Origin of the sequence: Buttiauxella ferragutiae (assembly GCF_022637515.1) — a bacterium.
GTDB classification, from domain to species: Bacteria; Pseudomonadota; Gammaproteobacteria; order Enterobacterales; family Enterobacteriaceae; genus Buttiauxella; species Buttiauxella ferragutiae.
In genome coordinates this window covers 1,614,802-2,537,547 of the sequence record NZ_CP093332.1, presented here as the reverse complement: position 1 = coordinate 2,537,547, position 922,746 = coordinate 1,614,802, and the positions used below count along the sequence as shown (strand labels likewise).

The window sequence follows — 922,746 nt, the reverse complement described above, 5'->3', positions numbered from 1 at the left end:
GCGTTTTTATCAGGCCGATGCTTGTCTGCTGATGTTGTCGGTGCTCGATGACGAACAGTATCGCCAGCTTGCTGCTGTTGCGCATAGCCTGAATATGGGCGTGCTGACAGAAGTGAGTAATGAAGAAGAGCTGGAACGTGCGATTGAGCTGAAAGCTAAAGTTGTCGGTATCAACAACCGCGACCTGCGCGATTTATCCATCGACCTGAACCGCACTCGCCAACTCGCGCCTCGTTTAGGCCACGGTGTGACGGTTATCAGCGAATCGGGGATCGGCAACTACGGCCAGATCCGTGAACTCAGCCACTTTGCTAACGGCTTCCTGATTGGTTCGGCCCTGATGGGTGAAGATGACCTGAATGCTGCGGTTCGCCGTGTAACGTTGGGTGAAAACAAAGTCTGTGGCCTGACTCGTCCGCAAGATGCCCGCGCCGCCTTCGAAGCCGGGGCAATTTATGGCGGCCTGATTTTTGTGCCTGCATCACCGCGTTTTGTCAGCGATGAAACAGCCGCTGCAGTTATTGCCGCAACGCCGCTGAAATATGTCGGAGTGTTCCGCGACACGCCAGTTGGCAATGTCGTGCAAAAAGCAGAGCAATTTAATCTCGCCGCCGTGCAGCTGCATGGCGAAGAAAACCAGGCCTATATAGACCAACTTCGCGCAGCCCTTCCGGCAAGTGTCCAAATCTGGAAAGCGTTAAGTGTCAAAGAAAGCCTGCCCGCTCGTGATTTAAACCATATCGATAAATACCTGTTCGACAACGGCCAGGGCGGTAGCGGCCAACGTTTTGATTGGTCACTCCTTGCAGGCCAGAATCTGGAAAACGTGATTCTCGCTGGCGGACTGGGTGCTGATAACTGCATAGAAGCAGCGAAAGCGGGCTGCGTAGGTTTAGATTTCAACTCAGGTGTCGAAAGCGCACCGGGTATTAAAGATGCTAACAAGCTGGCTGCCGTCTTCCAGACGCTGCGGGCTTACTAAGGAAAATATCATGACATTATTGAATCCCTATTTTGGTGAGTTTGGCGGCATGTACGTGCCACAAATTTTGATGCCTGCACTGCGCCAACTGGAAGAAGCGTTTGTAGCAGCACAAAGCGATGCAGAATTTCAGGCTGAATTTAACGACCTGCTAAAAAACTACGCCGGCCGTCCAACAGCGCTGACCAAGTGCCGCAACCTGACAGCCGGCACCAAAACTACCCTCTATTTAAAACGTGAAGATTTGCTGCACGGCGGCGCGCACAAAACTAACCAGGTGCTCGGCCAGGCGTTGCTGGCAAAGAAAATGGGCAAAACTGAGATCATCGCCGAAACCGGTGCGGGTCAACACGGTGTGGCATCAGCCTTAGCCAGCGCCCTGCTCGGCCTGAAATGCCGCATCTACATGGGTGCAAAAGACGTTGAGCGCCAGTCGCCAAACGTGTTCCGTATGCGTTTGATGGGTGCAGAAGTCATCCCAGTACATAGTGGTTCCGCCACATTGAAAGATGCGTGTAACGAAGCGCTGCGCGACTGGTCCGGCAGCTACGAAACCGCGCACTATATGCTCGGCACCGCAGCCGGCCCGCATCCATTCCCGACTATCGTGCGTGAATTCCAGCGCATGATTGGCGAAGAAACCAAAGCGCAGATCCTTGAAAAAGAAGGCCGTCTGCCAGATGCGGTTATCGCCTGTGTCGGCGGTGGTTCGAATGCCATCGGCATGTTTGCTGATTTCATCAACGAACCTAAAGTCGGTCTGATTGGTGTTGAACCGGCGGGTCACGGTATCGAAAGCGGTGAACACGGCGCGCCACTGAAACATGGCCGTGTGGGGATTTACTTCGGTATGAAATCGCCGATGATGCAAACCGACGAAGGCCAAATCGAAGAGTCGTATTCCATCTCTGCCGGTCTGGACTTCCCGTCTGTCGGGCCGCAGCATGCACACCTCAACAGCATTGGCCGTGCAGATTATGTTTCGATTACCGATGACGAAGCTCTGGAAGCCTTCAAAACGTTGTGTCTCAAAGAAGGCATTATCCCGGCACTGGAATCTTCGCACGCGCTGGCTCACGCCCTGAAGATGATGAAAGAAAATCCAGAAAAAGAACAACTGTTGGTGGTGAACCTCTCTGGCCGTGGTGACAAAGACATCTTCACCGTTCACGACATTTTGAAAGCGCGAGGGGAAATCTAATGGAACGTTATCAACACGCATTTGAGCAGTTACAAGAACGCCGCGAAGGTGCATTTGTTCCTTTCGTGACTCTGGGTGATCCATCACCAGAACAATCTTTGAAGATCATCGACACGTTGATTGAAGCGGGTGCTGACGCGCTGGAGTTGGGTATTCCTTTCTCTGACCCGTTAGCTGATGGCCCAACCATTCAGAATGCCGCACTGCGTGCATTTGCCGCCGGTGTCACGCCAACACAATGCTTTGAAATGCTGGCGGTAATTCGCCAGAAACACCCAACCATCCCAATTGGCTTACTGATGTACGCCAACCTGGTGTTTAACCGTGGCATTGATGAGTTTTATGCACTGTGCGCCAAAGTGGGTGTCGATTCGGTGCTGATTGCCGATGTGCCGATTGAAGAGTCTGCGCCTTTCCGCCAGGCCGCCATGCGCCACAACGTTGCGCCAATCTTCATTTGTCCACCGAATGCCGATGACGCGCTGCTGCGTGAAATCGCCACACATGGTCGCGGTTATACTTATCTGTTGTCTCGTGCTGGTGTAACCGGTGCCGAAACACGCGCTCAATTGCCGCTTCATCACCTGGTGGAAAAGCTGGCTGAGTTTGGTGCAGCCCCTTCACTGCAAGGTTTTGGGATTTCTGAACCTTCGCAAGTTAAGGATGCGGTTGCTGCGGGCGCTGCTGGGGCGATTTCAGGTTCGGCCATTGTGAAGATTATCGAGCAGAATCTTGATAAGCCGGAAGTGATGTTAAGCGAGCTGAAAGCTTTTGTGCAGAGCTTGAAAGCCGCGACGCGCACGGCATAAGCAAACACAGAGGCCGGAGCAATTCCGGCCTTTGTTATCTCAATAACATTAGAAACGATAACCCGCCGAGAACATAAACACCCACGGATCGATACGCGTATTGATGTTCTGCTGCTCGCCACCGGCTTTAAACTTCACTTCAGTGTCGATATCCATGTACCAAACCGACATGTTCAGCAGCCAGTTTTCATTGATCATGTAATCCAGCCCCACCTGGCCTGCCACACCCCACGAATCTTTAACGCTCAAATCCGATAAGCCTGCATCTTTGCCGGTCTGGTTAAAATCAGCATCAAAGAAAGTGGTGTAGTTAATACCCACGCCGACATACGGGCGAACTTTACTTTGCGCATTACCAAAGTACCACTGCGCCATCAGTGTTGGCGGCAATTGGCTCACGGTTGCGATGTCGCCCGTTGGCCCTAAGCCAACGTGATGACGAAATGGAGTGGCGGCCAGTAGTTCGATACCGATGTTATCCGTCACCATGTAATCAAATGTCAGTCCCAGTTGGGTATTGTTGCTGACGCTAAACCCGCCCATTCCCAGCACATTGTCCGAACCCTCCGTTGGACGCACGGTTGCAGAACCGGCGCGCATGAAGAATTCACCTTGTTGATGTGCCAGCGCTTCACCTGACAAACAGGTTAATGCGAGTAACGCCACAGACAGTTTTTTCATAGCCCTCTCCTTGTTATGGTTTTAACAGCGGGCTGAATATACTCATTAATGAGTACAAAGTGATCTAGCATCGATCACACTTCACTGGCTAATTTAACATTTAATGATCTGGATTAATTTTTCCGCATATTGCTTAAAATGCCACTTACCCACTCCAGATCAATTTTTCTTACTGACAGTAACTTACTCAAGGCTTACATCTTGTCGGTGCCACATCCCTTCAACCAGGGTACAATTGGCCGCTGATTTTTAACCGAGCAACATCAAGGAGAGTGCATGTCTATCACGGCGGGTTCTGTGTACCGTGACACGGGGAATTTTCTACGCAATCAGTTTGTTACTGTCTTACTGATCGCGTTGCTTTGTGCTTTTATTTCGGTTGTGATCGGTCACGCCTTTTCACCCAGCGACGAGCAAATGTCTATCCTTAGTGAGGGAGATAATTTAGCCAATAGCGTTGGGCTGTTTGACCTTGTGCAGAACATGACGCCTGAGCAACAGCAAGTGCTACTCAAAGCCTCTGCGGCTTCGACATTTTCTGGTCTGATCGGCAATGCTATCCTCGCAGGTAGCGTGCTTGTACTCATCCAGATGGTCAGTGCCGGACAACGTGTGAGTGCCCTTCGCGCCATTGGCACATCGGCGCCTGTGTTACCAAAAATCTTTATTCTGATGTTCCTGACCACTTTCCTGGTGCAAATTGGCATTATGCTGATTGTGGTTCCGGGTGTGCTGTTAGCGATTCTGCTTTCATTTGCACCGGTTATGGTTGTTCAGGATAAAGCGGGTGTTTTCCAGTCACTGCGCATCAGCATGCGTCTTGCCTGGGCAAATATGCGTCTGGTGGCACCTGCGGTGATTAGCTGGTTACTGGCGAAAACTGCTCTTTTGATGCTCGCGTCTTCATTTGCGGCGCTCTCACCGTCTGTTGGCGCGGTGATTGCAAATACGATCAGCAACCTTATTTCTGCGGTGTTGCTCATCTATTTATTCCGTTTGTATATGCTGGTTCGCCAATAACTTTCACCTGCTCCTGAGCATGGCGCTCAGGAGTCATTTTACGGAACAGATTATGAAGCAGTTTCTCGACTTCCTGCCCCTGATTGTCTTCTTCGCATTCTACAAAATGTACGATATCTACGTGGCTTCCGGTGCGCTGATTGTCGCCACCGGTTTTGCACTGGTGTACAGCTGGTACAAATTCCGCAAGCTGGAAAAAATGGCGCTGATCACCTTCCTGATGGTGGCTGTATTCGGCGGCCTGACTCTATTCTTCCATAACGATGAATTTATCAAATGGAAAGTGACGGTGATTTACGGGTTGTTTGCTGCCGCGTTGCTGATTAGCCAGTTCTTCATGGGCAAACCGTTGATTCAACGCATGTTGGGTAAAGAAATCTCGCTGCCAGAAACGGTATGGTCGCGGCTGAACATCGCCTGGGCACTGTTCTTTATCGCCTGCGGTGCGCTGAACATTTATGTAGCTTTTTGGCTGCCACAAAGCGTGTGGGTCAACTTTAAAGTGTTTGGACTGACAGCTGCCACACTGGTGTTTACTCTGCTCAGCGGCGTGTATATCTACAAGCATATGCCGCAAGAAGAGAAGTAATTCTCAAGCTTTAAGGCAAAAAAAAGCACACCTTTAAAAGTGTGCTTTTTCATTTCTGGCAATTAACAATTACACCGATTTATCCACGGTGGTATTCGAACCTGAAGTCATGATGCGAACCTTATCCCCAGGTTTAAAGGTGGTGCTGCCGTTATAATCCTGTACCACCTGGATTATTTGCCCGCCATTAGTCTTGATCTGCAAATTCACCTGTTGAGGGTTCTGCTGCTGGCTTTGACGGTGGCGTGAGGCTTCTACCCCGGCAACCGCCCCCGTGGCGGTCATAATAGTTTTCCCGGAACCACCACCGAACTGGTTACCAATAGCGGCACCTGCAGCACCTGCGGCAATGGTACGCAATGGTCTGGAATGAGTCTGGGTGGTGATAATTTGGCTATTTTGAACAACGCCGTATTCCACCAGCGTTTTGCTTCCCGCAAAACTGGGCTGGCTGGATAGCGTGAGAAGACTAAGAGCAATAAGTGCGAATTTCTTCATGTTGTCCACTGTGTAGTATCAATTAAACCGCGATTTTGCCAGTCTTAAAACAAAGCCTTTAAGTCAATAATGCTACTTCGTGACTGAATTGTCTGATGCTATTAAACTATAGCAAGATACATAGTAACTGACCCTTAGTAATTTTCAGGAAGACAAATGACTCAGCAAGACACTCCTTCAGGGGAATTGGTATTACGTACGATGGCAATGCCTGCAGACACTAACGCCAACGGCGATATCTTTGGTGGTTGGTTGATGGCACAAATGGATATGGGTGGCGCAATTCTGGCCAAAGAAATCGCCAAAGGTCGCGTAGTGACGGTTCGCGTGGATGGGATGACATTCCTCAAGCCGGTCGCGGTGGGTGACGTGGTGTGTTGCTACGCCAAATGTGTACAAAGCGGAACCAGCTCCATTACCATTAACGTGGAAGTGTGGGTTAAAAAAGTCTCATCTGAACCTATTGGTCAGCGTTATAAAGCAACAGAAGCCATATTCATTTATGTGGCAGTTGATACCGAAGGCAAACCGCGCCCTATTCCGCGCTAACCCAAGCTGGTCGCTATGAAACCCCGTGACAATGCAGAACAAAACACACAGTTGCTGAGCTCTCAGGCCACCCTCGATTTAGTGGAAAAACTCAGCCCCCATGTCACGTATGTGAAAGTACCGGCGCGCCGTCGCCTGTACTACTCCGCGAAAGGCGTCGACATGTGTTATCTCATCCGATCGGGGTTAGTACACATTCGCCGCGACATCGATGAAATTGTGCTCAGCTTGCTGCCAACGCCCAATATTGCCGGAATCACTAATTTATTGTCTAAAACGGGAGCGGGACTGTTTCTTGAAACACTCAGTGAGTGCGAGATAGCAACGATAACCACCGAACATGCACATAAACTGGTCGATGATCTCAATCTTTGGGAGTTAATGGCGAAACACGTGACTAAAGTTGCCAGTAATATTTACCTTCTTCAGGTCAGACTGACTGCGCCTACGGCCTACGAAATTGTGCGCTTCCAGTTATTTGGCTTAATGCGTGAACCCGAAAGCCTCAGAGACAAGACGTCCGCCGCCAAATACATTATGGACCGGACGCACTTGTCTCGTAGCTCGGTGATGAAGATCCTTGCGCAGTTAAAACAAGGTGACTACGTGCAAATTGAAGACGGCATTCTCAAAGCGCTGAATAATTTGCCCGCCAGGTATTAGCCCTGTAACCCCCGGTTTTTCAGCATCGGTTCGCTATATGGCGCGTGTCCCCGCCAGTCGCTGTATAAGGTTTTAAGTTCGCGACTGTTGCCCTGTGCCAAAATCGCATCGCGGAAACGCTGGCCATTTTGCGCGCTCAGCCCGCCTTGTTCGACAAACCACTGATAACCGTCGTCCGCCAGCATTTGCGTCCAGATATAGGCGTAATAACCTGCGGCGTAACCCCCGCCAAAGATATGAGCAAAATAGCTGCTGCGATAACGTGGTGGCACCGTAGCCAGATTAATCCGTTCCTTTTCGAGTGCCTGAGTTTCAAACCATGCGACATCATCGATTTCACTGCCCGCAGGCAAGCTGTGCCAGTTCATATCCAGCAACGCGGCAGCGAGTAACTCCGTCATGTCGTAGCCTTTATTGAATTGCGCGGCACGGAACAATTTATCTTTCAGCGCCTCGGGCATCGGTTCGTTGGTTTGATAATGGCGCGCATAGTTGGCGAAAACCTGCGGCTGGCGCGCCCAGTGTTCATTGATTTGCGAAGGAAATTCGACAAAGTCGCGTGGCGTATTGGTACCGGAAAGTGTTGCATAACGCTGGGTGGCAAACAGCCCGTGCAAGGTATGGCCAAACTCATGGAACAATGTCACGACATCATCCCAGGAAATCAGTGCCGCTTCGCCGCTGGCAGGTTTGTTGTAGTTACAGACGTTGTAAATTACCGGGTCATTTTCCAACAACGTGGATTGTTCCACAAAGTTGCCCATCCATGCCCCGCCGCCTTTGCTATCACGGACAAAAAAGTCACCATAGAACAGCGCCATGCCACGCCCGTCGTTATCGAAGATTTCCCACACGCGTACATCATCGTGATAAACCGGAATATCGAAACGTTCGACAAACTTCAGGCCGAAAAGCTGGCTCGCCACCCAAAAGACGCCATTGGTTAGCACGTTGTTGAGTTCAAAATAAGGTTTGATTTGTGCTTCATCGAGGTCGTATTGCGCATGTCGAACTTGCTCGGCATAAAATGCCCAATCCCAGACTTCTGCTTTAAAGCCGCCCTGCTGGGCATCGATAACTTGCTGGATGTCGGCCAGTTCCCGTTGCGCGCGGGCAGTCGCCGCAGGCACGATATCACGCATAAATTGCAGTGCTGCCTGTGGTGTTTCTGCCATTTGGTCGGCAATTTTCCACGCCGCGTAGCTTTCAAAGCCCAGCAGTTGCGCCTGTTCAGCGCGCAGGGTTGCAAGGCGCGCCACAATCGCCCTGGTATCGTTGCAATCGTTATGTTGTGTGCGTTGCCAACCGGCATTAAACAGCTTTTCACGCGTTTGTCTGTCACGCAGCGATTGCAGCGCGGGCTGTTGGGTGAAATTGAGTAAAGGAATGACGTATTTCCCCTCCAGCCCTTTAGCACTGGCCTGTTGCGCGGCAGCAGCAATTTCTGCCGGAGTTAATCCATCAAGTTGCTGTACGTCATCAATCACCAGCCCCGCCGCTTTATTAGCGGCGTGCAGACGATTATTAAACTGGCTGTTCAACTGTGCGGCTTCTTTATTCAGTACTTTCAGGCGCGCTTTTTTATCGTCGCTGAGGGTGGATCCCGCCAGGGTAAAACTCTGCCAGACCACTTCAACCAGACGCAGGGATTCGTCATCAAGCCCCAGCGTATTACGGCGCTGGTACACACTGTTTAAACGCGAAAACAGTGCGCTATTGAGGCGCATTTCATCGGCTAATTCGGCCAACTCGGCGGCAAACTCTTCATCGATCTGTTGCAGATAATCATTGGTATTTGCCGCGGTCATGGCAAAGAAAACCTGAGTAACGCGCGCCAGCATGTGGCCGGTTTTTTCCAGCGCCAGATAGGTATTTTCAAACGTTGGAGCCGCTGTTTCGTTGGCAATCGCCGCAATTTCTTCACGCTTAATTCGTTTCGCTTCGTCAAAAGCAGGACGATAGTGACTGTCTTTGATGTCATCAAAGTGAGGGGCTTGATACGGCAATAAACTGATGCGGTAAAACGGATTAACTGACAGCATCCTGAACTCCTGAAATAAGTCCTGCAGGAAGGTGGAACACGCTCACGCTTTTCCACCCTACGAAGAAAGTTAAGTGATTGTAGGGCGGATAAGCGTGAGCGTCATCCACCAGGCTCAACTCGCCGCCTGATACACAGCAATTATTTCGGCGGTGATGGCTACAGCAATTTCGGCTGGCAGTTTACCTTTCACGTCCGGCAGCCCCACCGGGCAACGTAAGGTACTGAGTTGTTCCGCCGTGATGCCTTTTCCCGCCAGCCGATACTCAAAGCGCTGGCGTTTAGTCTGCGAGCCAATTAACCCGAGATAACGGTAATCGCCGCGCTTAAGTATCGCTTCGGTCAACTCCAGATCCCGCGGATGGCTGTGGGTCATGACGATAAAATAACTCTGCGCAGGTGCGGCGTGAACTGCATCCAGCGGGTCTTCTGCGTGAACGGTTTTCACCCCTTGCGGGGCGTCAGAAAATAAATCGGCGCGCTCATCAACCCAGGTAATGTGACAGGGTAACGTTGATAACAGCGCCACCAGCGCCTGCCCGACGTGGCCTGCGCCAAATACCGTGATCTGCGGTTGTGCCTGAATCAACGGTTCAAACAGCACCGTGGTCATGCCGCCACAGCATTGCCCAAGCCTGGCGCCCAGATTAAAATGCTCGGTATGCAGCATCGTGCTTTGCTTCTCCAGCATGGCACGTGCCATGGCGATAGATTGATATTCCAGATGCCCGCCACCGATAGTCAGAAACGTCTGTTCACGGCCAACAATCATTTTGGTGCCACAGTTTCGCGGCACCGAGCCTTTGTCAGCCAACACAGTCAACAACACGCAAGGTTCGCGCCGCTCGCGCAACTGCATCAAAATAGCGATCCATTCATCGTCGTTCATGGCGCCTCCTGACAACCCCAAAATACGCGTTCTGGCGTGGCGGGCGCATCCAGCATTGGGTGTTTCAGGTAATCAGTGACACTTGCCACGGCGTCCTGTAAGGCGCACCACACGGATATTCCCAGCATAAACGGCGGTTCACCGACGGCTTTTGAACGATAAACGGTGTGCTGAGGGTTGGCATAATTCTCCAGCAACTTAACCCGTAAGTCGGCTGGCGCATCGCTTATCGCCGGGATTTTGTAGCTCATCGGGCTGTCGGTCAGCAACCGTCCTTTGTCATCCCAGACCAACTCTTCGCAAGTCAGCCAGCCTGCCCCTTGCACAAAACCACCTTCAATTTGCCCGATGTCGAGTGCCGGGTTCAGCGAATTGCCAACGTCATGCAGAATGTCGGTACGCAACAGACGGTACTCTCCGGTCAGCGTGTCGATAATCACTTCCGAACAAGCCGCCCCCCAGGAGAAGTAATAGAATGGCTGCCCACGACCGGCGGCACGGTCGTAATGAATTCCCGGTACTTTGTAGAACCCGGTGGCAAACAGCGGGACCTGGTTCAGCCAGGCAAGACTGGCGATTTCACTAAAGCTAAAATGCCGCCCAGGGACTTTCACCACGCCATTACGAAACTCCACTTGTTCGGTTTCGCAACCGTGTAAACGACAGAGCATTTCTACCAGCCGCTCTTTAATGGTCAGTGCGGCAATTTCCGCCGCTTTACCGTTAAGATCGGCACCCGATGAAGCCGCCGTCGGTGAGGTATTCGGCACTTTTCCGGTGTTGGTTGCGGTGACCTGGATCTGTTCGACGGGGATTTGCAACACCTCCGCCACCACTTGCGCCACTTTGGTGTTTAGCCCCTGGCCCATTTCTGTGCCGCCGTGGTTGAGCTGCACCGTGCCATCGGTGTAAATCAGCAGCAATGCCCCCGCCTGGTTGAGGAAACTGGAGGTAAAAGAGATGCCGAATTTTACCGGCGTCAGCGCCAGACCGCGTTTGAGTATTGGGCTGCTGCGGTTAAAATCCGTGATTTCTGTGCGGCGCTCTGCGTAATCTGCGCTGGCCTCGAGTTGACGGGTAATTTCCGTCATGATGTTGTGTTCGACCGTTTGATGGTAGTGCGTCACATTGCGTTCAGTGTCGCCATAGTAGTTACGCTTACGCACTTCCAGCGGATCAAGGCCAAGCTCCCGTGCGATGTGGTCCATAATCTGTTCGATGGCTACCATACCTTGCGGCCCGCCAAATCCACGGTAGGCGGTATTCGATGCCAGATTGGTGCGGCAACGGTAGCCAGTCACGCGCGCATCACCGAGGTAATAAGCGTTGTCGGCGTGGAACATAGCGCGATCGCAGATCGATCCTGACAGATCCAGCGAATATCCGCAGTTAGCCGCCAGATCGATAACCACTCCGTTCAACATGCCAGAATCAGTGAAACCCACGTCATAGCGCACAAAAAACGGATGCCGTTTGCCGGTAATACGCATGTCGTCACGGCGTGCAAGACGCATTTTTACCGGGCGGCCAGTTAATACCGCTACCAGCGCGGCGTGGCAGGCAATACCCGCCGCCTGGGTTTCTTTGCCGCCAAACCCACCGCCCATGCGGCGCATATCTACTGTGACTTTGTTCATCGTGACGCCAAGCACTGAAGCCACCAGCTTTTGCACTTCTGTCGGATGCTGGGTTGACGACCAGACCATCACGCAGCCATCTTCCCCAGGCTGTACCACCGCAATCTGTCCTTCGAGATAAAAGTGCTCCTGGCCACCGATATGAAATTGCCCCTGAATGCGGTGCGCAGCGCTTGCCAGCGCAGCATCAGCATCACCGCGTTGATGAACGTGCGGTTCCTGAACATAGTGTTCGCGACGTAATGCCTCTTCAACATCCAGCACCGCTTCAAGCACGTCATATTCGATAGCGATCTTTTGCGCGCCTGCACGCGCGGCTTCTGGGGTATCGGCGGCTACCGTGAGGACAACCTGGCCGTGATACTCAACTTTGTCGCGGGCAAATAGCGGGTCGCCTGGCGCTAACGGGCCAATATCCAGCTCGCCGGGAACATCCTGCCAGCTAAAAACGCGGACTACACCGGGAATGGCGTAACATTCGCGAGTATCAATATTGAGGATGCGCGCGTGGGCGTGTTGGCTGAGAACCGGGCATAAGTGCAACATGCCGGGCAAAGTCAGTTTGTCATCAATGTATTCCGCTTTGCCGCTGACGTGTTTATCTGCGCTTTCATGTTTGCGGCTTTCGCCTGCGCCACCGTGCAATTTGCGAGAAAACTGCTCGATCAATGACTGTTCTGACAGGCGCACAGGATTAGTTGACATAATGTTGTACCTCCAGTGCGTAAGCCGTTTCGGCGTGTTGTAGCACCAGGCGTCGTAGCAGATTTTGCGCGAGTTTCAGGCGATAGACTCCGCTGCCACGGAAATCACTTAACGGCTGGAAATCTTCGGCCAGCGCGGCACACGCCTGAGCCAGTGATTGCGAGTTGAGCGGCAAACCTGTCAGCGCGTTTTCAGCCCCTTTTGCGCGCGCCGGAACCGCCGCCATGCCACCGAAAGCCAGCCGAGCGCTCTGCACTTTTCCGGCGGAAAAATGCAGGTTGAATGCGCCAAAGACTGTCGAAATATCGTCATCCATCCGTTTGGATATTTTCCATGCGGCAAACGTCGGGGAGACTGCCGCCCGCTCAATAATAACCGCAGTGATAAATTCCCCAGGTTGCAAAGCTGTTTTGCGATAACTGAGGAAGAATTCATCGAGCGGCAACGTGCGCAGTTCATCACCGCAGCGCAATTCCAGTTGCGCACCGAGCGCCAGCAGCATTGGCGCACCATCGCCAATCGGCGAAGCGTTTGCCAGATTTCCGGCAAGCGTGGCGTGATGGCGAATTTGCGGCGAGGCAAAGCGGTCGAGCATCTGCGAAAACGCCGGGATCGCTGGCTGTAAAACCTCCTGACACGCCTGCAATGTTGCCATCGCCCCAATGCGAATTTGGCTGTCGGTGATGGAAACCGTTTTGAGTTCATCCACCTGATTGAGTGCAATAATCAATGGCAGTGTCTGAAATTGCTGGGTGATAGTCAGCACCAGATCGGTACCACCAGCCAGCAAGCGAGCCTGCGGATTTTGCTGGTACAGCGATGCCAGTTGCTCAACGGTCTTTGGCAACAGGCAGCGGTTGGATTTACTAAGCTCGGCGACCTGCGATTGTTGCAGCGACTTTAAGCGTGCGACAGTTTGCATCTCAGTGCGAGTAAACTGGTCAGTACGCGTACCGCAACTTTGCTGCATCGCCTGAATAATTGGCCGATAACCCGTACAACGGCACAGGTTTCCGGCGAGTTGTTTTTCTATCTCATGACGGTCAGTCGGGCTATGCGCTTTTTGCAGTGCGAATCCCGACATCACAAAACCTGGGGTACAAAAACCACATTGCGAAGCGTGGCAATCGGCCATCGCCTGCTGCACCGGATGCAATTTGCTGCCGTCTGCTAAATCCTCCACGGTCAGCAACTGTTTGCCATCAAGCTGGCTGACCAGCGTGATGCAGCTATTGGCGCTGTCATAGCGCATTTTCTCGCCATCAACCTGGCCAAGCACCACCGTACACGCCCCGCAATCACCCGATGCGCACCCTTCTTTGCTGCCACAGCGCAGTTCACTGCCGCGCAGCCAGTTCAGCACCGTGGTATTCGGGTCAACGTTATCAAGGGTCTTTAAGGTTTGATTGAGCAAAAATTGAATCATGCCGCGACCTCCAGCGTGCCACGTTGCCAGACGCATTTACCGTTTACCCAGGTGTGCCAGATATTACGGTCATCGCCGAGCGTCATCAGCACGAACAACTTTTCATAAATATCCCGACTGTTGGCGTAGCGCAGTTTCTGCAATGGCGTTACGGCTAAGTCCAGCACCACAAAATCCGCCTCTTTACCGGGCAGGAAGTTGCCGATTTTATCATCCAGATCCAGCGCGTGTGCACCTCCCAATGTAGCGTGATAAAACGCTTCGCTAGCGCACAGACGGTATCCTTGCAGTTGGGCAACTTTGTATGCTTCGGCCAGGGTTTGTAGCATGTTAAAGGTGGTGCCTGCGCCAACGTCGGTGCCAATCCCCATGCGGATCCCCCGCTCATGGCACTGTTTGAGGTTAAACAGCCCGCTGCCGAGAAACAGATTTGAGGTTGGGCAAAAGGCGATGGCCGATTCAGTGCGGTGCAGGCAATCCCATTCACACTCTTGCAAATGGATGGCGTGAGCAAACACGCTGCGTTTTCCGGTGAGTTGGTACTGGTGATAAACGCCAAGATAGCTTTCAGCGTCGGGCCACAGGTTTTTCACCCATTCCACTTCGGCACTGTTTTCACTTAAATGGGTATGCAGCCAGGTATCGGGAAATTCTTCGCGCAGTGTCTGCACCACTTTGAGTAATTCAGGTGAAGATGTCGGCGCAAAACGCGGCGTCAGCGCATAGTTCAGGCGCCCTTTTTTATGCCAGCGCTGAATCAACTCACGCGTTTGCTGATAACTTTGCGCCGGTGTTTCGGTAAGATATTCCGGTGCGTTGCGATCCATCATCACTTTGCCCGCAATGATGCGCATGGAAAGATGTTCTGCCGCGCTGAAAAGCGCTTCCACCGACTGCGGATGCACCGTGCCAAAAACCAATGCGGTGGTGGTACCGTTGCTCAACAGTTGGCCAAGGAAAAATGCTGACATTTTCGCGGCGTACGAACTGTCCTGATATTGGCTCTCAACCGGGAAAGTGTAAGTTTGTAGCCATTCGAGTAACTGTTCGCCATAAGCGCCTATCATTTCTGTTTGCGGATAATGCAGGTGGGTATCAACAAAGCCGGGAATGATTAATTTGCCGCGATAATCGAGATAATCACTTTCGCTACGCAAATGCATGCGCCCTTCTTCCCATGGCAACAAAGCCACCACCGTACCGCCATCAATAAATAACAACGCATCATCATGGTGACGCGCATTCGCCAGCAACTCGTCAGGACGAGTCCCGGTTTGGGTTATATCGAAGAACTGGCCGCGTAACGCCTGCGTGTAATTAACTGTCATCGCTATGCCTGTAATGGTTTTGTGAAGAATGAGTTAATGATTGCAATGTTGATGCCACATTGAGGTTTGTCTTTAATCTTTTTTATAACAGTAGCTTAGAATACATTTTCCTTTGCTGCGCAACATTTAAGCAACTTTAGAGAGGGCAATCGGTTGCTTTTGGTCGCAATCGGTTGCCTTTTGGTATTATTAGTTGAGGATGCAAAAATCCGCGGGGTCTCATGCACCAGAAAGTTGCACACGGCAGATACCGCTGCACCAGCAGCGTGCAGGCCCTTGCAACGTCGTTTTTAGCACAAAGTTGAATTATCACTAACTGCCTTAGCATGCTAAGGTATTACCAAACAAAAACCTTTGAGGAACAGTGAGATGATTATTTTGGTGACCGGTGCAACTTCCGGATTTGGTGAGAGTATTACTCGTCGTTTCGTACAACAGGGTCATAAAGTCATTGCTACTGGACGCCGTCAGGAACGTCTGCAAGAGCTCAAAGATGAGCTGGGTGAAAGCATCATTACGCTGCAACTTGATGTGCGTAACCGTGCGGCTATCGAAGTGGCGATGGAACAGTTACCGGCGGCCTGGCGCAACATCGATGTGCTGGTGAATAATGCGGGCCTGGCGCTGGGTATGGAACCAGCTCATAAAGCGGACCCGGATGACTGGGAAACGATGATTGATACCAACAACAAAGGCCTCGTGTATATGACGCGCGCCGTGCTGCCTGGCATGGTCGAGCGTGATCGCGGTCATATTATTAATATCGGTTCTACCGCGGCTAACTGGCCATATGCTGGTGGCAACGTGTACGGGGCCACGAAAGCATTTGTGCGCCAGTTCAGCCTGAACTTACGTACCGATCTGCATAAGACGGCAATCCGCGTGACGGATATCGAGCCTGGTTTGGTCGGCGGTACTGAGTTTTCCAATGTACGTTTCAAAGGTGATGACGGCAAAGTCGAGAAAACCTATGAAAACGCCAACGCTTTAACCCCTGAAGATGTGACCGAAGCGGTTTGGTGGGTGGCGACACTGCCTAAACACGTCAACATCAATACGCTTGAGATGATGCCGGTTAGCCAGACGTTTGCTGGATTAAGCATTCACCGCGAAGGTTAATCACCTTGTCCATATTCGAAGGGATTTCGGGTATGGGCGACCGTGCAAATAAATGTTAAATTTGCACGGTTCTTCCAAAAAAAGAAAAATTTAATGCTACCGTCAACATTGCTTAACCCCACTCAGCCCGTTAACCAACAAATCTATCGCATTTTGCGTCGCGATATTGTGCGTTGCCTGATTCCGCCAGGAACGCCGCTGTCTGAAAAAGAAGTGGCAATCCGCTTTGAAGTGTCCCGCCAACCGGTTCGTGAAGCCTTTATCAAACTGGCGGAAACTGGCCTGGTGCAAATTCGCCCGCAGCGTGGAACTTACGTTAATAAGATTTCCGTCAGCCATGTTAAGAACGGCTGCTTTATCCGTGAAGCGATTGAGCGTGCGGTAGCGAAGCGTGCGGCAAGTATGGCGACAGACGAGCACCTTTATATGCTCGAGCAATTGCTGAACCAACAACGCATCGCCATTGACCGCAACCAGTTAGACGACTTCTTCCAGTTAGATGACGAATTTCACCAGCAACTGGCGCTGGTTGCCGATTGTAGCCTGGCCTGGGACACGGTCGAAAACATCAAAGCGACGATGGACCGGGTGCGTTATATGAGCCTTGATCACGTTTCGCCACCAGAGATGCTGCTCGCACAACATTACGATATTTTCGACGCCTTAAAACGCCATGATGAAGACGGTGTGGATCAGGCGATGTACCGCCATCTGCATGAGATTAGCCAGTCGATATTATTGATTCGTAAAGAGAAGCGTGACTGGTTTAGTGAAGAGTAATGTTTGAAGAAGAATGATTGAAGTCTCGCCCGTCACCGGGCGAGATTAATATGTAGTATTTAGAACTTAGCCACTGTCGCTTTCGCACCGTTTTCACGTAACGCCAAATAACTCTCAGTGACTCGCTGAACGAATTTCTCGTTAGCTGGCAGATCCTCACCAAAGATAGTTTTCAGCCCCAGCAGAGCTTTAACACGGGTTTCCCCTTCTTTGCTTGACGCCACCGCTTGCTGAATCGCCGGCAGTAATGGGTCGCTCACTTCAATTGGATTACCCTGCTCATCAACACCGCCAACATAACGCATCCAACCTGCAACACCCAGCGCCAACAGATCAAACTGACTACCGTTTGCCAGATGCCAACGAATAGAGTCTAACCAACGTTGTGGCAGCTTCTGGCTACCGTCCATGGCAATTTGCCAGGTACGGTGACGCAGTGCCGGGTTGGTGTAACGGGCAATTAATGAATCCGCATATTTTGCCAGATCAACACCCTGCACGGTTAAGGTAGGTGCTTGTTGTTGCAGCATTAATGCCTTAGCAGTCCGACGGTAGTTTTCATCCTGCATACATTCAGAAATATGCTGATAACCCGCCAGGTAACCCAGGTAAGCCAGGAAGGAGTGGCTGCCGTTGAGCATGCGAAGTTTCATTTCTTCGTATGGCAGAACGTCTTTTACGAGTTCCGCGCCTGCTTTTTCCCATTCAGGACGGCCAGCAACGAAGTTATCTTCGATGACCCACTGACGGAAAGGTTCGCAAGCCACAGCCGCAGGATCAGCAACGCCGGTCGCTTGTGCCACTTGTTCCAGCGTTTCAGCCGTAACCGCTGGCACAATGCGGTCAACCATGGTGGATGGGAATGTCACATTCGCTTGGATCCACGCCGCCAGTTCCGGGTTCAACGCCTGCGCATAGGCAGTAATAACGTTACGGGTGACATGACCGTTTTCAGGCATGTTGTCACAAGACATCACGCTAAATGCTGGCAGACCCGCAGCTTTACGGCGCGCCAGCGCTTCAACAATCACACCTGGCGCAGATTTTGGCTGCTGTGGATTAGCAAGATCATGGGCGATTAACGGGTGGTCCAGCAGGATGGTGCCGGTAGCTGGAGTGTGGCAATAGCCTTTTTCAGTCACGGTCAGGGAAACAATGGCCACTTCAGGTTGGGTCAGTGCACTAAATACCGCTTCCAGACCATCAACCTGCGCATGAATGGCGTCTTTCACCACACCCACTACGCGGCAATGCCAGGCGTCGGCAGACATTTCTGCCACGCTATAAAGGTTGTCCTGCTGCTTCAAATCAACAATTTGCTGCTCGCCACCAATCAAATTGACTTCGCAGTAACCCCAGTCGCTACCATGTTCATTAGCCAGGATGTCGGCATAAACTGCCTGATGTGCGCGATGGAACGCACCAAAACCCAGATGAACGATGCGTGATACCAGTTTGCTACGGTCATATTTCGGGAGAATAGCTTTTGCAGATAAGAGTTTGTTTTCCATTTTTACAACTCGCTGTGTAGTAACTTGGGGACAGCTACAGACTACCTGCTATGGTAGTCTGCATTTTGATTTGAATTAAACTTTAGCCATTTGGTATGACACGAAATTCAAAGCTGTATAACAACTCATGGTTTGCGCTTTCACACATGCAGGCCTTTTACCGCGCGCTGTGATTTTGGCGTTTCAGCGGCATCTTCCAGTACGCTGAGGTCGCGGTCTCTGACTTCCGGCATCAGCAGTGCTGAAATCAAACCAACGACAGAGTAAGCAATCATCATCACTACAATCGGCCACCAGGAATCGGTCATGTTGACGAAAATACCCGCCAGCACCGGGCCAAAGCCGACGGCTACCAGACCACCCGCCTCTTTAGATATTGCCATTCGGGTAAAGCGATTACGCGAACCAAACATTTCTGCCATGGTGATATTTTCCAGAGCAAACAGCCCCAGTACCGCCACATTATGAATAATGATGATCGAGGCCATAATCACATTCACCTCGTTGCTCTTATCCATAATCATCGACAGCATTGGATACGCGAGAATAATCGAGGAGATACTGACGATAATATAAGGAACACGACGCCCTATTTTATCGGACAGCCAGCCGAGGAATGGAATGGTAAAGAAGCCAATCACGGAGCTAATCATCAGGGCATCGGTCGGTACACTTTTCTCAAACAGCAGTGTCTGAACGAGGTAACCGGCGAGGAAGGTTTGAATCAGCCCTGAGTTACCCGCCTGACCAAAGCGCAGCCCTGTAGCCAGCCAGAATGATTTACTGGTGAACATCGCACCCAAAGAATGGGTTTTATCCGCGGCTTGTTTTGCCGCCGCAGTGTTCCCTGCTTCGTCGTTTACTTTCTCAAATACCGGGCTTTCTTTGAGGTTCATACGCAGCCAGATGGCAAAAATCATCACCACTACACTTGCGAGGAACGGCACACGCCAGCCCCAGGCCAACAACTCTTCTTTTGACAGGAAGAAGAACATGATGGCCCAGATAGCGGTCGCTGATAATGTGCCGCAGTTAGTCCCCATCGCCACCAGCGAAGAAATAATGCCGCGCTTACCTTTTGGCGCATATTCAGCAAGCATGGTTCCGGCACCGGATATTTCGGCACCCGCACCCAATCCCTGAATAATACGCAGCAACACCAGTAACATCGGCGCAAAGATACCAATTTGCGCGTAGGTCGGTAACACGCCAATTAAGGTGGTACAGATCCCCATCATGGTGATGGTAATAAACAACACTCTCTTACGACCAATGGTGTCCCCCATGCGGCCAAAGAAGAAAGCCCCCGCTATACGGGCGATGTAACCGGCTCCATAAGTCCCCATCGCCAGGATAAGTGCCATAGCGGCAGATTGTTCCGGGAAGAAGATTTCGTGGAAAACCAGTGCCGCCCCAAGGGAGTACAACTGGAAATCCATGAATTCCAGCGCGGTTCCCAGCCAACCGGAAACCGCGGCTTTAACTAAATCGGATGTACTTCTTTCAGGCTGACTATTATTTAGCTCTATTTTTGTATTCATTTTTCTGTTCTCTGCAATTTGTCGTTGTAGGTACAGCAAATATTCGGGTTCAGAGGTTGTTGCTTAGAATTTCAATAGGACCTTGCAGCATTGCTTTTGGTCTTTCTCGAAGAGTTCCATTGCATCAAGCACCTGTGTGTAGGCGTACTGGTGGGTGATGAGTTTCTCCGGTTGGATCTTCCGCTCAGTCATCCAGTTAATGACCATTGGGAATCGATTACTGTTAAGGCGCGAACTATAAATAGTCAGTTCTTTGCTAGTGATGGCCTGCTGGCTCAGAACACAGGGATCAGAAGAGAATCCCATAATGCCAATACGTGCCGCAGGCGAGGCAATGCCGATAGCTTCCGGCAAAATCGAAGGATGACAGGCAGCGTCAATGATAAGCGTCGGGCGAATGCCCAGTTTTTCGAGTTCGGTTTTCAACTCAATATGAGTGTTGTTGATGACCCGGTCAGCACCATTGGCTTTCGCCATATCCAGGCGTTCATCAATACGATCAGCAACAATGATTTCTTTCACGCCGTAAACACCGCGCAGTGCCTGAATCGAGGTTAACCCCATTGGGCCTGCGCCATAGACAAGCGCCGTATCCAGCGGGCCAGGATTCATCTGGCTACAAATGTTTGCCGCAATGGTAAACGGCTCGACCATGGTGGCTTCGTTATCGGGAATACTGTCTGGCACCCGATGCGCATTGTGGGCAGGCAAAGTGACATATTCGCTAAACCCGCCATCGCGATGTACGCCAACCACCTGAAGTTCAGCGCAAACATTTGGCCGCCCGACTAAACACGGATAGCAATGACCGCAACTCACCACCGGGTCGCCAACCACGCGCTCGCCAATGCGTGAAGACTCAACACCTTCACCCACCGCATCTATGTGGCCGAAAAACTCATGTCCAATGACGCGTGGGTATTTAGCAAACGGGTTATGGCCACGATAAATATGCACATCGGAACCACAAATACCGGCGCTGCTCACACGAATACGCACTTCTCCCGGTTGTGGTTGTGGAACGGGACGTTCTTCAATGACCAATTTTTCAGGCTGCTGTATGGTTACGCTTTTCATAGTTTTCTCTCCTGTTACCAGTTCCACAAGGTGCCATCTTCAAGGCGTGCGACCGGCAAGTAAGCAGGTTCGTAGGGGTATTTCGCGGCCAGTTTTTCGTCGAACTCAATTCCGATGCCCGGTTTTTCACCCGGGTGCATGTAGCCATTGTCGAACGTCCAGTTGTGTGGGAACACTTCGAGCATTTGTTCGGAGTAACCCATGTATTCCTGCACGCCGAAGTTCGGTACCCACAAGTCAAAGTGCAGCGCCGCAGCGTGGCAAATTGGCGAAAGGTCAGAAGGCCCATGCGAACCGGTGCGCACCTGGTAAAGCGAAGCAAAGTCGGCAATTCGGCGCATCCCACTGATGCCGCCCGCGTGAGTGATGGTGGTGCGGATGTAATCGATAAGCTGTTCTTCGATAAGCTGTTTACAGTCCCAGATGCTGTTAAATACTTCGCCCACTGCGATCGGCGTAACGGTGTGTTGACGAATTAAACGGAAGCACTCCTGGTTTTCGGCAGGTGTCGGGTCCTCCATCCAGAACAAGCGGTGTTCTTCGATGCTCTTACCAAAGCGCGCAGCTTCGATTGGCGTCAGACGGTGGTGCATGTCATGCAGCAGATGTTCGTTAAAACCAAATTTATTGCGCACCGCTTCGAAAAGCTTCGGTGTGAAATCGAGATATTTTTCAGTGGACCACAGCTGTTCTTCCGGCCAGTCGCCTTTGGTTGCTGGTTCGTAAGCCTGCCCTTTTCCTTTTGCCATGCCGTAGGTCGTTTTCATGCCGGGCACACCGCACTGCACGCGAATGGCTTTGAAACCCAACTCTTTGTGACGCGCGTAGTCGTCCAGTACCTCGTCGATGGAATGGCCGGTGGTGTGGCAGTAAACCATCACTCCTTCACGGGATGCGCCACCCAACAATTGGTATAGCGGCATGTTGGCGGCTTTGGCTTTAATGTCCCATAACGCCACGTCGACCGCCGAAATTGCCGACATAGTGACAGGGCCACGACGCCAGTACGCACCTTTATAGAAGAACTGCCAGATATCTTCGATGCGATGTGCATCTCGGCCAATTAACTGCGGGCAGACATGATCTTTGAGGTAGGAGGCGACAGACAACTCGCGGCCATTTAACGTGGCATCGCCCAGCCCGGTGAGTCCATCGTCAGTAGTAATTTTTAGCGTGACAAAGTTACGTCCAGGGCAAGTGACAAAAACTTCTGCTTTTACAATCTTCATTCGGATTCCCTTACAACACATTGGTCGACAGTCTTCAATGCATGTAAAACTACGTCACGACCAACTACCATACAAGTATGCTTATTGAATTTTAGCGTGTTGAGTCACAATTAATTTGTGACTCTTGCGTAGTGTTTCAGTGGGAATGCGAGAAAAGCAGGAAGATTATCCGAAGGGAAATGACGTATCAGGCGCGGCCCCAACCCGCCACGATAATTAACATGCCGCTAAACGCGACGGCCGCCCCCACCCAGTCGTATGTACTTAACTTAACGCCGTCAATCCAGCGTAACCACAGCAAAGCTGTCATCACATAAACCCCGCCATAAGCGGCATACACGCGCCCACTAGCTGCCGGATGGAGGGTTAACAGCCAGACAAACATCGCCAGTGATAATGCCGCGGGAACCAGCAACCACGCCGAACCATCGCGTTTTAACCAAAGCGTCGGTAAAACACAGCCGATGATTTCAGCGAGCGCAGTAACAAAAAAGAGCAAGGTTGTTTTGATCATATTGAACATTGTCTGGAATAATGAGGTCAATAAGTGGGTCATCTGATATATCCCACTCGCCAGTGGTATTTTTTACATCAACAAAAGGGGCTTCACCCTAAAAGGAATCGACAATGAACACAATCCTTCGCAAACGTCTGTCCGTGGCAATTTTGCCGTTGGCAATGTTGCTGAGCGCAGTTGCGTTTGTTCAACCAGCTCATGCTCAGACAAGTAAGCTGATCGTTGAGTCAGGTGACAATGCGCAAACTCGCCAGGATGCGGCGATGGACAAAGAGCAATGGAATGACACACGCCAGTTGCGTCAGAAAGTGAACAAACGCACCGAGAAAGAGTGGGATAAAGCCGACGTGGCTTTCGATGCCCGTGATAATTGCCAGAAAAGCACCAACCTTAACGCCTATTGGGAACCCAACACCCTGCGTTGTCTGGACCGTCGTACCGGTCGCGATGTCGCACCGTAACTGGCAACTGTAGTCAATAAGGCTTCTGCCTGGAAGCCTTACCACTTTGAAAGGAACTCACATGCCCCACGATTTGCAAATCAAACTTCGCCCACTAGAACGCGAAGATCTCCGTTTCGTCCATCAACTGGATAACAACGCAAGCGTGATGCGCTACTGGTTTGAAGAGCCCTACGAGGCGTTTGTCGAATTGTCAGATTTGTACGACAAACATATTCACGACCAAAGTGAGCGGCGTTTTGTCATTGAATGTAATGGCGAGAAAGCCGGTCTGGTGGAATTGGTCGAAATTAACCATGTTCACCGCCGTGCCGAATTCCAGATAATTATTTCGCCAGACTATCAGGGCAAAGGGCTGGCATCTCGAGCCGCTATACTTGCGATGGATTACGGGTTTATGGTGCTGAACCTGTACAAGCTGTATTTAATTGTTGATAAAGAAAATGCCAAAGCCGTGCATATCTATAAGAAACTGGGCTTTATGGTGGAAGGCGAATTAATCCACGAATTCTTTATTAATGGTGAGTATCGCAACACTATCCGGATGTGCATTTTCCAGCATCAGTATCTGACAGAGCACAAAACCAGCGGCAGTCTGTTAAAACCTACCGCGCAGTAAACAAGTCCATCTCACCCTGGACCAGGGTGAGATGTCCTATAAATGCGGGCTATGACAGATTCAGCGTGGCGCGATGTTTGGCAGACTCCATCCCTAGCTCAATCATTTCCATAACCTGAATAGCTTGTGCTGCCGGCACTGGGTTTTCGCCGTGACCGGTAAGAGCATCACGAATCGCCGCATAGTAAGCCGGGTAATTACCAGGCACTGTCAACAGCGTTTGTTCCGCCATCACGTCGCCCTGCGCCAGCGTTAATACGCCATCACGCATATCATAACCCCAGTCTTCCTGCGGTAGACGTTCGCCCGCTTTCAGGCGATCTTCCTGTGGGTCCAGGCCATATTTGATGTAACTGCCACGCGCTCCGTGCACGATATAACGAGCAGTTTCTGCCGCCGCCAACAAAGTGCCGTGTAAGACAACGCGGCGTTGAGGATAGGCCAATACCGCGTGGAAGTAGTCAGTGGCTTGCGCACCCGGGCGCAACTGGCCTAAATCCACGGTCAGGCTTACCGGCAATCCGAAAAGATTTAGCGCCTGGTCGATAAGATGTGGCCCTAAGTCGTACCAGATACCACTGCCGACACCAGCCTGCTCACGCCAGCGATTGCGAACTTGCGGACGGTAGCGGTCGAAGTGCGATTCAAAATAGGCCACTTCGCCCAAAGTACCGTCTGCCAGCAGCCCTTTCAGGGTTAAGAAATCACTGTCCCAACGGCGGTTATGGAATACTGAGAGTAACAAACCACAGCTTTTTGCCAGTGCATCCAGTTCACGCGCTTGTGACAACGTCACGGTAAACGGTTTATCGACCACCACATGCTTGCCTGCTTCCAGCGCGGCTTTAGCCAACGGGAAATGCGTGTCGTTAGGTGTTGGGATAACAATCAGGTCGATATTTGGGTCGTTGAAAAGATGATGAGGGTCAGAGACAACCGGCATGTTTGGCCAGTCAGCATGAACTTTCGTGGCATCGCTGCTGGAAACACCCGCCAGGACCATGCCAGGCGTACCGACAATTAATGGTGCGTGAAAGGTTTTGCTGGCGTAACCGTAACCGATTAGTCCGACACGAATGTTATCACTCATTTGCGTTCCTCATTATTTTTGACGGTTCATTTGACACCATCCCACAGATTGTAACAACAGGTAATTATATTGTTGCGTGCTAGTTGCGTATTCCACAGCCTACCTGTCCGTAAGACGGCATCCAACTGGCGTTTTTGCCATAACCAGCCGATGAAAACTCCTAAAAATTTAAACTCGGGTTATTCGTAGATAAATAAAAAGCGATTTACGGTTATTATTCGGACAAAACAAACGTACTGCGTGCCCTTTCCTCTTTTATTTTATGGATAACCACCCCCCATGACTGCTCTCGATTATTTAATGAAGTTCCGTAAAATCAGTTCGTCCGAAAGCCTTGAAAAACTGTTTGATCATCTTAACTACACCCTGACAGATAATAATGAACTGATGAATATGTATCGCGCAGCCGATCATCGTCGGGCGGAATTAGTTTCAGGCGGACGTCTGTTTGATTTAGGCTGTGTGCCAAAATCGGTCTGGCGGTATGTGCTCTAGCATCACAGGTAGCAAAGCGCTGAAAAAACCTTATAATCCTCCCGCCTTATGATTCGCATAAGGAAAGTCTCATACTTTTTCGGGAGGTAACATGACGACGACCCAAGAACCCATGCAAGCACCTCGTATTGCAGGCTGGCTTCTGGCCCCTCTCGCCTGGCTTTTGATGACGCTTCTCAGCAGCACTATTGCGCTAGCCATTTATCTTATGATGCTCATCACCCCAGAAAGCCATCGACTTATGAGCGCACAAGGCCCCAAAATGGTGCTCCTTTGGTACACCTCAATTGCCTGTGCCATTGCCATGTGGGGTTACACCATGTGGTTGACTATTGCCTTCTTCAAACGTCGTAAGAATGTGGTACGTCATTATATTCTTTGGTTATTACTGTCAGTACTGTTAGCGATTAAAGCCTTCGCATTTTCCCCAGTAAGTGACAGCCTGGCATTACGTCAGTTGATGTTTCCTTTATTGGCTGCCGCCTTGTTGGTTCCTTACCTCAAGCGTTCACAGCGCGTGAAGCAAACATTTATTAAACCGTAATAACCCTATAATCGTTCTGTTGTCGTCATCGGCCTGTTGGCCGATAATAGGCGGCTTTTTTTTGGTTTCAGGTCTTATTCATGACAGATTATTTGCTGCTCTTTGTTGGAACGGTGCTGGTCAATAACTTCGTATTAGTGAAGTTTCTTGGTCTGTGTCCGTTTATGGGGGTTTCCAAAAAACTGGAGACCGCTATTGGCATGGGGCTGGCGACCACTTTTGTACTGACGCTGGCTTCTATTTGCGCCTGGCTGGTCAATGAGTTGATCCTTATTCCTCTCGACTTAGTCTATTTGCGCACGCTGGCCTTTATTCTGGTGATTGCCGTTGTTGTTCAATTTACCGAAATGGTGGTTCGCAAAACCAGCCCGGCGCTCTATCGCCTGTTGGGGATCTTCTTGCCACTGATTACCACTAACTGCGCGGTGCTCGGCGTTGCGTTGCTCAACATCAATCTTGGCCACAACTTCCTGCAATCCGCGCTTTATGGCTTTTCAGCTGCGGTAGGTTTTTCACTGGTGATGGTGTTGTTTGCGGCTATTCGGGAACGTCTGGCTGTTGCCGATGTGCCTGCGCCTTTTCGCGGGAATGCCATTGCACTAATCACCGCAGGCTTGATGTCTTTGGCCTTTATGGGCTTTAGCGGCCTGGTAAAGTTCTGATGAGTACTATTTGGATTGCGGTGATAGCTCTGGGCCTGTTAGGCCTGGTATTCGGGCTGATCCTCGGCTATGCCTCACGCCGTTTTCGTGTCGAAGAAGACCCGATTGTCGATAAAATTGATGAGTTGCTACCGCAAAGTCAGTGCGGTCAATGCGGTTACCCAGGCTGCCGTCCCTATGCCGAAGCGGTAGGAAACCAGGGTGCGAATATCAACTTGTGCGCACCCGGCGGTGAGGCGGTGATGCACAAAATTGCCACATTACTTAACGTCGACCCGCAACCTATTGATGGTGATGCCGATGCGCAAGAGCCCGTGCGTATGTTGGCGGTTATCGACGAAGCCAACTGTATTGGCTGCACCAAGTGCATTCAGGCTTGCCCGGTTGACGCCATTGTCGGCGCAACCCGAGCCATGCACACCGTTATTAGTGACCTTTGCACCGGATGCAATTTATGTGTCGACCCGTGCCCAACGCGCTGTATTGATTTGCGCCCGGTCGAAACCACCACAGAAAGCTGGAAGTGGGATCTGCAAACCATCCCGGTTCGACTCATTCCGGTGGAGCAAAATGTTTAAGCTATTTACCCGTTTCAAAAAAGATAAAATTTGGGATTTTGACGGTGGTATTCATCCACCGGAAATGAAAACTCAATCCAACGGTACGCCGCTACGCCAGGTTCCTTTACCGCAAAAACTGGTTATCCCGTTAAAGCAGCACATTGGTGCTGAGGGCGAGCTGTGCGTGAAACCCGGTGATTACGTGCTGCGTGGTCAACCATTGACTCGCGGGCGTGGTCGCATGTTGCCGGTTCACGCTCCTACCTCAGGAACCGTTACCGCCATTGCGCCCCACTCTACAGCTCATCCTTCTGCGCTGGCTGAGTTGAGTGTCCTGATTGAAGCCGATGGCGAAGACCAATGGATTGAACGCGACGGCTGGCAGGACTATACCTCCCGCAGCCGTGAGGAGCTGATTGAGCGCATTCATCAGTTTGGCGTGGCAGGTTTGGGTGGAGCAGGTTTCCCCACGGGGAATAAATTGCACGGTGGCGGCGATAAAATCGAGACGCTGATTATCAATGCGGCTGAATGCGAACCGTACATTACTGCCGATGACCGCCTGATGCAGGATTGTGCCGCGCAAATCGTCGAAGGTGTGCGCATCCTCGCACATATCTTAAAACCTCAGCGCGTTTTAATCGGTATTGAAGACAATAAACCGCAGGCGATTTCGATGCTGCGTGCGGTGTTATGTGATACCCACGGCATTCAACTACGCGTCATCCCGACCAAATATCCGTCTGGTGGCGCAAAGCAACTGACTCAGATTCTGACGGGGAAACAGGTACCACAGGGTGGGCGTTCTTCCGATATCGGCGTGCTGATGCAAAACGTCGGGACGGCCTTCGCGGTGAAGCGCGCCATTGTTGATGGTGAGCCTTTAACTGAGCGCGTGGTGACGTTAACCGGCGGTGCCGTTCAACAGCCAGGTAATGTCTGGGCACGGTTAGGAACTCCGGTTCGCCATCTGCTTGATTTTGCAGGATTCCGTCCGGGCCATGATCAACAAGTGATTATGGGCGGCCCACTGATGGGCTTTTGTCTGCCGTGGCTGGATGTTCCGGTAGTTAAAATCACCAACTGTTTGCTGGCCCCATCGGCCAATGAAATGGGTGAGCCGCAGGAAGAACAGAACTGTATCCGTTGCAGCGCCTGCGCCGATTCTTGCCCGGCTGATTTGTTGCCACAGCAGCTTTACTGGTTTAGCCGTGGGCAGCAGCACGATAAAGCCCAGGCTCACAACCTGAAAGATTGCATTGAATGCGGCGCTTGCGCCTATGTGTGCCCCAGCAACATTCCGCTGGTGCAGTACTTCCGTCAGGAAAAAGCCGAGATCCGCGAAATCGAGCTGGAAGCAAAACGCACTGCTGAAGCGAAGATTCGCTTTGAGGCACGCCAGACGCGTCTTGAACGTGAAAAAGCCGCTCGTCAGGAACGCCATAAGAAGGCAGCGGTTCAGCCAACTGCGAAAGATAACGATGCAATTCAGGCAGCTCTTGCTCGCGTGAAAAACAAGCAAGCACAAAGCAATGAACCGATTGTGATTCAGGCAGGTAGTCTGCCAGATAACCAGCATGTTATTGCGGCGCGTGAAGCTCGCAAAGCGCAGGCTCGCGCTCGTCAGGCAGAGAAAGATACGCGAACAAGCGGGGCAGAAACCACGGCGACAGACCCGCGCAAAGCAGCCGTTGAAGCGGCTATCGCCCGCGCTAAAGCGCGTAAAGCGGCGCAAACTGGCGAATCTGCTCCGGTAACTGAAAGCGCTGAAGCCACTAAAGTCGACGCCGTTGACCCGCGCAAAGCAGCTGTCGAAGCGGCTATCGCCCGCGCTAAAGCGCGTAAAGCGGCGCAAGCTGGCGAATCTGCTCCGGTAACTGAGAGTGCTGAAGTCACTAAAGTCGACGCCGTTGACCCGCGCAAAGCAGCTGTCGAAGCGGCTATCGCCCGTGCTAAAGCGCGTAAAGCGGCTCAGGCTACAACCGAATCTGTAGCAGAATCTGCCGAAGAACAAGATCCGCGCAAAGCCGCGGTTGCTGCGGCCATCGCCCGAGTCCAGGCACGAAAAGCAGCGCAACAAATGGCATCAGAGGAATAGATGGTTTTCAAGATAGCAAGCTCCCCTTATACCCATAACCAACGCAGCACATCGCGGATTATGCTGCTGGTGACCTGCGCCACTTTGCCAGGAATCGCCATGCTGTGGTACTGGTTTGGCTGGGGAAGCCTGGTGCAGATTGCATTAGGTATCCTCACCGCCGTCGCCGCAGAGCTATTTGTGCTCAAACTGCGTAAGCAACCCCTGAAAATCCTGGCTGACAATTCAGCTGCGTTAACCGGCCTGCTGTTAGGTATGAGTATTCCGCCCCTTGCACCGTGGTGGATGGTGATTCTCGGTACCCTATTCGCCGTCATCATCGCTAAACAGTTATATGGCGGGCTTGGTCACAACCCCTTTAACCCGGCGATGGTCGGCTACGTGGTATTACTGATTGCCTTTCCTGTGCAAATGACATCATGGCTGCCGCCGCAAACTCTTGCCGCGACGGTGCCGGGTTTTGCTGATTCAGTGCATGTTATTTTCTCGGGTGCGACTGCAGTGGGCGACAGCATGTCGCAACTACGTATGGGCATTGACGGTATAAGTCAGGCGACTCCGCTTGATACCTTTAAGACCGGGTTACGTGCCGGGCATTCCGCAACGTCCCTGATGCAGGCACCTATCTACACAGGCGTACTGGCAGGAATCGGCTGGCAGTGGGTCAACCTGGCCTTCCTGCTGGGTGGCGTGTTCTTATTAATGAAAGGCGCAATTCGTTGGCATATTCCGGTCAGTTTCCTGATAACACTGGCGGTGTGTTCCACTCTGGGTTGGGTGTTTTCCCCGGAAAAATGTGCCTCACCGGTGATTCACCTGTTCTCTGGCGCAACCATGCTGGGTGCATTTTTCATTCTCACCGACCCCGTCACTGCCTCGACGACGAATCGAGGACGCCTGATTTTTGGCGCACTGACCGGTGTGTTGGTATGGCTCATTCGCACCTATGGCGGCTATCCGGATGGCGTGGCATTTGCCGTACTGCTGGCAAATATTACCGTCCCGTTGATTGATTATTACACCCGGCCTCGTGCTTATGGGCACCGCTAAGGAGTCGTCATGCTGAAAACAATGCAAAAACATGGCGTGACTCTGGCGCTATTTGCCGTAATGGCGACCGGACTTACGGCAGTCGTCAATGCGTTAACCAAAGACACCATCGAGCAACAGGCCGTGGCCCAACAAAAGCTATTGTTTGATCAGGTGATTTCCCCCGATCTCTACGACAATAATATTCAGTCCAGTTGCCTGGTCGTCAGTGAGCCACAATTGGGCAAAGGTGAACGCCATATTTACGTGGCGCGTAAAGGCCAACAGCCCGTTGCCGTGGTGATGGAAGCGACAGCGCCTGACGGCTATTCTGGCGCCATTCAATTACTGGTTGCGGCCGATTTTAATGGCAAGGTACTGGGGTCACGTGTCACAGAACACCATGAAACTCCGGGGCTGGGCGATAAAATAGAAACCCGACTGAGTGACTGGATTACCCATTTTGCCGGTAAAACCATTCGTGGCAGTGATGACCCAAGCTGGGCGGTGAAAAAAGATGGTGGGCAGTTTGATCAATTTACCGGGGCCACTATCACACCACGTGCAGTCGTCAATGCGGTAAAACGAGCGGGACTGTTCGCTAAAACATTACCATCGCAAATTGATAACCTTCCTGTTTGTGGAGCACAGCCATGAGCGAAGTAAAAGATATTGTCGTTCAGGGGTTATGGAAAAATAACTCCGCACTAGTGCAATTGTTGGGCCTGTGCCCACTGCTGGCAGTAACATCAACCGCCACCAATGCCCTCGGGCTTGGTCTGGCAACCACACTGGTGCTGGTGCTGACTAACAGTGCCGTTTCTGCCCTGCGCCGCTGGGTTCCGGCAGAGATTCGCATCCCCATTTACGTGATGATTATTGCCTCGGTTGTCAGCACCGTACAAATGCTCATCAACGCCTATGCTTATGGTTTATATCAGTCTTTGGGGATATTTATTCCGCTGATTGTGACCAACTGTATTGTCATCGGTCGCGCCGAAGCGTTCGCCGCCAAAAGCAGTGTGCCACTGGCCGCCCTCGATGGGCTTGCCATTGGCCTGGGTGCCACAAGTGCCATGTTTGTATTAGGCTCCCTGCGCGAAATCATTGGCAACGGAACGTTATTTGATGGGGCTGATGCGTTACTTGGCAGTTGGGCTAAGGTGCTGCGCATTGAAGTCTTCCACACCGATACCCCTTTCCTGCTGGCGATGTTGCCACCGGGTGCGTTCATCGGCCTGGGTTTGATGCTGGCGGTGAAGTATCTGATCGATGAAAAAATGAAAACGCGCCGTACCGCGAAAGCGACGGCACCGGAAGGGAATCCAGAGAAAGCGTAATGAATAAAACCAAGCGGCTAGAGATCCTGACACGTCTGCGTGATAACAACCCTCACCCAACCACGGAGCTGAATTTCAGCTCACCGTTTGAATTGCTGATCTCGGTTCTGCTGTCAGCGCAGGCCACTGATGTCAGTGTCAATAAAGCCACGGCAAAGTTGTATCCGGTGGCGAATACGCCACAAGCTATGCTCGATTTAGGCGTGGACGGCGTGAAGTCGTATATCAAAACCATTGGCCTGTTTAACAGCAAGGCGGAAAACGTCATCAAGACCTGCCGGATGCTCATTGAGCTACATAACGGTGAAGTCCCTGAAGACAGAGCGGCCCTGGAAGCCCTGCCTGGTGTAGGGCGTAAAACCGCCAATGTGGTGCTCAATACCGCATTTGGCTGGCCCACTATTGCCGTCGACACCCATATTTTCCGCGTTTGTAACCGCACTAATTTTGCACCAGGTAAAAATGTTGAGCAGGTTGAGGAAAAGCTGCTGAAGGTGGTTCCGGCAGAATTTAAAGTCGATTGCCATCACTGGCTAATCCTTCATGGCCGTTACACCTGCATTGCTCGTAAACCGCGCTGTGGCTCATGTATCATTGAAGATCTGTGCGAATTCAAAGAGAAAGTTGAACTCTGATTTCCCGCCTGCTTCTTAAGAAGCAGGGCATTCCATTCCCTTATACACTTCCTCATAGCTGCCAATACCAATAAATCCATTCATTTGTTCTGCGTATTGTTACCACTTCACTTACTTCATCTGGTGAATAATCACCCGACCAGGTTAATCGTTTTTTTACGATAAGAATTTTCCATAAATATGTGACGAAGATCACGCTGATAACTTGATGTTAAATTTTGGTCATCAAAATGAAACAAATAACCACGTAATACACAGTGATAACTCCAACCAGGCAGGACAATTACCTGTACAAATCTTTACACCTGGCCTATATCACTACACATTTGCCAGTAGAGCAGAACATATAACTAAATTGCCGTTATTTTATCATTTTATGAGAGAATAAATTGGTAAAGCGCATTTTGATAAAATTTAACGCTGAATAACAATTTGGTTTGCGGAGCTTTATCTTGCACGGGATAAATGTAACAGATCGTTACAAACCTCTTGCCTGAAGCCTCAGGATAGTGAACATTACCCGCCGTTTCCCCTTTCTTATAACTAAAAAAGCGAATGCACACTCGGCATAACGCTTAAAAAATTCCTGTTAAATTGGGATGTAAAAAAAGAGGTATATGTGTCGACTGCAAACAAAGAACCAGCAGAAAGCATCAGTCTGAATGCTTTCAAACAACCTAAATCGTTCTACCTGATTTTCTCTATCGAATTATGGGAGCGTTTTGGCTACTACGGCCTCCAGGGCATCATGGCCGTTTATCTGGTCAAAATGCTTGGGATGTCCGAAGCTGACTCCATCACCCTGTTCTCTTCCTTCAGTGCACTGGTCTATGGCTTAGTAGCAATTGGTGGTTGGCTGGGCGATAAAGTTCTCGGCACCAAACGTGTCATTATGCTCGGTACTATCGTACTGGCTATCGGTTATGCGCTGGTGGCATTTTCCGGTCATGATGTGGCAGTGGTGTACATGGGTATGGCGACTATCGCTGTGGGTAACGGTCTGTTCAAGGCTAACCCGTCGGCCCTGCTTTCTACCTGTTATGCGAAGGATGACCCGCGTCTTGATGGTGCATTTACTATGTACTATATGTCCATCAACATTGGTTCGTTCTTCTCTATGCTTGCCACACCGTGGCTTGCTGCGAAGTACGGCTGGAGCGTTGCGTTTTCCCTCAGCTTCGTCGGTATGCTGATTACTCTTGTGAACTTCATGTTCTGTAAGAGATGGGTAAAAGACTACGGCTCCAAACCAGACTTTGAACCTGTTCACTTCGGTAAACTGATTGCCACTATCGCGGGCGTCATTGTGCTGGTAACAGCTGCAACCTGGCTGCTGCACAACCAGGGTATCGCACGTATGGTACTGGGCGTTGTGGCTCTGGGCATCGTGATTATCTTTGCTAAAGAAGCCTTTGCCATGCAGGGCGCTGCGCGTCGCAAGATGATTGTTGCGTTCATCCTGATGGTTGAAGCGATTGTGTTCTTCGTGCTGTACAGCCAAATGCCTACTTCTCTGAACTTCTTTGCTATTCGTAACGTAGAGCACGCGATTCTGGGTATTACGTTCGAACCGGAGCAGTTCCAGGCACTGAACCCATTCTGGATTATGATCGGCAGCCCAATTCTGGCCGCTATCTATAATAAAATGGGCGACCGTATGCCGATGCCGCATAAATTTGCCTTCGGTATGGTGCTGTGTTCCCTGGCCTTCCTGGTACTGCCTGTTGGCGCTAAGTTCGCATCTGACGCCGGTATCGTATCGGTTAGCTGGTTGATTCTGAGCTATGCGCTGCAGAGTATCGGTGAGCTGATGATTTCCGGCCTGGGCCTGGCAATGGTTGCACAACTGGTACCACAGCGTCTGATGGGCTTCATCATGGGTAGCTGGTTCCTGACTACCGCTGGTGCAGCAATCATTGCCGGTAAAGTGGCTAACCTGATGGCGGTTCCTGAGAACGTGACTGATCCGCTGCAATCTCTGGCTGTTTACGGTCACGTGTTCATGCAGATCGGTATCGCTACTGCTGTTATCGCTGTTCTGATGATGATCATTGCACCAAAACTGAACCGTATGACCTTCAGTGATGAAAAAACTGAAACCTCTACGGAAACAGCTACCGCGTAATGTAGCGGGAAACATAAAATTTTAAGCCGTTAGCTTCATGCTTAACGGCTTTTTTTTTGCCGGTAAGCGCACTAACATAAGGTATCTTAGCGCCCTATAGGAGTTCAGTAATGAAACTGTATTATAAAGCTGGTGCCTGTTCCCTCTCCCCTCATATTATTCTGCGTGAAACGGGTATTGATTTCTCTCTGGTTAAGGTCGATTTAGCGGCGAAGAAAACCGAAGCAGGTGATGACTATCTTGAAGTCAATGCGAAGGGGCAAGTCCCTGCGTTGCTGTTGGATGACGGTTCACTGCTAACTGAAGGCGTGGCGATTGTTCAGTATTTGGCGGATAAAGTACCTGACCGCCAACTACTCGCTCCGGCAGGCAGCATGACGCGTTACCACACTCTCGAATGGCTGAACTACATCGCGACCGAGTTGCACAAGAGCTTCTCCCCGTTGTTCAACCCAGCAACGCCTGACGAATACAAAACCATTGCGCGTGCCGCACTGGAGAAGAAATTCAAATACGTTGACGAAGAGCTGAATGATAAACAGTGGCTGATGGGCCTGCGCTTTAGCGTGGCAGATGCGTATTTGTTTACCGTGCTGCGCTGGGCGAATGCGGTGAAACTGAATCTGGAAGGGCTGAGCAACATCGAAGCGTTTATGGAGCGTATGAAAGCGCGTCCGGCAGTGGCTGCTGCATTAACAGCTGAAGGGATTTAATTAATACGGCGGATAGGCGCAAGCTTCATCCGCCATTTTTTATTACAGTTTCACTGCAGTGAAATAATGCTCTGGATTTGCAATACCTTCTTGCGCTGCCACCAGTTGCAGTTCGTACTCTTCCATTTTCTTGGTTACTACCATGATGTCGTATACCGCGGCGGTAACATGCTCCAGCGCTTCGCGTAACGTGGCACCATGTAGCAGATTCACCAATAACAGTCCACTCGTCACATCACCCACTCCGACTGGCTGACGGTCGCCAAAGTCGACCAATGGGCGGTGAATATGCCAGGCTTCATCTGCCGTCACCAACAACATTTCAAAGCGGTCATGCTGGAACGCAGCACGCGCCAGGTGTTTCACCAACACAATTTCTGGCCCCTGGGCAATCAGCTCTCTCGCGGCACTGACCGCTTCTTCAACGGTGTTAACCGCATGACCGCAGAGAATCTCAAGCTCGATTAAGTTGGGGGCAATAATGTCGCTGGCTGGCATGGCATAACGAGTATGGAATTCGGCAACACCAGGTGCAACGATACAGCCCTTTTCTGGATGCCCCATTACCGGGTCACAGAAGTACTTCGCTTGCGGATTAGCTTCTTTAACTTTACGAACAATAGAAAGAATGTGCTCGCCCTGCTCGGCAGAGCCAAGATAACCACTCAGTACTGCATCACAACGCTTTAACTGCCCAATATCTGCAATCCCCTGCACAATCTCGCTGAGGTGGCTGGCTGGCATCACGCTGCCTGTCCATTTACCGTATTGGGTATGGTTTGAGAATTGGACTGTGTTCAGCGACCATACGTTGGCGCCCAGACGGCGCATCGGGAATTCGGCAGCACTGTTACCTGCATGACCGAAAACGACATGAGACTGGATGGCAAGGATATTTTTCATTTCTCTACTCGGAGGCAACGATTTTTTTAGGGGTTGCGAAATGACAACGGGTGGCAAAAATAAAGGGCGTGGTTTCCCACGCCCTTTAAGTTTATTCTCAATTACTTCCAGCAAACGAGGCAGTAATTTTTCTTACCCCGGCGCAACAAGGTGTAGCGATTGAAAAGAATATCGCTATCAGCAAAGGTATATTCCGGGTCAGACTGCTTCTCGCCATTAATGGTGATCGCGTTCTGTGCAATGGTTTTACGTGCCTGGCCGCGTGACGGTTGCAGTTCAGAATCAACCAACGCCTGTTGCAGGTCAGCACCACGATCCATTTCCACCATCGGTACGCCGTCTTGTGCCAGTTGCTCAAGGTCAGCTTCGGTCAAATCGCTCAAGTTGCCGTTGAACAGGCTGCTGGTGATACGTTTTGCTGCTTCCAGGCCTTCTTCGCCGTGAACCAGACGAGTCACTTGATCGGCAAGCACGTATTGCGCACGCGGAGCGGTACCGCTGTTTTTGTCTTCTTCTTCCAGTGCGTCAATTTCTTCGAGGCTCATGAAAGTGAAGAACTTCAGGAAGCGATACACATCGGAGTCTGCGGTGTTAATCCAGAACTGGTAGAACTTGTACGGGCTGGTTTTCTTCGGATCAAGCCATACTGCGCCACCTTCAGTTTTACCGAATTTGGTACCGTCAGATTTGGTGATCAACGGAACGGTAAGACCGAACGCTTGTTGCTGGTGCAAACGGCGAGTCAAGTCGATACCAGAGGTGATATTGCCCCACTGATCAGAACCGCCAATTTGCAGCACCACGCCGTGCAGTTTGTTCAGGCACGCGAAGTCATAACCTTGTAACAGGTTGTAGGAAAATTCGGTGAAAGAGATACCAACATCATCACGGTTCAGGCGCTGCTTCACCGCTTCTTTGTTAATCATCTGGTTAACAGAGAAGTGCTTACCGATATCACGCAGGAAGGTCAGAACGTTCATTCCGCCAAACCAGTCGTAGTTGTTAGCCGCGATAGCTGAGTTTTCACCGCAGTTGAAATCGAGGAAAGGTGCAACCTGACGGCGGATTTTTTCCACCCACTCTTGCACTGTGTCTTCGGTATTCAGTTTACGCTCTGAGGCTTTGAAGCTAGGGTCACCAATCAAACCTGTCGCACCACCCACCAGCGCAACTGGTTTGTGGCCCGCTTCCTGGAAGCGTTTCAGGCACAGCAGTGGAACCAGATGGCCCAAATGCAAGCTGTCAGCGGTAGGATCAAAGCCGCAATACAGAGCAATTGGCCCTTGCGCCAGTCGCTGTGCTAACGCTTCTTCATCCGTTACCTGGGCGACTAAGCCCCGCTCTTGCAATTGTTTTATCAAATTGATGCTCGCCATCAAATTCTCCATCTATATACGACTGCACCTTGGCCGGTACACGGCTTTCCGCCTGTTGGCGAAAGGAGTTAATTTCTTAGGGGACATAGGATAAAGCGCCAACAGCAGGAGTGCCAGCGCTTAAAACAACAATTTCCCTATGTTATGGCGCCAAACGGTCTATTTTCCAGGAACAGCCTTCGCGCTGGTATAAAAAACGATCGTGTAGACGATGTTCGCCGCCCTGCCAGAATTCCATTTGTTCAATTGTTACGCGATAGCCACCCCAGAAACTGGGTAATGGAATGTCGCCTTGCTGGAATTTCTGTTTCAGCTCGAGGAATTTACTTTCCAGAATACCTCGTGCGGAAATTCGGCTGGACTGTTTGGAAACCCAGGCACCAATTTGGCTATCGCGCGGGCGACTGTGGAAATATTTCATCACTTCGAGGGTGGATAAACGCTCCGCAGTGCCTTGCACCATCACCTGGCGATCAAGCATATGCCAGGGGAAATGCAGGCTAATACGCGGATTATTTTCCAAATGATGCGCTTTGCGCGAACCAAGGTTGGTGTAAAACACCAGCCCGCGTTCATCATAGTGTTTGAGCAAAACGATGCGCTGATATGGCTGACCGCTCTCATCGACAGTAGCCACCACCATGGCGGTAGGATCAGCAAGTTTTGCCTCGCAAGCTTGAGCTAACCAGCGCTCAAACAAGGCTAACGGTTGTTCAGTAAGATCATTGCGGCGCAAACCACCTTTTGTGTATTCGCGGCGCAGATGCGCAATTTGTTGCAAAGAGTCGTTATCAGACATGGCGTTACGTCAGGCTATCGTAAGGTGGAGCTATTGTGCGCTCCACCCTTAGAAATCTCAACGCTTGGGATTTTGTAATTGGCAATTATCTAACACAACAGTGTCTTTCCGATAAACCGTGGCGGTATCGCCTTTCGACCAGAACACGTAAACCCCATCAGTATAACGAACACCCGATGCCGATAATCCCTGAGTCAGGGACAAGTATTCATTGTCGTAAACGAAATTCACCATGCTTTTCTGGTTATTCAATTTAACGGTGAGGGGTTTATCATCGCACTGATACTGCAAAGTATCGGTCTGCATACGCTCAACAAAAGTGTTGTAGTAGCTACATCCGGCAAGCATGAAGGGGATGGTGGCAATAAGTAGTTTTTTCATCTGCATATCCTGAAGTTCTTATTATTTCTTATAAAGGGGGAGCATAACTTCCCCCATTCACTTCAGTTTAGAGATTTAGTGCTTAAGTTAATTTCAGTTAACTCTGATTTTTCAGGGAATATTGTACAGTGGGTTGGCAGGAAAAATTGCCCCTATCACGCTAGCAGCCGATGCTCCCGTTACCGAAGGTAAATTGCCCGGTAATCCAGATAACGTTCGATAGGCAAGCCAGGCGAAAGCCAGCGCTTCCATGTCATCGCCACTGATTCCTGCTTCGTCAGTTGTCGTGACTTCGATTCCTGGCAGCAGCCCTGCCAAACGAGCCATCAATAAAGGATTGCGACTTCCCCCACCGCACACCATCAAGCGCTCACAACCACCGCTCAACAATACTTGTTCTGAAATCGTTACTGCAGTCAGTTCGGTCAGCGTTGCCTGGACATCTTCTCCGGCAAGCCCAGGGAATGCTGCGAGCTGCCGCTCAAGCCATCCATAATTGAAATACTCGCGCCCGGTACTTTTTGGTGCTGGCATCGCAAAGTAAGGATCACTCAACATTTGCTGCAGTAAGGGGATAATCACCTTGCCGCTGATCGCCCATTGCGCATCTTTATCATAGGCTTTCCCGCGCTGACGCCAGATCCAGGCATCAATCAGCATATTTCCCGGCCCGGTATCGAAACCGCGCACTGGTTGTTCAGGAATCAACAAAGAGAGATTAGCGATACCACCAATATTGAGCACCATGCGATGTTCAGTGGGATGCCCAAGTAAAGCCTGATGGAAGGCAGGGACTAGTGGAGCGCCCTGCCCACCCAGAGCCATATCACGGCGGCGGAAATCACCGACAACGGTGACTCCGGTACGGGCAACAATTTGGTTGTTATCGCCAATTTGCATAGTGTGCGCCGCTTCACCTTGTGGCTCATGCCATACAGTTTGCCCATGGCAGCCAATAGCGGTGATATCCGTATACGTCAGGCCCTGTTCGGTCATCAGAGTTTGTACTGCCTCAGCGAACAATTTACCCAGTCGATTATCGAGCTGACCGAGTTGAGAAAGAGTTAATTGCTGGCCCTGGCAGATTGCCAGAATGGCATTTTTAATATCCAAAGGAATGGGATGGCTGTAACTCGCTTGCTGAGCAACAAGATGTTCATCAATCGCAGCAAGAACGACATCAATACCGTCCAGGCTGGTGCCTGACATCACGCCGATATAACGCCCTGATTTCATCTGTTACTCCTGAAAGCTCGCCAAATTGTGGGATTAAGTGCCCCATAAACTAACATTCAACACAGTGATTGATTAATAGTTTTTAACCACGTTGCGTCACAAAATGATATTGAAAGCGCTGTTATACCTCAACAATGGCAAATGGTTTAAGCCCTGTTAAAACTCACTTATCTAGAATCAATGCGACCATGTGGCTGAACTAATATTAAATTCGGCACCTAAATACCATATAATTAGGCCCGATGGATGCTCGGTTGGGCGTTTTAAGATGATCAGGAGAGTCACAAATGATTTCACGTATACTGGCGGTCTCGTTAGTAGGTTTAACTTTGGCTGGTTGCGCTAACACCAGTACGCTTTCAGGCGATGTGTATAGCGCCTCAGATGCTAAGCAAGTTCAAAGCGTAACTTACGGCACATTGGTCTCCACTCGCCCGGTACAAATCCAGGCTGGCAATGATTCAAATGTGATGGGCGCGATTGGTGGTGCAGTTCTGGGTGGTTTCCTGGGTAATACTGTCGGCGGCGGTTCGGGCCGTTCACTGGCTACAGCTGCAGGTGCTGTGGCAGGTGGCGTAGCGGGTCAGAGCGTCCAGAGCGCCATCAACAAAACTGATGGTGTTGAGCTGGAAATCCGTAAAGATGATGGCAATACTATTCTGGTCGTGCAAAAACAAGGTAAGACCCAGTTTGCTGCTGGTCAACGTGTAAGAATCGCCAGCAACGGCAGCCAAACGACTGTATCACCAAATTAATAATGAAGAGGTGGCTTGCTTGCAGGTCGCCCTACTTTATTGCGGTGGAACAAAGTTTGTAGCGCGAAGTTTGCTAAAGAGTAAGCCTCACCGAGAGATGAGGCTTACTGAGAGAAATTACTCTTTAGTCTGAAGATGAACGATGTTTTGTTCCAGTCGATTAATCAGATCAAGAAGTAGCGCTTGCTCGTCGGAACTGATCCCCAACAAAATCTCATTGCGCGTTTTTTTAATCACCGTTTCCATCTCATTGATGATTGGCTCAGCGCGTTCAGTAAGCTTAATACGTTTTGCCCTGCGGTCATTCGCGCAGGTTTGACGTGAAATAAGCCCTTTCTCTTCAAGCTGGTCGAGCGTTCTGACCAATGAGGGTTGTTCGATACCAATCGCTTTCGCCAACTGAATCTGTGACTGCTCGGGCGGCAACTGATGAATATTGTGCAGCGTAACCCAATGCGTCTGTGTCAACTCCAGAGGTTTTAGACGATGGTCAATCAGAGCACGCCAAATGCGCACTAACCTTGCCAGATCTGATCCTAGTGGCGATTCCAATTTCATCTCCTTATAATTAGCTTGCTAACTTATTATACTGATTTTAAACTATTGTGCAGGCATTCATTGAAAAATTAAATTCCTTACTTTTGCTGATGTTAAGCAACCAGCTATACTTTTAGTTTACAACTAAGTCAGGGGAAACGGCAGTCATCCCCAGTAATTTAAAGGATTATCTGACGTGATATTCAGTTTTATAACATCAGGCTTACCTCTTCAGGACTTGGTTGTCGGGGCTTCCATCTACTTTCCCCCTCTTTTCAAAGCCGTTATCCTTGGCTTTTTTATCTGGCTCATTCTGCATCATTTGCTGCGTGACTGGATGTATTCCGGCGATATCTGGCATCCGACATTAATGGATTTGTCGTTATTTTCGCTGTCCGTTAGCGCAGGACTTGTCATTTTAGTGATGTGGTAAGCAATAACATGAAAACAATAAAGTACTTCTCCACGCTGCTGATTTTCGCTGTCGCCATTATTGTTGGCTGGATGTTGTGGAATTATTACATGCAATCCCCGTGGACGCGAGATGGGAAAGTGCGTGCCGAACAAGTCAGCATCACCCCTCAGGTGTCGGGAACCATTACTCAGTTGAATGTCGAAGATAACCAGTTCGTTCAAGCGGGCACCGTGCTGTTCACTATTGACCCCACGCCTTATCACATTGCCCAACTCAATGCACAAGCGCAGCTAGCCCAAACGCAGTCTGAACTGGCGAAAGCCAGCAATGAAGCATTACGCCGCAGAAATTTACCGCGTAATTATATTTCTGCTGAAGATATGGATACGGCGAATATCAATGTCAAAGCCGAACAAGCCGCAGTTAAAGCTGCCGAAGCCACACTTGAGCACGCGAAATGGCAACTGACTCAAACAACCGTCAGCGCGCCAGTTGATGGTTGGGTCACCAATCTCTCGACCCGTACCGGTAACTATGCCACTGTGGGTCAACCGGTCTTTGCGCTTATCGACAGCCACTCTTTTTACGTGGTCGGTTACTTTGAAGAAACCAAGCTGCGCCATATCCAACCCGGTGACACTACGCAGATTGTGCTGTACAGCGGCCATGTCCCGCTAAGCGGCAAAGTGCAAAGTATCGGCCGCGCTATCTACGATCAAAGCGTGGAAAGCGACAGCAATTTAGTTCCAGATATCAAACCCAATGTGCCGTGGGTGCGCCTCGCCCAGCGCGTTCCGGTGCGCATCAAATTAGATAGAATTCCCGAAGGCGTTACGCTGGTTTCCGGCACCACCTGCACAGTTACCATAAAGCATTAATCGGCTGATGAAACTCTCCGCCCTGCAATGGCAAAACACCCCGTGGGGAAAGGCGAATGCCGGGCAATGGCGTTATGCGCTGCGTAACGCTATTGCGATGTGTCTCGCATTAACTATTGCCTATTATCTCGATCTGGACGAACCGTACTGGGCGATGACTTCAGCGGCGGTGGTCAGTTTTCCCACCGTAGGCGGTGTAGTCAGTAAAAGTTTGGGGCGTGTTGCAGGTAGCCTGATTGGTGCGACGGCTTCGCTAATCATCGCGGGGAATACGCTGAACGACCCCTGGCTGTTTACCTTCGCAATGGCGTCCTGGCTGGCGCTGTGTACGTGGAGTTCAAGTCATTTCCAGAATAACGTTGCCTATGCGTTTATGCTGGCAGGTTACACCGCCGCAATCATCGCTTTCCCTATGGTGAATACCGTCGATACCACGCAACTTTGGGATATCACTCAAGCGCGTGTTTGCGAAGTGATCGTCGGGATTTTGAGTGGGGCATTTATGATGATGGTGCTACCCAGCACATCGGATGGCACCACCCTGCTGACAGCTCTGCGGAATATGCACGCCCGGCTGTTAGAACACGCATCTATGCTGTGGAAACCAGAAACCACCGATGCCATCCGCACCGCGCATGAAGGTGTAATTGGGCAAATTTTGACCATGAATTTACTCAGAATTCAGGCATTCTGGAGCCATTATCGTTTCCGCCGCCAGAACAATTTGCTTAACTACCTCATTCATCAGCAATTGCGCCTGACCAGTGTGATCTCCAGCCTGCGCCGGATGTTGATGAACTGGCCAAACCCACCTGAAAATTTGTGGCCAGTTCTCGAAGCTTTAATCAAAGAGTTGGCGCGGGAAGAAGTTCATAAGTACACCATTGCACGACTGCTTGCGCAGATCGCCCCCAGTACTGAAGATGATTACCGGCATCAGGCTTTCTGGCATCGCCTGCGCTACTTTTGCTGGCTCTATCTCAACAGCAGTCGCTGGTTACGCGAGCTGGAAAATGCCACGCCGGTCGCTGAATTAAGCCCGCCAAAAACACCGCCACTGACTCGTCATACTGATAATACCGAAGCGGTCTGGAGTGCTTTGCGCACGTTTTGTGTGATCACCGTTACTGGTGCCTGGTGTATCAGCACCCAATGGGACGCCGGGAGTGGTGCGTTATCACTGGCGGCCATTAGTTGTGTGCTCTACTCGTCAGTACCATCGCCGTTGAATTCGCTGACCCTGCTAATGCGCACCTTATTGTGGCTTTCGGTGTTCAGCTTCCTGGTCAAATTTGGCCTGATGGTACAAATCACCGATCTGTGGCAATTCCTTGTTTTCTTACTGCCGCTGTTGGCAACCATGCAGTTACTGAAGCTACAGCAACCCAAGCTAGCTGGACTGTGGGGGCAACTGATAGTTTTCATGGGGTCGTTTATTGCCGTCACCAATCCGCCAGTCTATGACTTCGCTGATTTTCTGAATGACAACCTGGCAAAAGTGATTGGCGTGGGGCTGTCGTGGGTTGCGTTTTCGGTGCTGCGCCCCGGTTCTGATACGCGCAAAGGCCGCCGCCATATTCGTGCATTGCGCCGTGGCTTCGTGGACCAACTTAGCCGTAAACCGCAACATTCTGAGAATCAGTTTGAGTCATTGGTTTATCACCACATCAGCCAGCTCAGTAGCAGTAAAGATGACGTGGCACGCCGCTGGCTACTGCGTTGGGGTGTGGTGTTGCTAAATTGTTCGCATGTTGTCTGGCAATTACGCGGATGGGAAACTCGCTCGGACCCGCTTTCTCAGGTACGTGATGTGTGCATTCATACTTTGCGTGACGTGATGAGCGAGCGTGGGGTTCAACAACGTTCTTTAGCCACCTCGTTGCAGGAATTGCAGCGGATGTCGGAAACACTCTCGCATCATCATAATCCGGCAGCGCGCGAACTGGCGGGGATCATCTGGCGGCTTTACTGCTCTCTTTCACAGCTAGAACAAGCGCCACCTGCCGGAACGCTGGCAGGCAGCCACTGAGTTTATTGAATTACACCGCAGGCGTAACGCGCACCACCACCACCCAGCGGTTTAGGTTGATCGGACATATTATCGCCGTCAACATGAACCATCAGCGCCTTACCTTTGACTTCATCAAGGGTTTTCATGCGCGGTGCCGTGACTGGTTCAGTTGCGCTGCCATCATTATCGACCACCAACACCGGTAAATCACCCAAGTGTCCAACCCCCATCGGCCCCATATGCTTACCGGTTTTGTCAGGATCAAGGTGACCACCAGCGGCCTCAGCAGCCGAAGGCTTACCGTTTTTCATTCCGGGGTCACAACTGCCATTGGCGTGAACGTGAAAACCATGTTCACCAGGAGGAAGAGTTCGAAGATCGGGCGCGAAAACCAGCCCTTTATCGGTTTCGGTTATTTTCACCGTGCCAAGAGAATGGTCAATTCCCTTTGACGTGACGAGATTCATTTGCACTTCAGTGCTGGCAGCCTGAACAGCAGCACAGCTAAATAGCGTAAGAAAAGCCAGACTAATTCGCTTCATAATATCTCCCGGATTGACTTTCAGCCTGTTAAGCATAGGCCATACCAGTCGAATGCTCCGGGAGATCGCTATTTTTGTGGTTATGGCACGTCGTAACCCAGCGCAGCTTTACGAATGCGGAACCACTGTTGGCGGTTCATATCGAGGCTTAAAGAGTGAATCGCTGAACGTACGCGCTCAATCTTACCGGAGCCGATAATTGGCAACGGCTTCGCGGGTAAACGCATCACCCAGGCATAAACCACTTGTTCGATAGTTTCCGCCCCCAGTTCATCTCCCACAGCACGCAGCTCATCACGCAACGGTTGGAAAGTTTCATCATTAAACAAGCTCCCGCCGCCCAGGCATGACCACGCCATAGGATGGATGCGCAGTTGCTGGCATTGATCCAGCGTGCCATCAAGAATCGTTGGCTGATGCACTGGGGAAATCTCTACCTGGTTAGTCGCCAGCGTAAACGGCAGACGTGATTGCAGCAGACTAAATTGCGCAGGAGTGAAGTTAGAGACACCAAAATGGCGCACTTTGCCGCTCTGATGCAGCGAGGTAAACGCCTCAGCCACTTCGTCAGCATCCATAAGCGGATCCGGGCGGTGAATTAACAGCAAATCGAGGTAGTCGGTAGCCAGTTTTTGCAGTGAAGAGTCGGCACTGCTGATGATGTGTGATTTGTCAGTAATGTAGTGCCCCAGTGCATGGCCTGGATTTGCGGTGGTGGCAATCCCGCACTTGGTGACAATTTCCATTTTCTGCCGTAGGTGTGGCACCAGGCGCATCGCATCGCCAAAGGCAGCTTCGCACTGATAACCACCGTAAATATCGGCGTGATCGGCTGTAGTGATTCCCAGGTCGACATGTTCTTCGATAAAACTGGCCAGCTGGCGAGCGGACATGTTCCATTCCATCAAACGCCAATAGCCCATAACAAGCCGAGAAAACTCAGGTCCCTGCGGGGAAATCGTAGTGCGCTGTACCATAAAGCCTATCCTCAGTAAGAAACGAATTCTGCGAGTGAGTATAGCGAGATCAGCGAATTAAAAAAGTGAGGGTTGCTGCGGTTCTTCGGGGGGAGTGGACTTGCTTGCGCGTAATTTGCGTATCAATCTCTGGCGGCATAAGCGCAGTACTTCCTGCTTTTGCCCATCGCTCATTTGCTGCCACTGAAAACGCTCATCGCGGCTACGCATACAACCACGGCAAAAGCCGCGCTCATCCGACTGGCAGATCCCGCGACATGGGCTTTGTATCGGGAAAAACTCTAGCTGTTCAGACACCCTCACCCCCGTAATCTTGTGTTATTTCAATTGAAGCCCTTCATCCAAAATGTTGCAAGCGCGGCGGTGAATATTCTCAACACGTATCCCGAATAGCGGACGATGACCGTTTTGCTTAAATTAAGGTTCACCTAATCTTCATTCTTTAGTCTGTGCCCATTACTTATGAGCACTTATGGCTGTCATGGAAACCCTGAAAAAGTTACAGTGTAACGATTCAAAGTTTAATCTCTACTGCGCGTTCTTCTTCACCATAATCAATTTCTTGTTGATCAAACGCAGCTGGGAAATTATTGAACCAAATTCGTTCCACAGCTGGATTTTCGCCATTTCGGTGCCAGTGGTTTTATTTAGCGCCTGGTTGATAATCTTTAGCCTGATTAACCTGCCGTGGTTGCGTAAACCATTACTGGTGATTTTGGTGCCTGGCTGCGCGGCCTGTAACTATTTTATGTTCACCTGTGGCGCAGTTATCGACAAAAACATGATGACCAACGTCGTGACTTTGGTTACACCGCAATTACTGATGTGGACTGGGCTCACCGGTATTGTATGCGCAGTGTTTTTGGCCACGATTAAAATCAAACCTTCGCGTTGGTGGTACACCCTGCTATCGCGCACCGTTGGCGTACTGGCGGGTCTGCTAATCATTATTCTGGTGACTTCCGTATTTTATAAAGACTACGCCTCGCTGTTCCGTAACCACAAAAATATCGTAAAAATTCTGCCACCTGATACTTGCATTAGACCGACTGGTCTATTACAGTTCTTTCCATGAACAGACATCCCGCACATGACACTCGTGAACATCTTCTTGCTACCGGCGAGCAGCTTTGTCTGCAACGTGGGTTTACTGGCATGGGATTAAGCGAACTGTTAAGCACCGCCGAAGTACCGAAAGGTTCCTTCTATCACTACTTTCGCTCAAAAGAGGCGTTTGGCGTGGCGATGCTGGAGAGGTATTACACCGCTTATAACCTGCGATTGCAGCAGCATTTTTCGCAAGACAGCGGGAATTACCGTGAGAAATTAATCGCCTGGTATCAGGAAACTGTCACCTGGTTTTCGCAACATGGCAGCCTGATCAGTTGTTTGACGGTTAAACTTTCGGCTGAGGTGTGTGATCTTTCAGAAGATATGCGCACAGCCTTAAATAAAGGTTCGGCGCAAATCGTTTCCCAGATTGCAGATGCACTGGAGAAGGGGCATGCCGAATCAAGCCTTAAATTAACCGACTCGGCGTTAAACCAGGCACAAGTGATTTATGCCCTGTGGCTGGGAGCCAGCTTACAAGCGAAAATTTCACGTAGCGCGATACCGCTGGAATGCGCCCTCGCCCACGTTAGCCAATTATTAGCGGAGCCTGTCTCCTGACAGGCTTTTTTATTTACTCAATTACTAGACGACCGGTCTATTCAAAGGATAACCCATGTCAGCAGATAAATTATTTACCCCACTGAAAGTCGGTGCCATTACCACACCAAACCGCATTTTTATGGCGCCATTAACTCGTCTTCGCAGCATTGTGCCTGGCGATATCCCAACCCCATTGATGGGCGAATATTATCGCCAGCGCGCAAGCTCCGGCCTTATCATCAGTGAAGCCACGCAAATTTCTGCGCAAGCTAAAGGTTATGAAGGCGCACCCGGTCTGCACAGCGATGAGCAAATCGCTGCGTGGAAGAAAATCACCGCCGGTGTTCATGCGGCAAAAGGTCGCATTGCGGTACAACTCTGGCACACCGGCCGTATCTCTCACTCCAGCATTCAGCCAGGCCAGCAAGCGCCTGTCGCGCCATCGGCGATTTCTGCCGGTACGCGCACCTCACTGCGGGATGAAAATGGCCACGCCATTCGCGTCGACACCTCTTTGCCACGTGCGCTTGAGCTGAATGAAATCCCGGGCATCGTCAATGATTTCCGTCAGGCGGTAGGTAACGCCCGTGATGCTGGTTTTGACATGGTCGAACTGCACTCCGCGCACGGTTATTTGCTGCACCAGTTCCTGTCACCGACCTCCAACCATCGTACGGACGAATATGGCGGTAGCCGCGAAAACCGTGCGCGTCTGGTACTGGAAGTGGTCGATGCCGTGAGCAAAGAATGGAGTGCCGACCGAATTGGTATCCGCGTCTCGCCAATCGGTTCATTCCAAAACGTGGATAACGGCCCGGATGAAGAAGCCGATGCGTTGTATCTGATTGAAGAATTGAACAAGCGCGGCATCGCTTATCTGCATATGTCAGAGCCTGACTGGGCTGGCGGCAAACCGTATAGCGAAGAGTTCCGTCTGAAAGTGCGTGAACGTTTCAACGGCGTGATCATCGGCGCGGGCGCTTATACCCCAGAGAAAGCGGAGTCGTTAATCGAGAAAGGTTTAATCGACGCTGTCGCTTTTGGCCGCGATTACATCGCCAATCCTGATTTGGTCGAACGCCTGCATCACAATGCCGAACTCAACGCCCAACGTCCTGAAACCTTCTATGGCGGCGGTGCTGAAGGTTATACCGATTACCCAACTTTATAAGACCTGTCGATTGATAGCGGCGTGAATTCGCCGCTATACTTACCCTCACATTTAGAAATTAACCCTTTAATTTTACCCAAATAATTCTAGTTGTGGCCAGGCGGCAAGCTCAGGAATCCCCGGGAGCTTACTTGAGTAAATGACTGGGGTGAGTGAGTGCAGCCAACACCGTCACAACTTGAAGAATGAAGGGGAAAAGAGGAATTTATGCGCTTACTTCATACCATGCTGCGCGTTGGCGATCTGCAACGCTCTATCAATTTTTACACCAACGTACTGGGCATGACCCTGCTGCGTACCAGTGAAAACCCAGAATATAAATACTCTTTGGCGTTTGTTGGCTACGGCCCGGAAACCGAAGAAGCCGTTATCGAACTGACTTATAACTGGGGTACCGAGAGCTACGATCTGGGCAACGCCTACGGCCATATCGCATTGAGCGTTGATAATGCCGCCGAAGCTTGCGAGCGTATTCGCAACAACGGTGGCAATGTAACCCGTGAAGCTGGCCCGGTAAAAGGCGGCTCCACCGTTATCGCTTTCGTTGAAGATCCAGACGGCTACAAAATCGAGCTCATCGAGAGCAAAGATGCGGGTAAAGGCCTGGGTAACTAATACTCAACTAACGGGCGGTAAACCTGCCCGTTAGCTTCCCTTCTTAAAATTTGCCATAATGCGCGCTGCTTTTTCCCCGTATTAAGAGATCCTGATGTCTGACAACACGCAACTGCAAGGCCTGTGTGACCGCTTTCGTGGTTTTTATCCGGTAGTCATTGACGTTGAAACCGCTGGGTTTAACGCGAAAACCGATGCTTTACTGGAAGTCGCTGCCATCACCTTAAAGATGGATCTGGACGGCTGGTTAATGCCTGATGAAACCCTGCATTTCCATGTCGAACCTTTCGAAGGCGCTATCCTTCAGCCTGAAGCGCTGGCCTTCAATGGTATTGACCCGCACAACCCGTTGCGTGGTGCCGTCAGTGAATATGACGCGCTACATGCGATTTTTAAGATGGTGCGCAAAGGCATCAAAGACAGTGGGTGTAACCGTGCAATTATGGTGGCGCACAATGCCACCTTTGATCACAGCTTTATGATGGCCGCGGCAGAACGCGCGTCATTAAAACGTAACCCTTTTCATCCGTTTGTCACCTTTGATACCGCCGCACTGAGCGGACTGGCATTAGGCCAAACGGTGCTGGCGAAAGCGTGTATTGCTGCTGGTATGCCGTTTGATAGCAGCCAGGCGCACTCTGCACTTTATGATACCGAGCAAACCGCGCAGCTATTTTGCGAGATAGTGAATCGCTGGAAGCGTTTAGGTGGCTGGCCGCTGCCACTCCCTGCAGACCCCGAATCGTGAGCATAAAAAAAGCGACCTTAACGGTCGCTTTTTAATAACTAACAGCAAATTACTCTGCGTCTGGCTCTTCAGATTTATGCTTAGCAGCAGATTCTTTAATCAGCGCCTGCAATTCACCACGTTGATACATCTCAATGATGATGTCGCAACCGCCAACCAGCTCGCCATCAACCCACAATTGTGGGAAAGTCGGCCAGTTGGCATATTTTGGCAACTCAGCACGGATGTCCGGGTTCTGCAAAATATCAACGTAGGCGAAACGCTCACCACAGGCAGACAGCGCCTGCACAGCCTGGGCTGAGAAACCACAGCTAGGCAGTTTCGGGGAACCTTTCATATAAAGAAGGATTGGGTTTTCAGTAATCTGTTGTTGGATTTTTTCAATAGTGCTCATTGCTTGCTTCCTCAAACCTGGTCTCGGCAGTAGCCTGCCATTGTAGCGATCGATACCCTCTCCAGAAAACACCAATTTTTGCAGGGTTTCTGTGTACTACGCGATGGAGGGATAACATGTCTCAAGAATAACACTTTTCCGGTAGCTGCAAATCAGGAATTAACCCTATCCCTGATCAATAAATCACCTTATGACCTTAAGTTTGATGATTTTTTTTGCGACTGGTTACGAAACAGCACGACGATAGGTAAAAGGTTGTTAACTTTATCTCACTTAATAGATTAGAATCGGCGGGTTTCGCAAAATCATACACGGGCATGATGGTAATTATCATGCATTCATTTTAACCAGGGGATTGTCGAGTGGCGCGGATAACAAAAATTTCTATCACGCTCTGTGCTCTGCTATTTACCTTGCCGTATACACCATTGACGCAGGCGTCTGAGCACGCTCGTCCCGTGGCGGCGCATAAAGCGCACGTTGTGAAAAGCACAACCAAGAGCACAGAAAAGAGCAGTAAGAGTAAAGATAAAACCACTACCGCCAGCAAGAAAACCAACACCACCTCCAAAACAACCAGCAAGAAAAAAGAAACCACTGCCTCAACGAGTAAAACCGCTAAAAACTCCAGCAGTGCTAAAACAAAAAATCTTGCCAGTAAAGACCGCAAAAAATCCTCTCAGCTCGCGAAAGTCCAGCCTGTTGCTCTCACCGAAAAATGCAGTAAACCTCGTAAAGGTTATAAAACGCATTGCGTGAAAGTCAAAGCAGAGCAACCAACGACGATTGCCGCTGCGCATAAAGTCCGGGTGCAAAAAGCACAGAAAACGGCGATGAACAAATTGATGGGCCAGATTGGCAAACCGTATCGCTGGGGTGGGACTTCACCGCGTACCGGTTTCGATTGCAGCGGTCTGGTTTATTACGCCTATAAAGATTTGGTGAAGTTCCGTATTCCACGCACTGCTAACGAAATGTATCACCTGCGTGATGCCTCTTCGGTGGATCGTGGTGAGCTGGAAACAGGTGACCTGGTATTCTTCCGTACACAAGGTCGCGGCACTGCGGATCACGTAGGCGTGTATGTAGGCAACGGTAAGTTCATTCAGTCTCCACGTTCTGGCAGGGATATCCAAATCACTTCCTTGAGCGAAGATTACTGGCAACGCCACTATGTTGGCGCTAAACGTGTCATGACTTCCAAAACCATTCGTTAAAAATTCGTCGAAAATCTGCGCCTGCCCTTCATTGGGCAGGCGTGTTCCTCTTTTGCTTACCCTTTCAATTTGTTACCCTAAACCCGCACTAAAAGTGTTGTCTAGATGTAAACAATAATAAGGAGTTAGCAATGTCGTTCGAACTACCTGCACTACCGTATGCAAAAGATGCTTTAGCACCGCATATCTCCGCCGAAACCCTGGAATACCATTACGGTAAACACCATCAAACCTATGTCACTAACCTGAATAATCTGGTTAAAGGCAGCGCGTTTGAGGGTAAAACCCTCGAAGAGATCGTTCGTACTTCCGAAGGTGGCGTATTTAACAACGCCGCTCAGGTCTGGAACCACACTTTCTACTGGAACTGCCTGGCACCAAATGCTGGCGGCGAGCCAACTGGCGAACTGCTGGAAGCCATCAATAAATCTTTTGGTAGCTTCGCTGAGTTCAAGCAGCAATTTACTGATGCTGCTATCAAGAACTTCGGTGCTGGCTGGACATGGCTGGTTAAACAGGAAGATGGCGCATTAGCGATTGTTTCTACCTCTAACGCTGGCACCCCACTGACGACTGCAGCTAAACCGCTGTTGACTGTGGATGTGTGGGAACATGCGTACTACATCGACTACCGCAATGCTCGTGCTGGCTACCTTGAGCATTTCTGGGCGCTGGTGAACTGGGCATTTGTTGCGAAGAATTTAGCAGCTTAATGCAAAAGTAAATGGGCCGCGATTTGCGGCCCATCTTGATCAAAGCGTAAAAATCAGTGCAGTACGGCAGTTAGTGCGCCGAAAACAATCAAAGCCAAAACAATTACCGTCGTCGTGATTGAAAATTTCAAATCGGTGCTCATCATTAAACTCCTTTTATATCCATACAATCGATGTGTCAGGGTGATTTTCCCACAACCAGAGATAAAAATCCTCCAGGTTTTAATCTGATATCAATTTTCCCTCTTCCACTTTTCGCCTGGATAGGCCAAAATCCCTCGCTAATTTGTTGCGTATCGTCAATTCAATGCCCTCCTCCCGTTTTATGTCGCAATCCCGGCATACCTGCAACCATCATGTTGCCTGTGGAGTCAGCGTACGCAAACGTTTAACATAATAGCAATCAAGGGTTTACGATATAGCCCGGAGTGAATTTTAATGGCGACAATCAAGGACGTGGCGAAGCGCGCAAACGTTTCCACTACAACCGTATCACATGTGATTAACAAAACCCGTTTTGTGGCGGAAGAAACGCGCAATGCGGTGTGGGCAGCAATTAAAGAATTGCACTACTCGCCAAGCGCCGTAGCACGAAGCCTGAAAGTTAATCACACCAAAACGATTGGTCTGCTTGCCACTTCCAGTGAAGCACCCTATTTCGCCGAGATAATCGAAGCGGTGGAAAATAGCTGCTTTGAAAAAGGCTACACCCTGATTTTGGGCAACGCGCACAACAACTTTGAAAAGCAGCGCGCTTACTTATCGATGATGGCACAAAAGCGAGTCGATGGCCTGTTAGTGATGTGCTCTGAATATCCTGAATCATTGCTCACCATGCTTGAAGAGTACCGTCACATCCCTATGGTGGTGATGGACTGGGGCGAGGCTCGTGCCGATTTCACCGACTCCGTGGTCGATAACGCTTTCCACGGCGGTTATCTTGCTGGACGTTATTTGATTGAACGCGGCCACCGCGAAATTGGCGCCATTCCCGGGCAAATGGAACGTAACACCGGTGGCGGCCGCCACGCAGGCTTTATGAAAGCACTGGAAGAAGCGGGAATTTCCATTCCGGAAAACTGGATTGTTCAGGGTGACTTTGAACCTGAATCAGGTTACCGCGCCATGCAGCAGATCATCGGCCAGTCTCATCGCCCAACAGCGGTATTCTGTGGCGGCGACATTATGGCGATGGGTGCTATTTGCGCTGCTGATGAAATGGGGCTGCGCGTGCCGCAGGATATTTCCGTTATCGGTTACGACAACGTGCGCAACGCGCGTTACTTCTCACCGGCATTGACCACCATCCACCAGCCGAAAGATTCGCTAGGGGAAACGGCGTTTAATATGCTGCTGGATAGAATCGTCAACAAACGCGAAGAGTCGCAGTCGATTGAGGTTCACCCGCGTCTGATTGAACGCCGCTCTGTGGCTGATGGCCCGTTTCGCGATTATCGCCGCTAAGTGTGTGTCGGATGTCGCGCAAGCGACATCCAGCAGACTTACAGCGGCTCCTGTAGCCACTCCTGATTCATCGTGTCACTATCGCCTAAGTAATCCAACAGCCAGGCCAACGCTGGCGATGCATCGTTTTGCTGCCATGTCAGGCAACATGCCGCGTCAGGGAATGGATTATCCAGCGTTAATTCGCGCCATTTCCCTGAAGCAACCCACGGTTTGGCAATATGTAACGGCACCATGCCGATACACAACCCCGCGCTCAAGCAATCCGAACCGGACGCCCAATCAGGCACTACCACGCGGCGCTGGTTATCTAACAGCCAGGTAATTCGTTTTGGTAATGAACGCGAAGTATCTTCCAGAACTAGCGATGGCCAGGCACGCAGGTCATCATCGCTTAACGTCCCATCGCACTGTGCCAGTGGGTGCGAGGAAGCCACCACGCAACGCCAGCTCAACGTTCCCATATCACGGAAGGCATAACGCCCCCCAACCGGAATCGCCTGAGTCGCGCCAATCGCCACTTCTACGCGTCCATCCGCCAGCGCATCCCACACGCCGTTGAACACTTCCTGAAAGATACGTAATTCGATATCAGGAAAATGGCGATAGAAATCCAGCACCAGTTGCCGCGTTCGCTCCGGTTTTACAATGTTATCAACTGCAATCGCCAGGTGACCACGCCATCCATTGGCGATCTGTTGGCACTGTTGCCGTGTCGTCATCATTTTTTTGATAACAGAGCGGCCTTCTTTGAGAAAAAAGACGCCAGCAGGGGTTAATTCAACATCCCGATGACGACGTTCGAATAGCGGAACGGCTAACCAATCTTCGAGTTGCCGCACCGTATAACTAATGGCAGACGGAACGCGGTGCAACTCTTGTGCTGCACCGCTGAAGCTGCCATTGCGCGCTACCGCATCGATGACTTCCAGCGAGTATTCTGACCACATTTCTTTGCTCACAAATTTTTTGAACGCAACCTACAAATATTAGCGTTTCACAAGCGTAATTGCACTCCGTACACTCTCGCGGCGATTAACCTGCAAGATAAAACAAGAGAAAATTATGCAACCATCAAAAGGATTTCTTATCTGGCTGGCCGGATTAAGTGTGCTGGGGTTCCTCGCCACAGACATGTATCTGCCTGCTTTCGCTGCCATTCAGCAAGATTTACAGACCGACGCCTCTGCCGTCAGTGCCAGCCTGAGTCTGTTCCTTGCCGGCTTTGCGTTTGCCCAGTTGATGTGGGGTCCATTGTCAGACCACTTCGGTCGTAAACCGGTATTACTGGCGGGTTTAAGCCTGTTCGCCATCGGTTGTATCGGCATGCTGTGGGTTGAAAGCGCCACCGCGCTACTGGTACTGCGTTTTGTTCAGGCGGTTGGCGTCTGTTCTGCGGCCGTCAGTTGGCAAGCTTTGGTGACCGATTACTATCCGGCGAATCGCGCTAACCGTATTTTCGCCACCATTATGCCACTGGTTGGCTTGTCTCCGGCGTTGGCACCGCTGCTCGGTAGCTGGATTTTGACTCACTTTGACTGGCAGGCGATTTTCGCTACCCTGTTTGCCATCACGCTGGTGCTGATGATCCCGACTTTACGTCTGAAACCCCGCACTCAGCATCATCCGCAAACCGAAGATAATAAAGTCAGCTTTACCTCTTTGCTGCGCTCACGCGTGTACAGCGGGAACGTATTGATTTATGCCGCCTGCTCCGCCAGCTTCTTTGCCTGGCTGACCGGTTCGCCATTCATTCTTAACGATATGGGTTATAGCCCGGCGGTTATTGGCCTGAGTTATGTGCCGCAAACCATCGCCTTCTTGATTGGCGGCTACGGCTGCCGTAGCGCGCTGCAAAAATGGCAAGGCAAGCAAATGTTGCCATGGTTACTTGCGCTCTACACCCTGAGCATTTTCGGTACCTGGGGTGTGGCGGTCAGCGGCCATGCCAGCCTCACGCTGCTATTGATTCCATTCTGCGTGATGGCGATTGCTAATGGTGCGATTTACCCGATCGTCGTTGCTTCAGCCTTGTTGCCATTCCCACAGGCCACCGGTAAAGCAGCTGCATTGCAAAATACGCTGCAATTAGGTTTGTGCTTCCTGGCAAGTTTGATGGTGTCATGGTTGGTCGCAACCCCGTTGTTGACCACCACCAGCGTCATGTTGGTGACCATCGTCTTAGCCATGTTGGGCTACTTGCTGCAACGCCGTAGTCATGTCAAAGTCTGGCAACCTGCTGAATCCGATGCACATTAATGTATCGTTTGCGTGACAGCAATGTAGTTAGCTTGCTAACAATATTTCATTGAATCACCGCCTGGGCGAGCCTATACTTATTTACGGCTTGACCGTCAGCACAATAATAATGACGTTTTGACGGGAGCCTTTGTGCTCCCGTTTGTTGTTTTAGAAGCTTTTTTTGTGGGCTCTCGCCCCCCTTTCTCTGTTCTACGTCGGATATCAGGCTCGCGGTATTTTCCGTGACATTTCTCACATGCCCAAAATAGCGTCTACGCTGTTTTAAGGTTCCTCTCACAATGGTGATGGAGAAGCTATGAGTTCATCGTGTATAGAAGAAGTCAGCATAAGAAATAACCCGTGGTATCGAATCGTGAGCGAAATGCTCACGCAGGCTGGCGTGGAAATTAACGGCCCGCGCCCTTTCGATATCCAGGTTAAGCATCCCGATTTTTTTAAGCGCGTGCTGCAAGAAGGCACCCTCGGGCTGGGTGAAAGCTATATGGACGGCTGGTGGGACTGCGAACGGCTGGATATATTTTTCAATAACACCATCCGTGCCGGACTTGAGAATCAACTCCCCCGCCATTTAAAAGACACCCTGCGCATTGCTGCAGCCCGAATATTAAATCTGCAATCCAAAAAACGCGCCTGGATTGTCGGTAAAGAACATTATGATCTTGGCAACGACTTATTTAGCCGGATGCTCGATGAACATATGCAATATTCCTGCGGCTACTGGAAATCAGCCACTACCCTTAGCGATGCGCAGAATGCCAAACTGAAAATGATCTGCGATAAGTTGCATCTTGAGCCAGGTATGACGCTGCTGGATATCGGCTGCGGCTGGGGTGGGCTTGCGGAATATGCCGCACGGCATTATGGGGCCGTGGTTCATGGCGTGACCATTTCTGCCGAGCAGCAGAAAATGGCTCAGGAACGTTGTCTCGGGCTGGACGTGACTATCTTGCTGCAAGATTATCGCGATTTAGAAATGCAGTTTGACCGCATTGTTTCAGTTGGCATGTTTGAACACGTCGGGCCGAAAAACTATGCCACCTATTTCAATGTGGTTGACCGCAACCTGAAACCAGAGGGTATTTTCCTGCTGCACACTATTGGTTCGAATAAAACCGATAACTGCGTTGACCCGTGGATAGACAAATACATTTTCCCGAACGGTTGCCTGCCGTCCGTGTGCCAGATTGCCGATGCCAATGAAGGCCATTTCGTGATGGAAGACTGGCATAACTTTGGTGCCGACTACGATAAAACGTTAATGGCATGGCACGAGCGTTTCCAGAATACCTGGCCGGAATTTGCCAGTAACTATTCAGAACGATTCAAACGGATGTTTAGTTATTACCTTAATGCGTGTGCCGGAGCCTTCCGCGCCCGCGATATTCAGCTGTGGCAAATCGTCTTTAGCCGCGGCATCGAACACGGCTTACGCGTCCCGCACTGATTTAATGCCCCGGCTAGTCCGGGGTTTAGCATTTTCTTAACAAATCGTGAACTTCTTCACGTTTCCAGCTCTCCTTTCCTCACGAGTTTGATCTCGCTAACACTTATCTCTTTATTCAATGGAAACCGGTTTCCCTGTTGTTTCACAATCAATCCACTTACCCCGACAATAACAAGGATACCGCCATGAGCATGTACCAAAAAATGGTCAATGTGATTGAGCAAAAAGTCACTCCCATGGCCGGAGCGATGGGCTCTCAGCGCCATGTCATCGCCATCCGCGACGGCTTTATCTCTGCCCTACCGTTTATGATCATCGGTTCTTTCTTGTTAGTATTTATTTTCCCGCCGTTCTCACCTGACAGTAGTTGGGGCTTTGCCCGCTCGTGGTTGAGTTTTTCTCTCACCTACCGCGAACAGCTGATGTTGCCGTTTAACCTCAGCATGGGTGTCATGACATTCTTTATTTCGGTCGGTATTGGTGCAAGCCTCGGAAAGCACTATAAGCTCGACCCGATTATGACCGGCTTACTGGCATTTATGGCTTTTTTACTGGTCGCAGCACCGTATAAAGACGGGCAGATTTCAACACAATACTTCTCTGGACAGGGCATCTTTACCGCTCTGCTGACGGCCATTTATGCCAGCGAAATGTATGCGTTCCTCAAACGCCACAACATCACTATCCGCTTGCCGAAAGAAGTCCCAACCGGTGTTGCGCGTTCGTTTGAGATCCTGATTCCGGTGGTGGTGATTGTCGCCACGCTCCATCCGCTGAACTTATTTATTGAATCGACCACCGGAATGATTATTCCGGAAGCGATCATGCACCTGCTGGCACCGCTGGTTTCGGCCTCTGACTCATTGCCTGCGATTCTGATTTCGGTGTTTATCTGCCAGATCCTGTGGTTTGCCGGTATCCACGGTGCACTGATTGTCACCGGGATTATGAACCCATTCTGGATGGCCAACCTTTCGGCGAACCAGACCGCACTCGCCGCCGGTAACGTGCTGCCACATATCTACCTGCAAGGTTTCTGGGATCACTACCTGCTGATTGGCGGCGTCGGTTCAACATTGCCGCTGGCGTTCTTGCTGCTGCGTAGCCGCGCCATTCACCTGCGTACTATCGGTAAAATGGGCGTGGTGCCAAGCTTCTTTAACATCAACGAACCCATTTTGTTCGGTTCGCCAATCATCATGAACCCGCTGTTCTTCTTGCCGTTTACTTTGGTGCCGATGATTAACGCAACCCTGGCTTACATCGCGACTAAATTAGGTTGGGTCGCACAAGTTGTGTCGTTAACACCGTGGACAACCCCGGCACCCATTGGCGCGTCGTGGGCCGCAAATTGGGCGGTAAGTCCCGTAATCATGTGCCTGATTTGTATGGTCATGTCGGCTGTGATGTATTACCCCTTCCTGAAGGCTTACGAGCGCACCCTGCTAAAACAGGACGAAGAGCGCAATGCACAGGAAAACGAGAACCCGATTACTGTAAGTTAATTTTTTATAGCCTGCCGGTATGGCAGGCTCGTCAAATGAGGAACAAAAATGAAATACCAATTTCCTGATAATTTTTGGTGGGGCAGCGCCAGTTCAGCACCACAAACGGAAGGCGAAACACTCGGATTTGGCAAAACGGCCACCATCTGGGATCGGTGGTTTAAAGAGCAACCGACCCGTTTCCATAACGGCGTAGGCCCGGCAGAGACTTCCACCTTCTACAAGAACTGGAAAGAAGATATTGCGCTGCTCAAAGCGCTTAATCACAACACTTTCCGTACCTCGATTTCCTGGGCTCGTCTAATTCCGGAAGGCCGCGGTACGGTCAATCAGGAAGCGGTGACCTTCTACAATCAAGTTATTGATGAATTACTGGCGCAAGGCATTAAGCCGTTCATCAACCTGTTCCACTTTGATATGCCAATGGTGATGCAGCAGCAAGGCGGCTGGGAGAATCGTGACGTTGTCACGGCTTATGCTGAATTTGCCAGCAAGTGTTTCGAATTGTTCGGCGACCGTGTAAAGCATTGGTTCACCTTCAACGAGCCAGTAGTACCGGTTGAAGGCGGCTATTTGTACGACTTCCATTACCCGAATGTAGTGGATTTCAAACGTGCAGCCACCGTGGCTTACCACACTATGATTGCGCACTCTCTGGCGGTGAAGGCCTACCACGAGCGTAACGACGGCGGCGAGATTGGCATTATCCTCAACCTCACGCCATCTTATCCACGCTCACAAAACCCGGCAGATGTGAAAGCGGCAAATATTGCTGACCTGATGTTTAACCGCAGCTTCCTCGACCCGGCGCTGCGTGGTGAATATCCGCAAGAACTGGTGGCGCTGTTGAAAGAACACGGCCAATTGCCAGTCTGCCAGCCAGAAGACAAAGCTCTGCTGGCGGCGGGTGTGGTCGATTTATTGGGTATCAACTACTACCAGCCGCGCCGCATCAAATGCCGCGACTCGCTAGTGAACCCTGACAGCCCGTTTATGCCAGAGTGGTTCTTCGAATCCTACGAAATGCCTGGCCGCAAAATGAACCCGTACCGTGGCTGGGAAATCTACGAGCAAGGGATCTACGATATTCTCACCAATCTGCGTGAAAATTACGGCAACCCAAATTGCTATATTTCAGAGAACGGCATGGGCGTTGAGAACGAGCAGCGTTTCGATGAAAACGGCCAGATTCAGGATGATTACCGCATTGATTTTGTACGCGACCACCTGAAGTGGCTGCATAAAGGTATCAGCGAAGGCAGCAATTGCCTCGGTTACCACATGTGGACATTTATTGATAACTGGTCCTGGTGTAACGCCTATAAAAACCGTTACGGTTTTGTCTCGTTAAACCTTGAGACACAGCAACGCACTATCAAGAAAAGCGGTGAGTGGTATCGCACGACCGCTGCAGAAAATGGCTTTAACGACCGGACGTAATCTCAGCACTCGGGCCGCAAGGCCCGTTTCTGGCTGAGAAGTGGGAAACAGACTATGTCGAATATTAATGATGTTGCACGTCTTGCGCAGGTTTCCAAAGCCACGGTTTCGCGCGTATTAAGCGGCAGTCGCGGCGTCAAAGAAGAGAGTCGTCAGGCGGTTTTACGCGCCGCCGAAATTCTGAATTACACCCCTAATGCCATTGCGCAATCGTTGAGCAGCCAGTCGACGAACTGCATCGGTGTGATTTGTGCCACCGAACATATTCAGCAGTCTACCGGTTACCTGCAAGCGCTTGAAAAACAGCTCAATCAACATCACAAGCACTTGTTATTACGCTTCGCCAATGACCACAACAGCGTGGCACAAGCCGCTCAGGAGTTATCGAAGGGGTTATGCGACGCACTGGTAGTGGTCGGCGCGCGTTTCCCACTGCCGACGCTTGCTGACGACATCATGCTGATTGACTGCCTGAGCGGTGCCGAAAATTTCAGCGTTCAATGCGACCATGTTTTTGCCGCAGAAACCGCCGTGCACTATTTGTGTAACCAGCAACGGCGGCAAATCGCCTTAATCAACTTTGCCAGCGGAGAAGCGGCAGCGTTAACACTCGAGGGCTATCACCAGGCGCTGCACAACCATGTGGTGCCTTTTAACCGCCAGTTAGTGATTGAAGATGAGTCATCAGTACGCATTGCACTGCAACGCCTGATTAACCGTGGGGTGAAGTTTTCCGCCCTGTTAGTTACAGACGATACCCAGGCACAAGAAGCCGTGATGATGCTCAACCAGTACCAGTTAAAAGTGCCCGAACAAGTGATGGTATTTAGTCTGGATGGCTCCACCCGAATGCCTGGGTCGAACACCATTCCGGCGATTCAATACCCGCTGGAAAGTATGGCGCGTCGGGCGGTGGAATTACTGTTAGGGGAACGCCAGACCAGCGATGTGGTGCGCGGCAGTTTATTGATTGCGTAAGAATGTCGGATACGGCTCGAAATTGTAGGGTGGATAAGCCAAAGGCGTCATCCACCGTATAATCCTTATTCCTTCGGTAACAGCGCTTCCAAAGTCGCTTCACGTTGTGCCAGCACACGCTCAACGGTATCGACAATCGCCTGCGTTTGCGGGTCGATTTCAATATTAATGCGGTTGCCCAATTTCTTGCTGCCTAATGTGGTGCGCTCAAGCGTTTCTGGAATTAAATGTACACAGAAACGTGAAGCCGTCACTTCGCCCACTGTCAGGCTAATACCATCGATGCCGATATATCCTTTATGCAGGATATATTTCATCAAGGTTTTATCGCGCATTTTAAACCAGATCTGGCGGTTATTTTCCGACGTCAGGATCTTCGCCACTTCCGCCGTGGTCATAATATGCCCCGACATCAAATGCCCACCGATTTCATCATTAAATTTGGCGGCACGCTCGACGTTAACGCTGTCGCCCACCACTAACTCGCCGAGGTTGGTGATACGCAGCGTCTCTTTCATTAAATCAAAGCTGACGTGATTGCCATTGATTTGGGTGACCGTCAGACAACAGCCGTTGTGCGCCACCGATGCCCCAGTTTCAAGGCCTGGTAACATCGCATCTGGCATTGCGACAACGTGCGTACGGAAGTTAGGTTTCTCATCAATGGAGACCAGGGTTGCTGTGCCCTGCACAATACCTGTAAACATCGTAAAGCTCCTGGTAATTAACGGCAGCTGAAAATTATATGGCAGCACTTTAACAGTTGGAAAAAAACCTTGCCAGTCATCCGCGCTACCCCACCATTATTTGACTGGCGTATTCGTTTTCTCCCGCTACAATAGTCAGGCTATTTCCCCTGCTATTCCTATTTTCCTGCCTCTTCTGGCGGTCTTGTTGTCTATCTAATAACTAAAAATAATCAGGTGTATAAATGCAGAAGTACATAGTTGAAGCCCGCCAGTTGCTAGCACTGGCGATACCCGTAATGCTGGCGCAAATTGCACAAACCTCAATGGGTTTTGTCGATACCGTGATGGCCGGTGGCTACAGCGCAACCGATATGGCCGCAGTGGCAATCGGTACCTCTATCTGGCTACCTGCGATACTTTTCGGCCATGGTTTGTTAATGGCTCTGACGCCCACCGTCGCCCAACTCAATGGTTCTGGCCGTCGTGAGCGCATTGCCCACCAGATTCGCCAGGGCTTTTGGCTGGCGGGCATCGTCTCGGCAATCATCATGATTGTGCTATGGAACGCGGGATATATTATTCACGCGACCAAGAATATCGACCCGCAACTTGCCGATAAGGCCGTCGGCTATTTGCGTGCGCTGTTGTGGGGTGTCCCGGGCTATTTGTTCTTCCAGGTGGCGCGTAACCAGTGTGAAGGTTTAGCGAAAACCAAACCCGGCATGGTGATGGGCTTTATCGGCCTGCTGGTCAATATTCCGGTCAACTACATCTTTATTTATGGTCACTTTGGCATGCCAGAACTGGGTGGCGTGGGCTGTGGCGTTGCCACTGCTGCGGTGTACTGGGTAATGTTCTTCTGCATGATCTCTTATGTGAAGAAAGCCCGCTCAATGCGCGATTTGAAGCTGGAAAAAGGCTTCATCAAGCCCGACTGGAAAGTGATGAAGCGCTTAACTCAGCTTGGGTTGCCGATTGCGCTGGCGCTGTTTTTTGAAGTGACGCTGTTTGCGGTTGTAGCATTGCTGGTTGCGCCATTGGGGATTATTAACGTCGCCGGTCACCAGATTGCCCTGAACTTCAGCTCGCTGATGTTCGTATTGCCGCTGTCGCTATCAGCTGCGGTCACTATTCGCGTCGGCTTCCGTTTGGGCCAGGGTTCAACGCTTGATGCCCAAACGGCGGCATGGACGGGGATTGGTGTTGCAATGTGTATGGCGACGCTCACCGCTATTTTCACGATAGTGATGCGTGAACACATCGCCCTGCTCTACAACAGCAATCCGGAAGTGATTGCCCTGGCAGCACATCTGATGCTGCTGGCGGCGGTTTACCAATTGTCTGATTCTGTTCAGGTCGTCGGTAGCGGTGTGTTGCGTGGTTATAAAGATACCCGTTCGATTTTCTTTATCACCTTTATCGCCTATTGGGTTCTGGGCTTACCGAGTGGTTACATCCTGGCGCTGACCGATTGGCTGGTCGAACCGATGGGCCCGGCAGGATTCTGGACCGGTTTTATCATCGGTCTGACGTCAGCGGCAATTATGATGATGCTGAGGATGCGTTGGTTACAACGCCAGCCATCCGTGACAATTTTGCAGCGCGCTGCACATTAAACCCGAATAGCCGCCGTTATGGCGGCTATTTTTCCATCGAGTTGCGCAGATGCGCAGCAAACGAGTGAAATATGGAAGAAAATTGCGGTTTAACGCTTGCAAGGTTTAAGGGGTGCCGCTAATATTCGTCCCCGTTGTCACAGACAACACAGTGCGTCCGTAGCTCAGTTGGTTAGAGCACTACCTTGACATGGTAGGGGTCGGTGGTTCGAGTCCACTCGGACGCACCATTTTCTAGTTTTACTGCAATATGTAGTACCGCAACACACAGTGCGTCCGTAGCTCAGTTGGTTAGAGCACTACCTTGACATGGTAGGGGTCGGTGGTTCGAGTCCACTCGGACGCACCATTCTTAAAGAAACATTCAAAGCTTCGTCCCTTTTCTAAAACATAAAAAAAACAACAAATGATCGACTACTCAGTGAAAAACCAGACCGAGTAATTTGTCGAGAACAATATTGACCAAAGCGATGGCAATCTTCTCAACACGGGCAGATGCCTCAATCTGAAGCGTGTTTTTATATTGGCGCAAAAGTTGATCTCTTGCATAAAGCAACGCTTCCAGTTCACTATCATTGAGTTCGCCCCGCGCCCGAAGCAACAACCAATACGTTATTTTTTCGCCTGTTTGCCTGATTACCGCGTCTGTTTCTTCCGCAGCGGAGAGCAGGAGATCCTTCAATTGTTCTTTAATGAGTACAACGGCCTCATCTTTGATTGAGTCAATGACATCATCAATATCTGACATTTTTTTGTCCCCTATTTTGTTTGATTACCCACGCGAGAACTTTCTCCGCGAATGGCAAGGTCGTAGTTTGGTTTAACGTTGTCAATTTCTTCCTTCGCAAAAACGACGCTAAATAACTTATTCTCCGTTATCGCTATTTCGCAGTTATTTTTGAATACGTTATCGAGGTAGCGGATGGCATGCAAACGTGACTCATCATGCTTGCCTGCCGCATATTCTGTCGCTTCGCGAAATTTAAGATCTCCGGCATCACAGGTTGCCTTTACTTTGGGTTCATCGAATTTTTTTCTGGTGCAACGGTATTGTCTTCCAGAAATTTGAGGTGAAATGCCTTCAAATTGGTGAAATTTTGGTAAGCGCCTGCGTCGTAGTGTGAAACAAATAAGGCACATCCATTTAGTAATAAAAGGGGACAGAGCAATACCAATATGCTGGGTTTGAAAAAAGTATCTAATCGCTGCATTTTTATTTCCTGCTTTGAACTCTCTCTGAACTCTGGTGAGTGCCATACCGATTATTTACCGACTGGCGAAGGTTTTGGCCCTGTGGAACGTACCTGCATCACGCGCTGAAGAATGTCGAACCAGAATGGTCCGCCAAGGGAGACTGCGAAAATAGTGACCAGCAACCCCGCGACTTTTGTCAGCCATCCTATAAAGTCATGCGGATACTCTTTCCAGCCAAGGGTGAATCCAGCTGACTGCAACTCGGAAACCGCACTGTCATATTTCGTTTCGGCTATTTTGACCTTTTCTTCTGCTTGCTGGACGCTGTCACCCTTTGCTTTATCGCGCAACGCTAGCTCGTTAGTCACTTTTTCATGAGCGATTGCCACCAGTTTTGCTCGGGTATCCGGATTTGAGGCCAGCAATGTCGAAAGGTTGATAGAGTCGATATTTCCGCTAAGGACCAGCACGGCGGCAACGATAAGCGTAGTGGTCTGCATTCTGCGTTTGTACCAGCCGGAGGCACGGTCCATCACGGCGTCAAACAGTTTAGCGACCGCATAGCGAAACCTGGCGGCATCATTACCTGTTTGTGTCACTAATGTTTCGAGGATCCCTTTAATACGATTTTTATCCACTGTATCCGGCAGTAGTTGCACCCCAGCCGCAAGTGTTGCCGTGGCCGCTCTTCCCACAATTAACGCTTCTACGACTCGTGCAACAAGATCCGGGGGAATATAAGAGGGGCGACCATTTTCACCTTTGCTGAGGGACTGAATCAAAGGGTGCTCAAAGAATTTGGTAATAAACGGCTGACCCGGTGCCAGGTCTCCTGAAAATAATTCTTTGAGTGCCGTTTCAAGATTTTGGCTACGAATACTGGCCCATGCGGAAATGGCCTCCACAATGGCAGTGCAGGCTATTCCGAACATGAAATACACGGTCATCAACCCAATCAGAACATCAAGCGTCTCCAGTCCAAACATTTGTATTCCTCACATCTGAGAGTGTTCGGTAAACCAACGCCGAAATCGTGCAGATTCCGCTCTCAGAATATGAATCAGATACAGGGATTGATCGTTAAGATGTTCGTCGTAGTTTCTGGCGGCTTATCAATCATAAGTCGCATCCCGTCAGGGATACTCGACATGGTAGATTCCTCGCTAAAACATACTTTCATGCCGCGTGTTATACTTACTCTAAGAATCATCTGCTCCAGGTGTTATTGATGAACCATATTGATAGTCCGGAAGAAAAACTGCATCCGATGCAGTCGCCGGAGACAATAGCGCTAGTTAAAAAACTGGATCCCTTTATTAATTACTCTCTTGCAAAACCGGGGAGTCGGTTCTATTTCCGTATCAATGGCGTTAAGCACTGTTATTTCTTACGTGCTGGCCTTGCGAAATTGCATCGTGACGAAGACGAGATCATGATGACCACCTTGCCCACTCCCTACCTGCTAGGTATTTCTAATCTTTCGGCGACCAATGATTCTGCCGGTTTGTTTATCGAAACCATCAATGAATGCCTGATTGCATCATTAACCATTGAAGAAGCGAAACAGCTGATCACCGAGCAAAATGCATGGGAATTGTTATCCGGGCATCTGACTAAAATAACCAGCAACTTATTTACCCATTACCGCAGAATGACTGCACCCAGCGCTTATGAAATTATCCGCTTTAAACTCCTCGAACTGATGCAGGAACCTCAGGCCATACGCGAATCCATTTCTGCGGCAAATTACATTTTGTACAGCAGCCATTTATCACGAAGTGCGGTGATGAAAATTCTCGCGCAGTTGAAACAAGGGAAGTATATCGAGATAGAAAATGGTGTATTGAAGTCAATCCACCACTTGCCGAAGAAGTACTGATCAGTTAAATAACAGCGGCAATTCAAACGCGAAAGTAACGCCCAGTTCACTCTCTTTTGTCGAGCTACCCTGCGTATAACCCACCCCACTGTTCAGTGTGATTTGCTTATACAGCGGCGTCTGCCAGCCCAGTTCGAGGCCCTTCAGCGTGTCTGAATGCGGGAAAGCCTGATTTATCGGTTGCGACAGGCGATTCACCCGCACCCAGACTGCGCGCGCGCTCAGCCGTTGTTGATTCGCCAGTACCAGTTCGAGTTTTCCCGAATAACGAGTACCGTCGCCGCCCATCGCCTCTCCCAGCGGCGAGCCCTGCTGGTAGTAACCCTGCTGATAGCAATAGTGGTAATAGATAATGCCGGTTTTCTGCATCCCTGAGCGGGTATCGGCCCCTTCGAGTGTCCAGTTAAGCTGGCTTTCACCCCACACATTTACGGCATGATGACCTTCTATTCCGGCAATAAAAGTATTGTGCGAGGGCAAAACGCCCGCCTGATCTTCACCCGTCACCTGCCCGTAAACGCTCAGTGGCAGGTCGATCAGCGGCGCGAGTTTCAGGCGAAAATCCACCCCGCCTAACTGGTCACCGGGATCTCTGTCCTGGCTACCGGTATTGTCACGGCCAATAAATGCATCGCCAAACGAGTGGAAGGTATTGGGCCGCCCTTTTCCGCCCCACATCATCATGCGCGAAGCCCCCAGATCCAGCGCGCTGAACGGGGAAATAGTCAAGCGACCGCCAATCAGCTTCGGTTGTTGCGGACGTTGATACTGGCGTAATTGCCCGGCCGATAGCTGATACTGCCAGCTTCCCAGCCACGACAACCACGGTGTTTCAAAAGGCGACTGGTCAGCGCGTTGCACTAAAAAGCCCACCACCGGGCGCGCCGCATCCGAGCGAATGGTGCTGCCGTCGTTACCCGGCCCCCACCATTGTGGGATTTCACCAAATGCCAGCCACTGATTAAACAGTTTCACCCCCGCGTAAGCGCCGTTAAGGTTGATGTTGGCAGAGTCCGCAATGTACTGATGGCTTTCAAACTGCGCCTGCAAATTCACATCCCAGAAATCACCATTGCTGGCAAGTGCCGCACCGATCCCATGTGCACTGGCAGGCGTGTCGGCAAAACCCTGGGGTAATGGCGGGTGGTCGGATTGCGTCCAGCCCTTTATTCTTACCGGGGCTTTCAGGAAAGCCAGGCGCTGCTCAACACGTTGAAGTACGGCCTGGTTTCCGGCACTGCTCTGCAATTTTGACTGTGAAATAGCGCGGGTTATTTCTTCCTGGCTTAACGGCCAGGTGGAAAGGTTAATGTGAATAACGTCCCTGTCCGCCAGCCAGGTCAGATCGCTGCGCAATTGCGCGTCATTACTGACAAGCCCTGCGGCAACGCTGTTACTGCAATAACAAACTAACGCCCAGCACAGACTCTGCCGGCATAATAGAGCCAGAGGTTTCATTGCCATTCCTTTGAATTATCGCCCTGAGAAAATCCTGTTTTAATTCGCTTCCAGACTTTGATTAAATAATTCGAGCGTGCGTTTTTCTTTTAATAAATTATTTAAAAAGGTCAATAACTCAAAATCCGTATTCAAGTTAAATTTGGTCATAATCATGCGCTTGTGCGCGCCAACCGTTTTCGGGTTGATCTGTAAATCACTGGCGATCTTTTCTGTGGTATCACCACGATAAAAATGCGCCGCAATTTTGACCTGTTGCGGTGATAACGTGCGATGGCGGCAATCCAGGCAGCTCCATTGTTTCTTTTGCTCCTGTGCGGCCCGGCAATCCTCCCAGCCGCGCATAATCGTGGTTTTAGTTTTATTCACCGGCTCAGCGCGGTTCACAAAGGCAATATCAGTAATGCATAACGGTAACTCTGCGTAGCGCGGGTTTTTACTACCTTCATATAAGCCAATGACCAGGCTGTTTTTCCTGCGGGTGTGCAGTAAGGGCTGGCAAATACAGCTGACGCCGACATCATAATTTTTAAAGATAATATCCGCCGTGGCGATATTGGTTTCGTTTAACGTAACAATCTCGACTGTTACATTCATTTCTGCTGAAAATATCTGCTTCAACAGCATTTCCAGTCCATGGCGATATAAAGCATTTTGCTCATCAATAACAATTTTTAACATACCACTGCCCCAGCAAGAATCGACAACAGCAATTTCCTCGAACACCCGTTATTGATTAAAAATCAACGCCAGATTCCGGCAATAAACTCCATACCATGCACCCTATAAGCGTAGCGATAATTAATCCTTTAATCAGATATGGTCCATAGCGATATAAAAAATACATATCAATATTCCTTACTCTTTTATTACTGCGGCTACTGGTAGGTGAACGTCATGGTGACCACACTATTAATGGCTCCTGAACCCACATTCCCGCCAGGCGTGATGACCCGAGCAGCCAGGCCAAACGTGGCGGTACGCAGAGTGGGATCAATATTTGACGTCATGGTGGTGCTGTTGCCTTTCGCCAGTGTACGGTTGCTGTTATCCACCATTTGAATCGCCATGTTTGTCGCGCTGCCTGACGATGTGGCATTTTGATAGAGCGTGGCATCCGTGGGATAAGGTGTTCCCTGGAATGTGACCGTTGCTGTGACAAGTGCTGCCGGGCAATTGATCAGTTTAACGGTGAACGGTACCCACGCTGAAGCCGAGCCCGCCGTTCTGAGATCGGTACCAAGTAGTTGCCCAAAGTTAATATTCTGACTCACTGAACCTGGGTCAACCACACAAGGTGTGGGCAGTATTCGGCCTGTCACATTAATATTCACTATATCTGCGGCAAACACTGGCCCAACAGAAAATACGCTGGACAAGGCAACCATTAAATACACTTTAAGTGGCAGCATATTCTTCCCTTTTTATTATTGATAAGCCATGGTCACAGTGGCCGTTGCATTGGCTGTACCGGGCACCACCGTACTGGCGGTCTGATAATATCTGGCGGTGAATGGCACATTTAATGTGTCCCCCGCATTAACCACATTGCCGGCTGAGAAATAATTATCAAACACCGCTGGGCTGCTGTTATAGAGTAATTGGATACCAATCCCGCTGGCATTATTCGCACCCGCTGTTAATGCCATCACCGCATTGGGTTTCGAAATATAGGCCGCAGAGGTCATATTCATCATCACATTCACTGGCGCATTACAGGTTACCGGCACATTAAAAGCCTTATCCCCGGCGGTTGATCCAATACCTGAAAAATTAGCCACGATCATATCGTCTAATGGCACCGGAATATTGGCATCCACTGAACAAGAAACAGCGCGATAATAAAGTGTGCCGGTATAGGAAACCGAACTATCAGTATTGCTACCCAGACCATAACCGGTGTTATACATCCCGATACCAAACTTGGTTTGTCCTGGGTCCATAGCACCACTGCCAATAGTATTGCTGGTTTTAACTAATGCCAGAGTCATACTAATTGAATAGGTTTTGGCACTGGTGTTAGAGATATAACCTAATGGAGTATTTCGTGTATCACACGACGCCCCTGCCCCCGTTACTCTCTGACCACTCGAGTTAATGAGGGTAATACCCACGCCAGCCACCCCGGTATTATAGACGCCAGGCATACCCGAAACTTCAGTTCCCGTTCCGTAATAACAGGTGATAATCGCAATCCCCTGCGGCACCGCCGATATTGTCGAACAGTTGCCTGAGAAACTGAATACGCGTTCAGTACCGGGTATGGTTGAACCTATTGGCAAGGTTGAATCCACCGCCGTTGACGATAACGTCGCGATACCCGGTATCGCTGGCGTAGAGACACATCCGGTATTAGCAGCGAATACATTGGGGGAGATTAAACACAGCCCCAATAATAAACTGCATAGCATCATTATTCTTTTGGCAATAATAAATAAGCCCATTTCATTCCTCACTTGCACTGGCCATTAACGGTCTGGATGCCAGCCGTGTTATTTGTCTGTTTTGACAGGGAATAGGTCACCTGGCATTTTTGACTGGCATCGCTACCCCAGGTGACATTCAACGTGCCGCTGTCCGCCATCCCGGTCAGGTAAACCTGCCCTGCATCACCAACGATAAATGCCTGTGCGATTTTTTGAGTGGGGTCGCTCACCATTGCGCCAAACGGTACGGTTTGACTACCCGGACGGAGTAATGTCATCAGCACACGTTGGCCGACGTTCGCTTCAAAGTTTGCCCGCACCACCGCACCGCGCGTTGGCACCACGTTCTGGTCGGTGAGTGTCAGATCCACATTGTCCGGCAACGTTTCTGAATTTAATTGCAGACGGTCTTTGCGATACGGGCTGGTGTACGGAACAATCGCGTAGCCTCGCCAGTCGGTCTTCACGCCAGTTTGGTTATTGACTCCCACACCGCTGGCACCCGGCGCTTTCACCAGCGCAATGGTTTCACCTAACGGCTGACCAAACGTCACGCCATCCTCATGCACGACAACCCCGCCTTGCACGCCGTAATTCAGGCGTTGGCTGTGGCGGTCATAGCCATAACCCCCCTCCACTTCGCCGTAAGTACCACGGTAATCGGCATTCATGTTGCCGCTGTTACCCGTCCCCTCGGTGCCATAACCTTCCTGCACGCTCCAGCTCAGGTTATTGTCCGCAAGTGCCGTTCCGTTAAGGCCAACGCTCTGGGTGGTATTACCCTGTTTGCTGGTATTTAAGTTGTAACTGGCCCAGGTATTGGGCAAGAAACGACTTAATGGCACGCTGATATTTAAACTAAATATCTGGTCACGATCGTAAATACGCCCGTGGCCTGCTGCATCACTGCTATTACTCGCCTGTGAGTTTTCGTTGTAGCTGTAATTAAGCCCGTAACTGACGTCATTCCAGTTGTTGTTATATCCAACCCCAATTGAACGCATGGTACGATGGCTATTCCAGTAGTTTTCACTGACCCAACTTAATGATAATGAACCTGCGTTTTCCCACAGATTCTGGCTAATCGTCATCTCGCTACGGTTGCGGCGTCTTTCAATAATTGGGCTTGGGGTGCCGTCGCGCCAGGTATCCATCACTTCCTGGAGGGTATAAAAACCATTGGTCGAATAACGGTAACCGGCGATAGCAAAGTTAGTGCCGGTCTGGACGATATTCTTGCTATAACGCACGCGCCACGACTGGCCGTTATCTTTTGGCTTATCCTGCATGGTTGACCAGGCCTGAGTCACGTCAGTTGAGACGGCGCCAAAATCACCAAAGTTTTTCCCGACACCCAGCGCCAGTGACTGATAATGGCTGGCAAACTGCCCGCCGCCATAGCCCGTGAAACCAGCAGGTAAACCATAAATAGCCGTCCCCTGGGTGAATGGGGTTTTATCGACGCTGCCGTCATAAGAGCGATACTGGCCGCTGGTCAGACTGTATTTCAGCCGCCCTTCACGTTGCAGTACCGGCAGCGAAGCAAATGGCACCACCAGCTGCTGTTCACTCCCGTCAGCCTCTTTAATAGTGACGTACAAATCGCCAGACCCACCGGTTGGGAACATATCCGTGATTTCAAAGGCACCCGGTGCGACATAACTTTGGTAAATGATGTAACCGTTTTGACGGATGATCACCTGCGCGTTGGTACGCGCAATACCGCGAACAACTGGGGCATAACCACGCATGCTGTCGGGTAACATGTCGTCATCGGAGGCAATTTGCGCGCCTCTGAATGGCACGCTGTCAAAAACATCACCTGGCGATGAGCTATCACCGAGGGTTAATTGGCTTTTTAGCGAAATAATATTGCGCTGGGCGTAGGTGTATACCGTGTCCCATTTATCCTGGCCATTAGTATCCCGATTCCAGGTGGTATAGTTACGCAAACGCCACGGCCCGATATTAATACCCGGACGCAGGTTGGCATATTGTGTATTACTGTCATTGCCACTGCTGTCCCGCGAGGTATTATTCGCACCACTGAGATTGTAATTAAGCAGGAAAGCCGTAATACCATTATCCCACTGGCTTTCGGGTACATATCCGCGTGCTTTTTGTGAGATGGCTATTTGCGGAATACTCAACAATAACTGCTGAGCACTAAAACGAAATTGTGCTGAAGCCTGAGGGATCGCCGTTAAATTGGCACATTTCTCGTCGGCTGCGCCTAGATCGGGGAACTGCGGAGTTTTAACCCCCATGTCGCTGAGGTCCGCCACGCTCAGGCAGGGTTGTAAACTCTCTTTGCCCTGTGCATCTTTTTGCAAACTAAACTCAACATCACGCGTCTGTTGTTGTTCGTTATTAAGATAAATATCGACGCGATAAGTACCGGGGAGTTGTCCTGCCCCATCTTCAAACACAGAAAGATCCGTACTCCCCAGAGCTGTATTACCTTGTTCCAGTAAAGCGGGGTTAAATACATCACGGGCTTGCGCATCGAATGAAAAAGCATTCAATAAAACCACATAGCCAGAAATTAAATATGCCAATTTACTGATATTAAATGAAGGGACAGGTTTGTTGCTCCCTTTAATAATAAACATCAATTAACTCCTTGTGCAAAAGGCATGAGATACCCTGGTAATGTGGTAAACATTTATTGGTGGTTTATCGGTTTATATGTCTGCTGAAGATTTAAAGGGAGCTTTTATGCTCCGGCCCAATCGCGCCGTAGTCACTGATAATCGTCCAGGTGACGCTACCGGAGCTGGCACCCACAGGCATTGCGAAGCTCGCGGTACCGCCGGGAGCGACATAAGTCACATCCTGCACGCTTTTACCCGCCACTTTCACATCCATGAAATTCATATAGAACGGCGTCGGGTTGCTGACTTGTATATTATTCCCGCTACGGTGCCAGGATAATTTATCGGTCATCTCTTCCGGAACCCCTTTCAATCCCTGCGGGCGATAGATCAATTTAATGCGCGTTTTCACGGCAATTTGCAGTGTATTAATATTCGCCGCGACATCAGCGGAAGGAATAGCTTTGATATTCATCCAATAAAGCGATTCTTTATCGGAAGGCAAGTTGCCTCCCGCACGTACCACGCGCAAGACGTTATTTTGCCCGCCATCAAGACGGAACAGTGGCGGAGTCACCACAAAGGGGGCTTTCTCAGCGCCACCCTTTTCCATTTCCACCCACGACTGGATGAGAAAAGGCTGTTTGTCGGGGTTGCTGACGCTGAGTGAAGACTCCTTTCTGGCGCCGTCATAAATCAAGCGCGTGCCACCAACAATCACACCAGCCTGGGCTGCGCAGGTGCTAACCAGCAGGGCAACCAGCAAAGTTCCAGGGATAAATTTCATTACTACACTCCAGAATAATCAGGGATAAAAGCCGGTAACAGTAGCTACCGGCCAGCTGTTCAACTCTCAGCCCGCACAAGGCCTCAAATTGAATTAGTTGTAAGTGACAGAGAAGTCAGCGGTAGAGTTCGCAGGGCCCGCGGTCACAGTGGAAGAAGTCGCGATATAACGCGCAACGAATTCCAGGTTGTTATCAGCAGTGCTGGACAGCGGATACGCTTTAGAAGTGGTGAACAATGGCAGCACGGTATTCGCATCATCAGAAAGCTGAATACCTACGCCCGTTGCCACACCAGATTCCTGTGTCAGAGCCAAAACTGAGGTATCACCGCTAACGTTAGTACCATCGAATTTAACCATGGCGTTATGTACGGTCGCTGGGCAGTTAGTTAATTGAAGAGTGAATTTAGTAGCAGCTGCTGTAGAGCCTGCACCTGTGAATTCAGTTTTTGCCACGCTACCTAAAGTCACTGTCAGTGGGTTAGATGGGGTATTCACAATCGTACAGCCGGCATCGATGATTTCACCCTGGAAATTAACCTGACCACCCGCAGCGAAAGCAGAAGCAGTAGACAGAATGGCAGTAGCGGCGAATGCAACAGCGATTAAATTCTTTTTCATAACACTTTCCTTGAATATATTTACCGTTAATAGAAAGCCATAGCCCTTTATCTTTAATAAGGTAAAAGGGCTATCTCTGTTTAATGATCAACATTTATTGCTGAGCAATTCTCAGGCTTTCAGATAGTTAAATAGTGAAGCTAGTTATTAATTGCTTTTAGTTAAATACAGCAATTTTTACCCTTACTATTTACAGGGCAGATTTTGATATAAACACAGAGATCATTTCAACATATTTTTGGGTGTACTTTTACACCGCTAATTTCTTTTAAAAATATTTTGTTTAAGCATAATCCCAACCATCAAATTTTATTATTTTTCAAATAACGGCAAGCCTAAAATGAAAGACTTTCAATACGAAAATCCTTTTTTTTCAGAGAATTACCTATCCAAAAGCAAGAAGCCTGTTGATGACATTATGGCTTTAATAAAATATCTGACCCCCATGAGCAACAAATTAGAAACAACTGACAGACAATTCATTAACCATAAAGAAAGCGATAAGCGTATGTGCTTTATCCTACATAAAGGCAGCGTGACACTTTACCGCCGCAACGATGGGATAATATTAAACTCAGAATCTGCCCCCTACATTTTCGGGCTTAGCACCCAACACCTTGCGCAGGATTATCTTTCTATACGCACTAATGAAGACTCAGAGATCAGCTTTTTATCGATTGATGACACCAACAAAATCATCGCCCGCCATAATTTATGGAAGCAGTTAAGCTACTTGATGATTTACACCATTACGCGGATTTATGATCATTGCAGCAAAATATCGTCACTGTCGTCCTATGAGATAATCTGCCACCAACTCTATGAATTGATGAACGAACCTGAAGACGTCAGAAATCAAGTGAGTGTCGCCACTTATATCAAGGACAGAACGTTTTTATCGCGCAGCAGCATTATGAAGATTCTTGCGCAATTAAAGGAAGGGGGTTACATCGTGACAGACCGCGGGGTGTTAATTGAATTGTTTACCCCGCCGAAAAAATATTAATCACAGCAAGGTCGGTGGATTAGCGCAAGCGACATCCACCATTTTTTTGCCCGCAGCCAGGTTTAGCGTTTTTTATCGGGAATACAGACCAGCAATAAGCCGATGAAAATCACCCCAACCCCGACCAATTTTCCGGCGCTGAAACGCTCATGCAGCCACGGCAACCAGATAGCCGCCGCCCAGACCAGCACGTAACTCAAACTGAGCAGTGGGTAAGCTTTGCTGAGCGACACGCGGCGTAATGCCATAAACCAGCATGCCATCGAGCAGACATACGCCAGCAGTCCAATCACCAGTATTTCAGCGCCAGGGCTAATTCCCCAGAATGCCGAAAAAAGCTCGCGTGGGCGGTCAATTGGCGGCAGCGCCATCATCGCCCATTTCATCATCAGCTGCGCGCAAGTGACCAACAGCACGCTCATTAAGGCCCAAACGTAGCCCATCAGGCGGCACCTCCCAGTATGCTGATGCCGCAGATGATCACCACCACGCCCAGCCAGTGCCGCAGTGACACCGGCTCATGCCAAATAAAACGCGCCGCCAGGGTGATAAAAATAAAGTTCAGGCTCAACATCGGATACGCAACGCTCACCGGCACGCGTTGCAAAACCAGCAGCCACAGCAACATCGCGCAGCCCAGCAACAGCACGCTTAACGCCAGCCAGCCCAATAAATGCAGCCGACCGCGTTTGTAAGTGGCCTGCTTCTGACAAAGCTGGCCGCCACAACTCAGTAAACTCGCCAGCACTATCAGCAAATAACTCATAAGACTGATGACAGACCTTTTTCGGGGTTCACTTCAAAATGGTGGATGGCGCTGACGCTTATCCACCCTACAAAACCAGATTTTCTGCCTTTGTCAGCACGCTATCATGGCGTTTTTTCATAGAAGAAAAGCACAAAGCGGCCTTTGCGATAAATATTATCGGGCGGTGGTACATCCTGGTCTTCCGGCACTTTATCTTTCGACAGCAACAGCACCAACGAAACATTGCCTTGTTGGCGATGTTCCGCCAGCCAGCTGGCGAAATCCTCGCGGGAGACAAAGTTATCTTGCGCATCGACGAAATTCGTCAGGCCGTAATTGAGCTCCCCCGGTTTGGCGTACATCGTAATATCGCTGCGCTTTAACTCCCAGGCGATACCCGCGCCTACCCCAACGCTATCGGTAAGAATATAACGGCTGCTCTCCAGCTCCGGGCGCACTACGTCGATGAACACTTGCGGATGTTTGGAATCGATAACTTTGTCAGGAATCACGCCGCCAACTAACAACGCCAGACCCAGCGGGCATATTGCCGCCCACTGCCAGTGCCTGGCGTTATTGCGCAGGGTAAGATAGCCGACCAGCGCCCAGACCAGGAAAGCCACTGCCGCCTGTATCGCTTTGAGCACTTCGTGACTGGCATAAAGCGGATGTTTTGCCACGCCCCAGGGCGCCAGTACCACCAGCACGGCTAAGGTACAAATCCCGCCGAAAGCGACGTTTATCCAGCCGTTGATTTTCAGGGTGCGAGTCGAAGCCAGTAATTGCGTAGCATGGCGCGCCAGCAAAATAGCCAGCGGGGCAAAACACGGCAGAATATAAGTCGGTAATTTGCCTTTCGCGATACTAAAAAATAGTAGCGGCATTACCACCCAGCCCAGTAAATAGAGCGAGCCGCTTTCGCTTGAACGCTCCTGCCAACTGCGTTTTAGTGCACCCGGCAGCAACGCCAGCCAGGGTAAGCAACCGGCAATCAGGAAAGGAATGTAATACCAGAATGGCGCTTTATGCTGCGCGTCTTTCTCGGCGAAACGCTGAATATGCTCAACCCAGAAGAAATAGTTCCAGAATGTCGGCTCCGCTTTGGCAATAGCCAACGCCCACGGCAAGGTAATAACCACCGCGCTCAATACCGCCAGCGGGCCAAACAACAGCACCTCTTTCCAGCGTTTTTGTGCAATAACCCACGGCAACACGCCCAGCACCGGCACCGCTAATGCAAGGAAACCTTTGGTCATCACCCCCATGCCGCAGGCCAGGCCGAGCAGAATATAGCCGCCCGCCTTTCCGGCGGTGGTCTGCGCATGGGTGCCAAGCCAGAAGCTGCACATCGCCGCCACAAGCCACAGCGTGATCATCGGGTCCAGTACCGCGTAGGTGCCCACGCCATAAACCAGCAGGCAAGTCAGGAAAATCACGCCAGACAGCACCGCAACGGTCTTGTCACGCCAGATACGCAACGCCAGCCAACACACCATCAGTGCGCTTAGCGTAATAGAAAACACCGAGCCAAAGCGCACCGCGAAATTGTTATGGCCGAAAATCAACTGGCTGAGATTATTGATCCAGTATCCGGCAACCGGTTTTTCGAAATAACGCACGTCGAGAAAATGCGGGACGATCCAGTTACCCGCCGCCAGCATCTCGCGGCTGATTTCCGCATAGCGTGTTTCGTCCGGTTGCCACAGGGCGCGGAATTCTAGCGGCAGCAGGTAAAGCAGAGCAAAACCTAATAACAGAACAAGCGAGTACTTTGCTGATTTCATCCGTTTAGCGCCCGATAAGTTGTTGGCAGCCTAACCAGCCTTCACGACCTGGGACCACACCGCGCACCACTCTCCCCAATGGCAAAGTGGTTAAATCTTGCGGTAACAGTTCGCTAAGTGGGCAAAACTGAATACCTTCCCGTGCTGCCATGGTCAGCAGTTCATCAAAGTCTTTGCGCATCACCATCCCTTCCACTTCGGCGTGAATGGTGTACACCGGCGTACCGCTATCTTGCTTAATACGGTCAAGGATAAAACGGTTGTAGCCTTCACGACTGACCCCTTTACCAATCACTTCATCCCAGGTCGGTAGCGTCACCGGAATTTGTACCGTTCCGCTGCTGCCATCGGGTAATAGCGGGCGAAATGGTGTGGTTCCGCGGCAGTCGCTGTTGTAAGTGAATTTGAACGACTCTTTTGCCCGCACCACGCGCTGGTCAGCACGCCATCCGGCAACCGCTGAACAGCTCACCGGTTGCTCGACAATTTGGCCCAATGATTCCAGGCCAAGGCGAATTTGTTTCTCAAGATGCGCGTTATCCCAGACACCCGCCCAGGTTTGCCAGGCAAAGTGATCCCAGGCGTGCAACCCGACTTCATGATGATCCGCCGCCGCTGCAATGATCTCCGCATTGCCGTCACCGATTTTGCGGCCCGGCCATGCGGTACCCGCCAGCAAAATATCCCAACCGTAGAGCGATGCGGCTTTCGAACGCAGCATCTTCCACAGGAATTGCGGTTTCACCAGGCGCCACAAATGGCGGCCCATGTTATCCGGGCCAACGCTTAAGAAAAATGTGGCCTGAATACCATGCAAACTTAAGATCTCAAGAAGATGCGGAACCCCTTGTTGGGTGCCCCGCCATGTATCTACATCAATGCGCAGGCCAACTTTTCTCATGCCTGAGGTTCCGTCAGTTCAACTGTATTAAGGAAGAAATCCAGCGTTTCGTCGATGGTTTTTCCCATCTCGACCGTTGGCGTCCAGTTTAGTAAGCGCTGTGCATTGCGGATGCTTGGCTTACGGTGTTCCACGTCCTGATAACCTTTACCGTAATAGGTGCTGCTTTCCACTTCACGGAAGCCAGCGAACGGCGGGAAATGGTTGCGCAGCGGGTGTTTTTCAAAGCTCGCCAGCAGCATTTCAGCCAGATCTTTGATACTCGCTTCATTGTCCGGGTTACCGATATTGACGATTTGCCCATCGCAATTGTTGTTCTTATTCTCGATAACACGGAACAACGCTTCGATACCGTCGCTGATATCAGTGAAGCAACGTTTTTGACGCCCGCCATCAATCAGCTTAATCGGTGAGCCTTCTACCAGGTTGAGAATCAACTGGGTAATGGCGCGTGAACTACCGATACGTGCAGCATTCAGGTTATCGAGGCGTGGCCCCATCCAGTTAAACGGACGGAACAGCGTAAAGCGCAAACCCTCTTTCTCGCCATAAGCCCAAATCACGCGGTCGAGCAGTTGTTTGGACACCGAGTAAATCCAGCGCTGTTTGTTGATGGGGCCAACAATCAGGTTCGAGTTATCTTCATCAAAGACCTTATCGGTACTCATGCCGTACACCTCAGAGGTAGACGGGAAGATAATGCGTTTTTGATACTTCACGCAGTCGCGAATAATCTTCAGATTCTCTTCGAAATCTAGCTCAAAGACGCGCAGTGGATTACGGGTATATTCAATCGGCGTGGCAATCGCCACCAGCGGCAGCACCACGTCACATTTCTTAATGTGGTATTCAATCCACTCGGAGTGAATGCTGATGTCGCCTTCCACAAAGTGGAAGCGCGCGTTGCCGAGGAAACGGCTGATGGCATCAGAGCTAATATCCAGCCCGTACACTTCAAAGTTGTCGTCCTGCAACAGACGCTCGGTCAGGTGGTTGCCGATAAAACCGTTTACTCCAAGGATCAGCACGCGAGTGCGGCGTTTAATAGCCGAAACCGGTTGGCTGCTGAGTAACGCCCCCGCCACCAGACCCAGAGTTTGCGCTAGTTGCGCGCCCTGCATGTATACGCCGTTGTCCGTTTGCCCGGTGAGTATTTCAAGTGCACCGCCACCCGTGGCGATCACCAGCGGACTGACGGACAGCACGGTTCCGGCTTTCGCTGCCTGCAACCCTTCCAGCACACGGCTTTTCCAGACGATAAATTTGCTGCCGCCAACATAGCTGAAAGCACCCGGCCATGGGTCGGTAACGGCTCGCACCAGGTTATTAATTTCCTGCGCGGTGGATTGCCAGTTAATGCAGCCATCTTGTGGTGTCCGACGGCCAACTAAGCTTGCTTTGCTGTGGTCTTGCTCAACCTGCGGGAAATGCCCGGTTTTGATGACTGGCAGAATATCTTCCAGCAGTTCAGTAGCCGCTTCCGTCAGTTTCTTGTGCAGGGTTAGCGCGGTGTCTTGTGGCGTAATCGTGACGCGATTTTGCTCGACGATGGCACCGGCATCAGCACGCTTAACCATACGATGCAGCGTAACGCCGGTTTCGGTTTCGCCGTTCACCAACACCCAGTTCAACGGCGCGCGGCCACGGTAGGCTGGCAATAACGAGCCGTGAAGGTTAAATGCCCCGACCGTTGCGCTTTGCAGAATTTCTTCGCACAACAAGTTGCGGTAATAGAACGAGAAAATCACATCAGCCTGTGCCGATTTAATACGGTCAACCCACAGCGGGTGATTGACGTCATCCGGTGCATAAACCGGGATACCATGTTCCGCCGCCGTTCGCGCAACTGAGCCAAAGAAATGGTTTTCAGAAGGTGAATCAGGGTGGGTATAAATAGCCGCGATGTCATAACCGGCGGCGACCAGTGCGTTAACACCCGCGCAGCCCATGTCGTGATAAGCAAAAACGATAGCTTTCATTGTTGATTTTCCTCAGAAATTGAAACTGACTCGCGGCTAACCACCCGCTGAATAAAGTAACGTGGCCGGGCACGGACATCGGTGTAAATCCTGCCGATGTATTCCCCTAATAGCCCCATGCCAACAAACTGTGCGCCGATGAACATAAACAGCACCGCGAAGAGCATGAACACCCCTTCCGCCGCCCATTGCGGCCCGAAGGCAAGTCGTAAAACCACCAGCAGAACGGACAGCGCAAACCCCATTACCGCGATGATGCTGCCAAACACACTGAGCATGCGCAGTGGTGTGGTCGTCAGGCAGGTGACCAGGTCGTACATGAGATTAATCAGGCGCATAAAGCTGTATTTCGAATCGCCAAATTCGCGCTCGGCGTGATGCACCGGGATTTCCGTGGCTTTACGCGCGAAGGTATTCGCCAGAATGGGAATAAAGGTGCTGCGTTCGTGGCAATTGAGCATCGCGTCGATAATGTGGCGGCGGTAGGCGCGCAGCATGCAGCCGTAATCGCCCATCGCTTTGCCGGTGGTGCTCTGAATCAGGCGGTTGATCAGCCGTGAAGCACGTTTGCGAAACCAGGTATCCTGGCGATTCTGGCGCACGGTGCCGACCACGTCGTAACCTTCATCGGCCTTCGCCACCAGGCGGGGGATCTCTTCTGGCGGGTTTTGTAAATCCGCATCCAGCGTGACAATCAAATCGCCGGTAACATGGCTAAAGCCCGCCATAATCGCGTTGTGTTGCCCATAATTGCGGTTGAGTAACACCGCAACAATATGGCTGCCTGGCGCTTCGGCGGCATCGCTTAGCATATCGGCTGAATTGTCAGTGCTGCCGTCATCAACCAGCAGGATTTCGTAATCTTTACCCAGCGTTTCACACGCCGCGGTAGTGCGTTTGATAAGCTCGGGCAAGCTTTCTTGTTCGTTATAAACAGGGATCACCACAGAGACTTTGTGGATGGCTACTGGTTTGGTCATATTATTTTCCTGCGACTTCACGCAACGCGTTGATCACGCGGGAGACATCGTCATCAGTCATCGTTGGGAACAACGGAATAGAGCAAATTCGCTCACTGTTCCATTCGGTATCGGGTAAAGAGAGCGTTGGGTATCGTTCGCGGTAATACTTCTGGGTATGGGCGGCGCGGAAATGCAAACCGCTGCCGATGCCTTTTGCTTTCAGGGCATCCATCAGTTCGTTACGGGAAATGCCGCAACGCGCTTCATCAACGCGAATAATAAATAGATGCCAGGCGTGCTGGTGTTCCCACTCTGGCTGGATAAGCGGCAAGAAAGGCGTGTTCGCCAGTTCAGCTAAGTAACGTCCGGCGATTTCTGTACGGCGAGCATTGTTTTGCGCAAGTTTGCCTAGCTGCACCAGCGCGATAGCGGCATTAATATCGGCAAGATTGTATTTGTAACCAGGCGCTATCACTTCGGCTTGCGGCGCACGGCCAAGCGTCTGGCGGTCAAAGGCATCAACACCCAGCCCGTGGAATTTCAGGCTACGCATGCGGTTGGCGAACGCCTCGTCGTCGGTGACGATTAACCCGCCTTCTGCGCAAGTCATGTTTTTAATCGCATGGAACGAGAAAATTGCCGTCCCACGGTCGCCAACATGTTTGCCTTTATAGTACGTTCCCGCCGCATGTGCCGCGTCTTCAATCACCGGAATACCGTGGCGCTCACCCACGGCGCGGATCGCGTCAATATCCACTGGCGCTCCGGCATAATGAACCGGAATAATCGCGCGAGTTCGCGGGGTTATCGCGGCCTCAATGGCGGCGGCGGTCACCATTAGCGTGTTGCGGTCAACATCAATCATCACCGGTTCAGCGCCCAGTAACACAATCATATTCAGGGTGGAAACCCAGGTCAGCGAAGGCGTAATTACCTCGTCACCCGCACCGATGCCCATTGCCATCAACGCGACGTGCATTCCGGCGGTGGCTGAGCTGACAGCAATCGCATGTTTATTGCCGGTTAACTCGCAAAAAGCTTGTTCAAGTGCCTGATTTTTTGGGCCAGTGGTTATCCAACCGGACTGCAAAACTTCACTCACCACGGCGAGTTCTTCTGGCCCGATAGCGGGACGTGAGAAAGGCAGAAATTCACTCATTGAATATTCCCATTATTAGCAGCACGAATTAGCCGCACGGTGTTCACTCCTGGAGTGACTCCAGATTAAGACGTTGCACGAATGTATTTATCATGACCCTGTGTTATTAAATAAACGTGCAACATGACTGATTCAAAATGCAGTTATCTAAACCGCGATTAAATTGAAATCAACTTAACAGAGTTTTCTTAGCTCAATATTAAGATTGCACCAGCCAGAATAAAAATCACCTTAATGGAAAATACTGACAGACATCCAAAAACCACAAAAATCAATACAACACCATGAATACATTAACTTTTAACGAAAACACCATCTATAAGACTCATGTTTTTTTAAGTGTTTTTAATCTATTAAGGTTAAATTAAGGTTTGTAATGAATAAATAACCACTCTTGAAAAAGAAATCGTGAGTTGTTTTTTGGGATATTTAAGAGAGTATTTCTTAACTTCACCGCAACTTATTTATTCTGAGCAAATTTCAAACACTTGGTAAAAATTGTCAGCACGTTTTAGATGCCAAATGGTATTTACTTTGGCGGCAATTATTCGGAGATATTAATGCCCGTACTTTTCAGGATTAAGCTTATCCCACTGGTTTTACTGTTGGCGGTGGTTTTTGCCTTCTTGCTTAACTGGCCCGTATTACTGCATTTTTACGATATTTTGACGCACCTTGAGCACGTCAAAATGGGTTTTGCCATCTCCATACCGTTTGTATTGGTTGCGGCACTTAACTTTGTCTTTATGCCCTTTTCGATTCGATTTTTGCTGAAACCGTTTTTTGCACTGTTATTTGTGACAGGCTCAATGGTCAGTTACTCGACGCTGAAATACAAAGTGATGTTTGATCAGTCTATGATCCAAAACATCGTCGAAACCAATCCACAAGAAGCCCATTCTTATCTGAATGGCTCGATCATTTTATGGCTGCTGCTGACCGGGATACTTCCGGCTATCTTGCTGTTTTTAATTAAGATTGAATATCCAGCCAAGTGGTATAAGGGCATTACATACCGTTTGTTGTCTATGGCGGCATCACTGTTGCTAATTGCGGGTGTGGCCGCACTTTATTACCAGGACTACGCCTCTGTCGGGCGCAATAACTCAACGCTAAACAAAGAGATTATCCCGGCGAACTACGTCTACAGTACCGTCCGCTATTTGCAAGATACCTACTTCACCACCAAAGAGCCGTTCCAGACATTGGGTGATGACGCCAAACGTGTTGCCAATAAAGACAAACCGACACTAATGTTCCTGGTGATTGGCGAAACCGCACGTAGCCAGAATTTCTCGATGAACGGTTATGAGCGTGATACCAACGCTTTCACCAGCCAAAGTGGCGATGTTATTTCGTTTAAGGACGTTCATTCGTGCGGCACGGCCACTGCGGTTTCCGTACCCTGCATGTTCTCAAATATGAACCGCACCGAGTACAACGCCAAAAAAGCGACTAACAGTGAAAACTTCCTCGATATCGTGCAAAAAACCGGGGTTTCGCTGCTGTGGAAAGATAATGACGGTGGCTGTAAAGGCGTGTGTAAACGGTTACCGACTATCGAAATTAAACCGACCGATAACCCGAAATTGTGTAATGGCGAAACCTGTTTCGACGAGGTGATGCTGGAAAATATCGATGAAGAGATGGCAAAAATGGCCGGGGATAAGCTGGTTGCCTTTCATATCATTGGTAGCCACGGGCCGACCTATTTCCAGCGTTATCCGGCTAAACAACGCCACTTTATGCCGGAATGTGCGCGTAGCGACATTGAAAACTGTACGCAAGAACAACTGGTCAATACCTACGACAACACCATTCGTTATACCGACTATGTCGTGGCACAAATGATTGAAAAGCTCAAACTTTATAGCGACAAGTACAACACCGTGCTGCTGTATGTGTCCGACCACGGCGAGTCTCTGGGGGAAAGTGGCCTGTATCTGCACGGCACGCCGTACAAACTGGCACCGGATCAGCAAACGCATATACCGATGCAGGTGTGGATGTCACCCGGTTTTATCGCGGATAAGCACATTAATATGAAGTGTCTGAAAAATAATGCTGCGAAGAACCCGTACTCCCATGACAACTTGTTCTCATCGGTGCTGGGGATTTGGGACATCACCACCCGCGATTACCACGCGGATAGTGATTTATTCCGCGGGTGCCGGAGTTAATCCAACGTCAGACACCTGAAAATGTCGGATGACGCTGCGTTTATCCGACCTACTCGGTTTCATAAGGCTTTGTTTTGTAGGGTGGATAAGCGCCAGCTTCATCCACCGCTTGCACCTGTCGTTACACCTGAAAATGTCGGATGGCGCTGCGCTTATCCGAGCTACGCGGTTTCATAACGCTTTGTTTTGTAAGGTGGATAAGCGCCAGCGTCATCCACCATTTACGCCAGTGGTGTCGGATGACGCTGCGCTTATCCGACCTACGCGGTTTCATTAATGCTTTGTTTTTGTAGGGTGAATAAGCGCCAGCGTCATCCACCATTTACGCCAGTGGTGTCGGATGGCGCTGCGCTTATCCGACCTGCGCGGTTTCATAAGGCTTTGTTTTGTAGGGTGGATAAGCGCCAGCGTCATCCACCATTCACGCCAGTGGTGTCGGATGACGCTGCGCTTATCCGACCTACGCGGTTTCATTAATGCTTTGTTTTTGTAGGGTGGATAAGCGCCAGCGTCATCCACCATTTACGCCAGTGGTGTCGGATGGCGCTGCGTTTATCCGACCTACTCGGTTTCATAAGGCTTTGTTTTTGTAAGGTGGATAAGCGCTAGTGTCATCCACCGCTTGCACCTGTCGTTACACGTGAAAATGTCGGATGGCGCTGCGCTTATCCGAGCTACGCGGTTTCATAAGGCTTTGTTTTTGTAGGGTGGATAAGCGCTAGCGTCATCCACCGCAGGACTTTATTTCGCTATCGCACTAACCTCATCCTTGGTCGCCTGCGGCGCGCCATTGCCCCACGTTCCTCTGACGTAATTAACCACATTGGTCATTTCATCGTCAGACATCACCTCTTTATATGCCGGCATTTTGAAAGAAATATTGCCGTGGGTTTGCGGTGTTTCGGCGCCCTGATAAACCACAGAAATCAATGATGACGGGTCTTTGGCGTTGACTACCGTGTTGTTCACTAACGAAGGGACGGTGAAATCTTTGCCTTTTCCGTCATCACCGTGGCAGGTGGAGCAATACATCGAATACAGCGTTTTACCGTCTGTCGGCGCATAAACAATGGCGCCATCGGCAGCCACCGGCACGCCATTTTTGTGGTTAAAGTTCAGCAAATAAAACGCTATCGCATCCAGATCTTTGTCGGTCAGATACTGCGTGCTCTGCGTCACCACCTCACTCATTGGCCCGGAAAGCGCATCGTGCTGGCTGCGCCCCATGCGCAGCAGATCTTTTAATTCATCTCTCGACATAGAAATGTTTCGCAACGAAGGTGCATACCAACCTTCAATCATCGCCCCCGTCAGATATTCAGCGCTGGAGGCGTCATAGCCTTTTTCCTGCATCGTCACACCTCTTGGGGTATGACACGCACCACAATGCCCCGGCCCTTCCACCAGATAAGCACCTCGGGCTAATAAATCAGTGGGCTGCCCGGTTTTATTTTCAGGGGCCGTCTCTTCGACGAACAACCAGTTCCAGACATGCAAAGGCCAGCGGGCCGACAAGAGCAAAGGGATCTCATTGTCTTTGTTTTTTGTATCCGCCGCCGGAACCTCATTCATGAAATAGTCATACAGTGCGCGAATATCTTGATCCGTCATTTTGGCGTAGGACGGATACGGCATCGCGGGATACAACGGATGCCCATCTTTTGCGATGCCCTGCCTCACGGCTTTTTCGAACTCTTCGTATGAATAATTACCAATGCCGAAGGTTTTATCCGGCGTGATGTTAGTGGCGTAAATATCGCCAATCGGCGTGGAGAACTTTTTCCCGCCCGCCATCGGCGCTCCGCCTTCGGTGGTGTGGCACGCCACGCAATCTGAAATCTTTGCCATATATTCGCCTGCCGAACTCGCGGCGGCATTCCCCGCGACGAACAAGCAGCCAATAGCCAATAAAGTCTGTTTCATGTCGCTCATCCCATCGCTTTAAGTTCGTTGACCGCGCGCCACGCCTGGTCAATCGCGGTATGCGCGTAGGCGTCCCAGTCGGAATCAGAGTTGGCTATCGCAATGCGGCCAATGGGTTGACGCGCGCGCTCAATGATTTCGGGCATTTTGTCCATATCATCGAACAAGGCGGTGGCGTAGTAAGAATAACCGTGCGCCCAGCGGTTAACGGTGATGGCAGTAATATCCCGTTCATGGTCAAAACCGGTTTGCCCGAGCATTTCCTGCAATTGTGTACGAATCATTTTTTCATGGGTGTCGAATGGCGTACCCAGTAAATACGCCCGCCCCTGGCGGAATTGTTCGCGCGCACTCAATTTGCTTCCCGGATACGTCGGTACATAAACCATATGCAGACACATCGGTTGATCGGCATTTTGCGGATGCTGGTAACCGCCCATGCTGACCGGATAATCCAGCTTCACGCGGCTATATGGTGCGGCGGGTGAATAAAATTCGTGGATGCCTAATTGCATGAATGACTGCCAGTTTTTGACCACCACATTGGTGTACACCAGCGGCGCTTTAACGTTGAGCCGCAGGTCAGCCTTTTGCTGTTCCGGCGTTTCAGGCACCAGATACGGGATCATCATGTTGTAACCCGCCATGATGGCTTTTCTCCCTTTCACGCGATGCGCTTTACCGTCATTCACGTAAGTCACCACCACACCGTCTTCGCTATTGGCCGCATTAATCACCATGCTGTTAAGGCGCAGGCGTGTGCTGTTTTCCGGCAGATCGAGCTTTTCATAATGAAGCCTGGCGGTAATGGAATCCTCCATGGTGTTACCCGGCAGCGCATCTGGAATCAGGTGCCTGACGATCAGCCGCGCAAGCCCGGCGTTACCATCAGGAAAATGATAAACATAGGGTTCATCGAGATCGGCCTGTGCCTCTTCATCAAGCGGCGGTAAATCCATGGCATCCATTCCCGGAAGCGCGCAGGTTCGGGCATCGCTACAACTTACGCCTTCAATACCGATGGCAAAAAAGTCGTTGGTGCGTTGCTGGAAATACATCAGCGCCATTTTGCTCAAGCCGACTTTTTCTACCAGGAAATCGCGGTAACTGTGGGTGTCCATCCACGCGGATTTTTCGTCGGCGGTCATGCCTTTCAGGTAATCCACTGGATTCACATGCAGATCCAAAATGGCTTTGCGATCGCTTTCGCTCAACGGGAAATCATTAATGAATGCTTCAAGGGGGCGACCATTGAGTTTATCGCGCGGAATATCATCAGCGACGGCGTGCCCAGGATCACCGCTGACAATTTTGGTTTCACCAAAGTTCTTTTTGTCGAAGAAAACGCCACGGCTGAGTTTTAAATCGGGGTAGAAATTAACGTCAAAGCTTTCCTTCATTCTGACGACGCTTACGCCGACGGTAGACAGCAGCCCATTTACCTCATCGCTAAAATTGCGGCTCGGCGATTGAAAGGCTTCACTGCCGCCATAGCCAATGATTTTTTTGCCGTCCGCTTTAAATTCATTACGTTTCGCGTGACCGCCAAAATCATCATGATTATCGAGCACCAGCACTTTGCTATTCTTACCCGCCAAATCATGCCAGAAGCTGGCGGCAGATAAACCACTTAGCCCGCCGCCAACAATCACCAGATCATATTCTTCTTCGATGGGCAGATGGTCGGTACTAAATTTTTCATGATCGCGGCCAATCGCATGTGCCATTTCAAAAGAACCGGGATGATTCCCACGCAGCCCAGTGAGCTGCGGTGGATAATAGTCATCGCCAATCATCACACTGGCTTTTCCGGCAGCTTTTGCAAAATCAAGTGGTGTCATCCCTGCGGCAATAGTAATTGCCACTCCATTGAGAAAATCACGTCTGGTGATAGACATATCAGTCCTTATTTAGCTTGTGGCTTTAGTTCTTCGTCGAGCTTTTTGGAGTCGTAATAATCGCCCTGCCAGGTTATTTTCCCGTTATTGACGGTGATATAACTGACTCCTTCAAATTTAATCGGGTTATTTGTGGCCGGGCTTCCCGCCCATTCGCCGCTATTTTTACCGCTGAATTCCCAGCGAAAAGCGATAGTGTCGTGATCGTAAACTGGCTTGCTGGTCATTTTCCAGGTTAAATCTGGCACCGCTTTAATAAACGCGCCAATCACCTCTTTTTCGGCGTTACTTTTCCCTTTCACCGGCGTGCCGCTGGCGGCATCGTAATACACCACATCATTGGATAAATATTGCGCGGCCTTTGCGGCGTCATGGGCATTCCACGCCGACATATAATCTTTAACCACCGTTAACGGAGACACTTCCGCTAATGCCAAATTTGAGAACAGCGCCAGGGACAGAACAGCGACTTTCATTGCTTTCATTTCATCACCTTAAAGTCTAATCGGAGCGGCGTTAATTATTCAGAGATGTCACACATGATGTGTTTCACTCGCGTGTATTCATCCAGTGAGTAGGATGATAAATCTTTGCCATAGCCAGATTTTTTGAAGCCGCCGTGAGGCATCTCCGCACACAGAGGAATATGGTTGTTAATCCATACGGTGCCGAAATCCAGGCGAATGCTGAAACGTTGGGCGCGGCTGTGGTTGCTGGTCCAGATGCTCGCTGCCAGGCCATATTCCACATCATTGGCCTTCTCCAGCGCTTCCGCCTCGGAGGAAAACTTCTGCACTGTCATCACCGGGCCAAACACTTCGTGCTGGATGGCCTCATCGCGTTGATCAAGCCCGGAAATAATCGTCGGTTCAAAATAGAAGCCTGGGCCATCCCCCGCTTTGCCGCCAGTTTCGATGACGGCTTGTGACGGCAGGCGGCTGATAAAACCTTTGACCTGTTCTAGTTGGTTGCGGCTGTTTAACGCGCCGTACAACGCGTCTTTATCTTCCGGCGTGCCAAATTTGATGGCGCGGGTTTTGGTGACCAATTTTTCGAGGAATTGCGCATAGATAGAGTCTTCAATCAAAATTCGCGTCGCCGAGGTGCAGTCTTGTCCAGCATTGAAGAACCCTGCGGTGGTGATGACCTCCACCGCTTTGGCAATGTCGGCATCGGCAAAGACGATGACCGGAGCCTTACCGCCCAATTCAAGGTGCGCTTTGGTCAAATTAGCCGCAGCAGAGGCAGCAACTTGCAACCCCGCACGAACCGAACCGGTTATCGAAACCAGTGACGCTTCGGTGCTGGACACCACCAGCGAGCCGGTTTCCGCTTTGCCGAGCACCACGTTAAATACCCCTTGCGGGAAAAGAGGTGCTGCCAGTTCCGCCAGAATCAACGTGCTGATGGGCGTGGTATCGCTGGGCTTTAACACCACCGTGTTTCCGGCGGCCAGTGCCGGTGCGATTTTCCACACCGCCATCATGAAGGGATAGTTCCACGGGGTGACCTGGCCGACAATCCCCAGCGGTTCGCGGCGAATCGTCGAGGTTAAGCCCTCGGCATATTCATAGGAGGCTTTTCCTTCCAGGCAACGCGCAGCACCAGCAAAAAAACGCAGCGCATCACAGGATGCCGCAATCTCTTCTTTTTCAATGAAATGCCGCAGCTGCCCGGTTTCTTCGCTTTGCGCCTGAATCAGGCGTTCAACATTACGTTCAATTTCATCCGCCAGTTTCAGCAGCGCACGCTGTCTCTGCGACGGCGTGGAGTGTTTCCACACCGCAAAAGCTGTTTTCGCCGCCTGATAAGCTTGTTCGACCTCCGCACGACCGGCGCTCGGCGACAGTGCGTAGGTTTCACCATTCACCGGGCTAACCAGCTCAAAGAGGTTCTCTTGCGAACCCGCGACATATTGCCCATTGATAAAATGCTTCAGAATCTTCATCGTGCTCTCCGCTGGTTTAAACATATATTATATTATGTAATATGTTTTATGAAGATTAAATTCAATAACATTCTACTAACAATATGATATACATCCCATTCCGAAGTGATTCTTTACGCAGCGCTTGTATGCTATGTTCAGTGGCCTTATTCAAGGAGTCTCTCTTCAGGGAAAATTATGATTACGCATGCGGTGATATTCGCGCCAATCGGTCAGGCCAGCCGTTCCGATCAGATAGTTCAGCGGCTTTCCAACGCCATTATTACCGGCCTGCTTGAGGCAAACGAGCAGCTACCGAATGAAGCCGATCTGGCAAAAATGATGGGGGTTTCGCACATCACCATCCGGGAAGCGTTAAACACGCTGCGCGCGAATAATTTAATTCATACGGTGCGTGGGCGTAACGGTGGCAGTTTTGTGTGCGAACAAGCGTGGGAATTAAGTCACTCTCTTAATCCTTTTAAAACCCTGAGCACTGATTACCTGTCTGATTTGGGCGAGATGCACTGCGCGATTATTAGCCACAGCGCAAGGCTTGCGTCGCGCCGTATGACGAACGCCGATATTACCCGCCTGCGCGACTTTGTTGCAGTACTTGCCGCCTCCACCACGCCCGAGGCACGTACTCAGGCCGACATGCGCTGTTTGTTAGCCATTGCCGCCTGTTCACAGTCAGCACGTCTGGCAAACCAGGAGCTGATTTTGCAATCTGAATGGTCGTCACTGGTGGCGATGCTGTTCCGTTCAGAATATATACATCGCGAGATTGTTGATCTGTATATCTCGTTAATTGACACGCTGGAATCTCACAATGAAATCGAGTCAGTTAACATTGCCAAAAAATTAATCGACACGTTTACTTTCTATCTGATAGAAAATAAATTGAAGCACAACGTAAATAATAACCAATAAAAACAACAGGCATAAATATGCTACAAACAACATCACTCCGTACTCTAAGCACCAAAATTGATAAAATCATTAACTCGACTATTGAATCCACCGTGTTGCTTGCCAGGGAAATTGAAGCTTCGTTGGCTGAAATTAAAGACGTTAAGCTGGAGCATCTGCTTGAGCCGTCAGTCAGAAAAACCATTCAGGATCATATTAAACAAACTCTGAATAGTAATGGTTACTGTGCGGGTGCCGGTTTTGCCAGCCATATTGAAAGCAGCGTCAGCAATAAGGAATTCTGGCTTTTGGAGTGGTGGTATAAGAAAGCCGATGGTGTAAAACAGGTGAATCTGGATTTGGACCAGGCCACACAACAGCGCCTGGATTTCCGTACCTTTGAATGGTTTAAGCAAGCACCATCGGTGGATAACGCCTTTATCCATGGCCCCTACGTCGACTATATTTGCAATACTTCGTACACCCTCACCTGCGCCGTCCCGGTTCATTTTCAGGATCAGTTTTTAGGTGTTGCGGCGATAGATTTATTAGTCAGCCGTGTAGAGGATGAGCTATTACCTTATGCGGCTAATGATAAAGTTATTCTAACCAATAAAGAGCGCAGAATTATTTTCTCTACCCATCCACGATTCCGCGTCAGTGATTTACTGGATGCCAGTGTGACGAGTATTGTCTTTGAGAATGATTATTTTAATTTATATATGTGAATAAGTCGGATGTCGCTACGCTAAGCGACATCCGACATTGATATTAATATTAAACTTGTTCGGTATTTAATTTACGAGCGTATTCAATCGCATCATTCTCGGGTGCACTCGAGCGGCCAAACGGTTTGCTGACGAACATATAAATCAGGCCCGAACCAATCACAATCGCCAGTCCTACCAGCACCGTCCAGCGGTCCATAAAGTTTTCACTCTGGGCCGGTTGCGCCAGTAACCAAATACCGCACAACCCGTAAGCCAGTGCCAGAATATTGACGATAATCCCCCACGAACCCACCGTCCATTCACCGGCAGGTTTCCACCCTTTCAGGCGCTGGCGCAATGCCGCCAGTACCACCATCTGGAAGGAAATATAGATACCGATGACCGCAAATGCGGTAATACGCGCCAGGCTATCAGGCTGGAAATAGACCCACACGCAGATAATCACCGGTAACAAACAGCTCACCATCATGGCGTTATCCGGCACGCTATGTTTGGAGATTTTCGACATCCATTCGCTGCCAGGTAGCATGTTATCGCGGGAGAAGGAAAATATCAGACGGCTCAAGGCAGCTTGCAAAGAAAGAATACAAGACAACATCGCAATCACCGCGACCACAATAAAGACCGTAGCACCGGTTGGCCCCAACGCTTCGTTGAGAATCGCCGGAATCGGGTCGGAAATTTTACCGTTTACAATGTTGACTAAATCTCGGGACGATAACAAATAACCCATAATCGAAATTACCGCAGAGATGGCACCAAACACGATACTTAAAATCATCGCCACGGGAATTTTCTTACCTGGGTTTTTCACTTCTTCTGCCACATTACCGCAGGCTTCGAAGCCGAAGAACATAAACAACCCCATCAAAGATGCTGACATAAAGGCGGTGGTGTAATTGCCGTCGTTAGCCAACACGCCCATCGAGTCAAATACCACGGAGAAAGGTTGCGAGCGATGGAATATCAGCAGATAAATGCCGAGTGCAATAACGCTGACGATTTCACACCAAAAACCAATTCTCGCCACGCGAGCCAGGTTTTTGGTGCCTGACATATTCACGACCATCATAATCAGCAGCAAGACGACAGACGTCACCATCATATTGCCCGCACTAGTGGCGTAGTGGAATAACGAGGCCACGAAGGTAGAGGTGTATTCCGCAATCGAAGTAATGGTAACCACTAACGCCCAAAGATAAATCCAGGCGGCAATCCAGGCATATTTTTTACCCCAAAGTCTTCTCGCCCACGGATATAAGCCACCGGTAATCGGATATTGCGAGGCCACTTCGCCAAAGACTAACGCCACCAGTAGTTGCCCGCACGCCACAATCAATATCCACCAGATAGCCGGTGGCCCCGCGAGCGTCACGGCCAATGCAAACAGCGAATAAACCGCAGTCAGTGGCGAAAGGTAGGTAAATCCCAATGCGAAGTTAGACATCAGCCCTATCGAGCGGTTGAATTGCTCGCCTTTAACTGGCTGATGTTGGTGATGTTGTTTGTCTGTCGTCTGGTCCATATCTTTTCTCTTTATGTGGCATAAGGGCAGGCAGTGTGTGTATTTTATAAAACATAATATGTTATATGTATACGCTTAATGTCACATTATTGTTAAAGATTTTGAGCAAGATTTTAACAAGAGAATTGTCGGATGACGCTACGCTTATCCGACCTACGATTTGGATTTTGTAGCACGGGTAAGCGCAGCTTCACCCGCCAGAAATTTGGATTTTGTAGAGCGGGTAAGCGCAGCGTCACCCACCAGAAGTCAGGATTTTGTAGGACGGGTAAGCGTAGCGTCCCCCACCAGAAATTTGGATTTTGTAGGGTGGGTAAGCGTAGCGTCACCCGCCAGAAATTTGGATTTTGTAGAGCGGGTAAGCACAGTGTCACCCGCCAGAAATTTGGATTTTGTAGCACGGGTAAGCGCAGTGTCACCCGCCAGAAGGTTGTAAATGTGAATGGGTTAAGCGAGGTTAACGCAGACGTATTTCATCTCTAAATACTCATCAATCCCGAAGCGTGAGCCTTCGCGCCCCAGCCCTGATTGCTTGATGCCGCCAAATGGCGCAACTTCGTTGGAAATCAGCCCGGTGTTGACCCCTACCATGCCGTATTCCAGTGCTTCAGGAATTTGCCACTGGCGCTTCGCATCCTGCGTGAATATATACGCGGCAAGGCCAAATTCGGTATCGTTGGCGTAATTCACTACTTCGTCGTCACGGTCGAATTTAAACAGCGCAGCCACCGGCCCGAAGGTTTCTTCACGAGCAAAACGCATCTCTTGCGTGATATTGGCCACCACGGTCGGAGCGAAATAATTGCCACCCAACGGATGTTTATGGCCGCCAGTTAACAGCGTGGCGCCCTTTTGCAGCGCGTCATTCAGATGCAGCTCAACTTTTTCAATCGCTTTGGCATTGATAAGCGGCCCTTGTGTCACGCCGTCATCCATACCATTGCCGACTTTCAGGGCTTCAACCGCTTTCACCAGTTCATCGCACAACTTTTGATAAATCCCGCTCTGCACGTAGATGCGGTTGGCGCACACGCAGGTTTGCCCGCTGTTACGGAATTTCGACGCCATAATGCCCTTTACGGCAAGCCCAAGGTCGGCATCGTCAAAGACAATAACCGGCGCATTTCCGCCAAGCTCCAGCGAGAGCTTTTTGATGGTCGGAGCACATTGCGCCATTAATAAGCGCCCTGTTTCCGTGGAGCCGGTGAAACTGAGTTTGCGTACCGTGGCATTGCGACACAGTTCACCGCCAATTTCTTTGGCATCTCCGGTAATGACCTGCAACAGGGCTTTTGGCAAACCTGCCAGTTCGGCAAGTTTGGCTAACGCCAGCGCGGTCAGTGGTGTTTGTTCCGCGGGCTTAACGATAATTGCACAGCCTGCGGCTAATGCCGGAGCTACTTTGCGGGTGATCATCGCCGCCGGGAAATTCCACGGGGTGATTGCCGCGCAAACACCAACAGGTTGTTTCGAGACGATAAAACGTTGATCCGGGTTGGTCGGTTGCAACAACACGCCATCGACTCTTTTCGCCTCTTCCGCAAACCAGCTAATGAACGAGGCAGCATAGTTTACTTCGCCACGCGCTTCAGCCAGCGGTTTGCCGCCTTCACTGGTAATCAGCCGCGCCAGATCTTCAGTATTTTCCTGAATCAGGCTCACCCAACGATGGAGGATTTTTGCGCGGCTTGCCGCAGTCTGCATCTTCCACGCTTTTTGCGCCATCTCTGCCGCCGCGATTGCCTGCTGAGTTTCAGCTTGCCCCATCAACGGCACTTCGGCGATTTTCTGCCCCGTCGCGGCATTGACCACCGACATGGTTTTACCCGACTGGGCGTGGCTCCACTCGCCGCCAACCGGGCAACTGTCGAGCAGCAGGTCTGTATTGTTTAAATTGATCATCTTGGGTCTCACATTTGCGTCGCGGTTTTAATGATATCCAGCGCTTTATCGAACTGAGCATCAGGGATGGTCAGCGGGTAAAGGAAACGGATCACGTTGCCATTTTGACCACAGGTCAGTAGCAGCAAGCCTTGCTCCAACGCACGTTTCTGCACTTGCTGGGCAATTGCCGCAGACGGCTCGCCAGTTGTGGTGTCGTAAAATTCTGCGGCAATCATCGAGCCAAGGCCACGCACTTCCGCTAAGGCCGGGCAATTTTGTTTGATCTCGCGCAGCGCAGATGTCAGCCGTTCACCCAGTGCTTCGGCTCGTTGGCAGAGTTTTTCCTCAGCAATAATATCCAGCACCGCATGGGCTGCCGCCACCGACAGCGGGTTACCGGCGTAAGTCCCGCCCAAACCGCCAGGCGCAGGTGCATCCATAATTTCCGCTTTACCCACCACGCCAGATAACGGCATGCCGCCTGCCAGGCTTTTCGCCATAGTCATCAGGTCAGGTTGATGCGCGTAATGGTTCATGGCAAACATTTTGCCGGTGCGCGCAAAACCACTTTGCACTTCGTCAGCAATCATCACGATGCCGTGGGTATCACAAATTTGGCGAATCGCCGCCACAAATTCAGGCGGAGCCACATTGAAGCCGCCTTCACCCTGCACAGGTTCGAATATAATCGCCGCTACCTGAGTTGCCTCAATGTCGGATTTAAACAGGCGTTCCATGGATTTCACCGCATCGTGAGTGGAAATCCCGTTCAGTTCGGACGGATACGGCGCATGGAAGACGGACCCAGGGAATGGGCCAAAACCAATTTTGTAGGGAGCCACTTTGCCGGTTAACGCCATGGTCATGTAAGTGCGACCATGGAACCCACCGCTAAAAGCAATCACACCAGGACGGCCAGTATGGGCGCGGGCAATCTTCACCGCGTTTTCTACCGCTTCAGCCCCGGTGGTGAAAAAGGCCGTTTTCTTACACCCAGCGATTGGCGCGGCGGCGTTAATTTTCTCTGCAAGCTGAACGTAGCTTTCGTAAGGGACAATCTGATAAGCGGTGTGAGTAAACGCTTGAAGTTGCTGCTCAACCGCCTGCACCAGGCGAGGATGCCGATGGCCGGTATTCAGCACGGCAATCCCGGCGGCAAAATCAATGTACTGCTTGCCTTCAACGTCATTGATGGTGCTGTTTTCAGCCGATTGGGCAAAGAAATTACACATCACACCTACGCCACGTGGAGTAGCAGCCAGACGACGTTGATGGAGTTCGTTATTACTCATTTTTTTATCCCTCACACATTTATCAAATAGACAGGTTGTATTACCTGATTCATTTAGACAGTATCTGGTACCTTAATCGAGAGCCAAATCGTTTTAATAATAGGATCCAAATGCGTTCACTTGCCGTAGATGTGATCAAGCAGGCATTTATCCACACGCCTGGCGAGAAACTTCATAAGAAACTCTATGTTGCGATATGCAGCTGCATCCTCGAAGGGAGTTTACGTCCAGCAGCACGCATGCCACCGACCCGGGATTTGGCAAATGAACTGGTACTGTCGCGAAATACCGTATTACGGGTGTATGAGCAGTTGCAGGCAGAAGGTTATATTTCAACACGCACCAGCAGCGGCACATTCGTCACCGAAAGTGTGCTGGATAATCTCACCACGCACGTCACTAAAACGGTACAAACCACACAGCCTGACGCACCTGCAACTCTTTCAGACCGTGGCCTTGAACTGCTGGGAAATGCCAGTGCCAGCCCAGCGCAATGGGGGGCTTTTATTCCTGGTGTGCCCGATGTGAATAGCTTCCCGCACCGCATATTTAAGAAGATTTATGATCGCATCGCCAGGTCCCCTGACCCGCAATATCTGACTTATGACGCAGACGGCGGGCTCGAGTTGTTGAAATCCGCGTTGTCTGATTATTTGCGTACCGCGCGTGGAGTAAAATGTTCCACCGACCAGATATTAATCACCGAAGGGATTCATCAGGCTCTGGATTTAGTCACCCGCACGTTATGTAACCCAGGCGACCATGCGTGGATTGAAGAGCCCGGCTATTGGGGCATTAAGAATATATTACACATCAATGCCGTCAATATGACGGCGTGTGATGTCGACGATCAGGGATTAGTTCCAGAACCTGCCCCCGCCGTGCGGCCAAAATTAATCTTCGTGACCCCTTCCCATCAATATCCGCTTGGTTCGGTGATGAGCCTGCCTCGACGGCAGTTATTACTTTCGCAGGCCAGGGAATTTAAAAGCTGGATTGTCGAAGATGATTACGACAGTGAATTTCGTTTTTCCGGCCAGCCGATACCGTCACTACAAGGGCTGGAAGAAAACAGCCCAGTCATTTATATCGGCACCTTCAGTAAAACGCTGTATCCCGCACTGCGTCTGGGTTATGTCGTGCTGCCTAAGCCGTTAGCGGCGCCACTTAAAAAGGTGCATAACGAGCTTTATCGCGGTGGTCATCAGATAGTTCAGGCAGCTTTAGCAGAGTTTATCCGTGAAGGTTATTACGCCGCGCACATTCGCAAAATGCGCCAGTTATATAGCAAACGCCGCAGTTTATTGGTGGAACTGATTAAACAGTATCTGGGTGAAGCCTATCTTGGTTATTTTAACAGTAACGCCGGTCTGCATCTGATTATTCAATTCCCCCTTGAAGCTGATGATATTGGCATCTCAAGGCTTGCGAATGCTGAAGGGATTCTGGTCCGGCCATTGTCGCGTTATTATTTTAATCAACAGAAAATGAAAGGACTATTAGTCGGTTTCGCCAGCATTCAGGATAGCGATATGGAGGCCTCGTTTATTCGTCTGGCGGAGATCATTAAGCAGAACTTCTGAAGCGAAAGCAGTGATTGAATTACGATAATGTTATGTTATAACATTTTATAAATTCACATACCCACTGGAGAACTTCATGACTAAACGCATTTCCGCCGCGCTGCTGGGCGCTGGCATTTTACTGAGTAGTGCTCATGTACTGGCGCATAGCCATTCACACGGCAAGCCGTTAACTGAAGCTGAACAGAAAGCCAGCGCCGGAGTTTTCGACGATAACGACGTCAAGGACCGCACCCTCAGCGATTGGGATGGGATGTGGCAGTCGGTGAATCCTTACCTGTTAAACGGCGACTTAGATCCGGTGATGGAGAAAAAAGCCCAAAAAGATGGCACTAAAACGGTGGCGCAATACAAAGCGTACTATCAGAAAGGTTACGCGACGGATATCGATACTATTGGCATCGAAAACAACACTATAGAGTTTCACACTGGCAAAACGATCAACACCTGCCACTACGCCTACTCTGGTTTTAAAATCCTGAATTACGCCTCTGGCAAAAAAGGTGTGCGCTATTTGTTTGAGTGTAAAGATAGCCAGTCAAAAGCCCCAAAATATGTGCAATTTAGCGACCATATTATCGGTCCGCGCAGATCTGAACATTTCCATATTTACATGGGTAATGATTCCCAGCAGTCATTATTAAAAGAAATGGACAACTGGCCGACGTTTTATGAGTACTCATTAAGCAGCAAGCAAATTGTCCACGAGATGCTGGAACACTAATAAGCTATCGATTTTGCTCAGCGCATTCATCGGTTTACCGGGTCCTGGCTGAGGGTGAATGTGCGCCTTAATCTCAAACATCGGTCATCATAGCGCCGGAGTCATCACCGCTTCCGGCGCACTTTGCGCAATACAATTGCAGATATCGGGCAATAACGCTTCCATCTTCATCCTTAAACCTGGGATTGAAACCCTGTTTTATGATCTATGCTGAAGGCTACCAGTAAAGCAAGATGATTCACCCGCTGAATCACCGCTAGCAGTGTGCTTCTTGTCCTGCTTAACACTTAATAATGTCAATCAGTTACATCAGCATTGAATTGTTAATCAGGCGATGTAAAATTAACGTTAATATGTATTGCTGATGTGAATCATTCTTCAGATTCCTGGACTTCTTCTTCGCCATATCACCTCCTTCTCGGCGACCAGGTTTGAACCATTTTTTCAGGGAACGTTACGATGAAATTGCGAAATCTGTTGATCCTTGCTGTTGTTGCGACGGTTGTGGGCTGTAAAGCGCCCCCACCAAAAATGACGGACGACACTCTCGTCACCAGTGAGGTCAATGGTGTCACATTGACGCACCGTTATGCGGTTAGCGCGCCAAAAGAATTCACCCCAGTCAACGCAAGTTTTAGGGCGCTGTATGCAGGGTCAATTATGAGCAAACCGGACTTCGGCGGAAAAGTCGTCAGCACCCTTGATAATGGGCAAAGTTACACCGTTTTGGGGCAAGTCGAGAATAATTGGCTGGCCGTTGCGCAGCAGGATAAACAGGAAATGTTGGGTTATGTTCCTGCACGTGCGCTGGTGAAAAGTGAACTGTATGCACAAACGCTGAAAAAAGATCGCCCTCGTCCACGCAAGGCCACCAAAAAAACCACCTGCGTTGCGGTCGATGGCAGTAGCAAAGCCTGCCAGAATGCGAACAGCGGCACCTGGATCATTGATTAACTGTCGACGTTTTACGTCATACCTTGTTGTTTAAAACTGTTCGGCTAAGAAGGATTTCTATGAAACTCTGGCTTTCGAGTCTGGCGCTACTGCTGGCATCTACTTCAGTGTGGGCGGCTGGTAACTATCGTATCGTCCAGTCTCCTTCGCAAAAGCTGGATGTCTGGATTGACGATGTGCAAAACAACACGCCGCAAAGCTGGTGTGCGCAAGAACTTCCCCTGCGAATCGTCGCCAATGGCGATAAAAATCCGGCGCTGCTCAATGTTTTTATGCCACGTCTGGGAACACTCCTGGAAAGCCAATGTAGCGCGGTGCAAATAGTCAGTTGGCGGATGGAAGATCCACAGGGTCAAGCACTCGCGGTTGGCACTGCGAGCAGAAGCAGCGACTGGACGGTGATTATCGCGCCGGTTGTTTCCAGCGAACTCAACACCCAACCCGCTCGCGAAGAAAACTCACCGTTAGCGGACCGCACGCCGTGGCAGGAGTTTACGCTGCAAGACGGCTGTCATTTGCGCACTTTCTGGCAGGGTGATGCTAATTCGTCAGCGATGTTTATCCCAAATGGTAAATGTGAAAAAGGCGGCTGGTTGAATGGCCACAGTGAAATCATTCAGAGCGGCGCTAAAGGCGAAACACGCAATGTGATGACCTTTGTGCATGGCTTCCCGGTCAGCGGATTAAGCGCCGATGCCGGTTCTGACAGCCTGCTGATTACCAGTCTCAATAACGAGCGGATGGTGGTCAGTAATGAACATGCTCCGCAGAGTTGGATGATTTTGCCTTATCACTCAGAGCTGAATGGCTGGAAAGCCACTGGCATGGTTGCCGTTGAAGTACCACGCGAACTGGCAGTAGATGAAGCCGCTATCCAGAAGCGTTTAAATATTGTGCGCAAAGTTTGGTCGGAGTGGCTTGCACCGGATACCCCTATCACCTTGTTGTTGATTGATTCCCTGCGTCCGCAATTGCGTGATCCAGCGGTTGGCGCATGGCGCTCCCAGAAGTAACCCTGAATTTTCGTCGATTTCGAGCAGAGTAAGGCCATCATGACTGATAAAGATTACAACTCCGAACTACCCGACGCTCTGCCGCCTGGCTTCCGTTTCGACGAGTTTGAAATTCAGCAAGTGACTGAATCCACCAATACTAACGTGGTGTATAAAGCGTGGGACCACCAGCTTGAGCGCCCGGTCACTATCCGCGAATTTATGCCGCGTGCGCTGACGGTACGCAGCGATAATATGCAGCTGGTGTTACGCAGCAAGCAAGACAGCCAGGCGTTTAATGTCGGAATGAATCGTTTTGTGCAGTCTGCTCGCCAGCTCGCACAATTTAACCACCCCAATTTGCTGCAAGTGTTTAGCTTCTGGACACAAAACGAAACCGCCTATGCGGCGACACGCTACTCCAACGGCGTAACGCTGGCTGAATTGCATCAGCATCAGCCTGAAGTGATTAATGAAGCCTGGATTCGGCGCATCTTGCCGATGTTGTGCGGAGCGCTGGCAACATTACACGATGAGGGGTTTATCCATCGTGACCTGTCGTTAAGAAGCATTCAAATTCAGGATAACGGCGCGCCTTTGCTATTGAATGCTGGCGCTCCGCGTCCAGGAAAAACCGAAAATGGCGATGAGATTAAAACGCCACTCAATCCAGGTTTTGCGCCGCTTGAACAATATGCTGATGACCTCGAAAACCGGCTCGGGCCATGGACGGATATTTACGCACTGGGGGCGATTCTCTACACCCTGATCACCGGCACTTGTCCACCTGCCAGCGTTACCCGCACCATTCAAGACCCGTGCGTGAAGCTGGCAAAAAATCGGCCTGAAGGTTATTCCCATAGCCTGTTGCAGGCGGTGGATAACGCGCTGGCGTTAAAACCGGAAGACCGCCCGCAGTCTATTGCAGAATTTGCGGCGCTGGCGGACATGCCGTTAAGTGGTATCAACGGCGCGGCACCGTTGAAACAGCCTGGCACCATGCTGGTCAAGGTGGAAGATGCGGAAATCACCCCACTATCACCGTTCAAAAAACGCTACAAACTGCCGCTACAGATAGCCGCCAGTTTACTGGTAGGCGTGGCGATTGGCGGTTTCATTTTTAATAACAACGCCCCTTCTGTTTCTACTACCCAGACGGCCAAAACCGACAAACCGGTTGCGGAAAAAGCGGAAGCTGCCGGGACTAAAAGCGTGGTGCCTGTAGCGGATGGCGCGATAGCGCGCATTTATGTGCGCATGAATGATGGCGAACAACTGGATGTTAATGGCAAGGCCGAAAAAGTGACACAGGGCGCCAATGGTTATGGCTTCCTGCAACTGCCTGCGGGCCAATATGAGCTTACGTTGCGTGATAAAAATCTGTCGCGAAGCATGACGTTATCGGTTGAAAAAGCGGGGACATGGTTGGTCAATCCGCAAGGGTAAATGGACGTTTAGCCAGGCGGTAAATTATCTGCTTTATCAGATTATGAGACATCTCCCGTAGCACTAGCCAGAAATTCGGCTAAGGTTTTCATAGGGTTGATCGCGGTAAACTTTCGCCGCGGTAGCCTGTAAAGGAGAACGATTAATGATAAATCCTGTTTTGCGCCGTCCTCGCACGTTATTTTTTGCGATTCAAATAGCTATCGGTTGTACGTTCGTCACTTTGCCTGCCTCAGCCGCAGACAGCCTGCCACAACCGCCTGATGTCATCCTTGGCCCGCTGTTTACCGATGTCCAGACGGCAAAATTATTCCCCGATCAGAAAACATTTGCCGATGCGGTTCCCAAGAATGATCCGTTGATGATCCTTGCGGATTACCGCATGCAGCGCAATCAATCGAGTTTCGATTTACGCCATTTTGTCGACGTTAACTTTACCTTGCCAAAAGAAGGTAAAAAGTATGTCCCGCCTAAAGGCCAAACGTTACGCGAGCACATCGACGGTTTATGGCCGGTGCTGACGCGCACCACTGACAGCACCGATAAATGGGATTCGCTGCTACCGTTGCCGAAACCGTATGTGGTACCAGGCGGGCGCTTCCGCGAAGTCTATTATTGGGACAGTTACTTCACCATGCTGGGGCTGGCGGAAAGCGGCCACTGGGACAAAGTTCAGGACATGGTCGATAACTTCGCCCATGAAATCGACACCTTTGGGCATATTCCTAACGGCAACCGCAGCTACTATCTGAGCCGCTCTCAACCGCCGTTCTTTGCCTTTATGGTCGAACTGCTCGCCAGCCACAAAGGTGACGAAACCTACACCACCTATCTACCGCAGTTGAAAGCTGAGTATGCCTGGTGGATGCAGGGCAGCGATACGCTGGCAGCAGGCGCTGAAAACTTGCGGGTGGTGAAACTAAAAGATGGCTCGGTGCTAAACCGTTACTGGGACGATCGCGATACACCGCGCGCCGAATCGTATCTGGATGACGTGACCACCGCGAAGAACAACCCCAACCGCCCGGCGACGGAAATCTATCGCGATTTACGCGCAGCTGCGGCTTCGGGGTGGGATTTTAGCTCGCGCTGGATGGATAACCCGCAGCAACTGGGCTCGATTCGTACCACCTCTATCGTTCCGGTTGATTTGAACGCTCTGCTATTCCAGATGGAAAAGACCCTCGCGAAAGCAAGCCATGTGGCGAAGGACAGCGCAGCTGCCACGCAATATCAGCAACTGGCCGATGCCCGTCAAAAAGCCATCGAAAAGTATCTGTGGAACGATAAGCAAGGCTTCTATGCGGATTACGATCTCAAGAACCACGCGGCTCGTTCGCAACTGACCGCTGCCGCGCTATTCCCGCTGTATGTGCATGCCGCTTCGAAAGATCGCGCTGAAAAAATGGCGGCCATCACCCGTTCGCAATTACTGAAAACTGGCGGACTGGCGACCACCAACCTGAAAACGGGCCAGCAATGGGACGCACCAAACGGCTGGGCGCCATTGCAGTGGGTGGCCACTGAAGGCCTGCAAAATTACGGCCATAACGATCTGGCAATGGAAGTCACCTGGCGCTTTATGACCAACGTGCAGCAAACCTATAACCGCGAGCAAAAACTGGTGGAGAAATATGACGTATCCACCACGGGTACCGGCGGTGGCGGCGGTGAATATCCGCTGCAAGATGGATTTGGCTGGACTAACGGCGTCACCTTGAAAATGCTCGATTTGCTGTGTGGCAAAGAGAAACCGTGTGATTCCACACCGGACAAATTGCCTTCTGCAACACCGGGGCCGGTGAAAGAGACGATTCAGCCTGCTAGTTCTGCGAAGTAGTTTTCCCCTCACCCTAACCCTCTCCCGAAGGAGAGGGGATTGTCTGGTTTCTCTCTCAGCCTCATCCTCTCCCGAAGGAGAGGGGATTGTTTTGTTTTCGCCTTGTCCTTCCCCTTTTCCTGGGGGAGAAGGACGGGATGAGGGCGCCCGCTCCCCCGCCAAAATTGGCACTTGAAACAAAAAACAATAACGATAATAATTCGCATTCAATTTATTAGCACAAATAGCTAAATCAATACCTCCTGGGAATATAACTAAATGAAACTGGCATTTACAGTAAAGCGCTCTGCTTTACTCTGCGCGCTGGCACTCGCGGCCCCCACTTACGCATTGGCAGAAGACACCGTCGTCGTTACCGCCTCCCCCGCACAAACCTCCACCAGCCCAACCGAAGGTTACAGCGCAACGGTCAGCCGTGGAGCAACCAAAACCGATGAGCCGCTGATTACTACCGGTCAATCCATTTCGGTGATTACCCGCCAACAAATCGAAGACCAGGGCGCGCTCACCGTCAACAACGCGCTAAATTACACTCCTGGCGTATTTACCGGCTTTGCCGGTGGTGCAACGCGTTATGACACCGTGGCTTTGCGCGGTTTCCACGGCGGCGACGTCAATAACACCTTCCTCGATGGCCTGCGCCTGATGAGCGACGGCGGCAGCTACAACGTGATTCAGGTTGACCCGTGGTTCCTCGAGCGAATCGATGTGATTAAAGGGCCATCGTCGGCACTTTATGGCCAAACCATACCAGGTGGACTGGTAATGGAAACCTCAAAGCGCCCGCAATTTGTCGAGGAAGGCCACGTTCGTGCGATGTACGGTAATCACAACACCAACGGCAGCGCATTTGATTACACCAATGCGATTAACGAAGAATGGGCGTATAGGATTATTGGTTTAACCAAAAACAGCGACACTCAGTACGAGAACACGCGGGACGAACGTTATGCGATTTCCCCGTCCCTGCTGTGGCAACCCGGCGAAAATACCTCGCTGTTGCTGCGCGCCTATCTGGAAAAAGATCCATCAGGCGGATTCCACGGCTCGGTTCCGGCTGATGGCAGTATTTATTCATCCACCGGGCGCAAACTCAGCACCGGTTTCTCTGACGTCGAACCGGGCAATGACGCTTTCAAACGCCACGAGCAAATTTACAGCTACGAGTTTGCACACAGCTTTAACGATGTGTGGGCGTTCCGCTCCAACGCCAGTTATACCCACTCGAACGTCAGCCTGAAACAGGCTTACCAGATTGGTTGGGCAGACGTGGCGCATGACGAACTGATGCGTTATTACAGCGGCGAAACTTCATCGCTTGACGCTTACGCCATGGATAACCAACTGGAAGCCGATTTTGCAACTGGCGAGCTGGATCACAAAGTGGTGCTCGGCGGCGAATTCCATAAGTTCACCAACAATTTGTCCGATGACTCCGCTTACACCACCAACCTCAACCCGTGGACGGGTGAGTCTGGCGGCCCTGGCGGTTTCTATTATTACGACCCACGCGACCCCACGTATTCCACCATCAATCAGGGCCTGCTGACCAAAGCCGGTAAACGCCAGTATGAACAAACGGGTGTCTATCTGCAGGATGATATGCAGTGGAATCAATGGCACATGACGCTTTCTGGCCGTTACGATCACATCGTGACCAAGAGCCATATTGTGGCAGATGCCATTGATAGCGTCGTCACCGATAACCGTACTGACGATCACTTCAGTGGCCGCGCATCGTTGCTGTACGCATTCACCAATGGGATATCCCCATACATCAGCTACAGCCAGGCCATCACGCCGCAGGTTCTGCCGGATGCCGAAGGCAAGCTGCTGAAACCGACCACCGCTGAACAGTATGAAGCCGGGATGAAATACCAGCCGCTGGGTACGGCGGATCTCTACACCCTCGCCCTGTATGACCTGACGCAGAAAGATGTCGGGAACCGCGTGGTTCAGGGCAGTTACTATGAGCCAGCGGGTAAAGTTCATTCGCAAGGTGTTGAGCTGGAAGCACATTCTCAGTGGCATCCACGTTTCTCGACCGTTGCCGGATACACTTACAACAAAGTGCGCTTTAAAGATGCCATCGACGGTAACGATGGCAACACGCCATACGTCACACCAGATCAGATGGCCAGCCTGTGGGGAATGTTCAAAGCCGACTTCGGTATTAGCCTGGGTTCAGGTATTCGCTATATCGGCAAGCAATGGGCGGACAATGAAAACACCCTGCGCGTGCCTTCTGTAACGCTGCTTGATGCAATGGTGCGTGCTGAGATGGGGGCGTGGACGCCGTCACTGAAAGGTGCCTTCGTGCAAGTTAACGCCAATAACCTGACGGGCCGTGATTACGTTGCGGGTTGTTACGGCACCGGTTACTGCTACTGGGGCGCGGAGCGTTCTGTGATTGCTACTGTGGGATATGATTTTTAATCAGTGAAGTGGGTGTCGGATGGCGCAAGCGCCATCCGATATTTATTTGACCTTTTACTGAATGACACTCCCGGCAATCTTCACGTCAGTCTTTGCACCCTGCTGTTTTTCCAGCGCGAGTTGCGCCAGTGGCGTATCCGCTTCATAACGCCCTTTCGCATCGAGAGTTTTCTCGTATTTGTTGTATTTCCACCAGGCATAGCCGAGGAAAATAACCAGACCGCCAACGTTATAAAACACAATGGTCATAATGCTCGCCCCCGTCGGGAAGGTTGAAGCAATAAACCCGACGGTGAAAATAACAATTAAGACGCTAACAATAGCGATGCCCTGCATTCGCGAACCCATGCGGAAATCACGGTTCACTTCATCGTATTTCAGGCGCAAGTTCAGGTAAGCCAGCATGATAAACAGCGGTGGCAACATTGACGCTGCTGCCGTCATGTTAATCAGGGTGTTCATCAACTCCTGCACGTTACCCGAACCAATAGTTGGGATAAGCATCAACGGAATGACAATCAAGAACTGAATCCAGGCCGCGCGAGTCGGTACGCCATGCTGGTTCAGGCTAACCGTTTTCGCACCAAAGATACCTTTCGGGATCTCAGTAAAGAAGATTTTGACCGGTGCCGCCGTCCACATCAGCAAAGAACCAAACATGGCAGTGAACGAAACAATTCCGACAAAGCGATTCATCAGTACCACTGGCAGGCCAAAGTGTTGCGCCAGGCCGCCAAATACCTGAACCGTGCCACCGGTGTAGTGCAAATCAGCCTGGTGGACAAAGACGTTAATCAGCAGCGATGAAACGGTATACAGCACACCGATAAACAGCCCAGAAAGAATGATCACTTTGACGAACGCTTTACTGCCGCCCTTAACGTCATTGACGTACACCGCCACGGACTCTGCGCCACCAGCAGCCTGGAAAATCCACGCAATAATGCCGAGGAACGCCCAACTAAATTGCGGAGTAATGGCCTGCACGTTAATTGGGTCAGCCGGTTCAACGCCGCCAATCACCGCAGCACCTGCCAACACAATGTAGGAGAAAGTGAGTAATAACATCAGCGTAGAAGTTACTGACGTCATCGGCCCGAGCAGTTTCGCCCCGTGGTTTGAAATCCAGGTGGAGAATGCGAACAGGATAATACTGATGATAGCCGTGGTTAATGGCGTGAAAATATAGTCATAACCGAGGAACGCATACGAGGCGTAGGCAATTACCCTTGGCAATAACGAGGTGAAGAAAAACAGGTTCACAAACCAATAGGTGTAGGCGGTGATAAATGCCCAACGGCCACCAAGTGCACTTTTTACCCAGGCGTAAACCCCGGCTTCTGAATTACGGTTTAACGAGACAAATTCAGCGATGATTAAACAGAACGGAATAAAGTAAATAAGCGTAGCCACCAGGAAAACCGGTGCCGATGCAATGCCAAGTTGCACGTTATTGTTAATGACGTTATTGAAGCTAAAAACCGCCGCAAATGTCATTGCCAATAAGCCAAACTTGCCAATGGTATTTCTGTTTGTTGAAGCCATGAGAACTCCACATTGTGTAGGGTATATTTTTTATAACTGCTTTTTGTAGGTCGGATAAACGTCAGCGTCATCCGACACTAAGCGGTGCTTAACACCTTATTTATTAAGGAAATAGGTTTCCTCAACCGTCACTTTTAAAATTACCTTTCTCATGCCCTCACCATGTGAAAAACGGTGCGCCTGATGATTTTCAAAAATAACCACATTGCCAGCTTTGAGACGATAAGCCTCGCCCCGCCCGCGTAAATGCTCACGGTCAGTTTCGTCGCGATAAATCATTTCATGGGTTAAGTCGCTTTTATCCGCTATTTCAACGGTTTCTTGCCCAGCGAGGTAATAATGCACGTCGAAATAACGGCGATTCCCTTCAAATAATTCGCTATTTTCGCTGTTGCCTTCCGCCAGGCGATAGACCAGCGAATCGCCAATTGAATAAAAAACATTGGCTTTAATATTATTACGGTTATTAATCGCTTCCATGCAGCGTTGCCATTTCTTTCCGGCATGATAGATGCGTTTAAAATCTTCTAAGGTGTTTAAAATAATCATTCCACTTCCCTCGCTGGTGAAGCCTGCTGGAAATCGTATTTCGCCAATTCAACCGGGGTCATTTGTGACTGACTGAATGGCACCATGGTGAAGCCGTAGCTAAACGGTTTTAGATAAACCCGGAACGAATCCAGCACTTCTGAACCCCAGGAGTTAGAACCTAAGCCGAGAGTTTGGTCATCAAGATTCAGCGTCAGATAGTCGCTTTCCACAAGCTCATTGATGTGTTGCGCCTGCTGCAGCATGTCGGCGCTGTACGGCCAGAGACTGAAGTTAATCGGTTTACGCGGCTGAATAAAAAGACCATTCCCCTTTGCATCTTCAACAGTTAACCAACGCACCTGCTGGCGGTTACCGTTATCTTGTGGGAACGGATAGTTTTCAAACAGGCTGTCTACCGGCTGACGATAATGCCCAATCAGGTTGTTCTGGCAGCTATCGCCGTAGTTTTCACCCGGCCCACGGCCATAATATTCCACTTCGCTGAAACGCTTGCTGATGCCAAAATCGAGGCCAATTTTTGGAATAATCGCCTGATAATTTCCGTAAGGTGTGCCCGAAAGTTCAAGCGACACATGGCCCGCAGGGGTAATCCGCCACTGGTAGGTGCAACGCATGCCAAAATCGAAAACTGGCGGCGCAATCACGCTATCCACTTCAATGACCAGATCGTCACCTTGCGTGGTTTGGCGCATTGCGCGGAAATGGTGCTGCATCAGGTGGAGGTGATACGGCTGCCACAACCCTTCAAATTCCTGCTTATGGTTATCAATCGTCGGCTTGAAGAAGGTGAGATGCGGTGCGCGACCGACAATCTCTTCACCATTCACCAGCCATGAAGTCAACTCACCCGTCAGGCGGCAGAAGGTCAGGGAAAAATCTGCACCGCTGACGATTTGCTGATGCCCGCGCGTTTCGCTGTGCAGCGAACGGGAGGGTTTCACTGGCAGCGCTTCACGCGCGCCTGCCGCCTGGCGCAGGATTTGATAGTGGCCGAGCAAAGACATCGCTTCGCTGTATGGTGTTGCGTGACGTTTGTAAACTTCGACATTAATAAACACTTCGCCAGCTGGCAGCGACGGAGCATTGAGGCGCAATTGTTCTTTTTCACCGGGTTGTAAACAAGGTGCCGCCACAGTCTGTTGCGCGAGGGTTTCACCATCGAGCTGATAACTGACCTGGAGTTCGATGTCGTTTAACGCGCTGAACCAATAACGGTTTTCCACCAGCAACACATCATCTTTTTCGGTTTGCTGCACCGCAACCGGACACAAAACCTGCTTATATTCACGCAGCCCTGGCCCTGGACGCTGGTCGGGATAAATCAGCCCATCCATGCAGAAGTTATAGTTGTTTGGGAAGTCGCCGTAATCGCCACCGTACTGATAACGCTCACGTCCTTGCTCGTCGTGCACCAACAAGCCGTGGTCGCACCATTCCCAGATGTAATGCCCTTGCAGGCTTTTATGTTGATTGATGACCGCCTGATATTCCGCCAGCCCGCCCGGCCCGTTACCCATCGCATGGGCGTATTCGCACAAGATGCGCGGCTTCGGATGCGGGTACTCGCCAAAGGCATTCATCATTGAGACGCGGGAATACATAGTGCTGATGACGTCCACCACTTCGGCATCGCGATCTTCTTCGTAATGCACCAGGCGTGTCGGGTCCAGCTCCTTACAACGTGCGGTCATCGCGCGGATGTTGCAGCCGTAGCCGGATTCATTACCCAATGACCAGATGATGACCGACGGATGATTTTTCTGTGCCAGAACATGGCGTTCGATGCGTTCGACGTAAGCCTGCTCCCAGGCGGGATCATCGGTAATGCGGCTAATATCACCGACGTTAGCAAAACCGTGGCTTTCCAGGTCGGTTTCCGCCATTACAAACAGCCCGTACTGGTCGCACAAGGCATAAAAGCGCGGGTCGTTAGGGTAATGCGCGGTGCGTACCGAGTTGATGTTGTGCTGCTTCATCAGAATGATGTCGCGCTCGGCGCGTGCCATATCAATGGCGCGGCCTTTTTGATGGTCATGATCGTGGCGGTTGACGCCATGCAGTTTCAGGTAGCGACCATTCACGTAAAACAAGCCGTCGCGCACTTTGATATCGCGGAATCCGACCTGCTGCGGCACCACTTCGACGATCTCGCCACGGTTATCGCGCAGAGTTAGCAGCAGCAAATAAAGATTCGGCTGTTCTGCGTTCCACTGTTTAGGTTGTTTGACCGGTAACACCAGCTGGCAACGCAAATCGCTGTGGACAGACAGCGCATCGTGTTGCTGTTCGGCGAGACATTTTTCGCCATCAAATAGCTGTGCCAGTAGTTGATAGCCTTCGGCAGGCGTCGCTGTGATGTTACGCACATCACAGGAAAGCTGAAGTTGGGCATCACAGTAGTTTTCGTCAAATTCAGTGACGACCGTAAAATCATGCAGATGCACATTCGGCTGACCGGTCAGGTAAACGTCACGGAAAATCCCCGCCATCCACCACATATCCTGGTCTTCGATGTAGGTTGAATCCGCCCACTGCATGACGCGAACCGAGAGTAAGTTGTCACCGACTTGCACGTAAGGGCTGATGTCGAACTCTGCCGTCAGGCGGCTGCCTTTGCTGAACCCAACGTAGTGGCCGTTAACGTACACTTCAAAGTAGGTTTCTACGCCATCAAACTTGATGAGGATCTGGCGTTGTAGCCATTCGGAGGTCAGGGAAAACTGGCGCTGGTAGGCACCGGTTGGATTGTTGGTGGGAACAAAAGGCACATCAATCGGGAAAGGGAATCCTTCATCGGTATACTGCAAATGACCGTGACCTTCCATTTGCCACATGCCCGGAACGGTAATTTCGCCCCACTCTGGCATCGCCTGACGGTAAAACGCTTCAGGCACTTTTGCAGGATGGTCAAAATAGTTAAACGTCCATTTCCCGCTAAGTAACATAAAGCCGAGGCTTTCTTGCCGATCAAGCGTTTTAGCCTGCGCTTCGCTTGCGTAACGATGAAACCAGGCGCGTGGTGGCAGCCGGTTCTCAGATTGTTTGTTTATGTTTTCCCAGTTATTCACGCCAACATCCTCATTACGTGTGTATGAGGCAAACAATAGTAAATATTTACTAAAACTTAAAATCGAATTTTACTAAATGACGAGGGGATCACAATAATAGAGCCAATCCCCTAAATAATTCGAGTTGCAGAAAGGCGGCAACGCAGTGAGTCCCCAGGAGCTTACTCAAGTAAGTGACTGGGGTGAGCGAGGAAAGCCAACGTATCTGCGGCTTGAAGAATGACGGGGATTTTATGAGGTTGTAGTATCTCGCAACTGCAACGAGCTTGGGACAAACACCGAGAGCGGAATAGTACGTTCATCACGCAGGCGTTCCATTAAAAGATTTACCGCCTGGGCACCCATCGTTTCAGAATGGATACGCACGGTAGACAACGCGGGGAAAACAAAGCGTGCGGTAGGAATATCGTTAACGCTGATTAACGCCATTTGCTGCGGGACTTTAACCCCGTGTTCATGCAATGTACGCAACACACCAATGGCAATGGAGTCGGTAGCAACGAATAACGCTGGCGGGTAATCACCTGATGTAGCAAGCATTTTCAACGCGCACTGGTAGCCAGACTGGCTGCTAAAGTCGCCGTAATAAACATCTTTTGCGCTGACCACTTTCTTACTACGCCCATACTCTACGAAAGCTTCTTCACGCTGGTCGGCATAGGCTGGGTCATCGCGGCCACCAATAAAACCAATCCGCATATAGCCGCGCGAGATGAAGTAATCGATAACTTTACGGCTGATTTTGTACAAGTCCACGTTAACGCAATCAAAACGAGGATCATCAGTCACGCCATCGAGGAACACCAGAGGGAGTTCTTGTTGCTCAAGCCATGCCCTGGCAGCTGGCAGAGGTTTACCAATTATTAGTAAACCATCGACGGCGGCAACAACCGGACGTTCGCTTTTAAAGTCGTAACAAGAAACCAGAGTAATGCCTAATTTTTCGCATTGCGTTTCAATGCCATAGCGCATCGCCAGATAATAGGGATCGTTAATCTCGAGCTCTTGTCCGTGGGTATACAGTGCCGCAAACGTCAGCCGCTGACTTGCCTGCCGTTTCGCGCTGGGGACTTTGTATTCCAGTCTTTCGGCGGCTTCGAGGATTTTTTGGCGTGTCTGTGTTTTGACGCTCAAACTCGGGTCGTCATTGAGCACGCGTGAAACGGTCGCCACAGAGACCTGAGCCGCCTCAGCAATTTCCTTCAATGTAGCCATAACACCCCAATAATCACCTGATGAAAACAACAGCTTAATGTCATAACTGACCCGTGTATACCCATTCGTTTAACCTGTTTCACGGCAATCTGAAGTTGTGAGCCAGCTATCGCTTTGCTGCTTCAAGTGTATTTTTTAGTAAAATATTATCTAAGATAACTACCGTTACCCTGCCGTAACAATAATGCAAGCAAACGGCATAACCATTCGATACTTCTGATGCACTCTTTTATTGGTAAGGAAACGGCATGAAACCAGTACTTCGACTTGCCCCACTGGCGGTGTTGCTCGCGTTGTCGGGATGTCAGTCAACAGACCATGACTCGACAACCCTCAAAGCTAATCAGTTCCACAACGTTATTGACCGCAGCGGCGCGCCGCAAGCGATGCTCGATTACGATTTTGATGAGCATCAGCGCTTTAACCCGCTGTTTGATGATGGTGCGTGGCACGGGCATTTGCTGCCCGCAAGCAGCGAAGGTATGGGCGGATTCCCGGGGCCTGCGCTACTGACCGAAGAGTACATCAACTTTATGGCGAATAATTTCGACCGCCTGAGCGTGTATAAAAACGGTGAGAAAGTGGCGTTCACCATGCAGGCGTACAGCATTCCTGGGGCTTTGATTCAAACGCTCTCCGCACCTGGTGTGACGGTAAAAATGACGCTGCGTTTTGTCACTTCCCGCACCTCTTTACTGGCGACAGAAATCACCACCGACACGCCACTTGAGCTGGTGTGGGATGGGCAGTTGCTGGAAAAATACCATCTACAGGAACAGAAACCGCAGTCAAACGAGACGATTGACCAGGCATTCCCTGCATATGACCGCACACTACACGCCACCCAAGACGGACTGAACGTGAGCTTTGGTAAAGTGCGCTCCGACTCTAATCTGATGACGTCTGGCGAGTCGCAATACCAAATCCACAAAACGCTACCGATGAGCACGCAAATCAACGGGCATAGTTTTGTGGCAAAGGCGAATATTGCCCGTTCCACCACTATTTATACTACCTACTCGCACCTGCTGAATGCGGCGGAAGTGCAAAAAGAACAAACCAAAATCACCGATATTCTTCAGCATCCGCAACCGTATCTCAGCGCCTCGGAACAACGCTGGGAAGGTTATCTGAAGAAAGGATTAAACAACCCTGATGCCACAGCGGCTCAGACTCGCGTTGCAGTGAAATCGATTGAGACGCTCAATGGCAACTGGCGCGGTGTTGCCGGAGCGATGAAGTTCGACTCCGTGACGCCATCGGTGACCGGACGTTGGTTCTCCGGTAACCAGACCTGGCCGTGGGACACCTGGAAACAGGCTTACGCGATGGCGCATTTCAACCCGGATGTGGCAAAAGATAACATCCGCGCCGTATTTGCGTGGCAAATCCTGGCTGATGACCCTGTGCGCCCCTGGGATGTGGGCTTTGTGCCGGATCTGCTGGCGTATAACACCAACCCAGAGCGCGGGGGCGATGGTAGCAACTGGAACGAACGCAATACCAAGCCAAGTCTCGCCGCCTGGTCAGTGATGGAAGTGTATAAAACCACCGCCGATAAAGCCTGGCTGGAAGAGATGTATCCGCATCTGGTGGCTTATCATGACTGGTGGTTACGCAACCGCGACCATAACCACAACGGTGTGCCGGAATACGGCGCGACTCGCGACAAAGCGCATAACACCGCCAATGGCGAGATGATATTTACCGTGAAACGCGGCAACAAAGAGCAAAAAATGGTCGGTCTGGAGAATTACAACCGCGTGTTACGCAGCGGAAAGTATGACAGCATCGATATTCCGGCGCAGGTGGCGGCAGCCTGGGAATCAGGGCGTGATGGTGCAGCGGTATTTGGTTTTATTGAACCAGACCAGTTGCAGCGTTATCTGGATAAAGGCGGTAAGCGCGAAGACTGGCAGGTGCTGTTCGCGGAAAACCGCGCGCCAGATGGCACTTTGCTGGGCTATTCGTTGCTCCAGGAGTCGGTTGATCAGGCCAGCTACATGTACAGCGACAGTAGTTACCTGGCGGAAATGGCCGATATTCTGGGCAAAAAGGATGATGCGCAGAAATTCCGTGGTCACGCCAAAAAACTGGCTGATTACATTAACACCTGTATGTTCGACGACGCGACCGGCTTCTATTACGACATCCGCATTGAGGATAAACCGCTGGCAAATGGCTGCGCGGGGAAACCTATCGTCGCTCGTGGCAAAGGGCCGGAAGGCTGGTCACCGTTATTTAACGGTGCCGCCACCCAGCCACATGCTGACACCGTGGTTAAGGTGATGAAAGACCCGAAAGAGTTCAACACTTACGTGCCTTTGGGCACCGCAGCCCTCACCAATCCGGCATTCGGGCCGGATATTTACTGGCGCGGACGCGTGTGGGTGGATCAGTTCTACTTCGGGCTGAAAGGAATGGAGCGCTATGGTTATCGTGCTGATGCGGTCGAAATGGCTAATCGCTTCTTTGCGCATGCTAACGGGTTGATTACCGACGGGCCAATTCGTGAGAACTACAATCCACTAACCGGTGAACAACAAGGCGCACCTAACTTCTCATGGAGTGCCGCGCATCTTTATATGCTGTACAACGACTTCTTTACGCAAAAACAGTAAACATGAAACGGCCCCAGAAATGGGGCCGCTGAGAATAGCTTTTGTCGGGTGACGCTACGCTTACCCGACCTACAAAAGTAGTGGTAGGTGGGATAAGTGCCAGCGTCATCCACCATTTGCACAAATTATCGTCGAACCATGCGATAAATAATTAGCACAATAATCGCGCCCGCAACGGCAACCAGGAAACTCGGTAAGTTGAAGCCCGTAACACTGCCACCAATATGAAGAAATGTCGCTATCCAGCCCCCTACAACGGCACCGATGATCCCTAAAATACAGGTAAGGATAAAACCACCACCGTCTCGACCAGGCATAAGAAGTTTTGCAATAACACCCGCTATCAAACCGAAAATAATCCAGGCCAGAATACCCATGTTAAACGTCCTCTTCATTATTGTGTTGGTCGTAACAAGTCAGAATCCACGTCAACATGACCACGGCTTCTGTTTGTCGGTACGCTAAGTATAATCAAGTGTTAGAAAAATGTGACTGACGTCACCAACATATTGAATTTGTGAAGATAAAAAACCGAGATTTATCTTAAGTTTTTCACTTTTGTGCCGATATAGTTTCTTACAGCTTTCAAAACACAACATGGACCTGGCCTTGAGTAACTATAACGAGCAGTTTCTGAAACAAAGTCCTCTGGCAGTATTAGGCGTGTTACGTGATCTCCATAAAAAGCAGGTACCGATTCGTCTGAGCTGGCAATCCGGGCAATTCATCAGCAAGATTCTTGAGGTCACTGCGGCAGGTTTGATTGTGGATTTTGGTAGCCAGGCGCAGGAAAACCAGGGCGCGCAGAAAGCAGCAAACATTCAATTCACCGCCGAAACCGAAGGGGCGAAGGTTGAATTTATCTTGCCGAAAATCACGGCGATAAATTACCTGAACTTACCGGCATTCCACGCCCCTATTCCACCGGCTTTATGGTTTGTTCAACGCCGCGAGTACTTCCGAATTTCAGCCCCCTTGCAGCCGTATTATTTGTGCAACACAACGCTACCCGATGGTTCTCCCTTCCGGTTCAGGCTGTGTGATTTGTCATTAGGTGGAATGGGTGCATTGGTTGATGGCCCACTGCCGGAAGGGCTGAAAGATGGGATGCGTTTTTCTCAGGTGGAACTCGATTTAGTACAGTGGGGGAAATTCCATTTTGATATGCAGTTGATCACCTTATCTGAACGGAAAGTGATCGACAGTAAGAACCAGACTGTCAGTACCCCACGCCTGAGTTTCCGCTTTCTTAACGTTAACCCCGCCGTGCAGCGCGAATTGCAGCGTATTATTTTCTCGCTGGAACGGTCGGCCCGCGAGAAAGCAGGCCGGGTGAAATAGCAAACAGTTACATCGCGTTTAACGCTTTAGAGACCTTATACAAATACCGTGGTGCCTGCGGTGCCGGGTGGTTCTTCGCGATGTACTGGTAAAACTCGTCTGGGCTTAGGTCATTGATCTCATCAATGGCCTTTTTGCGATCTGAGGAGAACGTCCTGAGCAATGCCCCCGCACCGTTAGCATACGAGGCCAGTAACGCATATTGCATCGTTTCCGGGTCCTCAATACCGGCCAGAATGCCGTGTTCGAGAATGCTCAAATACGCAGTACCAATTGAGATGTTACGAGCCGGGTCTTTCAGCTCACTGGTTGACGGCTGCCCGCCCCACCCCAGATGGCGATAAACATCTTTGCCAGCTGTTGAGGCTTTAATCTGCATCAGACCCACAGCATTGGATTTACTGACCAGCGCAGGGTTACCGCCGGACTCCACAGCAATAATGGCTGTCACCACGCGTGGACTTACGCCCCACTCTTTTGCCGCTTGTTCGGTAATTGGCATCCATGTTAATGCGCGTTGTACCGGTTTTGTTGGATCCCACTCGGGTTGTTTGGTTGTGTGGCTCGAACAACCCGCTAATACCAGAACCAATACAATCAGCCATCTTATATTCACGCATCTATCCTTATATTACTAAGCCGTAGTTACCGCGATTCGTCGTTGTCGACGGGTGACAACCACCGTTTCAAGCGGCATGATAACCAATTCACTTTACGCAAGGAAATGCCATGTCGACGATTCGTTTAATTGCCCCCTCTGGATTCTGTGTTAATCAGGCTGCTGCTGCCCGCGGCATCGAACGTTTGAAAGCCGCAGGTCACCGGGTTGAGAACCAGTCTGTGGTGACGCGACGCTTCCAGCGTTTTGCCGGAACAGACGAACAACGACTGGCCGATATTCAGGATTTATCTGCACTGCCGTCAGAATGCGATATCGTGCTGGCGGTACGCGGCGGCTATGGTGCAACGCGTCTGCTTGAAAAGATTGACTATTCGAGCCTTGGACATGCCTTTGCTGAACGGACACCGATCATTTGCGGGCATAGCGATTTCACCGCAATTCAGTTAGCGCTCCTTTCCCAAACCGGGACGGTTACCTTCAGCGGGCCAATGCTTGCCGGTAACTTTGGCGCTGAAGAGTTGAATAGCTTCACCTGGCAGCATTTCTGGCAAGCAATTACTGAACCGAAATTTACCGTGGACTGGCAAAGCCCTACGCCAGCCTGTACCGCGAGCGGTACGTTGTGGGGAGGAAATCTGGCGATGCTGGTGTCGATGATTGGATCGCCATGGCTCAAGGTTATCGATGGCGGCATTTTAGTGGTTGAAGATATTAACGAGCACCCGTTCCGCGTGGAGCGCTTGTTGCTGCAACTTCATCACGCAGGGATTCTAGCGCGTCAAAAAGCGCTGATTCTGGGCAGTTTTAATGGTGCAACGCTAAGTGATTATGATGGCGGGTATGATTTCGACGAAATGTGCCAAATGTTGCAACAACGCTTATCGATACCGGTCCTGCGGGGTTTACCGTTCGGCCATGAACCCGAAACAGTTACCCTGCCACTGGGTGCCTGGGGTGAACTGCATCACGATGGGCAAACTGCCAGCCTGACCGTCAGTGGTCACCCCGTTATGAGGCAAAAAAAGTAACTTTCGCCCTGCAGATAGCACAATTAATCAATGCCTTCCGTGTTAACATATGTACACGTTTGGCACAGGCAAAAGGGGAAAGATAATTTTGGACGCAGGGGCGATCGTCAGTCTGTTTATTTTAGGTTCCGTATTGGTAACTTGTAGCATCTTATTAAGTTCTTTTTCCTCTCGTCTTGGTATCCCCATTCTGGTTATTTTCCTCGCTATCGGCATGTTAGCGGGGATCGACGGTATCGGTGGCATTCCGTTTGATAATTATCCTTTCGCTTATTTGGTCAGTAACCTGGCACTGGCGGTGATCCTGCTTGATGGCGGAATGCGCACCCAGGCCAGTTCGTTTCGTGTAGCCCTTGGCCCCGCGCTTTCGCTTGCCACTGTTGGCGTATTGGTAACATCGGGTTTAACCGGTATGGCGGCCGCCTGGCTGTTCAATCTTAATTTAATCGAAGGCTTACTGATTGGCGCTATCGTCGGCTCAACCGATGCGGCAGCGGTGTTTTCATTGCTTGGCGGCAAAGGGCTTAACGAACGTGTTGGCGCCACACTGGAGATTGAATCTGGCAGTAACGATCCGATGGCAGTGTTTCTGACCATCACGCTGATTGAGATGATTCAGCAGGGGCAAACTGGCTTGAGCTGGATGTTCGTGGTGCATCTTATTCAGCAGTTTGGGCTGGGAATTTTGCTCGGCCTCGGCGGCGGTTATCTATTGTTGCAGATGATCAACCGCATCACTTTGCCACAAGGTTTGTATCCGCTGCTGGCGTTGAGCGGCGGGATTATGGTGTTTGGCATCACCACGGCGCTGAACGGTAGTGGGATTCTGGCGGTCTATCTTTGTGGTTTCCTGTTAGGTAACCGCCCGATTCGCAGCCGCTTTGGTATTCTGCAAAACTTTGACGGGCTGGCGTGGTTTGCGCAAATCGGCATGTTCCTGGTGCTGGGATTGCTGGTGAACCCTACTGATTTGTTGCCGATTGCCATTCCGGCGTTGCTGCTTTCTATCTGGATGATTTTCTTTGCCCGCCCGCTGTCTGTGTTCCTCGGTCTGCTGCCATTCCGTGGCTTTAATCTGCGTGAACGTGTGTTTATCAGTTGGGTAGGATTACGCGGTGCGGTGCCGATTATCCTCGCGGTATTCCCGATGATGGCGGGCCTCGAAAATGCTCGTTTGTTCTTCAATGTGGCGTTCTTCGTGGTGCTGGTATCGCTGTTGTTACAGGGCACGTCTCTGAGTTGGGCGGCTAAAAAAGCCAAAGTTGTGGTGCCGCCAGTCGGTTGGCCGGTTTCCCGTGTCGGTCTGGATATTCATCCTGAGAATCCATGGGAACAGTTCGTGTATCAGCTAAGTGAAGATAAATGGTGCATCGGTGCCTCCCTGCGCGACCTGAAAATGCCGAAAGACACGCGAATAGCGGCACTGTTTCGTGACAATGTTCTGATGAATCCTGGCGACCGCACGCGGTTGAAAGTCGGTGATGTGCTCTGTGTTATTGGCCGTGAGCGCGATCTGCCTGCACTCGGTAAAATGTTTAGCCAGTCACCTCCTGTGGCGCTTGATCAGCGCTTCTTTGGGGACTTTATCCTCGAAGCCAGCGCCCAGTTTGCCGATGTCGCGACCATTTATGGGCTTGAGCTGGATGACAGTGTGAACACGCAGCAAACGTTGGGTGAATTTGTGGTAGGCATGCTTGGTGCAGCGCCGGTCGTCGGTGACCAGGTAGAATTCGCTGGCATGATTTGGACGGTTGCCGAGAAAGAAGATAACCAGGTGCTTAAAATCGGTGTCAGAGTCGAAAGCGAAGAAACCGAGTAACAAAGTGGGTGTCGGATATCGCTTGCGCTAATCCGACATCCACGTTTTGTAGGGCGGATAAGCGTAAGCGTCATCCGTCAGCTTTTAAGGTTGTGTCACAACAGGCACTCGCGGTGCCAGTGCACACATCAGTTCGTACCCTACTGTCCCTGCAGCATGAGCGACATCATCAATTTTAACCTCGTTACCCCACAACTCAACCGGGCTACCGATCCCAGCCTGTGGGCATGGTGTGAGGTCAACAGCCAGCATGTCCATGGATATCGCCCCGACAGTGTGCGTTAACACGCCGTCGACACGCACTGGCGTACCCGTCGGTGCATGACGCGGGTAACCATCCGCATAACCACAAGCGACGATACCAATTCGCTGCTCAGCATCAGTGCGATAACGGCTGCCGTAACCGACGGCATCGCCCGGTTTGAGATTCTGGATACCAATAATTTCACTTTGCAAACTCATGACCGGCTGCAAGCCGCTGGTGGCGACATCGCACCATTGGCCGCTCGGCGATGCGCCATACAGCACAATACCCGGACGAACCCAATCGAAATGCGCTTCAGGGTGCCACAGCGTCGCCGCAGAATTCGCGAGTGAGCGAGGGCAATCTAAACCTTCGACTGCCTGCTCTACCCGCTTCATCGGTTCAACAAGCCCTTCAGGCTGCTCCGCATCGGCAAAATGTGCCATCAGCGTTAACTGGCCGACGTTGGCAATAACCCGTAATTGCTGCCAGATAGAATGCACCCGATCAGCGCTGAACCCGAGTCGGTTCATGCCACTGTTCATTTTCAGGTAAACATCGAGTGGTGCGTTAAGTTTGGCATTCGCCAGAGCCTTCACCTGCCAGTTGCTGTGCAAACTGGTGGTGAGACGGTACTGGTCAAACAGCGGCAGTTCATCGGCGTGGAAAAAGCCTTCGAGCATCAAAATCGGCCCTTTCCAGCCGCGTTCACGCAGCAAAATAGCTTCTTCAATGTTGAGCATCGCGAAGCCATCAGTTTCATTTAATGACGACCAGATACGCTCCAGACCATGACCATAAGCATTCGCTTTGACGACCGACCAGACGCGTGAATGAGGTGCTGCCCGGCGGACAACTTTTAAATTGTTACGCAGCGCGCTGAGATCCAGCGTCGCAAGAACAGGACGGGTCATGTCCGCTCCTTGTTTAAAATTAATTATGAGCGTTATGCAGACGCTGTGAGCCTGTCGGATTGAAGCCTGGGGAGTAACGCGCTACCGCGAGATCATCAAACGGTATCGCCGGTGTTCTTCCAGAAATTAAATCACTTAACATCTGACCTGAGCCGCAGGCCATCGTCCAACCCAGCGTTCCGTGCCCCGTGTTGAGCCACAAATTCTTGAACGGTGTCCGCCCGACAATCGGCGTGCCGTCTGGCGTCATCGGACGTAAACCGGTCCAGAATGTCGCCTGTTCAACGTGCCCACCGCGCGGGTAAAGATCGCGGACGACCATTTCCAGGGTTTCACGACGTGGTTGCCGTAATTCAGTGTTGTATCCAACAATTTCTGCCATTCCGCCGACGCGAATCCGCTGGTCGAAACGCGTGATAGCAATTTTGTATGTCTCATCGAGAATAGTCGAAACCGGAGCGCCTTGCTCATCGGCAATAGGTATAGTCAGGGAATAGCCTTTGAGCGGATACACTGGAATATCAACGATATTTTTCAATAAGCCCGTGGAATACGAACCGAAAGCGACAACATAGGCATCGGCTTTCACCACCTCTTTACCGCACTGCACACCAAAAATATTCTGGCCTTCATACAGCAAACGATCGACTGGCGTATTAAAACGAAACACTACGCCCGCTTCGGCGGCCATGCGGGCCAGATTTTGCGTGAACAACTGGCAGTCGCCAGTTTCATCATTAGGAAGACGCAGGCCACCCGTCAGTTTATGGGCCACATCAGCCAGTGCAGGCTCTACTTCGGCTAAACGACTGGCTTCCAGCAATTGGTACGGCACACCGGCATCTTCGAGAACCGCAATGTCTTTGGCCGCGTTTTCAAACTGCTGCGCGGTGCGGAACAGTTGCAGCGTACCGCCCTGCCGTCCTTCATATTGAATATTGGTGCTCTGGCGCAGTTCTTTCAGGCAATCGCGGCTGTACTCTGCCAGGCGCACCATGCGGCCTTTGTTTTCCATGTAATGGCGCATGTCGCAATTGCGCAGCATTTGCAGCATCCACTTCAGCTGAAATTGCGTGCCATCAAGGCTAATGGCCAGTGGAGCGTGGCGCTGGAACATCCATTTAATAGCTTTAAGCGGCACACCAGGAGCCGCCCAGGGGGCGGCGTAACCCGGTGATATTTGCCCGGCATTGGCCGCGCTGGTTTCCATGGCAGGCCCCGCTTCCCTGTCGATAACCGTGACATCATGCCCAGCCTGACGCAAATACCAGGCACTGCTGACACCAACAACACCACTTCCCAGCACCACAACACGCATATCCATTCCACCATTTAGCTAAAAGAATAATCTTCTGATTACAAATTGATAACCCAGATGAAAATGTTATTCAACATATGGCTTTATTATAGTGACTTTCCTCACATCCTTAGCTGATACAGCAGGATGGCGATAATTAGAATCTCCTGCGATGATTCTATTTTACGCAGAATATTATTCTGCATTTCTCGTCAAATACGGGGTGTTAAGATGAGTAAATCGTGAGGAAAAAATTTTGCTTGCAGCGGCTAAGTTTCAGGAGTTGTCTATTCTTGAAGGTGAGGCTTTCCATCCAGAGAGAGCCGCCAACAATGAGGGCGCGCTGATGGCTATTGTTACTGATTCCGCCACAAAGGATTCTAAACGTCTTAGTGATGGACCTGACTGGACGTTCGAACTGCTTGATGTCTATCTCGCTGAGATTGACCGTGTCGCTAAACTCTATCGGCTGGAGACTTATCCTCATCAAATTGAAGTGATTACCTCCGAGCAAATGATGGATGCTTATTCAAGTGTCGGGATGCCGATTAACTACCCGCACTGGTCATTTGGTAAAAAATTCATTGAAACGGAGCGGCTTTATAAACATGGGCAGCAGGGTTTGGCCTATGAAATCGTCATCAACTCGAACCCGTGTATCGCTTATTTGATGGAAGAAAACACCATCACAATGCAGGCACTGGTTATCGCGCATGCCTGTTATGGGCACAACTCTTTCTTCAAGAACAACTACTTGTTCCGTAGCTGGACGGATGCCAGCTCGATTATTGATTATCTGATTTTCGCCCGTAAATACATCACCGAGTGTGAAGAGCGTTATGGCGTAGATGAAGTAGAGCGTTTGCTCGACTCCTGCCATGCCCTGATGAACTACGGCGTGGACCGCTATAAACGTCCGCAGAAGATTTCATTGCAGGAAGAAACCGCCCGGCAGAAAAGCCGTGAAGAGTATCTGCAAAGCCAGGTCAACACGCTCTGGCGCACCCTGCCACGCCGTGAAGAGGAAAAGACAGTTGCTGAAGCACGTCGTTACCCTTCTGAGCCGCAAGAAAACCTGCTCTATTTTATGGAGAAGAATGCACCGCTGCTGGAGTCATGGCAGCGTGAAATTTTGCGTATCGTGCGTAAGGTCAGTCAGTATTTTTATCCGCAGAAACAAACACAAGTGATGAATGAAGGCTGGGCGACGTTCTGGCACTACACCATCCTTAATCATCTGTACGATGAAGGTAAAGTGACCGACCGCTTTATGCTGGAGTTTTTGCACAGCCACACTAATGTGGTGTTCCAGCCGCCGTACAACAGCCCGTGGTACAGCGGGATTAACCCGTATGCCCTCGGTTTTGCAATGTTCCAGGATATCAAACGAATTTGCCAGTCGCCGACCGAAGAAGATCGCTACTGGTTCCCGGATATTGCGGGTAAAGATTGGCTGGAAACACTGCATTTCGCGATGCGTGATTTCAAGGACGAAAGTTTTATCAGCCAGTTCCTGTCACCAAAACTGATGCGCGATTTCCGTTTGTTTACCGTGCTTGATGATGACCGCAATAATTACCTGGAAATTGCCGCTATTCATAATGAAGAAGGCTACCGGAAGATCCGTGCTGAACTGTCCGCTCAGTACAATCTCAGCAACCTTGAGCCAAATATTCAGGTGTGGAACGTTGATTTACGCGGCGACCGTTCGCTCACGCTGCGTTATATCCCGCATAACCGAGCGCCACTGGATAAAGGGCGTCGTGAAGTCCTCAAACATGTGCATCGTCTGTGGGGCTTTGATGTGACGCTCGAGCAGCAAAATGAAGATGGTAGCGTTGAGTTGCTTGAACGTTGCCCTCCACGGCTCAATAGCCTGTAACCGTCACTGCACCGGCATAAAAAAACGCTTCCTTCGGGAAGCGTTTTTCGTATTAAGTGGGTTGATATGAAAATGCCAGATTAACGGCTGTGCATCGCCAAATCGCCCGGTAAATTTTTCTGCATCCGATGCCAGATTTCACCACTTTCACGGCCATAGGTACGAACGGTATCAAATACCTGGTCGTGCAGGCCTTGTTGGCAAATTTCTGCCAGACGGTGGTAGAAGCCTAATGCCAGGCTGCGCGCTTCAGGGCTTGAGAAATAGTGACGACCGATACGGGTATATAATCCTTTCATTCCATTGAGGATTAGCCCGTAAATCGGGTTGCCAGAAGCGAACGCCAGGCCACGGAAAATGCTGTAATCCAGCTTTGCAAACGCATCAGCGTGGTCTTCAACACTATTCGCCGTCGCCAGGACTTCTTGTGCTTTATCCGGATGCTGACGAACAGCGGTGCGGATAAAGATCGTCGCAATGTTGGTACGAACGGATAACAGATTATCAATCAGCTGTGGCACGCTGTCGTGATCGAGACGTGCCAGCGTTTCCAGAATGTTTAAACCTGAGGTTTCCCAGAAGTTATTCACTTTGGTCGGCTTGCCATGCTGAATGGTTAACCAGCCATCACGCGCCAGACGCTGAAGCACCTCGCGCAATGTGGTACGAGTGACGCCAATTAGCTCGGATAACTCACGTTCAGCGGGAAGAATTGTCCCCGGAGCGAAGCGGTTATTCCAGATACTCTCAATGATGTATTCTTCCGCGAAACCCGCTGGGCTCTGCGCCTTAATGACCATAGTATGCTTTCCATTACACAGGTTTTGCTAAAGAGACTCATCATACCAGATGCCTTGCGGCGCAGGTAGCAGCGACAGCCGCCAAATGTGGAATCGTGGTTTAATTTTGCACGTAATCACACATCCAAATAATATTCCAATACCTTGATTGAAATCTTGTGCGCGGTTAACCTGAAACACCTCGATTAAAACGCAATTTTATAATGTATCCGAAATGTTTCATTTTTAACGCAGGCTGATAACCATCCGCTCTGTATCTGAGACATGACGGGTCACAGGAGCATGATAATTCAACGATGGAAATGTCTACCGGGCGTGCGCTGTTTCGCAACTTCTTAGGCCAGTCTCCGAATTGGTACAAGCTGACTTTATTGACTTTTTTAGTCATTAACCCTTTAGTTTTTTGGTTTGTTAGCCCATTTCTGGCAGGCTGGTTACTTGTAGCAGAGTTTATCTTTACCCTCGCGATGGCGCTGAAATGTTATCCGTTAATGCCAGGCGGTATGTTGGCGTTTGAAGCGGTGTTCATCGGCATGACCAGTGCAGACCATGTGCGCACAGAAATCGCCGCGAATATCGAAGTCTTGCTGTTGCTTATCTTTATGGTGGCGGGCATCTACTTCATGAAGCAACTCCTGCTTTTGGTCTTTACCAAGTTGCTGTTGGGTATCCGCTCGAAGATTTTACTCTCGCTGGCATTTTGTCTCGCTGCGGCTTTTTTGTCAGCATTTCTCGATGCCCTTACTGTGGTCGCGGTGGTCATCAGCGTAGCAGTGGGTTTTTACGACATTTATCACCGTGTGGCATCCGCTGGCGACATTGACGGGGATCTTCAGGATGACTCGCGCCTTGATTCCGAGAATCGCAATACGCTTGAAGAGTTCCGCGCTTTCTTACGCAGCCTGATGATGCACGCAGGTGTCGGCACGGCACTGGGTGGCGTGATGACGATGGTGGGCGAACCGCAAAACCTGATCATTGCGAAAAATGCCGGTTGGCATTTTGGTGATTTCTTCCTGCGTATGGCACCCGTTACCCTACCGGTTCTCGTCTGCGGACTGCTCACCTGTGTTCTGCTTGAGTCCACCAAAATCCTCGGTTACGGCGAAAAACTGCCGGAAAAAGTCCGTGGGATTTTGCAAGACTACGATACCAGGAGCGCGCAGAAGCGCACGCGCCAGGACCGTATGAAGCTCATCGTTCAGGCATTGATTGGTGTTTGGCTGGTTATTGCGCTGGCACTGCATCTGGCTGAAGTCGGGTTAATTGGTTTATCGGTGATTATCTTCGCCACTGCACTTTGTGGTGTGACTGATGAACACCAGATAGGTAAAGCCTTCACCGAAGCGCTGCCCTTCACTGCCCTGTTAACGGTGTTTTTTGCGGTGGTCGCAGTGATTATCGACCAGCATTTGTTTACGCCGGTGATTCAATTTGTATTGCAAGCCGAACCGCAATCGCAACTGGCGCTGTTCTATTTGTTCAACGGTATTTTGTCATCGATTTCCGATAACGTGTTTGTTGGCACCGTGTACATCAACGAAGCGAAAGCTGCGCTAACCAGCGGCATTATCGATCTTAAACAGTTTGAGTTGCTCGCGGTGGCCATTAACACTGGGACTAACTTACCATCAGTTGCGACACCGAACGGCCAGGCAGCATTTTTATTCCTGCTCACTTCGGCGCTGGCACCACTGATTCGCCTATCTTATGGTCGCATGGTGCTAATGGCTCTGCCATATACGCTGGTGCTAACTGTGGTCGGCCTGTTATGCGTAGAATTTACTCTACTGCCAGCCACGGAATGGATGATGCAAACTGGTTTGATTTCCTCCCCCGCTATAGACGCCATACCGCACTAAGCTAAATTTACGGGCAGCCTGCTGCCCGTTTACCTTTTTGTCTGATAAACATTCAATTAGCATGTTATTTTGATGTGCGTACTGGTGCTGAAACCGAATTCGTTTACACTGCCGACTAAAAGCATGTTGCAGGGATACTGATTATGTTGCGATATTTGAACCAATGCTCCCGTGGGCGCGGTGCCTGGCTTCTTTTGGCATTCACGGCTTTCGCCCTGGAGATGGTGGCATTGTGGTTCCAGCACGTCATGTTGCTGAAACCTTGTGTAATGTGTATTTATGAGCGCTGTGCACTGTTTGGTGTAATGGGTGCGGGAATTGTTGGTGCGATTGCGCCGAAATCACCGTTGCGTTATGCCGGAATTGCACTGTGGATTTATAGTGCCGGGAAAGGTCTGCAGTTAGCATGGGAACATACCATGCTGCAACTTCACCCTTCTCCGTTTGTAACCTGTGACTTTGCCGCTCGTTTCCCAGGCTGGTTGCCACTCGATAAATGGTTACCACAGGTTTTTGTGGCGACAGGGGACTGTTCCGTGCGTCAATGGGAATTCCTGTCGCTGGATATGGTGCAGTGGCTGGTAGGAGTTTTTGCTGTGTTCCTGGTGATTGCTGTGCTGGTGTTGATTGCTCAGCCATTCAAACCAAAACGTCGTGACCTATTCGGTCGTTAAGTCCAGCTCTCCAGAAAACAAAAACCCGCCGAGGCGGGTTTTTTATTATTAGTGGTCGCGACGATAAAGCTCCCACTGGTCCATACGTTCACCGCTCGGCAATAAGCAATCACCACGCTCACCCAAATCGGTTTTCACCGTCCTTAATTCACCGCCTTTGTCTTTGCAGTAAACTGACGCCGGGTTCGGCATGCCGATAACCTGAGGCGGTTTGGGTGCAGTGGGTTCTGGAGATGAACAGCCACTGAGTATGATTGCCCCAAGCACTAGTGTTATTTTTTTCATTATTCCTCCGTTATGGAGGCCGAATGGTAACAGTGCAGGACTGGGGAAAGCAAAATCAGCGGCAGACGTTTTTAGCGAGCAGACACGCTATGTTGATGAATCGCACTCATCGCTTGATGAAGGAGGTGCATCCCTGATTTACAGAAGATACAAACAGCGCCGTGGGGATTTGTTTCTCGGACATCGTAGGGGGAAGTGCGATACTGTGAACCGCCACATGACGGACACTTAAATGTTAAATATTGGATAAAAACCTACTTTTACTTGTTATTGAAAGGATACTGTATCAGGGAAAAACAGGTTTGTACGATTTATTTTTGCAAATCGGACAAACCTTAGCAATTGCTTCTACAACGCCCCATTCTCTCAGGAATGGCTAATCAACAGAGAGCTTATATGAAGCCTACGATACGATTCTTGCCGTTGTTTTTAGCCTCATAAAGCAACTTATCAGCCTGCTCCAGCATGTTATCCAGACCGTACGCAGAATCAGCTTCTACCATTCCACAGCTAAACGTCACTTTAAGTGATTCTTCGCGCCAGATTCGTTGAGCAACTTCATTTCGCCACTCATCCATCAGTTCGTAAGACTGCTTAAAAGTGATACCAGGGAAAATCACCACCATTTCTTCGCCGCCAAAGCGGTAAATTGAATAATCGTCCCCCAATATTCTTGCCCCAATACGACAGACATTTTTAAGCACCGTGTCACCGACGGGATGACCAAACGTGTCATTGATTTGTTTGAAGTTATCCAGGTCGATGATGGCCAGGTGGAAACTGATATTCTTGTTATGTAAATCAGCGGCATCTTGCTCAAATTTACGACGCGTACCTGCTTGAGTCAAAGTATCGGTTACAGAAAGAGTTTCAACTTCTTTAAGATGCTTATGTTTTTGCACCATACCTTCATAAAGACTTTCAAAGTTATCAACCTGACTATTAACCTCCAGTCCATTACTACTCATGTATAACAGGCTAATCAAGCGTTTGAAATAGATTCTAAACAGCGCAATAACCACAAAGTAAAAAATAGAAGATATTAAAATAACTAAAGCCAATAACTTGTATTCAGATTCAAAGGTATTGGTATAGGTTGATATGTTTACAGATGTATAAGCTATCCAACCAGGATTATTATAGGCACGATAATAAACAACCTTCCCTGTTTCTTCATCGACAAAAGATCCATATCTTTCGGTGGTTTTATCTAACCATGACTTTGGTACGCTTCTTTTAAACACAATATCTGTATTTGAATACATGACAACAACGCCGCTGCGCGATGCGACCTCAAATCTGCCATCATAAGGTATGGAGACATCCTGAAGCATTCTGCTCATGTTCTTCATATCAAGATCGAACGCTACGTTTCCGACCTGTTCCGAATGTGAGTCGAATATATTCATACTGACGGAGACAGAAAGTTTGGACTGATCTTTTGCCCTGTCGAGTTTCAATGTTTCATAGGGGTCTGAAAAAATTATTTCATCTTTTATTCCTGCGTGGGGGTACCATGGCCTCGCACTTGGAACAAATGGACTTAGTCTAATTTCTGGGTAAATTTTGTAATTTTCAAAAACATCAGAAACCAACGCAGAACTAAAAAACATGGTCGAGTCAACAATTGAGGGAATGACCATATTCAGATCGATGTATTCTGAAGACAAATACTTTTCAATTGCATTCCCTTTCATATTATCTGACAGCGAAAGCAATAATAGTTTCATCTCGTCCACCGGACGTTCCACGCAGGATTTTGCAGAGTTATCGGTAAACCTTCTCATCGTATCTCTAAAATCGTTTTCTTTTTCGTACTTAATGTAGAAAAGTGCACAAGTGCAGAGGAAGATAAAAGGAATCAACATGACAGACATGTGGATCATTATGGCTTTGTTTGTCGATATTTTCTGCATTTCTTAAATCGCCATGAACACTAATAAAATCACATTCTCAATTGAGAAATAGTGCTACTTTGTTAAAACGGGCGGCAATTATATACAAATTATCGAAATATACATTATTTATTACAGTGAAATTTACTTTACAATAATTTATCAAATAAAATACAAACGTGATGTGTGACGTTAATAATGAGAATTATTATAAAAGTTAATATGACGAGAATTTAAAGAATTGGATATTGTGAAAATACGGTCTACAGGTCATTTGGCGCTATGACACATTGCCATAGCGCTATTCAACCGTACGGGTCAATCAGCCCACTCAGGTTTGTTTAAAATGTGGTCCTGCCAGTCGCGCACTTCGGATTCTTTCACTGCGATATGACGCACAGAAATGCGTTCGCCGTGCATTGCCGCTTTTGAGCCAGTCAACAACGGGTGCCATGCCGGCAAGTCTTTGCCTTCAGCTAACAGACGATAAGCGCAAGTATGCGGAAGCCATTCGAAGGTAGGTAAATTGTCACGCGTTAGCTTGATGCAATCTGGCTCGTAGTCAAAGCGACGGGCATAGTTTTTACACTGGCAAGTTTTGATGTTTAACTGCTTGCAGGCAACGTTGGTGAAATAGATTTCATCCGTGTCTTCATCCATCAATTTATGCAAACAGCACTGGCCGCAGCCATCGCAGAGAGATTCCCACTCCGCATCACTCATTTCGTCAAGAGTTTTGCACTGCCAGAACGGCGCTGTTGTCATGATGGTGTCCTGTAATAAAAACAAGCGCACCTTATAAACAGTCTGAGCCGCAGATGCAAGTTTTGCCGCCCACAGGCGGCAAATTGATTATAGAACACGCGTAGTCAAACTACGGTTAGCAAAGCTCACTTCTAGTTCATCACCGCTGTTGAGCGGCCCAACACCTTCCGGGGTCCCGGTGAGAATGACATCTCCGGCACGCAGGGTGAAGAACCGACTCATATAGGCAATGAGTGGCACGATTTTATGGATCATATCGGAGGTACTGCCCTGCTGGCGGATTTCACCGTTGATCTTTAACGCAAGCTCTGAGTTTTGCGGATCGCCGCTAAATTCACTGGCGAGAACAAAACCTGAAATCGGGCAAGAGTTATCAAACCCTTTGGACTTTTCCCACGGCTGGCCCGCTTTTTTAAGTTTGCCTTGTAAATCACGCAACGTAAGATCAAGCGCTACGCCATATCCTGCAATGGCTTTGGTCACATGCTCTTCCGTCGCCTTTCTCAACGTTGAGCCGATCAGAATTGCCAGCTCCACTTCATGGTGAACGGAACCCAAATCCTGCGGTAGAACCAACGGCTGACGAATATCGCACAGCGCACTCTCGGGCTTAATGAACAACACCGGCTCATCGGGCGTCGCACTGCCCATCTCTTTGATATGTTTCGCGTAGTTACTGCCTACACATACTACTTTGCTGACCGGAAAATCCAGCAGCGCCCCCTGCCAGTTATGATGCTGATACATGCTTTCCTCTGCCTCGTTGCGTATATTGGGTATATAAGAGCTGATGAGTCTGGGTTACTGCACAATCGCATCCGCCATTGTGCCGATACTTAGCGCAAAGTAGTAAGAACGGTTCCAGTGCATAATTGTGCGGAAGTTGTTGTAGACCAGGAATGAGCGCCCCTGATTATCATCCGGTGTCACAATCCAGGCTTTTTTCTTCGACAGATGCAGTGGTGTGCCGTCTTTCTGTATGACACCTAATTTTCGCCACTGAGTGACGGTTTTGCCCTGGTTAGATTTAGTACCTGCAAGGGCACTATTGAAACCTTTGGGTAAAGTTATTTCTTTACCCCATGAGCCACCTGCTTGCCAACCTTCTTTTTTCAGGTAATTAGCCGTGGAAGCAAAAACATCGCTAGTGTTCTGCCAGATATCAATTTTCCCGTCACCATCGCCATCAGCACCGTAGTGCAGATAGGAAGTCGGCATAAACTGGTTTTGCCCCATCGCGCCTGCCCACGAGCCTTTCAACTCTTGTACCGGGATATGCCCCTGGTCGAGGATTTTCAGCGATGCCATCAACTCTTTGGTAAAAAAGGCTTCACGCCGCCCTTCAAAAGCGAGCGTTGCCAGTGCAGAAATGATGTCCTCTTTCCCTTGTATTTCACCAAACAAGCTTTCCATGGCCCATAGAGCCACAATGTACTGGCTTTGTACGCCAGTCCGCTCACTGACCTGGTTTAATTCACTTTGATGCTGGCGATACTGCACACGCGCTTTTTCAATCTTTTTCGGCGTGATCACTCGTGCCAGATATTCATCAAGCATGATTTTCTTTTCAAGCTGGTTCTGGTCAGATTTTATGACCCGATCAACAAAATGGACGTTGGCAAAAGCGCTGTTGATGGTGCGTTCACTGATACCCTGTGCTCGGGCCTGGGTCTTAAGGGTTTCAACAAAAGCGGGGAATTCGGCGGGATTACGCCCTTGTTCTGCAAGCGTGGTCGGCGCGGGCTTAGCCTCAGGCTGCGGCGCAATCGGTGTGTTTACAACAGATTGCGTCTGCGCATCGGCGGATGAAACGCTAAAACCACCCAGGATAAAGGCGATGACCGTTAAACAAATTGCTGGAGTATTCATTATTTTCCCCGCGGTTATTTGTTCTAAATATCATCTACCTTTATACCCGTCATACTTCAAGCTGCAGGGGCGTTGGCTGCACTCACAAACCCCAGTCACTTACTCAAGTAAGCTCCAGGGGATTTGCTCCCTTGCCGCCTACCTGCAACTCGTAGTATTTAGAGTATATGTATAGGAAAGAATTGGGCACTAGTCTGAAACTTATTTTTTCGGACTACTTTCGAGGTGCATTTTTAACAAACTTTCTGGGGGCGGTGGCAATTGTAAATAATAGCCCTGATCTTTGAGTGCTTGCTTTACTTTATCAAAATCAGCGTTGGCCAGTTTTTTACTGCCATCAAGCGGCAATATCATCGCCAATTGGGGTGTACCAAAACCTTTCATCAATTCTTCAGGAACCCGAGAGAAATCGTCTTTTTTTTCGACATATAGATATGTCTGGTCACGCTTGCTACTTCTGTAGATCACACAAAACATTTTTTTTACTCTATTTTCGCCAGATGGTGGCTTGCCTGAATATACCTGTGACTATAACATGCCAGATGTACTTCGGAATATCGTCCCACAGCAGTGGGGATTAAAACTGAATTGAGTAAGGCCAGGATGTCAAACACGCCAATCGAGTTAAAAGGCAGCAGTTTTACCTTATCAGTGCTTCATTTACATGACGCACAACCCGAGGTGATTCTCCAGGCCCTCCAGGAAAAAGTATCTCAGGCTCCAGCCTTTCTGAAAAATGCCCCGGTGGTGGTGAATGTTGCCAGTCTCGATGGTTCAGTTAACTGGAAAAAAGTCCAGCAAGCAGTGGTTTCTTCCGGTTTGCGTGTCGTCGGTATTAGTGGCTGTAAAGACGAAGCGCTGAAAAAAGAAATTGAGCGTGCGGGCTTGCCACTTCTGACGGAAGGGAAAGAAAAAAATTCACGTGCTAAGGCCGCGCCCGTTGAGATTGCCGCCCCTGTCGAACCCGTTGTTAACTCGATCACAAAAACACGTTTGATTGATACCCCTGTTCGTTCCGGTCAGCGCATTTATGCACCAAACTGTGATTTGATTATCACCAATCACGTCAGTGCCGGTGCAGAACTTATAGCTGATGGTAATATTCATGTTTACGGCATGATGCGTGGCCGTGCCCTGGCGGGTGCCAGCGGCGATCGTGATGCACAAATATTCTGTACAAATCTTGCTGCTGAGCTGGTCTCAATAGCGGGTGAATACTGGCTGAGTGAACAAATACCAGCTGATTATTATGGGAAAGCAGCACGCCTGAGTCTGGCGAGTGGTGCTCTCTCCGTTCAACCTTTGAATTAAGCCCTTTTAACAAGGAATTCCTTTATGGCACGCATTATTGTTGTTACATCGGGTAAAGGGGGCGTCGGTAAGACCACGTCCAGCGCGGCCATCGCTACAGGTTTGGCCCAGAAGGGAAGAAAAACCGTCGTAATCGATTTTGATATTGGCCTGCGTAACCTGGATTTGATTATGGGCTGCGAGCGTCGGGTGGTATACGATTTCGTCAACGTTATTCAGGGCGATGCCACATTAAATCAGGCGTTAATCAGAGATAAACGCACCGAGCAGCTTTATATTCTGCCGGCATCACAGACCCGTGACAAAGACGCACTCACGCGTGAAGGCGTGGCGAAAGTGCTTGAAGACCTGAAAAATATGGACTTCGAATTTATTGTTTGTGATTCCCCTGCAGGTATCGAAACTGGCGCATTAATGGCGCTCTATTTTGCTGATGAAGCGGTTATTACTACTAACCCTGAAGTTTCATCAGTACGAGATTCTGACCGAATTCTTGGTATTCTTTCTTCTAAATCTCGCCGTGCAGAAAACGGTGAAGCGCCGATTAAAGAACACCTGCTTCTTACTCGCTACAACCCAGGCCGTGTTAATCGCGGCGACATGCTAAGCATGGAAGATGTGCTGGAAATCCTGCGCATTCCACTGGTCGGGGTTATCCCGGAAGATCAATCTGTTCTGCGCGCGTCAAACCAGGGTGAGCCGGTCATTCTTGACCAGGAGGCTGATGCTGGTAAAGCTTACGCAGATACTGTTGAGCGCCTGCTTGGCGAAGATCGCCCTTTCCGCTTCATTGAAGAAGAGAAGAAAGGCTTCCTCAAACGCCTGTTCGGAGGATAAGTTATGGCATTACTAGACTTTTTTCTCTCACGGAAAAAGAACACCGCCAACATTGCAAAAGAACGTCTGCAAATTATCGTTGCAGAACGGCGCCGTGGTGATAGTGAACCGCATTATTTACCGCAGCTAAAACGCGATATTCTGGAAGTGATTTGCAAATACGTCAAAATCGATCCAGAGATGTTAACCGTCGTTCTTGATCAAAAAGATGACGATATTTCTGTTCTGGAGCTTAATGTCACGTTGCCAGAAGCACAGGAAGCAACAACAAAATCTGCGTGATGCAACTGCCCAAAATAAGCCCTCAGAATTAATCCTGGGGGGCTTATTTATTTTTACGCGCAGACAACTTTTTAATACAGACTATTCTTAAATAGTTAATGGTTTTATTCCATTATTACTCAACACATCCCTGTAATTATTCCCAGTAGCTATCAACAAATATTAAAAATCAGCCAACAGCGTTTTTAATGCTTCACCCATCACTCGCCCACGCCAACCACTAATTAATTCCGGTTGTGTTGATGGTGATTTTAATTTCCAGTGCCAGTTCAACAGTTGGTTAATTTGTCGACGTGAAGCCAGCAATTCAACGCTTAAACCACAATCCTCGCTCACTTGCTGTACCAACGCTTTAATCGCTTTAAATACGCGGCGATAGCCCGGCATATCAACCAGATTGCTTAACGGTTCTGGCAATTCATCATCAGATAGTGCCTGAGCTTCAACGACCATCTCTAACAGTGCTTTGCCGTGGAAACGGATTTCACTCCCGCTCAGGCCAAGATGTTCCAGTTCCCCCAACGAACCAGGCATGTAACGCGCGACCTGCCACAGATGTTCTTCACGCACCACAAAATTGACAGCCATGTCGCGCTCACGCGCTTTGCGCAGTCGCCACGAGGCCAGTTTCTTCAGACAAGCCAATTGGCGTGTTCTCAACTGCCATGCGTTACCGATTTCGCGCCAGGCTTCTTCCGGGTCCAGTACATCCTGACGACGCGCTGCCATCAAGTTACACTCATCGAGTGCCGCTTCCATCCAGCCTGCAGCTTGTGTCTCTTCCATCAATTTATGCGCAATGGGCAGCAAATAAAGGACATCTGCGGCGGCATAGTCACACTGACGCTCGGTCAGCGGGCGAGCAAGCCAGTCGGTACGTGATTCACTTTTATCCAGGGCGATCCCCGTGAAGGACTCAACGATGGTGGCAAAACCACACGAGAGTGGGCGTCCACTAAACGCTGCCAGGATCTGCGTATCAATAAACGGATCGGGCAGCATGCTATACGCATTGAGGAATACTTCCAGGTCTTCGCTACCCGCGTGCAGGAATTTAATCACTGCTTTATTTTGCAGTAGCGCTTTAAACGGTGACCAGTCAGTGATGGTTAACGGGTCGATAAGCGAAGCTGTTTCACCGTCGAATAGCTGGATCAAACCCAGTTGCGGGTAGTAAGTACGGGTACGAACAAATTCGGTATCCAGCGCTATCGCTGGAAAGTGACGAGCGGCCTCACACACTGTGGCAAGGGCTTCATCGGTAACAATCATTTGGTAAGTCAAATTCAGTTCTCTTAGGTTTGCGCCCATAAAAAACGCCGGTTTACCGGCGTTAGGGCGACGGACTCGGAGCTCAGGCGTTATTGTTGCCTTTACTGACCGATTCGTCACGTAGTTCTCGTCGTAATATTTTGCCAACGTTTGATTTTGGTAGTTCTTCACGGAACTCAACAAGCTTAGGTACTTTATAACCTGTGAGGTGGCGGCGACAAAAAACAACCAATGCCTCTTCAGTTAAAGCTGGATCTTTTTTCACTACGAAGATTTTTACCGCTTCACCGGACGCGCCATTTGGAACGCCAACCGCCGCGACTTCAAGTACGCCGCTATGTTGCATAACCACGTCTTCAATTTCGTTTGGATACACATTAAAGCCGGAGACCAGAATCATATCTTTCTTGCGATCGACGATACGCATAAAGCCCTCCTCGTCCATCACAGCAATATCACCGGTACGTAGCCAACCGTCATGCATAATCTCATCTGTTGCATCCGGGCGCTGCCAGTAACCCAACATCACCTGCGGGCCTTTCACACACAGCTCGCCGGGCTCGCCCGGAGGCACTTCTTCTCCTTCGTCATCAATCAGTTTCACTTCGGTGGAAGGCACCGGTAAACCGATACTGCCACTGTGGTAATCCATGTCATGCGGATTAGCACTGACCAGCGGTGCACATTCCGTCAAACCATAACCTTCAAGCAGGAAGCGGCCGGTCAGTTTCTCCCAGCGTTCAGCCACCGCGTGTTGTACTGGCATCCCGCCGCCAGCCGAAAGATGCAGGCTAGAAAAGTCGAGTTGCTGGAATTCTTTATTATTGAGCAGCGCATTGAACAATGTGTTAACACCGGTCATGGCGGTAAACGGATATTTCGCCAACTCTTTCACCAGCCCCGGAATATCACGCGGGTTAGTGATAAGCAGGTTCTGCCCACCAAGCTCAATAAACAGCAGGCAGTTCATGGTGAGTGCAAAGATGTGATAAAGCGGCAGGGCCGTCACCACCAGCTCTTTGCGTTCGAATAACAATGGGCTGTAAGCCGCTCTGACTTGTTCCAGATTCGCCAACATATTGCGGTGCGTCAGCATCGCCCCTTTGGCAACGCCCGTTGTGCCACCGGTATATTGCAAGAACGCGAGGTCGGCATTCAGAATTTCAGGTTTAATATACTGGAGACGATAGCCGTGTTGCAGGGCACTGCGGAAAGAAATGGCATCGGGAAGATGATACTTCGGCACCAGGCGTTTGATGTACTTAACCACAAAGTTGACTAACGTCCCTTTTGCCGCAGAAAGCTGGTCACCCATGCGGGTCAAAATAACGTGTTTTACCTGAGTTTTATCGACAACTTTTTCTAGCGTATGCGCAAAGTTCGAAACAATCACAATGGCGCTGGCACCGCTGTCATTAAGCTGATGTTCAAGCTCACGTGGGGTGTACAACGGGTTGACGTTCACCACCACCATGCCCGCACGCAAAATACCGAACAACGCGACGGGATACTGCAACAGGTTTGGCATCATTAACGCAACGCGGTCGCCCTTTTGCAGGCCAAGACCTTGTTGTAAATACGCAGCAAAAGCACGGCTTCGCTCTTCCAGCTTACGGAACGTCATCACTTCGCCCATATTCACGAACGCAGGCTGATCCGCATAGCGTGCCGTTGCTTGCTCAAACATATCAACCAGGGACTGATAACGGTCAGGATTTATCTCAGCCGCAACATCGGCTGGGTAGCGGTTAAGCCAAACCTTCTTCAAGGATCCACCTCTGAATTTATTATTCGTCGTCATCACAACCCCAATATATAAACACGCTGTTAACATAATATTAACTCAGCGTACCAGTTTATTAATTAGACTGATTTAAGGTTGCGAAGCACATCACTAATTATTTTTTAGCGATTGTAGAAAAAAATAGACAGCGGACATGCCGCTGCCTATTTAACTTTTTAAAACAGTGAGTTACTCAGTTACGATAGTCTGAACCTGTGCCGGGCCTGGATTATACCATCCGCCGCCCCACATCCCGCCGTAGCCGTAACGCCCACGATAAGGGTACGGCCCGCCCCAGAACCACGGGTCGATTGGCTGTGGCGGCATGATCACTTGTTGTGTAACACGCCAGCGTTTATAGCCATTGACCTGCATCACCATAAACTTGTAAGCGGTTTCGCCCACTTTGCCTTCCACTACACCTGTGATGGGACCCACAACGGTGACCAACTGGCCACGGAAATCGACCGGGTCGAGGAAGCCATTCACGTCAGCGTAAATACGCCCTCTTGAAGGCTCACCCAATTGCGGGCGTGCACCGTCATCGAGGCTGACGGTGGCAATTTCCAGACGTGTTCTGCCTTGTTTGTTATCGATGTTCACCACTCGCCCACCGAAACGCGCTTCTTGCCCAACGTAGAGTTGCGGTGCATTCATCACTCGCGCTAAATCTTGTTGCGGCGTGGCACTGGTGCCCTTAATCGCATCAGGGATGGTGACACAACCACTCAGCATAACTACGGCAGCAACTGCCAGTAATCGGCTAACAATTCTGAGATTCAAACCAGCCATAACCTTTCTCCTTGACGCAGTTTCGGCTTCCCAAAAACGTTGGGAATTATTCTCTGCCTGGAAGCTTCTTCCATGTCACTTCATTACGCAGATAAACCGGCTCGGCATGTTCTACCGCCACCGTACAACCATCATTTAATGCCTGAATTGCCAAAGGCAACATATCTTCTGCTGCAGGAAGTGTGACTTCACCATCACGGATCTGCAGTTCACTGCCTTGCGCCATATCTGGCCAGGCTTGCCAGCCCGTGCCTACTGTCGCCCATTCGCCCTGAAGATGCTTCAACCGTTCAGCAACCGCTTCTGGTTTTAACACAGCTTCAGTTTCTTCACCGTGCCAGACACCCAGTTCATCACGCTGGTATTCAGCCCAATACACTTCACCCATGCGCGCGTCGATAGCTGCCAATACACGGGTCGCTCCGGTCATACGCCAGGCACCCTGCGCCATGGTGGCCAGAGTCGAAATGCCAATCATCGGCAATTCAGCCCCCAGCGCCAGCCCTTGCGCAATACCAATACCGATACGCACGCCGGTAAAACTACCTGGGCCACGGCCATAAGCAAGCGCATTCAATGCGGTCAGACCAACACCCCCTTCATTGAGGATGTCTCGCACCAGCGGCAGGATACGTTGGGTGTGTTCGCGTGGGCAGAGCTCGAAATGGGCAAGGGTCGCCCCTTCATTATACAGGGCAACCGAACATGCTTCTGTCGCGGTATCGATGGCTAAAATTCGCATGGTATTGCCAACCTCTGGCAGGAAAATAAGGTCAAAAATCGGCGCGCATCATACCATAGCCTGGCACAAATTACTGCGCCGAGCGGTGGTTAAGGAATTCAACTGCCCGATTAATATCCCGTGTGCGCGGTGTGGGCGGCAGGCTGTTGAGGAATACAGCACCATAAGGGCGCATCACCAGGCGATTATCACAAATCACCAGCACACCACGGTCATCAACATCACGGATTAGGCGTCCAACGCCTTGTTTTAAGGTAATAACGGCATCGGGGAGTTGCACGTCTTCGAACGGGTCGCCCCCACGCAGGCGGCAATCTTCCATGCGTGCTTTCAGCAAAGGGTCATCCGGCGAGGTAAACGGCAGTTTGTCGATAATCACCAGTGACAGCGCATCACCACGCACATCCACACCTTCCCAAAAACTACTGGTCGCGACCAACAATGCGTTACCTGCGTCAACGAACTGCTGCAACAACTGGCCTTTGCTGGTTTCACCCTGCAACAACACCGGTAATGTCATAGTGGCGCGGAATTGCTCGGCTAAATCGCGCATCATCGAATGGGAGGTACACAACATGAAGCAACGACCATTGTTAGCTTCGATAAGCGGCTTGAGCATTTTTGCCAGATGTTTGCCTGCTGCCGGTTGGTTAGGCGTTGGTAAACCACGCGGCACACACAACAACGCCTGGCTGGCATAGTCAAACGGGCTGGCTAATAACAAGGTTTGCGCATTGGCGATACCCAGTCGTTCTGTAAAATGGCTAAGCTGGTCGTTTACTGAAAGCGTTGCCGAAGTAAAAATCCAGGTACCTGCTTTTTGGCTGATCACTTCCTGGAATTTATCGGCGACGGAAAGCGGTGTTAGCGCCAGCGTGAAGTTGCGCGCGTTACATTCATACCAGTAGCTGTAACCCGGGGTATCGACCTCTTTGAGGCGTTTGATTCGCCCACGTAAAATCACGATGCGTTCGAAAGCCGCGTCCAACAATGCAGAGCGCCCAAGGGAAAGTTTGGATACGTCGTAACACAGCTCAAGCGCATCATCGAGCAACAATAACGCACGTTGTACCGACGGTTCGGCCAGTAATTCTCGCAAATTGCCGCGGTAACCTGGGTCACCCATTTGCAGGCGAAAATCTTGCGTGCTTTGCGCCAGACGGTCCGAACTTTTTTGTAATTGCTGGGCGTCACGCACTTCAGTGCGATAAGCGATGGAGATATCTTTGGCTATGTCGAGTAACTGGCGGCTGGAGACCGATTGCCCAAAATACTGGCTGGCGATGTCGGGGATTTGGTGGGCTTCATCGAAAATCATCACTTCTGCTTCCGGAATCAGCTCGCCAAAACCGCCCTCTTTGACCACCATATCGGCCAAAAAGAGGTGATGGTTAACCACCACAACGTCTGAATCCATGGCTTTTTTACGCGCTTTCACCACAAAACAATCTTTGTAAAGCGGGCAATCTTGCCCCAGGCAGTTATCGTTGGTGCTGGTCACCATCGGCCAGACGGCAGAGTCCTCGGCAACACTGGCGCAAGTGCTGATATCCCCGTCCACCGTTTCAATCGCCCAACCCCGTAATTTGACGATGTCACTTAGCGTCTGGACTTGCAGATCGCCGCCCGCCAGCGCTTGCTGTTCTAAACGCTCAAGGCATAAATAGTTCGAACGCCCTTTTAACAGCGCCAGCCGCCCTTTGAAATCCAGCGCCCTCGCCACTGTTGGTAAATCACGTGAGAAGAGCTGATCCTGTAAGGCTTTTGATCCCGTAGAGATAATGACTTTTTTGCCTGAACGCAGAGCCGGAGCCAGATAAGCGTAGGTTTTACCCGTACCGGTACCCGCCTCCACCACCAGCTCACGCCCGGAAGCGATAGCCTCAGCCACGGCTTGCGCCATCTGGCGTTGTGGTTCACGCGGTTTAAAACCCGTTATCGCCGTAGCGAGTTGGCCGTCTGCTGCAAAATCGTCTGTCACATTACCCCCTGGGTTTATTGACAGTGATTATGTCAGCCTGAGCGGTGTTAAGCCAGTGGAAGCCTTCTGTAGATTGTGGCAGGCTGTGCCACAGTATGAACAAGCTGAAAAGGAAACAGTGATGAGTATTGTGCGTATAAAACCGGAAGCGCGTTGGTCGGATGCGGTCATTCATAACAACACGTTGTATTACACCGGTGTGCCAGAAAACCTTGATGCGGATGCTTACCAGCAGACCGCCAACACGCTTGCGCAAATTGATACTGTGCTTGAAGAACGAGGCAGCGATAAGAGTAAGATCCTCGATGCCACCATTTTCCTGCCGGAAAGTGCCGACTTTGCCGCGATGAATAAAGCCTGGGATGAATGGGTTGTTGCGGGTCATGCGCCGGTGCGTTGTACCGTGCAGGCAAAATTGATGAACCCGCGCTACAAAGTAGAAATTAAGATTATCGCGGCAGTGTGACACTAAGCGGGCTGTAGCCCGCTTTACTTATCGTCGTCGTTTTCTTCGTAATGGTCGACATATCTTTCTTCTTCATCGTTTTCATCCGTGTTTTCTTCGTCGCTCTCAGCGTTACCGACGTCGTCATCTTCAAAACGGACCGCGACCATCTCGCCAGTATGATTGGCACGAATTTCTGCGGCGACCAGTGTAATCGCTTCACCACTGCTCATGCCCTGCGACATCAGTTCCTGAATACGTTCTACAGCTTTCTGCTGTTGCTCATGGGATAATGCGGGTAATCCTGAAAACATTTTCGACTCCTGATACATTGCCTGGGTTAATTATTTCACGCTGCTAACAGGGTTTCCAGCGGGTTCACTGGTATAGCAGGATGATCACTCTCTTTTTTTAGTTGTGGTTTATAACGTTGCAGACTCTCACTTTTCGAACTTTGCCGTGGCATGCCGATGCTGTTCAACACACTTTCAAAGCGACTGCACAGCAGCCATGGGCCATGCTTCTGCATTCCGGCTTCGCTGACCATCCTCATAATCGCTTTGATATTCTGGTTGCAGAACCTCGGGCAACATTAGTGACGCGTGGTCCTGAAACAACAATTTGCGTGGACGGTATCAGTTCAACGCATCACGGCGATCCTCTGCATCTACTACAGGAAACTCTGGATAGTTTTGGTTATCAGCCAGAGATACACCCGGAACTCCCCTTTTTAGGCGGTGCGTTGGGGTTGTTCGGTTATGACCTCGGTCGCCACTTCGAAAAATTACCCGAGCGGGCACAACGCGATCTTACTACACCCGATATGGCGATAGGCATTTACGATTGGGCGTTAATTGCTGACCATCAAAATCAGTGCCTGACTCTGCTGTGTTGGGGGGATATTGATGCTCGCCAACAGTTTCTTGAAACGCTGACCGCGTACAGCCCTCGCCAACCGTTCCGCCTGACGAGCGCGTGGCAGTCCAGTATGACCCGCGAGCAGTATGGACTTAAATTCCGTCAGGTACAGGAATATCTCAAAAGCGGCGATTGCTACCAGGTGAACCTCGCGCAGCGCTTTAACGCCAGTTACGAAGGCGATGAATGGCAAGCATTCGAACGCCTGAACGCGGCGAATCGGGCTCCGTTCAGTGCGTTTATTCGGCTTCCTGACAGCGTGATTTTAAGCCTGTCGCCTGAGCGGTTTATTCTGCTGGAGAATCACAACATACAAACGCGCCCGATTAAAGGCACTTTACCGCGCCTTGAAGATCCTCTGGCCGATGCGCAGCAGGCTGAAAAACTGGCGAATTCACCAAAGGATCGCGCAGAAAACCTGATGATTGTTGATTTGCTACGTAATGACATTGGCCGTGTTGCGGTACCGGGCAGTGTAAAAGTCCCTGAGTTATTTGTTGTTGAGCCCTTCCCGGCAGTACATCACCTGGTGAGTACCATAACCGCACAATTGCCTTCGCATCTTAAGGCAACAGATTTACTGCGCGCCTGTTTCCCTGGTGGGTCGATTACCGGTGCACCAAAAGTTCGCGCTATGGAAGTGATTGAAGAACTCGAGCCGCAGCGGCGTAATGCCTGGTGTGGAAGTATCGGCTATTTAAGCTTCTGCGGAAATATGGACACCAGTATTACCATCAGGACTCTGACCGCCGAAGGAGGCAAACTTTACTGTTCGGCGGGAGGTGGAATTGTGGCTGATAGTGTTGAATCTGCGGAATATCAGGAAACTTTTGATAAAGTTAATCGTATTCTTCCACAACTAGAGAAGTGATGAGATGTCTGGTTCGTCCCTGAGTATGAACGATTTTTTATCGCGTTTTCAGCTGTTGCAACCGCCCGTAACGCGCACGACGAGTAATCATCGCCAGGCTGCGGTGCTGATTCCTATTGTACGCCGCCCACAGCCTGGGCTGCTGTTGACCCAACGTTCGACCATGCTGCGTAAACATGCCGGGCAAGTTGCCTTTCCAGGCGGTGCGGTGGACGACACTGATGAGTCATTGATTGCCGCGGCACTGCGCGAGGCATGGGAAGAAGTTGCCATTTCGCCAGAGCATGTTGAAGTGATCGGCACTTTGCCGCCGGTCGATAGCGTCACCGGGTTTCAGGTTACGCCAGTTGTCGGCATCATCCCTCCCGATTTACCTTACCAGGCCTGTGAAGATGAAGTTGCAGCGGTTTTTGAGATGCCATTAATGGAAGCGCTCACCCTGGGTCGCTATCATCCGCTGGATATTCACCGTCGTGGTAACGCCCATCGCGTTTGGCTTTCCTGGTATCAACACTACTTTGTCTGGGGTATGACTGCCGGAATTATCCGTGAGTTAGCTTTACAGATAGGTGTGGAACCGTGATCACTCTTTAATTCTGCAAATACGGCTATATTTAGCAGAGTGTCTTGCTGTAGTTTTATTCCCCTATAGACACAAGGGGCAATAAAAAGAGTGGTTGATGTGACTGATTACTCCCTGGAAGCGCATTCTGCGGACCGGATTAGTCAAGTTATGGTTAACCATTAGTTTAATTCATGTGAATAGTTTACTACAGTGACCAATAAATTTTTAAACTAGCTAGCTGCGGTTTTGCAGCAGCAAATTTTATTTAGCCGGTGTCCTGAAAGGAGTTTAGTGTGATTAGCATATTCGACATGTTCAAAGTCGGCATTGGGCCATCCAGTTCCCATACCGTCGGTCCGATGAAGGCCGGTAAGTTGTTTGTCGACTCGCTGCTCGAAAATGGATTACTGGAAAGCACGACGCGCATCGCCGTCGATGTTTACGGTTCCCTGTCGCTGACTGGTAAAGGGCACCATACTGATATCGCTATCATCATGGGTCTTGCAGGTAACGAACCTGCCACTGTTGATATTGATTCCATTCCTGCGTTTATTCGCGATGTAGAAACGCGTGAACGTCTGTGGCTTGCCCAGGGTCGCCACGAAGTTGATTTCCCGAAAGATACCGGCATGTGTTTCCGTAACGACAACCTGTCGTTACATGAGAACGGCATGACTATCCACGCGTTCAGCGGCGATCAAAAGATCTACAGCAAAACGTATTATTCCATCGGCGGTGGTTTTATCGTTGATGAAGAGCATTTCGGCAAAGAGGCAGCAGATGAAGTTGTCGTGCCCTACTCGTTCAATTCCGCGGAAGAAATGCTAAATCACTGTAAAGAGACCGGCATGTCCCTGTCTGGCGTGATCATGCAGAATGAGCTGGCTTTGCACAGCCGTAAAGAAATTGAAGAGTATTTTGCCAACATCTGGCAAACCATGCGCGCTTGTATCGACCGTGGCGTCAATACTGAAGGTGTGCTGCCTGGCCCATTGCGTGTACCGCGTCGTGCTTCCGCATTGCGCCGTATGCTGGTATCCAGCGATAAACTCTCCAATGACCCAATGAACGTGATTGATTGGGTGAACATGTTTGCGCTGGCGGTGAACGAAGAAAACGCCGCGGGCGGACGTGTGGTTACCGCTCCGACCAACGGTGCCTGCGGTATCGTCCCTGCAGTGCTGGCGTACTATGATCACTTTATCGAATCAGTCAGCCCTGACACCTACATCCGTTATTTCCTCGCATCCGGTGCGATTGGTGCGTTGTATAAGATGAACGCGTCAATTTCTGGTGCTGAAGTGGGTTGCCAGGGTGAAGTCGGTGTGGCCTGTTCAATGGCGGCAGCCGGCCTTGCTGAAATTCTCGGGGCCAGCCCAGAACAAGTTTGTGTTGCTGCGGAAATTGGCATGGAACACAACCTCGGTTTGACCTGCGACCCGGTTGCGGGCCAGGTTCAAGTGCCGTGTATTGAACGTAATGCGATTGCTTCTGTGAAAGCGATCAACGCCACCCGCATGGCAATGCGCCGTACCAGTGAACCTCGTGTTTCTCTCGATAAAGTGATTGAAACCATGTATGAAACGGGCAAAGACATGAATGCGAAATACCGCGAAACCTCCCGCGGTGGCCTGGCAATTAAAGTCCAGTGTGATTAATCCCTTCCGGCCCTCAGTGATGAGGGCCAGGCTAGTGCGGGTCAGTCACCTGAACTTGAGAAGCCAACTGCTTGTTTAGCCATTAAAAGGTGCTGCGTCTGCTCAACGACGCGGCTCCTGAACAACGAAACGCAAAAAAAAGGTTATTTTTCCAGCGCTCTACAAATCCCCCACTACACTTTGAATGTTCTGTGTGCCGATTTCGGTCGCGGTTCTACACAAGGTGATCACGGATGCAGACAGCTCAACGTATATTACGAGGCTACCGTCGCAGGCGTTTAATTGTCTGTATCGGCTTAGCTGTTCTGGCACTCGTGTTGACTCTGAGCGCACGCTATGTTGCTGAGCGCAAAGTGAATGAACAGCATTTGCAGGCGTTTAATCAACGTATTATCAGCACGCTAGAGAGTATTCTGCTCCCCCTTGAACAAGGCAACAAAGAGCTTATTGCTTTAGTGGGAATGTCTTGTGAGGCCGCGCAACTCAAAATGCGCGAACACGCAGCACGCCTGCAAACAGTGCGTTCAATCGGGCTGATTAAGGATGATATTCTTTATTGCTCAAGTATTTTTGGCAGCCGCCACGTCCCGATTAATTTGCTACAACCCAAATTACCTTCATCTCTTCCACTGCTGTTTCTCTCAATTGACCGTTCATTACTGAAAGGCACGCCAATTCTGTTGTCCTGGACACCGTCATCCAACAGCAGTCACGAAGGCGTCATGCAGATCATTAATATTGAATTGCTGACCGGATTAATCCTTGAGCCTGAACGCCCATGGGTATCGCGTGCTGTACTTAATGTCGCAGATTCGCACCTCGAATATGGTGCAGGACTTTTGCAGCGAATTGTTGTTGAAGATGGGCAAGTCATCCATGAAATGGCTTCCGAACACTTTGCGTTTTCCATCACCACCATTGGCCCCTCACCTGGGGCATTGGCATTAAGCAATTTGCCAACTCAACTTCCACTGGCACTGATTCTCAGTATGCTGATTGGTTATATCGCCTGGCTTGCAACCGCCAATCGCATGAGTTTTTCATGGGAAATTAATGTTGGTATGGCCTCTCATGAATTCGAGGTCTTCTGCCAGCCACTAGTGAGCGCTCGTAATCTGCAGTGTGTCGGTGTGGAACTACTATTGCGCTGGAATAATCCACGCCAGGGCTGGATCTCCCCCGATGTATTTATTCCCCTCGCTGAGCAGCAAAACCTGATTGCCCCGTTGACCCGCTATGTGCTGGATGAAACCGTTCGCCACCTTGATATTTTTCCCAAATCACGTCATTTCCACATCGGGCTAAACGTGGCGGCCAGCCATTTCCATGAAGCTGAGATTATTGCCGATTTGCGCCGTTCCTGGTTCCCTGCACACCCGCTGCAAAAATTGACTCTGGAGTTAACGGAACGAGATGCGTTGCCAGATGTTGACTATCGTGTGGTGCGTGATTTGCATCGTATGGGCGTGGGTTTGGCGATAGATGATTTCGGTACGGGGCAGAGTTCCCTGGCCTATCTGGAAACACTGAATCCGAATGTACTGAAAATTGATAAGTCGTTTACTGCGGCTATCGGGACTGATGCGGTGAACTCGACGGTGACCGATATTATTATCGCACTGGCGCAGAGGCTGGGAATCTCTCTGGTGGCCGAAGGCGTTGAAACGCCGCAGCAGGCAGAGTATCTGCGCAGCCACGGCGTGAATGTCTTGCAAGGTTATTTGTATGCGCGACCAATGCCACTGAGCGAATTCCCTCGCTGGTTAAGGGGGAGCACACGCCCCCCGCGCCATAGAGGTCATCCTATTTCGGTCGTTCCGCTGCGCTGATTACTCTTCTTCATCTTCATGTTCGGAGCGTTCTTTCACCACACGGACCAGGTCCACACGGTAATCGTTCGCTTCGACAATCTGGATGCGAAGCGGAGCAACTTCAATGACATCACCCGCTTTCGGGATTTGGCCATTCACCGAGATAACCAATCCGGCAATCGAGGCGATATCTTCGCTGTCGTTAACCAGTGTATTGATATCCAGATGCTGCTGAATCGCATGCAGGTCAGTGGAACCTTTCACCAACCAACCGTCACCGTCGCGCACAATTTCTGGTGTTTCGTCAGCATCCGGGAATTCACCCGCAATGGCTTCCAGGACATCTAATGGCGTCACCAGACCTTGAACGACGCCGAACTCGTTGTTGACGATAACGAAGCTACCGCGAGCACGACGCAGTACACCCAGCAAGTTGATAGGGTCCAGCGTTTCCGGAACCACAATCGCCGGATATTGGGCCGCAATAGCCGCAACATCGCCACCATTTTCCAGCGCCACCAGCAGCTCTTTAGCCCGCACGATCCCGATGATTTCATCAAGCTCACCGCGGCATATCGGGAACAGACTGTGTGGAGATTCCAGCAGTTGTTCACGAATTTCAGCCGTCGATTTATCGGCATCAACCCAGGAGATTTCACCACGAGGCGTCATAATGCTACGCAATGAACGTGAAGCCAGCGTCAGTACCCCGTTTATCATGTAACGTTCTTCTTCAGCGAAGGATTCCGCTTCAATCGGGGTGATGGTTTTGTTGTCTTCATTCTGTGAGCGCGCCTGGCGCTTACCATTCATTAAGCGCAAAATCGCATCAGCTGTACGAGCACGTAGCGGTACATTTGACTGATGGCGAATAAAGTTGCGACGCGCAATCTGGTTAAAGAACTCGATGATTATCGAGAAGCCAATCGCTGCGTACAGGTAGCCCTTAGGAATATGGAAACCGAAGCCTTCAGCAACCAGACTCAGGCCGATCATCAACAAGAAGCTCAGGCACAGCACCACGACCGTTGGATGCTGGTTAACAAAATTCGTTAACGGTTTTGACGCCATCAGCATCACACCCATCGCAATCACAACCGCCGCCATCATGACAGGCAGGTGATTCACCATCCCTACGGCGGTAATGACCGCATCTAGCGAGAACACCGCGTCCAATACAACAATCTGCAGTACTACGACCCAGAAACTAGCGTAGCCTTTCCCATGCCCATCATCATGCTGGCGGTTTTCCAGCCGTTCATGCAGTTCGGTCGTGGCTTTAAACAGCAAGAATAAGCCCCCGAATAGCATGATGAGATCGCGCCCGGAGAACGTCAAATCTGCGACGCTAAACAGGGGTTGGGTCAGTGTCACCATCCATGAGATCAATGACAACAAGCCTAGTCGCATCACCAATGCCAGAGATAAACCGATAAGCCTCGCTTTATCCCGTTGTTTTGGTGGAAGTTTATCCGCAAGAATCGCAATAAAGACCAGGTTATCAATACCCAGTACGATTTCCAGAACAATAAGTGTCAGTAAACCCACCCATATTTGGGGATCCATTAAGAGTTCCATGACAAGCTCCAGCTTTGGGAATCACTGCGCGGCAACCCGCAAAATACGGACGCAGAAAGTTGAATTAAGGTATTAACGGGGCGTGTTACGCCATTATGAAAGGCTGAGGATTCAGACCTGAAAATGAAAAGACGTCGGTGACGGTCCATACGGTGGGCTACTGCCCTTTACTCCTTAGTTATTAAACGGGATGCAAACAATATCAGAGCAAATTACCCTTTTGCAAAGATTTACCTGATTTTGCAATTTTACTGTCATTGACCAAGCGCATAATTTGCTCCGCGAAACAATATGTGTGAAGCAAAGCTAAATTACGGATCTTCATCACATAAAATATTTTTTTCACTGACTAAAATAAATCCGTCTTCAGTTACACATCTTTACTCATACCGTTATCTGAATCGATTCGCTCAATGAAACGGATAATCTACAAAACACCCATTTTAAGGGTGTGGTTATGTCCAACACAGGAGGTAGCAAGTGACTATTGCTATTGTCATAGGCACGCATGGCTGGGCAGCAGAACAATTGCTGAAAACCGCTGAAATGCTATTAGGCGAACAAGAAAATGTTGGCTGGATAGATTTCGTTCCCGGTGAAAACGCCGAAACTTTGATCGAAAAATATAACGCTCAATTGGCAAACCTGAAAACCGACAAAGGTGTGCTGTTTCTCGTCGATACCTGGGGCGGTAGCCCTTTCAATGCGGCTAGCCGTATTGTCGTCGATAAAGAGCATTACGAGGTCGTCGCCGGGGTCAATATTCCGATGCTGGTCGAAACCTTGATGGCACGTGATGATAACCCTTCATTTGATGAATTAGTGGCTTTGGCAGTAGAAACAGGTCGCGAAGGGGTTAAAGCCCTGAAAGCAAAACCTGTTGAAACTGCAGCACCTGTGGCGCCCGTTGCTGCACCAAAACCTGCGGCACCGCTGAAGCCAATGGGTCCAAATGACTACATGAACATTGGTCTGGCACGTATTGATGACCGTTTGATTCATGGCCAGGTGGCGACTCGCTGGACTAAAGAAACTAACGTGACGCGCATTATTGTTGTCAGCGATGAAGTTGCCGCCGATACCGTGCGCAAAACTCTGTTGACGCAAGTTGCGCCTCCAGGCGTAACAGCACACGTGGTTGATGTGGCAAAAATGATCCGCGTGTGGAATAACCCGAAATATGCAGGCGACCGTGTGATGCTGCTGTTCACTAACCCAACTGATGTTGAACGCGTCGTGGAAGGTGGGGTGAATATTAAGTCAGTCAACATCGGTGGTATGGCGTTCCGCCAGGGTAAAACTCAGGTGAACAACGCGATTTCTGTCGATGAAACGGATATTGAAGCCTTTAAGAAACTGAACGCGCGTGGCATTGAACTGGAAGCGCGTAAGGTTTCTACCGATCAAAAATTGAAAATGATGGACCTGATCGCGAAGGTGAAAAACTAATTACTAATGTAATTAGTTTGATTCTACGTATTGCTCAGTTTTCACACATAAGTCACTCGTTTAAGGAGAAGTACAATGGAGATTACCACTCTTCAGATTGTGCTGGTGTTTGTCGTAGCCTGTATTGCCGGTATGGAGTCGGTGCTCGATGAATTTCAGTTCCACCGTCCGCTGGTCGCCTGTACCTTAATTGGTCTGGTCCTCGGTGACATGAAAACCGGTATTATTATCGGTGGTACACTTGAAATGATCGCGTTGGGTTGGATGAACATCGGTGCGGCGGTTGCTCCCGATGCGGCTCTGGCGTCAATTATCTCGACCATTCTGGTTATCGCCGGACATCAGGGCATCGGTTCTGGTATCGCTCTGGCCATTCCACTGGCAGCAGCAGGCCAGGTTCTGACCATTATCGTTCGTACTATTACCGTGGGCTTCCAGCACGCAGCAGATAAGGCCGCCGAAAATGGCAACCTATCGGCACTCTCCTGGATTCACGTTTCCTCCCTGTTCTTGCAAGCAATGCGTATCGCCATTCCTGCCGTTATCGTCGCGGTTTCCGTGGGGACTAGCGAAGTGCAGAACATGCTGAACGCCATTCCTGAGGTGGTAACCAGCGGTCTGAACATCGCCGGCGGCATGATTGTGGTAGTGGGTTATGCGATGGTCATCAACATGATGCGCGCAGGCTACCTGATGCCATTCTTCTATCTGGGCTTCGTTACTGCGGCTTTCACCAACTTCAACCTGGTTGCATTGGGTGTGATTGGTGCTGTGATGGCAATTCTGTACATCCAGCTGAGCCCGAAATACAACCGTACTGCCGGTGCTACAGCGCCTGCTGCCGGTGCTAACGACCTCGATAACGAATTAGATTAATAGGTGAGCGAAATGGTTGATACCACTAAAACAGTAACTACCGAGAAGAAACTCACTCCGGGCGATATTCGTGGCGTGTTCCTGCGTTCTAACCTCTTCCAGGGGTCATGGAACTTCGAACGTATGCAGGCGCTGGGCTTCTGTTTCTCAATGATTCCGGCAATTAAACGCCTGTATCCTGAGAACAACGATGCGCGTAAACAAGCGATTAAACGTCACCTGGAATTCTTCAACACCCATCCCTATGTAGCCGCTCCGGTTCTGGGCGTTACCCTTGCGATGGAAGAACAACGTGCGAACGGTGCAGAAATTGATGATGGTGCCATTAACGGTATCAAAGTTGGTTTGATGGGGCCGCTGGCGGGCGTGGGCGACCCAATCTTCTGGGGTACTGTACGCCCAGTATTTGCAGCGCTAGGTGCCGGCATTGCCATGAGCGGCAGCCTGCTCGGCCCATTGCTGTTCTTCATCCTGTTCAACGCAGTCCGTTTGCTAACCCGTTACTACGGTGTGGCTTACGGCTACCGTAAAGGGATCGATATCGTTAAGGATATGGGCGGCGGCTTCCTGCAGAAATTGACTGAGGGGGCGTCAATCCTCGGCCTGTTTGTCATGGGGGCACTGGTAAACAAGTGGACGCACGTTAACATACCGCTGGTTGTGTCGAAAATTACCGACCAGACCGGCGCAGTTAAAGTGACCACGGTTCAAACCATTCTTGATCAGTTGATGCCAGGCCTTGTGCCATTGCTGCTAACGTTTGCTTGTATGTGGCTGCTGCGTAAGAAAGTCAACGCGCTGTGGATCATCATGGGCTTCTTCGTTATCGGTATTGCCGGTTATTCTATCGGCTTGCTGGGTCTGTAATTACCATGTTATGCAAACCGGGGCCCCTGCCCCGGTTTTTTTATTGTTTAGAATGAAGGTAGTGTTATGACGTTGACGGATGTGGTTTTACTCGTTTTCATTGTGCTGTTGCTCGCGTGGTCAATCTATGATGAGTTCATCATGGATAAGCTCAAGGGCAAAACCCTACTCAAAATCACCCTGCTGCGCCGTAATCGTATCGACAGCACCATCTTTGTTGGTCTGGTTGCCATCCTCATCTATAACAACGTCACCACTCACGGCACACCACTGACAACCTGGTTATTATCTGCACTCGCGTTACTCGCTATTTATATTTCGTGGATCCGTCAGCCTAAATTATTGTTTAAAAGAGAAGGTTTTTTCTTCGCAAACGTGTGGATTTTATATTCACGAATTAAAGAAATGAATTTATCTGAAGACGGAGTGTTGGTGATGCAACTAGAGCAACACCGTTTACTGATTCGGGTTAAAAATATCGATGACCTGGAAAAAATTTATAAACTAATGGTTGATAATCAATAAGTTACAAATATAGCAAAGTCTATATTTTGATATTTTTTGTACAGTCATTTAAATATAGCCGATGCTATTTCGCACAATTAGTGTGCTATTATTTTAACGTTTAAGTTACTTATTAAGTTAAATGAAAATCGTTATCATTTAAGTGTCTGGAATAATAGTTTTCAAATATTGTTTTATCTTTGAATAATATGTTAAGGTTGCGCCCGTCGTTGGGGAGTAGCCGATTTTCGCCATTGCGAAAATGTACATGTCAACATACTCGTTACTTGTTTTAGCAGGCTTTTTAAACAAGAAAATAACGTGGCATGTACGACTCAAACACTGAGTAGGCGAGACCATAGGCACGTAGCCATCGTTTTAGTTGGGGATGGTCGACGTGTATATGGATATTCCCAACTGAGGCGTTTGTATGAATCTCTCCGCTACAATTATTCTTGCTTTTGGCATGTCGATGGATGCGTTTGCTGCATCAATCGGGAAAGGTGCCACCCTCCATAAACCTAAGTTTTCCGAAGCCATACGTACCGGCCTGATTTTTGGCGTTATTGAAACGCTCACACCGCTGATTGGCTGGTGTCTGGGGATGTTAGCCAGTAAAGTTGTGCTGGAATGGAACCATTGGGTTGCTTTTATCCTGCTCGTTTTCCTCGGTATCCGAATGATCTATGAAGGGATTCGCGGCAACGATGATGAAGAGACACCTAAGCTACAACGTCATGGATTTTGGTTATTGGTCACGACAGCTATAGCAACCAGCCTTGATGCAATGGCGGTGGGTGTCGGCCTGGCATTTCTGCAAGTGAACATTATTGAAACTGCGCTGGCGATTGGTTGCGCGACCATGATCATGTCTACGATGGGTATGATGCTGGGCCGTTTTATTGGCCCACTACTGGGTAAACGCGCCGAAATTCTCGGCGGCGTGGTGTTAATTGGGATTGGTTGCCAGATCCTTTACGGCCATTTCAGCGCGCTAAGTTAAATATTCAAGCTACCTGGGCTTCGCGTCGCCAGACGCGAACCACAAAGTCAGTCTCACATTCAAATGCCGTTTCAGCCGCTAAGGCTTGCCACACTTCCGGGCGAGCGCGCCAGGCAAACGGCGTCATTTGTAGCAATGCTACCGCTTCATCACCCTTTAATGTCATCGGCCAGCTAATTTGCTGAGTCTGTTCTGCAATAAAACCAGGCAAAGATTCAGACTCAGAGCTGTGCAACACAATATTGTCGTAAATTAGGCCTTTCAACTGCATTAAATGACGGGGACCAGGGGTCGCCGTAATGACGATACCGCCAGGTTTTACCACCCGCGCCAGTTCTTCCGCTTTGCAGGGCGCGAAAATACGCACAACAGCATCAAGGCTATTATCGTCAAATGGTAAACGGTGACTTGAAGCAACGCAGAATTGCACCTGTGGGTAACGTTTAGCCGCGTAGCGAATCGCCACTTTCGCGACATCTAATCCCCAGGTCGTGCCATTTTGTTTTGCGACTACCTGTGCAAAACCGGCAGTGTAGTACCCTTCCCCACAACCAATGTCGAGTAAAGTCACGGGTGACGCTTGTTCAAGTTGTTGGCAAATGGCATCACGCAAAGGCTGGTAATGCCCGGCATCAAGAAACTTTCTGCGTGCCTGCATCATCTCGCTGCTGTCGCCTGGATCCTTAGAACGCTTATGCTGTACTGGCAGCAAATTGACGTATCCTTCTTTTGCCTTATCGAATTGGTGGCCTTGTGGGCAAAGATAACTCTTGCCAACAGCGGTAAGCGGCGCATGACAAAGCGGACAAAGATAGGACATGGGAACTCCAGGCAATCATAAAGGGCGCAAGTGTAACGCTAAACGCCCTGTTTCGAAAAGCAACTAACCGGCGGAGTTATCTGCGACAGGCTTATTTAACACCATTAAATTTGGGTCACCGTCCGGAAGACCATCAGGCTCAATATTTTCCAGTCGTAACACATCGCTCATAATTTGACTAAATACCGGGGCTGAAACTGCTCCGCCATAATAAGCCCCATTTTCTGGATCGTTAATCACCACAACCAGCGCAAAGCGTGGATTACTGGCTGGCGCAACACCGGCCGTGTAAGCAATGTATTTATTGATGTACTTACCGTCATCACCAATCTTCTTCGCCGTGCCCGTTTTTACCGCGACACGATATCCGTGCACCGCCGCTTTTACTCCACCGCCGCCAGGCAACGCCACGCTTTCCATCATATGTTCAACCTGATGAGCAATGACTTCAGACATCACGCGTTTCCCAACGACCGGTGGGTCAACACGGGTAATCGACAGCGGTCTGGAAATACCGTAACTACCAATGGTTGCGTAAACATGGGCCAGTTGCAGCGGCGTGACCATCAAACCATAGCCAAAAGAGAAGGTTGCACGATCCAGTTCTCCCCAGAACTTACGATGTGGTAAATAACCGCGGCTTTCTCCTGTCAGGCCCAACCCCGTCGGCGAACCAAAGCCAAACTCTTTGTAGGTATCCAAAAGTTTTTGGATAGGCATTGCCAGCGAAAGACGTGATACCCCGGTATCGCTCGATTTTTGCAGGATCCCGGTCAACGTTAGCTGAGGGTAATAACCCACATCCCGAATCCGATGCCCGTCAATGGTATAGGGATGGGTATCCACCACACTGTCGGGTTGCACAATACCTTGTTGCAGTGCGGTCATCACTACCATGGGTTTGACCGTTGAGCCGGGTTCAAAGGTGTCACTTATTGCCCGATTGCGGAAATCGTTCAACGTGGCACCATCACGGTTATTCGGGTTAAATGTCGGGCAACTTGCCATAGCCAGAACTTCACCGGTATTAACATCAAGGATAACTGCGGCGGCTGATTCGGCTTTATTCCACGAAACCGCGTTGCTTAACGCATCTTCAGTCACCGTTTGCAGACGCTCATCAATGCTTAACATTAGGTTATGCGCGGGGCTTGCCGGATTTTCAGTGATATTTTCAATGACGTGACCGTGTCGGTCTTTGCGAACTAATCGCTCCCCGCCCCTCCCCATCAATTGTCGATTGAAACTCTTTTCTATGCCCTCAATACCCTGATCATCAACATTGGTAAAACCGAGCAAATTTGCTGCGACATGCCCTGCCGGGTAAAAGCGGCGTGACTCATCGCGCAACGAAATCCCCGGTAGTTTCAAACTCTCAATATATTGGGCTTTTTGTGGATCGAGTTGACGGGCAAGGTAGATAAATCGGTCGGAAGGGCTACGACGAATACGCGCGGCGATCTCATTGAGCGGCATATTGAGCGTTGTCGCAAGTGCCTGCCAACGGCTATTCACTTGCACACCACCTTTTTCCATCACCGTTTTGGGGTCGGCCCAGATAGCTTTTACCGGTACGCTGACTGCCAATGGTCGGCCCGTACGGTCTTCAATCATGCCACGTGGAACTGTAATCGTCTCTTCGCGTAGTGAACGCATGTCCTCTTGCTTGACAAGATTCTCTGGCGAGATGATTTGCAACCAGGCTACACGTCCTAATAAAAATACCAGACACATAAGAATAGCACTGCAAAGCAGAGCAAAACGCCACTGAATAAAGTTACCCACGACTCCAGGGGCAATTTTTCTCACTTTCAATCCTTCACAACAACTAAGCGATTGAAAATTTAAACATAATGATGAAATTAACCGGACAGGAACAGTGCTACAAGATGCACTGCTTTGCTACAAAACATAACTAGTCACGGCTTGTAGAAACATATGGACAAGTAGTGCATAAGATTCAGACATGAAAAAGCCCCGCTACATGAGCGGGGCTTTCATCAAAATTTGGCGTTATTCGCGCCAGGTCTAATTCAACGGAATTAGATAGCAGTGACGTTAACTGCTGCTGGGCCTTTCTGGCCGTCCTGGATTTCGAACTCAACGTTCTGGCCTTCAGCCAGAGTTTTGAAGCCGTTACCCTGGATTGCAGAGAAGTGTACGAACACGTCTTTGCTGCCGTCAGCAGGAGTAATGAAACCAAAACCTTTAGACTCGTTGAACCACTTAACTTGACCTTTGATCTTTGCCATTTTGCAAAATTCCTTAGATTGTTTTCTTTGCCCGAAGGCATAACTTAGCTAAAACAGAGACATTACTGCATGAGGCACTAATATAAGGCTCGGCAGAGAAGCGGTATTCAACGTCAACGTGTTTACTCAGAACTTCTTTACTGAAAATGCCACACATAAACAGAACTGTACCTCGTTTAACCCAAAGTGTTATCACATACAACGCAATCAATGGCAAGCCATTTTTCGGCGTGAATCGATCTGTCGCACAAATTCTGAAACCAATATTGTTCATAAAAATGAAATGCACAAAATGTGCATAAAATTAACGGCGAACAAACGTGATTCCAAGCGTTCAGGCGATGACCGCAGACAACGTTTTTACCATAGCCCAAAGCTAACTTTTCGTCCAGACGAAGGACGAAAAAGTCGACACCACAGACATTATCCTTATGATTTTTTTAGCATAGCTATTCAAAAAATGAGCAGCACAGAACGTCTCAAGACAGATTGAAATAGGCGATGGAAATAACGCGATTACCAGAATGAATAAAGTATGAACAGTAAGCTCTTTATATTGCACCAAAATAATGAAAGTTTAATGACACTCTGCTACACAATGAGGCAATAAAAACGTTTCATTATATTAGCCATATAATAAAATTATCTTAGGTTATCCAAAATAACACTTTAACTTTCTGGATAATATTTAAACTATTATTTTAAGCAAGAGTAAAGTTTGACCTACATGTCGTGGCATGAACAGCGATTCACCGCCATAGTCTTGCCAGAGGGTTGGTGTATTCCCTGCTCTTTCCATGCTTTCGTCAAAGCGTAACATCAGCCGATTTTCGTAACTGTGGTGACACATTACGAAAACCGTCGATTTAAAGATGAGATTTTAGAGGATCAAACCAGGGATTCATCCAACGCATGAGTCACGACAAAGCGACGTAAACGCTTATGTAAGGATTAGCGTTCTGCCACCAGACGAATAAAATCGTCATCCTCTGCAACTTCTTCCTTAATCTCTTGCGGTTCTTCCTTCACAACTTCCGGCTCATTGGCTTCACACAGACGGCGTAGCAGAGCATTTTGTCGTTTCTGCTGTTCCAACAACTCTTCAAGCAGCTCGATCTGTTCATTACTACGGCTACTCGCTCGGTTAACAAAAAACCACATTACGAGGCCGATAACCAGCACCACCAGGGAAACTGTCAGGGACACGATATTCAACGCGCCAACACTTAATTCGTTCATCTTACCACCTCAGTAAAACGCGCTATTCTACACCTGCTGCGCCCGAAGGTAAGTATCGTGTGGATAAAAAGAGTCTACCAGGGAATAAATTTGTTAATTGTACAAATCCCGCTGAAAAATTGTACATCCTGATCGCACATCACGTTGACCATCTGCGTCCAGAGTAGTAAGCAGACGAAAAAAACCGCAACTAAGATGAACCATCTGTACTTTTTCACTACATTCTCCACATTAAAAGCTTTAGAGAGTAAGTCTGGCATACGCAACCTAAACCAGGCATCACTCAACTCAGATTTTATTTAAGAATCATCACATTGATACTTTAGTGCTACGCGCTACGCTTAACACTCTAATAAAGTAATAATAAGAGGTAGATATGCGTGTCGTGATCCGCACTATTCTGGTGATAGTGCTGCTGTGGATCGGTTTACTCCTCTCTGGCTACGGAGTATTGATTGGGAGCCATCAAAATGCAGCGGGTATGGGACTGCAATGCAAATACCTCACTGCACGAAATATCACCACTGCACAATTCATTCATAGTGAAAGTGGTATTATCGGACTGAGTGATTGCCCTGTATTGCGTAAAAGTGACAAGGTTATTGATAACGGACAGTAGATAATCGAAGAGTAAAAAAACGCCGCTATTTAGCGGCGTTTAATTTTTCATCAGAATGGATATTCGTGATAACCCATTTGCTCAGAAATAGTGCGCGCAGCGTCATGTAGCATAGCGACATATTCGTGAAGGCGGTCTTCAGAAAAACGCAAAGTCGGGAATGAAATACTTAAACCGGCAATCACAACACCAAAGCGGTCAAATACCGGCACGCCGATGCAGCGCAAACCTTCTTCTTGTTCTTCGTTATCTTCGCCAAAACCTTGCTTACGCACCGTATCCAGAACATCCATCAATTCGTCGGTGCTGGTAATGGTACGTTCAGTGCTGCGGGTGTACTCCACATCGGCAAGAATTTCACGTACTTCTTCACGGTCACGCCAGGCCAGAAGCACTTTACCAATTGCAGTACTGTACAACGGGTTACGACGACCGATGCGCGAATACATACGCAAGTTGTACATTGAGTCGATCTTGTGGATATAGACAATACTGTCTTCATCCAACGCACCCAAGTGGATCGTTTCTTTTGTCAGACGCGACAGTTCACGCATCTGGATGTCAGCACTACGAATCAAATCAACATTTTGCAACGCACGCGCGCCAAGTTCGAACAACTTCAGCGTAAGCGAGTATTTCTCAGATTCGCCTTCCTGAGCCACATAACCCAAGGATTTCATTGTCTGCAAAAAGCGATAGACGGTGCTTTTTGACATCATTACGCGTTGCGATAATTCAGTAATACCAATTTCGCGTTCTTCGCCAAGAGCCTGTAAGATGCCAAAAACTTTCAGGACAGAAGAGACAGAATCAGGTTGTTTATCCAGATCTGCGATTGCCATTAAATCACCTCGATCGCATTTGTTTTATAAAAATTAGAACCGGTTTTTAGTATAAGTTGACTACCATGTCATCGCAATGAATCTATTCTATATCGTTACAAATCTGCGACATATCCCGTAAATTTAGTGCTATTATTATTTCTCCCCGAATACAGCCCCGTGAATTCAATCTTTCCTATGGATAAAACCCTTGCTGATGGGCTGCCATTACCGCGGCGCTATGGTGCTATTTTAGCCATTGCGTTAGGTATTACTATGGCCGTGCTTGATGGCGTAATCGCTAACGTCGCCCTTCCCACCATTGCCCGCGAACTTAATGCCAGTCCGGCAGAATCCATCTGGATTGTTAACAGTTACCAAATAGCGATAATTGTTTCATTACTTTCCATGTCGTTTCTGGGGGATATTTTTGGTTATCGCCGGGTATATCAGTGCGGGCTAATGCTGTTTTGTGTGACATCCCTTTTTTGTGCGTTATCGAATTCTTTACCCATGCTGACATTTGCTCGCGTACTGCAGGGATTCGGCGGTGCGGCATTAATGAGCGTAAATACCGCGCTCATTCGGCTTATTTATCCACAAAAACACCTTGGCCGCGGCATGGGAATTAACTCATTTATTGTTGCCGTTTCATCAGCTGCCGGGCCGACTATTGCTGCCGCCATTCTATCCGTTGCTTCCTGGAAATGGTTATTTTTGGTTAACGTGCCCATTGGCATCATTGCACTATTATTGGCTCTGCGTTTCTTGCCAGCGAACCAACAAAAATCCCAGGGGCAGCGCTTTGATATTCCAGGCGCCATCATGAATGCCCTGACGTTTGGCTTATTGATTTCTGCCATCAGCGGGTTTGCTCAGGGCCAGTCTGGCTGGCTTATTCTCAGTGAACTGGCAGCCTTGCTAGTCATTGGATCTTTCTTTATACGCCGCCAGTTAAAACTCCCTTTCCCATTATTGCCGGTCGATTTACTGCGTATCCCGGTGTTTTCTTTATCCATTGGAACATCAGTGTGTTCTTTTACCGCGCAGATGCTGGCAATGGTTTCTTTACCCTTTTTCCTGCAATCGACATTAGGTCGTAGTGAAGTGGAAACTGGCCTGCTACTGACGCCGTGGCCCATCGCAACCATGATTATGGCTCCGGTCGCTGGTCATTTAATTGGACGAGTACATGCGGGATTATTAGGTGGAATCGGACTTGTAATGATGGCTTGCGGTCTGTTTGCTTTGGCGCTGTTGCCACATAACCCTTCTGACATAGATATTATCTGGCGCATGTTCTTGTGCGGTGCAGGTTTTGGCTTGTTCCAGTCCCCCAATAACCACACCATTATCTCTTCTGCTCCGCGTCACCGCAGCGGTGGTGCCAGCGGCATGTTAGGCACGGCCAGGTTACTCGGCCAGAGTTGTGGTGCAGCTTTGGTAGCACTGATGTTCAACCTGTTCACCACTCACGGAACGCACGCCTCGTTACTTCTGGCCGGCAGTTTTGCTACCGTCGCGGCTATTGTTAGCAGTTTGCGGTTATCTCAACCTACTGCTTCGCAGGCATAAAAAAAGCGTGCCAGCGATGGCACGCTTTTTTATCAATATTTATCACTACTTCAGATATTCGCCGTTACGCAGTGCTTCAATACGTTTGTCCAAAGGTGGGTGAGTCATAAACAATTCGCTCATTGACTTCGCCTTACCGTTGATACAAAACGCCATCATGCTACTGGCTTCTTGCGGTTCATAGCTGGTTTTCAGACGCTGTAAAGCAGCAATCATTTTTTCACGGCCGACTAATTTTGCAGATCCGGCATCAGCGTGGAATTCACGGTGACGTGAGAACCACATAGTAATGATGCTGGCCAGAATACCGAATACCAACTCCAGTACGGTCGCAATTGCAAAATAGACAAACGGGTTACCGTTGTTACTTTCACCTTCATCCCGATTACCTGACAGGAAGCCTGAGGCAACCTGTGCAATGATTCGCGAAATAAAGATAACGAAGGTGTTCACCACACCTTGAATCAGCGTCATGGTTACCATATCGCCGTTCGCAATGTGGCTAATTTCGTGAGCAATTACCGCTTCTGCTTCATCACGGCTCATGTTCTGCAACAGGCCGGTACTGACCGCAACCAACGAGGCATTACGGCGTGCGCCAGTAGCAAACGCGTTGATATCTGGCGCATGGTAAACCGCCACCTGAGGCATAGCGATACCCGCCTGCTGCGACTGCTGACGAACGGTTTCCATCAGCCAGCGCTCAGTTTCATTACGTGGCTGCTCAATTACTTCACCGCCAACTGAACGTAATGCCATCCATTTGGACATCAGTAACGAGATGATTGAACCACCAAAGCCAAACAACACCGCCATGATCATCAGACCCTGTACGCTGCTCGACTGGATCCCCGTCAGGCTTAGCACTAGCCCGAATACGACCATGACTGCAAGGTTGGTCAACAGGAAAAGCCCGATACGCATCATAATTTTCTTTTTACCTCGGTTAAAAATACGCATTCTGCGTTACCCCACATCGTAGGGGCAAGCCTGCTATTTTCAAGCATTCATCGTTGCCAAGTGGTTAATAATACATAACTTTACATTCAGAAAGAGCTAGGTTTACGCGGCTTGATAGAGGTAAAAAAAACAGGCACAAAAATTTGTGCCTGTTGGGGAGTTACTTAGCAGGAGCCGGTTGCTCGGCTGGCTTATCTTGCTGCATTTTTGCAAGGTCCAGCGCGATATGAACCGTTTCATCGAGATAAGGATCTGGTTCCTGATAATCCTTCGGCAAGTCTTCCAGTTTCTTCAACGGAGCTTTACCTTCCCGCTTGTAGCGATCGTTGATGCGTGCCAGACGCGTCGCATCGTCTTCCTGGTTTTCTTTCTCACGTTGAGCAAGATTCAGGGAAACAATATTGCGCTTCTCTTTCAGGGCATTGAAGCGAGCAATGTCCTTCATGATGTACTGGAACTCAGGATCGGCTGCAATTCTGTCCTGGTGCAGTTTGAGCAGTTGCGGTTCGAACGGTGTCAGATCGCCTGACTTGACGTAAGTTGCGGCATTAATGCTATCCCATGGGAGCGCGTTATCTTCGAACTTCTCGCCAGTTTCTGTCTCTTCCGTACCGGTCGGCATCATCACGTCTGGCGTAACACCTTTACGCTGAGTACTGCCGCCATTAATGCGGTAGAACTTCTGGATGGTGTATTGCACAGAGCCTAATGCAGGCCACTCAGGGCGAAGCATCTGATCGTAGATACGGTTCAACGAACGATACTGCTGAACAGTCCCTTTACCGAAGGTCGGCTCACCGACAATCAACGCACGGCCATAATCCTGCATTGCAGCGGCGAAAATCTCAGATGCGGAGGCACTGAAACGGTCAACCATAACAACCAGTGGGCCTTTGTAGTACACAACGCCATCGGTATCGCTGTCTTCACGCACTTTACCGTTGTTATCACGTACCTGAACAACTGGGCCACCAGGGATAAACAGGCCAGAAAGCGACACAGCTTCGGTCAATGCACCGCCACCGTTAGAACGTAAATCGATAATCACGCTCTTCACATTCTGTTTTTCCATCTTCTGCAACTGGACTTTGACGTCATCCGTCAAACCAACATAGAAGCCTGGAATATCCAGCACGCCGACTTTGTCTTTACCAACCGTTTTAATGGTGAGTTTAACGGCACGGTCTTCAAGACGAATACGTTCACGCGTTAACGTGACGATGCGTGTTTTAGTGCCCTTGCCCGCAGGTAAGACTTCAAGACGAACCTTACTGCCTTTTGGTCCCTTGATCAGCGCAACCACATCATCAAGACGCCAGCCAATCACATCAACCATGGCTTTGCCGGTTTGACCGACACCCACAATACGATCGCCTACGGTAATCGCTTTGCTTTTCGCCGCCGGACCACCCGCAACCATCGAGTTGATCACTGTGTAGTCATCATCCATTTGCAGCACCGCACCAATACCTTCCAGAGATAAACTCATTTCAGTATTGAATTGTTCAGTATTGCGTGGAGACAAATAGTTAGTATGCGGATCGATTTCGTGAGCAAAGGCGGTCATTGCCAGAGAGAAAACATCTTCACTGTTAGACTGCGCCAGACGGCGAATCGCAAACTGGTAGCGCTTAGTCAGCGTTTCACGAATTTCCTGATCGGTTTTACCGGTCAGTTTCAAACTTAATTCGTCAAACTTAACTTTGCTGTCCCACAGACTATTTAACTCGGCGGTACTTGCAGGCCACGGAGATTTGCTGCGATCCACATTGAAGGTGTCATTGCCGGTGAAATCCATCGGCTTTTCCAGCACTTTCAGCGCGTATTGATAACGTTCAAAACGGCGCTTCTGGGCCAGATTATAGAGATCGTAAAATACGTCCAGTTTACCGGTGCGCAATTCATCGCCAATCTGTTTTTTCCGCGACACAAACTGCTCAACGTCACTGGCAAGCAGCACGTTGTGGCTATAGTCGAGGAGGTTTAGGTAGCGATCGAAAATTTTTGCGGAAAAATTTTCATCCAGATCAAACTGGCGATAATGCGAGCGAGTGAAGCGCGAAGTTACACGCTCACTCACCGTTGCATGCTGTGTCTCTTCCTTTAACTGCGGGATTTGAGAAGCTTGCGTGATATTTTCGACGGCCAGTGCGCTACCTGCAAGAAACAACAGACTAGCGACTGCCGTACGCTTAAAGAGTTTGTTCATGCCCGGGTCTGGCCTCCGTTTCAGAACTGCAAGTGTTCTGCGCGTACGATCATTGCCATACCAGAAGTTAGCTGTACACGTACGCCATCTTTGGTAATTTCCAGTACGGTGGCATCCATCGCGTTGTTACCCGCTTTGACTTTGATTGCCTGACCCACCTGCAATGCAGAAATGTCCGTAACCGGAGTGCGTTTTTCTTCACGCGGAACCTGAGGAGCCGCCGGTTTTTCTGCACGAGGTTTACGTTCTGTAGTCTCTGGACGACGCGGTGCAGGACGAGGTTTGCGATCGCGACGAGGCTTATCGGTAACGGTTTCACCGTTAGCAATAGCCGCTTCACGTTTCTTCGCTTGCTGCTCTGCACGCTGTGTCTGAACACGAGCTTTTGCTTCTTCAAGCTGCTTACGAGCATGCTCAACGTGCTGCTCATCGAGTTCACCACATGGGTTACCGTCGAGATCAACACGGGTCGCGCCGACTTTGATACCGTACAGGTAACGCCAGCTTGAAGTATAAAGACGTAACGCGGAACGAAGTTGAGTTTTACTGAGGCTCATCTCCCCTTCAACGCGCGCGACTAAATCCTGGAAGATACCAATCTTCAGGGGGCGGGCTTCACCTTCAGCGCTAAAGCACTGTGGGAAACGCTCTGCCAAAAAGGCGATGACTTCTTTGCTACTATTCAACTTAGGTTGATTTTCCATGAAATTTCCTGATTACAACGGAGTTGCCAACAATCCGCAGGCATGAACAGGCGACATTATAATGACGCTATCAGCAAATGCCACGTTATCCGTTGTTTATCATGCTATCGAGTGAAGAATTTTTTAAAATCCGTGTCGGCAAGCGTCAGCGAAAGCTGCGTTACCAGTTGAGATAAGCCGAGTTGGTCTTCAGGTGTAAAGCGCCCAAACTCAGTGCTATCAATGTCCAGGACCCCGATTAACTCATCGTTTACCATTAACGGCAGAACGATTTCGGAATTGCTGGCGGCGTCACAGGCGATGTGACCATCAAAAGCATGCACATCTTCAACGCGCTGAATGCTCCTGGTGGAAACTGCTGTACCGCATACACCTTTACCTACCGGGATGCGCACACAGGCAATTTTGCCCTGGAAAGGCCCTAAAACCAACGTATCGCCTTCCAGTAAATAGAACCCGGCCCAGTTAACACCTTCAAGACGTTCAAACAGCAAAGCACTGGTATTTGCCAACGTTGCCAGAAAACTTGTTTCACCTGCCATTAACGCACTAAAATCGCGGTTCAAGTCCGCGTAAAATTGTTCTTTGTTCATTGATTAACCATAGTATGTTGTCTTACTCAACTGCATAGCATAGTAAAATAAGCATTAAATGCCTTATGCCACAAGGTGTATCATTCCATGAATTAATATACGCTTAACGAATATTTGATTTTCTAAAGAGATACCCAATGCGCCAACGGTATTCCTTGCATACGACAACACATGAAAATACACGCCATTAGCAATGCTGTACCGCAGGCACGTTATCAGCGTTGCCCCGAATGCGATACACTTTTCTCGTTACCGCTGGTTAAATCGTCGCAGAGCGCGTATTGCCCACGTTGTGACGCTAAAGTCTTCCATGGTCGTGATTGGTCACTCACACGTCTGGCCGCTATGGCAACCGCCATGCTGCTACTGATGACAGTTGCCTTTTCAGAGCCACTGGTCCGCATCTATTTATTAGGTACGGCCATCGATGCCAATCTATTTCAGGGCATCTGGCAGATGACCAAACAGGGCGATCCGCTTACGGCCGCGATAGTGATGTTTTGTGCCGTTGGTGCCCCCGCCACACTGGTCGCGGGTATCATCTATCTCTACTTTGGTAATATTCTTGGGATGAATTTACGCCCGGTCTTACTGATGCTCGATAAGCTCAAAGAATGGGTCATGCTTGATATTTATCTGGTCGGCATTGGCGTGGCCTGCATAAAAGTCAGAGAGTTCGCCTACATCCAGCCCGGCATAGGTTTAGTGGCGTTTATCGCGCTGGCCATATTGAGCTTATTAACCCTGATTCACTTAAACGTAGAACAACTGTGGTCACGCTTCTACCCGCAACGCCCGCCGCGCGCCTGGAATGCGCAACTGCGTGTATGCCTCGGGTGCCATTTTACTGGTGTGCCGGATAAACGTGGCCGCTGTCCGCGTTGCCATGTGCCATTAAGAGAACGCCGCCGCCACAGCCTGCAGAAATCCTGGGCCGCGTTAATCGGCTCGTTAATCTTTTTACTTCCTGCTAACTTGCTGCCGATTTCAATTCTGTACGTCAATGGCTCGCGTCAGGAAGATACTATCCTCTCTGGTATTATTTCCCTCGGCAACAGTAATGTTGCCGTGGCGGCAGTGGTTTTCATTGCCAGTATTTTGGTGCCTTTTGTCAAGGTTATCGTGCTGATTTCATTGTTGTTAAGTATTCATTTCAAATGCGAGCGAGGGTTGAGAACGCGCATTTTATTACTACGCTTTATTACCTGGATTGGCCGCTGGTCTATCCTCGATCTCTTTGTTATTTCGCTTACGATGTCACTGGTTAATCGAGATCAGTTATTGGCATTCACTATGGGGCCGGCTGCGTTTTACTTTGGCGCGGCGGTTATTTTAACTATTCTTGCAGTCGAATGGCTGGATAGCCGACTACTTTGGGACGCACATGAGTCAGGAAATGCCCGCTTCACCGACTGAAGCGCGAATTAAAACAAAACGCCGAATTTCGCCCTTCTGGTTGCTGCCGATTATCGCATTGATGATTGCCAGTTGGCTCATTTGGTCGACATGGGAAGAACGTGGTACCACTGCGACCATTGATTTCCTTTCAGCCGACGGTATTGTCGCCGGGCGAACACCTGTACGTTATCAAGGCGTAGAAGTGGGAACCGTGCAAAGCATCAGCCTGAGCAAAGACCTGCGCAAAATCGAAGTCAAAGTCAGCGTGAAAAGCGATATGAAAAATGCGCTGCGTGAGGATACTCAGTTTTGGCTGGTGACGCCGAAAGCTTCACTGGCCGGCGTTTCCGGCCTGGATGCACTGGTCGGCGGGAACTATATCGGTATGATGCCTGGCAAAGGCAAACCCCAGGAGCACTTCACCGCTCTGGATACTCAACCCAAATATCGATTGAATAATGGCGAGTTGATGATTCATCTTCACGCCCCTGATCTAGGTTCGCTCAACAGCGGCTCATTGGTTTACTACCGTAAAATTCCTGTTGGCCGGGTTTACGACTACACCATTAACAACAATACGCAGGGCGTCACCATTGACGTACTGATCGACCGCCGCTTTACCAAACTGGTGAAAAAAGGCAGTCGTTTCTGGAACGTATCAGGGGTAAAAGCCAACTTCAGCCTTTCCGGAGCACAAGTTCAGTTAGAAAGCCTCGCAGCGTTAGTGAATGGCGCAATTGCCTTTGATTCACCGGAAAACTCCGCTGAAGCGAAGGCTGAAGATGAATTTGGGCTGTATGAGGATCTGGCACATAGCCAGCGGGGAGTGATCATTGATCTTGCCCTGCCAAATGGTGAAGGCCTGAAAGCAGGCTCAACCCCGCTGATGTATCAAGGCCTTGAAGTCGGTACGCTAACCAAGCTGAACCTGAATCCTGGTAGCACCGTCACAGGCCAGATGACCGTTGACCCAAGTGTGGTCAACCTAATGCGCAGTGGTACACGTATTGAGCTACGTAACCCTAAAATCTCGCTCAGCAATCCAAACCTCAGCAGCCTGCTAACCGGTAGCACCTTTGAGTTAGTGCCAGGGGAAGGTGACCCACAGAATCACTTTGTCGTATTCCCAAGTGATAAAACACCGCTACAACAGCCGAACGTTCTGACGCTAAACCTGACTGCACCTGAAAGCTACGGTATTGATGCTGGCCAACCTATCATTCTCCATGGCGTGCAAGTTGGGCAAATTCTTGAACGCACACTGTCCGCTAAGGGTGTCAGCTTCTCTGTCGCCATTGATCCTGAATACCGCCAACTGATTCAGGGCGACAGCAAGTTCGTCGTCAACAGCCGTATTGATGTCAAAGTTGGTATCGATGGTGTTGAATTTTTGGGTGCCAGCGCCAGTGAATGGATCAATGGTGGGGTCAGGGTTATTCCTGGCAACAAAGGCGAGATGAAAAAGAGTTATCCGCTGTATGCCAACCTTGAAAAAGCGGTCGAAAATAGCTTGAGCGACTTGCCGACAACGACATTAACGCTAACTGCCGCCAGCCTGCCGGATATTCAAACGGGCTCCGTGGTGCTGTACCGTAAATTCCAGGTCGGTGAGATTATCAGTGTCCGTCCACGCGCCAATAGCTTTGATATCGATGTGAATATCAAGCCGGAATACCGCAACCTGCTGACAGACAACAGTGTGTTTTGGGCTGAAGGTGGCGCACGCGTGCAACTCAACGGCAACGGTCTGACGGTGCAAGCCTCCCCGCTCTCTCGCGCTCTAAAAGGTGCAATCAGCTTTGACAACCTGAGCGGTGCCAGCGCCGGTCTGAAAAAGGGTGACAAACGCATACTGTACGCGTCTGAAACTGCCGCGCGCGCCGTCGGTAGCCAGATTACCTTGCATACCTTCGATGCCGGGAAACTGTCTGCGGGAATGCCGATTCGCTATCTGGGAATTGACATTGGGCAGCTCGAGTCACTGAATCTGACAGCGTCACGCAGCGAAGTCGAAGCGAAAGCGGTGCTCTATCCTGAATTTGTGGATACTTTTGCTCGCGGTGGCACACGCTTCTCGGTTGTGACACCGAAAATCTCAGCCTCGGGTGTTGATAATCTCGACACTATTCTCCAGCCGTATATTAACGTTGAACCAGGGCGAGGCGCACCACGACGTGACTTCGAGTTGCAGGAAACCTCGATTACCGACTCTCGTTACTCTGATGGCCTGAGTATCGTGCTGGAAGTCCCTGAATCGGGGGCATTGAGCATTGGTACACCCGTTCTGTTCCGTGGTGTTGAAGTCGGTACGGTAACCGGTTTAACCCTCGGCAATCTATCAGACCGCGTGATGGTCGGCCTGCGCATCAGTAAACGTTTCCAGCATTTGGTGCGTGATAGCTCAGTGTTCTGGCTTGCCTCGGGCTACAGCCTCGATTTTGGCCTGACAGGCGGCGTGGTGAAAACCGGCACCTTCAACCAGTTCATTCGTGGCGGTATCGCGTTCGCAACTCCACCGGGAACACCGCTCGCGCCGAAAGCGGTCACTGGTAAACACTTCCTGCTTGAGGAAACTGAGCCGAAAGAATGGCGTCAGTGGGGAACTGCACTACCACGTTAATGCCCGCGCCCCGGTGTCTCACCGGGGCGTTTGTGCTAGACTCCACTCTTCATTTTTTTCTGGACTTCCTTCGTGGCTCACTCTCAAAACGCCTTTCTCCCGCAATCCTTTCTTGATGTTATTCGCGATGCACTTCCGGCCGACCAAACGCTCGAAAGCTTTATCGAGTATTGCCAACGTCCTCTGCGGCGTAGCTTGCGAGTCAATACACTCAAAATTTCAGTCAGCGATTTTCTCGCCCTGGTTGCACCTTACGACTGGCATCTGACACCTGTTCCATGGTGTGCTGAAGGGTTCTGGATTGAGCGAGATGATGAAGAAAGCCTGCCACTCGGTAGCACAGCAGAACATCTGGGTGGATTGTTCTACATCCAGGAAGCCAGTTCGATGTTGCCCGTTGCGGCGCTGTTTGCGGACGGCAACCAGCCGGTGCGTATTATGGATGTCGCTGCCGCACCTGGTTCTAAAACCACGCAAATTGCCGCACGCATGGGCAATCACGGTGCGATTCTTGCCAATGAATACTCCGCCAGCCGGGTGAAAGTGCTGCATGCCAATATCAGCCGCTGCGGAATTAGCAATGTGGCACTGACGCATTTTGATGGCCGGGTATTTGGTGCAGCCTTACCGGAATGTTTTGATGCGATCTTGCTCGACGCCCCCTGTTCAGGCGAAGGCGTAGTACGTAAAGATCCCGATGCATTGCGTAACTGGTCACCAGAAAGCACCGCCAGTATTGCCGATACGCAACGCGAATTGATCGCCAGCGCTTTCCATGCCTTGCGCCCCGGAGGCACGCTGATTTATTCCACCTGCACTTTAAACCGTGAAGAAAACCAACAGATTTGCCAGTGGTTGCTTGATGAATGGCCCGATGCCGTGGAAATCGCCCCGCTTAACGACCTGTTCCCGGAGGCAGGGAGAGCCATCACTGCTGAAGGTTACCTGCATGTTTTCCCACAAATTTATGATTGTGAAGGCTTTTTCGTCGCGCGCCTGCGCAAAACGGCATCAATCGAAGCACTCCCGACCCCAGGGTACAAAGTAGGTAATTTCCCGTTCAGCCCCCTATTTGGCAAGCAAGCCGCTGAAGTCACCGCGGCTGCCAAAAAATCTGGGATAAGCTGGCAAGATGACCAACAGCTTTGGCAACGCGATAAAGAAATTTGGTTGTTTCCGAAGGAGATTGTTTCGTTATTCGGCAAGGTCCGTTTTTCTCGGATTGGCATACGTCTGGCGGAACAGTACAACAAGGGATACCGCTGGCAGCATGAAGCAGTGATTGCTTTAGTGCCCGGGGATTCGCCGCTGGCATTCGCGCTGACGGAGTTTGAAGCTGACGAATGGTATCACGGGCGCGACATTTACCCAGATGTGACGCCGTCACTTAATGAAGTGATTGTCACCTGGCAAGACCAACCATTGGGTCTGGCCAGGAAAGTGGGATCGCGACTGAAGAACAGTTACCCACGTGAACTGGTACGCGATGGCAAACTGTTCGCGACGAAGGCCTAATTCGCAAAATATTGTCGCCATGTGATTTGCAGTTTTTGTACGTTTGTCTACGCTCTAGTGTGGGAGGCCTTACTGGTCATACCACATGCACCCAGACCCAAGGAGAGTAAGATGACGAAAACTAACGTACGAATAGGCATCTTCGAAATTGATGATGCTGAATTACATGGCGAGCAACAAGGGGACCGCACTTTGAGCATCCCTTGTAAATCTGACCCGGATTTGTGCATGCAACTTGATGCCTGGGATGATGAAACCAGTATTCCCGCCGTCCTTGATGGCGAACATTCAGTCCTCTACCGTCAACATTACGACCAAAAATCTGATGCCTGGGTCATGCGTCTTGCATGATTCCAATCAACCCGTCGCTCAGGCGGGTTAATTAATCTGTACTGATTTCCCCTCTTCCCATGGCTTCCCCTACAATTAAACCAAACGGTGAAACTCTGAGGCGTTAATGTTTGCGTTAGTCTTATTTGTTTGTTACCTGGACGGTGATTGCGAAGATATTGTTGTGGACGTTTTTAATACCGAGCAGCAATGTGTGGTGGCCATGGATGACCAACGGATCCGTTATGGCGGATGCTTCCCAATAGAAGATTTTATCGATGGTTTCTGGCGCCCGGCTCATGAATACAGTTCGCTATAACTACTGTACCTGCACCATCGTTAGCTTGTTACCAAACACTGCGCCGGTATCAATATAGTTTTGGTTGTAAAAATGACCGACTTCTTTGAGTGGTGTATGGCCGAAATAGAACTCATCCGCCCCTTCTATTTCTTCACCGCGTCCCTGTAAATTTTTATTGAGCCGATCCCGGCTCCAGACCAGCAAATGCTCATCAACTGGCTGATTCCAACTGTAATGTGATGCAGGATAATCGGCATGAGCAATAACCAGTATTTTCCCATGGGTATGAAGCTCAATCACTAACGGCAAATCACGGCAATGTAATAAAGCCTCTTGCACATTATGTTGGCGCAGTGCTGGCAACTCCCGGTACCAATCGCCACCGTTCATTTGCCAAAGAATCCCCTCGCCCTCATCCAACGCTTCTAAAGCCATCTCTTCGTGATTGCCTTTCACCGCTTTAAACCACTTGCTACCCAGTAAGGCCAGACAACCGGGGCTATTCGCACCGCGGTCGATAAGATCCCCCACCGAGATAATAAGATCCTGATGGTAATCAAAATGCTGGAGTTTAAGCTGGCTAATTAACTCAGAAAGGCAGCCGTGTAAATCGCCAACAACAAAAATATGCCGCCAGTTCTCACCTTCAATTCGCTGATACATACTGACCCCACACCGCTTATTTATTGCTCAATTATAAACCAGTGTGCGGCGATGGTTAGCAGGTTGGGCGAACGAACATCTTTATCCGTTTACCGTGGTATTCCACAGGGTGTTCAAACCGGAAGCCAAAACGCTCGGCGAGGTGAATGGAGCGATGGTTATCATCATCAATAATGCAGCAAACGGGCGTGGTAAATTCACGGTCTGCCCATTCTAAAATCGCACCCAAGGCTTCATTGGCGTAGCCTTTACCGTGTACGGCTGGAATGAGCGTCCAACCGGCTTCAGGGAATTCAAGGGCTGGCGTTAATTCACGTTGTGCATCCTGAAAACCGAACGCCCCGACAAAACGCCCTTTTGCTTTTTCAAACACCCCCCAGTAGCCATAACCCAGTGCCTGCCAATGACCGATGTAACGTAACAGGCGACTCCATGTCATTTCCTGCCCTTGCGGTTGACCACCACCGATAAATTTCACCATTTCCGGGTCAGCCCAACAAGCCGCTAAATCCGGGAAATCCTCCAATGCAAAGTGCCGCAAAACTAAACGTTCAGTTTCCAGACGTGGTGCTTCTTTAACCATTTTCATTTCCTTCTGAATCTTTTTTAATGATTCTGCCGCTATACCGCTCATGAAACAATAAGCACAGGTTAGCTGCTGTGAGATAAGAGAAATTGAGCGGGAGATAAAAATAGAAAAGGCTGCAAATTTGCAGCCTTTAGAGAGATGATACGAGTTATCTGGTAAATTTTTCCGCTTCTTCAAGCGTTTCAATATGGTTTATACCAAAGAGTGCGTGGTAATCAGTTCCACCACGTACCCCACCAGCTTACTATCGAGGATCAGTTTCAAACTTTCTGGCACCTCCGTTTCACTCTGGGACTTAGATTAATCTAGCAGTCCTGACGTTCGAAAAGTAACGGCAGATTCACAGTTTTGCCATCTGCCGATCAAAATGCCAAATTAATCCTTGCACGCTTTGATCATACTTTACCGCTCAGCCGTTCATGAAAATCACTGCTGCGCAAATCCAGCCCCACAATTTTCACTTTACATTCATAGCGTTGGTAGCGAGTTTCAATCGCATCAAGCACCGCGACCGTCGAGACATCCCAGATTTGTGCCTGAGATAAATCAATAATCACCTGCTGCGGGTCATCGGCATACTGAAAATGTTCGAATAAATCATTACTACTGGCGAAAAACAGCGGCCCGGTCACCGTATACCGAACGGATTGCCCATCATCAGACAATGACCGTTGTGCATGAACAACATGAGCAATACGTCGGGCGAACAAAATCATCGCAAAGATGACTCCGCCAACGACACCCAAAGCCAGGTTTCCTGTCGCAACGGTGACTGTCACCGTCGTCACCATCACCAGAGTTTCGGGAAGCGGAATTCTTTTCAATGTGGCGGGTTTCACACTGTGCCAGTTAAGAGTTTTCACCGCCACGATGACCATGATCCCCGCCAGAACAACCATCGGGATTTTTGCCATCAGTTCGCTTAAACCGGTAACCAGCAACAGCAGCACCAGCCCTGCGGCAAGCGTAGAAACTCGTGTACGCCCTTTACCAAGCTCGACATTAACCATGGTCTGGCCAATCATGGCGCAACCTGCGATCCCACCGTAGAAACCGGCGAAGATATTAGATATCCCCAATCCCCAACATTCACGGCGTTTACTGGAGGGTGTATCTGTCAATTCGTCCACCAGCTTAGCTGTCAGCAATGACTCCATTAATCCCACAAATGCGATACTCAACGCACAAGGCCATATTATCCGTAATGTATCCAGGTTTAACGGCACCATTAATTCCGTTAATCCTGGTAAGCCGGCATCCATTGGCCCTGATTCTCCGACTGTCGGGACTGATAGCCCCATGCCGATACAAAGTGTAGTAATGACAATTATCGCCACCAGCGGCGAAGGCACCATTTTGAACACCCGTGGCAACAGGAGAACAATCAATAACGTCAGTGCAAACAACCCCCACACCAACGGGTTATTTCCCCAAATATGAGGCACCTGTGCAAAGAAAATCAGGATACCTAATGCGTTCACAAAACCGGTCATCACCGATAAGGGAATGTAACGCATCATTCGAGCTAGCCCGCTTACGCCGAACACAATTTGAATCAACCCCGCCAGCAATACGGCAGGGAAAATATATGCAACACCATACTGATGCACCATTGGCCCGATAACCAGAGCAACTGACCCTGCAGCTGCGGTCACCATTGCAGGGCGACCACCAAAAATTGACATGGATAAACACAGTACAATGGAGGCCACCAGACTGGCTTTCGGGTCAACCCCTGCGATAACTGAAAATGAAATGATTTCTGGAACTAACGCTAATGCTGTAACCACTCCCGCAAGGGATTCCCGGGCTAACAGGCGTGGACTACGCAAAACATACGCCAGAGAATTCTCACGGCTATGGTTTTCGGTTTGAGTGGTGGTCATATTTTTCGTCTTTGCAGGTTTATCGTTATTCGCTATGGCCCATTCAGGCCGGGCGTGATTGTACAGAGACGTTAGTGAGGATGCTAATTAATGTGATGTATAACATTCTGAACACTGAATGGCTTGCCCAACCTTCATCATGAATGTCGATTAATACCTATTATTCAAAAACGCTATCGATAGGAACACAGCATAAAAACACTTACAATAATGATGGCTTTTTAAAATTCTATAAAAATTGTTTTAGTTTTTGTATTTATTGAGGGATTCATTTTGTTTAGCTACTTAACTAATTGTAAATCGACAGGTATTTTCCTGTTGACTACCATGATGCTATTTTGTGGGAATGTTTTTGCTGACCCAGTACTGAACAAAATACTCAGCACCCATAGCATAACCCTGGCATGGGTCGATAACACCAGACCCATTGCCTGGCAATTAAATAACAAACCCTCTGGCATGGTGATAGATATCTGCCTCGATGTCGTACAAAGTATAGAAAAACGCTACAACACCAAATTAGATGTCAAATGGACAAAAATCCCCGCAGCCGCTCGCTTTGAGGTTATATCCCATAATCAGGCGGATGTTTTATGTGCAGTCGCAGCGAACTCCGGGCAACGTCATAAAATAGTTAAATTCTCTATTCCGTGGTTTTACACCAAAATGAATATTCTGACCAAGAAATCAGAGCAAGTTTTGAATGAAGAGTTACTGAGTGGGCATACAGTCGGTGTTATCAGTGGCGGTACCGCCGCATTAGAATTGGCAAAGATGAATGAAAATTACAATTACTCAATTTCGGTGAAGTTAGTGCGCGATTTTAATGATGGTTTTGATTTGCTTGCCGATGGTCATATCTCAGCATTCATCACTGATGACGTTATTATCCGTGGTAAATTGGCTGAAATGCCAAATAAAGAAGATTACCAGATCAACGCCAGTGGTTTTGGTAATACATTAGAATATGGTTTAGCCGTGGATAAAAATGCGGATGAAATGGAAGAAATCATTAATACCAACATAAAGACCATGTTTGCCACAAAACGATTTGATGAGCTCTATAACAAGTGGTTTATGTCTCCACTCACCTCCCCTGATGACATCGTACAACTGCCGATGTCACAGCAACTTATCAATGATAAGCTTCGCTATCAATTGCGTTAGCAGAACTGCTGATTATCGTGAAATCATCGGGTAAGATAACGGCCTGTGTACATGTCGACCTCAAGGAGATTAATTATGAAAAATAGAAACATAATGGCTATTTTTTGCGCAATAGCTCTGGCAGCAACAACATTGACAGGATGCGCTGGTTCCTCAAAACAAGAAAGTACCGGCGGCTATATCGACGATACGGTTATTACAACCAAAGTTAAATCGACTCTGCTGGCAGAGAAATCACTGAAATCTACGGATATCAGTGTCGTCACGTTTAAAGGGCGAGTACAACTTAGCGGCTTTGTCGCTTCATCAGCTGAGGCAAATAAAGCTGTTGCGCTAACCAAAACGGTTAAGGGTGTACGAATGGTTGAAAATGACTTGCTCGTGAAGTAACAGGCTTATTGGTCTTTACCCCAAGACTGTAGACAATTCTGCCCTATAGTTTGAGCATAGGAAGAGTCTATAGGCTTGGGGTACTCCACTTAACCTGCACCAGGACTACAGGACAAAAGCTTGATTTATTCAACAACGCTCTTCATTTCCTAAGTACTATTCTATATAAAATGATTCTTACTTGCTCTTAATGATGGAAGAAACGGTATTATAAATAACAGAGTTATCAGGGATGTCTTTATTTACAAAAGTCATTGCACCGATAGTCACGTTATCACCAATTTTTATATCACCAATTATGCAACTATGAGCTCCAATATCTGCGTTATCCCCTATGAAGGTAATGCCAATATCACCTCGTGAGCTTTTACGACCAATCGTAGTATTTTGTCGAATATTCATATTTTTACCAATGATACACTCTGACCTAACTACAATACCCAGATAGTGATTAATCTTCATACCAGCACCAATGTGCGCTGCTATGCTCATATCAGCCCCATATTTATGACGAAGATTATCATTAATTTTCCGAGCTAATTTCTTATAACGGTTATTAGGTAAACTATATAGATAGTTGGCAATACGCCACCAGAAGTAAAACCGCTTCTTTCGGCTAAAAATAACCCTATGAAAAACCTTAAACCATGAGAAATGCTTATTCCCACTTCGGTTTATCACTTCTATTTGTAAACACTCTTTGAGATGGTCTATTGTATTTTTTGATTGAATGTTGCAAAGGTGGTTGCTGTTCATAGATAAAATTAATCCATTAAAAATCTTTAGTGATAGTTTGTCTTTTTGTATAAACAGACTTTAAAATAAACAACTTCAGTTTAATCACTTCTTGACCATCCCTGATTTAGGAAAAATTATAACGATAGTGAACACAACAATCCATTGATTTTGTGAATATTTTGACGCCTTACATTCATGAATGTGAGCTAACAATCAAACCTAGAGCCGCCACTCATTCAGCGCGTTTTTTTCTTACCTGGTTTTGGTGAACTCATAGGCTTTAAGGCGGTTAATCTCCTACCCAGCCAGCTTGGTTTACCCTTGCAATGGATCCCGTCCCCCTGCTACCAATCAACGCAGTGACGATGCGCACTAATGAAATTTTCTGAGTTCTGATTAGTTCCGGCATAAAAAAACAGCCAGACCAGTAGAGTGTAAGAAACGGGGCACAGAAAGGAATTCACCCAGAAACTTTTGGGTAATAAGTCTCAAAAAATGACAGAAAAATATTTGGATTCGAGGGAAAAGGAGTTTATGTTGTTATGACTGTGTTACGGAAATCCAAAAGGACCGAATATCGATTTTTAGGATATTTTTGGATGTAGCGATATAAGCTATTGATTTGAAATACAGATAAAAAAAAGACCGAATACGATTCCTATATTCGGTCCAGGGAAATGGCTCTTGGGAGAGAGCCGTGCGCTAAAAGTTGGCATTAATGCAGGCAGACTTCGCCTTGCCTTCTAAGAATAGTTTACCGGCGCAGCTTTTCCAGTCGGGCGCTAAAGTGTTCGAAAAAAAACTGTGTTACAGGTGACATTTAAGACAAAAACCGCCATATCCGGCTCTCGGATATGGCGGTTTTTTATGACAAATAAAGAAGTTAGCGTGTTTAGCTACATAGCTTCTGTGCACGCTCAATAAATGGCGCGAGACTCTTTTTTTGCCCTGGCGCCTGTGGATCATCTATCTGAATGACAGAGATTGGCTGGCCAGTGGTCTTGCCGCTCGCCACTTGTTGCTCAGCAATATCATTTAGCGGGTACTGCATCAGTGTGCTTGGGTTGATGACAAACAACGCCTGGCCCGCACGGCAACTCAACATCACCTCTTCGCGGTTAAACGCCCAGTTATCTTTACCCATTTCAAAACGGCTCACGGTGATAATTTGTGGTGCCGCAAACGCACCACCTGCGCAAGCCAGCAACAGCAATGTCAAAATACTTTTTTTCATGAATTTCTCTTGAGCAAATAATGTCTTCAGTACGGTTCCCAGGTAGCGAAAATGCTAACCGCAAGGAGTACCACCACCGACAAAATGATTTCCAGCCAGGTTAACCGGACAAACTGTTTTGTTGCCGTTGGAGCACGGTTGAATCGGGGCACCAAATAATAACGGTTATACAGTGCGATGATAACCATCACGGCAACAAAGACAACCTTCACCAACAAGAAACGCACATAGTCGCTTTCCAGTGGCAATGACCAGCCCAGAATCATCAGACTGTTGATTAATCCGCTTAGTAGCACAGCGGCAACCGCCAGATGCCCGTAACGGGAAAAACGCATCATCGCGGTGATCGCAGCCCCCCGCCAGCGTGGTTTTCTAGCCATGCGCATGCACATAATCAGCGGCAAAAGGCCTCCGACCCACCAGCCAGCGCTCAGTAAATGCACTGCGTGGTTCAGGCGCTGTAAGCCACCATAAAAATCTTCGCGCATTGCGGCATGCCCAACACCAGCCAGCAAAATGAGTTGCCCTGCGGCGAGGGTTAGCAATAAAGATTGCAAGTTGCGCGGTTTTAACATCAGAACCACAACCGTCACGACACCGAGTGAAATCTGCCACAGCCACACAGAACCAAAACGCGTGCCCAGCACGGCTAGCCAAACCTGTGGATTGATGGTGTCCTGCCATCCACTGCCCATCATTCCCGCCTGAGCGCATAACAGCAATACTGCGCTAAGCATTGTCATCCAGACTGCAGAATGCCACTGCCATTGCAGACGGCGGATGAGGACCGGCTTAAATGCCTGAGGCGCTAACATTGAGCATGAAATGGTGCTGCCAAGCAGCACCATAAGGGCAGCAAAATGGATGAATCGCAGCGCGATATAGAAAGAAGGTAGCATCCCGCTTATTTCACCGAGAACAGGTACTTCCCTTTGGTTTTATGTCCGTCAACCGACACCACATGCCAGTCGACCTGGTAAGCACCTGGTTTCAGTGCCTCCTCGACTGGCACGATGAGCTGTTTTTCGTCTTTTTCGTTACGTTTTGCCATGCCGGTTTTCACGGCGACTTGCTGTGGCCCGGTCAGCGTAATCCCGCTAAAATTAGCTTCTACTCCTTCAGAAAAATTGAGGGTAATTGCCTGCGGTGACGCCGTGACTGAAGCATCTGCCGCAGGGTATTGATGTTCAAGATGCGCATGCGCAAATGCTGAGCCAGAAGCGGTAAGAGCCGTTAAAAGAGTCGCGAGGGTAAAAAGACGAGATCGAGTGAAAGCCATATCAACTATTCCTTTTTCTTATTCAAGACGGCAAAAGGATAACCTTGAGCCCAGGTGAAGTCGAGATGAGAACAGCTATCAATAAATGTAAAGACTTGTCATCAACTTCATCTGCAAGTACCTTTGCGGCACAAAACAGGAGACCAAAATGAATCACAATCTTGCTGAATTACCCCAGGACGAAATGGATAAGATCAATGTGGATCTTGCTGCGGCAGGCGTGGCCTTTAAGGAACGTTATAATATGCCGGTGATTGCCGAAGTCGTTGAACGCGAGCAACCTGCCCACCTACGTGATTGGTTCAGAGAACGCCTGATTGCACATCGCCTGGCATCAGTTAATCTTTCACGTCTGCCATATGAGCCTAAAGTGAAATAAATATTCACAGCCTTAAACTTCCTGACAAAATTGATGTTAAGATTTTTCTTGGGTTTTAGAACCAAACACAGGAATTACCTGTTGCGGCCATAGGAAGATGGCTGTTAGGTAGATTGATTAAGGAAGAGCATATGCCTGTCTGGAATGTTGCGGCGGCGCAATACGGCGCCACCCCCGATGACCTCGAATCTAATATCTCACATCACTTAGACTTTGTTCGTTGTGCAGTCCGTGAACAAATTGATCTCCTGATTTTTCCCGAACTATCCCTCACTGGTTTCAACATAGAAAATCACCACGACTGCGCACTACCCTTCACTGATGAACGTCTTAATCCTCTGCAAAATGCCGCCATAGAACACAAAATGACTATCGTCGTGGGTTTGCCCCTGCGGTGTAAAGGAGGTGTTTCACCCGGTTCTGTAGGCTTTTTGCCTGATGGTTCGCGCGTCGCCTGTTGCAAACCTCTTTCAAGCGATATTGACCTTCCAGGCCAGCATACCCCTTTGGTTGGTTTGCATAATCGTAGCGTCGCGATGGGGTTCAGTACCGGCAGCGATGAAGAAACCTGGCCACGCAGCGCTGCTGAGATGGGCGCAAGTCTTTACGCCACAGGCAAGTTCATTAACGAAATCAGTTACCAGCACGATGAAATGTATCTGCAACGTTGGGCGCGTAAATACAATTTGCCGGTATTGCTGGCTAATCATGCTTTTTCGACCGGCAAATACCGCTCCGCGGGACGTAGCGCCTGTTGGGATGATCGCGGCGAGTTAGTGGTGCGCGCCGATCATGGCGAATTGCTGGCCGTTGGTCGGCGCGATGAGAAAGGTTGGCACGGAGAAATCATTCCATTACGCTAGCGCGTTATTGAAACCAGCGAAGTTCTGATGGAGTGAATATGCTGCGCATTATTGATACGGAAACCTGCGGTTTGCAGGGCGGCGTGGTGGAAGTGGCGTCTGTCGATATCGTCAATGGTGAAATTGTTAATCCAATGAGCGATCTGGTGCGTCCGGATCGTCCCATTGGTCACCAGGCGATGGCCATTCATAAGATTACTGAAGAAATGGTGGCGAATAAACCGTGGATTGAAGATGTCATTCCGCGCTACCACGGCAGCCCCTATTATGTCGCCCATAACGCCAGCTTTGACCAGCGAATGTTGCCTGAACTGCCTGACAGCGAATGGATTTGTACCGTAAAACTGGCCCGCCGTTTATGGCCCGGTATCAAATACAGCAACATGGGTTTATATAAATCGCTCAAGCTTGAAGTGGAAACACCGGCAGGCTTGCATCACCACCGCGCCCTGTTCGATTGCTACATTACCGCCGCTTTGCTGTTGCGGATTATGGAAGAATCCGGCTGGACACCCGATCAGATGGTGACTATTACTGGCCGTCCAGCGATGGTCACCACCATGGCATTTGGCAAGTATCGTGGCCAGCCCATTGCTGAAATTGCGGATAAAGATCCGGGCTATTTACGTTGGATGTTAAATAACATCAAAGAATTAGCACCGGATCTCAGAATGACGCTGAAACATTATCTCGAAGGGTAAAAACGCATTACTCCACACGCCCTGGTAAGGTGCCTTGCGCCAGGGCAATCAAGAACGCGAACTCCAGCGCCACACCTTCGTATGATTTGAATCGCCCTGATTTCCCACCATGCCCCGAGTCCATATCAGTACATAACAACAGCAAGTTATCGTCGATACGTGTTTCGCGCAATTTTGCGACCCATTTGGCGGGTTCCCAATACTGCACTTGCGAGTCGTGCAAGCCCGTGGTCACCAGTATATGCGGATAAGCCTGCGCGGTGATTTGGTCATATGGGCTGTACTGTTTGATGTAGTGGTAATACTCAACATCTTGCGGATTCCCCCATTCTTCAAATTCACCCGTGGTTAACGGAATTGACTCGTCCAGCATGGTGGTAAGCACGTCAACAAATGGCACTTGCGCGACCACACCGTGAAACAAATCCGGACGCATATTGATAGCCGCGCCCACTAATAACCCGCCTGCGCTCCCCCCCATGGAATACAACAGATTTTCATCGCCGTATCCCAACTTCAGCAAACCATCACACACATCCAGATAATCATTGAATGTATTCATTTTCTTTAGGTATTTGCCGTCTTCATACCATTGTTGGCCAAGCTCACCGCCACCACGCACGTGGGCAATCGCATAGACAAAACCACGGTCTAACAGGCTCAAACGGCTGCTGCTGAAATCAGCATCCATACTGCTGCCATACGAGCCGTAGCCGTACACCAAAAGTGGGTTTTTCCCACGGATGAAATGCTCACGGTGATAAACCAGTGATACCGGCACCTGGACGCCATCTCGTACCGTTATCCATAAATGTTCACTGCGATAGTGACTGGCATCAAATCCCGCCACTTCGCTTTGTTTAATGACGCGCCGCTCGCCGGTATCCATATCCAGCTCGAATAAGGTATCAGGCGTAGTCATTGACGAGTAACCGTAACGTAGTCGGGAAGATTCCGGTTCAGGATTGTAGCCAACCCAAGTTACGTATGCCGGATCGTCAAAAGCAATTCCGGTCACTTCGTGCGTTTTACGGTTAATTTGCCGTAGGCTGGTTAGCCCTTGCTGGCGTTCTTCAACAACCAGCCAATCGGTAAACAACGTAAACCCTTCCAGCATGACGTTTTCACGTGGTGGAATCAGCTCTTCCCATTGGCTTTCGTCGCGCACTTTTGAGCGATACAAACCAAAGTTTTTGCCTTCACGATTCGAACGCAGATAAAAATGATGTTGATAGTGATCGAGAGTGTATTCGTGGTCTTTACGGCGTGGTGCAAAACTTTGTGGCTGCGCATCCACCAGCTCGGCATCCAGCAACAACACTTCGCTGGTCGTCGCGCTGCTCAGGTAAATCAGGACAAAATGCTTCGAAGTCGTTTTATGCACGCTGACATAAAACATTTCGTCCTTCTCTTCGTAAACCAACTCGTCGGACGTGGAAGGATGCCCTACCGTGTGTCGCCAGACCTGATATGGCAGCAGCGTTTTAGGGTGCTTGCGGACGTAGTAAAGCGTGGCGGAATCATTCGCCCAGACAAAACTGCTGTCGACATTTTCCAGCACTTCCGGGTACCAGTTCCCGGTTTCCAGATTGCGGAAACGCAAACCGTACTGGCGACGCGAAAGAAAATCTTCCGCCAATGCCAGCACAGTATTGTCAGGCGTGATGCTCATCCCGCCCATCGTATAAAATTCACTGTGGGCAGCACGGCGATTACCATCCACCAGCGTGCTCCACTCTTCCCATTCAGCCAGCATCACCGACTGGCGCTGATAAATGGCGTATTCATTTCCGGTTTCAAAAACCTGGCGATAACGATAGCCATTTTGCGTATAGGGCGCGGAGACATCGCGTTGTGGGATACGGTCGATCATCTCTTTGAGCAAGCGTTCTTGTAGCGCCTGTTGCGTGCTCATGACTTGATGGCCGTAATCATTTTCCTGATGCAGATAATCAAGTACTTGCGCATCTGCGCGCTCGTCGTCGCGCAACCAATAATAGTTATCGATGCGGGTATCGCCATGAACTGACATGGTGTGAGGAATTTTTTTAGCTTTTGGTGGCATGTCGATTTTCATTTTTGAGTTAACACCCTGTAAGGGTGGCAAATTAAGACAGCCTTGCAAGCGTAACGTGGGATTTTGAGAAAAATGCCGGGGTTAACCCGGCAGATTGAGTTTCTGTTGCTGAATATCTTTTTCAATACCTTCGCGCACATCTTGTGGGATTTTTAGCGCATCACCTAACGCACTGAGATAGCTACGTTCCATAAAGTGGTCGATGTCGATTGCCGCACAGCTGAGGAAATAAAGTTCCAGAGCTTCTTCTTCGTTATTAACGCCTTGTACCAAACGCTGTGGATCAAGCGGTTGATCGATAGCCTGTTGAATCAGCGTACGGCCTGACTCTTCAATACCCGCATCCCGCAACTGTTGTTCGATTATCTGGCGCTCTTTGTCATCGATATGGCCGTCACTTTTCGCGGCAAAGACCAATGCCATTACCAGACGCTGGGTCCGCACATCAACTGGCGATTGTTGCTGCCCAAATTGCGGCTCCCCCTGATGGGTTTCACGGACGCGATCTTTATATTTGCTCCACATCACGCTTCCAGCGACTGCCCCACCGCCAACCAACAGCGCGCTGGTTCCGTATTTAGTGAGTAATTTACGCGATGATTTACTTGCCAGCAGTAACCCCGCTAAGCCACCCAGCGCGCCAGGTACCAGTAATTTGCTCAGCCCCTGAGGATCTTGAGTGGGTTGATTGTGCCTGGAAGATTTTTGGCCGGGCTGTGTCGCTTGCCCCAGCATAGACTGAAGCTGCTGTAACCAATTACTCATGAGAGACACCCTTGTTTTAGAACATAGCCACTGAGGTTAGGTGAAAGGCTGTCAAGAAGTGTCTGATAAGACTAAAGATGAGAAAAGAACCGCGCCGGTATTCCGACGCGATAAAACTTAAGCGGCTTTGGTGCGTTTACGTGGATGTTCGGCTACTTTATCATCAGAAGCCTCTTCTTCAGTAACGACTTCAGGCGTTTCATCTGCTGCTGTTGCCGTTTCCAGCTCTGGCAATTTTCCGCTTTTCAGTACGGTCGAAAGCACATCTTTGTTTTCTGCCATCCACATGGCCAGCACGTCATTTTGGCCTTCTTCGAGAGCAATTGGGCTTTGAGTGAGCCAGTCACTCAACACTTCGGCCAGGTCGAGCATTTTGTCATAGGCGTCTGCGTCCTTTTTACTGGCAAATGACATTTTTTCTTGCCCCTCTCGTACTACAACGTATTTGATTTCAACCGCCATTTTGCAGCTCCGGCTTAACTGTTTATTTAAACAGTATAATAATATTACCCTTGCATCGCAAGCGGGAAAGTCGCTGCGTACGCAAACGTTTTCGTTTATAATTCGCCGGTCTATTTTCTCCGTTTGGGTATACAGATTATGTCAATGTTGGGAACAGCGCTTCGTCCTTCAGCTACACGTGTGATGTTGTTGGGTTCAGGCGAATTAGGAAAAGAAGTGGCAATTGAATGTCAACGTCTGGGGCTGGAAGTGATTGCCGTAGACCGCTACGCTGATGCCCCAGCGATGCACGTCGCGCACCGTAGTCATGTCATTAATATGCTTGATGGTGCCGAACTTAAAAAGCTGGTCGCTGCTGAAATGCCCGATTTTATCGTTCCCGAAATTGAAGCCATTGCCACGGATATGCTGGTAGAACTGGAGCAGCAAGGCCAGAACGTTGTCCCGTGCGCCCGAGCCACTAAGTTGACCATGAACCGCGAAGGTATTCGTCGTCTGGCAGCTGAAGAGTTAGAACTGCCCACTTCAAGCTACCGCTTTGCCGATAGCGAAAGCGCTTTCTTGCAAGCCGTCGAAGAAATTGGCTTCCCTTGCATCGTTAAACCGGTAATGAGCTCTTCAGGCAAAGGGCAAAGCTTTATCCGCAATGCCGACCAGTTAGCCAAAGCCTGGGAATACGCTCAACTCGGTGGCCGGGCAGGCAAAGGACGCGTCATTGTCGAAGGGGTGGTGAATTTTGATTTTGAAATCACTTTGTTGACCATCAGCGCAATCGATGGCGTGCATTTCTGCGCGCCAATTGGTCATCGTCAGGAAGACGGCGATTATCGTGAGTCGTGGCAGCCACAAAAGATGAGTGATGTTGCGATTTGTCGCGCGCAGGAAATTGCCGAGAAAGTCGTGAAATCCCTGGGGGGCTTCGGATTGTTTGGCGTTGAGCTGTTTGTCTGTGGCGATGAGGTCATTTTCAGCGAGGTTTCCCCGCGTCCACATGATACCGGCATGGTGACGCTGATTTCTCAGGATTTGTCAGAGTTTGCATTACATGTCCGCGCCTTCCTCGGCTTGCCAATTGGCGATATTCGCCAGTATGGCCCGGCGGCTTCTGCGGTGATCCTGCCAGAATTAACCAGTGATAACGTCCAGTACGGTAACGTCGCGGGTGCGGTAGGTGCCGGTTTGCAGGTGCGTCTGTTTGGTAAGCCGGAGATTGAAGGTAAACGCCGTATGGGTGTCACGCTGGCAACAGGTTCTAGCGTGGAAGATGCGATTGCGCGTGCGATTGCCGCAACCAAAGCGGTTATCGTCAAAGGATAAAAAAAACCGGTCACATCGTTATCTATGTGACCGGTTTTACGCAGCTACAACTTAAAGAATGGCGTATTATTTCGCGCCTTCAACCGCTTCACGAGCAAGCTGAGTAATACGGTCGTAATCACCTGCTTCCAGTGCGTCAGCCGGAACCAACCATGAGCCACCGATACACAGAACGCTTTTCAGTGCCAGGTAATCACGGTAGTTAGCCGGTGTGATCCCGCCAGTTGGGCAGAAACGAACCTGAGAGAATGGGCCCGCAATAGCTTGCAGTGCTTTGGTGCCACCATTCGCTTCAGCCGGGAAGAATTTGAATTCTTTCAAGCCGTAATCCAGACCCAGCATCAGTTCAGAAACAGTGCTGATACCCGGAATCAATGGAATTGAGCCTTCGGTTGCCGCTTTCAACAGTGGCTCAGTCAGACCCGGGCTGATAGCGAACTGCGCGCCAGCTTCGGTCACTTCTGCCAGTTGCTCTGGGTTCAGAACGGTACCCGCACCAATAATCGCTTCTGGTACTTCTTTAGCGATAGCGCGAATCGCGTCCATTGCACATGGAGTACGCAGAGTCACTTCCAGAACGCGCACGCCACCAGCAACTAATGCTTTAGCCATTGGTACTGCGTGTTCCAGTTTGTTAATTACAATAACCGGGACAACCGGCCCTGTTTTCAGGATCTGTTCCGCAGTAGTTTTCCAGTTTTTCATCTAATAAGGCCTCTTCAACCAACTTTATAATTCGTTTCCAGTGCGGCAATTGCTACATCTGGTCCTTAAAATTTAATGCAGGTCGCGCCCTGTTCCGCGCCAGATAACTGTTCGCGTAACGCGCTAAATAGTTCACGGCCGGTTCCAACGCGATCCGCGCTGAGGTCCGGGTGATATGCAGTGCGTTTTGCAAGCTCTGCATCATCGACCAGCAATGTCAGTTCACCCGTTTGACCATTGACGCGAATCATATCGCCATCACGGACTTTCGCCAGCAACCCACCATCATAGGCTTCTGGCGTAACATGGATTGCTGAGGGCACCTTACCTGATGCACCCGACAGTCGTCCATCAGTGACTAACGCAATTTTGAAACAGCGGTCCAATAATACCCCAAGTGGCGGCATAAGTTTATGTAATTCTGGCATGCCATTCGCTTTTGGCCCTTGATGGCGCACAACAACCACGCAGTCACGGTCCAGCAGACCTGCTTCAAACGCTGGCAAAACGTCATGCTGGCTTTCAAAGATGACGGCGGGAGCTTCGATAATTTGATTTTCCACGGGAACTGCAGAGGTTTTCATTACTGCACGGCCGAGGTTACCGCTAAGCACTTTGGTGCCGCCGTGTTTGGAGAATGGTTTTTCAAAGGTTGCAATGACATCGGTATCGAGTGCGGTTGTCGCACCTTCACGCCATGCAAGCTGCCAATTATCCAGCCATGGTTCCATGGTGTAGTGATGCAGGCCAAAGCCCGCAACAGTGTTCACGTCTTCATGCAGCAGGCCACCTTTGAGCAATTCGCGCATTAGCACTGGCACACCGCCCGCGGCCTGGAAGTGATTGATGTCCGCCGGGCCGTTCGGGTACAGGCGCGCCAGCAAAGGCACCACATCAGAAAGATCAGAGAAATCATCCCAGTTAATGATGATACCTGCTGCACGCGCCATCGCGACCAGGTGCATCGTATGGTTGGTAGAACCGCCGGTTGCCAACAACGCAACAATGCCATTGACCACTACTTTTTCGTCAATCATTTTACCGAGTGGCATCCACTCGTTGCCATTTCCTGTCAGGCGCGTTACCTGACGTGCCGCTGCTGCCGTTAGTTCATGGCGCAGAGGGGCATCCGGATGAACAAACGAAGAACCCGGGAGCTGCATCCCCATAAACTCAACCACCATTTGGTTGGTATTGGCGGTGCCGTAAAAAGTACAGGTGCCTGGCGCATGATAAGAAGCAGCTTCAGATTCCAGTAATGCCAGACGGTCAACTTTGCCTTCAGCATAAAGCTGGCGAATGCGTACTTTCTCTTTATTGGCCAAACCACTGGCCATTGGGCCTGACGGCACAAACACCGCTGGTAAATGGCCAAATGAGAGTGCAGCCATAGTCAAACCGGGGACAATTTTGTCGCATACGCCCAGGTACAGCGCGCCGTCGAACATGTTGTGGGACAGGCCGATAGCGGTGGACATCGCGATAATTTCGCGGCTCAGCAATGAAAGCTCCATGCCGTCCTGGCCCTGAGTCACGCCATCACACATCGCTGGCACACCACCTGCAACCTGCCCTACGGCACCAACAGAGTGCAACGCTTTACGAATCTGATCAGGGTAATACTCATAAGGTTGATGCGCGGAGAGCATGTCGTTGTAGGAGGTAATGATCGCAATGTTGTTACGCAGCATACTTTTCAGCGAAGCTTTATCTTCCGGCTGACAAGCAGCAAAACCGTGGGCCAGATTTCCGCACGCCAGCTCAGATCGGTGGACTGTGTTGGACTTCGCTTTTTCGATGCGAGCCAGATAAGTTTCACGGGTCTGGCGGGAACGTTCAACGATGCGCTTTGTTACGCGTAACAAAATTGGATTCATAAAAGATCCTCTTTAAAGTGGCTGCCGTCGCTTTGGGCAGGTGGTCGAGGTTACCGGCTCTTTTCTCTCAATGAGGCGGCAATCCGTACCATCAGGGCAAAATCGCTTCAGCTAGTGTAAATAAAAAAGCCCTGCTGGTGAATCCAGTCAGGGCTTTTATATTAAAAAATTTTCACCACTTTGGCGCTAGATCATGTTACCGGTAAAATACGAATCGTTTGTTACACGATTTTTACACAATGACACCGATTCCATCCGCTAAATCAGTCGAGTTGCAGGTAGACGGCAAATGACCGAATCCCCAGCAGCTTACATTAGTAAGTGACTGGGGTGAGCGAGTGCTGCCAACCCCCCTGCAACTTGAAGGATGACGGGGATTACTCAAATTCGTTCCATGAACGCCCATCACGGGTAATCATCGCCACCGATGCCACTGGTCCCCAGGTTCCGGCCTGATATGGCTTAGGTGCATCATTGTCCGCAGCCCATGCTTCAGTGATGGAGTCGACCCATTTCCACGCTTCTTCTACTTCGTCACGACGCACGAACAGTGCCTGAATACCACGCATGGTCTCCAGAAGCAGGCGCTCGTAAGCATCTGCCAGATGTGTTTCGTTAAAGGTTTCGGAGTAACTCAGATCCAGTTTGGTGGTTTGCAGGTTGTGCTTGTGATCAAGCCCTGGCACTTTGTTGAGCACCTGGATATCCACACCTTCGTCCGGTTGCAGACGGATGGTAAGTTTGTTTTGCGGCAAATCTTGCCAGGAATCTTTAAACAGGTTCAGTGCAGGGCTCTTGAAGTAAACCACGACCTCAGAGCATTTTGTCGGCAGACGTTTCCCGGTACGCAGGTAGAATGGCACGCCAGCCCAACGCCAGTTGTCGATATCCACACGGATAGCCACGAAGGTTTCCGTGCCGCTCGTTTTGTTGGCACCTTCTTCTTCCAGATAACCCGGGACTTTTTTACCCTGTGCAAAGCCCGCCGTGTACTGGCCGCGAACCGTTTTCTCGCGCACATTGCTACGGTCAATACGGCGCAGGGATTGCAGAACTTTCACTTTCTCGTCGCGGATATGGTCGGCAGTCAGATCGGATGGTGGTGACATGGCAATCATGCACAGGATTTGCAGCAGGTGGTTTTGAATCATGTCGCGCATTTGACCGGCCTGGTCAAAGTAACCCCAGCGCCCTTCAATCCCGACTTCTTCCGCTACGGTGATTTCCACATGATCGATAGTTTTGTTATCCCAGTTATTGGCAAACAGGGAGTTCGCAAAACGCAGCGCCAGCAGGTTCAGTACGGTTTCTTTACCTAAGTAGTGGTCAATACGGTAAACCTGGCACTCTTCAAAATACTCACCAACCTGATCGTTGATTTGCTGAGAAGTCACCAGTGAGGTGCCGAGTGGCTTTTCCATCACCACACGAGCAGGTTTAGCGTTAAGTTTCGCTTTACCCAAACCTTTGCAGATGGCGCCAAAAGTACTTGGTGGCATCGCAAAGTAGTTAATCGTGACACGGTTTTGCTGATCGAGCATCTTACCGAGTTTGGTAAACGCCGCAGTATCGTTAACATCCAGGTTGCAAAAATCGAGACGGCTACTCAACTTATCCCACAGGCTTTCGTCGATCTTTTCCTTCATAAAGGTTTCGATCGCTTCGCGTACCACTTTGGTATACGCCTCTTTATCCCAGTCTGCGCGGCCTACACCCAGGATGCGAGTGTCCGGGTGAATCTGCCCCGCCTTTTCCAACTGATACAGGGATGGCAGCAGTTTCCGACGCGCAAGGTCGCCTTTTGCACCGAAAATCACCAGGTCACATGCCTGAGCTGTCTGCGTTACCGCCATGTCTATTCTCCTCGTTTCGGATGTCCGGGGGGATTCACCGGCCCGTTTGTAATTTTATTACAGAATAATGTACTGCTTTTAGTGAATTCAGGTAAACCTTTGCCCATTATCAGATCACATTCATGGGCAACATTTGCCCGTCAGTGCCACTTTTAGCGATGTGCCGTGGAATTTTCTGACGATTTATTGTTGATGTATATCATGTCTAAAGTTAGACGCTGATCATGTAATGAAAAAAAACAACATCATTACACCTATTCTCCCGCCCAATCGATGATGGGCAAGCGTATATTCTTGCTAAATCGTGTCGCGATTTCTCCTGTTAGTGAAATCGACAAAATCCATGAGTGCCGGACACCTATGAATATGCTGGACAAAATCCAGTCCCAACTGGAACACCTTAGCAAATCAGAACGTAAAGTCGCAGAAGTGATTCTTACCGCACCGCAAGATGCCATTCACTCAAGCATTGCTACCCTCGCCCGCAGCGCTGACGTTAGCGAACCGACAGTCAACCGCTTTTGCCGCCGTCTCGAAACCAAAGGCTTCCCGGATTTTAAATTACATTTAGCGCAAAGTCTGGCGAATGGCACTCCTTATGTAAACCGGAATGTTGACGAAGATGACAGTGTAGAAGCTTATACCGGCAAAATCTTTGAATCGGCGATGGCAAGTCTTGACCAGGTCAGGCAATCACTGGATATGGCAGCCGTTAATCGCGCAGTAGATTTACTCACGCAGGCGAAGAAAATTGCCTTCTTTGGTTTGGGTTCCTCGGCCGCGGTCGCACATGATGCGATGAACAAATTCTTCCGTTTTAACGTGCCAGTTATCTATTCTGACGATGTGGTGTTACAGCGTATGAGCTGCATGAATTGCAGTGAAGAAGATGTTGTCGTGCTTATCTCGCATACCGGACGCACCAAAAACCTCGTTGAACTGGCGCAATTAGCGCGTGAAAACGACGCCATTGTGCTGGCCATTACCTCTGAAGGCTCACCACTGGCTCGCGAAGCCACCCTCTCTTTACTGCTGGACGTGCCAGAAGATACCGACATTTATATGCCTATGGTTTCTCGCCTCGCGCAATTAACGGTGATTGATGTACTGGCAACCGGTTTTACTTTACGTCGTGGCGCGAAATTCAGAGATAACTTGAAGCGAGTCAAAGAAGCGCTCAAAGAATCGCGTTTTGATAAGGAGCTATTCGTTTCTGGCGATAGCCAGTAAAACAAAATTAGTCTGCTTAAATCGTTTGAGTTGCAGCCAGCACTCCCGCAGCTCGAAGTAAGACAGATATAACAAAGCTGTAACTTTTTAGGTCATTCGGTTAAGTTGTTACATTGCGTTTTTCAACGCATTCCGATTTACCGAATCTTTTGTTAACACAACACCAAAGTTGTTTCAGTCAACGGAGTAATACATGTCCAGACGGCTACGTAGAACCAAAATCGTTACCACTTTAGGCCCGGCAACCGATCGCGACAATAATCTGGAAAAGATTATCGCAGCCGGCGCAAACGTGGTGCGTATGAACTTCTCCCACGGTACTGCAGAAGATCATCAGATCCGTGCTGATAAAGTTCGTGAAATTGCCGCGAAACTGGGTCGTCATGTCGCTATTCTGGGCGATTTGCAAGGGCCAAAAATTCGTGTCTCTACCTTTAAAGAAGGTAAAGTTTTCCTCAATATCGGCGACAAATTCTTACTGGATGCCAACCTGGGTAAAGGTGAAGGCGATAAAGAAAAAGTCGGTATCGATTATAAAGGTCTGCCCGCTGACGTTGTCACCGGTGACATCCTGCTGCTCGATGATGGCCGTGTTCAGCTAAAAGTACTCGAAGTTCAGGGTATGAAAGTGTTCACCGAAGTCACCGTAGGCGGCCCGCTGTCGAATAATAAAGGCATCAACAAACTGGGTGGCGGCCTGTCAGCCGAAGCGCTGACCGATAAAGACAAAGCTGACATCATCACTGCAGCGAAAATCGGTGTCGATTATCTGGCGGTTTCCTTCCCACGTTGTGGTGAAGATCTGAACTACGCTCGCCGCCTGGCGCGCGAAGCAGGCTGTGACGCGAAGATTGTCGCAAAAGTTGAGCGTGCTGAAGCAGTATGCGACGAAGCGGCAATGGATGACGTTATCCTGGCTTCTGACGTGGTTATGGTTGCCCGTGGCGACCTGGGCGTTGAAATCGGTGACCCTGAGCTGGTCGGTATTCAGAAAACCCTGATTCGCCGCGCACGTAAACTGAACCGTGCGGTGATCACTGCGACTCAGATGATGGAGTCAATGATTACCAACCCAATGCCAACTCGTGCCGAAGTCATGGACGTGGCGAACGCCGTTCTTGATGGTACCGATGCGGTGATGCTTTCTGCAGAAACCGCTGCGGGTCAATACCCGGCTGAAACGGTTGCTGCAATGGCGCGTGTTTGCCTGGGTGCAGAAAAAATCCCAAGCATCAACGTCTCTAAACACCGTCTGGACGTGCAGTTCGACAACGTTGAAGAAGCGATTGCGATGTCGGCAATGTATGCGGCAAACCACCTTAAAGGTGTTACCGCCATCATCACCATGACCGAATCAGGCCGCACCGCGCTGATGACTTCCCGTATCAGCTCTGGTTTGCCAATTTTCGCCATGTCCCGTCATGAGCGTACGCTGAACCTCACCTCTTTGTACCGTGGTGTGACGCCTGTACATTTCGATAGCCCAAGCGACGGTGTTGCTGCTGCAAATGATGCAGTGAATTTGCTGCGTGACAAAGGCTACCTGATTTCCGGTGATTTGGTTATCGTGACCCAGGGCGACGTGATGAGTACCATTGGTACCACCAACACGACGCGCATTCTGTGCGTTGAGTAATTCAATCGCTGTATGACAAAGGGGCCAAATTGGCCCCTTTCTTATTTCTTCGGATATAACTCTTTGCGACGGTAGGGTTCTGTTTCCCCTTCCTTGCGGGTTTTGAGCAATTTTAAAATCCAGGTGTATTGTTCAAGATTCGGCCCCACCAGAATTTCGACTTCTTCATTCATTCGGCGAGCAATGGTGTTGTCATCCGCATCAACTAAATCGTCCATCGGAGGACGAATATGAATGTCTAAGCGGTGAGTTTTGCTGTTGTACACCGGGAACAATGGCACAACGCGCGCACGTGCCACTTTCATCAAGCGGCCAATTGCCGGTAATGTCGCTTTATAGGTGCCGAAGAAATCGACGAACTCACTATGCTCAGCACCGTGGTCCTGGTCAGGCAAATAATATCCCCAATACCCCTGACGCACAGAGCTGATAAACGGTTTAATCCCGTCATTACGCGCATGTAACCGGCCACCGAAACGGCGGCGCACGGTATTCCACATGTAGTCAAATAATGGGTTACCCTGGTTATGGAACATGGCGGCCATTTTTTGCCCCTGCGACGCCAACAACATCGCCGGAATATCCACGCCCCATCCGTGCGGCACCAGGAAAATCACATTTTCTTCCCGCTGCTTTAACTCGTCGATAATCTCTTTGCCATGCCAGTCAACACGCTGCATGACCTTTTTCGGGTCCTTGATCGCCAACTCAGCCATCATCACCATCGCTTGAGGAGCAGTAGCAAACATCTCGTCGATGACAGCTTCGCGTGAGGCTTCCGGCATCTCCGGGAAGCAATACAGCAAGTTAATTTGTGCGCGACGGCGGGCACTTTTACCAAAGCGCCCGGCTATACGCCCAACTTTACCCAGCAGAGGATCGCGTATTGACGGCGGTAACATCGCAATACCAGCGAAAGCGCCAACGCCTAGCCAGGCGCCCCAAAATTTCGGGTGCAAGAAGGCCTTTTGAAATTCAGGAATGAACTCACTGTGACTTTTTTTAGTTTTTTCCATTCATATTCTCAGTACAGCATCAAATCATTGATGACATGAATTTATCAGTATCTTAGCGGGGTAATGCCTTTCAGACAAAGAAAAAGCCGGTTACTGGGAACCGGCTTTATTCACAGCACTGGATTAATTGAAACTGAGCTGTGGAGTGACTTCACGAACCTGAGCCAGATATTCGTTACGATCGGAGCCTGTCAGCCCTTCGGTACGTGGCAGTTTCGCGGTCAACGGATTCACCGCTTGTTGGTTAACCCACACTTCATAATGCAAATGCGGCCCCGTAGAGCGCCCGGTATTCCCTGACAATGCTACACGATCGCCGCGTTTCACTTTCTGACCTGGCTTCACTAACAGTTTCTTCAAGTGCATGTAGCGGGTGGTATATGAACGCCCGTGGCGAATAGCCACGAAGTAACCTGCCGCACCGCTACGTTTTGCCATCACCACTTCACCATCACCGACAGCCAACACTGGCGTACCTTGTGGCATAGCAAAGTCGACACCTTTGTGCGGCGCAACACGACCGGTGACCGGGTTAAGGCGACGAGGATTAAAGTTTGACGAAATACGGAACTGTTTAGCCGTCGGGAAGCGCATAAAGCCCTTCGCGAGACCCGAACCGCTTCTGTCGTAGAACTTGCCGTCTTCTGCACGAATGGCGTAATAATCTTTACCGCCACTGCGTAGACGCACACCAACCAAACGGCTTTGCTCACGTTTGCCTTCAAGCATTTCGCGAGACATTAACACCGCGAACTGATCGCCTTTTTTCACTTTGCGGAAGTCCATTTGCCACTGCATGGCCTTGATAACTCCGCTGATTTCAGCGCTGGTTAATCCAGCATCTTTCGCGCTGCTGACGAAACTACTGCCTACCGTGCCTTTCAAAACATTGTTAACCCATTCGCCTTGCTGCATTTCGCTGCTGAGCTTAAAGGCCGTACCTGAACGGTCGTAGGTGCGTGTTTCACGGCGCGACATTTCCCAGGTAAGGCGTTGTAACTCGCCATCAGCATTTAACGTCCAGGAAAGTTGTTGACCGATTTTCAGGTTACGCAGATCTTTATCAACCGCGGCAAGCTGGCTGATATCACCCATATCAATACCGTACTGGTTCAGGATGCTGCTAAGCGTATCCCCGGTAGACACGACATACTCATGAACCCCAGCTTCACCGGCGGTTTTATCATCCAGTTCATCTTGCGGAATGGTGTCGTCTTCAGCGTCTGGAGACTGGTCTAAAGGTTCACTGGCTTCAGGAAGCAACGAACGGATCTCGTTTTTCTCAAGCTCAATGGTTTTGATAACAGGGCTGGCTTCAGGATGATAGACGTACGGTCGCCAAACAGCGACCGCAAGTGTAAGAACTGTAAGCGACCCCAGCATAACGCGGTGGGGCCGGGACAAATTGTCGAATGCCAGGGCGACAGAGCGGGCTATCTGTTGCACGTATTCACTTCCTCGTTAATCTCCTTTCAGGCAGCTCGCATACTGGTTCGCAAGCCCGTTCAAAAACTGCATATAGCTGTCTTTGCCGAGCTTAACCTCAATCCCCAGTGGGTCCAGCGTTCCGGAACGGACGTTAGTACCACGGGCTACGGCATTGATCACGGCTGGCCTGAATTGTGGTTCAGCAAATACGCACACGGCTTTTTGCTCAACCAACTGTGTTCTGATGTCATGTAAACGCTGCGCACCGGGCTGGATTTCAGGGTTCACGGTAAAATGACCAAGAGGTGTTAGACCGTAGTGTTTTTCAAAGTAGCCATAAGCGTCGTGAAAAACGAAATACCCTTCACCTTTGAGCGGTGCGAGCACGTTAGCCACTTGCTTGTCGATGTTGGCTAATCCTAACTCGAAAGATTGCAAGTTGGCGTCAAGTTTGGCTCTATTTTGGGGCATAAGTTCCACTAATTTATCGTGGATTGCAACCGCCGACAGCCGCGCTACCTCTGGTGAAAGCCAAATATGCATGTTGTATTCACCATGATGGTGATCTACATCACTATTTTCGGCTGAATTGTCATGTCCTTCATGACCATGGTCGTCGTCGTCACCGCCTTTCATGAGCAACGGTTTCACACCCGGCAATACAGCCAATTGCACTTGTTTTTGTTCAGCTAATTGATTAACCGACTTCTGCATGAAGGCTTCCATTTCTGGGCCAACCCACACCACTAAGTCCGCGCTTTGTAAGCGTTTTACATCCGATGGGCGAAGTGCATAATCATGCTCAGAAGCGCCATCTGGCAGTAAAACCTCTGTCGGTGTCACGCCGTCAGCGATCGCTGCGGCAATAAAACCTAATGGCTTGATAGAGGCAACCACGGCGGCCTGTGCGGGCACGGCTGCGGTAGCCATAAAAGCAGTTGTTAAAGCTGCGCAAAGAAATGAGTTTTTATGTAACATAATGCGACTTATCATCGTTATGAATCAGAGATGTGTGATATTATAACATTCGCTAACTTCTGCAACCCCTGAAATTGTCATGACAAATCTGGTATCACTGGAAAATATTTCTGTTTCTTTCGGACAACGCCGTGTGCTGTCTGATATTTCACTCGACCTCAAGCCAGGCCGAATTTTGACGCTGCTCGGGCCAAATGGCGCTGGAAAATCAACGCTGGTGCGTGTGGTTCTTGGGCTGGTAGCACCTGACGAAGGAGTTATCAAGCGCGACCGCGACCTGCGTATTGGCTATGTGCCGCAAAAACTGCATCTGGATGCCACCCTGCCGCTTACGGTAAGTCGTTTTATGCGCCTGCGCCCTGGCGTGAAAAAAGCGGATATTCTGCCAGCGCTTAAACGCGTTCAAGCCGCTCATCTGATTGAAGCCCCGATGCAAAAGCTTTCCGGCGGTGAAAACCAACGCGTCCTGTTGGCACGCGCGCTGCTCAATCAACCGCAATTGCTGGTGCTTGATGAGCCTACGCAAGGTGTTGATGTGAATGGCCAATTGGCACTGTATAACCTGATTGATCAACTGCGCCACGAATTGGATTGCGCGGTGTTGATGGTTTCCCACGACCTGCATCTAGTGATGGCAAAAACTGATGATGTGCTGTGCCTTAACCACCACATTTGCTGCTCCGGTACGCCAGAAGTGGTGTCGATGCACCCGGAATTCATTTCGATGTTCGGCCAGCGTGGTGCGGAGCAGTTAGGCATTTATCGTCACCACCATAATCACCGTCACGATCTTACCGGACGTATCGTTCTGCGCAGAGGGAATGGCCAGTCATGATTGAATTGTTGTTACCCGGCTGGCTTGCCGGGATCCTGCTGGCGTGCGCTGCTGGCCCGCTTGGTTCGTTTGTTGTATGGCGTAGAATGTCTTACTTTGGCGATACCCTCGCCCACGCTTCTTTATTAGGCGTGGCCTTTGGCTTATTGCTCAATGTGAATCCTTTTTATGCCGTGATTGCTGTGACGTTAATGCTGGCTTTCGGCCTGGTCTGGCTCGAGAAACGCCCACATCTGGCATTAGATACCCTCTTAGGTATCCTGGCACACAGTGCTTTGTCGCTGGGTCTGGTGGTCGTGAGTTTGATGTCTAACGTCCGTGTCGATTTGATGGCCTATCTGTTTGGCGACCTGCTTTCAGTCACCATGCCAGACATTATCTCAATTGCGTTGGGCGTTGCGGTGGTCGTCGGCGTTCTGCTTTGGCAATGGCGCAACTTGTTGTCGATGACTATTAGCCCGGATCTCGCCCATGTAGATGGGGTTAACCTGCAACGAGTGAAGATGCTGTTGATGCTGGTGACAGCCCTGACGATTGGCGTTGCAATGAAATTTGTTGGTGCGCTGATTATCACTTCGCTGCTGATTATTCCTGCGGCAACCGCACGTCGTTTTGCGCGCACGCCTGAGCAGATGGCAGGTTTCGCGGTGATTATCGGGATGCTTTCCGTGACGGGTGGGCTGACGTTCTCAGCATTCTATGACACGCCCGCAGGGCCATCAGTGGTATTGAGTTCGGCGGTGTTGTTTGTGCTGAGTATGGCGAAGAAACAAGCGGCATAAACAATTATTTAGGACCCGGACTACTGGCAATAGTTCGGGTGACAAGAACAGTTGAGTCGCTTTTTGGCGCTCAGTTCAAAGAGCGGCGACTAAATCTCCAGTAGTGATCATCAACGTCATCGGTTCTACTGGTGAGGGTTCAAACCCGACGCGTAAATAAAAATCCCTGGCTTCCTCAGAGAGGGCGTGAACCAGCATCCCACGGATACCAATCGTTTCTGCTGTCTGAATGACCCGTAGTCCGGCATCACGCACCAGCGCCCTGCCGATGCCCTTCCCGTGTAACGATTTATCAACTGCCAGACACCCCAATATTACTACCGGGATCGGGTCAGGCATATTACGACGAAAGCGACCTGGCGCTGAGTTCGGTGCAACCGCACTTGATGCCAGTGAATAGTAAGCCAGCACCCTTGCTTCATCACAACAAACGAAAGTACGGGATGCACCGGTTAACTGATTTTTCATCGCCCGCTGTCTGAGCCAGCTATCCATAGACTCCACTCCGCAACAAAACTGGCTAACAACATGTTCAGCGCGTAGAGGTTCAGGAGCGGCAATCATTTTTTATGATTCCAGGGTGCGATTGTCTGCATGGTTTTACGCAGTGCCGCATTGGATTCCGGCGCCTGATCAAGGCGAGCAAGAAACTCCTGATAAGCTTCGGGGTCCACCATAATAATACGCTGTTCAAGCAGCGTTTCTTCAGCCGCTGCCCGAGCAGCATCCAGAACAAAATCAGTACGATTTTTCCCTCTGACTTTTGCTGCACGGTCGATCAGGTCGCGCTCGGTGGACTTAATACGCAAATTTAACGTTTCACGTTTAACACCGATGTTTTGTGCACCAGGCATGATATCTTCCTCATAGATGTTTGTGGGTAATAAGTATACAGCTTGCGTAACGTTGATGTCATTACACACCAAAGAAAATGTACAACAACTTCACGGCCCGGCTTCTGCCAGCCATTCTCCAGGAAGAGGTATTGAAGGCGTATCGTGAATTCCCTGAGCAGGCACGTAGCTGACGGTGTAGCGGCGATGGGTTTTAGAAAGCGTTGATGATGGGTGAGTCTGGGTTGAGGTCGTAGCCATTTGGCAACCTCCGATAAGAAGATTTAACTTCCACCACCAGAGGTTCCAATCCCGACGCCTGATTTTGCAGGTGCGCAGGAAAGATACCGCTAACTATTACCGACGACTAGAGTTTTTCTCTATGATAATTAAGACAATTTCACAAACTGGAATCTGTCTCGTAAAAGCCTATGAAACTCATTTCACAGTGACCTGACCGTTCATTAGCATCGGGAGAAGCCCTGTTGATATCATATTGCTGCCTGTTCAGACTTTACCGCAGCAACAGCGTCAGAACGATTCTGATTGAAAACGGTTCGATATGTTACACATTCCAGTAATACCAACCGAGTACTTTAGATAGGATTATCTACAAACGACCGTAGTTAAAAACAACCCCGACTAAAGCCGGGGTTATCAACAATAGATGAGCAGCTTTTTATACCCGTCATACTTCAAGCTGCAGGGGTGTTGGCTGCACTTCTTCACCCCAGTCACTTACTGAAGTAAGCTCCTGGGGATTCACTCCCTTGCCGCCTAACTGCAACTCGAATTATTTAGGGTATAGATCATTCAAGGCTGTGCGGGTGGCACAATCCCAAAATGAGTCCAGGCTCTTGGCGTTGCCATTCGCCCGCGCGGCGTACGTTGCAAGAAGCCCTGCTGAATCAGGAAGGGTTCGAGTACATCTTCAATCGTTTCCCGTTCCTCACCAATTGCTGCCGCGAGGTTGTCCAGCCCGACCGGGCCGCCAAGGAATTTGTCTATTACCGCTAACAATAGCTTGCGGTCCATATAGTCAAAGCCTTCGGTATCAACATTCAGCATATCCAGCGCTTGCGAAGCGATGTCACCATTAATGGTGCCATCGTGCCGTACTTCCGAAAAGTCACGCACGCGACGCAATAAACGGTTAGCAATACGCGGTGTACCACGCGCACGACGCGCCACTTCCAGCGCGCCCTCTTCGCTCATCTCAAGCCCCAGCACGCTGGCACTGCGGCCAACAATGTGCTGCAAATCGGCAACCTGATAAAACTCGAGGCGCTGCACAATGCCGAAACGGTCACGCAGTGGCGAAGTCAAAGAACCCGCTCGAGTTGTCGCGCCAATCAGGGTAAACGGGGGTAAATCAATTTTGATTGAACGCGCCGCCGGGCCTTCACCAATCATAATATCGAGCTGGTAATCTTCCATCGCCGGATACAGTACTTCTTCAACAACCGGTGAAAGGCGGTGGATTTCATCAATGAACAAAACATCATGCGGTTCGAGGTTGGTCAGCATCGCTGCCAGGTCACCTGCCTTTTCCAGTACGGGGCCGGAAGTGGTTCGCAGGTTAACGCCCATCTCGTTGGCAACAATGTTAGCCAGCGTGGTTTTACCCAAACCTGGTGGGCCGAAAATTAACAGATGATCAAGCGCATCCCCACGCAGTTTTGCCGCCTGGATGAAGATCTCCATTTGCGATGTAACCTGCGGCTGGCCGACATAATCCGCCAGAAAACGCGGGCGAATGGCTCGGTCAATTAACTCATCAGGGGTGATGGTGTCTGGCGATACCAGACGGTCTGCTTCAATCATCCTTCATCTACCTCAGGGGCTTCAAAGTGCTGCGCGGAGTGCTTCGCGGATCAGCGTTTCACAATCAGCACCGGCACGCCCTACTTTGCTAATCATACGGCTGGCTTCTTGTGGTTTATAGCCCAGTGATACTAGTGCCGCAACCGCTTCTGCTTCTGCGTCGTCAGCCACGCCACTTTCCGGAGCGGTGAGCACCAGATCAGACGCCGGAGTAAACAGGTCGCCGTGCATACCTTTGAAGCGGTCTTTCATTTCAACAATCAAGCGCTCAGCGGTCTTTTTACCTACGCCTGGCAATTTGACCAATGAACCAATTTCTTCACGCTCTACGGCATTCACAAATTGTTGTGCAGACATACCGGAGAGGATGGCCAGCGCCAGCTTAGGGCCAACGCCATTCACTTTGATGAGCTCACGGAACAAGGTACGTTCTTGTTTGTTGTTGAAACCGTAGAGCAACTGCGCGTCTTCACGCACCACGAACTGAGTGAATACCACCGCTTCTTTACCGATATCCGGTAATTCGTAGAAGCAAGTCATCGGCATGTGGACTTCATACCCTACGCCACCGACTTCCATAAGTACCAGCGGCGGTTGTTTTTCAAGGATGATGCCTCTGAGTCGACCAATCACGATATGCTCCTGCGTTTAGCGTTTATGCCAAAAATTTTGCTTATCATATTAAAAAGGCTGGATAGATATCCAGCCTTATTTATTTTAATCGTCCCCGTGCCAGATTAAGCCGTGTATCACTCATCTGCATCGAGTTCTGCGTCACATGGCAATGCGTAATGGCAATTGCCAGTGCATCGGCCGCATCCGCTTGTGGGTTAGCAGAGAGTTTGAGCAAAGTGCGTACCATATGCTGCACCTGGCTTTTCTCCGCACTGCCGATACCCACTACCGTCTGTTTTACCTGACGGGCGGCATATTCAAACACCGGAAGCTCATGGTTTACCGCCGCAACAATCGCAGCACCTCGTGCCTGTCCGAGCTTTAAAGCAGAGTCGGCATTCTTCGCCATAAACACTGATTCAATAGCGAAATACTCTGGCTGGAACTGGGTAATGATTTCGCTCACCCCCGCGTAGATGAGTTTCAAACGCGAGGGTAAGTCGGTCACCTGAGTACGAATACAGCCGCTGCCTAAATAGGTTAGCTGCCGGCCAGTCTGGCGTATAACGCCATAACCGGTAACGCGTGACCCCGGGTCGATGCCGAGAATAATCGCCATCACGCGTCCCTCATAAACAGCTGTAAGGTTTCAGACAACACCATTACAGGGTTTCCGCAACCTCGTCAGAGATCTCACCGTTGTGATAAACCTCTTGCACGTCATCGCAGTCTTCCAACATATCGATAAGGCGCATCAGTTTCGGTGCGGTTTCTGCATCCATATCCGCTTTAGTGGATGGGATCATAGAAACTTCGGCTTCATCAGCTTTCAGACCTGCTGCTTCCAGTGCATCGCGGACAGCGCCCATGTCTTCCCAGGCGGTGAACACGTCGATAGCACCGTCGTCATAAGAAACGACGTCTTCGGCACCCGCTTCAAGCGCGGCTTCCATTACGGTGTCTTCATCTTTGCCAGGAGCATAAGAGATAACGCCTTTTTTGGTGAACAGATAGGCTACGGAGCCATCAGTTCCCAGGTTACCACCGCATTTGTTGAACGCGTGGCGTACTTCTGCCACGGTACGGTTACGGTTGTCACTCAGGCATTCAACCATTACAGCTGAACCGCCAGGACCGTAACCTTCATAAATGATGGTTTCCATGTTCGCGTCTTCATCGCCGCCCACACCACGTGCAATCGCGCGGTTTAAGGTGTCACGCGTCATGTTGTTAGACAACGCTTTATCAATCGCTGCACGCAAACGCGGGTTAGAACCCGGATCACCACCGCCCAAACGGGCTGCAGTTACCAGCTCACGGATAATTTTGGTGAAAATTTTACCGCGTTTGGAATCCTGCGCAGCTTTGCGGTGCTTTGTGTTGGCCCATTTACTATGACCTGCCATAACTATCTCCAAAAGCGCCTTTTTCAGGCGGCATTAATTACAAACTCTTCAATCGCTTGCCGGTTGCTCCACGACTTTGTCATAGCCGCCGCAGCATGTGCGTCCGTCCATTCCCAGGCCAGATGTTCCGAAATGGTTATCTGGCGTTCGTGAGGCAGCGCAAGGCAGAACCAATATTCCGTATTGCGCGTAATTCCCGGAGCATAGCGATGACGCAAATGTGTAAAAATTTCAAACTCCACACAGCGTTGGCAGTCAATCAAAGCCAGTTGTTCTGAAACAACGTCGATATCAACCTCTTCCTTTACTTCACGCTGTGCGGCATGCAGCGCAATTTCCCCTTCTTCCAGGCTGCCGGTAACCGACTGCCAGAAATCAGGATCATCGCGCCGCTGTAGCATCAGCACCCGCCCGGTGTCTTGTGCAAAAATCACCACTAATACCGAAACGGGATGCTTATAGCCCATTATTCTTTCTCAGCCTTTTTAATCACCGCGACACCCAGTTCAGCCAGCGCTGTTGGGTTGGCGAAGCTTGGGGCTTCAGTCATCAGACACGCTGCGGCGGTGGTTTTCGGGAACGCGATAACATCACGGATGTTGTCGGTACCGGTCAACAGCATGGTCAGACGGTCCAGACCAAATGCCAGGCCTGCGTGCGGTGGTGTACCGTATTTCAGGGCATCGAGCAGGAAGCCGAACTTCTCGCGCTGGTCCTCTTCGGCGATGCCCAGAATGCCGAACACGGTCTGCTGCATCTGGCCGTTGTGGATACGCACGGAACCGCCGCCCACTTCGTAACCGTTAATCACCATGTCGTATGCGTTCGCAACAGCAGCTTCCGGATCTGCCGCCAGTTGCTCTGGGGTCATATCTTTTGGTGCAGTGAACGGGTGGTGCATCGCGGTCAGGCCGCCTTCGCCATTGTCTTCAAACATTGGGAAGTCGATAACCCACAGCGGTGCCCAGGCTTTATCATCGGTGATACTCAGATCTTTACCGATTTTCAGACGCAGTGCGCCAAGCGCGTCAGCAACCACTTTCTTATTGTCCGCACCGAAGAAAATCATATCGCCATCTTGCGCACCGGTACGGGCCAGAATAGCTTCAACGATTTCTGCGTTCAGGAATTTAGCGACCGGGCTGGTGATCCCCTCGATGCCTTTAGCACGCTCGGTCACTTTGATGTAAGCCAGACCTTTCGCGCCGTAAATCTCAATGAACTTGCCGTAATCGTCAATCTGTTTACGGCTTAACTGTGCGCCACCTGGCACTCGCAGTGCTGCAACGCGGCCTTTAGCATCATTTGCCGGGCCGGCGAACACTTTAAACTCAACGTCTTTAAGCAGGTCAGCAACGTCCACCAGCTCCATCGGGTTACGCAGGTCTGGTTTATCAGAACCGTAACGACGCTCAGCTTCAGCGAAAGTCATGATTGGGAAATCGCCCAGGTCGACGTTTTTCACATCTAACCACAGTTCACGCACCAGTTTTTCCATCACTTCACGCACTTGCGGAGCAGACATGAAGGAGGTTTCAACGTCGATCTGAGTAAATTCAGGCTGACGGTCAGCACGCAAGTCTTCGTCACGGAAGCATTTAACGATTTGATAGTAACGGTCAAAGCCAGACATCATCAGCAGCTGTTTGAACAACTGTGGGGACTGCGGCAATGCGTAGAATTTACCTTTGTGAACACGGCTCGGCACCAGGTAGTCACGCGCGCCTTCTGGCGTGGCTTTGGTCAGCATTGGGGTTTCGATATCCAGGAAACCGTGGTCATCCATAAAACGGCGCACGAAGCTGGTGATTTTCGCACGGGTTTTCAGGCGGTTCGCCATTTCAGGGCGGCGCAAATCCAGGTAACGGAATTTCAGACGCGCTTCTTCGGTGTTGACGTGGTTGGAGTCCAGCGGCAACGCTTCAGAGCGGTTGATAATGGTCAGGTCGGTAGCGAACACTTCCACCGCGCCGGTTGCCATATCTTTGTTGATGTTTTTTTCATCACGCGGGCGAACGGTGCCGGTGATTTGAATGCAGAACTCATTACGCAGTTCGGAAGCAAGCTGGAACGCGTCCTGACGGTCCGGGTCGAAAAACACCTGCACGATGCCTTCGCGATCGCGCATATCAATAAAGATAAGGCTACCGAGGTCACGACGACGATTGACCCAACCACACAGTGTTACTTGTTGTCCCACATGGGATTGATTGAGCTGCCCGCAATATACTGTACGCATGAGATATCCCTTAAATTAGCCGCTCACTGTGTGCAACCTGCACCGGTGGCCACTATTTTTGTATGTCAGATATAGTTGAAAAAAGGGGGCTATTATACTGGAAATATTGGCCCGCGATAAGAACTGACGCGTTTCAATGCGCCTTGTTTGGCCTATTCTCACAAAAATTAACAAAATTTGTAAACTGTCGAACATATGTTCCGTCGTAATGTGTTGCGAGATAATTCAATTTTGAACCGGAGTCACCGAATGTTAGAACTGAATACTTCCAAAACCGCACTAGTCGTTATTGATTTGCAGGAAGGCATTTTGCCATTTGCAGGCGGCCCGCACAGCGCACAGGATGTGGTGGCTCGTTCAGCCAGGCTGGCTGATAAATTCCGCGAGAATAACGCCCCGGTTATTATGGTGCGTGTTGGCTGGTCTAAAGACTTTGCCGAAGCACTCAAACAACCGGTTGATGCACAGGCAGGCGCTCATGCTTTGCCGGAAAACTGGTGGCTTTACCCGCAAGCACTGGGTAAAAAAGACAGCGACATTGAAGTCACTAAACGCCAGTGGGGAGCCTTCTACGGCACCGATCTGGAGCTTCAGTTACGCCGTCGTGGCATCGACACCATCGTGCTATGTGGGATTTCCACCAACATCGGTGTGGAATCTACTGCCCGTAACGCATGGGAATTGGGCTTCAACCTGGTGATTGCTGAAGATGCGTGCAGTGCTGCAAGCAGCGAACAACATCAAGGCAGCATGACGAATATCTTCCCGCGCATTGGGCGCGTACGCAGCACTGACGAAATCCTCGCTGCACTGTGATTTATATCGGCCTTCCCCAATGGTCGCACCCTAAATGGGGGCGTCTTGGTATAACTTCTCTGGAAGATTATGCTCGCCACTTCAATTGTGTGGAAGGCAATACCACGCTGTACGCCTTGCCTAAAGCGGAGACGGTACTTCGTTGGCGCGAGATGACCGACGACAACTTCCGCTTTTGCTTTAAATTCCCGGCCACCATTTCCCATAACGCCGCACTTCGTCAGTGCGGAGATTTGACCGCCGAATTTCTTGATCGCCTGTCTCCACTGGCACAGCGCATCGGGCAATACTGGCTGCAACTTCCCGCAAAATTTGCCCCTGCCGACTTACCTGCGCTGTGGAATTTCCTCGACGCTTTGCCAAAAGAATTCACCTACGGCGTCGAAGTTCGCCACCCTTCTTTCTTCGATAAGAGTGCCGATGAGCAAGCATTTAATCGGGGTTTGCATCTGCGTGGTGTTAACCGGGTTATTCTGGATAGCCGTCCGGTGCACAGCGCTATCGCCAACAACGAAGCGATGCACGAAGCCCAGCGTAAAAAACCCAAAGTACCGGTTCATGCCGTCGTCACCGCAAATCACCCGATGGTGCGCTTTATCGGCAGTGACGATATGGTGCAAAATCAGGCGCTTTTCGACGTTTGGCTTAAAACCTTGCCAAAATGGCAACAAAACGCCACGCCTTACCTGTTCCTGCATACGCCTGACATTGGGCAAGTCCAGGATTTAGTCCATACACTATGGCGCGGATTGCAGCAGGCTCTTCCCGATTTGGGCAATGAACCTGCCATTCCTAAGCAAAACTCCCTATTTTAGGGGTAGCGACAGCTTATAGGTTGCACTGCTATTATATGCAGTGCTGGAACTATCTCTAAAGGATGTGAGTATGGTAAGCGCGCTCTACGCCGTTTTGGGTGCTTTGTTGCTGATTAAGTTCTCGTTTGATGTTGTCCGTATGCGTTCGCAATACCGGGTCTCTTATGGTGATGGTGGCTTTAGCGAACTTCAGAGTGCGATTCGTATTCACGGTAATGCAGTGGAATATATTCCTGTCGCATTACTGCTTTTATTATTGATGGAAATGAACGGCGCTGAAACCTGGATGGTGCATGTTAGTGGGTTGCTGCTGATTGTTGGCCGCCTGATGCATGCGCACGGTTTTCACCACCGTTTAATCCGCTGGCGTCGTTCCGGCATGAGCGCCACCTGGGCTTCATTGATCCTGATGGTGCTGGCTAACCTGTGGTATATGCCATGGGAGTTGGTTTTCTCGCTGCATTAACGCAAAATATGCCCCTTTCGAAATTTCGAATTTCCGGATTTAACATTATGTCTGACCGCGATACCTTGTTTTCCGCCCCGATCGCCAAATTAGGTGACTGGACCTTTGACGAACGCGTAGCTGAAGTGTTCCCCGATATGATTCAACGTTCGGTACCGGGCTACTCGAATATCATTTCGATGATTGGCATGCTGGCGGAGCGCTTTGTGGCACCGGGTAGCCAGGTTTACGATCTTGGCTGTTCACTTGGCGCGGCAACATTATCGGTGCGTCGTAACATCCAGCATGACAACTGCAAAATTATCGCGGTAGATAACTCCCCTGCAATGGTCGAGCGCTGCCGCCGTCATCTTGACGCCTTCAAAGCGCAAACTCCGGTCGAGGTCATCGAAGGTGATATCCGCGATATCGTTATCGAAAATGCCTCGATGGTGGTGCTGAATTTCACCCTGCAATTTCTTGAACCCGATGACCGCAAACTGCTGCTGGAAAAAATCTATCAGGGGCTGAACCCTGGCGGCGCGTTAGTGCTGTCGGAAAAATTCAGTTTTGAAGATGGCGAAGTCGGCGAATTACTCTTCAATATGCACCACGATTTTAAACGTGCGAACGGCTACAGCGAGCTGGAAATCAGCCAAAAGCGCAGCATGCTGGAAAACGTGATGCTCACCGACTCTGTCGAAACACATAAAAAACGCCTCAAACAAGCCGGATTTGACCACGCAGAATTATGGTTCCAGTGCTTTAACTTTGGCTCTTTGGTTGCACTGAAATCAGGAACATCTGCATGATCGACTTTGGTAATTTTTATCAGCTTATCGCGAAAAGCCCGCTGGCCCCTTGGCTGGAAACACTGCCGGCGCAAATTGCCACCTGGCAGCGCGAGAACCTGCACGGTCAATTCAAACACTGGTACAACACCGTTGAATACCTGCCTGAACTGGCGCCATATCGCCTGGATTTATTGCACAGCGTAACGGCAGAATCTGAGGCACCGCTCAGCGATGGTCAGCGTCTGGGTATTGAAAAACTGCTACGCAACCTGATGCCATGGCGCAAAGGGCCATATTCGCTGTATGGCGTGGACATCGACACCGAATGGCGTTCAGACCTGAAGTGGGATCGTGTTTTGCCACACATTTCTCCACTTACCGGGCGCACGATTCTGGATGTCGGCTGCGGGAGCGGTTATCACCTGTGGCGCATGATTGGCGCGGGCGCGCATCTGGCTGTGGGTATCGACCCAATGCAACTGTTCGTTTGCCAGTTCGAAGCGGTGCGTAAGCTGCTGGGTAATGACCAACGCGCGCATGTCCTGCCACTTGGCATTGAGCAACTGCCAGAGCTGAACATCTTTGATACCGTCTTTTCGATGGGGGTGCTGTATCACCGCCGTTCACCGCTCGATCACCTTTACCAGTTGAAAAACCAGTTAGCCAAAGACGGTGAACTGGTGCTGGAAACGTTGGTGGTAGAAGGCGACGAAAATACGGTACTGGTGCCTGGCGAACGCTACGCGCAAATGCGTAACGTCTATTACATTCCATCGGCATTAGCGTTGAAAAACTGGCTGGAGAAATGTGGTTTTGTTGACGTAAAAATTGTCGACCATTGCTACACCACCAGCGAAGAACAGCGCCGCACTAGCTGGCTGACGACCGAATCGCTGGCCGACTTCCTTGACCCGAATGACAGTAGCAAAACTATCGAAGGCTACCCTGCCCCGCTACGTGCCGTTCTGGTAGCGCGTAAACCGTAATATTATCTGCACAATCCAGCCCCGATAAATCTCGGGGCTTGAGACTGATGACAAACTTCTTCGTAGGTCAGATAAGCGCAGCGTCATCCGACACCACTGGCGTAAATGGTGGATGACGCTAACGCTTACCCACCCTACAAAACACATTTATCACCCTTTGTCAGCAATCTGGGCTTTTTATACCTCAGGCGTTTTCTTCAATCCATGCCGCAAGCGTTGCGGGTGTTTTCAACACACTGGCAACGTCCGTCGGTGGAATAGCACAGCCAAATTGTGCCTGCACTTCCAGAACGATATCTACTGCAGTAATTGAATCAAGAATATCGGATTCAATAAGCTCGTCGTTAAACGCGACTTTGCGGGACAACACATTTTCAAATATCGCTAATACTTTCTGTTCCATATATATGCCCTTAGATCTTCAGCAGGTACGCGCCTGAACATCGAGTAATTTACGGTCAATTTTGCCGTTAGTGTTAAGAGGTAAGGTATCCATGATGACAATCTGCGAGGGCACCATGTAAGAGGGTAAAATTTGCGTGAGGTTAGCTTTAATCTCTTTTTCCGAGAGCTTTGAAGCGCAAAAGGCAGCCAGGCGTAATACAGCACCATCTTTTTTGGTCAGCGGTAAAACCACTGCTTCACTGACGCCTGAAAGCGCAAGCAATCGGCTTTCAATTTCATGAATTTCAATACGATAGCCATTGAGTTTAATCTGGCTGTCGTTACGCCCCTGGCAATATAAATACTCTTTACCCGCGCGCCCTAAATCACCGCTTTTGTAGCCGCGCCAATGCTTACTTTCATTCCACAAAAGCTTTTCAGCATTCTCTTTTGGTAATCCAAGATAGCCACGCATCACATTTTTACCCCAGATAATTAATTCGTTATCTGCGGTAATTTCCATTTCTGAATGCGGCATCATCGCGCCGATAGGCAATAGATCTCCTTCTTCGTGCAGGATCTCATCGCTTATCTCAATCACCGTGGTGGCAATGGTCGCTTCAGTTGGGCCATAAGAGTTGAGTATTTTTGCCTCAGGGAAAAGACGGCGCAGATGTTTTACCAGGGTTTTACTCAGCACCTCACCAATAAAGACAAAAACTTTCAGATCGCAGAGATATTCTGCACGAAATTCTGGTAGCAATAATTTTTGATAAGCGAAAGATGGAGTAGAAACCCATACAGAGACTTTTTGCTGTTGCAAATGGGCTAGCCAGTTATCCGCAGTAATATCCTCTTTAGCATTAAGCACGATATGACCGCCAGTCGCCAAATTGCCGAGTAATGGAATTAACGATAAATCAAAACTGAATACCGCGTGATTCATCAGCACCGGATGCGCAGGCAAAGAAAAATCATTGCGAACCCACTGCATGAAATTCCAGACGCTTTCGCGACCAATCTGCACTCCTTTAGGTTTACCGGTGCTCCCCGAAGTAAACATAATGTAGGCTAAATCCTGCTCTTCCAACTGCTGAGCCGTGACTCCGGTTGCTACAAATACCTTTTGCTGAACGTCGTAATAATAAGGCGCACGGGCTAATTCACAGATTTCTTTCAGGCGTTCTGCCGGATAGATATTATCAACTGGAATATAGGGGATTTGATGTAATAAACAACTATAAATGGCGCTGGCAAACTCTGCTTGTTGATGTCCATAAAGCACCACAGGAACATTCTTGGCGAGTTTTAGCACAGCAAAACGTTCCGCCCAGCCAAGCACAGCACAACCGAGTTGCCGCCAGCTCAAACTATTATCGCTGCCACTTATCGCCAATTGCTGAGCGTTTTTCGGTTCAAGTAACACAGCATGTAGATAATCACTTAGCTGTTGTAATTCGTCATTATTCTTCATACAGGAGACATTCCGCTAAAAATATAAAGAGAGGCTGCTGCACTTGCCAGCGTCAACATTCGCCCCATAAAGACAATTAAAGGCATTTTTAACCATGTGGACATTTTTTGGCTGCGCTTTGCCAGCCAAAGGATCAAATTGTGAATAACCGATATGCCACCAAACAACGCACCGCTGACAACGTAATTCAGCTCCAGTCCATTCCAGGCTCCCATGCAAAACATCGTGCAGAAAATACCGATATTTTGCGCTGTCACTTTGTGGTTTCTGAAAAACTCAACCTTCATCAGATTCATATAAATCGGCATAAAGACTACGTCTCGCAACCACTCCGATAAGCTAATATGGAACCGACGCCAGAAATCTTGCGGGTTTTTTGCCAGTATCGGTAAATTGAAATTGGCGGGTAAATTCAGCCCAAACAAACGCCCGGCGCCTATCGCCATATTGCTGTAACCCGCAAAATCAAAATAGAGATAGAAGCTATATGCCAGCGACATCACTACGCCAACAGTCAGCGTAAAAGGCCGATGGCTCCAGTGGCTAATCACCAGGTTATCAATCAACATGGCAAACAAAAATTTCTGCACGATGCCATAAAAGATTTGTTCCATAGATTGCAGGAACACCGCAGTTGTCAGCCGAAATTTAGGTTGAGTGATATCCTGAACCCAGCTTCGCCAGCGATACATCGGCCCGGCGAGAATAACAAAGGGTAAAAAGAGGTAACTAAAGTACTGTAAGAAATTGCGGGAATCTTTCTTATTGCGATAAAGTAAAACGTCCACCGCTCTGAAAGTCATGAAAGAAAGACCTAACATTCCCCAATGATTATTCAGATGTAATTTAACCAGAACCAATGGCAGTAAACTCAATGTCACCGACTGCCAGGTTTTCAGCCACGACTTATCTTTTAAAGCCGCAATCACATATAAATACGCAAACATCAATAACGGAATGGTTATCTGGTTTTTGAAAACGTATCCCCAGACAGCAATTAACGCAAATGCAGAAAACAGTGAAGCGTAGGTCAATCGGTTACCCAGCAAACGATTAACGCCCGCAAACAATAGCGAACTGGCAAACAACACAGCAAAGAAAGGTGCACTGGTATACATTCACTGACTCCTAAAATTGCTGATATTCAAAATGCAATTTGATATTCATGCTGTTATCCACTGAAGACCATGTCACGATGGTTACCAGCAGAAACAGATAAAGGAAAAAGAGTCGGATGGCTTTTTTCATTTTTTGAATGCCTCGGAAATAAAACGGTCCATGGCCACCCATGCCAGTTCAGTAGGATGAAGACGATCCCAGTTCCATCCCGGTTGATAGCTTTGGTCGTACATATCAAAATAAGGCGTGTTATATTTTCTCAACGTCTGCTGGATGAAGCGATCTGTCGGCTGGAATTTATCCGTATTCTTTAGCGCCCACGGATTAAGCGGATCGATAATGACGACGACATTAACCTGGCGTTCATGCAGCAGCTTCATCATTGCTATAAACGCCTCTTTTTCTCGGCCCGATGGAGGCGCGGTATACCAATCTTCTGGCGTTTTATCGTCGGCAAATATCTCTTGATCCATCCATAACGTGGCGGCACTTTCATGACGAGCACGGTTAAGTTGCTGGGCTTGCTGTAATTCTGCATTCCAGTCAATATTTAACTCGTTAGCGGGCGCCACCGGCCACGGCTGCGTATTTGACTGGCGAATATGTGCCAGTGATAAGAAATAATCTCTGATCATTTCGCAGAATGAAGAGAACTGATATTTAATTTCACGCCAGACAATTTTTGTGTGCCAGCCAAAAATACGCATCTGGCTAAAAGTGAGATGATCCACATCTTGCGCATCGATATGGGTTAAATAATGGGTCAAAACAGGACGTATGGTGGCATCTGACATTAATGGTTTAAACACCGAGTCCGGGAAATGGTCAGCGAAAATCGTCGGAGGAATACCATCAAAAAAGAAACTATCGGGTGACAAGAGCAATACCAGTTTCGTTTTTGGTGACAGATCTTGTTTAAAGCGCGTCAGCAAGGCGAGTTGCGTCATGTTATCGACGAAGCTATCACCGTAAGCCACAGTGGGCTGATGCAGTTTGGTATTAAAAAAATTATATACCGCAAAATGCTCATCTTCAGACGTGGCAACTTCCGATGCTCCGAGGAAGAAAATGGCGTGACCATTCAGAGCATACGAAATGGTTGCCATTTTCTCTGCCTGAACTTTACGTGTACCTTCCATTGTTTTTATTAATGGTAGAAATTTTAATGCCGGTTGTAAGCTATCGATAAAAGGTGGAATGGTTAAAACCAAAGCAGCAAGGATTGCCATGGAAATGTGCAATAAAATAGCTTTATTTATTTTCATGATCGGCACAACTTTATCGAAACCAAATAAAATAGAAAATATTACTCTATCAACATATTTCTAAAGGGATTTTGATAATAAAGAAATGGACCACTCTATTCATTGAGTGATTGGTATCCGTATGTAACGCTATGTACAAAGCAACAAAAACAACCAATATTTAACAAATTAGCTACAACCACCCATTTTATTGCTGTCATTATGTATATCGAGAATCAAAGTCTCAGAGAACGGCTATGACGCAGAGAACATCTCTATGCTGGGTCGCCATGCATAACGCTCACAGCATGTCTATTTCACTAGTTGTTTATGCAACTGTTCAGCTATTTTCTCGATGCGTTCTGTTAGCTCTTTAGTGACATTTGTTAGCTCAGTATTCATCTCAATCAATTTGATCATCTGTTCGGCTTGTTCTGCTGCAAATTTTAATCGTTTTTCATTGGCCTGCGCTAAATCTTCCCGATGCAAAGCATCAGCTTCCCCGTGTGCTTTATCCCTTTCAGCCTGGCGCGTTTGCGCAAGTAAAATGAGTGGAGCGGCATAAGCAGCCTGGAGACTAAATGCCAGGTTTAACAAGATAAATGGATAGAGGTCAAAATGGCTCACGCCCGTAACGTTAAGAACGATCCAAACTAAAACAATAAGAGTTTGTGCGCCAAGAAAAAAAGGCGTGCCAAAAAACCGGGCAAACGCTTCAGCTTTTAATGCAAACCAACTTTCCCCGAAGGTTGGCGTTAAATGCTGGTGAATACGATGGAAACGTAAATGATCGCGATTCGTTATTTTGCCAGATGGCTCTTTGCTGGATAACGTCATTTTCACTACTCCTCAGCCATTAATGGATATTAATAAAACTAAAGTCTAGCAGAGGATTAAAGCGCGTTTCGGGGAGGGTTTCGGGAAAAAAGAGCACAGGAAAAGTCTGAGAAGAAAAAGATGACAGGATCTGCCCATTCAAAGAAAGAAGCATCAAGCCTTTACTCAACAATGCCGATATCTGAGATCAAAGGCACAAATTATGATCATGTTTTGAGAAATAACTTGCCGTTTCATCAGAATATCTTACCGTAGGGAAAAATTGGTTTATACCAGTCTGGCGAAAAATGAAAAATATAAGCAATGTAGATATCAACAGAGAACGCCTGGAAAGGTGGTTATCTGAGACAAATTTGACACCGGGTTCACGGCTTCCTTCAGAGCGGGAACTATGTGAATTGCTGGATACCCGAAGAATGACATTACGGCAAGTTTTGCTGGAGTTGGAAGTTGCATCCCTTATCTTCAGGAAAAATCGTAGCGGCTGGTTTATTGCCCCCAAGCGATTCATCTATAACCCTAAAGCACAGTCCAGCTTTAATGCAGAAGCCCGGGCGCAGGGGCGGCAACCATTTTGGGGATACCTGGAAGAAGAACAGTGCGAAGTGCCCCCCCTTAATGTGGCAAAGGCTTTCTCAGATAATTCTCGCAGTTATCGAGTTACTGGCTGGTGTGGCCTTGATGGGCACAAAGTTTTTTATCACGAGTCTTATATTGATGCTGACTTTGCCCCTGACTTTATCAAAAAAATAAACAATCAGTCATTTGCAGATGTCTGGGAAAAAGAATATGGCCAGTTTTTGAGTATAAAAAGCATGCTATTTAAGCCCGTAAAAATACCCGACCAGGCATGCAAGGAATTAGGTGTTGCGCCAAATTCGTTCGTTATTCTGGTTGAAAAGCATCGGGCAACGCGTGAAAAAAGAGTCGTTCAAGTTGACTTCGAATACTGGAGATTGGAGTCCGTTGAGCTATATATCCAGGATGAATGAGGGTAAAAATGAAAACATCTGAAAGAGTCTGCCTTGCTGAGCGAGCCAGGAATATCCCCCTATATTTACATGCCTACGCATTTCATTTAAATATGCGTTACGAACAAATTTTGCCAGGAGATCTACTGGATATCGCACATCAGAACCAATTACGGGGTGTGAAAATTCATGTTGAAGATGGTGAGTCTCAGGCATTACAAATGCTGAGTGACCTTCAGTTAATTGATTTCAGGAAGAAAGCAGAAAACTACGGTCTTGATGTTAATATTGAGACAAGCGCTTCTGATCAAAAAACTCTTAATGATGCCATCAGGATTGCCAACCTGACCGGCGCATCATCAGTACGTTTTTATCCTCGCTATGAAGGGCATCTGCAAGATGTAATGAAAAAAATAAGCCTGGATATAGAATACTTATCTCAATTTGATGATTGCGGCTTAACATTCACAATTGAGCAGCATGAAGATTTGAAAGGGGAGGAACTGGTCAGCTTAGTAAAACATAGCGGGATGAAGAATCTCTCAATTCTTTTTGATTTTGGCAATATGATCAATGCTAACGAAAAACCACTCGACGCCCTACGCGCAATGGCTCCTTATATAACACAAGTACATGTAAAAGATGCCAAAATCATTAAGGATAATTCCGGATGGGCGCATGAAGCATGCCGCTCGGGGTATGGGGAATTACCAATGGAAGACATGCTCAGGGAGTTACTGCTGCTTGGAGAAGATAAGCCCCAGGTAATTTCTTTCGGACTGGAGGAAGAAGTCGAATACTTCGCCCCTGCTTTCCGTTTCGATGATGAAGGCGATAATCCATGGATACCCTGGAGAACCGCAAGTTATACGCCACTTCCTGAAACCGATAAAGTTGATGAACGCCTTGCTCAGGAAGCAGAACACGCAATAGAGCAAATACACTACGTCAGAAATATATGTAATAAATTTATTAACGAAAAATAATTTAAAGTATTTCCAATCAACATCACAGGCACAATTTACATAACTTTCTAATCACAGTGACATTGCTCAATCGTGAATATAGAAAGTTAATCTCTCTACGCTTCTATGTAAGTGAAGGAATAATTATGTTCATGAACAAGTGGGCACGACTGTGTTTTTTAGTCCTTGGCGGTGGAACGATATTTAAGCTTTCAAGTATGAAGGATGTATTTTACGTCCCAATGCAAAATGATTGGGGTTTAACTAACACACAGATTGGTCTTGGTTTTACTGTATATACAATAGTCCAGACAACAGGACTATTTCTTTCTCTTTATATTGCTGACCGCTACTCTAAGAAAATACTGTTACCCTTTGGATTGATTGGTGTTGGACTATGTGGGTTGTATTTATCAACCCTGCCTTCATTTACAGGCTTCCTGCTTTGCTTTGCGGCAATGGCCTTCTTTGGGGATGTTATTTTCTGGCCCGTGTTATTAAAAGCGGTACGCCTGCTGGGAAATAAAGAAGAACAAGGACGAATGTTTGGTTTTCTTGAGGCTGGACGTGGCGTAGTGGATGTCATTGTCGCATCAGGAGCATTGTTTATTTTTGTTCAATTCGGCGAGGGAAAAGCAGGCATGCAGGCTGGTCTACTTTTCTACACGCTAATAACACTTGCTGTAGGTGTTGTTACATACTTCATTGTTGATGATGATGACAAAGTTACCACTCAGGATAACAGCAATGCGAATATGGAAGTCATCAGAGGTATCAAGCATGTCCTTTCCTGTGCAAACGTCTGGCTGGCTGCATTTGGCATATTCTTTGTATATGCGGCTTACTGTGGATTAACTTATTTCATTCCTTTCTTAAAGGATATCTATATGTTACCCGTTGCCCTTGTTGGGGCCTACGGTATCATCAACCAATATGCGTTAAAAATGGTCGGTGGTCCTATTGGTGGATTCCTTGCCGATAAAGTAACCAAATCTCCGACAGTCTATTTGAAGTGGACATTCCTGCTCGCTGCTATTGCCATGATTTGCTTCATTCAGTTACCTCACCAATCCATGAATGTCTATGTAGGTATGGCGGTAACGTTAGGATTTGGCGCAATAATATTTTCCCAACGTGCGATATTCTTTGCTCCGATGGATGAGATCGGAATATCACGTCAGTATAGTGGTTCAGCAATGGCATTTGGTTGCATCATAGGTTACATGCCAGCAATGTTTGCTTATACCCTATACGGTGCTCTTCTGGATAATTTTAAAGGAATTACCGGATATAATTATGTATTTAGCATGATGGTAACCTTCAGCCTGCTTGGCTTCGTGTGCTCTACAGTTCTCGCCAGAAGAATTAAGAAGCAAAAAGCGGTATTAGAAATAACATCCGCACAATCTTAGTTTTCCATTTATTATTTCTCAAAAATCAACTGTATTTATGACGAGAAATAGAAAATAAGCTTATAGATATAAATAAAAAAAGCCCCAGCAATACGCTGGGGCCTGGTACGAGCGAGCATCACATGGGCAACATGATGCACGGTCAAAAACTTTCAGCCTTCATCTTTCAAGTTGCAGGCTCACTTGCAACCAACACGGCCTTCATTGCAGCCACCACGTCACCATCAACGCAGTAACGGTTAAATTCATCAGCTTCGGCATCAGCACTCATTGATACACCCGCTTTACGGTAACGCATCGGTGAAGCCACTGTCTGCCCGGCAGAGCTATGCATTTCATCAATGCCGCCTTCGACAAACTTTTTCAAGTTGCTCAGCCTGACGCCTGCACCCGCCATTATTATTGGAGCACGGGAAAGCTGTTTTAGTTCCCTTAGTAGTGAAAGTCCTAGTTCAGCATTCTGCTGCTGGCCTGAAGTCAGGATGCGTGCCACGCCCAATTCGGTTAATTGCTCCAGCGCCTGATGAGGGTTATGGCACATATCGAACGCACGGTGGAACGTTACCGCCATTCCTTGAGCTTGTTCCATCACCCGCTTCATGCGAGGAACATCAATATGCCCTTCACCATCGAGCATGCCGATAACCAACCCCGGATACCCCAATTCACGCACGAACGCGATGTCTTCGAGCATGGTTTCAAATTCAGCATCTGTGTAACAAAAATCGCCGCCGCGCGGGCGAATAATTGGATGTACGGGGATCGAAACTCGTTGCTTCACCTGGCGTAACACGCCCGCAGACGGGGTCAAGCCCCCCTCTTTTGGCGCGGCACACAACTCAATTCTGTCCGCTCCTGCTTGTTGCGCCGTGACTGCACAGTCAATTCCATAACAACATATCTCAAGCAAAGGCATTGATTACTCCTTAAAAATCTTCAGCCTGGTGGTTGTGCCACAGGTTCAGAATGATAATCTGAAACGACGCTCCCAAAAAGGTAGCCTTACTCTAAATAGTTCGAGTTGCAGGTAGGCGGCAAAGGAGATTATCCGATGAGCTTACTTGAATAAGTGATTCGGATAATTGAGAGCAGCCAACCCCCCTGCAACTTGAAATATGACGAGTATAATCATGGCATTCAATTTTGATGAAGGCATCGACCGTCGTCACAGCGACAGCTCGAAGTGGAATAAATATGGTGATGAAGTTTTACCAATGTGGGTGGCGGATATGGACTTTCGCTCACCTCCTTGTATCCTCGATGCGCTCCATCAGCGGGTTGAACACGGCGTTTTCGGCTACAGTGTCAGGCCACAAGAGTTAATAGAAGTGGTCATTGAACGCATGGCTAGCCGCTATCAATGGCAGATTAAACCTGAGTGGATTGTCATTTTGCCCGGCGTGGTTGCAGGGCTGAATTTAAGTGTCAGAGCCTTCACCTCACCGAATGAATCAACGATTGCACCCACGCCAATTTATCCCCCGTTTAGAAAATCATCCGCTTTTGCCCAGCGTCCACAGCTCAATGCGCCATTACGTCTGGAAAATGGCCGCTGGATTATAGATTTACCGTCACTCGAACCCTTGCTCACCGGCAAAGAAAAACTGCTGATGCTGTGTAATCCGCAAAACCCTGGCGGTACCGTTTATCGTCGCGAAGAATTGCAGCAGCAACTCGAGTTTGCACAACGCCATGATTTAATTGTCTGTTCGGATGAGATCCATGGTGATTTGTTACTCGATCCTGATGCGAAACATATTCCTTTCGCAACACTGAGTGCAGACGCTGAACAACGTTCCATTACCCTGCTCTCGCCATCCAAAACCTTTAATATCGCTGGTCTTGGCGCATCACTGGCGATTATCCCTGACCCGCAATTACGTAAGCAATTCAATACCACGCGTGATGGCATTGTGCCGAGTGTTGATGTGCTGGCATTGACCGCCGCGACCGCAGCCTGGCGTGATGGCGAATCCTGGTTGCAGGAGTTATTACCGTATTTGCGTTGCAACCGCGACCGCCTGGTAAGCGCGATTAACAATATACCTGGTTTGACCATGGCAACACCGCAAGCGACTTATCTGGGATGGGTGGATGCAACGGCTTTACCGGTCGACAACCCTACGTTGTTCTTCCAGAAAGCCGGCCTGGGCTTCTCGCCAGGCACCGACTTTGGCGAGGCAAAATTCGTGCGGATTAACTTCGGTTGCACATCGGCAAACCTTGAAGAAGCGATTAAACGAATGAAGGCGGCTGTACAATCAATCCGCTAGCTCACTGGCAACAATCTCTTCAATACTCCACGGATGGAATTTGATGGTCACTTTGCCGTCCGTGACCGCCAGTGTTGGGTTTGGCAAGCGTTCACGTTCACCTTTTGGCGAACTGGTTTTCACCGAAATTCCCGTCTGGCGCAACCCCGCGTCAGACATTAAATCCAGCGCCCGCGCATTCAGTGTTGCAGGCTCGCCCGGCAGCACAATTTCCACATGTTCCCAACCTTCATGCGGGTAGCGTTTTTCACCCGGCCACGGCAGTTCAACGACGCTAAATTTCCAGTGTGCAACACAAATCGGTTCATCGAGCTTAAACAGGCAAATTGGCCGGTCATTAATGATATTTTCTGAAAGCAACGTCCCACATTTTTCCAGACCTTCGCGCCAACGTTGAGCCGTTGTATTTTGATGGCAACGCAATGAAATGTGATCGGCGTCAAGCGGAGCTATTTCCAGGTCAAGGCGCGCAGCAAGGTTAGCTAACGCTTCGGTAAAACGCGGGAGATCCGCTGAAATATCATTCAGTTGTTCAATTGTCTGCCAGTTGGCCATCGCCCTATCCTCTCAAATCACGAATGGGGGCTAATCTACCTTTTTCATTCAGCATCACCAACACCCATTGGGCGGCTAATTTTCTGAATGGTTAAACCCTATACCGTTAAGAGTAGTACAGGGCGCACTGGGCAAGGCTTTTGCTGACTCAAGGGATTAAATACAGTTATACTTACGCCCTAATTTTATCCCCAACGATACGGCTGCTGTAAATTAACGGCTGCCATAAGCAAAAGTAAGGTATCCCGGTGAATATTCAGGCTCTTCTCTCAGATAAAGTCAGTCAGGCACTGATTGCCGCAGGTGCGCCTGCGGATTGCGAACCGCAAGTTCGTCAGTCAGCAAAAGTTCAGTTCGGCGACTATCAGGCCAATGGCGTGATGTCAGTTGCGAAATCACTGGGCAAGCCACCACGACAAGTCGCAGAGTTGGTGATTGCGAATCTGGATTTGACCGGCATTGCCAGCAAAGTTGAAATCGCCGGCCCTGGCTTCATCAATATTTTCCTCGACCCGGAATTCCTGGCGAAAAGTGTCGATGCGGCAGTCAGCTCAGATCGCGTAGGCGTGACCATTTCCGAACCGAAAACCGTGGTGGTTGATTACTCTGCGCCAAACGTGGCGAAAGAAATGCACGTCGGTCACGTGCGTTCCACCATCATTGGTGATGCTGCGGTGCGTACTCTGGAATTCCTCGGCCATAAAGTTATCCGCGCTAACCACGTTGGTGACTGGGGTACGCAGTTCGGCATGCTGATCGCGTATCTCGAAAAACAGCAGCAAGAAAATGCCGGTGAAATGGCGCTGTCCGATCTCGAAGAGTTTTATCGCGCCGCGAAAAAGCATTACGACGAAGATGCTGAATTTGCCGAACGCGCTCGTGCATATGTGGTGAAACTGCAAGGCGGTGATGAATACTGCCGCTCCATGTGGCGCAAACTGGTCGATGTGACCATGACGCAAAACCAAATTACTTACCAGCGCCTGAACGTGACCCTGACCCGCGACGACGTGATGGGTGAAAGCCTGTACAACCCAATGCTGCCGGGCATTGTCGCTGACTTGAAAGCAAAAGGTCTGGCGGTTGAAAGCGAAGGCGCAACCGTGGTCTTCCTCGACGAATACCAGAATAAAGAAGGTGAGCCGATGGGCGTCATCATCCAGAAAAAGGATGGCGGCTACCTGTACACCACGACCGATATCGCGTGTGCGAAATATCGTTATGAAACCCTGCATGCTGACCGCGTGCTGTACTTCATCGACTCCCGCCAGCACCAGCACCTGATGCAGGCGTGGACCATCGTGCGCAAAGCCGGTTACGTGCCAGATTCTGTACCGTTAGAGCACCATATGTTCGGCATGATGCTGGGCAAAGACGGCAAACCGTTCAAAACCCGTTCCGGTGGCACCGTAAAACTGACCGACCTGCTGGATGAAGCGCTGGAACGCGCACGCCGCCTGGTGACTGAGAAAAACCCGGATATGCCTGCTGACGAACTGGAAGCGCTGGCAAATGCAGTCGGTATTGGTGCGGTGAAATATGCGGATCTTTCGAAGAACCGTACCACCGACTATATCTTCGACTGGGACAACATGCTGGCCTTTGAAGGTAATACTGCGCCGTATATGCAGTATGCCTACACACGTGTGCTTTCCGTGTTCCGCAAAGCCGCTATCGACGAAACAGAACTGCTAAAAGCGCCAGTCGTGATTCGTGAAGATCGTGAAGCCCAGTTGGCGGCACGTTTGCTGCAATTCGAAGAAACGCTGAATGTGGTTGCGCGTGACGGTACGCCGCATGTGATGTGTACTTATCTGTACGATGTTGCCGGTCTGTTCTCTGGTTTCTATGAGCACTGCCCAATTCTGGCCGCAGACTCTGAAGAAGCACGTAACAGCCGCCTGAAACTGGCGCTGCTGACAGCGAAAACGCTGAAATTAGGTCTGGATACTCTGGGTATCGAAACCGTAGAACGTATGTAACAGTACAAGGCTCGCCGTTTTATACGGCGAGCCTGCTTTGAATGAGTTTAACGAATAATCCCACGCGCTGAATGCGCAAAAAACCGTTCATAAACAGCCGCAATAGCGAAATCGCTGAGCGATGCTTTTACCGCGATCTTCACTTCATCAATCGATAAAGACTGCTGATACAGCATGCCATAAAGCGTATGCACAAAATCCTGCTGCCTGGCTTCTAATGCCAGAAAGGCTGCTGCATTAACATCTACGCCGGTAGGACTCGCATGGTTACCATAGGCCATCACGAATGGTGGAATATCCTGCACCACGCCCGACTGGTCTGCCACTCTGGCATGTGCGCCCAACACACAAAACTGGTGAATGGCACACAGGAAACCAACCTGCGCCCCATCATCAAGAATCACATGCCCGGCCAATCCGCTGTTGTCGCCCATCAACGTGCCGTTACCCACTACGCAATCATGGCCGATGTGAACACCATCGAGAAAGCGATTGTCATTGCCAATCAAGGTGGTACCTTGCCCCTGAATTGTGCCGCGATGAAGTGTGGATTTTGTGCCAATCTGATTACGGTCACCAATGACTAGCTTTGTCGGTTCGTTAGCGTATTTAAGATCCTGATTAACTTCACCTATAGAAGCATATTGACCAATAGTGTTATCGCGCCCAATGGTGGTAAGCCCATTAATGACAGAATGCGAGCCGACTATGGTTCCCTCGCCAATAACTACACCTGCGGAAATAACACAAAATGGACCAATGCTCACGTGAGCGCCGAGCACAACACCAGGCTCAACCACACTGTTACTGGCCACCCGAGCTAACGGGGAAATTGACATCAAATGTTTCCTGATGAAGGCACAGCAAAAACAACGCCAGCATCGGTTAATTATTAATCCAGAACGTGGATTAACAAGCAGGGAGAGATGAACGGGAAGCGCAGCCTCGCCATTCGAATATCGTTAAGGGGGGAAAGCAGTGGAAGGCTTATCGACGACATGAATAATAATGAAATGCGCGACACAATACGCCATTTATTTATTATTAAATTGGCGGAACTTTGCAGTAATGACGAGTCTATTTGATTTTATGAAAAATTGCAGACCCGGTTCCCCAGGCCTGCACGATGAACTTACAGATAAATGCGCAGATACTCACCCAGACAGAGGATCGCCATCGCCTGGCCGTATGGCATAGACGTCAGTGGGATCTGGCGATAGAACTCCAGATTACTGCCCATTCCCGTACCAAATGAAACCTGCAACAACTCCCCATCTGGCGAGATATTTTTCACAACACCCTTCATCGCCTTTTCCGCCACTTCGGCATACTGTTTGCCGATATAGCGCTTACGGATACCTTTCAGAATGCCGTAGGCAAAACCTGCCGTCGCTGACGCTTCCAGATAGGAATTTGGGTCATCAAGCAAGGTGTGCCACAAACCGCTCTCATCCTGGCATTTTGCCAACGCAGCCACCTGGCTTTCCAGTACTTGCACCAGATAACGACGCACCGCGTTATTTTCTGGCAAATCGACAAGCTCAAGGAAGTCAGGAATCACAATGGTCAGCCAGCTATTGCCACGCGCCCAACGCGCCTGAGCAAAGTTATGGTTACCTTCGTAATTCCAGCCGTGGAACCACAGCCCGGTTTCACGGTCCATCAAGTTCTGTACGTGCAGCAGGAACTGATAAGTTGCTTCTTCGACATATTCCGGGCGATTAAGCAATTTGCCAATTTTCGCCAGCGGCAACACGGTCATCATCAGCGTGTCATCCCACATTTGCTGATGATTTTCTTCCGCCAGCGTAATGTGTTGCATGCCACCGTGTTCGGTGCGCGGCATTTCGTACATCGCCCACTCCGCCCAGCTTTCCAGCCACGGTAAATAGGACGGATCGCGCGTTTCTTCGTAGCGATACGCCAGCGTCAGGAATGGCGCCATAGTATTGACGTTTTTGGTGGTTGCACCTTCAGCAAAACGGTCGGTGAACCAGTCATCAATAATCTCACACATCTTCTTATCGCCAGTCTGACGATAATATTGATAAATGCCGTACAAGCCGACCCCATGAGTCCACTCCCAACCTGCCCAGCCTTTGGTATCAATGACTCGTCCGTCATCCAGACGCAGCAAGAATTGGCCCGTTTCATCCTTAATATTAATCAGATTGTCCGTCACCTTGTGGATCAGGGTATTAAGCTCATCCCGGGCAATAAAATGCTCCGGCTGGCACAGTAATGGGCTGTGTTTGACGGGATAAATGATCATTAACTTAACCTCTGTGATGTATTCGAATTTAATGCTGAAGCCTTTTTCAACGATGGTGCTGCAGGCTTGTTACGATTGAGATAACCAATATTGTTGTTGCCCCATAGCGAGTCATATGGCATGCCTGCCAGCAGTTCTACAGTCGCTCGCGCTTCTGGGGTAATTGCTTCCGGCACCGCGCGGCCAGCCTCACGCATCTTCGCTGTTTCTTCACGTAGCACACTGTGAGTTTGCATATTCAATTTAAAGCGTAAGGAAATTAAGAAACCGCAAATCAGTACCGCGACCGTACCAAAACTCAGAATCATTAAAATGGTATGGCTTACCGCAGGTGGCTGCGTGGTCTGCCCGGAAACAAAACCGGAAAACTGCATCACAATACCCACCAGCATCACCGCACCAGCCTGAGAGGCTTTACGCGTCAGAGTCATAATCCCGGCGAAGATACCTTCACGGCGTTGGCCGGTAATAACTTCGTCCACATCTGCAATGTAAGTGTAGATGTTCCACGGTACGTAGTTGATACCGCCGCGGCCCAGACCAGCAAGTGCAGAAACCAGCAACAGCAACGAGAAGACGTCGCTTAAACCGGCGTAATACAGCACCGCGAAAGAAATGGAGCTCATGCCGAACAATGTCACCACTAAACGGTAAGAAGGTGCCGGGCCGTACTTAATACACAGCGGGATCATGCCGATAACCGCGACAAATTGCAGAATGGCCATCGTACCCATCAGGCTGGATGCCATCGCTGCACTTTGCATCAACACAAACACCACGTAATAGGTAAACACGGCGTTGAACACGTCCTGCGCGATGTAGCCGCCCAGATACATACCGAGGTGTTGACGGAAAATCTTCACTCGCAACGTTGAGGTAAGCTCAACGTTCAAACGTTTCATACTCTGAGCAAAGGTCAGGTTTTTCTTCTCTTCTTCGGCGCGCAGTGCGGCTTCCGTCCACTCGCTACGCGGGCGTTCCCAGGTAAAGAACCACACCAGAGTTAGTACAATTGCGCAGATTGAAGCGAAGACCAGGCTTGAGTAGAAGAAGGAAATCGCGTTGTCTTTACCAAAGTGACTTAACAGAATACCCGGCAGGAATGCGGCAAGAATTGCCGACAACTGTGCCATTGAGATACGCGCACCGGAGAATTTCGTTTTCTGCTTAAAGTCATCTGTCATTTCCGGTACCAGTGTTTCGTAAGGCACCAGAATCATGGTGTAGACCACGTCAAAAATCAGATAGGTTACCAGGTAATACCAGTAACTCATCTCACCAACCCACATGAAGCTGTAGCTGAAGACTAATGGGATGCCGAGCAGAATAAAGAACTTACGGCGACCGAAACGTTTACCAAGCCAGGTTGAACCAAAGTTATCGGTCAGAAAGCCCATCAACGGACTGACGACCGCATCAAGCACGCGGGCCAGGGCGAAAATGAATGTCGCCTCAATCGGTGTCAGTCCACAGAAAGTAGTATAGAAATAGAGTAGCCATGCAGCGGTCAACGCAGTTGTGCCTGCACCAAGAAAGTCGCCCGATCCATAGGCAAGATAGTTTGCTAATCCAATCTTACGTGTTTTCATTGCCGTCAAACCCCGTTGCTTTTGTTATAAGAGATTGCTCGTTCTGGCGCCTTTTGGTGCCTGCGAGAATCTTAGGAAGCTAAGGTAAAATGACCCGGCAATTGAAACCTTTCCATTTTTGCCATGCCCTGGCGGATATTGGCAAAATCACAAAGAGTCCTGGCACCTGCCTCACCATTTTATAAAACAATGGTTTATTTTTATCAAAAGAGAGTGTTAGAAATGAGGTACTGAAAGGAAAAAACCGCACAAAATGCGGCTTTGAGGGTTAATGATAATTTACGATAACCTGATTACTACGGACCTTTAGTGGCGGAAAAAGGGAACCACCACCGGGTACTTCCCAGACAAAACGCAGCGGTTCATTTGCCGCCACATTGGTTAACCCGCGCGTATTACCACTCTGCCCTTCTATCTCAACGCAGCGCGACAACGAGCATAATCTGACCAGCAATCCTGCGGGCGTTGGCCCAATCAACTCATAGCGCCAGGCGACCATTGTCATTACGCCACTTACCGCTTGTGACGGAGCCAACGCACGCGATGACGCAGCAACTCCGCGGTGGCTGAGTGTCGCGCCCACGCCACTTGCCTGCCATGCCCCTTCGCCTGCGGCATGGGCCATAAAGGGTAAAAATATGAGCATCCACCAGCGACCCATCATTTCGCTCCGATAGTCGCAGTCATACGGATGTTACGATTTTCCGAAAGCTCAAGGCTGGAAAGCACCATTAATTGCGGCAGGCTACGGCGCAAGAAGCGCGCCAGTAGTGGGCGCAATGCGTGGTTGACCAACAACACTGGCGGTGCGCCGAGCATTTCCTGGCGCTTCAGGGCATCCTGAGCCTGCTCTAGCAGACGATCCGCAAGCCCCGGTTCAAGCCCACCGCCACCTTGCAACGCCTGCAATAACAAGCGTTCCAGCGCTGCATCAAGGCCAATAACCTGGACTTCGCCATTCCCCGGGAACCACTGTTGGGTAATCGCGCGGCCAAGTGCGACACGCACCACTGCGGTTAACTCATGTGGGTCACTCTGCACTGGCGCGTGCTCCGCGAGGGTTTCCAGAATGGTGCGCATATCGCGAATAGGGACTTTTTCAGCCAGCAAGTTTTGCAGCACTTTATGCAGTGTGGTCAGCGTCACCACCCCAGGCACCAGATCTTCGGTTAGCTTAGGCATTTCTTGCGAGACACGGTCGAGCAATTGCTGCGCTTCCTGGCGGCCAAACAACTCAGGGGCAAACTGTCCAATCAGATGATTCAGGTGGGTAGCGACGACGGTACTGGCTTCCACCACTGTAAAGCCCTGAATCTGCGCCTGCTCTTTTAAGGCGCTTTCAATCCAGGTGGCCGCAAGACCAAAGGCAGGATCGGTGGTCGTTTCGCCCGGCAGCGTACCTGCGGCAGTACCAGGGTTGATGGCGAGCCAACGACCCGGATAAGCATCACCGCTACCAATTTCGACGCCTTTCATCAGAATGCGATAACGCGCTGGCGGCAAATCCATGTTGTCACGGATATGCACCACCGGCGGCAGAAAGCCCATATCTTGCGCGAATTTCTTACGGATACTACGGATACGCCCTAACAACTCGCCGTCTTGCTGGAAATCGACCATCGGGATCAAGCGATAACCGACTTCCATTCCCAGCGAGTCTTCGAGCTGAACATCATTCCACGTCGCTTCAACTGCCTGCGGGTTTTCGTGCGGTTTCACGGGAGCCGCTGGCGCTGCAGGTGACTCCATCTGTCGGCCACGCATCCACCAGGCCAAAGCCAGCAATGCTGCGGTGAACAGCAAGAAGACGAAGTTAGGCATTCCAGGCACCATGCCGAGCAACCCTAACACGGCCGCACTGAGCATCATCACTCGCGGGTTGTTGAACAGTTGGGTCACCATCTGCTCGCCGACGTCTTGATCGGTTGCCACGCGGGTCACAATGACGCCTGCCGCCGTTGAGATAACCAGTGCAGGGATCTGCGCGACCAAACCATCACCAATGGTCAGTAGCGTATAGCTTTCTGCCGCAGCTCCCACAGCCATATCATGTTGCAGGACACCCACCAACAAGCCACCGACCACGTTAATCACCATGATCATCAGACCGGCTACGGCATCACCACGTACGAACTTACTGGCACCGTCCATCGAGCCGTAAAAATCCGCTTCCTGAGTCACTTCAGAACGGCGTTTTTTGGCCTCTTCTTCACCAATCAACCCGGCATTCAGGTCGGCATCAATCGCCATCTGCTTACCTGGCATGCCATCCAACACAAAACGTGCCCCCACTTCGGCAATGCGCCCGGCACCTTTGGTGATAACCATAAAGTTGATGATAACGAGGATGATGAACACCACGATACCGATGGCAAAGTTCCCACCCACCAGGAAGTGGCCGAAGGCTTCAACGACTTTACCTGCCGCCGCACCACCGGTGTGACCATCCATCAAAATGATACGCGTGGAAGCCACGTTCAGCGCCAGGCGCAATAACGTGGTAAACAGCAAAATGGTCGGGAAGGCGGCAAACTCCAGGGTCTTCTGGGTGAACATTGCCACCAACAGCACCATGATGGACAGCGCGATGTTAAAGGTGAACAGCAAATCCAGTACAAACGCGGGGAGCGGCAGCACCATCATCGACAAGATCAGCAGGATAAGTATCGGCCCGGCAAGAATTTGCCATTGCCCTGATTTCATTGTGGCAGGCAGACGCAACGTAGCGAGCAAATTAGCCATCGGAGTCCTTCTCGTTTGCAAAGTCCAGTGCTTCAGGCACCGGAAGATTTTCAGGTTTTTTCGGGATTAAACCACCAGCGACACGCCAGCGTCGCAGTTGCCATACCCACGCCAACACTTCTGCCACGGCGGAATACAACTGGCCGGGAATTTGTTGACCTATTTCCGCGTGGCGATATAACGCACGTGCCAACGGAGGCGCTTCCAGCATCGGAATACGGTGTTCGTTGCCAATTTCACGGATACGCAGAGCAACCAAACCCGCACCTTTCGCCAGAACTTTGGGCGCACTCATTTTGTTTTCGTCGTACTGCAACGCCACGGAATAGTGTGTGGGGTTGGTGACAATCACATCGGCCTTTGGGACATCAGCCATCATGCGGCGGCGCGCAATTGCCCGCTGCTGCTGACGTATACGGCCTTTTACGTGCGGGTCACCTTCTTGCTGCTTAAATTCGTCGCGGATATCCTGGCGGCTCATGCGCAATTTTTTCAGGTTGCTGAAAATCTGGAAAAACACGTCAAAGCCAACCATTGGCGTCAACCCCAGCACAATCAACATGCCGCACACCGCCACCATATTTAGCGCGTGGCCTAACGCCGCCAACGGAGGTTCACTCATCAGCCGCATCATTTCCGGCCATTTGTGCAGCAAATACCAGGCCGTGACGCTGCCCACCAAAATGGCTTTCAGGATGGCTTTGAGTAATTCAGCTCCGGCTTGCGCGGAAAACATGCGCCCTAACCCAGCGATCGGGTTCATTTTGCTGAACTTAAACTGTATTGATTTGCCACTAAATAACAGACCGCCCAGCAGCATCGGTGCGGCAATGGCCACAATCACCAAACCAAAAATCAATGGTAACAATGCCCACACCGCCTGTTTAATCAACAAACTGATCTGGCCGACGATTAGATTTGGGTCGTTAATTATGCTGTGGTCAAAGTGCAAACCAGCTGACAACATCGCAGCCAGTTGCCGTGCCAGTGGTTCTCCTCCCAGCCAGATAATGCTGATTCCCACCAGCAGCATCAGCAGTGAGGTTAATTCACGGGAACGGGGGATCTGCCCATCTTCGCGAGCTTTTTCAAGTCGGTGGGGTGTGGGTGCTTCTGTTTTATCGTCGTCGCTTTCTTCAGACACCGCAACAATCTCATGGCCGCAATTACCAGCACAGCATGCCAGAGGGGGATAAAGCTAATGGGAGGAAAACGGGGGGATTTGTGGGTTTGTTTGCGGCGTTAAAACACCCTCACCCCAGCCCTCTCCCGCAAACGAAGGAAAGGACCAGGGTGTTTTTATTAAAAATTAAAACCCTAAACTATCCAGCAAATCATCAACCTGATCCTGGCTTGCCACCACACCCGCCGCGCTGGCGTTCATTTGTGGGCCGTTAAGCAGGCTGTCAGCCGGGCGTTTTGCTCGGGCATCCAGTTCTGGCATGTTTTCCATCAACACCATCAACAGCTGGCGTTCAATTTCCTGGATAACATCCATCATGCGCTTGATTACCTGGCCGGTTAAATCCTGGAAATCCTGTGCCATCATGATTTCCAGAAGCTGGGCATTAGTGAAACTGGTATGCGACGGGACGCCAGATAAATAACTACGCGTATCGGTGACCAGTTCACGGGCATCACCCAGCTCGATGGGGTTTTCAAACCAGGCGTCCCAACGGCCAGTTAATGCTTTGGCATCGCTTTCCATTTTATTCTGGTGAGGCTGTGCGAGCTCCACGCAGTTCAGTGCGCGTTCGGCGGCCTGCGCCGTCATTTGCACCACGTAGTCCAGACGGTCGCGGGCATCAGGAATAGCTTCCGCCGCTTCAGCAATCGCCTGGTCAAGGCCCAGTTCGCGCAAGCTATCACGCAGCATACGGGTCAGGCTACCTATCCGAACGATAATATCGCCGGTTGAATTTAACTCTGACGCGGGGTTTGTAGATGAGTGCATGTGCCTCTCCTTACATGCCGAGCTTTTCGAAGATTTTGTTCAACTTCTCTTCCAGAGTGGCGGCGGTGAACGGTTTCACCACATAACCACTCGCCCCGGCTTGTGCTGCGGCAATAATGTTCTCTTTCTTCGCCTCAGCCGTCACCATCAGCACTGGCATTGCCGCCATTGCGCCATCGGCACGAATGGTTTTCAGCAACTCCAGGCCATCCATGTTCGGCATGTTCCAGTCAGAAATCACGAAGCCAAAGCCGCCACCATTCAGTTTATTCAACGCATCAACGCCATCTTCAGCCTCTTCAACGTTGTTGAAACCCAGCTCTTTTAACAGGTTACGGACAATGCGACGCATGGTAGAGAAGTCATCCACCACCAAAAATTTGAGTTCTTTATCTGCCATTTATAGAGTTCCTTCGGTTAAATACGTATTGCCTGTCCGGCACTAATCTTCATCAACATCTGCTGACTAATCTGGCTTAAATCGACCACTTCGCTAACGCCACCACTGTTAATGGCTTCACGCGGCATGCCGAACACCACACAACTTGCTTCGTTTTGGGCGATGGTCCATGCCCCGGCTTTATGCATTGCCAGCATCCCGGCGGCACCGTCATTCCCCATTCCGGTGAGAATCACGCCCACGGCATTTCTCCCAGCGAATTTCGCCACGGAATGGAACAACACATCCACGGCCGGGCGATGCCGGTTCACTGGTGGGCCATCGTGAATCTTGATTTGGTAGTTCGCCCCGCTGCGAGCAAGCTCCATATGTTTATCACCAGGGGCGATGTACGCATGCCCCGGCAAGACACGTTCGCCGTCTTCGGCTTCTTTCACCGCTATCTGGCACAACTTGTTGAGCCTGTCGGCAAATGAGCGCGTAAAACCTGGCGGCATATGTTGGGTGATCAGCACCGCTGGGCTTGAAAGCGGCAACGGTTGCAGCACATGGCGAATCGCCTCAGTACCACCAGTTGATGCACCGATGGCTATCAATTTTTCTGAACTGAGCAATGGCCCGGCTTTGATTGCCATCGGTGCCGCCGCTGGTGCGCGTGCGGCCAGTTTGGCTTTGGCCGCGGTGCGCACTTTCTCAGCAATAGTTTCGCTGTACGCCAGCATCCCTTCGCGGATCCCCAACTGTGGTTTAGTGACAAAATCAATCGCCCCCAACTCCAGCGCCCTTAAAGTGACTTCCGAACCTTTCCCCGTCAGTGATGACACCATCACCACCGGCATCGGGCGCAGACGCATCAATTTTTCGAGAAAATCCAGCCCGTCCATACGTGGCATTTCGACATCCAGCGTCAGTACGTCCGGGTTAAATTTTTTAATCAAATCCCGCGCCACCAGCGGGTCTGGCGCGGTTGCCACCATTTCCATGTCATCATGACTGTTGACTATCTCAGTCATGATTTGACGCATCAGGGCAGAATCATCGACACACAGCACAGTTATTTTTGTCATGATTTTTCCTTACTCAGTCCATATACCGTCTGCCCACGCAGCAAAAATTCGCGGCTGAGATTACTGAAATTTTCCGAATGCCCGGCAAACAGCAATCCGCCCGGTTTAAGCAACGGTACAAAGCGCTGCAAAATTTGCTGTTGCGTTTCTTTGTCGAAATAAATCATCACGTTGCGACAGAAAATGGCATCAAATGGCCCAGGAATTGGCGCTTGCTTGTCCAACAGGTTGATTGGCGCAAATTCCATATGACTGGCCAGATCGCTACGTACGCGCACCAGCCCATCGTGTGGCCCGGTGCCGCGCATGAAATAGCGCTGCAACTGGAGTGGAGCCAGCGTTTTCAGTTCATCCTGGCGATAAACCCCACTTTGCGCCTTCTCCAGAACCTGAGTGTCAATATCACTGGCAAACACTTTCCAGCGCCCCGGCGCCATCCCGATAACATCGGCGAGCGTAATCGCGATGGAGTAAGGTTCTTCTCCGGTCGAGGCCGCAGCACTCCACACTTTGTATTCACCACTCCGTTTACGCGCATGCTCTGCGAGAATCGGGAAATGGTGACCCTCGCGAAAAAATGCCGTCAGGTTTGTGGTCAGGGAATTAATGAACGCCTGCCATTCGGCATTAATACCGTTGGCTTCCAGCATGCTCAAATAGTGCCCAAAATCCTCCAGCCCTAAAGTGCGCAAACGGCGCACCAGGCGGTTGTAAACCATGTCGCGTTTATGATCGGCCAGCACAATACCTGCGCGCTGGTAAATCAACTGGCAGATCCGACGAAAATGCGTGTCGGACAGCGGTAGACGCTGTGTCATCTGTAACATTAATGACGTTTGTCCGTTGGACAGTGGTGATGTCATAGCGCCTTCTTGATCATGGAGTGACAAGCACCCCGTTAGTGACTAAATCTTTGCTGATGCCTTGTTCAGTAGCACTTTCCAGATTAAACACTGCAACGACACCACTCAGGTGTTCGGCCTGGCTTGCCAGCGCATCGGTGGCGGTTGCGGCTTCTTCTACCAGTGCAGCATTCTGTTGGGTGACCTGATCCATCTGGCTGACGGCCTGCGCCACCTGTTCGATGCCGCGACGTTGCTCGTCAGAGGCGGAAGCAATTTCGCCCATAATGTCGTTAACCTGCGTCACCGAACGGACGATCTCCGCCATCGTCGTCGCGGCGGTATCCACCAGTTGCGAACCCTGATGCACGCGGTCAACCGACTCTTCAATCAACACTTTGATCTCTTTTGCCGCCTGCGCACTGCGTTGTGCCAGGTTGCGCACCTCGCCTGCGACTACGGCAAATCCACGCCCTTGCTCGCCAGCACGAGCCGCTTCAACGGCGGCGTTCAGTGCCAGAATATTGGTCTGGAAAGCGATGCCATCAATCACGCTGGTGATGTCACCAATTTTCTTCGAGCTTCCGGCGATGTCGTGCATGGTACGTGCGACATTGGCCGCTTGCTGGCCGCCTTGCTGCGCGGTATCGGCGGCAGTGCGAGAAAGCTGCGCTGCCTGGCGCGCGTTGTCGGCGTTCTGGCTCACGGTTGCGGTGAGTTGTTCCATACTGGCGGCGGTTTCCGCCAGCGACGCAGCCTGCTGTTCGGTACGTGATGAAAGGTCATTGTTGCCCGCAGCAATTTCTGCGATACCGGTGTGCATCGCGCTGCTGCCCTGGCGAACCTGCCCCACCGTCTCTTTAAGCTCCTGCTGCATGTTTTTCAGGCTGCGGAAAATCTCAGAGATTTCGTTACGCCCAAAGACACCGATCGGGCGTGCCAAATCCCCGGCGGCAATATGCTCAAAATGACTGCGGACGATTTCAAGTGGGCGCACCAGCATTCTGCGTGACCAGACGATTGAGCCAATCAGCATCAGAATCGCAATCACCGTGACACAGGCAAAAATAATGGCCGAGATCTGGTAATTGGTTTTGCTGTCTGCACTCGACGCCGCCACGATGTCATTAATACTTTGCTGCCAGGCATTAAAGTTGGCATCAAAAATATCCTGTGACTTCTGAATCGGCGCGCTGAGGAAATCAGAAAGCTGATTGCTCTCAAGCCAGGTCGACTGATGCTGCAGATCATCGCGATAGGTGGCGTAACTTTGTTTGGTTGACGCCATCATCTCCTCACCTTCTTTATTCAAAGGTGGGATTTCCAGAAACTGGTTAAACAACATGTCAGCCTGTTTCAGGCTGCCGCGCGCGTTGGCCATCAGCCGTTTAATATCGTCTTGCGGATAACTGAGTGCCGTCAGCGTCCCGGCCCGGCTCAGCGCCGTGCTGGCCTGCAACAAAGCCGCACGGCTTTGCGTTAGGGTGTCACGTTGCTGGTTTCCGACTTCAACCATTTTTAAATTCTGAAAGTCATCCCTGAATGCCCAAAAGGACAGTCCATTACTGCCAATCTGCAATACGCCGCAGACGATCAAGATTAACAACAGCGTGGTCGAAATTCGGATACGGTTGAACATCACATCCCCTCAGCTGGCATGTCTGGCAGCCATTAATGATTCTTAGAAAGTTTCCCAATTGTCGTCATGCCCACTGACGGTGGCTTTACTGGTCTTGAGAACCGGTGTCGCCACACTCGAGGCAATAACAGCAGGCGTCGTCGCAGGTTCAGCCTGTAAACGGAAGGCTGCGACCAGTTGGTTTAGCATGCTGGCTTGTTCTTCAAGGGCGGCTGCGGCAGAAGCCGATTCTTCCACCAGTGAAGCGTTCTGTTGCGTGACGCGGTCCATTTCAGACACCGCCAGCGCAACTTGATCGATACCGCGGCTTTGTTCGTCAGAGGCGGAAGCAATTTCGCCCATGATGTCTGTCACGCGCGTCACCGCATTGACGATGTCGCTCATCGTTTCCCCGGCGCTTTCCACCAGCACTGAGCCGGTATCCACGCGGGAAACTGAATCTTCAATCAGCGATTTGATCTCTTTGGCGGCCTGCGCACTGCGCTGCGCCAGATTACGCACTTCGCCCGCGACTACCGCGAATCCACGGCCTTGCTCACCGGCACGTGCCGCTTCCACCGCGGCGTTCAGCGCCAGGATGTTGGTCTGAAAAGCGATGCCATCAATTACGCCGGTAATGTCAGCGATTTTTTTCGAGGAGCCTGCGATGTCGTGCATGGTTTTCACCACGCCATCCACCACTTTGCCGCCACGCTGGGCCGTTTCGGAGGCGCTTAAGGCCAGTTGTGAAGCCTGGCGGGCATTTTCGGCGTTCTGTTTCACCGTCGCAGTAAGCTGTTCCATGCTGGCAGCTGTTTCTTCAAGCGAAGCGGCTTGCTGTTCGGTGCGCGATGAAAGGTCATTATTTCCGGCGGCAATTTCGCTGGCTCCGCTATAAATCGCGTCGGAACCATCACGCACGCTGCCAACGGTGATAATCAGTTCTTGCTGCATATGGCGCACGCTGGAAGTCAGCACGCTGATTTCATTGCGCCCGCTGGACACGATATTTTCCGTCAAGTTGCCGTTAGCGATTTCACGAATATGGCCGATAACCACTGACAGCGGTTGCAGCAGAATGCGGCGCATCCCAGCCCACACCAGCAGAATCACTGCAAAGAGCGCTAACGCCAGTCCGGCGATTTGCCATTTGGCAAAGTTGTAATTATGGGTGCTGGCAATAAACGACTGCTCATACATGCGGTCGTTCATGGCGATGTAATTACCATATTCAGTCTGGAGGGCGTTTTGCAGGCTTTGCGTGGACTGCGCAAAATAGGCGTCCATGTTGCCACTTTCCAGGTAACCCACCAGTTCGCTCAGCGCCTGGTTGTAGTTCTGGTAATCGTCATCAATGCCTTTGACCAGGGTTTCCAGCTCTGGGTTAATAGCGGGGATTTGTTTAAACAGGGCGTAATGTTGCTGGGCGCTGGCCAGGGATTTTTTAGCGTTATTGAGCAGTTCGGTTTTAGCCGCACTTTGCCCGTTGCTGGCATCCATCATCATACGAGCGGCGGAGCGGCTGAGATTGATGCGGGTTTGCAGCATCAATTCCCAGGTATTAGCCAGTTCCGATTGTTGAACGCGTAACTCTCTGGAAACTTTAAAACTGTCGTTATTATCTTTAAGTGAGTTAAAAAACATTCCGCCAGAGATGAGCTGGAGGAGTGCAAACACCACCAACACCATCAAAAGCACGGTGACAACGCGAATACGGTTCAACATATAACACCCTTTTAATGATTTCTTATCGGTGTTATCGGCATACGGTGTCGAAACTTTACGTGAAACTTTTGGGATGTTTTTGTCGGATAAGGACGTCGGGGCACTGCGTTTGCCCAACCTACGGACGAGCGGACAATGGCGGTAGTTGCATGATTGCTGACATGTTGTTGCATAAGGCATTCTGTATTAACAAATGCGACAAAAAGTAAAAAATAGTTGAATCCGGACGCTGTTTGCTTCAATTTATGGGCCGAATACTTATTGGGCAAACATAATAATTATATATGGTTCAATAGGTTAAATTATTGTTACTAAACCGGATGGGGTTACTACGTAAGTGTCAAACTCAAACAAACTCACGCTGTTTATTTTGCTATTCATGTTCGCCGGTATTCTCTCGGGCGCCGCCATTCATGAATACGCTGCCGCAGACAACATCAAAAGTTATGCCGAAAACATCACGCTGTTTACCGACATTTTTTTACGACTGATCAAAATGGTGATTGCCCCTTTGGTGTTTAGCACCTTAACGGTTGGCATCATGAAGATGGGCGAAACGTCAACTATTGGCCGCGTCGGTGGTAAAGCGATGGTGTGGTTTGTCTCCTCTTCCATCCTTTCCATTCTGGTGGGTTTGTTCATCGTCACGCTTCAGCAGCCAGGTGCGGGCATGAATCTCCAGGTTCCTGCAGGTGATGTGCAAACCGGCCTTGCGGTTAGCGGCATGAACCTGAAAGCCTTTATCTCGCATACCATTCCAACCAGTATTGCGGGTGCGATGTCGAATAACGAAATCCTGCAAATTGTGGTGTTCTCTTTATTCTTCGGTATTGCGGGCGCTTCGCTTGGCGAGAAATTCAACACGCCATTAGTGGCAGCGCTGGATGTGGTTTCCCACATCATGCTGAAAGTGACGGGTTATGTAATGTACGTGGCACCGCTGGCAATTTTTGCCGCGATATCTTCTGTGGTGGCCACCGAAGGTTTGGGCATTTTGCTCAACTACGCCTCGTTTATCGGCGGTTACTATCTGGCGATCATCCTCACCTGCATGGTGCTGATTGGCGTCGGTTACATGGTGCTCAAGCGTGATGTGTTCCGCCTGATTGCCATGCTCAAAGACCCAGTTCTGGTTGCGTTTACTACCAGCAGCTCAGAAGCGGCTTATCCTAAAACATTGGATCAGCTCACGCGCTTTGGTTGCTCACGTAACATTGCATCCTTTGTTCTGCCGATTGGTTATTCGTTCAACCTGGTCGGTTCGATGGTGTACTGCTCTTTTGCTTCGATGTTTATCGCCCAGGCCTATAACATCCACCTGAATTTCTCTGAGATTGTGGTACTGATGCTGACGTTGATGCTGGCATCGAAAGGTATCGCTGGGGTGCCGCGTTCTGCACTGGTGGTGCTGGCGGCCACCATTCCAAGCTTTAATATCCCGGTGGCAGGTATTTTGCTGCTGATGGGTATCGACCACTTCCTCGATATGGGCCGTTCAGCGATTAACGTGCTGGGTAACGGTGTGGCAACAGCGATGTTGTCGAAAAACGAAGGCGAGATGGAAGAAGAAGTCGAAGCTGGCGAACGCGTAGAAGCGTAATACGCTGATGATAGTGGCGGATGGCGCTTGCGCTTATCCGCCCTACAAAAAAACCGCATCGCGTAGGTCGGGCAAGCGCAAGCGCCACCCGACAACCCGCTAAGCCAAATCAGGCTACGCGGCTAACATCATCGATCAGTGCCATCTCTTCGCTATTCAGCAACTTCTCAATGTTCACCAGAATCAGCATACGGTCACCCAGTGCGCCGAGACCAGTCAGGTATTCCGTTGACAGCGTGACGGCAAATTCAGGTGCCGGGCGGATTTGTTCAGCCGTCAGCGACAACACATCAGACACGCCATCCACCACAATCCCCACCACACGTTGGCCGAAATTCAGCACGATAACCACCGTGTTATCGTTATATTCCACGTCATCTTGCGCAAACTTAATGCGCAGATCGAGGATAGGCACAATCACACCGCGCAGGTTGGTCACCCCTTTGATAAACGCAGGCGTGTTGGCAATACGCGTCACTTGATCGTATCCGCGAATTTCCTGCACTTTTAAAATGTCGATGCCGTACTCTTCGTCGCCGAGAGTGAAAACGAGGAACTCTTGCCCTACCGTTTCCCCGGTCATTTTTGTCACATTAGTTAATCCAGTCATTTAATTATCCTATTCTAAAACCCGGAGGATCAGGCGGCGTGGCCGGCCATACGTTGTTCACGGTTCAAACCTTGCAGCGCAGAAACATCAACAATCAGCGCCACACTGCCATCGCCAAGAATGGTGGCAGCAGAAATACCCGGCACTTTGCGATAGTTACTTTCGAGGTTTTTCACCACCACCTGGTGCTGACCAATCAACTGGTCGACCAATAGTGCGTAACGCCGTCCGGCACTTTGCAAAATCACCACGATGCCCTGCGTCGCTTCAGTTTTAGCGCCAGTCACATCAAACACTTTCCACAGTTCAACCAGCGGCAAGTATTCGCCACGCACTTCAAGCACGCGCTCGCCACCCGCCAGCGGATGCAAATCATCTTCCTTCGGCTGTAACGACTCCATCACCGCGTTGAGCGGCAAGATAAAGACTTCGTCACAAACTTTGACCGACATGCCATCAAGAATAGCGAGGGTCAGCGGCAACATAATGCGGATGGTGGTGCCGACATTGGCCTGCGATTTGATTTCAACATGGCCACCCATTTCCTGGATGTTACGTTTCACCACGTCCATACCGACACCGCGCCCGGACACATCAGTGACCTGCTCGGCGGTGGAGAACCCTGGGGCAAAAATCAGCATGCCCACTTCATCGTCAGACATGTTTTCGTGTACCGCCATGCCTTGCGACAGCGCTTTGGCAAGAATGCGCTCACGGTTCAGGCCAGCACCATCATCAGAAACTTCGATGCAGATATTCCCGCCCTGGTGTTCTGCCGAAAGAATCAAATTTCCTACTGCCGATTTACCCGCCGCGTGGCGTTTTTCCGGCGATTCGATACCGTGGTCGAGACTGTTACGCACCAGGTGAGTTAATGGGTCAATAATGCGTTCGATTAAACTTTTATCCAGCTCCGTTGAGCTACCCTGCAAAGTCAGTTCGACTTGTTTACCCAATTTACCCGCCAGATCACGCACCAGACGCGGGAAGCGACTGAAGACATACTCCATTGGCATCATACGGATAGACATCACTGACTCTTGCAGGTCACGAGCGTTACGTTGTAACTGACCCATACTGGTAATCAATTCGCCGTGTTCAACCGGGTCAAGTTCGTTGGAACGTTGGGCTAACATCGACTGGGTAATCACCAGTTCGCCTACCAGGTTAATCAGCTGATCGACCTTTTCCACGGCGACACGGATGCTGCTTGACTCACTGACACGCGGCGGTTTGCTTTCTCTTTCGCTACGTGGTGCAACGGGTGGCGCAACCGCAGCCACTGGTTGCTCTGCATTCACAGCAACAGCAACCGGCGTTTCAGCTGCTACAACTTCCGCAACTTCTTCTGCTGTGCCGCTTGCCACTAATGGCAGGAATTCGATCTGTTCAGGTTCGATAACAAAACAGAGCACTGCGCTGATGTCATCGGCACAGACGGTGGTTTCCAGCGTTGCGGTCACTGAACTTTCACCCTGCTCGACATCGCTTATCGTGCCGAGGTTAGATAGCTCCTCGAGCAACAAACTGCGCTCGCTGGCTTTTAAACCGGTAATGGCAATGCGTAAATAGCCGTCACTGGCAGGCGCTGTTTCAACAGTTTCTTTTTCAACAACCGTTAATTTTGTAGCCTGCGTTGGGGTTTCACCTTTGGCTTCCAGAGCCAGTTGGCGTAACGCTTTGCAGATATAATCGAAACTCTCAGCATCCGGTTCCTGGGAGTTTTTATAAGCGTCCAACTGTTCCTGCATAATATCTTTGGTTTCCAAAAACAGGTTGATGATATCGGTGTTGAGTTGCATCTCACCACGTCGCGCTTCGTCCAGCAGGTTTTCCATTAAGTGCGTGGTTTCCTGCAAAATGGAGAAACCGAACGTTCCCGCGCCCCCTTTGATCGAGTGCGCAGCACGAAATATGGCATTCAGCTGTTCTGAATCCGGCGCTTCAGGCACCAGGTTCAGCAGATGTTGTTCCATATCAGCCAGTAGCTCGTCGGCCTCGTCAAAAAATGTTTGGTAAAAATCGCTGATATCCATACTCACGCTATCACCTCGTACCGGATTGTGGCGGTAATGTGTTCTGCGCCGGTTCTACGGCCACAGGTTGTTGGAGAATGCTTAGTGGCTGATTATCGCTTTCTGCGTTTTCGTGCACGATGGCCTCTTCAGCTTGTTTATTCAGTACCAGCAAACTAATGCGTCGGTTGATCGCATCGCCAGGTCCGCGGTTTGTCAGGCGCATGGTGGATGCCATGCCCACAACACGCAGGACCTTGCCGTCGATAAGTCCACCCGACATCAGTTCGCGACGCGAAGCATTTGCCCGGTCCGCAGATAACTCCCAGTTGCTATAACCACGCTCTCCCATGGCATAAGGCAAATCATCAGTGTGACCAGACAAGCTAATTTTATTAGGAAAATCATTAAGTAACGGCGCAATACTGCGCAGAATATCGCGCATATAAGGCTCAACTTCAGCGCTACCGTTTTTAAACATTGGGCGGTTCTGGCTGTCGATGATTTGTATCCGCAGCCCCTCTTGAACCAGGTCAATCTGCAGATGCGGACGCAGTGCTCGCAACCTGGGATCGGCGTCAATCAATTGATCCAGTTTGTCGGCCAATCGCTTGAGACGACTGGTTTCCATTTTTTTCCTGAGATCTTCAATGTTGGGCTGTCTTTTCACTTCGCCCTGTTGTTGGGTCACATCATCGCCACCGCCAGGAATCGGACTTTGGCTATCGGCAATGCGTTGCCCGCCGGTAATCGCGGCAGAAAGTGGTGTACGGAAGTAGTCGGCAATTTGCGCCAGTTCTTTAGGGCTGGAGATGGAAATCAGCCACATCACCAGAAAAAAGGCCATCATCGCGGTCATAAAATCCGCGTAGGCAATTTTCCATGAACCGTGCGCGCCGCCGCCGTGGGCTTTGTGTTTGCGTCGTTTTACGACAACAATCGGGCGCGCGTTGTGTTTCATACTTCTTCTTCCGTGGCACGCTGCTGCGTGTTCGGGGAACGAACAGCACGCACATGTTCTTCAAGTTCAATGAACGACGGACGTTCACTGGAATAAAGAGTTTTACGGCCAAATTCGACAGCGATTGGCGGCGCGTAACCGTTAAGGCTTGAGAGCAATGTGACTTTCACGCACTGCATCATTTTTGTGGTTTCAGCACTCTTTTGACGCAGAACGGTCGCCAGAGGCGAGATAAAACCGTAAGCCAGCAAAATCCCAAGGAAGGTTCCGACCATGGCGTGCGCAATCAGCGACCCCAGTTCACCTGCCGGTCTGTCGGCGGAAGCCAGTGCGTGAACCACGCCCATCACTGCCGCAACAATGCCGAATGCCGGAAGGGAATCCCCCATTATTGCCAGGCTATTTGCCGGTATTTCCGCTTCACTTTCGTGGGTTTCAATTTCTTCATCCATCAACGCTTCAATTTCAAACGAGTTCATATTCCCGCTGATGATCAGGCGTAGATAATCAATAATGAAATCCAGCATCAAAGTGTCAGCTAAAATGCGCGGGTAGCTGGCGAATATTTCGCTCTCTTTAGGATTTTCAATATCACGTTCCAGCGAAAACATCCCTTGTTGACGTGACTTCGCCATCAAGCGATATAACAACGCCATGAGATCCATATACATGCTTTTGGTATATTTCGAGCGACGAAAAAGTAATGGCAACGCTTTTATCGTCGCTTTAATCGCTTTACCGTTATTACCCACGATAAAGGCCCCAATACCCGCCCCACCAATGATGATAAATTCAGCTGGTTGATAGAGTGCGCCAAGATGACCGCCAGTCATCATATAGCCGCCGAATACTGTCGCAATAACGACCAGATAACCTATTACAATCAGCACGAGTACATCCTTCTGCTGTTAAATGTGACGAGGAATCACAAATCAGAGGTGAAAACAGTCAGGCGCGGGGCAAAAAAAAGCAGCGATAATTGCTTATCGCTGCTGGAGTGTTTATCCACACCGAACTGTTAAACGGCCTGTTTGACCTGTTCATCCAGCAGTTGTGGAATAATATCGGCAGTATTCGAAGAAAGTTTACGTCTTTTTACTGCTCTCGATGGAGGCTGGCACAAACTACAAGCAAAGCTGCCTGCTGGCTGGTGTGCGTGGGTGATAAAGTTACCACCGCAGCAATTACAACTACTCAATTCAAGCATATTGCTTTCAACAAAACGGACAAGGGTCCAGGCGCGAGTCAGCGCCAGTAGCGGGCCACCCTCTTGTGCCGGACACTGTTCAAGATAGAGGCGGTAAGCTTTGATGACCGCGTCAACACCGGAACATAATCCGGTGCGTAGTAAAAACTGCCAGGAGTTGCAAAACATGGAAGCATGGATATTTTGCTCCCAGGTCATAAACCAGTCGGTAGAAAAAGGTAGCATTCCTTTCGGCGGAGGACTCCCGCGGAGCTCTTTATAAAGTTTGATTAGTCTGCCACGGCTTAATTGTGTTTCGCTTTCAAGCATCTGCAATCTAGCGCCCAGCGTGATTAATTCCATCGCCAGTTGTATGTCGCGGGCTTCCTGAACAATACTTTTCTCGCTCATTTTGTTACGCCCTTTTTTTGCGAGGTGCCTCGTCTATCGGCGACACCTCTTTTAATAAGCGGGTGGATAACAAAATGCCAGTATGGATTTGCTGTAAATCGTCCACACGTGAGTCTTGTGTTAAACGAGTAATTGATTGGTTATCACTAAAACGGAACTGACAAATCAGTTGATTGGTTTCCGCCAATTTTACCATTTGTGGCAAGGTTAATTCGCTAAGGGTATTGGCCATATCCTCGCTCACGCCCAAACGAAACATTGCTGAAGGTTTGTCGCCATTAATAAGGCGTTGCGCAAGAAGTAAATACGACAAATTAATATCGTAGATATGTTTTAACAACTCGGATGTATGCATTTTGTTCATCCTGAAAAACTAACTTTTATACATGCGGCGATGCCGCACCCCGTGAGTCGCCGGGAATTCCCGGTTAAAATTAAAACAACCAAAAAAAGCTCGTTAACTAACCGATAGGATGCACTGAATCCACCGCGCCAAAAATGCAGTGAAACTTCCTTGTGGGTGCGTTCATATCCGAGCGTAAAAATTTGTAAGAAATTAAGATTTTTCCTAATTCCGCGCAAACTCTACTCGTAGCCCTTTAGACATACAATGCGGGGGTCGTTGAATTTTCAAGTTTATGTGATGGAGATCACATATATTTACTGTATGCATCCCACTAAAACATCAGTGAGACTTTCCATTTGAATGTTTTATAAACAAACTCGGTATATCCGTTACGTTTATCTGGAAAAACCTTATCTTCGCGCTAACAACCCTATGACTTACGAGCAATAACACGGTCAGGAATTATCTTATCTGTGTGATTTATCTCGCATTTTCAATTAGACCAACGAATACACTAATAAAAATCCTACTTTCAGCATGTAACACCTTGTAAGACATTATTTTGCCTAAGAAAAAGAAGTCATTCGCTATTGAATTGGAGCGGCATGGTAACCAGAAAAAATAATACAAAAGTTTGATGGTAAAACGAGCAATTTATACTTCACATTCTCATTACAACTATTTTACATTAGCGTTATTTATGAATTTTCTTGAGCAGGCTCACAGTTCCTGTGGTTACTATACTTGCGCAATAACGTAGATTGATATAGGAAGATGTTAACCGTCTGGTTCTCAGGCAACAGGAGGTTGTAATGAGTTACAAACATATACTGGTTGCTGTCGCTGTCAGTCCTGAAAGCCATTTGCTGGTCGCCCGGGCAGTTTCTATTGCCCGGCCAGTTAATGGGAAAATCACTTTAATTACACTCGCCTCGGAACCCGAACTCTATAATCAATTCGCCGCGCCTATGCTTGAAAACTTACGGGAATTAATGCTTGAAGAGACGCAGATCTTTATTGATGAACTGCTCGAAAAAGCTAATTACCCCATTGCTAATACTGTTATTGCTACGGGCGAATTAAGTGAGCATATTTTGGCAATCTGTAACCAGAGATCGGTAGATTTAGTGATTTGCGGCAACCACAATCAAACCTTTTTCAGCAAGATAATTTGCTCCGCGAAGGCGGTAGTCGAGTCAAGCAAGGTGGATGTGTTGTTGGTGCCATTGGGCACTTAATGTTTATGGCTAATGTTTATGGCAGTCCGTGATTTTCCGTTCACCCGTAAATCTTCTTTCTCTTATAGCTCAATGAACGGTGAACGTATCAAGGGGTTAACGCCAACCCCTTGATAATCCCGGCGTCCGGCAAATCAATCGCCGCAAGCGGTAAACCTCCAGTTTGCCTCCGTGTCAGGGTCGGTTGCGATTCGTTCCCGACGATCGCGCCCTCCAGTCGTTCCCGACGACTGGACCCTGCCACCTGGAGCCAAAATGGAGGCGATTGAAGCCGGAACCAAAGGTCAACATCAAAGGATAAAGACCACACCGAACCGGTTTTGACCTTGTTCCCGGTATAAATTGCCCCAGAAATCGTAGGTCGGATAAGCGTGAGCGTCATCCGACAAAACAAGTTGGCGCGGAAATCACGCCAGCTTCGGAAACGTCGCCACCTTCTTATCCAAATTTGATTCATCGCAACGCTGCACGGCCTTCTTTAGGTCGTCAATAAACCTCTGCTGCCAGCGATGAATGTCATTCTTTTCAATCACCGCCATCATTTCACTGTGGCGTGATATTCGCTCAGCAAGCGGCATGGTTAATGCGCGATCCAGTGCCGCGGCAACATCATCGCGGTCATATGGGTTAACAATGAGAGCGGACGATAATTCATTCGCCGCGCCAGCAAATTTCGACAGCACCAATACCCCTGGATTAGCCGGGTCTTGTGCCGCCACGTACTCTTTTGCCACCAGGTTCATGCCGTCACGCAGCGGCGTTACTAAACCGACATCGGCATGTCGGAACACTTTCATCACCAGTTTGCGGTCAAAGTGCTGGTTCAGATAATACAGCGGCGTCCAGCCCAGTTGCCCGTATTTACCATTAATGCGTCCTGCTTCCGTTTCCAGTTGATGACGAATATCCTGGTACGCCTGAACATCGCCGCGCGACGTCGGCGCAATTTGCGTATAACGAATTTTGCCGCGGTGCTGCGGGTAGTTTTCCAGCAAAGCTTCAAAAGCGAGGAAGCGTTCCGGCAGCCCTTTGGAGTAGTCCAGTCGCTCTACAGAGAAGATGTTTTTGATGCTCCCCAGTTCGGCTTTGAGTTGTGCGAGTTTTGGTGGCAGCGGCCCCTCGGCGCTCTTTTTGATCTCTTGCGGCTCAATGCCTATCGGGTAAACCTCGGTGCGGAAGCTATTGCCAAACGCTTGATGCTGGTTCTTACCTTTATTTTCCAGACGCGTCTGGGTGGCGACACAATCGAGGAAAGCCTGACGGTCGTTCTCAGTCTGGAAGCCCAGCAAATCGTATTCACACAACGCCTCAATCAGCTCGCCATGTGGCGGCAGCGCGTTGAATATTTCAGGGGTTGGGAACGGAATATGCAGGAAGAAACCAATACGATGATCGAGCCCCTGTTTGCGGCATTCGGCGGCAAAAGGCAGCAAATGGTAGTCGTGCACCCACAGAATGTCGTCATTCTCCAGCAGCGGCTTGAGTTTGCTGGCCAGCAGAGTATTGACCCGTTGATATCCTTCCCAGGCTTCTCGCTGGAAATCGACCAGATCCAAACGATAATGAAACGCTGGCCAAAGTACCGCATTCGAGAATTGTAGATAATAGCTTTCGTAATCTTGTTGGCTCAGATTGAATGACGCCCAGGTAATGTTACCTCGTTTGGTCTTTTTTAAAGCAGCATCGGGGTCTCCCACTTCACCGCTCCAGCCAAACCATAATCCACCCGCCGTTTTTAACGCGCCTAAAATTCCCACCGCCAGGCCACCGGCACTGGTTTTTTTATCGTCCGGCGGCGCAATGCGATTAGAGACTACCACTAAGCGGCTCATAATCTTCTCCCCGTAAAATGTCTGACTTTTGTTGTTCTATGTAATGCGTTAATTTTCCAAGCCAGTGATAAACCATGCGCACATTTGCCAGTCGGTAATGGGCACTTGTCACGCCCGCACCGACTTTGATGGTCAGCCCGCCAAGGGCATTGACCTGTTTAAATCCCGCCTCGTCCGTAAGGTCGTCACCAATAAATATCGGGGTGCGCCCGGCAAAAGGCGCTTCCTGCATAAATGCGCGTATCGCGGCCCCTTTGTCGATGCCCAGCGGTTTTAACTCCACCACACATTTCCCTGGCTGTAATGCCAGTTCGGGATAGCGTAACGTCATCGATTTCGCCAGTTCTAAAATGGCATCGGCGGCCTCCGGTGCGTGGCGGTAATGCAGCGCAAAGGCCATGCCTTTGGCTTCAATCTCTGTGCCCGGAAACGGCAGGAGTGCTTCACTTAATTGCTGCTGGAGCGCGTTTACGACCGGCTCAGGTAGGGTCACAACATGGGTTTTATCATTGATGTCACGGCGTTCAGCCCCATGCACGCCCGCAAGCGGGAAGTGAAAGGGTGTCGCGAGCCTATCGAGCTCGGACATTGAGCGCCCTGAAATCAATGCCAGTGCCCCGTTGCTCATCACGGACATTTTTTGCAGTAACGTGCGCACGGCGGCCGGAATGTAGACTTGATCCGGGTGCGGTTTGATTTCTGCTAGCGTGCCATCGAGGTCAAAGAAAAAGGCAAGGTTTCCTGAAAGTAGAGGCGGTACAGATGAGACTTCAGCCACCAGCGGCTCCTCCTTACATGGTTAATCTCGCCACCGTAACGGTAACGAGAGATGATGATTAGCCATGTAAGTATAGACAGGGTGACGGGTGTCGCAATTTTCCAGGATAAATCACCAGGCTGCATGCAGCCTGGTGTCATGGTATGGCAGAGATTAGAAGAAGCTGGCGATCAGGCCTGAAATAGCCACCAGCCCCATGACCGTAACGAACACATTGCTCGCTTTGCCACGGAATTTCGCCAGTGCCGGCACTTTGTGGATAGCGTACATCGGCATGATAAACAGGATCATCGCGATGATTGGGCCGCCCAACGATTCAATCATGCCAAGGATGCTTGGGTTCAGTGTTGCCACCAGCCACAGGCTCAGCAGGAAGAACAGCGCAATCGCTTTATTCAGTTTGCGGTCATCAAAACGCTTGCCGTTGTGGCGAGCAATTTTCTTAACCAGACCATGCAGACCTTCACGCGCGCCCAGGTAGTGACCGAAGAAGGAACTGGAAATCGCCAGAATTGCCACCAGTGGGCCAAAGATGGAGATTAACGGGTTATCGAATTTGTTCGCCAGGAAGCTCAGCATCGAAATATTTTGCTGTTTTGCTGCCAGCAAATCCGCAGGCGTCACGCTCAGAACACAGCTAAAGACGAACAACATGACAAATGCCAGCAGGATCGTCGAGGTTTTACGCAATGTCTGGCTGGATTTTTCATCCGCGTGATTGCCATATTCACGGCGCTGTGACAGCGCAAACGAGGAGATAGCCGGAGAGTGGTTGAAAGCAAACACCAGCACCGGAATGGTCAGCCACATGGTGCTGGTGAAATCGATAGCACTTGGCATCTGCGACAGCGCAGCAGTATTCCAGTGAGGAATCAAATAGAGTGAGAGGAACAGTAAAATACCCACTAACGGGTAAACCATCAGTTCGGTGATTTTCAGCATCACACGTTCGCTGGTCAACATTACCGCCATCAGCGCGACAATCAGCACAATCGACAAAATAGCTCGCGGTGGAGACGCCATTCCCAATTGGTTAACCATCAGAGAATCAATGGTATTGGTGATGCCCACGCCGTAGATCAGCAGAATTGGGTAGATGGCGAAGAAATAGAGCAGTGTAATTAAGATGCCCGCTTTAGCGCCGAAATGCTCTTCCACCACTTCGGTGATGTCGCTGCCAGGGTTACGTGAGGATAAAACAAAACGTGCAAGGCCACGGTGTGCAAGCCAGGTCATCGGCCCAACAATCACCGCGAGGGCGACTAGCGGCCAAAATCCGCCCATTCCGGCGTTGATTGGCAAGAACAACACCCCTGCCCCGACGGCGGTTCCGAACAGACTTAATACCCAGGTGGTATCAAACTTACGATTTTCAGGAACACGTACTTTACTGCTGGTGTAGTTTACATCACTGCTCATTGGCTCATCTCCTTGAGGCCGAATTTCAACGCCGCCAACTATACTTTAGCAGCGTGACTATTTCAGTGATTCACCTCTTGGTTTGCATTAGTTTCTGGACGGAAATACTGATAAGTGAAGTGATGTCACATTAAAAAACTGGTGGATGTCGCTTACGCTAATCCACCGGATGACTTTTCTGCGAGGCCGGGTATTTATGCCGTGCGTTTCGCTTTCTGTTTGTAACGGTCAAAGATAACCGCTGCTAACAGGATCAGACCGCGCACCACATACTGCGAAAATGGTGAAATATTCAGTAAGTTCATGGCATTTTCTACGGTGCCGAGAATCAAGATACCGGCAATCACGTAGGAAATTTTGCCAATCCCCCCTTTCAGCGATACGCCACCCAATACGCAGGCAGAAATCACAATCAGTTCGTAGCCAATAGAGGTCATTGGCTGGCCGCTGGTCATACGCGAAGCCAGTATTATCCCTGCAGCAGCCGAGACTAAGCCAGAAAGAATGAAGATAATGATTTTGGTGCGCACCACAGGAACACCTGCAAGACGCGCCGCTTCTTCATTACCGCCAATCGCCAGCGTGTTGCGGCCAAACGTGGTTTTATTGAGTAAGAAGCCAAAAATTATCAGGCAACCGACCGTCAGCCAGATTGGTGCAGGCAACCCCAACCAGTTGGCATAACCCAGCGTAAAGAAGCGCTCATCTTCAATGCCGACCGCTTTACCATCAGAAATAATGTACGCAAGTCCGCGCACAATCTGCATGGTGGCAAGGGTGGTAATCAGGGCGTTGATTTTCAGCCTGGCGATGACAAAACCGTTAACCAGGCCGCTTAATACGCCAAGCAACAGCCCAGCCGCCACGCCAATCCACAGGCTTTCAGTCAGGTTGATGACCACCGCCGTGGTGACGCCCGCACAGGCAATCACTGACGCAACAGACAAATCAAAATCACCGGATGCCAGGCAGAACAACATGCCACACGCCACCATTCCCGACATCGAAATGGCTAATCCCAACCCTTTCATGTTCACAAAAGAAGAGAAGTTTGGCACAAAGATGGCGCAGGCGATAAACAGCACCGCGAACACCACCAGCATGCCGTAGTTGTCCCAGATGCGCCCAAGACTTAAAGACGACTTTTTCTTGCTATCGCCCGACGAGGCATTGGTTGATGATGCTTTCGTTGATGATGGAGTCAATGCAGACATTTTTCTCTCCTTACTCATGCGGCTGACGCGCTGGTTTTTGGCATCGCCAGGCTTAATGCTTGCTGTTCATTGGCTTCGCCATGCAGCAGTTCACCGGCTATTTCCCCTTCGCGCATCACAATGATGCGGTCGGCAAGCCCTAACACTTCAGGCAAATCGCTGGAGGCAAACAGCACCGCCACACCTTGAGCCGCAAGCGCATAAATCACGTTGTAGATTTCGTGTTTTGCGCCGACGTCGATGCCGCGTGTTGGCTCATCTAGCAGAATCACTTTCATCTCTTCTGATAACCAGCGCCCTAAAATCGCTTTTTGTTGGTTACCACCAGAGAGATTCATGATCAGCTGTTCAGCCGATGGGGTTTTGATATTCAGGGAACGGATGTGAGAGGCGGCGTTGTCGGTTTCCCAACGGTTATTAATCAGGCAGCCTGCACTAATATGTTTGCGCCGCGCACTGATATTGATGTTGTCGCGCACCGAGTGCACCGGAATAATACCGTCCGCTTTACGGTCTTCCGGGCAGAGCATCATGCCCGCACGAATCGCATCCGCCGGTTTATTGATGTTGATAACTTCGCCATCAATCTGCACTTTGCCTTCCGTTATGCGCGTGCCGCCAAACATTCCTTTCATTAATTCGCTACGCCCGGCACCGACCAGGCCAAATAGCCCAACGATTTCGCCACTGCGAACTGAAAGCGAAATCGGCGTGCGCACACCTGGGGCTTTTACGCCCTCAAGCCGCAAACGCTCAGCCCCATGGTCGCGTGCTTGCCAGCCATAAATATCACCGAGGTCGCGCCCGACCATCGCCTGTACCAGCGAATCATGGTTGACCTGTTTCATGTCATCGAAGGTGCGCACGTAGCGACCATCTTTGAACACGGTAATCGCATCGCTGAGGGCGAAAATCTCTTCCATACGATGCGAAACGTAAAGGATGACGCGGCCTTCAGCGCGTAATTCACGAATCACGCGGAACAAATTGTCGATTTCACGACGTGAAAGCGAACTGGTGGGTTCATCAAAAGCGATAACTTTTGCGTTACGCGCCAGCGCCTTGGCGATTTCCACCATCTGCCACTGGCCGATAGACAAATATTTGAGCGGCGTGCTCGGGTCAATATCCAGCCCCAGATGCTCAAGCTGTATTTTAGCTTCGTAATTGAGTAGCGAGCGGTTCACAAACCCTGCTTTATGCGGCAGTTGCCCAAGGTAAATATTCTCGGCAACCGACATTTCCGGCACCAGGTGGAGTTCCTGATAAATAATCGCGACACCGGCATTAAGTGCCGCAGGGGTATCAGCAAAGGTAACGGGTTCCCCACGCAGCACAATGCTGCCTTCAGTAGGCGCATAGTTCCCGCTGAGGATTTTCAGCAGCGTTGATTTTCCTGCGCCATTCTCCCCCATTAGAGCGTGAACTTGCCCGGCATAGCAGTCGAAACTGATGTCCTGTAAGGCTTTCACGCCGGGGAAGGTTTTGCCTATACCACGAAAAGAGAGATACGGTGTCTGGTGTTGCATGACATACCCCAATGTCGGATGACGCTTGTGCTTATCCGACCTACAGTTGGTGTTGACGTTGGTGAGATTTGGGTAGGGTGGATGAGCGCAAGCACCATCCACCACAAACTTTACTTACCGCCGAGACCTTTTTTCGCCAGTTCTTCTTTAAAGTTTTCGCGCGTGATCAGCACCACGTCAGTCACTTCGGTGAACTTCGGTGGTTCAGCCCCTTTAGTGACCCAGTTGTAGAGCATTTCGCTGCTCTTATAACCGTGAACGTCCGGGCTTGGCAGCAGTGAACCATAGAAGCCGGTAGCCTGCGCCTTCGACAGCTCGCTTATCGCATCCACCCCATTGATACCTACACCAATCACGTCTGGCGCTTTAAAGCCCTGACCTTCAGTGGCGCGCACGCCGCCCAGCACGGTGTTGTCGTTCATGCCGACAATCAGCCAGTGTTTCACTTCAGGGTGCTGAACCAGCATGGAGTTTGCGGCATCGAATGCCCCAGGGATGTCGTTAGATTTAGTTGGGACTTTGTAGATTTGTTTTTCCGGGAAACCGGCGGCTTTCAGAGCGTCCATCGAGCCAGAAGTACGACGGCGAGCGGTGTCGAGTTCATCTGCTGTAATCGCCATCACCGCCGACTCTTTCACATCCCAGCCACGTTTCTGCATCTCTTTGTACAGCTCTTGCCCCTGGCGCTCGCCGATTTTGGTCGCTGCCATCATCACTAACGGCACGGTGTCCATCGGTGCGCCTTTGGCGGTGACAAACTGGTCATCCACGGCAATGACTTTCATGTCGTAGCTTTTCGCTTTTGCGACAATTGCTGAACCCAGTTTTGGATCTGGCGTACAGATAACAAAACCTTTCGCGCCGCTGGCGGCCAGGCTGTCGATAGCATTAAGGGTTTTTTCGCCGTCCGGAACCGCAATTTTAATCACTTCAAAACCGAGATCTTTGCCGGCTTTATCGGCAAATTTCCATTCAGTCTGGAACCAGGGTTCTTCTGGTTGTTTCACCAGAAAACCGAGCTTCATGGTTTCAGCGATAGCGGATTGTGACATAACCGCCGCAATGCCGATGGCCGCTAGCGCCTTAGTAAATTTGTGCATGGTAAACTCCCGCTCGATCTTATTTTATGTAGGGTAAGGTTTAGTTAAAACAAGCCATTAGCCGTTTCGACTTTTAGCTATTGGGCTTACGATAGTTGTAGCGGGAAATTAATCATCCATAGGAGAGCGCAATCACACGCCAGAAATACAGTAAAAGCGTACATACATTCAGCCATTAAAGGCATAAGAATGAGCAGATATGTATGATGAATTGAGAGGTAATTAGCTGAATTATCCATAAGTACAGCCAGCACATCCTTGCGGCTTTGTTGACTATCAGGCGGGAAAAGTATTGATCAGAAAATAAAATGTTTTAATAAAAAGCAATGCGGGAGTAATACGATTTTTTTGTTAATACGAATACTCAGGGGAATAAAATATTCCCTGAGTATTCACCACTACCACGGATAATAAATATGATCCGCCTGGTCGCGGGCTGGCGCTTCATCACCTTCCAGGCGAGCTGCAACGGTCAATGCAAAATCAAACACTTTGCCCAGCCCCCTTCCGCTAATCAGATTACCGTCCTCAACGACATCAGCGTCAACATATTCACCGTCTTTCACCTGCTGCCATAAATCACCGGAGCAGACGTAACGGCGGCCTTTCAATAAACCATTTCCACCCAAGACACGTGCCGCGGCGGAGCAAATCGGGCAGATAAATTTGCCCTGTTCGTCATGACGGCGCACGAAGGCAATCACACTGGCGCAACCTGCCAAAAAGGCGCTGCCTTCCGGGCCGCCGGGTAAAACCACGGCATCAAAGGTTTCATCAAAACATTCGCTTAATGTGGCATCGGCAACCATCGGAATATCGTGGTAACTCACCACGGCGCGCGTATCTACGCAAGACAGTGTACGAACGTTAACTTGAAGGCGGCGCAAAATATCAATAATGACAATAGCTTCACCTTCTTCAAAACCAGGAGCCAGCAGAACAGCAACAGTTTTCATTCCAACTCTCCATGTTGCCCCCGCAGGCCTGCGGGGGCGAAATATTTACCAGTAGAGATTCCATACCTTGCGCACGCGGGTCAGTGCTTCCAGGTAGAAATAGTCACCCCAACTACAGCATTCATCGACACCTTTGCCGCTTGCCATGTGATAAACCGAGTGTTTCAACAAGCCTTCACACGCTTCATCGTCGCGTGCCAGATAGTTATCCGTCAGTGACTGGATAATCCGCAGCGCCATCTCTTCATAATGGGCACGATGTTCATCCAACACCGGCAGCGTGTTGACCAGTTCCAGCAAGCCACAGGCGGTAATCGCCGCCGCCGAGCTATCACGCACCGCATCGGTTCCCAGCAATGCCAGATCCCAATGACAGACATCATCTTCCGGCAAGCGGTTGATAAAGTAATGTGCCAGGCTGCGGGTGAGATCCACCATGCTGGTGTCACCGGTGTACAGGTAAGTGAGCAAGAAACCATAGATGCCCCAAGCCTGCCCACGCGACCAACACGAAGTGTCACTGAAGCCCTGATGCGTATTACCAAATCGTGGCTCGCCCGTTTCCACATCCATATAGAAAGTATGGAAAGTGGAGGAATCCGGACGCACGATATATTTTGCCGCCTGCTGTGCGTGTGCTGTTGCCGCTTGCGCGTAACGCGCATCACCCGTTTGTTCACTCGCCCAATAAAGCAGCGGAAGGTTCATATTGCAGTCAATAATCATCCGCCCCTGTTGTTCCGGGTCATTCAAATCGCCCCACGCCTGGATGATTTTGGCGACCGGGTTGTAACGTTCCATTAAAATGTCAGCCGCTTGCAGCGCAGTCTGACGAGCCGTTTCATTACCCGTTAACCGCCAGGCATTGATGCATGACAAGGTATAAAGAAAGCCCAGGTCATGAGTCGCGGTTTCAATACGCTGGTCTAAACGTTCCGCGAAAGAGGGCAAGTAGCGCTCGGCGGCTTGACGATATTTGTCATCGCCGGTCAACTCCCACATCAGCCACAACTGGCCAGTCCAAAAACTGGTTGTCCATTCGACGTTGCCTGTTGGTGCCCATTTTCCGCCTTCACAGGCTTCATTTGGGAACTTGTCACCCAGGGCAATGATGTTTTTGTCCAGTTTTTTGGTCACGCTTTTTAACGCGGCATCCAGTTTGCGATTCAGTGCCAGACGGTCAACCTGATGTAATTCAATCGGGCGCAGCGGCTCGGTCACGACTTTTTCAGTGGCAACAGTACGGGTCATAACGTCTCCTAAGATTAATGTTTTACCGGCTCGGCCGGTGCGGTATTTAAAGCGGGTGCGAAATTGCGGGACTCATCGCGCTTTGACTGGCAGCGCGAGAGTGTGAAAGCAGAAACCAGGGTGAACAGCAGCGCACAACTTCCCATGATTAAGTAGGTCTGCCCGAAGCCAATTTTGTCGTACAGATATCCGGCTGGCGGTGCCACAACCACGGAACCGACGTAGATCATGGCCTGATAACCCAGTAGATACATGGTGGCGTTAATTTTTTTGTCGAAGTGCTCCGCGATGTATTTGAATACCGAAATCAGCAGGAGCGAGATCTCAACACCGTAGAACGGTTTGATGATCGAGATGATCAGCGGGTCGCTGGTCAGGCCGGATGCAATCAGACGGGCTCCGACTACGCAGCCACAGAACAGCAACCCTTTTTTGGCACCGTAGTGATTTACCAGCAACGGGATGAACATCATCATCACGAATTCCATGCCGGACTGGACGGTGCTCAGGTAGCCGTACCACGCATTGCCCTGCTCTTTGGTGTCGAAGAACGAAACGAAGTAACGCGGGAACTGCTGTTCAGCAACAAACATCATCCATGCCACACCGGCGACATAGAGGCTAAACATCCAGAATTTGCGGTTTTTCAGTAACATCAGCACATCGGCAAAGACGATTTTGTTTGCGGAAATCACGTTGTTACTCCGCAGTTGCTCGTCGCCAATTTTCAGGCTGACCAACATCAGGAGCATCAGCACTGACGTGGCGCTGCTGACAAGGAAGTTGGCCAGCGGCGTGTAGTTGAACAGCAAACCGGAAACCGAAGCGGCCATTGCCCAGCCCAGTGAACCCCACATACGAATGCGACCAAACTCCAGACCATACATGCGGCTAAAGCGGTCAGCATAGGATTCGGAAGCGGCCACACCGGCATACCAGCCCAGGCTCAGGTACAGCGCACCAATCACAATCCCCACCATGGTGTGCGTCAGTAGTAAAGGTTGGTAGATGAAAACAAAGAACGGGGCCATCAGTGCGGAAACGGCGCAGACAAAATAGAGCAGCCATTTACTCATGCCGATCTTATCCATGATGTAGCCATAGACCGGTTTCATCACTACGGCAAAGACTCCATTGATAGCAAAAACACTACCGATCGTGATGCTGTCTAAACCGACTTTTTGACTCAGCCACAAGGCATATAGCCCGAAGCTTGAGGACCAGGTGAAAAAGTAGAGAAAAATGAAACTGCTCATTTTTATTTGTGCGGTACGCGTTATTGTCGACATGTTCATTGGTGTTTCTCCAGAATCATCACGGCAGTTTATTCAACATGATTTGTGTTTCGAGCTTACCCATCACCAGGCGCACAACACCCTCGCTGACCATGGCTTGCGGGCGAGTGTTCGCATCAAATACCGCTGAATCCCCTGCCCAGACAGCACTGATTAACAGATGCGTGCCTTTACTCAACTCCCCTTTCAACAGCGGAACCGCAGCCCGTTCAGCAAAGAGCAGGTTACTGTTTGGCGGCGTTAACACCTGGTCGCCATTGCGCGGTTGCGGGCTCAAACAGTAAATGACACTGGTATCCGTGACGGAGGTCAGTTGGCAGCAAGCTTTCGCCATTTGCGCTTCGGGAAGCGGACGGTTTGGCAGGCTGAAACCGCCTTCAGCACAATCCAGTTCACGTTCGGTTTTGAGGGAATGCACACGCACCTGCCAGTCGCCCAGCGGCAGTAACCAGGTGTCGATAGTCACGTCACTCCATGGCAGCCAACGGCTGTAAATCATGCCATCCGCGGTTGTGACGTTCTGGCAATCGCGACGCCCGCGCCAGTAATCGTCTTTTTCAGATAACAGCAACATCGAATCTGGAGCCGCGTGATTTAAGCCGTAACGCCCCCGCTCAATGGTGAAACCATAGCGTGTGGAATAAGCAAATTTGCAGTATTTAGCTTCGGTATTAACGAAGTTATTCAGCTCAAGCTGGCCGGAAGTTAGCATCCATAAATGATTAGGCTGATGAACCAGAATTTGCGCAGCATGAGGAATGCTATGGTGTGCGTCACCAGGTGGCAGCGGCAACTCTTGCGCCTGCCAGAAGGCATCGTCCTGGCCTAACGCCAGCACCAATACGGTTTTTAGCCCCCAGTACGGAGAGCCCGGTGCGTTGTAATCTTCCGCCATGACAAGATTTGGGTAGCTGTAACCGACGCTCAGCACACCATCGCGGTCGAACAGCGGTTGTTGCAGCCACCAGCGTAAATGGCGTAGAACAATGCCCTTTACCACGCCAGGTTCAAAGACTTCCAGCCCGGCAAATGCCGCAGCACTCCAGAATGCGCCCTGTGCGAAGCGATAAGTCAGGCTGCGGCCAAAGGGAATAGCAGCGCCGTCGTCCGCAAAGAAATGGATAAAGTCGGCAGCGAACAGGGCCGCCCGCTCGCGCAGTTTATTGCAACGTTCAGGATCAACATCCGCCATTAATTTGGCGTAAATCAGCCCGTAGAAATGGAAGCCCATCGAAATATAGTAATCACGCGGGCGTCCTGGGCCGTCTGAATACCAGCCATCGCCGAGATAATATTGTTCCATGGCAGCAAAATGCGTTTCCAGCGCATCAGTATTGTTCGGCATTCCACAACGATGGAAACCTACCTGCACCAGAATTGGGAAGAAATGCCAGTTGTTATCTGGAATATCCTGGTTTTCACTTTGCCTGAGCCACTGCCAAAGATGCTGTTTTTCTTGTTCATTGAAATGCGCCAGCAGCGGCTTATGCGCTATCGCCAGCATTAACCCGTAGGCTGCCATTTCCACAATGCGCTGATCGAAAGGTGCCACCTCCCCCCAATAATCTGCGTGCTCCGGGTTAGTACCGTTTTTTATCGCCTGGATATAAAAAGAGAATTGCTCTGGTTCACTTCCACCCGCCAGCAATGGAGTCACCCCCCACAGCAAACGCGAGAAAGTTTCCATATTGGCAATCTGCTGGCCGTAATGTGCAGTGAAATTAGCAAGGTCGACCCGACTGGCATCTTTTTTAAAGAATGGCGAAACGGCATTCAATAATTCGTTAACCAGTTTTTGTAGATCGTCCCTGCTTTCAAGGCGGTTGTTTATTGTAATGTTTTTAGGTTGCAAGATGTCCTCCCGTTAAACACGAGAATAGAGTAAGTTATTGTTATAGCTATTTTTCAGTGCGCTAATACTTCGCGTTGATGAACAGATTAGTCGCTTTTATTCAAGGCTCAGAGTGAGCCGCATCACAAAAATAAACCGCCATTTCAATTTCGCTGGATTTTTCTATTCGCAAGGTGAATAAATTACAAATGATGGCGTAAAAACTTAAATTTGTTGTCCTGGAGGGGAAATGAGCGAAGCACAATTGATGGAGCGCATCACACTTGATAGCCAGGTTATCTCATTTCACCGTTTACGCGCTTCAAGTGCTCAGTACTATCACTGGCATCAATGTGTTGAATTTCTCTATATTTCAAAAGGCTATGGCATTGTTGTCGTGGATAATCAACATTACACCGCGCGGCCTGGCCGGTTATTTATTTTCCCACCGTTCCGTTTGCACAAAGTGCATGTCGAAGCCAGTGACAAAAACCAGTATCACCGCACCACTATGCACATTGAGCACTCTTCAGTGATCGGCTCTTTGCAGGCATTTGCGCGCCAACAGGCTCAATTTTCAGCCCTGGCCGCCAGCAACGTGCCCGCGCAGGTGTACGATTTGAGTGAACAGGCAGAATTTATGGAAGTGATTCTTGGCGGGTTCGATAAGCTGGATCCGACAGCGCACTCAACGGCCAGTGATGTTGCGTTTATGGTGATGCAGATTATGGCGTTTCTCCCCGCGCAGCCGCAGGCATTTATCCCGCAACAGCCTACGGTTGCCTCGCGCATCATGCAGTGGGTCGAGAATAATTACAGCACCAAGTTTTCACTGGATGAACTTGCACAATCTATTGGATTATCGCGCAGCTACACTTCACGTATTTTTCGCCAGCAGACCGGCGGCAGTATTCATGAGTACTTACTGACGCGGCGCATCAAGAAAAGCTGCGACCTGTTGCGCACTTCGCCGTTAAGCATTGACGCCATCGCTCAGGAAGTGGGGTTTATCGAGGACACTTATTTCATTACTTGTTTTAAGAAGATGATGAATCAAACTCCGTTGCAGTACCGGAAACAGTCACGAGCGCAATTATCCGATGGGCAGAAAATATGATCTAACACAATAAACAAGCACTAGCCTATTCCAGTACTCAGCTGTGAATCACAATTTAGCTCATTATATTTATAAAATATAAAAACAAAGTCGCGCATTAATAATCATTTCATTTTTAGCCTTTGCTATTTATTAGTACTCCAGGCTGAAAATAGTGATAAAACGACATAATTAATAGTTCTCCGAATACCCCTAAAGAGGTATGGTTTAAACATCCCCCATGAATTTTTATTGTTTACCCCATCTTCACCGATGTTCCGATTCAATAAAGGAATGATTATGGCAACTTCCGGCATGGTTCAAAGACTTAACTTACAGATAAACCGCGACTTCTACTCCTCCAACCTTTATTTGCGCTTAAGTCACTGGTGCTCCGAAAAGAGTTTAACGGGCACAGCGATCTTTTTAAGAAATCAGGCACAATGCAGCGTCACGCAAATGATGCGTATTTTTACTTTTATGAAGCAAGCCGGTGGTAATCCTATTGTGGCGACGATTGAAGAACCGCCACGCGAATGCGATTCATTAGAAACGTTGTTCGAGCAAACGGTGGCCGATTATGACCAACGTTGCGCGACATTAACCACACTGACCGCAGAAGCTACCGCATTAAATGATTTCTCGACGCTCACTTTCCTGAAAACCATGGATCGGGAGCAGCAAGACGAAGGTGTGTTGCTCAATACCATTCTCGATGAAGTCCGTAATGCACATAAAGCCGGAATGTGCATGAGCCAGACCGATGAGCATTTGACGAATTTGGTGAATCATCAGCAGCATTGAGGCCTTTTGGTCGGGTCAATGACTAAGGCCCGGCCAGGTCACACCCTTGCCTAAGCGCACCACATCAGTTGTTCATGCAGACCCAGGGTATCTTCAGGGAAGCTGCCCAACACGGTTTTATAACGCGCAGCCTCTTTGGGATACCCGCGCATCGATTGCAATATGATGCGCAAGGCGCTATCCCAGACAATGCCTTGTAAATCACTGTACGGCCATAAATCCGGGTCGGCGATAAACGGCATCAAATAATCGATACCGAGCTTCACACTTCGACCATCCTGCACGGCATTCCAGCGGTCAAACTCGACATGCTCAGCGTAACGGTTCAACAACAAATGCGCTTCAAGGTTAAACAAGGAATAGTGGAACGGCACCGGACGCTCCAGTTCCATTGTCTGTTTCCCTTCCTGGTCGATTTGCGCCGCCATGCGTTGGGTTATCCCCTGCTGAATGATGCGAGCCACTAGCCCTTTATCACCATAGAACAGTGCATTAGCCGCACGCTGTGCGTCATACCAGGTGCCGTGGTTGTTATGCCAGACATATTCAGAGTGACCCACATCGCTGTAAAACATCCAGTGATTAAAGTCCCTGAACCATTGGTGCAAACCGATAATGTCGTCGGTATCCAACACTCCCGCTGGGCTAATCAGGCCAATGGCATCAATCACCATCCATAACAAGCGCGTATCGATAAGCCCGGTACCACGGCCAGAAACAATCCCTGGGATCGCCTGACCGTAGTTCAAATGCGGATTCATCCGCGTTTGTTCGTCAAGGAACCAGCATTTTATTTGTTCCGCCGCCGCCTGCGCGTACTTGCGCTGTCCAGTGAAGTACCACGCCAGCCCAAGCGTCAGGCTGCGTTCACACATACGGATTATACGCGTGGTATCCGTGTCGTTATTCTGACATTGCGGGTTGGTGTGCCCATCGCGACGAATATACGGCAGGCCGTTAGGCCTGCGCGGATTGGGCCACCAGTATGTCCCCAGGCTGTAGTAATCATGTGGATCGCCACTCACCGGACGCAATTTTTTATGCACCACGCTTTCCAGCGGTTGACCACGGAGTTTATCCGCCTCTCTGACCAGCTGACCCAGTGCCAGCTGTAACGGAGAAAAAGGCTGCTGTAAGCCACGGCGAGCATTCTCAAGACACGTCACATCCAGGGTATACAACTTCATTTACTGCTCCTTAATGACAGGCTATTCGCTGCCCACTTTCGGCATCAAAAATGTGGATACCGGTCAGTCGAGGCTGCAACCATACCGTTTCCCCCTCCCGAACATTTAAGCGTTGCTTAAACACCGAAGTAAATGCACCGCCTCCTGTGTTACAGAATAACTGCATATCAGAACCGGTATTTTCGATGGCTGTGATGGTCGCTTTCAGCGCCCCGCTCTGTTCTGCTTCGCTCACTACATTGACCTGTTCCGGGCGAATCGCATACACCACTTTTTGCTGCGGCTTGACTTGTACGCCCGGCGGCAAGCTTAACAAAGAGCCATCATTGAGGCGTAACATCATCTCGCCGTTTTGTAGTGTCACTTCACCTTTTAACTGATTGATTTCAGGCGAACCGATAAATCCGGCAACGAACAAATTAGCCGGACGGTCGTATAACTCCAGCGGGCTACCCACCTGCTCAATACGCCCTTCCCGCAGTACCACGATCATCTGCCCCATGGTCATGGCTTCAATTTGGTCATGCGTCACGTACACCGAGGTGGTTTTCAGGCGGCGATGCAGTTCGCGGATTTCACCACGTACCTGAGTACGCAATTTTGCATCAAGGTTAGAGAGCGGTTCATCGAACAAAAACACCTGAGGATTACGTACAATGGCGCGCCCCATCGCTACGCGCTGACGCTGGCCGCCGGAAAGATCTTTTGGCAAACGATCCAGCAGGATGCCTAGTCCGAGCAGATCAGCGGCCGCTTCCACTTTTTGGCTGATTTCCGCTTTAGGCAGTTTTGCCATTTTGAGCGCAAAACCCATGTTTTCGCGCACTGTCATTTGCGGATACAGTGCGTAACTCTGGAACACCATCGCGATATCACGCAGCTTTGGCTCAACGTCAGTGACATCCTTCTCATTGATCGCAACCTGACCGCCAGTAATTTCCTCTAGCCCGGCGATCATGCGCAACAGCGTTGATTTCCCACAGCCACTTGGGCCAACCAACACACAGAACTCTCCATCTGGAATAGTCAAAGAGACATCTTTGATGACATGCACATCACCATATGATTTACAGACATTTTTCAGTACCACGGAACCCATGTGTCGCTCCTTATCCTTTGACCGCGCCGGACATAATCCCGCGATTGAAATGTTTTTGCAGACCGAGATAAACAATGATGCTTGGCAACATCGCCAGTAAGGTGATGGCAATGAAAATGTTTGGTGTAATACTTTCGTCCGTACGCAGACGGCCAAGAATAACCGGGATGGTATTCAGGCTGTCATGGTTCACCACAATTAGCGGCAGCAGGTACTGGTCCCAAATCATGATGAAGCCAAACGTCACAACGGTGCCGAGTGCCGGTTTCACCAGCGGTAAAATGACGTGGAAGAATATTTGCCACTCATTTGCCCCATCGATACGCGCCGCCTCTTCCAGCTCTTTAGGGATCGCCGCCATAAATTCGCTTAAGACGAAGATCGAAAACGCCCAACCCACAACCGGCATAATCATGCCCAGATAGGTGTTGTAGAGTGACGAATCAATCAGCGGCAGTTGCCAGTTGATAATCATGTACAGCGGAATGGCGATCACTTCCTCCGGCAGCATCATGGTGGAAAGAATGACCAGACTAACCAATGAAACGCCGATGAACTTCTTGCGTGCCAACGCATAGGCGGCAAGCGCACTAACGGCAACCTGCAAAATGGTGCCAAAGAACACCACCACCATTGAGTTCAGCAAATATTGCCAGACGCCAATGTCTTGCCAGGCAAAGATAAAGTTCTCCATGGAAAACTCATTTGGCCATGCCAGCAGTTCGCCCGGTTTAACCGGTGCTCCGCTAAAGGCCGTGGCGACAATGCCCCAGAATGGCCCGACAAATACAATTAACAGCAAGCCATAAATCATCCAGCGGCCTACGGTATCCCAACGTTTACCTAACATGGGCGGCTCCTTAATAGCGGGCGATGCGCTTTTTCAAAGTGAGATGACAAATCGTCAACACGACGGTGAAAGCGAATAACAGGAACGACACCGCCGAAGCATAGCCGTAGTCAAATTGCTCAAAACCGAGTTTGTAGATATGAGTCATGATCATTTCAGTGGCGCCGGATGGCCCACCCCCCGTAGTGGCATACACTTCTGCAAACACACGGAAGCCACGAATAAATGACAACATCAGCACCACAGAAATCGCCGGGATCATGCCAGGCAACGTGACGTAACGCAGTCGGTTCCACCAGTTCGCACCATCCACGTTTGAAGCGTCGTACAAGTCACGGCTAATGCCCGCCAACCCAGCAATAAAGATCACCATGTTGTACGGTACTGCTTTCCAGATATGCAGCAGCATGATCACCCAAAGCGACTGATCGGCACTGGCCAGGAACCCCTGGTCGGCAATACCGAACCAGCTCAAGATGTGGTTCACAACACCATTAGGCGTTGGGTTGAACAAGATACGCCACATTTCGGCGACGATTGCTGCACTGGTGACCGCGGGTAAGAAAATCGCCGTACGGATGAAACGCAAATGGCGAGCAGGCCCTTCAAGCAACATGGCAAGGAAGAATGCCAAAACCGCCCCGACCACCATTGTCACCACCACATACAGGAAGGTGTTAAAAACTGCCGAATGCAGTTCTATGTCGGCGAACGCGCGTGCAAAGTTGGCAAATCCAACCCATTCATCTGGTTGATTGAAGTTCACTTTGTAAAAACTCATCACCAGGCCTTGCAGCATCGGGATGAATTTAAACCAGGTGAAAATGACCAGTGCCGGAGCGAGGAAAAGCCATGGCACCAGATTTCGTTTCTGGCGAGGAGTCAACATCGTTATTTTCACTCATTTTTTACGGTTTTCGTTATTACCCCTCACTCTTGCCATCTCCCCTAAGGAGAGCGAAAGTTCTTTCCCCCTCTCCCGATGGAAGAGGGATGGGGTGAGGGTTACGTTATAACTACCCTTACTTCGCCAGTACCTGCTGTTTGGCAAGTTCAGCGTTGACCTTCTCGTTGGTGGTTTTGAGTTCAGCGGCAATATCGCTATTGCAGTCCGCCAGAATGCGGTTAAAGCCATCGGCGGTTATTTGGCGAATTGGCGTCCAGTTTGGAACTTGCGGCACGTAACGGCCTTGTTCAGCGTAAAGTTTGGCGAAAGTTGCCCAGCGTTCATCGTTGTAAACCGCCTGGGTATCGACCAATTTATTGACAGGCAAACGGACCACAGGCATGTGTTTACTGCCTTTACCCATGCCAATTTCTTGCCCCTCCTGGGAAATCATAAATTCAATAAATTTGCGCGCCGCCTCTTTGTTTTTACTGCTTTTCATCATGAAGACCGTGGTGCCTTCCGCAAGCGTCGCACTCCCTTTTGGTCCAGTTAGGGTCACCACTTCGAAGTTGTCCTTACCCGGGTCTTTATCAAATAAAGCGATGTGATAAGGGCCGGTGAAGAACATCCCGGTTTGTCCGGATCGGAAGGACGGAATGATGTCGGCGGTCGTGGCGTTAATAGCTCCAGGTTGCACGACTTTTTCGCACAACATGCCGCGCATAAATTGCAACGTTTCGCGGGTCTCAGGTTCGTCTAGCGAAGCTTTAAACTCCCCCTTCGCACCTTCACGAATAAAATCGCCACCGGCTTGCCACAAGAAGGCACTCATAAACCAGCTAGCGTAGCCGCGTGTGGTTGAGCCCGGGAGCAAAAAGCCGTAGGTGTCGTTTTTGCCATTGCCGTCAGGGTCCTGGGTGGTAAAGGCCTTGGCTAATTTTTCGACGTCACTCCATGTTTTTGGCGCAGGCATCCCTAATTTTTCACGCCAGTCTTTACGCACAAAGAGCGCGAAGGTTTGGGCCGAAGTGGGGACGCCGTAGAATTTACCGTCGGTATAGCGGGTACTTTCCCAGGCGGTCGGGTAAAGGTTTTCACCACCGGCAATAGTTTTCGGGTCAATTTCTTCCGCGATACCGAGCTGGATGAATTGTCCGATGGCGACCGCATCGTTAAAAATCAGGTCAGGTAGTGCATTACCGGCTGCCGCGCGCGCCAGTCGCTGTTCGAAGTCGGTGGTAGCATTAAAGTACTCGATTTTAATGCCGGTCTTTTGCTCAAAGGTTTCGGCCTCTTGTTTGTAAATATTTTTGGAGTCGTTACTGGCACGAATCCAGACGTTCAAAGTTTCTGCTGCAAAGGTTTGCGATGCACTTAAACCAAGAGCAGAGATCAGTAATGCGGATTTTAATTTTGTAGGGAACATTTATATTCACATCCTTATTTTAAGAGATTTAATTGTTGAAACAAAAATGGAGTGAAGCAGGTTATTTCGCTAATGAAAAGGCTGCCCAGCAATTAAATAGAATGCCCTTATTAAACACAACGCCATAAAACAGAAATACTGTTTCACAATGAAAAAACGTGTTTGAAGTCACACTAAAAAACATATCAAAAATCACATAAACATTTTTAACCTTTAAAATCATAAAGATAAAAAATTAAAAAAAACCTGCACAATATAAACAAGTATTTGAAAGCACTCATTTTCGTGATGCAAATCTCATTACAAGGCGTTATTTTACATCTCTGATATTAATTTGAAGTTAATCACACAAATAATTATTCCGCCTCTTACACTGCGCACTCAATCCAAAAAAATTTATTTCTAGCCTCATATTTAACGAAAATTAATAACACCATTAACGGTATCAACACATTGATACTAATAAGGCGAACATTCTTAGCACCCTGAATTCATTCCATCGATGGACGGAGAAAATATGTGCCCGACAAAACCCAGTTTATTATCTTGCCTGTCATTGCTTTCGTTGGCGGTGGCGGGTTCATTACTGGCCTCACCGTTATATGCCGCCGATGCACATCCACTGCAAATTAAGCTCGATGATCTACGCTATAGCCAGCAGCAGATAGAGGCACAAAATCCACAATTTACCGGGGCTTATCAAAAACTGATTGCCAACGCAGACAAGGCGCTGAACAAACCACTGTATTCAGTGATGGATAAAACGCTAATCGCCGCCAGCGGCGATAAACATGATTACTACAGTTTTCCACCGTACTGGTGGCCCGATCCGAACAAAAAAGATGGCCTGCCCTACCTTCGCAAAGATGGCCAAACCAACCCTGATGCCAATAGTGATGCCACGGACAAAAAACGTCTGGTGAACATGAGCAATGACGTTTGGACACTGGCGCTGGCGTGGCAATTTTCCCACAACCCGGCATACGCCGAAAAAGCACGTGACCAATTGCTGAACTGGTTTGTGAAACCAGAAACGCGCATGAATCCTAACCTGCAACATGCGCAGGCTATTCCGGGGATTAACGATGGCCGAGGGATTGGCCTGATTGACAGTCGCGCACTGGTAGAAGTGATTGATGCCGTTGAATTATTACGCCCAGCGAATGTGGTCAGCGATGAAGATTATCAGAAGATAAAACAATGGTATGGCGATTTTTACCATTGGATGAGCACCAGCCAAAACGGATTTGAAGAAGACAATTGGCATAACAATCACGGCACCTATTTTGATTTACAGGCAGCGTCATTTGCCCTGTTTAGTGGCGATATAACCGCCGCTAAAAAACGACTACAAATCACCCAACTACGACGTATTCCCTCCCATTTTGATAAAGAAGGCCGCCAGATGGCGGAAATTGAGCGCACTCGCCCGTGGCATTACAGCAATTTCCATCTTGAGGCTTACAACAAGTTGGGGCGTTTAGGGGACATTGCTGGGGTTGATGTCTGGAATTTCACTCTTGATGACCATAGCTTGCGCCAGGGCTATCGCTACCTCGCGCACTACATAAATAGCACTGAAACCTGGCCCTGGAAGGATATTGATAAAATGGATGATCAAAAAGCACTGGTGAATATGGTCAGTGCCGCACGAGCCTGGCCTGACGACAAACTGTTTGTTGAAAAAGCCGAATGGCTGATGGCGAAGTATCCAGATGATATCTCGCATCTGATTACCCCATTAAAGCAACAGTGATAGAGAATAAGGATCGAGCGATGAAGCAGTTCACCACGCAACAACTTATTCTTCTTCAGCAACGAGTTTGCGCTCAACCCGCCATTATTGAGCAGTTGATTGCCGACAACAGTGTGGTTCTCAACAATCCAGTCGTTGTGCCAGAAACCGCCCTGGCAACCTGGAATCTCTATTATTTCTGCCCCGACCACGGCGTCAGGTTGGTGTGGGATCGCGCCTCGCCAACCTGCCATTGCTGCCCGATAGACGGCCAAAACTTTAGCGGTGAACCCTATGATGGTGCGTGGTGGCGTGAGCTCAACGGCCTGAATGCCAAAGCCTGCCACCAGCTGGGTTTATTGTGGCAACTTACTGGCGAGCAGATCTATCTGGATAAAGTCAGTGAATTGCTGATGCGTTACGCTAAGTTCTATCCGGATTACAAAATTCACGGTGGCATTCCGTACAATGGTCCGGGGAAAATGAATGCCCAGACACTTTGCGAAGCGAACTGCATGCTGGATTTCGCCCTCGGTTTTGATTGCATCGCTGAGGCACTCACTGCCGAACAGCGCGAGTACGTTACAGTTCGTTTATTGCGCGCTGGTGCGCAGTTTTTGATGGCCCATCGCACTGCACAATTACACAACCATGAAGTGAAAATTGGCTGCGCGGTGGGTGTGTTGGGGCTGGTGCTGGAAGATGCCGCATTAGTCGAATTTGCCGTCAACCAACCTTACGGTCTGCGTTATCAGCTTGAACAGGGCCTGTTCGAGGAAGGGCTGTGGTTCGAGGGATCTATTCATTACCACTTCTACGCCCTGCAAGGTTTTCTGGCTTTTGAAAAACTGGCTATAGGCACCCAGTGGAGTTTGCTGGATGAACCTTACTATAAAAAAATGCTTAGTTTCCCGCTGACTCTGTTAATGCCAGACGGCACTTTTCCGCGTATCAACGATTGTATCTATGGCCAGGAAAAACTCGACCACGGTCATCTTTATCACTTTGCCTGGCATTACTATCGCGATGAGCAGTATGCCGCCGCGCTTAAGGCTATCAATGCGCAACATCCGCGTCCTGGTCTTGATGCCCTGCTTTACACCACACCACTGCCAGAAAAGATACCGGACCTGATTCCTGCGGGTCATACTCATGCCCCGCATAGCGGTCTGACCGTGTGGCGTAACACAGAAAAGAAACGCGCATTACTGGTTAAGCATACGCCCTATGGCGGCGAGCATGACCACTATGACCGCCTGAACATTCTGCTGTTTAATGGTGCAAAAGAGATCCTGCCTGATCTTGGTACGACCGGTTATGGCGCGCCAATGCACTATGCGTATTACAAAAATAGCGCCACGCATAACACCATTACAGTCAACCAAACCAACCAACCCCCTGCCGTTCCTGTGGTCCTCCAGTATCATGAAAGCCAGGCTTTCTGCTGGCTGGATACAGAGGTTGACTGGCGACAAACGCCGCCTGAACTCGACAGCCATACCCGCGTACAATGGGACAGTGAAGCCTGGCGTGACGTGCGTTTTCGCCGCCGTCTGTTATGGCTGGATAACGCCTTAATTGACATTAGCAGCGTGCATAATCCGCATTGCCAGCAAATCGACTGGACGCTACATCTGCATGGGAAAGCACTGGATGTTGAAGGTGAACAGGCGCAGTTTAGTGCTCACGGCCCGTTGTCTATCATGAATGATGCGCATTGCGTATCGTTAACCAATTGCCAGCCGCGCCACTTCGCCACAGCCCACCACGGGCAAGCACTATGGCTGTATGGACATGCCGAGTTGTGGCAAGGACGCGCGCCGGATAATCCAGCCGTTGGTGAGTTGAGTTATCTGGTGTTACGGAGCCATGAAACGCATCCCGTGTTTGTAAGCGTTTGGGATTTCGACCACCAGCGACCTATCACCGATATGCAGATTACCCAGGATAACAATGGCATGCGTATTTTGCTTAAACATGGCGAAGACGTTGTAGTCGTCGACGTAGCAAACGACAGCGCTATCCTTCCACGCCTTCAGTATTCCCATCTCCCGTTATGATTATTCACTCCGCCTGTCTCGGGCGGAGTGTTAATTTATTGTTACTAACAAGCTGTTTTAATTGAAGTTTAATAAACAAGATCTGTGTCCCAGCGGTAATCCTTACATTCTGTAATGCTAATTACATATACAACTTTAAGGGTCTACCATGATAACCATTGAATTTATTGTCATTATTTTATGCCTGTTAGTGGGCACACGTTTTGGTGGGATGGGGCTTGGCCTAATCAGCGGCATTGGGCTGTTTATTCTCACCTTCATCTTTGGGCTTGAGCCAGGTAAACCCCCCGTTGATGTGATGCTGACCATTCTTGCTGTGATTGGTTGTGCCGCCACATTGCAAACTGCGGGTGGCCTGAATGTGATGATGCAGTTTGCAGAGCGTCTGCTGCGCAAACATCCCCAGCACATCACCCTGCTCGCACCGTTCACCACCTGGATGCTGACTTTCCTGTGCGGCACCGGTCATGTGGTGTACACCATGTTCCCGATTATCGCCGATATCGCACTGAAGAAAGGCATTCGTCCGGAACGCCCAATGGCGGTGGCATCAATTGCTTCGCAAATGGCGATTACCGCGTCTCCGGTTTCTGTGGCGGTGGTTTCGCTGATTTCGATTCTGGCGGCTAACCATGGTATTGGTCAGGCGTGGGGCATCCTCGATATCCTCTGCGTTTCCGTTCCTGCTTCATTGTTTGGCGTGCTGATTGCAGCACTGTGGAGCTTACGTCGCGGCAAAGATTTGCAGGACGACGAAGAGTTCCAGGAAAAACTCAAAGACCCGAAACAGCGTGAATTTATCTACGGCAGCAGCGAAACGCTGATGAACCAGGTGTTCCCAAAACAAGCCTACTGGTCAACGTGGATCTTCTTTGCCGGGATTCTGGTGGTGGTGTTATTAGGGGCAATTCCGGCGCTGCGCCCGGCCTTCGAGGTAAAAGGCTCATTCAAGCCGCTATCGATGAATCTGGTTATCCAGATGATGATGTTGATTGCCGGTGCCGTAATGCTGATCGCCTGCAAAGTGAATGCCTCGGCTGTCTCTAACGGCGCGGTATTCAAAGCCGGTATGGTGGCTATTTTCTCGGTATTTGGTGTGGCGTGGATGAGTGATACCTTTTTCCAGGCACATCTTGAAGAACTAAAAATGGCGCTGGAAGGCGTCGTGCAAAGCCACCCGTGGACTTATGCCATCGTGCTGTTTTTGGTTTCTAAACTGGTGAACAGCCAGGCTGCCGCGTTAACTGCCGTGGCACCGATGGGGTTGATGCTGGGTGTTGAACCGAAAATGCTGATTGCCTTCTTCCCGGCGTCTTACGGCTACTTTGTGTTGCCGACTTACCCAAGCGACCTGGCGTGCATCGGCTTTGACCGTTCTGGCACCACAAAAATTGGTAAATTCATCATTAACCACAGTTTCATTTTGCCCGGCTTAATCGGCGTGAGCTGTGCTTGTGCAGCGAGTTACTTATTAGTGATGACGTTCTTCTGATGACAAATCGCCCTTGAATAAGGGCGATTATAATTCGGAATTAATGCGCTTCGTTTTGCGGGGTGAATTTCAGTTCAATCAAAGAAATGGCTTTTTGAATCGCGCGGCGGGTCACCGGATCCGCCGCTGCCGGATGAGTGGCGAAATCAATGGTCTTTAATTGGTTCGCCATTTTTTCACGGACTTCTACCGGCGCAATCACATCAATGACATCCAGAATTTGTTTAATCACTAACTGGCACGCCACCACGTCAGAAACCAGTTCCTGGTCGGCAGATAATTGTTCGGACATTCTTTCTCTCCTGTTTCGCAATGGGCGTCATAGTACTCGCGCCTCTATCCCTGAGGCAATAATCCATTCTGGAATGCATCCCGAAGAACGTACTAAAACTTTGTGAATTCAGTTAACCACCGGAGTTTTGCATGCTATCTAAGTACGCCATTGACTTATGCACACTTCCTGTTAACCTAATCCTGGCTATACGCCAATGGCGGATATTATGCTTTTTATCGAAACGCCCATTTTTACAGAGGATGTCAACGCACTGCTCACGGATGAAGAATACCGATTGTTTCAGGTATTCCTGACGTTTTCCCCGGAAAGCGGCGATGTGATTCCCCATACTGGTGGCCTGCGTAAAGTGCGGTGGCCTGCAAAAAACAAGGGAAAACGCAGTGGCGTTAGAGTCATCTATTTCCATAAAAACGTCGATAGCATCATCAGACTATTGCTGATTTACCCGAAAGGGGTCAAAGACGAGCTGGATGAAGCGGAAAAACGTTTTTTGCGGCAAATGAACGAGAGGTGGTAAATGGATAAACAACTGTTCGCGCGTCTGTCTGAAAGCATGACGCAAATGAATGAGATTGTAGAAGGTAAACGCGAGCCATCTCGCGCAACGGAAGTCACCGCGACTCAGGTCAAAACCATTCGTCAGGCGACGGGGTTATCGCAGGCCGGTTTTGCCCGGCTGATCTCCGTGAGCGTCGATACGCTGAAAAACTGGGAGCAAGGCCGCCGTGAACCGACAGGCCCAGCAAAAGCATTACTACGTGCGATCGAGAATGACCCTGAACATGTCATTCTCGCTCTGGCACCACGCTAAATACGCTTACTTTTCTTCAAACAGCCAACATGCCACCCGGTGACCAGGAGAAATCTCCTGCATTACTGGGCTTTGGCTCTGGCATTTATCCATCGCTCGCGGGCAGCGATTGGCGAATTTACAACCCGGCCAGTCGCTTATCGCCCCCGGTAACTCCCCGCTAATACCGCCCCTTTCCAGCATTTGTACATGCGGATCGGCGACCGGAATCGATGCCAATAGCGCCCGTGTGTATGGATGCGCCGGTTCGGTATAGAGCATTTCCGCCGGGGCTTCTTCTACCAGCGAGCCCAGATACATCACGCCAATACGGTCAGAAATATGGCGTACCATCGATAAATCGTGCGCGATAAACAGGTACGTCAGCCCCAATGCCTGCTGCAAATCCTGCAAAATATTCACTACCTGCGCCTGCACCGAAACATCCAGCGCCGAGAGCGGTTCATCGCATAACACAAATTCAGGGTTAACCGACAAAGCGCGAGCAATGCTGATGCGCTGGCGCTGACCGCCGCTGAATTCATGCGGGAAGCGGTTTAAATGCTCCGCCTTCAGGCCAACCTTTTCCAGCAATTCAATAGTGCGTGCTTCGCGTTGAGCTTTGCCATAGCCGTGGATTTTCATCGGCTCGGCAATCAGTTGCGCGACCGTCATGCCTGGGTTGAGTGACGAATACGGGTCCTGGAAAATCGCCTGCATGCGGCGGCGCAACGGTTTGAGTTGCTTGTCGCTCATGTTGGCAATGTTCTGGCCGGCAAACTCAATCTCGCCTTCAGTAATATCAAACAGACGCAGCACGCTGCGCCCTAATGTCGATTTACCGCAGCCTGACTCGCCCACCAGCCCGTAAGTTTCTCCGGGATAGATGTCGAAACTCACACCATCCACCGCTTTCACCGGGGGCGTTTTGTTAAACCAACCCTGCTGGCTGTGGAAATATTTGCGTAGCCCGCTGACCCGAACCAATGGCTTAACGTCCTGCATTGTTCACCTCCGAATCCCATAACCAGCACATTGCCTGATGCCCTTCACCTGTCTGATACATCGGCGGCAGACTGGTGCAACGTGCCATACGCTGCGGACAACGTTCGGCAAACGGGCAACCTGGTGGCGGGTTGAGTAAGCCCGGCGGCGAACCGTCAATCGGCGATAAACGCGCGCCGGTTTCACCCTGTCGCGGCAGTGAAGCCAGCAAGCCGCGAGTGTACGGGTGCGCCGGACGGTAGAAAATATCTTCCACACTGCCCTGCTCCATCACCAGACCGCCGTACATCACCACCACACGCGAACACACTTGCGCCACCACGCCGAGATCATGGGTGATCAGCATAATGGCGGTATCGGTTTGCTGTTGCAGCTGTTTTAACAGACGCAGAATTTGCGCCTGAATAGTGACATCCAGCGCGGTGGTTGGCTCATCGGCAATCAGCAATGCTGGATGGCAAGACAGCGCAATGGCAATCATTACACGCTGGCGCATCCCGCCGCTGAATTCATGGGGATACTGGTTATAACGCTGTTCAGCATTCCCAATCCCCACCTGTTGCAGCATGGCGATAGATTTTTCTTTGGCTGCTTTTTTGCTGAGATTTTGATTCCGAATCAGGATCTCACTCATCTGTTTGCCGATGGTCAGCACCGGATTGAGCGCGGTCATCGGGTCCTGGAAAATCATCGCAATGTCATTGCCACGAAGTTGGCGCATCTGTTCCGGCGTTTTGCGGGCTAAATCTTCGCCTTTGAAATGGACATGCCCGCCCACCACTTTGCCATTGTTGCCCAGCAGTTTAAGCACCGATTTACAGGTGACACTTTTGCCGCAGCCTGATTCGCCAACAATCCCCACCACTTCGCCACGCTGCACCGCAAAGCTTACGCCACGCACCGCTTTCACTTCCCCTTCGCGGGTGAAGAAAGAGGTTTGCAGGTTGTCGAGTTCCAGTAAGTTATTCATCGCGGTTCGCTCCTGGCTCAAAGGCGGTACGCAAAACATCACCCAGCACGTTAAAACTCAGCACCGTCAGCAAAATCAAGACCCCAGGGAACATCGCAAGCCAGGTGGCTTCGCCAATGAAAGATTGTGCGTTATTTAGCATGCTGCCCCACGAGGCATTCGGCTGTTGGACACCCAGCCCAAGGAAGCTTAACGTCGACTCCATCAGGATTGCCGAGGCAATGTTGAGCGTCGCCGCGACCATAATGGTTGGCAAAATGTTCGGGATAATATGGCGGGCAATGATGATCAGCGAGTGTTCGCCACAGGCGCGCGCATACACCACATATTCACGCTCTTTGACCGACAAAGTTTCCGCCCGCACCAGGCGCGACATGTTCATCCACGTCAGCGCACTGATAATTAAAATGATGTTGGCGATGCCAGGCTTCAGGTAAGCGTTTAACACCAGCAGTAAAAAGAACGCCGGAATCGACAGCAAAATATCGACCACACGCATCATCAGGTTGTCGATACGCCCGCCAAAGTAGCCGCTAATCGTCCCCACCAGCGTACCAATCAAGGTTGAAAAGAGCATCGACAGGAAACCGACCATCAGGGAAATTTGGCCGCCGTACAAGGCTCGAGTGAAATAGTCGCGCCCGTAGTCATCAGTACCGAACCAGTGCGCGGCATCTGGCGGCAGCAACCTTGCGGTCAGCGACATCTGGTTAGGGTCCCACGGGCTGAGAGCCGCCAGTAATGCGGCAATGCTGAAAATCACCAGAACCAGTAACGAGAATTGAGCTGGACGATTACGTTTCAGGCCATGTTTAACTTGTTGCCAACGTCTACTCATCGTCTTACCTCAATGCCTTAATACGCGGGTCGGCCACGCGATATAACAAGTCTGCCAATAAGTTACCGATAATCAGCATGGTCGATGACAGCATGATCATCGCCATGATCAACGGGTAATCCAGCGAGGTTATCGACTGGATCCCTAACAGGCCCATGCCCGGCCAGGAAAAGACGCTTTCGGTGACATACGCCCCGACCACCAGTTCGCCAAACGAGAGGCCAAACAAAGTAATCACCGGCAGCAGCACGTTTTTGAGGACATGACGGAATAAGATTGTGCGACGAGTGGCACCGTAGGCCAGCTGGGTTTGCACGTAATCTGCCGACAGTTGTGTGATGGTGTTGGAGCGGATGTAACGCACATAGTTCGAGAGGTTATAAAAGCTCAGTGCGATACACGGCAAAATGCCGTGGCGAATCACATCCAGCCAGGAATCTTCAACGCCGATGGTGCGCATCCCCATGCTCGGCAGCCAGTTCAGTTGCACCGAGAACACCGTGATAAGCAGAATACCGAACCAGAAAATCGGCACTGAAATACCGATATAAGCGAACATATTCAGGAAGTGATCGAGCCAGCGATGCTTATAAGCACCAGCCAATAATCCGAGTGGAATAGCCACGACCATCGCCAGAACCAGTGATGCGCCCATCAAACCGAGAGTGGCCGGAATACGCTCAGCAATCATGGTTAATACCGGGCGATGGTAAATCAGTGAATAACCCAAATCCCCTTGCAGCACGTTTTTTAGCCACAACAGGTATTGCATAAACATCGGTTTATCCAGCCCAAGACTATGACGGATACGTTCAATATCCTCAGGGCTCATACGTGGCGTAATGTAAGCCTGCACCGGATCGCCAGGTGCCAGTTTGACCAGCAAAAACGACACCAGCGAAATGAAGAACAGCATCGGCACAAGTTGCGCCAGGCGTCGTACTAACACATTGTTCATACTGCTTTCCAGGTTTTACCCAAAAGAAAACCCCCGGCACGGGGTAAACCGTAATCCGAGGGCAAGTGCTTATTATTGTTGATAGATTTTTGACAGGTCCTGGAACATATAAACCGGCTTAGGTTCAGCCTCTTTGGTCCCGGCAAAACGTTTGTCTACCGCGACTACCGCATTGGTATAAGCAATCGGATACCATGCCATATCATTTGCGACGGTTTGCTGAACTTGCTTATAAATTTCAGCACGTTTGGTTTTGTCTGTTTCAGTCGCGCCCTGGTTCCATAACGCATCGAACGCCGGGTTCTTGTAATGCGCGTAGTTATAAGCTTCATTGCTCATATACAACGACTTATAGCCATCAGGCTCCATACCCATGATGTAACCACCGAGGCTCAGCTCATACATGGTGTTCTTCATATCCAGGCTGCGCTGCGACATAGCGTTAGCGTCCATTGGCATCAGTTCTACCGCGACACCAATGTTCTTCAGCTGCTGCTGAATATACAGGCCCATGCTTTCCTGGGTTTTGTTGGTGTTGATATAAGCAAGACGCAGTTTCAGATTAGCCGGAGCGCCTGATTCTTTGAGCAGCGCTTGCGCTTTTTCAACGTCGTATTTATAGGTTTCAACATCGTTGGTTTGATACAGCGTGTCTGGCGTCAAAATAGACGCGGCAGGTTGCGCGTAATCCAGCGATGAGAATGCCGCCTGCACCAGTTCATCTTTATTGATGGCATAAGCGATAGCCTGACGCAGCGCTTTATTCTTCATGCTGTCGATGTTTTGGTTGAACGTCATATAGGCCAGACGCCCTTCAGGATAGATAACGAAGTCGAATTTACCGCTCGATTTCAGACGGGTGACGTCTTGCGGATCAACCATCTTCATGTTGATTTCGCCATTTTGCAGCGCAAGGTTGGCAGAGTTGCTGTCTTTAGCAAAACGGTAAGTCACGGCATCCAGCTTCGGTTTACCGTTCCAGTAGTCATCAAAACGGGTCAGTGCGTAATACTGCCCGGCACGATACTCTTTAAATTTGAACGGGCCAGAACCGACTGGCGCATCGTTTTTGGTGCTCTTTTCCATATCGCCCTTTTCGTCAGCAAAAACATGCTGCGGAATAGGGTAAATCTGAACCAGAGTCCCAACAAATGCCGCACTCACCTGCGGCAACGTGAATTTCACCGTTTGGTCATCAATTTTGCTGACTTGAATGGGTTTATCGCCATAAACGAACATGCTGCGGAAGAAGCTATGTTGTTTTTCATCGAGCAATTTGTTGAACGTAAACACCACGTCATCGGCAGTAATCGCTTTGCCATCCTGCCATTTCAGATTGGGTTTAAGTTTTAAAAGGTATGAGAGGTTGTCTTCGGATGGCGTCAGGCTTTCTGCCAGCCCCCATTCAATCTTGTCGCCATTGAAGCTATACAGTGGGGCGTACAGCGCCTGCATAATCGTCAGCGTGGTGCGGTCGCTGGCATACAGTGGGTTCACCGCTAATGGATCACCGGTAGTAATACCGACAATTAAATTGCCGCCATCCTGGGAAGCTTGTTTTGCTGGAGCAGACGCGGCTGCAGTTTCGGTTTTCGCATCATCACAGCCAGAAAGTGCCAGGGCCAAAGAGGCAAACAGCGCAGATAACAACAGAGGTTTACGCATTTATTCACGGACTCCATCTCAAATAGAGTCCGCATAGTGCACCAGCCATACCCACAATGTAAATAAGTGTAAAACGCATAACGTTATGCGAAAAAGTGCTAAAGCAAAAATTGTCGATATAAAGTGGAATATGCAGCGTTAGAAGCCAAATTTCAGGCATAAAAAAACCTGCCGCGGCAGGTTTTTTTATTCAGGCTGACAGATCAAAACATGCCAGCTGGCGGTACATCTTTGAAGGTTTTGCAGTACTGCTCGAACATACTTTTCAGGATTTTGCGCATTTTCATTGTGTGCTCCAGTTTTTAGTTTTGCAGGTGTTGCTCGTTATGGGGCCTATAATATGACATCCGTCACACAAATCAATAGTTTTGTGATGCGCATCACACATTTTCATTGTGGATTTTACAAGCCATTCACATCAAATGGCTTGCAAATCCAACACTTAACTGGTTAATTGGCTCAATTATTTTTTAAAACATTATTTTAATTTTGAGTTTCATGCATGGAAAACTCCCCTTCTCAGTCTCCAAAACGCGGCATCTCTGGTATGGCGCTACTGGTTGCTGGCGCATTTTTTATGGAATTTCTCGACGGAACCGTGATTGCCACAGCACTCCCGGAAATGGCAAAAACATTTGGCGTTGATGCTGTTGATCTGAATATCGGTATGAGCGCTTATTTGCTGACTCTGGCGGTGTTAATTCCGGCCAGTGGCTGGATTGCCGATCGTTTTGGTGCCCGCAAAGTTTTTACCCTCGCACTGGGGATTTTCACCTTTGCATCCGTGCTATGTGGGATTGCCAATACGCTGGAACAGTTTGTCGCCATGCGCATCTTACAAGGGGTTGGCGGTGCGTTGATGGTACCGGTCGGGCGGCTTGCGGTGTTACGTACCACGCCCAAGCATTTACTGATAACCGCTATCGCCACACTCACCTGGCCGGCTTTGGTTGCGCCAATTATTGGCCCGCCACTGGGGGGATTCATCACCAGTTACGCCTCGTGGCGCTGGATTTTTTATATCAACCTACCGCTTGGGTTGATAGCAATGGCGCTGGCGTGGCGGCTGATTCCTGATATTCATGATGACGATCGCCGCCCGTTTGATGGCATCGGTTTTACCAGTACCGCCGTGGCGATGATTAGCCTGGTCTACGGGCTGGAAATGCTCGGGCAATCGCAGGTGAATGTGTTGCCAACCGTCAGCCTGCTGCTATTGGGAGCCGCCTCGTTATGGTTTTCACTGCGGCATTTTAAACATGCCAAACATCCGATGATTCGTCTTGATGCTTTAAGGGTGCAAACTTTTGGCGTGACAATGTACGGCGGTTCGCTATTCCGCACCTCCATCAGTGCGGTACCGTTTTTATTGCCGCTGCTGTTTCAGGTCGGTTTCGGTATGGACGCGTTTCATTCGGGCTTACTGGTGTTAGCCGTATTTGCCGGGAACCTCGCCATGAAACCCGCCACCACGCCGTTGATTCGTGCGTTAGGCTTCAAAAAACTGCTGATTATTAACGGTCTGCTGAACGTCGCTTCTTTATTGGCGTGTGCATTTCTCACGCCGCACACCGCGGCATGGTTGACGATAGCCATCCTGTTCTTTGGTGGCATGTTCCGCTCAATGCAATTTACTGGCATCAGCACGCTGGCCTTTTCCGATGTGCCACCTGCGCAAATGAGCTACGCCAATACGCTTTTCAGCACCGCGACGCAGTTGTCGGTAGGCCTGGGGATCACGCTTGGCGCAATTGGTATTCGCCTTGGCGAGAAAATCAGCCAATGGTTTGATGTCACATCAATTCCCGGCATGCCGATTAAAATTTCATTTGTGATGATTACGCTGATTTGCTTGCTTGGGCTGGTCGACTTGTTACGGCTACCGCAAAATGCCGGGAGCAGCGTTTCCAAAAAGCAATAATGCAGTAAGTCTGCATAGTGTTTCGGGCCACAATTATACTTAACGCTATAGATTGAGTGCCGTTGAGGCCGTTATGAAACACATGACATTAAGGTTAATACTGTTTATATCGCTGGTCAGTTTTCAGGTCACTGCCGCCGAACCCAGCGTCCATTCCCCCTCTTTAAGCTTCCCTGCGTTGCATAAACCGAGTCTGCATAACGGTGTGCAACAGCGCTGGCCCGAAGAGCCGCAAGCTGATATCAACCTTCAACACTGGGATGCAGAACACCTTGAAGCCGCGCGTCAGACGCAACAACACGCTGATATGCAGTCGCATCAGTTCGATAGCAGGAAGTAATGATAGGAATTGAGAAAGATCGCGCGTAAAGCGCCGGAAATTAGGCGGTATTGAAGCAAAAAAATACGGCCAGCAAAAACTGGCCGTATTTCATATTAATCATTATCAGGCAAGGATTTCGCGAACGAACGCTTCAATCTCTTTGTCCTGGCAATTTTCGAAGAAGCACTTCTGGAAACGCTCGCCGGTTACCGCGGTTTTCACCAGCTCAGGGTCGATAGAACGTAAGGTGTCCAGATAGTTTTCTTTCACTACAGCCGCTTTAACCTGGTTGAGGATGCCCGCGTTACGAACCTGTGGCTCTTTACGCTCGATTGGGTAGCCTTCGCCTTTACGGCCAGTGAATGCTTTCTCGAACATGTAACGGACGTTCAGCTCTGCACCCCAACCGAAACCTTTAGCGAATGCCAGTGACAGCGCGTTACCGTTGTTGATTTGAGCGAACAGGAAAGCATCGGCTGGATCCAGGCAGTATCCGCAAACCACACCTGGATGGATGTTCAGAGACATCATTGCGCCCTGACCTGTACCGCAGCCGGTCACAACAAAATCAACGGCTTTCGAGTTCAACAGAATGCTGGCCATAATACCGAGGTGGATGTAGGTCAGGTGGTGATCCTGCTCATCGCTCATACCGACGTTGTAAACCGGGTACTCTTTCTCAGCAGCAACCGCTTGCAACTCATTAAGAATGATTGCATTTTTGCCAGCCTGACTGTTTTCCATCATCAGTGCTATTTTCATTTCCGTCTCCTGATTGGGTCACGGGATTTCCCGCGGTGAATAGCTTGGGTATACCTTAACGATACTATCTGGCAAACATACTTTCAAATTTAATGAAATTTTGTTTTAAAAAATTAAGAGGTGCTCACACTTCTGAGTTTTGCCCGGTTACGCACTTCGCTTACCACCAGCGCAAAACCTCTCTCCAGCACACCCATGCTTGCTGTCAGAAATCTTCTGAAAACCGTTGGTGAATACCACAGTAATTACCCTTTGATATACGCCCGAAATTTAGGTTAAGAGATGGATTATTACTGACCTTAAATGCAATTACACAGCTTTATACTGTTGGTAATATTCTGTTTGGCAGCATGCTAAAATAAGAAGAAATATCTTTTGAGACTCAGCGTGATGAAAACAATATATTTAGTTTTAGTGACTGCGTTATTAAGCGGTTGCACCATGAATAAAACGCCACAACCCATCAAAGGGAGCGAAGTGGCAGGTGTTGTTCGTCTCGGGTTTGATATTGCGCCATTACAAAGAGCGAAAGTCGACACCTACGTTGCTCAGTCGGCTGCCAGCCACCAGTGTCAACAATGGGGGTATAGTGCGGCATTCCCTTATGGCGATCCGATCAAAACCTGCAGCCTGACCAGTGGCGCATTGTGCCTGAACCAAACCGTCACACTGGAGTACCAATGCAGGGGGAACGGAATGGAGAAGTACCTGAGAGATGAAATAGCCGTACAATAATTGAGCTTAACGCCTATATGGGTTGGGCAATAATTGTTGTTCAACCCTATTAATTAAATAACAATCATTCTTATTAGTATTAAGCTATTATTTATAAAAAAGAATAATATTAGCAACCATTCTCATTACAATAATATAATTAACAATTCCTTTGCATTATAGAAATAATAAAATTAAAGTAGCGCCATTGTTAATTATCTGATTCTCCTGGAGCGCATCATGCTTAAAGCTGAAATGATCGAAAAACTTAACGAACAAATGAATCTTGAGCTTTACTCTTCCCTGCTTTATCAACAAATGAGTGCCTGGTGCAGCTACCATAGCTTCGAAGGTGCAGCCGCTTTCCTGCGTCGCCATGCCCAGGAAGAGATGGAACACATGCAACGCCTGTTTGCTTATTTAACAGATACCGGAAGCTTGCCGCGCATCAATGCAATTCCTGCACCAGACCAGGATTACGATTCACTGGATAGCCTGTTTAACGCCACCTACGAACACGAACAGTTAATTACCCGTAAAATTAATGAACTGGCGCATGCGGCGATGACCTCTCAGGATTACCCAACCTTTAATTTCCTGCAGTGGTATGTTTCTGAACAGCATGAAGAAGAAAAACTGTTTAAATCTGTGCTGGATAAATTAAGTCTGGTCGGTAAAAGCGGTGAAGGCTTGTATTTCGTTGATAAAGAACTTTCTACACTAGATACTCAAGCTTAATAATAGCTAACCGGTAAGCATGCCTTATGTTTACCGGTTTTCATTAACCAAATCATCTCTTGATCTCCTCAATATTCTCTCGCTGATTTTCTCTCGTCAGGCATCTTATTAATCGCCTCAGTTATCTGGTAACTATTTGTTCATCAAGATCTTTCCCACAGCAAAGTTTGCCATGCTCGCTTGTAACCTCAAATAGGCATTTTTAAGAAAGGCGAATATTGCATGAGCGTCTATACTGCAAAACAGCAGCATTTCGTTGTTTGCTATCGGCGACAGCTAAGCCCAACTCAGCGGGCGGCAGTTAGCCAGAAAGCGGCATTGCGTCTCTTTGGTAACTATTTCTTACCGTAATTATAACCTTAAGCATGACTTATAATTTAAAATAGTACCTGTCATTTTCTTCCTGCATCTGGTGATTACTAACATGGACAAGATGATAAATGTTTAACAAAAACAATAAATTAATTAAAAAGTTATTTTTCCATGAATCATGGGACATCATGATCATTAAAAATGATACACATTCGTTTCCTGATAATACTCTGGATATTCTCAGCAATTCCAAAGCACAACTGCTTAATAAAAAATACACTTTTCAGGCCGACCCTTTTATTATCGAAAAAGACGATAAGCTGTATGTTTTCTATGAAGCATTTAGTTTCCTGAACTCTAAGGGATTCCTGAAGTGCCGTATTCTGAATAACCAACTGGAAGAGCTAGAAGATATCAAACTGGAAGGTTTTGACGATTTGAAATGTCACCTGTCATTTCCTTTTATGTTTAGCTCTGGCGACAAACTGTATATGATTCCGGAGTCATCAGAGAGAAAGGAAGTCATTCTTTTCCAATCTATTGAATTCCCTGGTCGTTGGGAAAAAGTAAAAGTATTACTTTCCAACGTCGAATATACCGATAATGTTCTCTTCACTCATGAGGGAACCCACTATCTTATTTCTACGACTCTGGATAACGATATTGTCATTCATACAGCAAGGGGCTTATTCGGTGAGTGGGAAAAAATAAAACCCTCATTAACATTATGTAACCGCCACCATCGTGGTGCTGGAACCCCCTATTCCATCGATGACAAACTTTATATTCTAACCCAAGAATGTCATTTAGGTTTTTATGGTAAGTCCGTTTATATCAAAGAGATAGTTCATTTAAGCCCTTTGATTTTTGAAGAGAAACTTGTTGCTAATATTGTTCCAACAATCAATCAAAGCGCAGGTATTCATACTTTAAACTTCACAAATGATTATATTGCCTATGATACTAAAAATTTGACATTCAGCCTGTTATCGCCGTTAAAAAAGATTTTCTTTAAGTGTTTTGTTAAATACAGGAAGCATTTTTTTGCCTGAAACACCAGATGAATGGCTGGGTGATTGCTGATACTATTGAACGACTTGACTGAGGGTCACATCAATACGCGCATTTTGTAATCTTAATCTGGAGATACTATGGCAATTCTTGTAACTGGTGGTGCTGGTTATATTGGCTCACATACCGTTCTGGCATTACTGGAAAGAGGTGATGATGTCGTCGTTATAGACAATCTCTCTAACTCGTCTAAAACATCTTTGGAGCGGGTGACAGAATTAACCGGGAAAGTACCAACATTATATGTTGCCGATATTTTAGACAAACAAGCGCTAAAAGAGATCTTCTCAAAACACAACATATCCGATGTTATTCATTTTGCTGGTTTAAAATCCGTAGGCGAATCAGTCAGAAAGCCGCTGGAATATTATGAGAACAATGTCGTTGGGACGCTGATTTTGCTCAATGAGATGTTACGCGCTGGTGTCAATAGCCTTATCTTCAGCTCTTCCGCAACGGTATACGGTAACCCCGAAAAAGTACCACTAAGCGAAGAGTGCCAAGTCGGTGGTACGACTAACCCATACGGGACGTCGAAATTAATGGTTGAGCAGATTTTGCGTGATTTTTCGCATGCACAACCTGAGTTCCGCATTACTTGCTTACGCTATTTCAACCCGGTTGGTGCGCATGCTTCAGGGCGTATTGGTGAAGATCCCAACGGTATTCCTAACAACCTGGTTCCATATATTTCTCAGGTGGCAATCGGAAAGCTCGAATGTCTGTCGGTATTCGGCAACGATTACCCAACGCCGGATGGAACCGGGGTTCGTGATTATATTCATGTTCTGGATCTGGCAAGCGGGCACCTGGCGGCGTTAGACCATAAAGCTGAGGGTTCACCATTCAAAGCCATCAACCTGGGGACCGGTGTCGGCTATTCCGTTCTTGACCTGATTAAGGCTTTTGAAAAGGCCGCACAAACGAAAATTAACTATCAAATCGTCGCCAGAAGACCGGGTGATGTGGCGGAATGTTGGTCAGATTCGTCTTTAGCCAAACAAGAACTGGGGTGGATCGCGACCCGTTCACTTGATGAAATGATGCGTGATACCTGGAACTGGCAGAAAAATAACCCGAACGGCTTTAGTTCTTAGCCGTCATAGCTTCAATACCCACAATAATTCAAGTTGCATCGCGGCGGCAAGAGAGCGAGTCCCGATGAGCTTACTAAAGTAAGTGATTCGGGCTCGTGAACGCAGCCAACAAAGATGCAGCTTGAAGAATGAAGGATATTATTGAGCGCGGACCTTCGACACCCGATACCAACCGTCACTCTGTTTGCCTTCGTTAGCCAGATTAATTCTCGCCTTGCCTTGAGAGTCCAGCATTGCCACCTCGATATAATACTGCCCATTCGCTAAAGCTACAGGCAGTGACAGACGATAACTCAGTGAACGCTCACCTGGCAGCCAGTTGCGAATGTCATCGGATGTTTTCCCCTGGGCGATAACTTTGTTCGTATTATTTACCAGGCGATACACCACATCATATTTCCGGTAACTCGGTGCAATGCCATCATTCGCCCACTGGCTATTCAGCGTCAGTGTACTGCCTCTGGTGACCACAGAATCATGGCTTAACGAGACTAAACGGAAACGATAACCCAGTTTTGTCAGCGCGTTATCGACGATGGCTCGATACATCACCGGCACTTCACTCGACTTCAGATTAATCGTGCTGGCATGTTTCTCTATGGCCCAGTCAAATGTTCGTTGCACTTCTTCACGGGTATAGTGCTGTACTGTTTTCCACTCCGTCATATGACCGCAGATCTCAAAACTTATCGGCGAGCGTTTCCAGGCATCGTTAAAGCCGGAATATGCCGCCTGGGCTGCCTCTAAGCGCGGAGGATAATCATCTTCCATGAGATTCCAGGTTGTGGAAAAGTTCCGCCAGTCCCCAAGACAGTCAGCGCGCCAGCCTGCACCTCGCCTCACTGCACTCGCGAGATTTTCGTTACCGGCAATCAGCATAATTTTTGGCGTTTTAGGAAATGCTGTGAAGTGCATTTTAACGTACTTTTCTAGTTGGGCTGGCGTGTAGCGTTCTTCAAGGGGCGGCAAGGAAGGAAAGTTGCTGTTATGCCATTCGCCCCAGGAGCCCACCATGCCGATATCGATGTAAGCAAGATTTTCATTACCGTCGTAGCGTTTACCGAAGGCATTCAGCAGGCGCTGGCTGTATTCAAGAAAAATAGGGTCATCTAAATTCGGCGCGAAGGTTTTTCTATCGGGTGTCCAGACTCCTTTCACCCCTTTTCTGATCAACCAGTCAGGGATTTTGCTCCCGCTCTCGGGGCCATCCAAAACCATAACCCGCAATCCGACATTCATCGCCGGTTGATGCGCCGCCGCAAACCTGAAAGCATCATCGACCAGTGCAAAATTATACTGCCCTTCAACCGGCTCAAGCTCAGACCAGTAAAAACGCTCGTATTCAATCCCGGTATCAGGATATTGCGCGGGCGTCAGTTGTTGCCCAAAACCTTGATGAAAGCTGGCGATTCCCGTTCCGGGATTGGTGATGGGGCCTGACAGTGCCTTTGGCGTTACAACTGTCGTCGGTACGGCGATTACCGCCCCCGGAAAAACCATGCACATCAGTGAAACTAACGTTTTCATATTCATAGTCTTTCCTGCTTCTGTTGGGGCGTTAACTTCCCAGGATCAGTTACTTCGCAAGCTGAGCCACCAATCCCAAATCCCGACGTGGAAATTACGAAACAGGTCGATTCCCACAGCGGATTTGATCATGTAGAGAGTTAAGAATAGACACAAAATGGCGAAAACTGCGCCACAAAGAATCAGCAACGTCACAACGATACGCACCAGCGTCGATTCTTTACGTAACCGTTTGCGGAAATCTCTTCCCAACAAAAAGACCATGTAGTAGCGCGTCCCAAAAAAGGGAAAGCTTTTACGAATATCGATCCGATGGTGCGACGAGAGCGTGATAGAAACGATCGCGTTCTCTATCTCCTGCTTTTGCTCAGCAGTGAGCTGCGCCTGAGTTTGTTCATCAAGCACTTCATAGAATCTGTCGATGACGATTGGGCGTCGAGTAGAATTCGTCAAATTTAACCTATTGATTTATCTATTGAATGGTAGACACTTACCGTGTTCCTGGCAATCTCACGCCAGTCGTAGGTTTGCAGATATTTACTGTAATCCGCACTAGCCAACCCACGTTTTTCGTTAATTTTTTCAGCTAAATCAAGCACGTTACCGACTTTAAAATAGGCATCTGCGGGCAACCCGACTTCCAGATTTGCCGGAATATCACTCACCACAGCAGGCAATGAATAAGACATAGCTTCCAGCAGCGCTATAGGTAATCCTTCGTGATACGACGGCATGATAAATAACTTAGCCTGAGAAAATACCACCTTCAGTGCGTCACCTTTTAAAAAACCGGTCAGAATGACATTCGGGGTTTTTATCGCTAATTCCTTCAGGCGCATGCTGTAATCAGAAGGATGATCCGCATCGCCAACCAAAACTAATGGCTCGGACGCCCCTGATTGCTGGTAGGCAGTAATTAAATCATGAAACCCTTTCTCTTCCACAAAACGCCCCACCGCAACAAGATAATTCTTAGGCTTCAGGGCATAACGGTCGAGTGTTTTATGAATCATCTCCGGGGCCTGCGTTTGCGGAGTATTTACGCCGTTATAAATCAGATGAGCATCCATGCGACCATGTTTTTTCTGAATCAGTTGATTAATCACTTCAGAAATAACGATCACTTCATTGGCATAATTAACCGCAAACTTTTCACCTAATAAGAGAGCCTGTTTTGCAACTCGGCCCCACTTCTGGCGTTCATAATCAGGACCGTGATGGGTAAACACCACTTTCTTACCCAGTAAACGTAGCAGTGGCACTACCAGGCCCGGCCCGATGGCATGCACATGAACAATAGTGGATTTATCAAAACAGGTCTTAAACGCAGCCAAAACGGAATGAACAATGGCTTCCAGTGAGCGTTTTTTAGGTGCCCATAGCGCCACGGTTTCCACATTTTTGTACTGCGACTTACTGTAACCAACATACGGAGCGCGAGCGATAACACAAATATCCACATCAAACTGTTCTTTGATAGCCGGATAAAGATTTTGGCAATGTGTTTCCACTCCGCCTAACACATCGGGTATGCCACGTGTGCCAATGACAGTAATTTTCCTGGTCATATTAGGGTTTGCTCAACAGTTCTTGGTACAAGTTAAGCAACGCTTCCATATGATTACGCATGGCGTATTTATCACAGAGCCGCTGGTGCGCATTTAACCCCATGTGGTGTGCTTTATCCGGGTTTTCAGCCAGAAAATCAAGGATATTCGCCAACTCCTGAGCATTGCCCGGTTCAAATAATGCACCATCCACACCATCACGTATTTGTTCGGGGATCCCACCAATACGCGAGCCCACAATCGGCCGCGCAAACGACATGGCTTCTAACACCGACATCGAGCAATTTTCATTACATTCAGAAGGCACGACGATCGCGCGCGCATGCTTAATCAATGAGTCTAATCCTTCGCCTTGTTGCACATAACCGAGGAATTCTGCCTGTGGGAATTGCTTCATCAGGTCATGATAGATCGGGCCATGGCCGACTATCTTCAGCGGGATTTTATTACGCATTAGCTCATGAGCCTGCGCTAATGTTTGAATCCCTTTCTCAGGGCTGATACGCCCGACAAACAGCAAATAGCCGTGGTCTTCAATACCTTCGAAGGGTTGGCTGTCATCAATGCCATTAACAATCACCTCGATACGTGAATTTGGCAACGTGTGTCTTATGATGCCGCGCAGAAACTCACTGGGTGAAATAATGACGTCAAGAGCCTGATAATTCTTAGCAATATATTGCCAGGTGGCTTCTAAGGTCAGCAGCAAGCTCTTGGATGCTGAACCTTCATAACAGCGATATTTAAACGCATTAAATACTGAGCCCGTAATACAGGCATCGCAAACTTTGCCGTCGCGTAACATGGCGTAGGAAGGACAGGCAATTTTATAATCGTGGGCGGTTAATACCGTTTTACAGCCAAAATCCCGGGCAATTTTAATTATCGATGGGGTCAACTGATGGTAAATGTTGTGAAAATGAACAATATCCGGACGCTCTTTCTCAAGCAGAGCCTTCATTTTTTTGCAGGCTTCGTTGTTGTGGATAAATTCAATTGCCGTCTTAATCCCGCCGAGCAGGTTACTACCTTTATGGTAATCGACATTGCTGACAAAATAATCAGCATAGTCAGAGGGGAAATTTTTCTCGTGCTGCATGGAAAAATCAATCACCTCGACGCCTGCTTGTTTCAGCATTTCGCGTTCCTGGAAATAGACAGTTTCCGCGCCACCTTTAATGTAGAAGAACTTGTTTACCAGTAAAATTTTCATCGTGGCCACCTATTCATGAATGACTTTGCTGTCGGGTGGCGTCATAGGATCGCGCACAGGATGAGTCAATCCCTTGATTAATCCCGCAGAGAGTACGGCTAAATTAAGTACACTTTGCAAGCCATTAATTAATGAACGATTTTTTATCGTTTTCAGTATGATAAATGCAATCAGCGGCAATAAAGCCAGCGCGATAATATCAATATTAAAGGTTAATATCGCCACCAGTAATAGCAGCATATAGGTCGCAAAAATCATCTCGTTTTTGACCATTTTTATGGCAATGGGCCACCAGGGTTTACCCCAGGCACTGCGTAATAATTCACCTGGCGCTTTGTTATACCCACTGCGCCAACGGTACATCAGCAGTTTTAGTGTCGGCATATTGTGCGATGTGTGGCTGAAATAAGGCACATTCAGGCGGTGTAATTTATAACCCGCATCCACTAAACGCATGCCAAGTTCAGCCTCTTCATAGGCATGAAGATTGCGGTTGGTCAGATAGCCAATTTTTTCTATTGCGGTGCGGCGATATAAACCACCGCCCCCTAAATGGTCGCAATCCCCTAGCGGATAAATTTCATGTAGCCGCTGTTTGCGCGATTTAAATTCATAGTTAGAGGCATCATCCATTTCCACCGTTCCCGCAACACCAGCATATTCGGGATGGCTTTGCAGAAAGGTAATAGCGCTATCAATAAATCCTTTTTCCAGCTCCATATCGCCGTCCATCAACAACAAATATTCACCTTCGCTATACAGATAGCCAAGTTGATGGCCAACGCCACAACAGCGATCCGCAGGCTGGGTTAACGACACCACGGTGACCCCTTTATTGCTGGCCAATTGCTGAGTGCTATCGGTTGATAAGCTGTCGGCAACAATAATTTTATGAGGATATTCAGCAATCTGCCGCTGGATACTATCAATCGTTTTTTCAATACACTTGGCTTCGTTAAGTGTTTTAATGCTCACGGAGATAAACGGTTTATGACTCATATTATTGCTCTGCAAAACGATATACGGTTCGACGAATAACCAGACTTGAGCCCAGTGCCAGATAGAAAAGGAATTGGAGCATTGGTGTGATAGTGAGTATCTGACTGTAGGGCAAGCTCAGTAAGCAACTGATAGCAAAAACATTAAATGCAGGCGCAAAACTGAGTAATTGCAGATCCTGTGGGTCTAATTGCTCGCGATCTAACAGAGCTTTAGGTTGCACAATTTTCAGGATGTAGAGAATTAAACCGATAAACAAAAGGGTTCCCACCACGCCCACTTCCCAGAGCAACATACTCAAAGAAGTCGAATCGAGAATTAAATTATAGGTGAGATTCAGGAAGCCTGGCGACACCACACTTCCGCTGTTGGTCGCGTTTAATCCGTAACCAAATAGCGTCCCTGAAAGCCCCCAAAGATCGTTATTTTTTATCCAGAATAGCAGTGTTGTAAACCGCCCCACTTCGCCTGAAGGCAGAATATAGTTTGGGTCAAAAATGTAACTGAGTGAGTTAATAAAAACAGCAAGCGAGCTTTGTGTAGGGTCAGTACCATAGGCCGTGGAATAACCCGCTGCTAAAATGACAATGGCGAAGGCAATGAGTAATGCCATAGCGGTGAATATCAACAGCAGGGCTTTGATATTCACTTTATTCATGCCTTTTACGAAGCTCGGCATCAACCAAACCCATGCCAGTAATATCGGTGACAACAGAATGACAAATTTCACTTCACCGACAATACACAAGCCAAAACCCAAAATGACATGCAAGGCCATCGATTTAAAACTGGTTAGCCCATGCTTAAATTCGGAGACTTTTAACAACATAATCAGCAGGCAAAACAACCCCATCGCAGCGGTATTCCCGCCTCCCAATGGGTCACCGCCAAAGGTCCCAACCACCGAATCCCATTTATCTTCTTCGCCACGCACCACAACACGCTGGGGTAGAACAAACAGCAATTGATAAAGCACTACCGGAAATTGAGCGTAAAACACCCAATATAAAGAACGTGTGACGCGATAGACCTGCGATTCACGACAAAAGCCTAACAGCAGGCAGAACATCACCAGTGAAAGTGCGATTTCATTTTTAAAACCGACAATCGCGTCAGTCACCCCGGCCTGCAAAATTGTCGATACTCCCGCCATGACCATGAAAATAAGGTACAGCGTCAGCACCACGATTTCTTGTTTATCCAACTGCAATTTTTCATAGCGGGTTTGCATCACCAGCAAAATGAACATCAGCAATGTCAGGAAGAATGGGATCCACAGCACCGCCAACACACCCGTGAAGTACTGAACTAACCCGCAGACCATCAGGGTCATGAAAGAGTATGTCTGTAAATAATTCCCAGTGTTGAGATTCATAATACCACCGGCCTGTCTTTCAAAAGATTGGCGCGTTTATTTACCTTGAGATAAATAAACGCATAACGAACGAAAGTCAGTACTGAGAACAGAATAATCGAAGTGGCATAGTCATTATAAAAATAAGGCACTATGACAAACGCAATCAGTACAATCGCTAATTGTTCAAACTGGATACGCAGGAAATAACGGTGCGAACCAAAAATCAGTTCAATCACGGTCAACGGGCACACCGCTAAAGCCGGGAATAAATATGGCAACATGTAGCGTGAAGTGGGAATCGAGTTTATCCAGTCCTCACTAAAGCCCAGGTGCATAACGATGGGATAAAACAGAAACACCCCCAGTGTACACACAACACCCAATACCAGAAGCAGCAAACGGACCTTTTTGTACTCTTCAAAGTTAAAGGTGTTATGCCTGAAATCTATCGACCATTTCGAGAAAATAGCGTTGCGTACCGCATTCCCGACAATCACCACTGGCGCCAGGCAGAAGCGGCTGACAATAGAAAAATAACCCGCAGTCAATGCTGAGAACCAAAAGTTTATCAACATGATAGGCAAGTTACTGTTCGCCATCGCCAGCACTTCCGCACTGCCGACTTTAGTGATGTGATGAACGTGCTTACTAAAGAATGCGAGGTTATTTTTGGGGCTCAAATGTGCCAGTTGCACACTACGAATATCGAAAGCACGAAGAATGCAGCCAATAGTCAACACCATCATCGAACCTGCCCACGCCCAGTAAAATGCCTGGATATGCGTGGTGAGTAGCACGGAGAGCACCACTACCACGGAGACAGAGATACGCTGGAAGACCAAAAAGCCAAAATTAGCAGTACGTAACGATAAGTTTTCCGAAATCAAAATCCACGTATTTGAAAGCGTGAGCAGATAAAGGAAGAAAATATTCTGATTAAACAGCCATGCAGTAAGCAGCGCGTAAGGCAGAGCGATAATCAGACTTTGCAACAAGCAAAACACCACGTTTTGCGCCAGTTCATCATCTTGCTGCTTAGGAATGAGTAACTGTGATGCAAAGGTACAAACTTGAGCCCCAATCAACGCAATACTGTAGTTAAGCGCGTACAGCCCCACTTCGGCCAGGTCATATTTGTGTGAAATTAACCAAATAGACAGCGCACCAATCAGTTGTGAAATGACTGATGAACCCGCAATTGTGGACGCGCTTCTCAGTAAACTCATATCCGGCCTGTGCTGCTCATCAATTCACTGGTTTGCAGGTTGAGTGAGCGTAAACCCTCTTTTGTCTCAAGATTTTTATCCACGACCTGATTAAGCACCACACCGACAACAACAGAATGATTAGATTCGAGTTTATCTAGCGCCTGGATAATATGTTCCGCCGGTGCCGCACCCGCTTTCAGCATGAAAATTTGCCCATCAATGACACGACTAATCAGCTGGCTGTCCTGGCTCTGATTCACCGCAGCAACGTCAATAATAATACGCTGGTAATGGCTGCGTAATTCACGCATCAGATGCTCAAGATTTTCCGACGACAACAGCAATAGTGAGGAGATCGTTGCATTGCCACGAGGAAGAAAATCCAGATTTTCATTCACTTTGACACTAAGGTTCTCATGCGTGCCTTCGCCGCGCAGCAGCTCAGCAACGCCATGGGCAGACGGTTTCGCCAGCTCACTTGATAAGCCGTCTTTATTGAAGAAATCGAGATCAACCAGCAGCGTTTTCTGATCGAAACTAAATGAATTTGCTAACAGGTTAGCCAACAGCGTTCGGCCTTCCCCGTGGTCAGTCGACGTCACCGAAACCGCCTGCAACTGGCGATTATCGAGCATGATACGGGTACGAATACTGTGAATGATATCGGCATTGAGCGGGTTATTGGAGATTACGTCGCGGATTTGCGCACGGCTCCCCAGACCCGAATAGCGGCGAATCTCACCTAATGGCTCGAGGTTCAACCGTTTCTTCATTTGGCTCAGGTTATTAATGGTGCTGTCCATTGCTGATTTAACGATGAAGTACATGATGCTAAAAGCCAAAACGAATAACACCACCATGACAAGTAACAACGGTTTGTTAGGTTTAGATGGGCGTTCAGCAGGTACCGCCGGGTCATACAAGACGGCATCCGAATCAGCATAATTACCGGACAGCGTCTGTTCCTGAGTACGTTGATACAGCGTTTTATATGAATCTTCCGTTTTATCCAGCGCCAGTTTCAACCCGTTATAACCTTCACGTTTCGAAGCAAGTTTCTGGAAGATCAATTTTTGCTCATTCAGCTGTTTCTGGTAGTTATTTTCATCAGCCAGTGCTGCCTGATATTGCTGACGCAGGCCAGTTTCCAGTTCACCCAGCACGCTGTAGGTTTGATCCTGAACGGCCTGAACTTGCGCCTGAGCTTCCTGAATCTTGATGTGTTTCGGGCCATACGATTTGCGCAGTTCATAGAGCGTCCGTTTCGCCTGAACGAGTGCAATGCGTAAATCCTGAATCTGAGCATGGTCTGAAATCACTGGCAGTGAGATCACATCTTCCAGCGATCGCCCGGCGCTTCTGCGCACTTCGTTATACTGCGATTCTGCCGCAACACGACGCTGAGTCGCATCCGCCAGGCGGTTAGTGACAATACTTAACTGCTCGGTTTCAAAACCATCCACACCGCGGAAGGTCAACAACCCCTCTTGCTTCAGATAATCATCAATGGCCCGCTTTTGCCCGGCAATTTGCTGCTGCAATTCGAGCATACGCTGCTGGTTGCTTTCACGCGCTTTCAGCGTATTGCCGCGCTTTTGCGCCGCACTGTAATCAATGAACGCCTGCGCCACACCATTGGCTACCTGTGCTGCAACCTCAGGCGAAGAGGATTCATAAGAGATTGATGCCAGATGCGTGGTGCGCACACCGTTAATGGTCAGGTTTTTCAGCAACGTCTTCAGTGCCTTATCAACACGCGCTTGCTGATTCTCAGGCGTATTCGCATTTTTGCTGTCCGAATTTTCGCCGATGAAATCAGGATTTTCATCCAGTTTCAAATTGCGCACCGCCTGCTCCAGCACAATACGCGACTGCATCAATGCATATTGAGTTTCGTAATAACCATTACGTGTCGAGTCATAACCGTCTACCTGCGGGAATGGGGAAATATTATCCGGTTGGGCTTTGATAAGCACCGTCGCCGTTGAGACATACTTAGATGTCATCATGCTGATTAATGGCCAGGCAACCGCCCCCGCAATCACGCCGGCGAGGAGGATTTTCCAACTGTTCTTTTTAATTTCTTTGGCAAACCTGGAGAAATCGATCGCGCTTTCTCGCTTCTTGCCATTTTCTACGATTGATAGTTTCATAGTTAGAAGAAGCCCATGCCAATTATAACGATATCACCGGGGTGAACGGAGTGTCTGACGTCCACGTTCTCAAGCAATTGGTTACTCCCCGACAGACGAATATTGATATTTTTACGATCCGCTCGGTCAGTGAAACCACCGGCCTGTGCAATAGATTTTTCAACCGTGAGTCCAGGTTCGTAGGCGAAACCATTCGGGTTCTTCACTTCACCTGAAACAAAGAATTTACGGAATTCCGCAATATTCACGGTCACCATTGGGTTTTGCAGATAATCTCCACTTAGGCGATTGGTTAACTCGGCACTCACTTGTTCCGGCGTTTTTCCTTTGAGCACTAATTTACCGATATAAGGGAAGGTAATCGTTCCACTTTTATCGATAATAAATTTCATCGTCATATCAGGTTCGCCGTAGACATTAATACTGACGGTATCACCTGCATCGAGAAGATATCCCATTGATTCAGCATCAGGATTATCCATGAGTGGTGGCTTGGATGTTGTACACCCAGCCAAAAGCACCGTGAATAATAAAAATGCCCAGAGTTTCATTATTTTCATTTTAAATCTGCACCTTAGCTGTAAACATAATCAGCGAATTGTCGTAGCCCAATGTTCTCAGGACTTCACGGTCGTCGTCAGCACCGATATAGAACGAATCGGTCTCTTTATTCGAACGCAAGGTATCTATTTGATATTTCAGTTCAAAATTAACCGAAGGTCTGAAGTCGTAACTCATAGAAAATGTGAATACGCCATCTCTGTCCGTTCTATCCTTATCTTGTTTCTTATAATCTTCCGTGGTGTAGGAGTAATCTAACAAGGTAGAGAAACGATCGTTGAGCCAAAAATGTTGATAAGAAATACCGTATTGCGAAACCAGAATGTAGCCCCCAACTTCTGAAGGGTCTTTAATGCGTTGCGAGGTATGCGCCGTAAAAATAGCCTGTTTGAGTGGTTTCCACTCGCCCTGAATATCCCAGTTTAGTCCATTAAAATCCTGCGAGTCAGGGTTGTTCTGAAACGTTTTATACAACCAGGCTACGTTCATATCGATGTTGGTTTTTCCCGTCACCTGGGACTTTATTCCGTACATCAAATAATATTCGTTACTGTCTTTTTCATTAGCATTATCATAATGCCGTTGGTTAGTAATAAAGCTATAACGGAAACGAGTTTCCCGTGAGTACTGGTCGAAAATTTCGGCTACCAGACTATTTTCATACCATTCTTGCTCTTGAATATAATTGTAAAAGTCGTCGTCGGTATTCTGTGCATCCTGGGTATTACCAAAACGAAGCTTTTTATACAGCAGGGCGACTTCGGCTTTTCCACGCCCTTCAGGTGCTCCGTAGCTGTAACGTAGTTCGCTATTGAGCAAGTTGGTGGTCAGCGGCGATTCGATGCCAAACTCTTGAAATTGCTCAGGTACAAAACCTTCGGTGATACCACGCCCACGGTCTTCATGGCCAATTGAGTCTTCAACATTGAACATTAACCCGTGCTTTAATCCATAACGCCACACGCCGTTAAAACGGAAGAAGTGGTCATTGTAGTTATCCGCAGAGTCATTATTATAATTGCGATAATCACCTGAATATATTACCAGGTATTTATCCTGGTATCTTTCGCCCGCCATGCTTAATACCGGAGTAACGCTCAAGAAGTTTGAGCCAATAGCATCGCTATCATGTGGCTGATAAGTCACATTATCGTCATAACCATAATTCACACCCGCTGTGCCTTGAAAATCAATACCTGCAAAGCCGATATGAGATTTCGGGGTTAAGTCCGCCAGGGCCGGGTGCGTTAAAACTATTCCGGCAACGAGAATATATTTAATATGCATTTTTCCCGATAAATCCTTTGAAAATAGTTTTTATAATAATTTTGATATCTAGCCACAACGACCAGCTTTGGATGTATTCAATATCGTACTGTACGCGCTTTTCCATTTTATAAAGTGCATCAATTTCGCCACGATAGCCGTTAATTTGCGCCAATCCTGTGATCCCAGGTTTAACTTTGTGGCGAATCATGTAGTTTTCCACTTGCTTGCGATATTGCTCGTTATGCGTGACGGCATGCGGCCTTGGGCCAACAATCGACATGCTGCCTTGTAGCACATTAAAAAATTGCGGTAGTTCATCAAGCGATGTACGACGTAAAAAGGCGCCGAAGCGGGTAACCCGCGGATCGTCTTTGGTCGCTTGAACGACAGTGTCTGAGTTTTCCATAACGCGCATAGTCCGGAATTTCCAGACCTTTATTCTTTGCCCACTCAAGCCGTAACGGTCTTGTTTGAAAAATACCGGCCCACGTGAAGTCAGCTTTATCCCGATACCAATCACCAATAACAGAGAAGAAATCAATACCATGATAATACTCCCCAGTACCAAATCTTCGGCTCGTTTGACAAAGGAACCAAAACCTTCAAACGGTGAACTCAGGATGCTGATGGTTTGTAAATTATGGACTGAGCGCAGCTCCGACATGTGAGAACTGTAAGAATTGAAGTCTGGCACGATGTAAGTGTCGACTGTCGTGTCGGACATCACCGCCAGGAAATGGCGAATCCTTTCCAACGCAACTAACGGTAAAGCGATATAGATTTCATCGATCCTACCCGCTTTTGCCTCTTCAACCAAACCACTGACTGAACCTTTAAAAGGGCTATTAATTCGGTCAATCAACTCACTAAATCGTGAAGCATCACGTTCATCGTAAAACGCCATATCTAACTTCACATTTGAATATTCTTTGAGCAATGCAGTTTCTGCGGCCAGCCCGTTAGATGTCACCCCAACAATAGCTACGCGAATGTTCTTTTTCGTTGATTTCTTGAGAATAAATAAATGGATTAAATAAAGTAAAAAAAGAGGAATCGCATACCAAAATAGAGTTACAGGAACAAACTTATTTTCCAGCGCGTTTAAATAACCCACTGATTGCAAACCACCAGATAAAAACCTAATAACTTCAACAAAAACAACAGTAAAGAAGGAACATAAGATCAAACGCAACTGGCCACGCACACTCCAGTTTTTAGGTCGATGTAGATAAAGCTCGGTATATTCACCAAATAGTAAAAACGCGGTAGAGAAGAGAATGCTGAACATTAATACAGTGCTAGTTGATTCCATCGATAATAGCAAGGCGCTCAATATTAAAATCGAGTTAATACAAATGAAATCAACTAACTTAATAAATACTGGATACCCTCCATGGGTAAATTTCAGCGAATTTCTCAGCATTGTTAGACTCGCGCTTAGTCGAATTATGATTATTGATATAGTCCTTTCCCGCGTTGATTATACCATAAGTGTAAAGAATACGATGTAAGATTGTTATGAATTGTAAAAGATAACTTCATTCAACTAAGGTGGCAACATTTAGCTGATGAAGGGCGTTACGGGTAGTCAGGTATTTGTTTTGTATAGATAAGTTAGATCAGTTTTTTAGGCTGCTATTTAACTTAGGTTCGTTGGGAGGAATGGTTTAGCGGAAATTAAAGCAAACAAAGTATTCGCTTACTGAATACTTTGTTTCTGAAATAAATATTTTAAAAAGTGTGATTAATGAACGGTTTCTGTCGCAGACTGTGCTTGCCAATAACGATGTAATTCCAGTGCTGCTGGCCCAATAGCTGCCTGACTCGTTTCATATTCTTCTTCGGTCATCTGTTCCAGCTTAGCGATATTGGCTTCTTCACCATGTAATGCTATCGCCTCCAGCGCGCCTTGCAGTGTTTCTGGCAAAGCTGTAATGCCACTTAGCGCGACACCGCGCATGTAGCCAAAACACCACTCTTCAACGATGGTGTAATCATTTCCGTCCACTTCTCGATAACCAAACAGTGGCTCGAACTGATCAGGTGCATGGCACAGACGTTCTGCAATATCATTCATATGCTGAGAAGCAAGCTCGTTAAAGCGCTGCTGTTCTTGTGCGCTTTCCCAATGCGGAAGTTGCTTTTCACCACCCCACACTGCTGCTTGCCAGTCGGCAAGCGTAATCATCTTCGGTGCAGAAAGAATCGCGGTTAACATCCCATCCAGTTCAGAGACATCCAGTACGGAATCATCACTCCCGTATTTGGTGAGAGTGTCATCCAGCCATTCCAGTTCTTCTTCGTTTAGCGGCCCATGATTCATACTGTGTTCTCCAAAGAGTGATTGATTTTTAATTCGAATTTAGCAGGCAGACTTTTATGCTCTGTTCGGCCTGTGAATTGCAGCGACTTTAACCTAAAAATGAAGTTTTTATCAGGAAGGATATGATGAATATGTAAATTACATAAAGAACAACCGTTTAGCCTCCATTACTGGCAACCTGATTAACCTTTATCGCTCCGTAATTCGCACAGAAAATTTCACGACTAATATCACACTAATAAATAAAGTAATTATCAGCATCAACAAGGTTTTTTCCGCTTTGATGAGGCAATAATAGTGATCCATATCTCGAATTTATGTAAAATCCAGATAGTAACTTACCGTTAATGTGACACAGATTCATTATTCAACTATTGAATCAAGCACTTGTCGCATGCCTCTTCTGACGAATAAGTTTCCTTAGCTGTTTATCCCCTGACATCAATGTTTTCGCATTCCTGAGCGCCGCTTTCTATGCAAAAAAGATTACGAATATCCCTGTTACTGGTATGTTTTTCATATCTGTTGTTCGCCCAATCTACGAGTTGGGCGAATGAAAGCGTCGAACCGTCCATCGAGCAAGCATCGGTTAAGGTTGATTCCAGCAGCATATTACCAAAGCTACAACAACGGCTGGACTTGCTTAAACAGCAGGTTTCTACCGCAAAAACCGATAAACAGTTCACCAGTCTGAATAATGATGCCCAGTTACTCGCCAATGATACCGAGCAACTGATGGCAACGCTGGAACCACAACTGGCGCAAGTCGTGGCGCAACTTGAGGTATTAGGCCCCGCTCCCACGAACGGCACGTTAACAGAAACCACCCAGGTGGTGAGCCAACGTAAAAGCTTAAACAGCAGCAAGGCATTGCTCACCACACAAATTGAGCAGGCCAAAGTCATCGCCATTGGTGCGCAAAATCTATCAGCGCAAATTGATGAAATGCGACGCGGTGCACTAAAAACCCAGATAGCACTGAACACAGGAACACTGTTAGGTGAAGCATTCTGGACGCCACTGCTCAACCCAAGCGATCAGGATGTCGCACGGTTCAACAAATTCTCGTCACAACTGCGTGATGCCTGGCAGCAAGCGTGGGACAAAGAGTGGCAGATAGGTTCTGCTGTCTATTTGCTACTGGCACTAACGATAGGTTTATTCGGCCGCAGAGTGCTGGATAAACCTATCAACTGGATCTTGTTGCATGTACTGCCACAGGGCCGTTTTCGCCGTAGTTTCCTGGCCTCAGTCACCGTCCTCGAGTGCCTGTTAACGCTGGGGATCTGCGTTCAACTGCTGTGCCATATTTTTACTCGTTTGCCCGTAACCTCGCTTTGGGTGCATGAGTTTGCCGGACAGTTGGTAGGGTTAACCTATTTTTCATCGTTGGTTGCCGCTTTAGGGATCTCGTTACTCTCTCACCGCCAACCTTCCTGGCGTTTACCTGGTATTGCTGATCCCGTCGTAAAAATCCTGGCTCCGTTTCCAGCCATACTGGCAACCTCTATCTTTATCTTCGGCACATTCGAGCAACTGAATGCCCTGGTGGGGGCAAGCATCGAGTTGACGCTGTTGGGTAATGGCCTGCTGGCCTTGCTGGTCGGGATAATCGGCGTGGTCGCCCCGCTGCGGGTCAACCGCATACGCCGTATGATGCGTGATGAGGGTGAAGAATCTGAAGTACGATCAACCATTGCCGGGCTTATTCATCTGGCAATAAGCCTCACGTCAATGGTGATTCTACTTAGCTTGTTAATTGGCTATATCCCACTAGCACGTTTTATTAGCTTTGAATTGTTATGGATAGGACTGGTTCTGAGTTGCTGGTATCTGCTGGCCAACTTTGTGGTGGATCTTTGTGACATCGTATTTTCGCCGACCACCTATTGCGGGAAAATGCTCAAAAGCTCATTGAGCGTCAACGACCGACATCTGTCACTTGCCGACACACTGTTCACCGGTTTAGGTAAAACCCTGCTGTTGCTGCTGGCCACGGTTGCACTGATAAATGGCACTTTCGGTAGTACCACACCTCTTGAGTTACTCAACAACGTTGCAGAGATATGGGGTGGAAAAGGACTCGAAGGCTCAAATATTATCCCTTCCCGGGTGATGAATGCCTTGCTGTGCCTTGTCGTCGGCTTATATGTATTACGCTCTACGCGTCGCTGGCTGGATAAAGATTTCCTGCCAAAAACCAAGCTTGACCGCGGGATGCGTGCCTCGTTGGTGACACTGTTTGCCAACATTGGCTATGTGTTAATCATCATGCTGACCTTCTCTATGCTTGGCATCGAGTGGAACAAACTGGCATGGATAGTCAGTGCCTTATCGGTCGGTATCGGTTTCGGTCTGCAAGAGATTGTGAAGAACTTCATCTCCGGTCTGATTCTGTTGACTGAGCGCCCGGTGAAAGTGGGTGATTTGATCAGCATCAGTGGGGTTGAAGGGGATATTCGCCGTATTAACGTTCGCGCCACTGAGATCCAGCTCAGTGATAAATCCACGGTGATTGTGCCAAACTCGCAGCTTATCTCGCAAAATGTGCGTAATGCCACAATGGGTAATGCACAGGGTGTCGCGACTATCACCCTCACCTTCCCGCTGAATATCGATCCAGAACAGGTTCGTACCTTATTGCTGGATGCTTATCGTCAGCATGAATCGATTCTTGAAGCCCCTGCACCATCAGTGAGTTTTAAGGAGTTGGGGCCGAATGGCATTGTGCTGAGCGTGACCGGTTATGTCATCAGTCCGCGTATTGTCGGCTCAACGCGCAGTGACCTTCTATACGAAATACTTAAAATGCTACGTAACGCGGGTGTCGACCTGAGCCAGTCACAAAAATGATCTTCGGTTAGTCACATAAAGAATCTAATCAAGCCGGTCACGGACGACCAGCTAAAGGCAGGACGGGAAGCAAATCGCATGTGGAAGGTTTACCGGGTGCCAAAGACATCATACTTGCCAAACTGACAAAGCGTATGCATCGGATATTCCCTACTTTTGACTACTTATCCAGAATAAAGGCGTACCTCCTAACTACCAATGACACAACGTAATAGGTTGAAGAAGGAATATGGCGGGAACACCGACGCTAAGTAGCCAGAAACTGGATATCGTCTGAATGAGACGAAGCTACAAACAACAATGGCTCCCTCTGGGAGCCATTAATTCATCAAACGTAAAAAAGGTCTTAGATCAGCTGTTCCTTTTCCATGCGGTTCCCCATCGCATGACGCATCAATACCATACCCGTAGCAACCAATAAGCCCAGAAGCGCTGCAAGAACAATAATTAAGGATTTACCCGGGCCATCTTTTTTCACCGGCAAAGAAGGTTGCATCTGATAAGTGTACGGCGTGAAATTAACATCACCGAGATGAATCGCTTTAAGCTGAGTTAACAAATGCTCACTGTTCTGCAGTTGTGCATTCAGTTCAGCGACATCATTAATGGATTTCTCAATCTTGAGCTTTTCAGTTAAGCCATCAGCACCCAGTGCAACAGAATAATCAGGATCGTCTTTGACCGACTGACCATTGCTGTAGACCGGTTTTTTGATCCCTGCAGCGTTGGCTACTTGTAGAGAGTAAACAAGGCGTTGCACCTTGATATGATGCTGATTTTCAAGATACGCGCGTTCTAATGCCAGCTTACTTTTCTCTGTCGAAATTTTTAGATCGATAGAGTTTTTCAGATCTTCCATCACTTTTTTCTTCACTTTGGCGACAATAAATTGAATATAGTTTTCCAGCTGCTGCTGAGCGTCATTGGCATCAGGGGCTGTGAAGCTCAGGGTCCAGGAAGAATAAGGTGCGCTATCTGTATTTTTCGGATCACTGTTGTTCTGGGACTTAAAATTCCCCGACACAATGGTAATCGCCCGGTTCAGCTCACTCTTATTAACTTCTTTATTGTCCAACAGCGCCTTAACATAAGGCGATTGAGCAAGAAATTCTCCACGCAACTCTTGAGAATCAAACATTTTCAAAAACGTATTATAGATGCTGTCCACTTCAACTTTCACGTCTACGCCCAGCGCTGCCATATTTGTCACCGAGTGAGTCAGTTCAATTACCTGCTTTTTTTCAGATTTGGTAACAATGGCTTGGCTGGTCCATTTTTGCGGGATCAGGAAACTGGCAGCAAGGCCAGCCAGGGCAAAGAGAAACATGATGACAACTATCTGCTTTCTGGCTGCAAACAAGGTTGCCAATATCTCCAGTAGGTCAATCTCCTCACGATGAGGGGGGCACTGATAAGGGAAAACATTTTCTGACTGGTTGGCTTTTACTTCGATAGACGACATGGTTTTACCGTTAATTCCTTTTTAAAAAATCAGTTGCGTAGATATATAAGATTCTCGCATGGTCAATTAGCGTTTTAAATTCAAGAGATTAGAACAATAGATCATTGAAACCATTTGTTGTCTCGTTAAAACATAAATAAAATGTACAGCACACAATATGTAAGCGGCACAATTCGCTTAAAAATTAAATGCTTTTAATGTAGTGGCTTATGAAGACATGATTAACATCGAGGTGTGTTAATCAGCAGGTCAGCAGGTCAGCAGGTCAGCAGGTCAGCAGGTCAGCAGGTCAGCAGGTCAGCAGGTCAGCAGGTCAGCAGGTCAGCAGGTGTCATGGCACATCCCTGTATTACCCAAGGTATTTAAATCGAAATTTTTAGCGCGTTTTTGTTTTACCATAAATTATTTTTATTACAGAGTGTGTAAGCTTCATCAGTAGAAAGTGTTGAAAGTTCAAAATTTTCATTAAATACTCTCAAGTGTGGCGAAAATGTGATTACTTCTATTCAAGTGACTGGCCAGACGTAGCTGTGCCGTTTAAAGTATTAGCAAAACATTTGTAGGGCAACCCTAACTAATACCTCTGGAACTTGTTATTAACATATTCAAAAAACAATTCCATAAAAAACACATTTTAAAATAAATGTTTTCCACGATGAATTTTTCAAGAACACCATTCACAATTCGCACCTTCACTTTATAAGTGTGTAAAAAAATAAATAACATAATGCATAGCAGGCATACAAAACATCAGCACAGGGATGCCGCCGCATAAAATCCCAGCTTAAATATCTTACTGGTATTATGTGGCTATTGAGAATATTAAAGTGAGAGTGTGTTTATACCACAACTTAACTTTACAACCCGCAACAACAGGTAACGAGATGTATCAAGAAAATAAAATATTAAAATTTTTTGGTTTAAAAATAAAACAAAACCATTTAGTACAGCTTGCCATGGCTATATACATCACCACCGCGACCCTCATTATTTACTTGCTTATGAATGGATATTTTTTTAACCATGCCCCTCATTAATTTAACAAATTCGATTACCTATTAGCTCAACACAAATTACTGAGGTGCATAATTTCATGCTCTGCACTCTATTCACCACCTGCATTATAATATGATGAAGACTGCTAAGGAGGTCAGCACATCATCATCGAAATATGTCAGACCGCATCCGTTGCGATCTAATATTCCGACTCTACATCAAGAAATAATGTATTTAAAAATAGACACATTACTGCATTTACAACACATCTTCCCTTTCCATTCCGCTTCAAACTTCGCGTATCATTCGTCGGGATACGGACATTGTAGGTATGTATGTTTACGAAAACTAAAACAGAACACTTAATGCCTGTCCACTCACAAAGGTTTCTCTTTACACGATGATGAATGGCAAAAATACCATTTGCCTTTGATGGCTCTCAGGTTACTGAAAAAAAGAATGTTAAAATAAATGATTATACCCAATGCCCGTTTTCTGCGGCAAACTTATGAAAAAAACATGTGTAACGTGACTCAGCAATCCGAAGCGGAAAAAAAGATGATGGCAAGTAAACTTGTCAGAGGGTTAAGGGACCCGAAGCTACATAAGCTGGGTTCTCTGTCTTGTTTTTTCTCCAGGGAACAATACCCAGTCACCGCAAATGGTGGTGCCCAGCGTTATCTTAACGAACTCATTCACTCATTCGTTTCAGCAGGCTACATTGTCACTATCGACAGCGCAGAGAATGGTTTTTCGATTACCCTTGACTGGACGACCGCCTCCACCCCGGTAGATTTCCCATAGATACACAATTGAAAGCAATGAACTCTGTACCGATGACTGAACTCGCTCTGGTATCGGTATCCCGGCGCTGTCCGGTGTGCGACTTCATTTTTACCCCACGGAAAAGATAAAACCCCGCCGAAGCGAGGTTTCATGTGTGTATGGCGGTATTAACAACTTCCCACGCACTAGCGTGCTACACGACAACTTCGGATAAAATCAACCTTTTTAAGGTGAAAAGGCAAAACATTGTGCACATCTCTCAATTTTTAATTATTGCCTCAAAGGCTTTTTCGGCCTGCCCTTCCGCAAGGTAGCACTCCTTCACCAGCACATCATAGAAAGGCTTCCCACCTCCGAACGGCACTGACAGCGAATTGATGCCGAACTGGGTATAAGTCATGTAATCGATCTCACCTTCACAAATCACAACCGAACGGGCTTTAGCGTCAAGTGCCTGCCAGCCGAAAAGGTATGGCTCGCAGTCAGCTTCTGCCATAATCAATTTTTTGCCGTTTGGCCGCGCAATGCCAATGCGCTTTACCTGGAGCAACTCACCGTTACGGATGTACGGCGGGTAACGGCTGCAATCAGCATGGCAAAAGAGCTACCGCTTAATTCAGGAATGAGCCGCCTCTACATCATCCACCAGCCAGCGGCAATAAATACACCAAGGATGGATTTAATAGCCGGTGGCGAAAAGCGTAAGAAGACATTTCGGATCTGAAAGAGAATCTTTACGAGAAACAGGCAATCTCTGGTCATAAAAATGTGGAGCAGACAGCTCGCTATGACAAAAAATTGCGATCGTTCCGGTGGTGAGAGGACAATAGAATATTATGAAGTGATATTATGAAAAGTAGTTTTTAGAAAGTAAAAAACCACCCGAAGGTGGTTTCCACGACACTGCTTTATCATTGATTTTATAGCTTTTATTCCCATGGTGCCCGGGGCGGGACTTGAACCCGCACAGCGCGAACGCCGAGGGATTTTAAATCCCTTGTGTCTACCGATTTCACCACCCGGGCTCGGGAAGAAAGTGGAGGCGCGTTCCGGAGTCGAACCGGACTAGACGGATTTGCAATCCGCTACATAACCGCTTTGCTAACGCGCCAAAACTTTTTACCTTTGCAGGCTGTAACAGAATTTCTGCTACATAAATTTGGAGCGGGAAACGAGACTCGAACTCGCGACCCCGACCTTGGCAAGGTCGTGCTCTACCAACTGAGCTATTCCCGCAAAATCATTTTAATTAAGCTTAAAGCTAATCATTTGATTTTACTATCTTCTGGCAAGCTGTGCTGCCGTTCGATGCGTTGCATTCTACTTACCTGACGCGGTGAGTCAACGAAATTTTCAGTTACCGCGCTCCGTTTGCTGAATTTTGCACCGCACCGATCACGCTTCACGCAATTACCGCCCCAAAGCGGCTAAAAATTAGCTCATCAAAGAGGAAAGGATCAAATATCTCCTTTTTCCTCCGCGTTGAAATAGCGGCACAACAGTTGCCAGAAATAATGAGCGGCAGGCGTTAAACGATGATCTCCGTTACGCAATAGGTGACATTGGCTCTCGCGCGCTAAACGGTGGTTGATAGGAACAGCCACCAGTTCACCACGCGCCAATGGCTCTTTAATCGATTGTGCGGTCATAAACGCGATACCGAGTCCCGCCTGACTCAAGGCAATGGCACTGGAAAATAAATTGCAGCAGTATGAGGGCGTATAAATCACCCCTTCACTTTTAAAGATGGCATTCATGTAGCGTTGCAGGCCAAAGTTTTCATTCATCGCGATTAGTCGATGTTGGCCCAGTTCGGCAATTCCAACACTGGGCAAACTCGCAACAGGATGTTCCGGCGGGACAATGGCACAAATCGGGCCACGGTTAAAACTATGGCATGTTAATCCGTGAGCCCCCGTTGGCCCAAAGCTGACTGACATATCCACTTCACCCTTGGTAATCAGCATCACCGTCGTTTGCATATCACCTGACATCAAATTCACAAAGACACTGGGATAGGCCGCGGAAAACTCCTTCACAACATACTTAACCACATCTTCAACCATCCCCTGCCCGACACGGATATTAATTGATCCACCGCGCATATGGCGTAGATCCTGAAGCTGGCGTTCTAATTGTTCCCGCCGCAGGCAAGTCCTTGCATATTCATCTGCCAGCAGCAGCCCTGCCTCCGTCAGTACAACGTTACGCCCGCGCCGTTCGAGCAGCGGCAGTTGCAGGCTACGTTCAAGAAATGAAAGCTGTCGGCTCACAACTGACGGATTAATGCCCAAGACATCTGCTGCGCGGCGAATGCCACCATGCTCACCAACCAAATACAAATAGCTTATGGGCTTTTCAGGATACGTGGACAACATCATATTTTTCGCCTGTCTGTTGCTCTCAGGTCAACAATATTAGCATTTGCAGTACATTTTTTTAACACCCCTTCCTGCGCATACTGTCCATGATCCTGAAGACAGAAAGGGCACAACATGAAAAATATAAAAGATTATTTGCAGCAACATTTCTCTGAAATTGTTGCTGATATCAAGCTACTGGTGCAGGCCGAGTCCCCTTCCACCAACAAAAATGCGGTAGATCATTGCGGTGAAGTACTACAGCATATTTTCCAGAAACGTCTGGGGATACCGGCAGAAGTGGATGCGCAGCAACACTTTGGCAATAACCTCAAATTCACTTTCGGTGATGACGAGCCACAAACCACCATTCTGGGGCATTTTGATACCGTATGGGATACAGGTGTTCTGGAAATGCGTGAAGATAACGGCAAGCTTCATGGCCCAGGCATATTAGATATGAAAGCCGGTTTGGTGCAGGCCATCTGGGCTGTACGCGCCCTCGCAGCATTGGATCTATTAGTTGACCAGCGCGTCGTTTTCTTATGTAACAGTGACGAGGAATTGGGCAGCCCTGGCTCAAAAAACTGGCTATCACATCATGCACAAGGCTCGTCTCAGGTTCTGGTGATGGAACCCGCTATAGCAGGCAGCGGCGCGTTAAAAATCGCCCGCAAAGGGACAGGTCGTTATGACGTTTCTATAACGGGGTTAGCCGCTCATGCGGGTAATAACCCGGAAGAAGGTATTAGCGCAGTGCAGGAAATGGCACAGCAAATTCTGTTCCTGCACAGTTTAAATGTTCCTGAACTCGGCACGACAGTCAATGTCGGCATAGCGCATGGCGGGAGCCGCGCGAACGTAGTGGCGGAGCATGCTGAGCTGAGTGTTGATACCCGGGTCACTTGCGAGCAAGAAGCGGTACGTATTCACAATGCTATTAGCCAACTCACGCCATATACCGCGGCGGTTTCATTAACCGTCTCGGGGGGCCAGAACCGCCCGCCAATGCGGCAAACTCCAGCATCCACTGCTCTTCTTGAAAGAGCACAGCGAGTGGCACACGCACTGGAATTTTCTGTTGAAGGGAAAGCTGTTGGCGGCGGCAGTGACGGTAATTTTACCGCTGCTATGGGTTTGCCTACCCTGGACGGCCTTGGAGCCTCAGGCGCAGGAATTCACGCCCGGCACGAACATATTCTTATTGCTGACATTGTCCCCCGTGCGGCCCTGGTCGCCGGAATGATCCTCGGTAACGTAACTATTGAAGGGTAAATACGATGCTTCAATTAAATATTAATAACGACAATGCTGCCATTTCGCCGCCCAAAAGCGGGCAAAGTCCCTATTTGCTGCTGTTTATTATTCTGGTGCTGGCAGCACTGGCAACGTGGCTAATTCCCGCCGGAGAATTTGACTTCATCACCCGCGACGGGATTAAGTTTGCCGTGAAAGACAGCCTGCATGCCGTCCCACAATCTGGAATCTACCCGCTTGAGATATTTACAGCGATTGTCAGCGGTATGGTCAAATCCGCGCCAATTATCTTCTTAATACTGTTTACTGGCGGCGTGCTGGCCGTGGTGGAATCAACCGGAGCTATCGCCGCAGTTCTTAATCATCTGTCACGCAGCACTCACCTAAGCGATACGCGTATTATCCTGATCTTCGGCGTGATTTTTGCTTTATTGGGTACCACAGGAGTGGTAGTCAACGCCGTCGTAGCCTTTGTTCCCATTGGTCTGTTGGTTGCACGCTCAATAGGCTTGCCGCCAATTCTGGGTGCCTCGCTGGTGTATTTAACCTGCGCATCCGGATTTAACGTCGCTATTTTAAATCCTGCCACCACTGGGCTAACTCAGCATTTGGCTCAACTCCCACTGTTTTCCGGAATGCTATTACGCGGCCTGACTTGCCTGCTGTTTGTATCCACTGCCGTGGGGTATTTAATCTGGCATGTTCGCCGCGAGCGGCTTCAGGGCCGTGGTCGCCCTCAACTGGACACATCGGCAGAAAGCAGAATGGTGATATCTGGCCGCCACAAACTGATTCTGACAACCACGGCGCTGGCATTACTGATTTTCATCGGCGGAACAATTAAGTTTCACTGGGGAACGGATGAAATGTCCGCCATGTTTGTTTTGTTGGCGGTAGTGGTTGGGTTGCAGGGGAAGATGTCTGGCTCCGAAATCGCCAATACCTTTCTGGCGGGTTGCTCCACTCTGGTTAAAGGGGCTTTTATCGTCGGGATGGCGACGGCAATTTCAATCGTATTGCAACAAGGCAATATTCTTGATCCTATCGTGGGCTACTTGTCGAATTTACTGACCCCCTTCCCTCCCACAGCCGCAGCCATCGGGATGTTCATCAGCGCTGGATTGATTCACTTTGGCATTTCGTCTGGCTCCGGGGAATCTGCCCTGCTGATTCCTATTTTCTCGCCGTTAGGCGATAGCCTGGGTCTAACCCGTCAGGTAATCGTGCAAACCGCACTGTTAGGTGAAGGAATCGTCAACTCCATTAGTCCAACTTCTGGCGTGCTGATGGCCGTGTTGGCTACTGCCAACGTTTCCTTTGGAAAATGGCTGCGATTTATTGCCCCGCTCATTGCCCTATGGTTTGTGATTTGTATTGTCATGTTGCTCATTGGTGTCGCAATTAAATGGGGACCGTTTTAATTCGCTTCTATTCCCCACCTGCTCAGGCTTCTGAGCAGGTTTTTTTATTTTCTGACACACCTCAAATTTGATAATCCAGCGCGGTTTCTTCCGGCTCCAGAGCTAATCGCTTAATATCCGCAACGGAGAGTTCCGGATTACATAATTCGATAAAGCGCCAGACGTAATTACGCTGGAGCTGTCCACGTTTGAGCCCAAGCCAAACCGTGTTGGCTTCGAACAGATGACGCGTATCCAGCCTGACTAACTCCCCGCCTTCATCGCCGCTAGCCTGAAACGCGACCAGGCCAATCCCCAACCCTAATTCCACATAGGTTTTCACTACGTCAGAATCTTGCGCACTCAGGACGATATCCGGCGTTAATCCACGTCGGGAAAACGCTTCATCAATACGCGCACGCCCTGTTATGCCTTGTCGATAGGTAATAATCGGCCAACGGCTGATATCGTCGAGCGTAAGCGGATTAGCGTGAATCAGAGGATGGCCGTGTGGCACCAGCAACGTGTGATACCAGCGGAACCACGGGTAAGCGACGACTAAAGGATCGGTACTCAAACGTTCGCTGGCGATACCAATATCCGCAGTACCGTTGTGCAGTAGGGTTTCTATTTCTTGCGGTGTGCCCTGTATTAACTCAAGACGGACTTCCGGAAATAGCGTGCGGAAAGATTTAATCACGCCTGGCAAGCTGTAGCGAGCCTGTGTATGGGTGGTCGCAATGGTCAGAACACCACTGGCATCATTAGTAAAAACATCTGCCAGGCGCCGAACATTGCCGGCTTCATTAAGAATGCGTTCAGCTATCACCAGCAAAGCTTTGCCTGGCTCCGTCATGCCTAACAGCCGTTTGCCACGGCGAATGAAAATCTCGATACCGAGTTCTTCTTCCAGTTCACGGATATGACGGCTGACACCAGATTGCGAGGTGAAAAGCATGTTGGCGACTTCGGTCAGGTTGTAGTCCCGCCGAGCCGCCTCGCGAATAATTTTCAGTTGCTGGAAGTTCACATTGCCCCCGGGGCATCACCGTTCTTTACACTATTGTTAAAGTGGCAACCCCGAGATAACAAATAATAAAAACCAGCAACTTATTCGATTTAGCAATAAGCCAGATTAACCCACCAATAACAGCTCGCGATTTTCCTGAACCGGACGAACGACTAAAGACATCAAAATGTCTTTTACCGCCTGCGCTTGCGGCGACAAAGCAGTGCGCGCCGACAAGTTAACCGAGAGCGGTAAATTCAGCGATGGACTGGTAATTCGCGCCATCCAGCCATTAGCTGAACTCACCAGCGAGCGCGCCGCAGATTCTGGCAACACCGTCACGCCCATGCCGCTGGCAATCGCCGCCGTGAGTGTGGAGATCGAATCAATTTCGCCAGTAATTTTCGCCGTTAATCGGCGCAGTGAGAAAGCTTCATCTACGCGTTTACGCACAGCGCTGTAGTCACGCGGCAGGAATAGGTTCATTTCGGCCACCGCAGTGAGATCGACTGTCTGACCTGGACAGTCGCGGGTGCCGACCAGAAACAACTCCTCTTTAAGTAACGGTTGGCTAATGATGCCCGCCGTCGGAGAACGGTCATACAAGACCGCCATGTCAAGCTGGCCGCTTAACAGCTTGTCATTCAGGACAGAACCACTGTTCTCATGCAGATAGACCAGCACGTCGGGTAATTCCGCACGTACTGCCTGTAATAAAGGCATGGTGATTGAAGATGCTGCGGTACCTGGTGCCAGGCCAATTGAAACCTGGCCGCCCAAAGTTTGGCCCACATTGCAAACGGCTAATTGCGCCTGCTCGCACTGACGCAGGATCGTCCGCGCATGGGTATAAAGGATTTTTCCTGCTTCTGTTGGCGTTACGCCGCGTTTGGTGCGAATTAACAGCTGCTGATCCATTTCACCTTCAAGGGTAGCGACTTGTTGGCTCAGGGCTGGCTGCGCTATATGCAGCACCTCTGCGGCCTGAGTCAGGCTACCAATATCGACGATTTTTACGAAGTACTTCAGTCGTCTTAAATTCATTTTGCCTCCTACACGGAATGCCAACGCCAGTCTCGGCAGTGATGTCCCTTAAGGAATTGCAATATGCTTGCCACTTTTTACAAACATCCGACCAGATGCGCTAACCAGCTGGATAATAAGAGAAAGTGATTAAAATGGCGGGATTTGAAATTGAAACAGTGGTTCGCTTATGCCCCATAAGAGGTACAGGCGCACCATAAAAGTGCGCCTGTTCACAATTTTATAAAGCGGCCCATTCCAGCCGCGCTTTCATTCCCCAATAGCTGGTCCAGCCGGTGGTTGAAGAAACCACTTCACCTTTATAAAGCACAACCAACGTAGGCGTGACGCCAACCTGCCAGTTGCGCGACAACTCACCCGAGGCATCATTAACCACCGGAAGCTGGACTTTCTTTTGCTCCAGCCAACGCAACACGGCTTGTGGCTCGCCAGAACGCAACGCAATCGTCATTACGTTTTCCCCCTCTTCCACCAGCCGTGATACCGATGGCGTGGTGTAACGGCAGACGCCACACCAACTCGCCCAAAAATAGAGTAACAACGGGCGTTCTTCACTCAGGGCATTTAGGGTCAACGTTTGCCCATCCAGCGTCTGTAGCGACGTGCTGTCAAAAGTGGTCGGCATTTTGGGTGCGCGCCACCAGTCCATAAGCACTACGATGGTGATAAGAACCAACACCATCACCAACGCTTCCCGCCCCCACCGTCGCAGCTTACCGATCATTAGCCTGCTCCAGTTTCTGTTGGACCAGTTCATCAAGGGATTCCCACGGTACGGCACCCGCCAGTAACGTATCACCAACCAGTGTCGCAGGCGTTCCTTGTACCCCAACAACCCGTGCCAGTTGTAGATTGAGGTTCAGTGTTTCCCTGCTCAATTCATCCGGCTCGACTCGTGTGGTGCCACTTTTGGTTGCCGCAGCGTCGATGGTGGCCGCCGTATGGTTACCCTTTTTCGACATCAAACTTTGATGCAGCGGCAGAAACTGCTGCGGATGCTCACGCCAGGTTGTCAGCGCCACGCGTGAGGCAAGCGAGGAAGATTCACCACGAAAAGGCAGCAACTTAAACACCACCGCTACATCAGGATATTTCTGCACCACTTTTTCCAGCATCGGGTCGAACTGTTTACAGTAAGGGCAGTTGTAATCAGTAAAAGAGATAATCGTCAGTTTTGCAGTGGTAGCACCTATCCGCGGGCTGGATGGATCGTGGTACAACGCCTGGTAAATCATCTCCTGCAACTGTTCTTCGTCGGTTGAAGTCGCGGCGAAGGCGCCAAAGATGGGGGCAAGTAACAGCACAAGTGTCATCAGCAGTTTCATGATTTATTTCCTTTCGCATCAGTTAGCGCATTCAGTACCGCATCGCGCGATAAAAGTGTCGGTAGCGGTTTCCCGGCAGGATAGTTCGGCCCATAGATTTGATTGAAAGGCACACCAGCCTGCCCGCGTTGCTTGAGAAACTCAGTGATTTCTTTTGAAGGGAGTGTCCAGTCACCACGCAGTGCAACCACGTCAGGCTCCTGCAATGCAGCCTGCACATCAGCACGGGAAATGACATTTAACTTATTAATTTTACAGGTGATACACCAGTCGGCGGTGATATCAATAAACACTCGCTTGTTTTGTGCGAGCGCATCCTGAATCGCCTGTTCGCTTAACGGCTGCCAGGTAATATTTTCTTCTGCCGGGACCGTTGTTGCAGCGCTAAAATGCACCGGCAACAGGCTCGCCAGCCATAGTGCCGAACCCAGCATCATCACCGCCAGGATGCGACGCAGCCATAGCATCCAACGCCCCGGTTTTGGCAGAAGTAACGCCAGCGATGGGCGCATGGCGATCAATAACCACGGCAAGCCCATCCCCACGCCTAAGGCGAAGAATATTCCCCACAGCGCGGGCAACGCGGCTCCCAACGCAACAGCGACAGCGGTTCCGAGGAACGGTGCGCTGCAAGGTGTCGCCAAAAGTGTTGCCAGTGCGCCCTGCCAGAAATGCCCACTTAAGCCATTTCCACCCTGAGTTGCGAGTTTGGTTGTCACTTTCGATGACAGTCGAATTTCAAACAATCCAAACAGGTTGGCGCTGAACACCAGCATCACCAACACCATAAAGCTGATAAACCAGACATTCTGGAACTGGATGCCCCAACCCACCGCCTGATTGGTCAAGCGCAGGATGGTCATTAACAGCGCCAGCGCCATAAAGGAGAGCAGGATCCCGGCAAAAGAGGCGAGGAATTGCTGGCGTATTTTGCGCCGATCTTGTTTTTCCACCATCAACACCGAGCCGAGTTTCATACCCAGAACCGGCAAAACACACGGCATCAGGTTGAGGATAAAACCGCCCAACACGGCAAAGAGCAACACCTGCCAAAGCGTGAAGTCCTCCCCCACATCGGGCACAGCTGGCGCATCTTTTATCGTGATACTACTTTGCTGCGCGACACCGTTATCAGCGATAACCACTGATAAATCGCGGCCACGCAAGTCCGGCCCCGCCCCCTCCCAACCATCACTAACCGGTATCGTCGCCCACAGCGTTTCACCTGCTATCTGATATTTTGGTTTCCCAAAACTGGCATCTTCCGGCATATCCAGATACAGCTCTGGTTTCTGCCAGCCCGCTGCGCGAGTGGCTTGTACCACTAACTCTGCATGGTGATATCCGGCAGTTAGTTTATCAGTCAGGCCGCCAGCAAGCGGCACTTTGCCCATGGCTTGCGCATAGTCATGGGCAAAATTCGCATCGCTTTGAGCAGGCGTGATTTCAAACGGAAAGTCGGTCAGCAGACAAACATCTTTGCACGTTGATAACGTCAGCACTCCGGCGATTTTAGACGGCGCTTCGCCTGCCAGTTTTATCGGGATACTGACCTGATGCTGGTAGCCTTGAGTGGTGATCCCAGCCACATCAAAGCGCTGTGGTACGGGCCAGAACCAAAGGGCTGATTTTACCGGCTTATTCCAGTTGATGATCGGTGCAACGCCACCATCACCAGGCGAACGCCAGTAAGTTTTCCAGCCATCCTCAAGTTTTACATCCAGCAAAACCTGCGTCTCGCCTTGCGGTGAAGTGTCAGCGCGCAGACGCACGCTGACATTATTATTGTCAGCTGACTGTAGCCAGCCGGATTGCGCAGCCCAACTGGCTGGCAACCATAGCAGCAATAGGCAGAGCAACGCCTGCCTGAAAATACTCAACATATTGTTTCTCCATAAATGAATAATCGGACTGTGTTAAACAGCCGTTTTCATTCACGGAATACGCAAAATCGCAGATGGACTCTGAGGGTGGGCGAGGAAAACTCACGAACGGGGACAATAGAAGAAGAGTTCGGCTGCAATGGCACAAGCAGTGTCAGCAGCAGGCTGAAGATAAACAATGCACCTTCGAACAGCACTGGCGGCGCGGCAAGCAGCGATTTAGCGCTCAATTCACAAGGCGTAATGGGAGACGCTTTATCCGTATCGGTAACACCGTTTTGCGCCATCATCACGCTTTCGGCAGCTTTCATTTGCAAAGCATGCAGTCCCGCCATGCGCTGCGCGGTGCACACTAACACCACCAGACACGCCAGGAACAAAAACCACTTTGCAATTTGCTGCTGTTTTAACATGAATTCTTCACTCCATTTGAACCGCATATCTTAGCCCGTCGCCTCGGTTTGGCAACTTATGCGCTGTAAAGATATGTCTATGGCGTTTAATGACACGGTTTGCTTGTTTTATCAGCAAACGAACCAACCGCGTGATGAGAGGCTTTGACAAGCCTGAAACACCTCGCTAATATGCGCCCCGTTAACCGATTCCTCTGTAGTTCAGTCGGTAGAACGGCGGACTGTTAATCCGTATGTCACTGGTTCGAGTCCAGTCAGAGGAGCCATTTTATTGTTTTTATGCCTCTTTGCGAATCTCTATATATTATTGATTCAATAAGTTAGCGTGAAAAATCTTCCCGATACATTTTTACTTTACCCTCCGCATCGGGAAAAATTGGTGGTCTGATCTGGGGTCATTTCAGTTCGATTATGGAGTGACCACCATATGTCCCTTAATGACACTAAAATCCGCAGTCTCAAACCTTCTGACAAACCCTTCAAAGTTTCCGATTCTCATGGTCTGTATCTTTTAGTCAACCCTGGCGGTTCACGTCTCTGGTATCTCAAATATCGCATAAACAAAAAAGAATCCCGCTTAAGTTTAGGTGCTTACCCCAATGTATCCCTTTCTGGCGCCCGTCAACAGCGTGATGGTATCCGCAAACTGCTGGCGCAGAACATCAACCCCGCCCAACAACGTCTCGCCGAAAAAGCCGCCCGTTCGCCGGAACAGGTCTTTAAAACAGTGGCGTTGGGCTGGCATAAGAGCAATCAGAAATGGTCGCAGAATACCGCGGACCGCTTGCTTGCCAGCATGAATAATCATATCTTTCCGGTAATGGGTCATCTGCCAGTGACGGAACTAAAACCCCGTCATTTCATCGCACTTCTGAAAGATATAGAGGCAAAAGGTCTTCTGGAGGTCGCGTCCCGCACACGGCAGCACCTGTGCAACATCATGCGTTATGCCGTCCATCAGGGCTTGATCGAAAACAATCCGGCTCAGAATCTGGATGGTGTGACCGCTCCGCCCGTCAAACACCACTATCCAGCCCTCTCACTGGAACGCCTGCCGGAATTACTGACCCGCATTAATGGCTACCGGCAAGGGCGGGAATTAACCCGGCTGGCGGTATTACTTACCCTGCACCTGTTTATCCGCTCCAGTGAACTGCGTTTTGCCCGCTGGGATGAGATTGATTTTCGAAACAATATCTGGACCCTTCCCGCCACCCGGGAAATCCTTCCCGGGGTCCGCTATTCCGGGCGTGGTGCAAAAATGCGTACTCCGCATATTGTGCCTTTATCCCGACAGGCCATCGATATTCTGATACAAATTAAAGAGATTTCAGGTCATCAGAAACTGGTGTTCCCCGGCGACCATAATCCGTATAAGCCCATGTGCGAAAATACGGTCAACAAGGCGCTGCGTCTGATGGGTTACGACACAAAATCTGAAGTCTGCGGTCATGGATTTCGCACCATGGCGTGCAGTGCCCTGATGGAATCCGGGTTGTGGTCTCAGGATGCCGTTGAGAGGCAGATGAGCCACCAGGAACGCAACAGTGTGCGGCTTGCGTATATCCACAAAGCAGAGCATCTTCAGGCACGCCAGACAATGATGCAGTGGTGGTCAGATTATCTGGACATGTGCCCGAGAGTGTATATCCCTCCTTATATCTGGAGCAGAGTTAACAACCACCAGGGATAATCGACGATAGCTTAAATGCAGTAGCTGTTTTCACAGATGCTGCATTCTTCATGGTATTGTCGGCTTTGTTGAATAAATCAGATTTGGGAAACATAGCCCCCTGAACTGGTGCTCTATCAGGCAACATGTACACTTTCTGGCATACCCGCACGCGTCATTTTTTTTAATACCCGGATCATGACCATAGCCTCCCCGACCAGGCCATCATAGCCCCGCAGCATCAGATGCCCCCCGGACAGTTGCTTCACATGATACATCCCGGTTTCGAATAGACATGTCGCTTTATTTGGGGGGCGCAACATAGCAGAATGCTGGCGTTTATCGGAAAAATACGTGAAATTAATTTAAATACAGTGAATTAATTAGTAAAAAAAGGCTGCAACCACTGCAGCCTGAAATCGGAGTACATCATATGTTTATCATCAAGATATTGCCGAAAAATAATATCCGAAATTATAACGAAAAAGCATCCGAAAAATTCCTATTTATGCTGACCCTCTGGAAAACTGATTTTGAAGATATCATTGACTTGCTTGAATCTATCCGGGCCTCGTAACTGGCACTCCGGTGCTTGCGTCTTGGCTTGTTCCCATAACGCTCCCTCCACAGACATCCATCAAATAACAGTGTGCTTTAGCAGTTGCACTGGCGGCCTTAAAAATAAACTGTTTGTCACCTTTCAACGCATGCAGCCATGAAGCAATATAGATTTCGTGCTGTCCTTCCCCCGTCCCCCCAATCAGGCATTAAAAACGCGCTGCCCAGCTCCGCGATCAGTTCTTCAAATGCATAATCCTGTGAACCAGTTCATGCAGTCCTGTTTCGTAAAAACTCGCGGCATCGCCAAAAAGGTGACGTTCAGGCAGATAGATATCATCGGTTGCCGGTCTGAAAAAGGCCTGCTGACTACATTCATTCATTTTCGCGCCAGAACGCAGGAAAAGGATTTCAGCCTGTGGCAATGGGTCAAATTCATTCACCGGCTGCGGCTAGATTTCAGCGCCCGTTGCCAGGCCGTCAATTTGTACAACGTTAAAACGGTGATCGATTTCAGCACGGAGATTTTTTCAACTTCCCTCGTGCCGCTTTCCTTCTCGAGCATCTTATAAAAAAATGGCCTTTGCCCCTGTTCAACTTCGCGAACCTGAGAGCCCAACTCCTGAGCCTGTTTGTAGGTCAACCAGCGGGGAGTCGTAAACATCTGCTCTGATGCGCGGCACCACAACAGCATAATATTCATCCCGCTGTAATTTGTGCTGTTGGTGACAGTCTGATAAGTATCTGTTTTTGAAAATTTAGTCTGCGTATCGCCTGACGGTTCGACGCCCAGGAATCGTTCTGGCCAGCAAGGACGCGTAGCGCTCATACCCCCTTGCGGGCCAGGTTGTGACAAGGAACGATGACCGGAAGTTGATACGAAGGTGAAAGGCAACACGAGAATGTGACTATGTGCCAACCCGGACTGAGCGCCCCTTATATCGCTCTGGTGAAAGTCGTAGACGTTGATCGTTAAATTAATGAGGAAGGCCCTGTGTGAAAAAAGCGCTCCCTGTTGAGGAGCGTTAGCCAGTTAAAGCGGCGTCAAATGAGGGTCTAACAAGTGGAGCTACGGGTTAATTCTGGGTAACTTGGCTACGATGCTCTTTAGTCTGCAACTGGAAGACGAAGTAAAGGCCATAACGGCAACAAGCGATACAAGGATCTTTACATGGCAAGAACTCTGCCGCAAAATTATTAATAAGCTAAATAAATATCATGAAATCATTTAATAGGGGATCTGGTTAATCGTCACTCAAGAACCAGTGTGAAATCTGTCTATCACCCTGATCCTTATTTAGGATTAATTATAAAAACCAGCCTCTGTTTATCCCATGACTGAATGATGACATTTCTGTCACCTGCAGTGTTTTCGCAATGAATAGTGCAAAGAACATTACTTCATTAACAGGCGAACGCAAAAAACAATATCCCGCCCATTTTGTTCTGCTGAAAGTCCCCCGCCATGTGTAGTGGTTCGGCAATACCGGACACCTTAATAGTCTGCCCATTTTACTGAAGCGCCAGTTCGCGGTTCCTGAGCCATAAAGGGTCTTGTGCGGAGGTATTACCTATATCTGGACAGGAAACCGCTGATATTACATTACAATGTTAGCCTCAGTAACGGCGTCGCCTGTATTCGTACCGGCTACAGGTGGAGGTGGCATCGGAACTGCCGGCGCATTATTATCAACTACAGTGCAGTCTTCGCATACACAGGGGAACGAGGACCATACAGCAATCCGCCAGACGAACCCACGTTTAGTAGACGTGCACTTGTGATACCAGCTATCTCATGTGATTTATTACCCACAGTATTTTCTATTTGTTCAATGGCCGCACTAACAACCATTGTAAGTAGACCATTATTATAATTATTGTCGTTTTCGTCAGATGAAGCCGTCGCAGAATTCGTCCACAATTCCTTGCCTGACCGTAAGTCGACTAATCTGGCACTGGCGGAAACCCGGGTATCACTGTTGATAACCTGATAAGAGGTCCCATATTTTTCGATATTTAAATACAATACTGCATCTGCCCCAAAAATCTGATGCAATCGAGTGGTACTGACAGCATTTATATCTTCAGCATTTGACAAACCATTTTGTTTAAATGTCTCTTCCACTACAGCAACCGGAAATACATAATAACCGCCTTCAGCAAGAGGATAGGTCACTACAGACAGTAGGCTATGGCCTGCATCAACATCTGTTGACTGATTTTTAGGCAGTAAGACTAAAATGCTACGAGGTTTACTTTCCTTAAATGCTGAGTAATCTTTAGTCTGAACCTGACCTGGTTTTGCACAGCCTGTTAACAGCAGGCTTATTATTAAGAGTGATACCGCAAATAATGATTTCATTTCAGGCTTCCTTTGTCTTTACTGGTGAGAAAATCCATATATGGGGCAGACTCTGGGAACATTGTCTTTTCCTTATTAAATTCAACCATCGCAAGATCCAACTTACCTGTTTTACTATAAAGCATACCTAACTGAGCGTGTAATCCTGGAGGAACGGGTTTTGCAGTGGCTTTTGCTTTCTCAACTACCTCCTGTAATGCACCAATTTGCGCTTCCGGAGCCGTATTATTAGAATAGAAACTGTACAACGTATCCTGATAATTTCCCCACTGGTATATTTTTTTTGACTCTTGTTTTGCACACCCTGCCAGGGTAATAACAAATAAACTCAAGACTATTTTATTTACATTCTTCACTTTATATTATCCTTATATTAGTTGTTGGAGGGGTTCCAGCTACCATTATCAATTCCGGCAATAAGATTATTTACAGCTTCACGAATTGCCAGATCCAGCACTTTGCCATTCAATGTTGAGTCGTAGCTTGCCGTTCCACCAAAACCAACAATTTCTCGATTTGATAATGCGTATTCACCAGCCCCCTGAGATGAAAACACCACCTCAGAGGTTTTAACGTTGACAACATTTAATGCAACTTTGGCATAAGCAACCTGAGTTTTACCTCGACCCAGAATACCAAACAGCTGTCGGTCTCCAGTTTCTTTTCGACCAAACTCAGTAACATCACCCGTAATAATAAACGTAGCGCCTTTAAGCTGCTGTCCTTTACCACTAATCTCAGCTTCATTTTTAATTTCGGCCATATTAGCGCGGTCAAGAATATTGAAATGTCCGGTTTGTTGTAAATGAGTTATCAGAATGGTTTTTGACTGGCTACCCAGACGATCAATACCATCGGAAAAAATGCCATTCATATAGTCAGATCGGTTATCAAACTTCCCAACAGATATTGGACTACGAGGACCATGCCATTGCGTACTGGCACTTGTGACCTTTGCGACTTCAACAGACCGGGATGACTCTGTCGCACAACCACTTGTTATTATTGCTAAACCACAAACTGCAGCGATTACTATTTTTTTAAGCATCTGTCATTTTCCTTTTAAAAATTCATGTCCACATACAAAAATAAACATATGGATAGTGATAAAGACATCCCTGACAAGAATAAAAAATACTTTATCATTTGTATTTTTCACTCCCACCAAAAATTATTTCACCTTCATCATTAACATTAGGTTTTTCATTAAACCCATTCGACCAGGAATTGGTGATTAGGTCTGTGGAGTGATATGTAAAAATATCCCGGCGACTTGGTCGGAATTGTTTTATTATTTAAGACTCTCATAAAAATGAATGACACTTTTTAGATCCGTATTCCATTCGGATGTTTTCATTCCATCTTCATTATAAGTAATACAAGAGTCTATAAAGTCGTTAATTCTATCAACAGTAAAATCCGGGTGTTCATCAAGAAATAACACTTTGTTTTGTATGAACACCTTATTATCATGAAAATATATAACCCATATAAATATGAAATTCATGTCGACAGGCTCATACATAGATACAGCTAATACCGAGTGTTCTTTATTGGTGAGTCCGTGTTCAAGAGACTTCAGCCAACTCATTTTGTAATCGCTTAACTTCCAATAAGTTATAGGGATGTACAGTTTCTCTTGAAAATCATCAATAACAATTTCTGCAGGTAGAACCAGTTCATCATTCATAGTTATTGGGGTATTCCCGGGGAATATGCCAAACATAAATTACCTCCTTAATCCTGTTTAAATCACTATCATAAGTCCCCATCCTTTCTCTTTTACGATCAAACATTTTCCAAGCATTAGTAACATTATGATTGTCAGTCATCAGGTGTTATGTAATTTTTACAATAAAAATATACAGGTGCCCCTGTGAATTAAACGGAGCTTTTTGCGGTGGGATACGTCTATCTGTAGTAGTCAATAAAACAAAACCTCAGCGCCTACGAGTTGAGGTTTCCTGTCAATTAAAAAGAGTTTTTGAAACATCTCCAGTATCACAAAATTCTTTAAAAGCCCTAATTACGAGATCGAAGTCTTCGATTACAGTTTGTAGCACTATGCATTTCACCAAAAATATCAACATAACCATCAAGTGCTTCCTGGTTAACTGAAGTTCTTACTATATGCTCACCATCTATATCGAATTCACTTAATAATATTAAGTAATTATTATTTTGTGAGTATAAAGACAATTGATAAGGACCTACTTCAGAGGGTGCATTATTTTTTATACTCAATATACCTATTCCTGACTCATCCATCTGCTGCATCAGCAAAACCGATAAATCATTCTTCATTGCCCACGGGATATCTTCACCCAGCGCTCTGTCAATCGCTTCATGAACCAGCATACTGTTAGCCGGGATCTCACCGTATTTCTCTTTACAGGCCACTGCATTCGAAGCACAAGTAACAATTAGCTCATTACGCTGCTTCTGGCTCAGTTCTTCCATTTCCTTCACGATCTGACCGCAGTCACCGCGAGCGTCACACCCTTTCGCTCTTGCCGCAAAGTCATCTATCTGCGGTGCACTCAGCGCATTATTCTCCACATAAATCCCTGCAAGTGATCGCCGGGATTTTTTTATTCTTTTCGTAGATATACTAAGAATCCACTATCTAATTTTATTGGTTGAGGGTAATCAAGCTGTTCTGTACTTGTATTTATCGTAAAATCATCATCAAAATCAGCGATAACTTCAGTTTCTATTTCTGAAGCATTAGCTTTATCGCCTTCGCTAATATCACCATCATAATAAAAAATCAATTCGATGTGACTACCATCCAACGATGCAAGAACCCCTCTTATATTGCAAGTCACGTTACCTAGCAATGCTCTTTGCAATGAAAGCCTAAAATACCCATTTAAATCTGCATTATTCATTAAGAATATCCTCTTCTATTTTTCTGAAGGTCTGGCCGGGACAATGTGAACACCATTTTTTCCATAATGGACTATTCCATTCGTCGTTGGCGTGGAAATACCAGTCTGTGGGTCAATATAGTTACCAATATTCTGACCGTAGTTAATTCTCTCTTTGGACCCAAGTGTTCCCACTGGAGAGTTACCAACCTGTTGCCCAGTCCCTAATTGTGGGAGTAATGAGTCCGCAGGAACCGTAAGAGTACTTTTATTCAGCCCTGCATCTGAAGCGATTTTGTACTCATTTGTGCCCGGTATATGTTTATTTTGCTGACCTTTATTAATCGGAACGCCACCAGGCAAGCCTGCCGTTCCCGGTATTGGGTTTCCGTGTTCATCCCGCAGCGCGCCGATCCCGAGATCTAATCTCGGAAGTTTCATTTCTAAAACGCCGTGCGTACGCTCTATTTCTTCTTCGTCCTCACTCAGCGCATTATTCTCAACAACAACTTTATCCGTTGCGAAGTCGGCCAGAGAACAGCTATTTTCCTAGTACAGTCAGCAGGTTACAACCCAGTTTTGTCAGTGCATTCTGATGAACCGACGTGCACTTTCGCGCACCGTTTTACCCGTTTGCCCAGCCTGCACCTGATGGGTGACTGGCTGGAAGAGTCGTGATTTACGACGGATACGCCAGTCACCATCGCTGTTGATCGGGGGCAACTGGTGATCCGGCCTGTGATGGAATGACAGATAAAAAGATCCCGCCTCGGTGGCCGGGATCTTTATTTCTAACAAGCAGTTAATTTATCTATTTTCTTTATATCTAACAGTAACTGCTCGTCAAAATCACTTTTATCCAATTGATTTAAAAGTAAACTTATTTTTTTAAGGTAAGGTAATACGCTCTTTGCTTCGTTATGGCTTAAGGATGCGATTGATGATATTAGCTGCCCATCGTAATCATCCCCAGCCAAGGGGTCACCTTGCAAGATAGCCTCGGCTATTGGTAACACATCACCTAAAAAAAGATCTTGTCTTATAGCTCGCGCAATATCTCCAACGTCCAATTCATCAAGTTGTACATCTACAATACTGCTAAACCACTCATCAAGAGATGACCTAGCGTTAGGCTCATAATTACAACCTTTCGCCATTAACCGGTCTCTAAACGTTGTCATATGCCGTATCCTTTGATAGCTGATTCTATTTTATTAATCGCTTCTGTTGCCCTTCCATATGCTGCCTGAGCTTCTGGATTATTAACATTTTTCAGGGTGTTTGCATGATTCCTTAAACCATTAAGGGTATCTTGCATCTCTTTCATATGATTCCAGTTTTGCCCTGGACTATCCGGCTTAGGGATAGGGTTACCGTCCATGTCTTTAAGAGAGCCTGTAATATCATGATCTTTTAATGAATTTTTTATGAGGTTATCGATTTTTCTAACAGAACTTTCTTGCTTCTGATTCAATTTATCGACTTTTTTCTCTTCTGAATTTTTTGGATCATTTTCTGGCGGTGGCGGCGTCCCAGTACCGGTTCCACCCGCTTCAGCCTTCTCCGCATCCGTCAGATCTTTCGCCACATTCGGGCCTGATGAGGGCTTGTCCGTTGAACTTTGCTGGGCCGGTAATAGTGAGTATGTCCCTTTTTTATCCTGCTCAACAATATAATCATAAGCTGCACGCTGTTCCGGCGTCAGTTTCTCTACGAGGTCGGCCTGCCCACCATTCATTGCCACAGCAAAGACATACTGCTGATCTGAAGAGGATAAATTATCCAGGGCTGTTTCCGCTGCACCAATACCCAACAGAGCACCCAACCCTTTTTCAACCAGGGCATTCCGGCACGCCGCTACTTTGGTACAACCCTGTACTGCCAGTTTTCCACCCTGAACAACCACGCTCAGCGAGTTATTCTCAACAACAAAGCCGCGTAGAACCAGAGATCCCGGCCTGTTGGCCGGGATCTTATACAACTAAACCATAGGGTGTTTAACTGTAAATATATAAATCAATAGAACTTTCAGCCCCAATACTACCCAAAAACTGATTCGTTTCTGCTGACCAATAGATGGATGGCTTTTCCCCATTCTCTATTTCTATTAAAAGAGAAAAAATGAACGTAACACCATATTTCTCTTTTATTTCTTCCAAAATTTCAGTTTTATATCTTAACGAAGACAACAATTTTCTTGTTTGCTCATCTACATCATAGGACTCTTCTTTCTCTGTACAGATTGACCAGCTCGTCTCTGTACTCGGTCTTTTTCTCGTTCCGCTGATGATACCTTTGAGATGAACCTCCATAGGCTCTATCTGCAGTAAAGCAGTTATCTCATTGGGATCAAAGACATCCCCGCAAATGGAAAATTCTGCCTTTACTGTTGTTTTATCCATGTAACTGCCCTACTTATTAATAAATTCGCCAGTCGGGATACCTTCACCTTTCCCACCTTTCCTGAAAATCCACAACTGCCCATTATCTTTATCAACATAAATGTCATAAAGCTTTATTTCCGCTTTAGCACCGTGGAAATCCTTCTTGATTTGATGAGCATCCACACCGTTATTTTTGAGGAATTTATCATCAGCGACTTTTATATTAGATGGTTTTTCCGCCCCATTATCATGTCCATCACTTACCATATGGTTAGGTAGCTCAGGTACAGCTTCGGTATTACCCGTGTTGTTTGGTAATGAGTCTACAGTTTGGTTAGCACCTGTATTACTTGGTCCCGAGTCAGTCTGACCATTATTGTTACCTGTATGATTTACGCTCTGGTCTGGTAGTTGGTTTCCGCCCGTGTTGGTTGGGCCTGACTCAGCTATCTGGTCACCGCCGGTATGAGCAGGAGCATATTTATCCTGAAGCGAGTTGAGATACTTTCCAGTAACCTCGTCGTTACCCATCATTTCCAGGGTAACAAGATGATCCAGTTCGTCAGAGGTCATCTTATCCGCAACCTCCTTGATCGCGGCTCCGGCAAGGCCCACTATCCCCGCTTTTGCACCGATTTCCAGCAATTGCTCCGCAACTTTCGTCCTGCACGGTGCCGCCATCGCGCACCCTCTGGCTACAAGACTCAAAGAGTTATTCTCAACAGTCGTCTTCGCCGCTTGTCCCCCTGCTAACGCATCTGCTGAACTATCACCCGTCAACCCGCCAGCCAGACCACCGGCTAACGTTGCCAGTGCGCTGATGGTTTGCTTCTGCTCTTCACTCAGCTCACTGATTGGCGTGTCTTTGCCGTACAACTGGTCTTTGATAATACCGGCCGCAAGTTCACCCGTCGCAGCTCCAGCGGCACCGGCCAACGCATTATTCCCCTGTGCCGCTGCGATAGCCGCATTCACCGCAGCATGAGCCAATGTCCGTGCCGCTAGATCATCGGTGCTTTGCGCAATTACATTCGCTATATAGGGGGCTGCACCACCGGCTATCGCGGCTGCCATGTTTCCACCCGCCAAGCCCTGTATGGCGGCAGTAGCGGCTTGCATCCCTTGCTGAACCTTGCCGCCCGTACCGAACCCGGAGTCATTAAACGCCTGATTGTAGAAGTTCTGGTAAACCTGCTTGCTGATGTCCTCCGTTTTCGGTTCCTTGCCCGGATTGGCCTTGCGCCACTGTGCTTCAGCTTTTGACTGGTCCTCCGGGCGCACGGTCTTCATCTTCTCGTTTGCCGCTTTGGTCGCCGCGATAGCCCCTTCGGTTCTGGCAATATCCATTGCCTGATTACCTATTTCACCTGTCAACTGCGCTTCTTTCAGGCGGTTCTGTTCCTTCTCTTTATCGAAGATAACGTCCAACCCCGGATTGGCGTTTTCCACATCACGGCTTAACGTGCTGACGTCCTGTTTCTGACTGGCGGTATCACGAACAACGATAGTCCCTTCCGATACCGCCGCTTTCGTTGTCGAGCTGGCATGCCCTTCTGAGTTCGCACCGACCAACAGGTTGTTTGCCATGTTACCTGCAAAGTCTTTGCCGATAGCGCCGCCAGTGCTGATGCCGACGCTCTGGTGCTCGACCTTGTAATCCGCTTTGTTCTCGATATCGCTGAAGCCCAGCGTACCGGTATCGAGCTTGTTCTTGCTGGCATCCGCCGTTGACCCTATCACCGCACCGTTTAACTGCGTATGTTTGCCGACGGTAATATCAAAACCGCCGTGACCCGCGAAGATACCGCTCTGCTCTTTCACCGCATCCCAGGTGCTGTGCATTTTGTCCTGGCTGAGGCTCACCGACGCGCTGCCACCGCCCATGCTGACGCTGCCGCCGGCGCTGGCATTCTGTTGCTTCGAATCGTAATTGTCGCTGTCCTGCTCGCTGGAAAGCGTCAGGTTGCGCCCCACATCCAGCGTCACTTTATCGCCGTTAGCCTGCGCCCCGATAAGGGTGGTGTCGCGCCCGCTGGTGATGTTCAGGCGGTTACCCGCATCAAGGGTGGTTTCGGTGTGTGTGGTGCCGTTGCCTTTTTCGCTGCCTTTGCCTTTGTTGACGCTGGCATTGACTGAAATCCCGTTACTGCCACTGCCGAAGTTAATGCCCACGCCCACCGAGCCCCCCTGGCTCTCGTTTTTGCCGTCAAGCTGGCGGGTGTTTTCAGCCGAAAGCAGGTTCACATCGCGCGCAGCCTCAAGCGTGATGTCATTGCCGGCTTTAATCTGCGCCCCCTGCACGGTGATGTCGCTGCCGGTGGCGTGAATGCTGAGGTTTTTTCCCGCCTGAACGGTGCTGCCCTGGCTGTCGTGGTTGGTCTGTGTCCGGGTCGACGTGGACTTCTGACTGCCGTAAGACAGATTGACGCCAATCATGCTGCCCGGGTCACCCTGTGCCTGCGCCAGCTGGTTTCCCTGATACGCCTGCACACCGCTCAGTGCCGCTTTCACACCATCCAGAGCCGCGAGCCGGCCACTGTCTTCTTTACGCGCATCGCTGACGGTGGTGACAGCCTGGTTTATCGCACTGCCGACCGTACCGCTCAGCGCCAGCGTCAGGCCACTGGTTTTCTGCTCCACTTTATGAGTCTGGCTGCTGTCGTTGTCGGCGGCAAGAATGTCGACATGTTTGCCCTGCAGGGCCATATTCCCCCCGGCAATCACGTCCGACCCTTTCACCGTCAGGCCATTGCCCGCCACGATTTTCACATTGCCGCCGACGCTACCGACCGTGCTGCCCGCGCTGTTATGCGTGGTGGTGGTATCGGTAGTTTTCAGGTCACGGGTGCCGTAGCTGATACCGATGCCACCGGTACCGGACAGACCGGATTTTTTCTGCTGCATCAGGTGCAGTTCCTGATGGCTGTCCTCTGCCGCCGTGAGGGTCACATCGTGCCCGCCACGCAGCGAAACATCCTGCGTCCCCGCCACACCGCCGCCTTTAATCAGCAGGTCATGCCCCGCCCCTAGGGAGATGGTGTTATCCTTCTCACCGATTTCCGGTGCCACCTCAAACTGCGTGCCGGGCGGTATCTGCACCGGTGTTTTATCGCTGCCGTTCACATGGGTACTGGTATTTCCAGCGCCCCCCGTGCTGACATCTGTCGTGCGGTTGCCCTGAGCGTCAATCGTTTCACCACTGCCACTAAAGCGACTGTTACCGTCCATCCGCCCCGGGCTGAGCGCTATGGTCTGAATGGTGTCCGGTGACCTGTAGTCAGAGGTATCGATCCCCGGCGAGTCCCCCCCTTTATGATGCTTGCGATAATAATGCTTCAGCGTTCCGTCGTCGGTGATAATACGCTGACCTTCCGTCTGGTGGTTGTCCACATTGTCCGCATTAACCGTCAGGGTCTTACCGGCCACAATCTCACTGTTTTCGTTATAGACCGTGTTACCGTTAATCGTCAGGTTGCCCCCCGCCAGCAGTTTCGCCGGGTCACTCTCATGACCACCTATTACAACCGCCATCCCAGCCTGCATCTTAAAGGCGACTGGCTAAAAGAGGCGGGGTTCGGGACGGATACGCCGGTTACCGTCGCTGTGGAGCAGGGGCAACTGGTGATCCGGCCTGTGGTTGAGTAGCAGATAAACGATCCCGGCGAAGTTCATCACAACAGCCGGGATCTTTACTTCTACTTCGTTTCTTTTATATAAGAACTAAACTGGTTACTCCCTGGAGGCTCTTCAACTGATAACCTACCGCACTCAGGGCATTTATATACATCGGATCTAAATTGATTGTATTCACTAAAGAAGGCTTCTGAATCAAATTTATCTCCAAGCTCATCCCATTTATTAAAAAGATCCATTATTTTTCTTTGAGATATAAGATCATATAGAAAGTCTTCTTCCTTTGTATGTACAACCATAATGTGTCCACACTGGCATTCCAACTTTGACATTATTTTGCTCCTGAAGCTGGTCGTTCAAAACGGTAAACTTGCCCTTTTGAATCTTGGAAAAATAATGTATTTATATTCTTAACTGATGGTTTTCCCCATAATCTAGATGACATAGATTGCATATCTTGTAGAGACAAATCAATTTGAGTTAGAACTGCTGTTGTTTGACTATCTTTTTTCTCTATAGCCTTGACAACATTACCTAAATTTGACGTTTGAGGTGTGTAAACATCAACTTTACCTATACCATTAACCCACAGATCTGGTGTTCGAACAGCAGAAATACCGTTATCGATAGCAACCCCGGATAAGGTTTCCGGGGCAATTCATTAAAAATAAAAAAATACACCTGTATTGTATTCAATTGCTTTGTTCACTTGTAATAACAATTTTTCAAGAATCTCATTCATGCATGAAGATAATTCAGACTCAATAATTCCCTTAGCTTGAAGAAGGTTCGTACTACCCAGAAGTTCCTCGTCCTCATAATCATCAATATTTATATGCAGAGCACTATTGATTTTATTTATCACGCCAGTATTCCAGAGACTATTATATTCTTCCTCACTAAGGAGGACTTCAATCAGATCACCGTTGACACATTCATCAAAATCTAAACGCTTCATAGCATCTGCACTTATAGGCACTGAGATACACTTCATATTATTTATTCCTGTCAATGTTAAAGTGAGTTGCCTCGTTATACTCACCCTGTGTTCTTCCAGATTGCTTACCATTATCTAATATCTTGTTATTTGGGATATTTCCATCCAAGTCCATATAAGCTCTCTTGCCTGATAAGTTGGGGTCATAAATCCGGAAGTAACTTCCAGAAGTATCCTCAACGACCTGAACACCTGTTTGAGGGTTAGTATAAATACGCTTTCCTTTATCAGTCGTAGTCACAACAGGATCACTACCTGCAAATTTTTTAATTGCTGCATCAAGATTACCAGTCGGCCAATTATCTGAGTATTTCTGAGCTCTGGCAGTTCCACCTTTTGCCGCCTGAGCTTCACGATTAACAATATCATCTATTGCAGATGTTCTCGTTTTACCTGCTGTTGACGGTACAGTTGGTTTTACACCTGATTTATCGCTTCCTGATGAGGGTTTCTCCACTGTCAGTGCATAAATAACACCCGCCAGTATTCCCTTTATAAGATTGTCTTCATGCAGTTGCGTGTTGTTAGCGACGGGTTCAAGTTCTGAAATGGAGTAAGCAGCCAATTCTTGACACTTCGCGGTACATTCTGGTGATGCGGCAAGGGCTTTCAGATCAGCCAGTACATCCTTCTGATCAGCTATCGAAATTCCTGTGGATAACGCCTGCTTCTGCTTATCTGTATCCAGTTTTTTCAGGTCAGCAACAAGCTGTTCTTTCTCGGCATCAGTCTTCGCAGCGGCATATTTCTCAGTGAAGGTTTTGATATCCTTATCACTCAGATAGTTATTCTCAACAACAACTTTATCCTTTGTGAACTCAGCCAGAGAACACTAACTTTCCCAGTGCTATCAGTAAATTGCAGGCCATTTCCGCCAGTGCATTTTGATGGACGGACGCACAAGCCCCGACGCGCACTTTTGCACCCCGCTATCCATTTTCCTGACATTGTTAAAGAGCAACTATAACAACCGTAGTAGTATCAGGCATGCAAAGCGTGCCAATAAAATGACCACTTATTACAGCAGCACCGTCAGCCTGCACCTCAAGGGTTGGTTTTTTTTACAATTCAAAGTGGTGTACTCGTTTCCAGAATAGCATCTTCATATTTATCAAGATTACTATTTAACCAATTTTCACCTTCGCGTTTCATATGAACTTTAATAACAGCTCCAAAATCATCAAGAGAAATAATGACATTTAGATATTCAGCCTTATTATCATTATTACGTTCCCATTGACTTAGTATTTCATTACAAAATAAACAAGAATAGTCTAGATACCTTTCTGAAACGTAATCATCGACATGGAAGGAATTCACGAAACACTCAATTCCTGTTTTATCAAAATGATTATTTATCCCAAGGTTACCCTTGAATAGACCAGCCAAAAAGACACATCCATCAACTCTTATAAAACCACAATCCACCCATAGTTGAAGTTCTTCAGGAAGAGAGAGGCCCTTCCAGTCTGCATTGATAATTTCCTTCATCATCAGTGAATTACACTTCATTTTTTCTCTCCTAGATATTGCGTCATACCTTTATCGATAGCTTTCTTAAATGAGCTGTCATTCAATAAGTTATTTACTGATTTAGGCGCATCAGGGAATGAATTTGTTTGGGGATCGTAAAGGTATTTATTTCCCTTATTATCCTGATAATGTAACTGTCCTGGTCTTTGACCTGGATTAGGGTTTTCAACATCTATTCGTTCTTTTCCTGTACCTTTCCATATAGTCTTACTGGCAGTTTGAACACCATTCTGACCCAGCATCGAATCTTGCTGAATATTACCTTTTCCTGAGCCAGCCTTTCCAATCCCGGCAGCTATCCCCGCCGCACTTGTCCCAGCCACCTGCGCTAACGAGTTAATCGCAAGCTGTTTCGCTTCAGACGAGTCACCAGACATCAACGCATTGTGGATTGCCGCATTTCTGTCTGCTTCAAGCTGGATAGATGTCACCTGAAGAATAGACAATTCGTTCTGTTCTGCCGGGCTTAAACCACCATCAGAACGAGCCTTTTCAAGCAACTCACTGGTACGACGGGCATAATCAGCCTGTAACTGGCCCACCTCATTGGCTTTGTTAACACAGTCCTGAGCGCCTTTGCATCCCACCACGCTTTCATGCTGTTTAGCATTGATTTTCTTGTACTTATCAATAACGGTATTTTCACAGGCAGCACTGCCTTGGCACTGAGTCATTTCCTGAGCACGCGCTTTGTTGTCCGGCACGCTCAGCGCATTATTCTCAACCGCATTCTTCCCGGCCTGTGCTCCCGCCACGGCATTCGCTGAACTGTCACCGGCTAACCCGCCTGCCAGCCCGGCGGCCAGGGTACCCAGGACCGACAGGGTTTGCTTCTGTTCCCCGGTCATGTTTTCCGGCTTCACGTCCGGATACAGTATCCCCCCAATTGTGCGTGCCATCAATTCACCACTGACGGCTCCGCCTGCTCCGGCAAGAGCACTGTTGCCGCTGGCCCGGGCGGCGATGGCTCCCCACACTGCGTGGGCCATGGCGTTGGCGGTTTTGTTGACCGTACCGTCCGGACTCGTTGTCTGATTGTGGATAAGTTCCGCCATATACGGGCTCAGGCCACCCGCAATCGCCTTCGCCATATCACCGCCGCCCAGCCCCTGAACCGCCGCTGTCGCCGCCTGAAGCCCTCGCTGCAGGTCGCTGCCCGGGCCGTAAGGGGCCGTCGCCGTCGCGCTGACCTGCTCGCTGATTTGTTTGTCTGTCGGATGCCGGACACCTTGCCTGGCAAGGGCCTTCTTCGCGTCCTCCCTGGCTTTCGGATCTTTCTGCGCCTTCGCGTCGGCAATATCACCCTGCGTCTTCGCGATATCCATCACCTGATTGCCGATTTCCCCTGTCATCTGTGCTTCTTTCAGGCGGTTCTGCTCTTTCTCCTTGTCAAAAATAACATCCGGACCCGGGTTGGCATGTGCCACATCCTGGCTCAGGTCAGCGATATTCTGCGTCTGCTGGTCTTTGTCCCGGACAGTGATACGACCCGCGCTGACCGCCGATTTCGTGGCGGAGGCCGTGCTCCCCTTACCGCTTGCCCCCACCAGTAATGTACTGGCCGCGTTACCCAGGAACTGGCTGCCGATACTGCCCGCCGTACTGATGCCCGCGCTCTGGTGCTCTACGCTGTATTCCGCGTGGTTGTCGATATTGCTGAAGCCCAGCGTGCCGGTGTCCAGTTTGTTTTTGCTGGCGTCTGCCGTTGAGCTCATCACCGCACCGTTTAACTGCGTATGTTTGCCGACGGTAATATCAAAACCGCCGTGACCCGCGAAGATACCGCTCTGCTCTTTCACCGCATCCCAGGTGCTGTGCATTTTGTCCTGGCTGAGACTCACCGACGCGCTGCCACCGCCCAGCTGACGCTGCCGCCGGCGCTGGCATTCTGTTGCTTCGAATCGTAATTGTCGCTGTCCTGCTCGCTGGAAAGCGTCAGGTTGCGCCCCACATCCAGCGTCACTTTATCGCCGTTAGCCTGCGCCCCGATAAGGGTGGTGTCGCGCCCGCTGGTGATGTTCAGGCGGTTACCCGCATCAAGGGTGGTTTCGGTGTGTGTGGTGCCGTTGCCTTTTTCGCTGCCTTTGTCGACGAAATCGTTTTTATTGGTTTTAACGAATGGACGGACAAATTGTGGTGATGCCAGCTTTGGAAAATGACCCAGTTCGGTCAACTTCCGCGCCATAAAGTGAGAACCACCACAGGCTTCCATGGCGATGGTTGTTGCTGGGCAACTTAACGAGAGACCGAGAAAAACACTAAACTATGAGTCACCCGTCTAGCGCTTTAAGCAGTGTGTTGCATCCATCGGTTGAATGTCTCAGGGCGTGAAGAGGACGTTGAATGCAGTTAAAGCTGAGAAAAATCCTGCTATATTAGTCACGTAAGAATGCCGCTTATGTTTACATAAATTCAAAAATTAGGGTTTAACTTTATTTAAGGGGGCCTTGTGCGCACTCGTCCATCATCTCGATTGATCGTTCTTTCGCCTGAAAATCACGTCCTACTTTTTAGTTTCTGCCATACAGACGATGCTTTGAGTGGAAAGACATACTGGGCAACTCCAGGTGGAGGGCTCGAACATAATGAATCCTATGAGCAGGCTGCTTTACGCGAATTATTTGAAGAAACCGGTCTGACAAGAACAACAGCAGGACCGCAGATAGCATCCAGAACCTTTACAATGATGCTGCCAAGTGGGGAGACAGTTCTTGCTGAAGAGCGTTTTTTTATTATTTATACAGATAAATCAGATATCGATAGCTCAGGCTGGAGTTGCAACGAAAAGAAAGTCATTCGCGATCACTATTGGTGGGCAGTCGATGAGCTCAGACATACTAAAGAAACAATCTTCCCACACGATTTGATCATTAACATACTTGAAGGCAAGTTAACCTGCTCTCCAAAATACAGCGCATCATAATTATTTTAACGCCCTCTTTTGGCTGTGGGTTCAACCGGTCGATGCAACAGATTGGCTAAATCGATCAGCGGGCCATTCAGTGCTCGCGCCAAACTCAAACGGCCGGATTTAGCGCCTCCATTCGACGGCCATGCGCACGGCCAAGCTCGCGAGCACCGTCCCCATCATCCAGCGTTGGACGATCTGCCACCCGGGCCTGCTTGCAAGAAATACCGCGATAGAGCCAGCCATGACGGCAATCAGGCCGTTGACGCTCACGCTAATGACGATCTGCGTAAAGCCAAGCACGATGGATTGCGCCAGTACGCTGCCGTGGTCGACGGGGTTAATGAACTGGGGCAGCAACGACAAATACATGACCGCTATTTTTGGATTCAGCAGGTTGGTCAAAAAGCCCATGATGAACAGCTTGCGCGGGCTGTCCTTGGGAAGGTCGCGCACCTGAAACGGAGAGCGGCCACCGGGCTTGACGGCCTGCCAAACGAGGTAGAGCAGATAGAGCGCGCCGCCAAGTCGCAGGGTGTCATACGCATAAGGAACAGCCAATACCAAGGCCGTGATGCCAAATGCAGCGCAAAGCATATAGACGACGAAACCCAATGCCACACCGCATAAGGAAATCAGTCCAGCCATTCGTCCCTGGCAGATCGACCGCGAGATGAGATAAATCATGTTCGGGCCGGGAGTCAGCACCATGCCAAGTGAGATCAGACCGTAGGCAAACAAGTTGGACAGTTCGGGCATGGCGTAACTCCAAAGGAAGAAATAACGAATTGTGAGCTCCGATAAATCAGCATAAAACGGCTTTCGCCATCTCAGATGGTATGCACCTGGATGGATCAGGCAATAGTAGTGGCGTCAAAGGGCGCGCGTTAGATACAGATTACCCAACAAAACGTCATACAGCAGTCGCTGCACTTGGTTTCCGATTCCCGGAATCCGTTGCGACTTCAACCAATGGATAGCGTTGCATCGACCAGTTGAACTCACAGCGAAGAGCAGACGCTGGCTATCATTCATTTTCACAGACACAAAAAAGTGGCGACCTTATCTATTGTAATATATTCAGATTATTTCATTTACATATAAATAAATTCGTATTTCACGATGTAGGTTCCAATTTTATTAACACGAGCTGATACCCATACTCCTGTCATTCCTTGCTTACGGTGGCTGCGTAGAAATTCTTTATTTGTACAAAGCTGTATCCATCTGGTGGTATTCTGATCTTTTAACCAGATACCTGCTTCACAATGCCCATGCTTACCCCTGGATGGTCTAGGGAAGACAACCTCATATGCAGATTCATAGCCAATTATTTTGTCCGGGAAGATATAAACATAGACATCGTAACAGTTTAAACTCAATACAAATTCCAAGCAAAAACCGCCAAAGAATTCATTACAAAGATACTTTATTGTTTTGTTAAAAGTGCGAAGATAAAAAGCGTGAATAAATGAGAAGCATCCAATCAATACACCAAAAGAAATATACGTTGCCCACTCAGGCACCGATTTTTGTAAAATGGTATTATGGGAGATACTTGATGCCCACAACATATACCAGAACCATCCGCCCATAATGATGCATACCACGACTGTAATGGACCATTTTTATATTTACTTTCGAAATAATAACTTTTATTCATGATTATATTTTCGTGTCTATCAAAAGATGATAACAGCCTTACCGTGTACGGCTATTTTAACTTATAAATCTGAGCATGCTAACTGTATCTACATAATTTTTTAACGTCTGCTCCCAGCACAAAGCTGCCTGTTAAAAGGATCGGATCTGCTATGAACGAAGAGCGGAAGCCAATTCAACACAACGATTTAAGTTATCCTGCTGGCCGCTTAACGGTTTTGTCCACCTAAAGATAATTCACATTGCCGAATGAATCTGCGTACCCAAAAATTCTATAACCGGTTTCAGTCTCCATTCCAGGTAGATGAATAATCCGAAGAATAGCGCCAACCAAAGCATGCTGCTCAACTGAATTTGTTATCACATCAAGATAGTGGATATCTAAATAACCACCCTCACTGAAATGATAAAACCACTCACCATCAACTGCAGTTTCATAGCCATTGATATAAGTGATTTTCCATAAAGGAGGTGATTTCATACTAATCATTGCAAGCCTGATCTCATTCCATTTTGTATTATTCATGCAGCTATAGCGCATTCAAACAAACCTCCTAAAAGCAACTTCGTACAAATTAGCACACTATGCTTTTAACAACGTCCATTTTGGCACTTTGCAACCAGTTACCACGAGAATTTCTTCATAAACTGCCGGGATACACACTGCTTAAAGCAATCTATCCCGGCACGGTGTGCTAGCCGTTAATCAGACGGGCTATTAACTATGAGCCTTCAGTGATATCAGACAGGCGGATATTGTAATGTACCGAAAGGATCAGAAGACAGCGGATGAATGCCATCGCATTAGGCAGCTTGTCATCATCGGATGATACTCTGCGAAAACCGGATATCATGCGATGGGTTTTAGCTCATAGCGGTAAGGATCGGTAACCGTGACCGGTTTAACAGCGCTGAAGAAATTCAAAACTACGCAGGTATTGCACCGGTGACAGAACGAAGTGGCCAGAAATCCTGGGTTCACTGGCGATGGCAATGCGCGAAGTTCATCAGGCAGACCTTTGCGAATGGGCTGCCAGGACGGTTAACTCATCATACTGGGCCAGACTTTATTATCAGGGACTGCGAGAAAAAGGAAAATCTCACCAATCTGCAATCCGGGCTCTGGCATTCAAATGGATAAGGATCATTTACCGCTGCTGGAAGACCAGAACCCGCTACGACGAAGCGAAATATTTGCTGGCTCTTGAAGCGCGACACTCGCCCTTACTGAAGCCATAAAAAGCTTATCGAATGTCTCAGGGCGTGAAGCGGACGCCCTATGCAGAAAATGCATCGCCGCTTTTACCATCAAAATTTTTTTGTCTATAGTTGCTGAGTGACTGAACCACCATTATTAGCAACTGGCGTCATTCCGCTGTTATAACCGCATTTGTCTCATTACACGCCCCCCACTCAGCCCATGAGCCATCGTAGATCCGTAAATCGGTAAAACCTGCGTGATAAGCAGCCAGCAGAACAATGCACGCCGTTACTCCTGATCCACAGCTGAACACCAGTTTTCTCGGGTTAACTATCCCTTTTTGTGCGAAAAGATATTCCAGTAATTCGGGCGAATTGTATTTTCCTCCGGTTAACACTTCAGTAAATGGGATATTAACTGAACCCGGAATGTGTCCGCATCGTAAGCCCGACCGAGGCTCAGCCTGGAGTCCATTGAAACGTGCAGCTGGTCGTGCATCAACCAAAACGAAATGAGATGTTTCGATATTTTGAGAAACGGAGGTTTTATCAACTATTTGTTTTGGCTGACCGCAAAAGTGCCCGGCAATCTTTGCGCCAAGAAAGGTATAGTTTCCGGACACCTCAAAGCCAGCTTCCTTCCACGCGGGCAAGCCACCGTCAAGCAGATACACATTCTGTATCCCCATAACTTTAAGCATCCACCAGACCCGAGGAGCGGAATAGACTCCCTGCTGATCATAAACAACAACAACTGACTCCGGTGTCAGGCCAATACTGGCCAAGAGAGATGACATGCTGGAGAGCACAGGGAAAGTATGAGGAAGTGGAGAGTCAGGATTGGAAAAGGTGTTTTCCAGATCGAAAAAGACCGAACCGGGGATCACCTCACCTGTTGTTACATTAGCGGTATTCATAGTTTTTTTTAGCGTGGCATCCAGTATTACGATGTCACGTATGGCTTGATTATCAGCAAGCCACTGCGGAGAAACAAGAGCTTCCATGATTATTCCTTTCAGAAAAGACCTGGCGGTCCGCCACGACTAGTATATCAGGATGCGAATGACTATATCTGACACTAAACTGCCCACATGGGTTACTTTGGGCAGTTGTGAGCGAGAAGCCGTAAAGTTGAAGATATTTAATAACCACTAACAGCGAGAGTAAAGAACAATACATAAATCATCAGCTTTAGCCAGGTCAGATATGGCTTGTCCAAAAAGACGGTGATAGTTAACACCTTCAATGACCTTAGCCCCCACAGACTGATAAAAATCCTGGGCTCGATTATCAGCCTTGACTGATAACCAATCGAGTCTTAAGCACTCTTTTTCTTGGGCAACTTTTGCTATATGTCTCATCAAACCGCGTCCGATTCCCATCCCCCTAAACGTCTCGGATACAAACAATTCTTTAATGAGCATTTGTCCACTAAAGCGAGGGGATGGGTGCAAGATAGAGGGACACGCGAAAGCGATAATGCGGTTCTTACAAACAACCTTGTGTGATCCTACCCGCGAATAGTGGACACACGACTAAGTGAGTAAACTCTCAACCAGAGGTGATGTGATGGACGCCCCTTCCCAGCCTAAGTTCTGCCACACTTATGCTGAATGTCTATTCGCAGAGGAACAACATCATGAACTCGATAAAAGTTGTCGGGATCGATTTAGCTAAGTCTGTTTTTCAGGTATGTGTCTGGATGAGTGATGGAACTGTTGCATCCAATCGAAAAATTCCCAGAAATAAACTTTTGGATACCCTTCGCCAGTTTCCAGCTAATACGTTGATTGCAATGGAAGCTTGCGCTACTTCGCATTACTGGGGACGAACCTTCAAGTCAATCGGGCTTCTCGTTCGCCTTATCCCAACCCAACATGTTAAGGCTTTTACCCGTCATCAGAAAAATGATGCTAATGACGCACTGGCGATCTGTGAGGCTGCGCTACGCCCTGGTATCCATTTTGTGACGATAAAAACCGTCGGGCAACAGGATATTAAAGCACTTCGCAGCGCCCGCCAGCTAATGGTCGAACAACGCACGGCGGTGGCAAATCAAGCTCGGGCACTGGCTGCTGAACAGGGGATTGAACTCCCTGTGGGCATTCATATCCTGTCACAACGATTGCCTGAACTTATTGAAGATCCGGCGCTGGATATTTCCCCGGTATTACGCGGTTTACTTTTTTCGTTACTGGAAAACCTTCATTTGCTTGATGAGCGCATCCGTTCGACGGAACACAACATTTTGGCTTTATGTCAACAGCTCCCAAAATACAAAGTACTGATGACGATACCGGGAGTAGGACCTCTCATTGCCGCTGCATTTCTAAGTGAGGTCAATGCAGAACAGTTTACGAATGGCAGGCAACTCTCTTCCTGGTGTGGTCTTGTACCCAGGCAGCGTAGTTCGGGAGGAAAAAACAACCTGTCCTCAATGACTAAAAATGGAAACCGTGATCTCCGAACGCTGATTATCCATGGAGCACGGTCAGTCATGTTCTGGTCACAGAAGCGCGATGATGCACTGGGAAGCTGGATGAAACATCTTATTGAGCGAAGAGGCAAAATGAAAGCGACGGTGGCATTGGCTAATAAGCTCACACGCATTATCTGGCGATTATTAACAGGGTCAGAAAATTTCAATATTAACAAAGCTTTTGCAACAAACTAATTGCCCGTTTTTCTGGAATCACCATAGTTTAACTGAGTTTGCAGACACTGATGAGAAAACGGCAGACCGACCCTGTAAAATCCTGGCGTGAGTTCTGGTAGCAACATACCGGTGAGGTGATAAGGAAACAGGGTGCGGATGACATCATGGCGCAGGAAACCTCTTTCCATAAATGACGCCGGATATATGACAGCGAACCGTATCAAATCAGTATTTGCATAACACTGGGCGTCCATATATGACTCACATGACAAAAACAGTATCAACCAGCAAAAAACCCCGTAAACAGCATTCCCCTGAATTTCGCAGTGAAGCCCTGAAACTCGCTGAATGCATCGGTGTTGCTGCCGCTGCCCGGGAACTCAGCCTGTACGAATCCCAGCTCTACGCATGGCGCAGTAAGATTAACAATGCCCACAGCTCTTCCGAACGTGAGCAGGAAATGTCCGTTGAAATTGCCCGTCTTAAGCGCCAACTGGCGGAACAGGCAGAGGAGGGGGGTGCGGATGTTTTCCTGGACTGTTTTATTGTGTGATCTCAAGTTGCTGCCGATATCTTGCCGGACTGATTGCACCCAGCGACAGCTTTATACGGCGTTCGTTATACCACCTGATGTAAATATCTACATGTTGCATGAAATTATTCAGCGTCACACCTGACCAGTCCCGACCATAGTACATTTCATTTTTCAGACGGCCGAAGAACCCTTCGCAGGCCGCATTATCCGGTGAACAGCCTTTGCGAGACATTGAGCGGATAAGACCCGCTGCATTCACTCTCGCCAGCCATCCTGGCCAGCGATAATGCCCACCCCGATCGCTGTGGATAATCGGACTCTCGCTTGTTTTTAGCGTATCGATCGCGTCTTCCAGCATCGTATTAGCCAGCTCTGCATTTGGGTGCGTGCTCAGTGACCAGCTCACAACTTTACCATCGAAGCAGTCTAACACGGGTGACAACCACACTTTTCCTGCTGGGAGTTGGAACTCCGTAATATCCGTCAACCATTTTTGGTTCGGCAAAGCCGCTTTAAAATCTCTGGCGATTAGATTGTCGGGTGCAGAGCCGATTTCTCCGCAGTACGAGCTGTAGCGCCGGCGGCGGGAACGACTCACTACAAGCTGTTCCTCTGCCATCAGCCGGCGTACAACTTTTTCTGAGAGCACCAGACCTTCGTGCCGTAGCATTGCATGTAATCGCCGATAGCCATAACAACGGTAGTTACCATTGAAAATCTCTGCCATTGTGGTGCGAATGGCCGCATATTTATCACCCAGGCACAGTGATGCACGATGGTAAAAATAGCTACTGCGGGCAAGCTGTAGAGCACCGAGCAACCTGGCTGTGGGATGTGCGTGTCTCAGGGCATCAACAACCAGTGTCTTTTCCCTGTTTGTCAGGGATTGAGCGCTGATGCCCCGGTCTTTTTTTATCAGTTCTTCCGCTTTATTCAGGATATCCAGTTCCATCTGCTGGCGTAGGATCTGTTGTTTAAGACGAGTGACTTCATCAAGCAGTGAGTCACGATCCTTCTCAGTGGAAAGATCCTTGTTTTTACGCATGGCGAGATAATCCTCGTTACCGATCAGTTCATCCTTCCATTTATATAGCTGCTGGCGGCTGACACCAACCTTTTGCGCGATTTCGCGGGCGGATGCGGACCGGATGCAGAGATTGCTGACAGCCTGGCGCTTCACCTCAGTGTCAAAGGGAGCATGCAGATTTTTTAAATTGGAGAGGATCTGACGTCTACCGGGATGAAGTTCATCCACCCAGCGACTCAGCAATACGTCACTGGGATAACCCAGCGTTCTACAAGTAAATGCCAGGCAGCAACCTTGCTTAAGGTAGTGCTCCACAGCGGCATGCTTTTTCATATCGGTATAACGTGGTTTTCGACGCACACGCTCAACCAGTACATCTCTGGTTTGCCATGCCTGAACCCAGCGTCTGAGTTGTTTTGTCGACGGATAACCCAATTCGCGAACTATCTGTACGACCTTTTTGCCATATTTAAAATAAAGCTCAACAGCGCGAAGCCGATCCTCGTGTGAATACATAGATTATCTCCTGAGAGTCCAGGAAAACATCCGCACCCCCGAGCTGGCCATTCTCCAAAAGGCCGCGACATACTTCGCGAAGCGCCTGAAATGAAGTATGTCTTCATCGAAAATCATCGGGCTGAGTTCAGCGTCAAAGCCATGTGCCGGGTACTGCGGGTCGCCCGCAGCGGCTGGTATGCGTGGTGTCTGCGTCGTCAGCAGATAACACCACGTCAGCAGTTCCGACTCGTCTGTGATACTGCTGTCCGTAAGGCATTCACTGAGGCAAAACAGCGTTATGGTGCGCCTCGTCTCGCTGACGAGCTGCCTGAGTACAACGTCAAAACCATTGCCGCCAGCCTGCGACGTCAGGGACTTCGTGCAAAGGCTGCCCGGAAGTTCAGCCCGGTCAGCTACAGAGAACATGGCCTTCCGGTGTCTGAAAATCTGCTGAAACAGGATTTTTACGCGAGTGTCCCGAATCAGAAGTGGGCAGGAGACATCACGTATCTTCGCACCGACGAGGGCTGGCTGTACCTCGCGGTGGTGATTGACCTGTGGTCGCGGGCTGTCATCGGCTGGTCGATGTCGTCGCGGATGACAGCGCAGCTGTCCTGCGATGCGCTGCAGATGGCACTCTGGCGACGTAAGCGACCGGGAAATGTCATTGTCCATACAGATCGCGGTGGGCAATACTGTTCGGCGAACTATCAGGCGCTGGTGAAGCGGCATAATCTGCGCGGTAGCATGAGTGCCAAAGGATGTTGTTACGACAATGCCTGCGCGGAAAGCTTCTTCCACTCGCTGAAGGTGGAATGTATCCACGGGGAACGCTTTATCAGCCGGGAAATTATGCGGATGACGGTATTTAATTATATCGAGAGTGATTACAATCGGTGGCGTCGACACAGTGCCTGTGGCGGTCTCAGTCCCGAACAATTTGAAAACCAGAACCTCGCTTAGGGCCGTGGCCACATTACGTGGGTAGGATCACTTGGATTGCGGTTCGGCACCAGAACTCGGCGCTTTACGTCGATATCGTCAACGACCCGCAGCTCTGGGAAGCGGTGTGCGAAGAGAGCCAGAACCGCCCGGATCTCAGTGCCGACTGGGTTCTCGATAATGGTGAACTGATCATCGGCGGGGATTGGCTCACCGAGATTGACATCACCCAACCGGAATACATCGACATCACCCTCGCATCGGGCAGGATCGAAGTCAGGCGGCGAACACTGACTATTTTCAATGCCTAGAAGTAAGAACCCCGACTTGAAGGTCGGGGTTCTTGACGCTTATATAGTAAGAGTCTGGTTAATTAGCTTTTAGGGAATGACATAGCAACTTTGTACTCATCACAGGTAAAGCCCTCTTCAGCTGGATTATGTGGTGTTCTGTCAGTTGACCAATACCTTAACGAAGGTTCTTCTTTTTCGATGGACTGACGAACATCAGCAGTCAAGTTGCCAGACATATGAACAACCTGATCTACTTTAGACCAACCGTTAGAGACTTCCTTAACCATGTAACCTGCTGCTATCGCGATGGCTACTGCTTGGCTTATATGTGGGGATTTGAACATTTCATTTTCCTAAATCAATCTTATCTATTAATTTCAGATTGTTATTGTAATCTTTGATAAAGAACTGTGTTCCTCCGCCAGGTCCTAATAAGGGGTTTTCCCACACAATACCCGACGGAATAACTATAGGATTAATTACTTCATACACGCCCATTGTTGGCCGATAACCGAACTCAGGATGAGGTGAAACCTGCAAACTTTGGAACAGTGACTCCCGGCCAAAATTAGCATTTAGCAGCGTTTGCTCAGTAGTATAATACGCAGACTGCCCAGGTATGCCCCCGTAGACTTTACTTCCTGCCGGTAGGGTTGTCATACTCCATTCATCTGCGGCGTACCCCCATTGCAATTGATCAGATTTTGCAGAATGAATCGCAAAATTAGATGATTCACGAGCTTTTTCGCTGAGAGCGATATTAGATTTTACATGATCAGATATTGAGTTAGTCGTCTTCACCGTCTGCTCTGTTACAGAGCTACCTTTCCCAGTAAACGGCACTTTACTTGACGGTGCCACTATCCCCGTTAATACCCCTGCCAGATTCTCCAGAGCAACTTGATCTCCCTGATAGGCTTTCACCGCTGTCGTTTTGATTGCATTCCACGCATCACCATTAACTAGCGAGTTCAGGGCGTTTCCAGCCGCCTGATCTTTCTTATTCAGGTCATTGATCGCTGTGCTGCAATAATTATCTCCGGTTGCGCAACTTGCCAGCGCCATAGCAGCATCCAGTACCGTATCACCACCGGCCATCGCTAGATCACCGGCTTCACTAACCGCGTTCAGTACACCATTGGTAAGCTGGGAAGCGATGTTATCCCCCATTTTTTCTCGCACCTGAGCTTTCATTACCTCAGTGTTCTCTTTAACCGCTGCTCGTGCCTTATCTCCGCTTAACGAGTTATTTTCCGCAGTCGTTTTCGCCGCCTGTCCTCCGGCCACTGCATCCGCCGAGCTATCCCCTGCCAATCCACCTGCCAGACCACCGGCCAAGGTTGCCAACGCGCTGATGGTTTGCTTCTGCTCTTCGCTCAGCTCACTGATTGGCGTGTCTTTGCCATACAACTGGTCTTTGATGATACCCGCGGCAAGTTCACCCGTTGCGGCTCCGGCTGCACCCGCCAACGCATTATTACCTTGCGCTGCTGCAATCGCCGCATTCACCGCCGCATGAGCCAACGTTCGTGCCGCCAGATCATCGGTACTTTTGGCTATCACTTCTGCAATAAATGGCGCTGCGCCACCGGCGAGTGCTGCGGCCATGTTCCCACCGGCCAAGCCCTGTATGGCGGCGGTAGCGGCCTGCATCCCTTGCTGAACCTTGCCGCCCGTACCGAACCCGGAGTCATTAAACGCCTGATTGTAGAAGTTCTGGTAAACCTGCTGGCTGATGTCCTCCGTTTTCGGTTCCTTGCCCGGATTGGCCTTGCGCCACTGTGCTTCAGCTTTTGACTGGTCCTCCGGGCGCACGGTCTTCATCTTCTCGTTTGCCGCTTTGGTCGCCGCGATAGCCCCTTCGGTTCTGGCAATATCCATTGCCTGATTACCTATTTCACCTGTCAACTGCGCTTCTTTCAGGCGGTTCTGTTCCTTCTCTTTATCGAAGATAACGTCCAACCCCGGATTGGCGTTTTCCACATCACGGCTTAACGTGCTGACGTCCTGTTTCTGACTGGCGGTATCACGAACAACGATAGTCCCTTCCGATACCGCCGCTTTCGTTGTCGAGCTGGCATGCCCTTCTGAGTTCGCACCGACCAACAGGTTGTTTGCCATGTTACCTGCAAAGTCTTTGCCGATAGCGCCGCCAGTGCTGATGCCGACGCTCTGGTGCTCGACCTTGTAATCCGCTTTGTTCTCGATATCGCTGAAGCCCAGCGTACCGGTATCGAGCTTGTTCTTGCTGGCATCCGCCGTTGACCCTATCACCGCACCGTTTAACTGCGTATGTTTGCCGACGGTAATATCAAAACCGCCGTGACCCGCGAAGATACCGCTCTGCTCTTTCACCGCATCCCAGGTGCTGTGCATTTTGTCCTGGCTGAGGCTCACCGACGCGCTGCCACCGCCCATGCTGACGCTGCCGCCGGCGCTGGCATTCTGTTGCTTCGAATCGTAATTGTCGCTGTCCTGCTCGCTGGAAAGCGTCAGGTTGCGCCCCACATCCAGCGTCACTTTATCGCCGTTAGCCTGCGCCCCGGTAAGGGTGGTGTCGCGCCCGCTGGTGATGTTCAGGCGGTTACCCGCATCAAGGGTGGTTTCGGTGTGTGTGGTGCCGTTGCCTTTTTCGCTGCCTTTGCCTTTGTTGACGCTGGCATTGACTGAAATCCCGTTACTGCCGCTGCCGAAGTTAATGCCCACGCCCACCGAGCCCCCCTGGCTCTCGTTTTTGCCGTCAAGCTGGCGGGTGTTTTCAGCCGAAAGCAGGTTCACATCGCGCGCAGCCTCAAGCGTGATGTCATTGCCGGCTTTAATCTGCGCCCCCTGCACGGTGATGTCGCTGCCGGTGGCGTGAATGCTGAGGTTTTTTCCCGCCTGAACGGTGCTGCCCTGGCTGTCGTGGTTGGTCTGTGTCCGGGTCGACGTGGACTTCTGACTGCCGTAAGACAGATTGACGCCAATCATGCTGCCCGGGTCACCCTGTGCCTGCGCCAGCTGGTTTCCCTGATACGCCTGCACACCGCTCAGTGCCGCTTTCACACCATCCAGAGCCGCGAGCCGGCCACTGTCTTCTTTACGCGCATCGCTGACGGTGGTGACAGCCTGGTTTATCGCACTGCCGACCGTACCGCTCAGCGCCAGCGTCAGGCCACTGGTTTTCTGCTCCACTTTATGAGTCTGGCTGCTGTCGTTGTCGGCGGCAAGAATGTCGACATGTTTGCCCTGCAGGGCCATATTCCCCCCGGCAATCACGTCCGACCCTTTCACCGTCAGGCCATTGCCCGCCACGATTTTCACATTGCCGCCGACGCTGCCGACCGTGCTGCCCGCGCTGTTATGCGTGGTGGTGGTATCGGTGGTTTTCAGGTCACGGGTGCCGTAGCTGATACCGATGCCACCGGTACCGGACAGACCGGATTTTTTCTGCTGCATCAGGTGCAGTTCCTGATGGCTTTCCTCTGCCGCCGTGAGGGTCACATCATGCCCGCCACGCAGCGAAACATCCTGCGTCCCCGCCACACCGCTGCCTTTAATCAGCAGGTCATGCCCCGCCCCCAGGGAGATGGTGTTACCGCCAAGCTGGCTTGCCTGCGCGCTGTTGTTGTTCCAGGTGTCGCGGGTAGTAGTGGTGGTTTTTGAGAACATCCCGCTGCTGCCCGTTTCCTTGTGGCGCTCATCCAGCTCGCTGTGGTTCTCTCCGCTGACAACGCTGATGTCGCGACCTGCCGCCAGATTCAGAGCGTCATTCGCGTTGATGTTGCCCGCCCGGACATGAATGTCCTGCCCGGCGGCGACCGACACGCCACCGCCTGCGGCGATGTCTGAACCGACCTCGTTACGCTGTGCCTGATGCAGGGTGTTGTCCTTGTTCCATGCCACATCATCCTGGCTTGCCGTGGTCACGGTGTTCAGGTTCACATCGCGCCCGGCGGCCAGCAGCGTCTTGCTGTCGTGGCCCGAATTCACTACCTGCGCCGCTGTAAGGTTCGCGTCACGCCCGGCGTTGAGCACCAGGGTGCCACCGTCATTGACCACCGACATGCTGGCGACTTTATCGAGTGTGGTCCGGCTGAACTGACTGGTAACGTTCTGGCTGCCCGCACTACGGGTAGTTGTGGTGATATTTATATCGCGTCCGGCGTTCGCCACCAGGGAATCCAGCCCCTGCAGGCTACCGCCGATGCTGGTGATGTCGTTGCGGGCCGTCAGGCTGACATCCGCGCCCTGAATACTGCCGGCATTATTCAGGATATTTTCTGCGGTGATGCTTGTGGCTTTGTGTCCGCCAATCACCCCGCTGTTGGCAAGGTTGCCAGTCAGGTTCATTGCAACATTACCGCCGGACATCAGCGCACCGCGGCTATTCAGATCCCCGGCTTTCACCTGAGCGTATACCTGAGGAACCCGTACCGTCTGTTGCGACCCGTCCGCCAGGGTAATCGTGCTATTGACCAGCCAGACCAGCGGTCTGGTGAGCTTCGCCATCTGCTCTGCACTCAGCGCCACACCCGGGCGCAGGTGGTACTGTTTTGCAAACGCCACGCCGTTGTCCATCAGCGCCTTATACTCTTCTTCGTCGCTGCTGTACCCGTCAAGATAACGCCTGCCAGACATCGCAATAATCTGCTCTCGTACCAGTCTCTGCTCGTAGTAACCGTCACCCAGGCGCTTCATGGTCTGGTCAAGGCCGAGCTGCTCCTGCATATAGTCGCTGGCAAGCCACTTCTTATTATTGGTAAAGCGCGGGTCCGTCTGGACAAGATAGCGGCTGTTATTGTCCGTCATGACAGTAAACAGGCTGTTGTCCGGCAACCGGGTATCCGGTGTCACGGTGCGGATCACGGTATCCTTCTCACCGCTTTCCGGTGCCACATCAAACTGCGTGCCGGGCGGTATCTGCACCGGTGTTTTATTGCTGCCGTTCACATGGGTACTGGTATTTCCAGCGCCCCCCGTGCTGACATCTGTCGTGCGGTTGCCCTGAGCGTCAATCGTTTCACCACTGCCACTAAAGCGACTGTTACCGTCCATCCGCCCCGGGTTGAGCGCTATGGTCTGAATGGTGTCCGGTGGCCTGTAGTCAGAGGTATCGATCCCCGGCGAGTCTCCCCCTTTATGATGCTTGCGATAATAATGCTTCAGCGTTCCGTCGTCGGTGATAATACGCTGACCTTCCGTCTGGTGGTTGTCCACATTGTCCGCATTAACCGTCAGGGTCTTACCGGCCACAATCTCACTGTTTTCGTTATAGACCGTGTTACCGTTAATCGTCAGGTTGCCCCCCGCCAGCAGTTTCGCCGGGTCACTCTCTTTGACCTGTGTCTCTTTCGTCGTTTCGGTATAGCGGTACTCATTGAAGTTATCCCCGCTTCCGGAGTCATGGCAGGTCACACCTTCAATGCAGATAATCCAGGTCTCATCTTTGTTAAGCGACACCTTGTAATCTGCGGTGTCATAGGTCACGCCTTTCCACTGGTACAGGAGTTTATCAATCACCGATACCGTCACCCTCTCCGTGGAAAAATGGTCGTTGATATTATTCAGACGCTTAACGTTTAACTGCGTGTCACCGGCAGATTCCATCGTGGCGCTGTGGTTGTTAATTTCCCCGGCCTGCCCGGTGACGGCACCATCACTGGCCAGTTGGCCGCCCACAGACAGAGTGCCATCACTGTAGATAAGCGCATGCGCGTAGTTATTGAGCGTTTGCGCCCCGATATTGACCTGCATACGCCCGGCCAGCACCGGGGCGACACCGTCGGCGGCCTTATTGTTGAACGTGATCACGTTCACGCCGATGCTGTCGCCGTAGATGCGCCCACTCCCGGTGTTGTTGAGTGTGTTCGCCTCAAGCCAGGTCAACCCGCCATCGATCAGGCCGGTATTCGTCAGGGTTTTAGCTAGCGTGAGCCTGTCGGTTCCGGCATTAATTTCGCCACTTTTCAGGTTGGAGAGGTTATCTGCGTTCAGGGTAAGTGTGTCTCCCGCCAGAATCTTCCCGCTGTTAACCCCATCCCCGTTGATGGTCAGGGTCAGATTCTGGTTAGCAATCAGCGTTCCCTGGTTGCTGAAATCCTGCTGGCTGGTGACGGTCATATTCCCGACAGACAGCAGCTTTCCATCACCGCTCAGGCTATCTGCATTCAGCGTCAGCTGTGAACCGGCACTGAGTGTGCCTCCGGTGTTGGTCAGTTGCAGCGCACTCCCCTTTGCCAGCAGCGTACGGCTGGCGGATATCAGCCCCCGGGTGTTATTGAGCGCCCCGGCAACCGTCAGAGTCAGGTCGCTATTCGCCAGCAGGCTGCCTTCCTGGTTATTCAGCGAATCACTGGTGAGCGCAATTGTCTGCCCTTCAATCCCCTGATCCGTTCCCTGCGTGTTGCTGTTATCTGCCTGCTGAGCCTGCACGGTGGTGGTGACCCCGCTTCGTATCAGCCCGTGCTGATTATTCAACAGCCCGGTCAGATTCAGCCTTAAATCGCCGGCACTCTGGATCTGACCCTGTTGGTTTTGCAGGCTCTGCGCGGTCACCAGGGCAGACTGCGCTGACACCACCCGTCCACTATTGCGGTTATCAAGGGTACTGACGGTCAGCGTGGTATCGCCCTTTGCGCCCAGCGTACCGCCCTGATTGTTCAGGTCGCGGCTGTTTACTGCCAGCGCCGCCAGGCTGTATAGCGTGCCGCTCTGGTTATTCAGCGCGTGCCCCTGCGTATCAAGCGTGATACCGCTCCCCTGAATCACACCGTTCTGGTTATTCAGATCGCCAGTGGTAGAAACCGCCAGCGCCCCCTGGCTGACTATCTGCCCTCCCTGATTCGCCAACAGCGTATTGAGCAGTGTCAGGCTTTTTCCTGCCAGCAGCAGGCCGGTGTTGTTATCCAGCGAAGAGGTGGTAAGCGTAAGGTGACCATTGCTGCTGATGCCGCCAGCATCGACGGTGCCGGTATTACTGAGGTGGCTCACCTTGAGCGTCATATCGCCACCGCTTTGCAGCTGCCCGGCGTCATCGTTATTCAGGGTGTCAGCGTGTAAATCCAGCACCGACTGCACCGCCAGTTGACCACCACGGTTATTGATAAGCGCGCTGTCAATCTTCCCGTTGCCCCTGGCAATCAGTTTCCCCTGGTTGTTCAGTACGCTTGCGGCCTGCACATCCAGGTTACCGTCCGTTCCGATAACCCCGTTGTGACTGTTATCAAGCTGCTGACTGATGGCGAACTGTGCGTTACCACCGGCTTTTATGTTTCCCCCCTGGTTGTCGAGAGAGCTGGCGTGCAGTGAGAATGCACCGCCGCCCGCCAGGAGCCCCTGCTGGTTAAGCAGATCCGTGGTGGTGAGCGTCAGCTTCCCGCCGCTAATCAGTTTGCCCTGGCGGTTATCCATCCCCCCTGACAGCGCAATGGCAGCATCACCGCCGCTGTCGATGCTGCCGCTCTGGTTACTCAGCGTTGTGGCTTTCAGATCCAGCTTCCGCGTGGCCGCAAACTGACCGCTGGCGTTATTAAAATCGACAGACGCTGAGATGAGATCTCCGGCACTCTTAACAGAACCGGCTTCATTATTGATACCCTGCTCGGCGGCAAGGTGTAACTCACCGGCCCCGGCGTGAGTCACTTCCCCTTCACTGTTATCGAGAGCTGTCGCACTCAGCGTCAGATTCTTGCTGTTGCTGCGAATATGGCCACCGTGGTTATCCAGCTTTCCTGCCGGATTCAGGCTGAAATCATCTTCACCGACCTGAACAAGCATGCCTGAGCGGTTACTCAGGTCGTGGGACGAGAGCGTGAGCTTATTCGCCGTCAGCGATCCCCCATCGTTGTTCAGCGCGGCGGTCGTGTGCGCAATCAGCGTTTGTTCCGCCTCAACGGTCGCATTGCGGGTCGACAAGTCTGCGTTCTGCGCATCCAGTGAGATTGATTTTGCTGCCGTCTGGCTGCCACTGATATCCATTCCCTTGCCTTTTGCCTGAATACCGCCACCGGCCAGGTTCCGCCCGTTGGCGCTGAGCTGCCCGTCGGCGCTCAGGGTGATATCTCCCGGTTGCGTCAGCTTTCCGGCGCTGTCCACACCGGCAGCAAGCAGGCTGCCCGTCGTGCTGTTGACGGTTTTCGCGCTGGCCGTCAGCGAGCCACCGCTGGCCAGCGAACCGCTATTGGTGAGCGTGCCATCGCTGCTTATCGTGATTTGCTGCTGGCTGTGAATCCCCCCGCTATTACTGATGTCGCCATGGCTGGCAATCTGAGTGTCGCCAGAGCTGCTGATTTGTCCGCTGTTTTCAATACGTCCGTCAGCGGTCAGCACCACATTTCCCGCCGTGGCACCCATCTCACCCGCGTTGTTGACTCCCACGCCTTTTTCGGTACCCGTCAGACGAATTTTTCCGGCATACATGCCGCCAAGCGCCGAAACGTCCAGCGCCATACCCGGCTTTGCGCTGCCGTCATCATCCAGTGCGGTGATGGTCTGATGTGCCGCATCCACCTGATTACGTCCAGTGGTCACTTTCAGGTCACGGGCACGAACCCCTGCATTGACCTTCACGCTACGCGCAATAATATCGGTATAGTCCTGAGCAGAACTGTCCAGGCCACTCCCCGTAATGGTGATTTCCCCGCCATTCACCCGGTAGCCGGTCAGGTTATCGTGGCTGAACTGTGGGGTTCCGGTGGTGAGCGTCGCGCGGTTGGCATTAATAAAACCACAGCCATCACAACTGATGCCTGAAGGGTTAGCAATGACGACCTGCGCTTTTTGCCCGGCGACTTCGATGTAGCCTTTAAGCTGGCTGGGGTCACGGGAATTAACCTCATTGAGGATAACTGTTGCTTCCCCTTTCGCCAGATTCGGGTTTGCTGCCACCATCCCGCCAAGACGGGTCTGTGTATTACTGTGGCTGTTGTTGAGAATGGCGCCGTGGTTATCCACATCAAACTGGCTGTAAGTGTTGCGCGATACCCCACCCGTACTCGGAGTCTGGATATTCACCTGCATGGTGCCACTGGCGCTGTGGGTGATTTGCGGCTGCTGGTTACCTGGCGCGCTGCGGTCAGCGACAACCCCTGCCGTGACCGGCGTAATCCAGCCAAACGTCAGGAGTAAACCCAACGCCAGCGGTGATAGCCGTGCGGTCAATTCAGCCGGTGTTTTATTGTCTGGATCAGATGAAGGCGACACCCCGGCACGGTGGGAGCGTGTGATATCTGCCACCACCATCAGCAGGCCACGGGCCTGGTTAAAAATAATACGGTAAAAAAGTTTATTCATTGCCGTTGACTCCCGCTGGTCAGTGCCCCACAACAGCCTCGGGGCAATATCCGGAAAGGAACACGCGCCCAGAGACGCGTGAAAAGAGCTCACTCAGAAACGCCAGCCAACGCCCACATTAAATCCGTTGATGGCATAGTTTTTATTCCAGTAGTCAGCATTAGTGCCCTCGTAACCCACGTTCACTGACAGATTTTCAACAGGATTAAATATGACCCCAGCCCCCCAGGCCAGCGAGGTGGAATTACCGGAGCGCGCTTCACTCGAACTGTCGAAATAGTCAATGTCTTCACTCGTATTGACATGAGCAAAGCCCAGAGCGCCGTACAGGCTGATCCAGTCGTTAATACGGTAAGTCGGGCCTGCCGTTAATGAGTAATACTTCGCTTTAGCATCAGAGGTGTAGAAGTCACCGTGGTAGGTTTTATCCCCTTTCATCCAGCTAAATGACCCCATTACTCCCCACGAAGCGTCCCACTCATAGCGATACTGCAGATTGATCCCGTTGAGGTCGAAAGCATTGTCAATTTTGCTGTGGGCATATCCCACGCTGACTGTCTGGTTTGCAGCCAGCGCCACCGGAGACGCCATCACGCATCCCGCCAGGGCCAGCCCCGTTATCACCTTCTTCATTGATTTTTCCTCTTCTCTTCGTTATGGGCCGCTATTCCCTGCCCCCGGGTAAACCGCATTCCTGAACATCTGCACATAACGGGTGCGCTGTCTGCCAGTCCTGCAATGCCAGACGTGAAACCCGGTATCCCCGGAAATGTTTCACGCGCTTCCCTCGTTCACGCCCACGGTGCCAGAGCGCCCGGAAACAGTGTTCGGGGAACAGTTCACTCAGCACCAGATTGATCATCTGCCGTGTGTGTCCGAAGGGGGCGACCAGGTCGATTGCCCACATCCGGTTACCGCAGCGCCAGTCATTCTCCTGTGGCAGAGGCAGCCGGGTGAGATAGCGCTGCTCGGCATCTTCATCAAACCAGGCCCAGCTCATAAAGAACACCGGCTTACCCTCCTGATGAGCCAGCACGTACTGTCGTTCTTTAATCGCCGGCAACAACATCGTCGCAAGCGCTTCCAGCGGGGCGTTTTTATGTCGTGCAGAATGCATCCACAGCCAGACACTGGCCCCCAGCACTTCAGCTTCACTCACGCTACCGCCCAGCACCAGCGGGCACTGTACGGTGAAACCTTTCCATTCCATCAGTAGCTCCAGCTAAGACTGAATCCGGTTGTTACAGGGTCGGTTTTAAAGCCGTCAGGCTTTGAGAGTGGGATACCGGCAAACAGGTCGTAGCTGGCTCGCAGATATTGCCCCCGCAAACCCATAACACCGCCCGCAAGATGTTTACCCACCAGCGTTTCACTTCCGGTACCACTCACTTCGCCATAGTCGGCCCCCAGGTAAAGTTCCTGTGCCGGAAGCGGGGTTAGCCAGGCAATATCATTGCGGACATACCAGCCATGGCTGGCGGTAAGCGTTCTTTCACCGTCAAAACCCCGCACTGTCCAGCGATTGCCGATGGAAATCATGTCCGGTGTCGTCAGGGGGGTATGACTCATCTGGCGTTGATAGCGGGTGGTAAAATGGAAGTTCTGCCCGACGACAGAGAATGGCAAACTGAGTTGCGCGTTTAACTGGAGAATTTTACTGAGTGCTGTGGCCTCGCCCCAGTATTCTTCAGGCGCTGGCTGCGCACCAAACCAGCGCGTCCCACGCTGGTAGCTCACGCCTGCATCCAGGGTGGCACTGCCGATATAGTGACGGTGCTGCAACCCCAGCTTCCAGGCGGCGGTCTGACGTCGCTGGACGTCCACTTCGGTATCGTTGATGAAGTTGCTCTGTTCACGAGCCAGCACATCGGCGATCAGGGTGGTTTTCTGGCTGCCGCTGCGGTGCAGCAAACGGCTGACCTGGAAATCGATATTTTTACTTTTACCGCTGTACTGATAATCACCATTCAGGCCTGCCACCGTTTGTACGTAATCGTATTCACTGCCGGTGACACCCGCGAGCCAGTAACCAAACGGTACCGAGTAATGACCCGTCAGACTCCGGGAAGATTTACCCCCGCCGTTGCCATCGAGGTTGTGAGAGCCTGAAAGATAGAATAAATCACTGAGAGAGAACGGATTATCCAGCGACAGCGTCAGATTGCCCTGATATTCGCCCGTGGTCTGCGAACCGGAGTCATCAAGAGAGGTATCCACACGCCACATCCGCTCCTGATGGCGGGTCATCACAATGTCGCTTTCCCCGGGCTTATCGCCGGGGACGATATCCATGCTGGCGTTAACCGTCGGCAGGCGCTGGAGATTTTCCAGACCCTGCTCAATATCACGCAAATCCAGTACGTTGCCACGGTGAGCCGGGAAAGCAGTATAAAGCGTGGCATACGTATTACTGTCCGGCGTCAGACGAACATTCCGGATATAACCGGCCATCATGACCAGGCGCAGAGTGCCGGATTTCAAATCCTGTTTCGGGGCAAGCACGCGGGTGGTGACGTAGCCATGCCCTACCAGCGTGTTCTGTAGCCGGCTCATCAATAAATTAATCCCCTTTGCGCCCAGACAATGCCCGACAGCCTTTTCCGCCTGTCGCTGCAAAGGCAGCCAGTGGGGCAACGCCTGCGTACCGCTGAGCACAACCTGTGAAATGGGGAAACAGGGTATTTCGGTCGGGAAACCCTTTTTGGGGAGTGATGGTTGTGCCGGGGAAAGATTGACATCCGGTGCAACCGGCGTCAGTTGCTGTTCGAGATCTTGCTGACGATGCTGCTGATTAAGGAACTGTTGCTCTGGCTGGGGGTCATCAACAGCCGCAAAAGACAGGACCGGTGGTGTCAGGGTCAGAATTAAAAGCGCGACAATCCTTTTCTTCACTGAAATATTCATTTTGAAATTATTCTGTTATTGAATTATTCGGGAGAGATTCATCGTCCTGCATGACAAAATTAACGCCATGCTGATATCTGGCTCAACAGAAACCATATTTAAGACCTCTTACCCCGGCAACCATTGAATAACAAAAAAGAGCTGGAATTCACACAACATTTTTAATCGTTTTTATATTTTCAGAATATTCGAACTTCAGAGAGAATATGTTTGCAAGGCATATTCACTGAGGGTATTTATTGGTATAAATATTTTTTGGTATTTTTCTCCAGCGTGACAGCAATAAAATCCCCCCGTTCAGAATACCCCCGAACATAGCGCCAGCCCGAACGGTGAATTCACGACCATAATCTGTCAGGTAATGCCTCCAATTAGTAGAGCATGTATTTTTCAATAAAGGCCCCGATGACTTTTTCGTGGAGCTCGACAGAGCGTGAGAAGCAGATTGTTTTACGGGTGGGGCGTTTTATTCGGGTGCGCAGCGTCAGGTTGTTTCGCTCAATGCGCTGAGTAAAGATTTTGCCAGTCAGATGCTTATCTTTCGGTACTTCTCTTGCATAACTGCCCCAGTCATCGCTGGTTATCATGCCAACATTGAACGGAGCCAACAACGCCAGTAGTTCCCGGCAGGTTTCATCCGTACGGGGACCGAAGGTGTAGGCCACCACGCCGCCTGTTTTGGTGTTATACGCGTACCAGAGCCAGTGTTGCCGGGCTTTACTGCCAACGAAGCCCCATTGCTCATCAAGTTCGCAGATGAGGGCCACATCAGCATGGGTGACTGGCGAAGACGTTATTCGCTTCGGCGAGAGTTTTTTAGAGTGCGGAAACGGTATTGATGCCGATTTTCAGCACTCTTGCGGTATCCCGAACGCCAGCGCCGTTGAAAGCCATTTCGGTAATGTGCTCTTTAACGCCGGGTTTTCTGGCCTCATAAGTATATGTGAGCAGAAATACCCGATGGCACTCACGGCATCGAAAGCGGTCACGACCTTTAGGATGTTGTCCGTGACGGTAAACCAGGGCTGACTGACAACGGGGGCAATGAACGGCGATAGTGACCACTGAAGCACCTTAAAAACCCGTATTTTCCATGAGCCTTCAACTAATTGGAAGCATTACCACTGTAGTATCATCCCCGGTTAATTTATACGGCCTGCTTTCCGGATCTGGATTCAGTATTACAACATCTCTGAAGCAAGCATCCGAGAATCTTCTATTACGTTTCTTATATGTGCTTTGTATTTTTATACAGTAAATGACAGAATCATTACTCAATGATGATTTTTACGTCATAAAGCAATGGATATATCATTTCCCCAGTATTGATCACTGATTCACCACTTATTTTCTGCCATATCATATCTTCAGGGAAGATCAATCGTGAAACACTGTCAATGCTTATTGCGATCTTCTCTTAGAATATACATTCACATCAATGGCTAACCAGGACTAATCATGATGCGTAAAGCGTGTATTAAATTAATGGGTACAACCAAAATTGCTTGCTTAATTGCAGGGGATCTTGGTATGGGACGATTACTTTATATCATCGACGTATCACAAGATCTTTCTATAATACCAACACAAGAACACTGGTTTAAGGCATTGCAGAAATGCCAGAACAAAGCAGTCGAATTGAAATATGAAGTCACGAGAGTTCAGGGGGCCAGACTCGCAGGAATAGAACGGTGACTTTTTCTCAAATGGCGACATCAATAGCATTGCCGCCATTTATCACCCTGCTCCATTCTTTCGTTTTGGTAATAAATTAGATCCGCATCCAGTGTTCCTGTCGCCGCAGGCGCCCCTGTTTGATCACCGATAAACACAGTACTGGAATCACCCGTAACGGTTAGGCTATTCGCCACGACTGCACCCTGGATTCTAATAATCAGCCCCCCGTTCCGCCACTGCCAACGTTGAGTACACCACGATTGTTCCAGGTCGAAACACAAATTCCTCTCTCACCGCCATATTATGAGCGCATGTTGCTCAGTAACATGCGCTTTTTCTTTTCCTGAAAACATGAGTATGCCATGACCGTCCGGCTTTCACAGGACGATATCGTCCTGCTTTGGATAGTCTAATGCTTTTCTGTATTCGCACACAACCGATTGGCTGAGTGTTTTTTGCACCGTCGCCATGCTTTCTTTGTTGTCTGCGTATTCCGACGCAAACCGATCACTGATTCCAAACTCAGGATCGCCGATTCCGATTTGTTCCGATCATGGATTCCCTCTATGTGTCAGCATAGTTGTCGCTTTGTTGTTACTGAAGAGATAACGTTATGGCACCACAATTAATTCCTTTTGATATAAAGCAGCAGGGGCAAACCTGGCTATTACCGCCTTATAGCTGGGCACATCGGAGAATATCTAAAGCCCTTGGTGTGAGTGCATCTATGGTATCTGTATGGAGAAATGAACTCGTGAACGACGGACTCCTGCCCGAATACGAAAACCCGAATGAGGTCAGTAAATGGTCTGAGGTGTGCTGGCAATAGCGGACACTACCCTTTGTTCTTTTTTAAGCGGCCATTCGATAGTCGTTCTTCTCGAAGGTTGCCGGTGAGAGATTACCCAGCCGGGAATGACGACGCTGCCGGTTGTAGAAGAGCTCGATGTATTCCCGCACGACTGAAGCGTCTTCTTCACGCGTATTAAACCGATAGTGGCTAAGGCTTTCATTCTTCAGTGTTCCCCAGAAGCTCTCCATTGGCGCATTGACGCTCCTGTGTCAATGGGTGCCGGTTAGCCTGGGCCAGATCGATTAAAATAAGTGGATAAATCTCACGGACGATATAACGTTTAATACATCTTTGATACCCGCCAGATACAACCAGCCTTCTCTGGTCGCAATATTAGGTTATATCGGCCATCCAGGCCTGATTGGGCGCTGTTGGTGCAAAGACCTACCCCAGCAGATTAGGTGCCGCTGGAAGGCTGTGATCCGAGTTTGTCGTGGCTTTAAATTTGCGTTTTTGCTTACACCGTAACCCCATTTCCCTGCGCAGTCGTGCCAGCCTGTCTCTGCCAATAGTGATCCCATCGAAGGCAAGTTCAGTCTGTAACCGAAGGGTTCCATAGGTCTTACGGGTGCGGGTGTGTGCCACGTTAATTTCCAGCTTCAGTCGCTCATCACGCAGTTTTCTGTTCGACGATTTATGCCGTGCCCAGTAGTAATAGCCACTGCGGGAAACGCCAAATAACCGGCACATCACAACAACAGGAGCCTCATGTCGCCATTGCTCTATTAACGCGTATTTTTCAGCGACTCCCGGGCAAAATACGCTTTTTTAAACACATCTCGTTCAAGCTGAACTTCATGTAAAGCATTCTGCAGGAGGAGAACATTAGATCCAGCTCAGCAACAGAACACGTACCCTGCATCGTCACCAGGTCTTTTCTTGCTGCGGTGACCCACTGCCCCAGCGTGCCTGCAGGAATGGATAACAGCGATGCGCCTTCACTAATCGACAGGCCCCGCTCCAGGACGGTCTTGATCGCTTCGGCTCTAAATTCTTTCGAGTAACGCTGAGTTTTTCTGGTCATGACGAACTCCTTTTAACCCCATTCTATTTCAGGAAAGACTGTCCGTTAAACTCAGGTTACCTCACTCTTCAGTGATATACTATTACGCGCAGTTATTTAGACAAGGTAATCTTCTCAAGACGTCCTGGACGAGGCGTTTACATTACGTCTGAAGCAGGTTGAAGTAAAAACCGATCTGAAACGTTCACAAAAATACCTGTATTATTTTTCTGTTTTTCTTTTATTTCCCGTTTGATTTTATGGTTTCCGTTCTGAATCAGATAACGCACCCTGACCACACCATTATTCACTGATGATATTCATGGACGTTTATTTGTCCAGGGAACATATTGTTCTTTAACAATGTGAGTCGGGCTGTCACGCAACCATAATTCAGGGTGCCGCTGAATGTTCTCGCTAACCCGTCAGAACCGGAATGCGGAGCAGGGATGTGATTCATTTGCTCTACTGCTGTTTATTCATTAAAGGGGAAGCTTATTAGAACATCTATTTATAACATATTTGTCACTCAGGAAACGCTGCCTGATCCTCTGGGAGAAAAAACCACGCACTGGATAAAAGCATTTAAGAGCACAAAATACCCGATGAAACATTTTCGGAATTCATTAGTCTGAAAGACAAAACCACCTGTAAAACTAATTTTGTCTTTTCACTGCAGAAGAAAGACTCTCCCACTTCCCCCAATGGCACCGTACTGACGCCGCATAAAAATACAAAGCAATATCCTCATATCCACATGAGAAAAAATCAGTGAACTGAGAAGCTAAAAAGCCTCCAGACGAACGGGAGCGACCGGAGCGGCGGAGCAAGCCGAGCCGAGCCGAGCCGAGCCGGTTCGATTCTGGGTATGTGGATAATCCCGTGTCAAATTCAGGGATAAATAGCCATGAAAACCACTGACGTACTTTCGTATTTAAGCGAGGTTCTCACCCTTAAACAGTTTTAAAAGCTGCTGATTTCGCTTTTCTGAATACTCTCAATACTCGCATCTTATCCGCGCTGGAAACTAAAAAAGCTGAACATGAAGAATTCGAAAAACAACGTCTTGATCGTGAAGAAAAGCGTAACGAACTGATGGCATTAATTGCCGCCGAGGAATTTTCTCTTAATGAATTAGTCGGTGAGGAAGCACCGAAGAATGACTCCAGACGCAAGCCCAAATATGTCTCCACCGAGAATGGCATAACTAAATACTGGTCCGGCGTGGGGCGAACGCCACGCCGGATCCAGGAAGCTCTGAATGAAGGAAAAAATCTCGACAGTTTCCTGATTACACATTATTAGCAGCAATCGCACATCGTCCATACGCGGGTTTTCAGGCTTTTAATTCCATTCACCGAATGGGATTAAAAGTGCAGTGCGGCGAGTAAATTCGATTTCGAAGAAATCGCTAATTTGCGTCGCCAAACGCACCTGTGAACGTTCACCCAAAGTGAACTGAACAGGCTGGGGGGAGCCGAATAAATTTTGCCGCCCCAGCGAGCAAAAAGACGCGCCCACGCGTCGGTTTATTTGGGGGGCTTGCCCCGCACACCGTCGAGCCTAAGTCTCCGGCCAAAAGCCGGTAGCGTGGCGCGACCACCCCCTTTAAAGCCTGGTTCCCTTTAATTCGATTTGGGAGGAACGACCAAAGAGAAGAAAAGGGTCAAAACAGGCGTCTTAAAGGGGGTGGTCGCGCGTAGCGCAAGACGGTGTGCCGCCTTTGACCTTCGGGGGTTTTGGCACGGCGTCCAGCCGCGACATTACCCCCATGTGACATTACATAAGGGCGTCCAGCCCGCATGTACTGGCGCACGCCGTTTCGTGCCGGGAAGCATGCTTTCCTGCACATGGTCGCACAGCGGCCACCTTCTTCGTCCCTGATGGTCGCCCCGCCTTTTCGCCCGACACCGTGGGGCGAACTGATGGGGCGATGTCATGGGGCGAACTGCAGACGAAGGAGGCATCGTGATTTTGAATAAGCTGGCCGTTTCACTGTCGCCGATAGTGAATGGCGCGCTGAGCTTCATGGCTTTTATGCAACAGCATCAGCTGATGCTGGCGCTGTTATCGGGGCTGACGATGCCGTTTTTCGCGTCGATGAAAAGCGATGAACGGCAAAAAGCCCCGTTGTGGCAAAAGCTGATTATTGCTTTTTCCCTGCTGTGTTTTCTTTCCGGTACGATGGGGCCGGTACTTATCTGGATTTTCCAGTGGCTTTATCAAGGGCGGGTAGTCGCCAGCATTCCCGCTCTGGCATGGCCGGTGCTGATTACCTTTACTGTAACGGGTTTTATTTTGCATATTCTGCTGCGAAGGGTATTAACACCTGAATTAGACAAAATAAAGAAACACCTCGTGAGGAAAACAACTCTTGAACGGGAATTACGCACCGATGTGCGCACGGTGAAATCCCTGCTGCCGGAAACGCTGCATTATGACCCGCTGGATTATATCGACCTGAATAAAGGGTTATTTATAGGCATTGACCGAGATATTCAGCCGATGTATTTGCCGTTAAAAGACTGGCAAAAACAACACGCGGATATTATCGGCACCACAGGAGCTGGTAAGGGCGTTGCCACCGGGATATTACTTTATCAAAGTATTCTGGCCGGTGAAGGCGTATTTGTGATGGACCCCAAGGATGATGAATGGGCACCCCACCTTTACCGCAAGGCCTGCGAGGATGCAGGCAAACCTTTTGCCTTAATTGACCTGCGTAAACCCCAATACCAGTTTAACCTGATTGAAGAGATCACCGCCGATGAACTGGAAGAGCTTTTTGTTGCCGGTTTCAGTCTGGCAGAGAAAGGTCAGGAGTCGGACTTTTATCGCATTGATGACCGGAAAGCGGCTCGGCTAGCCGCACAATTTGTCACCCGTAATACTGCCTCCACCCTTCGGGATGTGTATAACGGTGACTACGTTCAGGGTATTGCAGATAAGATAAAAGCCTTTTTCGGGAAAATTGAAGAACTGGCCTTGCTCAATGCCATTAATGCGCCGACAGGATTTTCACTTAATACGATATTTGAGGAAGGTGGTTGCTGTTATGTGATTGGCTCAATGCGCAACAGCAAAATCATTACCGCGCAGCGCATGCTGCTGGTTCGCCTGTACCAGCTGGCAGAAAAGCGCGAGCGAGTGAAAGACGTGCCCCGCCCCATTGCTATTTATCTTTCCGAACTGAAATACCATTTATCCAGGCCCGCGCTGGAAGGTTTAGGCGCGGCACGCGATAAAGGCGTGCATATTATTATGGACCACCAGTCGATTGCCGATTTAAAAGACTGCCCGGCAGATTTGAAAGGTGACGCCGTTGTCGGCGCTGTCGTTGAGAACGCCAAATTCAAACTGGTTTATCGTGTCATGGATCCGGACACCGCTGAATGGGTGGCCAGAATGTCCGGTACTATATTAGTCGATGATGAGGTCCGCAAAGCGAAAACCGATGCCGTGCTGACAGAGACTATCGACAGTGAACGCACCATCAGACAGGCCGAGCGTTTCTTTACCGACAGCAATATGATCCTGAACCTACCCGATTTTGTCAGCTTCATCTTCACGACAAAAACTCTCCCCTCTGCTTCTCTGATTTCGCCCATCAGGGTGAAAAAACGCGAACTGGAGATCTCCTCCGTGTCACCTGCTATTGCCGCCACCGCAGCAACGGTAAACATATCCCTGGATTTTAGCGAGGAGGAAACTTCCCCCGAACCCGCATCAACGCCGGATATCACAGCAACTCAATCCGATCTTTTTTTTGATGAGGTGGGCGAAAAAGACACGACAACACCGAATGCCGATAAAGAGGAAAACCCGTCATTGCTGGATTATTAATGGGGGTAATGATGCTGATCACCGCATACAGCGAACGCCAGACGCGACACCGCGAAAAAATACAACGACTACTGAATTTTCTGAAGGAAGAAACGTACAGTGACTTTAAAACACTGATGCTGCTGTTCGGGTTCAGGGATCATAAATCGCTGTATTCCCTGCTTTCAAAAGTCGAGGGTATGGGCTTGATACAAAAACATGTCCTGGTATCGCGCACGATGAAAATTTCATTGTGGGGCATTACCAGTGACGGACTGGCCATTGTGTTAACTCCCGACGATGCACTTTTCCCGGCGCGGTTTGAGCCGTCAAAAATTACCGGCTGGACGCTGGAGCACCACCTTGATAATCAGACCGCCCGTATCATCCTTGAGCAAAAAGGTGCATCAGGGTGGATAAACGGCGATCGCACAACCTTCCTCAGCCGGTATCAGGTCAGTCACCGCCCGGACGGGCTGCTCACCCTGCCCGGCGGCACGGTGATCGCCATTGAGACCGAGCGCCGCCTGAAAACCAGAGCCCGTTACCAGTCGATCATCGCCAGCCATTTGCTGGCGCGGACCCGGAAAGACTGGATTTACGTTTTTTATATCGTGCCGGACCCGCAGAAAAAGCGCGGCCTTGAACGGCTGTTTGACAGCATCAGGCACGTCATCGTTAACCATCAGCACATCCCGCTGGAAACCCGCCACCGGAATGTCTTCCGCATCTACACGCTCGACGAGCTGCAACGGCTCGATGTAGACCACGGCATATAGTTCTTCTCTATCACTTACAGCCCCAACCCGCCCGCCAGCAGCACAACGACCTGAAATAATACCCTTCGAAATACTCACCCAAAATCAGAACAGACAGGACACCAAATGAAAAGAGAAACTGACCGACTTTCGGACGTACTGACCGAAATGAGCGCAAAAGCGCTGGTGACATGGATGACGCATTCCGCTTTGCAGGACATACCGCGCGAAGCATTACTGGTTCGCGGCCACGATTTTGTCTATGCCCTGCACGCAAATTTTGTGCTGCTGCGTGATGTTCTGTCAGAAACACTGGAAGATATTGAGCAGCAGAGCCATGACCTCGAAGAAAGACTGGATAGCCTGGAACAGCGCCTTCAGACGCTTCAGAAAGATACTGATATTTTGTCTTAGCTCAGACTTGACCTGGCACAACTACGACACAGGGCCAAACCTAATCTGACAGGCAGCTCGGTGCCAACAGCAGACCTTTTTGAATAGCTCAGAACGATAATACCCGTCCGTCTGGAGACTTCTCACCCTGATTTGTTGTCATTGTCATACCGCACGAATTACTTATTCATCACTCTTTAACTAATGAAAAGTTTGCTATATGCTTTTATCTAGTGCGCTATATAATCATCAACAAGATAATGGGTTGGCATATGAACATGCAGTCACGACAGGAAATAGGGACACAACTTTCTTTTGCGCTCTATGGTGCGGCGAGCCGCATGAACCGGTTACATAAGCCGTTCCTGGACCCGCTGGGCCTTACCTTTCCCCAGTATCTGGTCATGCTGGAGTTGTTTAACGGAACCCCACGCACCGTGGGTGATATTGGGAATAAGCTTGGCATGGACACCGGCACCATTACTCCTATTCTCAAAAGACTTGAGGCTGCCGGACGCATAACCCGCACGCGGGATCGCGCAGATGAAAGGCGGGTTCTCATTACCCTCACCGATGACGGGCTCGCGTTGCAAAGCGAGCTGTGGCGCGTAACCGAAAGAATCAAATCAGCCTGTCAGTTATCGGATACAAAGCTCGAGGAGTTACGAGATACCCTGAATAGCTTTGCCCATCCCGCTGACAACTGATCATCCTCCACTCAGATAAAAGGTTCTGGTATGAAAATAGGCATTATTGGCGCCGGAAACATTGGTGCGACGCTGGCACATAAGCTCTCTGTGCAGGGCCATGAGGTCAAACTGGCCAACTCAAGAGGACCGGAAACCATTATAGAGTTGGCGCGAAGAGTGGGTGCGCTGGCGGTTGAGCGCCAGGAGGCCGTACGAGATGTGGACGTCATCATCTTCTCTATACCCTTTGATAAGCATGCTGAATTGGCTGAACTCTTGCGTGATGTTCCGGAAAGCGTCGTCGTCATTGATACCTCTAATTACTACCCCTTCCGCGACGGGGACATTGAAGAGCTCCGTGAAGGCAAACCTGAAAGCGTGTACGCCAGTGAAATAGTCAAACGCCCTCTTGTCAAAGCCTGGAACGCTGTTCTGGCCCAGACGCTTCAAGAGAAAGGGCTGGCTGCCGGTTCACCGTCCCGTATCGCTATCCCGGTTGCCGGCGACAGTCCGGTAGCAAAATCTGTTGCGCTTGAACTGGTCAATCAGACCGGTTTCGATGCAGTAGATGCCGGTACGCTTAGCGAATCATGGCGGCAACAGCCCGGCACGCCAGCCTACTGTACTGAGCTAAAAACCGGAGAGCTTGAAGCAGCCCTTAAGGCAGCGGATAAAACTCGCGCTCCACTGAACAGAGATGCGTTGATCAGGGAGTTTATGTCTGCAGGCGAACAACTCACTCATGATGCTATCGTCAAACGTAACCGTGCAGTAACGGCCTGAGCCAAAAAGGGAAAATTATGATTAATAATGAAAAGTAACGGATTGCTGTTCTGGGAACCGGCCACATCGGTAAAACGCTTGCTCGCAGTCTCGCATCTGCCGGTTACTCCGTTAAGGTCGCCAATTCTCGCGGACCTGAAACGATAGCCCCCGACGTGCTTGAAACAGGCGCTGAAGCAGCTGATGCAGTCAATGCCATGCAGGATGCACAGGTTGTCATCCTTTCCATACCTATGGCAAAGCTTGCGGATATCGCTCCTCTGATCCGGAAATTACCCCGGCATGTTATCGTTGCTGATACGTCTAACTATTATCCACATCGCGACGGCAACATTGATGCGTTCTCAGATGGGGAGGTCGAAAGCGCGTGGGTGGCAGATCTCCTGAACCGTCCGCTGGTGAAGGCCTGGAATGCAATAGGTTCAGATTCTCTCGTGACAAAAGGTACAGCAGAGGGCACGGCAGGACGAATTTCAATTCCGGTGGCAGGGAATATCGAAGAGCACAAGAAAATGGTTATGCGTCTTGTCAGTGATACGGGGTTCGACGCTTTCGATGCAGGTACTGTTGAGGAGTCATGGCGTCAACAGCCGGGTGCACCTTGCTACTGTACTGACCTCACATATGATGAAATGAAGTCAGCGATCGCCGCAACGGAAAAAACACGGCTGCCTGCGCGTCGGGATATTGCTGTCCATGCAATTCAGGAGCGAATGGGCGATAAGCAATCCAATCCGACTGCTGATTATATTGTTCGATTACACCGGGCTCTTTTTATGTAATCCGTAAGCCATATTTCATTTATCGATGCATGAGCGAAAATGCAAACGATCTGCTGATCGCTCATGAGGGACAATCATACTTAAATCTCCAACATTGCAGGAGATTTGAGTATGAATACGTCACCGTGGAACAAAGAGTGTTGTCTCCTGGATTATCGGGGCGGCTCATCTTCATCCCTTAAATTCTTAATGTCTCGATAACCGCTCGCAGAGCGGGCGACACATTGCGGTGAGGATAATAGAGAAATGAGCCTTCCAGGCGCTCGCTGTAGCGTTGTAAAACTCTGATGAGCGACCCCTGTTCTAAATCATCAGACACCAGCTCTTCCGGGATATAAGCCAGTCCCAGGCCCAGCCTGGCTGCTTTGGCTTCCATATAGCTGTCTGCGAAAGCCCACTGCCCCTGCGGCCGATGGGTGATTTTTTTACCATCCTGGTGAAGTTCCCATGCGTACAGGCTTCCGTCACCAAACTGATAAGCGATACAGGGATGCACCGCTAAATCTGCGGGGACTTGCGGAAAGCCATAGCGACGAAAATGCTCAGGGGTACCCACAATGGCCATCTCCATATCGGGCGTAATGCGCACTGCGACCATGCCCTGACCTACTTCGGGCCCAAGACGGACGCCCGCATCGAATCTTTCCTCGATAATATCGACGAAACGACTCTCGTTCATGAGTTCAAGCCGGATATCAGGGTAGCGCAGTTTAAATACCGCAAGCTTTGGCAGAAGGCATTTATCAATCGCGTGCTGGCTGGCATTGATACGTACCGTGCCAGAGGGCGTCTCGCGATAATGCGCCAGCGTGGCAAGGCCAAGATCTAACGTATCAAATCCGGACTCCGTTTTTTGATAGAGCTGCTCCCCCGCTTGTGTCAGCGACAGCTTACGCGTGGTGCGCACCAGTAGCTGGACCCCAAGTCTTTCTTCAAGCTCACGAACAGAACGGCTTACCCCCGATTGAGCAAGCCCCAGTCTCTGAGCCGCAGCTGTAAAGCTGCCTTCCCGTACCACCTGCATAAACAAATAAAGCTCGTTGTAGTTCTCCCTTTTTGCCATTGATTTACTCCCCCCCTCGAATGACGCCAGTGTCAGCATTGATTTATAACAATATGGTATTAATTTTAGCAATTTTTACCCTCTAATCAGCACTAGTTCTGCTAACTACAATGAGCCCATCAAAACAAAGCACAGCAGTGTTGTCCGTAGGAAACCTGTATCTCTCTATTTTCATGGGGATTTTTATGAAAGCTTTCACTCGAACGCTAAAAACCGCGATGCCTGCCATGCTGCTATTCGTATCATTAAGTGGAGTCACGACAATGAGTTATGCAGATTCAACCAATCCGAATACCCCTGTTTCGATGTTCGATAAATGGGATAAGACGTTCGCCGAGAGCCAGAAAGTCGATCATCGTAAGGTCTCGTTTCAGAATCGATATGGGATTACCTTAGTGGGCGATCTCTACCTGCCCAAAGATCGCGGCGATCGCAAGCTGGCAGCGATTGCCGTGAGCGGGCCTTTTGGCGCGGTGAAGGAACAATCCAGCGGCCTGTATGCGCAGACGCTGGCGGAACAGGGATTTGTTACCCTGGCGTTTGATCCTTCTTATACAGGTGAGAGCGGTGGCTATCCGCGTAACGTCGCCTCACCGGATATCAATACCGAAGATTTCAGCGCAGCGGTAGATTACTTAGGGTTGCAAAAAGAGGTGGATCGCAACCGTATCGGGTTGCTCGGTATTTGCGGCTGGGGCGGCATGGCGTTAAACGACGCCGCAATGGACACCCGCGTCAAAGCGGTGGCCACCAGTGTGATGTACGACATGAGCCGGGCGATGGGGCATGGCGTGGGTGATGGACAAGATCGTTACTCAGCCGCTGACCGTCGTGCCGTACTGCAGTATCTAAATGAACAGCGCTGGAAAGATGCGGAAAGCGGAACGTTCGCATACGGCGGCCATGATATTAACGTCGACAGCAACGGCAAGGTCAGCGCGGGCGAGCGCATTCTGCCAGAAACGCTCCCGGCGGATCCTCATCCGGTACTGAAAGAGTTCTTTGATTACTACCGCATGCCGCGTGGTTTCCATGCGCGTTCCGTGAACTCTACCGGGGCGTGGACGTCAACGACGCCGCTGTCATTTATGAATATGCCGCTGCTGAGCTACGCCAGCGAAATCACCATCCCTACGCTTATCGTGACCGGTGAAAACGCACATTCACGCTATTTTGCCGAAGATGCTTATAAGGCTCTTGGTAGTAAAGAAAAAGAGCTGGTGATCGTCCCCGGTGCAAATCATGTGGACCTTTACGACAATGCGGCCGGTAAAATACCTTTCGGGAAGTTCGAACAGTTTTTCAAAACCAACCTGAAATAAACCCTCTGCTGAGAAGATTAAAAGCCACCTGTCTACCCGGGTGGCTTTTATCCTGATTTTTGTGAAATATGAATATGTCGATACTAAACCAAACACCATCACAGAATAATCTGCACGCTTACTGGGGCGGCATTTTTGCCATGACACTGTGTGTCTTTGTGCTGATTGCATCGGAATTTATGCCCGTTAGCCTGCTTACGCCGATAGCCCGTGATTTAGGCGTAACGGAAGGGCTGGCAGGACAGGGAATTGCCATATCCGGTGCGCTGGCCGTCCTGACCAGCCTGACTCTTTCGACGCTGGCTGGAAACAGGAATCGCAAGTCCCTACTACTGGGGCTTACGGTCTTAATGGCCATATCGGGAATAGTTATCGCCATAGCGCCCAACTATCCGGTTTATATGCTGGGGAGGGCTCTGATTGGTGTCGTCATCGGTGGATTCTGGTCAATGTCGGCTGCAACCGCCATTCGGCTCGTACCGCAGCAGCAGGTTCCCCGGGCGCTGGCGATATTTAACGGCGGGAACGCGCTGGCTACCGTTGTGGCTGCGCCGCTTGGCAGCTATTTGGGAGCGACAGTCGGTTGGCGTGGGGCCTTTTTATGTCTAGTCCCCCTTGCGATAGCCGCGTTCATCTGGCAATGCATCAGCCTGCCTCCGATGGAAAGCGATAAAAAACAAATGCCAAAGGGATCTGTGCTTCGTCTGTTCAGCGTCTCCATCGTACCAACAGGACTGCTGGCCTGCGGACTCTTCTTTATGGGGCAGTTTGCCTTATTTACCTACGTGCGCCCCTTTCTGGAGACCGTAACCAGCTTGGGTACTTCTGGCCTCTCCATGATTTTACTCGCAATTGGCGTAGCAGGTTTTGTCGGCACAATAATCGTAACGACATTCCTGAACGCAAGGTTTTATCAGACCTTAATCATGATCCCTCTGCTTATGGCAGCGATTGCCGGTATGTTACTGTTGGTCGGACATAGCATCTGGGCTGTTGCCGTTTTGCTAAGCCTGTGGGGGCTGCTTGCGACGGCTGCACCAACGGGATGGTGGACATGGATAGCACGGGCTCTGCCCGAAGATGCAGAGGCGGGTGGTGGTCTCATGGTTGCGGTGATCCAGCTATCGATTGCACTTGGTTCAACTGCAGGAGGTCTGGTATTCGACAGTCTGGGATGGCGAAGTGCTTTTGGCTTGAGTAGTTTGTTACTTCTGGGAGCGGTAGCGATGGCATTTGTCACATCCCGTCAAAAATGTAAGGCGTACTAGCGCAATCCATTTATTTCTGGCGAGCTCTTTGTCATGGCATACGGCAGAGAGCCGAATGTCTGCTGTTCGCTCAAACCTGCCCGTGAATTTGGATTGCTCTGTCCGGGTTTTTTTGTTGGAAACGACCAAGTACTTTGCTAACTGGTAGTCAAGTGATATGCAAATGGGGATCAAGTGAATGTGAATACCCATTTTGCCCTCAGCACCACATGTTTGAATTTTCTTTTTACATCCAGATTCCAGTTGCCGGTTCGATCGGTGCCGTTATCCAATTCCAGAGTTGTCGTACATTGGATCCCATCGGTATTAATTGAGAAGATTTATCCATTCAGATTGAGAACACAAATACTGCTTATCTCTGAAGGAGTACTGTTTGGTACTGTCATTTCACGTGCTGTTTTAGTTTGTTATAGAGAGCTGTGTGACGTTGGAAATATCATGATATTTGAACCGGTTATTTAACGCTTAATAAGCCCGAAACCTGTGCTGTGGCAGCAATAAAATAAGAGGTCAATTTCTGCTTTAAGGCTGATTTATCTCGTGTAGTTGCGTCTTTGTCATGGAATCGCTGCGGTCGCCTATATGATCTGAGCACCAGATATTTCTATTTATTTCCTCATAAAGAAACCTCAGAAAATGCCGTTATTAGTTAAACAGCGATCTCGCTGCTTTGCATGTGGGTTACCCTAAAAATGTTAAAAACAACGCAATCCCGCTTTATCGCATTGATCAGCTTGTTTTTTATTGTGCTGGTCATCGTCACGCTTATAGTGATCCAGGTCTTTGTTGCCCCTCAGCTGAAACAAACAGAAAGCACTCTGGTTGCGAATCAGGTTGAAGATATCGCCGTCGTTATCAATGACCGGCTGAACAAAGTTGAATCTCAGGTGCGTACCATCACTCAAACCGTCGCTCAAATGGACAGCGACAGCATTGACCGATTGCTGCCCGCGCTGGTTGATCAATATGGTGATTCCGCCGTATTTGGAGGCGGGATCTGGCCTTTACCGAATCAGCGTGACCCGGAAAAAATCAAATTCAGCACCTTTTTTGCTCGTAATAATAACAATCAACTGTCGGAAAACACCTTCTGGAACAGTGCCGAATCGCCGAATTACTTCGAGCAGTCCTGGTATCTTGCGGCTTCAAAAGGTGTAAAGGGCCAGTGTGTCTGGGCACCTGCCTACTTTGACGACGCCAGTACCCAGCCGCGTACCAACTGCGCAATGCCGATTTATAAAGGCGATAAACTCTGGGGGGTGGCGACTATTGACGTCACGCTGGGGTTCTTTAACCAGTTGGTCACGGAAATGGAGAATAAAGTTCACGGCACCATTTATATCGTTGAGAAAGACGGCATTATCGTAGGCACCAGTCATTCCAGTGATGAAAAACTGCCGAAGCTGGCCTCTCTGGGTGAAACCTCACCGCTTGCGATACAAATCCGTAAAAGCCTCGATCAAATTAACGGGCAGGAGAATCTGGTTGCTGACTACGATAACGACGGTCCCTCACACACCCTGTTCATGAGTAAGATTGAGGGGCCGTGGTACATCGCGACGAACATGCCAACCAGTCAGTTGCTGACGCGTACGCACAGTATCCTGCAAAGTCTTGGGCTGGTGCAGATCCCGATGGTGATTTTACTGCTGGTGGTTCTGATTCTGGCTATCAAAATCTTTATGCGTCAGCTGGATGCCTTGTATAAAAATATCAGCCAGCTTTCCGCCGGTGGCGCGGATCTGACCCGTCGCTTACCGGATAGCCGTAGTCCGGAATTCAACCGTGTGAACCAAAGCTTCAACCAGTTCCTGTCATTCCTGCAATCGATCCTCCGTCAGGTCGGTGACAGCAGTCTGGCTATCACCTCGGCATCGCGTGAAATCGCCAGTGGCAACATGGACCTCTCCGGGCGTACCGAAGAGCAGGCGAGTTCGATTGTTGAAACGGCGGCCTCCATGGAGCAGTTGACCAGCACGGTGAAACAGAATGCAGCCAACGCCGAAGGTGCTAATCAGCTGGCGCGTGATGCGTCTGCGGTTGCGCAGAAAGGGTCGGAAGTGGTGAAACAGGTGGTCGATACCATGGGCTCTATCACCCGCTCATCGCACAAAATTGTCGATATCATCAGCGTGATCGATGGTATCGCCTTCCAGACCAACATTCTGGCGCTGAATGCTGCCGTCGAAGCGGCGCGTGCCGGTGAACAGGGCCGCGGTTTTGCTGTCGTGGCATCTGAAGTGCGCAGCCTGGCACAACGTTCAGCAACGTCCGCCCGCGAAATTAAAAAGCTGATTGAAGATTCCGTGGCAGATATCTCCACGGGCAGCCAGCTGGTGGCAATCGCCGGAACGACGATGGATGAAGTCATGGGCGGCGTGAATAACGTGGCGACGCTGATGAACGAAATCATGTCTTCCAGTCAGGAACAAAGCCTCGGCATCGAGCAGGTGAACGTCGCGATCACCCAATTGGATAACGCCACTCAGCAGAATGCGGCGCTGGTGGAACAGGTATCTACGGCCGCTCAGGCTATGCAGGATCAGACGGTTCAACTGGAAACCGTTGTAGCTGGTTTTAAACTCTGATTGTATTTTTTCACTGTAAATAGAACGGTAGGTGAGAGTTCACTTACCGTTTTTTTATGGCCGGACGCAGTATAAGTATCCCGCCAAACCATTCACTTTTAGAGATCTTCCGACAGACTGATTATGTCCGTGTGAGGATAACTTCCGTTATTTGCTCAAAGTCGCCTGATGTCCTTTGGGCAGCTTAGTGCCAGGAGCGGACGCATTGTCTGGAAGCTCAAGACTGACTTTGCTTGTGCAGTCTATTATGTTGCGCATTTCGTCCCCTTTTAATCGGGGAACCATATATAAAGAAAAATCTGATAGATAAATGATTCTTGACTTTAGATATTTGTCACTTTAAAAGAAGTGTAATCGTATAGAATTTTATAAAGGACGCTGGCTCATGTTGCCGCAGGATAGCCTTCAGCAAGAAATCATTGCATCTATTAAAAAATCACTCACTTTCGATATTCTATATCAAAGAATAAGACCTGACATATCAAAATTTATCATTGCCACCTCGAAGCTATCCTTAAAAGGCCTCGATGATTGGGAACGATTAATTCGAGCAGAGATTTTCTATTCACTTCGACAGTATAGTCAGAAGCAAAGTGATAATGATTTCCAGCAAGTTGGTTCACTCAGATGGATGGACATATGTAGCTCTGATGGTTACAGACGCGAAAGAGCGCTAAGGACACTATCTGGTGGAGCACCAAATAGTTTTTTATTAGCTTTAGTTGTTCGGAAGCTAAATGACTGGGTTCCGCAGGTAAGAGATGCAGCCCGTGATGCTTTGCCATTGGTTGCTGAAGAATCTGACCCTGAGTTTATTGTTGATGTCTTATTTATAACTCTTCCCTACTGGGATTCCTGGGGGAGAATGGAAGATATCGAGAAAGAGGTGTTAATGAAAGTGGTTATGATGGAGAAAGTAACTAATGCTTTAAAAAAACGGCTTCTAACATCCTCTTCAGGGCCTGTCGCTAATATATTTTCGCAGGCAGGACGCACAACAGCTTTGGATAAATTTTTAGCTGAAATTTCAGAAAAATCAATTCAACCCTCCCTGCGAGCCAAAGCGTATCGTTGTCAGTTTGAAAGTAAATTTGTTTGGGCTGAAGGGCTGACATGGCAGTGGGTTGACAAAAGATACGGCATACAGCGACGCATCCCTGCTTTAAAAGAACGAATAATACCTACAACTCCCCCCTTTATTGATACTTTGAGAAAGGCAACAACCGACCGCTCGCCAATGGTTCGGCGTATAGCTGGCGAAATGCTCATAAAAGAATTGGATAACATCGGTGATGAAGCATTTAATCTGGCAAATATATTGGCTTCTGATATGTCGCCATCAGTAGCAGAACGCGGAAGATATGCATTAGCCGACTTAGAAAAACGAAACTGACTATTCACACACATACATTGGTGTGCCTTTGGCCAATTAAGCGATAACACATATTATTTGCTATGGGTTTATCAGCCAACATCTGTGAGAACGATAGCTGATTTCCGCTCCTCGCTCATTGTAGACCTTACTTGTTCTTAAACCTGGCCGCTCCGTGCCAGTAGCGGATGTTACCAAGTCCGCACTACATTAATTAGAGGAGAGCAGGTCAAACCTTCCACGTTGAGGTACGATACATTCCGACGAATAAAACCTCCGCACATTAAACCTCAGGAACAATAACAAAATGCAATGTGGCTTCACTTTTTATCGACTTGATATCCTTTTTCAAACTCGCCGGATTTTGTATAAAATGATCGGGATCGTACACAAAAAATATAATATCTTTGCAAGCAGAATATGCTTGATAACGATGGAGATCAGAAATAATTTGGTCCGCTAACTTACCGTCTCTTAATTCCTTCCTTGTCTTTTTGACTTCTATCGCAATACTTTGATCACGTATCAAAAAATCCACTCTTGAATTTGATCCTAAATAATAGGGAATGGCACTCTCTTTAATTACATCTTCGAAGTTTAATGCCAGTATTGCACGCAGCAAATCCTGAACATCGTACTCATCGTTGATTACATAACCGGGGCGATTATCATATCTGTTGTTTAATGCCAATCGAAATGCATTAAACTTTCTCAGTGTTAACTTTAACTTTTCGACATCACTTAGTTCTCTTTCTTCAAGCGGATGAGATAGCATATCAAAGTATGTGCCTACAATTTTATCTTCAAAGTCATTTTCATGTTTTGATTTGGTGCTAAAGTGAAGATAAAGAAAAGAAGAAAGCAAGAATACCTGAATTAGGGAGAAAATCATCACACCAAATTGAGATATACTAACTCGGTATGTAAAATCATAGCGATACATAGTAAAGTTGTTATGACTTGTATGTATGCTCTCCCCCATGGGTACAAGATGCCCATGGACATGCACGGAAGTCGCATTGTAACGCCCAGGGAGGAATGCATAAAAGTCGCTAGGCTTTATTTTGGACTCACCGGAATTATATTTATTAAGTATATCAAAAGTGTTAGTATTGATGGACTGGTAATCTTTGTCCATCATCGCTTCTATAATGGTTGAGTTTGTGAGATCATATGGCTGAAAATAGTCTGCTATGACAACATAGTAGCTAACTCCAATAGTGAGAATAGAAACTAAGATGCTCAGCTTACTAATGAGAATAACCTTTCGTAAGAGCAGGATTGCTCTGGAATACTCCCTTACTTCATTGAATTTATAATCCATTTTTCCCTTCAACGTCAGCATGTCTTTTGACGATTTTTATCATAGCTATTTTGTCAGGTCACCTTAAATACTATGCAGTTGACCTACACCCCATTGTTTCATACATTTCGATAAGTGTAAGCTTTTGAAACTTCTGCCCTTAGGTCGTTGCCGACTGTAAGGTTGAATCTTGTTTTAACAGAGAACACTGCCAGATCAAGTCTGAGGCAATATATATAAAGGGCGAAGCGGGCTCTTTGCCTCCCGCCCTGCAGCCTGAGAATTTTCCTGGCATCAAGCACCAGGAAAATTCTCAGGGGGAATTATACCCCCTGAAACAAGCTTTACTCTGCCCACTTACCTATAAGATTAAAGCCACATTCTTTTGTGGCTTCTTTCCCTCTTCCCTCAGGCTTTATCCATCAAATAACGATGCGCTTTGGATGCCGCGCTGGCGGCCTTGAAAATATAGCGTTTGTCGTTCTTCAGTGCTTTCAGCCAGGAAGCGATATAGCTTTCATGCTGAACCTCTCCGACAATCCCCAGGTCCGCCATCAGGAACGCGCTTCCCAGTTCGGCGATCAACTCCTCAAACGCATATCCCTCACTGCCAAACTTCCCTTTCATTTCACGCTTCAGCCGACTTTTTGCCCCGCTCCAGTGAACCAGCTCATGCAGGCCCGTAGCGTAGAAATTGGCCGCGTCGGCAAAAAGATACCGTTCCGGTAAGCGGATTTCGTCAGTTGATGGTGCAAAAAAGGCATTCTGTCCCTTCTCGATGATGGTTGCACCACTGTTACGGAAAAGCGCTTCCGCACGCGGTAAGGGCTCAAAGGTCTCTGCCGGGCAAACTACTTCGTCACTCAGATGCAAACCATCAATTTGCTCAACATTAAACACGGTGAACGTCTTCAGCATCGGGATAAAGTCAGTTTCTCCGTCGTCATTTTCCTTTTCCAGTGTGGTAGAGAAAATGGCGGTAGTGCCATGTTCCCCTTTACGCACCTGCCCGCCTTCCGCTTGCGCCTGTTTGTAGGTCATCCAGCGTGAATCATTGAATCCCTGTTCTGACGCACAGCTCCACAACAACATGATATTCATCCCGCTGTATGCAGCGCCAGTCGCATAATTTGAAGGTAATCCTGACATGCCCGGTACGCGCTGCCACGGGCAAGACCACGGCTTAACTCCGGCTTCCAGTGCCGCAATGATACTGTCAGTAACTGACTGATAAATATCGGTTCTATTTTTGGAAAATTTCGTTTTTGAGGAGCCTGACTGCTCCAGCGGGGATACGCTGGTCGCCGTTGCGGCGTTAGGTGAGCTAGTCTGGGTATGCTGGGAAATCGTCATGGTTTTTTCTCCGTCAGTGGTGTGATTTTCGTCTTCGTATCGCCTGACGGTTCGTTTTCCCGACATCGTTCCGGCACGCAAGGGCGCAGAATGCGTGCCATTTACCCTTGCGGGACGGGTTGTGTTGGGAAACGATTAGCCGGAAGCTGATACGGGAACGGAAATCACTGGGGAGAAAAAACTGCCCCTGCATAGTCGGGCGTAGCGCCTCTTACGCAGCAAAGGCGAAATGGGTTTGGGGTTTAAATAGCGGTATTAACTCAGACCTTCTTTGGCAGTATGACCTTCTCACCTAAAATGCACTCAATTAGTCACGAATCCACTATTGATGGGTAAGATCACTTGCATATCACGATTACTAAATGTGATGAATGTCGATAAGTTGTATAACGCGGTCAGAAGTTGATAAAACAGTCCCCCAATAAAGAAAAAATGCCTTACTATCTCTGGTAGAAGCAAGAAAAATCAGGCGCGGCGTTCTTTTCTGCTGGAATATTTGGGCTATTCAAAGCGAAGCATTTTGTAACTATGAATTCAATCTTCTATCTTGAACGTAATTTTACGCACAGTGACAGGACGTACACAGAGACAGAGTTGCTGGCTGCATCAACGCATATTGTTGTGTTAGCAGAACCCGGTGGCGGGAAAACAGAGCTGATGAAAAATATCGCTCAGAAGTTGAACACTTCTGTCTTAAATGCCAGCGTATTTGCTTACGTGGGAGCAGATAAAGAAAATAGCCCACTGGTAATTGATGCCGTTGATGAAGTCGCTAGGATCGATCAATCAGGTATTCATAAACTCCTTGCACTCGCCAGAACATCAAAGCCGACTCGCGTAATCATGTCAAGCAGGTCAAGCGAATGGGGGCTGGCTTCTACCAGTATTTTTGAGAAATTTCTTGGTTTCTCTCCTATGATTGTGAGGCTGAGAGAATTCGATCAAAGCGAACAACACGCCATCTTTAAGCACCATGCACCAGAAGAAGACTTCTTTGCATTCCAGACCGAAATAACACGGTTTAGTTTAGAAATGTTGTTACCAAACCCTCAGTTTCTGAAAATGTTCACCGATGCCTACTTAGAAAGTGGCAGGCAATTTGCTGACAAGCGTTCAATCTTTGCTTTAGCGGTCGAACGACTGGCTAAGGAAATCAATCCAGATATTCCGAAAGCCTCTATATCTCTTTCAGTTGCACAGAAGATCGCATTTTCTGCCGAGGTTTATGCCAAACTTCTGTTGTCGGGCGCAGAGGGAGTCAGCACCATCGACGTGACTACAAGCCGGATGTATCCAATGCTGACAGCGTTATTTAGCGGCAGTACTGCCTGTTACGACATATTGTCAACTCAGCTTTTCAAACCCGGCGATAAGGAAGACCAGCACCGCCCGGTTCATAAGATCGTCGCTGAATACTGCGCAGCAGATTATCTTATTAAACGAATAGCCGACCCAGGGGATACTCTCAGTTTAACAAAGTGCTTACCTGTCATTGCACCGAATGGTACTGCCAGGGATGAGTTGAGAGGTCTGCTCGGATGGATGGCGGCATTAGGCAACAAGTCAGTACAGGAATCCATTATTGAGCTTGACGCCTATGCAGTTCTCGCAAACGGCGATCCATCACAGCTTGAACGCTCATCGAAACGAAAACTTCTTCATCGACTCAAAGAGATTGAAGCCGCAGACCCTTACTTTCGTCGGAGCGATTTCTGGCGTCGGTTCAGCGCGGCTGATTTTTTCACGCAAGATGTTATTGAAGAAATAAAGCCTCTTTTAACGATTGGTAATGATGGTCATTTACGTGATTTAATTTTAGAACTTCTGACAGACTCACCAGTAAACAGTCAGTTGACGTCTGAATTAAGTCTGCTTACCTTAAATCCCAACGAGTCTAAACACATTCGTACCTTAGCAAGCAAATGCTTACTCAATGTCAAAGAGTACGATTTTATTGGCGCTTTAGCCGTTTTAATTTTTGAAGCCAGTAATATTTCACTCAATATTGCAGCTAACATCATCGAAGTTACAGGACCAGATAAATTTGATCACAAATATCTCTCTGGATTCTTACGCGTCTGTGCGAACCTCTATCCCGATCACAAAGAACAATTTGAAAGGGTCATTGGCTCTCGTTATTTTATTAAAAAGCTTATTTCCTGTTTTTCACAGCATACTCTTGAACTTCTTCTAGACGAATTAACCAATAATCTTCATTGCCATTGTGGGAAAAGATCCTATGAGTGTGACTGTCGCAATGGAATTAGCAAGATCGTCGGTTCAATGGCTGATCGCTATTTTGAATTAGCTCAAGCGCCGTTTGACCCTGTGAGGATCTGGCAATGGATAGGTAATCTCAATTTTCATCGCCAATGCCAAGCCGATCAAAGTAGGTCGGTACAGGTGCTTCGGGAAAATGACACACTTCGTCAGGAGATCATTGCCCATGTGTTCGGGCCACTAACGGATCGTAATGAAATATTCAACACAAGAGTAGAAAAGTTCGACGGACATCTGCACTCACACTCAGGCCTCCATTTATGGAGGAATGACTATAAATTTATCCTAAATCTGGCGTTTAAAATAGATAATGTAGACCTGTGGGCGAGTTTTCTTACCAGCCACCAACGCTACAGAAACAAGGAAGAGCAAGCTCCCGATGATTTACGCACGCAAATGCGTCAGCACGCCCTTTCCAAACCCGCATTTATGCGCGAATGGGCCAGATACAACAATGCGATGCAATTATCCGCGCAGGATCATCAGGTCTGGAGATTTAGACATAGCCGAAGCAGGAAACGTCATGACAGAAAGCAGCAAGAGATCCATGCCAAAAACATAAAATTTGTTAATGAAAACAGAGATATTATAGAGTGCGGTCGTCACTGGGGTTGTCTGGTGCGTTTTGCAGAACTCGTGCTCATGAATCCGGAAAAAATTGAATCTGAATTTGGTGACGAGAAACTGGTTCGGACTGCGTTGCGAAATTGTCTGGATTTTATTACCTCCGAGGTTCCCACACTTCACGAACTAGCGGCCCTGCAATGCAAATCAAAATGCAGACATTCTGTGATGATTTTATATGCAGCTTGTCTGGAGATTCTACGTGCAGAAGGCAATCTTGAATGTGTCAATATTGAGTTACTTACAGCCTTAAGAACTAACATTCACATGGGATACAACTCAGTTTCGGCGGAAGAACGTGACGCGCTACAGACTGAAATCGACCGCCTCATTTTTCCTGATAGTGAAAATGCTGAAAAATATCTCCGACAGTACGTAGAACCCCAACTCGCTCAGCCATGTCCTCATCCTGAAATCTGGATGTTGAGTGGAGAAGAGGTCTTTCGTCATTCACGCGCTAAACTTTCCATTGAATGGCTTCGTCGTTTTACTGATTTATCTTTTAAGTCAGTAGATACACTTTTTGAAATTGCTGCTCAATATGGCGATCGTGGTGATTTAAAAGAGATTATTGCAGAGCGTTGCTCAGAGATTATATCAGGCTGGCCCAATCCGACAGAAGATGAGGATTTTGAACGCAAGCGAATATTCTGGCTGGTACGGGAGTTCTACTTTCTCGAGAGCATTACAGCTACTTATTGGGCATGGCTAAAATCTGACAAAGATAATTTACTACATTTTTATGAACGTTCTGGGCGCATGAACCGAAGTGAGCACCGTGCCTGGCCGGAACTTACATCAATTAAGGTTGAAGCTATTTTAGACGCTTTCTTTGAACAATGGCCGCGTGTTGAACTGCCAAGTCATTGGGGCAGCGATAGCCCTGAAGAGGAAAAAGCCTACCGCTTTTTAACTGATTTAATTTGGTCACTTGAATCAGATATTCCTGACAATGCAATACCTGTACTGGGTCGCCTTCTTACCGATCCACGTTTCACAAGCCAGCACAAAGGGCTGCAAAGTGTATATGCTGGCCAGCTCAGGAAAAAAGCACTCAGGGATTTTGAACCACCTACGCCAGATGAAATAGTCCAACATCTGGATTGTGATTCAGTGGTTACTGTTGAAAGCCTGCGTCGGTTAGTTCTTCAGGAGCTTCATGATTTCCAGAAAGCGATTGATGGCGGGGAGTTTAACTCGGCAGATCGCTTCTATGAAAAAAATAAACGCCTTGATGAGGTAAAGTCTACGGAGATCATTGCTGAACGTCTCAATTTAAGACTCGAACCTCAGAGCATATCGATAACACCTGAGCATCAGTTAAAAGGTCAAAACAGGAGTGACTTCACGGCATCTAAGTTGATTGGTGGAAAAAGACGGCTGCTTGTTACGGAAGTCAAAGGCCAGTGGCACAGAGAGTTATATTCGGCCGCGTCAGCCCAACTCTATGATCGTTATTCTATCCACCCAGATGCCGAGCAGCAGGGTATTTTTCTTGTTATATGGTTTGGAGAGAGTGAGACCGTTGCAGGCCGCAAGCTCCACGGCATCAAAACCGCTCAGGAACTTAAAATCAGTATTGAAGCAGTGTTACCGGTTGATCTCCGTGGTTTAATCGATGTTTTCGTTTTAGATGTTTCTCGACAGAGTAAACATTAGAATTAGTAACATAGCCCCTACTTTGAATTTCTTGAGGGTGTTTTAAGTAATACACTATAAAAGAACTCAACAGTATTGTTACATCGAACATAAATATCCGATATCACCGCAGGTGTGATAGCAGGCATTTACCACCGAGAGATTAACTAAAATTGGTGGTCATTCTGGTGGTCTTGACAGGCAGCAGATTCAGGTTTAGCTTACTTATTAGCCAGTTACTGGCAAAGGCGATCCCAGTCAGAGGAGCCAAATTTAAGAAGCCCGCTTAGGAAACTAAGCGGGCTTTTTGCTTTTCTGTCTCTTGCGAATATTTATCGTTGTTTGGTTGCCATATTTTGGGTCATTTCCGTTCTGTAACCCACATATAGCTATTGTTCAACTGTCTAAGCTGTAGGTCTGTTCGGTTGAGTAAATCCTGCGACAGCGGCTGGTTGTCCGGTGAGTTTTGCAATTGCCGGATCAACTCTTCAGCCGGTACGCTGTCATTAAATGCCTTTGAAATAGAGAACACCGCGGTTTTGAGTTCGCTGACCGTCATGTATTTCCCCTTCTTCTCATCGAGCTGGTTAAGCCGGTCCTGAAGTTTCTGGAGTTCAGTGAATCCTTGATGCCATCCGTAAATGCTGGCATCAGGCAAAGAATTCGCCGCCATCTTTGATTGCCAGGCCGCTGACACCTTCTGTGCCAGTTCTGAACCAGGGTAAAGATGACGGGTTTGTTCTACCAGTTGGGTTCCATATTTTAGCGGCCAGTAAGGTGGAAGTGTGCTGAGTTCATCCAGGCGTGCGTCTAATTTCTTCGCGTATGGTTCACTGTTATTAAGCCACGCAGGTGAATCCAGGCGTAGTTGGTCGATAACGGGAAGTGGCAAAGTCACAGGCAAAGCTGCAAGTGAGGACGCCAACGCATCTTCCTGTGGAGAGTTGAGCATCGACGGTATGAACTTAAATACGACCAGGCTCAATATTGCGCTGGTTAACACACCAGTGACGAACGCTTTGCCGGGTGTGAATCGAGAAGCCGGTTTTTGTATGACTTCCACATCAACCGCTGGCTGCGAATTGACAACAAATACCCATCGTGGGCTGTTCTCTTCGGTAGCATAATGCCCTGCTCTCGCTGGCAGAGTGACTTCAGAACCAATCCCCTCGGCATCCCCCGAAGGGATATCGCTATTTTCAAGTCTGACTACCGTGTTTTGCAGCATTTGACGAAGAGCATCGGTACCGGCTGCACTGTTAAGTTCCAGGCGCCTTAACGCCTCGCCAGTGGTTCCCAGCAATATCTCGCTCTGGTACAGCGAGGGTAAATCAGCTCTCTGGAATGTCAGGGTCCGGAATATCTGCTGAAGACGTTTACTCAGGCTACTGAGTATCTCCATTCTGGCATGGGCAGATGCAGGCCACATCGCTGACCACTGATAACGGATCAGGGCATCCAGAATCGCCATGCCTTCGTTAAACCCATGAATACCCGCTAGTTGGGTTCTGGCAAGGGTGTACCATGCCGCGGTCTGAAGCTCGACACCATTAGTATCGAAAAGATTTAGCGCCAGTTTCTCAACATACTTCCAGTTCACATCTGGCCTGGCAGGATGGGAAAGCTTAGCGAGTTCATCACGTAGCGCTGAAAAATCTGGCATTGTGCGGGGATCTCCCCCCGTCTTAAGATAGCGTTCGGTTGCCTGGAACATGGTGAAATCCGTATCGAATGTGGATCGAGGTTGTGAAAGGTTAAATAAACTGATTTTTTTCCAGATACTGCTGCTGTTTCAGATGCCTGAGCATCACTTTTCCTTCAGGCATAAATTCGGTTCCATAGCGTACAAGACCAACTCCTTTTAGCTCGGCATCGATGGCGTAACGCAACTCTCCGGGCACCTCCTGTTCAAGCAGTGTGACATTGAGCGTCTGCAAACGAGGCTCATACTTCAGTAAAACGCCGGAAAGTGTATCTATCAGCTCATGGGCGGTTCCGGGCATGCCTTGCAGGATTTTAGTCATATCCGGTAAACCGAAATCTGGTAAATGGGAGATAGTACCGGCGCGAGAATTTAGTATCCGTTGAATGTTATCCAGTACGGATAAAATGACCTGGTCCTCCTCGTTTGCCAGTTCGAGGGGTAAATCACCGGTGAAATTGCCGGTAAGAATTTCGTATAGCGAAGGGGATTTTCTGTCCATGATCATTCCATATTAAAATATATATCTACGATGTATCACCAGCGAATGGTATAGGGTTCATTCCCCAATTCCCATTTATCATTATTAAGCTCAATAAGAATACCGCTTCGCGACCATGAATCTTGGTCGTGTATTCATTATGGTGAATAGCATTACAATACTTAATGTTCACGCTCGTTAAATGTACCAATGATCTTGTCATGCATTTCTGTCGATTTTGAGTATCCCAGTGTCTTGCGGTTTAGTCGTTACAATCTGTTGCGAAGGTTCAGGTTTTCACGCTCAATACGTTGCGTGTAAAGCTTACCCGTAATATGTTTTTCATTCGGTAACACGTCATAAGCACTGAAATTATCTGTGCACCAGAAGGCCACATTAAAACCTGACAGCAACCCCAGTAACTGACGAAGCGTTTTCTTGCTCCGGCGACCAAAAGCATGGGCAATAATACGTTTGAGACGAGGTTCCCATGCGTACCACAGCCAGCGTTGCTTCTTTTTATTGCCGACAAATGACCACATTTCATCCACTTCGCAAATGAGCTGAATTTGCAGATTACCCAAAGGAAAAAAGGTTACGTTTTGCGGCGAGAGTTTTTTAGTGTACGCACAACGGCATTAATGCTGATATTCAGTGCCCGAGCGGTGTCGCGGATACCGGCATTATTCATGGCAAGATCAATAATTTGAGTCTTCATACCCTGTTGGCAGGCACGGTACTCATATTCAAGTTGAAAGCTCCGGCAGCACGCCTGGCAGCGATAACGTTGATGTCCGGAACTCCCCTGTCCGTGTTTTTTTACCGGGGCTGTTTGCTTACAAAACGGACATTTTACATCAACCTTAGCCATCAGAATCCCTTTGATAAAAACGATGAGTTTATCTGATGATCTCCGGATTGAATACACGACCCACTTTTGGTCTCCACATTAATTATTAACGCCATATGTTTTATTGATATATGATTTTATTGCTAGCGCATTTGTATAGCTGAATTTTTTGCCCCCGCCTTCACATCCAGATAAATTCATATCATTGGCTACAGAGGCATTTTGTGAAAGTTTCCCTTCAGTATCGTATACATATGCATAGATCTTATAGCAAATCATTTCATTAGAATTAGTTGCCCTCCCCCATGATATCAAATTTACAATATTCCGCCTGGAAGCGATATTCATAAAGAATACTGAGGAATTAACTGGAGACATATTACCTTTGTTTTTATAAACATCTACAATAACACCCCCTGTTTTGCTTTCTTTAATAAAATTCAATCCATTATCAGTAACATATTTCACAATTACATTCGGAACACCTTTTAGAGCAAATGGTCCATCAGCGATAACTTCATAATCTTGAATATAATCCTTGCCAGTTCTCGTATCTTTTTTAATACTTTTCCCATTGCGTATGCAAACTGAGTGGTTAAGTGAAAGTGGTGTATAAGATTTTTTTTCATTCATTACAGCATAAGATTTGGAGAGGATATTATTCAACTGTTCATCAAAAAAATAATATGAATCGACAACCATTCCCCCGTCATTGGTTAGTGAAGTCATCCCAACCTTAACGCCTTCAACCGCCCCCCATTTGCAAGTGAGTACCAAGTGCTCTCTGATTTTTGCAGTATTGGCGTTCCCCTCTAAGGCAACATCAATATTTTTTCTTCCAATATCATTTTTAACAACAAGTGTGTAGTATTTTGTCCCATCCAGATCATCATCTCCGGCTTTTAACTCAAAGTCGATCGCATAGACATTCATGGTTATAAAAAACAGAATCACGAAACTAAAATACTTCATTAAACATCCCTTCGTATAATAACATTTCTAAATTATTAAACCGGTCAGCATTGTGGTCATCATGTTTGTTTACAATTATGGTTAAGATCAAATTCCAGCCCAACTTTAGAAAAACCTGGACCAGGATGTGATTTAATCGATTTCTCGTTTTAATCCTGTACTGTTCAAAACCATCATTCAGTTCTACCTCTACAACACCTAATAATGCATCAGGTACTTTAACCGAGTCAGTTAAAATTTGCCTGAGCATCTCTTGTGTGATTTTTGATTCTTGAATAAACGCATCCCAAAATACCACCGATATGCATAAGCCACTGGTCTGGTACCAAGTTGTCAACTTTCTTAATCAACGTCATTTACCGATAAAGGTTTCCAGGTAAGTTTTCCACTGCGGCGCATCGTTAATTAGTGAATCCAGATACGTTGCCCACAGTGGGTCGTCTTTTCCGTAATACCATTCACTGTATAGTTAATAAAAATTTATGCTGTTTTTCCGCAGTCAATGGAGCAGCAGCAGGAGTCATTCCATTACGCTCCTGTCGGAGTTGCTTAACCCAGGATTCGAGCGCAGATGAGCTGACGTTCATGGCTTCACTCGCCGCACGGTAGGAATAGCTTTTATCAAGGATCAACTGAGCACATCCGAGTTTGAATTCAGCTTAAAAGGTTCGTCTTGTTTTCGGGTTCATAAGTCACTTGTTTGAATTGCGAAGAGGATATCACCTCCAATCAAGTGGCCAAATTAACTATGCCATACATGGACGTCCCGTGTTGTGCAAGTCCTGAGTTGATACGGTTTGCTGCCATATATCCGGCGTCGTTGGTGGATCTAATGACCCGCGCCATGATGTCATCCACACCCTGTTTCCTTATCACTACATCGGTATGTCACTACCACGGCACAGTTCAGGCTATTACAGGGTCGGTTTACCGTTCTCTCATCAGTACCTGCAAACGCAGGAGGAATGCTATTGCTCAGGCACAACAGTGGTCAACTCATAGCGAAAGCCCTGTTGATGTTAAAACTTGTTGATTCAGTCAGTAGCCGCCAGACGATGCGTGTCAGTTTATTGGCCAGTACGACCGTGGCTTTCATTTTGCCCCTTCGGTCAGTAAGGCGCTTCAGTCATATAACTAATGCATCATCTCGCTTATGAGCCCAGTGCATAACAGAACGGGCACCATGAATAATCAGCGTCCTGAGGTCACGATTGCCGTTCCTGGTCATGGATGAGAGGCTGCTTTTCCCACCGGAGCTACGTTGTCTGGGAACCAGACCACACCAGGCGGATAATTGCCGCCCGTTAGTAAACTGTTCAGCATTCACTTCACTCAGAAAAGCAGCGGCAATAAGTGGGCCAATATCCGGTATTGTCATCAGCACTTTGTATTTGGGTTGTTGTTGGCACAGAGCCGCAAGGCAGTGTTCTGCAGAAAGAATACGCTCATTAAGTGAGTGTATGTTTTCGAGCAACGAGAACAGCAACTGGCGTAGTACAGGGGAAATTAACTGTTCTGCATCCTCAATAATATCGGGTAGTCGCTGCTGTAAAATATGAATACCAACAGGGATCTCAATCCCTTGTTCTGCTGCCAGTGACCTGGCCTGGTTTGCCTGAGCAGTACGCTGCTCCACCATCAACTGACGCGCGCTTCGAAGAGCCTTAATATCCTGCTGCTCAACCGTTTTGACAGCAACGAAATGAATACCCGGGCGAAGCGCTGTCTCACAGATTGCCAGCGCATCATTGGCATCGTTTTTTTGGTGATGTGTGAATGCTTTTACGTGTTAGGTGGGGATGAGTCGGATGAAAAAACCCATTGACTGAAAAGTGCGTCCCCAGTAATGCGAAATAGCACAAGCCTCCATTGCAATAATCGAACCGGCAGGAAACTGACGAAGGGTATCCAGCAGTTTAACCCGGGAAACCTTACGGTTAAATGCAATGCTCCCGTCGCTCATCCAGACGCAGACCTGAAAGACAGATTTAGCCAGATCGATACCGATGACTTTTATTGAGTTCATGATGCAGTACCTCTGAAAAAAGAACACTCTGCATAAGTGTGGCAGGACTTACGCTGAATGAGGGACGTCCATCACATCACTACACTTATTTTTCGATTCAAATTTGTTATTCTGCTACTGTATCAGCCTTGACCCAAGTAATGAGTGGTACTCCTTTTGGATTTATGTAACCAACATTCACCCATTTACCATCAGAAGAAACTTGTATCACTTTCACTTTATCGCCTGAAACCAGGTAACCCTTGGTTTCACTGTCATCGATTGGTGATTTAAATAATTTCGACTTCGATTTTATTGAAGACTCCTCTGTAACGCCATGCAAATAGTTAGCGATAGATTCGTGTACAATCTCTTTTGTTTTTCCATTCTCAGTTGCCAATTGCTGATAACTGTTTATATTTTCTTTGGATGGGACGTCGCAACGAAGAATATTACCAACGCGCCTGGCATCTATTGTGGATAGTTTGTTTTTTATTTTATTAATCGAAGGGCGCATTGAGTTAAAATCAAAGTTATTAGCACCCGCATTCTCTGAACTAGCCAAAACATCTTCATTCCCAACCCAGGTATACCCACATGCCTCTCCATCCCAGTCGCTAACAATACAACCATTGGTCATATCAATAACACTGCAATAAGCTTTATCTGAGTAATTACTGGTGCCATCTCCGTACTCTACATTCCCACCAGAAACGCTGATGACGATCAGGTATCTCCCGGACGGCGATACTTTAGAGGTGCCATCTTCTGTGTAGTATCGATCACTACGACTGAGATCTACTGAATAACTATTAGTAGAAAATATTATTTTTCCCCATGCATTTTTATCGTAATGCTCTCCTTTTTTTTCCTTAGAAAAAGTCAGAGTACTACCCTCTGGAGATTTAATTACGACATCTGCGTAACTGACTCCAGTGACAAAGATAGATAATAAAATCCCATTCAAATAATTAAGCTTAATCATAATTTTGTTCGTGTATTCAATCCGGAGATCATCAGATAAACTCATCGTTTTTATCAATGGGATTCTGATGGCTAAGGTTGATGTAAAATGTCCGGTTTGTAAGCAAACAGCCCCGGTAAAAAAACACGGACAGGGGAGTTCCGGACATCAACGTTATCGCTGCCAGGCGTGCTGCCGGAGCTTTCAACTTGAATATGAGTATCGTGCCTGCCAACAGGGTATGAAGACTCAAATTATTGATCTTGTCATGAATAATGCCGGTATCCGAGACACCGCTCGGGCACTGAATATCAGCATTAATGCCGTTGTGCGTACACTAAAAAACTCTCGCCGCAAAACGTAACCTTTCTTCCTCTGGGTAATCTGCAAATTCAGCTCATTTGCGAAGTGGATGAACTGTGGTCATTTGTCGGCAATAAAAAGAAGCAACGCTGGCTGTGGTACGCATGGGAACCTCGTCTCAAACGTATTATTGCCCATGCTTTTGGTCGCCGGAGCAAGAAAACGCTTCGTCAGTTACTGGGGTTGCTGTCAGGTTTTAATGTGGCCTTCTGGTGCACAGATAATTTCAGTGCTTATGACGTGTTACCGAATGAAAAACATATTACGGGTAAGCTTTACACGCAACATATTGAGCGTGAAAACCTGAACCTTCGCAACAGATTGAAACGACCAAACCGTAAGACACAGGGGTACTCAAAATCGACAGAAATGCATGACAAGATCATTGGTACATTTATCGAGTGTGAACATTATGTATTGTAATGCTATTCACCATATTGAATACACGACCCATTTTTCCATTCCTGGGCGCTGGCATAATAGGGACAAATCAGACAACCAAGTAAAACAGATAACCAAGTAAAACAGATAACAACAATACCTTCATGACCAGTCTCCCTCTGCAACATTTCTACTACGATTACTCTACCTCAGGCTTCCGCTTTACCCACAGACTGCGACGAATTCATTGCAGCTTATCGCCCAGCCATTCTGCTTACCTGCGTTTTACTGAGCTGATAATATGTTCGGCCATTTTCTTTAGTTCATCTTTATCCATGGGTGGCTGATTTTTGGCCTGACGACTATCCTGCATGACATAAAATAATAAATCAGGTTCCAGATTTCTGGCTTTATGGTTTCCCCGGACATAAGCGACATAACCATAATCGGTGCGGCCATTTTTAAAAACCGATTTTGCAAATGTCCCTAATCCTTCTTTACCCCCCATTTTGATAGAACGCCACTTAGGTCTTATCAATTCTTTGGAAACAGCAGACCACTGGTATTGCCAGTTCCATAACCAGGTAACATAATCCTTATCATTCAATTCACTTTCTTTCCCTGCATTGGGTTCCATCCCCAGGTCCTGGAAAAATATCGTCACATCAGGATGGTCTTTCAGACGATAGGTGACGCCCATATTGCGTGGTTCTTGCCCGGAATCCCTGGCAACAAAACCATAGGGCATGCAGAAACCCTGTTCTGCGGGAACTTCATAGAGTTTACGAGGGCGGAACCGGTTAAGCAGTGAGAGTACTTCAGGTTTGCTTATTTTCAGTTGTTCAGCAAGTGACTGCGCCTCACTGGTTTTATTAAAAATATACAACCGTCTATTTTTATTTATGAATAAAGAATAACCACCTGAATCTGCGGAAGAAAAAGCATCAGTATAGTTATCTATACTATACATCAGCGATTGCTCGGCTATTTCTTTAGACAGCACGGGAAGTTTCAGTGATAATTCATAATTTCTTTCGTCCCAGTAGTCCTGTATATGATCATTAGCCCTTTCTTCAAATTTATTTTTATAATTACCTAAATTGATCTCTGATTTACTATCAGAAGAAACCCCAATTTCATAATCACTATAATAAAACCCAGAGAATTGGGCCTGAGTTCTATCGTTGTTATCCTGATATCGGTTATTCCCAAAAGATATTTTTGGGAATAAGTAGCGACGAACAAACTCATTTTTTGTCCATGCCGGATTTTTACGTGGATTTATGATCAAGTCTACCGGCAGTAATGCCACTTCCAGATTATCTGGCAACTGTAGCTGATAATAGCCGACACACTCACTTCTCCATTCCTGAGCAGTAGCACAATATGGAAAAACCAAACAACCAAGCAATACGGATAACTGTAGTATTTTCATGACCAGTCTCCCTCAACTCCATTACTCCCCCGATGATCCTCCAGTTGCTGCGCATTATTTTCTGGAGCAACATTGTTGGCAATCAGTCGCATATTATATGGGATCAAGTTATTCTCTCCTTCAGTTCAATGCACAGGCAAGGCTGCAAAGTAGCCTTTAATTGTTTGTAAGGAACCATTATCCTGATATTGATAATTCTGCCAGAATGTTTCTGTGAACGGCATATTCTTTGCCTGATCGATGGAAATTGTATCAGATTTTATAATCGGCCAGATTGATGCAGGTCGCCTATCATCAATTTTACTGGTGGAATCAGAAACAGAACGTGGTTTTTCAGAATGATTAATATTATTCCCCACATAATTTTTCGGAATAAACTTAAATACTTTGTCGTAGACTTCGGTATTTTTCTTCGCCAACGCTTGGATTTTCTCCCAACCGGCCTTCAGGGCTGGTTTATCCAGCGCTTCCGAACACTCACCCGCAGCGCTGCCCAGCCATTTACGGCAGGCGTTTTGCCGCAGTTCTCGTGCAAAATTACGGTACGGTGAGACAACACCCGTACCATCCAGGTCGGTATAACCGTTGGCAGTATCTGATATCAGTACCGCCAGTTCAGAATCCCTGTCACCCAGCAGGCTACGGTCGTTAATATTTGCACTGCCCACCAATACGTAGCGGTCATCGACAATCATCAGTTTACTGTGCACGTAAATCTGCTCAGTTACTGCTTTACCATTTAACTGCGTATGGTCGCGCAGGTTCAAAAGCGTGACATATGGATCGCATTCATCCCAGACAATATTTTTATATTCATCACCACACGCCCCCTCTAGCTCCGGTACGGTAGTTGTAGTCGCGGGTGGCGATGCTACCGGTGACCAGATGGTGCCAGGTGCGCACGTCCCACACCGATTCCGCTGCACCATCGAACAGGCCGGAAAGTTCACTGTACGGCAGGCGCACATCAAACTGATAATTCAGCTGGCTGTCGGCAAAAATGTACATGTCCAGTTCACGGGTGTTGTCCATCTCCGTGCGCCAGTAAATCCCCACTTCAGACAGAATGCGCTGAACAAACGCCAGGTCCGTTTCCCGCCACTGGGTGATGACTTCACGCGGTGGATAGGTCAGCTCCAGGCGAAACTCAAAATCCGGCCCTTCCAGTCCGTGCTGGCGCAAGACCTGCTCCACCACTTCCGGCACCGCAACAACAAATCTGATGAATTATCGCCGCTTCACTGAGCTGACAATATGCTCGGCCAGTTTTTCCAGTTCATCTTTGTCCATTGATGGCTGATTTTTGGCCTGACGACTGTCACGTATAACGTAAAATAATAATCCTGGCTCATTATCATCAGCACCGCTTTTAACATACGCAACATAGCCATAATCAACTTCTTTTCCGTACCGCGTGAATTTTGCAAAAGCGGCAGTACCTTTACGATTATCTATTGTGGGTGAACTAAAGCCTTTGCCAAATAGTTTAATATCCCGGAATGAATGTCCATATTCCACATTCCATAAATAGGTTACATAATCTTTGGCGCTCTTTTTATCATCCGGTCGTTGCTTGCCAGGCCCGGGATTTGTCCCCGAATCCTGGAAAAATATGCTTACTTCAGGATGGTCTTTCAGACGGTAAGTGACAGCCATATTGCGTTTTTCATGCCCGGAATCCCCGACTATAAATCCATATGGTAAGCAGAATCCCTGTTCAGTGGGCACTTCATAAAGCTTGCGGGCCCTGAAGCGATTAAGTAATGACAGAACTTCAGGTTCATTATCCCGCAGTTGTTTTTCTGCTGTCGGTGATTTATCACTGGTATCTTTCTTACTTTCTTTCCAAAAATGATACAGGCGATTATCTTTATTTATAAAGACACTGTAAGTTCTGTTTGTATATATTGAAAATGCATCGGGATATTCCTTTGTCAGATAACCATGTTTCCTTTTAAATTCAGCCTCCGGCGTAAGGGGTTCATCAAATAAACGCAAATCACGCAACTCATATTCCCTGGCGACAAATGCTGCAAAATCCCGGTCACCTTCCTCTCTTTTTCTATAAGCGGACCAGTCAATGGGCTCTTTGCCTTCAGTCGAGATACCCAATTCATAGTTCCCGTAATAGAATTCAGTAAACTGCGCCTGCACGGCATCAATGTCTTTTAAATCATAATTCTTTCTGAATGTTATTTCTGGAACCCCGTAGAGCTGGACCTTTATACCATTAGCACTTTCCGGCCGTTTATCTGGATTAACAAAATCCTCAATCGGGTATAATGCCACTTCCAGCCCTGCGGGCAACTGAAGCTGATAATACCCGACACACTCATTTTTCCATTCCTGACCGAAAGCATTATATGAAAACATCAGGCAGGCAGATAAAACAGTTGTAGATAGGGTTTTCATGACAATGCTCCACTAGTATTGCTTTCATCCGGATTATCAGCAATCTGAATATCAGGATTATCGGGTTCGTTATTATCAGTAATCAGGCGCATATTATACGGATTCAGGTTATTCTCGCCTTCGGTCCAGTGAACCGGCAATGCAGTAAAATACCCCTTAACATTCTTCATTTTATTACCGCTCCCACGCTGAATTATTTTATCTGTTCCCCAGAATCCTTCTGAAAATGGCATCTGTTTCGCATCGCCAGGTGTTGGTATCGAATTAGACTCCATAACGGGCCAGAGGGATGTCCATCTTTTCTTATTCACTCTTTTACTTTTCACACCTGCATCATTCTGATTATTTTCGTCAGGTTGATAATCGTCTCTGGGAATAAAATTAAATACCTTCTCGTAGACTCCTGCATTATCCCTGGCCAGCGCCTGTATCTTCTCCCACCCGGCTTTCAGCGCCGGTTTATCCAGCGCCTCGGCACATTCACCTGCCGCGCTGCCCAGCCATTTACGCCAGGCATTCTGGCGCAGTTCACGCGCAAAATTACGGGTGGGGGCGGCAGTGCCACTGCCATCCAGGTCGGTATAACCGTGGGCGGTGTCGGATATCAGTACCGCCAGTTCGGAGTCCCTGTCACCCAGCAGGCTGCGGTCATTGATATTCGCGCTGCCGACCAGCACATAACGGTCATCGACAATCATCAGCTTACTGTGCACGTAAATCATTTCCGTGACCGGCCTGCCATTGAGCTCAGCATGGTCGCGAAAATTCAGCAGCGTGACATACGGGTCACACTCAGAGAATTCAATATCCCGGTATAACTCACCACACGTCTGCTCCAGTTCCGGGATGCGCCTGTGCCATTCCCGGCGCGGCACCGACTGCGCCTCAAGCTGCTGTTTCACCCACAAGCTGCGGCGAATACGGTTGAGCAGACTGTCTGTTCCAAAGACCAGTGACTGCCGGGTCAGATGGATTTGCGCCACAATCGTCGGGTCGTCCAGCCTGCCTTCCGGATTAACCGGCAGCACAATATACACGTGGTAGGGCTGTGGCATCTGGCTGAATATCGCGCGTTTTATTCGCTCACCCAGCCATTCGGCCACCGGGTTTTGCGGGGACTCATCATCAGGGAGTATCCGGGTGGCCCACGCATTGATCGGCTGATTGATGCTGTCAGCTGCGGGACTTAGCTTCTTATTGCCCACAACAGACGACACACCGAACGCTGACACAAAGAACTGATTTTCAATATAGATAAAATGCTCTGACTTACTGATAAGCAGATGCACACTGCGCAAAACATCATCCTGCTTCAGCCTGGCTTTTGGTGCGACATCCGGCATGCACTTATGCTCATCCTGGCGCATAGCCAGCGACGCGCTGCGCAATACCTGTACCTGACAACTGCCTTTTTTTTTCTGATGGCGCGGCGGATATGTCCAGTTCAGGAACAGGTGTTTTCAACGGGCTGTTTGGGTAAGGATGACCATAGCTGTTCCAGCGAAACACAAAGTTGCGCACCAGGTCATAAACCGCAGGGCCTTCAATCTGCATATGATAATCCTGCCACGGCATCCGGGGCTGAACCATCGGGTCGAGATACAAACTGTTCTTTGCCGTATCGGTTGACTGCCAAAGTTGATGTTTCAACACGGCATCAATAACATGCTGTACGCTGTCTTCCTGCCGACGTTCTGCCTTCTGCCGTTCATCTCGCTGGTTATCCCGATGGTAACTCCCTGCCGGGATGACATATTCTTCCATCGGGTTATAACTACTGCCCCGGGCAATAGGGGGGATGCATGAGTTGTACATGTTCATCCCCTGCCGCCCGTCTGCATTTGCCAGCAGGCCATAGTTATCATCATAACGCCCATAGGCCAGGTCAATCCCCCCGACAAATGCCAGCCTTTCATCCACAATTACGCATTTCTGGTGGTGTGAAAACATCATTCCGGATTTAGAACCGGCACGCTGGACATAAAAGGCCTTGCGTTTCAGGTGGGTGTTCATCGCCGCGAACACCTGCTCCGTAGCAGCAGACCAGGTTTCTACCTGTGACGGATTCTTCCACGGCATGATGTAAACATGTAGCTCTGGTGATGCCTGCACCGCTTCCAGCAGGGCATCCACCAAACGAACCCCTTCCGCCAGTTGCGCATCCCAGTTCACCTGCCAGCCGGTAATGTAAATACATTTCGTGGCCTGTTTAAAGGCTGCCAGTAACGCGGCGAAATATGCCTTTCCACCCAGAAACGCCTGTACGGCATTTCCTTCGGTATACTCAGCAAAGTTTTCTGACTGACGCTCCGGGCCACTGGTGTAATGCACCCAGTGACTGTGAGTGACTGAGGCGGTATAACTCTCATCGCTTTTATCGTCAAAATATACGCTGCTCTGATTCATACCATCATCAAGTTTTTGTGATGCCATCTTACTTTTCCTCCCTGAGTGATGCGAGCATTGACCCCTTAACCTGTTGCTCGCTCTGGATACATTCCGTCAGCTTTTCGCCTGGCTGAACCCTGTCGCAGACAGAATTAAACATACGATGAAATCCCATCGCATCCTGTGCACAGAAGTCCTTTGAACTCTCACTGGCATCTGCGGTTATCCTATTGAAATACAAGCGATGAGCACGGTGACCTGCCACTATCCATAAGCGGGACGAATATTGTGAGGCCAGTGCTGTCAGTTGCTCCTGTTGCGCTTCAGACTGGAGCACATTCCCGGCGTCATCCGTCTGTCCGTTCATCAGAACATCATCCGTCGTGATAGCCTGCATGTAAGAGTCGGCCTCCACGATTTGCCACTGCCGGACCGATTGTGCAAGCCCGTTGGTGCCTGGCGCATCAGACAAACGGAGCACCGGTTTCAGGTTCTGACTGACAGGTTGAGAAGAAAGGAGATTTGCCAGTGGCATCTTTGGTAAATTCAGCGGCAATGTCGCAGGCCCCGCAAGCATCGTCCTTTTCACCTTACGCATATATGTTGCCGTCGTGCCGTACTCCACCTTCCCTGCTTCCAGCTTCAGGTAACTGCCACCACCCATCAGCGTGATGCGCTTTTTCCCGGCAAACGAGATATCACTTTCTGAGGTCAGGGTGAGTTTCTTCTCTGCAAACAGCCGCATGCTGGCGTTCTGGGCCTGCATCTCTATCGGGCCTTCTCCCGCTTTCAGGCTTAGCTGCCCGGTGCGGGCAAAGAGCCCCAGTTTCTCCCCGGCAAGCGCGGTCATATTGCCCATCACGCCAGCGCTGATGTCGCCACCGGCATTTATCGAGACGTTTTTCGTGGCGGTCATTTGCAGGTGTTCACCGCTGGTGAATGCCATCCCTTGCGGGGTGGAGAACAGCACCGCGTCGTTAAGCGGTTTCAGCCGTTGTTCAAACATCCGTATCTGGCTGTCAATATCAGCTTTCAGGGCTTCTGCCTGCTCTGCCGCCATTTCAAGCTGTTGCAGTTGCTGGTTTAACTGGTCGATTTCCTTAAGTGCCGCGTCCATATCCAGCACCTCACCCCGGGCTTTGTCCTGCTTGTCCGCACTGACAAACAACCCTTTTCCGGCGCGGATGGTGACGCGTTCATCGGTGCGCAGCTCGGTGCCTTTACCTCGGGGTTTTCCCTGCGCATCCACCAGATGGCCGGTGTTGAGCTGGGTTTTGCCGTATTCCGTGGCGAGCTTGATATGTTCTTCGCCGCGCTGGTCTTCCATCCGCAGCTTGTTGTTCGCAGGCGTTCTGAGAACGTTGCGGGTGTGGTTGTCGCGGTTAACGTGGTCCGGGTGTTCTGAGTCGTGCATCGCATGAGCGATATACGGCAGGTCGACGTCGCCGTTGCTGTAGGCTATCGCCACTTCGGTACCGTCGGTGAGCGGCGTATGCCAGCCGAGGTCGACAGCCATTCCTGGCGGGTCATGATGCCATGCACCGTTTTGCCACTGCGCATCCGGAAGGTGGCGTACTTCATCAGCACCTGCTCCGGGGCAATGTTTGCCTGCGGGGTGGTAAATTCGGCTCGCTTAACGCTTCCCGCCCGGTAAAATTCAGCACATCCGGCAGCACGCTACTGTCGTTAATCTCAAGAGAATAGCGTGTCTGTCCGTCATAATCAGGTGCTGAATAATCGACCACCTTCTTAGCTTATATAAACACTTCCACCATCATCCCTCATCAGAAGTTTCCATGTGGCAGGGATCGGTTTTATCGGCGCAAACATATCTCCCTGATATTGAGCAGCTTCTGGCATCAATTTCCCAGCCTCAACGTGAGCAAACTGCTGTTGCCCTCCGGCTATAGTCGCCCAGCGTCCTGAATGAGGGCAATGCTCACCACTCCGGCAGGTAATTCGCTTGCCCGGGTTATCATCCAAGAAATATTCTGATTCATCTGGAATAGTACCGTCGCAATAACGAGTGTCTTCCCAAATAAGGCGCCATTCAATTGATTTTTTTTCCATTTCATGTGATTCGAAAACATTAATGAAAGGAGCCCTTGCGCCACTTATTAAATAATTAAAACAGCCCTTATTAACAAAGTCACCAATCCCAACTGGAATGACCTTCCATTTAAAGTCCAAACTGAGTTTTCCTGGCTCCCATATACCGTCACAAGGAACAATATCTCCAGTAGAAATCATTTTCTTTTGTTCATTAGGAACCATTGGCAAATTCTTTGGGAAAATGGGGCGGGGTAATGAATAAAATTCACTCTCATATAAAATATCACTAAACAAGAAATTAACATTGGTAATATTAGCCACCATGTCTTGTGGTTCTGTTATATATTCTGTTCCCGCATACTCTTCTGCCAGACGCAATTTATTGATCTGTTCAACCTTTGGAGGATAAGGCCACTCTTGTATTCCTCGTTCATGGTATCGGCCAAAGAAACGTGATTTAACTATATCAACTGGCTTATAGAGTTGGTACAAATCACCATTTGTGCGCCATACATGTCGGTGACCTTTTCCAAGCTCTTCAATGCCTTGATCATAAAGACATAGAGCTTCATAGATTCTGACAAGATTATTGGGGTCTAACGCATCGGGATCATTTTCCGGCCAGGTTTTTACCGCCTGTTCATAGGTTGCTGCAAATATCGCCCAGGCATCTCGTTTACGCTTCCATAGGCTGTAACTGCTGAGTCGCTTAAGCAACCAGAATACCTGCCGACGGGTGTTATCATCATTCATTGAATACGTATTCAGCAGTTTCATAAATTATTCCTGTTCTGCCTTTGAAGTCTGATGTTCTGCACGAACACCGCTAACGACTGCTCGCGTTCCAGTTTTGCTTTGTAATTCAGTGTCAGACAACTGACGGGTTTCAGCAAAGGGTGGTTTAATATTATCAGGGTTGTCAAAACCATATTTTCCATTCACCTCTTGCCAGCCCGTAGGTTTGAACTCAATATGAATGCCATTAATTTCAGTACTGAATGCTTTATTACTTTGTTTAACTTCTTTCCCGATATCCGATATTTTCTGAGCCAGATCACCCAGATTGATAATCACCTGTTTACCGCCGCCATCAAGATACTGATTGGGTAACTCTTTACCGAACTGTTCAGCAATATTGCCATGCCAGGCAGTTACATGAGGCATAATTGATGCAAAGTTATCAGGCAGTTTCATCACAACAATAAATCCATTACCGTTCCACTCATCCAGTACTGCTGCTGGTAATCGCCAGTTTTCTGCCGATGTAGGAACCTTTTCAAAACCCCAGAAAGCGGTCGCGCGACCTCCAGCATAACTTTCCTGAGCATCTTTTGTCGCATGACCAAACACCCGGTAAAGTGTGCTTCCTGCCAAATCTTGCGCATTCATTGCAGTGACTTTACCGCTAAATGAAGCTACAGCTGGGAATATTTTTTTCTTCCCAAAAGCCGGGCTTCCCCCTTCATAAGCCAGTAAATCTGGGTATCCGACCATTGAATACTGCTCACTTAATTTTTCAAAATCCTTTACTTCCGCCGAATTACTCGGAAAGCGTGAACCCTGTTTTGCAGCAACATGAACTTCTTTTTCCAGCAAATACGCCTCAGCCTCCCGCCGCACTTCTGCACGTCCCGCCCCGGTCGCCACAGTATGGATTTCACCCTTATACACCATGGCCTGAAGCACCCGCAGTTTCGCATCCAGCTCTTTCAGCGCCTGTGGGATCATCTTCGCCGCCAGCGGTTGCAGTGCCGCAAAGCCATCCCGCACACGGATCAAATCGGCCTGCCACTTTTCCGGCAACATCTGCCCGATTCGGGCTTTCAGTATCTGGTTTATCGCCGTGATCATGGTATGGCAAAAATCACTCATCTTCTCAATAAGCTGCGCCTGATACTGAACCACATTCAGTTTATTCAGCCACTTCACTGCATCGCCTTCACCTACACGGTTCAGGAACTTAATGATATCGCTCAGCGTTTCAACATTCTCTGCCGCTTCTTTTGTCACCCTCAGTGCCAGACGCCCGACCCCTTTAATCACACCACCAATTACCGGGATCAATGCAAACAGCAGGATCACCAGGAATACCCATTCACTGACGCTTTCCCGTTTACGGGGATCTTTCGCAAGCCCCATAGAGACGGCGATCAAATCACGTACTGCCGTCACATCACCGACCAGCGGGATCATGCCAATCACCGCATCAACAATAATCTGGCTGATGGTCTGTTTTTCATTAAAAGAGCCCTGAAGCGTCCCCCATATCCATTGCCCCGTTTCCAGGCTGGTTTCTTTGAACCACGCAACACCCGGCATACTCATTCAACACCTCCGCTGTGTTTTGCTATCAGTGAATCCAGATCGGATTCAGTGAAAGATGAACCGATAAACTGCTGGTTATCCATCTTATCTTTGCGCAAATAACTCCGCGTATCAGGACCAAATTCAACCTGCATACCACCTGCCGGAATATCTTCCATATGCAGATATCCGGCACCATCAAGATTTCCTGTGCGCACCGAACCGTCCGCCAGTGTCGCCGTAAAGGGCGCCCCCACTACTGGAGCATCGTCATGATACAGATACTGCATAAGCGCATCGGCAGAGTCTTTTACCGGGCCAGACAGCCACGGCATTTCCGGTTTCTGCGAAGCCGCCCCAGCCGCCATGGTCCTTTTCACCTTACGCATATATGTTGCCGTCGTGCCGTACTCCGCCTTCCCTGCTTCCAGCTTCAGGTAACTGCCACCACCCATCAGCGTGATGCGCTTTTTCCCGGCAAACGAGATATCACTTTCTGAGGTCAGGGTGAGTTTCTTCTCTGCAAACAGCCGCATGCTGGCGTTCTGGGCCTGCATGTCTATCGGGCCTTCCCCTGCCTTCAGGCTTAGCTGCCCGGTGCGGGCAAAGAGCCCCAGTTTCTCCCCGGCAAGCGCGGTCATATTGCCCATCACGCCAGCGCTGATATCGCCCCCGGCATTGATGGCAACGTTTTTTGTGGCCGTCATTTGCAGGTGTTCACCGCTGGTGAATGCCATCCCTTGCGGGGCGGAGAACAGCACCGCGTCGTTAAGCGGTTTCAGCCGTTGTTCAAACATCCGTATCTGGCTGTCAATATCAGCTTTCAGGGCTTCTGCCTGCTCTGCCGCCATTTCAAGCTGTTGCAGTTGCTGGTTTAACTGGTCGATTTCCTTAAGTGCCGCGTCCATATCCAGCACCTCACCCCGGGCTTTGCCCTGCTTGTCCGCACTGACAAACAGCCCTTTTCCGGCGCGGATGGTGCCGCGTTCATCGGTGCGCAGCTCGGTGCCTTTACCACGGGGTTTGCCCTGCGCATCCACCAGATAGCCGCTGTTGAGCTGGGTTTTGCCGTATTCCGTGGCAAGTTTGATATGTTCTTCGCCGCGCTGGTCTTCCATCCGCAGCTTGTTGTTCGCCGGCGTGCGCAGAATATTGCGGGTGTGGTTGTCACGGTTGACGTGGTCGGGGTGTTCTGAGTCGTGCAGCGCATGAGCGATATACGGCAGGTCGATGTCGCCGTTGCTGTAGGCTATCGCCACTTCCGTACCGTCGGTGAGCGGCGTATGCCAGCCGAGGGTGTCACCGGAATACGGTTTTGCCTGGCGCAGCCACAGGTAACCGTAACCCTGCTCTGTTCCTTCCCGGTCAAAGTCCAGTTTTACGCGGTAGCGGCCCAGTTCATCCAGGTGGGCGTAAATATCGTTCTTCTCGCGGCTTTCAATTCGCGCAGGCAACGTGCCGTGGATTTCTGGGCGCGAGATTTCAACCGGGCGAAAGCTGTAGCGTTCGCTGTAAGGCATGCCCCACACGGAGACATGCAGACGCGAATCCCGTGAAGCAGCAAAAGTGACCAGCGTGAGAATGACACCTTCCTGCAACGCAGCAATCACACTGCCCTGCGGCTCCAGCACCTGTCCCGGCGTCAGGTTTGACGCATTGCTGAACAGGTGAATACGCGCAGACCGGTTCAGTTCACGTTCATGGTGCAGACGGGCGTAAAACGCCCCACTTTCGGTGGCCGGCTCCGGATCGGTATCATCACCGGCTTCGCGGTACGGTGCGGCGTAGCGGTAATGTTCGCCCGTGGTCACCGCCTCATGACGCACGCTGACCGTGCTGTCCAGCGGTGTGCTGGCTGTACGGTAGTTGTAGTCGCGGGTGGCGACGCTACCGGTGACCAGATGGTGCCAGATGCGCACGTCCCACACCGATTCCGCTGCACCATCGAACAGACCGGAAGGTTCACTGTACGGCAGGCGCACATCAAACTGATAATTCAGCTGGCTGTCGGCAAAAATGTACATGTCCAGTTCACGGGTGTTGTCCATCTCCGTGCGCCAGTAAATCCCCACTTCAGACAGAATGCGCTGAACAAACGCCAGGTCCGTTTCCCGCCACTGGGTGATGACTTCACGCGGCGGATAGGTGCGTTCCAGACGAAATTCGAAATCAGCCCCTTCCAGCCCGTGTTTACGCAACACCTGCTCCACCACTTCCGGTACCGACTGGTTCTGGAAAACCGCACACTGGCGACTGTAGGACATCAGCGCCAGGCGCGAGCTGAGCGTAGCTTTATAGTGCGACTGGTCAGCGGAGGTAGACAGCCATTCCAGACGGGTCATGATGCCATGCACCGTTTTGCCACTGCGCATCCGGAAGGTGGCGTACTTCATCAGCACCTGTTCCGGGGCAATATTTGCCTGCGGGGTGGTGAATTCAATGTCCCATGTGAACGGCTCGCTTAATGCTTCACGCCCGCGAAACTTCAGCACTTCAGGCTGGACGGTGCTGTCATTAATCGCCAGCAAATAGCGGGTCTGCCCGTCAAATAGCGCTAACCAGTTATCCATCACTTCACTCCTTTACCGGTACCAGGCTGAGCCAGCCATCGCCCAGTTCAATGGTGCGCGGCTCATCCGGGTCAAGATCGTCGCGGCTCAGCACCAGACGCCATTGGTTGTCTTTTAAATCCGGGCGGTTAAACAGGGCAACTATCGCCACAAACTGGGCGTTTTCATCCATCGGCGTGTCGAGTGTGACGTTGCCGTTGGGCATCACCAGCAACTCTTTTGAAGCCAGCACATCCTCTTTGAGCACCGTATCGGCGTTACGCAACAGCGTCTGGTAATCGGCGGCTTCCACCGCTTTGCGGTCTTTGAGCTGATAGACCCGCACCATGGTTGCCAGCGGTGTCTGAGCGCCATCGGCGTTAATTGCGGTACGCGGGGCAAAATCCAGATGAAGTGTTTTGATCTTTTTATAAAAGATGGATTTCGTCATATTGACCGTGCCGTCCGTAACGGTCTGGGTCAGACCGCAGCCTGCAAGCAGGCAGCAGCCGATAAGCGTCAGCGCCCGCCAGCGGGTAACTGTTGCCATACATAAGTTCCTTTTAAGAGAGGGAGAAAGCGTGGTTAGTCGAAGCGGTAGTGGCCGTTTTCAGCCGACGGTAACATCTGGCAGTGCAGCCCTTCATAACACCCCAGGCTGACCGTCAGGGTTTCCCGGTTATCGCAGAGCTTGCCGTTTTTCAGACCAAGCAGGCCAGTGCGCCCGAGTTGAATACGGCGACTTTTGCCCAGGCGCGGTTCTGGCAGCAGACGAACCGGAACGGTCAGGCGCAACCGTGCATCGCTGCGGTAGCCCAGATAAACACGCATCAGTACCAGCAAGTCGGTATGGATATGTCCGCCAGGTAACCAGCCTTCGGCTTCATCAGGGTCTTCGGTGATGAGCGTCACCAGCACCCGGCTGCAGGCTTCTTTGGCGGTTTTACCCAGCGTCGCCCGTTGTGAAAGCTGTATGCGGTTAGCGCCTCCCAGGCCGCTGCGGTTGTCGATATGCACTTTAACGGGATCAGGTTCAGTGATCATGGCCCGCGTATGCGGGGCAAGCAGGCTGACCAGGGCGCGAATACCTTCCGCATTTCTGGTCGGCAAGCGCATGGTTCCCAGCAGTGCCAGAAAGCGCGAAACCGGTGTCGCTACCTGTTCAGCGGTACCCGGAATGCCCAGGCCCACCAGCCCCAGCAGGCATTGTGACGTAGCATCACGCCCACCCGCCTCGAAGGTGGCCGGATAAGCGTATTTACGCCAGATCCGGTAATACTGTGTGGTGATGCGGTGGCTGAAGATGTCCAGAAACGAAGTGAGCGCCTCATGCCCTTCCCGCCGCTGCGCAATGTCATCCAGATACATGCCTGGGAGCGGTGAATCCACGCCGTACATGCCCAGAAAGGTGGTGCGCACGGTCGGGGGCCGCTCAGGGTGATCTTCGTCAGTCTCGACGGTTTTCAGTGTGCTGACCGGAAATCCCATCCCCGGCCAGGGGCGGAAGCGCACCGGATCGTTTGCCGGATGGCTGGTCGCCCCGAGCTTTGGTGCGTCCGGACTTTCCTGCTCCAGCAACTGGCAGAAGCGATAAAAGTTGGCCCGCCAGATGTCCTTGTTGAGGGCTAGCGTCAGCCCGGTACGTGCTGGCTGTGACTCTCTTGCCATCTCAGTCTTTTCCCTGTCGGTTGCAGCACCAGTGTGAGCTGGTTAAAGAGGTGAATATCCGCATACAGTGCGAAGAAGCGGTGCAGCATCTCGCCGAAGAGATTTACATCGCCTTCGCCGGCAAAATTGTCCATATTCAGCGTGACCTCGATGTCCACGCCGCGCAGCATAAATCCTTTCTCAAAACGGCGGATCAGCGTGTGTTTCACTGCAACAATCGCCTCAAGGCGACGGCGATTCATCTCATCGTCCGTCCAGTCATACAGCGCCAGCGTTCCACGCAACACTTCAGGATTGTCCATCATGCTGAGGAAGTTCGAACCCAGATGGCTCATCACTCGCCAGTGGAAACGGTCGCTGGCGGGGGGATACAACGGCATGGTCGGCGCGGAGACATTCAGTACCCTGACCGGGACTTTGCCCGCCTTGACCACCCGGTCCAGCAGGGTGCTTTCCAGTGCTTTGCGCGGGAGCTGGCCGTTGGTGCCGGTGATGCGCATCGAGAGCGATTCGGGTTTCTCAGACAGTTGATCCAGCTCGAAAGAACGCCCACCGAGAATCAGCCAGGTGTCATACAGGCCAGAGGCCCCGCGTTTCACCCGAGTGTGGAAATAACGCTCCGGTGCATCGTGGCGCATCATGCCACCGCGATGGCGGAAGCTGGTGAACGGCACATACGGGTGCTTGCCGTGTTTCACCGCGCCATGGATGTTGTCAACACTGTAGATCTCAGTGTGGCCGTCCTGAAGACGCAGCGGGCGCAGCAGGTATTCATTGTCCAGCGGGTCAAGCGTTAGTGGGTCAGCTTCGAGGGTGAAGAGGTTGATGACCGGCGCACAGTGCAGGCGGAAGTTTTCAGTCTCAAACGGTAAGTCAGACGACCAGGCTTCGCTGAGCACAATGTCAATTTCAAACCAGTTGCTGGCAGGGTTAAGACCAATAGTTTCAAGCCCACGCAGTTCGATAAACATAAACTTCGGACGGAAGCTGAAATATTCCAGCAGCAGCTGATAACCACTGAAAGCGGAATCGGCCTTCTTCCACAGACCGTCATTGTCATCAAAGCCCATCGGTTTGCACCAGCCAGCAAACTTATGCCGCTCGGTGTGGGTACCGGCATGACGCGCATACATCGCGTGTACCTGGCGGGTCATCGCCAGATGCAGTGCCGAGCTGACCGGGCTTTCGGCGTTGAGAAAGATGGCGACTTTGTCGATGCCAGCCTTGCTCCAGTCCACTTTTTCCGGGCATTCAAAACTCAGGCGAATAGCAGAGCGCCCGTCCGTTTCGGTGTGCAGCCGGGCATCGGTAAGGGTCAGCGGCTGGAGCGGTACATCACGCGTGGTCCGGTACTGGCAGGGTGTTCTGTTCGGCCCGACCGGTCGCGATAATACGGAGAAACCTTCCTGTAACCGTTCAGACTGACGCAGACTTCGCCAGTCTGGCGAAAATTCCACGATCGCCAGTGACGGGATAGTGCGCATGTAGTGCGGCCACAGCAGGCTCACCAGCCCTTCGGTCAGTTCCGGCAGGTCGTCATCCAGTTTTTCACGCAGGCGCCCCATCAGGAAAGCAAAGCCTTCAAACAGGCGTTCTACGTAGGGGTCGCGCGCACCGGGTTTATCCAGGTTGAGCATCGCAGCTCTGTCCGGATGGGCGTGGGCAAATTCTTTACCGGCTTCGCGCAGATAGCGCATTTCGGCTTCGTAATAGCGCAGGGTTAAGTCATCCATGCACGGAATTCCTGAAGGTTATCAAACAAAAATTTAGCCGCAGAGCACCATGGCACGAGCAGGATCGATGGCAATCAATCCTGCCAGCAGAGCATCCATTTCGGGCATCAGTCGGGCTTTATCGCTCTCATTGCGACCGGCTTTCATGCGCAGCAGTTTCAGGCGGCGGGCCTGCACTTCAAATAACAGGGCGGGTTCCCAGTCGCCAAGGGTGAGTTGCGGGGCGCTGGACGTCAGTTCGCCCAGCAGATGCAGCGCCATATCGTTACGCCCGTACTGCTCGGCAACGCGTGCCATCAGCAGACGCACCAGCCAGCGATGACGCGGAGAGTCCATTCCAGGGCGGGACTGGAGCCAGGCGAGCGCGGCTTCCGGACCTTCAATGTCGCCCTTTGCCATCGCTTCCGATTCCAGTAACAACACATCGTCCGGCTGGCCGTTGGTCACCGTTGCCGGTTCGTCGCGGAAGATAAGCGCTTCCTCATTGACCTTTTCGGCAATCCACGCGGTGGTGACTTCATCAGCAAACGGGGTTCCGTCGTTCCAGGCCAGCCCTTCCAGGCCGGGTAAACGTTTGAGGAAAAAGCGCAGATCAAAAAGAATGGAGTCGGACCAGGCTTCCCACGGCTGACCGGCATGGCTAAGCCCCTGCCAGAGGTACCACTGGAGATCGAGCCAGAAATGGTTCACCCCTTCGCAGTACATCTGGCTGGCCTGTTCGACCAGCTCAGCCCAGTTTTTTTGCAGATACAGGCGCTTTAATTGCGCCCGGTATTCCGGTTTCGGCGGGACCAGGCGCGAACGTCCGCTGCTGTCCAGCGGCGGGATCTGCTCGACTGTATCCCAACGCACGGTTTTCATCATGCGGTGAGAGGCCAGCCAGCCCTGCGGCTGTTCACCCAGCCAGCGGGAAAGTAACTTTGTCTGGTCGAGTAAATCGCGTCCAGATTTCACCACTGACAGCTTCGGGGAATCAGTAAGAACGGATTCGCGCCCGGCATCCTGCATACTGCTGTTCTGGGGGACTAACGCATCCATCCCGCCAGAGCGTGCCAGGCGATTTTCAAGCGCCGTACAAAGGCCGGCAAAAGAGGGTTTTTCATTGTCAGGCCAGTCAGCAACCGTTGCCGCCAGCAAGTTCACAGCCCCAACGGTCATACTCGCGTCATCGCGGTCGACCTCCGGCCACTGCGAGAGTGTGTCGAGCACTTTGGCGCTGTTCAGCCATTCCAGCGCGGCCTTGCGGGCATTGGGGCGCTGTGGATGGCAAAGCTGACCGTAGCGGGAGATCATCGCCGATAACAGCAATAAGCCTTCCGCCAGCCCTTTTTCGCCGTCGCGGCTTAGACGGGCCTGGCTGTACCAGGTCGCGACCCGAATATCTTTGGCACTCTCGCAAAGACACTTTTCCGCCAGCCCACACAATAATTCTGCATCGGTTCCGGAGAGCTTATTGATCTCCTCACGCATCAGCAGAAAATTATCGTCATACGCCGGATCGTCGCCGGTTTCCTGTCCGGGAGCAAACGGGCGTAGCCAGTTATCCCAGAGTGGCAGGGCGTCCGTCGCCCGCGAGAGCAGGCGTTGCTGCTCCTCATTATTGGTGCTGCATACGGATAACAGCGCTTCTGGTGAACTCATTTTTATTCCTCCCTACCCGCATCAACGCTGAAGATAGACTCCGGCAACCTGAACCCCTGGAGTTTCAGCAGTGCCAGCGGGCCGTCACCCAGTTCACTGCGCATCACGAACGTCAGCGGATTGCTGTCCGCAGCTTTCCATACCAGTTGAGTGCGGCTTCCATCAAGGGGGGTGACCTGTGCTTTATCCAGTAAGCGGATGAATCCCCAGTTGCCCTGATTGTGGGTATACAGCTGCATACCGCTATTCACGCTACGCCAGCTGAGACTGACGCCGGGATAGTACGTTTTCCCCGGCCAGGTAAAGCTTTGCCAGCTTTCCATCTGGTTGAAGTAGTCGAGGTTCTGCTCATCTATTGTCAGTTGGATACGGGCAACATCCCGCGTTGGGCGCGCCATCAGTTCAAAATTCACGCCAGCGTCACCCTGGGCAAAAACAATGTCCGACAGCTCGGCCAGTTGGTTAATCGCTCTGAGGAAATCGGCACTCACCACCATCCCCTGGCTTGCCGCAGGATCAACCACCCATCGGTTACCTTCCTGATGGAGGATGCCACCGAGGTTAGTTTTGAGGAATGTGGTGATTCGCCCCGAGTCACTGCGCAGGAACTGGGCCAGCAGCGGTAATGAGGCATCGCTACCGGTCGCATTAAACGGATAGCGACCGGCAAAGGCTTTGTTCCATTGGTCAACAATGGTGGTCTGCCAGCGGGTGTTAAGGCTTCCCGCCGCTGGGGCCAGCACCTGTCGCCAGGCCAAATCCAGCGGGAGCACAAACACAGACTGGCCGAAGCCACTCCACTCCTGCCCCAGGCTGGCAGCGACCAGGCTGCCGTAATCACGAGTGTCGGTCAGATCAATGGCTTTCCCCTGGAACACGGTTTGCGCCAGCATCTGGGACATCGCCTGGGGATCGGGTGCACTGGTGACCTGCTGGAGTTTGAGTCGCACCTGCGTGACACGGGCAAGCCAGGACTGGAAGCTGAGATTACCGTCATTGCCGGTGCCCTCTTTGCCATCCATCAGCCCCATCAGCGGACCAAATACCCCATCAAGCGGGCCTTTTGGCCCCTGCGCCTGCTCGATAAACTGCTTGGCATTTTTCTTCTTGCCGATCAGCTGTTTCGCAGAATCCACAATCGAATCCGCCAATGCTTCACCCTTCTGCCCGGTTTTCCCCTGCCAGGCGAGCGTGTTCATCAGCGCCACCAGCGGAGACTGGCGGACATCGCCAATCAAGTTGAGCTGGGCAATGGCCTCAGAAAGCGAAGCCGCTTCCTCCCAGTGAATGCTGTTGACCATATTGAGCCAGGCGTTACCAAAATCGGTGAAGTAGCGTTCTGTCAGACGCTCTTTCAGGGCTTCGGGAGCAATATCACCGCCCGGCTGACGGGTTTTATCCGTCAGCACCCAGTCAATTTCATCGCGGCGGGTTTTGACCACTTCGTCAATCGCCTCCTGCACCTGCTCTTCCCACGCCTGGCGGGTGAACATCCCCGGCACCACTTCTTCGGTGTTGAATACCGTTGAGGAGTCAGTGTCACCGGTCATGTCTGCCAGCGTAAGATCAGGCCAGTTGCTGGCAATGCGTTTAAGCATGTCCTGATACAACCCTGATTCAGCATTACGCTGCCCGATCTGCTTGAGCAAAATCTGGCGCACCGTGCTGATGAGTTCAGCGTCGGGCTTAATTGCCCATTCCGGATGTGCCGGGAGGTTTTGTGCATAAAAGCCCAGCAGTTTTGGGGCCAGCTCCTGCCAGGTGCCGTCCGGTACCCCCTGACGTTTCGGCCAGGAAGCCAGTACATTTTTCGCCAGCCACTGCGCGTCTGCTTTATCCGGACGGGCCAGCATCAGATAGCCTTTGAGCACATCGTATGCCCGCTGAGTGCTCTGGGTACGGGCATCGCTGGCAGGGGGCAGTTGCACAAATGCGTTCAGTTGCTGCTTCAGGTGGGCTGCTGTGGCATCACGCATCAGCAAGGTATTGTTGCGCGCATACAACGGCCAGAGTGCAGCCAGCGTGTCGCGGTCCTGATTCAGCCCAAAGCGGGTGTACCATGGCGCGCCCTTCGCTTCACGGTTTTGCAGACGGGCAATGGCCTGTTGTAGAACGAGCTGATTCCGCAAGCGTTCAGCCAGTGGCAGTTTGCTGTCAGCTGCGATACGGGCGGTGTTTTGTGCCTGGTAAATTTGCGCACGGTTTACGGTGAGAGACAGCAGCGTACCCGCGCCCCACAGAACCACCAGAGCAAGAATGAGCAAACGCAGCCCTTGCAGCCAGTCGAAGGTGATTTTCTTTGGACGGACAGCATCGCAGTCGTCAATGATGGCTTTCCATGCCGGGGTGTCGAGACGTGTATTGGGTAGCGAACCGGCAACCGCCAGCTCAGGGCTAAACATCGCGCCCCGCAGGCGATAAGCCGCGGAACCCTGCATCATGCCGGTAAACAAAACATTCAGGCTCGCTTTCAGTTCGCCCTGCAAACGGGAAGAGAGTTGCAGCAGCCCGTCATGTTGCGGGTTGTGCAATATCTGAGACATCCCCACCTGGCGCAGGCGGGGTATCAGCGTATCCAGCGTTGAACTGGCGTCATCCGGTATGGCGACCGGGCCAAACATCGCGCCGACAGCCGCTGGCTGGCTCTCACCCTGAGAGCCTATCTCTTTATCGGTCAGCCACACCCAGACAGGTGCCTGCCAGCCCAGCAGTTTATCGGCTTTCTGCCGGCTGCGTAAAAAGGCGTCACGTTCGATGTCTGTCGGTAACGCGGAGGTATTTATTACCTGCACGATGCCATCGATGGGGTGGCGTGGGCGAATTTGCTTCAGCTCTGACAGAAACGCTTCATCGGGTTGCAACGAGGCACTACCTGCGTGAATAAGTACGCTCCCGTCACCTTCCTGCCACATATCGCGGCTAAGGCCAGGAACGGCTTTTTCGATGTCTGCATCTTCACCCTGAACCAGTAAAATCCGAACTTTGGTTTTCCAGTGGCGGCCATAGCGCAGGCTAAGATGCTCTACGATAAACTCAGAGAGAAATTGCGATGTGACTTCATCGGTATGACTAGTGAGTGCAGATAATTCATTGTCCGCCTGCTGGTTTGCGCGCCATTTGACATACAAACCTGATTTCCCCAGCCGTTCAAACATGCGTTCGATAGTCCAGGCAATAATACCTACGGCAATCACAAGTAATGCACAATACAGAGCGATGCCCATACCGTCGAATGGTCCAAAGCCCGTAACCCTTGCAGTTGCCTCCGGCCAGAACCAGAAAAGACCGGATATCATCAGAACCATGCAAATAAGAAACAGCGCTATAGAGCCAATAATGGATGAGATTTTCATGACTGATTTACACGATCCCTGATGTTTTTTCTGAGGTCACTGCACATAACTGGTGGCAGGAAGAGGAGGTTTCCACGACAATAATCTGTGGCTCTGCATCGGTCTGACATTGTCTTGCTGCCAGAATCAATGATTGCCAGGGAGCCGCAGCACCGGTATATCCGATTACCGAGTCTATATTTACATTTCGTTGTGCAGCCAATTTCGGAGCTAAAGCAGTACAGGCATTACTCCATATCTCACCACTTGATAGCTTCCCACCCGTTATCCATCCCCTCAGCGGTGCTGTTATGTCAAGTTGTCCCCAGAGCATTGCCCTGCTTAGAGCATGATTGAGCGTATCTTGCTGATTAATTTGAGGGCGATGAATCCGAACAGCAGATGAAGGTATAGCTGCAAGTTGCCGGTTGCTCAGCAGAATCATGGTGACGGCTTCTCCACTGTCTTGTGGAGGGGATTCAAAAATCTGAGCACTGATAATAAGTAATGCCGTGGGATTATTATGGTGACTGTCTAGCCAGTAATCGATAATACTGACCCCTGTCAGATTCCGTATTCTTCGCAGAGGCAAATTAATCTTTGAAAATAATGCATCTGCTGATTCAGACAGATTTTCGCTCAGGTCAAATGCAACGTAACACGGCATTGTGGCGGGTAATCGGGCAACCATATTTCTGGCATGTCCGCTGATATCCTCACTATAACTCTCAAATATGGCTTTTGGTTTCCCCTGGTCTGGTAAGGCTGTATGCCTTATCGTGCTGACACCATCTCTTGCCAGGCAATGATTAATAATTGAAGATTTATCCAGTGCAGCCTGTTGCGTTTTCTTGTCGCCAGGCTCACCTGTTTCAAGGGCATTAATAAGATATTCATCCACTAGCCAGGCAAAGCGTTGCCCCCGGGATGTTTCAGATGCAATTAATGCTTCCCGTTCTTTATTCCATGAATGGATACCGACACGTTCCAGTTTGTATCCCACACGGCGCAAGGTAAAAAGACTTCCCCATGCCAGAACAGGTAAAAAAATTGCTGCAAACCAAAATTTGAAACCAGTACGAGCCCCTTGCCAGAACCAGAGAGTTAAACCGACTCCGGTCAGAAGAATTATCACTGCAGCTATGACCCAACGAACTGTTCTGGGTCTCTGGATATCAGGCGCTTTATCGGGAATAGCATCGAGATTTACAGGCATAATTAACCGACCAGTGCGTCCGGTAAAGAGGTAATAAGTGTGCAGCCACAACCACATTTATGACCGTGAAAAGCAACTGGAATACCATTGTCCAGATAATCGGGATTACCTTCTACTATGGTTGTTGGCCCATGCCCCTCAACAGGACAGGAAACCTTATCTCCTTTACGGGCTACTCCAATACCACCAAAAATCATCGAGGATGAGCCTGACTGAACTGCACCGCCGTGGGTGGTTTTGTCTCCGATTCGAATAATTCCTAGCATCAAAACCCCTTTAAGCTTGATGAGACCAGAGCCTTAAAATAAACGGTTGCACGGATATTTATAAAATATTTACTGTAAATCAAAATCTTCAGACTTCATCCAATATTCAATGAATTTCCCAGAACCTGTCTTATATTTAATCTTGTAAAACGCCCCATTCTTAGACATGTCAGTTAGTGTTACATTATCGCCTTTAATTAAATAAGATTTTGTTATGGAATCCAGGTCTGCACTCTTAAAAAGAATGGCTTTGTTGACTGTAACCTGCCCAATCAACTCTTTTCTTTTTGTAAAGTCATCACCACCAGACAATAAAATTGTGTCTGTTTTTTTATCATCTAAGAAATAGGTCCTTTTAGTTTGCTCACAACCAACGCATGAATCTCTGAAAAGAAGTTTCCACTTACCACCAGTATTTATTTGGTAAATATCTTCATTCCATTCTCCGGCATCACGCCACGAACTGATAATTTTATTGTCGTGCATGGATAGATTGCAAATTTGGTTGTTTACCCCAACTGTTGGAACATTATTAATCGTATCACCATTAATTCCAAACAGCACAGAACACTTGTTTATTTCACTAACTGTTGTTGCGACCAAATACTTGTTGCCTAAATAATTTTCAATTGATACGTATTCATAGCCACTGTTGATTATTTTTTTAGCTTCTGACGGAATTGAAAGACCTTCACAACCATTTGAGTTGCAACTGGAAGCATTGCTAATCGCTATGCCTGAATGAATGAAGCAGATAAAAAAAATGAAATAAAATATTTTATTTAACATTATTCCAAACTCCATGTTTTTTTGATTTCATTGAAGTAGCGCTGTCTTTCTGCCAATCCATTATCACCTCCATTTACGGCCTTAGTTATTAAGCGAACATTATTCTTGTCATTATCAATTAACACATTAATATCGCCCCTCGCATTGAATTTCTCTGTTATACCACCGTTATTCCGCCAAAACCATGCTGAGGCTTTGATTGTGTTTTCCATATTTTCAGCAATCAGTTCAGGGTTTGCTACAAATCCTCCACCAGAATACTCAGAAAACAATCTGTAATTTTTTTTCCATGTTAATTGAATAAGTCCTCGACCTCTATATTTAGGACCATCACCTACTACTTTATTTTCATACTTCAATGCATCACGATGAACACCCGGGTCATATTGTCTTCCAGAACCAAACTCAAGAGTGGTATCCAAATGAGAAGACTCATGTAAACATTGAGAGAGGAAGTGTGCTTTATGGTAAGGCCCCGTAATACCATACGCTGTCATTACTTCATTAAGCATAATGACAAATTTTTGCTTATTAAATTCGTAAACATCCGGATAATTAGCTTGGAAGTTCTTTGCAAATACTTTTCCTCCACTCTTCCCTGTGAACCACGGATTCTTGTGACCTAAAAGAGATTCAATCATTTTAACTGTGATTTCATATTGATCGCTGTTATTTAATGCTATACAGAAGACCACCGGATGAAAATGCCACACCGGCTCTCCCTTCTTAAATGCATCGACCTTACTCATCCACTCACAGTCATCAAGCCACTGTTTAGCGTAGGCTACTCGCAGACTGTCATAATTCTGGAAGAACACGCTCCATCTGTGATGGCTGCTGCCTCCAAACCATTCACTGTCGTGTTTTACTATCAGGCGGGCTGCAATATCCCTGAGTCCCAGCTCCGGATGATGAAGAGCGTTATAAAGCTCCGCTCCGGAGAGCTCACCATCGCCATCTGCATCGATTTTCTTGATCAGATTTTTATAGAACGCAGAGACCTGCTTTTGCTGTATTCCCCGTTCTTTCCCTACTCTCTGCGACATCCAGTCGTAAGCACCTTTAACCCAGTTTTCACGCAACGACTTCGATACATCTGGTGAGGGATCCTCTTCAAGGGTTGTGAACCCCAGCTCCTTCAGGTCAAACTGATGTAATTCTTTCACATCATCCTGGCTCATCCAGTTTCGGGGGCTGACTTCAAACCACGTCTTACCGTCCTTGTCTTCAAACGGATTGCACTTATCCCGAGGGAGTATTTTTCCGCCATCTTTAAGAACGATGCAGGACATTGCCATGAACGTACTGTCCTTACCCTCGCCAGTCCTCTGGTAAAGAGACTTGCCTGACAATATTTGAATATACCGTTGCCCGCTGGTGATACCGGCTGGATTATTCAGGAATTCCGGCATTCGTGAATCAGTGCTGATAACCTCGATATGCGCGTAATGGCAGGTATCTACATTGCCTTTGCCAGCTGGGGCAATATCTTCTCCGAGAAAACCAATCGCATCACCCGCCTCTATTTCAAGCGGCGCTGCGGGTTTAGTCACAGAATCAAGTTCCCCCAGGTCTACCGCTTTATGCATCCAAACTGGCATCTGAGCGTACCGCTCGCCGTCTGGCTCCATAAATTCTGGTAGTAGTGTTATCCAGAACACCTCCCCTGAGGTTTCACCACTGGCGTTGAGCATTTTCGCTAACCCAAAAGGCTGTACAGTCCCGCCGTTACGAAAATCCTGCTGCCTCTGGATTATCACCCGTTCATCTTTTTTAAGCTCGCCACTTTTGGCTGGAGCCGCTGCGATGCCATCCGATGATGTGCTGTTTGCAAAGTTACTTGCAACTCGTTTTAGAAGGTCTGATTTGGCTTTGAAACATTTCGCTTTGGGGAATGCCGATAAGGGGGCAAGCCCCATATACAACGAGTAAAACTCCAGCCAACTGTTCTCTTTCTCAAGGTCAGGCTGGCAGCGCGATTTCACCAGCACAAAAGTACTGGAATATTTCAGTTCTTTTCCGTTGTAATCCGCTGTTTTGTAATCCTGATTAAGACGCCAGGCGACAACTTCACCTTTTGCCATGCACTGCAATGGAACGGCTGAGTCAACATTATCAGCACTCAACACTGAACCTGGGGCAGAAGCCTGGCTTATATGAATCCCCCCATGCCAGAGTTGATTTGTACCTGCAAGCCATGAACCATGCGGTTCACGACCAATAAGCCCTATTACATCGTCAAGGCTGGCATATTGACTGCCATTTTGTTTGCGTACCGGGAAACATATTTTCATTTCAGCAGTCCTTAGCGTGACAAATTACCATCGGTTGCAGGTGGCAGAAGTTCAAGAGAGGTTTTATCAAAGACAGGCATTTCGGTGTCGAGTGACGCCCCCCCCATAGGGACTTGGTAGCGCGAAGCTTTAACCAGATAATCACCATCCGACCCATGCTCTATCCCGTTCGCACTCAGTTTCAGGTACGAGCCACCGCCGTTGAGCGTCAGCGTTTTCGGGGTGGTGATAATGATTTCGTCGTCGCTACAGGTCACCGTGAGCTGCTTTTGCGAGAACAGCGCCATGGTGTTGTGCTGGGCCTGGATTTCGATATCCCCCTGGTTGGCGACAAGCTTCGCACCGGCCTTATGCACAAACAGTCCCAGCGCCTTTTCGACCGTCACTGACAGGTTTTTCATTGCGCCCATATCGAGGTGCTGGCCTGCGTTAATCATGGTGTTGCGGGTGCTGGTGAGCTGAAGGTGTTCACCGGAAGTCAGGGCAACACCTTGCGGGGCACTCGCCAGCAGGACGGCAGACTGAAGGTTTTTGAGTCGGTCGGTCACCAGGTTTATCTGGGTACTGATATCGCAGACTAATGCGCCAGCCGCTTCAGCGGCACTGTTCAGCGACTGCATCTGGCTGTTGGCCTGGTTAATCTGGTTAACCGCAGGCGTCATTTCCAGTACCGGACCCTGCGCTTTTGATTGTTCATTCGCCGTCAGGAAAATACCTTTCGCCGCACGGACTGCACCAAATTCATCAGTGCGCAGCTCAAATCCGCTGCCGCGCTGTTTGCGCTGGGCGTCGACCAGGTGCCCCATATTCAGCTGCGTTTTGCCATATTCCGTGGCGAGTTTGATGTGCTCCTCACCGCGCTGGTCTTCCATCCGCAGCTTGTTGTTCGCCGGCGTCCGCCAGATGTTGCGCGTATGGTTGTCACTGGTGACGTGGTCCGGGTGTTCGGAGTCATGCTGGGCGTAAGCGATGTAAGGTCTGTCCGGGTCGCCACTGTCAAACACCACCGAGACTTCCGTGCCATCGAGTAACGGCGCGTGCCAGCCATAGGTGTCACCGGCATACGGTTTCGCCATACGCAACCACAGATAGGCATAACCCGGTTCGCTGCTGTTGCGGTCGAAGTCCAGCTTCACGCGATAGCGCCCCTGCTCATCCAGCCAGGCATAGGTGTCGCCCTTCTGGGTGCTTTCCACACGGGCTGGCAGGGAGCCGGATATGACCGGGCGATTAAGCAGTGCCGGACGGTAGCAGACAGATTCACTGTAGGGGATACCGTCGAATTCAAGCGTGAAGCTGCTTTTACGCGAACCACTGCTGCGCACCGTGGTGATAACAATCCCGTCTTTCACGGTTTCGGGCAGCGTTCCGTCGGTTTCCAGTACCTGGCCTGGTGCCAGCAACGGGCTGGAGGAATGCCCACTGACGGTGTACTGCGCGTTCATCATGCGTTCATGGCGCAGGCGGGCAAAATACGCGCCGGTTTCAGTGCTTTCGGTATCGCCTTCTGACAGGAATGGCTCCGCGTAGTGGTACGTTTCCCCGGAAGTAATCCCTTCTTTGCCACTGATGCTTTCCGAGCTGTCCTGCGGTGTCAGTGCGTCCCGGTAGTTGTAATCACGGGTCGCCACACTGCCGCTGACAACGTGGTATGCGGTGTGAATATCCCAGATACTTTCCTGGCCGTTGTCACTCATTCCCGCCTGGTTACGCAGCGGCAGGTTGACGCCAAACTGATATTGTTGTTGAGTGTCCTGGAAGATCACCACATCCTGTTCAAGACGGCTGTCCATCTCAAAGCGCCAGAAAATCCCCACTTCTGCCAGCAGACGCTGCACGAACTGCAAATCTGTTTCGCGCCACTGGGTAATAAGTTCACGGGCAGGATATTCGCGCGACAGGCGAAACTCAAAGTCCGGCCCTTCCAGGCAATGCTTACGCAGCACTTGCTCGACGACTTCGATAACCGACTGATTGAGGAAAACCTCGCTACCTTTGGTATGGGCTAACAACGCAATACGTGGCACCAGCGTCAGTGCATAGCGTGTTTCATCTTTCGAGGTCGATACGCGGCGGAATGATTCAACCACACCAAAAACGCTACGCACCGGTACAGCTGGCGCGCCGGTAAACATCGGCATCTGCCAGGTAAAGCAAGCGGGCTTCAGCAGTAAAGTATCGCAGGCAATATCCGGAGTGATGCAGGTGAGTGAGACATCGTAACGCCAGGGTTGACTGAGTGATTCCACCGAACCGAAGCTCAGCACGTCCAGAAAATCAGTGCTGCCATGCACATCCATCCGGTAGCGTGACTGGCTCAATAGTTGTTTTATCTGGCTGACAGCATTATTTACCAGAGAGCTGTTCATCCTGAAACTCCTTTAGATATTCATATCCATTGGAGCGGATGAGCCACTCCAGCATTTGTTAGTAATGAATCGGTTATTTATTAACTCACGTTCAATCAGAAAGTCATAAATAACCGACAGCACACAAGATCAGAGTCAATATTGTATAACGTGACAATTAGCCCTGATCATTCCCCCCCAAATAAGTAATGCGTTCTTGCGTCAGTTTAGTTTGGCATTGATATGTTTTAATTCTCTGCTCAATAGCCGTGGTTAAAAGCTCTGCATCGGATAACTTCCCACACTTAGCCACTTTATCATTCACCCACACCCCCTGAGCTTTACGCATTGAATTTCTGGCAGATTCAGGAAGGTATTTCCACACCTGGTTTAATGTGGCATCGGCTTCATCATAACTTCTTTTAGCGCTTTGCAGCCTGCTTTCACCATTCCCCTGAATAATGGTCTCTTTATCTACGCCCATCAAAGATGACTGGTAAAGGGAAACAGTAATATCGTTATAATTACTAAAGTTATCCACCTGAATATCCTTGCCATTATCTGCTAATTTCAAGTTGTAGCTCACACTCTTCCAGATCACGCTTCCACTATTAAATTTCCCACTCCCTTGGGTAATGCGATAAAGCCTTGATGGGTCATCACCAATGACCGCCAGTGTTTCTGGTGAGACCTTAACTGAAATAGTGGCACTGCATCCCAGTCCATCATCATTGTTACGCATGGTGGAAACATTCGAAGTACTGACGCTGATTAAATCCAACTCCTTCTGATAAGCACTTAATGGTTTGCTAAATTTATCCTGCCCAGCTGCCAGATAGTTACTTTGCAAAACACCAGATGCTTCATCCTTTATATATTTTTTGATGGCATTATTTGCATCATCCCTGCCACATTTAAAATCATTCGAATCAAATAAGCCCGCATTGGCGCTAAAAGAAAACATCGAAATAATTGAAACTGCCACTAAACTCTTATACATATTTACTGCTCCCTATTTTTATTTAGTAAAAAACGCTTATTACTCTTGTCCATCAAATTCCAGCACAATCCCTTCTTCCTCATCCCAGCCTAAAACCAGTGAAGTGGTACGTTGCTGCGCGGCTTTGCGTTGCAGCAACTGCTGGCTGAGTACCGGCAGAATTTGCTGATTCAGCAGGCTGTCGATGTTGCGCGCGCCGGTGTCCGGCAGCAGGCAGGCGGCAACCAGCGTGTCGTACAGGCTGTCGTCGATAGTGGTTTTCAGGCCGTAATGGTTTTTCAGGCGTTTCGCCACCTGGGCCAGTTTCATTTCCACGATGGTTCTTAACGCCACGGCGTTCAGCGGGCGGTAAATCAGCGTCTGGAAGCGCGCCAGCAGCGCGGGCTGGAAGTGGTCGCGCAGGATCGGGCGCAGCAGTTCCTGCAAATCGCCGTCGGTGGCGTCCGGTTGTTCATCCAGCCACTGCATCAGATGGTCGCTGCCGAGGTTGGCGGTCATCAGAATAACCGTGTTGCGGAAGTCGATTTCCCGCCCTTCGCCGTCGCGCATAAAGCCACGGTCAAACACCTGGTAAAACAGGTTGATGACGTCGCGGTGCGCTTTTTCCACTTCATCAAGCAACACCACGCTGTACGGGCGCTTGCGCACCGCTTCGGTCAGAATGCCGCCCTGGCCGTAACCGACGTAGCCCGGAGGGGAACCCTTGAGCTGGGAAACGGTGTGTGCTTCCTGGTATTCACTGAGGTTGATAGTAATCAGTGACTTCTCGCCGCCGAACAGGCTGTCGGCTAGTGACAGCGCGGTTTCAGTTTTGCCCGTGCCGCTCGGGCCAACCAGCAGGAACACGCCCAGCGGGCCGTTTTCCGGTGTCAGGCCGGTTTTTGCCGCGCGCAGGCGTTGCGCCATATCGACCAGTGCTTTGTCCTGGCCAACCACGCGGTTAGCCAGATGATGCTCAAGCATCAGCAGGTCGGTTTGTTCGTCTTTCAGCAGGCTGGTCAGCGGCACGCCGGTCCAGTCGGCAATCACGTTGGCGACGGTGCGCACGTCGACATCCAGCGACAGCAACGGCGCACTGCCCTGCAACTCCGTGAGCTGGTGTTGCAGCGTGCTGATGTCGGCCTGGCGGCTGATGTCCTGACGGACCTCCAGCAGTTGCCGGGTCAGCGCTTTTTCGGCGTGGTACTGGGTTTCCCGTTCCGCCAGCTCACGGGTCAGCTCCGCAGTCCGCTGTTCAATTTGTGTCAGACGTTCGCCCTGGGTGTTGCTGCCCAGCGCGATGTCTTCCAGCAGCGCCTGGTTTTCCATGTCCAGCGCGGTGATATGGGCTTTCAGTTGCGTGAGGGTTTCCGGCAGCGTGTCGAGGCTCATGCGCACGCGGGCACTGGCGGTGTCCAGCAGGTCGACGGCTTTGTCCGGCAACTGGCGGCCTGTGATGTAACGGCGCGACAGGCTGACCGCGGCTTTAACGGCTTCATCAGTGATATGGACGCCGTGGTGTTGTGCATAACGGGATTTCAGGCCGCGTAACATCAGGCTGGCCATCTCGTCATCCGGCTCGTCCACTTTGACTATCTGGAAGCGGCGCTCCAGCGCGGCATCGCGTTCAAAATATTGTTTGTATTCGCTCCAGGTGGTGGCGGCGATGGTGCGCAGTTCGCCACGCGCCAGCGCCGGTTTCAGCAGGTTAGCCGCATCCGCGCCGCCCGCCTGGTTACCCGCGCCAATAATGGTGTGCGCTTCGTCGATAAACAGCAGCACCGGCGTCGGGGAGTTTTGTACCGCGTCGATAACGTTTTTCAGGCGTTGTTCAAATTCGCCCTTCACGCCCGCCCCCGCCTGTAACAGGCCGAGGTCGAGGGTGCGCAGGCTGACGGTTTTCAGGCTGTCCGGCACGTTGCCTTCGGCAATGCGCAGGGCTAAACCTTCGACCAGCGCGGTTTTCCCCACGCCCGGTTCGCCGACCAGAATCGGGTTGTTCTTGCGACGACGCGAAAGGATGTCCACCATCTGGCGGATTTCGTTGTCACGGCCAAACACCGGGTCGATTTTCCCTTCTTTCGCTTTCGCGGTGACGTCGAGGGTGAATTTATCCAGAACCGCCTGTAGTGCTTCGCTCAGATTAGTGCCGGAGACAGTGGCCGGTTTTTCTTCCGCCAGCGTGGACGGCTCGCGGTTCAGGCTTTCCTGCTGCTGCACGTCCGGGCGTTCATCGGACTGCGCATCCAGCAACGGTTTTAGGCGGTTAATCTGCGTTTCACTCAGGCTGAACAGCGGCCACAGGCCTTCACAGCGCAGCAGTTTTGGCTGGCTGATTAAGGCTTCCAGCAGATGAACACTGCGGATCGACTGATTGTCTTCCTGTAAAGACGCCGCAAGCCAGGCGGATTTCATCAGCGTTTGCAGGTCAGCGGCCAGTTGTGGACGGGTGTGTACCGAACGCGGCAGCACATCCAGATGGGCCAGCAGGCTGCGCCATAACTCATCCATGTCCCATTCGTAGCGACGCGCCAGCACGGTGATGTCGCCTTCGCCCAGCTCCAGCAGTTTCAGCAACCAGTGTTCAAGGGTGATTTCGGCATGGGCGCGGGTCTGGCACAGCGTGGCCGCTGCTTCCAGTGCACGGGCGCAGTAGGGGTTTAAGCGACGAAGTAGTACGGCTGACTGCTGTTCCATGATGGCTCCTTGTTGGGGTACGCTACCGCCCTTAGCCTTTTCCTTTTGCAGGAAACCCAGGCCCATAAGGTCGATTGATAGATGCTGTTTTTGTTTGCCTACAGGATTGTCGGATGGTGCTTTGCTTATCCGACCTGGGGGCAAACAAAAACAGCAGACGGTGAACCGTCTGCTGTGGGGTGTTACGCGGTGGTACGTTCGTTCCAGGAATCGGAATGAATGATGTTGCCGTCTTTGTAAGTCCAGGTGATTTTTTCGTAGCGCAGTTCAATCATTTCCAGGTGGTTGTGCTTCTCGTAGCCCGGATCTTTGATGTCGTGCATTTTTGGTGCCACTTTAACCAGTTTAACGTTCTCAAGCTTGGTGTTGAAATATTCAACTTCCTGGCCCGCGTCGTTGATTTTGTACCATTTGAACTCGGCAGATTTCAGGGTCTGACCGGTGGTCACCGCTTTGTACAGATAAGGGCTTGAAGAGTCGATTTCCTTGGTAAACAGGAACGGGGTGTGAATACGGGTCCCCGTCAGTTTGCCGGTGTTGTTGTCAGTCGGGATGTACAGGTTGTGGTCCTGTGACACGATTTCGATGCTGCCTTCACGATCTTTTACGTCAACGGAACCTTTGATGTCCGCACCGCCGTCGTCTTTGAGCCACAGGTAGACTGGAATTGCCATGTTTTACTTCTCCATTTCTTGAGTTGAAACGTCACGTACATCCGGTGACGCTGGTTTTTCGCCCGGTATACGACAGGCATCTGCCTGCGGTACCAGACTGATTTCGACACGCCGGTTATGCGAACGGCCATCTGGCGTCTCGTTTGAAGCAATCGGGCGGCTATCGCCATATCCCTGCACCGCAAAGCAGCTTTCCGGTACATCTCCGGTATCGCGCATCCAGTTGCGTACCGCTTCAGCCCGTCGCAGCGACAGAGTCTGATTAAGCTGAACGCCACCGGTATTGTCCGTGTGACCGCTGACCACGATCAGCCAGCCCGGTTTAGCCTTGATGCCCACCAGCGCATTCACCAGCACTTTGGTGGAGCCGTCTTTGAGCGCCGCCTTGCCAGAATCAAACAGCGACATGCTGTCGAGGCGCACAATTTTCGGTACTGGCTTTGGTTTCGGGGCCGGTGGCGGAACATAGGTATCAATGGCCTGTTGCAGTGCCAGCCACAGTCGTTGTCCTGGGTAATAACCCAGGCTGTAACGCATCGGTTCCCCCTGGCGATGCCAGCGTTCAAGCTCAAGGGCATCTTGCTTAAGTGCCACAAGTGACTGCGCTTTAGGGGCGTAATGGTTCATCGGAATGGCGGACCAGCGCTGGAGATCAGCACCGACCTCGCGTATCAGATTCCGGTTATTGAGTGCAGAAAACCCCAGTGCCGCCAGCGCACACAACCACATCAGAAACACGACGCGACGGGTACGTTGCCCGCCCTGTACCGGAGCCGCAAACGGCGCCAGTAACGGCAGAATGGCATCAGGAAAACGGTTGGCCGGGTCATTGGCTGCCACCACACAGGGGAACTGCAAACAGGTGCGGCGAAACAGCCAGTTTGACCAGACAGACTGGGGAGCAGGGTCGGTATTTGTGGCACCGAGGCGCAACGCCACAGCAAAAGCGCGCACCGGTGGGATTAATCTGTCCGCTTTATCCAGCTCATCAAGCAGCGTTTCGCGAATAAAGCCAAATGCCTGGCTGAGTAGCGGAAGCGTGGCAAGATTTTCTTGCGTCTGCTGCCAGTCAATCAGCGCCTGCGGCGATTCATTGGCCGGACACACCACAGGCTTATTACCACGAACAATCACCCATGGCGTTTGCGGACCAGAGAATTCGCAGCTCACCACCACCGGTAATGTAAAACCGGTCAAAGCACTCAACTGTTTGATTTGCTGACGGAGTGTTTTCAGTGCTGAGCGCAGCACGGCCTCATCCTGGTGCTGGTCGGCCAGACAGACATACATCACGGAAAGCTGACCAATCTGGCGCGGTTGCTGCACCTGAATGCTGCGCACCATGTCCGTTAACTCGCCCACTTCTCCGGCGTGCAACCACCAGCCCTGAGCGGTTTTGCGGAGAGGTTGCCCCTGAAAGATCGTCTCAAGAGCGTCGCCACAAACCAGTACAACCGGCCCCTGGGTATCCAGTAACGGCAGCTCGATAAAGGCATCCGACCCGTTGGTTTGCTGTACGCGGTAGCGGTAGTTTTTCCACACCAGCCAGCCTGCAAGCATGGCGAGCATCAACGTGGCCAGGCTTTTGAACACGTTACTGACGGGCATGAAATACCACAGCAGCCACAGCAACGCCGCAAACCCGGCCAGGGTATGTAAAACAACCGAGAGGATGACTGATTTACGCATTAACGTGGCAACTCCGGTATTTGCGCCGATAGCAGCGCCTGGAGCCACAGATGCCCTCCCCACCAGACCACGCCCGTCAGCACCACCGCCAGCACGACCCAGAACCAGACCGAACGCATCAGGCTCCAGCGATGTTTACCCGTCCGGTGAACGACCAGAGACAGACCGGCATCGGGTTGGGAAACGCGTTCTGACAGCGCTTTAATCACTTCCTCACGCTGTGTCTGACTCACTGCTTGCAGGCTGTACAGCCCCTGGAAACCCAGTGCAATCACGCGGTGATAACAGGTCAAAACCGCATGATTGGGCGCAGGCTGGCGCAGCACTTCCGCAATCCTGTCCCACAAAGCTTCTCCGGCATGCAGGGAGCCGAAAAAACGTGCCTGAAGGGGGGCTTTACGCCAGGCGAGTTGGCCTTCATCAACCAGAGGCGCTTCGCCCGCTGCTGCTTTCCCCGGCTTACGACTCATCACCGCTTCATCCAGCAAAGCGCACTGGGCATAGGAAATATGGTCGATGCTGGCCGCGTCATATCCAGCGCGTTCCAGCGCTTCTCGCACGTTTTCAACCTGCTTGACGCATTTGTCGTACAACGCTGAGCCATCCGGTGTCGTCGACCCTTTTTTCAGCATGGTGACAATCAACCAGGTTTCCGCCATCAACTCGTCGATATCAATGTCGTTTCTCATGAGCGCAGTACCGCAAACAGTTCAAGCTCAAGCTGACCCAGTAAGGCAGGCACATAGAACATGCACACGCCCTGTTCCTGCATCTCATGGGCGGCAGCGCTTTCCATGTCGAGTGCAAAATACTGGTTTTCCATACGCACCGGTAACGCCGCCGGTACGCGGCTAACTGGAATAAGCGGAATGCCTTTCAGTGCCGCACTGTAGATTTCGTTCACATCATCCGGTGAACCTGCCTGGCACAGTGCCGGGAAGCGGTCGGCTATCTGCCACGCCGGAATGTCGGAACGTACCGAGAGATACAGGTCGGCTTCTTCGCGCAGACGGATATCGTGCAGGCTGGCTTTCCAGGTCTGCTCATCCGGACGGGACATTTCAAGCACGATGACCCTGGATGGCAAACTGGCTTCCAGCAAACCGGTGATCAGCTCAAACAATGGCGGGAAGGTGCTGGCCGGTTCAGCATGGTCATAACCAGGGATGGCATCCAGATCGTGGTCCAGAGAGAAAGTCAGCATACTGCCTGCCAGGCGAGCCAGTTCAGCCCAGACCTGTTCAGGATGACGGGCCGGGAAGCGTTCATATTCCGTCAGTACTCGCGCATGGGAATTCAGGGCATTGAGCAACCAGAACAGCGAAACATCGGCGACTGCAAAATCAGCCAGGCGTTCGTTGCTTTCACGGCGCATCGACATCAGGCGCTGGCGGCGGGAGCGAAGCTGGCGATTGAGCAAAACCAGGCGCTCACGCAGCGACGGGCTGGCGGAGAATAACGCCAGCGGCGGAATAAAAGTCGAGTCCTGACGCCATCCGCCCTGCCCGTCCCGGATAAGACGTGCAATCGGGCAGGTTTTCCATGACTCGTTACTTTCATGCGCAAACCGCACAGTAAAATTGAAACGGGCAACGGCCATCGACTCTTCTTCAGCACCGAAGGCATCCTGCACGGTGACCCATTCTTCGCGATAGCGCAGCGGTCTGTCAGAAACGACGTTTTCCTGCTGAACATTGCTCATACCAGGCTGCATCAGCGGCAGTGCGATGACTACCGTGACCACATCGAGGCCAGCAAGCTGCGAAGATGCAAGCTCACGAGGCAGCGGTGGAAGGTCACTGTTTTGGGTGTCGATAAGCGAACCATCTTCCAGCCACAGACGCAGTTGCGAGATCTGGATCAGTCCGGATGAAAGCAAGTTGTCATCAAATTCAACCTTTTCCACCCCCCACGGAAAGGGGGAAGCCAGTGCCGAAACACCGGCACTGCGAAAAGATTCCCATGCTGCCTGCTGCTGGAATTGCTGAGGGGACAGCAATGCCCCCTCATTCCACAGAGGACGATAGATTTTCATCCCTGCAACCACCTTAGGCTTTGGCTTTTGGCATCTGCGAGACAAGAGACAGATTGACGTCCATGCCTTCTACCTGGAAGTGCGGTACCGCGAACAGCTTCACGCGGAAGAAGCCCGGGTTGTCCTCAATATCCTCAACCACGACTTTGGCATCACGCAGCGGGTGGGAAGCCTGAAGGTCATCGCCAGGATCGGTCATTTCAGTCACCAGGCTACGCACCCAGGTATTCAGCTCCAGCTCCAGCAGGCGGCGATCTTTGGTGGTACCGATGTTTTCACGCTGAATCAGCTTCAGGTAGTGCGCGATACGCGACAGCAGGAAGATATACGGCAGGCGGGAGTTGATTCGGCTGTTAGCCGTCGCATCTGCGGTGTCATACAGCGCCGGTTTCTGCGCGGAGTTCGCGGAGAAGAAGCAGGAATAATCGCGATTTTTGTAGTACGACAGCGGGATAAAGCCGAGGTTTGCGAATTCAAATTCGCGGGTTTCCGGGATCATCACTTCACTCGGGATTTTCACCTGGTTGCCGGTACCGAGATCATACAGATGGATTGGCAGATCGGTGACGGCACCACCTGCTTGTGGACCACGGATCTGCACACACCAGCCATTGTTGATGAAGCTTTTCACCATGTTGGCGGCAAACGCAAATGAAGCGTTGGTCCACAGGTATTTTTCGTGATCGGGTCCCTTCACTTCCTCAACATAGTTGAAGCTACGAACCGGCACCGTATCCGGGCCATACGGCAGGCGGCCCAGCACACGCGGCATGGTCAGGCCGATGTAGCGGGAATCTTCAGAATCACGGAAGGACTTCCATTTGATATATTCGGCGCGGTCAAAATAGTTGCCGATGTCTTTAATCGCCGCCACTTCTTCCATGCTGGATTTGTGGAAGAATTTAGGGCCAACCGAGCCGACAAACGGCATATGGGCAGCAGCAGACACTTTGGAAATATTGCGCAGCAGCGCCACATCTTGCGCAGACGCATCGAACTCATATGAAGAAATGATGGCCGCAATCGGCTCCCCGCCAGGGGTATCATATTCATCAATATAGGTATGTTTATACAGCCCGCTCTGGATGATTTCCGGCGCGTCTTCAAAGTCCTGGCGCAGGTCATCTTTAGAGACATCCAGAACTTCAATCTTCACATTCTGGCGGAAATCCGTGCGGTCAACGGTATGTTTGAGTCCACGCCACAGGCCTTCGATGCGCTGAAACTCAGGGTGGTGCATCACTTCGTCCAGTTGACGGCTGATCTGGCAGTCCAGTTCAGCGATATGCTGGTCCAGTAAGTTTTTATCGAGTTTTTCGACTTTCTGGCCTGACTTGGTAATCACCTGCATGAAGACCTGAATCGCCGCAGTGACACGTTCATCTGTTGAGGCTTCCGCCATGATGTTGGCGTCCTGGTAATCGGTGATATCACTCAGATTATGGACCGGAGTCAGATTGATTTTTTCAAACAGTGAAGCATAAACACTATTGTGTGGCGTTTTTTCCAGGACAGTCGTTTGCCCCTGTACTGAATGTGTTTCGCTATTTACAGACATCAGCATTCTCTCTGTTAATCCATTAAATATTTCACCCTGTGATTATTCAGGGGCAAGGGCACTCAATTCGTCACGTAATTCCTGGGTTAACGCCGGGTCGATTAGAATTTTTTCAAGCTCTTTTCGGAAAGTAACATTATCCAGAAGATTAGATTTCAGATCGCGAAGTAAATTACGCATGGCAAGCATGGCGCGGAGCTGAGGTATTTGGCGAGCAACTTGCTCTGGTTCAAAATCTTTCATTTCCTGGAAACTCAGGCTGACATTTTCCTCAGTGCCATCATTAGAAAGTGTGTTTGAGACAGAGTATTTAACTTCAGGGTTTAATTCAGAGAGGACGCTATTAAAGTTGTTTTTATTAATATTCACTTTGCTTCTTTCTGAAAGCGGGAGGGTTTCTTTTCCATTACTGAAATCCCCTACTGCCAGTAGCTTCAGCGGTAATTCAACTTTCTTCTGTGCTGAGCCTGTATGCAGGTCCAGGCGGATGTTAACGCGTGCTTTTGGTATCTCGCTTTGGAAGGTCGAGTCAGCCATATCATTCCCTTAGTATGTTAACGGTTAAGACAAAATCCATAGGGTTTCTTTACAAAACCATGATAGAGCAAATAGCTAACCCAGATCAAATTTACAGTTCATTGAACTTTTATTAGAAAATTCCTAAGAATTTTCCACTAAACAAGTACAAGAGTCAGGCAAATGAGGGGAACTGAAAATGAGCACAACAGAAGATTTGTTAACTAAATTTAACATTTAATGCAGTCATATATTCTGTTTGTTTTCGTTAAATTAGATAAACAAAGCACTAATTGATTTTTTTGATGTACGTCACAGTTTTATTAATAAGCCCGTCCAGACTGGAAAGTGAATAAAACCGTTTTTATATAATAAGCATGGGAATATTTTAAAAACTAAGAATTTCCCCGAAAGAAAATCCAAAAATAGACGATGATTTCTTCGATTTATTTGAAACAAAATGCTTCATTAAAATTCATTTAATGAATACATTCACTTTGATTATTATGTTCTTTGTATTTATCAACAAAGGTGATAATTAAAGGATTTCAAGAAATTCAGTAAAATTGATCTATTGACTGGAGTAAACGATCAGATTGGCGATGCAAATAGTTATAACATTTCATTAGCCGGTCACGTTCGATACGTTTGTTGTGTCAATCCGGAAATTGTTAAATCAGCGAACAATTTGCTATTCGCTTCGCAACACGTTCAATCACCGGCTTCCTGTATCCTCAGTATCCAAACCGCTCCTGATTTTTGCTTTATGTGGAGCTATCCCAATATGCTGCCGGCAGCGACGGTCAGCGACATTAACAGCATTATCGGGTAGTAGTGAGGTTGGAGCGGATATTTAAGAAGCACGCACAGGAAACTGGGCTGCTCCTCATCTTTGAACGTATTGTTAAGTCTGAAACGTCCGCTTCGGAATAAACGGACTGTCAGCTCTCTTTAGACACAGTTGCACTACGGGGAAAGTCCCTCGTTACTCGCTCTGACTACGCTTCCTACAAGGAACACCATTATAATTATCATCCCACTCAGTGGAACTGCTCATACCAGGTTTATGTAACCAGCAGCTATTGGTGGTCATTCTGGTGGTCTTGACAGAAAGGTAATTCAGGATTAGCCAGTTATTGGCAAAGGCGATCCCAGTCAGAGGAGCCAAATTTAAGAAGCCCGCTTAGGAAACTAAGCGGGCTTTTTACTGTTAGACTTCATGCGAATTTTTATGACTATTTAGTTGTCTGAATTCTTGCGGTATAAACGAAAAGACGACCAGACTCAATATTGCGCGGGTTAATACGTCGCTAACGAACGCCATACCGAACCAGACGTCTTACCGCTTCACCATCGAATGGTATAGGGTTCATTCCCTAACTCCCATTTATCGTCATTCAGCTCAATAAGAATTCCGCTACGCGACCATGAATCTTTATCACTGTAAATGGATAACTGTTCTTTTAGTACCGCATTATTCAGCCACGGTGTTTTATGTTGATCGAGTTTCCATTTAAAATTAACCCATGAAACAAGATGAGGATTATCATCATAGGGGTTCTTTAATGGTTTCATATATTTCTCCACGCCACCGTACTGAATATGTGCACAAAAGCGGTTTGCGCCGTAGAGTCCTTGAGGAAGATGACCTGATTTAGGATCATCATAGCGATAAAACTTGTTCCCTAGCGGGGTTAATTCTACATAACTTAACGCAACATTAGGGGATGTTGATGAGTCAGTGCCAGCAGCTTTTGCCTTAAAAACGGCCAATGCAGACGCCCCCTCACCAGAATTAAACTTTACTGTGATTAAACCAGCATCAATCAGTGCAGCTACATCTTTTCTGATATCCCCTGACGGATACATCAATGAAGCGGTTTCAGTATTCCCTGGAAGTTTAACGCCTGGATTGGGCATACTTACACAAGCATTAGCAGGTATATTTTGAGTCTCAGTGAGTGCTGTTGTGAGCAGGGTATCGATATCACTTTCTTTCAGTTGGGCGAAAACAGGACTACAACTCATTAAAATTAATGCACCAGCAACTATCCTGCCGACAGTATTTCCCAAGCGTGGACACTGCGATTTAGAGCCTTCTAATATCCCCACCATTACTCTCCATTTGATTACTTTTAATTAATAAATTACTTGTCACGTTTTTCGGTTTATATAAGAAATTCAGGCGGCGTTTTCAGCAATCACCGTTCTCCATTATTTCAGCCTCAGAGTACTTTGACCAGCGGCAGCACTAACCGGCACATCCTGATGTACTGATGATGCGCGGAGCTAATCCAGCTTACGAAAAAGGGTCATCATTAGTCTCAAACCCGCTCAGGAAACCAGATAATTTTTTGCATTTCTGTCGTCCAGTATCTGCTGCAGTCGGTTCACCAGTTCCGCCAGGCTGCCTGCCTGCATTTTTTCCATCACCCTGGCGCGGTGCACTTCCACCGTGCGTACCGCAATATTCATGGTGCTGGCAATCTCACGGTTGATTAACCCATCTGCCACCAGCCCCGCCAGCTCCCGCTCTTTAGGTGTCAGTTGCTGATAACAGGCGACAATTTTTTGCCGTTCAAATGTCTGCTCAGAAACCAGTAATGCATGTTCCAGCGCCAACTGAAGGGGCTTTGCCGATACGGGCTTTTGCAGGAAATCGACCGCACCGCGTTTCATTTGTTCTACCGCCATCGGAACATCACCATGGCCGGTGAGGAACACCACCGCCAGCGTACTGCCGCGTCGCAACATTTCCTCATGCACGGCCTGGCCATCCATAACCGGCATACGCATATCCAACAACAGCACACCCGTCTGGTATAACTCTGCCTGCGAAAAAAACATTGCCCCTTCATGCCAGCAGTGAACTTCATATCCCAGGCTTTCAAGCAAAAAAGCACAGGCTTGAGTCACTGCCATATCGTCATCTAACAGATGAATTATCGCCATTGCTGTTTCATTCCTCCTTGCGCGTAAAATCTAACACCACCGCCACACCCAACTGACCATCCGCGGCTTTTTGATTCTGGATACTGATCTCTCCCTGGCCATAACGGACTAAACGCTGGCATATCACCAGTCCGAGTCCCATTCCCTCGTCGCGGGTGGTCATAAAAGGCTGGAAAGCCTGGCGCAGTAACACCTCATCAATGCCTCCGGCATTATCTTGTAGGGTAATTCGCGTGCCGCTGTCTTTATCGTCCACCATTAACCAGATCGTTGTGGCTCCCGCCTGAGCCGCATTCAGGGTCAGGTTGGTCAGCACTTGTTCAAGCAGCATTGGCGGCAGCTGCAAAGTCTGTGCGGAATTGGCCTCCATTTGCAGTGTTAATGCCGGGAAATGCTGCTCCATGCGCAATAATCGCCAGACATGTAACATCGCATCACGAATGCTGACTTGCCCCCACTCCTCGCTCATCACTGGGTTACCCTGCGCCTGGCTGACCCAGTGGCGCAGGTTACGCAAAGTGTCGGCTCCACGTTGTGCCTGCCGGTCAATTTCTTGCAGCGCCGCCTGCAGTGGATGTTGCTCATTCTGCGCCTCAAGGCGAATCAGGCATCCCTCGGCATAATGCCGAATGGCCGAGAGCGGTTGATTCAGCTCGTGGGCGAAACCAGATGTCATCTCTCCCAGCACGCTCATTTGTCTTGCCGTTTCCAGCGCCTGCTCCTGCTGACGCAGCAGCACATTATTGCGCTCTAGCTGCTGGCCACGCCGCCGTACCAGTAGCATCACCCAGATGTAATTTAGCGTGAGCAGTAGCAGGACCAACGCCACGGTGCCCATTGCCAGCTGATGTTGAATCAACCAGCTTTTGATATCCAGCCACAAACGTCGCTGTTGCGGATGCTGGCGTATGTCTTGCAACAGTGTTTCGACCTGGTTGGTCGAGGCCGGAGCCCCCCAACGAAAAGACGCGCTTTCTGGGGAATTAAGCAAAACCTTCGTGACCCGATCCGCCAGTTCATCACTGACCATCGGCATTGCGGCAAAAGACCAGTTGGGATAAAGCGGCGTGCTGGTTAAGCAGGGAATAGAGGCCGAATGGTTTAACAGCGCGACAAAATCTTGCTTATGGATAAGTCCCTCTTCCTCCATATTCTCCAGCAGGCAGACCGGCACGATCGCCGCCTGAATGGCTTTTTCGCGTAACAAATAGAGCAAAGCATCAGCCGGGAAACCGGTGAAGCGCAAATTCAGGTCACGTTCCGGGCGGATACCGCTATCAATGAGCGCTTTATATCCCAGTAAATAGCCGCCAAAAGCCTGCGCATCAATAGCGCCTACCGTTTTGCCAATCAGCTCGTGTACCGAGGTAATACCGCTGTCACGACGGGCGAGGATCACACTGCCGATTACATTGCTCTCCGCTTTGCCACCACGAGCAGAACGCAAAGAAGCCAGCCAACGCAGCGGTGAATGGCTATTGAGTTGCACAAACTGCGCCGGATTGGTCACCACAAACTGTACCGTTTTGCGGTTAACAGCCTCCTGCATTTGATGCAGATCGAGCGGTTGAATGTGAAACGCCTCGCCGGGAAGTTGTTGGTTGAGCGTGGTTTCCAGCGCTTGCCAGTGGCTGCGGGTCAACACCTCTCCACGCATCGCCAGAACACCAATGTTCCACGATTCCGCCCACGCAACACCGCTCATCATGATGGCTGACATGAATAACGCCAGACATCTCATCTGTGTCCCAATCACCGAATTATCCCTGTTGATTATGTTGTTTTAGATCAACAACAAGCTGGTTATGTGGTTAACCACAATAGAGCCGCCACTCCCTGATTTTTACACTGTAAATCATAGACATTTTTTATACATCACTAGCCGAACAATGACGTGACCAATGTTTTGTTGTTGCATCATGACGGGAGAAAATATGGACAGCAGTAAACGGCAGTTTCTCCAGCAACTGGGCATCCTGAGTGCAGGAGCCTCTTTAGTGCCACTGGCTCAGGCAAAATTCCCCTTCTCTCCTGAGCGACGTGAAGGTTCCGCACGCCACCGTTATGCCATGCTTATCGACTTGCGCCGCTGTATTGGTTGCCAGGCCTGCACAGTGAGTTGCGCTATCGAAAACCAGACCCCACAGGGTGAATTTCGCACCCATGTAAACCAATATCAGGTGCAAGTTGAAGGCGAGGAGAGCGTCACCAACGTGCTGCTTCCTCGCCTGTGTAACCATTGCGATAACCCTCCCTGCGTGCCGGTTTGCCCGGTTCAGGCCACATTCCAGCGGGAAGACGGCATTGTCGTGGTCGACAACACACGGTGCGTCGGTTGCGCTTATTGCGTTCAGGCTTGCCCCTATGACGCACGCTTTATCAATCACGAAACCCAAACTGCCGATAAATGCACCTTCTGCGTCCACAGACTGGAGGTCGGATTGCTCCCCGCCTGTGTGGAGTCTTGCGTTGGTGGCGCACGTATTATCGGCGACCTGCAAGACCCAAATAGCCGCATCGCGCAGATGCTCCACGCCCACCACGCAGCCATCAAAGTATTGAAACCGGAGAACGGCACCCAACCCCATGTTTTCTATTTAGGTCTGGACGAGACGTTCACCACCCCGTTGATGGGGCGCGCTCAGCCCGCACTCTGGCAGGAGGTTTAAATGACCCATTCTCTGTTAGTCGAAGAAGTACTTACCCGGCCGCAGGAAATTAGCTGGCTTCCCTGGGCGGTGCAGTACTTCTTTTTCATCGGCATTGCCGCCTGTGCCGCTCTGTTTGCCTGCGTGCTTCACTGGCGTAAAAGCGATTCGGCAAAACTGGAAAACCTGACGCTGCTGATTGCCTTAACCTGTGCCATCACCGCGCCTCTGGCACTTACGGCGGATCTGCATCAAACCGCCCGCTTCTGGCATTTCTACGCTTATCCAACGCCGTGGTCGTGGATGCCATGGGGCGCACTATTTTTGCCGCTGTTCACCGCTTTTTTAGGCTTATGGTTTCTGGCGTTGCAGCTCAAACGCTTTACCAAAAAAAGCTACCGGGCGACCAAATGGCTGGCACTGGCAAGTGCACTGACCGCAGCAGGATTGCTGCTGTATACCGGACGTGAAGTCTCTATCGTACAGGCGCGCCCCATCTGGTTTAGCTATACATTTCCGGTGGCTATGTTTCTCAGTGCTTTTCATACATTTTTCGCGCTGCTTATCCTGTCGCTGCGCGGTGAACCGGCGTTACAGCGCAAACTGGCTCTGTGGCAGCTCTGGACTTTAGGTGGACTTGCCTTCGTCGTGGTGTTTTGGGTCAACGGCGACACGCTCTCCGGCGTAGCTATTCGCGACTGGCTTACGGTGTCTGCATCGGCCAGGCACTACGCAGCTGGTTGGGCTGTACTTTGGTTTATCTCGCTGGGTCTTGGTGGTGTGGCGTTATTCCAGCCGCTAACGATGCCGTTACGCATTTTGCAGGCGTTAAGCGCCATGGCGTTGTGCTGGCTAATGCGCTGGACCTTACTGATTCAGGTGCAAACTGTGCCGAAATTCAACGCTCAATTTAACCCTTACACCCTGCCCGCGGGGACTGATGGCTGGCTTGCCATCCTCGGTACCTTTGGTTTGTGGATAGCGCTGCTCATTATTATCCGTGAAACCGTGAACGGATTCGCAAGGAGAATACAACATGGCTAATTTAACCCGTCGTCAGTGGCTTAAAGTCGGCCTTGCCGTGGGCGGAATGGTAACCTTTGGGCTGAGTTACCGGGATGTCGCAAAGCGGGCGATTGACGGCTTGCAAAACGGAACCTCCGGCAAGATAACCCGCGACCGCATCTTCGCAAATGCGCTCATTCCCGAGGCTCACGCTCACGCGCAACCGCAATGGCAACAAAACCCGCAACAGGTGATCTCCATGACGCAGTGTTTTGGCTGCTGGACGCAGTGCGGCGTGCGGGTGAGGGTCGATTGCGAAAAGGAGAAAGTGCTGCGCATTGCCGGTAACCCTTATCACCCGTTATCCCATGAACATCACATCAATTCCGCCGTGCCGTTTGCAGAAGCGATGGCGCAACTTGCCGGAGAAAGCGGCCTCGATTCCCGCTCCACCGCTTGCGCACGTGGCGCGACCTTGATGGAAGGCCTGTACAGCCCGCTGCGGATTCTGGAACCGATGAAACGCGTCGGTAAACGTGGCGAGGGGAAATGGCAACGCGTCAGTTTTGAACAACTTATTGAAGAAGTCGTGGAAGGTGGCGACCTGTTTGGCGAGGGGAATGTAGAAGGTCTGCGCGCCCTTTATGCACCAACGACGCTTATCGACCCGGCGCATCCAGGGTTTGGCCCGAAGACCAACCAGTTACTGGTCACCAATACCAGTGATGACGGGCGCGATACCTTCCTGCGCCGTTTTGCGCTCAACAGTTTCGGCAGCAAAAACTTCGGTGCACACGGTGCCTATTGCGGCCTTGCCTACCGGGCAGGCTCCGGTGCACTGATGGGCGATCTTGAAAAGAACTCGCATGTTAAACCTGACTGGGATCACGTTGAATTCGCGCTGTTTATCGGCACATCTCCCGCACAATCCGGCAACCCATTTAAGCGCCAGGCCCGGCAACTCTCCAGCGCCCGTCTGCGCGATAATTTTCAGTATGTTGTGGTTGCTCCGGCGCTGCCGTTAACCACGGTTCTGGCTGACGATCGCGGCCACTGGCTGCCGGTTATTCCTGGCAGTGATTCGGCGTTGGCGATGGGCATGATTCGCTGGATTATCGAAAAACAACGTTATAACGCCGACTATCTGGCCATCCCCGACGCACAAGCGATGCAGCAAGCCGGCGAAAAAAGCTGGACCAACGCCTCGCATCTGGTGATCAGCGATGAACTGCCGCAACTTGCCGGTCAGCATTTGACGCTGGCGCATCTGAGTGAGGATGGCGCAAACGAACCGGTGGTGATGAACGAAAACCAGCAGATGGTTTCTGCCAGCCGTTGCCAGCGCGCACAATTGTTTGTCTCACAGTTGGTCACGCTGGCGGACGGCCAAGCCGTCACCGTGAAAAGTGGCTTCCAGTTGCTAAAAGAGTCGGCCAATAAACTGACGCTTACGCAATACAGCCAGCAGTGTGGCGTGCCGGAGGGGAAAATTGCTGCGCTGGCGGAGGCTTTCACCCAGCACGGGCGCAAAGCCGCCGTGATCGCCCACGGCGGGATGATGGCAGGCAACGGGTTTTACAACGCCTGGGCGGTCATGATGCTCAACGCGCTGATCGGCAATCTTAGTCTGGAAGGCGGTGTGTTTGTCGGCGGCGGGAAGTTCAACGGTGCGACCGATGGCCCGCGCTATAACATGGACAGCTTCCCAGGTAAGGTCAAACCGCAAGGGTTGAGTATCGCGCGCAGCAAAACGGCGTATGAGTCTTCAGAAGAGTATCGCAATAAAGTGGCCGCAGGGGTTTCCCCCTTCCCTGCCAAAGCACCGTGGTATCCGTTTGTGGCAGGGCAACTGACTGAACTACTTACCTCCGCACTGGAGGGTTACCCTTATCCACTGAAAGCGTGGATCTCCAATATGACCAATCCGTTCTACGGCATTCCTGGGTTGCGGGCCGTGGCGGAAGATAAGCTCAAAGACCCTAAACGCCTGCCGCTGTTTATCGCCATTGACGCCTTTATGAATGAAACTACTGCCCTGGCAGACTACATCGTTCCGGACACCCATAACTTCGAAAGCTGGGGATTTAGTGCGCCGTGGGCAGGGGTTGCCAGTAAAGCCACCACCGCCCGCTGGCCGATCGTTGCTTCAGCAACAAGCCAGACCGCAGACGGGCAACCGGTGTCAATGGAAGCCTTCTGCATCGCCGTAGCGAAGCGCCTGCAACTGCCTGGTTTTGGCGACCATGCGATTACCGATCTGCAAGGCAACAGCTACCCGCTCAATCGCGCGGAAGATTACTATCTGCGCATTGCCGCCAATATCGCATATATGGGCAAAGCGCCCGTCACGCCAGCGAATCATCAAGATGTGACGTTAAGCGGCGTGCGACGAATTCTGCCAGTGATTCAGCAGACGCTAAAACCGGACGAAGTGGAGCGTGTGGCGTTCATCTATTCCCGTGGCGGGCGTTTTGCGCCGGACAGCAGCGGGCGCGCCGACAACAGTGTGGGCAATGTCTGGCAAAAACCGCTGCAAATCTGGAATGCCGATGTTGCTGCACATCGCCATGCGATAACCGGTGAACGCTACAGCGGCTGTCCGGCCTGGTATCCTTCACGGTTGTCTGACGGGCGTTCAGTTGACGACATATTCCCAGTGCAGCAGTGGCCACTGAAGCTCATTTCTTTTAAATCTAATACCATGGCCAGCGCCTCTACGGTGATCCCGCGCTTACATCATCTCAAACCCACTAACCTGGTGGCGCTGAATCCTGAGGACGGTAAACGTTACGGTTTGACCCACGGTGATACTGCGCGCATCACCACACCTGGCGGGCACGTTGAGGCACAAATCAGTTTGCTCCACGGCGTGATGCCTGGCGTCATCACCATTGAGCACGGTTACGGGCACCGGGAAATGGGTGCCGCGCAACATTATCTCGACGGAGAAGCTATGGCGGTGGATACGCAGATAAAAGCGGGAGTTAACCTGAATGATTTAGGGTTTGCTGACCCAACGCGTAAGGTCGCCAATACCTGGCTGGACTGGGTTTCCGGAGCGTCAGTCAGACAGGGGCTTCCGGCAAAAATCGAACGGGTGTAATTCAAAAGCCTGCTAATTTAAGCAGGCTTGAGACTGATGACAAACTTATTCATAGGTCAGATAAGCGCAGCGTCATCCGACACAACGGCGTAAATGGTGGATGACGCTAGCGCTTATCCACCCTACAAAAACAAATCCTTATGAAACCTCGTAGGTCGGATAAGCGCAGCGTCATCCGACACCACTGGCGTAAATGGTGGATGACGCTAGCGCTTATCCACCCTACAAAAACAAATCCTTCTGAAACCTCGTAGCTACCGTCTTGGACGTCAAGCGGTAGCTGCATAATTTTCATCCCATGGTAATCGGGTTTTCAGTACGCCGAAGCACATATGCACCAGCTTACGCATCACTGCACCCAGGGCCGCTTTTTTCGCCTTACCTTTCGCTACCAGCCTTTCATATATCGCCTTCGCGGGTTTATTCCACCGGATTGCACTCAGGGCTGCTACATACAGTTTGGCTCTGACTATTGAGGGGCCTGTTTTTGACATATGTGCCCGCCCGCGTACCGAACTGCCGGACACTCTCTCCACCGGTGTTATTCCCAGATACGCTGCCACCTGCGAGGCACTTTTGAACGTCCCGTCTTTCAGTAGTGCCAGCATCTCCCGTCCCACCTGCTCCTTCACACATTTTATCGATTTCAGCAGCTCCAGATCGGCCTTCAGTCCCGGGTCGTTATCTGTGTGGTCAGTAATGAGCTTTTCTATCCGTTCCAGTTCATCACTCAGCCAGCCGTGTGTCCGCTCCAGTGAGGCTATGACCTCCCGTGGTGTCGAGGTTGAATGCGCTTTTTCAAGCCGGTTGGCCGTCCTCTGCACATCCTCTTTCAGCGCGTCGCGCTGACGCAACAACGCCCTGAGTTTACGGACTTCAACTGACGGTGGGACCCAGGCATCGGGATGCTTCAGCTCGCCATAACAGGCCAGCACAAATGCGTCCACTGTGTCATTTTTCGTGAGGATATCCATTCCGCAGGCAAACTCACGGACACGGTATGGATTGGCCATGCAGACAGAAATCCCCGCATCATGAAGCCCATACGCCAGATTCTCATGGTAGATACCCGTGGCTTCCATCACGACTGTCATATTATCAGAGGCGCATTTTTGGGCCTCCAGCCAGTCGATGATTTTGCGGGCCACACAGGGTTCATTGGTGAAGACTTTCTGCTTTTTCTTACCCTTAATACCGGCAACAAGCAGACAGACATCTATTTTATTTTTGCTGATATCAGCACCGAGAAAAGCCATATTTCATCTCCTTCCACGTGAACCAACACGCCATTCCAGCCTTGTACATGCGAAGTCAGAGCTTCTGGTTACCGTTCGGATTTTGAGTGGCGTGAAAGGTGAAACGGAGGGCTTAAGCTACGTCGGAAGATCGAGGTCTTCAGGTCGGATACAAGCTTCCTCCGTTTCATGTAACCGGTAGCTAACCAGCTACCGGTTCAAGATACAAGGTCGGATAAGCGCAGCGTCATCCGACACCACTGGCGTAAAATGGTGGATGACGCTAGCGCTTATCCACCCTACAAAAACAAATCCTTATGAAACCTCGTAGGTCAGATAAGCGCAGCGTCATCCGACACAACGGCGTAAATGGTGGATGACGCTAACGCTTATCCACCCTACAAAAACAAATCCTTATGAAACCTCGTAGGTCGGATAAGCGCAGCGTCATCCGACACAACGGCGTAAATGGTGGATGACGCTAACGCTTATCCACCCTACAAAAACAAATCCTTATGAAACCTCGTAGGTCGGATAAGCGCAGCGTCATCCGACACAACGGGCGTAAATGGTGGATGACGCTAACGCTTATCCACCCTACAAAAACAAATCCTTATGAAACCTCATAGGTCAGATAAGCGCAGCGTCATCCGACACAACGGCGTAAATGGTGGATGACGCTAACGCTTATCCACCCTACAAAACACATTTATCACCCTTTGTCAGCAATCTGAAGCCTGCTAATTTAAGCAGGCTTTTTGCTTTACAGGCTCCGCCGGCCCCTTCCGTTCTCTCCCTCCGATGACATACTATCGAAACAGCCCTGCGTAAATCTGCAGGATAAGGAGATAAGATGACGCATCAGACAGCCGACACTGCCCTTACCCCGAACCAGGCCCTCGATAAATTAGAGGAGCTGTACGATGCTTCGGTCAACGCATTGCGTGACGCCATTGCCCAGTACGTTGAAAACGGCACCTTACCCGAAATACAAAAGCGTGCCGCAGGATTATTTGTCTACCCGGAGTTACGCGTCAGTTGGGATGGCACCATCAAACACCCCAACAAAACACGCGCCTATGCTCGCTTCACTCATTCCGGCAGCTATACCACCACCGTTACCCGCCCTGCACTGTTTCGCCATTATCTCGCCGAACAATTAACACTACTTTATGAAGATTATGGTGCGCAGATTGAAGTCGGTTTATCGCTGCATGAAATCCCGTATCCGTATGTGATTGATGGTTCGAGTTTGTCGCTCGACCGTTCGATGAGTGCCGGTTTACCACGCCATTTCCCAACCACTGAATTGGCACAAATTGGCGATGAAACAGCGGATGGCCTGTTCCACCCGACTGAGTACTACCCGCTTTCGCATTTTGACGCGCGTCGTGTTGATTTCTCGCTCGCCCGCCTGCGCCATTACACCGGTACGCCGGTTGAGCACTTCCAGCCCTTCGTGTTGTTTACCAACTACACCCGTTATGTCGATGAGTTTGTACGCTGGGGCTGCCAGCAAATTCTTGACCCGGAAAGTCCTTATGTTGCGCTGTCTTGTGCCGGTGGCGTGTGGTTAACCGCCGATAGCCAGGCTCCTGAAGAAGCCATTTCCGATCTCGCCTGGAAAAAACACCAAATGCCAGCCTGGCATTTGATTGATGCCAACGGCACCGGCATAACGCTGATTAACATTGGCGTTGGGCCATCGAATGCCAAAAATATTTGTGACCATCTGGCGGTATTACGCCCGGCGGCCTGGCTGATGATTGGCCACTGCGGCGGCCTGCGTGAAAGCCAGTCGATTGGCGACTATGTGCTGGCTCACGCTTATCTGCGCGACGATCATGTGCTGGATGCCGTGCTGCCGCCGGACATTCCGATTCCAAGTATCGCCGAAGTTCAGCGCGCTTTGTACGACGCGACTAAACTGGTCAGTGGCATGCCGGGCGAGGAAGTTAAACAGCGCTTGCGTACCGGAACTGTCGTCACAACTGACGATCGTAACTGGGAACTGCGTTATTCGGCTTCAGCCCTGCGTTTCAACCTGAGCCGCGCGGTAGCAATTGATATGGAAAGTGCCACCATCGCCGCGCAAGGTTATCGCTTCCGCGTGCCATATGGCACTTTGCTGTGCGTATCCGATAAACCGCTGCACGGTGAAATAAAGCTGCCCGGTCAGGCAAACCGCTTCTATGAAGGGGCGATTTCGGAGCATTTGCAAATTGGCATCTGCGCCATTGACCTGCTGCGAGCTGAAGGTGAACGCCTGCACTCGCGCAAATTAAGAACATTTAATGAGCCACCTTTCCGATAAGAGAAAAATAATGCAACCCACATCACCTCTGGCTGCGTTACGCAGCCTGCTAAAAGAACGTGAACTTGATGGCATGCTTATCCCTCGAGCCGATGCGCATCAAAGTGAGTACTGTGCCCCCTATGACACCAAGCTTGAATTTATCAGTGGTTTTGATGGTTCAGCGGGCCTGGCTCTGATTTTAGCCGACCGCGCGCTACTGTTTGTTGACGGGCGCTACCAGGTTCAGGCGCGTCAGCAAGTTAACCTCAGCGAGTTTGAAATTCATCACCTGCATGACGAACCAATCCACCTCTGGATACACGAGAATCTGCCTGCTGGTAAACGCATCGCGTTTGAGCCGATGCTGTTCGTGAACAGCCAATATGAACAACTGCGTACCAGCGGTTGTGATCTGGTTGCCGTCAATGATGATCCGATTAACGACATCTGGACAAATCGCCCGGCGGCACCTCGCGGGGTTATTCACCACATGCCGGATGAAATTAGCGGTGAATCCACCGCATCAAAACGCGCGCGCGTTGCAGAAGCCTTGAAGCATGAGGGCGTGGACTATCTGGCCCTGACTTTGCCAGACAACATCGCCTGGCTGCTTAATGTTCGCGGTTCCGATATTTCCATGAGCCCAGTCCCCCTCTCTTTTGCTTTGGTCAAAAACGACGGTGACGTGGAATGGTTTGTTGATGAAGCCAAACTGCCAAAGCTTGATAACACCTTGCTCGGCTCGCTTAAGACCCACCCTGCTGATGCGTTTCTCGCGCGTTGTGCGCAGCTTGCGGCGGGAAAACGCTTCTTGCTCGATGGTGACAATGCCGGGGTTGCCGTGCGCTTTGCGGTTGAACAAGGTGGCGGGGAAATCAAGTGGCAGGCGGATCCTGTTACGCTGATGAAAGCGAACAAAAACAGCACTGAGCTGGAGGGCTTCCGTGCAAGCCACGTGCAAGATGGCGCAGCATGGGTGAATTTCCTCGCCTGGCTGAGCCATGAAGTCCCGTTGCGTGAAGCGGCAGGTAAGCCGATTACCGAACTTGAAGCCCAGGAAAAGCAACTCGCTTTCCGTCAGGAATGTAACAACTTCTGGGAGCAAAGTTTTGGCACTATTTCCGCGTCTGCGAGTAACGCGGCAATGTGCCACTACCACAGCGCGCCGGAAACCAACTTTGCGATCACCAGTAAAGAGTTTTATCTCAACGATTCCGGCGGCCAGTATTACAACGGCACCACGGATGCCACGCGGACCATGAACTTTGGGCAACTGGACGCTCAACGCCGCCTGCATTACACCGCGGTGTTAAAAGGGTTTCTGTCGCTGATTACACTGCAATTCCCGCAAGGCACCCAGGGGCACCAAATCGATGCGTTTGCACGTCGTCCATTGTGGGAACTGGGTCTGGATTATGACCACGGTACCGGTCACGGTGTCGGCCACTGCATGCTGATTCACGAAAACCCGCATCGTATGGCGAAGAAAGTGAACCCATGGCCAATGTTGCCGGGTAATGTTCTGACCATCGAACCGGGATATTACCTCGCAGGAAGTCATGGCATTCGCATTGAGAACCAGGTTGAAGTCATCGCTTCACGTCCGGGTTTCTGTCAGTTCGCCTCGCTAACGCTTATCCCAATAGATTTAAGCGCGGTTGACTTGTCACTGCTGAACGAGCAAGAGATTGCCTGGCTTGATGAGTACCATCAGCAAGTACGCGAAACATTATCGCCACTGGTTTCTGGCGAAGCGCGACCATGGTTGATTGAAGCCACTGCGCCAGTCAGAACGCAACGCCTGTAAAAACGCCAAAGAGCCGTGTTTTTGCGGCTCTTTTCTTCTTTTTGCTGATTAAACCAGCAATCAATCATGTTTCATCTAAACAGCCTTTGACAACCCTGCGGCCGCTCGTTACTATGCGCCCCGTTAACCGATTCCTCTGTAGTTCAGTCGGTAGAACGGCGGACTGTTAATCCGTATGTCACTGGTTCGAGTCCAGTCAGAGGAGCCAATTTTTTGTTTTCATGCCTCTTTGCGAATCCCTATCTAATTAAGATTCAATAAGTTAACGTGAAAAATCTTCCCGATGCGTTTTCAGTTTTCCCTCTGCATCGGGAGAAATTGGTGGTCAGATTTGGGGTCAGATTGGTTCGATAATGGAGTGACCCCCATATGTCTCTCAACGACACGAAAATCCGCAGTCTTAAGCCTTCTGATAAATCCTTTAAAGTCTCCGATTCACACGGCCTGTACCTTTTGGTCAATCCAGGCGGTTCACGTCTCTGGTATCTCAAATATCGCATCAACAAAAAAGAATCCCGTCTAAGTTTAGGTGCTTACCCCGATGTATCCCTGTCTGGTGCACGGCAACAGCGTGATGGTATCCGCAAGCTGCTCGCGCAGAACATCAACCCCGCCCAACAACGTCTCGCCGAAAAAGCAGCCCGCTCACCGGAAAAGGTCTTTAAGTATGTGGCACTTGAGTGGCATAAGAGCAATATAAAATGGTCGCAGAATACCGCAGACCGCCTGCTTGCCAGCATGAATAACCATATTTTCCCGGTGATAGGTCATCTGCCAGTGACGGAACTGAAAACCCCCCATTTCATCGCGCTTCTGAAAGGTATCGGAGAAAAAGGTCTGCTGGAGGTCGCATCCCGCACACGGCAACACCTGTGTAATATCATGCGCTATGCCGTACACCAGGGGTTAATCGAAAACAACCCAGCGGCGAATCTGGACGGTGTGACCGCCCCGCCCGTGAAAAACCACTATCCCGCCCTGCCTCTGGAACGCCTCCCTGAATTACTGACTCGCATTAATGGCTACCAGAAGGGACGGGAATTAACCCGGCTGGCGGTATTACTTACCCTGCACCTGTTTATCCGCTCCAGTGAACTGCGTTTTGCCCGCTGGGATGAGATTGATTTTCGAAACAATATCTGGACCCTTCCCGCTACCCGAGAAATCCTTCCCGGAGTCCGCTATTCCGGGCGGGGGGCAAAAATGCGTACTCCGCATATTGTGCCCTTGTCCAGACAGACCATCGATATTCTGATACAAATTAAAGATATTTCAGGTCATCAGAAACTGGTGTTCCCTGGCGACCATAACCCGTATAAGCCAATGTGCGAAAATACGGTCAACAAGGCACTGCGTCTGATGGGTTACGATACAAAATCTGAAATCTGCGGGCACGGCTTCCGCGCAATGGCGTGCAGTGCTCTGATGGAAACCGGCCTGTGGTCTCAGGATGCAGTGGAGCGCCAGATGAGTCATCAGGAACGCAACAGTGTACGACTTGCATACATCCATAAAGCAGAGCATCTTCACGCACGCCAGACGATGATGCAGTGGTGGTCAGATTATCTGGATATGTGCCAGAGAGAGTATATCCCGCCCTATATCTGGAGCAGAGCTAACCACCACCAGGTGTAATCGACGATAGCTTAAATACAGCACCTGTTTTTACAGGTGCTGTATTCTTCATGGTATTGCTGTGAAAAAACAATACCTGTTCTGGCTTATGGCATTGCTTTATATGTCCGATAAAAATCATTAGTGTTTTCTGCTTTTATTAAAGGTGATAGCAGTCAACAGGATGATTGAAAATTTTCAACCATCCTTCAGTCAATGCATGTTTAACTCTTTAACGAGATCATCAAAGTATCAATATCAGCTATACGTTTTACCAGCCTTTCTTGTAATGCCAGGCTGATATCCTGACTGTATGCTTTAAGTTTTAGCTCAAGAATGTCTTGTTCTCCAAAATCACAATACATCCGATTTAACAGAGTGGATTTCTTGTCATCACCAATAAATGAGGCCTCCAGTGCGCAAAGGGATATATCCAGCAATTCAGCATCACTAAACCCATAAATATCACGGGCAATATTATATTCCTTGCCAATATCCGTATCAAATATCCCTGCATCATCGGTATTCAGATTTATTCTGACTCCTGCGTTATAAAGTTTTTTCACTGGATGTAAAGAAGGATCATCCCGATATTCATTAAGCAATGTAAGATTACTGGTTATTGAAATCTCAAGTAAAATATTTTCGGATATAAGCCTGTCAATGAGAACATCATCATAAATGGCATTTATTCCATGTCCAATACGCACCGCCCCAGCCTCTATAGCCTGATGAATGCTTTCTGGCCCACATATTTCACCCGCATGAAACGATTTCATTAGTACGGTCCTGTTTGTTAGCTCAGATATCTCCTGGAAACTCCCTTCCCGTTCATCACCAGCAATGTTCAGGCCAACTACCAGATCATCTTGATTATTGTCAGCTAAATCTATAACCGAGGCTATATGCATTAAACCTAAATGCCTGATCGCCACAACGTGTAGTTTAGTGATCAAACCATATTGGTTATGAACTTCATTGATTGCTGCTCTGATTGAATCCAGGCAAGCTTTGTACTGTTTACAATCAAAATATTTTTCTTTGCCTGGGGCCATATGTAATGGTGAAGATATTAACTCACAGTAGATAAGCCCCAGCTTTGCATTTCTTTCGAGGTAGTCTTTTGTGACTATATAGTAATCATCTTCATCACGGATGAGTGATGCGAAAAAATCATATACTTTGATAAATGAAGAAAAACCTCTATTATCAATATTAATTTTTCTTCCTGACAGATCAAGGTAGTCCTCTGGAATAGTCACACCATATTTTCTGGCGAGCTTGCAAGCGATATCTGGGGTTATAGCCCCTTCAATATGTTCATGTAAAACAACTTTTGGGATTATGTTTAAGGACATAACTTTCACCTCACCTGTATTCATTAAAATATCAACATAAAATACATAAACATGATAAATATCTATTGCATCGTATAAACCAGGACTGAAATTACTGTTAGAAAAAACACTTTTGGCAATACACTTATGCCCGGTATTTCGATAAAAACAGAGATGTAAGCGCAGGAAGTGGGTAAAATAAACAAGACCGGTTACCATCCCCAAAATATATCCTGCGCTTACATATTTATAATACTGGCATCAAAGCCCTTGCTTTCTTAACCACAGCTTTAACAGTGAAACCAAACTCTTCGAACAGCAGTTCAGCTGGAGCAGACTCACCAAAGGTCGTCATACCCACAACCGCACCGTTCAGGCCAACGTATTTGTACCAGTAGTCAGCAATGCTGGCTTCGATAGCAACACGCGCGCTCACTGCTTTTGGCAGCACGGCTTCGCGGTACGCTGGATCCTGTTTGTCGAATGCATCGGTAGACGGCATGGAAACCACGCGCGCTTTGATGCCTTCAGCAGTCAGTTGATCCCAGGCTGCAACCGCCAGTTCAACTTCAGAACCGGTGGCAATCAGGATAAGCTCAGGCGTTCCTGCGCAGTCTTTCAGAACGTATGCGCCACGGGCGATATCCGCCAGTTGCTGTTCCGTACGATCCTGCTGTGCCAGGTTCTGACGGGAGAAGATCAGCGCGGTCGGGCCGTCGTGACGTTCTACAGCGTATTTCCACGCCACCGCAGACTCAACCTGGTCACATGGACGCCATGTGCTCATGTTCGGCGTCACACGCAGGGCAGCAAGCTGCTCCACTGGCTGGTGAGTCGGGCCATCTTCACCCAGACCGATTGAGTCGTGGGTGTAAACCATCACCTGGCGTTGCTTCATCAGTGCTGCCATACGCACCGCGTTACGGGCATATTCAACAAACATCAGGAAGGTAGAGGTGTACGGCAGGAAACCACCGTGCAGCGCGATACCGTTGGCAATCGCCGTCATACCGAATTCACGTACACCGTAATGGATGTAGTTACCGGCCAGGTCTTCGTTGATGGCTTTGGAACCAGACCAGATAGTCAGGTTAGACGGTGCAAGGTCAGCAGAGCCGCCAAGGAATTCAGGCAACAAGTGACCGAATGCTTCGATGGTGTTCTGGGACGCTTTACGGCTGGCAATTTTCGCAGGGTTAGCTTGCAGGTTCTTGATGAACTCTTGCGCTTTAGCTGCGAAATCAGCAGGCATGTCGCCTTTCATACGACGGATAAATTCTGCGGCTTCTTGCGGGAAGGCGCGAGCGTAGGCAGCGAACTTCTCGTTCCATGCTGCTTCTTTCGCCTGGCCTGCTTCGCGTGCATCCCACTGAGCATAAATGTCTTGCGGGATTTCGAATGGCGCGTGTTTCCAGCCCAGTGCTTCACGGGTCAGTGCGATTTCTGCGTCACCCAAAGGTGCGCCGTGGGAATCGTGGGTACCGGCTTTGTTTGGTGAACCGAAACCGATGATGGTTTTGCACATCAGCAGTGAAGGTTTGTCGGTAACCGCTTTGGCTTCTTCAACAGCGCGTTTGATTGCATCAGCATCGTGACCGTCAACGCCGCGCACAACATGCCAGCCGTAAGCTTCGAAACGTTTGGCTGTATCGTCAGTGAACCAGCCTTCAACGTGGCCGTCGATGGAGATACCGTTGTCATCATAGAAGGCAACCAGTTTACCCAGACCCAGCGTACCCGCCAGCGAGCAAACTTCGTGGGAAATGCCTTCCATCATGCAGCCATCACCCATAAAGGCCCAGGTGAAGTGGTCAACGATATCGTGACCAGGGCGGTTGAACTGTGCTGCCATGGTGCGTTCAGCAATGGCCATACCGACTGCGTTTGCCACACCCTGACCCAGTGGACCCGTGGTGGTTTCTACGCCTGCGGTGTAACCCACTTCCGGGTGACCCGGAGTTTTGGAATGCAGCTGACGGAAGTTTTTCAGTTCTTCAATCGGCAGGTCATAGCCTGTGAGGTGCAGCAAGCTGTAAATCAGCATTGAACCATGGCCGTTAGACAGCACGAAGCGGTCACGGTCAGCCCATGCAGGGTTCTGCGGGTTATGGTTCAGGAAATCGCGCCACAGGACTTCGGCAATGTCGGCCATACCCATAGGGGCACCCGGGTGACCGGATTTGGCTTTTTGTACTGCGTCCATGCTGAGTGCACGAATAGCATTGGCAAGAATTTGTCTGGTGTACATTGAATCTCCTCAAAAAAACAAAAGCAGGAAAAACCCCCGGATGAACCCTGCTCAGAATTCATGACAACATTTTGATATTTAAAAGTATTTTTTCTATTTAGCATTGTGTTTGCCAGGGAGCCACTTCAAATATAAAAGTGGCTTTAAACGTATCCAGCAAACAACTATCCAATATCACCGAGCAACACTGACTCAAGTGCAATCTTGATCATATCGTTAAATGTCGTCTGACGTTCTTCAGGACTGGCCTGTTCGTGGGTACGAATGTGGTCAGATACAGTGCAGATAGTGAGTGCTTTTGCCCCAAATTCTGCGGCAACACCATAAATACCAGCAGCTTCCATTTCCACGCCCAGGATGCCGTATTTTTCCATCACATCAAACATTTGCGGGTCTGGTGTGTAGAACAGGTCCGCAGAGAAAATGTTGCCCACCCGGACATCAACACCCAGTACTTTCGCAGCATCCACCGCATGTCGCACCATTTCGAAGTCAGCAATTGCAGCGAAGTCATGGTCTTTGAAACGCACACGGTTCACTTTGGAATCAGTGCAAGCCCCCATACCGATAACCACATCGCGTAATTTCACATATGTACTCACCGCACCACAGGAGCCGATACGGATGATTTTCTTCACTCCGAAATCGGTGATCAACTCTTTCGCGTAAATAGAACAGGAGGGGATCCCCATGCCGTGGCCCATGACGGAAATATTACGTCCTTTATATGTACCGGTGTAACCCAACATCCCGCGAACATTATTTACCTCACGAAAGTCCTCAAGAAACGTTTCTGCAATATACTTTGCACGCAGAGGATCTCCAGGCATCAGAACAACATCTGCGAAATCACCTATTCCTGCATTAATATGTGGAGTACTCATCATCATATATCCTAATTAAAAAACCGTTACTGGGTTATGCCAAAAATCCCATACACGCTGTAGCAAACCTAACAATATCTCGCCACCTCCTATCTGACAAGAATATATTTAACCGTAGCACAAGCACTCCAACATTAAATCAAATGCCATTCATGGAAAACATTTTTAAATAAAAACAAGGAGTTAACAATTCAATGCCTTGTGACATTCAAATATAAATTTACCGATTCGGACAATGATGTCCATATAGCTTGGAGTTCTGTGATACATGACATTTTAATTAAATCAACATTGAATTAACATATATTCAAATAAACAATTAATTTATTAAAAATCAACTCCATCCTCAACAATACAATCTAAACAATAAGAGTTCATTATGAAAAAAATAATTTTTGCATTATCTCTATGCGCTTTTACTACTGCCTCACACGCCGAACAGAAGTACGGTTGGGGGAACATACACTTCGATTATCAAGACTGGAATGCTGGTTTTAAAGATCTAAATTTCACACAAGCAGTAGTTGGTGTTGAAGGTGGAATTGGATTTAACTGGGGAGAAATGTACGGTTTCTATGACTATGAAAATATTACAGAAAAAAGTGGGGGGCAAGGGCAAACTGCTAATGGTGAAACTCATATATACCTTGGTGATTCTGGGGTAAGTCTTTTTGGAAAAGTATATAACTCTCAAAGTCCCGACTTCAAAGAAACGAACCAGTTTTTGGGTTTGGGGTATACGGACCTCAAAGGAGATGGTTGGTGGTTCAAACCATGGATTGCAAGGCAATATATCACTGCACACAACAATTTTGGTCCAGCATATGATGTTAATGGTTTAAATGGTTTTTCCATTGGATGGAATGCCGGTTATGCATTTAAATTCCTTGAGCAAGATTTTTTGCTTTCAAACTGGAATGAAATAGAACTGGATAGAAATGATGATTATGCATCAAATAATTTTGGTCATGAAGGTCTAAATGGGGGATTGAATCTAACATGGAAAATCACCAATCATATTTCAACAACTGTCATGTATCGCTATTTTTATAATAAACTGGGTGCTGATGGATATGGGGACATCCTTATCTATAGAATTGCATATGATTTCTAATAAATTAAAGAACTCAGGACTGAGAGACTATTTTAGTAAAAAATACTTATCAACAAAAACTAATACTATTTAGTCTAATGAGTTTACAACTCAGTCCAGACCCTTGATGCATGCCCATAGAGAGAATAATATATACCAACACCATTGCACAGTATTTAAGAGTGTGAGCTACCTAGCGCTGCGGGCTAGCCCATGCCTTTTAAGTTAATAACATTAACTCTGTATTACCTCTATAGGCCAGCATAGGTAAAAGGCTTAAGTTAATAAATGCCCGCTACAAACCGTCGACACCTAGTGAAAACGTCTATCGGGCTACCCCCTACAAGCTACAAGGTGGGAATAAACACATACTGAATTCATCACAAAATCAGAGTGTTATTATGCGGCGTGTGATTTATTTAACAAAGCCTACATTCTAACTGTTACAGATTAGAGTAGCTGCTTTCAAAAATAGCCACAAATAGTAGGAGGAAATTTAAAATTGTTATAAATATTGCTATGTAAACGGTTCCATTCATATTACAAGAAGAAATAGGACATATTGTCCGATTAGAGAGCAAGAATGTGACACTGTGCATTATCTGTTAGATAGCAGAATGCTAAATTATATATCAATATTTTATCGTCGTTGGAGTCAGAACACATGTTTATTACTTATAAGATTCAGCGGCACAAGTTTATAATGTCGTTAATATTAAAAGAAAAAAATGTCCAGGTATCATCCCTTGCAAGATACTTAGGTGTGACAGATAGAACTATAAGACGTGATTTACAAGAGTTAGAAAGTATAGGGAGGATTAAATGTTTCCACGGAGGGGCCGAATTAGTCGTAAATGCAGAACATGAAATGTATAAAAAAGGAAATATCTCTTTGCATAGAGATATGACTTTAGGTCTAATTAGTTCTAACATCAAGGGAATTTTAATGAGTGAATTATCTAACGAGTGCAATGGAAAAGTCTTTGTATTAGGCTCTTTCAATACAGATCTCGTTTATCGAGTAGATGACTTTGTTAAATCAGGCCAAACAATTCAAGCAACAAAAAGCTATTGCCTTCCAGGTGGAAAAGGTAGCAATCAAGCAGTAGCAAGTGTAATGGCTCAAGCAAAAACTCATTTCGCTGTAAAACTTGGAGATGATGAATTTGCCAAAAAAGCCATACAATTTTTGAAGGGCATAATGTTTGAACAGATAATTAACTTTGAGGCAGATAACTGCCCTACTGGAAGTGCTGTGGTAATGGTATCAGAAAATGAAGGTGATAATGCCATAATTATTTACCCTGGCGCCAATCAAATGTTTTCCGAGCAGGATATTATTTCTTGCTATGGTTTTATTTCAGAAAGCGATGTGTTCTTAACACAGATGGAAAATAACACTTCAGCAATATCACAAGCTCTTCGGTTTGCTCATGCAAGTGATATAACAACAATTTTGAATCCTGCACCATGGAGAGCTGATGTTTCAGATTTATTACAATGGGTGGATATTCTCACCCCTAATTTAACTGAGGCTGAATCAATAATTGGAGGCGTAATATCAACTAAAGATGATATAAAAAATGCAGCAGAAAATATTTATAATAAAGGCGTAAAGAACGTAATTATTACGTTAGGAAAAGAAGGGTGCTGGTATTTTAATGGTGTAAATCATCGACATTTCTCTGCTTTTACAGCGGTCAACATTGATACTTCTGGGGCAGGAGATGCATTTAATGGTGCATTTGCCGCAAGAGTTGCAAAAGGAGATGATATAGAGACTGCAATTATTTACGCTAATGCATTTGCTTCATTGGCTGTTGAGCGTGAAGGGGCAGCTAATATGCCACCACACGATGCAGTAAACAAGAGATTACATACTCAATAATTTAATTTTATTAGAAAAAACAAATAGGATTCATTTATGACTAATTGGCCGAAACTATCCCCTTCAAAACGAATGGAATTAATGACCATCGATACACAAGAAAAAGTATCAATTGTCATTGATAGTGATACTTTCAATGAAATAGATGATCAAATTGCTATTGCCTGGGCAATGTTACATCCTGAACGTATTGATCTTCAGGCTGTTTATGCTGCTCCATTTACAAATGATATGTTTGGCGAAGGTAGTTCTCATACTTATGTCAACAGTGCAGAACAAGGAATGTCATTAAGCTATGATGAGATTTATCGGGTATTTGATAAATTACCAACATCACTTTCACGCCCCCCTGTTTTCAAAGGTTCAACAACTTATCTGAAAGATAGTAATGTTCCTGAGAAAAACCAAGCAGTGTTAGATTTAATTAATCGTGCAAGGAATAGCACTAAAACGTTACACATACTCGCTATTGCCGCGCCTACAAATATAGCGAATGCACTTCTACTTGCGCCAGACATCATTAATAATATACATGTTATATGGTTAGGTGGTAACAGTTATGACTGGCAAGATAATAATGAATTTAATTTAATGCAAGATGTTATGGCTAGCCGTATTTTATTTGATAGCGGTGTCGCACTTACTCATATTCCATGTTTTGGCGTTTCAAATTGCATGGCAACATCAGTGCCTGAAATGCAATTTTATTTTGATAATACAAGTAAACTGGGTAATTATTTTTCACAGATAGCACCAAGGTGCCCTTGGATTGGATTTGGCTCCAGAAAAGTCATATGGGATATTACTACTGTAGGACTGATTTTAGATCCTTCATGGTACACCATTGAGCTAAAAACGTCTCCAATTATAAATGATGACTTGAAATGGAGTTTTGATAACAGGCGTCACTTTATAAGTGTCGTGAAATATATAGAAAGAGATAATTTGTTCCAGGACATGTTTAGAAAAATTATTGATGCAGACTTGGAGTGATTTATGAATACTATTATTGTGCTAGGTGGCATGTTTACTTTATTGTTCATTGCATATATGTGTTCAGTTGATAGAAAGAGAATTAAATTCCAACCTATTATTGGCGCATTTATAATACAAGCACTTATTGGTGCATTTGTATTATACGTACCTGTAGGACAACAATTTTTGGGACTGCTAACAAAAGCCGTATCTGCAATTATTGAGTTTTCAAATCATGGTATAAGATTCTTATTTGGCAACTTAAATGATGGTAGAAATGGTTTTTTGTTTGCCTTCCAAGTTTTACCTATAATTATATTCTTCAGTTCTTTGATGTCTGTGATGTACTACCTTGGTTTTATGCAAAAAATAGTTTCTCTATTTGGTGCAGGAGTCAGACGTCTTTTGGGGACATCAAAAATCGAATCAACTGCAGCTGCTTCAAACATTTTTGTAGGCAATGTTGATGTTTTCATAATGGTAAAACCCTATGTAAAAGATCTCACTAAAAGTGAGCTTTTTGCTGTCATGACCGGTGGTTTTGCCTCAATCGCTGGATCTGTATTGGTCGGCTATGCAGCCATGGGTATAGATATCAAAATTCTTTTAACCGCTGCGTTTATGTCTGCACCCGCAGGTTTGCTTTTTGCTAAACTGATTTATCCAGAAACAGAAGAGGTAAAGGAAATTTCTCTTGATGTCTATCTCGAAGAAGAAAAACCTGTAAATATAATTGAAGCCGCAACAGAAGGTGCATTTGTTGGTCTAAAAGTAGCCGCATCTGTAGGAGTCATGTTATTAGCATTAATATCCTTAATTGCCATGGTAAATGGTATTATCTCTGTCGTTGGCAGTTTTTTTGGCGCTGATACTATTACGCTCGAGCAAATTTTCGGATATATCTTCTCACCATTTGCATGGCTTTTAGGCATTCCTAAAAATGAAATACTCGCCGCCGGTAATTTTTTGGGGCAAAAACTGGTATTAAATGAATTTGTTGCTTTCCTTGACTTTACTAAAAACAGAGAATTATTAAGTCCAACATCTCAAACAATTGTAATTATGGCACTGGCCGGCTTTGCAAATTTATCTGCTCCTGCAGCTATGTTAGGTGTATTAGGTAATTTTGCTCCAGAACGTAAAGGGTTCATAGCCAAAATGGCTTGGCGTGTGATTCTGGGTTCAACATTAGCCAACTTGATGAGTGCAGCAATAATTAGTTTTTACATGTCTGTATTTGGTTCATAAATTCCAGGCTGGTATATCCAGCCTACTTTAATTAATGTATGGGGTATATAATGTCCGAGATATTTATTGCATTGCTAGTCGGTAGTGTGACCGGTATTGTTTTTACTTTATTAAAACTTCCCCTCCCTGCCCCTCCTGTTCTTTCCGGCGTAGTTGGGATTTTTGGAGTTTATATGGGCTCAGTTATAGTTAACTTCTTCAAATAAATTTAATGAGTAATGTATATGACAATGAGAAACGAGCGACGACACTATCGTGTTCACCAACTTCGTCGATTTCGAATCCTCTTACGGTCACCGTTGTGACGTAGCAGGTTATGCCGCCGCGCTGGAACTGTTCGACCGTTGTCTGCCAGAACTGATGGAATTGCTGAAAGAGGACGATATTCTGATCCTCACCGCTGACCACAGTTGTGACCCAACCTGGCAAGGTACTGACCACACTCGCGAGCACATTCCGGTACTGGTCTACGGTCCAAAAGTGAAAGCGGGCTCTTTGGGTCACCGTGAAACCTTCGCGGATATCGGCCACACCGTGGCGAAACACTTCGGTGTATCCGACATGGGTTACGGTAGGAACATGCTCTGATCCCCTTCATTCCGCGAGCCGTAGAGGGAAATTTTTTTGCCACTTATCTGCGACTCGAACTATTTACCATCATTGCAAGCAGTTCGTCATGTTAAACTAACTCACTATTTTTAATGAAGGAGATAAATCTCACTTAAACGAACCATCCAATTTTAAAGATCTTCCGACGTACACTAAATTTTCGTTAGCGAAAATAGTAATACCGCGCACGTTAAAAAATGATACGTGCAGACATTTCAGAAACAATTACATGTTGACTGAAATATTTCCCTATCAGGAAATAATCTCCTCCGGTCTTGACTTTCTCAATAAAGCACAGCCCCATAAAGCTCAAAAAAAAAATAATTTTCGTGCAATTTTTTTGCGAAAAAAACAAGGAAATGCATTATGTCAAACAACTCTGCCATATTTAACGTTAAAAGAAAAGAATCAGACTGGCTGACGATTCAGGAAGCAATCCATATAGCGAATGAACTCACACATAAAAGAATTACTGAAGGTGATATATATCGCAATGCATTATGTGGGAATATTTTTCTTTCCATATATTTCCCATCACCTGTTGCATTACGAAAAATCAGCACCGCCAATAACAAAATAAAGCTTAAACTGGTGGAGGATCCACCGATTAACCGACTGTGCCTTCTTGATAGCAATTGTTTTCTTAATGAAACTAATTTGATAGTCAACACGGAAGGAAAATATATTTCCCCGCCCCACCGGATCATAGATACACCGTTGTTAGGGCATGAATATGTTGCGGTACAACGTTTACTGGCTGAGTCGCTCAATATCCCCCTTCCTGTGACAGGAGCAAATGATATCATTTATGGAATTTCAGTCACTGTGTCTGGGGAATCATTCCTGCTTTTCGAAAAGGTTACATGGCCAGAAAGAATTACTCAGCAAATAATACAATTACCTATAAATGCCGCACAGAAATTTAACCGATATATCTCATCCCTTGACATGAGCGAATATAACCATAAAGCATATTTCCCCCTGTATCATTTACCACAGGATGCTTGCTTTGTTATCCGCTACACAGAGCTTGAAAAGTTAATCAATATCCCCGTTAAAAACCAGGATCCCCCACCATCTTCACCCCGGATTTCTACTCCCCTGTCCCGGCTTTTCTGGCTGGCTTGTAAGCATAATGAAGACATATGCCCGTTAATCAGACAACCCTACAAACTCCTGTCTATTTTTGAGCAATGGGCGTCTGCCGAAGGTATTACCGACAGACTGAGCGGTGATACATTGAAAACCGCACTTGAACGCGGCTCCCCCTCGTCCATTTCAGCACCAAACTAATATGTTATTCCGCTGTTCTGTCTGGACCTCCGTATTAAGGGCAACAAAACCCGTAATACGGGCTTAGCAACTTTCCCTCTCCCCTCTTCTGTGTTTTTTTGTCATCTCCATGCATGCCCCTTTCCGTACTGGAGGAACGATGACATCTCATCAGTTATTACGTCTGAAGCAGGTTGAAGTAAAAACCGGTCTGAAGCGTTCCCAAATCTACCTGTATATGAAAAACGGCACCTTTCCCCACTCAATTAAGATTGGTCCGGCAAGCGTTGCCTGGCTGGAGTCTGAAATTGATGAATGGATCAACATTAAATTAAATGATCGTTGAAAACATTTAAGCGTGAGGAAAAATATTATGATCCCATCACTCAATTACACCGTATTAACCGAAGCCCTGCATGCACTGAAGGAGGGTAATTTTCGTTACTGCGAATCTCTGGGCTTTACTTTCGATGAAATGAATGCGCTCAATCAGTTGTCCCTTGATGAACTGTTTATCGTCAGCCGGGCATCGATGCAATTTATGGCTGTCACTGTCCACCATGATGCTTTGAGCCAGATCCTTGTCATATCTCGTCAGGAAGTTCATCGCCAGCAGCAGATAAACCGGGCCATCAGTCTGGGTGGTTCGATTGCTCTTCTGAACCACTATTTTGGTCTCACCTCCAATGAAGTCTGCATTCGTCGCCGGTTGCTGGGGATCTGTGTCCCACATGGAAGAACGCCTATCCCGGATGAAGATACCGATGCCGAAATCTGGCGGTATTGGCAAAAATGCCGCCCCGATAACATCGCATCTTCCGACGCACTGGAAGCCATGATGCAGATAACCGACTCATTGTGCACAGAGGAGAAGAGTCTCTCGCTCACAGCCGTCTGGAATAGCATCACGCTTTGCGAGCAGGAAGCCTCTGACAGGAGGTCATCCTATGCCAGATGAGATCGACCGCGATCAGGAGTTTAATGAACAGTGCCTGGAAACGCAGATTGAACAGAATCGGTTCAGCCCTGCAGCAACACCCTCATTACGTTACTGTCGCCTGTGCAGTGCCCCGATCCCCGAAAAGCGGCGGCAAACCCTGCAAGGCGTGACAACCTGTACGGAATGCCAGAGTATTCTTGAGCGACGTCAGCGCAGATAACAGAACGAAAAACGTGCAGAGAGATTATCGTCTTTGCACGTTTTTATTATCTGAATAAATCGCTATAAGTATTTTACTGATGATATACGAAATGAATAAATTCCTGACAGTTATTAAACCCATCCAATAAAATTCACCGCTATATATTTTCTCTTTAATTTATTGTTTGATTTTATTATTCCCAGCCTGAACCAGATAGCACACTCTGCCCACTCCCCCACTTCACTGGCGAGCTTTCTAGACGTTTATTCGTCCGGGATGGGTATTGCTCTTTAACAATGTAAATCGGGCTGTCACAAAACCACAATTCAGGGTGCCGCTGAATGTTCTCGCTAACCCGTCAGAACCGGAATGCAGAGCAGGGATGTGATTCATTTACTCTACCACTGCTTTTCATTAAAGGAGAGTTTGATGAGAAAACCCATTTATTACGTATTTGTTACCCAGGACTCGTTGCCCGATCAGCAAGGAGAAAAAGCCACGTACTGGACAAAAGTTGGTGTTGCCTTTCCTCACAACAGCAAACCCGGCCTGAATGTTGTGCTGACTCCCGGTATTGCTGTTTCCGGCAAATTGGTACTCCTCGAACCCAGAGACGATAACGATACGCAGCAGGACGTTTAGCCCGATTAACCGTCGATCACCAGGCGCCCGGTAACCTCACGTCTGATCCGCGTGCTGTTGCCGGACCTGCTTCACTGAGGCCACTATGCTTTCTCCCACGACCTTTTTGACGGTAGCCATACAATGCGCTGCCAGCATTCACCCGTCCACTGCGTTCGATGTGGCCAGGACTGAATCTGGTTTTAACCCTTACGCTATTGCCGAAATGGTACCTGGCAGCAACCGTGTCATTTCCCATATGCCGGTCACAAGGGCGGAAGCTACCCGTATCGCAGCGCGACTTGCAGCAAAAGGACGTCGCTATTCAGTCGGGTTGATGCAGATCACCAGCACCAATTTCCGTCACTATGGTGTCACAGCCAGTGACCTGTTCACCCCGTGCATCAACCTGTCCGTTTTTGAGCGCATCCTCACTGACTGTTATGTGAGGAGCGGATCCCTGAAACGTGCATTAAGTTGCTATTACTCTGGTAATTTTGAAACCGGACAACGTTCGGAGTCATCTTTTGGCAATACCAGTTACATTCAACGTATTGGCTATGTTGTCCCCTCAACCCGGCAGGACAGACAAACCAGTGACATACCAGAGGAGAATCAAACCACCACCGTTATTTACCCTGACAAAATCATTCGTGGCAATCTTCCCGTAAACGAAAACACCACTGTTAACCATTCATATTATGCGCCTCAGATAGTGCGCGGGCGCTTACTCACAGCGCAACAAAAGGAATAATTAAATGACACTCGTATCTGAATTAAATTCGAAATTCAAATCTGCCTGTTTAACCTTCTCGATGGGTATTCTGCCCGCAGCCCAGGCACTGGCAGCGGATGACGGTTTTCAGAAAGCGAACGAAGGCCTGAATAAATGGGTGATCGGTCTTGGTAGCCTGGCCGTTGCAACAGTGACGCTTTGCATTATGTGGGTTGGTTACAAGGTTTTGTTCGATGGGAAGCAACTCCACGATATGCGAAATGTCATCATCGGCGGCATTCTCATTTCCGGCGCTTCCGGTTTCGGTGCCTGGTATATGGCATAACAAGAGGGGTCACATGGCCATATTAAATAAGGCGCTCACGCGTCCTGCGGCACTCTTTGGTGTGCCACTGGTTCCACTGATTATCATTTTTTCTCTCATTGTTATTATTGCCGTCTATTCGCATTTTTACTGGTGCCTGTTTTTGCTGATCCCTGCGCTGACAGAAATGAGAAGTAAAGCGCGTAAAGATATTCATTATTTCAACCTGAAACTTATTGCGTTTAAAACACGTGGTAAGCGGAAAATCAATAAATACTTTGCGGCCAATACCATTATCAGTGGTCAATATGAAAAAATTGATATCACGGAGTTTAATGAAAAAATGCGATTAAACGAGAGTGTCAGCATAGCTAAATACATCCCTTATTCAACCCATATTCATGAAAATGTGGTGAAGAATAAAAAAGGAGATTTAGTCGCCACATGGGAACTGGGCGGCACGATATTTGAGTGTGAAGACGAGCAACATCTTGACATTATGACCATGCAGTTAAACAACCTGGTCAGATCGTTTGAAGGGTTGCCCTTTACTTTCTACATCCACCGGATCAGAGAAAGCCATAAAGACGCCTTTGATTCTCACTCCGGCATTCCCTTTTCCGACGAGATTGCAGACCTTTACAAACAGTCTATCGATACAAAACCTTTTCGCCGGTGTCGTTTATTCTTTACCGCCTGCTATATCCCCCTGAGCAAGATTGAGCGGGCAGCATTAAAACGCAAGAATACCGGTGACCGGGAAAATGTGCTGAATGATTCACTGAAAGTCATGCTGGAATACTGGGGGATGCTCAACACGTCCCTGTCACGTTATTCAGCATCTCCACTCGGGTTATACACGGAAAATGAGCGTCTTTATTCTTCCCAGTTAGCCTTCTATAACCGTCTGGTCAGTGGCAAGTGGCAGAAATACGCCGTCACCCGCACCCCGTTTTATGATGTTATGGGTGCTGTCGACCTCTTTTTTTCCACAGATACAGGTCAGTGCAACAGCGTGGATGGCCAGTCTTATTTCCGGAGTCTGGAAATCAAGGATCACGCCACTGAAACCTACACCGGCTTATTTGATGCCCTGCTCTATGCTGAGTGCGATTACGTTATGACGCAGTCATTTACCTGTATGGCCAAAGACGAAGCGAAAACCCATATCAAGCTGACACAGAACAGACTGAAATCCGCTGAAGATGACGCTATCTCACAACAGGAAGATTTGATTGTTGCGCGTGACCTTCTCCAGTCTGGCCATATCACGTTTGGTAAGTACCATTTGTCGCTCATTGTCAGTTCCCCTGATGCCGAACAGGTCGTCAGGGACACTAACGCACTGGCTGACCCCATTAAAGATCTTGGCATCATTATGACGCTCTCAACAATGTCTCTGCCCGCGGCCTATCTTGCGCAGCTACCAGGGGTTTATGAGCTAAGACCCCGTCTTGTTTCGGTGAGCAGTCAGAATTTTGCTGATATGGCCGGGTTACATAATTTTCACCCCCATAAGCGCGACGGTAACCCCTGGGGCGAAGCCGCCTGCATACTGAAAACCCCATCAGGAGGAAACTATTACCTGAATCTTCATAACAGCCAGGAAGGTGTGGATGACTTCAACGAAAAACATCCTGGTAATGCCATTGTTATCGGGAGTACCGGGACAGGTAAATCCACACTGCTGGAAATGATGAAGCATTTGATGCAGAAATATCGTCGCCCCGATAGCTTCTCACCTGATGCGAAAATAAAACGCTTTACGACAGTGACCTTTGATAAGGATCGTTCTGCTGAAATGTCTATTCGGCAGGCCGGAGGGGAATACTTCCGCATCAGGTCAGGTGAGCCATCCGGGTTTGCGCCAGGGCGACTCCCCGCCACTAAACGAAACATTAATCTGAACAAGCAGCTGATCCGCCTGATTTGTACCCGTAATGGAAACGTTCTTGATCCCCGTGACGAGGAGCGTATCAGCAAAGCGGTAGACCGTATCATGCTTGATTATCCGCCTGATAAGCGTGGTTGTATTATCACCCGCCTACTGGAAATCCTGCCCGAACCGCCCACCAAGGAATCCAGAACTAATGGATTACGTATTCGCCTGAAGCAGTGGGCGAAAGGGGGAGAGTTCGGCTGGGTATTTGATAATGAAGAAGATACCTTTAATGTCGACAATATTGATAATTTTGGTATTGATGGTACAGAGTTTCTGGATGATAAGGATGTTCGTTCCCCGATTACCTTTTACCTGTTATATCGCGTCACCAGCCTGTTAGATGGCCGCCGCTTAGTGTTATTTATGGACGAGTTCTGGAAGTGGTTGCTTGATCCTGAATTTTCCAGATTTGCTTTAAATATGCTCAAGGTCATTCGTAAATTAAATGGCATATTCGTCCCGGCGACCCAGTCACCGGAAGAAATGTGTAAACATGAAATTTCAGCGGCCATTATTGAGCAGTGCGGGACACAATTATTTATGGCTAACCCCAAGGCCAGCGCATTTGATTATGTCGACAAACTGAAAGTTCCGAAAAGTGTCTATGAAATCGTTAAAGACCTTGACCCAGGCGCCCGTCAGATCGTTATTTTAAAAACCCCGCTCAGAAGAGGAGAAACCCGCCCCTTTATTTCCATCGCCACGATCGACCTTTCAGGACTGGGACGTTATACCAAATTACTGAGTGGCAGCGCGGATAATCTCCAGATTTTTGATTCCATTTATAAAGATGGGATGAAGCCAGAAGACTGGAAAGCCGAAATGCTCAGACGAGCCATTTAAATTAAGGATCTGTCATGAAATTCAGAAAGCAGTTAATTGCAACGGCCACCGCTACGTTAATATTCTCTTCCGGGGCGCACAGTACCGGTGTTCCGACTGTTGATATTCTGGCTAACACCACCTCAGTTAATCAGTGGCTCCAGAAGCTGTCACAATGGACGCAAACCGTCCAGCACTATAAAGATCAGATGGATTCCTACAAGGCACAACTGGCAACAGTGACAGGTATCCGCGATGTGCAGACGTTTCTGGGCCAGGCTAAAAATCTGGCTAATGATATTAAGGCCATGAAAGAGCGAGGGATCTCTCTGAATGACCTGCTGTCTAACCCTGATGGTGCCTATTCAGGCGATTTAAACAGTCTGTACGATAAATACAAGGTGTTTGATAGCTGCAACGAGGGGGCTACGGGTCAATATCTGGAAAGCTGTAAAAAGGTGATCATTAATCAGGCCGCCGCAATCGAAGACACAACCGAGGTACAGGATAAAATTTCCGACACGCTAAGTGATATTGCTGATCTCTCTAATCGTATTCAGTATTCAAAGGATTCCAAAGAATCTCAGGACCTGGCTAATGTGGTTTCCGCCAAAAGTGTACAACTGAGTGCATTAACCACGCAGTGGGAAATGAGTGTCAAACAGGCCGAACAGCGTAGTCAGATGCTGGAGATTCAAAAGAAAAAAGCGTTTTCAGAGCAGCAACGAAATGCGCCGATTGCTGACTTAAATAATATCGGTCACTAATTCTCCCCGTTGATTGGGTATAACGACCCAAACCTGAAACCACATCAATACTCAGGATGTCATGATGAAAAAAACACTGGTCACCTTAATTTTTATTCCCCTGTTCTTACTGACAGGCTGTGAGGATAAGTATTCGAAAGAATGGTTTATTAAAAATCATGATGAAATGATTGCTAAATACACCGAATGCCTTTTAGACCATTCATGGAGTGAACAGATTTGCCAGAACGCCAAAAATGCCATGAAGCAGGAGCGTGGGCAGCCGGATGTTGAAAAAGGCCGTAAAGCCGCATTTGATGCGCTAGATAAACAAATAGCCCGTCAAAAGGTGCCTGATTTAAATCATTTTTAACGAGTCATTTCTAAGCGAGGTTATTATGTCAGGCTCGATGGTCGGCATGCACACCTTTATCATGAGTAGTATAAATACCGTATTAGTAGGGCAATCGTCCACATACGGAAACATGATAAGTGTGATAGCAACAAGCTCTTTTACGGCCTATATTATTTTTCGCGGTTACCAGACGCTTGCCGGTAAACTTATCCGCCCCGCAGAAGATGTTATGTGGGATACAGGACGAATGTTATTAATCATGATGTTTGTTCTCAACCTCGGGGGCTGGCTGGATACGGTAATCAGCGCCCTTGATGGGTTTAAAGACGGTGTAAGTGGCAGTGATAATATATGGGTATTACTTGACTCAGTATGGGAGAAAGCTCAGAAGCTGGCTAAAAAGCTTTATGAAATGGATGATTCAACTGTTCCACTGGAAGGAATGACAGCCGAGTTCCTTGTATGGGCTGGCGCGATTATTGTTCTGGCTGTTTCAACACTCGTTAATCTTTTAGCTGAAATCACCATTTTATTAATGGGAACCACTGCCCCCCTTTTTATATTCTGTCTGGCATATGGATTTTTACGCTCAATGTTCAGCAGCTGGTTATCTGTCATTTTGAATGCCTTATTAACCATTCTGTTTTCTGCTTTATTTTTGCGAATTGGTATTAAGTATATGACGATAATACTGGATACTGCGTTAGCGGTTTCCCAGGATAAAAACATGGTCACACTGGCCATTCAATCCTTACTTGCCTGTTTTGCCTCGGCTTTAATTATCTGGTTCTCTGCAAAAATAGCCTCAGCTCTGACGGGTGCCGCAGTTCAGGCCACAATGCAGGGTGCAGCGATGGCCGGTATAGGTTCGATGGGGAGTGGCACAAAGCCCATGAGTGATGCCGTTAGCGGTTCACTGGGTAAAATGGGGGATCGTGCTGCGAAAAACCTTAACGCCGGTTCCTCATCGCCTTCTGCGGCAAGAAAATCTTCTATTCAGACAATGCAACGTTCTAATCAACAGCGTAAATAAAGCAACACGTTTTATTACCCCCTCGTTTTATCCGCAATTGTGACGCGTTATTTAGCGATAACGCGCTAATCATCATAAGGATTGAAAATGAAATACAGCATCCCTTTCCTGATGCTGTGGCTGCTTACGGGCTGCGCACATCAAAATCAGGTTCCTCCGGTTTCCGGTGAACCGGAGCCTGTCAACTCTCCGGCTATTATTCAGGAGTTAAATAATCATGTCTGAAATAATTAAAAACGCGGTTAGTGAATCCAGAACATTTGAAACAGCATTAAGAGAGAGGGACGAACGTTTTAAAAAGCTGGGTTGGTTTTTGTCGGGGGTATTCGGGTTTCTGTTAACCGGGGCAATAGCTGCCATACTGATTATCCTTCCGTTAAAGACCACCACCGTTGAACTCTACGCCCTCAATCAGCAAGCGGGCAGGATTGATAAGGTCACTACCGTTGAAAAATCCGCCCTGTCTGAATCGGATGCACTGAATAACTTTGAAGCCGCCAGCTACGTTAAACGTCGTGAACGCTATAACTACTTTGCGTTACAGCGGGACTATGACGATACGCAACTCTTTAACAGTCCGGATGTGAATAACGAATATCTGGCGCGTTTTAAAGGGGCGCAAGCGCCGGATGTCGTTTTCAATAAAGCCGCTTATCTGGTTTCCATCGATGTCATTTCTAATGTGCATTCGGAAGGCACCCAACCAGACCGTATCGGTATGCTGCGCATCAAGCGCACTATCCGCCGGATTGCAGACGGTGCCGAAAGCCATGATTTCTGGAGCATACGCCTCACTTATCGCTACGTTCCTCAAAAAGAATTCACGCTCTCCCAGCGTGAAGTGAATCCGTTCGGTTTCATGATCACCAGTTACCAGCGATTTAAGGAAAAAAACGATGAATAAAAAAGCCATCGCGCTGACGCTGCTGCTTGCTTCATCAGGTGCCTGGAGTGCGGCAATACCACAAGGAAGCGCATATGACAGCCACATGCAGAACATCGCCTATAACAGCCAGAATTCAACGATAGTGAATACCCGTTCCGGTTTCGTCACCACTCTCATTTTTGATGACGATGAAGAAGTTATCGACGCCCAGCCAGGTTTTCAGGCGGGCTGGACAGTGACGAAAGACAAAAACCGGGTCGGCATCCGCCCCGAACCGATTAAACAGCCCGTTACCGGCGCTGACGGTAAAAATGTCGATCAGGTCTTTACCCCCACAGATAAGGACTGGCAAACCAACCTGTTTGTGACCACCACCAGGCGCTATTACAGCATCATGCTGCATGTCATAGACGATGAAAAACAGGTTAAAGGCCTGGCGTTTGTTGTCCGTTACAGCTATCCGGGTGACGTACAGAAACAAACAGCGGCGGCACAAGCAGCCAGACAACAAGAGTTACAGGAGATGCAGGAAAAAGAGCTGATTCAGGCGCGGTTTAAAAAAGCCACCACGCCGAAGAACTGGCGCTATACCCGCCGTGTGGCAGCAGGGTCTGAATCCATCAGCCCGGATTTTGCTTACGATGATGGACGTTTTACCTATCTGGGCTTCTCCCCTCAAAAGCGCATTCCTGCCCCGTTCGTGGTCGTGAACGGTAACGAACAGCAAATTACGCCAGGCTTTGAGACTCAGGGAAATTATCGGGTGATGGTTCTGCGCTCACTCTCTCCACGTTTTGTTCTGCGTTATGGCAATGATAAAGCGGGGCAGGTCGTTGGCATCGAGAACGCCGGGTTCGGTAAAGTCACTGTCGCCAACGGCGACACGGTTTCGCCGTCAGTCACGCTGGAGGCTAAATAATGGAAGAGCAGGAAATCAAAACGGCGGCGGAACTGGAAACGGAAGCCCGCGCCCGCGCTAAGGCTGAGATAGCCAGTGAAAAAACCACCGCAGAGGGTATCCCTTCAGGTCAACCGCAAGTGGTTAAGCACAATAAACCCAAAGGTAAGCGTACCCTGATCGTGTGCATTCTGAGTCTGTTCCTGCTGGCAGGACTCGCCATCGGCGGTGATTACCTGATGGATACGCTCAAAGGTGATAAAGCCCTCGAGAAAAAGGAAACGAAAGCCCCGCCAGCCAGCAGCAGGGCAAACGCCAGCAATGAGCGGCAGGGTATGGGGAAAGACCTCAACCCGTTTGAGGGTGAACAGGAACCCGAAACGACAGACAGACAGGTATCCCGGAAGGAGCTGCCACAACCATCGGTGACATTCAATAAAGTCATTGCCCTGGCAAATTCTGGCTCATCCTCCCCCTCCTCAGCGTCGTCTGCGGCCTCTTATCCAACCGGCACAGCCAACGCCGCTGACCCGGCTTCGGATGCAGCACTCGCACAGTGTAAAAAAGTGCTGGCCAGAGCGCCTGACGGTAAGCTGTATTGCCCGGATACGGCCACCGGTGCGGCTGAAAGCGGCACCCAAAACGACAATATCGCCAGAGTCACCGGCGTGACACGCCTGAATCTTGATCCCAATCTGTATATTCCCGTTGACCGTTATATCCCCTGCGCCATGTTGAAACGCTTCGTTTCAGACGTGGCGGGGAATATTACCTGCCAGATTAGCGAGGATGTTTACAGCGCCAATCATTTCGTTCGACTGATCCCTGCGGGAACCGTTGCAAGGGGGATTTACAAAACCGGTACGCTGAAGAACGGGATGGGGCGTATGTATATCGCCTGGACTGAACTGCGCACACCCGAGCCGGGGGCGATGCGTATTCCATTGATTGACAGCCAGGCCGTTGGCCAGCTGGGTGAAAACGGGATTGCGGGCTGGATAGACGAACACTGGGGGGATCGCATCGGCAATACCATCTTGCTGGCGACGACTCAGGACTTTGCAGCAGCAGTGGCTGGTTCATCGCCTGGCAAAGACCGCAACACGGATTATACAGAGAACACCCGCTCTGCCACGGCTGAAATGGCGAAAACCGTGCTGGAGAACAGTATCAACATACCCCCGACGATGTATCTCAACCAGGGGGATGTTATCGGCATTGCAACCGGTGCTGATATAGATTTTTCCAGTGTATGGACATTACACGCGAGGTAATAAATGGAAAAGACGAATATCGCACTTGAATACATGCGCGATGAAATTTTAGGCACACACCTTGATACGGAAGGGCTAACAGAAATTGCCATTAACCGACCCGGCGAACTTCATACCAGGATTAACGGGGTATGGTCGATGCATGAATGCAGTGTGACCTATGAACAGTGTGAAGCGTTTGCCAGTGCGCTGGCCGTGTGGCAGGACGATAATATCGATGAAACGTCCCCTATTCTTTCGGCAACGCTCCCCAGTGGCCAGCGTTGCCAGGTGGTATTCCCACCCGCCTGTGAACGAGGAACCATATCGGTAACCATTCGTATACCTGATTATTTTCAGCGAACGCACCAGTCGTATATAGAGGCCGGTTTTTATAATCGCGTCACCGGAAAGGAGAAAAAAGAAACCAAAGATGATGAATTAGCAAAGATATATCACAGCGGCAATATCCCGTTGTTTATGGAAAAGTGCGTGGAATATGGGAAAACGATTTTTGTCGTGGGTGAAACCGGCTCGGGTAAAACCACCTATATGAAAATGCTGCTCCGTTATATTCCGGCAGGACTTCGCATTATTACCATCGAGGACAACCCGGAGATAAAATTCTGGCAACATCAAAACTATGTGCATCTGTTTTATCCGGCGGATGCCGGTGAGGATGCCATTGTGACCTCAGATCGCCTGGTTCGCGCCATTTACCGTATGAACCCTGATCGCCCTCTTCTGGCGGAAGTACGCGGACGCGAAGCCTGGGATGCACTGAAACTCATCGAGTCTGGCCATCCTGGTTTTATGTCATCGCTTCATGCAGGCAGCCCGCAGGAGTGCATTTCAGGTCTTATTGACCGTTGCATGGAACATCCCGCCTGTCGCGGAATGCCTGAGCAGGTACTTTTGCGTAAGGTTCTGCGGTGTATGGATGTCATTGTGAGTGTCGATATCAGCGGCAACGTGCGCCGTATGGGGGATATTTATTTTAAATATCTCCATCTGGACGCCATGAAGGAGAAATTTAGCCATGCGTAATATGCTTTGCCTTTCTGTACTGGTCGCCCTGCTGGCCGGTTGTTCCTCCGCGCCAGAACCTGTACCGGTAGAATGGGATAAACCGGCTGATTCAATGAACGAAACGTTGCCCCAATGGACTGAAAATAATGCCGTGATACCTGCGTCCGTGGTCACGGGTCACTGGTCACAGCACATCGCCAGTTTCAACCCGGAAAACATTTTTACCCCTGCCGTGTCCTATGCCGTCGCTCACTCCTCACAGGTCACGGTCAGTGCGCCTGACAGCGAACGTTATTTCACGGCCAAAACCTGGTTACGACAGGGCGGTTACAAAGGTTTAATCGAGTTCAGCCCTAAAGATAATTGCTTTAACTGCAACACCACAGAAATCTTCTTTTACCGATAGTTTCCCCGCGATGAAATAAAACGCATCCCCCTTTCGCACGACTCAAAACAGAGGAACCACCATGAATAAAACCGTTATCGCGGCGGCTTTGCTGTGCGCATTCGCTGCTATCCCCGCACAGGCTGAAGGCCAGAATGCAGACCCTGACGATCCTTGTGCAATGTTTTTGTGTATGGCCGGGAAACTGAATGGCGGCAATCCCGCCGAATGTGACCCGATGTACAAGAATTTCATGTCCATTAAGAAAAAGAACAAACACGGCTTTTTGCCTGACCATACCGCCGATGCCAGGAAAGGCAAACTGAACGAATGCCCGAGTGCCGATGGCGGCATAGTGGACAAAATCATCAGCAAGTTCGGGAGATTAAAGGGATGAATGCACCCGACCAGACCGTGACTCTGGAAGATTTTGCCGATCTTCTGGCCGACGAAGAACTCACCCCGGAGGCACTGGAGGACATTCTTGCCGTCCTTGCCGAAATCAAACCCCATGCCACCTCATTTCAGGCTAACTCACCCGAACTCGTCCAGTTAGCCCCCCTGTACTCACACAAATTCCAGACATTAACGACTGGGCGGAAAACGTTCTTCTCTTCGGTACTGTCCATGCCGATTTTTTCATGACGTTACCGATGGACGAAGAAAACGCCAGTAAATGGATGAAGGAGAACAAGTCATGAGCTTTAAGCCCGGTTTTATCGCCCCGCCGTGGCCACATACACCGGGTGATTCTGTACGCGCTGATATCCACATGAGAAAAAGCCAGTGAGCTGAGAGGCCAAAATGCCTCCGGGCGAACGGGAGTGCCCAAAACGGCGGCGCAAGCCGTGTCGGGTCGATTGTGGGTATGTGGATAATCGCGTGTCAAATTCAAGGACAAATAGCAATGAAAACCACTGACATAATTTCGTATTTAAGCTCGGAGCGCACCCTTAAAAAATTTTTAAAAGATGCTGACTTCGATTGTCTGAATGCGCTCAATAAACGCATCTTATCAGCACTGGAAGCTAAAAAGGCAGAGCATGAGGAATTCGAAAAACAACGAATTGATCGCGAAGAAAAGCGTAACGAACTGATGGCGTTAATTGCCGCAGAAGGCTTTTCTATGAATGAATTACTCGGAGAAGTTACACCAAAAAAGTATCCCAAACGCAAGCCTAAATATGTTTACATCGAGGATGGCATAACTAAATACTGGTATGGAGTCGGACGAACACCACGCCCGATTCAGGATGGGGTAAATAGCGGAAAACAACTCAATGAGTATTTAATTAAGGGTAACTAAATGGCTTCAGTATTATTCTTTGCTCTCTCCTTGCTTTTTGGATTCTCGTTTTTTTTACTTAATTCAAAGTTTGATAAAATCGTGCCGAGATAACAGCCGTTATACCTATATATTATCAGCTGTCATTACGGCTCTTTTATTTGCCTCTCTACTGATGAAAGTCAATCCACAGGATGACTACTTTCATTAATCAAAAATACGCCCCACCATCGCAACGACATTCATCGGCGCGGGTTTTCAGGCTTTTAATGACATGCCCCGCATGGAATTAAAAGTGCCGGGCGGCGAGTAAATTCGATTTCGAAGAAATCGCAAATTTGCGTCGCCAAACGCACCTGTGAACGTTCACCCAAAGTGAACTGAACAGGCTGGGGGGAGCCGAATAAATTTTGCCGCCCCAGCGAGCAAAAAGACGCGCCCACGCGTCGGTTTATTTGGGGGGCTTGCCCCGCACACCGTCGAGCCTAAGTCTCCGGCCAAAAGCCGGTAGCGTGGCGCGACCACCCCCTTTAAAGCCTGGTTCCCTTTAATTCGATTTGGGAGGAACGACCAAAGAGAAGAAAAGGGTCAAAACAGGCGTCTTAAAGGGGGTGGTCGCGCGTAGCGCAAGACGGTGTGCCGCCTTTGACCTTCGGGGGTTTTGGCAGGGCGTTCAGCCCGGACATTACCCCCTTGCGACATGGAATAAGGGCGTTCAGCCCGCAAGAAATGGCGCATTCCGTTAGATCGCGGAAGGATACCTCCGCGAGCATGGCCGCATCGCGGCCACCTTCATCGGCTGTATGCTCTCGCCGCATCTTCTCGACGCACACTGTGCGGCGGGAGGATGCGGCGAAGTCATGCGGCGAGAACTCAAAAGGATCTGACTATGCCATTCGAAAGAATGAGCTATTTGCTATCACCGATAGTAAATAGTGCCCTGTGGTTTTTTTGGTTTATGCAGACGCACCAGATGATTTTAGCGCTGCTCTCTGGCTTGATGCTTCCCTTTATATTTTCTCTGAAAAAGGACGAGCATCAAAAAGCGCCATTATGGAAGAAGCTGATTTTGGGTTCATCCATGCTGTGTTTTCTTTTCGGCACCATCGCACCTGTGCCGATCTGGTTTCTGCAACGCATGTATGCGGGGCGAAACGAGGTGGCAGTCCCGGCTTTAACGTGGATGGTACTGCTGGCGTTTACGGCAGCGGGATTAGCCGCGCATATTATTTTGCGCCGTTTGATTTCGCCAGAACTGGATAAAGTCAAACGTCAGCTGGTTAAAAAAACCAGCCTTGAAAGAGATGTCAGAACGGATGTCCGAAAAATCAAAGATCTGTTACCCGAATCCATTGAATATGAACCCGCAGATTATATAGATCTGAAAAAAGGAATTTTCATTGGATTAGATCGCGACCATAACCCGCAATACATTCCAGTAAAAGACTGGCAAACACAACACGCTGACATTATCGGCACCACCGGTGCCGGTAAGGGTGTAATCACCGGTATTTTGCTTTATCAAAGTATTTTAGCCGGTGAAGGTGTTTTCGTTCTTGACCCCAAAAATGATGAATGGGCACCACACCTGTATAAAAAGGCGTGTATCGATGCAGGTAAACCTTTTGTTCTGATTGACCTGAATAAAGGGGAATACCAGCTCAATTTAATTGACGGGATTACACCTGACCATTTAGAGGAACTCTTTGTCGCCGGTTTCAGCCTGGCTGAAAAAGGTGAGGCTGCCGATTTTTACCGTATCGATGATCGCAAGGCGGCAAGACTGGCAGCTCAGTTTGTGGCAAACAATCCCGGTGCAACAATTCGCGATGTGTACAACAGCGAATATGTGCAGGGAATTGGCGAAACCATTAAGGCTTTTCATGGAAAAACCGAAGAACTCGCTCTGCTTAATAGCATTAATGCACCCGGCGGTTTTTCACTAAATCAGATTTTTGATGAAGGTGGATGCTGTTACATCATCGGTTCGATGCGTAACTCTAAAATCATCACCGCACAGCGAATGACGTTAGTGCGTTTGTTCCAGTGGGCTGAATTACGTGACCGGGTCGTCGGTAACCTTCGACCCATTGCGATTTTCCTGGACGAACTTAAATACCATCTTTCAAAACCGGCTCTGGAAGGTCTGGGGGCTGCTCGTGATAAAGGTGTGCACATCATTATGGCGCATCAGTCGATTGCTGATTTAAGGGACTGTCCCGCAGATTTAAATGGTGATGCTGTTGTTGGGGCTGTCGTTGAAAACGCTAAGTTCAAACTGGTGTATAAACTGCAAGACCCGGATACGGCAAAGTGGGTAGCCAGAATGTCCGGCACTATTCTGGTTGATGATGAAAGCCGTAAAGCTAAAACCTCTGAAATGCTGGTCGAAAAGATTGATGACGAACGAACCATCAGGCAGGCAGACCGCTATTTTATTGATGAAAATATGCTGCAAAACCTGCCTAAATTCGTGAGTTATATTTTCACCGCCACAGCCCTTCCGTTCGCCTCAATGATCTCTCCTTTAAAAGTGAAAAAACAGCCACTGGAAATTTACACGCTGGCTCCTTCTCTTGCCCTTGCTGTGCCGGAAGTAAAACAAGCGCTGGATTTTGACGAAGATGAAACCCCGCCAACAGAAATTACGACGCCCGTTTTATCAATCATTGAATTAGAAGAGCCGGATAAAACCCAGCCTGTTTCCGATCCCCATGAAGATGAATGGTTAGCCGAGCCTGAGCCGGAAAAGGCTGAACCAGAATCGAAACCACCAGAAGAAGAAGAGAAATTATCTCTGCTGGATTTTTAAGGAGGCGTAATGCTTTTAACCACGAACAGCGAGCGCCGCGAGCGCAATAACGAAAAAATCCGCTTCCTGCTGAATTTTTTGAAAGAGGAAACCTATAGCGACTTTCAAACCCTGCAAATGCTATTTGGTTTTAAGCACCATAAGTCACTTTATAGCCTGCTTGATAAGGTCACTAAAATGGGGCTGATTCAAAAGCACACCCTGGAATCCCGCGCCAGAAAAATTGCGCTGTGGGGCATTACAAACGACGGCATTGCCGTCGTGCTCACCCCTGATGATAAGGTGATGCCCGCCCGGTTTGAGGCATACCGAATAACCGGCTGGTCACTGGATCATCATCTCGATAATCAGTTAGTGCGCCTGACGCTGGAAAAGAAAGGTGCGACGAACTGGATTAACGGTGATCGCTCAACGTTCCTGAACCAGTACAGTGTGAAGCACCGCCCGGACGGGCTGATAACCCTTCCCGGCGGGAAGGTTATTGCCGTTGAAAGCGAACGCCGGTTAAAAACAAAGGCGCGTTATCAGTCCATCATGGCCAGCCATTTGCTGGCCAGAACAAACAAGCACTGGATGCACGTTTTTTATGTCGTCCCGGACGAGCAAAAAAAACGCGCCCTGACGCTTCTTTTTGACACCATAAAACATGTGATTGTTAACAATCAGCATGTGCCACTTGAAGAAAAACACCGCAACGTTTTCCGCATCTATACAACTGAAGAATTAAAAAATCTGGAGTTAATTCACTATGCGTAAATATCTCTTTTGCGTGCTGGCCATCACGATGGTCACGCCCGTTATTGCCAGTTCTGTACCGGAAATATCAGTGGGCTTTTCCCCTTTATCCGGTCAGAGCGCACTTCAGGTCGTTTTAAGCGCCATTAATTGCGCACAACAGCCTGTCGATGTTGCCGCTTACAGCTTTACCAGCAAGCCGGTCGCGGCGGCACTCGTCGCAGCTAAAAATCGCGGGGTGTCTGTCCGGGTGGTGGCCGATGAAAAGGCCAACAATGACAGATACACCGCCGTGACGTTCCTGGCGAACCAGGGTGTTCCGGTACGTCTCGATGCGCAATACGCCATCATGCACAATAAATTTATGGTCGTTGATGGTGATGCGGTACAAACGGGATCGTTCAATTACGTGCGACACGTATACGCTTAACAGCGTAACTGTCTGATTTATCATTGTTAGAATCAGGCTCCAAACAAGGAAACTGATAGTTAACCAGTCGTGCGACCGACTGTAGCCTACAGGGACAGGCAATGCTGGTAACGGAATTGTCTGAAGCTCCCTCGACAATGTACTCCCCATAAGGGTGCTCCGCGATCGTGAGATCCGAAGCAGACGCTCCCAGCCGAAAGGGGGCCAAGAGGCTAGGCTGACCGGTATGGATAACGAGAGTGAATTGCTAATAAATGTCGTCAACGATGTAAATGCCAAAGCGGCTGACAGGCATTAACCAAAAGGTAAAGGAGGCTGGATGTTTCACTGTAGTTTTGGAACACGTCGCCACAACAGCCCCCGGCAGATAGGCAAATCCTAACCCGGTCGTGTGATAAATCAGAAACGTGGTAAGCCCGTACCGCTGCCCTCGGGCAGGCAAATCGTAAGAAATGCTGTTGGTGGTGCGGGTACAGGAGGATGGAAAAAGCGAAGGCATGACTGTAATGGCCATGATAAGGGTTCAGACTTTGCCCTGATGCGAAAGCATGCCCACTTCCATCGGGTCTTTCATTGCAAAACAACTGACTAACTTCTCAAATAGTGGGAGAGCAGCATGGTAGTGTCCGGTGTAACAAACGGATCTGCGCTTTCCGATATTCCTCACGATTGGCACTCCATTAACTGGAGACGGGTAGTGAAGAACGTCAGAAGGATGCAGATTAGAATTGCAAAGGCAACACAGGCCAGCGACTGGCGCAGAGTTAAATCTCTGCAACGATCACTGACCCGCTCTTTCTCCGCCAGAGCAATGGCGGTGAGGCGAGTGACTGAAAACCAGGGTAAACGCACATCTGGCGTTGACCATGTTCTCTGGGATACCCATGAAAGCCGTTTCTGGGCTATCGGACAACTGAATATCAGAGGTTACAAATCGAAGCCGCTGAGGCGCATTTATATCCCTAAATCTAACGGGAAAAAACGCCCTCTGGGGATCCCGACCATGAAAGACAGAGCCATGCAGGCGCTGTATCACATGGCGCTGGATCCCGTAGCCGAATCGACCAGTGATGCGAACTCTTATGGATTTCGTCTGAATCGTTCGACGGCTGATGCTGAAGAACAAATATTCACTTGTTTAGCCCCGAAACGCTCCGCGAAATGGGTGCTGGAAGCCGATATAGCAGGATGTTTCGATAATATCAGCCATGACTGGCTCCTTCAGAACATCCCTGTCGATAAACGCGCGCTCAATACCTGGCTTAAAGCGGGGACTGTATTCAATGGCGAATTTCAGGAGACAACCGCAGGAACGCCACAGGGAGGAATAATCTCTCCCACGCTGGCAAATATGGCACTGAACGGGCTGGAATCTGACCTACGCGTGTATCTGAAAATGACGCTCGGGGTTCGCAACACAATCCTTCAGAAAATCAATGTAGTGCGTTATGCCGATGATTTCATCATCACCGGGAAAACCAGTGAAATACTGAGTTCCGTGGTCAGACCATGGATTGAGCAGTTTCTTCGGGAACGGGGGCTGACTCTTTCAGAGGAAAAGACACGCATCACATACATTGATGATGGTTTTGATTTTCTGGGCTGGAACTTCCGCAAATATGCCGGAAAATTGCTCGTTAAACCGAGCGCCGACAATATGAAACGGTTTTACCAAAACATAAGAGAAACTGTCAAAAATAACATGACGACTGAGCAAACATCACTCATATATGCACTTAATTCAAAGTTGCGTGGTTGGGGGAAATATCATCAGCATGTTGTTTCGAAAGCCATTTTCTATCGCATGGAGCACCAGATTTTCCAGTTGCTTTGGCGATGGGCCAGAAGGCGTCACCCAAACAAAGCGGTAACATGGGTTAAACGAAGATATTTTCATGCGGTGGGTAACAGAAGCTGGGTATTTGCAGCGAAAGTTAAAAGGGAAAAAGGTGTCTACCTGCATCTGCTACACCAGATGTCAGAGGCTCCGATAAAACGGCACGTCAAAACAAAGTCTGATTATCATCCCTACTCATCAGCATGGGAGCTTTACGGAGAAAATCTGAGGCAAAAACGGATGCTAAACGATATGGGGCATCGCCGTGAATGGGCAAAATTATACCATTCACAACAAGGTCGGTGCGCCATGTGTAGCGAAGTTTTAACCAAAGAAACAGGCTGGCATGATCACCATATTGTCTATCGACAACACGGTGGCAGCGACGCACTGGCAAACAGGGTTCTCCTGCATCCAGTATGTCACCAGAAACTCCATACCAATGGTTTAACAGTGGTAAAGCCGGCCTTTTTAAACAGGTTTTGAAAGGCTTGAGCCGTGTGCGGGGAAACTCGCACGCACGGTTCTTAGGGGAGGATGCGGTGGTAACACCATGTCCTTACCCGACACGGCCAGCGCTCAAAAGCGCAACGCAGAAAATGCGCTTTTCGTGCAAAATGCACCGGCGCTGGCGCAAACTTATCAGACTGAATTTAACCGGTTGTGGGACGAGTCAGATCCCCTAAAAAACCGTTACTGAAAGCATCAAACTATTTGATGTTCTCAGGGCATTTGTTCGTCGCCGGTCGCCGCTGAAAGACGTTGGCCAGCGGCAACTGGCGATACCATGAAAAGCTTAAATTCATCCACTTATGAAAATGTGGCGATGAATTGTCATCATTCAGAAAATTTAAACAATTCACTTATCCCTCCCGCGTTACCCACAACCCCACAATCGACCCGGATCGGCTTGCTCCGCCGTTCCGGGCGCTCCCGTTCGCTGGGGTGGCCTGGTTGCCTCCCAGCTCAATGGCTTTTCTTATGTGGATTTGTGGATAACGCTCCCTCCTCAGATATCCATCAAATAACGGTGTGCTTTAGAGGCGGCACTGGCGGACTTAAAAATAAACCGTTTATCACCTTTCAACGCATCCAGCCATGAAGCAATATAGCTTTCGTGCTGCACTTCCCCCGTCACCCCCAACTCAGCCATTAAAAACGCGCTGCCCAGCTCCGCGATCAGTTCTTCAAATGCATAATCCTGTGAACCAAATCGCCCTTTCATTTCACGATTTAAACGACTTTTCGCCCCACTCCAGTGAACCAGTTCATGTAAACCCGTTGCGTAAAAATTCGCGGCATCAACAAAAAGGTGGCGCTCAGGCAAATAAATTTCATCAGTTGTCGGTCTGAAAAATGCCTGCTGACCACGCTCTGTTATTTTCGCGCCAGAACGCTGGAAAAGGGTTTCAACCTGCGGCAATGGGTCAAATTCATTCACCGCCTGCGGCTCATTTTCGGTGCCGGTTTTCAGACCGTCGATTTGTGCGACGTTAAACACGGTGAACGATTTCAACATAGGGATTTTTTCAACGTCCCCCGCGTCGGTTTCCTTCTCGATCGTCTTATAAAAAATAGCCGTTGTGCCCTTTTCACCTTTGCGAACTTGGGCGCCCAACTCCTGAGCCTGTTTGTAAGTCAACCAGCGGGAATCCGTAAAACCCTGCTCTGACGCGCTGCACCACAACAGCATAATATTCATCCCGCTGTAACTCGTGCCAGTGGCAAAGTTGGATGGAATGCCTGACACCGCACCGTGACGTTTCCATGGACATTCCCACGGCTTAACCCCCTTTTCTAACGCCTCGATGATGCTGTTAGTGACAGTCTGATATATATCGGTTTTGGTTTTAGAAAATTTCGTTTTTGAGGAGCCTGACTGCTCCAGCGGGGATACGCTGGTCGCCGGTGCGGTATTAGGGGCGCTTGTCTGGGTATGCAGATTCATAGTCATGGTTGTTTCTCCGTCAGTGTGAATTTCGTCTTCGTATCGCCTGACGGTTCGACACCCCTGAATCGTTCTGGCCAGCAAGGGCGCGTAGCGTTCATACACCCTTGCGGGCCAGGTTGTGACGGGGAACGATTACCGGAAGCTGATACGAAGGAGAAAGGCAACACAGGAGAATGTGACTATGTGCATACCCGGACTTAGCGCCCCTTATGCCGCGCAGGTGAAAGCCCTTGAAGTTGATCGTTATGAGTGTGGAATGCCCGGCGGGGCTTGACTGCAATGATTTAAAGGGATGTTCTGGAAACACCTCTTGATAAACGAGGTGAATAAATTACACTGTATATATTAACAGTATTTTTTTGAGTTATTGCCATGAAAGCAGAACTTATCACCCCCACCCACAATCTCCGCCTTGCTCTGCCCTTCTACGGAAATTCGTGTTCTGCTGGTTTTCCCAGTCCAGCACAAGACTGGATAGACTCGTCACTGGATCTGAATGAGCAGCAGAGAAAAAAATTAACCATATTTGATTGAATTAACTAATAAATATCATCACTACTACGAGTATTTTACTATCAAATATCAGCTTTTTAACTAACTGAATTTGTTGAAAAATAAATGAGTTTTGCAGAAGCGTTTTCAGTCACATTTTTAGTTTGCTACCAATCATGGGGTGTCAGGTGCGGAAGTTCATATCCTGTCATGGCTGTTCTTTATGCCTGCAAATTGAACAAGTAAACGATGGGAATTACGAGGGGAAAACGTTGTCATTCTGTCGTCATCTATACTTTCAGTTTTACTGGAGGTGACCATGTGTGGACGCTTCACCCAGATCAAATCTCGTGACGACTATTTGGCGTTTCTGGTCGAAGAGGCCGAAAACGACATCCCGTACGACCCTGAGCCCATTAGCCGCTACAACGTTGCGCCTGGCACCAAAGTTCTTCTGCTAAATAACCGCGATAATTCATTCCACCTCGACCCGGTGCTCTGGTCATATGCACCAGGATGGTGGGACAAACCTCCATTGATAAACGCCAGGGTTGAAACTGCGGCCACCAGCCGAATGTTTAAGTCACTATGGAATCATGGCCGGGCGATTGTGTTCGCAGATGGATGGTTTGAGTGGAAGAAGGAAGGAGATATAAAGCAGCCGTACTACATCTACCGGAAAGATAAAAAACCACTTTTCTTTGCGGCGATCGGAAAGCAGCCTTTTGATGTAGGGGATGAAGCAGAGGGTTTTTTGATTGTGACTGCGGCGGCCGATAAAGGTCTGGTCGATATTCACGACCGCAGGCCGCTGGTATTTACACCAGAAGCCGCACTGGAATGGATGGATCCGGAAACTACCGGTGCACAGGTCAGCGAACTTGCCCTTGATGCAGCTGTGCCAGCAGATGAATTTACCTGGCATCCTGTTACACAATCGGTCGGAAATGTGAAAAATCAGGGAGCAGATCTGATCAAGAATACTTCGGATAAAATTTGACAGTCAACTTCTAGCTGCGGAAGTTAGTCATCAAAATTCAAAACCAGAAACGCTCTCGATGAAGGCGCCAATATCTGTTCGCAATGGGGAATTAGGCGCAAGAACGTCAACACGATAAAAGTCGTGCTGCTTGCCTGCGTAGATCTTGCAATATTCAGGAACAGCATCATTCCAAATTTCAGTTGGCCGATGTGGATCAAGTTCCCCCCAAAATACCATGGTGGGTATATTCAAGGGAGACGTTTCGAAGCGCAGTCTGGTTGATGACACACAGATCAGAGCTTGGATCTCCAACCCCTCTTTGACCGCACTCCACAGAGCAGTTCCACCGGAGCTGAAACCGATCCCAAAGCACGGGCGTCCGTTAATCTCGCGAAGTGCCCGAACGGCATGCTGCATACCGTCTTTGTTGACAAGATGATCGTGAAGGTCGTCTCCGCGCAGACCGGGACGCCCGCTCAGGTCGGCCAATTGTAAAACACGATGCTCAAAGGATCCAACATCCAATAGTTTAACAAAGGTTTCGGGAAACCCATGAATGTCATCAACGACCAACAACTGTTGCATTTTTGAACTGTACATAATCAGACCAATTTTTTGCGTTTCAAGAGCCGTTCACTATCGTGTCGAAGTTCACATTCGGTCCAACAAAACGATAGAGCGTCTGTCAGGTAATGCCGAGCTCGGCACAACGATCGGCCACCTTCGTCTGCGGCTGCCCCATTGCTGCACGAGCAAGACGTATTTTCGCAGGTGTCATCTTGAACGGCCAGCCGCCTTTGCGGCCTCCAGGCCCGCTTTGGTCCGCTCGACGATCAGCGCCCGTCCAAACTCCGCCAGTGTGGCAAATATACCGAATACCAGCCGACCATTAGTGGTCGAAGTGTCGATCGACGCGCCTTCGCCGGCGAGCACCTTCAGGCCGATGTTCCGTTTGGTCAGATCGTCGACGAGGTGACGAAGATCGCGGCCGAGACGATCCAGCATCCAGACGAGGAGTCCTCGTTGATGTTCTCAGCCTCTACACCGGCCTTGGCCAGTGCATCGCGTGGAGGTCGTGAACCTGGCTGCCATCAGCTTTCGACACCCGCGCATATCCGATCAAGGTTGTAATTTATACGTCCGTCTGTGTGACAATCTTCGCCTGGCAGCGCCAGAGCCTGTAGATTGTCACATAACCCGTCTTGCAATGTAAGCTCCGTGAACGGTTCAATCAGTGTGTTACAACGACCGATTGAACCCACAGCTTCAGGTAGCCTTTCGCTGATGGGTATCGCGCCCGGGATTGACCCTAATCCTTTCCCTCTAAGCGATAAACTCAGGAATTGTGCAACGAGTGAAAGTCAGCGGGGGGCAGAGGCCGCCTTCCAACACTCAGTCCGCCGCTTCGCCGACGTAGAGTGTCCGAAAACGATCCGGTCTGGCCGGCTCTCGATCCACAACTTGGATTGGTGGCCAACCACATTGCCAAACGTTGATGTTCGGCATGCGGGAGAATTGTATCTGTCCGCGGGTACCTTCAACTGAAACGCGAGGCCAGGACTCGGCAATATGCGTCCGATCCTCACCATATGACCGCAGCATATGAGCAAGGACAGTGATTGTGTCATAGCCCTCGAAAGCGACGAAGGAGGGTGCTTCGACTAATCGTTCGTGCAGGGCCGTCTCAACTCGTGTGCCGAACGGGCTGAGGCGCTCAGGCCGATAACGCAAAAACGGAATCGCGACGCTATCGTCGCCGAGCAAAGTCGCCCAATCAGCGAACTCCGGCTGCCCGGCTGGAGCACCAATCATGATCTGGGCGAGACGCTGGTCGCGGCGGACGGACTTGACGATTGACACTGCTGGCTCGGGGTAACCGACCAAGAGAATGAGAGCTGTGGCGCGACTGTTGACAAGCTCGTCACACACGTTCGCCGGCCCGGACGAGTGCAAGTCAAATTCGACGACTGTCCCGCCTCGTGTGGTGAAATAGTCCTGAAGAACGCGGATTCCAGATGCCCAATAGAGGCTTGATTGACTCGCTACTGCTATTCGTCGGTGGCCTGCGTTTAGGAGAAAGTCTGCGTAAATCCGCCAACCGTGAGATTGCACGGGCGCAATGCGCGCCACCCAATTCGTTGGTTGGTCAATAAGTGCGTCAAGAACCGCTGATGAGCATAGAAATGGTACACGGAGTGCATCGGCTCTGGTGGCGACAGCGCGGGCGACGACGCTGTGGTATTCCCCCGCCAAGGCGACCACGTTCAGCTCTGCCAATTCATCAACTGCAGCCTCCGCTTTCTTCGGGTCCGCCGCCGTATCTCGCACGATCAGATCTAGCGGCCTTCCGTTGATCCCGCCGGAGGCGTTGACGTTGCTGACGGCCAGTTCGAGTCCAGCAAGCAAATGTCGACCCGCCTCAACCCAACCAGGGCGAGTGAGTGGGACCAAAGCCCCGATACGAACCACCGATCTGTTTGTGCGTCCCATTCGATGTGCCACGACCGATACTCCCTGAGTTAAAAATATTGATGCAGGCTCCGAATTGACCACGTGCCGACGCAAGACTGACCCACTTCAAAATCGAAACTTTTATAGCATAGAGCGATTCGAAATCAGCATAAAACGGCTTTCGCAATCTCAGATGGTATGTACCTGGAAGGAGCAGGCAAATAGTAGTGGAGCCTATGGGAGGTTGTTAGATACAGATTGACGAACAAAACGTCATACAGCAGTAGCAGCTCCTGATATCCGCCACAGCAGAATAGGGGTCCGCTTGGAATACTGAAAATATCCTAGGTTAAGCCTGTTTTTTAAGCAGGTATGACAGGCAGCGACAAGCGGACCTTGGCCTCTAGGCCTTTAAGATGTGTAGTGGTCAACAAAAACTGGCCACAGCTTTAGAGTTTTTCCAGAACAATCGTTCTGATTCATTCGGCGTCAAACCACCATTATATTGATGAGGTCTGAGCTGGCTGTAATATCCTGTGATGTAATTCGTTATTGCCGTGCTGGCTTCGCTAAAATTCGCGTAGCCATTATCCGGTACCCACTCTGTTTTCAGGCTTCTGAAGAACCGTTCCATTGGGCTGTTATCCCAGCAATTTCCCCGGCGACTCAGGCTTTGCTTTATCTGATATCTCCACAGTAACTGTCTGAAATTCCTGCTGGTATAGTGACTGCCTTGATCCGAGTGATACAGTAAATTAGCCGGTTTTCCCCGTGCTTCCCAGGCCATCGACAGGGCTTTACCTGTCAGTGCGGAATCAGGGAAAAATGACACCGCCCAGCCAACCGGTTTACGGGAAAACAAATCGAGTACAACAGCCAGATAAGCCCAGCGTTTTCCCGTCCAGATATAAGTCACATCACCGCACCAGGCCTGATTAGGCTCGGTAACAGCAAACTGGCGATCCAGATAATTAGGGATCTCAATGTGTTCCTTAGACGCCTTCTTATAACGATGGCCAGGTTGCTGACAGCTGATAATATTGAGCGCTTTCATCAGCTTTGTTGCCCGCCAGCGGCTCAGTTTTATACCTTTGGTGGTGACCATTGCGGCAATGCTTCGCGCTCCTGCTGAACCGTTACTTTCGCGATAAACTTCGCGCACAAGGCTCAGTAATGCCACTCTCGTGGCGTCAGGCTTCCTGGGCTGCCGCCAGTATTTATAACTGCTGCGATGAACCCCAAACACGTTGCACACAACGGCAACAGGAAACCGCGCCCTGAGTTTCTCAACTAATGAGAATTGTTCAGGGAGTCTGACATCAAGAGCGCGGTAGCCTTTTTTAATATATCCCTTTCCATTTCAACGCGTTGAAGTCTTTTCTTCAACTCACGTATCTCAATCAGCTCAGGTGTCATGGGTGAAGCTATGGGTGATTTTCCCGCTCGCTCTTCTTTCAGTTGTCGAACCCATTTATCCATCGTGGATTTGCCGACATTCATCGCAGTGGCAGCGGCGGCAACGGTGTAATGCTGATCGAGTACAAGCTGGGCAGCCTCGAGGCGAAACTCGGGGCTAAAATTGCATCTGTTACGTCCGGTCATAATGTCACCTGTTTTGACTATGAGGTGATGATATCACCTCTATTCAGGTGGCCAAATTCACTATGCCACTACAATCCATAGCTGCCCCGGTCAAGTAAACGACACCTACATTTACCAGAATGCTACCACGGTGGGTTGCGTTTTAATGTTGGCAGTGCGGATTAAAACGGTTTCCCCACCCCTATAAATAAAGCCGGTGAGTCACTCTCTCAACATCAGATATAGGAATGAAACCAGCTCGTTCGTAAAAATGGAATGCGGCTTGCGGCGCATGCGTATTTAAATAATCAAACCATTCATCAGCCTCTTCAATTAACCTGCTTAGAAGTAAACTGCCAGTCTGTTGGCGCCGGTACTCGTACCCGACATAAAGATGCCGGATTCTACCGACCCGACGTTGCGAATCATATGGGTCAATATTCAACCCACAAACTCCAGTCAGCATGCCATTACTCAATACACCCAGTAACTTTTCACCAGGAGCATTAAACTGGTTACTACCATTTACCCAGTTTTCTTCCAGCCTAAACAACATGTTGAAGCCATTTGCTATGCTTTCAGATTTCAGATGACTAAAGCCTGAAGTTCCGGGAGTTACGGCCTCGATAGCTAAGTGCAAAACTCACCTCTTTTCAGTCTATTTCGTAGTAGTTTGTTTTGATTGTGAAAATCAGCGAAGTTAATGATTATCGCCTTATTTTGGACGTTCTAGCGCAACAGTACTTTACCAGTCAGATAAGTTGTTGCCTGCCCGCCTATGTGGACACGATCACCCACTAGCTGGCAGTGTAATTCCCCACCACGCCCGGAAACCTGACGCGCCAGCATCTGTGTTTTGTTCAATTTTTCTGCCCAGTAAGGAATGAGCATGCTATGCGTAGAACCTGTGACAGGGTCTTCCGCTACTGCTTCTCCAGGGCAGAAGAAACGGCTGACAAAATCGTATTTCCCTTCCCCCGGAGCCGTGATACAAACCATTTTTCCCAGTGGGAGCATGGCATTAATATTCGGGCATACTGCTTCTACCTGCTGTTGCTTCTCCATCACTACCATGTAATCACGCGCCACGCGCACTTCTTTGCATTCAGCGATGCCCAACGTATCCAGCAGTAAAGGCAGCGGAATAACGGATTCGGTTTTCCAGGCGGGGAAATCAAGCGTCAGCCATTGACCACTGCGTGTCACCGCCAGCGGGCCAACAAACCGGGTATCGAAATGGATAATCGTGCCCGGGTAATCAAGATGTTCAAAGATGACGTGTGCAGCAGCGAGTGTGGCATGCCCACACAAATCGATTTCACCCTGAGTGGTAAACCAGCGCAGCTCAAAGCCTCTATCGGTTGTGACAAAAAATGCTGTTTCTGACTGGTTATGCTGCTTAGACATTTTCAATAATGTCACATCGGGCAACCATTCCGTTAAGGGACATACTGCTGCGGCATTACCACCAAAAGTAGCGGTGGTAAAGGCATCTACCATGTAAAAATCTATTTGTTGCATAGCATAAACCTCTCATCGTTCTCGGGGTAACTCAGGCTCTACCATGCCACGACAACGCACAATTTCGAATTTTTTATGCACTCCACCCCCGCATTAGCGTTTTCCCCAACCGCTCTAACTTCTGCTCATCGTACATGCGCACCTGTCACAATAACCACAGGCAGTGTGAGCGAAGCGAGTACAGTTAAGCTCAATACCCAGGTAAGTGGCATACTCAGCTCAAAAAGATTTACAAAGCGTAATTTCCGGTGGCTACTTTTTCCGGAAAAGATAAACAGCAACTGCCGTCAGAACCCCGATTAAGGGCATGGCTCCAGCGCCAGCTAAGAAGTTATGGCTATCTATTCTCTTTTCCCTACGGATATCAGCAAAACGGGCTAGAGCGTGTTTTTCATTAGTGGCGCAGACTTCTTCAAATTGTTTTTCATAGCCCTTTGCAGTCAGTTGAGAGGCACCGTCCAGGTCTGCACTTTCCAGTACGACGGTTTTCTTACCCTTTTTAAAAAAACAATAATCTGGCATTTGTTGCTCCACATGGATGGGACGTGATTAAACAACATATCTGGCTGGAGTTAATTCCATATATATCTTCCGGTATATTCGCAGTTTAGTTGATATGCGCTAGAAAATCATTTTCTCGTTCCTGGTAAAAATCTGAAATAGCATTAACTAAAGTGGAAGGGGAATAATGAAAAGAAGTGGACGTTAACACAGTAATCATGAATATTTTTAACATATAACCCTGAGAGGGAGTTCTGTTGATATATTGTCAAGTCAAACCAACACTGGGGACTGCACTTCTTTGAAGATAAAACATCCCTCATATTGTTTTTTTGCTGGGACTGTTTCACGTTCGAAAGCGTGATGCCAGGCAATGCAAGCATCAGGTATTCGTGACTCTGTGAGTAAAGTACACACAGTCGCATCGGAATAGACTTCAAGAGAAAGAGGATCATGAATATGAAAACTGAACGACGATAAATCATTGTGTAAAGCACTCCCGCTCCGCGCAAGTTGAGCAATAGAATGACTTTGTAGAGGAAGAGTTTCCTCCAAGTGTTCTCGTACAGATTTCAGCTTTAACTCTCCATACTCCTGGCTACCACGGCGTTTTATATGCAGATTATGCAGCATAATTAGCATGCGATATTCTGGATGCTCTGACGATATATTGACCAATTGTTTAGCCATCTGGTTATCACGCCATTCAAAAAAATTTGGGGAGAACCTGGCTTTAATATATTCGTCAGTTTCACGCTGGCGAATTAAATGCCGCTCGACAGGAAAATCAGTTAAAACCCTACGAGGAATACAGTCTATCCCAAGGCAAGGGATTAGTCTGGACATCGCCCAAATTAACAAATTCACCGTCTCTTGAGTACGTAATATTCGAGGAAAGTTTTTCAGTCTGGAATGAGCATCTTCATTGTTCTGATGAGAAAGCAACATTCCATTACTATCAGCTTCAGATATCAAAATGGCTTGTTTGTAAAAATGGCACTCTGCAATTTCCAATCTCAACCTTGTATATTCCGACACACCGTGAATAGATTCACCCAGAAAGAAAAATCGCTTCCCAGAGAAAAGTAATGACTCTTCAATAGCATAACTAGTCGATCTAATCATCGGGTGATATCCACTTAATATATTTACATGTGATTAAGTTAATCTGTTATGAACTATATCTTAACTTTTTCTGGCCGCTAAGAGTACCTGGCCCGTTACCTTGTCATCGACACAGTAATGATTCAGCTCATGTCTACCTAAGTTGGAGTTATTCAATTTGAATAAATGCTCTGAACTCCTCTGCATTTACGTTCGCAAGCATCGAGGCTCTTAGAACTACAACTGGGTCGGCTAAAAGGTAACTGGAAACCAGATTGAACCCGGCGGTATAACCCAACCACCTTGGCAAATGGCTGGTTCCGTAAAACCATGCATTATGGTCGTAATCCGTACGATTCCAGTTTTCATGAAGTTGTAAAAGGTGCGGTTGTACTTCGTCTAAATTGAGGCTTTCCCAGGGCTCAGGCATACCTCCAAAAAGCTCAAGAGAAAAATGTCCGGCCAGCCCTTCAGACACAATAGCTTCGCCCAAAGTAAAACCATATCCCGGACCAGCCCACCTCGCTGCATGGTGTAGTTCATGAGCAAACATTCGTTCAATAGATTGAGCATCGTTTTTACAAAATGCAGGATTTTCAGGATCAACAGTTATATACACAACGCCGGACTCGGGACAATATCCTGAATGCCCTTTTTCTGAGATGACATAGGTTCCAGATTTCACCACAACATCCAGAGAAGGGAGCAGCATCAATCTTTGAGCTTGTGCGTAGGTATCAGTAAGGCAGGTATTAAGCCATTCACAGTAAGCTGTGAGTTTCTTCTGCGCATCTAAAATATGAAGGGTCATATTTGGCATGATGTTGTTACCCTATACAAAGTTAATAAATCACCACATGTTAAAAAACAAAGTTTCACTGTTCTTAATATGACTCAGCCGGGTTGAAGCATTCCAGAACTATAAAGTCCAGTTGTAGTGGTTCGGCAATACCGGACACCTTAATAGCCTGCCCATTTTACTGAAGCGCCAGTTCGCGGTTCCTGAGCCAGATAGGGTCTTGTGCGGAGGTATTACCTATATCTGGACAGGAAACCGCTGATATTACATCACTGTAGTGATGTCAAGTAATATTGGCCACGGTTTTACAGTAAAAATGGTATCTGTTCTCTGGCTCTTCCGGCGTCAGCCCACCATTATAATGGTGAGGTCTGACGCTATTGTAGTAGTTCAATATGTAACCATTAATTTGCTGCCGGGCCTCGTCCTTGCCTGCGTAACCATCTGTCGGCACCCATTCTGTTTTCAGACTGCGGAAGAAACGTTCCATAGGGCTATTATCCCAGCAATTTCCCCGCCGACTGACGCTTTGATTTATTCTATAACGCCAGACGATGCGTGTCAGTTTATTGGCCAGTGCGACAATGGCTTTCATTTTACCCCTTCGGTCAGTAAGGGTGCTTCAGCCATATACCTAATGCATCATCTCGCTTATGAGCCCAGTGCATAACAGAACGGGTACCATAAATAATCAGCGTCCTGAGGTCACGATTCCCGTTCCTGGTCATGGATGAGAGGCTGCTTTTCCCACCGGAGCTACGTTGTCTGGGAACCAGACCACACCAGGCGGATAATTACCGCCCGTTAGTAAACTGTTCAGCATTCACTTCACTCAGAAAAGCAGCGGCAATAAGTGAGCCAATACCCGGTATTGTCATCAGCACTTTGTATTTGGGTTGTTGTTGGCACAGAGCCGCAAGGCAGTGTACTGCAGAAAGAATGCGCTCATTAAGTGAGTGTATGTTTTCGAGCAACGAGAACAGCAACTGGCGTAGTACAGGGGAAATTAACTGTTCTGCATCCTCAGTAATATCGGGCAGCCGTTGCTGTAAAAAATGAATACCAACGGGGAGCTCAATCCCTTGTTCTGCTGCCAGTGACCTGGCCTGGTTTACCTGAGCAGTACGCTGCTCCACCATCAACTGACGCGCGCTTCGAAGAGCCTTAATATCCTGCTGCTCAACCGTTTTGATAGCAACGAAATGAATACCCGGGCGAAGCGCTGTCTCACAAATTACCAGCGCATCATTGGCATCGTTTTTTTGGTGATGTGTGAATGCTTTAATCGAACCGACAGGAAACTGACGAAGGGTATTAAGCAGTTTAACCCGGGAAACCTTACGGTTAAATGCAATGCTCCCGTCGCTCATCCAGACTCAGACCTGAAAGACAGATTTAGCCAGATCGATGCCGACGACTTTTATTGAGTTCATGATGCATTACCCCTGAAAAAAGAACACTCTGCATAAGTGTGGCAGGACTTGCGCTGAGTGAGGGTCGTCCATCACATCACTACATTTTGTTCAGTTGTGGTTTTCCAGGCCATTGGTTTCTCCGTCAATTTCAGATATGAAGAAACCAGAATGACATTGCACCAAAATCGTTTCGATAATTAAATGATATTAATCTGCGAAAAAAAATTCCAGCTCCAATACTCTTTGCAATGGTGCCAATTCAGACTAAATCAATGAAAGTACCCCCCCTTTCATTTATCGTTAAGTATAATATTTTCAAATCGGACAGCATCAGTGATGAATTTTCTGCTCCCACAAAAACCAATAAAACTCTCCAGATTTTCAACACTGACTATGTCCTCTAGGGCTAATAGTAAGCCAGAAACATAATCGTGATTTGTTAGTTCATTACCCGTTTTATCAATGTCCAATCGAAAGGCTATTTGTGAAGCCAATTGTGGTAAAAGATACTTCATGAAATCGATACCATTTCTCCTGCGAAATGCAAAAGAAATATGAAGAGAGTGAGACCCACATGGTTCAGGAGCATGCCAATGCCCCCGTGGAAAATATAAAAAATCGTTTTCTTTCAGAATAAAACTTTCACTGGGCTCACCCTCAGGAGCAGACATTGCGGATTTGTTTTCTGCAACCGGAAAGGCAAAATCAGGTTCATAAAGATGCTATTTTTTCTTGCCGCTTAGTTGAAACATAAGCGTATCGCTATTATCCCAGTGAGTAGTAAATCCTTTATTGTCGCCCACACTGAAAAAAACGGTTGCTCCGGTCTTTTCCTGAAAAAAAACAGATAATGATTCGGCAACCGCCGGATAGTCGTTGACAGATCTTCAGCAAAATCCAGCGCCAGGGTGGCACCGTTTTCAATCTCCTGTATTACACGTTGAGGAATGAGTTTAATTATCCCCTCCCCCATAGCCGAGTGGCTCCGTTCATTATACTCTGCAGGCGCAAGCGGCTTTCCCGAACGTACTAATCTACAGCGCGGAAAGGACAGGCGGCGTGTGTTGATAATCTCTTCAAGTTCCGCAGGCGTCAGAATCTCTGCTGCTGCCACATCAAACTGGCATTTAAAAACTTTATTTTGCTGATAACAGTGCATGAATTGTTGAAAACGGTCATGCCCCAGAAACACATCAATGGCATAGTTTTCAGGTTTCATATTTGTGCTCCTCGCGTTTGTAAAATGCTTTCGGATAGGTTTTTTCGTAATACCCTTTCATCTCAGCTTCATCGAGTGAAAGTGCCCGACGTAAATGAAATGAAAGTAAAATAACGGGTGCAATCAACATCACTATGACACCGGAAATGACAGTAAACGGAACCACACCTAATAAATTTATATACCACCCTGTAATGGCCACGCCAAAAGGATTCGCTAGGCTGGATAAAAAGGCAGCCATAGCGCTCATTCTCGTTCGGTAGTCACGCGGCGTTGCCGTCGAACGCAGCGTACTGAGATTGACATTGATAAAAATAAATGCCGTACCGCATAAGAACGCTAACACGATTGAAATATAGATATTCCCCATCAATACAATTGCTATCACACTACTGCCTAAAAGGACAAAACCAAATAAAACATTATTGAGCCGCCCCGCCCACTCTCTTACAATAGTGTTAATATAAAGACTACTAACAATCAGCCCCAAAGCAAATGAGAATTCGAATGCCCCAAGATAGGCCACGGGAAGCTTTAATTCAGAATTCATCCAGTACGGTATAGTCACAGAAAAAAAAGGGAACATCGTAAAATTAATAACGGATGAAATTAATGCAATATGAAACTCTGATTTAACATGATAAATCGCTTTAAATGCCCCTTTCGTTTTATGGAACCAGGTCTCCTTTTCGCCAGTTAAAACAGCATCCACATCATATTTAAATAATAGAACAACAAATGCGATGCAGGACGATACAAAAACCAACGCACAAATATACAGCGCAACTCCTGTCGAAAAAATTGAAATAAGCGAAGCCGCAATCACCGGACCTATCAACATAATTATGGAATTGATAGTTGAACGGTGCGATATAGCTTGCGTCACTTCCCCTTCTGCAACGAGATCGGGAATTAGCCCCATAATCGTCGGCTCACGCACAGATGAGATAACGCTCATCACCACGAGTCCCGAGGTGATAAACGCCAGATTGAAATATCCGAGATAACTTGCCAGGCAGAATAATGCGATGATCCCTAACACAGCGAACTGGCAAACGATGATAAATTTGATTCGATTGAAGTGATCGCCAAATGACGCCAGAAACGGTTTAAGGTAAATCTCTGCCGCCACGGATATCGCAATGAGTGAAGAAAAAGCGACCGCCGAGTGTGTGACTTGCAGGCACCACCAGGCCATGGCAAGGCGAAAAATATGCCCCGACACCATGCCCAGCGATGTGCCCGTTTGCAATAAGAAGATACGGGGGCCAAGAGGCATCAACACATCAACTTTCATACAGCCCATCCCATTCGCGCACATTTTGCTTTTCGCTTTGTGTTAGCCCCATAATCCCGCCGGTTAGGTTAACATCTTGGGTAAATCCCTGATCCTGTAAAAACAGGATAGTGCGTTTGCTGCGGCTCCCTGATTTGCAGTAACACACTATCAGTTGATCCTGAGGGAGTTCTGCGATGCGTGCTGGCAACTCCCGCAATGGGATATGCATACCGCCGATGGAAATAACATTACGTTCAGCCGGTTCCCTGACATCCAGTAAACACAGACCGTCATTGCGTGTTTTCAGCGCAACCAACTGATTGAAATTGATGCTTTCAATTTCACCTAACTCATCACAGGCCGGTTTGATAACTACCCGACCACGTTTTTTGAGCTGTAATAATGAGGACCGGTTGCTCAGAGAATCATAAATCATGACGCTATCGGTAAGTACATCCCCAATGCCGGTAATTATCTTAATCACTTCCCCGGCCTGCATCGTCCCCAGTATCCCCGGGAGCATTCCCAGTACACCCGCGTCGCTGCAATTTTCGCGCAGCCCGGCATGTGGGGGCTCCGGGAACAAATCGCGATAGCTCAATGCTGTTTCTCCATTCTTGCAATGATGGAAAACGGCTGATTACCCTTCGTATTGAAAAATAGAGGCATACACCAGCGGCGTTCGTTTCTTCTCGCAAACATCATTGATGAGATATTTCGCATCAAAATTATCCGTACAGTCAACAACGATATCGGACGCTTCAAAAACAAAGGCGACGTAATATATAGCCAATGACAATCCCCAGTTACTCTCAATACTGTATTACAATAACCGACGAAAATGCTGGGTATATGCCCAGCATTTTTTCCATAAAGTTTTAGTTTAACTCTAATACAGGTGCAAATTGCTTCTGTACCGCTACCGCTGTTCGGCGGAATGCAACCCCCTTCTCATCAAACAGGTACGCATGATTCGATGGGATCATTAGTCCAACGTCATCACCTAGCCCCAGGCCCGGCTCTTCTGAATGCTTTACTAACAGAGGATCAAATCCGTCAACGGATACATAGAAGTAAGCGGCTTCGCCAAGGTGTTCGATATGCTGAATCTGCCCGACCAGGTGTGCTTCAGATTTATCACACAGACGTAAGTGTTCTGGACGAACGCCCACTTTTACCTGTTCGCCCGAACGAGCTACGGCTGTATTGACCTGCACCTCAATTTCTTCACATGCCCCACCCAGACGCACTCTGGCGGTCTGCGCAGTTCCTTTAATCAGCTTGGCCGTCAGGAAGTTCATTTTTGGTGAACCAATAAATCCTGCGACAAAATCATTTACCGGATGGTGATAAAGCTCCAGCGGATGACCTACCTGCGCGATCGAACCTTCATTCAGCATCGCAGCACCACTGTTCAGCAACACAATCTTATCCGCCAATGTCATTGCTTCGACCTGATCGTGAGTTACATAAATCATCGTGTTGCCAAGTTGATGATGCAGTTTGGCAATTTCCACACGCGTTGCGACACGCAGTGAAGCATCAAGATTAGACAACGGTTCATCAAACAGGAACACATCGGGGTTACGTACAATAGCCCGTCCGATCGCCACTCGTTGACGCTGCCCGCCAGACAGCGCCTTTGGCAAACGTTGTAATAATGGCTCCAGTTGCAGAATCCTCGCAGCGTTCAGGACCCGACGTTCGATCTCAGCCGGTTCGGTTTTCGCCAACTTCAGATTAAACGCCATGTTGTCATAAATGGTCATATGCGGATAAAGCGCATAACTCTGAAACACCATCGCAACACCACGATCAGCCGGTGCGAGTTTGTTCACAACCTTATTCCCAATGGTGATCTCCCCTGAAGTGATGGTTTCAAGCCCAGCAATCATGCGCAACAACGTCGATTTTCCACAACCCGATGGCCCGATGAACACGCAAAATTCACCATTTTTGATTTCCAGATCGACCATGTTAATGACCTGTGTCTCATGAAAGCGCTTAAAGATATTGCTTAGACGTATACCCGACATAATTTATAATTCCCCTCTTCTGAGCTACTTAACGCTGCCCATGGTTAAACCGCGCACCAAATGTTTTTGTACCATTAGACCCAGTACCAGCATTGGAAACATCACCAGAGTTCCTGCTGCCGTCAGCGGCCCCCACTCAGTACCCTGGAAGGTCAGGAATGAGGTGATTGCGACAGGTAACGTTTGTGTGGAGTCACCAGAGAGCGTCAGGACAATCTGGAATTCGTTCCAGATAAAAAACAGAGTCAGCACACCTGATGCCGCCAGACCGGTGCGTGCAAGTGGCAGCATGATACTTAAGAACACTCGCCACTCACTCGCCCCGTCAACACGGGCAGCTTCACGGATTTCGGGTGGAATATCTTCAAAAAAGGTAGTAACCATCAGTATGGTGAAAGGCACATTCGCCACGGTATACACCAGAATCAGCACCAGATAGTTGTCAGTCATACCGAGTTTGGTAATGAGGTAATAAACAGGAATCACCAGTATGATCACCGGTGCATAGCGAAGGCTCATGATGAACTGTTTCGCCTGCCCTTTGCGTTCGATAAAGAATGCCATTCCGTAGGCAAACAGAGAGCCAAGTACCAAGCACAAGAGCGTTGAGACTAGCGATATCAGCAGACTGTTACCAAAAGCACGGATAAAATCTCCGTTACTCAGCACCTGCCGGTAATTATCAAGAATCGGCGTAAACCACAGTTTGGGCGGCATGGCGAATGCGTCGATATAAGTTTTAAACGACATCGTCACCAGCCAGTAAATAGGCAAAAGGAAAAACGCCAGGATCAATACCAGCACGAGATAGAAGCCAGTTCTCCGGCAGATAAACTTCAATGAATCACTCATCTTTCATCACCTTTTTACTGGCAAATGACAGTACCGCGATCACCAGCAGCGTATTGATGAGGGCAATGACCACCGCCGCGCTGAGCCGAAAATCCTGGAACCCGGTGAGATAGGCATACATGTTGGTGGTTTCCGTTGCGAGCGCAGGACCGCCGCGGGTCATCACATAGATAAGATCGAAAGATTTGAAGGCATCAATCATACGCAGGAACAGCGCCATCAGAATGATCGGCTTCATCATCGGCAGTTTAATGAACGCCAGCAGGCGCCATCCACGCGCCCCATCCAGCTCTGCAGCTTCCAGCGGCTCACTTGGTAGCGCATCAAGCCCGGCAGAAACCAGCAGAATAATAAATGGGGTCCACTGCCAGATATCTGCCAGAATCAGTGATGCCATAGCAGTACCCGGATTACCCAACCAGTCAATCGGCAAGATCCCCACCAGACCCGCCAGCCAGTTAAATAAACCCGCGTTAGGATCGTAGAAAATTCGCCAGATAAGCCCTGCGACAATTGGCGTGACAATCATAGGAAGCAGCAGCAGCGCTCGTACCAGTTTACGCCCCACAAAGTCGCGACTGATGAGCAACGCTACCGCACCGCCAAATACCAGCTCTGTTATCGTTGAACCTGCCACATAAACCAAAGTGTGCCAGAGTGATAACCACATGCGTGGTTCCTTCAGCACTTCGATGAAGTTCGCCAGGCCGATAAAATTAAACGGTGGTGGGGACATCAGATCGATGTCGTACACTGACAGATAAATGGCGTAACCCAGCGTGTAGAACGAAACCAGCAGCAATACAATCAGTAACGGCAGAGTAAACGCCTTCTGCGTGAGTTTTGCTTTCATAGTTTTACCTGGACCTGCAGAGTAATTTCACATCCGCCAGCGCAACTGCACTGGCGGAAAGTGGTTAATGGGATAACGCTTTATCATTACGGGTGTTTGCTGCCTGAAGTGCACTCTCCACTGTCTGAGTCCCTGCCAATGCCTCAGACAGCGCTATACCGGTGATATTGATAATCTGCGTTGACTGCGGAACGGTCGGAAGATACTTCGCGTTGCCGTTTTTCAGCGCCGCAAGCATGCCATCCTTAAAAGCACCGTAACGTTTGGTGTATGCGTCACTATTGATAGCGCTAAGTGAGCTCACGCCAGCGTTCGGATTCAGTTCTACCGACTTCATCTGAGTCTGTTTTTCAGTTGCCCAACTGATAAATTTCCACGCGGCAGCCTGATTCTTACTGTCGCTAGAAATATACATACCGTGAACCTGAAGCGCACCGCTGTTACCTTTATGGTCACCCGTTTGTGCCGGTACCGGTGCGTACCCTACCTTCCCAACAACGGAAGACTCTTTTGGATCTTCGTTAAAACCACCATTGACGGTTGAGTCGATGGTCATGGCTGCTTTGCCCTGCTGGAATACCAGGCGGTTTTCCTGCCAGCCAAAGTTTGCTGCACCAATCGGACCGTAGTTCTTCAGGACATTAACAAAAGCTTTCGTCGCTTCGATTGCCTGTGGTGATGAGATAGCAGATTTGCCACTGTTATCGATCCATTGCCCTCCATAGCCCCAGAGGAATGCAGCCCATGCGAAAGTATTCTGAATCCCCTGCGCTCCGCGCAGAGTGATACCAGCAACCTGACCATTCGTTTTCTCTTTGATAGTCTTCGCCGCGGTTACCAGCTCATCAAAGGTTTTCGGAACAGTAATACCGTACAGCTCAAACAGGTCTTTACGGTACATCAGGAAAGTACTTTCACCATACACAGGTAGACCGTAGTAACCCTCTTTATAACGCAGCGTCTCGGCGTAACTCGGGACAAAATCAGCTTTGTCATAAAATGTAGTATCACTCTTCATCCACTTATCGACAGGTGTAATGTAGCCTGCCGAGGCATAACCTACAGCGTGTACCCAGTCATCCATAACGACGTCGTAACGTCCACTATGTGAGGAGAAGGCCAGCAGAGCTTTAGAGGTGAGATCGCTGTAAGGTACGATCTCAGCCTGGACCTTAATACCGGTCTCTTTTTCAAACTCTGGTAATAGTGCTTTTATGGAATCACTGGTGCTATGCCCCTCAAGCAGGACACGAATAGTTTCCTGTGCGTTGGCATTAACAGACAGCAGTAGCGTGCTGATAATACTTGCAATACCTATTTTTTTTATGCTCATCTCATCACCTGGTTATTTAGTCAGAATGTCTGACCCGAACGATTTCCCCAGTACGGGCAGAGTCCATAATGGCAAGGGTAATGCGCAAGGCTTCGTTAGCCTCCTCGCCGGTAGCCACACTGGTCGAACCGGTGCGAACATCAGCAAGGAATGCCATCAGCTCCTCGCGCAGATCACCTTTGATTTCCCCCTGGCTTAGCGGCCAGTGTTGAGTGTCGATATCGTGGTTCATGCTTTCGGATGCGTGATACAGACCGGACTCACCGCATTCAATTTCAATCAGGCCCTTGGTCGAGAGAATCGACATTTTGGCGTCAAGCAGTGTGCGTGAACCGGCGGGCAGTGCCCATGAGCTTTCCAGATTCACCACGGTTCCATCTTCAAAGCGGATGATGGCGAAAACTGAATCCTCTGTACCCAGATGACCCAGCAGTTTGTTAGTGGTCTGCGCATAAACAATTACCGGCCTGGTATGCTTCAGCAGCCAGAGGATCATATCAACGTCGTGAACAGTGACGTGCAGTGGCAATGGCAGGCTACCGCCGTAACGAGCCGGACCTTCTATCGCAGGACTGTTGCGACGTGCAGTAATATGACTCACTTCTCCTGCACTACCGGTAGCGAGGATTTCCTGTGCGCGGGAGTAGCGCGGGTCGAAGCGCAGCAGGAAGCCGATCCCCAGTTTCACATTTGCGTCATGCACAGCACGGATGATAGCTTCACCATCTTCCATCGTGGCTGCGATCGGTTTTTCGAGAAAAATGTGTGCCCCCGCTTTAGCCGCCGCGAGTGCGGGTGCAAGGTGGAAGTCATCTTTGGTACAGATACTGACAATGGTCGGTTTTTCCTGTTCCAGCATCTGGTTGAAATCTTCATAGCAATTCAACTGCGGGATCCACTCCTTCAGCGCTTCGAGTCGAGATAAGTCCGGATCAGCCACGCCAACCACCTCCACGCCATACATCTGTTGCCAGATCCGGGCATGCATTGCCCCCATGAAGCCTGCGCCGACGACGCACACTTTAATCACGCTATCTGTCATCTCACTTTCCTCAGTACTTAGTTTGAAAAAAACTGTGTAACAACCTCGCGACATGTTCAGCGATTCAATTAACACACCAGAAAAAGTCCAGATTAATACCAAAAAATAAAAATACATAAAAATCAATGCAATTAACATTTACTTGCGAATTATTGCAACATATTTAACCTGTTATACTGCCTGTTTTTTAGCCCTGTCCAGTACAATTACAGTGCTTGAGATCAAAATTTGAGCATCGTCACAATGCAAGAAGTATTAATTTAAAATACCAATTTACACATCTGGTATTATTGTGGTTATCTACTTGACAATTGCAAAACAAAAGGAACGAAAAAATGGCGATTGACATAAATAGACTTAAAGATCAGCTAATTGTATCTTGCCAGCCGGTAACTGATGGGCCTATGGACAGTACAGACATCGTGGTGGCTATGGCGCGCAGTGCTGAACTGGCAGGTGCAGGTGCAGTACGGATTGAAGGCGTTGACAATGTACGTCAGGTTTCCAGATACTTGGATATTCCCGTTATCGGGATCGTTAAACGCGATCTGGACGATTCACCAGTGCGTATTACCCCCTTCCTGAACGATGTCTCAGCATTGATTGTTGCCGGAGCTAGTGTCATTGCGATTGACGCCACGGATCGTACTCGCCCGGTGCCCATTGCTGAACTTTACCAGCTGGCACGTCAGTCAGGCGTACTGGTGATGGCGGACTGCTCAACGTTAGCGGAGGGTATCGCCGCTGCAGAGCTGGGATTCGATTTGATTGGCACAACGCTCTCGGGCTATACGGAGGAAACAACCAGTCAACCTATGGATCGTCCGGATATCGAACTTATTTCTGAACTGGCCGAGCGTGGCTATCTTGTCATGGCAGAAGGGCGTACACGTACTCCCACTCATGCAGCGGCAGCGCTTAAAGCCGGTGCTTTTGCGGTAACCGTGGGTTCAGCCATTACGCGTGTTGAACATATCACTGAGTGGTATAACAGTGCGCTGGCCGAGGTCATCAACGGGAGAACACCAACATGATCCTGGCTCTGGATATCGGCGGTACCAAACTTTCCGCGGCGTGGCTAGAAGGTCAACACTGTATTGATCGTAAGCAGGTCGCAATGCGCCACGATGAAACAGGTTTTATTACTGCACTTCGTGAGATCACACAATCTGATTATCCGGTCGAACGTGTCGCGGTAGCTGCTACAGGCTATCTACGAGAGGGGTGTGTCTGGTCAGTAAATCAGAATACGATTCCTTTCTGGAAAGGTTTTCCTCTCAGGTCTGTGTTAGAACAGCAGTTTAACTGTCCGGTCGTCATGCTGAATGACGCACAAGCTGCCGCATGGGGAGAGTTCCTTCCGCGCCGCAAACAGCTCTCAAACCTGTTGTTTATCACGCTTTCTACCGGTGTAGGTGGGGGGCTTATTTATGATGGGAAACTGCGTATCGGTCCGCACGGGCTATCCGGGCATATCGGCCATGCGACAGTCAATATCGCCCCCATGGATCCGTGCGCTGGGAGTTGTGGCTGCGGACGTATCGGTTGTCTGGAACATGTTGCTTCCGGTACTGCGCTGGCACGGCAGGCCACAGCTAGCTTTGGACGTCCCCTCGACAGTCGCCAGCTTTTTGAGCTTGCCGATACAAACCCACAAGCCGATGCAATTGTTAATAACGCCGCCGTTGCGGTCGCGCAAGCAATAGCAGATACATTGATGGTAGTGGATATTGAAGAGGTGGTGATTGGCGGAAGCGTGGGTCTGGCTGATGGCATGCTGGAGCGAGTACAGAAGGCGCTCCAGGAATTTCCTGAGCTGTTTAAGTTGCCAGTTACCCCCGCACTGGGAGGCTCCGATGCAGGATTACTGGGTGTTGCAGACTGGGCACAACACCAGTAACGATAATTACATACCAGACGAGATATCGCGCTGGAGCTCAACAAGAAAATCGTAACTGTCGCCCCGATACCAGGTATGGGTGTATTCAATCGGGCGGCCATCTTCCAGGTAGCAGTGACGTTCAACATGCAGCGCTGGGCTGTGTGCTGGCATATCCAGTAACTGACTGTGATCACGACTCAATGGTTCAGCCCGAATACGCTGTAAAGCGCGTACAGGCATGAAACCATGCAACTGGAACACTGCATACAGTGAATTTCCCAGCTCATCCATTTCAGGAATGAATATCTGTGGCACCACGGCGATTTCCACTGCCATTGGGCGGTCATCTACCGTGCGAAGGCGCTTGAGCCGCCATACCAGTGCCCCAGGTGACAGGTTCAGGGCAATAATTTCAGAGGGAGAGGCATGGGCAAGAACTTTCTCCAGCCATCTGGCACCAGGCTGATAGCCACGAGAAATCATATCTTCACTAAAGCTGGTCAGCGATGAAAGTGGTTTTTCGACCCTTCCTGCCACAGTACTGCGTGCACCACGTCGTTGCACGATAACCTGCGCGTTTGCAAGTTCACTTAATGCGCGACGTACCGTTACTCTGGATAAGTTTAACAGCTCTGAAAGTTCACGTTCACTGGGAATCGCATAACCAGCTTTTAGCTCACCACGGGTGATCATGTCACGAAAACCTCTCTCCAGGCGCAGATAAAGTGGTCCGGCTCCACGATTAGTATCGTCGCAATACGTTTTCAGTGTCTCAATGAATTTTCGTTCCATGCCTTTACCATCCATTTCCCATGCATGCTGGAAGATTACCTGATGTTACTTATCCGGCATAGCACTGATGATACTCTTTTCACAACTGGTATTGTCTGGTATTACCGGACGTGATGATTCACCGTATAGAGTGAGGTATTACACCTTTATGTATGGCGACAGCAGGTTAGGTGCATTGGCAGAATTGCACTAAATAACTGCGCGTAATAGTAGATCACTGAAGAGAACTCAATCCGGTTTGAGCGATCTGATCAATCGCCAAACATCACAAACCCTCACAACCAGACTGAGTCATGCCGATCATAGCACCCATACCCCGAAATGAACGACGCAACATGCAGAAAATTATCCATAAAACACCCGATAAAAACCATGCCCGGCGGCTTATCGCCATGCTGATGTTACATTCTGGTGACTCTCTGTCCCATATAGCAAAAACCTTATGTGCAGCGCGTTCCTCCGTTGGCCGCTGGATTAACTGGTTCACATTATCGGATACTGAAGGTCTGAAAAGTCTTCCACCGGGTCGTCAAAAAAAGTGGCCTGCTGAGGCTATGTTGCGCATGCTCGATTTACTTGTTCAGCGCTCTCCTCAGGATTTCGGCTACCTGCGTTCACGATGGAGTACTGAGATGTTAACGATTGAAATAAATAAACTATTTAACTCAACGTTACATCCAGCTTCGCTTCGCCGCTGGCTACCCGGTGCGGGCATTGTCTGGCGCAGAGCGGCCCCGACACTACACATTCGCGACCCGCATAAAGAAGAGAAAATGGCCGTCATCGCAGAAGCTCTTGTCCGGTGTAGCGCCGAACACCCGGTCTTTTACGAGGATGAAGTGGACATTGATCTGAATCCCAAAATCGGAGCTGACTGGCAAAAAAAGGGCCAGCAAAAACGTATCCCTACGCCTGGAAAAAATGAAAAGCATTACCTTGCCGGAGCACTGCATACCGGAACGGGAAGAGTGGATTACGTCAGTGGAACCCGTAAAAGCTCAGCGTTATTTATCAGTATGTTAAATCACCTGAAAAGCACGTACCGCAGTGCAAAGACGATCACGTTAATCGTTGATAATTACATCATTCACAAGAGTAAAAAGACACAGGAGTGGCTGAAGGTAAATCCAAAAATTATTGTTATTTATCAGCCAGTTTACTCACCATGGGTGAACAGAATAGAACTCCTGTGGCTGGCGTTGCATGAAACGGAAACGCGTAACCACCGTTGCAGGACAATGTGGCAACTACTGAAAAATGTCAGACAGTTTATGAAAGCCGCTTCACCTTTCCCCGGTAATCATCACGGATTAATAAAAATGGAGCGATAATAGGCGCAGCTATTTAGCTGTCTGCTGACTCACCGTATACGTAATGACCTCGACCAGCAGCATATCAACGAGTTTGCCTAAGGGGCTACTGAGTGTATTACTCAGCATCAGACCACCACTTTTTTAATTAAATTATTATCGGTGAAGTTAAAATAAATATTGCCTCTGGCAATGGTGATTTTATTCATTTCAATCAGCTGCTTTACCTGCACTTTATATTCTTTCGATAAAGCCGCTTGTTTTTGTTGTTCGCTAAGCAGTTTGTCACGCTCAAACTGGGCCTTTTTATTCTCTTCAACAGCCTCTCTTGCCTCACGCCTGAACGCGTGATTTTTTGGCCGTTCTTTGGACTTTGGCCATTTTTTGCTGGAGACTAATCCCGCTTTGAGCATCTACTCTTGTAAGGTGAGTTTTGTCATTGTCGTGTATAAACCGGTTGAATATTTCCCTAGATTATATCTGTATTGTGCGTGGCGGCGACAGGTTGCCGGAGCCATTGCTCCGGCAACCTGTCCTGCGGATTATCCCTCTTCAACCAGACTTTCTATTTTTGCCCCAGCGCGGCGGGCAGTAGCGGGCAGAATATCCAGTTTGCTGACATAACCGTCGGGATCAAGGCCGCGATTGCACGCCTTGGCCTGCAGTAGAATGTCCTCATCCCAGTACAGACGTTTGCGCTGATCACCCTGGGTGGTGAGTATAAATTCCGTGCCGCCGTCGATCGCGCGATAACGCCGCCAGCTGTTGGCCGGGATAGAGACTATCGACCGTTCCGGGGCAATAATGCTGACCTCTTCCCCTGCCTGATTCCAGGTGACTTCCAGCATGCCTTTGAACACCATAATCACCTGAACGTCAGGGCAAAGATGGCACCCAACCTGATGATCGTCCTGCAAACGAAGCCACTCGACGGAAAAACCGTGCGGCTGGGTGAGCGGCGGCGCACTGTGTTTATCCTGCGAGATGCCATAGCCAATCACCGGGGCTATTTCCCCGCCATGCCTAGGCAGAATCGCATCCAGCAACCCTTCTGTTGACCACTGACGTGCTTCGCCCATTACCGCCCGTTGGCGCATTTCCTCAATGGAATAGTCCCGCAAAGCGGCAATTTCCTCGGCGGCCAACGGTGGCAAAAGCGCGGATGGCTCAGGCAGAACATCCCCCGCGTTGACGTCGATCAGCATGTTATCTTTGCTCAGATAAAGCCCATGCTCGCTGGCCGCTTCAAGAATTGACGGATGCCAGATGATGCCCCCGGTATTATTGCCACCCAGCACGGTGTAAACCATGCCACAGGTATCTTCCTTGCTGATGTTGGTAAAGCCCCGGAATATCCAGGTCGGAATGCTGAGAATAGCCGGTGCGCTAAATTCCGCTTCATGTTCGCCGTTCGCCCCCCAACGAAAACGCCAGCTTCCCTCATGAATCAAAAAGACCTCGGCGGTAAAGTGCAGGTGTAAATTATTGGTCACCCCCTTCGGCATCGCCGCCGCACCGATGTTAAACCCGTGGGGTTCAGGAATATTCACCACCTGGGACGAAGACTGCGTCACGCCTGGACCAATAAATGAATAGTTCTGCTTGAGGTGGGAGCCTGGCAGCTTACAGTCGATAAAGGCCAGATTGCAGGAAACCATGTCTTGCGGGGCGACCAGGCGACTCCGAGCCTGACCAGAGGTTAAGGTTATGGATTTCATATCAGCTCCTGTTAATAACCGGACGCACCGGTAGTGGGGATAGCGATGCCACGGGCCAGTGCGATAGCTTCGCGCGATGCGCGGCCCAATTGCATAACGTCGTTAGCCGGAGTCACAAAGTTAAATCCTTCGGCGATACGCAGTGCGGCGGCAGCACCCGAGGTGCAGAAAATACCCGCGATTTTGTGCTTATCACGACAGCGGCTGACCACCAATTCAATCGCCGCAAGCATGTCGGGATGGGTGGATTCGGCGCTAGCGGCCCCCGTCAGCGTCAGAGAGAGATCGTTAGGCCCAATAAAAACCCCGTCCAGCCCGTCGGTATCCAGAATGGCATCAATGTTGGCCAGCCCTTCGCGAGTTTCAATCATCGCCAGGGTAAGGATTTCGCGGTTAGCGTGCTGCGGGTAGTCAGCCCCGCCATACAGCAGGCCGCGTGCCGGGCCGAACGAGCGTATGCCCTCCGGTGAATATCGACAGGCGGAGACAAATTGGCGTGCCTGCTCCGGCGTGGAGATCATCGGGCAGATGACCCCATAGGCACCGGCGTCCAGCACCCGCATGATCTGCGCCGGAGTGTTGTCGGCGACGCGCACCAGCGGTACCGCAGGCGTGGCGGACAGCGCCTGCAGCATGGTTAACGCGCTGGCGAAATCAATCATGCCGTGTTGCAAATCCACGGTGATGGCATCGTATCCCTGATGGCCCATAATTTCGGCGCTGTAGCTGGACGGAATAGCCAGCCAGCCGTTAATGACCGGGCGGTTTTTCGTAACCGCCTTTTTGATGTTATTTATTCGCATTTCAAGGACTCCATAATCCACTGTCGAAGCGGGGCCGCCGCGTTATCCGGCGATTCAAGGACACTAAAATGCCCCGCTGAATTGAGGGTGACCCAGGTCGTATTCGGCGCACATTCGGCAGCCAATCGGTGATGCTCCGGCGTACAAATGGGATCGTGTTCGCCGTTAAGGATGAGCACCGGGCAACGAAGACTGCGCAACGCGGCACGGTTATCGCGACGGCTGATGGCTATTTCCGTTTGGCGGGAAAAGGTTTCACTGTCCGTCTCCTCGGCCATCAGGCACAGGGTGTCGTGCAACGTGCGGTTGCGCAGATGCGTCGGTGCCACGTAGTTCTCCCAAAGCGTGCCAGAGATCCACTCCCCATGCCCCTGTTCACGCGCTGCCTGCACCGCCGCACGCCGGGTGTCGGCGTTCTCAGGCCGGTCTGCCAACGGATTGACCGACATCAGCGCCAGGCCTGCCAGCCGCTCGGGCGCATCGGCAGCCATTTGCAGTGCGACGATAGCGCCCAACGAAAACCCCACCAGCAGAAAACGTGGCGGCAACGCGTTTAACTGCCGCAGGGAACATGTCGGGGCCGAGTCGGCGCTGGCTAACGTCAGGCAGATAACCGCGGGCACGTTCAGGCGCTCAACCAACGGCCACCATAGCCGGGCGTTACACAACGTGCCGCCAATCAGCACTAACGGCGTGTGGCTGTTATCTATCAACGGGAGTCGGGTCATGTCGCCGTCCAGCCTCCGTCCACCATCAGCGCACTGCCGGTGATCATCGCCGCCGCGTCAGAGGCGAGAAACACCACCGGCCCCATCACATCTTCCACTTTGCCCAAGCGCGGCAGCTTAATGTTGCTCATCACGTAGCGGTGAAAATCCGGATCTTCCATCGACGAGCGTGACAGTTCGGTTTCGATAAAGGTCGGGCATAGGGTATTGACCCGGATCCCCGCCTCGCCCAGTTCCAGCGCCATGGTGCGCGTCAGCCCTTCGAGTGCGAATTTCGACGCGCAGTAGACGCTGCGCTGCGGGCCGCCAACGTGGCCCATTTGCGATGAGATATGAATAATTGAGCCTGTAATATTTTGATCACGCATTCGCCGGGCCACCTGTTGGCTGATAAAAAAGGTCGCCCGCAGGTTGAGATCCATCACCGCGTCAAAATTATCTTCGCTGACCTCGAGGAACGGCTGGTGACGCGCTAATCCGGCGCTGTTGACCAGGATATTCATCGCCGGCAACGTGCTCAGGGTTTCAGTCACCTGTTTCGATGCCGTGATATCCAGCGCCAGCGGGTGCAGCGTCAACTCGCCGCCTGCAGCCAACTCGACCGCTCGGGCCAGGTCATCACGGTTTCGGGCGGCCATCCACACCTCTGCCCCGGCGTTCGCCAGGGCTACCGCGCTGGCAAAGCCGAGTCCTTTCGAGCCACCGGTGACCAGCGCCCGCCTGCCGTGCAGGGAGAATGAAGGCGTTTGTGGTAGCGTCATGCTCACACCTTCACTCTCACCGGGGCTGGCGTCGCGTAAGGCACATCCGTCTGGCCGTAGCGGCGCACGCGGATATTGGCCTGCTCGGCGTGCCCGGCAAAGCCTTCCAGCAGGGAGAGACGCGAACAGTAGCTGCCAATTTCCGTGGTCGCTTCATCGGTGAGTACTTTTTGCCAGGTGCAGGTCTTCATGAATTTGCCGACCCACAGACCGCCGGTGTAACGGGCGGCTTTCTGCGTCGGCAGCGTATGGTTGGTGCCAATCACTTTATCGCCATAGGCCACGTTGGTACGCGGACCAAGGAACAGTGCGCCGTAGTTGGTCATGTTGGCGAGGAACCAGTCGTCCCGTTCGGTCATCACCTGCACATGTTCGGAGGCGATACGATCGGCTTCTTTCAGCATCTCTTCGTAACTCTCGCAGACGATAACCTCCCCGTAGTCTTCCCAGGCGCGACGGGCGATATCGGCGGTAGGCAGTTTCATCAGCAACCGTTCAATTTCTGCCATCGTCTCTCTGGCGAGCTTTTCCGAGTTGGTCAGCAGGATAGCGGGCGTGGTGACGCCATGTTCCGCCTGGCCCAGCAGATCGGTGGCACAGATTTCCGCATCCACGTTTTCATCGGCAATCACCAACGTTTCGGTCGGGCCCGCAAACAGGTCGATCCCGACGCGGCCAAACAACTGGCGTTTGGCTTCGGCCACGAAGGCGTTGCCCGGCCCCACCAGCATATCCACCGGGGCCAGCGTGTCGGTGCCCAGTGCCATCGCACCGATAGCCTGAATGCCGCCCAACGCATAAATCTCCGTTGCGCCCGCCATCTTTTGGGCCGCCACAATGGCCGGGGCCGGTGCGCCATTGAACGGCGGCGCGCAACTGATAATCCGCGAACAGCCCGCAACGTTGGCGGTGATGATTGACATATGCGCCGAGGCCAGTAGCGGATATTTTCCGCCCGGCACATAGCAACCTACCGCATTAATCGGAATGTTTTTATGGCCGAGGATCACCCCCGGGCGGGTTTCAACTTCCAAATCCAGCAAACAGGATTTCTGCTGGCTAGCGAAATTAACCACCTGCTCCTGAGCAAATTCGATATCCGTAATATCCTGACGACTCAATTGCCGTATGCACTGATTAATTTCGGCCCCGCTAAGGCGATAATCCTGTCGGTCATAGTTGTCGAATTTAATTGATAATTCGCGAATCGCTTTATTCCCGCGATTTTCGATATCCGCCAGGATAAGTTCCACCGTTTCTCTTATTTGACGCTGGGCTTCCTGACGTTCCTGAACAGGTTTACTGGTTTTTAAGGCATAGGCCATAATGTACTCCTTGAAAAATTGGAATGAGAGCTCCCCTCCCGATAAACCAGGATGGGTTATTTACTTATAAAAATTACCTATCGCGTGCGGCGGCTAATTGCCCTTTCGCGGCTGGCTCATCTGCGTTTTTTATTTGTCGGGAATAAACCCAGCGCGCAGACAGTGGTGTAATAATGACGGCGACTACTGACAGCGCGGCGATAACGATATAACCAGAGGTCATATTAATATGTTGCAGCATGACGCCCATAATCACCGGGCCAATAAACATGCCCAGCGAATAAATCGTCTGGAACAACCCCATTCGGGTGGACTGTTCGTCGGAAGTGGTATTCACCACGCTTAAAGACATAAAGGCGGCAAACGCCATACCAAAAGAGAACCCGGCCAACGCCTGCAAGGCGTAGATGACATACATATTGCTGGTGAACGGAATGCCAATACTCGAAAGCACCTGCAAAATAATCCCGAGGACTGCCGTTTTCACCACCCCAAGGCGCTTATAAAACACCGAACTACACAGCGCGACGGCTACCGCATAAAAGACCAGGTGAATATTACTTAACAACGACAAAATCCCTGCCCGCGCCCCAAGCTGTTCTGCGTAGATTGGCGTGAGCGTATCCCGCGTGGCAAACGGCACCAGAATCACAATGGTCGCCAGAATACCAATCATCCACACCGAACGATCGCTGAGTTGTTTACGCGCCGCCGCAACGCAGGCCTGTAACGTTGGTGCCCGCACGGCGTCGTGTACATCGGTAATGCGCGTGGTCAGAAGCAGCGCCAGCAGACCGGATATACAGGAGAGGAAAAAGGCGATGTTGTTGTCAAAATAATGAATTAACAACCCGCCGATGCAGTTGCCAATAAACACCCCTACCGGCCCTGCCAGTGCCAGTAATGCAACGGCTGCCGGGGCTTCACTGCGATCAAAATAGCGCATAAACAAAATGTTATACAATACCCAGGTCGCGGCGGTGACGCCATCCGCCGCTTTGGCCAGACCCAGTGTGACCGGGTTGGGATCCAGCCAGGCTAAAGGCCAAGTGAAAATGGGCAATAACAGGCTAATTTGAATGAATATTTTGCGGCTTTTGACCACATCAGAAACGATCCCCAGCGGGAAGCGAATCAGTAAAGTCGCCAGGCCGCTGGCACCCATGATCATGCCCATCACCTGCGGTTCGATGCCCTGCTCCAGCAGCATCGGCGCAAGAAAGGCGTCAATGCTGTCGATACAGATGAAAAACAGAATACTGATGACGAAAAAGAGCCGGGCTTCAGGTCGGCGTAACAGTGCTCGAAACATGGTTGTGAACCTCTGAAATGTAATGGTTTTAACCAGTCAAGTACGGCATTTACCGGCTCTGTCCCTCTGGTTCTGTCTCCATTTGCCCGGTATCGTTGACGGCATAAATATTTCAATGAATACGTATTCAAGAACTGAAGTTACGAAAAAGTTTCAATTTTGTAAAGTGACCTGAGTAGCATTGTGAGAAAATTAATTTTGTGTGTTGCATACGCATGCAAAGATGGTGTAAGTATAAAAAACACCCTCTCTTCCCGGCGTGTCTGATGGGGTCGTCTCCTGAAGTCAACGGCGACGGCGAGAGTCAAAAATAAGGAACTGGGGTAATGAAGCGGAAGAGTTTTGCGGCGGTCACTTCGCAGCAGGTGGCGCAACTGGCGGGGGTATCGCAGTCGGCGGTATCACGGAGCTTTACGCCCGGGGCAAGCATTTCCCCGGCGACGCGAGAAAAAGTGCTTAAGGCTGCCCGGGAGCTTGGCTATCGTCCCAACGCGATTGCCCGCTCTCTTAATACCGCCCGGTCGCGCATTATCGGCGTGGTGGTGTCCTATTTCGAGAACCCGTTCTATCCGCAGGTTCTCGAAGCGCTGGCGCGAAAACTGGACACCCTGAACTACCACCTGCTGCTTTTTGTTGCCGACAAAGACGGCAATGTGGACAGGATTTTCGATCAGATTATGCAATATCGCGTGGACGGCATCGTGCTGGCGTCGGTCACGCTGTCGCTGGATCTTTCGGAAGAATGTCTGGCGGCGGGCATCCCGGTGGTGCTGTTTAACCGCAGCGAAGACAGCGGTATGGCGTCCAGCGTGAACAGCAATAACGAAGCCGCTGCGCGGCAAATCGCTGAATTTTTTGTGGCCGGGGACCACCAGCGCTATGCCTACGTCGGCGGCGTGGCGGATTCATCCGTCAACATCGCTCGCCAGCGTGGCTATCTGACAGCATTACAGGAACACGGGATTGACGACGTCAAAGTGGTTAACGGTGATTACGACACCCGTAAGACCGTGCGTGCCGCCTACAGCCTGTTTTCGCAGACGCCCGCGCCGGACGCCATTTTTGTCGCCAATGACCACATGGCGCTCACGGTGATGGACGTCGCCCGCTACGAATTCGGCCTGCAAATTCCACAGGATGTTTCCATCGTTGGCTATGACGATACCGGCCCGTCGGGCTGGCCTTCTTACGCTCTGACGTCCGTTTCGCAGCCTGTGCAGGAGATGGTGGACGCGGCGGTAGAATTGTTAATGAAGCAAATTGAGAGCGACACCATTGAGCCGGAGCAAATTACGGTCCCGGGCATTTTGGTTGTGCGCCACTCCACCCGCCGCCCGCGCAGCGGCATTATCGAAAAAGAGGGTGTATCCCTGTTTCAGCCTCAGGAGAGCAAATGAGCAGATTGCCTGGTTTTAGCCCCCAGTTCGACTCCATCCAGCAGTTTATTCTGACGCTAACGCATGTTGTCTGGGAGCAAAAAGATATCGGTCAGCTCGCCGATTTCTACGGCTCGCCGGTGGTGTTTATTACGCCAGAGAAACAGCTGACCGACCTGTCACAGTTTATGCGCCACACCCTGGAAGCGATGTACAGCTTCCCCCAGCGCAGCGTGCTGACGGAAGATATTCTCTGCACCGACGCGCCAGGCGGCGAATATTATGCCTCGCAGCGCACGATGGCCTCGATTCGCCATCAGGGCGAAGGCTTCTTCGGCCCGCCAACCGGGAAGAACGTGTGGGTGCGCACCTGGGCGGATCGCATCTGCGCCGATGGTGCGGTGCGTCAGGAGTGGTTATTGCAGGACAGAGCCGCGATTGTGGCCCAGTTAGGGCTGGACATGCGTGAATTTGCCCAGAGCCTGAGCCGTGCGCGGCAGCAACTGGGGCTAGAGGATCCTACGGCGGAAGTGCTTGATGCGCGCTGGGCGGGCGGGCCTGAAGGCGATGATGTTAGCAGCCCTGTCGCCGGGGTCATCGAACGCTATCTGACGATGTGGGCCGGCGGTAACAGCGGCACGGTTCCCGGGCTGTATCACCCCGCCGCCACCCTGTATGCCCCCGGCCACTGCATGGGTACCGGAGAGGCGGAAATCAGCGCACTGCTGGCAGGCTATCGTGCCTCGTTCGCCGACAGCGAAACCCAGCTTCACCATTTAATTGTGCGTAAAGATGCCAATGAACCGGTGCGTATCTCCCTGCGCTGGTCATTATTAACCTGGCATGACGGCTACGGGAAATTTGGGGCACCGACGCGCAAGCCTATTTCGATTACCGGCATTAGCCAGCTTGAATTACGCGATGGTTTAATTATTCGCGAATATTTAGGCATAGATGAATTAGCTATTTGGTCACAAATCGTCATTCAATAATATTTTAATAGCCTAAACCTTTTTACCCGCCGCAATATTAATTGCGGCACTACCCTCTCATTCATTTTTATGGATGCAGGGATCGTATTGTCTGAAAAACTCTGAACATCAATGCAGGAGGTCCTATGTCTTCAACTGAAGCAACCAATAAAGCTCCAGCAGTACCCGAGAAAAATACCCATAAAATTCAGCGTGACGAACCGGTATTACAGATTGAACGCCGGGACTTTATCGATCTGGTGCCGGAGAAACGCCCGCGCGCACATTCATTAAGAGGCTTTGATGAGTGTTATACCGATATTGTCGATTATATCGTGCGTTGCACCCATAAAATATGGGATGAACGCGACGTGGGTTTAATTTATACCCACTATACGCATAACTGCGTGCTGTATAACGCGCTGGGAACGCTGTATACCCGCGAAGAGGTGGTGCAGGACACGCTGAAACGACTGGTGGCCTTCCCGGAACGTCGGGGCATGGCGACGCAGGTCATCTGGAACGGCAATGACGTCGATGGTTTCTACACCTCCCATCTGGTGACTGGCACCGGCCGTCATACCCAATTCAGCCATCTCGGCCAACCCACTAACCGTACCTTTGTCACCCGTACCGTCGCCGACTGCATGATCCACGAGAACAAGATTTATCGCGAGTGGGTGGTGAGTGACAACATGTCGATGATGAAACAGCTGGGCCTCAATACCGATGAGATCGCGTTTAACATGGCGAAGGAGCAGTTTGATAAAGGCTTCCGCGTCACCGATATCGGTGAAAATGGCCGGATGCTGGGCCAGTACCCACCGGAGGTGGAGTGCGATGTTTCTATTGCCCATACCGATACCGAAGAGCAGTGCCTGCGCTGGATGCATGAAATCTATAACCGCCGGATGCTGGGCAAAATCAAAGAGGTGTATGCCCCTAACGTGCAATACCACGGTCCGTTGATGAAAGAGCTGTACGGCGTGGCATCGGTCACGCACCAGACCCTGGCGCTGATTGGCATGATCTCGGACGGGGCATGGCTGCCGCAGCATATCTGCTCTAATCCCTGCGATGAAGGCGGCGTAAAAGTGGCTATCCGCTGGATCATGGAAGGCCATCACCTTGGTTATGGCGAACTGGGCAAACCGACCGGAGAACGTCTGTTCGTGATGGGCATGTCTCATTATCACATTGTGAACGGCAAAATTGTCGATGAGTGGGTGGTGTACGATCACCTGGCACTGCTGGCACAAATCAAACTCGGTCAGATGGAGAACGCATAATGTCTGCACAATCAATTGTTAACCAGGTGACCTGGATCAAACTCCCGCAGGGACAGGACGAAAAAGCCGATCGTTCCCTGACCGATACTGTCAGCACCATCATCGCCCGCGTGAAGCAGGAAGGTGATGCGGCATTGCGCGACTACTCTCAGCAGTTTGACAAGGTAGTACCGCAGCAGTTTGAAGTCTCGGCGCAGGAAATTGAGCAGTCGCTGGCCGGGATGGATCCGCAGACCCGTCGCGACAGCGAGTTTGCCATTTCGCAGGTGCGCCGCTTTGCTAAGGCGCAGTTCGCCACCATGTTACCCCTGGAAGTCGAAACGCTGCCAGGCGTCCACCTCGGACACCGGATCATTCCTGTCCAGACCGTCGGCTGCTACGTCCCCGGTGGGCGCTACCCTATCCTTTCCGCCCCCGTGATGTCGATTGTGCCCGCCACCGTGGCAGGATGTGAGCAGATTATTGCCTGCCTGCCGCCGGGCGCGCATCCGGCGATGATCGCCGTTTGCCATCTGGCCGGGGCGCACCGTATTTTTAAAGTCGGCGGCGCACAGGCCATCGCTGCCATGGCATGGGGAACGGAAAGCATCCCGTCAGTGGATAAAATCGTCGGCCCCGGCAACGTCTACGTGAACGAAGCCAAGCGTCAGGTCTTTGGAAAAGTCGGTATTGATGCGCTGGCCGGGCCGAGTGAGATTTTCACCGTGGCAGATGAGAGCGCCGACCCGCGTATTCTGGCCGCCGACCTGCTGGCCCAGGCGGAGCATGACATCCACACGCGCGTCGGCCTAGCGACCACCAGCCAGGATATTGCCAGCCGTACTCTTGCTGAAATTGAACGTCAACTGGGCAACCTGCCCACTGCCGCGACGGCGGGAGAAGCCTGGCGTCGTCAGGGCGAAATCGTGGTCTGCGATACGGAAGAACAGCTGATAGCCTTTGCCGACTATATGGCAACCGAGCATTTACAGGTTCATACCCGCGATCCGCACGCCACCGCGGCGAAGATCCGCAATTATGGTTCACTGTTTATCGGGCAAAACGCCAGCGTCGTCTTCTCGGATAAATGCTGCGGAACCAACCATACGCTGCCGACCATGGCGGCGGCACGCTATACCGGCGGGCTGTGGGTCGGGGCGTATGTCAAAGTCTGTACCCATCAGTGGATTGATGAGCAAGGCATCCAGGCTATCGCCGAACCGGCTATTCGCCAGAGCCGCACCGAGGGTATGCAGGGCCACCGCCGTGCAGCTGAGATCCGCCTGCGCCCGCAGGAAATCGATGCCATTACGGCGGGCAGCCGGGACTAAGCGAATAAAGAGGCAGGCTCAATGGCCTGCCATTTTTTTCTTCAGGACATTACCTTATGCGTGCAATGCGTCTTATCCCTCCGCTGGATTGTCGCGAAGAGATAGCCCGGCGGCTTCAGACCATCACTGACCATCAGAAGTTAAATGCGATTATTGGCGTCAATCCCGATGCAATGGCGTTAGCTGAATGCTACCAGCAGCGCCGACGGAGCGGTGCTGTTATTGGGCCATTACATGGCGTGCCGTTGATCGTGAAAGACAATATCGCCTGCGGCGAGTGGCCGTTAACGCTCGGTTGCAAAGGGTTGGCATCGGTAAAAGCGATTTCAGATGCTCGGGTCATCCAGCGTCTACGGGCTGCCGGGGCGATTATTCTTGCCAGAGCGAATATGTCTGAGTTTGCTTTTGACGTCCGTTCCCGCAGCTCGCTCGGCGGCGATGTGCGTAATCCCTTGCAGCCTCAGGTAACAGCAGGCGGCTCAAGCGGAGGCAGTGCGGCTGCGGTCGCGGCAGGAATGGCCGACGGTGCATTGGGTACAGACACCGGCGGTTCGATTCGCATTCCCTGTAGCTATACCGGCCTCGTCGGATTGCGACCCGCGTTCCGGCGCGACATGCTTGAGGGCGTTGCCCCGTTAGCCTTGAGTAAGGACACCGTCGGCCCGATGGTTCACACCGTGCGGGATGCCGCACTCTTGCACGCCATTATGCACGGCGAACAGCCAACGCAACCGGAGGCCGCCTCCTTACATTCGCTTCGTCTGGGGGTAATTAACACGCTGGAAGGCGAAGATCCGGCTCAGCTTAGCGTCTGGCATCACGCGCTGAACCAGCTGCGGCTGGCCGGGGCGACCCTTGTTGACGTGGACCTGCCAATTCTGGCGAAGGTGAAATCGCAGCCCTGCCTCAGCCTGTATGAGTTTCAGGTGGCGTTCAATGGCTGGCTGGTGCAACAGCAAAACGGGCCAAACAGCCTGCGGGAGATTATTGCCTCCGGGGAGTACCTCCCCGAATTTCATACTCTACTGGAACAGATGCTCACCTCGCACAGCCTGAAAACACCGCAATGGCTCAACGGCCGTCGCTTTCAGCGCGGTTTATTCCAGGCACTCACCCAGGCGGCAGACCATTACCGCATTGATGCTTTTGTCTATCCCACCGTCGGCAGTCAGCCGATAAGCCTTGATAAAATGCCGCCGGGTTGTGCCCCTGAACTGGCCGCAATCAGCGGCCTGCCCGCCATTACATTGCCCTGTGGCAAGGTTGAGAGAGGTTTACCGGTTGGTATGGAATTGTTAACAAAGACGCGGGACGAGCATTTTTTACTGGCCGTAGCCCTGGCATGTGAAAGTGTTTTTCACCCAGACTAAGTCTGATTTTTTCATTTCTCCGGCTATATCTATCCGTGGGTCTGCGGACGCTACTCGCGCGAATTTGTGTATTCCAACCTGCACGAATTAGCGGTTCACCATATCGACCACGATCATACCAAGAACCCGGCGGACGGCAGCAACTGGATGAAACTTATATCAAAGTTAATGGAAAATGGGCTTATCTGTACCGCACAGTCGACAGCAGAGGCTGTACTATTGATTTTTATCTCTCCTCACGCCGCAACAGTAAAGCCGCATACCGCTTTATGGGGAAACTCCTGAATAATACGAAGCGCGGGCAAATTCCACGGCTGATTAATACCGATAAAGCCCCGACATACGGGCGGGCACTGGCGTTGCTGAAGCACGAAGGAAAATGTCCGCCGGATGTGGAGCACCAACAGATAAAGCACCGGAACAACGTGATTGAATGCGATCATGGCAAGCTGAAACAGATAATCAATGCCACGCTGGGATTTTAATCCATGAAAACGGCTTACGCCACGATTAAGGGCATTGAAGTCATGCGTGCACTGCGCAAAGGTCCGGCCGAATCATTTTACTTTGGTCATCCCCTGGGCGAGATGAGTCTGGTGAGGAAAGCTTTTGAAATGTAAGCTTTTATTATGAGGCCGGAGTCTTGTCCATCTTCATATTTGCAACAGTGTCATTTTGTCTAATGCTGGCATTCATTCCGGTGCGGCTGCGCGACCAGCTTCTTAATTGCTGGCAGACCTTCCCGGTATGGAGTTTGTTATTGCGTACAGGGACCGTTGGGGTTTTAACACCCAACCGATCCCATTAATGCCCGGCGCAATCTCCTGGCTGCAAGGGGAGAATAATTCCGATGTTTAAGCACTACTCATTCCGGGAGATCCGTCGTGTCCTCCATATTGCCACCGCGTCCACCCTGACCACCTAATCCACCCGGCCCTGCATTGATCCTACCCGCGAATAGTGGACACGAGACTAAGTGAGTAAACTCTCAACCAGAGGTGATGTGATGGACGCCCCTTCCCAGCCTAAGTTCTGCCACACTTATGCTGAATGTCTATTCGCAGAGGAACAACATCATGAACTCGATAAAAGTTGTCGGGATCGATTTAGCTAAGTCTGTTTTTCAGGTATGTGTCTGGATGAGTGATGGAACTGTTGCATCCAATCGAAAAATTCCCAGAAATAAACTTTTGGATACCCTTCGCCAGTTTCCAGCTAATACGTTGATTGCAATGGAAGCTTGCGCTACTTCGCATTACTGGGGACGAACCTTCAAGTCAATCGGGCTTCTCGTTCGCCTTATCCCAACCCAACATGTTAAGGCTTTTACCCGTCATCAGAAAAATGATGCTAATGACGCACTGGCGATCTGTGAGGCTGCGCTACGCCCTGGTATCCATTTTGTGACGATAAAAACCGTCGGGCAACAGGATATTAAAGCACTTCGCAGCGCCCGCCAGCTAATGGTCGAACAACGCACGGCGGTGGCAAATCAAGCCCGGGCACTGGCTGCTGAACAGGGGATTGAACTCCCTGTGGGCATTCATATCCTGTCACAACGATTGCCTGAACTTATTGAAGATCCGGCGCTGGATATTTCCCCGGTATTACGCGGTTTACTTTTTTCGTTACTGGAAAACCTTCATTTGCTTGATGAGCGCATCCGTTCGACGGAACACAACATTTTGGCTTTATGTCAACAGCTCCCAAAATACAAAGTACTGATGACGATACCGGGAGTAGGACCTCTCATTGCCGCTGCATTTCTAAGTGAGGTCAATGCAGAACAGTTTACGAATGGCAGGCAACTCTCTTCCTGGTGTGGTCTTGTACCCAGGCAGCGTAGTTCGGGAGGAAAAAACAACCTGTCCTCAATGACTAAAAATGGAAACCGTGATCTCCGAACGCTGATTATCCATGGAGCACGGTCAGTCATGTTCTGGTCACAGAAGCGCGATGATGCACTGGGAAGCTGGATGAAACATCTTATTGAGCGAAGAGGCAAAATGAAAGCGACGGTGGCATTGGCTAATAAGCTCACACGCATTATCTGGCGATTATTAACAGGGTCAGAAAATTTCAATATTAACAAAGCTTTTGCAACAAACTAATTGCCCGTTTTTCTGGAATCACCATAGTTTAACTGAGTTTGCAGACACTGATGAGAAAACGGCAGACCGACCCTGTAAAATCCTGGCGTGAGTTCTGGTAGCAACATACCGGTGAGGTGATAAGGAAACAGGGTGCGGATGACATCATGGCGCAGGAAACCTCTTTCCATAAATGACGCCGGATATATGACAGCGAACCGTATCAAATCAGTATTTGCATAACACTGGGCGTCCATATATGACTCACATGACAAAAACAGTATCAACCAGCAAAAAGCCCCGTAAACAGCATTCCCCTGAATTTCGCAGTGAAGCCCTGAAACTCGCTGAACGCATCGGTGTTGCTGCCGCTGCCCGTGAACTCAGCCTGTATGAATCGCAACTTTATAACTGGCGCAGTAAACAGCAGCAACAGCTCTCATCCTCTGAGCGTGAAAATGAACTCGCTGCTGAAAATGCTCGTCTCAAACGCCAGCTGGCGGAACGGGACGAGGAGCTGGCCATTCTCCAAAAGGCCGCGACATACTTCGCGAAGCGCCTGAAATGAAGTATGTCTTTATTGAAAAACATCAGGCTGAGTTCAGCATCAAAGCCATGTGTCGCGTCCTCCGGGTGGCCCGCAGCGGCTGGTATGCGTGGGCTCAGCGGCGTGCGAGGCTAAACTCACGCCAGCAGTTCCGTCTGAGTTGTGACAGCGCCGTACACGAGGCTTTTCACCGGGCAAAACAGCGCTACGGCGCACCGCGCCTCACCGATGAACTGCATGCTCAGGGTTACCGCTTCAGCGTGAAAACCGTGGCAGCCAGCCTGCGTCGTCAGGGGCTTCGGGCGAAAGCGTCACGGAAGTTCAGCCCGGTCAGTTACCGCGAGCATGACCTGCCGGTGTCGGAGAACCTGCTGAAGCAGGATTTTTACGCCAGCGGTCCAAACCAGAAATGGTCGGGTGACATCACCTACTTACGTACTGATGAAGGCTGGCTATATCTGGCTGTCGTCATCGATCTGTGGTCACGTGCTGTTATCGGCTGGTCAATGTCATCGCGGATGACAGCGCAGCTGGCCTGCGATGCGCTACAGATGGCGTTGTGGCGACGTAAGCGCCCGGAAAATGTCATCGTTCACACCGACCGTGGTGGGCAGTACTGCTCAGCGGATTATCAGGCGCTACTGAAGCGGCATAACCTGCGCGGTAGCATGAGTGCAAAGGGTTGTTGTTACGATAATGCCTGTGCAGAAAGCTTCTTCCACTCACTGAAAGTCGAATGTATCCACGGTGAACGCTTTATCAGCCGGGAAATGATGCGGACGACGGTGTTTAATTATATCGAGTGTGATTACAATCGGTGGCGTCGCCACAGTGCCTGTGGCGGACTCAGCCCGGAACAATTTGAAAATCTGAATCTCGCTTAGGACCGTGTCTACATTACGTGGATAGGATCATCTTGCATCTCTTTCATATGATTCCAGTTTTGCCCTGGACTATCCGGCTTAGGGATAGGGTTACCGTCCATGTCTTTAAGAGAGCCTGTAATATCATGATCTTTTAATGAATTTTTTATGAGGTTATCGATTTTTCTAACAGAACTTTCTTGCTTCTGATTCAATTTATCGACTTTTTTCTCTTCTGAATTTTTTGGATCATTTTCTGGCGGTGGCGGCGTCCCAGTACCGGTTCCACCCGCTTCAGCCTTCTCCGCATCCGTCAGATCTTTCGCCACATTCGGGCCTGATGAGGGCTTGTCCGTTGAACTTTGCTGGGCCGGTAATAGTGAGTATGTCCCTTTTTTATCCTGCTCAACAATATAATCATAAGCTGCACGCTGTTCCGGCGTCAGTTTCTCTACGAGGTCGGCCTGCCCACCATTCATTGCCACAGCAAAGACATACTGCTGATCTGAAGAGGATAAATTATCCAGGGCTGTTTCCGCTGCACCAATACCCAACAGAGCACCCAACCCTTTTTCAACCAGGGCATTCCGGCACGCCGCTACTTTGGTACAACCCTGTACTGCCAGTTTTCCACCCTGAACAACCACGCTCAGCGAGTTATTCTCAACAACAAAGCCGCGTAGAACCAGAGATCCCGGCCTGTTGGCCGGGATCTTATACAACTAAACCATAGGGTGTTTAACTGTAAATATATAAATCAATAGAACTTTCAGCCCCAATACTACCCAAAAACTGATTCGTTTCTGCTGACCAATAGATGGATGGTTTTTCCCCATTCTCTATTTCTATTAAAAGAGAAAAAATGAACGTAACACCATATTTCTCTTTTATTTCTTCCAAAATTTCAGTTTTATATCTTAACGAAGACAACAATTTTCTTGTTTGCTCATCTACATCATAGGACTCTTCTTTCTCTGTACAGATTGACCAGCTCGTCTCTGTACTCGGTCTTTTTCTCGTTCCGCTGATGATACCTTTGAGATGAACCTCCATAGGCTCTATCTGCAGTAAAGCAGTTATCTCATTGGGATCAAAGACATCCCCGCAAATGGAAAATTCTGCCTTTACTGTTGTTTTATCCATGTAACTGCCCTACTTATTAATAAATTCGCCAGTCGGGATACCTTCACCTTTCCCACCTTTCCTGAAAATCCACAACTGCCCATTATCTTTATCAACATAAATGTCATAAAGCTTTATTTCCGCTTTAGCACCGAGGAAATCCTTCTTGATTTGATGAGCATCCACACCGTTATTTTTGAGGAATTTATCATCAGCGACTTTTATATTAGATGGTTTTTCCGCCCCATTATCATGTCCATCACTTACCATATGGTTAGGTAGCTCAGGTACAGCTTCGGTATTACCCGTGTTGTTTGGTAATGTGTCTACAGTTTGGTTAGCACCTGTATTACCTGGTCCCGAGTCAGTCTGACCATTATTGTTACCTGTATGATTTACGCTCTGGTCTGGTAGTTGGTTTCCGCCCGTGTTGGTTGGGCCTGACTCAGCTATCTGGTCACCGCCGGTATGAGCAGGAGCATATTTATCCTGAAGCGAGTTGAGATACTTTCCAGTAACCTCGTCGTTACCCATCATTTCCAGGGTAACAAGATGATCCAGTTCGTCAGAGGTCATCTTATCCGCAACCTCCTTGATCGCGGCTCCGGCAAGGCCCACTATCCCCGCTTTTGCACCGATTTCCAGCAATTGCTCCGCAACTTTCGTCCTGCACGGTGCCGCCTGCCGCCATCGCGCACCCTCTGGCTACAAGACTCAAAGAGTTATTCTCAACAACAACTTTATCCTTTGTGAACTCAGCCAGAGAACACTAACTTTCCCAGTGCTATCAGTAAATTGCAGGCCATTTCCGCCAGTGCATTTTGATGGACGGACGCACAAGCCCCGACGCGCACTTTTGCACCCCGCTATCCATTTTCCTGACATTGTTAAAGAGCAACTATAACAACCGTAGTAGTATCAGGCATGCAAAGCGTGCCAATAAAATGACCACTTATTACAGCAGCACCGTCAGCCTGCACCTCAAGGGTTGGTTTTTTTTACAATTCAAAGTGGTGTACTCGTTTCCAGAATAGCATCTTCATATTTATCAAGATTACTATTTAACCAATTTTCACCTTCGCGTTTCATATGAACTTTAATAACAGCTCCAAAATCATCAAGAGAAATAATGACATTTAGATATTCAGCCTTATTATCATTATTACGTTCCCATTGACTTAGTATTTCATTACAAAATAAACAAGAATAGTCTAGATACCTTTCTGAAACGTAATCATCGACATGGAAGGAATTCACGAAACACTCAATTCCTGTTTTATCAAAATGATTATTTATCCCAAGGTTACCCTTGAATAGACCAGCCAAAAAGACACATCCATCAACTCTTATAAAACCACAATCCACCCATAGTTGAAGTTCTTCAGGAAGAGAGAGGCCCTTCCAGTCTGCATTGATAATTTCCTTCATCATCAGTGAATTACACTTCATTTTTTCTCTCCTAGATATTGCGTCATACCTTTATCGATAGCTTTCTTAAATGAGCTGTCATTCAATAAGTTATTTACTGATTTAGGCGCATCAGGGAATGAATTTGTTTGGGGATCGTAAAGGTATTTATTTCCCTTATTATCCTGATAATGTAACTGTCCTGGTCTTTGACCTGGATTAGGGTTTTCAACATCTATTCGTTCTTTTCCTGTACCTTTCCATATAGTCTTACTGGCAGTTTGAACACCATTCTGACCCAGCATCGAATCTTGCTGAATATTACCTTTTCCTGAGCCAGCCTTTCCAATCCCGGCAGCTATCCCCGCCGCACTTGTCCCAGCCACCTGCGCTAACGAGTTAATCGCAAGCTGTTTCGCTTCAGACGAGTCACCAGACATCAACGCATTGTGGATTGCCGCATTTCTGTCTGCTTCAAGCTGGATAGATGTCACCTGAAGAATAGACAATTCGTTCTGTTCTGCCGGGCTTAAACCACCATCAGAACGAGCCTTTTCAAGCAACTCACTGGTACGACGGGCATAATCAGCCTGTAACTGGCCCACCTCATTGGCTTTGTTAACACAGTCCTGAGCGCCTTTGCATCCCACCACGCTTTCATGCTGTTCAGCATTGATTTTCTTGTACTTATCAATAACGGTATTTTCACAGGCAGCACTGCCCTGGCACTGAGTCATTTCCTGAGCACGCGCTTTGTTGTCCGGCACGCTCAGCGCATTATTCTCAACAGTCGTCTTCGCCGCTTGTCCCCCTGCTAACGCATCTGCTGAACTATCACCCGTCAACCCGCCAGCCAGACCACCGGCTAACGTTGCCAGTGCGCTGATGGTTTGCTTCTGCTCTTCACTCAGCTCACTGATTGGCGTGTCTTTGCCGTACAACTGGTCTTTGATAATACCGGCCGCAAGTTCACCCGTCGCAGCTCCAGCGGCACCGGCCAACGCATTATTCCCCTGTGCCGCTGCGATAGCCGCATTCACCGCAGCATGAGCCAATGTCCGTGCCGCTAGATCATCGGTGCTTTGCGCAATTACATTCGCTATATAGGGGGCTGCACCACCGGCTATCGCGGCTGCCATGTTTCCACCCGCCAAGCCCTGTATGGCGGCAGTAGCGGCTTGCATCCCTTGCTGAACCTTGCCGCCCGTACCGAACCCGGAGTCATTAAACGCCTGATTGTAGAAGTTCTGGTAAACCTGCTTGCTGATGTCCTCCGTTTTCGGTTCCTTGCCCGGATTGGCCTTGCGCCACTGTGCTTCAGCTTTTGACTGGTCCTCCGGGCGCACGGTCTTCATCTTCTCGTTTGCCGCTTTGGTCGCCGCGATAGCCCCTTCGGTTCTGGCAATATCCATTGCCTGATTACCTATTTCACCTGTCAACTGCGCTTCTTTCAGGCGGTTCTGTTCCTTCTCTTTATCGAAGATAACGTCCAACCCCGGATTGGCGTTTTCCACATCACGGCTTAACGTGCTGACGTCCTGTTTCTGACTGGCGGTATCACGAACAACGATAGTCCCTTCCGATACCGCCGCTTTCGTTGTCGAGCTGGCATGCCCTTCTGAGTTCGCACCGACCAACAGGTTGTTTGCCATGTTACCTGCAAAGTCTTTGCCGATAGCGCCGCCAGTGCTGATGCCGACGCTCTGGTGCTCGACCTTGTAATCCGCTTTGTTCTCGATATCGCTGAAGCCCAGCGTACCGGTATCGAGCTTGTTCTTGCTGGCATCCGCCGTTGACCCTATCACCGCACCGTTTAACTGCGTATGTTTGCCGACGGTAATATCAAAACCGCCGTGACCCGCGAAGATACCGCTCTGCTCTTTCACCGCATCCCAGGTGCTGTGCATTTTGTCCTGGCTGAGACTCACCGACGCGCTGCCACCGCCCATGCTGACGCTGCCGCCGGCGCTGGCATTCTGTTGCTTCGAATCGTAATTGTCGCTGTCCTGCTCGCTGGAAAGCGTCAGGTTGCGCCCCACATCCAGCGTCACTTTATCGCCGTTAGCCTGCGCCCCGGTAAGGGTGGTGTCGCGCCCGCTGGTGATGTTCAGGCGGTTACCCGCATCAAGGGTGGTTTCGGTGTGTGTGGTGCCGTTGCCTTTTTCGCTGCCTTTGCCTTTGTTGACGCTGGCATTGACTGAAATCCCGTTACTGCCGCTGCCGAAGTTAATGCCCACACCCACCGAGCCCCCCTGACTCTCGTTTTTGCCGTCAAGCTGGCGGGTGTTTTCAGCCGAAAGCAGGTTCACATCGCGCGCAGCCTCAAGCGTGATGTCATTGCCAGCTTTAATCTGCGCCCCCTGCACGGTGATGTCGCTGCCGGTGGCGTGAATGCTGAGGTTTTTTCCCGCCTGAACGGTGCTGCCCTGGCTGTCGTGGTTGGTCTGTGTCCGGGTCGACGTGGACTTCTGACTGCCGTAAGACAGATTGACGCCAATCATGCTGCCCGGGTCACCCTGTGCCTGCGCCAGCTGGTTTCCCTGATACGCCTGCACACCGCTCAGTGCCGCTTTCACACCATCCAGAGCCGCGAGCCGGCCACTGTCTTCTTTACGCGCATCGCTGACGGTGGTGACAGCCTGGTTTATCGCACTGCCGACCGTACCGCTCAGCGCCAGCGTCAGGCCACTGGTTTTCTGCTCCACTTTATGAGTCTGGCTGCTGTCGTTGTCGGCGGCTAGAATGTCGACATGTTTGCCCTGCAGGGCCATATTCCCCCCGGCAATCACGTCCGACCCTTTCACCGTCAGGCCATTGCCCGCCACGATTTTCACATTGCCGCCGACGCTGCCGACCGTGCTGCCCGCGCTGTTATGCGTGGTGGTGGTATCGGTGGTTTTCAGGTCACGGGTGCCGTAGCTGATACCGATGCCACCGGTACCGGACAGACCGGATTTTTTCTGCTGTATCAGGTGAAGTTCCTGATGGCTGTCCTCTGCCGCCGTGAGGGTCACATCATGCCCGCCACGCAGCGAAACATCCTGCGTCCCCGCCACACCGCTGCCTTTAATCAGCAGGTCATGCCCCGCCCCCAGGGAGATGGTGTTACCGCCAAGCTGGCTTGCCTGCGCGCTGTTGTTGTTCCAGGTGTCGCGGGTAGTAGTGGTGGTTTTTGAGAACATCCCGCTGCTGCCCGTTTCCTTGTGGCGCTCGTCCAGCTCGCTGTGGTTCTCTCCGCTGACAACGCTGATGTCGCGACCTGCCGCCAGATTCAGAGCGTCATTCGCGTTGATGTTGCCAGCCCGGACATGAATGTCCTGCCCGGCGGCGACCGACACGCCACCGCCTGCGGCGATGTCTGAACCGACCTCGTTACGCTGTGCCTGATGCAGGGTGTTGTCCTTGTTCCATGCCACATCATCCTGGCTTGCCGTGGTCACGGTGTTCAGGTTCACATCGCGCCCGACGGCCAGCAGCGTCTTGCTGTCGTGGCCCGAATTCACTACCTGCGCCGCTGTAAGGTTCGCGTCACGCCCGGCGTTGAGCACCAGGGTGCCACCGTCATTGACCACCGACACGCTGGCGACTTTATCGAGTGTGGTCCGGCTGAACTGACTGGTAACGTTCTGGCTGCCCGCACTACGGGTAGTTGTGGTGATATTTATATCGCGTCCGGCGTTCGCCACCAGGGAATCCAGCCCCTGCAGGCTACCGCCGATGCTGGTGATGTCGTTGCGGGCCGTCAGGCTGACATCCGCTCCCTGAATACTGCCGGCATTATTCAGGATATTTTCTGCGGTGATGCTTGTGGCTTTGTGTCCGCCAATCACCCCACTGTTGGCAAGGTTGCCCGTCAGGTTCATTGCAACATTACCGCCGGACATCAGCGCACCGCTACTATTCAGATCCCCGGCTTTCACCTGAGCGTATACCTGAGGAACCCGTACCGTCTGTTGCGACCCGTCCGCCAGGGTAATCGTGCTATTGACCAGCCAGACCAGCGGTCTGGTGAGCTTCGCCATCTGCTCTGCACTCAGCGCCACACCCGGGCGCAGGTGGTACTGTTTTGCAAACGCCACGCCGTTGTCCATCAGCGCCTTATACTCTTCTTCGTCGCTGCTGTACCCGTCAAGATAACGCCTGCCAGACATCGCAATAATCTGCTCTCGTACCAGTCTCTGCTCGTAGTAACCGTCACCCAGGCGCTTCATGGTCTGGTCAAGGCCGAGCTGCTCCTGCATATAGTCGCTGGCAAGCCACTTCTTATTATTGGTAAAGCGCGGGTCCGTCTGGACAAGATAGCGGCTGTTATTGTCCGTCATGACAGTAAACAGGCTGTTGTCCGGCAACCGGGTATCCGGTGTCACGGTGCGGATCACGCTGTCCTTCTCACCGCTTTCCGGTGCCACATCAAACTGCGTGCCGGGCGGTATCTGCACCGGTGTTTTATCGCTGCCGTTCACATGGGTACTGGTATTTCCAGCGCCCCCCGTGCTGACATCTGTCGTGCGGTTGCCCTGAGCGTCAATCGTTTCACCACTGCCACTAAAGCGACTGTTACCGTCCATCCGCCCCGGGTTGAGCGCTATGGTCTGAATGGTGTCCGGTGGCCTGTAGTCAGAGGTATCGATCCCCGGCGAGTCTCCCCCTTTATGATGCTTGCGATAATAATGCTTCAGCGTTCCGTCGTCGGTGATAATACGCTGACCTTCCGTCTGGTGGTTGTCCACATTGTCCGCATTAACCGTCAGGGTCTTACCGGCCACAATCTCACTGTTTTCGTTATAGACCGTGTTACCGTTAATCGTCAGGTTGCCCCCCGCCAGCAGTTTCGCCGGGTCACTCTCTTTGACCTGTGTCTCTTTCGTCGTTTCGGTATAGCGGTACTCATTGAAGTTATCCCCGCTTCCGGAGTCATGGCAGGTCACACCTTCAATGCAGATAATCCAGGTCTCATCTTTGTTAAGCGACACCTTGTAATCTGCGGTGTCATAGGTCACGCCTTTCCACTGGTACAGGAGTTTATCAATCACCGATACCGTCACCCTCTCCGTGGAAAAATGGTCGTTGATATTATTCAGACGCTTAACGTTTAACTGCGTGTCACCGGCAGATTCCATCGTGGCGCTGTGGTTGTTAATTTCCCCGGCCTGCCCGGTGACGGCACCATCACTGGCCAGTTGGCCGCCCACAGACAGAGTGCCATCACTGTAGATAAGCGCATGCGCGTAGTTATTGGTAAGCATCCGGTGAACTCATCTTCACAGATATTTTCAGTCAGTTAGCATTACCGGCATCAGTTAACCGTACCTACCGGAATCAATCGATGCCAAAAAAACGCTGGTCCATTGAAGAGAAAAAACAGCACGTCGAAAACTGGCGTGCCAGCGGCCTTACCCGCCAGCAATATTGCGAACTGCACGCCATTTCTTTTAATTCCATGCGCGAATGGCCGCAGGATGTCGCGAAAGCTGAACGCAGGGCAAATGAGTCAGGACTGCTTCCCGTACATATCTCCACTCAATCTCCTGCTGCAAACCCGCCGCAGGGGGTGAACGATCCTGTCATGCTGTTTTTGCCCGGGGGCATTCGCATGAGCTGCCACTCCACTCAGCTCACTGATGTCTTCAGGGCGCTCAAACATGCTAACGCCTGAAAATGTCTTTCTCGCCGTGAAACCCGTGGATATGCGACGTGGCATCGACACACTGACGCAGTATGTTCAGGATGAGCTCAAATCATCGTGGCACGAAGGCGCCGCCTTCATCTTCACCAACAAAGCCCGCTCCCGAATCAAAGTGCTGCGCTGGGATAAACACGGGGTCTGGTTGTGTGTCCGTCGTCTGCACAAAGGTCACTTCCGCTGGCCACGGGCAAACGACACTGCATGGTCGCTGACATCCGACGAGTTTAACTGGCTGATCACCGGCGTTGACTGGCAGCAACTCAATGGTCATGACCTGGCAAAATGGGTCTTCAGGGAAACGTCAGCAACCTGCATGTAACCTCATGAAAACGAGTGAATATCCATGCTGAAAATAGTATTATTATCGGTATGGATATCTCGCTTCTCTCCACCACCAGTGACATCGAACAACTTCGCGCTATGGCTCTTGCCATGGTGCAAAACGTGATGTCTGAAAACACAGAAAAAGAGAAACTCCGCCAGCACAACACCGATCTCCAGCAACGTATCCATCTGCTGGAAGAGGCACTGATACTGGCGCGTCAGCATCGCTTCGGCCGCAAAACGGAAACGATGGCAGGTCTGCAGCGCCAGCTCTTCGAAGAGGATCTGGATGCCGATATCGCGGCAACCGAAGCTCAGATCCGCAAACTGCTGCAACAGGATAATACTGAAGAAAAAGCACAGACGTCCCACCCGGTACGAAAACCGCTCCCAGCGCATCTTCCGAGAGTCACAAAAACCATCAAACCCGCCTCAACCGAAAGCTGCCCGGACTGTCAGGGTACGCTTCGCGTCATCCGCGATGAAATCAGTGAGAAACTGGAATATATCCCAGCGCGCTTCGTGGTGAACCAGTACGTTCGCCCGCAGTACAGCTGCACCTGCTGCCAGCGGATGATCACCGGCGACATGCCCGCGCAGCTTATTCCTAAAGGTCTGGCCGAAACCAGCCTGGTGGCACAGGTCGTGGTCAGCAAATACCGTGATTACCAGCCGCTTCATCGCCAGCAGCATATCTTCGCCCGGGCGGATGTTGAGTTGCCGGTCAGTACGATGGCGGACTGGGTGGGCAGGACCGGCGTCGCACTGGCCCCGCTGGCAGAGCGGTTGAGGGAGGCATTGCTGAGGTGCCCGGTGGTGCATGCGGATGAGACGAAAATGCGCATCCTGGACACGAAGAAAGGCTGTAAAACCCGTTCCGGCTATCTGTGGGCTTACGTCAGTGGTGAAAAAAGTGGCCCCGCTATCGTCTGCTTCGACAGCCAGACCGGACGGGGTTGTGAGCATCCAGCGAAGTACCTTGAGGGATGGGCCGGTAGCCTGGTGGTTGACGGGTACCCGGTGTATGAAACCCTGGCGGGGCAGAACAAAGGGGTCGCGCTTGTCGGTTGCTGGGCCCATGCCCGCAGAAACTTCGCCGAACTGTGGAAAGCCAGCAAGGATCCGCGAGCGGCGATGGCGGTCAGGCAGATCGCCGGGTTGTATCGTCTGGAGAAGGCGATCCGGCACAGGCCAACAGAAAAGATCCGCCAGTGGCGGCAACGATATGCGCGACCCGTGCTGGAAAAACTGTGGCAATGGCTGGAGCAGCAGAAGGATGCGTGCCCGGAGAGCTCCGGGCTGGGTAAAGCGATCGCCTACGCGCTGAAACGTCGGCTTACGCTGAGCCGCTTCGTGGAGGATGGCGCGTTACCACTGGATAATAACTGCTGCGAACGGGCCATCAGGCCGGTGGTCATGGGTCGTTCCAACTGGCTGTTCGCAGGCTCAGTAACTGCGGGTGAGCGTGCAGCGAAAATCATGAGTCTGCTGGAAACCGCGAAGATGAATGGTCTTGAACCGCATGCCTGGCTGAACGATGTGCTGAAGCGACTGCCGTTATTACCGGAAGGACGGCTGCAGGAGTTGCTGCCGTTCCCGGCATACAGGTTCAGTGAGTAACTGACAGTCCTGCCGAAAAACCTGATGTCGGGAAACGCGAACCGGAGACAGTCAATCCAGCAGTGCCAGATATCACGAGGCCTTGAGAGTAATAATCACCTGCGTAGTCCTGTTCATCCCTGAGCGAGTTCACCGTACTCAGTAAAGCCAGTCCTGACCCGTTATCCCGTCAACAACTGTATGCAGGAAACTCACACCTCGCTCAAAACCGCTCCGTCAATATGAGTTCACCGGATGCTTACTTACGATCAAACATTTTCCAAGCATTAGTAACATTATGATTGTCAGTCATCAGATGTTATGTAATTTTTACAATAAAAATATACAGGTGACCCTGTGAATTAAACGGAGCTTTTTGCGGTGGGATACGTCTATCTGTAGTAGTCAATAAAACAAAACCTCAGCGCCTACGAGTTGAGGTTTCCTGTCAATTAAAAAGAGTTTTTGAAACATCTCCAGTATCGCAAAATTCTTTAAAAGCCCTAATTACGAGATCGAAGTCTTCGATTACAGTTTGTAGCACTATGCATTTCACCAAAAATATCAACATAACCATCAAGTGCTTCCTGGTTAACTGAAGTTCTTACTATATGCTCACCATCTATATCGAATTCACTTAATAATATTAAGTAATTATTATTTTGTGAGTATAAAGACAATTGATAAGGACCTACTTCAGAGGGTGCATTATTTTTTTATACTCAATATACCTGTTCGATTCTTTATATACTTTAACAACTCAAGTAGCTTCTCTTCTGAAGGCCTCACAACAGGCGATATCTACTCTCTGTCACCTGAAGACGTCAGGCTAAAGCAACCAATCACCATATCCAGACTCATTTTATTTCCTTTATAGATTTCATACCCGATTGCCAAGTGTATGTTTTTGGCAAACCGGTTATATCATCAATAGCATAGACGGTGATTGATTTTGCACCAGCAGTTTCTGCAATATCACCTCGACAGTACCCGCACCGCCGCCAGAGCCGGAGATCATGCAGACGCTGAAGAAGGTCTGTAAGCTCTCGGGCCGCAAGCAACAACAGATCCTCGAGTTTATCGAGGTGATCACTGCTAAGCGACCGCCAGCCGGGAAGTGGGGCTGACGGTTGACAGGTAAAAAGACCCCGGCTCGGTGGCCGGGATCACCTTCACTAGCAAACAGATATCAAAGGAGTGACTGAAGATAAGACATCAATGACGTCATTAGAGGTAACAATTAAGTAGTGTGTTATTGACTCACCATCATGAATACCAATGCTTTGATCGGTAAACCATTCTAAATAAGTAGACTTATCTACAACATAGATACCTGTTAGCATTTCCCCATTCTGCTCTTCTTGCATTTTGAGCAAATCGCCTTCATCAGTTAGTCTAAAAGAATGAATCCAGTCAAACACAACTTTGAACTTATTCGTTCCCTCTGAAGTTAACACTAACTCGAGAGTTCCAGATGAATATCTCATGCCTTCTAATTGACTGTTATACAATGAGTAATTGCAGTCAATCTTTATCAATTTTTCAGTCATATACACTCACTCATCATACCTAAACTTGATCCTATTTTTACCTGATTGGATTTCTAATGTTGGCCTTCCATCTGTACTACGTTCACGCACAATGACGGTTCTGCCATCAGGTAATTTTCCGACTCTCCCACTAGGGATATCTTTTACGTCACTTGGTGATAGAGCATCAAACTCTTTATTGGCTGCGTTACTTCCACCCATACGCTCAAATAGTTTCGAACGTCCCGTAGTTTCTTGCCCTTTTGATGATGTTGACGTTAGATCTTCAACTGTTATGTTCTGACGATCGCTATTTCGAGCATTTTCCTCATCCTCCGGCCCCCAACCGCCCGGTGTGCCAGATCCCGTTCCACCCAGTTCGGCCTTCTCTGCATCCGTCAGATCTTTGCCAGCATTTGGTTGCTTTTCAGCCTCTGAGTCACTACCCGACATCCCGGCGGCGATACCCAGACCTATTGCCGCACCGGTTGCTCCGGCCAGTACATTATTCCCCGGACCACCACAGGCACCCATTAGCATCGGGTTTCCTTTCGGGCATGCATCACTCAGCGCATTATTCTCCACAACAACTCTTTCCGGTGCGAAGCTGGCCGCCAGAGCAGCACTTTACCCTTACTATCAGTAGGTTATAGTCACTTTTTCTCGATGCATTTTGGCCCGGGCAGCTTTTTGCTCCGACGAGCCTTTTTTGCCCGAGCACGCTACCGCCATCAGGATGATCCGGTTATTTATCGGTATAACTGTAATCTGTTAATACTCCTTTATCAGAAAAATTTAATACCAGATTCTGGTTACGATCATTGATAAATGGGATCAAAAAATAAATACGGCGATCAAGTTTTTCCGAATGATAATACCACTTATCTGCACTATTATAGTCCGCAGGATGTGCAGGAACTCCAAACGCAATCAGCACATCTCGTCGTGTGGTTACATGGGAAGTCAGCTTACCCTGGATCTCTTTCTCCGAATATTGAGCAAGCGTTGTTTCTTTTGTTCTGTCTATATTAGATGCACAAGAAATAATTATCAAAGAAAGACTTAAAATGATTAATTTATATGAAAAATTCATTTATCTATATCCTTTTCAACATAAACACCATTGATTTTATCCATGACAATTTCTTTTAAATAAAGGACGCAGTATCCCGTTTTATCACCATAACTAATATGTGCCTCATAAATTTTAGCTTTAGCAGGCTTGAAATCGAGACTTACATGACACCCTTGATACAATGAATGATAAATTGATGTTTCCACGTCCGGAGAGAGGTATGTTTCAAAATAATCATCTTTATAAATTTTCCCTGTTACTTTCGGAAGCCCTATATCTTTAGTCGAGCCGAGGAATGGGTTTAAATAACGGTTATGTTTTTCAACCCATCCACCTGTTTGTTTTCCATTACTGTCTTTCGGATAGATCGCATAGCTCATTGGCGGACCTATCAACCTGATTTTTGCGACATCAATACTATTAACTGGCGGCACATAGGTTTTCGGTTCAGGGAAAAAAGTGCTACACCCTGAAATATTCGAAATCACAAAAATAAGAACATACTTCAATAATCTCATATACTTTCCTTTTAATTATAAAAAACACACTGTAATGTTATCAATTTTTAAAATCCCTGTTAGCCAGTTCACTGTTCACTTACATCGAAACAACATTCACCCAACCAGCAACAGCAGCGTTAACAGGATTAATTTCTCCGCTAGCAAGTGTCAACGCTACGGCACCACGTTCATTCATTGCTTTCTGACATGCAGATCCACTCGGATTGTCGGAACAGGTCGCTATATCGATTCCATGCTGGTGTATTCATCCCGCCTGAGCATCCTCGCATTAATAATGCCATTGGCAAGAGAGGATGTTGTGCCTTCACCTAAAGCATTTCTGACCTGATCTTTCCAGTGTTCAGCACTTTCTTTTACCGCTGCCCGAGCCTTGTCTCCGCTTAACGAGTTATTCTCAATAACTAATAGCTAAACTTATACCTTTCAATTTTGGAGAAAAAGTCATTTATGTCAAAAAAGTATCGCCATTCCTCATCGAGAGTATATTTAGAAATTTCATACTCCCCCTCATTTCTACCAATATAAATGTCAGGTATGTTGGTTCCTCTACAAGCAAACCTCAAGCAGTGCGATGTTCGGTAGTTATACATCGCATCAATAGCATCATCATTATCACTATCTACACTCTCGTAAAAACAATAAGAATTCTCGGCCAAAGAATGACCATTTAAATTATTAATTGGAAAATCATCTTCCCTTATCGCTCTTTCTTTTTCAAGAAGCCAGTCAATTAATGAACGTAAGTCTACTCTTCCTGTAAATAGTGACTCAGCGTTCACGTTTGAATTGATCGATAATTTTATAAGTTGAGCATCAGCCTGCTCATTATTGTCTAATAAAGTTATTTCCAGATTATTCATGACTATTTACCCTTAACCATTTTATTATACTCGGCCTTACTTATATCCCCACGAGCAAGGAACTCACGTAACACTCTTGGAGGTGCTTCTGTACCGGGAATAGGGTAACCATGCCAGCCGCCAACATTATCTGGTTGGAATTCATAAAGTTTTCCATCAGATATCCCATAAAGCTGCTTACCTCCTTGTATGGAGTTATTTAATACTTCCTGGGCTTTAGAATCACTTAGATCCATTGGTGTTCCCCAGCCTCCAGCCGCATGTTTAGGGCTTGGTACATATTTATTATCTTCAGACAAATAAGTCAAATCATCGCTATTCGGCCCATCAGGGATTGGAGTTACCGTTGTGCTACCACCCGTATTCGGTACGCCATCAGTATTTCCAGTGTGACTTCTCCCGGTATCAACCTGTTCATTATTACCGGTATGATTTGGACCTTGCGCCGGTAATTGGTTCCCGCCCGTATTACCTGGGCCTGACTCCGCTACCTGGTCACTACCGGTATGCGCAGGAGCATACTTATCCTGAAGCGAGTTGAGATACTTTCCAGTAACCTCGTCGTTACCCATCATTTTCAGAGTGATAAGTTGATCCAGTTCATCAGATGTCATCTTATCGGCAACATCCTCGAGAGCCGCTCCGGCAAGCCCAACGATCCCTGCTTTAGCGCCGATCTCCAGTAGTTGCTCTGCAACCTTGTTACGACATGGTGCAGCAATGGCACATCCCTCAACCAGTGCTTTACCCAGCAGGTTATTCTCAACAACAACTCTTTCCAGTGCGACCTGCCGGATCGGAACAGGTTTTTCCCTTTACTTTCCATTGGTTACAGCAACTTTTCCCTGCTGTACTTCCGGTACCGTAACTTTTTGCCCCGACGCGCCTTTTTCGCCCGAACACGCTACCGCCCGCGCGATTAACACCAGGTACAGTAACTGGCTCATCACACGCGTTAACAGGTTTTTCATGCACACATGATAACTCATACTCACTTTATGGGTAATGTGGGTTTTATGGATTATTCAGGGGGTTAACTGGATGAGTACTGCCTTCTTCACAGGCTTCGGCGACTGCTATGGGAGTAGACGTCTCCACCGGTGCCACCATCATGGACGGCGGCGACTGCACGGTGTCAGTGAGGGCTGCTGCACGTAACCTGGATGCTTATACCGGCAGCAAGCCACACTGTCTTGCTGAGGTGGACATGTAGCGACCGGGCCACACGGGTGACCGCCGGTGACTCTGAAGGTGGGTGAGGCAGACAACCATACAGAAGGGAACAACGCTAACTTTCAGTCAAGAGATAACTGCGGGACATCCCGGGCGCTGTGCAGGACACGCTGTATCCTGACGTTATTTTGTTGTTCAGAGAACAAGATAAGGTAGCGCCCATAAGGGCAACATCTTATGGTTTCACCCAGTTCAGGGCGCTGCCGATACAGCGTCGGCGTTTCTCCTATCTGCTGACATTGCAGATGAAGCTCTTTCATGAAGCTGACTGCACGACCGGGATTATCGTCCGCTATATAGTCCCCGATGGATTCGATATCCTGTATCGCCAGCGGCGATAAGCTTAACGCCATTATTTCCGCCTGTTGTCTTCCATTCTCTGGTATCTGGCCTGAAGTTCCCGGAACACTTCTTCAGCAGGGACCCCTTCACCACTGCTTATTCCGGCTGCTACCGCAGCGCGAAGGGCTTCCAGCTTTCGGTTCTGTTCCTGTTCTTCAAGTTCACGTAACCCGGCGCGGATAACTTCACTGACATTGTTATAGCGACCACTTTCTATTTGTTTCCGGATAAAACTCTCGAAGTGAGGGCTGAGGGCGATACTGGTTGGCATAACCGTTCTCCTGACTGGTGTACTATTTATTACTATCTGTTAGTATTTTCTTTTTCTCTCTTACCGTCAAGCTCTCCCTGTTGACCACTTTTATCTCCCCTGTCCTGCTCAGCCGGGTGCGTTGAAGCATGCACTGCCGCCAGCGCACTGATGCTCACCTGCGTGTAGATCTGCGTACTCTCTACACTCCTGTGACCCAGCATCGCCTGTATCGTGAAATAGCCTGCCGGGATGGATTCAGTAATTACCGAAAAAATTGCGGAGCAAAAAAATCCCGTCAATCAGGATCGGGATTTCTATTTAATCTTTTATTACTATCTGAATACTACCTCCATCTGGAATATCTCTTATTTGCAATGCAATATTTGCTCTCGATTTTAATGACTCATATGACTTACTTAAATAAAGATTATCAAGATCATATTGACCGCCAGCAATGAATGGAATTTTTGGCACTAAACGATATCCTGCAGGAAGTTCTCCATTTATTTTTTGCCAAGCATTCGCTAATGAACACCCCGTAAGCAATTGATATTCAGATAGTATATTTCCACACCATTCATTTATACTTCCAGCTAGCTTATTAAATTCACCAGTTTCAGGATCAAACGAATAAACACCATCATTTTTTAAGCAAAACTGCCCGCCGAAAATATCCTCAGCAAAAAAAAATGCATCTAAAGCCATATTTTCATAGGAAGATATCCAGAGCGTTTTTTCATTCCAGTCCATCAAACCGATTTCTTTATCAGTCGTTTCATATGGAAAAACATGCAGGGCTGACTCAAACCCATAGAAACCATTTTTTTTCGCTAATAGATTTTCTAGTTCGCCAGCCAATGGCGAGTTGCATAAAGCTATACAACTCTTCGGTGCCCGATTTAAGGACAAATCATCACTACAAATTGACAATAATTTCTCTACAAAAAGTCCCATTATCGTTTCCCTCCATCAGTCTTTATAATGACAGATGTACCATCTGGTAAGTTTCGGCATTGTGCCCCGATGCAAGAGCCTGCACCTCTATTATCAGAGGGCTTAATTGGTCTGACAGAAGACCCTGTACCACCCTCATTAAACATTGCTGGCGGATATTCATCCCGATCCATTCCTTTCACTGGGGAAGTATCTTTCAACGAATCCCGCCGCCGTTGTGCTGCACCGCTACGATCAATTGTTAAAACTGTTGGCTGGCCTGCTGCCTGCGCATCTTCAATATGTTTAGATGATTCTGGATACTTATCTCTATTAATAGTTATAACCTTACTACCACCGATTGGCACACCACCAGGTACAGGCATTGTTGTAGTACCAGGGATCGGTTTACCATCCGCATCCAGCAAAGCACCAGTATAACCAGGCCGGTATACCTTTATAGGACGATTACCGGTTTCACGGTCGTGCTCGTCATCATCATCGCTGAGCGAGTTATTCTCAACAACAATTTTATCCGTTGCAAAGTTAGCCAGTAAACGCCATTTTTTCTAATGCAGTCAGCAGGTTATAACCAATTTTCACCAGTGCATTCTGATGTGCGAACGCACAATCCCCGAAGTGCATTTTCGCACCCCGTTTTACCCGTTTACCTGATTGGTGACTGGCTGGAAGAGGCGGGATTTGGGACGGATACACCAGTTACTATTGGCGTGGAACGCGGGCAACTGGTGATCCGGGCTGCTGAGTGACAGATAAAAAAATCCCGGCGACTTCGTCGGGATCTTTACTTTCACGTTAAAGTAGCTATTACATCCAAAGTCTGACCTATTTTCTCAAGCAACAATGTTACATCGTCTCGCGTTGCTCCGATTCTGGTATCAAACTCTGATACAGATATACCGTTACAGATCTCGTTGAGTGCCGAATTTAATATTAATAGCTCATCCTCTGTAAGTCTTAAGTCTGCTTGTTGCCTAATCACTGCTAATAATTCCATGAATTACCTCAGATTATCAAAATACGCACGTCCATTTGTTGGCCTAAACGCTGTGCCACCATCTGCTGCTTTTGGATTACGAATTACAACAGTACCACTCGATTGATCCCAGTACGCAGATCTGCCATTGGTTAGCTCTTTTGTCGATGTTGGATTCTTGACCACATTTTCAATATGTTGAGCAAATTGTTCTTTTGAGGGCAATAAATTCGTAGGTGATGCTCGCAGGCAAAAAAATCCCGCCAACAGTAGACGGGATGTGAGGATGTCACTTTGGATTTGAAGGTGAGGTAGGTTTCTCTTTCGACATGACACATTGTCCCACGCCAATAATCACTCCGCATCCGATTGATATTTCAATGCCTCTAATTAGGTCATTTCGGTTAAAGTCAAAATCACCCACTAAAAAATAGGATGCTAGAGATATAAGAAACCGACCACCTACAAGAATAATGAAAAGGCCAACCATCCATGATGTAACCAATAATAATAAGAGTTTAATCTTCTTATTTTTCATCACTCTTTTTCTCCAATTTCTGCTGAACTTTTTCAGCTAGATTCTGTGCGGAATTTCCAAGGTATTCAGAACCTGCGGATTCAGCTACAGCTCCTGTAAGTTTAGGTATATTAAACTGAGGTGTTGTAGTTTGCAGTCGTTCCACACCTTTTCCTATAGCGGCACCTCCAAGGGTTCCTAAGCCTGCTCCGATCATCGGGGCTGTAGCATCTTTCCCCTGCAACTTAGCCCCTGCATACGCACCAGTGATGCTTGCAGCTTCAGTAAACCAGAACCCTTTACCCTGAGTTAATCCGCTGATACCCGTGGCTATAACCGCATCGGTGGCACTGAATGGTCCTCCGCTGTTCAACTGATTAAATACATTAGCCGAACCACCAATTACACCGGCTCCAATAACACTTCCCGCCGTTGCTGTAGCTGGCAACAGAACAGGTGCTACAACCGTCGTAGCACCTGCCCCCCAGGCCGTTATTAAGCCAGTTGCCGGGGCCTGTCCTGCTGGCATATCGCCTTTCGCGATCCTATTGAGTCCGGCCTGTGTTTCTTCCGGAGTCAGATTATTGTCCACCGCATACTGATTCCATACAGCGTTAACCGCAACAGTATTGTCCATGCCCGTCCCGAAGCTGAGCGAGTTATTCTCAACAACAACTTTATCCGTTGCGAAGTTAGCCAGCGAACATAATTTTTCACCTATTAAGCCAGTATGTTACAAACAATTTTGCCAGTGCATTCTGATGTGCAAACGTACAAGCCTCGACGTGCATTTTCGCGCCCCGTTTGCCCAGCCTGCACCTGATGGGTGACTGCCAGGAAGAGACGAGGTTTGGGACGGGTACACCGCTCACCATAGCCGTTGAACACGGGCAACTGGTGATCAGACCGTTAGCCGCTGAGTAACAGATAAAAAGATCCCGGCGACTTGGCCGGGATCTTTTTTATTAAATTAGTCCTAACGACTCGGGTAATTCCTTCACAAACTCGCTTTTATCGCCAGTATATTCTGCCGATATGGCTAATAAGTCTATGGCAATATCTTGCCTGTCCTCCGCGTCTAGTAGCTGTAATTCTGCTGCCATTTGCTCCATCATCTCTACAGCAGTATCCGCATCCAACTGCTCTTCGCTCGTAAACTCAAGGAATATAGAGAAGTCAGCGATGATTTTTATTAGTTTAATGTGGCTATTCATTGACAGCTTTTTCCCTCTATTCTTGATTCCTAACTCATCAAACATCTTCTGAGCATAGTTACTAAGCAAATTTTGAGTAGAAAATTTCGCCCGCAAGGGACGATGTTTTCGAGTTATCCTTTACAGCGACTTAATGCCAACCGGAGGCCCGCACCGATTTCGGCTGGGGTGCTTTCTACTGGGAGAACAACATCCTCAATGCCATCACCTTTAGTTCTGCCCCAACCTTCCAATTTTTCATGACGTGTTGGTGAGATGGTAATGACACCATTCACACAATGAATGCCACAGTTTTTCATATCCTTGAACATTGCACGTTTGGTTTTGTAGCCATATTTTTCCATTAGCATAGCTATCCAGACAGCATATTGTTTCTTAGCTTTTTCAAGGTCAAAGAAAGCCTCGCATTCTTCAACCGTTAATGTCCGACTAGCTGATAGCGCTTGTAAAATAACTTCACCAATACTCTGATTATTCGCATCCGGTAGTAATAAGTGCGAAGGAAATAGAGGATCAGCAGCGACCATACCCAGTCCTGATTGAGTCTCAATAAGCAAAAATTCAGAGGTATAGTAACAACTAGCCCTGTAATCCTGATTTTTATTAAATTTCATTATTTCACCTGTGTCACTTTAACTGTCACACCCTGATTCTTGCCATATTCAATGGCTCGGTTTATTTCTGTCCACTGATTTTTAGTTGTATTAGCAGGAACAGCAAGCTGAATCTCTCTATTAGAGATCATCGAAGAATCAATGGTCTTTCGTGAGAGTGTGTATGTGTCAAATTTTGCAGCCGCATCAATATTTCCTTTGATCGAGCTGTAAACCTGATTAGGGTTAGCCAGCTTCGCCATTGTCTGTGTATCCAATGATTTGGCGCTCACAGCTGTTTTTGTTGACACATCGTAATAGTCAAATGTTTTAAAATTCTGTGGCAGCCTAGCACTTGAGGGCAAAGGAGCTCCAACATAATCCTCCCACGGCATACCCTGTTTCATATTTCCCTGACCCCACTGTATTCCAACCTCGGAGGCACTGACGGTAGCCGTTGCTGTATTGCGGCTCATAAACGATATCGCCGCTTTGGTTATATCTTTTGCAAGCAATCCACCACTGACCAACATGGCCTGGTTTTCCGGATCAGATGCGAATACCGCATACTTCATCCATTCCGGACTGTTTTGATCTATCTTCGCCAGATCCTGACCATTCCACTGTTGAACGTAGATCTTAGCTTCGTCACTGGACATAACATCAGCGCCGATATTTCCCAGCCAGTCGGGGCGCTCCGTCATATCGTAGCCGCCCTCAGCAACTTCCTTATCCCAGCCAACGGCAGTTAAGGGCTCATCCTTCAGTCGTTCATCGACTGTGGCGCTTTGCTCATCACTGACTTTCTTCCATTTATCGATAACCGACTGGCAGTCACCACCGGATTTCCGACAGTCAGAAAGTTCCTTATCGAAGGCCAATGCCTGAGTACTGCTCAGGAAGTTATTCTCAACAACAATATTTCTAAATGATGACAACCTTATCTATTCAAGAATACATATATCACTGATGTAATATATAAAGCGCGGAGCAGCCATAATAAAGCACCTGCCAACCCACAGGTTTTTCCTTTTAGAAGTATGCTAAAAAAACCTTTCTGTCCCTCAGTTACCATATTGAAAAGGTTAGCATACTTATAAAAATATAACGCGATAAACCAAGTTATCACAATCAATGGAAAGTAAACGGCACCTTCACCATCACGGATAAACTTAAGGGCATATGACAGAGGGAATCCAATAAGTAATGCTACTCGCCCCAAAAACAAACTAAAGGAACTTTTTCTGAGGAAGAATATGCCACTAAAATACTCGTTCATACCTACTGGGGAGTTAAGGGTCATCTTGCTACTTCTAGCATAGTGATAGAATGACATAAAAAAGATTGCCATTGATAACGTGATCGTGATGATGTCGGGGCTCATTTTGCTTTATCCTGGCCGAAGTCATGATGATAGAATTCAGTTCCAGAGGAACCATTGATATCCACTTTTTCACCGACAGCATTGGTTGACACGCCGCTCCATCCCCATGCAGGTCCCGCTCCGAAACTAAAACCAAAACCATCTTTTCCATAAGAGATTTCGCTAGAAATGACCCCAACCCCTAAGCCTATGGAACTATTTCTTTCGGAATCAATAGTCCCAGGGAAATATGGTCCAAACTGAATCCCTATTTGCCCGGAGATGCGTCCACCGACAGCTAATGTTTCTCCACGATTAGCTGAAATCTGGTATGGGTCTATACTCGTATCAAAATAATAACCGGCCCCTGCGCCTCCGGCTACTTCACCTTTTACATATGGTTTAACTTTATACTCTGTACCCCAGGAAGGCCCCAAATGTGACGCATCAATTGCATCACTGACCTCTTCGGCGCTCTTTCCTTGCTGACTCGGATCAAACGCCAGAGAAGCATCCTGCTGTACGCGAGGCGGCACAAGCCCAGACATTGAATTATTCTCAACTATCTTTATGACAGTAAAGAGGAGGTTCGTCTGGCTTTCTAACTATATAGGATGGGAAGTCGGTAATTTCAGTCGACTTATAAGACTCATGGTTCTTCTCTGAAGCAAACCGATCGCGAAACACTTTAGCGACAATACCCTCATTGATAGCAGAGCTTCCGGGCATTGATACTGTTAAACTGTCTGGCTCGATATGAACTATCTGACCATTCTCTTCCAAGGTGACAGTCTGTCGGTAGCTCAGGGTGAGTGAAATACTTGATGTCTGCTTAGAGATAAATTGTATACGAACATTATAGCGGGTCACATTTTCGGCTCTATCGGTAACCTGTCCGTGTACTTTTATGAGCATTGGTTGCCGATCTCTACCATTACCTTCAAGCTCCGCTTGGCAAGCAATAAAACTCCCCACCGTGTAGGCTGCATCAAGTTTCAACATTTCTTCAAAGGTAACGGCCCCAGACCTTAAAGAACAGAATAAGGTAAGGCTGATGATAACCAACAACAGAATCCGCCTATAGAGTCTTAGCATATCCCTTCCTTAGTGGTTAAAATAAGCTGCTACACAGCTATTCCTGTGGTGGAGGCTGCTTCTTTTTGCGGGCTTTCATCCACGACATAAACCAGATGCCGATGCCTGCTGGGATGCCAGCGGCCAGACCTGCTTTAACTGAGTAAATAACATCCCCCTCCCAACTAAAAATAAACGATCCATTCTTAAGAAAAACTAAAAGTGCCGCACATAGACATGCTAATAGCGCGACTCCAGTGAGGATCAAAACGCAATAACCAATCAAAACAGTAAAAAACTTTATTCCAACGTTCTGGATTTTCATTTTTTATCTCCAGACTCATTAAGTTTATCCTGAACTTTGCTACCAACTATTTCACTAGCAAGCGAACCACCTATGTTACCTAACGTTTCTGCTGCTCCATGTGATATTATTGGTTTGAGCTGGTCAGTGACAACCTTACTAGCCCCACTACCTGCCCCCGCACCAATCCCAGCGCCGATCATTGCATTAATTGGGTCTTCACCTTTGATCATGCTGCCTGCATAAGCGCCACCGACACTGATACCTCCCGTAACCACTGCACCTTTACCTTGTGTTAATGCCCCGGTTCCTATCGCGATGAGTGCATCGGTATAACTAAAGGGTTTATCACCATTCACCGTCAGTTGGGTACTGGCGTTAGCCGCACCACCGATAACCCCACCAGTTGCCATTCCACTGATCCCCGCAGCCGTACCCGTGCCCATCGTCGCTGCGGTACTCATCAGTAATGCCCAGGATTTCACCAGTTCACTGGCGGGTTGTGGTGCGCCAGTTCCCACTCCTTTAACCAAGTCACTTTGTGCCTGTGCTATCTCTGCGGCAGTCGCTCCATTTTGCGCCATAAATTGCCCCAAAGTAGATGAAGCCTGACCAGAACTCATCATGCCGGATGGCAGACTTAGGTTATTATTCTCCACAACAACTTTTTCCATTGCGAAGTCAGCCAGCGAACACTAACTTTCCCAGTTCTATCAGTATATTGCAGGCCATTTCCGCCTGTGCATTTTGATGGTCGAACGCACAACCCCCGACGTGCACTTTTGCACCCTGTAAGCCACTTTCCCCAACGCTGTTAAAGAGCAACCACAACAACCACACTTAAGGGCGACTAGCTGGAAGATGCGGGGTTTACAACAGGTACACCACTGAAGATCCGCGTGATGCCCGGTTGTCTGGTCCTCACCGCCCAGGAACCGTTACCCACACTGCCGCCAGAGCCAGAGATCATGCAGACGCTGAAGAAGGTCACTAAACTCTCAGGCCGCAAGCAACAACAGATCCTTGAGTTTATTGAGGTGATCACCGCTAAGAAGCCGCCTGTCGGGAAGTGGAGCTGACAGTTAAGTGACAGATAAAAAGATCCCGGCTCATAAGTGGCCAGGATTTCCTCAATCAATTCAGAACATCCGTTGATACGTTGCCAGTATCGAAGAACTCTTTAAAGATCCTGACAACAAGATCAAAGTCTTTTGTTAACTGTCGAGCAGGCCAGTAATCACCATAAATCAGAATTTTCTCATCTGGCAACGACATGTCCCAATACGAGCGCACATCTGAGTCATCATTAGAATATTCCAGTAACGTCAATAAATAAAAACCATTATCAGTCGACACATTAAGATGGGATGGACCGATGCTAGGATCAGGCAATATATTCAGCCGCACCGATCCGGCTTTATCTTTCAGCTTTAACAATAATTCCTTGACATCATTCCATTCAGGCCGACGAACTCTTGTAAACGATTTTTTACCATAAAGGTAAAAATCTGCTTCAAATTCTTTTTCCATATACTTATTTCCGAGTAAATTTAGTCATTCCCGATTCCCAATACAACACATCACCACTTTTTTCTTCATAAATTGTTAGTGATTTGAGTCCCGATTTTTGAGCCATTTTCACTAAGTCAGAACTACAGTACGAGCAGACTTTTTCACCACTCACCGACATCAACATATTCCGATCATTAGTCATACCTTTCTCAAAGGCTTGCTGGATCACCCCCACTTCAGCATGAGCAGTTCCCATATTTCCATTCGGATAGTTTTTGTCAGGGCGCTTATCTATCTTGGCTTGTACAACATCGTTAATCAGAGTTGGTTTATTAAAATCTGCTAACTGTGAAGGCCTTACTCCCTGATTAGTATCTGAGAATTTAGCTCCATCAACATTACCTTTCGCAACAACCTTCAGATTCGCATCTACAATCTTGCCAAGTTGTTTCGCCGCTGCCGCTCCAAGAACCGGAGTAACCGAAGCAACAATAATATCCATACCTTGCTTCGTTTCGGCGTAACCCTCTGCGGTTTTGCGATCAACACCTTTAGTGACCATAAAATAGTTCACCATCGCATCCTTCACCTGCTGCTGATTCTGTGCATCAACGCTGGTGATATTCAGCAGGTTCACTATCTGACCATAAGCATCTCCGTATTGCTGGCTGGCTTTCGAGTTGTAGTTACCGGTGTTCTCGTACTCACCTTTAGCTGCGATAACCTCAAGCCTTGCTCCGGCACACGCCGCACTTCCGGCATTTCCGTTACCACACGCATCAATGACCTTCTGGTCACTGGTGATATCTTTTTCACGCAGTTCATTAACAGTTTGCTGCGCCTTCTCGCGTTCAACCGGGTCTTTACTGTTGAGTTTAAGCTTCGCCAGTTCAAGCTCTGTCTTTTCAGACACACTCAGGAAGTTATTCTCCACAACAACTTTATCCATTGCGAAGTCAGCCAGCGAACACTAACTTTCCCAGTTCTATCAGTATATTGCAGGCCATTTCCGCCTGTGCATTCTGATGGTCGGACGCACAACCCCCGACGTGCACTTTTGCACCCTGTAAGCCACTTTCCCCAACGCTGTTAAAGAGCAACCACAACAACCACACTTAAGGTCGACTAGCTGGAAGATGCGGGGTTTACAACAGGTACACCACTGAAGATCCGCGTGATGCCGGGCTGCCTGATGCTCACCGTCCAGGAGCCATTACCTGCACCGCCGCCAGAGCCGGAGATCATGCAGACGCTGAAGAAGGTCTGTAAGCTCCCGATCCGCAAGCAGCGGCAGATCACTGATTTTATAGAGATGATCATGGCTAAGAAGGCATCTGTCGGGAAGTGGAGCTGAAAGTCAGGTAAAAAGATCCCGCCGACTAAGGGCGGGATTGATAAGCTTACTCAGGATCCGACGGGGTGGATTTTCGGGCTTTTCGTTCGTCTATTTTGGCGAAAATCCACGATCTAAGAGCCGCAGCTGTTCCTGCAATACCACTTACTATTAGAATATTTTTAATATCCGATTGCTCAATACTCACACTATGGCTGATAACTAATTTCACAACTATCAAAGCCAGAGAGAAAAAAACTATGCAGCAAACAAACATGTAAACAATGCTTAGGAACAGTAACCAAATTGTGGGTTTATTTTTTCTTTTCATTTTTATGAACCTCATCCTTAATTGCATTACTTATAAACTCACCGCCTATTGACCCAATGATATCACCTACAGGAGCAGAACCTGCCCCTAAGACAGGGTCAAATAAAGGAGGTGCAACTAAACCCGCTACTGTACCAAATGCCCAGCCAGCTCCGGCACCAGTTAAGGCACCTTTATCTGGCCCATCAGTAAATAAGGTTCCACCTGCCGCAATCCCCGCGTTTTGCCATATATTCCGGCCAGGAGCTAATGCACCAGTGATACCCGCTGAAGCGCTCCCCAAGTAATCCCAAGTCTTATTTTCATTATCAGGTTTACTCAGATCGAACCATTGATAAGTACCATTAGCCGCTTCAGCTATTACTATACCACCCACAACTTTACCTGCTGACGCTGCCGGGCCTAAATAAGCAGCCCCCGCAATTAACACACCATCTTTATAGCCATCCACTATTACTTTCGTGATGTTGGTACTCTCTGGCATATCACCTTTTGCTATTTTATCCAGTCCGGCCTGTGTTTCTTCTGGTGTCAAGTTATTGTCTACCGCGTACTGGCTCCACGATGCATTAGCTGCACCGATACTATCCATGCTAGTTCCGAAGCTGAGAGAGTTATTCTCAACCGCATTCTTCCCGGCCTGTGCTCCCGCCACGGCATTCGCTGAACTGTCACCGGCTAACCCGCCTGCCAGCCCGGCGGCCAGGGTACCCAGGACCGACAGGGTTTGCTTCTGTTCCCCGGTCATGTTTTCCGGCTTCACGTCCGGATACAGTATCCCCCCAATTGTGCGTGCCATCAATTCACCACTGACGGCTCCGCCTGCTCCGGCAAGAGCACTGTTGCCGCTGGCCCGGGCGGCGATGGCTCCCCACACTGCGTGGGCCATGGCGTTGGCGGTTTTGTTGACCGTACCGTCCGGACTCGTTGTCTGATTGTGGATAAGTTCTGCCATATACGGGCTCAGGCCACCCGCAATCGCCTTCGCCATATCACCGCCACCCAGCCCCTGAACCGCCGCTGTCGCCGCCTGAAGCCCTCGCTGCAGGTCGCTGCCCGGGCCGTAAGGGGCCGTCGCCGTCGCGCTGACCTGTTCGCTGATTTGTTTGTCTGTCGGATGCCGGACACCTTGCCTGGCAAGGGCCTTCTTCGCGTCCTCCCTGGCTTTCGGATCTTTCTGCGCCTTCGCGTCAGCAATATCGCCCTGCGTCTTCGCGATATCCATCACCTGATTGCCGATTTCCCCTGTCATCTGCGCTTCTTTCAGGCGGTTCTGCTCTTTCTCCTTGTCAAAAATAACATCCAGACCCGGGTTGGCATGTGCCACATCCTCGCTCAGGTCAGCGATATTCTGCGTCTGCTGGTCTTTGTCCCGGACAGTGATACGACCCGCGCTGACCGCCGATTTCGTGGCGGAGGCCGTGCTCCCCTTACCGCTTGCCCCCACCAGTAATGTACTGGCCGCGTTACCCAGGAACTGGCTGCCGATACTGCCCGCCGTACTGATGCCCGCGCTCTGGTGCTCTACGCTGTATTCCGCGTGGTTGTCGATATTGCTGAAGCCCAGCGTGCCGGTGTCCAGTTTGTTTTTGCTGGCGTCTGCCGTTGAGCTCATCACCGCACCGTTTAACTGCACCGGGCAGGATCGAGGTGAAGCAACGAACACTGACTATTTTCAATGCCTAAAAACGACAACCCCAGCCGAAGCTGGGGTTCTTGTACTGTTACTTACAGCGATTTAGCGCCAGCCTTAGCCCAGCACCGATTTCAGCAGAGGGGCTGTCCATTGACAAGATCACATGATCTACATCGCTGATCCGGTCACCGCTCCACATTTCCAACTTTTCATGCCAAGAGGGAGTGATAGTAATGACCTCATTTGCACAACGGATTTCACAGCTTTTCATATCCTTGAACAAGGCTCGTTTGGTTTTATACCCATAACGATCCATAAGCTTTCTGATCCACTCGGCATAGCGCTCGGCTGTCGCTTTGTAGTCATACAGTTCACTATCGAACGTCACTTCTGGATGTATCCAGACATCTGTACGCGGAGCCGACAAGACAAAACGGCTGTGTGCTAACGCATCCTTGACCATCTCACCCAACTCTTTATCACCCACATCTGGAGGGCTTAAGTGCTGAACACCTTGTGGATCATATTGGTTGCTTCTATAACCCGAATAAGTTTCGACACAGATAAAATCCGCATTCATTTTGACCGAAGCCCATGCACTTTTTACAATATCATTCATACTATTTCACCTGTGTTACTATCACGTTAACACCTTGATTCTTACCGTATTCAATCGCCCGGTTTATCTCTGTCCATTGAGCTTTGGTGGTATTGGCTGGCACGGCTAGGCGGACTTCCTTGCTGGTGATCATTGATGGGTTAATATTCACCCCAGATAGAGTGGCACCTTTAAAGTTCGCCGTTGCATCAATATTTCCTTTGATTGAACCGTAGACCTGATTAGGATTAGCCAACTTCGCCATGGTCTGGGTATCCATCGATTTAGCGCTGACCGCAGCACCAGTGGCTCGATCAAAATAATCAAAGGTCTTAAAGTTCTGCGGCAACCGCGCATCTGACGGAAGTTGTTTCCCTACATAATCTTCCCAAGGCATACCCTGCTTCATATTGCCTTGACCCCATTTTATGCCCACTTCAGCGGCACTGACAGTAGACGTTGCCGTGTTACGTCCCATAAAGGAGATCGCGGCTTGAGTCAGATCCTTACCCAACATCCCCAATGAAGCGACTGCCGCCTGATTCTCTGGATCTGATGCGAATGCCGCAAACTTCGTCCATCCGGGACTATTCACATCAATATTTGCCAGATCCTGACTGTTCCACTGTTGAACGTAAGTTTTCGCCTCCTCACTAGTCATCACATCCACACCAGGGAGATTACCGATCCAACTAGGACGTTCGGCCATCTCCATACCACCTTGCACCACTTCTTTGTCGTACACCTGAGCGTCCAGCGGATTATCTTTCAACTTGTCGTCAAGCTCCGCGCTTTGCTTGTCGCTCAACGCTTTGTACTTGTCGATGATGGCACCGCAATCACCGCCCGACTTGCGACACTCTGACAGCTCTTTATCAAATGCCAGCCCTTGATCCGCATGAAGATAGTTATTTTCCGCAACAACTTTATCCGTTGCGAAGTTAGCCAGCGAACACCACTTTTCCTAGTACAGTCAGCAGGTTACAACCCAGTTTTGCCAGTGCATTTTGATGTACGGATGACGAAGCCCTGACGTGCACTTTTGCACCCCGTAAGCCATTTTCCCCGACACTGTTAAAGAGCATGATACTGTTTATTTCCAAAACACAGCGCCGTTATAAAGTGGGCTATGTCAGCGTCCGCCACGAAGACCGCTGAACGGGTATGACCACTTATTACAATCGCCATCCCAGCCTGCACCTGAAGGGCGACTGGCTAAAAGAGGCGGGGTTTGGGACGGATACGCCGGTGACGGTGACCGTTGAGCACGGGCGGCTAATTATTCAGACTGATAGTAATTTCTGACAGAAAATAGCCCCAGTGTGAATATCTGGGGCTATTTGCCAACCTTTTCAGCTCTCGTTACTGATAAATAATCTCATATTCACTACCAAGTTCATCACGTAACCGCTGAGCTAGCACATACCCATCTTTTATAAAAGTCTCTTCTTCCAATTCATTTTTAAAACCTGAAGATGCAGGATCATCAATATTAAGTATTGCTTCAAACCGATCCGCCCATCGCTGAAGACTTTCTTGGAGGTCTGTAGATATAGGTAATAAATCAGGTGCTATATCCCCAAAATCATCAGGCGTTGTTCCCCATAGGGGATAACACCCATAATCAGCCATTAATTTTATTTTCTTCATTTCACTGCACCTCTCAAGTTCGCACCTACAATATATCCATTACTTCCAACAGTAACTGCGATGTTATATTTCTGACCATTGATAATAGTTTCATAAATCGGGCGACCAGTACCAGAACCTTGATAACCAACTACTTTTCCTTGTGTTACAGCTTTCATTACCACACTTGGAATTTGTGCTTCCGAAACACCTATTTGAGAAAATTGGCTTCCATGTTCCTTTATAATATGTTGTAACCCTGCTGTAGGACTGCCGGTTTCAAGAAAGATAATTTTACCACTTGCATCCCTTGCCACGTTGACAATATTTTCAGGTGAATATTTAATACCCTGAGCTGTCATTTCTTTGAGTAAAGATTTAGTAGCTAAACTATTTTTGGCTAACTGAATCAGATTTTTTCCCGCAACCCCCAAAGATAAAACCGCTGCCTGATTTTCTGGATCTGATGCAAATGCCGCAAATTTCATCCACGATTCAGAAGTTGTATCGATCAGCGCTAAATCTTGACCGTTAGCCTGCTGAACGAAGGCTTTAGCCTCATCTGTACTCATCGACTTATATAGCCAGTCCGGTCTTTCTGTCGTAGCTATTCCACCTTGAATAACCTCCTTGTAATAAACCTCACAAGTCAATGGACTTTCCTGACAAACAGCTTTTAATTTCTCGCTATTTTCTTCGCTGAGTTTTCCATATTTCTCACAAACCGCATCACAGTTGCCTTTGGCTGTACAGGTTTGTAGCTCCTGATCAAATGACAATGCTTCCGTGGCACTCAGATAGTTATTCTCAACAACAACTTCTTCCGATACGGAGTCCGTCATCGTTCGGCATTTTCACTAGTGCAATCAGCACTTTACAACCACTTTTCGCCAGTGCATTTTCACACCGACAACTTTTTGCCTCGACGCGCTTTTTCAGCCCGTGACGCCATTTTCCCCTACATTGTTAAAGAGCAATACCAGCCACCGCCCCTTGCCACTCCCGGTGTGATCCGGTTGCAGCGGCGGGAAGTAGAATTATTTCAAGACTAAAACGCCAACTAAAATAAATAAGTTGAATATTTTTTCAAGCTTGTAATTATTTCACTTATCTCATTTTTTGGAATAGTTATATCCTCAATGACCGGACACTCTATATCCTCCCAGATCCTTCCATTATGCCCATCAACTAATTTCGTTATTTTCCCCCCAACAATCCTCACTGAACTTTCATTTGAAACAGCAAAGAAATAGGCCCCAGAGTCGTTGATGATCGTGGGGGAAGCACAAAAATCAAACACTTGCTCTGGATATTCATCATCTTGTGTCGATTCTGGGTATGCCAGTTTAAACAAGGCATCAAAAGCTTCATTTGTTGGTGCATTGAAAATTTCATCATTGCGTGGCTGAGAGATAAGAGCATTTTTTTTATCAGTGACATCATAAAAATCAATATCTAACGTTGATGTCCTGACATCTTCTGGATACATATTTCCATTTACAAAAAAATAAAAAAAACCATTCTTATAGGAATCACTCCACTGAGGAATACATTCTACCCAGATAGCAAAACGATACGGATCACCGAAAATCATATTTACCTCCATTTCCCAGGTAAACCAAACTCTTTTTTAACAGCGTTTGGTATATCACTTTTTTTCAATGGAACGGATGCATCTCCCGTACTTCCTGACCAATGCCACGAACCATCATTTGTATTCGTAAATTGATGTACGTTACCTTTTTCGTCTAATGCGTACCTCTTTTTCCCATTCTCTACTGAGTTACCAAACAATTGAATAGAGTTTGTAGGTTCGGTTCCGGCGTTTCTATTATATCCGACTTGACCAGGAGTATGTTTCCCATTCGATTGATAAACCAGCCCATTGCCAGCTTTCGTTGGGGTAGGTACAGGCATCGCGCTTCCCTTACCTTTACCCATACCGCCTGTAACAGCGGCCATGGCAACACCAGCCAAGATTTCAGCTTTCTGACTATCCAAGCCATACAATGTCTGGAGCTGTTGGGCAAACTCGGTGCTGTTAACTATTCCTGACTCGTCCATCTGCTGCATCAGCAAGACCGATAAGTCATTCTTCATGCTCCACGGGATATCTTCACCCAGCGCTTTGTCTATCGCTTCATGCACTAACATACTGTTAGCGGGGATATCACCGTATTTCTCTTTACAGGCCGCTGCATCCGAAGCGCAAGTTACAATTAACTCATTACGTTGCTTCAGACTCAGCTCTTCCATTTCCTGCACAATCTGAGAACAGTCACCACGAGCATCACAGCCCTTAGCCCTCGCTGCAAAATCATCTATCTGCTTGGCGCTCAGATAGTTATTCTCAACAACAACTTTATCCATTGCGAAGCCAGCCAGCGCACACTAACTTTCCCAGTACTATCAGTATATTGCAGGCCATTTCCGCCTGTGCATTCTGATGGTCGGACGCCCCCCCCGACGTGCACTTTTGCACCCTGTAAGCCACTTTCCCCAACGCTGTTAAAGAGCAACCACAACAATCACACTTAAGGGCGACTGGCTGGAGGATGCGGGGTTTACAACAGGTACACCACTGAAGATCTGCGTGATGCCCGGTTGTCTGGTCCTCACCGCCCAGGAGCCATTACCGACCCCGTCGCCAGAGCCGGAGATTATGCAGACACTGAAGAAGGTCTGTAAGCTCTCAGGCCGTAAGCAAGAGCAGATCCTTGAGTTTATTGAGGTGATCACGGCTAAGCGACCACCCAGTAGGGAAGTGGGGCTGATGGTTGGCTGACAAGCAAAAAAATCCCGGCTCGGTGGCCGGGATCTTTCAGTTCATTTGTTTGTGTATATGCTTCAACCATTCTTCAGATGAAGACCATTCGTTAGGGTAATAATAATTACAATCAATTTTGTTAAGCAGAATGTCTTGTAATTCATCATCTGACAGAGAAAGTGCCAACAGATAATCTATTTCAGCTTTCATCTGCAATCGTTCTTCCGCAGTTTCGGTAGCCTTATAAGCTGCTAATGTTTCATCCGCATTGCCAAAGAGCACTTCAAAATCTTGGTTAAAGTAGCATCTTAGCAAATATGATAAAGAAGGATATTTTTCGTTACTATTCATGGCGTTGGATATCCTGTAATGATTTTATACCCATCTGGCATTGAAGGATCCCTTCCAATGATAATTCTGGCATTTGTGGTTGGTACAACATTTGTAGAACCACGAGTAACGCTAATACCAATAGCAGCAGAAGATTGATAATCAAGTTCTAAGTAACCCTTTTGGCTACCAGATAAATAACTCTGGATCTTCGATTGATTACTATCAATGGCTTTACTTGTTACAGCTTCTGCTGTAGCTCTATCAGTAAATGTAGATGCTGTTTTTGTATTACCTGTAGACACTCTATCAAATAACTCCGCTTCAGTTTTTCCTACATGTCGATCAATCAAATGACCACCTGCTTTCTCATGAGCTGCCAGCCCGCCACCAGGAACGATAGTACTACTTTGTCCAGTTGCCGATGTTTCTTTCGCTCCAGACTTCCCAATCCCCGCCGCTATCCCTGCCGCACTTGTCCCTGCCACCTGCGCTAACGAGTTTATCGCAAGTTGTTTCGCTTCAGATGAATCACCGGACATCAGCGCATTATGGATCGCCGCGTTTCTGTCTGCCTCAAGCTGGATAGTAGTCACCTGAAGGACAGATAATTCGTTCTGTTCTGCCGGGCTTAAACCACCATCAGAACGAGCCTTTTCAAGCAACTCACTGGTACGACGGGCATAATCAGCCTGTAACTGGCCCACCTCATTGGCTTTGTTAACACAGTCCTGAGCGCCTTTGCATCCCACCACGCTTTCATGCTGTTCAGCATTGATTTTCTTGTACTTATCAATAACGGTATTTTCACAGGCAGCACTGCCCTGGCACTGAGTCATTTCCTGAGCACGCGCTTTGTTGTCCGGCACGCTCAGCGCATTATTCTCAACAGTCGTCTTCGCCGCTTGTCCCCCTGCTAACGCATCTGCTGAACTATCACCCGTCAACCCGCCAGCCAGACCACCGGCTAACGTTGCCAGTGCGCTGATGGTTTGCTTCTGCTCTTCACTCAGCTCACTGATTGGCGTGTCTTTGCCGTACAACTGGTCTTTGATAATACCGGCCGCAAGTTCACCCGTCGCAGCTCCAGCGGCACCGGCCAACGCATTATTCCCCTGTGCCGCTGCGATAGCCGCATTCACCGCAGCATGAGCCAATGTCCGTGCCGCTAGATCATCGGTGCTTTGCGCAATTACATTCGCTATATAGGGGGCTGCACCACCGGCTATCGCGGCTGCCATGTTTCCACCCGCCAAGCCCTGTATGGCGGCAGTAGCGGCTTGCATCCCTTGCTGAACCTTGCCGCCCGTACCGAACCCGGAGTCATTAAACGCCTGATTGTAGAAGTTCTGGTAAACCTGCTTGCTGATGTCCTCCGTTTTCGGTTCCTTGCCCGGATTGGCCTTGCGCCACTGTGCTTCAGCTTTTGACTGGTCCTCCGGGCGCACGGTCTTCATCTTCTCGTTTGCCGCTTTGGTCGCCGCGATAGCCCCTTCGGTTCTGGCAATATCCATTGCCTGATTACCTATTTCACCTGTCAACTGCGCTTCTTTCAGGCGGTTCTGTTCCTTCTCTTTATCGAAGATAACGTCCAACCCCGGATTGGCGTTTTCCACATCACGGCTTAACGTGCTGACGTCCTGTTTCTGACTGGCGGTATCACGAACAACGATAGTCCCTTCCGATACCGCCGCTTTCGTTGTCGAGCTGGCATGCCCTTCTGAGTTCGCACCGACCAACAGGTTGTTTGCCATGTTACCTGCAAAGTCTTTGCCGATAGCGCCGCCAGTGCTGATGCCGACGCTCTGGTGCTCGACCTTGTAATCCGCTTTGTTCTCGATATCGCTGAAGCCCAGCGTACCGGTATCGAGCTTGTTCTTGCTGGCGTCTGCCGTTGAGCTCATCACCGCACCGTTTAACTGCGTATGTTTGCCGACGGTAATATCAAAACCGCCGTGACCCGCGAAGATACCGCTCTGCTCTTTCACCGCATCCCAGGTGCTGTGCATTTTGTCCTGGCTGAGGCTCACCGACGCGCTGCCACCGCCCATGCTGACGCTGCCGCCGGCGCTGGCATTCTGTTGCTTCGAATCGTAATTGTCGCTGTCCTGCTCGCTGGAAAGCGTCAGGTTGCGCCCCACATCCAGCGTCACTTTATCGCCGTTAGCCTGCGCCCCGGTAAGGGTGGTGTCGCGCCCGCTGGTGATGTTCAGGCGGTTACCCGCATCAAGGGTGGTTTCGGTGTGTGTGGTGCCGTTGCCTTTTTCGCTGCCTTTGCCTTTGTTGACGCTGGCATTGACTGAAATCCCGTTACTGCCGCTGCCGAAGTTAATGCCCACACCCACCGAGCCCCCCTGACTCTCGTTTTTGCCGTCAAGCTGGCGGGTGTTTTCAGCCGAAAGCAGGTTCACATCGCGCGCAGCCTCAAGCGTGATGTCATTGCCAGCTTTAATCTGCGCCCCCTGCACGGTGATGTCGCTGCCGGTGGCGTGAATGCTGAGGTTTTTTCCCGCCTGAACGGTGCTGCCCTGGCTGTCGTGGTTGGTCTGTGTCCGGGTCGACGTGGACTTCTGACTGCCGTAAGACAGATTGACGCCAATCATGCTGCCCGGGTCACCCTGTGCCTGCGCCAGCTGGTTTCCCTGATACGCCTGCACACCGCTCAGTGCCGCTTTCACACCATCCAGAGCCGCGAGCCGGCCACTGTCTTCTTTACGCGCATCGCTGACGGTGGTGACAGCCTGGTTTATCGCACTGCCGACCGTACCGCTCAGCGCCAGCGTCAGGCCACTGGTTTTCTGCTCCACTTTATGAGTCTGGCTGCTGTCGTTGTCGGCGGCTAGAATGTCGACATGTTTGCCCTGCAGGGCCATATTCCCCCCGGCAATCACGTCCGACCCTTTCACCGTCAGGCCATTGCCCGCCACGATTTTCACATTGCCGCCGACGCTGCCGACCGTGCTGCCCGCGCTGTTATGCGTGGTGGTGGTATCGGTGGTTTTCAGGTCACGGGTGCCGTAGCTGATACCGATGCCACCGGTACCGGACAGACCGGATTTTTTCTGCTGCATCAGGTGCAGTTCCTGATGGCTGTCCTCTGCCGCCGTGAGGGTCACATCGTGCCCGCCACGCAGCGAAACATCCTGCGTCCCCGCCACACCGCCGCCTTTAATCAGCAGGTCATGCCCCGCCCCTAGGGAGATGGTGTTATCCTTCTCACCGATTTCCGGTGCCACCTCAAACTGCGTGCCGGGCGGTATCTGCACCGGTGTTTTATCGCTGCCGTTCACATGGGTACTGGTATTTCCAGCGCCCCCCGTGCTGACATCTGTCGTGCGGTTGCCCTGAGCGTCAATCGTTTCACCACTGCCACTAAAGCGACTGTTACCGTCCATCCGCCCCGGGCTGAGCGCTATGGTCTGAATGGTGTCCGGTGACCTGTAGTCAGAGGTATCGATCCCCGGCGAGTCCCCCCCTTTATGATGCTTGCGATAATAATGCTTCAGCGTTCCGTCGTCGGTGATAATACGCTGACCTTCCGTCTGGTGGTTGTCCACATTGTCCGCATTAACCGTCAGGGTCTTACCGGCCACAATCTCACTGTTTTCGTTATAGACCGTGTTACCGTTAATCGTCAGGTTGCCCCCCGCCAGCAGTTTCGCCGGGTCACTCTCATGACCACCTATTACAACCGCCATCCCAGCCTGCATCTTAAAGGCGACTGGCTAAAAGAGGCGGGGTTCGGGACGGATACGCCGGTTACCGTCGCTGTGGAGCAGGGGCAACTGGTGATCCGGCCTGTGGTTGAGTAGCAGATAAACGATCCCGGCGAAGTTCATCACAACAGCCGGGATCTTTACTTCTACTTCGTTTCTTTTATATAAGAACTAAACTGGTTACTCCCTGGAGGCTCTTCAACTGATAACCTACCGCACTCAGGGCATTTATATACATCGGATCTAAATTGATTGTATTCACTAAAGAAGGCTTCTGAATCAAATTTATCTCCAAGCTCATCCCATTTATTAAAAAGATCCATTATTTTTCTTTGAGATATAAGATCATATAGAAAGTCTTCTTCCATTGTATGTACAACCATAATGTGTCCACACTGGCATTCCAACTTTGACATTATTTTGCTCCTGAAGCTGGTCGTTCAAAACGGTAAACTTGCCCTTTTGAATCTTGGAAAAATAATGTATTTATATTCTTAACTGATGGTTTTCCCCATAATCTAGATGACATAGATTGCATATCTTGTAGAGACAAATCAATTTGAGTTAGAACTGCTGTTGTTTGACTATCTTTTTTCTCTATAGCCTTGACAACATTACCTAAATTTGACGTTTGAGGTGTGTAAACATCAACTTTACCTATACCATTAACCCACAGATCTGGTGTTCGAACAGCAGAAATACCGTTATCGATAGCAACCCCGGATAAGGTTTCCGGGGCAATTCATTAAAAATAAAAAAATACACCTGTATTGTATTCAATTGCTTTGTTCACTTGTAATAACAATTTTTCAAGAATCTCATTCATGCATGAAGATAATTCAGACTCAATAATTCCCTTAGCTTGAAGAAGGTTCGTACTACCCAGAAGTTCCTCGTCCTCATAATCATCAATATTTATATGCAGAGCACTATTGATTTTATTTATCACGCCAGTATTCCAGAGACTATTATATTCTTCCTCACTAAGGAGGACTTCAATCAGATCACCGTTGACACATTCATCAAAATCTAAACGCTTCATAGCATCTGCACTTATAGGCACTGAGATACACTTCATATTATTTATTCCTGTCAATGTTAAAGTGAGTTGCCTCGTTATACTCACCCTGTGTTCTTCCAGATTGCTTACCATTATCTAATATCTTGTTATTTGGGATATTTCCATCCAAGTCCATATAAGCTCTCTTGCCTGATAAGTTGGGGTCATAAATCCGGAAGTAACTTCCAGAAGTATCCTCAACGACCTGAACACCTGTTTGAGGGTTAGTATAAATACGCTTTCCTTTATCAGTCGTAGTCACAACAGGATCACTACCTGCAAATTTTTTAATTGCTGCATCAAGATTACCAGTCGGCCAATTATCTGAGTATTTCTGAGCTCTGGCAGTTCCACCTTTTGCCGTCTGAGCTTCACGATTAACAATATCATCTATTGCAGATGTTCTCGTTTTACCTGCTGTTGACGGTACAGTTGGTTTTACACCTGATTTATCGCTTCCTGATGAGGGTTTCTCCACTGTCAGTGCATAAATAACACCCGCCAGTATTCCCTTTATAAGATTGTCTTCATGCAGTTGCGTGTTGTTAGCGACGGGTTCAAGTTCTGAAATGGAGTAAGCAGCCAATTCTTGACACTTCGCGGTACATTCTGGTGATGCGGCAAGGGCTTTCAGATCAGCCAGTACATCCTTCTGATCAGCTAGCTGAACGTCCCATTCGAATGTCTGACCCGCCGTACGAGAAGGGCCTTTTACCCATTCATTACCGAACTTATCGAGGTAACCATTACTGGGACCTCTGGGAAGTGGATTACTGGATGAATAATTACTATCTGGAACAAAGCGGATCTTACCTTCGGTTGGAAGCTCAACATATTTTATACGGCCTTTAGTCGACCATGGTTGAGCTGCCCCGCCAGTAGGCGACTGGCGATCCGGCCTATCGTTGAGTGATAGATAAATCTCCGGCTTTATGACCGGGATTGTTGCTATTTCTGCGGAGGATCATTGTAGTGCGCTGGTACTTTGTAATCCTTTGGGATTTCAGCCCATTTTCCGGTTCGAAGTATCTTTTCTACATCTTCTCCGATAGCGTCGAAGAAGCTAGATAAACTCATTGCATGAGCTCTCAACTTTAGTAAAGCCGATTGCATTGCAATCTCGTCATTGTTTTTTTTTGCGAGAGCTAGTAACTCCGCTTTAGACTGCAATAATGTTAGATATTTTGTTAATGAACAATCCAACAAATCATTGTAATTAATAGATAAATCATCAATATCTACTGAGGTAGATGATTTTTGACTCAGGATATATAGAAAATTTTTCTTCATTTCATCAAGGAATGAATTAGTTGTCATTTTGGTAATCTCCGCCCCTCTTTAATAGCTGCTTGCGTTTTGGCGTCATTAAATGAACCATCAAGATTTAACACCACCTTAACCTTTCCTTTACTATCAAAAACTTCTAAATGATTTTTATGTGAACCATCAAGGTAGTACTTATCGCCTTTAGCAATATAATCGCCAACATTATCTTTTGCTTGATAGACACTTTGCCCTTGATACATTTGGCTAGTTTTACGGGCATTATTGTTCATCTCACTGCCAAAACCAGTCTGCTTAAAGAACTCGCCCATGTTCCCCACTGCACCTTTATTTGGCTGATATTTTCCAAGTCCACCAGTAACCGCGGCCATTGCCGCACCGGCCAGAATTTCCGCCTGCTGTGGATCTATTCCATATCGGTTTTGTAATCGCTGTGCAAACTCGGTACTGGAAACAACACCTTCTGCCTCAATCTGCTGGGCCAGCAATGAAGACATATCGTTCTTCATTGACCATGGAACATCCGCTCCCAACACTTTATCTATCGCTTCACGTATCAACATACCGTTGCCGGGTATGTCGCCATATATCGTTTTGCATCCCACCGGGTCAGAGGCACAAACAGCAATCATTTCCTGTTGCTGTTTCAGACTCAAAGCTTCCATTTCCTTCACGATCTGCTGACAATCGTTACGCGCCTCACAGCCCTTCGTTTTTTCTGCAAACTCTTCTATCTGTTTGTGGTCCAGGTAGTTATAACGCACCGAATCCAGCGCCGTCGCCGCACCCGACATGGCACCGTTACTGCCCCCCGTCACACCGCCAACCGCTGCGCCACCCAGCGCCGCTGCCCACTGGGTTATCGCCGCTTTTTCATTCACACCCAGTTGAGTATTGCTGCTCAGGTAGTCATCAACAAATTGCCCCAGGGCCTCGCTGCCCATTCCCGCCAGGCCACCTGCCAGCACATTGCCACCACCGAAGCTCGCCTGTATCGCACCTATCACTCCATGGATGGCTGCTTTCTCCGGGCTGTTTGCTCCCCAGCCCATCTCGACGCCTATGTCGCCCGCCACCTGATTGGCCATCTGCCCGAACACTGCCGCCAGCTCTTGTTGTTCCTGGATTTTTTCCTTATCGAAGATTTTATCAATGTGACCGTTGGCGTTATCGGTATCTCGACTCAGGTCCGCCACATCCTGTTGCTGTTTGTCCTTGTCACGGATAGTGATACTGCCATCGGCAATGGCTGCCTGCGTGCTGCCTTCCGCATGCCCGCTGTTACCCGCCGCAGAAATCATCCCGCCCGGCATATTGCCCTAGTACCCTGAAAAGCTACTCGCTGGAAGAGGCGGGATTTGGGACTGATATGCCAGTTACCATTGTTGTTAAGTACGGGAAACTAGTGATCAGACCATTAGTCGCTGAGTGACACATAAAAAGATCCCGGCCCGCATTCAAAATGTTCTTATTATTTTACGAGGCGTTGGGTTACTGATGTCTCAACCAAAATGGCTGGTCATTAACATGCAAGTGCTCATAATCCTCAAGTGGACGGTCTCGTTCTGTCATGAAATCAGGCATATCAGTGGGTAATACTTTTACCGACTTATAAATATTCCAATCCTCATAAAACCCTTTTGCAGAAATGATGCAATGCATCAACCCTTCGACATAGCGATCATAGTTATTATTTTTATTTTCCCCACATAGCTTATTGAGAAAATTTAACATCACATCTAAATCCTGTAATCGAAGATACTTTTTGAACAATCGAGTAATAACCTCGATTTCTTCGAGACTTTCAGCGCTTTGCTGAAGAAATGTTAGAAAAAGAAACATTTCTTCAGCATTGCCTAACTCGACAATCGAACTTCCACCATAGAAACCGATATGCTTCATTATTACCTCTTAAATTCTATTGCCGAAGGATCGATGATGCCATTTGATTTTTGTACAATCCCTCGAATGATTGAACGTTCTTGTTCTGGTGTTACATTTTGTCCACGGATATCGATTGTTACACGTTGATCCATACCCGGTGGAATATTAGCCTGCCGAGTTATTGCCTGTTTGACAACATTGTTGATCAACCCACTTTGATTTTTTTCAATGTTATAGTTTTTGACTTCAACGCTACAAGTACTACCGTTACACCAGTCTGGGCGTGTACTTCCTTTTGTACCATAAGGAACAACTTCTCCATCTTTATAGCTAACCTGCTCCTTCCAGCCATTACCTAGCTCCCCTCCAACATCCTTCTCCGATTGCTTGGCTGTGGGACGTGAACCTTTACCGCCAATAGGTACACCCGATGGTGGCGTGAAAGCCCCTGTAGGGTGACCATGTTCGTCAAGAACTGGTCCACCGGCCGTAGGATTAAAATTCAGTGACTTAATGTCTAATGCTCCGTGCGTACGCTCTATTTCTTCTTCGTCGTCGCTCAGCGCATTATTCTCAACAACAACTTTATCCGTTGTGAAGTTAGCCAGCGAACACCACTTTTCCTAGTGCAGTCAGCAGGTTACAACCCAGTTTTGCCTGTGCATTTTGATACCCGGACGACGAAGCCCCGACGCGCACTTTTGCACCCCGTTAGCCATTTTCCCCGACGCTGTTAAAGAGCTTTCAACCGCAACAGTATAACGGCGGCGTCAGCCGCCGATAAGCCCTTGCTTTTGTTTTGTGACCACCATCATTACACGAACCGGTGGCAGGGCCACTGCTTGTCTGTGGCCCTGCTACCGGTTGGCCGGGTACGGGCTGGCGAGGCCCGTAAGCGACGGAACGGCGCTGTGTTGCACCACTGCCAGACCGGGGTTTGACTTTGCATGACCACGCTGAACCGGGGCGGGTAGTGGAAGCTGGCGAGACGGTAAGGAGTGACACGCTTCTTCACCGCGTGGCACGACCCGGCGCAGCCAGACGACACCGGGCGGGCATGAACGCTTTAAGCGGAGGCCAACGGCCGACCACTGATAAGCTTTTTGCTGAGGATTATTGATGAAGCTGAAGTGGCCACCGGAGCCGCCACGGACGGCGGCGACTGCGATGCTGAGGAAGCTTACTGAAGCTGGCAGCAGAGCGAAGCTGTGCGCCACACCGCGCCAGGATGCCACAACCGGCGGCCAGCCGCACACCCTTGCTGATGTAGCCGCGAAGCGCCCCGACCACTCCGGCGCAGACATAATGTTCGTTTAGCGAACCGGGCTGTTCAGGCCCGGTGCGCTTAATGCCACATTATGTTGAATGACGACAGACCAGCAACGCAACGGGCAGAGAACGACGGGGTTTAACGCTGGACTGGCGGCATTTACCGCCGGGAACACTGAAGGTGGGTGAGGCAGTCTGTGGGCATGGACGCCCACAGTCTGCCTTCCCCGATCTCAGCCATGCGTGAGGGAACAACGCTAACTTTTGGGGCTGTCCGGCGGCTCCCGCTCATCACTCGCGCTCAGGTCTGCCAGCAGACCGCTTTCATCTTCCATATCCTGCTCAGCCGGGTGAGTCGAAGCATGAACCGCCGCAAGCGCTCTTATGCTTACCTGCGTATAGATCTGCGTACTCTCCACGCTGCGATGGCCTAACATTGCTTGTATCCACCTCAGATCTGCGCCGTTCTCCAGCATCTGCGTCGCCATCGCATGGCGGAACAGATGGCAACTGCCTTTGTCGATGCCCGAGGCTCTCAGATACGGCACCACCGCCCCAGTGATACCGCTGGTCGTCAGTCCCTCCACACCATCCATTGCCAGGAACAACGCCTTACATTCAGGGTTGGTCAGCACCTCCGGGCGTACCTGATACAGCCACCGCCGGAGCCAGCGTAGTGACCGTGACCCCACCGGGATCACTCTGTCCTGTTTACCTTTGCCCTGCACGATGGTCAGGATGCGTCGTGAGAAGTCCGGGCTGTAGATCTCAAGCTTTGCCACCTCACCACGCCTGATCCCCGTTGACCATAACAGTTCCAGCAACGCCCGGTCACGGATGCCCATTGGCGTCGTCAGATCACACAGCTCCAGTATCGCTTCCACCTGTTCCACGCTCAGGATAGTGCGCGGCAGACGCTTCTCCAGCCTCGGCAGTTCCAGATCGGCGGCCGGGTTTGCCAGTATCAGGTTTTGCTTCGCCATCCAGCTGAACCAGACCCGCAGAGGCTCAAGCGCGGTACGCTGTGTCCGGGTGGAGAGCGGCTCGCCGTTGGCCTTTCGATACTGATAGAGGTGACGCTGGTAACGTTCAAGGATCGGGCGGGTTATCTCTGCGCCATAGTTCAGGCCGCGCTCTGCGGCCCACAGGATAAAGCGGTAATCATGATGCGTCTGGGTTTTGAGGGTGGTTTCCGACCAGTTGCGTTCACGCCGCCAGGCCACGAACCGCAGCAGCAGGGCGTACAGGCTCTTCGGATCGGTCGCCGGGCCAACGGGCTGACGGTACACCTCATCCACCGTCAGCAGCGCATCGGCGCGAGGTTTACGGTTATACCGGTTAGCCACGCAGCACCTCCTGAGCGTCAGGGGCGATGGCGGCAGCACATTTTCTTTTTCTCTTTATTACTGCGTTTTCAGCAACCCCGACCACTTCACCCGTTAAGCCTTGCTGGTTCTGGCCTGAAGCCGGTTTTTCACTGTCCGACTGACTACCGACCACACCCCGACCGGGGGCCGACTGCTCTTCATCTGACCCCGACCGGTTGTCATTACCCACGCCCAGTAACCCGCATAAGTGCGGCTGGCCGCTGTCTTCGCCATCCCATAACAGGCCGTATTCATAAGTTAAGCCACGCCGGAACAGCACCAGATATTCCATTTCCAGCAGCCTGGACAGGTGGATCTTTAGCTGCGTATCTCCCCAGTTCAGCGCCGCACGAACATCACGGCGTGAGAAGCGTATTTCCTCTGCCTTAACCGCCTGTTTCTCTGCCCACGCTTTCACCTGGTCACGCAGCAGGACCAGCAGTTTCCTTGTCTGCGGCGGCATTTCGTCCAGCGTTCGCCCTAACACCTCATGCGCCAGCCGGTTCGCCAGCTCGATATCAGACCGCTCCACTTCGATATATTCCAGCCACTGGCCCCGGTGCTGAACCCGCTTTACCTCCCGCTGGTACTGGTGCAACAGCGCGATGCTCTGTATCAGCGTCAGGTATTTCATATGGTCACGCCGGGTACGGGTTTTATCAGACAGGAACGTCAGTTGCTGCGCGAACGGATTGACCACCTTCAGCGGCCGTAACAGCCGCTGCGCGTTCTGGTGTAACTGCGTCAGATAGCCCTTTTCAGATACCGCAAGCAGCCCCTCTAACGTCTGGTTATGCCGCTGAAGCGCGTGTATGGCCTGGGTCTGTTCGCGGCTTTCATTAACCGTCAGTACCAGGCAACGGTTTAACAGCTCTTCGTCCACGTCGATAGCTGTGGTGGTCAGCATCAGCATCACCGGCCCCTGGACTTTGTATTCCCTTGTCACCAGTTCACCGCTCTGCTCATTCTTGCCGGTAGAGGCGATTTTCAGTTCACCATCAGATTGTAACAACTTCAGCGCATAGGCTGCCTGGCGCACACCTTCTTCTTCCGCTATCGCCAGTATCTTGTGTTGAAGCGACGTTTCACCGAGATAGTAGAGGCTTTGCCCGGTCATGGCGCTGTACTGGATACGCTCTTCTTCCGGCATCAGGCCGAGAACGGCGTCCATCAGCGAGCTTTTACCGGCAGCACTGGAAGACTGGATCAGCACCGCTAACGGCTTATCGAGCTTGCGCGATACCGCCGCCAGATACCCGGTCAGCAGATTGGTACTTTCACCCACCACGCCACACGCCGCGAGGTCATTCACCACCTGTTCAGCCAGAGAAGGGGATTTCAGTAACTCAAGTGCGGCGGTTTCATCCTCAGCCGATACCGTCACGCTGGCCGGGGCGTTCTCCGTTTGCTGGCGCTGCGCCTCGTCCTGCTTCTGCTCCAGCATCAGCAACACCCGGCCACATTCACGCTTGATAACCGCCACATCACAGCCCAGCTCTGCCGCTGCTGCGCTGATATAACCCTGACGATGGCGCGAGCTGTACATATCCAGTTGATCAACATGGAAGCCGCCGGTTGTCTCGTCCCGCACCTGAACGTTAACTTTCATCACTTCCGCAACGGTGTTTTTCTGCCAGCCACGCACCCGCCAGATACGCGGCCCACTTTTCAGTAACAGCTCACCGGAAGCCGATAGCTCACACGGCACCGGCTCCATTTGTGAGCCAGCAGAGACAGCTAATAAAGAAGGTTCAGAACCATTTTCAGCAACAGTTTCATGACTGAACACCGCGCCGGGGCCAGACCCTTTCCCCATCCATGCAGCCTGTTGCAGCGCCAGACCTAACGAGGATTCAGGATTACCACTTTTTAGCGCATATTCATTGGCATCCATTCCAGCCGGGAACCGCACCCGCCACGCTTCGATACCCGCTTCCAGCAGATCACCGGCTACCGATTCAGCACCCCGATCGCCAGCTTCATCACGGTCATAGGCGATAAGTACCCGTTTCACGCCGTGGTACTGCAACGCCGCAAGATGGTCTGCCGTGAAGCCGTTGCAACCGTAAGCCGTGGTCACATTACGGAACCCCGCACACCAGAAGGTCATGGCGTCGATTAACGCTTCACAGAGGATAATTTCAGACGAGGATTTCAGCGCTTCTTCGTTCCATACGCCAGCCAGTGGTGACGGCAGATAAAGGTGTTTTGGTGAGCCTTTGAGGATCTTATAGTCCGGCTGAGTCCGGCGACCATATAACTGCAACACCCGTCCACGGTGTGCTACGTTTGCCGACTCAGACCAGCCCACCACCGGCACCACCACACAACCCCGGAAGTGGTCCTGTTTTGTGGTGGTTCGCAGCACACCGAGACTGGCGAGCTTTTCACGCAGCCGACGACCTTCACCGCTTGCCGGAGACGGTAATATTCCCGCCTCCCCGGATACGCCATGCAACCCGGCGAACCCCAGCTTAAAGTGACTCACCAGCTCCGGGTGATTCAGGCCGCGTTTCTCCAGCCACTGCATGGCCTCCGGGCTGTTCAGCAGGTTCTGGTGATAGAAGCCAGTCACCTGATTGAGCAGCGCCTGACCGTCATCATCCAGGTCAGCCAGTTTTGGGCGTGGTGGTGAAGAAGGAACATCGGCGGCTGAAGAAGAGGCTCCGGCCAGCTCACGCAACCGCAGCAGTGTTTGTGGATACGTCAGTCGTTCAGTGTGTTGCAGCCAGTCCAGCACCGAACCAGCAGCGTTACAGCCAAAGCAGTGATACAGGTTTTTTGAAGGTGAGATAACGCAGGATGGCGTTTTTTCCCGGTGGAACGGACACAGTGTCACGAAGTCATGCCCCTGTTTTTTCAGCTTATGGCCCTGATCCTGTGCCAGCTTCAGCAGCGATACGTCACGCTTGAGATGCTCAAGCTCTTCCGGGGTCATTCGGGCCATAAAAATGCTCCTTTTAAAACCTTGTCAATGTCCTCTATGGGTATTATTATATGTTCCATATAGAGCATATAGTCAAGTCCATTCAGAACAGGAGGTGATAATGAGCAACAACATTGATTATCAGAGGATGTTCTGGATGAGCTTTTCAACCCGTTTTCTGTCCCTGCGTAAGGAGCATGGACTGACCCAGCCACAGATGGCTGACAAAGTGGGGATACATCTGACACAGGTTCGCCGGTATGAGTCCGGGGAGGCGCAACCCTCTTTAGATATTCTCAAGCGTATTGCGGTGACATTTAACGTGTCTGCTGACTGGCTGATATTTGAAGACGGCGAACGTGAGCCGCAGGACGAGTTAAAGCTGAAGTTCGAGGCGATTAAGCAGATGGACGAGGAAGAACTTAAGTCGGTGACATCGATTCTGGATGCACTGATTTTAAAACATCAGGCCCGGCGGGTGCTGGGATAAACCTGATCTGACGCGATCTTACCGTGGTTGCAACACGATAAGACCGCTGACCACAACTAACTATTACGGAGTTAATCATGGCTGAGCACGATTCTAAGTCAGAAGTTGTCACAACTGAAGCACCAGAACTAAAAACCCGCCGTTATACCGTGGGTTACATCCGCGACTGGCAGACCCACGAACCCGCACCGACCATCACGCTTAAAGGTTACTGGCTGGAAGATGCAGGGTTTACAACCGGTACACCACTGAAGATCCGCGTGATGCCCGGTTGTCTGGTGCTCACCGCCCAGGAGCCGCTACCCGCACCGCCGCCAGAGCCGGAGATCATGCAGACGCTGAAGAAGGTCACTAAACTTTCAGGTCGCAAGCAACAGCAGATCCTCGAGTTTATTGAGGTGATTTCAGCTAAACGGCCGCCAGCGGGGAAGTGGGGTTGACGGCTGGCTGACAGGTAAAAAAATCCCAACCGTGAGGGTTGGGATTTTTTTTACAGGTTTAAGAAGATTATTTCTCTGGGTTTATATAGTTATATCTACTATCTATTTCCAGGCCAAGATCATCAACTATTTTAAGCACCTGCATATATTCATCGTGGCTAATTACAACATCATGATCAGCGATATGATCACATAGTGTTTCGAACGCTAATACATTCTCTGAGAACCCAATGTACTCAAGTGCAAAGTCGACTAAAGAAGGATCTAATCGATCTTTTAACCCTTCACCAAATGATCTAATTTTGTCATTAATATCCATTGTGACCACTCTATTTCTTAATCGGTTTTAACGCTGAAGGAGTCGGGTTGCTATCCGGGAATGCCGTAACGATTTTCCCATTGGCTGGCTCGTATACCACACGGACCCTAACACCATCTTGTTCGGCCCAAGCAACCCATCTTGCTGGTTTCCCAGCATTTGTATACACACCTCCTGTCCCGGTTTGAGCGAACCATTGAGTATCAGGTGACGTAGCCATGTCACCTATTACATGAACAACTTTGTCCGCTGACCAATTTTGCGGAAAGACTGTTTTCCCTGGGTTTCCTGGATATAAATGTCCACCCTGTGTAGGGCTATCCCCGTACAAAATATGCTGTTTCGCTTCAGGAGAAAGGATATCGACATATTTCTGATTTTCTGGCCTGATAGAACTCTCAGCCATTAACCCGTTGAGTTTTCCAGCAGCGGCAACTCCTAACACTGGAGCTATAGACGCAGCAACAATCTTCATCCCATCGTAGGTTTCGATGTACGCCGTAGCAGTGGCTTTATCAACCTCAAGTTGCGCCATTGCATAATTCACCATCGCATCCTTCACCTGTTGCTGATTCTGTGCATCAACGCTGGTGATATTCAGCAGGTTCACTATCTGACCATAAGCATCCGCGTATTGCTGGCTGGCTTTTGAGTTGTAGTTACCGGTGTTTTCGTACTCACCTTTGGCTGCGATAACCTCAAGCCTTGCTCCGGCACACGCCGCACTTCCGGCATTTCCGTTACCACACGCATCAATGACTTTCTGGTCACTGGTGATATCTTTTTCACGCAGTTCATTAACAGTTTGCTGCGCCTTCTCGCGTTCAACCGGGTCTTTACTGTTGAGTTTAAGCTTCGCCAGTTCAAGCTCTGTCTTTTCAGACACGCTCAGGAAGTTATTCTCCGCAACAACTCTTTCCAGTGCGACCTGCCGGATCGGAACAGGTTTTTCCCTTTACTTTCCATTGGTTACAGCAACTTTTCCCTGCTGTACTTCCGGTACCGTAACTTTTTGCCCCGACGCGCCTTTTTCGCCCGAACACGCTACCGCCCGCGCGATTAACACCAGGTACAGTAACTGGCTCATCACACGCGTTAACAGGTTTTTCATGCACACATGATAACTCATACTCACTTTATGGGTAATGTGGGTTTTATGGATTATTCAGGGGGTTAACTGGATGAGTACTGCCTTCTTCACAGGCTTCGGCGACTGCTATGGGAGTAGACGTCTCCACCGGTGCCACCATCATGGACGGCGGCGACTGCACGGTGTCAGTGAGGGCTGCTGCACGCAACCTGGATGCTTATACCGGCAGCAAGCCACACTGTCTTGCTGAGGTGGACATGTAGCGACCGGGCCACACGGGTGACCGCCGGTGACTCTGAAGGTGGGTGAGGCAGACAACCATACAGAAGGGAACAACGCTAACTTTCAGTCAAGAGATAACTGCGGGACATCCCGGGCGCTGTGCAGGACACGCTGTATCCTGACGTTATTTTGTTGTTCAGAGAACAAGATAAGGTAGCGCCCATAAGGGCAACATCTTATGGTTTCACCCAGTTCAGGGCGCTGCCGATACAGCGTCGGCGTTTCTCCTATCTGCTGACATTGCAGATGAAGCTCTTTCATGAAGCTGACTGCACGACCGGGATTATCGTCCGCTATATAGTCCCCGATGGATTCGATATCCTGTATCGCCAGCGGCGATAAGATTAACGCCATTATTTCCGCCTGTTGTCTTCCATTCTCTGGTATCTGGCCTGAAGTTCCCGGAACACTTCTTCAGCAGGGACCCCTTCACCACTGCTTATTCCGGCTGCTACCGCAGCGCGAAGGGCTTCCAGCTTTCGGTTCTGCTCCTGTTCTTCAAGTTCACGTAACCCGGCGCGGATAACTTCACTGACATTGTTATAGCGACCACTTTCTATTTGTTTCCGGATAAAACTCTCGAAGTGAGGGCTGAGGGCGATACTGGTTGGCATAACCGTTCTCCTGACTGGTGTACTATTTATTACTATCTGTTAGTATTTTCTTTTTCTCTCTTACCGTCAAGCTCTCCCTGTTGACCACTTTTATCTCCCCTGTCCTGCTCAGCCGGGTGCGTTGAAGCATGCACTGCCGCCAGCGCACTGATGCTCACCTGCGTGTAGATCTGCGTACTCTCTACACTCCTGTGACCCAGCATCGCCTGTATCCAGCGCAGATCAGCGCCGTTCTCCAGCATCTGCGTGGCCATTGCGTGGCGGAACAGGTGGCAACTGCCTTTTTCGATACCTGCCGCTCTCAGATATGGTACAACTGCCATCGTGATACCGCTCACCGTCAACCCGGCCACCCCATCCATGGCCAGGAACAGTGCCTTACCGTCTGCATTCACCCGCACTTGCGGACGTACCTGATACAACCAGTGCTCAAGCCAGCGTAGTGCCCGTGTTCCCACCGGGATAACCCGGTCCTGTTTGCCTTTACCCTGCACGATGGTCAGGATACGCCGCGAGAAGTCCAGGCTGTAGATATCCAGTCTGGCGACCTCTCCACGCCGGATCCCCGTTGACCACAGCAGCTCCAGCAACGCCCGATCCCGGATGCCCTGTGCCGTGCTCAGGTCACACAGCCCCAGTACGACCTCCATCTGCTCCACGCTCAGTATGGTACGCGGCAGGCGCTTCTCAAGTCTCGGCAGTTCAAGGTCCGCGGCGGGATTTGCCAGTATCAGGCTTTGCTGTGCCATCCAGCGGAACCAGGCCTGAAGCGGTTGCAACGCTGTGCGCTGTGTCCGGGTGGAGAGGGGGTCACCGTTACTCTTTCGATACTGATAGAGATGGCGCTGATAGCGTTCCAGGAGCGGGCGCGTTATCTCTGCACCGTAATGTAACCCACGCTCTGCCGCCCACAGGATGAAGCGGTAGTCATGGTGGGTCTGCGTTTTGAGGGTGGTTTCTGACCAGTTGCGCTCTCTGCGCCACGCCACGAACCGCAACAGCAGCGCATACAGGCTCTTCGGGTCACTGGCCGGGCCTACGGGTTTGCGGTAGACATCATCAACTGTCAGCAGGGCATCAGCACGAGGTTTACGGTTAGCCATGCTGCATTACCTCACCATCAGGGGCAACGGCAGTGACACGATTATTTATTTCTCTTATTACTGTATTTTCAGACACCCCGACCGCCTCACCCACTAACCCTTGTGCTGACAGCTCTGGAGCCACTTTTCCACTATCCGACCGACCACCGACCAGACCACGACCAGGGGCCGACCGCTTCTCTTCTGACTCCGACCGCTTCACATCGCCCACGTCCAGCAAGCCGCATAAGTGCGTCTGCCCGTTGTCTTCACCGTCCCACAACAGCCCATATTCATACTTCAGGCCACGCCGGTGCAGCACCAGATACTCCATCTCCAACAGTCGCGCCAGGTGGATCTTAAGCTGCGTGTCGCCCCAGTTCAGTGCCGCCCGCACATCGCGACGCGAGAAGCATATTTCCTCAGTATTAACCGCCTGGATTTCTGCCCAGGTTTTCACCTGGTCACGCAGCAGAACCAGTAACTTCCGGGTCTGTGGCGGCATCTCATCCAGTGTTCGCCCCAGCACCTCATGCGCCAGCCGGTTCGCCAGTTCGATATCAGACCGCTCCACCTCAATATACTCCAGCCACTGCCCGCGATGCTGTACCCGCTTCACCTCCCGCTGATACTGATGCAGCAGTGCTATCGACTGGATGAGGGTGAGGTATTTCATGTGGTCGCGACGAGTACGCGTTTTATCACTCAGGAACGTCAGCTGATGGGCGAACGGGTTCACCACCTTCAGGGGGCGCAGCAGCCGTTGCGCGTTCTGATGCAGCTTCGTCAGATAGCCTTTTTCACTCACCGCCAGCAACCCTTCCAGTGTCTGGTGATGCCGTTGCAGTGCATGTATTGCCTGCGTCTGTTCGCGGCTTTCGTTAACCGTCAGCACCAGACAGCGGTTTAACAGCTCTTCGTCCACGTCGATAGCCGTGGTGGTCAGCATTAACATCACCGGCCCCTGGACTTTGTACTCTCGGGTCACCAGTTCGCCGCTCTGCTCGTTCTTACCGGTTGATGCTATTTTCAGTTCACCGTCCGACTGCAACAGCTTCAGCGCATAGGCCGCCTGGCGCACGCCTTCTTCTTCGGCTATCGCCAGTATCTTGTGCTGAAGGCTGGTTTCACCCAGGTAATACAGGCTTTGCCCGGTCATGGCGCTGTACTGGATGCGCTCTTCTTCCGGCATCAGCCCGAGAACAGCGTCCATCAGCGACGATTTACCCGCCGCCGAGCTGCTTTGTATCAGCACAGCAAGAGGCCGATCCAGCTTACGACTCACCGCCGCAAGATAACCCGTCAGCAGATTGGTACTTTCACCGACCACGCCACACGCCGCCAGATCGTCCGTGATACGTGAAGCAAGATCGGGGGATTTCAGTAGCGCCAGTGCGGCATGTTCATCTTCAGCCGATACCGTCACGCTGGTCGGTGTGTTCTCTGTGTGCTGGCGCAGTGCCTCATCCTGCTTCTGCTCCAGCATCAGCAACACCCGGCCACATTCCCGTTTGATAACCGCCACATCACAGCCCAGCTCTGCCGCCGCTGCACTGATGTAGCCCTGACGATGGCGCGAGCTGTACATATCAAGCTGGTCAACGTGGAAGGCCTGCGAGGTTTCATCCCGCACCTGGATGTTCACTTTCATCACTTCCGGGACGGTATTTTTCTGCCAGCCACGTACCCGCCAGACGCGCGGGCCACTTTTCAGCAACAGTTCGCCGGAGACCGTCTGCTCACACGGCACCCCATCCACCACCGGGGCCGGGACAGTTAAAGGAGACGGTTCAGCCAGTGTTTCATGCCCGAACACAGCACCGGGACCACTCCCTTTCCCCATCCACTGCACCTGTTGCAACGCCAGACCTAACGCGGATTCAGGATTACCGCTCTTCAGTGCGAACGCATTCGCGTCCAGCGCCTGCGGGAAGCGCACCCTCCAGGCCTCGATACCACTTTCCAGCAGATCAGCCGCTACCGCATCAGCACCCCGATCCCCGGCTTCATCCCGATCGAAGGCGATCAGCACCCGTTTTACGCCGTGATACTGCAACACCCCCAGATGGTCAGCCGTAAAACCATTGCAACCATAAGCAGCGATCACATTGCGGAACCCGGCACACCAGAAGGTCATGGCATCGATTAACGCTTCGCACAGGATCACCTCTGACGACGCTTTCAGCGCGGCTTCGTTCCATACGCCAGCCAGCGGCGAGGGCAGATAAAGGTGTTTTGGTGACCCTTTGAGGATCTTATAGTCCGGCTGAGTACGGCGACCATACAACTGCAACACCCGCCCGCGATGTGCCACGTTTGCCGATTCAGACCAGCCGATAACCGGCATCACCATACAGCCACGGAAGTGATCCTGCTTTGTGCTGGTACGCAGCACACCGAGCCCGGCCAGTTTTTCACGCAGCGAACGTCCTTCCTTGCTGGCAGATGACGGCAGTATTCCCGCCTCCCCGGACACACCATGAAGCCCGGCAAAGCCCAGCTTAAAATGACTCACCAGTTCAGGATGATTCAACCCCCGACGAACCAGCCATTCCTGTGCCTCCGGGCTGTTCAGCAGGCTCTGGTGATAGAAGTCCACCACCTGATTAAGCAACGCCTGTCCGTCATCATCCAGATCCGCCAGCTTTGGACGCGGAGCCACCGATTCAGCCGGGACAGCTAAAGAAGGAGCTGATGACACCGACTCACCACCAACCTCCACCTGTCGGGTTTTCAGGAATTTAACCGCTTCCCGCAGAGTCTGCCCGGTGGTGTTCATCTGCCAGTCGATGACTGAACCCTTCGCCCCGCAGCCAAAGCAGTGATACAGCCCTTTTGCAGGAGTTACCACACAGGACGGCGTTTTCTCGGTATGGAACGGGCACAGGCAAGCGAAGCTGTCTGGAGAATGGCGTCTGAACTTATGACCCTGCGACTGCGCCAGCGTTAGCAGACACCGCGATCGTTTCAACTCATCCAGTTCACGGGCAGGGATTCGGGCCATAAAGTGCTCCTTTTAAAACCTTGTCAATGCTCTTTATAGATACTATTATAGTGTCTACATAGAGCGCTTAGTCAAGTCTATTCAGAACAGGGGGTGATAATGAGCCACAACATTGATTATCAGAAGGTGTTCTGGATGAGCTTTTCGACCCGGTTTCTGCAACTTCGCAAGGAGCACGGACTGACCCAGCCACAGATGGCAGATAAAGTGGGTATACATTTGACCCAGGTTCGTCGTTACGAATCGGGTGAAGCACAGCCCTCTTTAGAGATCCTTAAGCGCATTGCTGTAACTTTCAGTGTATCGGCTGATTGGCTGATATTCGAAGAAGGCGAGCGTGAGCCACAGGATGAGCTGAAGCTGAAGTTTGAAGCGATTAAACAGATGGACGAAGAGGAACTGAAGTCAGTGACATCGGTTCTTGATGCGCTCATTTTAAAACATCAGGCCCGTAGAGTGTTGAGTTAGAAGGACTGACGGTTAAAAAAGGCCGTCACACAAGACAGTTAATAAAAAAATAACCATGCACGATCAGTGCATGGTTTGGGTATCTTTTATTTTTTTAAATAAGATAAGTTATATCCCCTCATCCCAGACACCTGCAATACATCCCACAAATAACATCCACCTGCATATATAACTATAATTAATAACAGTAACGGTAAATATTGACAGATTTTAATCTGCCAGTATTTATCGTTGGACAACGAGCAATGCGAGGCGTCAGCGGGTTCTCAAAGGGTTCCCCTTTGGCACACGACTTGTGTATACAGTCGGTAACGTGCCTCTCTGATGCATTCACGATTTCATTAAGTTGCGTTAAGTTGCGTTAAGTTGCGTTAAGTTGCACAGAGTTGCACTAATTTTTGTCAGACTCCTTTGTAATTTCATTAAGTTGCACTAACTTGCATTAAATTGCAATAATTCTGCTAGGGTGTCGGGGCCATACGCTTTACAGATAAAAACGGGCACAATCTTAGCAAACAACGGGCGAAAACTCATCCCAGCCAAAGCTGGGATGAGTTTTCAATTTTTTATTGTAAAAGAGATATAAATATTATCACCTCTTAATTTTTGCAGATGTTCTTTGGCGTAATCGCAGCTTTCGGAGGAAACAGTCAAATTACAGTACCAATCTGCATAAAAATTCCTCATTGCATTATTTTCATATTGGTAAACATCTCCTCCAAGCACTACCCATTTAGCCTCAGCAAATAGAGCCAAAGCCTCATTAGCTACCGACATTGGCAACACTGCATCATTAATCCCATTATCTAACAGGCTTTTCCCACACCGCGCATATAACTCTAATATTTTATTGGTCATTAATTTCAATCACTCCTACTCATCGGTTAGGAACAAAAAGACGATGATTTATAGAGCCATTCGGCTCTCGGATATATTCAAACACACCTTCTTTACCGCGATAACTACCTGATATTTCTAACTTAAGACGTTCCACGCCATCGCCGCCTGTAATTACAGATATTTTCCCTTGGTCCGAATGGCCATCCACAGATTCTGGGAACGAGTGGAAGTCGCCAGAAGAAGCTTGCTGCTTGACTTTATCTGTATAGGTCGTCCCTTTAAAAAAGTCACCAGCACTAATAGGATTTTTTTTATCAGATGACTCAGAGATATAGCTAATACCAGTATTTTCAGCTGGTTTCGGATTGATAAAGATTCCGTCGTTTTTTCCCGGCTGGGTTTCAGGAGATATAGTAATAATGGAGCTATTGCTACCGGACTGATCCGGTGTGATTAGCGGCGTTCCCTTATTCCCATCTTGAACCGGATTTTCCAGTTTGCCGATCCCTTCCGTACCTGCAAGCTGGTCACCGCCAGTATGAGCTGGAGCATATTTATCCTGCAACGAACTCAGGTACTTGCCAGTGATTTCGTCGTTACCCATCATTTTCAGAGTGATAAGTTGATCCAGCTCATCAGATGTCATCTTATCGGCAACATCCTTGAGAGCCGCTCCGGCAAGCCCAACGATCCCTGCTTTAGCGCCGATCTCCAGTAGTTGCTCTGCAACCTTGTTACGACATGGTGCAGCAATGGCACATCCTTCAACCAGCGCTTTACCCAGCAGGTTATTCTCAACAACAACTCTTTCCAGTGCGACCTGCCGGATCGGAACAGGTTTTTCCCTTTACTTTCCATTGGTTACAGCAACTTTTCCCTGCTGTACTTCCGGTACCGTAACTTTTTGCCCCGACGCGTTTTTTTTCACTGTTAAAGAGCTACTGCCCGTACATCATACCAGCGGCTGTTTGGATAAGCCTGACGATTAAAGCAAGATCCCGACTCTGTGGCGGGGATTAGTTAAACGATTATTTGATTGATTTTTAATATATCTTTGCTTAAATCATCATTAATATCTGAAGGGCCTAGCTGGTTTATAAGTTGCCTTATTTGGGAAAAAGTAATTTTCTGATCTTTTAGATCTTCTCCTTTTATCGTTGATAAGGCTGCAATTAGTTCTCCATCGTAGTATTCACCCGCCAACGGATCTTCAGTCAAAATTTCCAGCACTCTTGGCATCAACTGATCAATGCATAATTTCTGTCGGATAGCGCGACAGAGATCTTCCACTGTTAATTTTTCAATTGGTACATCAATAATACGTTCGAACCATCGTTCAAGCGGTGATTGTTGCCCAGGCTCTTGCGTCACGTTGATGTTTCCAATCAATTTACGGAAGGTAATCATATTCCATATCCTTTCAAGGCTGATTCTAATTTATTAATAGCATCTGTTGCTCTGCCATACGCAGCTTGAGCTTCGGGATTGTTGACATTTTTCAACGTATCCGCATGATTTCTTAATCCTCTGAGCGTATTTTGCATTTCCTGCATATGATCCCAGTATCCACCATTCTCTTTAGGAACTGGGTTACCATCCATATCCTTGAGAGTTCCAGTGATATCATGATCTTTTAGAGCATTTTTTATAGTGTTGTCGATTTTCTTAATCGCGCTTTCTTGCTTCTGATTAAGCTTATCTACAGGTTTTTCATTTTGCTGCTTAGGATCATTTTCCGGTGGTGGGGGGGTCCCGGTTCCTGAGCCGGAACCGCCCAACTCAGCCTTCTCTGCATCAGTCAGATCTTTACCAATATTTGGAGCAGAAGAACTCCCAGAACCGTACTTATCCTGCAACGAACTGAGATAGTTTCCGGTGATCTCATCATTCCCCATCATTTCAAGGGTAACAAGATGATCCAGTTCATCAGCGGTCAGTTTGTCGGCGAGCATCTTCGCCACAGCTCCCGTCAATCCGGCCTTGACACCAATTTCCAGCAACTGCTCCGCAACCTTCGTCCGGCATGGCGCCGCGATTGCACAGCCTCTGGCGACCAGACTCAGCGAGTTATTCTCCACAACAACTTTATCCGTTGCGAAGTCAGCCACCGAACACCAGTTTTCCTAGCACAGTCAGCAGGTTAAAACCCAGTTTTGCCAGTGCATTCTGATGTACGGACGCATAAGCCCCGACGCGCACTTTTGCACCCCGTTAGCCACTTTCCCCGACGCTGTTAAAGAGCAGTTAACCACAACCACCGGTAAGCCCTTGATTTTGTTTTGTGACATCCGTCATGACTGCCAGACGCTCTTTGGGAACCGGAGATCATGCAGACGCTGAAGAAGATCTGTAAGCTCTCAGGCCGCAAGCAACAGCAGATCCTTGAGTTTATTGCGGTGATCACCACCAAGCGGTCATCTGTCGGGAAGTGGGGCTGACGGCTGGCTGACAGACAAAAAAATCCCAGCCACTGAGGGCTGGGATTCATTTAAGTTCATAACAAGCCTGATACCTGTTATTGAAGCGTATATTCAAATTTACTTATACGCCCTAATGCAACATCCCTTTCTGCAACATCTTTCAGCAACTCTACTATTTTTTCATACCGTTGCAGACGTGTGCGAGATATTTCAGAGTTTATCCAAACAAGGTTTACAGGACGTTCAACCATTCCTGTAAGGACATCCCACAACGCATCAAGATTACGACCATACCAACCAGGAAGATTAAGCTCCTTTGCAATCACATCATGAAAATCATCTTCAGATTCAATGGATAAACCGTCTAATATTACATTCATGTCCTATTTCCAAGTACCGACAGGTATAAAAGAGCCGTAATGATCAGGTGTTACATATAATAAGCCATCACTGGAGTACAACAAACGGGATGCTGGCTGAGCAGCATTACTACGGGACATTGTATTACTAAGTCCTATATCTGCTTCAAACCAAGTGCGCCCTGGTGCTGATGGCAGTAACCCGTCACTATTTCTGAAGATGTCGCCCCCAATTTGTCCACCAGGTACATAGTTGTTAACAGCTTTCCCTTCTGACCATCCAGCTGCATATGCATCCATTTTATTTACATAATTCTGAGGAAGTTGCCCTGTATTTCGCAGGCTGTCCACAAGATCATTTGCCGCTTCAGTCGTTTTTAAATCAAGCTTAAGACCAGCATAGTTTGCCGCATTGTGAGCCGCATTACCCGCGTTAGCTGCTGCCGATTCAGCCTTACCAGCAACCTTCGCTGCTATCTTCTCAGTTAGTGCGACACCGCCTTTCGCGATACCCGCACCACCCGCAACCAGCGAGGCAATATCCGTGATCAGTTTCCCACCTTCAACACCGGCATTAAACGAGCCACTTGCCCCGGCTTTCTGGTATTCCGCTTCCATATAGTTGATACGGGCAATATAGGATTGCTTCACCGCATCCGAGACATTACCCAGTACATCACCACTGTTGAACAGTGACCTCAGTGCGTCATACGTTTCTACCGGGCTAAGCCCCATATTGACGATTGACTGTACAGAATCAACCAGACCCGCAGGCACACCGACCAGCATCCCGGCCCCGTAAGAGGTTTGCTGCCCGGCATCAATCAGATCCCATTTACTTCCTACCTGAAGCTTGCAGGCTGTACTGTCATTACAATCAGCGAACTCTTTTTCTCTCTGGGTTTTCTGCTTATCGCTCAGATAGTTATTCTCAACCGCATTCTTCCCGGCCTGTGCTCCCGCCACGGCATTCGCTGAACTGTCACCGGCTAACCCGCCTGCCAGCCCGGCGGCCAGGGTACCCAGGACCGACAGGGTTTGCTTCTGTTCCCCGGTCATGTTTTCCGGCTTCACGTCCGGATACAGTATCCCCCCAATTGTGCGTGCCATCAATTCACCACTGACGGCTCCGCCTGCTCCGGCAAGAGCACTGTTGCCGCTGGCCCGGGCGGCGATGGCTCCCCACACTGCGTGGGCCATGGCGTTGGCGGTTTTGTTGACCGTACCGTCCGGACTCGTTGTCTGATTGTGGATAAGTTCCGCCATATACGGGCTCAGGCCACCCGCAATCGCCTTCGCCATATCACCGCCACCCAGCCCCTGAACCGCCGCTGTCGCCGCCTGAAGCCCTCGCTGCAGGTCGCTGCCCGGGCCGTAAGGGGCCGTCGCCGTCGCGCTGACCTGTTCGCTGATTTGTTTGTCTGTCGGATGCCGGACACCTTGCCTGGCAAGGGCCTTCTTCGCGTCCTCCCTGGCTTTCGGATCTTTCTGCGCCTTCGCGTCGGCAATATCGCCCTGCGTCTTCGCGATATCCATCACCTGATTGCCGATTTCCCCTGTCATCTGTGCTTCTTTCAGGCGGTTCTGCTCTTTCTCCTTGTCAAAAATAACATCCAGACCCGGGTTGGCATGTGCCACATCCTCGCTCAGGTCAGCGATATTCTGCGTCTGATGGTCTTTGTCCCGGACAGTGATACGACCCGCGCTGACCGCCGATTTCGTGGTGGAGGCCGTGCTCCCCTTACCGTTTGCCCCCACCAGTAATGTACTGGAAGCGTTACCCAGGAACTGGCTGCCGATACTGCCCGCCGTACTGATGCCCGCGCTCTGGTGCTCTACGCTGTATTCCGCGTGGTTGTCGATATTGCTGAAGCCCAGCGTGCCGGTGTCCAGTTTGTTTTTGCTGGCGTCTGCCGTTGAGCTCATCACCGCACCGTTTAACTGCGTATGTTTGCCGACGGTAATATCAAAACCGCCGTGACCCGCGAAGATACCGCTCTGCTCTTTCACCGCATCCCAGGTGCTGTGCATTTTGTCCTGGCTGAGACTCACCGACGCGCTGCCACCGCCCATGCTGACGCTGCCGCCGGCGCTGGCATTCTGTTGCTTCGAATCGTAATTGTCGCTGTCCTGCTCGCTGGAAAGCGACAGGTTGCGCCCCACATCCAGCGTCACTTTATCGCCGTTAGCCTGCGCCCCGATAAGGGTGGTGTCGCGCCCGCTGGTGATGTTCAGGCGGTTACCCGCATCAAGGGTGGTTTCGGTGTGTGTGGTGCCGTTGCCTTTTTCGCTGCCTTTGCCTTTGTTGACGCTGGCATTGACTGAAATCCCGTTACTGCCGCTGCCGAAGTTAATGCCCACGCCCACCGAGCCCCCCTGGCTCTCGTTTTTGCCTTCAAGCTGGCGGGTGTTTTCAGCCGAAAGCAGGTTCACATCGCGCGCAGCCTCAAGCGTGATGTCATTGCCGGCTTTAATCTGCGCCCCCTGCACGGTGATGTCGCTGCCGGTGGCGTGAATGCTGAGGTTTTTTCCCGCCTGAACGGTGCTGCCCTGGCTGTCGTGGTTGGTCTGTGTCCGGGTCGACGTGGACTTCTGACTGCCGTAAGACAGATTGACGCCAATCATGCTGCCCGGGTCACCCTGTGCCTGCGCCAGCTGGTTTCCCTGATACGCCTGCACACCGCTCAGTGCCGCTTTCACACCATCCAGAGCCGCGAGCCGGCCACTGTCTTCTTTACGCGCATCGCTGACGGTGGTGACAGCCTGGTTTATCGCACTGCCGACCGTACCGCTCAGCGCCAGCGTCAGGCCACTGGTTTTCTGCTCCACTTTATGAGTCTGGCTGCTGTCGTTGTCGGCGGCAAGAATGTCGACATGTTTGCCCTGCAGGGCCATATTCCCCCCGGCAATCACGTCCGACCCTTTCACCGTCAGGCCATTGCCCGCCACGATTTTCACATTGCCGCCGACGCTGCCGACCGTGCTGCCCGCGCTGTTATGCGTGGTGGTGGTATCGGTGGTTTTCAGGTCACGGGTGCCGTAGCTGATACCGATGCCACCGGTACCGGACAGACCGGATTTTTTCTGCTGCATCAGGTGAAGTTCCTGATGGCTTTCCTCTGCCGCCGTGAGGGTCACATCATGCCCGCCACGCAGCGAAACATCCTGCGTCCCCGCCACACCGCTGCCTTTAATCAGCAGGTCATGCCCCGCCCCCAGGGAGATGGTGTTACCGCCAAGCTGGCTTGCCTGCGCGCTGTTGTTGTTCCAGGTGTCGCGGGTAGTAGTGGTGGTTTTTGAGAACATCCCGCTGCTGCCCGTTTCCTTGTGGCGCTCATCCAGCTCGCTGTGGTTCTCTCCGCTGACAACGCTGATGTCGCGACCTGCCGCCAGATTCAGAGCGTCATTCGCGTTGATGTTGCCAGCCCGGACATGAATGTCCTGCCCGGCGGCGACCGACACGCCACCGCCTGCGGCGATGTCTGAACCGACCTCGTTACGCTGTGCCTGATGCAGGGTGTTGTCCTTGTTCCATGCCACATCATCCTGGCTTGCCGTGGTCACGGTGTTCAGGTTCACATCGCGCCCGGCGGCCAGCAGCGTCTTGCTGTCGTGGCCCGAATTCACTACCTGCGCCGCTGTAAGGTTCGCGTCACGCCCGGCGTTGAGCACCAGGGTGCCACCGTCATTGACCACCGACATGCTGGCGACTTTATCGAGTGTGGTCCGGCTGAACTGACTGGTAACGTTCTGGCTGCCCGCACTACGGGTAGTTGTGGTGATATTTATATCGCGTCCGGCGTTCGCCACCAGGGAATCCAGCCCCTGCAGGCTACCGCCGATGCTGGTGATGTCGTTGCGGGCCGTCAGGCTGACATCCGCTCCCTGAATACTGCCGGCATTATTCAGGATATTTTCTGCGGTGATGCTTGTGGCTTTGTGTCCGCCAATCACCCCGCTGTTGGCAAGGTTGCCCGTCAGGTTCATTGCAACATTACCGCCGGACATCAGCGCACCGCTACTATTCAGATCCCCGGCTTTAACCTGAGCGTATACCTGAGGAACCCGTACCGTCTGTTGCGACCCGTCCGCCAGGGTAATCGTGCTATTGACCAGCCAGACCAGCGGTCTGGTGAGCTTCGCCATCTGCTCTGCACTCAGCGCCACACCCGGGCGCAGGTGGTACTGTTTTGCAAACGCCACGCCGTTGTCCATCAGCGCCTTATACTCTTCTTCGTCGCTGCTGTAACCGTCAAGATAACGCCTGCCAGACATCGCAATAATCTGCTCTCGTACCAGTCTCTGCTCGTAGTAACCGTCACCCAGGCGCTTCATGGTCTGGTCAAGGCCGAGCTGCTCCTGCATATAGTCGCTGGCAAGCCACTTCTTATTATTGGTAAAGCGCGGGTCCGTCTGGACAAGATAGCGGCTGTTATTGTCCGTCATGACAGTAAACAGGCTGTTGTCCGGCAACCGGGTATCCGGTGTCACGGTGCGGATCACGGTATCCTTCTCACCGCTTTCCGGTGCCACATCAAACTGCGTGCCGGGCGGTATCTGCACCGGTGTTTTATTGCTGCCGTTCACATGGGTACTGGTATTTCCAGCGCCCCCCGTGCTGACATCTGTCGTGCGGTTGCCCTGAGCGTCAATCGTTTCACCACTGCCACTAAAGCGACTGTTACCGTCCATCCGCCCCGGGTTGAGCGCTATGGTCTGAATGGTGTCCGGTGGCCTGTAGTCAGAGGTATCGATCCCCGGCGAGTCTCCCCCTTTATGATGCTTGCGATAATAATGCTTCAGCGTTCCGTCGTCGGTGATAATACGCTGACCTTCCGTCTGGTGGTTGTCCACATTGTCCGCATTAACCGTCAGGGTCTTACCGGCCACAATCTCACTGTTTTCGTTATAGACCGTGTTACCGTTAATCGTCAGGTTGCCCCCCGCCAGCAGTTTCGCCGGGTCACTCTCTTTGACCTGTGTCTCTTTCGTCGTTTCGGTATAGCGGTACTCATTGAAGTTATCCCCGCTTCCGGAGTCATGGCAGGTCACACCTTCAATGCAGATAATCCAGGTCTCATCTTTGTTAAGCGACACCTTGTAATCTGCGGTGTCATAGGTCACGCCTTTCCACTGGTACAGGAGTTTATCAATCACCGATACCGTCACCCTCTCCGTGGAAAAATGGTCGTTGATATTATTCAGACGCTTAACGTTTAACTGCGTGTCACCGGCAGATTCCATCGTGGCGCTGTGGTTGTTAATTTCCCCGGCCTGCCCGGTGACGGCACCATCACTGGCCAGTTGGCCGCCCACAGACAGAGTGCCATCACTGTAGATAAGCGCATGCGCGTAGTTATTGAGCGTTTGCGCCCCGATATTGACCTGCATACGCCCGGCCAGCACCGGGGCGACACCGTCGGCGGCCTTATTGTTGAACGTGATCACGTTCACGCCGATGCTGTCGCCGTAGATGCGCCCACTCCCGGTGTTGTTGAGTGTGTTCGCCTCAAGCCAGGTCAACCCGCCATCGATCAGGCCGGTATTCGTCAGGGTTTTAGCTAGCGTGAGCCTGTCGGTTCCGGCATTAATTTCGCCACTTTTCAGGTTGGAGAGGTTATCTGCGTTCAGGGTAAGTGTGTCTCCCGCCAGAATCTTCCCGCTGTTAACCCCATCCCCGTTGATGGTCAGGGTCAGATTCTGGTTAGCAATCAGCGTTCCCTGGTTGCTGAAATCCTGCTGGCTGGTGACGGTCATATTCCCGACAGACAGCAGCTTTCCATCACCGCTCAGGCTATCTGCATTCAGCGTCAGCTGTGAACCGGCACTGAGTGTGCCTCCGGTGTTGGTCAGTTGCAGCGCACTCCCCTTTGCCAGCAGCGTACGGCTGGCGGATATCAGCCCCCGGGTGTTATTGAGCGCCCCGGCAACCGTCAGAGTCAGGTCGCTATTCGCCAGCAGGCTGCCTTCCTGGTTATTCAGCGAATCACTGGTGAGCGCAATTGTCTGCCCTTCAATCCCCTGATCCGTTCCCTGCGTGTTGCTGTTATCTGCCTGCTGAGCCTGCACGGTGGTGGTGACCCCGCTTCGTATCAGCCCGTGCTGATTATTCAACAGCCCGGTCAGATTCAGCCTTAAATCGCCGGCACTCTGGATCTGACCCTGTTGGTTTTGCAGGCTCTGCGCGGTCACCAGGGCAGACTGCGCTGACACCACCCGTCCACTATTGCGGTTATCAAGGGTACTGACGGTCAGCGTGGTATCGCCCTTTGCGCCCAGCGTACCGCCCTGATTGTTCAGGTCGCGGCTGTTTACTGCCAGCGCCGCCAGGCTGTATAGCGTGCCGCTCTGGTTATTCAGCGCGTGCCCCTGCGTATCAAGCGTGATACCGCTCCCCTGAATCACACCGTTCTGGTTATTCAGATCGCCAGTGGTAGAAACCGCCAGCGCCCCCTGGCTGACTATCTGCCCTCCCTGATTCGCCAACAGCGTATTGAGCAGTGTCAGGCTTTTTCCTGCCAGCAGCAGGCCGGTGTTGTTATCCAGCGAAGAGGTGGTAAGCGTAAGGTGACCATTGCTGCTGATGCCGCCAGCATCGACGGTGCCGGTATTACTGAGGTGGCTCACCGTGAGCGTCATATCGCCACCGCTTTGCAGCTGCCCGGCGTCATCGTTATTCAGGGTGTCAGCGTGTAAATCCAGCACCGACTGCACCGCCAGTTGGCCACCACGGTTATTGATAAGCGCGCTGTCAATCTTCCCGTTGCCCCTGGCAATCAGTTTCCCCTGGTTGTTCAGTACGCTTGCGGCCTGCACATCCAGGTTACCGTCCGTTCCGATAACCCCGTTGTGACTGTTATCAAGCTGCTGACTGATGGCGAACTGTGCGTTACCACCGGCTTTTATGTTTCCCCCCTGGTTGTCGAGAGAGCTGGCGTGCAGTGAGAATGCACCGCCGCCCGCCAGGAGCCCCTGCTGGTTAAGCAGATCCGTGGTGGTGAGCGTCAGCTTCCCGCCGCTAATCAGTTTGCCCTGGCGGTTATCCATCCCCCCTGACAGCGCAATGGCAGCATCACCGCCGCTGTCGATGCTGCCGCTCTGGTTGCTCAGCGTTGTGGCTTTCAGATCCAGCTTCCGCGTGGCCGCAAACTGACCGCTGGCGTTATTAAAATCGACAGACGCTGAGATGAGATCTCCGGCACTCTTAACAGAACCGGCTTCATTATTGATACCCTGCTCGGCGGCAAGGTGTAACTCACCAGCCCCGGCGTGAGTCACTTCCCCTTCACTGTTATCGAGAGCTGTCGCACTCAGCGTCAGATTCTTGCTGTTGCTGCGAATATGGCCACCGTGGTTATCCAGCTTTCCTGCCGGATTCAGGCTGAAATCATCTTCACCGACCTGAACAAGCATGCCTGAGCGGTTACTCAGGTCGTGGGACGAGAGCGTGAGCTTATTCGCCGTCAGCGATCCCCCGTCGTTGTTCAGCGCGGCGGTCGTGTGCGCAATCAGCGTTTGTTCCGCCTCAACGGTCGCATGGCGGGTCGACAAGTCTGCGTTCTGCGCATCCAGTGAGATTGATTTTGCTGCCGTCTGGCTGCCACTGATATCCATTCCCTTGCCTTTTGCCTGAATACCGCCACCGGCCAGGTTCCGCCCGTTGGCGCTGAGCTGCCCGTCGGCGCTCAGGGTGATATCTCCCGGTTGCGTCAGCTTTCCGGCGCTGTCCACACCGGCAGCAAGCAGGCTGCCCGTCGTGCTGTTGACGGTTTTCGCGCTGGCCGTCAGCGAGCCACCGCTGGCCAGCGAACCGCTATTGGTGAGCGTGCCATCGCTGCTTATCGTGATTTGCTGCTGGCTGTGAATCCCCCCGCTATTACTGATGTCGCCATGGCTGGCAATCTGAGTGTCGCCAGAGCTGCTGATTTGTCCGCTGTTTTCAATACGTCCGTCAGCGGTCAGCACCACATTTCCCGCCGTGGCACCCATCTCACCCGCGTTGTTGACTCCCACGCCTTTTTCGGTACCCGTCAGACGAATTTTTCCGGCATACATGCCGCCAAGCGCCGAAACGTCCAGCGCCATACCCGGCTTTGCGCTGCCGTCATCATCCAGTGCGGTGATGGTCTGATGTGCCGCATCCACCTGATTACGTCCAGTGGTCACTTTCAGGTCACGGGCACGAACCCCTGCATTGACCTTCACGCTACGCGCAATAATATCGGTATAGTCCTGAGCAGAACTGTCCAGGCCACTCCCCGTAATGGTGATTTCCCCGCCATTCACCCGGTAGCCGGTCAGGTTATCGTGGCTGAACTGTGGGGTTCCGGTGGTGAGCGTCGCACGGTTGGCATTAATAAAACCACAGCCATCACAACTGATGCCTGAAGGGTTAGCAATGACGACCTGCGCTTTTTGCCCGGCGACTTCGATGTAGCCTTTAAGCTGGCTGGGGTCACGGGAATTAACCTCATTGAGGATAACTGTTGCTTCCCCTTTCGCCAGATTCGGGTTTGCTGCCACCATCCCGCCAAGACGGGTCTGTGTATTACTGTGGCTGTTGTTGAGAATGGCGCCGTGGTTATCCACATCAAACTGGCTGTAAGTGTTGCGCGATACCCCACCCGTACTCGGAGTCTGGATATTCACCTGCATGGTGCCACTGGCGCTGTGGGTGATTTGCGGCTGCTGGTTACCTGGCGCGCTGCGGTCAGCGACAACCCCTGCCGTGACCGGCGTAATCCAGCCAAACGTCAGGAGTAAACCCAACGCCAGCGGTGATAGCCGTGCGGTCAATTCAGCCGGTGTTTTATTGTCTGGATCAGATGAAGGCGACACCCCGGCACGGTGGGAGCGTGTGATATCTGCCACCACCATCAGCAGGCCACGGGCCTGGTTAAAAATAATACGGTAAAAAAGTTTATTCATTGCCGTTGACTCCCGCTGGTCAGTGCCCCACAACAGCCTCGGGGCAATATCCGGAAAGGAACACGCGCCCAGAGACGCGTGAAAAGAGCTCACTCAGAAACGCCAGCCAACGCCCACATTAAATCCGTTGATGGCATAGTTTTTATTCCAGTAGTCAGCATTAGTGCCCTCGTAACCCACGTTCACTGACAGATTTTCAACAGGATTAAATATGACCCCAGCCCCCCAGGCCAGCGAGGTGGAATTACCGGAGCGCGCTTCACTCGAACTGTCGAAATAGTCAATGTCTTCACTCGTATTGACATGAGCAAAGCCCAGAGCGCCGTACAGGCTGATCCAGTCGTTAATACGGTAAGTCGGGCCTGCCGTTAATGAGTAATACTTCGCTTTAGCATCAGAGGTGTAGAAGTCACCGTGGTAGGTTTTATCCCCTTTCATCCAGCTAAATGACCCCATTACTCCCCACGAAGCGTCCCACTCATAGCGATACTGCAGATTGATCCCGTTGAGGTCGAAAGCATTGTCAATTTTGCTGTGGGCATATCCCACGCTGACTGTCTGGTTTGCAGCCAGCGCCACCGGAGACACCATCACGCATCCCGCCAGGGCCAGCCCCGTTATCACCTTCTTCATTGATTTTTCCTCTTCTCTTCGTTATGGGCCGCTATTCCCTGCCCCCGGGTAAACCGCATTCCTGAACATCTGCACATAACGGGTGCGCTGTCTGCCAGTCCTGCAATGCCAGACGTGAAACCCGGTATCCCCGGAAATGTTTCACGCGCTTCCCTCGTTCACGCCCACGGTGCCAGAGCGCCCGGAAACAGTGTTCGGGGAACAGTTCACTCAGCACCAGATTGATCATCTGCCGGGTGTGTCCGAAGGGGGCGACCAGGTCGATTGCCCACATCCGGTTACCGCAGCGCCAGTCATTCTCCTGTGGCAGAGGCAGCCGGGTGAGATAGCGCTGCTCGGCATCTTCATCAAACCAGGCCCAGCTCATAAAGAACACCGGCTTACCCTCCTGATGAGCCAGCACGTACTGTCGTTCTTTAATCGCCGGCAACAACATCGTCGCAAGCGCTTCCAGCGGGGCGTTTTTATGTCGTGCAGAATGCATCCACAGCCAGACACTGGCCCCCAGCACTTCAGCTTCACTCACGCTACCGCCCAGCACCAGCGGGCACTGTACGGTGAAACCTTTCCATTCCATCAGTAGCTCCAGCTAAGACTGAATCCGGTTGTTACAGGGTCGGTTTTAAAGCCGTCAGGCTTTGAGAGTGGGATACCGGCAAACAGGTCGTAGCTGGCTCGCAGATATTGCCCCCGCAAACCCATAACACCGCCCGCAAGATGTTTACCCACCAGCGTTTCACTTCCGGTACCACTCACTTCGCCATAGTCGGCCCCCAGGTAAAGTTCCTGTGCCGGAAGCGGGGTTAGCCAGGCAATATCATTGCGGACATACCAGCCATGGCTGGCGGTAAGCGTTCTTTCACCGTCAAAACCCCGCACTGTCCAGCGGTTGCCGATGGAAATCATGTCCGGTGTCGTCAGGGGGGTATGACTCATCTGGCGTTGATAGCGGGTGGTAAAATGGAAGTTCTGCCCGACGACAGAGAATGGCAAACTGAGTTGCGCGTTTAACTGGAGAATTTTACTGAGTGCTGTGGCCTCGCCCCAGTATTCTTCAGGCGCTGGCTGCGCACCAAACCAGCGCGTCCCACGCTGGTAGCTCACGCCTGCATCCAGGGTGGCACTGCCGATATAGTGACGGTGCTGCAACCCCAGCTTCCAGGCGGCGGTCTGACGTCGCTGGACGTCCACTTCGGTATCGTTGATGAAGTTGCTCTGTTCACGAGCCAGCACATCGGCGATCAGGGTGGTTTTCTGGCTGCCGCTGCGGTGCAGCAAACGGCTGACCTGGAAATCGATGTTTTTACTTTTACCGCTGTACTGATAATCGCCATTCAGGCCTGCCACCGTTTGTACATAATCGTATTCACTGCCGGTGACACCCGCGAGCCAGTAACCAAACGGTACCGAGTAATGACCCGTCAGACTCCGGGAAGATTTACCCCCGCCGTTGCCATCGAGATTGTGAGAGCCTGAAAGATAGAATAAATCACTGAGAGAGAACGGATTATCCAGCGATAGCGTCAGATTGCCCTGATATTCGCCCGTGGTCTGCGAACCGGAGTCATCAAGAGAGGTATCCACACGCCACATCCGCTCCTGATGGCGGGTCATCACAATGTCGCTTTCCCCGGGCTTATCGCCGGGGACGATATCCATGCTGGCGTTAACCGTCGGCAGGCGCTGGAGATTTTCCAGACCCTGCTCAATATCACGCAAATCCAGTACGTTGCCACGGTGAGCCGGGAAAGCACTGTAAAGCGTGGCATACGTATTACTGTCCGGCGTCAGACGAACATTCCGGATATAACCGGCCATCATGACCAGGCGCAGAGTGCCGGATTTCAAATCCTGTTTCGGGGCAAGCACGCGGGTGGTGACGTAGCCATGCCCTACCAGCGTGTTCTGTAGCCGGCTCATCAATAAATTAATCCCCTTTGCGCCCAGACAATGCCCGACAGCCTTTTCCGCCTGTCGCTGCAAAGGCAGCCAGTGGGGCAACGCCTGCGTACCGCTGAGCACAACCTGTGAAATGGGGAAACAGGGTATTTCGGTCGGGAAACCCTTTTTGGGGAGTGATGGTTGTGCCGGGGAAAGATTGACATCCGGTGCAACCGGCGTCAGTTGCTGTTCGAGATCTTGCTGGCGATGCTGCTGATTGAGGAACTGTTGTGCTGGCTGCGCGGAATCAGGGGCCGCAAAGCACAGGACCGGTGGTGTCAGGGTCAGAATTAAAAGAGCGACAATCCTTTTCTTCACTGAGATATTCATTGTGAAATTCTTTTGTTATTAATCCATCAAAGAGAGGTTCATCGCCGTACTGATATCTGCCCATCAGAACCCACATTTAATACCCTTTGCATCCAACAATAATTAAATAACAAAAAAGAGCAGGTGTTCGCACAATATTTTTAATGATTCCCTCTATTTTCAGAATATTCAAACATTAGAGAGCAAAGGCTTGAATTGCATATTCACCGAAGATATTTGTTGGCATACCATTTGGTTTTGGCATTTTATTCCAGCGTGACAGCAATAAAATACCCCCATTCAGAATAAACAACCCCGAACATAGCGCCAGCCTGAACAGTGAATAAACACACCAGAAACGGGTCATAACCTGGCGTGATGAACCTTCATCGACATAGCAAATATAATTCATGTAAATCAGAGGTTTTCATCCACAATGAACAATGCATGGCGCTCAATCAGCGGAGTTTATACCTTGGCGTAAAATGTTTTTGATAACGGCTTCAACTGGAAAAGTGAATACGGTTGTAGATATATGGCGAATGCTGCCAGGCTTTGGTTAGCCAGCCATTAACCGACATTTTGACATACCGTACAACCTACAAAATTTATTACGTAAGGCTAACATTGATATTTTTAGGATATTTCAGCTAAACGCCAGACTCATTTACCTGGTGTTCTGGCATATATATTCTGCCAGTTGCACACTAACCAACAGGAACAACTGCGAATGGAACGACTACGTAAGACTTCAGGTAATTTAAAGATAATTAATGACATTCACCACTGCTTTTCGGCTCGCTAGTTTCTGCATTTTTCATTTATATCTCACGACAAAAACCAGGCGAATTTAAAAACGAAAGTATAATTTCCTTTGTTATAAATACTTTTTTAGGCTCTGTTGCAAAAATCTGGAGGTGATAAACTCATCCTCATCTTTTGCTGACGGAGCAGCACATGAACCCATTCAAAGGCCGATATTTTCAGCGTGACATCATCCTGTGGGCGGTACGCTGGTACTGTAAATACGGCATCAGCTACCGTGAGCTGCAAGAGATGCTGGCTGAGCGCGGCGTCAATGTCGATCACACCACGATTTATCGCTGGGTTCAGCACTATGCCCCCGAAATGGAAAAACGGCTGCGCTGGTACTGGCGAAACCCTTTCGGGTTCTGCTCCTGACACATTGATGAAACCTACGTGAAGGTCAATGGCCGGTGGGCTTACCTGTATCATAGTAACTATTATCACATGCAGCATGGACCTTCAAACCAGCGTTTAAGTAACATGTGCCCATTGGTGGTCATTCTGGTGGTCTTGACAGAAAGGGAATTCAGGCTTAGCTTATTTATTAGCCAGTTACTGGCAAAGGCGATCCCAGTCAGAGGAGCCAAATTTAAGAAGCCCGCTTAGGAAACTAAGCGGGCTTTTGCTTTATAGATCCGCGCTAAATCCTTCCGTTCCCTCAGATCTGCATCTTCTTGTTAAATAAGTTTTTCCCTGATACATCCTCAGCTAAATACTCATATACAGAAATTACCGCTCAATTTAATATTTTGTTATCAAGTTTGTTATAACCGAGGGATTAAATTGATTACTATCATTTGTGTATTCCTGCTGGCTGGCATTGTAAAAGGTGTTATTGGTTTGGGTTTACCCACTATAGCAATGGGATTATTAACTGTCGTCATGACGCCCGCCAGCGCTGCGGGCTTGCTAATTTTACCCTCTCTGGTTACAAATATATGGCAGTTATTTACCGGGCCAACATTCATCGATTTAATTAAAAGATTATGGGGATTTATAGCAGGCATTTTCATTGGTACATTATTTAGCCTCTTACCTGGATTAACGTCTGCATCATCGTGGACAGAAACGGCATTGGGTATTGTGCTTATAATGTACGGTCTTTGGGGGCTTATCGCTAAAAGGTTGCCATCATCAGTTCAATCAGAAAAATGGCTATCACCTGTAGCAGGCTATATTACCGGTACCATTACCGCAGCAACCGGTGTTTTTGTGATTCCGGCAGTACCCTATTTACAATCGCTCCAGTTAAATAAAAATGATCTTATCCAGGCTCTCGGATTAGCCTTCACAGCATCAACGATTGCCTTAGCCATTCATCTGTCATTGGACAGTAAACTGGCTCACGTTGATTATTATCTGTCTGCCGTTGCGTTGATTCCTGCAATCGCAGGAATGTATGTAGGCCAATACTTGCGTAAAGTGATCAGTGAACTCGCCTTCCGCCGCTGTTTTTTTATCGGGCTTATCGCACTTGGAATTTATATGACGATAAAATAATAGTTATGAGTCATTCTGACGTTGTGTCATGAAATCAACGAATTCTTTCGCGTATCCAGGCAGTTCAGTAAAATCCCGGGCACAAATGATCAGTTTGCGGTCAGCCCAGCTATCGGTTAAACGGATTATTTTGCTGCCATTCATGGAATTAAATCGCTCGGCGGCACGCCTGGGGATAATAGCAATGCCGACGCCACTGTCGACAATTTGCATCACGGCATCGAATGTTGCCATACGAACGCGATAGCTAATACGATATCCCAATTTTTTGGCATGCCCTTCAATGTGCTCCTGAAGCGCACTCCCCTCAGATAATCCCGTAAATTCAGCAGTGACAATATCCCGGAAAGCAATACTCTCGCTATCATGCCAATCGTTTTTGGCGGGCACAAACACCACTAATTCATCATCACGGAACGGTAATGATACCAAGCCGTTCAGCTCTGTTGAGTCAGCAACAATGCCTAAATTGGCCATTTGATTTTTAATAGCGGCGACTATGTCATAGCTGAGCATTTCTTTAACAGAAACAGAAATATTGGGTTTAAGGCTTAAATAAGAACCCAGCAACTGGGGTAAAAATTCGTTCTGCGCCGATGAATTGCACAGCAGGTTGATATGCCCGCGTAACCCTTTGCCGTATTGATGTAATTCACTGCGCATGTGCTCAACTTGTTGCAACACAATATTGGCATGGTTGACCAACGAAAACCCAGCGTCAGATAGCTTGACCCCTTTTCTGGAGCGGCTAAACAGCTCGACACCCAACTCCCCCTCCATACCACGGATACGCTCGCTTGCCGACTGCAACGTCAGGTTTGACAGCACAGCACCACCGGTGATGCTTCCCGCTTTATAAACGTTCAGAAACAGCCGTAAGTCGATAATATCAAACCGCATAAGAACACCTGCTCCTTGTTTATTCTGACCTAAGCGAGATTATAGTCGGTAGTGTTGAGCGTGAATCATGCAGGACCGGGAGAAGGCACCAAAGGTTACCGTAGAGCGGAGTACGAGAGTTACCGTCAGGATAGATAACTCTCGTTAATTTGAAATGTGAGACTGGTTGCTGGAAAAGATTAAACGCCAGAGTTATCGAGCAAGTCTTTACTTGCCGCTTTCAGGTACTGGAACATTGACCAGAATGTTAACACTGCTGCGATAAAGAACAGACCAATCCCCGCGTATTCGATCCACATGTTTGGACGCCATAGCATACCAATCAGCGCCAGCATTTGCGCCATGGTCTTGGATTTACCAATCCAGGAAACGGCAACACTGCTGCGTTTGCCGATTTCAGCCATCCATTCGCGCAAAGCAGAAATAATGATTTCACGAGCAATCATGGTTGCCGCAGGCAGCGTCACCCACCAGGCGTGGTAATGTTCAGCCACCAGCACCAGAGCGACGACCACCATGACTTTATCGGCTACCGGGTCAAGGAAGGCACCAAAACGTGTGCTTTGGTTCCAGCGACGCGCCAGAAAACCATCAAACCAGTCAGTGATTGCGGCAAACCAGAAGATAAACGCACACAGGAATGGCGCCCAGCTAAACGGCAGATAAAAAGCCAGCACAAAGAATGGGATAAGGATGATACGAAACAGAGTAAGCAATGTTGGGATATTAAATTGCATAGTGCTGGTTAACTGTCTGTCGTAAGTGGAAATTGTCTCTATGTTGCTACAGAGGCCTTAATGTTTCAACGAGTAGAAGATCTTTTCTGCCAACGCTTGCGAGATACCCGGCACTTTTGCGATTTCTTCTACGGATGCGTTCTTTAATGGTTGCAATCCACCCATATATTTCAACAACATCTGGCGACGTTTTGGGCCAACGCCTTCGATGGTCTCCAGCGCACTGGTATTTTTTACTTTTGCACGTTTTTTGCGATGCCCGGAAATAGCGTGATCGTGTGATTCATCACGAATGTGCTGGATGACATGCAGCGCGGGTGAATCTGGCGGCAGTGAAAACCCTTCCCCTTCCGGTTCAAAGAACAAGGTTTCAAGCCCCGCTTTGCGATCGGCCCCTTTTGCCACACCCAGTAACAGCGGATGGTTTTTATCCCACGGAACGTCGAGTTCTGCAAACACGGTTTTTGCCTGCCCCAACTGCCCTTTGCCACCATCAATCAGAATGACATCAGGCACTTTGCTCTCATCAATCGCCTTACCATAGCGACGGCGCAACACCTGGTTCATCGCCGCATAATCATCGCCTGGTGTAATGCCTTCAATGTTGTAGCGTCGATATTCAGCGCGCAATGGACCGTTGGCATCAAAAACCACACAGGAAGCCACGGTCTGCTCGCCCATAGTGTGGCTGATGTCGAAGCACTCCATGCGTTTGATTGCGGGCAACTCCAGTACGCTGGCTAAGGCTGCTAAGCGTTGATGAATGGTGGATTGCTGCGCCAGACGCGTCACAAGCGCCGTGGCCGCATTAGTACGGGCCAGTTTGAGATACCGCGCGCGGTCGCCGCGTGGTTTGGTCTGCACATTAATACGCCGCCCCGCCAGTTCCGTCAAAGAATCTGACAGCAAGGTTTTATCCGGCAAATTGAAATCAAGCAGGATTTCAGAAGGCAAGGTACGCATCTGGCTGCCTTGCAAATAGAACTGACCAACAAAAGTTTCGACGACTTCAGCGAGTTCTGTGCCGTTTGGCACTTTAGGGAAATAACTTCGGCTACCTAAAACTTTACCCTGGCGGATAAAGAGCACATGCACACATGCCATGCCGGCATCGAACGACACGCCAATCACATCCAGGTCATCGCCAGTATTGGAAACAAACTGTTTTTCAGTCACGCGACGTACCGCCTGAATTTGGTCGCGTATTCTCGCGGCCTCTTCAAACGCCAGGTTTTTGCTTGCCTCTTCCATTTTAGCGATCAGCTGATTCAGAACTTGATCGTCTTTACCGGACAGGAACAAACGGACATATTCCACCTGCTGGGCATACTCTTCTTCACTGACTAAGCCCGCCACACAAGGCCCCAGGCAGCGCCCGATTTGGTATTGCAAGCATGGGCGCGAGCGATTGCGATAAACATTGTTTTCGCACTGGCGAATCGGGAAGATTTTCTGCAATAGCGCCAGTGTTTCGCGGACAGCATAGCCATTAGGGAATGGCCCGAAATATTCCCCTTTGGCGTGTTTCGCTCCACGATGCATCGCAAGCCGCGGGTGAGTATCGCCACTAAGGAAAATATAGGGATAGGATTTGTCATCACGCAACAGCACATTGTAACGCGGCTGATACAGCTTGATGTAATTGTGTTCCAGCAACAACGCTTCTGTTTCGGTGTGAGTCACCGTCACGTCAATATGCTGAATTAAGGCCACCAGCGCTTCTGTTTTACGGCTGGCAAGATTGCTCCTGAAGTAGCTCGACAGGCGTTTCTTCAGGTCCTTGGCTTTACCGACGTAAATGACCGTATCACTGGCGTCATACATACGATAGACACCAGGTTTACTGGTTACGGTTTTAAGAAACGCTCGCGGGTCAAAGATTTCACTCACTACTTATTAATGTCTCCGCACTAAATAAACCATGACGAATGGCCAGGTGTGTCAGTTCAACATCGCCACTGATATTCAGTTTACTAAACATGCGGTAACGGTAACTGTTAACCGTTTTAGGGCTAAGATTAAGCTGCTCTGAGATCTCATTGACCTTTTGGCCTTTGGTTATCATCAACATAATCTGTAATTCACGCTCAGACAAACTCGCAAATGGCGTGTCTGTTTTCTCCGGTTCAATCTGGCTTAATGCCATTTGTTGGGCGATATCTGACGCAATGTAGCGCTGCCCGGCATTGACCGAACGAATCGCATTAACCACATCTTGTGGCGCTGCACCTTTACTTAAATATCCAGCGGCACCCGCCTGCATCACTTTTGCAGGTAGTGGATTCTCGGTGTGTATTGTCAACATAATCACTTTGATATCGTTTGAATATCGCGCGATTTTACGCGTGGCTTCCAGGCCACCAATTCCCGGCATATTCATGTCCATCAGGACAACATCAACCGGATGACTACGGCACCATTTTACGGCATCCTCGCCGCAATTTGCCTCACCTGATATCTTGATCCCTTTGATATCTTCAAGAATGCGTCGTATCCCTGCGCGCACCAGTTCGTGGTCATCAACAAGAAGTACGTTGATCAAGGGGACCTCTCCAGAATAGGGATTACGCTGCTAAAATTACTGAGCCATATTAACGGGTTTTCAGGTAACTTTAAATTATAAAAACAGATTTTCGGAATCTCATGCCGTGCTGGAAATTTAAATGTACAGTGGATACTGGACAGAAAACAGACTCATTTCATAGTTATAAATAGTAAAAACGCTTTTCATATTTAAAAAAACTATAATTCACGCCCATTAAAAGGATTAAATAAAGATCGTGGAAGTATTTTTTTAACCAAAAATAAACAAAATTAAAACAAATACACACTTTGCACCGTAAGCATGTTACGGCCTTCACGTAACCACTAATAAAATGGTTTACGACTGTGTTATACTCCGCCGCCTTAAGAAACCGTTACACGAAACAACGGTGTACCAACCAAGACCGAGGAACACAAATGAGCACTCCTGATTTTTCCACCGCAGACAACAGTAGTGAACTGGCTATTGAAGTCACCTGCTTGAAAGCTATGCTGACTCAGATGCTGAAAGCCATGGGTCAGGCCGATGCAGGCAAAGTTATCATTAAAATGGAAAAGCAAATCGCTCAAATGGAAGACCCGGCACAAGCAGACGTTTTTGGTAATACTGTTAAGCAAATTAAACAGGCTTACCGTCAGTAATCGAATCGCGACGGCTGGATGAATTCAGTTTCTCCAGCCGCTTCGTTGACTTCCCTCGTTAAATCACGCCCTTCAAATTATCCCAATCGCTGCTGCATAACAGGCAATTTGCGTTTTATTTGGCGCATTAAATTTCTTCTGCATATTTTTCTGGTGAAAATTCACAGTATTTTCTGATATCGATAGAATAATGGCGATTTCTGATGACGTTTTCCCCTCGCCCGTCCATTGCAATATTTCTCGCTCACGTTTGCTAAGCTTTAATGGCATGGCGGCCATGGATGAATCATTAAGCCGCGTTAAAGTCATTAAACTCAGTTCGGCTAAATATTGCAGACGTAGTTGCAATTCATCGTCAGGCATAATTTTGCCTTTCCCCGCTGTACGCGAGACTGAATAAAACCCCAATGCACGATTAGGCGCCATCACGCACTGGCTTATACCACGCCGTAAGCCGTGATCCCGTGCCGCATCCCAGAAATCCTGAGTACCACTAAAAAGCTCGTCATTCCAGCGCAGATGCCCACGCATGAAATTTTCAGGACGCAAAACTGGGTCAATCGCAAAATAATTTGCAGCATGATAATGATCGAGCCACGGCTGAGGATAAGTCGACCTTAATGACGTTTTGGGACGAGTAAATGGCACTGGGTGACGAATACACAGAGAGTAATAGTCAAATTCCAGCGACTCCGTTTGCTGATGTAGGATTTTAGTTATTTCGTCAGCCTGCGTAACAGACTGGAAGATATTCAGCGCATCCTGCCGCCAGCTAAAAAAGTTGCGATCATCCATTATGTCTGGCATTTCTCCTGACACTAATATCATTTCCAAATGTAATGCCAAACGCTATCACATTTATCAATATTATAAATATTTTAATAATGGCCCCAAAAGTGGGGCCATACGAATTACTGGGTGAGGAATTTTTCCAGGAATTGCTGAGTGCGTGGTTGTTGAGGATTAGCAAACAATTCACGTGCAGGCCCCTGCTCAACAATACGGCCTTGATCCATAAATATGGCACGGTCTGCAACATCACGCGCAAAGCTCATTTCATGCGTCACGATCACCATGGTGCGTTTTTCTTGCGCAAGCTGGCGAATAGTGCTCAACACTTCACCCACCAGCTCAGGGTCAAGCGCTGATGTCGGTTCATCAAACAGAATCACTTCCGGGCGCATCGCCAGTGCGCGCGCAATGGCTACACGCTGCTGCTGGCCGCCGGAAAGACGACGCGGATAGCTGGTTTCTTTACCGCTTAGGCCAACTTTCGCCAGCAACTCACGCGCCCGCGCAATAGCTTCTTCTTTCGGTTCGCCTTTTACAATCACGGGCCCTTCGATGATATTTTCAATCACCGTCCGATGCGGGAAAAGATTGAAGCTTTGAAACACGAACCCAACATGCTGACGCAGTTCGCGCACTCGATTTTTCTGCTTACTCAATGATTGCGCCGCATCAATGGAAATCTCTCCGACCTTGATGGTGCCGGACTCGGGTTGTTCCAGCAAATTTATGCAGCGCAGCAAGGTGGTTTTACCGGAGCCACTTGGCCCGATAATCGCCACCACTTCGCCCGCTTTCACTTCCAGATCGATACCATGCAGCACGGTCTGCCCGTGGAATTTTTTGACCAGTTGTTTTACGTCGATTGCGCTCATTTGGGATCCCTGTCCTGGCGATTTAACTGATTTTCAAAGTAGTTCTGCAACGAAGAAAGCACCGTTGCCATTACCCAGTAAATCAATGACGCCGCGAGATACATGGTAAATACCTCGAGGGTACGCGAGGTAATAAGCTGCGCCTGGCGAAACAATTCCGGAACCTGAATAGTGGCCGCAAGGGACGTGTCTTTCACCAGACTGATAAAACTGTTGCTCAGCGGCGGCAGTGCGACACGAGCCGCCTGCGGTAAAATCGCCCGACGTAAGGTTTGCCACGGCGTCATACCGATACTCGCTGCGGCTTCCCACTGCCCTTTTTCGATAGACGAAATCGCCGCACGCAAGGTTTCGGAAGCATAAGCCGCGGTATTCAGCGACAAGCCGATCATCGCCGCAGGAATAGGATCCAGCTCAATACCAAACTGCGGCAGGCCGTAATAGATCATAAACAGCTGCGCGATTAACGGCGTACCGCGAAAAATCGACACGTAAAAACGCGATAGCCAGGAGAACGGCCAAAACGGTGACAAACGCATCAACGCCAACATAAAACCGAGTATCAGCCCAAAGAACATGCCGCCAATACTGAGTTGCAGCGTAAAGACGGCACCTTTAAGCAGAAACGGTGCCGAATCCAGCACCAGTTGAATACTTTCATGCATACTTGAATTACACCCTGTCTGTCTTTTTATTCTTGTAATACACCCAAATGGGTGTCGCCCTTCAAAATCTCATTAAACATGCGGATGGTAAGCAAATAACGCAGGCGCACCACCGGTATGAATAAAGATTATCGGGCCTTCATCTTTGAAACGCTTCTGGGCCACTCCATCAATTAACCCAGCCATCGCTTTGCCGGTATAAACCGGATCCAGCAAGATCCCTTCGAGGCGCGCCAAAATTTTAATGGCTTCAAGCCCTTCTTCATTAGGATGGCCATAGCCCGGAGTGAAATAATCATCCCATAAATGTATTGGGTTTGACGCGCTGACACTTAGCGATTGCGCGACCGCCTGCCGCAACGCTTCCACTTTTGGCAACTGCTGGGCAACAGAACGCGAAACGGTAACACCGATTAAATCAACATCAGGCATGACTTGCTCAAGGCCAACCGCCAGCCCGGCATGCGTCCCGGCACTTCCTGAAGCGACCACCACCGATGAAACATTGACTGCACCTTCGCACTGCTGCGCGATTTCCAGCGCACTTTCCACATAGCCCAAAGCGCCCAGCGCATTCGAGCCGCCAACAGGAATCACATACGGGCGAAAGCCTTGCGCTTCGAGACGTAGGGCAATTTCTTCCAGTTGGCTATCCGGCGAATCTAGCGCATCACACATTTCTATTTCGACATCAAACAAGTCGAGCATCAAACGGTTACCGTTAGTGAGATAGTTTTCCGCCTGGGTACCAATTGGGTTTTCCAGCAGTGCGACGCACTTCAGGCCGAGTTTTGCCGCAACTGCCGCGGTCTGGCGCACGTGGTTTGACTGAATCGCCCCAGCGGTAACCAGCACGTCGGCACCTTCACGCAACGCATCTGCCGCCAGGAATTCAAGTTTACGCAGCTTATTTCCACCCATCGCCATCGGCGTGGCGTCGTCACGTTTAATATAGATTTCGCGGCCAAGGTAATCGGAAAAACGTGGCAAATATTCGAGTGGCGTCGGAGCGCCGATAAATTCCAGACGCGCAAATCGCGTCAGATTGTGCAGAGACATGAGCAACTCCATTACACTTTGAATAAAATCCAGATTTATTCATTATGCACCAGCCTGACAAAATGCTGGCAAATACAAATAAAAAAGGCGGATGTCGCTTACGCTAATCCGCCCTGGGCATCCCAAATTAATTATTTGGTGACGTCAGCGCCAAACCATTTTTCGGAAAGCCTGGCCAGTGAGCCATCTTTCTGCATCTCAGCAATACCTTTATTAATCGCTTCGACCAGGTCTTCGTTGCCTTTACGCACTGCAACACCAGCTTCCTGACGTGAGAATGCATCGCCCGCTACCGCCAGGGTATCTTTGGTTTTCTTCACCAGGTCCAACGCGGCCAGGCGGTCGACCAGAATCGCATCAATACGGCCTACGCGCAGATCCTGATATTTCGTTGGGTCATCATCATAAGTACGGATGTCAACGCCCTGCACATTGGCGCGCAACCACTCTTCGTAGTTAGTCCCCAGACCCACACCCACTTTTTTGCCTTTCAGGGAATCCGGCCCAGTAATGCTGCCTTCGTTACCCTTTTTCACCAACGCCTGAATACCCGAAACGGTGTATGGCGTAGAGAAATCGTATTTCTTCTTACGTTCATCAGAAATGGTCACCTGGTTAATCACCACGTCGATGCGTTTAGAGTCCAGCGACGCCAGCATGCCATCCCATTTGGTCGGCTTCAGTGAGGCTTTTACGCCCAAATGCTGTGCCAACTGCTCAGCAAATTCCACTTCAAAACCGGTCAGTTTGCCGTCATCACCCTGAAAGCTGAATGGAGGATAAGTCCCTTCAAGCCCAACCAGCAGCGTGCCGCGCTCTTTGACTTTTGCCAGTAAATTTTCGGCGGCGAAGGTTTTAACACTCGCACCTGCAACCAATGCCACAGCCAGCACGCCCATCAGCGCCTGACGCCCCACCATTGCTAATTTCATAGTTACCCCGAATGTCGATATTATTGTTGTATTGTAGCGACTTAATATAATCAATCAAAACCACTGTGCTACAACTTATGCCATTTTAATATATATCAGAAGTTGATTTATTTTCCTGGTAATGGGCAGTGATATTTTGATTGAGGGTTTGAAATTGTCCGTACTTGCGCAGAGCAATACGGTAATTGTTGGTACTGGTTGGCGGCAACCACGCATCAAATGAGTCGTCGAGGTAAGCGGCAGGCGAAGAAGGCCGTGGAACGTTTTGTGAAGATAAATAGTTACCCAGACGGCGCAAGCGCACCACGTATTCACGGATGGTGCCATGGCTCATCTCGGTTTGTTCGAACAGGTATTCTTTAAAGCCGATAATATCGAAATAGTGATCCTGCTCTTTGCAGTATAAATCGCCGCAAAAACGGCACAACGCCGCCCAGGACGGGCGTTCAATCTGCCAGCTGTGTTCATCAATTAACGTATCAAGCTGCGCGATAGCCGTTTTACTGACGATCTCGCCACGATGGGTGAGCGTAATTCTGTCGAGCAATTTCGCACAATGAGCACAATGGGTCTGTGTGTGTTTAAAGTCTTTTAAATAGCGGCTTAAAGGACGCTTTTTTAAGTTCTGCACCGTCATGATGTTATCCCGGACGTATTATAATGTACGGCCTACAACTTACCGAGCTTGGTGCGTAAGCGTTTAATCGCCTGGCTGTGCAACTGACTGACGCGCGACTCCCCAACGTCCAGTACCGCGCCAATCTCCTTCAGATTCAGCTCTTCCTGGTAGTAAAGGGTCAGCACCATCTTTTCACGATCCGGAAGCGCCTCGATGGCGTCCATTACGCGTTGGCGTAGATTCCCTTCCAACAGTTGTTGTAGTGGATTCGCCTGCTGATGCTCTTCAGTAATCAGTTCGATACTATCGCCATGCTCTTCACGCCACTCGTCATAAGAGAAAAGTTGACTGTTGTTGGTGTCGAGCAACATCTGACGGTATTCGTTGAGCGGGATATCCAACCGGTCTGCCACTTCAGTTTCAGTGGCATTACGGCCCAGCTCTTGCTCCAGTTGACCCATTGCCTGCGCAACACCGCGAGCGTTACGCCTGACGCTGCGTGGCACCCAGTCACGGCTGCGCAACTCATCAAGCATCGCCCCACGGATGCGCTGCACCGCGTAGGTAGTAAATGCCGTTCCTTGCAGGGCATCATAACGGTCCACTGCATTCAACAACCCGATGCCGCCCGCCTGTAGCAGGTCGTCAAGCTCCACACTCGCGGGCAGGCGTACCTGCAGGCGCAATGCTTCGTGACGCACCAATGGTACATAACGCTGCCACAGCGAGTGTTTATCCATTACACCTTCAGAGGTATACAGTGAATTCACGATAAACAGCCCTGCGTTAGTTGAGTTATCGGCATGATTATCCGTTTCTGGAGGGTTTTTAATCGCAAGAATAGTGGGTGAAATGAGGGGTTATTTGCGGTTATGGATAACAATTAATACGAAAAAACCCTGCCGAGGCAGGGTTTGGTCAGGTATCAGGCGATTAGCCCTGCAGCAGAGACAGTACTTGCTGTGGAACCTGGTTAGCTTTAGACAACACGGAGTTACCCGCCTGCTGGATGATTTGCGCTTTAGACATATTTGACACTTCGGTCGCATAGTCGGCGTCCTGAATACGGGACTGCGCTTCAGACAGGTTAGTGGTGGTGTTGTTCAGGTTAGTTACCGCTGAATCCAGACGGTTCTGTACCGCACCTAGGGAAGAACGGAAGGTATCTACAGATGCGATAGCTTTGTCCAGCAGAGCCAATGGATCGTTAGTTGAAGCGCCAGCAAATTGAGTTGATGCTTTAACGTTAGTTGCAGTATCCGCGCTGAGCTCAATATCAACTGTCGCAGTTTTTGTACCATCTGTAGCAGCAGCATCAGTCCCGACAGGTTTGGTAGCGTCAGCACCATTCTTAAGGTAATCAGCATCAACAGTGTAATTTTTTCCTTGCACTGAAACAAAACCGGTTACTGCACCTTTATCGTCAGTTCCAACTTTAATCAGTTGTCCTGTCATGCTGGCACCATTCTTACCGATACCATTTTGCACATCACCATAAGTGACATCTGTTGTATTCAACGTCACAGCACCAGCATCATCATTAGCAGTGCTATCGTTATCTACAGAAACGGAATAGTAGTCGCTACCAGACTGTACAACATATTCAGAAGTGCCTTTAATGTTATGCAGACTTAAAGATTTAGCATCAACGCCTAATTTAGTCGCGACACCAGACAAATCTACATTAGCCATCTGACCTGTTACGGTATCAGCTACTTGAGAAATTGCCGAACCAACATTCAGCGCCCCCTTGGAAACGGAAAAACCATCCAGACCTAGAGTAGAAGAATCAATTTGTTTCAGATCGATAGAGATAGTCTGGCCATCGTTAGCTCCAACCTGGATCTTCATGGAGCCGTCTTTTGCCAGCACGTTCACGCCGTTAAACTGAGTCTGACCGGATACACGGTCAATTTCAGACAGACGGGATTTAATTTCGTCCTGGATTGAAGACAGGTCAGAATCTGAGTTAGTACCGGTCGTTGCCTGAACCGTCAGTTCACGCACACGTTGTAAGTTGTTGTTGATTTCTGACAGTGCGCCTTCCGCAGTCTGCGCCAGAGAGATACCGTCGTTGGCGTTACGAGCTGCCTGAGTCAGGCCTTTAATGTTGGACGTGAAACGGTTTGCAATTGCCTGGCCTGCAGCATCATCCTTCGCGCTGTTAATACGTAAGCCAGAAGACAGACGCTCAATAGAAGTCGACAGAGCGGACTGGTTCTTGTTGATATTGTTTTGAGTAATCAGCGAAAGGCTGTTGGTATTAATGACTTGTGCCATGATTTATTTTTCCTGTGTTTCAAGTCTACGGTTTATGGGTTGGGTTTCCACCCGTCGGCTTCGTTGCCGTTAAACCTGTTATCGTCTGGTCCCCCACAACCTTTAGAATTTTTTTACATTCACAGTAAAATTTTTAGCACCGGAAATACTCTCGCCCTCTGCCGCTATTCTTGCCATTAAAAAAAAGAAATTAATCGTAAACTTTGTTTTTTCCAGGCCGATACTCCCGGTATTCATTTTATGCATCGATACATTAAGGAAATAATATGGCTAGTATTTCTACGCTGGGAATCGGGTCCGGTCTGGATCTGAGCAGCATTCTGGATAGCCTGCAGGCAGCACAAAAAGCGACGCTAACACCAATCTCAAAACAACAAAGTTCCTTTACAGCAAAATTGAGCGGTTACGGTACCCTGAAGAGTGCACTGGTCAGCTTCCAGACCGCCAACACCGCGCTCAATAAAACCGATCTGTTTACTGCGACATCAACCAGCAGCAGTAGCACCGCGTTCAGCGCGACCACTACCGGTAATGCAGTGGCCGGGAAATATACGATTAACGTCACTCAACTGGCGCAATCGCAAACGCTGACCACCAAAAATACCCAGCCCGACAGCAAAACAGCGATTGCCACCGGCGACAGCGTGTTGACCATTCAACAAGGTGGCGATAAAAAACCGGTCACCATTGATATTAGTGCTGCCAACTCCTCGCTGAGCGGCATTCGCGACACCATCAATAATGCTAAGGCGGGTGTTAGCGCCAGTATTATCAACGTCGGCAACGGCCAATATCGTCTGTCTATTACCTCTGACGATACCGGCAACGACAATGCCATGAGCCTGAGTGTCAGCGGTGATAGCGCCCTGCAAAGCTTTATGGGCTACAACGGCACCAGCACAGATGCCGCGAATGGTATGGAAGAGAGCGTTACCGCGCAAGATGCCGAGCTGACGGTGAACAACATTAAAATAACCAACAGCAGCAATACCATCAGCGATGCGCTGGAAGACATCACCCTCAATCTGAATAATGTCACCACCGGCACCCAAACGCTGACCATCACCAAAGATACTTCTAAAGCAGAAACCGCGGTCAAAGCCTGGGTCGATGCCTATAACTCTTTGCAGGATACCTTCAGCAGCTTAACCAAATACACCTCGGTTGATTCTGGCGCTACTCAAGACTCCAGCAACGGCGCACTGCTTGGCGACAGCACCTTGCGTACTATCCAGACACAACTCAAAGGGTTACTCAACAATACCCAGAGCAGTTCGTCATTTAAGACACTGGCACAAATCGGTGTGACGTCAGACCCGAGCACCGGAAAGTTAGAACTCGATGGCGACAAACTGAAAACGGCGCTGAAAAAAGATGCGGCTGGGGTCCAGGAGATGATTGTTGGCGACGGTAAAACCAGCGGCATCACCACCACCATCGGCAACAACCTGACCAGTTGGCTCTCCAGCACCGGGATCATCAAGGCGGCAACCGACGGTGTGAGCAAGACGCTGAACAGTCTGACCGCACAGTACAACAAAGCCAGTGAACGTATTGACTCAGAGATGGCGCGTTACAAGGCGCAATTTACTCAACTGGACGTGATGATGAGTTCACTGAACTCCACCAGCAGCTATCTGACTCAACAGTTTGATACCAGTTCCAGCAAAAAATAATTAATCCAGGAGCAGATATGTACGGGGCAAAAGCGACTCAGGCCTATGCAAAAATTGAAGTGGAAAGCGCGGTGATGAGTGCCAGCCAGCAACAACTAGTGACTATGTTGTTTGATGGTGCGCTCAACGCGTTAGTCCGTGCGCGTCTTTTTTTGCAGGATGGCAACCTGGAAGGGAAAGGCCTTTCGCTGTCTAAAGCCATTAATATCATCGATAACGGGCTGAAAATCGGCATTGATGAAACCAGCAGCGACGAACTGACACAGAATCTGCACGCTCTTTATACCTACATGGTGCGACGTATCTTCCAGGCCAATCTACACAATGATGTCAGCGCGATCGAAGAGGTCGAGAACTTGCTGCGAAATATTGCCGATGCCTGGAAAGAAGTTGCTCTGATGCCTAACCGGATTCAGGACGTAGTCTAATGAACCACGCACCGCAACTGTACATTCGCTATCAGCAATTATTAGAGCAGAGCCAGGTGATGCTAAACAACGCCCGCAAAGGAATGTGGGACGAATTAATCGCTAGTGAAATGGATTACGTTAACGCGGTGCATGAACTCACTCAATTCATGAGCGACATTAAGCTCTCCATGCTGATGCAGGAGCAACTCAGCCCTGTGCTCCAGAATATTCTGGACAACGAAAGCGAGATTAAACGCTTACTGCAAATACGCATGGATGAACTGGCGAAACTGGTAGGGCAATCTTCCATACAACAATCCGTGTTAACCGCTTATGGTAAACAGGGAGGCCAGATTCTGGCTCCGCAAGACAATCAGGACATCACTTCCTGATCTTCTATTCCTGGTGCGAGAACGACTGAGCTTTTCGCACCAGGCATTTCCAGGCATATCATCCATAATTGAGATCCCTCTTTATGGAGCCTGTACATGCGCAATCCAACCTTGTTGCAATTTTTCCATTGGTACTACCCCGGCGGGGGCAAGTTGTGGGCTGAAGTGGCAGAACGTGCAGCCACGCTCAATGATATTGGCGTCAATATGGTTTGGTTACCGCCAGCTTATAAAGGCAGTTCCGGTGGCTACTCGGTAGGATATGACAGCTATGATCTTTTTGACCTCGGTGAGTTTGACCAAAAAGGTTCTGTGCCGACTAAATACGGCGACAAAGCACAACTACTGGCCGCGATAAAAGCCCTGCAGGAGAATGAAATCTCCGTTCTGCTCGATGTAGTGGTTAACCACAAAATGGGCGCGGACGAAAAAGAACGTATTCGCGTGAATCGCGTCAACGAACAAAACCGCAATGAGATAGACGACGGCGTGATCGAATGTGAGGCGTGGACACGCTACACGTTCCCTGTCCGCGCCGGTAAATATTCGCAATTTATCTGGGATTACAAATGTTTTAGCGGCGTCGACCATATCGAAAACCCGACGGAAGACGGCATTTTTAAAATCATCAACGACTACACCGGCGAAGGCTGGAACGATCAGGTTGATGATGAACTGGGTAATTTCGACTATTTAATGGGCGAGAATATCGATTTCCGTAACCATGCCGTGACGGAAGAACTGAAATATTGGGCGCGCTGGGTGATGGCAGAAACGGGCTGTAATGGCTTCCGTCTTGATGCGGTGAAACACATTCCAGCATGGTTCTACAAAGAATGGATTGAGCATGTTCAGGAAGTAGCGGAACAACCGTTGTTTATCGTCGCGGAATATTGGTCGCACGAAGTTGATAAACTTCAGGAATATATTGCCCAGGTGGATGGCAAAACGATGCTGTTTGATGCGCCATTGCAAATGAAATTCCACCAGGCCTCAAAGCAAGGCCGCGAATATGACATGAGCCAAATTTTCACCGGCACGCTGGTAGAAGCCGATCCGTTCCACGCCATTACCCTTGTCGCCAATCATGACACTCAGCCACTGCAATCCCTCGAAGCGCCCGTTGAACCGTGGTTCAAGCCGCTGGCGTATGCGCTTATTTTGTTGCGCGAAAATGGTGTGCCAAGCGTGTTCTACCCGGATTTATTCGGTGCCAGCTACGACGACGAAGGTGGCGATGGCGAGACTTATCACATTGACATGCCCGTAATTGAACAGCTGGATGATTTAATTCACGCCCGCGAACTCTTTGCTCACGGTGTGCAAACTCTTTACTTCGATAGTCCTAATTGCATCGCATTCAGCCGCAGCGGTACTGATGAACACCCCGGTTGCGTGGTGGTGTTATCTAACGGCGATGAAGGCGAGAAAACCATTACGCTTGGCGATAATTACGGTGGCAAAAACTGGCGAGATTATTTGGGCAATCGGCAGGAGACTGTGACGACTGATGCCAACGGTAGCGCAACCTTCGCCTGTAACGGCGGCAGTGTCAGCGTTTGGGTGATAGAAGAAGTGTTATAAATGGGTCTGGAACCTCCCTCTCCAGTCATAAGGAGAGGGATACCCTACCCTACGGTAATTTGGTTTGCAGCGGGTTTTTCTGCAAATAATCAGCACATTCCTGCGTTGGACGCTCAACACGTTTCAGCGTCATCCCCGCATACTCCAGCGTATCTCCGAAGCGCTCTACGCTATAAACTTCACGCTTGTTCGTGACGTTATACCAATCGTCTGAACGCACTATCAGTTTACCCGGCAGAGCCATTACGCGCTGCCACTGACGGCAATCCAGCGTATCGCCCGCAGAAGTCACCACCAGCGTCGCTATCGCTTCGGGGCTCACCATCTCACTTTGCGGACCTTGTGACTGCCAGTACCCTGCAAGCCCTGCAGGTGCTGGTGCTTTCACCACTTCGCGGTAATTTTCAACCTGCACACAGCCGCTCAACGCCAGCAACACTGTCAATAATGCAATCTTCTTCATCATCTATCCTGACCGCGGAGAAAAAATAATTTTCGCATTAAAGCACTTAGCTCGCCAGTGTTTCTCTGTTTTGGGAAAAGGCGGCGTCTGCCAATCTGCTGAAACGGCAGTTTGCACCGTCAAAAGCAAACTGAGTCTGGAGCGAAGACATCAGCCATGCTTATCGCTAAGCAAAAACCAATTTGAAAATGTGATCGACAGCACAAAAAGAGGAGAAAACAAACGATATGGGCGCTAAATTTCGCGCCTATTTTTTAGGGTAATCAGCGGAGTGACAGTAATGGAATGGATAATTGCAGCAATAGCAATCCTGTGCTGTGTATATGTCGAAAGCAGCGCTCGCAATCAGCAAAAGCGCAAAGAAATGAAAACACGCCCGCCCACTGAGAGGTGTTAAGACTCCTCGCTAAAGCTCACGCATATAAGAAAGATGATCACCAGGGTTACCAGAAATTTAACCAACCAGGAACGTGAGAAATGAAATGGATGATTGCTGTGGTTTTCTTGGTTGTTGTTGTGGTGGTGAGCGCCATTATGGTGGATAGCGAGGTTGAAGAATCAACGGAGTCTGTTCACCTTTATAGCCAGTATTTTCACACTGTACGACACATCGCTAAGTTTAATATTGCGAGTGACTGTGAAAAATACCGATCACAATCCTTTCAGACTGACGACTACGCAACGCGTTTTTGCTCCAACAAATCAGACTTGAGCACGAATCTAAAATAATCAAAAAGACAAAGACCCGCCCCGGCGGGTCTTTTAATGCTTATATGTATTAAATTATTCATGAATGCATTTTTCAGCTGCATGGTTCGGGGAAAGGAATGGATCAGGCTGGTTATTTGATTGTTGTCATAAAAAGCAGGGGTATTTTGAAGAATAGTTTTGCAGAGGTTTTGGATAAAGGGAAAAGAGTATATATTTTAGCCCCTTATGCAACATATCACCTTCTGAGTTCAGAGGTAAGAAAATGTCCTGGCAACAATTCAAATTAAATTATCTGGTTAAGTTCTGGGCTCCGATGCCCGCCGTTATCGCAGCAGGTATTCTTTCAACTTACTATTTCGGCCTTACAGGAACATTCTGGGCTGTCACCGGCGAATTTACCCGCTGGGGTGGGCAGCTTCTGCAATTAATGGGTGTTCACGCTGAAGAGTGGGGATATTTCAAACTCATTCATCTTGATGGCAACCCTTTAACACGCATTGACGGCATGATGATTATCGGCATGTTCGGTGGATGTTTTGCGGCCGCATTGTGGGCCAATAACGTGAAGCTGCGGATGCCCCAACACCGCATACGTATTATCCAGGCGGTGTTAGGCGGAATCATTGCCGGCTTTGGTGCACGTCTGGCAATGGGCTGTAATCTGGCGGCATTTTTTACCGGTATTCCCCAGTTTTCTCTGCATGCCTGGTTCTTCGCCTTAGCGACTGCGATGGGTTCGTGGTTCGGTGCAAAATTCACCCTTCTCCCGCTGTTCCGTATTCCCGTCAAACTACAAAAAGTCTCTGCCGCCTCGCCACTCACCCAACGCCCTGAGCAAGCAAAACGCCGTTTCCGCATCGGTATGTTGGTATTCGCAGGTATGGTTGGATGGGGCGCACTTACCGCGATGAATCAACCGAAACTCGGTATCGCCATGCTGTTTGGCGTTGGGTTTGGGTTGTTAATTGAGCGAGCGCAAATCTGCTTTACCTCGGCTTTCCGGGATATGTGGATCACTGGTCGTACGCATATGGCGAAAGCAATCATTTTAGGTATGGCGGTCAGTGCTATTGGTATCTTCAGTTATGTTCAGCTTGGTATTGCGCCAAAAATTATGTGGGCTGGCCCTAACGCTGTCATCGGTGGGTTGTTGTTTGGTTTTGGGATTGTACTGGCTGGCGGGTGTGAAACCGGCTGGATGTATCGCGCGGTTGAAGGACAAGTTCATTACTGGTGGGTAGGATTAGGCAACGTTATCGGTTCCACGATCCTTGCATACTACTGGGACGATATTTCACCTGCCCTCGCCACCCAGTGGGACAAAGTCAACTTACTCGATACCTTTGGGCCGCTCGGCGGTTTACTGGTCACCTATTTGCTTTTGCTGGCCGCATTTTTGTTCATTGTCGGTTGGGAAAAACAGTTCTTCCGTCGTAAAAACCTGCACAGTAGCCAGCCTATTAAGGAGAGCGTATGAGCCACAATTATGTACCAGATTTCCGCCTGGATATGGTCGGTGAACCTTGTCCTTACCCGGCAGTTGCCACACTGGAGGCCATGCCACAATTAGCGAAAGGCCAAATTCTTGAAGTGGTGAGCGACTGCCCGCAGTCAATAAATAACATCCCTTTAGATGCCAAAAACCACGGCTACACGGTGCTGGATATTCAACAAGACGGCCCAACTATTCGCTATTTGATTCAACGCTGAACAACCAGAGCGAGGGATAAAACCCTCGCCATTCATCTAAAATGTGCAATGCTTATCAAGCTTAGAAAAGATTTCGCAAACTCAATGGCGAGTTAACAATTATGAATTAAGATTATTCTTATAACCCTAAAATGGAACAACGCCATGCGTGATTTCTTGTCGACATTAAAATATGACTTAAAAATCAACACTGCCAAATCTAAGCTCATTATTTTAATATTCAGAATGGCAACTATTCACGCCAAAACAAAGGCGCTGTACCCGCTTTCATTGATGTTTGTGATTCTCAATCGAGTGGTTAATGAAGGATTGTTTGGTGTCGAACTGAATTATCATTTAAAGATTGGTAAAGGCTTTAAAATATGGCACGGCAACTCAATGATTATTAACAGAAACTGTATTATTGGCGAGAATTTTACCATCCGGCAATTCTGTACCCTTGGTAGCAATAAAAATGGTGTAGATATCAAATTTAACGTGGGTAACAACGTCAATATGGGCGCCCATTCGTGCATCATTGGTGATGATATTGAGATAGGCGACAACGTGACCATTGGCGTTGGAACGTTGGTTTTAAAAAGCGTCCCAGCAAATAGCACAGTCATTTCCAGCAATAAAATGGTTATTCTCGAAAAACACGAAACTTTAACCATCTAAATATCATTCAATCTCATACTTTAGTTGTATTGACTTAATTCACCCCTCCCCGGAAGAAAATTGATAGAGATGACAACTCTTTTTCGTAGGTCGGATTAGCGCAGCGACATCCGACGTAAATGGTGGATGACGCTGACGCTTATCCCCCTACAAAACCCGTTTTTAACCGTTTCCAAAGAAGGTTGATGTTCTGCACATCAGATAAATATTAATCGGCCCAACCTGATTTAGTATTTATTGCTGACTCAGCCATCGTGTATTTCTCTACGGTGTCACCCTTAAAAAGAATGGTCAGCTCTTTTTTGGTACCGCTTGCGCCATTATGGAACAGCCCATAAAACGGAATGAATGATTTCCCGTCTACTTTCACTTTGGCATAAGAGTATTTCCAGATTTCTTTACCACCATCAGTGAAAGAAACATTTTCCGGTGAGCCAAGCATGCTTTTAACTTGTGTTTTGGTGGTAGAGCCTTCTTTAATTTTTGACTGCATGCTGACTTCAGTTTCTTTTTGAAGATGCTTATTCCCCGATGATGCACACCCAGCAAGCACTACTACAACCATTGAAGCGATAATTAATTTTTTCAAATCCCTATCCCATATGTAACATTTTGTCACATGCTCTCAGCAGCGATGGCGCAGAGCCATGCAAAAAAATACAGTTAAATAGATTTAATGTTTGTTGTTTGAGAAACAACCAGATGCAATCATTCAGGAAACCTCAACCAATAAAACACACCTGAAATGAGCAAACTTTACAACCTTTACACTAAATCCCGCGTGGGTTTATCTCCATACGAGAGAACACCAGAGACAGCCCTCATAGCAATGGCTCGCCAATGTGGGCGTGACGAAATTGCCACCATTCATATCAGGCTAAAAATGCTCAAGGCTGAACTGAAAATGAATCCTGAATGGGATGGAGATACTAACGACCAAATCTGGGATGCTATTAATGAGCACAGAAATCTGCTCAAACTCATCTCTGTCAATGAGCCTTACCTGAAGAGGCTACTCTCACGTTCTACGTGGTAATATCCTGATAATTTCTTTATTTATCAGATAGCTTAAACCACTAAACCTGCATATTCATCACTTCCTGATACGCCGACACCATCTTATTGCGCACCTGGATACCCATCTGTAGCGAAACCGACGATTTTTGCAGATCGACCATCACATCATTGAGCGCAACACCCGGTGTTCCGAGGGCAAAATTTTCAGCCTGAGTACGGGCAGCGGTTTGCGTTTCACTGATACGGCCAAGAGCTGCCTGTAACTCACCGGCAAAACTCACTTTTGGCTCGTAATTCTGAACCGGATTCCCCGCTGACAGCGCGGTTGCCTGCAACTGCTGAAGTACGCCTTCGATACCTTGAATTGCCATTTCCCTGCCCCAGTGATTTTAAACGCGGCAAGATTAACACCTTGTCACCAGGACAAAGGCGCTAAATAGCGGCAATAAATAGAGCTAATTCAGCCATCAAAACCGCTAAGAAAGAAAATAATAACGTTGCCATCTTTGTGGAACTTTTGTTGTGGGAGCTCGTTTTGTTCACTCTGTCTATTAAATATGTTGTCTACGCCCAGCTGCGAGGTGCTCAATGACCGCAGCAAGCCTGCCACAAACGCCGCAAAACAAAACCCAGGAGTGGCTGGCCCGCATTCGTGCAAATCCTAAAATCCCGCTAGCGGTCGCAGGCGCTGCGGCTATCGCCATTCTTGTCGCGCTGGTGCTGTGGGCCAAAACGCCTGATTACAAAGTGCTGTACAGCAATCTGGCCGAGCAAGATGGCGGTGCCATCGTCACTCAACTGACCCAGATGAATGTGCCTTATCGTTTCTCTGATAACGGCAGCGCGATTTTGGTCCCGGCAGATAAAGTCTACGATCTGCGTTTGCGCATGGCACAGCAAGGGTTACCGAAGGGTGGCGCAGTCGGCTTTGAATTACTGGATCAAGAAAAGTTTGGCATCAGCCAGTTTAGCGAGCAGGTGAACTACCAACGCGCACTGGAAGGCGAACTGGCGCGTACCATCGAAACGCTTGGCCCGGTCAAAACAGCGCGTGTGCATCTGGCGATGCCTAAACCTTCTTTGTTTGTTCGCGAACAAAAATCCCCTTCTGCTTCAGTCACACTTAGCCTGGAAGCTGGTCGTGCGTTAGACGAAGGACAAGTCAGTGCCGTGGTGCATATGGTGTCGAGTGCGGTTGCTGGTTTGCCGCCAGGCAATGTGACGCTGGTCGACCAGGGCGGGCATTTGCTGACGCAGTCCAATACCGCAGGCCGTGACCTTAACGATGCACAGCTTAAATATGCAATGGATGTCGAAAGCCGTTACCAGCGCCGCATCGAAGCCATTCTTGGGCCGATTGTCGGCAACAATAATGTCCACGCGCAGGTCACCGCACAAATTGACTTCTCTAATAAAGAACAAACACAAGAGCAGTATCACCCGAACAGCGATCCCTCTCAGGCAGCGGTGCGTTCGCGCCAGCTTAACCAAAGCGAGCAAGTGAATGGCCGTAACCCAGGTGGTGTGCCAGGTGCACTATCTAACCAACCTGCCCCACCGAATAACGCCCCCATTTCAACACCGCCACAAGCTACGCCAGCGAATGCTCAGCCGCAGCAAACACAGGCAACATCCACATCTGCGCAGAGTGGCTCGAGTAACACCCAGCGTGACGAGACCACCAACTACGAGGTCGACCGCACCATTTTGCATACCAAGTTGAACGTCGGTGATGTTCAGCGGCTGTCTGTCGCGGTGGTGGTGAACTACCGCCAGCTTACCGATGGCAAACCACTGCCATTGACTGCCGATCAGATGAAGCAAATTGAAAATCTGACGCGTGAAGCGATGGGTTATTCCGATAAACGCGGCGATACGCTCAATGTCGTTAACTCACCGTTTAGCGCCAGCGATGAAACCAGTGCGGAACTGCCGTTCTGGAAGCAACAAGCCTTCTTCGAGATGTTGATGTCGGCCGGTCGTTGGTTGTTGGTGTTGATTGTTGCCTGGCTGCTGTGGCGCAAAGTGGTGCGCCCACAACTGCAACGCAAAGAAATGGCACAACAAGCCCTGGTTGAAGCCCAACGCCAGCGTGTGGAAGAGGAAGACGCCGTTTCTGTACGCCTGACGAAAGACGAACAGCAGCAGCAACGCAAAGTTAACCAACGCCTCGGCGCTGAAGTCATGAGCCAGCGTATTCGCGAGATGTCTGATAACGATCCGCGCGTGGTCGCGCTGGTGATACGCCAATGGATGAGTAACGAACTATGAGTATTAGCGGAACAGAGAAAAGCGCCATTCTGTTGATGACCATTGGCGAAGACCGTGCGGCGGAGGTGTTCAAGCATCTCAGTCCACGTGAAGTCCAGCATCTCAGTGCCGCGATGGCCAGCATTCGCCAGATTTCTAATAAGCAACTGACCGAGGTGTTGGCCGAGTTCGAACAAGAAGCCGAGCAGTACGCCGCGTTGTCGGTCAACGCGAACGATTATCTGCGTTCGGTGTTGATCAAAGCCCTGGGCGAAGAGCGTGCCTCCAGCCTGCTGGAAGATATTCTGGAAACCCGCGAAACCACGTCGGGCATGGAAACGCTCAACTTTATGGAACCGCAAAGTGCTGCGGACCTGATTCGCGACGAGCACCCGCAAATTATCGCTACCATCCTGGTTCACCTCAAACGTGCTCAGGCGGCAGATATTCTGGCGTTGTTCGACGAGCGTTTACGCCACGACGTGATGCTGCGTATCGCGACCTTCGGCGGCGTGCAGCCTGCGGCATTGGCTGAGTTGACCGAAGTGCTCAACAACCTGCTCGACGGCCAAAACCTCAAGCGCAGCAAAATGGGTGGCGTGAGGACGGCAGCAGAAATTATCAACCTGATGAAAACTCAGCAGGAAGAAGCGGTTATCACTGCCGTTCGCGACTTCGATGGCGAGCTGGCACAAAAAATTATCGACGAAATGTTCCTGTTCGAAAACCTCGTCGAAGTCGACGACCGCAGCATCCAGCGCCTGTTGCAGGAAGTGGAGTCCGAATCGCTGCTTATCGCCCTCAAAGGTGCCGAACAGCCACTGCGCGAGAAATTCCTGCGCAACATGTCGCAACGTGCGGCAGATATTCTGCGCGACGACCTCTCCAACCGTGGCCCGGTACGCCTGTCGCAGGTAGAAAACGAACAGAAAGCCATTCTGCTTATCGTTCGTCGCCTGGCAGAAACCGGCGAGATGGTCATTGGCACCAGCGAGGATACTTATGTCTAACGGGCTTGCGTGGAAAATCTGGACGCCAGACGATTTAGCACCGCCGTCGCAGGCATTTGAGCCATTGTTCGCCTCTGATGCTGAAGATGAACCCACTGAATCGCCTGAAGAAAGCGAGCCCAACTTGCAGCAGCAACTGGCACAAATGCAGATGCAGGCGCACGAACAAGGTCATCAACTGGGTTATGCCGCAGGGCATACAGCGGGTGCAGAAGAAGGCCGTAACGCAGGTTTTCAGCAAGGCCTGGAGCAGGGGCTGGCTGAAGCTAAGCAACAGCAAGCACCGGTTCATGCGCGGATGCAGCAACTGGTTAGCGAATTCCAGTACACCCTGGATGCGCTCGATAGCGTCATCGCTTCGCGTTTGATGCAAATGGCACTGGAAGCGGCACGTCAGGTTATTGGTGAGTCAAAAGGCATTGATAACAGTGCGCTGATTAAACAGATCCAGGCGCTTTTACAACAAGAGCCGCTGTTCAGTGGCAAACCACAGTTGCGCGTGCATCCCGATGATTTACAACGTGTTGAAGAAATGCTCGGCGCAACACTCAGCCTGCATGGCTGGCGTCTGCGTGGCGACCCAAGTCTGCATCAAGGCGGCTGCAAAGTGTCTGCCGATGAAGGCGACCTCGACGCCAGTGTGGCAACACGCTGGCAGGAACTCTGCCGCCTTGCAGCTCCAGGAGTGTTGTGATGACTGCCCGTTTAACACGCTGGCTCAACACGCTCGATAATTTCGAAGCGCGGATGTCACAGTTACCCACCGTTCGCCGTTATGGCCGACTGACACGGGCCACCGGCCTGGTGCTGGAAGCCACCGGTTTGCAATTGCCCCTTGGGGCGACCTGCATTATCGAACAGCACTCCAGAGATATTGAGTGCGAAGTTGTCGGTTTTAACGGCAAGAAACTGTTCCTGATGCCCCTTGAGGAAGTCGAAGGGATCTTGCCAGGTGCTCGCGTTTACGCGCGCGCCACCGCTGAAGGTGGCCTGCATAGCGGGAAAAAATTGCCACTTGGCCCGGCACTATTAGGACGGGTACTTGATGGAAGTGGCCGTCCACTAGATAGCCTTCCGGCCCCTGAAACCACCACTATGGGGGCGCTGGGTGCCGCGCCATTCAACCCGTTACAACGAACGCCTATCGAACACGTTCTGGATGTCGGCGTGCGCCCAATTAACGCACTGCTGACTGTCGGGCGCGGGCAGCGTATGGGGCTATTCGCCGGTTCCGGCGTCGGCAAGAGCGTGCTGTTGGGCATGATGGCGCGTTATACCCAGGCTGATGTGATTGTGGTGGGTTTAATCGGCGAGCGTGGTCGTGAGGTTAAAGACTTTATCGAGAATATTCTTGGCCCTGAAGGCCGCGCCCGTTCTGTGGTGATTGCCGCTCCAGCAGATGTTTCACCGTTATTGCGTATGCAGGGTGCCGCGTACGCCACGCGTATCGCCGAAGATTTCCGTGACCGCGGTCAGCATGTGTTGCTGATTATGGACTCCCTCACCCGCTATGCGATGGCGCAGCGTGAAATCGCGCTGGCGATTGGTGAACCTCCGGCTACCAAAGGTTATCCGCCGTCGGTGTTTGCCAAGCTCCCGGCGCTGGTTGAACGTGCCGGTAACGGCATCTCTGGCGGCGGTTCGATTACCGCGTTTTACACCGTGTTGACCGAAGGCGATGACCAACAAGATCCGATTGCCGACTCCGCACGCGCCATTCTTGATGGTCACATCGTGTTGTCGCGCCGCCTTGCGGAAGGCGGACATTATCCGGCTATCGACATTGAAGCCTCCATCAGTCGCGCCATGACCTCACTCATTACCGACCAACACTACGCCCGTGTTCGTCACTTCAAGCAGTTGTTATCCAGCTTCCAGCGTAATCGCGATTTAGTCAGCGTTGGCGCGTATGCCAAAGGCAGCGATCCGCAGCTCGACAAAGCCATTGTGTTGTGGCCGCAACTGGAAGCCTTTTTGCAGCAAGGGATTTTCGAGCGCAGCGGCTGGGAAGAAGCGTGCCAGTCACTGGAGATTATTTTCCCTGGGGTTTGATGTTCACAACAACGGTGGATGACGGGTTTCGTCGGTCGGTTAAGCGAAGCGCCATCCGACACTAGCTTGATGGGAGATCGGTATGAACCAAAGCACCGCACTGGATACCCTGTGTGACCTCGCAGTAAAAGAGGTCGACGATGCAGCAGTTCGCTTAGGTGAAATGCGTCGCGGCTGCCAGCAGGCGGAAGAACAACTCAACATGCTGATTAACTATCAGTTTGAATACAGCAGCAGCCTGAATGACAACATGAGCCAGGGGATCGCCAGTAACCGTTGGCAGAATTATCAGCAGTTTATACAGACACTTGAGAAAGCTATTGACCAGCACCGCCAGCAACTCTCGCAGTGGAACAATAAGGTCAACCTGGCGCTCAACTTCTGGCAAGAGAAGCAAAAAAGATTACAGGCCTGGCAAACTTTGCAAGACCGAAAAGCCGCGCAGGTGTTACTGGCCGAAAACAAGCTTGATCAAAAACTGATGGATGAATATGCCCAGCGGGCAACACTGAGGAAGGTCGAACAATGATGCAGCCCCTGATAATCACTTCTCCTGATGTCGCAAGCCGCTCGACTACTGCGGGCGGTGCCACCGTCGCAGATAAAGGTTTCAGCGAAGATTTTCTGAGCCTGCTCGGTAAAGCGTTACCCGGCGAGATTTCGCTGGCAGACGGCAAAACCGTGTCGCTTGAAGCCGCGCTGAATAAAACGGCGAGCAAAGGCACCAGCACTGCCGATGAAAAAGCAACTCTCGCCTCACTGCTGAGCAATCTCGACACGCCAGAAGCACTTTCCGCCCTGCTTGCTAATGTGAAGAAAACCAGCAGCGACGATAAAACAGCGCAAATTGAAGCGCCGAGTGAGCAAAACCATACCCTGAGCAATGCGGATATGCAGGCGTTGAGCGCCCTGTTTGCCATGTTGCCGCAGCAAACGCCAACCGCCAGCGCCCTGAATATGCAGCCTGAAACGGATGGCGAGGGTTCAAACGCGCTAAATGTTTTGCTCGCAGGCAGCGGTATCAAAAACACCCTGACGACGGATAGCCGTGACAACGCTAGCGCGTTGGACAAAACCCCTGGGCTTCTGGATAAATCCACGCCAGGGAATACTGCGCCGTCCACCAGCAACGAACCCGTGGTCGACACGAAAACCTTCGCCGCCTTAAACAATGTGGAAAATGGCAGCCGCGATAATGCCGCCAACAATACGGCCACTACATCAACGCTCACCGCGCCAGCCTTCAGTACCGCAACCGTTGCCACACCGGCCACAACTCAAATTGCCGTGCCTGTCGCACCACAGATTAGCGCACAACTGGGAAGCCAGGAGTGGCAGCAGTCGGTAAGCCAGCACATCGCTTTATTCACCCGCCAGGGCCAGCAAACGGCTGAGCTACGTTTGCATCCTGAAGATCTCGGCCAGATTCAAATCAGCATGAAACTCGACGATAACCAGGCACAATTGCAGATGGTTTCAGCCCACAGCCATGTGCGTGCCGCACTCGAAGCCACGCTGCCCAACTTGCGTATTGCGCTGGCGGAAAGCGGCATTCAACTGGGGCAAAGCAGTATCAGCAGTGAAAGTTTTGCACAACAGCAACAACAGCAATCCGGGCAACAGCAGCAACAGGCACAACGTTCAGCAGGCAGCTTCCCGTCGATGGGAGAGTCTGAATCGCTGGCCGTTCCTGCCAGTATTCAACGTTTAGCGTCGGGAAATAACGCGGTGGATATTTTTGCCTGAGTCGCTCTCCCTAAGCTAAACGTCAGATGTAGAGATAAAAATCCCCTGTTTTCGGGCCTTTGAACGCCCGCAGACACGGGATAATTGACCCATATGCAGTACCGATACAGGAAAGATGCGTTTTATGACTGACACCGCTTTGCCAAAAAGCCGCAAGGGCTCCATCTGGATGATGTTACTGGTCCTGATTACTCTTGCAGCGTGTGCTACCGCAGGTTACAGCTACTGGCGTATGAAGCAAGAACCGGCTTCTGCTCAGACGAAAGCACCGGAGCCACCACCCGCGCCCGTGTTTTACGCACTGGATACGTTCACCGTTAACCTCGGTGACGCTGACCGCGTGTTGTACATCGGTATCACGTTGCGTCTGAAAGACGATGCCACGCGTCAACGCCTGAGCGAATTCCTGCCAGAAGTGCGTAGCCGCTTGCTGCTGCTGTTCTCCCGTCAGGATGGTGCAGCCCTGGCGACCGATGAAGGCAAACAAAAACTGGTTGAAGCCATCAAGAATACGCTGGCTCCACCGCTTGTCGCCGGGCAACCCCAACAGGCAGTCAGCGACGTGCTGTATACCGCCTTTATTTTGCGGTAATCCCATGGGCGATAGCATTCTTTCTCAGGCCGAAATTGACGCACTGTTAAATGGCGACAGTGACAGTAGCGACGAACCGACAGCTGGCTCGTCGCCAGAAACGGACATTCGTCCGTATGACCCTAACACTCAGCGTCGTGTGGTGCGTGAACGCCTGCAAGCGCTGGAAATTATCAACGAGCGTTTTGCCCGTCAGTTCCGTATGGGGTTGTTTAACCTGTTACGCCGTAGCCCGGACATCACGGTCGGGGCGATCCGCATTCAGCCCTATCACGAATTTGCCCGCAATCTGCCGGTACCCACCAACCTCAACCTGATGCACCTCAAACCGCTGCGTGGTACCGGTTTGTTCGTGTTTTCACCGAGCCTGGTGTTTATCGCCGTGGATAACCTGTTTGGTGGCGACGGGCGTTTCCCGACAAAAGTGGAAGGCCGCGAATTCACCCATACCGAACAGCGGGTGATTAACCGCATGCTGAAACTGGCACTGGAATCGTACAGCGATGCGTGGAAAGCGATTTATCCGCTCGATGTGGAATATGTGCGCTCCGAGATGCAGGTGAAATTTACCAACATCACCACGTCGCCAAACGACATCGTGGTGAACACTCCGTTCCATGTCGAGATAGGCAACCTGACCGGCGAGTTTAATATCTGCCTGCCATTTAGCATGATTGAACCGTTGCGCGAGCTGTTGGTGAATCCGCCGCTGGAAAACTCCCGCCAGGAAGACCAAAGCTGGCGCGATACGCTGGTGCGCCAGGTTCAGCACTCCGAACTGGAACTGATCGCCAACTTCGCTGACATACCGCTGCGTCTGTCGCAAATTTTAAAATTGAAACCTGGTGACGTGCTGCCGATGGATAAACCGGAGCGCATTCTGGCGCACGTTGACGGTGTTCCGGTGCTGACCAGTCAGTACGGCACACTTAACGGTCAGTACGCTTTGCGCGTCGAACATTTGATCAACCCAATCCTGAATTCGCTGAACGAGGAACAGCCCAAATGAGTGATATTAATCAACCGTCCGACGACAATGCAGGCTCCGTGGACGATCTGTGGGCTGATGCGCTAAACGAACAAAAAGTCTCCACCAAGAGTACCGCTGACAGCGTGTTCCGTGCGCTGGAAGGCAATGACATTGCCGGGGCGATGCAGGACATCGACCTGATTATGGACATTCCGGTCAAGCTGACAGTGGAACTGGGCCGTACCCGTATGACCATCAAAGAACTGCTGCGTTTATCGCAAGGTTCGGTGGTGGCGCTGGATGGCCTGGCAGGCGAACCGCTGGATATTCTGATCAACGGCTATCTGATTGCCCAGGGTGAAGTGGTCGTCGTGGCCGACAAATACGGTGTGCGCATCACCGACATCATTACGCCATCTGAACGTATGCGTCGTCTGAGCCGTTAATTCGATGAAAACCCAGGCAACAGTACAGCAACCGACTGCCGCCAGCACCGGCTCTTCGTTGGTGCAAGTGAGCGGAGCCTTAACGGCGATTATTATTTTTATCTTACTTGCCGCCTGGGTAGCAAAACGTTTTGGCCTGGCACCCAAAAACGGCTCCAGCAAAGAGATGAAAGTCAGCGCCAGTTGTAGCGTTGGCGCTCGCGAACGGGTGGTGATTGTGGATGTCGCAGACGCGCGTCTGGTACTTGGCGTCACCGCCGGGCAAATTACTCATCTGCATACGCTGCCCGCCGCAGCGGTCAGTGAAACGGTTTCCCCGGTTGCCCCTGCTGATTTCCATGATTTGATGAAAAAAAGCCTGATGAAAAACCTGCTTAAACGTAACGGGAAAGATTGATGAAACGTTGGATCCCCTTCTCGTTGCTCGGCTTGCTGCTTGTGATGCCAGCCGCCTTCGCACAATTACCGGGGCTTATCAGCCAGCCGATGTCCAACGGCGGGCAAAGCTGGTCGCTACCGGTTCAGACGCTGGTGTTTATCACCTCGCTGACCTTTTTACCGGCCATCTTGCTGATGATGACCAGCTTCACGCGCATCATTATTGTTTTTGGCCTGCTGCGTAGTGCATTGGGTACGCCGTCTGCACCGCCAAACCAGGTGCTGCTGGGGCTGGCGCTGTTTTTAACCTTTTTCATTATGGCGCCAGTGTTCGATAAAATTTATACCGATGCCTATCAGCCGTTTAGTGAAAACAAAATCCAGATGGATGAAGCGCTGGAAAAAGGTTCTCAACCGCTGCGCGAGTTCATGCTGCGCCAAACCCGTGAAGCGGATCTGGCGTTGTTTGCCCGTCTGGCGAATACGCCACCGCTCGAAGGCCCGGAAGTGGTACCGATGCGCATATTGCTTCCGGCCTATGTTACCAGCGAGCTGAAAACGGCTTTCCAGATTGGCTTTACGGTGTTCATTCCGTTTTTGATTATCGACCTGGTGATCGCCAGCGTGCTGATGGCGTTGGGGATGATGATGGTGCCACCGGCAACCATTGCCCTGCCCTTTAAATTAATGCTGTTTGTCCTGGTGGATGGCTGGCAATTGCTGGTCGGCTCGCTGGCGCAAAGTTTCTACAGTTAGAGGGGAAAAAGATGACTCCTGAGTCGGTCATGATGATGGGCACCGAAGCGATGAAAGTGGCTTTGGCGCTCGCCGCCCCGCTGTTGATGGTGGCTCTGGTCACCGGTCTTATCATCAGCATGTTGCAAGCCGCCACACAGATTAACGAAATGACTCTTTCGTTCATCCCAAAAATTCTGGCGGTGTTTGTCACGATTATCGTCGCCGGGCCATGGATGCTTAATCTGTTGCTGGACTACATGCGCACGCTGCTAACGAACATCCCGATGAACATTGGATGATTCACGTTGATAGCGGGCAGTGGCTCACCTTACTGAGTATGGGATTCTGGCCATTTATTCGTATTCTGGCCCTGATCTCAACCGCTCCCATTCTCAGTGAGCGTTCTATTTCCAAAAAGGTGAAAGTCGGCCTCGCGCTGATGATCACCTGGATAATCGCCCCCACCATTCCCGCATCTGATGTGACTATTTTCTCAGCGGCGGGCTTTTGGCTCGCCGCACAGCAAATTCTGATTGGCATTGCGCTGGGCTTCACCATGCAGTTTGCCTTTGCTGCTATCCGCACCGCCGGGGAAATCATCGGTTTACAGATGGGACTGTCTTTCGCCACCTTCTTTGACCCTGGCAGCCGTCTGAACATGCCGGTGCTGGCGCGGTTTATAGATATGCTGGCGATGCTGCTGTTTCTGATGTTTAACGGTCATCTATGGCTGATTTCGATGCTGGTCGACACTTTTCACACCCTGCCGATCGGCGGTGACCCGATCAACAGTAATGCGTTTATGGCGCTGACGCGTGCGGGTGGTTTAATCTTCCTTAACGGTTTGATGCTGGCACTGCCGCTGATAACGTTATTGCTGACCCTGAACATTGCTCTGGGTTTACTCAACCGTATGTCCCCACAACTTTCGGTGTTTGTGATTGGTTTTCCACTGACTCTTGCCGTCGGCATGTTAGTCATGACTGCCTTAATTCCTTTGATGGCTCCTTTCGCCGAACATTTATTTAGTGAAGTATTTAATTTGCTTGCTGATATTGTGAGTGAAATACCCGCAAATTAATCCCACATTATTTGTATAGCCTTCATGAGGATATTCCTAAAAGCTTTCTTAAATAACATCCACCAGGATATATCCGGCGCGGCTTATATGCTTTTACTTATCTCACAGAATCTAACATTCACTTTACTTTGAGAAATTTCTTAGCAAATTATACATAACTTTACTGGATAGTTGTTATGCCTAAAAATACTTCGCGGGTAAAAGGGGGGGAATGTTATGTCAACGATCATTATGGATTTATGCAGTTATACCCGGCTAGGATTAACAGGATATTTGACCAGCCGTGGCATCCGAAAACGGCAGATGACCAACGTGGAGACTACCGAGGAGCTGGCTCACGCCTGTGAGTCGCAGTCGCCTAATGTGGTGTTTATTAATGAAGACTGTTTCATCCATGATGCTCAGAGCAGCGAGAAAATTAAGCAGATCATTAATCAGCATCCCAATACATTATTTTTAGTCTTTATGGCAATTGCTAATATTCATTTTGATGAATATCTTTTGGTTCGCAGTAATCTGTTAATTAGCTCCAAATCAATAAAACCCGAATCACTAGATGAAATTCTTTCGGAATATTTAGCAAAAAATGCGCATTGCATCGGCCATATTAATTTACCCACGTTATCATTAAGCCGCACTGAGTCGAGCATGCTTAAAATGTGGATGTCCGGGCAAGGCACCATTCAAATATCAGATCAGATGAATATCAAAGCAAAAACGGTGTCATCGCATAAAGGAAATATAAAACGCAAGATAAAAACCCATAATAAGCAGGTGATTTATCATGTGGTGCGCCTGACGGATAATGTGACGAATGGTATTTTTGTTAATTTGCGTTAGAGATTAAACCGCAAGTGAATGTCGGATGTCGCTACGCTAATCCGACCAGGGAACGGCAGGTGTGGGGTGGATTAGCGCAAGCGACTCCACCAGAACCACCCAGCAACAGACTACTCCGAGCGTTCTACAAAAATACCATCCGGGTGGCCTGACTCGTTAAAAAACCAGATGCCCAACGGATACTCTTCAAGCGACACCAGATACATCGTCCCTTCGCTAAATTGCTCAACAGCTAATACCACGCCTGGCCGACGCGGGCCGCCATCGGTTTTCACGGTGACGCGATCGTTGATATTCATAACAAAATCCCTCCGGTTTCTTTGTGCCAGTTTAGATCAAAAACGACTCATTCGCATCGGGTGTCTATACTTAATCTCGGGTACCCCTGGAGGACTACGGCATGAAGAGCACGAAAGAACTCAATGATAGCGCGCGTATCGATGTTGATGCGTTACTGGCGGCCATCAATGAGATCAGCGAAAGTGAAGTTACGCGTGCGAGCGATAGCGACGATCCCCATCGGGTCAGTATCGATGGACGCACCTGGCATACCTACACCGAACTGGCGGAAGCCTTCGAGTTGGATATACACGATTTTAGTGTCAATGAAGTGAACCGCTAGATATACCCAAAATAATTGAGTTGCAGGAAGGCGGCAAATGAGTGAATCCCGATGAGCTTACTTAAGTAAGTGATTCGGGTGAGGGAATGCAGTCAACGCACCTGCAGCTTGAAGTATGAAGGGTAAAAAAATCCCGGCAGAGTCGCCGGGATTAAACTTGCGTAAGCAAGAAGCACTTGAAAAATTCGTTACATCAGGAAATCTGATGTGCGTTCACATTACCTCAGATTTATTTCAACACAATGAAATATTCACCATATGCATATTTATATTTTGAATATGACGGGGTGAAACGGGCCCTGAACTCCTTATCAGCCGCGGCTTTCCGGTCGTTGTTTGCCTACCCATAAAGGATTAAGTGGTTAGTTTGATTGAGAAGATTCTTAAGCACCGGGATCTCACTATTTGAATTTTAGGAGAAGCGCCATGCCACTTTTGCACGATCCGTTATTAATCATTTCAGATCTTGATGGCACGCTGCTGGAGCATCATTCCTATCGCTGGGAAGCCGCCAGTCCGTGGATCAGTGTGCTCCGTCAACACGGCATCCCGCTAATTTTATGTAGTGCGAAAAGCGCCGCTGAAATCCTGGACTGGCAACACGAACTTTCGTTAACGGGCCTGCCATTTATTGCTGAAAACGGCGCGGTGATTCAGCTTGACGCCCGATGGAGTGACAGTGATGCCTACCCTCGCCTGTTGACCGGAATTCACCATCAAGAACTGTTTGCTGTGCTCGATAAACTGCGCCAGAAATTTGGCTTCAAATTCACCTGTTTTGCCGATGTCGACGAGCACATCCTTTGCGAACTGACGGGACTGACACGCACACAGGCAAGCCTTGCGAAACTTAATGAAGCCTCGGAGACATTAATCTGGCGCGATAGCGAGGAGATGATGACCGCGTTTAGCGAACAGCTTGCCTCGCTGGGTTTGATGATGTTGCAAGGCGGGCGATTCTGGCATGTTCTCGATATGCAGGCGGGCAAAGACAAAGCCATTCACTGGCTGCAACAGCAATTTCAGCAACGCGAAGGGAAAACTTACATCACCATTGGGCTTGGTGACAGCCCAAGTGACGCTTTACTGCTCGATAGCGTCGACTACGCGGTTGTCGTCAAAGGTTACAGCAGGCAACCCATCACGCTGCAAAACGACACCCCACAGCGCGTGTATCGCAGCCAGAACTACGGCCCTGAAGGATGGAAAGAGGGTCTTGACCACTTCATCACCACCCCGTCTCGCTGATTTAGTCGTGACTACAGACCTGATTACGTCCGCCCTGCTTCGCTTTGTACAAGCGATGATCGGCGTAAGATTGCAGCCGTTCGAAGTCGTAATCGTTAAATTCCAGCGCGCTACTAACGCCGAACGACGCACTGATTCTGGTGGTGTTCCCCTGCTTTAACAGCAACTCTTTGCTGTTGATACGCACTCTGATGCGCTCCGCCACTTTTACCGCTTCTTCCAGTGTCGTGTCAGGCAAAACGATACAGAACTCTTCTCCGCCCACTCGCCCGGCGACATCGCCCTGGCGAAACGCGTCACTAAGCATCGCGGCGGCATGTGTCAGGACTTTATCGCCACTGCTGTGACCAAACCTGTCGTTAATACTTTTGAAGAGATCAAGGTCCATCTGAATGACAGAGAACGGTTGCGCTTGCTGCTTACATTCCTGGGCGATTTTGTTCGCAATCTCGAAGAAAGCGCCGCGATTGTATAAACGGGTTAATGTGTCGTAATTCGCGCGCCAGCTCAGCGTTTGTTGCAGGCTGAACATATTACTCACCAGGCGGCGGATCACCATCCACGACACAAACAGCATTAGGGTGGATAACAACCACAACACGCTGAGCACGATACTAATACGCCCAAATTCACCACGCACCCCCTCTTCCAGGGTATGAACTTTTATCAGCAAGCCGTCGAAGTTGTTGAGTTTCGCCCAGGTAATAAAACGAGTATCCAAACGTAATTCACCCTGCTCTCCGGGCTTCGCTGCCGTCACGGCATTGGCAATTTGAGCCAGTTGAGGAGCGGTAAATAACGCATGTTTCGGCATCCGTTTAGCCGAAGTCGCGATTGGATTGAGTTCGTTGTCATAGAGCAGCACCGTACCCTCGTGATCGTCATATTTGGCTTGTTGTAAGAAGCTATGCAACGAGTCAATCGGGTAATCTAGCGCCAGCACGCCGTACCAACGCCCGTTGAAATCCAGTGGAATCGCCGCCGTGATTATCTGCCCGGAAGTGCTGTTCGGGTTAAAGGTGTGCGTCCATCGCAAAACCCGCGAGGGGTTATTTTGCGGCGACTGAGAAGAAAAATAGGGTTGCGCGATCAAACGGTAATACAGCGAGACTATCTTCGGGTCATTAACAGGAGCGCTGCTGGAGAGAAAAAAACCACTGCGCGATGCATAAAATATCCGTTGTGGTAACGTTCGCGAGCGGTCTGATAAGCGCATGATATAGCTCAATTCAAGGGCTGCGCTAAGCTCCGTGTGGAGAGTCTCGTCATCGCGTTCAAGCAACGGGCTACTGTTAACAAATTCGTCCGACACGCCATTCATCGGCAAGCTGCGATGTAAATCCAGCCGTAATTGCCAAAAAGGTTGGGTGCGGAAAAGGTCAAACTCAGCCAGGGATTTACGAGTTCGGTCCGTTGAGATGGGAGATTGCAGCGCATAGTGCATGGTATTGCGATAAAACAGCAGGCTATCAATGTTGTGCTGAAGTTGCCTGTCGAGCAGGGTCGCAACGCTGTCGAGGCTATTGCGCTGGTTGGCAACGTAGGCACCTTCTAGCACCACAGCTTCACGCCATGTCAGCACAGTGGAAAAGATAAATACCACGATAAAACAAAGGTTAACCACCTTCCCTGGACTTTTGAAACGGCTTATCTCGCGCTGAATTGCATCGCCAAACACTCACACTCTCCCGGATACCGCAATCATCTAAAAGCCTGTCACAACTGCCGTAATTTTTTCTCGCAAAGCTGGGACGGTTCTGATTAATAGTGCTGCATATTATCACTCGCAGTGATTACTAATCATAAACATATTCATGAAAAGTATATCATTCCCGCAACTGACGGTATTCAAGAAATAAAAACGCCCGATCATTGACCGGGCGTTTCAGGTTTATCCTTGTGAGGCGCTCCTTGTTGCCAGTGGGGCTAAATCATCCTCGCGGAAGGCCTCACGCTTTACACCATAACCATCATACCAACGACACTCCACCATACCGCTGGAAAACCCGGTAACAATCATCCTTGGGCCACCATTCTTAGGTTGGACTTCATCGCTGACCACAAAGACCATAACTGCCTCCTGTATCAGGGGTGAAAACTTCTACAGTTATAGACAATGACCTGCTGTTTTGCCTGGTGATAAGCGTAAATAACTGCAAAAAATTAGTGAACTGTGTTGTTACGCAAGCGACTTATGCCATTTACGACTGCCAGCACAATGGCCCCGATGATAAATCCGATCACCAGATTCGCCACTGTTGGCCCCAGCAAATGAGCAATGCCGCCCAACTTCTGCGCCCAGTCTTCAATGGCGTGATGCAACACTGGCACGCCGTGCACCAAAATACCGCCGCCGACCAGGAACATCGCCAATGTGCCGACTACTGATAAGAATTTCATCAGCCACGGGGCAAGAATTAATAGCCCTTTCCCGATGCCACGAGCCACCACCGAGCTTTTTTCTACCAGCCAAAAACCGAGGTCATCCAGTTTAACGATAATGCCCACCAGGCCATAAACCCCGACGGTCACGACAATGGCAATACCGGACAGCACCAGCACCTGGTTAAGCAAAGGGGCCGTTGCCACAATCCCTAAGGTAATCGCGACAATTTCGGCAGACAGAATAAAGTCGGTGCGAATGGCACCTTTAACTTTATCCTTTTCGTACACCAGCGGGTCCTGCGCGGCGATTTCATCAAGCCGTTGTTGGCGGGCTTCGGGCGTTTCCTTGTGTTTGCGGGCATGAATGTTGTGCACCACTTTCTCAACACCTTCGTAACAAAGGAATGCGCCACCAATCATCAATAAAGGCGTGATAGCCCACGGCGCAAATGCACTGATGATCAGCGCCAGCGGAACGAGGATCACTTTGTTGATGGCAGAACCCTTCGCCACCTGCCAGACCACAGGTATTTCGCGGTTAGCTCTTACACCAGAAACCTGTTGCGCGTTGAGCGACAAATCATCGCCCAGCACCCCAGCCGTCTTCTTCGCCGCCATTTTTCCCATCATCGAAATATCGTCCAGCAGCGTGGCGATATCATCCAGCAAGGTTAATAAGCTACTTCCAGCCATTAAATGAACGTCCTTTTTTAGTTTGTCTGCCTAACAGTATATGGAAGAAAAGTGCATTAACGAAAATCAAAGCAGGCTGTCAATAAAAATTAACATAATCACAACAAGTAAAATGCTCGCCAGTCAGATAGTTTTGACGTTAACTATTAGCTCTCTTGCTAAAGGATGTGAAGACACATGCGCGTTCGTTCTGGTCAGTTGTTGCCTTTGGTTGCAGCTCTATTTGCGTTATATATCATCTGGGGATCAACGTATTTTGCCATCGCCGTTGGCGTGAAAAGCTGGCCGCCGTTTATGATGGCCGGGGTGCGATTCATGGCCGCTGGCATATTGCTGATGGCGGTTTTATTGCTGCGAGGCCATAAATTACCCGCCTTGCGCCCGATGCTTAACGCCGCACTGGTTGGCGTCTTATTGCTGGCAGTGGGCAACGGTTTTGTTACGGTCGCTGAGCATCAACATGTTCCTTCAGGTATTGCCGCGGTGATGGTGGCAACCGTTCCACTATTTACGCTGTGCTTTAGCCGCTTGTTCGGTATTCAAACTCGCAAGCTGGAATGGCTCGGTATCGCGATTGGTCTGGGTGGTATCGTGTTGCTCAATAGCGGCGGCAACCTGAGCGGTAATCCGTGGGGCGCAATGTTAATTCTGATTGGCTCGATTAGCTGGGCTTTCGGTTCAGTCTACGGTTCGCGCATCGAACTCCCCACGGGCTTAATGGCGGGAGCGGTAGAAATGCTGGCGGCCGGGATTGTGTTGCTGGCCGCTTCGGCGTTAACCGGTGAGCATCTCGCGTCTTTACCAACCCCCGCAGGTTTTGCGGCGGTGGCTTACCTCTCTATATTTGGTTCCATTATTGCCATCAGCGCTTACATGTACCTGATTCGTAACGTCGCGCCTGCAGTTGCCACCAGCTACGCCTACGTCAACCCTGTGGTTGCGGTGTTATTGGGAACGGGTTTTGCCGGGGAAAGTTTATCGCCCATTGAATGGCTGGCGCTTGGCGTGATTATTTTCGCCGTGGTGTTGGTGACTTTAGGGAAATATCTGCTGCCCCCAAAGCCGGTAGTGACAGTCTGTGAGGTAGAGAAGTAATTAGCCTGCGGGTGGCGCTTGCCACCCGTCGTCTTTAAGCTCGTGTATGCCAAGGGTGTCAATTTGTGCGTGATGCCCGCCACTGCAAATCCACTCCTCCAGACGTTCACAAAGTGCGATGTCACTGAGTTTTTCGCGGCCCCGCAGCGCACATTCCCAAACCAAAAGTACTCGCCAGCCTTCGCTTAATAAACGCGTTGTATCGCGACTATCTCTCGCCACATTTTTGCCTATTTTCTCCAGCCAGAATTCAGTGCGCGTTGCCGGAACTTTAAATAAATAGCAGTGGTGGTGATGCCAGAAACAACCGTGGGTGAAGATAACGCAGCGGTGTTCATCGATAACAAAATCTGGCCTGCCAGCAAGGGTGGCGTCCTGCGTGCGGAAGGAAAAACCGCACTCGCTTAATAAACCCGCCAACCGCTTTTCGATCGCAGTATCACGCGTTGCGATAGCCCGCATATTCTTACTGCGAATAGTCTTGCTGTGGACATCCACCATCACGGTTCCTTTTATGGGCTGACGGGAATCACCTGATTAGCTACCAGATTAGCAGAACGCTGAAAAATAATAACTGGCGATCTGATTGTGTGCATTTTTGGCTATTAAGCCAAAACACGTTTTCCCGTAACATCATGTATCAAATATAAATTAACCACTGGCGGGTTAATTTATAACCAACAAGTGAAATATTTTCAGCTTTAACCCGGCAAATTAAAGTGGCAGCATAGATTCATCATATCTTTATTTATTATAAATTAACGCTTCAATTGTTAATATTATTAACATCTATAACGGGTTTTAAATAAAATACCATGAAATATATCATCCCGGCATTACTGCTCTGTGCCGTATTCAATGCCTGTGCCAGCGACGCTGAAAATAATATCACCGATGATTATGTCACTGACTGGAATGCCGTCACCGAGGGGCAAATTGCGCCGACCTTCACGCTCGGCACAGATATAATCAACCTGTGTAAAACGGCAGCACCTGAACAATTTCGGCGCGAGATTATTCACCAGTGGGAACAAAAGACCGGCACTCATATGACGCAGAACGCTTTCCTGTCTGAGGACCTGCAGCTATTTGACCGTCTGGCAACCCTTTCCTGCCTTGAAGGTGCTGATTATCAGCATCAAGGAAATGGCGATCTTTTAATCAAATCACTGAATGCTCAGTTGCGGGTTTTAGATGCTAAAGACGGCAATGATGCTTTTGAACAAATCAAAACCATGGAATTCCAGACGGGTATTATGACCGCCAGATACGGAGCCAGTATTGAGAAAAAAAGAACACATGGCGGTACATGAATTTTTAATCATTTAAAATGGGTGGATGTTGCTGAGACTAATCCACTCGACAATAATTTATTGAGAGAATGAATGATGTTAATGCCATACATTACCCTGATAAAACACTTGTTGAAAAAATACACCTAAGCGAAAAACAACATTTCTCAGCTAACTCTATGAAATCATTATTTCCTTTTACTGTATTACAAATATCTTAACAACATAATAAGTTGTGAAAAGCACTCAATTTATTATAATAAATTGAATCTGTTTTCACGTAACAATGAAACTAAAACGTCCACTCAAAATTCTCCAATACTTCTTCTTTTATATTTAGAGTCTTTATGTTTGAAAATTTAAAGAAACTTTGTGATGTTGCTCTTCTAAAAGCCAAAAACTGTACCTTTACCGGTGAAATAAATGCCTGGGTTTTCATCTGGTATCCTGAGGATCATCATCTGGGGCATGCAGCCATGCTGATTGGCGACTTAGACGACAACAGCCCTTATATCAGTTGGTGGCCAGGGAAAACCAAATCCAAACTTTCCTCCTACGTAAAAAAAACACCAGCCTATAGGGAAAGTTCTTTCAATAACTCAACGCATAAGTTTGAATTTTTCACCAGTGATTATAAGAGTGATGTTCATGATGAAGCTGATTGCCCGCATGTTATCTATGGGTTGAGAGATTTAAATACTTATAACATGCTGAAAGAATGGCATAAAATAAAGAGCAGTGCCATTCCGTCTTTTTCTCCGCTGTCAAAAAACTGCGCCACTGTTGTCAGTCGTGTTCTCAAGGCTGGGTTAAAAGGGTCACCTTTATACCATAAGGCATTTGGGTTATTTGGTGGCGAACAGTATATCTGGACACCCAAAAGGATCGCTGTGGCGTGCAATACGTTACGTGATAAAAATCATGCATTAAAAATTAATATACCAGGCCGGAATAGTGATCATTCCTTTGTAAAGACGCTCATCCGGTTAAGATAATAAAAAGCAACTTCCGACATACGTATAAAGAAGTTGCCAGTGTTTTCAATAATCTACAAACAGTAAAATTAAAAGATAGAATCATTTCTCTTTCAGGAGAAGATAGCGACTATTTAATGCCTCGATCCGTTGCTCTATTTTCTTCATCACCGCCGGGTCACGTTTCTCGGGACCCGTTTGCTGTACTTCCCACAACAATGTTTCCGCCGCAGCGCCATTACTTTGTAAATCCTGCCTGATTTGATAAACCGCCGTTTTTAACTCCGACACCGTCATATATTTGCTCTGAGTCTTCTCGGCATTTAATAAGCGGGCATCCAGTTCATCCAGATGTTTGTTCGCTTTAATATAGCCATCCAGAGCTGGAATACTGCCTGCTTTCTCTTTCAACGCTGTTAGCCATTGCGCACTCACCTCATTATTCGGGAAATGCTGCTGTAATAAGTCGGATAAACGTTCACCCCGCCCCACTAATGCATCTGCGGGTTGGGTGCTGAGCCAGTTAAGCGTTGCACCTGCCTGCTGCAAAATAGCCTGCTTTTGTTGCTGAATTTTCTCCGGCGGCACGTCATGCCATACAGACGCAGCCTGAATGCCGCCTTGCTCTAATTGCGCCACCGATGCGACGAGCTTTTCACTTAAACTCGGGGTTTGAAGAGTGTACCAACCTGCCGCAACCGCCAGACTCAATCCCAGACCCGCCGCCATTCCTCCCAGCGCCCACAGTAACGGGCGTTGAGCCGGTACCGCCAGCGCCATTTCCGGCATCAGTATTGGTTCTGGCAACGGTTCCGGTTTTTCTATCGGCGGTTTTACTATCGGCGGTTTTACTGCACTCACCGTAGAGGGCGTTTTCGCCACCACTTTCTGCACCGGATAAGGGACAGAGCGGCAACGAACCTGTAAAAAATAGTGCAGATTTTTTAGCGAATCATGGCTGCGTGATTGCAGATTTTTCGAGTATTCGTACAGCACACCAATGCTTCTTTCCACCGAGCGCATTTCACCGTTGTTTTCCGGGCCATACTTCAGGGTGTAAATGTGCGTCGCGACATTGGCACAAAACCAGTCAATCAAAGATTGCCGCGCCTGCACAGCAGCCACCGGTGGCCAGCAGCGCACATTGTTATGGGTAAAAGCTGTGGTGAGAAGATCCAGCCCCTCGGCTAATCCTGCCCAGCTTTTCAGCTGCATATTGATGAGGCAAAACCACACGCCGTTTTGCAAGTCGTAGCCGTAATCCCGAAAGAGCTGGAAGCACTTATCCTCCAGCATTTTCCAGTCTGTGGCGCCAGAAAGCGCACCATTGAGGTGGCTCAGTTCACTGCTGAGTAACAAAAATGCTTTGCTGAGCCGTGGGTCATGGCTATTAATTTTTAATGCCCTGAGATTTACCATCGATTTCATACTGTTCCTTAGCGGATTACGACTGAGCTTTGGCCGCCGCGCGTTTTGACAGAGGCTGTTTTGCTAACGTGAGTTGCCCTCTGGCAACGCTAAGCTGTAAACGAACGTCGGCTTTTTCTTCGCTTGCCAGCAGTCGGTCAGTCAACAATGGCAGCAGCTCGCTATTAAGTACGGCGTCGATTTCCCGCGCTCCGCTTTGTGCTACCTGACAACGGCTGGCGACAAACTCCACCACTTTCTCGTTGTAAGTCAGTGCACAATCCTCTTCCCCGGCATGAGCAAAGCGTTCACACACTTTGTTAATCTTCAGACGGATGATTTTCGCCAGCGTTTCACCCACAACAGGCAGATACGGGATCAAACGCAAGCGGCCCATTAGCGCCGGGCGGAAGAAACGGTCAAATTCAGGGCGGATCAGCCTGGTCAGGTTTTTGTTATCCGCATCACCGGCCAGGCAGGCCTCCATCACCAAATCGCTTGCCAGGTTGCTGGTCAGAATAATCAGCGTGTTGCGAAAGTTAATCTGCTGGCCTTCGGCATCGTCCATGAACCCTTTATCGAACACCTGATAGAAGATTTCCATGACGTCCGGATGCGCTTTTTCAACTTCATCCAGTAACACCACACTGTACGGACGACGGCGCACCGCCTCAGTCAACACCCCGCCCTGACCGTAGCCGACATAGCCCGGAGGCGAACCTTTCAGGCCGGAAACCGAATGGGCTTCCTGGTATTCCGACATATTGATGGTAATCAGGCTCTGCTCACCGCCATAGAGTAGTTCCGCGAGCGCGAGCGCCGTTTCCGTTTTACCGACCCCCGATGGACCCGCCAGCATGAAAACACCGGTCGGTTTGGCCGGGTCACTCAGGTTGGCGCGCCCGATACGGATCTGTTGGGCGATTTCTGCCAGCGCATGTGGCTGGCCGATAACCCGCGCTTCGAGGCGCGCCACCAAATCACCAAGCTGTTGTTGCTCCTTTTCCATCATTCTGCCCAGCGGAATACCCGTCCACCCGGCAATGACGTCTGCCACACAGGTGGCATCCACGCAGTCATAGACCAGCGCCTGATCTTTATGAAGCTCGGCTAATTGCCCGCGTAATACGGCGATTTGCGCACTGTCTTCGGTGCCATTGATTTGCGCCACCAGCTCCTGTTGCTGTTGCCATACCGGCTGCAACTGGCTCAGGCTCAGGCTTATCTCTTTCTCGCGCTTATCCAGCCATTCCAGGCGTGGGGATTTGCCCCCCTCTTTTTGCAGGCTTTCGCGCTCGGCAATCAGGTTGTTCAGTAAGGCATTAAGATCTTCAATCTCTTTAGGGGCATGGCATTGAGAAACCGCGACGCGGGCGCAGGCGGTGTCCAGCAGGCTGATTGATTTATCCGGCAACTGGCGGCCTGAGATATAACGGCTGGAAAGCCGCACAGCCGCAACCAGCGCGCTTTCCAGAATTTGCACGTTATGGTGTTTACCGAGCGCAGGTTTAAGTGAACGCAGCATCGCGATGGCGGTTTCTTCATCCGGCTCGGCAACTTTGACCACCTGAAAACGGCGAGCCAGGGCGGCATCTTTCTCGAAGTATTTTTTATATTCCGCCCAGGTTGTTGCCGCAACCACGCGCATTTCGCCACGCGCCAGTGCCGGTTTGAGCAAGTTAGCTGCATCATTTTGCCCCGCCTGGCCGCCTGCACCAATCAGGGTATGCGCTTCATCGATAAATAAAATCACCGGAGATGGGTACTCTTTCACCTCGCGTAACAGGGTTTGCAGACGTTGCTCAAATTCCCCTTTTACGCTGGCACCGGCCTGGAGTAACCCCATATCCAGCGAGAGGATTTCCATATTTTTTAGCGCATCAGGCACGGTGCCTTCGATGATGCGTTGCGCCAGCCCTTCCACTAAAGCCGTTTTGCCTACACCTGGTTCACCGGTCAAAACAGGGTTGTTCTGGCGACGACGCAGGAGCACATCAATAATCTGGCGAATTTCCGACTCACGGCCCAAAGCCGGATCCAGCGTGCTGTTTCGCGCCTGTTCAGTCAGGTTGCGCGTAAATTTTTTCAGCGCGGAATCTATATTGTGGTCGGCATGGGCTGCCGCCGCAGTACGAGACGAAGCACAAGCTTCGTGCAGAAATTGTTCTGCCTTTTCGCTATTGCATAACAGCGCTTGCTGTAGCACTGGCGCAAAGTGCGCCTGGCTGCGTTTGGCATCCACGAACAAGCATCCCATCAGCGCCTGCACCGACAGTTGTGTTTGTTGCCAGCAGACACTGGCATGCAGCCAGGACATTTCCAGATGCTCAACCAGCGATTCAGCCAACACCGGGCTACGCGTATTGCCACTGCGTTGTTGGCTCAGGCTAACTTGTAGCGCCTCAAGTAACACATCCCCTTGCAGGCCAGCAATCAGGCATAACTGCTCAATCATGGCGGGCTTACGGGTTATCAACACCAGCAGTAAATGCTCAACCTCAACTTCATGATGGGTACGGCTCACCGCCAGGCTTATCGCGGCATCGAGGCAACCGCGCGCTTCAGTACTCAGTCTTTCAACAACTTTTTTCAGGTAGCTACCCATTGTCTGATTCCATTCATTATTTTTTAAAATGACCCCAGGCGCTCACTGGCATTGAGCAATGCGGGCGGGCAATTGAGAGAAATGATTATTTGGCACCGCTGAGCGCTGCTGCGCTTTTTTGTCCTGCAACGCAAGTTGTGCATCGGCATTGTCGTTTAGTGACTGGTTGAGCGCCTGCCATTGCTGCCAGGTTTCCCGAACCTTGTCTTGCGGCCCCGTCTGGTAGCGCACCAGAACTTCTTTGATGCCCATGGCGTCGAGTTGCGCCGCATCTTCAGGGAAGTCGCTGGCAAGATAGCGATGCTGTCCGTCGGACATGTCTTCAAGGAAGTCAGTCCAGGCCGAATCGCCAAAGTACTCGTACGTCAGGTCAAAACCAGGGAAGTTCACCACCAGCGTGATGCGGCTACAGTGGCCAGGACGCCAGCGGAAAGGTGCCTGTTCGCTGAAGTTCATGCTGCTGAGAGTCCAGCGTTGTTCATCACAAAACAACGTCACACGCGTGCCGGTTGGCATCAGACGTGCACCACCAGGAATGGTCGCAGGCTGGCTTTTTAGCGTGATCTCGATGGATTTTGCTTCCAGCGCCGTTATCTGAGTTTCAAGTTTGCTCTGCTGTTCTTTCAGGGATGCCAGCACATCATCATTGCGCGTGCTGTCACGTTCTGGCATGGCCAGCACATCATCCGGGCGCAGAACGTGGTTAACCATCCGCAAAAACTCTGGCGTCAGGCCGGTTGTCAGGCCATCAAACTGCCCCGCCGCTGGCCCGTTGTCCCCCACTACAAGAACACTTTTTGCTGGCCCGCGAATAAAATCAGCGAGGTATTGCCCGCTCAATTCTTGCTGTTCTTTGTAATCCAGACGTGCGGCATTTTTTTCCATCGGCCACAGCACCCGGCTTTGCCATTGATCCTGAAGCCAACAGCCCGATCGCTGCATGGCATGCGCCACCAGCCAGTGAGCATCGGTTTTATATAAAGCCCAGACGGCATTGAGCGCGAAGTCATCTTGTTCTGCGGAAACACTTTTGCGCAGCGTGGCAAAGCGGGTGTCCAGTTGCTGCAAAGGATTAGCCGCAGCATCTTCCCCACTCAGAAATAAACCACGGGTGAGTCGCTCACTTTTTACTGGCGTGACAAACGCATCAGAAACGGCAGCGCGCAGGCTCCCTTTCCAGGCCAGCCAATTTTTAATATTGAGGTCGCTCACCGCGCTATTTAGCGTTTTGTTGTCCAGCTTGATAACACTCGCCACTTTCTGTAAGAACGCTTTTTCCAGGCGGCCGGCGCTGTTCATCACTGAGCCGTTTAGCGGAGTCTGTTGCAGTTTTTCTAGCTGACGCAGTTCCCGCAGCCAGCGGCTGGCATGCTGGCCGGGAATATCGGCAAGTTGTTCCGTGGCATAGTGGGCAAATGCCATTGACGGGCTATTGCCCTGGTCGATTGACACCAGGGTAGATTGCCACTGAGCCCCATTTAGCACCGGTGCGGGCTGGTTGCTCATCGCCAGTATCAGGGTCATCCATTGGTTCTGGCGCAGTGTGTTCCAGTTTTGTTCAAAGGCTGCCAGTACCGGCATGTTGACATTTTTACCCGCCGCTTGCCGGACTGTATCCAGCCAGTGCTGGAGTTGCACCGATCCTTGTACCGTCCACAGGCCATCGAGCTGCACATTGTTTTGTGCCCAGGGCAGGAAATCTACCAGGTTAACCGGCGTCAGTGCCTGGGAAGGGGCTATCAGCCATGTCCAGGAAGTATCACTGTTGACCAGTTGCCCCAACAGTTTGCGTAATGAATTCAGTTGTTCCACGCCGCCGGGTTGCTGTAATAACTCACGCTGTAGCGCGATGTCATAGGCCAGAGGTAACGAAGAGTCCGCACCGGTCAGGCTCAACAAAGGAGACACGGGAGGGTGTTTTTCCAGTTCGGCAAGTGACTGCCCATCGAGCATTGCCTGTTTGGTCATAATGGCGCTGGCCAGGTTCAGGACTAACTCGCGTTTCCCCTGCGGCAGAGCTTCAGCAAACAATTGCTGATAGCGTTGTTCAGCCGCCTGCATGTTGACCGTGCTGCGCGGAGTGGCCGCCAGAATCGTTTCTTCCAGCTGGTGGTGCCGCTGATTAAGCAACGGCACGAATAGCAGATGCTGCAACGGTGATTCGTTCCAGCTCTCAATACCTTTAAGTTGCTGAACCTGCTGCTCAGGCGTCATATCCTGAAGGTTCCCGGCCCCCAGGCCGTAGCTGCTCGCCCCACTCCAGGCCAGGTAGAGCGACGCCAGCACACTAAAGGTCATGACTCCCCAGCGTTGAAAATAACGGCGGCTAAACCCGATCGGCGCGATTTCCCGCTGGCGGCTAAGCGTTGGCAGCAAGTGGCTGATCAGATTATGGGTAAATAGCGCTTTGCGTGCGGCGCTATTTTTACTTACCTGTTCGGTGGCGCTGAACCAAATCCCACCTAATTGTGCAGGTTCGAAGTAAGCGTCGGGTTCACATAATGCCGCCAGATAACGCTGCAAAGCAGGCTGCAACTGCATCAGTTGTTCCGGGAAATCCAGCAATGAGAGAGTGTCATTATCGGGATCACCGCCAGACAACATGCTGACCCGGACTTTATCCAGCCCGTCTTTCACGCAGGTAAAGAGCGGGTCAAGCAAAGCGGGGTCTTTACCATCAACAACCGGCGAAGTCAGCCAGTAATAGCCCAACGCCTGCTGACGCTGAGCAGGTGAAAGTTTGCTTGCCCACTGGCTAAAACCAGCGATTTGATCGCAACAGGTGACAAAAAGGTAGACCGGCAAACGGCGCTTGAGTTTTTTAATCAATGGCTCGATTTGCGTTCGAACAAGACGGGCATTGAGATGTAAATCTGCCGCCTCTTTTCCCCGTAAATCCGCGATGGAAACGCACACCACAATGCCCGCCGGAGAAGGTACGCGTTGGCACCAGTTAACCAGATTGAGCCAGCCGCGTTCAAAAGCAGGCGTTTTACTGAGGAAATGGCTCGAAAGGTCAAGGAAACCGGAGGAGTGGAAAAACCACCAGCGCAGGGTGCGCGTCGGCACCACCAGTGCACTTTCAGGCTCGTTTGAAAAAAGGGGCAGACCAGCACTCGCCATCAGCGTGGTTTTACCGCTGCGTTTACCCGTTAAGATAAACCAGGGTAGGTGCTGTTTACGCCTTTTGATGCGTTTAATCACCGACTCACCCGCTTTCCAGTGTTCAAACAGAACATGTTCCATTCGGGTCAGCGTTAAGCGCTGTTTCAAATAAAGAACATATTTGCTCTGAGAGATCCCGCGCAGCGAAAACCAGATTAAACGAACCACTAAAACAGCAATAATTAATGCAAACCACAGAATAACCGCAGCGGTAAAAGAGCGTTCACTAATCACCGCAATGCACAAACAAAAAACAAATAGCAAGCACAGCAATATTGCCCATGCAAAAAATTCAATCAGTTTTTTAAACATTTTATTACCCGGTAAAAAAACCTGAACCAATAGCTAACATAAGGGCATAGATAAATAACGGTAATGACAACAGCAACCCTTTACGTTGCCGCAATTTTTTACGCGTTTGTTGGTTTCCGCTAAGGGTTCCTGAGCCAGGTTCAACCAGGTTTGCCTCGTTTGGCCACTGTCGCCAGGCTTCGGGTAAGCACTCTCTTTCACTATCAATACGTTGTTGTAATAACTGGGCATCTTGTTGGGTATATTTCCCGTGAAAGCCCATCAATAAACAAAACAGATACACCATTCTTAATGGCGTATTGGTTTTATCGAGGGTATCAAGGCGGGTGAAAAACTCTTCGCCACCAACAGAAATATTGAAGTAGTGCTTTTGCAGTAATGCTGCGCGCCACTCCTTAACCCAGGGAATGGTCGAACATAACACCCGTTCATCTAAATAAAGCACCACCGCAAAATAAGCATCTTCACATTCTTGTTGTTCATGGTGCAATTCAGATTCACATAATGCTTGCTCTAATAACTCTATGCACTGACTGCGAAAAACCGCGTAATCCTCATGTAATTGAGGTTGAGTCAATAACGTGGTCACCAGACGGAATAAAGGTAAATAACAATTCAATAAACTCATCATGATGGCACCACAAAAATAATTTGAACCTGCAAATCGTCCGGCATATCAGGCCAGTAACAGGAAATACCTTTTCCTTTGATAACCTTGCTCCACAGGTCGCTATCCTGTTCGATAACAAAATAGTGAGAGTCACTACGGTTCGGCACGCCTCGCGGAGGTTGGCGGCAGGCACTCACCGGAATCCCCGGCAAAGCATGCTGGATTAACATTTCGATCATTTGCGGCGGTGCCAGCTTGATACCGCCCTGGTTTTTTATCTGGCGGTTTTCCATCGGGATGCTGGCAGAACGCAGCAATAACAGCGCCGTTTCGCTTTGTTTAAACTCGAGGCTTTTGAACTCACCGCTGAAAACGCCCTGAGAATCTTTCTCAAGCGTGACATACGTGTTGTCCTCAAGAATCAGGCTGTTCAGCAGGGAAATCAATGTCCTGCGTGCGCTTTCAAAGCAATCCAGCAACCTATTATGGTTATAATCCAGCAGCTTGCTTTCGCTGTCTCGCCACTGCCCGTCAAAAGAACAACTGTCGCTAAAGGACGAAAGCTCGCCAATCAGCAGGCAGAGCAGGTTGTAAACCGTCCAGGGGTGAACCTGCCGTGCCTGGCAATAGTTTTTCAGCATCGGCAAGACACGATTAAGAGAGCGCATCGCCAGCAGCTGCGTCACCTGGTCGCCACGTTCAGCATCGTTCACCAGACGTTCGGAACGTTTATATTCCTCCAGTTTTCTGGCTCTGGCGCTCAGCTCAAAATAGATGGCTTCGATAAGTTTCTCGAGACTTTGGGAGCCAAAGAGCGTCACCGATGGTGGGGAAAACGCCTCATCTAACGTGACCCGGTCATTGAGATAACGTAAGCGAGTTAATGGAATGCATTCGCAATCTACGGCATCGGCTTTTTCAGCATCTGAAAGCAGGCGCACGTTGTAACACAAGCGCGCGACTGTAGCGTCTGGCGCATGATCATAGACATCTTTCATCACCCGATCTTCCCCGGTATTCACCCAACGGGTGACCGCACGATCGTGCTCTTTTCCCAGCGTCGTGACGTTGCTGTGCTGCGGATCAAAACGACGCAATGCCAGCCATATGGGCAGCGTCTGGTCGCGTTGCTTCCAGATATCGCGGAAGTTTCGTTTTTCAATTTGGCAGTTTCCTGGCATCGATAAGAATGTCCCGCCAGGCATGATAAAGCGGATGTGATCGACACTGACCACATAATCGTCCAGCGCCGCTTTATTGATTTCGACTTCAATCAACCCATGGTTATAAGGTTGCGCGAGCTGTATGCGCTGGGCAAGTTGCCACTCATGGTGCAAATCAAGCGATTGAAAATGCTGCGGTTGAAGATATAACCCGGAGTGCCAGTAAATTTGTTGTTGTTCGCTGTACATTACCCTTTTTCCTCGACGGCAACGGGCGCGGTGTTCTGGGCGATGTTTTCCGTCGCATTGGGTTCGCCGGCACTGACAATACTTTCACTGCCCAGCGTGACGGAAAATGTGACGGGTGAAAGTGCCGATTGCCACACGGGCGACCACCAGCCGGTGCTGTGCGTGCTGACCGGGATTTCTGCCGTAAACATGTGTTGTTTAGTCGGGAACGGGTAATACCCGGCAATCAGCGCCAGGTTGCGCGTATTCTGTGCACGATCAATATGCAGAATATTGCTTTGTCCAGGCATCACGACATAGCGATCAAGCTGTAATACATCCCCTTCGTTGCCCGCTCCGGCAAACAGGCTTTTAAGCAACGTCGGATTATTCAATAGCTTATCCAGCGCCGGTTTATCTTTGGTCTGTAACAGCAAAACCGTACAACTGTTCGGCAGCTCATTGACGCTGTTTAGCCCCGGCTCTGCACGCAGGTTCAGGGTAATGGCACCGCTGGCAAACGGAGCGGATACCTTGTCAATAGACTGCTGACGCGCTTCCTGGTCGCCCGTGCTACACCCCGCAAGCATAAGCATGCTGAGTAACAGACCCACGAAGCTGATTTGACCTTTCATTCTGTTTCTTGCCCTTTTAGTACTTTGTTGATGTCGCGCATACAGCTCTTGTCTTCCAGCATTTCATCAAGCCATTCGGTCAGTGTCATTCCCGCCCAACGCGCCGCACGCTCCATCAAAAAAGGGACCGGGCTGGAGGGTTCTGTCTGACGGAAAAAATGCGCAATTGTCAGCATTTGGCTGATGGCTAAATCTCGCGACATCTCCTGCTTTTGCGTCCTGCCAGCAAACATGGCGGACTCAGCAGATAAATCGGCTTCTTGTGGCGCTAATACATTGAGCGACATGATGTCGTCATAAGCGGGTGCCGCACGGTCAAACAGCCGTTTGATAAAGTCCTGCATCTCGGCAATCACGCTACGCGTTTGCCCCAGCGCAGATGAATCTGCCTGCGGGTTGACCTCGTCGTAGGTCGCTTCCAGGTGATTGAGCATTTCGATGAGCTGCTCAAGTGTTTCGCTCTGCGTTACAATTTTTTGTGGTACAAGCGAGAGTGCCCAACGATTAAATGTCTCCATAGAGAAGTCACTGTCTGAATCAGTACGGCTGCGGGCCATGGTGGATTGATGTTCCTGAAGGAGCACTTTTTGCCAGTGGTCCAGCGAGCTTTCTGGCTGCCCGAGTAACGGATAACTGTTCAACATCAGCGCCAGTTGGCGATCCAGACGATTCAGAATGCTGTGGCGAATAACCGCACCGTCTTCATCCAGCTCAGGCCAGGCGGTTTGCCAATAGCGTTCGAGAAACGCTGCCAGAAACTGCGTTCCCTCCAGTAAACCCGCCAGGCCGTTTTGCTGAGTTAAACCCTCAACAAACCAGCAGGCGACCTGGAGATCTTTACTCTCCTTTTTCAAGACTTCACGGCTCAGACGGATGACTTTGAGCCAGTCGGCCTTGCGTAATTCGGTTGCCCATTCACCCTGCGGCAAATAATCAGGATCGCTTTCGCGCGCCTGGCGAATATCGTCATAAATTTGTTGATATTCAACGTTGCGACCAGCGGGTTGCTCTTCACCGATCGGCACCAACAGTTCATCAAAATTTGTTTTCATTGCATCACACTCTAAGAAATCAAAACTGTTGGGCAGCCAACAACGATAGTGCCGCCGTGAGCCGTGCTGTCTCCCATCCGTGCGGCTGGCTTGCCACCAATCAGCACTTTGGTGCTGCCTTTAACCACTGAATCAGGAGGCCCGACGCACACCGCCATTGAACCGACTGTTGCGGCAGGAACCCCGCCAATCAGCACCGTCGGAGAGCCCGGCGTGGTGATTGGCCCACCGACGTGGGGGATGGGCGGCAAACCGGGGGTGACCATCGGGCAAACGTGCATGTCACCGACTCGTGCAGCGGGCTGGCCCATTAATGACCCCCTTGCACGGTGTGCCATTGGGCAAGCAGGTTTTGTGCACCGATAAACGGGGCGTTATCTGCCGCCAGCAGGACACTCAACTGTTTCAGCGCGCAGTGCAGCATCAACGGGGCTAAATGTGCTTCGGGATAAACAGCCTCAAATTCGTCGGGTGTCATGCTGCCCTGCATCCAGAACAGCGCCAGCCCTGCCGCACCGACTGGGGTATCAAAACCGAGGGTTTCCGCCTGCAGGAAAATATCCCGACGCAGCCCTTCATCGTGGGTTTTCAGCCACTGATTGATGTCGGCCACACACTGGAGAGCCGGTGGATTTAATGGCAACTGTGTGACTTGTTGCACCACCCAGCCGAGCACTTTTTCTGGCGTTTTATCAAGTACCAGGCTGGCAAGCGCATCTTCCCATTGGCCGGAAACCATCAGATTGAGTGCATTTTCATAGCCACTGTCAGCACTGCGATAACCGGCAAAAGCTTCTGGAGTCATTAATTTTTCTTTCATCATCATCGCCTTAACCAATCATGGTCACGCCACCCTTAATTTGCGTCATACCGCTGCCTTTAACTGTCACCATCGCGCCTTTCAGCTCTGCGGTTCCGCTGCCTTCAACCTTGATAGTGGTCGCGCTCAATGTGATGCCAGAAGGGGTGATAGATATCTTGCTGCTGCCCACTTTAAGTTCGATGCTTTGCGTCGATTCAATCACGCAGGCTTTATCGGCTTTCACCTTGCTGCCACCGCCGCTGATATCCATCTGATGTTCGCCACCACTGAGGCTGGCTTTTAAATTACCTTTGATATCAAGCGCGTAATCGCCACTTTTCAGCGTGGTATTGTGGTTGCCTTTTTCCAGCATCAGCGCACGATCGCCCTGTTTCAGGGTTAACGTTTCATTGCCTTTGGTAATTTCAGTTGCACGGTCTTCGCCGATGGTTTCGGTGACTTGCTTGGTGATTTCAGTGATGACGTTATTTTTCACCGTCAACAGCAGATCTTTTTGTGAGGTAATCACCAGGCGTTCTTCGCCTTTTTTATCGTCGAATCGCAGTTGATGGCTCTCTTCAACGCTGCCATCAAGCGAACTACGGGAAACGAATCCGCTGTGATTTTTTTCATCAGGCAGCGTCAGTGGCGGTTTGTTTTGCCCGTTAAATACCGTGCCGGTAACCAGCGGATAATCCGGGTTGCCATGAACAAAACTAACGATCACCTCGCTGTTAACCCGCGGCAGGAACATCGCGCCAAAACGGCCACCCGCCCAGGGTTGCGACACGCGAACCCAGCATGAACTGCCGTCGTCTTTTTTGTGTTCGTTATCCCAGGGGAACTGGATTTTGATACGCCCGTATTCATCGGTATGAATTTCTTCCGATTTAGGGCCAACCACCGTGGCGGTCAAAATACCGGGAATATAAGGTTGAGGCGTGGTGTGCTCAGGCCGCCATGACACGCTGTCTTTCAGCAAATGAATCTGACAATGGAAATCCGGGGTGCTGTCATCAATACTGCTGCTTACCCGCAGATGAACCGATTTAATGCGGTAGTCGCCGTGGCATGACGGATGGTCAGTCAGAGTGAATTTTTCACCGCAGTGCACCCAGAAAGCTGAAGTCTCTGCCAGATATTGCTGACTGTCGGCTTCCAGTTGCTCCATCTTAAGCCTGGCCTGCGCCTCAAGCAGAGAGCGGTTGTCGTGACCGTTGGCATCAACGTAACTGACCCCCTGAACCGCGTAATCCTGGTCGGCCACCTTCGACTCCCCTTCAATACTGGCTGCCTGCTCCATGTTGAAGCCTTTTAACAGCACGGAAGAAGCAGCGAGTGATGAGTGCGCCGACCAGCTTAAAATGCCGTTCCCCTCCCCCAAATCCGTCTGCGGCATAAAAGGCAGTTGCGCCGGTGCCGTGGAATGGTGGCAGGATGGATGGTCAGCCAGCACAAGTTGGTGCTGCCCCGCGGTATGGCTGAAGAAGTAGTAAATCCCCTCTTGTTCCAGCAAGCGGCTGATGAAGTCAAAATCTGACTCGCGGTATTGAATGCAATATTCACGAGGTTTATAGGTTGCACGCAGGCGTAACTCGATCTGGTTGATATTCTGCTGGCGCAACAGCTGGCACACTAAATCAGGCACCGTAATATTCTGGAACACTGCCAGATTACGACCCAGACGCAAGAAAGCCATACGTGGCTCGAGGCGGCCAACAAACGTGCTGATACCATCGGTATTATTCATTTCCACAATATGGGTGATGACGCCATGCACATAACGCTTGCGGCTATTGCGCCCAATCTCACAGGCGACTTCTTTACCGAGGAAACGCCCCATCTGCGCACTGCTTAATTCCGTACGAAACTGGATTTGGTAGCGGAAAGTGGATGAGAGTTGTTCCTCACCTTCAATGCTCATTAATGTCAGTGAATTAGCCGCATCCCCAACAAAGCGGATGAATCTATTGTTCTGCCCTAATACATTTGGCATGTCTTATTTTCCTTCCCGATAGACGGGTAATCGAATGGTGTGCTGGCCCGCTTCAGAGGCGCGCCCAAGACAAATATCCAGGCCAATTTGCCCCGTCCCCAGTTCAGTCATGCCGTTTGAGGTATTTTGGATGAGGATGTCGATATCAAAATCCAGCCCTGCGCCTACATAGTCGCGAATATGAGTCCACAGATTTTTGTAATGTCTGCCTTTTGACAGGAACAGACCGACATCCCGCAACGGCACAGGCCCAAGAGAGACGGTAAAATGCGATTGCCGATCCCAGTAGACACGCCCCAGCATCGGTGCTGAACCCAACGTTTGCGACGGTTGCCCAAGGCAGCAGCACAACGTCGGTTCCATCGATCGCCATTCCCCGGTAAACGGGGTGATTTTTGCTGGCACGGAGAAGCTATGTTTTAGCCACGTTTCTAAATTGAGCATCGAGCGAACCGAATGGGCGAACAAATCGGCATAGCGCAGTTGCTGAAAAGAAGATGGGCTTTGCATCACTCCCGCCAGCGCCTGAACCGCGTCGCTTAAAGGCAGCGTCGCCGAGAATTCGGCCATCGCGTAGTAGTGGTACTTTTGCCAGGCGAGGTAACGCAGGGTGTGCAGGCGGTGGTTAAAAATATCGAGAAACGCTTTAGCGGTTTTATCGCCATAGCGGTAATGGCGTTCAATCAACCATTCGGTGTAAACCGTCGGCAATGCGCCGAGCGCCCCGGTTAACCCAAAAGCCGCGACCTCCACCTGCCACTGATTTTTAGCTAATTGTTCAATCTCGCCGATTTCGCCTGACGGTGTATCAAGCGAAAGTGGGGAAATAAAACGCAGGTTATTTTCCAGTGTTTGCTTGCTTTCAAGCCCCTGTTTTTTCGTCAGATGGCGCAGCATGATGCGCACCTGCTGGAAAAAATTATGCGGGCTAAAACAGATATTCAGAGCCATGACAAGCGACCCGCACGAATCGGCCAGACACGCTGAGATTCCTCTTTGGATTCAATGGCCGTGACCACACGCGTAAAGCTGTTAACCGGTGCATACAACGCCAAAAAACAATCGATAAAGCGGCAAAACAGGAAGTATTCCGCTTCGGTGCTGGCTTCGCTGGCAAACGTAATGCGTATCTCAATACCGCGTGAAAGGGATTGCGGATCCTGCGGGACTAACCTTGCGACGACAGGGGCAGACTCAACGCGCAACAGCAGATTGATCAGACGGGCGATCCCTGGATTATCAACAAAGTTATATAACGCCAGCGTCTCTTTGAGCACGCGTACCCCTTCCGGCCCGCCGATCAGCATATGATTGAGCGAAAGTTGCGAGATTAAACGCCAGCGTGCAGCCTGTTTTAACGGCGGCCTGACCGGAATAGTCGGGCGCGTTAATGCGGTGATTTTCATCCCGGCAATCGGCAATTCCGACTCAAAATCGCCGTCTGGATCGCCGTTACGCATCGTCGAAGGAAGTTCACGATTCGTGCAGGTGAGATTCAGGCTGACGACGTCACTTCCTGGCGTCAAAGGCTGCTCACTGCGGTCGGAAAATGCGATAAACAACGCCGGGACACTTCCCTCGCAGCTGTCAGTTTCGCGGTGCATGCATTGCCAAAAAAGTCCGGGTTCACCATCTTGTGCCGAATGGTCTAAACCAAATAATGGATAAATGGGGCGGGAAAGCGTTTCATTACCTTGTTTACGCATCGCCGAAACGCTATCCACTGACCAGATTTCCATGGCGTTCTGATGGCGAATATCAGGGATCACCAGATACTCCGCGATTTCATGGTCTGGCGTGATGGGTTCAGCGCGATGCTCAAACAAATTAATCGCTGGCGTACAGTTCAACAAAAATAAATTCTCGTTGACCATGGCCGCCATTTTTTCCAGCTGATTGGCAATCGTGCAGCGGTTGAAGGCTATTTTCAGGGTAAATTCACTTTTGCTGCCCGCGACAAAACCGTCAGGTAACGGAATATCAATAAAATGAAATTTCTGAGGAAAAAAGAAATAATCCTGCAACAGGCTATGTGTCGGTGAAATTCTCGAGTCACCCGCGAGCAGATTTTGATTCTCACCAAAACCGATACCACAAATATGCTGGGCAGAAAGCTGATAGCGCTGTTCATCCTGCTGCAAATGAATCGACAGCACTTCACTGCATAACAGCGTGTAGAGAATGTTAACGATATTGTTAGCGCCACTCAGATGGACACGCAGAGAATTCGCGCTTAATGTCGCACCTGGCCAGGTTGTCAGTTTTATATTGAGGTTCCAGCATAACGTTACCTCATCGAGATTCAGATGAGCTTTTGTCAAACTAACCGGTTGAATCATCACTGGATAAACGGTGCGAAAACGACAACTTTGATTCTCACCATGACGAGAGAATAAATACGTTTTGGCCTCGATTAAGTTGCCAGAAGTCAGCGCACTGACTTTGACGTCAGGAGACATTTGTACGATACACACTGAGGGAAACGGCCTCAGCAATTGCGGAGCCAACACATTAAGCAACGCGTGGGTCACTTCAGGCATATCTTCATCAAGACGCTGCTGGATTTGCGCAGTCACCAGCGCGAAAGATTCGATTAATCTTTCGATGTGCGGATCTTCCGACATTCCTTCAGAAATACCTAAACGGCGAGCAACTTTAGGGAAATGACGAGCAAAAGCTTTTCCCTGGATTTTAAGGTAGCCAAGTTCTTTTTGATAATATGAAATGAGTTTATTAGCTAACATGATTAATGCTCTTTAATCCCGAAGGAAAAACTGATTCAACACGTCGTCCCACATGAGGTGATAACGGACATTACCTAAAAAACCTTCTGCTTCAATAACAAAGGAGTTGATATGTTTCTGCGTTTCACCTGGATAAACATTAATACTTTTAAGCCTTGGTTCAAATCGTTGTAATGCGAGTGTAATTCGCGCCTGCATAATAGATATTTTCTCAAGGCGTGAGGTATCGCTGGTGAACACATCACTGACCCCATAATTAATGATTGACTCATTAATTAATCGAATGTTCTCAACATGGTAATTCAGAGGGCGTGAAGACAAAAGAAGCAGTATTTCAGAAACTAATACATCGCTTTTGTCTTCACCCTCCGCATCGTCATATTGATCATTCGGATTATCATCCGCCAGGCGCTGTAGTAAAGAGTTCATATTTTCATCTCAGTAAAACAGTGTGCTTTGCACACTGTTTAATTTATTACAGCTTGGTATTTTCAGTGATATTCCAACCCACTGGACCATATTTCTTGGTTTTACCACCAGGATCGACCATCTGAGTTTCAAATTTAAAGCTGCTAAATACGAAGCTCAGAGTTTCTTGTGGAATATCCCCTGCACTCTGCGCACCGATACTATGACTGGTCAGAATGCAGTTTTCATAGGTCCAGCGAACCATTTCATTATCTTTGTCGTCAGTTTTAACGTTCATCGCAACAATGATTTTTTTAATATTGGTGCCCTGGGCAACCATATTAACCAAATCAGTTGAAGTTGCATCTAGCTCTTTAGAGAAAGAAACAGAATCAAAATTAACGCCATCGCTATTCAACTGACCTGAACCATTGCTAATTTTAGCTGTACTATAAACACCATTATTAACATGACCGATTGAAATCCAACCGTCATATTTTTTATCACTCACACAACCTTTAACACCGTCAATTTGCATGAATAGATTATCAGCACTTGCCATTGATATATTTCCTTTTAACTAATGATTATGCACCTGTAGATGCAGGGAGTTCTGCTACCAGACGCAGTGACATACTGAGTCCTTCCAGCTGAAAATGGGGTTTAAGATAAACCACCGCGCGGTAACTTCCTGGGCTACCAGGAACATCAACGACCTCTACTGTTGCCTCACGCAATGGATGGCTGGCTTTAATATGAGCACCAACATTATCGGAACCGACAACATATTGGTTAATCCATGTTTGCAGGAAATCCTGGCATTCGGATTTGGACATAAAGCTACCCACTTTATCGCGCACAATAGATTTCATATAATGTGCAAAACGCGATGTCGTCATAATATATTGCAGCTGACTTGAAAGTTTGGCATTGGCATTAGCCAATTCAGAATCATATTTACGGGGTTTATTGACTGATTGCACCGCAAAGAATGCGGCGTAATCGGTGCCCTTACAATGAACTAATGGAATAAAGCCAAGGTCGGCGAGTTCTTTCTCACGGCGATCGGAAATAGCCACTTCTGTTGGGCACTGCATCACTTTTTCACCGGTTTGTGAAACAAAGCTATGTGTTGCCAGGGATTTCACCAGCCCACCGCCTTCTACACCACGAATTGCTGCGCACCAGCCATGTTCTTCAAAGGCTTCCACCATACGACCGGCTAACTCATAAGCGGCATTGATCCACAAATAGCTGGAGCCATCATTATTTTCGATAACTTTTTCTTCGAAATTAAACATCTCTACTGGAACTGTTTTCGCCCCATAAGGCAAACGACCGATAACACGCGGAAGTGTCAATCCAACATAGCGGGAATCATCGCTCTGGCGGAAGGACTTCCAGCGAGCATAATCTGAGGTATCAAACAATTTGCCGAGATCGCGTGGACGAGGCATCTCGGAGAAACTGCCCATTGAGAACATTCCCGGGTTAGCGGCCGTCAGGAAAGGTGCATGTGCAGCGGCTGCGACATGAGAAATCTGCTCCAGTAACAGAATATCTTCTGGCATTGCCTCAAATTCAAAATCACCGACAAATGCAGAATACGGTTCACCACCGAAGGTGCCATATTCGCTTTCGTAGATACTTTTAAATAATGACGACTGATCAAAATCTGAAGCTGATTTGAAATCGCGTAACAGCTCTTTTTTAGTACAGTTGAAAACACGCACTTTGGTGTTTTCAGTCACGCTACTTTGTACCAGTTTGTGTAGACCACGCCAGGAAGACTCCATTTTCTGGAATTCTGGAGCCTGAATAATATTACTGACCTGCGCGGAAAGCAGTGCATCTATAGCGGCAATACGCATTTCAATGCTGCCGACTAAATCGCTGGAAATAACAACAGCACCAGAGGCAACTTCTGACAATAAGTTGTCCATCTGAACCTTAACTTTATTACGATCTGACTCACGGCGAATCGCCTGAGTATTATCAATAATTTGATCGAGGAAATCGCTTGTTTGTGCAACTTCTGCGGCATTGATGACTTGAATATCACTCATTCTGCCTCTCCTTCGTCAGAAGTTACTGCACCAGAAGCCGTATTTTGCTGCTGTATTAATTCAAGCAATTGCTCTTTCAGGCGATCATTACTGGCAGTACGGTTGCGCAAGTCACTCAATTGCTCACGCATTTCCAAAAGCTTACGTAACGGCTCTACCTGCATTGCGATATTTTCAGGAGAAAAATCATCAATAGAATTAAATTTAAGCGAAACCGCCAGTTGACCTTCTTTTTGAGGTAAAGCACTTTCAATTAACATGTCAACGGAGGGGTTCATCCCTTCCATAACATCATTAAAATTATCTTTATCGATATGAGTGAAGCGGCGTTCACGTAACGGTGCTTCGTCACTGGCAAAACTACCGACAACACCGATGACTAAAGGCAATTCTTTTTGGATTTGTGCACCACCTACTTCCACATCATAGGTTATTTGCACGCGTGGGGGGCGAGACTTACTTAATTTATGTTGAGTGTTACTCATGTGGTTAATTTACCGTTTGATATTAGTGCAGCAACTAGTAATCCACATACTAAGCGAGATAAACACAACACATCTACTTAATGAGTTATTAACTGTTTATAAAAATCACCTTCATTTCATACATCACCAAATGCCCCCTTACCATCAACACTCCTGCACTTATATTTACTAAGCAGGCAATCCTTGAACAGAAATTAAAAACAGCTTAACTATTTATTAAGCCAGCATTCATTCATGACAAATAATTAATGTCATTGATTAATATCTCCTGATTCAAGTTGTTGGTGCGCCTTAGTACTGGCGCACCAACAGAATACGGGTTTATAGATTTCTCAACATAGATGTGGGTATCGCTGACGCTAATCCACCCGACAACGGCTGATTATTTATCCTGACCAGTAACGACAAGCTTTATGACTGGCTCAAGCAGTTTAGCGACCGCCGCAAAAGCAGGCACCACCACCGAATTACCAAACTGCCGATAGGCCTGAGTATCAGATACTGGAATACGGAACTTACTCCCCTGCACTGCCTCAAAACCCATTAAGCGCGCGCATTCACGCGGTGTTAAACGGCGTGGGCGACATTGCTGATTTTCCGCATTATCAAAATCTGCCTCTCCCAGCGATTTATCCCAACCACGATCCACGAGGATTTCTGCCCCGTCTTTGTAATAACGCGCGGATAACGTACGTGCCACGCTCACTGGGTTATTAGGGTCAACCAGACCGTAGCCAAAACCATTACCCTTCGCCTGGTGTTTTTTCGCGTAATTATAGAGGTACTTCCAGAGTGTTGGCGTGAGAATATATTTCGCATCCACAGTGGGTTCCAACAATTCACCAAACGTCGGGCGGCGTTGCGGATAACATTCGCTGAGTTTGCGCAGTGTAAAATCTTTATGCACATTGAGATCACGACGGAAACCGACCAGCACAATACGTTCGCGATGTTGAGGAAGAAAGTTTTTACCATCGATAATTTTAGGGTCGCCCGCCCCCATGATTGCGGCATCAGAGACTTCATAACCCAGGCTATCCAGTGTTTCCATAATGACGCGGAAGGTGTTGCCTTTATCGTGGCTTTTTAGATTTTTCACGTTTTCCAGCACAAAGATAGCTGGGCGTTTCGCGTCAATAATGCGTGCGACATCGAAAAACAGTGTGCCCTGAGTTTCACAGGCAAAGCCATGAGCACGGCCTAAAGCATTTTTCTTCGACACGCCTGCCAGGGAAAAGGGCTGGCATGGAAAACCGGCCAACAGTACGTCGTGATCCGGCATGATAGCCTGAATATGTGCAGTGGCCTGTTCATCGCTGACGTCAACACGGTGGCTGAGAGTAACATCGCGGATATCCTGATTGAACTGATGATTTTCAGGGCAACAGTACCAATTGGCTTTATAAGTGCGCACCGCGTATTTATTCCACTCGCTGGTAAAAACGCATTGCCCGCCAATGGCTTCAAACCCGCTACGAATGCCGCCAATACCGGCAAATAAATCGACGAATTTAAAAGCGTATTTCCCGTGGTGTGCAGGTAACTGCGGCAACATATTTTGCAGCATGGCGCTTTCTGCTGGTGTCAGCGTGCGAGGCGAAGATTTACGGTTATACCAGCGGTTTAGCGATTCACGTGTCCAGTCGCCGCTGACCTGGCGCAAATGATGGGCCACTGTTTTCTGGTCATAGATTTCCAGAATTCGGCTCACTAGCGCAAAGTCTTCTTCTAGTTGCTGTTGTTGCAGGCGTTGGGATTGTTGTGAGAGTTGCTCGGCAATGGCGTCGAAGTCGTTCATCATGAACCAGTTTAGGGAAAATAGAGTGCAACTCTATCACTGATTTGACCCAGAGAAAAACAGAACAGCCCGCAACCAATGCGGGCATCATTTTAGTTTTAGAACGAAATTTATGAGGACTGTTTGGGGGAGGCGAATTGCTCGACAACACCACGATCGATACCGCAATAATCGCCCTTCAGTTCTGCACACAGCTTGGCCATGTAGTTAACCAAAAAATCAGCATTGAGCCAGGCCAGTTTACGCCCTGCCTCAGTTTGCATGGATTCAGGGAGCTTCAGCAGTTTTTTCTGGAAATGGTCAAGTGCATATGTGGAGTCATCCAACTCACGCCCACACGCTAACGGATCTTCGCTATCAAACAATGGTCGACCCAGCGAACCTGAAATATAAAACACTCTCGCCAGGCCAATTGCACCAAGTGATTCCAGGCGATCAGCATCCTGCACAATTTTCGCTTCAAGAGTTTGCGGCGCAATTTGAGCACTGAAACTGTGAGCACGCACCGCATGAGCAACCGCATCGTATAACGTACGAGGGAAATCGGGAAAATGAGCGTCAAGAATACGTAATGTTTCTTGTGCCGCCTGTGTAGAAGCGAGATGCCGTTCGGGATGGTTCTTTGGCAAATTGACGATGTCATGGAAATAACAGGCGGTGAGTACCACCAGCCAGTCGGCTTCGGTTGTTTCCATGATCTGTTGCGCGGTTTTCCATACGCGTCTGAAGTGGGCCACATCGTGGGCTTTATCGTCCTGCAACCAGTGATGGTGCAAGTACTCTTCGAAACGCTCTTGCCAGTGGGCTATTGGCATACGTGCTCCTTACTTCACAGCGGGATCCGGTACTTAATATGAGTACAAGATCACAAAATTAGCAAGTATCACCGTGACAACAACCCACTTTGGCACGATTTATTCACCTGGCCCGCGTGTACCAGGCGAGCCCACCTAATAATGCGGCTACCGCTCCCAGAACCAGCAACCCCATTAATGCCCCGAGCAGTTTTCCAGCCATCGAACCCATGTCCCCGCTGGTGACATTGCTCACCACCCAGAAGTAACGCAGAACTGCCCAAACCATGTACAGGCAAAATCCATAAAACAACCATAATGCCAATTTCCCACCTGGTGTGCGGGCGGGTTTCGCGTCCATAACGTCTGACATAACTCTCTCAACTGTTTAGTTTGTGTAATGCGATGGATACCCATCCGCTGCATGTGATTTTTATCACATTTATGCCGTTTTATGACAGCCTAAAACCTCTCTATTTAATCCGGAAGATTCTCAAATTGGCAATATATCAGGCCATCCTTCATAATTTTAACAATAAAATTACATTTGTGTATTTATCAACCATTCCCACGTTATTTATTTTATACACCCTTAATATAAAATTTAGCGATAATTAAATACAAAAATAAAAAGACTTATTTTCTAAATGCCAATTCTATCACTCACAAAGACTCATCGATAAAAATGCATTGTGTTTTGATATAAAAAATAGCAAACACATACTCACAATGCATTGGAAATATCCTAAAAATTTATAATTTACTTATTTTTCAATAATATAACCAAATAACGCACTGAAATATTTAGTCAGATTTCAACCAATACAGTTACATGTTTATTTATAAATAAACTGAACTAAGTGTAATAAGATTGCTGTGGATGTTGAGGACGAAATATAAGTAATCATTCATAATAATTATGACTTAAAGGAATATATAAATGAAAAGAACAGCATTGGCATTAGTGATCCCTGCTTTATTGGCAATGGGTTCTGCGCACGCTGCGGAAGTTTATAATAAAGACGGTAATAAACTGGACCTGTACGGCAAAGTTGATGCTCGTCATGTGTTCTCTGATGATTCAGGTCAGGATGGCGATGACACTTATATTCGCCTGGGCTTTAAAGGTGAAACTCAGATTACTTCCGAACTGACAGGTTATGGTCAGTGGGAATATAACATTCAGGCAGACAGCACTGAAGGCGATAGCGGTAACCAGTCATGGACTCGTTTAGGCTTCGCTGGCCTGAAATTTGGTGACTACGGTTCATTCGATTATGGCCGTAACTACGGCGTAGTTTACGACATTGAAGCATGGACCGACATGCTGCCAGTGTTCGGTGGCGACTCTTACACCTATAGCGATAACTTCATGACTGGCCGTGGCAATGGCATGGCGACTTACCGCAACACCGATTTCTTCGGTCAGGTTGAAGGCCTGAACTTTGCTCTGCAATATCAGGGCGCGAATGAAGGATCTAACGGAGCCTTTGATCAGGAAGGCACTAACAACGGTCACAATGACATCAATTCACAAAATGGTGATGGCTGGGGCTTGTCCACCACATATGATTTCGGCATGGGCTTCAGCGCAGGTGCAGCATACGCCTCATCTGACCGTACCAACGAACAGCAAACCGGCTCAACTGCTGGCGGTGAAGATGCAGACGTCTGGACTGTTGGCCTGAAATACGACGCCAACAATATCTATCTGGCCACCATGTATTCGGAAACCCGCAACATGACGCCGTTTGGTGATGTTGATGGGTTTATCGCCAACAAAACTCAAAACTTTGAAGTCACTGCACAATATCAGTTCGACTTCGGTCTGCGTCCAGAAATATCTTACCTGCAATCTAAAGGTAAAGACCTGGCACAAGACTACGCACCAAACAGCGACTGGAACGACAAAGACCTGGTTAAATACGTTTCTGTTGGCGCGAACTACTACTTCAACAAAAACTTCTCCACCTACGTTGATTACAAAATCAACCTGCTGGATGGCGATGACGATTTCTACGCTGCAACAGGCATCTCTACCGATGACGTTGTGGGTGTAGGCATGGTTTACCAGTTCTAATCTGATCTAACCCGTTATTGCTTTACCTCAAGGCTCGCGCAAGCGGGCCTTGCTCTTTTAATTCCCCCGCCTCGCACTCATTTCAATTAGCTACGCTTCTACTGAAATTATTGATATATGAAATAATTTCTACCTCACCGCACAAGCTGTGACACTCGTCGTTGAATGGTGAACGGGTAAATGTTTGAATAATGTCACAGAGAATACACATACTCGTCTTCTCGCCAGCGCTGTTCAGATCGCTGGTCTGGTATTACAGTCACGGTATAGTAGTTTTCCGTTCAAGAGATGACTTTGCGAGCGAGTAACATGATTAAGTGGCCCTGGAAAGCAAGTGATTCATCTGCTGTCGCAGCACTGCCGTGGGAGCAGGCTTTATCTATTCCTGTTCTGGCGACACTCACGCCAGCTGAGCAAGAAAAGTTGACCCGTCTTGCGGATCGTTTTTTACAGCAAAAACGCCTGGTACCTTTGCAAGGTTTTGAACTTGATGAGCTAAAAAGTGCGCGTATTGCATTACTGTTCTGTTTGCCCATTCTGGAGCTGGGCATTGAATGGCTTGATGGTTTTCATGAGGTGCTTATCTACCCTGCCCCGTTTGTTGTAGACGACGAGTGGCAAGATGATATTGGCCTTGTGCATCATCAGCGCGTCGTACAGTCCGGGCAAAGTTGGCAGCAAGGCCCTATTGTCCTTAACTGGCTCGATGTGCAGGACTCTTTTGATGCCTCTGGTTTTAATCTGGTGGTCCATGAAGTGGCCCATAAACTGGATATGCGCAACGGCGACCGTGCCAGTGGAATTCCACTGATTGCCCTGCGCGATGTCGCAGGCTGGGAACATGACCTCCATGCGGCAATGAGCAACATTCAGGATGAAATCGACATGGTCGGTGAAAACGCCGCCAGCATTGATGCCTATGCCGCTTCGGAACCGGCAGAATGTTTTGCGGTGCTTTCAGAGTATTTCTTCAGTGCACCCGAGCTTTTCGCTCCTCGTTTCCCCTCACTTTATCAACGGTTTTGCCAGTTTTATTGCCAAAATCCATTGTTACGCTTGCGTGAGAGTGAAAACAGCCCGACATCTCACGGAAACACGGTGCATTAATTCAACAAGTTGAGCTTAATTTAATCATCTGAATCAAGGTGTTATTTTTGTTATTGACTCTTTTTGAACGTGACGTTACTATTTGCCTCGTTCAAACGATTCCTCTGTAGTTCAGTCGGTAGAACGGCGGACTGTTAATCCGTATGTCACTGGTTCGAGTCCAGTCAGAGGAGCCAAATTTAAGAAGCCTGCTTAGGAAACTAAGCAGGCTTTTTGCTTTTGTGACTTATTACTTTGAGAATCGCCCCCCTCTCCTGTAAGCCCTGCCACATCTGCCTGTGTGACACATCTAACCCTTCCAGTTAAAGTTGTGTAAATGTCGATATTCCACCCTCGCTCGCGATTGCAAACAATAGTGATTATCATTTATCTTGCGCCAGCCCGCAGGGATGCCTCTGCGCACTGAACCCCATTAGTTCAAATCACTCAGGGATACACAACGATGAATGAGTTTGTTCTGCCTCGCACTGGACTGCGCCGTATCACGCTTGCATCCGCACTGGTTTTCTCCGTCAGCCTGCCGGTTTTTGCACAAGACTCACTGACTCTCTACACCACCCGCGAACCGGGTCTGATTCAGCCATTGCTGGATAGCTGGACACAATCCAGCGGCGTGAAAGTCAACACGGTGTATATCAAAGACGGCATGCTTGAGCGCGTCAAAGCGGAAGGTAAAAATTCACCTGCCGACCTGCTGATGACCGTCGATGCAGGTAATCTCATTGATTTAGTTGAAGCAGGTGTGACACAGCCTGTGGATTCTGCGATGCTCAAAACCGCGATCCCAGCCAACCTGCGTGGTGAAGATAACCAGTGGTTCGCGCTATCAATGCGCGCACGCGTACTCTATGCAGACAAATCCCTGCCGATTGATAACTGGCATTACGAACAACTTTCCAGCCCGGAATACAAAGGCAAAGTGTGTATTCGTTCCGGACAACATCCGTATAACACCGCGCTGATCGCGGCGATGATTGCTCACCACGGTGAAGCGAAAACCGAAGAATGGTTGCGTGGCGTGAAAGCGAACCTGGCACGTAAAGCCACCGGTGGCGACCGCGATGTTGCCCGTGACATCCTCGGCGGCATTTGCGATATCGGCCTGGCGAACTCCTACTACATTGGCCATATGAAAAACGCCAAAGAAGGCAGCGATGCGCGTAAATGGGGCGATGCGATTAAAGTCGTGAAACCAACCTTCGAACAAGGCGGCACCCACGTCAACATCAGCGGTGCTGCGGTTGCCCGCTTTGCACCGAACAAAGCTGAAGCCGTGAAATTGATGGAATACCTGGTCTCCGCACCCGCCCAGCAGCTTTACGCCCAAGCCAACTTTGAATATCCGGTACTGAAAGGCGTCCAGCTTGATCCGGTAATTAGTGCGACTATCGGTGAAATTGACGTCGATAAAGTCCCGTTAACTGAAATTGTTAAATACCGTAAACAAGCGAGCCTGTTGGTAGATAAAGTTGGATTCGATCAATAAATCACTTCGTCTTCCGACGTTGCGCGGCCTGGTTTCCGGGCCGCAGTCATTATTAACACCGCTCCATCTTGCTGCGTTGTGTGTCGCATTAGGCGTGCTAATGCCTGTCGTTGCGCTTATCTGGCAGGCGACGCAGGCTGATTTTTCGCACTGGGATAATCTGGTCACATTTGTCCTGCCTTCGGTGCTAAAAAATACCGTTTTGCTGCTGGCAGGCGTGGCCGTGATAGTCGGCGTGATTGGTGTTGGCAGCGCCTGGGCGGTGACCGCCTGGGATTTCCCCGGGCGTAAAATTCTCAGTTGGGCGCTGTTACTTCCGTTGGCTATGCCGACCTACATCGTGGCCTTCGCCTGGCTCGATCTGCTGCACCCTATCGGCCCGCTGCAAACCTTCATCCGATTTTTACTGGGCTTCGACAGCCCGCGCCAGTTCCGGCTTCCCGACTTACGCTCATTGCCTGGTGCGATTATTCTGCTGGGTCTGGTGCTCTATCCTTACGTTTACCTGACGACCCGCGCTATGTTTATCAGCCAGCCAGCACATTTGCTGGAAGCGGCACGTACACTGGGTTGCAGCGCTGCGGGGACCTTCTTTCGTGTCGCGTTGCCGATGGCTCGCCCGGCGCTGGCAGTGGGTATCAGCCTGGCGCTTCTGGAAACGCTCAATGATATTGGGGCGTCGGAATTTCTCGGCGTACAAACCTTAACCGTCACGGTTTACACCACCTGGATTTCACGGTCTGATTTGGCTGCCGCCGCGCAAATCGCCTGCATGATGTTGATGTTTATTTTCTGCATCCTGACGCTGGAATTTTATGGCCGTAAAAAGCAGGGATTCAGCAGCCGTAGCCTGCGTGAGATTCAACCAACAGCAATACGCGGCTGGCGTGGTTGGCTGCTTGCCAGCGTTATTGCTCTGCCGGTCATTCTGGGCTTTGTCGCGCCCGTGATATTTCTGGCCTGGGAGAGCATGAAACGTTTTGGCGAAGAAAACCCACTCTCACCGGCGTTGCTTTCGGCATTGCAAAATACCTTGTTACTGGCGGCGGGAACCACACTGGTGGTGGTTTGTGTCAGTTTGCTGGTGGCGTGGAGTGCACGCCACAGTGCCGCAGACAACGCGCTGCCAGGTTTTCGCCGTGGCGTGATGCGCCTTGCGTCATTAGGCTATGCGGTGCCGGGTACGATTCTGGCAATTGGTTTTCTCACACCCGCCATGGCCGTAGACCGCTGGCTGGCAGATTTGCTGGAGGTGCGTGGCTTGCCGCTGATGTCTGCCGGGGTCTTGCTGGTTATCTGCTGCGCCATGCGTTTTCAGGCCATTGCCATTGGTGCGCTGGATTCCGGCCTGAGCCGCATTCCGCCCTCACTGGAACAAGCCTCCCGTTTGCTTGGCGAAAATGGTGCAGGGACGTTTGCGCGGATTCATCTCCCGTTGCTGCGCCCGGCACTAGTCAGCAGTGCGTTACTGGTCTTCGCCGATGCCATGAAAGAGCTGCCGACGACCCTACTTTTGCGCCCGGTGAATTTCGAAACGCTGGCGACACTGCTTTACGCTGAAGCCGCGCGCGGAACCTATGAAGAAGGCGCCATCGCTGCGTTGATGATTGTTCTCGCAGGCACGCTACCGGTTATTTTGCTGGTTCGTCACCAGATGACTCGCACAGGTTAAAGGAAATATTTATGTCAGAAATTGCGTTACGCCTTCAGGATGTGCGTGTGGCTTACGGCAACAGTCAGCAGCCGGTGCTGAAAGGGTTTTCGATGTCAGTACGCAAAGGCGAGCTGGCATGTTTGTTGGGGGCATCTGGCTGCGGGAAAACGACGGTATTGCGCGCAGTGGCAGGTTTTGAACGGCTGCAAAGTGGTGAGATTTATGTATCGCAACAGCGTGTTGCCGCAGCGGGTGTTCATCTGCCACCTGAAAAACGCAAGGTCGGGATGGTGTTTCAGGAGTACGCGTTATTCCCGCATCTGACTGCCCAACAAAACGTGGCCTTTGGCCTGCGCCGCCTGCCGCGCGAGGAGCAACAAGTCCGCGTGACTCAACTGCTCAAAATGGTGGAACTGCATAGCCATGCCAGCCGTTATCCGCATGAACTCTCTGGCGGGCAACAACAGCGCATCGCTTTAGCGCGTGCGCTGGCGCCGAATCCTGAAATCCTGTTGCTGGATGAACCATTTTCTAGTCTGGATAAACAAACACGTGAACGGCTTGGGCGCGAGGTACGCGATATCTTACGCGAGGCCGGGCAAACAGCGTTGTTAGTGACGCACAGCGAGCACGAAGCGCAACTGATGGCTGACCATATCGGTTATGTGCAACAAGGTGAGTTTCGGGCGGGAGAAAAAACGGTGAGGGTCGAAAGCGTTTAACGCTAATCGCCCTCACGGGAGTTACGCTTCTACGGCATTCAAACGCACTAGCTGCAAAGGCTCAGCCAGCAACTCATCCATCTGCTGTACAAACGCCTGGAAATGCGGTAGCGCGATGTGTGCATCCAGCGCTTCCTGCCCTTTCCAGGATTCACGCATGTAAAACACATCTGGCGTGTCTTCAAGCTGGAACAAGGCGTAATCCAGGCAGCCTTCTTCCTTGCGAGTCGGTGAAATCAGCGCCTGCAACGCAGATTTTAATTGCTCGCGTTGCCCGGCTTTCGCTTTCAGCACCGCAATAATCGACAGCGTATTATCAGCCACGTTTAGCACTCCGTTAAAATTTCGCTGAATTCGAGACGCGATTTTGGCAATGCGGCGTTGAAGTCTTCCACGCTGCGATAACCAATCGGCACGATAACCAGGCTGGTGAAACCTTTTTCACGCAGGCCAAATTCTTCGTCCAGAATGCGCGCGTCAAAACCTTCGATTGGCACCGCGTCGATATTCAGCGTGGAAACACCCAGCAAGAAGTTACCGACGTTGAGATAAACCTGCTTTTCCATCCAGTGCTGCGCATCTTTATAATCAAAGCGATGCATATTCACAAAATAGGAACGCCCTTTGTGCTGCCCCTCCATCGCCTGCTGGCTGGCAAAACGGCCATCGGCATTTTCCTGGTCCAACAGTTTAGAAAGATGCGTTTCATCAATCGCCGTTTTCGCGCAGAACACCACCACATGTGAAGCATCAAGTACTTTGCGCTCGTTGAACACATAGAAACCAGACGTTGCTTTGGCAATACGCGCTTTGGCTTCAGGTGTGCTGGCCAGAATAAAATGCCACGGCTGCGAGTTGGTGCTGGACGGGCTGAGGCGCAGCAAATCCTTCACTTTTTCGATGTTTTCAGCGGTGATTTTTTTGCTCGGATCAAACGCTTTAGTTGAGTAACGTGAAGCTGCTGATTGAATGATATCCATGATGTTTTCTCTATGATTTTTATGTAATTAGAAGCCTTCAAGCACGATTTTACCGACCGCTCGATTGCTTTCAATCAATTCATGGGCACGACGTAAGTTTGCCGCGTTAATCGTTCCGAAATGTTCGCCCAGCGTGGTTTGCAGCACGCGCTGGTCAATTAAATCGGCCACACGAGTTAACAGGCGGTGTTGCTCAATCATGTCGCGGGTTTCAAACATCGAACGGGTGAACATAAATTCCCAGTGCAGAGAAATGCTTTTCACCTTCAACGGACGCGCATCCAGCGTTTCCGGGTCGTCAATCAACGCCAGTTTTCCTTGCGGTGCCAGCACTTCAATCAGTTGGCTGTAGTGTTGTTCGGTTTGGTTAAGGCTGGCAACGTGAGTCACCTGCTTCACGCCAATCCGCGTCAGCTCTTCCGCCAGCGGCTTGCTGTGGTCGATAACATGATGCGCCCCTAAATCTGTCACCCATTTTTGGCTTTGCGGGCGTGAGGCGGTGCCGATAACCGTAATGTTGGTCAGCTTGCGCGCTAACTGAGTGAGGATAGAACCCACGCCACCCGCCGCGCCGACAATCAGCAGCACATCGTTTTCATTGCCCTTTTCTTTCACACCCAGGCGGTCAAACAACAGTTCCCAGGCAGTGATCGCGGTTAAAGGCAATGCAGCAGCAGAGGCGTTATCAATCGTTTTGGGTTTCAGAGCCACGATGCGCTCATCCACCAACTGGAATTCGCTATTGCTGCCAGGGCGCGTCAACGAACCGGCGTACCACACTTCATCGCCAGGCTTAAACAAGCTAACCGCTTCGCCCGTTGCCACCACTACCCCGACGGCATCCCAACCCAATACCCGTGGCTGGTCGGCTTTAAAACCGGCGCGAACTTTGGTATCTACCGGGTTCACCGAAATCGCTTTCACCTCGACCAGCAAATCATGGCCTGACGCGACCGGCGTCGGTACAGTTATCTCGTTCAGAAAGTCCAGATTGCTGCCATCCTGTGCGGCTTGGGTTATCGCGATTGCTTTCATGGGTGCTCCAGAGATTAAAGGGTTCATCGTGTGAATGAACTCATGGTACAAGGTGTGCTGCTGGCGAAAAACAGCCGTTAGAAAACAACACTTATACTCGGAGAGTTAAAATGCTCAGGTTGGAAGACCTCACTTTGTTTGTCAGGGCCGCCGCCTTAAACAGTTTTAGCGACACCGCGCGTGAAGCCGGCTTGCAGCCAGCACAGGTTAGCACCGCGATTAAACGCCTTGAACAAACGCTGAATATCCGCCTGTTTGCCCGTTCTACTCGCAGCCTGCGGTTAACGCCCGAAGGCGAAACCTGGCTGCCGTATGCCATTACCGCGCTGCAAACCCTGGAAGCCGGATTTGAACAAATCCAGCCTGCGAGTGATGAAGTGCGCGGCGTGTTGCAAATTGCGGTGCCGTCCGATCTCGGGCGTAATATGCTGCTGGGCGTATTTCAGGCATTTCGCCGGGAGCATCCGGCACTGCATCTGAAAATTCTGTTTTCCGACCAACTGACCGACGTATTTAAAGATCCAGTGGATGTCGCGTTTCGTTACGGCAATAACGACGATGCCTCATATGTGGCGCTGCCACTGGCACCGGATAACCATCGCGTGGTGGTGGCATCTCCGTCGTATCTTGAACGTTGTGGCGAGCCGAAAACCATCAGCGAACTGGTGCAGCATGAAGCCCTGACCTATGCGATTCGCGGGCGGGTTTATGACAAATGGACATTAAACCTGGATGGCGATGCGCATCATGTGGCGGTGAAAAGCGCGATGATCAGCGATGACGCCGAAGTGATACGCCGTTTAGCGGTGGCGGGGGAAGGGATTGCTTATAAATCATGGCTGGATGTTAGCGAAGATGTCAACGCAGGCCGTTTGAAGATTATTCTGCCGCAGTATCAGGGTGATAGTGTGCCGCTGAATTTGATTTGCCCGCATCGTAAACAGCTTTCAACCACAGTGCGCTTGTTACATCAAGCGGTGAAACAGCGTTGCGACGAGTTACAGATTTCGTCGCGAAAAGTGTAACTCGAAGGGTGGATAAGCGCTGCGTCATCCACCCTTTACATTTAAACCGATTACGAAATCGGATACGTGTACGGCGCGTTAACGCCCAACGGCAAGCCAACTGCCCACCACACCAGCAGGAAGATGCTCCAGCAGATAAAGAAGATCACCGAGTACGGCACCATCATCGATACCAGCGTACCCACACCGGTGGATTTCACATAGCGTTGGCAATACACCACCACCAGTGGGAAGAACACCATCAGCGGCGTAATAATGTTGGTGGTTGAGTCACCGATACGGAACGCAGCCTGCGTCAGTTCCGGGGAGATCCCCACCGCCATCAGCATTGGCACCATAATTGGCGACAACAGCGCCCATTTTGCCGAAGCAGAACCAATCAGAATGTTCACAACCGCCGTCAGCAAAATCATACCAATAATGGTAGCTTCACCTGGCAACGCCATGGTTTTCAGCACATCGGCACCGGCCAGTGCAATCAAGGTACCAATATTGGAATCGCCAAACGCTTTGATAAACATGGCGCAGAAGAAGGCCATTACCATGTACGAACCCATTTTACTCATGGATTCATTCATCGCATTGATGACGTCTTTACCGCTGCTGAATGTCCCGGCGACAAAACCGTAAACAATACCAGGGATAATAAAGATCAAGAAAATCAGCGGCACGATAGATTTCATGATTGGCGCACCATAACTGGTCAGCGAGCCATCACTACCGCGCAGCAACGAAGTTTCAGGCCATGCCAGAGCGGCAAGCCCAGCCAGCCCCAGAACCATCACCAGGCCAGCCACTTTAAAACCACGGCTTTCCTGTATGCTGTAGTTGCTCATATCTTCGTTATGCTGATAATCACCGTCGATTTTCAGTTTTGACACGCGTGGCTCAACAATGCGTTCGGTTACCCACCAGCCAACCAGCGTAATCATCACCGTCGAACCGATGCCGAAGAACAGGTTACATAGCGTGTTAACGGTGTAAGTGTTGTCCAGCAACTGCGCCGCCGTTTGGGTGAAGCCTTGCAGTAACGCATCGTTACCGGTTGGCACCATGTTGGCCGCAAAGCCGCCCGATACCCCGGCAAATGCCGCTGCAATACCGGCTAACGGGTGGCGCCCGGCAGACATAAAGATAATTGCGCCCAATGGAATCACCAGCACGTAACCCGCATCAGCCGCCACGTGGCTGAACATGGCGACGAAAATAATCATCGGGGTTAACAGTTTCTTCGGCGTCACACGCAGCATTTTCTTCAGGCCGGTATTAATAAAGCCTGAGCTTTCTGCCACGCCGACACCGAGCATCGCCACCAGCACGATCCCCAACGGTGCAAAACTGGTAAATGTGGTGACCATCGAAGAAATGGTGACCGTTAAGGCCTCAGCTGAAAGCAGGTTATTAATCTTAACGGCTTCATTTGTAACAGGATTTATGACATCGAAATCAATGGTGGAAAGCACCGCCGACATTGCCATAACGACCAATAAAAAATAGAAAAAGATCAAAGCGGGTTCGGGTAATTTATTCCCTGCTTTCTCAACAGCGTTGAGAAATCCTGTCATTAGACGACCTTCCGTGTTCCTTGTCGTTGTACTCATTCCTACCTCTGCTCACTGTTTCATTCATAGAAGTTATTGTTTGGTGCAATTAATAACATTTTAGAATAATTAACAGCTACTAACTTTACGTTAATAGTCAAAACGAGACGTTAACAGGTGATAGATATCATGTTTTGGACGAATTACGAGATATTGAGCTGGTGGATAATTAATCATGCAGAATAAAAGTCGGATACCGCTACTGCGAATCCGACCAGGGAAGAACCGTCCAGATGAACGGTTTACGGGAGCGGTTCTTTTTTAGGACGAGGGTATTTTTTAAGCCAGCGACCGCTGACCATGCGCCAGTAGAACAATACGCCGCGCACTGTCCAGTCGAAGAACATCCCCATCCAGACACCGACCACGCCCATTCCCAGCACAATGCCTAATGTGTAGCCCGCCACCACGCGACAGCCCCACATACTTGCCATGGAAACCCACATGGCGAAACGCGCATCACGCGCCCCTTTCAAACCAGCAGGTAGAACCCACGAAGCCGCCCAAATCGGCATAAATGCGGCGTTCAACCAAATCAGGATTTTAACCACTTCTTTGACGTCATCTTCACTGGTGTAAAACGACGCCATCAAGCCGGCAAACGGCGCGGTTCCCCAGGCAATAATCGTCAGGCCAAGCGTAGACAGCCAGAATACGTGGCGCAGTTGCCGTTCCGCCTGGCCAATTTGCCCTTTCCCAAGACGCTTGCCGACAATAATGGTGGATGCCGAACCCAGCGCGTTCCCCGGTAAGTTAATCAACGCCGCAATGGAAAAGGCGATGAAGTTACCAGCAATCACGTTGGTGCCCATTCCGGCAACAAACATTTGCGTCAGCAATTTACCGGCGTTAAACAACACCGATTCGATACTGGCGGGAATACCAATCCCCAGCACTTCCCACAAAATGCCGACTTTCAGCGGGCGGAAATAGCTTTTCAGCGAGATACGCAACGAAGGGGCAAAACCCACCACCAGAACATAAATAAAGCCCAGCGCACCGATATAGCGTGAAATAGTCAGCCCAAGTCCGGCGCCAAAAAAGCCCAGCCCGTTCCAGCCCAACGCGCCATAAATCAGGATGCTACTGATGATAATGTTGAGAATGTTCATCCCGCCATTAATCAGCAGCGGGATTTTGGTGTTCCCTGCCCCACGCAATGCGCCGCTACTGATAAGCGCAATCGCCGCCGCCGGGTAACTCCAGACTGTCGTTTGTAGATAAGACAACGCCAGCGCTTTCACTTCAGGCGTTGCCGCGCCAGCAATAATATTCACCACATATTCACCCGCAAGGTGAATACCGGCGGCCAGCCCGATGGCAATAATCGTCATCAGGATCAGCGACTGCCGTGCTGCATCACGCGCCCGTTTCGGGTCACGTTTACCGAGGCTGAACGCCACCACCACCGTAGTACCGAGATCCACCGCGGCAAAGAACGCAATAATCACCATATTGAAGCTGTCGGCCAGACCGACGCCTGCCATCGCCTCTTTCCCCAGCCAGCTCACCAGGAAGGTACTCAACACGCCCATCAATAAAACGCAGGTGTTTTCCAGGAAGATAGGCACTGCAAGGGGAGTTATTTCGCGCCAGAACAGGACACGATAACTTTTTCGTTTGGCATACCAGCGTGTTTTAGCCACACGCTGGTGAAGTGCTGCTTGTAAGTTCAAGATTGACCTTGGGGGGAAGTGAAACCACATTTCAAATAATGATTTACAAATCGTTATCCTGCAAAGAGTTTTTTGTATAAAACAGGTTCATCATCCTATCCCCTAAATAATTGGAGTTGCATCAAGACGGCAAACTCAGGAATCCCCAGGAGCTTACATGAGTAAGTGACTGGGGTGAGTGAGTGCAGCCAACGCCGAGGCAGCTTCAAGTATGACGGGGATAATCGCCGCCCAAATACGCCTTCCGCACTTCCTCGTTCCCCAACAACTCCTCGCCGCTGCCGCTCAACCTGATCTGCCCGTTGGCCATCACATAACCGCGGTCAGAAAGTTTCAGCGCGTGGTGGGCGTTCTGCTCCACCAGAAAAATCGTCATGCCGTTGCGCGCCAGTTCACGCAGCGTGTGGAAGATTTGCTTCACCACAATCGGTGCCAGACCCAGGCTTGGTTCATCCAGCAGTAACAATTTCGGGCGGCTCATCAGCGCGCGGGCAATCGCCAGCATTTGCTGCTCGCCACCTGACATGGTCATCGCTCGCTGTTTGCGGCGCTCTTTTAAACGCGGGAACAGATCAAACATGGTCTGCAAATCCTGCGTGGCATACTGATTACCGATGGGTATGGTGCCCATCAGCAGGTTTTCTTCGACCGTCATATCCGGGAAAATCCGCCGCCCTTCCGGCGCTTGGGCAATGCCGCCAGACGCCACAAAGTGCGTCGATTTATGGCTGATGTCGTCGCCACGAAACAGAATTTGCCCGGCGCGAATACGGGGCTGGCCGAAAATCGACATCAACAACGTCGATTTCCCGGCCCCGTTCGCGCCAATCAACGCCACGGTTTCCCCTTCGTTGACCTGCAAAGAAACCTGTTTTAGCGCCTGAATCGCGCCGTAAAAAACGTCCACATTGCGAAATTCCAGCATCGCCTCACTCATACACTGACCTCGTCTTCGTCGGTGCCCAGATAGGCGGCAATCACTTTGTCATCGTGTTGGATTTGTTCAGGTTTACCCTGCGCAATCACGTCCCCGTGGTCGAGTACAATGATGTGGTCGGAAATCTCCATCACCATGCCCATATCATGTTCAATTAGCAGCACGGTGATGCTGTGGTGGTCGCGCAGGAAGCGGATTATCTTACTCAGCGTGCGGGTTTCAACCGGGTTCAAACCCGCAGCCGGTTCATCGAGGCAGATCATTTCCGGCGCGGTACACATCGCACGGGCAATCTCGAGCCGCCGCTGTTGCCCGTAAGACATCTCACCCGCCAGGCGGTTGGCGCAATCCACCAGTTCTACCACTTCCAGCCAGTAAAACGCGCGGTCTAAAGCACGGCTTTCGGCGCGTCGATACGCAGGCGTATTCAGCACACCGGCCAGCAAATTACGGTTCACCTGCATGTGCTGCGCCACCAGCAGGTTTTCCACCACCGACATTTCCCGGAACAAGCGAATATTTTGAAAGGTTCGCGCAAGCCCGGCGCGGTTTACCAGGTGTGTACCGCCGAACATTTTGTAGAACAGACGCGAACCCAGTTGCGCCGGATTAACCCAGTCGCCAGGCTGGAATTTCTGCCCGAGGATTTGAATCACGTTGGTGGTTTTATCACGCGTGTTAAACAGGATATTGCCGCCGGAGGCTTTATAAAAACCGGTCAGGCAGTTAAATACCGTGGTTTTCCCCGCGCCATTGGGGCCAATCAGTGCGGTAATCGACCCACGGCGCACCTCAAGATTCACGTCGTTAAGCGCTTTAATACCGCCGAAGTGCATCATCAAATGTTCGACGCTAAGAATCATTTCACTCATGGCGCCACTCCTTTGCGCACCACAAAGCCGCTACGGTTGATGCGAATCAGGCCACGTGGCCGCCAAATCATCATCACCACCATTAACATGCCAAACAGCAGCACGCGAAATTCAGCAAAACTACGCAGTAGTTCGGGTGTCACGGTCAGCACAAACGCTGCCAGCACCACGCCAATCGTCGACCCCATGCCACCCAAAACCACAATGGCGAGAATTAACGCCGACTCAAAGAAGGTGAACGATGTCGGGTTAACAAAGCCCTGATAAGTGGCGAAGAAGACCCCGGCAATACCCGCGGTGGAAGCACCCAGCGTAAAAGCAGATAGCTTAACCAGCACATGATTCAGCCCCATCGATCGGCAGGCAATTTCATCTTCACGCAACGCTTCCCAGGCGCGGCCAATTGGCATGCGTGTCAGGCGGTGTTTGATGTACAGCACCAGCAAAACCACCAGCACCAGGATGGTGTAGATAAAAATAAACTTCAGGTTGGGGTTATAGGTAAGATGGAAAAACTCATGGAACGGCACTCCGCCTTCTTCTTTGGCGCGCCGTCCAAACTCAAGGCCAAACAGCGTCGGCGGCGGTGCGGAGATCCCGTTCGGGCCGCCGGTAAACGTCAGCCAGTTGTTGAGCACCAGACGGATAATTTCCCCGAATCCCAGCGTCACAATTGCCAGGTAATCACCGTGCATACGCAATACAGGGAAACCAAGTAGCGCGCCTGCCGCCGCCGCCATCAGCGCCGAAAGCGGTAACATCGACCAAAAACCCAGCCCGAGGTATTGATACCCCAGCGCCAGGCCATACGCGCCAATGGCGTAAAAGGCGACGTAACCCAGGTCCAACAACCCCGCGAGGCCCACCACAATATTCAGCCCAAGGCCAAGCAGCACGTAAATCAGCCCGAGGATCGCTACTGTCAGTACATATTTGGTCGCCACAAACGGGAAACAAACTGCCAGTGCAATCACCAGCGGAATAATCCAGCGCAGGCGGCTTTTGTATTCCGGTGGGCGCACATACACACCCGAGTTATCCGTTTCAAAGCGGCTCAAAAAACGTATCCCGGCGTGTGTGGTCAAAAAAGCGCTCAATAAAAAACGCCCGACCATTACCACAGCAATAATGACCACCAGCCGCTGCCCTTCGAAATTAAAGCTGTAGCCATCCAGCACCACACCGACTATCGGGCCAAAAACAATCAATGCGACAAGACCGGCGAAAATCGCGTCCAGCACGCAGCGTTTGAGGGAAAAACCTTCATGCATAACCGTTTCTGTTGTCATTTTTTCTCTCTCACACTTTGGCAACGAAAGGTCGGCCAAGCAGCCCCTGAGGACGGAAAATGAGGATCACCACCAGCAATCCAAACGAGAACACATCTTTGTAATCGGAATTCACCATGCCCGAGAACTGCGCCTCGGCAATACCAAGAATTAAGCCGCCAAGCATCGCGCCAGGCAACGAGCCAATCCCGCCCAGCACTGCCGCCGTGAACGCTTTGATGCCAATAATAAAACCGGCGTAGAAATCAAAAGTACCGTAGTTCATGGTGATCAACACACCCGCCAGCCCCGCCATCGCCGCACCAATCACAAACACCAGCGAGATAATGCGGTCGGTATTAATCCCCAGAATCGAAGCCATTTTGCGGTCTTGCTGAACCGCACGGCACATGCGTCCCAGCCTGGTATTACCAATTATCCAGGTAAGCAGCAACATGCCAGCAAACGAAGCAATCAGGATGAACACTTTGGTATAAGTGATTTGCACAAAACCATCGCCAATATGTAAACGGAGCACGCCATCAAGCATGGTGGGAATGCCCTGCTGGCGCGGCCCCTGGCTGATTTGTGCATAGTTTTGCAGAATCAACGACATGCCAATGGCGGAGATCAGCGGCGCTAAACGCGTCGAGTTGCGCAGCGGTTTATAGGCGATGCGCTCAATGGTCCAGCCATACACACCCGTCACCACAATGGTAAACACCAGCGTGCCGAGGATCAGTAACGGGAATGATTGCAGGCCGAAGAACGACAGTAGCGCCAGGCCGATGGCGCACAGATAAGCGGAGATCATATACACTTCGCCGTGCGCGAAGTTAATCATGCCGATAATGCCGTAAACCATGGTGTAGCCAATGGCTATCAACCCGTAGACGGAACCTAGCGTTAAGCCATTAATCAACTGTTGCAGGAAGAATGCGTCCATAGATAGGCAATCTCTTTTAGGGCGGCGGACAAACTTCTTTTGTAGGTCGGGTAAGCGGAGCGTCACCCGACACTTTCACCTGCAATCACAGGCGTAAATGGTGGATGACGCTACCGCTTATCCCCCCTACAAACCCCAATAGCGTATTGTTGTCCAGCGAACCTTATTGGACTTCTTTGTATTTGCCTTTGTCGTCCCATTCATAAACGACATAGTCCGACACCTTCAGGTCGCCTTTGCTATCCCAGGCTTTTTTGCCCATCACAGTATCCACCGGATTAGCTTTCAGCCAGGCGCTGGCTTTAGCCGAATCGGTGCCACCAGTGGCTTTAAATGCCGCAGCGATAGCCTGCACAGAGGCGTAGGAATAGAGGGTGTAGCCTTCTGGCTCAAATTTGTTCGCGCGGAATTTATCGATAACCGCTTTACCGTCAGCAATTAAACGCGGATCTTTGCCGAAGGTCATATAGATGCCGTTGGTGTATTGCGGTCCGCCTGCCGCGGTAACCATCTCTTCGTTGACGATACAGTCGCCGGAGAAGAATTTGGCCTGCACGCCCTGCTCACGCATCTGGCGTACCAGTGGACCCGCTTCCGGATGGCAACCGCCGAAGAACACCACGTCAGGTTTTTGTGCACTGATTTTGGTCACCAGCGCATTAAAGTCTTTTTCGCCGCGCGACAACCCTTCGTACATCACATCGTTGACGCCGCGTTTCGCCAGCGCTGCTTTGGTGGCATCCGCCAGCCCCTGCCCGTAGGTATCTTTGTCATGAATGATCACCACACGCTTGGCTTTAAGCTTGTCGATAATAAAATCGCTGGCGACCTGCCCTTGCTGGTCATCACGCCCACACATGCGGAACAGATCATTCATGTTTCGTTCAGTGATAATTGGGTTAGTCGACCCAGGGGTGATAGTCAGAATACCGGCGTCGTTATACACCTCTGAGGCCGGTACGGTAGATGAAGAACAAAAATGCCCGACCACAGCATTCACTTTATCCTGATCCACCAGACGGTTAGCAACTGACACTGCCTGTTTTGGTTCACAAGCATCATCACCCTGCACCAGCTTGATTTTTTCGCCGTTGATGCCACCGGCGGCGTTAATATCTTCCGCGGCTTGCGTCGCGCCATGCCAGTACTGATCACCATAAGTCGCGTTCGGCCCGGTAAATGGCCCAGCAACACCAATCACAATATCGGCGTGGGCGGAAAACGCCGTCACCAGACAACCAGCCAACACAAGAGAAAGAGGACTTCTGATAAATTTCAGCGACATTTGTATGTTCCTTAGCAAATCAGCAAAGAGGTTTATGCAAAACGGTGTAAGAGCCATTTTCAAAAGCAAAAACGCGAACAAAATACAAACTGCTTTTCCCTGTGATTAATCACGGCCTTGAACATTAAGCAAAATGGTTGCCAGAATTGTTAACCAAATGTCAATGTTTCGACATATGTCAGTATAGAGTGCGCTGGTAAGGCGCTCGGCACAACGCGATGAAATTACAGCGGGGATCACATCTGCTTAACAATAAAGCAAATAAGTGATGAACGAAGCGGCTTTGCACCAATAAAGAACTTACATAATGAAGGGATGCTGTTAGTTCAACCCAGACCAGGACAATTCGTGTTAAAACTCAACAAGTTGACTATAAAAAGAGCAAACAAAAAAGTTTTGCGCGAACCCTTTGACATGCCACGAGCTAATCGTTAATATGCGCCCCGTTAACCGATTCCTCTGTAGTTCAGTCGGTAGAACGGCGGACTGTTAATCCGTATGTCACTGGTTCGAGTCCAGTCAGAGGAGCCAAATTCGAAAGCCCGCTTAAGGAAACTTAAGCGGGCTTTTATGTTTTTACTTTTCGCGTCTCGAATTCCCGCGCCTGCCCTTATCCCAGTATTTAAAACTACCCGGTTTTTCCGGATACCATGCTAATCGGCACCGGCATCCCGGAACGGCGGGTTAACGCGGCACTGACTGTGGCGGCATCCACGTCGTAACCTTCGGTCATATTGCGCAGTGCCGGGGTGATAGGCAGTGGGACTTTATTGTCAGATTCAAACTCCGCACGGTTGCGGGACAACGGCTCATGCACTTCCAGCCAACGCCGCCCGTCTGGCTCGACGGTTGCTTTCACCGGCTGGTCAATAAACTGCACGCGCGTCCCCACCGGCACGTTATCGAACAAATATTTTATGTCGTCTTTACGCAGACGGATGCACCCCTGGCTGACGCGCAGGCCAATACCAAAGTTGGCGTTAGTGCCGTGGATAGCGTACAGCTTGCCGATGTAAATCGCGTAAAGCCCCATCGGGTTTTCCTCACCTGGTGGCACGTAGGCTGGCAAGGTTTTACCCTCTTTCGCGTACTCGCGCCGGGTATTCGCCGTTGGTGTCCAGCCCGGAGCTTCTTGCTTACGCTCCACCCTCGTCACCCAGTTACGCGGTGTTTCGCGCCCAGCCTGGCCAATACCAATAGGTAGGATTTCTACCGTGTTGCTCTCCGGTGGGTAGTAGTAAAGCCGCATTTCGGCGACGTTAATCACAATGCCCTGGCGTACGGTGTCCGGCAAAATCACCTGCTGTGGAATGATCAACTGGATACCCGCTTTTGGCAGGAACGGATCGACACCTGGGTTGGCTTCCAGCATATTGCTGAAACCTTGCCCGTACTGCGCGGCATAATACTCCAGCGGCTGGGTATTCCCTTGCGGAACGCTAATGGTTAACGGCGCACCGACCAGGCGGCTACCCTCGGGTGGTAGCGGATAGCTGACTGCCAGAGCGCTACTGCTAACGGAGGCAAGCACCAGAGCCAGCCAGGATAATCGAATCATCATTTCCCTGTTCTCAAACATGATATAGATAAGCTAAATATAACCCTCCGTTGAGTTTTTTGTGAGGAAAGTCTTACAAAATGATAAGCGGGAGTCAGTCGGAAAATTTGGGCAGTGAGATGGTAAAACGAGTTGAAACCGCATCTGAAGCCACGCTAATTTTACCCTGGTGGACGGTAATAATAGATTTTACAATGGCCAGGCCAATCCCACTGCCCTCACTTTTTCTTTGCCTTGACGGGTCAACGCGATAAAAGCGATCAAACAATCGGTTGAGATGCTCTTCAGGTATAGGTGTTCCTGGGTTTTCAATAATCAGGTCAACCCATCTTTCGCGTTCATTAATATGCGCGGTGACGGTCATGTTGCCGGGAGTATAGCGAATCGCATTGGAGACAAGATTATTAATCACCCGGCGCAGCATCAGTGGGTCACCTTTGACTCTGGAAGCATCGCCGTTAATGGCAAGGCGGACGCCGCGCTCCTCAGCCCAGGCATCAAAAAACTCGAAGACTTTGCTGGTTTCATCCCTGAGGTCGAGCGTCACTTGTTCAGGAATGAGTTGGTTATTATCCGCCTGAGCCAGGAATAGCATGTCGCTGGTCATCTTCGCCATGCGATTATATTCTTCGAGGTTAGAGTAAAGAACCTCTTTCAACTCGTCATTACTTCTTGATTGGCTTAATAAAATTTCCGTCTGCGTCACCAGATTGGTAATCGGCGTGCGTATTTCATGGGCGATGTCCGCAGAAAAATTAGCCTGGCGGATAAACACATCTTCTATCCGTTCAAGCATATGATTAAAAGAAATAACCAGTTGTTCAAGCTCAATCGGCACCCGGTCTGGCTCCAGTCTGACATCTAAGTTCTCAGAAGAAATGTCTTTTATTTTCATGCTGACATTTCTTAATGGCTGGTGCCCTTTATAAACTGCAAATAAAACAATGAGAACAATCAAAACACTGATTGCCAGGGCAATATAAATAAGGTCCACCTTTAGCGTATCAATGTAATGCTGGTGGTAGTCAAAGGACATTGCCGTCAATAAAATATAAGGCGCCTCATGGGTATTTTCAGATGTTTTAATGGGTGTTTCTATAATTCGGTAAATGGTGTTTTTATTCGCCATAGTAGAGTGTTTTTCATTTTCACTCATTTTCCCGGACCACAATAGTACCTTTCCTGCCCCCGGATATTGAGAAGGAAGAATAGCACTCAGGTCGGCACCTTTAGACGAATGATAAAGAATATTATTATTCCCGTCACGAAGCAAAGCCGTAATATTCTGGTAACTGGTCAGGATGTCACTGAGCTTTTCTATTTTCTGCGCTTCACTTTTTTTCGGTTCTTTGATGATATTTTCCAGCACTGAACTGATTTGTTTCAGATCATAAACATCCCGCTCAGAAAAATGTTGTTCTACTGAATTTATCATCACCCAGGTAAAGATCAGAAAAGCGAGAATAGTCGAAAGACTAATAAATAAGGTCAACCTGACTGCCAGAGATAAAGGTCGACGTTTCGCGCTAATCTTCATCAGGCACCTCAAGGACATACCCGACACCGCGAACGGTCTGGATTAATTTGGGTTCAAAATCGTTATCAATTTTGGCGCGTAACCGCTTCACCGCAACATCAATTGCATTGGTATCACTGTCAAAATTCATGTCCCAAACCTGGGAGGCGATAAGAGAGCGCGGCAGGACTTCGCCCTGGTGGCGCAGAAAGAACTCCAGTAGTGTGAATTCTTTGCTGGTCAGCGTGATACGGCTTGCGCCACGGGTCACTTTCCTGGAAACCAAAAAAAGTGTCAGGTCGGCCACCTGAAACTGGCTTTCGGCGATTACTGTCGAGCCACGGCGTAACAGCGTCCTGACGCGAGCCAACAGCTCTGCAAAAGCAAAAGGTTTTACCAGGTAGTCATCCGCGCCCAGCTCAAGGCCTTTCACACGATGCTCAATGGTGCCTAAGGCGCTAAGCAGCAGGACCGGCATCCCTTTCTTCGCGGCCCGCAGCATGCGGACGATTTCCCAGCCATTCACGTCAGGAAGCATGATATCCAGCACCACCAGGTCGTAATCACCGGTCATCGCCAGATGGTAACCCGTCAAACCATTGTCTGCGAGATCAACGACGAAACCGGCCTCTTTCAAACCTTTGCACAGATATTCACCGGTTTTGGCCTCATCTTCGACGACTAATATTTTCACAACCTCTCCTCCCTTTCAGTGTGGTGGTGCCATTCTAGTGGGCAACAGGGCGAGATCAATGAGATAAGCGCAAAATGACAGCTTTGTCATTATCCTGTCACTCACCCAACAGAGTCGCTCCCGTAAAGTGTCTGCAGAATTTATCAGCCTGATGTAACCGGCTTGCAGGGACGAGAAGTGACATGTTCAAACTTAAGCTTTTAACACTGAGTACGTTATTCATTCTGACAGGGTGTATTTCGCTGGCACCCGATTATCAGCGCCCTGAAACGCCGGTGCCACAGCGTTTCTCACTCTCGAAAAATGCACTGGTTCCGGCAACGGCCGGTTATCAGGACACCGGCTGGCGTAACTTCTTTGCCGATCCGCAGGCCATCAGGCTTATCGATACCGCACTGCAAAACAACCGAGATCTGCGGATGGCGGCGTTAAAAGTTCAGGAAGCGCGTGCGCAATACAATGTCACGGACGCTGACAGATACCCGCAGCTCAACGCCTCGGCAGAAACTACCTACAGTGGCGGGTTAAAAAGTGACAGTTCCACTGACCAAAAATATGAAGCAGGTATGGCCCTTAGCTTTGAACTGGATTTCTTCGGCAAACTGAAAAACATGAGTGATGCCGACCGGCAAAAATTCTTTGCCAGTGAGGAAGCACAGCGAGCAGTGCATATTCTGCTGATTTCTAATGTTTCGCAGAGCTATTTCAACCAGCGACTGGCGGCTGAGCAATTGAATATTGCCCGAGAAACGCTCCAGAATTATCAGCAATCTTATGCCTTTGTGGAAAAACAGCTGATCACCGGCAGTACTAACTTACTGGCGTTAGAACAATCCCGTGGCCTGATTGAAAGCACGCGAGCAGAAATCGCCAAAAGAGAAGGTGAACTGGCACAAGCGAACAATGCGCTGCAACTGGTACTGGGGATTTATACCGTTCAACCTGATGACAAAATCCACAGCGACAAAGATATTAACCCGGTGAAACTTCCGCCGAATTTATCTTCTGAGATCTTGCTGCAAAGGCCCGATATTCTGGAAGCCGAACATCTGTTAAAAGCCTCCGATGCCGATATTGGTGCCGCCAGGGCCGCATTCTTCCCTTCTATTTCATTGACGGGTGGGGTTTCAGGCAGCAGTACCGAGCTTTCAAGCCTGTTTAATCCTGCCAGTGGGATGTGGAATTTCGTCCCGAAAATTGAAATTCCTATTTTCAATGCCGGGCGTAATAGTGCCAACCTTGAACTGGCAAAAATTCGCCAGCAGCAGTCTGTTGTCAATTACGAGCAAAAAATTCAGACCGCTTTTAAAGAAGTTGCTGATGCTCTTGCGCTGCGTGAAACCATCAGCCAACAAATTACGGCACAGCAACGTTATCTTGCCTCACTGCAAATCACGCTACAACGTGCCAAAGGGTTATATTCCAGCGGTGCCGTGAGTTATATCGAGGTACTCGATGCAGAGCGTTCACTATTTTCAACACAGCAATCATTACTCGACCTGAGATATTCTCAACAAGTTAATAAAATCACCTTGTTTACGGCTCTGGGTGGCGGCTGGACTCAATAATTATTTTCGTTTTGATATCAGAGGAATCATTAATATGCGTTCAATTAAAATTGCTTTATTTGGCATTTTCTCAGTTGCTATGGTTGCCGGAGTTCAGGCAGCAGAATCGCCCCAAAGCGATGCGGTTGCCACCCTTACCGCCGCACAACAGCAAGTGATTACGGCCAAGGGTGTCATCAAAGATATTGATACTAAAAACAAGAAAATTACGATTGCACATGAGGCTATTCCGGCAGTCAGTTGGCCAGCAATGACCATGCGATTTACCTTCAGCGAATTAGACGCCAATATTAAATCACTGAAAGCTGGGAATAATGTAAATTTTAGTTTTATTCAGCAAGGTAATACTTCTCTGCTTCAGGAAATTAAGGCTAATTAGTGAGGTTCACTTCAAAATGGTGGATGACGCTATCGCTTATCCACCCTACAAATCCCGCTTGCCATTTTATTTATCAGGAAGAAATATGGCTTCTTTAAAAATAAAAAATACTGCGCTTATTATCAGCAGTCTGATCGTCGGAGGGATAATATCCGTTGCTGCTTACCGCTATTTTGCTTCTGTCCCTAAAATGGCCACGCAATCGACCGAGCGTAAGGTGCTTTTTTGGTATGACCCAATGAAACCCGATACCAGGTTTGATAAGCCCGGGAAGTCGCCCTTTATGGATATGGATCTGGTGCCGAAATATGCCGATGAAGGTAGCAGCGAAAATAATCAGGGCATTCGTATCGATCCGGCACAAGTGCAAAATCTGGGGCTGAAAACTGAAAAAGTCCAAATGGGGCGCTTGACCTATTCCCAGACGATTCCCGCCAATGTCAGTTTTAACGAATACCAGTTTGTTATTGTACAAGCGCGTTCAGAGGGGTTTATTGAAAAAGTTTATCCGCTGACGATTGGCGATAAAGTAAAAAAAGGCACCCCGCTGGTGGATATTACGATCCCTGAATGGGTCGAGGCGCAGAGCGAATATCTATTACTGTCTGAAACCGGTGGCTCCGCGACACAACTCAAAGGTGTGCTCGAACGTCTTCGTCTGGCGGGGATGTCTGAAGAAGATATTCAGCGCTTACGCAGCACGCGTTCTATTCAGACCCGCTTCACGATTAAAGCGCCGATTGATGGCGTGATCACCGCGTTTGATCTGAGAACCGGGATGAACATTTCAAAAGATAAAGTGGTTGCCCAGATTCAGGGCATGGACCCGGTGTGGATTAGCGCCGCCGTCCCCGAATCTATCGTGTATCTGCTCAAAGAGTCCTCCCAGTTTGAGATTTCTGTCCCGGCTTACCCTGGCAAAACTTTCACCATCGAAAAATGGTTAATCCTGCCGAGCCTCGACCCGGCTACGCGAACCCTACAAGTGCGCCTGCAAGTCGATAATAAAGATGAGCAACTGAAACCCGGTATGAACGCCTACCTGAAGCTCAATACCCAAAGCCCGGAAATGTTGCTGATCCCTTCGCAGGCGGTTATCGACAATGGCCGTGAACAACGGGTGATTACCGTTGATCATGCAGGCCAGTTTGTGCCGAAGCAAATCAAAGTACTGCATGAATCCCAAAACCAGACGGGGATTGAATCGGGCCTGAGTGAAGGTGAATCCGTTGTTGTCGGTGGTCTGTTCCTGATTGACTCGGAAGCCAATATTAGCGGCGCGCTGGATCGTATGCTTCAGAGCAATGCTTCCGCCAACGCGCATCCAGAAAAGTAAGGAGACGAAGATGATTGAATGGATTATCAGGCGCTCTGTGGCTAACCGCTTTCTGATAATGATGGCGGCCTTGTTCCTGAGCATTTGGGGAACCTGGACCATTATCAACACGCCGGTAGACGCCTTACCTGACCTCTCGGATGTTCAGGTGATTATTAAGACCAGCTACCCAGGCCAGGCGCCTGAGATTGTTGAAAACCAGGTGACTTACCCGCTGACGACCACCATGCTTTCAGTGCCTGGCGCCAAAACGGTGCGCGGTTTCTCGCAGTTTGGTGACTCATACGTCTACGTGATTTTCGAAGATGGCACCGATCTGTACTGGGCGCGTTCGCGGGTCATGGAGTACCTCAACCAGGTGCAGGCTAAGTTGCCTGCGGGCGTTAACACCGAGATTGGCCCTGATGCGACCGGCGTGGGCTGGGTGTTTGAGTACGCGCTGGTCGACCGCAGCGGTAAACATGATCTCGCCGAATTACGTTCACTTCAGGACTGGTTCCTGAAATATGAGTTAAAAACCATTCCTAATGTCGCGGAAGTGGCCTCGGTGGGTGGCGTGGTTAAGCAGTACCAAATCCAGATCAACCCGATGAAGCTGGCGCAATATGGCGTGACGCTGGGCGAGGTGAAAAATGCGCTTGGCTCTTCTAATCAGGAAGCCGGCGGTTCGTCCGTTGAGATGTCCGAAGCGGAGTACATGGTTCGTGCCAGTGGTTATCTGCAAAATATTGATGACTTCAATAACATCGTGCTGAAAACCGCCGAAAACGGTGTGTCGGTTTATTTAAGGGATGTGGCGCGCGTGCAGATTGGGCCAGAAATGCGCCGTGGCATTGCCGAGCTTAATGGTCAGGGAGAAGTTGCCGGAGGCGTGGTGCTGTTGCGCTCCGGCAAGAATGCGCGCGATGTTATTGCCGCGGTTAAAGACAAACTTGAGGTGCTGAAAAAAAGCCTGCCGGAAGGCGTAGAAGTGGTGACGACATATGACCGTAGCCAGTTGATTGACCGTTCAATTGAAAACCTCAGCCATAAATTGCTGGAAGAATTTATTGTTGTCGCCGTGGTCTGTGCCCTGTTCCTCTGGCACTTGCGTTCCGCACTGGTCGCTATTATTTCGCTCCCGCTCGGGCTGTGTATCGCCTTTATCATCATGCATTTTCAGGGGCTAAACGCCAACATGATGTCGCTGGGCGGCATTGCGATTGCGGTGGGGGCGATGGTGGACGCCGCCATTGTGATGATAGAAAATGCGCATAAACGGCTTGAGGACTGGGGGCATAACCACGCGGGGAAAAGTATTGATAACGAAACGCGCTGGAAAGTGATTACCGATGCCTCCGTTGAAGTTGGCCCTGCCCTGTTTATCAGCCTGCTGATCATCACCCTGTCGTTCATTCCGATTTTTACTCTGGAAGGGCAGGAAGGACGTTTATTCGGGCCTCTGGCCTTTACCAAAACCTATGCGATGGCCGGTTCCGCGTTGCTGGCAATTATGGTCATTCCTATTCTGATGGGTTTTTGGATCAGAGGGAAAATCCCTGCGGAAAACAGTAATCCACTGAACCGCATGCTGATAAAAATGTATCACCCGTTTTTGCTCAAAGTCCTGCAATGGCCAAAATTAACGCTGCTGGTGGCGGTGTTATCAATAATTACCGTGGTATGGCCACTCAGCAAAGTAGGCGGGGAATTCCTGCCGAAAATTAACGAAGGCGATTTGCTGTATATGCCCTCAACGCTGCCCGGCGTCTCTCCTGGCCAGGCAGCGCAAATCCTGCAAACCACCGATAAACTGATTAAAACCGTGCCGGAAGTGGCTTCGGTGTTTGGTAAGTCTGGCAAAGCAGAAACGGCGACCGATTCCGCCCCGCTGGAAATGGTGGAAACCACCATTCAACTGAAGCCGCAGGATCAGTGGCGACCAGGGATGACCGTCGACAAAATCATTGAAGAGCTGGATGCCACGGTGCGCTTACCGGGGCTGGCGAATCTCTGGGTTCAGCCGATTCGCAACCGCATTGATATGTTGTCTACCGGCATCAAAAGCCCGATCGGTATCAAAGTCTCCGGCACCGATCTTACCGACCTGGATGAAACTGCACGGCGGATTGAAGTAGTCGCCAGAACGGTTCCTGGTGTGACTTCGGCACTGGCCGACCGCCTGGAAGGTGGGCGCTATATTGATGTGAAAATCAACCGCGAAAAAGCTTCACGCTATGGTATGACCGTGGGCGACGTTCAGCTGTTTATCTCCTCTGCCATCGGCGGTGCCACGGTGGGTGAAACGGTGGAAGGTGTGGCACGCTATCCAATCAACATTCGTTACCCGCAAGGCTTGCGTGATAGCCCGGAAACGCTGAAAAAATTGCCAATCCTCACGCCAATGAAACAGCAAATCACGCTCGGTGATGTGGCCGACGTCAGCGTTCTCTCTGGCCCGTCGATGCTCAAAACCGAGAACGCGCGCCCGACCAACTGGATTTACATTGATGCGCGTGGGCGTGACATGGTGTCGATTGTCGACGATCTGAAAAAGGTAATTGATGAAAAGGTGAAACTTAAACCGGGCACCAGCGTGTCGTATTCCGGGCAGTTTGAATTACTGGAACACGCCAACAAGAAACTGAAACTGATGGTGCCAATGACCCTCGTGATTATCTTTGTGTTGTTGTATCTGGCCTTCCGCCGCTTTGATGAAGCATTACTGATTCTGATGAGCCTGCCGTTCGCTTTAGTGGGCGGTATTTGGTTCCTGTACTGGCAAGGGTTCCATATGTCAGTCGCTACCGGTACCGGTTTTATCGCCCTCGCTGGGGTTTCCGCGGAGTTTGGCGTGGTGATGCTGATGTACTTGCGCCAGGCTATTGAAGCGAATCCGCAACTCGCGCGCCCGGAAACGTTCACCAGCGAAGGGCTTGATGATGCGCTTTACCACGGCGCGGTGTTGCGCGTCCGGCCAAAAGCGATGACGGTGGCAGTGATTATTGCTGGCCTGTTACCTATTTTGTGGGGAACCGGAGCGGGGTCAGAAGTGATGAGCCGAATTGCTGCGCCAATGATCGGCGGGATGATTACCGCACCGTTGTTATCGATGTTTATCATTCCGGCGGCCTACAAATTAATCTGGCTACGCCGACACAAAAGCTAACTGACTAAACGGCTCCCGGCTTCGGGAGCCAAATTCGCCAGTCAGTTTAAAATTGGTTATCATCCGCCCCCACTCTTCATCCGGGTAGCCTGATGTCTACGATTATCGATACCTTTATTGCCCCGCCGTGCCATGACACGATCGAAAATCTCTATCAGGACGATCACCTGGTCATTATCAATAAACCCAGCGGGCTGCTCAGCCTGTCGGGGAAAAATCCGCAAAATCTCGATTCGGTGCATCATCGGCTGGTACAGATATTCGCAGGCTGCACCCTGGTACACCGCCTGGATTTCGGAACTTCCGGGCTGATGGTGATTGCCCGCAATAAAGCGATAAATGCCGCCCTCTGCCAACAGTTCAGCCAGCGCACAGTGACCAAAGTTTACAGTGCGCTGCTGTGTGGGCATGTCGAGCACAACGAAGGAATGATAGACGCAGCGATTGCCAAAGACCCGGCGCTGTTCCCGCTGATGTCAATTTGCGCAATCCACGGCAAGCCAGCTCGCTCTTTCTATCAGGTCGTTGAGCGCTTTTATCATGAACTGGAAGACGGGACGTTACTGCCGTTGACGCGGGTACAACTCACCCCAGAAACCGGGCGTACTCATCAACTCCGCATCCACTGCCAGCAATTGGGCCACCCTATTTTGGGTTGCGACCTGTATGGTGGCCGCCTGCTGCCAGGCACAGAACAAACACCTCGGCTAATGCTGCACGCCAGTGAGCTGCATTTTGTTCATCCCATTAGCGGGGAGTTGATCAAAGCCCATCACGCCAGCCCGTTCTAAAAGGGGAAGCTGATGGTATAGCGCAGCAGAACTTTTCGTATGGTTTGATTGATGAAATAGATGATTTCATCGTTTTATTTACTCGCTGAATATATCCGCCAGCAAAAGCGGAGAAAAAGTATTATGCTTCACTGAATGATTAAGAACTGTCTGCTTGATCATTCAGACAAATCATTCCCCGGATAAATTTGTGTTGTTCAGTACACGTTTCCTGGTAGTTATGTCAGAGATGAAATTATATTCACCCCAAGTGTATTTTATGCGCTTGTCGGGATTGATTTGTCACGATGCAGGTTGGCTGCATTATCGCGATATACTGGAATCTGGTAACTTATGGTTATTAATTTGTCCCGTCCTGCCTCGATAACACCTAAAGCATTTCGCCATGATGTCAATGGACTGCGAGCCTGGTCAGTATTAGCAGTCGTATTTTATCACTTTGGTATACCTGGATTTGGCGGCGGTTTTGTCGGGGTTGATGTATTTTTTGTCATCTCTGGATTCTTGATGACGGCCATCATCATAAACGGGCTGGAACTCGGGAAATTTTCGCTGTGGGCTTTTTATCTGGCGCGAGCCCGACGGATTATTCCGGCTTTAATAGTGTTATGCGCGGTGTTGCTCATTATTGGCTGGTTATGGTTGCCCACGGCAGATTATCGCGTACTGGCGGCCAATGCTGTAACGGCGTTAACCTTTGTCTCCAATCTAAAGTTCTGGCGTGAAGCGGGTTATTTCGATATTGCTTCCCACGAAAATTGGTTGCTACACACCTGGTCACTCTCGCTGGAGTGGCAATTTTATATTTTGCTGCCACTGGGCTGCATATTAATTTGGCGTTGGTTTGGTCGTCGTGGAGTTAAGTTTGCGCTGATTGCCGCAGGAGTGTTGTCGCTGGCGCTCTCGTTTTACGCCAGCCCACGGTTACCCGGGAGCGCATTCTATTTATTACCCACGCGCGCCTGGGAAATGTTAGCCGGTAGTTTGGTGTGGTGGCTAACTCGCCAACATTCCATGCCGCAGCAACTTGCCCGCGTGTTAGAGTTTATCGGTTTTATATTAATGGCACTGTCGGTGACATTATTTGATTCTTCCCGACCATGGCCCGGTGTTTATGCCATGGTGCCAGTAATGGGTGCGATGTTAGTTTTAATTGCTAATCGCCAGCAGTCTATTTTTACATCCAATATCATCGCCCGCCAAATCGGCGCCAGTTCTTACTCTATTTACCTTTGGCATTGGCCCTTAGTGGTCGCGTTGACCTATGCCAGCAAGCAGTACCATCATGGCTGGATTGTGGCGGGAATAATATTGAGTGTGTTACTGGGTAAGGCTTCTTTACTCCTGGTAGAAAACCCGGCCCGTAAAGTACTCGCTTCGGTATCGCCCGGTAAGCAAAATTGGGTATTAGGAGCGGCCGTGATGTGTACCGTATTACTGGCTGTGGGGGCTCGTTATCAACAACTGGAGAACCGTATTAATCCGGCGATTGAAATGGCGATGACTCCGAAGCTTAACAACGCTTCCCGTATGCAAGATTGCCTTCTTACGCCTGGCGAAGGTAGTGAGTCGCCGAAATGTAGTTATGGCGAAGGTGAACTAACAGCTATTGTATTAGGTGATAGCCATGCAGGTATGGTGGCATCTGTTATTGCTGATGTTGCACCCGGCTCTGTTATTGAGATGGATTATGCCAGTTGCCCGACTGTATTAGATTTTAAACGAAGGGAAGATATTAATGATGATTGTAAAACTTTTAATGATACAGCCATTCAATTACTAAATCACGAGTACAAAAACAAACTGGTCTTTATTGCCAACAGAAGTTCTCTTGCTCTCCTTGGGCAAAATGAAAAGGATGCTTTTTTTAATATCCCGATGGGATACTTTGACACCCCAAATGATCGACCAAACCCAAATTTAAATAAACAGTTTACAGCGCAATTAATAAAAACCATGTGTGCCATTGAAAACAGCCAAAGGGTATTTTTAGTTCGCCCAATCCCTGAGATGGCAATGGATGTTCCTAATACCATGGCCAGAGCGCTTATGTTTGGCAACCCCGCCCGCGATATATCTATTTCACTGAAAGAATATCAGCAACGTCAAAAGGTGATTTGGGATGCGCAAGATGTGGCCGCGATGCAGTGTGGGGTCAAAATTCTCGACCCTCTACCTTATCTTTGCCACAGTGGTCGTTGCTGGGGTAACCAGGGTGGTCAACCGCTCTACTCTGATGATAATCATCTAAGTGAGTTTGGAAGTCAGTTATTGATACCGATGTTCCGACAAGCATTTGAACCAGAGGAATATACCGAGCTGACTAAATCGCCGGGGAATGGATAGATATGCCGATGAAGTCGATACCCATCCCATTGCAATAGGAGCTGCATCGTGACTGCGCCTAACTTCCGACATTCACAGTGTGCGTAGCGTCTCGGCTACATACTGTTGTTAGGCGCAATACCTGGTCTCATATCGGTTTGATGTTCTGATTCATCCGGAAGAGGTTCGTCGGGTCGTACTTATTCTTGAGTTCCACAAGTCGGTTGTAGGTTGCACCGTAAGCAAAAGCGATACGGTCGCTCTCCTCCTGGGTGAGGAAATTGATATACGCACCGCTGCTGGCAAATGGTTGTGACTTAGCGAAGAATTCGCGCGCCCAGGCAATGCAGTGCTCATCCTCGGCGGCCGACTCCCAGCGACCGTGCACATTCATCACGTAATTGGCATCCCGGCTTGAGTAAGCCATGGCATCGGGCGCGACGCTTGCTGTCTGGCCTCCAATCGTCCCGATGAAAATCTCACACTGAGGTGATGGCAATCTGGCAGCGTACTCGATGATGGCATCGATAACGCCCTCACTGAGTTGCGAGAAGTTATGTGACTTCCAGTAATTGCGCGCCCCCTTCGACAATAGCGGGTCGAATGCCTGCTGCCAGGCGATATAAGGCTGTACTCCGATATGCTCGCCAAGCACCGTGCCGAACTCACGTAGCGGCTCGATAAGCTTCTCGCCCTCTTTAGGGTCGCCCACATAACACAGCGCCAGCGCGACCATCTCTTTCCCGTGAACGTCGTCGGGCAAGAACGGAAGTGGAGGCGCCTTACGCGTGACCATCCAAACATTGAGCTCTTCCGGCATCGTCTCGGTGAACCGGGCGAACTGCGAGATAACAAGTTTTGCCTGAGAGAACGGAAAGACGATAAGCCCACTCAGCACGTTCGGCCCAACGGGATGGAGCTGGAATTCGAAGCGAGTCACAACTCCGAAATTGCCACCCCCGCCCCGCAGCCCCCAAAAGAGATCCGCATTTTCTGTTTCGCTGGCATGAAGTTGGCTGCCATCCGCGGTGATAACCTCCGCGGAGACCAGATTATCTATAGTCATACCGTACTTGCGACTCAGCCAGCCGAAACCCCCACCGAGTGTCAGGCCGGCCACACCGGTGGTCGAGTTGATGCCCAGGGGCGTGGCAAGGCCATGTGCCTGCACTACCTCATCAAAGTCGCCCAGGGTGCAGCCTGGCTCGACGCTGGCCCTTCTGGTGGAGAGATCCACTTGCACTTTCTTCATCAGTGAAAGGTCGATCATCAAACCGTCGTCGCACACGGCATTGCCCGCGATGTTGTGCCCTCCTCCACGGATTGAAATGAGGAGATTTTGCGTTCGTCCAAATTCGATGGCCTGCATGACATCCTCAGGTGAGATGCAGCGTGCTATCAGTGCAGGTTTACGGTCGATCATGGCATTCCAGATCTGGCGAACCTCGTCGTAGCCTGCCTCGTCAGGAAGAATCACTTCCCCCAGAAAATGGCTTTTGAACTCGTCGATATTGACCTTTAGTAACTCCTTCATGATTGTCTCCTGGCTTTGAATAACCCTACTAATTATGGTTGATTTCCTGAGCGCTGATGCTTTGGAGGGTATTTATTGGGAAGTGTTTTGCTCTGGCCTGAATCAGAGTCAACACCGGATTATTCATCTAGCTGAGACGGGATTTTCTTGATGGAATAGGTTTGATTTTGATAGCGCCTGATGGCGAATATTTGCCCCCCGCCCACCTATCTGATTGGTGATCATATTCAAAAAGAAGAACTCACCCCGCTGATGCTCGACAGTATCATCACCTGCGAAACCCACGCCCTGTATGCGCTGTATTTTCCCAGCAAGTACAGTAACCCCAAGGTACGATCCTTTATTGATTTTATGGTGGCGGAACTCGGTCCTTTACCCGTATGGGACAACTGGATCCCGGGATGATTTCTCCGCCCTAAAAAATGGCAGGCTCCCATTAAAGGGAGCCGTTAACTTGCCAGATGAAACATCCTGTCTGGTGATAAAACGTTATTTATAGAGAGTCGCGGTTCCGTACACGCCCTGGTTATTATCGAAAGCAGAAGTGACTGTATAGGCGCTTGCGCCTTGTTGAGTGGCTTCAGCACGCAACCTGGCGTCCAGCTCATCAATGGTGCTGGCTTTTGCTGAAACTGAGCCCATCTCCTGTTTTAGTGTGGTCCCGTTTGGTAGCTCCTGGGCTGGGGCGGCTTGGGTGATTAAAGGGAGTGCAGCAAGGGTGACTACCGCAGAAAAATACAATAACTTTTTCATCATCACATCCTCATTAACTGAAATACAAAATAACCATTTAAAGTTTAGGTGTAATGAGGGAAATGAGGAGTTCTGTTGGACAGATTGGACTCAAAATAAATGCTCTTCAACTATGCCGATCCGCTTAGAAAACCAGTGTCCATGCGATATCCCTGTGATCCAAGAGCCGCTGAGCATAGCGAATAGACACGAGAATCAATTGTAAGTATCCGTTTAAACGGACCATACACTTTTAGATATTATCCGACATACTGATAGTGTTCTCAGGAGATCCTGTTTAACGGCTATTTCAAGGCAGGAGACAATCATTAGCGACTTAGTCTCTTTTGCAGTAATGCTGACAACATTACTTATCTTTAGCTTTAACGACACTGCATACGCGGCGGACAAAGCAGCTGTGGCGGCGGCTTTTTCGCAGAGTTCAGCCATGACCGATCCCATTATTCTCTCCCTGCAACATTTTGAAAAAATCCAGTCATACCAGGTTACGGTGCGCTCCCGCTCGCCTCAGGATGAACCTAAAATCATTCGCTATAGCTATCGTAAACCGGGCTATGTACGGATGGATTTTACTACGCCACATTCCGGCGCCGTCCTCATCTATAACCCGGTCAGTGGCAAAGTTAAGTTGTGGCCATTTGGATTGGGAACATTTCCTGTTTTGAATCTGTCGCCAACAGATTCACTAATACAAGATGATAATGGTCATCGGGTGGATCAATCAGACTTAGGCGTTCTGCTGAATAATATTCGTCGTCTGCAACATGGCGGTACAACAGCCACTATTGGTGACGAGATAGTAGCGGGCAAATCGACATTGCACTTATCCGTGGCCGGCCCTGAAGGAAAGACCGTCGATGCTGTTCACCAATATGAGATTTGGTTAGATAAGCAATCTGGATTTCCCATCAAAGTAGCCAGTTACGCCCCGGATGGAAAATTACTGGAAACCGTCTTCATGGATGCAATGGTTATCAACATCCATTTCCCCTCTGCTTTTTTCGCGCCGTAATGGGAGCTTTGCTCTATGGCTGACTATAAATTTTGCACCATCTGGCGGGTCGAAGCTTCTGTATCGGAGGTATGGGATATTCTTTGCCATCCGGACCTGTGGCCTGAATGGTGGGGAAGTCTGGAGCAGATTATTGAGTTAAAGAAAGGTGATATTCAGGGGATTGGCGCTTTGCATCGTTATACCTGGAAAGGTGTGCTCCCCTATCGCATCACCTTTGATATCCATGTATTAAATATTACGCCCTTTTGTCTTTTAGAAGGGGAAGCCAGTGGCGAGGTTGAAGGACGTGGAGTATGGTCTTTTTCTGACAATGGAGTGGATACAATCGTCAGGTATGACTGGAATATCCGGACTAACACCCGATGGATGAACTACCTCGCGCCGCTGGCAGCACCCGTTTTCCGCTGGAACCACCATATGGTGATGCGCGATGGAGCAAAAGGGCTGGCCCGCAAATTAGGGACTCGTGTCGAAGTATATTGATGAAGCGGCTCTTTCAAAAATAAGAGGTAAATAATCTTTGAATACAAATAATTTTGGTCAGCCCGTTGGCTTTTCCTTACCGGACTGGCAGCCCGCCCCTTTCCCTGAGCAGTGCATAATTCGCGGCCAACATTGCCATCTCTTACCTCTTGAAATCAGCCATTGCGAAGCCCTTTTCGAGACATTTTCTGTGGCAGAAGATGACAGAGACTGGACCTGGCTTGGCGCAGAAAAGCCAGCTTGCTTACAGGACATGATGTTCTGGATTAAAAATAAAATCGAAGACCGCAACCTGGTGACATGGGCCGTGACAGAGATAAAAAGTGCCCGTCCGGTTGGGGTTGTCTGCTTTAACAATATTGATACGGTTAATGGTGTGCTGGAAATAGGGCATGTTACCTGGTCACCACTTATGCAACGAACCGTACTGGGAACGGAAGCCATTTATCTTTTGCTGAAGAATGCCTTCTGCATTGGCTATCGTCGTGTTGTCTGGCGCTGTGATTCACTAAATCTGGCTTCAAGAAATGCTGCCGAAAGAATGGGATTCATATTTGAAGGGCGATTCCGTCAGGCTATGACCCGTAAGCAACGTAACCGTGATACTGACTGGTTATCTGTTATCGATATTGAATGGCCGGTCATAGAAAAGGCTCTTACAGACTGGCTTTCGCCTGATAATTTTACGGAAGACGGTACGCAGAAGCTGAAGCTTGAAACTTATTTTCGCAGCAACCAACCTTAAACCACTCATTTTGTCTTCAAGGTAAGCAAGACGGCCTTTCCGTAGTACAGCGAGTGTGGAGGGGCCGTCATGAAGAATGAATGGAAACTGCCGCTGGGGGTAAAAGGTCATTGATGATATTGGTGAAGTGTAATGCATTCACTTAGGGACAGAATAAAGGTCCGTAAATCCAGCAATTATGCCCCCTTTTCGCTTATGTTTTTTCCAGAGTATGCGTAGTCCTCTTTTAGCACCAAACAGGAAAATAATGCCATCAGACTGCTATGAGCGAGGGGTGGACTTGATTGTATGGGAAGATTAGGTTCTCTGTAGCTTCATATGCAACAAAGGGTATGGCCTGCCCTGGCCGTCAACTTCAGAACGACCCACAGTTTCAAAACCATGTTTTTTATAAAAGGTAACAGCCTGAGGATTCTGTTCGTTTACGTCGAGCTCATTAGCACCTTGCTCGTCGATAGCATGTAACAGGAGTAATTTCCCGATGCCTTTTCCGCGTTGACCTGCATCCACAAAGAGCATTTCAATGCGGTTTTCGCTTACCCCTGTAAAGCCCACGATCGAACTGTCACAGCTAAGACGAGCGAACGTAATAGTCAGGCCTGGAAGATACGTATGCAGTATCAGGGAGCATAGCGCCTGAATATCCTGTTCCTGTAAAAAATCATGCGTAGCACGTACGGATGATTCCCAGACCTTCAGTAATATCGGGTAATGAATTTGGGTACCCACTTCCATATTTATCATGATCTTATAATCCGTTAATTGTCATCGTATCGCCATGATAGCTGTGTGATATTATTTGTCACTGTGTGGCGTGCATTTGCTCAATGGTATAAGGCCTGTTGAAGAACATTCGTCTCCAAATACATATCCTGGAATTTTCAGACCTCCAGATAAATCCCATATTGTCTTAACCCAATCAATACTAACTTCAACAATCAAGTCATTGATCGAAAATGAAACTTCGTCAGGATCCAATATCGGGACATTTGGTTGTAATTTGCCCCCGATAAATTTCACATCAAATAGCAATCGATAATCCGCTATAGCTTTGTTGAGAACATATAGGTCCGGGCCACAAAGATGGACCATGACAGAAAACAATCCATCCTCATCCTGATTAGGATGGATACCGACGTCGACTGACTTAGCTTTTTCTGGAAGGTTAGTCTTGATCTTAAAGATCATATCGACTGCACTTTGTGTGTAGCCTTTTAACGTGTCTTGCAACACTTCTCTGTATTCAGTCTCCGTCAAAGCTTATGTCTCCCTAATTTTTTCTCATCACGCTGATACATAAATGGCTAAGGTTGTTAAGTTTTCCTTAATCGTAATCAGCCCTACATAATTTATCATACTTCGTCGCTGCAACTTCCGCTCCTGGCACGGTACGGACAAATGCAGGGCACTGGAGTGTCGGCTTTGAGCTGTGAGTTCAACTAATGGATGCAACACACCGGTTAAATCGCTCTGCGGGTGACTCAAAGTCTAGTTTTTTAATCGCCTAGGTATCATCAGCTTGCTAAATAATGTGAGTCGAAAAATCGTTATAAATTCAGGTGTTAGTGTTTATAAACGTAGATCACTAAACTTTACAGTGTTTACTGTTCCGTTGCGCCTAAATCCCCTGCTATCGTTCAAGTTTCGGCATTATCCAGTAAAAGTGGGAACATCCATGGACAAGAAGGCCAAAAACATACTTTTTAAAACCTACTGGGGCAGCAACGGCTGGCTTTCCGAACGGGAGACAAAACCTGAGGACTTCGTCTATGCAAAGGGTCAAGGTTTGATGTTTAACCCCGTGAGTATATCGCACGATGTATGCATCAGCGAGATTCTGGCATGGGTAACGAAAATCTCTTCGACGAAGGCGGCTCAAGCATTTGTGTCTAGCCTGTCGACAAGGAGACTTGATTGGCGGTCTGGCGTAGCCTCATACCACCTTGCGTGCCAGATGGCCCTTCATCGCTACACGCCTGTTGTTAGTGGAAATGGCTACTTTCCTGATGGTACGGTTGCCACCACAAGCTATACATGCGCTGTTTGTCGTGATGTGGTGCCAGGCCTCACAATAGGTGATGACAAATATACTGATGAGGACCTCAATATCCTCAACTTCGAGCGGATCAAATGGGGAGGGGTCCGTCACGGCCAGTTGATCTACACGTGGTTTGATTTGCAAGAATTGGCTCACGCCGACATCCCTGCTCCGACGGATGAGGACGTACTCATCCTCCGAGATATCCTTGCGATTATTGAATCTAGCCAACCTAACGACCATGCTGGTGCATTGGAAAAGCGACTGGCTAGCGTTATAAAGTCCTCAAAGAACGAACGACGAGTGATCATCGACATTCTTGCCCACTTGGGCGTGCTCAAACCTGCGTCATTCGAGCGACCTATTCACGGAAAGAGCGACTGGTCGGAGGCAGCGGCATGTTGGCGTGGTCAAGACAAATTTGATTGCGAGGCTGTCAGCAAACAGTTCGGCAAGTGGCTGCGTAGCTGACATCCACGACCAACGATTTCTGACACCCTAGTGCCGCTTTAATTAGAGCGGCCTACCTCCAAAGCTGCGAAAGTAACCATTGAATCTGCACGTCAGGTTTAAGTACACATCAAGCTGACGTCAGGATAAACAGCAAATACTGTCAGATTAAGGTTATTTTCTTATTTTCCAGACGCATCAAGAAGAATGTCGATGAATCTAGCCTGACACTATCGTTCAAAAAATATACTTAGCGTACGTTTCCGCACAGTTGGGCTTCAAATCCCTTACTCATGGAAAATAAATGCTGGTTAGCCATAAAAATGAACAAATAAAAAGCATCTGCTATAAAATATCAGCATGCATTCCGTTTTGAACTCAATGGAGGTGAATGAGATGGTTGATGAAAACATGCTAATTACTAATAGTCATGAGCTTGAGCAACTTTACGGTGCAGTAGCAAAACCTTCTTTAACGAAGGTGACGGACCATATTCATCCTGCCTACCGCCCCTTTATTGAGGCATCAACATTTGTGGCGCTTGCGACATCGGGACCGGATGGCCTGGATGTATCGCCAAGAGGTGATCCTGCAGGCTTCATTCACATTGAGGACGTTAAAACTCTACTTTTACCCGACCGCAGGGGTAATAACCGCATTGATAGTCTGCGCAATATTTTAAATGACAACCGGGTTGCGCTTCTCTTTTTAATTCCCGGCATTGGCGAAACTTTGCGTATAAGTGGGACAGCTGAAATACGTAAAGACCCGGCTTTGCTTGATAAATTCGCAATCAATAATCAATCCCCCAAAACGGTATTGCGCATTTCAGTGGAAAGCGTTTTTTTCCAGTGTAGTAGAGCAATCATTCGCTCAAAACTCTGGGATCCTGCCACACAAATTGAGAGGAAGGCCCTTCCCAGCACCGGTAGTATCCTGAGTATGATTTCACAGTCAGAAATTGATGGTTTGGCTTACGACGAGGCCTTGCCGGAGCGATTGAAAAACACACTTTACTGATTGTTTCGGAAATGTGTCCCCGATACAGGGAGTGCTTAGCTGCTAACAGAAGAAAGCAATGCCACTACGAGAGCAGCTTGTACAATCTCTTAGTAACGTCCGCTTCACGCCCTGAGACATTCGACAAGCTTTTTATGGCTTCAGTAAGAGCGAGTGTCGCGCTTCGAGAGCCAGCAAATATTTCGCTTCGTCGTACTGGGTTCTGGTCTTCCAGCAGCGGTAAATGATCCTTATCCATTTAAACGCCAAAGCCCGGATGGCTGATTGATGCGATTTCCCTTTTTCTCGCTGCCCCTGGTAATAAAGTCTGGCCCAGTATGATGAATTAACCGTCTTGGCAGCCCATTCAACAAAGGTCTGCCTGACGAACTTGGCACATTGCCATCGCCAGTGAACCCATGATTTCTGGCCACTTCGTTCGGTCACCGGTGCAATACCTGCATAGTTTTGAATCTCTTCAGCGCTGTTAAACCGATCACGGTTATCACCAAGTGCAGCAAGCATCCGTGGGCCCATACACGGCCCCATGCCCGGAAGTGATTTGAACAGCCCCGCATCTGGCAATATGTCAAACAGCGTTTCGATTCGTTCGTCATAGGTTTTGATGATTTCACTCACGACTTTAATTTGTGTCGCCAGTGCTGTTGCCATCAAAGCATTCGCCTCTATAACACTCGGGTCTGTCGTCAATGGGATCGCGTTATCAATACTCGCAACACGTTGCTCGGTAAGGGCCATTGCGCGGCCACCTTTGGCATTCAGAAAGTTGCGGATCGTGTCGCGCCTGGCTCGTTTCAGTTGTTGCAGACTGGGCCACCGGATAATCAGCTCACACAACAGTAAACTACCCCGATGTGAGAACCACTCCAGTGGCTGAGGATAATACTGTTTAAGCGTGTTGATTATCCGGTTCACAAAGCGGCGTTTGTCCTCAACCAGCAGTCGACGCTGCTCAACTAACTGTTGAAGTAATCGGATATCACCATTGTCGGGTTCAATAGCTTTTATCTTCTGGGGGTAACGCAGCATTAACTCTAATGCCAGCTCAGCATCCTGTGGATCATCCTTAGCACCGCTTGGCCAGAAGGTCTGCCGATAGCGAGCCAGTGACAATGCGTGCACAGGAAAAACAGTGACAAATGGGTACTTCTGGAGAGCATACACCACCGGGCCTTTCTTCAGCTCAAGGGCGATAGCGATCCTGCCTTTCACCTTTTGGTGCAATTCGTTGAGCCAGATATCAAGCGCTTCCGGAGTGTGTTCAACCACCTGGAATATGCGCTCGCCATTTTTAAACTGAACGCAGACATCGTGTTTTTTATCCGCCCAGTCCAGACCAACATGAGCAGCAAACTGATTAATCGCAGTCATCACCAACTCCTTTTTATCGGGGATTGGTATGCATTCCACGCTCTTCGAAAGAAATATAGTCAGCAGTTTTTCTGCATGCCCTGAGTATTCGTTAGCGAACGTGGAGCACTTACTGGCTCGAAAGCAAAGCGGCAATCATCAAATCACATGATTCTGGCACAATATTCGTAACCAATAAGCGCATACCCTGAATCACTTAAAAGTGTAACTCTCAGGGTGCGAATGACTATACCTGGCACAAAGCAGCCAACTGCAATGCCATAAAGCAGCCCAGAGCGAATAGTTGAATCCGTACCGGTAATAGCTCAATGGTTTTGAAAACATCAAAGTATTCTTACAGTATTATCTAACCAGGCGGGTAGGTTTTCTCTGTACCAGTTTAGATAGAATTGAAAATCACTTTTCTGCCGTTCATTAAGCAATACGACTACCTCGGTAACAATCCAGGCTTTGGCAATTGCAATTTCTCTGGTTAAATCATTAGGGTTATAATGACAAGATATACAGTTATAGCGTGTTGCAAACTCAATAAATTTTTGTATAGACCCCATTCCCTTTATAAGGGGGGCAAGGTCAATAGCTGGGCTTCCAGTGCTGAATCTCTCCCAATCGAAAAGAATTAAATCACCGTTATCCCTTTTCCCCCAATTGCCCGCATTACTATCGCCTGAAATTAAGCACTGGCCACTAAACAGAGCATCACTTACCTGCTGAAAATATCGTAACTGTTTTTCTGCTCTTCCCGGTAATTCCAATAGTGTGAGAGATTTTTCGAGGTCTGATTCTGACCAGGTGTGGTTGTGATAAACCCATGAAGTGTCTGGAGGGTAGCAATGTAAACGTGACAGAATTGACAACACCTCATCACGCCCAACTGCGTCCTGGTCAACCAGGTGTGGGATATATTCCAGTCTCAACTTGCGTAAAGACGGATCGGCGGATAATAGCATTGGGGTGGGAATGTCTACCTGAGCGAGATTCTTGGCTGCGTGTTGATAAAAACTGTACTCCACATCACTGGCAGGAAATTTCTCGATTACTTGATGACCTGTTTCATCCACAATAAGCGCCACTTTAGCGGTACCCATGCGGGATAAATTATTAACAGGCATACATATTTCCTATAGCGCTGGTCAGTTGGTTAATCCTGGGGCTTTTGAGTTTACGCAAACTGAAAGCCTTGCTGTCAACTCCCCTTCCTGCAGTTAGCATATTGTGATGGTTGCACCATCCGCTTCTGGCACGAAGCCGCCTATAGGTTAGCTCTCAGTCAGCTATGAACAAAAATCAGACATCTGGCTTGCAACAAGACGACTGATGGCGTAACGATGATAATTGAGAGTCGGAGTTAATATTTTATATCAGGAGGCTTTGTGCGTACTCGTCCATCATCTCGATTGATAGTCCTTTCACCTGAAAATCGCGTCCTACTCTTTAATTTCTGCCACAAAGATGACGCGTTGAGTGGAATGACTTATTGGGCTACTCCCGGTGGGGGACTTGAACTGAATGAGTCTTTTGAGCAAGCCGCCTTACGTGAATTACACGAAGAAACGGGGTTGAGAAGAAACACTACAGGGCCGCAAGTAGGAGCCTCAAGCTTCACAATGATGCTACCAAGTGGGGAAACAGTTCTCGCAGAAGAACGTTTTTTTATTATTTACGCAGATGAATCAGAGATCGAATGCTCAGGCTGGAGTAACAACGAAAAGAAAGTTATTCGCGCTCATTATTGGTGGGCATTGAAGGAACTCAGACACACCAATGAAACAATCTTTCCACACGATTTGATCATCAACATACTTGCCGAAAAACTTACCTGCTCCCTAAAAAATAATGCACCCTAATTTCAGTTTCTGGCACTTACCTGCCGGTGCGGCACATTCAGTCCGCTGTGAGCGAGGAGCAGACCTTCTGTGTTGAGTGGAGATTCATTGTCCCCGCTGGACTCTGTGGCGATTCAATGCCTCTTTATGTTGCTAAGGATATATTGCTCAATTTCTGATGAATAAAGTCAATGAGCGCTCTTGTTTTGGCGGGCAAATAACGCCGATCTGAATAAAGTGCGAACAATTGCAAAGGGGCTGCCGATTGTTCAAACTCAACCTCGATTAATCGTCCATCCTTAATGTAGGGTTGGCAGGCTTGTTTCGATAAAATTGCAAAACCGACACCTGCTAACGCAGCCCTTCCTGCCATCTCACCGCTGTTTACCCGATAGCTCCCTTTGACCTTAACCGTCTCGAATCCTCCTTTTTTATTAACAAACTGCCAGGGAGCACCTTTCAGAGCACTTACCGTTGTAATACAGGGTAATTCTTCAAATTGCTGAATGTGTGAAGGGGTGCCATAACGCTGAATGACGGAGGGGGCTGCAACAATGGTGCAAGGGATAGTCACCAGATGACGGGCTATGTAGTCACTGTCATCCATTTGACCACGGGTAATAATGATAGCTAAATCCAGATCCTCTCGCAGGGATTCGAAACCTGACAAATTTGTGACACAGCTGATCTCCAGATCCGGGTACTGACAGGCGAAATCGGCAATAACAGAACCCAGCAATGCAGGACCAATTTCGTTGGGAATACAGATCCGTAATGGGCCCTTAAGTTGCATTTGTCGCAAGGTTAATTCTGTCTCAGTTTGCTCAAGCGCCTCCAGTAATGGCTTCGCTCGGGTATAGAGTAGGTGCCCCGCCTGGGTGAGTTTCATATGTCGGGTGCTGCGCTCAATGAGCTGAAGATTCAGTTTTTCTTCTAACTGAGAAATACAACGACTGACATTTGATGTCGGCATTTCAAGGACTTTCGATGCCCCAACAAAACTTTCATTTTCAACCACAGCAATGAACACTTTCAGAGTATTAAAATCAAGAGCCGGACGCATCAATTATCCCATATATGATAATAATAAGTGCCATTTTTACCATCTAATGAACACCATTGATAGCAGTTAAACTCGGATATCTTTCATCCTTAGGGTTGCTTGCTATGCCACTGGTCACACAGACGTTTAATCATAAAACACTCATGCGGATAGCCATTGTAATGGCTTTTATCCAGTTCACTAATGCGCTGGAGTATATGGCGTTAACGCCTGTTTTTGCTTTTATGGCAGACGGATTTTCGGTTCCTGTATCATTTTCTGGCTATGTTTCTGGTATGTACACACTGGGTGCTGTGCTTTCTGGCATTGTTGCTTTTTATATGATCGACCGGTTTAATAAAAAACAATTCCTGGTCAAGAATATGGTGCTGCTGGGAGCATTAACATTTTTGTCCACACTCACTACTCATTTTGAAACTCTACTCGCGCTACGATTTTGCGCAGGATTGGTTGGTGGTACGACAATGGGGGTGGGTACGAGCATTTTGATAAACTATGCTCCAGCTAACTTACGTGGAAAAATGCTGGCAACAGTGATTGCATCATTTTCGATGGTAAGTATCGTCGGCATGCCAGCTATATTATTTTTGTGTACGCACTATGGTTGGCATACTGCACTGTGGTTAATCAGTTCACTTTGCCTACTGTCTTTACCGTTGATAGTATTTATTATCCCCAGGGATACGGTTCAATCAGGCGTGAAGAGTAATCTATCTATTGATACTCAAACCTTAATTTTCGCTTCTTGTACTGCAATAGTACAATTTAGTCCAATGCTGATTATTCCCATTTTGACTCCATTATTGACGCAGTATATGGGCGCACAACAAAACCTATTACCTTTATTGTTCTTAAGTGGAGGTATTGCAGGTTATCTGTCTACAAAAATAACAGGTATTCTAACATCGCGTTTATCTGCTCTGATGTTGGCAACAATTTCAACTCTGTTGTTTGTGGCAAGTTTACTGATTCCTGCGATGGGCTATCATAATACAGTTCTATTTATAACCTTATTTCTTGGAGCCTCATATAGCCGACTTGTTTCCGCTTCATCGGTTGCTATCCAGTATCCTGAGAATGAACAACGAGCCAGTTTTTCTTCACTACAGGCAGCAATTATGTCCCTGATAACAACTCTCGCATTCTTTCTGTCTTCCTTATTACTTCCTGACCAGGGAATAACAACGCAAAATCTAAACAGACTGTTGGTTGTTAGTGCATTAGCCGCATCTGGATTTCCCGTAATGGTCATAATACTTCAAAGGAAACTGGCTAAACGGACTATCCAGACACCTCATAATTGATTAGCGTGTCGTCCGCTTATTGGAACACAGTCGCCAATGGGATTATCCAGGGACAGTGTTGAGCTAGGGGCTGACTGTCATTTGTAATGATGTTATCTGGTGGGTAGTCAGGTCAGCGTGACCCGCACCTTTAGCCCAAAAATCAGCGTGGCTGGAAATATTATGCAAGGTGAGTTTTATCAATGATTTGTTGGGAGAACTTACAATTCAAAGGGGGAGTAATCTTAAAAGCCCTGACCATTGCAGCCAGGGCTTTTAAGGTACTACAGACTTCAGATTTAACATTAATGGACTTAATAAAATGATACTGCTATTTATACTGCTTTCAAATGTACCCGTTTACTACAGATAATATTGGGCATTAATACTAAAAATCCTCCCTCTATTTATCTCGTCATACACCTGCCTGCGCTTTCAAAACCTAAGCGTGGCAACTTAAACAAGCACATCCCCCATCGCGACATATACTCTTTGATGCGTTGCCCGTTGCTGATACGGTTACCAAAAACAAACGAAACCGGCAGCATCAACTAAAAAAACAAGGCCTTACATCGTCGCGCTAACACTACCATTTTGCGAACCAGCACAATCACTACAAGGCCTGAAAACAACTACATCCCAAACAACAAACTTCGTGGCCTGTATGGCAAAATGGCTTTCCCAGAACTTCTATCTATTCACTAACTTACTAATCACTTTCATTGTGCTGCTGAGTACTAATTTACTCATTTGAGATTTGAGGTCAATACTGTTTTTTAAAACATGTTTTTATTTACAGCGATAGTGACTGTGCTATATCCCGCTACTCATTGTACCGACCTGTTAGCAAAGTTCGCTATTGGCACACAGAGGACTTCGAAGCGAAGCAATGCTCCAAAAGTGCCTGGAAAGACAATGGTGTTTTCATACCGACAGCCTCATACTGATGTACTTCTTCGGTCTGGATGAAATCATGAATCGACCATGCTGGCCCTGCGTCACCTGAACAACCCAGTCACTATATTCACCATAACACTTGGGTGACGAATTCTATCTATCGTTTAAAACCAATGAGTGCCAGCTGCAGATGATGCTCTATAAAGCCCGCCTTTAATTCACAGTAGCGTTGAACATCGTTCTTACTTGCTAACGCAGCAGCTCGCTTTATCTCGGTATATAGCACTGCTTCCTCCCTGTTTTTTATCAGATAATCACGGAAAGCCAGATGTTTTACGACTTGCATATCACCCACTGCGAATGCATGCACCTGATGGCTACGCTTATCACCACCCTTAATAAAATATCGGCGCCCGCGAATTCCGTTCTCACCACGCGCAATGTATCCGGCTCGAGTCATTACAGAATTACATTTGTCTAACTCGCTTACCCCGACAACTTCCAGCAGTATGTCGATGACTGGCTTTGCTGCCAAACCAGGCACGGACGTACTACCAATATGGTGAATGCCTTTAACTACCTCACCAAGCAATGCCTGTATCAGCGAACTTTCAGACTCGAACATCAGCGGCCATTGTTTATCGTATGGCACCACTATTACTGTCCGCATAGATACCCCCTCCTTTCCGCTGTGATATTAACCATAATATCCGGGTAGCGAACTGCTTCAACCGAAATCCCGAATACTGACGGGTTCGTTACATTGCTAAAACGAGAGATTTTATCTTTTCAGCCTTTTCAAAATGATCCAGTTTCATATCCATAATCCACCAGTGCGCAACCTCCATCAGCAGCTCTGGATCATCATTTTTATTGGCAAAAAAAGCATAGAACGACAGCCCTACATTACTGCCCTTGGCCGCGATTTTTGCCTCACACGTTCTGATGATTTTTTCCTTCATTCTTGCCTGCATGTTCTCTCCTTTTTCATTCTCAGGGACCTGAGTCTATCAAAGCAATTCCGTCAAAACTGAAGTGTGCTTTAATTAGCATGCATCAGTTCACGCAAGAAAGTTCATTCGATATCAGAAGTCTGGAGGTAATATTCTCGATGTTAAAGTGCATCTCCAAGCCTTCTATATTCACTAACGTTGAATGAGTGGCTAAGTCGGTCAAAGTCAACATATCAACTCTGTTGAGGTGGCCAAATTCAGTAAATCACTACATCGATGAGCGGAATGAACGACACAAGGAGATTTGCAGAACGTAATTTCTGGGGGAGCTATTCCTCAACCGTTCTTAAAGCTGAAGTCATTCAATCCGGTGCAATCGTAAGTAGTATTTATTTTCCGGCTACTTTTTCCGAAAAAGAGAAACAGCGATTGCAGTCAGAACCCCTATAAAGGGCAGGACTCCTGCGCCAGCTAAGAAGTTATGGTGATTTATTCGATTTTCCCTACGGATATCAGCAAAACGGGCTAGCGCGTGTTTTTCATCAGTAGCGGAGACTTCTTCAAATTGTTTTTCATAGCCCTTTGCTGTCAGTTGAGAGGCACCGTCCACGTTTACTCTTTCAAGTGCGACGGTTTGCTTACCCTTTTTAAAAAAACAGTAATCTGGCATTTGGTGCTCCACATGGAGGGGACGTAGTATTCGCGGAAAATTTTTCAGTCTGGAATGAGCATCTTCATTGTTCTGATGAGATAGTAACATTCCATTACTATCAGCTTAAAATATCAAAATGGTTTGCTTGTAAAAATAGCATTCAGCAATTTCTAATCTCAATCTTGAATATTCCGACACACCGTGAATAGATTCACCCAAAAAGAAAAACCGCTTCCCAGAGAAAAGCAATGACTCTTCAATAGCATAATTTTAATTTCTAATCATCGAGTTATGTCCACTTAACATATTCCATGCGATTAAGTTAATCTGTTATAAACTATACCTTAACTTTTTCTGGAAGCTAATAACATGTGACCAGTTACTTTGTAATCGACACCATGATAAGTGAATAACGTCCGCTCCTGGCACCAAAACAGACTCTCGAAACTCATTGCGCCCAGACGTTTCAAACTAGAAAGCCCACCCAATTTTCTTTGGTTGGGCTTGTTCTTTCAGTTAATCCGCAAAGCAAGCCAGAAACTCACACCATTACTCATCTAGCTATTGCGATGCTAGACGCTCACGCATCGGTCTGTTAATTGGGTTGCGATTTGCATCGTAATAGCGACTCGGCCAGATAACATAAGCAGGAACATCAATCGCCTGGCTTATCAGCATTTCCCCTTTTGCCCACGGGCGGGAAAGTGCATTTGCAAGCGTTGAAGAGCTCAATCCTGACTGACGGGATAAAGCTGCCAGTGAAGTGCCTTTTTTACGCAGGGCAGCGATGATATCCGCAGGATGCCAGTCGTTTTGAGTAGTCAATAAGATAAGACTTTTGGGTAACGTCATAAATATTCTCCAGGAGAAAATTTGTATGTGTTCCCGATGTGATATTCAGGCTGCGAAACCTGGCTGCGGATTTTGCCGCAGCGGCGCTGACTATACCGTAGCCGTTAGTGTTAACCAACCCACTAATGAGTAAGTTGCGAGTCGTTTTCCAAAGATATTTTGGTTGTTGCAGCAGGTAACATTGATGACTTTGCTACGACCTGGCTCCGCGATCGCCCCTCATCTTCCTGATATGATAGATTCCTCCCAATGGAGCATTTCACTATCTAGAGTTATCCCGCAATGTCGAATAATCGAGCGCCGGTTTTTAAAGTTTTATCGCTGATGATAGTTTTAGCAGCCGCAACCTTTTTAAATGGCTGCGTTTACCATGATTACAACAGTCCGCATATCGAAGGTGTTTTAACCAGGCAAGGGCAACCGTTGGCTAACGTCAACGTTTCATTAGCCAATTCGGCGCAAATCATGCAAACCACCACGACTGATTCGAAGGGTTACTTTTCACTAGCGCCAAAAGGTGAATGGAATGTCTTTATTCCCATTGGGCCGCAAGACCGTTTCACTCGCTGGTCGGTGATTATTGAGCAGGGTTCAGAGACACTCACCGGATATCAAGATTCAGGTATTGGCGGTGTTTTCTCAGGCTATTCATCTAACGATCGTGTTTCGCTGAATTGTGATTTATCACAGGCAAACATAAAAACCGATGAGTCGGAAGTACATTATTTTTGCAAGGTGCAGACCAGGGAATAATTATGAAGCTTCGTTCTATCATGGGCATATTGCTTATCTCTCATTCGCTGCTCATTTCTATTTCATATGCGAAAACAGCGACCGTTACATGGAGTGATAATGCAGCCGTTGCTCCTGTTCGTGACTGTCGTATTCCGCTAAGAAAACTCTTAGCAAGCAGTAACCAATCTATGATTGCCGCCGAACATCCCAAAGCAACCGATCTGGATGTCCTTATGGAGAAACACGATGACCGCAAGGAAATGTGGTTTATTCAAATCATCAACGTGCGGCAGGCGCATGCAGATTCAGCCCCTGGCGCCGGGCATTTTGGTTGGGTTGTCTACAATGAAAAAACGGGGGAGTTGTGGGATGAACGCGATCAGGAGCACCCGCAAAAGCTCACCACGGATCCTGCCGCATTAGAAAACTACCGCATGTGCAAGATGCAAGATGATCGGTGCTTTCAGGCAAACCAAAACATGACGGATGATCCGACAGGAGGTTTCTACCCTAACGCCTTTGAAGTAGAGGGGGACTCGAGCGTTCGCTATATTGCCAGCCAGGAAAAACGCCAACACCTTTATTGGGCACCGAACAAAGAGTGCACCGTAAATGCATTTGTTGTGAATAACGACAAAATACTGGCGCTATCATGGGGGCAACAACCGGGCTTTATCTGGAGTCGTTATGTCCATCCTGTCACCAAAAAAATTATTGAAGGATGGTTACCTGGAGAGGTCGTTAAAACAAAAGAGCAAATTTGTAATACCGCTAATCAACAGGCAACCGGCGAAAATGCAGCACCCATAAATTTTGTTATACGCACAGTCTCTAACCAACATCAGCGCCTCTATTTTTATGATGCGCCAAATGAAATTTGCCAGAACAGCACGAATGCTTTTCTTATTGATGGGGACAAAGTCCCCGCGTCGGATAAACCTCCGCAGGCAGGTTTCACTTTTGTGCGTTATACCCATCCTTCAACCCAGAATGTCACCAGTGGTTGGGTTCATACCCGTGGTCTGGTTCAACCTTAAGAGGCTGGTATTCACTACAGTGAAAACCCATATGTATATAAAAAGAAAAATACGAATGATGAGTCTCTTGCCGCTCTGCATCCTGATATCACTCCCCCTGATATCAGCAGCAGCAGATGTTGGCTTAAGCACAATAACCTTGAAAAATCCTACTTATAATCAAAAAGATAACCAGGATTACTACTACAATGGACCGTACTTTTTGATCCCCGGCACAGTCAACGAGGTCAGACAAAAACTGACTCAAGGTTTCCAGAATGCAGGGCTGGGTGATTTTCAATGGAAGGATGATTCTGACGTACTGTCCAAAATGGAACACCCGTGGCTTGAAGCCAGTTTCGCCAACCATCCGGAGCTAAAAAAAACCATAGATCAGGCGACTACTGCATTAGTGGACAACGCTCAACAGGCTGGTGCCTTCAGTGCCAGTGAAAAGGCAGAACTGCTTCAGGCTATTCCGAAGCAAGATAAAGACTATGTGGCACGACTTGAGCTTGCTAAGGCGCCGTTTTTCGAACAACGCATTAGCCGCTGGGAATTCAAACGGTCAGTGTCAGCGCGCCATTCAATCCTGCATGAGGACTTCGGTTACGTGATGGACGTATCCCCTATGTTAGCTCGCGGCCCGATGGTACTGGTCTGGTATGGCGGTCTGGAAACCAAAACCGAAAAAACCTTCAAAATGTTCAGTGGCCTGGGCGGAATAGGCCCAATTCCCGATTCCCACATTCAAACCACTAAAACGACAACAAGCGCAATAGACCAGGCGCTGCAACACAGCCTGAACAATTCGCTGGCAGACATGCAAGTACTGCCCGATGCTGAAGCCATGTCTATTATGCAACCGTGGTTCACTCAGGAAAAAGAAGCTCCACAAAACGCACAGCCAGAGGTGCCAGAAATAGCCATCACTGGCAATCCAACCACACCGGCCCCTGTTTTCGATGTCCCCGTCAGTAAAATCCCCGAGTTTTCAGGTAACGATCCCGAGCAGTTCAAAATCTATAGCCAGTCCTTTGAAGACTGGCAGATGCTGCTATTGCCCGATGATCAACTGATCGTATCAACATTCGCTAAAATGCAATCATTTGATTTTAAAGAAAATAAAATCAAGTTATTGCACAATTTCCAGGGGCAATCCGCCATTACCTCCCTCAAACTTGATGATACCGGCAGGTTATGGGGGCTGGACAAAGTCACCTCGTCGGCCAACGGCGAGCAACCCGGCGTAATCTATAAGTTACTTTCGTGGACACCTGATGGTAAAAAAAGCCGCGAGATTGCGCTCCCTGGCGTACGGCAGGCATTTTTGGAAAACTGGTTAATCAATCCGGGGGAAAACGTCGCGCTTTGGAGTAGCAATGACAGCCCAGTTTTTAACCTGTCCCTCAAAAAGGGGGAACTGATGAGCAAAGCAGGGATGGTTGAATCACGCGAAGCCGCGATAAGGCTGGTGAATTCATCTAAATCGCGAAACCTCACCTCCATTAAATTTAACGACAACCTGGTTTGGCGGCAAGACTGGGGCGGGTATGGTCTATCGGCTGAAACAGGGCAAGTCGTCCAGAGTGTCAAAACAAACGTTGATGGGATGTTCTTTGGTAGCCTGGAATCCAGATGGGGACTCGCGCCGTCAGAAGGTTCAGCTTACCTGGCTAACCCCATTTTTATCATCAATCTGGATAGCGGATTACCTTATCTGAAATTCGACAAACCCGTGTCCCACGTAGCGCGCACGGCTCACGGAAGATTATTGGCCCTGGATACCACTGTTCTTGAGATGAAAAGCGGGACGATTATTGCACAACTGGTTCCTGATACAGGTTACACCGTTGCTGCAAGCGCCTTTAGCTGGAAAGGCGACAAATTGTGGGTCTATTTAAAAAATAACGACGGCGTTGAAAAAGTGATGATCTGGGATGTACCGGAATCATTGCGTGATGCCGCTTTGGGCAAGTCCTATCCCGATCAAGCGAATCTGGATACTTCCGCCGGACAGTGGCGGTAAAAAGTACCGGGCTTCTTTATTCTCAACGGCTTCGGGTATACCGTGTGGGGCATGAGAAACAAAATAAGAGGATTGATTATGAAAGCTGTGGTTCTTGAACAAGTTGACGGCCAGACGCAAGCCGAAGTGAAGCAAATTGCCGTTCCAGCTGAGGAGTTGGGAAATGTGCTGGTCGACGTCGATTGGTCAAGCCTGAACTATAAAGACGCGCTGGCCATCACCGGTAAAGGCAAAATCATCCGCAACTTCCCGATGGTGCCAGGCATTGATTTCGCAGGCCGCGTAGCGAGCAGCAGCGACAGCGCGTTTAGCGCAGGGCAAGAAGTGGTGTTGACCGGCTGGGGAGTGGGCGAAAACCATTGGGGCGGCCTTGCCGAGCAAGCTCGTGTGAAATCTGAATGGCTGGTTCCGTTGCCTGCAGGCTTAACCGCACGCAAAGCGATGATCGTCGGCACCGCCGGCTTCACCGCCATGTTGTGCGTCATGGCGCTGGAAGAAGCCGGCATTACACCGCAAAGCGGTGAAGTGGTAGTAACCGGTGCCAGTGGTGGCGTGGGCAGCACTGCCATCGCCCTGCTCCACGCGCTGGGTTATCAGGTTGTGGCAGTTTCTGGCCGTGAATCGACCCATGATTATTTGCGCCAGTTGGGCGCCAGCCGCATTCTGCCGCGCAGCGAATTTGCAGAAACTCGCCCGCTGGAAAAACAAGTGTGGGCTGGTGCGGTCGATACCGTGGGCGGGAATGTGCTCGCTAAATTGCTGGCGCAGATGAACTACTCTGGTTGTGTCGCTGCCTGTGGCCTGGCGGGCGGGTTCGCGCTGCCAACTACGGTGATGCCATTTATTCTGCGTAACGTGCGCCTGCAAGGTGTGGATTCAGTGAGCGCACCAATTGAGCGCCGAATTGCTGCGTGGGAGCGCCTGGCGAAGTTGCTGCCGGAGAGTTTCTATGAGATGGCGACGACGGAAATCAGTCTGGAGCAAGCGCCTGCTGTGGCAGAGAGCTTTATGAACAATGAGATTCAGGGCCGCACGTTAGTTAAGGTGAAGTAAGCTCTCGCCTCTTTCGCAAACTATCTCAATATTTATAAAAATTGAGATAGTTTGTTGTAGTTATCCCCCTCCACGACTAATCTATCTCAATAATATTAAAAATTGAGATAGATTGATGAAGCACCCTCCAGGCTTAATTCCATTTTCCGCATTCACTGGTGCGCAATTAGAAACCCACCAGCAATACAGCCGTATTCTGGACAATAAAGGCCGTTATTTGCCCTTCGATGAATTTCGCCATCGGGTCAAACGCGGTGAGGATCTGGAGCTAGCCTGGACGCTGACGCGCAACGCCCGTAGCGCTGCCTTACAACCCGTCAATTACCGTAATGAAGCTGGGGAACAAGCAGGGTTCAATATCACGCCACTTATCTCAGAAGTGTGTGAACTGGCGGACAAACACACCACACAAACGGCCTTAAGAGAATATCTCCAACAACTGCCTGCGGGGGGTGCCGAGTTATCGCAATTACAGCTCGATGAATCGATAACCAGTAGCCAGCTTGAAGGGGCCAATACCACGACACTGGTTGCGCGTAATATGCTGGAAACCGGGCGTCAGCCGCGTACCGAAGATGAGCAAATGATTGCCGGGAATGCCCGTCTAATGGCTAAAATCCCCGAACATCTGGCTGAACCGCTCACCATCGAGCTTATCCGGCATTTCCATGCTGTTGGGATGAGCGGCATCAACGACGCGAAATACCAACCCGGCACGTTTCGGGACACCGATGACATTGTGATTGCGGATTACGATGGCAATATCGCCCATCAACCACCCACCGCGGCCACTATTCCCCAACGCCTGCAAGAGGTTTGCGATTTCGCCAACCATACCGACGGGCAATACATTCACCCACTCATTCGGGCGTGCATTCTGCATTTTATGCTCGCGCACGAGCATCCTTTCAGGGATGGAAATGGCCGCACCAGCCGCGCGCTATTTTACTGGTTTATGCTAAAAAATGGCTACGAAGCCTTCCGCTTTGTCTCGATAAGCCAGCTTCTGCATGCCGCGCCGGTTAAATATGCCCATAGCTACCAGTACACCGAGCATGATGGTATGGACATCACTTACTTTCTGGAGCACCAGGCAAGTACCATCAAACGGGCGACGACGAAATATCTCGATTTTATCCATGAAATTATCCGTCGCCGCGCGGCGGTTGATAGCCAACTGGCAGCCTCTGGCGCACTTTCCAGACTGCGACCGCGCCAGATAGCATTACTGAATATTATGTTGTCTGAACCTCAGAGGCTGTACACCGCCGCGGAGGTCAGCCAGCTATTGGGCGTTTCGGACGGTACCGCCCGCACCGCGTTGCGCGTTCTGGTACATGAAGGATTAGCCCGACAGGTGCAGGTTAATGACCAACAGACGGCGTATATCGTGGCAAGTGGGTGACGGGGGAAATCACCCAGGCAGCACAATATTACTGTCCGCCAGCGAACCCATCTCATTGTGCATTGCGCACGCGGCATCAACCAGATGCATCGCCAGTGCCGCACCGCTACCCTCGCCTAAACGCATGCCCATCTGCAAATATGGCTCCAGCCCTAACTTATTCATTGCGATCACCGCACCTTTTTCAGCAGACAAATGCGAAGGAATTAAGTATTCACGCACACCTGGCGCAATCTGGCAGGCCGCCAACGCTGAGGCATAAGACAAGAAGCCATCAAGAACTACCGGCAAACCCGCTGCCGCCGCGCCAAGCATTACGCCCGTCATACCGACCAAATCAAAGCCGCCCACTTTTGCCAGCACGTCGATACCGTCTGCGGCATCAGGCTGATTCACTTTAATCGCCTGGCGCACGACGGCAATTTTGTGGTGCATTTTGTCAGACGGGAAGTTCGCCCCCATACCCACAACGTCGTCTGGTGAGCAATCCGTTAATACGCTGACCATCGCCGCCGCAGGCGTGGTGTTCGCCATGCCCAGTTCGCCGACGCCAAACAGCGTGACGCCTTCAGCGGCTTTTGCCATGGTGAGTTGCATGGTAGCCAGTAGCAAATCTTCGGCCTGTTGGCGGCTCATCGCCGGGCCTTGCGCGATGTTGCCGCTGCCACGCGCGACTTTCATATCCAGCACGCCAGGCAGTGCATCGCTATCGATACCGACATCAACTACATGAATCTCCGCACCGACGGTCGCGCCCAGTACGCATACGCCGGTATTTTTGCGCGTCATGTTCAACGCCTGAATCGCGGTGACAATTTGCGGGGAAATCGCCACACCTTCAGCATACACACCATGGTCGGCACACATCACGAGGATCGCTTTGCGGTTGGTGTTCAGGCCATTTTTCATGCCTGGCATTCCCGCCAGTTGCACCGCTAATGCTTCCAGGCGCCCGAGGCTCCCGAAAGGCTTTAACAGGCCATCAATGTGTTGTTGCGCGCGCGCCATGGCTTCGCTATCAAGCGGGGAAATGGTGGCCAAAAGGGAGTTCAGTGTTTGCATTTTTTTCTCTATACAACGTTATCAACATCGGGACAAAAAATGGTGGATGACGCTACGGTTTTCGTAGGTCAGATAAGCGCAGCGTCATCCGACAAATCGGTTTTCGTAGGTCGGATAAGCGCAGCGTCATCCGACAAATCGGTTTTCGTAGGTCGGATAAGCGCAGCGTCATCCGACAAATCGGTTTTCGTAGGTCGGATAAGCGCAGCGTCATCCGACAACTAGCGCAACATTGCCAACAAAAAAACAAGCTCGCCTAACTCAATAGCGGCACCCAGCGTGTCGCCGGTTTGCCCGCCGAGCGTGCGCTTCAACATCCAGCCGAGGCCATATATCGCAAGCAGCGTGATAACCAACGCCAGCAGGCCGGAAGACGGCAGCAAAAGTGTGCATAACACCGCGCCACCCAGCAACGTCAGCAGCGTTTGCGTGCCGGTCACTTTGCCGATAAACAGATTCCCCAGCCCTTTCTCACGCGCATACTTGTGGTTATGCATCAGCAGCACACTGGCGCTGCGCCCGGCGACAGAAGCCGCGGCGAGCAGCGCCAGCATGTTGCCGCCGCGCAACGCCAGTTCGCTCACCACCAGCACTTTTGTCACAATCACAAAAATCAGCGCCAGCCCACCGTGGGTGCCAAGGCGGCTGTCGCGCATGATTTCTAACATCCGGTCACGCGTTCGCGCCGAGAAAATCCCGTCGCAGGTATCCGCCAGGCCATCAAGATGGAAACCGCCGGTCAGCAGCGCGAGCGCCAGCACATAACCCATTGCCGCTAAAGGTAAACCCGCCCACGGTTGTAGCAGTGTGAACACTACGCCCGCTAATGCGCCCAGTACCAGTCCGACAAACGGGAATGTCACAATGCCGCGCACATACTGATGCGTTTCGATACCATCCGCCCAGCGGGCGCGCACCGGAATGCGGCTCATAAACTGCAAGGTGGCGAAGAACAAACGGAAAATCATTTAATTTTTACTCCTATCCCTGAAACCACCAGCCAGACTTCGTCGGCACGCTGCGCCAGGCGCTGGTTGACGCGCCCGGCAATATCGCGGAAATGCCGCGCCAGACGGTTTTCCGGCACAATGCTCATTCCCACTTCGTTAGTGACTAAAATCACCTCTGCCGGAGTTGCCGCAATGGCCGCCAGCAAAATATCGACCTGCTGATTCACGACCTGCTCCATCGACTCAAAATCCCAGTCGTCTTCCGGCTCATCGCCCGCCGCGTCGTACATCACGTTGGTAATCAGCGTGGTAATGCATTCCAGCAGCACCGCTTCTTGCGCTGAATTATGCTGATTAATCACCGTGTTTAGGTCGCGATATTGCTCAACCGTGCGCCAGTGCGCCGGGCGACTATCGCGATGGTGCTGAATGCGCGCTGCCATTTCACTATCGAAAATTTTCGAGGTGGCGATATACAACACGCGCTCAAAGTTTGCCGCCAGTTGCTCGGCGTGGCGGCTTTTGCCGCTGCGTGCACCGCCGGTGAGGAGTTTCATACTGCTTGCTCCTGATGCTCACGCATGATTTGGTAGATTCTTTCAATATCAATGTGTTCACGCATCGCGTCGGCAAGGATATTAAACTGCTGATCCTTATGCTTTTGAAAGTCGAACACTTCGCCTTGCCAGGCGGTCAGCCCTTTGCGCTGGCGCAGACTGTCGAGCAGGCTACGGGTAAATTCGCCGCTATCAAACAGACCATGCAGATAAGTGCCCAGCACTCGCCCGTCGTCACTGATTGCACCGTCAACGTGATGATAAGGCTGAGTATTGCATTCGGTGAAGGTAGCAAATGGCGCAGTATTTTCACCACGCTGCGTTTCACCCATATGGATTTCATAACCCTGGAGCGAAGTACCGGAACTGGCAGCAAATACGCCCGGAAGATCTGCCTGAACCTGCCCCGCCACGCGGGTGGTGGTTTTGACACTGGCAAAACGCGTAACCACATCCAGTAGGCCGATACCTGGCATTTCGCCAAGACCGGATTCCACTTCGTCGTAAATATGCTTCCCGAGCATTTGATAACCGCCGCAAACGCCCAGCACCGCGCCATTTTTACCGTGATGCGCCAGTAGCGCCTGCTCAAGGCCGTTTTCACGCAGCCAGCGCAAATCACCCAGCGTATTTTTACTGCCCGGTATAATCACCAGGTCGCTGTTTTGCAGTTCATTTGGTTTGCTGACATAACGCAGGCGCACGTCGGGTTGCGCCGCCAGCGCGTTAAAGTCGGTGAAGTTCGACATATACGGCAGTTGCAGCACTGCAATATCTAAATCTTTCTCGGTCACGGAATCATATTTCCCGCTTTCCAGCACCACGCTGTCTTCATCTTCCAGATCAACGTTCAGCCACGGCATCACGCCAAGAACAGGCACGCCGGTTAATGCTTCAATCTGTTCGATACCGGAATACAGCAGCGCCACGTCGCCACGGAATTTATTAATGATCACGCCTTTGACACGCCATTTTTCATGTTCCAGCAACAGCGCGATGGTGCCGTAAATGGCGGCGAATACGCCGCCACGGTCAATATCGGCAACCAAAATCACCGGGCATTCCGCCAGTTCTGCCATCCCCATATTAACGATGTCACGGTCACGTAAATTGATTTCTGCCGGGCTGCCTGCGCCTTCCAGCACCATCACGTCGTGCTCTGCGGCAAGGCTTTGGTAGACCTCGCGGATTTGCGCTTTCAGTTGCGGTTTGTAATTGTGATAAGTCACCGCATCCATATTGGTGGCGACTTTACCCATCAACACCACCTGCGCTTTACAGTCGCTGGTGGGTTTGAGCAGCACCGGATTCATGCGCACGTCGGGGGCGATGCCTGCCGCTTCGGCCTGGAAAATCTGCGCCCTGCCCATCTCTTTGCCGTCTGGCGTAATGCCGGAATTGAGCGCCATATTTTGCGATTTAAACGGCGCGGTACGCTGGCCGTCCTGGGCGAAAATCCGGCACAGCCCCGCAACCAGCATGCTTTTGCCCACGTCTGAGGCGGTGCCCTGCACCATGATTGAAAGGCTCATCCTGCTTCCTTTGCAACGCGCAAGGCGTCGAATAATTGAGTTTCGGTTTTGCACAGCGGGAACCCAAGTTGGCTGTGCAATTTGACCAGCCACGGCTGCACCAGCCCGGCTTCACGCAGCATGTCGGCCTGGCTAAAGACCGCGCCTGGCTCACCTGCCGCGACAATTTTGCCGCCGTTAATCACATACACGCGGTCACAGACTTCATAAATCAAATCAATATCATGGCTTGAGATCACCACATGCTTACCTTGCTCGGTAATACGGGCGATGATTTCAATCATCTGCTGACGGCCCGATGGGTCAAGCCCGGCGGTCGGTTCATCGAGCAGTAAATAGTCGGCTTCCATCACCAGCGCCCCGGCAATTGCCACACGTTTCTTTTGCCCATGGCTGAGATACTGAATCGGTTTGTGGCGGAAAGATTGCGCATCCACCAGTTCAATCGCGCGCTCGACACGGCGGGCAATTTTAGCTTCATCGACGCCAAGGTTACGCAAACTAAAGGCAATATCGCTGTCGATGTCGGTGTAGAAAATTTGCTGCTCCGGGTCCTGAAACACGGTGGTGACGCGCTGGCGGTGCTCAATCAGCCCGGCTTTAGTGTAATTTATCGCTTTGCCCTGCCACAACACCGCGCCCTGTTGCGGCCGTAACACGCCGTTGAGGTTCATAAACAAGGTGGATTTACCGCAGCCATTTTTGCCGACGATCCCCGTCACCGGGGACGCGCCAAAATCGAAGTTTAAACCGTGTAGTACGGTATCGTCCTGATAGCAAAAAGATAAATTTTGCGTGCTAAGCATTGGAGCGGTTCTCACAGGTGGAAATCACCCTGGTAAAGTTTGACATCCAGCGTGGTGGACATTTGCTGGTAACGCAGCAGCACGCGGGTAAATAACATGCTGATTAACATGGCTAGCGAGCGGTAACTGCCAGGCAAGGTACGATAACCGAAACGTAACGACTGAGCACGGTGAATGGCCTGTGCTTCGTCCAACAGGATGAAAATAAAACGCCAGGTGAGCAGGATTTGCTCGGTCAGCAACCGTGGCACTCGTAAGCGTTGCAGTAAGATGATGAGCTGCGGAAACGGCAGATTGAGCACCAGCCAGTAAGTGGCAGCCAGTGCCGCCAGGCTGCGCCAGAACGTCTGGTTCGCCACCAGTAAACCTTGCGCATCAATGCCGATATAAAACGAACCGAGCGGCACACTCAATAACAGCGATTGTGCGTTATGCGATGCGCTGAAAACGATAGTCACTACGCCGATGAGTAAAAAACCCAGCGGCACCGCCAGCCAGCGCAAATAGCGCATTGGCCCGACGCGCAACAACCAACAGGTAAGAGCCGCAAGCATCAACAACCAAAGTGCCTGCCCGACGGGCGGTAACGCAAACGCCAGCGTCATCATCAGCAGATACAACGCGAATTTGCGCAGCGGCGAAACTCGGCACCAACGGCTCTGGTAGCTGAGTTTATCAATCCCCAGCATGGTCGCCGCGTCGGCCCCGATAGAACCCCAGAATGTAGAAAATCACCGCCGTGCCGAGAGAGCCTTGCAAGGTGAACAACAGGCTTTCGATTTCGCTACTCGCCGGTTCATAAAGCGGCTGGAACCACGGTTTATAGTCTGGAGCGATGACCTGAATCTGGCCTTCAGCCTGGTCATCAGATCCCCCGTATTCGCCACCGTGGGGAATAAAGAACGGCACCACCATTAATCCCACCACCAGGGCGAGCAAAATCAGCGTTTTTTTCATGTTATTGGCTCCTGGCTGGAAGCATTTGTCGCTTGATGAGTTGGTCGTAAATCATCACCGTTAGCAGACCTTCAGCAATCGCAATCGGGATTTGCGTCAGGCAGAAGATGCCCATAAATTTCAGGCTGGAGCCGGTGATGCCGAAGTGTGGGTCCGGGAACGCCACGCCGAGCTGTATCGAGGTGACAAAATAGGTGGTTAAGTCGGCGACCATCGCGCACAGGAACACGCCCACGTCACGACGAAAACCGGCTTTGCAGGCCAGTTTCCACACCAGGTAACCGGCTAGCGGCCCAATCACCGCCATCGACATGCCGTTTGCGCCAAGCGTGGTCAGGCCGCCGTGCGCCAGTAATAACGCCTGGAACAGCAGCACGATGGCACCTAAAACCGCCACCACACCTGGGCCAAACAGAATGACCGCCAGGCCCACGCCCGTCGGGTGTGAGCAGCTTCCGGTGACCGACGGGATTTTTAGCGCCGAGAGCACAAAAATAAACGCACCGCACAGTGCCAACAGCACTTTCTGGTTGCTGTCGTGGGCGACGATTTGGCGTAAACGCACCAGGCCAACATACAAACAGGGCAGGAACAAAATCCACCACGCCAGCGCCCACATTGGCGGCAAAAAGCCTTCCATAATGTGCATGGCGAACGCTTCTTGCGGCACAATGAGCAACAGCATTCCCGTGCCTAAGCCGCTTAGCGAGAGTTTTTTAAGTAACGATTCCATGATTTTCCTTTAGCCGTTAATGTCGGGTGACGCTTCGCTTATCCGACCGACATCTACCACTGCTTGTTAACCAAAATGGTCGAAAAATACGGTAATTGCTGGTCGTCTGGCACCGCTTCCAGGTTACGGAAACACTGCTCGTTTGGTAACGTCGCCTCCGCCATTAACACCGCGTGTTGGATGATGCCGAGGTGTTGCAACAACGCTTTGATTTGTGCAAAACGCCCGTACACTTTCATCAACACCACGCAGTCGTGGGCGCGTAATGCCTGGCTTAATTCTTGATGGGAAGCGGTGCACGACATCACCGCCAGCGATTGCGCCTCCATTGCCAGCGGCAGTTGTGCGCGGGAAGCAATGGCGGCAAATGAAGTTACACCTGGCACAATTTCCAGCCATTCCGGGTTACCGATTCGCGCCAGCAAAAACACCCAGGTGCTGAACAGCATTGAATCACCGAGGGTGATAAACCCCACCTGTTTACCCTGCTCCACTTCATGTTTAAGGGCGGCGGCAGTTTCATCCCACACCACCGCTTTTTCGTCGTTATCGGCACTCATTGGGAAGTGACAAGTGCGCAGCTCGGTGCTGTCACTTAAGTATTCGCGCACAATCGATAGCGCCAGGCTGTCACCGCCTTTGCGCCCCGCTGGCGCGTACAGCACATCGAGCTTGCCGATGATACGGGCGGCGCGAACGGTTATCAGGTCGCTGGCGCCAGGGCCGGTGCCAAGAGCATATAAACGCCCGCTCATGCCGCGACCTCAACAAGTGATTTTTCCAGCGCACGCTGCAAATGGTTAACGAACATCGCACGGATTTGCGGGTTTTCCCCCAAACCTTGCAGCCACGACTGAGCTTCGATTCCCGCTTCCTGCAACTGTGTTTTCCAGGAGTCTTCCTCGTCGGATGCCATGTCGTTAATCGCATGGTCGCCCGCCACTAACATCAGCGGCATCAGGTGGACTTTGCGCACCTTTTCTTGCTGCAAGCCACGTACGATCAGGTCGATTTCCGGGTAGCTTTCTACCGCGCCAACGCGGGCGGGGATTTGGCGCGCTGCCATTAAATGGTCAAGACAGGCGTAGGCAGAAAACGCATGGTGACTGGCTCCGTGGCCCATAAATACCACCCGTTCGTCGGCGGCAAGTTTTGGCATCTGGCTTTGCAAGGCATCAAGCAACAACTCGTAGTCGTTGAAATCACTCAGCAGCGCCGTGCCTAAGGCCACGCGCTGGAATAAGTGGCTGTATGCCTGCACTTCACGGGCGATTTTTTCGTATTCATCGCCGTTAATCACATGCAGCGATTGCACGGCAATATCCTGATAACCCAGTTCGGCAAGGCGCTTTAACGCTTGCGCGGGGGAGTCGATTTCCAGGTTATCGCGCTTTTTTAACTTGCGGATAATCATGCCGGAGGTAAAGGCGCGGAACCGGTCGCGGTCAGCAAAAGTGCGCCCCAGTTGTTCTTCGCAGGCAACAATATTTTTGCTACAGGTTTCGTGGTAACTGGTGCCGAAACTGATCACCAACAGGGCTTTTTTCATGCTTTCCTCTCTTGCAGCCAGCGTGTCACACGGCGGCTCACATCTTCACGGCTTTGCAGTAATTCGGGTCCAGTGACTAACGGCTGTGGACGAACCACCACCACACAGGGAATGCCGCGCTCCAGCGCCGGATTCACTTTGTCGAGATAGCCGCCTTCGGCACCGGATTCTTTGGTGATCACCACATCCGGTGAGCAGAAGGCGTAAATGGCGGCGTTGAACTCGGCGCTGAACGGGCCGCGCAACGCAATAATGTTGTCGACGCCCAACCCCAGTGCTTCACACTCGGTAATCACTTCGCTGGTCGGTAACACCCGCGCCAGTAGCGTTTTGCCCGGCATTCCTTGCTGCCAGGCCGCCAGTTCTTTACTGCCGGTGGTCAGCAGCACGCGCGGGCCATATTCCTGCGCCACGGCACAGGCGGCTGGCAGGCTGGCGACTTTGTGCAGCAACGGGTGTTCCAGGTCATTGAGTTCACTACGGCGTTGATAACGGCTGAGCGTTACCCCCACCGTTTCGCAGGCCGCGGTAATGTTGCGGCTGAGCAGTTCAGCATACGGATGCGAGGCATCAATCACCCAGCGCACCGCGTGGCGCAGCAGCCAGTCAGCAATTTCATCACGGTCGATACGCCCGACGCGGATTTGCCCGCCGATGTCGCCCGCCAGTGATTCGCCAACCGTCGTCGCCACCGACAAGGTGTAGGCAATGCGTTGTTCATCGAGGATTTGGCAGATGAACCGCGCATCGCTGGTGCCGCCAAATACCAGCACCGGGGATGCGCCTGGGGCCATCATGTCGGATGACGCTTCGCTTATCCGACCTACGGAATCGAGTGTTCGGTGCATCATGTCGGATGACGCTGCGCTTATCCGACCTACGGAATCGAGTGTTCGGTGCATGATGTCGGATGACGCTGCGCTTATCCGACCTACCGGAGCGAGAGGTTCACTCATAGCTCGTAACCTCGCGGCGTAATCATTAATCCATCGCGCACGAAGGTGGTTTTGTTGCCGACAATCACCAGGCTGGTCATATCGACCGGCTCAAAGTCCATTGCGCCAAAGGTGGTCAGCCATTTTTGTTCTTTTTTGCGCCCGGCGGCTTTCACCACGCCAACCGGCGTTTGCGGCAGGGTAAACTCGCGCATTAATTCGAACGCACGTGCCAGGTGCCCTTCGCGGCCACGGCTGCGCGGGTTGTAGAAGCAGATAACAAAGTCGGCAGACGCGGCAGCAATAATGCGTTTTTCAATAACCGGCCACGGCGTTAATAAATCGCTGAGGCTGATATGGCAAAAATCGTGCATCAATGGCGCGCCGAGCAATGACGCGGCGGCGATGCTGGCGGTAATACCCGCCACAAGACGCACTTCAATATCCAGTTGCTGCGAAGTCACCAGCTCCAGCACCAGCCCTGCCATGCCGTAAATTCCGGCGTCGCCGCTGCTGATAAGCGCCACGTTATGCCCGGCTTTCGCCAGTTCGATGGCGGTCTGGCAGCGTTCGATTTCTTTGCACATGCCGGTTTTGATCACCTGTTTGTCGCCGGTTAATGGCTTCACCAGGTGGGTATAGGTTTTATAACCGACGACAATTTCCGCTTCCTGCAAGGCCGCAATCGCTTCCTGGGTCATCATGGCTTCACTGCCGGGGCCAATGCCAATTACCGTTAACATCTGTCTGAAACTCCTAAAGTTATGGTGACGCCCTGCTCGCGCAGCGTGTTGCCCACCAGGTTTCCGTTGCTCATCAGCCACGCAGCGGGTTGTGACACGCTGCCCACGCCGACGGTGAGGCGCACAAATTCCGACGCCGGAAAGCGATATTCATGTTGGGCAAGTTGGTCAACGCTAAAGATTTCGAAAGGGATTTGTCGCAGGTGTGCCAGTTCTAACAACGCGGGTTCGTCCTGCTTGAGGGACACACTGCCAATCGCCCGCAAGGCTAGCGGGTCGAAATGATTGGCCGCCAGTTGCTGGTTTAACAAGCTGGCGACGGTGTGTGGCGCGGTATCACGACGGCAGCCAATCCCCGCAACCACGCGCTTTGGCACCACTTTAAACAACGGGATCGTCTGTGGCGGTAACGCGACGCGCAGCGTGACGCACACCAACGCATCCAGCTCTGGCAGCGCATCAAGATTGTCGACCGGGATAAAACCGCGCGTGTCGTATCGATCGGCATGTAGCGCAAATTCGCTGTCCCACCACAGGCCAACGCGCTGTTGGCTGACCAACATTTGGTTGATGGTTTTCACCGCCTGGCGGAAATCCTGCATTGTGGCGTCAAGCGCTGCCGCCAGCGTATCGAGTGCCGCCAGTTGGTTAACATCGGTGGCGGTGGTAATGACCGGATCGGCCCCCAGGGTGGCGGCGAGCTGGCGCGTGAGTTGATTCGCGCCGCCAAGATGGCCGGAAAGCAGGCTTATCACATGCTCGCCGCGTTCATCCATCACCACCACCGCCGGGTCGTGCAGCTTGTCATTCACCAGCGGTGCAATCACCCGCACGACAATTCCCGTAGCGGCGATAAATACCAGCGCCGAATATTGACTAAATGCCTGTTGCACGGTTTGCGCGAAGCTGCCGCCGAACGGGATAAACCCCGGTTGCAGCAGTTTTTCACTGGTGAAACAGGTCAGTGGATGGGTCGCGCGCAACCGTTCGGCTAACGCCACGCCGCCAGGGGTGAGACAAAACAGCGCCATCGACTCAGGCTTTGCGGTATTCATGGCTGAACCCTGCGTCATAAAGTTTCGAGTAGTGGTACTCCTCGCCGAGGAATGCCCCGACCATGATCAGCGCGGTTTTGCGAATTCCTGCTTCACGCACTTGTTCGGCGATGGTGGTCAGGGTGCCGCGTAACACCTGGCAGTCGGGCCAGGTCGCTTTGTAGACCACCGCCACTGGCGTATCCACAGGGTAACCCCCTTCAATCAGGCGCTCTGCCACGCGGTTAATGCGCTGCACAGAAAGGAAAATCGCCATCGAAGTTTGGTGCTGTGCGAATGCTTCTAACTGTTCGAGCGCAGGCATCGGCGTGCGGCCTTCAATGCGCGTGATAATCAAACTTTGCGAGACTTCCGGCACGGTGTATTCCACGCCAAGTTGCGCGGCAGCGCCCAGAAATGCGCTCACACCCGGCACGGAAACATAGCCAATTCCACGCTCAGTCAGCATTTCGCCCTGCTCACGAATCGAGCCGTACAGCGAGAGATCGCCGGTTTGCAGGCGCACCACCAGCTTGCCCGCGTTTACGCCGCTCTCCATCAGTTCAATGATTTCTTCAAGATTAAGTGCTGCGCTGTCATGGCATTGCGCGCCTGGCGGGCAGTAGTCGAGCAGTTCAGGGTTAATCAGCGATCCGGCGTAAATCACCACTTCCGCTTGTTGCAAGACGCGGTAGCCTTTCAGGGTGATCAGTTCTTTGTCGCCAGGCCCCGCACCAACAAACCACACTTTGCGGGTATCAAATTGTTCAGTCATGGCTTCCTTCCTTGAGGCAAGAAATCAAATACGTGGGGTTGTTCGGTTTGAAGTAGTGCCCGCTGCCAAGCCCGGTGAATTGCGCGACCTGCAATTGCAGACAGTCAACGTCGCTCACAGCGCACTGCTCGAGATGCGCTAAGGCGCAGGTTAAGTTTTCCAGCAGAATAAAGGTCATCACCAGCCGCCCGGCAGGATGCAAATGGGCCAGCGACCAGTCGATAAGCTCGGTTAATTGCCCGCCGCTGCCGCCGATAAACACCGCATCGGCCATCACATTCAACTCAACTGGCGCGTAGCCGCTGATGATTTCAACGTTCAGGCAGTTAAAGAGCTGGCGGTTTTCCGCCATTAACGCCAGTGCATCGGGGTTGCGTTCAATCGCGCTAACTTGCAATTGTGGGTAGCGTATTGCCGCTTCCAGCGACACGCTGCCGGTGCCAGCGCCGATGTCGATCAAGTGCGTGGCGTGCTGTAATTGCAGGCGATCCAGCGCCTGAGTACGCACCACTTCTTTGGTCATCGGCACGCGGGCACCGCGTAAAAAAAGTTCATCTTTCATTGAGGATCACCACTACGTTCATCGCGTAGCTTTGCGCCACATCACTGGCTGGCAAGCGATGGATTCGTTCATCCGCTGACGACAGGTTCTCGCCAATAATGAGCGTCGGGTTCAGGCCGCGCATCAGCATGGCCTGGGCGATGGCGTAAGGATCGATGATTTGGTCCGTCACCATTGCCACTTTTTGATGCGCCGCAATGGCATTGAAATCAGGTTCACGCCCGTGGCTGCTGGTTATCCATAAGTCGTTCATATCAACCGCTGCTTTAGCGCACAGATATTGGATAGAGCTAATGCCTGGCATAATGCGTAACTGTTCGGGCGGGAAATTCGCCGCCAGCCGTTTGCCGATGCCGTAAACCAGCGGATCGCCCGAGGCCAGCACCACGACGCGCTTATCCAGGCGCTCGCGGAGCCAAGAAATTAAGCCGTCAAGATCGCTATCCAGCAGACGGGTTTCAGCGCCGATATCAGCAAACAGCGCCAACTGACGTGCACCACCGACCAGAATCTGCGCTTCATTAATTGCAGCGTGCGCCTGCAAAGTGAGGTATTCCGTGGCACCAGGCCCAATTCCGACCACGGTTAGCATCGCTTTTCTCCCGCTAATTCCCCGGCAATCTCTGCGACCGGACGGCTGCTGCCTAACACCTGGTTTTCGAACGAGAACAAAATGGCGTCACATTTTGGCGGGGATTGGGTAAAACGCAGCATCTCGGCAACGCGCTCACAGATACGCATTGCCAGGCGTTCAAACACCCTTTGCCAGCCCTGTTCCGTAATGATTTCGAGCGCCGCTTCGGTGGTGTCGCACTGGTTGACGGCTTCGAGTAACGCAAACGGCGCGCCCATTAACGCGAGGTGAGCGACCAGCGTTTCCATGCGCCCGTCGGCGATGTGGCTGTGAGTGTGGAAAATTCCGGCGGCGACTTTCACCAGTTTGCCGGGGTGGCCAATCAGCACGATATGGCGATATTCGAGGCGCACCGCTTCCTGAATCATGTAGCCGACAAAGTTGCTCATCGTCACCACGCATTCACCATCCAGTTGCAGTTGTTCACGCACAAAGCGTTCGCCGTGGTTGCCCGGCACCAGAATCACTTTATCCAGCCCGGCGGCGCGTTTCATTTCCAGCTCTAACGCCAGCGAACGTTTCCAGCTCTCTTCAGACATCGGCATCACAATGCCGGTGGTGCCGATGATTGAAATGCCGCCCAAAATCCCGAGGCGATGGTTATAGGTTTTCTGCGCACGCGCCTCGCCTTCCGGGGCAAAAATTTCAATTTCCGCACCGCGCTCAGGGCCAATCACTTCACGTACCGCCGCGTCGATAGTCTGCCGTGGCGTGCGGTTGATTGCTGATTCGCCAATAGGCAAGCCGATACCTTTGCGTGTGACCACGCCAATACCGGTGCCGCCGCGCAGGGTGATAGTGCCGCTGTCGTTGAGCTGCACGCGGGCAAATATCAGCATGCCGTGGGTGGCGTCGACATCATCGCCGCCGTCTTTGCGGATAGCCGCCGTCGCCTGTTGGCCTTCGATGACGGGCATTTCAACGTTGAGGTGTAGCGTGACGCCAGACGGTGTCACGATTGAAACCTGGTCAATGACGTGCTGGCGCAGCACCATGAGTGCGGCGACTTTTGCCGCCGCCGTAGCGCAAGAACCGGTGGTGTACCCTTTGCGATACGCCTTACCTTTATGCCAGACGCAATCGGCAGGTTGTTCGCTCACTGAGCCTCCCGCAGGCGATAAAGCAGCGCATTGACAATCGCCGCCGCAACGTTGCTGCCGCCTTTGCGCCCACGCGCCGCAATCGCCGGTAAGCCGCTTTCCACCAGCGCTTCTTTGGACTCTTCCGCCCCGACAAAACCGACTGGTACGCCGATTACCGCCGCCGGTTGCGCGCCTTTTTCCAGCAAGCGAAACAGTGCGGTAGGCGCGTTGCCGAAGACGAAGATCTTTTCGCCCTGTTCCTCTAAGGCAAGATCCACTGCCGCCATCGAGCGGGTCACACCCTGTTCTTTGGCATGTGCCACCACGCGCGGGTCGCTGATATAACAGCGGCAACTGCAACCAAACTCGGCCAACAGGGTTTTATTAATGCCTGAGAGCGCCATGGTGGTGTCGGTGTACAAGGTGCAGCCGCGCTGCAAACTGTTTGTCAGTTGTGCAATGACATCCGGCGAAAACCACAGAATATCCAGCCACTCGAAATCGGCGGTGGTGTGGATAACCCGTTTGATTATCGCTTCCTCGGTCGCATCGTTAAAACGATACGCTGGGTGCTCAGCAGCAATTATTTCGCTAATGATTTCAAAGCTGTGTTGTTCAATAAGCTGCGGTTGTTGCAGGTAGTTCATCGGGTGTCCTTAAGCGATGCCGAGCACGAGTGCGCGCATGGCGGCAAAGAGCAGTAAAGCCAACAGGGAAGCCAGCATCATCAGTTGAATAGTGCGGGTAATGTCGTCGATGGCGACGCCGCGCTGCTCATCGCCCATCCACGGTTTTTCTACCCGCTCGCCAAAATAGGTGTTCGGCCCGCCGAGCCTGATCCCTAGTGCGCCTGCAACCGTGGCTTCAGACCAGGCACAGTTTGGGCTGCTGTGTTGATAGCGATCGCGCCAGCCAATGCGCAGAGCCTGACGGGGATTAGCCCGCAAGCAAAAAGCGGCGATGGTCAGTAGCAGCCAGCTCAGGCGAGCAGGAAAATAATTGGCAAGGTCATCGAGCCGGGCGCTGACATAACCAATGGCACGGTATTTTTCAGTTTTGTACCCCACCATCGAGTCCAGCGTGTTGACCGCTTTGTAGGCCATCGCCAGCGGTGCGCCGCCTAACAGCAGGAAAAACAGCGGAGCAATCACGCCATCGACACTGTTTTCAGCCACGGTTTCTACCACCGCACGGGTGATTTGCGGGCGCTCAAGTTGCGAGGTGTCGCGCCCAACAATCCACGACAATTTTTCGCGGCTTTCGGCAAGGGTTCCATGTTTGAGCGCGCGGTAAACGTCGAGTGCGGCATCGCTCAGGCAACGTGCGGCAAGTACGGTGTAAATCATCCACACTTCGACTAACCACCCGAGCCACGGATGCAGCAGGTTGGCGAGATACAATACGCCCCAGCTCACGCCCCATGTGGTGCCGACCACCACCAGCCACAGCACGCCACCACCGATTTTCAGCGCGCGGTCACTTTTGCAAAATTGGCGAATAATGCGTTGGGTTACGGTGATTAGATTGCCTATCCAGCGCACCGGATGAGGCCAGTGCGGCGGGTCGCCAAACCAGTAATCCAGCAGCCAGGCCACGGCCCAGGCAAGCAATGTCATAGGTGATTCCTCGCAAGCGTTAGCCAGGGGTTGAGCAAATTCGCGCGTTGAGCGAAATGGACATGCAGGTAGCTGGCAAAAGTCGCCTGCTGCTGAACGCCTCCCTGCCAGCGGGAAACGGCGACACCATCACGCCATTTGCAGCAATCTAACGCTGCGGGCAGCGGGCCGTTGAAATCGGAGTAATGAAATTCGTGGCCACGCAAGGTTTCGCCTTTTTTCGCCAGCAAGGTGTTTTGCACAGCGGTGGCCTCGCAATAGCCAAAACGTGTCAGGCGTTGGCCCATCTGGCTATGGCCTGGCAACACGCCGCACATCGAGTGGGTTTCGCCTTCGCTGTCAGTCAGCGTTTCGCCCAAATACATTAAGCCGCCACATTCGGCATACAGCGGAATGTGCTGTTGATGGGCAGCTTGCAGGGATTCGCGCATGCGACTGTTCGCGGCGAGTTTTGCCACATGGACTTCGGGGTAACCACCGCCAAGCCAAATCATCTGGCAGTCAGGGATTTTTGCGTCATGCAGCGGGCTGAAGCGCTGGATTTTCACCCCGGCGTGCTCGAGCATTTCGAGGTTATCGGGATAGTAGAAGTTGAAAGCTTCGTCTTCAGCAAGGGCGAGTGTTAGCCCGTCGGCCAGTGCGGCATCAGCAATGGCGGGCGCAGCACCCTGAGGCAGGGTATTAAGGCGAGATAACGCCAGAAGATGGTCGAGGTTAACGGTTTCTTCAATTTGCTGCGCCAGGCGCTGCCAGTGTTCATCTTGCGGGGAGTGTTCTTGTGCCGGAACCAGGCCGAGGTGGCGCGACGGTAACTCGACATCGGCCATCACCGGCAAGCGCCCTAAGACGGGCAAGCCGCAGTAACGGGTGATGACATCAGCAAGTAACTGGTAGTGGCTGTCGCTGTTGACGCGATTGAGGATAACACCTGCGATGTTTAGCGTTGGGTCAAAGCGCTGGAAGCCCATGACAGTGGCGGCAATGGAGGTAGACACCGCTTTGCCGTCGACCAGCAATATCACCGGGCAACCGAGCTGTTTTGCCATCGCGGCGCTGCTGCAATAGTTGGGGTCGGTGCCGTAGCCGTCGTACAACCCCATCACCCCCTCGATGACGGCCACATCTACGTGCTGCATTTGTTTAGCGAACAAACCATTTAGCGTGGAAGTGGGCAACATGAAAGCATCGAGATTGCGCGAGGCAATGCCGCTTACTGCACTGTGCCAACCGCTGTCGAGGTAGTCGGGGCCAATTTTGAAGGGTTGAACGCAAAGGTTGCGTTGCATGAAGGCGCGGAGCAGCCCGAGCGTGACGGTGGTTTTACCACAGCCGCTGCTGGTGCCTGCAATGACGAATGCGTGTTTTGCTGCCGCTGCCATGGTTGCCTTATCACTGTTTCGGCAAAGCACGGATGTCAGCACGTACGCGCACCCTGAGGCTGCACGCATCTGATGACAACTGACTTCCCACCGAAGGAGTTGTTGAGAATAAGGATGACAAGTCGGTCTTCTGGCTTAGCGTCTCTCTCGCCCGCCCTTCCCAATCATTAGATCAGTGGTTTTGCGGGTTCGTCGGCATCACAGCAGCGGGGGCTGCGGGGGATTGTCACCCCCTTCCCAGCCACGGACTATTTTGGTTAATCGCGTGGCATAAACGAGTCAGTTATTGCGAGCATGACCTTCAAAGCATCACACTCTTAAATATTTAAAAGCAGACACAGTGTAAAAGCTAATAGATTTCGAGAGTTGCGCTATGACAATTTTTACTGATTTTTTAATCTTTACGGTAAATGTCGCTGACGCGTATCTGCCCCCCAGAGACTGGGGATAAAAAAAACCGCCTGGCGGCGGTTGGTAACACTGTTGGAAAAACTCTGCGTAGGTCAGCTAAGCGAAGCGCCATCCGACAACACTGGCGCAAACGGTGGATGACGCTTTCGCTTATCCACCCTACGACAGCTAATTAATCGGCCTTGATTTCGCCCATTACTTTCAGTTTTTTGGAAATTTCACGACGCTCTTTAGACAGTTCAGCGTTTTTGATGATGTAGTCATCAACACGGTCTTCATAGTCGGTTTTCATGCTGGCGATGATGCCTTGAATAGCTTCAATGCTCATACCCGGTTTGATGTAGTCGCTCAGGTTATCAAGCAGCAGAACACGTTTTGAGTTATCGCGGATCTTTTTCTGTACGTCCTGGATTTCACGCTGCAGTTTGTTTTTGCGACGGAACAGACGCACGAACTCAAGCACGTCCTGGAAAGATGGTTTGATTGGTTCCATTTTTATACCCCTGCTAATTTCATACTCGGATTCGTTAAGACAGCCGCCATAAGATAACCTTAATGGTAGCGGCAGCCGCTGATAATTCATTGTTTCGCTATCTTAACCTCAATTGCTGCTGAATCGAAACCAGCAATTCACACCAGGCTGAGCAATTATTTGCGTAACGCGCGACAGATCAACTGCGACAGCAATTCTAGTTGACGAGCAAGTTCCAGACTCAGCCAGACGTAACCATGAATAGGCGTTTCCTGAAGTTTCCCATTTTGGCCATTTTGTATGAGCTCGCGCAACTCGCTGACGATTTCAGTCAGCTTTTCATTGTTCGCTGAAATCGTCGACGGGTTGCCATCGTGCAAGGCCAGTGCGATTGCGGCAAGCGTGCCCTGGGTCATTTGTTGCGTTTCGCGCAGCGTGTGTGCGTTGATCATCAGGAAGTGGCTTTCCCTTGATGCCCAGTAAGCGTTGACCTGCAACTCAAGAGTGCACACCAGATTGCGGCTGACGGTTTGTATCGCCTCGAAGATAGACTTTTGAATATGCGTTTCTTTGCTGCTTGGCCCGATGAGTGCACGCATTCTTACGACATCACTCAACACTTTGTGTAAGTGTTTTTCAAGCCTTGGGCGCTCTAATAAATTAGGTGAGAAGCCCGCGTTGTAAACCCGGCCAAAGGCAGTGACGAAGTTCGCCATTTGTATGCGCCAGTGGATAAAGGCGCGCTGCGGATAAATGCTGGTAAATAACATCGCCAGCAACGAGCCGAAGATGACATCGCCGCTGCGCCAAAGGGCAATTTCCATGTCTCCTGCCGGTGCGCCAACCACTACCGCAAGGGTGATGCCAATCAGCAGAGCCTGATACGGGCGTTTCCCCAGCGCCAGATAGCCGCAGATGAACATGGCAATGGCACACCACACCAACATCAGCGGTAGCGAGAACAGCTCAAGTTTTAGCGCCACAAGTCCCATGACTGCACCGCATATCGTCCCACCAATGCGCTCAAAGGCGCGTGGCACGACGTTGCCCCAAAAAGAGATCGGCCCCATGACCACCACAAGCGTGATCAACGGCCATGTCCCTTCGGGCACTTTCAGAAGATGAACAATAAGAAAGGTGAGAATAAAAGCCAGTGCGATGCGGATCCCATGCACGATACGGTAATTGCGGTATATGCGGATCTCAAATGGGCTTAGTGATTTGTCAGGACGCACACTCAGTTCCCCAGAAAATAAAAAACGGGATTGTACCTGTTTTTATGGAATGAACATCACAAAGTTAGGGGGCATAAGCCCCCTTTAGCATCAGACTTGATCTGCCACCGGAATATACATGTCTATTTCCCAGACTCCACTTTCTGAACCATCGTTAAGATAGTGTTCGAAGCAGGGTTTTCCGGTTATCTGGTAGCTATTATTAGCAAGGACGCTGTCAAAAAACAGATTCCACGGCTTGGCAAAGTCGTTGTCATCCACGCGGGCGCGTGCCACCGCATACTGGCCGCCCTGGATGCTCGTCACAATCACGCCTTCACTGTTATCCGGCACGGTAAAGTTTTCAGCCACCGAGACCACGGTGTCGCAGCGCAGTTTTTCTGCGGGTACGACGTCGGGGTTGTCGTAATAAACCGCCAGCCATTCTTCCCCGGCTATCTGGTGGGTTTTGACCCACAGGGCAAGTTGCTCAAAGCCCTGATGGACCGTTTGTTCCCACGGCCCAACCATATGAAAACCAGCGACTTTACGTTCATTCACTTGTTGTACGTTAAATTCCATATGACCTCCTGACAGATTTAAAAATACTGTATGTTTATACACCACTCTTGTGCAGGGAAACAATCCATTGTCAGGGTGATGTGGTTGCTTTGCGAGCAGGATCGCTTTTTGAAAAACTTTCGCCTGTAGATCCGCCTGTAGATCGTAGTACAGACCAGCCGTTCAGATGAAAAAAAGGGCCGACATGACTGTCGACCCTTTTAACACTGATTAAGGAATTACAATTTGTGGCTCAGATAGTCGCTAAACCGCGACCATGTGCTGCCCTTTTTGACGCCCGTTAGCGTCACCAACGGCCAGTGGGCAATCAGCTTGTCGCGATCAAAAAGCTCGATTTCACCCACATGTTGGTTGGCAGCAATCGGCGCTTCGATCTCTTGTTTGTCGAGGACATATTTGGCTTTGATGTTAGGGACTTCAGATTTTGGCAGCGCCAAAAAAACATCCTGATTTGTACCGACTTCGATCTGTTTTTTATCACCGTACCAGATAGCCTCAGTACCAATTTTTTTGCCTTTATGCAGAACCTGTACGGTATCGAAATTATCCTGGCCCCAGTGCAGTAATTTCCGCGCCTGATCTTCGCGCCCTTTCGGGCTTTCAGCGCCCATGACCACCGCAATTAAACGGCGCTCACCGACCACGCTTGACGCAATAAGATTAAAGCCAGCGCTCGCAGTATGGCCGGTCTTCAGGCCGTCCACATTCAGCCCTTTGTCCCACAACAAACCATTACGGTTCTGTTGCGTGATGCCATTCCAGGTGAGGCTGCGCTCGCTATACATGTGATAAAACTCGGGTTCACCGTGGATTATTGCGCGCGAAAGTACCGCAAGATCATAAGCTGTGCTGTGCTGGCCAGGTGCATCCAGACCATGAACCGTTTCGAAGTGGGTATCGCGCAGGCGGAGTTGCTGCACGTATTTGTTCATCATCGCTACAAATTGTGGCTGCCCACCGGCGACATAATCTGCCAGCGCAACACAAGCATCATTCCCTGAATCAATAATTAACCCGCGGCTGAGGTCATGGACGGTCAGTCGGTCACCCGCTTTCAGGAACATTAGCGACGAGCCATCAAATACCGGATTACCTTTTGCCCAGGCATCTTTGCCGACAGTGACCATGTCGTTTGCCGTGATGCGGCCACTGTCGATGGCACGATCGACCACGTAGCCGGTCATCAGTTTGGTCAGACTCGCCGGGTTGCGTCGCACATGCTCATTTTCCGCTGCCAGAATTTGCCCGGTGGTGTAATCCATCAATACCCAAGAGCCCGCCTGAATTTGTGGAGGGGGTGGCGCATTAACAAAGGTATCGTCGGCAAAAGCGGAGTGAGCAGAAAGTGACAGCAAGGAACAGACAACAAACAGACGGATCTTCAACGATATACCCTCAGTAACAAAAAATTCAGCCGCCACTTTTACTGCAGTTTGCGACTTTTTTCGCAATTAAATTGCAAAAAGATATGAATGAGAGCGCTCGCATACAGTTGAGGAATATACTATTCCGTCATCGCGAAGACTTCTTGCAGGGCGGTTAATGGTTTACCATTGGCGGTTGCAGTACCTGATAACAATGATTGGCCCATGGAGAGGGTTTTAGTGGGATTTCAGTTTAATAACAGTACGTTAAACAACACTCAAGGGCGGGAGTAAACCGTGGATAAGACAACGCAACAACCGACCTTCCTTTTTCATGATTATGAAACCTTCGGTAAAAGTCCATCGCTCGACCGCCCGGCGCAATTCGCGGCGATCCGTACCGACGCTCAATTTAACGTGATTGGCGAACCGGAAGTTTTTTACTGCAAACCGGCGGATGACTATCTGCCACAGCCAGAAGCCGTGATGATTACCGGCATTACTCCGCAACAAGCGCTGGCGCGTGGCGTCAACGAAGCGGATTTTGCAAAACGAATTCACGCCATTTTTACCCATCCAAAAACCTGCGTCGTGGGTTACAACAATGTGCGCTTTGATGATGAAGTGACGCGCAATATCTTTTACCGTAACTTTTATGATCCGTATGGCTGGAGCTGGCAAAACGATAATTCGCGCTGGGATTTGCTCGATGTGATGCGCGCCTGTTACGCATTGCGCCCGGAAGGAATTGTCTGGCCGGAAAACGAAGACGGTTTGCCCAGCTTCCGCCTTGAACATTTGACCAAAGCCAACGGCATTGAGCATGCGAATGCACATGATGCGATGTCTGATGTGTACGCCACTATCGCGATGGCGCAACTGGTGAAAACCCGCCAGCCGCGCCTGTTTGAGTATCTCTACAGCCACCGATCCAAACACAAACTCACCACGCTGATTGATGTTCCGCAGATGAAACCGCTGGTACATGTCTCGGGAATGTTTGGCGCGTGGCGCGGTAACACCAGTTGGATTGCCCCACTCGCCTGGCACCCGGATAACAAAAACGCGGTGATTATGGTCGATTTGGCGGGTGATATTTCTCCACTTCTGGAGCTGGATGCGGATGCGTTGCGCGAGCGGTTGTATACGCCGAAAGCCGCACTTGGTGATACTGCGGCCGTGCCAATCAAGCTGGTTCATTTGAATAAATGCCCGGTCTTAGCGGTGGCGAATACGTTGCGCCCGGAAGATGCAGAACGTTTAGGAATCGATCGTCAACGTTGCCTGGATAACCTGAAGCTATTGCGAGAGCACCCTTCCGTACGCGAGAAAGCGGTGGCGATTTTTGCTGAAGCTGAGCCTTTTGTGCCTTCAGATAATGTTGATGCGCAGCTGTATAACGGCTTTTTCAGCGATGCCGACCGCGCAGCCATGCGTATTGTGCTGCAAACCGATCCGCAGAATTTACCCGCGCTGGACATTACCTTCGCCGATAAGCGGGTTGAGAAGCTATTGTTTAATTATCGGGCGCGTAACTTCCCCGGCACCCTGGATGAAGCCGAGCAGCAGCGCTGGTTGCAGCATCGCCGTGAAGTGTTGTCTCAGGAAGCGTTGCAAGCCTACGCGCAAGAACTGGAAGCGCTGTATAACCTGCATGAAAGTGATAAAGAGAAGACGGCGTTGTTGAAGGAGCTGTTCGAGTATGCGCAGTTTTTAGTGGGGTGATAGCAAGATGTCGGATGGCGCAAGCTTATCCGACCTTGTATCTTGAACCGGTAGCTGGTTAGCTACCGGTTATATGAAACGGAGGAAGCTTGTATCCGACCTGAAGACCTCGATCTTCCGACGTAGCTTAAGCCCTCCGTTTCACCTTTCACGCCACTCAAAATCCGAACGGTAACCAGAAGCTCTGACTTCGCATGTACAAGGCTGGAATGGCGTGTTGGTTCACGTGGAAGGAGATGAAATATGGCTTTTCTCGGTGCTGATATCAGCAAAAATAAAATAGATGTCTGTCTGCTTGTTGCCGGTATTAAAGGTAAGAAAAAGCAGAAAGTCTTCACCAATGAACCCTGTGTGGCCCGCAAAATCATCGACTGGCTGGAGGCCCAAAAATGCGCCTCTGATAATATGACAGTCGTGATGGAAGCCACGGGTATCTACCATGAGAATCTGGCGTATGGGCTTCATGATGCGGGGATTTCTGTCTGCATGGCCAATCCATACCGTGTCCGTGAGTTTGCCTGCGGAATGGATATCCTCACGAAAAATGACACAGTGGACGCATTTGTGCTGGCCTGTTATGGCGAGCTGAAGCATCCCGATGCCTGGGTCCCACCGTCAGTTGAAGTCCGTAAACTCAGGGCGTTGTTGCGTCAGCGCGACGCGCTGAAAGAGGATGTGCAGAGGACGGCCAACCGGCTTGAAAAAGCGCATTCAACCTCGACACCACGGGAGGTCATAGCCTCACTGGAGCGGACACACGGCTGGCTGAGTGATGAACTGGGACGGATAGAAAAGCTCATTACTGACCACACAGATAACGACCCGGGACTGAAGGCCGATCTGGAGCTGCTGAAATCGATAAAATGTGTGAAGGAGCAGGTGGGACGGGAGATGCTGGCACTACTGAAAGACGGGACGTTCAAAAGTGCCTCGCAGGTGGCAGCGTATCTGGGAATAATACCGGTGGAGAGAGTGTCCGGCAGTTCGGTACGCGGGCGGGCACATATGTCAAAAACAGGCCCCTCAATAGTCAGAGCCAAACTGTATGTAGCAGCCCTGAGTGCAATCCGGTGGAATAAACCCGCGAAGGCGATATATGAAAGGCTGGTAGCGAAAGGTAAGGCGAAAAAAGCGGCCCTGGGTGCAGTGATGCGTAAGCTGGTACATATGTGCTTCGGCGTACTGAAAACCCGATTACCATGGGATGAAAATTATGCAGCTACCGCTTGACGTCCAAGACGGTAGCTACAAAGGACAAGACCCGTTCAGGACAAAGCATCCATAACAAAAAGGCCGCTTGCGCGGCCTTTTTGGTGTTTAGCGATTACGCTAAATCTTCGTTGAACTGTGGAACCGGGTTACGGAAGCGACGAGTCACAAAGGCCAGATAGGTCAGGCCGATAGCCGCCCAAATCAGACCCAGAATCATCGAGCTTTCTTCCAGGTTAATCCACAATGCACCCACTGTCAGTGCGCCACAAGTTGGCAGCACCAGATAGTTGAAGTGATCTTTGATGGTCTTGTTACGGCCTTCGCGGATCCAGAACTGGGAAATCACTGACAGGTTAACGAAGGTGAACGCCACCAGCGCACCGAAGTTAATCAGCGCAGTCGCAGTAACCAGGTCAAATTTAACCGAGAACAATGCAATGATACCCACCAGAACCACGTTCAGCGCAGGGGTACGCCATTTCGGATGAATGTAGCCGAAGAAACGCTCCGGGAACACGCCATCACGGCCCATCACATACATCAGGCGTGAAACACCCGCATGTGCCGCCATACCAGAAGCCAGAACGGTCACGCAGGAGAAAATCAGGATACCGAACTGGAAGGCTTTGCCTGCCACGAACAGCATGATTTCAGGCTGCGACGCGTCCGGATCATGGAAGCGAGAGATGTCCGGGAAGTACAGTTGCAGGAAGTAAGACACCACAACGAAGATCACGCCGCCAATCAGGGCGGTCAGGAAAATCGCTTTCGGGATGACACGGCCTGCATCTTTGGTTTCTTCAGACAGCGAGCTGATGCCGTCAAAACCAAGGAACGAGAAACATAATATGGTCGCACCGGTTATCATCGGCACCACGTTGGCGTGCTCAGACCAGAATGGACGTGTGCTGGCAAGCGTACCGGCACCTTCGCCGTTTGCCACACCGTAAATAACCAGACCGGTGATAACCACCATAACAATCATCTGCAGCACAACAATCAGGCTGTTGAAGTTTGCCACAGTTTTAATGCCGCGCAGGTTGGAGATAGTCATAAAGCCAACCAGCAGCACCACGAAAATCCACGAAGGAATCGACGGTACCAGGGCTTCAAAATAGATTTTAGCCAACAGGATGTTGATCATCGGCATAAACAGATAATCAAGCAATGCCGACCAACCCACCATAAAGCCAACCACTGGGTGGATTGCTTTTTGAGCGTAGGTATAAGCGGAACCCGCAGACGGGAAGCGGCGTACTAGCTTTCCATAACTTAACGCGGTGAACAAAATTGCCACAAGGGCAAACGCGTAAGCCGTCGCGACATGTCCGTCGGTAAGGCCAGATACAATCCCAAATGTATCGAACAAGGTCATAGGCTGCATATAAGCGAGGCCCATCATAACTACCGGAATAAGCGTAAGGCTCTTACGGAGTTCAACACGAGATTTTGCACCTGCGGTGACGTTAAGCGACATGGTCATTCCCCCAAACGGCGAATACCTGCGCAAAAGCAAAAAGCTGCCCCATCTAAATTTCCTCGGCGACACGACTGTCGTTTTTTAAAAGCTAGTATCTATCCGGTACGAAGCCCGGCCTCTTGGTTTTTTTGGCGGATGCCTGTTTGACTGCTTGAACTTAATGCAAAAAAATAACCGACGCGTTTAACGTCGGTTTTTTGTTCTCATTTAGTGAGGCGCGTATTTTGCACTAATTCGAGGCAAGAAGACAAGATATTGAGGCCCTCATTAACAATTTCTTTTTCGGCTGTTAAAGGGACAAGAAAACGAATCACATTCGCACGCACGCCGCAGGACAATAAAACCAGTCCCTGCTTGCCTGCTTCTTTGACAAGTGCCTGAGTTAATTCTTTATTCGGACGATGGCTGTCACGCTCTTCGACCAGTTCCATCGCAATCATTGCCCCGTATCCACGCACATCACCGATGCAGTCAAATTGCTCTGCCATTTGCTGTAAACGCAGGGTGATTTGCTCGCCAATAATCTGGGCGCGCTGATTGAGATTTTCCTGCTCAATAATGTCTGTAACGGCCAGCGCTGCTGCAATTGCCACCGGCGACCCGGCATAAGTACCGCCGAGCCCACCCGGCATCGCTTTTTCAAACAGCGATTTCTTACCGACTAGCGCGGATAACGGGAAGCCACCCGCCAGGCTTTTGGCCATGGTGACGAGATCCGGCTCCACACCGCTGTGTTCAATAGCAAAGGTTTTACCGGTACGGCAGAAACCACTTTGAATTTCGTCGGCAATTAACACAATCCCGTGCTTATCACATAGCGCACGCAATTGTTTCATAAAGGAAGGTGATGCTGCATAAAAGCCACCTTCCCCTTGTACCGGTTCAATAATGATGGCGGCAACTTCATCCGGCGAAACATCAGCGGCAAAAATACCCGCCAGTGATGCCAAAGCCTGAGTATCACTTACACCAAGATAAGCAGCAGGATATGGCGCGTGGTAAATACCAGCCGGGAACGGGCCATAACCTTTTTTATACGGCTGAACTTTACCGGTTAACGCCATGCCCAGCAGCGTGCGCCCATGGAACGCGCCACGAAATGCAATAATGGCCGAACGCCCGGTAGCAATACGCGCCACTTTAATGGCATTTTCCACCGCTTCTGCTCCTGTTGTCAGGAACAAGGTCTGGCAAGGTGCGCTTATCGGCACCAGTTTATTCAACCGTTCGGCAAGCTCAATATAGTTGCCGTAAGGCGTGACCTGGAAACAAGGATGGGTGAATTGTTCAAGCTGTTGACGTACTGCATCAATCACTGCGGGATGGTTATGCCCGGTATTCAGCACCGCAATACCAGAAGCAAAATCAATATAGCGTTTGCCTTCAACGTCCCAAATTTCCGCATTTTTCGCTTTTTCAATATAGACCGGCAACGCATTGCCGACCCCATGCGGAACTGCTTGCTCACGCCGTGACTGCCATTGCTGATTGGTTTGCTTCATACAGACTCCTTGCGCACAAAAAACCTCAATAAAACAAAGTTGAGGAGAGAATTTAAACGCGAAGACACTTTTCGAAGAAATATCGTTCCACTATAAACAATAGATGTGATGAATATGACCTGCCACTCACCCATTGGTATTATTTTTCGAGGTTCCGTACACCACCGCGATTTCAGGATTATTGACGATTTGCTCGCGCCACCATTCACTGGCAAGCCCTGCGGTTTGCTCATTCCAGCCAATCCACACCGGCACAAACGGCACATGGGAAACGACGTCTTTTTCAATCAACACGCCGCTTTCGATAAAACGCTGCGCCATATAGCGCGGAACGTAGCCGCAACCAATGCCGCTTATCTGTAATTCGAGTTTGGTTTTGAAGTCAAAAACGGTGATAGCATCTTGATCTTCGAGTAAATGCATCGATCGTGACGGTTCCAGGCGCGAAGTATCCCCCACAATAACCGCACGATTGCGTTTAATGACGCGGCGATTCAGCGGCTCTTCGGCATCGGCCAGTGGATGATGAGGTGCGACGACAAACACGCTTTCGAGTTGGCCGAGCAAGGTAAAACCGAAACCGCTGAGGGATGGCGGGTCACTCATCGCACCAACAATAATATCGGCCCGCCCTTCGGTCAGCGCTTCCCATGAACCACCCAGCACACCGTTGATGAATTTCAGCCGTGTCACGCTGTAACTTTTGTAAAAAGCTTCGATCAGCGGCGTCAGCAAAGAAAAGGGAAACGAATCGTCGACGCCGATCACCAGCTCATTTTCCCAGCCCTGATGAAGTTTGATTGCCTGCTGTTCAAGTTCGCGTACGGAATGCAGCACTTCGCGGCCTTTTTCCAGCAGAAGCTGACCCGTTCGCGTAAAACGCGCGCGGTGGCCGGAGCGGTCGAGGATCTGGATATTAAGGTCGTTTTCGAGTTTTTGAACGGTGTAACTGAGTGCGGAAGGCGTTTTGAAGAGCTTTGCCGCCGCCGCAGCAAAGCTCCCTTCTTTATCAAGGGTATCGAGAATGATCAATACATCCAGCAGTGGTTTCATACTCGTTCCTGGCAGTCACGAGTCATGCCCCACAGCAGTTACTGCATGGGCATCACCAGCGGGTTTGGATACTGATATTCAAACCCAAGTTCATTGCAAATACGGTTGCCATCCACCAGCTTACCGCGGCCATTTTGCACTTCAGTTCTGAACTGTGGTGCGTCGAGATTCATCTGACGTGCCATCAAAGAATAGAACTCGGCACGCGTTGGGTGATCTGGCGCACATAAATTATAGATGTGACCGCCCTTTGGAGCCTGTAACAACAGCGTAATTGCTGAAATGACATCTTCCAGATGCACCAGATTGACGCCATGTGCACCATTCGCCACGTCAGTTTTTCCAGCTAAAAAGCGGCCGGGATGGCGTTCCGGCCCGACTAACCCCGACAGGCGCAGAATATCGACCGACGTCCCAGGCAAATCATGTAACCAGGTTTCCAGCTTTTTAAGTACGCGACCACTGGCGGTAACCGGCTCAAGTGGCGACGTTTCTTTCACCGTTCCTTCTCTTTCGCCATACACCGAGGTGGAGCTAGTGAAAATGATACGCGGAATATCGTGAGCTAACGCGCTGTCGACAATTTCCTGCACCGCCTGCAGATAAAAATCGTCGCCTTCACCGGTGCGCCGAGCAGGCAGCGTGATGACCAACGCATCCACATCGAGCAATGCATCTAGATCGTCGCTCTCGCAAATCAGTTCAGGGGTCAGTTGCAGTTGATAACTGTCGATACCGCTCATGCGCGCGGCCTCGACGCCATCAAGGGTGGTTTTGCTTCCTGTCACTTGCCAACCCCGCGCTGACAAAGACATCGCAAGCGGCATTCCCAGCCAGCCTAACCCGACAATCGCAACTTTTTTCATGCATTCTCTCCTGGATTGCAGCATTTCTCACTGCTGCGATTTTTAGCTCTTGATTAAGGCTACGCCAGGACTGCGCAACTGACAATCAGTGCTGCTAAACAGAATATTAATTGCGGGGATAAAAAGCACTTGCGCTGAAAGGGGGAACTGGTTTAGGTTAATTGCACACAATGAATAGTCATTCATACGAGAATTTTATGACACGCGTTCAAAATACTAACCACCATCATCACCATCATCCTGACTAGTCTTTCAGGCGATGTGTGCTGGGAGACAGAAAAATCTTCCAGTGGTGCATGAACGAGTCAATAAGCCCCCGGAAGATTTCTTCCGGGGGCTTTTTTTTGGGCGTCAGACAAGAATTTATCAGGAGTATTTACCCATGTTAGACAACAACCGTTTACGCATAGCTATTCAGAAATCAGGCCGTTTAAGCGATGATTCACGCGAATTGCTCGCTCGCTGTGGCATAAAAATCAACCTGCACACTCAGCGCCTGATTGCGCTGGCAGAAAATATGCCAATCGACATTTTGCGTGTCCGTGATGACGATATTCCTGGGCTGATTATGGACGGTGTGGTCGACCTCGGCATTATTGGCGAGAACGTGCTGGAAGAAGAGTTGCTGACGCGCCGCGCCCAGGGCGAAGACCCACGTTACTTCACGCTGCGTCGCCTTGATTTCGGTGGCTGCCGTTTCTCACTGGCGATTTCAGTTGATGAGCCCTGGGATGGCCCGGCAAGCCTCAACAATAAACGTATCGCCACTTCTTACCCGCACCTGTTAAAGCGCTACCTTGATGGCAAAGGTGTGCAATTCAAATCCTGTTTACTGAACGGTTCTGTGGAAGTTGCACCACGTGCGGGACTGGCGGATGCGATTTGTGACCTGGTTTCCACTGGCGCAACACTTGAAGCTAACGGCCTGCGCGAAGTAGAAGTAATTTACCGCTCTAAAGCCTGCCTGATTCAGCGTGACGGCGAAATGCCAGAAGCCAAACAACAACTGATCGACAAACTGATGACCCGCATCCAGGGTGTGATTCAGGCACGTGAATCGAAATACATTATGTTGCATGCACCAAGCGAGCGTCTGGATGAGATTATTTCTCTGCTGCCAGGCGCTGAACGCCCAACCATTCTGCCACTGGCGGGCGACCAGCAACGCGTAGCGATGCACATGGTGAGTAGTGAAACCCTGTTCTGGGAAACCATGGAAAAACTGAAAGCGCTGGGAGCCAGTTCAATTCTGGTGTTACCAATTGAGAAGATGATGGAGTAACACCATGGCAAACTTCAATACGTTGATTAACTGGAATGAGTGCGATGCAGCAGCGCAACAGGCGTTGCTCACCCGCCCTGCCATTTCTGCATCGGAAAGCATTACCCGCACGGTTGCTGAAATACTTAATAATGTGAAAGCCAACGGTGATGCGGCGTTGCGCGAATACAGCGCAAAGTTCGATAAAACCGATGTGCAACAACTGAAAGTCAGCGAGCAGGAAATTGCCGCAGCCGTGGCGCGCCTGGGTTCAGAAATTAAAGAGGCGATGGCGGTGGCTGTTGCGAATATTGAAAAATTCCACGTGGCTCAGCAACTGGCGACGGTCGATATTGAAACCATGCCTGGCGTACGCTGCCAACAAGTGACGCGCCCGGTTGCCTCCGTCGGTTTATATATCCCTGGCGGCTCTGCCCCGCTGTTTTCAACCGTATTGATGCTTGCCACGCCTGCACGTATTGCCGGCTGCAAAAAAGTGGTGTTGTGTTCACCACCGCCGATTGCCGATGAAATTCTCTATGCCGCGCAACTGTGTGGTGTGCAGGAAGTGTTTCAGGTAGGCGGTGCACAGGCCATCGCCGCGCTGGCACTGGGCACCGAAAGCATCCCAAAAGTGGATAAGATTTTTGGGCCAGGTAACGCTTTTGTTACCGAAGCTAAACGCCAGGTCAGCCAGCGTCTTGATGGCGCGGCCATCGACATGCCTGCTGGCCCGTCTGAAGTTTTAGTGATTGCCGACAGCGGCGCAACACCTGATTTTGTAGCGTCCGACCTGCTTTCTCAGGCAGAGCATGGCCCGGATTCGCAAGTTATTTTACTGACGCCAGACGCGCAAATGGCGCAAGCCGTTGCCGAAGCCGTCGAACGCCAGTTAGCAGCTCTGCCACGGGCTGAAACGGCGCGTAAAGCTTTGGAAAGCAGCCGCCTGATTGTGGCCCGTGATTTAGAGCAGTGCATTGAGATTTCTAACCAGTACGGCCCGGAGCACCTGATTATCCAAACGCGTAACGCCCGAGACCTGGTGGATAGCATCACCAGCGCCGGTTCGGTGTTCCTCGGTGACTGGTCACCGGAATCGGCTGGCGACTACGCTTCTGGCACCAACCACGTCCTGCCGACCTACGGTTACACCTCGACCTGTTCAAGCCTTGGCCTGGCGGATTTCCAGAAACGCATGACGGTTCAGGAACTCTCGCCACAAGGTTTTGCAAGCCTGGCTAAAACCATTGAAACTCTGGCCGCCGCCGAGCTGCTGGATGCCCACAAAAACGCTGTTACCCTGCGCGTTGCTGCGCTGAAGGAGATGCAATGAGCATTATTGAGTTAGCCCGCGAAAATGTCCGCGCCCTGACCCCTTACCAGTCGGCTCGCCGTCTGGGCGGTAATGGCGATGTGTGGTTAAACGCCAATGAATATCCCACGGCAGTGGAATATCAGCTGACGCAACAGACGCTGAACCGCTATCCGGAATGCCAGCCAAAACTGGTGATTGAGCGCTACGCCGAATACGCTGGCGTGAAACCCGAGCAAGTTTTGGTAAGCCGTGGTGCCGATGAAGGTATCGAACTGCTGATCCGCGCATTTTGCGAACCGGGTAAAGACGCGGTGCTGTATTGCCCGCCGACTTACGGTATGTATAGCGTCAGCGCTGAAACTATTGGTGTGGAATGCCGCACCGTGCAGGCACTGGAAAACTGGCAACTTGATTTGCCCGCTATCGCCGAAAATCTTGATGGCGTGAAAGTGATTTACGTTTGCAGCCCGAACAACCCCACCGGACAGTTGATCAATCCACAGGATTTGCGTGTTCTGCTGGAAATGGCACGTGGTAAAGCACTGGTGGTAGCCGACGAAGCCTATATTGAGTTTTGCCCGCAGGCCACACTCGCTGGCTGGTTGAATGAATATCCGCACCTTGTGGTGCTGCGTACACTCTCCAAAGCATTTGCGCTGGCCGGATTACGCTGTGGATTCACCCTGGCGAATGAAGAAGTGATTAACTTGCTGATGAAAGTCATCGCGCCTTATCCGCTTTCGACGCCGGTTGCTGATATCGCCGCTCAGGCATTAAGCCCGCAAGGCATTAATGCGATGCGCGAACGTGTGGCGCAAGTGCTGGTGAATCGCCAATTCCTGGTCACCGCACTGCAAGACATTGACTGCGTTGAGCAAGTTTTCGACTCCGAAACAAACTATGTCATCGCGCGCATCACTGCCTCAAGTGCTGTATTTAAATCTCTGTGGGATCAGGGCATTATCTTACGTGACCAAAACAAACAACCATCATTAAGCGGCTGCCTGCGGATTACCGTTGGCACCCGTCTTGAGTGCGAGCGCACCCTTGCTGCGCTGCGTGAACAACCCGGCCTGACGGCCACGGAGGGCGTGTGAGCCAGAAAATTCTTTTTATCGACCGTGACGGCACCTTAATTTCCGAACCACCAAAAGATTTCCAGGTAGACCGTATGGACAAACTGGCCTTTGAGCCAGCAGTGATCCCCGCCCTGCTGCAATTACAAAAAGCGGGCTACAAGCTGGTGATGATCACCAATCAGGATGGTCTGGGAACCGACAGTTTCCCGCAGGCGGATTTCGACGGCCCGCACAACCTGATGATGCAAGTGTTTACCTCGCAGGGCGTAAATTTTGACGATGTGCTGATTTGCCCGCACTTACCCGCGGACAATTGCGATTGCCGTAAGCCTAAAATGGCTCTGGTGAAAGGTTACCTGGAAGAAGGTGTGCTGGATAAGCCAAACAGCTATGTGATTGGTGACCGTGCGACAGATATCGAACTGGCTGAAAACATGGGGATTCAGGGTTTACGCTACCACGGTGAAACGCTGAACTGGCCGATGATCGGCGAAAAGCTGACTAAACGTGACCGCTACGCCCATGTTGAACGCGCCACCAAAGAGACGCAAATCGACGTGCAGGTTTGGCTCGACCGCGAAGGCAGCAGCAAAATTAACACTGGCGTGGGCTTCTTCGACCATATGCTGGACCAGATTGCGACCCACGGCGGTTTCCGGATGGATATCAGCGTGAAAGGCGATCTCTACATCGACGACCACCACACCGTTGAAGACACCGGCCTGGCACTGGGTGAAGCGCTGAAAATTGCGCTGGGTGACAAACGCGGTATTACGCGCTTTGGTTTCACCTTGCCGATGGACGAATGCCTGGCACGCTGTGCGCTGGATATTTCTGGCCGCCCGCACCTTGAATATAAAGCCGAGTACAACTTCCAGCGCGTGGGTGATTTGAGCACCGAGATGGTCGAGCACTTCTTCCGTTCGCTGTCATACACCATGGGCGTGACGCTGCACCTGAAAACCAAAGGCAAAAACGACCATCACCGTGTCGAAAGCCTGTTTAAAGTCTTTGGCCGCACGCTGCGCCAGGCGATTAAAGTTGAAGGTGACACGCTGCCCTCCTCGAAAGGAGTGTTGTGATGGATGTGGTGATCCTCGATACCGGTTGCGCCAACCTGCATTCGGTAAAATCAGCCATTCAGCGCCACGGCTATGAACCTTTGGTCAGCCGCGACCCGGATGTGGTGCTACGCGCCGATAAACTCTTTTTACCCGGTGTGGGCACCGCTCAGGCGGCAATGAACCAAATCCGCGAGCGTGAGCTGGTCGATCTCATTAAAGCCTGTACCCAACCGGTACTGGGGATTTGCCTCGGCATGCAGCTATTAGGCGCGCGCAGCGACGAAAGCAACGGCATAGATATGCTGGGCATTATCGAGCAACCGGTGTTGAAAATGGTCGACCACGGTTTGCCTTTGCCACACATGGGCTGGAACCGCGTTTACCCGAAAGCGGGCGACCGCTTGTTCCGTGGCATCGACGACGGCGATTATTTTTACTTTGTGCACAGCTATGCGATGCCGGTTTGCACCAATACCATCGCGCAAGCCAGCTACGGCGAAGCCTTCACCGCAGCGGTGCAAAAAGATAACTTCTTTGGTGTGCAATTCCACCCGGAACGCTCGGGTGCGGCAGGCGCAAAATTACTGAAAAACTTCCTGGAGATGTAAGCACCATGATCATTCCCGCTCTCGATTTAATAGACGGCACAGTGGTGCGCCTCCATCAGGGGGATTACGGCCAACAGCGCGATTACGGCAACGATCCGTTACCGCGCCTGCAAGATTACGAAGCGCAAGGTGCGCAGGTGTTACACCTGGTCGATTTGACCGGCGCAAAAGACCCGGCAAAACGCCAAATCCCACTGATTAAAACACTGGTGGCTGGCGTCAATATTCCGGTTCAGGTCGGCGGTGGAGTCCGTACTGAAGACGATGTGGCCGCGCTGCTGGAAGCCGGTGTCGCCCGCGTAGTGGTGGGCTCAACTGCCGTTAAATCACCTGAAGTCGTGAAAGGCTGGTTTACGCATTTTGGCGCGGATGCACTGGTGCTAGCGCTGGATGTGCGTATCGATGAACAAGGCAACAAACATGTTGCGGTGAGTGGCTGGCAAGAGAACTCCGGCGTTTCGCTTGAAGAACTAGTGGAAACCTATCTACCCGTTGGGCTCAAGCACGTTCTGTGTACCGATATTTCTCGCGATGGCACGCTGGCTGGTTCGAACGTTTCGCTGTATGAAGAAGTTTGCGCACGTTTCCCGCAAGTGGCGTTCCAGTCATCCGGTGGCATTGGCGACATTAACGATATAGCCGCACTGCGTGGCACTGGCGTACAAGGTGTGATTGTTGGTCGCGCACTGCTGGAAGGGAAATTCAACGTAACGGAGGCGATTTCATGCTGGCAAAACGGATAATTCCTTGCCTGGACGTACGCGACGGGCAAGTCGTAAAAGGTGTGCAGTTCCGCAACCATGAAATCATCGGTGATATCGTGCCGCTCGCGCAACGTTACGCTGCCGAAGGCGCCGACGAACTGGTGTTCTACGACATTACCGCGTCGAGCGATGGCCGTGTGGTAGATAAAAGCTGGGTGTCGCGCGTGGCGGAAGTTATCGATATACCTTTCTGCGTGGCAGGCGGAATTAAGTCAATTGAAGATGCGGCACAAATTCTCTCATATGGCGCGGATAAGATTTCCATCAACTCCCCTGCTCTGGCAGATCCAGAGCTAATCACTCGTTTGGCGGACCGTTTTGGTGTGCAGTGTATTGTGGTCGGTATCGATACCTGGTTTGATAGCGAAACCGGCAAATATCACGTCAATCAATATACCGGTGACGAAAGCCGCACGCGCGTAACGCAGTGGGAAACCGTGGACTGGGTGCAGGAAGTGCAAAAGCGTGGAGCCGGGGAAATCGTCCTGAATATGATGAACCAGGATGGCGTGCGTAACGGTTACGATCTGGAGCAATTGAAGAAAGTGCGTGAAGTTTGCCACGTGCCATTAATTGCGTCAGGCGGTGCGGGAACCATGGAACACTTCCTTGAAGCCTTCCGTGATACAGATGTCGACGGCGCACTGGCTGCATCAGTGTTCCATAAGCAAATTATCAATATTGGTGAGTTAAAACTTTTTCTGGCTCAACAAGGCGTGGAGATAAGAGTGTGCTAACACAAGAACAAAGAGAAAAACTGGACTGGGAAAAAACCGCTGGCCTGATGCCGGTCATCGTCCAACACGCGAAATCTGGCGAAGTGTTGATGCTGGGATACATGAATGCGGAAGCGCTGGCACAGACTGAACAAAGCGGAAAAGTGACGTTCTTCTCCCGCACCAAACAGCGTTTGTGGACCAAAGGTGAAACCTCCGGAAACTTCCTGGGCGTGGTCAGTATTGCCCCAGATTGCGATAACGACACGCTGCTGATTCTGGTGAACCCAATTGGGCCAACCTGCCATTTAGGCACCTCAAGCTGCTTCGGTGAAACCCATCACGACTGGCACTTCTTGTATCAACTTGAGCAACTACTGGCCTCGCGTAAGAGTGCAGACCCGGAAAGTTCGTATACCGCGAAACTATACGCAAGTGGAACCAAGCGTATTGCCCAGAAAGTGGGTGAAGAAGGCGTGGAAACGGCGCTGGCAGCAACGGTTAATGACCGCTTTGAGCTGAAGAATGAAGCATCGGATTTGGTCTATCACTTGCTGGTGCTATTGCAGGATCAGGAACTGGATTTGAGCGCGGTGATTGAGAATTTACGGGAGAGGCATAAGTAGGTTTTGGACGTTTAGATGTAAAAAAGGCCGCTTGCGCGGCCTTTACTATAACTATCACTGATGCTTATACAACAGGCTTGTAATTACGCAATGCGTTACGACCAAGCACAACACCCGAGCCAAGAATCAGACCAACCAAAGCACCTAACACAAGCGTTAGTCCCTTTTTCGGGCTATCACGTCGAATAGGTAAACTTGGTTTCATCACGTAGCGAAACGCGTAAGTGGTATCTGGCTTAGATTTCAAAGCGCTAATCGCTAACAAAGTTTGGCGCGCATTGAAGTAAGACTCATCCAACGGCAATGGACGCGTCGCTTCGTTCTTTATGGTCGCAGAGAGCGCATCGCTACCCAGTACAAACAAGGTGTCTTCAGACAGCGTTTCAGCCTGCTGAACCAGGGTATTTTTGATGTTGGATTGCTGCGCAACAATCAATGCCTGATTCAGGATCTCCAGACGCTTGTCTTTGCGTTCCTGAGCAATTTTTTCTTTAGTTGCTAAATCTACTTTCAGATCGTCAACTTTAGAATTAATGCTGGTTTGCAAGTCATCATCCAGTTCAGTAACTACACGTTTGTTGATTTGCTGAATATAAGTTGTGAGCGTTTTTTGCGCTTCTGCGGCACTTGTCGCCACATAGCTTACTTTCAGAGGGACCGGCTGCCCCTTAACCGATTCTTCTATAGTCAGTTTTTCGGGTTTTTCCTGATTATCTAACTGTTCTGACAATGCAGATAAGGCGGAATTAAAACGGCCAAAGAAACGTTGTCGTATCTCAACAACAGATGGGGATCCAGATAAATTCTGGCTATATAACACATCCATTGCATTGTTATAATTCGCTATCTGACCAGCATCTGGCGATGTAATAATAGCTTCAGAGGTCCATTTCTCTTTAGCAACGAACAGATAGATAACTGCAAGGATTACGGTTGCGATAGTGATAGCGATGATCGTGGTTTTCCCTTTCCACAATTGCATTAAAAGATCTATTAAATCAATAGATTCTGCATCCGTGGGAATCGTTTTTTTCACCACGTTATTGTTATCTTGATTCATGATTACCCTAAGAAAATTGGCGCATAAATTACTAATAGTACGAGCTCAGTATAATCAGATAAAAGAAAAATTTCCCGCAAAGAAGTAGTGATTTTAGTCAGAAAACCCCGAAAAAATTGCTTGAAAATATATAGGTTAGTTCTATTAATGCCGAATTGATGGTTATTAATCCACAATGCAACCAATTGCCCCAAAATCAGGGGCTGGCATCTAGAAATACAATCATATTTACTGCAAAGTGGAAATCAGAAAATTGAAGATTATTCAACCAAAAAATTCTCATTCCCCCGAATTCACTTAGCAACCAACTGGCTCAAATATTGACCGTATAATGTTTTTTCCATAGATTTTGCACTTTCAAGAATTTGTTCCTGAGTTAACCACCCTTTACGATAGGCAATCTCTTCGAGGCAAGCGACTTTAAAACCCTGTCTTTTTTCAATGGTATGAACAAACTGAGAGGCTTCAATCAAACTATCGTGCGTACCTGTATCCAACCAGGCAAAACCGCGCCCAAGCAGTTCAACGTTTAGTTCATCCATCTCGAGATACATCTGATTAATACTCGTGATTTCGAGTTCGTTTCTTTCTGATGGCTTAACATGCTTCGCCAGCTCTACAACCTTCTTATCGTAAAAATAGAGACCGGTCACAGCCCAGTTAGATTTCGGCTGAATAGGTTTTTCTTCAATCGATACTGCACGATAATTTTCATCAAATTCTACAACACCGAAGCGTTGTGGGGACATCACTTGATACCCAAAAGCAGTGGCCCCATTTTGCCGCTGCGCCACCATTTCAAGTTTGCTGCCAAACCCTTGGCCAAAAAAGATATTATCTCCAAGCACCAAAGCACAATTCTCACCATTGATGAATTCTTCACCAATGATAAAAGCCTGTGCCAACCCCTCTGGACGAGCCTGAATTTCGTAACTCAGATTAATCCCCAGATGTCTACCATCCCCAAGTAAACGCTGGAATGAAGGAAGATCCTCGAGCGTTGTGATAAGCAAGATGTCACGAATGCCAGCCAGCATAAGCACAGAGAGTGGATAGTAAATCATAGGCTTATCATAAATGGGCAGCAGTTGCTTTGAGACCCCTAGTGTAATCGGATACAACCGTGTTCCCGACCCGCCTGCCAGTACAATCCCCTTCATATCAAAATCCTTATATTCCAGATTAACTATTCAGACCTAAACGTTCTCTTGAATATGAACCATCTTTAACACGTTGCCACCATGACTCATTAGCCAGATACCATTCAACGGTTTTTCTGATACCACTTTCAAAGGTTTCGCTGGGTTTCCAGCCAAGTTCCCGCTCGATCTTGGAAGCATCAATAGCGTATCGCAGATCGTGACCAGGACGATCTGTTACGTAAGTAATCAGCTCTTCAAAATGTTCTATTTGCGCAGGTTTTGTGGTGATTATTTCATCAAGTAAACAACAAATAGTCTTCACAACATCAATATTCTTCCTCTCATTATTTCCGCCAATATTATACGTTTCACCCGACTCCCCCTCGGTAAGTACTTTGTAAAGAGCTCGGGCATGATCTTCAACATATAACCAATCACGTATCTGGCAACCATTCCCATAAACAGGCAGAGGTTTGCCTTCTAAAGCATTCAGGATAACTAATGGTATTAATTTCTCTGGAAAATGGTATGGCCCATAGTTATTTGAGCAATTGGTCACAATGGTTGGCAGGCCATAAGTTCGCAGCCAGGCACGAACCAGATGATCGCTTGACGCTTTAGAAGCAGAATAAGGGCTACTTGGTGCATAAGGCGTTGTTTCAGTAAACAGTGACTCCGTGTCGTGCAGATCGCCAAAAACTTCGTCAGTAGAAATATGGTGAAAACGAAAAGTCTGTTTTGCAAATGAGGCCAACTGGTTCCAGTAGTGTCGAGTTGCTTCTAATAAAACATAGGTTCCAACTATATTCGTTTCGATAAATGCAGCGGGACCGTCAATAGAACGGTCAACATGACTTTCCGCGGCTAGATGCATCACCGCATTAGGTTGAAAATCCTGAAAAACAGCATCTAAAGCGGCCCTGTCGCAGATGTCAATTTGGTGAAATGAGTAGCGAGTGTTACCAGAGACAGGCGCAAGGGATTCAATATTTCCGGCATAGGTCAACTTATCGATAACCAAAACTTCGTCGCTAGTTTCTTCAATAATGTGGCGAACGACGGCGGAACCAATAAATCCCGCCCCACCAGTTACGATGATTTTCATAAAACCTCAACGAATATGAATCTTGTTAATTTACCTTCATTACTTTCGGCAATAGAAATAGTAAAGCAAATTTTATGTACTTATTATAAAGAAAAAACCAGTGAAGCTTATTCCCCACTGGTTTTAATTAAAATCACAACCTACAGATATCTAATTACTTTTCCATCCACTCAGTATGGAATACGCCTTCTTTATCTGTACGCTTATACGTATGCGCACCGAAGTAGTCACGCTGCGCCTGAATCAAGTTGGCTGGCAGAACCGTTGAGCGGTAGCTGTCGTAGTAAGAAATAGCCGCAGAGAAGGTTGGCGCTGGGATACCATTCTGCACCGCGTATGAAACCACATCACGCAGCGCCTGCTGATATTCGTCAGCAATTTGCTTGAAGTATGGTGCTAACAACAAGTTGGCAATGGCTGGGTTTTCTGCATACGCATCGGTGATTTTCTGCAGGAACTGGGCACGAATAATACAACCCGCACGGAAGATCTTAGCAATCTCGCCATAGTTGAGATCCCAGTTATTCTCTTCAGATGCGGCACGTAACTGGGAGAAACCTTGAGCATAAGAAACGATTTTACCCAGATACAATGCACGACGTACTTTCTCAGAGAATTCAGCTTTATCACCATCAAATGGCTTAGCCTGCGGGCCACTAAGAACTTTAGATGCAGCAACACGCTGTTCTTTTAAAGAAGAGATGTAGCGAGCAAAGACTGACTCAGTAATTAATGACAGAGGTTCACCCAGATCCAGTGAACTCTGGCTAGTCCATTTACCCGTACCTTTGTTAGCCGCTTCATCCAAAATCACATCAACCAGATATTTACCGTCTTCATCTTTTTTAGTGAAGATATCTTTGGTGATATCAATCAGGTAACTGCTCAGCTCACCTTTATTCCAGTCGGTAAAGGTTGCAGCCAACTCTTCGTTAGACAGATTCAGGCCATGTTTCAGCAGAGAATAAGCTTCAGCAATAAGCTGCATATCGCCATATTCGATACCGTTGTGAACCATCTTCACATAATGACCTGCGCCATCAGCACCGATATAGGTCACACATGGTTCACCGTCTTCTGCTACAGCAGCAATCTGTTTAAGAATTGGCGCAACCAATTCATAAGCGGCTTTCTGGCCGCCAGGCATGATGGATGGGCCTTTTAATGCACCCTCTTCACCACCAGATACACCAGTGCCGATAAAGTTAAACCCTTCAGCAGACAGTTCACGGTTACGACGGATAGTATCCAGGAAGAAGGTATTACCACCATCAATCAGGATATCGCCCTTCTCAAGATACGGCTTGAGTGAATCAATGGTTTTGTCCGTGGCCTCACCAGCCTTAACCATCAACAGAATACGACGAGGAGTTTCGAGGGATTCCACAAACTCTTTAACTGTGTAATAAGGAACCAGCTTCTTACCCGGATTCTCAGCGATAACTTCTTCAGTTTTATCGCCTGAACGGTTGAACACGGAAACGGTATAGCCACGGCTTTCGATGTTCAGCGCAAGATTACGCCCCATCACTGCCATACCGACGACGCCGATTTGTTGCTTGTACATGAATTATATACTCCTAGATATTGAAAGATTAACAGCATGATATCCCATACTAATGGGGACTAATTGTTAATCAAGCTTTACGGAATGCAGGTAAATGATGATACTTGCTATCAGGCATTACTAAAAGCATTTACTTTTAAATGCCAAACTAAAAGCCTGTAATTAGTAATAATGTGTAACATTGAGCTTATGAATATATGTCACAACAAACCACTTCGAATAAGTCCATTATCGACTTCTAACATTAAAATAAGGCTGCACCCCGAATGTAAGAAGAACTAAACTAGTCACACCAATCTACTTAAGTCAATACCAACAACACTTTAAGTTAAATGCATCATTAAACTAAAAATAAAAACAATGTATAAATTCAATCCTGATAAATCCAAAAGTCATCAACTTCATTGTTACTTTTAACTTTATCACCAGTAAAATTATGTATAATTAGATTATTATCAAGGGTATAATATGAACCAACAGGTTTACTGATGAATGAATACAACGAGAGTGAGCAGTATACAAATATAATAACTGTAATAACCAAACGGAAACCAGTCGAAACCACGTTAAACAAATAATTGGAAAATAAAACTATCACACAAGGCAAGATATAAATCCTTACTCGCTGTGGTATAATCGGTAAATTTAAAAAACCAATTTCAAGAATTAAATAGAATAATGCCAAAACCCAAAATGTTTTTTCATGATCATAGCCGAAATAATTTACATTACAATTTCTAACCTTAACAGAAAAACACACAAAGACTAAAAATACAATCCTAACTGACGTAGATGCATAGCTAGCATTTTCATTGTTCTTCATATAATATGATATTTTTAGCATTATCAAATTAAGAGGATAAAAATTAACTGTCCCTAATAAAAAACTAGACAATGTAAACATGAAAAAAAACAAACCAGCAGCAAAAAAAATAATAATTATATTCTTCCTCTGATATTTCCTAAACAACAAAACCAAGCTTACAAAAAAAGAAGAATGAAACATTGAACCAATAATAATAGCAATAACTTTTGGTGGTCTATTCAGCAATAAAAAGGCGCCAAAGAGAAACAATGAGGATATTAACTGCCTCAAAGGATCATTAATAAATGGAAATACTATCCCAATAAAAAACGTCAGTGAAAAAACAGGTAATAAACTAAATTTATAAATAAAACAAAATAAAGTAAAGAAAAAGAAAAACTTGACTATGTAATTTAAAAACCAAAAATCCGCCCCGGAGATATATAATACTTTATTAAGCAAAGTATATCCCATCTCATAATTAGCTTCACTTGATGATATCCCAAGAAAAAATCTTTGATACTCCAACCAATCAACACCTAGATGAAAAGCAAAAGCGATGAAAAATATCGTCAAAGCACAAGCCATTATATAAAGGTAAAAAACTTGTGTCTTCTTCCTACTAGCTACTTCTAAAAAACTTAAGAACATCATAGGAATAAAATAAATGAAGACATTAAATGGCATTTCGAACTCCAACAAAAATTTTCTTAATCATGGAAAACAATACCTTATGATTAATCTTAAATTTCTTTATCAACCCCAACTTGTAATAATACTTGTTGGACTGGATACAGTGTTCATACGTTGTTAAATCTTTTTGCACGTTGAGTGCAAACAAAATGCTTTGATAAAATAAATATGTATTACATAGTAATAAATACCGATAAATTGAAGGTTCATGCTGATACCTACTAAAAACATCTTCTAAGATGTACTCCATAGATATTTTATCTTTGTTATTAACTTTCGCTGATATAGACGAATCATTAAATCTATATCCGACGCATATAGCATTAAAACTAATTATAGTTTCTGCTTCAAGATAACATTCTGAAGTAAAAATGATATCTTCATATGTAATTCCAACGGGAAAAAGTTTCCCACCGATAATGTCACGCTTAAAAAATCTCGACCAAACCATCCAAACACTGTTACTAAAAACAATTTCTTTATAAGATTCACGGTGAGAAGTTTTATTTAATTTTATATAGTTGAATATACCACTCTTTCCAGACTTAATATTTTCATGAAACCTAATAGCATCAAACTCAACTATATCAAAATCATCAGAAGTCTTAATGATATACTCCAAGACCTTTGAAATTGATGATAACCATATGTCATCACTGTCGAGAAAGCCAACATATTCACCAGAAGACTCAGCTATACCAATATTCCTTGCTGAAGATAACCCCATATTGTCTTGCGAAATTACTTTGATATTAAAATTACTATCAGTCCAATCAAACTCTTTAATTATTTGTAGTGTTCTATCTTTTGAACCATCATTAACAATTACTAATTCCAATGATGCTTGCAACTCATACGGCACATTATTTTTGATAGATGATAAGCAATCACCAATATATAACTCTACATTATAGCAAGGTATTATAATACTTAGTTTCATGTTATACCTACGTTAGTACCTTATGTAAATAATGATTTTTATAGCAAATATAAATTAATAAAGACAAACTTATAATTTCTGTCAGAAGGATTGATAATGCACCACCAAAAGCGCCCAGATAGAAACAAAGTATAAATGAGTAGAAAATATGCAATGTTGCTGTTATTGCAGGTATGATGGCATACACTCTTTTTTTACCATGAGGTAATAAAATGAAATTTGCCAATATAACAGACATCGGTACCAACATAATCATTGGAGACATAATTCTTAGTATATCTGTCAAACCATCAAATCCTTTCCCAAGTAGCATGGGTGCGATTACAGGAATGAGAAAATAAAAAAATACAAATGCTCCACCACATAAAACAAATTGCAATATAAATAGCACCTTAATAAACTTCCAATAGCCATCAGTATTTTCAGAAAGCAATGCATTAACCCGTGGATATATCGCTTGCCCCAGTATTAAAAATACGCCAATCATGGCAGTACGCAGTTTATCTGAAGCAACAAAAAGCCCAACTTGTTCGAAAGTACTTGTTAAACCTAAAATTAGAGGAGTACTAAGTATATATAAACTAATAGCCATTGTTCCCAAGAAAAGAGGTACGGAATCTTTTATAGCCTTGAGAATATCGAGTTTAAAGAATGAAGGCCGTTGAATTAATCTACCATGATAAATAAACATTAGTGATATTAACGATGCAAAAAATAGAGGGAAAGATGTTACTACCGCCGCCATTACTATATCACTAGCACTATGTACAAAAAGTAGTAACAACGGAATAGTGCTTAATTTAGACATCATTGTTACTACTGATATCAAACTTAGTTTCTCAACACCCTGAAAAAACCACACAGGAAAAAAAACACTGCCTAGAATTTGCGGAATCATAACCACGAAAAGAATACTTAGGCCATTAAATTGTGGTGTAAAATAAATAATAAAATAAAAAATGATTATAACAATTAAAGCTAAAAGCATTTTGGCATAGATAGTCTCCCAAAACACTAATGATATATATCCAAAGTCATCTCGATGATCAGCAATTTTTTTAGTCGCGGTAAAATTGAAACCAAAGTCAACAAAAAGAACTGCATACTGAATAAATGTAATCGCCGTACTTAAGGCCCCATAATCATGTAAACCGAGCACACGAGTCAAATATGGCAGTGTGACAAGAGGAATAAGATAACTCACTCCTTGCATCAACAGTAAATACATTATATTTTTGAGTAGTTTTAGATTCATCCTATAACACCAACAGTTTCCCGTCAAAAATTGGAAGTAAAAACGCCGGTCATTGTAATTAGAGAACAACTGGTGATTATTGTTTTATGGCAATCTCATCGTATATATAATGAATTTTATCCCAATCTGATCCATATGAAAAAACTGGACTAATACTTTCAGTTAATTCCTGTCGGTTTACAGTCCTTTCAATAGCATGGCTCCATTCTTCAGCATTAGTAGAGGTGCAGTATATTACACGCTGATAATCATTTAACACCTCACGGCTATACTCTAAGTCAGAAGCAATTATTGGAACCGAAAGCTTAGCTGCTTCAACAAGTGGTACGCCAAAAGACTCAAGAATAGAAGGGAACACTAGTGCTCTTGATTTAAGAAGTCTATTAAGTACATCATCTCGACTTACCTTTCCTAGAAATATCACAAACTCAGCGAGTTCACAATGCTTGATTTTATTTATAATCCTTTCACTTAAAGATTCTATTTCTAGTGTGAAAACCAACCTTACGTGATTGTTCCTTAAAAACTCTTTAGATAATAATGCAAATGCATCAATCAATATCTCATGATTTTTATATGAGTATTCTGCTGCGGGGTAGAAAAAATCATTCCCTCCTTCGTATGTCCAAGTTCTTACCAAAGAAATATCAACATTAGGTTTGACTATTATAATGTCAGACTCTTTCCGCTTCAATCTGACTTTAACCGCTTTATTCATCCAATGTGTTTGGACTATAATTTTTTTTGCAAACGCATTATTGAGCCTCATATATGCAAAGTATATATATTTGTACATATTATACCTAAGCTCCACCCTATTAAAGAAGTTAAATTTAACATCCGAGAATGGTATTGGCTGATGGATAAACACTATTTGTGGGCATGATGTTCTCACGGCAACATTTTGCATATTAAAACACAAACTAGGCTTTTCTTGCTTTACGAAATTATTAAAACCATAGAAATCAAAATAAAACCGTTTATACAATGTCTTAGTATCTACAATCCTGTATTCAACATTATCAATCTGAGGGAGTTTATTTAATGCTTTCTCATTAATATAAACTATATAAAAATTATTATCTCTTTTTATATAACCAACCAAGTCATTCAAAACTGAAAGAGCTCCACCCTCAACTGCAGCAGTTGCGATAATTATAATTTTCATTTTACGATAGCCATGTATTTAAATTAACATTCATAATATCTTTAGACACTCCCTAGCGTGTATTCCAAATTACAATAGCGAGCTAAGTGAGGAACTGATTAATAAAGACATGAGCACTAATGATTTACATATAGCACTTCTTTTTCTGATTCCATAAAAAACAAATCCATTCACCTGAGTCGGCATTATCAAAATACATTTGAAATATCTGAAACGAAATTCCAGGAGTCACTAAAATTATAAAGCATAATGCATAGTAGGTGTCGCTTAATGTCCTTACAACACAATTCACATTACAGCTGTCATCATATATGTATACATGCTCTGTTTATCTTTTAACATTTTAAAAATACTAACAACAGTTATTATATTGTTGAAATAAAAATGGCGTAATGCCAATAAAAGTTGGAGACTGAAATGTAATCCACCACATATACATTGCACTTATATACACTATTTAAATAAAATAAAAAAAATCAGCTAGTACTCAATGATACTTTCGCCGTTTCAGGATGAAACGGACCTTCTTTTACTTCTAACATCATTGCTTTTGATGTAATGCATTCTACACTATGTATATCACCAGGTAAAAACTCCACAATGGATTGATCCATTTCAGGGCCAGCAACAAAACTATCAATAACATTCCCGTCTAGATCATACAAACAAACTTTTATACAACCTTCTATTACAAGAAACATTTCCCATTGCGTGGCCAACTCATGATAATGTGGTTCTACAAAACTATTTTGAACCATTGCAATCAGTAAACGTTGAACTTTGTCCGCATGAGATTTATGGAGTAAGTAGTGAGCTCGCTTTCGTTCAGAAGAAAGAGCTTCCTCATATAAACAGTTAAAAGTGTTTTTATCAATTAATTTCATTTTAGCCTCCTAATTTAGACACAATCAGTTGTGCCGCTGACTCAACAGAGAATTGATTAATTAATAATTGTTTAGCGTTCATCCCTAGTGATTTTCGTAATTCATCATCAAGAAATAATTTCTGAGCAGATGAAAATAATAAATCATCTTCACCATTTACATGAATAAATCCAGCATTGTTGCTATTAACAATATCCAATAAATCATTTCCAGCATTAACACTACCAAGAATAGGTAGAGATTCAACCATATAACCCAATAGTTTCCCAGGGAAATTATGAGCGCTATGTCTTGCAGATAAAGAAAAAAGACCCACATCAACTTCTGCTAAAATACTTTTAAATTCATCCTGATTAACAGATGGTAAGTAGGTAAAATTCTCAAGGTTCCACTCTTTTGCAAGATTATTAATCAAAGATACTTCATCACCTTGGCCTACGAACAGAAAATGAGCATTATCATAACGCTGCATTTTTTTTACCAAGCGCATTATATTGGCCATATCCTGCGCAAAACCTATGTTACCGCCATAAAAATAAATAACTTTATTATTTAGATTAAGACGCTCACGTACAGAAATATAACCATTATTAATTTTGATGATATTTTTAGTACTTGCCCAGTTTCTTAACACTTCACAAGAAAATGCTTCATTCCACACTTCAAATAATTCAGAATTCCTTTCCGACATAACTCCAATTTGATCTGCTTGTTCATAGGTTTTACGTTCAAAATATCGAAAATATTTCACTAATACTGAGTTTTCTTTCAACAAACCGGCATCAATGACCCATTGAGGGAATACATCACGTAAAACGAGATAAGCTCGGCAATTGCAAAGCATTTTCAATTTCTTAACTACCCCTCCCCAGAAAATAGAAGGTGAATAATATATCAAACCATCAAAACTATTTGAGTTCACATGATGACGAATAGCATTCCAAGCTTTAAACGATAACAATGTTTCATTAATAGCTCGACGTAGTTTTGAGACATCTTTAATTGGCCCACTTTTGAACTGCCAAACTGTGATACCATCTAGTTCAAATACCTTTAGTGTCTCTTTTTGTTGAGAATTTGGAGTTATTACCGTCACTTGATGACCGCGTAATTTTAACTCAATGGCCAATTCATGGAACATTTTTGCACCCACACGTGTGCTGTAGGGCAGATAATCATCAATAACAAGAGCCAGATCCATTAATATTGCTTCCAGACCACACGCATAACATAATCAGTATATGAGTGGATAATCCTGACAACTTTATCTGAAACATTTGGCATGCTGTAATCAGATACCTGCCTTAGCACTCTATCTACACCGCGGGGTTGTGATTCCAAAATAGTTAATGCTTGCAATACTCTTTCGGACTCAAGGCCAACCATCATTACTGAAGCCTCTTCGAATGCTTCTGGGCGTTCGTGAGCTTCGCGAATATTAACTGCGGGGAAATTCATAATGGATGATTCTTCCGAAATAGTTCCACTATCAGAAAGTACTGCTCGTGCGTTTTTCTGCAGATGATTGTAGTCATGAAAACCCAGAGGTTTCAACAGCTGGATATTTTCATGGAACGATATACCTTGAGCATTAATGCGATTACGAGTCCGTGGATGAGTCGAGACAATCACTGGAAGTCCATATTTCTCAGCTATAGTATTGAGAGTATCCGCAAGTTTGGCTAATTGCTTGGGTGAATCAACATTTTCTTCACGATGCGCACTAACTACAAAGAAATCAAATTGATTTAGATTTAAACGAGTTAAAACATCGGAACTATCTATCTGAGGCATGTAATGCGTTAAAACTTCAAACATCGGGCTTCCCGTTTTTATTACACGGTCAGGTGGAATGCCTTCAGCTAACAAATAGTCACGAGCAATACTACTATATGTTAGATTAATATCTGCAGTGTGATCTACAATTCGACGATTTGTTTCCTCAGGGACCCGCTGGTCAAAGCACCGATTACCTGCTTCCATATGAAAGATAGGTACTTTACGTCGTTTGGCAGGAATTGCAGATATACATGAGTTCGTATCACCAAGAACCAGCATCGCTTCAGGTTTAATACTTTCAAGTACTTCATCAATTTTGATAATTACTTGACCAATTGTCTCTGCAGCATTTTTACCTGCGGCATTTAGAAAAAAATCAGGTTTTCGAACACCCAAATCATTAAAAAATACTTCATTTAATTCATAGTCATAATTTTGACCAGTATGAACTAAAATATGCTCACAGTATTCATCAAGTTTAGCCAGAACACGAGAAAGTCGTATAATTTCTGGACGAGTTCCAACAACAGACATTACTTTCATTTTTTTCATTATAAAACTCTCGTAATTGTATCAGGCGCTTCTCTATCAAATATCTCATTTGCCCATAGCATAACTACCAACTCAATATCACCGATGTTAGTTATATCATGGGTCCAGCCAGGAACGGTTTCGACTACCTGGTAAGAATCCGAATTAACTATTAACTCATATCTTTCATGAGTGATAATATGCTCAAATCTAAAAAGAGCCTTACCTTTAATCACAAGAAATTTTTCATTTTTCGTGTGATGATAATGCCCACCACGTGTAACCCCTTTATGAGCAGTGAAAAAGGAAAATTGCCCTGAAGTTTTAGTTTTTAACATTTCACAAAATACACCTCTTTCATCGGCATACGCTGGAATATTGTAACTAAATTGTTCAGGACTTTGGTAACTCAGCCATGTGGAATATAAAGCTCGTTTAAATCCTACCCCAACATCATCAATAACTAAACTACTACGACTTATTTTAAACCCTTTCAAGATCCCCGCAACTTCACCAACTGTAGTGTGGTACTCCGGAGATACTCGCTGATACCCACTACCTCTATTTTTTTTAAGTAACTTTATTAATTCATCACAAAGATCATCGATATAAATAAGTGTTACTGGCGTTTTTGGGTCATTTATTGTTATTTCAATATCATTTGTAATATTATAACAAAAAGTTGCAACGAATGAGTTGTAATTAGGTTTACACCATTTTCCAAACACATTAGGAAGACGATAGATATAATAATCTGCCTCAGATTCCCTACCATATTTTTCAACGATAGTTTCAGCTAGTGCTTTACTTTTTCCGTAGCCATTATCTGCTAATGCTTGTGTTGAAGAACTAAGTATAAATGAAGCTTTAGGATTGTGTTCCTTGAGATAATCAACAATGCTCTTTGTTAGATCGGCATTTCCTTCAACGAATTCCGACTCATTAATAGGCCGATTAACTCCTGCTAAATGAAATACAAAGTCTGCAGAATTTAATCCTGAATATAAAGTTGATTTAGGTGTATTACGATCAACACGAATAATATTCTCATAGCCAGTATCTTCAAGACGTATACATAGATTTCGGCCTATAAATCCATCTGCACCGGTAACTAAAATTTTCATATTAAGAATCCAGTTCGTATTTTTCACCAGCGCGTAGTGCATTTATGAACGAAAGCTTGAGTAATAGTGTTTTCATTCCCTCGACATCAAGTCGCTGAGTATTATGCGAATTATAGTCAGCGACTTCAGTGATGCGTTTATCACCTTGCTCAACAAATTTCCCATAGTTGAGATCACGGAGGTCAGGAGGAATACGGAAGTAATCGCCCATATCTTCTGCAGCAACCATCTCTTCGCGGCTAAGCAAAGCTTCATAAAGCTTCTCACCGTGACGTGTGCCAATAATATTTATAGGGTGCTCTTCTTGCTTTAATAGTGATTTCAATGCAATTGCTAGCGTTTCAATTGTCGCTGCTGGAGCTTTTTGCACGAAAATATCGCCGTTGTTACCGTGTTCAAATGCGTACAAGACCAGATCAACCGCATCTTCAAGGGTCATCATAAATCTAGTCATATTAGGGTCAGTGATCGTTAGTGGCTGGTCCATTTTTATCAAATCAACAAATAATGGTATTACTGAACCTCTCGATGCCATGACATTGCCATAACGCGTTCCACAAATAACTGTTTTTGTTTTATCTACATTACGAGATTTTGCAACCATGACTTTTTCCATCATAGCTTTTGATATACCCATTGCATTAATAGGATATACAGCCTTATCAGTACTTAAACATACCACTCGTTTCACTGTGTTTGCTATCGCAGCCTCAAGCACATTTTCAGTCCCTAAAACGTTTGTTTTAACCGCCTCCATAGGATGGAATTCACAGGATGGTACTTGTTTTAAAGCGGCTGCATGATAAATAAAATCGACACCACGGGTGGCATTAAGGATACTGTGATAATCTCTTACATCACCTATATAAAATTTTAATTTTGGATTATTATATTTTTTACGCATATCATCTTGTTTTTTTTCATCACGACTGAATATCCGAATTTCTGCAATATCTGTATTAATAAATCTAGTCAGCACAGCATTACCAAAAGATCCTGTACCACCGGTTATTAATAAAATTTTATTTTTGAACACAATCAACACCTCTAATAATATGTTTTTTAAGAATCTCAACTATTTTCGCAACTCTTTTGTCTTGAGACCCATATTTACTTACAATTGCTATACTTTTTTCGTGTCTTTCTTCGACACTTGTATCAACTATTGCTGCGTATATTGCAGCCGCATAACTATCTATACTTAAGCAATCATAGTAGTGAGCATAGTCAGCACATATTGATTTTGAAAAATCAAACGATGGCACAATTAATGGTTTCAAAGCTGACATAGCTTCTATGTAACTAGTAGAAAAAACCTCCAGTACACTAGGTTGTAAAACAACATCATGTTCAGTATATATTTTTAAACTGTCTTTATGCTCGTAGCCTCCAATATTTTGAAAGCTTGAATCAATATTCAAATCTTTGGCTATAGCTAATGTTTTTTTATACGCCTCTTTGTCATTTATAGTCAAAGTGATCTTTACCTCAACTCCATATTTTTCTCTTAACCTAGCTATAGCCTGTGGTATTCGCTCTAGATCTTTATGCTGGTAATACGCCGTTGGTACTAATATTCTCGTTATCGAATTTATTTTACTTTTTTCCTGATGAGAGTAATCATTTAGATAGTTTAGAAATTCAGGAGAAATAGAATTATATACAATGTATATATCAGAATTATTTCCCAAAATGCGCTTTAAATTATTAGCAGATGATTCAGTTTGAGTTATCCAAGCATCTGCTTGCTTAATTTTATATGTTTGATATTTAGTTCTTAATCGTATTTTTAACTGGCTTAAAAAGCCGCCATACAGTTCATAAGCATAATCAGATGCACCCAATATATATGGATTGCTGCATCCCATAACATGAGGAACACTAAATTTAACATATGCCGGCCCTGCTGAACTATATACCAATTGTGGTTTGATATCTTGCACTATCGAACCCAACAACCGTCTAGCTCTTAAAGAAAATGCGGGGCTTTCATTTAAGACAATAAATTTATGAGGTGGTAGAAGTTGCTTAACCTGAGCGTAGACTTGAGGACTCAAAATAAAATACCAATTAAGACCAAATCCCTCAAAGTTAATTACTCCCCTAATAAAATGTACAGCATTCTGTACTGCACCACCAATAACATTTGTTGCACAGTTAAATATAATCTCTGGTGAACTAGGGCTTCTCATTATTTTATTTTTCTAATAAAATGTTGAACATTTAATGTGTTTGCAGTTGAGCAATACTTTTTGTTAAAAACACTCTCTATATTTAAACATTTATTTCTATATACACTCAAGTCACACAATTCATTTAGTAAAATTTTAATGTTATCTTTTTCAGGATCGAATATATATCCAATATATGGAAGCTCCAATGATATATCACCTATGCTATTGCTTACCACAGGTATACCATAAGATAATGCCTCAACATATTTTGAAGGGAACCCGGCCAATGAATATCTTTTTTTATCTCTGAAGAACACACAGAAATTTATTTTCCCATACCAACTATAAACTTCAGTCATAGTTATTCGCCCGAGAAATATGCAGATTTTATTTAGTTCTTCTTTTCTATTCACAAAAGTAGGATACAGTAAATGAAAATCATCTAATGTTAAACCAGCGATATAGAACTTTACGCCTGGGTACATGGTAGTATCTATTGATATAAGTTTATTTACAAACCCTGCAAGTTTATCTTTTTTTCCTGGAGAACCAGCATAAAAAAAATTTATAGCATTAGTATTTATTGATTTTGGAGAGCCGTTGTATTTTTCGGCAAGCGGTGGTATTTTTATTATATTTCTCCCCAGATTATTGAAATAATCATTTAGGTAATCGGAAATAACTATTACATTTTTGAATAGAGGATAAGCAATTCTCATTCGCGACCAATTTTCAATTGATGCTAATCCAAACCTGCCACCAGGTAAGTGCTCGCTTTGATACCATTCAGTGGAGTCTAATGCGATTTTCTTTTTATAGAAAAAAGCATATAATAAACTTAAGAGTGCAAAAACAAATGGTGGATTATACAATATAATAAGTGAAATTTTATTTCTATTAGTTATCATCCATTTAATAACTCGCCCTCCCATAAATAAATGGTTAACTAACCTTAGTAATTTAGTTTTTTTATGTTTTCCTAATAGCGAAAAAGATACCTTTCTAGTTTTTTTTGATACAACTTTCTCCTGTAATACCCCTGACTCCCATCCACCAACAGTAATGTGTTTGCATTCCTCTAGGCCTTCTATAATTTTTACAACTTGATCTACTCGTTTACCGGCAGCGTCCTGATCTGGATACCTGAATGGTCCAGTATAAAATACAGTAAATGTATCCATTTATTAATCCTAGCCTTTGGTATCTATTTGTCAGTAATATCTCTAATGCCATATATTATTAGTTTTATTTATCCTATTTCTACACTCGGCATTACATAAATAATCAAAGCAACGATTGTCATACAATAAAGCATATATAGAATAAAGTAGTTGACACTAAATCCTATAGCGTAACATTTTTCTGAAACGATCCAAGTCATGAATATAAGAATTACATTTGAAATGAGTATTGCGTAGCTAACACCGATAATCCCCCATTCTTTCCCAGCTAAAAACATTGCAACAAACAGGAAAATTGTATTTAAAATATAAATATATGATATAAATTTAACTTTTCCACTAAGCTTAATACCTGAATCAACCATTTCTTTAATTACTAAAAGTGACGTCGCAACTATCAATACATATGAAACATACTCGGCCTCAAAATATTGTTCGGCCACATAAAATTTAAAAATAACATGAGTTATTATCAACATCACAGGAATTAAAGGGATTAAGAGTACTATCACAAGCTTAAACAATTTTCTAATTTCAATATTATTTCTATTTTCTTTAGAATATAACATTGGATACCAAACCATACAAAAAGCAGTAAGTCCAACTAGCATTAGAGATGAGATTTTGTTTGCGATTGCAAAAACACCAACAATTGACTGGTTAAAAATCCATAATAATAAAAAGCGATTGCCATACTGTGATAACGCACTTGCAACTCTTGCTGGTAATTGAGGCAATGCAAAACCCCATAATTTATTTGTATCTACGCAGCTAAACTTTAATGATATTTTATCTTTAATGAAAACAAGCGATAATATGCTAGACAATATATATGATATTAGCATGGCTAGCAAATATGCTCGAATACCCATGTGAAGAACCACCACACCATAATACGCGCAGACCACAAATAATATCGTCTGAGTAAGATTCAGTATTGCAATATATCTTATCGGTTTTGAGTACCTGACAATCAAACCATTAATAATAAACATGTTACCAAATACAATACTTGCTGCTGTAATCATTACATCTGGGATCAGCATTTCATTTTTGAAATAAAAATACATCAATAAAGGGGATGCCACTATTGTAATTAGTGCAATTATAGAGGACAACTTAGCCACTGTGAAAATAGCAGCCTTAGAGATTGATTCTCGCTCATAATAAAACCGCTGTACGGCTGTATCAATTTGACACATACCAAGCACAATCAGGATGTTATAGCTAGATAGAATTATTTCTAATCTCCCCATTTCCGTGGGGGATATATAATGAGTGAATACAGGAGTGAGCAGGAATGGTAATAAGCGTGAAATTCCTGACACAAGTAAAAAAATTATAATTTCATTTAGAAATCGTTTTATCATATGATTATTTCAATATATATGATGTAACTTCAGCAGTTTGTAATTATAACAATTATTAAAGACGCTCTGTTTCTCATTTCCATTTCAAAAGCATTTAAACATTTAATCACAAGAAACAAGCATTACCAATCGCTAATATTTATTTCCCATGCTGAGGATTAATATAAAGTATATTCTTCAGTTAATTTCTTTCAGAATTAAATTACTTTTATATCATCTATCTCAGGCATGGATTTAGCCCCAGGCATGCTACCGCCCCTGGCTCAACAGCTACCAGTGGACTGAACTTCTTCTCGTACTACCCGTTTCGCCAGGTAGCGACCTACATTTTGCAACACATTCGGATATTCAGGATGATGAATATTCGAATACGCAGCGGCAATTGTTATACCCGATTTTACCCAAAAAAAAAGGCAGTCAGCCGCAGTAAAGTTACAAAATTGTAACCGCACCGCCACTTTTGACTGCCATTCTTTTCATCAGACACCTATCTTCATTGATTACAAAGCAATCAACGAGCTAACAATTTCTGAATGCTATCCCTGAACTTCTGGCCTTCTTTATGGTTACGCAGACCATACTGCACAAATGCCTGCATATAACCCATTTTCTTGCCACAGTCGTAGCTTTCGCCGGTCATCAACGCAGCTTCCACTGCTTGTTTTTTGCTCAGTGCCGCAATGGCGTCGGTAAGCTGGATACGGCCCCAGGCACCCGGTTCGGTTTTCTCGAGTTCAGGCCAGATATCTGCAGATAAAACATAACGCCCTACCGCTGCAAGATCGGAATCCAGAGTCTGTGGCTGGTCAGGTTTTTCCACGAAATCAACAATGCGACCAATCTGCCCGTCGTTGCTCAGAGGTTCTTCAGTGGTGATCATCGAGTACTCAGACAAATCTACGTTCGGCATACGTTTTGCCAGAACCTGGCTACGCCCCGTTTCTCTGAAACGCTCGATAATTGCCGCCAAATTATAACGCAATGGGTCAGCGCTGGCGCCATCGAGGATAACGTCAGGTAATACAACAACAAATGGGTTATCACCGATGATAGGGTGAGCACACAGAATGGAGTGACCAAGACCCAACGGTTGAGCCTGACGCACGTTCATAATGGTCACGCCCGGTGGGCAGATAGATTGAACTTCCGCGAGCAACTGGCGTTTAACACGCTGCTCAAGCAGAGCTTCAAGTTCGTATGAGGTGTCGAAATGGTTTTCCACAGCATTCTTTGAGGAATGCGTCACCAGCACGATTTCTTTGATACCGGCAGCCACAATTTCATCGACGATATATTGAATCATCGGCTTATCGACTATCGGTAGCATCTCTTTTGGAATCGCTTTTGTGGCAGGCAACATATGCATACCCAAGCCTGCTACCGGAATAACTGCTTTCAAATTAATCATATTCAAACCCACCTCAAAATGGTTCGGGGATTATAGTCTTTTCGTGCGCTGATGCCAGCATGAATTGATCCCCAAAAAATAGACCTTCATCTTAACGCTCTCAAGAAAGTACGCAAAACCAAAGTCTTGATTTAAGCCTTTCAAAAGCTCGGATAAATCGCAATCTGATTTGACAATCTACTTATTCACCGCTGGCAGAGCAAAATTCAATCCACTGGTGTTCACGTGTTGATGATCTACCCGGTCGATATCCACCGAACTACTGCCCTTCTCGTTCACCGCACGCACATTGGCAAGCGACAGCAACGTATCCTCTTTGGCCATAAAACGGCCACGCACGTCTTTACGCAAATCGAAGTTTAGCTTCAACGCTGGACCGGCTTCAGAATACTGCATCACATCGATGTTTCTCAGAAACAAGTGTTGCGGTTTGTTATGCAGTTCAAGCGTTGCGCGTTTCATCGCCACATTGGTAATCGCTACGAAAGATGTCGCATTGCCTGATGAAATTTGGATACCCCTACTTTTAAGCCGCATGTCCGTATTATCAAGCGTAATATCATTTAGTTTAAAATTTTGCGGAATAGACAAGTAGTTACCTTTAATTACCCCGTAACCAATCAGAAATCCCGCGCTGTTGACCATATCGACGTTATCAATAACGAAATTATCACAGCCATAAATAGCCACTGTCGCGTTATCGATGCCTGCATTCTTACTAAAAGTATGATTGATATTTCGAGCTTTAATATTGCGAATAACGAAGTGTTTACCGTTCTCAACGTGGACTAGCTGGCGGCAGTTGCTACCCGTAATATTGGCAACAACAAAGTTTTTCACCGCCTGATCTTCCGGATATTCGTTGTCGTAGGTGCTGCCCGCCAGACCAATGCCGATCCCCCAATTGATCTTCCCATTGGTGCAATCAATGTTTTCAATCACATGGTCGGAGATAAGCAAATTGTGGTCGTTGATTGCCACGTTCCATTCGATGGCGTCACCCTGCAATCGACTAAAATGGCCATTGGTGATCTTGACGTTTTCCATCCGGTTGTGGAAACCCTGCCGCAAAATGGCGTAGTTCGCATCGTGTACCGTAATGCTATCAATCACCAGGTTGCGCATGGTGCGCTGGTCTTTGCCGCCGATGTAGATTTGCGTCACTGGCACAAAGCCGCTCATATCAATGCCTTTGATGGTGCAGTTTGAACCCCGCACATCAAGGGTGATATTGTTAAACCGCCCGCCCTTCTCGCCCAAAATCTGGCAGCCGTCTTGCAGCACAAAACGCCCTTTGCCGTTGCCCTTCAAACCACCCGCAACCAACAAGGTTTTCCCCTCCGGTATAAAAATCGCAGTGTTGATGTTATCGCAGACTACATCGGCGGGAACGCTGACAGTATCAGCCGTAGTAAAAGCCTGTTTGAAGGCGGCAATCCAGTCGCCGCTATAGAATTTTTGCACGCTGATTGCGCTGTTGCCCGCTGCCGCGAACACGCTACGTGGCAAGATGAATGGCACCGCGGCCAGCACGGAACTGGCTTTGAGTAACTGGCGGCGTGAGGAAGAGAAGGAAGTGTGGGGAGTTTTAGACTGTTTACGCATACGTCCTCATTACATACTTAACATCTGTAACTGGCGAGCTAAGTTCTGATAGATAATTTTTTGATTGAACTCGGTTTCAACTTTCTTACGAGCCAAATTCAGCATCGGTTTTAGCTCGCTTTCATCGATATTGCCGAAGTCCTGCAAGCTATCTGCCAGCGCTCCTGCATCGTTTTCTGGTACCAGCCAGCCAGAACGCCCCGAGTCAATCAACTCCGGGATACCGCTGTGTACGGTAGAAAGCACCGGGATCCCGACCGCCATCGCTTCCATCAGCGCGACAGGGATCCCTTCCATATCGCCGTCTTCACCCGTGACCGACGGCAGCAAGAATAAGTCGGCTTCATCGAGCATCGCTTTCACTTGGTGATTCGGCTTAAAGCCAGGCATAAACACCACATCGTCGAGCTGATACTGTTCGATAAGCGTGCGCAGGCGCGTTTCCCAGGGGCCGATACCAAGAATGTTGTAACGAAAGTTCACGCCGCGCTCTTTTAACAACAAGCAGGCGTCAATCGCCACATGCAGTCCTTTCTTCTCGGTCAGCCGTGCCACCGAGATAATCTCCAGCGTTTTAGCGGGAGCTTTCACGCGGCGCTGCGAGAAGCGCTCCATATCGACGCCCATGCGTGACACGCTAATTTTGTTGACTGGGCAGCCCATTTTTTGCAGACGCCCTGCCCACAAATTGCTGATTGGCAACATCAAGTCGCCACGGCTAAAGAGTTTTTGATATTCAGGGGTGTAATGCGCCAAAGCCTCACGACCAGAAATGTCGATGCCGTGGAAAACCGTGGCGATCTTGCCTTTCAGCAAGCCAAGTTCACGCAGTTTTGCCGCTGTCACACCCGCCGGGCCGAAGTGGGCAATAAAGACGTCAGCCTGCACAGATTGTGGGTTACGGCCACAAATCGAGGAGAGAATCAGATTACGAGCTTCATCGCCATAGCGTTTTGCATTGAGCGCGCGCCAGGTTCGTGGGCGCAGCGAACCGCGCAAAGTATTCAACACGCGGGATTGCAGTTTTGCGACCTTGCCCGCAGGCTCGTCCATCAGCCAGGTGGTTTTCTCGGCGAGCTGGTACTCTTTGAAAGCCGAATGGGTATGGGTCAAATCGCCCTTTTGAATGGCGACGATTTCCACTTCATAGCCCATATCAATGAACGCGACGATTTGGTTAAGCACGAAAGTCTCGGATGCCACCGGAAATTTGAGCAAGAAGAAGCCGACTTTCATTTCACCCCCTTCACGCGCGCCAGAACTGACTCCACCATGCGCAGGCCATCTTCACGTTCGGCACGCACGGCATGCGCGAGGCGTTCATTGATTGCCGGCAATTGCCCTAACACATCCGCTACCACGCTCTGTAAGGAACCATTCAACAACTGGCGGATTTCGATCGCCATTTCCGGCATGCCTAGCTGCTTCATAATGCCTGCGGATTTGTGTTCATAGTTGATGGCAATCGCTGGGGTGCCGAAGTTCATCGAAATAATGGCGGAATGCAGACGCGTGCCAACTGTCAGCTCACATTCACCGAGAATCTTGCCCATTTCCAGGTCATTAAGCTCATCCATGACGACGTGATATTGCTCGGGAGAGTTCACATACTGCCGCAGGTTAAGCGCCACCATGCGGTCATCCTTGTTGTAACTGTCGATACCGGTACAAGTCGAGAGCGCCAGTACCTGATAACCCTGGTCAATCACGCGATTCACCACCGAGGCGAATGCCTGCTCATAGGCTTGCTGCGTGGTGCCAAGACGTTTGTCAAAAGGTGCAAGTTCACGCAGCGTAATGGCGACCGTTTTCTTGCGTTTGATGGTATTGAGCCAGTGCTGCACCGCGTAGCTCGGCACAAAACTGTCATTGTGATGATCCACCAACCAGGCGGTATCGACGCCCTGCTCCACTTTGCTGCTATCGATGTTACTTTGGTTCATCAAATCCAGGCTGACGGTTTCGCGTAAAATCAGCGCCTCGGCATGGCCGAAAACATAGCTCGCCAGGTGGTTAAATTGCGGGTCCTGGAATGGTCCAACGCTGTGACCAATCATGTAGACCGGCTTTTTCGCCATAAAACTGCACAGCGCGTGTTCAAACTGCGAAACGCCATACAAATCGACAAAGAACGAACCACCGACCTGAATAATCGCGTCATACTTTTGCAGCGACTTAACGAAATCGATAAACCCTTGTGGGATAGAGATATTACGCAAGCGCCCGTTGTCAGTGGCTTTCGCCATCAACACCTGGTGCTGGTACTTACGGCGCAGGACTTTTTTCACGCGCCCCATCAGCCCGACCGCGTTGTTATGTTGTTTCATCTGCTTATACAGACCGTCACCCAACACCGGGCGACCCAATAGCCAGGCCGAACTCACTGGATAACGGCTCATGACATCGACCTGCACGCTGTCATCAATCGTGGTGATGGCATCAATCAATCCGCGCAGAATGGCGCTGTCACCGCGGTTGCCGCAAGTGTGGTTGCCAAGAATCAATAACTTCATATAGACCTCTTTTTCAAATGGGCGCCCTCACCCCAGCCCTCTCCCCCAGGAGAGGGAGGAGTCCGGCAGATCCCCTCTCCCTAAGGGAGAGGGTTAGGGTGAGGGTGAATGCGAATAAACTGGCGCTTCATCTCTACCACCAGCGCATTACGGGAGGCTGCCAGCATCACGATAAAGGCCAGGACACCGGCTGCAATTTGCACGCCGACCAGCAGGCCGAGCGAAAGATGCCCTTTAAGGACGATGCCCAAAGCAGCGCTGACCACAACGGTTGGAATAGAGAGATAAAACGGCAGCCAGATGCTCTGAATGTACTGGCGATAACTGGAACCGAGCACTGGCTTAATCATCACGAAATAGCTCAGAACGGTGTTCACCACCTGCACAAACAGGAAGCCAAACGTCACGCCCAATGCGCCAGCGAGATGCCCACCGACAATAATCGCCGGGATGAACAGACAGGTTTTGAATACGTTGAATTTAAAACTGATATCAACCCGTGCTTTAGCCATCAGCAGCGAGCCGATGGGGTTACCGATAGAACGCAGCAGCCCGACCACACACAGCAGTTGCAAGATTGGCGTAATAAACTGCCATTTCTCACCAAACACCAGCGGCACAAAATTATTCGACACCACCAGCAGGCCGAGTAGCGCCGGGAAATTAATTATCCCGACAATCGACAGCAGTTTGTAGAAGTTGATACGTAACTTGTCGGTATCGTCTTGAATCTTGGCAAAGGCCGGAAACAGCACGCGAGTGATAATCGGGTTCAGCTTCATCGGTGGCACCACCGCCACGTTGTAAGCGAGGTTGTAACCACCGGCGATGCTGGCACCGAGAATGCGCGCCAGCACCAGCGTGGACAGGTTGGTGTTCACATAATTGATAATGCTGTCAGCAGTTAACCATGCACCAAACTTCAGATTGGAACTGACCGATTTCAGCGAGAAATGCAGGCCAGGGCGATAGATTTTGCGGCCAAAGAAGCCAAACAATGCAGTACGTACCGCGGTGTTGACCAGGTAACCCATAATCGCGGTCATGGCAAACGGGTAAAACATCGCAGCGCCAACCGTCACACCAAAGCCGGCCATCACTGAAACGGTTTCAATCGAGCCAATCTTTGAAAACTCGAGTTCCTTTTGCATCAATGCGCGGAATTGTTGGCCGTGCGGGATGATGATAAATGCAAATGAAAGCGTCTTAATCAACGGGGCAAGTGCCGGGGTACGCAGCACCGAGGCGATAACATCGCTGAGTAAAAATACCGACGCGAACACGACTACGCCAAGGCCGACGTTTAGCCAGTACAGCGTCGTCAGCTCAAGATGGCTTATCTCCTTACGCTGGATAATTGAGTTGGCAATCCCAAAATCTGACAACGTATCCGCCAGCGCAATAATCACCAGCGATACCGTCAACAAACCAAATTCGTGGTTGTCGAAAATGCGTGCAAGCCAAGTCATCTGCACGAGGCCGAGGCTAATAATAATCACCGTGGCGATGGCAGACCATTTAGCACCGCTGATGGTTTTTTCTCTCAGGCTCATGGTGTTATCCGTTAATGTGTCGGGTGGATAAGCGCATGCGTCATCCACCATTTACGTCGTTAGTGTCGGATGACGCGAGGCTTATCCGACCTACAAAAGGTTTGTCATCTAATACGCAGCTTTGTTAACAAAGCCTTTGAAAATGGTCAGGAAGACAATTTTGATGTCAAACCACAGGCTCCATTCGCGGATGTATTCCAGGTCGAACTCAACGCGCTTTTCCATTTTTTCCAGCGTGTCGGTTTCGCCGCGCCAGCCGTTGATTTGCGCCCAGCCCGTAATGCCCGGTTTCACTTTGTGGCGCAGCATGTAACCTTCAATCAGCGAACGATACTGCTCGTTATGCGCCACCGCATGTGGACGCGGGCCGACAATCGACATCTCCCCCATCAGCACATTGATAAATTGCGGCAGTTCATCCAGAGAAGTACGGCGCAGGAAATTGCCAACTGGCGTCACACGTTTGTCGCCTTTGGTGGCCTGCGTGACCACGCTGTCGTTTTCCATCACCTTCATGGAGCGGAATTTCCAGACTTTGATCGGTTTACCGTCCATGCCGTAGCGTGTCTGGCGGAAGATAACCGGGCCAGGGGAGGTCAATTTCACCACCGCGCTGATGCACAACAACACCGGCGAAATAAACAGCAGGATCATGGCAGACAGCACAATATCTTCGAGGCGTTTCAGCACGCGGTTAATGCCGTTGAGCGGCGTATCAAATAGCGGAACCACGGGCACACCGTTAACTTCTTCAGTGCGAGCGTTCAGAATATTGAAGGTAAAAACATCGGGGATCAGCATCACTGAACAGGTGGTATCGGTTAGCTCACGCACCAGTGATTTAATGCGTACTTCTTCGCTCATCGCCATCGCGATGTAGATATTGTCGATACGTCCGGCGCGTGCTTGTTCCACTAAATCTGCGAAACAGCCCGCATAATCACCATGCGGAGATTCTGGTTGCTGGTCGTCATACACGCCCGTGACATCAAAGCCCAGCCACGGTTCGTTGCGGAAACTCTCGGCCAGCGTATAACCCACCGGGAGCGAACCGGCGATAGCAATACGCCGCGTGTTGTAGCCCATATTGCGCAACCAACCGGCACCCAGACGGATAAACGAACGGCACAGCATCATGCCGAAACTCGTCAGCACGTACCAGGCCAGGTAGACCCAGAAAGATCCGTCAAAGTCGGGATTAAACGCCAGTAATCCGGCGCTAAAGATCAGGCTCAACGTCCAGTTTTGCAGCAGCAACATCAGCTCGCTGGTGATCCTCACCCCACGCCATGAACGGTAAAAGTCGGTCATTCCGCCAATCATCTGGAAAACTACCAGAGCCAGTAGCGCCATCAGTAAGTGCATGTACAAAAACGGTAACGCGTTGACCTGACACACCACCCACAACCCAACAAACATAATGGTGATGTCAGAAAAACGTTGCACCATAGAGATCAACGATGCGTTGGTTTTTGGTAGCTCGCGCTTTTTTAGGTTTGTCATCGTTTTACCTTTATTAAAATTCCCCCTCACCCCGCCCTCTCCCCCAGAAAGGGAACAAAGAACATCCTCTCTCCTGGGGGAGAGGGCTAGGGTGAGGGCGACCTATGCCTGGTCAGATCACTGATTCAACAGTTCCATAATTTCCTGCGTTCGTGCCTGCATCAGCTGCTCATTGCGCTTAGATTCCACATTCAGGCGCACCACCGGCTCGGTATTTGAACTCCGCAGGTTAAAGCGCCAGTCAGCAAACGCCATGCTCACGCCATCGGTGTGGTCCACTTCTTCAGCGTGTGGCGCAAAGTGCTGCTGCACCCGTGCAATCGCAACTTTCGGGTCGGCCAGTTTGCTGTTGATTTCCCCGCTCGCCGGCCACGCTGCCATGCGGTCACACACCAGTTCGCCCAGAGTTTTGCCCTTCAGACACAACAGTTCTGTCACCAACAGCCACGGGATCATCCCGCTGTCGCAGTAGGCAAAATCACGGAAATAGTGATGGGCGCTCATCTCACCGCCGTAAATCGCATCTTCCTGGCGCATCCGCTCTTTGATAAACGCATGACCGGTTTTCGACATCACCGGTGTGCCACCTGCCCGCTCCACGATATCCACCGTGTTCCACGACAGGCGCGGGTCGTGAATAATCTTCGCCCCCGGCTGTTTTTCGAGGAACGCCGCCGCCAGCAGGCCAACGATGTAATAGCCCTCGATAAACTGCCCTTTCTCGTCGAACAGGAAGCAGCGGTCGAAATCGCCGTCAAAGGCGATGCCCATATCCGCGCCGTGTTCAATCACCGCGTTGCGGGTGTCGTCGCGGCACTCGGGCAGTAACGGGTTCGGGATACCGTTCGGGAAATTGCCGTCAGGCTGGTTGTGCACTTTGATAAACGTCAGCGGCACATTGAGCGATTTAAAACGCGCTTCGATGGCATCGACAATCGGGCCTGCCGCGCCGTTACCGGAGTTAATCACCAGCTTCAGCGGTTTGATATTGGCCACATTGATGTACGAGAACAGGTGGTCGATATACGCCTCAACCACGGAAATCTTCTGGTAGCTGCCGCGAGCAGCCGTATCTACCGGCGGGAAGTCGTTGGCTTCCGCCAGATGCTGCACATCACGCAGGCCGGTATCGCCGCTGATCGGGCGCGCCCCTTCGCGCACCAGTTTCATGCCGTTGTAGTCCATCGGGTTATGGCTGGCGGTCACTTCGATGCCGCCGTCCACGTCCAGATGCCAGGTGGCAAAATAGATCTCTTCGGTGCCCGACAGTCCGATATCCAGCACATCGACGCCCGCGTCCTGCAACCCTTTCGCCAGCGCCAGTTTCAGCCGCTCACTGGTCAGGCGCACGTCGCCACCCAGCACGATGGTTTTCGGCTTCAGGTACTCGCCATACGCGCGGCCGATACGTTCAGCAATGTCTTCGTTCAACTCTTCGCCCAGGCGACCACGAATGTCGTAGGCTTTAAAACAGGTCAGTTTCTGTGTCATTTTCGCTCCCTGGAGCAACAGATTTCGTAGGTCGGATAAGCGCAACGTCATCCGACAAAAGCTAAATGCGCCCGTACCGGTCCTGAAAACGCACAATGTCGTCTTCTTCGAGGTAAGTGCCGGAACGCACTTCAATCAGGTCGAGGGGGATTTTCCCGGGGTTTTCCAGGCAGTGCGTGACGCCCAGCGGAATGTAGATGGACTCGTTTTCGCCCAGCAGTTTCACTTCCTCACCCAGCGTCACTTTTGCGGTACCCGCCACCACAATCCAGTGCTCGGCACGGTGGTGGTGCATCTGCAAAGACAGGCCCTCGCCCGGTTTCACGGTGATGCGTTTCACCTGGTAGCGTTCGCCTTCGTCGATGGAGTCGTATTTGCCCCACGGGCGATATACTTCGCGGTGGTTATGGTGTTCATGGCGGCCATCAAATTTGATTTGCTCCACCACTTTCTTCACGCTTTGCACGTGATCGCGGTCGGCAATCAGCACCGCATCCTTGGTCTGCACAACAATCAGATCTTTCACGCCAACGGTGGTCACCAGGCCGGATTCGGCATAGATGTAACTGTTCTCGGTAGAGTGGCTGATGACATCGCCGTGATGCACATTGCCTTGTTGGTTTTTGGTGCTGATTTCCCACAGCGATGACCATGAACCGACATCGCTCCAGCCCGCGTCCATCGGTACTACCACGGCGTCGGCGGTTTTTTCCATTACCGCGTAGTCGATGGATTCATCCGGGCAGGCGAGGAATGCGGCTTCATCGACACGCACAAAATCAAGATCCGGGTCGATATTTGCCATCGCTTTTTCGCAGGCGCTGAGAATATCCGGGCGGAATTTTTTCAGCTCTTCCAGGTAGCGCCCGGCGCGGAACAGGAACATGCCGCTGTTCCAGTAATACTCACCGCTGGCAACATAAGCCTGCGCGGTGTCGATATCCGGTTTTTCGACAAACTGCGCCACGCCAAAGGCCACGGCATCCGCGTCTGGGGTATTCGTGTTAGTGACTTCTCCACGGCGAATGTAGCCGTAGCCGGTTTCTGGTAAGTCAGGCACGATGCCAAAGGTGACCAGTTTCCCGGCTTCGGCATACGGCAGCGCATTACGCACCGCACTTCGGAATGCTTCTTCGTCCTGGATAACGTGGTCGGCAGCGAGGATCAGCATCAGCGGATCGGTATCCGGCTGGTTACGCTTCGCCGCCAGTGCAGCCAGCGCGATTGCCGGTGCGGTATTGCGCCCGGCAGGCTCCAGCACAATATTTTCCGTCAGCTTGTTCAACTCACGCAGTTGTTCGGCGACGATAAAACGGTGTTCTTCATTGCAAATCACCACCGGGCTTTCGCACTCGACGCCGTTTAAACGGTTAACGGTGGTTTGCAACATTGTCAGTTCGCCTTTCAGGCACAGGAACTGTTTCGGGTAAAGCACGCGGGACAACGGCCACAAACGGCTGCCGTTTCCTCCAGCCATGATGACCGGATAGAGTCTGGAATGAGTCATAATTAACCCTGAATGTCCGCAATAAATTGATTCAACACGCTGTTTTTCTCGAGCGTGCGCTCGGCATAGTCACATGCCACAGTGTTGTGTTCTGGAAGTTGCAGGCAGCGCTCTATGCCCTCGGCTAAGGCGTCAACCGATTCCGGTTCGACACACACCGCAATACCGGAAAACGCCTCACAAAGCTGGCCAAGCTCGGTGTCTGCTTCTGCGGTAATCACCGCATTGCCGCCCACCGCAAGAATGTTGGTCAGTTTTGATGGCAGCACGGCATCAGCCGCACCACGGCGCTGGATAACCAGATGGCAATCGGCGAGTTTTAGCAAAGCGGGCAGCGCGTCGTAAGGCTGCAACGGATGGAACACCACGTTGTGCAGCCCTTTGTCTTGTGTGAGTTTTTGCAGGCGAGCTTTGCCGCCGCCCTGGCCAACAATCACGAATACATACGGCTGGAGTGCAAAACGTTCCGCCACTTCAATCACCGTTTCCAGCCCCTGCTTTTCGCCGATGTTGCCGGAATAGAGGATGATTTTTTTATCAACAGGAAGTTGCAGGCGGGTTTGTACCGCCAGAATTTCTTCGCGGGAAATACCGCGAAAACGCTCCACTTCCGACCAGTTCGGGAAGAAGATCACGCGTTTAGGATCAACACCCTTTTCGGCCGCTTTGTTCATCATCGAACGGGAAATCGTCGAAACGTTGTCGACGTTATGCAGCCCGCTCTGTTCAAAGCGCTGCGCCAGGCGCGCCACTTTGCCCTGCTTTTTGCCCGCCATTCCGAGGCCGAGCATCGCGTCGACTTCGTAATCCTGAATATGGAGCAAGGTGCGTGCACCGCTGAGTTTTGCGAGCAGGCGCATGCCCGGCACACAAAACAACGTCGGCACCACGCCGATAATGCGATCCGGCTTCCAGCGGCGTTGCGCCAGCAGCGGGAATAAAGAGCTCAGTGCAAAGCTGCCCAAATGAATCAGGCGCTTTAAGGTTGAAGGCTGCTTTGGTACATACAGCGGGCAACGCCAGACGGTGGCGGCCCCCACTTCTTTCTGGTATTTCCAGGCGGAATAATCGGGATGCACTTCCCAGACCGGATAGTAAGGTGGTGCGGTAATCACCCGCACCTCATGGCCCTGGCGCGTCATCCATTCCACCATCTCGCCGGTGTATTTGCCGATGCCCGTCAGCTCCGGTGAATAGTTAATGCCGTAGACCAGAATCTTCATAATCCGATGACCTTTTCTGTCTTACCAGCAAGGAAATAAGCGCGACTGTTGTCATGCACATCGCCGCGTGCAAGCCAATCAGCAGGTGTTAACCACTGATAATCACTGTGCTGCGCGTCCGGCAGTTGCAGCGCATCAGCGTCGACGCGCAGGCGAAACCCCAGCACGATGTAGTGCGTGGAAAATTCGGGGCCGGAGAAGTTGTCGTCATAGAAGTGCTGCCACACGCCGTAAAACTCACCGTCCTGCAGCGTGAGCGGCGTGCCTAATTCAGCCTCGGTTAAGCGCGCAAAAGCCCGCTCCAGAGTTTCATCTTTGCGTACCCGGCCACCCGGCACGAACCAAAAGTTCTGTGCCGGGCGCTGAGTGCGTTGCCCCAACAGGAACTCGCCTGCCTGATTTTCAACAATCAGATCGATGGAGAGAAGCGGCGTGGAGCGGACAACGGTGGCGAAGTCTTCAGCACTCAGAAACATCATTACCCCCGGAACCGTTGCTGGTTTTCGAGGAACCACTGGTAGGTGCTGGCAAGGCCAGGTTCCAGAGTAATTTCCGGATACCAACCCAAACGGCGCAGGCGCGTTACATCTAACAGTTTGCGCGGCGTGCCATCGGGTTTGGTGGCATCAAATACCACACGACCACGGTATCCCGTAACTTTGGCGATGGTTTGCGCCAGTTCGCGGATGGTGCAATCCACACCGGTGCCGACGTTAATATGCGAAAGCATCGGCTGAGTGTTCTCCTGCCACACTTCGCTAGCCAGTTCCATAATGTGGATGCTGGCTGCCGCCATATCATCAACATGCAGGAACTCACGCATTGGCGTGCCGCTGCCCCATACCACCACATCCGGCGAGTTTTGCTGTGTCGCTTCGTGGAAACGGCGCAGTAACGCAGGGATCACGTGCGAATTGCTTGGGTGGAAGTTATCGTGCGGGCCATACAAATTAGTCGGCATCACCGAACGGTAATCGCGACCGTACTGGCGGTTATACGACTCGCACAGTTTTATCCCGGCGATTTTGGCAATCGCATACGGCTCGTTAGTCGCTTCAAGCGTGCCTTGCAGCAGCTCGCTTTCCGCCATCGGCTGGTTCGCCATTTTTGGGTAAATGCACGATGAGCCGAGGAACAGCAACTTATTGACATTGTGCGTATGCGCGCTGTGAATAATGTTGCTCTCGATAATCAAGTTTTCGTAGATGAAGTCCGCCGGATAAGTGTTGTTCGCCACAATTCCGCCGACTTTTGCCGCCGCCAGGTAAACCTGGTCAATACGCTGTTCTGCAAAGAAAGCGTTAACCGCCGCGCCATCCAGCAGGTTCAGCTCGTCACGGTTACGCAGCACCAGTTCAACGTCTGCACGTTGCTCAAGCTGGCGCACGATGGCGGAACCGACCATCCCACGATGGCCGGCAACAAAGATACGTTGTTTATTCATGCTCAGGACTCCAGCGCGATGGCAACCTCGTAGCCGTGTGACTTAAGCAACGAGTGTTTTTTCGCCGCTTCCAGATCTTTAGCGACCATCTCGCCAACCATCTCTTTAAGCGTGATTTCTGGTTTCCAGCCCAGCTTTTCGTGAGCTTTGGTTGGGTCGCCCAGCAGGGTTTCCACTTCAGCAGGACGGAAATAACGTGGGTCAACGGAGACAATCACGTCGCCTGGTTTCACACCAGGTGCGTCGTGTCCCGTAACAGAAACAACGATGCCCTTCTCGTCAACGCCAGTGCCTTCAAAGCGCAGTTTGATACCCAGTTGCGCGGCTGACATTTCCACGAACTGACGCACGGAATACTGCACACCGGTGGCAATCACGAAATCTTCTGGAGTTTCTTGTTGCAGCATCATCCACTGCATTTTCACGTAGTCTTTGGCATGGCCCCAGTCACGCAGGGAATCCATGTTGCCCAGATACAGGCATTTTTCGAGGCCCTGCGCGATGTTGGCGATAGCGCGGGTGATTTTGCGGGTCACGAAGGTTTCGCCACGGCGTGGGGATTCGTGGTTGAACAAAATCCCATTACAGGCGTACATGCCATAGGATTCGCGGTAGTTTACGGTTATCCAGTAAGCATAAAGTTTGGCGACGGCATACGGCGAACGCGGATAGAAAGGCGTGGTTTCCTTTTGCGGCGTTTCTTGTACCAGGCCGTATAACTCAGAAGTAGATGCCTGATAGAAACGGGTTTTCTTCTCAAGGCCTAAGAAACGAATCGCTTCCAGCAGACGCAAGGTTCCCATCGCATCCACATCGGCAGTGTATTCCGGCGATTCAAATGAAACCGCAACGTGGCTCATTGCGCCGAGGTTATACACTTCATCCGGCTGCACTTCGGAAAGAATACGGGTCAGGTTGGAGCTGTCCGTCAGATCACCGTAGTGCAGATGGAATTTAGGATTACCGGAATGCGGATCCTGGTAAATATGGTCAACACGTTCGGTGTTGAAAGAAGAAGCACGACGTTTAATACCGTGAACTTCATAACCTTTTTCCAGCAGCAGTTCCGCCAGATAGGAGCCGTCTTGCCCGGTTACACCCGTGATGAGAGCTACTTTAGTCATAATGGATTTTTCCTCTTTTAACATGTCGACATCCCCCTCACCCCAACCCTCTCCCCCAGGAGAGGGAGAACACCGAGCGGTCCCCTCTCCTGGGGGAGAGGGCTAGGGTGAGGGCGACGTTTAACCCCATTAGGGCGTAATACGTTCCCGAACCACTACAGCCGGGTTTCCCCGGCAAACGGCATTTGCCGGTAATGATTTATAAATACTGCTGCGCGCACCGACGACGGTGCCATTGCCAATCGTCACGCCAGGTGAAACAAATACATCTGTTGCCAGCCAACATTTCTCACCAATAACAATTGGTGTGGCAGTAATATCGAAATGTTTGCTCATATAATCGTGACTACCGGTACATAAATAACACTTTTGTGACACCACGGAATTTGCGCCGATGGTAATGTCACCCAGCGTATATAACACCGCGTCATCGCCAACCCAGGCATAATCGCCAAGAGTTAATTTCCATGGATAAGTAATTTTCACTGACGGACGTATCACCACGCCTTTGCCAATTCGTGCGCCGAATAAACGCAATAAAAAGGCTCTCCAGCGATATAAAACTTGTGGCGACCAGGCAAATAATGTTGCTTGTACCGCCCACCACAGTTGAACCTTAATAGGGTGCCCGCCACGGAAACCTTTCGGTACCGAGAAGCCATTTAATTCTTGCATAATATTCTCTTATTCACTTTGTCGGATGGCGCTTACGCTTATCCGACCTACGGGTCAGTCGTAGTTGTAGGGTGGATAAGCGCCAGCGTCATCCACCTTATGCTTTGTTATAAAGTGCTTTAGCTTTTCCAGTGGTACGCAAACGAAGCCTGTAAGATAATTCTGCAATAAAACCCGGCACGCCTAATATTTTGCGCTGTACATTTCTTGCATCCCGACACAGCTCAATATTATTTGAAGTCGACACGCCGCCCATGGAAAATTCGGACACCAGACCCTTGACGCGTTTAAATGCATAGCCTTTTTTATACATTCTGGCGGCTAACGCGTAATCAGATGAAACTTTATATTGCAGATCGTAAGGATATTTGCGCAGCCCAGACATCGGGAAAAATATCGCCTGATGGCTGGCGGGTAAACTATGGTAGATATACCAGCCCTGCTTTGCCCGGCGTTCTATTTTGGTGCCATCACCAAAGTCTAATAATGCATCACCAATCACCATCGCATTATCGGTTAGCGGCATAGCAGCGAGCTGATGCGCGACAGTGATGATATCCGAATGGAAAATGTCACCTGAATTGAGGAACAAAGCATAACGGCCTTGAGCCATCTCAATACCTTTGTTCATCGCATCATAAATGCCGTTATCTTTCTCGCTGACATAGCGTAACTGGTACTGACCGTTGAGGTTTTCCAGAAATTCTGCCGTGCCGTCGTTTGAGGCGCCATCCACCACAACCCACTCAAATGTGATGCCTGGTGCCTTTGCTAAGTGAGCCAGCGACTGCCAGGTTTTTTCTATACCGGCGAGATTTTTATAAGCAACAGTGATGACACTTAATAACATATTGGACCTCAGGTGTTCGTAATTTTGAGTGCCTTACGCAAAATAAATGGGCAAACAATTAAGAACGCATATTCAGGGCTAAATATTGAGCCGGTAAAAAAGAGTGATACAGGCGTAAAAAGCCATAATTGCACACGGAAATTTTCATTATTCCCAAACGCCGTGCGCATCATTTTAACGACTTTCGACATATACCAAATTGTCAGTAATACTGCGAACCAGGAAAAATAAATAATCAGCAGATACAAACCATTGTCTACTGTTTTACCGACATCCGCACCGTTAAAGATTCCGAATGATGCGACATATTCATATAAAGATCCGAAACGAACTACCCCATCGATATTGCTCAATGAATATCCGACCATCGCTAACGGACCAATGATACGATAATACGATGACGACCCTTCCGTTCCTAAATCGCCAAGACGCGTCGCGATATAAGGGAATGCGAATATCAACCCGACTAAAAATACGGAAAGAGAAATAATTGCCAGAGGCAACTTCTTCTTTATGGCATTTTTATTAAGGTACTGAAATGCCCATTCAAGAAGATAAAACAGGATAAAAGTCATTACCCCTGAAAACGATCCTGAAAGAATTATCCCTGCCAGAATCATACCATCAATTTTTGGTGTTTTGATACCGAACTGTTTGATGCTGAGCCAAATTGAGATTAATGCCAGAGCAAAAAATGCTGGCTCAAAATACAATGCCGTCGTTCGCTTACCGCCAAAGCTAATAAAGTTCAGAACATAGCTATTACTGTAAATAAGAAACTTCGAAATTTTCTCAATCAGGCTGCTGCCGCCGGTCAGAATAATCTGTGCCATTTCCGCCGCAGCCAGCATCACAATAATGCCGACTACACCATAAAATACCCTTAGTATTTTATGGTGATTATGCTGTGAAATAGTTTTGAAGCGGCAGCTCCAGGTCATCGCCAGAATCAGCACGATATAAACAAACAATAGTGTCGAGGTGACATATTTACTGGCATCCAGCGATTGACCAAAGATGTAGTTAAATGCCGTCAGCCCCGCGCCAATGCCCAACGCAATCATCAATTTTTTTACGTTGATGCGTTCAATGTACAAAAAGAGGATCGCGGGCAAGAAGGTCACTATCGTTATCGGGAAGCTTTCCCCCAGTGAGGCCAACTTGACGTTGACCACCAGATAGATGAACGGCAGCAGCAGATAACTACAGATTTTGATAGAACGAGACATACTCCTCCAGCATCTGTTGTCCACTAAACGCCTGGCGACTGGCGCTTTTAAACGCCGGCAACTCTTTGCCAAACACCTGCTGCGCCAGTTGTTCTTTTGGCATTTTCACCAGTTCAAGCACGCGCCCATCGCTAAAGGTTTTACCACCGACTTTGCGCAGCACTTCATCTGCCGCTTCACTTTGCGTGGCAATCACCGGCACGCCAATCGACAACGCTTCGCACAAAATCAGCGGGTAGTTATCCACCTGCGAGCTAAACACCAGCGAGTCCATTTCATTCAGCTGGCTCATCAGCGCTTTTTTATCGGTCATGTAACCGTGGTTGACGACGTTCGCGCCGTTAAATGGCGAGAATTTACCGAAGGTGTGCAACTCGATTTCGTCGCCCAGCGCCATTATCGCCTGCACCAGTTGCTGATTGGTTTTGCCGTCATAACGTAAATCGTGCGCCACCACGGCAACTTTCGGTTTTGTTCGTGTTGCGTGCGTCAGCGGCAGTTCTGCCAGAATCGCTTCGGTCGCCACATCGATGCCGTTGTTAATGATTTTGCAGCGCCCTGCCCCGTAAATGCGGTTAAAGGCATCGGCTACGTGCTGGCTCGGGGAAATAAACTGGCAGCCCAGTGCTAACATTTCGCGAAACAGCTGGCGCTTGCTGTCGATCAGCAGATGAGCGCGGTCTCGCTTCACTGGCGGATAGTTATTCAAAGAAGGGCATTTTTGGCAGCCGGTTTTCCAGCCGTCGCAGCCGTCGAGAAACGCGCAACGCCCGGTAATGCTCCAGTGATCGTGCAGCGTCCAGACAAACGTGACATCCGGCTTATGCGCTTTGACGCGCTGGCAAAATGTCACCATCTCTTCGAGATTCAACCAGTAGCTGTGTACCACGTGGAAATGCAGAACCACCGGCCCTGCGCTACGCGTCACTTTGTGATACAGGTTATTGAGGTTGCCAAACGGGTCGCGGTTAAAAAAGCGAAATAGCACAATGTTGGCAATTGAAGTCAGGCGTGGCGTATGTTTTTCCACACCAGGGAATTTATCGTGGCTGGCGCTTTTCTTACCGCCTTTGCCGTAACCGTAGATAAAACGTGAACTGAAACCCGCCGCGCGGGCGCGTTGGTGGAGATCCAGCGCCACACCCGCAGCACCGCCTTCGGCGAGGCGCACGTTAAATTGCATGATATTCATTTTATAACCTTTATCTGCGCTTTCTGGCCGACCACTAGCGCCCCATCCGGCACGCTGTCCAGTACCACACTGCCCGCACCGACAGTCACGTTATGACCCAAAGTGATATCGCCAATAATCACCACGTTCGCGCCCAGTTCGACCCCGTTGCCAATCACCGGGCAGGCAAGATTTTTACCGCGATTGCCAATAGTGACGCCGTGACGAATAGTGAAATCATCGCCAGCGACCACGAATTTATTAATCACCACGGCATAACCGTGGTGAATGGTGAAGCGTCGTCCGATGGTGGCACCCGCCTGGATTTCATAACCAAACAGGCACTCGGTGATAAAGCGATACAGCAGGATGACGGGTGCAGCCCAGAGGTTGTTAATGACACTTTTTTTACGCCATACCGAGCAAAAGTGGGCGATGCGATAAGCCAGCACCATGCAGCATGGGCGAAGGCTCCAGGAGTTTGCGCGCAGATCTTCAAGCACCGTTATTTCCCCCGTAATCCATCAGCCAGACGTTTGGTGTTACGCACACTCAGCAACGCTAATAAGGTGCGCAAAGACATGCGCTTATTACGAATTTGATAGAGCGTAAACAGCTGGTATTTCTTGCTGGCGCGGTCGAATTTGTCTTTGTGCTTTTGATAGAAGTGAAAGTAACCGGCGAACTTTTTCGGGGATTTGGTTATCTGCATTTCGCCGTGGTTGATATGCAGAATTTGCGTGGCTTCTTCCACTTTCCAGGGCTGGCCGTATTCCACCACCATGCGCAGGAAAATGTCGTAATCCTGAGCGGCTGCCAGCGAGGTATCAAACAGGCAGGCTTTGAAGCGATCGGCGTAGGTAAACACCTGGTTGCCGATGATATTGCGCTTATAAAACAGCTTTAAGGAAAACGGCGATTTCGGGTACAGCGGCAGGCTGGCTGGCTGCGAGTAAACCTGGCCTTCGCAAACATAGTCATTGGCATACAAGAAAGCGTGCGTCACCAGTTGGTGTTGATGCGCCAAAAAAACCGACAGACGGTTGGGCGTCCATTCGTCGTCGTCGTCAATCCCGGTAATGAGCTCGCCCAAAGCCTGGCTGATGGCCTGGTTACGCACCGAACACGCACCAGAGTTGAAATCATTGCGCATGTAGCGCACACGAGCATCGCCGAGTTCGTCGACAAAACGCTGGAGCTGTTCAAAGGAGGAAGAACAGTCATCCACGATTAACATTTCCCAGTTTTCGTAATCCTGACGCAACACCGATTTGATGGCGCGGATCGCCAACTGCTGGCGGTTCCAGGTCGGCATATAGATAGAGATAAGTGGGCGTTTCATGACACTCCCCTTGAAATTTTTTATGACGAGTCAGTGGTAAACAACCCTCATCCCGGCCTTCTCCCTGAGGGAGAAGGAGCAATAGATCCCCTCTCCTGGGGGAGAGGGTTAGGGTGAGGGCGACAAACTTATCTATTTCGCATCAGATTTATATTCGTACTCGTAGTAACCGTAATCCTCGTATCCTGCCGCGCGGCGGAAGATTGAGTTGAGGATCACGCCACGCACGGCGATGCCATTTTGTTCAAAGCGGCTGAGGCTGGCTTCGACTTCTTTGAGCGTATTCACCGCGTAACGCGCCACCATCAGCGTGGTGCCAGCATGGCGGCCAACCACTGCGGCATCGGTCACGGCCAGAATTGGCGGGGTATCGATTAACACCAGGTCATAGTTCTTGCTTGCCCAGCTCACCAGTTCGCCGAAGCGCTCGCTCATTAAGAGTTCGGAAGGATTGGATGGCACCACGCCACGCGGTACGAGGTCGAAATTAGGCACCGAGGTTTTTTGTGCGCAGCGGGTAATATCTGCCTGGCCTGTCAACACTTCTGCCAGTCCATTGGTATTGGTCGTGCCCAGCAATTCGTGGGTATAGCCTTTGCGCATATCGCAGTCGATCAACAGCACGCGCTTGTTAGTCTGGCTAATTACCGCCGCAAGGTTGGCACAAACAAACGTTTTACCAATGGACGGGCTGACGCCAGTTAACATCAGCACATTGTTTGACGCCTGCATCATGGCGAAGTGCAGACTGGTGCGCAGGCTACGAATCGCTTCGATGGCCAGGTCCGTCGGGTTGCCCACCGCCAGCAATTGGCTCTGTTTATTGCGTTTCGCCCCTTTAACATTGCGCACAATGGCGTTGTCGTGGGATTTCTGCCATTCAGAAAGTGGGATACTGGCGTAGACACCAATTCCCGCCTCCTCCAGTGCCGCCGGGCTTTCAATGCCACGGTTGAACAGCGAACGTAACAACACGCCCATAATCGATAACATCAGGCCGAGAATAATGCTGCCAAAGATAATCAGCGCGCGTTGCGGTTTGACCATGCCCGGTTGGGTGATCGCCCCATCGACAATGCGCACATCGCCGACCGTGCTGGCTTCCGTGATTTTCAGCTCTTGCTGTTTATTCAACAACTGCATGTAAACCTGCTGGCCTGACTCAACATCACGCGTTAAACGCACGATTTCCTGCTGAGTTTTCGGCATCGCGGTCACACGCCCGTTCAGGCGAGCTTTTTCCTCTTCCAGGGTCTGGCGCTTTTCCAATAGCGTGCGGTAAGCCGGATGCACTTTGGTGTAAAGCTTGGAGATTTCAGCCTCTTTGAAGGTCAACTCGTTGAGTTGCGCATCAATATTCACCATGGTGTCGAGGACAGATTTCGCTTCCAGTGACAGGTCAACGGAGTCTTGCTGTTGACGATAGGCGTTCAGTTTGTTTTCTGCCGCATCAAGACGACTGCGCACGTCCGGCAGTTGTTCGGCGAGGAATTTCAGGCTTTTCGCCGCCTCTTCCGATTTACGCTGGATGTTCTGCTCAAGATAGTTGCGGGTGATGCTGTCGAGGATGGCGCGGATTTGCTCTTTGTCTTCGCCGGTATAAGAGAGACTCAGCACCCCGGTGTCTTTGCCATTTTCGGCCACCGTCAGGTTGCCCTGAATTTGGTTTATCATGCCGAGCGTGGAGTATTTGGTCACCGTAAAGCTATCGCCAGGCTGTGCTTTAATCGCATTCACATTGATGGTGATGCCATCTTTGCTTAGCGGTTGCCCTACCTGCCCTTTCGCGCTGAGCCCGTTATCGCTGGTCAGTAAATACTGCGTTGGGCTGAGCACTTCCAGGGTAAAGAGATTTTTGCCCTGCCCTGCCGGAAGGGTAAAGGAGTCTACGACGACGGTGTCATTCTGACGACCTTGTAGCCGATCCCAACCGGCACCCAACAGCCAGAAACTGTTTTTCTGCACCGCAATATCAAGGTTAAGATCATCAACCGTTTTACCCAGCACCAGACGCGACTGAATCAGCTGAATTTCTGCGGCAGAGGCTGGCGGTTTGTTAGACAGTGCGGAGCTAATATTATTGACCAGTGAGTTACCGGCGTTTTGCTCGATTTGCACCAGGGCGTCGGCTTTATAAATTGGCGTGGCACACAGCGCATAAACCATCGCCAGCACTGCAAAGATTGCCGTGATCCCCAAAACCCACCAACGGGCTTCGAGAACCGTACCAAACAATCGGCCAATATCAATTTCATCATTGCCCTCAGTCGGGGCGCTCGAACGGTGTGATTTTTCTGTCATTGTTATCCCTGATGAGCGTTGAGTGCATGAGCCCATTTTTGGGCGCTCTGGTCCAGAAGACCGTAAACCGCTTCAAAAGCGTCGTGGCTTTTGCGATACGGGTCGGGAATTTCCCGCTCCGCATCCCAGTGACCAAACAGCATCACCTTGCCGCGCATCTCTGGAGCCATTTCGCAAATTGCCGAAATATGGCGCTTTTCCATCGCAAGAATCAGATCGTATTCGCGACACAGTTTGCCGGAGATCTGTTTCGCGCAATGCCCCTCAAGTGAGAGGTTATGTTGTTGCGCCACACGTACAGCGCCAACATCAGCCCCTTTCCCCACCAGTGCCCCGAGCCCCGCCGAGGTCACGGTAAGCTGCGGGTGATAACTTTTCAGTAACCGCTCAGCGGTTGGGGAACGGCAGATGTTCCCCACACAGACAACCAATATTTTGTTGAACATAGCGCCTTACCAGGTATGGATATCTTTGACGGTGTCCGTCATATAACGAACGCCACTGATGGTTGGCAGCAGTTGGTTGATCAGACGGTTCCAGCGCGTGACCGGTGCGGTGGTGACATACACCACGTCATAAGGCTGCAACTGGAATTCGGTGCCCATCACCAGCGAAGTCGCATCGGACATATCAAGCTGATAAATGTTGGCAATTTTGCCGCCCTGCTTCTCTTTGATTGGACGAATCACAAAGATACCGCTGGCGTTTGAGGCGGTCATATCCAGACCTTCGGCCTGGCCGAGCGCTTCGGTCAACGTCATGCCGCTGAAGTCCATTTTCAGGGTGGTCTGTTTCTTCACTTCACCCATCACGAACACTTTCAGATCGTCATTGCGTGGCACGAATAAAATGTCGCCAGGATAGAGCAGATGGTTCTGGCTCAGGTCACCGTTTTGCATCAACGCTTGCAGGGAAATCCGTTTTTCCTGGCCGTTGTGCGTCAGCACGACGTTGCGCCAGTCGGCAGCATCGGTCAGGCCACCTGCGGCATTGATCGCATCCAGAACGGTGAGCGGGACGTTGGTAATCGCCTGCTGCCCTGATTTGTTGACCTGGCCCGAGACGTACGCTTTTTGAGATCTAAACCCAGCGATATTAACGTCCACCTGCGGATCTGCGATGTACGTCGCAAGGCGGCTGGTAATATCACTACGAATTTCAGAAAGGGTTTTACCGGTAACTTTTACTTTGCCGACATACGGATAGAACATGGTGCCGTCAGACTGCACCCAGTTACCGGCGTCGCTTGAGCTACGGTATTGACCCGCAGGCGTGGTGAGTTCCGGGTGATCCCAGACGGTGACATTCAGAACGTCACCTGGCCCTACGCGATATTGATAAGCAGAAATTTCCTGATCGAGGGACATATTTGGCTGCGCGACAGCCGGACGAACGCGTAATTGTTCTACCAGGCGCGGTGTTAACGGATACACGTTAACCATACGGTCCAGATTGAAATCTGAATCCTGTTGCTTGATAACATCTTTCCCCATCGTTGACATATTACTTCCGGGGAGGACTGTGCAACCACTCATAAGGGTTACCGACACCAATAAAGGCATCAATTTAAGTTTGTATTTTATCATTGAGTATTTATCACTATGGCAGAGTAATTATCCTGAACGAATAAAATAAGTGACTCGTTAGGTTTATGAATGAGGCATGAATTGAAACCTGGTTGCCGTTAGGAATAACTGGCATCAATCCTAAAAAAACACTTATTTCCCGACATCCTATTGACAGAATAATTGAGGCTTATTCTCTGGCCTTCAAGCATGCTACCGCCCCTGGCTTGCAGCTACCAACCCACTAAAAATAAAATAGTTTTGTATACAGGAAATAATAAAAATACATCTATTATCAGATAACGATATCGATTGTTGCAGTTAAGCCTATATCAGGCAAGGCACCACCGAACAATATCGGGACTTTTAAGAATAATATTAACCGCACATTTATATCGCTTTAGGATTTTCTTTATATTGACAGAAAATTAATAAGTGGTACGTCAAACAATAATATACAGAACTATCTCATGTGAATTTCATTATAAGAAAATGCAATCGGCGTTTATTTCACAAAATAATGAATCGTTTACCATGGCAATTAAAAGGTTTTAAGCGGAGGATTACCTGGCATTTAAGCGGTGCAGGATTTATCCCACCCCTGACATTGCATTTTTTATCCTGGTTCACCATCATTTCATGGTGACATTTGTCATCTTTAGTGGAGCTACTGAAAAGCATATGGAGTGGATTGCCGACCCCTCGATTTGGGCAGGCCTGGTAACACTGGTCGTTATTGAGCTAGTCCTTGGAATCGATAACCTGGTGTTTATTGCTATTCTTGCCGAAAAATTACCTCCAGCCCAACGTGACCGCGCACGCGTAACCGGGCTTATCCTCGCCATGTTGATGCGCTTGCTGTTGCTGGCCTCGATATCATGGCTTGTCACGCTGACTCGCCCGCTGTTTCATGTCGCCGATCTCGCCTTTAGTGCGAGGGATCTGATCATGTTATTCGGCGGGTTGTTCCTGATATTCAAAGCGACCGTTGAACTTAATGAGCGGCTCGAGGGCAAAGACAGCGAAAGCCAGACCCAGCGGCGCGGGGCGCGGTTCTGGCCCGTGGTGATGCAAATTGTGGTTCTGGATGCCGTGTTTTCGCTGGATTCGGTGATTACGGCCGTCGGGATGGTTGACCATCTACCCGTCATGATGGCGGCGGTGATTATCGCGATTTGCCTGATGCTGTTAGCCAGCAAAGCGCTGACACGTTTTGTGAATAGCCATCCGACTATTGTGATTTTGTGCCTGAGCTTCCTGCTGATGATTGGTTTTAGCCTGGTGGCTGACGGCTTTGGCTACCATATCCCGAAAGGTTATTTGTACGCCGCCATTGGCTTCTCAGTGATCATTGAAAGTCTGAACCAACTCGCCATTTTCAATCGCCGCCGCTTCTTATCAGCCGACCAGTCGTTGCGCCAGCGCACTGCTGAAGCCGTGTTGCGTTTGTTAAACGGTAAAAAGGAAGAGGCTGAGTTAGACGCACAGACGGCAGCGTTGATTGCCGATCACGCGCAGCAAGACGAAATTTTCGAACCGCAAGAACGGCTGATGATTGAACGTGTGCTGAACCTGAACCAGCGCACAGTGAGCAGCATCATGACCTCACGCCATGACGTCGAACACATCAACCTGAGTGAGCCCGAGCCAGAGATCCGCGCGCTACTGGATAAAAACCAACATACCCGCGTGGTGATAACCGGAGATGACGATGAAATTCTGGGTGTGGTGCATATCATCGATTTGCTCCAGCAGTCGCTTAATGGCGAGCCGTTAAATCTTGAAGTGCTGATTCGCCAGCCACTGGTTTTCCCGGAAACACTGCCGTTGCTGACGGCGCTGGAGCAATTCCGTCATGGCCGTACACACTTTGCTTTTGTGGTGGATGAGTTTGGTTCCGTCGAAGGAGTGGTGACGTTAAGTGACGTGATGGAAACCATCGCTGGTAATCTGCCCAATGAAGTGGAAGAGATCGATGCGCGCCACGACATCCAGAAAAACCCGGATGGAAGCTGGACGGCAAACGGCCATATGCCGCTCGAGGATTTAGTCCAGTACGTACCGTTGCCGCTGGAAGACAAACGTAACTATCACACTATTGCCGGGTTATTGATGGAATCGCTCCAGCATATTCCGGTCACCGGAGAAACGGTTGAGGTAGGGAATTTCCTGTTACGCACTCTGCAAGTGGAAAGCCATCGTGTTCAGAAAGTGCAGATTGTGCCGCTCGAGGACGATGAAGAGATGGATTACGAAGTGTAAGGCGCGAAGTTAATGTCGGGTGACGCTTCGCTTACCCGACCTACGAAAGAGATTTAGCCGTTGTAGGGCGGATAAGCGCAAGCGTCATCCGCCATATTGATGTGATTAAAGCTGCTTCAATAACTCTTTCACATCTTTCGAATTTTTGCTGTCTTTGTGCTTATCCAGCCAGTCATTCAATCGACGTTTCGCTTCGCTTTGCAACTGCTTACGCAACACCTGGTCGACTTGTAATGAATAATTCAGCTTCTGCCACGGGCCATACACGCGCAATGGGATTGGCGTGGTTTTCAGCACTTCAATCAGCTTGCTGTCCCCTTCCCAACCGCCCAGCACGGTGACATTAAACCGGGTATCACATTGCTGTTTGACTAAATCCAGTGAACCTTGCCCGGTCAGCTCCAGCATAGAAGATTTCCCTTCCATTTTCTTGAGCTCCAGATTGCCGTTATTGAGTCTGGCCTGCGCCGTGAGGTTATCAAGCGTTGTGACATTGTCGAAGTTTTGTTTAGCCTGCACATCGCTATTGCTGCGCGTTACCGCTTGCTGAATCAACTGCTGGAAGTTCATCCCCTGCATAGTGGAATTTGACAGGGTAATGCTCGCATCACCTTGCCAACTGCGGCGGAAAGCGTCGGCATTGAGTTTGTCGCCGTTAAACTCCCCTTCCATCGACAGCAAGCCAGACAGGGCAATCGGATAGTCGAAGGCAGTCAGAATCTGCCCGATCTCGATGTTGTCTACTTTCGGATGGAAGGTTAATTGCGGTGGGTTGTTGCGAACATCAAGTTCACCCGGGAACGACATGCTACCGCGCCCCAGATTCCCCGTCAGCTCAGACACCGTCATCAGACCATACTGGTTAGTCATCGCCGATTGCACATCGGTGAAGTTCAGCCCGCGCCAGCGCACACTGGAAGCGGCAAGGTTAACCTGCGCACTAAAGCCGCGCAGGTTCTGGTAAGTGGTATCTTCAATTCCTGAGGCGATAATCGGCCGTGGCAACGTCGGTTGCTGTTGCGCCCGCTGTACCGCCTGGGTGTTGGTTACTGCATTCGCAGCCACCAGAGCATCGAGATTCAATTTATTGGAGCGGAGATTGAGCACCCACTGAGGTTTCTCTTCCAGCACCACACTCGCACTGCCTTGCAAATCACTGTCGTTCGCCGTCAATTGCAACTGGCTGAGTTCGAGACGACGCTCAGGTTCAATCCAGCGTGCCGTCATCGAGCTGGTGCCAGAAATCCCGTTAGCAGGAAGATCGGCCCCTTGAAGCTGGTAATTGAACTTAGAGATAGTGGCGCTAAGCTGCTGCGGATAATCGGCAGCATTCAGATCGGCGACCAACGACATGTTCATATCGCGTTGATCGCGGTTAATGCGGCTGCTCAGCTCAATGTGCGCCTGTTTTTTCTCATTCTGCTCCATTTGCAGATTGATATTACGCACCGTGATTTGCTCGTCACCGGTGTGCTGGAACACCAACACGCTGTCGGCAACTTTCAATTTGGCGATATCGAAAGACCAACCTCGTGTTTCGTCAGGTTCCGGGATATTGCCTGATGGGCCAACTGGGGCATCTTTCGCACGGCGCTCTTCAGTTTGCGGGGTAAGTTGAATCACCGCCCCTTTGAGCATCACTTGGTGAACTTTTAATTGGTGGGAAATCAGCGGAATTAACGCGACATCCAGACGCATGTTTTCAGCCGTGAGTAATGGCTGGCTGGCGCCGGGTGCCGTGAGTGACATACGCCCGGATAAAATACTCAGTTGTGGCCAGACGTGCCAACGCAGTGGGCCATCCAGATTCAACTGGTAGCCACTGCGTGATTCAACCTGGCGCACCATATATGCACGAAAGTCATTGGGGTTAACCAACAGCACCAACGCAGAAAGACCGGCTATCAGTACCACCAGCAAGATCATCAGCGTGGTTAAAAATCGTTTCATACAGCCCTCATACAGATGGGAACTCAGTCCTTATCAATACGGCTTGCAACCGCACCTTGCTGATCGCGATATTTTGCATCCTGGCGGCTGTTATAAGGGCGTGCCGCCGGGCCTGAGAGTGGCTCGAAGCTCAGTGCACCGATCATCATGCCAGGGCGTAAAGCCAGCGGTAGTTTACCGGAATTATAGAACTCAAGAACGATACAGCCATGCCAGCCTGGGTCAATACGGTGTGCGGTGACGTGCACCATCAGCCCCAAACGTGCCAGGGATGAACGTCCGTCTAACCAACCGACTAAATCAGCAGGCAGCGTAACGGATTCAAGCGTGACCGCCAGAGCCAACTCGCCAGGGTGCAGGTAGAAGGCATCGCCTTCGTTGAGGACAATTTCGTCGCTCATCACGCGTTCAAGAGCGGCGCTCACTTCATCTTTCGGGCCGCTTAAATCAATAAACGGTGCTGTATGGCCGCTGAAGGTACGGAATTTGTTCCCCAAACGGACATCAACAGTCGCACCGCTAATGCGTTCAACTGGCGGACGAGGGGTAATCGTTAAGCGCCCGTCATCAAGCCAGGCTTCTATATCGCGGTCACACAAACGCATCGTTGATGCTCCTTATCAAGCTCAGTTTTGGTTACCCTGCCACAGCGCGCCAGATATAGCCACGCTACGACAGGTAAATACCAGGGTTATTCAAAGAACTGACTGATTTTCGCCTTCAGAATATCAATGGCGATACGGTTTTTTCCCCCGCGCGGCACGATGATATCGGCATACTGCTTGGAGGGTTCGATGAATTGTAAAAACATAGGACGAACGGTTTTCTGATACTGGGCCATCACGGAATCCATTGAACGGCCACGTTCGTTAACATCGCGTTTCATACGGCGCATCAGGCAAATATCCAGCGGCGTATCCACAAAGATGGAGAAGTTCATCTCTTCGCGCAGGCGCGCATCGGTCAGCAACAAAATCCCTTCCAGAATTATCACTTTCTTGGGCATTAAGTGAACAGTGTTACCGGTACGGGTATGTTCCACATAGCTATAAACCGGCAGCTCAATCGGATTACCGGCTTTCAGCGACTGAAGATGCTGGAACAGCAAATTGTGGTCCATCGCGTTGGGATGGTCGTAATTGGTCTTGACTCGTTCTTCCATCGAAAGATGGCTTTGGTCTTTGTAGTAACTGTCTTCTGGAATGACACCAATGTGTTCATCACCAACCTGATCACGCAGTTCGCGATACAGTGTGCTGGCTATAAGACTTTTTCCTGAAGCCGACGCACCGGCTATCCCGATGATGACGCATTGATGGGACTTGTCAGTCATGTTGTAACGAGCCTTGTTGACTTAAATGTTGAGGAGGGGCGACGTGAGAGACGTCAAACGCGGCAATTATAGGGAGATCCGCCCGCTGATACCAGAGTAATGCGCTTTGGGAGGTGATTTAAGCTACCAGACAGATAAGCTGCACAAAGCAAAGGAATGCAAAGGAATCAATACCCATGCAATAAGAATGGTTTTTCATGCAAAAGGAAAATAAGTCTGTCAAATATCAGTATTTATGACTTCTTGATGCTAATTTATGACCAGACTACATAGGAAATGTAAATTGTTTGTACTAGCATAAACCGAAACTTATCTTTTTATTTGCATCCGGGCATGGCACCTGGCGGCACGCCTTAACGGATTTGCGGTAATGATCAAACAAAGCACAAAAGAGTTATTCGCGATGCCTTCCTTCGTACTGCCTGTGGGGTTGGGGCTTTTAAGCTTTATATTTACCTGGTACTCGCTGGAATTATCTCTTGTAGGGACTGTTTTAGCCCCACTGTGGTTCCCGACCTCCCTAATGATGGTGGCTTTATTCCGCAATACTTTCCGTAAATGGCCCATGGTCATTGCGGTGTGTACATTAGGGAATCTGTGCGCTTCCGCTATTTTTCAGCCACTGCATGAGATTAGTCTCGGGTACACCATCATTAATATTATTGAGGCGTTGCTCGGCGCCTCATTAATGCGCCGCATGTTGCCGCAGCATAACCCGCTGCAAAACCTGAGCAATTGGGTCAAGCTGGTCATCTGTAGCGCGATCGTTCCGCCTATTGTCGGCGGCGTACTGGCGTTATGGCTGGCAGGTCCTGATAGCGGTAACCTCGCCAAAACTTTTTTCGTCTGGGTGCTCTCCGAAACTATCGGCGCGCTTGCGTTAGTGCCAACGGCGTTATTGTTTAAACTTGGCTATTTATTGCGTCATAAAAATCCCAATTTATTACTAGAAACCATATTCACTTTGGTCGTTACGTTGGCCCTTAGCTACCTGACACTGCGTTATATGCCGTGGCCATTTACCTTTATTATTGTGTTTCTGATGTGGAGTGCGATTCGCCTGCCACGTCTGGAAGCCTTTATTGTTTTCCTCGGCACATTGATGGTTGTTTCATTAATGATGGCTACTCACAACCAGGTCTCCATGGAGCCTCATACCACGGTAATGAATAATGCTCCGTGGCTCCCCTTCCTGATGATTTTATTGCCTGCCAACGTCATGACCATGGTGATGTATTCATTCCGTGAAGAGCGCAAGCACATCACTGAAAGCGAAGCGCGTTTTCGTAACGCGATGGAGTATTCCGCCATCGGTATGGCACTGGTTTCGACAGACGGCCAGTGGCTGCAAGTCAATAAATCGCTGAGCAAATTCCTCGGTTATACGGCAGAACAACTGCGTTCGCTGACGTTCCAACAAATCACCCATCCGGAAGATTTACACGCCGATCTACAGCAACTCAATATGTTGGTCAGCGGCAGTATTAATAGCTATTCGATGGAAAAACGCTATTACACCAGTAAAGGTGATGTGGTGTGGGCGTTACTGGCCGTTTCTATCGTGCGTGACGTTGACGGTTCCCCACTCTATTTAATCGCGCAAATTGAAGACATTAACGACCTCAAACATACCGAGTGGGTGAACAAACGTCTGATGGAGCGCATCACGCTGGCTAATGAAGCAGGCGGCATTGGTATTTGGGAATGGGATCTGGGGAGCGATGTTATCAGTTGGGATAAACGCATGTTCGACCTCTACGAAGTCCCGCCACATGTGAAACCAACATACGCTTTGTGGCTTGAACGTATTGTTGCAGATGACGCGGCCGCTGCTGAGAAAACGGTGCGCGATGCCCTACAAGCTCGTATTCCGTTTAAGATGGAATACCGCATCCATGTTAAAGAAGGCGTTCGCCATATCCGTTCGCTGGCAAACCGCGTGCTGAATAAAAATGGTGATGTTGAGCGCCTGCTCGGCATCAACATGGATATGACGGAAGTTAAGCAACTGAACGAAGCGCTGTATCAGGAAAAAGAGCGTCTGCACATCACGCTGGACTCCATCGGTGAGGCCGTAGTTTGTACCGACGTCGATATGAATATCACCTTTATGAACCCGATCGCCGAAAAGCTCAGCGGCTGGCCGCAACAGCAGGCTATCGGCCAACATATTCTGGCTATCCTGCACATCACTTTCGGCGACACAGGCCCGGTGATGGAAAACATTCATAGCGGCGATTATTCACGCACCACCATCGAACATGAGGTGGTTCTGCATTGCCGTAATGGCGGCAGTTACGATATCCATTACAGCATCACGCCGCTCACCACGCTCGATGGGCAAAGTATCGGCTCAGTGCTGGTTATTCAGGACGTGACCGAATCGCGCAAAATGCTCAAACAGTTGAGTTACAGCGCCTCGCACGATGGGCTAACCCACCTTGCCAACCGCGTCAGCTTCGAAAATCATCTCAAACGTTTGCTGCAAAGTGCCGGAGAAAATCGTCAACGCCATGCCCTGGTGTTTATCGACCTCGACCGCTTTAAAGCGGTAAACGACACCGCAGGTCACGCTGCTGGCGATGCGTTACTGCGTGAATTGTCGTCATTGATGCTCAGCATGTTACGCACCGGCGATTTCCTCGCGCGCCTGGGTGGCGATGAATTTGGCTTACTGCTGCCTGATTGCTCATCGGATAATGCGCGCCATATTTCTGAGCGAATAATCCAAAGCATTAACGACTATCACTTTACGTGGAATGGGCGTTTACATCGTATCGGCGCAAGTGCCGGTATCACGCAAGTTGATGCCGACAACCGTATTGCGTCTGAAGTACTCTCGCAGGCAGATATTGCCTGCTACGCCTCGAAGAATGGCGGGCGTGGCCGGGTTACGGTGTTTGAATCTTCACAGCACAGCATCCGCAAAGAGAACCAAAACCTGCCGATGGATGAGCAAAAGCGCATCATTAACGACAGCCCAATCCTGATGGTCGCCCGTGCCATTGCCCCACCGCGCATCCCGGAATCGACCAGTTTCTATCTGCTGTCATTACGTTTCTGGGGAAGTGACGACGCGGTGCTGGATGAGTCTGCATTCCGCGCCGCAGTAACGGACAAAGAGCTGCAATGCACGCTCGATCTGCGGATTTTCGAAGAGTTCTTCAGTAAATATGCCCAGCCAGTGACCAGTAAAGGCTTTGGAGTGGCGCTAGCCCTCTCCTCTCACGGTCTCGCCAGTGACAAAGTGGTCGATGAAATCCTGGCTCGTTTAGCGCGCAGTGTGTTGCCAGCACGCTTGCTGCACCTGGTCATCCATTGCGAAGCGCTACAGAGTGAAGATGAAAAGATTGACAGCAACCTGCAACGCCTGCGTGACAGCGGCTGCCATTTAATCCTCAGTCACGTCGGGCGTGACCTCGACATCTTTAAACGAATTTCACGCCAGAAGTTCAGCTACATCATTGTTGATGAGGAACTGATTCAGAACGTGCATTCCAACCTGATGGACGAAATGATGGTCACCATTATCCACGGTCATGCACAGCGCCAGTTCCTGCAAACCATTGCCGGGCCAGCCGATATGCCGATGGTAATGGACACGCTTTCCGGCATCGGCATCGACCTGATCTATGGTGAAGCTGTCACCCAACCGCTGCCGCTGGAGATGTTGCTTAATACCAGCTATTTCGCGATTAACTGATTCCCTGTGGGAATTGGGATTCAATCGGGAATATCGGGGTGCCAACCCTCGCTATACCAAATATGCAACAACGCATAAGACCGCCAGGGTTTCCAGCGGTCGGCATAACGGCGAATTTGCGCCGGTGTCATACCCGGGAATCGTTGCTTAATCAGGTAATCATCGGCCAGGAAGACATCGCTGGCCTGCCAGCCGCGTAAAGCAATGTAGTTTGCTGTCCAGCGGCCAATGCCTGGATACGTTGTCAGCACCTTGACCCCTTGTTCCACATCTGCAGGGCACTGTTGCGGAAATACCCCTGCCACCATTAAACGCGCCAGATGGATAATCGCTTCGCCGCGTTTAAGCGGCATTCCCAGGGCTTTGAGCTGTTCAGGGCTTAATGATGCCAGGCGCTCGGGCGTTGGGAAAATCCGCCAGTTCGGGTCTTCGGCCATTGGCTCACCAAAAGCTTGCGCCAGTTTGCTGGCGAGTTTTGCCGCCATCGCCACACTCACCAGTTGACCTAAAATCGCCCGTATCGACTGTTCAAAAGTGTCCATACAACCCGGCAAACGCAATCCTGGGCGGGCCGCCGATAAATCCCCCAGGCTTTCAAGAATGATCTGCGGCTGGCATTCGAGATCCAGCAGTTGCTTTATACGTTCCAGAACTTCACTGGCAACCGGCTGCAAACCTGCACTCAGGGTCACATTCAACTGACAGGCCGCTTCGTCAGGAACTAGCGTCAGTAATCCCTGATAGTGACCGAGTGCAAAGCTGCGGCAGTAACTCGTTTCACTGACGGTTTCAATGCCACTGACCGCGCGGCCAGCGAGAAATCCAAACATCCACTGCCAGTCATAAGGCGGGTTGTAGTTCAGTTGATACATTATCTCGTCCTGTGGTTCGTTAACTTCTGCCCAAATAGTTGCCCGACGCCTGACATTCCGCTAAAGTCGCCCCCCTTCTTCACCGGCATGGGGACGTTATGCAATTTATAGGCTTTGATTATGGTACTGCAAACTGCTCTGTAGCAGTGATGCGCGATGGTGTTCCACAAGCGCTGGAGATGGAAAACGGTTCAACATTGCTTCCGTCGATGCTGTGTGCACCAACGCGTGAAGCGGTCAGTGAGTGGTTATATCGCCATCATGAGGTTCCGGCAACCGGGAAAGAAACCCAGGCTTTGCTACGCCGTGCGGTCTCTTTTAACCGCGAAGAAGATATTGATGTTTTGCCCGCTAGTGTGCAGTTCGGGCTCAGTTCCCTGCGCCAGTACATGGAAGACCCTGAAGAGGTTTACTTTGTTAAATCGCCAAAATCTTTCCTTGGCGCCACCGGCTTAAAACCGCAGCAAGTCGCGCTGTTTGAAGATTTAGTCTGCGCCATGATGCTGCACATCCGCAATCAGGCGCAAAGCCAGGTGGCCGAGCCGATTACCCAGGCCGTGATTGGCCGCCCGATTAACTTCCAGGGCTTAGGTGGCGATGAAGCAAACCAGCAGGCGCAAGGTATTCTTGATCGCGCAGCACATCGTGCTGGCTTTAAAGATGTGGTGTTTCAGTTTGAACCGGTAGCCGCAGGCCTGGATTTTGAAGCCACGCTAACCGAAGAAAAACAGGTGCTGGTCGTCGATATCGGTGGCGGTACCACCGACTGCTCAGTCTTGTTGATGGGGCCGCAATGGCGCGCCCGTCGCGACCGCGAACAAAGCCTGCTCGGCCACAGTGGTTGCCGTGTTGGCGGTAACGACCTCGATATTATGCTGGCGTTCAAACAGCTTTCCCCATTATTAGGGATGGGTGGTCAAACAGAGAAAGGCATCGCACTGCCAGTATTGCCGTGGTGGAATGCGGTGGCGATAAATGACGTTCCCGCGCAAAACGATTTTTACAGCAGTGCCAATGGCCGCATGCTCAATGAACTGGTACGTGATTCACGCGATCCTGAAAAAGTCGCGTATCTGCAAAAAGTCTGGCGTCAGCGCCTGAGCTATCGCCTGGTGCGTGCTGCGGAAGAGAGCAAAATTGCGCTTTCCGACAGCCAACAAGTCGCCACGCTGCTGCCGTTTATCAGCAAAGAATTAGGCTGCGAAATCAGCCAACCCGAGCTGGAAAGTGCGATTAGCCAGCCGCTGCAACGGATTCTGGAGCAAGTCACGCTGGCACTGGAAAACAGCGCCGTGAAACCGGATGTGATTTATCTTACCGGCGGTAGCGCCCGTTCACCGTTGCTAAAACAGGCACTGGCGCAGCAATTACCAGGCATTCCGCTGGCAGGCGGCGATGATTTCGGCTCGGTGACCGCAGGTCTGGCCCGCTGGGCTGATGTGGTATTTAAAGACTAAAACACAACGCCGTGGGGAAACTCACGGCGTTTTAGATTTTCAGATGTTTCACCCCATCGGGAAATTCAATTTGCAGCGAAAGCTTGCCGCCCAACGCTTCGATATAACGTTTTAACGTTCCCAATTTGACTTCATTACCGCGTTTTTCAATCGCCGTCACCGCCGGTTGGCTAATGCCCATCGCGTCGGCCAGTTGTTGCTGCGACCAGCCCATTTGCTCGCGAATCATATTCAAACAGCTTTCCAGAATCAGTTCCTGAGTCGCTTCAGCTATTCGTTGCTGACTTTCAGGTGAACGACGAGCAATTAACTCTTCTAATGTGCTGTAACCTTTCGGATTGTTTTTCATATTATTTTTCCTGTGACTTCAACCAAGCTATAAACTCTTTGTCCGCAATCGTGATCATCGATTCGTAGAACCGTTTAGTTTTCGACTTATCACCTGCGCACAACAGAACAGCATTCCGGCGGTAATCAAAAATATAAAATGCCCGAACGGGCTTACCCTGGTGCTGAACTCTCAACTCTTTCATGTTGGCAAAACGTGAACCATTTACAGTGTCGGCATAGGGACGAGGCAAATAAGGCCCCCAAAACCGTAAATGCCCCATCACTGCAAGCATCTTTTCCTGAAGATCATTGTGTTGCTCATCAAACCATTCTTCATACCGTTTTGTAGTCAATATCTTCCATGTCATAGCGTCGCCTTATAAACTATAGGTTATATTTGAAATATAAACTACAGTTTATTGCTGAAGATATGAACAGGATACTATTCAAGCGTATTCCTACGAGCCTGTACGCAAAAAACCGCCTTCTAAGACTTATCCATACAGTACTTCATATTTCCTCCATTTTTCCGCCACCCTCACTCACTACACTAGTATCATTAGGCCTATAGGCTCCAGGAAGAGAACACTTACAACTATGAAAGGCACTCGCACCGCACGTGGGTTATGGATTGCAGCCGCAGTCATTGTCGTTATTGCCGCCGTTTTTTACTGGCGCAGCACGAATTCCAGTAACGACACCTCGGGTTCGCAATCAGCACAACAACGCTCCGCTGGCAGTCGTCATGGGATGCGCGGTGCGGCGCTTGCTCCGGTTCAGGCGGCAATAGCGACCAGTGAATCGGTGCCGCGTTATCTCACTGGCCTCGGTACCATTACTGCGGCAAATACCGTGACGGTACGCAGCCGTGTCGACGGGCAATTACAGGCGATTCACTTCCAGGAAGGGCAACAAGTTAAAGCCGGTGATTTGCTGGCAGAAATCGACCCAAGCCAGTTCAAAATCGCTCTTGCCCAGGCTCAAGGCCAACTGGCAAAAGATCAGGCGACTCTCGCCAATGCCCGCCGAGATTTGGCGCGTTTTCAGCAACTGGTCAAAACCAACCTGGTATCCCGCCAGGAACTGGACGCCCAACAAGCGTTAGTCAATGAATCTGTCGGTACCATTAAGGCCGATGAAGCCGCCGTTGCCAGCGCGCAATTACAGCTCGACTGGAGCCGCATCACCGCACCGATTGATGGCCGCGTCGGCTTAAAACTAGTCGATGTCGGCAACCAGATTTCCAGCAGTGATACCACTGGCATTGTGGTTCTCACCCAAACGCACCCTATCGACCTGATTTTCACCTTGCCTGAAAATGATATTGCCACGGTGGTAAAAGCACAGAAAGCGGGTATGACACTGAGCGTCGAAGCGTGGGATCGTACCAACAAGCTGAAACTAAGCAGCGGTGCTTTACTGAGTCTCGACAACCAAATCGACGCCACCACCGGTACCATCAAACTCAAGGCGCGTTTCAATAACGAAGACGACGCGCTGTTCCCAAACCAGTTCGTTAACGCGCGCATGTTGGTAGATACCCAGCAAAATGCAGTCGTCATCCCGACTGCAGCAGTACAAATGGGTAACGAAGGCAACTTCGTTTGGGTGCTTAATAGCGAAGATAAAGTCAGCAAACATCTGGTAACCATCGGCATTCAGGATAGCCAGAAAGTCGTGATCACCGCCGGGGTTTCTGCAGGTGACCGCGTGATAACCGACGGTATTGACCGCCTGACCGAAGGCGCCAAAGTGGAAGTGGTTGAAGCACAATCCGCGACCTCAACCACGCCGGCAAAAAGCACTGACGCGCCAGCAAAACATCATCGTAACGGAGCGGCTTCCTGATGCAGGTATTACCCCCTGGCGCCACAGGAGGCCCATCGCGCCTGTTTATCCTGCGGCCTGTTGCCACCACCCTGCTAATGGTGGCTATCTTAATTGCCGGGATTATCGGTTACCGCTTCCTGCCAGTTTCAGCGCTACCAGAAGTCGATTACCCGACAATTCAGGTCGTCACACTCTATCCAGGTGCCAGCCCGGATGTGGTGACATCGGCGATCACCGCCCCACTTGAACGCCAGTTTGGGCAGATGTCTGGCCTGAAACAAATGTCTTCGCAAAGTGCCGGTGGAGCTTCGGTGGTGACGCTGCAATTCCAGCTAACGCTGCCGCTTGATGTCGCCGAACAAGAAGTGCAAGCGGCGATTAACGCCGCCACTAACCTGTTGCCGACTGACCTGCCGAACCCGCCGGTTTACAGCAAAGTGAACCCGGCCGATCCGCCGATTATGACGCTCGCCGTCACCTCAACCGCCATGCCGATGACGCAAGTCGAAGATATGGTGGAAACGCGCGTGGCGCAGAAAATCTCCCAGGTTTCCGGTGTCGGCCTGGTAACGCTTTCCGGCGGCCAGCGCCCTGCGGTGCGCGTGAAACTGAATGCACCAGCGATTGCCGCACTAGGTTTAACCAGCGAAACTGTACGCACCGCAATTACCAGCGCCAACGTCAATTCGGCAAAAGGCAGCCTTGATGGCCCGGACCGCTCCGTGACGCTATCTGCAAACGACCAAATGCAGTCTGCCGCGGAGTATCGCAATCTGATTATTGCTTACCAGAACGGTGCGCCGATTCGCCTTGGCGATGTCGCCACCGTTGAGCAAGGGGCGGAAAACGCCTGGCTCGGTGCATGGGCCAACAAGCAGCCGGCGATTGTGATGAACGTGCAACGCCAGCCTGGCGCGAATATCATCGACACCGCCGACAGCATTCGTGCGATGTTGCCCGCATTAACCAAAAGTTTGCCTAAATCGGTCGAAGTGAAATTACTCAGCGACCGCACCACCAATATTCGTGCCTCGGTCAGCGACACCCAGCATGAGTTGATGCTCGCCATCGCCCTGGTGGTGATGATTATTTACCTGTTCCTGCGCAATGTCCCGGCGACCATTATCCCGGCGGTGGCGGTTCCGCTGTCGTTGATTGGTACCTTTGGCGTGATGGTGTTTCTTGATTTTTCGATCAACAACCTGACGCTAATGGCGCTCACTATCGCCACCGGTTTTGTGGTTGATGACGCGATAGTGGTGATTGAAAACATCTCGCGTTATATCGAAAAAGGCGAAAAGCCGCTGGCTGCCTCATTGAAAGGGGCCGGAGAAATTGGCTTCACGATTATCTCGCTGACCTTTTCGCTGATTGCGGTACTGATCCCCCTGCTGTTTATGGGCGATATTGTTGGCCGCCTGTTCCGCGAGTTTGCCGTCACGCTGGCGATCGCCATTTTAATCTCAGCGGTAGTGTCATTAACGCTAACGCCGATGATGTGCGCACGCATGTTAAGCCACGAATCGCTGCGCAAACAGAACCGTTTTTCGCGCGCCAGTGAGCGTTTCTTCGACCGTGTGATTGCCGGATATGGCCGCCTGTTGACCCGCGTGTTGCACCACCCGTGGCTGACACTGGGCGTGGCGTTTGGCACCCTGGCGCTGACGGTAGTGCTGTGGATTTTCATTCCTAAAGGCTTCTTCCCGATTCAGGATAACGGGATTATTCAGGGCACCTTGCAGGCACCCCAATCGGTTTCGTTTTCCAGCATGGCGCAGCGCCAGCAGCAGGTTGCCGATGTCATCATGAAAGATCCGGCGGTCGAAAGCCTGACGTCGTTTATTGGCGTGGATGGCACCAACCCGTCGCTCAACAGTGCGCGTTTGCAAATCAACCTCAAGCCGCTGAACGACCGTGACGACCGTATTCCAGTGGTGATTCAGAGGCTGCAAAATAATGTGGCTAAAGTGCCGGGCGTCGAGCTTTACCTGCAACCGGTGCAGGATCTGACCATCGACACCACCGTCAGCCGCACGCAGTATCAGTTCACCTTACAGGCTACCTCGCTTGACGAACTCAGCACCTGGGTACCGCAACTAACCGAAAAACTGCGCGCGCTGCCGGAACTCGCGGATGTCAGCAGCGACTGGCAGGATCAGGGGCTGGTGGCATATATCAATGTTGACCGCGCCAGCGCCAGCCGCCTGGGTATTTCGATGTCAGATGTCGATAACGCACTGTATAACGCCTTTGGTCAGCGCCTGATTTCCACCATTTACACCCAGGCCAACCAGTATCGCGTGGTGCTCGAACACGACACCAGTACCACGCCTGGGCTAAGCGGGCTGGATAACATTCGCCTTGCCAGCACCGATGGCGGCAGCGTGCCGCTCAGCGCCATTGCCAAAATCGAGCAGCGTTTTGCACCGCTGACCGTCAACCATCTCGACCAGTTCCCGTCGTCCACGTTCTCCTTCAACGTCACCAGTGACCATTCGCTCGGCGAAGCGGTGCAGGCGATTACGGCGGCGGAAAAAGATCTGGCGATGCCAGCGGACATCAGCACCCAATTCCAGGGTAGCACCCTCGCCTTCCAGGCGGCGTTAGGCAACACCATCTGGTTGATTGTTGCCTCGGTAGTGGCGATGTACATCGTGCTCGGCGTGTTGTACGAAAGCTTTATTCACCCGATTACTATTTTGTCGACGTTGCCAACGGCAGGTGTCGGGGCGCTACTGGCGCTGATGCTGGCGGGAGCTGAACTGGATGTTATCGCCATTATCGGCATCATTTTGCTTATCGGTATCGTCAAGAAAAACGCCATCATGATGATCGACTTCGCGCTGGCAGCTGAACGTGAACAAGGGATGAAACCCTACGACGCGATTTATCAGGCCTGCTTACTGCGCTTCCGCCCGATACTGATGACCACCCTTGCCGCATTGCTGGGTGCATTACCGTTGATGCTGTCGATGGGTGTTGGTGCGGAACTGCGCCGCCCGCTGGGTATCGGCATGGTCGGCGGGTTGCTGGTCAGCCAGGTGCTAACGCTGTTTACTACGCCGGTTATCTATTTGCTGTTCGATAACCTGTCGCACGCGGTGCGTCGCCGTTTTGCTCGTCGTGATGAGGAAGTGCTGTGAAATTCTTCGCACTGTTCATCTATCGGCCAGTCGCCACCATTTTACTGACTGTCGCCATTACCTTGTGCGGCGTGCTGGGCTTCCGTCTGCTGCCGGTAGCCCCGCTGCCGCAGGTGGATTTCCCGGTGATTATGGTTAGTGCATCACTGCCGGGCGCTTCGCCAGAAACTATGGCTTCGTCGGTTGCCACACCGCTTGAGCGCGCACTCGGGCGCATTGCGGGCGTGAATGAGATGACCTCATCAAGTTCACTGGGCAGTACGCGCATCATTCTGGAATTTACCTTCGACAGGGATATCAACGGCGCTGCACGCGATGTGCAGGCGGCAATCAACGCGGCGCAAAGTTTGTTACCGAGCGGAATGCCAAGCCGCCCGACCTACCGCAAAGCCAACCCGTCAGATGCACCGATTATGATTCTGACGCTGACTTCCGACACCTTTTCCCAGGGGAAGTTATATGATTTTGCCTCCACGCAACTGGCGCAAACCGTGGCGCAAATTGATGGCGTGGGCGATGTGGATGTCGGCGGCAGCTCGCTCCCGGCGGTACGCGTGGCGCTCAACCCGCAAGCGCTGTTTAACCAGGGCGTTTCACTGGATGCCGTGCGTACCACTATTGATAACGCCAACGTCCGTCGCCCGCAAGGTGTGGTGGAAGACAGCTCACGCCGCTGGCAATTGCAGACTAATGATGAACTGAAAACCGCAGCCGAATATCAGCCGTTGATCATCCATTACAACAACGGTGGGGCGGTGCATTTGAGCGATGTCGCCACCGTGAGCGACTCGGTGCAGGATGTGCGTAACGCAGGGATGGCAAACGCGAAACCGGCAATTTTGCTGATGATCCGTAAGTCACAGGAAGCCAACATCATCGAAACGGTGGACCGCATTCGGGCAAAAATCCCCGATCTGCGTGAAACCATTCCGGCTTCAATAGATTTGCAAATCGCTCAGGATCGCTCGCCAACCATTCGTGCCTCACTTGCGGAAGTCGAGCAATCGCTGGTGATTTCAGTCGCGCTGGTGATTCTGGTGGTGTTCCTGTTCCTGCGCTCTGGCCGCGCCACGCTTATTCCAGCGGTAGCGGTTCCGGTGTCGTTAATCGGCACGTTTATCGCCATGTATCTGTGCGGCTTTAGCCTGAACAACTTGTCGCTAATGGCGCTAACGATTGCCACCGGTTTTGTGGTGGATGACGCCATTGTGGTGCTGGAAAATATTTCACGTCATCTCGAAGCGGGAGTTAAACCGTTGCAGGCCGCACTTCAGGGGGTGCGCGAAGTCGGGTTTACCGTGCTGTCAATGAGCTTATCGCTGGTGGCGGTATTCCTGCCGTTGCTATTAATGGGCGGGTTGCCTGGCCGCTTGTTTAAAGAGTTTGCCGTCACGCTGTCGGTCGCCATCGGGATTTCGCTGGTGGTGTCGATTACCCTGACGCCGATGATGTGTGGCTGGTTATTAAAGAATAACCCGAAGCATTCTCCGACTCGTCAGCGTGGATTTGGTCGCCTGTTAGTGGCGATGCAGCAAGGCTATGGCCGCTCGCTGAAGTGGGTGTTGAATCATACCAAACTGGTTGGCGTAGTGCTGTTGGCGACCATGGCGCTCAACGTTTGGCTGTATATCGCCATCCCGAAAACCTTTTTCCCGGAGCAAGATACCGGACGTTTGATGGGCAATATTCAGGCCGACCAAAGCATTTCCTTCCAGGCGATGCGCGGTAAGTTGCAGGATTTCATGAAGATTGTGCGTGATGATCCGGCCGTGGAGAACGTCACCGGCTTTACCGGTGGTTCGCGCGTTAACAGCGGCATGATGTTTATCTCGCTCAAGCCACTTTCCGAGCGCAAAGAAACCGCGCAACAAGTGATCGACCGCCTGCGCAAATCACTGGCAAAAGAGCCGGGTGCCAGCCTGTTCTTGATGGCGGTGCAGGATATTCGTGTCGGTGGCCGTCAGGCCAACGCCAGTTACCAGTACACGCTGCTTTCCGATAATTTGGCCGATCTGCGAACCTGGGAGCCAAAAATCCGCCAGGCGCTGAGCAAACTGCCGCAACTTGCTGACGTTAACTCCGACAGCCAAAACAATGGCGCGGAAATGGATCTGCTTTATGACCGTGACTCGATGGCGCGTCTGGGAATTAGCGTACAAGACGCCAATGCCTTGTTGAATAACGCCTTCGGCCAGCGCCAGATTTCAACCATCTATCAGCCGCTTAACCAGTACAAAGTGGTGATGGAAGTTGACCCGCGCTATACGCAAGACATCAGCGCACTGGATCAAATGTTCGTCATTAATAAAGAAGGCAAAGCGATACCGCTGTCGTGGTTTGCAAAATGGCAGCCCGCAAATGCGCCGCTGTCGGTGAACCACCAGGGGCTTTCTGCCGCCTCGACGGTTTCCTTTAACCTGCCGACGGGTGTCTCGTTGTCACAAGCCAGTGAAGCTATCGACCGTACCATGACCGCGCTCGGCGTGCCTTCAACGGTGCGCGGCATGTACGCCGGTACCGCGCAAGTTTTCCAGGACACCATGAAATCGCAGGTGTTGTTAATCATCGCCGCCATCGCCACGGTCTATATCGTGTTGGGAATTTTGTACGAGAGCTACGTTCACCCGTTGACGATTCTCTCGACTTTGCCGTCTGCGGGGGTTGGCGCATTGCTGGCGCTGGAAATTTTTGGTGCGCCATTTAGCCTGATTGCGCTCATCGGTATCATGCTGTTAATCGGCATCGTGAAGAAGAACGCCATCATGATGGTGGACTTCGCCATCGACGCGCAGCGCAACGGCAATCTGCAACCTGAAGAGGCCATTTTCCAGGCCTGCTTGCTGCGTTTCCGCCCGATTATGATGACCACGCTGGCAGCGCTGTTTGGCGCATTACCTTTGGTGCTTACCAGCGGTGATGGCGCGGAACTACGCCAGCCGCTCGGGATTACCATTGTCGGCGGTCTGGTGGTCAGCCAATTGCTGACGCTGTACACCACGCCGGTGGTGTATCTGTTCTTTGACCGTTTACGGATGCGGTTTGCGCGTAAAACCACTTCAGCAATCGCTGGCGGGTGACGCTTTGCTTAACCGCCCTACAAAACCTTGCCGTTGTAGGGTGGATAAGCGCCAGCGTCATCCACCGTTTATGAAGGATAGTTAAATGACTGAACTGCCTGCTGCCGTGCGCTGGCAACTGTGGATTGTCGCCTTCGGCTTCTTCATGCAGTCGCTGGACACCACCATCGTCAATACCGCTCTGCCCTCCATGGCGGCGAGCCTCGGTGAAAGCCCGCTGCATATGCACTCGGTGATTGTGTCGTATGTCTTAACGGTGGCGGTAATGTTACCCGCCAGCGGCTGGCTGGCTGACCGTGTTGGCGTACGCAATATCTTTTTCACCGCCATCGTCTTGTTCACTATCGGTTCGCTGTTATGTGCCCATGCTGCAACCCTTGACGAGCTGGTGATGGCGCGCGTGGTGCAAGGGATCGGTGGCGCAATGATGGTGCCGGTTGGGCGTTTGACGGTGATGAAAATCGTCCCGCGCGAGCAGTATATGGCGGCGATGACCTTCGTCACCTTGCCTGGGCAAATTGGCCCGTTGCTTGGCCCGGCGCTCGGCGGCGTGCTGGTGGAATACGCCTCCTGGCACTGGATCTTCTTAATTAATCTTCCGGTGGGCATTATCGGTGCCATCGCCACGCTGTGGCTAATGCCAAACTACACCATGCAGACGCGCAAATTCGACATGATGGGTTTTGTGCTGCTGGCCTTCGGTATGGCGGCGCTGACCATTGCGCTGGATGGCGCCAAAGGTTTGGGCATCACGCCATCAACGCTGTGGATGTTGGTCGGCGGCGGATCGGCGGCAATGGCGCTCTATTTGTGGCACGCCAAAGCCAATGACAACGCTTTGTTCAACCTCAATCTATTTAAGACGCAGACCTTTTCACTCGGTTTACTGGGCAGCTTCTGCGGACGCATCGGCAGCGGCATGATCCCGTTTATGACGCCAGTGTTTCTGCAAATCGGCCTCGGGTTTTCGCCGTTCCACGCTGGGTTAATGATGGTCCCGATGGTGCTGGGCAGCATGGGCATGAAACGCATTGTGGTGCAGGTGGTAAATCGCTTTGGCTACCGCAACGTGTTAGTCACCTCCACGCTTGCTCTGGCGCTGGTCATCTTATTGTTTATGGCAACCGCGCTGATGGGCTGGTATTACGCGCTGCCGGTGGTGCTGTTCTTGCTCGGAATGGTGAACTCCACCCGCTTCTCGTCAATGAACACCCTGACGCTAAAAGATCTACCTGACGATCTGGCAAGCTCCGGCAACAGTTTGTTGTCGATGGTGATGCAGCTTTCGATGAGTATTGGCGTCACCATCGCCGGATTGTTACTGGGCATGTATGGCCATCATCAACTGACGGCAGATAGCACCGTGGTTCACAGGGTCTTTATGTATACGTATCTCAGCATGGCAGTGGTTATCGCTCTGCCAGCGCTAATTTTTGCTCGCGTCCCGAAGGACACCACCAAAAATGTCGTGATTGCGCGGCGTAAAAGGAGTAGCTCATGAAGCTGTGGCGGCCTGGCATTACCGGCAAACTGTTTTTGGCGATTTTCTCCACCTGCCTGGTGGTACTCGCCACCATGCACTGGGGCGTGCGGCTCAGCTTCGAACATGGGTTTATTGACTACATCAAACGCGGCAATGAACAGCGTCTGGAGATGCTCAGCGAAGCGCTGGGCGAACAATATGCGCAGCACGGTAACTGGCAGTTCCTGCGCAACAACGACCGTTTTATGTTCAAGCTATTGCGCTCTTTTGAGCATAGCGATGATGAAAATCATAACCTGCCACCCCACGGCTGGCGCACCCAGTTTTGGGTTGTCGATGAAGATTACAAAGTACTGGTTGGCCCGCGCGGCCCGGTTCCCGGCGATGGTATGCGCCGGGCGATTAACGTGAATGGCCGTGACGCAGGTTGGGTAGTGGCTTCGCCCGTTGAACGGCTCACACGCAACACCGATATTAATTTCGACAGGCAGCAACGTCGCACCAGTTGGATTATCGTCGCTTTCTCCTCCCTGCTTGCGGCGGCGGCCACCTTCTTCCTCGCTCGCGGGTTACTGGCTCCGGTGAAACGGCTGGTTGAAGGCACTCATAAACTGGCCGCTGGGGATTTCACCACTCGCGTCGATCCCACCAGCCAGGATGAACTGGGCAAACTGGCGCAAGACTTTAACCAACTTGCCAGTACGCTTGAGAAAAACCACAACATGCGCCGCGCTTACATGGCGGATATTTCCCATGAATTACGCACCCCGCTAGCCATTTTGCGTGGCGAGCTGGAAGCGATTCAGGATGGCGTGCGCAAATTCACTCCTGAATCCGTTGTCTCGCTACAAATGGAAGTCGCGACGCTAACCAAACTGGTTGATGACTTGCACCAGTTGTCGATGTCCGACGAAGGGGCATTGGCCTATCAGAAGCAGTCGCTGGATATTATCAACCTACTGGAAATTGTTGCTGGCGCGTTCCGTGAGCGTTTTAATTCGCGCGGTTTAACCATTAGCCTGGCACTGCCGGACAGCGTGACCATTTTTGGTGATAGTGACCGTTTAATGCAATTATTCAATAATTTGCTGGAAAACAGCCTGCGTTATACTGATGCCGGTGGGCAATTGGTTATTTCCGGTGAAGTGGTGAATCAGCGTTTCGTGATGCACTTCGCCGACAGCGCGCCGGGCGTCAATGACGAACAGTTGACCATGTTGTTTGAGCGCTTTTACCGAACCGAAGGTTCACGCAACCGCGCCAGTGGCGGCTCAGGGCTTGGGTTGTCTATCTGCCAGAACATTGTCGACGCCCATAATGGCAAGCTTTCCGCGACCCATTCGCCTTTCGGCGGGGTTAGCATTACAGTAGAGTTACCGCTGGAGCCAGAATCGTTGAGACCTGTATGACCGAGTTACCGATTGACGAAAACACACCGCGCATCTTAATTGTTGAAGACGAGCCTAAGCTCGGCCAACTGTTAATTGATTACTTACGTGCTGCGGGATATGCACCAGAATTAATTACCCACGGCGATAAAGTGCTGGCTTTTGTGCGCCAGACACCACCGGATTTAATCCTGCTCGACTTAATGCTCCCCGGCACCGACGGCCTGACACTGTGCCGTGAAATCCGCCGCTTCTGCGAAATTCCCATCGTGATGGTGACCGCCAAAATCGAGGAAATCGACCGTCTGTTAGGGCTGGAAATTGGTGCCGATGATTACATCTGCAAACCTTACAGCCCGCGTGAAGTCGTGGCACGAGTCAAAACCATTTTGCGCCGCTGCAAACGCCAGCGCGACCCCATCGCTGCCGATGAAATTAGCCCGTTGATTATCGATGAAAGCCGCTTCCAGGCCAGCTGGCACGACAAACTGCTGGATTTAACTCCGGCTGAATTTCGTCTGTTAAAAACCCTGTCACATGAACCGGGTAAAGTCTTTTCACGCGAACAACTGTTAAACCAGCTTTATGACGATTACCGCGTCGTCACCGACCGCACCATCGACAGCCATATTAAAAACCTGCGCCGTAAGCTCGAAGCGCTGGATGAAGAACAGTCGTTTATCCGTGCCGTGTATGGCGTGGGTTACCGCTGGGAAGCCGATGCCAGCCGGATTGATTAACCTCATTTATACGGATGTGAGTGACAATGAAGATACGCAATTGTGCGTTATTGCTGCTGGTATCGGGCATGGCCCATGCAGAAATCACCGAACAACAAATGGCCGCCGACTGCGCCAAAATCCCTTCTTACGCAAGCCAGGGCGAACAATTCTACAAAGCCAAAGATTACCCTAAAGCACGCGAAGCCTTCGAAAATCAGGTGACCTGGAGCGAAGGTTGCCGACTCGATGACCAGGCTATCGCCACCGCGTACAACAATGTGGCACTCACCTGGATGCGCCAGAAAGAATGGCGTAAAGCTCGCGCCTGGCTGATGCTCAAACCTGACGATGCCAAGTCTGTTTACAACCTGGGGCTTATCAAAGAAAAGCTGGCGGCCTTGCCGAAGCCGACTTCCGCTGCGGGTGAATACTGGAATTACGCTGGGCTGGCATCCTGGGAGACATTCACCTTAAAAGACCTCGAAAAAGAATCCGCCTATTCTGTTGATTTTCAGGGTTACTATCTCGGCATGATGGCGCTTTATTACGGCCCCAATATGGGCGAGTTCTCAGAGAAGGTGACACTCAAAAACAACAAAGGGGTTATCGCTCTGCGGGAAGGCGACTATATTCAATGTGACATCTCGCTCACCGTTTCGCCCGAAGCCATCGACGCCACCACAGGTGAACCCGCTGAATGCGGTTTTGGCATGAACGTCCGAGCCGATGGGCACTATCTGCGAGTAGACTGACGCTGACAAACCAGGCAAGGGAAAGCCATGTGTGACAATAACGCTCAAAAAACCTATCAACCGCGCAATGTCATCAACTCGACCGATGTCATGGCGACAATCGTCATGCGCAGTGAACAGCGCAGCGATAGTGAAGACATTCGCCGCTGGTTGGCCAACCATTTTTATCGCTGGGTGATTGGCAGTTTCCCTCACGTAAACCCGGTACGCAACGCAATTGATTACGCCACCTGGTTCGGAACCGGCACTGACATGCCTGCATGGTTACCGCCGAAACTGGCCGATGGCGGCACGTTCTATTATCTCGACCCACAGCATCCGGACATCCACGCCACTGAGCGTAATGTGGTGGAATTTCTCTCCCGCCAAAACGACACCCGTCTGGCTGGAAAACTACAGCGTATCAATTGTTTTACCGTACTGGAGATGCGCGAGGCTGAGCATAAAAAAATGCAGCGCCGCCGTCAGCAAGGCTGGTGCCCCACCACCCAGGAGGTGCTGAAAAAAGTCATCAGCGTGGCCAGCGGGACGCTGTATGAGTTTGACGCCACGCATCCGGCGCTACGCAGTGAAATGGCCTATGAATCCTGGCATATGCAGCACTGTGTGGGGCACTTCCAGGATGCTAACGCCCTCACTGGCGGTTACGGCGATCACTATGCCAGCCGCCTTGAACAGGGAGCGATGCGCCTGTTCAGCCTGCGCGACGATAACAATATTCCCCACGTCACCATCAGCCTGCGGGTCACCCCGGATGGGCCTGAGATCGAGCAGATCAAAGGTAAGCAAAACCGCCATCCGGTAAAAAAATACGCCACCGACGTTCTGCATTTACTGCGCCATGTTGCCCCGCTACCGGTACGCCATGCCGACTGCGAAGGCATGGGTATCGTTTATGAAAAGACAGCGGAACATCAAGGCTGGAAATTCATTACCGATATCCAGGACGAGGGATTTCTGCTGAGCGTGCTGCACAACAATTTCCATTTGCTGCAACACTTCGCCACGCCGCCCATCGCGTTCCAGTGGTTGCTGCTTCACAGCGCGCCAGGCGAACTGCACCATCTGCAAGCCATTGACCCGACGGTGGCAACCGCGGCTGAAATGCTGTATCCGCAAAAAAAATGGCACCCGACATTTGCCGGGAAAAACACCAGCAGCGAACCGTTTAAAATTGAAGGCCTCACGCTGCAAACCACCCGCTATCTCACCGCTGACGAGAGGAAGTAACGTTGCATCTCCTCCTTTCATTGCTAATCGCCATGCTGATTATTTTCTGGAGAGCCAGAAAAAAAGCAAAGCGAGCTAAAACCAGAACAGCGCAAGAACCAGGAAAAGAACATCTTGAGAAAAGACGCCGCGATACCCGTCGACGCCAATGGGCACTGGCGCTGGCTGATATTCTCATGTTGCGTAACGGGCTTAAAACTAAAGACATCTCGCTAACGTTCAAGATTGATAACGCTAAACGCCAGCAACTGGCGCAACAGGTAAAAAAAGAACTCGGGCTGAAAGAAGATCTTGATGGCGGCGCACTACGCGGACAAGTGGCTGATATTTTAAATCATTGGCCTGGCGGTGTGGGTCAAACACCCTACGGTTTTTATGACCAGTTAGCCGCCCGTGGGCAGGTACGCGACGCACTGGCTTTCGACTGCGCGCGCACCGCCTTTTTAACACGCTGCATCGCCGGGTTAGGCTGGTGCAGTGACGAACAAGCGTGGCTGGTTTTACTGCTCAACGCCCAGCGCGCCCAGGACTGTTTCAGCAGTTGGGAAGATTACGCCACCGCCTACGTGCGCGCTCGCCAGATCTGGCTGGAACTCCACCGTACCCCAGCGACGGTTGCCGGGCGCGATCTCCAGATCGTCATGCAATATCTGGAGGATCCGTTCAGTCACTGGCGGGCATTGCCGTGGAATGAATTTAAAATTTTCGAACTGAATTGAGGGATGAACACATGGAACTGAACGATGCCGTTATTAACGCCACCGCGACAATGTGTAACAGCAAAATGGAGGAAAATAGCGGGCAACGAGAGTGGTTTATCGCCGACATTGCCAGCCAGCTGCAAGCGAAACGCTACGACGAACTGGACGCCCTGTTTAACCATGCGCTGGCGGAAAGCTTCACCAGCCGCGAGGCGGAAAGACGCTACTTCCACGCCTGGACACAGATGTGTAACCCCCTCAATGATATGGAGCCACTGGTTGAAGCTGGCCCAGAAGGGTTGGCGCTGATCAAAGCCTGGCAAAATGCCCGCCCGCGTTCCACTCACGCCTGGCTTGCCGAAGCGCAATACTGGAACCATCGTGCCTGGCTATACCGCAGCTACGGCTGGGCGCGCGATACGACGGACGCAATGTGGGTTTGCGCCAGCGCCTGCAATGAACAGATGGTGATTGCTGCAATCAACGCTATTGACTGCGAACCGCGCCAGTGGATGGCGGCCTCACTCGCCAGCACCAACGCGCAGGTATTTGGCGAACCCGACTGGCTGGCTGATTTTCTGGAAGGTGCAGAGACTGCTGGCGCCGCTGGCGTACCGAAACTGGCTAAATTTCATCTGCGTTCACCGCAAGAAATGGACGCGCTGATGGCGTATTCCGGTTTATCACTGGACAAAGCCGTCTGCCCCTCCCTGCCACGCCCACAGGTGCTGCCAGCACCCGACAACGAATCCCCCCAAAAATACTGGATAACAGTATGTCTGGCCATTTTCCCGACGGCATACCACGCTCTGGACGAGTATCTTCCGTTTCGCATGCCACGCTGGCGCGGTTCCCATCAAGAAATTGAGGAGTTCCTCGCATCGCCATCCTGTGCGCATCTGTCTGATAGCGAGCGTGAGCACCTGGAACTGCTGATCTGGTGGGACGAATGCCGCGACCTGCGCATCAAAGATATTGACTCCCCAGCAACCCTTGAGAAAACCATCGCCAAAGCGGAAGCCATTGCCTGCCATGCCCGCAACCAGGAAGACCGCCACAATGCGCTGGAATGGCTGCTGGACTGCTATGACGACTCAAAGAATGAAGAAGCACTTTGGCGCTGTATCCAGCGAGTAGTCATGGAGAAAAAGAGCCTAAGTAACTATTTCACCTATCAGGCACTCAAATTTGCGCTCCGCGATTTCCCGGACAGCCACTGGATTTATAATTTTATTTGCCAAAACTCACAACAGGCAGAAGGCTGGGCGGCGTTGATTTATCGCGGTTATTTCCAGCACGCAGGGCTGTTTGGCTTTGAGAAAAATGAACAACAGGGTAACGCCTGGCTTGCGAAAGTTTCAGCCATAAAATACAGCGCGACCTGGAAATGGACCATCCGCTCCTTCGGCTGGCTCAACCGCCCGGAGTATTGCGTAGCGCTGGCAGAAGCTGGTGCGCAGCGTAATATCCCCGGCGCACTCCAATGGCTGGGTGATGAATATAACAATCGTATCGATGGCACTCTTGTCCCTTATCAAACCGCGACTGCACTGGACTGTTATCAGCGCGCCGCACAAATTTTGCTCGAGCAAATCGCGCTTCGCGACAGCACGCGGAGCCTGATCGCCAATGGCGGTTATAGCGAATATGAAGCGGATTTACGGGATATTCATTTCAGCCTCGCTATCTGTAATCAACGATTGTGCGAGGAAGAAAGCGACTGTGCTAAGTGGCCCGGCTACGAAAAAAATCTGCTGGATAACCTCTGGCAGGCGCACCAGTTGGGTCACGAACAGGCCTGGGCACTATTCATGCTCAATATTTTTGAAGTCACCGATTTGACGCTGGCACATGCGCATTTGGCGCTGGTGCAGGAAGAAGCTAACAAAGGCACGTTGCAGGCGATGGTGACGCTGTCGCGTTTGTATGGCAACAAGCAGGATAAGACGTTGTTTAATATCAAACAAAGTGCGAGATGGGCCCATTTTGCCGAAGCACTCTATCCGGATAGTGATGTGGTAAGAGATTGCCTGGCTGTGGTGCATTTTGACACGTTCTGGAAACGTTTACGTTACGCCTGGCACACCGCGCGTATCCCGGCCTCCGAACTGCCAGGCGAGGTCAACCCGATGGTGTAGCCGTTTACTCAGGCGCTCACTGGCGATACAATGCCCGCCCTAAAATTGTGCCTTAAAACCATCGCATCCTGTGCGGTGGTTCTGACCTGAAATCAGAACGAGAAAATCATGTTTAAACCAGAACTTCTTTCGCCTGCCGGAACGCTAAAAAATATGCGTTACGCTTTCGCCTATGGCGCCGATGCTGTGTATGCGGGCCAACCGCGTTACAGCCTGCGGGTGCGCAATAACGAATTCAATCACGAAAACCTGCAACTGGGCATCAACGAAGCCCATGAGCTGGGTAAAAAATTCTACGTGGTTGTCAACATTGCCCCGCACAACGCCAAGCTGAAAACCTTTATCCGTGACCTGAAACCGGTTATCGATATGGGGCCGGATGCGCTGATCATGTCCGATCCTGGTTTAATCATGATGGTGCGTGAAGCATTCCCGGAAATGGATGTTCACCTTTCGGTGCAAGCCAACGCCGTAAACTGGGCAACCGTGAAGTTCTGGAAACAAATGGGGCTGACCCGCGTGATCCTTTCCCGTGAACTGTCACTCGAAGAGATCGCCGAAGTGCGTGAACAAGTGCCGGATATGGAACTGGAAATTTTCGTTCACGGCGCATTGTGCATGGCTTATTCAGGCCGCTGCCTGCTTTCTGGTTACATCAACAAGCGCGACCCGAACCAGGGAACCTGCACCAACGCCTGCCGTTGGGAATACAAAGTTGAAGAAGGCAAAGAAGATGATGTCGGTAATATCGTGCATCTTCATGAGCCGATTCCGGTACAAAATATCGAGCCAACTTTGGGCGCAGGCGCACCGACTGACAAAGTGTTTATGATGGAAGAAGCCAAACGCCCAGGCGAATACATGACCGCGTTCGAAGACGAACACGGCACTTACATCATGAACTCGAAAGATCTGCGCGCCATTGAACACGTTGAACGCCTGACCAAAATGGGTGTGCACTCACTGAAAATCGAAGGCCGCACCAAATCCTATTACTACTGCGCGCGTACCGCTCAGGTTTATCGCCGCGCGATTGACGATGCCGCTGCCGGTAAGCCATTCGACCCAACGCTGCTGACCACACTTGAAGGTTTGGCACATCGCGGCTACACCGAAGGTTTCTTGCGCCGTCACAATCACGACTCGTATCAGAATTATGATTACGGCCATTCGGTTTCTGAAACCCAACAGTTTGTCGGCGAATTTACCGGTGAGCGTCGTGGCGAGCTGGCGGCGGTAAAAGTGAAGAATAAATTCCTGCTCGGCGACAGCCTGGAATTAATGACGCCGCAAGGTAACGTCACTTTTACGCTGGAAGTGCTGGAAAATACTAAAGCGCAGCCGATTGACGTGGCTCCGGGCGATGGTCACACCGTATGGATGCCTGTGCCGGAAGATGTCTCGCTGGATTATGCGCTGCTGATGCGCAATTTGGCAGGTCAGACCTCACGCGATCCTCACGCTAAATAGTTAATTTAGGGGATTTTTTAGCGCAAGAGGATTTCTTAGAAACCGATCACATACCGCTTCGTTAGATGCGGTTATTATCGCTGAGCTGAAAAACATAACCCATAAATTCAAGCTATACCCTAAATAATTCGAATTGTAGAAAGGCGGCAACGCAGTGAATCCCCAGTCACTTATTCAAGTAAGTGACTGGGGTGAACGAGGAAAGCCAACGCATCTACAATTTGAAGTATGATGGGTATGTACCAGGAACCACCTCATTGGCCTGTGCAATCTCCCTTGCGCAGGCCTTCTTTTTTGTACCCGCTTAAAGAATGAGGTGTATTAACATTACCAGTGGTAAGAATAACTCAACCCAACCTGCATACCGTCGTTCTGATAATCAGTCGTCTGGTAGCCGACATTCCCGCGCAGGGTTGAATTAGGGGTGATGTAATAATTTACGCCGACTTGTGCATAAGGCTTAACGCTTTGGCTATCGCCACGGTCGTAAATAGAATCAGCATCGTTGACATACTGAATCAAGCCGGTGAACGCATCACGTTTATGATGAAGCTTAATATCAGCACCGACACCCGCATCTAATTCGACAGACTCAGTGAGCTGATGATTCATATCAACACCTAACTGAAGATCGAAGTTTTCATTGCCCATGCGCCCATAAGTGGCAGGGAAATCAATATTATCTTGTTCAGTGTAACCGGCACGAGAAACCTTATGATATTTCAGCGCAGCCAGTGGGGTTACGCGTGTTTGTTCGTTGAGAACAATACCGTAGCTGGCGGTTAAGCTGGCGTAATAACCTTTAATTTTAGAATTCCCTTTGCCCGCTTCTGTCCCATATTGAGCGGCACGGCTAATTTCCAGCCCTTGTTGTAAGAAGGCCGCTGAAATTTCCGAACTGAAGCCGACGTTATCTTTATTTTCCTGGTAACGTAACCACGTCCCCACGCCTGGTTGGTTATTCCCGCTGGTTTTATAGCCCTCGACCAGATTAGTATGATTGGCTAAATTCAGTGACCCACCCATCGTCCAGTTTTCTGCCGGGAAACGGAATGAACCAAACAGACCTGTCGCAATACGGTTATTTTGGTGAACGTCATCATACTGGGTAAATAAACCTACACAGTGGTCACTATCACCCATCTGGCAACGGCTTTCAGCCAGGTTATATAACGCTGTCTGATAGAGATCGAGAATCTTATAGCCGTTTTCTGCCATTTTGTTGATTGACTGGCGTGTTTTATTGATATCAATTGGGTCTGATACCAAGGGCACTGTCGGCTCACGCGGATCAATCGGTACAATCGGGTCAACTGGTTTTGATGGTTGAGTGCGATCATCCGTGTCCGGCGGAACAATTGGGTCAACTGGCTTCTGCGGGTCAACCGGATCAACTGGTTTCGGTGGATCAACTGGGTCTACCGGTTTTGGTGGGTCAATCGGTTCAACAGGCTTCTGTGGTTCAACGGGTTTAGACGGCTCAAGTGGCGTCATACCTGTGGAGTAGTGTAATTTCCACAGTACTGCGCTCGTTTCGCCGTTATTCGTTTCTACATATCCGGCAACCACTTTGCCATCATCAGAAATCGCCTCGGCGCTGGACTCGCCACCATTCAGGCTTTTATCCAGAGGGCTTAGCTCGAACATTTTGTTCGCGCTTGAGACATAGACAAATCCGCGCTGATTATCATCTTCATTCCATGAAGAACCGACAATAAATTCGCCATCATGTGAAACCGCAGATGCAGATGAAAAACCGGTATTGTCTTTTTTCAGGGTGCCTAGTTCTTTCATGCCTTCGGCATCAGTATGACGAAATGCATGCATTTCATCATTGTCATCATCTGAATAACCCACCGTCACCAGGCCATTTGAAGAAACGGCATTGGCAGCGGATGAACCATCATTATTTTTACGCAAAGAACCTAATGAAACAGCACCTTTAGCATCAGTATATTTAAATGCCTGAGCTTCATTGTTGATTAACGCTCGGCCGACAATAACACTGCCATCGTAGTTGATGCCGTTGGCACTAGAAGGACCGGAATTGCTGTTAGTTAAAAATGAAAGCCCTTCAACTTCTGAAAAACGGTAGGCGTGTTGGTCTGCCAAACCAACAATGGTTTTACCATCACCAGATACCGCAAGAGCAGAAACTTCCTTAAGGCTTTTATCTTTACCTACAATGGTGACGTTACCCGTGACCAGGTTATATACATAGGCTTCTGACTCAGTGGCTTGAGCATCATTAAAGTAACCCGTCGCAACTTCACCGTTATCGGAAATCCCGGTGATATAAACATCACGACCATCGTTATTCAATACTGAGATATCAATATCCTGGCCATTTTTTTTGATAAATGAACGGTAAACCTGATCAGATATTTCATAGGTACCACCGATCACACTACCATCAGAAGATATTGCCGTACCTTGCCCGACATTTTTTAAAACCTCGAGTTCATAATCCATTGTTGAAGCAGCATAAGAAATCGAGATATTAGAAACGATTAAAGATGCCAGCAATGACAATTTAAAATTGTTAGGCTTATTTAATTTCATAATTAAATTTATTACTTCCAGTAATTATAATATCCATGAAGTACAGGATACTTCTTAAGAAGAAGTACCAGTAGCGAGGTCACTTGTCATGACACGTATCTATATTGGGGGCGAAATATAATGCAACATAAGTGAAATTGACAAGATAATTGTGATAATTTTCGTCGAAAAATAAGAGCGCGCGACTCTTAAAAATCATTAAAAGTTGATTACTGGAAATATTAAAACAATTCAAACACTGACATTATGTTACTGAAAAACATGACATAGATCACATTTTTTAGGCTCATTTTCAGCCTCATTCACGCTCGTTTTTCCCTGCCGAAGCGTTTGCCTGCGTGGTTACCGATCTAAGAAAAAGTCTTAGTGAATTATAGCAATTTAAAACCATTTAAAAGATAAAAAAACCAACTCAAATGCAATTTAGTCGCATTTACATCCAAAAATAAACATAACACCAACTTCATCAACTGGTCTGATAACCCTGCTTTTAGTGTTGATGTTAGCTCGATACACCAGGGTTTTACACGCAATCAACGCAGATGAACCACCGTTATGCAGGCACGACTTTATCTGCCCATTAATTAATAGTGATATTGTTCAGGTTTAATTACGGGAAATATTGTTGACGTAATTCAAATAAATTAACTCGTGAAAAGTACAACATCCTATTAAAAATAAAATCTCTGCCAAGGAACTTCTTTTTTGCTTAACTCCACAGACTCAGCCTGTTCTTACTCGTCATTGCCACAGATAAGATACACTCTGAACTCAACCACATTTCCAGAGGTGTACCATGGAGCAGTTTCCAGTCACGCTTATTATCCTGAACGGCAAAGGTGCGGAAAACGACATCTTGCGTAGCGCCGTGAAGGTCATGCGCGAAGAAGGATATACGTTACATATTCGCGTCACCTGGGAAAAAGGGGATGCGATTCGTTATGTGGAAGAAGCATCGCGCATAGGCGCGGATACCGTGGTTGCGGGCGGTGGCGATGGCACTATCAACGAAGTGGCGACGGCGCTGGCACAACTTGCTCCGGAACATCGTCCGGTGCTAGGCATTCTCCCGCTAGGCACCGCCAATGATTTTGCCACCAGCGTCGGCATTCCTCAGGAACTCGACAAAGCTTTGCAGTTGGCGATTGTCGGTAAAGGTGTCGATATCGACCTGGTGCAGGTTAACGAGTCTTACTTCTTTATCAACATGGCGACCGGCGGTTTTGGCACGCGTATCACCACTGAAACACCAGAAAAACTAAAAGCTGCCCTGGGCGGTATCGCCTATTTTGTTCATGGTTTGATTCGCCTGGACACGCTCAAACCTGACCGCTGCGAAATTCGTGGGGAAGATTTTGAATGGCAAGGTGATGCGCTGGTGATCGGTATCGGCAATGGCCGCCAGGCGGGCGGTGGGCAGGAACTTTGCCCGCAGGCATTGATTAATGATGGTTTGTTAGAGTTGCGGATTTTCACTGGCGAAGAGTTGCTGCCAGCAATTTTTAAAACTCTCACGCAATCAGACGACAACCCCAATATTATTGATGGGCGTTCATCCTGGTTTGAGATAACCGCCCCGCACGACATTACCTTTAACCTTGATGGCGAGCCGTTGACCAGCCAGAAATTCCGCATTGATATCCATCCCAATGCGTTGAGTTGCCGCCTGCCACCAAACTGCCCGCTGCTGGGTTAACTCCCGGATGAGTGCCCTCACCCTAATCCTCTCCCACAGGCACTGGAGCTAGCCTTCAGGGAGAGGGGCAATAAATCAGGCGATAGTCACTTTGCTATCCAGATAAACATCCTGAACCGCATTAATTAACTTAACGCCCTCAGACATAGATTTCTTAAAGGCTTTGCGCCCCAGAATCAGCCCCATACCGCCTGCACGCTTGTTGATCACCGCGGTACGGACCGCGTCAGAAAGATCGGTTTCACCACCCGCTGCACCACCAGAGTTAATCAACCCGGCACGGCCCATATAACAGTTCGCCAGTTGATAACGCACCAGATCGATCGGGTTATCGCTGGTCAGTTTGGTGTACACGCGGTCGTCGGTGTATCCAAAGTTCACCGCCTTGTAACCCCCGTTATTTTCGGCCATTTTCTGCTTCACGATATCCGCGCCAATGGTCGCTGCCAGATGGTTCGCCTGGCCGGTAAGGTCAGCACTAACGTGGTAATCCACGCCCTCTTTTTTGAAATCGGGGTTACGCAGATATGCCCAGAGCACCGTCACCAGGCCGAGTTCATGCGCACGCTCAAATGCAACCGAGATCTCTTCAATCTGGCGGCGTGATTCTGGCGAGCCGAAATAAATGGTCGCGCCGACCGCCACCGCGCCCATATTGAACGCCTGCTCAACGCTTGCGTATAGCGTCTGGTCAAAGGTGTTTGGGTAGCTGAGGGTTTCGTTATGGTTGAGTTTGACGAGGAAAGGAATGCGGTGCGCGTAGCGGCGCGACACAGAGGCCAGCACGCCATAGGTTGAGGCAACACAATTACAGCCCGCTTCAATCGCCAGCTCAACAATGTTTTTGGGATCAAAATAGAGTGGATTGGCCGCAAACGATGCCCCAGCAGAGTGTTCCACACCCTGATCGACAGGTAAAATAGACAGGTAACCGGTGCCTGCCAGCCGCCCGGTGTTATACAGCGTCTGCATATTACGGAGCACCGCAGGCGGGCGGTTGTTATCCACCATCACGCGGTCTACATAATCCGAGCCAGGCAGAGACAACTGGTCTGCCGGAATAGTCATACAACGATGCTGTAACAAGCCGTCGGCATCTTTGCCAAGCAACTGCGCAATATCAGTCATAATACGCTCCCGTTATTTCAGCGAGCGCCCTGCCCGCTGTTGATGAATAGTCCTGCTAAAAAACAAGCAGACCTAATCCTGGTCGTGAGTGGCGTTCTTCGCCACTCCGGGAGCACTTTTGGTTGGTTTTGGGTTGTATAGTCTGGTAAACACGGATGCGTTTTTTTGCCACACCGATCATATAATCAACACAAAGGTATTTAAAAGGTATTATTGATTGGTATGGTTATGGTGTACCCAACACAATCATGAAGGTTCAACGTATGAAACGTACAACAATTAGCCTTTCATTCATGATGTTTATTGAATGGTTTATCTGGGGCGCCTGGTTCGTCCCGCTTTGGCTGTTCCTCAACAAAAGTGGCTTTAGCCCAACTGAAATCGGTTGGTCTTACGCCTGTACCGCTATCGCCGCTATTCTGTCGCCGATTCTGGTCGGCTCGCTGACCGACCGTTTCTTTGCCGCGCAAAAGGTGCTGGCACTGCTGATGTTTGTCGGTGCGGTGCTGATGTATCTGGCGGCGCAACAAACCGAGTTTGTCTATTTCTTCCCGCTGCTGCTGGCCTATTCCCTGACCTACATGCCAACCATCGCGCTGACTAACAGCATCGCATTTTCCAATGTCGATGATGTGGAGCGGGACTTCCCGCGCATTCGTGTAATGGGCACTATCGGCTGGATTGCCTCGGGTTTAGTGTGCGGTTTCCTGCCGCAGATGCTCGGCTTTAGCGATATTTCGCCGACCAACATCCCGTTGCTTATCACCGCGGGCAGCTCTGCGTTACTCGGTGTGTTTGCTCTGGCCTTGCCCAACACGCCACCAAAAAGCACCGGCAAAATGAGCCTGAAAGTGATGCTCGGTCTTGATGCAATTGTGTTGCTCAAAGACAAAAACTTCCTGGTCTTTTTCTTCTGTTCATTCCTGTTTGCTATGCCGCTGGCGTTCTATTACATCTTCGCCAACGGGTATCTGACCGAAGTCGGTATGCATAACGCCACTGGATGGATGACGCTGGGCCAGTTCTCCGAAATCTTCTTTATGCTGGCGCTGCCATTCTTTATTAAGCGCTTTGGCATTAAAAAGGTATTACTGCTTGGTCTTATCACCGCCGCCATCCGCTACGGCTTCTTCGTTTACGGTGGCGCCGACCACATCTTTACCTACGGCCTGCTGTTCCTTGGCATTCTGTTGCACGGCGTGAGTTACGACTTCTATTACGTCACCGCCTACATTTACGTTGATAAAAAAGCGCCCGTCCATATGCGCACCGCAGCACAAGGGCTGATTACGCTGTGTTGTCAGGGGTTCGGTAGCTTGCTCGGCTATCGCATCGGTGCAGCGCTGATGGAAAAAATGTTCGCCTACCCAACGCCTGTAAACGGTCAGACCTTCAACTGGGCCGGAATGTGGGGCTTTGGTGCCATCATGATCACAGTCATTACCGTGCTGTTTATGGTGTTTTTCCGCGAGTCGGACAAAGAGATCACCACTATTGCCGTTGCTGGCAATCAAACTGAAAAAGATCTAAAGGAAGCATAAATGATGGAAAATCGAATTCTTGGAGCCTTTTATGGCCAGGCGTTAGGTGATGCAATGGGAATGCCGTCAGAGTTGTGGCCACGCTCGCGAGTGAAAGCGCACTTTGGCTGGATTGACCGCTTCCTGCCCGGCCCTGCGGAAAATAACGCCGCCTGTTATTTTAACCGTGCAGAGTTTACTGACGACACCTCGATGGCGCTGGCGCTGGCGGACGCGATTATCGAACATGATGGCGTCATTAATGCCGATACCATTGGCCGCCACATTTTAAGCTGGGCTGAAGGCTTTGATGCGTTCAATAAAAACGTCCTCGGCCCGACATCAAAGATTGCATTGAATGCGATTAAACAAGGCACGCCGGTTAGCGCGCTGGAAAACAATGGCGTAACCAACGGCGCGGCGATGCGCGCTTCACCGTTGGGCTGCCTGCTGCCTACCGGCAATCTTGATGCTTTTATTGATGAAGTGGCGCTCGCCTCAAGCCCGACGCACAAATCCGACCTCGCCCTTGCCGGTGCGGTGGTCATTGCCTGGGCAATTTCGAAAGCTATTGAAGGAACAAGCTGGGAAACCATCTGCGATGAACTGCCGTCGATTGCCCGCCACGCTCAGGAAAAGCGCGTCACCACATTTAATGCTTCCCTGGGCGCGCGTATCGAACTGGCGCTCAACGTGGCCAGAACCGCGCGCGGCACCGAGTCTGGCTCGGAGCAGGTTTACCAGCTGGTCGGCACCGGCACCAGCACCATTGAATCAGTCGCGGCGGCGATTGCGATGGTGGAACTGGCGCAAACCAATCCTAACCGCTGCGCGATTTTATGCGCCAATCTCGGCGGCGATACCGATACCATCGGCGCGATGGCGACGGCAATTTGTGGCGCACTGCACGGCGTAGAGAGCATTGATACTGAACTCAAACGCGAGCTTGATGATGTCAACCAGCTCGACTTTACGCGTTACAGCCGCCTGTTTATGGCGTACCGCCAGCAGCGGGAGGCGCGCAATGAAAGCCGCTGAATTACGTTCCCGCTTACCAGGGCTGGCAGCAAAACGCCCGGTTTGCGTACTCGGTTCGGCGGTGATTGATGTCATTGCCGACGCTTACTCTCTGCCGTGGCGCGGTTGCGATATCGAGCTGCAACAACAAAGCGTGAATATCGGCGGCTGTGCACTGAATATCGCACTAACACTGTCACGCCTCGGCATCGCTTCGAAAAATGCGCTGCCCATTGGCCAGGGAACCTGGGCGGATATCATCCGCAGCAGTCTTGAAAAACAAGGCATCGAAAGCGAAATCCACACCAACAGCGGTGATAACGGCTGGTGCCTGGCGCTGGTCGAGCCGGATGGCGAAAGAACGTTTATGTCGTTTCGCGGTGTCGAACATCAGTGGAATCAACCGTGGCTGGATAAGTTACAGCTCGCTCCTGGCACTTTGCTGTCGCTTTCGGGTTATCAACTGGCCGGGCCATGTGCGGAACTGCTGGTGAGCTGGCTTGAATCGCTGAACGGCGTCACGGCATTTATCGATTTTGGCCCACGCATTGCAGATATTCCCGCCCCGCTGCTGACGCGGATTATGGCCTGCAAACCGATTGTTTCGCTTAACCGCCAGGAGGCCGCGATTGCAGCCGAATGGCTGGAGGTGGCTGGCGACAATATAGAAGGGATTTGCCGTGCCTGGCTTGAACGTTATGACGCGCCGCTCATCGTGCGGCTCGATAAACAAGGCGCGTGGTTTGGCTCCCACGACGCCATCGCGCTGGTGGCTCCTTTCCCGGCACAAGTGGTTGATACCATTGGTGCGGGCGATAGCCATGCGGGCGGCACGTTAGCGGGGCTGGCTGCAGGATGGAGTCTGGCAGAGGCCGTTTGTCTGGGAAATGCAGTTGCGTCTTATGTTGTCAGCCATCGGGGCGGCGACTGTGCGCCGTTTCTGGAACAACTATACCGATACCCAAAATAATTCGAGCGGCATCGCGGCGGCAAGAGAGCGAGTCCCGATGAGCTTAGTAAACTAAGTGATTCGGGTGAGAGAACGCAGCCAACAAAGATGCAGCTTGAAGTATGATGGGTCTACTCCTCGCAAACAAAAACGTATAGATCGCTGCGGCAGTAGCTGATGCTGTACTCGATGGGCCGGTTTTGTGGGTCAAAAGCAACCTGTTTGATAACCAGAACCGGCACTGGCGTTTCCAGTTTGATGTGCGACTGGAATTCGCTGTCCGGCATTCTGGCGCTGACGCGGCTACGGGTGCGCTGAGGAATAATGTTCTGGCTGCGAAAGTAGTCATACAATGAAACACCGATTTCATCAGGGTCGGCGATCAACTCCGCAGGAACGTACGATTCTTCCACTGATACCGCATCTTCATCAACGTAACGAATACGTTTGAGCAAGAACACGTCGCTATCTGCCGCCACGGCTAATTGTTCTGCCACTTCCGGCGAGCATTTCACCACCCGTTTATTGACCCACAGCGTGTTCGGCTTTTTACCGCGCAAAACCACCTGTTGAGAAAACCCGCGCGCCTCTTTGAGCGAATACTCAAAAGTGGAGTTAATTTGCGTACCGTAACCTCTGGATCGCGTCACCACGCCGTCGTCTTCCAGCGTCTGCATCGCTTTGCGCACCGTAATGCGCGAAACGCCAGTCAACTGGCTGAGATCGCGTTCGCCCGGCAAAATATTGCCCTGCGGCAAAATACCGCTGCGTACTGCCGCCTTCACCGTTTCGGCGAATTTCAAATACAGCGGCGTGTTATCAGCCTGCGAAAACCGCTGGATAAGTTGCTCAATGAGCTGAGTGTGAACCTGTTCCATGTCGCGCAAATGTCCGGAAGATAAGGTGAAACCAGTATAACTCAATGGTCTTATAGTGGTATTACCTCAATCACCACCATTGGTGAAAATGATGCACCGGTCCAATTCCGTTACCCACTTCCAGCGAATCTGCTTGCTCTAAAGCCTGAGACAACCACGTTTTCGCCGCCAGAATTGTTTGCGGCCAGTCGTGATAGCGTGGATAAAGTGCGGCGAGTGCCGCAGAAAGCGTACAGCCAGTGCCATGAGTATGGCGCGTTTGTACGCGCGGCGCGGTAAAGCGCTGTGCGCCATCGCGGGTAAATAGCCAATCCGGGCTTTCAGCATCGTCAAGATGTCCGCCTTTCATCAATACCGCTTTACAGCCCATAGCTAACAATGCGTCGCCCTGTAGCTTCATTTCGTGTTCATTGCGTGCGTGTGGGGCATCCAGCAAGGCGGCGGCTTCCGGCAGGTTCGGCGTAATCAGCGCCACTTGCGGCAGAAGCCGACGGCGTAAACTGTCAACCGCCGAGGGCGCAAGCAAAGGATCGCCACTTTTCGCCAGCATCACCGTATCGAGCACGACATTTTGTGCGTGGTAAAACGCCAGCCGTTCAGCCACCGCTTCCACAATATCGGTTTCCGCTAACATGCCGATTTTAATGGTATCGATGCGCACATCACTGAGCACGGAGTCCAGTTGCGCGGCAACAAAGGCCGGTTCAATACGATAAACCGACTGCACGCCACGCGTGTTCTGCGCCACTAACGCGGTAATCACACTGGTGCCATATGCCCCCAACGCCGAGAAAGTTTTCAGGTCGGCCTGAATACCCGCGCCGCCGCTCGGGTCGGTTCCGGCAATGGTCAGCGCATTGATACGTGTTAACCCTTTCATGCCAGCGCCTCCCCATTCAGCCCGTAAATTGCGTCGAGAAATGCCGGAATAAAACTCCCGGGACCACGGCTGGCTGATATAGCCTGCTGACCTGCAAACTTCATAAACTGGCAAGCCGCAGCGACGTTATCCAGCCGCGAGCCCGGCAAAGAGCAACAGGCGGCAACTACCGCTGAAAGCGCACAACCGGTGCCGACCACACGCGTCATCAAAATGCCGCCGCCCGACACGCTCCAGCTGTTTTCACCATCGGTAATGTAATCACGCTCACCCGTCACCGCGACAATCGCGCCAGTCAGTCGAGCAAGCGCCTGCGCCGCAGGTAGTGCGGAAAACGCATCATCGGTGCTATCCACGCCTCTTCCACCAGAATGCTCCCCCGCCAGTGCGAGGATTTCAGATGCATTCCCGCGAATGGCCGCAGGTTTTAGCGCGAGCACCTGATGGGCGAATTGAGTACGGAACGTCAGGCCGCCAACGGCAACCGGATCCAGCACCCAGGGTGTGGCGGATTCATTTGCAGCATGAATGGCTGCAAGCATGGCATCACGGCGATCGGCTGTCAGCGTGCCAATATTGACCAGCAGCGCGTCGGCAACCGGGCTAAATTGAGCGGCTTCTTGTGCTTCAATCACCATGGCGGGAGCCGCACCTATAGCCAGCAAAACGTTGGCGGTAAAACTCTGCACGACGTCGTTAGTCATGCAGTGAACAAGCGGGGAAATGTTGCGAAGTTGCTGTAAAGACAAAACGGCGCGGTGGCCGGGTAGCAGGTCAGGCTGCATCATAAAGCTCCTGTCCGGCGTGAAGAAGGGATGCCGGACAGGCATCTGACTTCCCTACGCTGGCATTATCCAGATCAGGTGGTACGGGTATTTCTCAGCCTTCACAAAGAAGGGCACCCCGAGTCATTGATTAATCGTATATGTGATTAATCGCCCATCAGGATAAAGCGAGTGGCCAGCGCTGTAAACCAGGGATATCACTGTGGGCTAAATGGGTTGATTCATTTTTTTAATTCTCGCCATTTCTTCACTTGGCTACCAACCACCAGGAAATCCCCTGGCAATGTCTCATCCCGAGCGAGTTGTCAATTAAGTTTCAGGTTATTTAATTTCAGTATTTATTTCATTACGATCGTTATCCGTTCTATTACTCACCGAGAAACCCCATGCTTACAATTGCGATACGGGAAAATAATAGTCATTTTGCTCATGGTCTAAAAATTATCATTGAAAAAATTTACCGCCAGCGAAATGAAGATTTTTATTTTTTACCCGGCGAAGAACATAGTACTGCCGATATTGTTTTTATGTCACTGGCTGATAATTGGTTTACTGCTGACTGTTTTGAAATTCCCAATGCGACAAAATCCCAACGAGTTATTCTTATTTGCCGACATAAAGAACACCAAAGCCTCATGTTCCGCCCATGCCTGTATATGCTTCCAGTTATCTTTCGCGAAGATGAGGTTGATGAAGTCACCCGTAAAATAGCCCACTGGACGGAGACTGGCTGGCGCAGAAACAACACCACGGCGGTGTCTGCCAGGATTTGCTACTACTGCACCACATGCAATTTCACCAGTGCTGAACGGCAGTTACTTATCTACATCGCCCGGGGACATTCGCTACAGGATGCGGCCCATCTAATGCAGATAGAGGAAGATACTGCAAGAATATATCGTAAAGTGATAATGAAAAAACTGAAAATCCGGGACCAGTATGAGTTGATGAACTTTATAAAAATCCATCTTCTTTCTTTAATTCATTAGCCAATATTTTTGCGCCGCAACGACTAGTTAGCGTTCCTTATCATTTAACACCCACAAATGTTATTATCTCTTTAAGAAACTACTTACATGCTCTTAAGGCATGCCTAATATATTATATTTTTATTTTCTGACAGAATACATTGTAACGATATAATCAGAAGTCTAAATCATTTAGCTTCTGATTAATTTTAGCGATGCAATCTCAGTATTAACTCATACTGTCAGCGAAAAATATGGAAATGACATCTGCTTCAACAGTGACGCTGGTCCAAATCAGAGCGAACACGCCCTCAGTTCGCGCAGTGGATGGCTAAGCATTTGTACATAGCCGCACGCAAACGCAGATATCGTCGTATCAGAAATGGCAGCATGGCCAATCTCTATAGCAGTACAACACTGATTGTCTTTGACCGCCTGGAATACCTGCAACAAAAAAATCACGCAGAACCCCTTGCGCAACCACTTGATCTTATCCTGGTGACAACCGATTCCTGGCTTGCCCTGGCGCTGACGCAACACTTTTTCAAGTCTCAACATACGCAGGTCTGCGCTTCTCTAAAGGAAGTTGAGGCGTGGCTTGAACAAATTCCCCTGCCACGCATTTTCCTCGATCTTGATGGTGTTAATGAAGCGCCCCTTGATATGTTGAATACGATACGGCAATGGCAAAAAACCTGGCCGCAACTCAACATAACGCAATTAACAGCCTGCCGCTGCGTAAGCGCCGTGAAGCTGATTAATGCTGCGTCACGCTTTCCTGTCGTGGAACGCTGGCAGGAAATCACCAATCTGGTCAACCGATTGACACAGCAACAAAGCCTGCAGGAGCTATCTTCCTCATCGGATTTATCCTCTTCGACACTGTTCTCTAATCGGGAGTGGAATATTCTGTTGGGGGTGGCGCAAGGAGAATCGCTGAAAGCAATTGCCGTTAAATTAAACAAGCCCTATCACTACGTCGTTTATACCCTTGGACGTATTGCCGCTCGCCTTGATCTTGAGAACAATAAATCTCTGATACATCTGCTGAATAAAATGTCTCCCGCCATTGAGTTGAAACAAACAGAAGTGCTAAAGAAAGCACTTTCGAGCGAAACATAGGAAATTGCCTATTTTTAATGTATTAATTTTGTTAAATCAGAGCAAGTAATTAACAATTATAACTATTCCTGGACACTCTTTTTTCCGCCCGCCAAGCGACTAAAGAACGATGTCCCATCTGACAACCTCATGCCAGATATAACAAATAATACACATTTGAGATATCGTACTATTCTTCACATTAAAAACAAACTTTTTATCCAAATATTTTAACTAACGCGGCTGTATTATCCAAATAACAAATACTCAACCTGAATAATTAGAATTTGATCGCACCATTACTGGCTATAGATAACAGCAGCCTTTCTCTGAATTTATATAGATGTATAATCAAATTGCTTGATTAGAAAATCTAAATATGTATTTTCGATTAGACAAACAATTATCCAGTTACACTCGAAATCATTAGCAAACAGTACATTGAGGTATGGTTTTAAGTTGAAGGGAACATATTGCATACATTATAAAATAATAGCTAATAAAGCGTTTCATCACTTTAGCCGCCAGTGACTATGTATCAATGCGATGAGTTTCTCAAAAAATGAGGCAATAATATGAAACCTGCATCCGTAATTATCATGGACGAACACCCTATTGTCAGAATGTCGATTGAAGTACTGTTACAGAAAAATAAAGATATAGAAGTCGTGATGAAAACAGATGACAGCCGCGAGGTCATTAACTACATGAGCAGCCATCTTGTCGACCTGGTGATTCTTGACATTGAATTGCCGTCCATCGACGGATTTGCTTTATTAAAGAGAATCAAAAGCATACAAGCCGACACCCGCATACTTTTCTTGTCATCTAAGTCTGAAAAATTTTATGCTGGCCGCGCCATTCAAGCTGGTGCAAACGGCTTTGTCAGCAAAAGGAAAGAACAGGAAGATATCTATCACGCGGTAGAAATGTTGCTTGCAGGGTATTCGTTCTTTCCCTCTGAAACCCTGGAATTAATTAGCAACCCAGCATCACGCAATGGTGCAACTGACGACATGCCATTATCTAATCGGGAGATAACCGTATTACGTCACCTTGCTAATGGGTTATCAAATAAGGAAATCGCCGAACAACTGCTGCTCAGCAGCAAGACCATTAGCGCACATAAGTCAAATATCTTCTCCAAGCTTCACGTCTCCTCGATTGTCGAACTTATCGACTATGCCCGTGTAAAAGAATTATTATAAAAACACGTCGCAGGTCACAATTAAAATAATAAAGCCGGGAATAAAACCCGGCTTTATTATTTCACTGCGGTATATTTTATCCGTTAATAATAATTAATCATAAACGTAGCATCTGCGTTGGCCGGTCCCGGTTGCGGGTTATCGGCCAGGGCGATGTAATTAGCAAAAAAGGCTAATACCGCATTACCATTCTCATCTACAACCACATCCTGGCTTGCCTGCCCCAGTGGCAATTGCGTTTTATCCCGGTCGCGCAGCTCAATAGCCACATTGCTGACACTACTCTCATTTAACCCCAGCAAACCGGGGTTGCCAGTGGCTTGCTTCCCCGAAAAAGTGATTGATGCCGCTCCTGGCGGGCAGCCGTTTAGTTTCAAACTGAACGGCATACTTTGCGTAGTGCTGCCTGCAGTACGCAGTTGTTTTGTCGGCCAGCTACCGAGTTGCACCGTTTTATTGTCATCACCCATTTCGACATAACAGCTAAAATCCACCACGTTGCCACGCAGCTCGATATTGACTTCGCCTAGCGGGGAATCGGCCTGCGCACTGTTCATGACGCCAGCGACCAGCATGCAGACCAGCAGAAAATTGCCACTCCAGGTTTTAGTCATAATCCACCCGCAAATAGCCCCGCGCGGTAAACGGCCCTTCTGCAGGTTTATTCCCGGTGACGCTCACAGGCCAGGCGCGAATCCCCACCTGCGCAGCAGCTGCATCATCGAGGCGAAAATGGATTTTACTGCTCAGATTATTAGGAATTAACGGCAAACCACTGCTATCCGCAACGACAAAGCCGAGATCGTCGTTGTTAGAGACCATGATATTGCCGGAAGCTTTTTCAGCTTCAATACGTAAAGAGAGATAGGCCTGCGCCGCCACATTGGTGCACTTGATGGCAACGGTTTTACTTTGTGGCGTAACACTTTGCGGACGGTTCCCGGCTCCTGCCTGGCTAAATAACGAAGCACCAATGTCGCCAAAATCAAATTCGACGATTTGGCCTGCATTGATTTCGCAACTTTGCGGTACTTCAATTTTACCGCTGTAGCTGATGGTATAAACCGGTGTGGTCAACGGGTCGGTGTTACGCGTGGTGACATACACCGTAAACATGGTCTGTTTTGGAATCGGCACCATGTTGATAAATCGCCGTGTCACTTTGAGTTTAAAAACCAGTTTAGAATCATTAACTGGAAAGGGTTGTTGTTTAGAAACATTAGGATGGCTGCCCATCTGGATATAGTTTTTCGGCGGGAAAAACTGCCCCGAATAGCTGTCGGTGATGCTCATTGCCCCTTCGAGATAGTCATTGAGTTTCATATATTGATACCCACCAATGGTTTCTTGCACCGGCAACGCGTTCACATAACTACGCATGGTGGTGTTGCCGCTGGTCCCTGCCGGGCAGGTGGCATTGACGCCAACCCAACCGGTTTTGTTAGCAAGCGTAATGATTTGCCCGACGTTATTATTTTCACTGGTGAATACGTCTGACAGGTCATAAAAGATATCCGTCGGCACGCCGTTTGAGTTTTTGCAGACCGTGGCAGACGCCGGTAGTACACATGCCAGAAGCACCGCCCCTGCTAAAGATGTCATCAATTTCATAAACAAATCCCTGAATAGTGCGCCATTCTATGAACAGGTGGCACTCACCACGGCGACTGCCTGAGTCAGGCTTTCTGGCGGTAATGTATAAGGTGCGTAACAGTGTGAATCTTTGCCATCGCCCCACTGAATGAGCAGTTTTCCCTGCAGCGGCAAGCCGCTGAGATAAATTTGCCCCTCATCTCCCACCATACTGGTGACACCGCTGGTTTCTTCACGCACCATCGAGCCGAATGGCACGGCGCGCCCGCCACGCGTCACGTTGAAGATAGCCCGCACGCCAATCCGTGCCTTAAATTCGGCCCGTACCAATGCCCCTTCCGTTGGCACCACGCTACTGACGTTATTTTCAACATCGGTATGGTCATCCATGGTGTTGGTATCCAGTGCGATACGGTTGTAGCGGTAAACCGTGGCATAAGGCATCACGGCGTAACCGCGCCAGTCGGTTTTCACCCCGGTTTGGTTTTCGACGCCAACACCGCTGGCACCCGGCGCTTTAATTAACACATTGGTATCTCCGAGCGGCTGGCTAAAAGTGATGCCATCGGCATGTCCTACCACACCACCCGATGCTTGCCAGTTATAGTCATGTTGGTCGCGGTCGTAGTTGTAACCCAATCCCACCGTGCCGTAAGTGGCTTGCCAGTTGGTACTGGCACTTCCGGTGTAGCCGTTGCTGTCACTGTATCCCTGAGTGACGTTGTAGCTCAGGTTTTGCCCTTCAAGTAATGTGCCGCCGATCCCAGTTTGCAGCGTGGAGTCACCTTCTGAATTGTTGCTGGCGGCAAATGTGGCGTAGGCGCGGTCGAGGGTGCTGGAACGTGAGTAACCATGCCCCAATAACGTGCTGAACGGCACCGAGAGGTTAAATGCCATGATGCGATCGCTTGCGGAAATACCGACCGATTTGTTCCATGACATCGACATCGAGTAACTGATTCCGCGCCAGCCACTGGCATATCCTGCCTGGTAAGAGGTGTTGTTCTCGTTGGTTTCCCAGTAGGTTTGCTGGCTGCCTGAAACGTAGAATGAGCCATAATCGCCAAGCCCCTGAGAAATGTTGACCTGAAAACGTCCACGCTTGCTGTAGCGCAAGTTGTGATAACTCTGCACCACCGGTTCAGTGTTGTGGTTGCCGTCTTGTTCATCGGCGAATTCGTAACCTTCGATATTTTTGTAGGCCACTTCGTCCAGCGTGTAGAAGCCACGAGTTGAGTAGCGGTAGCCGAGCAATTGAAAGTTAGTACCGTAATTGCTGAGGGATTTGGCATACAGGAAACGAAGCGATTGGCCTTCATGTTCGCTGTCATCCGCCAGTTTGCTACGGGCATGAGTGACATCAAGTGAAATGGCCCCCCACTCCCCGATATTTTTACCAACGCCCAGCGCCACCGAGGCATAATCCTCGGCAAGTTGTGTGCCGCCGTAAGCTGTATAACCGCGGGGTAAACCGGCAATCAGCGTAGCCTGAGTGAAAAATGGCGTTTCTTGTTGGTCGCTACCGCTGCGGAAATCCCCGGCAACCAGGTCGAATTTTAGCCTCCCTTCACGCTGTAACAGCGGAACGGTGGAATAAGGCACCGTGTATTTTTGCAGCGTACCGTCTTTTTCTTCCAGGGTAACGTCAAGATCGCCGCTTGAGGAGGTAGGATTCAGGTCGTTAATAGCAAACGCGCCCGGTGACACATAGCTTTGGTAAATCACAAAACCATTCTGGCGGATGGTGATTTTGGCGTTTGTCCGTGCGATGCCGCGCACCGTTGGCGCGTAACCTTGCAGGCTATCCGGGTACATGCTGTCTGCCGAATAGAGCCGTGCACCGCGAAAACCCAGGCTATCGAACACATCACTGCTGGTGTTGCTGTCGCCGAGCACCAACTCGCTTTTGAGTGGGATGATTGTCCGCTGCGCATATGTGCTGATGTTATTCCAGTTGTTGGAATGGTAACCATCACCGCGCGTATAACTCCAGGCACCACTGTTGCGCAGCCGCCACGGCCCATAGTTCAGGCCACTTTGCAGGCTTAAATAATAGTTATCGTCATAACTGCCGTGGTTTCCAGTAAAGCTGTAGTTGAGCAGTACCGCAGGGATGCCTTCGTCCCATTCTTGCGCAGGAATATACCCGCGAGCGCTATTAAGCAACGACACTTGCGGCAGGCTTATATCCAACCGCAGTTTGGCAAAATCAAAGTGGGTTTCTGAACCAGGGATGAGCTCCGCCAACGGCACGCATTCCCCAGGCTTTAATTTCGCAAGCGCAGGATAAGCAAGCATATTCAGCCCCAGACGCTGCAACCAGCCTGTATCAAGGCACGGCACCAGACCGTCCGCGCTTACCTTTCCATCCGCCTTGTTACTGGCATCAAAGCGCAGATCCTGGGTTGCGATAAATTCAGCGTTACGCCAGATATCCACACGATACACACCAGGAGCCTGTTGGCTCCCTTTTTCAAAACGCGATAAATCCGCAACAGCAGCATCTTCTGGCGACAAAAAACCAGGGTTAAAATAGCTTTCTCCTGAACTGATTGCAGGCCAAAGCGCTGCCATCACCATCGCCGCAATCGGAGTAACTGACTTGTTCATCATCTGCCCGGTATCCTTGTTGTGCAGAGCCCGCATTACAGCATTGCGCCCTTTTGCACAGGGGTTACCGCACCGTAATCATTCACGGTCTGGAAGGAGATGGTTCCTTTTAGCGTGGCTGGGACCGTCACCTGCGCCACACTTTTTGGCGCAACCATGGTATTTGCCAGTTTCTCGTTACCGACCTTCAGATTGACCGTACTGATGTAATAAGGCGAAGGATTGTGAATACTCAGATGCTCGCCGCTACGGCTAAAACGCAGTTGTTTAAACGCTTCATCTGGCTGCATTTGCAGGTTTTTAGGGCGAACAAATAATTTGATACGTGACAAAATCGCCAATTGCAGCACGTTATTGCCTGCGAGATTGGATTTATCCACCGAGGGAATCGCTTTCACGTTCATCCAGAAAATGGACTCACGATCGGTTGGCAACGGTGGCCCGGCGTAAATAATCCGCAGCGTGTTTTCACTTTTAGGCTCACTGACAAAAAGCGGGGGCGTAACAATAAATTTTTTGTCTTTTTCCCCACGGTTATTCTCAATCCACGAATTCACCAAATAACGCTCTTTGTCATCGCTATTATTAATTGAGAGCGAAGTTTGTTTGGCATCGGCCGGATAAATAACTCGTGTTGCCCCCAGAGCAACGCCTCCAGCAGCATGCACATTAAAACATGTTAATAACAGGCACAGCATTACCGCCAGACCTGGTTTAAATAAAGTCGTCATTACAAAGCACCATCATTATTATTAATCGACGTAACAGAGCCAGGTGCGGCATGCGGAATAATAATCTTCTGTTTAGCCTCATCCCTGTGGCTATCGTCATCCCTGCCTGGTCCGATTACTCGTATTTCATCACGAAGGTGGCATCTGCGTTCGCCTGGCCTGCTGTTGCAGTGGCAGCGGTCGCTTTATAACGCGCGGTAAATGGCAAGGTGTTGGTGCCATCAACCAAAGTTTTCGCGGTAGAGAATGTGCTGCCATCCGGGGTCAATACTTGCGATTTATTGTCCAGAATTTCGATACCTACGCCGCCTGCGGTGGTGCTGTTATCACCAGAGTTAATAGCCAGAAGCGTTGGGTCAGTACCATCCGTTTGGCCTGAAAAAGCCACAGAAGCCAGTGTGGATACGCTGGTATCACAATCGTTCAGGACGATGGTAAAAGGGATCTGCGCTGAAGTGTCACCCACTTTAGTGAACGCCGCGGTACGGTACTGGCCGAGTTTCACAATCTGATCGGCAGACTTGGTGCTTACCGAACAGGCAGCATTCACCAGCTCACCTTGAAAGTGTACGGTGCCGCCATTTACCGTCACCGCATCGGCCTGTGCCGCACCGCTCACTAATGCAATGCCAGCAACCAAAGAGCAAGCAATTTTACTAAATTTCATGGAGATTCCTTTAATTATTAAAATATCCTGTTTGAATAATGTATCCTTCATTCATTATTCCAGTTGATTTACTGAGCCAAATAGCCCCCAACTCCCCAATCCATGCGGAGATATTTTCACCTTCTCGAAAACGATGAATTAACATTTAAAACACCATCTTCTCGATGTTAATAATTTAAATTAATCGCATAGCTAATAACATGTGTAAATCCTTTATCTTGCCTAAGGAATGTCTTATTAAAGACCAGGAAACAACGGCGGGAAATCAGTAAATAATAGTGATTTGCTACTTAAATAGCTTTTATTACAGTAGGTTATTAGTATCTTCTGGATTAAGAAATTTGTTTCAAACTTGTTAAAATTCACCCCATGCTACGCTACAGGGTACCGGGGAGTGCTGGCCTTACCGCCTGGCTGCAACGCGAATTATTTAGGGTATAGACGTTAGGAAAGGATACCGGGAGGGATTTTGTAAGCGGCTAAAATGATTATTTAAAACATTCTTATTCCGAATGTTTTATAAAAAATATTTTTGTGACAATGCTATAAACTCAGAATAATTTTCACACTGACTTAAATTATCAATAACGTCGTTATCAAGAATATTTGTCAGATAATCATAAATAATCATGCTATCGACAAAAGCATCCTCACTAATGGCTAGCATATAGACCAGTTTAACTTTTTTCCCCACATCCCATTCAATTCCATCAGGAAATATAGCCACCGTCACCATAGTACTTAATGCTACCAGACCTAATGGATGTGGAATGGCGATTTTATCATCCAGCAATGTTGACGCTCGCACTTCTCGTTCAATTACTGAGTCTAAATAATGCTCATCAACTCTTCCTTTTAATTCTAATTGTGAGGAGAGAAAGTTAATCAGCGACTCCTTGGTATGGACGTGGCTTTCAAATACAAAAAAGTGATCCGCAGAAAAATAATTCACCATCGCCGCAGGTGGCGTGTTTTCAGCGGTTAAAAAGTACTTCATGTTTTCTAACTGCCATCTTTCTGGCAACGGAGGCAAATTGATAACACGTTTGTTCTTCTCTTCAATGGCTACAAAGCTTATGACAATGCTCTCTTCCACACGGGTCATCGCTTTGTACTGCTCAACCGAAACACACTTTGTCATAGCAATGTTGGGGTACATCCGGATTATTTTCTGGCAGACGATCCGGGTTGAGGCTTCACCTTGATCATTGACGACTAATGCACTGATAGTGTGACCTTCGTCTTTCAGATGAATCTCTTCAAGAATGGCCCCGATATGCATGACGAGATAGCCAATCTCATCATCGCTAATTTTGTTAGAGAAGAAGTGTTCCAGCTCACTAAAAGCAGCCAGCGTCATTTCGTACATCAACGGATAGTGACGCTTAATTTGCTCAATCAACGGGTTGATAATAGTGATGTTATTATTAACCCGTATACGCATGGCCTGAATGTGACTAAGCAGATTCTTGCGTGACAGCTCATCATAACTGACGTCGCAGAACCAGGACGAACTGACATAACTCAAAAAATGGTTCATCACCGCACGCTCGGCGTCGTGCTGCTCATGCTCGAGCGTATTTTCACTCGTCATTGAACAAAACGCGGCGAGGTTCATCGCCATATAATCGATTTCGCTTTGCGCAATGTTAGGTACGGCATCCGCCAGCAGCAGGGGAAGAATATCGCGCGCGACTATTTTTAAGTGCGGTTCGCAAGCGTCAAACTCATAATCCAACAGCCAACTTCCCCGGAGAATACGTTCACAGGTAATCCCACAAATCAGGGTAAAAAAACGCAAATTGACATCGCTTACCACTAATCCATGGCTAACAAAGTAGTCACTCAGCGCCAGTTTGATGTTGGAAATCTTCGCCAACGAATCAAAGATCCCCTGGTAATCTTCTTCCGCTTCTTTTGAGCGCAGCAGGTTATCGTAAATGCAGCGACGAAACGCTATTTCGCTGCCAGAGAGTTTAAATTTATCGACCCCTCCAGAAACGATACTCAGGTCATAGAGGGCAAAATGACGCTTAAGCAAAGCAATGTCGTTTCTCAGGCTGTAGATACTGATAAACCACGTCGACTCCAACTCCTCAAGCGAGATTTCCGCATCCTGGCGCAATAGCGTCGACAGTAAAGCCCGGCGGCGTTCTGCTGTCGAACGAGTCTCTTTCCAGGGCCTTTGTGACTGTTCAAGCAGCGTTTTATGACCCGCCGGATTGTTAACCTGAATGGAAAAACCTTTCTTACGATGGTGAATGAGACTGTTACCAAACCCGCCAACGATATCATTTAGATCTTTCAGGTCACTGCGGATGGTTCGCGTGGACACATTCATCTCTTTGGCCAAAGAGGTTTGCGTCACATTCCCTTGAGCAATCTGGGTGAAAATATCTCTGATCCGCTTATTGGTAAACAGTCTCATTTCTCTCTTCACACTATTTCTATGTACAACGTCTGCACATCATTAGGGTTTAGCGCCGCCCTTTCCTGTGACGGGGTTTTCTCGTCCAGCAAGACGTAACGAGCATTATTCAGCGCCGGAATGGTGGCTGTGGCATTCAGATTTGGGTTATAGAAGCGGCAAATTAACCCCTCGCCCTCTTCTGCGCATTTCACCACGCTGACCAGTGCATCTTCCGGGCCATCAGGCAGGGCCAGCAGACTGTATTCCTGCGGATATGTGCGTTGTTCATCGCTCAGGCAAAAACGCAGACGGCCATTGAGGAAGTCGCTATCCTGATAGACCGGAAACGATGTCAGCAACGATTTCGATAGCCGCGCATGCTGTGCCTCGTCAAACGAGCCGCTATAGATACGCCAGCCAAATGCGAAGGACAACGGTCCAGAAAGTTGCGCATCAGGCGTTGCTACGACCGACTCGCCCGACGCACGCCCCGGACGGTAGAGCAGGTTTTCCTTGCCCATGTAACCGAACGAACGGAACAGAGTAACGGAAATGGTATCGAAATTGTCGCCGACGATTTCATATTCACGCACGCCATTGGTATGCAACGTGAAACCATGCTTTTCATCATGCAGGTTCACGTAGCTTTGCATTGGCTCAATGGAAATCGGTTTTTCATGCCAGTTTTCAGCTTCCCACACTTTCAGGGCGTTACTCAGTTGCACCGGACGCGCAACCACACCAAACAACTGATCCGCATAAGAGACATTTGCTAGTATGTCCGTCGCGAAATGGACGCATAAACGATGACTGAGCACCTGGTTATCCACGTCAACTGTAAAGCGGATTATGTCGTCATTCTGCAGAGTCACATGCACCGCGACTTTCATTGTAGAGGTGGCGATACCCTGCGCCCGCTCTTCGAGGTTGCCAGGAACTTTAAGTACATAATCAAGTAACAACGACTGATTCAGGCCATTATTCTCCCGGCGAGCTGAAACCAGGCAACCTTCGGAGGTAACAATCAAGTCACCACGCGGCGGCGAATAGTTGTAGGAATCTCCATCATCGCCATTTTCCACCAACAGCATCTGGCGCTCATAGCGTTTACCGGTGGTTTTATGGTTGATGGTGAGCAACCCGTTCTCTTCCACTTCCATGCGATAAAATGCGTTCTCGATGACCAGCATATTATCCGTGACCCGCTTACTTGCCCCATCAGCATCAAAATCAAGATGCCAGCGGGTATAACCGAGAGCAGGTAAGTCACTGCTGTTCACCGTCACTTTAGTGCGATAAACCTTCTCCGGTTGATGATATGGCTTGCCAGGATTAAGTCGAATGGTCTGGTTCAATACGTAACTGGTCAAATCGGTCTGTTGTTCAATCACATAGGGCAATGCATTGCCCGCCGAATCGCGCAGGGTGAATGGGATACCCGGCAACCATGCCTCGAAGGTCACCTGTGGCGCGGTTGGATTAGTTAGCGGGTTGAATACAGTGAACGTGTAATCGTGCTCGCGCTGGGTACGAATGGCAATTAATCGGCTATGCAGCTCCAGCAAATTGATGGCTAAATCGCGAGCCTGCTTATAGCGGAAGAAAATATCCTGATTAGTATCGTCGCTGTTACAACCGCCGATGCTGTCATGGGCGGCGTTATAAAACATCAGTTTCCAAATATCAGCGATGATTTTTGACGGATACGCATGCCCAAGGCCGCGGCTAATGGCTAGCACAGGCTCAAGCGTATTGACCAACAGCGATTCAATCTCGTTATTGAGTAACTTCAGATCGGCCCGGCATGAGAAAATCGTCTTGTGCACGCGGGAGTGTTTGCCCTCAGTCAGCTCGCCCTGGAGTATCCGCACATCGTTTGCAGACTCTTTTTCCAGCGCCTCCAGGAAGTCCAGAGGGCTACTTATCTGGTAGTGTCGTTCATCGTCGCAGGCATTGAATTGCTTCACCAGATCCGGCAGATTCTCACGCACCGGAGCCTGATCAAAACCGTGCGGGTAAAGCAAGTTTTCACGGGCACTTCGCGCTTCAATCGGTGACATTTTTTCATTCAGGAAGGTCGCCATTTTTTCGGGAGTTTCATCAAGAAGCCCACCATAGTGGTAACCCCATGGCATCTGCACTGCAAAGATCCGATCGCCGTTTTCACCCTGCCAGATAAACTCGGTTTCCCGCAGCGTGTTGTCCGCGATACCACGCCAGAAAAGCGCGTGGTGAATACCGAACTGTTTGTAGATCTGCGGCATATTGCCCCCCTGACCAAAACAGTCAGGAACATAGCCCAGAGCCATGCTGCTGCCCGCATCAGTAGCGACCTTAATTCCATACCAGAGGTTGCGTACCAGCGACTCTTGATGAATAACCAGTTGATCGGTTTGGGTGTACCACGGTCCCGTGAGCAGACGTTTTTCAGCAATTAATTTGAACAATACATCTTTGTCTTCCGGAGCCCACAGCAAATAGCTTTCAATTAACGCACTTTGCGCATCCAGCAGGTAACAGGGAAAGTCATCGTTATTCTCCAGTATACGAATCACATTTTTGATGTGATTAAAGAGATAAATACGTGAACGCGATGATGTGAAATACCACTCCTGATCCCAGTGAGTATGGGTGTAAATATGGACAATTTTATTTTTCATACCAATCTCCCATTACGCAAAGTGCAAAACTTAATCAAATTTTATTTCAATCTCTTCAGTAGGATTATTACTGGATTTAACACCTGACTCTTCATCATTGAAATTCACCAGTAGATTGGCCCCAAAAGCAATAACAGCAGTGCCAACCAATGCACCAATGAAATAAGCCCACGGGTTTCCAACGGTGAAACCACCATATAGCCCACCCAACGGCGGCATAATTGGATAAGCTTTTAATAACGCAACGGTAACCGCCCCCAGAGTCCCTGCCAGAACATTAAGAGGAATTAACCGCGCCGGGTTGCGCAGGGTGAAGGGAATGGCACCTTCGGAGATCCCCAGAATCCCCATAATAATCGAACCATTGCCAGCTTCTTTCAGCGTCTGATTAAAGTTGTCAGGGCGTAAAAAACGAGCAGCCGCGTAGCCTAGCGGTGGAATAATAATGGCGACATTAACCAGAATAGCAGGAAGATATACACCGCTCAGGAACAAAACATTTGCTGTTCCCCATGCCGCTTTGTTAACCGGCCCGCCGAGATCAAAGCAAATCATCCCGCCAAGAACAGCCGCCAGCACAACTGTACTGGTGCCATCTTTCGTCATCTGCTGAACCCAGGCCATCAGCGAGGTGTTCAGCCAGCTCAGCACATCCCCGAGCAGCAATAACATCACCAGTACCTGCAAGCCAACGGTGATAAATGGCAGAATAATCAGCGGGACGGAGCTTGCCGCCGAGCCGGTAATTTTTATCTTACGTGCGACCCACTCAGAAGAATAACCGGCCAACAAACCACCCAGCACTGCGCCGATAAAACCAGAGCCGGTTAGCGAGGCAATTAGGCCAGCAGTAAAACCGGAGGCCAGACCCTTTTTACCTGCCACTGAATAGGCAACATAGGCACCGAGAACATAGTTCATTAGCCCAATAATTTTAAATCCAATGTCCTGCGTGAGGTACAGCCAGTTTGCCAGCCCATGGCTATTAGCGAAGGCATCAAGATTAGACTCACCGATCGCCAGGCCAATAATTTTGGCAACCGCCACCATCAGGGAACCGGCAATAATAACTGGCAGGGCAAAGGAAATACCCGTCATAAGATGATTCTTTATCTCTATCATTAATTTCTTCATGACATCACCTTGGTTATTTATTCAGACGAGCCTCAACAGCCGAAACGCATTTCGTTATGACATCAGATGCATGGCTAACACATTGGCCTATCTTTACCCGAATAATGACTTTCCCGGCGAAGCGTTCCTCTTCTTCAATGGTACGGTCAGCAGCAATAAGTACGAAATCTGCAGCTTGAATATCATCATCGGTGATTCTGTTCATGATCCCCATGGCACCCTGTTGCTCTATTTTTATCTGATGCCCCAGACGCCCTCCCTCTTTTTCCAGGGATTTGGCTGCCATCGGAGTATGGGCTAAACCAGCAATACATGATGTGACGCCGACAATATTCATACTTCCTCCTCAATAGCGATACGCGATTTCATATACTGAAATAGTTCGTCTTCATCGTTGACCGCAAATAAACGCGCTCTGAATTCGTCATCAACGATTTGGCTTGCAAGGCTATTAATAATTTGTAAGTGCAGCAATTTCGCTCCAGATTCAGGAACCAGCAGGCCAAAAATAATTTGTACTGGAAGATCGTCCAGACTTTCCCAATCAATGGGATTTTGCAGACGAATAAAAATCACCCCGGCATGGGAAACATTGGCAGTTTTAGCGTGGGGAATAGCAATCTGGCTTTCAAAACCCGTCGAATATTGATTCTCCCGCGCCCAAAGATCCGCTTCAATTTTATTAGCATCTTCGGCCCACCCTTGTGCGACAGCATGTGTCGCCAGGAAGCAAAAAATTTCCCGCTTATCCCTGAATGTTTTATTTAAGAAAATATTATCACGAGTAATGAGCATATACGTCTATCTCCAGCAACGTATTATTGTAATTAGGCTGACTGATATACTAGAGCATATTGTTCATGCAAAAAGAGAGATATTTTCCGCCTGGAAGAGGAAACGAATTATGTGGGGAGGCAAGAAAAGAGAGATCCGAGTCAAAAAAGCATACTGGTTTGTGATGCGCTCCATATTTATTTGTCACCAATTAAAAAATAGTACCATTACAAAACCAGTGGCCAATTAGCAGAGCAACACGGTTCATATGGCCGCCAACCTGACGCTATCGGGAACATAAATAGACTTACTCTGATTGGCATCCGCTAAATTCCGAGTATCCTTATCCGCTTGTCTCCAATTTCTGTCTTTTCGATATCCCGGAAAATTCTTTCTATGCGTAAACCATTAAGAATGCCGCTGCTCTTACTGGCATTGCTATCTTGTTTGATAATGACCCCTTTTCTTTCTCAGGCTGATGACGCCGCCGGGCAATCTGCTACGGAAGAACCGGTTAAGGTCAACGCCAGCACGGAGTTACCTGCGTTGCAAAAACGCCTGGATTCACTCAAACAGCGCGTCTCGACTGCGAAAGCGGACAAACAGTTCACCACCCTGAATGACGATGCGCTAAAACTGGTCAGTGATGCGGATAAGCTCGCCGTTGCTTTGGCTCCGCAGTTGGCACAGATTCAGGGGCAACTGGATGTGCTTGGGCCAGCCCCGGCACCGGGTACGCTGACGGAAACACCGCAGGTTGTCAGCCAGCGCAAACAATTGAACAACAGTAAAGCCTTGCTCACCACGCAAATAGAGCAAAGCAAAGCCATTGCCGTGGGGGCGCAAAACCTCTCATCACAAATTTCAGGGCTGCGTCGTGACGCGCTGAAAACCCAAATCGCGCTTAACACCGGCAGTATTCTTGGCGAGAACTTCTGGTCGCCAGTCTTTGACCCAAGCGATAAAGATGCCTCGCGTTTCGACGATTTCGGCACACAAGTGAGTGCGGCCTGGCATCAGGCCTGGAGCGACGACTGGCGTTTTGGGAGCGCAGTTTATCTGCTGCTGGCGTTAGCCATTGGGCTATTTGGTCGCAAAGCGCTGGACAAGCCAATGAATTGGGTGCTGCCTCGCTGGCTGCCGCAAGGCCGTTTTCGTCGCAGTTTCCTCGCCTGCTTTACCACATTAAGCACCACGCTGACGCTGGGTATCAGCATGCAGTTGTTGTGCTATACCCTGACCCGCCTGCCTGACACCTCGCAATGGGTGCTTGAATTTGCCGACCAGATGGTCGAACTGACCTATTTTTCAGCGGTGATTGCTGGCCTGGGTATCGCGTTACTGTCAAATAGCCATCCTTCCTGGCGTCTGCCGGGTATTGCCGACCCACTGGCGAAAACGCTGGCCTCGTTCCCAATTTTGCTGGCAACCTTCATCTTTATCTTTGGCATCATCGAACAGTTGAATGCGTTAGTCGGTGCCAGCATTGCCGCCACGCTGTTTGGCAACGGACTGGCGGCCTTACTGGTCGCGCTCAATTGCCTGATTGCACCGATTCGGGTGAACAGGATCCGCCGAAAAATGAGTGCCGAAGGCGAGCAAACCGAGGCCCGCTCGACGGTTGCCGGTCTGATTCATCTGGTCATTAGCCTGACCGCCTTCGTTATCCTGATGGCATTGCTGATTGGCTACATTCCGCTGGCGCGCTTCGTCACGTTCGAATTGCTGTGGATTGGCCTGGTGGTTTGTAGCCTGTATCTGCTGATTCATTTCGTGGTCGATTTATGTGAAGCGGTTTTTTCACCGACCACCCAGAGCGGGAAGCTCCTCAAAAGCACGCTGAGCCTTAATGACCGCCATCTCTCGCTTGCCGCCACGCTGTTCTCCGCTTTAGGCAAAACCAGCCTGTTGGTGATGGCCGCCGTTGCACTGTTGAATGGCACCTTCGGCACCACGACGCCGATGGAGTTGCTGATCAAAATTGCCGAAATATGGGGCGGTAAAGGTCTCGAAGGGATGAATATTATCCCGGCACACGCCGTTAACGCCGTGTTGTGTCTGGCTGTCGGCTGGTATGTACTGCGCTCAACACGCCGCTGGCTGGATAACGATTTCCTGCCAAAAACCAATATGGACAGGGGCCTGCGAGCCTCGCTGGTCACGCTGTTCACCAACGTCGGCTACGTGCTGATTATCATGCTGACGCTGTCGATGCTGGGCATTGAATGGAACAAACTGGCGTGGATCGTCAGTGCCTTGTCGGTAGGTATCGGTTTTGGTTTACAGGAGATAGTGAAGAACTTTATCTCCGGCCTGATTCTGTTAACTGAGCGCCCAGTGAAAGTGGGAGATTTGGTGAGTATCAGCGGCGTTGAGGGCGATATTCGCCGTATTAACGTGCGCGCCACCGAGATCCAGTTAGGTGACAAATCCACGGTTATTGTGCCCAATTCACAGCTTATTTCGCAGAACGTGCGTAATGCCACGATGGGTAACGCGCAAGGCGTGGCAACCATTACGCTGACATTCCCGCTGGATATCGACCCGGAGCAAGTGCGGAATTTGCTGCTCGAAGCCTATAAGCTGCATGAATCTATTCTGGAAAACCCCGCGCCGTCAGTCAGCTTTAAAGAGCTGGGGCCAACCGGGATTGTGCTGAGTGTTACCGGTTATGTGAATAGCCCACGTATGGTCAGCTCAACGCGTAGCGACCTGCTGTACGAGATCCTTAAAATGCTACGTGCCGCAGGGATAAGCCTGAGCCAGACACAAACGATGGTTCTCGAACAACCTGCCCCTAAACGCGCAACTGAAGAATAAGAGCCTGGCCGCAACGCCTGAAACGCGTTGCGGCTTTATTCTCTGCTCCCTCAACACATCAATATTAAGAATCTTTACCCCCTCAACTCATTCACCAATTTGATATAAGTCAATATCGTATCTGGCGCACGGCAGCATTATCTCGCACCGGAAATATTCCACTTCTCGACTTCACCACGGTGAAGATTGAGCACGATAATGATAAGAGAGTTAATGATGAGCAAACTAAAAACGATGGCGCTGGTTCTGGGTTTTGTAGCCTTTTCCGCGAGTGCCGCATTGCCGCTGTTTAACGGCAAAGGTCATCCGGGCGAAGTGCATATCGACCAGGGCGGCCCGGTTTATCTCAACGGTAAACAGATGAAGCTGAAGAAAGTAAACGATAACTACTATGAAGCCACCGGCCAGGGCGTAGTGTTGTCGATTGCTATTTCTCCAGATGGTAGCGCGGGTGTTAGCTGGACCGGTAAAAACCGCGCGAACGGTATGATCATGCCAGCCGGTGAAGCTTCCGCTAAAGGCCCTTCAGGCCGTGAACTGGATTGCAGCCGTGCTGATTTGACCAACGCAGAAATGAAAGCCTGCCAATAAAAAAACCGGTCATGGAAGACCGGCTTGAGACTGATGACAAACTTCTTCGTAGGTCGGATAAGCGCAGTGTCATCCGACACAACTGGCGTAAATGGTGGATGACGCTACGCTTATCCACCCTACAAAACACATTTATCACCCTTTATCAGCAATCTGAAGCCGGTCATGGAAGACCGGCTTTTAGTACTGCTTAAATAACGACTTAAGTTATGACAACAATTCAATCGGCTCTGAGTTACCGCGAGCACGCCACAGCACAAACCAGCGTTGAATCGACGCTACCATAATCACCAGCCCCAACGCGACCATCACAATCGAAATCGTACCGTTGAAGATGTTGAAGCCTTTAGCTGCGCTATTGAAGTAAACGTTCTTCACCATCCAGTAAGCGGCATAGTTTACGGTCACATACAGATACGACAGCGGGATCAGACAGGTCAGTACGTACCAGCGTTTTTCCGACATACGCAGAATAATGGTCGCACCGATCATCAGGCCAATGGAAGCCATCAGTTGGTTCGATACCCCAAACAGCGCCCACACTGAGTTGATGTCGCCGGAGTTCAGCAGATAACCCCACAACACGCAGGCCACGATGCTGCAGCCAATTGCGCCAGGCATCCAGTTGGTGCGTTTCAGCGGAGACCAGATGTCGCCGAGGAAATCTTGCAGCAAGTAACGCGCAACACGGGTACCGGAATCTACCGCTGTCAGGATAAATACCGCTTCAAACATGATGACGAACTGGAAGAAATACGAGGCTAAATGGCTGAACCACGGGATACGCGTGAAGATGTCTGCCATCCCGACTGCCAGAGTCACTGCCCCACCGGTACGCCCGTATAAATCCAGGCCGATGGATTCGCTAAGCTGTGGCAGATTGACCACATCCATGCCAAGACCGGCAAAGACTTCAGGTGTCGCGTTGATGGCGAAGTAATCCGCAGGATGCAGAGCGGTTGCCGCGATTAACGCCATCACACCGACCACACATTCAGCCAGCATCGCACCGAAAGCCACTGGCAGGATGTCGTTCCATTTATCGATTTGCTTCGGCGTGGTACCGGAACCGATAAACGCGTGGAAACCAGAAATCGCGCCACAGGCGATGGTGATAGAGATAAACGGCCAGACTGGGCCTGCTAATACCGGGCCGTTACCGTGAATAAATTGCGTCACCGCCGGGAACTGAATTTCCGGGTTAATGAACACCACACCAATCACCAGCGCACCGAATACGCCGATTTTCATAAAGCTGGAGAGGTAACCACGCGGCGTAAGCAGCATCCACACAGGCAGTGCGGTGGCAAAAAATGCATAGAATGGCAGAACCAAACTGACGGTAGATGCGCGGAAACTCAGCCATTCACCGAAAGCAGATTCCTGAATATACGGCCCTGCAATCACACAGGCGAAAATCACGATAATACCAACCCAGGTTGCACCACGCATGCTGCCGGTGAAACGCTCCCACAGACCGACACCAATCGCCACCGGGATGGTCATAAACACCGCGAAGGTGCCCCACGGGTTACGTTCCAGTGCGTGAACCACCACCATCGACAAACCTGCCATGGTAATCGTGATGATAAATAACATCGCCAGGCCAGTACACCAGCCGGCTACAGGCCCCAGCTCCGCTTTCGCCACTTCTGAGAGTGACTTACCGCGGTGCTTCATGGAGGCAAAAAGCACCACGGTATCGTGTACCGCACCGCCTACCACGCAGCCAATTAACAGCCATAAGAAGCTTGGCAGATAACCGTATTGTGCTGCCAGCACTGGGCCGACCAACGGACCAGCGGCGGCAATCGCCGCAAAGTGGCTGCCAAAGTTAACCCATTTTTTAGTTGGGACGTAGTCTTTGCCGTCCTCAAGAATATGTGACGGTGTGATTTCCGAGTCATCGGCATTCAACACTTTACGGACGAAAAACACCCCGTAAAGGCGATAGCAGATAGCCAGAATACACAGGGTCGCGATAACAAACGTTAGTGCGTGTTGCATAACCCACTCCAGTGCCAAAGATAAAAAGTTCAGCGATATGCTGGCATGGGTGACTCAGGCAAGTGGGGGGAGTTTTAGTGAGTGGTTGTATTGGCGTGTGAGCGGTTAGAAAGGGGGGGTGAGTGGTATAGCCTATGGCGGAGCGGCGATTTTCCGTTCACCTGAGGGGAGCCTATGGCGGAGCAGCGATTTTCCGTTCACCTGAAAGTTATTTGATCCCACATAGATTAGTGAACGGTGAACGTATCAAGGGGTTTACGCCAACCCCTTGATAATCCAGGCGTCCGGCAAGTCAATCGCCGCTGCGCGGTAAACCTCCATTTTGCCTCCGTGTCCGGGTCGGTTGCGATTCGCTCCCGGCGATCGCGCCCTCCAGCCGTTCCCGACGGCTGGACCCGGCCACCTGGAGTCAAAACGGAGGCGATTGAAGCCGGAACCCAAGGTCAACTTCAAAACCAAAACCAACAGACCACACCGCGCTGGTTTTGACCTTGTTCCCGGCTTCAATCGCGCCGTTTTTTACCCTTCAGTCGGGGTCACGTGGTCGGGAACCACGTGAGAGAGCGATCGTCCGGAACGAGTCGCGAACGACCCCGAATGTTGGGTGAAAAACGGTGTTTACCGCTTGCGGCGATTGATTTGCCGGGCGACGGGGTCGTAAGGGGGATGTCGTAATCCCCCTTACACGTTCACCGTTCATTGATATTTATGGGGAAGGAGAACTTCCAGGTGAACGGAACACCGCCATACCCGGCATAGGCCCCAACGCCCAGTTTACTTCTGCGCTGCCCGCAACGCTTTCACCTGCTCCGCCGTCACATCCCCCGGCAAACCACCCCACGTCACGCGCAGGTAATTCACCAGTTCAGCAACTTGCTCATCGTTCAAGCGGTCACCGAAACCAGGCATACTCTGCATACTTTCGCCGTTCGGGAAATTCTGCGCTGGCAGGCCGTCAAGTACTGAGACAATCAGGTTTTTGGCATCTGGCTGGCGCAACGTGGCGTTGTTGAGCATCGACACCGCCACGTGCGGTTTGCCCTCGCCTTCACGTGCGTGGCAACCGGCGCACTGGTCGAGATAAGTCATGCGCCCTGCTTCGTTACCTTTGCCCAATGCCGCCGGAACCGCAGCAGGAGGCATTTCGCCCATCAGATACGTCGCCATCGCTTTTTGATCTTCAGGCGTCAGATGCTGGGTGCTGAGGTCGACCACCATGTGCATTTCGCTAAACGCGCTGCCCTGCGGGGCAAAGCCCGTGGTGAGGAATTGCTTCACATCGTCAGGCGTCCAGCCACGTTGTGCTAACGCTTTTGGCGTAATATCAGGAGCCATAAAGCGCCCTAATTCCCCGCCTTGCATCGCTTTATCCAGCTTCATCTGTCCGAGTAACCCACGCTCGGTATGGCATTCACCGCAATGCCCCAGCACATCTGCCAGATAACGCCCGCGCTGCCAGTCGGCAGATTTGCCTTCAGATATCGCCGGTAAAGGATCCTTGTTATGGAACAGAATATTCCAGCCAATCAGCGCGATACGCTGGTTGAACGGGAAACTCATTTCGTTATCTGGTGTTGCCACATTGACGGCCGGGCGCGTCATCAGATACGCGTAAATATCATCTGAATCCTGGCGCGAGATATTTTTGTAAGAGGTGTATGGCATCGCCGGGAACAGGTGACGCCCGGTAGGGGTCACACCTTCGGTCAACGCTTGATAGAAATCGTCCTTCGTCCAGCGACCAATGCCGTTATCCGCAGAGGGTGTCAGGTTGCTGCCATAAATGGTGCCGTAAGGGGACTCTAACGGATAGCCGCCCGCCAGTGGTGCGCCGCCAGATGCGGTGTGGCAAGCCGCGCAGTCAGCGGCTTTTGCCAGATAACGACCACGTTCGATTTGTTCCTTGCTGGCGGTCACTTTCTGCACCGGGCCGTCATACGTGCGGTATTCCCGCCAGTACAAAATCGCCACAATAATGACGACAATCGCCAGCACAATTAGCGCAAGACGTTTTTTCATTTCACCGCCTCCTTCACTAATCCTGGCGTTTTCAGCACCACATCACGCACCGCTTCGTAGTAGCGCACGTAGCCGGTACAGCGGCAGATATGGTTTTCCAGCGCAGTAGAAATCGCCCCTTCCAGTTCTTCACGGGCAATCGGTTCGCGCTTGAGTTTTTCAACGAAAATCGTCGCCGCATTGACAAAGCCCGGTGTGCAGTAGCCGCACTGGAAGCTGTAATGATCGAGGAAAGATTGCTGAATTGGCGAAAGCTCGACCACTTCGCCTTGTTCATCAACTTTGGCGTGGCCTTCAACGGTGCGCACTTTTTTGCCGTTAAAGAAATGCGCGCCGGTAATGCAGGTGCGCACTTCTTCGCTGGTGCCGCTTGGGTTATCAACAATCGCCACACAGGCGTGGCAAATCCCCTGCCCGCAACCCAGACGTGAGCCAGTCAAATAGACATATTCATGCAGGAAATCGATCATCATCAACCCTTCAGGCACGTCGATTGGGCCGTACGATTTGTTGTTGATGGTCAGCGTCATTGGTTTAGTTTTGATGCTCATGGTAATACCTCACGAATATTTTCAGCACGGACAGGCAAATCACGGAAACGGTGGCCGGTGGCGTCGGCGATGGCGTTAACCAACGCGGCAACCACTGGGATCATCACGACTTCAGCCATACCTTTTGGCGGGTCGGTTTCCGAAAGCGCAGGCAGCACATCGCCAGTCTGTTTCCAGACCGCAACGTCGCTGGCACGCGGCAGGTGATAACGGTTGAAGTTCCATGTGCCGTTGCCGGGTCCGTCTTCATAAAGCGGTAAATATTCGTGTAGCGCGTGGCCGATACCCATCGCCAGCCCGCCCTGCAATTGCCCGGAAACCAGCTCCGGGACGATTAAATTGCCGCACTCCATAATCGAGTGGTGATTCAACAGTTCGACTTCGCCGGTCGCCAGGCTCACAGCCACTTCAGCCAGCGTGCCGACTGCGCTGTAATAGGTTACAGAGGCGTTATTACGCTGGGTTGGCGGATAGTAAACATGTTCGCGGGCAAGTGTGGTGAATTCACCGTTGCCGTTACGCACCGACAGGCCGTCAATCGGCAGGCGTTTGCTTTGTCCGCCAATGTTGAAATCGGCTTCGGCCCACTGCCAGCGGTTAAAGACGTGTACCGTCGCACCGGTCATCATCCCCATTTCGTGGGCTTTTTTCGCCAGCAGTTCGAGGCTTAAAATTTCCATGCCAGCGGCAGTTAAACCGCCTTCTACCCAACGAGCGTCTTCGATACGCACCACTAATGGTGCAGCCTGACCGCCGCCAATACCGGTGGTCCAGATAGACATTGCCGCAGGCCACAAGCCGTGTTCAAACACCAGGCGTGCCGCTTCACGCGTGCTGTGGGAGAAGTAATATGCTGAGTTACTGGCGCTGGATGGCGAACAGTAAGACGGCGACCAGGAAGGGTTCGCCGCCAGTTTGTCCTGTTCTTCCTGCGACATAATGTATGGGTCGCCGCTGGTGACAACCGGCAGCGTGCTCCAGTCCGTGACCGAGAAATGCGCTTCGTCAGCAGGTTTCCCCAGCCATTGTGCGCACAGCACCGATTGCGAAGTCGACATGCCGGTACCCATTTCCGCGCCGCTGTGATGCAAAGCTATGCGCCCGTCAGCACTGACTTCTACCCGCGCAAACGAGGTTTCCGCTCCGGTGCCAAAATCTTTTTGTACACAACCAAAGCCCACGCCAAAGCGCTTGCCGGGGTTCTTCATTTCAAATTCAGCTTTACGTTCAGCACGTTTCAGCCACATCTCATGTTTTGCAGCTTTTGCCAGCACTTCATCCACACGAATCGCCCCAGCCGGGATCGCCCCCTGGGTGTTTTTCATGCCCGATTTCAGCGCGTTGCGCATACGGAATTCAATCGGATCAATCTTCAGTTCTGCAGCAATTTCATCGACCATCATTTCGGTGGCGGCCATGCTTTGCAGCGTGCCGTATCCGCGAGCGGAACCGGCATCAATAGCGCGAGAAGCAACGCCCACCGCCGATAAATCACTTTTCGGGAAGTAGTAAATGGACTGCGCCGCCGTTGCACCAACCATCGACACAGACGGCGTAAAGTTGCTGCGCCCGCCGCCGTTGGCCGTCATATCGCCAAGGAACGACTGCATGATGCCGGTATTTTTGTTGACCGCGATGGTGTAATTCATGTCAAAGGCGTGGCGTTTGAGCGAACTCTGGAACTGCTCGTAACGGTCGTTCGCCAGGCGCACCGGATGCCCGTCGCCATACATTGCCGCCACCGCGCCGTAATACGGGAAGTTGTAGTGATCTTTGGAACCGTAACCGACGGTGTAACACGGATGCAGAATCAGCTGTTTCACCGGCGTGGTGCATTTTGCCAGCATGCGCGGCATTTCGTCAGCCACTTCCTGCGGGGATTGCGTTGGCACAACTAAATGCAAAGTTTGGGTCGCTTCATCGAACCAGCCGTTGGCGTTATCTGGCTCAAGTGCCGCGGTATCGATAGATTGGGTGGTGTAACGGCGAGACATGACCAGCCAGTCTTGTGGCGGATTTTTCAGTTCGTCAGCAATTTGGCCTGCGTAGAACATCCCTTCTTCATCGAGTTTGCCGCCTTCACGCCCTTCCGGCCAGACCGGCAAATGCCTTCTCATCGACAACGGGAAAATCGGCATATCTTTCAGACTGGAGAAATGGTCGTCATCTTGCGAAGTTGCGCCACCGACGCGCACGAAGCGGAAAGTGCCCCATGGGTCACGCTCCAGCGGGCCAGTTTCAGCGCCGTACTGGATCACTTCGTCTTTGAATTTCAGCTTATCTTTGGCAAAACGGAAGCGAGCAAAATCGTGGTAGATCAGAATAGCGACCGCTTGCCCGAGGTAAGCTGGCGTTTTGCCGGTCGGCAGGAGCATGTCTTCGCCGTAAAACGCCGGGAATGCCAGGCCATCACGCGCCAGATCAACGGCTGTGACAACGCGATCCGGTTTCAGGTCATCGCCTAATAGCGAGAGATCGATACCATTAAACAGCCTGTCGGCTTTGGTGGTGCGCAGAATAAAAGCGTGCGCCTGTTTCTGCGGCCAGTGCGGCATATCGACAGCGCGAATATCACGCGCAAAAACTTTATGCCCCATGACTTTCGCCCGGCCATCAATACGGAAACGGATGCGCTTGTTTTTCGCATCCCAGTTCGGAGACTGGAGAATTTTTTGCTCAAATAGCGCGGCATAGGCTCGGCTATAGAGAGGAGCGAGATAGACCGCGACTCCGGCAACCACCGCGCGTTTAATAAAGCTGCGCCGTGATGGATTAAAATTGCTCATAAAACATCCCATTTAAATTATTATTGTCTTTTTTTCAAACAATTGAGTGTATTTTCAACGTATTTCCGTAGTGAATATAAGTATATGTATTTAACTTAAATCATGTGAGAATTAACATCTCATTTTCATAAAAAAAACATTGTTGCGCAAATCATTGGCGTTTTGGCGCAAATAGAAAAGCACTGAGGAATCAGTCTTGAACATGAAAGCTGGCATTATTATCACCGCAGCCGGGCGTGCAGAGCGCTTCCAAAAAGCGGGTGGACAAGGCAATAAACTCAATGCGTTGCTCAATGATGGCAGCGTGTTTGCGCAAACACTGCACCATGCTCTGGCTTCTGGCCTTGCGGTACATGTGGTGACGCGTCCGGAAAATAGTGAAATTCAAGCGTTGTGCCGCGCACAACAGGTTCCCTTTACGCTTATCGCGAGCAGCGGATTGGGCGAGTCGATTGCCGCAGGTGTTTGCGCAACCCCACAGTGGCATGGCTGGCTGATTCATCTGGCGGATATGCCGTTTGTCCCCCCTTCTGTTTTTGTCGAAGTGGCACAGGCTCTGGAATTTCACCCTTTGGTGCGCCCTTATGTGAATGCACAACCTGGCCATCCGGTGGGGTTTTCACCGGCCTGGTTTGGCAAGCTTTGCCAGTTAACCGGTGACAACGGTGCGCGGGAATTGCTGCATGGTGAAACCATTCATTTTATCGAAGTTAAAGATAGCGATTCACAGCGCGATATCGACCTCCCCTCACAACTGATACAACGGAGTGAGAAAAATCATGCAGCACCTTGATATCAGCGTGGTCCGTCAGGCGTGTATCTGGCTTGTTCAGCAACCGGTTTGGTTGTGTACGGTATTAAACACTTATGGTTCATCGCCCCGTTCACCAGGAGCCTTGATGGTCGCCACCGCCGATCGGCGTTTTTGCGGTTCGCTTTCCGGTGGCTGTGTAGAAGAGGATTTTTTACAACGTATTGCGCAAGGTGAGTATCAGCAAGCCAGCCAGATTGTGCGTTATGGCGAAGGAGGGCTGGAACCAAGGATAGCACTCCCCTGTGGCGGCGTGCTGGATATTTTGGTCGAATACCTGCCTGCTACGCCGGGAAATGTGGAATATCTCGAAAAGATGCATCAGGCGCTGAATGGCCATTTTGCGCTGGAGAAATGCCTGGCGTTACCTGAGCCTTGCCGCCATCTGGAAGTGAAAGAATTCGCTGATATGACCCAGGTTGCACGCGATGGACAACAGGTGACACTGCATATTGCCGCCGCCCCACGCCTGCTGATTGCCGGGTTGTCGAGTGTGGCGCTGTATTGCGCCGAGTTTGCCAGTGCGTTGGGTTTTGAAGTGTTAGTTTGCGAGAACCGTCCAGAAGTGCTGGAAAACTTTGCCGCCCAGCTAAAAGCTGACATTACGCTGCTGAAACAGTTTCCGGCTAACTATCTTGAGCAACACCCCTGCCACGCTAATACCGCGATTGTCGCGTTGACCCACGATCCACGCATGGATGACCTGACGATGATGGAAGCGGTGAATACACCCGCATTTTACATTGGTGCGATGGGGTCGCAGAAGAACAGTGCGCGCAGGCTTGAGCGCTTAGAAAAACTTGCGGAGTTAAGCACATCAGAGCTGCAACGTATTCACGCGCCCATTGGCTTGCCGCTTGGCAGCAAGACACCCGCAGAAATTGCTCTGGCGGTGATGGCGGATATCGTGAAACGGAAAAACGAAGCTCGGGGATAATTTTTTTGGGCGGATAAGCGTAAGCGTCATCCGCCGCAATAAGGCTTACTTCTTCGCGACGTGCACGCGAGCAGTTAAACCACGCAGGAAGTAACGCAGGAACTGGTCGCCACATTCGCGGAAGTTTTTGTTCTCTGGAGCGCGCATCATCGCGGTGATTTCTGGCATTGAGATGCGGAATTCCTGGGTGGTCAGAATTTCCAGAACGTCGTCGGTTTTCAAATCAAACGCAATACGCAGCTTTTTCAGGATGATGTTATTGGTCATCTTGCGTTCAATTTTCGGTGCAGGTTTGCTTTCATCTTTACCGCGTTTGAAGTAAATCAAACCGTTAAGGAAGTTCGCCATCAGGATGTCTGGACACAGTTTGAAGTTCTCTTCATCTTCTTTTTTGGTCCAGGTTACGATTTGCTCAGCAGTCACGGCAGTGTCGGTGAGGGCGAAAATTTTCACCATATCGTCGTTGCCCAAATTCAGCATGTAGCGCACGCTGCGTAATACGTCGTTATTCATCATAGTGATGGTTCTCTCGTTCTAAATCTTGAAAGCGGGCAGTATATAGCGTTCTGAAGCTGTGCGCAGATTTAGTAATGCAGGCGACACTGGAAAATGGTGAGCAGATCGTCGCTAACACTATAAACCAGACGATCGGCCTCGTTTATCCGCCGGGACCACAACCCACTGAGGTTTTCACGTAACGGTTCAGGTTTTCCTAAACCATCAAAAGGATTTCTTTGCGCATCTTCAATCAGTTTATTAATGCGCTTTAACGTCTTTCTATCTTGCGTTTGCCACCATAGATAATCATCCCAGGCGTGATCGGTCCATGCGAGTAATCTATTCGTTGTCTTCATCAATAATCTCTCTCCGTGAGATTTTACCTGCCTGTACCTGCGCCATTGATTCCATCAGGCGTGTCGCATTTGCCGGAGAGCTGAGCAAATGAACGGTTTCCATCAAGGAATTGTAGTAATCCAACGACATCACTACCGCATCTTCAGCATCACGGCGGGTGATAACTGTAATATCGGCATTGTCCACAACGTCATCAAGAACGGTTTTGAGCCGATTACGCGCCTCAGAAAATGTAATAACCTGCATGTAAGCTCCACTTGTGCAATTTATTGTACAAGTATAGGCCGATGAGTGGATAAAAACTACATCGCTTTTAGCCCCAACGCCTCTTTCAGGCTTTTTAAATAGCGGCGGCTGACCGGAACGGATTGCCCGTCGCGCAGCATTAGCTCTGCCTGGCCGCCATCTTCAAAACGGATCTCTTTGAGGTGCTTCATATTGACCAGATATTGCCGATGGCAGCGTACCAGGGGAGTGCGGCTTTCCAGCGTACGTAATGTGAGTTCAGTAAATCCTTCAGTACCTTGCGCGTTAGTGACATACACACCGCTCATCCGGCTACTGGCAAACATCACTTCTTCCATTTGTAGCAGGTAGATGCGGCTCTGCCCGGTACACGGGATAAATTTGAGATCTTCCTGGTTTGGTGCCAGCAGGGTGATGTCTTGATCGATGCGTTCATGGCGCAAACGGTGCAAAGTTTTCTCCAGCCGTTTGCTGTCTATCGGTTTGAGCAAATAGTCAAAAGCATGTTCTTCGAATGCCCGTACCGCGTATTCATCAAACGCGGTGAGAAACACGATGTACGGTCGCTGTTCAGGGTCGAGCATGCTCGCCATTTCCAGGCCGCTGATGCGTGGCATCTGAATATCCGCAAACACCACGTCAGGGTGCAAACGATGCACAGCACCAATCGCTTCAACTGCATTACCACACTCTCCCACAATCTCAATGTCAGGCTCGTTTTGCAGCATGATGCGCAAGTTTTCACGCGCCAGCGGCTCGTCGTCGACAATCAGTACTTTTAACATGGGGTTTCCTCCAGAGGTAAACGTAGGGTAATACGGGTAAATCGGTCTGCTTCCATATCCACTTTAATACCGCAGTCATCGCCGTAGCGGGCTTGCAGGCGTTTATCCACCAGGCTCATACCCAGCCCGCTGGCACTGGGGTTTTCCTGATATAACCCGGCGTTGTCTTCCACAGACAAGTGCAGATGTTCGCCTATTTGACAGGCGTTAATGGTAATTTCTCCCACCCCGAGCAGTTGCGAGGTGCCGTGTTTAATCGCATTTTCGACAATCGGCTGCAAAGTGAAGGCGGGTAAGCGAACCAGCGCCAGCGCCTGCGGAACATTCAGTTGCACGCGTAAGCGCGACTGAAAACGCGCTTGTTCGATTTGCAGATAGGCGTTCACATGCTCGATTTCATCGGCAAGTGTCACTATCTCGCTCGGGCGCTTTAAGTTTTTACGGAAGAATGTCGAGAGATATTGCACCAGTTGGCATGCCTGTTCGTTATCGCGGCGGATCACCGCCACCAGCGTATTCAGTGCGTTAAACAGGAAATGCGGGTTGACCTGCGCGTGGAGTAGTTTGATTTCTGATTGCGTGAGCATCTGCTTTTGCCGTTCGTACTGCCCCGCCAGAATCTGTGCGGATAACAGTTGTGCGATGCCTTCGCCAAGCGTGCGGTTAATCGAGCTGAACAGGCGGTTTTTCGCTTCATACAGTTTGATGGTGCCAATCACGCGGCTGTTTTCGCCGTACAGTGGGATCACTAACGTTGAGCCAAGCTTGCAGTTTGGATGCAGCGAGCAGCGGTAAGGTACTTCGTTACCATCGGCATACACCACTTCACCGCGTTCAATGGCCTGCCAGGTGTAAGCCGAAGAAATCGGGCGGCCCGGCAGATGGTGATCCGCGCCAATGCCGGTAAACGCCAACAACTTTTCATTGTCGGTAATCGCGACGGCACCGATATCCAGCTCCTGATGCAGTACCTGCGCCACTTTCATGCTGTTTTCCTGGTTAAACCCCTGGCGCAAAATCCCTTCGGTGGAGGCCGCGACTTTCAACGCCGTGGCAGAAAATGCCGAGGTGTATTTTTCAAGCATCGCGCGTTTGTCTAGCAAGATGCGCATAAACAGCGCGGCACCGACGGTGTTGGTCACCATCATCGGCGCGGCAATACTTTTCACCAGGTTGAGTGCGTCAGCGAACGGGCGTGCAATCAGCAGAATAATACCCATCTGGAAGAATTCAGCCAGCAGCGTGATACCACCGGCGGTCAGCGGGTTAAACAGCAAATCGCTGCGCCCACGGCGAATCAGCAAACGGTGTAACAAGCCGCCGAGCAAGCCTTCAACAATGGTAGAAAACATGCAGCTCAGCGCGGTCATGCCGCCCATGGAATAACGATGTAGCCCACCGGTTAGCCCGACCAGGCCACCCACCAACGGCCCGCCGAGCAACCCGCCCATCACCGCGCCGATCGCTCGCGTATTGGCGATGGAGTCGTCAATGTGCAGACCAAAATAGGTACCCATAATGCAAAAAATGGAGAAGGTGACGTAGCAGAGTAATTTGTGTGGTAAACGAACGGTGACCTGCATCAGCGGGATAAACAGCCGCGTTTTACTCATCAACCAGGCGATAACCAGATAGACACACATCTGCTGAAGCAGCAGTAACACCAGGTTAAATTCGTACATTGCGCCCGCCGTTGAGTCTTTGAGGGCGCGTAACATACAACGTTCACGCTTAACTTTCTTTGAAGCGATTCAATAATTATTGATTTTGGGAATAAATAGCCCTCACCCCGGCAATTTTGTCAGGTTGAGCTCTGTAAGATGAGAGGTTTTTCCGTTCACCAGTGTGTTCAGTTATCTCTTTAATTCCCGAAAACGGTGAACGTGCCAGGTGGCTCACGCCAGCCCCCTGGCAACCCCGGCGCCCGGTGATTAAATTGCCGCTTGCGGCGATTTATTTGCCGGGAGTCCGGGTTCTTAGGGTGGCGACGGTGGTCACCCTAAGACGTTCACCGGTTCAGTGGCTATGTGAAACACTGAACACTGGGTGAACGGAACTGTCTCCCGACTCGCGCAGATGTGACTAAGAGACAGCCCCCAGGAGAGGGAAAGAGGCTGGTTTTCTCCTTCTCCCTCAGGGAGAAGGTCGGGATGAGGGTTGTTTTAAATTACACCGCTCTAAACGCGATATCCGCCGGGATCACTTCACCCTGCCAGTAAAGCGTTGAGGCCACACTTCCCGCCAGTTGGCGGTAGATTGCAGTAAATTCGCTTTCCGGACGGCTGACCACTGTCGGTTTACCGGCATCAAGATCTTCACGCAGCGTAATGTGCAATGGCATCTGCCCCAGCAATTTGGTGTGGTATTGATCCGCCAGTTTCTGCGCACCGCCGGTGCCAAAAATCGCTTCGTGATGGCCGCAGTTACTGCAAATGTGCATGCTCATGTTCTCAACGATGCCCAGTACCGGCACGTCGACTTTCTCGAACATGACGATGCCTTTGCGCGCATCAATTAACGCAATATCTTGCGGCGTGGTGACCACCACAGCGCCGGTAACCGGAATGTTTTGCGCCAGCGTTAACTGGATATCACCCGTACCCGGCGGCATATCCAGCACCAGGTAATCTAAATCCGGCCACATGGTTTCTTGCAGCATCTGCATCAGCGCTTTGCTGGCCATTGGGCCGCGCCACACCATGGCGTTTTCGTCTGTGACCAGGTAACCGATGGAGTTGGTTGCCAGACCATGCGCCACAATCGGCGTCATGTGTGTGCCGTCCGGTGAGGTTGGGCGTTCGTGTTCTGCACCCAGCATGGTCGGGATTGATGGGCCATAAATATCCGCATCCAGAATCCCGACTTTCGCCCCTTCGGCAACCAGCGCCAGCGCCAGGTTGACTGCCGTACTCGACTTGCCAACCCCACCTTTGCCAGAGCTGATCGCAATAATATTCTTCACGCCGTTAATGCCAGGGTGGTTTTTCACGCGCTTTAACGTGGCGATGTTATGGCTGAGTTTCCAGTCAACCGCTTTTGCGCCGGTGATGCGCAATAAGTCTGAGCTGCATTGCTCTTGTAAAGCCTCAAAACCACTACGCCAGGCGAACGGCATCAACAGCTCGACGTGTAACGTGTCATCGAGCATCGCGACATGATGCAGGGCTTTTAGGGCGGTCAGATTATGTTTGAGGGTGGGGTGCTGAAAATTGGCCAGTGTCCCGGCGACCATAGCGCGTAGCTGCTCGGGGGATTTGCTTGCCTGGGATTGAGAGTTCATCCCGACTCCTTATGTTTTTTTATCGGACATTGCAGTTTGTTAAGCATACCAGAAGCCATCCGGCGCGATAAAAATTTCCTTGTGCACCTTGTGTGGTTTACCGCGGGGCGGCACTCGGTTAACATCTAAAGCCCTTTTCTCTTTAGAAGATGCAATTTCTACTATGGCTCAAACCGCGAAAAAATTATTGGTAACGTGCGCACTTCCGTACGCTAACGGCTCAATCCACCTCGGTCATATGCTGGAGCACATTCAGGCTGATGTCTGGGTCCGTTACCAACGAATGCGCGGAAACACGGTCAACTTCATCTGCGCAGACGATGCCCACGGCACACCTATCATGCTGAAAGCACAGCAGTTAGGCATTACACCAGAGCAGATGATTGCCGAAATGAGCCAGGAGCATCAGACTGATTTCGCTGGTTTTAACATCAGCTATGACAACTATCACTCTACGCATAGCGATGAAAACCGTGAGCTGGCGTCGCTGATTTATGGCCGCCTGAAAGAGAACGGTTTTATTAAAAACCGCACCATTTCTCAGCTCTACGATCCGGAAAAAGGCATGTTCCTGCCGGACCGTTTCGTCAAAGGCACCTGCCCGAAATGTAAAGCTCCAGACCAATACGGCGATAACTGTGAAGTTTGTGGCACAACTTATAGCCCAACCGAGCTTATCGACCCGAAATCGGTGGTGTCTGGCGCAACGCCTGAAATGCGTGATTCCGAGCACTTCTTCTTTGATTTGCCATCGTTTAGCGAAATGCTGCAAGCCTGGACCCGAAGTGGTGCGCTGCAAGAGCAAGTGGCGAACAAAATGCAGGAGTGGTTCGAGTCTGGCCTGCAACAGTGGGATATCTCCCGCGATGCGCCGTATTTCGGCTTCGAAATTCCTGGTGCACCGGGTAAATATTTCTACGTCTGGCTGGATGCGCCAATCGGTTACATGGGTTCGTTCAAAAACCTGTGTGACAAACGCGGCGATACCGAAAGCTTCGACGAATACTGGAAGAAAGATTCCACCACCGAGCTGTATCACTTCATCGGTAAAGACATCGTTTACTTCCACAGCCTGTTCTGGCCAGCCATGCTGGAAGGCAGCGGTTTCCGCAAGCCGACCAATTTGTTTGTCCACGGTTATGTGATGGTCAACGGCGCGAAGATGTCCAAATCGCGCGGTACGTTCATTAAAGCCAGCACCTGGCTGAACCATTTCGATGCCGACAGCCTGCGTTACTACTACACCGCGAAACTGTCCTCACGTATCGACGATATCGACCTGAATCTGGAAGATTTCGTGCAGCGCGTGAATAGCGACATCGTCAACAAAGTGGTCAACCTGGCTTCCCGTAACGCAGGCTTTATTGCCAAGCGTTTTGACGGGCAACTGTCTGCACAAATCGCTGACCCGGCGTTATACAAAACCTTCACCGATGCGGCGCAGTCAATTGGCGAAGCGTGGGAAAGCCGCGAATTCGGTAAAGCCGTGCGTGAAATTATGGCGCTGGCCGATGCAGCAAACCGTTATGTCGATGAGCAAGCACCATGGGTGGTAGCAAAACAAGAAGGCCGCGATGCCGACCTGCAAGCCATCTGCACCATGGGCATTAACTTGTTCCGCGTGTTGATGACCTGGCTGAAACCGGTTCTACCTACGCTTTCTGAGCGTGCTGAAGCCTTCCTGAATTGTGAACTGAGCTGGGATGGCATCAACACCCCGCTGGTGAACCATAAAGTGAATACCTTCAAAGCGTTGTATAACCGCATTGAGATGAAACAGGTTGAAGCGCTGGTTGAAGCCTCGAAAGAAGAAGTGAAGGCGACGACGGCACCGGTAACTGGCCCACTGGTGGATGACCCGATTGCTGAAACTATCGCGTTTGATGATTTTGCCAAAGTGGATTTGCGTGTTGCGCTGATTGAGAAAGCAGAATTTGTTGAAGGTTCTGACAAGCTGCTGCGTCTGTCATTGGATCTGGGCGGCGAGAAACGTAACGTGTTCTCAGGTATCCGTTCTGCTTATCCTGATCCCGCCGCACTTGAAGGCCGTTTGACGATTATGGTCGCCAACCTGGCACCGCGTAAAATGCGCTTCGGCATCTCTGAAGGGATGGTGATGGCAGCAGGTCCTGGCGGGAAAGATATCTTCCTGTTAAGCCCGGATAGCGGCGCACAAGCGGGTATGGCTGTTAAGTAATTTGTCCCCTCACCCCGGCCCTCTCCCAAAGGAGAGGGAGGAAACCGGACTCCTCTCTCCCTCAGAGTGAAAACCGACTATCCCCTCTCCCTCAGGGAGAGGGTTAGGGTTAGGGTGGTTTTGCTACGCGTCAGTGCGATTACCCACACTCTTATCTTTCAAAAACACGAACATCAAACCCAGCCAGATAACCCCACCCAACAAATTCAGCAGGCTGAACAAACCATTGCCACCAAACAGATAAGCATGCTTACTCACCTCGATACCAACGGTGAAAATTAGCATCTGCAACATACCCATCGCCGCCGAAACAGTACCTTTGCTCATATCACTGGCGAACAGTGTCAGACGCACCAGTCCTGCGTTGGCAAGGCCAATACCAAAGGCGTAAATACTCAATCCGGCCGTCATCCATAGATACGCATGGGACGATGCTACGGTTGCTACAGCGGCAACCACCAGCCCCGGCACAATCCACCAGCCGCCAAGAATAATCAGCGAGCGTACGCTACGGCGTGAGGTTAAACGCGCCAGCACCAGGTTACCCAGAATCAACGCGCCAAAGATCGGCACTTGCAGCAACCCGTATTCGTAGGTCGACAGTTTTTCACCGCTGATAATGATAATCGGTGATTGCGCAATCCACGCCAGTAGCGGCAGGCTAACAAAACCAATCGCCAGCGCGCCTGCAACAAAACGCCCGTTGCTCAGCACCAGCTTGTAATCATGGCCTAAATCTCGCAGCGAGAGCTTCTCACCCAGACGCGTCGCAGTTTCCGGCATTGCACGGTGTAATCCGTAAAACGAAAATGCCGCCAGCGCCGCAAACAGCACAAACATGGTTTCCCACGGCGCGTAATGAATCCACGCGGCACCGACCAGCGGGCCAAGCAATGGAGCGATTAGCGCCACATTCGCCATTAGCGCGGTGATTTTTATACACACCGCTTCCTCGAAGGATTCCTGGATTGCGGCATACCCCACAGCGCCAATAAAGCACAGGCTGACGCCCTGTAAGAACCGCAAGAAGGTAAATTGCTCGATATTCTGCGCCAGCAGCGTGGCAAGACAGGTGACGATAAACCACACCACGCCGGTCAACATCACCGGGCGACGGCCAATACGGTCTGATAGCGGCCCGAGCAACCACTGTAAAAACATCCCGCCCGCCAGATAGGCCGTCATGGAGGTCGGCACCCATTCGATTCCCGCATTGTATTGCTCAACAACCGCCAGCATGCCTGGCTGGATCATATCGTTGCCGATATAGGTCGAGAATTCATAGAGCACCAGGCACAGCGGGAACAGCAATGCCTGGCGACCCAGTCGCTTATTATTTTGCATGAGTTACTCAGAAGGATAATGACTTGAAGAAACGAAAAACATGCGCAGTTTAATAAATTGCCAGCGCAGTAGATAGTCATTGTTGCAAACAACCGGTCGATTGTTCTGTGGTTTAAGGTTCTCTTAATATCCTCTACATAATCTGTAAATTCTCTTTTGGCTCCAGGTGCCCGAGCAAGGCGCAATGAATTTTTAGCCTGGCGCTATTTTTGCTGGTTTAGGGACTTAAAACATTATGCTCGAACAACTCAATCAGGCACTTTTCTTGCTGATTAACGCCACGCCAGAATCACCCGAGTGGCTAATTAAGCTCGCGATTTTTATCGCCAAAGATTTGATAAGCATCGTGCCGTTGCTGATTGCCATTCTTTGGTTGTGGGGCCAACGCCAACACATGGCAGCCCAACGAATGATGGTTATCAAAACCGCTTTAGCTCTGATTATCAGCGTGTCGTTATCGTGGATTATTGGCCATCTCTTCCCGCATGACAGACCGTTCGTCACTGGATTTGGCTATAACTTCATGCATCATGCACCGGACGACTCGTTCCCGAGCGACCACGGCACAGTGATTTTCACTTTCGCGCTGGCATTTTTGCTCTGGCATCGTGTGTGGTCGGGTGTGCTGTTGTTTGCCATCGGTTGCGTCATCGCCTGGTCGCGAGTTTATCTCGGCGTGCACTGGCCGCTGGATATGCTCGGTGGGTTGCTGGTCGGACTCTGTTCTTGTCTGCTGGCGCAAATGGTATGGAATCTGCTTGGCAAACAGATGTATGCAAGCCTGCATCAGGCTTATCGTTTCTGTTTTGCCCTGTTCATCCGCAAAGGCTGGGTGCGTGACTAACTGTTTTTGCAAAGGTAAGATGCGTTAATTAACGCCCTCACCCTAACCCTCTCCGCCTGGAGAGGGCACAAAAAGGTTTAGCTGCTCATCATGGAAACCCGGCGCGACGAACGCATCAACCGCCTGATTCAGGCGCTTAAACGCAGCGACAAAATTCACCTCAAAGAAGCATCTGCTTTGTTAGGTGTCTCTGAAATGACCATTCGCCGTGACCTGAGCAATGACGCTGGGCCGGTCGTACTGCTGGGCGGCTATGTGGTTCTCGAACCCCGTAGCGTCACCGCCAATCACTATCTGCTAAGTGACCAGAAAACCCGTTGCATTGAGGAAAAACGCCACGCTGCACGCCTCGCAGCGGCACTGGTGCGTCCGCATCAAACGGTGTTTTTTGACTGCGGCACCACAACGCCGTACATCATTGAAGCCATCGATGACTCTCTGGAATTTACCGGCGTTTGTTATTCGTTAAACACTTTTCTGGCGTTGCAGGATAAACCCGGCTGTCGGGTGATTTTAAGTGGCGGTGAATTTCACGCCAGCAATGCGATTTTCAAGCCGATTAATTTCCAGGAATGCCTGAATAATTTTTGCCCGGACATCGCTTTTTTCTCAGCGGCAGGCGTTCACCCTCGTCATGGCGCAACCTGTTTTAATCTTGATGAATTACCCGTAAAAAACTGGGCATTAGCGATGGCACAACAGCGTGTACTTGTCGTCGACAGCAGTAAATTTGGCAAAGTTCGCGCAGCCTGCATGGGGCCACTTTCCGCATTTGATTTGCTAATCAGCAACGAACAACCCGACGCCGAGTTTGTGGCGTTTGCGGCATCAGAGAATCTTTCTCTTCAATGGAAATAGCAAAATAGTCCTCCAAAATAATTCGAGTCGCAGAAAGGCGGCAAAGGAGTGAAGCCCCAGGAGCTTACATAAGTAAGTGACTGGGGTTCACGAGTGCAGCCAACGCATCTGCGGCTCGAAGTATGAAGGAGGGATTAGGCAAACCAGCTGCCGAACCACGAATGGAACTTCATCATCACAAAGTCCCACATCCGGCTAAAGAAACCACCCTCTTCCACTGGCTGCATCACCATTAACGGACGCTGTTCGATTGACTTGCCGTTAAGCTGGAAATCGATAGTCCCGACAACCTGGCCTTTTTTCAGCGGCGCGGTCAGTTGCGGATCGTTAAGTTTGAAACTTGCCTTCAGGTTCTTCAGTTGGCCGCGCGGAATGGTAACCGAGCCACCTTCACCCGCACCCAAATTCACTTCGCTTTTATCACCGAACCACACGCGCTGAGTGACAAAAGTGGCATCTGGTTTAATCGGCGTGACGGTTTCAAAGAAGCGGAAGCCCCACGTCAGCAGCTTTTCACTTTCATTGAAACGAATACGGTCAGTTTTGGTGCCCAGCACCACGGAAATCAAACGCATATCGCCAGAAGTTGCGGAGGCCACCAGGTTGTAGCCTGCGCCTGTGGTGGTGCCGGTTTTCATGCCGTCGACGTTAAGATTTGAGCTCCACAACAAGCGGTTACGGTTCGGCTGCTTGATGTTGTTAAAGGTGAACTCTTTCTCTTTGTGGATGGCGTACTCTTCTGGCACATCGTGAATTAAGGCTTTGCCTAGCAGCGCCATGTCGCGTGCGGTACTGAACTGCCCTGGCGCATCAAGGCCATGTACGGTTTTGAAGGTGGTGTTAGTGAGATTCAGCTTTTGCGCATAGTTGTTCATCAGGCTGACGAACGAATCCTGGCTGCCCGCCACATAATCGGCAATCGCGATGCTGGCATCGTTGCCTGACTGAATGATCACGCCTTTATTCAAATCTTCAACCGAGACTTTATCGCCGGGTTTAAGGAACATCAGCGAAGATCCACGCAGCGCCGGGTTACCGGTGGCCCATGCGTCTTTGCCGACGGTGACCATATCGGTCAGTTTGATTTTATCGGCTTTGATAGCCTGGCCAACCACATAGCTGGTCATTAATTTGGTCAGACTCGCCGGATCGAGCTGCAAATCGGCATTACCTTCCGCCAGTACTTTGCCGCTGGCGTAATCCATTAAGATCCAGGCTTTAGCATCAACTTGCGGTGCATCAGCCGTCTGTTCAGCACTCACCGCAGGCGCGGCTAACAGCAGCAGGGTTGACCCTGCCAGTAAAGCACGTAGCGAAGCAGGAATTTGCAAAGTTTTCATAACACCACCCAGTATCCATTCTAAAAAAGTCACGACACACGCCGTTACTTAATATTTCAAGTTGCCAGTAAGCTAACGTGTGAAACCGCTTAATGAAACATAGCGTTGGTAAAGTTTTTTAAGTTTATTCGATAACTGCGTGAGTTGCCGCCACGTTGATGAGTTTTTTAGCAACCGTTGAACTTGCGTGCTGTTTTCTTCGCCAGCACACGGCATACTGAGATGCAAACTAACAAAGAGGAAACAAAATGATCACAGTTTGGGGCAGAGACAATTCAACGAATGTGAAGAAAGTTTTGTGGTGCCTGGAAGAGTTAGGTGTCGAATACCGATCGATTCCGGCTGGTGGCAAATTTGGCAAAACCCATGATGCAGAATATCTGGCGATGAACCCAAATGCGCTGGTGCCGTGTATTCACGACGATGCCACCGACCTGACACTGTGGGAATCCAATACTATCGTGCGTTATCTGGCCGCACAGTATGGCAAAGAATCGCTGTGGATTGCCCAACCTGCCGCTCGAGCACGCGGTGAAAAATGGATGGACTGGGCAGCTACCTCGTTGGCAGGCCCACACCGTGGCGTGTTTTTCAGCCTGGTGCGCACCGCGCCGGAATTGCGCGATCAAAAGCTGATTGAAGACAGTGTCGACGCCTGTAACGCCCTGTTTGCCATGGTGGACGCCGAACTGGCGCAGCAAAAATGGTTGGGTGGCGAGACATTCAGCGTGGCGGATATTGCGCTGGCGCCAAGCGTTTATAACCTGTTCAATCTCGATATCAAGTGGAATGATTTCCCCAACCTGCAACGCTGGTATCAGCAACTGACCCAGCGCCCGGCATTCAAGAAAATCGTTATGATTCCATTGAGCTAAAAACTAGCCAGAGGGGCTGATTTTCAGTAATTGCCCGTCAGATTCGTCGGTCAGGACATACAGATAGCCGTCCGGGCCGACGCGCACATCGCGAATACGTTCACCCCGCTCATCCAGTAAACGCTGTTGATCGGTGACCTTGTCGCCAGAAAGCGTCAGTTCAATCAGGTTTTTCTCTTTTAGCGCACCGATAAACAGTTTCCCTTTCCACTGCGGAAATTTGTCGGCGTCGTAAAACGCCATGCCGCTCACCGCCGGAGAGACTTTCCAGTAATAAATTGGCTGTTCAGTACCGGCTACAATTCCTCCTTTGGCTTCAGGGATCGGCATTCCGCTGTAATTGATGCCCCAGGTTGCCAGCGGCCAGCCGTAATTTTTACCCGGTTTTGCCACGTTGACTTCGTCGCCACCGCGCGGGCCATGCTCGTTGAGCCACAATTCCCCATTGGCCGGATTAAACGCCATACCCTGTGGGTTGCGGTGCCCGTACGACCATATTTCACTGCGCGCGCCTTGTTGACCGGCAAATGGGTTATCCGCTGGCACGTCGCCGTTTTGCGTCAGGCGCACCAGTTTGCCCTGCAACTTATCCAAATCCTGCGCCGTTGGCCGTTGGTTGTTTTCGCCCAATGCGATAAACAGATAGCCCTTACCATCAAACGCCATGCGCCCGCCAAAGTGGTTGCCGGTCGACAGTTTCGGCATCTGACGGAACACCACTTTGAAGTTTTCCAGCCGCTGCATATTGCTGCTCAGCGTGCCGTAACCGACGGCAGTACCCGCCTGGTCATCGCTGTTGGCTTCTGCAAAGCTCAGCCAGACGCGGCGGCTTTTTTCAAAGTCTGGCGCCAAAACCACATCCAGTAATCCCCCTTGTCCATGCGCCCAAACTTTGGGCACGCCAACAATCGGGTCACCTAAACCTTCGCCTGGTCGCCAGCGCCGTAATTGCCCATCACGCAGCGTTATCAGCATTCCTTGATTATTGGGCAGAAAAGCTAACGACCAGGGATGATCGAGCTTACTTTGTAGCACCTCCACTTTGACCTCAGCGGCGAGGGCAACGCCTGCCCAAAGCAGTAAAGATGCGGCAATGAATGAGCGGAATGGCAACCGTGACATAGCTTGCTCCTTTGCGGATCTACCCGATAAGGTTAGCTTTGCAGAATTTCAGGGATGGGAGTTTTACAAAAACTTTACCAGAGGGGAGTCGCCTCCCCTCGAGGTTTCAACTTTCTACGGCCAGTTGGTGACTCATAATATCTTTCAGGCTGGCGGAAAGTTGTCGCAGGCAGTTTTCCAGTTTTTCAGCATCTATGGCGATATATTGCGGGCAGTCGTGACACCCTGTCATCAGGCAAACGGCGGCTGAAGATACCGCGCCAATTCCCTGATTGATGCTCGCCATTTCTGGTGCGGCAAGATGGGAATTGAGGCGTGAAGCCATCTCACGATACTCAGCAGACAAGTCGAACAAATTATCGCGTAAATGCCCAGTTTCAATCACAGACATATAGCCTTTTGCTTTTCTCATCAAGAGGTAAGCAGCGATGTCTATTTTGGCGATAATCATCTTTTTCAAGAGATCGCGTTTGAGTGATTCCCCATTCATACATTTACCCCCCGTGTGATTAGAATCTATAACACACAGTAATAGTATGGATAAATTTTAGGCAAACCAGTTTTATTTCCCCGTATTTCTTGATCCTCAGCAACAAATTTTACAAATAGTAATATCTACGTAGAAACAAGGTGTTACGAAGCAGTTACCCCGCGGCAAGTGGCGGCTTGATACTTTTCCTCAAACATTTGACGTAACACACTGTGTCCAAGGTTGTTTTGCCAGGTGAAGCTATTTTGTAACACCACCACCGCGAAATGATTCTGGCGATCAATACCGATGTAGCTGGAATAACCACCGATATATCCGACCTGATAAGTGATGGCTTGTTCGCCGTAGGTGTCCGTTACCCAGGCGATATTAGCCGCTTCTTTGTCACGCGGGTAATAGGTTTGCATCGTGTCGTGGAGGGCTTTATCCAGTGTGGCATCGCCGGTGCTGGCAAGATGTGCGCTGGCAAAAGTCAGTAAATCGGCGGTGTCGGTATACAAACCGCCTGCACCGAGCATATTGCCGGTGAACTGCCAGTCAGGTACCACTTGCCCACGGGGAATAAACTTCGGCTGGCTTCCGGCATGCCCGATGGCGCGCTGCGGGTAACTTTTCAGTTTTTGCGGGGTAAAGCTACTATTGCGCATCCCTAATGGATCGAAAATCAGCGTTTGCACCAGTTGGTCGGCGCGTTGGCCGGTTTGATAACGCAACACATAATCCAGCACCGCATAGCCGAGGTTGGAATATAGAGGCCCGGTGCTGCCTGGTTTTGAAAAATCAGCCAGATCTGCCACTACTTCGTCGCTATCGAGATGTGCGTAAAAATTCTCACCGTTTCCCAGATAACGAATAAAAGCCGTCAGCATCGGCAAATCCATATTTTGCCGTGGCAAGCCGGAGGTATGGGTCACCAGTTGCAGCAAGGTGATTTGCTTCGCATCGGCACTTAATGGCACCGACGGCGGCATTAAGGTTTCTAGCGTATCAGACCAATGCAGGCGCCCCTGCGCCACTAATACCGCGGTCGCTTCGGCGGTCATGCCTTTACTGAGGGAACCGACGGCAAATAACGTCTGTTCATTGACGGGATGGTGGTGTTTCGTATCGGTGACACCAAATTGCCAGTAGTGACGTTGGTTATTGGCGTCAATCACCCCAACCACCATCGCCGGCGACTGCTGTTCAACCAGAGCGGGCAGCCACTGGTTAATATCGTGATTTGCAGGCGAACCGCAAGCACGTTGCGCCTTTTGCGGCACTTCCGCCTCAGGAGCAACGTTCGACAGCGTGCCACACCCCGCCAGCATAAAACCGAGCAGCAGCGTACTCAGGCGCGTCAGGTGACGGGGTGAATTCATTTATTAATTCGCCGCAACACAAGGTTTGGCATCAAGACCAATCAGCATGGTGCGGTTTTCGCCAACTTTCTTCAGGCCGAAGTTACTGCTGTGATAGCGATAAAACGCCTGCCCGTTAGTCATATTTTGATAGGAGTAACGGTTGCCGTTATACCAGGCGTAGTCGCCATCGATAGCCAGTTTTTCGCCGCCGCAAACAAACTTCTGCGCAGTTGCCGGTGGGGTGTTAAGTGGCGTAGGAATAATGTTGCAGGCAGTGGTCGCCAGGACAGCAATTAGCATCCCGGAAAGGGCTAAAATCTTAGGCATTAGGGATTCTCTGGTTGAACGGGACGTTACAATTAAGTTAAGCGGGGAGATAATAGAGCCTGCGTCCTGGCTAAGCAAAAGCTAAGGCATGTCGATTAGTCTGAATTTGATCCTGCGTCACTTTAAAAACAACCAGTAGAGCCATACCGAAAACCCGTGTAGAATCGCCCGGTTTTTATTTTCTGTTTACTTTGTGAGCGTGACCTGTATGCAACAACCCCGTATTGGCTTTGTCTCCCTCGGCTGCCCAAAAAATCTCGTTGATTCTGAACGGATCCTGACTGAGCTGCGCACCGAAGGTTACGATGTAGTGCCTAGCTATGATGATGCCGATATGGTTATCGTTAACACCTGTGGCTTTATCGACAGTGCCGTACAAGAGTCGCTCGAAGCGATCGGCGAAGCGCTGAACGAAAATGGCAAAGTGATTGTGACCGGCTGTTTAGGGGCCAAAGAAGACCAAATCCGCCAAGTGCACCCTAAAGTTCTGGAAATCACCGGCCCGCATAGCTACGAGCAAGTTTTGCAGCACGTTCACCACTATGTGCCGAAACCAAAACATAACCCGTTCCTGAGCCTGGTGCCGGAACAAGGCGTGAAACTGACCCCGCGTCACTACGCGTACCTGAAAATTTCTGAAGGCTGCAACCACCGTTGTACTTTCTGCATCATCCCTTCGATGCGTGGCGATCTCGACAGCCGTCCAATTGGCGATGTGTTGTCCGAAGCTAAACGTCTGGTTGATGCCGGTGTGAAAGAGTTGCTGGTTATCTCTCAGGATACTTCAGCTTATGGCGTTGACGTTAAACACCGCACCGGTTTCTACAACGGCGAGCCGGTGAAAACCAGCATGGTTAGCCTGTGCGAGCAGCTTTCCAAACTGGGCGTGTGGACACGTCTGCACTATGTTTATCCGTATCCGCACGTTGATGATGTGATCCCGTTGATGGCCGAAGGCAAGATCCTGCCGTATCTGGATATTCCTTTACAGCACGCCAGCCCGCGCATTCTGAAGTTGATGAAACGCCCAGGCAGCGTGGATCGTCAGTTGCAGCGCATTAAGCAATGGCGTGAGATTTGCCCGGATCTGACGCTGCGTTCCACCTTCATTGTCGGCTTCCCTGGCGAAACTGAAGAAGACTTCCAGATGCTGCTCGACTTCCTGAAAGAAGCCCGTCTGGATCGTGTCGGTTGCTTCAAGTTCAGCCCGGTAGAAGGTGCGACCGCTAACGAACTGGCCGATCCGGTGCCGGAAGACGTGAAAGAAGAGCGCTGGAACCGCTTCATGCAGCTGCAACAGCAGATTTCTGCTGAACGTCTGCAAGAAAAAGTGGGCCGTGAGATTCTGGTGATCGTTGATGAAGTTGACGAAGAAGGCGCGATTGGCCGCAGCATGGCAGATGCACCAGAAATCGACGGCGCGGTTTATCTGAATGGCGAAACAAAATTGAAACCAGGTGATGTCGTGCGCGTGAAAGTGGAAAACGCAGACGAATATGACCTGTGGGGTTCAGTGGTTTAATCCTTCAAAAGAGCCTTTCCTGTTTGGAAAGGCTCTTTACTTTAACGACCTAATTCCTGCTCCATTTGTGCGACCATTTTATTATCAATCCTGAAAAACCACACCGTCGCTGCCAGCAATAAATGCAGCACACCGGGTATCGCAGTGGAAAGCATCGTGATCCCCGCCAAAGACAATGGTGTCTGGTTTTCCATACCGGAACGGTAAGCCACAACGGTCAGTACAACGCTGACGATAACCCCTGCTACTGCCCATGCCAGCTTGACAAAAAATAGGTTAAACGCAAAGTTCATGCCCGATGAACGGCGGCCTGACTTCCATTCACCATACGTATCGGCAAAGGTCACAAGGGTAAAGTGCATCGGTAAAATAAGACCCAACACGACACAACAAACAAAGACTAAAACCAGCCACACCGTGGTCGCTGTCCCGGGAACAAACCATACTGCGAAGTGAGCAAGTGCCAGAACCATATTCACCCAGAAATAGAGGGTTTTAATCTCAAAACTGCGCGTCAAATATTGCACCAGAATTGAACCTGTAATTCCTCCCAACGTCGCCATGCCAAAAAATAATGAGGTATAGGTCGCATCACCATGCAGCACATAAGTAATGAAATACATGGCGACCCCACCTTTAGTATTAAAGATGCTGATGATCAACAACGACATCACAAAGGTCAGCAAAAGCTGATCGTTACGCCGGATACTTTTCAGGCTTTCACGCAGGTTAAACGTATGATTGTTTCGAGCCACTACTCGCTCTTTCACACCATAAAAGCACAGTAGAAACATCGCGATGGCTAAACATGCCAGAACGCCTACACCATACTGATATCCCCGAACCGCATTCCCATTGCCAAAGTAATCCACCATAATCGGCAAACCAACCGAGACGGCGAAACCCGCCACGCCGCACAACGCAAAACGCCAGGACTGGCATGAAACAAGCTCCAGCGGATTAGTGGTGATTTTGGTGATCAATGCGCAATAAGGTACGTTGTTGAGGGAATAAAGCACCGAGAGCGCAAAGTAGGTCACAACGGCGTAAAGCACCTTCCAGTGATAAGCCAAATCCGGCACGCTAAAAGTCAGAAATGCAATCAGTCCTAATGGAATGGCTGTCCAGAGTATAAACGGCCGGAACTGCCCCATTTTGGTCGAGGAGCGGTCAGCAATAACCCCGATCAGTGGATCAGAAATAGCGTCAATCACACGTAGCACCAGGAATAGTGTTCCCACCACCGCCGGTGTTAACCCAAAAATATCGGTATAAAAGAAGGTTAAAAAGTTCGAGATAAGTCCGGTAATAATCGTGCCACCAGCATCTCCCAAGCCGTAACCTATCTTTTCACTTACTGAAAGTTTTGCCAGCCCAACTGGGTGACTGGCCACACCCAAATCATTAGATATTCCACTCATCATGCTCTCCCTATTTACCCGTGTCAGAATGGGCGAATCAGCCGCAGAACCTCTGCGCCATCACGTACCAGCAAAGGTAACGTTTCGAGTGGTGCGGCAACGCTGATAAACCGGCCGCCCTCATGGCGGTCACCCGAAACCACGTCAACCCACACCGTGTTACCGGGTAACCAGACGCGACGTTGCCTCTCCCCTGCGTTAACCACTGGCGCAACAAGAACGTCTTCACCAAATAGATATTGGTCGGTTATCTGCCAGGCTTGCTCATCCTCGGGATAGTGATAAAACAGCGGGCGCATTAACGGCTCGCCTGTCTCATGGGCTTGCTGCATGAGTTTGCGTAGATACGGCCGCAGCCTTTCTCGTAGCGTTGCGTAACAGCTGAGAATCGCAAAGGTGGATTCACCAAAACTCCATAGCTCGTTGCCGGCTCCGGTGTTGCATTGCGCGATACCGTCGCGGTAAGGGATTTCTGGCTCAGTAATGGGGTCGCGGTGTCCATGCATGCGCAGCACCGGGCTGAATACCGCCCACTGGAACCAGCGTATTAACAACTCATGAAAAGCGGGATCGCTGACATCACCGCCATGGAATCCGCCAATATCAGTGGTCCACCACGGGATACCCGCCATGCCCATGCTTAACCCAGCGCAGAGTTGGTTACGCATCGACTCAAATGATGAGTGGATATCGCCAGACCAAACCAAGGCGCCGTAGCGCTGGCTACCGGCCCATGCGCAGCGCACCAGGCTTACCGGATTACTCTGCCCCGCTTCGCGCAGACCGTCGTAAAAAGCCTCGGTATAATGCAGTGGATAGATATTGCCCGTTTCGAGGGTATTACCTATGTGATAACGATAGTTATCAAAATCATAGACACCATATTCTGGCTCAGCCTCATCAAGCCAGAATAGGTTTACGCCATTGTCAAAATAGTTCCTCTTACAGACATCCCAGACGAACTGGCGAGTCTCAGGATTCGTAGGGTCGATAAAGCGGCTATTACCTAAAAAATCGAAGTTGATGTTTAGCCCTTTGCGGGTATTCACCAGCAAGCCCTGCTCGTTCATCGCAGGATAATTTTCACTTTTCACATCCACCGTCGGCCAGACTGAAACCATCAATTCCGTACCCATATCCTTGAGTTCTGCGGTCATCGCAGCGGGATCGGGCCATTCCCGTGAATCAAATTTCCAGTCGCCCTGCACCGGCCAATGGAAGAAATCGGCGACAATCACCGCCAGAGGAATACCGCGATCACGATACTCACGTGCCACACTCAGCAACTCATGCTGGGTGCGATAACGTAATTTGGATTGCCACAGACCCAGGGCAAATTCGGGCATCAAAGGGGGTTTACCGGTGGCGTTCGCATAGTTTCTGATGATTTGCGCAGGGGTATCACCTGCCGTTATCCAGTAATCAATATGCGATGCGGCCTGAGCATGCCAGCGCGTTTCGTTATTCGCAAAAATAACTTCGCCTACCGCGGGGTTATTCCATAAAAAACCATATCCCAGACTCGAGACCATAAAGGGCACACTGGCCTGAGAATTTCGCTGAGCTAATTCAATAGCACAGCCTTTTAAATTAATAAAAGGCTGCTGATACTGTCCCATCCCACACATTTTTTCATTTGGATTAGCTTCAAACCTGACATTTATTTCCATTGCATTTCCAGCTAATGGTTTCATTTCCCGGCCAGATATTTTTAATGCGCTGACTTTATTTTTTGATTGATGGCCCTCATCCAAAAAATGCTCTCCATTGTCTCTTTGCCGCCATAATTCTTCCAGTAAACACTCTTTTTTCTGATTATAAAAAGCAATCCGTCCTTGCTGGTCAACAGATGCGCTGATATTCCCATTAATCAGCGTCAGACTTGTATCATCTCGTTCAAACCGCACAGTAATATCGGGTTGTTCCAGCAAAGCCCAACCCGGAATTTCACTACTATCAGGTTGAATACCTGAAATAATTCTTAAACTATCTTTACCCCAAGGAAAAATGGAAAGGTAATAACCATTCCATGACCAATACAGCGAGTTATCTTTAATTTGTAGGGTGTTCATCATGACCTCATTTTATTTATTGGAAGTTATAATTATTTTTCCGGAAACGTTTCCGATAATGGTTAACATTAAGCAGCAAGTCAATGAAGGAACTAGCCCAATAAGTAAAAGGATCTGAGAGTTGTGATCTCGTGTTTATTATTCAAATATCCCCAGGTCAACCGTGATATATTTATGCGGCAGTCATCGCAAATGGTAAAACTTAGCAGAGTAAAATATAGATATGGCGTAATCGTCCATGTGTGGGAAAAGGAATAGATGAATATCAAAGAGTTGGCAAAAATACTGGATCTCTCCATTGCCACCGTTTCAAGGGCACTGAATAGCCACCCTGAAGTCAGTATGGCAACGCAAAAGCGCGTACTTGAGGCGGCAAATTTCTATGGTTATCGGCCCAATGCTGCGGGCAGAAATCTGCGCAAGGGTAAGGTCAACACCGTTGCGCTCCTGCTACCATCGGGTGAACGGGACAACTTCTACACGGCCTCTTTTTTCATGCGCGTTGCTGCGGGTCTGCAAACCCGCCTGCGCCAGCAGGATATCGACACCATCCTGCACCTGGCACTGGACGATGCAGATGAAAAACTGTGGCTACAAAAAATTGTTGAGCAACGCAAAGCCGACGCCGTCATACTGACCAACACTCAAATCAACGATCCTCGTATTGAGTATTTGCATAAAAATAATTTCCCGTTTGCCACGCTTGGACGCAGCTCTACCCTGAATGGCCAATTCAACTGGGTAGATCTGGATTTTGCCACGGTAGCAAAAGAAGCGGTGCAACAGGGAAAAATGGCGGGATATCAAAATATTGCGCTGGTCACGTTGGAAAAATCGAGTGCGCAGGGAGCAATCTTCACGCAGGCCTGGCGCGAAGCCTTACGCCAGCAAAACCTGAAAGTGAATGAAGAATATCTCTTCCAGGGTGAAATCAGTGAGGCGTCCGGTTTCGAGGCGCTGCGTTATTTCCACCAGCTCCCCATCCCTCCTGATTACATCATCTTTCTTAGCGACTTACAGATGCTAGGAGCAAGCTTTTATACCCGGCAACAGCGCTGTCACTACCCGTTCTTTGCCGGAGTTTTTAGCAGCGATATCTCATCATTTCTGCCGATAAAACCTACGGGTTTTGACGTCCCTTTCAGGGTGATAGGTGAAGATTTGGCAACCGCTATTCTCAATGCCATGCAGGGCGAACAACCTCCGGTGCATTCCTTACCAGAGTTATGCCTTGTCACCCGACGGGAACACAAAATGGGTTAACCTTTTATCTTGGGATCCAGCGCGTCGCGCAGCCCATCTCCCAATAAATTAAACGCCAGCACCGTCAGGAAAATCGCCAGACTCGGGAAAATTGCCACATGTGGGGCAATCACCATATCGGCGCGTGCTTCGTTTAACATCGCGCCCCACTCTGGTGTTGGTGGCTGTGCGCCTAACCCTAAGAACGACAGGCTCGCCGCGGAAATGATCGATGTGCCAATACGCATGGTGAAATAGACCACTATCGACGAAACCGTGCCCGGTAAAATATGGCGGAAGATAATCGTCGCATCCGAGGCGCCAATACTGCGTGCCGATTCAATAAAGGTTTGGTGTTTTAGCACCAGCGTATTGCCGCGCACCAGGCGGGCAAAAGCAGGAATACTAAAAATCGCCACCGCGATTATCACGTTCGACATGCCGGTACCCATTACTGCCACTACTGCAATCGCCAGTAAGATCCCAGGGAAGGCGAACAACACGTCACAAATACGCATAATGACGCGATCCCACCAGCCTTCGTAATATCCCGCCAGCAGGCCGCAAACGGTGCCAATTACCGCGCCGATCAACACCGAGAATACCCCTGCCGCCAGCGAGATTTGCGCGCCCACCAGCACGCGGCTGAAAATATCGCGCCCTAACGAATCTACGCCAAACCAGTGCACTATCGACGGCCCTTCGTTGAGCCGGTCGTAATCAAAATAGTTTTCCGCATCGAACGGAGAAATCCACGGCGCGATAAGCGCGATAGCAACCAAAAACAGCACGAAAGCCCCGGCAAACATCGCCACCGGCTGCTTGCGCAAACGGCGCAGAAATTCGTGCCACGGGGTGCGCACTTGATTGGGCCGAACTATCGGCATCGCGTTCAGTACCGCCTGGCGTCGCCAGTTAAAGAGTCGCATCCTTACTTGTACCTGATAGCTGGGTTAATGGCGGCATACAGCAAATCCACCACTAAGTTGATGACAATAAATTCCAGCGAGAACAGCAACACTTCCGCCTGAATCACCGGGTAGTCGCGCATCTCGACCGAATCCACCAGCAAGCGCCCAAGCCCCGGCCAGTTAAACACTTTTTCGACCACAATTGAGCCACCGAGCAGGAAGCCAAACTGTAACCCCATCATGGTAATCACGGGGATCATCGCGTTGCGTAGCCCATGTTTGAGAACTATCAGTGTTTCGCTGACCCCTTTAGCACGCGCGGTACGCATGTAATCTTCTTGCAGCACATCGACGAAGGAAGCACGGGTGAAACGAGCCATCACTGCCGCCACTGCCGCGCCAAGCGTGACAGACGGCAGAATGTAGTGCTGCCAGCTATCGGCCCCTACCGTCGGCAACCAGCCCAGTTCTACGGAGAAAACCTGCATCAGCAGCATGCCGAGTGCGAAGGCCGGGAAAGAGATACCGGAAACCGCAATCGTCATGCTCAGTCTGTCCGGCCAGCGATTACGCCAGACGGCAGAAATAATGCCAGTGAACAGCCCGAAAATGACCGCCCACCCCATGCTGGTGAGCGTGAGCCAGAATGTTGGCATAAAACGGCTGGCGATCTCTTCGGAAACCGGACGGCGCGACACCATCGAGATGCCAAAATCGCCCTGCAAAATGTTGCCGATATAGTGTAAGAATTGCTGCCACAGCGGTAAATCCAGGCCTAACTGTTTGCGCACCATATCGATAACGGTGGCGTCTGCATCAGGCCCGGCGATTAACCGCGCCGGGTCACCTGGCAGCATATGGACGAAAAGAAACACCAGCACCGCGACAATCAGCAATGTGGGGATCAGGCCCAGTAGGCGTTTGAGGAAATAGTTAAACATTGTCCCCCCTCACCCTAACCCTCTCCCCCAGGAGAGGGGATTGGATCGCCTGTCGTTCCCCCTCTCCCTCAGGGAGAGGGTCGGGCTGAGGGTGAAAACACGCCACCAAAATCATCACTCTTTCAAATCCGCATCATCAAAACTAAACCCGGCATCCGGCATCACATAAAAACCGCTGAGGTTTTTGCTGTGCGCAGAAACCAGTTTTTCAACCACCAGTGGCACCCACGGATTTTCCTTCCAGATAGTGTCCTGCGCGTCTTTATACAGTTTCGCTTTTTCATCACGGTTGGTGGTTTTCAGCGCGTCCGTCAGGTCTTTATCCACTTGCGGATTGCTGTAGAACGCGGTGTTAAACAGCGTTGGTGGCCAGTTAGATGAGGCAAACAACGGCGACAATGCCCAGTCAGCTTCGCCAGTCGAGGCCGACCAACCGGTGTAGAACATTCTCACGCCGCTCTCTTTTTGCCCTTTGCCTTCCACTTCAGCAGCTCGTTGCCCGGCATCCATCGCGGTAACCTTCACTTTGATGCCCACTTGCGCCAGTTGCTGCTGAGTGAACTGCAACACTTTCTGCGCGGTACTGTGGTTATGAGACGACCACAAAGTGGTTTCGAAACCGTTCGGATAGCCTGCTTCTTTCAGCAATGCACGCGCTTTGGCCGGGTCATACGGCCACGGTTTGTAAATTTGTGCGAAATCGATAGATGGCGGTACCACGCCTTCGGCAGGGGTCGCATAACCCGCAAATGCCACTTTCACCAGCGCCTGGCGGTTAATCGCATAGTTAATAGCTTCACGCACCTTCGGGTTATCAAACGGCTTTTGCGTCACGTTCATGCTGAGGTAACGCTGCATGATGGAAGGCGAAGCCACCAGTTCCAGCTTGTCGTTTTTCGCAAGCACCCCTGCCTGTTCGTAAGGAATTGGGAAGGCAAATTGCGCCTCGCCGGTTTGCAGCATGGCCGCGCGGGTATTGTTATCCACCACCGGGCGCCAGGTGATGGTGTCGAGTTTAGGTAAACCCTGTTTCCAGTAACCGTCGAACTTCTTGACCTTCACAAAATCGGTCTGGTTCCAGGTGTCCAGTTGATATGGGCCAGTGCCGACCGGATGGAAACCAATCTCTTTGCCATATTTTTTCAGTGCCGTCGGGGAAATCATCGCCGTTGCCGGATGGGCCAGAATATTGATAAACGCCGAGAATGGCTGTTTGAGGGTGATTTTTACCGTACTGGCGTCAACCGCTTCGGTCTTAGCAATCGCTTTATACAGGTTGTAGCGCTTGAGGTGGTTTTCCGGATTGCTGGCGCGATCAAGGTTGGCCTTCACCGCTTCGGCGTTGAAATCGGTGCCATCCTGGAATTTAACCCCCGAGTGCAGTTTGATGGTGTAAACCAGCCCGTCGTCAGAAACGGTATAGCTTTCTGCCAGCACGTTTTGCAGTTTCATCTCTTTATCCAGACCAAATAGCCCCTGATAAAACGACTTTGCCACCGCCTGCGACAGCGTATCGTTGGCATCATACGGGTCAAGCGTGGTGAAATTGGATGCCACAGCAACAACGACATCTTTTGCAGCGAATGCCGGAGCGGCAATCACGCTGGTTGCCAGACCTGCGGCCACTAGCCACTTGGTACTTTTTAATGCGGTCATGAAGTTCTCCTGATTATCCCTGCCAAAAATATCACTGTGACCGGGCAACAAAGTGCCCTGGTCCAACATTCACAAGCGTTGCAACATGCGGTTCAAACCCCAGTTTGTGCGTGCTACTGGGGATGTCATCGGAAAGCAAAACAGGTTTAGGCCGACGGTGCGCGGGGTCGGCAACCGGTACAGCAGCCATGAGTTTGCGGGTATACGGGTGCTGCGGGTTTTCAAACACCGCGCGACGCGGGCCGATTTCGACAATTTGCCCGAGATACATCACCGCCACGCGATGACAAATGCGCTCAACTACCGCCATGTCATGGGAAATAAACAAAAAGGCGATGCCAAACTCACGCTGTAAATCGAGTAGCAAGTTGATGATTTGCGCACGAATAGAGACATCCAGTGCCGAGACAGACTCATCGGCAATCACCACTTTCGGATTGAGTGCCAGTGCGCGCGCAATGCAGATACGCTGTCGCTGGCCGCCGGAAAACTCATGGGGATAACGCCACGCATGTTCGGGCTGCAATCCCACGCGTTCGAGTAACCACGCCACGCGTTGTTGCGCCTGCGCTGTGGACATCACGTTATGAACCAGCAACGGTTCCATAATCGAATAACCCACCGTCAGACGCGGGTCGAGCGAGGCATAAGGATCCTGGAAAATAAACTGGATGTCTTTGCGCACATGCTGCATGTCGGCATTGGAGAGCGTGTCGATACGTTGGCCGTTGAAATGAATGCTGCCACCCTGAGTTTCTACCAGCCGCAACAGCGCCCGTCCGGTGGTGGATTTGCCACTGCCTGACTCTCCCACCAGCCCCAGCGTTTCGCCAGGCCATAAGTCAAAACTCACTTTTTCTACTGCGTATACGCGACTGGTGACGCGGTTGAAAATGCCACTGCGAATATCAAAACGCGTAACCAGGTCGCGCACTTGCAGCACCGGCACCGCGCCAGGCGTAATAGTGTCTTGTTCGGTTTCAGGTTCTGTACGGTCAGGATGTTCTGGATTCACCAGCGGGAATTTGCGCGGTAAATCACGGCCATTCATCGCGCCAAGACGCGGCACCGCAGCCAATAGCGTTTTGGTGTAAGGATGAACAGGCGCGTTAAAGATCTGTTCCACGCTGCCTGTTTCGACGGCCACGCCTCGATACATTACCAGCACGCGGTCGGCCATATCGGCCACCACGCCCATATCGTGGGTGATAAATATCACGCCCATATGCATTTCATCTTGCAGCACGCGGATAAGCTGGAGGATTTGCGCCTGAATCGTCACGTCCAGCGCGGTGGTCGGTTCATCGGCAATCAGCACCGCCGGACGACAAGAGAGTGCCATCGCTATCATCACGCGTTGGCGCATGCCACCAGAAAGCTGATGCGGATAACGCCCCAAAATAGCTTTTGCTTCCGGAATGCGTACCCGTTCGAGCATGCGCCTGGCCTCTTCCATCGCCGCCTGTTTATCCAGCCCCTGATGCAGGCGGATAGATTCGGCAATTTGTTCACCCACCGGAAATACCGGGTTGAGCGACGTCATCGGCTCCTGGAATATCATGGCGATATCCGCGCCGCGCACATGGCGCATTTGCGATGTACTCAGCGTCGCCGGTTCAATCACCTCACCGTTGCGGCGACGCAGCAAAATTTTTTCGCTTTCAACAATGCTCGCGGTCTTTTCCAGCAGGCGCATTAAGGCTAGCGCTGTGACTGATTTCCCAGAGCCGGACTCCCCGACAATCGCCAGTGTTTCGCCGCGCTTTAGCACAAACGACAAATCGGACACCGCCTGGGTGTCGGCATTTTCCTGGCGAAAACGAACGTTCAGTCGGCTAACAGACAGCACTTCGTCGTCGGGCAGTTCGTGACTATGGGGCATCAATGCTCCTGGCTGTGATAAATTCCAACGTTTGGGGCGTCCCCGACATAACCGTAGCCGCGGTACATCCCTTCACTATTAAATGGCAACGCCACATTGCCTTCGTTATCGATAGCAATCACCCCGCCACTGCCTTGCAGCGCCGGAAGTTTTTCCATCACTACGCGTTCTGTCGCTTGTTGCAGACTCAGCCCGCCATATTCCATCAACGCTGCAATATCGTAGGCCGCAAGCGTTTTCATAAATACTTCGCCCGTTCCGGTACAAGAGACGGCCACATTGGCGTTATTGGCATAGCAACCCGCACCGATAATCGGTGAATCGCCTACGCGGCCTGGCATTTTGTTGGTCATCCCGCCCGTAGAGGTTGCGGCGGCCAAATTGCCATATTGATCGAGTGCCACGGCTCCGACCGTGCCAAATTTGGTATCTGAATTGATCGGCTCGTCACCATCGTGATCAAGCACGGTTTGCTGGCTGGTTCGGGCACGTTGTAGTTGATCCCAGCGTTCCTGAGTGAAAAAGATGTCCGGCGAAACAGGCTCAAGGCCTTGTTGCTGTGCAAAGTTTTCTGCACCGCGCCCAATCAACAGCACATGTGGGCTGTGTTCCAGCACCTGGCGCGCTGCCAGAACGGGGTTGCGAATATGGCTGACACCCGCCACGGCACCCGCTTCGAGGGTGTTGCCATCCATGATGCAGGCGTCCAGTTCATGGGTGCCGTCGTGGGTAAAGACGGCGCCGATACCGGCGTTAAACAACGGGCATTCTTCGAGCAAGCGCACCGCTTCGGTGACGGCGTCTAACGCGCTGCCGCCCGCACCCAGCACGGACTGGCCCACCTCAACGATTTCCGATAAAGCTTTAATATATAGCAGCTCTTTTTCAGGGCTGAGTTGTGCACGAGTAATGGCTCCCGCGCCACCGTGAATCGCGATTACTGCTTTGCTCATTTCGACATTGCCTTGTCAGAGTTCGTTATATTGTCGGAGTCCGTTGTGTGGTCAGATGACGCTGCGCTTATCCGACCAGGGAAAGCTATAAATATCAGATAAATTGAATCGCTATGAGACGATTTTTGAATATAGAAAGATGTAAATGTGATGTAAAGGAAAATGCCGAATTCGATTACTCCCAATGGAACATTCAGCACCAGGCATTTCTCTGACATAATGTTCGCCATATTTTTCCCGCGTTGCAGGAGCTTTCATGGAATTTACCGCCGGTCTTATCCCCCTCGAAACCGCAATGGAACAGATGTTGTCGCGTATTGTTCCTGTCACCGAATCTGAGTCCATCCCTTTGCTGAAGGCTGCCGGGCGCATTACCTCGCACCCTGTCACTTCACCAATTGATGTCCCGGGGTTTGATAACTCTGCAATGGATGGCTACGCGGTACGCCTGAAAGATTTGGCGTTAGGTACGGCATTGCCGGTGGCGGGAAAAGCTTTCGCTGGTCAACCTTTTAGCGGTGAATGGCCGGAGGCAACCTGCATTCGCATTATGACCGGTGCACCGGTGCCAGCAGGTACCGACGCGGTGGTGATGCAGGAAGAAACCACCGTCACCGAAAGCGGTGTGCGTTTTAACGAAGCCGTGAAAAACGGGCAAAACGTTCGCCTGCGTGGCGAAGATATTCGCCAGGGCGCGAGCGTGCTACCTGCGGGTAAAAAACTGACTGCCGCGGAATTACCTCTAATTGCCTCACTGGGTATCGCCGAAGTCGCGGTGTTACGCGCGATTCGCGTCGCCGTGTTCTCAACCGGTGATGAACTGCAACTGCCAGGCACTCCGCTTGGCGAAGGGCAAATTTACGACACCAATCGCCTGGCAGTGCATATCATGCTTGAGCAATTAGGTTGCGAGGTCATTGATTTAGGGATTATCCGTGATGATCCTGAAACTCTGCGAGCGGCATTTATCGAAGCTGACAGCCAGGCCGATGTGGTGATCAGCAGCGGCGGCGTTTCGGTCGGTGAAGCGGATTACACTAAACAGTTGCTTGAAGAACTCGGTGAAGTTGGTTTCTGGAAACTGGCAATAAAACCAGGTAAACCGTTTGCCTTTGGTCGCCTGAAAAACAGCTGGTTCTGCGGCCTGCCGGGTAATCCAGTTTCTGCGGCACTAACCTTCTACCAATTGGTTCAGCCGCTGTTAGCCAAAGTAAGCGGCCAGCAAGGTAATGCCCTGCCACCACGCCAGCGTGTGCGTACCGTCGGCCGCCTGAAAAAATCCCCCGGCCGCCTCGATTTCCAGCGTGGCATTATGCGTACCGGTGAAGATGGGCAATTAGAAGTATTGAGCACTGGCCATCAGGGTTCACATATTTTCAGCTCATTTAGCCAGGCCAACTGTTTTATCATACTGGAGCTTGAACGTAGTAACGTTGAGGCGGGCGACTGGGTTGACGTTGAGCCATTTAATCATCTGTTTGGGGGCTAACCATGAGCGCTGAACTGAGCGATCAAGAAATGATGCGCTACAACCGGCAAATTATTTTGCGTGGTTTTGATTTTGACGGCCAGGAAGCGTTGAAAGCCGCGCGTGTTTTGATTGTTGGGCTCGGCGGTCTCGGTTGCGCCAGCGCGCCGTATCTGGCGGCGGCAGGTGTCGGCCACCTGACATTGTTAGATTTTGATACTGTGGCGCTGTCTAATTTGCAGCGCCAGACCCTGCACCGCGATGCCACAATTGGGCAGTTAAAAGTCGACTCTGCGCGCAATGCGCTGGCCGCAATCAACCCGCATATTCAGATTGATACGGTTAATGCGCTGCTTGATGAAGCGCAGCTGCTGGAGTTAGTAGCGAAGCACGATCTGGTACTGGATTGCACTGATAACGTGGCGATTCGCAATCAGCTCAATCAGTGTTGTTTTACGCTGAAAAAACCGCTGGTTTCCGGCGCGGCGATTCGTATGGAAGGGCAAATCAGCGTCTTTACTTATCAGAACGGTGAACCCTGTTATCGCTGCCTGAGCCGGTTGTTTGGCGAGAATGCGCTCACCTGTGTGGAAGCGGGTGTGATGGCACCGTTAGTCGGCGTTATTGGTTCTTTACAAGCGATGGAAGCCATCAAACTGCTGGCGCATTACGGCACGCCGGCCAGCGGGAAAATCGTGATGTACGACGCGATGACCTGCCAGTTCCGCGAGATGAAACTGCCGCGCAATCCGCAATGTGAGGTGTGCGGCACTCACTCGTCATAAAGCCCTACGCTACTGACCGCCGTGTGACTCTTGTGTGGGCGAATGCGGCGCACCGATTCACGCACCACCAGCATGCCGTTAAGCAGTAAATTCCCCACTGGCGCATCCGGGCGTATTAAACGTTGCTGGAGAATATGCACCGCTTCCTCACCCAACTGGTCACGCGGGACATGCACCGAAGTTAACGGTACATCGTGGATAGCTGCCAGGTTAAAACCATCGATGCTCATCACTGAAATATCATGCGGTACGCGCAAACCCGCGTTTTGCAGCGCACTGACCACTCCTGCCGCCATAAAATCACCACCCACCAAAAAAGCCGTGGGTAACTGCTGGCGCGGCGTGTTTTCCAGAAATTCGCTGATTAACTTTTCACTCTCTTTGGAGCTGAAACTTTGCGCGGTAATCAGGTGGCGTGCGTCATCAAATTGCAGGTTGCTGGCCTCCCAGGCGTCGCGAATACCGGCAAGACGCAACTCCATGGTATAGCGCCGTAAGCACAGCAAAGTGACGATCTCTTTATGGCCCTGTTCAAACAGATAACTCGCGGCAAAGTCGCCAATTAACTGGTGATCCGGTGCCACTCCCGGCAAACGCATTTTGCGGTCACGGCAGTTGATCAACACGCAAGGCTTACCGAGATCGACTGCCAGATCGTGAATGTGCGGATCGTCAATGCCCAGTAAGATCGCCGCTTCCGTTTCTGGCTCATTCATTTTGCTCAGGAACATGTTGGCGTCGCTGTCGTTTTCTTCCAGCGCGCAGTAACGCAGCCGCACTTCATGGGGTATCAGCGCCTTGCTCAGCCCCTGGGTGACGCGATAATAAAAAACGTCAGATCGCTCATCAAATGCACGCTGCGGCGCAAAAACGACCAGGCTGTTAAGTAACATACGCCCCGCCGCCATGCCCTCAAGCACGCCTTTTCGCTCGGCGCAGTTGAGCACCTGTTGCCGGGCCAGTTCGCTGGTATTCGATTTCCCGGCCAGCACGCGGGAAACCGTACTGATGGAGAGCCCTGTTTCTGCTGCAATTTCAGTGATTTTTAGCTTTTTACTCATTATGTGATCTATGCCCATTTTGGCAATGAAAAAATTTTCACGACAAATTGTAGGGCTTTATTACTGGTTTTTTCGTTATCGAACGCACGTAATTGGCTTTCAAATGAAAATTTTTGCACCGAAGTCGCTATTGCGAATGTTCTTGCTGCTCTACGCTTTCTCCATTGCCGAGATTGAACCTGCTATTTCTTGGCAAGCATTCATTAAAATAATTATTAATCAATGAGATACAAATTTATTCAATCAATGAATGGATAAATTTTTCCGATAGATACAGCTGCTTCGTGGAGAACGACATGAGTCATGGCATTAATCCGGGTGTCACTGCCGTAAAGGGCAGGCGCACCATCCGCAACCTGCGTTGGTGGGTTCTGGTGCTGTTCTTGTTAGGCGTTACCGTTAACTACATTACCCGGAACTCACTGGGTATTTTGGCTCCAGAGCTGAAAACCAGTCTTGGTATTACCACTGAACAATATTCCTGGATTGTCGCTTCATTCCAGCTTGCTTATACCCTCTTCCAACCAATTTGTGGCTGGCTGATTGACGTAATCGGCCTCAAGCTGGGCTTCTTAATTTGCGCAGGTCTTTGGGCGGTAGTGTGCATCATGCACGCAGGTGCCGGAAGCTGGCTGCATCTGGCTATTTTGCGCTTCTTTATGGGAGGTGCTGAAGCTGCGGCAACCCCAGCTAACGCCAAAACGATTGGCGAATGGTTCCCGAAAAAAGAGCGCCCTATTGCTGCGGGTTGGGCAGGCGTTGGTTTCTCGATTGGTGCCATGCTGGCACCGCCAATTGTCTATTTTGCGCATGCCTCTTTCGGCTGGCAGGGCGCGTTTATGTTCACCGGCGTGTTAGCCATGTTGTGGGTTATTTTGTGGTGGATGTTCTATCACAACCCGGAACAGCACCCGAACCTCAGCAAAGAAGAACTGGAGTTCATCAAACAAGATAACGAACCTGCTGCGGTGAAACTGCCTTTCCTGACTGCACTGAAAACCGTCGGCAAAAACAAGCGTTTCTACGGTATTGCTATCCCTGCTTTTATGGCCGAACCGGCATGGGCAGTGTTGAGCTTCTGGGTTCCGCTGTATCTGGCAAACGAACGTGGAATGGATCTCAAACAAATTGCCATGTTCGCCTGGCTGCCGTTCCTCGCCGCCGACCTCGGCAGCGTGGCAAGTGGCTATCTGACCAAGCTTTATACCCGCTGGTTTGGTTACTCACGCACCAACTCCATCGTCGCCAGTTCGGTGACCGGGGCTTTCCTGATGATCTCGCTGGCACTGGTTGCCATCACTAAAGATCCGTACGTCGCCATTGCATTGATTTCGATTGGTGGCTTCGGGCACCAGATTATTTCCTGCATGTTGAGTGCGCTGGTTGTGGACTCCTTTGATAAAGGCCAGATGGCGACGGTCAACGGCATGCGCGGTTCTGCGGCCTGGATCGCCAGCTTCTTATTCTCACTGTTGATTGGCGTCACCGCCGACAAAATTGGCTACAACCCGCTGTTTATCGCCATGGGCTTCTTTGACCTGATTGGCGCTGTATTCCTGGTTTCTTTTATTGCTGAACGCCGCACTAAGCGCGCCTGATAGATGGATTGTGAACGATGAAAACGTTGAAAACCTGGACACTATTAAAATCTGATGCCCACCACGTGGAGTTAAGCGTGGATGGCAAACATCGCCTGAATTTGTTCGTGCTGGAGCAAGGCATGTTCCGCGTGCTAATTAAGCGCGAAAACAAACTGGCACTGAACCGCACCTGGAGCATTGCGCCAGAAAGTGATGTGCCGTGGGAAGGCCGCGACCGTGAAAGCCTGCAAGGTTTCGCTCTGCCTGGTTTCACGGTAGAAGAATTAGATGACACTCTGCGCATCAGCACCGATAAACTGCGCGTCACTGTTCACCAGCCGCTGTGGCTGGAGTGGGAATATCTGAATCAGGATTCCCAGTGGCAATTGCTGGCAAGCGACCGCCCAACCAGCGCTTATCTGCTGAACGCCCATGGCGATGGCGTGGCGCATTATCAGCGCCGCTTCAAAGAAGAACGTTATTACGGCCTGGGCGAAAAAGCTGGCCCGTTGCAGCGCACCGGTAAGCGTTATGAAATGCGCAACCTCGACGCAATGGGCTATAACGCGGAGTCTACCGATCCGCTGTACAAACATATTCCGTTTACCATTACGCGCCGCCCGGACGTGAGCTTCGGGATGTTTTACGACAACCTGAGCTGCTGCTGGCTGGATTTGGGTAACGAAATCGACAACTACCACCTGCCCTACCGCCGCTGGCAGGCAGAATCAGGCGATGTCGATTATTACCTGTTCCTCGGCCCGCAGGTTTTAGACGTCACCAAAGCGTTTGTGCGCCTGACCGGTAAAACGCTGTTTGGCCCGAAATGGAGCCTCGGCTACAGCGGTTCAACCATGCATTACACCGACGCACCGGATGCGCAAAACCAGCTGATGAGCTTTATAAAACTGTGCGACGAACACGCGATCCCATGCGATTCGTTCCAGTTGTCATCGGGCTACACTTCCATCAAAAACAAGCGTTATGTGTTCAACTGGAACTACGACAAAGTGCCGCAACCAAAAGTGATGAGCCAGGCATTCCACGATGCGGGCATCAAACTGGCGGCGAACATTAAGCCGTGCCTGTTGCAGGATCATCCTCGTTATCAGGAAGTGGTTGAGCAAGGTCTGTTTATTAAAGATTCCGAGCAAGATAGCCCGGAACGCTCGATCTTCTGGGACGATGAAGGTTCACACCTCGATTTCACCAACCCGGCAACGGTCAAATGGTGGCAAAACGGCGTCACTACGCAACTGCTGGAAATGGGTATCGACTCCACCTGGAACGATAACAACGAATACGAAGTGTGGGATGGCGAAGCACGTTGCTACGGCTTTGGCCAGGAAATCGCCATCAAAAATATTCGCCCAGTCATGCCGCTGTTGATGATGCGTGCCTCACTCGAAGCACAACAAGCCTTTGCACCGGAAAAACGCCCGTATTTGATTTCGCGTTCAGGTTGCGCCGGGATGCAGCGTTACGTGCAAACCTGGAGCGGCGATAACCGCACCAACTGGAATACGCTGCGCTACAACACTCGTATGGGCGTGGGCATGAGCCTGTCAGGTTTGTATAACGTCGGGCATGACGTCGGCGGTTTCTCTGGCGACAAACCAGATGCCGAGCTGTTTGTCCGTTGGGTACAAAATGGCGTGATGCACCCGCGCTTCACCATTCACTCATGGAATGATGACCAGACTGTCAACGAGCCGTGGATGTACGCAAGTGTGACTCCGGCAATCCGTAGCGCGATTGAAACACGCTATCGCCTGCTACCGTATTTCTACACGCTGCTGTGGCAAGCCCATGCTGACGACGAACCGATGCTGCGCTCCACCTTCCTTGATCATGAGCACGACGCGAAAACCTTCGAAGAGTGTGATGACTTTATGCTGGGCCGTGATTTGCTGGTCGCAAGTGTGGTGGAAGAAGGCCAACGCGAGCGCGAAATCTGGCTGCCAGAAAACGGCGCGGGTTGGTACGATTACTACACCGGCCAGTGGTATAGCGGCGGCCAGACAATTGTGGTTGATGCTCCGCTAGAACGCCTGCCGCTGCTGGTACGCGCCGGTGCTGCCCTGCCGCACTCTGCACGCATTACGCATGTGTTAGCGAGCGCTGATAATGTGCGCGAGTTGAAAGTGTATCCGTTGCAAGGGACAGGCGTTTCACACGGCAGCCTGTTTGAAGACGACGGCGAGTCATGGGGTTATCAGCAAGGTAATGCGTTGTGGCTGAGCTGGGAAATTCGCTGCACAGCGGATGAGGTTCATGTGTCGTTTAGCCGTAAAGGGGATTATCAACCGGCATGGAGCGAGATGAAGTTGACGCTTCCTGCTGGGGAAAAACGCCGTTTGGTTGTTGATGGCGTTGAGCAGGATTTATTGAAGATTTAAGATATAAAAAAACCGCCGAAAGGCGGTTTAAAACTGCTGACGAAGCTATTTCGTAGGTCGGATAAGCGCAGCGTCATCCGACAATCAGGTGCAAATGGTGGATGACGCTAGCGCTTATCCACCCTACAAAACTAAATTAACCGTCAATGCCTTTACTGCGCAGGTAATCTTCGTACCCGCCGGTAAAGTCAATCACACGCTCTGGGGTAATCTCAATCACACGCGTTGCCAGCGAGCTAACAAACTCACGGTCGTGAGAAACGAAGATCAGCGTGCCTGGGTACATTTCCAGCGCCATGTTCAGCGACTCGATAGATTCCATATCCAGGTGGTTGGTAGGTTCATCCATCACCAGAACGTTCGGGCGTTCCATCATTAACTTACCAAACAACATGCGGCCTTTTTCACCACCGGAAAGCACTTTAGCAGGCTTTTTGATGTCATCCTGGCTGAACAGCAGACGGCCAAGAATGCTGCGCACCGCTTGCTCGTCGTCGCCTTCCTGCATCCACTGGCTCATCCAGTCGAACACCGTCAGGTCATTTTCGAATTCGTATTCGTGATCCTGCGCGTAATAGCCGATTTGCACATTCTCAGACCACTTCACAGTACCTGCGTCTGGAGTCAGTTCAGCAACCAGGGTTTTAAGCAGAGTGGTTTTACCCACGCCGTTGGTACCCAGAATCGCCAGTTTTTCACCCACTTCCAGCAGCATGTTAACGCCTTTGAACAGTGGGCCGTTATCAAAGCCTTTAGACATAGCTTCAACTTCAAGCGCATTACGGAACAGTTTCTTGTCCTGCTCGAAGCGAATGAACGGGTTCTGACGGCTGGATGCTTTAACTTCGTCGAGTTTGATTTTATCAATCTGACGCGCACGAGAAGTCGCCTGGCGAGATTTAGAGGCGTTGGCACTAAAACGGCTAACGAAGGATTGCAGGTCTGCAATCTGCGCTTTTTTCTTCGCGTTATCAGACAACAGGCGTTCACGCACTTGTGTTGCTGCCGTCATGTATTCGTCGTAGTTGCCTGGATAAACACGCAGTTCGCCGTAGTCCAGATCCGCCATGTGAGTACACACCATGTTCAGGAAGTGACGGTCGTGCGAAATGATGATCATGGTGCTGTTACGTTCGTTCAGCACGGTTTCCAGCCAACGAATGGTGTCGATGTCCAGGTTGTTCGTCGGTTCATCAAGCAGCAGAATTTCTGGGTTTGAGAACAGTGCCTGCGCCAGCAACACACGCAGTTTCCAGCCTGGAGCAACTTCGCTCATCGGGCCGTAATGTTGTTCTACAGGAATGCCGACACCTAACAGCAGTTCACCCGCGCGTGCTTCAGCGGTGTAACCGTCCATTTCGCCGTACAACACTTCCAGGTCAGCCACTTTGTAGCCGTCTTCTTCGCTCATCTCTGGTAACGCGTAAATGCGGTCGCGCTCTTCTTTTACTTCCCAGAGTTCAGCGTGGCCCATGATTACCGTGTCGAGCACGGTGAATTTTTCAAAGGCGAATTGATCCTGACGCAACTTACCGAGGCGTTCGTTCGGATCAAGTGAAACGTTACCCAGCGTTGGCTCTAAATCGCCACCGAGGATCTTCATAAAGGTAGACTTGCCGCTACCGTTAGCGCCGATCAAGCCGTAACGGTTGCCGCCGCCAAATTTGACAGAAATATTTTCAAACAGCGGCTTACTGCCGAACTGCATTGTGACGTTGCTGGAAACTAGCACAGAGATGTCCTGGTAAAAGAAGTTTTAAGATGTGAGATCCGGCACATTATGCCATAACTCAATGTGCAGATCGCCCTGCTTGTTCACTGGCGATAAAATAATCAATATGGAAAAAAATGTGATTTAATCCACATCTGATTTCCCTGGTCGCGAGAATGCACATATAATGCGCGGCTAAACCGCTCCGTTTCTTCACTAACTAGCCTGCATGGCCGTAAATAATTCGCATACCATGAATATGAAACTACGCACTATTTTACTGGCATTTGTGGCTGTCGTGTCTTTTAGCAAAACAGCTTCTGCCGTGACCTATCCTCTGCCTACTGATGGCAGCCGTTTGATTGGTCAAAACCAGGTTGTCACCATTCCTGAAGGTAGCACCGCACCGCTGGAAGAATTCGCAGCACGTTACCAGATGGGTCTTTCCAACATGTTGGAAGCAAACCCGGGTGTTGACCCGTATTTGCCAAAGCCTGGTACCATCCTGAATATTCCTCAGCAGCTGATTCTGCCGGACACCGTCCATGAAGGTATTGTTATTAACAGTGCTGAAATGCGCCTCTACTATTACCCTGCTGGCTCCAACACGGTTATCGTGCTGCCAATCGGTATCGGCCAGTTGGGTAAAGACACCCCACTGAACTGGACAACAAAAGTAGAACGTAAGAAAGCGGGCCCAACCTGGACGCCAACGAAGAAAATGCACGCAGAATATATTGCTGCCGGTACGCCACTGCCAGCGGTTGTTCCAGCTGGCCCGGATAACCCGATGGGTCTGTATGCACTGTACATTGGTCGTCTGTATGCAATTCACGGTACCAACGCAAACTTTGGTATCGGCCTGCGCGTGAGCCACGGTTGTGTGCGTCTGCGTAATGAAGACATCAAATTCCTGTTCGAGAAAGTGCCGGTCGGTACCCGCGTTCAGTTCATCAACGAACCGGTTAAAGCCACCGTTGAGCCAGATGGTACGCGCTACATTGAAGTGCATAACCCACTGTCGACCACTGAAGCGCAGTTCAACTCCACTGAGATTGTCCCTATCACGCTGAAAAACAACGTGACCGCGATTACCGCTCAGCCTGACGTTGACAGCACCGTATTGGATCAAGCTATTCAGGGCCGTTCCGGTATGCCGGTACGCTTGAACTAAGCGAAGATTACAGCTTTGAAGAGCGGCCTACGGGCCGCTTTTTTTGTCCTCAAAATACCTGTTGTGATAATGCCCAAAACTTTCTGGAACGTTCCAGACAGGAATGTTTGGTATGCTAATAATTCATGATGTGACCGGTAGCACATTTTTGAGTTTAATTGTATGATGAATGCGTTTTCTAAAAGGTAATCACTATGCGTAACTCACTCACCGCACTATGGCAGTACCTGCGGGCATTTATATTAATTTACATATGCTTATATGCAGGTATTGCCATTTCGTCACTGCTTCCTATCACCATCCCCGGCAGCATTATTGGCATGCTGATTCTGTTTGTATTGCTGTCGCTGCAAATCGTCCCTGCCAAATGGGTTAAACCCGGTTGCCAAATATTGATTCGTAACATGGCGCTGCTGTTTGTGCCGATTGGCGTAGGTGTGATGCAGTATGTCGATGTAATAAAACAACAATTTGGCCCTGTTGTGGTCTCATGTTTTATCAGTACCCTGGTGGTGTTAGTGGTAGTGAGCTGGAGTTCCCAGTTAATGCATGGCGAGCGTAAAGTGGTGAGCGAGCGCGAGGGTGAGACAAAATGATTCATCATCTTTGGTGGTCTTTACCTTTAACACTGGCGACTTTTTTCCTGGCCCGCCAGGTTGCTGTCCGTTATAAATCGCCGGTTCTGAACCCGTTGCTGATTTCCATGATTGTGATAATCCCAATCCTGGTCTTTACCCGTACCCCTTACGAACATTATTTCGAAGGCAGTAAAGTATTAAATGACTTGCTGCAACCGGCCGTTGTTGCCCTCGCCTTCCCGCTTTACGAACAGCTTCACCAGATTCGCGCGCGCTGGAAATCCATTATCACTATCTGTTTTATTGGCAGCATGGTGGCGATGATTACCGGTACTTCGGTGGCATTGCTGATGGGGGCAACTCCGCAAATTGCCGCTTCGATTTTGCCGAAATCAGTGACCACCCCTATCGCAATGGCAGTCGGTGGCAGTATCGGTGGGATCCCGGCGATTAGCGCAGTCTGTGTGATTTTTGTCGGTATTTTGGGTGCCGTATTTGGTCATACCCTTTTGAATTTAATGAACATTACCACTAAGGCGTCTCGTGGTCTTGCGATGGGGACGGCATCTCATGCCCTCGGCACCGCTCGCTGCGCGGAACTTGATTACCAGGAAGGGGCTTTTAGCTCATTGGCGCTGGTGATCTGCGGCATCATTACCTCACTGATTGCCCCGTTCCTGTTCCCGGTTATTTTGGCCGTTGTAGGTTAAAACTTGCGAGAGATCGCGCATTTTCATTCTTTATTTCATACGTTGCATTTGTAATTAGATGAAGATCACATATAAAGCCTATACAGACCCGTAAACTACGGGTCAATCACTTGTTATGAGGCTAATTTCCATGCGCTCACGTTTTCAGGCTGCTCTCGCACAACTCCCGGCTGCACTGCAAACCGCACTGCAACCCTTGATTACTGACTCTCATTTCCCAGCAATGTTTATTGCTTCCGAAGTAGAATCACTGAAAGCTCAGACCGGCCTTGATGACGATGCATTGGCCTTCGCCTTATTGCCACTCGCAGCCTCTTGTGCACGTGCTGATTTATCACAGTTTTATGTTGGCGCTGTGGCGCGCGGTGTAAGCGGTAACCTTTATTTTGGCGGCAATATGGAGTTTCTCGGCTCCACCATGCAGCAGACCGTTCATGCCGAGCAGAGCGCAATTACTCACGCGTGGATGCGCGGTGAAAAAGCACTCTCCGCCATTACGGTTAACTACACACCTTGTGGCCATTGCCGCCAGTTTATGAACGAGCTGAATAGCGGTGTAGCACTACGCATTAATTTGCCAGGCCGTAAACCCGCCACGCTTGGCGATTATCTGCCTGATGCCTTTGGCCCACGCGATTTAGAAATCAAAACCTTGCTGCTTGATGAAATGGACCATGGCTTTGAGTTGCAGGGCGATGAATTAAGCCGTGCCGCCATTGCCGCGGCAAACCGTAGCCATGCGCCGTACAGCAACGCGCCTTCAGGTGTGGCGCTGGAAATGCGTGACGGGACGATTTTCAAAGGGAGCTATGCAGAAAACGCGGCATTCAATCCTTCCCTGCCACCACTGCAGGCCGCACTGAATCTGCTGAGTCTTTCGGGTTATGACTATAACGATATTCAGCGGGCAATACTTGCTGAAAAAGCCGAAGCACCACTAACCCAATGGGATGCGACCGCTGCCACATTAAAAGCGCTGGGCTGTATGAATATTGACCGCGCACTTTTGAATTGATATTCACAGTACGGGCGTGCTTGCGTCCGTACTGTTTAAATTTAACGCAACCAACGCAGTGAATCTTGCTCTTACCCACCAGGTAAAGTAGCCTTGAATAAAATTCCCTCCTTTTTTAGAGCCGCAAGTCCATGTTGAAGCGCGTGTTTTATAGCCTGTTGGTGATAATCGGATTGGCTGTGGTCGCTGCGCTATGTCTTGACCGCTGGATAAGCTGGAAAACTGCACCTTACGTCTATGATGAATTGCAGGACTTGCCCTACCGCCAGGTCGGCGTGGTGCTTGGAACCGCCAAATATTACCGCACAGGCGTGATTAATCAGTATTATCAATTCCGTATTCAGGGCGCGTTAAATGCTTATAACAGCGGTAAAGTAAATTACCTGCTGTTAAGCGGCGATAATGCCCAGCAAAGCTACAACGAACCCATGACCATGCGTAAAGATCTGATTGCCGGTGGTGTTGACCCGGCCGACATCGTGCTGGATTACGCTGGTTTTCGTACCCTGGATTCTATCGTTCGTACCCGCAAAGTCTTTGATACCAACGATTTCATCATTATCACTCAGCGTTTCCATTGCGAACGTGCGCTATTTATTGCCTTGCATATGGGTATTCAGGCGCAGTGTTACGCCGTTCCCTCGCCCAAAAATATGATGACTGTACGTATCCGTGAATTTGGTGCCCGATTAGGCGCGCTCGCGGATCTGTATATCTTTAAACGTGAACCGCGTTTTCTTGGCCCATTAGTGCCAATTCCTGCAATGCATGAAGTACCTGAAGATGCACAAGCTTATCCGGCTGTGACGCCAGAACAGTTGCTGGAGTTACAGAAAAAACCCTAAAGTAAGCCCTCAAGGAAGGAAGAATGGCTGTTAATAAAATATTACTGGCATTGGTTCCCGCACTCAGTCTGCTGGCTGCACCTGCACTGGCGCAGGCAGAAGAAGAATGCATGGCGCAGTTAAAAACACAGGCCGCGTTGCTGCATCCTACAAGTCAGCTAAATGAAAGTAACAGTGCCTGCAAAGTGTGGCCGTGGGCTCCAGACAAAACCATTATGGTGATGATGTTATCTGCGCCTGACGGTGAACCGGATTTTACCATCTATGATGTCGATGTGATGGTGACGGACACACAAAGCGGCAAGGTAATTGCGCGCAATACCCACCCGCAAGCCGTTCAGGATGATGCGATAGCAACTAGCTCTGTCACCATCGATACAGCACGTTACCAGCTCACCCCAGATTTACGCGCCTTTGCCATCCGCTTTGTCCATACTGGTTCTTCCAATGTTAACCAGTTCGGTGTTGAAAGCCTGAATATGTATGTGCTTAAAGACAAAACGCTGCCTTTGCTGGTTAATCACTTCAGTATGGTGATTGACAGCGGAGAGTGGGATGGGGCTTGCACGGGATATTTTACGAAAAACAAGCGAACTATTTCGGTGTTAAACACTACCAGCAACGGCTATGCCGATCTGCGAGTACACGATAAAAAAGTCTCAAATGAAACAAACCGGGATAAAGCCGGTAAATGTGCAGAAACAAAAGTTGGCGAAGAGGAAACAGATATTATTCTGCGTTTTGATGGGAAAGTTTATCCGGTGGATAAAAAAGAGCAGTTTGACAGTGCATTTTGATTAAATGATCAGGGTGAGCCTTCGCCCACCCTGACAATAAATTACTTCTTACGTGCGTATTTCAATGAATCCAGTGCGACCGCGAAGATAATGATCGCACCCTTGATAATGTACTGCCAGTAAGGGTTCACGCCGATATACGTCAAACCGTAGTTGATGACGGTGAAGATGATAACACCGGTCACCACGCCCACGACCGTCCCCACGCCGCCGCTGAATGACACACCGCCGACGACGCACGCCGCAATCGCATCCAGTTCGTACATGAAGCCAAGGTTGTTGGTCGCAGAACCGATACGCCCAGCTTCTAACATCCCGCCGAAGGCGTAGAACACACCAGACAGCGCGTAAATCATGATCAGGTTCAGTGCAACGTTAACACCAGAAACTTTAGCGGCTTCAGGGTTACCACCGATGGCGAAGATGTTCTTACCAAAGCGCGTTTTGTTCCACAGAATCCAGACAAAGCCAATCGCAATCAACGCATAGAACGTGATGTACGAGAGCTTAAAGTTACCCATCTTGATAAAGCCCTGGGTAAAGGTCGAGAACCCGCTATCGAACCCCGCAATTGGCGATGCGCCAACAAAGTCGTAGTACAGGGAGTTGATACCGTAAACGATGATCATGGTACCCAAAGTGGTGATAAACGGCGTCACGTTCAGGTAAGCAATGATAATACCGTTAACCAGACCAATGATTGCGCCGATAGCACAAACGATCAGGATAACCAACGGGATTGGCATGGTGCTCATTTCAGGGAAAACTTTGTTTACGTTTTCCATTGATTGCAGGAATGTCGCCGCGACAACCGCCGCTAAACCTACCTGGCGACCTGCTGACAGGTCAGTACCCTGAGTCACAATCAGCCCCGCCACACCCAATGCAATGATGATACGCACGGAAGACTGGGTCAGAATGTTACTTAAGTTCATCAAGCTTAAAAACGTTGGGTCCTGGAAAATAATAATCGCCAGCAGCACCAGCAATACGACATAAATGCCGCCTTCTTTCAGATAAGTTAGAAAACTTTTCTTATTTAACGCACTCATTTTAATAGCCCCTAAATTATCAAAGGTGCACAGACGCAAGACGTAATATTTCGTTCTGCGTGGTTGTTTTAGTGTCTACAATTCCGGCAACGAGACCATTGCTCATCACCAGGATACGATCTGTAATCCCTAACAACTCTGGCATTTCGGACGAAATAATGATGATTCCTTTCCCTTTTTTGGCGAGTTCAGCAATAAGCTGATAAATTTCAAATTTAGCCCCAACATCAATCCCGCGAGTCGGTTCATCTAACATTAAAATTTCTGGCTGTGTTAATAACCAACGGCCAATAATCACTTTTTGTTGGTTACCACCGGACAGCGAACCAATCGCCGTGCGATGACCTGGTGTTTTGACACGCATTGAGTCGATTACCCATTGGGTATCGCTTTTCATGCGCGAATTATCCAGTAAGCCAACTTTGTTTTTATAATTGCGAATATTAGAAATCAGTGAGTTAAAACCAATATCCAGGTACGCATAAATACCGGTTGAGCGACGTTCTTCTGTCACCAGGGCAAAGCCATGGTTAATCGCTTCGTTCGCGCTATGGTTATTAATCTTTTTGCCGTGCAACGTAATAGTACCGTCTGATTTTTCACGGATACCAAAAAGTGTTTCAACAATATCAGTACGTTTTGCACCGACCAGACCAGCAATGCCAAGAATTTCCCCTTTGTGCAAATCAAAGGAAACATCGCGAATCGAAGGCTGACGTAGTGAAGTCAGGTTACGGACTTCCATAATCACTTCACCCGGCACGTTTTCTTTTGTCGGGAAGCGTTGGTTTAGCGAGCGGCCCACCATCATGGAGATAATTTTATCCATATCCAGCCCTTCTAATGGCTGGGTGGCAATCCACTGCCCGTCACGTAAAATCGTGATTTCATCGCACAGCTGGAAAATTTCTTCCATTTTGTGGGAGATATAAACAATACCGCAGCCGCGTTCTTTTAATTTACGGATGATTTTGAAAAGGTGATTAACTTCTTTTTCTGTCAGTGAGGATGTTGGCTCATCCATAATGACGATTTTGGCATTGTAAGAAAACGCTTTGGCAATTTCGATCATCTGCATTTGTGATACTGACAATGTGCCCACACGTGCTTTAGGGTCAATATCAATATCCAGTTCATCGAAAATATGTTTGGTATCGCGGTACATTTTGTCCTGGTCGACAAATACACCTTTAGTTGGGTAGCGCCCCAGCCACATGTTATCCATTACGGTACGTTGTAAAACCAGGTTTAATTCCTGGTGCACCATAGAAATACCATTTTCCAGCGCTTCTTTGGTGCTGGAAAAGTTAACTTCTTGTCCCTGAAAAAGAATACTGCCGGAATCTTTGGCATAGATCCCAAATAGGCATTTTAATAATGTTGATTTGCCTGCACCGTTCTCACCCATTAATGCGTGAATGGAATGAGGACGAACTTTTAAATTAACATTATCCAGTGCCTTAACGCCGGGGAATGATTTATTAATGTTGGTCATTTCCAACAAATATTCCGACGACTGATTTGTAATATTGTCGACCATAATTACGGTTCCAATAGTGTCACTGAGTGGATTGAGCCGGACGAAAATCACATCCGGCTCGACACTTTTTTTAAAACCATATCCAAAATAATTCGAGTTGCACAAAGGCGACAAGCTCGTGAGTCCCCGGCAGCTTACTTAAGTAAGTGACCGGGGTGAGCGAGTGCAGTTAACGCATCTGCGGCTCGAAGTATGAAGGATACTTATTTACCAGTAAATTCAGCCAGATTGCTCTGATCAACACCGACGTATGGGATACGAACGATTTTGTTCTCAATCTTCCACTTAGTGCCTTCAGCGGCAGGCTTACCATCGGCCAGGTTTTTAGCCAGATCGAAGGTTGCTTTAGCCTGGTTGTTGGCATCGTTCAGAACGGTACCGGCCATTGCGCCAGATTTAACCAGTGCCAGAGCTTCTGGCAGGGCATCAACACCAAAGACTGGAATAGAAGATTTGTTGTGCGCTTTCAGCGCTTCAACTGCACCCATTGCCATCGCATCGTTGTTGGCAATAACCACTTCGATTTTGTTAGCGTTCGGGCCAGACAACCATGCGTCCATCTTATCTTTTGCCTGAGCGGTATCCCACATTGCAGTATCTAACTGCAGCTGTTGAGTTTTCAGGCCTTTGGTATTCAGCTCTTTAATAACATAGGTAGTACGAGCTTCAGCATCCGGGTGGCCTGGTTCGCCTTTGAGCAGAACGAATTGAACCTGACCATCTTTGTTCAGATCCCATGCCGGGTTAGCTGCCCAATGTTTAGCAATCAGGTCGCCCTGGATGATGCCAGACTCTTTAGAGTCAGTACCCACGTAGTAAGCTTTGTCGTAGCTATCCAGCGCTTTACGAGAAGGTTCTTTGTTGTAGAACACGATTGGAATGTTCTGGCCGCGAGCTTTTTCGATAACGGTGCCCGCAGCAGCAGGGTCAACCAGGTTGATTGCCAGTGCTTTCACGCCTTTTGCCAACAGTACGTCAATCTGATCGTTCTGCTTGGACTGGTCGTTTTGCGAGTCGTTCATCAGCAGTTCTACGTCTGGAGAAGCTTTTGCGTCTTTCTCAATCGCTTTGCGAACCACTGACATGAAGTTATCGTCATATTTATAAATGGTCACACCAATACGGGTATCAGCTGCATGAGCGGCTGCGCCAAACAACATGCAAGACATAACAGCGGACAGGGTCAAAACCTTCTTATTCATGGTATCTCCGGTTTTTTGCAGGGTAGTACATTAGGTATTCAGGCAGGCAGCACTGTTACAAAAATGTTACTGAATGCCGAAAATTTTCTATAGTAAAAAACTCTTCCGTGTTCGGTAACGATCCATAACTGCTTTTATTGATGATTTTTTTGCTTAATACCTATGCGCAAACTGATGAGTCAGCGTTACATATAGTTTCAGCTGATAAAACGCTGACATCATAGTCATCGCAATGTTAATTAACTGTGAATTTACTCACAAATTGAAACCGGTTACATCAAAGACTTTATTCAGAGAGTGATCGATGCCGCAATTTGCCGTGGAGCCACCGAATGACGGCGCACCAAAGTCGGCATAAAACAGTGCGTTGCACCAATATCGAGCGTTCCTGCCGCCCCTTGTAGCGCCAGTTCCGTCGCCAGACGTGCCATTGAAACAATGGGGTATCGCACCGTGGTGAGTTGCGGATCGGTGTAACGCGCGATGGGAATATCATCAAAACCGATCACTGAAACATGATGCGGCACGACAATCCCGTTATCTTTCAAGGCGGTTAACGCTCCGGCCGCCATGCTGTCGTTGTAAGCAAACACCGCACTGAGTTGCAGATTGCGGCCAAGCAATTCCACCATTGCCGCTTCGCCGCCCTGCATATCCGGTGAACCTACGCCTACCCAGCTTTCTGGCGGGGTAATCCCCTGCTCTGTCATGCCACGCATCCAGCCTTCACGGCGTTGTGCGTTATCTTCAATCGCATGACTGGAGGCCAGATAACCAATGCGTTGATGACCTTGATTAAACAGCATTCGTGTTGCCATCAACGCACCACTGACGTTATCAAGCCCCACGCAACGGTGTTCGTAGCCCGGCACAATTCGGTTAACCAGCACCATGCCGGGAATTTGATCGAGGAACTCAGCTAATTCTTGGTCACCGAGAGCTTTAGCATGAACAATCAATGCGTTACAGCGCTGACGAATCAACACTTCAATGGCATGACGCTCTTTTTCTTCCTGGTGGTAGCTGTTGCCGATGAGCACATATTTGTTGTGCTGCTGTGCCACAACATCCACGGCCTTCACCAGCGCGCCAAAGAACGGATCGGACACATCCATCACCACCACGCCGATGGTATCGCTGACCTGAGTTGCCAGAGCCTGGGCGTTAGCGTTTGGCCGATAACCCAGCTGCGCCACCGCCTGCATTACGCTTTCACGGGTGTCCGCACTGACCAGCGCGCTGTTGTTAAGTACACGAGAAACGGTCGCCACTGAGACACCGGCGATGCGGGCAACGTCACGAATGGTGATCATATTTTTCACCAGTCGAAAGAGGAGTTAGTCTCATGAATGCACCCTGTATTTGGCAAGGTGGCTATTCTGGCAGCGACGCGGGAATGACTACGTGAGGATGATCACATCGATGAAAACGGTTACATACAAATCGTTAACGTTTGTGATGTATATCATTATCTTGTTGTATGTTTCAGAGAAACCCCAGCAGCACGTGCTGTGAGTTGTCGCCATAGCCATTCAATTGGCCCCTGGCGGAAGAAACGCAGCCATAGCATTGAAAAGACAATGTTGATGACCCAGACCGCGGGAACGAAAGCCAGCAGCGACAGGCGGTCATACTTCATATAACCGCCCATCTGGAAGAAGAATGCGGTGCAAATCAGCGTTTGCAGCAAGTAATTCGATAGCGCCATGCGCCCGACATGCGCGACAGCATTCACCAGTCGCCAACGCGAAAGCTGCGGCCAGTAGCCAAATGCCAGCGCGGCATAACCGATAGTTTGAAACGGCGCACTCAATTCACGCGGGGCTTGCAGCAAGAAAGCACACCAGCGATAACCCCAGCCAAGGTGCCACTGGGCATAAATAGCCGGAATGTTGATTAACATACCGACGATAATCAGCCACCAGCCGGTGCGGCGGTAATGATGCAAACTGAACGCCCCACGCAACCAACCGCTACGCATTAATGACGCGCCCAACAGCATCATTCCAGCCAGTTGCCAGCCGTACTGCGCGCCTAACGCCACTAAATTTGAGGAAAGTAAGTCAATGCGATTACTGATAGCTTCGCTCCCGCCCTGCAATTTCCACCATTGCTCATACTGCAGGTTGGCCGCATCCGGCACCCAGGAACGGTTCGGCGCATCACCAGAGATAAAGCCCAGCAACAGCAATACCCCAATGCCGGTGAGATAGAGAATTACCCCGGTATTAAACAGTGAGCGAATCCCCGGCGCGTCGCGAATCAAGCGCCAGCACACCAGGCCGACTAAACCATAAGCCAGCAAAATATCGCCATCCCATAACAAGATAGCGTGCATGAAACCCAACAAGACTAATAACGTCAGACGTGACTGAATCCAGCGTTTGCCGCGATGTAACAACATCTGCAAGCCAGCGCCAAATAATAAAGCGAATAAGGTGAGGAATTTGACCTGGGCAAAGAGATCAAGAATGGCCCATGTCCAGGCCTCGCGGTCAGTAATAGCACCGGACCAGGCAGGGTTCAGATACGCCGCCTTCGGCAAACCGAAGGCCACGATATTAAGCAGCAGAATGCCGAGAATAGCGACGCCACGGACAAAATCCAGCGTACCGTTTCTCTCCATACACCCTGCCTGATAAATGTTAGTTATGACGCACAGCGCGCAGAAATTCCTGACGGGTATTCTGGCTGGATTTGAACAAGCCGCCTAACGACGTGGTCGTCGTGGCACTGGTTGCATCCTGCACACCACGCGCTTTCACACAATAATGGACCGCATCAATAGATACCGCCACATTGTTGGTGCCAAGCAGCGTTTGCAGGGCAATCAGGATTTGCTGAGTTAAGCGTTCCTGAACCTGCGGGCGCTGGGCAAAGAATTGCACAATGCGGTTAATTTTTGACAGGCCAATGACGGTGTCTTTTGGCAGATATGAAACTGTCGCTTTACCGTCGATAGTCACGAAATGGTGTTCACAGGTACTGGTGAGCGTGATGTTGCGCACGGTGACCATTTCATCGACCTTCATCTTATTTTCGATGACGGTGATTTTTGGGAAGTTGGCATAATCGAGGCCGGAGAAAATCTCATCGACATACATTTTGGCGATGCGATGCGGCGTTTCCATCAAGCTGTCGTCGCTCAAATCAAGATTCAGCAACTGCATGATTTCCGTCATATGCTCGGCAATCTGACGTTTGCGGGTTTCGTTATCAAGTTCACGCAATTGCGGACGCAGCGGGGTTTCCAGGCCGCGTGCAACTAATGCTTCGTGAACCAATGCGGCTTCTGGACTTAATGATGGCATACTATTTTCTCCTGCAGGTGTGGCTGACCTCGGCCCTACATGGGGCAAAGTGTGCGCTTATTGTGCGTGAGCACGGTCGCATAATCCAGTAGTGCGGACGATAATTAATGAAATCGTCAAAACCTTCGCCAAACTAAACCGCCACCAACCAACAATGCCAACCCTGCGACATATAAAGCTGGCTCCAGTTGCCCGGTTAGCGAAGTCGAGGTTGCCGATAACATTGGCCCAACCACCTGCCCCATCGCGTATCCGCTGGTCAGTAATCCCGCCATATAACGGGTATGTTGCGGTGCCAGTTCACGGCCATATTGTAATGACAATTGCACCGCACATAAGAACCCGCCGCCCACTAACAACGCCCCCAGAACCAGCCCGCTGATACCGGGAATGATATCTGAGGCGAATACTCCAAGCGCCTGCAACCAAAGTACCAGCGCTAAGCGTTGATGGGTTTGCAGCCAAAATCGTGTGGCAATACCCAGCAAAATACCGCATACCGCCGCACCGCCAAATATCGGCCAGACGAATTGCGCGAATACGCTACCAGGAAAACGTGCGCTAGCCATTTGCGATAAAAACGTCGCGGGCAGAATATAGCCAAATCCGGCGAGGCTGTAGCTCAACACCAGCCGTTTGAGCGGCGCGGTTAAAACCAGCGGTACGGGTGCCGTTTCCGGGCGATGTAACTCCCCTTTGCGTGGTAAGTTGCGGGCGATTAATAAGATCAATAACAACGCCAGAACGCCATAAACCAACCAGCCGTGAGCTGCGGATAAACCATAACTGTGGATCGCCACCGCCAGCAAACCGCTGATAAATATCCCGGCACCAGGACCGGCAAATACCGCAGCGCTTAAACCGGGCTTGCCTAAACGCGCCAGTTGCTCGTTGCTCCAGGCGGCAATTAACACCATTGCCCAGCCACTGGCACAGCCAATCAGGAAGCGAATCAGCGCGTGCCACAATGCGGAATCGACGGTGGCGGATAACAGCGTCAAAACCACCGCCCCCCAAACACCGAGCATCAAACGGAATTCGACACGCCGGTGCGCGCGCATGGCATCCCACGCGCCAATCAGATAGCCGAGATAGTTAATCGCGGCTACCAAACCCGCACTGGTTAAGGTAAGTTGCCCTTCCGCTATCATCAGCGGGACTTGTGGCGTAAAGGCAAAGCGGCCAATGCCCATTGCCACCACCAACACCAGAAATCCCGTCAACGCGATACGAAGTGCCACATCGCCCCCAATTGTTACGATTTCGTTGCCAGCATGATGCCGCATGACTAGACTGGGGTGAAGTGAAAGTTATTCATTGATATTGAATATATTTAAGGACATTTATATGGAACTGCTTGAAGAACACCGATGTTTTGAAGGCTGGCAGCAGCGCTGGCGCCATGATTCCGCGGTATTGAAATGCCCGATGACGTTCAGTATTTTTCTGCCAACTCCGCGCACCACTCCCCCACCCGTTCTGTACTGGCTGTCAGGCCTGACCTGTAACGACGAAAACTTCACCACTAAAGCGGGCGCACAACGTGTCGCTTCTGAACTGGGCATTGTTCTGGTGATGCCGGACACCAGTCCGCGCGGTGAAAATGTGCCGAATAATGAAAGTTACGATCTCGGCCAGGGCGCAGGTTTTTACCTGAACGCGACAGAGCAGCCGTGGGCTGACCATTTCCGCATGTACGACTACATTAATCACGAGTTGCCCGCGTTAATTGCCGATAATTTCAGCATCAGCGATAAAGCCTCTATTTTCGGCCATTCGATGGGCGGCCACGGCGCACTGAGCATCGCGTTGAAAAACCCTGGCCGTTATTGTTCGGTTTCTGCATTTGCGCCGATTGTGAATCCAACGCGCGTCCCGTGGGGGAAAAAAGCGTTTGCGGCTTATTTAGGTGCAGACGAAGAGAAATGGCGCGAATGGGATAGCTGCTGTTTATTGATGCAGGCCGATAGCGCGCAGGCGATTCCGGTGCTTATCGATCAAGGGGATGCCGATCAGTTCTTAGCAGATCAACTACAACCCGCGCAGTTTGCTGAAGTGGCGCGGCAGAAAAACTGGCCGTTAACTCTGCGGGTGCAGCCAGGTTACGACCATAGTTATTACTTTATTGCTTCGTTTGTGGAAGACCATTTGCGGTTCCACGCGGAGCATTTGGGGTAACTGTTTGATTTGGTTTGCCCTCACCCCGACCCTCTCCCACAGAAGAGGGAGAAAACTGGGCTATCCCCTCTCCCTCAGGGCTGTCTCTTAGTCACAACTTTGAGGGGCGATTTAAGCCGGACCCGAAATTCAAGGTCAAAGTCAAAAGCCAAGGCGGTTTTGACTTTGTTCCCGGCTTCAATCGCGCCGTTTTTTACCCTTCAGTCGGGGTCACGTGGTCGGGAACCACGTGAGAGAGCGATCGTCGGGAACGAGTCGCGAACGACCCCGAATGTTGGGTGAAAAACGGTGTTTACCGCTTGCGGCGATTGATTTGCCGTGCGCCTGGATTATCAAGGGGTTGGCGTTAACCCCTTGATTCGTTCACCGTTTGCGGGAATCACAGAGATAACTGAACGCACGAGTGAACGGAAAATCAGCGAGGCTTACAGATCTCACCCTGACAAGATTGCCAGGGCGAGGGGGGAAAATCAGAACGTGTAATCCACCGCCATAAAGTAACGACGACCATCTTCGTTATAACTGTAATCGTCGCGGCTCAAATCTTTATCGCCGAGGTTCAGCACACCCGCGCGCAATTTGATGTCTTTCGTCGCCTTCCATGCCGCACCGGTATTCCACACCACATAACCGCCAGGTGTTGGTGCGCCATCAGTCGTGGCACGCTGCTCGCCGGTGTAGTTCGCAGAAACATAGAACGACCAGTCATCCAGCGGCAACCAATCCACCGTGCCGTTGGCGGTATGGAATGGCAGTGAAGCCAGCGGCTTATTGTCACCGCCACTCAAATCTCGCCCATCGTTATAGGTGTAATTCAGCGTCAATTTCCATTGATCGTTGAATGGCACTTTCACCTCAGTTTCTACGCCACGAACACGCGCTTTGTTAACGTTGTAATATTTGAAAATTGGCCGGCCCGCGCTGTCAAAACCAACAAAGTTTGGATACGACGGCGCCAGTGCACGGTTCTGCGTACGGTTAATATCAATCATGTCGTCGAGGTTGTTCTGGAAGGTGGTGATACTGCCAGACACACCATCCAGTAGACCTTCATCGCCTGCGTAATACAGACCGAATTCGAAGCTTTCACTGGTTTCCGGTTTCAGATCGGGGCTGCCGACAATCTTACAAGAGCCACGGCAAGAGTTGCTGGTCCAGTCGGGGCTCAGTTGCAGCAACGATGGCGCTTTAAATGCCGTTGCCCAGCCGCCTTTCATGGTGATGGTGTCGGTCGCGCTATACACCAGGTAAGCTCGCGGGCTCCAGTGATCGCCGTAAGTTTCGTGGTCGTCCATACGCACGCCGGTGGTCAACGCCAGCGGTTCGAAAATCCGCCATTCATCTTCCAGGAACAAGGCGTACTGGCTGGCAGAGGTTTCGCTGCTGTTACTGCCGGAGAGGTTAACTGGGTCAGTTAATTTATCGTGACGCCATTCGCCGCCAAAGGTCAGTAATTGGTTGATGTCGCCCAAAGGCAGCACCAGTTTGCCATCGAGGCTGTTGTTGCGCGAGGTGATAGGTGAACTGTTGCCTGGATTGAGGTTATCGATTTTATCGCCATAAAAACGCAGTTCGGTATTGCCGTAATCCCAACGCCCGTTATGGGAAATCGAGTAATCCTGGCGCTCCATACGGTTTTTATTCAGCGAGTCAGAATCACGGTCCTGGCGGTCAAAACCATAACCAAAGCTCATGTCCTGGTTTTCGGTTGGCGTCAGGGCAAATTCCGCACTGCCGCTGCGCGTGGTATAGCCTTCAATGCGCGGCGTTTCACCCGTAGTACTGGTGCTGGAAGATTCTTGTTTGTCTTTTTCGCGCTTGCCAAGGTTGCCGTAAACTTTGACGCCGAGCAGGTTGTCGATGATGGGGCCGCTGGCAAAGAAGTTGCTGTTATAAGAATCCCCACGATCGCGATTTTCCTGAATGGTGGTATCTGCCGTCACGGTGCCGTGCCAGGCCTTGCCCACTTTGCGCGTAATAATGTTGACCACGCCGCCTAACGCATCGGAACCGTAAAGTGAAGACATCGGCCCACGCACCACTTCGATACGTTCAATGGCGTCAACCGGGATCCAGTTCAGGTCAAAATCGTTATGACGGAAGACGGCATTACGCGAGTTCACCCGCTTGCCATCAACCAAAATCAACGTGTAGCTACTGTCCAGACCACGAATACTGACGCCCTGGCGGTTATCCCCTTCATTAGTCAGTTGCACACCTGGGACTTCCTGCAAAACATCTTTCAGGTTCTGGATAGGCTTTTTCTTCAGATCTTCTTGAGTAATAACGCTAATACTGGCTGGGGCATCTTTGAGATTTTGCTCGGTGGCAGACGCAGTCACCACCATCGTGTCTTCACGTTGTTCGGCAATTACCGGAAACGCAGCGGTGATTATTGACGCGCAGAGTCCTCCCCGGACGATGGGATTCAACCTTAACATTCCTTTCTCCATGAGGTGAATTACAAGCTAAAAGGCTCACATTCCTTGGTGCGTCGCCCGCTACATTGGCAAACGACGTCGAACCTTACTCACCGACATCCAGCCGGGGTAAAGCGTGGCGACACCATAAATTAAACGAGAATGGTTATCAATCAAATTGTTAAATTTTGTAAGGTATCGAGTGCAGTTGTAACGGCAGGAACGGGGTTTGTAGGGCGGATAAACGAAGTGTCATCCGCCATTGTGAAGTGAATTATTGACCGCTATTTATTGACCGTAATAGGCGCTTTTACCGTGCTTACGCAGATAGTGTTTATCGAGCAATTGCGGCTGCATATTGCCGCCTGACACCCAAGAAACGGCGATACGGCGAAGGAATATCCAATAGATAATCAGGGTAAAAAAGTGCTTTCTTGATAAATAAAAAAGGGCAACGAATATATCGTTGCCCTTTTTTTATTAACGAACCTTGTAATATTGTCGGTTCGAAATTTATTACTTCTTAAACGTTTTTGGGAATGTCATTTCGCTGTATTTCACAAAACGAGACCCTTTGGTAATTTTGTAGCCGAACCAAATTGCCAGGAACAGCGGGATACCGATATAGGTCGCTGTCACCCCAGCCCAGTCAATCTTATCGGCCAGGAACGCTTCGTAGTTCTGGCCCAGTGTGATAATCAGACACAGGGCGAAGGCAAAGATAGGCCCGACAGGGAAGAAGCCAGAAACGTACGGCAGGTCGTTGAGATCCAGCCCTTGCTTCACATAACCACGACGGAAACGGTAGTGGCTGATCGCGATACCTAACCAGGCGATAAAGCCAGTCATACCGGATGTGTTCAGCAGCCACAGGTACACGGTCTGGTTGCCATACATTGATGTCAGGAAGCACAAGCCCGCCACAACCGTGGTTGCATACAACGCATTACGCGGCACACCACCAGCGGACAGCTTAGAGAAAATACGTGGCGCTTTGCCATCACATGCCAGGGTGTAAAGCATACGAGTCGATGCGTACATCCCGGAGTTACCCGCTGACAGTACTGCAGTCAGGATAACGGCGTTCATCACTGCCGCAGCAGAGAGCAGACCTGCATGTTCAAATACCAGAGTGAACGGGCTAACGCCGATGTCTTTCACATCGTTACGCAGCAGGCTCGGATCGGTATAAGGAATGATCAGGCTGATAATCAGAATCGCGAACACATAGAACAGCAGGATACGCCAGAACACCTGACGCACAGCGCGTGGAATGTTCTTACCTGGATCTTCAGATTCACCCGCAGCAACACCGATAAGCTCAGTCCCCTGGAAGGAGAAGCCGACGATCATCGCCACACCAATCATGGCGGAGAACCCACCCGCAAATGGCGCATCGCCTACCGCCCAGTTGCTCCACCCCGCAGGTTGTGCACCTTTGAAGATGCCAAGAATCATCATCACGCCGACAATGATAAAGATGATAACCGTCGTCACTTTAATCAGTGAGAACCAGTATTCTGCTTCGCCAAAGCCTTTAACAGAGATGTAGTTGAGCAGGAACATGATGCCGAGGAACAACGCACTCCAGATCCAGCCTGGGGTGTCCGGGAACCAGTAGTTCATCACCAATTGTGAGGCGACCAGGTCAACCGCGATAGTGACTGCCCAGTTGTACCAGTAGTTCCAGCCCAGCGCGAAGCCGAAGCCTTCTTCAACGTATTGCTGCCCGTAGGTGGCAAATGAACCAGAAACCGGCATGTATGCCGCAAGCTCGCCCAGGCTTGTCATCAGGAAGTACACCATCAGACCAATCAGCATGTAGGACAACAGCGCGCCGCCAGGACCCGCCTGAGAAATGGTTGCACCAGAGGCAACAAATAGCCCGGTACCGATGGATCCGCCAATGGCGATCATCGTTAAGTGGCGCGCTTTTAGCTCACGTCGTAAGCCAGGCGCTTGTGTTGTTTGATCTTGAGAAACCATAGAAAATTGCGGTCCTTCCAAAAAATGAGGCGCGATTGTAGCAAACCAGCCCTATACATGTAGTAGAAATACGAAGTTATAAGAGAGCTTCATGATCGGAGAAGAATTATAAGTAACGCACTTATGATAGTAGATGAAAAGAGGGAGTGAGCCAGGCTGTCGTGCTACGCGGGAATCCATTCCCCATGCGGTTTGGCGGGTTATTTTATTTAAAATCAACCTTCATTAATTCAGGGATACTGAAATCGCGGGTGGTGTCGACACAGCGATTAATGTAGTCAACGAAGCGCGGCGGCGGCGACATGCCTAAATCCAGCAGTTTTTTATTCGAGAAACGCACATTTAACATCGAGAATTCACCGTATAAACGCATCGCTCTTAGCATAAGACGCTCGTTACATGGCCCATAAATAGTTTTGAATTCTCTACGGTTTTTGACAAGCTCGCTATAATCTACTTGCTGATAAGTCGCATAAATAGGGTTCTGATCTAATGCAGCTGCCATAGCGCGGTCAATTTCAACAAATCGGGTACTTCCCGTATCCCCGGCAGAAATATGGTAAACCTTGTCAGTGAGTTCAATATGTTGAGTTAATAACAACAAAGCTTCTGCGCAGTAATCCACCGGAATCACATCAATCTTATCTTCCATCGCGCACATGAATTTCCCAAGCATCAGAGCCATACGGAATACCCAGAAAATACTGCTGGATGGACGACACCCTTCTTCACTGTGGCCGACCACAATCGAGGGACGTGCAATCACCAGCGGGAGCTGCGGGCATTGTTCGACGATTAATTGTTCGATGGTGGATTTAGACCAGGTGTATTGCACCAAATGCTCTTCTTCAGGCTTACGTGTCATGCTCTCAGTGACCAGGGTTCCCGCTTCAGGCACGCAAGACATAGCAGTTCCCACATGCACAAAGCGCACTAAACCAGAAACATCAGCCATGCGTTTAACGAATTTTAGTGTGCCTTCAACATTCACTTTCCAGATTAATGCGTTATCACCAAATGAAGCGACGGCAGCGGAGTTAATAACATGAGTCACCGAGGAAAGTCTTTCATCATTCAAAAAGTCTTCGGAATAAGCCAGGTCACCCAGCAATATATTTTTTTCATTAATTTTAGCGAGTAGTGTTTCGTTACACCCAAAATTAGCCAGGTTATTTCTGACACGAGCGACACCTTCACCAGCCGTGTTTGCTCTAACCAGTAGCAGAATGGATTCAAAAGATGAATCTGATAGCGCCCGCGCCAGTACAGCGCCGCCCAGAAAGCCTGTTGCGCCGGTAATCAGTAGTTTGCTCATATTGAAATACTCTGAATTTAAAAACGCCATACTATGTGGCGCTTTATAAACAGCGAATCAATAAACGCAGCAATATAAAATAGATTTACGGTTAATCGTATTTTACACTGCACTGACTCCATTAATTAACTTTCGTTTAATTACGGTGTATTGATTTATATTTATATAAACCCATCTTACTCATCGCAATATTTCAAAAAACGCTGTAAGGCGTTGGATATATGCTTCTGGCGATGGTGAATACGATACAGCGTCCGCACCAGGCGTGGTAACGGCACAGGCACTTCCACCAGCGATCCCGCGGCCAACTGTTCTTCAATCACCCGACGTGACAGGCAGCTAATGCCCAGGCCATGACGCACGGCGTGTTTAATCGCTTCTGAGTTGCCTAATTCCATACAAAGCTGGAATTGCGGTAAATGCGAAAGCAGCAGGTAATCAACGATTTCACGCGTACCGGAGCCTTTCTCGCGCAGGATCCACGGCTGTTCCGCCAGGCTATCCAGAGTGATCGGCTGTTGCAAGAAAGGTGCACTCGGCGGCGCAAATACCACCAGCTCATCTTCAAGCCAGGGCTCGGTGACCAGATCCGTCATATGGCTCGGCCCCTCTATCAGGCCAATATCGACACGGAAATCTGCCACTGCGTTAATCACATCCTGGCTATTACCGACGTTCATTTCCAGCGGTAGCGCCGGGAAATCACGGCGATAGTGGGCAATCATTTCCGGCAGAATATAGTTGCCGATGGTGCTACTGGCATAAACGCGAATCGCGCCGTTATCTTCTTTAAATAACTGTTCAACTTCCGTTGCCTGTTCCAGCAAGCCCACGACGCGCGGATACAGCAAACGACCATGTTCGTTGACCACCAAACGTTTACCAACACGATCAAATAGCTGCACACCCAATTGCCCTTCGAGATCGGACAGCGCAGCACTTACTGCCGACTGCGACAGCGACAGCATCTGTGAAGCCTGGGTGGTAGAACCGCTTTTGAGGACTTCGGCAAAAACTTCGAGTTGCCGCAGAGTGATGTGCATCGTGATCGCGCCTTAACACTTATTCAGATTGGTTATAAATATATAATCAATTTTATTTTTAAGCCAGCAAGCCATACACTTTTGCCAACACTAAGGAGAAGGTTATGGCTACGTTATCAATTCCCACTCATCGTCATTCATTGTGGCATTTCCTGCCAGGTCTTGCGCTTGCAGGCGCAATTACTGCGCTGGCACTGTGGTTGGGTAACATTCCTTCCGTTGCTGGCCTTGGCCTTGGAGCACTAACTCTCGCCATTTTATGCGGGATGGTCATTGGCAATACGCTGTACCCAAAAATCTGGCAACACTGTGATGGTGGCGTGCTGTTTGCCAAACAACATCTGTTGCGCCTCGGCATCATTCTTTATGGCTTTCGACTGACGTTTTCGCAAATAGCCGATGTCGGGGTCAGCGGTGTGATTATCGATGTGCTGACATTAAGCAGCACCTTTGCCCTCGCCTGTTGGTTAGGTCAGAAAGTGTTTGGTCTGGATAAACAAACCAGTTGGTTAATTGGTGCCGGTAGCAGTATTTGTGGTGCCGCAGCGATTCTGGCAACCGAACCGGTAGTTAAAGCTGAAGCCAGTAAAGTTACGGTAGCTGTAGCGACTGTGGTGATTTTCGGCACGCTGGCAATCTTTATTTATCCGATGATTTATCCGTATGTGACGCACTGGTTTACACCGGAAACCTTCGGGATTTATACCGGTTCGACCATGCACGAAGTTGCGCAAGTGGTGGCGGCGGGTCATGCCATCAGCCCTGAGACTGAAAATGCTGCGGTAATTGCGAAAATGCTGCGCGTGATGATGCTGGCTCCGTTCCTGATTTTCCTGGCCGCTCGCGTTAAGCATTTGGCTCCGGCAGGTCAGGCGCAGAAAAGTAAAATTACCATCCCGTGGTTTGCAGTGCTGTTTATTGTCGTCGCGATGTTTAACTCGCTACACCTGCTGCCAACATGGGCTGTCAATGCCTTGATAACACTGGATACTTTCATGTTAGCCATGGCAATGGCCGCGTTGGGTTTGACCACCCACTTCAGCGCGCTGAAAAAAGCCGGTGTGCGCCCGCTGTTGATGGCCCTGGTGCTGTTTATCTGGCTCATCGTTGGGGGTGGCGCGATTAACCTCGGCGTGCATCATTTTATGTCCTGATATTTCCTGCCTAACCCGCTATCATTATCGCTTTCCCGGTAGCGGGTTTTGACAGGAGAAAGAATGATGAAGTTTATTGGCGCACACGTTAGTGCCTCTGGTGGTCTGGAAAATGCCGCGATTCGCGCACATGAGCTTGAAGCCACTGCTTTTGCCCTGTTCACCAAAAACCAACGTCAGTGGCGTGCCGCGCCGCTGACCGAAGAAGTTATCAGCAATTTCAAACGTGCCTGTGAAAAGTACCATTACGGTCCAGGCCAAATCCTCCCCCACGATAGCTACCTGATTAACCTCGGTCACCCCGTTGAAGAAGCGCTGGAAAAATCCCGTGAAGCCTTTATTGATGAGCTGGAACGCTGCATGCAGTTGGGCCTGTCACTATTGAACTTCCATCCGGGCAGCCACCTGATGCAAATCCCTGAAGAAGAGTGTCTGGCGCGTATCGCGCAGTCGATTAACATTGCGCTGGATAAAACCAAAGGCGTGACGGCGGTGATTGAAAATACCGCAGGCCAGGGCAGCAACCTTGGCTTCCGCTTTGAACATCTGGCGGCGATTATTGATGGCGTAGAAGATAAATCACGCGTTGGCGTGTGTATCGATACCTGCCACGCTTTTGCTGCGGGATATGACCTGCGTACTGAAGCTGATTGTGAAAAAACCTTCGCTGAATTCGAGCGTATTGTTGGCTTCAAATACTTGCGCGGCATGCACCTGAATGACGCGAAAAGTGCCTTCGCTAGCCGTGTTGACCGTCATAACAGCCTCGGCGAAGGCAATATTGGCCACACGCCGTTTAGCTGGATCATGCGTGATAGCCGCTTTGACGGAATTCCGTTGATTCTGGAAACCACGAACCCGGATATATGGGCCGAAGAGATTGCGTGGCTGAAAGCACAACAGCATCAAGAAGCTGCTGCATAAGCAAAAAAAAAGCTCCCGGTGGAAACCGGGAGCTTGAAATCAGTAAAGTGTATTACGCCGCTTTAACCGCTAATTCAGTTTCTGAGCGTTTGAGGAAGGCGTAAGACAACCCTGCCAGCAAGGTACCTGCCACAATCGCAATCAGGTAACCGACAACCGGTGTAATCGCGCCAGGAATCAGCAACACAAACAGACCGCCATGTGGCGCCATCAGTTTGGCACCCACCGCCATGGAAATCGCACCTGTCACTGCACCACCAATGATACAGCACGGCAGAACACGCATTGGATCACGAGCCGCGAACGGGATAGCCCCTTCGGTGATAAAGCACAGGCCGAGAACCATCGCCGCTTTGCCGCCTTCTTGTTGTGCTTTGTCGAATTTACGACGCGCAACAAATGTTGCCAGGCCCATCGCTAACGGTGGCACCATGCCAGCAGCCATAATCGCCGCCATTGGTGCGTACGTTTGAGTGCTGAGCAAGCCGACGCCAAAGGCGTAAGCCGCTTTATTTACCGGCCCGCCCATGTCAGTACACATCATACCGCCAAGGATTGCGCCCAACAGAACCGCATTCGCCGTGCCCATGGTTTGCAGCCAGTGAGTCAGACCCTCGAGGATTTTCGCAACCGGCGTACCGATCAGATAAATCATCGCCAGACCCACAATCAGGCTTGAGAACAATGGAATGATGAGGATCGGTTTCAGCGCTTCCATACTGGTTGGCAGTTTCAGCTTAGTGCTGATCAGCTTCGCAATGTAACCTGCGAGGAAGCCCGCAATAATACCGCCGATAAAACCTGAACCAGTACTAACCGCTAACATACCGCCGATAAGACCTGGCGTCAGGCCTGGACGGTCAGCGATAGAAAACGCGATGTAGCCCGCCAGAACAGGAACCATCAACGCAAAGGCTGAACCGCCACCGATTTGCATCAGTGCCGCCGCCAGCGTACCCGGCTCTTTAAACGCTTCGATACCGAAAGCAAATGACAGCGCGATACACAAACCGCCCGCGACCACCATCGGCAACATGAATGACACACCGGTCAACAAGTGGCGATAAGCGCCCGCAGACTCTTTCTTGCCTTCTTTGGCGGCAGTGTTGCTTTGCCCAACCGCTTCATAAGGTGTCGCTTCAGCAACGGCTTTATCCAGCTCCTGCGCGGTTTTCTTCAGCGCCAAACCGGTTGAGGTGCGGTACATCGGTTTTCCGGCAAACTTAGCCAGATCCACTTCGATGTCTGCCGCAACAATCACCAAATCCGCTTGCGCGACTTCTTCTGGCGTAATCGCATTACCCGCACCAACCGAACCGCGAGTTTCAACCTTTACCCACCAGCCGCGTTTTTTCGCTTCGGTTTCAATGGCTTCAGCAGCCATAAAGGTATGCGCGACGCCCGTTGGGCAAGCGGTTATGGCAACCACACGTTTCGGCCCTTTAGCCAAAGCCACAGGTGCTGCGTTTACCGGTGCCGTGTAAGGTTTGGCTTTGTCTTTCGCTTCACCTAAAAACAGTTCCGGGTGCTGAACTGCACGGTCAATATCACCCAGATATACCTTTTTGCCGTTCAGCGAGCTATCAGCAGGAATGGCATTACCTACCACAATCGCCATTTCGGCATCGTTCGGGTTGTCGATAATCTGTAGACGCGCCTTCTGAGCTGCGGAACCCAACAGCGTTTTAGCGAGGTAAGCGCGAGCCTGTCCAAGACCAGGTTCGATAATCAGCAGCGTTTTCATTGTTCCTCTCCTGCTGTCAGTTAAAAGGTTTCAGATCAACACGAGCCATCATGGCCGCCAGTTGAGTACGATCGGTAATACCGACGTTGCTCTGACTTACCGCCAGTGCCGCAACTGCCGTCGCCAGGCGTAAGGTATGTTCACTGGATTCACGCATTAACAGGCCGTAGATCAGCCCACCGACCATGGAATCCCCGGCACCTACGGTGCTGACGACTTCACAACTTGGTGGTTTCGCTATCCATTCACCGGATGCGTTAACCCAAAGTGCGCCTTCAGCACCCAGAGAAATCACCACATGAGCAATCCCCTGTTCACGCAGCGCGTGGGCAGCATCAATCACATCTTTCATATCCGGAAGTTTACGACCTGCCCAGATTTCCAGTTCACGGCGGTTCGGTTTCACCAGCCATGGTGCCGCTTTCAGACCGGCGACTAATGCTTCGCGGCTACTATCGAAAATAATGCACGGACACTGGCTGCGCAGACGGGTCATCCAGTCGGTGAAGGCTTCTGGAGAAACACCTGCGGGTAAGCTGCCACTGACGCAGACCATGTCGAACTGACCAAGCCAGCTCAGGGAATCCGCAACAAAGCGATCCCAATCCGACTGCGTGACTTCAAAACCAGAGAAGTTGAAATCGGTAACTTCACCGTCCTTCTCGGTTAGCTTAACGTTGATACGGGTACGGCCCTGCACCACCTGAAAACGGTTAGCAATGCCCAGTTCGCTGAACAATTGCTGAAAACCATCCTGGTTGTCTTTACCCAGGAAGCCGCCAACGGTAACGTCGATGCCCAGATCTTTCAGAACCTTAGCAACGTTGATGCCTTTACCCGCAGCGTGCAGGCCAGTGGTACGTACCAGGTTAACTTCACCACGTTCAACTTCCGGGGTGTAACCGACAAGATCGTATGCCGGGTTCAGAGTAATTGTTGCGACGCGACGACTCATGCTGCCCCCTCGCCAAGACCGGCTGCGACTGCTTCACCAATCGCTTTCAGCGCTTGTTCAGCATCATCACCTTGTGCGGTAAAGCGCAAGTGGTGGCCTTTCTTCACGCCAAGCGCCACAACTTTCATCAGGCTGCGGCCATTGGCAGGCTTGCCGGTGCCATCAAGGTTGGTCACGGTTATCTCACTGTTAAATTGTTTAATGGTGTTCACCAGCACGGTGCCCGGGCGAGCATGTAAACCGTGTTCGTTACGGATCTGGAATTCGGCGCTCAGGCTATTTTGTGCAGGCGCTGCGTCACTGGTCAGCAGCGTCAGCAACTCTGGCGCATCTGCGTTCAGCAAGCGGTCAGCCGTGTTGTTGATCAGCATGTCGCTCAGGCGGTTAAGGACCTGTAAGGGTTGATCGTCGGCCACAGCCACCGTCATCAAAAGCGATACCGGCTGGCCTTCAGTTTCAAATGCAGCAGCAGGACGGCTGATAGCGACAGCGCTGGCAAGATTGCCTTCTGTGCTGTCGTTCAGCCAGATGCCCTGGCCTAAATAAAGGGGTTTGCTGGAAATAACATGGCTAACAAATTCGGTGTTTGCCGCACCAGCCTGTTTGATGCGCCCGGCATTTAATGCTTGCAGCGTCATCAAGTCGGTTGCGGTGACATCCAGCGCCAGTAATGAGTTATCGAACAGCAAAGATGCAGACTGTTTTTCGCCCATCAGCAAAGCGCGAAGTTCTTCTGCTGAAGTGGCGTTTTTAAGTTGTTCAGCTACCTCGTCATCGCTTAATACATGTGTCAGCTGACGCAGTAAACCGAGGTGCTCATCAGAGCTGGCGGCGATACCAATAGCGACATAAGCAGTCTGGCCTTCGCCCCACTCGATCCCTTGTGGGAACTGGAACACCTGAACGCCGGTTTTCAATACTAGATCGCGGGTATCAGTGGTGCCGTGCGGAATGGCAATACCGTTACCCAGATAAGTAGAGGTTTGCAGCTCGCGAGCCAGCATACCTTCAACGTAGCCAATGCTGACATTGCCAGCTTGCGCAAGTGCTGCGGCAACCTGACGTATCGCTTCTTCTTTATTTCCGGCACTAGCACCGGGATGTATGTCTTGCACAGATAACTGGAACATGGTTCTCCTCTCCTGCTGAATTGAAACGATTCAGCTGCAATGAGAAAAAATGCGCCATCCCACTCCTGATACAAAATAAGACGACGCTGAAACGTTTCAAGGAGTGTGAAGATTCCCCGCGATTCAGGCAAGTCATGTTGTGATTTCGTTGCCGAAATTTAGAGGTTACGCACATTTTTACCGCGATAGTCGCGGCAATTACAAA

The 922,746-nt window shown here is 49.6% G+C and carries 825 protein-coding genes, 9 tRNA genes, 46 pseudogenes, 3 riboswitches and 1 other annotated feature (1 of these 884 only partly in view); of the genes and pseudogenes, 328 read left to right on the top strand and 552 right to left on the bottom strand.

Going from position 1 to position 922,746, the window contains the following annotated elements; all coding sequences use genetic code 11:
• The 3 genes in view from trpCF to trpA are tightly spaced (at most 7 nt apart) and all read left to right on the top strand, a layout consistent with a single transcriptional unit that may run on beyond the window.
• Positions 1-982: the 3' portion of a bifunctional indole-3-glycerol-phosphate synthase TrpC/phosphoribosylanthranilate isomerase TrpF gene (gene trpCF, locus MNO13_RS11705; protein ID WP_064546335.1), read on the top strand. It extends 380 nt beyond the left edge of the window; the window shows 982 of its 1,362 coding nt (coding positions 381-1,362); the start codon falls outside the window, past its left edge; it ends in the stop codon at positions 980-982.
• A gap of 7 nt (positions 983-989) precedes the next feature.
• Entirely contained in the window at positions 990-2,183 is a 1,194-nt protein-coding gene (trpB, locus tag MNO13_RS11700; RefSeq protein WP_064546573.1) for a tryptophan synthase subunit beta, read from the top strand.
• On the top strand, positions 2,183-2,992 hold the full coding sequence (gene trpA, locus MNO13_RS11695; protein ID WP_064546333.1) for a tryptophan synthase subunit alpha: 810 nt from the start codon (positions 2,183-2,185) through the stop codon (positions 2,990-2,992). Before trpB ends, trpA begins: the two co-directional genes overlap by 1 nt.
• Before the next feature lie 48 nt (positions 2,993-3,040).
• Here the strand turns inward: trpA and ompW are convergent, their stop codons facing one another.
• Positions 3,041-3,673: an outer membrane protein OmpW gene (gene ompW, locus MNO13_RS11690; protein ID WP_064546332.1), complete on the bottom strand. Its 633-nt coding sequence runs from the start codon at positions 3,671-3,673 to the stop codon at positions 3,041-3,043.
• Positions 3,674-3,949: 276 nt separating this feature from the next.
• Between ompW and MNO13_RS11685 the strand changes: the two genes are divergently transcribed.
• Together MNO13_RS11685 and MNO13_RS11680 are read left to right on the top strand one after the other, a co-directional pair.
• The gene (locus MNO13_RS11685; RefSeq protein ID WP_241940020.1) at positions 3,950-4,693 is read left to right on the top strand and encodes a YciC family protein; all 744 of its coding nucleotides are present in this window, start codon (positions 3,950-3,952) and stop codon (positions 4,691-4,693) included.
• Positions 4,694-4,745: 52 nt separating this feature from the next.
• Positions 4,746-5,282, top strand: a complete 537-nt coding sequence (locus MNO13_RS11680) for a septation protein A (protein WP_064546329.1) — start codon at positions 4,746-4,748, stop codon at positions 5,280-5,282.
• Between the two features lie 69 nt (positions 5,283-5,351).
• Here MNO13_RS11680 and MNO13_RS11675 read toward each other — a convergent pair whose 3' ends face one another.
• Positions 5,352-5,780 (bottom strand): hypothetical protein, encoded by a 429-nt coding sequence (locus MNO13_RS11675; protein WP_064546328.1) that lies wholly within the window; start codon positions 5,778-5,780, stop codon positions 5,352-5,354.
• A gap of 156 nt (positions 5,781-5,936) precedes the next feature.
• Here MNO13_RS11675 and yciA point away from each other — a divergent pair, with 156 nt between their 5' ends.
• On the top strand, positions 5,937-6,329 hold the full coding sequence (gene yciA, locus MNO13_RS11670; protein WP_241940019.1) for an acyl-CoA thioester hydrolase YciA: 393 nt from the start codon (positions 5,937-5,939) through the stop codon (positions 6,327-6,329).
• 15 nt (positions 6,330-6,344) lie between these two features.
• Positions 6,345-6,992, top strand: a complete 648-nt coding sequence (locus MNO13_RS11665; protein ID WP_083963367.1) for a winged helix-turn-helix transcriptional regulator — start codon at positions 6,345-6,347, stop codon at positions 6,990-6,992.
• Here MNO13_RS11665 and dcp read toward each other — a convergent pair.
• The 5 genes from dcp to guaD all read right to left on the bottom strand — a co-directional run bounded on the left by dcp (position 6,989) and on the right by guaD (position 15,018).
• The gene (dcp, locus tag MNO13_RS11660; RefSeq protein ID WP_241940018.1) at positions 6,989-9,034 is read right to left on the bottom strand and encodes a peptidyl-dipeptidase Dcp; all 2,046 of its coding nucleotides are present in this window, start codon (positions 9,032-9,034) and stop codon (positions 6,989-6,991) included. The two genes, MNO13_RS11665 and dcp, sit on opposite strands and share 4 nt — an antisense overlap.
• Before the next feature lie 114 nt (positions 9,035-9,148).
• Positions 9,149-9,922, bottom strand: a complete 774-nt coding sequence (gene xdhC / locus MNO13_RS11655) for a xanthine dehydrogenase accessory protein XdhC (RefSeq protein WP_241940017.1) — start codon at positions 9,920-9,922, stop codon at positions 9,149-9,151.
• Entirely contained in the window at positions 9,919-12,264 is a 2,346-nt protein-coding gene (gene xdhB / locus MNO13_RS11650; protein WP_241940016.1) for a xanthine dehydrogenase molybdopterin binding subunit, read from the bottom strand. Before xdhB ends, xdhC begins: the two co-directional genes overlap by 4 nt.
• Positions 12,254-13,690, bottom strand: coding sequence for a xanthine dehydrogenase small subunit (xdhA, locus tag MNO13_RS11645; RefSeq protein WP_241940015.1), 1,437 nt, complete (start codon positions 13,688-13,690; stop codon positions 12,254-12,256). Before xdhA ends, xdhB begins: the two co-directional genes overlap by 11 nt.
• A complete protein-coding gene (gene guaD, locus MNO13_RS11640) occupies positions 13,687-15,018 on the bottom strand; it encodes a guanine deaminase (RefSeq protein ID WP_121813573.1) in 1,332 nt (443 codons plus the stop codon). The genes xdhA and guaD overlap by 4 nt, the downstream gene beginning before the upstream one ends.
• Before the next feature lie 369 nt (positions 15,019-15,387).
• Here guaD and ydfG point away from each other — a divergent pair, with 369 nt between their 5' ends.
• Together ydfG and MNO13_RS11630 are read left to right on the top strand one after the other, a co-directional pair.
• Positions 15,388-16,137 (top strand): bifunctional NADP-dependent 3-hydroxy acid dehydrogenase/3-hydroxypropionate dehydrogenase YdfG, encoded by a 750-nt coding sequence (ydfG, locus tag MNO13_RS11635; RefSeq protein WP_064546315.1) that lies wholly within the window; start codon positions 15,388-15,390, stop codon positions 16,135-16,137.
• 93 nt (positions 16,138-16,230) lie between these two features.
• Positions 16,231-16,917, top strand: coding sequence for a GntR family transcriptional regulator (locus tag MNO13_RS11630; protein ID WP_232885802.1), 687 nt, complete (start codon positions 16,231-16,233; stop codon positions 16,915-16,917).
• Between the two features lie 59 nt (positions 16,918-16,976).
• Here MNO13_RS11630 and MNO13_RS11625 read toward each other — a convergent pair whose 3' ends face one another.
• From MNO13_RS11625 to MNO13_RS11605, 5 genes are all read right to left on the bottom strand, one after another.
• Entirely contained in the window at positions 16,977-18,428 is a 1,452-nt protein-coding gene (locus MNO13_RS11625; protein WP_237930296.1) for a mannitol dehydrogenase family protein, read from the bottom strand.
• 140 nt (positions 18,429-18,568) lie between these two features.
• Positions 18,569-19,969 (bottom strand): MFS transporter, encoded by a 1,401-nt coding sequence (locus MNO13_RS11620; RefSeq protein WP_064546309.1) that lies wholly within the window; start codon positions 19,967-19,969, stop codon positions 18,569-18,571.
• Positions 19,970-20,032: 63 nt separating this feature from the next.
• Complete coding sequence (locus MNO13_RS11615) at positions 20,033-21,046, bottom strand: Zn-dependent oxidoreductase (protein ID WP_064546307.1); 1,014 nt, start codon at positions 21,044-21,046, stop codon at positions 20,033-20,035.
• A 14-nt stretch (positions 21,047-21,060) separates the two neighbouring features.
• Entirely contained in the window at positions 21,061-22,275 is a 1,215-nt protein-coding gene (gene rspA / locus MNO13_RS11610; protein WP_064546305.1) for a starvation-sensing protein RspA, read from the bottom strand.
• A gap of 187 nt (positions 22,276-22,462) precedes the next feature.
• Positions 22,463-22,789 carry a YnfA family protein gene (locus MNO13_RS11605; protein ID WP_121815628.1) on the bottom strand — a complete coding sequence of 109 codons (327 nt, stop codon included), beginning with the start codon at positions 22,787-22,789 and terminating at the stop codon, positions 22,463-22,465.
• Between the two features lie 113 nt (positions 22,790-22,902).
• On the opposite strand from MNO13_RS11605, the gene MNO13_RS11600 reads away from it, so the two are divergent.
• Both MNO13_RS11600 and speG read left to right on the top strand, forming a co-directional pair.
• Positions 22,903-23,253 carry a DUF1283 family protein gene (locus tag MNO13_RS11600; protein WP_064546304.1) on the top strand — a complete coding sequence of 117 codons (351 nt, stop codon included), beginning with the start codon at positions 22,903-22,905 and terminating at the stop codon, positions 23,251-23,253.
• Positions 23,254-23,314: 61 nt separating this feature from the next.
• Complete coding sequence (gene speG / locus MNO13_RS11595) at positions 23,315-23,872, top strand: spermidine N1-acetyltransferase (protein WP_064546302.1); 558 nt, start codon at positions 23,315-23,317, stop codon at positions 23,870-23,872.
• A gap of 49 nt (positions 23,873-23,921) precedes the next feature.
• Here the strand turns inward: speG and MNO13_RS11590 are convergent, their stop codons facing one another.
• Positions 23,922-24,962: an oxidoreductase gene (locus MNO13_RS11590; protein WP_064546300.1), complete on the bottom strand. Its 1,041-nt coding sequence runs from the start codon at positions 24,960-24,962 to the stop codon at positions 23,922-23,924.
• A gap of 279 nt (positions 24,963-25,241) precedes the next feature.
• On the opposite strand from MNO13_RS11590, the gene ydgT reads away from it, so the two are divergent.
• From ydgT to gstA, 11 genes are all read left to right on the top strand, one after another.
• Positions 25,242-25,457: a transcription modulator YdgT gene (gene ydgT / locus MNO13_RS11585; RefSeq protein WP_034495755.1), complete on the top strand. Its 216-nt coding sequence runs from the start codon at positions 25,242-25,244 to the stop codon at positions 25,455-25,457.
• Positions 25,458-25,548: 91 nt separating this feature from the next.
• Positions 25,549-26,001, top strand: coding sequence for a DUF2569 domain-containing protein (locus MNO13_RS11580; protein WP_064546297.1), 453 nt, complete (start codon positions 25,549-25,551; stop codon positions 25,999-26,001).
• 80 nt (positions 26,002-26,081) lie between these two features.
• Positions 26,082-26,663 carry an electron transport complex subunit RsxA gene (rsxA, locus tag MNO13_RS11575; protein WP_034455395.1) on the top strand — a complete coding sequence of 194 codons (582 nt, stop codon included), beginning with the start codon at positions 26,082-26,084 and terminating at the stop codon, positions 26,661-26,663.
• Positions 26,663-27,241: an electron transport complex subunit RsxB gene (rsxB, locus tag MNO13_RS11570; RefSeq protein ID WP_064546295.1), complete on the top strand. Its 579-nt coding sequence runs from the start codon at positions 26,663-26,665 to the stop codon at positions 27,239-27,241. Before rsxA ends, rsxB begins: the two co-directional genes overlap by 1 nt.
• Positions 27,234-29,321 (top strand): electron transport complex subunit RsxC, encoded by a 2,088-nt coding sequence (gene rsxC / locus MNO13_RS11565; RefSeq protein WP_241940014.1) that lies wholly within the window; start codon positions 27,234-27,236, stop codon positions 29,319-29,321. Before rsxB ends, rsxC begins: the two co-directional genes overlap by 8 nt.
• Entirely contained in the window at positions 29,322-30,371 is a 1,050-nt protein-coding gene (gene rsxD / locus MNO13_RS11560) for an electron transport complex subunit RsxD (protein ID WP_064546291.1), read from the top strand. It begins immediately after the preceding gene.
• 9 nt (positions 30,372-30,380) lie between these two features.
• Entirely contained in the window at positions 30,381-31,007 is a 627-nt protein-coding gene (gene rsxG / locus MNO13_RS11555) for an electron transport complex subunit RsxG (protein ID WP_241940013.1), read from the top strand.
• Positions 31,004-31,690 (top strand): electron transport complex subunit E, encoded by a 687-nt coding sequence (locus tag MNO13_RS11550; protein WP_064546287.1) that lies wholly within the window; start codon positions 31,004-31,006, stop codon positions 31,688-31,690. The genes rsxG and MNO13_RS11550 overlap by 4 nt, the downstream gene beginning before the upstream one ends.
• Positions 31,690-32,325: an endonuclease III gene (nth, locus tag MNO13_RS11545; protein WP_241940012.1), complete on the top strand. Its 636-nt coding sequence runs from the start codon at positions 31,690-31,692 to the stop codon at positions 32,323-32,325. The genes MNO13_RS11550 and nth overlap by 1 nt, the downstream gene beginning before the upstream one ends.
• A gap of 619 nt (positions 32,326-32,944) precedes the next feature.
• Positions 32,945-34,450 (top strand): dipeptide/tripeptide permease DtpA, encoded by a 1,506-nt coding sequence (gene dtpA / locus MNO13_RS11540; protein ID WP_064546283.1) that lies wholly within the window; start codon positions 32,945-32,947, stop codon positions 34,448-34,450.
• 110 nt (positions 34,451-34,560) lie between these two features.
• Positions 34,561-35,163, top strand: coding sequence for a glutathione transferase GstA (gene gstA, locus MNO13_RS11535; RefSeq protein ID WP_241940011.1), 603 nt, complete (start codon positions 34,561-34,563; stop codon positions 35,161-35,163).
• A gap of 42 nt (positions 35,164-35,205) precedes the next feature.
• Here the strand turns inward: gstA and pdxY are convergent, their stop codons facing one another.
• The 5 genes from pdxY to anmK form a co-directional block, all read right to left on the bottom strand.
• Positions 35,206-36,066, bottom strand: coding sequence for a pyridoxal kinase PdxY (pdxY, locus tag MNO13_RS11530; RefSeq protein WP_064546279.1), 861 nt, complete (start codon positions 36,064-36,066; stop codon positions 35,206-35,208).
• A 101-nt stretch (positions 36,067-36,167) separates the two neighbouring features.
• Positions 36,168-37,442, bottom strand: a complete 1,275-nt coding sequence (gene tyrS / locus MNO13_RS11525) for a tyrosine--tRNA ligase (protein WP_241940010.1) — start codon at positions 37,440-37,442, stop codon at positions 36,168-36,170.
• A gap of 142 nt (positions 37,443-37,584) precedes the next feature.
• Positions 37,585-38,241, bottom strand: a complete 657-nt coding sequence (pdxH, locus tag MNO13_RS11520) for a pyridoxamine 5'-phosphate oxidase (protein WP_241940009.1) — start codon at positions 38,239-38,241, stop codon at positions 37,585-37,587.
• Positions 38,242-38,298: 57 nt separating this feature from the next.
• Complete coding sequence (mliC, locus tag MNO13_RS11515; RefSeq protein WP_064546273.1) at positions 38,299-38,622, bottom strand: C-type lysozyme inhibitor; 324 nt, start codon at positions 38,620-38,622, stop codon at positions 38,299-38,301.
• Between the two features lie 111 nt (positions 38,623-38,733).
• Positions 38,734-39,858: an anhydro-N-acetylmuramic acid kinase gene (gene anmK / locus MNO13_RS11510; protein ID WP_064546271.1), complete on the bottom strand. Its 1,125-nt coding sequence runs from the start codon at positions 39,856-39,858 to the stop codon at positions 38,734-38,736.
• A gap of 287 nt (positions 39,859-40,145) precedes the next feature.
• Between anmK and slyB the strand changes: the two genes are divergently transcribed.
• Positions 40,146-40,613, top strand: coding sequence for an outer membrane lipoprotein SlyB (gene slyB / locus MNO13_RS11505; RefSeq protein ID WP_064546269.1), 468 nt, complete (start codon positions 40,146-40,148; stop codon positions 40,611-40,613).
• 117 nt (positions 40,614-40,730) lie between these two features.
• Here the strand turns inward: slyB and slyA are convergent, their stop codons facing one another.
• Positions 40,731-41,171 carry a transcriptional regulator SlyA gene (gene slyA, locus MNO13_RS11500; RefSeq protein WP_064546267.1) on the bottom strand — a complete coding sequence of 147 codons (441 nt, stop codon included), beginning with the start codon at positions 41,169-41,171 and terminating at the stop codon, positions 40,731-40,733.
• 175 nt (positions 41,172-41,346) lie between these two features.
• Here slyA and MNO13_RS11495 point away from each other — a divergent pair, with 175 nt between their 5' ends.
• The 3 genes from MNO13_RS11495 to MNO13_RS11485 are packed head-to-tail and all read left to right on the top strand — an operon-like array spanning position 41,347 to position 44,472.
• A complete protein-coding gene (locus MNO13_RS11495) occupies positions 41,347-41,583 on the top strand; it encodes a DUF1656 domain-containing protein (RefSeq protein ID WP_074388562.1) in 237 nt (78 codons plus the stop codon).
• Between the two features lie 8 nt (positions 41,584-41,591).
• Positions 41,592-42,443: an efflux RND transporter periplasmic adaptor subunit gene (locus tag MNO13_RS11490; RefSeq protein ID WP_232885796.1), complete on the top strand. Its 852-nt coding sequence runs from the start codon at positions 41,592-41,594 to the stop codon at positions 42,441-42,443.
• 7 nt (positions 42,444-42,450) lie between these two features.
• On the top strand, positions 42,451-44,472 hold the full coding sequence (locus MNO13_RS11485) for an FUSC family protein (protein WP_241940008.1): 2,022 nt from the start codon (positions 42,451-42,453) through the stop codon (positions 44,470-44,472).
• Positions 44,473-44,474: 2 nt separating this feature from the next.
• Here the strand turns inward: MNO13_RS11485 and sodC are convergent, their stop codons facing one another.
• From sodC to MNO13_RS11470, 3 genes are all read right to left on the bottom strand, one after another.
• Positions 44,475-44,996 (bottom strand): superoxide dismutase [Cu-Zn] SodC, encoded by a 522-nt coding sequence (gene sodC / locus MNO13_RS11480; protein WP_064546567.1) that lies wholly within the window; start codon positions 44,994-44,996, stop codon positions 44,475-44,477.
• An 80-nt stretch (positions 44,997-45,076) separates the two neighbouring features.
• On the bottom strand, positions 45,077-45,973 hold the full coding sequence (locus MNO13_RS11475; protein ID WP_121813582.1) for an aldo/keto reductase: 897 nt from the start codon (positions 45,971-45,973) through the stop codon (positions 45,077-45,079).
• A 57-nt stretch (positions 45,974-46,030) separates the two neighbouring features.
• A complete protein-coding gene (locus tag MNO13_RS11470) occupies positions 46,031-46,270 on the bottom strand; it encodes a DUF1289 domain-containing protein (protein WP_074388561.1) in 240 nt (79 codons plus the stop codon).
• A gap of 175 nt (positions 46,271-46,445) precedes the next feature.
• Here MNO13_RS11470 and MNO13_RS11465 point away from each other — a divergent pair, with 175 nt between their 5' ends.
• The 5 genes from MNO13_RS11465 to rnt all read left to right on the top strand — a co-directional run bounded on the left by MNO13_RS11465 (position 46,446) and on the right by rnt (position 50,160).
• Positions 46,446-47,048 (top strand): phosphoethanolamine transferase domain-containing protein, encoded by a 603-nt coding sequence (locus MNO13_RS11465; protein WP_241940007.1) that lies wholly within the window; start codon positions 46,446-46,448, stop codon positions 47,046-47,048.
• A complete protein-coding gene (locus MNO13_RS11460) occupies positions 47,045-47,644 on the top strand; it encodes a TetR/AcrR family transcriptional regulator (RefSeq protein WP_241940006.1) in 600 nt (199 codons plus the stop codon). The genes MNO13_RS11465 and MNO13_RS11460 overlap by 4 nt, the downstream gene beginning before the upstream one ends.
• Positions 47,645-47,699: 55 nt before the next feature.
• Positions 47,700-48,797: an alkene reductase gene (gene nemA, locus MNO13_RS11455; protein ID WP_064546254.1), complete on the top strand. Its 1,098-nt coding sequence runs from the start codon at positions 47,700-47,702 to the stop codon at positions 48,795-48,797.
• Between the two features lie 207 nt (positions 48,798-49,004).
• Positions 49,005-49,412 (top strand): lactoylglutathione lyase, encoded by a 408-nt coding sequence (gene gloA, locus MNO13_RS11450; RefSeq protein WP_064546252.1) that lies wholly within the window; start codon positions 49,005-49,007, stop codon positions 49,410-49,412.
• Positions 49,413-49,506: 94 nt separating this feature from the next.
• Complete coding sequence (rnt, locus tag MNO13_RS11445; RefSeq protein WP_237931838.1) at positions 49,507-50,160, top strand: ribonuclease T; 654 nt, start codon at positions 49,507-49,509, stop codon at positions 50,158-50,160.
• Between the two features lie 49 nt (positions 50,161-50,209).
• Here rnt and MNO13_RS11440 read toward each other — a convergent pair whose 3' ends face one another.
• Positions 50,210-50,554, bottom strand: a complete 345-nt coding sequence (locus MNO13_RS11440) for a Grx4 family monothiol glutaredoxin (protein ID WP_064511765.1) — start codon at positions 50,552-50,554, stop codon at positions 50,210-50,212.
• 362 nt (positions 50,555-50,916) lie between these two features.
• Here MNO13_RS11440 and MNO13_RS11435 point away from each other — a divergent pair, with 362 nt between their 5' ends.
• Positions 50,917-51,771: a C40 family peptidase gene (locus MNO13_RS11435; protein WP_064546245.1), complete on the top strand. Its 855-nt coding sequence runs from the start codon at positions 50,917-50,919 to the stop codon at positions 51,769-51,771.
• A gap of 131 nt (positions 51,772-51,902) precedes the next feature.
• On the top strand, positions 51,903-52,484 hold the full coding sequence (sodB, locus tag MNO13_RS11430; RefSeq protein WP_064546243.1) for a superoxide dismutase [Fe]: 582 nt from the start codon (positions 51,903-51,905) through the stop codon (positions 52,482-52,484).
• A 53-nt stretch (positions 52,485-52,537) separates the two neighbouring features.
• Here the strand turns inward: sodB and cydH are convergent, their stop codons facing one another.
• Positions 52,538-52,627, bottom strand: a complete 90-nt coding sequence (gene cydH, locus MNO13_RS24530) for a cytochrome bd-I oxidase subunit CydH (protein ID WP_115628380.1) — start codon at positions 52,625-52,627, stop codon at positions 52,538-52,540.
• Between the two features lie 295 nt (positions 52,628-52,922).
• Between cydH and purR the strand changes: the two genes are divergently transcribed.
• Entirely contained in the window at positions 52,923-53,948 is a 1,026-nt protein-coding gene (purR, locus tag MNO13_RS11425; RefSeq protein ID WP_064546241.1) for an HTH-type transcriptional repressor PurR, read from the top strand.
• 38 nt (positions 53,949-53,986) lie between these two features.
• Here purR and punR read toward each other — a convergent pair whose 3' ends face one another.
• The gene (gene punR / locus MNO13_RS11420) at positions 53,987-54,898 is read right to left on the bottom strand and encodes a DNA-binding transcriptional activator PunR (RefSeq protein ID WP_121813587.1); all 912 of its coding nucleotides are present in this window, start codon (positions 54,896-54,898) and stop codon (positions 53,987-53,989) included.
• A gap of 115 nt (positions 54,899-55,013) precedes the next feature.
• On the opposite strand from punR, the gene punC reads away from it, so the two are divergent.
• The 5 genes from punC (at position 55,014) to MNO13_RS11395 (ending at position 61,577) form a co-directional block, all read left to right on the top strand.
• Positions 55,014-56,207 carry a purine nucleoside transporter PunC gene (punC, locus tag MNO13_RS11415; RefSeq protein WP_064546237.1) on the top strand — a complete coding sequence of 398 codons (1,194 nt, stop codon included), beginning with the start codon at positions 55,014-55,016 and terminating at the stop codon, positions 56,205-56,207.
• 298 nt (positions 56,208-56,505) lie between these two features.
• Complete coding sequence (cfa, locus tag MNO13_RS11410; RefSeq protein WP_241940005.1) at positions 56,506-57,654, top strand: cyclopropane fatty acyl phospholipid synthase; 1,149 nt, start codon at positions 56,506-56,508, stop codon at positions 57,652-57,654.
• Between the two features lie 185 nt (positions 57,655-57,839).
• Positions 57,840-59,159 carry a PTS sugar transporter subunit IIC gene (locus MNO13_RS11405; RefSeq protein ID WP_241940004.1) on the top strand — a complete coding sequence of 440 codons (1,320 nt, stop codon included), beginning with the start codon at positions 57,840-57,842 and terminating at the stop codon, positions 59,157-59,159.
• A 48-nt stretch (positions 59,160-59,207) separates the two neighbouring features.
• On the top strand, positions 59,208-60,599 hold the full coding sequence (locus MNO13_RS11400; protein ID WP_232885791.1) for a glycoside hydrolase family 1 protein: 1,392 nt from the start codon (positions 59,208-59,210) through the stop codon (positions 60,597-60,599).
• A 54-nt stretch (positions 60,600-60,653) separates the two neighbouring features.
• Positions 60,654-61,577 (top strand): LacI family DNA-binding transcriptional regulator, encoded by a 924-nt coding sequence (locus MNO13_RS11395; protein WP_232885790.1) that lies wholly within the window; start codon positions 60,654-60,656, stop codon positions 61,575-61,577.
• A 65-nt stretch (positions 61,578-61,642) separates the two neighbouring features.
• Here the strand turns inward: MNO13_RS11395 and MNO13_RS11390 are convergent, their stop codons facing one another.
• Complete coding sequence (locus MNO13_RS11390; protein WP_064546223.1) at positions 61,643-62,284, bottom strand: riboflavin synthase; 642 nt, start codon at positions 62,282-62,284, stop codon at positions 61,643-61,645.
• A gap of 224 nt (positions 62,285-62,508) precedes the next feature.
• Here MNO13_RS11390 and mdtK point away from each other — a divergent pair, with 224 nt between their 5' ends.
• The 3 genes from mdtK (at position 62,509) to MNO13_RS11375 (ending at position 64,231) form a co-directional block, all read left to right on the top strand.
• Entirely contained in the window at positions 62,509-63,882 is a 1,374-nt protein-coding gene (gene mdtK, locus MNO13_RS11385) for an MdtK family multidrug efflux MATE transporter (protein ID WP_064546222.1), read from the top strand.
• 153 nt (positions 63,883-64,035) lie between these two features.
• A tRNA-Val gene (locus tag MNO13_RS11380) sits at positions 64,036-64,112 on the top strand.
• Between the two features lie 42 nt (positions 64,113-64,154).
• Positions 64,155-64,231, top strand: a tRNA-Val gene (locus MNO13_RS11375).
• A gap of 69 nt (positions 64,232-64,300) precedes the next feature.
• Here MNO13_RS11375 and MNO13_RS11370 read toward each other — a convergent pair.
• The 3 genes from MNO13_RS11370 to MNO13_RS11360 are packed head-to-tail and all read right to left on the bottom strand — an operon-like array spanning position 64,301 to position 66,062.
• Entirely contained in the window at positions 64,301-64,630 is a 330-nt protein-coding gene (locus MNO13_RS11370; protein ID WP_237931846.1) for a hypothetical protein, read from the bottom strand.
• A gap of 11 nt (positions 64,631-64,641) precedes the next feature.
• The gene (locus MNO13_RS11365) at positions 64,642-65,139 is read right to left on the bottom strand and encodes a hypothetical protein (protein ID WP_241940003.1); all 498 of its coding nucleotides are present in this window, start codon (positions 65,137-65,139) and stop codon (positions 64,642-64,644) included.
• Between the two features lie 5 nt (positions 65,140-65,144).
• The gene (locus tag MNO13_RS11360; RefSeq protein ID WP_237931847.1) at positions 65,145-66,062 is read right to left on the bottom strand and encodes a hypothetical protein; all 918 of its coding nucleotides are present in this window, start codon (positions 66,060-66,062) and stop codon (positions 65,145-65,147) included.
• A gap of 242 nt (positions 66,063-66,304) precedes the next feature.
• Between MNO13_RS11360 and MNO13_RS11355 the strand changes: the two genes are divergently transcribed.
• Complete coding sequence (locus MNO13_RS11355) at positions 66,305-66,955, top strand: helix-turn-helix domain-containing protein (RefSeq protein WP_083963364.1); 651 nt, start codon at positions 66,305-66,307, stop codon at positions 66,953-66,955.
• Here the strand turns inward: MNO13_RS11355 and MNO13_RS11350 are convergent, their stop codons facing one another.
• The 7 genes from MNO13_RS11350 to MNO13_RS11320 all read right to left on the bottom strand — a co-directional run bounded on the left by MNO13_RS11350 (position 66,956) and on the right by MNO13_RS11320 (position 74,841).
• Complete coding sequence (locus MNO13_RS11350; protein WP_241940002.1) at positions 66,956-68,413, bottom strand: capsule assembly Wzi family protein; 1,458 nt, start codon at positions 68,411-68,413, stop codon at positions 66,956-66,958.
• 39 nt (positions 68,414-68,452) lie between these two features.
• The gene (locus tag MNO13_RS11345) at positions 68,453-69,094 is read right to left on the bottom strand and encodes a LuxR C-terminal-related transcriptional regulator (protein ID WP_064546213.1); all 642 of its coding nucleotides are present in this window, start codon (positions 69,092-69,094) and stop codon (positions 68,453-68,455) included.
• Positions 69,095-69,291: 197 nt separating this feature from the next.
• Positions 69,292-69,825 carry a fimbrial protein gene (locus MNO13_RS11340; RefSeq protein ID WP_064546211.1) on the bottom strand — a complete coding sequence of 178 codons (534 nt, stop codon included), beginning with the start codon at positions 69,823-69,825 and terminating at the stop codon, positions 69,292-69,294.
• 15 nt (positions 69,826-69,840) lie between these two features.
• Positions 69,841-70,857, bottom strand: a complete 1,017-nt coding sequence (locus tag MNO13_RS11335) for a fimbrial protein (RefSeq protein ID WP_241940001.1) — start codon at positions 70,855-70,857, stop codon at positions 69,841-69,843.
• A gap of 8 nt (positions 70,858-70,865) precedes the next feature.
• Complete coding sequence (locus tag MNO13_RS11330) at positions 70,866-73,451, bottom strand: fimbria/pilus outer membrane usher protein (protein WP_133521558.1); 2,586 nt, start codon at positions 73,449-73,451, stop codon at positions 70,866-70,868.
• A 91-nt stretch (positions 73,452-73,542) separates the two neighbouring features.
• The gene (locus MNO13_RS11325) at positions 73,543-74,220 is read right to left on the bottom strand and encodes a fimbrial biogenesis chaperone (RefSeq protein ID WP_064546209.1); all 678 of its coding nucleotides are present in this window, start codon (positions 74,218-74,220) and stop codon (positions 73,543-73,545) included.
• A gap of 93 nt (positions 74,221-74,313) precedes the next feature.
• Complete coding sequence (locus tag MNO13_RS11320; RefSeq protein ID WP_064546207.1) at positions 74,314-74,841, bottom strand: fimbrial protein; 528 nt, start codon at positions 74,839-74,841, stop codon at positions 74,314-74,316.
• A 340-nt stretch (positions 74,842-75,181) separates the two neighbouring features.
• Here MNO13_RS11320 and MNO13_RS11315 point away from each other — a divergent pair, with 340 nt between their 5' ends.
• Positions 75,182-75,847, top strand: a complete 666-nt coding sequence (locus MNO13_RS11315; protein ID WP_064546204.1) for a winged helix-turn-helix transcriptional regulator — start codon at positions 75,182-75,184, stop codon at positions 75,845-75,847.
• 62 nt (positions 75,848-75,909) lie between these two features.
• On the opposite strand, the gene arnF is transcribed toward MNO13_RS11315, so the two are convergent.
• From arnF to arnB, 7 genes are all read right to left on the bottom strand, one after another.
• Entirely contained in the window at positions 75,910-76,290 is a 381-nt protein-coding gene (arnF, locus tag MNO13_RS11310) for a 4-amino-4-deoxy-L-arabinose-phosphoundecaprenol flippase subunit ArnF (protein ID WP_241940000.1), read from the bottom strand.
• Positions 76,290-76,613, bottom strand: a complete 324-nt coding sequence (arnE, locus tag MNO13_RS11305) for a 4-amino-4-deoxy-L-arabinose-phosphoundecaprenol flippase subunit ArnE (RefSeq protein WP_064546201.1) — start codon at positions 76,611-76,613, stop codon at positions 76,290-76,292. Before arnE ends, arnF begins: the two co-directional genes overlap by 1 nt.
• Before the next feature lie 104 nt (positions 76,614-76,717).
• On the bottom strand, positions 76,718-78,379 hold the full coding sequence (gene arnT, locus MNO13_RS11300; RefSeq protein WP_241939999.1) for a lipid IV(A) 4-amino-4-deoxy-L-arabinosyltransferase: 1,662 nt from the start codon (positions 78,377-78,379) through the stop codon (positions 76,718-76,720).
• Between the two features lie 4 nt (positions 78,380-78,383).
• Positions 78,384-79,280: a 4-deoxy-4-formamido-L-arabinose-phosphoundecaprenol deformylase gene (gene arnD / locus MNO13_RS11295; RefSeq protein WP_241939998.1), complete on the bottom strand. Its 897-nt coding sequence runs from the start codon at positions 79,278-79,280 to the stop codon at positions 78,384-78,386.
• The gene (gene arnA / locus MNO13_RS11290; RefSeq protein ID WP_241939997.1) at positions 79,277-81,259 is read right to left on the bottom strand and encodes a bifunctional UDP-4-amino-4-deoxy-L-arabinose formyltransferase/UDP-glucuronic acid oxidase ArnA; all 1,983 of its coding nucleotides are present in this window, start codon (positions 81,257-81,259) and stop codon (positions 79,277-79,279) included. Before arnA ends, arnD begins: the two co-directional genes overlap by 4 nt.
• The gene (arnC, locus tag MNO13_RS11285; protein WP_064546193.1) at positions 81,256-82,239 is read right to left on the bottom strand and encodes an undecaprenyl-phosphate 4-deoxy-4-formamido-L-arabinose transferase; all 984 of its coding nucleotides are present in this window, start codon (positions 82,237-82,239) and stop codon (positions 81,256-81,258) included. Before arnC ends, arnA begins: the two co-directional genes overlap by 4 nt.
• Position 82,240: 1 nt before the next feature.
• Positions 82,241-83,380, bottom strand: coding sequence for a UDP-4-amino-4-deoxy-L-arabinose aminotransferase (arnB, locus tag MNO13_RS11280; RefSeq protein WP_241939996.1), 1,140 nt, complete (start codon positions 83,378-83,380; stop codon positions 82,241-82,243).
• Positions 83,381-83,940: 560 nt separating this feature from the next.
• Between arnB and MNO13_RS11275 the strand changes: the two genes are divergently transcribed.
• Entirely contained in the window at positions 83,941-85,560 is a 1,620-nt protein-coding gene (locus MNO13_RS11275) for a phosphoethanolamine transferase (RefSeq protein ID WP_241939995.1), read from the top strand.
• Between the two features lie 741 nt (positions 85,561-86,301).
• On the opposite strand, the gene MNO13_RS11270 is transcribed toward MNO13_RS11275, so the two are convergent.
• From MNO13_RS11270 to MNO13_RS11255, 4 genes are read right to left on the bottom strand one after another with little or no spacing between them, the layout of a single operon-like run.
• Positions 86,302-87,483, bottom strand: coding sequence for a cytochrome c (locus MNO13_RS11270; RefSeq protein ID WP_232887074.1), 1,182 nt, complete (start codon positions 87,481-87,483; stop codon positions 86,302-86,304).
• 5 nt (positions 87,484-87,488) lie between these two features.
• Positions 87,489-89,381 carry an NAD(P)/FAD-dependent oxidoreductase gene (locus tag MNO13_RS11265; protein WP_064546186.1) on the bottom strand — a complete coding sequence of 631 codons (1,893 nt, stop codon included), beginning with the start codon at positions 89,379-89,381 and terminating at the stop codon, positions 87,489-87,491.
• Between the two features lie 8 nt (positions 89,382-89,389).
• Positions 89,390-89,866 (bottom strand): ester cyclase, encoded by a 477-nt coding sequence (locus tag MNO13_RS11260; RefSeq protein ID WP_121813603.1) that lies wholly within the window; start codon positions 89,864-89,866, stop codon positions 89,390-89,392.
• A gap of 35 nt (positions 89,867-89,901) precedes the next feature.
• Positions 89,902-91,329, bottom strand: a complete 1,428-nt coding sequence (locus MNO13_RS11255; RefSeq protein WP_241939994.1) for a gamma-aminobutyraldehyde dehydrogenase — start codon at positions 91,327-91,329, stop codon at positions 89,902-89,904.
• Positions 91,330-91,506: 177 nt separating this feature from the next.
• On the opposite strand from MNO13_RS11255, the gene MNO13_RS11250 reads away from it, so the two are divergent.
• Both MNO13_RS11250 and MNO13_RS11245 read left to right on the top strand, forming a co-directional pair.
• Positions 91,507-92,241: a FadR/GntR family transcriptional regulator gene (locus MNO13_RS11250; RefSeq protein WP_241939993.1), complete on the top strand. Its 735-nt coding sequence runs from the start codon at positions 91,507-91,509 to the stop codon at positions 92,239-92,241.
• A gap of 17 nt (positions 92,242-92,258) precedes the next feature.
• Positions 92,259-92,948: a cache domain-containing protein gene (locus MNO13_RS11245; RefSeq protein ID WP_241939992.1), complete on the top strand. Its 690-nt coding sequence runs from the start codon at positions 92,259-92,261 to the stop codon at positions 92,946-92,948.
• Between the two features lie 49 nt (positions 92,949-92,997).
• On the opposite strand, the gene MNO13_RS11240 is transcribed toward MNO13_RS11245, so the two are convergent.
• The 3 genes from MNO13_RS11240 to puuE form a co-directional block, all read right to left on the bottom strand.
• A complete protein-coding gene (locus MNO13_RS11240) occupies positions 92,998-94,476 on the bottom strand; it encodes an APC family permease (RefSeq protein WP_241939991.1) in 1,479 nt (492 codons plus the stop codon).
• A 447-nt stretch (positions 94,477-94,923) separates the two neighbouring features.
• Complete coding sequence (locus tag MNO13_RS11235; protein WP_064546557.1) at positions 94,924-96,375, bottom strand: NAD-dependent succinate-semialdehyde dehydrogenase; 1,452 nt, start codon at positions 96,373-96,375, stop codon at positions 94,924-94,926.
• Between the two features lie 11 nt (positions 96,376-96,386).
• Positions 96,387-97,652 (bottom strand): 4-aminobutyrate transaminase, encoded by a 1,266-nt coding sequence (puuE, locus tag MNO13_RS11230; protein ID WP_241939990.1) that lies wholly within the window; start codon positions 97,650-97,652, stop codon positions 96,387-96,389.
• A gap of 110 nt (positions 97,653-97,762) precedes the next feature.
• Between puuE and pdxR the strand changes: the two genes are divergently transcribed.
• From pdxR to MNO13_RS11195, 7 genes are all read left to right on the top strand, one after another.
• The gene (gene pdxR / locus MNO13_RS11225) at positions 97,763-99,235 is read left to right on the top strand and encodes a MocR-like pyridoxine biosynthesis transcription factor PdxR (RefSeq protein WP_241939989.1); all 1,473 of its coding nucleotides are present in this window, start codon (positions 97,763-97,765) and stop codon (positions 99,233-99,235) included.
• A gap of 76 nt (positions 99,236-99,311) precedes the next feature.
• A complete protein-coding gene (zinT, locus tag MNO13_RS11220) occupies positions 99,312-99,959 on the top strand; it encodes a metal-binding protein ZinT (protein WP_064546170.1) in 648 nt (215 codons plus the stop codon).
• A gap of 459 nt (positions 99,960-100,418) precedes the next feature.
• Positions 100,419-100,913, top strand: coding sequence for an SH3 domain-containing protein (locus tag MNO13_RS11215; protein ID WP_241939988.1), 495 nt, complete (start codon positions 100,419-100,421; stop codon positions 100,911-100,913).
• 59 nt (positions 100,914-100,972) lie between these two features.
• Positions 100,973-101,926: a hypothetical protein gene (locus MNO13_RS11210; protein ID WP_064546167.1), complete on the top strand. Its 954-nt coding sequence runs from the start codon at positions 100,973-100,975 to the stop codon at positions 101,924-101,926.
• Between the two features lie 39 nt (positions 101,927-101,965).
• Entirely contained in the window at positions 101,966-103,351 is a 1,386-nt protein-coding gene (locus MNO13_RS11205) for a serine/threonine protein kinase (protein ID WP_241939987.1), read from the top strand.
• A 145-nt stretch (positions 103,352-103,496) separates the two neighbouring features.
• Positions 103,497-105,191, top strand: a complete 1,695-nt coding sequence (locus tag MNO13_RS11200) for an alpha,alpha-trehalase (RefSeq protein WP_133521575.1) — start codon at positions 103,497-103,499, stop codon at positions 105,189-105,191.
• 258 nt (positions 105,192-105,449) lie between these two features.
• Positions 105,450-107,627 carry a TonB-dependent siderophore receptor gene (locus tag MNO13_RS11195; RefSeq protein ID WP_232887065.1) on the top strand — a complete coding sequence of 726 codons (2,178 nt, stop codon included), beginning with the start codon at positions 105,450-105,452 and terminating at the stop codon, positions 107,625-107,627.
• A 54-nt stretch (positions 107,628-107,681) separates the two neighbouring features.
• On the opposite strand, the gene MNO13_RS11190 is transcribed toward MNO13_RS11195, so the two are convergent.
• The 4 genes from MNO13_RS11190 to ebgR form a co-directional block, all read right to left on the bottom strand.
• A complete protein-coding gene (locus MNO13_RS11190) occupies positions 107,682-109,172 on the bottom strand; it encodes an amino acid permease (RefSeq protein WP_241939986.1) in 1,491 nt (496 codons plus the stop codon).
• A 96-nt stretch (positions 109,173-109,268) separates the two neighbouring features.
• Entirely contained in the window at positions 109,269-109,721 is a 453-nt protein-coding gene (locus MNO13_RS11185) for a beta-galactosidase subunit beta (RefSeq protein WP_064546156.1), read from the bottom strand.
• On the bottom strand, positions 109,718-112,792 hold the full coding sequence (gene ebgA, locus MNO13_RS11180; protein WP_064546154.1) for a beta-galactosidase subunit alpha: 3,075 nt from the start codon (positions 112,790-112,792) through the stop codon (positions 109,718-109,720). Before ebgA ends, MNO13_RS11185 begins: the two co-directional genes overlap by 4 nt.
• Before the next feature lie 231 nt (positions 112,793-113,023).
• A complete protein-coding gene (gene ebgR / locus MNO13_RS11175; protein WP_241939985.1) occupies positions 113,024-114,007 on the bottom strand; it encodes a transcriptional regulator EbgR in 984 nt (327 codons plus the stop codon).
• Positions 114,008-114,255: 248 nt separating this feature from the next.
• On the opposite strand from ebgR, the gene ygjK reads away from it, so the two are divergent.
• The gene (ygjK, locus tag MNO13_RS11170; RefSeq protein ID WP_241939984.1) at positions 114,256-116,628 is read left to right on the top strand and encodes an alpha-glucosidase; all 2,373 of its coding nucleotides are present in this window, start codon (positions 114,256-114,258) and stop codon (positions 116,626-116,628) included.
• 125 nt (positions 116,629-116,753) lie between these two features.
• On the opposite strand, the gene MNO13_RS11165 is transcribed toward ygjK, so the two are convergent.
• Positions 116,754-117,005 carry a GlsB/YeaQ/YmgE family stress response membrane protein gene (locus tag MNO13_RS11165; RefSeq protein WP_064546149.1) on the bottom strand — a complete coding sequence of 84 codons (252 nt, stop codon included), beginning with the start codon at positions 117,003-117,005 and terminating at the stop codon, positions 116,754-116,756.
• Between the two features lie 232 nt (positions 117,006-117,237).
• On the opposite strand from MNO13_RS11165, the gene ycgR reads away from it, so the two are divergent.
• On the top strand, positions 117,238-117,969 hold the full coding sequence (gene ycgR, locus MNO13_RS11160; RefSeq protein WP_064546555.1) for a flagellar brake protein YcgR: 732 nt from the start codon (positions 117,238-117,240) through the stop codon (positions 117,967-117,969).
• Positions 117,970-117,976: 7 nt separating this feature from the next.
• On the opposite strand, the gene emtA is transcribed toward ycgR, so the two are convergent.
• Complete coding sequence (gene emtA / locus MNO13_RS11155) at positions 117,977-118,585, bottom strand: membrane-bound lytic murein transglycosylase EmtA (protein WP_064546147.1); 609 nt, start codon at positions 118,583-118,585, stop codon at positions 117,977-117,979.
• A gap of 113 nt (positions 118,586-118,698) precedes the next feature.
• On the opposite strand from emtA, the gene ldcA reads away from it, so the two are divergent.
• Together ldcA and MNO13_RS11145 are read left to right on the top strand one after the other, a co-directional pair.
• A complete protein-coding gene (gene ldcA, locus MNO13_RS11150; protein WP_121813617.1) occupies positions 118,699-119,619 on the top strand; it encodes a muramoyltetrapeptide carboxypeptidase in 921 nt (306 codons plus the stop codon).
• A gap of 49 nt (positions 119,620-119,668) precedes the next feature.
• Positions 119,669-121,372 (top strand): annotated as a pseudogene (locus MNO13_RS11145) (potassium/proton antiporter); the annotation flags it as partial.
• Positions 121,373-121,378: 6 nt separating this feature from the next.
• On the opposite strand, the pseudogene MNO13_RS24525 reads toward MNO13_RS11145, so the two are convergent.
• The 3 genes and pseudogenes from MNO13_RS24525 to MNO13_RS11135 form a co-directional block, all read right to left on the bottom strand.
• Positions 121,379-121,441, bottom strand: a pseudogene (locus tag MNO13_RS24525) (hypothetical protein); the annotation flags it as partial.
• Between the two features lie 81 nt (positions 121,442-121,522).
• Positions 121,523-122,596: a catabolic alanine racemase DadX gene (gene dadX / locus MNO13_RS11140; protein WP_241939983.1), complete on the bottom strand. Its 1,074-nt coding sequence runs from the start codon at positions 122,594-122,596 to the stop codon at positions 121,523-121,525.
• Positions 122,597-122,615: 19 nt separating this feature from the next.
• Positions 122,616-123,914: a D-amino acid dehydrogenase gene (locus MNO13_RS11135; RefSeq protein ID WP_064546139.1), complete on the bottom strand. Its 1,299-nt coding sequence runs from the start codon at positions 123,912-123,914 to the stop codon at positions 122,616-122,618.
• A gap of 325 nt (positions 123,915-124,239) precedes the next feature.
• Here MNO13_RS11135 and MNO13_RS11130 point away from each other — a divergent pair, with 325 nt between their 5' ends.
• Positions 124,240-125,775 carry a SpoVR family protein gene (locus MNO13_RS11130; protein ID WP_064546553.1) on the top strand — a complete coding sequence of 512 codons (1,536 nt, stop codon included), beginning with the start codon at positions 124,240-124,242 and terminating at the stop codon, positions 125,773-125,775.
• Between the two features lie 80 nt (positions 125,776-125,855).
• Here the strand turns inward: MNO13_RS11130 and fadR are convergent, their stop codons facing one another.
• Positions 125,856-126,575 (bottom strand): fatty acid metabolism transcriptional regulator FadR, encoded by a 720-nt coding sequence (gene fadR, locus MNO13_RS11125; RefSeq protein WP_064546136.1) that lies wholly within the window; start codon positions 126,573-126,575, stop codon positions 125,856-125,858.
• A gap of 296 nt (positions 126,576-126,871) precedes the next feature.
• Between fadR and nhaB the strand changes: the two genes are divergently transcribed.
• Both nhaB and dsbB read left to right on the top strand, forming a co-directional pair.
• On the top strand, positions 126,872-128,437 hold the full coding sequence (gene nhaB / locus MNO13_RS11120; protein ID WP_064546134.1) for a sodium/proton antiporter NhaB: 1,566 nt from the start codon (positions 126,872-126,874) through the stop codon (positions 128,435-128,437).
• A 143-nt stretch (positions 128,438-128,580) separates the two neighbouring features.
• Complete coding sequence (gene dsbB, locus MNO13_RS11115) at positions 128,581-129,111, top strand: disulfide bond formation protein DsbB (protein ID WP_237932005.1); 531 nt, start codon at positions 128,581-128,583, stop codon at positions 129,109-129,111.
• Positions 129,112-129,159: 48 nt separating this feature from the next.
• Here the strand turns inward: dsbB and MNO13_RS11110 are convergent, their stop codons facing one another.
• From MNO13_RS11110 to MNO13_RS11080, 7 genes are all read right to left on the bottom strand, one after another.
• Positions 129,160-129,396, bottom strand: coding sequence for a putative hemolysin (locus MNO13_RS11110; protein WP_121813621.1), 237 nt, complete (start codon positions 129,394-129,396; stop codon positions 129,160-129,162).
• A gap of 71 nt (positions 129,397-129,467) precedes the next feature.
• Complete coding sequence (gene ymcF / locus MNO13_RS11105; protein WP_121815634.1) at positions 129,468-129,644, bottom strand: cold shock small protein YmcF; 177 nt, start codon at positions 129,642-129,644, stop codon at positions 129,468-129,470.
• 144 nt (positions 129,645-129,788) lie between these two features.
• Positions 129,789-131,312, bottom strand: coding sequence for a sensor domain-containing diguanylate cyclase (locus MNO13_RS11100; RefSeq protein ID WP_133521580.1), 1,524 nt, complete (start codon positions 131,310-131,312; stop codon positions 129,789-129,791).
• 297 nt (positions 131,313-131,609) lie between these two features.
• The gene (locus MNO13_RS11095) at positions 131,610-132,056 is read right to left on the bottom strand and encodes a YcgN family cysteine cluster protein (protein ID WP_064546127.1); all 447 of its coding nucleotides are present in this window, start codon (positions 132,054-132,056) and stop codon (positions 131,610-131,612) included.
• Positions 132,057-132,143: 87 nt separating this feature from the next.
• Positions 132,144-132,803, bottom strand: coding sequence for a fumarylacetoacetate hydrolase family protein (locus MNO13_RS11090; RefSeq protein WP_121813622.1), 660 nt, complete (start codon positions 132,801-132,803; stop codon positions 132,144-132,146).
• Between the two features lie 54 nt (positions 132,804-132,857).
• Positions 132,858-133,925: a lytic murein transglycosylase gene (locus MNO13_RS11085; RefSeq protein ID WP_241939982.1), complete on the bottom strand. Its 1,068-nt coding sequence runs from the start codon at positions 133,923-133,925 to the stop codon at positions 132,858-132,860.
• A 201-nt stretch (positions 133,926-134,126) separates the two neighbouring features.
• A complete protein-coding gene (locus MNO13_RS11080) occupies positions 134,127-134,402 on the bottom strand; it encodes a YcgL domain-containing protein (protein WP_064546121.1) in 276 nt (91 codons plus the stop codon).
• Between the two features lie 126 nt (positions 134,403-134,528).
• Between MNO13_RS11080 and minC the strand changes: the two genes are divergently transcribed.
• From minC to minE, 3 genes are read left to right on the top strand one after another with little or no spacing between them, the layout of a single operon-like run.
• Entirely contained in the window at positions 134,529-135,236 is a 708-nt protein-coding gene (minC, locus tag MNO13_RS11075; protein WP_064546117.1) for a septum site-determining protein MinC, read from the top strand.
• 24 nt (positions 135,237-135,260) lie between these two features.
• The gene (gene minD / locus MNO13_RS11070; protein ID WP_034495914.1) at positions 135,261-136,073 is read left to right on the top strand and encodes a septum site-determining protein MinD; all 813 of its coding nucleotides are present in this window, start codon (positions 135,261-135,263) and stop codon (positions 136,071-136,073) included.
• 3 nt (positions 136,074-136,076) lie between these two features.
• Complete coding sequence (gene minE, locus MNO13_RS11065; protein WP_064546115.1) at positions 136,077-136,355, top strand: cell division topological specificity factor MinE; 279 nt, start codon at positions 136,077-136,079, stop codon at positions 136,353-136,355.
• Positions 136,356-136,517: 162 nt separating this feature from the next.
• Here minE and rnd read toward each other — a convergent pair whose 3' ends face one another.
• The 5 genes from rnd to MNO13_RS11040 form a co-directional block, all read right to left on the bottom strand.
• Positions 136,518-137,627: a ribonuclease D gene (rnd, locus tag MNO13_RS11060; protein WP_133522052.1), complete on the bottom strand. Its 1,110-nt coding sequence runs from the start codon at positions 137,625-137,627 to the stop codon at positions 136,518-136,520.
• 82 nt (positions 137,628-137,709) lie between these two features.
• On the bottom strand, positions 137,710-139,395 hold the full coding sequence (gene fadD, locus MNO13_RS11055; RefSeq protein ID WP_064546111.1) for a long-chain-fatty-acid--CoA ligase FadD: 1,686 nt from the start codon (positions 139,393-139,395) through the stop codon (positions 137,710-137,712).
• Between the two features lie 204 nt (positions 139,396-139,599).
• Positions 139,600-140,202 carry a Slp family lipoprotein gene (locus MNO13_RS11050; protein WP_241939981.1) on the bottom strand — a complete coding sequence of 201 codons (603 nt, stop codon included), beginning with the start codon at positions 140,200-140,202 and terminating at the stop codon, positions 139,600-139,602.
• A gap of 46 nt (positions 140,203-140,248) precedes the next feature.
• A complete protein-coding gene (gene tsaB / locus MNO13_RS11045) occupies positions 140,249-140,944 on the bottom strand; it encodes a tRNA (adenosine(37)-N6)-threonylcarbamoyltransferase complex dimerization subunit type 1 TsaB (protein ID WP_121815635.1) in 696 nt (231 codons plus the stop codon).
• A gap of 70 nt (positions 140,945-141,014) precedes the next feature.
• Complete coding sequence (locus MNO13_RS11040; RefSeq protein ID WP_133521582.1) at positions 141,015-142,925, bottom strand: DNA repair helicase YoaA; 1,911 nt, start codon at positions 142,923-142,925, stop codon at positions 141,015-141,017.
• A 121-nt stretch (positions 142,926-143,046) separates the two neighbouring features.
• On the opposite strand from MNO13_RS11040, the gene MNO13_RS11035 reads away from it, so the two are divergent.
• A complete protein-coding gene (locus tag MNO13_RS11035) occupies positions 143,047-143,391 on the top strand; it encodes a RidA family protein (RefSeq protein WP_064546103.1) in 345 nt (114 codons plus the stop codon).
• A gap of 119 nt (positions 143,392-143,510) precedes the next feature.
• Here MNO13_RS11035 and MNO13_RS11030 read toward each other — a convergent pair.
• Positions 143,511-143,684, bottom strand: a pseudogene (locus MNO13_RS11030) (YoaH family protein); the annotation flags it as partial.
• A 116-nt stretch (positions 143,685-143,800) separates the two neighbouring features.
• On the opposite strand from MNO13_RS11030, the gene pabB reads away from it, so the two are divergent.
• The 4 genes from pabB (at position 143,801) to MNO13_RS11010 (ending at position 149,211) form a co-directional block, all read left to right on the top strand.
• Positions 143,801-145,159, top strand: a complete 1,359-nt coding sequence (gene pabB, locus MNO13_RS11025) for an aminodeoxychorismate synthase component 1 (RefSeq protein WP_064546100.1) — start codon at positions 143,801-143,803, stop codon at positions 145,157-145,159.
• A 4-nt stretch (positions 145,160-145,163) separates the two neighbouring features.
• A complete protein-coding gene (locus tag MNO13_RS11020) occupies positions 145,164-145,742 on the top strand; it encodes a CoA pyrophosphatase (RefSeq protein WP_064546098.1) in 579 nt (192 codons plus the stop codon).
• 275 nt (positions 145,743-146,017) lie between these two features.
• Positions 146,018-147,382: an L-serine ammonia-lyase gene (sdaA, locus tag MNO13_RS11015; RefSeq protein WP_241939980.1), complete on the top strand. Its 1,365-nt coding sequence runs from the start codon at positions 146,018-146,020 to the stop codon at positions 147,380-147,382.
• A 233-nt stretch (positions 147,383-147,615) separates the two neighbouring features.
• Positions 147,616-149,211 (top strand): EAL domain-containing protein, encoded by a 1,596-nt coding sequence (locus MNO13_RS11010; protein WP_064546094.1) that lies wholly within the window; start codon positions 147,616-147,618, stop codon positions 149,209-149,211.
• On the opposite strand, the gene yoaE is transcribed toward MNO13_RS11010, so the two are convergent.
• Positions 149,212-150,771, bottom strand: coding sequence for a CNNM family cation transport protein YoaE (gene yoaE / locus MNO13_RS11005; protein WP_064546092.1), 1,560 nt, complete (start codon positions 150,769-150,771; stop codon positions 149,212-149,214). It lies immediately after the preceding gene.
• A gap of 480 nt (positions 150,772-151,251) precedes the next feature.
• On the opposite strand from yoaE, the gene manX reads away from it, so the two are divergent.
• The 5 genes from manX (at position 151,252) to mntP (ending at position 155,470) form a co-directional block, all read left to right on the top strand.
• Complete coding sequence (manX, locus tag MNO13_RS11000; RefSeq protein WP_064546090.1) at positions 151,252-152,220, top strand: PTS mannose transporter subunit IIAB; 969 nt, start codon at positions 151,252-151,254, stop codon at positions 152,218-152,220.
• A 75-nt stretch (positions 152,221-152,295) separates the two neighbouring features.
• Positions 152,296-153,096 carry a PTS mannose/fructose/sorbose transporter subunit IIC gene (locus MNO13_RS10995; RefSeq protein WP_121813630.1) on the top strand — a complete coding sequence of 267 codons (801 nt, stop codon included), beginning with the start codon at positions 152,296-152,298 and terminating at the stop codon, positions 153,094-153,096.
• A 12-nt stretch (positions 153,097-153,108) separates the two neighbouring features.
• Positions 153,109-153,963, top strand: a complete 855-nt coding sequence (locus tag MNO13_RS10990) for a PTS mannose transporter subunit IID (protein WP_064546086.1) — start codon at positions 153,109-153,111, stop codon at positions 153,961-153,963.
• Between the two features lie 66 nt (positions 153,964-154,029).
• Complete coding sequence (locus MNO13_RS10985) at positions 154,030-154,488, top strand: DUF986 family protein (protein ID WP_241939979.1); 459 nt, start codon at positions 154,030-154,032, stop codon at positions 154,486-154,488.
• Between the two features lie 199 nt (positions 154,489-154,687).
• Positions 154,688-154,895, top strand: a riboswitch (yybP-ykoY riboswitch).
• Between the two features lie 2 nt (positions 154,896-154,897).
• Positions 154,898-155,470, top strand: a complete 573-nt coding sequence (mntP, locus tag MNO13_RS10980) for a manganese efflux pump MntP (RefSeq protein WP_064546082.1) — start codon at positions 154,898-154,900, stop codon at positions 155,468-155,470.
• A 4-nt stretch (positions 155,471-155,474) separates the two neighbouring features.
• Here the strand turns inward: mntP and rlmA are convergent, their stop codons facing one another.
• From rlmA to mgrB, 6 genes are all read right to left on the bottom strand, one after another.
• Entirely contained in the window at positions 155,475-156,290 is an 816-nt protein-coding gene (rlmA, locus tag MNO13_RS10975) for a 23S rRNA (guanine(745)-N(1))-methyltransferase (RefSeq protein WP_064546080.1), read from the bottom strand.
• A 63-nt stretch (positions 156,291-156,353) separates the two neighbouring features.
• Complete coding sequence (gene ftsI, locus MNO13_RS10970) at positions 156,354-158,099, bottom strand: peptidoglycan glycosyltransferase FtsI (protein ID WP_232887051.1); 1,746 nt, start codon at positions 158,097-158,099, stop codon at positions 156,354-156,356.
• Positions 158,100-158,332: 233 nt separating this feature from the next.
• Positions 158,333-158,542, bottom strand: coding sequence for a transcription antiterminator/RNA stability regulator CspE (cspE, locus tag MNO13_RS10965; protein ID WP_001062678.1), 210 nt, complete (start codon positions 158,540-158,542; stop codon positions 158,333-158,335).
• A 13-nt stretch (positions 158,543-158,555) separates the two neighbouring features.
• Positions 158,556-158,699: a DUF2627 domain-containing protein gene (locus MNO13_RS10960; protein WP_074388558.1), complete on the bottom strand. Its 144-nt coding sequence runs from the start codon at positions 158,697-158,699 to the stop codon at positions 158,556-158,558.
• Between the two features lie 794 nt (positions 158,700-159,493).
• Positions 159,494-159,781: a YebO family protein gene (locus MNO13_RS10955; protein ID WP_064546076.1), complete on the bottom strand. Its 288-nt coding sequence runs from the start codon at positions 159,779-159,781 to the stop codon at positions 159,494-159,496.
• Between the two features lie 74 nt (positions 159,782-159,855).
• Positions 159,856-159,999 carry a PhoP/PhoQ regulatory lipoprotein MgrB gene (mgrB, locus tag MNO13_RS10950; protein WP_121815636.1) on the bottom strand — a complete coding sequence of 48 codons (144 nt, stop codon included), beginning with the start codon at positions 159,997-159,999 and terminating at the stop codon, positions 159,856-159,858.
• Between the two features lie 158 nt (positions 160,000-160,157).
• Here mgrB and MNO13_RS10945 point away from each other — a divergent pair, with 158 nt between their 5' ends.
• Positions 160,158-160,400 carry a YobH family protein gene (locus MNO13_RS10945; RefSeq protein ID WP_064546074.1) on the top strand — a complete coding sequence of 81 codons (243 nt, stop codon included), beginning with the start codon at positions 160,158-160,160 and terminating at the stop codon, positions 160,398-160,400.
• Between the two features lie 50 nt (positions 160,401-160,450).
• Here MNO13_RS10945 and kdgR read toward each other — a convergent pair whose 3' ends face one another.
• Positions 160,451-161,242: a DNA-binding transcriptional regulator KdgR gene (gene kdgR, locus MNO13_RS10940; RefSeq protein WP_121813634.1), complete on the bottom strand. Its 792-nt coding sequence runs from the start codon at positions 161,240-161,242 to the stop codon at positions 160,451-160,453.
• Between the two features lie 177 nt (positions 161,243-161,419).
• On the opposite strand from kdgR, the gene MNO13_RS10935 reads away from it, so the two are divergent.
• Positions 161,420-162,796, top strand: coding sequence for an MFS transporter (locus tag MNO13_RS10935; protein ID WP_064546070.1), 1,377 nt, complete (start codon positions 161,420-161,422; stop codon positions 162,794-162,796).
• Between the two features lie 45 nt (positions 162,797-162,841).
• Here MNO13_RS10935 and htpX read toward each other — a convergent pair whose 3' ends face one another.
• From htpX to MNO13_RS10915, 4 genes are all read right to left on the bottom strand, one after another.
• Positions 162,842-163,723: a protease HtpX gene (gene htpX, locus MNO13_RS10930; RefSeq protein ID WP_034496301.1), complete on the bottom strand. Its 882-nt coding sequence runs from the start codon at positions 163,721-163,723 to the stop codon at positions 162,842-162,844.
• Positions 163,724-163,916: 193 nt separating this feature from the next.
• A complete protein-coding gene (gene prc / locus MNO13_RS10925; protein ID WP_064546068.1) occupies positions 163,917-165,965 on the bottom strand; it encodes a carboxy terminal-processing peptidase in 2,049 nt (682 codons plus the stop codon).
• Between the two features lie 20 nt (positions 165,966-165,985).
• Entirely contained in the window at positions 165,986-166,669 is a 684-nt protein-coding gene (gene proQ / locus MNO13_RS10920) for an RNA chaperone ProQ (RefSeq protein ID WP_064546066.1), read from the bottom strand.
• A 104-nt stretch (positions 166,670-166,773) separates the two neighbouring features.
• Complete coding sequence (locus MNO13_RS10915; RefSeq protein WP_064546064.1) at positions 166,774-167,262, bottom strand: GAF domain-containing protein; 489 nt, start codon at positions 167,260-167,262, stop codon at positions 166,774-166,776.
• A 171-nt stretch (positions 167,263-167,433) separates the two neighbouring features.
• Between MNO13_RS10915 and yebS the strand changes: the two genes are divergently transcribed.
• From yebS to MNO13_RS10890, 5 genes are all read left to right on the top strand, one after another.
• Entirely contained in the window at positions 167,434-168,678 is a 1,245-nt protein-coding gene (gene yebS, locus MNO13_RS10910; protein WP_064546062.1) for a membrane integrity lipid transport subunit YebS, read from the top strand.
• Positions 168,647-171,280, top strand: coding sequence for a PqiB family protein (locus MNO13_RS10905; RefSeq protein ID WP_241939978.1), 2,634 nt, complete (start codon positions 168,647-168,649; stop codon positions 171,278-171,280). The genes yebS and MNO13_RS10905 overlap by 32 nt, the downstream gene beginning before the upstream one ends.
• Before the next feature lie 120 nt (positions 171,281-171,400).
• Positions 171,401-172,795, top strand: coding sequence for a 16S rRNA (cytosine(1407)-C(5))-methyltransferase RsmF (rsmF, locus tag MNO13_RS10900; protein ID WP_422387221.1), 1,395 nt, complete (start codon positions 171,401-171,403; stop codon positions 172,793-172,795).
• A 111-nt stretch (positions 172,796-172,906) separates the two neighbouring features.
• On the top strand, positions 172,907-173,146 hold the full coding sequence (locus MNO13_RS10895) for a YebV family protein (protein ID WP_064546055.1): 240 nt from the start codon (positions 172,907-172,909) through the stop codon (positions 173,144-173,146).
• 106 nt (positions 173,147-173,252) lie between these two features.
• A complete protein-coding gene (locus MNO13_RS10890; RefSeq protein WP_064546053.1) occupies positions 173,253-173,444 on the top strand; it encodes a YdfD/YebW family protein in 192 nt (63 codons plus the stop codon).
• On the opposite strand, the gene MNO13_RS10885 is transcribed toward MNO13_RS10890, so the two are convergent.
• The 3 genes from MNO13_RS10885 to MNO13_RS10875 all read right to left on the bottom strand — a co-directional run bounded on the left by MNO13_RS10885 (position 173,445) and on the right by MNO13_RS10875 (position 176,564).
• The gene (locus MNO13_RS10885; RefSeq protein WP_064546051.1) at positions 173,445-174,089 is read right to left on the bottom strand and encodes a metallophosphoesterase; all 645 of its coding nucleotides are present in this window, start codon (positions 174,087-174,089) and stop codon (positions 173,445-173,447) included.
• A 55-nt stretch (positions 174,090-174,144) separates the two neighbouring features.
• On the bottom strand, positions 174,145-174,672 hold the full coding sequence (locus tag MNO13_RS10880) for a GNAT family N-acetyltransferase (protein WP_064546049.1): 528 nt from the start codon (positions 174,670-174,672) through the stop codon (positions 174,145-174,147).
• 401 nt (positions 174,673-175,073) lie between these two features.
• Complete coding sequence (locus MNO13_RS10875) at positions 175,074-176,564, bottom strand: SulP family inorganic anion transporter (protein WP_241939976.1); 1,491 nt, start codon at positions 176,562-176,564, stop codon at positions 175,074-175,076.
• A 327-nt stretch (positions 176,565-176,891) separates the two neighbouring features.
• Between MNO13_RS10875 and MNO13_RS10870 the strand changes: the two genes are divergently transcribed.
• Complete coding sequence (locus tag MNO13_RS10870; RefSeq protein ID WP_241940065.1) at positions 176,892-177,731, top strand: transporter substrate-binding domain-containing protein; 840 nt, start codon at positions 176,892-176,894, stop codon at positions 177,729-177,731.
• A 75-nt stretch (positions 177,732-177,806) separates the two neighbouring features.
• Positions 177,807-178,121, top strand: coding sequence for a BON domain-containing protein (locus MNO13_RS10865; protein ID WP_064546043.1), 315 nt, complete (start codon positions 177,807-177,809; stop codon positions 178,119-178,121).
• 177 nt (positions 178,122-178,298) lie between these two features.
• Here the strand turns inward: MNO13_RS10865 and MNO13_RS10860 are convergent, their stop codons facing one another.
• The 4 genes from MNO13_RS10860 to yobA all read right to left on the bottom strand — a co-directional run bounded on the left by MNO13_RS10860 (position 178,299) and on the right by yobA (position 181,372).
• Positions 178,299-178,877, bottom strand: a complete 579-nt coding sequence (locus MNO13_RS10860; RefSeq protein ID WP_241939975.1) for a serine acetyltransferase — start codon at positions 178,875-178,877, stop codon at positions 178,299-178,301.
• Between the two features lie 874 nt (positions 178,878-179,751).
• The gene (locus tag MNO13_RS10855) at positions 179,752-180,093 is read right to left on the bottom strand and encodes a YebY family protein (protein ID WP_241939974.1); all 342 of its coding nucleotides are present in this window, start codon (positions 180,091-180,093) and stop codon (positions 179,752-179,754) included.
• A gap of 26 nt (positions 180,094-180,119) precedes the next feature.
• Complete coding sequence (copD, locus tag MNO13_RS10850) at positions 180,120-180,992, bottom strand: copper homeostasis membrane protein CopD (protein WP_241939973.1); 873 nt, start codon at positions 180,990-180,992, stop codon at positions 180,120-180,122.
• 5 nt (positions 180,993-180,997) lie between these two features.
• On the bottom strand, positions 180,998-181,372 hold the full coding sequence (gene yobA, locus MNO13_RS10845) for a CopC domain-containing protein YobA (RefSeq protein ID WP_064545923.1): 375 nt from the start codon (positions 181,370-181,372) through the stop codon (positions 180,998-181,000).
• 148 nt (positions 181,373-181,520) lie between these two features.
• Here yobA and MNO13_RS10840 point away from each other — a divergent pair, with 148 nt between their 5' ends.
• The 3 genes from MNO13_RS10840 to exoX all read left to right on the top strand — a co-directional run bounded on the left by MNO13_RS10840 (position 181,521) and on the right by exoX (position 183,315).
• Complete coding sequence (locus MNO13_RS10840) at positions 181,521-181,751, top strand: DNA polymerase III subunit theta (protein ID WP_034495983.1); 231 nt, start codon at positions 181,521-181,523, stop codon at positions 181,749-181,751.
• Between the two features lie 131 nt (positions 181,752-181,882).
• Complete coding sequence (locus MNO13_RS10835) at positions 181,883-182,614, top strand: carbon-nitrogen hydrolase family protein (RefSeq protein WP_121813648.1); 732 nt, start codon at positions 181,883-181,885, stop codon at positions 182,612-182,614.
• 38 nt (positions 182,615-182,652) lie between these two features.
• Positions 182,653-183,315 carry an exodeoxyribonuclease X gene (gene exoX, locus MNO13_RS10830; RefSeq protein ID WP_064545921.1) on the top strand — a complete coding sequence of 221 codons (663 nt, stop codon included), beginning with the start codon at positions 182,653-182,655 and terminating at the stop codon, positions 183,313-183,315.
• 7 nt (positions 183,316-183,322) lie between these two features.
• Here the strand turns inward: exoX and ptrB are convergent, their stop codons facing one another.
• The 3 genes from ptrB to MNO13_RS10815 form a co-directional block, all read right to left on the bottom strand.
• On the bottom strand, positions 183,323-185,380 hold the full coding sequence (gene ptrB / locus MNO13_RS10825) for an oligopeptidase B (RefSeq protein ID WP_064546017.1): 2,058 nt from the start codon (positions 185,378-185,380) through the stop codon (positions 183,323-183,325).
• Between the two features lie 93 nt (positions 185,381-185,473).
• On the bottom strand, positions 185,474-186,157 hold the full coding sequence (locus MNO13_RS10820; protein WP_064545920.1) for a tellurite resistance TerB family protein: 684 nt from the start codon (positions 186,155-186,157) through the stop codon (positions 185,474-185,476).
• Positions 186,158-186,274: 117 nt separating this feature from the next.
• Positions 186,275-186,619, bottom strand: a complete 345-nt coding sequence (locus MNO13_RS10815) for a YebG family protein (RefSeq protein WP_064545919.1) — start codon at positions 186,617-186,619, stop codon at positions 186,275-186,277.
• A 138-nt stretch (positions 186,620-186,757) separates the two neighbouring features.
• Between MNO13_RS10815 and purT the strand changes: the two genes are divergently transcribed.
• Positions 186,758-187,936, top strand: a complete 1,179-nt coding sequence (gene purT, locus MNO13_RS10810; protein WP_121813649.1) for a formate-dependent phosphoribosylglycinamide formyltransferase — start codon at positions 186,758-186,760, stop codon at positions 187,934-187,936.
• Positions 187,937-188,002: 66 nt separating this feature from the next.
• On the opposite strand, the gene MNO13_RS10805 is transcribed toward purT, so the two are convergent.
• The 3 genes from MNO13_RS10805 to zwf all read right to left on the bottom strand — a co-directional run bounded on the left by MNO13_RS10805 (position 188,003) and on the right by zwf (position 192,371).
• Positions 188,003-188,641, bottom strand: coding sequence for a bifunctional 4-hydroxy-2-oxoglutarate aldolase/2-dehydro-3-deoxy-phosphogluconate aldolase (locus MNO13_RS10805; RefSeq protein ID WP_121813650.1), 639 nt, complete (start codon positions 188,639-188,641; stop codon positions 188,003-188,005).
• A 65-nt stretch (positions 188,642-188,706) separates the two neighbouring features.
• The gene (gene edd / locus MNO13_RS10800) at positions 188,707-190,518 is read right to left on the bottom strand and encodes a phosphogluconate dehydratase (protein ID WP_241939972.1); all 1,812 of its coding nucleotides are present in this window, start codon (positions 190,516-190,518) and stop codon (positions 188,707-188,709) included.
• 377 nt (positions 190,519-190,895) lie between these two features.
• A complete protein-coding gene (zwf, locus tag MNO13_RS10795) occupies positions 190,896-192,371 on the bottom strand; it encodes a glucose-6-phosphate dehydrogenase (RefSeq protein ID WP_064545910.1) in 1,476 nt (491 codons plus the stop codon).
• 360 nt (positions 192,372-192,731) lie between these two features.
• On the opposite strand from zwf, the gene MNO13_RS10790 reads away from it, so the two are divergent.
• Entirely contained in the window at positions 192,732-193,601 is an 870-nt protein-coding gene (locus MNO13_RS10790) for a MurR/RpiR family transcriptional regulator (RefSeq protein ID WP_064545908.1), read from the top strand.
• A gap of 193 nt (positions 193,602-193,794) precedes the next feature.
• The gene (pyk, locus tag MNO13_RS10785; protein ID WP_064545906.1) at positions 193,795-195,237 is read left to right on the top strand and encodes a pyruvate kinase; all 1,443 of its coding nucleotides are present in this window, start codon (positions 193,795-193,797) and stop codon (positions 195,235-195,237) included.
• Positions 195,238-195,278: 41 nt separating this feature from the next.
• Here pyk and lpxM read toward each other — a convergent pair whose 3' ends face one another.
• The 3 genes from lpxM to znuA form a co-directional block, all read right to left on the bottom strand.
• The gene (gene lpxM, locus MNO13_RS10780) at positions 195,279-196,253 is read right to left on the bottom strand and encodes a lauroyl-Kdo(2)-lipid IV(A) myristoyltransferase (RefSeq protein WP_241939971.1); all 975 of its coding nucleotides are present in this window, start codon (positions 196,251-196,253) and stop codon (positions 195,279-195,281) included.
• Between the two features lie 123 nt (positions 196,254-196,376).
• On the bottom strand, positions 196,377-197,699 hold the full coding sequence (mepM, locus tag MNO13_RS10775) for a murein DD-endopeptidase MepM (RefSeq protein WP_074388553.1): 1,323 nt from the start codon (positions 197,697-197,699) through the stop codon (positions 196,377-196,379).
• A gap of 15 nt (positions 197,700-197,714) precedes the next feature.
• Positions 197,715-198,659: a zinc ABC transporter substrate-binding protein ZnuA gene (gene znuA, locus MNO13_RS10770; RefSeq protein ID WP_064545900.1), complete on the bottom strand. Its 945-nt coding sequence runs from the start codon at positions 198,657-198,659 to the stop codon at positions 197,715-197,717.
• A gap of 79 nt (positions 198,660-198,738) precedes the next feature.
• Here znuA and znuC point away from each other — a divergent pair, with 79 nt between their 5' ends.
• The gene (znuC, locus tag MNO13_RS10765) at positions 198,739-199,494 is read left to right on the top strand and encodes a zinc ABC transporter ATP-binding protein ZnuC (RefSeq protein WP_064545899.1); all 756 of its coding nucleotides are present in this window, start codon (positions 198,739-198,741) and stop codon (positions 199,492-199,494) included.
• Positions 199,491-200,276 (top strand): zinc ABC transporter permease subunit ZnuB, encoded by a 786-nt coding sequence (gene znuB / locus MNO13_RS10760; protein WP_064545898.1) that lies wholly within the window; start codon positions 199,491-199,493, stop codon positions 200,274-200,276. The genes znuC and znuB overlap by 4 nt, the downstream gene beginning before the upstream one ends.
• A 75-nt stretch (positions 200,277-200,351) precedes the next feature.
• Here znuB and MNO13_RS10755 read toward each other — a convergent pair whose 3' ends face one another.
• The 9 genes from MNO13_RS10755 to aspS form a co-directional block, all read right to left on the bottom strand.
• Positions 200,352-200,840: a GNAT family N-acetyltransferase gene (locus tag MNO13_RS10755; protein ID WP_064545897.1), complete on the bottom strand. Its 489-nt coding sequence runs from the start codon at positions 200,838-200,840 to the stop codon at positions 200,352-200,354.
• The gene (locus tag MNO13_RS10750) at positions 200,837-201,130 is read right to left on the bottom strand and encodes a type II toxin-antitoxin system TacA family antitoxin (RefSeq protein WP_064545895.1); all 294 of its coding nucleotides are present in this window, start codon (positions 201,128-201,130) and stop codon (positions 200,837-200,839) included. Before MNO13_RS10750 ends, MNO13_RS10755 begins: the two co-directional genes overlap by 4 nt.
• Before the next feature lie 90 nt (positions 201,131-201,220).
• A complete protein-coding gene (locus tag MNO13_RS10745; RefSeq protein WP_133521653.1) occupies positions 201,221-201,370 on the bottom strand; it encodes a SymE family type I addiction module toxin in 150 nt (49 codons plus the stop codon).
• 552 nt (positions 201,371-201,922) lie between these two features.
• Positions 201,923-202,933: a Holliday junction branch migration DNA helicase RuvB gene (gene ruvB, locus MNO13_RS10740; protein WP_064545893.1), complete on the bottom strand. Its 1,011-nt coding sequence runs from the start codon at positions 202,931-202,933 to the stop codon at positions 201,923-201,925.
• A gap of 21 nt (positions 202,934-202,954) precedes the next feature.
• Positions 202,955-203,566 (bottom strand): Holliday junction branch migration protein RuvA, encoded by a 612-nt coding sequence (gene ruvA / locus MNO13_RS10735; protein ID WP_064545891.1) that lies wholly within the window; start codon positions 203,564-203,566, stop codon positions 202,955-202,957.
• Between the two features lie 79 nt (positions 203,567-203,645).
• Positions 203,646-204,167, bottom strand: coding sequence for a crossover junction endodeoxyribonuclease RuvC (gene ruvC / locus MNO13_RS10730; protein ID WP_064545890.1), 522 nt, complete (start codon positions 204,165-204,167; stop codon positions 203,646-203,648).
• A 43-nt stretch (positions 204,168-204,210) separates the two neighbouring features.
• A complete protein-coding gene (locus tag MNO13_RS10725; protein WP_241939970.1) occupies positions 204,211-204,954 on the bottom strand; it encodes a YebC/PmpR family DNA-binding transcriptional regulator in 744 nt (247 codons plus the stop codon).
• A gap of 23 nt (positions 204,955-204,977) precedes the next feature.
• Positions 204,978-205,421, bottom strand: coding sequence for a dihydroneopterin triphosphate diphosphatase (nudB, locus tag MNO13_RS10720; protein WP_064545887.1), 444 nt, complete (start codon positions 205,419-205,421; stop codon positions 204,978-204,980).
• Positions 205,421-207,193 carry an aspartate--tRNA ligase gene (gene aspS, locus MNO13_RS10715; RefSeq protein WP_237930227.1) on the bottom strand — a complete coding sequence of 591 codons (1,773 nt, stop codon included), beginning with the start codon at positions 207,191-207,193 and terminating at the stop codon, positions 205,421-205,423. The genes nudB and aspS overlap by 1 nt, the downstream gene beginning before the upstream one ends.
• 249 nt (positions 207,194-207,442) lie before the next feature.
• Here aspS and MNO13_RS10710 point away from each other — a divergent pair, with 249 nt between their 5' ends.
• The 5 genes from MNO13_RS10710 (at position 207,443) to cmoB (ending at position 211,049) form a co-directional block, all read left to right on the top strand.
• Positions 207,443-208,009: a hydrolase gene (locus tag MNO13_RS10710; protein ID WP_241939969.1), complete on the top strand. Its 567-nt coding sequence runs from the start codon at positions 207,443-207,445 to the stop codon at positions 208,007-208,009.
• Positions 208,006-208,824 carry a DUF72 domain-containing protein gene (locus MNO13_RS10705; RefSeq protein ID WP_241939968.1) on the top strand — a complete coding sequence of 273 codons (819 nt, stop codon included), beginning with the start codon at positions 208,006-208,008 and terminating at the stop codon, positions 208,822-208,824. Before MNO13_RS10710 ends, MNO13_RS10705 begins: the two co-directional genes overlap by 4 nt.
• A gap of 70 nt (positions 208,825-208,894) precedes the next feature.
• On the top strand, positions 208,895-209,290 hold the full coding sequence (locus MNO13_RS10700) for an MAPEG family protein (protein WP_064545876.1): 396 nt from the start codon (positions 208,895-208,897) through the stop codon (positions 209,288-209,290).
• Between the two features lie 47 nt (positions 209,291-209,337).
• Positions 209,338-210,081, top strand: a complete 744-nt coding sequence (cmoA, locus tag MNO13_RS10695) for a carboxy-S-adenosyl-L-methionine synthase CmoA (RefSeq protein ID WP_232887036.1) — start codon at positions 209,338-209,340, stop codon at positions 210,079-210,081.
• On the top strand, positions 210,078-211,049 hold the full coding sequence (gene cmoB, locus MNO13_RS10690; RefSeq protein ID WP_064545872.1) for a tRNA 5-methoxyuridine(34)/uridine 5-oxyacetic acid(34) synthase CmoB: 972 nt from the start codon (positions 210,078-210,080) through the stop codon (positions 211,047-211,049). The genes cmoA and cmoB overlap by 4 nt, the downstream gene beginning before the upstream one ends.
• 184 nt (positions 211,050-211,233) lie before the next feature.
• Here the strand turns inward: cmoB and MNO13_RS10685 are convergent, their stop codons facing one another.
• The 5 genes from MNO13_RS10685 to MNO13_RS10665 form a co-directional block, all read right to left on the bottom strand.
• On the bottom strand, positions 211,234-211,452 hold the full coding sequence (locus MNO13_RS10685) for an acyl carrier protein (protein WP_241939967.1): 219 nt from the start codon (positions 211,450-211,452) through the stop codon (positions 211,234-211,236).
• Positions 211,453-211,470: 18 nt separating this feature from the next.
• Positions 211,471-212,907: an AMP-binding protein gene (locus MNO13_RS10680; protein ID WP_241939966.1), complete on the bottom strand. Its 1,437-nt coding sequence runs from the start codon at positions 212,905-212,907 to the stop codon at positions 211,471-211,473.
• The gene (locus tag MNO13_RS10675; RefSeq protein WP_241939965.1) at positions 212,904-214,025 is read right to left on the bottom strand and encodes an MBOAT family O-acyltransferase; all 1,122 of its coding nucleotides are present in this window, start codon (positions 214,023-214,025) and stop codon (positions 212,904-212,906) included. The genes MNO13_RS10680 and MNO13_RS10675 overlap by 4 nt, the downstream gene beginning before the upstream one ends.
• A 126-nt stretch (positions 214,026-214,151) precedes the next feature.
• Entirely contained in the window at positions 214,152-215,291 is a 1,140-nt protein-coding gene (locus tag MNO13_RS10670; RefSeq protein ID WP_241939964.1) for a D-alanyl-lipoteichoic acid biosynthesis protein DltD, read from the bottom strand.
• Positions 215,292-215,582: 291 nt separating this feature from the next.
• A complete protein-coding gene (locus MNO13_RS10665) occupies positions 215,583-216,107 on the bottom strand; it encodes a DUF1003 domain-containing protein (protein ID WP_064545862.1) in 525 nt (174 codons plus the stop codon).
• A gap of 287 nt (positions 216,108-216,394) precedes the next feature.
• Here MNO13_RS10665 and MNO13_RS10660 point away from each other — a divergent pair, with 287 nt between their 5' ends.
• From MNO13_RS10660 to MNO13_RS10650, 3 genes are all read left to right on the top strand, one after another.
• Entirely contained in the window at positions 216,395-217,099 is a 705-nt protein-coding gene (locus tag MNO13_RS10660) for a GntR family transcriptional regulator (RefSeq protein WP_064545860.1), read from the top strand.
• Between the two features lie 8 nt (positions 217,100-217,107).
• Positions 217,108-218,064 (top strand): sugar phosphate isomerase/epimerase family protein, encoded by a 957-nt coding sequence (locus MNO13_RS10655; protein WP_241939963.1) that lies wholly within the window; start codon positions 217,108-217,110, stop codon positions 218,062-218,064.
• 131 nt (positions 218,065-218,195) lie between these two features.
• Positions 218,196-219,455, top strand: a complete 1,260-nt coding sequence (locus MNO13_RS10650) for an MFS transporter (protein ID WP_133521662.1) — start codon at positions 218,196-218,198, stop codon at positions 219,453-219,455.
• Positions 219,456-219,621: 166 nt separating this feature from the next.
• Here MNO13_RS10650 and cutC read toward each other — a convergent pair whose 3' ends face one another.
• Positions 219,622-220,371: a copper homeostasis protein CutC gene (cutC, locus tag MNO13_RS10645; protein WP_237930203.1), complete on the bottom strand. Its 750-nt coding sequence runs from the start codon at positions 220,369-220,371 to the stop codon at positions 219,622-219,624.
• 214 nt (positions 220,372-220,585) lie between these two features.
• Here cutC and MNO13_RS10640 point away from each other — a divergent pair, with 214 nt between their 5' ends.
• Positions 220,586-221,728, top strand: a complete 1,143-nt coding sequence (locus MNO13_RS10640) for a MalY/PatB family protein (protein WP_241939962.1) — start codon at positions 220,586-220,588, stop codon at positions 221,726-221,728.
• Here the strand turns inward: MNO13_RS10640 and MNO13_RS10635 are convergent.
• Positions 221,717-222,283 carry a VOC family protein gene (locus MNO13_RS10635; protein WP_064545852.1) on the bottom strand — a complete coding sequence of 189 codons (567 nt, stop codon included), beginning with the start codon at positions 222,281-222,283 and terminating at the stop codon, positions 221,717-221,719. The two genes, MNO13_RS10640 and MNO13_RS10635, sit on opposite strands and share 12 nt — an antisense overlap.
• Positions 222,284-222,531: 248 nt before the next feature.
• Here MNO13_RS10635 and argS point away from each other — a divergent pair, with 248 nt between their 5' ends.
• A complete protein-coding gene (gene argS / locus MNO13_RS10630) occupies positions 222,532-224,265 on the top strand; it encodes an arginine--tRNA ligase (RefSeq protein ID WP_241939961.1) in 1,734 nt (577 codons plus the stop codon).
• Between the two features lie 47 nt (positions 224,266-224,312).
• On the opposite strand, the gene lpxA is transcribed toward argS, so the two are convergent.
• From lpxA to tar, 12 genes are all read right to left on the bottom strand, one after another.
• A complete protein-coding gene (gene lpxA / locus MNO13_RS10625) occupies positions 224,313-225,104 on the bottom strand; it encodes an acyl-ACP--UDP-N-acetylglucosamine O-acyltransferase (protein WP_241939960.1) in 792 nt (263 codons plus the stop codon).
• Between the two features lie 293 nt (positions 225,105-225,397).
• Positions 225,398-226,537 carry a beta-galactosidase BglB gene (bglB, locus tag MNO13_RS10620; RefSeq protein ID WP_064545845.1) on the bottom strand — a complete coding sequence of 380 codons (1,140 nt, stop codon included), beginning with the start codon at positions 226,535-226,537 and terminating at the stop codon, positions 225,398-225,400.
• The gene (locus MNO13_RS10615) at positions 226,537-228,126 is read right to left on the bottom strand and encodes an MFS transporter (RefSeq protein ID WP_064545843.1); all 1,590 of its coding nucleotides are present in this window, start codon (positions 228,124-228,126) and stop codon (positions 226,537-226,539) included. The genes bglB and MNO13_RS10615 overlap by 1 nt, the downstream gene beginning before the upstream one ends.
• Positions 228,127-228,394: 268 nt before the next feature.
• Positions 228,395-228,787: a flagellar protein FlhE gene (flhE, locus tag MNO13_RS10610; RefSeq protein WP_064545841.1), complete on the bottom strand. Its 393-nt coding sequence runs from the start codon at positions 228,785-228,787 to the stop codon at positions 228,395-228,397.
• Positions 228,787-230,868, bottom strand: coding sequence for a flagellar biosynthesis protein FlhA (flhA, locus tag MNO13_RS10605; protein ID WP_133521664.1), 2,082 nt, complete (start codon positions 230,866-230,868; stop codon positions 228,787-228,789). The genes flhE and flhA overlap by 1 nt, the downstream gene beginning before the upstream one ends.
• Positions 230,861-232,012 (bottom strand): flagellar biosynthesis protein FlhB, encoded by a 1,152-nt coding sequence (gene flhB / locus MNO13_RS10600; RefSeq protein WP_064545837.1) that lies wholly within the window; start codon positions 232,010-232,012, stop codon positions 230,861-230,863. Before flhB ends, flhA begins: the two co-directional genes overlap by 8 nt.
• A 165-nt stretch (positions 232,013-232,177) precedes the next feature.
• Entirely contained in the window at positions 232,178-232,822 is a 645-nt protein-coding gene (gene cheZ, locus MNO13_RS10595) for a protein phosphatase CheZ (protein WP_064545826.1), read from the bottom strand.
• Between the two features lie 10 nt (positions 232,823-232,832).
• A complete protein-coding gene (gene cheY / locus MNO13_RS10590) occupies positions 232,833-233,222 on the bottom strand; it encodes a chemotaxis response regulator CheY (RefSeq protein ID WP_064545825.1) in 390 nt (129 codons plus the stop codon).
• 17 nt (positions 233,223-233,239) lie between these two features.
• The gene (locus tag MNO13_RS10585) at positions 233,240-234,289 is read right to left on the bottom strand and encodes a protein-glutamate methylesterase/protein-glutamine glutaminase (RefSeq protein WP_237932373.1); all 1,050 of its coding nucleotides are present in this window, start codon (positions 234,287-234,289) and stop codon (positions 233,240-233,242) included.
• On the bottom strand, positions 234,286-235,152 hold the full coding sequence (gene cheR / locus MNO13_RS10580) for a protein-glutamate O-methyltransferase CheR (protein ID WP_064545822.1): 867 nt from the start codon (positions 235,150-235,152) through the stop codon (positions 234,286-234,288). Before cheR ends, MNO13_RS10585 begins: the two co-directional genes overlap by 4 nt.
• Before the next feature lie 13 nt (positions 235,153-235,165).
• A complete protein-coding gene (locus MNO13_RS10575; protein WP_241939959.1) occupies positions 235,166-236,770 on the bottom strand; it encodes a methyl-accepting chemotaxis protein in 1,605 nt (534 codons plus the stop codon).
• A 42-nt stretch (positions 236,771-236,812) separates the two neighbouring features.
• Entirely contained in the window at positions 236,813-238,474 is a 1,662-nt protein-coding gene (tar, locus tag MNO13_RS10570; RefSeq protein ID WP_064545818.1) for a methyl-accepting chemotaxis protein II, read from the bottom strand.
• 337 nt (positions 238,475-238,811) lie between these two features.
• Here tar and MNO13_RS10565 point away from each other — a divergent pair, with 337 nt between their 5' ends.
• Positions 238,812-240,074: a dicarboxylate/amino acid:cation symporter gene (locus MNO13_RS10565; protein ID WP_064545816.1), complete on the top strand. Its 1,263-nt coding sequence runs from the start codon at positions 238,812-238,814 to the stop codon at positions 240,072-240,074.
• A gap of 109 nt (positions 240,075-240,183) precedes the next feature.
• Here the strand turns inward: MNO13_RS10565 and cheW are convergent, their stop codons facing one another.
• From cheW to flhD, 6 genes are all read right to left on the bottom strand, one after another.
• Positions 240,184-240,684, bottom strand: a complete 501-nt coding sequence (cheW, locus tag MNO13_RS10560; RefSeq protein WP_064545814.1) for a chemotaxis protein CheW — start codon at positions 240,682-240,684, stop codon at positions 240,184-240,186.
• 29 nt (positions 240,685-240,713) lie between these two features.
• Positions 240,714-242,720: a chemotaxis protein CheA gene (gene cheA / locus MNO13_RS10555; RefSeq protein ID WP_241940064.1), complete on the bottom strand. Its 2,007-nt coding sequence runs from the start codon at positions 242,718-242,720 to the stop codon at positions 240,714-240,716.
• Between the two features lie 10 nt (positions 242,721-242,730).
• Positions 242,731-243,660 (bottom strand): flagellar motor protein MotB, encoded by a 930-nt coding sequence (gene motB, locus MNO13_RS10550; RefSeq protein WP_064545810.1) that lies wholly within the window; start codon positions 243,658-243,660, stop codon positions 242,731-242,733.
• On the bottom strand, positions 243,657-244,550 hold the full coding sequence (motA, locus tag MNO13_RS10545) for a flagellar motor stator protein MotA (RefSeq protein ID WP_064545808.1): 894 nt from the start codon (positions 244,548-244,550) through the stop codon (positions 243,657-243,659). The genes motB and motA overlap by 4 nt, the downstream gene beginning before the upstream one ends.
• A gap of 128 nt (positions 244,551-244,678) precedes the next feature.
• Positions 244,679-245,257 carry a flagellar transcriptional regulator FlhC gene (flhC, locus tag MNO13_RS10540; RefSeq protein WP_064545806.1) on the bottom strand — a complete coding sequence of 193 codons (579 nt, stop codon included), beginning with the start codon at positions 245,255-245,257 and terminating at the stop codon, positions 244,679-244,681.
• A gap of 4 nt (positions 245,258-245,261) precedes the next feature.
• Positions 245,262-245,612, bottom strand: coding sequence for a flagellar transcriptional regulator FlhD (flhD, locus tag MNO13_RS10535; RefSeq protein WP_064545804.1), 351 nt, complete (start codon positions 245,610-245,612; stop codon positions 245,262-245,264).
• 803 nt (positions 245,613-246,415) lie between these two features.
• Here flhD and uspC point away from each other — a divergent pair.
• Positions 246,416-246,841: a universal stress protein UspC gene (gene uspC, locus MNO13_RS10530; RefSeq protein WP_064545802.1), complete on the top strand. Its 426-nt coding sequence runs from the start codon at positions 246,416-246,418 to the stop codon at positions 246,839-246,841.
• 407 nt (positions 246,842-247,248) lie between these two features.
• Here the strand turns inward: uspC and otsA are convergent, their stop codons facing one another.
• The 10 genes from otsA to MNO13_RS10480 all read right to left on the bottom strand — a co-directional run bounded on the left by otsA (position 247,249) and on the right by MNO13_RS10480 (position 260,067).
• Entirely contained in the window at positions 247,249-248,673 is a 1,425-nt protein-coding gene (gene otsA, locus MNO13_RS10525) for an alpha,alpha-trehalose-phosphate synthase (protein ID WP_241939958.1), read from the bottom strand.
• Positions 248,648-249,451, bottom strand: a complete 804-nt coding sequence (gene otsB / locus MNO13_RS10520; RefSeq protein ID WP_064545796.1) for a trehalose-phosphatase — start codon at positions 249,449-249,451, stop codon at positions 248,648-248,650. The genes otsA and otsB overlap by 26 nt, the downstream gene beginning before the upstream one ends.
• A 153-nt stretch (positions 249,452-249,604) precedes the next feature.
• Positions 249,605-250,870: an HAAAP family serine/threonine permease gene (locus tag MNO13_RS10515; protein WP_064545794.1), complete on the bottom strand. Its 1,266-nt coding sequence runs from the start codon at positions 250,868-250,870 to the stop codon at positions 249,605-249,607.
• A 194-nt stretch (positions 250,871-251,064) separates the two neighbouring features.
• On the bottom strand, positions 251,065-252,084 hold the full coding sequence (gene araH / locus MNO13_RS10510; protein ID WP_241939957.1) for an L-arabinose ABC transporter permease AraH: 1,020 nt from the start codon (positions 252,082-252,084) through the stop codon (positions 251,065-251,067).
• A 14-nt stretch (positions 252,085-252,098) separates the two neighbouring features.
• Positions 252,099-253,613, bottom strand: coding sequence for an L-arabinose ABC transporter ATP-binding protein AraG (araG, locus tag MNO13_RS10505; RefSeq protein WP_121813723.1), 1,515 nt, complete (start codon positions 253,611-253,613; stop codon positions 252,099-252,101).
• Positions 253,614-253,723: 110 nt separating this feature from the next.
• On the bottom strand, positions 253,724-254,713 hold the full coding sequence (locus tag MNO13_RS10500; protein ID WP_064545789.1) for an arabinose ABC transporter substrate-binding protein: 990 nt from the start codon (positions 254,711-254,713) through the stop codon (positions 253,724-253,726).
• Positions 254,714-255,111: 398 nt separating this feature from the next.
• The gene (locus MNO13_RS10495; protein WP_064545787.1) at positions 255,112-255,669 is read right to left on the bottom strand and encodes a DJ-1 family glyoxalase III; all 558 of its coding nucleotides are present in this window, start codon (positions 255,667-255,669) and stop codon (positions 255,112-255,114) included.
• Between the two features lie 45 nt (positions 255,670-255,714).
• Positions 255,715-256,920, bottom strand: coding sequence for a glycoside hydrolase family 88 protein (locus MNO13_RS10490; RefSeq protein ID WP_064545785.1), 1,206 nt, complete (start codon positions 256,918-256,920; stop codon positions 255,715-255,717).
• A gap of 14 nt (positions 256,921-256,934) precedes the next feature.
• Complete coding sequence (locus MNO13_RS10485; RefSeq protein WP_370090857.1) at positions 256,935-258,209, bottom strand: oligosaccharide MFS transporter; 1,275 nt, start codon at positions 258,207-258,209, stop codon at positions 256,935-256,937.
• 25 nt (positions 258,210-258,234) lie between these two features.
• Complete coding sequence (locus MNO13_RS10480; RefSeq protein ID WP_241939956.1) at positions 258,235-260,067, bottom strand: DUF2264 domain-containing protein; 1,833 nt, start codon at positions 260,065-260,067, stop codon at positions 258,235-258,237.
• Positions 260,068-260,296: 229 nt separating this feature from the next.
• Here MNO13_RS10480 and MNO13_RS10475 point away from each other — a divergent pair, with 229 nt between their 5' ends.
• Both MNO13_RS10475 and MNO13_RS10470 read left to right on the top strand, forming a co-directional pair.
• A complete protein-coding gene (locus MNO13_RS10475; RefSeq protein WP_064545778.1) occupies positions 260,297-261,163 on the top strand; it encodes an AraC family transcriptional regulator in 867 nt (288 codons plus the stop codon).
• Positions 261,164-261,442: 279 nt separating this feature from the next.
• Positions 261,443-261,946: a non-heme ferritin-like protein gene (locus tag MNO13_RS10470; protein WP_064545776.1), complete on the top strand. Its 504-nt coding sequence runs from the start codon at positions 261,443-261,445 to the stop codon at positions 261,944-261,946.
• 50 nt (positions 261,947-261,996) lie between these two features.
• Here the strand turns inward: MNO13_RS10470 and MNO13_RS10465 are convergent, their stop codons facing one another.
• The 5 genes from MNO13_RS10465 to MNO13_RS10445 form a co-directional block, all read right to left on the bottom strand.
• The gene (locus tag MNO13_RS10465; protein ID WP_064545774.1) at positions 261,997-263,133 is read right to left on the bottom strand and encodes an alginate lyase family protein; all 1,137 of its coding nucleotides are present in this window, start codon (positions 263,131-263,133) and stop codon (positions 261,997-261,999) included.
• 10 nt (positions 263,134-263,143) lie between these two features.
• The gene (locus MNO13_RS10460; protein ID WP_241939955.1) at positions 263,144-264,232 is read right to left on the bottom strand and encodes an ABC transporter ATP-binding protein; all 1,089 of its coding nucleotides are present in this window, start codon (positions 264,230-264,232) and stop codon (positions 263,144-263,146) included.
• 10 nt (positions 264,233-264,242) lie between these two features.
• Positions 264,243-265,082: a carbohydrate ABC transporter permease gene (locus MNO13_RS10455; protein ID WP_064545771.1), complete on the bottom strand. Its 840-nt coding sequence runs from the start codon at positions 265,080-265,082 to the stop codon at positions 264,243-264,245.
• A 10-nt stretch (positions 265,083-265,092) separates the two neighbouring features.
• Complete coding sequence (locus tag MNO13_RS10450; RefSeq protein WP_121815643.1) at positions 265,093-265,977, bottom strand: carbohydrate ABC transporter permease; 885 nt, start codon at positions 265,975-265,977, stop codon at positions 265,093-265,095.
• A 127-nt stretch (positions 265,978-266,104) separates the two neighbouring features.
• A complete protein-coding gene (locus MNO13_RS10445; protein ID WP_241939954.1) occupies positions 266,105-267,397 on the bottom strand; it encodes an ABC transporter substrate-binding protein in 1,293 nt (430 codons plus the stop codon).
• 517 nt (positions 267,398-267,914) lie between these two features.
• Between MNO13_RS10445 and MNO13_RS10440 the strand changes: the two genes are divergently transcribed.
• The 3 genes from MNO13_RS10440 (at position 267,915) to MNO13_RS10430 (ending at position 272,684) form a co-directional block, all read left to right on the top strand.
• A complete protein-coding gene (locus tag MNO13_RS10440; RefSeq protein ID WP_083963346.1) occupies positions 267,915-269,153 on the top strand; it encodes an alginate lyase family protein in 1,239 nt (412 codons plus the stop codon).
• 20 nt (positions 269,154-269,173) lie between these two features.
• The gene (locus MNO13_RS10435) at positions 269,174-271,192 is read left to right on the top strand and encodes a heparinase II/III domain-containing protein (protein WP_064545760.1); all 2,019 of its coding nucleotides are present in this window, start codon (positions 269,174-269,176) and stop codon (positions 271,190-271,192) included.
• Positions 271,193-271,340: 148 nt separating this feature from the next.
• Positions 271,341-272,684: an anaerobic C4-dicarboxylate transporter gene (locus MNO13_RS10430; RefSeq protein WP_064545758.1), complete on the top strand. Its 1,344-nt coding sequence runs from the start codon at positions 271,341-271,343 to the stop codon at positions 272,682-272,684.
• Between the two features lie 40 nt (positions 272,685-272,724).
• Here the strand turns inward: MNO13_RS10430 and MNO13_RS10425 are convergent, their stop codons facing one another.
• Entirely contained in the window at positions 272,725-272,976 is a 252-nt protein-coding gene (locus tag MNO13_RS10425; RefSeq protein ID WP_034496127.1) for a DUF2766 family protein, read from the bottom strand.
• A gap of 208 nt (positions 272,977-273,184) precedes the next feature.
• Here MNO13_RS10425 and MNO13_RS10420 point away from each other — a divergent pair, with 208 nt between their 5' ends.
• Positions 273,185-273,496 carry a type II toxin-antitoxin system RelE/ParE family toxin gene (locus MNO13_RS10420; RefSeq protein WP_241939953.1) on the top strand — a complete coding sequence of 104 codons (312 nt, stop codon included), beginning with the start codon at positions 273,185-273,187 and terminating at the stop codon, positions 273,494-273,496.
• Positions 273,497-273,790: a NadS family protein gene (nadS, locus tag MNO13_RS10415; protein WP_064545757.1), complete on the top strand. Its 294-nt coding sequence runs from the start codon at positions 273,497-273,499 to the stop codon at positions 273,788-273,790.
• Positions 273,791-273,796: 6 nt separating this feature from the next.
• On the opposite strand, the gene MNO13_RS10410 is transcribed toward nadS, so the two are convergent.
• The 6 genes from MNO13_RS10410 to azuC form a co-directional block, all read right to left on the bottom strand.
• Entirely contained in the window at positions 273,797-274,774 is a 978-nt protein-coding gene (locus MNO13_RS10410) for an ABC transporter ATP-binding protein (protein WP_064545756.1), read from the bottom strand.
• Positions 274,761-275,744: an ABC transporter ATP-binding protein gene (locus MNO13_RS10405; protein WP_241939952.1), complete on the bottom strand. Its 984-nt coding sequence runs from the start codon at positions 275,742-275,744 to the stop codon at positions 274,761-274,763. The genes MNO13_RS10410 and MNO13_RS10405 overlap by 14 nt, the downstream gene beginning before the upstream one ends.
• On the bottom strand, positions 275,737-276,582 hold the full coding sequence (locus tag MNO13_RS10400) for an ABC transporter permease (protein ID WP_121813736.1): 846 nt from the start codon (positions 276,580-276,582) through the stop codon (positions 275,737-275,739). The genes MNO13_RS10405 and MNO13_RS10400 overlap by 8 nt, the downstream gene beginning before the upstream one ends.
• A gap of 4 nt (positions 276,583-276,586) precedes the next feature.
• Positions 276,587-277,540 carry an ABC transporter permease gene (locus MNO13_RS10395; protein ID WP_064545752.1) on the bottom strand — a complete coding sequence of 318 codons (954 nt, stop codon included), beginning with the start codon at positions 277,538-277,540 and terminating at the stop codon, positions 276,587-276,589.
• A 72-nt stretch (positions 277,541-277,612) separates the two neighbouring features.
• A complete protein-coding gene (locus tag MNO13_RS10390) occupies positions 277,613-279,205 on the bottom strand; it encodes an ABC transporter substrate-binding protein (protein ID WP_133521677.1) in 1,593 nt (530 codons plus the stop codon).
• Between the two features lie 203 nt (positions 279,206-279,408).
• Complete coding sequence (gene azuC / locus MNO13_RS10385) at positions 279,409-279,492, bottom strand: stress response protein AzuC (protein WP_115628089.1); 84 nt, start codon at positions 279,490-279,492, stop codon at positions 279,409-279,411.
• A gap of 215 nt (positions 279,493-279,707) precedes the next feature.
• Between azuC and MNO13_RS10380 the strand changes: the two genes are divergently transcribed.
• Together MNO13_RS10380 and MNO13_RS10375 are read left to right on the top strand one after the other, a co-directional pair.
• Positions 279,708-281,126 carry an MFS transporter gene (locus MNO13_RS10380; RefSeq protein WP_064545748.1) on the top strand — a complete coding sequence of 473 codons (1,419 nt, stop codon included), beginning with the start codon at positions 279,708-279,710 and terminating at the stop codon, positions 281,124-281,126.
• A 73-nt stretch (positions 281,127-281,199) separates the two neighbouring features.
• Positions 281,200-281,466 carry a hypothetical protein gene (locus tag MNO13_RS10375; protein ID WP_133521679.1) on the top strand — a complete coding sequence of 89 codons (267 nt, stop codon included), beginning with the start codon at positions 281,200-281,202 and terminating at the stop codon, positions 281,464-281,466.
• A gap of 105 nt (positions 281,467-281,571) precedes the next feature.
• Here MNO13_RS10375 and MNO13_RS10370 read toward each other — a convergent pair whose 3' ends face one another.
• Positions 281,572-282,210, bottom strand: coding sequence for an RpiB/LacA/LacB family sugar-phosphate isomerase (locus MNO13_RS10370; protein ID WP_064545746.1), 639 nt, complete (start codon positions 282,208-282,210; stop codon positions 281,572-281,574).
• 390 nt (positions 282,211-282,600) lie between these two features.
• On the opposite strand from MNO13_RS10370, the gene yecR reads away from it, so the two are divergent.
• The 5 genes from yecR (at position 282,601) to galE (ending at position 286,142) form a co-directional block, all read left to right on the top strand.
• A complete protein-coding gene (yecR, locus tag MNO13_RS10365; RefSeq protein WP_241939951.1) occupies positions 282,601-282,945 on the top strand; it encodes a YecR family lipoprotein in 345 nt (114 codons plus the stop codon).
• Between the two features lie 219 nt (positions 282,946-283,164).
• Entirely contained in the window at positions 283,165-283,662 is a 498-nt protein-coding gene (ftnA, locus tag MNO13_RS10360) for a non-heme ferritin (RefSeq protein ID WP_064545742.1), read from the top strand.
• A 222-nt stretch (positions 283,663-283,884) separates the two neighbouring features.
• Positions 283,885-284,013 (top strand): hypothetical protein, encoded by a 129-nt coding sequence (locus MNO13_RS24345; RefSeq protein ID WP_255424161.1) that lies wholly within the window; start codon positions 283,885-283,887, stop codon positions 284,011-284,013.
• A gap of 89 nt (positions 284,014-284,102) precedes the next feature.
• Positions 284,103-285,026, top strand: a complete 924-nt coding sequence (locus MNO13_RS10355) for a glucosamine inositolphosphorylceramide transferase family protein (protein WP_241939950.1) — start codon at positions 284,103-284,105, stop codon at positions 285,024-285,026.
• A gap of 99 nt (positions 285,027-285,125) precedes the next feature.
• Positions 285,126-286,142, top strand: coding sequence for a UDP-glucose 4-epimerase GalE (gene galE / locus MNO13_RS10350; protein ID WP_241939949.1), 1,017 nt, complete (start codon positions 285,126-285,128; stop codon positions 286,140-286,142).
• A gap of 138 nt (positions 286,143-286,280) precedes the next feature.
• Here galE and MNO13_RS10345 read toward each other — a convergent pair whose 3' ends face one another.
• From MNO13_RS10345 to MNO13_RS10290, 12 genes and pseudogenes are all read right to left on the bottom strand, one after another.
• A complete protein-coding gene (locus tag MNO13_RS10345) occupies positions 286,281-287,675 on the bottom strand; it encodes a DUF4832 domain-containing protein (RefSeq protein WP_241939948.1) in 1,395 nt (464 codons plus the stop codon).
• Positions 287,676-287,714: 39 nt separating this feature from the next.
• On the bottom strand, positions 287,715-288,122 hold the full coding sequence (locus MNO13_RS10340) for a hypothetical protein (protein ID WP_237932460.1): 408 nt from the start codon (positions 288,120-288,122) through the stop codon (positions 287,715-287,717).
• Positions 288,123-288,124: 2 nt separating this feature from the next.
• Positions 288,125-289,237 carry a glycosyltransferase family 4 protein gene (locus MNO13_RS10335; protein ID WP_133521683.1) on the bottom strand — a complete coding sequence of 371 codons (1,113 nt, stop codon included), beginning with the start codon at positions 289,235-289,237 and terminating at the stop codon, positions 288,125-288,127.
• A gap of 1 nt (position 289,238) precedes the next feature.
• On the bottom strand, positions 289,239-290,450 hold the full coding sequence (locus MNO13_RS10330) for a glycosyltransferase family 4 protein (protein ID WP_064545730.1): 1,212 nt from the start codon (positions 290,448-290,450) through the stop codon (positions 289,239-289,241).
• A gap of 9 nt (positions 290,451-290,459) precedes the next feature.
• On the bottom strand, positions 290,460-291,449 hold the full coding sequence (locus MNO13_RS10325) for a glycosyltransferase family 2 protein (RefSeq protein ID WP_241939947.1): 990 nt from the start codon (positions 291,447-291,449) through the stop codon (positions 290,460-290,462).
• 1 nt (position 291,450) lies between these two features.
• Positions 291,451-292,824, bottom strand: a complete 1,374-nt coding sequence (locus MNO13_RS10320) for a hypothetical protein (protein WP_064545725.1) — start codon at positions 292,822-292,824, stop codon at positions 291,451-291,453.
• The gene (locus tag MNO13_RS10315; RefSeq protein WP_064545722.1) at positions 292,821-294,032 is read right to left on the bottom strand and encodes a lipopolysaccharide biosynthesis protein; all 1,212 of its coding nucleotides are present in this window, start codon (positions 294,030-294,032) and stop codon (positions 292,821-292,823) included. The genes MNO13_RS10320 and MNO13_RS10315 overlap by 4 nt, the downstream gene beginning before the upstream one ends.
• Positions 294,029-296,167, bottom strand: coding sequence for a GumC family protein (locus MNO13_RS10310; protein WP_241939946.1), 2,139 nt, complete (start codon positions 296,165-296,167; stop codon positions 294,029-294,031). The genes MNO13_RS10315 and MNO13_RS10310 overlap by 4 nt, the downstream gene beginning before the upstream one ends.
• A gap of 2 nt (positions 296,168-296,169) precedes the next feature.
• Entirely contained in the window at positions 296,170-296,727 is a 558-nt protein-coding gene (locus MNO13_RS10305) for a polysaccharide biosynthesis/export family protein (RefSeq protein ID WP_064545718.1), read from the bottom strand.
• Position 296,728: 1 nt separating this feature from the next.
• Positions 296,729-298,015: an outer membrane beta-barrel protein gene (locus MNO13_RS10300; protein WP_064545716.1), complete on the bottom strand. Its 1,287-nt coding sequence runs from the start codon at positions 298,013-298,015 to the stop codon at positions 296,729-296,731.
• Positions 298,005-299,420, bottom strand: coding sequence for an undecaprenyl-phosphate glucose phosphotransferase (locus tag MNO13_RS10295; RefSeq protein ID WP_133521685.1), 1,416 nt, complete (start codon positions 299,418-299,420; stop codon positions 298,005-298,007). Before MNO13_RS10295 ends, MNO13_RS10300 begins: the two co-directional genes overlap by 11 nt.
• A 348-nt stretch (positions 299,421-299,768) precedes the next feature.
• Positions 299,769-300,320 (bottom strand): annotated as a pseudogene (locus tag MNO13_RS10290) (UPF0149 family protein); the annotation flags it as partial.
• Positions 300,321-300,794: 474 nt separating this feature from the next.
• Between MNO13_RS10290 and MNO13_RS10285 the strand changes: the two are divergent.
• Both MNO13_RS10285 and MNO13_RS10280 read left to right on the top strand, forming a co-directional pair.
• Positions 300,795-303,173: a DUF3772 domain-containing protein gene (locus tag MNO13_RS10285; RefSeq protein ID WP_237931700.1), complete on the top strand. Its 2,379-nt coding sequence runs from the start codon at positions 300,795-300,797 to the stop codon at positions 303,171-303,173.
• An 80-nt stretch (positions 303,174-303,253) separates the two neighbouring features.
• Positions 303,254-303,334, top strand: a pseudogene (locus MNO13_RS10280) (DinI family protein); the annotation flags it as partial.
• Between the two features lie 185 nt (positions 303,335-303,519).
• Here MNO13_RS10280 and wzz(fepE) read toward each other — a convergent pair.
• Positions 303,520-304,635 carry an LPS O-antigen length regulator Wzz(fepE) gene (gene wzz(fepE) / locus MNO13_RS10275; protein WP_241939945.1) on the bottom strand — a complete coding sequence of 372 codons (1,116 nt, stop codon included), beginning with the start codon at positions 304,633-304,635 and terminating at the stop codon, positions 303,520-303,522.
• Between the two features lie 1,554 nt (positions 304,636-306,189).
• On the opposite strand from wzz(fepE), the gene MNO13_RS10270 reads away from it, so the two are divergent.
• On the top strand, positions 306,190-306,435 hold the full coding sequence (locus MNO13_RS10270) for a hypothetical protein (protein ID WP_133521689.1): 246 nt from the start codon (positions 306,190-306,192) through the stop codon (positions 306,433-306,435).
• A 325-nt stretch (positions 306,436-306,760) separates the two neighbouring features.
• Here MNO13_RS10270 and MNO13_RS10265 read toward each other — a convergent pair.
• Positions 306,761-306,988: pseudogene (locus MNO13_RS10265) on the bottom strand (toprim domain-containing protein); the annotation flags it as partial.
• On the opposite strand from MNO13_RS10265, the pseudogene MNO13_RS10260 reads away from it, so the two are divergent.
• Positions 306,989-307,247: pseudogene (locus MNO13_RS10260) on the top strand (site-specific integrase); the annotation flags it as partial.
• Between the two features lie 108 nt (positions 307,248-307,355).
• Here the strand turns inward: MNO13_RS10260 and MNO13_RS10255 are convergent.
• The 4 genes from MNO13_RS10255 to MNO13_RS10240 form a co-directional block, all read right to left on the bottom strand.
• A tRNA-Leu gene (locus tag MNO13_RS10255) sits at positions 307,356-307,442 on the bottom strand.
• Positions 307,443-307,454: 12 nt separating this feature from the next.
• Positions 307,455-307,528: transfer RNA gene (locus MNO13_RS10250), tRNA-Cys, on the bottom strand.
• 49 nt (positions 307,529-307,577) lie between these two features.
• Positions 307,578-307,653: transfer RNA gene (locus MNO13_RS10245), tRNA-Gly, on the bottom strand.
• A 221-nt stretch (positions 307,654-307,874) separates the two neighbouring features.
• The gene (locus MNO13_RS10240) at positions 307,875-308,798 is read right to left on the bottom strand and encodes a LysR family transcriptional regulator (RefSeq protein WP_208111304.1); all 924 of its coding nucleotides are present in this window, start codon (positions 308,796-308,798) and stop codon (positions 307,875-307,877) included.
• 114 nt (positions 308,799-308,912) lie between these two features.
• On the opposite strand from MNO13_RS10240, the gene MNO13_RS10235 reads away from it, so the two are divergent.
• Positions 308,913-310,052 (top strand): M20 family metallopeptidase, encoded by a 1,140-nt coding sequence (locus tag MNO13_RS10235; RefSeq protein WP_241939944.1) that lies wholly within the window; start codon positions 308,913-308,915, stop codon positions 310,050-310,052.
• Between the two features lie 5 nt (positions 310,053-310,057).
• Positions 310,058-311,455 carry a YfcC family protein gene (locus MNO13_RS10230; protein WP_064545627.1) on the top strand — a complete coding sequence of 466 codons (1,398 nt, stop codon included), beginning with the start codon at positions 310,058-310,060 and terminating at the stop codon, positions 311,453-311,455.
• Between the two features lie 61 nt (positions 311,456-311,516).
• Here the strand turns inward: MNO13_RS10230 and cbl are convergent, their stop codons facing one another.
• The 6 genes from cbl to MNO13_RS10200 all read right to left on the bottom strand — a co-directional run bounded on the left by cbl (position 311,517) and on the right by MNO13_RS10200 (position 317,108).
• Positions 311,517-312,464 (bottom strand): HTH-type transcriptional regulator Cbl, encoded by a 948-nt coding sequence (gene cbl, locus MNO13_RS10225; protein WP_241939943.1) that lies wholly within the window; start codon positions 312,462-312,464, stop codon positions 311,517-311,519.
• Positions 312,465-312,569: 105 nt separating this feature from the next.
• Positions 312,570-313,487 (bottom strand): nitrogen assimilation transcriptional regulator NAC, encoded by a 918-nt coding sequence (gene nac / locus MNO13_RS10220; protein WP_064545623.1) that lies wholly within the window; start codon positions 313,485-313,487, stop codon positions 312,570-312,572.
• A gap of 220 nt (positions 313,488-313,707) precedes the next feature.
• A complete protein-coding gene (locus MNO13_RS10215) occupies positions 313,708-314,211 on the bottom strand; it encodes a protein disulfide oxidoreductase (RefSeq protein WP_241939942.1) in 504 nt (167 codons plus the stop codon).
• On the bottom strand, positions 314,201-314,812 hold the full coding sequence (locus MNO13_RS10210; RefSeq protein WP_064545619.1) for a DsbA family protein: 612 nt from the start codon (positions 314,810-314,812) through the stop codon (positions 314,201-314,203). Before MNO13_RS10210 ends, MNO13_RS10215 begins: the two co-directional genes overlap by 11 nt.
• The gene (locus MNO13_RS10205; protein WP_241939941.1) at positions 314,809-316,695 is read right to left on the bottom strand and encodes a protein-disulfide reductase DsbD family protein; all 1,887 of its coding nucleotides are present in this window, start codon (positions 316,693-316,695) and stop codon (positions 314,809-314,811) included. The genes MNO13_RS10210 and MNO13_RS10205 overlap by 4 nt, the downstream gene beginning before the upstream one ends.
• A gap of 47 nt (positions 316,696-316,742) precedes the next feature.
• The gene (locus MNO13_RS10200; protein WP_064545616.1) at positions 316,743-317,108 is read right to left on the bottom strand and encodes a hypothetical protein; all 366 of its coding nucleotides are present in this window, start codon (positions 317,106-317,108) and stop codon (positions 316,743-316,745) included.
• A 190-nt stretch (positions 317,109-317,298) separates the two neighbouring features.
• On the opposite strand from MNO13_RS10200, the gene MNO13_RS10195 reads away from it, so the two are divergent.
• Positions 317,299-317,374: transfer RNA gene (locus tag MNO13_RS10195), tRNA-Asn, on the top strand.
• Positions 317,375-317,535: 161 nt separating this feature from the next.
• A complete protein-coding gene (locus MNO13_RS10190; RefSeq protein ID WP_232887533.1) occupies positions 317,536-318,801 on the top strand; it encodes a tyrosine-type recombinase/integrase in 1,266 nt (421 codons plus the stop codon).
• Positions 318,802-318,917: 116 nt separating this feature from the next.
• Here the strand turns inward: MNO13_RS10190 and MNO13_RS10185 are convergent.
• From MNO13_RS10185 to MNO13_RS10115, 16 genes and pseudogenes are all read right to left on the bottom strand, one after another.
• Positions 318,918-319,067, bottom strand: a pseudogene (locus MNO13_RS10185) (IS5/IS1182 family transposase); the annotation flags it as partial.
• A 273-nt stretch (positions 319,068-319,340) separates the two neighbouring features.
• Positions 319,341-320,167 (bottom strand): annotated as a pseudogene (locus tag MNO13_RS10180) (ArdC family protein).
• 864 nt (positions 320,168-321,031) lie between these two features.
• Complete coding sequence (locus MNO13_RS10175) at positions 321,032-321,700, bottom strand: DUF799 domain-containing protein (RefSeq protein WP_241939940.1); 669 nt, start codon at positions 321,698-321,700, stop codon at positions 321,032-321,034.
• The gene (locus MNO13_RS10170; RefSeq protein WP_232887517.1) at positions 321,697-322,056 is read right to left on the bottom strand and encodes a DUF4810 domain-containing protein; all 360 of its coding nucleotides are present in this window, start codon (positions 322,054-322,056) and stop codon (positions 321,697-321,699) included. The genes MNO13_RS10175 and MNO13_RS10170 overlap by 4 nt, the downstream gene beginning before the upstream one ends.
• A gap of 17 nt (positions 322,057-322,073) precedes the next feature.
• Entirely contained in the window at positions 322,074-322,748 is a 675-nt protein-coding gene (locus MNO13_RS10165; protein WP_232887518.1) for a CsgG/HfaB family protein, read from the bottom strand.
• 243 nt (positions 322,749-322,991) lie between these two features.
• A complete protein-coding gene (locus MNO13_RS10160) occupies positions 322,992-323,426 on the bottom strand; it encodes a hypothetical protein (protein WP_232887519.1) in 435 nt (144 codons plus the stop codon).
• A 241-nt stretch (positions 323,427-323,667) separates the two neighbouring features.
• A complete protein-coding gene (locus MNO13_RS24520; RefSeq protein WP_422387210.1) occupies positions 323,668-323,763 on the bottom strand; it encodes a DUF6911 family protein in 96 nt (31 codons plus the stop codon).
• Positions 323,723-324,259, bottom strand: a complete 537-nt coding sequence (locus MNO13_RS10155) for a DUF6911 family protein (RefSeq protein ID WP_241939939.1) — start codon at positions 324,257-324,259, stop codon at positions 323,723-323,725. The genes MNO13_RS24520 and MNO13_RS10155 overlap by 41 nt, the downstream gene beginning before the upstream one ends.
• Before the next feature lie 32 nt (positions 324,260-324,291).
• Positions 324,292-324,591, bottom strand: coding sequence for a MafI2 family immunity protein (locus MNO13_RS10150; RefSeq protein WP_232887493.1), 300 nt, complete (start codon positions 324,589-324,591; stop codon positions 324,292-324,294).
• Between the two features lie 15 nt (positions 324,592-324,606).
• Positions 324,607-325,011: a polymorphic toxin type 50 domain-containing protein gene (locus tag MNO13_RS10145; RefSeq protein ID WP_232887494.1), complete on the bottom strand. Its 405-nt coding sequence runs from the start codon at positions 325,009-325,011 to the stop codon at positions 324,607-324,609.
• Positions 325,012-325,152: 141 nt separating this feature from the next.
• On the bottom strand, positions 325,153-325,293 hold the full coding sequence (locus MNO13_RS10140) for a hypothetical protein (protein WP_232887495.1): 141 nt from the start codon (positions 325,291-325,293) through the stop codon (positions 325,153-325,155).
• A 68-nt stretch (positions 325,294-325,361) separates the two neighbouring features.
• Entirely contained in the window at positions 325,362-325,751 is a 390-nt protein-coding gene (locus tag MNO13_RS10135; protein WP_232887496.1) for a contact-dependent growth inhibition system immunity protein, read from the bottom strand.
• Positions 325,748-326,170, bottom strand: a pseudogene (locus MNO13_RS24515) (VENN motif pre-toxin domain-containing protein); the annotation flags it as partial. The gene MNO13_RS10135 and the pseudogene MNO13_RS24515, both read right to left, overlap by 4 nt.
• A 397-nt stretch (positions 326,171-326,567) precedes the next feature.
• The gene (locus MNO13_RS10125) at positions 326,568-326,972 is read right to left on the bottom strand and encodes a DUF4279 domain-containing protein (RefSeq protein WP_232887497.1); all 405 of its coding nucleotides are present in this window, start codon (positions 326,970-326,972) and stop codon (positions 326,568-326,570) included.
• A 9-nt stretch (positions 326,973-326,981) separates the two neighbouring features.
• On the bottom strand, positions 326,982-327,527 hold the full coding sequence (locus MNO13_RS24390) for a polymorphic toxin type 33 domain-containing protein (RefSeq protein ID WP_338423838.1): 546 nt from the start codon (positions 327,525-327,527) through the stop codon (positions 326,982-326,984).
• Positions 327,528-327,656: 129 nt separating this feature from the next.
• A pseudogene (locus MNO13_RS10115) lies at positions 327,657-330,116 on the bottom strand (hemagglutinin repeat-containing protein); the annotation flags it as partial.
• Positions 330,117-330,266: 150 nt separating this feature from the next.
• Between MNO13_RS10115 and MNO13_RS24385 the strand changes: the two are divergent.
• Positions 330,267-330,599 (top strand): SymE family type I addiction module toxin, encoded by a 333-nt coding sequence (locus MNO13_RS24385; protein WP_338423831.1) that lies wholly within the window; start codon positions 330,267-330,269, stop codon positions 330,597-330,599.
• 50 nt (positions 330,600-330,649) lie between these two features.
• Here MNO13_RS24385 and MNO13_RS10105 read toward each other — a convergent pair whose 3' ends face one another.
• From MNO13_RS10105 to MNO13_RS10080, 7 genes and pseudogenes are all read right to left on the bottom strand, one after another.
• Positions 330,650-330,919, bottom strand: a complete 270-nt coding sequence (locus MNO13_RS10105) for a hypothetical protein (protein ID WP_241939937.1) — start codon at positions 330,917-330,919, stop codon at positions 330,650-330,652.
• Positions 330,919-331,164, bottom strand: coding sequence for a hypothetical protein (locus MNO13_RS24510; RefSeq protein ID WP_422387216.1), 246 nt, complete (start codon positions 331,162-331,164; stop codon positions 330,919-330,921). Before MNO13_RS24510 ends, MNO13_RS10105 begins: the two co-directional genes overlap by 1 nt.
• 84 nt (positions 331,165-331,248) lie before the next feature.
• Positions 331,249-331,581 carry a hypothetical protein gene (locus MNO13_RS10100; RefSeq protein WP_232887503.1) on the bottom strand — a complete coding sequence of 111 codons (333 nt, stop codon included), beginning with the start codon at positions 331,579-331,581 and terminating at the stop codon, positions 331,249-331,251.
• A 1-nt stretch (position 331,582) separates the two neighbouring features.
• A complete protein-coding gene (locus tag MNO13_RS10095; protein WP_241939936.1) occupies positions 331,583-332,149 on the bottom strand; it encodes a hypothetical protein in 567 nt (188 codons plus the stop codon).
• Positions 332,150-332,652: 503 nt separating this feature from the next.
• Positions 332,653-333,096: a hypothetical protein gene (locus MNO13_RS10090; protein ID WP_241939849.1), complete on the bottom strand. Its 444-nt coding sequence runs from the start codon at positions 333,094-333,096 to the stop codon at positions 332,653-332,655.
• A gap of 716 nt (positions 333,097-333,812) precedes the next feature.
• Positions 333,813-335,203, bottom strand: a pseudogene (locus MNO13_RS10085) (hemagglutinin repeat-containing protein); the annotation flags it as partial.
• Positions 335,204-335,347 (bottom strand): annotated as a pseudogene (locus tag MNO13_RS10080) (IS110 family transposase); the annotation flags it as partial.
• A 219-nt stretch (positions 335,348-335,566) separates the two neighbouring features.
• On the opposite strand from MNO13_RS10080, the gene MNO13_RS10075 reads away from it, so the two are divergent.
• Positions 335,567-336,040, top strand: coding sequence for an NUDIX hydrolase (locus MNO13_RS10075; RefSeq protein WP_232887474.1), 474 nt, complete (start codon positions 335,567-335,569; stop codon positions 336,038-336,040).
• 108 nt (positions 336,041-336,148) lie between these two features.
• Here the strand turns inward: MNO13_RS10075 and MNO13_RS10070 are convergent, their stop codons facing one another.
• The 3 genes from MNO13_RS10070 to MNO13_RS10060 form a co-directional block, all read right to left on the bottom strand.
• Positions 336,149-336,784 (bottom strand): LysE family translocator, encoded by a 636-nt coding sequence (locus MNO13_RS10070; RefSeq protein ID WP_241939935.1) that lies wholly within the window; start codon positions 336,782-336,784, stop codon positions 336,149-336,151.
• 335 nt (positions 336,785-337,119) lie between these two features.
• Complete coding sequence (locus MNO13_RS10065; protein WP_241939934.1) at positions 337,120-337,599, bottom strand: hypothetical protein; 480 nt, start codon at positions 337,597-337,599, stop codon at positions 337,120-337,122.
• A gap of 314 nt (positions 337,600-337,913) precedes the next feature.
• Entirely contained in the window at positions 337,914-338,213 is a 300-nt protein-coding gene (locus MNO13_RS10060) for a DUF6678 family protein (RefSeq protein WP_232887472.1), read from the bottom strand.
• Positions 338,214-338,570: 357 nt separating this feature from the next.
• Here MNO13_RS10060 and MNO13_RS10055 point away from each other — a divergent pair.
• Positions 338,571-338,926, top strand: a pseudogene (locus MNO13_RS10055) (transposase); the annotation flags it as partial.
• A gap of 128 nt (positions 338,927-339,054) precedes the next feature.
• On the opposite strand, the gene MNO13_RS10050 reads toward MNO13_RS10055, so the two are convergent.
• Positions 339,055-339,891, bottom strand: a complete 837-nt coding sequence (locus MNO13_RS10050; protein WP_241939933.1) for a sulfurtransferase — start codon at positions 339,889-339,891, stop codon at positions 339,055-339,057.
• A gap of 147 nt (positions 339,892-340,038) precedes the next feature.
• Entirely contained in the window at positions 340,039-340,341 is a 303-nt protein-coding gene (locus tag MNO13_RS10045) for a GNAT family N-acetyltransferase (RefSeq protein ID WP_241939932.1), read from the bottom strand.
• A 185-nt stretch (positions 340,342-340,526) separates the two neighbouring features.
• On the opposite strand from MNO13_RS10045, the gene MNO13_RS10040 reads away from it, so the two are divergent.
• Complete coding sequence (locus MNO13_RS10040) at positions 340,527-341,561, top strand: IS110 family RNA-guided transposase (RefSeq protein WP_064549354.1); 1,035 nt, start codon at positions 340,527-340,529, stop codon at positions 341,559-341,561.
• Here MNO13_RS10040 and MNO13_RS10035 read toward each other — a convergent pair.
• Positions 341,558-341,731 (bottom strand): hypothetical protein, encoded by a 174-nt coding sequence (locus MNO13_RS10035; protein ID WP_241939852.1) that lies wholly within the window; start codon positions 341,729-341,731, stop codon positions 341,558-341,560. The two genes, MNO13_RS10040 and MNO13_RS10035, sit on opposite strands and share 4 nt — an antisense overlap.
• A 77-nt stretch (positions 341,732-341,808) precedes the next feature.
• On the opposite strand from MNO13_RS10035, the pseudogene MNO13_RS10030 reads away from it, so the two are divergent.
• A pseudogene (locus tag MNO13_RS10030) lies at positions 341,809-342,057 on the top strand (transposase); the annotation flags it as partial.
• Between the two features lie 28 nt (positions 342,058-342,085).
• Here the strand turns inward: MNO13_RS10030 and MNO13_RS10025 are convergent.
• Entirely contained in the window at positions 342,086-343,621 is a 1,536-nt protein-coding gene (locus MNO13_RS10025; protein ID WP_241939931.1) for an IS3 family transposase, read from the bottom strand.
• 57 nt (positions 343,622-343,678) lie between these two features.
• On the opposite strand from MNO13_RS10025, the pseudogene MNO13_RS10020 reads away from it, so the two are divergent.
• Positions 343,679-344,566, top strand: a pseudogene (locus MNO13_RS10020) (IS3 family transposase); the annotation flags it as partial.
• 17 nt (positions 344,567-344,583) lie between these two features.
• Complete coding sequence (locus MNO13_RS10015) at positions 344,584-344,856, top strand: hypothetical protein (RefSeq protein ID WP_241939930.1); 273 nt, start codon at positions 344,584-344,586, stop codon at positions 344,854-344,856.
• Positions 344,857-344,918: 62 nt separating this feature from the next.
• On the opposite strand, the gene MNO13_RS10010 is transcribed toward MNO13_RS10015, so the two are convergent.
• The 6 genes from MNO13_RS10010 to MNO13_RS09985 all read right to left on the bottom strand — a co-directional run bounded on the left by MNO13_RS10010 (position 344,919) and on the right by MNO13_RS09985 (position 358,080).
• Positions 344,919-345,182 carry a hypothetical protein gene (locus tag MNO13_RS10010; protein WP_232887543.1) on the bottom strand — a complete coding sequence of 88 codons (264 nt, stop codon included), beginning with the start codon at positions 345,180-345,182 and terminating at the stop codon, positions 344,919-344,921.
• A 1-nt stretch (position 345,183) separates the two neighbouring features.
• On the bottom strand, positions 345,184-354,111 hold the full coding sequence (locus tag MNO13_RS10005; RefSeq protein WP_241939929.1) for a hemagglutinin repeat-containing protein: 8,928 nt from the start codon (positions 354,109-354,111) through the stop codon (positions 345,184-345,186).
• 93 nt (positions 354,112-354,204) lie between these two features.
• Positions 354,205-354,744, bottom strand: a complete 540-nt coding sequence (locus MNO13_RS10000) for an Ail/Lom family outer membrane beta-barrel protein (RefSeq protein ID WP_232887535.1) — start codon at positions 354,742-354,744, stop codon at positions 354,205-354,207.
• A gap of 31 nt (positions 354,745-354,775) precedes the next feature.
• Positions 354,776-355,321, bottom strand: coding sequence for a toxin-activating lysine-acyltransferase (locus MNO13_RS09995; protein WP_241939812.1), 546 nt, complete (start codon positions 355,319-355,321; stop codon positions 354,776-354,778).
• Entirely contained in the window at positions 355,321-357,015 is a 1,695-nt protein-coding gene (locus MNO13_RS09990; protein WP_241939928.1) for a ShlB/FhaC/HecB family hemolysin secretion/activation protein, read from the bottom strand. The genes MNO13_RS09995 and MNO13_RS09990 overlap by 1 nt, the downstream gene beginning before the upstream one ends.
• A 371-nt stretch (positions 357,016-357,386) precedes the next feature.
• A protein-coding gene (locus MNO13_RS09985) for an IS1 family transposase (RefSeq protein ID WP_241939927.1) occupies positions 357,387-358,080 on the bottom strand; the annotation gives its coding sequence in 2 pieces (ribosomal slippage) (positions 357,387-357,834 and positions 357,833-358,080; 696 coding nt in all).
• Between the two features lie 393 nt (positions 358,081-358,473).
• Here MNO13_RS09985 and MNO13_RS09980 point away from each other — a divergent pair.
• Complete coding sequence (locus tag MNO13_RS09980) at positions 358,474-358,710, top strand: hypothetical protein (protein ID WP_232887448.1); 237 nt, start codon at positions 358,474-358,476, stop codon at positions 358,708-358,710.
• An 834-nt stretch (positions 358,711-359,544) separates the two neighbouring features.
• Here MNO13_RS09980 and MNO13_RS09975 read toward each other — a convergent pair.
• Positions 359,545-360,569, bottom strand: a pseudogene (locus tag MNO13_RS09975) (IS3 family transposase).
• A gap of 966 nt (positions 360,570-361,535) precedes the next feature.
• Between MNO13_RS09975 and MNO13_RS24505 the strand changes: the two are divergent.
• The 8 genes and pseudogenes from MNO13_RS24505 to MNO13_RS09940 form a co-directional block, all read left to right on the top strand.
• Positions 361,536-361,634 (top strand): annotated as a pseudogene (locus tag MNO13_RS24505) (H-NS family nucleoid-associated regulatory protein); the annotation flags it as partial.
• Positions 361,635-361,643: 9 nt separating this feature from the next.
• On the top strand, positions 361,644-361,853 hold the full coding sequence (locus MNO13_RS09970) for an H-NS histone family protein (RefSeq protein WP_422387211.1): 210 nt from the start codon (positions 361,644-361,646) through the stop codon (positions 361,851-361,853).
• A gap of 663 nt (positions 361,854-362,516) precedes the next feature.
• On the top strand, positions 362,517-364,391 hold the full coding sequence (locus tag MNO13_RS09965) for a type IV secretory system conjugative DNA transfer family protein (protein ID WP_241939926.1): 1,875 nt from the start codon (positions 362,517-362,519) through the stop codon (positions 364,389-364,391).
• An 11-nt stretch (positions 364,392-364,402) separates the two neighbouring features.
• Positions 364,403-365,149 carry a MobC family replication-relaxation protein gene (mobC, locus tag MNO13_RS09960; RefSeq protein WP_241940061.1) on the top strand — a complete coding sequence of 249 codons (747 nt, stop codon included), beginning with the start codon at positions 364,403-364,405 and terminating at the stop codon, positions 365,147-365,149.
• A gap of 105 nt (positions 365,150-365,254) precedes the next feature.
• Positions 365,255-365,542 carry a hypothetical protein gene (locus tag MNO13_RS09955; RefSeq protein ID WP_241939925.1) on the top strand — a complete coding sequence of 96 codons (288 nt, stop codon included), beginning with the start codon at positions 365,255-365,257 and terminating at the stop codon, positions 365,540-365,542.
• Positions 365,543-365,793: 251 nt separating this feature from the next.
• Positions 365,794-366,228 (top strand): MarR family winged helix-turn-helix transcriptional regulator, encoded by a 435-nt coding sequence (locus MNO13_RS09950; protein WP_181540659.1) that lies wholly within the window; start codon positions 365,794-365,796, stop codon positions 366,226-366,228.
• Positions 366,229-366,258: 30 nt separating this feature from the next.
• Positions 366,259-366,993: an NADPH-dependent F420 reductase gene (locus tag MNO13_RS09945; RefSeq protein WP_241939924.1), complete on the top strand. Its 735-nt coding sequence runs from the start codon at positions 366,259-366,261 to the stop codon at positions 366,991-366,993.
• Between the two features lie 41 nt (positions 366,994-367,034).
• Complete coding sequence (locus tag MNO13_RS09940) at positions 367,035-367,775, top strand: NADPH-dependent F420 reductase (protein WP_241940060.1); 741 nt, start codon at positions 367,035-367,037, stop codon at positions 367,773-367,775.
• Between the two features lie 178 nt (positions 367,776-367,953).
• Here the strand turns inward: MNO13_RS09940 and MNO13_RS09935 are convergent, their stop codons facing one another.
• Positions 367,954-368,838, bottom strand: a complete 885-nt coding sequence (locus MNO13_RS09935) for a LysR family transcriptional regulator (protein ID WP_133522847.1) — start codon at positions 368,836-368,838, stop codon at positions 367,954-367,956.
• A 263-nt stretch (positions 368,839-369,101) separates the two neighbouring features.
• Here MNO13_RS09935 and MNO13_RS09930 point away from each other — a divergent pair, with 263 nt between their 5' ends.
• From MNO13_RS09930 to MNO13_RS09915, 4 genes are all read left to right on the top strand, one after another.
• Positions 369,102-370,160: an alpha/beta hydrolase gene (locus MNO13_RS09930; RefSeq protein WP_133522878.1), complete on the top strand. Its 1,059-nt coding sequence runs from the start codon at positions 369,102-369,104 to the stop codon at positions 370,158-370,160.
• Positions 370,161-370,234: 74 nt separating this feature from the next.
• A complete protein-coding gene (locus MNO13_RS09925) occupies positions 370,235-371,428 on the top strand; it encodes an MFS transporter (RefSeq protein WP_241940059.1) in 1,194 nt (397 codons plus the stop codon).
• 692 nt (positions 371,429-372,120) lie between these two features.
• Complete coding sequence (locus MNO13_RS09920; protein WP_241939923.1) at positions 372,121-374,016, top strand: methyl-accepting chemotaxis protein; 1,896 nt, start codon at positions 372,121-372,123, stop codon at positions 374,014-374,016.
• A gap of 385 nt (positions 374,017-374,401) precedes the next feature.
• Positions 374,402-375,409, top strand: a complete 1,008-nt coding sequence (locus MNO13_RS09915) for a hypothetical protein (protein WP_241939922.1) — start codon at positions 374,402-374,404, stop codon at positions 375,407-375,409.
• A 262-nt stretch (positions 375,410-375,671) separates the two neighbouring features.
• Here the strand turns inward: MNO13_RS09915 and MNO13_RS09910 are convergent, their stop codons facing one another.
• Both MNO13_RS09910 and MNO13_RS09905 read right to left on the bottom strand, forming a co-directional pair.
• Positions 375,672-376,712 carry a PD-(D/E)XK nuclease domain-containing protein gene (locus MNO13_RS09910; RefSeq protein ID WP_241939921.1) on the bottom strand — a complete coding sequence of 347 codons (1,041 nt, stop codon included), beginning with the start codon at positions 376,710-376,712 and terminating at the stop codon, positions 375,672-375,674.
• A 387-nt stretch (positions 376,713-377,099) separates the two neighbouring features.
• Complete coding sequence (locus MNO13_RS09905; protein ID WP_241939920.1) at positions 377,100-378,044, bottom strand: ArdC family protein; 945 nt, start codon at positions 378,042-378,044, stop codon at positions 377,100-377,102.
• A gap of 528 nt (positions 378,045-378,572) precedes the next feature.
• On the opposite strand from MNO13_RS09905, the gene MNO13_RS09900 reads away from it, so the two are divergent.
• Positions 378,573-382,607 carry an NACHT domain-containing protein gene (locus MNO13_RS09900; RefSeq protein ID WP_241939919.1) on the top strand — a complete coding sequence of 1,345 codons (4,035 nt, stop codon included), beginning with the start codon at positions 378,573-378,575 and terminating at the stop codon, positions 382,605-382,607.
• A gap of 340 nt (positions 382,608-382,947) precedes the next feature.
• On the opposite strand, the gene MNO13_RS09895 is transcribed toward MNO13_RS09900, so the two are convergent.
• From MNO13_RS09895 to MNO13_RS09865, 7 genes and pseudogenes are all read right to left on the bottom strand, one after another.
• Complete coding sequence (locus tag MNO13_RS09895; protein WP_241939918.1) at positions 382,948-384,249, bottom strand: VasL domain-containing protein; 1,302 nt, start codon at positions 384,247-384,249, stop codon at positions 382,948-382,950.
• Between the two features lie 91 nt (positions 384,250-384,340).
• Positions 384,341-384,790, bottom strand: coding sequence for a type VI secretion system baseplate subunit TssE (gene tssE / locus MNO13_RS09890; RefSeq protein ID WP_241939917.1), 450 nt, complete (start codon positions 384,788-384,790; stop codon positions 384,341-384,343).
• Between the two features lie 161 nt (positions 384,791-384,951).
• A pseudogene (locus MNO13_RS09885) lies at positions 384,952-385,640 on the bottom strand (IS1 family transposase).
• A 78-nt stretch (positions 385,641-385,718) separates the two neighbouring features.
• A complete protein-coding gene (locus MNO13_RS09880) occupies positions 385,719-386,591 on the bottom strand; it encodes a hypothetical protein (protein ID WP_241939916.1) in 873 nt (290 codons plus the stop codon).
• Positions 386,592-387,076: 485 nt separating this feature from the next.
• Positions 387,077-387,280, bottom strand: a pseudogene (locus MNO13_RS09875) (transposase); the annotation flags it as partial.
• A gap of 302 nt (positions 387,281-387,582) precedes the next feature.
• Positions 387,583-388,617 (bottom strand): annotated as a pseudogene (locus MNO13_RS09870) (IS110 family RNA-guided transposase).
• A gap of 106 nt (positions 388,618-388,723) precedes the next feature.
• Positions 388,724-389,581, bottom strand: a complete 858-nt coding sequence (locus tag MNO13_RS09865; protein WP_232887377.1) for a hypothetical protein — start codon at positions 389,579-389,581, stop codon at positions 388,724-388,726.
• A gap of 67 nt (positions 389,582-389,648) precedes the next feature.
• Between MNO13_RS09865 and MNO13_RS09860 the strand changes: the two genes are divergently transcribed.
• Positions 389,649-390,346 (top strand): IS1 family transposase gene (locus tag MNO13_RS09860; protein ID WP_232887376.1). Its coding sequence is split into 2 segments (ribosomal slippage): positions 389,649-389,898 and positions 389,898-390,346, totalling 699 coding nucleotides; the frame shifts between segments, so codons are not numbered across the junction.
• 232 nt (positions 390,347-390,578) lie between these two features.
• Here MNO13_RS09860 and MNO13_RS09855 read toward each other — a convergent pair.
• From MNO13_RS09855 to ttrS, 31 genes and pseudogenes are all read right to left on the bottom strand, one after another.
• Entirely contained in the window at positions 390,579-391,739 is a 1,161-nt protein-coding gene (locus MNO13_RS09855; RefSeq protein WP_241939915.1) for a T6SS immunity protein Tli4 family protein, read from the bottom strand.
• A gap of 125 nt (positions 391,740-391,864) precedes the next feature.
• Complete coding sequence (locus MNO13_RS24340) at positions 391,865-392,449, bottom strand: phospholipase D-like domain-containing protein (protein ID WP_277881154.1); 585 nt, start codon at positions 392,447-392,449, stop codon at positions 391,865-391,867.
• Between the two features lie 124 nt (positions 392,450-392,573).
• Positions 392,574-392,963 (bottom strand): annotated as a pseudogene (locus MNO13_RS09845) (contractile injection system protein, VgrG/Pvc8 family); the annotation flags it as partial.
• 3 nt (positions 392,964-392,966) lie between these two features.
• Positions 392,967-394,151 carry a T6SS immunity protein Tli4 family protein gene (locus tag MNO13_RS09840; RefSeq protein WP_241939914.1) on the bottom strand — a complete coding sequence of 395 codons (1,185 nt, stop codon included), beginning with the start codon at positions 394,149-394,151 and terminating at the stop codon, positions 392,967-392,969.
• Positions 394,148-395,539, bottom strand: a complete 1,392-nt coding sequence (locus MNO13_RS09835; RefSeq protein WP_232887373.1) for a phospholipase D-like domain-containing protein — start codon at positions 395,537-395,539, stop codon at positions 394,148-394,150. The genes MNO13_RS09840 and MNO13_RS09835 overlap by 4 nt, the downstream gene beginning before the upstream one ends.
• Positions 395,505-396,584 carry a phospholipase D-like domain-containing protein gene (locus tag MNO13_RS09830; RefSeq protein WP_241939913.1) on the bottom strand — a complete coding sequence of 360 codons (1,080 nt, stop codon included), beginning with the start codon at positions 396,582-396,584 and terminating at the stop codon, positions 395,505-395,507. The genes MNO13_RS09835 and MNO13_RS09830 overlap by 35 nt, the downstream gene beginning before the upstream one ends.
• A 1-nt stretch (position 396,585) precedes the next feature.
• Positions 396,586-398,040 (bottom strand): annotated as a pseudogene (locus MNO13_RS09825) (DUF2345 domain-containing protein); the annotation flags it as partial.
• 248 nt (positions 398,041-398,288) lie between these two features.
• On the bottom strand, positions 398,289-399,368 hold the full coding sequence (locus tag MNO13_RS09820; RefSeq protein WP_241939912.1) for an Imm72 family immunity protein: 1,080 nt from the start codon (positions 399,366-399,368) through the stop codon (positions 398,289-398,291).
• Between the two features lie 3 nt (positions 399,369-399,371).
• Positions 399,372-400,916, bottom strand: coding sequence for a hypothetical protein (locus MNO13_RS09815; RefSeq protein WP_232887370.1), 1,545 nt, complete (start codon positions 400,914-400,916; stop codon positions 399,372-399,374).
• The gene (locus MNO13_RS09810; protein ID WP_241939911.1) at positions 400,913-403,465 is read right to left on the bottom strand and encodes a type VI secretion system Vgr family protein; all 2,553 of its coding nucleotides are present in this window, start codon (positions 403,463-403,465) and stop codon (positions 400,913-400,915) included. Before MNO13_RS09810 ends, MNO13_RS09815 begins: the two co-directional genes overlap by 4 nt.
• A 4-nt stretch (positions 403,466-403,469) precedes the next feature.
• Positions 403,470-403,994 (bottom strand): type VI secretion system lipoprotein TssJ, encoded by a 525-nt coding sequence (gene tssJ, locus MNO13_RS09805; RefSeq protein WP_232887368.1) that lies wholly within the window; start codon positions 403,992-403,994, stop codon positions 403,470-403,472.
• Positions 403,995-404,029: 35 nt separating this feature from the next.
• Positions 404,030-405,112, bottom strand: a complete 1,083-nt coding sequence (gene tssG / locus MNO13_RS09800) for a type VI secretion system baseplate subunit TssG (protein WP_241939910.1) — start codon at positions 405,110-405,112, stop codon at positions 404,030-404,032.
• Entirely contained in the window at positions 405,076-406,845 is a 1,770-nt protein-coding gene (tssF, locus tag MNO13_RS09795) for a type VI secretion system baseplate subunit TssF (protein WP_241939909.1), read from the bottom strand. The genes tssG (MNO13_RS09800) and tssF (MNO13_RS09795) overlap by 37 nt, the downstream gene beginning before the upstream one ends.
• A gap of 33 nt (positions 406,846-406,878) precedes the next feature.
• Positions 406,879-408,486, bottom strand: a complete 1,608-nt coding sequence (gene tssA / locus MNO13_RS09790; protein ID WP_241939908.1) for a type VI secretion system protein TssA — start codon at positions 408,484-408,486, stop codon at positions 406,879-406,881.
• Between the two features lie 2 nt (positions 408,487-408,488).
• Positions 408,489-411,839 (bottom strand): ImcF-related family protein, encoded by a 3,351-nt coding sequence (locus tag MNO13_RS09785; protein ID WP_241939907.1) that lies wholly within the window; start codon positions 411,837-411,839, stop codon positions 408,489-408,491.
• 7 nt (positions 411,840-411,846) lie between these two features.
• Positions 411,847-413,034, bottom strand: a complete 1,188-nt coding sequence (locus MNO13_RS09780) for a hypothetical protein (protein WP_241939906.1) — start codon at positions 413,032-413,034, stop codon at positions 411,847-411,849.
• A 2-nt stretch (positions 413,035-413,036) separates the two neighbouring features.
• Entirely contained in the window at positions 413,037-413,300 is a 264-nt protein-coding gene (locus tag MNO13_RS09775; RefSeq protein ID WP_241939905.1) for a PAAR domain-containing protein, read from the bottom strand.
• Positions 413,301-413,369: 69 nt separating this feature from the next.
• Positions 413,370-414,089: a hypothetical protein gene (locus tag MNO13_RS09770; RefSeq protein WP_241939904.1), complete on the bottom strand. Its 720-nt coding sequence runs from the start codon at positions 414,087-414,089 to the stop codon at positions 413,370-413,372.
• Positions 414,089-416,383 carry a glycoside hydrolase family 19 protein gene (locus MNO13_RS09765; RefSeq protein ID WP_241939903.1) on the bottom strand — a complete coding sequence of 765 codons (2,295 nt, stop codon included), beginning with the start codon at positions 416,381-416,383 and terminating at the stop codon, positions 414,089-414,091. The genes MNO13_RS09770 and MNO13_RS09765 overlap by 1 nt, the downstream gene beginning before the upstream one ends.
• Positions 416,384-416,394: 11 nt before the next feature.
• The gene (locus tag MNO13_RS09760; protein WP_241939902.1) at positions 416,395-418,752 is read right to left on the bottom strand and encodes a type VI secretion system Vgr family protein; all 2,358 of its coding nucleotides are present in this window, start codon (positions 418,750-418,752) and stop codon (positions 416,395-416,397) included.
• 157 nt (positions 418,753-418,909) lie between these two features.
• Complete coding sequence (locus MNO13_RS09755; protein ID WP_232887356.1) at positions 418,910-419,731, bottom strand: lysozyme inhibitor LprI family protein; 822 nt, start codon at positions 419,729-419,731, stop codon at positions 418,910-418,912.
• 39 nt (positions 419,732-419,770) lie between these two features.
• Positions 419,771-422,407, bottom strand: coding sequence for a type VI secretion system ATPase TssH (tssH, locus tag MNO13_RS09750; protein ID WP_241939901.1), 2,637 nt, complete (start codon positions 422,405-422,407; stop codon positions 419,771-419,773).
• Positions 422,408-422,589: 182 nt separating this feature from the next.
• On the bottom strand, positions 422,590-423,081 hold the full coding sequence (locus MNO13_RS09745; RefSeq protein ID WP_232887354.1) for an Hcp family type VI secretion system effector: 492 nt from the start codon (positions 423,079-423,081) through the stop codon (positions 422,590-422,592).
• Between the two features lie 3 nt (positions 423,082-423,084).
• A complete protein-coding gene (locus MNO13_RS09740; RefSeq protein ID WP_241940058.1) occupies positions 423,085-424,770 on the bottom strand; it encodes an OmpA family protein in 1,686 nt (561 codons plus the stop codon).
• A complete protein-coding gene (gene tssL, locus MNO13_RS09735) occupies positions 424,770-425,459 on the bottom strand; it encodes a type VI secretion system protein TssL, short form (protein WP_232887353.1) in 690 nt (229 codons plus the stop codon). Before tssL ends, MNO13_RS09740 begins: the two co-directional genes overlap by 1 nt.
• Positions 425,456-426,805 carry a type VI secretion system baseplate subunit TssK gene (tssK, locus tag MNO13_RS09730; RefSeq protein ID WP_241939900.1) on the bottom strand — a complete coding sequence of 450 codons (1,350 nt, stop codon included), beginning with the start codon at positions 426,803-426,805 and terminating at the stop codon, positions 425,456-425,458. Before tssK (MNO13_RS09730) ends, tssL begins: the two co-directional genes overlap by 4 nt.
• 13 nt (positions 426,806-426,818) lie before the next feature.
• Positions 426,819-428,363, bottom strand: coding sequence for a type VI secretion system contractile sheath large subunit (gene tssC, locus MNO13_RS09725; RefSeq protein ID WP_232887351.1), 1,545 nt, complete (start codon positions 428,361-428,363; stop codon positions 426,819-426,821).
• 42 nt (positions 428,364-428,405) lie between these two features.
• Positions 428,406-428,900, bottom strand: a complete 495-nt coding sequence (gene tssB / locus MNO13_RS09720) for a type VI secretion system contractile sheath small subunit (protein ID WP_232887350.1) — start codon at positions 428,898-428,900, stop codon at positions 428,406-428,408.
• Between the two features lie 1,326 nt (positions 428,901-430,226).
• On the bottom strand, positions 430,227-430,994 hold the full coding sequence (locus tag MNO13_RS09715; protein WP_232887342.1) for a hypothetical protein: 768 nt from the start codon (positions 430,992-430,994) through the stop codon (positions 430,227-430,229).
• A 219-nt stretch (positions 430,995-431,213) separates the two neighbouring features.
• Positions 431,214-431,831 carry a tetrathionate respiration response regulator TtrR gene (ttrR, locus tag MNO13_RS09710; protein WP_064545596.1) on the bottom strand — a complete coding sequence of 206 codons (618 nt, stop codon included), beginning with the start codon at positions 431,829-431,831 and terminating at the stop codon, positions 431,214-431,216.
• Between the two features lie 7 nt (positions 431,832-431,838).
• A complete protein-coding gene (ttrS, locus tag MNO13_RS09705; RefSeq protein ID WP_422387220.1) occupies positions 431,839-433,572 on the bottom strand; it encodes a tetrathionate respiration histidine kinase TtrS in 1,734 nt (577 codons plus the stop codon).
• Between the two features lie 193 nt (positions 433,573-433,765).
• Here ttrS and ttrB point away from each other — a divergent pair, with 193 nt between their 5' ends.
• Genes ttrB through ttrA form a run of 3 tightly spaced genes read left to right on the top strand, consistent with a single transcriptional unit; the run spans position 433,766 to position 438,587 of the window.
• A complete protein-coding gene (ttrB, locus tag MNO13_RS09700; protein WP_166642038.1) occupies positions 433,766-434,500 on the top strand; it encodes a tetrathionate reductase subunit TtrB in 735 nt (244 codons plus the stop codon).
• Complete coding sequence (gene ttrC / locus MNO13_RS09695; protein WP_241939898.1) at positions 434,501-435,523, top strand: tetrathionate reductase subunit TtrC; 1,023 nt, start codon at positions 434,501-434,503, stop codon at positions 435,521-435,523.
• The gene (gene ttrA / locus MNO13_RS09690; protein WP_241939897.1) at positions 435,516-438,587 is read left to right on the top strand and encodes a tetrathionate reductase subunit TtrA; all 3,072 of its coding nucleotides are present in this window, start codon (positions 435,516-435,518) and stop codon (positions 438,585-438,587) included. Before ttrC ends, ttrA begins: the two co-directional genes overlap by 8 nt.
• A 269-nt stretch (positions 438,588-438,856) precedes the next feature.
• Here ttrA and MNO13_RS09685 read toward each other — a convergent pair whose 3' ends face one another.
• Positions 438,857-439,843, bottom strand: coding sequence for an IS110 family RNA-guided transposase (locus tag MNO13_RS09685; RefSeq protein WP_121815380.1), 987 nt, complete (start codon positions 439,841-439,843; stop codon positions 438,857-438,859).
• A gap of 832 nt (positions 439,844-440,675) precedes the next feature.
• Between MNO13_RS09685 and MNO13_RS09680 the strand changes: the two genes are divergently transcribed.
• From MNO13_RS09680 to MNO13_RS09665, 4 genes are all read left to right on the top strand, one after another.
• On the top strand, positions 440,676-442,136 hold the full coding sequence (locus MNO13_RS09680; RefSeq protein ID WP_064545581.1) for an AMP nucleosidase: 1,461 nt from the start codon (positions 440,676-440,678) through the stop codon (positions 442,134-442,136).
• A 10-nt stretch (positions 442,137-442,146) separates the two neighbouring features.
• Positions 442,147-443,925 carry an aminopeptidase P family protein gene (locus MNO13_RS09675; RefSeq protein ID WP_241939896.1) on the top strand — a complete coding sequence of 593 codons (1,779 nt, stop codon included), beginning with the start codon at positions 442,147-442,149 and terminating at the stop codon, positions 443,923-443,925.
• Between the two features lie 132 nt (positions 443,926-444,057).
• Positions 444,058-444,133: transfer RNA gene (locus MNO13_RS09670), tRNA-Asn, on the top strand.
• A gap of 161 nt (positions 444,134-444,294) precedes the next feature.
• Entirely contained in the window at positions 444,295-445,560 is a 1,266-nt protein-coding gene (locus tag MNO13_RS09665; protein WP_232886755.1) for a tyrosine-type recombinase/integrase, read from the top strand.
• Between the two features lie 203 nt (positions 445,561-445,763).
• Here the strand turns inward: MNO13_RS09665 and add are convergent, their stop codons facing one another.
• The 3 genes from add to deoD form a co-directional block, all read right to left on the bottom strand.
• On the bottom strand, positions 445,764-447,095 hold the full coding sequence (gene add, locus MNO13_RS09660) for an adenosine deaminase (protein WP_241939895.1): 1,332 nt from the start codon (positions 447,093-447,095) through the stop codon (positions 445,764-445,766).
• 28 nt (positions 447,096-447,123) lie between these two features.
• On the bottom strand, positions 447,124-449,124 hold the full coding sequence (tkt, locus tag MNO13_RS09655; protein ID WP_232886753.1) for a transketolase: 2,001 nt from the start codon (positions 449,122-449,124) through the stop codon (positions 447,124-447,126).
• A 164-nt stretch (positions 449,125-449,288) separates the two neighbouring features.
• Positions 449,289-450,008, bottom strand: a complete 720-nt coding sequence (gene deoD / locus MNO13_RS09650; protein WP_232886752.1) for a purine-nucleoside phosphorylase — start codon at positions 450,006-450,008, stop codon at positions 449,289-449,291.
• A gap of 379 nt (positions 450,009-450,387) precedes the next feature.
• Between deoD and MNO13_RS09645 the strand changes: the two genes are divergently transcribed.
• The 31 genes and pseudogenes from MNO13_RS09645 (at position 450,388) to MNO13_RS09495 (ending at position 477,044) form a co-directional block, all read left to right on the top strand.
• Positions 450,388-451,122, top strand: a complete 735-nt coding sequence (locus tag MNO13_RS09645) for an outer membrane protein OmpK (RefSeq protein WP_232886751.1) — start codon at positions 450,388-450,390, stop codon at positions 451,120-451,122.
• A 643-nt stretch (positions 451,123-451,765) separates the two neighbouring features.
• Complete coding sequence (locus MNO13_RS09640) at positions 451,766-452,989, top strand: PfkB family carbohydrate kinase (protein ID WP_241939894.1); 1,224 nt, start codon at positions 451,766-451,768, stop codon at positions 452,987-452,989.
• A gap of 36 nt (positions 452,990-453,025) precedes the next feature.
• Entirely contained in the window at positions 453,026-453,982 is a 957-nt protein-coding gene (locus MNO13_RS09635) for a nucleoside hydrolase (RefSeq protein WP_232886749.1), read from the top strand.
• Positions 453,983-453,985: 3 nt separating this feature from the next.
• Positions 453,986-455,212, top strand: a complete 1,227-nt coding sequence (locus MNO13_RS09630) for a NupC/NupG family nucleoside CNT transporter (RefSeq protein WP_232886748.1) — start codon at positions 453,986-453,988, stop codon at positions 455,210-455,212.
• 50 nt (positions 455,213-455,262) lie between these two features.
• Positions 455,263-455,418 (top strand): XapX domain-containing protein, encoded by a 156-nt coding sequence (locus MNO13_RS09625; protein WP_232886747.1) that lies wholly within the window; start codon positions 455,263-455,265, stop codon positions 455,416-455,418.
• 28 nt (positions 455,419-455,446) lie between these two features.
• Positions 455,447-455,800: pseudogene (locus MNO13_RS09620) on the top strand (phosphopentomutase); the annotation flags it as partial.
• 387 nt (positions 455,801-456,187) lie between these two features.
• Positions 456,188-457,114, top strand: coding sequence for a hypothetical protein (locus MNO13_RS09615; RefSeq protein WP_232886746.1), 927 nt, complete (start codon positions 456,188-456,190; stop codon positions 457,112-457,114).
• Positions 457,115-457,253: 139 nt separating this feature from the next.
• Entirely contained in the window at positions 457,254-457,439 is a 186-nt protein-coding gene (locus MNO13_RS09610; protein ID WP_232886745.1) for an AlpA family transcriptional regulator, read from the top strand.
• Between the two features lie 27 nt (positions 457,440-457,466).
• Complete coding sequence (locus tag MNO13_RS09605; RefSeq protein WP_241939893.1) at positions 457,467-458,051, top strand: DUF2857 domain-containing protein; 585 nt, start codon at positions 457,467-457,469, stop codon at positions 458,049-458,051.
• Positions 458,041-458,253, top strand: a complete 213-nt coding sequence (locus MNO13_RS09600; protein ID WP_241939892.1) for a TraR/DksA family transcriptional regulator — start codon at positions 458,041-458,043, stop codon at positions 458,251-458,253. The genes MNO13_RS09605 and MNO13_RS09600 overlap by 11 nt, the downstream gene beginning before the upstream one ends.
• A gap of 411 nt (positions 458,254-458,664) precedes the next feature.
• Positions 458,665-458,877, top strand: a complete 213-nt coding sequence (locus MNO13_RS09595; RefSeq protein WP_241939891.1) for a hypothetical protein — start codon at positions 458,665-458,667, stop codon at positions 458,875-458,877.
• Positions 458,878-458,962: 85 nt separating this feature from the next.
• The gene (locus tag MNO13_RS09590) at positions 458,963-459,610 is read left to right on the top strand and encodes a lytic transglycosylase domain-containing protein (RefSeq protein WP_241939890.1); all 648 of its coding nucleotides are present in this window, start codon (positions 458,963-458,965) and stop codon (positions 459,608-459,610) included.
• 61 nt (positions 459,611-459,671) lie between these two features.
• On the top strand, positions 459,672-459,917 hold the full coding sequence (locus MNO13_RS09585) for a TrbC/VirB2 family protein (protein WP_238392769.1): 246 nt from the start codon (positions 459,672-459,674) through the stop codon (positions 459,915-459,917).
• Between the two features lie 13 nt (positions 459,918-459,930).
• On the top strand, positions 459,931-462,681 hold the full coding sequence (locus tag MNO13_RS09580) for a VirB4 family type IV secretion/conjugal transfer ATPase (protein WP_241939889.1): 2,751 nt from the start codon (positions 459,931-459,933) through the stop codon (positions 462,679-462,681).
• Positions 462,682-462,695: 14 nt separating this feature from the next.
• Positions 462,696-463,427 carry a TrbJ/VirB5 family protein gene (locus tag MNO13_RS09575; protein ID WP_241939888.1) on the top strand — a complete coding sequence of 244 codons (732 nt, stop codon included), beginning with the start codon at positions 462,696-462,698 and terminating at the stop codon, positions 463,425-463,427.
• A gap of 64 nt (positions 463,428-463,491) precedes the next feature.
• A complete protein-coding gene (locus MNO13_RS09570) occupies positions 463,492-463,779 on the top strand; it encodes an EexN family lipoprotein (protein ID WP_241939887.1) in 288 nt (95 codons plus the stop codon).
• A gap of 25 nt (positions 463,780-463,804) precedes the next feature.
• On the top strand, positions 463,805-464,794 hold the full coding sequence (locus MNO13_RS09565; protein WP_241939886.1) for a TrbL/VirB6 family protein: 990 nt from the start codon (positions 463,805-463,807) through the stop codon (positions 464,792-464,794).
• 87 nt (positions 464,795-464,881) lie between these two features.
• On the top strand, positions 464,882-465,019 hold the full coding sequence (locus MNO13_RS09560) for a hypothetical protein (RefSeq protein WP_202914342.1): 138 nt from the start codon (positions 464,882-464,884) through the stop codon (positions 465,017-465,019).
• A complete protein-coding gene (locus tag MNO13_RS09555; RefSeq protein ID WP_121813229.1) occupies positions 465,012-465,698 on the top strand; it encodes a VirB8 family type IV secretion system protein in 687 nt (228 codons plus the stop codon). Before MNO13_RS09560 ends, MNO13_RS09555 begins: the two co-directional genes overlap by 8 nt.
• On the top strand, positions 465,691-466,599 hold the full coding sequence (gene virB9, locus MNO13_RS09550; RefSeq protein WP_241939885.1) for a P-type conjugative transfer protein VirB9: 909 nt from the start codon (positions 465,691-465,693) through the stop codon (positions 466,597-466,599). Before MNO13_RS09555 ends, virB9 begins: the two co-directional genes overlap by 8 nt.
• A complete protein-coding gene (virB10, locus tag MNO13_RS09545) occupies positions 466,599-467,852 on the top strand; it encodes a VirB10/TraB/TrbI family type IV secretion system protein (RefSeq protein ID WP_241939884.1) in 1,254 nt (417 codons plus the stop codon). The genes virB9 and virB10 overlap by 1 nt, the downstream gene beginning before the upstream one ends.
• 33 nt (positions 467,853-467,885) lie before the next feature.
• Complete coding sequence (gene virB11, locus MNO13_RS09540; protein WP_370918619.1) at positions 467,886-468,878, top strand: P-type DNA transfer ATPase VirB11; 993 nt, start codon at positions 467,886-467,888, stop codon at positions 468,876-468,878.
• Entirely contained in the window at positions 468,871-469,266 is a 396-nt protein-coding gene (locus tag MNO13_RS09535) for a cag pathogenicity island Cag12 family protein (RefSeq protein WP_232886732.1), read from the top strand. Before virB11 ends, MNO13_RS09535 begins: the two co-directional genes overlap by 8 nt.
• Positions 469,267-469,327: 61 nt before the next feature.
• Positions 469,328-469,642: a TrbM/KikA/MpfK family conjugal transfer protein gene (locus MNO13_RS09530; RefSeq protein WP_121813233.1), complete on the top strand. Its 315-nt coding sequence runs from the start codon at positions 469,328-469,330 to the stop codon at positions 469,640-469,642.
• On the top strand, positions 469,639-469,890 hold the full coding sequence (locus MNO13_RS09525; protein WP_232886731.1) for a hypothetical protein: 252 nt from the start codon (positions 469,639-469,641) through the stop codon (positions 469,888-469,890). Before MNO13_RS09530 ends, MNO13_RS09525 begins: the two co-directional genes overlap by 4 nt.
• A 262-nt stretch (positions 469,891-470,152) precedes the next feature.
• Positions 470,153-470,551 carry an H-NS family histone-like protein gene (locus MNO13_RS09520; protein WP_232886730.1) on the top strand — a complete coding sequence of 133 codons (399 nt, stop codon included), beginning with the start codon at positions 470,153-470,155 and terminating at the stop codon, positions 470,549-470,551.
• Positions 470,552-471,419: 868 nt separating this feature from the next.
• Entirely contained in the window at positions 471,420-473,342 is a 1,923-nt protein-coding gene (locus MNO13_RS09515; RefSeq protein WP_241939882.1) for a type IV secretory system conjugative DNA transfer family protein, read from the top strand.
• A gap of 9 nt (positions 473,343-473,351) precedes the next feature.
• Complete coding sequence (gene mobC, locus MNO13_RS09510; protein ID WP_241939881.1) at positions 473,352-474,098, top strand: MobC family replication-relaxation protein; 747 nt, start codon at positions 473,352-473,354, stop codon at positions 474,096-474,098.
• The gene (locus MNO13_RS09505) at positions 474,091-474,507 is read left to right on the top strand and encodes a phospholipase D family nuclease (protein WP_241939880.1); all 417 of its coding nucleotides are present in this window, start codon (positions 474,091-474,093) and stop codon (positions 474,505-474,507) included. The genes mobC (MNO13_RS09510) and MNO13_RS09505 overlap by 8 nt, the downstream gene beginning before the upstream one ends.
• A gap of 616 nt (positions 474,508-475,123) precedes the next feature.
• Positions 475,124-476,830 carry a group II intron reverse transcriptase/maturase gene (gene ltrA / locus MNO13_RS09500; RefSeq protein WP_232886726.1) on the top strand — a complete coding sequence of 569 codons (1,707 nt, stop codon included), beginning with the start codon at positions 475,124-475,126 and terminating at the stop codon, positions 476,828-476,830.
• Positions 476,831-476,897: 67 nt separating this feature from the next.
• Positions 476,898-477,044, top strand: coding sequence for a phospholipase D-like domain-containing protein (locus MNO13_RS09495; protein ID WP_241939879.1), 147 nt, complete (start codon positions 476,898-476,900; stop codon positions 477,042-477,044).
• Positions 477,045-477,353: 309 nt separating this feature from the next.
• On the opposite strand, the gene MNO13_RS09490 is transcribed toward MNO13_RS09495, so the two are convergent.
• Positions 477,354-478,298: an ArdC family protein gene (locus MNO13_RS09490; protein WP_241939878.1), complete on the bottom strand. Its 945-nt coding sequence runs from the start codon at positions 478,296-478,298 to the stop codon at positions 477,354-477,356.
• 808 nt (positions 478,299-479,106) lie between these two features.
• Between MNO13_RS09490 and MNO13_RS09485 the strand changes: the two genes are divergently transcribed.
• Positions 479,107-479,787, top strand: a complete 681-nt coding sequence (locus tag MNO13_RS09485; RefSeq protein ID WP_232886723.1) for an SOS response-associated peptidase family protein — start codon at positions 479,107-479,109, stop codon at positions 479,785-479,787.
• Between the two features lie 30 nt (positions 479,788-479,817).
• On the opposite strand, the gene MNO13_RS09480 is transcribed toward MNO13_RS09485, so the two are convergent.
• The 20 genes and pseudogenes from MNO13_RS09480 to MNO13_RS09385 all read right to left on the bottom strand — a co-directional run bounded on the left by MNO13_RS09480 (position 479,818) and on the right by MNO13_RS09385 (position 497,755).
• On the bottom strand, positions 479,818-480,354 hold the full coding sequence (locus tag MNO13_RS09480) for an alpha/beta fold hydrolase (protein WP_241939877.1): 537 nt from the start codon (positions 480,352-480,354) through the stop codon (positions 479,818-479,820).
• A gap of 17 nt (positions 480,355-480,371) precedes the next feature.
• Positions 480,372-480,901 (bottom strand): annotated as a pseudogene (locus MNO13_RS09475) (recombinase family protein).
• A 260-nt stretch (positions 480,902-481,161) separates the two neighbouring features.
• Complete coding sequence (locus MNO13_RS09470) at positions 481,162-482,175, bottom strand: ABC transporter substrate-binding protein (RefSeq protein WP_241939876.1); 1,014 nt, start codon at positions 482,173-482,175, stop codon at positions 481,162-481,164.
• Positions 482,176-482,647: 472 nt separating this feature from the next.
• Positions 482,648-483,822 (bottom strand): IS3 family transposase gene (locus tag MNO13_RS09465; protein WP_241939875.1). Its coding sequence is split into 2 segments (ribosomal slippage): positions 482,648-483,564 and positions 483,564-483,822, totalling 1,176 coding nucleotides; the frame shifts between segments, so codons are not numbered across the junction.
• A gap of 181 nt (positions 483,823-484,003) precedes the next feature.
• On the bottom strand, positions 484,004-484,441 hold the full coding sequence (locus tag MNO13_RS09460; RefSeq protein ID WP_241939874.1) for a GNAT family N-acetyltransferase: 438 nt from the start codon (positions 484,439-484,441) through the stop codon (positions 484,004-484,006).
• Between the two features lie 89 nt (positions 484,442-484,530).
• Positions 484,531-485,322, bottom strand: coding sequence for a PhzF family phenazine biosynthesis protein (locus MNO13_RS09455; protein WP_241939873.1), 792 nt, complete (start codon positions 485,320-485,322; stop codon positions 484,531-484,533).
• Positions 485,323-485,574: 252 nt separating this feature from the next.
• The gene (locus MNO13_RS09450; RefSeq protein WP_241939872.1) at positions 485,575-485,844 is read right to left on the bottom strand and encodes a hypothetical protein; all 270 of its coding nucleotides are present in this window, start codon (positions 485,842-485,844) and stop codon (positions 485,575-485,577) included.
• Between the two features lie 252 nt (positions 485,845-486,096).
• Positions 486,097-486,948, bottom strand: coding sequence for a TraB/GumN family protein (locus MNO13_RS09445; protein WP_241939871.1), 852 nt, complete (start codon positions 486,946-486,948; stop codon positions 486,097-486,099).
• Positions 486,949-487,096: 148 nt separating this feature from the next.
• Positions 487,097-487,747, bottom strand: a complete 651-nt coding sequence (locus MNO13_RS09440; RefSeq protein WP_241939870.1) for a DUF2268 domain-containing putative Zn-dependent protease — start codon at positions 487,745-487,747, stop codon at positions 487,097-487,099.
• 262 nt (positions 487,748-488,009) lie between these two features.
• Positions 488,010-489,096 (bottom strand): annotated as a pseudogene (locus tag MNO13_RS09435) (IS110 family RNA-guided transposase).
• A 335-nt stretch (positions 489,097-489,431) separates the two neighbouring features.
• A pseudogene (locus MNO13_RS09430) lies at positions 489,432-489,944 on the bottom strand (JmjC domain-containing protein).
• Complete coding sequence (locus MNO13_RS09425) at positions 489,881-490,360, bottom strand: hypothetical protein (RefSeq protein ID WP_241939869.1); 480 nt, start codon at positions 490,358-490,360, stop codon at positions 489,881-489,883. Before MNO13_RS09425 ends, MNO13_RS09430 begins: the two are co-directional and overlap by 64 nt.
• A complete protein-coding gene (locus MNO13_RS09420; RefSeq protein WP_241939868.1) occupies positions 490,350-491,657 on the bottom strand; it encodes an MFS transporter in 1,308 nt (435 codons plus the stop codon). The genes MNO13_RS09425 and MNO13_RS09420 overlap by 11 nt, the downstream gene beginning before the upstream one ends.
• Entirely contained in the window at positions 491,647-492,075 is a 429-nt protein-coding gene (locus MNO13_RS09415) for a rhodanese-like domain-containing protein (RefSeq protein WP_422387219.1), read from the bottom strand. The genes MNO13_RS09420 and MNO13_RS09415 overlap by 11 nt, the downstream gene beginning before the upstream one ends.
• A gap of 12 nt (positions 492,076-492,087) precedes the next feature.
• A pseudogene (locus tag MNO13_RS24500) lies at positions 492,088-492,432 on the bottom strand (ThiF family adenylyltransferase); the annotation flags it as partial.
• An 85-nt stretch (positions 492,433-492,517) separates the two neighbouring features.
• Positions 492,518-493,675, bottom strand: a complete 1,158-nt coding sequence (locus tag MNO13_RS09405) for an ABC transporter ATP-binding protein (RefSeq protein ID WP_232886903.1) — start codon at positions 493,673-493,675, stop codon at positions 492,518-492,520.
• Between the two features lie 24 nt (positions 493,676-493,699).
• Positions 493,700-494,527 carry a carbohydrate ABC transporter permease gene (locus MNO13_RS09400; protein ID WP_232886902.1) on the bottom strand — a complete coding sequence of 276 codons (828 nt, stop codon included), beginning with the start codon at positions 494,525-494,527 and terminating at the stop codon, positions 493,700-493,702.
• The gene (locus MNO13_RS09395; protein WP_232886901.1) at positions 494,520-495,380 is read right to left on the bottom strand and encodes a carbohydrate ABC transporter permease; all 861 of its coding nucleotides are present in this window, start codon (positions 495,378-495,380) and stop codon (positions 494,520-494,522) included. Before MNO13_RS09395 ends, MNO13_RS09400 begins: the two co-directional genes overlap by 8 nt.
• Before the next feature lie 64 nt (positions 495,381-495,444).
• Positions 495,445-496,713 (bottom strand): ABC transporter substrate-binding protein, encoded by a 1,269-nt coding sequence (locus tag MNO13_RS09390; protein ID WP_241939866.1) that lies wholly within the window; start codon positions 496,711-496,713, stop codon positions 495,445-495,447.
• A 16-nt stretch (positions 496,714-496,729) separates the two neighbouring features.
• On the bottom strand, positions 496,730-497,755 hold the full coding sequence (locus MNO13_RS09385) for a Gfo/Idh/MocA family protein (protein ID WP_232886899.1): 1,026 nt from the start codon (positions 497,753-497,755) through the stop codon (positions 496,730-496,732).
• Between the two features lie 335 nt (positions 497,756-498,090).
• Between MNO13_RS09385 and MNO13_RS09380 the strand changes: the two genes are divergently transcribed.
• Together MNO13_RS09380 and MNO13_RS09375 are read left to right on the top strand one after the other, a co-directional pair.
• On the top strand, positions 498,091-498,789 hold the full coding sequence (locus MNO13_RS09380; protein ID WP_232886898.1) for an N-acetylmannosamine-6-phosphate 2-epimerase: 699 nt from the start codon (positions 498,091-498,093) through the stop codon (positions 498,787-498,789).
• Positions 498,786-499,655: an N-acetylmannosamine kinase gene (locus MNO13_RS09375; RefSeq protein ID WP_241939865.1), complete on the top strand. Its 870-nt coding sequence runs from the start codon at positions 498,786-498,788 to the stop codon at positions 499,653-499,655. The genes MNO13_RS09380 and MNO13_RS09375 overlap by 4 nt, the downstream gene beginning before the upstream one ends.
• Before the next feature lie 6 nt (positions 499,656-499,661).
• On the opposite strand, the gene MNO13_RS09370 is transcribed toward MNO13_RS09375, so the two are convergent.
• Positions 499,662-500,444, bottom strand: coding sequence for a GntR family transcriptional regulator (locus MNO13_RS09370; RefSeq protein ID WP_241939864.1), 783 nt, complete (start codon positions 500,442-500,444; stop codon positions 499,662-499,664).
• Positions 500,445-500,722: 278 nt separating this feature from the next.
• On the opposite strand from MNO13_RS09370, the gene MNO13_RS09365 reads away from it, so the two are divergent.
• Positions 500,723-501,760 (top strand): IS630 family transposase, encoded by a 1,038-nt coding sequence (locus MNO13_RS09365; RefSeq protein ID WP_241939863.1) that lies wholly within the window; start codon positions 500,723-500,725, stop codon positions 501,758-501,760.
• A 107-nt stretch (positions 501,761-501,867) separates the two neighbouring features.
• Here the strand turns inward: MNO13_RS09365 and MNO13_RS09360 are convergent, their stop codons facing one another.
• From MNO13_RS09360 to MNO13_RS09330, 7 genes are all read right to left on the bottom strand, one after another.
• A complete protein-coding gene (locus tag MNO13_RS09360; protein WP_390902767.1) occupies positions 501,868-502,152 on the bottom strand; it encodes a DUF2058 family protein in 285 nt (94 codons plus the stop codon).
• Between the two features lie 129 nt (positions 502,153-502,281).
• Positions 502,282-503,457 carry a cupin domain-containing protein gene (locus MNO13_RS09355; RefSeq protein ID WP_241939862.1) on the bottom strand — a complete coding sequence of 392 codons (1,176 nt, stop codon included), beginning with the start codon at positions 503,455-503,457 and terminating at the stop codon, positions 502,282-502,284.
• 11 nt (positions 503,458-503,468) lie between these two features.
• Positions 503,469-504,260: an HpcH/HpaI aldolase family protein gene (locus MNO13_RS09350; protein ID WP_241939861.1), complete on the bottom strand. Its 792-nt coding sequence runs from the start codon at positions 504,258-504,260 to the stop codon at positions 503,469-503,471.
• A complete protein-coding gene (locus MNO13_RS09345; RefSeq protein ID WP_241939860.1) occupies positions 504,251-504,988 on the bottom strand; it encodes an alpha/beta fold hydrolase in 738 nt (245 codons plus the stop codon). The genes MNO13_RS09350 and MNO13_RS09345 overlap by 10 nt, the downstream gene beginning before the upstream one ends.
• Positions 504,985-505,749: an SDR family NAD(P)-dependent oxidoreductase gene (locus tag MNO13_RS09340; protein WP_241939859.1), complete on the bottom strand. Its 765-nt coding sequence runs from the start codon at positions 505,747-505,749 to the stop codon at positions 504,985-504,987. Before MNO13_RS09340 ends, MNO13_RS09345 begins: the two co-directional genes overlap by 4 nt.
• A gap of 2 nt (positions 505,750-505,751) precedes the next feature.
• Positions 505,752-507,074, bottom strand: coding sequence for a histidinol dehydrogenase (gene hisD / locus MNO13_RS09335; protein ID WP_241939858.1), 1,323 nt, complete (start codon positions 507,072-507,074; stop codon positions 505,752-505,754).
• Positions 507,075-507,147: 73 nt separating this feature from the next.
• A complete protein-coding gene (locus MNO13_RS09330; protein ID WP_241939857.1) occupies positions 507,148-508,386 on the bottom strand; it encodes an MFS transporter in 1,239 nt (412 codons plus the stop codon).
• Between the two features lie 326 nt (positions 508,387-508,712).
• On the opposite strand from MNO13_RS09330, the pseudogene MNO13_RS09325 reads away from it, so the two are divergent.
• From MNO13_RS09325 to MNO13_RS09285, 9 genes and pseudogenes are all read left to right on the top strand, one after another.
• A pseudogene (locus tag MNO13_RS09325) lies at positions 508,713-508,817 on the top strand (LacI family transcriptional regulator); the annotation flags it as partial.
• Positions 508,818-508,928: 111 nt separating this feature from the next.
• Entirely contained in the window at positions 508,929-509,783 is an 855-nt protein-coding gene (locus MNO13_RS09320) for a substrate-binding domain-containing protein (RefSeq protein WP_241940057.1), read from the top strand.
• On the top strand, positions 509,780-510,754 hold the full coding sequence (locus tag MNO13_RS09315) for a nuclear transport factor 2 family protein (protein ID WP_241939856.1): 975 nt from the start codon (positions 509,780-509,782) through the stop codon (positions 510,752-510,754). Before MNO13_RS09320 ends, MNO13_RS09315 begins: the two co-directional genes overlap by 4 nt.
• Before the next feature lie 125 nt (positions 510,755-510,879).
• Positions 510,880-512,022 carry a nuclear transport factor 2 family protein gene (locus tag MNO13_RS09310; RefSeq protein ID WP_241939855.1) on the top strand — a complete coding sequence of 381 codons (1,143 nt, stop codon included), beginning with the start codon at positions 510,880-510,882 and terminating at the stop codon, positions 512,020-512,022.
• Positions 512,022-513,332, top strand: a complete 1,311-nt coding sequence (gene hisD, locus MNO13_RS09305; RefSeq protein WP_241939854.1) for a histidinol dehydrogenase — start codon at positions 512,022-512,024, stop codon at positions 513,330-513,332. Before MNO13_RS09310 ends, hisD (MNO13_RS09305) begins: the two co-directional genes overlap by 1 nt.
• A 56-nt stretch (positions 513,333-513,388) precedes the next feature.
• Entirely contained in the window at positions 513,389-514,702 is a 1,314-nt protein-coding gene (locus MNO13_RS09300; protein ID WP_241939853.1) for an amidase, read from the top strand.
• Positions 514,703-514,729: 27 nt separating this feature from the next.
• A pseudogene (locus MNO13_RS09295) lies at positions 514,730-514,849 on the top strand (HNH endonuclease family protein); the annotation flags it as partial.
• Positions 514,846-515,322 (top strand): annotated as a pseudogene (locus MNO13_RS09290) (IS6 family transposase); the annotation flags it as partial. The pseudogenes MNO13_RS09295 and MNO13_RS09290, both read left to right, overlap by 4 nt.
• Positions 515,323-515,778: 456 nt before the next feature.
• Positions 515,779-516,813 (top strand): IS110 family RNA-guided transposase, encoded by a 1,035-nt coding sequence (locus tag MNO13_RS09285; RefSeq protein ID WP_064549354.1) that lies wholly within the window; start codon positions 515,779-515,781, stop codon positions 516,811-516,813.
• Here MNO13_RS09285 and MNO13_RS09280 read toward each other — a convergent pair.
• The gene (locus MNO13_RS09280) at positions 516,810-516,983 is read right to left on the bottom strand and encodes a hypothetical protein (protein WP_241939852.1); all 174 of its coding nucleotides are present in this window, start codon (positions 516,981-516,983) and stop codon (positions 516,810-516,812) included. The two genes, MNO13_RS09285 and MNO13_RS09280, sit on opposite strands and share 4 nt — an antisense overlap.
• A 77-nt stretch (positions 516,984-517,060) precedes the next feature.
• On the opposite strand from MNO13_RS09280, the gene MNO13_RS09275 reads away from it, so the two are divergent.
• Positions 517,061-518,223, top strand: a protein-coding gene (locus tag MNO13_RS09275; RefSeq protein WP_100247231.1) for an IS3 family transposase whose coding sequence is annotated in 2 segments (ribosomal slippage) — positions 517,061-517,322 and positions 517,322-518,223 — 1,164 coding nt in all. Because the reading frame shifts where the segments join, the coding sequence is not laid out codon by codon here.
• A gap of 8 nt (positions 518,224-518,231) precedes the next feature.
• Here the strand turns inward: MNO13_RS09275 and MNO13_RS09270 are convergent.
• From MNO13_RS09270 to MNO13_RS24495, 5 genes and pseudogenes are all read right to left on the bottom strand, one after another.
• Complete coding sequence (locus tag MNO13_RS09270; protein WP_241939851.1) at positions 518,232-518,924, bottom strand: polymorphic toxin type 28 domain-containing protein; 693 nt, start codon at positions 518,922-518,924, stop codon at positions 518,232-518,234.
• Between the two features lie 16 nt (positions 518,925-518,940).
• Complete coding sequence (locus MNO13_RS09265; protein WP_232887497.1) at positions 518,941-519,345, bottom strand: DUF4279 domain-containing protein; 405 nt, start codon at positions 519,343-519,345, stop codon at positions 518,941-518,943.
• A gap of 9 nt (positions 519,346-519,354) precedes the next feature.
• Positions 519,355-519,972, bottom strand: a complete 618-nt coding sequence (locus MNO13_RS09260) for a polymorphic toxin type 33 domain-containing protein (protein WP_241939850.1) — start codon at positions 519,970-519,972, stop codon at positions 519,355-519,357.
• A gap of 357 nt (positions 519,973-520,329) precedes the next feature.
• Complete coding sequence (locus MNO13_RS09255; protein WP_241939849.1) at positions 520,330-520,773, bottom strand: hypothetical protein; 444 nt, start codon at positions 520,771-520,773, stop codon at positions 520,330-520,332.
• Positions 520,774-521,498: 725 nt separating this feature from the next.
• Positions 521,499-524,087: pseudogene (locus MNO13_RS24495) on the bottom strand (hemagglutinin repeat-containing protein); the annotation flags it as partial.
• A 1,970-nt stretch (positions 524,088-526,057) separates the two neighbouring features.
• Here MNO13_RS24495 and tnpA point away from each other — a divergent pair.
• From tnpA to tnpC, 3 genes are read left to right on the top strand one after another with little or no spacing between them, the layout of a single operon-like run.
• Complete coding sequence (gene tnpA / locus MNO13_RS09245) at positions 526,058-526,387, top strand: IS66 family insertion sequence element accessory protein TnpA (RefSeq protein ID WP_232887538.1); 330 nt, start codon at positions 526,058-526,060, stop codon at positions 526,385-526,387.
• Positions 526,374-526,736 (top strand): IS66 family insertion sequence element accessory protein TnpB, encoded by a 363-nt coding sequence (tnpB, locus tag MNO13_RS09240; protein ID WP_241939847.1) that lies wholly within the window; start codon positions 526,374-526,376, stop codon positions 526,734-526,736. Before tnpA ends, tnpB begins: the two co-directional genes overlap by 14 nt.
• 50 nt (positions 526,737-526,786) lie before the next feature.
• Positions 526,787-528,361, top strand: coding sequence for an IS66 family transposase (gene tnpC, locus MNO13_RS09235; protein WP_422387218.1), 1,575 nt, complete (start codon positions 526,787-526,789; stop codon positions 528,359-528,361).
• A gap of 427 nt (positions 528,362-528,788) precedes the next feature.
• Here the strand turns inward: tnpC and MNO13_RS24490 are convergent, their stop codons facing one another.
• The 3 genes from MNO13_RS24490 to MNO13_RS24480 form a co-directional block, all read right to left on the bottom strand.
• The gene (locus tag MNO13_RS24490; RefSeq protein ID WP_422387210.1) at positions 528,789-528,884 is read right to left on the bottom strand and encodes a DUF6911 family protein; all 96 of its coding nucleotides are present in this window, start codon (positions 528,882-528,884) and stop codon (positions 528,789-528,791) included.
• Positions 528,844-529,020, bottom strand: coding sequence for a DUF6911 family protein (locus MNO13_RS24485; RefSeq protein ID WP_422387209.1), 177 nt, complete (start codon positions 529,018-529,020; stop codon positions 528,844-528,846). The genes MNO13_RS24490 and MNO13_RS24485 overlap by 41 nt, the downstream gene beginning before the upstream one ends.
• A gap of 177 nt (positions 529,021-529,197) precedes the next feature.
• Positions 529,198-529,287, bottom strand: a complete 90-nt coding sequence (locus MNO13_RS24480; RefSeq protein ID WP_422387217.1) for a cytidine deaminase-like fold-containing protein — start codon at positions 529,285-529,287, stop codon at positions 529,198-529,200.
• 48 nt (positions 529,288-529,335) lie between these two features.
• Between MNO13_RS24480 and MNO13_RS09230 the strand changes: the two are divergent.
• Positions 529,336-529,467: pseudogene (locus MNO13_RS09230) on the top strand (endoribonuclease SymE); the annotation flags it as partial.
• Positions 529,468-529,515: 48 nt separating this feature from the next.
• On the opposite strand, the gene MNO13_RS09225 reads toward MNO13_RS09230, so the two are convergent.
• From MNO13_RS09225 to MNO13_RS09195, 7 genes and pseudogenes are all read right to left on the bottom strand, one after another.
• The gene (locus MNO13_RS09225; protein WP_232887498.1) at positions 529,516-529,890 is read right to left on the bottom strand and encodes a hypothetical protein; all 375 of its coding nucleotides are present in this window, start codon (positions 529,888-529,890) and stop codon (positions 529,516-529,518) included.
• A 323-nt stretch (positions 529,891-530,213) separates the two neighbouring features.
• Positions 530,214-530,307, bottom strand: a pseudogene (locus MNO13_RS24585) (adhesin); the annotation flags it as partial.
• 307 nt (positions 530,308-530,614) lie between these two features.
• Complete coding sequence (locus tag MNO13_RS09215) at positions 530,615-530,962, bottom strand: hypothetical protein (protein ID WP_241939844.1); 348 nt, start codon at positions 530,960-530,962, stop codon at positions 530,615-530,617.
• A complete protein-coding gene (locus tag MNO13_RS09210; protein WP_241939843.1) occupies positions 530,959-531,462 on the bottom strand; it encodes a hypothetical protein in 504 nt (167 codons plus the stop codon). The genes MNO13_RS09215 and MNO13_RS09210 overlap by 4 nt, the downstream gene beginning before the upstream one ends.
• Before the next feature lie 404 nt (positions 531,463-531,866).
• Positions 531,867-532,325, bottom strand: coding sequence for a hypothetical protein (locus MNO13_RS09205; protein WP_241939842.1), 459 nt, complete (start codon positions 532,323-532,325; stop codon positions 531,867-531,869).
• Positions 532,326-532,840: 515 nt separating this feature from the next.
• Positions 532,841-533,095 (bottom strand): annotated as a pseudogene (locus MNO13_RS24475) (VENN motif pre-toxin domain-containing protein); the annotation flags it as partial.
• 45 nt (positions 533,096-533,140) lie between these two features.
• Positions 533,141-533,296, bottom strand: a complete 156-nt coding sequence (locus MNO13_RS09195; protein ID WP_241939825.1) for a hypothetical protein — start codon at positions 533,294-533,296, stop codon at positions 533,141-533,143.
• 107 nt (positions 533,297-533,403) lie between these two features.
• Between MNO13_RS09195 and MNO13_RS24335 the strand changes: the two genes are divergently transcribed.
• The gene (locus tag MNO13_RS24335; RefSeq protein WP_277881152.1) at positions 533,404-533,538 is read left to right on the top strand and encodes a hypothetical protein; all 135 of its coding nucleotides are present in this window, start codon (positions 533,404-533,406) and stop codon (positions 533,536-533,538) included.
• 82 nt (positions 533,539-533,620) lie between these two features.
• Here the strand turns inward: MNO13_RS24335 and MNO13_RS09190 are convergent, their stop codons facing one another.
• The 5 genes and pseudogenes from MNO13_RS09190 to MNO13_RS09170 form a co-directional block, all read right to left on the bottom strand.
• The gene (locus MNO13_RS09190; RefSeq protein WP_241939840.1) at positions 533,621-533,911 is read right to left on the bottom strand and encodes a type II toxin-antitoxin system RelE/ParE family toxin; all 291 of its coding nucleotides are present in this window, start codon (positions 533,909-533,911) and stop codon (positions 533,621-533,623) included.
• Entirely contained in the window at positions 533,911-534,171 is a 261-nt protein-coding gene (locus MNO13_RS09185) for a type II toxin-antitoxin system ParD family antitoxin (RefSeq protein ID WP_241939823.1), read from the bottom strand. Before MNO13_RS09185 ends, MNO13_RS09190 begins: the two co-directional genes overlap by 1 nt.
• 32 nt (positions 534,172-534,203) lie before the next feature.
• Positions 534,204-534,383: pseudogene (locus tag MNO13_RS09180) on the bottom strand (site-specific tyrosine recombinase XerC); the annotation flags it as partial.
• Positions 534,384-534,471: 88 nt separating this feature from the next.
• Positions 534,472-535,107 (bottom strand): SMI1/KNR4 family protein, encoded by a 636-nt coding sequence (locus tag MNO13_RS09175; protein WP_232887540.1) that lies wholly within the window; start codon positions 535,105-535,107, stop codon positions 534,472-534,474.
• Positions 535,107-535,472 (bottom strand): NucA/NucB deoxyribonuclease domain-containing protein, encoded by a 366-nt coding sequence (locus MNO13_RS09170; protein ID WP_232887539.1) that lies wholly within the window; start codon positions 535,470-535,472, stop codon positions 535,107-535,109. Before MNO13_RS09170 ends, MNO13_RS09175 begins: the two co-directional genes overlap by 1 nt.
• A 219-nt stretch (positions 535,473-535,691) precedes the next feature.
• On the opposite strand from MNO13_RS09170, the gene MNO13_RS24380 reads away from it, so the two are divergent.
• Positions 535,692-535,856, top strand: a complete 165-nt coding sequence (locus MNO13_RS24380) for a SymE family type I addiction module toxin (RefSeq protein WP_338423836.1) — start codon at positions 535,692-535,694, stop codon at positions 535,854-535,856.
• Positions 535,857-535,897: 41 nt separating this feature from the next.
• Here the strand turns inward: MNO13_RS24380 and MNO13_RS09165 are convergent, their stop codons facing one another.
• Positions 535,898-536,104 (bottom strand): hypothetical protein, encoded by a 207-nt coding sequence (locus MNO13_RS09165; RefSeq protein WP_217218842.1) that lies wholly within the window; start codon positions 536,102-536,104, stop codon positions 535,898-535,900.
• A gap of 506 nt (positions 536,105-536,610) precedes the next feature.
• Positions 536,611-537,237 (bottom strand): hypothetical protein, encoded by a 627-nt coding sequence (locus MNO13_RS09160; protein ID WP_241939839.1) that lies wholly within the window; start codon positions 537,235-537,237, stop codon positions 536,611-536,613.
• Between the two features lie 185 nt (positions 537,238-537,422).
• Here MNO13_RS09160 and MNO13_RS09155 point away from each other — a divergent pair, with 185 nt between their 5' ends.
• Positions 537,423-537,524: a type I toxin-antitoxin system SymE family toxin gene (locus tag MNO13_RS09155; RefSeq protein ID WP_232887532.1), complete on the top strand. Its 102-nt coding sequence runs from the start codon at positions 537,423-537,425 to the stop codon at positions 537,522-537,524.
• Between the two features lie 41 nt (positions 537,525-537,565).
• Here MNO13_RS09155 and MNO13_RS09150 read toward each other — a convergent pair whose 3' ends face one another.
• The 8 genes from MNO13_RS09150 to MNO13_RS09115 form a co-directional block, all read right to left on the bottom strand.
• Complete coding sequence (locus tag MNO13_RS09150) at positions 537,566-537,814, bottom strand: hypothetical protein (RefSeq protein WP_241939838.1); 249 nt, start codon at positions 537,812-537,814, stop codon at positions 537,566-537,568.
• A gap of 113 nt (positions 537,815-537,927) precedes the next feature.
• Complete coding sequence (locus tag MNO13_RS09145) at positions 537,928-538,428, bottom strand: contact-dependent growth inhibition system immunity protein (protein WP_232887530.1); 501 nt, start codon at positions 538,426-538,428, stop codon at positions 537,928-537,930.
• A complete protein-coding gene (locus tag MNO13_RS09140; RefSeq protein WP_232887531.1) occupies positions 538,428-539,345 on the bottom strand; it encodes an endonuclease toxin domain-containing protein in 918 nt (305 codons plus the stop codon). Before MNO13_RS09140 ends, MNO13_RS09145 begins: the two co-directional genes overlap by 1 nt.
• Positions 539,346-539,347: 2 nt before the next feature.
• Positions 539,348-539,791, bottom strand: coding sequence for a hypothetical protein (locus tag MNO13_RS09135; protein ID WP_232887551.1), 444 nt, complete (start codon positions 539,789-539,791; stop codon positions 539,348-539,350).
• Positions 539,788-540,318 (bottom strand): polymorphic toxin type 25 domain-containing protein, encoded by a 531-nt coding sequence (locus MNO13_RS09130; RefSeq protein ID WP_241939837.1) that lies wholly within the window; start codon positions 540,316-540,318, stop codon positions 539,788-539,790. Before MNO13_RS09130 ends, MNO13_RS09135 begins: the two co-directional genes overlap by 4 nt.
• A gap of 10 nt (positions 540,319-540,328) precedes the next feature.
• Positions 540,329-540,865, bottom strand: a complete 537-nt coding sequence (locus MNO13_RS09125; RefSeq protein ID WP_232887510.1) for a hypothetical protein — start codon at positions 540,863-540,865, stop codon at positions 540,329-540,331.
• A gap of 37 nt (positions 540,866-540,902) precedes the next feature.
• A complete protein-coding gene (locus MNO13_RS09120) occupies positions 540,903-541,169 on the bottom strand; it encodes a hypothetical protein (RefSeq protein WP_232887511.1) in 267 nt (88 codons plus the stop codon).
• Positions 541,166-541,822 (bottom strand): hypothetical protein, encoded by a 657-nt coding sequence (locus MNO13_RS09115; protein WP_232887512.1) that lies wholly within the window; start codon positions 541,820-541,822, stop codon positions 541,166-541,168. The genes MNO13_RS09120 and MNO13_RS09115 overlap by 4 nt, the downstream gene beginning before the upstream one ends.
• 180 nt (positions 541,823-542,002) lie before the next feature.
• Between MNO13_RS09115 and MNO13_RS09110 the strand changes: the two are divergent.
• Positions 542,003-542,227, top strand: a pseudogene (locus tag MNO13_RS09110) (SymE family type I addiction module toxin); the annotation flags it as partial.
• Between the two features lie 55 nt (positions 542,228-542,282).
• On the opposite strand, the gene MNO13_RS09105 reads toward MNO13_RS09110, so the two are convergent.
• Both MNO13_RS09105 and MNO13_RS09100 read right to left on the bottom strand, forming a co-directional pair.
• Positions 542,283-542,678: a DUF6911 family protein gene (locus MNO13_RS09105; protein WP_232887514.1), complete on the bottom strand. Its 396-nt coding sequence runs from the start codon at positions 542,676-542,678 to the stop codon at positions 542,283-542,285.
• 4 nt (positions 542,679-542,682) lie between these two features.
• Positions 542,683-543,603, bottom strand: a pseudogene (locus MNO13_RS09100) (cytidine deaminase-like fold-containing protein); the annotation flags it as partial.
• A 249-nt stretch (positions 543,604-543,852) separates the two neighbouring features.
• Between MNO13_RS09100 and MNO13_RS09090 the strand changes: the two are divergent.
• On the top strand, positions 543,853-544,014 hold the full coding sequence (locus tag MNO13_RS09090; RefSeq protein ID WP_232887500.1) for a SymE family type I addiction module toxin: 162 nt from the start codon (positions 543,853-543,855) through the stop codon (positions 544,012-544,014).
• Positions 544,015-544,307: 293 nt separating this feature from the next.
• On the opposite strand, the gene MNO13_RS09085 is transcribed toward MNO13_RS09090, so the two are convergent.
• The 3 genes and pseudogenes from MNO13_RS09085 to MNO13_RS09075 form a co-directional block, all read right to left on the bottom strand.
• Entirely contained in the window at positions 544,308-545,939 is a 1,632-nt protein-coding gene (locus MNO13_RS09085; protein WP_241939835.1) for a VENN motif pre-toxin domain-containing protein, read from the bottom strand.
• 109 nt (positions 545,940-546,048) lie between these two features.
• Positions 546,049-546,579 (bottom strand): contact-dependent growth inhibition system immunity protein, encoded by a 531-nt coding sequence (locus MNO13_RS09080; protein WP_232887484.1) that lies wholly within the window; start codon positions 546,577-546,579, stop codon positions 546,049-546,051.
• A 1-nt stretch (position 546,580) separates the two neighbouring features.
• Positions 546,581-547,486: pseudogene (locus MNO13_RS09075) on the bottom strand (endonuclease toxin domain-containing protein); the annotation flags it as partial.
• A 155-nt stretch (positions 547,487-547,641) separates the two neighbouring features.
• Between MNO13_RS09075 and MNO13_RS09070 the strand changes: the two are divergent.
• Positions 547,642-547,863: pseudogene (locus tag MNO13_RS09070) on the top strand (SymE family type I addiction module toxin).
• 57 nt (positions 547,864-547,920) lie between these two features.
• Here MNO13_RS09070 and MNO13_RS09065 read toward each other — a convergent pair.
• The 4 genes from MNO13_RS09065 to MNO13_RS09050 form a co-directional block, all read right to left on the bottom strand.
• On the bottom strand, positions 547,921-548,208 hold the full coding sequence (locus MNO13_RS09065; RefSeq protein WP_232887486.1) for a hypothetical protein: 288 nt from the start codon (positions 548,206-548,208) through the stop codon (positions 547,921-547,923).
• Positions 548,205-549,029 (bottom strand): hypothetical protein, encoded by an 825-nt coding sequence (locus MNO13_RS09060; RefSeq protein ID WP_241939833.1) that lies wholly within the window; start codon positions 549,027-549,029, stop codon positions 548,205-548,207. The genes MNO13_RS09065 and MNO13_RS09060 overlap by 4 nt, the downstream gene beginning before the upstream one ends.
• A 218-nt stretch (positions 549,030-549,247) precedes the next feature.
• Positions 549,248-549,781 (bottom strand): immunity 42 family protein, encoded by a 534-nt coding sequence (locus MNO13_RS09055; RefSeq protein WP_064541027.1) that lies wholly within the window; start codon positions 549,779-549,781, stop codon positions 549,248-549,250.
• A 2-nt stretch (positions 549,782-549,783) separates the two neighbouring features.
• Complete coding sequence (locus MNO13_RS09050) at positions 549,784-550,557, bottom strand: hypothetical protein (protein WP_232887488.1); 774 nt, start codon at positions 550,555-550,557, stop codon at positions 549,784-549,786.
• 157 nt (positions 550,558-550,714) lie between these two features.
• Between MNO13_RS09050 and MNO13_RS24470 the strand changes: the two are divergent.
• A pseudogene (locus tag MNO13_RS24470) lies at positions 550,715-550,972 on the top strand (SymE family type I addiction module toxin); the annotation flags it as partial.
• A 36-nt stretch (positions 550,973-551,008) separates the two neighbouring features.
• Here MNO13_RS24470 and MNO13_RS09040 read toward each other — a convergent pair.
• Positions 551,009-551,305: a contact-dependent growth inhibition system immunity protein gene (locus MNO13_RS09040; RefSeq protein WP_232887490.1), complete on the bottom strand. Its 297-nt coding sequence runs from the start codon at positions 551,303-551,305 to the stop codon at positions 551,009-551,011.
• On the bottom strand, positions 551,302-554,982 hold the full coding sequence (locus MNO13_RS09030) for a hemagglutinin repeat-containing protein (RefSeq protein WP_479683963.1): 3,681 nt from the start codon (positions 554,980-554,982) through the stop codon (positions 551,302-551,304). The genes MNO13_RS09040 and MNO13_RS09030 overlap by 4 nt, the downstream gene beginning before the upstream one ends.
• Here MNO13_RS09030 and MNO13_RS24580 point away from each other — a divergent pair.
• The gene (locus MNO13_RS24580; protein WP_479683962.1) at positions 554,959-555,096 is read left to right on the top strand and encodes a SymE family type I addiction module toxin; all 138 of its coding nucleotides are present in this window, start codon (positions 554,959-554,961) and stop codon (positions 555,094-555,096) included. The genes MNO13_RS09030 and MNO13_RS24580 overlap by 24 nt on opposite strands.
• Before the next feature lie 50 nt (positions 555,097-555,146).
• Here the strand turns inward: MNO13_RS24580 and MNO13_RS09020 are convergent, their stop codons facing one another.
• From MNO13_RS09020 to MNO13_RS09000, 7 genes and pseudogenes are all read right to left on the bottom strand, one after another.
• A complete protein-coding gene (locus MNO13_RS09020; RefSeq protein WP_232887502.1) occupies positions 555,147-555,416 on the bottom strand; it encodes a hypothetical protein in 270 nt (89 codons plus the stop codon).
• Positions 555,416-555,661, bottom strand: a complete 246-nt coding sequence (locus tag MNO13_RS24465; RefSeq protein ID WP_422387216.1) for a hypothetical protein — start codon at positions 555,659-555,661, stop codon at positions 555,416-555,418. Before MNO13_RS24465 ends, MNO13_RS09020 begins: the two co-directional genes overlap by 1 nt.
• Positions 555,662-555,745: 84 nt before the next feature.
• Positions 555,746-556,078 carry a hypothetical protein gene (locus MNO13_RS09015; RefSeq protein WP_232887503.1) on the bottom strand — a complete coding sequence of 111 codons (333 nt, stop codon included), beginning with the start codon at positions 556,076-556,078 and terminating at the stop codon, positions 555,746-555,748.
• A gap of 1 nt (position 556,079) precedes the next feature.
• Positions 556,080-556,646, bottom strand: coding sequence for a hypothetical protein (locus MNO13_RS09010; RefSeq protein ID WP_241939832.1), 567 nt, complete (start codon positions 556,644-556,646; stop codon positions 556,080-556,082).
• Positions 556,647-556,775: 129 nt separating this feature from the next.
• Positions 556,776-556,868 (bottom strand): annotated as a pseudogene (locus MNO13_RS24460) (polymorphic toxin type 17 domain-containing protein); the annotation flags it as partial.
• A gap of 140 nt (positions 556,869-557,008) precedes the next feature.
• Positions 557,009-557,377 carry a hypothetical protein gene (locus MNO13_RS09005; protein ID WP_232887505.1) on the bottom strand — a complete coding sequence of 123 codons (369 nt, stop codon included), beginning with the start codon at positions 557,375-557,377 and terminating at the stop codon, positions 557,009-557,011.
• Positions 557,374-558,657 (bottom strand): hypothetical protein, encoded by a 1,284-nt coding sequence (locus MNO13_RS09000; RefSeq protein ID WP_241939831.1) that lies wholly within the window; start codon positions 558,655-558,657, stop codon positions 557,374-557,376. The genes MNO13_RS09005 and MNO13_RS09000 overlap by 4 nt, the downstream gene beginning before the upstream one ends.
• Between MNO13_RS09000 and MNO13_RS24455 the strand changes: the two genes are divergently transcribed.
• Positions 558,594-558,776, top strand: a complete 183-nt coding sequence (locus MNO13_RS24455) for a SymE family type I addiction module toxin (RefSeq protein WP_422387215.1) — start codon at positions 558,594-558,596, stop codon at positions 558,774-558,776. The two genes, MNO13_RS09000 and MNO13_RS24455, sit on opposite strands and share 64 nt — an antisense overlap.
• A gap of 59 nt (positions 558,777-558,835) precedes the next feature.
• On the opposite strand, the gene MNO13_RS08995 is transcribed toward MNO13_RS24455, so the two are convergent.
• The 4 genes from MNO13_RS08995 to MNO13_RS08980 form a co-directional block, all read right to left on the bottom strand.
• Positions 558,836-559,246, bottom strand: coding sequence for a hypothetical protein (locus MNO13_RS08995; RefSeq protein ID WP_232887506.1), 411 nt, complete (start codon positions 559,244-559,246; stop codon positions 558,836-558,838).
• 839 nt (positions 559,247-560,085) lie between these two features.
• The gene (locus MNO13_RS08990) at positions 560,086-560,532 is read right to left on the bottom strand and encodes a hypothetical protein (RefSeq protein ID WP_241939830.1); all 447 of its coding nucleotides are present in this window, start codon (positions 560,530-560,532) and stop codon (positions 560,086-560,088) included.
• Positions 560,533-560,754: 222 nt separating this feature from the next.
• Complete coding sequence (gene xerC / locus MNO13_RS08985; protein WP_241939829.1) at positions 560,755-561,843, bottom strand: site-specific tyrosine recombinase XerC; 1,089 nt, start codon at positions 561,841-561,843, stop codon at positions 560,755-560,757.
• The gene (locus MNO13_RS08980; RefSeq protein ID WP_241939828.1) at positions 561,836-564,811 is read right to left on the bottom strand and encodes a CHC2 zinc finger domain-containing protein; all 2,976 of its coding nucleotides are present in this window, start codon (positions 564,809-564,811) and stop codon (positions 561,836-561,838) included. Before MNO13_RS08980 ends, xerC (MNO13_RS08985) begins: the two co-directional genes overlap by 8 nt.
• 136 nt (positions 564,812-564,947) lie before the next feature.
• On the opposite strand from MNO13_RS08980, the gene MNO13_RS08975 reads away from it, so the two are divergent.
• A complete protein-coding gene (locus MNO13_RS08975; protein WP_338423835.1) occupies positions 564,948-565,280 on the top strand; it encodes a helix-turn-helix domain-containing protein in 333 nt (110 codons plus the stop codon).
• A gap of 77 nt (positions 565,281-565,357) precedes the next feature.
• Positions 565,358-565,720, top strand: coding sequence for a SymE family type I addiction module toxin (locus tag MNO13_RS08970; protein ID WP_241939826.1), 363 nt, complete (start codon positions 565,358-565,360; stop codon positions 565,718-565,720).
• A 67-nt stretch (positions 565,721-565,787) separates the two neighbouring features.
• On the opposite strand, the gene MNO13_RS08965 is transcribed toward MNO13_RS08970, so the two are convergent.
• The 3 genes and pseudogenes from MNO13_RS08965 to MNO13_RS08955 all read right to left on the bottom strand — a co-directional run bounded on the left by MNO13_RS08965 (position 565,788) and on the right by MNO13_RS08955 (position 567,150).
• Positions 565,788-566,039 carry a MafI family immunity protein gene (locus MNO13_RS08965; RefSeq protein WP_105759376.1) on the bottom strand — a complete coding sequence of 84 codons (252 nt, stop codon included), beginning with the start codon at positions 566,037-566,039 and terminating at the stop codon, positions 565,788-565,790.
• Between the two features lie 10 nt (positions 566,040-566,049).
• Positions 566,050-566,943: pseudogene (locus tag MNO13_RS24330) on the bottom strand (DUF6862 domain-containing protein); the annotation flags it as partial.
• 51 nt (positions 566,944-566,994) lie between these two features.
• Positions 566,995-567,150: a hypothetical protein gene (locus tag MNO13_RS08955; RefSeq protein ID WP_241939825.1), complete on the bottom strand. Its 156-nt coding sequence runs from the start codon at positions 567,148-567,150 to the stop codon at positions 566,995-566,997.
• A 107-nt stretch (positions 567,151-567,257) separates the two neighbouring features.
• Here MNO13_RS08955 and MNO13_RS24325 point away from each other — a divergent pair, with 107 nt between their 5' ends.
• Positions 567,258-567,392: a hypothetical protein gene (locus MNO13_RS24325; RefSeq protein ID WP_277881152.1), complete on the top strand. Its 135-nt coding sequence runs from the start codon at positions 567,258-567,260 to the stop codon at positions 567,390-567,392.
• A gap of 82 nt (positions 567,393-567,474) precedes the next feature.
• Here MNO13_RS24325 and MNO13_RS08950 read toward each other — a convergent pair whose 3' ends face one another.
• From MNO13_RS08950 to MNO13_RS08935, 4 genes are read right to left on the bottom strand one after another with little or no spacing between them, the layout of a single operon-like run.
• Positions 567,475-567,765 (bottom strand): type II toxin-antitoxin system RelE/ParE family toxin, encoded by a 291-nt coding sequence (locus MNO13_RS08950; RefSeq protein WP_241939824.1) that lies wholly within the window; start codon positions 567,763-567,765, stop codon positions 567,475-567,477.
• A complete protein-coding gene (locus tag MNO13_RS08945; RefSeq protein WP_241939823.1) occupies positions 567,765-568,025 on the bottom strand; it encodes a type II toxin-antitoxin system ParD family antitoxin in 261 nt (86 codons plus the stop codon). The genes MNO13_RS08950 and MNO13_RS08945 overlap by 1 nt, the downstream gene beginning before the upstream one ends.
• 32 nt (positions 568,026-568,057) lie before the next feature.
• Complete coding sequence (gene xerC, locus MNO13_RS08940; RefSeq protein WP_241939822.1) at positions 568,058-569,128, bottom strand: site-specific tyrosine recombinase XerC; 1,071 nt, start codon at positions 569,126-569,128, stop codon at positions 568,058-568,060.
• Positions 569,121-572,111 carry a CHC2 zinc finger domain-containing protein gene (locus tag MNO13_RS08935; RefSeq protein ID WP_241939821.1) on the bottom strand — a complete coding sequence of 997 codons (2,991 nt, stop codon included), beginning with the start codon at positions 572,109-572,111 and terminating at the stop codon, positions 569,121-569,123. Before MNO13_RS08935 ends, xerC (MNO13_RS08940) begins: the two co-directional genes overlap by 8 nt.
• A gap of 135 nt (positions 572,112-572,246) precedes the next feature.
• Between MNO13_RS08935 and MNO13_RS08930 the strand changes: the two genes are divergently transcribed.
• Positions 572,247-572,579 (top strand): helix-turn-helix domain-containing protein, encoded by a 333-nt coding sequence (locus MNO13_RS08930; RefSeq protein WP_338423834.1) that lies wholly within the window; start codon positions 572,247-572,249, stop codon positions 572,577-572,579.
• A 558-nt stretch (positions 572,580-573,137) separates the two neighbouring features.
• On the opposite strand, the gene imm40 is transcribed toward MNO13_RS08930, so the two are convergent.
• From imm40 to MNO13_RS08880, 9 genes and pseudogenes are all read right to left on the bottom strand, one after another.
• The gene (gene imm40, locus MNO13_RS08925) at positions 573,138-573,437 is read right to left on the bottom strand and encodes an Imm40 family immunity protein (protein ID WP_241939819.1); all 300 of its coding nucleotides are present in this window, start codon (positions 573,435-573,437) and stop codon (positions 573,138-573,140) included.
• 19 nt (positions 573,438-573,456) lie between these two features.
• Complete coding sequence (locus MNO13_RS08920) at positions 573,457-574,065, bottom strand: hypothetical protein (protein ID WP_241939818.1); 609 nt, start codon at positions 574,063-574,065, stop codon at positions 573,457-573,459.
• A 374-nt stretch (positions 574,066-574,439) separates the two neighbouring features.
• Positions 574,440-574,826 (bottom strand): contact-dependent growth inhibition system immunity protein, encoded by a 387-nt coding sequence (locus MNO13_RS08915; protein ID WP_241939817.1) that lies wholly within the window; start codon positions 574,824-574,826, stop codon positions 574,440-574,442.
• A pseudogene (locus MNO13_RS08910) lies at positions 574,823-575,506 on the bottom strand (VENN motif pre-toxin domain-containing protein); the annotation flags it as partial. The pseudogene MNO13_RS08910 and the gene MNO13_RS08915, both read right to left, overlap by 4 nt.
• A 428-nt stretch (positions 575,507-575,934) precedes the next feature.
• Positions 575,935-576,219 carry a barstar family protein gene (locus MNO13_RS08900; RefSeq protein WP_241939815.1) on the bottom strand — a complete coding sequence of 95 codons (285 nt, stop codon included), beginning with the start codon at positions 576,217-576,219 and terminating at the stop codon, positions 575,935-575,937.
• 3 nt (positions 576,220-576,222) lie between these two features.
• Complete coding sequence (locus tag MNO13_RS08895) at positions 576,223-585,126, bottom strand: hemagglutinin repeat-containing protein (RefSeq protein ID WP_241939814.1); 8,904 nt, start codon at positions 585,124-585,126, stop codon at positions 576,223-576,225.
• 93 nt (positions 585,127-585,219) lie between these two features.
• On the bottom strand, positions 585,220-585,759 hold the full coding sequence (locus MNO13_RS08890; RefSeq protein WP_241939813.1) for an Ail/Lom family outer membrane beta-barrel protein: 540 nt from the start codon (positions 585,757-585,759) through the stop codon (positions 585,220-585,222).
• Positions 585,760-585,790: 31 nt separating this feature from the next.
• Entirely contained in the window at positions 585,791-586,336 is a 546-nt protein-coding gene (locus MNO13_RS08885) for a toxin-activating lysine-acyltransferase (protein ID WP_241939812.1), read from the bottom strand.
• Positions 586,336-588,030, bottom strand: coding sequence for a ShlB/FhaC/HecB family hemolysin secretion/activation protein (locus MNO13_RS08880; protein WP_241939811.1), 1,695 nt, complete (start codon positions 588,028-588,030; stop codon positions 586,336-586,338). Before MNO13_RS08880 ends, MNO13_RS08885 begins: the two co-directional genes overlap by 1 nt.
• 936 nt (positions 588,031-588,966) lie before the next feature.
• Here MNO13_RS08880 and MNO13_RS08875 point away from each other — a divergent pair.
• Together MNO13_RS08875 and MNO13_RS08870 are read left to right on the top strand one after the other, a co-directional pair.
• A pseudogene (locus MNO13_RS08875) lies at positions 588,967-589,188 on the top strand (IS6 family transposase); the annotation flags it as partial.
• Positions 589,189-589,599: 411 nt separating this feature from the next.
• On the top strand, positions 589,600-590,316 hold the full coding sequence (locus tag MNO13_RS08870) for a sulfite exporter TauE/SafE family protein (protein WP_208856723.1): 717 nt from the start codon (positions 589,600-589,602) through the stop codon (positions 590,314-590,316).
• Positions 590,317-590,319: 3 nt separating this feature from the next.
• Here the strand turns inward: MNO13_RS08870 and MNO13_RS08865 are convergent, their stop codons facing one another.
• The 4 genes from MNO13_RS08865 to uvrY all read right to left on the bottom strand — a co-directional run bounded on the left by MNO13_RS08865 (position 590,320) and on the right by uvrY (position 594,495).
• Positions 590,320-591,216 (bottom strand): LysR family transcriptional regulator, encoded by an 897-nt coding sequence (locus MNO13_RS08865; RefSeq protein ID WP_064545576.1) that lies wholly within the window; start codon positions 591,214-591,216, stop codon positions 590,320-590,322.
• Between the two features lie 179 nt (positions 591,217-591,395).
• A complete protein-coding gene (gene pgsA / locus MNO13_RS08860) occupies positions 591,396-591,953 on the bottom strand; it encodes a CDP-diacylglycerol--glycerol-3-phosphate 3-phosphatidyltransferase (RefSeq protein WP_064545575.1) in 558 nt (185 codons plus the stop codon).
• Positions 591,954-592,010: 57 nt separating this feature from the next.
• Positions 592,011-593,843 carry an excinuclease ABC subunit UvrC gene (gene uvrC, locus MNO13_RS08855; RefSeq protein ID WP_064545573.1) on the bottom strand — a complete coding sequence of 611 codons (1,833 nt, stop codon included), beginning with the start codon at positions 593,841-593,843 and terminating at the stop codon, positions 592,011-592,013.
• Positions 593,836-594,495: a UvrY/SirA/GacA family response regulator transcription factor gene (gene uvrY, locus MNO13_RS08850; protein WP_064545571.1), complete on the bottom strand. Its 660-nt coding sequence runs from the start codon at positions 594,493-594,495 to the stop codon at positions 593,836-593,838. The genes uvrC and uvrY overlap by 8 nt, the downstream gene beginning before the upstream one ends.
• 419 nt (positions 594,496-594,914) lie before the next feature.
• On the opposite strand from uvrY, the gene MNO13_RS08845 reads away from it, so the two are divergent.
• On the top strand, positions 594,915-595,139 hold the full coding sequence (locus MNO13_RS08845) for a DUF2594 family protein (RefSeq protein ID WP_064545568.1): 225 nt from the start codon (positions 594,915-594,917) through the stop codon (positions 595,137-595,139).
• A gap of 72 nt (positions 595,140-595,211) precedes the next feature.
• Here the strand turns inward: MNO13_RS08845 and sdiA are convergent, their stop codons facing one another.
• From sdiA to MNO13_RS08805, 8 genes are all read right to left on the bottom strand, one after another.
• Positions 595,212-595,934, bottom strand: a complete 723-nt coding sequence (gene sdiA, locus MNO13_RS08840) for a quorum-sensing transcriptional regulator SdiA (RefSeq protein WP_064545566.1) — start codon at positions 595,932-595,934, stop codon at positions 595,212-595,214.
• Positions 595,935-596,050: 116 nt separating this feature from the next.
• Entirely contained in the window at positions 596,051-596,803 is a 753-nt protein-coding gene (tcyN, locus tag MNO13_RS08835) for an L-cystine ABC transporter ATP-binding protein TcyN (RefSeq protein ID WP_232886768.1), read from the bottom strand.
• Positions 596,800-597,468: a cystine ABC transporter permease gene (gene tcyL, locus MNO13_RS08830; protein WP_064545562.1), complete on the bottom strand. Its 669-nt coding sequence runs from the start codon at positions 597,466-597,468 to the stop codon at positions 596,800-596,802. The genes tcyN and tcyL overlap by 4 nt, the downstream gene beginning before the upstream one ends.
• Before the next feature lie 72 nt (positions 597,469-597,540).
• Complete coding sequence (dcyD, locus tag MNO13_RS08825) at positions 597,541-598,527, bottom strand: D-cysteine desulfhydrase (RefSeq protein ID WP_241939810.1); 987 nt, start codon at positions 598,525-598,527, stop codon at positions 597,541-597,543.
• 131 nt (positions 598,528-598,658) lie between these two features.
• Positions 598,659-599,459 carry a cystine ABC transporter substrate-binding protein gene (gene tcyJ / locus MNO13_RS08820; protein WP_064545558.1) on the bottom strand — a complete coding sequence of 267 codons (801 nt, stop codon included), beginning with the start codon at positions 599,457-599,459 and terminating at the stop codon, positions 598,659-598,661.
• Positions 599,460-599,544: 85 nt separating this feature from the next.
• A complete protein-coding gene (fliZ, locus tag MNO13_RS08815; RefSeq protein WP_064545556.1) occupies positions 599,545-600,096 on the bottom strand; it encodes a flagella biosynthesis regulatory protein FliZ in 552 nt (183 codons plus the stop codon).
• A 32-nt stretch (positions 600,097-600,128) separates the two neighbouring features.
• On the bottom strand, positions 600,129-600,848 hold the full coding sequence (locus MNO13_RS08810; RefSeq protein WP_064545552.1) for an RNA polymerase sigma factor FliA: 720 nt from the start codon (positions 600,846-600,848) through the stop codon (positions 600,129-600,131).
• Positions 600,849-601,011: 163 nt separating this feature from the next.
• The gene (locus tag MNO13_RS08805; RefSeq protein WP_241939809.1) at positions 601,012-602,358 is read right to left on the bottom strand and encodes a FliC/FljB family flagellin; all 1,347 of its coding nucleotides are present in this window, start codon (positions 602,356-602,358) and stop codon (positions 601,012-601,014) included.
• A gap of 266 nt (positions 602,359-602,624) precedes the next feature.
• Here MNO13_RS08805 and fliD point away from each other — a divergent pair, with 266 nt between their 5' ends.
• From fliD to amyA, 4 genes are all read left to right on the top strand, one after another.
• Positions 602,625-604,034: a flagellar filament capping protein FliD gene (gene fliD / locus MNO13_RS08800; RefSeq protein ID WP_064545548.1), complete on the top strand. Its 1,410-nt coding sequence runs from the start codon at positions 602,625-602,627 to the stop codon at positions 604,032-604,034.
• Between the two features lie 17 nt (positions 604,035-604,051).
• Entirely contained in the window at positions 604,052-604,462 is a 411-nt protein-coding gene (fliS, locus tag MNO13_RS08795; protein ID WP_064545546.1) for a flagellar export chaperone FliS, read from the top strand.
• Entirely contained in the window at positions 604,462-604,836 is a 375-nt protein-coding gene (fliT, locus tag MNO13_RS08790) for a flagella biosynthesis regulatory protein FliT (protein WP_064545544.1), read from the top strand. The genes fliS and fliT overlap by 1 nt, the downstream gene beginning before the upstream one ends.
• Before the next feature lie 96 nt (positions 604,837-604,932).
• Positions 604,933-606,420, top strand: a complete 1,488-nt coding sequence (amyA, locus tag MNO13_RS08785; protein WP_241939808.1) for an alpha-amylase — start codon at positions 604,933-604,935, stop codon at positions 606,418-606,420.
• 49 nt (positions 606,421-606,469) lie between these two features.
• On the opposite strand, the gene yedD is transcribed toward amyA, so the two are convergent.
• Positions 606,470-606,883: a lipoprotein YedD gene (gene yedD / locus MNO13_RS08780; RefSeq protein WP_121813817.1), complete on the bottom strand. Its 414-nt coding sequence runs from the start codon at positions 606,881-606,883 to the stop codon at positions 606,470-606,472.
• Between the two features lie 477 nt (positions 606,884-607,360).
• Here yedD and MNO13_RS08775 point away from each other — a divergent pair, with 477 nt between their 5' ends.
• The 4 genes from MNO13_RS08775 to MNO13_RS08760 all read left to right on the top strand — a co-directional run bounded on the left by MNO13_RS08775 (position 607,361) and on the right by MNO13_RS08760 (position 609,961).
• Complete coding sequence (locus tag MNO13_RS08775) at positions 607,361-607,612, top strand: hypothetical protein (protein ID WP_064545537.1); 252 nt, start codon at positions 607,361-607,363, stop codon at positions 607,610-607,612.
• A 244-nt stretch (positions 607,613-607,856) separates the two neighbouring features.
• Positions 607,857-609,071, top strand: a complete 1,215-nt coding sequence (gene yedE, locus MNO13_RS08770; protein ID WP_241939807.1) for a selenium metabolism membrane protein YedE/FdhT — start codon at positions 607,857-607,859, stop codon at positions 609,069-609,071.
• Complete coding sequence (yedF, locus tag MNO13_RS08765) at positions 609,068-609,304, top strand: sulfurtransferase-like selenium metabolism protein YedF (protein WP_064545534.1); 237 nt, start codon at positions 609,068-609,070, stop codon at positions 609,302-609,304. Before yedE ends, yedF begins: the two co-directional genes overlap by 4 nt.
• A 144-nt stretch (positions 609,305-609,448) precedes the next feature.
• Positions 609,449-609,961 (top strand): serine acetyltransferase, encoded by a 513-nt coding sequence (locus tag MNO13_RS08760; protein ID WP_064545532.1) that lies wholly within the window; start codon positions 609,449-609,451, stop codon positions 609,959-609,961.
• Positions 609,962-610,169: 208 nt separating this feature from the next.
• On the opposite strand, the gene MNO13_RS08755 is transcribed toward MNO13_RS08760, so the two are convergent.
• A complete protein-coding gene (locus MNO13_RS08755; RefSeq protein ID WP_121813819.1) occupies positions 610,170-610,550 on the bottom strand; it encodes a hypothetical protein in 381 nt (126 codons plus the stop codon).
• Between the two features lie 487 nt (positions 610,551-611,037).
• Positions 611,038-611,349 (bottom strand): flagellar hook-basal body complex protein FliE, encoded by a 312-nt coding sequence (fliE, locus tag MNO13_RS08750; protein WP_121813821.1) that lies wholly within the window; start codon positions 611,347-611,349, stop codon positions 611,038-611,040.
• Positions 611,350-611,566: 217 nt separating this feature from the next.
• Here fliE and fliF point away from each other — a divergent pair, with 217 nt between their 5' ends.
• The 14 genes from fliF to rcsA all read left to right on the top strand — a co-directional run bounded on the left by fliF (position 611,567) and on the right by rcsA (position 623,081).
• Complete coding sequence (gene fliF / locus MNO13_RS08745) at positions 611,567-613,249, top strand: flagellar basal-body MS-ring/collar protein FliF (protein WP_064545527.1); 1,683 nt, start codon at positions 611,567-611,569, stop codon at positions 613,247-613,249.
• A complete protein-coding gene (gene fliG, locus MNO13_RS08740) occupies positions 613,246-614,238 on the top strand; it encodes a flagellar motor switch protein FliG (protein WP_064545525.1) in 993 nt (330 codons plus the stop codon). The genes fliF and fliG overlap by 4 nt, the downstream gene beginning before the upstream one ends.
• A complete protein-coding gene (gene fliH, locus MNO13_RS08735) occupies positions 614,231-614,932 on the top strand; it encodes a flagellar assembly protein FliH (protein ID WP_064545523.1) in 702 nt (233 codons plus the stop codon). Before fliG ends, fliH begins: the two co-directional genes overlap by 8 nt.
• On the top strand, positions 614,932-616,290 hold the full coding sequence (gene fliI / locus MNO13_RS08730) for a flagellar protein export ATPase FliI (protein ID WP_241939806.1): 1,359 nt from the start codon (positions 614,932-614,934) through the stop codon (positions 616,288-616,290). Before fliH ends, fliI begins: the two co-directional genes overlap by 1 nt.
• Before the next feature lie 82 nt (positions 616,291-616,372).
• On the top strand, positions 616,373-616,819 hold the full coding sequence (gene fliJ / locus MNO13_RS08725; RefSeq protein ID WP_064545519.1) for a flagellar export protein FliJ: 447 nt from the start codon (positions 616,373-616,375) through the stop codon (positions 616,817-616,819).
• On the top strand, positions 616,816-618,036 hold the full coding sequence (locus MNO13_RS08720; RefSeq protein WP_241939805.1) for a flagellar hook-length control protein FliK: 1,221 nt from the start codon (positions 616,816-616,818) through the stop codon (positions 618,034-618,036). Before fliJ ends, MNO13_RS08720 begins: the two co-directional genes overlap by 4 nt.
• Positions 618,037-618,160: 124 nt before the next feature.
• Complete coding sequence (fliL, locus tag MNO13_RS08715) at positions 618,161-618,628, top strand: flagellar basal body-associated protein FliL (RefSeq protein WP_064545585.1); 468 nt, start codon at positions 618,161-618,163, stop codon at positions 618,626-618,628.
• A 4-nt stretch (positions 618,629-618,632) separates the two neighbouring features.
• Complete coding sequence (fliM, locus tag MNO13_RS08710) at positions 618,633-619,637, top strand: flagellar motor switch protein FliM (RefSeq protein WP_064545515.1); 1,005 nt, start codon at positions 618,633-618,635, stop codon at positions 619,635-619,637.
• Entirely contained in the window at positions 619,634-620,044 is a 411-nt protein-coding gene (fliN, locus tag MNO13_RS08705; protein ID WP_064545513.1) for a flagellar motor switch protein FliN, read from the top strand. The genes fliM and fliN overlap by 4 nt, the downstream gene beginning before the upstream one ends.
• Positions 620,045-620,048: 4 nt before the next feature.
• Positions 620,049-620,441: a flagellar biosynthetic protein FliO gene (gene fliO, locus MNO13_RS08700; protein WP_241939804.1), complete on the top strand. Its 393-nt coding sequence runs from the start codon at positions 620,049-620,051 to the stop codon at positions 620,439-620,441.
• A complete protein-coding gene (gene fliP, locus MNO13_RS08695) occupies positions 620,441-621,178 on the top strand; it encodes a flagellar type III secretion system pore protein FliP (RefSeq protein ID WP_064545509.1) in 738 nt (245 codons plus the stop codon). The genes fliO and fliP overlap by 1 nt, the downstream gene beginning before the upstream one ends.
• Before the next feature lie 11 nt (positions 621,179-621,189).
• Positions 621,190-621,459 carry a flagellar biosynthesis protein FliQ gene (gene fliQ / locus MNO13_RS08690; RefSeq protein ID WP_064545507.1) on the top strand — a complete coding sequence of 90 codons (270 nt, stop codon included), beginning with the start codon at positions 621,190-621,192 and terminating at the stop codon, positions 621,457-621,459.
• Positions 621,456-622,241 (top strand): flagellar biosynthetic protein FliR, encoded by a 786-nt coding sequence (fliR, locus tag MNO13_RS08685; protein WP_064545505.1) that lies wholly within the window; start codon positions 621,456-621,458, stop codon positions 622,239-622,241. The genes fliQ and fliR overlap by 4 nt, the downstream gene beginning before the upstream one ends.
• Before the next feature lie 216 nt (positions 622,242-622,457).
• Complete coding sequence (rcsA, locus tag MNO13_RS08680; protein WP_064545503.1) at positions 622,458-623,081, top strand: transcriptional regulator RcsA; 624 nt, start codon at positions 622,458-622,460, stop codon at positions 623,079-623,081.
• Between the two features lie 110 nt (positions 623,082-623,191).
• On the opposite strand, the gene dsrB is transcribed toward rcsA, so the two are convergent.
• A complete protein-coding gene (gene dsrB, locus MNO13_RS08675) occupies positions 623,192-623,380 on the bottom strand; it encodes a protein DsrB (RefSeq protein WP_064545501.1) in 189 nt (62 codons plus the stop codon).
• Between the two features lie 101 nt (positions 623,381-623,481).
• Between dsrB and yodD the strand changes: the two genes are divergently transcribed.
• A complete protein-coding gene (gene yodD / locus MNO13_RS08670) occupies positions 623,482-623,703 on the top strand; it encodes a YodD family peroxide/acid resistance protein (RefSeq protein WP_064545499.1) in 222 nt (73 codons plus the stop codon).
• A 426-nt stretch (positions 623,704-624,129) separates the two neighbouring features.
• Positions 624,130-624,951: a mannosyl-3-phosphoglycerate phosphatase-related protein gene (locus MNO13_RS08665; protein ID WP_064545497.1), complete on the top strand. Its 822-nt coding sequence runs from the start codon at positions 624,130-624,132 to the stop codon at positions 624,949-624,951.
• Position 624,952: 1 nt separating this feature from the next.
• Here the strand turns inward: MNO13_RS08665 and dgcQ are convergent, their stop codons facing one another.
• From dgcQ to MNO13_RS08650, 3 genes are all read right to left on the bottom strand, one after another.
• Positions 624,953-626,629 carry a cellulose biosynthesis regulator diguanylate cyclase DgcQ gene (gene dgcQ, locus MNO13_RS08660; RefSeq protein WP_241939803.1) on the bottom strand — a complete coding sequence of 559 codons (1,677 nt, stop codon included), beginning with the start codon at positions 626,627-626,629 and terminating at the stop codon, positions 624,953-624,955.
• Positions 626,630-626,842: 213 nt separating this feature from the next.
• Positions 626,843-627,022, bottom strand: coding sequence for a YodC family protein (locus MNO13_RS08655; protein WP_064545493.1), 180 nt, complete (start codon positions 627,020-627,022; stop codon positions 626,843-626,845).
• Between the two features lie 92 nt (positions 627,023-627,114).
• Positions 627,115-628,029: a DUF808 domain-containing protein gene (locus MNO13_RS08650; RefSeq protein WP_064545490.1), complete on the bottom strand. Its 915-nt coding sequence runs from the start codon at positions 628,027-628,029 to the stop codon at positions 627,115-627,117.
• A gap of 177 nt (positions 628,030-628,206) precedes the next feature.
• Between MNO13_RS08650 and yedA the strand changes: the two genes are divergently transcribed.
• Positions 628,207-629,124, top strand: coding sequence for a drug/metabolite exporter YedA (gene yedA / locus MNO13_RS08645; protein WP_064545487.1), 918 nt, complete (start codon positions 628,207-628,209; stop codon positions 629,122-629,124).
• Here yedA and MNO13_RS08640 read toward each other — a convergent pair whose 3' ends face one another.
• Positions 629,125-629,625: a very short patch repair endonuclease gene (locus tag MNO13_RS08640; RefSeq protein ID WP_121813828.1), complete on the bottom strand. Its 501-nt coding sequence runs from the start codon at positions 629,623-629,625 to the stop codon at positions 629,125-629,127.
• Positions 629,626-629,939: 314 nt separating this feature from the next.
• Between MNO13_RS08640 and MNO13_RS08635 the strand changes: the two genes are divergently transcribed.
• Positions 629,940-630,437, top strand: coding sequence for a hypothetical protein (locus MNO13_RS08635; protein ID WP_241939802.1), 498 nt, complete (start codon positions 629,940-629,942; stop codon positions 630,435-630,437).
• Between the two features lie 326 nt (positions 630,438-630,763).
• A complete protein-coding gene (locus MNO13_RS08630; protein WP_241939801.1) occupies positions 630,764-631,411 on the top strand; it encodes a hypothetical protein in 648 nt (215 codons plus the stop codon).
• Positions 631,412-631,492: 81 nt separating this feature from the next.
• Here the strand turns inward: MNO13_RS08630 and MNO13_RS08625 are convergent, their stop codons facing one another.
• The 19 genes from MNO13_RS08625 to drpB all read right to left on the bottom strand — a co-directional run bounded on the left by MNO13_RS08625 (position 631,493) and on the right by drpB (position 654,021).
• Complete coding sequence (locus MNO13_RS08625; RefSeq protein WP_241939800.1) at positions 631,493-632,818, bottom strand: VasL domain-containing protein; 1,326 nt, start codon at positions 632,816-632,818, stop codon at positions 631,493-631,495.
• 16 nt (positions 632,819-632,834) lie between these two features.
• On the bottom strand, positions 632,835-635,402 hold the full coding sequence (gene tssH, locus MNO13_RS08620; RefSeq protein WP_241939799.1) for a type VI secretion system ATPase TssH: 2,568 nt from the start codon (positions 635,400-635,402) through the stop codon (positions 632,835-632,837).
• A 42-nt stretch (positions 635,403-635,444) separates the two neighbouring features.
• Entirely contained in the window at positions 635,445-638,879 is a 3,435-nt protein-coding gene (locus tag MNO13_RS08615) for a type VI secretion system protein (RefSeq protein ID WP_241939798.1), read from the bottom strand.
• A gap of 4 nt (positions 638,880-638,883) precedes the next feature.
• Positions 638,884-639,510: a DotU family type IV/VI secretion system protein gene (locus MNO13_RS08610; RefSeq protein ID WP_121813834.1), complete on the bottom strand. Its 627-nt coding sequence runs from the start codon at positions 639,508-639,510 to the stop codon at positions 638,884-638,886.
• Complete coding sequence (tssK, locus tag MNO13_RS08605) at positions 639,507-640,901, bottom strand: type VI secretion system baseplate subunit TssK (protein WP_241939797.1); 1,395 nt, start codon at positions 640,899-640,901, stop codon at positions 639,507-639,509. Before tssK (MNO13_RS08605) ends, MNO13_RS08610 begins: the two co-directional genes overlap by 4 nt.
• Complete coding sequence (locus tag MNO13_RS08600) at positions 640,901-641,515, bottom strand: type VI secretion lipoprotein TssJ (protein WP_241939796.1); 615 nt, start codon at positions 641,513-641,515, stop codon at positions 640,901-640,903. The genes tssK (MNO13_RS08605) and MNO13_RS08600 overlap by 1 nt, the downstream gene beginning before the upstream one ends.
• The gene (gene tssA / locus MNO13_RS08595; protein WP_241939795.1) at positions 641,512-642,567 is read right to left on the bottom strand and encodes a type VI secretion system protein TssA; all 1,056 of its coding nucleotides are present in this window, start codon (positions 642,565-642,567) and stop codon (positions 641,512-641,514) included. The genes MNO13_RS08600 and tssA (MNO13_RS08595) overlap by 4 nt, the downstream gene beginning before the upstream one ends.
• An 11-nt stretch (positions 642,568-642,578) precedes the next feature.
• Positions 642,579-642,878 carry a PAAR domain-containing protein gene (locus tag MNO13_RS08590; protein ID WP_064545467.1) on the bottom strand — a complete coding sequence of 100 codons (300 nt, stop codon included), beginning with the start codon at positions 642,876-642,878 and terminating at the stop codon, positions 642,579-642,581.
• On the bottom strand, positions 642,878-643,387 hold the full coding sequence (locus tag MNO13_RS08585) for a DUF6931 family protein (RefSeq protein WP_241939794.1): 510 nt from the start codon (positions 643,385-643,387) through the stop codon (positions 642,878-642,880). The genes MNO13_RS08590 and MNO13_RS08585 overlap by 1 nt, the downstream gene beginning before the upstream one ends.
• Before the next feature lie 10 nt (positions 643,388-643,397).
• Positions 643,398-645,365 carry a type VI secretion system Vgr family protein gene (locus MNO13_RS08580; protein WP_241939793.1) on the bottom strand — a complete coding sequence of 656 codons (1,968 nt, stop codon included), beginning with the start codon at positions 645,363-645,365 and terminating at the stop codon, positions 643,398-643,400.
• 3 nt (positions 645,366-645,368) lie between these two features.
• Positions 645,369-646,316 (bottom strand): type VI secretion system baseplate subunit TssG, encoded by a 948-nt coding sequence (gene tssG / locus MNO13_RS08575; RefSeq protein WP_241939792.1) that lies wholly within the window; start codon positions 646,314-646,316, stop codon positions 645,369-645,371.
• A complete protein-coding gene (tssF, locus tag MNO13_RS08570) occupies positions 646,307-648,109 on the bottom strand; it encodes a type VI secretion system baseplate subunit TssF (RefSeq protein ID WP_241939791.1) in 1,803 nt (600 codons plus the stop codon). Before tssF (MNO13_RS08570) ends, tssG (MNO13_RS08575) begins: the two co-directional genes overlap by 10 nt.
• 12 nt (positions 648,110-648,121) lie before the next feature.
• Positions 648,122-648,538: a GPW/gp25 family protein gene (locus tag MNO13_RS08565; protein ID WP_121813842.1), complete on the bottom strand. Its 417-nt coding sequence runs from the start codon at positions 648,536-648,538 to the stop codon at positions 648,122-648,124.
• A 46-nt stretch (positions 648,539-648,584) separates the two neighbouring features.
• Complete coding sequence (locus tag MNO13_RS08560; protein ID WP_064545455.1) at positions 648,585-649,079, bottom strand: Hcp family type VI secretion system effector; 495 nt, start codon at positions 649,077-649,079, stop codon at positions 648,585-648,587.
• Between the two features lie 25 nt (positions 649,080-649,104).
• Complete coding sequence (gene tssC / locus MNO13_RS08555) at positions 649,105-650,583, bottom strand: type VI secretion system contractile sheath large subunit (protein WP_121813843.1); 1,479 nt, start codon at positions 650,581-650,583, stop codon at positions 649,105-649,107.
• Positions 650,580-651,068, bottom strand: a complete 489-nt coding sequence (gene tssB, locus MNO13_RS08550; protein WP_121813844.1) for a type VI secretion system contractile sheath small subunit — start codon at positions 651,066-651,068, stop codon at positions 650,580-650,582. Before tssB (MNO13_RS08550) ends, tssC (MNO13_RS08555) begins: the two co-directional genes overlap by 4 nt.
• A gap of 382 nt (positions 651,069-651,450) precedes the next feature.
• Positions 651,451-652,866: a DNA cytosine methyltransferase gene (locus tag MNO13_RS08545; protein WP_133521822.1), complete on the bottom strand. Its 1,416-nt coding sequence runs from the start codon at positions 652,864-652,866 to the stop codon at positions 651,451-651,453.
• A 110-nt stretch (positions 652,867-652,976) separates the two neighbouring features.
• Complete coding sequence (locus MNO13_RS08540; RefSeq protein ID WP_241939790.1) at positions 652,977-653,681, bottom strand: phosphohydrolase; 705 nt, start codon at positions 653,679-653,681, stop codon at positions 652,977-652,979.
• 103 nt (positions 653,682-653,784) lie between these two features.
• Complete coding sequence (drpB, locus tag MNO13_RS08535) at positions 653,785-654,021, bottom strand: cell division protein DrpB (protein ID WP_064545583.1); 237 nt, start codon at positions 654,019-654,021, stop codon at positions 653,785-653,787.
• Between the two features lie 579 nt (positions 654,022-654,600).
• On the opposite strand from drpB, the gene ompC reads away from it, so the two are divergent.
• From ompC to MNO13_RS08505, 6 genes are all read left to right on the top strand, one after another.
• Positions 654,601-655,740, top strand: a complete 1,140-nt coding sequence (gene ompC, locus MNO13_RS08530; RefSeq protein WP_241939789.1) for a porin OmpC — start codon at positions 654,601-654,603, stop codon at positions 655,738-655,740.
• Between the two features lie 309 nt (positions 655,741-656,049).
• Positions 656,050-656,847 (top strand): DgsA anti-repressor MtfA, encoded by a 798-nt coding sequence (gene mtfA / locus MNO13_RS08525; protein WP_121813848.1) that lies wholly within the window; start codon positions 656,050-656,052, stop codon positions 656,845-656,847.
• A 100-nt stretch (positions 656,848-656,947) separates the two neighbouring features.
• Positions 656,948-657,023: transfer RNA gene (locus MNO13_RS08520), tRNA-Asn, on the top strand.
• Between the two features lie 266 nt (positions 657,024-657,289).
• Entirely contained in the window at positions 657,290-658,333 is a 1,044-nt protein-coding gene (locus tag MNO13_RS08515; RefSeq protein ID WP_064545440.1) for an extracellular solute-binding protein, read from the top strand.
• A complete protein-coding gene (locus MNO13_RS08510; protein ID WP_232886880.1) occupies positions 658,317-660,005 on the top strand; it encodes an ABC transporter permease in 1,689 nt (562 codons plus the stop codon). Before MNO13_RS08515 ends, MNO13_RS08510 begins: the two co-directional genes overlap by 17 nt.
• Positions 660,006-660,016: 11 nt before the next feature.
• The gene (locus MNO13_RS08505; protein ID WP_133521824.1) at positions 660,017-660,709 is read left to right on the top strand and encodes an ABC transporter ATP-binding protein; all 693 of its coding nucleotides are present in this window, start codon (positions 660,017-660,019) and stop codon (positions 660,707-660,709) included.
• A 21-nt stretch (positions 660,710-660,730) separates the two neighbouring features.
• Here MNO13_RS08505 and MNO13_RS08500 read toward each other — a convergent pair whose 3' ends face one another.
• Genes MNO13_RS08500 through MNO13_RS08490 form a run of 3 tightly spaced genes read right to left on the bottom strand, consistent with a single transcriptional unit; the run spans position 660,731 to position 662,724 of the window.
• Entirely contained in the window at positions 660,731-661,033 is a 303-nt protein-coding gene (locus MNO13_RS08500) for a putative quinol monooxygenase (RefSeq protein WP_121813850.1), read from the bottom strand.
• 2 nt (positions 661,034-661,035) lie between these two features.
• Complete coding sequence (gene nfsB / locus MNO13_RS08495; RefSeq protein ID WP_064545432.1) at positions 661,036-661,689, bottom strand: oxygen-insensitive NAD(P)H nitroreductase; 654 nt, start codon at positions 661,687-661,689, stop codon at positions 661,036-661,038.
• 27 nt (positions 661,690-661,716) lie between these two features.
• The gene (locus MNO13_RS08490) at positions 661,717-662,724 is read right to left on the bottom strand and encodes a zinc-binding alcohol dehydrogenase family protein (protein WP_064545431.1); all 1,008 of its coding nucleotides are present in this window, start codon (positions 662,722-662,724) and stop codon (positions 661,717-661,719) included.
• Positions 662,725-662,834: 110 nt separating this feature from the next.
• Here MNO13_RS08490 and MNO13_RS08485 point away from each other — a divergent pair, with 110 nt between their 5' ends.
• Positions 662,835-663,749 carry a LysR family transcriptional regulator gene (locus MNO13_RS08485; protein ID WP_064545429.1) on the top strand — a complete coding sequence of 305 codons (915 nt, stop codon included), beginning with the start codon at positions 662,835-662,837 and terminating at the stop codon, positions 663,747-663,749.
• Positions 663,750-663,799: 50 nt separating this feature from the next.
• Here MNO13_RS08485 and MNO13_RS08480 read toward each other — a convergent pair whose 3' ends face one another.
• From MNO13_RS08480 to MNO13_RS08450, 7 genes are all read right to left on the bottom strand, one after another.
• On the bottom strand, positions 663,800-665,314 hold the full coding sequence (locus MNO13_RS08480; RefSeq protein ID WP_133521825.1) for an AbgT family transporter: 1,515 nt from the start codon (positions 665,312-665,314) through the stop codon (positions 663,800-663,802).
• A gap of 278 nt (positions 665,315-665,592) precedes the next feature.
• Positions 665,593-667,026 carry an EmmdR/YeeO family multidrug/toxin efflux MATE transporter gene (locus MNO13_RS08475; protein WP_064545425.1) on the bottom strand — a complete coding sequence of 478 codons (1,434 nt, stop codon included), beginning with the start codon at positions 667,024-667,026 and terminating at the stop codon, positions 665,593-665,595.
• A 205-nt stretch (positions 667,027-667,231) separates the two neighbouring features.
• Positions 667,232-667,963: an ABC transporter ATP-binding protein gene (locus tag MNO13_RS08470; protein ID WP_241939788.1), complete on the bottom strand. Its 732-nt coding sequence runs from the start codon at positions 667,961-667,963 to the stop codon at positions 667,232-667,234.
• A complete protein-coding gene (locus tag MNO13_RS08465; protein ID WP_064545421.1) occupies positions 667,960-668,835 on the bottom strand; it encodes an ABC transporter ATP-binding protein in 876 nt (291 codons plus the stop codon). The genes MNO13_RS08470 and MNO13_RS08465 overlap by 4 nt, the downstream gene beginning before the upstream one ends.
• The gene (livM, locus tag MNO13_RS08460) at positions 668,832-670,124 is read right to left on the bottom strand and encodes a high-affinity branched-chain amino acid ABC transporter permease LivM (protein ID WP_241939787.1); all 1,293 of its coding nucleotides are present in this window, start codon (positions 670,122-670,124) and stop codon (positions 668,832-668,834) included. The genes MNO13_RS08465 and livM overlap by 4 nt, the downstream gene beginning before the upstream one ends.
• A gap of 10 nt (positions 670,125-670,134) precedes the next feature.
• Positions 670,135-671,049, bottom strand: coding sequence for an ABC transporter permease subunit (locus MNO13_RS08455; protein WP_064545417.1), 915 nt, complete (start codon positions 671,047-671,049; stop codon positions 670,135-670,137).
• Between the two features lie 163 nt (positions 671,050-671,212).
• Positions 671,213-672,334, bottom strand: a complete 1,122-nt coding sequence (locus MNO13_RS08450) for a branched-chain amino acid ABC transporter substrate-binding protein (RefSeq protein WP_064545415.1) — start codon at positions 672,332-672,334, stop codon at positions 671,213-671,215.
• A gap of 455 nt (positions 672,335-672,789) precedes the next feature.
• On the opposite strand from MNO13_RS08450, the gene MNO13_RS08445 reads away from it, so the two are divergent.
• Positions 672,790-672,865 (top strand) — tRNA-Asn (locus tag MNO13_RS08445).
• A gap of 97 nt (positions 672,866-672,962) precedes the next feature.
• Here MNO13_RS08445 and ldtA read toward each other — a convergent pair.
• From ldtA to MNO13_RS08430, 3 genes are all read right to left on the bottom strand, one after another.
• Positions 672,963-673,892 carry a L,D-transpeptidase gene (ldtA, locus tag MNO13_RS08440; protein ID WP_064545413.1) on the bottom strand — a complete coding sequence of 310 codons (930 nt, stop codon included), beginning with the start codon at positions 673,890-673,892 and terminating at the stop codon, positions 672,963-672,965.
• Positions 673,893-673,986: 94 nt separating this feature from the next.
• Positions 673,987-675,429, bottom strand: a complete 1,443-nt coding sequence (locus tag MNO13_RS08435; RefSeq protein ID WP_133521828.1) for a Cu(+)/Ag(+) sensor histidine kinase — start codon at positions 675,427-675,429, stop codon at positions 673,987-673,989.
• A complete protein-coding gene (locus MNO13_RS08430; RefSeq protein ID WP_064545410.1) occupies positions 675,419-676,102 on the bottom strand; it encodes a copper/silver response regulator transcription factor in 684 nt (227 codons plus the stop codon). The genes MNO13_RS08435 and MNO13_RS08430 overlap by 11 nt, the downstream gene beginning before the upstream one ends.
• Positions 676,103-676,284: 182 nt before the next feature.
• Between MNO13_RS08430 and MNO13_RS08425 the strand changes: the two genes are divergently transcribed.
• The 6 genes from MNO13_RS08425 to MNO13_RS08400 all read left to right on the top strand — a co-directional run bounded on the left by MNO13_RS08425 (position 676,285) and on the right by MNO13_RS08400 (position 685,670).
• Positions 676,285-677,670, top strand: coding sequence for an efflux transporter outer membrane subunit (locus MNO13_RS08425; protein ID WP_241939786.1), 1,386 nt, complete (start codon positions 676,285-676,287; stop codon positions 677,668-677,670).
• A 34-nt stretch (positions 677,671-677,704) separates the two neighbouring features.
• Positions 677,705-678,049, top strand: a complete 345-nt coding sequence (gene cusF / locus MNO13_RS08420; RefSeq protein ID WP_133521830.1) for a cation efflux system protein CusF — start codon at positions 677,705-677,707, stop codon at positions 678,047-678,049.
• Positions 678,050-678,134: 85 nt separating this feature from the next.
• Positions 678,135-679,385, top strand: a complete 1,251-nt coding sequence (locus tag MNO13_RS08415; protein WP_241939785.1) for an efflux RND transporter periplasmic adaptor subunit — start codon at positions 678,135-678,137, stop codon at positions 679,383-679,385.
• Positions 679,386-679,395: 10 nt separating this feature from the next.
• Complete coding sequence (locus MNO13_RS08410; protein ID WP_241939784.1) at positions 679,396-682,533, top strand: CusA/CzcA family heavy metal efflux RND transporter; 3,138 nt, start codon at positions 679,396-679,398, stop codon at positions 682,531-682,533.
• Between the two features lie 92 nt (positions 682,534-682,625).
• Complete coding sequence (locus MNO13_RS08405; RefSeq protein ID WP_241939783.1) at positions 682,626-683,324, top strand: RluA family pseudouridine synthase; 699 nt, start codon at positions 682,626-682,628, stop codon at positions 683,322-683,324.
• Between the two features lie 333 nt (positions 683,325-683,657).
• Complete coding sequence (locus MNO13_RS08400) at positions 683,658-685,670, top strand: acyltransferase family protein (RefSeq protein WP_241939782.1); 2,013 nt, start codon at positions 683,658-683,660, stop codon at positions 685,668-685,670.
• 127 nt (positions 685,671-685,797) lie between these two features.
• Here MNO13_RS08400 and MNO13_RS08395 read toward each other — a convergent pair whose 3' ends face one another.
• Positions 685,798-687,183, bottom strand: a complete 1,386-nt coding sequence (locus tag MNO13_RS08395; RefSeq protein WP_241939781.1) for an FAD-binding oxidoreductase — start codon at positions 687,181-687,183, stop codon at positions 685,798-685,800.
• Between the two features lie 201 nt (positions 687,184-687,384).
• Between MNO13_RS08395 and MNO13_RS08390 the strand changes: the two are divergent.
• Positions 687,385-687,588 (top strand): annotated as a pseudogene (locus tag MNO13_RS08390) (LysR family transcriptional regulator); the annotation flags it as partial.
• 84 nt (positions 687,589-687,672) lie between these two features.
• Here the strand turns inward: MNO13_RS08390 and MNO13_RS08385 are convergent.
• On the bottom strand, positions 687,673-687,936 hold the full coding sequence (locus tag MNO13_RS08385; RefSeq protein ID WP_241939780.1) for a YdgH/BhsA/McbA family protein: 264 nt from the start codon (positions 687,934-687,936) through the stop codon (positions 687,673-687,675).
• A 334-nt stretch (positions 687,937-688,270) separates the two neighbouring features.
• Here MNO13_RS08385 and MNO13_RS08380 point away from each other — a divergent pair, with 334 nt between their 5' ends.
• From MNO13_RS08380 to MNO13_RS08370, 3 genes are read left to right on the top strand one after another with little or no spacing between them, the layout of a single operon-like run.
• Positions 688,271-688,948, top strand: a complete 678-nt coding sequence (locus MNO13_RS08380) for a DUF1571 domain-containing protein (protein ID WP_241939779.1) — start codon at positions 688,271-688,273, stop codon at positions 688,946-688,948.
• Positions 688,949-688,963: 15 nt separating this feature from the next.
• Positions 688,964-689,434, top strand: coding sequence for an SRPBCC family protein (locus MNO13_RS08375; protein ID WP_241939778.1), 471 nt, complete (start codon positions 688,964-688,966; stop codon positions 689,432-689,434).
• Positions 689,435-689,471: 37 nt separating this feature from the next.
• Positions 689,472-690,179, top strand: coding sequence for a GNAT family N-acetyltransferase (locus MNO13_RS08370; RefSeq protein WP_241939777.1), 708 nt, complete (start codon positions 689,472-689,474; stop codon positions 690,177-690,179).
• 297 nt (positions 690,180-690,476) lie between these two features.
• Here the strand turns inward: MNO13_RS08370 and MNO13_RS08365 are convergent, their stop codons facing one another.
• Together MNO13_RS08365 and MNO13_RS08360 are read right to left on the bottom strand one after the other, a co-directional pair.
• Entirely contained in the window at positions 690,477-690,920 is a 444-nt protein-coding gene (locus MNO13_RS08365; RefSeq protein WP_422387214.1) for a GNAT family N-acetyltransferase, read from the bottom strand.
• A gap of 54 nt (positions 690,921-690,974) precedes the next feature.
• The gene (locus MNO13_RS08360; RefSeq protein WP_241939775.1) at positions 690,975-691,436 is read right to left on the bottom strand and encodes a DUF6389 family protein; all 462 of its coding nucleotides are present in this window, start codon (positions 691,434-691,436) and stop codon (positions 690,975-690,977) included.
• 418 nt (positions 691,437-691,854) lie between these two features.
• Here MNO13_RS08360 and MNO13_RS08355 point away from each other — a divergent pair, with 418 nt between their 5' ends.
• On the top strand, positions 691,855-692,688 hold the full coding sequence (locus MNO13_RS08355; protein ID WP_064545374.1) for a hypothetical protein: 834 nt from the start codon (positions 691,855-691,857) through the stop codon (positions 692,686-692,688).
• A gap of 375 nt (positions 692,689-693,063) precedes the next feature.
• Positions 693,064-693,687, top strand: a complete 624-nt coding sequence (locus MNO13_RS08350) for a pyridoxamine 5'-phosphate oxidase family protein (RefSeq protein ID WP_064545372.1) — start codon at positions 693,064-693,066, stop codon at positions 693,685-693,687.
• Positions 693,688-693,819: 132 nt separating this feature from the next.
• Here the strand turns inward: MNO13_RS08350 and MNO13_RS08345 are convergent, their stop codons facing one another.
• Entirely contained in the window at positions 693,820-695,058 is a 1,239-nt protein-coding gene (locus tag MNO13_RS08345) for an IS110 family RNA-guided transposase (RefSeq protein WP_241938973.1), read from the bottom strand.
• 323 nt (positions 695,059-695,381) lie between these two features.
• Positions 695,382-696,170: a phosphotransferase family protein gene (locus MNO13_RS08340; protein ID WP_064545369.1), complete on the bottom strand. Its 789-nt coding sequence runs from the start codon at positions 696,168-696,170 to the stop codon at positions 695,382-695,384.
• Positions 696,171-696,431: 261 nt separating this feature from the next.
• Here MNO13_RS08340 and MNO13_RS08335 point away from each other — a divergent pair, with 261 nt between their 5' ends.
• Complete coding sequence (locus MNO13_RS08335; RefSeq protein WP_241939774.1) at positions 696,432-696,905, top strand: NUDIX hydrolase; 474 nt, start codon at positions 696,432-696,434, stop codon at positions 696,903-696,905.
• A gap of 124 nt (positions 696,906-697,029) precedes the next feature.
• Here the strand turns inward: MNO13_RS08335 and MNO13_RS08330 are convergent, their stop codons facing one another.
• Complete coding sequence (locus tag MNO13_RS08330) at positions 697,030-697,947, bottom strand: LysR family transcriptional regulator (RefSeq protein WP_241939773.1); 918 nt, start codon at positions 697,945-697,947, stop codon at positions 697,030-697,032.
• A gap of 104 nt (positions 697,948-698,051) precedes the next feature.
• Between MNO13_RS08330 and MNO13_RS08325 the strand changes: the two genes are divergently transcribed.
• Entirely contained in the window at positions 698,052-699,251 is a 1,200-nt protein-coding gene (locus MNO13_RS08325) for an MFS transporter (protein ID WP_241939772.1), read from the top strand.
• Positions 699,252-700,284: 1,033 nt separating this feature from the next.
• Here the strand turns inward: MNO13_RS08325 and MNO13_RS08320 are convergent.
• The 4 genes from MNO13_RS08320 to MNO13_RS08305 form a co-directional block, all read right to left on the bottom strand.
• Positions 700,285-700,797 carry a GrpB family protein gene (locus tag MNO13_RS08320; protein ID WP_241939771.1) on the bottom strand — a complete coding sequence of 171 codons (513 nt, stop codon included), beginning with the start codon at positions 700,795-700,797 and terminating at the stop codon, positions 700,285-700,287.
• Positions 700,798-700,885: 88 nt separating this feature from the next.
• Positions 700,886-701,101, bottom strand: a complete 216-nt coding sequence (locus tag MNO13_RS08315) for a DUF6500 family protein (RefSeq protein ID WP_241939770.1) — start codon at positions 701,099-701,101, stop codon at positions 700,886-700,888.
• Positions 701,102-701,480: 379 nt separating this feature from the next.
• Positions 701,481-701,750, bottom strand: coding sequence for a hypothetical protein (locus MNO13_RS08310; protein ID WP_241939769.1), 270 nt, complete (start codon positions 701,748-701,750; stop codon positions 701,481-701,483).
• 543 nt (positions 701,751-702,293) lie between these two features.
• Complete coding sequence (locus tag MNO13_RS08305; protein WP_241939768.1) at positions 702,294-702,584, bottom strand: helix-turn-helix domain-containing protein; 291 nt, start codon at positions 702,582-702,584, stop codon at positions 702,294-702,296.
• Between the two features lie 282 nt (positions 702,585-702,866).
• On the opposite strand from MNO13_RS08305, the gene MNO13_RS08300 reads away from it, so the two are divergent.
• The 5 genes from MNO13_RS08300 to MNO13_RS08280 all read left to right on the top strand — a co-directional run bounded on the left by MNO13_RS08300 (position 702,867) and on the right by MNO13_RS08280 (position 708,822).
• On the top strand, positions 702,867-703,337 hold the full coding sequence (locus MNO13_RS08300) for a DUF6795 domain-containing protein (protein ID WP_241939767.1): 471 nt from the start codon (positions 702,867-702,869) through the stop codon (positions 703,335-703,337).
• Between the two features lie 2 nt (positions 703,338-703,339).
• Positions 703,340-704,356 (top strand): hypothetical protein, encoded by a 1,017-nt coding sequence (locus MNO13_RS08295; RefSeq protein ID WP_241939766.1) that lies wholly within the window; start codon positions 703,340-703,342, stop codon positions 704,354-704,356.
• A gap of 55 nt (positions 704,357-704,411) precedes the next feature.
• Positions 704,412-706,364 carry a hypothetical protein gene (locus MNO13_RS08290; RefSeq protein ID WP_241939765.1) on the top strand — a complete coding sequence of 651 codons (1,953 nt, stop codon included), beginning with the start codon at positions 704,412-704,414 and terminating at the stop codon, positions 706,362-706,364.
• A gap of 78 nt (positions 706,365-706,442) precedes the next feature.
• Positions 706,443-707,417: an acrylyl-CoA reductase (NADPH) gene (acuI, locus tag MNO13_RS08285; RefSeq protein WP_121815356.1), complete on the top strand. Its 975-nt coding sequence runs from the start codon at positions 706,443-706,445 to the stop codon at positions 707,415-707,417.
• A gap of 115 nt (positions 707,418-707,532) precedes the next feature.
• The gene (locus MNO13_RS08280) at positions 707,533-708,822 is read left to right on the top strand and encodes a Fic family protein (protein ID WP_241939764.1); all 1,290 of its coding nucleotides are present in this window, start codon (positions 707,533-707,535) and stop codon (positions 708,820-708,822) included.
• 9 nt (positions 708,823-708,831) lie between these two features.
• Here MNO13_RS08280 and cobT read toward each other — a convergent pair whose 3' ends face one another.
• From cobT to dacD, 24 genes are all read right to left on the bottom strand, one after another.
• Positions 708,832-709,884, bottom strand: coding sequence for a nicotinate-nucleotide--dimethylbenzimidazole phosphoribosyltransferase (cobT, locus tag MNO13_RS08275; RefSeq protein WP_241939763.1), 1,053 nt, complete (start codon positions 709,882-709,884; stop codon positions 708,832-708,834).
• Between the two features lie 221 nt (positions 709,885-710,105).
• The gene (cobS, locus tag MNO13_RS08270) at positions 710,106-710,849 is read right to left on the bottom strand and encodes an adenosylcobinamide-GDP ribazoletransferase (RefSeq protein WP_241940054.1); all 744 of its coding nucleotides are present in this window, start codon (positions 710,847-710,849) and stop codon (positions 710,106-710,108) included.
• On the bottom strand, positions 710,849-711,391 hold the full coding sequence (gene cobU / locus MNO13_RS08265; RefSeq protein WP_241939762.1) for a bifunctional adenosylcobinamide kinase/adenosylcobinamide-phosphate guanylyltransferase: 543 nt from the start codon (positions 711,389-711,391) through the stop codon (positions 710,849-710,851). Before cobU ends, cobS begins: the two co-directional genes overlap by 1 nt.
• The gene (locus tag MNO13_RS08260; RefSeq protein WP_121815352.1) at positions 711,388-712,923 is read right to left on the bottom strand and encodes a cobyric acid synthase; all 1,536 of its coding nucleotides are present in this window, start codon (positions 712,921-712,923) and stop codon (positions 711,388-711,390) included. The genes cobU and MNO13_RS08260 overlap by 4 nt, the downstream gene beginning before the upstream one ends.
• Entirely contained in the window at positions 712,920-713,729 is an 810-nt protein-coding gene (locus MNO13_RS08255) for an ATP-binding cassette domain-containing protein (protein WP_241939761.1), read from the bottom strand. The genes MNO13_RS08260 and MNO13_RS08255 overlap by 4 nt, the downstream gene beginning before the upstream one ends.
• Positions 713,730-713,740: 11 nt before the next feature.
• A complete protein-coding gene (locus MNO13_RS08250) occupies positions 713,741-714,418 on the bottom strand; it encodes an energy-coupling factor ABC transporter transmembrane protein (protein ID WP_241939760.1) in 678 nt (225 codons plus the stop codon).
• Positions 714,405-714,686, bottom strand: coding sequence for an energy-coupling factor ABC transporter substrate-binding protein (locus MNO13_RS08245; protein ID WP_064545326.1), 282 nt, complete (start codon positions 714,684-714,686; stop codon positions 714,405-714,407). Before MNO13_RS08245 ends, MNO13_RS08250 begins: the two co-directional genes overlap by 14 nt.
• Before the next feature lies 1 nt (position 714,687).
• Positions 714,688-715,419, bottom strand: a complete 732-nt coding sequence (gene cbiM, locus MNO13_RS08240) for a cobalt ECF transporter S component CbiM (protein ID WP_133521847.1) — start codon at positions 715,417-715,419, stop codon at positions 714,688-714,690.
• Positions 715,420-715,472: 53 nt separating this feature from the next.
• Complete coding sequence (locus MNO13_RS08235) at positions 715,473-716,174, bottom strand: cobalt-factor II C(20)-methyltransferase (protein ID WP_121815347.1); 702 nt, start codon at positions 716,172-716,174, stop codon at positions 715,473-715,475.
• Positions 716,171-716,968 (bottom strand): sirohydrochlorin cobaltochelatase, encoded by a 798-nt coding sequence (gene cbiK / locus MNO13_RS08230; protein ID WP_133521848.1) that lies wholly within the window; start codon positions 716,966-716,968, stop codon positions 716,171-716,173. Before cbiK ends, MNO13_RS08235 begins: the two co-directional genes overlap by 4 nt.
• Complete coding sequence (locus MNO13_RS08225; RefSeq protein WP_241940053.1) at positions 716,965-717,762, bottom strand: cobalt-precorrin-6A reductase; 798 nt, start codon at positions 717,760-717,762, stop codon at positions 716,965-716,967. Before MNO13_RS08225 ends, cbiK begins: the two co-directional genes overlap by 4 nt.
• 158 nt (positions 717,763-717,920) lie before the next feature.
• A complete protein-coding gene (locus tag MNO13_RS08220) occupies positions 717,921-718,646 on the bottom strand; it encodes a precorrin-3B C(17)-methyltransferase (RefSeq protein ID WP_241939759.1) in 726 nt (241 codons plus the stop codon).
• Positions 718,640-719,701 carry a cobalt-precorrin 5A hydrolase gene (gene cbiG / locus MNO13_RS08215; RefSeq protein ID WP_241939758.1) on the bottom strand — a complete coding sequence of 354 codons (1,062 nt, stop codon included), beginning with the start codon at positions 719,699-719,701 and terminating at the stop codon, positions 718,640-718,642. Before cbiG ends, MNO13_RS08220 begins: the two co-directional genes overlap by 7 nt.
• Positions 719,682-720,455: a cobalt-precorrin-4 methyltransferase gene (locus MNO13_RS08210; protein ID WP_241939757.1), complete on the bottom strand. Its 774-nt coding sequence runs from the start codon at positions 720,453-720,455 to the stop codon at positions 719,682-719,684. Before MNO13_RS08210 ends, cbiG begins: the two co-directional genes overlap by 20 nt.
• Positions 720,448-721,017: a decarboxylating cobalt-precorrin-6B (C(15))-methyltransferase gene (locus MNO13_RS08205; protein WP_241939756.1), complete on the bottom strand. Its 570-nt coding sequence runs from the start codon at positions 721,015-721,017 to the stop codon at positions 720,448-720,450. Before MNO13_RS08205 ends, MNO13_RS08210 begins: the two co-directional genes overlap by 8 nt.
• The gene (locus MNO13_RS08200; protein ID WP_064545308.1) at positions 721,007-721,609 is read right to left on the bottom strand and encodes a cobalt-precorrin-7 (C(5))-methyltransferase; all 603 of its coding nucleotides are present in this window, start codon (positions 721,607-721,609) and stop codon (positions 721,007-721,009) included. Before MNO13_RS08200 ends, MNO13_RS08205 begins: the two co-directional genes overlap by 11 nt.
• Positions 721,603-722,751 (bottom strand): cobalt-precorrin-5B (C(1))-methyltransferase CbiD, encoded by a 1,149-nt coding sequence (gene cbiD, locus MNO13_RS08195; RefSeq protein ID WP_241939755.1) that lies wholly within the window; start codon positions 722,749-722,751, stop codon positions 721,603-721,605. Before cbiD ends, MNO13_RS08200 begins: the two co-directional genes overlap by 7 nt.
• On the bottom strand, positions 722,748-723,380 hold the full coding sequence (locus MNO13_RS08190) for a cobalt-precorrin-8 methylmutase (protein ID WP_237931404.1): 633 nt from the start codon (positions 723,378-723,380) through the stop codon (positions 722,748-722,750). The genes cbiD and MNO13_RS08190 overlap by 4 nt, the downstream gene beginning before the upstream one ends.
• Positions 723,381-723,389: 9 nt before the next feature.
• Positions 723,390-724,349: an adenosylcobinamide-phosphate synthase CbiB gene (gene cbiB, locus MNO13_RS08185; RefSeq protein ID WP_241939754.1), complete on the bottom strand. Its 960-nt coding sequence runs from the start codon at positions 724,347-724,349 to the stop codon at positions 723,390-723,392.
• A complete protein-coding gene (locus tag MNO13_RS08180; RefSeq protein ID WP_241940052.1) occupies positions 724,346-725,728 on the bottom strand; it encodes a cobyrinic acid a,c-diamide synthase CobB in 1,383 nt (460 codons plus the stop codon). Before MNO13_RS08180 ends, cbiB begins: the two co-directional genes overlap by 4 nt.
• A 103-nt stretch (positions 725,729-725,831) precedes the next feature.
• Positions 725,832-726,023, bottom strand: a riboswitch (cobalamin riboswitch).
• Positions 726,024-726,311: 288 nt separating this feature from the next.
• Positions 726,312-726,632, bottom strand: a complete 321-nt coding sequence (locus MNO13_RS08175; protein WP_064545298.1) for a DUF496 family protein — start codon at positions 726,630-726,632, stop codon at positions 726,312-726,314.
• 155 nt (positions 726,633-726,787) lie between these two features.
• The gene (locus MNO13_RS08170; RefSeq protein WP_064545296.1) at positions 726,788-727,846 is read right to left on the bottom strand and encodes an FUSC family protein; all 1,059 of its coding nucleotides are present in this window, start codon (positions 727,844-727,846) and stop codon (positions 726,788-726,790) included.
• A gap of 90 nt (positions 727,847-727,936) precedes the next feature.
• Entirely contained in the window at positions 727,937-728,407 is a 471-nt protein-coding gene (gene sbmC, locus MNO13_RS08165; RefSeq protein ID WP_064545295.1) for a DNA gyrase inhibitor SbmC, read from the bottom strand.
• A 218-nt stretch (positions 728,408-728,625) separates the two neighbouring features.
• Positions 728,626-729,792, bottom strand: a complete 1,167-nt coding sequence (dacD, locus tag MNO13_RS08160; protein ID WP_064545354.1) for a serine-type D-Ala-D-Ala carboxypeptidase DacD — start codon at positions 729,790-729,792, stop codon at positions 728,626-728,628.
• 276 nt (positions 729,793-730,068) lie between these two features.
• On the opposite strand from dacD, the gene sbcB reads away from it, so the two are divergent.
• Together sbcB and MNO13_RS08150 are read left to right on the top strand one after the other, a co-directional pair.
• Entirely contained in the window at positions 730,069-731,496 is a 1,428-nt protein-coding gene (gene sbcB / locus MNO13_RS08155) for an exodeoxyribonuclease I (RefSeq protein ID WP_241939753.1), read from the top strand.
• 243 nt (positions 731,497-731,739) lie between these two features.
• A complete protein-coding gene (locus tag MNO13_RS08150) occupies positions 731,740-732,726 on the top strand; it encodes an IS110 family RNA-guided transposase (RefSeq protein WP_241939752.1) in 987 nt (328 codons plus the stop codon).
• Positions 732,727-732,820: 94 nt separating this feature from the next.
• Here MNO13_RS08150 and MNO13_RS08145 read toward each other — a convergent pair whose 3' ends face one another.
• The 5 genes from MNO13_RS08145 to MNO13_RS08130 all read right to left on the bottom strand — a co-directional run bounded on the left by MNO13_RS08145 (position 732,821) and on the right by MNO13_RS08130 (position 737,609).
• On the bottom strand, positions 732,821-734,185 hold the full coding sequence (locus MNO13_RS08145; protein WP_064545291.1) for an APC family permease: 1,365 nt from the start codon (positions 734,183-734,185) through the stop codon (positions 732,821-732,823).
• Positions 734,175-734,237: a membrane protein YoeI gene (gene yoeI / locus MNO13_RS24450; protein WP_115631794.1), complete on the bottom strand. Its 63-nt coding sequence runs from the start codon at positions 734,235-734,237 to the stop codon at positions 734,175-734,177. Before yoeI ends, MNO13_RS08145 begins: the two co-directional genes overlap by 11 nt.
• Before the next feature lie 154 nt (positions 734,238-734,391).
• Positions 734,392-735,690: a 4-aminobutyrate--2-oxoglutarate transaminase gene (gabT, locus tag MNO13_RS08140; RefSeq protein WP_064545289.1), complete on the bottom strand. Its 1,299-nt coding sequence runs from the start codon at positions 735,688-735,690 to the stop codon at positions 734,392-734,394.
• A 126-nt stretch (positions 735,691-735,816) separates the two neighbouring features.
• Positions 735,817-736,743, bottom strand: coding sequence for a LysR substrate-binding domain-containing protein (locus tag MNO13_RS08135; protein ID WP_241939751.1), 927 nt, complete (start codon positions 736,741-736,743; stop codon positions 735,817-735,819).
• A gap of 38 nt (positions 736,744-736,781) precedes the next feature.
• Positions 736,782-737,609, bottom strand: coding sequence for an SDR family oxidoreductase (locus MNO13_RS08130; RefSeq protein WP_241939750.1), 828 nt, complete (start codon positions 737,607-737,609; stop codon positions 736,782-736,784).
• A gap of 197 nt (positions 737,610-737,806) precedes the next feature.
• On the opposite strand from MNO13_RS08130, the gene hisL reads away from it, so the two are divergent.
• The 9 genes from hisL to hisIE all read left to right on the top strand — a co-directional run bounded on the left by hisL (position 737,807) and on the right by hisIE (position 745,042).
• Positions 737,807-737,857: a his operon leader peptide gene (gene hisL / locus MNO13_RS08125; protein ID WP_202914407.1), complete on the top strand. Its 51-nt coding sequence runs from the start codon at positions 737,807-737,809 to the stop codon at positions 737,855-737,857.
• Positions 737,833-737,955: a sequence feature (His leader region), on the top strand. Its footprint overlaps the gene before it by 25 nt.
• A 36-nt stretch (positions 737,956-737,991) precedes the next feature.
• A complete protein-coding gene (gene hisG / locus MNO13_RS08120; protein WP_064545284.1) occupies positions 737,992-738,891 on the top strand; it encodes an ATP phosphoribosyltransferase in 900 nt (299 codons plus the stop codon).
• 4 nt (positions 738,892-738,895) lie between these two features.
• Positions 738,896-740,203 carry a histidinol dehydrogenase gene (gene hisD / locus MNO13_RS08115; protein ID WP_241939749.1) on the top strand — a complete coding sequence of 436 codons (1,308 nt, stop codon included), beginning with the start codon at positions 738,896-738,898 and terminating at the stop codon, positions 740,201-740,203.
• A complete protein-coding gene (gene hisC, locus MNO13_RS08110) occupies positions 740,200-741,282 on the top strand; it encodes a histidinol-phosphate transaminase (RefSeq protein WP_241939748.1) in 1,083 nt (360 codons plus the stop codon). Before hisD (MNO13_RS08115) ends, hisC begins: the two co-directional genes overlap by 4 nt.
• Positions 741,279-742,346, top strand: a complete 1,068-nt coding sequence (gene hisB, locus MNO13_RS08105) for a bifunctional histidinol-phosphatase/imidazoleglycerol-phosphate dehydratase HisB (RefSeq protein WP_232886704.1) — start codon at positions 741,279-741,281, stop codon at positions 742,344-742,346. The genes hisC and hisB overlap by 4 nt, the downstream gene beginning before the upstream one ends.
• Positions 742,346-742,936: an imidazole glycerol phosphate synthase subunit HisH gene (hisH, locus tag MNO13_RS08100; RefSeq protein ID WP_241939747.1), complete on the top strand. Its 591-nt coding sequence runs from the start codon at positions 742,346-742,348 to the stop codon at positions 742,934-742,936. The genes hisB and hisH overlap by 1 nt, the downstream gene beginning before the upstream one ends.
• Before the next feature lie 5 nt (positions 742,937-742,941).
• Positions 742,942-743,679 carry a 1-(5-phosphoribosyl)-5-[(5-phosphoribosylamino)methylideneamino]imidazole-4-carboxamide isomerase gene (gene hisA, locus MNO13_RS08095; RefSeq protein WP_241939746.1) on the top strand — a complete coding sequence of 246 codons (738 nt, stop codon included), beginning with the start codon at positions 742,942-742,944 and terminating at the stop codon, positions 743,677-743,679.
• On the top strand, positions 743,661-744,437 hold the full coding sequence (gene hisF / locus MNO13_RS08090; protein WP_241939745.1) for an imidazole glycerol phosphate synthase subunit HisF: 777 nt from the start codon (positions 743,661-743,663) through the stop codon (positions 744,435-744,437). Before hisA ends, hisF begins: the two co-directional genes overlap by 19 nt.
• The gene (hisIE, locus tag MNO13_RS08085) at positions 744,431-745,042 is read left to right on the top strand and encodes a bifunctional phosphoribosyl-AMP cyclohydrolase/phosphoribosyl-ATP diphosphatase HisIE (protein ID WP_121815327.1); all 612 of its coding nucleotides are present in this window, start codon (positions 744,431-744,433) and stop codon (positions 745,040-745,042) included. Before hisF ends, hisIE begins: the two co-directional genes overlap by 7 nt.
• Before the next feature lie 64 nt (positions 745,043-745,106).
• On the opposite strand, the gene wzzB is transcribed toward hisIE, so the two are convergent.
• From wzzB to MNO13_RS07900, 37 genes are all read right to left on the bottom strand, one after another.
• Positions 745,107-746,102, bottom strand: coding sequence for an LPS O-antigen chain length determinant protein WzzB (gene wzzB / locus MNO13_RS08080; protein WP_241939744.1), 996 nt, complete (start codon positions 746,100-746,102; stop codon positions 745,107-745,109).
• Positions 746,103-746,395: 293 nt separating this feature from the next.
• Positions 746,396-747,262, bottom strand: a complete 867-nt coding sequence (gene rfbA / locus MNO13_RS08075) for a glucose-1-phosphate thymidylyltransferase RfbA (RefSeq protein WP_241939743.1) — start codon at positions 747,260-747,262, stop codon at positions 746,396-746,398.
• 22 nt (positions 747,263-747,284) lie between these two features.
• Positions 747,285-748,349 carry a dTDP-glucose 4,6-dehydratase gene (rfbB, locus tag MNO13_RS08070; RefSeq protein WP_241939742.1) on the bottom strand — a complete coding sequence of 355 codons (1,065 nt, stop codon included), beginning with the start codon at positions 748,347-748,349 and terminating at the stop codon, positions 747,285-747,287.
• A 154-nt stretch (positions 748,350-748,503) separates the two neighbouring features.
• Complete coding sequence (gndA, locus tag MNO13_RS08065; protein ID WP_241939741.1) at positions 748,504-749,916, bottom strand: NADP-dependent phosphogluconate dehydrogenase; 1,413 nt, start codon at positions 749,914-749,916, stop codon at positions 748,504-748,506.
• 370 nt (positions 749,917-750,286) lie between these two features.
• Entirely contained in the window at positions 750,287-751,408 is a 1,122-nt protein-coding gene (locus MNO13_RS08060; protein WP_241939740.1) for an EpsG family protein, read from the bottom strand.
• Complete coding sequence (locus MNO13_RS08055; RefSeq protein ID WP_241939739.1) at positions 751,398-752,354, bottom strand: glycosyltransferase family 2 protein; 957 nt, start codon at positions 752,352-752,354, stop codon at positions 751,398-751,400. The genes MNO13_RS08060 and MNO13_RS08055 overlap by 11 nt, the downstream gene beginning before the upstream one ends.
• A 7-nt stretch (positions 752,355-752,361) precedes the next feature.
• On the bottom strand, positions 752,362-753,609 hold the full coding sequence (locus MNO13_RS08050) for an oligosaccharide flippase family protein (protein WP_241939738.1): 1,248 nt from the start codon (positions 753,607-753,609) through the stop codon (positions 752,362-752,364).
• 76 nt (positions 753,610-753,685) lie between these two features.
• The gene (locus MNO13_RS08045; RefSeq protein WP_241939737.1) at positions 753,686-754,777 is read right to left on the bottom strand and encodes a glycosyltransferase; all 1,092 of its coding nucleotides are present in this window, start codon (positions 754,775-754,777) and stop codon (positions 753,686-753,688) included.
• A 476-nt stretch (positions 754,778-755,253) separates the two neighbouring features.
• Positions 755,254-755,661: a WbuC family cupin fold metalloprotein gene (locus MNO13_RS08040; protein ID WP_241939736.1), complete on the bottom strand. Its 408-nt coding sequence runs from the start codon at positions 755,659-755,661 to the stop codon at positions 755,254-755,256.
• A 1-nt stretch (position 755,662) separates the two neighbouring features.
• Complete coding sequence (locus MNO13_RS08035; protein ID WP_241939735.1) at positions 755,663-756,862, bottom strand: glycosyltransferase family 4 protein; 1,200 nt, start codon at positions 756,860-756,862, stop codon at positions 755,663-755,665.
• Entirely contained in the window at positions 756,862-757,992 is a 1,131-nt protein-coding gene (wecB, locus tag MNO13_RS08030; protein WP_241939734.1) for a non-hydrolyzing UDP-N-acetylglucosamine 2-epimerase, read from the bottom strand. The genes MNO13_RS08035 and wecB overlap by 1 nt, the downstream gene beginning before the upstream one ends.
• A complete protein-coding gene (gene wbjC / locus MNO13_RS08025; RefSeq protein WP_241939733.1) occupies positions 757,992-759,095 on the bottom strand; it encodes a UDP-2-acetamido-2,6-beta-L-arabino-hexul-4-ose reductase in 1,104 nt (367 codons plus the stop codon). Before wbjC ends, wecB begins: the two co-directional genes overlap by 1 nt.
• Position 759,096: 1 nt before the next feature.
• Positions 759,097-760,131: a UDP-N-acetylglucosamine 4,6-dehydratase/5-epimerase gene (fnlA, locus tag MNO13_RS08020; protein WP_241939732.1), complete on the bottom strand. Its 1,035-nt coding sequence runs from the start codon at positions 760,129-760,131 to the stop codon at positions 759,097-759,099.
• Positions 760,118-761,287, bottom strand: coding sequence for a glycosyltransferase (locus tag MNO13_RS08015; RefSeq protein WP_241939731.1), 1,170 nt, complete (start codon positions 761,285-761,287; stop codon positions 760,118-760,120). The genes fnlA and MNO13_RS08015 overlap by 14 nt, the downstream gene beginning before the upstream one ends.
• Positions 761,287-762,450, bottom strand: a complete 1,164-nt coding sequence (locus tag MNO13_RS08010) for a glycosyltransferase (protein WP_241939730.1) — start codon at positions 762,448-762,450, stop codon at positions 761,287-761,289. Before MNO13_RS08010 ends, MNO13_RS08015 begins: the two co-directional genes overlap by 1 nt.
• 68 nt (positions 762,451-762,518) lie before the next feature.
• Positions 762,519-763,820 (bottom strand): lipopolysaccharide biosynthesis protein, encoded by a 1,302-nt coding sequence (locus MNO13_RS08005; protein ID WP_241939729.1) that lies wholly within the window; start codon positions 763,818-763,820, stop codon positions 762,519-762,521.
• Between the two features lie 511 nt (positions 763,821-764,331).
• Positions 764,332-765,228: a UTP--glucose-1-phosphate uridylyltransferase GalF gene (gene galF / locus MNO13_RS08000; protein WP_121815309.1), complete on the bottom strand. Its 897-nt coding sequence runs from the start codon at positions 765,226-765,228 to the stop codon at positions 764,332-764,334.
• A gap of 177 nt (positions 765,229-765,405) precedes the next feature.
• Entirely contained in the window at positions 765,406-766,833 is a 1,428-nt protein-coding gene (gene wcaM / locus MNO13_RS07995; protein ID WP_241939728.1) for a colanic acid biosynthesis protein WcaM, read from the bottom strand.
• A 9-nt stretch (positions 766,834-766,842) separates the two neighbouring features.
• The gene (wcaL, locus tag MNO13_RS07990; RefSeq protein WP_241939727.1) at positions 766,843-768,069 is read right to left on the bottom strand and encodes a colanic acid biosynthesis glycosyltransferase WcaL; all 1,227 of its coding nucleotides are present in this window, start codon (positions 768,067-768,069) and stop codon (positions 766,843-766,845) included.
• Positions 768,066-769,346, bottom strand: coding sequence for a colanic acid biosynthesis pyruvyl transferase WcaK (gene wcaK, locus MNO13_RS07985; protein WP_133521880.1), 1,281 nt, complete (start codon positions 769,344-769,346; stop codon positions 768,066-768,068). Before wcaK ends, wcaL begins: the two co-directional genes overlap by 4 nt.
• Positions 769,347-769,426: 80 nt before the next feature.
• Entirely contained in the window at positions 769,427-770,899 is a 1,473-nt protein-coding gene (locus MNO13_RS07980; protein WP_241939726.1) for an MOP flippase family protein, read from the bottom strand.
• A 108-nt stretch (positions 770,900-771,007) separates the two neighbouring features.
• Complete coding sequence (gene wcaJ / locus MNO13_RS07975; protein ID WP_064545220.1) at positions 771,008-772,402, bottom strand: undecaprenyl-phosphate glucose phosphotransferase; 1,395 nt, start codon at positions 772,400-772,402, stop codon at positions 771,008-771,010.
• 117 nt (positions 772,403-772,519) lie between these two features.
• Positions 772,520-773,893 (bottom strand): phosphomannomutase CpsG, encoded by a 1,374-nt coding sequence (gene cpsG, locus MNO13_RS07970; RefSeq protein WP_241939725.1) that lies wholly within the window; start codon positions 773,891-773,893, stop codon positions 772,520-772,522.
• A 61-nt stretch (positions 773,894-773,954) separates the two neighbouring features.
• Positions 773,955-775,400: a mannose-1-phosphate guanyltransferase gene (gene cpsB, locus MNO13_RS07965; RefSeq protein ID WP_232886685.1), complete on the bottom strand. Its 1,446-nt coding sequence runs from the start codon at positions 775,398-775,400 to the stop codon at positions 773,955-773,957.
• A 2-nt stretch (positions 775,401-775,402) separates the two neighbouring features.
• Entirely contained in the window at positions 775,403-776,623 is a 1,221-nt protein-coding gene (locus tag MNO13_RS07960) for a WcaI family glycosyltransferase (protein WP_241939724.1), read from the bottom strand.
• Positions 776,620-777,099 carry a GDP-mannose mannosyl hydrolase gene (locus MNO13_RS07955; RefSeq protein WP_064545212.1) on the bottom strand — a complete coding sequence of 160 codons (480 nt, stop codon included), beginning with the start codon at positions 777,097-777,099 and terminating at the stop codon, positions 776,620-776,622. The genes MNO13_RS07960 and MNO13_RS07955 overlap by 4 nt, the downstream gene beginning before the upstream one ends.
• Before the next feature lie 2 nt (positions 777,100-777,101).
• Positions 777,102-778,067, bottom strand: a complete 966-nt coding sequence (gene fcl, locus MNO13_RS07950) for a GDP-L-fucose synthase (protein WP_241939723.1) — start codon at positions 778,065-778,067, stop codon at positions 777,102-777,104.
• Positions 778,068-778,069: 2 nt separating this feature from the next.
• Positions 778,070-779,191 (bottom strand): GDP-mannose 4,6-dehydratase, encoded by a 1,122-nt coding sequence (gene gmd, locus MNO13_RS07945; RefSeq protein WP_064545254.1) that lies wholly within the window; start codon positions 779,189-779,191, stop codon positions 778,070-778,072.
• A 129-nt stretch (positions 779,192-779,320) separates the two neighbouring features.
• Positions 779,321-779,866, bottom strand: a complete 546-nt coding sequence (gene wcaF / locus MNO13_RS07940) for a colanic acid biosynthesis acetyltransferase WcaF (protein ID WP_133521885.1) — start codon at positions 779,864-779,866, stop codon at positions 779,321-779,323.
• 97 nt (positions 779,867-779,963) lie between these two features.
• The gene (gene wcaE / locus MNO13_RS07935; RefSeq protein ID WP_121815298.1) at positions 779,964-780,716 is read right to left on the bottom strand and encodes a colanic acid biosynthesis glycosyltransferase WcaE; all 753 of its coding nucleotides are present in this window, start codon (positions 780,714-780,716) and stop codon (positions 779,964-779,966) included.
• Positions 780,717-780,724: 8 nt separating this feature from the next.
• Complete coding sequence (gene wcaD, locus MNO13_RS07930; protein ID WP_133521887.1) at positions 780,725-781,945, bottom strand: colanic acid polymerase WcaD; 1,221 nt, start codon at positions 781,943-781,945, stop codon at positions 780,725-780,727.
• A complete protein-coding gene (wcaC, locus tag MNO13_RS07925; protein WP_064545203.1) occupies positions 781,920-783,137 on the bottom strand; it encodes a colanic acid biosynthesis glycosyltransferase WcaC in 1,218 nt (405 codons plus the stop codon). Before wcaC ends, wcaD begins: the two co-directional genes overlap by 26 nt.
• Entirely contained in the window at positions 783,134-783,619 is a 486-nt protein-coding gene (gene wcaB, locus MNO13_RS07920) for a colanic acid biosynthesis acetyltransferase WcaB (RefSeq protein WP_074388546.1), read from the bottom strand. Before wcaB ends, wcaC begins: the two co-directional genes overlap by 4 nt.
• Positions 783,620-783,621: 2 nt before the next feature.
• On the bottom strand, positions 783,622-784,458 hold the full coding sequence (wcaA, locus tag MNO13_RS07915) for a colanic acid biosynthesis glycosyltransferase WcaA (RefSeq protein WP_064545201.1): 837 nt from the start codon (positions 784,456-784,458) through the stop codon (positions 783,622-783,624).
• Between the two features lie 132 nt (positions 784,459-784,590).
• The gene (gene wzc / locus MNO13_RS07910) at positions 784,591-786,759 is read right to left on the bottom strand and encodes a tyrosine-protein kinase Wzc (RefSeq protein WP_121815295.1); all 2,169 of its coding nucleotides are present in this window, start codon (positions 786,757-786,759) and stop codon (positions 784,591-784,593) included.
• A gap of 2 nt (positions 786,760-786,761) precedes the next feature.
• A complete protein-coding gene (wzb, locus tag MNO13_RS07905; protein ID WP_064545197.1) occupies positions 786,762-787,205 on the bottom strand; it encodes a low molecular weight protein-tyrosine-phosphatase Wzb in 444 nt (147 codons plus the stop codon).
• Positions 787,206-787,211: 6 nt separating this feature from the next.
• Positions 787,212-788,345 carry a polysaccharide export protein gene (locus tag MNO13_RS07900; RefSeq protein ID WP_064545195.1) on the bottom strand — a complete coding sequence of 378 codons (1,134 nt, stop codon included), beginning with the start codon at positions 788,343-788,345 and terminating at the stop codon, positions 787,212-787,214.
• 660 nt (positions 788,346-789,005) lie between these two features.
• Between MNO13_RS07900 and MNO13_RS07895 the strand changes: the two genes are divergently transcribed.
• Positions 789,006-790,586, top strand: coding sequence for a TerC family protein (locus MNO13_RS07895; RefSeq protein WP_237931640.1), 1,581 nt, complete (start codon positions 789,006-789,008; stop codon positions 790,584-790,586).
• A gap of 105 nt (positions 790,587-790,691) precedes the next feature.
• Here the strand turns inward: MNO13_RS07895 and asmA are convergent, their stop codons facing one another.
• The 3 genes from asmA to udk form a co-directional block, all read right to left on the bottom strand.
• Positions 790,692-792,536, bottom strand: coding sequence for an outer membrane assembly protein AsmA (asmA, locus tag MNO13_RS07890; RefSeq protein WP_237931625.1), 1,845 nt, complete (start codon positions 792,534-792,536; stop codon positions 790,692-790,694).
• Between the two features lie 23 nt (positions 792,537-792,559).
• On the bottom strand, positions 792,560-793,141 hold the full coding sequence (dcd, locus tag MNO13_RS07885; protein WP_064545189.1) for a dCTP deaminase: 582 nt from the start codon (positions 793,139-793,141) through the stop codon (positions 792,560-792,562).
• Between the two features lie 86 nt (positions 793,142-793,227).
• On the bottom strand, positions 793,228-793,869 hold the full coding sequence (gene udk, locus MNO13_RS07880) for a uridine kinase (RefSeq protein WP_064545187.1): 642 nt from the start codon (positions 793,867-793,869) through the stop codon (positions 793,228-793,230).
• 370 nt (positions 793,870-794,239) lie between these two features.
• On the opposite strand from udk, the gene MNO13_RS07875 reads away from it, so the two are divergent.
• On the top strand, positions 794,240-797,572 hold the full coding sequence (locus tag MNO13_RS07875; RefSeq protein ID WP_241939722.1) for a diguanylate cyclase: 3,333 nt from the start codon (positions 794,240-794,242) through the stop codon (positions 797,570-797,572).
• 20 nt (positions 797,573-797,592) lie between these two features.
• On the opposite strand, the gene alkA is transcribed toward MNO13_RS07875, so the two are convergent.
• Entirely contained in the window at positions 797,593-798,444 is an 852-nt protein-coding gene (alkA, locus tag MNO13_RS07870) for a DNA-3-methyladenine glycosylase 2 (RefSeq protein ID WP_241939721.1), read from the bottom strand.
• 98 nt (positions 798,445-798,542) lie between these two features.
• Here alkA and yegD point away from each other — a divergent pair, with 98 nt between their 5' ends.
• Positions 798,543-799,901: a molecular chaperone gene (gene yegD, locus MNO13_RS07865; protein ID WP_064545181.1), complete on the top strand. Its 1,359-nt coding sequence runs from the start codon at positions 798,543-798,545 to the stop codon at positions 799,899-799,901.
• A gap of 31 nt (positions 799,902-799,932) precedes the next feature.
• Here the strand turns inward: yegD and MNO13_RS07860 are convergent, their stop codons facing one another.
• Both MNO13_RS07860 and MNO13_RS07855 read right to left on the bottom strand, forming a co-directional pair.
• Positions 799,933-800,250, bottom strand: coding sequence for a helix-turn-helix domain-containing protein (locus MNO13_RS07860; protein WP_064545179.1), 318 nt, complete (start codon positions 800,248-800,250; stop codon positions 799,933-799,935).
• A 1-nt stretch (position 800,251) separates the two neighbouring features.
• Positions 800,252-800,599 (bottom strand): type II toxin-antitoxin system RelE/ParE family toxin, encoded by a 348-nt coding sequence (locus MNO13_RS07855; RefSeq protein WP_241939720.1) that lies wholly within the window; start codon positions 800,597-800,599, stop codon positions 800,252-800,254.
• A gap of 229 nt (positions 800,600-800,828) precedes the next feature.
• Here MNO13_RS07855 and MNO13_RS07850 point away from each other — a divergent pair, with 229 nt between their 5' ends.
• The 11 genes from MNO13_RS07850 (at position 800,829) to trhP (ending at position 818,165) form a co-directional block, all read left to right on the top strand.
• Complete coding sequence (locus MNO13_RS07850) at positions 800,829-802,079, top strand: MdtA/MuxA family multidrug efflux RND transporter periplasmic adaptor subunit (RefSeq protein WP_232886677.1); 1,251 nt, start codon at positions 800,829-800,831, stop codon at positions 802,077-802,079.
• Positions 802,079-805,204, top strand: coding sequence for an MdtB/MuxB family multidrug efflux RND transporter permease subunit (locus tag MNO13_RS07845; RefSeq protein ID WP_237930347.1), 3,126 nt, complete (start codon positions 802,079-802,081; stop codon positions 805,202-805,204). The genes MNO13_RS07850 and MNO13_RS07845 overlap by 1 nt, the downstream gene beginning before the upstream one ends.
• Complete coding sequence (mdtC, locus tag MNO13_RS07840) at positions 805,201-808,281, top strand: multidrug efflux RND transporter permease subunit MdtC (protein WP_241939719.1); 3,081 nt, start codon at positions 805,201-805,203, stop codon at positions 808,279-808,281. The genes MNO13_RS07845 and mdtC overlap by 4 nt, the downstream gene beginning before the upstream one ends.
• Before the next feature lie 85 nt (positions 808,282-808,366).
• Positions 808,367-809,782 (top strand): MFS transporter, encoded by a 1,416-nt coding sequence (gene mdtD, locus MNO13_RS07835; protein ID WP_241939718.1) that lies wholly within the window; start codon positions 808,367-808,369, stop codon positions 809,780-809,782.
• Positions 809,779-811,173 (top strand): envelope stress sensor histidine kinase BaeS, encoded by a 1,395-nt coding sequence (gene baeS / locus MNO13_RS07830; RefSeq protein WP_064545167.1) that lies wholly within the window; start codon positions 809,779-809,781, stop codon positions 811,171-811,173. The genes mdtD and baeS overlap by 4 nt, the downstream gene beginning before the upstream one ends.
• Complete coding sequence (baeR, locus tag MNO13_RS07825; RefSeq protein WP_064545165.1) at positions 811,170-811,892, top strand: envelope stress response regulator BaeR; 723 nt, start codon at positions 811,170-811,172, stop codon at positions 811,890-811,892. Before baeS ends, baeR begins: the two co-directional genes overlap by 4 nt.
• Positions 811,893-811,918: 26 nt before the next feature.
• Entirely contained in the window at positions 811,919-812,626 is a 708-nt protein-coding gene (locus tag MNO13_RS07820) for a tetratricopeptide repeat protein (RefSeq protein WP_133521895.1), read from the top strand.
• A gap of 27 nt (positions 812,627-812,653) precedes the next feature.
• On the top strand, positions 812,654-813,856 hold the full coding sequence (locus MNO13_RS07815; protein WP_241939717.1) for a PcfJ domain-containing protein: 1,203 nt from the start codon (positions 812,654-812,656) through the stop codon (positions 813,854-813,856).
• A gap of 32 nt (positions 813,857-813,888) precedes the next feature.
• A complete protein-coding gene (locus MNO13_RS07810) occupies positions 813,889-814,575 on the top strand; it encodes a DUF1266 domain-containing protein (RefSeq protein ID WP_241940051.1) in 687 nt (228 codons plus the stop codon).
• Positions 814,576-814,586: 11 nt separating this feature from the next.
• On the top strand, positions 814,587-816,695 hold the full coding sequence (locus MNO13_RS07805; RefSeq protein ID WP_121815285.1) for a DUF4034 domain-containing protein: 2,109 nt from the start codon (positions 814,587-814,589) through the stop codon (positions 816,693-816,695).
• 108 nt (positions 816,696-816,803) lie between these two features.
• Positions 816,804-818,165: a prephenate-dependent tRNA uridine(34) hydroxylase TrhP gene (gene trhP, locus MNO13_RS07800; protein ID WP_064545158.1), complete on the top strand. Its 1,362-nt coding sequence runs from the start codon at positions 816,804-816,806 to the stop codon at positions 818,163-818,165.
• A 327-nt stretch (positions 818,166-818,492) separates the two neighbouring features.
• Here trhP and MNO13_RS07795 read toward each other — a convergent pair whose 3' ends face one another.
• Positions 818,493-820,637: an autotransporter domain-containing protein gene (locus MNO13_RS07795; RefSeq protein ID WP_241939716.1), complete on the bottom strand. Its 2,145-nt coding sequence runs from the start codon at positions 820,635-820,637 to the stop codon at positions 818,493-818,495.
• An 886-nt stretch (positions 820,638-821,523) separates the two neighbouring features.
• Between MNO13_RS07795 and yegS the strand changes: the two genes are divergently transcribed.
• Positions 821,524-822,423 (top strand): lipid kinase YegS, encoded by a 900-nt coding sequence (gene yegS, locus MNO13_RS07790; RefSeq protein WP_241939715.1) that lies wholly within the window; start codon positions 821,524-821,526, stop codon positions 822,421-822,423.
• A gap of 75 nt (positions 822,424-822,498) precedes the next feature.
• Here the strand turns inward: yegS and fbaB are convergent, their stop codons facing one another.
• A complete protein-coding gene (gene fbaB, locus MNO13_RS07785; protein WP_241939714.1) occupies positions 822,499-823,551 on the bottom strand; it encodes a class I fructose-bisphosphate aldolase in 1,053 nt (350 codons plus the stop codon).
• Positions 823,552-823,814: 263 nt separating this feature from the next.
• Between fbaB and MNO13_RS07780 the strand changes: the two genes are divergently transcribed.
• Genes MNO13_RS07780 through MNO13_RS07770 form a run of 3 tightly spaced genes read left to right on the top strand, consistent with a single transcriptional unit; the run spans position 823,815 to position 827,058 of the window.
• Complete coding sequence (locus MNO13_RS07780; protein ID WP_241939713.1) at positions 823,815-825,092, top strand: nucleoside permease; 1,278 nt, start codon at positions 823,815-823,817, stop codon at positions 825,090-825,092.
• On the top strand, positions 825,093-826,109 hold the full coding sequence (locus MNO13_RS07775) for an ADP-ribosylglycohydrolase family protein (RefSeq protein ID WP_241939712.1): 1,017 nt from the start codon (positions 825,093-825,095) through the stop codon (positions 826,107-826,109). It abuts the gene before it with no gap.
• Positions 826,096-827,058, top strand: coding sequence for a PfkB family carbohydrate kinase (locus MNO13_RS07770; protein ID WP_064545146.1), 963 nt, complete (start codon positions 826,096-826,098; stop codon positions 827,056-827,058). Before MNO13_RS07775 ends, MNO13_RS07770 begins: the two co-directional genes overlap by 14 nt.
• Positions 827,059-827,168: 110 nt before the next feature.
• On the opposite strand, the gene MNO13_RS07765 is transcribed toward MNO13_RS07770, so the two are convergent.
• The 3 genes from MNO13_RS07765 to thiM all read right to left on the bottom strand — a co-directional run bounded on the left by MNO13_RS07765 (position 827,169) and on the right by thiM (position 829,580).
• Positions 827,169-827,915 carry a GntR family transcriptional regulator gene (locus tag MNO13_RS07765; RefSeq protein WP_064545144.1) on the bottom strand — a complete coding sequence of 249 codons (747 nt, stop codon included), beginning with the start codon at positions 827,913-827,915 and terminating at the stop codon, positions 827,169-827,171.
• Positions 827,916-827,985: 70 nt separating this feature from the next.
• Positions 827,986-828,795 (bottom strand): bifunctional hydroxymethylpyrimidine kinase/phosphomethylpyrimidine kinase, encoded by an 810-nt coding sequence (thiD, locus tag MNO13_RS07760; protein WP_121815245.1) that lies wholly within the window; start codon positions 828,793-828,795, stop codon positions 827,986-827,988.
• Positions 828,792-829,580, bottom strand: coding sequence for a hydroxyethylthiazole kinase (thiM, locus tag MNO13_RS07755; RefSeq protein WP_241940050.1), 789 nt, complete (start codon positions 829,578-829,580; stop codon positions 828,792-828,794). The genes thiD and thiM overlap by 4 nt, the downstream gene beginning before the upstream one ends.
• A gap of 34 nt (positions 829,581-829,614) precedes the next feature.
• Positions 829,615-829,711, bottom strand: a riboswitch (TPP riboswitch).
• A 255-nt stretch (positions 829,712-829,966) separates the two neighbouring features.
• Between thiM and MNO13_RS07750 the strand changes: the two genes are divergently transcribed.
• The 3 genes from MNO13_RS07750 (at position 829,967) to fimZ (ending at position 832,857) form a co-directional block, all read left to right on the top strand.
• A complete protein-coding gene (locus MNO13_RS07750; RefSeq protein ID WP_133521903.1) occupies positions 829,967-830,569 on the top strand; it encodes a LuxR C-terminal-related transcriptional regulator in 603 nt (200 codons plus the stop codon).
• A gap of 369 nt (positions 830,570-830,938) precedes the next feature.
• Entirely contained in the window at positions 830,939-831,670 is a 732-nt protein-coding gene (locus MNO13_RS07745; RefSeq protein ID WP_241939711.1) for a helix-turn-helix transcriptional regulator, read from the top strand.
• Positions 831,671-832,224: 554 nt separating this feature from the next.
• Positions 832,225-832,857 carry a fimbria biosynthesis transcriptional regulator FimZ gene (fimZ, locus tag MNO13_RS07740; protein WP_064545134.1) on the top strand — a complete coding sequence of 211 codons (633 nt, stop codon included), beginning with the start codon at positions 832,225-832,227 and terminating at the stop codon, positions 832,855-832,857.
• 83 nt (positions 832,858-832,940) lie between these two features.
• Here the strand turns inward: fimZ and sfmF are convergent, their stop codons facing one another.
• From sfmF to MNO13_RS07690, 11 genes are all read right to left on the bottom strand, one after another.
• Positions 832,941-833,432, bottom strand: a complete 492-nt coding sequence (sfmF, locus tag MNO13_RS07735; protein WP_064545247.1) for a fimbria assembly protein — start codon at positions 833,430-833,432, stop codon at positions 832,941-832,943.
• A 31-nt stretch (positions 833,433-833,463) separates the two neighbouring features.
• Positions 833,464-834,468, bottom strand: coding sequence for a type 1 fimbria D-mannose specific adhesin FimH (fimH, locus tag MNO13_RS07730; protein ID WP_064545132.1), 1,005 nt, complete (start codon positions 834,466-834,468; stop codon positions 833,464-833,466).
• Positions 834,469-834,495: 27 nt separating this feature from the next.
• Positions 834,496-837,060 carry a fimbrial biogenesis usher protein gene (locus MNO13_RS07725; RefSeq protein ID WP_422387213.1) on the bottom strand — a complete coding sequence of 855 codons (2,565 nt, stop codon included), beginning with the start codon at positions 837,058-837,060 and terminating at the stop codon, positions 834,496-834,498.
• Positions 837,061-837,095: 35 nt separating this feature from the next.
• Complete coding sequence (gene fimC / locus MNO13_RS07720; protein ID WP_121815241.1) at positions 837,096-837,791, bottom strand: type 1 fimbria chaperone FimC; 696 nt, start codon at positions 837,789-837,791, stop codon at positions 837,096-837,098.
• A gap of 115 nt (positions 837,792-837,906) precedes the next feature.
• Positions 837,907-838,458: a type 1 fimbrial major subunit FimA gene (fimA, locus tag MNO13_RS07715; protein WP_064545243.1), complete on the bottom strand. Its 552-nt coding sequence runs from the start codon at positions 838,456-838,458 to the stop codon at positions 837,907-837,909.
• A 10-nt stretch (positions 838,459-838,468) separates the two neighbouring features.
• Positions 838,469-838,603, bottom strand: a complete 135-nt coding sequence (locus MNO13_RS24320; protein ID WP_277881151.1) for a hypothetical protein — start codon at positions 838,601-838,603, stop codon at positions 838,469-838,471.
• A 372-nt stretch (positions 838,604-838,975) separates the two neighbouring features.
• The gene (locus tag MNO13_RS07710) at positions 838,976-840,886 is read right to left on the bottom strand and encodes a BglG family transcription antiterminator (protein WP_241939710.1); all 1,911 of its coding nucleotides are present in this window, start codon (positions 840,884-840,886) and stop codon (positions 838,976-838,978) included.
• Between the two features lie 8 nt (positions 840,887-840,894).
• On the bottom strand, positions 840,895-843,528 hold the full coding sequence (gene mngB, locus MNO13_RS07705; protein ID WP_241939709.1) for a mannosylglycerate hydrolase: 2,634 nt from the start codon (positions 843,526-843,528) through the stop codon (positions 840,895-840,897).
• A 30-nt stretch (positions 843,529-843,558) separates the two neighbouring features.
• Complete coding sequence (locus MNO13_RS07700) at positions 843,559-844,662, bottom strand: PTS fructose transporter subunit IIC (RefSeq protein ID WP_241939708.1); 1,104 nt, start codon at positions 844,660-844,662, stop codon at positions 843,559-843,561.
• Between the two features lie 13 nt (positions 844,663-844,675).
• On the bottom strand, positions 844,676-844,999 hold the full coding sequence (locus tag MNO13_RS07695; RefSeq protein ID WP_064545121.1) for a PTS fructose transporter subunit IIB: 324 nt from the start codon (positions 844,997-844,999) through the stop codon (positions 844,676-844,678).
• Entirely contained in the window at positions 844,996-845,457 is a 462-nt protein-coding gene (locus MNO13_RS07690) for a PTS sugar transporter subunit IIA (RefSeq protein ID WP_064545119.1), read from the bottom strand. Before MNO13_RS07690 ends, MNO13_RS07695 begins: the two co-directional genes overlap by 4 nt.
• Before the next feature lie 375 nt (positions 845,458-845,832).
• On the opposite strand from MNO13_RS07690, the gene MNO13_RS07685 reads away from it, so the two are divergent.
• Positions 845,833-848,256: a DUF3772 domain-containing protein gene (locus MNO13_RS07685; protein WP_232886673.1), complete on the top strand. Its 2,424-nt coding sequence runs from the start codon at positions 845,833-845,835 to the stop codon at positions 848,254-848,256.
• Positions 848,257-848,469: 213 nt separating this feature from the next.
• Positions 848,470-848,847, top strand: a complete 378-nt coding sequence (locus MNO13_RS07680) for a hypothetical protein (RefSeq protein ID WP_208856722.1) — start codon at positions 848,470-848,472, stop codon at positions 848,845-848,847.
• 207 nt (positions 848,848-849,054) lie between these two features.
• Here MNO13_RS07680 and MNO13_RS07675 read toward each other — a convergent pair whose 3' ends face one another.
• The 4 genes from MNO13_RS07675 to MNO13_RS07660 form a co-directional block, all read right to left on the bottom strand.
• Positions 849,055-850,854, bottom strand: coding sequence for a carbon starvation CstA family protein (locus MNO13_RS07675; protein WP_064545105.1), 1,800 nt, complete (start codon positions 850,852-850,854; stop codon positions 849,055-849,057).
• Positions 850,855-851,628: 774 nt separating this feature from the next.
• A complete protein-coding gene (locus MNO13_RS07670; protein ID WP_241939707.1) occupies positions 851,629-852,873 on the bottom strand; it encodes a cytochrome c in 1,245 nt (414 codons plus the stop codon).
• Positions 852,870-853,424 (bottom strand): (2Fe-2S)-binding protein, encoded by a 555-nt coding sequence (locus tag MNO13_RS07665; RefSeq protein WP_064545101.1) that lies wholly within the window; start codon positions 853,422-853,424, stop codon positions 852,870-852,872. Before MNO13_RS07665 ends, MNO13_RS07670 begins: the two co-directional genes overlap by 4 nt.
• On the bottom strand, positions 853,421-856,210 hold the full coding sequence (locus MNO13_RS07660) for a xanthine dehydrogenase family protein molybdopterin-binding subunit (RefSeq protein ID WP_241939706.1): 2,790 nt from the start codon (positions 856,208-856,210) through the stop codon (positions 853,421-853,423). Before MNO13_RS07660 ends, MNO13_RS07665 begins: the two co-directional genes overlap by 4 nt.
• Positions 856,211-856,412: 202 nt before the next feature.
• On the opposite strand from MNO13_RS07660, the gene MNO13_RS07655 reads away from it, so the two are divergent.
• Both MNO13_RS07655 and MNO13_RS07650 read left to right on the top strand, forming a co-directional pair.
• Positions 856,413-857,003 carry a nucleotidyltransferase family protein gene (locus MNO13_RS07655; protein ID WP_241940049.1) on the top strand — a complete coding sequence of 197 codons (591 nt, stop codon included), beginning with the start codon at positions 856,413-856,415 and terminating at the stop codon, positions 857,001-857,003.
• Positions 856,990-857,958, top strand: coding sequence for an XdhC family protein (locus tag MNO13_RS07650; protein ID WP_241939705.1), 969 nt, complete (start codon positions 856,990-856,992; stop codon positions 857,956-857,958). Before MNO13_RS07655 ends, MNO13_RS07650 begins: the two co-directional genes overlap by 14 nt.
• Positions 857,959-858,003: 45 nt before the next feature.
• On the opposite strand, the gene MNO13_RS07645 is transcribed toward MNO13_RS07650, so the two are convergent.
• The 6 genes from MNO13_RS07645 to apbC all read right to left on the bottom strand — a co-directional run bounded on the left by MNO13_RS07645 (position 858,004) and on the right by apbC (position 863,124).
• On the bottom strand, positions 858,004-858,474 hold the full coding sequence (locus MNO13_RS07645) for a YehS family protein (RefSeq protein ID WP_064545093.1): 471 nt from the start codon (positions 858,472-858,474) through the stop codon (positions 858,004-858,006).
• Between the two features lie 68 nt (positions 858,475-858,542).
• A complete protein-coding gene (locus MNO13_RS07640) occupies positions 858,543-858,812 on the bottom strand; it encodes a Txe/YoeB family addiction module toxin (RefSeq protein ID WP_064545091.1) in 270 nt (89 codons plus the stop codon).
• Positions 858,796-859,059 (bottom strand): type II toxin-antitoxin system Phd/YefM family antitoxin, encoded by a 264-nt coding sequence (locus MNO13_RS07635; protein ID WP_133521914.1) that lies wholly within the window; start codon positions 859,057-859,059, stop codon positions 858,796-858,798. The genes MNO13_RS07640 and MNO13_RS07635 overlap by 17 nt, the downstream gene beginning before the upstream one ends.
• Before the next feature lie 56 nt (positions 859,060-859,115).
• Positions 859,116-859,844, bottom strand: a complete 729-nt coding sequence (gene btsR / locus MNO13_RS07630) for a two-component system response regulator BtsR (RefSeq protein WP_064545087.1) — start codon at positions 859,842-859,844, stop codon at positions 859,116-859,118.
• Positions 859,838-861,526: a sensor histidine kinase gene (locus tag MNO13_RS07625; protein WP_133522074.1), complete on the bottom strand. Its 1,689-nt coding sequence runs from the start codon at positions 861,524-861,526 to the stop codon at positions 859,838-859,840. Before MNO13_RS07625 ends, btsR begins: the two co-directional genes overlap by 7 nt.
• A 485-nt stretch (positions 861,527-862,011) precedes the next feature.
• Positions 862,012-863,124: an iron-sulfur cluster carrier protein ApbC gene (apbC, locus tag MNO13_RS07620; RefSeq protein WP_064545083.1), complete on the bottom strand. Its 1,113-nt coding sequence runs from the start codon at positions 863,122-863,124 to the stop codon at positions 862,012-862,014.
• Between the two features lie 163 nt (positions 863,125-863,287).
• Between apbC and metG the strand changes: the two genes are divergently transcribed.
• Complete coding sequence (gene metG / locus MNO13_RS07615) at positions 863,288-865,321, top strand: methionine--tRNA ligase (protein ID WP_241939704.1); 2,034 nt, start codon at positions 863,288-863,290, stop codon at positions 865,319-865,321.
• A gap of 123 nt (positions 865,322-865,444) precedes the next feature.
• On the opposite strand, the gene MNO13_RS07610 is transcribed toward metG, so the two are convergent.
• Positions 865,445-866,665: an MFS transporter gene (locus MNO13_RS07610; RefSeq protein ID WP_064545079.1), complete on the bottom strand. Its 1,221-nt coding sequence runs from the start codon at positions 866,663-866,665 to the stop codon at positions 865,445-865,447.
• 235 nt (positions 866,666-866,900) lie between these two features.
• On the opposite strand from MNO13_RS07610, the gene ybjG reads away from it, so the two are divergent.
• Positions 866,901-867,509, top strand: a complete 609-nt coding sequence (gene ybjG, locus MNO13_RS07605; protein ID WP_121815231.1) for an undecaprenyl-diphosphate phosphatase — start codon at positions 866,901-866,903, stop codon at positions 867,507-867,509.
• A gap of 90 nt (positions 867,510-867,599) precedes the next feature.
• On the top strand, positions 867,600-868,367 hold the full coding sequence (gene deoR / locus MNO13_RS07600; protein WP_064545075.1) for a DNA-binding transcriptional repressor DeoR: 768 nt from the start codon (positions 867,600-867,602) through the stop codon (positions 868,365-868,367).
• Positions 868,368-868,501: 134 nt separating this feature from the next.
• Here deoR and dacC read toward each other — a convergent pair whose 3' ends face one another.
• The gene (gene dacC / locus MNO13_RS07595) at positions 868,502-869,707 is read right to left on the bottom strand and encodes a serine-type D-Ala-D-Ala carboxypeptidase (RefSeq protein WP_064545073.1); all 1,206 of its coding nucleotides are present in this window, start codon (positions 869,705-869,707) and stop codon (positions 868,502-868,504) included.
• A 248-nt stretch (positions 869,708-869,955) separates the two neighbouring features.
• Here dacC and MNO13_RS07590 point away from each other — a divergent pair, with 248 nt between their 5' ends.
• A complete protein-coding gene (locus tag MNO13_RS07590; RefSeq protein WP_064545071.1) occupies positions 869,956-870,582 on the top strand; it encodes a glutathione S-transferase family protein in 627 nt (208 codons plus the stop codon).
• A gap of 3 nt (positions 870,583-870,585) precedes the next feature.
• On the opposite strand, the gene MNO13_RS07585 is transcribed toward MNO13_RS07590, so the two are convergent.
• The 4 genes from MNO13_RS07585 to MNO13_RS07570 all read right to left on the bottom strand — a co-directional run bounded on the left by MNO13_RS07585 (position 870,586) and on the right by MNO13_RS07570 (position 873,864).
• Positions 870,586-871,704 (bottom strand): PQQ-dependent sugar dehydrogenase, encoded by a 1,119-nt coding sequence (locus tag MNO13_RS07585; protein WP_064545069.1) that lies wholly within the window; start codon positions 871,702-871,704, stop codon positions 870,586-870,588.
• Between the two features lie 106 nt (positions 871,705-871,810).
• Complete coding sequence (locus tag MNO13_RS07580) at positions 871,811-872,194, bottom strand: biofilm formation regulator BssR (RefSeq protein ID WP_064545067.1); 384 nt, start codon at positions 872,192-872,194, stop codon at positions 871,811-871,813.
• A gap of 143 nt (positions 872,195-872,337) precedes the next feature.
• The gene (locus MNO13_RS07575; protein ID WP_241939703.1) at positions 872,338-873,555 is read right to left on the bottom strand and encodes a serine hydrolase domain-containing protein; all 1,218 of its coding nucleotides are present in this window, start codon (positions 873,553-873,555) and stop codon (positions 872,338-872,340) included.
• 3 nt (positions 873,556-873,558) lie between these two features.
• Positions 873,559-873,864, bottom strand: coding sequence for a hypothetical protein (locus tag MNO13_RS07570; RefSeq protein WP_064545063.1), 306 nt, complete (start codon positions 873,862-873,864; stop codon positions 873,559-873,561).
• A 208-nt stretch (positions 873,865-874,072) separates the two neighbouring features.
• Here MNO13_RS07570 and rimO point away from each other — a divergent pair, with 208 nt between their 5' ends.
• Positions 874,073-875,386 (top strand): 30S ribosomal protein S12 methylthiotransferase RimO, encoded by a 1,314-nt coding sequence (gene rimO, locus MNO13_RS07565; protein ID WP_064545060.1) that lies wholly within the window; start codon positions 874,073-874,075, stop codon positions 875,384-875,386.
• A 41-nt stretch (positions 875,387-875,427) separates the two neighbouring features.
• On the opposite strand, the gene MNO13_RS07560 is transcribed toward rimO, so the two are convergent.
• Positions 875,428-876,807 carry an MFS transporter gene (locus tag MNO13_RS07560; protein WP_064545058.1) on the bottom strand — a complete coding sequence of 460 codons (1,380 nt, stop codon included), beginning with the start codon at positions 876,805-876,807 and terminating at the stop codon, positions 875,428-875,430.
• Positions 876,808-876,830: 23 nt separating this feature from the next.
• A complete protein-coding gene (locus tag MNO13_RS07555) occupies positions 876,831-878,879 on the bottom strand; it encodes a glycoside hydrolase family 31 protein (protein WP_241940048.1) in 2,049 nt (682 codons plus the stop codon).
• A gap of 258 nt (positions 878,880-879,137) precedes the next feature.
• Between MNO13_RS07555 and MNO13_RS07550 the strand changes: the two genes are divergently transcribed.
• Positions 879,138-880,142 (top strand): LacI family DNA-binding transcriptional regulator, encoded by a 1,005-nt coding sequence (locus tag MNO13_RS07550; protein ID WP_064545054.1) that lies wholly within the window; start codon positions 879,138-879,140, stop codon positions 880,140-880,142.
• Here the strand turns inward: MNO13_RS07550 and gsiD are convergent.
• From gsiD to iaaA, 5 genes are all read right to left on the bottom strand, one after another.
• Positions 880,139-881,050: a glutathione ABC transporter permease GsiD gene (gene gsiD / locus MNO13_RS07545; RefSeq protein ID WP_064545052.1), complete on the bottom strand. Its 912-nt coding sequence runs from the start codon at positions 881,048-881,050 to the stop codon at positions 880,139-880,141. The two genes, MNO13_RS07550 and gsiD, sit on opposite strands and share 4 nt — an antisense overlap.
• A gap of 2 nt (positions 881,051-881,052) precedes the next feature.
• Complete coding sequence (gene gsiC / locus MNO13_RS07540; protein WP_064545050.1) at positions 881,053-881,973, bottom strand: glutathione ABC transporter permease GsiC; 921 nt, start codon at positions 881,971-881,973, stop codon at positions 881,053-881,055.
• Between the two features lie 114 nt (positions 881,974-882,087).
• Complete coding sequence (gene gsiB / locus MNO13_RS07535; RefSeq protein WP_241939702.1) at positions 882,088-883,629, bottom strand: glutathione ABC transporter substrate-binding protein GsiB; 1,542 nt, start codon at positions 883,627-883,629, stop codon at positions 882,088-882,090.
• Between the two features lie 31 nt (positions 883,630-883,660).
• Positions 883,661-885,511, bottom strand: a complete 1,851-nt coding sequence (gsiA, locus tag MNO13_RS07530; RefSeq protein WP_133521921.1) for a glutathione ABC transporter ATP-binding protein GsiA — start codon at positions 885,509-885,511, stop codon at positions 883,661-883,663.
• Positions 885,511-886,464: a beta-aspartyl-peptidase gene (iaaA, locus tag MNO13_RS07525; protein WP_133521922.1), complete on the bottom strand. Its 954-nt coding sequence runs from the start codon at positions 886,462-886,464 to the stop codon at positions 885,511-885,513. Before iaaA ends, gsiA begins: the two co-directional genes overlap by 1 nt.
• Before the next feature lie 256 nt (positions 886,465-886,720).
• On the opposite strand from iaaA, the gene moeA reads away from it, so the two are divergent.
• Together moeA and moeB are read left to right on the top strand one after the other, a co-directional pair.
• On the top strand, positions 886,721-887,953 hold the full coding sequence (gene moeA, locus MNO13_RS07520) for a molybdopterin molybdotransferase MoeA (RefSeq protein WP_241939701.1): 1,233 nt from the start codon (positions 886,721-886,723) through the stop codon (positions 887,951-887,953).
• 2 nt (positions 887,954-887,955) lie between these two features.
• Positions 887,956-888,717: a molybdopterin-synthase adenylyltransferase MoeB gene (gene moeB / locus MNO13_RS07515; protein WP_241939700.1), complete on the top strand. Its 762-nt coding sequence runs from the start codon at positions 887,956-887,958 to the stop codon at positions 888,715-888,717.
• On the opposite strand, the gene MNO13_RS07510 is transcribed toward moeB, so the two are convergent.
• Positions 888,705-889,778, bottom strand: coding sequence for a LacI family DNA-binding transcriptional regulator (locus MNO13_RS07510; protein ID WP_133521925.1), 1,074 nt, complete (start codon positions 889,776-889,778; stop codon positions 888,705-888,707). The two genes, moeB and MNO13_RS07510, sit on opposite strands and share 13 nt — an antisense overlap.
• 296 nt (positions 889,779-890,074) lie before the next feature.
• On the opposite strand from MNO13_RS07510, the gene MNO13_RS07505 reads away from it, so the two are divergent.
• Positions 890,075-891,376 carry an MFS transporter gene (locus tag MNO13_RS07505; protein WP_241939699.1) on the top strand — a complete coding sequence of 434 codons (1,302 nt, stop codon included), beginning with the start codon at positions 890,075-890,077 and terminating at the stop codon, positions 891,374-891,376.
• Positions 891,377-891,393: 17 nt separating this feature from the next.
• Entirely contained in the window at positions 891,394-893,757 is a 2,364-nt protein-coding gene (locus MNO13_RS07500) for a glycoside hydrolase family 31 protein (RefSeq protein ID WP_241939698.1), read from the top strand.
• Between the two features lie 136 nt (positions 893,758-893,893).
• Here the strand turns inward: MNO13_RS07500 and MNO13_RS07495 are convergent, their stop codons facing one another.
• Positions 893,894-895,489, bottom strand: a complete 1,596-nt coding sequence (locus MNO13_RS07495; RefSeq protein ID WP_064545022.1) for an ABC-F family ATPase — start codon at positions 895,487-895,489, stop codon at positions 893,894-893,896.
• A 232-nt stretch (positions 895,490-895,721) separates the two neighbouring features.
• On the opposite strand from MNO13_RS07495, the gene ldtB reads away from it, so the two are divergent.
• From ldtB to MNO13_RS07465, 6 genes are all read left to right on the top strand, one after another.
• Positions 895,722-896,642: a L,D-transpeptidase gene (ldtB, locus tag MNO13_RS07490; protein WP_064545113.1), complete on the top strand. Its 921-nt coding sequence runs from the start codon at positions 895,722-895,724 to the stop codon at positions 896,640-896,642.
• Between the two features lie 194 nt (positions 896,643-896,836).
• On the top strand, positions 896,837-897,238 hold the full coding sequence (locus MNO13_RS07485) for a CidA/LrgA family protein (RefSeq protein WP_133521928.1): 402 nt from the start codon (positions 896,837-896,839) through the stop codon (positions 897,236-897,238).
• Positions 897,235-897,930 carry a CidB/LrgB family autolysis modulator gene (locus MNO13_RS07480; protein WP_232887287.1) on the top strand — a complete coding sequence of 232 codons (696 nt, stop codon included), beginning with the start codon at positions 897,235-897,237 and terminating at the stop codon, positions 897,928-897,930. Before MNO13_RS07485 ends, MNO13_RS07480 begins: the two co-directional genes overlap by 4 nt.
• Positions 897,931-898,060: 130 nt before the next feature.
• Positions 898,061-898,945: a cytidine deaminase gene (gene cdd, locus MNO13_RS07475; protein ID WP_121815220.1), complete on the top strand. Its 885-nt coding sequence runs from the start codon at positions 898,061-898,063 to the stop codon at positions 898,943-898,945.
• Positions 898,946-899,076: 131 nt separating this feature from the next.
• Positions 899,077-899,790 (top strand): outer membrane permeability protein SanA, encoded by a 714-nt coding sequence (gene sanA, locus MNO13_RS07470; RefSeq protein ID WP_133521930.1) that lies wholly within the window; start codon positions 899,077-899,079, stop codon positions 899,788-899,790.
• Positions 899,791-899,813: 23 nt separating this feature from the next.
• Positions 899,814-900,587, top strand: coding sequence for a PA3715 family protein (locus tag MNO13_RS07465; protein WP_241939697.1), 774 nt, complete (start codon positions 899,814-899,816; stop codon positions 900,585-900,587).
• Between the two features lie 41 nt (positions 900,588-900,628).
• Here MNO13_RS07465 and mglC read toward each other — a convergent pair whose 3' ends face one another.
• From mglC to MNO13_RS07430, 7 genes are all read right to left on the bottom strand, one after another.
• On the bottom strand, positions 900,629-901,639 hold the full coding sequence (gene mglC / locus MNO13_RS07460; RefSeq protein ID WP_064545011.1) for a galactose/methyl galactoside ABC transporter permease MglC: 1,011 nt from the start codon (positions 901,637-901,639) through the stop codon (positions 900,629-900,631).
• Positions 901,640-901,658: 19 nt separating this feature from the next.
• Positions 901,659-903,179, bottom strand: coding sequence for a galactose/methyl galactoside ABC transporter ATP-binding protein MglA (gene mglA / locus MNO13_RS07455; RefSeq protein WP_064545008.1), 1,521 nt, complete (start codon positions 903,177-903,179; stop codon positions 901,659-901,661).
• Positions 903,180-903,382: 203 nt separating this feature from the next.
• Positions 903,383-904,381, bottom strand: coding sequence for a galactose/glucose ABC transporter substrate-binding protein MglB (gene mglB, locus MNO13_RS07450; protein WP_064545006.1), 999 nt, complete (start codon positions 904,379-904,381; stop codon positions 903,383-903,385).
• Positions 904,382-904,671: 290 nt separating this feature from the next.
• Positions 904,672-905,694 carry an HTH-type transcriptional regulator GalS gene (galS, locus tag MNO13_RS07445; protein ID WP_064545004.1) on the bottom strand — a complete coding sequence of 341 codons (1,023 nt, stop codon included), beginning with the start codon at positions 905,692-905,694 and terminating at the stop codon, positions 904,672-904,674.
• 155 nt (positions 905,695-905,849) lie between these two features.
• Entirely contained in the window at positions 905,850-907,007 is a 1,158-nt protein-coding gene (yeiB, locus tag MNO13_RS07440; protein WP_064545002.1) for a DUF418 domain-containing protein YeiB, read from the bottom strand.
• Positions 907,008-907,026: 19 nt separating this feature from the next.
• Positions 907,027-907,692, bottom strand: coding sequence for a GTP cyclohydrolase I FolE (gene folE, locus MNO13_RS07435; protein ID WP_064545000.1), 666 nt, complete (start codon positions 907,690-907,692; stop codon positions 907,027-907,029).
• A gap of 116 nt (positions 907,693-907,808) precedes the next feature.
• Positions 907,809-908,933 (bottom strand): YbfB/YjiJ family MFS transporter, encoded by a 1,125-nt coding sequence (locus MNO13_RS07430; protein WP_241939696.1) that lies wholly within the window; start codon positions 908,931-908,933, stop codon positions 907,809-907,811.
• A 106-nt stretch (positions 908,934-909,039) separates the two neighbouring features.
• On the opposite strand from MNO13_RS07430, the gene fghA reads away from it, so the two are divergent.
• The gene (fghA, locus tag MNO13_RS07425) at positions 909,040-909,870 is read left to right on the top strand and encodes an S-formylglutathione hydrolase (RefSeq protein ID WP_064544998.1); all 831 of its coding nucleotides are present in this window, start codon (positions 909,040-909,042) and stop codon (positions 909,868-909,870) included.
• Positions 909,871-910,340: 470 nt separating this feature from the next.
• Here the strand turns inward: fghA and cirA are convergent, their stop codons facing one another.
• From cirA to yieE, 4 genes are all read right to left on the bottom strand, one after another.
• Complete coding sequence (gene cirA, locus MNO13_RS07420) at positions 910,341-912,311, bottom strand: catecholate siderophore receptor CirA (protein ID WP_241939695.1); 1,971 nt, start codon at positions 912,309-912,311, stop codon at positions 910,341-910,343.
• Positions 912,312-912,806: 495 nt separating this feature from the next.
• A complete protein-coding gene (locus MNO13_RS07415; protein ID WP_064544994.1) occupies positions 912,807-914,276 on the bottom strand; it encodes an amino acid permease in 1,470 nt (489 codons plus the stop codon).
• Positions 914,277-914,481: 205 nt separating this feature from the next.
• On the bottom strand, positions 914,482-915,591 hold the full coding sequence (locus MNO13_RS07410; protein ID WP_064544992.1) for an SDR family oxidoreductase: 1,110 nt from the start codon (positions 915,589-915,591) through the stop codon (positions 914,482-914,484).
• Between the two features lie 176 nt (positions 915,592-915,767).
• Complete coding sequence (gene yieE, locus MNO13_RS07405; RefSeq protein ID WP_064544990.1) at positions 915,768-916,634, bottom strand: DNA-binding transcriptional regulator YeiE; 867 nt, start codon at positions 916,632-916,634, stop codon at positions 915,768-915,770.
• Positions 916,635-916,738: 104 nt separating this feature from the next.
• On the opposite strand from yieE, the gene MNO13_RS07400 reads away from it, so the two are divergent.
• On the top strand, positions 916,739-917,788 hold the full coding sequence (locus tag MNO13_RS07400; RefSeq protein ID WP_241939694.1) for a YeiH family protein: 1,050 nt from the start codon (positions 916,739-916,741) through the stop codon (positions 917,786-917,788).
• Between the two features lie 66 nt (positions 917,789-917,854).
• Entirely contained in the window at positions 917,855-918,712 is an 858-nt protein-coding gene (gene nfo, locus MNO13_RS07395; RefSeq protein WP_241940047.1) for a deoxyribonuclease IV, read from the top strand.
• 52 nt (positions 918,713-918,764) lie between these two features.
• Here the strand turns inward: nfo and fruA are convergent, their stop codons facing one another.
• From fruA to fruB, 3 genes are read right to left on the bottom strand one after another with little or no spacing between them, the layout of a single operon-like run.
• The gene (fruA, locus tag MNO13_RS07390; protein WP_064544986.1) at positions 918,765-920,456 is read right to left on the bottom strand and encodes a PTS fructose transporter subunit IIBC; all 1,692 of its coding nucleotides are present in this window, start codon (positions 920,454-920,456) and stop codon (positions 918,765-918,767) included.
• A gap of 16 nt (positions 920,457-920,472) precedes the next feature.
• The gene (fruK, locus tag MNO13_RS07385) at positions 920,473-921,411 is read right to left on the bottom strand and encodes a 1-phosphofructokinase (RefSeq protein ID WP_064544984.1); all 939 of its coding nucleotides are present in this window, start codon (positions 921,409-921,411) and stop codon (positions 920,473-920,475) included.
• Positions 921,408-922,541 (bottom strand): fused PTS fructose transporter subunit IIA/HPr protein, encoded by a 1,134-nt coding sequence (gene fruB / locus MNO13_RS07380; protein WP_241939693.1) that lies wholly within the window; start codon positions 922,539-922,541, stop codon positions 921,408-921,410. Before fruB ends, fruK begins: the two co-directional genes overlap by 4 nt.
• Between the last annotated feature and the right edge of the window lie 205 nt (positions 922,542-922,746).

What these genes read in the sequence shown, in the direction of transcription:
- trpA (WP_064546333.1), top strand. Translation starts at nt 2,183, where the DNA reads ATGGAACGTTATCAACACGCATTTGAGCAGTTACAAGAACGCCGCGAA.
- ompW (WP_064546332.1), bottom strand. Translation starts at nt 3,673, where the DNA reads ATGAAAAAACTGTCTGTGGCGTTACTCGCATTAACCTGTTTGTCAGGT.
- MNO13_RS11685 (WP_241940020.1), top strand. Translation starts at nt 3,950, where the DNA reads ATGTCTATCACGGCGGGTTCTGTGTACCGTGACACGGGGAATTTTCTA.
- MNO13_RS11680 (WP_064546329.1), top strand. Translation starts at nt 4,746, where the DNA reads ATGAAGCAGTTTCTCGACTTCCTGCCCCTGATTGTCTTCTTCGCATTC.
- MNO13_RS11675 (WP_064546328.1), bottom strand. Translation starts at nt 5,780, where the DNA reads ATGAAGAAATTCGCACTTATTGCTCTTAGTCTTCTCACGCTATCCAGC.
- yciA (WP_241940019.1), top strand. Translation starts at nt 5,937, where the DNA reads ATGACTCAGCAAGACACTCCTTCAGGGGAATTGGTATTACGTACGATG.
- MNO13_RS11665 (WP_083963367.1), top strand. Translation starts at nt 6,345, where the DNA reads ATGAAACCCCGTGACAATGCAGAACAAAACACACAGTTGCTGAGCTCT.
- dcp (WP_241940018.1), bottom strand. Translation starts at nt 9,034, where the DNA reads ATGCTGTCAGTTAATCCGTTTTACCGCATCAGTTTATTGCCGTATCAA.
- xdhC (WP_241940017.1), bottom strand. Translation starts at nt 9,922, where the DNA reads ATGAACGACGATGAATGGATCGCTATTTTGATGCAGTTGCGCGAGCGG.
- xdhB (WP_241940016.1), bottom strand. Translation starts at nt 12,264, where the DNA reads ATGTCAACTAATCCTGTGCGCCTGTCAGAACAGTCATTGATCGAGCAG.
- xdhA (WP_241940015.1), bottom strand. Translation starts at nt 13,690, where the DNA reads ATGATTCAATTTTTGCTCAATCAAACCTTAAAGACCCTTGATAACGTT.
- guaD (WP_121813573.1), bottom strand. Translation starts at nt 15,018, where the DNA reads ATGACAGTTAATTACACGCAGGCGTTACGCGGCCAGTTCTTCGATATA.
- ydfG (WP_064546315.1), top strand. Translation starts at nt 15,388, where the DNA reads ATGATTATTTTGGTGACCGGTGCAACTTCCGGATTTGGTGAGAGTATT.
- MNO13_RS11630 (WP_232885802.1), top strand. Translation starts at nt 16,231, where the DNA reads ATGCTACCGTCAACATTGCTTAACCCCACTCAGCCCGTTAACCAACAA.
- MNO13_RS11625 (WP_237930296.1), bottom strand. Translation starts at nt 18,428, where the DNA reads ATGGAAAACAAACTCTTATCTGCAAAAGCTATTCTCCCGAAATATGAC.
- MNO13_RS11620 (WP_064546309.1), bottom strand. Translation starts at nt 19,969, where the DNA reads ATGAATACAAAAATAGAGCTAAATAATAGTCAGCCTGAAAGAAGTACA.
- MNO13_RS11615 (WP_064546307.1), bottom strand. Translation starts at nt 21,046, where the DNA reads ATGAAAAGCGTAACCATACAGCAGCCTGAAAAATTGGTCATTGAAGAA.
- rspA (WP_064546305.1), bottom strand. Translation starts at nt 22,275, where the DNA reads ATGAAGATTGTAAAAGCAGAAGTTTTTGTCACTTGCCCTGGACGTAAC.
- MNO13_RS11605 (WP_121815628.1), bottom strand. Translation starts at nt 22,789, where the DNA reads ATGATCAAAACAACCTTGCTCTTTTTTGTTACTGCGCTCGCTGAAATC.
- MNO13_RS11600 (WP_064546304.1), top strand. Translation starts at nt 22,903, where the DNA reads ATGAACACAATCCTTCGCAAACGTCTGTCCGTGGCAATTTTGCCGTTG.
- speG (WP_064546302.1), top strand. Translation starts at nt 23,315, where the DNA reads ATGCCCCACGATTTGCAAATCAAACTTCGCCCACTAGAACGCGAAGAT.
- MNO13_RS11590 (WP_064546300.1), bottom strand. Translation starts at nt 24,962, where the DNA reads ATGAGTGATAACATTCGTGTCGGACTAATCGGTTACGGTTACGCCAGC.
- ydgT (WP_034495755.1), top strand. Translation starts at nt 25,242, where the DNA reads ATGACTGCTCTCGATTATTTAATGAAGTTCCGTAAAATCAGTTCGTCC.
- MNO13_RS11580 (WP_064546297.1), top strand. Translation starts at nt 25,549, where the DNA reads ATGACGACGACCCAAGAACCCATGCAAGCACCTCGTATTGCAGGCTGG.
- rsxA (WP_034455395.1), top strand. Translation starts at nt 26,082, where the DNA reads ATGACAGATTATTTGCTGCTCTTTGTTGGAACGGTGCTGGTCAATAAC.
- rsxB (WP_064546295.1), top strand. Translation starts at nt 26,663, where the DNA reads ATGAGTACTATTTGGATTGCGGTGATAGCTCTGGGCCTGTTAGGCCTG.
- rsxC (WP_241940014.1), top strand. Translation starts at nt 27,234, where the DNA reads ATGTTTAAGCTATTTACCCGTTTCAAAAAAGATAAAATTTGGGATTTT.
- rsxD (WP_064546291.1), top strand. Translation starts at nt 29,322, where the DNA reads ATGGTTTTCAAGATAGCAAGCTCCCCTTATACCCATAACCAACGCAGC.
- rsxG (WP_241940013.1), top strand. Translation starts at nt 30,381, where the DNA reads ATGCTGAAAACAATGCAAAAACATGGCGTGACTCTGGCGCTATTTGCC.
- MNO13_RS11550 (WP_064546287.1), top strand. Translation starts at nt 31,004, where the DNA reads ATGAGCGAAGTAAAAGATATTGTCGTTCAGGGGTTATGGAAAAATAAC.
- nth (WP_241940012.1), top strand. Translation starts at nt 31,690, where the DNA reads ATGAATAAAACCAAGCGGCTAGAGATCCTGACACGTCTGCGTGATAAC.
- gstA (WP_241940011.1), top strand. Translation starts at nt 34,561, where the DNA reads ATGAAACTGTATTATAAAGCTGGTGCCTGTTCCCTCTCCCCTCATATT.
- pdxY (WP_064546279.1), bottom strand. Translation starts at nt 36,066, where the DNA reads ATGAAAAATATCCTTGCCATCCAGTCTCATGTCGTTTTCGGTCATGCA.
- tyrS (WP_241940010.1), bottom strand. Translation starts at nt 37,442, where the DNA reads ATGGCGAGCATCAATTTGATAAAACAATTGCAAGAGCGGGGCTTAGTC.
- pdxH (WP_241940009.1), bottom strand. Translation starts at nt 38,241, where the DNA reads ATGTCTGATAACGACTCTTTGCAACAAATTGCGCATCTGCGCCGCGAA.
- mliC (WP_064546273.1), bottom strand. Translation starts at nt 38,622, where the DNA reads ATGAAAAAACTACTTATTGCCACCATCCCCTTCATGCTTGCCGGATGT.
- anmK (WP_064546271.1), bottom strand. Translation starts at nt 39,858, where the DNA reads ATGAAATCAGGGCGTTATATCGGCGTGATGTCAGGCACCAGCCTGGAC.
- slyB (WP_064546269.1), top strand. Translation starts at nt 40,146, where the DNA reads ATGATTTCACGTATACTGGCGGTCTCGTTAGTAGGTTTAACTTTGGCT.
- slyA (WP_064546267.1), bottom strand. Translation starts at nt 41,171, where the DNA reads ATGAAATTGGAATCGCCACTAGGATCAGATCTGGCAAGGTTAGTGCGC.
- MNO13_RS11490 (WP_232885796.1), top strand. Translation starts at nt 41,592, where the DNA reads ATGAAAACAATAAAGTACTTCTCCACGCTGCTGATTTTCGCTGTCGCC.
- MNO13_RS11485 (WP_241940008.1), top strand. Translation starts at nt 42,451, where the DNA reads ATGAAACTCTCCGCCCTGCAATGGCAAAACACCCCGTGGGGAAAGGCG.
- sodC (WP_064546567.1), bottom strand. Translation starts at nt 44,996, where the DNA reads ATGAAGCGAATTAGTCTGGCTTTTCTTACGCTATTTAGCTGTGCTGCT.
- MNO13_RS11475 (WP_121813582.1), bottom strand. Translation starts at nt 45,973, where the DNA reads ATGGTACAGCGCACTACGATTTCCCCGCAGGGACCTGAGTTTTCTCGG.
- MNO13_RS11465 (WP_241940007.1), top strand. Translation starts at nt 46,446, where the DNA reads ATGGCTGTCATGGAAACCCTGAAAAAGTTACAGTGTAACGATTCAAAG.
- MNO13_RS11460 (WP_241940006.1), top strand. Translation starts at nt 47,045, where the DNA reads ATGAACAGACATCCCGCACATGACACTCGTGAACATCTTCTTGCTACC.
- nemA (WP_064546254.1), top strand. Translation starts at nt 47,700, where the DNA reads ATGTCAGCAGATAAATTATTTACCCCACTGAAAGTCGGTGCCATTACC.
- gloA (WP_064546252.1), top strand. Translation starts at nt 49,005, where the DNA reads ATGCGCTTACTTCATACCATGCTGCGCGTTGGCGATCTGCAACGCTCT.
- rnt (WP_237931838.1), top strand. Translation starts at nt 49,507, where the DNA reads ATGTCTGACAACACGCAACTGCAAGGCCTGTGTGACCGCTTTCGTGGT.
- MNO13_RS11440 (WP_064511765.1), bottom strand. Translation starts at nt 50,554, where the DNA reads ATGAGCACTATTGAAAAAATCCAACAACAGATTACTGAAAACCCAATC.
- sodB (WP_064546243.1), top strand. Translation starts at nt 51,903, where the DNA reads ATGTCGTTCGAACTACCTGCACTACCGTATGCAAAAGATGCTTTAGCA.
- cydH (WP_115628380.1), bottom strand. Translation starts at nt 52,627, where the DNA reads ATGAGCACCGATTTGAAATTTTCAATCACGACGACGGTAATTGTTTTG.
- purR (WP_064546241.1), top strand. Translation starts at nt 52,923, where the DNA reads ATGGCGACAATCAAGGACGTGGCGAAGCGCGCAAACGTTTCCACTACA.
- punR (WP_121813587.1), bottom strand. Translation starts at nt 54,898, where the DNA reads ATGTGGTCAGAATACTCGCTGGAAGTCATCGATGCGGTAGCGCGCAAT.
- punC (WP_064546237.1), top strand. Translation starts at nt 55,014, where the DNA reads ATGCAACCATCAAAAGGATTTCTTATCTGGCTGGCCGGATTAAGTGTG.
- cfa (WP_241940005.1), top strand. Translation starts at nt 56,506, where the DNA reads ATGAGTTCATCGTGTATAGAAGAAGTCAGCATAAGAAATAACCCGTGG.
- MNO13_RS11405 (WP_241940004.1), top strand. Translation starts at nt 57,840, where the DNA reads ATGAGCATGTACCAAAAAATGGTCAATGTGATTGAGCAAAAAGTCACT.
- MNO13_RS11400 (WP_232885791.1), top strand. Translation starts at nt 59,208, where the DNA reads ATGAAATACCAATTTCCTGATAATTTTTGGTGGGGCAGCGCCAGTTCA.
- MNO13_RS11395 (WP_232885790.1), top strand. Translation starts at nt 60,654, where the DNA reads ATGTCGAATATTAATGATGTTGCACGTCTTGCGCAGGTTTCCAAAGCC.
- MNO13_RS11390 (WP_064546223.1), bottom strand. Translation starts at nt 62,284, where the DNA reads ATGTTTACAGGTATTGTGCAGGGCACAGCAACCCTGGTCTCCATTGAT.
- mdtK (WP_064546222.1), top strand. Translation starts at nt 62,509, where the DNA reads ATGCAGAAGTACATAGTTGAAGCCCGCCAGTTGCTAGCACTGGCGATA.
- MNO13_RS11370 (WP_237931846.1), bottom strand. Translation starts at nt 64,630, where the DNA reads ATGTCAGATATTGATGATGTCATTGACTCAATCAAAGATGAGGCCGTT.
- MNO13_RS11365 (WP_241940003.1), bottom strand. Translation starts at nt 65,139, where the DNA reads ATGGCACTCACCAGAGTTCAGAGAGAGTTCAAAGCAGGAAATAAAAAT.
- MNO13_RS11360 (WP_237931847.1), bottom strand. Translation starts at nt 66,062, where the DNA reads ATGTTTGGACTGGAGACGCTTGATGTTCTGATTGGGTTGATGACCGTG.
- MNO13_RS11355 (WP_083963364.1), top strand. Translation starts at nt 66,305, where the DNA reads ATGAACCATATTGATAGTCCGGAAGAAAAACTGCATCCGATGCAGTCG.
- MNO13_RS11350 (WP_241940002.1), bottom strand. Translation starts at nt 68,413, where the DNA reads ATGAAACCTCTGGCTCTATTATGCCGGCAGAGTCTGTGCTGGGCGTTA.
- MNO13_RS11345 (WP_064546213.1), bottom strand. Translation starts at nt 69,094, where the DNA reads ATGTTAAAAATTGTTATTGATGAGCAAAATGCTTTATATCGCCATGGA.
- MNO13_RS11340 (WP_064546211.1), bottom strand. Translation starts at nt 69,825, where the DNA reads ATGCTGCCACTTAAAGTGTATTTAATGGTTGCCTTGTCCAGCGTATTT.
- MNO13_RS11335 (WP_241940001.1), bottom strand. Translation starts at nt 70,857, where the DNA reads ATGGGCTTATTTATTATTGCCAAAAGAATAATGATGCTATGCAGTTTA.
- MNO13_RS11330 (WP_133521558.1), bottom strand. Translation starts at nt 73,451, where the DNA reads ATGTTTATTATTAAAGGGAGCAACAAACCTGTCCCTTCATTTAATATC.
- MNO13_RS11325 (WP_064546209.1), bottom strand. Translation starts at nt 74,220, where the DNA reads ATGAAATTTATCCCTGGAACTTTGCTGGTTGCCCTGCTGGTTAGCACC.
- MNO13_RS11320 (WP_064546207.1), bottom strand. Translation starts at nt 74,841, where the DNA reads ATGAAAAAGAATTTAATCGCTGTTGCATTCGCCGCTACTGCCATTCTG.
- MNO13_RS11315 (WP_064546204.1), top strand. Translation starts at nt 75,182, where the DNA reads ATGAAAGACTTTCAATACGAAAATCCTTTTTTTTCAGAGAATTACCTA.
- arnF (WP_241940000.1), bottom strand. Translation starts at nt 76,290, where the DNA reads ATGGGCTACGTTTGGGCCTTAATGAGCGTGCTGTTGGTCACTTGCGCG.
- arnE (WP_064546201.1), bottom strand. Translation starts at nt 76,613, where the DNA reads ATGAGTTATTTGCTGATAGTGCTGGCGAGTTTACTGAGTTGTGGCGGC.
- arnT (WP_241939999.1), bottom strand. Translation starts at nt 78,379, where the DNA reads ATGAAATCAGCAAAGTACTCGCTTGTTCTGTTATTAGGTTTTGCTCTG.
- arnD (WP_241939998.1), bottom strand. Translation starts at nt 79,280, where the DNA reads ATGAGAAAAGTTGGCCTGCGCATTGATGTAGATACATGGCGGGGCACC.
- arnA (WP_241939997.1), bottom strand. Translation starts at nt 81,259, where the DNA reads ATGAAAGCTATCGTTTTTGCTTATCACGACATGGGCTGCGCGGGTGTT.
- arnC (WP_064546193.1), bottom strand. Translation starts at nt 82,239, where the DNA reads ATGACCAAACCAGTAGCCATCCACAAAGTCTCTGTGGTGATCCCTGTT.
- arnB (WP_241939996.1), bottom strand. Translation starts at nt 83,380, where the DNA reads ATGAGTGAATTTCTGCCTTTCTCACGTCCCGCTATCGGGCCAGAAGAA.
- MNO13_RS11275 (WP_241939995.1), top strand. Translation starts at nt 83,941, where the DNA reads ATGCCCGTACTTTTCAGGATTAAGCTTATCCCACTGGTTTTACTGTTG.
- MNO13_RS11270 (WP_232887074.1), bottom strand. Translation starts at nt 87,483, where the DNA reads ATGAAACAGACTTTATTGGCTATTGGCTGCTTGTTCGTCGCGGGGAAT.
- MNO13_RS11265 (WP_064546186.1), bottom strand. Translation starts at nt 89,381, where the DNA reads ATGTCTATCACCAGACGTGATTTTCTCAATGGAGTGGCAATTACTATT.
- MNO13_RS11260 (WP_121813603.1), bottom strand. Translation starts at nt 89,866, where the DNA reads ATGAAAGCAATGAAAGTCGCTGTTCTGTCCCTGGCGCTGTTCTCAAAT.
- MNO13_RS11255 (WP_241939994.1), bottom strand. Translation starts at nt 91,329, where the DNA reads ATGAAGATTCTGAAGCATTTTATCAATGGGCAATATGTCGCGGGTTCG.
- MNO13_RS11250 (WP_241939993.1), top strand. Translation starts at nt 91,507, where the DNA reads ATGATTACGCATGCGGTGATATTCGCGCCAATCGGTCAGGCCAGCCGT.
- MNO13_RS11245 (WP_241939992.1), top strand. Translation starts at nt 92,259, where the DNA reads ATGCTACAAACAACATCACTCCGTACTCTAAGCACCAAAATTGATAAA.
- MNO13_RS11240 (WP_241939991.1), bottom strand. Translation starts at nt 94,476, where the DNA reads ATGGACCAGACGACAGACAAACAACATCACCAACATCAGCCAGTTAAA.
- puuE (WP_241939990.1), bottom strand. Translation starts at nt 97,652, where the DNA reads ATGAGTAATAACGAACTCCATCAACGTCGTCTGGCTGCTACTCCACGT.
- pdxR (WP_241939989.1), top strand. Translation starts at nt 97,763, where the DNA reads ATGCGTTCACTTGCCGTAGATGTGATCAAGCAGGCATTTATCCACACG.
- zinT (WP_064546170.1), top strand. Translation starts at nt 99,312, where the DNA reads ATGACTAAACGCATTTCCGCCGCGCTGCTGGGCGCTGGCATTTTACTG.
- MNO13_RS11215 (WP_241939988.1), top strand. Translation starts at nt 100,419, where the DNA reads ATGAAATTGCGAAATCTGTTGATCCTTGCTGTTGTTGCGACGGTTGTG.
- MNO13_RS11210 (WP_064546167.1), top strand. Translation starts at nt 100,973, where the DNA reads ATGAAACTCTGGCTTTCGAGTCTGGCGCTACTGCTGGCATCTACTTCA.
- MNO13_RS11205 (WP_241939987.1), top strand. Translation starts at nt 101,966, where the DNA reads ATGACTGATAAAGATTACAACTCCGAACTACCCGACGCTCTGCCGCCT.
- MNO13_RS11200 (WP_133521575.1), top strand. Translation starts at nt 103,497, where the DNA reads ATGATAAATCCTGTTTTGCGCCGTCCTCGCACGTTATTTTTTGCGATT.
- MNO13_RS11195 (WP_232887065.1), top strand. Translation starts at nt 105,450, where the DNA reads ATGAAACTGGCATTTACAGTAAAGCGCTCTGCTTTACTCTGCGCGCTG.
- MNO13_RS11190 (WP_241939986.1), bottom strand. Translation starts at nt 109,172, where the DNA reads ATGGCTTCAACAAACAGAAATACCATTGGCAAGTTTGGCTTATTGGCA.
- MNO13_RS11185 (WP_064546156.1), bottom strand. Translation starts at nt 109,721, where the DNA reads ATGATTATTTTAAACACCTTAGAAGATTTTAAACGCATCTATCATGCC.
- ebgR (WP_241939985.1), bottom strand. Translation starts at nt 114,007, where the DNA reads ATGGCTACATTGAAGGAAATTGCTGAGGCGGCTCAGGTCTCTGTGGCG.
- ygjK (WP_241939984.1), top strand. Translation starts at nt 114,256, where the DNA reads ATGAAACCAGTACTTCGACTTGCCCCACTGGCGGTGTTGCTCGCGTTG.
- MNO13_RS11165 (WP_064546149.1), bottom strand. Translation starts at nt 117,005, where the DNA reads ATGGGTATTCTGGCCTGGATTATTTTCGGTTTGATAGCGGGTGTTATT.
- ldcA (WP_121813617.1), top strand. Translation starts at nt 118,699, where the DNA reads ATGTCGACGATTCGTTTAATTGCCCCCTCTGGATTCTGTGTTAATCAG.
- dadX (WP_241939983.1), bottom strand. Translation starts at nt 122,596, where the DNA reads ATGACCCGTCCTGTTCTTGCGACGCTGGATCTCAGCGCGCTGCGTAAC.
- MNO13_RS11135 (WP_064546139.1), bottom strand. Translation starts at nt 123,914, where the DNA reads ATGCGTGTTGTGGTGCTGGGAAGTGGTGTTGTTGGTGTCAGCAGTGCC.
- MNO13_RS11130 (WP_064546553.1), top strand. Translation starts at nt 124,240, where the DNA reads ATGGCTATTGTTACTGATTCCGCCACAAAGGATTCTAAACGTCTTAGT.
- fadR (WP_064546136.1), bottom strand. Translation starts at nt 126,575, where the DNA reads ATGGTCATTAAGGCGCAGAGCCCAGCGGGTTTCGCGGAAGAATACATC.
- nhaB (WP_064546134.1), top strand. Translation starts at nt 126,872, where the DNA reads ATGGAAATGTCTACCGGGCGTGCGCTGTTTCGCAACTTCTTAGGCCAG.
- dsbB (WP_237932005.1), top strand. Translation starts at nt 128,581, where the DNA reads ATGTTGCGATATTTGAACCAATGCTCCCGTGGGCGCGGTGCCTGGCTT.
- MNO13_RS11110 (WP_121813621.1), bottom strand. Translation starts at nt 129,396, where the DNA reads ATGAAAAAAATAACACTAGTGCTTGGGGCAATCATACTCAGTGGCTGT.
- MNO13_RS11100 (WP_133521580.1), bottom strand. Translation starts at nt 131,312, where the DNA reads ATGCAGAAAATATCGACAAACAAAGCCATAATGATCCACATGTCTGTC.
- MNO13_RS11095 (WP_064546127.1), bottom strand. Translation starts at nt 132,056, where the DNA reads ATGACAACAGCGCCGTTCTGGCAGTGCAAAACTCTTGACGAAATGAGT.
- MNO13_RS11090 (WP_121813622.1), bottom strand. Translation starts at nt 132,803, where the DNA reads ATGTATCAGCATCATAACTGGCAGGGGGCGCTGCTGGATTTTCCGGTC.
- MNO13_RS11085 (WP_241939982.1), bottom strand. Translation starts at nt 133,925, where the DNA reads ATGAATACTCCAGCAATTTGTTTAACGGTCATCGCCTTTATCCTGGGT.
- MNO13_RS11080 (WP_064546121.1), bottom strand. Translation starts at nt 134,402, where the DNA reads ATGTTTTGTGTGATCTACAGAAGTAGCAAGCGTGACCAGACATATCTA.
- minC (WP_064546117.1), top strand. Translation starts at nt 134,529, where the DNA reads ATGTCAAACACGCCAATCGAGTTAAAAGGCAGCAGTTTTACCTTATCA.
- minD (WP_034495914.1), top strand. Translation starts at nt 135,261, where the DNA reads ATGGCACGCATTATTGTTGTTACATCGGGTAAAGGGGGCGTCGGTAAG.
- minE (WP_064546115.1), top strand. Translation starts at nt 136,077, where the DNA reads ATGGCATTACTAGACTTTTTTCTCTCACGGAAAAAGAACACCGCCAAC.
- rnd (WP_133522052.1), bottom strand. Translation starts at nt 137,627, where the DNA reads ATGATTGTTACCGATGAAGCCCTTGCCACAGTGTGTGAGGCCGCTCGT.
- MNO13_RS11050 (WP_241939981.1), bottom strand. Translation starts at nt 140,202, where the DNA reads ATGGCTGGTTTGAATCTCAGAATTGTTAGCCGATTACTGGCAGTTGCT.
- tsaB (WP_121815635.1), bottom strand. Translation starts at nt 140,944, where the DNA reads ATGCGAATTTTAGCCATCGATACCGCGACAGAAGCATGTTCGGTTGCC.
- MNO13_RS11035 (WP_064546103.1), top strand. Translation starts at nt 143,047, where the DNA reads ATGAGTATTGTGCGTATAAAACCGGAAGCGCGTTGGTCGGATGCGGTC.
- MNO13_RS11020 (WP_064546098.1), top strand. Translation starts at nt 145,164, where the DNA reads ATGTCTGGTTCGTCCCTGAGTATGAACGATTTTTTATCGCGTTTTCAG.
- MNO13_RS11010 (WP_064546094.1), top strand. Translation starts at nt 147,616, where the DNA reads ATGCAGACAGCTCAACGTATATTACGAGGCTACCGTCGCAGGCGTTTA.
- yoaE (WP_064546092.1), bottom strand. Translation starts at nt 150,771, where the DNA reads ATGGAACTCTTAATGGATCCCCAAATATGGGTGGGTTTACTGACACTT.
- MNO13_RS10995 (WP_121813630.1), top strand. Translation starts at nt 152,296, where the DNA reads ATGGAGATTACCACTCTTCAGATTGTGCTGGTGTTTGTCGTAGCCTGT.
- MNO13_RS10990 (WP_064546086.1), top strand. Translation starts at nt 153,109, where the DNA reads ATGGTTGATACCACTAAAACAGTAACTACCGAGAAGAAACTCACTCCG.
- MNO13_RS10985 (WP_241939979.1), top strand. Translation starts at nt 154,030, where the DNA reads ATGACGTTGACGGATGTGGTTTTACTCGTTTTCATTGTGCTGTTGCTC.
- mntP (WP_064546082.1), top strand. Translation starts at nt 154,898, where the DNA reads ATGAATCTCTCCGCTACAATTATTCTTGCTTTTGGCATGTCGATGGAT.
- rlmA (WP_064546080.1), bottom strand. Translation starts at nt 156,290, where the DNA reads ATGTCCTATCTTTGTCCGCTTTGTCATGCGCCGCTTACCGCTGTTGGC.
- cspE (WP_001062678.1), bottom strand. Translation starts at nt 158,542, where the DNA reads ATGGCAAAGATCAAAGGTCAAGTTAAGTGGTTCAACGAGTCTAAAGGT.
- MNO13_RS10960 (WP_074388558.1), bottom strand. Translation starts at nt 158,699, where the DNA reads ATGTGTGGCATTTTCAGTAAAGAAGTTCTGAGTAAACACGTTGACGTT.
- MNO13_RS10955 (WP_064546076.1), bottom strand. Translation starts at nt 159,781, where the DNA reads ATGAACGAATTAAGTGTTGGCGCGTTGAATATCGTGTCCCTGACAGTT.
- MNO13_RS10945 (WP_064546074.1), top strand. Translation starts at nt 160,158, where the DNA reads ATGCGTGTCGTGATCCGCACTATTCTGGTGATAGTGCTGCTGTGGATC.
- kdgR (WP_121813634.1), bottom strand. Translation starts at nt 161,242, where the DNA reads ATGGCAATCGCAGATCTGGATAAACAACCTGATTCTGTCTCTTCTGTC.
- MNO13_RS10935 (WP_064546070.1), top strand. Translation starts at nt 161,420, where the DNA reads ATGGATAAAACCCTTGCTGATGGGCTGCCATTACCGCGGCGCTATGGT.
- htpX (WP_034496301.1), bottom strand. Translation starts at nt 163,723, where the DNA reads ATGATGCGTATCGGGCTTTTCCTGTTGACCAACCTTGCAGTCATGGTC.
- prc (WP_064546068.1), bottom strand. Translation starts at nt 165,965, where the DNA reads ATGAACAAACTCTTTAAGCGTACGGCAGTCGCTAGTCTGTTGTTTCTT.
- proQ (WP_064546066.1), bottom strand. Translation starts at nt 166,669, where the DNA reads ATGGAAAATCAACCTAAGTTGAATAGTAGCAAAGAAGTCATCGCCTTT.
- MNO13_RS10915 (WP_064546064.1), bottom strand. Translation starts at nt 167,262, where the DNA reads ATGAACAAAGAACAATTTTACGCGGACTTGAACCGCGATTTTAGTGCG.
- yebS (WP_064546062.1), top strand. Translation starts at nt 167,434, where the DNA reads ATGAAAATACACGCCATTAGCAATGCTGTACCGCAGGCACGTTATCAG.
- MNO13_RS10905 (WP_241939978.1), top strand. Translation starts at nt 168,647, where the DNA reads ATGAGTCAGGAAATGCCCGCTTCACCGACTGAAGCGCGAATTAAAACA.
- MNO13_RS10895 (WP_064546055.1), top strand. Translation starts at nt 172,907, where the DNA reads ATGACGAAAACTAACGTACGAATAGGCATCTTCGAAATTGATGATGCT.
- MNO13_RS10890 (WP_064546053.1), top strand. Translation starts at nt 173,253, where the DNA reads ATGTTTGCGTTAGTCTTATTTGTTTGTTACCTGGACGGTGATTGCGAA.
- MNO13_RS10885 (WP_064546051.1), bottom strand. Translation starts at nt 174,089, where the DNA reads ATGTATCAGCGAATTGAAGGTGAGAACTGGCGGCATATTTTTGTTGTT.
- MNO13_RS10880 (WP_064546049.1), bottom strand. Translation starts at nt 174,672, where the DNA reads ATGGTTAAAGAAGCACCACGTCTGGAAACTGAACGTTTAGTTTTGCGG.
- MNO13_RS10875 (WP_241939976.1), bottom strand. Translation starts at nt 176,564, where the DNA reads ATGACCACCACTCAAACCGAAAACCATAGCCGTGAGAATTCTCTGGCG.
- MNO13_RS10870 (WP_241940065.1), top strand. Translation starts at nt 176,892, where the DNA reads ATGATGCTATTTTGTGGGAATGTTTTTGCTGACCCAGTACTGAACAAA.
- MNO13_RS10865 (WP_064546043.1), top strand. Translation starts at nt 177,807, where the DNA reads ATGAAAAATAGAAACATAATGGCTATTTTTTGCGCAATAGCTCTGGCA.
- MNO13_RS10860 (WP_241939975.1), bottom strand. Translation starts at nt 178,877, where the DNA reads ATGAACAGCAACCACCTTTGCAACATTCAATCAAAAAATACAATAGAC.
- MNO13_RS10855 (WP_241939974.1), bottom strand. Translation starts at nt 180,093, where the DNA reads ATGAAAAAAAGTATTTTGACATTGCTGTTGCTGGCTTGCGCAGGTGGT.
- copD (WP_241939973.1), bottom strand. Translation starts at nt 180,992, where the DNA reads ATGCTACCTTCTTTCTATATCGCGCTGCGATTCATCCATTTTGCTGCC.
- yobA (WP_064545923.1), bottom strand. Translation starts at nt 181,372, where the DNA reads ATGGCTTTCACTCGATCTCGTCTTTTTACCCTCGCGACTCTTTTAACG.
- MNO13_RS10840 (WP_034495983.1), top strand. Translation starts at nt 181,521, where the DNA reads ATGAATCACAATCTTGCTGAATTACCCCAGGACGAAATGGATAAGATC.
- MNO13_RS10835 (WP_121813648.1), top strand. Translation starts at nt 181,883, where the DNA reads ATGCCTGTCTGGAATGTTGCGGCGGCGCAATACGGCGCCACCCCCGAT.
- exoX (WP_064545921.1), top strand. Translation starts at nt 182,653, where the DNA reads ATGCTGCGCATTATTGATACGGAAACCTGCGGTTTGCAGGGCGGCGTG.
- ptrB (WP_064546017.1), bottom strand. Translation starts at nt 185,380, where the DNA reads ATGCCACCAAAAGCTAAAAAAATTCCTCACACCATGTCAGTTCATGGC.
- MNO13_RS10820 (WP_064545920.1), bottom strand. Translation starts at nt 186,157, where the DNA reads ATGAGTAATTGGTTACAGCAGCTTCAGTCTATGCTGGGGCAAGCGACA.
- MNO13_RS10815 (WP_064545919.1), bottom strand. Translation starts at nt 186,619, where the DNA reads ATGGCGGTTGAAATCAAATACGTTGTAGTACGAGAGGGGCAAGAAAAA.
- purT (WP_121813649.1), top strand. Translation starts at nt 186,758, where the DNA reads ATGTCAATGTTGGGAACAGCGCTTCGTCCTTCAGCTACACGTGTGATG.
- MNO13_RS10805 (WP_121813650.1), bottom strand. Translation starts at nt 188,641, where the DNA reads ATGAAAAACTGGAAAACTACTGCGGAACAGATCCTGAAAACAGGGCCG.
- edd (WP_241939972.1), bottom strand. Translation starts at nt 190,518, where the DNA reads ATGAATCCAATTTTGTTACGCGTAACAAAGCGCATCGTTGAACGTTCC.
- zwf (WP_064545910.1), bottom strand. Translation starts at nt 192,371, where the DNA reads ATGGCGGTAACGCAGACAGCTCAGGCATGTGACCTGGTGATTTTCGGT.
- MNO13_RS10790 (WP_064545908.1), top strand. Translation starts at nt 192,732, where the DNA reads ATGAATATGCTGGACAAAATCCAGTCCCAACTGGAACACCTTAGCAAA.
- pyk (WP_064545906.1), top strand. Translation starts at nt 193,795, where the DNA reads ATGTCCAGACGGCTACGTAGAACCAAAATCGTTACCACTTTAGGCCCG.
- lpxM (WP_241939971.1), bottom strand. Translation starts at nt 196,253, where the DNA reads ATGGAAAAAACTAAAAAAAGTCACAGTGAGTTCATTCCTGAATTTCAA.
- znuA (WP_064545900.1), bottom strand. Translation starts at nt 198,659, where the DNA reads ATGTTACATAAAAACTCATTTCTTTGCGCAGCTTTAACAACTGCTTTT.
- znuC (WP_064545899.1), top strand. Translation starts at nt 198,739, where the DNA reads ATGACAAATCTGGTATCACTGGAAAATATTTCTGTTTCTTTCGGACAA.
- znuB (WP_064545898.1), top strand. Translation starts at nt 199,491, where the DNA reads ATGATTGAATTGTTGTTACCCGGCTGGCTTGCCGGGATCCTGCTGGCG.
- MNO13_RS10755 (WP_064545897.1), bottom strand. Translation starts at nt 200,840, where the DNA reads ATGATTGCCGCTCCTGAACCTCTACGCGCTGAACATGTTGTTAGCCAG.
- MNO13_RS10750 (WP_064545895.1), bottom strand. Translation starts at nt 201,130, where the DNA reads ATGCCTGGTGCACAAAACATCGGTGTTAAACGTGAAACGTTAAATTTG.
- MNO13_RS10745 (WP_133521653.1), bottom strand. Translation starts at nt 201,370, where the DNA reads ATGGCTACGACCTCAACCCAGACTCACCCATCATCAACGCTTTCTAAA.
- ruvB (WP_064545893.1), bottom strand. Translation starts at nt 202,933, where the DNA reads ATGATTGAAGCAGACCGTCTGGTATCGCCAGACACCATCACCCCTGAT.
- ruvC (WP_064545890.1), bottom strand. Translation starts at nt 204,167, where the DNA reads ATGGCGATTATTCTCGGCATCGACCCGGGGTCACGCGTTACCGGTTAT.
- MNO13_RS10725 (WP_241939970.1), bottom strand. Translation starts at nt 204,954, where the DNA reads ATGGCAGGTCATAGTAAATGGGCCAACACAAAGCACCGCAAAGCTGCG.
- nudB (WP_064545887.1), bottom strand. Translation starts at nt 205,421, where the DNA reads ATGGGCTATAAGCATCCCGTTTCGGTATTAGTGGTGATTTTTGCACAA.
- aspS (WP_237930227.1), bottom strand. Translation starts at nt 207,193, where the DNA reads ATGCGTACAGTATATTGCGGGCAGCTCAATCAATCCCATGTGGGACAA.
- MNO13_RS10710 (WP_241939969.1), top strand. Translation starts at nt 207,443, where the DNA reads ATGTTAGAACTGAATACTTCCAAAACCGCACTAGTCGTTATTGATTTG.
- MNO13_RS10700 (WP_064545876.1), top strand. Translation starts at nt 208,895, where the DNA reads ATGGTAAGCGCGCTCTACGCCGTTTTGGGTGCTTTGTTGCTGATTAAG.
- cmoA (WP_232887036.1), top strand. Translation starts at nt 209,338, where the DNA reads ATGTCTGACCGCGATACCTTGTTTTCCGCCCCGATCGCCAAATTAGGT.
- cmoB (WP_064545872.1), top strand. Translation starts at nt 210,078, where the DNA reads ATGATCGACTTTGGTAATTTTTATCAGCTTATCGCGAAAAGCCCGCTG.
- MNO13_RS10685 (WP_241939967.1), bottom strand. Translation starts at nt 211,452, where the DNA reads ATGGAACAGAAAGTATTAGCGATATTTGAAAATGTGTTGTCCCGCAAA.
- MNO13_RS10680 (WP_241939966.1), bottom strand. Translation starts at nt 212,907, where the DNA reads ATGAAGAATAATGACGAATTACAACAGCTAAGTGATTATCTACATGCT.
- MNO13_RS10675 (WP_241939965.1), bottom strand. Translation starts at nt 214,025, where the DNA reads ATGTATACCAGTGCACCTTTCTTTGCTGTGTTGTTTGCCAGTTCGCTA.
- MNO13_RS10670 (WP_241939964.1), bottom strand. Translation starts at nt 215,291, where the DNA reads ATGAAAATAAATAAAGCTATTTTATTGCACATTTCCATGGCAATCCTT.
- MNO13_RS10665 (WP_064545862.1), bottom strand. Translation starts at nt 216,107, where the DNA reads ATGACGTTATCCAGCAAAGAGCCATCTGGCAAAATAACGAATCGCGAT.
- MNO13_RS10660 (WP_064545860.1), top strand. Translation starts at nt 216,395, where the DNA reads ATGAAAAATATAAGCAATGTAGATATCAACAGAGAACGCCTGGAAAGG.
- MNO13_RS10655 (WP_241939963.1), top strand. Translation starts at nt 217,108, where the DNA reads ATGAAAACATCTGAAAGAGTCTGCCTTGCTGAGCGAGCCAGGAATATC.
- MNO13_RS10650 (WP_133521662.1), top strand. Translation starts at nt 218,196, where the DNA reads ATGAACAAGTGGGCACGACTGTGTTTTTTAGTCCTTGGCGGTGGAACG.
- cutC (WP_237930203.1), bottom strand. Translation starts at nt 220,371, where the DNA reads ATGCCTTTGCTTGAGATATGTTGTTATGGAATTGACTGTGCAGTCACG.
- MNO13_RS10640 (WP_241939962.1), top strand. Translation starts at nt 220,586, where the DNA reads ATGGCATTCAATTTTGATGAAGGCATCGACCGTCGTCACAGCGACAGC.
- MNO13_RS10635 (WP_064545852.1), bottom strand. Translation starts at nt 222,283, where the DNA reads ATGGCCAACTGGCAGACAATTGAACAACTGAATGATATTTCAGCGGAT.
- lpxA (WP_241939960.1), bottom strand. Translation starts at nt 225,104, where the DNA reads ATGTCAATTTCCCCGTTAGCTCGGGTGGCCAGTAACAGTGTGGTTGAG.
- bglB (WP_064545845.1), bottom strand. Translation starts at nt 226,537, where the DNA reads ATGATCATTTATCCCGTCAAACACAGCCCATTACTGTGCCAGCCGGAG.
- MNO13_RS10615 (WP_064545843.1), bottom strand. Translation starts at nt 228,126, where the DNA reads ATGAAAACACGTAAGATTGGATTAGCAAACTATCTTGCCTATGGATCG.
- flhE (WP_064545841.1), bottom strand. Translation starts at nt 228,787, where the DNA reads ATGGGTCGCTGGTGGATGCTCATATTTTTACCCTTTATGGCCCATGCC.
- flhA (WP_133521664.1), bottom strand. Translation starts at nt 230,868, where the DNA reads ATGGCTAATTTGCTCGCTACGTTGCGTCTGCCTGCCACAATGAAATCA.
- cheZ (WP_064545826.1), bottom strand. Translation starts at nt 232,822, where the DNA reads ATGCACTCATCTACAAACCCCGCGTCAGAGTTAAATTCAACCGGCGAT.
- cheY (WP_064545825.1), bottom strand. Translation starts at nt 233,222, where the DNA reads ATGGCAGATAAAGAACTCAAATTTTTGGTGGTGGATGACTTCTCTACC.
- MNO13_RS10585 (WP_237932373.1), bottom strand. Translation starts at nt 234,289, where the DNA reads ATGACAAAAATAACTGTGCTGTGTGTCGATGATTCTGCCCTGATGCGT.
- cheR (WP_064545822.1), bottom strand. Translation starts at nt 235,152, where the DNA reads ATGACATCACCACTGTCCAACGGACAAACGTCATTAATGTTACAGATG.
- MNO13_RS10575 (WP_241939959.1), bottom strand. Translation starts at nt 236,770, where the DNA reads ATGTTCAACCGTATCCGAATTTCGACCACGCTGTTGTTAATCTTGATC.
- tar (WP_064545818.1), bottom strand. Translation starts at nt 238,474, where the DNA reads ATGTTGAACCGTATTCGCGTTGTCACCGTGCTTTTGATGGTGTTGGTG.
- cheW (WP_064545814.1), bottom strand. Translation starts at nt 240,684, where the DNA reads ATGACTGGATTAACTAATGTGACAAAAATGACCGGGGAAACGGTAGGG.
- cheA (WP_241940064.1), bottom strand. Translation starts at nt 242,720, where the DNA reads ATGGATATCAGCGATTTTTACCAAACATTTTTTGACGAGGCCGACGAG.
- motB (WP_064545810.1), bottom strand. Translation starts at nt 243,660, where the DNA reads ATGAAACACAACGCGCGCCCGATTGTTGTCGTAAAACGACGCAAACAC.
- flhC (WP_064545806.1), bottom strand. Translation starts at nt 245,257, where the DNA reads ATGAGCGAGAAAAGTATTGTTCAGGAAGCCCGCGACATACAACTGGCG.
- flhD (WP_064545804.1), bottom strand. Translation starts at nt 245,612, where the DNA reads ATGCATACATCCGAGTTGTTAAAACATATCTACGATATTAATTTGTCG.
- uspC (WP_064545802.1), top strand. Translation starts at nt 246,416, where the DNA reads ATGAGTTACAAACATATACTGGTTGCTGTCGCTGTCAGTCCTGAAAGC.
- otsA (WP_241939958.1), bottom strand. Translation starts at nt 248,673, where the DNA reads ATGAGCCGCTTAGTGGTAGTCTCTAATCGCATTGCGCCGCCGGACGAT.
- MNO13_RS10515 (WP_064545794.1), bottom strand. Translation starts at nt 250,870, where the DNA reads ATGAGCAGTGATGTAAACTACACCAGCAGTAAAGTACGTGTTCCTGAA.
- araH (WP_241939957.1), bottom strand. Translation starts at nt 252,084, where the DNA reads ATGTCTGCATTGACTCCATCATCAACGAAAGCATCATCAACCAATGCC.
- araG (WP_121813723.1), bottom strand. Translation starts at nt 253,613, where the DNA reads ATGCAACACCAGACACCGTATCTCTCTTTTCGTGGTATAGGCAAAACC.
- MNO13_RS10500 (WP_064545789.1), bottom strand. Translation starts at nt 254,713, where the DNA reads ATGCACAAATTTACTAAGGCGCTAGCGGCCATCGGCATTGCGGCGGTT.
- MNO13_RS10495 (WP_064545787.1), bottom strand. Translation starts at nt 255,669, where the DNA reads ATGAAAACTGTTGCTGTTCTGCTGGCTCCTGGTTTTGAAGAAGGTGAA.
- MNO13_RS10490 (WP_064545785.1), bottom strand. Translation starts at nt 256,920, where the DNA reads ATGACCCGTACTGTTGCCACTGAAAAAGTCGTGACCGAGCCGCTGCGC.
- MNO13_RS10485 (WP_370090857.1), bottom strand. Translation starts at nt 258,209, where the DNA reads ATGTCGACAATAACGCGTACCGCACAAATAAAAATGAGCAGTTTCATT.
- MNO13_RS10475 (WP_064545778.1), top strand. Translation starts at nt 260,297, where the DNA reads ATGAGCGAAGCACAATTGATGGAGCGCATCACACTTGATAGCCAGGTT.
- MNO13_RS10470 (WP_064545776.1), top strand. Translation starts at nt 261,443, where the DNA reads ATGGCAACTTCCGGCATGGTTCAAAGACTTAACTTACAGATAAACCGC.
- MNO13_RS10465 (WP_064545774.1), bottom strand. Translation starts at nt 263,133, where the DNA reads ATGAAGTTGTATACCCTGGATGTGACGTGTCTTGAGAATGCTCGCCGT.
- MNO13_RS10460 (WP_241939955.1), bottom strand. Translation starts at nt 264,232, where the DNA reads ATGGGTTCCGTGGTACTGAAAAATGTCTGTAAATCATATGGTGATGTG.
- MNO13_RS10455 (WP_064545771.1), bottom strand. Translation starts at nt 265,082, where the DNA reads ATGTTAGGTAAACGTTGGGATACCGTAGGCCGCTGGATGATTTATGGC.
- MNO13_RS10445 (WP_241939954.1), bottom strand. Translation starts at nt 267,397, where the DNA reads ATGTTCCCTACAAAATTAAAATCCGCATTACTGATCTCTGCTCTTGGT.
- MNO13_RS10440 (WP_083963346.1), top strand. Translation starts at nt 267,915, where the DNA reads ATGTGCCCGACAAAACCCAGTTTATTATCTTGCCTGTCATTGCTTTCG.
- MNO13_RS10435 (WP_064545760.1), top strand. Translation starts at nt 269,174, where the DNA reads ATGAAGCAGTTCACCACGCAACAACTTATTCTTCTTCAGCAACGAGTT.
- MNO13_RS10430 (WP_064545758.1), top strand. Translation starts at nt 271,341, where the DNA reads ATGATAACCATTGAATTTATTGTCATTATTTTATGCCTGTTAGTGGGC.
- MNO13_RS10425 (WP_034496127.1), bottom strand. Translation starts at nt 272,976, where the DNA reads ATGTCCGAACAATTATCTGCCGACCAGGAACTGGTTTCTGACGTGGTG.
- MNO13_RS10420 (WP_241939953.1), top strand. Translation starts at nt 273,185, where the DNA reads ATGCTTTTTATCGAAACGCCCATTTTTACAGAGGATGTCAACGCACTG.
- nadS (WP_064545757.1), top strand. Translation starts at nt 273,497, where the DNA reads ATGGATAAACAACTGTTCGCGCGTCTGTCTGAAAGCATGACGCAAATG.
- MNO13_RS10410 (WP_064545756.1), bottom strand. Translation starts at nt 274,774, where the DNA reads ATGCAGGACGTTAAGCCATTGGTTCGGGTCAGCGGGCTACGCAAATAT.
- MNO13_RS10405 (WP_241939952.1), bottom strand. Translation starts at nt 275,744, where the DNA reads ATGAATAACTTACTGGAACTCGACAACCTGCAAACCTCTTTCTTCACC.
- MNO13_RS10400 (WP_121813736.1), bottom strand. Translation starts at nt 276,582, where the DNA reads ATGAGTAGACGTTGGCAACAAGTTAAACATGGCCTGAAACGTAATCGT.
- MNO13_RS10395 (WP_064545752.1), bottom strand. Translation starts at nt 277,540, where the DNA reads ATGAACAATGTGTTAGTACGACGCCTGGCGCAACTTGTGCCGATGCTG.
- MNO13_RS10390 (WP_133521677.1), bottom strand. Translation starts at nt 279,205, where the DNA reads ATGCGTAAACCTCTGTTGTTATCTGCGCTGTTTGCCTCTTTGGCCCTG.
- azuC (WP_115628089.1), bottom strand. Translation starts at nt 279,492, where the DNA reads ATGAAAATGCGCAAAATCCTGAAAAGTATGTTCGAGCAGTACTGCAAA.
- MNO13_RS10380 (WP_064545748.1), top strand. Translation starts at nt 279,708, where the DNA reads ATGGAAAACTCCCCTTCTCAGTCTCCAAAACGCGGCATCTCTGGTATG.
- MNO13_RS10375 (WP_133521679.1), top strand. Translation starts at nt 281,200, where the DNA reads ATGAAACACATGACATTAAGGTTAATACTGTTTATATCGCTGGTCAGT.
- MNO13_RS10370 (WP_064545746.1), bottom strand. Translation starts at nt 282,210, where the DNA reads ATGAAAATAGCACTGATGATGGAAAACAGTCAGGCTGGCAAAAATGCA.
- yecR (WP_241939951.1), top strand. Translation starts at nt 282,601, where the DNA reads ATGAAAACAATATATTTAGTTTTAGTGACTGCGTTATTAAGCGGTTGC.
- ftnA (WP_064545742.1), top strand. Translation starts at nt 283,165, where the DNA reads ATGCTTAAAGCTGAAATGATCGAAAAACTTAACGAACAAATGAATCTT.
- MNO13_RS24345 (WP_255424161.1), top strand. Translation starts at nt 283,885, where the DNA reads ATGAGCGTCTATACTGCAAAACAGCAGCATTTCGTTGTTTGCTATCGG.
- MNO13_RS10355 (WP_241939950.1), top strand. Translation starts at nt 284,103, where the DNA reads ATGTTTAACAAAAACAATAAATTAATTAAAAAGTTATTTTTCCATGAA.
- galE (WP_241939949.1), top strand. Translation starts at nt 285,126, where the DNA reads ATGGCAATTCTTGTAACTGGTGGTGCTGGTTATATTGGCTCACATACC.
- MNO13_RS10345 (WP_241939948.1), bottom strand. Translation starts at nt 287,675, where the DNA reads ATGAATATGAAAACGTTAGTTTCACTGATGTGCATGGTTTTTCCGGGG.
- MNO13_RS10335 (WP_133521683.1), bottom strand. Translation starts at nt 289,237, where the DNA reads ATGACCAGGAAAATTACTGTCATTGGCACACGTGGCATACCCGATGTG.
- MNO13_RS10330 (WP_064545730.1), bottom strand. Translation starts at nt 290,450, where the DNA reads ATGAAAATTTTACTGGTAAACAAGTTCTTCTACATTAAAGGTGGCGCG.
- MNO13_RS10325 (WP_241939947.1), bottom strand. Translation starts at nt 291,449, where the DNA reads ATGAGTCATAAACCGTTTATCTCCGTGAGCATTAAAACACTTAACGAA.
- MNO13_RS10320 (WP_064545725.1), bottom strand. Translation starts at nt 292,824, where the DNA reads ATGAATCTCAACACTGGGAATTATTTACAGACATACTCTTTCATGACC.
- MNO13_RS10315 (WP_064545722.1), bottom strand. Translation starts at nt 294,032, where the DNA reads ATGAGTTTACTGAGAAGCGCGTCCACAATTGCGGGTTCATCAGTCATT.
- MNO13_RS10310 (WP_241939946.1), bottom strand. Translation starts at nt 296,167, where the DNA reads ATGAAACTATCAATCGTAGAAAATGGCAAGAAGCGAGAAAGCGCGATC.
- MNO13_RS10305 (WP_064545718.1), bottom strand. Translation starts at nt 296,727, where the DNA reads ATGAAAATAATGAAACTCTGGGCATTTTTATTATTCACGGTGCTTTTG.
- MNO13_RS10300 (WP_064545716.1), bottom strand. Translation starts at nt 298,015, where the DNA reads ATGCATATTAAATATATTCTCGTTGCCGGAATAGTTTTAACGCACCCG.
- MNO13_RS10295 (WP_133521685.1), bottom strand. Translation starts at nt 299,420, where the DNA reads ATGCTGAGAAATTCGCTGAAATTTACCCATGGAGGGTATCCAGTATTT.
- MNO13_RS10285 (WP_237931700.1), top strand. Translation starts at nt 300,795, where the DNA reads ATGCAAAAAAGATTACGAATATCCCTGTTACTGGTATGTTTTTCATAT.
- MNO13_RS10270 (WP_133521689.1), top strand. Translation starts at nt 306,190, where the DNA reads ATGATGGCAAGTAAACTTGTCAGAGGGTTAAGGGACCCGAAGCTACAT.
- MNO13_RS10240 (WP_208111304.1), bottom strand. Translation starts at nt 308,798, where the DNA reads ATGATGTTGTCCACGTATCCTGAAAAGCCCATAAGCTATTTGTATTTG.
- MNO13_RS10235 (WP_241939944.1), top strand. Translation starts at nt 308,913, where the DNA reads ATGAAAAATATAAAAGATTATTTGCAGCAACATTTCTCTGAAATTGTT.
- MNO13_RS10230 (WP_064545627.1), top strand. Translation starts at nt 310,058, where the DNA reads ATGCTTCAATTAAATATTAATAACGACAATGCTGCCATTTCGCCGCCC.
- nac (WP_064545623.1), bottom strand. Translation starts at nt 313,487, where the DNA reads ATGAATTTAAGACGACTGAAGTACTTCGTAAAAATCGTCGATATTGGT.
- MNO13_RS10215 (WP_241939942.1), bottom strand. Translation starts at nt 314,211, where the DNA reads ATGATCGGTAAGCTGCGACGGTGGGGGCGGGAAGCGTTGGTGATGGTG.
- MNO13_RS10210 (WP_064545619.1), bottom strand. Translation starts at nt 314,812, where the DNA reads ATGAAACTGCTGATGACACTTGTGCTGTTACTTGCCCCCATCTTTGGC.
- MNO13_RS10205 (WP_241939941.1), bottom strand. Translation starts at nt 316,695, where the DNA reads ATGTTGAGTATTTTCAGGCAGGCGTTGCTCTGCCTATTGCTGCTATGG.
- MNO13_RS10200 (WP_064545616.1), bottom strand. Translation starts at nt 317,108, where the DNA reads ATGTTAAAACAGCAGCAAATTGCAAAGTGGTTTTTGTTCCTGGCGTGT.
- MNO13_RS10190 (WP_232887533.1), top strand. Translation starts at nt 317,536, where the DNA reads ATGTCCCTTAATGACACTAAAATCCGCAGTCTCAAACCTTCTGACAAA.
- MNO13_RS10175 (WP_241939940.1), bottom strand. Translation starts at nt 321,700, where the DNA reads ATGAAATCATTATTTGCGGTATCACTCTTAATAATAAGCCTGCTGTTA.
- MNO13_RS10165 (WP_232887518.1), bottom strand. Translation starts at nt 322,748, where the DNA reads ATGCTTAAAAAAATAGTAATCGCTGCAGTTTGTGGTTTAGCAATAATA.
- MNO13_RS10160 (WP_232887519.1), bottom strand. Translation starts at nt 323,426, where the DNA reads ATGTTTGGCATATTCCCCGGGAATACCCCAATAACTATGAATGATGAA.
- MNO13_RS10150 (WP_232887493.1), bottom strand. Translation starts at nt 324,591, where the DNA reads ATGAATAATGCAGATTTAAATGGGTATTTTAGGCTTTCATTGCAAAGA.
- MNO13_RS10145 (WP_232887494.1), bottom strand. Translation starts at nt 325,011, where the DNA reads ATGAAACTTCCGAGATTAGATCTCGGGATCGGCGCGCTGCGGGATGAA.
- MNO13_RS10135 (WP_232887496.1), bottom strand. Translation starts at nt 325,751, where the DNA reads ATGACAACGTTTAGAGACCGGTTAATGGCGAAAGGTTGTAATTATGAG.
- MNO13_RS10125 (WP_232887497.1), bottom strand. Translation starts at nt 326,972, where the DNA reads ATGGATAAAACAACAGTAAAGGCAGAATTTTCCATTTGCGGGGATGTC.
- MNO13_RS24390 (WP_338423838.1), bottom strand. Translation starts at nt 327,527, where the DNA reads ATGACCTCTGACGAACTGGATCATCTTGTTACCCTGGAAATGATGGGT.
- MNO13_RS24385 (WP_338423831.1), top strand. Translation starts at nt 330,267, where the DNA reads ATGATGCTTGCGATAATAATGCTTCAGCGTTCCGTCGTCGGTGATAAT.
- MNO13_RS10105 (WP_241939937.1), bottom strand. Translation starts at nt 330,919, where the DNA reads ATGTCAAAGTTGGAATGCCAGTGTGGACACATTATGGTTGTACATACA.
- MNO13_RS10100 (WP_232887503.1), bottom strand. Translation starts at nt 331,581, where the DNA reads ATGAAGTGTATCTCAGTGCCTATAAGTGCAGATGCTATGAAGCGTTTA.
- MNO13_RS10090 (WP_241939849.1), bottom strand. Translation starts at nt 333,096, where the DNA reads ATGAAGTGTAATTCACTGATGATGAAGGAAATTATCAATGCAGACTGG.
- MNO13_RS10070 (WP_241939935.1), bottom strand. Translation starts at nt 336,784, where the DNA reads ATGCCCGAACTGTCCAACTTGTTTGCCTACGGTCTGATCTCACTTGGC.
- MNO13_RS10065 (WP_241939934.1), bottom strand. Translation starts at nt 337,599, where the DNA reads ATGTTGTGGGCATCAAGTATCTCCCATAATACCATTTTACAAAAATCG.
- MNO13_RS10060 (WP_232887472.1), bottom strand. Translation starts at nt 338,213, where the DNA reads ATGAATAATACAAAATGGAATGAGATCAGGCTTGCAATGATTAGTATG.
- MNO13_RS10050 (WP_241939933.1), bottom strand. Translation starts at nt 339,891, where the DNA reads ATGGAAGCTCTTGTTTCTCCGCAGTGGCTTGCTGATAATCAAGCCATA.
- MNO13_RS10040 (WP_064549354.1), top strand. Translation starts at nt 340,527, where the DNA reads ATGAACTCGATAAAAGTTGTCGGGATCGATTTAGCTAAGTCTGTTTTT.
- MNO13_RS10035 (WP_241939852.1), bottom strand. Translation starts at nt 341,731, where the DNA reads ATGGAAAGAGGTTTCCTGCGCCATGATGTCATCCGCACCCTGTTTCCT.
- MNO13_RS10025 (WP_241939931.1), bottom strand. Translation starts at nt 343,621, where the DNA reads ATGTATTCACACGAGGATCGGCTTCGCGCTGTTGAGCTTTATTTTAAA.
- MNO13_RS10010 (WP_232887543.1), bottom strand. Translation starts at nt 345,182, where the DNA reads ATGTTCAAATCCCCACATATAAGCCAAGCAGTAGCCATCGCGATAGCA.
- MNO13_RS10005 (WP_241939929.1), bottom strand. Translation starts at nt 354,111, where the DNA reads ATGAATAAACTTTTTTACCGTATTATTTTTAACCAGGCCCGTGGCCTG.
- MNO13_RS10000 (WP_232887535.1), bottom strand. Translation starts at nt 354,744, where the DNA reads ATGAAGAAGGTGATAACGGGGCTGGCCCTGGCGGGATGCGTGATGGCG.
- MNO13_RS09995 (WP_241939812.1), bottom strand. Translation starts at nt 355,321, where the DNA reads ATGGAATGGAAAGGTTTCACCGTACAGTGCCCGCTGGTGCTGGGCGGT.
- MNO13_RS09990 (WP_241939928.1), bottom strand. Translation starts at nt 357,015, where the DNA reads ATGAATATTTCAGTGAAGAAAAGGATTGTCGCGCTTTTAATTCTGACC.
- MNO13_RS09980 (WP_232887448.1), top strand. Translation starts at nt 358,474, where the DNA reads ATGATGCGTAAAGCGTGTATTAAATTAATGGGTACAACCAAAATTGCT.
- MNO13_RS09970 (WP_422387211.1), top strand. Translation starts at nt 361,644, where the DNA reads ATGGCATTAATTGCCGCCGAGGAATTTTCTCTTAATGAATTAGTCGGT.
- mobC (WP_241940061.1), top strand. Translation starts at nt 364,403, where the DNA reads ATGCTGATCACCGCATACAGCGAACGCCAGACGCGACACCGCGAAAAA.
- MNO13_RS09955 (WP_241939925.1), top strand. Translation starts at nt 365,255, where the DNA reads ATGAAAAGAGAAACTGACCGACTTTCGGACGTACTGACCGAAATGAGC.
- MNO13_RS09950 (WP_181540659.1), top strand. Translation starts at nt 365,794, where the DNA reads ATGAACATGCAGTCACGACAGGAAATAGGGACACAACTTTCTTTTGCG.
- MNO13_RS09945 (WP_241939924.1), top strand. Translation starts at nt 366,259, where the DNA reads ATGAAAATAGGCATTATTGGCGCCGGAAACATTGGTGCGACGCTGGCA.
- MNO13_RS09935 (WP_133522847.1), bottom strand. Translation starts at nt 368,838, where the DNA reads ATGGCAAAAAGGGAGAACTACAACGAGCTTTATTTGTTTATGCAGGTG.
- MNO13_RS09930 (WP_133522878.1), top strand. Translation starts at nt 369,102, where the DNA reads ATGAGTTATGCAGATTCAACCAATCCGAATACCCCTGTTTCGATGTTC.
- MNO13_RS09925 (WP_241940059.1), top strand. Translation starts at nt 370,235, where the DNA reads ATGTCGATACTAAACCAAACACCATCACAGAATAATCTGCACGCTTAC.
- MNO13_RS09920 (WP_241939923.1), top strand. Translation starts at nt 372,121, where the DNA reads ATGTTAAAAACAACGCAATCCCGCTTTATCGCATTGATCAGCTTGTTT.
- MNO13_RS09915 (WP_241939922.1), top strand. Translation starts at nt 374,402, where the DNA reads ATGTTGCCGCAGGATAGCCTTCAGCAAGAAATCATTGCATCTATTAAA.
- MNO13_RS09910 (WP_241939921.1), bottom strand. Translation starts at nt 376,712, where the DNA reads ATGGATTATAAATTCAATGAAGTAAGGGAGTATTCCAGAGCAATCCTG.
- MNO13_RS09905 (WP_241939920.1), bottom strand. Translation starts at nt 378,044, where the DNA reads ATGACGATTTCCCAGCATACCCAGACTAGCTCACCTAACGCCGCAACG.
- MNO13_RS09900 (WP_241939919.1), top strand. Translation starts at nt 378,573, where the DNA reads ATGAATTCAATCTTCTATCTTGAACGTAATTTTACGCACAGTGACAGG.
- MNO13_RS09895 (WP_241939918.1), bottom strand. Translation starts at nt 384,249, where the DNA reads ATGCCAGATTTTTCAGCGCTACGTGATGAACTCGCTAAGCTTTCCCAT.
- tssE (WP_241939917.1), bottom strand. Translation starts at nt 384,790, where the DNA reads ATGGACAGAAAATCCCCTTCGCTATACGAAATTCTTACCGGCAATTTC.
- MNO13_RS09880 (WP_241939916.1), bottom strand. Translation starts at nt 386,591, where the DNA reads ATGAAGTATTTTAGTTTCGTGATTCTGTTTTTTATAACCATGAATGTC.
- MNO13_RS09865 (WP_232887377.1), bottom strand. Translation starts at nt 389,581, where the DNA reads ATGATTAAGCTTAATTATTTGAATGGGATTTTATTATCTATCTTTGTC.
- MNO13_RS09855 (WP_241939915.1), bottom strand. Translation starts at nt 391,739, where the DNA reads ATGAAAATACTACAGTTATCCGTATTGCTTGGTTGTTTGGTTTTTCCA.
- MNO13_RS09840 (WP_241939914.1), bottom strand. Translation starts at nt 394,151, where the DNA reads ATGAAAACCCTATCTACAACTGTTTTATCTGCCTGCCTGATGTTTTCA.
- MNO13_RS09830 (WP_241939913.1), bottom strand. Translation starts at nt 396,584, where the DNA reads ATGGCATCACAAAAACTTGATGATGGTATGAATCAGAGCAGCGTATAT.
- MNO13_RS09820 (WP_241939912.1), bottom strand. Translation starts at nt 399,368, where the DNA reads ATGAAACTGCTGAATACGTATTCAATGAATGATGATAACACCCGTCGG.
- MNO13_RS09815 (WP_232887370.1), bottom strand. Translation starts at nt 400,916, where the DNA reads ATGAGTATGCCGGGTGTTGCGTGGTTCAAAGAAACCAGCCTGGAAACG.
- MNO13_RS09810 (WP_241939911.1), bottom strand. Translation starts at nt 403,465, where the DNA reads ATGGATAACTGGTTAGCGCTATTTGACGGGCAGACCCGCTATTTGCTG.
- tssJ (WP_232887368.1), bottom strand. Translation starts at nt 403,994, where the DNA reads ATGGCAACAGTTACCCGCTGGCGGGCGCTGACGCTTATCGGCTGCTGC.
- tssG (WP_241939910.1), bottom strand. Translation starts at nt 405,112, where the DNA reads ATGGCAAGAGAGTCACAGCCAGCACGTACCGGGCTGACGCTAGCCCTC.
- tssF (WP_241939909.1), bottom strand. Translation starts at nt 406,845, where the DNA reads ATGGATGACTTAACCCTGCGCTATTACGAAGCCGAAATGCGCTATCTG.
- tssA (WP_241939908.1), bottom strand. Translation starts at nt 408,486, where the DNA reads ATGAGTTCACCAGAAGCGCTGTTATCCGTATGCAGCACCAATAATGAG.
- MNO13_RS09785 (WP_241939907.1), bottom strand. Translation starts at nt 411,839, where the DNA reads ATGAAAATCTCATCCATTATTGGCTCTATAGCGCTGTTTCTTATTTGC.
- MNO13_RS09780 (WP_241939906.1), bottom strand. Translation starts at nt 413,034, where the DNA reads ATGCCTGTAAATCTCGATGCTATTCCCGATAAAGCGCCTGATATCCAG.
- MNO13_RS09775 (WP_241939905.1), bottom strand. Translation starts at nt 413,300, where the DNA reads ATGCTAGGAATTATTCGAATCGGAGACAAAACCACCCACGGCGGTGCA.
- MNO13_RS09770 (WP_241939904.1), bottom strand. Translation starts at nt 414,089, where the DNA reads ATGTTAAATAAAATATTTTATTTCATTTTTTTTATCTGCTTCATTCAT.
- MNO13_RS09765 (WP_241939903.1), bottom strand. Translation starts at nt 416,383, where the DNA reads ATGAAAATATGTTTCCCGGTACGCAAACAAAATGGCAGTCAATATGCC.
- MNO13_RS09760 (WP_241939902.1), bottom strand. Translation starts at nt 418,752, where the DNA reads ATGAACAGCTCTCTGGTAAATAATGCTGTCAGCCAGATAAAACAACTA.
- MNO13_RS09755 (WP_232887356.1), bottom strand. Translation starts at nt 419,731, where the DNA reads ATGTATAAGAGTTTAGTGGCAGTTTCAATTATTTCGATGTTTTCTTTT.
- tssH (WP_241939901.1), bottom strand. Translation starts at nt 422,407, where the DNA reads ATGGAACAGCAGTCAGCCGTACTACTTCGTCGCTTAAACCCCTACTGC.
- MNO13_RS09745 (WP_232887354.1), bottom strand. Translation starts at nt 423,081, where the DNA reads ATGGCAATTCCAGTCTACCTGTGGCTCAAAGACGACGGCGGTGCGGAC.
- MNO13_RS09740 (WP_241940058.1), bottom strand. Translation starts at nt 424,770, where the DNA reads ATGCGTAAATCAGTCATCCTCTCGGTTGTTTTACATACCCTGGCCGGG.
- tssL (WP_232887353.1), bottom strand. Translation starts at nt 425,459, where the DNA reads ATGAGAAACGACATTGATATCGACGAGTTGATGGCGGAAACCTGGTTG.
- tssK (WP_241939900.1), bottom strand. Translation starts at nt 426,805, where the DNA reads ATGAAAATCTATCGTCCTCTGTGGAATGAGGGGGCATTGCTGTCCCCT.
- tssC (WP_232887351.1), bottom strand. Translation starts at nt 428,363, where the DNA reads ATGTCTGTAAATAGCGAAACACATTCAGTACAGGGGCAAACGACTGTC.
- tssB (WP_232887350.1), bottom strand. Translation starts at nt 428,900, where the DNA reads ATGGCTGACTCGACCTTCCAAAGCGAGATACCAAAAGCACGCGTTAAC.
- MNO13_RS09715 (WP_232887342.1), bottom strand. Translation starts at nt 430,994, where the DNA reads ATGGTGGGGATATTAGAAGGCTCTAAATCGCAGTGTCCACGCTTGGGA.
- ttrR (WP_064545596.1), bottom strand. Translation starts at nt 431,831, where the DNA reads ATGGCGATAATTCATCTGTTAGATGACGATATGGCAGTGACTCAAGCC.
- ttrS (WP_422387220.1), bottom strand. Translation starts at nt 433,572, where the DNA reads ATGAGATGTCTGGCGTTATTCATGTCAGCCATCATGATGAGCGGTGTT.
- ttrB (WP_166642038.1), top strand. Translation starts at nt 433,766, where the DNA reads ATGGACAGCAGTAAACGGCAGTTTCTCCAGCAACTGGGCATCCTGAGT.
- ttrC (WP_241939898.1), top strand. Translation starts at nt 434,501, where the DNA reads ATGACCCATTCTCTGTTAGTCGAAGAAGTACTTACCCGGCCGCAGGAA.
- ttrA (WP_241939897.1), top strand. Translation starts at nt 435,516, where the DNA reads ATGGCTAATTTAACCCGTCGTCAGTGGCTTAAAGTCGGCCTTGCCGTG.
- MNO13_RS09685 (WP_121815380.1), bottom strand. Translation starts at nt 439,843, where the DNA reads ATGGCTTTTCTCGGTGCTGATATCAGCAAAAATAAAATAGATGTCTGT.
- MNO13_RS09680 (WP_064545581.1), top strand. Translation starts at nt 440,676, where the DNA reads ATGACGCATCAGACAGCCGACACTGCCCTTACCCCGAACCAGGCCCTC.
- MNO13_RS09675 (WP_241939896.1), top strand. Translation starts at nt 442,147, where the DNA reads ATGCAACCCACATCACCTCTGGCTGCGTTACGCAGCCTGCTAAAAGAA.
- MNO13_RS09665 (WP_232886755.1), top strand. Translation starts at nt 444,295, where the DNA reads ATGTCTCTCAACGACACGAAAATCCGCAGTCTTAAGCCTTCTGATAAA.
- add (WP_241939895.1), bottom strand. Translation starts at nt 447,095, where the DNA reads ATGGTAACCGGTCTTGTTTATTTTACCCACTTCCTGCGCTTACATCTC.
- tkt (WP_232886753.1), bottom strand. Translation starts at nt 449,124, where the DNA reads ATGTACACCAGACAAATTCTTGCCAATGCTATTCGTGCACTCAGCATG.
- deoD (WP_232886752.1), bottom strand. Translation starts at nt 450,008, where the DNA reads ATGAGTACTCCACATATTAATGCAGGAATAGGTGATTTCGCAGATGTT.
- MNO13_RS09645 (WP_232886751.1), top strand. Translation starts at nt 450,388, where the DNA reads ATGAAAAAAATAATTTTTGCATTATCTCTATGCGCTTTTACTACTGCC.
- MNO13_RS09640 (WP_241939894.1), top strand. Translation starts at nt 451,766, where the DNA reads ATGTTTATTACTTATAAGATTCAGCGGCACAAGTTTATAATGTCGTTA.
- MNO13_RS09635 (WP_232886749.1), top strand. Translation starts at nt 453,026, where the DNA reads ATGACTAATTGGCCGAAACTATCCCCTTCAAAACGAATGGAATTAATG.
- MNO13_RS09630 (WP_232886748.1), top strand. Translation starts at nt 453,986, where the DNA reads ATGAATACTATTATTGTGCTAGGTGGCATGTTTACTTTATTGTTCATT.
- MNO13_RS09625 (WP_232886747.1), top strand. Translation starts at nt 455,263, where the DNA reads ATGTCCGAGATATTTATTGCATTGCTAGTCGGTAGTGTGACCGGTATT.
- MNO13_RS09615 (WP_232886746.1), top strand. Translation starts at nt 456,188, where the DNA reads ATGTCAAACAACTCTGCCATATTTAACGTTAAAAGAAAAGAATCAGAC.
- MNO13_RS09610 (WP_232886745.1), top strand. Translation starts at nt 457,254, where the DNA reads ATGACATCTCATCAGTTATTACGTCTGAAGCAGGTTGAAGTAAAAACC.
- MNO13_RS09605 (WP_241939893.1), top strand. Translation starts at nt 457,467, where the DNA reads ATGATCCCATCACTCAATTACACCGTATTAACCGAAGCCCTGCATGCA.
- MNO13_RS09600 (WP_241939892.1), top strand. Translation starts at nt 458,041, where the DNA reads ATGCCAGATGAGATCGACCGCGATCAGGAGTTTAATGAACAGTGCCTG.
- MNO13_RS09595 (WP_241939891.1), top strand. Translation starts at nt 458,665, where the DNA reads ATGAGAAAACCCATTTATTACGTATTTGTTACCCAGGACTCGTTGCCC.
- MNO13_RS09590 (WP_241939890.1), top strand. Translation starts at nt 458,963, where the DNA reads ATGCTTTCTCCCACGACCTTTTTGACGGTAGCCATACAATGCGCTGCC.
- MNO13_RS09585 (WP_238392769.1), top strand. Translation starts at nt 459,672, where the DNA reads ATGGGTATTCTGCCCGCAGCCCAGGCACTGGCAGCGGATGACGGTTTT.
- MNO13_RS09580 (WP_241939889.1), top strand. Translation starts at nt 459,931, where the DNA reads ATGGCCATATTAAATAAGGCGCTCACGCGTCCTGCGGCACTCTTTGGT.
- MNO13_RS09575 (WP_241939888.1), top strand. Translation starts at nt 462,696, where the DNA reads ATGAAATTCAGAAAGCAGTTAATTGCAACGGCCACCGCTACGTTAATA.
- MNO13_RS09570 (WP_241939887.1), top strand. Translation starts at nt 463,492, where the DNA reads ATGAAAAAAACACTGGTCACCTTAATTTTTATTCCCCTGTTCTTACTG.
- MNO13_RS09565 (WP_241939886.1), top strand. Translation starts at nt 463,805, where the DNA reads ATGTCAGGCTCGATGGTCGGCATGCACACCTTTATCATGAGTAGTATA.
- MNO13_RS09560 (WP_202914342.1), top strand. Translation starts at nt 464,882, where the DNA reads ATGAAATACAGCATCCCTTTCCTGATGCTGTGGCTGCTTACGGGCTGC.
- MNO13_RS09555 (WP_121813229.1), top strand. Translation starts at nt 465,012, where the DNA reads ATGTCTGAAATAATTAAAAACGCGGTTAGTGAATCCAGAACATTTGAA.
- virB9 (WP_241939885.1), top strand. Translation starts at nt 465,691, where the DNA reads ATGAATAAAAAAGCCATCGCGCTGACGCTGCTGCTTGCTTCATCAGGT.
- virB10 (WP_241939884.1), top strand. Translation starts at nt 466,599, where the DNA reads ATGGAAGAGCAGGAAATCAAAACGGCGGCGGAACTGGAAACGGAAGCC.
- virB11 (WP_370918619.1), top strand. Translation starts at nt 467,886, where the DNA reads ATGCGCGATGAAATTTTAGGCACACACCTTGATACGGAAGGGCTAACA.
- MNO13_RS09535 (WP_232886732.1), top strand. Translation starts at nt 468,871, where the DNA reads ATGCGTAATATGCTTTGCCTTTCTGTACTGGTCGCCCTGCTGGCCGGT.
- MNO13_RS09530 (WP_121813233.1), top strand. Translation starts at nt 469,328, where the DNA reads ATGAATAAAACCGTTATCGCGGCGGCTTTGCTGTGCGCATTCGCTGCT.
- MNO13_RS09525 (WP_232886731.1), top strand. Translation starts at nt 469,639, where the DNA reads ATGAATGCACCCGACCAGACCGTGACTCTGGAAGATTTTGCCGATCTT.
- MNO13_RS09520 (WP_232886730.1), top strand. Translation starts at nt 470,153, where the DNA reads ATGAAAACCACTGACATAATTTCGTATTTAAGCTCGGAGCGCACCCTT.
- MNO13_RS09515 (WP_241939882.1), top strand. Translation starts at nt 471,420, where the DNA reads ATGCCATTCGAAAGAATGAGCTATTTGCTATCACCGATAGTAAATAGT.
- mobC (WP_241939881.1), top strand. Translation starts at nt 473,352, where the DNA reads ATGCTTTTAACCACGAACAGCGAGCGCCGCGAGCGCAATAACGAAAAA.
- MNO13_RS09505 (WP_241939880.1), top strand. Translation starts at nt 474,091, where the DNA reads ATGCGTAAATATCTCTTTTGCGTGCTGGCCATCACGATGGTCACGCCC.
- ltrA (WP_232886726.1), top strand. Translation starts at nt 475,124, where the DNA reads ATGGTAGTGTCCGGTGTAACAAACGGATCTGCGCTTTCCGATATTCCT.
- MNO13_RS09495 (WP_241939879.1), top strand. Translation starts at nt 476,898, where the DNA reads ATGTCCTTACCCGACACGGCCAGCGCTCAAAAGCGCAACGCAGAAAAT.
- MNO13_RS09490 (WP_241939878.1), bottom strand. Translation starts at nt 478,298, where the DNA reads ATGACTATGAATCTGCATACCCAGACAAGCGCCCCTAATACCGCACCG.
- MNO13_RS09485 (WP_232886723.1), top strand. Translation starts at nt 479,107, where the DNA reads ATGTGTGGACGCTTCACCCAGATCAAATCTCGTGACGACTATTTGGCG.
- MNO13_RS09480 (WP_241939877.1), bottom strand. Translation starts at nt 480,354, where the DNA reads ATGCAACAGTTGTTGGTCGTTGATGACATTCATGGGTTTCCCGAAACC.
- MNO13_RS09455 (WP_241939873.1), bottom strand. Translation starts at nt 485,322, where the DNA reads ATGCAACAAATAGATTTTTACATGGTAGATGCCTTTACCACCGCTACT.
- MNO13_RS09450 (WP_241939872.1), bottom strand. Translation starts at nt 485,844, where the DNA reads ATGCCAGATTATTGTTTTTTTAAAAAGGGTAAGAAAACCGTCGTACTG.
- MNO13_RS09445 (WP_241939871.1), bottom strand. Translation starts at nt 486,948, where the DNA reads ATGATTAGATCGACTAGTTATGCTATTGAAGAGTCATTACTTTTCTCT.
- MNO13_RS09440 (WP_241939870.1), bottom strand. Translation starts at nt 487,747, where the DNA reads ATGCCAAATATGACCCTTCATATTTTAGATGCGCAGAAGAAACTCACA.
- MNO13_RS09425 (WP_241939869.1), bottom strand. Translation starts at nt 490,360, where the DNA reads ATGAAACCTGAAAACTATGCCATTGATGTGTTTCTGGGGCATGACCGT.
- MNO13_RS09420 (WP_241939868.1), bottom strand. Translation starts at nt 491,657, where the DNA reads ATGAAAGTTGATGTGTTGATGCCTCTTGGCCCCCGTATCTTCTTATTG.
- MNO13_RS09415 (WP_422387219.1), bottom strand. Translation starts at nt 492,075, where the DNA reads ATGATTTATGATTCTCTGAGCAACCGGTCCTCATTATTACAGCTCAAA.
- MNO13_RS09405 (WP_232886903.1), bottom strand. Translation starts at nt 493,675, where the DNA reads ATGTCGGGTATACGTCTAAGCAATATCTTTAAGCGCTTTCATGAGACA.
- MNO13_RS09400 (WP_232886902.1), bottom strand. Translation starts at nt 494,527, where the DNA reads ATGAGTGATTCATTGAAGTTTATCTGCCGGAGAACTGGCTTCTATCTC.
- MNO13_RS09395 (WP_232886901.1), bottom strand. Translation starts at nt 495,380, where the DNA reads ATGAAAGCAAAACTCACGCAGAAGGCGTTTACTCTGCCGTTACTGATT.
- MNO13_RS09390 (WP_241939866.1), bottom strand. Translation starts at nt 496,713, where the DNA reads ATGAGCATAAAAAAAATAGGTATTGCAAGTATTATCAGCACGCTACTG.
- MNO13_RS09385 (WP_232886899.1), bottom strand. Translation starts at nt 497,755, where the DNA reads ATGACAGATAGCGTGATTAAAGTGTGCGTCGTCGGCGCAGGCTTCATG.
- MNO13_RS09380 (WP_232886898.1), top strand. Translation starts at nt 498,091, where the DNA reads ATGGCGATTGACATAAATAGACTTAAAGATCAGCTAATTGTATCTTGC.
- MNO13_RS09375 (WP_241939865.1), top strand. Translation starts at nt 498,786, where the DNA reads ATGATCCTGGCTCTGGATATCGGCGGTACCAAACTTTCCGCGGCGTGG.
- MNO13_RS09370 (WP_241939864.1), bottom strand. Translation starts at nt 500,444, where the DNA reads ATGGATGGTAAAGGCATGGAACGAAAATTCATTGAGACACTGAAAACG.
- MNO13_RS09365 (WP_241939863.1), top strand. Translation starts at nt 500,723, where the DNA reads ATGCCGATCATAGCACCCATACCCCGAAATGAACGACGCAACATGCAG.
- MNO13_RS09360 (WP_390902767.1), bottom strand. Translation starts at nt 502,152, where the DNA reads ATGCTCAAAGCGGGATTAGTCTCCAGCAAAAAATGGCCAAAGTCCAAA.
- MNO13_RS09355 (WP_241939862.1), bottom strand. Translation starts at nt 503,457, where the DNA reads ATGAAATCCATAACCTTAACCTCTGGTCAGGCTCGGAGTCGCCTGGTC.
- MNO13_RS09350 (WP_241939861.1), bottom strand. Translation starts at nt 504,260, where the DNA reads ATGCGAATAAATAACATCAAAAAGGCGGTTACGAAAAACCGCCCGGTC.
- MNO13_RS09345 (WP_241939860.1), bottom strand. Translation starts at nt 504,988, where the DNA reads ATGACCCGACTCCCGTTGATAGATAACAGCCACACGCCGTTAGTGCTG.
- MNO13_RS09340 (WP_241939859.1), bottom strand. Translation starts at nt 505,749, where the DNA reads ATGACGCTACCACAAACGCCTTCATTCTCCCTGCACGGCAGGCGGGCG.
- hisD (WP_241939858.1), bottom strand. Translation starts at nt 507,074, where the DNA reads ATGGCCTATGCCTTAAAAACCAGTAAACCTGTTCAGGAACGTCAGGAA.
- MNO13_RS09330 (WP_241939857.1), bottom strand. Translation starts at nt 508,386, where the DNA reads ATGTTTCGAGCACTGTTACGCCGACCTGAAGCCCGGCTCTTTTTCGTC.
- MNO13_RS09315 (WP_241939856.1), top strand. Translation starts at nt 509,780, where the DNA reads ATGAGCAGATTGCCTGGTTTTAGCCCCCAGTTCGACTCCATCCAGCAG.
- MNO13_RS09310 (WP_241939855.1), top strand. Translation starts at nt 510,880, where the DNA reads ATGTCTTCAACTGAAGCAACCAATAAAGCTCCAGCAGTACCCGAGAAA.
- hisD (WP_241939854.1), top strand. Translation starts at nt 512,022, where the DNA reads ATGTCTGCACAATCAATTGTTAACCAGGTGACCTGGATCAAACTCCCG.
- MNO13_RS09300 (WP_241939853.1), top strand. Translation starts at nt 513,389, where the DNA reads ATGCGTGCAATGCGTCTTATCCCTCCGCTGGATTGTCGCGAAGAGATA.
- MNO13_RS09285 (WP_064549354.1), top strand. Translation starts at nt 515,779, where the DNA reads ATGAACTCGATAAAAGTTGTCGGGATCGATTTAGCTAAGTCTGTTTTT.
- MNO13_RS09280 (WP_241939852.1), bottom strand. Translation starts at nt 516,983, where the DNA reads ATGGAAAGAGGTTTCCTGCGCCATGATGTCATCCGCACCCTGTTTCCT.
- MNO13_RS09265 (WP_232887497.1), bottom strand. Translation starts at nt 519,345, where the DNA reads ATGGATAAAACAACAGTAAAGGCAGAATTTTCCATTTGCGGGGATGTC.
- MNO13_RS09255 (WP_241939849.1), bottom strand. Translation starts at nt 520,773, where the DNA reads ATGAAGTGTAATTCACTGATGATGAAGGAAATTATCAATGCAGACTGG.
- tnpA (WP_232887538.1), top strand. Translation starts at nt 526,058, where the DNA reads ATGCCAAAAAAACGCTGGTCCATTGAAGAGAAAAAACAGCACGTCGAA.
- tnpB (WP_241939847.1), top strand. Translation starts at nt 526,374, where the DNA reads ATGCTAACGCCTGAAAATGTCTTTCTCGCCGTGAAACCCGTGGATATG.
- tnpC (WP_422387218.1), top strand. Translation starts at nt 526,787, where the DNA reads ATGGATATCTCGCTTCTCTCCACCACCAGTGACATCGAACAACTTCGC.
- MNO13_RS09225 (WP_232887498.1), bottom strand. Translation starts at nt 529,890, where the DNA reads ATGACTGAAAAATTGATAAAGATTGACTGCAATTACTCATTGTATAAC.
- MNO13_RS09215 (WP_241939844.1), bottom strand. Translation starts at nt 530,962, where the DNA reads ATGAATTTTTCATATAAATTAATCATTTTAAGTCTTTCTTTGATAATT.
- MNO13_RS09210 (WP_241939843.1), bottom strand. Translation starts at nt 531,462, where the DNA reads ATGAGATTATTGAAGTATGTTCTTATTTTTGTGATTTCGAATATTTCA.
- MNO13_RS09205 (WP_241939842.1), bottom strand. Translation starts at nt 532,325, where the DNA reads ATGAATAATCTGGAAATAACTTTATTAGACAATAATGAGCAGGCTGAT.
- MNO13_RS09195 (WP_241939825.1), bottom strand. Translation starts at nt 533,296, where the DNA reads ATGAAAAACCTGTTAACGCGTGTGATGAGCCAGTTACTGTACCTGGTG.
- MNO13_RS24335 (WP_277881152.1), top strand. Translation starts at nt 533,404, where the DNA reads ATGGGAGTAGACGTCTCCACCGGTGCCACCATCATGGACGGCGGCGAC.
- MNO13_RS09190 (WP_241939840.1), bottom strand. Translation starts at nt 533,911, where the DNA reads ATGGCGTTAAGCTTATCGCCGCTGGCGATACAGGATATCGAATCCATC.
- MNO13_RS09185 (WP_241939823.1), bottom strand. Translation starts at nt 534,171, where the DNA reads ATGCCAACCAGTATCGCCCTCAGCCCTCACTTCGAGAGTTTTATCCGG.
- MNO13_RS09175 (WP_232887540.1), bottom strand. Translation starts at nt 535,107, where the DNA reads ATGGGACTTTTTGTAGAGAAATTATTGTCAATTTGTAGTGATGATTTG.
- MNO13_RS09170 (WP_232887539.1), bottom strand. Translation starts at nt 535,472, where the DNA reads ATGCCTGTACCTGGTGGTGTGCCAATCGGTGGTAGTAAGGTTATAACT.
- MNO13_RS09165 (WP_217218842.1), bottom strand. Translation starts at nt 536,104, where the DNA reads ATGGAATTATTAGCAGTGATTAGGCAACAAGCAGACTTAAGACTTACA.
- MNO13_RS09160 (WP_241939839.1), bottom strand. Translation starts at nt 537,237, where the DNA reads ATGGACAATACTGTTGCGGTTAACGCTGTATGGAATCAGTATGCGGTG.
- MNO13_RS09155 (WP_232887532.1), top strand. Translation starts at nt 537,423, where the DNA reads ATGGGTGACTGCCAGGAAGAGACGAGGTTTGGGACGGGTACACCGCTC.
- MNO13_RS09150 (WP_241939838.1), bottom strand. Translation starts at nt 537,814, where the DNA reads ATGAATAGCCACATTAAACTAATAAAAATCATCGCTGACTTCTCTATA.
- MNO13_RS09145 (WP_232887530.1), bottom strand. Translation starts at nt 538,428, where the DNA reads ATGAAATTTAATAAAAATCAGGATTACAGGGCTAGTTGTTACTATACC.
- MNO13_RS09135 (WP_232887551.1), bottom strand. Translation starts at nt 539,791, where the DNA reads ATGAGCCCCGACATCATCACGATCACGTTATCAATGGCAATCTTTTTT.
- MNO13_RS09130 (WP_241939837.1), bottom strand. Translation starts at nt 540,318, where the DNA reads ATGTCTGGGCTTGTGCCGCCTCGCGTACAGCAGGATGCTTCTCTGGCG.
- MNO13_RS09125 (WP_232887510.1), bottom strand. Translation starts at nt 540,865, where the DNA reads ATGCTAAGACTCTATAGGCGGATTCTGTTGTTGGTTATCATCAGCCTT.
- MNO13_RS09120 (WP_232887511.1), bottom strand. Translation starts at nt 541,169, where the DNA reads ATGAAAATCCAGAACGTTGGAATAAAGTTTTTTACTGTTTTGATTGGT.
- MNO13_RS09115 (WP_232887512.1), bottom strand. Translation starts at nt 541,822, where the DNA reads ATGGAAAAAGTTGTTGTGGAGAATAATAACCTAAGTCTGCCATCCGGC.
- MNO13_RS09105 (WP_232887514.1), bottom strand. Translation starts at nt 542,678, where the DNA reads ATGGAAAAAGAATTTGAAGCAGATTTTTACCTTTATGGTAAAAAATCG.
- MNO13_RS09090 (WP_232887500.1), top strand. Translation starts at nt 543,853, where the DNA reads ATGCTCACCGTCCAGGAGCCATTACCTGCACCGCCGCCAGAGCCGGAG.
- MNO13_RS09085 (WP_241939835.1), bottom strand. Translation starts at nt 545,939, where the DNA reads ATGAGCTCAACGGCAGACGCCAGCAAAAACAAACTGGACACCGGCACG.
- MNO13_RS09080 (WP_232887484.1), bottom strand. Translation starts at nt 546,579, where the DNA reads ATGAATGATATTGTAAAAAGTGCATGGGCTTCGGTCAAAATGAATGCG.
- MNO13_RS09065 (WP_232887486.1), bottom strand. Translation starts at nt 548,208, where the DNA reads ATGAAGAAAATAAAATTAATGGCTGATTATGGGTGTTATCCCCTATGG.
- MNO13_RS09060 (WP_241939833.1), bottom strand. Translation starts at nt 549,029, where the DNA reads ATGACGGACTCCGTATCGGAAGAAGTTGTTGTTGAGAATAACTATCTG.
- MNO13_RS09055 (WP_064541027.1), bottom strand. Translation starts at nt 549,781, where the DNA reads ATGATTTTCGGTGATCCGTATCGTTTTGCTATCTGGGTAGAATGTATT.
- MNO13_RS09050 (WP_232887488.1), bottom strand. Translation starts at nt 550,557, where the DNA reads ATGGATAAAGTTGTTGTTGAGAATAACTATCTGAGCGCCAAGCAGATA.
- MNO13_RS09040 (WP_232887490.1), bottom strand. Translation starts at nt 551,305, where the DNA reads ATGAATAGTAACGAAAAATATCCTTCTTTATCATATTTGCTAAGATGC.
- MNO13_RS24580 (WP_479683962.1), top strand. Translation starts at nt 554,959, where the DNA reads ATGACCACCTATTACAACCGCCATCCCAGCCTGCATCTTAAAGGCGAC.
- MNO13_RS09030 (WP_479683963.1), bottom strand. Translation starts at nt 554,982, where the DNA reads ATGGCGGTTGTAATAGGTGGTCATGAGAGTGACCCGGCGAAACTGCTG.
- MNO13_RS09020 (WP_232887502.1), bottom strand. Translation starts at nt 555,416, where the DNA reads ATGTCAAAGTTGGAATGCCAGTGTGGACACATTATGGTTGTACATACA.
- MNO13_RS09015 (WP_232887503.1), bottom strand. Translation starts at nt 556,078, where the DNA reads ATGAAGTGTATCTCAGTGCCTATAAGTGCAGATGCTATGAAGCGTTTA.
- MNO13_RS09005 (WP_232887505.1), bottom strand. Translation starts at nt 557,377, where the DNA reads ATGACAACTAATTCATTCCTTGATGAAATGAAGAAAAATTTTCTATAT.
- MNO13_RS09000 (WP_241939831.1), bottom strand. Translation starts at nt 558,657, where the DNA reads ATGCCGGGCGGGATGATTTCTGCGGCGGGTAACAGCGGGCATGCGGAA.
- MNO13_RS08995 (WP_232887506.1), bottom strand. Translation starts at nt 559,246, where the DNA reads ATGAAGCATATCGGTTTCTATGGTGGAAGTTCGATTGTCGAGTTAGGC.
- MNO13_RS08990 (WP_241939830.1), bottom strand. Translation starts at nt 560,532, where the DNA reads ATGTCTGCGCCGGAGTGGTCGGGGCGCTTCGCGGCTACATCAGCAAGG.
- MNO13_RS08980 (WP_241939828.1), bottom strand. Translation starts at nt 564,811, where the DNA reads ATGGCCCGAATGACCCCGGAAGAGCTTGAGCATCTCAAGCGTGACGTA.
- MNO13_RS08975 (WP_338423835.1), top strand. Translation starts at nt 564,948, where the DNA reads ATGAGCTTTTCAACCCGTTTTCTGTCCCTGCGTAAGGAGCATGGACTG.
- MNO13_RS08970 (WP_241939826.1), top strand. Translation starts at nt 565,358, where the DNA reads ATGGCTGAGCACGATTCTAAGTCAGAAGTTGTCACAACTGAAGCACCA.
- MNO13_RS08965 (WP_105759376.1), bottom strand. Translation starts at nt 566,039, where the DNA reads ATGGATATTAATGACAAAATTAGATCATTTGGTGAAGGGTTAAAAGAT.
- MNO13_RS08955 (WP_241939825.1), bottom strand. Translation starts at nt 567,150, where the DNA reads ATGAAAAACCTGTTAACGCGTGTGATGAGCCAGTTACTGTACCTGGTG.
- MNO13_RS24325 (WP_277881152.1), top strand. Translation starts at nt 567,258, where the DNA reads ATGGGAGTAGACGTCTCCACCGGTGCCACCATCATGGACGGCGGCGAC.
- MNO13_RS08950 (WP_241939824.1), bottom strand. Translation starts at nt 567,765, where the DNA reads ATGGCGTTAATCTTATCGCCGCTGGCGATACAGGATATCGAATCCATC.
- MNO13_RS08945 (WP_241939823.1), bottom strand. Translation starts at nt 568,025, where the DNA reads ATGCCAACCAGTATCGCCCTCAGCCCTCACTTCGAGAGTTTTATCCGG.
- xerC (WP_241939822.1), bottom strand. Translation starts at nt 569,128, where the DNA reads ATGGCTAACCGTAAACCTCGTGCTGATGCCCTGCTGACAGTTGATGAT.
- MNO13_RS08935 (WP_241939821.1), bottom strand. Translation starts at nt 572,111, where the DNA reads ATGGCCCGAATCCCTGCCCGTGAACTGGATGAGTTGAAACGATCGCGG.
- MNO13_RS08930 (WP_338423834.1), top strand. Translation starts at nt 572,247, where the DNA reads ATGAGCTTTTCGACCCGGTTTCTGCAACTTCGCAAGGAGCACGGACTG.
- imm40 (WP_241939819.1), bottom strand. Translation starts at nt 573,437, where the DNA reads ATGACCAATAAAATATTAGAGTTATATGCGCGGTGTGGGAAAAGCCTG.
- MNO13_RS08920 (WP_241939818.1), bottom strand. Translation starts at nt 574,065, where the DNA reads ATGACATCTGATGAGCTGGATCAACTTATCACTCTGAAAATGATGGGT.
- MNO13_RS08915 (WP_241939817.1), bottom strand. Translation starts at nt 574,826, where the DNA reads ATGATTACCTTCCGTAAATTGATTGGAAACATCAACGTGACGCAAGAG.
- MNO13_RS08900 (WP_241939815.1), bottom strand. Translation starts at nt 576,219, where the DNA reads ATGAATGTAATATTAGACGGTTTATCCATTGAATCTGAAGATGATTTT.
- MNO13_RS08895 (WP_241939814.1), bottom strand. Translation starts at nt 585,126, where the DNA reads ATGAATAAACTTTTTTACCGTATTATTTTTAACCAGGCCCGTGGCCTG.
- MNO13_RS08890 (WP_241939813.1), bottom strand. Translation starts at nt 585,759, where the DNA reads ATGAAGAAGGTGATAACGGGGCTGGCCCTGGCGGGATGCGTGATGGTG.
- MNO13_RS08885 (WP_241939812.1), bottom strand. Translation starts at nt 586,336, where the DNA reads ATGGAATGGAAAGGTTTCACCGTACAGTGCCCGCTGGTGCTGGGCGGT.
- MNO13_RS08880 (WP_241939811.1), bottom strand. Translation starts at nt 588,030, where the DNA reads ATGAATATCTCAGTGAAGAAAAGGATTGTCGCTCTTTTAATTCTGACC.
- MNO13_RS08865 (WP_064545576.1), bottom strand. Translation starts at nt 591,216, where the DNA reads ATGCGGTTTGATATTATCGACTTACGGCTGTTTCTGAACGTTTATAAA.
- pgsA (WP_064545575.1), bottom strand. Translation starts at nt 591,953, where the DNA reads ATGCAATTTAATATCCCAACATTGCTTACTCTGTTTCGTATCATCCTT.
- MNO13_RS08845 (WP_064545568.1), top strand. Translation starts at nt 594,915, where the DNA reads ATGAGCACTCCTGATTTTTCCACCGCAGACAACAGTAGTGAACTGGCT.
- sdiA (WP_064545566.1), bottom strand. Translation starts at nt 595,934, where the DNA reads ATGGATGATCGCAACTTTTTTAGCTGGCGGCAGGATGCGCTGAATATC.
- tcyN (WP_232886768.1), bottom strand. Translation starts at nt 596,803, where the DNA reads ATGAGCGCAATCGACGTAAAACAACTGGTCAAAAAATTCCACGGGCAG.
- tcyL (WP_064545562.1), bottom strand. Translation starts at nt 597,468, where the DNA reads ATGCATGAAAGTATTCAACTGGTGCTGGATTCGGCACCGTTTCTGCTT.
- dcyD (WP_241939810.1), bottom strand. Translation starts at nt 598,527, where the DNA reads ATGTCTCTGCACAATCTGACGCGATTTGCGCGTCTGGAATTTATCGGC.
- tcyJ (WP_064545558.1), bottom strand. Translation starts at nt 599,459, where the DNA reads ATGAAATTAGCAATGGTGGGGCGTCAGGCGCTGATGGGCGTGCTGGCT.
- fliZ (WP_064545556.1), bottom strand. Translation starts at nt 600,096, where the DNA reads ATGACGGTGCAGAACTTAAAAAAGCGTCCTTTAAGCCGCTATTTAAAA.
- MNO13_RS08805 (WP_241939809.1), bottom strand. Translation starts at nt 602,358, where the DNA reads ATGGCACAAGTCATTAATACCAACAGCCTTTCGCTGATTACTCAAAAC.
- fliD (WP_064545548.1), top strand. Translation starts at nt 602,625, where the DNA reads ATGGCTAGTATTTCTACGCTGGGAATCGGGTCCGGTCTGGATCTGAGC.
- fliS (WP_064545546.1), top strand. Translation starts at nt 604,052, where the DNA reads ATGTACGGGGCAAAAGCGACTCAGGCCTATGCAAAAATTGAAGTGGAA.
- fliT (WP_064545544.1), top strand. Translation starts at nt 604,462, where the DNA reads ATGAACCACGCACCGCAACTGTACATTCGCTATCAGCAATTATTAGAG.
- amyA (WP_241939808.1), top strand. Translation starts at nt 604,933, where the DNA reads ATGCGCAATCCAACCTTGTTGCAATTTTTCCATTGGTACTACCCCGGC.
- yedD (WP_121813817.1), bottom strand. Translation starts at nt 606,883, where the DNA reads ATGAAGAAGATTGCATTATTGACAGTGTTGCTGGCGTTGAGCGGCTGT.
- MNO13_RS08775 (WP_064545537.1), top strand. Translation starts at nt 607,361, where the DNA reads ATGAAATGGATGATTGCTGTGGTTTTCTTGGTTGTTGTTGTGGTGGTG.
- yedE (WP_241939807.1), top strand. Translation starts at nt 607,857, where the DNA reads ATGTCCTGGCAACAATTCAAATTAAATTATCTGGTTAAGTTCTGGGCT.
- yedF (WP_064545534.1), top strand. Translation starts at nt 609,068, where the DNA reads ATGAGCCACAATTATGTACCAGATTTCCGCCTGGATATGGTCGGTGAA.
- MNO13_RS08760 (WP_064545532.1), top strand. Translation starts at nt 609,449, where the DNA reads ATGCGTGATTTCTTGTCGACATTAAAATATGACTTAAAAATCAACACT.
- fliE (WP_121813821.1), bottom strand. Translation starts at nt 611,349, where the DNA reads ATGGCAATTCAAGGTATCGAAGGCGTACTTCAGCAGTTGCAGGCAACC.
- fliF (WP_064545527.1), top strand. Translation starts at nt 611,567, where the DNA reads ATGACCGCAGCAAGCCTGCCACAAACGCCGCAAAACAAAACCCAGGAG.
- fliG (WP_064545525.1), top strand. Translation starts at nt 613,246, where the DNA reads ATGAGTATTAGCGGAACAGAGAAAAGCGCCATTCTGTTGATGACCATT.
- fliH (WP_064545523.1), top strand. Translation starts at nt 614,231, where the DNA reads ATGTCTAACGGGCTTGCGTGGAAAATCTGGACGCCAGACGATTTAGCA.
- fliI (WP_241939806.1), top strand. Translation starts at nt 614,932, where the DNA reads ATGACTGCCCGTTTAACACGCTGGCTCAACACGCTCGATAATTTCGAA.
- fliJ (WP_064545519.1), top strand. Translation starts at nt 616,373, where the DNA reads ATGAACCAAAGCACCGCACTGGATACCCTGTGTGACCTCGCAGTAAAA.
- MNO13_RS08720 (WP_241939805.1), top strand. Translation starts at nt 616,816, where the DNA reads ATGATGCAGCCCCTGATAATCACTTCTCCTGATGTCGCAAGCCGCTCG.
- fliL (WP_064545585.1), top strand. Translation starts at nt 618,161, where the DNA reads ATGACTGACACCGCTTTGCCAAAAAGCCGCAAGGGCTCCATCTGGATG.
- fliM (WP_064545515.1), top strand. Translation starts at nt 618,633, where the DNA reads ATGGGCGATAGCATTCTTTCTCAGGCCGAAATTGACGCACTGTTAAAT.
- fliN (WP_064545513.1), top strand. Translation starts at nt 619,634, where the DNA reads ATGAGTGATATTAATCAACCGTCCGACGACAATGCAGGCTCCGTGGAC.
- fliO (WP_241939804.1), top strand. Translation starts at nt 620,049, where the DNA reads ATGAAAACCCAGGCAACAGTACAGCAACCGACTGCCGCCAGCACCGGC.
- fliP (WP_064545509.1), top strand. Translation starts at nt 620,441, where the DNA reads ATGAAACGTTGGATCCCCTTCTCGTTGCTCGGCTTGCTGCTTGTGATG.
- fliQ (WP_064545507.1), top strand. Translation starts at nt 621,190, where the DNA reads ATGACTCCTGAGTCGGTCATGATGATGGGCACCGAAGCGATGAAAGTG.
- fliR (WP_064545505.1), top strand. Translation starts at nt 621,456, where the DNA reads ATGATTCACGTTGATAGCGGGCAGTGGCTCACCTTACTGAGTATGGGA.
- rcsA (WP_064545503.1), top strand. Translation starts at nt 622,458, where the DNA reads ATGTCAACGATCATTATGGATTTATGCAGTTATACCCGGCTAGGATTA.
- dsrB (WP_064545501.1), bottom strand. Translation starts at nt 623,380, where the DNA reads ATGAATATCAACGATCGCGTCACCGTGAAAACCGATGGCGGCCCGCGT.
- yodD (WP_064545499.1), top strand. Translation starts at nt 623,482, where the DNA reads ATGAAGAGCACGAAAGAACTCAATGATAGCGCGCGTATCGATGTTGAT.
- MNO13_RS08665 (WP_064545497.1), top strand. Translation starts at nt 624,130, where the DNA reads ATGCCACTTTTGCACGATCCGTTATTAATCATTTCAGATCTTGATGGC.
- MNO13_RS08655 (WP_064545493.1), bottom strand. Translation starts at nt 627,022, where the DNA reads ATGGTCTTTGTGGTCAGCGATGAAGTCCAACCTAAGAATGGTGGCCCA.
- MNO13_RS08650 (WP_064545490.1), bottom strand. Translation starts at nt 628,029, where the DNA reads ATGGCTGGAAGTAGCTTATTAACCTTGCTGGATGATATCGCCACGCTG.
- yedA (WP_064545487.1), top strand. Translation starts at nt 628,207, where the DNA reads ATGCGCGTTCGTTCTGGTCAGTTGTTGCCTTTGGTTGCAGCTCTATTT.
- MNO13_RS08640 (WP_121813828.1), bottom strand. Translation starts at nt 629,625, where the DNA reads ATGGTGGATGTCCACAGCAAGACTATTCGCAGTAAGAATATGCGGGCT.
- MNO13_RS08635 (WP_241939802.1), top strand. Translation starts at nt 629,940, where the DNA reads ATGAAATATATCATCCCGGCATTACTGCTCTGTGCCGTATTCAATGCC.
- MNO13_RS08630 (WP_241939801.1), top strand. Translation starts at nt 630,764, where the DNA reads ATGTTTGAAAATTTAAAGAAACTTTGTGATGTTGCTCTTCTAAAAGCC.
- MNO13_RS08625 (WP_241939800.1), bottom strand. Translation starts at nt 632,818, where the DNA reads ATGAAATCGATGGTAAATCTCAGGGCATTAAAAATTAATAGCCATGAC.
- tssH (WP_241939799.1), bottom strand. Translation starts at nt 635,402, where the DNA reads ATGGGTAGCTACCTGAAAAAAGTTGTTGAAAGACTGAGTACTGAAGCG.
- MNO13_RS08615 (WP_241939798.1), bottom strand. Translation starts at nt 638,879, where the DNA reads ATGTTTAAAAAACTGATTGAATTTTTTGCATGGGCAATATTGCTGTGC.
- MNO13_RS08610 (WP_121813834.1), bottom strand. Translation starts at nt 639,510, where the DNA reads ATGATGAGTTTATTGAATTGTTATTTACCTTTATTCCGTCTGGTGACC.
- tssK (WP_241939797.1), bottom strand. Translation starts at nt 640,901, where the DNA reads ATGTACAGCGAACAACAACAAATTTACTGGCACTCCGGGTTATATCTT.
- MNO13_RS08600 (WP_241939796.1), bottom strand. Translation starts at nt 641,515, where the DNA reads ATGAAAGGTCAAATCAGCTTCGTGGGTCTGTTACTCAGCATGCTTATG.
- tssA (WP_241939795.1), bottom strand. Translation starts at nt 642,567, where the DNA reads ATGAAAACAAATTTTGATGAACTGTTGGTGCCGATCGGTGAAGAGCAA.
- MNO13_RS08590 (WP_064545467.1), bottom strand. Translation starts at nt 642,878, where the DNA reads ATGGGCCAGCCCGCTGCACGAGTCGGTGACATGCACGTTTGCCCGATG.
- MNO13_RS08585 (WP_241939794.1), bottom strand. Translation starts at nt 643,387, where the DNA reads ATGAAAGAAAAATTAATGACTCCAGAAGCTTTTGCCGGTTATCGCAGT.
- MNO13_RS08580 (WP_241939793.1), bottom strand. Translation starts at nt 645,365, where the DNA reads ATGCCAAATGTATTAGGGCAGAACAATAGATTCATCCGCTTTGTTGGG.
- tssG (WP_241939792.1), bottom strand. Translation starts at nt 646,316, where the DNA reads ATGGCTCTGAATATCTGTTTTAGCCCGCATAATTTTTTCCAGCAGGTG.
- tssF (WP_241939791.1), bottom strand. Translation starts at nt 648,109, where the DNA reads ATGTTAGCTAATAAACTCATTTCATATTATCAAAAAGAACTTGGCTAC.
- MNO13_RS08565 (WP_121813842.1), bottom strand. Translation starts at nt 648,538, where the DNA reads ATGAACTCTTTACTACAGCGCCTGGCGGATGATAATCCGAATGATCAA.
- MNO13_RS08560 (WP_064545455.1), bottom strand. Translation starts at nt 649,079, where the DNA reads ATGGCAAGTGCTGATAATCTATTCATGCAAATTGACGGTGTTAAAGGT.
- tssC (WP_121813843.1), bottom strand. Translation starts at nt 650,583, where the DNA reads ATGAGTGATATTCAAGTCATCAATGCCGCAGAAGTTGCACAAACAAGC.
- tssB (WP_121813844.1), bottom strand. Translation starts at nt 651,068, where the DNA reads ATGAGTAACACTCAACATAAATTAAGTAAGTCTCGCCCCCCACGCGTG.
- MNO13_RS08545 (WP_133521822.1), bottom strand. Translation starts at nt 652,866, where the DNA reads ATGAACGACTTCGACGCCATTGCCGAGCAACTCTCACAACAATCCCAA.
- MNO13_RS08540 (WP_241939790.1), bottom strand. Translation starts at nt 653,681, where the DNA reads ATGCCAATAGCCCACTGGCAAGAGCGTTTCGAAGAGTACTTGCACCAT.
- drpB (WP_064545583.1), bottom strand. Translation starts at nt 654,021, where the DNA reads ATGGACGCGAAACCCGCCCGCACACCAGGTGGGAAATTGGCATTATGG.
- ompC (WP_241939789.1), top strand. Translation starts at nt 654,601, where the DNA reads ATGAAAAGAACAGCATTGGCATTAGTGATCCCTGCTTTATTGGCAATG.
- mtfA (WP_121813848.1), top strand. Translation starts at nt 656,050, where the DNA reads ATGATTAAGTGGCCCTGGAAAGCAAGTGATTCATCTGCTGTCGCAGCA.
- MNO13_RS08515 (WP_064545440.1), top strand. Translation starts at nt 657,290, where the DNA reads ATGAATGAGTTTGTTCTGCCTCGCACTGGACTGCGCCGTATCACGCTT.
- MNO13_RS08505 (WP_133521824.1), top strand. Translation starts at nt 660,017, where the DNA reads ATGTCAGAAATTGCGTTACGCCTTCAGGATGTGCGTGTGGCTTACGGC.
- nfsB (WP_064545432.1), bottom strand. Translation starts at nt 661,689, where the DNA reads ATGGATATCATTCAATCAGCAGCTTCACGTTACTCAACTAAAGCGTTT.
- MNO13_RS08490 (WP_064545431.1), bottom strand. Translation starts at nt 662,724, where the DNA reads ATGAAAGCAATCGCGATAACCCAAGCCGCACAGGATGGCAGCAATCTG.
- MNO13_RS08485 (WP_064545429.1), top strand. Translation starts at nt 662,835, where the DNA reads ATGCTCAGGTTGGAAGACCTCACTTTGTTTGTCAGGGCCGCCGCCTTA.
- MNO13_RS08480 (WP_133521825.1), bottom strand. Translation starts at nt 665,314, where the DNA reads ATGACAGGATTTCTCAACGCTGTTGAGAAAGCAGGGAATAAATTACCC.
- MNO13_RS08470 (WP_241939788.1), bottom strand. Translation starts at nt 667,963, where the DNA reads ATGAGTGAGGCGATGCTGGAATTTCGCAATGTGGACGTTTTTTACGGC.
- MNO13_RS08465 (WP_064545421.1), bottom strand. Translation starts at nt 668,835, where the DNA reads ATGAGTGAAATGATTCTTAGCGTCGAACATTTGATGATGCACTTCGGC.
- livM (WP_241939787.1), bottom strand. Translation starts at nt 670,124, where the DNA reads ATGACAACAGAAACGGTTATGCATGAAGGTTTTTCCCTCAAACGCTGC.
- MNO13_RS08455 (WP_064545417.1), bottom strand. Translation starts at nt 671,049, where the DNA reads ATGGACGCATTCTTCCTGCAACAGTTGATTAATGGCTTAACGCTAGGT.
- MNO13_RS08450 (WP_064545415.1), bottom strand. Translation starts at nt 672,334, where the DNA reads ATGTCGCTGAAATTTATCAGAAGTCCTCTTTCTCTTGTGTTGGCTGGT.
- ldtA (WP_064545413.1), bottom strand. Translation starts at nt 673,892, where the DNA reads ATGATTCGATTATCCTGGCTGGCTCTGGTGCTTGCCTCCGTTAGCAGT.
- MNO13_RS08435 (WP_133521828.1), bottom strand. Translation starts at nt 675,429, where the DNA reads ATGAAGATTAGCGCGAAACGTCGACCTTTATCTCTGGCAGTCAGGTTG.
- MNO13_RS08425 (WP_241939786.1), top strand. Translation starts at nt 676,285, where the DNA reads ATGTTCAAACTTAAGCTTTTAACACTGAGTACGTTATTCATTCTGACA.
- cusF (WP_133521830.1), top strand. Translation starts at nt 677,705, where the DNA reads ATGCGTTCAATTAAAATTGCTTTATTTGGCATTTTCTCAGTTGCTATG.
- MNO13_RS08415 (WP_241939785.1), top strand. Translation starts at nt 678,135, where the DNA reads ATGGCTTCTTTAAAAATAAAAAATACTGCGCTTATTATCAGCAGTCTG.
- MNO13_RS08410 (WP_241939784.1), top strand. Translation starts at nt 679,396, where the DNA reads ATGATTGAATGGATTATCAGGCGCTCTGTGGCTAACCGCTTTCTGATA.
- MNO13_RS08405 (WP_241939783.1), top strand. Translation starts at nt 682,626, where the DNA reads ATGTCTACGATTATCGATACCTTTATTGCCCCGCCGTGCCATGACACG.
- MNO13_RS08400 (WP_241939782.1), top strand. Translation starts at nt 683,658, where the DNA reads ATGGTTATTAATTTGTCCCGTCCTGCCTCGATAACACCTAAAGCATTT.
- MNO13_RS08395 (WP_241939781.1), bottom strand. Translation starts at nt 687,183, where the DNA reads ATGAAGGAGTTACTAAAGGTCAATATCGACGAGTTCAAAAGCCATTTT.
- MNO13_RS08385 (WP_241939780.1), bottom strand. Translation starts at nt 687,936, where the DNA reads ATGAAAAAGTTATTGTATTTTTCTGCGGTAGTCACCCTTGCTGCACTC.
- MNO13_RS08380 (WP_241939779.1), top strand. Translation starts at nt 688,271, where the DNA reads ATGCTGACAACATTACTTATCTTTAGCTTTAACGACACTGCATACGCG.
- MNO13_RS08375 (WP_241939778.1), top strand. Translation starts at nt 688,964, where the DNA reads ATGGCTGACTATAAATTTTGCACCATCTGGCGGGTCGAAGCTTCTGTA.
- MNO13_RS08355 (WP_064545374.1), top strand. Translation starts at nt 691,855, where the DNA reads ATGGACAAGAAGGCCAAAAACATACTTTTTAAAACCTACTGGGGCAGC.
- MNO13_RS08350 (WP_064545372.1), top strand. Translation starts at nt 693,064, where the DNA reads ATGGTTGATGAAAACATGCTAATTACTAATAGTCATGAGCTTGAGCAA.
- MNO13_RS08345 (WP_241938973.1), bottom strand. Translation starts at nt 695,058, where the DNA reads ATGACTGCGATTAATCAGTTTGCTGCTCATGTTGGTCTGGACTGGGCG.
- MNO13_RS08340 (WP_064545369.1), bottom strand. Translation starts at nt 696,170, where the DNA reads ATGCCTGTTAATAATTTATCCCGCATGGGTACCGCTAAAGTGGCGCTT.
- MNO13_RS08330 (WP_241939773.1), bottom strand. Translation starts at nt 697,947, where the DNA reads ATGCGTCCGGCTCTTGATTTTAATACTCTGAAAGTGTTCATTGCTGTG.
- MNO13_RS08325 (WP_241939772.1), top strand. Translation starts at nt 698,052, where the DNA reads ATGCCACTGGTCACACAGACGTTTAATCATAAAACACTCATGCGGATA.
- MNO13_RS08320 (WP_241939771.1), bottom strand. Translation starts at nt 700,797, where the DNA reads ATGCGGACAGTAATAGTGGTGCCATACGATAAACAATGGCCGCTGATG.
- MNO13_RS08315 (WP_241939770.1), bottom strand. Translation starts at nt 701,101, where the DNA reads ATGCAGGCAAGAATGAAGGAAAAAATCATCAGAACGTGTGAGGCAAAA.
- MNO13_RS08310 (WP_241939769.1), bottom strand. Translation starts at nt 701,750, where the DNA reads ATGCCAGATTACTGTTTTTTTAAAAAGGGTAAGCAAACCGTCGCACTT.
- MNO13_RS08305 (WP_241939768.1), bottom strand. Translation starts at nt 702,584, where the DNA reads ATGACGTTACCCAAAAGTCTTATCTTATTGACTACTCAAAACGACTGG.
- MNO13_RS08300 (WP_241939767.1), top strand. Translation starts at nt 702,867, where the DNA reads ATGTCGAATAATCGAGCGCCGGTTTTTAAAGTTTTATCGCTGATGATA.
- MNO13_RS08295 (WP_241939766.1), top strand. Translation starts at nt 703,340, where the DNA reads ATGAAGCTTCGTTCTATCATGGGCATATTGCTTATCTCTCATTCGCTG.
- MNO13_RS08290 (WP_241939765.1), top strand. Translation starts at nt 704,412, where the DNA reads ATGATGAGTCTCTTGCCGCTCTGCATCCTGATATCACTCCCCCTGATA.
- acuI (WP_121815356.1), top strand. Translation starts at nt 706,443, where the DNA reads ATGAAAGCTGTGGTTCTTGAACAAGTTGACGGCCAGACGCAAGCCGAA.
- MNO13_RS08280 (WP_241939764.1), top strand. Translation starts at nt 707,533, where the DNA reads ATGAAGCACCCTCCAGGCTTAATTCCATTTTCCGCATTCACTGGTGCG.
- cobT (WP_241939763.1), bottom strand. Translation starts at nt 709,884, where the DNA reads ATGCAAACACTGAACTCCCTTTTGGCCACCATTTCCCCGCTTGATAGC.
- cobU (WP_241939762.1), bottom strand. Translation starts at nt 711,391, where the DNA reads ATGAAACTCCTCACCGGCGGTGCACGCAGCGGCAAAAGCCGCCACGCC.
- MNO13_RS08260 (WP_121815352.1), bottom strand. Translation starts at nt 712,923, where the DNA reads ATGAGCCTTTCAATCATGGTGCAGGGCACCGCCTCAGACGTGGGCAAA.
- MNO13_RS08255 (WP_241939761.1), bottom strand. Translation starts at nt 713,729, where the DNA reads ATGCTTAGCACGCAAAATTTATCTTTTTGCTATCAGGACGATACCGTA.
- MNO13_RS08250 (WP_241939760.1), bottom strand. Translation starts at nt 714,418, where the DNA reads ATGCTGGGGATTGATAAACTCAGCTACCAGAGCCGTTGGTGCCGAGTT.
- MNO13_RS08245 (WP_064545326.1), bottom strand. Translation starts at nt 714,686, where the DNA reads ATGAAAAAAACGCTGATTTTGCTCGCCCTGGTGGTGGGATTAATGGTG.
- cbiM (WP_133521847.1), bottom strand. Translation starts at nt 715,419, where the DNA reads ATGGAATCGTTACTTAAAAAACTCTCGCTAAGCGGCTTAGGCACGGGA.
- MNO13_RS08235 (WP_121815347.1), bottom strand. Translation starts at nt 716,174, where the DNA reads ATGAGCGGGCGTTTATATGCTCTTGGCACCGGCCCTGGCGCCAGCGAC.
- cbiK (WP_133521848.1), bottom strand. Translation starts at nt 716,968, where the DNA reads ATGAAAAAAGCCCTGTTGGTGATCAGTTTCGGCACCAGTTACCACGAA.
- MNO13_RS08225 (WP_241940053.1), bottom strand. Translation starts at nt 717,762, where the DNA reads ATGGCCCCAGGCGCATCCCCGGTGCTGGTATTTGGCGGCACCAGCGAT.
- MNO13_RS08220 (WP_241939759.1), bottom strand. Translation starts at nt 718,646, where the DNA reads ATGTTAACGGTAATTGGCATTGGCCCCGGCAGTGAAGCCATGATGACC.
- cbiG (WP_241939758.1), bottom strand. Translation starts at nt 719,701, where the DNA reads ATGAATACCGCAAAGCCTGAGTCGATGGCGCTGTTTTGTCTCACCCCT.
- MNO13_RS08210 (WP_241939757.1), bottom strand. Translation starts at nt 720,455, where the DNA reads ATGACTGAACAATTTGATACCCGCAAAGTGTGGTTTGTTGGTGCGGGG.
- MNO13_RS08205 (WP_241939756.1), bottom strand. Translation starts at nt 721,017, where the DNA reads ATGAAAGATGAACTTTTTTTACGCGGTGCCCGCGTGCCGATGACCAAA.
- MNO13_RS08200 (WP_064545308.1), bottom strand. Translation starts at nt 721,609, where the DNA reads ATGCTAACCGTGGTCGGAATTGGGCCTGGTGCCACGGAATACCTCACT.
- MNO13_RS08190 (WP_237931404.1), bottom strand. Translation starts at nt 723,380, where the DNA reads ATGAACTACCTGCAACAACCGCAGCTTATTGAACAACACAGCTTTGAA.
- cbiB (WP_241939754.1), bottom strand. Translation starts at nt 724,349, where the DNA reads ATGACATTGCTTGCCTGGGCCGTGGCCTGGCTGCTGGATTACTGGTTT.
- MNO13_RS08180 (WP_241940052.1), bottom strand. Translation starts at nt 725,728, where the DNA reads ATGGCAGCGGCAGCAAAACACGCATTCGTCATTGCAGGCACCAGCAGC.
- MNO13_RS08175 (WP_064545298.1), bottom strand. Translation starts at nt 726,632, where the DNA reads ATGGAACCAATCAAACCATCTTTCCAGGACGTGCTTGAGTTCGTGCGT.
- sbmC (WP_064545295.1), bottom strand. Translation starts at nt 728,407, where the DNA reads ATGGAATTTAACGTACAACAAGTGAATGAACGTAAAGTCGCTGGTTTT.
- MNO13_RS08150 (WP_241939752.1), top strand. Translation starts at nt 731,740, where the DNA reads ATGGCTTTTCTCGGTGCTGATATCAGCAAAAATAAAATAGATGTCTGT.
- MNO13_RS08145 (WP_064545291.1), bottom strand. Translation starts at nt 734,185, where the DNA reads ATGTCGCTTAACGTCACCGCAGGTGCAAAATCTCGTGTTGAACTCCGT.
- gabT (WP_064545289.1), bottom strand. Translation starts at nt 735,690, where the DNA reads ATGAAGCAAACCAATCAGCAATGGCAGTCACGGCGTGAGCAAGCAGTT.
- MNO13_RS08135 (WP_241939751.1), bottom strand. Translation starts at nt 736,743, where the DNA reads ATGAAACCACTGCTGGATGTATTGATCATTCTCGATACCCTTGATAAA.
- MNO13_RS08130 (WP_241939750.1), bottom strand. Translation starts at nt 737,609, where the DNA reads ATGAAAAAAGTTGCGATTGTCGGGTTAGGCTGGCTGGGAATGCCGCTT.
- hisG (WP_064545284.1), top strand. Translation starts at nt 737,992, where the DNA reads ATGTTAGACAACAACCGTTTACGCATAGCTATTCAGAAATCAGGCCGT.
- hisD (WP_241939749.1), top strand. Translation starts at nt 738,896, where the DNA reads ATGGCAAACTTCAATACGTTGATTAACTGGAATGAGTGCGATGCAGCA.
- hisC (WP_241939748.1), top strand. Translation starts at nt 740,200, where the DNA reads ATGAGCATTATTGAGTTAGCCCGCGAAAATGTCCGCGCCCTGACCCCT.
- hisH (WP_241939747.1), top strand. Translation starts at nt 742,346, where the DNA reads ATGGATGTGGTGATCCTCGATACCGGTTGCGCCAACCTGCATTCGGTA.
- hisA (WP_241939746.1), top strand. Translation starts at nt 742,942, where the DNA reads ATGATCATTCCCGCTCTCGATTTAATAGACGGCACAGTGGTGCGCCTC.
- hisF (WP_241939745.1), top strand. Translation starts at nt 743,661, where the DNA reads ATGCTGGCAAAACGGATAATTCCTTGCCTGGACGTACGCGACGGGCAA.
- wzzB (WP_241939744.1), bottom strand. Translation starts at nt 746,102, where the DNA reads ATGAATCAAGATAACAATAACGTGGTGAAAAAAACGATTCCCACGGAT.
- rfbA (WP_241939743.1), bottom strand. Translation starts at nt 747,262, where the DNA reads ATGAAGGGGATTGTACTGGCAGGCGGGTCGGGAACACGGTTGTATCCG.
- rfbB (WP_241939742.1), bottom strand. Translation starts at nt 748,349, where the DNA reads ATGAAAATCATCGTAACTGGTGGGGCGGGATTTATTGGTTCCGCCGTC.
- gndA (WP_241939741.1), bottom strand. Translation starts at nt 749,916, where the DNA reads ATGTACAAGCAACAAATCGGCGTCGTCGGTATGGCAGTGATGGGGCGT.
- MNO13_RS08060 (WP_241939740.1), bottom strand. Translation starts at nt 751,408, where the DNA reads ATGCCATTTAATGTCTTCATTTATTTTATTCCTATGATGTTCTTAAGT.
- MNO13_RS08055 (WP_241939739.1), bottom strand. Translation starts at nt 752,354, where the DNA reads ATGAAACTAAGTATTATAATACCTTGCTATAATGTAGAGTTATATATT.
- MNO13_RS08050 (WP_241939738.1), bottom strand. Translation starts at nt 753,609, where the DNA reads ATGAATCTAAAACTACTCAAAAATATAATGTATTTACTGTTGATGCAA.
- MNO13_RS08045 (WP_241939737.1), bottom strand. Translation starts at nt 754,777, where the DNA reads ATGAAAATTATAATTATCGCAACTGCTGCAGTTGAGGGTGGAGCTCTT.
- MNO13_RS08040 (WP_241939736.1), bottom strand. Translation starts at nt 755,661, where the DNA reads ATGAAATTAATTGATAAAAACACTTTTAACTGTTTATATGAGGAAGCT.
- MNO13_RS08035 (WP_241939735.1), bottom strand. Translation starts at nt 756,862, where the DNA reads ATGGATCTGGCTCTTGTTATTGATGATTATCTGCCCTACAGCACACGT.
- wecB (WP_241939734.1), bottom strand. Translation starts at nt 757,992, where the DNA reads ATGAAAAAAATGAAAGTAATGTCTGTTGTTGGAACTCGTCCAGAAATT.
- wbjC (WP_241939733.1), bottom strand. Translation starts at nt 759,095, where the DNA reads ATGAAAATTTTAGTTACCGGTGCAGATGGATTTATAGGCCGAAATCTA.
- MNO13_RS08015 (WP_241939731.1), bottom strand. Translation starts at nt 761,287, where the DNA reads ATGAGAAGCCCTAGTTCACCAGAGATTATATTTAACTGTGCAACAAAT.
- MNO13_RS08010 (WP_241939730.1), bottom strand. Translation starts at nt 762,450, where the DNA reads ATGGATACATTTACTGTATTTTATACTGGACCATTCAGGTATCCAGAT.
- MNO13_RS08005 (WP_241939729.1), bottom strand. Translation starts at nt 763,820, where the DNA reads ATGATAAAACGATTTCTAAATGAAATTATAATTTTTTTACTTGTGTCA.
- galF (WP_121815309.1), bottom strand. Translation starts at nt 765,228, where the DNA reads ATGATTAATTTGAAAGCAGTTATTCCGGTAGCAGGCTTGGGTATGCAT.
- wcaM (WP_241939728.1), bottom strand. Translation starts at nt 766,833, where the DNA reads ATGCGTAAACAGTCTAAAACTCCCCACACTTCCTTCTCTTCCTCACGC.
- wcaL (WP_241939727.1), bottom strand. Translation starts at nt 768,069, where the DNA reads ATGAAAGTCGGCTTCTTCTTGCTCAAATTTCCGGTGGCATCCGAGACT.
- wcaK (WP_133521880.1), bottom strand. Translation starts at nt 769,346, where the DNA reads ATGAAGTTATTGATTCTTGGCAACCACACTTGCGGCAACCGCGGTGAC.
- MNO13_RS07980 (WP_241939726.1), bottom strand. Translation starts at nt 770,899, where the DNA reads ATGAGCCTGAGAGAAAAAACCATCAGCGGTGCTAAATGGTCTGCCATC.
- wcaJ (WP_064545220.1), bottom strand. Translation starts at nt 772,402, where the DNA reads ATGACAAACCTAAAAAAGCGCGAGCTACCAAAAACCAACGCATCGTTG.
- cpsG (WP_241939725.1), bottom strand. Translation starts at nt 773,893, where the DNA reads ATGACACAGAAACTGACCTGTTTTAAAGCCTACGACATTCGTGGTCGC.
- cpsB (WP_232886685.1), bottom strand. Translation starts at nt 775,400, where the DNA reads ATGACTCATTCCAGACTCTATCCGGTCATCATGGCTGGAGGAAACGGC.
- MNO13_RS07960 (WP_241939724.1), bottom strand. Translation starts at nt 776,623, where the DNA reads ATGAAGATTCTGGTCTACGGCATTAACTATTCACCGGAGCTGACGGGC.
- MNO13_RS07955 (WP_064545212.1), bottom strand. Translation starts at nt 777,099, where the DNA reads ATGTTTCTGAGTGCTGAAGACTTCGCCACCGTTGTCCGCTCCACGCCG.
- fcl (WP_241939723.1), bottom strand. Translation starts at nt 778,067, where the DNA reads ATGAATAAACAACGTATCTTTGTTGCCGGCCATCGTGGGATGGTCGGT.
- gmd (WP_064545254.1), bottom strand. Translation starts at nt 779,191, where the DNA reads ATGACTAAAGTAGCTCTCATCACGGGTGTAACCGGGCAAGACGGCTCC.
- wcaF (WP_133521885.1), bottom strand. Translation starts at nt 779,866, where the DNA reads ATGCAAGAATTAAATGGCTTCTCGGTACCGAAAGGTTTCCGTGGCGGG.
- wcaE (WP_121815298.1), bottom strand. Translation starts at nt 780,716, where the DNA reads ATGTTATTAAGTGTCATCACTGTTGCTTATAAAAATCTCGCCGGTATA.
- wcaD (WP_133521887.1), bottom strand. Translation starts at nt 781,945, where the DNA reads ATGTCTCGTTCTATCAAAATCTGTAGTTATCTGCTGCTGCCGTTCATC.
- wcaC (WP_064545203.1), bottom strand. Translation starts at nt 783,137, where the DNA reads ATGAATATCATGCAATTTAACGTGCGCCTCGCCGAAGGCGGTGCTGCG.
- wcaA (WP_064545201.1), bottom strand. Translation starts at nt 784,458, where the DNA reads ATGAAACGCCCACTTATCTCTATCTATATGCCGACCTGGAACCGCCAG.
- wzc (WP_121815295.1), bottom strand. Translation starts at nt 786,759, where the DNA reads ATGACAGAAAAATCACACCGTTCGAGCGCCCCGACTGAGGGCAATGAT.
- wzb (WP_064545197.1), bottom strand. Translation starts at nt 787,205, where the DNA reads ATGTTCAACAAAATATTGGTTGTCTGTGTGGGGAACATCTGCCGTTCC.
- MNO13_RS07900 (WP_064545195.1), bottom strand. Translation starts at nt 788,345, where the DNA reads ATGATAAAATACAAACTTAAATTGATGCCTTTATTGGTGTCGGTAACC.
- MNO13_RS07895 (WP_237931640.1), top strand. Translation starts at nt 789,006, where the DNA reads ATGGAGTGGATTGCCGACCCCTCGATTTGGGCAGGCCTGGTAACACTG.
- asmA (WP_237931625.1), bottom strand. Translation starts at nt 792,536, where the DNA reads ATGAAACGATTTTTAACCACGCTGATGATCTTGCTGGTGGTACTGATA.
- dcd (WP_064545189.1), bottom strand. Translation starts at nt 793,141, where the DNA reads ATGCGTTTGTGTGACCGCGATATAGAAGCCTGGCTTGATGACGGGCGC.
- udk (WP_064545187.1), bottom strand. Translation starts at nt 793,869, where the DNA reads ATGACTGACAAGTCCCATCAATGCGTCATCATCGGGATAGCCGGTGCG.
- MNO13_RS07875 (WP_241939722.1), top strand. Translation starts at nt 794,240, where the DNA reads ATGATCAAACAAAGCACAAAAGAGTTATTCGCGATGCCTTCCTTCGTA.
- alkA (WP_241939721.1), bottom strand. Translation starts at nt 798,444, where the DNA reads ATGTATCAACTGAACTACAACCCGCCTTATGACTGGCAGTGGATGTTT.
- yegD (WP_064545181.1), top strand. Translation starts at nt 798,543, where the DNA reads ATGCAATTTATAGGCTTTGATTATGGTACTGCAAACTGCTCTGTAGCA.
- MNO13_RS07860 (WP_064545179.1), bottom strand. Translation starts at nt 800,250, where the DNA reads ATGAAAAACAATCCGAAAGGTTACAGCACATTAGAAGAGTTAATTGCT.
- MNO13_RS07855 (WP_241939720.1), bottom strand. Translation starts at nt 800,599, where the DNA reads ATGACATGGAAGATATTGACTACAAAACGGTATGAAGAATGGTTTGAT.
- MNO13_RS07850 (WP_232886677.1), top strand. Translation starts at nt 800,829, where the DNA reads ATGAAAGGCACTCGCACCGCACGTGGGTTATGGATTGCAGCCGCAGTC.
- MNO13_RS07845 (WP_237930347.1), top strand. Translation starts at nt 802,079, where the DNA reads ATGCAGGTATTACCCCCTGGCGCCACAGGAGGCCCATCGCGCCTGTTT.
- mdtD (WP_241939718.1), top strand. Translation starts at nt 808,367, where the DNA reads ATGACTGAACTGCCTGCTGCCGTGCGCTGGCAACTGTGGATTGTCGCC.
- baeS (WP_064545167.1), top strand. Translation starts at nt 809,779, where the DNA reads ATGAAGCTGTGGCGGCCTGGCATTACCGGCAAACTGTTTTTGGCGATT.
- baeR (WP_064545165.1), top strand. Translation starts at nt 811,170, where the DNA reads ATGACCGAGTTACCGATTGACGAAAACACACCGCGCATCTTAATTGTT.
- MNO13_RS07820 (WP_133521895.1), top strand. Translation starts at nt 811,919, where the DNA reads ATGAAGATACGCAATTGTGCGTTATTGCTGCTGGTATCGGGCATGGCC.
- MNO13_RS07815 (WP_241939717.1), top strand. Translation starts at nt 812,654, where the DNA reads ATGTGTGACAATAACGCTCAAAAAACCTATCAACCGCGCAATGTCATC.
- MNO13_RS07810 (WP_241940051.1), top strand. Translation starts at nt 813,889, where the DNA reads ATGCTGATTATTTTCTGGAGAGCCAGAAAAAAAGCAAAGCGAGCTAAA.
- MNO13_RS07805 (WP_121815285.1), top strand. Translation starts at nt 814,587, where the DNA reads ATGGAACTGAACGATGCCGTTATTAACGCCACCGCGACAATGTGTAAC.
- trhP (WP_064545158.1), top strand. Translation starts at nt 816,804, where the DNA reads ATGTTTAAACCAGAACTTCTTTCGCCTGCCGGAACGCTAAAAAATATG.
- MNO13_RS07795 (WP_241939716.1), bottom strand. Translation starts at nt 820,637, where the DNA reads ATGGATTATGAACTCGAGGTTTTAAAAAATGTCGGGCAAGGTACGGCA.
- yegS (WP_241939715.1), top strand. Translation starts at nt 821,524, where the DNA reads ATGGAGCAGTTTCCAGTCACGCTTATTATCCTGAACGGCAAAGGTGCG.
- fbaB (WP_241939714.1), bottom strand. Translation starts at nt 823,551, where the DNA reads ATGACTGATATTGCGCAGTTGCTTGGCAAAGATGCCGACGGCTTGTTA.
- MNO13_RS07780 (WP_241939713.1), top strand. Translation starts at nt 823,815, where the DNA reads ATGAAACGTACAACAATTAGCCTTTCATTCATGATGTTTATTGAATGG.
- MNO13_RS07775 (WP_241939712.1), top strand. Translation starts at nt 825,093, where the DNA reads ATGATGGAAAATCGAATTCTTGGAGCCTTTTATGGCCAGGCGTTAGGT.
- MNO13_RS07770 (WP_064545146.1), top strand. Translation starts at nt 826,096, where the DNA reads ATGAAAGCCGCTGAATTACGTTCCCGCTTACCAGGGCTGGCAGCAAAA.
- MNO13_RS07765 (WP_064545144.1), bottom strand. Translation starts at nt 827,915, where the DNA reads ATGGAACAGGTTCACACTCAGCTCATTGAGCAACTTATCCAGCGGTTT.
- thiD (WP_121815245.1), bottom strand. Translation starts at nt 828,795, where the DNA reads ATGAAAGGGTTAACACGTATCAATGCGCTGACCATTGCCGGAACCGAC.
- thiM (WP_241940050.1), bottom strand. Translation starts at nt 829,580, where the DNA reads ATGCAGCCTGACCTGCTACCCGGCCACCGCGCCGTTTTGTCTTTACAG.
- MNO13_RS07750 (WP_133521903.1), top strand. Translation starts at nt 829,967, where the DNA reads ATGCTTACAATTGCGATACGGGAAAATAATAGTCATTTTGCTCATGGT.
- MNO13_RS07745 (WP_241939711.1), top strand. Translation starts at nt 830,939, where the DNA reads ATGGCCAATCTCTATAGCAGTACAACACTGATTGTCTTTGACCGCCTG.
- fimZ (WP_064545134.1), top strand. Translation starts at nt 832,225, where the DNA reads ATGAAACCTGCATCCGTAATTATCATGGACGAACACCCTATTGTCAGA.
- sfmF (WP_064545247.1), bottom strand. Translation starts at nt 833,432, where the DNA reads ATGCTGGTCGCTGGCGTCATGAACAGTGCGCAGGCCGATTCCCCGCTA.
- fimH (WP_064545132.1), bottom strand. Translation starts at nt 834,468, where the DNA reads ATGAAATTGATGACATCTTTAGCAGGGGCGGTGCTTCTGGCATGTGTA.
- MNO13_RS07725 (WP_422387213.1), bottom strand. Translation starts at nt 837,060, where the DNA reads ATGAACAAGTCAGTTACTCCGATTGCGGCGATGGTGATGGCAGCGCTT.
- fimC (WP_121815241.1), bottom strand. Translation starts at nt 837,791, where the DNA reads ATGACGACTTTATTTAAACCAGGTCTGGCGGTAATGCTGTGCCTGTTA.
- fimA (WP_064545243.1), bottom strand. Translation starts at nt 838,458, where the DNA reads ATGAAATTTAGTAAAATTGCTTGCTCTTTGGTTGCTGGCATTGCATTA.
- MNO13_RS24320 (WP_277881151.1), bottom strand. Translation starts at nt 838,603, where the DNA reads ATGTTAATTCATCGTTTTCGAGAAGGTGAAAATATCTCCGCATGGATT.
- MNO13_RS07710 (WP_241939710.1), bottom strand. Translation starts at nt 840,886, where the DNA reads ATGAGACTGTTTACCAATAAGCGGATCAGAGATATTTTCACCCAGATT.
- mngB (WP_241939709.1), bottom strand. Translation starts at nt 843,528, where the DNA reads ATGAAAAATAAAATTGTCCATATTTACACCCATACTCACTGGGATCAG.
- MNO13_RS07700 (WP_241939708.1), bottom strand. Translation starts at nt 844,662, where the DNA reads ATGAAGAAATTAATGATAGAGATAAAGAATCATCTTATGACGGGTATT.
- MNO13_RS07695 (WP_064545121.1), bottom strand. Translation starts at nt 844,999, where the DNA reads ATGAATATTGTCGGCGTCACATCATGTATTGCTGGTTTAGCCCATACT.
- MNO13_RS07690 (WP_064545119.1), bottom strand. Translation starts at nt 845,457, where the DNA reads ATGCTCATTACTCGTGATAATATTTTCTTAAATAAAACATTCAGGGAT.
- MNO13_RS07685 (WP_232886673.1), top strand. Translation starts at nt 845,833, where the DNA reads ATGCGTAAACCATTAAGAATGCCGCTGCTCTTACTGGCATTGCTATCT.
- MNO13_RS07680 (WP_208856722.1), top strand. Translation starts at nt 848,470, where the DNA reads ATGATGAGCAAACTAAAAACGATGGCGCTGGTTCTGGGTTTTGTAGCC.
- MNO13_RS07675 (WP_064545105.1), bottom strand. Translation starts at nt 850,854, where the DNA reads ATGCAACACGCACTAACGTTTGTTATCGCGACCCTGTGTATTCTGGCT.
- MNO13_RS07670 (WP_241939707.1), bottom strand. Translation starts at nt 852,873, where the DNA reads ATGAAAAAACGTCTTGCGCTAATTGTGCTGGCGATTGTCGTCATTATT.
- MNO13_RS07665 (WP_064545101.1), bottom strand. Translation starts at nt 853,424, where the DNA reads ATGAGCATCAAAACTAAACCAATGACGCTGACCATCAACAACAAATCG.
- MNO13_RS07660 (WP_241939706.1), bottom strand. Translation starts at nt 856,210, where the DNA reads ATGAGCAATTTTAATCCATCACGGCGCAGCTTTATTAAACGCGCGGTG.
- MNO13_RS07655 (WP_241940049.1), top strand. Translation starts at nt 856,413, where the DNA reads ATGAAAGCTGGCATTATTATCACCGCAGCCGGGCGTGCAGAGCGCTTC.
- MNO13_RS07650 (WP_241939705.1), top strand. Translation starts at nt 856,990, where the DNA reads ATGCAGCACCTTGATATCAGCGTGGTCCGTCAGGCGTGTATCTGGCTT.
- MNO13_RS07645 (WP_064545093.1), bottom strand. Translation starts at nt 858,474, where the DNA reads ATGATGAATAACGACGTATTACGCAGCGTGCGCTACATGCTGAATTTG.
- MNO13_RS07640 (WP_064545091.1), bottom strand. Translation starts at nt 858,812, where the DNA reads ATGAAGACAACGAATAGATTACTCGCATGGACCGATCACGCCTGGGAT.
- MNO13_RS07635 (WP_133521914.1), bottom strand. Translation starts at nt 859,059, where the DNA reads ATGCAGGTTATTACATTTTCTGAGGCGCGTAATCGGCTCAAAACCGTT.
- btsR (WP_064545087.1), bottom strand. Translation starts at nt 859,844, where the DNA reads ATGTTAAAAGTACTGATTGTCGACGACGAGCCGCTGGCGCGTGAAAAC.
- MNO13_RS07625 (WP_133522074.1), bottom strand. Translation starts at nt 861,526, where the DNA reads ATGTACGAATTTAACCTGGTGTTACTGCTGCTTCAGCAGATGTGTGTC.
- apbC (WP_064545083.1), bottom strand. Translation starts at nt 863,124, where the DNA reads ATGAACTCTCAATCCCAGGCAAGCAAATCCCCCGAGCAGCTACGCGCT.
- metG (WP_241939704.1), top strand. Translation starts at nt 863,288, where the DNA reads ATGGCTCAAACCGCGAAAAAATTATTGGTAACGTGCGCACTTCCGTAC.
- MNO13_RS07610 (WP_064545079.1), bottom strand. Translation starts at nt 866,665, where the DNA reads ATGCAAAATAATAAGCGACTGGGTCGCCAGGCATTGCTGTTCCCGCTG.
- ybjG (WP_121815231.1), top strand. Translation starts at nt 866,901, where the DNA reads ATGCTCGAACAACTCAATCAGGCACTTTTCTTGCTGATTAACGCCACG.
- deoR (WP_064545075.1), top strand. Translation starts at nt 867,600, where the DNA reads ATGGAAACCCGGCGCGACGAACGCATCAACCGCCTGATTCAGGCGCTT.
- dacC (WP_064545073.1), bottom strand. Translation starts at nt 869,707, where the DNA reads ATGAAAACTTTGCAAATTCCTGCTTCGCTACGTGCTTTACTGGCAGGG.
- MNO13_RS07590 (WP_064545071.1), top strand. Translation starts at nt 869,956, where the DNA reads ATGATCACAGTTTGGGGCAGAGACAATTCAACGAATGTGAAGAAAGTT.
- MNO13_RS07585 (WP_064545069.1), bottom strand. Translation starts at nt 871,704, where the DNA reads ATGTCACGGTTGCCATTCCGCTCATTCATTGCCGCATCTTTACTGCTT.
- MNO13_RS07580 (WP_064545067.1), bottom strand. Translation starts at nt 872,194, where the DNA reads ATGAATGGGGAATCACTCAAACGCGATCTCTTGAAAAAGATGATTATC.
- MNO13_RS07575 (WP_241939703.1), bottom strand. Translation starts at nt 873,555, where the DNA reads ATGAATTCACCCCGTCACCTGACGCGCCTGAGTACGCTGCTGCTCGGT.
- MNO13_RS07570 (WP_064545063.1), bottom strand. Translation starts at nt 873,864, where the DNA reads ATGCCTAAGATTTTAGCCCTTTCCGGGATGCTAATTGCTGTCCTGGCG.
- rimO (WP_064545060.1), top strand. Translation starts at nt 874,073, where the DNA reads ATGCAACAACCCCGTATTGGCTTTGTCTCCCTCGGCTGCCCAAAAAAT.
- MNO13_RS07560 (WP_064545058.1), bottom strand. Translation starts at nt 876,807, where the DNA reads ATGAGTGGAATATCTAATGATTTGGGTGTGGCCAGTCACCCAGTTGGG.
- MNO13_RS07555 (WP_241940048.1), bottom strand. Translation starts at nt 878,879, where the DNA reads ATGAACACCCTACAAATTAAAGATAACTCGCTGTATTGGTCATGGAAT.
- MNO13_RS07550 (WP_064545054.1), top strand. Translation starts at nt 879,138, where the DNA reads ATGAATATCAAAGAGTTGGCAAAAATACTGGATCTCTCCATTGCCACC.
- gsiD (WP_064545052.1), bottom strand. Translation starts at nt 881,050, where the DNA reads ATGCGACTCTTTAACTGGCGACGCCAGGCGGTACTGAACGCGATGCCG.
- gsiC (WP_064545050.1), bottom strand. Translation starts at nt 881,973, where the DNA reads ATGTTTAACTATTTCCTCAAACGCCTACTGGGCCTGATCCCCACATTG.
- gsiB (WP_241939702.1), bottom strand. Translation starts at nt 883,629, where the DNA reads ATGACCGCATTAAAAAGTACCAAGTGGCTAGTGGCCGCAGGTCTGGCA.
- gsiA (WP_133521921.1), bottom strand. Translation starts at nt 885,511, where the DNA reads ATGCCCCATAGTCACGAACTGCCCGACGACGAAGTGCTGTCTGTTAGC.
- iaaA (WP_133521922.1), bottom strand. Translation starts at nt 886,464, where the DNA reads ATGAGCAAAGCAGTAATCGCGATTCACGGTGGCGCGGGAGCCATTACT.
- moeA (WP_241939701.1), top strand. Translation starts at nt 886,721, where the DNA reads ATGGAATTTACCGCCGGTCTTATCCCCCTCGAAACCGCAATGGAACAG.
- moeB (WP_241939700.1), top strand. Translation starts at nt 887,956, where the DNA reads ATGAGCGCTGAACTGAGCGATCAAGAAATGATGCGCTACAACCGGCAA.
- MNO13_RS07510 (WP_133521925.1), bottom strand. Translation starts at nt 889,778, where the DNA reads ATGAGTAAAAAGCTAAAAATCACTGAAATTGCAGCAGAAACAGGGCTC.
- MNO13_RS07505 (WP_241939699.1), top strand. Translation starts at nt 890,075, where the DNA reads ATGAGTCATGGCATTAATCCGGGTGTCACTGCCGTAAAGGGCAGGCGC.
- MNO13_RS07500 (WP_241939698.1), top strand. Translation starts at nt 891,394, where the DNA reads ATGAAAACGTTGAAAACCTGGACACTATTAAAATCTGATGCCCACCAC.
- ldtB (WP_064545113.1), top strand. Translation starts at nt 895,722, where the DNA reads ATGAATATGAAACTACGCACTATTTTACTGGCATTTGTGGCTGTCGTG.
- MNO13_RS07485 (WP_133521928.1), top strand. Translation starts at nt 896,837, where the DNA reads ATGCGTAACTCACTCACCGCACTATGGCAGTACCTGCGGGCATTTATA.
- MNO13_RS07480 (WP_232887287.1), top strand. Translation starts at nt 897,235, where the DNA reads ATGATTCATCATCTTTGGTGGTCTTTACCTTTAACACTGGCGACTTTT.
- cdd (WP_121815220.1), top strand. Translation starts at nt 898,061, where the DNA reads ATGCGCTCACGTTTTCAGGCTGCTCTCGCACAACTCCCGGCTGCACTG.
- sanA (WP_133521930.1), top strand. Translation starts at nt 899,077, where the DNA reads ATGTTGAAGCGCGTGTTTTATAGCCTGTTGGTGATAATCGGATTGGCT.
- MNO13_RS07465 (WP_241939697.1), top strand. Translation starts at nt 899,814, where the DNA reads ATGGCTGTTAATAAAATATTACTGGCATTGGTTCCCGCACTCAGTCTG.
- mglC (WP_064545011.1), bottom strand. Translation starts at nt 901,639, where the DNA reads ATGAGTGCGTTAAATAAGAAAAGTTTTCTAACTTATCTGAAAGAAGGC.
- mglA (WP_064545008.1), bottom strand. Translation starts at nt 903,179, where the DNA reads ATGGTCGACAATATTACAAATCAGTCGTCGGAATATTTGTTGGAAATG.
- mglB (WP_064545006.1), bottom strand. Translation starts at nt 904,381, where the DNA reads ATGAATAAGAAGGTTTTGACCCTGTCCGCTGTTATGTCTTGCATGTTG.
- galS (WP_064545004.1), bottom strand. Translation starts at nt 905,694, where the DNA reads ATGATCACCATTCGTGACGTTGCCCGCATCGCCGGTGTCTCAGTGGCG.
- yeiB (WP_064545002.1), bottom strand. Translation starts at nt 907,007, where the DNA reads ATGGAGAGAAACGGTACGCTGGATTTTGTCCGTGGCGTCGCTATTCTC.
- folE (WP_064545000.1), bottom strand. Translation starts at nt 907,692, where the DNA reads ATGCCATCATTAAGTCCAGAAGCCGCATTGGTTCACGAAGCATTAGTT.
- fghA (WP_064544998.1), top strand. Translation starts at nt 909,040, where the DNA reads ATGGAACTGCTTGAAGAACACCGATGTTTTGAAGGCTGGCAGCAGCGC.
- cirA (WP_241939695.1), bottom strand. Translation starts at nt 912,311, where the DNA reads ATGTTAAGGTTGAATCCCATCGTCCGGGGAGGACTCTGCGCGTCAATA.
- MNO13_RS07415 (WP_064544994.1), bottom strand. Translation starts at nt 914,276, where the DNA reads ATGGTTTCTCAAGATCAAACAACACAAGCGCCTGGCTTACGACGTGAG.
- MNO13_RS07410 (WP_064544992.1), bottom strand. Translation starts at nt 915,591, where the DNA reads ATGAGCAAACTACTGATTACCGGCGCAACAGGCTTTCTGGGCGGCGCT.
- yieE (WP_064544990.1), bottom strand. Translation starts at nt 916,634, where the DNA reads ATGCACATCACTCTGCGGCAACTCGAAGTTTTTGCCGAAGTCCTCAAA.
- MNO13_RS07400 (WP_241939694.1), top strand. Translation starts at nt 916,739, where the DNA reads ATGGCTACGTTATCAATTCCCACTCATCGTCATTCATTGTGGCATTTC.
- nfo (WP_241940047.1), top strand. Translation starts at nt 917,855, where the DNA reads ATGAAGTTTATTGGCGCACACGTTAGTGCCTCTGGTGGTCTGGAAAAT.
- fruA (WP_064544986.1), bottom strand. Translation starts at nt 920,456, where the DNA reads ATGAAAACGCTGCTGATTATCGAACCTGGTCTTGGACAGGCTCGCGCT.
- fruK (WP_064544984.1), bottom strand. Translation starts at nt 921,411, where the DNA reads ATGAGTCGTCGCGTCGCAACAATTACTCTGAACCCGGCATACGATCTT.
- fruB (WP_241939693.1), bottom strand. Translation starts at nt 922,541, where the DNA reads ATGTTCCAGTTATCTGTGCAAGACATACATCCCGGTGCTAGTGCCGGA.